Genomic DNA, 922,746 nt, shown 5'->3' with positions numbered 1-922,746 from the left:
TTATTTCGTGGAGGCTAACACCACAATAAAACCACTAGATTAATTATCGATCGACCATCTTCAATGATCTTCCACCCAAAACTTTGTTAAGTACGGCAGCTAAGCGCACACCACCTTGCTGTAGACGCATTTCTAAGGAATCCCTGCAGCGCAAGAAGTACTTTTCCCCCAATTGAGTTTCATTGGTATATGCCAGTTTATGAGCCAACTGATGGGACTCCTTTGCCCAGTCTGTTGCATCTGTAGACTGCCAAAGCTGGCTCTGGACTGCACCAATTTTTTCTGTCTGTTCTTTTGCATAACCCTGCCAATCGGTAACCACTCTTGAGACAAGATGGATATCCCAAAGAGCGTGTAAATTGGTCTCCTCTCCATAAAAGTGCACGAATACATCGTTGCCACCACGATCCGAATAAAGACCTGTGTGCAGCGGCTGATGAAGATCCCCTACAAAGTGCGCAATAAACATTAAGGCCTCGGCACGCTCTGTCCCTGACCGGGTACGATCTGCAAGAACTTCTTCAAAATGCTGAATGGCTTTGACAATACACCCTGTTGGAGGGCAATCCCTCTCCGCGTCATAGCGGTTCCAGTCACGGGATAGATTGATATAGTGCATGGGCGCTGCCCAATTATATTGCTCGTTGGAACGAATACGATCCGCCCAGGTGGCTGACTCTGCCAGATGTGGTTCCCCAACCTCATCAAGTAACAATTCAACTTCTGCGGCTACATTAGGTGCCAAATAATGCCAAGCGATTTCTCCAACCACTCTATGGCCATCATCTCCCCAAGCATGGGCTTTTAGGGTGCTGAGCAGCCCAACCAATAGAATATTTATACAAATTATTTTTTTTAGGTTAATCATCTCAATCATCCACTGCAGAAATTTGCGGCAAGCTTAATAAACACTTGTGACAAATTGGTATGCATCAATGCCATCTCACGAACCTGTTACAAAATTGCAACAAATCGTTAACCAGCCCTTCAATTTCACCCGCTAAAAAGCACTCTGGCCGAGACCTGGGGATGAGTCTCGGGAGCCGATTACAACCAGTTCTCTCAAAGCCACGCTGTTGGCCCACTTAAAGACCAGGATTTAGTTATGAAACCTTCTATCTTCCAGCGCATGTGCTTATCCGCCGCGATTATCTCCGCGATTGGTTCAACACATGTCTCTTACGCTCAGGAAACTGCCGCAGCCATTCGCGGCTCTATTACTGGTAGCGCAGGCGAAGCCATCAGCGATGCAAAAATTACTGTAGTGCACGCGCCATCCAATAGTCGGCGAGTGGCCGAGGTAGGAGAATCAGGACAGTTTAATCTCAGTGGTTTGCGTGTAGGAGGCCCTTATACCGTCAAAATTGAAACCGAACAGGGGGATCGTACCTTTGAAGATATTTATCTCTCAGTAGGCGATACCCTGCCCCTGATGGTATCCCTCGACACAGGTAACCTTGAGGAAGTCAGCGTGCTTGGCCAAGCTATCACTACTTCCCGACTGGCGGTAGGCCCGGCATCTCACTTCAATAGCGATGACCTAGCCAGTGCACCCGCAGTAAACCGCGATATCAAGGACTTGCTACGTCTGGACCCACGAGTTTACATCGACGAAGCTAGCTATGACTCTATTCAATGTACTGGCGCCAACCCGCGCTTCAACAGCCTTACTGTTGACGGGGTGCGCATGAATGACAACTTTGGCTTGAATAGCAATGGCTATCCAACAGAGCGCATGCCCTTCTCATACGATGCAATCGAGCAAGTTGCTGTAGAGCTGGCTCCATTCGATGTGCAGTACGGCGGATTCAGCGCCTGTAACATCAATGCAGTGACCAAATCCGGCAGCAATGAGTGGCATGGTTCATTCTTTTATGACTATACCGATGATGGTTTCCGTGGAGACTCTCTTGAGGGTGAAGACTTCCCTGTAGCCAGTTTTGATGAAAAGCGCTACAACGCTACCTTAGGTGGAGCCATTATCCAGGACAAACTCTTTTTCTTCACCGCTTACGAAAAGCTAGAAGGTGTCGCTACTTTTGACCGGGGGCCAACAGGCAGTAATTCTCCCTCTGAGGTTGAGGGCGTATCTCAGGAGCAGCTGCAGGAAATCGTGCGCATCGCGAATGATGTATACGATTATAACCCTGGCGGACTCCCCTCAAGCCTACCGGAAGAAGATGAGAAATTGCTGATCAAGCTAGACTGGAATATCAGCGATAATCATCGAGCCTCTCTTACCTATAACTACAACGATGGCTACTCTATTGCCGAATCCGACGACGACTACAATGAGCTAGAGCTATCCAATCATTATTATGAGCGCGGTGCCGAACTGAATTCTTATATTGTTCAGCTGTTTTCCGATTGGAGCGATATCTTTTCTACAGAAATGAAGATCGGTTATTCAGAGTTGGATAACTGGCAACTCTCTCTCGGTGGTACTGAATTTGGTGAAGTCCAGGTCACCAGTAAGGACGAAGAAGGCCTAAAGAGCGCAACGGTTTACTTGGGATCTGATGACTCCCGCCATGCCAATAAGCTGAGTTACGATAATCTGAGCATAAAACTCGCCGGGCGCTTATTGCTGGGTGAGCACAATCTCACCGCCGGCTATGAACATGAAAGTTTCGATGTATTTAACCTGTTTATTCAGGAAGCGCAGGGGGAGTACCGGTTTGCTAGCATCGAAGATTTTGAAAACGGTGTTGCCAGCAAAATTATCTATGAAAATGCTGCCATCACCAATAATCCCTTGGATGCTGCAGCAGAGTTTGCTTATGACATCAATACTTTCTACCTGCAGGATGAATACACTTTTGCCGAAGTTGATCTCACGGTCGTAGCAGGCTTGCGCTATGACCGCTACAGCAGCGGCGATAGGCCGGTGAAGAATCTGGATATCACAGAAACGTACGGTTTCAGTAACCAGCATAATATGGATGGCATAGACCTTTTACAGCCACGTCTCGGTCTCAACTGGAATGTCAATGACAGCCTGGAGCTACACGGTGGCCTAGGCCTATATTCTGGTGGCAATCCCAACGTTTGGATTTCCAACAATTATTCCAACAACGGGGTATTGCAGATAGAAACCACCGATAGTAGTGGAACCCCGCTCTTCGATATGGACTGGACTGGCAGTGGCCGCCCCATCTATGACATACCGCAAAATCTATATGACCAGGTTGCCAATGGAGAAGGAAGATCCGGTGGCGTCAATCTAATGGACCCGGATTTCGAAATCCCTTCAGTTTGGAAGTATGCCATCGGCGCTAGTTTCGAGTTTGAATCCGGCTATTTGCTTTCTGCTGACTACCTCTATAGCGACTATAAAGATGCAGCCATTGTCCGCGATATATCCCTGCAACAAGTGGATACTGCTGTGGATGGGCGCCCAATTTATGAAGGCGCCAATGGTCGAAGCGGAGACTTTATGCTCACTAACGTAAAAGGAGATTCCGGTTTTTCCAGCGTTCTATCCCTGGGGCTAAGCAAATCCTTCGACTTTGGTCTCAATGTAGCCTTGGGCTATGCCTACACAGAAGCCGAGGATGTGAATCCAATGACCAGTTCTGTGGCTTGGTCTAACTACACCAAAATTGCAACTATCGATGCTGAGAATCCGGGGGCCGCTACCTCCAACTATGTGGTACCCCACCGCTTCACTCTCAAAATGGACTACGCTCACGAGTTTTTTGCAGGCTATGAAACGCGCTTTACCTTGTTTGGCAGTGCAAATGAAGGGCTACCCTATAGCTATACCTTTGGCGGCGGCTTATTTGGCGATGTAGGCTCCGGCCGCAGCCTACTGTACATACCAACCGGTAGCGATGACGCAAATGTAGTATTTGCTGAAGACTTCGATACCGAAGCCTTTTTCGCTTTTGTTGATTCTGAAGATCTTGATCGCGGTCAGATTATGGAGCGAAATGAAATCCATAGTGATTGGTGGACCAAGTTCGACCTACGTATTGACCAGGAATTACCCGGTTGGCGCGCGGATGACAGGATCAACGCCTACTTTATCGTAGAAAATCTGGGGAACTTGATTAACGATGATTGGGGCGTGATGTATGAAGGAGACTTCCCGCGCTATCAGGCCGCTGTAGAGGCTACTATCGATGATCAAGGCCGCTACGTTTTCAATAAATTCTTAGAGCCATCAGGCCAGACACGGGTTGCTGAACCGTCTTATTGGAGCGCTCGTATAGGCGTTCGCTACGAATTCTAACCATAAGAAAGCCGCGGCAATTGCCGCGGCTTTCTATTATCCAATTATTAAATAATCCTAGTTCAGCAACTCTAGGCGCTACCCAACCAACGGGCCAAGGTTTCCCGTAACAGATCCTTGCTCAGGGGCTTGGTTAGATAATCATCCATTCCTGCCGCTAAACAACGCCCTTCGAATTGTTCTTCTGTGGTACTGGTTAAAGCAACGATTGGTAATCGATCATCAGGCCTGTGCTCTGTTTCCCATCGGCGCAGTATCTCGATTATCTCGGCACTGTGATCGGTATTTTGCTGACAATCTACCAGGGCCAGGTCGTAATGCCCCTCTGATAAACGCAGCAAGGCCTCCTCTCCATTGCTGGCGATATCTACCTGGTAACCGAGTGCCTGCAACATCTCTTCCGTTACCCACTGATGTGGACGGGAGTCCTCCACCAACAGCAGAGAATATTGCCGCGGCTGGTCGGCACCACCTTTTACTACACGCCGAGTAGTTCGCTTGGCGCCGCCAAAGATTCTCTCCACCAGAGTATCGTGCAACTCCTTACGGGTTACCGGTCGTCCCAGGTAGAGAGCTGAAGGTACGAGTCTTTGCAATTCCGCAAAAGAGGACTTTTGACCAAAGCCGCCCAGGCATATCAATGGGCAATCACGGTCCTCAGCATGAGTCTTTTCAAAGAATGGTGTAACTGATTCGAAGAGTATCTCATCGCCCATGGCGGGCACCAACATGATCAGTTGCCCTCGCTCCAAAGCCTGCTGAAGGAGCTGCTGTACTTCACACTCGCAACCTTCACACCAGCGCTGGGACTTTACGTCCATACCAAAGGAGCGCAGCATCTGCATCAAGCCGGAAATAAACAGGCCCTTTTGGTGTATCAGTAAAACCTCACTATCCTGCAAACGGCGGTCCGGGGTTAAGTAAGTACGCTGATTAGGTTCAATAGTAAATTTGACTACGACCTGGTAGCGGTTACCGTCTTGATTGGAGTGCAGTTGTAGATACCCCCCCATAGCTTCCGCCAGACCCTTGGCGATAGACAGCCCTAAACCTGTAGTTACCTGATTGGTATCCATTCTGGAAAAAGCACCAAACAGCTCGCTCTCATCGGGCAGGATTTCACCGCGGCCGTCATCTTTCAGAGTAATATTCAACTGCCCTTCTACAGAGGTGATCGGGGTAAAACTCACTTCGCCCCAAAGCTCTCCCCGTTGGGCAATTCCCGTAGCCGAGTCCACCAGATTCCGAATCAACTGAGCTGTTTTGCGATTATCGCCAGTGACCATCACCGGCAGGCTGTCATCAATCTGAAAGTTAAATTCCAAAGACTGACTATGGGCTGCTCGCGCAGCGAACTTGAAGGACTTTTCAATGGTTTTGACCAGGTTAAATGGCCCCTGGCGCATACGGATATCTTTGCGAGCAACGCGGGTAAAGAGCCCCACATTGTCCACTAGCTTAAGCTGTTGGCTGCTGGCATTTTTGGCCAGCCCCACCCACTCTTTTTGACGCTCGCTGAGCGGTTCTGCCTCCAAAAGAGACAAGGCCCCCAAGGCATCAGAAAGCTGGCTGCGGAATTCCTGACCAATATTAACAATAAATTCATTCGTCAATTCAACGGCCGCTTCAGAGTGCTTTCGTGCTGCAGCCAGGCTGCTCGCACGCTGCTGCAACTCCTGCATAGCCGACAGGCGCTCCCAATAATTCTCCGACTCTCGCCGCCCCTGGTGAGCGGTCAGCCAGATAAAGGCCAGAGTGAGCGTCCCGTAAATAGTACCGAGGATCATGCCAGAGAAAAGAGCCATCAATGCCGCTGGCAGTAGAGAAGTAACCGTAAACCAAGTGAGAAAACGGTGATAAGGCGAGAATACCGTGGTCACGCTGGAGCAAAAGATGACGGTATAGATCCACAGAAAGTGGGTCTCTGGGGCAAACCCCATATAGTAAACAAAATAGAATAAAGTCAGACCCCACCAGATAGAGCCAAGAATCGATACAAAAAAGTAATGATTACGCCAGCGATTGGGTCCCGAACTATACAAATGACCAAAACGAAAAACGTAGTAACCGCGGATCAGCGTGAGAACCACCAACCCAGCCCCTAGAATCAGCAATAAGCGCGGAGCTTCCAGGCGCATATCACCGATGGTGGCCGCGATCAAAAATGCACAGAATGAGAGCACCATGCCTCGCCGACTATATTTGGCGATACGCATATCGGTGGCTCGGCAAATACGCCGATCCTTCTGCACCTTGAGTTCAGGGCGATCAAATAATGTCATAGCGACCTTCCCTGGAGCATTGGGTATCCGGTGACATAGAGGCCCCTAGCCTATCCCAAGTACTTCAACCAGTACTGTTTTTATAATAAAGCCGAGCAGTCCAAGACCGAGTGCCAGAAACAGGATAAAGGTGCCAAACCTACCCGCTTTAGAATCCTTGGCCAGGTTCCAGACGATAAACACCATAAATAAGATTAGTGCGCCAATTCCCAACCACAGGGAATACTCTTCAAACTGCTCAAAAGTCATGCAAATCTTCGCTTGTAAAAATTGGCGCGCATTGTACAGCGCTTAACAGCTACAGGTAAGACTTGGCCGAATACAGTCGGTCAGCTCACCCATTAACATGACTGGCAGTTCAAGCACCCTGATAATAGTCACCATCTTCCTGCGCGTGGGTTCCACAGCGCAAACGACGCACTTCCTTTTCACGATAGCGGCTATCGTGCCAACATCTTGGTAGTGGCTCACCAGACAGAAAACACAAGTCTGTTTTATCGAAAACTTCTGGGTCTTGTACCTCTTCCCCCCACAGATAGCGGCCAACTACCGTGAGCTCATAGGGATTCGAGAGTGTGACAACATCCGCCACCTCAACCAAGTGCTTGGTGGTTACATCTTTAAAAAGCATAGTGGCACCTTTTTCCACTTCCCATCTTCAGTATAGGGCTTTTGGCGACAATTCTGGCTAAATTAGGGTTTATTGAAAAGGTGTAAAAAAGAAATGCAGCTACAGGGCAAGGAGGAGCACATAATTGTAAAGAGCTTGTGATCTGCAGAACACACATGGGTTGATAAGGAGAAGCCTAATCTTATCCGGACTTCTCCAAATTCTATAGAAAATGATAGGGCTCCTTTAGCCCTCAATAGTCAGGCGAGCGGAAACCATACCCTGCTCCGGCAAGGCATCAAGGTTGATGGTGCGAACACCCAATTGTTCTTTCATCAGCTGGTTTAGCCATGGCTGAAGATCCTGATAGCGCACCTCCTCAACCCATAGACGAATACGATTTTCCCCTTCGGGCTCAAATCGTTTAATCGTGACCCGGTTTTGCTTGGCCGCATTAGTTACCCGCTGCAACAAAGTGCCGGAAGCTTTGCCGCCCCCACTATTGGGTTTAACACGGGAGAGCACGGGTCGCTGGGACTCCATCCACTGAACCAGCTCCTGTGACTCCTCTGCTCGCGCGCGAGACTCATCGAAAAAACCTTTGGCCGGACTGTAAAGGCCATAGACAATAAAAAGCGCCCCGGCAAAAAGACTAAGGATGCTCAAGGCGCGTTGATCACTGGGTGACATCGCCTGCCACTTCTGTTTCCACTGCTCGATTTGTTCTTTCATTCTGCTTTAAATACCGAATTCTTTCGCCTTATACCTTGCGCCTCTAGCGCACACGCACCCGCCCGGATACGCCCTTCTTCAACTCATTGGCACCAAGTAAATCTGCACGCAAACCATTGCCAGACAGCTTGCTGACAAAAGTGTCCAAATCTGAGAGGTTCTGTGCTTTAAGCTGCAATACCATTTCACCGCGCTGGCCATCAAAGCGAAGTGATTGAAGTTGCAACTCTTTACCTCGCTGTTGAGTCCACACCTTACTGAGCTGCTGCATATGAGTGGTAAAGGCGCCGCCCTGATTCCCCGCATTTTTTAAGAAGCCATTTAGCTGCCTACGCATCTGGGCCGAGGGACGTACATTGGGGAACATCTCTGTGAACATGGCTCTAGCCTGCTCTTCTGCCTGCTCAGCCTGCCAGTGGTAGTAGGCCCCAGCACCGACAAAAAACAGAAGTTGTGCGGCAAAACAGAAAGCGGCTACTTTGGCCGGCTTTAGCCACCATACCGACTCAGTTTTGCCGCTGGCTAATTGATAATCGCCACTGAGCAAATTACTAAGTTTGCCGGGCTTATAACGCTCAAGAAAAACTTCTTCAGGTGGGCGCTGATTGACTTGTAGGCGATCGGCAAAAAGTGATTTCAGCTCGGCAACAACAAGACCGTCCTCTTCACCGCCCCCCAGTAATAGGAGCTCTTTGCCCTCTTCCCCTTCCTCCTCATCAGCACCTTCTTCAGAAGTATTATCTACGCCAAGAAGGGAGCCTAACAGAGGCTGGAGGTATTCGCGGCGGATCGACAATCCCTGCCCTGTCGACTGCCAAAAATGAGCCTGCTCTCCATCCAACCAAAGGGAAAGGTCAATATCGAGTAGATCCAATAGTAAATATTCTGGAAATGCCGCAGCCAAAGGCCAACCGAGTCGCTCCACCTGACTGTGCAAAATTTCCATCTTGTCTTTGGAAATCGCGTAAATACTACAGATATCACCATTGCGAGGCGCACAGACAAAATGCAGATCTTCTACATCCTCCGCAAGCTGCTCTTCGACCATATAGCCAATAGCGTTGGTCTGCCGTCTAGCTGCCTTGGGGATAGATTCAACGCCACTCCAAACCCAGTTACCAGGCAGAAGTAGCAGCGCCTTGCTGCCCTCTGGCAAGTTCAACGCTGGGTGGATGTCGGGAACAGCCGATGCCTCAAACTCTGGATTGAAGGCTGAAAGGAATTCATCATCCAGAGCAGCTTCACACCAAGAGCCATTCTCCCACTGATGTAAGGTGAGCCCACCGGCGCCAGTTTCAGAGAGCCGCAGCAAGACCAAAGCTGGCTTGGGTGGCACTGCAGGCATGCCGATTTCATTTACGCTTTTCTTTTTAAACATACAATCTTATTGGCTATCTACTATCTAAACTCGCTACGGTGCCTTGTAGTCGAGTAATTCCTGCATCATTGCACCAGAAAAAGTGCGCCGCTGGCGCTGTACAACTTTGACTTCACCGTCCCCGCCCTCATCGAGCCATAGAGACGTCTCCCAATACTGGCGGTAGTCTTCACTATCTCCCAATTGGACAGCAATACGCGCCAGAAAGTGCTGGCTATGAAACACAAACTGGTTGGTGTTGTTGAAGCCATGAGAGGACAAATCCCCCGACTGGCTGAGGATGCCGCCAGACTCTCGAAACAGCAGCAACTTACTCACGCTAGCAGAGGGGTCCATCGCTTCCAAAAGCTCCTGAGAAGCCAGATTGATATTGATCTTGCTTCCAGTCTCCGGCAGCGCACACAGGAATGGAGCCAGCTTCTGCCAGTCTTCCGGCTCCATACCCTGTACAGAAGACAGTTCCGATATATCACTGATTAAGGTATCTGGGGTGCGATGGGAAAGATCCCTACCGAGATAGCCATCATCCTCGGTTGCTGAAGAACGCGGTGTGTCGTTGTCATCCATCCAGTCGGCAATAGTCCCGGCTAACTCTGATTTTCCTGTGACATTGCTCACCAGCCGGCGAAAAATATCAAACTGATCGGTGCCATTACTGCTATCGACAAGATTATTTACATTAAAACAAGAGTTTAAGTCCTTGATATTTATGCGTATTTTTCCGTTATCAGGATTGAACTGCAACGCCGGTGCTGCCCAGGCCTCAAGAGCGTGATCGGCAGGTTGGGCAGCGTCTTTATCCTCTTCATAATCCTTGAGTAGCGCCACCCTACTCCAGGCCTCAGCCCCAGCAACAAACTCGGCTAATTGCGAATTGGCCAAAAGAGCACCACTTCGGGTGATGGAAATCTGATCGCGGGTAATGGCGTGCGAGACCAAGGCAATTGCAATCACCATTACAAGCAAAACCGTAATCAAGGCCACACCCCGCTGGCGGCGAAAAGTCTTTATCGACTTAGAGCCGCTCATCGTCATCACCTCTATCAGGGTCATCTTCCGTGGGATCCTCACGCTCACCAGGGTCATTGGGAGACGAGCTGAACTCTACAGTTGAGAAGGAAAAGACGCGGCGAATTTCACCGTACTGACGGGTCATTAACACGAACTCGATAGCCTTTGGCAGGCGGCTATCTGCACTAGTAGTAGATGCTGTAGTACCGGCTGGCGGCCACTGGGCAACCCAGGCATCTGAGCTAGGGTCAAAATATTGTAAAGTCAGGCTCTCCACACCGGCGAGCAGAGGTTCAACAATTGGCTCCGAGTCAGGACCTCGGTCTAAAACTTGCCAGCGACTGCGCAATAACAAAGCCCCAGGATCTTCCTCTTCAGTAAAGGAGCTGCTTCTCTCATCGTCTTCTGGATAGCCGATACTGTAACCCAGCCGCTGAAGTTCACCCCGAGGCTCACCAATAAGGTTTGCCGCCCCAAGGCGGGTAAATTCGAATTCGTCCTGATCACCGCGCAAAGCGGGTTCATAGCCCGTATAGGCATTTTTAATCGGTCGCGCTGTTACCTGGCGTAGGTCCTCCTCCAGACGATAGAGAGCCATGGAAAAACGGCGCAACTCTTCTGCACGACGCTCAACAACACTGTCGGAATTATGGAAAACTTCTAGAAGGGAAAACGAACCAACACTGATAATCGCCACCAGCACTAGTACGACGAGCACTTCAACCAGAGTAAAGCCTGACTGGCCCTTTATTGGAGAAATCTGCATAGAAGCTACTCCTGCGCCGCCCAGGCATCCAGTGTCAAAGTTGGGTTTTCGGCATCGGGGTAACCCACTTGAATCACGATATGGCGAAGGCGCTCTTCGCTGGTTGCCTCTACCTTTGCGGTCACTTCCCAGTCTCTCTCCGCAAAGGACATTTCCTCTTTTTTCTCACCTATCGGAGGCCAGGGAGTTTGTACTCTAATTTGCGAAAGTACCTGTTGAGCGACCCAGTTAGCTGCGAGCCGCTCCTCCATAACTCTTTGGCGCTGCACGCTGCTCTGCATAGTACGCAATACGCTGGCGGCAATAACCCCAAAGATGACCAGGGCGATCAAAACCTCAACCAGGGTAAAACCGCCCTGCCGGGCCAGGGAATTGCGCTTAAAGGTCATCGGCTTGCCACTCTAGCTGCAAGCCATAGAGGCTACTGTAAGAAATTGTCGCGCCACGAGAGAAGTCACCATCCTCGACCAGAAAAACGGCTAGTTTGATCGGGAGAACTTCACCACTCGATAAAGCGACAAACTGCGGCTTGATCTTTTCCTCATCGCTCTGCTCTTCAGCAAACTCTGTGGATTGGGTGGAAGGCAGTTCCGCCTCTTCAAGCACCTCCAAACGAACGATAGCGGGAAGCTCATGAGCCGCAAATCGCTGGCTGCGCCGACCGGCAGCAGCCATATCGGGAGCCTGCCAAGTCATTGAAGTGGGATCAAATCGCACTACCGTATAAGACTCGGGTTCAAGCACTACGCCGTAATGGGCTTTATCAATTAGGGCACGGTCCGCGACAAGCTGCAACAAGGCAGAGAGACGTTGAGTCTCCCCTTCCCAAACACGCACCCCGGAACTGCCCAGGGACATCATGGCCATGCCAGCCAAGCTGGCGATGATAACAATCACCACCAGAATCTCGACCAGCGTGAAACCCTGATTACGCTTGAGCCTACTGCGGGCTGATCGCCTATACATCGATTGCTGATTGAACCGAGTTACAGGTCAGCGGCAAAAATATCGGCGGCTTCACCCTCTCCACCAGGCTTACCATCCGCACCCAGGGAGAACAGATCGAATGCGCCGGCACTGCCGGGGCTGATGTACTGGTAGTGATTACCCCAAGGGTCCTTGGGTGCTTTCTTTAAGTAAGGTTCAGTCCAGTTTTTAGCTTCGGGAAAACCGGAGGGACGGGAAACTAGAGCTTCCAGACCCTGGTCAGAACTTGGGTAAACAAAGTTGTCCATGCGGTACATGTCGAGGGCAGTCTCGATAGCACGAAGGTCAACGCGAGCGGCCTTCATACGGGCTTCACCAGTTTTGCCCAAAACACTGGGAACCACCATGGCACCGAGAACACCGAGGATCACAATCACCACCATGACTTCAATCAAGGTGAAGCCACCACTTCTGCGTAGGTTTCGCATTTTTTTCTCCAAGTTCAGCTGAAAGCTGGGAACCCCCAGGGCCACGAAGGGAATCGTGGCCCCAATTTAAAAATATTCAGTTTTTGTAAAAAGAGATCTATCTACACTCTCAAAGCAGTAAGAAGCCGAGCACCCCTACTAAGCCGAGTCCAATAAGTACCCTTGAGGCCTCGCGTAGGGTAAAGCCACGGCTGTTTAGTAAGGATTTCATCTTCCCCTCCTAAATAACCTGCATCCTGAATCTGTGGACTTCACTACTTTGAACTCTACATAGCCAGTTCGTTCATGCTCATAATTGGCATCATGATGGCCATCACGATAAATAGTACGATAGCGGCCATAACAAGCAACATCAGCGGTTCGAACAAGCTCACAAAAGCAGTCACCGCCCCCTGAAGGTCTTGCTCCTGGGACTCCGCAGCCCTCTGCAGCATTTCGTCCAGGGTGCCAGAAGACTCACCACTGGCGATCATGTAGATCATCATTGGCGGGAAATACCCAATATCTTCCATGGCTCGGTGCAAACTACCGCCCTCACGTACCGTCTTCTGTGCAGTTTCCAGACGATCCTTTAAGAACTCATTGGTCATTACCCCGCGAGCAATACCCATTGCCTGCACCAGTGGGACACTACTACCGGTAAGGATCGCCAAGGTTCCCACATAACGGGCAGACTGCGCACCGCGAACCATCCAACCAATTACCGGCAGGTCCAATAGGCGATGGTGAAACTTATATTTGATCGCCGGGCGGCGCAGCATAATGACCACACCCGCAATAATGGCCCCTAGCGCTGGAGGCACCAGCCAGCCCCAGGCGGCAATAAAGTCACTCATTGAGACCAGTATCCGAGTGGGCAGCGGCAAAATTTGTCCAGTGCCGGTGAAGACCTCAATGACATCCGGCACCACATAAACCATCAGACCAGTAACCACGAGGACACAGATAAAGACCAATACCATGGGGTAAATAAGTGCCAATTGCACTTTCTGACGAAACTGCTGCTGCCCCTCGGTGTAATCTCCCAAACGTTCCAGCACCGCATCCAAGTGTCCGGAGTGCTCACCAGCCTCCACGGTAGCCCGGTAGAGCTTGGGGAAAGCCTTGGGGAAACACCCAAGGGCCTGGGCAAAACTGTGGCCCTCCAAAATCTTTCCGCGCACCGCCAGCACTACCCGCCGGATTTTCTGGTTGCGAGTCTGGTTGGCAATTGCCCCTAGGGTCTCCTCCAACGGAATACCGGCGCGCAACAAAGTGGCAATTTGGCGGGTAAGCAGGGCCAGATTTTTAATGCTGAGCCCGGGACTTCCGGACATAAAACCGCCAGCACTCTTCTCAGATTGCTCGGCGGCAGGGGTAACATCCAGAGGCACCATGCCTTTAGCACGCAATTGCTGCCGCGCCGAACGGGCACTATCGGCCTCTAGGGTTCCCTTGCTTTTTCGACCGGATGCCGCGAGGGCTGTGTACTCAAACGCTGCCACGATTAAGACTCCTGGGTTACCCGCATGACTTCTTCAAGGGAAGTCCTGCCGGCCAGGACCTTGGCAATACCGTCATCGCGGATACTCGGCCCCAATTTACGTGCTTCTGCCACCAGCTTGCTCTCGGAGGCTCGATCGTGGATCAGCTGGCGCATAATTTCATTGAGCGGCACCAACTCATAAATACCGATTCGGCCCACATAGCCGCTATGGTTACATTCATCACAACCATTGGGGCGGTAGATGAGAGCATCCTCAGCGGGAGCGACGCCGAGCACTAGCCTCTCCCCTTCATCGGGAACATGGGGCTGCTTACAGGTAGGGCAAAGCACCCTGACCAGGCGCTGTGCCAGAACTCCAATCAAACTGGAGGACAGCAAGAAAGGTTCGATGCCCATATCCATCAGACGGGTAACAGCACCAAGTGCAGTATTGGTATGCAGGGTTGAGAGTACCAAGTGACCTGTCAAACTCGCCTGGATGGCGATCTGCATAGTCTCAAGATCTCGAATCTCACCAATCATCACCACATCCGGGTCCTGACGCAAAATTGCGCGCAAGCCCCGTGCAAAAGTCATATCTGCCTTGGTGTTGACCTGAGTCTGTCCAACCCCTTCCAGGTTGTATTCGACCGGGTCTTCCACCGTCAGGATATTTTTTTCGCGGCTGTTAATGCTGCCGAGGCCGGCATAGAGAGTGGTCGTTTTACCTGAGCCCGTCGGGCCCGTAACCAGAATAATGCCGTGTGGGTGAGCCAAAAGCTCAGTCATGACATTGTGGTCCCGCTCGGACATGCCAAGTTTGGACAAGTCCATTTTACCTGCTTGCTTATCAAGCAGGCGCATCACCACCCGTTCACCTGCCGAGGACGGCATGGTGGAAACACGTACATCGACTTCACGCCCGGCCATCAGCAGCGAAATACGGCCATCCTGCGGAATACGCTTTTCAGCGATATCCAGCTTGGCCATTACCTTGATACGGGAAACCAATAGCGGAGCCAGGGCGCGCCGAGGCTGCAACACCTCGCGCAGCACGCCGTCTACCCTAAAACGCACAATCAAGCGTTTTTCAAAGGTCTCAATGTGAATATCCGAAGCCCCCTGTTTCAGGGACTCCGCAAAAATCGCATTGATCAGCTTAACGATGGGCGCATCGTCTTCCTGCTCTAGTAGATCTTCTGTTTCCGGCAGCGAATCTACAACTGCGGCCAAATCCAAGTCATCACCCAGCCCCTCGACTTCGGAGAGGTTGCCCCCCTCACGGTTTTCGTAGAGGCGCTGCAAGGCTACCTGGAAAATTTCATCTTCCACCGACTCCAGGCTTACCGCACCACCATTGATACGTTGCACCTCGGCAATCGCAGAGGGGCTCAGCGGTGCAACGTATTGGCACAGCGGGCGCCCCTCCTGCTCCATTAGCAGGACCTTATGGCGCTTAGCGAAAGCATATGGAAGGCGACGAATTGCTGGAGTCCCTGTTCCTGTATCAACCGTCATTTAGATTCTTCTACCTCCAGCACCTCAACCTCACCATCCAACACTTCAACCTCGCCAGGTACTCCCTCTAGGGCGTCTTCCAGGTTGTCAACGGCATTGATAGAGCCATCTACCGGCGCTGGGCTTTCGTTATAAGTTCCTGTTGGCGGCATCAGGTCAGGCAGTGCATCACCGCGGTGCCAATCCCACAGCAGGCTCGTTCTGTCTTTCAAGAAGATCTGCTTCTGCTGCATATCCATGTAGCGTTTGCGGGTTTCTTCATAGCCAGCCAACTGGGTGCTCAGGATCTTGGGTTTCAGGAACACCATCAAATTAGTTTTTACGACTTTCTTGGTATTGTTTCGGAACAGACGCCCTATTCCTGGAATATCCCCCAACAGAGGCACTTTCTGCACGGAGTCAGTAACATTATCTTCTATCAGCCCACCCAAAACCAAAATCGCACCATCATCAATCAATACCTTGGTGCGAATTTCACGTTTACTAGTAACGATGTCCGAGGCACCCACAGCGGCATCAGCTGCAGCGGAAAGCAGGTTTTCAACCTTCTGCTCAATTTCCAAAGTTACCGAGTTATTGTTATTTACACGTGGAGTGACTTTGAGGGTGGTACCAATATCTTCCCGCTGAATAGTGGTGAAAGGATCGTCATTGCTACCGGACAACAATTGCTCACCAGTAATAAAGGGTACATTCTGCCCGACGAGGATTTCAGCCTCTTCGTTATCCAAAGCCATAATGGTCGGCGTAGACAGAATATTGGTATTGCCCGCTGTGGCAAGCGCATTCACTGCAACTCGGATATCACTTCCACTCAAATAGCCTAAATGTAATGCATTCGCGCCAGTGATACTCGTGAAAGGAAGGGAGAACGGATTGATATTCCCATCTCCGTCTTCAGCCGGTAGGTTGTTCCAGCCGGCAACAAGGTTTTCATCACCCGTGATCCAGCTGATACCAAGGTTATTATTGGTATCCTCTTTCACCTCGACAATAATTGCCTCGATCAGCACCTGAGCACGACGTACATCCAGGCGTGCAATCACGCCTTTCATTGTTTCCAGTAGTGCCGGAGGCGCGGTGAGAACCAGCGCATTGAGGGATTCGTTGACCTGAATACTGACTTCAACGTTCGCAGCCTGCTGGTCTTTTTCTGTATTCTGAATACTACCGCTCATGCCTTCCAGAATTGGCTTCAGGTCGGCGGCATTGGCATACTGAACATAAACCACAGCCGTATTGCCATCACCATCCAGCGGCTGGTCCAAGCGGGCAATAACGGTTCTGATCTGTTGGCGTGTTACTGGGTCACCGGTCAAAAGAACGCTATTGGAACGCTCATCCACTGCGATTCGCAACGGTTGAACTTCCCGGCCAGCGCCCTTGCCACCAGACGCCTGCAACAAGTCATTGAGAATTTGCTTCACTTCTTTGGCGGAAGCAAACATCAGTGGCACCACTTCAATATCGATGGCACCCGCACGATCGAGCTGTTTTACCAAGAGAACAATCTGGTCAATATTCGCCGCACGATCAGCAATAATCAGGGTATTGGTATCAGCATAAGCTGCCAGGTGGCCAGTCTGAGGAATCAGCGGGCGCAACATAGCGATCAACTGGGAAGCTGAGATATTCTCAACTCGAACAGTACGAACGACTAATGATTCGGCCGGCGCACGGGTATTTTCATCAGCAACCGGAATCGCCTGCTGCTTGGCAAGGGCATCGGGTACCACTTTCCAGGTACCACCCTGCTCTACCAGGCTGAAACCATTTACTTGAAGCACCGACATAAAAACATCGAAGGCTTCATCATGTGTCATAGGGTCACCGGCAACAACGGTGACTTTTCCCTTTACATTGGGGTGGACAATTATATTTTTTCCGGTGAAATCCGCTGCCCAGTTAATCAGGTCGCGAACATCGGCATTGTCGAGAGAAAGGGTAACTCTCTCCGGGCCCTGAGCCAGCGTTGCAGTAGACACAAAAAAACTAAACCCGACCGCAATCAGCCGTCGATAAAACATCTTCATCATTATTTATCTGGCTCTAGTAAATGTTCAAAAAACTCAAAACAATCTAGTTAGACAGTTTTTATTGGGGCTGGCGCTGAGCACGACGCTCACGGGCCAGTTCACGCAGCTTTTCCATCCGCTCTCGAATACTTTCCTGGCTTGCCTCACGTCTTGAGGAACTTCCCGCACTACTACTTTGCCTAGATTTGCGTGACAGGCTTGAGTAGTTTTTCAGCGGGACATTGGGGCGGCCATCCATCTCGGGATATGTCAGCTTTTCCATCCTGCCATTACGACGAAGAACTACATGGTCTACCTCAACAGAATAAAGTTCTGCGCCACCAGGCAGGGAATCCCCCACATACAAACGCTTTGCAGGCTTGCCTTTTTCGGCAACCAGGGCGCTGGCTTTACTCTTGTCCGAATTATCCAAAACGCCAGAGAGGACGATGTTCAGCTGGGTTATAGGGAGGTTGGAGAGATCAACTTCGGGAACAGCTTCTTGTTTCTTGGCTTCGGCATAACCAAAGAAGGGAGTGTTCGGTATTGAAGCTGCCTGGGGGGCACTCACACGACTATCATTGCGCTCGGCCAGCAGAGACTCTTCCGGCTCTGCTGGAATCAGTAAAGAGCCATAGGCGAGTAGATTGCCAGATACCCACAGCAACCCCACCGCAGATGCCGCCATGGTGCCACGAGAGAGCGATCTGCGTGAATCGCCCTGGCTAAAGCCTTTACCGACTGAGCCAATGGCTCGCTTTAATGGGGACATGAACATACCCACATACAAGTTCAACTTTCTTAGGTTATTGGTTTTTGACGCCTATTTTGTTGCCTTCGCCTTCGAAAGGCAACGCTCCTGCCCAGTTAAACGTTGCAAACCAACACTTCGTCCCCGAATTTGCACACTAGTTCCGTAGTCCAGAAGCCAAAAATGAGAAAAGGCGGCAATACGCCGCCTTTTCCAGTACTGATCAGTATACTAATCAGGAATTACAGCTTTGCTTCCAGCTCGGGGACTGCTTCAAACAAATCTGCTACCAAGCCGTAGTCAGCAACGGAGAAGATTGGAGCCTCCTCATCTTTGTTGATAGCCACAATAACCTTGGAATCCTTCATGCCAGCCAAATGTTGGATTGCGCCGGAAATACCAACGGCAATGTACAAGTCTGGAGCAACGATCTTACCGGTTTGGCCAACTTGCATATCATTGGGCACAAATCCAGCATCTACTGCAGCACGTGAGGCGCCAACCGCCGCACCCAGCTTGTCTGCCAACTTGTATAGCATCTCGAAGTTGTCGCCATTCTGCATACCCCGACCACCGGAAACTACCACGCTAGCGGCAGTAAGCTCAGGGCGGTCGGATTTAGCAAGCTCTTCTCCTACGAAAGAAGAAATACCGGCGTCATCGGCAATATCTACAGCCTCAACAGCTGCACTTCCACCTTCTGCAGCCACTGCGTCGAAAGCAGTAGTACGAACGGAAATCACCTTTATGGCGTCAGAGCTCTGCACGGTCGCGATAACGTTGCCAGCGTAGATTGGACGCTTGAAAGTATCGGCATTCTCTACAGAGATAATGTCGGAGATCGGTTGAACATCCAGCAGCGCAGCGGCGCGCGGCAGCATGTTTTTACCGGTAGTGGTGGCTGGCGCCAGGATATGGCCGTAATCTTTACCCAGATCGGCAACCAGCTTGGCAACGTTTTCAGCCAACTGGTGCTCGTAAGCAGCGTTGTCAGCCAGCAATACTTTGCTAACGCCATCAACTTTAGCAGCGGCGTCTGCAACAGCAGAGCAGCCTGCGCCAGCGACTAGGACGGCGATGTCGCCACCGATAGCCTTAGCTGCGGCGATAGTGTTGAGCGTAGCGCCCTTCAGTTCGGCGTTGTCGTGTTCAGCAATAACCAGGATGCTCATCAGATTACCTTCGCCTCGTTTTTCAGTTTCTCTACCAGTTCCGCCACGTCGGCAACTTTAACGCCAGCCTGACGCTCTGCTGGTGGCTCGACTTTCAGGGTTTTAGTGCGAGGAGCGATGTCTACACCCAGCTCATCGGGAGTAGTAGTATCGAGAGGCTTCTTCTTGGCCTTCATGATATTCGGCAAAGATGCATATCGTGGCTCATTCAAACGCAGGTCGGTAGTCACGATAGCTGGCAGCTTCAGCTCAACAGTCTGCAGGCCACCATCGATTTCACGGGTTACCTTCACAGCGTCGCCTTCTACAACCACTTCGGAAGCAAAGGTGCCCTGCCCCATACCAGTCAATGCACCCAGCATCTGGCCAGTTTGGTTGTTGTCGCCATCGATAGACTGCTTGCCGAGAATAACCATTTGCGGCTCTTCTTTATCGACAATCGCCTTCAGGCACTTAGCCACAGCCAGAGGCTGCAGTTCGGCATCGCTCTCAACCAGAATGCCTCGGTCGGCTCCCAGCGCCAGTGCTGTGCGAATTTGCTCCTGGCTCTGCTTGGGACCCATGGAAACGGCGACTATCTCACTAACAACGCCTTTTTCCTTCAAGCGAACCGCCTCTTCTACTGCAATTTCGCAGAAGGGGTTGATAGACATTTTGACGTTGGCGGTATCAACGTCAGTGCCGTCCGCCTTGGGGCGAACCTTGACGTTGTAGTCGACAACGCGTTTCACAGCTACAAGAACTTTCATGGAAATCCCGTCTCAAATATGCTTTTTAACAGCCGCGACTGACGATTCTCATCGCGAACGGATACGGTGTTCTGGTCAAACAAGTGTTTGAACGGCGTGTATGGTGGCGGTTCTATACCGCAAAATCAATAGCCAAATAGAAGTGACTTCTGCCATTCATGCAATCTATTTCAGGAAATAGAGACCATCTATTCAGCTTCCCTAAGCTGTTGAAATACAGCACATTTGCCATAGCAAATGAATAGTCATGCAATTGGTAGGGTTGAATAAACGCCTATATAATCCGCCCTCTATATAAATGATAAGGCCGGAATGGCCGCAAAAAGTTGAATACAACTGCTGAGGAGAGTGCCGTGGAACGCGAATCAATGGAATACGATGTAGTGATCGTGGGTGCCGGTCCGGCCGGATTGGCAGCGGCCTGCCGTATTCGCCAGCTCAATGAAGATGTCTCAGTATGCGTTGTGGAGAAAGGTTCCGAGGTCGGCGCCCACATTCTCTCCGGCGCAGTTTTTGAGCCAACTGCTCTAAATGAGCTATTCCCAGACTGGAAAGAGCGCGGCGCCCCGCTGAACACAGAGGTCAAGGGCGACGATATCTACGTTCTGCGCAGCGATGAGAATTCCATCAAAGTGCCCAACATGTTTGTGCCAAGCACCATGCACAATGAGGGCAACTACATTATCAGCCTCGGTAATCTTTGCCGCTGGTTGGCCGAGCAGGCAGAGAACCTGGGGGTGGAGATTTTCCCCGGCTTCGCCGCTGCAGAAGTTCTGTACAACGAAGATGGCTCTGTAAAAGGTATTGCCACCGGCGATATGGGTATTGGCTTAAATGGTGAGCAGAAAGACTCCTATATGCCAGGCATGGAGCTGCACGCCAAGTACACTCTTTTTGCCGAAGGTTGTCGCGGCCATCTGGGCAAGCAACTGATTGAGCGCTTCAAGCTGGATGCAGATGCCGATCCGCAACATTACGGCATTGGCGTTAAGGAAATCTGGAAAGTTCCTGCGGACAAACACCAGCAAGGCCTGGTAGTTCACACAGCAGGCTGGCCTTTGGAGCAAAGCGGCACCCACGGTGGTGGTTTCCTTTATCACCTGGAAGACAACCAGGTTGTGGTTGGCCTAATTACCGATCTCGCTTACAGCAATCCACACGTAAGCCCCTTTGACGAATTTCAGCGTTACAAACATCATCCGGTAATCAAACAATACTTGGACGGTGGTCAGCGTGTCGCTTACGGTGCACGTGCCATTGTTAAAGGTGGACTGCAATCTCAGCCGAAGATGACCTTCCCTGGCGGCCTGCTGATCGGCGACAACGCCGGCACCCTGAACTTCGCCAAAATCAAGGGCAATCATACCGCGATGAAGTCCGGCATGATCGCCGCTGAGTCCGTAGTGGAAGCCCTTGCCGCAGAGCGCAACAGTGAAGAGCTGACCGACTACACCACCAAGTATCGTGACAGCTGGGCCTGGAAAGAGCTGCATATGCAGCGCAACTTCGGCCCGGCACAACACAAGTGGGGCAACATCCTCGGTTCAGCTTACGCATTTGTCGATATCAATATCTTCAAAGGCAAGCTGCCCTGGACCCTGCGCGACACCAAAGCTGACCATGCACAACTGAAACCGGCTGCGGACTGCGCAAAAATTGATTACCCCAAGCCCGATGGCGTACTCAGCTTTGACAAGCTCTCCTCTGTGTTTATTTCTAACACCAACCACGAGGAAGACCAGCCTTGTCACCTAACCCTGAAGGATCCGGAGATTCCGCTTAACCACAATCTGCCGATTTATGATGAACCGGCTCAGCGTTACTGCCCTGCAGGCGTTTATGAAGTGGTTGAAGATACCAACGGCAAACGTTTCCAGATAAATGCACAGAACTGTGTGCACTGTAAGACCTGTGACATCAAAGACCCAACCCAGAATATTGTCTGGGTTACTCCAGAAGGTGGCGGCGGCCCCAACTACCCAAATATGTAAGCAGTTTGCTTTCTGGCGCCTTCGGGCGCCATTTTTGTATCCGCGTTATTAGTCAGCGCTCTTCTAAGAACGCAAAACCAGATGAACTCCTGCTCCCAGAAGTCGGAAGCAGGATTTAGCAGGCAGAAAATCAGAATTTATACTGAGCACTTAAGGCAAAGAATTGGCCAAGCTTCTCTTCGAATACGATGACGCCATCACGCTCAATCTCGATAGACTCATCCAACAAATTTTGCATCTTGGCTTTTATTGTCACTTCTTCGATGGGATACCAGGAGTAAGTCAAATCCAAAGAATGAAAAGGTTGTTCATATGAGTCTGGATCGAGTTTACGGCCGGCGAGATGCAACCTCTCACCAAATACGTTATACCCCAATGTTGCCGAATGGTTGCCATCAGGACTATCAAAGCCCAAAAGCATATTCACGACAAACTCCGAAGCCCCCGTCATTTCCCGCTCAGGATTCGTAGGCGCATCAGCCTCACCCCCCGCAACCAATTCCGTCTCCTGCAAAGTGACGTTGCCCTGCACAAAGAAACTCTCCATCGAGTCACCCAGGAAGCCGAGCTGCTTCATGCCCTCGATTTCAATACCGGTAATTTCTCCAGACTCGGCATTAATAATTTCCCTGGCTACATTGGTATCACTGGAAGCCGCTTCAAAAAATTCTATGGGGTCAATAACATCCTTATAAAAAGCGGAAACCGTTAAGTTGTCCCCACTATCGAAGAACCATTCGGCACGCAGATCATAATTATGGATTTCAGAGGGACGAACACTGGGGTTACCTTTGACCTGCTCTCCAGTAATAGGATCGATATAATACGCATCGGTAATTTCACGAAGATCCGGCCGTACAGCTGTCTTTGAGACTCCAAAACGAAGCTGAAAAGTCTCCGTCCAAAACTCTCCCATATAAGTCAGTGAGAAAGATGGATAAATGTCATCTTCAGAATATACGGCTTCCAGCAGTTCTTTCGGGTCAGTTATTACTTGAGGGTCATCTATGGTGTAGCCATAAGGATTCCACTCAAGTGCCACTTGACTGTAATCCTCCCAGCGCGCCCCAGCCGAAATTCGCCAGGTTTCAAATAATGTCCAATCGAATTTACCAAATACTGCATCTGTAGCCGTAGCTGCTAAATAGCTTTGCTTGTTACTTCCCGCCAAGTCGAAAACGTAGTCATTTCCATTGTTGGTGATATTTTCATCACCAAATACCTCGCCCAGCGGGCCAACGAGTACATCTTCAGTAGCCACACTGAAGATATCTAGGCGCAGCTCAGTTTGCTTGTATGAGCGCCCCTTCTCCATCCTCGCGAAGCCGCCCGTCAACTCCAAACTTGAAAATGAAAATTCTAGAGGCAAGTTGACTGACCAACCGTAATTTTTGACTTCGTCTTCAAGCTCTGTAAATCGGAAACCTGCACTTCGAGAACCCGTACTGACCTTAGAGCTAAGCACTTCACCCGTCGTAGGATCAGTAACTGTATCGGAAATGACGTCGACCTGATTGGGGATATCTGTGGTCGCTGTTGCATCCGAATAAAACCAATCGACAACCACCTCTTCCGGAACCCAATTGAGGAGGTCAAAGGGCATAAGAGTTTTGGTCTCAGGCCCCAGAGAGTGACTGCCCTTGACCTGATTCAGGGCTAGCTCTCTCTCTTCATACTTCAGCAAATACTCACGATAACCAGAACCGTCCGACACCTGTCGATTCTCATTAAAGTAATCAGTAATAGAGGTTTCATCATCAGTATTGCGCAGGAATATACTCGTAGTTTCAATCACATGCTCATCAGCAAAGCGTATACCTAAATTTAAATTCCCACTGATATCCACTGAATAAGTTGACTTGTTACGATTATTCAATTGCTCTTTGGGGGCACCAAAATTGCGTAGGGTTCTCTCAGACTCCCTCCACTTATTTTTATAAGAAGCTCCAGCCAGAAACCCCAACTCCCAATGATCATTGAGGGAAAAACGATTGCCTACACTCGCTTTCACATCCCCATCCAAATCACTGGAATCCTCTTCGATAGAAATATCACGATTGAGATTTAAGGCCAGTTCACGATTTAGCGCTTGAGCTGCATCATCGGCCTCCTGCTCACTGGCATACTGATTTCCCTCCTCGACCAGAACTTTTCTGATATCGGAGATACCCAAGCCTCCCCTAAAGCGTTTTAGCGCTGCAGATATTTCTCCTGGGAGTGCCCTGGTACCATCATCAGTTCCGAAGATATCATCATCCCCACCCTGATAACTCAGAACCTCACCGCTGGTTTCCGTATTGCTTCCTGTGCCTAACTCTACAGAATAAGTCAGATCATCGGGAATTCCCTTTGTGCGAATATCCACATTGCCACCGCCAAAGCTAGCAGCCTGATCAGCAGAGTAACTCTTCTGAACAGCCAGGGAATCCACTATAGAAGTAGGGAATAAATCGAGGGGGATTACATTTCGGGTCAGGTCCGGTGAGGGCACTATCGCACCATTTAGCGTGGTACTTGAGTAACGCTCCCCCAATCCACGTACATAGACGAACTTATCACTCACGAGCGACAGTCCTGACACCCTGCGCAACGCAGCCGCCACTGTAGAATCCCCTACCCGACCGATCATCTCGGCACCAAGGATATCGGTGACCACTTCTTCTTCCAGGCGCTCACTGACCAGGGCCTCTGCGGAGTCCCGCAAACGCCCCTGAACTACCACTTCTTCAATCCCTTGTGCTGTACCAGTGCTTTCTTCCACCAAATCCGCATCCTGGGCAAATACACCAGGAGCCATAGCAGAGGCCGCGGTAATAGCCATTACCAACGGCAGTCTCTGGAAATTTTCATATTTAGCCATTACACGGGCCTCTTATCATTCCTATTTTGGGGTATCAAAACCAAACAGGGCGCCAACCCCATCAGCGAAGGCGGCGCCCTGCAGGTTCAGGAGAAATACTCCTAACAATCCCTAAAGCTAATTATTCAAACCAGAGAGGCTGTGCACGGTTGCCCTGGTGAAGGCCATAAGTCCAACCTTGAGTCCAGTCAGTGCCATTTATATCGAGGGCACCCAAGTATGCGCGTTCAAACGCAGTTACAGTAGGCACGGCATCATTGATGCGCTGTTGATCAGCAGCCACCGTATAGATTGCAGGGGCTCCGTCTAGCAAAATAAAATTGGTATCAATACCGATGGTTGGGCTCACCGCACCAGAAATCGGGGCAAACTGGTTACCGTTATCTTCAGCCCAGGCCACTAAATCGAATGAAGCTTCGTCGGTTTTAGTGCGATCTTCACAAGCGAAAATGTTTGAGGTCAGGGCTAGCTCTTTTCCGGAGGTCGCTTCGTTACGGGTTTGAGCACTCTCCATACGTAAACAGTAGTTGCTACCATCATCAGCCGTTTCGTCAGCTTTAAATGAGGCAACGATTATTGAGTTAGTAATCATTGGGTAAATACCCTCACGCAAGCGCCACCCAGCACCCGGATCATGCGTACCTTCTTTTTGAGCAGAAACGATACAAGTCAGACCATCAATCATAGGGCGACTGTTAAGCCCTTGATTAATCAGTGCGGTGTAATCAATCGTGTCTTTATAAGAACCGATTCCATCTGCCTCAATACAGTGGTTGCCATCATTTTCACTCTGAATCACCAGGGCATTGGTGATACTTCCGCGGTAACCCTCGTCAATATCGATTGAGTCATCTCGCACATAAAGAGCAACATAATTATTAATATCTACCGCACCACCAAAGAACTCAATCCCATCATCAAAAGTGGAATAAGCCTGCAAATTGTTTACCACAGTCCCATTTCCAACCGCATCAAATGAGATACCATTGAGCTCATCGCCACTAGCGACCAAGGCTCCAGTATGTTTTACGACGACATAGGAAAGCTCACCAGAGTTATCCGCATTGTTGTCGCCGCCGTAGTATGAAGTGTTATCGTCAGTAGACCCCTCGGCAGCAACATGACACTCTCCATCCAAGACCAAATCTCCGCTGCCAATAGAGCCTTTATATTTACATTTATTGGTAACACCAAAACCATTGATAACCATTCCACCCCACTGGGATACTGCATCAGCAGCCACAGTGCCGCGAACATCAGTTTCAGAAGTGAAGGTAATTGGTGCGGATTCAGTACCACGGGCAAAAACTTGCGAGCCACGATTCACGACCATAAAAGCCGAGTTATCCTTGAACGCAACGGTTGTCCCAGCCTGTATCTCCAGCTTTACGCTATCTCCACCCTTGGTGATACCAGCGGCCTGCAAGTCGGCATCACTAGAGAAATTTTCACCAACAAAAAGACTACCATCAAAAATATGGGCTCCACCTTCTGAAAGCGCCGGGAGGTACAAATCTTCAATTAAAGGATTGGATGCAGAAACAAAATCGGTTCCATATCGGCAGTTACCACTCTCGTAGGTACCTTGCACGCCCGAACTTTCGATAATTGCACAGGGGTTTTCTGAAGAACCACTTCCAGAATTATCAACAGAGTTATCTACTGAATTATCTACGGTCTTAGGCTCAACACTGACACCACCACCATCACAACCCGCCAATAAAGCCGCAATTACAGCAGCCAGGACAACTCGATTTTGTATACGCTTCATACCCCCCCCTAAAGGAATTAATATCCAAAATATGAGCAGCCTATGAATATTGACCTCAGATTTTACTTACAGGTAAAAACTTGAAATCAAATAATTGACTGCCTGAACACTATGTTTGTTTTTACGCCTAAGCGAATAGGACGAAGGGGAGTGTAGAAACGGCGTGTTGCGAATTTGTTAACTTTTTATATGTTTTCAGTAATTTTTGCACTAGAAACTTGAACTTTACATTTAATTGTATTTTTTATTTCCCTTGGATTTACATACGCTTTCAGAAAAATGAAAGAAATATAAAAACCATTAAATCTTGCCAATTTGCACAAGACTACAAAGACTTCAAAAAAATATGGAAAGTTATGAATCTAGGGAGAACTTACGTTAAAGGCGATTTCAAGAGGGGCTTATCTAAATAGTTAGATAAACCTGGGGGAATAGAAAACAACCCCAGGTTTAGAAAAGGGCGCTTGCTAATAAGAACCCAAAAGAAATTCACCACCCGCACTGCGTATAAACAGCTGCCCAGAACCATTTTCCCCCAGCCTTCTCTCTTCTGCCCAATCTACCAGCTGGTAGAAGACATCACGGGACACCCTGGCCATTAGGCCATTTCGGGCTTCTACGTAGGGGACTGGCTGCGCAGGTGTGCCGAATTCTTGAAGCTGCCAATTGCTACCTTGATTCAGCTCGATGACATCGCCCACACTCGTAGTGAATAATAGCCGCTGCTCCTCACCCTCTGAGGCACTGCGCGCAACCTGAGTAGCTACAAAGGGGACATCCTCAACCTGTATTCGCAGCTTTTCGACAGGAGTGACCAGAAAGTACTCATCCCCTTCCCTCTTCAGAATGCTAGCAAACAACTTCACCAGTGGCTGGCGGCGGATTTCGGTTCCTTCATGAATCCAGCGACCATCACTCTTGATCACCATATCCATATCGCCACAGAAATCCGGGTCCCACCGGTCAACCGGTGGGTGCCCGTGGAACTCCTTTTGCAACTTTTGCAGTTGCTGAAAAAGTGGCTCAGCCAAAGGAGGACCCCGCCGTGTCGCCAGAATGGCCGCTCTCCATGGGTTTACGCTGTGAGGTATCACCAATGTGTACACCCACATCCATAATAAACTCCATCAATCCCTCACGATCCTCGATCACATCGGCAAAGGATTTGGAGTGATAGAGCTCTACTGCGCCCTGCACTAGGGCCCAGTAAGTGGAGTAATAGAAATAGGCAGGCACTTTTTTCAGCATCCCCTGCTCTATCCTGCGCTCAAATACTCGGTTTAAAGCCGAGGTGTTGGAGTTACGGATAGCGTGTAATTCGGAGATCATCTCAGGCGCCAAATTGAGAGAGATAATCTTTTCTTCCAAGCGCTGAAAGAGGCGATCCTTACCAGGATCAGCCATACGGGACTCAAAGTAGGCACGGGCGGGCGCGGTAATGTCGCCTTTCTCTGCATTCTCTACTGCGATCTTCAGGCGCTCTGCCAGGGACTTTTCATAGTCCATCAGCAGCCGCATATAGATTTCTGTTTTAGAGATAAAGTGCTTGTAGATGGTGCCTTTGCCTATATCTACACGCTCAGCAATCTGCTCAACCGTGACTTTCTCTTCACCATGCTCCAGCAGAAGCTCCAGAGCCGCATCCAGGATGCGCTGCTCTCGCGCGCGAAACCTCTGAACCTTCTCTTTTGCCTTATCCATACTTCCGACCTTCTCTGCCCGTAATGTTGGGGACTGAAATTGACTATTCATTCATGAATGATAGGCAATTCGAGTCGCTTGGAAAAGAGAATCGGGAAATTAGCCTAGAAAATACGCCCAAAGAGAGAGCAGCCCGCCTAAATTTTGTCCTAATACGACATTTAAGGTCCAAGTTAGCCATCATTTTCGCCATGAATGACATCACATTGCTAACGCAAAGCGCCCAACTAAGTGAACCATCAGCCACCAATGAAACTTGATGCAAAATTAATGACTAATAATGGCCTTTACGTCATCTACTGTTATTATCGCTCTTCTGGGCAGACCTCCAATGCCAGCCCAGGCAAACCCGACTATCACTTATAGGTAACAGGTAGAGTCGTCCATGTTGGAAAAGCTGAGCAAACTTCTCGACGTCGAAGAGCTGGATCGCCACCTCTTTCGCAGTCGCCATCACGTCGAAAATTATCGAAAAGTACTCTTTGGGGGCCAGGTGCTTGGCCAAGCCCTGATGGCCGCCGCCCGTACCGTCGAGGATCGCCTGCCACACTCCCTACATGCCTATTTCTTACGCCCTGGATCAAGCGAGCTACCGGTAATCTATGAGGTGGACCCAATACGTGACGGGGGCAGCTTTACCACCCGCCGCGTTGTGGCCAAACAGCGCGGCCGCGCGATCTTTAACATGTCGGCCTCTTTCCAGATCCAGGAGCCTGGTTTCGACCATCAGGCCGACATGCCTGCTGTGGACATACCTGACCCAGAAAGCTTAAAAAACACTCAGGAACTGGCTCTGGAGGCTGGCCTCGTTAGCCCGCAGTATGACCAGCGCCGCTATATGATCGACTTCCGCCCAGTAGATCCACAAAGCTACTTTGGTGCCGAAACTCGAGAAGCCAAGTGTATGTTCTGGTTGCGTGCAGAGGGCGAAATGTCTGATGACCCTATCGAGCACCGAGCAGCACTCTGCTATGCCTCTGATATGGGACTACTGGGCACCTCTCTGCAGCCACATGATATTTCCCTATTCGATCCACACCTGATGCCAGCCAGCGTTGACCATGCCATGTGGTTTCATCGCAACTTCCGTCTCGATCAATGGCTTTTGTACGTCACTGATAGCCCGTCTGCCGGTGGTGCACGTGGATTTACCCGCGGCCAGATCTATACCCGCGATGGCGTGTTGGTAGCCTCTACCGCACAAGAAGGCCTCATTCGACAAATTAAAAGCTAAGTCGAAAGGTTATAACGAAAGCCAGACAAGAAAGCGCCACTCATTGTATCGGTAGAGATAGCCCAGCCGGGAATGAGCGGCGTAACCTTTTTACCTGAAAATCTAATAAATAGCTTCAGGATTTCCACGGGTGAATAGTCCCTTCTAATCCACAAAGACAATCGCTACCTATTTGGCGATCTCGCCGACATAAGCTGGCAGTTTTCTTCTTAGGATACCCAACAGGCCACTCTGCATTTTTGAAGCGCGAGAAGTATGGAGCCATTTCGCTTTAGGGGCTCGCGAAAATACCTTCATCTACATGTGGGGCACCCTCTTAACCCCTGCCTCATAAGAGCAAAAAATGGAAAAGTACAGACCATTCTCAAGCACAATAACCGGAGTTTATTAATAAGGCTTTTGAACCATGTGGAAAGTTGGTGCTAGAAATACTCAGGAGAAAAGAAGCAAGCTGACAGACACAAAAAAGCCCGCAGCATGCGGGCTTTTTAAATAATGGTCGGTGAGAGAGGATTCGAACCTCCGACCCCTTCGTCCCGAACGAAGTGCGCTACCAGGCTGCGCTACTCACCGAGGTCGCGAATACTACGCGCCCACTTTTTATCGGTCAAGTATTTTCGACGCAAATATCATCTTCGTACATTTTGCATTCAACCACCTTACTTTATGGCTTTTGAAGGCTTTATCTCTCCGCTATACGAACATCTTTGGCTTTATGTTATCGCCCCCTCTGAAATAACCGGCTTGCCTATTCGGGAGTCTTATTTTGGATATATTTCAATCAATAGTGTACTCCTGCTGATTTCGGTCCTTCATTTCGGCAAATACTGCATGCGGTGCACTTGGTTAGCAATGGAATCCTTCAATTGCAGGGCATCATCTGCTGCGTAGATACCACTCACCTCAACACTGGTGACAAGAAATAGATGATACTTGTTTGAAACTAACAGTATGTTAACGGCTTTATAAGTGCATTCTTTTAACCGCTATTTAAGTGCCTTCCAAGTTAATGGGTGGCCATCACATTATTCGTAGCCTGATACCAGGTGACCTCTACCTTGATCCTGGATATTACGCCTTTTTAACTGCACCAAGATTTTTCACAGCACACATAGAGTTTCATTCAGCACTACCTATTGCTATTAAACCCGGCGAAGCCAATAGATTGATAAAGATCCATGTGAAACATGCAGAATAAAAAAGCCCTCCGCCCCCGCCCTACCCCGCATTGATTCCATAGAGAAGAATTTTTAGCTTACACATAAAACAACTCAGAAAAGAAGAAATGCTTTATGAATATTATTTAGGCGAAATTTAAATAAGATTGTCTATTTGAAGTCACACCCTGAAATTTTTGAGCGGGGATGAATACATCGCCTCCTCCAAACAATACAATTTATAAGTTTAGAATCAACACGGCCTGCATCTTATAGAAAATTGAGTGAATTATCGGCTAAAAATCGTTACATTTTTAAAAAGGTACAAACATTTTTCACGCCTTTATATTCAACCGATTTTAGCCACAAAAAATTCTTAAACTTTTCCAGCACACTGCGAAAGCTTCTCTATACTCTGCTCAGCCAGCTGGATACCCGACACTTAAAGCATTCCCCCTATTATTGGCACCTGATTTACTTCTAGCTGGTCAAATTGTTAATGGGGCTTTATCAAGTCTCAATACTCTCAACCCAGAAACCATGAAATACCTGGACGATAGATTTTTATATCGATAAAGGCCTACTCAAGGAGTACGTTCATGTACCAGCCATATGCATACGCTCAAGGGACTTTTGGACAGCCACTTAACTACGCTATTCCTCCAATCAGCACAGTCGCAGGATTCACCAATATATTCCCTCATCATGCTGTACCACAACTGAGCCCCCAAGGTTTCCTGGGTGATTTGGTGAGTCGGGCGGCGCCATTAATTGGCGGTATTGTTGGTGGACCTCAAGGCCAGCTGATCAATTCCCTCGGCGGTCTTGGTCAATTGCTTCCCTTCCAAGCATTACCACAAATTCAGCCTCAACTTACCCAGCCATTCATTCCTCAGGGATATATTGGAGAATTAATCAACCGGGCAGCGCAACAATTTGGGGGCTATTTGGGGGCACCCCAAAACCAATTTGTGAATGCTGTGAATAACCTCAGTCAGTTGCTGCCTTTCCAGGCTGCGCCACAATATACGCCCCAGGGTTTCCTGGGAGAACTGATAAACCGCGCTGCTCCGGTAATTGGCAACTACATTGGTGGCCCACAGGGCCAACTTCTCAACAATGTTGCGCGACTAGGTCAGCTACCGCCATTCCAGGCCATGCCTCAGTTCGTCCCACAATTAACGACACAGCCCTATTTAAATCAGTTTACCCCTGTTCCCCAGATTCAAGAGCAGCTGGGGACCCTCCCTGCTCAAATGATGAACCCAATGACGGGTATCGGCCATACATTGCCATTTCAGGTAATACCACAGACTCCATATCAAGGATTGCAAAATTTAAGTGGTATCGGCCAGGCATACCCATTCCAGGCCATGCAGCAGCCTAACTCACCCCTACAGCAGCAATCCTATTTACACTAATAAAACACTGATTCTTGGTGGCGGATTTTCCGCCACCAGTTTTATATAACTTGCCCCGGCATTCTTTAAGTTGATCGTTATCAGAGAAAAATAATGAAAAAATTTGAGCAGTATGTGGCTGTCCCTAACCGCAAGTTATTAGCTACCGCCATAGAATTGGAGGAGCTGGCACGCGAGGCAAAAAATTGCCCAGATGTGAAAGAAGTCGTCTTGCGCAAAAGCAATGTCACACTACGAGCTACACCAGATGCAGTTGAAAACTTAAGAAGGAAATTAGGCGGGAAAGTGATCATAGATCCAGACAGACCTATTCAGCCAATCGGCTAATATTGAATACCCTCTCGATTCATTACTTTCGGACGTTAAGTACACGCTAAAAGTCAGCACCGCACTGAAAGCGAAGGAACACAAACATGACTGAATCCCGACAAGAAAAGGCCGCAGGAGAACCTTCGGTCGAGGTTGCAGAGAAGGTCGAGTTACTTATTTCTCCCCGCCGGAGCCAAGTGGCCAAGTCTATGGGAGTCCAGCTATTAAACGCTGGCTCAATGCACAATATAATTTCAACTATTGCCAGGCAGCCCGGTTGTGAAGTGCTTCGCGAAATTAGGCCAGGTAGAAAGCTAAAAACACTTTCAACTGCAGATGAAGCAACAAATATCTACAAAGTGCGTATGGATGTTGATGCTGCCGCTACTCTCTACCAAACGGCCCCTCCCAATATTGCTGTTGAACTGGATTCATTACTTTCTTATGGGCAAGCTAATTTTGCACCAAGCTTTACTGCAATTTTTGCCCAGCAACCCGGTCTCTTGCGTGAATATCATGCTAAGGCCCAACAAGTCCGGCTCCGAGTGGTCGGCTCAAAGGGTGAACCGATTCGGGATGCTCAAGTAATTGTAGAAAGTGCGGGCTTCCCACAAGAGGGCGTAACCAACAACAAAGGGGAAGTGGCAATCAATATTTTCGCCCAGAGTGGCGGGGCCCAGATCAAATCCCTTCTTATCCGCCCCTCTAAAGATTTCTGGAATAAATATATTCGTTGTCCCTCACTTTCTCTGACAGGAGTAAACCTGGTCAAATTGCACTCACTAAGCGAGGCAATCCCCAGCTTTCCAAATAACGCTCCCTATGGCTGGGGGCAAAAGTACATGGGCTTAGATCAACTTCCCGATGAATATACCGGTAAAGGTATTAAGATCGCCATCATTGACTCGGGGGCCGATAACCAACATCCAATACTCTCGCATCTAAAAAATGGCATTGATGTCACTAATAATTACGACAGCAAAAGCTGGGCAGAAGACATTGTCGGACATGGAACCCATTGCGCAGGTATCATTGCCGGCCAACCCTCTGGGACTGATGCTATACGTGGCTTTGCACCAGAAGCCGAAATTTATGTATTTAAAGTCTTCCCTGGCGGCCAATTTAGTAGCCTGATTGATGCAATCGCTCACTGCATTGAAATAGGTATCGATGTAATCAATATGAGCCTGGGGAGCACAGATTCATCAGAAGCCGTTGAACAGCAAATTGAAGATGCCGTGCAACATGGTATCGCCTGCGTTGTTGCCGCTGGCAATTCTGGCGGCCCTGTTCAGTATCCTGCAAGATCCCCCAATGTTATGGCTGTAGGGGCAATAGGAATGCTCAATGAATTTCCAAGAGACTCCTGGGATGCTCAAACCGTTATTCCATCAACCGTTACTGCAGATGGTGTTTTCTTACCCACCTTTAGTTGCCATGGACCAGAGGTATCAGTAGCGGCTCCGGGAGTGGGTATTGTGTCATCGGTGCCAGATAAAGGATTTGATGTACAGTCAGGCACGTCCATGGCAGCACCTCATATCACTGGTCTTGCTGCCCTGCTACTCGCCCACCACCCATTATTTAAAACCACTTTCAGACAGCGTGATATTTCGCGTACAACCGGCCTCTTCCAACTGATCCGAACACTAACATCACCAATGAATCTTGGGGCAGATAGAGTAGGAGCCGGTGTTCCCAGGCTATTTGGTATTGATTCACTATTCGAGTCAGCCAAAGAAATGGCAAAAACCAAAGGTGTTGGTGTATCTGCCGCCCAGCCCACAAGCCCACATACTTCTCCTTATACCGGATATAGCATGCCGCCAATGCAAGGGTATGCGGGGGCTGGAGCAAACTGGTCCGGCCATCAGTTTGTCCCGGCCTATTACGGGGCAGAGGTTAGCGGAATGCCCCCCCAACAACCAGTGATGGGTACTTTCCCAGACGGCTTCGCCTTTGCCTATGGAATGCCCTTTATGGATCCACGCTCCATTCGTTATTGGTAGAGACATCCACAGAGGCCACGGGAACCTGTGGCCTCTGTACCTACGTCATTCCTCAATGCTTGTGCATAGGCCATTTTCCCTACACACAGCTTGAATAAAAATCAATCACCCTTTCCCCTATCAACATTTTTCGGCGGCGCTTTTCTACATAACACAACCTCTAGTGACATATTGGGTTGTGCTTAGATATACCACTTACATTGATAACGTCTTTATAAGTGTATTCTTTAATCCGACTTAATAGTCAAATTTGCTTCTACATGCACTAACAAGACGCACCGGAACGAATAATTTAACCCAGGTGCCGTGACTCATTTGCTTGATGGCGACATGTCGGCACCTGTAGGCTTGCTCATTGTCCAAATTGGAACTTGTTGGATTTTCTGCCAGATAATGATGCGTAAACAACTTCTCTCTTTGTCTTTGTTTGTTCTTATCCTTTCACCGGTTTCTAGGGCATATGAGCTCTTATACACGGCAAAAATCGACCCTGAAAGTAAGAAGGCCTTGGTTGAGGTAGCTCTGAGCGGTGAAGACGTACCCAGTAAGCTAACCCTGAACCTGGCTTCAGGCCGTTATAAGGACCTGAAGAGCGCGCAGCCTTTGGAAGAAAAGGAAGGAAAGGCTATTTGGCACACCACCGGCAACAAGGCAAAACTCCGTTATAGTTTTGTTATCAATAACCAAAGGAAAAACGGTGGTTATGATTCACGCATTACCAAAGACTGGGCAATTCTACGCAGCGATAAATTAATTCCGCCAATTTCTGCTACTAGCCGAGGACGGGCCACGGATACCCGCCTGAAGTTAGAGATGCCTGAAGGTTGGTCTTCCGCTCTGCCCTACCCTCAAATCGAAGAAAATCTCTATCAAATATCCGACAAAAAGCGACGTTTTGTCAGACCAAAGGGATGGATGATTGTTGGTAAGATCGGCAGCCGCCAGGATTTGATTGCCAACACAGATACCAGAATTTCCGGCCCTAAGGGGCAAAATATCCGTCGACAGGACATTCTTGCATTTCTCAATTGGAACCTGCCAGAACTTAAAAAAATCTTCCCTCTATTTCCAGACCATTTATTGATCGTTACCGCTGATGACCCTATGTGGCGAGGGGGATTATCCGGGACGAGCTCATTATTTATGCATGCCGATCGGCCTTTGATCAGTGGAAACCGCACCAGTAGCATGATCCACGAGCTAGTACATGTCGGAACAGGTATCCATGGAGATGACCAGAGTGACTGGATTGTGGAGGGCCTTGCAGAATTTTACTCCCTTGAAATTTTAAGAAGAACTGGTGGCATCAGTGATGACCGCTACCAAGAGGCAATGGATAAACTGATTAATTGGGGAAAAAAGGCCCCCACTCTATTGGTGAAACGCTCCTCAGGGCCAGTTACAGCGCGGGCAGCGGGAGTTATGCTGGAACTCGATAAAGAGATTCGTGAAGCGAGCGACGGTAAAGCCAGTATTGATGAGGTTGCGAAAGCACTCGCGAGTACCCGTGGCGAAGTGACTTTGGAACGCTTTCGAAAGCTGTCAGAACAAGCAGCTGGTAGACCCGTAAAAGCACTGGCCTTAGAAAACCTCACCGAGAAAAATTCTAAGGACATCATACAACAGATAAAAAAAAGCCCTGACGACGGGGGGGGAGAGCGTCAGGGCCAAGACCATTAGGAGTGAAACTTGGAGGATTTCATCCTTGCTACACTACGGGCAAATACCATCCTGGTGTGCCCTACCGGCATTGCATAACACGTTTGGGGGGAGACATGTTAGCCAGATAAAGACAGTATCGAACACCCTCAATGGATTGCCAGCAACCCTTCCAATAAATTAAGAACAAATGGAAATAGCTTCATTGGCAACCGTACTAAAAGTTATTAAGTCTATTGCCATAAGGTCATCCGTGAACTTTCCAGACTTTTTTCCTCAAGTTTTACAATTTGTTGAAAACAACGCTTGACTAATCTCTGATAGTCCATAGAATAGCGCCCACTTACGCAGCCAAGGGCACGTAAGTATAAGAAAACGCTAGGATTTTTCAGATTTATCAGATAGAATTCGCAGCGTTCTCATCCACACACGATGTGGAACAAAGGCTAGGTGGCAGAGTGGTCATGCAGCGGACTGCAACTCCGTGTACGCCGGTTCGATTCCGACCCTAGCCTCCATTTTTCCTTTTCATTGCAGAATCCTGTGAACTGCATTGAACGTGAGGATCCAGGGAAGAGCAAAAGTGCTAAACTCCCGTCTCGCAAAGGAGCTGCCCGGGTGGTGGAATTGGTAGACACAGGAGACTTAAAATCTCCCGGCTTCACGGCCGTGCCGGTTCAAGTCCGGCCCCGGGCACCACACATTTTGTTAGAATCAAAAAACGAAATATCTCTTGACACAAATTTTGTGCACACCTTCAGAACCTCTAAACTCTTTCTCAAAACTTAAGGCAGAGAGAGTAGAAATCGTTTTCTTGATTCAAAAGTGCTCCTACTCCCCTAATCACTCTATTTAAATTCAGCCCGCCCTTATAATCCCAGCTGTAAAATAGCCGAGCCCCTACACATCAATACCACCTATGTTAATGGTTCGTCGATCCCACAAGGTGGTAAGGCACTTGACTGAAGTAAGCTTTAAGAAACCATGGGCCAGATTTTCAAACTACCATAATTTGCCTGATAGATTTCAGCCATCTTTTTGCCAGCCGACATCTCTTGCTCCTGAAAAAATAGGGGAGCTACGCTACTTCTTAGCATTGTATACAGCAGAAATAAGTGCGGACTCTGTCTCTCCACCCATGATTTACATAGAGTGAAAAGAGGTAATTGCCTAAATTTTCAATAGGGGGATGGGCTCAGCCTAAGAGATTCATGAATCTGAGTTGACTCTTGCTTAATAAACCTCAGTCGACACTTTCCTCCCATCGCCAGAAGAAGTCATTCACGGGCGACCCAGAATAACTCTTACAATAGCATTTTCTCACCGCGCGCTTATCGCCCTAGCCTGCTTGCGGTCATCATTGCCCAACATTACCCTACTGAGATGCTCACGTACTGCACCAGTAGTTAATAGAGAAGCCCTCAAGCCCCTTAGTTACTAGCTTTCTGGGAAATCGCAGCCTAAGAAAACAGCCTACTTTATTCTGTGTATATCGATGAGTTAGCCATCAGTCTTGAACATTTTTTACCCCCTTAAATTACAACCAGAAATCAACCTGGACTGACCTGATGCCGGGTCATTTATAATCATACTCAATTGAATTCTCGATCATCGCGCTGTTATTTCTGGGAGACTCTTAAAAATCAAATGTCCCCCCTTCTAACCAATGAGCCGTGTGATCACTAGAAAAGTTGATAGCGGTCATGATGGCTACTTTTCCACTTGTCTCTACAGTACCAAGTAGCTGCAGCCTGTTAATTTAGCTGCAGGAAGAAGCTAGTTGGCGTATATTTGCAAATAAAATAATAGTCGTTGTGATAAGGTCACAATGTAACTGTCAGACCAACAACATATGGATTCTTAATGTCCCAAAGCAAAGCCCTTTTAGCTATCGATGTTCAAAACGCTCTTTGTCACGGTAAAGGAGCTACATATAATGCACTTGGGGTAATCGATAACATCAATCTAGTTGCGTCGCGAGCAAGACAGGCTGGTGCCCCGGTCATTTATATTCAGCATGATACTGAGTCAGATGCTTTGAGGTATCAGACAGAGAGCTGGCAACTTCCAAAAGAGCTAGAGAACTCAGACTCAGATATCTACGTAAGAAAGCAGGCCTCAGACTCTTTCAAGGACACCGATCTCAAAGACCACCTGAATAGATTAGATATTCAGGAGCTAATTATATGCGGCATGCAAAGTGAGTTTTGCGTAGATAGTACGTTAAGGTGTGCCCTATCGCTTGGCTACACTGTCACCGTCATAGCGGATGGCCACACAACTGTAGATAACGATATTATTCCTGCAAATACGATATCCAAGCATCATAACTGCACTTGGGAGAATATTACCAGCTATAGCGCAAGAGCAACTGCAATCAATGCCAATGAGATCGTACTATGAGAGGCCTAATAGATTTAGACAAACGGACAAATTACTCTGCCTTTGGCTCCGTAATTTGCCACTGCTAGAGACGTTAGGGGCCCATAAGGAAATATCGATGTCAGAAGTAGTTACAATCAATTACATCGTGTCTAGAGGTAATGAAGCTGGAACAGTACTTGAACCGCATAAACATGAGTGCGGTAGATATGTTGCTAGCATGTCTCGCTTTAAAAAAGACTACGTTCGAGTTGAATCTCTCCGGGAACTCGCCATTTTGTCACAGCACGGTTTTAGTGTTCGCATGAGTAGCCCAGATTCAGAGAATCACCGAGCTCCAAGCCTCATATCACCAGACTCATTAAAAATTGTCTATAGCGAGGTCACTGCTAGCACCTAACAAACCGCCACAATCGCTCCCGATGGATGCTGGGACAGCCAAAACACTACGCTTATTTTTCCACCCCTATGCGAGGCATTATACGCAAGGAGATAAAGTGCGATTTTTAAGATTTTTCATCTTCATTTTCTTCTATCCAGCCACATTGCATGCAATAGAAGGTATTTCAGTTTACACAAAAGTCCATCCTCAGCTATCTTCTGTAATAAATTTAGAAAACGAGCTATCTATAGAATTCGGGGTGATCCCTGGAGCTATTTTCGGGCAGCCTCTTAACAGTCCACTGTGGCTTGTAAAAATTGATGATTCAAAAAGCGTAGCCTGGCCCACGAAACGAGAAAAACATGAATTTTTGCCTTTCATAGCGAAACTCGCTAAACCAAACGAAAACTCTAATTTAAGTATTAAGCCTGCTGACACACAATTGGCGAGAATAAGTATTTACGGTTATTTCAGCAAAACAAAACAGAACGTGGAGGCTAGTGCACTTTCTGAAAGCGGCAATTACCTTATGCTGGTGTATTTCGATAGGCCTTGCACCCTTTCTGGATTTGTGAATCTCAACAATAAAAAAGTCAAGCACTCAATCAATATTGAATCTTCTGGATTTCATTGGATTGAAGTTACTATCGGCGAAAAAGAGGACTCACTTTCTGTATATTCGCCGCACAAAAATGTAATTTTAAATATCGGCAGCTAAACGTACAACCAGTGGTTATATCTTTTCATCTTCGCTATTCAAAGCCAATATCTAGTGAAACACTTATCCATAAAGCTAATGCTATACCACCCCTTAAGTTACTTCCCTCTGCAAATCTCCCCATAGAGTCGTATAGGCAGGCGATGTAAACACCTGACGTATCTTCCACTTTTTCTGGATACCCTCGGCTACTAGAAACAGCGTCCCGTGACCAAGCTTTTTATTGATCCGGTCCATCGTCTACATGGTTTCCCCTTCCCTGCCCCATTTCCCTGACTGAGGGCACGGGGGATTATTACGCCTAGCCCGGCTGCCGCTTTCATAAAGCGGCAGCCGGGAGGCTATCAATCCGCAATGGTTTCTCTTACCAGCCGCACGATCACCCCCGTGGCACCGGTGGAGTATGGGGTCTGCACTACGGCGCAGCGACTGTAGTAATTGGGCTCATGGGGTAAGGCATGTAGGAATACATGTAAGGCTGTAAACCTCCACTTTGGCACCTAACACCCGCAGGATAGCCATTACTCTGTGGGAGATATCGCCATTCAGAGTAATTTCTAGAGAAGGTCGCACCAGATGAATGTGCAACCAGCACGGAACTCAGGAAGTACATCAAGTTATTAAATATTGAGATTTTTTTGCTTAGCATCAAAGTTGCGTTATGAGATAGTTGCTATAGATCTATAGAAATATGACGCAAAATATATCAATTTTTGTAACTCATTAATTTTATTTCCTTTTATTTTGATAGAGCCAAAATCAATGGGAAAAGTGAATTACAAAAGGTTGAACCTCTTTACGAATATCTTATTATGCGATGACATTCATTTGATGCGACACCTATCATGCATATCTCTCAGTTCTCAACAGGCTGTGGTGCGCTCGTGGAAGGCATACAGCTAGCTAATTTATCTAGTACCGAGCTAAGCGACCTACGCCAAGCTTTCGCTGATCATGGCGTGCTATTTTTTCGCAACCAGTCTCTATCCCCTGAGGAGCACCTGACCTTTGCCCGCCGCTGGGGCGAAATTGTCATCAATAAGTTTTTTACCCACACTCAGGAATATCCAGGCATCGCTGAAGTACGCAAGGAGAAAGATCAGGAAACCAATGTAGGCGGTGGATGGCATACTGATCATTCTTATGATCAGGAACCAGCCCTCGGCTCGATTCTGGTTGCCAGAGAATTACCCAAATCCGGAGGCGATACCCACTTCGCCAACCTACAAAAGGCGTACGAAAGTCTTTCCAATGGGCTAAAGCAAACACTGGAAACACTTAGGGCCGTACATTCCAATGTCCACGTATATGGTGAGGATGGTTACTACCAATCAACAGATTTGTCATCACAACTTGGGGGCGTCAACGAAGTTGGAGAAGCGATTCATCCGGTGGTAATCCAGCACCCCGATAACGGGCGCAAGATTCTCTATGTAAATCCAGGGTTCACACTGCGCTTTGAGGGATGGACACCTGAGGAAAGTAGACCTCTATTGAACTTCCTATTTGCCCACGTGCTCACTAATGGCTATACATGCCGCTTCAATTGGGAGCCGGGCTCAGTCGCATTTTGGGATAACCGCTCTACCTGGCATTCTGCCGAAAATGATTATCAGGGACAGTTCCGCCTAATGCACCGTATCACTCTTGCCGGAAGAGCATTAGAAGCTGTCTGACCAGAGTTTGGGGCGTCGCAGTTCACCGGTCAGTGAAAAGGTTCGGCTGCGCCCCAGATAGACTCCTCACACTGGCCGGGGCTTTAATCATCAACGGTTAAGTATGTGTCATTAGCGACTATTAAAAAAGGCAACTTCTAGACAAAGCTCGACCCTCGAGAAGTATCCAGTTACTCCACCTTCCTCTAGTGATTTCTCTACACACCTGGCCCTACCCTCTAACCGACTCTTATCTACTGGATTTGATTAGTGTCTTGCACCGCCGCTAAACTTAGATGAAAGCGAAAGGGTTCTTCTCATCTAATTTCGAACAAGTGGCTGAAACCAGCTGGTCAAAAAAATGCATAACGCAAGAGCGATAAAAAATATGACTATTGATTCTGTTTGGAAAGAATATCGTTCAGCCCTGCGAGCTTTTCTCAGCTCAAAGGTTTCATCTGCCGATGCAGTTGATGATCTGCTCCAAGAGATCCTGATAAAGATTCACAGGAATCTCCATACAGTAAGGGATCAAAAAAGTATCAAGTCTTGGCTATTTCAGATAGCCAACAGGACAGTTATTGATTTCTACCGTGAAAATGGAAGGCTCAAGGAAGTAGAACTCGAAGACAACTTGTTGTTACCTGAAGAGGATTCAGAGACGCAGCGTAGGTTATCAGCCTGTATAGAGCCTTTTGTTAACGCGCTCCCACAGGAGTCAGCTGCTCTACTAAAGGCTATTGAACTGGAAGGTCAGTCACAAAAATCTTATGCGACAGAGCATAAAATCCCCTACTCCACCTTAAAATCCAGAGTACAAAAAGGTAGAAGCCAACTGCGCAAACTATTTGAGGACTGCTGCCATTTCACTCACGACAGCCATGGAACAGTGATCGATTATGTGCCGAAATCAAAACACCATAAAAATTGTTAAATAGTTTCGTCTTTTTCAAAAAGCCTCCGTCATATAAATACAAACCAATGACGAGGACGAATTATGATCAAGGTTGTCAGCTTTAAAATATGCCCTTTTGTTCAGCGAGTAACCGCCCTTCTTGAAGCAAAAGAGACTCCCTATGAAATTGAATACATTAGCTTGAATGATAAACCTCAGTGGTTCCTGGATATCTCGCCCACTGGCCAGGTACCAGTTCTGATCACCGATTCTGGGGAGGCCCTCTTTGAGTCCGATGCGATTGTTGAGTACTTAAATGAAATAGCCCCACCTCTAGAGTCAGGGCTCACTCCAGAACAACGTGCGCGCGACCGAGCCTGGAGTTACCAGGCAGCAAAGAACTATTTGCTACAGTGCTCTGCTCAACGTAGTAAAGATGAGCAAACACTGGCTGAGCGTAGCGAAAAACTGAGCAAAGTTTTTGAGCGAGCTGAAAAGGCTTTAGGACAGGGGCCATATTTTAAAGGCGCGACGCTAAGTAATGTCGATATTGCCTGGCTACCACTTCTTCACCGAGCTGCCATTATCAAAGCACGTTCCGGGTACGACTTCATTGTCGACTATCCAAAAGTAAAGGCATGGCAAACTGCCATTCTGAATACTGGATTGCCAGAAAAATCAGTACCTGAAGATTTCGAAAAGCTCTTTACAGATTTCTACCTATCAGAAAATACTTTTCTTGGAGGTAACAAGGCAAGTACCCACAATCTAGATAACTCTTGCGCCAATGGGAGTTGCTGCTAATCTTCTCTACCGCACGCCCCTTGAAAGAGGGGCGTACAAAGAGAAAGCGTGTCAATTTACCCAGCACAAACATACTACATAACTCGAATAAATCATTAGTCCTTGTCATTTTATTCACTGCAACTACTTCGGAGCTCATAGTAGTCAACAAGTCAAAGCAACCCTATTTACCCTTGATGTTACAATGTTATGCGAGATCAGATATTTCTAGATGTCTGGATTAATATCTAGATGAAGTTAAATTGTTAGGAGATTGTCAGGCTCCGAACAAATGGATAGTGATTCACATGCCCTTCAAGAATCACCATCTCCCGAATACATCCCAATAACTCTGATCCAGTTCTTACAGGTTGGAATGACAACTCTCTCTCGAATAACCTCAGAAAGTAAATTTCAATCCCCTTGGGGTAAGTTCTTCAGGAAAAAGTCTCGCATATTTTCACCCATGACCTTTCGAATTTCCTCTTCAGTGAACCCTTGACTTAGCATTTCTGCGGTCAAAATCCCCAAATCACCAGCATCAAAAGAAACTTCAACAGTGCCATCATAATCTGAACCAAGGGCAACATGATCAACCCCTAATAGATCTATGGCATAGCGGATTGTTTTAACAATATTGTGAGGGCTATTATCACATACCGCTTCTTCCCAAAATCCAATGCCGATCAAGCCCCCTTGATCGGCAATCTCCTTCATTAGGTCATCGCTAATATTCCGCGGCGAATCACACATACCTTTCAGGCCAGTATGAGAAATAATTACAGGCCTTTTGGTCAGAGCCAACACATCCCTCACAACAGGCTCTGAGGAGTGGGCTACGTCGATAACAATTGAACGTTTATCCATCTCCTGCACAGCTGACCGACCAAACTCTGTTAAACCAGCCCCACTTTGCCCATGCAAAGATCCACCCAGTTCATTGTCAAAAAAGTGCTGTAATCCCATCACTCGAAAACCGGCCTCATAAAGGCGGTCAATATTGGATAACTCACCCTCTAATGGGTGGGCCCCTTCAATACCAAGAATTGCTGCGAGGGTGCTAGCGCCTTGTTGCCGGGCCTGGAGGACTTGCCTCAGATCTTCCGCATTACGCACAATGCGAAATTTCTCGGGAGAAGATTCCTGTAGCTTAGTGGCCCTTTCAGAGTGAAAAAGTGCCCGCTCCAACAAGCTATTCCATGTTCGCGGCGGCCAACCTTGAGCAATTGCCAGTAAGGTTATATTGTCACCAGCACTAGCAGAGTTTTCATTTAAGTTCATGCCCCGGGGAGACTTAGTAACAGAGGTAAAAACCTGCATTCCCAAATTACCACGCCGTGCCCTGGGTAGATCCAGATGGCCATAGTTTACCTCCTTTGACAAATCACGAGACCAGAGGAAGCTATCTGCATGCAAATCACCAACAATGAGTGATCTATGCAAAGCTTCAGCTTGTTCGGGAATTTTAGGGGGCTCACCAACACTAATCTTGTTTAAACTTCGCTCAATTCCTGGCAGCAAAAGCCATTTCCAGCTCGCGAACAATATTAATGCCACTGCTGTCAAACTTATAAGCCAAGTCTTCATTATGATTTCCTGATGCCAGTAGTCTTGTTCACGATTGGGGTTATAACCTGAGACGTTGCGGCATGTCAGGAGCCAGCTAGGTTTGGAAACACTCAACGATCAATTAAAAGTCAATACGCTCAAAATACACACACAACATCACCTTAATCTGGTGTCCAGGTCAATATTTAGGAAAACCAAGGAATCATAGTGACAAATTATTATCAATTTATTCTAATATTGTTGATTACAGTACTATTTAGTGGCTGTGCGGCACTTTCACCGAGCTTCCAAAAACCTGAAGTAGAAGTGGTCGCCGTGGAACCTCTTCCTGCAAGAGATGGCAATAATCTCAGATTTCGAATTCACCTTCGTGTTTTCAACCCAAACAATAGTGAATTGGCACTCTCCGGTCTTTTCTACACTCTGCGGCTAGGTGGGCATAAGGTTTTGACGGGAACCTCAAATAACCTGATGCCCATCGCCCCCTACGGCCAGGATGATATCGCTGTGGATGCAACAGCTAGCATAGTCGGCTCAATCTTTGCCGCTGTAAACCTCATTAACTTAAATCAGCACTCAATACCCTATGAACTAGAAGCAAAAATAGGCTTGCGTAAATCACTACTTCCCTCAATTAAGGTGAATAGAAGTGGGGTCATTCACTTGAACCAATATCGGTAACTCTTTCGCTTGATTTACTACTTGTCGGTCTGTGGATTGCGAGCCTGCTTGCCCTCCTCATTACTCACCCGCTAAATTTGCTTGGTAAGGATCAGGGACATTACAAAGTTACCCATTGGTGCACTGTTATGACTGAGGAACCCCTCATCAGGATGGGACTGGGACTCATAAATTTTTGTGTTATACATGATCTTCAAGCCGAATTCGTAAGAGTTTCGACCAAAGAAAGCGCCGATATTCGCAAACGTCACCTCCTTCTCAGGGGTGACACCGTAGCTGAAGATTTTTACTCCTCCCTTAGTCTTTGAATTGCCCTCCATCAATACATTCCTTTGAACAGTTCTATGCTCTAACCCAGCCTGTAAATACCAGTAACGCCCACCCTCAAGGGGGGAGGACGCGGCACTAAAGGCGGGTAAAGAGCTTCCCAATAAAACTCGCACCCCTGCACCAAAGTCCCTGACGATATTACCTGTTTTCCAACGAAGGTAAGGCACTAGTCGATAGCTTGTGCCCCATATGACATTTTGAAGTAAGTGATAATCTAACTTAAGCTCAGGCATCAGTCCCCATTCATTGAAGACCTGGGAATCCCATCCTTTGGGGGGAGAAGACGAGACAATCCAGTGCATAAATTTCTGTGTTTGGCGAGCGCCCGCTCTAGAGCCGACTGTTCCGGCATCAAGTGTTAAATCAATCATCCACTGATTTAAAATTTGATATTTGTATCTTATGCCTAAATAGCTCCAACCTGCATAGGGATGCTCTTCATTAATGGGTTCAGATCTACCAAGATGATCTGGAGTATAAATCTCCTGACCAAACCTCAAGGTGTAGGGCTTTCCTATAGGGCTCCAACGAACAAAGAAACCGCCTGTATAGTCTCTGTCTGTCTGGAAAAGTGCATCATTTACTAGTTCAAGCTGTAACTTCCCTTTTGGTGAGTCATCCGCACAAAGCATTGAGGCGTGGCAGACAGACAGCAAACCGACAATAGAAGCTGAAAGTTTTTTTCTATTAATAAGCACCCTTAACCTGCCCTCTCGAATGATTTAACCAGTTTCTCCAGATCAAAATCCGGTGATTAATGCCCCCAATCCCCAACCTTATCGGCCCCAGGGATTTGAAACTCCAGGTATTCCTCAATGCTAAATGGCATTTCTTCCACGACTGTTCGAACTCGTTGGCCAATGGCTTTGGTCTCAGGGCGCGCATTGGCAAGTCCGGTGTAGGGGATACCCTTCCCGCTAGGCACATCAGGATACTTTTTCTTAAAGAGCCGATGCCGTGCAACCATATGATTGAACTGCCCTTGGGTGTATATCAAAGGCACTAATTGCGGATATTCCTCACGCGGGTCCATGTAAAGATCGTAGTAGGCCTCTGGCATTCCTGAAGACGCAACCTCACCAGCGCCTATCCAGTGACGCTTATAGCGCCCTTTAACCGTAGCTCCTAGTTGGTTGCCGGTATAGATAAAGACATAATCCCGGCGACTATGGGTATCGCCATTTAGCAGCAGTGCAGTCTGATCCAAACCATCCACCACTCTGTCGGTTGGAATATACTCAGAGGCGCCAGCAAGCCTGGCAAATGTGGTGTACAGGTCGGCGATATGAATAATATCTCCCACTACCTGGCCGGGTTGAACCATACCTGGCCACCAGGCAAAGGCTGGGACTCTTACCCCTCCTTCAGTGAAATCCCCTTTGCCTCCCCGATAGAACATTGGGAGCATACCCCAACCCGCAGGGGGACTGTGCACCATGGGACCATTGTCTGCCATGGCTATAAAGAGAGTGTTTTCTGCAATACCCAGCGCTTGCAGCTCATCCATTAACTGGCCGGCGAAGTTATCCACTGCGGGAAATGAATCCGCCACCATCAAACCAGAAACGGATGGCTTGGGCATAAAGGCGGCCATAAAATTCAAAAAATTAGGCCAGTAGGCCACAAAGAAAGGCTTGTTGGCTTCAGCGTTCTTACGAATGAACGCTATGGTACGACGCTCCGCCTCGGGGTCGAACTTGCTGAAACACTCATTGGAAGTCCCGCACCACTCCCTACCAGGCTGTCCTTTTTCACCTTCAATATTCATGACCCAACCGGTGGGAACCAAACCGGGGTTATCCAGGCGATAAGGGTCTGGAGGGTATATCTCAGGAAACATACCCAGCACCGCATTTACGGCATTAGCTTGAGGGTTAAAAAGAGAGGTTATCTGGTTCATTGGGGTAAATAACGCCTCATCAAACCCCTGGTTGTGCAAGTAGCTCTCCTCAATATCTCCCAAGTGGCCTTTCCCAAAGAACCCAGTGGCATACCCGGCTCTGGACAGCACCTCCGCAATGGTTACTTCCTCAGCACGAAGCCCAGAAAATTCATGGGGCATCCCCACAGCCCCCATGCCAAAGCGCACCGGATGGCGACCGGTAAGCACAGCAGCGCGGGTTGGAGTACAGGAAGGTTCAGAGTACATGCGAGTAAAGTTGATACCCTCTGCGGCCATCTTATTTAAGTTTGGTGTTGAGTAACCGAAATTTTTTTGTAATGCAGGAAATCCAACAGCACCAAAGGCCGTGTCATCCCAGAGAAGGAAAACAATATTGGGGGGCTGCCCATATTTATCCCGTAGAGCCTGTAACCGCCTGGTTATTTCTGAGTCTTCTTGCTGCCAGCGCTCACCATTTTGCATTTTCAACACATAGTATTCAGCGTCATGTACTATCTGTGCCTGCACAGGCATCCAGCTCAGAAACACCAGCAACCCGATCAAGATTTGCCTCACTGTCACAGTCCATCCTCCCTCAGTAAGTGTGGCTGGAAGTGCAATACTTTTATTAACTGTGTTACAACCCCAATGCATCACTCTAGAAGAAAGGTGTCATGGGAGCGCTATAAGTGGCGACAACTAGAAAGTTTTTATGAGTGGCCAGGCCCTACAAAGGCCCAGTGGTTCCGACAGGAAGGAAAGAATTTAAGTCATGGAGGGATAGGTGTCCCACAGCATACAGAAGGACACCTAAAATAACGAGATCGGCAATAACAGGGATCTAGGTTACAGAGACTTATGATTATCTGCCATCAATACAGGCCAGGCTGCGCGTAAGTACATCACCATGGTCCAAAGGGTCAGAGCCGCGGCAATATACAGCAGTAGATAGCCCAGAGTTTCCATTACAGGAAAGTCGCGGACATCAAAAGCGAGAAGCACTATGATTGCCGCCATTTGTGCGGTTGTTTTTATCTTCCCGACATAGGACACAGCAACACTACTGCGCTGCCCCAGTTCTGCCATCCACTCGCGCAAACCTGAGACCGCGATCTCCCGGCAGATAATAATGGCTGCAGCCACAGTGAACCAGGCACTTTTGTGCAGACCCACAAGCAATACAAGCGCAGTAGCTACCATTAACTTATCTGCAACAGGGTCAAGAAAGGCGCCAAAGGCAGTGCTCTGATTAAGTTTCCTTGCTAGGTAGCCATCAAGCCAGTCGGTAACTGCGGCAGCTGAAAAAATAACGGCAGAAGCAATGTAACTCCATTTATAAGGTAAATAGAAAACCAAAACCAGGACAGGTATCAGTGCGACGCGAAGCAGTGTAAGTTGGTTGGCGAGTGTCATACTTTTCTCTGTTCTTGCGGAGGGCGTACGTTATCAAGCTGTGGGGCAAATTGAAACGCTCAATGAGAAACCCGGAGAAAAAATCCGCCGCCTGTGCCCTGCATTTTTACTCGTGATGTAGTGCCGAGTATATATCCTGCGCAAGCTTGCGACTGATGCCATCTACACTAGCAATTTCTGTCACTGTAGCCTTCTTAATTTCCTGAAGACCGCCAAAATGGCGAAGCAATGCGCGTCTACGTGCGGGGCCCACGCCAGCAATACCCTCCAGAGGGGACTCCCTTCGTTTTTTGTCACGCCGCGCGCGGTGCCCGGTAATTGCAAATCGATGGGCCTCATCTCTAACCTGTTGAATCAGGTGCAATGCCGGGGAGTCCGCCGAAAGTACCAGTTCCTGATTACTGGAAACGATATGTAAGGTCTCAAAACCTGCTTTACGGGTAGTGCCCTTGGCCACTCCGATTATCTGAACACCTACAACGCCCAGGCCATTGAGGGTATCCACCGCCTGACTGACCTGCCCCTTGCCACCGTCAATTAACAGGATATTAGGGAACTTACCCTCACCTCCCGATAGGCGCGTGTAGCGACGCTTAAGTGCCTGCCCCATTGCAGCATAATCATCACCAGCCTGAATGCCATCAATATTAAAGAGACGATAATCTGACTTAACTGGACCGCCTGAATCAAAAACCACACAAGAAGCAACCGTGGCCTCACCCGAGGAGTGGCTGATGTCAAAGCATTCCAGCCGCTCGGGCAACTGTTCCAGTCCAAGCACTTCTTGAAGGGCCTCAAAACGACTAAACAACTTCTGCTGCGCTGCAGTGCGGCTACTTAAATTCTGCTGAGCCGCCTGCTGGGCCATTTCCACCCAGGTAGCGCGCTTGCCTCGCAGTTTATGGGTAACTGAAATGTCTCGCCCTGCCTGAGCACCGAGTGCCTGCTGCAGCGGAACCACATCTTCTATAGATTCCGAGGCTAGAATTTCACGGGGAATTTCTCTTGGACTACCGAGATAAAATTGAGCCACAAAGGCCGAAAGTAATTCAGGGTGGCTTAAGCCCAAACGCTCACTGGGAAAAAAGCTGCGACTACCAAGAATTCTCCCCTGTCGGATAAAAAGTACATGCACACAGCAGCTACCACCCTCGGTGGCAACACCATGGACATCAACATCCCCTGTATCACCCTCTGCCACTTGATCCGCTTGAAGACGCCGTAGTGCGGATATTTGATCCCTGAAGCGCGCGGCCTTTTCAAACTCCAACGCTCTTGAGGCTTCATCCATTTCATCGGCCAGTTCACGAATAATATTATCGCTCTTGCCAGTGAGAAACATTTCTGCGTGGCGTACATCTTGGCGATACTCCTCGGGACTGATGAAGTCTACACAGGGTGCCGTACAGCGCTCAATCTGATATTGCAGGCAGGGCCTGGATCGATTGCGAAACACGCTGTCTTCACAAGAGCGAATACGAAAGGTCTTTTGCAAAAAATTCAGGCTATCGCGTACAGAAGAGGCATTGGGAAAAGGACCAAAATAGCGGCCTTTCTTTCGCTTAGCTCCACGATGGAGTGCTATGCGGGGAAAAGTGTCAACACTGGAAAGAAAGATGTAAGGATAGCCCTTATCATCTTTCAGCATCACATTGTAAGGCGGACGCTGGGATTTAATCAGGCTCTGTTCGAGTACTAATGCCTCGGTTTCACTACGAGTAACAGTTACTTCGATGTTGCCGATCTTCTGCACCAGCGCCATGGTCTTGGCTGTGAGCCCAGAGCTGCGAAAATAACTGGCAAGCCGATTGCGTAAATTTTTCGCCTTACCCACATAAAGTATATGGTTACTGGCATCGAACATTTGATAGACGCCAGGCTTACGGGTAACTGTAGAGAGAAAACGCTTGCTATCGAACATCTGACAACCGGTCTTGCCGCTTCAGTAAATACACGGATATTAGAGCGCTGCTTCGGGGTCGAGTATCTGGTACTTGACGGCAAGCAAGGTCAATTCCACATCGCTGTTAATATTCAGCTTTTCAAATATCCGATAACGGTAGCTATTTACGGTTTTAGGGCTGACCGAAAGGGACTTGGCAATCTCAGCAACCTTGGCTCCATTCACAATCATGTCCGCAGTTTGCAACTCACGTTTAGAAAGTTTTTCAAAGGGAGAAAGGTTATCCGATTGACCTGAGACATTGCGCAGAGCCATTTTGGTAGCCATGGAGTTGCTGATAAAAACTCCACCATTCATTACTGTATGAATTGCACGCACCATCTCTTCAAGATCTGCCCCCTTGGTCACATAGCCCATAGCACCGGCTTGCATTAGGCGGCCAGGAAACAGGTCGTCATCCAGGGCGCTAACAGCCACTACTTTGACTTCAGGACAGCGGTTTAACAGCTTGCGGGTCGCCTCCAAGCCACCCATTCCTGGCATTTTTACATCCATCAAGATGACATCAACCGCAGTCTCACGCACGAATTCCAGCGCTTCTTCGCCACAATTCGCATCGCCAACAACTTCAATATCCTCGACGTCACTCAACATGCGCGAAATCCCCATTCGCACAAGGTCGTGATCATCCACCACTAAGACTTTGATCAAGCTATCCCCAACTACGGATAAGTGCAGTGGCTACGCGGCGTACAATCCCCTCGCGCGTGCTCTTGAACTGCGTTCTTCTTTTTACTCACGGAGAAACTACTCCGCGCAGATCCTCCCCAAGAATCCAGTCGCAACATACCAGACAAAAACGCTACTGCAAAGCGCCACAACCGTCTCAAATGCTGTTTAACTGATGTTTAGCCGCAGGATCTTGGCTTGTATATAGCGATTAATTATAACCTAGAAACGTAACAGCTAATCATTCTGCACTCAAGCCGGCCTTTGCCGCATGACTTGAGGAAACGAAAGTTCAAGAAATAAAAAAAAAATTTTGTACTTTGCAATAGTCAATAGATTTTATATTTCTAACAGCTATAGCAGAATTCTTTATAGAAACCAGTATAAAGTCCTGTCATCAAAACCAGACAGGACTTAGGGCTCGCACTTTGCGAATACTCGAAAGGCAGTTTATTTACTGAGTTTTAAGGGTAAAAGCGTGGCTCCGGCTCGAGGGAAACACCAAATTTTGAATGTATATCGGCAGCAATATCCTGAGCAAGCTGTACTAATTCACGGCCTGCTCCCCTGCCAGGATTAATCAGCACCAGTGCCTGGCGCTCATGGACTCCAACCGCACTGCGCCGTAAACCACGCCAGCCAGCGCGATCTATTAACCAACCAGCGGCAAGCTTCCAATCCTCGCCGGCCGCGAAAGCAACTAGATCGGGATGCTCTGCTTTTAGACTCTGATAGAGATCCGTATCTACCACCGGGTTTTTGAAAAAACTCCCAGCATTGGGGATCTCAGTAGGCAAAGGCAGTTTGTTACTCCGGATATCAATAACTGCTTGAGCAATCTGAGTAGGTGTCGGGTGGTTTGCATCCCAATTGTGCTGCGAAATATATTGGCGCAGTGCCGGGTAGTCAACGCGCGGCTGCCAGTCTTGTGGCAACTGCAAATTCACCTGGGTAATAATATACTGGTCGCGCAGACGCCCTTTAAAAACACTATCCCGATAGGCAAAACCACAATCGTCTTTAGTAAAGTCGTGCAGCTCACCTGTGGCCACTTCCATAGCCTGCAAGCTTGTAAAGCGATCACACAACTCGATACCGTAGGCACCTATATTTTGGATCGGTGCCGCACCAATCTTACCGGGAATCAGTGCAAGATTTTCAAGTCCACCTATGCCACTGTTGACAGTAGCCATAACCAGCTGGTGCCAATTTTCCCCAGCCGCAGCTTCAATAGTATGCCCCTGACTATTGGGCTCTATTAAAAGTCCTCGCAAGTCGACCTGGATAACAAGACCTGGGAAATCATCGGTCAACACAACATTGCTACCACCCCCCAAGGGTAAGATTGGTAGTTTCTGTGTTCTGGCAAAGGTCAATGCCTCTCGCAGCTGATCCAGGTTTTGCACCCTGGCAAAGTGGGCGCTACGAGCCGAAATTGCCAAGGTGTTGTGGGGCTGCAGATCAATATCAGTTTCTATCATGCAGGTAACTTTAACCGAGAAACTCACGCATTCGCTGGAGATCCTGCTCGGTGTCTACACCACCAGGCACCTCCGCGCAGGCAACAGCCACATGAATATTCTCATCGTGATACAAAAAACGCAGCTGCTCTAGGGCTTCAAACTGCTCCAGCGGCGCCACTGGCCAAGTAACAAAACTTTGCAGCAGCGCTACACGATAAGCATAGATACCGATATGACGACGTGGTTCCAACCCCTGCGGCAACTCATTTGCGTGCACAGCAAAGGCATCGCGCGGCCAAGGTATTGGGGCACGGGAGAAATAGCGGGCTAACCCGGATTGTGCAGCAACCACCTTAACAATATTAGGGTTGCGGAAATCTTCCACCGTAAGAATAGGTTCGCACAGGGTAGCCACACCGGCGCGGGTATTTTCCGCAAGGTTAGCGGCTACCTGATTAATTACCTGAGCAGGAATTAAAGGCTCATCCCCCTGTACATTCACCAGAATACGGTCATCGGCTAAACCCAGGTTAACAGCGACTTCCTGTAGGCGGTCAGTGCCCGATGCGTGATCAGCAGAGGTCATACACACCTCACCGCCAAAGCCTCGAACTGCCTCCGCTACACGCATGTCGTCGGTGGCAACGATGACCCTCTCTGCATCACTCTCGCAAGCCCTCTCAAAGACATGCTGAACCATGGGTTTGCCGGCAATATCTGCCAAGGGCTTGCCCGGTAAACGACTGGAGCCAAAGCGGGCGGGAATAATGACATCAAATGAGTGTTTATTTTTCATCTTTGGAGAACTGTTGCAGGTGCTGGTGCACCTTCTGATAAAAAAGATCTGGCAGCTTGGCACGCACTTCCAGCGCCCACCAGTGACTCTCCCAGAAATCGCGACACTTCACCGCGTCTTTCATCGTCATAATCACTGGTGTCTCGCCATCGAAATGCAGCTCCTGGGGGCTGAACTGGTGATGATCCGCAAAGGGCTGCTCCATCACCTTGTAGCCCATACGTTGCAGTGCGCGGAAAAAACGTTTGGGGTTTCCTATCGCTGCCACCCCATGGCAGGGGCCTGGCTCAGGGCCTGAGGTCAGGCGCAGCGTAGAGGTCTGATCAAGGTTAAACTGGTGCCAGCAGGCAGGCTCCAAAGTCATCTGGTATTCCAGTAGCGCACCGCACTGCTGTTTCACACTGGCTTCAGGCTCGCCATTACTCACCACCAAATCGACACTCTGTAAACGACTAATGGGTTCCCGCAAAGGGCCACGAGGGAGCATATGCCCATTACCGAGACCGCGACTGCCATCCACCACGCAGATTTCAAAGCTTCGCCAGAGGCTGTAATGCTGCAAACCATCATCAGAGAGAATCACATCACACTGGTGGTAATCAACTAACGCCCTCGCCGCTTCACTGCGATTGGGGGAAACCATCACCGGTACCCCGGTGATCAAATGCAACATCAGCGGTTCATCACCGGATTCCAGAGGGTGAGACTGAGCAGTTACCTGGTAGGGATATTGCTCTGCACGGCCACCATAGCCACGGCTAACAATCCCGGGATTTTTCCCCCGCTCTTTTAGCCAGCGAGCCAACTCTGCCACCAATGGCGTCTTACCAGCACCACCGACGGTGATATTGCCTACAACAATAACAGGTACCGATAGTGGTTCCGGTGGGGTGCGGGAACTGATCACCCTGCGCCGATTACTCACTCCGCTATAGAGCAACTCCAAAGGCGTAAGCAGAGATAAGGCAGGGCTTGTACCGTCCTTCTTGTACCAGCGCTTGTTGAACCAGTCTTCCAGTGACATCCAGTGCCCTAACCCATTGTCTGCTGTTGTAATAATGTGGCATAGCGCCCACCCCGGGCGAGCAGTTCGCTGTGCTTGCCACTCTCTACGATACGCCCTTTCTCCATAACCAGGATTCGATCCGCACTTTCAATCGTACTGAGACGGTGGGCTATCACAAAGGTGGTGCGATTTTTCATAACTTCTGTCAGAGCCGACTGGATATGGCGCTCTGATTCATTGTCCAGTGCTGAAGTTGCCTCATCGAGAATCAATACCGGTGCATCTTTTAATAGCGCCCGCGCAATAGACAATCGCTGTCTTTGGCCACCGGAAAGCATCTGGGCATTGTCCCCCAATACAGTTTCCAAACCTTGAGGTAGCTCCTCAATAAAGTTAGCCGCATGCGCCAACTCGATAGCCCGCAAGACATTCTCTTTCGGTGCTCCTTCCAAATCGCCATAGGCGATGTTGCGATAGACGCTGTCGTTAAATAGGACGATATTTTGGGACACCATGCTGATATGTCGGCGTAAATCTTGTAGGGGAACCGTTGAAATATCGACTCCATCAAGAAGGATCCGCCCGCCAGTGGGCTCGTAAAAACGCGCCAGCAGACTGGCAAGCGTTGTTTTACCGGAACCCGACGCCCCTACCAGCGCAACTGTTTCGCCCGGCTCCACCGAGAAGCTAATATTCGACAGCACCTGGGGAGCGGCCTCATCGTAACTAAAATCGAGAGACTCAAAGGTAACCGCACCACGCACTGGCTTGGGCAGCACCTCGCGGCCGCCCTCTGGCTCACTGGGGGTATCCATTACTTCAAAAATACTTTCCGCGGCGGCAATTCCCTTCTGAATATCTGCAAAAACTTCTGAAAGGCTGCGAACCGGCTTGGCCAGAGAAGCTGCGGCACCAATATAAGCGGCAAAGACCCCCGCGGTCATGGATTCCACCATACCCGGAGCCAGGGCAAACCACACAATAGTGGCAGTAGATAGGCCAACCAGAATCTGAATCACCGACACGCTGGCATTGTTGGCCACCACCAGCTTCATAAATTGTCGGCGGTTATTGTCACTGGCAGATTCAAAACGTGAATTCTCATATTCTTGACCACCATACATCCGTACTACTTGATAGCCATTAATCGCCTCCTGGGTAACATGAGTGACATCACCCATGGAGTTTTGGATGCGATGGCTCAGTTTACGGAATCGTTTGCCCACCGTACGCACGATTAGAGCAATCAAGGGGGCAAAAAGGAAAAAGGTCAATGTCAGCTTCCAGTTCACCAACAACAAGTAAGCCAGCAGCGCAACGGTAGTAAAAGTCTCGCGAAATAAAACCTTAACCGCCTTGGTAATGGAATTGGTAACCTGCTCAACATTGTATGAGACTTTGGAAATCAGGTAGGCACCCGTGTAACGGTCAAAATAGGCACTAGGCAGCTGGCCAATCTTCTCAAACAACTGCGAGCGCAACTGGTGAATAATTGCGCGCCCCACATAGGCGAGACCATAACTGCCAACAAAGTTACCAATCGCACGCAGCAGAATAATGATGAGCATGGCCAGAGGTACCAGCCAACGCGCAGTCTCCTGTGGCATTACCCCATCGGGATAATAGGAGGCTACGTATTTCGAGAGAAAACCTCTGCTTTCTTGGATGCCAGCGCCCACCGCATCTAACAGCAGCTCCGTAACGGCAATTAAGCTGACGCCCATGGTGGAAAACAGGAAAAATCCCAGCACTGCAACAGCAAAAATCGCTAGGTGCGGCCGAGCGTACGCGAGTAAACGACGATAGGTGTGCGCCCCGTGCTGTGGTTTACGGGGGGGCATGGTTACTTTCTTCATACAGACCAATGACTGGACTCGCCCCAACCCCTTAGGCAGTGGGGCGAGTACGCTCGCAAGGCTAATCGTCCATCCCTGGCATTAAAGCAAAGCCCAGCGCGCTAGTTCTCTTCTGGTTGCCGTGTAGTAATGCTTAGGTTGACAAAGCCTAGCTGTCCAGCGGCATCCATTGCCCGCACCACAGCCTGATGGTGAGCTGTAGCGTCGGCGGTTATCACAAGCGGGCGATTGTACTCGCCTGCAGAAACTTCCGACAGCGCAGATTTCAAAGTGGTCAACTTTTTGTTGATCAACCCCTGGCCATTTACCGAATAAGAACCATCGGCACTGATCAGAATTTCAACAGAACGAGGCTGCTCTTCTGCCTGAGGCCCAGCGGCCTCGGGCAAATTTAACTTCAAATGGCTCTCTTTGGTGAATGTGGTCGACACCATAAAGAAAATCAGCAGAAGAAAGACCACATCGATTAATGGCGTAAGGTTTACCCCATCCTGCTCTTTGGTTTGGCGGCGAAATTGCATCGATTGCTACCTCACTCAGGCCGCTTTTTCAATTTTGCGGTCACTGTGTAAGGCATCCACCAGCTTCACGGCTTCCTGTTCCATGGTTACCACAATAGTATCCACTCGGCGCTGGAAGTATCTGTGCGCCATTAGCGCTGGAATCGCCACAGTCAAACCCGCCGCCGTAGTAATCAGAGCCTGGCTGATACCACCGGCCAAAATACCCGCATTGCCGGTGCCCTCCAGCATAATTGCCGTGAAAACCTGGATCATACCGATGACAGTCCCAAGCAAACCGATCAATGGCGCAATCGCGGCGATGGTGCCGAGGGCATTGAGGAAACGCTCCAGCTCGTGTACTACCTGGCTTGCAGTTTCCTCAATACTGTCTCTCATTACTTCACGGCCGTGGCGGGAATTGGAAAGTCCTGCGGCAAAAATTCGTCCGAGTGGGCTGGAATCACGCAGCTCCTTAAGTTTCTCACTATTGACCTGGTTGCTTTTTAGCCACCCCCACACTTCTCCAAGTAAAGTGCGCGGTGCAATACGCTGGGGATTCAACGTCCAAAAACGCTCAATGCTGATAGCAATAACAGCAACGGAACACAACAGGATCGGCAACATCAACCAGCCGCCAGATTTTATTATTTCAAACACTTTTCTTGGCCCTAAACAGCGAGAGGGATTTCAGGAATTTCTTCTGCATCTTAGACGCAGGAGTCGCACTTTATCACAGCTGCTCTCGGCGGCTAAGTCTTCCACTCGGCTCAGCCTCGCCATTGTGATCCGCATACCAAAACCGTGGCGTTGAACGACCCCAGCTGATCACAGGCTCCGAGGTGCCTCTTTGCCAAGAAAGCTCGACAGCTCCACTTTGTGCTGTATTAAAAATTTGCGTATCCATCGCACGATAACGTGCGACTACATTCGCATGGGGATGGCCAAAATGATGACGATAGCCTGCGCTGAATATCACTCGCTCAGGCCTTGCCCAGCTCAGTAAAGTCTGGGATGAAGAAGTCTTAGAACCATGATGAGGCGCCACCAATAAATCTACTGGCTTCTCCATTGGATAAAGCTCCACAAGACGGCGTTCTACGGAGCTTGTGATATCCCCAGTAAGTAAAATACGCACTTGTTGCCATTCAATTAGAGCCACACAACTTTGATCATTTTCCTCTCCATCAATTTTTTTTTGCAGTGGCCATAACCAACGTACAGAGAGCTCACCGAAATAAAGCCTTTCACCCGCGACACAGGAGTCTGCTCGTATATCAAAATCCCCCACCAGTTTTTTTCCCAGTTGCCCTGGAGCATAGAAATTATTGACAGGCAGTGACTGCAATAGCGCCGCCACCCCACCCGCATGATCCCTGTCACCATGGCTGACAACCAACACATCGAGTTCTCTCACCCCGACTCCACTCAAATAAGGAGCAACAATGGCCCCTCCAGCACTCCAACCCGATGGCGAGAGAGGTCCGGTATCAAAGACAAGGCGCGCTTCTTGGGAGCGGACCGAGAGAGCCAGACCCTGGCCAACATCCAAAGCGGTGAAAGTAAGCCCCTGACGACCTGGTGTCGAAACAGGCAGCATAGATTGGAGCAAAGGAAGCAGAAACAAGCAGCCCAGATATCGTCCCGGCACACCCCTGGGTAAGATTAATAACAGGGCGCCCAGTGCGGATAAGACAAGCAGGGTTGTGCTTTGAGGCGTTATCAAAGGCTGCCAGGTAGGAACAAAATCCCGGGCATACTTCAGCATTTCCATGAGAAGAGTCAGTTGCCAGTCGGCAAATTTAAAGCACCAGATTCCAAGGCCAGTCCCTAACAGTAAGGTGCCAAGCATCAAGGCCGGCAGTATTATCAAACCAAGCCAGGGAATTGCCATCAGGTTCAGCAGCATTCCGCCAGAGCTGTACCCAGAAAAATACACTACCGAGGGTAAAATCAAACCCAGCGCCACCAGCCATTGACTGCGCAATAATTGTACAAAGGTGGAGAACCAGCGTAAAAACCAAGCTTCCACGTGCCTTTTCATCCCCACATGAGCACTCGCCTCACTTCCCTCCACACCGTTCTCCGTTGTCCTCTCTTGCCTAACAGAGCTACGCCCAGAAAACCCCAAGAGAAGCGCACCCACAGCGGCGAATGACAGCCAAAACCCGGCTCCGAAGAAAGCCAATGGCTGGATAATTAGCACTAATGCCAAAGCGAGAGAAAAAACCAAGCCAGCGCCTACCCGTCGCCGCCAATGCCAAGCCAGCAGCAATACCCAGGTCATCACCAGGGCCCTTTGGGCGGAGAGAGGAGCGCCAGCCAACAAGGTATAGGTTAGGGTGCCAATAAGCGCCAACAACATCGGAATCCACCTGGGACAGGTCCCCATCAATACCCCGAGAGCCCTCGCCAATACCTGCCCCAACAGCAGTAAAAACCCAGCCACCATGCCCACATGCAGGCCCGATATTGCCAAAAGGTGTGCCGTCCCTGTCTGCTTTAACAGGTCATTGTCGGCACGGGAAAGGCCGCTGCGATCCCCTAGTAACAGTGCTGTAACCAGGGCGCTTTGGTTTATCGGTAGCCTTTGAAGCTTCTGCCTAAAAGCATCTCGCAGGGCGGATAGCCCCATGCCCTGGCTCAACCACTGTGGGTCGCCATTTTGCGGGCGCACATACCCCGTTGCATAAACACCCCGCCGTAAGAGCCAGCCCTCATAGTCAAAGGTATGGGGATTTACACTACCGCGTGGACGCTTTAACCGCACCGGTAAATCCCAGTGGCTATTACCTCGCAGCAGCCTTTGCACCTCAACATCTGCGCGGTACCAGGTGAGATAAAGAAGGCTACCTGAATGAACTTCCCCCGGCCCCGCCTCCAGTATTCTCGCCTGGAAGCGTATATCCCGGGTAGCACCCCTCTGTAACGCTGGATTACTCCTGACCTCGGGGAGGGATACAACCTCAACCCTTAGACGTTGATCAATGCCATGAGCCGATTCAGGTAAACGCTGCTCAAGCGCGGCTTTATTGCTCGATAAAGCCCAGAGAGCACCGAGCAACGAGATGACAAGTAATAGGCAGAGAGCGCGTGTTTGAGGGAGGGAAACCAACAATAGGAAGGCAATAATATATACCCACAGTACTCCCCCTATTTCTGGTAGAGACGGCAACAAACCAATAGCAGCAACTGATAGAGAGAAGACCCAAAGGGCCAGCGTAGGGCTCCATAGCCACAGAGTAGTCTTAGGGTCCCAACCCACATCCAGCCTGCACTTTTTTTGTACAGGGTTTATGGTTCTCATCCTTGTCCGAAGCCCCGTGATAGTAATAGATCAGAAAATTTGACACCGCACACAAAACAGGCACCATAGAACCAAAACATGTCTATAACCGGCGCACCATGCCGCATAGTGACTGCCTTAACTGCTATACATGGCACCCGCTGGTCATATTTTTTTAAGAAAAATGCCATGTTTAACATGTTTGTAATATTCAGGTCGCAGAATCCGCACCAAATCGAGGGGCAACCAACAGACTGAACGGAAGGCTTCCCCTCAACCCACAACCATAAACTGTGCGAGACGACTATGAATAAGACCGCTCTCTCTCTGGCCATTGTTGCCATGATCCCGACTCTGGCCAACGCCCAAGAAGAAGGCGATGTCCTCGACTTTTACGGCAAAGCCAATGTTACCTTCCAGTCTGCTGACGAAGGTGACGGCTCTGTAACCGATGTTCAAAGCAACGCTTCCCGCCTGGGCGTTAAGGGTGAGATCGCCCTGACCGACGGCATCAAGGGTATCTACCGTATGGAATACGAAGTAGATATGGACGGCGACGCTGATGACACTTTCTCTCAACGCAATATCTACGCTGGACTGGAAGGCGGCTTCGGTCAGGTAATCGCGGGTAAGTTCGACACCCCGTTGAAAGTTGCCCAGAAGAAAGTTGACCTGTTCAACGACCTGGAAGGCGATATTAAAAGCCTGATCACCAGCAGCGACAACCGCGAAGAAGACGCTCTGCAGTACACTACCCCGTCTTTCGCGGGCTTCAAAGCTTCTGCTGCTTATATCAGCAATAAAGATGAGGTAATTGGTTACGAGATCATTGGCCAAAATGATGATGGCAGTGACATCTTAGGCAAAGAAATCAAGCGCAATAATGGCATCTCCACTTCTATTGCTTACGACAACAACGGCGTTTACATGGCCTACGCTTTCGACCAAGACGTGGAAGGCCAGGACGTTGACGTTCAGCGCTTTGTAGCCCAGTACAACATCGGCCCTGTACAGGTTGGTGCCCTGTTTGAAGACCAGGAAAACGCTGACGGTGAAAACGCTGACGGCTGGATGAGCTCTGTAGCTTACAAAATCGAGCAGTGGACTCTGAAAGCACAGTACGGTCAGTCTGACATTAAGAAAGAAGACGGCGAAACTTACAGCCTGGGTGTTGACTACAAGTTCAACAGCGCCGCTAAAGTATTCGGCTTCTACACCGATGAAACAGCTGATGGCGATTACGACCGCAGCTATGCCGGTATCGGTGCTGAATACAAGTTCTAAGAGCGCTTTTAACGACGATCATCCGAATTGGGAAGCGCTGTTTGACCATCGTATGATTTAAGAGCTTGAATTAGGCGACCTATGGTCGCCTTTTTTGTTGGAAGTTCCAAAGCCGCAATGCGGCAGCTTATTAAATAACCAACTTATCCATAAGAAGATGAACTGGCATTGCCTGTAACTGTTGTTGATCAGCAAATAAAGCTAATATTTTCTCTGCTTGGCCTGAAGGGAAACGTGCAGCCAGATTGGAATGGAATTTCTTCAACAAAAGCGGTATCCCCTCTTTACGGCGTCGACGATGACCAAGGGGGTATTCCACCACTACATTCTCTGTTGCCTTGCCCCCCTTAAAAAATACCTGCACACCATTCGCAATTGAACGCTTATCCGGATCAAGGTAATCCTTCGAATAGCAGCCATCCTCAACAACGGTAATTTTCCCGCGCAGCTCATCAATTTCCGGATGGGACTGATGGAATTCATCCTCATAAAAACTAGCCTGCAAATCCCCAAATAAAAGAGCCACAGCCACGATATATTGCAGGCAGTGATCGCGGTCCGCCGGATTGTAGAGGGGACCGGTTTTACTAATAATTCGTATTGCAGATTCGTGAGTAGTCACGACAATTCTCTCTATGTCTTGCACCCTACCCCTCACCAATGGATGTAAAACTATCGCGGCTTCACAGGCTGTCTGGCCATGGAATTCTGCCGGGAAGGAAATCTTGAAAAGGATATTCTCCATTACATAGGTGCCGAATCGACGCGGAAACCGGAACTGCCGCTCCTCCAACGGTTTTATTACCTGATCAGCATTGGTTTTACTGAAAGCCACGTCATAAAAGCCCCACTGCTTCGCCGTAAGTACGGTTGGTATACCCATCTCACCACGCATGGCCATATCCGCCAGGAGAACTCCCCTTGCCGAGGCATCTCCTGCCGCCCAAGATTTACGCGAACCCGTATTGGGGAAGTGCCTGTAGGTACGCAGGGCACTACCATCTACCCAGGCCTGGGAAATCGCCGCCAGTAATTCTTCCCTGCCCCCCCCCATCAACCAAGTAGCAATCGCTGTAGAAGCCACGCGAACCAACAATACATGGTCCAAGCCGACGCGGTTAAAGCTGTTTTGTAATGCCAGAACACCTTGGATCTCATAAGCCTTGATCATCGCCTCCATCACCTTTCCCATTGTCAGGGGCTCTTCCCCTGCACTCAGCCGCTTCTGAGAAAGGAAATCGCACACCGCCAAGATAGCGCCCAGATTGTCAGATGGATGCCCCCACTCTTCGGCCAGCCAAGTATCATTGAAATCCAGCCAGCGGATAGTACAGCCTATATCCCAGGCAGCTTTAACCGGATCCATGCAAAATTGGGTACCCGGCACACGAGCCCCATTGGGCACCACCGTCCCCTCAACTAGAGGGCCTAATAGTTTCGTACACTCGGGAAAACCCAGTGAAAGAAAAGCACAACCCAAGGAATCCATCAGGCAGTAGCGCGCTGTTTGCCAGGCCTCATTGGAATAAACTTCAAAATTGAGAACGTAATCGGCAATATCCTGGATTACCTGATCATAAATTAGATGGCCAGTTTGATCTGAGTCGGTGCGCATAACAGAAGGCCTGATGGTACTGTGAAGAAATTAAATAAGCCTAGTAATTTTTTAGCTGTATCTTTCACTTTGTAAATGGATAACAAGATTTGAGCGCTACGACATTGATGGCTTGCTTTTTCGTGTATATTGTCATCCTGTGAATTTCACTAATATTCGACCAAGATTGAAAAGGTAAGAGGGTTTGTGATTAGTCTATACACTCCAACCTCCAATAAGAAAACACTAAATTGCAAACAATAGCGACTAAAACAAAAAGAGTATGCTGCACCACAGAAACAGTGTTATTTCGTCAGGGAGTGGCCTCCCGAAATATTTATTTTATACATGCCGGTTATGTTCTTATCCATAAAGTGGACTTTAATGGCAACCGGGGACTTGTAGACCTGTATGGGCCAGGCTCCTGGTTTGGCCCAGGTCTTGGCGGAAATTCACAAGAAATAGAAGCAATTGCCAAAATAGGTTGTGAGCTAGAAGTCGCTTTTCCAGAAAATCTCAATGGCCTGTTACATTCACTGTCACAAACCCAGCAAGACCTTATAGAGCATCTAGCCAACAGGGAGTCTTTATTACAACAGCGTATATTTCAGCATATAACCGCGCCCCTAGCTGTTAGATTGGCAAGTTTATTATCCCAACTCTTTCATTTTCGGGGGCAACCTTGCGCTCACGGGCATGAATTAGATGTAAAGCTTTCACAATCTGAGCTAGCGGCTATGGCCGGCGGCAGTAGACAAACTGTTAGCCAACTACTTAGCACCTGGAAACACAAAGGCATTATTGATTACACACGCCAACATATTTGCCTACTAAACAAAGGCGCCCTCGAAGGCTTAGCGCAAGGCTAAATTTGGCTTTAGTGTCAGCTAGCTGACAGTTGATCGTCCCTCTCCTCCCTATACTTCCAAACAATGAGGGCTAGACCTAGTCCCCACCTCCATGGAATCAACATAGGAAGAGGCATTATGCGCACAATCTGCTTAGTTACACTGGGAATACTGTTTAGCCTACAGGCCATAGCTCAAGAGAATCTAAAGTCCACTTTCAGTCATTTCGTTGACGCACAGGGAAACATCACATTACCCAAGGATTACCGCCAAGAATGGACATTTCTCGGCTCTTACCAAGTAAAGTCATCCAGTGGCAAGGGCTGGGATACTCACATTGTTTACACTCAACCTGAAGCAGTTAAAGCCTTTCGCAAAAATGGAAAATTCCCGGATGGCGCAGTCCTGGTAAAAGATGTCAACAGCACCAAATCAGAACCATTAACCACAGGCTTGGCTTACTACTCTACTGATCTCCAGTTCACCTTTATGATGGTAAAGGACACAGAAGGGAGATTTCCCAAGAATGAGGCCTGGGCAGAAGGTTGGGGATGGGCTTTATTCAAGCCAGGGGTAGCAAAAAGTGAAACCAAAACCTGGAAGGGCAGCGGGCTTAACAACTGTTTTGGATGCCATTTACCAGCCAAGAATAATGACTGGGTCTATACACAAGGCTATCAACAGGTCCTACAGAACTAAAAAGTAAACAGCAAAAATTAGAGGTTAGAGGTTAGAGGTTAGAGGTTAGAGGTTAGAGGTTAGAGGTCTATTATTCGGCTAGAGTAACAGGCATAGATTCCCTCCAGATCAGCTTATCACCCCCACCCCAGCGCTAATTGATTTATATCAATTAGCGCGATCTTGAATACCGTTAACATGCGGCCGCGTCCGACTATTCCACTATGAGTTTTTCCGTGTTTAAACCTGAGTTACTGTCCCCCGCAGGGACTTTAAAAAATATGCGATATGCGTTTGCCTATGGTGCCGATGCCGTTTATGCAGGCCAGCCCCGCTACAGCTTGCGTGTGCGCAATAATGAATTTAAAAATATTGAAACCCTGCGCCTAGGTATAGAAGAAGCACACCAGCAAGGAAAACAGTTCTATATCGCTTCCAATATCGCCGCCCACAACGATAAAGTTCGCAGTTACCTGCGGGACCTGGAAGAAATTGTTGAAATGGGACCTGACGCCCTGATTATGTCCGACCCAGGCCTGATAATGATGGTAAGGGAGCGTTGGCCTGATCTGCCAGTCCACCTATCCGTACAGGCCAATGCGGTAAACTACGCGACCGTAAAGTTCTGGCATCGCCAGGGGTTATCTCGGGTGATACTTTCCCGAGAACTGTCCCTGGATGAGATTGAAGAAATTCGCCAGAAAGTGCCTGAGATGGAGCTGGAAGTCTTTGTCCACGGTGCACTCTGTATCGCCTATTCCGGGCGCTGCTTGCTATCCGGTTATATGACCCATAGAGATGCCAACCAGGGCGCCTGCACCAACTCCTGCCGCTGGCAATACCAAGCTCATGAAGCCAAAGAGAATGAAGTTGGCGAGTTGATTCATGTGCAAAATCAGGAATCTATCCAGCAACCCACCTCCGCCAGTGACAGTACTTCCCAAGCCTTTTTACTACAGGAAGAAGGTCGCCCTGGAGAATATATGCCGGCTTACGAAGATGAGCACGGTACCTACATCATGAACTCCAAAGATCTGCGGGCCGTACAGCACGTCAAGCGCCTCACGGAAATGGGGGTCCACTCTTTAAAAATCGAAGGTCGCACCAAGTCCCACTATTATGTGGCTCGTACTGCTCAGATCTATCGTCGCGCCATAGACGACGCTGCGGCAGGAAAAGACTTCGACATGAAGATGATGGACGAATTGGAAACCCTCTCGAACAGAGGCTACACGGAAGGTTTCTACCGTCGCCATCCACCAGCAGAATACCAGCAATATGAAAAGGGGTTGATATCAACTCCGGGCCAACAGTTCGTAGGCGAGCTTATTGACGGCAGTCCTGAGTATTTGACGATTGATGTTAAAAATCGCTTTGAACGCGGTGATCAATTGGAGTTAATGACTCCCAGCGGTAGCTTGTTCTTCCCCTTGGAGCAAATGGAGAATACGGAAGGCAAAGCGATCGATGTAGCTCCGGGATCCGGGCATATCGTGCAAATACCCCGACCAGAGGGGGTTGATGACGATCAACTTCAACAGGCGCTATTAGTCAAAGCTCTGGGATAACCCTCGTTTTGCAAACATATTTTGTTAAAGGTGTAGTGGTTTAGAAAATCTACCGGATTCACTAAGCCACGACACCTTTATTCCCACTACATCTCCACAATTTTACTTGTGAACCTATCCTCAAAATGTATTGGGTAATCGTTAAACTTCTCAAGTGACTGCCCGCCTCACAATATTCAAACCGTCCTGTATTTCCCCACCATTCACCGCAAGCAACTGGTTCTTGTGCCAATTTTCCTGCATTTTCAGCCTCACCTAAAACCCTTATACAGCCCTGAGTTTTGATCACAAAAATATGCTCGACAGTACTAATTACAAGATAAGAACCCGCTCTCCCTCGGAGTTCCAACAGGAATACACCCGTTTTAAATAGTTATGATTTTCCACCTCTAACTCGCCTCCGCATCAAGGTTTCACAGCAGAAAAGCGTGTAACGATTGCTTAACCAAGGAAATGCCGCAATATGGATATTATTAAACCTAAGAAACGCCCCCTGATTAAGCACCCTTTAATGCTGGGTGGTGCTGCCCTAGCTTTTGTGGCATTTACCAGCACCCTCCTGTTACTTCCTGACAGCGCCTACAAAGTTGAGCGGGAACAGCTGATGCTAGGTACCGTCCAACGGGGAGACCTGCAGGTTGTGGTAGATGGCTACGGTAGGCTGCGTTCAGACAAGCAGACTTTAATTACCGCCCTAACCGCAGCGAATGTTGAAAAAATCATGTTGCGTCCCGGTGCAGAAGTACAAAGTGATAGCGTCATTATGCAACTGAGCAATCCAGAGTTAATGCGCGATCTGGATGCAGCCGAAACCTCCCTGGAACAAGAGGAAGCTAATTTGCGCCGGCTTGTTCTGAACAACCAGCGCGATGTGCTCGCGGAGGAAGCCATACTCGCGGAACTGAATTCCAATTACCAAGTGATCAAGTTGCGCCGCGAAGCTGAGGACGAACTGGTAAAAAGTGGAGTGGTTTCCCAGCTCACCTACCAAACAACCGTCTTACGCCAAGAGCAGATGAAAAAACGCGTAGACCTGCAAAAACAGCGTATCAACCACCTGCGCAAAGTCGCCGTCGAATCAGAGTTAATCCAGCGCGAGCAAATCAACCAAGCCCAGACCCAACTACAGAGCATCCAACAGCGGACAGATCGCCTCACAGTACGCGCCGGCCTGGACGGCATACTACAACGACTGCCAGTAGAGCTAGGGCAAGGTGTCGACCCCGGCCAGGAACTGGCTCTGATCGGCAGCGAGACAGATCTACTCGCCTTGGTTCAAGTCCCACAATCCAAAGCAGAACAACTGGAGGTTGGCCAGCCCGCTGAAATTGATACCCGCAGGGAAAAAGTCGGAGGTGTGGTTACCCGTATTACTCCTGAGGTTCGGGACGGCAATATTGAAGTGGAAATTGCTTTTAGCGCAGGCGCTCCGGAGTCTGCCAGGCCACAACTCAACGTCGATGCCCGGATCTTCACCGCCACTATGGAAGATACACTGTTCGTCGAGAGACCTATCAATGTACAGAGGCACAGTGAGACCAACCTCTTCCTGATTAACGAAAACGGGGAGGAAGCGGCACTCCAGTCTATCAGCTTCGGTGAGGAATCGGGCCGATATATCCAAATCACCCAAGGCGTCAATGAAGCGGACCGTATCATCCTCTCGGATATGGCCAATTTTAATGAAGCTGAGCATATCCAGATTATTGACTAAAGCCTGAAACCCAAAGCGAGAACAGGGAGTTCGCTATGTCCAAGCCAATCCTCCATATGGCCGGGATCACTAAGGTGTTCAGCACCGAAGAAATGGAAACTCACGCCCTGCGGGGCGTTGACCTGAGTATTTACTCGGGGGAATTTGTTTCTATCTGCGGCCCCTCGGGTTGCGGTAAATCCACACTTCTCTCGATTCTCGGCCTGCTGGACCTCCCCACCAGCGGCAGCTATGAGATTGAAGGCACTGAAGTCGCTCAATTGACGCTAAGTGAGGCGGCGACAATTCGTAACGAGAAAGTAGGCTTTATCTTCCAGTCCTTTAACCTGATTGACGAACTCTCTGTCTACGACAATATCGCCCTGCCCCTGCGATACCGACGCAATCCCATTCCCAAGTCTGAAGCCGACAAAAAAGTGAAACACTGCCTGGAGAAGGTGGGGATGAGTCACCGGGCCTCTCACAAACCTAACCAGTTATCCGGTGGCCAACAGCAGCGAATCGCCATAGCCCGCGCGCTAGTTGGCAATCCATCCCTGCTACTGGTGGACGAGCCCACCGGCAACCTGGATTCCCACAATGGCGATGCAGTAATGGAAATGCTGCGGCAACTCAATAATGAAGGGACCACCCTGTGCATGGTGACCCATGACCCTCGCTATGCAGATATGGCCAGCCGCCAATTGCATCTGCTGGATGGAAAAATCTCAACGCCGCAGCCCATAAAAGAGCCCCATGAGATGGCCCTATGATCACCACAAAGGACCTGTCCATCGCCCTCCAGTCCCTCAGCCGGGCGCGGAGCTACGCCACCACTATTATTTTAACCCTGGGTATCACCCTCGGCGCCCTGGTAGCGCTATTTAATCTCAACTACCAACTGTTAGCCGCACCCCTACCCTACCCGGACGAAGATCGGCTGTATGTCGTGAATGGTAATCTCTACCAGAACAAGCAGCTGCGGCTGGAAAACAACAGCCAATACCCTGCCCTGGTTGAAATCTATAAGAACGATAGTTTCTTCGAGTCCAGCGCCCTGGTGTACTTCTGGGAAGATGTGGTTCGCAATTTATCCGGATCACCACGGGTTAACGTTTCCTATGTCTCTCCAGAATATCTCCAGCTGGCTGGAGCACCCCTGGCCCTGGGCAGACAATTCAATACCGATGAAGGGCTCGACAGCCGGGTTCCCGTGGCGGTTATCAGCTATCAAACCTGGGAGCAGATGTTCCGGCGCAGCCCAAATGTCTTGGAGCAAAGCCTGCAATTTGGGGAGGTGGACTTTCGTATTGTCGGCGTCACTGCCAAAGACTTCATTGAGCCCCAGATCTATAAACAGGGCCGACAAACAGCAGTCTGGCTGCCCTGGGACTTTAACGATACACAAGTAGAGCGCAGAAATAATTGGAGAGGCTTCCTGCCTTTTCGCATGCTCACAGGAAAGCTGAAGCCGGGCATTGACCCCGCCAGTGCGGGGCATGAATTGAGCACATTAATGGATGCCCAGTATCAAGCGGCCCTAGCGGGAAGATCCTCTTCGGTAGAAAGGTCCGTTGAATACCGACTCACTCCCTTCGCCAATAAAATACTTGGCGACAGCGCCACACGAACCCTAATGGTTATGGGCGGCACACTGGTACTTCTGTTAATTGCCTGCGCCAATGTTACCAACCTGATTCTTTCTCGCGCAGCCAAACAACAACGCAATATGGCGATACAGGTCGCGTTGGGCGCACACAAAAAACATATCTTTTTGGCCCTGCTATGTGAAATCGGCCTACTAATGTTAGGGGCTGCATTACTTTCTCTACTTTTAGCCCTGGGATCGACGGAAGTACTAAGGGTGATGGCTACGGAACAAATTCCTCGCATTCAAGAGCTCACCTTAAACTGGCAGACACTGGTTTTTGCACTGTTGTGTGCCTCACTGCTCGCCCTGTTCTTCTCAGCCATAGTCAGTCGCCAGGTTAATTACCGCGCACTGAATCAAATGCTGCAGAGCAGCGGCAAAGGCTCCGGTGTACAAATTTCACCACTGATCCGCAAAGTCCTCATCAGCAGCCAAGTGGCGATGACTAGCTTACTTATCGTCGCCAGCTTGCAGATTTTCCTGCAAGCTAACCGACTGATTAACCAGCCCTTTGGCTTCCCCTTGGACAACGTTCAAGTGATGACTCTAAATATCGGCAATCTTAGGAGCGCCCCCACTACCGAACGAGAGAGTTACCTGAAGGCCATCAGGCAGAGATTGCTGGAGCACCCTAAAGTACAAAATGCCAGCCTGAGCTTAAACACTCCTATCTCTATCAGCCGGCCACTCTGGACCACATCCCTGAGTCATGATGCTAGCCGACAAAACCCGGTGATGGCCAAGACCACAGTAGTCGACGAAAACTACCTTTCCATTTTGCGTATGCCACTGGTAGCTGGCCGCCATATCAATGCGGCTGAGTTTTCCGATAACAATCGCATGATGCTCGTTAACGAAACCCTGGCCCAGCAGCTGGAACCCGATGGAGAAGTATTAGGCAAGCGCTACTACTGGCGAGGTGATTTGCCCTACCAAGTGGTCGGTGTAGTGCGTAACGCAAGCCTGCCAGGCAAAAAGGAACCCGCCCGCTTATTTGTGCGCGGTATCAACGTGAGCTATCCCCTACTGGTACTCAGACATAAGCCTCACCAACCACTCAGCACCACAGAGATCAATCGGGAATTTGCCGAAGTAAACAGGCAGTACAAAGTTGCCGAGCTATTCTCCCTGGAGCAGGCGCGAGACCTACTCCTAAGCAATGACCGAGTCTCAGTTTGGGTAACCACCGCCCTAACATTACTGGCACTCAGCCTCGCTGCCATCGGTATCTTTGGAGTGCTCAGTTACAGTGTACAACTGCGGCGTACCGAGCTTGGCGTGCGCATGGCAATCGGCGCCCGCCCAGCGACGATTTTCTATCACACGCTGATCGATAGCTTGACTCCCGTAATTATCGGTATCGCTGTAGCAACTTTGGTAGTGGTCCCACTAGCACTTTGGCTTGAGCAAAGCGAGTTCAGCATTGAAACCAGCCTCTGGGGCTGGCTGCTGCCACCACTGTTTATTATCGGCCTGACGGCCTCGGTTACCCTGCTTTCTGTATGGAAAATAATCAACAAGCCCGCGGTTTACGCATTGCAAGGAACAGGATAAATACTTTCCATCTGATAGCCGCTGCTTGAGGTTGCGCGCTCATCATGCAATCTTTACAGCAAGTACAACAATAAGAAATGGAGCAGCCAATGCAACCTCAGCAATGGTTATCAAACGGAAAGATATTTGATTATCAAGACCACCAACTCTTCTATGTCGATAGCAACCCAAGCTGTCGGCATAAACCAGTACTGCTTTTGATCCACGGTTTTCCAACCAGTAGTTATGACTGGCAAAAGGTATGGACCCAACTGACAGAGCACTATCGCTGCATTGCTATGGATATGCTGGGCTTTGGCTATTCAGACAAACCCAAACAGCATAACTACAGTATCCACCAGCAAGCTGATTTACATGAAGCTCTTCTTCAACATTTAAACATCAACAAGGTCCACCTGTTGGCGCATGATTATGGGGATTCCGTAGCACAGGAGTTACTCGCCAGAGCCAACAACGGCGGCACTACAGGGTATATCTCGGTGTGCCTGCTGAATGGCGGCCTATTCCCAGAAACTCATCAAGCTCGCCTCGTGCAGAAACTCCTGCTTTCTCCTATTGGCTCTCTAATCAATAAACTAATGCGCTACCAGCAGTTTTGCCGCAGCTTCAGTGCCATTTTCGGACCAGAGACAAAACCCTCCGACAGAGAATTGCGAGACTTGTGGCAAATTCTCCAATATAAGAATGGCAACCGGCTCCTCTATAAACTAATCACCTACATGTACGACAGGCGCAAACATCGTCAGCGTTGGATCGACGCGCTAAACCAATACCCTGGCCCCCTACTGCTAATCAATGGCTCATTGGACCCAGTTTCAGGGAAGCATATGGTGGATCGATTTCGTCAATTGATAGATCGGGCAGCAGACATTATTGAGCTGGGAAAGATTGGGCACTATCCGCATTGGGAGGCGCCTGATCATGTGGTAAGTGCGTACTTAAATTTCGTAGAGGCGGAGAAAAAAGAGCATTTAATGCTTTCTTGAATATCCTAGATAGTTCTCTATTGCGATCATGATGGCAAGAAGCTGGGTGTCAAAATCCCAGTCTAATTCCAAGCATCCCCAATAATAAGGCGTATTTTTAGTTTCATCAAAATGTAGTACTTTCTTCTTTTCAAGGCATGTCCCATGCAATCATAGTAAGAACCATACCAAGCAACATTAAGAAATGTATCATGATCTACTCAACCACTGAAACCGTACCAGGATATGAAATTAAAGAGATACTCGGAGTGGTTACCGGTAACGTTGTTCAATCCAAGCATATTGGTCGTGATGTTATGGCGGGCTTAAAGAGTATCGTTGGCGGTGAGATAAGAGGCTATACAGAAATGCTATCCGAAGCCAGAAATAAGGCCCTTCAACGGTTGATTGATAGTGCCCAGCAGAAAGGAGCCGATGCCGTAGTAGGTATCCGATTTTCAACAAGTGCCATTATGGAAGGGTCTTGTGAAATGATGGTCTTTGGGACTGCCGTCAAACTAAGGAAGTGATGCCCCCTAACCTACAATTAGTGCCTATTTTGAAAGATTCCGTAAAATATAGCTTTTACTGCTAGTTAGCTTCAATTCAGGGATACGAGGTTCCGAAATTAAATTCAATGGAGCCTCTAATTTACAGCCCAATATCTGGCGATAGGATTCACTAGTGGCAACTAGGCCAAGGCCTCTACGTCAGATCTAATTTTTTCAGACATCAATGATCTATATAACCAATAACTTACAGAAAGATCGCTCATGATACGCACAATTAAATATCTTTTTCTTTCCTTCCAATTAGTATTAACACCTGTGGTAATAGCAATAACCATTCGCGATGATGTGAGTGACTCAAGATACCGTATCGATGCCTCTGAACTCCCCGCACTTGTAGATTTACCGGAAGAAGGACACGGTGTACTTATCTCCCCAGAGTGGATTGCGACAGCTGCGCATGCCGTTACTTGGCAACACTGTATTGAAGAGGTCACCATTAAAGGCACTTCCAGAAGGATCGATAAGCTGGTGATACACCCCGGCTACAAGAAGATACCTCAAAGGATGATTGATGAGGCACTAGAAACGGGAGATGCCAGTGAAATTGAAGCATTATTGGCCACATCCGATGATATTGCCTTAATTAAACTCTCTCAGCCTATCATTGATGTTAATCCGGTAGGAATTTACCGTGAAAGTGACGAGCAAGGAAAAATAGTAAAGCTGATCGGAAAAGGAGCAACGGGTACAGCTGACCTCGGCCATGACCCCAAAGGCCCCAATCGAACAGAACTCCGCAGAGCATTTAACATAATCTCATCAACTCAAAATCGTTGGCTTGGCTATGACTTTGATCAGGCCCCGAATGCGTTACCACTTGAAGGTATGTCTACAAATGGCGACAGTGGCGGCCCAGTACTAATTGAAATTGATGGCCAGTGGTTACTCGCAGGACTCACATCCTGGAAGCAAGCGGAAAACGTTGATATACGAACCTTCCGCCCTGGCACCTATGGCCAGACTTCCTATTCCATTCGCTTAAGTCATTATGCAAGCTGGATTGACTCAATGATTTCTAATCACTCATCTATTCAGCAATCTGTCAAAGCAGAATCTGATAGCTCATTAACTAACCAATAATCCGTTATTCTCCAAACACTACAGCAAGCAATACCTGAGAAAATATTATGTATAAATTTATACTTTTAATCCTGTTAACTTTTTTAACTTCATATGTATATGCCAATTCCGCTGAGGAAAACACCAAAATACGCAGAGCCGTACTCGATTACATTGAGTCACAACAAAAAGTTGAACCAAGCCTAATGGAAAGAGGTTTAGATACGAAACTAGCCAAGCGAACCTACTGGAAATCCAAGGACGGCTCAGAATTCATCATGGAGACAGACTATGAAACCATGGTTTGGTTGGCCGAAAACTACAATAAGGAAGGCGATAAATTTACAGAGTCCCCCAGGGTTGATATCAACATACTTGATATTGATAACCGTGTAGCCTCGGTAAAGCTTACAGTCGATGATTGGATTGATTATATGCACTTATATAAGAATGAAAAAAATGACTGGAAGATTATTAACGTTCTCTGGCAGTATCACGATACAAAGCGGCACGTTAATATGAAATGAATTAGTATCCTGATCTGTAGTTCTCTGCCTAAGCATTATTTATGTTGGGTTTCGGTCTGGCATTCAGTATAGTCTTTGAAGTGTGCCAAGCTTGAGCCTGTGCCCACACACAAAACAAAAAGGAGCACCAAATTGAAGAGGATCACCGTCGCCCTACTATTCTTACTAGCAGCCATTGCCTGCTATGTATTTGGTGTGCCTGTTGGCGGGGCCTTTTTTCTCGCTTTGGGTGTTGTTTTTGAGGGGATCTTTTGGATAAAACTATTCAAACGCAAGAGAAAGTCAGCCTAATAATTAGTATCTTGTTATTTCTACCTAGGCAAAGACGTGTTGGCAGTTTAATCGAGCCTAAGAAACCCTACTTGCGCGACTTCATTTAGCAATAACGAACCATATTCTCCTATTGCCGATATCTCCTTGGCTCCTTATCCCACCTTCGCTAATACTCATTACCAAGCTCAATACCCTTACTAACTCACATTGAGCAATACGAAAGCTTGAGACAACGTTCAAGACCAACTAAATTGTCCGCCACTTTCTTTACCAACTAGGAAATATCCATGTTCCCTCACCGCTTACCGCGTTGGATTGCGGTCATTCTTCTCTGTCTTGTTGCTATAGCCTGCACGCCTGAGAAGCCAGAAAAGCTGAGCGAGCCCTCTACTGAAAAGGCATCTACCCATGGGGCACTCAAAAGCGGTGATGAAAATTCAAAGGAAGAAACACCCCCATTAGTCTCTGCCCCAAAGGCTAGTGTTAAAAAGGCTAGTAGTGAGACTGGATCAACAACTTCCGATACCAACCCCCTAAGCAAGTCCAATGAAGAAGCTCCTTCGCAGGCTGCTACTTCCAACAACGACACGATGCCGCTGGTTGCGGATTCAACGGAAAGTGCTCTTACGGTGCTCCATATCGGCGAGCGGGTCTACAAAGATGCGCGAGCTATTGCGGTGATCTTTTCTGAGCCACTGCTGGGGAATGCCCATTTTGGTTCCTACCTAACCCTCACCCAGGAAAATGGTGAAGATGTCGATGGGGGCTGGGTTTTATCTGACAACCAAAAGATCCTTTACTTCACCAACATCGAGCCGAATACACGCTACAGTGTAGCGATACACCCCGGCCTGCCCAGTAAGGATGGATTCGAGTTACGAAAGTTAAAGAAGGAAACAGTTCACACCCGGCGTATCGAACCCAGTATCAGCTTCTCCAGTAACGGCAGTATATTTCCAGTTACGGTAACACCTGGCTTACCAGTGGCTGCCGTCAGCATTGAAGCAGTGCAAATCCATTTTCACAGAGTGAAGCCTGAACACTATTCCGACTTCTTTAGCCTGGTCAACAATCAGTCCCTGAGGTACTACTACCAGCTAAGAGCACTGAACAATGTTGCCGAATTAATCTACAGTGCACATTTTGATCTTACCCAGGAAAAATATGTTCAACGGGATTTCGATCTCTCCATCGGCCATATTGAGCCTCTAAAGCAGCCAGGCATTTATGTTGCAGTCATGCAACCGGCCGGTGTGTACAACACCAACCTTTTCGATGTCACCCACTTTTCTATTTCCAACTTGGGTTTACATGCCCGTTACTACCCGGAAAGCGTTGACCTCTATGTTTCCTCTCTGGATGAGGGTCAAGCATTGAAAGGCATCCAGGTGGAGCTACTGGATAACAAAGGAGGACTGATCAAACAGCAGACGACCTCCAAAGAAGGGCATGTTCGTTTTCTGCTCAGCCAGGAGCAGGAGGACTCCCAGCGCTTCTTTGTTGCGCGAGACCCAGATACAGGCCATTTCTCTCTGTTAGATTTGCGCGAACCGGCGCTGGACCTATCGGACTTCAAGCTGGGCCAACGCCCTTCCAGGCCGATGGAGTTCTTTATGTACGGTCCCCGGGATTTGTACCGTCCCACAGAATCCATACAAGTTAGCGGCCTGCTACGCAATTACGACGGGCGCTATTTAAAAGACTTACCGATCAAGGCGGACTTGATTAAACCCGATAACACCAGTGCCCGTACTTTCACTTGGCACGCCAGCGCGCCGGGATACTACGAGAAGCTGCTTCCCCTACCTCAAAATGCTCCGACGGGTGACTGGCGCCTGGAAGTCGAATTGGCCGATGGACGCAAAGTGCGCTACCCATTCAAGGTGGAGGAGTTTCTACCGGAACGTATGAAGCTGGTATTACAGGATGGTGAAGAGCGCAGCCTGGTTCAGGGGCACGATAAAGCCTTGGAACTGGAAGTTGAAGGTAGCTATCTGTACGGTGCTCCGGCCGCCAACAACCGCTTGGAAACTCTGGTACAAGTCAGCCACTACCGGGAACCCTTCCCTCAATGGGAAGGGTTTTTGTTTGGGGACGCCACTGAGCGATTGCCCGCGCGCCAGTTTAATGCGTCCACCATTGAGCTGGATGCTGAAGGGCTTGGCAAATTACCGCTGCGATCCCGTTGGAATCACGCGAAGAGCCCGCTGAAAATTAATCTGGTTTCGAGCCTGTTCGAGTCCGGCGGCCGCCCCGTAACTCGGCAACATCCCGTTCTGGTTTGGCCCGAGCATCCACTAGTCGGCATTCGCCCTAACTTTGGCAAGGAGAATCCCTCGGCCAATAGCCGACCGGAATTCGAAATTGTTGTAGCCGATGCGCTAGGTGAACCGGTCACAGGCCGCAATCTCAGTGCGGTATTAATCTCAGAGGATCGCCAATATTTTTGGGAGTACTCCGCTAGCCAGGGTTGGCACTATGAATACTCCACTGCCGAGTTCGAATCTTTCAGCCGCCAACTGCAATTTAATGAAGAGACTCCCCTGAAACTCACGGTGCCTGTGGAATATGGCCACTACCGTTTGGAAATTACCGATACTAATAGCGGAGCCACCAGCAGCCTGCGCTTCCATGCTGGGCGCGACTGGTATTACTGGTGGCGTAAGGACCAAGTAGCGAAAGGCCAGGCGGCCCGCCCGGATACCGTGGCTTTATCTTTAGATAAACCCAAATACGCACCTGGAGATTTAGCACAGCTCACTATAGTGCCACCGGCAGACGGTGAAGCGCTGGTGTTGGTAGAGAGCGATCGATTGCTGTGGTCCGAGCGTGTATCGGTAGAGAAATCGGGCACCAAAGTTGAAATTCCCATTTCAGCAGACTGGGACAGTCACGATACTTATATTTCCGTAACCGCACTGCGCCCGGCCGATAAGAATGAGCGTATCGCCCCTAATCGCGCTTTCGGACTGGCTCATTTGCCACTGGACCGGGAAGCCCGACGCTTGCCTGTGCGCCTGGAAGCCCCGGCACGCGCCCTGCCCGGCTCAGAGATAGAAGCCACCGTAATCACGGACCTGGACTCCATCGGTAAAAATGGCGGCGCAGCCTGGACCACCTTGGCAGCGGTAGATGTGGGCGTGCTCAATATCACCCGCTTTGAAACACCAGATCCCTTTGAAGCCTTTTTCGGCCAGCGCCGCTACAGTGTTGATGTCCGCGATATCTATCACCGAATTATTGAGTCTGGTAATGGCAAGCTGTTGGAGCAACGTTTCGGTGGAGATGCTGAACTGGCGCGTGGTGGAGAAGAACCCAATTCCGATGTGCAGATCGTTTCGCTATTTTCCGGGCCAGTGGAATTCGATCAGCAAGGCAAAGCCAAAATTTCCCTTCAGCTGCCGGAATTCAATGGCAGCCTGCGCCTAATGGCGGTGTCATTCAGTAAAGAGGGGTTTGGCAGTACTGAAGGAGAACTGATAGTAGCCTCCCCATTAGTCACCCAAGCTGCCCTACCCCGTTTTATGTCTCCCGGAGATCGCAGCACACTGGCGCTTGACCTGAACAACCTGAGCGGCCGCACGCAAAAACTGACTGTGGAAATGCGGTCTGTGGGCGCTGTGGATATGGAAATGGGAGAGCGTCTGTTAGAGCTGGCCGATGGCGAGCGCAAGACTTTGCGCTTCCCCATTACCGCTAAAGAGGCCACTGGTGAAGCCGAATTCCAACTGAGAGTAAATGGTGCGTTAGATGAAGATAGCCAGGATATCACCATCGAACGCCAGTGGCGCCTGGGTGTTCGCCCAGCCTGGCCCGCCACCACGCATACCCAGCGCCGTCTTCTAGAGCAGGATGAGAGTTTCAGCCCGGATAAGGCTTTTCTGGATTCCCTGATGCCGGACACGGTACAAACATTAGTATCCCTGGATAGCCGCCCGCAATTGCAACTTCAGGACCACCTAGCAAATTTGCTTCGCTATCCCTATGGCTGCCTGGAGCAAACTTCCAGCCGTGTTTATCCACTGGTGATGGCAACGCCGCTACAGCAACAAAAATTGGGCATCGAACCCCTGGACGAAATCGAGCGTGCGAGACGTATTGATGCAGGTATCGAACGTATCTTCAGTATGCAAAAAAGCAACGGCGGTTTTGGCCTGTGGAGTGCGGAATCAGCAGAGAACCAATGGCTCACCGCTTATGTGGCCGACTTACTTCTGCGCGCACGTGATCAAGGTATTGTGTTCGATAACACACGCCTGGAGTCCACCCTCAAGCGTCTGCAGGAATATGCCCGCGAGCGCGGTAGCTTCTATCAACAGCGCTATAGTAGTGACCCTGACTTTTACGCTTATGCTGCCCGCTCCTATGCCGCCTATGTGCTATCCCGTGTGCAAAAAATCTCGCTCGGCCAATTGCGCAGCCTTTACGAAAGCGGTGCTGACTTAACCCGATCCCCTCTACCACAGTTACATATGGCAATTGCTCTCCAGGCCATGGGCGATAACACCCTGTCTCAAGAGGCCTTACAAAAAGCCCTTTCCATTGAGCGCAAGCGCCTTAGTTACTACGGCGATTATGGCTCTAACCTGCGCGATACTGCACAGATGATCTCCCTATTGCTGGAGCATAATTTGGCTACCGACAAAGCCGAAGAGATGCTGTTTGAAATGGTGAATCTGCTCCGTGAACGGGAGTACCTAAGCACGCAGGAACGAGGCAGTATATTTATGGCCGGCGTTCAGTTACAGCTTAATGGCGGTGAAAATTGGTCTGCTTTATTAAAAACCATTGATGGTTTACGGGAAGTGAATGATGATAATCCACACAATACTCTCTTCCGTGGTCGTGAAGCCGCAGAGGTATTTGAGGTAACCAGCCAAATAGAAAATCTCTTCGCTGCTATTACCATTAATGGTTACAGCAAACAGGCACCTACAGAGGTGATGGATAAGGGCGTTAAAATCACACGCAGCTACCACAAACTAGACGGTTCAACTGTGGCACCCACTCAAGTGCGTGAAGGTGAACTCTATCTGGTGCGCTTGCAAATCGACGCGGACCGACGCCTGCCCGATCTTCTCGCAGTAGACCTGCTACCCGCAGGGTTTGAGCTGGAAAACCAGAACCTCGCCGATAGTGTCAAAGTGAATGAGCTTAAATTCGACGGTAAGAGTATCGCCCAATGGCAGGACGACCAGGACAATATACAACACATGGAATTCCGCGATGATCGATTTGTGGCAGCCTTGGATCAATCTGAGTGGAAACCCACCAACCTCTTTTATATCGCCCGAGCAGTAACTCCCGGTCACTACCAGGTACCACCTCCCTTTGTGGAGGATATGTATAACCCTGAACGCTTTTCCATTGGCAAGAACCCAATGGCGCAAGTACAGGTAATCGGCAAGCATTGAAACTGTTAGCCACACTAATAGCTCGATGGAAAAACAGCAGCCGCATGTTTCGCGTGCTGCTGATCTCACCTTTCTTTCTTTTAGTCACATTGTTGGCCCTGGATACTATTTTCCCCCCACCTTTGCCTGAAACACATGGTTTTGCGCGGGTAGTGGCTGATCGCCATGGTAAGCCACTGCGTTTCTTCGCTGATAATCGCGGCGTGTGGCGTTACCCCATCACGCAAGATGAAGTAGCGCCACGATTTATCGAGGCACTACTCACCTATGAGGATCGCCATTTTTATCAGCACCCAGGTATCAATCCCTTTGCGCTCGTTCGGGCGGCCAGCCAATACCTTCGCAATGGACATGTGGTCTCCGGTGGCTCCACCCTGACCATGCAGGTAGCGCGCCTGCTAGATCCACATCACAGGACTTTAATCGGTAAGACCAAACAAATGTTGCGCGCCCTGCAATTGGAATGGCATTTCAGCAAGCAGGAAATTCTCGATCTCTACCTCAATCTGGCACCTTACGGCGGCAATATTGAAGGCGTGGAAGCCGCCAGCCGTTTATACCTGCGTAAATCCTCCGCTGATCTCACCCACGCCGAAGCGGCACTCCTGGCAGTATTACCCCAAGCGCCCAGTCGCTTGCGACCGGACAGGCACCCAAATCGAGCACAAAAAGCTCGGGATAAAGTTCTGACCCGGTTACAGGTCTACGGCGTTTGGAGCGCAAACGAGGTCGAGCGCGCGCAGCTAGAAAACGTTTATGCGGAGCGTCTGGAATTTCCACAGAATGCCCCTCATTTATCCCGCTGGCTGGTAGAAAGCATCGGTGATCAAGAGGTGATTAACACCACCATAGACGGCAATATTCAGCGTGGACTGGAGGACTATCTGCGCGATTATATGGAGAGTTATCCGCAGAAAACTTCTGCCGCCGTTATAGTACTGGAGAATTCCGACTTATCTGTACGCGCCTATGTGGGAGCCTCCCATTTCGGTGACAAACGTCGATATGGCTATGTAGATATGGCGAGAGCCACGCGCTCGCCCGGCTCTACTCTCAAACCATTTCTGTATGGACTGGCAATCGATGGAGACCTGATCCACAGCGCCTCCTTGCTCAGTGATGCACCGCGAATTTATGGAGATTACCGCCCAGAGAATTTCCATCGTGGTTTTTCCGGCCCGGTCAGTGCTACTGCCGCTTTGCAGCGCTCTCTCAATGTCCCAGCCGTGCAATTGCTGGAGTACTACGGCCCCGGCCGATTCGCAGCGACACTGGAAAATGCCGGCCTCTCACTACAATTTCCCAGCGGCGGCAAACCTAATCTAGCGATGATATTAGGTGGCGTAGGTGCCCGTCTGGACCAACTCACCGGACTTTATGCAGCCCTAGCGCGCGACGGGCTATCCGCAGCACCCCGCTATTTACCCGAAACTCCACTGCGAGAGCGGTACCTGATGTCTGCAGAGGCCGCCTGGATCACATTTGAGATGCTGGCTTCCAACAGTGGTGGCTCACGCCGCTGGCGCAATCTAGTAAGGCAAAGCAAAGCAGATATTGCCTGGAAAACAGGCACTAGTTACGGCTACCGCGATGCTTGGGCGATCGGTGTAACCCCCAGCTATACCGTAGGAATTTGGGTAGGCCGCCCAGACGGCACCCCCCTCCCCGGCTACTACGGCTCCATCAGTGCAACGCCATTGTTAAACGCAGTGATTTCATCTCTACCAGGTAACAAGCAGCAACGCCTGGCAAGACCCGAATCAATAATCCAAACAGAAATCTGCTGGCCGTTAGGGGGCCAGAAGTCGTTAACCGAAGATGAACTCTGCCACCAACAGCGCAATGCCTGGCTTATCCAGGGCCGGGCGCCCCGAACCCTCCCCCCAAAAGGAGAACCTTTACGTGCTGCACAAACTTACCACTTCTTTGCCAACCAACAGGGCTTGCGGGTAAAACCCAGCTGTATGGACTCCTCTGCTACAAAGAGAAGCCTTGCCCTGTGGCCAAAGGAGCTGGAGTCCTGGTTGCCCACCAACCAAACTCGGAACCAACAAATCCCACCGACAGCGCCCGAATGTAACGCCCCAACCGCAACTACGGGTACCCCACTGAAAATTGTCGGTGCCAGCAATGGTAACCGATACCTTCCTACCGGTAACAGCGCTCCTTTACCACGTATAAATCTCAGCGCGATAGGAGGACAAGGAAAACGCTACTGGTTTATCAACGGCGAACCCAAGAATGAAACATTGGGCACTCAAAATTTTGCACTCTCACCACAGAGTGGGCAGCATCAAATTGCAGTGTTGGATGAGAGCGGGAATGTGGATCGGATTGAAATATATGTAGGAATTAACGATTAAATTTAGCACTATCAATATGGACAGAGATAAAAGCTATCGCAGGGCTTGTGAGCTCCAAACTTCTGGGAAGCTTTCTCAAGCTCTCCAGCTTTATGCACAGTTAACGGCCTCATCTAATGACCCAAGATATTACATCGCTTATGGTATGTGCCTCCAAGAATTAAATCATTGGAAACAATCTATAGCGGTTTTAAAAAGAGCCATTGATCTAAAGCCCCACTACTGCCTACCAGATGCACAACTTTCTCTAGCGATAGCTTACCTTAAAGTCAATCAGAAAAAGGAAGCGATAAAGCTACTGAGTCTTTGTGCATCAAGGGCTCCTGAATACCCAAGTTATGAGTCAGTTCCAAACAAAGCCAAAGAGTTATTAAAAAATCATAAATAACAAACCAAAGTGATAGACGATTGAATAAGGTCCAACCCTATTTTTTCAGCCGGGATAAAATTTTATGACACAGTGAGGTCAAGTCCTGTTGCTCTTCAGCCGTTAATCTGACCTTGCAGGCCATATCTTCAAGTATATGAGAGGTTTTCTGCTTTAGGTCGCGCCCTTTTCGGGTGAGGACAATCACTTTTGCACGCTCGTCCACGCTGGACTTTTGCCTCTCGATAAACCCTTTAGCCTCTAGGCGTTTCAGAACTTGAGTCAAGGTGCCTGCATCCAGGTAAGTCTGATGGCTTAGCTCTTTGATGAAAACAGAGTCTTCATTCCAAAGGCTCATCATCACCAGAAACTGCGGGTAGGTAAGATCAAACTGATCAAGCTCCGGCCTATATTCACGCACCATAGAGTTCGCTGTCGAATATAAGGCAAAACACACCAACTCTTGGAGATTGAACTCTTTTGGAGTCATCTTGATTACTCACTGAACAGATCTATATATTATGCGCGCAAAGTACTTGACGGTAAACCCGAACTTAAACAACAATACTTTGCGCGCAAAATATTGTTGTTTAAGATGGAAGAGTACTGCTATGAATCAAGTGAATTTTTCTGGCATCACGTCTAGTCACTGGAAGAATATTGAAGCCAGGGAGGTTGCTCCCGGCATATTCGAGAGAAGTCTTTGGAGAGAGGAAGCAGGAAGCTGGGTGTCTGTCTTCGAGTTTCTACCTGGAGCCAGATACCCAGGTGTGGAAACACATGTTGACGGTGCAGAACAAATTTTTGTGATTTCAGGGATCTTTAATGATGGCAGAGACGATCATCCCGAGGGATCATTTATTCACAACCCCATTGGCTCAGCACATATTCCCCAGTCAGAAACAGGATGTACTGTCTTGTTGAAATTTCAGGCAGCTTAAAATTTTCCTACCGTCTTGGGGTCCTATTCCTGGCAAAGGGCGCCCAAGATGCAGTCATTTACAGCCGTCCCTTTATCCCCTTCTGCCAACTCAAATGTTTTAACAATTCTTTAGAGATTACACAGCTAATTTTTATAGGCTAAATTTTGCTTTCACCCTATTCATAACTCGAATTCCCAGGCATTACCTTGAAATTAGTACCCCCTTCAGCTATCTATGAGGCTAGTTATCAGCAATATATAGAAGAGTTGGGTGATGAAGAGCGCTATCCCTTTCCTATGGATTTTGATCATGCGGACTTCGAAGCTCTCATCCAAAAGCTCATTAACTTTGCACAGGGTAAAAACCTACCGGAAGGCTTTGTCCCAAGTTCTACACTATGGCTTGTTGATGAAACTAAAATCGTAGGCGTCACCAATATTCGCCACTACCTGAACGATAGAATTACCCACTGCGGTGGGCATATTGGTTTGGGGATCAGACCCAAGTATAGAGGCAAAGGGTACGGTAAACGCCTGATGGAGCTCTCGATCCAGTGGCTTCAGGAAATGAAAGCCGGGACAATTCACATTCACTGTCACAAAGACAACTCCGCCTCTGCCAATACAATTAAGGCATGTGGTGGATTATTGGATTCTGAGATCGAAGCAGATGGGAAAATTGTACAAAGATACGTTGTAAAGCTTGGCGATTAATTGCTACAGAAAATTCACGAACCTTAAGTTTAACCAATCAATACGCTAATCTCCCCCTAGAGGTAGCATCTAAAGTAGACTAAGTACTTGGTCAAGAATATCGAAGTATGAATGGAAAAATGAACCGATTTACTTATCAAAGCTTATTCTGTATCAGTCTCACACTCTCCAGCAATCTTGCAAGCGCGGAAATTTATCAGTGGGTCGATCAAAGCGGAAACGCCAGCTTCTCTGATAAAAAACCACCAGCCATAGCAGATGCCACCCTTAAAAAAACCGTTAAGAAAAAGCGAGAGCGTAGCAGAGTAGAAATTCAGCAGGTATTTGATAAACACAAAGGCCAGCTTTATCGTTTATACTTGAGTGCGCGCAAACAAGACCCTGACCTTGAAGGCGGCGCGGAATTTATTATCGATATTGAACCTAGTGGCGAAGTCGCCAATATCGCATTGGCCAGCTCCAGCCTCGATTCCAAGCCGTTTACCGATCAGTTAATGGCAAAGATTCAGGAATTTAACTTCGGTGCCAGCGACACACGAAGAACAACAATTCACTACCCGATTCATTTTTTACACACCCAATAACCGCCAATTGACTTTGTGCTCTAATCCACTTGTGATCAATTATCCCACTAGCGGAGATATGGATAATTGATCACAAGAACAGCCTACAGATTGCAAGCATAAATACTAAACTACGGTATGTAAGTTATGCTCAAAATTGGTTTTCAAATAACACTTCACCCAATGCTAACTGGCCACCACGTCCATTCGCTGCCTTGCTAGCCTTACCCACGACTATCATCATTCCGATCAGATAACCTTCTGGCAGGTTTATAAGCTCGGCCACTTTATTTGAGTCAAACCCAACCAGTGCGCCGGTGTCATAGCCCAGTGCTTTTGCCGCAAGCATCATGGTTTGCGCCGCTAAGCCACAACTCCTTATTGCTTCATCTCGCTGTAATTGGGGTTTATCTCTATAGAAATCAGTTAGCATCGGGACTAAAAGTTCCCTCGCCTCTCTGGGCGCATCAGCCCAATAGCGTTCTGGTCGATCTTTCCAAGCGTTTATATCTGCACAAAGAATAATCAGCTCAGACGCATCTTCCACTTGCTGTTGACCCCAGGCAGCATCCTTAAGTCTGCTGCGAAGCCTGGAATCTGTTACTCGCAGGAATCTCCAATGCTGAATGTTATAGGATGTTGGCGATAACATTGTGGCTTGGATAAGCTGGTTAAACTCACTTGATGTCATCTTTTCAGATACATCGTAATGCTTTACCGAACGGCGAGTTTCAACAGCAGTGAACAGGTCCATAATTTCCCTCTGACAATTAATCATCTTGTGAATGTCGATGAGAGAAAGCTTATTGGGTTTCTCCTGGCTTGATAATGGGCTCTTTTGTTAAAAGATTGTTGAGAAAAAGTTTACAAACTAACAATCCCAATAGGGAATGTCGCCACCAAAGTACTCAATGGCAAAGTCTATAAAGGCCCTTACTTTGGCAGGCATATACTGCCGCTCCGGAAATACGGCATAAATAGTCTTGGCCGGCATTTGATATTCTTCAAACAAAGGCACCAGGAGACCACTCTTGATATCCGCTCCTGCGACAAAAGTCGGCAGGCGGCCGATGCCAAGCCCCTGGAGAATGGCTTCCCGCAGCGCTTCACTGTTATTGACCTGGTAGTTACCCCTGACTTCTATGGTGTGCAGATGGTTATCCTGAATAAAATTCCACTCTTTTACATCCCTGGAATAAGTAAACATCAAACAATTGTGCTCTGTTAACTGCTCAAGCTCGATCGGTTTGCCGAACTCTTCCAAGTACGCGGGAGAGGCACAGAGCACGCTTTGCAGAGGCGCCAGCTTGCGGGCAATCAAACTGGTATCAGGCAGGTCACCACCACGGATAGCGATATCAAACCCCTCTCCAATCAGGTCTACCACCTTATCGTCCATCACCAGATCAATCGTGATTTTTGGATAGCGCTTGAGAAACACTGGGATAAGCGGTGCCAAATGCAACCTGCCAAAGGACATTGGGGCATTGATTCGCAAGCGCCCCTGAGGCTCACCTTGAAGCTGAGTCACTGCATCCTGAGCGTCCTGTGCGGCCTGATAAGCGATTCGGGCATGCTGAAAAAAATGCTCGCCCGCCTCTGTCAAGCTCAGCTTGCGGGTGGTGCGATGCAATAGTTTTACCCCAAGTTGCTCTTCCAGCTGACTGACCCGTTTACTAACTGCAGACTTGGATATCCCCAGCAACTTGGCGGCCGGGGAAAAGCCACCGGTTTCGGCCACTGTGACAAATACCGGTATGGCTGCAAAACTTTCCATAAACTACTGTTTCCTTTTTCTCAACAGTATGTATCTTAATTGATGGATTATCAGTTTATCAGAAACGAGTTACTCTGATCTCGCTTTTATTGAGGGAAGAGTCATGCGTGAACTTTCAAGGGGTATCAACCCTACAGCAACGGCAAGCAGCGGCACATCATTGTGGTGGGTTCACGGCTTGATGATAGCCTGCACATTACTTGTCGCTGGCTCATTTCCTGTTGGTGCGTTAATCGCCGATTCGTTACCGGCAGATTGCTTGATGATGATTCGGTTCTTAATTGCAACAGGGCTATTTGCACCCTTCATATTCTTAAAGCATGGATTTCAGCTTCCACACCCCAAAAAGCTACTGGGTTATGCGCTACTCAGCATCCCATTGGTTATCTTTTTCTGGTGTATGTTTGAAGCGCTCAAATACACCACAGCAGTAAATACCGGCGCCCTCTTTACAACCGTTCCTGCAATGACTGCCGTCTTTGCCTTGATCATCAATGGTGAGCGTAGCAGCGCCCGCAAAGTCATCGGTCTTACCCTTGGAACATTGGGTGCGGCCTGGATTGTATTTGAAGGGAGTATTACAACAGCGATAACGCTGGATCTAAATAGAGGGGATTGGATATTCACCTTAGGTGCTATATCGCTCAGCTTGTATAATCCACTGATCAAGAGAGTCCACTCAGGGGAGCCTACAGAGGTTATGACATTCTGGGTTATTCTATTTGGCGCCCTCTGGTTATTACTGCTTTCATTCCCAAGTTTAAGCCACATTGAATGGCGGAATATACCTGTCGAAACTTACGGAGGGCTATTCTACTTAGCCTTATTCACAACATTAATCAGTTTTTTCCTACTGCAATTTAGCACAATAAGAATCGGGGCGACCAAAGTTGCAGCATACAGCTTCTTGAATCCGGTATTTGTACTGGTATTGGCTACAGCATTGGAAATGACGAAATTCACTATCAACTTTATACCTGGAATAATCTTAGTATTTGCAGCCATGTTATTTATCCAGGCAGAAAAACCCAAGAAAAAATACTCCTGAACAACTCAAGAACAATAGAATCAAATTGCCATCAATAGAGGCAATATTTCTAGTCGACAGTCTTTTCTATTTCATAAATTGCATCAGAAATATCTTCCAACTTAGAGGACACTATTACCTGAGCATCATGTAGACCTTGATTATAAAACCCTGCCCCCATCTCCTTTGCAAGAAAATCAATAAAGAACTCCGCTTCAAAACTGCCAATCTCCAACTCAAATTCTTTAGACAAATAACCCCTAATCTTTTCGATTAGCTCTAACTTTCGCCTTTCTTCCAGTTCTATTGTCGACATCACCTATTTTCCATCAATACACAAATTTAGAACAAACACTCAGCCCCATATGAGAATAACATAAATGTTGAGACCCTTAATGAATCCCAAATGCATGACTCCAAGTAAACAACATGTACAGCGGCGCATATCTTTATAAGTAAACCGGACAATGTTAGATTCGAATCTATTCGGATTAACTAAAAAACGGGATCAAAATGAGACTCTTTAACTACTTCTTTGCCCTGCTTATATTGGGCAGTAGCTTTGGCTGCTCAGAATCAAGCAGTGATAGATCAACAACTTCATACAGTCCCAATGCCCATACCACCAGCAACAGGGTTGCAGATATCCGGTTCCCGGAACCTATCACAGCGGGCAATCGAGGTGGACAAGATCAGTATATTGCTTACGAACATTTCCTGACAGCTGAACTACCTGCTGAAGAAGTTGAACCTGTATTCCACAAACTCCAATTACTTTGCCAACAGGAGATGGAGAAAAAATGCACTATATTGCATTCTAGTCTCCGCAATGATGAAAGCCCTACGGAAGGATTCACCTTAGAATACACCCCACCGGAGTCGATAAAATCATTGATCTGGCATCAAAGCAAGGAGGAGTGATACAGCGGGAAACCAAAGCAGAAGATTTACAGGATGTCATTATCGACAGCCAAAAACGACTTGAAATGTTACTCCAGTATCAATCGAGACTTATAGAACTGGAACAAAAATCTGCGAGTGACATTGATACTCTAATAAAGGTTGCTGAAAAGTTAGCATCGGTACAATCTGATATCGAGTATTCACAAGGTAAAAAAGCTAAACTGCTCAAGCGAATTCAGATGGATGTGGTTGAAATTGAGTTACACTCAAAATCTTATACTTCTTTCTGGAGTCCCATATTAGACTCCCTATCTCATTTTGGTGAAAATTTGTCTGATGGGCTATCTGAAGCAATCACTGCAATCGCCTACCTTTTACCCTGGATGCTTATCGCCCTATTGGTATTTTATCTGATTCGCATAATTTGGCGTAAAACCAGAACCTAGCAGTTTACATAGCCCCAAGATACACGCATGTCTTGATATGGGCTAAAGTACTCGTGAGAAGTTTTGACTTCACTCACGAGCCATAAAAAAAGCCGGACCATCTAAATTGACCCGGCTTTTTACTATGGAGTAACAGTAGCTACTTAGAAGTTGTAGTTAAAGCGTACACCGTAGCTCATTGGAGTGGAGAATGGCCCAGATACGAGGCCATCACTTCCATCAGCGTAGTAGGGAACAATCTCATCAGTCAGGTTATTACCAAAGGCTTCAACGTTCCACTGATCGTCCGGGCTTACATACTTCACGGAAGCATTTACCATCCAGAAGGAATCACGACTGTCATCAAAAGCAGAAGTATCACCAGTGGGGAAGTCGTGCTTGTCAACATTCCAGTAGGTCAGATAAGACTCATCTTCCCAGTGGATGCCTATAAACGGAATAATTGCACCGCCGTGGACCAACTCAAAGGTGTGATCATAATTGATTGTGAAGCTGAATTCAGGTGATACAGGCAGCTCATTACCCTTCAAATTTCGGAAGAGCTCTTCATTAGTATTGTCATGAGCTAAACCGTAATCCGAAATTTCGAATAACGCTTGGTTATTGAAATTCCAGCGGTTCTGAAAATCAGAGGTGATTTCTGTTTGCATCCAGGTAGCAAAACCACTGATTCGGCCATTCGGATAGGGGGCCCAGTCAAACTCTAACTCTAGCCCCATAATCTCTGCGCTAGCAGCATTCTTAGTAAGGTAAATAACGACGGGCTCGGTCGTAATTTCACCTGCGTTCTCACCTTCTCGCTCTACCGCATAGTACGAGTATGCAGTATCAGGTGCAGCTAGCTGCATATCTTTATAGTCGGAGAAAAAGAAGGTACTAGCCAGATTTAGTCGACCATCCAAGAAGGTACCTTTTGCTCCTAGCTCCCAAGTAATGACCTTCTCCTCATCATAGCTAGTGTCAATTACCTGTTGAACAACCCGATTTCCCTCATCATCGTAGATGTACTCAGCCGTGTCCGGGTCTTGCTCATATTGGATGACAACATCACCCAAACCACCGGACTTAAATCCACTTGCAACATATGCATACAGCATGACTTCATCTGTCAGGTCATAATCGAGACCAATTCTAAAGTCGGATGAATCCCAGCTCTTGCTGACATCATTGTAAGTATCAATTGTATAAATTGAGCTGTCTGCAAAGTGGTTGGTAGAGAAGCTATTAAAGGTGCCCTGTAAATAGGCAGGGAAGCAGCCATACTCTTCATCTGATTCAGTGGACCAGTCTCGAGTGCAACTCAGGTTGTTACCACCTACATCACTCTTCTCATCTTCCGTATATCGACCACCAACAGTTAGGTGGAGGGTATCAGTAAGGTCATAGGTAGCCTGAGCAAATACTGCGCTGGCTTCTATAGTTCTATCTGGCTGCCTCCAGAATACGGCATTATCTAATGAGGCCAGGAAGTAACCTTTCAGATCAGTGGTCTCGTGGAAATAAAACAAACCTGTAATCCACTGTAGGGGACCATCACCTGTAGATTGCAACTGCAATTCATGGGAGTAAGAGACATTTTCTGAGTCCGTAATACTCATACTCATATCCCAGGTATTGCGGCCAGCATCAATATCAATCAGGTTGCTTCGCTCCTGGACGGCATACCCGGTGTTATACACAAACGCCATGGTATCGCTGAAATCCCAGCGGAAGTTAGAGCGGAATGAAGTCATGGTGAGATCAAGCTCACCCGGTACATTCACAGCAACTGTGTACTCGTCAGCTCCGGATCCGTAGTAGGTTTCACAATTTACACCATCTTCTCGCTGCTCAGCCTTTTCACAGTCAATAGTGTTGATGCCGCCTGCACTACTATCTTGATAGTGTTCCGCTACGGCATACCAAGAAATATCGTCAGTTGGTTCCCATAACGCACCTATACGTACCGCCTGCTGATCAACATTCCCATAAAAATCATCACCATCAGCTCTAACTAGCTGATGGTCCGTAGCTCCTTCAGCATTATTCGCTTGAATGAAGGTTTTTGAAGCGTCACCAGATAAAACGCTCGCACCTACAGAGTCAGCATCAATATAGCGATTATCCCACTGGTTAACGTCATAAAACCCGGTAAGGTAGGAATCCCGTGTCTCATCCATAAAGGACGCACGAAGAGCAAAGGTATCTGAAACCGGAATATTGATAACGCCTTTGACCAGCTCTTGATTCCAGCGACCAAGCTCAACGCCCACGGAACCTTCGAACTCATTAATTACCGGTCTTTTTGAAATTACATTAATGGCACCAACAGTAGAATTACGCCCGTAAAGAGTACCTTGAGGCCCACGCATGGCTTCTACCCTTTCAGAGTCAAACATCATTGCCATTGCAGACTGGGGGCGCGAAGAATAAATACCGTCGAAGTGTAAGCCAACAGCTGGATCACCAAACTCAGTAGTATTGGTAGAGCGAACACCACGCATAGAAATCACTGGTGAAGACTGAGAAGCATCATAGCCGATATCCACATTGGGAATTGTACTGCCCAGATCTTTTACATTCTTAATACCCTGACGATCTAACTCTTCCTGGGTGAAAGCGGAAATGGCTACTGGAGTTTCCATCAGGTTGGTTTCGCGCTTCGTCGCAGTAACAGTGACTTCTTCCAACGCCCAGTCATCTTCTTGATTACTAGCTTCCTGTGCCCAGGCTGAGGCCACCGCTATATTGGCCATTGCAATCGCAAGGGTAAGTGGTTTTTTAATTGTCATTGATGTCTCTCCAATCTGCTGCAACAGGAAAGCCGGTTTGATTGTTATGCGTGGCTTACCTACGGGCCGTCGGCTGTACGTCGGCTAGGTTAAAATCTCAAAAAGGAGAGTTCTGTGAAACTGAGATACGATGGGGCGGATCGCGATTAGGATCAATCGGATCTCTAAATCAATCGAAAGGTGATTTAGTACCCTTTAAACCCTGCGGTTACCGCAGGGTACTAGTAGGTTTACCTAGGTAGGTGGCTCACTAGAGGTTAATTTTAAGCGGGTAACTCATTAATTTAACGGGGCGGATCAACCCGATCGGTTACTGAAGTATTTACCCGAAACCAGCCTGCAATGGAGTAGCGATCCCGATTAGCTGGTAGAACTTCGTGGGGAAACTCCTCACTTAAGAAAGTCACTACCGTTCCCATTAACGGCGTTACTTTGGTGCCGACCCTATCCTGCTCATCTTTGTAGAGCACAAGCTCACCAGCATCCGCAGTGCTCCAGCCTGGATTAAGATAGACGACCAATGAGAGCACCCGGTTCGCCTCTCCGCGAAATGCATCGTAGTGCCTTTTGTAGTAGTCCCCAGGCCGGTAATGGGCAAAATGACTTTCAAATGAGAAGAGCCCCAGAAAAAGATGCCTGTTGAGATAAACCTGAAGCTGGCCCGCCCAGCTGAGCCAATCTCTTCCTGTAGCAGATTCCCCGGTAATCCAACAAATTTCATCCGTTCGCACGAATTCATTCCGTAGGTAATCGTCACCTCGCCCGACCCCTGCATCAATAAATTTCTCTCCGTTCATTTCCTGCCGATAGGTAAAAAGCGCACTGGAGAGTGATTCGGGTAGTGCGGCATGGCGAATACTATAGCCCTGCTCGGTAAGATCCCTAGCGATGTGTGCAAATAGAGTTTCATCGATAGTGTTATCGCCACCGAGCGACATTAACGATTTGGCTGCTACCAAGTTTATTTCCTGCTAACAATAAGAGGCACGGCGATGTGTAATTTCGCCAAGAGCACTACCTAATAATCAAACTGTATTCTTATAGAAACAGCGTAAGACCCGAGTGAGATTGCGGCCGAGGATAAGCCAGGGGCTGGGATGGGTGGCTCGGGGTGCAGGGAAAGGTAGCCCAAAGCTGTATGAGAGTCTACGAAAATATTGTGTGAGCCGGCTAATAAAATAGAAACCCTTCAAGAGTACAAGCCGACCACTAAAAAGGGGCGTATCACGCCCCTAAAGATGTGATTATACCAAGACTAGAAACTATCGCCTGGCACTCGCACCCAGCCTTCCATCAGGATGCGCGCACTACGGCTCATAATGGCTTTGGTGGCAACCCACTGGCCATCAACCACTTTCGCATGGGCTCCAACCCGCAATATGCCTGAAGGATGGCCAAAGCAAATGGAGTTACGATCACCCCCACCGGCGGCAAGGTTGACCAGGGTGCCGGGAATAGCCGCTGCAGTTCCTATAGCCACGGCGGCTGTACCCATCATGGCGTGGTGCAGCTTACCCATGGAGAGGGCTCGCACAAGCAAATCAATATCTTGCGCCGCTACCTTTTTTCCACTGGAGGCAATGTAGTCCTGCGGCTTGCCGACAAAGGCGATCTTCGGCGTGTGCTGCCTAGCCGCGGCTTCCTCCACAGAGGAAATCAGGCCCATCTTCACCGCACCGTGGGCACGGATGGTCTCGAACATGGCGAGCGCCTTGCTATCGCCATTAATGGCATCCTGCAGCTCGGTGCCGGTATAGCCAATATCTTCCGCATTGACGAAGATCGTGGGGATACCGGCATTGATCATGGTCGCCTTGAGTACACCAATTCCTGGCACTTCGAGATCATCGACTGGGTTACCGGTGGGAAGCATGGCACCCTCGCCGTCCGAGGGGTCCATAAACTCAATTTCCACTTCGGCTGCCGGGAAAGTTACACCATCCAGCTCGAAATCTCCGGTTTCCTGCACTTCACCGTTGGTAATAGGTACATGGGCAATAATGGTTTGGCCAATATTGGCCTGCCAAATGCGCACTGTACAAATACCATTTTCTGGAATTCGCGCAGCATCCACAAAACCGCTATTAATCGCAAAAGCTCCAACAGCCGCAGTGAGATTACCGCAGTTACCACTCCAATCGACCATGGGCTTATCGATGGAAACCTGGCCAAACAGGTAGTTCACATCGTGATCGGGCTTATCACAGGCAGACAGGATCACTGTTTTGCTGGTGCTCGAAGTGGCTCCACCCATCCCATCGGTATGCTTTCCGTAAGGGTCCGGGCTGCCAATTACCCGCAACAGCAAATTATCACGGGCCTCTCCTGGAACCTGCGCAACTTCGGGTAGATCCTGTAAACGGAAGAAAACGCCCTTACTGGTGCCCCCGCGCATATAAGTCGCGGGGATTTTGACTTGAGGAGCAAATTTCAACATTTAAGCCGTCGCCTCTGCTTCGAGGAAGTCTTTCGCAAAGCGCTGCAAAACACCCCCAGCCTCATAAATGGAAACCTCTTCTGCAGTATCCAAGCGGCAGGTTACCGGAGCTTCAACTGTCTCACCGTTGGCGCGGTGGATCAGTAGAGTCAGCGTGGCATGGGGGGTACGCTCACCGATTACGTCGAAACTTTCAGTACCGTCGATACCCAGGGTTTCGCGAGTAGTTCCCGGCTTAAACTCTAGCGGCAACACGCCCATACCGATCAGGTTAGTGCGGTGAATACGTTCAAAGCCTTCGGCGGCAATCGCCTCCACGCCGGCCAGGCGTACACCTTTCGCAGCCCAATCACGGGAAGAGCCCTGCCCATAGTCGGCACCGGCAATGATAATCAGCGGCTGCTTGCGATCCATATAAGTCTCGATCGCCTCCCACATACGGGTAACCTGCCCTTCCGGCTCGACACGAGCCAGAGAGCCCTGGCGAATCTCGCCCTTATCATCGCGAACCATTTCGTTGAGCAGCTTCGGGTTAGCGAAAGTTGCACGCTGGGCAGTGAGGTGGTCACCACGGTGGGTTGCGTAGGAGTTAAAGTCCTCTTCCGGCAATCCCATCTTCGCCAGGTATTCACCGGCAGCACTGCTGGCCAGAATGGCATTGGAGGGAGACAAGTGGTCGGTAGTGATATTGTCACCCAGCACCGCCAGCGGGCGCATGCCCTTCAAGCTGCGCTCGCCTGCCAGGGCACCTTCCCAATAAGGTGGACGGCGAATATAGGTACTCATCGGGCGCCAGTCATAGAGTGCGTGACCCTGCTCTTCTGCGGCATCCCGCTCTTCGAACATGGGAATATACACATCGCGGAACTGCTGCGGCTTCACGCTCTGACGTACGATTGCATCGATCTCTTCGTCGCTGGGCCAGATATCTTTCAGGGTAATCGGGTTGCCATCGGCATCGTATCCCAGCGCATCTTTTTCGATATCAAAACGGATGGTGCCGGCAATAGCGTAGGCAACGACCAGCGGCGGTGAAGCCAGGAAAGCCTGCTTGGCATAGGGGTGGATACGACCATCGAAGTTGCGGTTTCCGGACAGGACCGCGGTGGCATACAGATCGCGGTCGATCACTTCCTGCTGGATTTTCGGGTCCAGGGCACCGCTCATGCCATTACAGGTGGTACAGGCGAAAGCCACTACGCCGAAACCCATCTGCTCAAGATCCGGTAGCAGGTCGGCCTCTTCCAGATACATTTTTACCGTTTTGGAGCCCGGCGCCAGGGAGGATTTCACCCAGGGCTTGCGGGTCAGGCCGAGCTTGTTCGCATTGCGGGCAATCAGGCCTGCGGCAATCATATTGCGCGGGTTACTGGTATTGGTGCAGCTGGTAATCGCCGCGATAATCACAGCACCATCGGGCATCTCACCAGCTTTCTCTTCCCAGGCCTTGGCGATACCGCGATTGGCCAGTTCCGAGGCCGGCAGCAGCGCGTGGGGGTTGGAGGGGCCAGCAAGGTTACGACCTACTGTATCCAGATCGAACTTCAGTACGCGCTCGTATTCGGCATCCTTCAAGGTATCGGACCAGAGGCCCGTTTCCTTGGCAAACTTCTCTACCAAAGCTACCTGCTCATCATCGCGGCCGGTGAGTTTGAGGTAGTCGATGGTTTGCTCATCGATAGAGAACATGGCCGCAGTAGCGCCATACTCCGGAGTCATATTGGAAATAGTAGCGCGATCCCCCAGGGTCAGGTTGGAAGCCCCTTCACCATAGAATTCCAGGTAGGCTCCGACCACACGCTCGCGGCGTAGGAATTCAGTGAGAGCCAATACCAAATCGGTACCGGTAATACCCGGCTGCAATTTTCCGGTGAGCTCCACTCCAACAATATTCGGCAGACGCATATAAGAGGCGCGGCCGAGCATCACACTCTCAGCTTCCAGACCGCCAACGCCCACAGAAATCACACCCAGAGCGTCTACCATCGGTGTGTGGCTATCAGTGCCGACACAGGTATCCGGGAAAGCTACGCCTTCGCGCACCTGCACCACCGGAGACATTTTCTCCAGATTGATCTGGTGCATGATGCCGTTACCGGGGGGAATCACATCGACGTTTTCAAATGCGGTTTTGGTCCAGTTGATAAAGTGGAAGCGATCTTCGTTGCGGCGTTCTTCTACCGCACGGTTTTTTTCAAAAGCATCCTTCTCAAAACCGGGATGCTCTACCGCGAGAGAGTGATCCACAATCAACTGGGTGGGAACAACTGGATTTACCTTGGCGGGATCACCGCCTTTATCGGCAATGGCATCGCGCAGACCGGCGAGGTCTACCAGTGCGGTTTGACCAAGAATATCGTGGCATACAACCCGGGCTGGAAACCATGGGAAGTCCAATTCGCGCTTGCGTTCGATAATCTGTTTCAGGGAGTCGGTCAGTTTTTCCGGCTCGCAGCGACGCACTAGGTTTTCCGCCAGAATACGTGAGGTATACGGCAGTTTGGCATAGGCTCCGGGCTGGATCGCGTCAACGGCGGCGCGGGTATCGAAATAATCGAGGTCGGTACCGGGCAGTGATTTGCGGTAATCAGTATTCATAGCAGGTAAATCAGTTCAGTCGAATCTTTTTAAAATCGTATCTCTTCCGAGAGCGGCTCCAGATTACCCCAAAAGGCAACCTGAAGCCGGCACACTGGGTGTGCCTCATTTCAATAGTGAAATGAAAATTAACCGCGCTCGGCGATAGGCGGTACTTCGCGCGGTTCGACACCTACATATTCAGCGCTCGGGCGAATAATGCGGTTGTCTGCACGCTGTTCAAATACGTGGGCAGCCCAGCCAGTAACACGCGACATTACAAAAATCGGCGTGAACAATTTGGTGGGAATTCCCATAAAGTGATAAGCGGATGCATGGAAAAAGTCGGCATTACAGAACAACTTTTTCTCGCGCCACATGACTTCTTCGCAGCGTACGGAAACCGGGTACAAGACCTTATCGCCCACATCTTCAGACAGTTTCTCAGACCAGGCTTTGATGATCTCGTTGCGCGGATCGGATTCGCGATAAATCGCGTGGCCGAAGCCCATGATTTTCTCTTTGCGCTCCAGCATACCCAGCAGTTCTTTCTCTGCTTCATCCGGGTTGGCAAAACGTTCGATCATTTCCATTGCCGCCTCGTTGGCGCCGCCATGCAACGGGCCACGCAGAGTGCCGATAGCACCGGTAATGCAGCTAAACAGATCAGACAGGGTAGAGGCACAAACACGCGCAGTGAAAGTGGACGCGTTAAACTCGTGCTCTGCGTAGAGGATCAGGGAAACATTCATCACCTGCTCATGCAGGGCATTGGGTTTCTCACCGCGCAGCATATGCAGGAAGTGGCCGCCGATGCTGTCATCGTCGGTATCCGTTTCAATGCGCACGTTGTCGTGGGTGAAACGATACCAGTAGCAAATGATGGAGGGAAAAGCAGCCAGTAAGCGGTTGGCTTTTTCCAGCTGCTGCGCGAAGGACTCTTCCCCTTCCAGGTTGCCCAGCATGGAGCATCCAGTACGCATTACGTCCATCGGATGGGCATCGGCAGGAATACGCTCCAGCACTTCTTTCAGTGCTTGCGGCAAACCGCGCATACCTTTTAATAAGGCCTTGTATTCCGCCAACTGGTCGCTGGTGGGCAGCTCTCCGTAGAAAATCAGGTAGGCAACTTCTTCAAACTCGCAGTGTTGGGCCAGGTCTTTGATATCGTAACCGCGGTAAGTGAGGCCAGAGCCGGATTTACCTACCGTGGACAACGCAGTTTTACCCGCTACCTGGCCACGCAAGCCGGCGCCACTCAATGCTTTTTCTGCCATCTTCCTTATCTCCCCTTTGTAGGCACAGTTTCTGTGTTCGTCCGAAAACCGCCATGCAAGCAACCTAACCCGGCATCTCACACGGTTTATAAAGTGAATTACTTCTTGAACAGCTCATCGAGCTTCTGCTCGAATACGTGATAATTGAGGTAGTCGTAAAGCTCCTCGCGGGTCTGCATGGTATCCACTACCGCTTTCTGGTCACCATTTTGCAGAATGCTGGTATACACATTCTCCGCCGCACGGTTCATAGCTCGGAACGCCGACAGCGGATACAGTACGATATCTGCGCCGGCTTCGCCCAACTCTTTGGCGTTATAGAGCTCGGTTTTACCAAATTCGGTGATATTCGCCAGAATCGGCACGTTCAGCGCGTCTTTAAATGCGCGATAGTGCTCCAACTTGGTGACAGCTTCCGCAAAAATACCGTCTGCACCAGCTTCGATACAGGCCTGAGCGCGTTCAACAGCGGCATCCAAACCTTCTTGGGCGAAGGCATCAGTGCGGGCCATGATAAAGAAGTCATCATCGGTGCGTGCATCCACGGCAGCTTTGATGCGATCCACCATCTCCTGCTTGGAAACAATCTCTTTATTCGGGCGGTGGCCACAGCGCTTCTGTGCCACCTGATCTTCGATATGCACTGCTGCGGCACCGGCGCGAATCATTTCTTTGACAGTACGGGCGATGTTAAAAGCGCCACCCCAGCCGGTATCGATATCCACCAGCAACGGCAGCTCACTGGCTGCAGTAATACGACGCACATCCTCTAGCACATTGTCTAGGCTGGTCATACCCAGATCCGGCAGGCCGTAGGAGGCATTGGCAACACCGGCACCGGAAAGGTAAATCGCCTTGTGGCCAATACGCTCGGCCATAATGGCGGAATAGGCGTTTATGGTGCCAACCACTTGAAGCGGTTGGTTCTCGGCAAGGGCGCTGCGGAAACGCGCGCCGGCGGAAGGCTTTTGGCTCATGCTCTACCTCAGTTTATTTTCAATATTCTGCCTGGAAGCACGGATATGTCGGCGCATCAACAGCTCCGCCAATTCACCATCCCCCGCTTCTATGGCTTCGATAATGTGGCTGTGTTCGCGAAAAGCGCGCTGTGCCCTGGGGCTGGCCATGCCCAGCTGGTAGCGATACATACGAACACGGTAATAAAGACGGTTGCACAGGGTGTCGATCAGTAGATCATTCTTCGAGGCCTGCACAATACGGAAATGGAAGTCGAAGTCTCCCTCCGGCTGAAAATACGCCTTACCGGCTTGCAGCTCTTCCTGCTGTTCGTGGCGCGACAACATCTGGCGCAGTTCCAACAGGTCTTCCTCGCTGCGCTGCTCGGCGGCAAGGCGGCAGGCCATGCCCTCCAAAGCTTCGCGCACTTCGTAGAGTTCCAGCAGACCACGCTCACTCAGCTCCACCACACGGGCACCTATGTTTACCCGGCGCTCCAGCAAACCCAGAGACTCCAAACGCATCAGGGCTTCACGCAAACTGCCGCGACTGGCATTGAAGCGGCGGGCCAATTCCGGCTCACTAATCTTGCTGCCTGCAGGTATGCGACCTTCCACAATTTCACCGCGCAAGGTCAAAAACAGGCGCTCAGCCAGGCTCTGATGTGGCTCCCGCAAGGGGCTGTTGGCTCCAGTGACACCCATATGACTTTAACATTGTCGACAATTCTTTGGGATTGCAGACCATAAATGAGTGCGACCTGGGCGTCAACTCGAATCCGCATGACTAATTGTTGACAATTAATGGCGTAAAATGACTTCTATCACGGTAGTAGTTTTGCCATCACTAAGTGGGCATAATAGCGCCCGCGCCAGATACGGCATGCCCTACCACCCTGGGCGCTCTATGCTTATCTGGGGTAGGGAAAAAATCCCGACGAACGAATTTTCCAAACCCCGGTACAGCACTCATTAACAAGGCTGCCAGCACCCAGGTTTCAGATAGAGTTATGCCGAAGAGTATTATCAGGCGATGGCTGCCAAGCCCCGAAGAAATCCGAGCCAAGAATGGGCTCAAGTTTCTGGGGACTCTTCTCCACGATCCCAACCTATTTCACCTGAACCGACACTCAGTTTCAGTCGCCTTTGCCGTTGGCGTGTTCACCAGCTTCCTACCCTTGCCAGGGCAGATGATTATTGCCGCACTGCTCGCTCTATGGCTGCGCTGCAATCTTCCACTGTCGATTATTTTGGTGTGGATCAGCAATCCGGTGACCATGCCGGCAATCTTCTATAGCACCTACAAACTGGGCGCATGGATTCTGGGCACGCCCCCGGTAGACTTTGATATCGAGCTCTCGTGGGAGTGGTTGACGGAAGAAGTAGGGAAAATCTGGATGCCGCTGTTTTTTGGCTCAGTGCTGGCGGGGGTTTTCTTTGCCACTGTTGCCTATTTTTCTATGCGCGCCCTATGGCGCTGGCATGTAGTAAAACGCTGGAAGCTACGTATTGAGCGCCGCTCTGCGGTCAGCAGCTAGCCTCACTTCCATAGCACTTGCCGACCCAACCCAAAGCCGCAGCGCCTGCTGCTATGGCCAGCAGTGCTGGCAGGGCATAATCGGTGACAGCCCCCAATGCCAGGGCTACAAAAGTCCCTAGCAAAAAAGATATGGATGCAGCCTTAACCCGACTTCCTGCGGCGGTTAAGGCCACCACCCAAACCACCACCAAGGCAGAGATCATGGCGCCCAGGCAGATCAACCATAGAGGTAAGACCTGCCAACCTGCGGCATAGCACACAGATCCTTCGCGCATACCATCCGGGCAGAAGGTCATTACCCGCCAGCTTTCAAATTTCAGGCTCGCCACAAGAACGAGGACCCAGGCAGTAAGTGCCGCCGGTAGCGGCAGCAGCTTGCGCAAAACATGTAAAGCCTTGCTCGGCACCAATCAAAACCGCCTATTCGTTTCGCAGCGCCGCGGCAGGCTGCACACGACTGGCCTGGAACGCAGGATAGAGCGTGGCCAGCAGACTGAGCAGGAAGCCCGCACCAACTACCAAAGCCACATCTGCCCAAGATAGTTCTGATGGCAGATAATCCACCGGATACACATCGGACTTAAGGAATTGAATGCCTAATGTGGATTCAAGGCCCGCCACCAGGTCGGTGACCGCCAGTGAAGCCAGGACCCCCAATACACCGCCAACGAGTGCGCCAACTAATCCCACTAACGCCCCCTGGCTGACAAAGGTGAGGAGAATCTGCCGTGTGCTAGCGCCCATTGTGCGCAGAATGGCGATATCCGAGTGCTTGTCGATTACCACCATCACCAAAGTCGAGACCACATTAAAAGCGGCAATGGCAATGATCAGCAGCACCAACAAACCCACCAGATTGCGGGACATCTGGATCGCTTGGTAGAGATTACCGTGGGTGCGACTCCAATCAGTTCCGTAATAGCCATCGCGAGGCAGGTCTTTCAACAGCCGCCGCATAATCCAGTTGGCTTCCAGCATTTCGGTCACACGTAACTGGATGCCTGCGCCACCCTTTTGGCCAGCTAGGCCCTGGGCCTGCTCCCAGGAAACCAGGGCCAACGACTGATCCAGAACTGTCCCAGAATGAAAGACCTCCGCCACCTTGAAACCGGCCACACGTGCGGCGCGGCGGCTACCCGAGGCCGCATCGTTATTGGGCACTATCAAAGACAGGTAATCGCCCTGCTCCACCCCCAGTTTTTCTGCGATTCCGCGCCCGAGAATTACTCCTGGCTCGGAATCATCGAGCATGGCTGGAAAAGCATTGGGACTGAGGAAATCATTAATATTCGATACATTGACGATGGTGTCCGGATTTACCCCCTGCACCAGCAGTGGTGTAACCTCACTGCCACGACGAGCCAGTGCGTTCACCTGCCAAACTTCCGCCGCGGACTCCACCTCAGCATCCGCCGCCAATTGATCGCGCAGAGCAGGCCAATCCACCGCCACAGTGGCGTTATAGATAGTCGCGTGGGGCATGATGCCGAGAATACGCTCACGCAGCTCGCGATCGAAGCCATTCATTACCGACATCACCACGATCATCAAGGCAACGCCGAGAATCAGACCAATCATCGACAGGCCGGAAATAAATGACACCAGGCCTACGGAGTCATCGCTGCGGCGCTGGGCTCCGGCATAGCGCAGGCCAATAAAGGCTGGGAGTGGCTTAAACATGATCACCTTGGTGCCAATCACTGAGAAGCTCGCCATCCACTAGGTGCAAGCAGCGATCCAGGGCCGCGGCAAGGTCCGGGTCATGGGTGACAATCACAAAGCTGATACCCATCTCCTGATTGAGCCGGTCCATCAATTTGTGAATCTCCCCTGCCGTGGTTCTATCCAGGTTGCCGGTGGGCTCATCCATCAGCACACAGGCAGGGCGAGTCACCAGCGCCCTCGCAATCGCTACACGCTGGCGTTCTCCCCCGGAGAGCTGCGAAGGCTTATGATCAACCCTCTCACCCAGGCCTACCGCTTCCAGCATGGATTTGGCCTCGGTCCGGGCATTGGCCACACTGTGCTTACCGATCAGCAGTGGCATTGCCACATTTTCCAGGGCACTGAATTCATTGAGCAGGTGGTGAAACTGGTAGACAAAACCGAGACTGCTATTACGCAACCAGCCGCGCTCATTGGCATTGAGTGTCGCCAGGTTCTGACCGGCCACCCAAACCTCTCCACTACTCGGCGTATCCAACCCGCCGAGTAAGTTGAGCAAGGTGGATTTGCCGGAGCCCGAGGCCCCCACGATGGCAAGCTTCTCACCCCGCTCTACTTGCAACTCCACACCACGCAGAACCTCAAGATCTCTGCCGCCCTGGCGATAGCTCTTGCGCAGCTGGCGGCAGGCCAGGACAGCATCACCGGGAGCCGTTGCCGGCCTCGCCTTCTCAGTGTCTATTTCCACTCGACTATTCATCAATATTTGCCGCTTCCAAATTCTGAGAAATCACTTTAGATATTAATCGTATCTATATGATTTATATAACAATTATTCGTAACGCAAAGCTTCCGCTGGCTCGATTTGGGCCGCCCGCCATGCGGGCAGCAGTGTCGCTAATAAACTCATACAGATAGCGGCGGATAAGACTACCACTGCATCGCCAACACGAAACTCCGATGGCAAATAGCTCACGAAAAATACCCGCGGATCAAAAATCTTGGCGCCCAAAAGGTTTTCCATCCAGCTCACCATCTCGGTGAGATTGAGCGCGATTAGGATTCCCAGCAAGGCGCCAGTAAATGCGCCTATCAGCCCGATCGCACTGCCCTGGACAACGAACACTGCCATTATTTGGCGTGAAGTGAGCCCCAGGGTTCTGAGCACGGCGATATCGGAGCGCTTGTCCGCCACCATCAGCACCAGGGCCGAGACAATATTAAAAGCCGCTACGGCTACGATGATCATCAACATTAAAGTGACCACCGTCTTCTCCATCTTCACCGCCTGAAACAGGCTTCCCTGGGAATGGCTCCAATCCTCACCACTAAAACCCTCTCCGAGGGCCGCGGCGTAGGGCTCAACCCTACCGAGAGCATTATCCATATCGTCAAAACGCAGCTGTAATCCCTGCACCCTGCCGGACATGCGCATTAATCGGGCTGCATCCTCTACGTTCATCAGTGCCACATTTTGGTCCACCTGAGCGCCTACCGAGAAAACTCCGGCGACGGTAAAGCGTTTGGTGCGTGGGAAGATACCAGCGGGAGTTACCGCCACCTCGGGCAGGGTCAGAGTGACGGACTCGCCGGGCAGCACATTGAGCTGCTGGGCGAGAATACGGCCGAGCACTATTTGGTAACTGCGGGGCTGTAACTCATCCAGGCTGCCCATCACCATATGCTCGCCAACTTCAGAGACATCGCGTAGGGCCTTGGGATCTACACCTTGGAACTCGACCCCGTGGCTATCGCCGTAGGCGCTCAACAGGGCAAACCCTTTTACAAAGGGACTCACCGCCTCCACATGGGGCTGCTGTTCAAGCTTCTGAGCCACGCCCTGCCACTCTTGCAAGCCGCCTTCGCGCTCGATAAAGCCGTGGGGAACCACGCTCAATATTCGTGTTTTCAACTCACGATCGAAGCCGTTCATCACAGAAGTCACGACGATCAAGGCAAGAACGCCTAACGCCATGCCAATCAGGGAGAAGCCATTAATAAAGGAAATGAACTGCTGCCTGCGGCGGGCAGCCACATATCTCAGGCCAATAAAAAGGGGGACAGGTTTTAACATAGAGCCGATTTAAACGGAAAATAGTCAAGAAATCCAAGGATTTAGACAACTTCAGCGCTTGGGAAAAATTTTTAGCTTAGCCCGCAGGCGCTGCAGCTCTGCCTCGCTCCAATCCGGAGGCTCGGTCAGGGCAATCCAGGCGAGCGTGTATCCTGCTGCCGAATAGCGGTGTCCGAAATCCCGTGGTGTGACCCCTACATTAAAGTCCGCTAACAGCTGCAACATAGTGACAACAGGGAACCAGCGAAGGTCCGGAGACACATCGGGCCCTCTGGGGCGCTCCAGCCAGTCAGGTCTGCGAAACGCCCAGCGAAAGTCAAAAAAGACAATCGGATCACTAGCATGCTGCAGGAAGGCGATACGGAATCTACCCCAGGGCTTCTGCCCCAAATAACCACCGTACTGATTTCCAAAGCGCACCACCTCTCCCCCTTTAAACTGGGGGAGCCAAGCGGGGGTGCCGGGATCACGATTATCGGTAATCATTCTCCAGGACCGCATACTAAACGGAGGGCCAGCCCAAAGAGCACCATTAATGGGGCTATCAATCACATCGTAGAACTGAAAGGAGTCTTCAGAGAGCTTGGCTCCTAAACTTAGCCCGTATAGATAAAGTCTGGGGCGAGTGTTTACCGGTAGCTCCTCCCAGTAATCGTAAATCACCTTGAACAGTATGCGAGCGGATGTTCTGATCGACTGAGCATCTGTAAACAATACGATGGGGCCCGGTAAATACGAGTACTGTACGGCCACTGTAGCTACATCTCCTCGGTACAGAAATTCAAGAGAATTCACTGCCCCTGGGTCGATCCAGCCATCCCCAACCGGGGTTGCAATCAGCAAAATTTCTCGCTCAAACGCCTTTACGCGCTTCAACTCTTCAAGTGCCAATAGTGCACGCTGCTGTGGCGTGTCTGCTGAGTGCACTCCCACATAAACTCGAATGGGGTCCATGCCCTCCCCTGCAACCTCCCGAATATCCTCCGCAGATGGCCCAAGAGACAAAAATCGGCGCCCCTCATGTCCCAACCTATCCCAGGCAAGTAGCGAGTTCGCTCCACCTGACTTGCTGGGATCTTGCGGAGGCGGCAAGTTCGCAACAACAATCAGATCCAGCTTTTCATAGATAAGTGAGACTGCATAGAGGCCCGACTGCAACAACACTCCATTCAACACACTCCAATAAAGCAACAACGCGACAAGCAGCCCAGTAAGGGCTGCCACCCTTGGAGGGATGGTCTTTTCTAAACGGGCAGATACGCGCAAAACCACCCTGAGAAAGCCTTTACCTGCCCATCTAAAGAGCAGGAATACGCAGAGCGCAACAACACCAATCGTAATTGGGGCGACGCCAGAAATTGCCGGCATGCCCATCAATGAGCGCACTGAATTCTGCCACTCCGTCCCCTGCCTAAGAAAAACTAAAATAAGGCTGACACCCAAAATAATTATCAGCCCCCTCAGTATTTGTCGCTGCCGATGGTCTAGCGGGATATCGGGAACCCCCAAATACTTCCAAACATAGCGGACCAGCACAGACAGTGAATATCCAACGGTGAATGAAAAACCGGAAAGAATACCCTGCACATAGGCATTGCGAGGAATCAGAGAAGGAGTGAGGCTCAGAGCGAAGCATATCGCGCCCAACAGTAAACCTGAAATTGAGAAAGCGGTTAATTTTTGCATTCATGCCGCCGATAAGCTTGAGCCCCAGATCAAAATGGCTTGCGCCAACTTCTCACTGAACAGCCCCATGTAACCCAATAAACAGCCAGAAATGTTTTTGATCTTGAAAGAGTACCTTCTTACGGCAGACCGCACTCAACGCACTGGATAAGTTCTGAGCTTTTCCCGTAGGCGCTTTAACTCCTCGTCACTCCAGTCGGGCGGCTCGGTTAACGCCATCCAGGCGAGGACATACCCTTCAGGTGCATAGCGGTGCCCGAACCCCAGTGGCGCAATCCCCAAGTTTAGGTCTGCCAGTAGTTGCAGCATGGTCACTATAGGAAACCAGTAGAGGTCTGGAGAGACATCCGGCCCTCGTGGGCGCTCCAACCAATCCGGCATTTGAAACATCCAACGCAGATCAAAAAAGACTATTGGATCACTGGCGTGCTGCAAAAAGGCGATTCGAAAGCTTCCCCAGGGTTCCTGCCCTAAATAACCGCCATATTGATTACCAAAACGAACAACCTCTCCCCCCTTAAACTGCGGTAACCAGGCTGGGGTTCCGGGGTCGCGACTATCCGTGATGATGCGCCAGATGCCTGTGCCAAATGGCGGCCCTGCCCAGAGTACGCCATCGATAGGATCATCAATAATGTCATAAAAATCAAAGGAGGCTTCTGATAACTGAGCACCGAGACTCAAGCCAAAGAGGTACAGCCTTGGGCGAGTTTCAACTGGCAGTTCCTCCCAGTATTCGTAGATCACCTTAAACAAAGCCCTGGCGGAATCCAGCCCATATTGATTATCTGTTAATAATGCAATTGGGCTTGGCAAAAAGGAGTATTGGGTAGCAACGGTAGCCACATCCCCTCGATAAAGAAATTCCAGGGAGTTTATAGCCCCAGGATCTAACCAGCCTTCGCCAGTGGGTGTCGCAATTAGCAATATCTCTCTATCGAATGCATTGAGGCGCTTTAGTTCAGCAAGTGCCAGGAAGGCTCTTTGCAATGGAGTTTCTGCAGCCCGCAAACCCACAAAGACCCTTATCGGCTCTTTGCCTAACCCGGCAACCTCACGGATATCCTCCACAGAGGGGCCAAGGGTTAAAAAGCGACGCCCCTGATGCCCGACACTTTTCCAAGTTAATAGAGAGTCCGCACCGCCAACCTTGTTGGGGTCCTCAGGTGCCTTCAGCCCTTCTGCAATTGCCTGATCATGTTTTTCCCAAATGACCGAGACAATATGCACCCCTACCTTCAGGAGCACCCCATTTAGAATGCCCCAGTAAAGTGCCACTGCTACCAGCAACCCAATGAGCAAAGCCACCCTTTCAGGAATATGCACGGATAGATACTTGGTAACAGCATGAATGACTCGGCGAAACCCTTTACCCATCACCCAGAATGAGAGAAAGACCAGCAGGGCCACGGACCCCACGGTAAAGGGCCCGATCCCGGTAACCGGCTGCATACCCATCAAGGCCCGCACCGAGTTCTGCCAGTGCGCCCCCTGCCAAAGAAAAATAATGATCAGACATATGCAGGCAACCAGCGCTAAGCGTTTAAGCACTCTGCGCACCCCAGGACCGAGAGGAATGTCGGGAAGCTCAAAGTAATTCCACAGCCAGTGCATAAACAAGCCGATCACATAGCCAAAAGTAAAGGAGGTTCCGGCGAGAACACCTTGCATGAGGGCAGTGCGTGGAATCAGAGAGGGCGTAAGAGAGAGAGCAAAGAGAATAGCGCCAAGCAATAGCCCCAGAACTGAGAAGGTTTTTGAGAGTCGCATCCATGCCCGCCCACAGGACTAAGCCCAATGGTCAGCCTAGCACACACATACCCTCCTTCCCCGGACCTTTTTCCCCTACAAGGCGCCTTCTTCGGTATAAAAACGTGAAGAAGTCCAAGTGTTTTGGCATTTTTTCTGTTTTAATGGCCCGGCGTATTCGAACACCTAAATCGGAGAACAATAAATGTTCAGCAGAAATCGCAACGGAGTGGCCCAGATCGCTGGTACCGTGGCACTTCTTTTGGCATTTGGCGCCCAGGCAAAAACCCTGGAGATTCCTGTGGGCTCCCAGGGCGCAGAGCTGTCCTTTGGTGAAGCTCGCGGCATGAAGAAAAACGATATCAGCACGCGCCTTGGTGAGCCCCTCAGTATTATGGGCCCCGTCGGCGAGCCCGCTATCACCCGCTGGGAATACAACGACTTCTATGTCTTCTTTGAGCGAGACACAGTACTGCACACGGTGAAGAAGCCGCGCGGCTAGGCCCGTGCGATTTTGGGGCAGGTATCGAATCCAGGCCCCACTCCCTCCTTCCCGCAAGCCGCCAAGTACTTTACCCACACAATCTTGATGCTTTTCAATGGCGCCACCCAAATAGGCCCGCTCTCCCGGCAAGCTTCCAAATTGCCAAGGGACTGGATTTCCCCTCAGCAACAGGTCAATATGCCCGCCGTAACTTCACCTTGGTGGCGTGGTCAGCTTTTAGGCAAGTCGGCAGAACACCACCTTCAGGACTAGCGAGAAACCGATAGAAAATGACAGTAAAAGTCGAATCCGTAGATAGCCTATTAAAATCCACCGGCCGTGAGGGCGAAGAAGTTCGCGTACAGGGCTGGATCAGAACCCGTCGCGACTCCAAAGCCGGTCTTTCTTTCCTGGCAGTACACGACGGCAGTTGCTTTGACCCTATTCAGGTCATTGCCGAGAATCATCTGCACAATTACCAATCTGAAGTACAGCGCCTGACCACAGGCTGTGCAGTGGATATTGTTGGAACCGTCAAGCCTTCAGAAGGCAAGGGCCAATCGATCGAGTTGTTAGCTTCTGAAGTTCAAGTGGTCGGCTGGGTAGAAGACCCGGACACCTACCCAATGTCCCCCAAACGCCACACCATGGAGCACCTGCGCGAACACGCGCATCTACGCGTCCGTACTAATGTCAGCGGCGCGGTGGCTCGAGTTCGCAACTGTATCGCTCAGGCGATTCATCGCTTCTACCACGAGAACGGCTTTAACTACGTACACACGCCCATTCTCACCGCCTCTGACTGTGAAGGCGCCGGAGAAATGTTCCGGGTTAGCACTCTGGATATGGAAAACCTGCCACGCAACGAGCAGGGCGCTATCGATTACAGCAAGGACTTTTTTGGCGAGGAGAGCTTCCTTACCGTATCTGGCCAGCTGAATGTTGAGAGCTACTGTCTGGCCCTATCCAAGGTTTACACCTTTGGCCCCACCTTCCGTGCGGAGAACTCCAACACCACTCGCCACCTAGCCGAGTTCTGGATGGTAGAGCCGGAAGTGGCTTTTGCCGATCTGGCCGATATCGCTGATCTATCTGAGCAAATGCTGAAGTACATCTTCAAAGCCGTACTGGAAGAACGTGCCGACGATATGGCCTTCTTCGCCCAGCGCATCGATAAAGAGGCCATCAGCCGCCTGGAGAACATCATCGAGAATGATTTCGCTCGCATCAACTACTCCGATGCCATCGAAATCCTGGAAAACTGTAAAGAGAAGTTCGAATTCCCCGTCTCTTGGGGTATAGACTTGGCCTCTGAGCACGAACGCTACCTGGCTGAGAAACACTTCAAGAAGCCAGTGATTGTTCTGAACTATCCGAAGGATATCAAAGCCTTCTATATGCGTATGAACGATGACGGTAAAACTGTAGCCGCCATGGATGTACTGGCACCGGGTATCGGAGAAATTATCGGCGGTGCCCAGCGTGAAGAACGCCTTGAGAAGCTCGACGAACGCATGGATGAAATGAACATCCCCAAAGATCACCTCGACTGGTATCGCGACCTGCGCCGCTACGGCACAGTGCCTCACGCAGGCTTTGGTCTGGGCTTCGATCGCATCGTGTCTTACGTAACTGGCATGGGTAACATCCGCGATGTTATCCCCTTCCCGCGCACACCAAAGAACATCTCGTTCTAATTAAAAAGCCCCGCTCTGCGGGGCTTTTTCTTTTTCAACCTGGGTTTAGCAAGGCCCTATCAGGCAATCTGGCCCGTTGCCGCCGCAATAATATCATCGCTAGCTTTTTCACTAATCATATACACCGGCACCACGATAAAGAAGCCCGGAATACGTGGAAATACCGAAGCATCCACCACTCGTAAATTATTGGTGCCATGTACCCGGAATTTACTATCCACTACTGCCATTGGATCACTGGCTGGCCCCATTTTATTGGAACAGGAAGCGTGGTGACCCCATGCCTGATTTTTAACAAACTGACCGATTTGCTCATCGGTCTGCACATCTCCACCGGGCAATAACTCCCTGGCAACCTGCTGGCCAACGATAGGGGCCGACATAATATCCCGGGATATTTTTACACCCTCCACTACGGCCTGTAAGTCTTTTTCATAATCACCACTACCCTCATCAAAATAGTGAAAATTAATCTCTGGGGTGTCCTGCGGATTGGCAGAGCGCAAAGTTACCCGCCCTGCCGTATTATTAGTATGACCTTTAAGTACGATCCAGGAGAAGCGATCTTTGTAATCCCTTAGCGCCTGAGAATAACCGGGGTAATAACCGTGGAAATCAGAGGGCGCTCCAAAAATAAACAAATCAGGATCTGGTAGGTCGGGGTGGGAGCGCTTCACCAAAGATAGTACTGGACCATTACCACTGTAGGGGCCTTTATTCAGCCAACCGTAGCGATATCGATTCAGGCAGGGGTCACCCTGCTCGCCCCAGGTACAATCCTTGAGAAGGGCCAAATCCTCAGTCATCTCACTAACAATGCCGACTTCGTAGCGATCCTGCAGGTTTTCACCTACACCCGGCAAGTCAACTATCTGATCAATTCCGTGCTGAAAAAGCTCTTGGCTTGGACCCACTCCGGATAATTTCAGCAGCTGAGGACTATTGAATGCCCCTCCCGAAAGAATCACCTCCCTACTCGCCCTCACCTGCCGCATAGTACCAATGGAGCCGGTATCATCGTGATAAGGGTCAGCCTTATAGAGGTTCGCCCCCTCCATAAACTCCACCCCAATAGCCGTTTTACCTTCAAACATCACCCTTGTTGCCAGCGCATTGGTGCGAATATGTAACAGGTTTGGATAGCGACTCTGGGTATCCAAAAGGTGCTCCCGTACGCTCTTGCGACGACTTCTGCTATCTGCAGCCATCGGGGCAATAAAAGGCCCCTCCTCTCCTGAGGCCACATCCCAGTGATTGATATCTAAGCGTAGGTTTCCAGAAATAATCTGTTCAAGGGCCCCCTCCAGTCCGTATTTCGCCAATGCTGCCTTGACGATTTTTAATATTGCCGGGTCTTCCAACAGCAAAGCCGGATTACCTCTATTAGTAGGAAGCCATCCATCAAAACCATGGCGAGAGGGATTCGAAAATATTGGACGGGAAACATATTGGCATCGCTCAAGCCGCTCAAAATATCGCCGCATATTGCTGCTGCCCCAAGAACTATCTCCTGTCGCTTGAGCAATACGGTCAAAGTCATTGTTATGGGGATAGACAGTAATCAGCGCATGGTGTGTCGTACAGCCCCCTATAGTACTAGCCCGCGGATATAAAACACCTTTACCTGGAATATACTTATCATCCAGCTGTTGTTGATTAAAATCCGCGTAATGCTTAATAAAGAAATCCCAGCTCAGCTTGCGGTCTTCTGACGCAAAAGGGTGCCAAGCGGGAATATTATGTATGTCATCACTAGGGTCATTGGCCCCCGCCTCAAGCACCAATACCGAAAAGCCCGCCTTTGCCAAGTTTGCCGCTAATGGACCCCCTCCCGCACCAGAACCAACAATTACGTAATCATAAATATCATAAAACTGATTTGAACTACCCGAAAATGCAGAGCCAAACCCAGAAGCAACAGCACCTGCGGCCAAGCCCATTTGAAGGGCGCGCTTGGTAAAAGTTCTTCGGTCAATGCCTGCTAGATGATTTTTTTTCTCCGGCGTTTTCTTCTTATCCATATTAGTTATTCGCTCTAATGTTTTAAAGGCTGCACGACGCACGCTAAGGGATGAAACAGATACATTCTAAAAAACCAATACTAATTATTTAACTCTAAAGCTTTTCAAGCCTATCTAGAACATATTTTTAAGCAACCAGTAAAATCTCGTTTTAAAACGAGCATCGCAAAATGTCAGCACAATGAGTTATAACAAACTAAGCCTTTTCGCCACCCAGAACTCCAATCCCAACCCCAAGAGAACCTTCTCCAACAACACCTCTATCAAAGCCATTATCCTCATAAACTGGAATTTTTGATTAACTTGCGGGTTGAACTCCCCCGGAGTTACAAAAGGCGACAAAATGTGAACTAGTGTGAACTTTACACTCGCCAATTATCGAATTTTATAAAATATAACAGTTAAACAATCGTACTTGTTGCGCCAAACACCAAGCCACAGTTATGATTCAAGTCAAGAAGCAAAAAAATTAAAAAAAACACTTCTGCTTTCAAAAAAGCAGAGAAGATAAAAAGCTTCTGAATTAGCAACTATCAACAGCTATTGACCAATGACCAAATTGGTTTTAAAAGGGAGAAAGAGATGTCCCTCAGAGAAATCTATATTGACTCCAATTCCTTACCAAAATTTGGTTATTCCAGAGAGGAGGATGTCAATATGCTGATATCTAATCTGGATACTACCTTTCTAAATAATATCAGCATCGTTATTGCAAACGGAAAAGGAATAAGAATCTTCGACCAAGAGAGCATTAATCAATCAACGCTCATCGGATGGGTCTGTCGCTTCCCTGCCGGAACAACCCCTCCAAACGGTCTAAGAATTACTGAACAAGGCCCTGGGCAATATTACATTTCCCCTGAAAGAAATATGACAGTAACACGTTTTATCGAACTTCTGAAAGAAATGTCTCTGAAAGCAATAACTCTTTTCAAAAGAGCCGATAAAGCCATTTAGTGCTATTAGACACAAACAAGCAAACCAATAACAATCGAAGGTCTTTATTGCCTACAGACTTACTAAATAATACTGTAAGCAAAAATTAAAAAAGGCTTTTCCCAGAAGATTTTATTTAATCCACTCTCTTTTAATTTACCTTAACTGTAAGTAATGCTAAAGAAGTGGCCACTTAAACATTCCTTTTGAAAATAACTACGGATTTAAATCAACATCAATTCGTTTTGCCTTAAAAAACCACCTTGAAAAGAACCCAATAGAAACAACCCCCTATATTGAAGGAGAATACGTTATGCCCAATCAAGTCCGGAGCCGCACTACTGCTACCAGTTGCAATGACATGCTCGCCGATCTGAGCACCGCTCTGGGAGTACCTCAAGCCAATATGCGTTGTATAGGTGTAATGATACAAGCAGGTAAAACCCTAACGTCATTTAGTAATTTTAAGAAGACCATAGGCGGTGGACATGTATCACCATTTGTTGTGGACGCCAACGGATTACAGAGCTGGGACGAAGTCTGCGACAGCAGCTGGCAAACCTGGGCACAAAACTCTGCCACTGGTGAAACCCATGGGACTGTAAATGATGTTATGTTCTACCCAAGCTCAGCAAATGACATCACTATCTATGTACACCCTGCTACAAATACCGAAGTAGCAACTGTTGTAAATAGAGCCCAACAGCTCTTGAACGCCACCAATCTTGTTTATAACCACAACCCAACTCTTACCTCCAGCTTTCCCACAAGTGGAGACTGCGTTACCAAGAGTGCCTGGGTAATGGGGGCCTTCTCCTATTCAAAACCTATGCAAGGTGCAGTAACTCCCTGGGGACAAGCGGTAATCTATGAAGCCTACACATCACCAGTTAACTTTATGAGCAAATGGGTCAAGATCAAAAACAAGGGCTGTAAGCTTGGAGTGATGAACTAATATCTGGCTATAAGATAAATTCTTTATCAAGGCACCTGCATCTATAACCCGGCGAAGAGTTAGGCGAGTTCTGTTCTCTTTTGCCGGGCCTCTAACTGACCACATCGAAGAGAAGTGTTCGATGCTATAGTTAGTCCAGACGCCCCCTAATAACCACTGCTTGAGGAATATCTAATGGTTTACCTCTTTATGCAGGCCTCAGTGAAAGATTTTGATAAATGGCAGGGAGTCCTTATAGACTTCATGCCAATTTTAAAGCGAATGGGCAGTACAAATACATCAGTGTATCAAGAAATAGGCAGCCCCAATAATGTGACCGTGATTCATGAATTCACCTCCAAGGAGAAAGCTGAAGCATTCGTGAACAGTAACGAGTTACATGACTCCCGAAAAGAGGCTGAAGTCATAGGTACACCTAAGATTTGGTATACCGAAATGCTATAAAAAGACTAGCTTCATATACACACCAAGGTACCCTCCACTACTTAGGTTTCACCTATTTACTATGAGCAGATGATCAAAGAGCTTACCTAAATTCAATGTCGTGATGCATTAGTGCATCTTCCACTGATCCTGATAAAGCCACCTTAAACCTTTTGCCAAGCCAATTGGAAAGGTTGAATAGTGATCAGCCCCGCTTACCACCTCATCATTGAGAGACATACCCTGATAATTTCGTGAACGCAAACGCCCAACAAAGGCCTTGTGACCGCCCACCATGTCATGATTCATCCTCCCGTTTTCTTTAGTCTCCAGAGCACCTGTTGCAAGGTAAATATTTGCACTTAATGATTTATTCCTTTTTGAATACGCCTCCTCAATATCAAAAATCATTTCATTTTTATACCAAAGCGATGGACTAGTGAGAATATAACTGGAAAACAGATCCGGCTTATTCAACAATACCCAGGCACCAAATGACCCCCCTAAAGACTGGCCAGCCAAGATTCTTTTTACTGGGTTTGCTCGATAATTTTTCTCTACAAACGGGATAACCTCTCCCTCAATAAACCTAAGATATTCTGGAGCACCGCCGGTCTTGTAGCGCCTCCAACTTTTATCAACCACCGGGGTAAGATCCCGTACTCGACTAAACTGTCCCAGCTCCCCTTGCGCAAAAGAGATACCGATTACAATCGCCTTATTCATACTTTTCAGATGTGTCACACCTGCAGCGACTTTGAAAGTATAAGGGCCATCATTTAGATAAAGGGTGGGATAAGTTTGATCACTCTGAGAATCATCATAATAGCCAGCAGGCGTTTTAATGTATAAATCATATTTTCGCCCTAATATTTTTGAATGAATTGTAAAAACCTCAGAATTATCTAGCTCAAAAGCTCCAGGCTTGGGAACAACAAGTTCTTCAGCCAGCGCAGGAACGGAACATAGGAATAACACGACTACAATATGTTTTAACTTATACACACCCTACTCCTCAGAGTTTACTTTTGCACCCTAAAAACCTTTGCCTACCCAAATAGCAATCAGATCATAAAAGCATCAATTACCACAGGTATATGAGAGACATGCGGCACAGAAGCGAAAATAAAAAATTACTTGGCAACAAGTAAGGAATTTAGATTTTTATATCCAACCGAGACCATTATCTCACTCAAAGGTAAATCTCAGTCCTCTGCTTTCCTACTCTCATTATTAATAAACGATCACTATCGAAACCAAACATGCAGTACAGCTAAGCTCAAGCTCTGCCATCCACGTAAGATAGAAAAAATGCTCTATCATTTATACTGGGCCCCTAGCTCAAACAAACAAATAAATAAATAAATAATTTTTCAGTTTTTAAGTGCCTTGTAGACCCTTAAGGTTTCATCTACCGCCTCAACAAATTCATAAAAGCGCTCCAAACTTTTTCCTGTTAAACGATCAGAAGTAGGAAGATCCAATCTAAGTGGATCTATTGCTTTACCATTTTTATGAATTTCATAATGTAAATGCCGCCCCTTAACCCTACCTGTAGCCCCAAGATAACCTATCACCTGCCCTTGCTTCACTTTCATACCGGCCTTGATACCCTTGGCATAACCTTTAAGGTGCGCATAAATAGTTTGAATGCCCGATTTATGGGCAATGCGAATATAATTTCCAAAGCTACCAAAGTAAGAGGCCCTTTCTATAGTGCCATCTCCAGCGGCAAGTATTGGTGTACCTGATGGAGCACCAAAATCAAGGCCATTATGCATTCTTGTATACCCCAATACTGGATGTTTACGTCTGCCGTAATATGATGATAGACGTGCATTCTTTAGCGGAGTCTTCATAAGGAAGCTTCTTGAGCTTTTTCCACTAGGGTCCAAGTAATCAACAACGCCTGACTCACGATCTTCATAGCGATAAAGGGAAACGGAATCACTTTCTAGAGAAATCTTAGCAACATGTATTGCATTGAAAACTTCATCACCCTCTATATCATCCCGCAAAGTACTATAAAAGATGGAAAAGCGATCACCTGAACGAATCTCACGCTGAAAATCTATCTCGTAACTTAAAATTTCATTCAGCTTAGTCAGTATCGCATTATTCAGACCAAGCTGTAGACCAGACTTATATAAGCTACCTGCAATCTCACCTTCAACATAATGTTTTTGCAAAGTTGTTGGGTTTTTCTTCTTGAAAACGATGAGTTTTTGACTAGATTTCTTAATCTCTAGACTCTCAGCAAATGCCAATTTCACCCCAATACTTTGAAACCGTGATTGCTCATCAAAAGTTAACTGAAAAACCTTCCCCACTGGTATTGCATTGACATCAAAGTGCTCAGATAAAAGCTGTATGACTCTATATGCATCCTTATGACCAACGGAGTTTTCAATAAGCAAGGATAACAAACCCTGATTTTTAGCAAGCGATACGGACTTTATTCGGTCATATTTATTGGTAACAAGGGATACACCACCCATTTCAGACTCATCAATTTGAGTATTTTCCACCCTCAAATAGAACCTATCCGTTTTTGCCGAATAAAATATAGACAGAACATCTTCATTAAGCTTAAAGATACTCTCTTTCTGATCAAAAGACTTTGCCTGAAGTACCTTTGGGTATAGCAGTACCATCATTAGAATATAAATCAATTTAAGAGTAATACTGCCAAAAGAAAACGGTATTCTTTCAGAATCAGCATTTCCAACTAGACACGCTTTCATATCTCAACCAAACCACAATGCAAGCAAATGTTCCGGATCAACTCTTTCACCTTGCTCAATCAACTCAAAATGAAGATGAGGACCTGTTACTTTCCCGGTAACACCAACTGTTCCAATCTTTTGTCCGGCTTTCACATTTTCACCAACCCTCACCTCCCGAGAATCTAAATGCGAGTAAAGTGTCTGTGTATTATCTCCATGATCAACTATAATTATCTTTCCGTAATTTCTATGTTTGTAGTGATCAGTTGAAACAACAACAATTCCACTAGTAACAGAAACTATTGGCGAACCCAGCGGAACTGCGAAATCCGTACCAAGGTGAGGTTTCCTTCTGAACTCCTCTAAACCTCCAAATTGACTGCTTATACGTGCACCTTCAACCGGGGCTATCCATGTTTCTTTTTTAGAGCTAGCGATTGAAAAGCTAGAATTTACAAAAACTCCAAAAAATATTAGAAATATGGTAAAAAATACAAGTGCTCCTCTAAAGATCCCTGAAACCAATCTATTAAGCTCAGAACTTTCACAAGCAGCCTCCCTGATATTCACCACTCTCTTTTTAAAAAAAGTTAACTGATTAGCCTCTTCAAATACTGAAAAGGCAGCAACACCCTTACAGCTGGTTTGCCCAGAGCACTGCTGTAATGTTCGTAGCATTGCCTGGGCATATACTCTTCCACTTCCTATTTCGGAGGATTTTAATACTTCTCGGTCGCAGGATAGCTCAATAGCCCATAACATTTGCTCTTTAGCCCACCTAACAAATGGAATGAACCATAAAAAACTCACCAAAACATGGGCAACCATGATAAGCAAAGGGTCTCGCCTTCTTATATGGGTTAATTCGTGCTCCATAATTAATTGTCTTTCCTTGGCATCCATCGACATTAGATAACTAGGCAAAACGAGCCTCAAGTTAAGCAAACCAAAAACGAAAGGTGAGCACTGGGCCTTTGTAATAATTAGTTTTACATTCTTTTTAGACAGGTAATCAGACTGTTTACTGGTTAGCAGATTACTGACAACTTGTCGCTTGAGGTCCACCTCATTAGCAATATCCAGCATTTTAACCAATCGACTATGCCTTCTAAACATTATTATCAGGCTCAGTAATACCCCACCAAGATACAAAATCATCCAGGAGCCCGTTAGAATGTCGATATAATTCAAAGTTAGTGTTTTATTCTCCAGCTGAGCACTTTCAATTACTGTATAATTAAAAGCCGCCTCTGGAGGCGTAAGATCATATCTAAACTCAGGTACCAAGCCCGTTGAAAAGAAACCCAAAAATTGCGCAAGAAAAAATGGCAGACTAATCACACATAAAACACACACCCAAAAGCTACGCCAGCTAGTAACACGCCTAGACTTAAAACTGGCCAGAGAGGTTATTGCTCTTACAGTGATATAAATGAAGCATGCCCAAATTACGGAAAATATGGATGTAACAAAAAGATTGGGCGTAAAGAATGACAACGAGGATAGTAATTCCTGCATATAATCTCACAGCCTCCCCGATTCAGTTTGCTTCAGGCCAGGCATTCAACATTTCCTGTAGCTCTTCCAGGTCTTGATCATTCATTAATTTACTGTTAGCAAACATAGCTATAGGAAGCGGACCATCCAGCTCAAGAACCCGTGAGGCGAAGTCTGTGGCATATTGTGCAAGTGTTTCGACCTTTTCAAGAGCTGCCTTATAGACTTGAATACCGTGTACTTCAGACTGAATCACAAAAGACTTATCCCGCATTCTATCCAATGTTTTCCTGGTGGATGAATAGGACCAGCAGAGTTCTGATTTCACCTCTTCATGCAATTCTCTTGCACTTAGTGGACTCTGCTTCCAGAGTGCCTTTAGCAAAGTAAGCTCTGAGGGGGAGGGTTTGGCTTCTCTCATTTATTTTCTTCTCGCGACGTTAATCGCATTTTCGCTACACCGAGGGCAAGTATGCGACAAGAGTCGCACGCCGTCAAATAATAGATGGCTCTACCGGTCTTCATCCCCCGATGATTTTTTGCTCAGCAATAAATGGTGGGAACTAAACCAAAATTGATAACAACCAAGTACGAAGATTCGTAAGCCGTCATCTAGTAATTAAGTGGAATTAGGCTAGAAAGAGTGGATAGTCTGGGAGGCCTAGCTATAAATCAAACATTAGCAAAAACGCACAGGAATTTTTGGATAAACCTTAGTTAACCACTTTGCCAGGGAGTCCGGATTCAAATTCAATCAGAAAACCGCTGCAGAACCTGCAGAGAGTGTATAGGTACTTATATTCATATTCTGCTTTCCAGCCACTCCAACGACAGCTTCACTGACAATCCAATGCATCTTCTTATCAAGCTGAATAGGTCAGCATGACTCATACCGAGACTGCTCACTACACTTCAATATGGGTTCAAGCGGTAAAAATAATAAAACTGGTCGAACGCCTAGACCCACCAAGCGCAAAGTCGATTAAGAAAGCCGCATGAAAGATCATACGACTTTCTTCAAGTCTAGGATTAACTAGGCTACAACAAGTGTTTCTTTCTGATGCGAACCTGCCGTGTCTCCCTCCTCCAGGTTTTCCGTAAACCCAAAGTCCTCCAAAATTCCATAAAGCGCCGGCAGCACCAAAAGGATCAACACCGTTGAGCTACTGATTCCAAATACAATGCTGGTTACCAGAGGTACCAACACCTGGGCTTGTAAGCTTGTTTCAAACAGTAGGGGCAAAAGACCAGCGATCGTTGTAAGGGAAGTCAAGAAGATTGCGCGGAAGCGGTCGCGACTGGCTTGGCTTGCAGCGCTATGAACATCCATACCCTCGCGTACACGCCGTTTTACAAATTCCACCAATAGGATGGAGTCATTCACCACAATACCGGCAAGAGAGACAAAGCCCATCATACTTGGCATAGACATATTCTGCCCCATAATTAGATGGCCCCAGATAACGCCGATCAACGCTAGTGGAATGGCGACCAATACAATTAAGGGCTCTACATAGCTGCGAAATTGTAAAGATAATATCAGGTAGATACCAATAGCACCGACCAACAAGGCGCTGCCGATGGACTTACCTGTGACTTCACTGTTCTTAATCTCTCCCTGCATATCGACACGAAGACCGGGAAATTCTTTTTTAAGTTCAGCGAGGAATTTCTCTTGGGTATCCCCAAGCACCTGGCCCGCATTAGCTTTCTCAGTGAAGACGTCGGCAAATACACTTACTACTCGTTCACCATCTATTCGCTGAATCCGTGCGTAATCGCGATTCATCTCAACATCGGCAATGGCAATCAAAGGGACGCGCTGCTTGGTAACAGGATGGATAATGACCAGTTCATCAAAACGGCTCAGGGCTCCACGGGAATCCGCATCCATACGCACTTGGATCTCATAGGTTTCTCCCCGGTACTGAATCTCATCAATCTCCATTCCTTGATAAGCCGCGCGTAACTGGTTGGCAACATTACTGGCATCCAGGCCAGATGCGTAGGCACCCTCACGCATTTTTATGTTTAATTGCGGCTTGCCTGGACGTAGGTCATCCACCACATTCACTACACCGTCGTATCCTCGCAGCCAATTCTGCAAGCGAATAGAAACCTCTTTCAGCTGATCCAGCTCCAGTCCGCTGAGGCGTAAGTGAATAGCACGGCCCGCGGGACCTAAGGCTGGTTCTTTATAGAGAATCGCGATCGCACCAGGCGTTTCACCTGCAGCCTCACGCCAAGCATGGCGCAATTCATCCAAACTGGTATTACGCCCTTCCGCTGCCAGTAAGTCGACATTAATCGTTGCCACATGGGGTCCAGTTTCAAAGGCATCACCATTGACACCAAAGGTTACACTTGCGTGATTGACGAGAGGAGCGCTTTCCCTTTCAGAAAATTCAGCGGCTACTAAATCAAGAGCATCTAACTGTTTATCGACCAGTTTTTCCATATCCTGCAAGGAGGTACCCTGAGGCATTAGAATGCGAGCTTGCAGCAAATCGCCCTCCAAAGTTGGAAAACCCTGAAACTTCACAATCCCAGCCGGCAACAAACTTACAGTCAGAAAGAATAGACCGAGCACCCCACCAACAAAGGCGTAACGGTATTTAACGGCCCAATCTGCCGCACGCCCCACACTCTCACGCCAGCCTTCAAAGCGTTTGGCAAAAGCCTTCTTCCAAGCGGGTGTTCGGCTTTTGTGTTCAAGCGCATGGCGCAAGTGTGCAGGCAAAATTAAGAAGGCTTCTAACAAGCTAACAATTAATACTGAAATCAGGACAATCGGCAGCACTTTAAGCACCTGCCCCATATCCCCTTTAATGAAGATCAGCCCACCAAATACCATCACTGTGGTTGCAAAAGAAGACAGGACTCCACGGGCAACTCGCTTGGTCCCATTCACTACAGCCTCTAACGGGGAGCGACCATCGCGATGTTCGCTGGCAATACTTTCTGAAAGTACTATGGCATCGTCCATCAAAATACCGATAGCAATTAGTAAACCTACCAAGCTGATCATATTGATGGATACGCCCATGGCGGTGATCAGGGCAAAGGAGCCTAGAAAGGATACCGGCAGTCCCATCACTACCCAGAATACATAGCGACCACTAAAGAAAAGATATAGCGCTAGGGCAACTAGAATCAGGCCCTGCCAGGCATTGGAGATAATCATTTGCAATCGATCGGCAACGATGGAGGCGCTGTCTTGGGTAAGGGTTAGCTTGATCCCCTCGGGCAACTTCGCACTTTCACGATCGACAAAAGCACGCACAGCTTCCAGTACACGCAGGCTATCATCCACACTGTTTTTTTCTACATTGAGCAAGGCTGCGCGATGACCATCGAAAATAATCTTGTCCTCCGCCAGCTCAAAGCCATCATAAATTTTCGCGATATCGCCAAGGCGCACTTCGGCACCATCTTCGCCTTTAAGGACTACAAGATTTTCCAACTCTTCTACGTTACGGCGCTCTTCAGTAAAACGCAGCTGATATTCACGATCAGGTGTGGATACCTTGCCGGCAGGCATATCAATGGCTTGCTGATCAATAATATTGGCCAACTCCATCACACTGAGCCCGTACTGGCGCAGGTTGTAATCGGATATTTCGATCTGCAGCTGATGATCTGAGAAGCCCGAGATACGCACTATAGGGATGGCTGGGTCACGCAGTAATTCGCGGCGATAGTGTTCCGCCAATTGATTCAATTGTGGCAATGGCAGATCGGCACTGATAGCAATACTGACAACGCCTTGAGTGCGCCCCATTTCCTTGACTACCGGGCGCTCGCTCTCTGCTGGCAGCGAATCAATGCTATCAACCGCAGACTCCACATCCGCAACAAACTGGTTCATATCTCCAGCTTCCTGCATTTTCAGAGTCATCAGCCCGAGATTATCCTTAGCTTCACACAGGCGTTCATCAATAAAGCTGATACCGTCAGTGGCCTCCTCCAAAGGAAGGCAAATACTGTCTTCGACCTCAGCAGCGGCGGCACCGGCATAGGGGACGGAAACCTGCACTTCGAATTTATCGATTTCCGGCATGGTTTCGCGCTTCATACTGGGTAGGACAAACAGTCCGCTCAACATGAGTGCAACCATTAACAGGTTCGCTGCGGTGGGGTGTGCGGCAAAAAAACGAATCACTGCAGTGTACCTCCAGTATTCACTACCACGGCCTGCTGGCCGCTGCTCACAGACACGTCCATACCATCAATCGCCGGTATCACATCGGTGACAATAACCTGCTCACCGGGCAACAGGCCTGCACGAATTACCGTAATATCGCCCTGATGGTAATCCACCTGCACTTGCCGCAGGCGTAACTTGCCATCCTCCACCAGATACACCCTACCCTCATGCAAGGCCCGGCGGGGAATGGCTAGGGCAGGAGCGGAGGGTGCTATTAATTCCACACGAGCATACATGCCTCGAAACAGCGGCGGCTTTTTTCCGGCGAGGGCTTCGCCATAGGGATCGTCTACGGCAACCACTACTGAAAGCGTACGACTGGTACTATCGAGGGCCCCTCCCAGACGTACGACCTGGCCCTTCCACTCATTGTCTCCAGGCCCACCAACCAGAGTGATGCGCGCCTCCAAGCCCAATAGTATTTTGGGAAGCTCTTCTGGCGCTGGCACAAGGTCACTGCCTGGTCTGAGATTACGCAACAGTGGCGCCACATGAAGCATGGGAAGCTCAGCGGCAATTTCCACCTGATCCAGACCACTGGCATCGAATAAGCGCGCATTGCCTGCCACATATTGATTTTCCTCTACATGGACCTCACCAATACGCGCATCGAAGGGTAAGGTTACCTGGGTACGCTCCAGACTGTATTTACTATCCCGCACTTGAGCCTCAGAGCGCGCAATCTGGGCCTCGATTACCTTGCGGCGTGTTGGAAATAAGGAGAGCTGACTGGTTTGGTTTTGCACTTCCTGACGCAGGCGCAGCACATTTTGCTCTTCGACATCCACACTTGAGCGAGAAACCGTGCCCTTGGCCACTAACGTTTGCTTGCGCTCTAACTCTTTCTCACCCAGCTTCAACGTACGTTCGGCAATCTCCAAAGAGCGTTGGCTATTGACCTCCTCCACCTTGAGTTCCTGCAAATTAGCACGGTTAGCTGCCAAATCACTTTCAGCCCGCGCCAAGTTTAATTGGTAGCTAGTGTCATCAATTTTCAATACCAGGGTGCCGGCAGGAATAATATTTCCACTCTCTAACTCCGGCGCCGTGTAGACTATCCGACCACTCACCTCAGCATTGGCTTCAAGAAAGGTGCTGGGTTTCACTTCACCGTAAGCTACTGCTTGGGCACGTAGCGGCAGCTCTTGCACCAACACAACATTCACCGGGGTGATCAATGCATCCTGCACATCGTGGTTGGGCGGGCTCTTACTCATGACCAATGCCATTGAAAGAGAAATACCAACGGCAACAAGAATAGGAAGCACCAGGCGGCGATTCATCAGTTTCTGTAGTTGGACCTTTTTCATCACCACCAATCTCCCAATATTCGACTGTTACTCGGCTATAGCGTTGTTGGCCACTCCATGGAGCAGCAACTTAACGGTGTGGTCAATCCACTTATCGCTGGTTTCTTCATCCAACCTAAAAGAGAAAATCTCCTTGAAGGGATCCCCCGCGATAAAGGGGAATGCAACCAAACTGACAAAAGAAATCGGCATAAGATTAATATCTAAATCTGGACGTAGGTGGCCGGCGTATTGAAGTGCTTGTAAGAGCTCCCGCAACATAGGGCCCAGTACAGATGCCAGTCTATCGGTGAATAAATCGCGCATTCGACCAGGCTTGGAGGCCACCTCCCCCACAATAAAACGGGGTATCCAGGGCTCACGGATATAAAGGCGGATAATACGAGCCATTGCATCCCTCAGGGTTTCTAGACGGGGCTCCTTATCCCCCAGACTCATAGTGAGAAATGCCGGGCCACTCTGCATAAACTGACCGCGTATAACCTCGATAATCAGCCCTTCTTTACCGTCAAAGTGATAGCTGATCATGGCGGAATTTACCCCAGCACCCTGAGCGATCTCGCGAATTGAGATATCACGAAACGCTTTCTCACGAAGAAGTCTATGGGCAGATTGCATCAGGGACTCGCGTACCTGCCTTTCACGCTCTGGGTCCCTGGGCCGTCCACGGCCACGACTGGGTGTGGTGTTAGTCAACTTGATATCCAATTTAATTAATCGCCTGATTAATTAAATTGGATATTTGCCGGGAATACAAGATGAAAACCAGACTAATAAGTCACAAACTAAAGGGGCTCTCCGAAGCACTCACACAAACAGTACTGCCAGACTGCCCCGTCACTCCAGGAGCCCTTGGCTCATTAGAAAACTGGGGAGCAGCCTTTAGCACCTGGGTACATTTATCGCCAACGGACAGGGAAAGAAAAAGCCAGCGCGTGGTAGCAGATCAGAACTTCAGAAAAAAAAGGCCCACGAAGGGCCCTTTTAGGGAGGTAAATGACCCAGCAGAAAAAACTAAAAGAAATTTCCTGAGCCATCCATTACTTACAGAGACTTAAATCTAGCCGTAAAGTGTCGCAACACTGGCGGCTCATATTCAAAGGTCAGCCCCTTCAATTCATGTGCTCGATTCTGCAGCTCTATAATCGCATCAGCGATATAGTCCATATGATCATTGGTATATACACGACGCGGAATCGTCAGGCGCATCAATTCCAAATCCGCCTTCTTCTGTTCACCGGTTTCCGGGTCACGCCCCAACAATAAGGAGCCAATTTCCACCGCACGGATACCCGCTTCCAGATACAGCGCGTTAGTTAAAACTTGTGCGGGGAATTGTTCTGGTGGGATATGCGGCAGAATCTTAGCCGCATCGACAAACACCGCATGGCCACCTGTTGGAGACTGAATGGGCACCCCACCCTCGCGCAAACGCTCACCTAAGTAGGCTACTTGGCTGATGCGGTATTGCAGGAAATTTTCATCGGCGGCCTCATAAAGACCCCGCGCCAATGCTTCCATATCACGCCCCGCCATGCCCCCGTAGGTTACAAAGCCCTCCATGGGTACGCAGCGGGTACGCACCGCCTGGAAAAGCTCCTCATGATCACGGATACAACATAGGCCACCAATATTCACCATCGGATCTTTCTTGGCAGACATGGTCAGCATATCGCCGTATTGATACATCTCGCGAATAATCTCCAGGATCGACTTGTCCTGATAACCTTCTTCGCGCTGCTTGATAAAGTAGGCGTTCTCACAGTAACGTGCCGAATCGATCACTACTGGAATATCGTATTTCGCGGCAATCTCATATACTGCGCGCATATTCGCCATGGAAACTGGCTGGCCACCCGAGCTATTGCAAGTTACCGTGGTGATAATTGCACAAATATTATTCGCCCCATGCTCCTTAATGGTCTCGACCAAAAGATCCAGGTCAAAATTACCTTTCCAGTCATAAGCCGTTAAGGTATCAAAGGCCCGCTTGTCCAACACATTAACCGCTTTGCCACCATTCAACTCAATATGGCCCGCGGTGGTATCGAAGTGATAGTTGGAGATAAAGACTGGTGTAGTACCACCACGTACCTGGCGCATACGCTCAATCAGAGCGGGAAACAGGATCTGTTCAGCACCACGGCCCTGGTGGGCGGGAACGGTTAATTTATAACCAAAAAAGTGCTCCACTGCTTGGCACAAGTTGTAATAGTTGCGGCTACCTGCGTAAGACTCATCCCCCAACATCAAACCGGCCCACTGGTTATCGCTCATGGCCCCAGTGCCAGAATCTGTTAGCAGATCAATATAGACATCATCACTGCGCAGCAAGAAAGGGTTCAAACCAGCTTCCGCCAGAGCCTTCTCTCTATCGGCCAAAGTGGTCATTTTGATCGGCTCAACCATCTTAATCCGGAATGGCTCAGGAATACGCTTCATCATTATTTTCCTTATCAATCCTGACAGCGTGAACTGAATTATTGACTCAGTCACACTGCATGCTGTTTTTAACGCGGATATAGTACAGATGAAGTGGTAAATGTGCGAATGAGAAGTGGTTGGAAGTAGGATTGCCTTACCTGTGAAGGGCATAGAGGGTATCAAGATACTAGTAGCGTGGACTAACCCTACATATATGGTTTTGACGGTTTTTTATAGGCATCTATACCAAACATGAAAAAGATTGCTGGTGATAGAACAGTTGCAAAGAAAAATCTTAGCTACTTACCATGCCAAAGTAATAACGCCGCCAGTGATTTAAAAATCAACTTCTGGGTAGCCAGGTGCGCCAACTTTTACCATTCTAACTGGATCCATCTCGGCCATTTCTTAAAAACCTCTCTGAGTAATGGAAGGTCCATCGAAACAGCGTAAACCCAAAAGCGAGCCAACACGGACGGGGCTCATAGTAGCCACATTGCTAGGCCCTACCTAAACCCACTCACCGTAAAAGCAAACTCACTCGCATGAATATTCATACACCTTCTACTCTGCCAAAATAACGAAACATATTCACTCAAGCTCATCTAATCATAATTGAACCTTAAAAGAGCAAAAGACTAACAAATATGGAATTACAGTACCAAATACAGTGCACACCTTGAAGCCAGCTTTATTTACTTATTTAAAACCGTACTGTAAGCTCTCCACGAATTATCGGATAATTTTAATCACGGAGGGATAAATTAATTCAGATATTTTACCTCAGGCGATCAATCGCTTGAAAAAACTGGAAATTCTCACAACTTATTTCACACTTCAAGATTTAAGGCTCTTTTTTTCAAGAGACACTATTTCAAAGTGTGACATTTAACACATCAAGTGGGCAGGCCAACAACCTCACTATTTAGACCTTCAGCATCACTTGGTAAAAAAACACAATTATTAAGCAGTAGATTGATATGTTTCCTAAATATGCCTTAGTAGCAGCTATTTCTGCAGCGTTCCTTGCCTTTGAAGCACAAGCAAAAACCTTCAAATACGAAATTCAAGATATTACTTCATCTAATGCCTCATTACAGTATCCAGGCCTCGACTTAAATGGAGCCAACTCTGCAACACTGACCATTGATCAGGCAGACCCTTCATCTCCCGCTGTGATAACCTCGCTAGATGTAAACTTCCCCAATGCGTCCAAACTATCCGTAAGGAATTTCAACTCCACTAATGGATTACACCGGGCCACAGTTGGCAACACCTGGGTATACCGCCAACTCAACATTGAAGTGCATGGCGTAGATTTTCAAAATTCTAGCGATCAGAATATTTACATTGACGGCTTTGTATCCGAAGCAGAGAGTTTTATCGGTGCAAATCAACCAGGAAACCAAGGACAGCCATTATTTCATGTCGGAGGTCGCTTGGTTGATGTAACCCCAGGAAAAGTCACTGATATTAAAATTCTTACTCTCGACGGGAACAGACTCAGATTATCACTAAACGACAAGATAGCGGCGAACCCAAACAACAACCATGAGAGTGTCATCGTTATTGATTCACTATGGTTTGGAAACGGGGAAGCAAAGCTATATATCCCGATCCCTATGGCTAACAATGAAGCTAAATTTGCTGCGCCATACAAACTCAACATATCTACCACTTCTGGTCCTGAAGGGGATGAACACTTCATTCATGTACTCTCAAAAGACGAGCGCGGCAACGAATTCCCCACTGCGGAACTCCCCCTCCAGCATCTGCTCGAAGAAGCTTACCGCAACCACCAATAGTTTTAGTTAAACCCTAATACTCTAAAAGTGGAAGTGAGTGGCTTTGCTGGATTTATTTTACAATACTCCTTCAAAGTCACTTCCATATCTATACTCTTTATCCAGAATTGGAAAAGTCTAAAACCAACAGCTCTATAAATTACCAATTGATCATGCTGAGCGACAACAACGTTGACAAACCTGTTGCTCCCAGCCGACTGATGATAACTACTGATAAGCTCTTCCAATGTCAGATTAAACATCTCAGATCAGCAACATAAAGCCTTTTAGCGGGTCTTTAACCATCTAAACCAACGCATTCACTTCCACCTTGATCCCCACCGGATCAAAAAATACCAACTGCCTTAGATTACGGCCCGGTACATCCCTCTGCTCGCTGGCAACACCCATCGAATCCAACTGTTGTTTTATCGGCTGAAGATCCTCGGTAAGGAAAGCCATATGGTCCAAATAGGGCTTTGTAGCCTGTTGTTCAGAGACTTCTCCCTCCATGAGATGGACAATCGGTTTGCCATTACCGTAGAGCCAGAATCCGTTGTTTTTAAGGTTTGGTCGCTCTCCCTCTGTGAGGCCAAGGACTTTTGTATAGAAGTCCCGCACCTGCAGCAGCTGACTCCAAGGTGCAGTGATATTGAAATGGTCCAATTGCATAACGCTTCCCTGTGCTATTTCCTTTATAAGATATAGGCAAAAAATAAACCGTTTACGAGCCAATCACGATCTATTCACAGCATGTCTTAAGAGCCGGGCTTCCTTGCCTCCCCAGTTAAATCTGACTCAATATTGTGATTTAAGCCCGGCAAAATATGTTTGCCGGGCCCAGGCATTAACTACACGACGCCGTTGCGGCGCAGTTGGTCAATTTGCTGCTCATCTTTTCCCAGTAACTCGCGCAGCACTTCTTCGGTGTGCTCACCCAATACCGGTGGAGCCTGCTGGTAATCGAGGGCAGATTCGGAAAAGAGTACCGGGTTGCGAACAGTTTTTACTTTGCCGGCTTGCGGGTGATCCTGCTCCACCACCATACCTCGCGCTTGCACCTGTGGATCGGCAAAGACCTCTTCGAGAGTATTGATCGGTCCGCAAGGCACATGGGCTTCGCTGAGTTTTTCCAACCACCAGGCAGAGTTCTGCTTGCGGGTGGCATTCTCAATTTGAGGGATCAGCTCATCGCGGGCTATTACCCGTGAGGAATTACTGACATAAGCGGGATTTTCTGCAAGCTGTTCTATACCCGCGATCTTACAGAAACGCTTGAACTGGTCGTCGTTGCCAACCGCCAACATAAAATAGCCGTCTTGCGAGGGCACAGCCTGGTAAGGCACGATATTGGGGTGGCCTGTGCCCTGGCGCTCGGGACTTTTGCCCGAGGTGAGGTAGTTCTGGGCCTGATTAGCAAGCCAGGACACTTGGGTATCCAGCAGGGCCAGATCGATATGCTGCCCCACTCCCGTCTGCTGGCGGTGCACTACAGCGGCGAGCACCGAGGAAACCGCATACATGCCCGTCATCAGGTCGGCAACGGCCACCCCCACTTTTTGCGGCCCGGCACCTGGTTGCCCTTCGGGCACACCAGTGATACTCATCAATCCGCCCATCCCCTGAATCATGGCATCGTAGCCGGCGCGGTTTTTATAGGGGCCGGTTTGACCGAAGCCGGTAATGGAACAATAAATCACTCCAGGATTAATGGCCTTGATAGCGTCATAATCCAGGCCGTATTTTTTTAGGCCACCTACCTTGTAGTTCTCCAGAAGAATATCGCAGCGGGCAGCCAGTTGTTTAATCAAGTCCTGGCCGGCTTCCGTGGTGATATCTACAGTGACCGATTTCTTGCCGCGGTTGGCGCTCAGGTAATACGCAGCATCGGCGGTGTCATTGCCCTCGGCGTCTTTGAGGTAGGGAGGGCCCCAGTGACGAGTGTCATCGCCGCGCTCAGGGCGCTCCACCTTAATCACTTCGGCGCCAAAATCGGCGAAAACCTGTCCGGCCCAGGGGCCTGCAAGAATACGACTGAGATCGAGTACTTTGAGATGCGCGAGCGGTCCTGCCATAACTTCCTCGTTTCACTAATACGGGGTGTATCCCCGAAAATTTTTGCGGCAGACTAACAGATATTCCCGATATGCGCCCAGCTTGGAAGACTATTGAATTGGCCTTACACTGCGGGAGCAATAAAAATAAGGAGGCATAGCATGGCTGCTATAGAAGCCCAAAAATTCGAATCTTTCCGCGACTTTTACCCATTCTACCTGCAAGAGCACAGCAATCTAACCTGCCGACGATTGCACTTTATTGGTACCAGCCTCGTTTTTGCCACCGTGATCGCAGCGATCAGCACAGGCAGTATGCTGTGGTTTGCCGCTACACCGCTGGCTGGTTATGGTTTTGCCTGGATTGGGCATTTCTTTTTTGAACACAATCGTCCTGCCACTTTTAAGTACCCCTTTTATAGTTTTATGGGGGACTTTGTGATGTTTAAGGATATGCTGTTGGGGCGTATTGAACGCTGAACTCGCCTATTTTTTGTGGGCCGACAGGCCGTATTTACGCAGCTTGTTGGCCACAGCGGTATGGGAAATGCCCAACTCCTTGGCTAGCTCTCTAGTAGAGGAGCGCCCCACCAACAATTCACTGAGTAATGATCGCTCCAGCTGCTCCATCATCTCTTTGTAGCTGAGCCCCCTGCCCCATTCCCGCCAGGGTAAACTCGCCGGCACGGTTAAGTCCGGAAGGTCCTCAATATCTATTGTGCTGGCGCCACGACGTTTACAGCTGCCCAGGGCAGCTGCCAGGTAGTCACGTAAACCATTAAAGTTTTGCGGCCAGTCATGACGGCGAATCAGTTCGAGCACCTCCAACGCCAAAACAGGCGCCTCCTGATCGGGGAACTCCTGTCGCAAGAGCGTTTCAGCAAATCGTGGTAGCCCCGGTCGCATATTGCGCAAAGGAGGCAAGACCAAGGAGAGCGCACTAAAGTGCTGAGCTAGAGCCGGCACCAATGACCGAGGCTCGGAACAAGTGGCCACTAAGCGTATTGAAGGTGGCAGGCAGCGCAAACGGCGGGCGATTGTCAGCTGGGCCTCGCCATCCAGCTGATGAAGATCCTCCAAAATTAAGGTTCCAGTTGAGCGCAGATGCCTGGGGATTTCCATTTTCCCATTCTGGGGCACAATACGGTGGCAATCTGCACGGGCAGCAGCGGGTGATAAATAATGCACCGCACAGGCAAAAGTAGTTTTACCGGTCCCCGCCTCGCCACAAACCAGCAAAGGAGAATTCAATTCAGAGAGGTCCTGCAGTTGCAGGCAAGTCTCCCGGCGTAAATCAAAATCCCACAGCGCCACAGGGCGTGGAAGTCCTGCAGCAAACTCACTTTTCTCCGCAGGTTGCATACGCAACACGGCACCGGCCAAAGAGTCCACATCACCAGTGTTATCTAAGGCTATCGGTGACCAGTCCACTCGGAAATTCTGACCCCGCACCACAACCGGGAGCCCAAAACGGGGCACCGCAAAATCTCTCAGCAGCTCGGCCACTTGCATCAACGGTAGAAAACGCTGTAACTGTAAACCCGGTACCCGATCGAGACTGACCCCGAAGGCGCGCGCAGCAGCAACGTTAGCGGCAATAACCCGGCCGGCATGGTCCACGCTGAGCACTGGATCGGTCACGTGCTGTAAGAGGGTATCCAGCTCAAAATATCGCCGTTCCAAGGGTAGCAACGAGATGCGCCTGACCCTTTGGACACCGGGAACACGGTAGAGAGACTTCTCAATAGCCTGGTACTGGGTTGTGAGCATACCTGGCGCCAACAGGTAGACCTTATCTCCACTGTCCCCCCCCAGCTCCCCAGAGGTTACATTGATCCGATATTCGCCGAATATTTGCATAATTTCATGCAAAATACCGACACGATTAGCGCAGGTTATTTCGACTCTCACCAGCCCACCTGTAAAGTTTTCTTTACAAAAAGTGTAAGAGGTTTGTATTGGAGGGCGCAATACCTCCACGCTAAGCCTCCCCTAAAGGCAGGCCTCTGACTAAAAATAGAGGAGACACATAACAACAAGGATTCAGCGGCAGGGCCACTAGCCTTCAACACTTGGAGAGACTGGCAGGCCGCAGGAGACAAAATCATGAAAAAAGAAGCAGCCAAGAAGAGCACCCAGTACGTGGCCCGAGAGCCCAACGCCGAGGGCTTTATTGAGTACACCGAGCTGGAACATCAAACCTGGCAGCGCCTGATAGAGCGCCAGCTGGAGGTATTGCCCGGTCGCGCTTGTGATGAGTATATGCACGGCCTTGAGCTGCTCGACCTGCCCCGAGATCGCATCCCCCAGCTTGAGGAAATCTCCTCTGTACTGCGCCGGGAGACTGGCTGGGAAGTGGCACGTGTACCCGCTCTGATCGGCTTTGAAACCTTTTTTGGCCTGCTCGCCGATCGCAAATTCCCTGTTGCCACTTTTATTCGCACCCCTGAGGAATTCGACTACCTACAGGAACCGGATATCTTCCACGAAATTTTTGGCCACTGCGCCATGCTGACCAACCCGGCCTTCGCCAACTTTACCGAGAAATATGGCCAGTTAGGTCTAAAAGCCTCCCCTAAAGAGCGTGCTTATCTGGCGAGACTCTACTGGTTCACCGTGGAGTTCGGTCTGCTCAGCACCGAAGACGGCCTGCGTATTTACGGAGGCGGTATCCTTTCCTCTCCCAAGGAAACCCTCTATGCACTGAGTAATGAACCAGAGCGCTTCGACTTCAGCGCCATCGACGCACTGCGCACGCCTTATCGTATCGACATTGTGCAGCCGGTTTATTATGTACTGAACAATTTGCAGCAGCTGCAGGAGCTTACCGAAATTGACCTGATGGCCATGGTGCGCGAAGCCATTGAGCTTGGTTTGTTCGAGCCCCGCTTCCCGCCGAAGAATGCCGCCTAAAAGTTATCTGCCGGGCGCTACCACAGCGCCCGGCACTCTCTCTCCCATATCCTTTCAATACCCGCATCCACTTCCTATTTGCACAAAGTGCTCTCATTGAAGTTGCACTTGGGGAAAATTCCACTACCGGCGCAATTCCCATGAGCCTATCGTTACGTCAGGTGGAAAAGGAAGAGGCAAACTACCTGCCAGCCTTCTAACCACCCAGAACATCAAACCACCGCCAGGGCAATGCCAGTGAGGGCTTCTACTTCGATACAGGGACACAAGACCCTAGGCCAAGGGAGCGCTGTAGCACTATGTCCTCACTTGACGCGATTGATAGACACCTGCTCGCTATTCTGCAATCGGACGTCAGCCTTTCTATTGAGGAGCTGGCGGAGCGTGTGGGACTCACAAAGACCCCTTGCTGGCGCCGGGTACAGAAGCTGGAAAAAAGCGGCATCATCCGCCGCAAGGTCGCCCTGCTCAATGCGGAAATTCTGGGCCTGCCAGTTTCGGTGTTCGCCCAGGTAAAAACCGACCAGCATACCCCCGAGTGGGCAGAAGCCTTCTCAAAGCATGTAGAACAACTACCGGAGGTGGTGGATTGTTACCGAATGGCTGGGGACTACGACTACCTGCTGCGGGTGGTAGTGAGCGATATTTCTGCCTATGACCGCTTTTACAAGGAGTTGATCAGGCACGTAGGCATCAGCGATATCATTTCGAATTTCGCCCTGGAGCAGATCAAAAGCACCACTGAGCTGCCCATTCCCTCAGAAAACCAGGAGTGATAAGGGTTTAGCTGTTCGCCCATCTGTGGATAATGATGAGACCTCGCTCACTTTCAAGGATGACTTGTGGCGGACAGCTCCCTCTTCCAATCCTTTTTTCTCATTTTTAGTGGCGCCGCGATAGTCGCCACCCTGGCACTCTTCGGCCGCCAACCCTTATTAGTTGCCTATATCGCCCTGGGTGTACTGCTGGGACCATCTGGGCTTGCGGTCATCGATAATCTGCGCCTGCTCTCAGATATGTCCAACGTGGGCATCATTTTCCTGCTGTTCCTGCTGGGGCTGGATATGCAGCCCCAGGCATTGGTCTCGGTGCTGCGCAAAGCCACTTTTGTTGGCATTATCAGTTGCGCCATCTTCCTGGGTATTGGTTTTTCTATCGGTCAGCTGTTTGGCTTTACCACCATGGAGAGCTGGGTGATCGGTATGGCCTTGATGTTTTCCAGCACCATTATCGGTATCAAGTTATTGCCTACCACGGTACTACACCACAAGAAGCTGGGGGAGTTGATGGTGGGCCTGTTACTGTTTCAGGATTTTGTCGCCATCGTGTGCTTGATGATTCTGCTCAGTGACAGCAGTGGGGATATGCATCTGGGACAAGTAGCCCTATCTTTCGGAGCCCTGCCCTTATTAGTAGCGTTTGCTTGGGTAGTGGTGAAATACCTGTTGCTGCCACTGTTTAGCCGTTTCGACCGCTTTCACGAGTATGTGTTTTTGATGGCGCTGGGCTGGTGCATGGGCATGGCGGAACTGGCAGAAACGCTGGGACTGTCGCGGGAGATCGGCGCATTTATCGCCGGCATCACCCTCGCCGCCAGCCGGATTTCCCAGTACATAGCCCTCAACTTGAAGCCCCTGCGGGATTTCTTTTTGATCCTGTTTTTCTTCAGCCTTGGCGCCCAGTTCAAGCTGTCAATGCTGCCGGAAATTCTGGTTCCTGCACTGGTAACTGCCGTGGTGGTGCTGCTAGCCAAGCCGGTGGTATTCCGCTATCTACTCGGTGGACACAGCGAACTCAAAATATTGGCCTGGGATATCGGCTTCCGCCTGGGGCAAATCAGTGAATTCTCCCTACTGATCGCCCTACTCGCCTTTAGCCAGAACCTAATCGGCAGCGAAGCCTCGCACCTGATACAGGCCACCGCCATCCTGACCTTCCTGGTGTCCTCTTATATCGTGGTGATGAATTTTCCCAACCCTATCGCCACCAAAGACGAACTGCGCAGGGATTAAACCTGCGCAGGCCTGACTAGGGATTTAATCGCTACTTTCGCCTTCTCCAACAACAAGGGAATATCCTTTCCGAACATCAGGTAAAGGCAAGGAACCAACAAAAGAGAAATAGCTGTAGCTGCGAGGATTCCGTAGCCGAGGGAAATTGCCATAGGAATCATAAAGCGCGCCTGCACCGAGGTTTCAAAAATCATCGGCATCAGGCCACAGAAAGTGGTAACCGTAGTCAGCACAATTGGGCGAAAACGGCGCGCCGCTGCGCGCTTAATTGCAGTTTCAAGATCAGCACCCTCATTGCGCAAGCGGTTGCTGTATTCGATCATCACCAGGGTATCGTTAATAACCACCCCGGCGAGCGCCACCATACCCAGCAGGCTCACCATACTGAGGCCATAGCCCATCCCCAAATGGCCGAGCAATGCGCCGATCACACCGAAGGGAATGGCAATCATCACAATTAATGGCTGTATATAGCTCTTCAGCGGAATCGCCAGCAACAGGTAAAGCACCGCCATCGCCAGCATAAATGTCATCCCCAATGAGGCGAGTCCCTCACGCTCATCCGCCTGACGTCCCTCATAGGAGATACCAAGGCCGGGAAATTCCGCTTTCAGTTGCGGCATCACACTGATATTCAGCTCGTTAATCACCAGTGCCGCCTGATCGCTGGGCTCCACATTAGCAGTAACCGTGGTCACCCTACGCCCTTCGCGACGATTGATTTTGGCGTAGGCCCGCCCCTGCTCAATTTCGACCAGGTCGAGAAGTGGCAGCCACTGGCCATTGCCGGCGCGGATCATCATATTGTGTATATCGTCCATCGTAACCCGCTCAGTTTCCGGCAGGCGCACCATCACCTTCACCTGGTCGCGCCCGCGCTGTTGACGCAAGGCTTCGGCCCCATAGAGGGAGGCACGCAGCTGGCGGCCAATTTCCTCCGCAGAAACGCCCAAGCTTTTGGCCGTTTCCGTCAGGGTCAAGTCGAGCTGGGTTTTACCAAGAGAAATACCTGCATCGATGTCGCTGACATTGGGGAATTTCTCCAGCTCACCAGCCAAGCGTAATGCGGCCTGTTCCAGTATGTCCGTATCCGTGTGGCGGAGCTCTACAGTGAGAGAGGAACCGGCACCGGGCCCACCGCGATCGGATGCAGTAATTGCGCTGAGAGAACCGGCTATCGGCCCTACCTCCCTTCGCCACTGACGTACAAACTCCCCGGTAGAAAAACTGCGCTGATCCGCCGCAACAAAATAGGCATCCACCTGAATCGCATCATCCCCGATCAGGCCACGACTACCGAGGAAAACCTGATCCCGATCATATTGTTCGAGCACTCTATCGGCCGCATCAATAATCTGCGCCCTGGCTTTCTCCAACTGCTGTTGAGGGGTACCGGTAGGGAAAGTTACCGCGAAGCGTCCGGAATCCCGCTCCACTCGCGGCATTAAGGTGAAGCCCATACGCCCACTGGCCGCATAGCCCGCCATCACCAACAAGATGGCAATAGCGATGGCAATGGTGCTGTAGCGGTGCGCTACACAAAGATTTAAGAAGGGCCGGAAACGCCTCTGTACAAAACGGTCCAGACCACGAGCCAACAATTTTTGTCGAGCGGCGAAACGGCGGGCCCGCCGGCTCTTATAACCCCGACGTGAATGGGCCAGGTGCGCCGGCAAAATAAACAGCGCCTCCACCCAGGAGATGATAAATACCGAACCCACCACGAAAGGAATTACGCCAAAAATCTTGCCCATAAACCCGGGCAGTTCCATTAAAGGAATGAAGGCGACGATATTGGTGAGGATGGCAAAGGTCAGTGGTACCGCTACCTGGCGAGCACCGGCAATAGCCGCCTCTAAATTGCTATAACCTTTCTGCCGCCATTCGTGAATATTTTCCCCCGCGATAATGGCATCATCCACCACAATACCCAGGGCGATAATAAAGGCGAACATACTCACCATGCTAATTGAGATATCCAGCCCAGGCAGAAACAGCAGTGAACCGAGGAAACTGGTGGGAATACCGAGGGTCACCCAAAATGCCAGACGCAATTCCAGGAAGGCACCGAGTACCACAAATACCAGCAGCAGGCCGATAAATCCGTTCTTCAACAGCAGAGAGAGGCGCTCTTTAAAGATCTCCGAGTCGTCATCGCGAATGGTCAGCGTCACTCCTGGCGGCAGGCTGGCTCTGACCTCTTCGATCACTTCCCGCGCCGCCTCGCTGACACTCATCGGTGTCTGCTCACCTACGCGGTAGATTTTGATACTGACGGCGGGCTCCCCGTTAAACACCATATTGCGCGCCTCGTCCTCGAGGGCATCGCTGATATTGGCGATATCACGCAGATACACCGGGCCGCCGCCACTGCCACGGGTGACCACAACATTGCCGAACTCGCGCGCCCAATCACGCCGCTCGGTAACCCGAACCAGGATTTCGCCGGCATTGGATTTAACACTGCCGGAGGGAATATCTACCGCCGCGTTTTTTACCACCTGGGCAACTTCTGTCAGAGTCAGGCCATAGCGCCGCAAATCGTCGCGACGTATCTCAACGGCCACTTCCAGATCTCGAACGCCCTGGGCCTCCAACTGGGTGATACCGCTGTGCGCCTCCAGTTTGTCGTACACCTGCATGGCCAGGGCGCGCAAACTGCGATCATCCAGATTGCCATGCAGGACCAGGTCCAATACATCGCGCTTGCGCTCGGCCAGACTCACCTGTGGACGTTCGATATCACCGGGGAACGTGGTCACCGAATCAATGGCCTGCTGAATATTCTGAAAAACCAGATTGGCATCCGCATCGCCCTCAAGTTCCAGAATCAGTGAAGCGCTACCCTCGTTGGCCGCACCGCGCATCTCTTTAATGCCGACAATACCCTGTACCGCCTGTTCGGCGGCCACCAATACACCACGCTCCACCTCTTCCGGACTGGCGCCGGGATAAGAAATGGAAACCGTCACCCTATCCAGACTGAACTCAGGAAAAACCTCTTTCTTCACCACCAGGGAGAAAACCAGCCCGCCCACAATCAGGACCAGCATTAACAGGTTGGCGGTTACATGGTTGCGCGCCATCCAGGCGATAGCGCCCTGGCGGGTATCAATGGTCGCATCACTTTTTTTGCCTTTAGTCATTGTCACCCCCAGTTTCACGACGTCGCGCTCCGGCACCCGGGGCCTCACTGGCTGAAGCAGCAGCATCGGCGGGCAGTTCCTTTACCGAACGGGGGCCTGCGGCAATCCGCACCGGCATACCTTCGGTAACAGTGATCAGACGAGTCGTAACCAGGGTTTCGCCACCGTTTAGCCCCTTATCGAGCACTGCAAAATCGCCGCTGGTATAGGCAACCTCAACCGGCTGAATACTGGTACGATTGTCGCGCACTACCCAGACCAGATTGTCATCTTGCAGAGCCGTGAGGGGGATTCGCACCAGCGCCTCCTCAGCTCGAGAGACAATTTCCACCCTGGCCAAATCATTCAGCAAAAGCTGCGGCTGAGAGGGGTCCAATACAGAGAGAGGGTCTTTCAATTCCACCAGTACGCGTGCCAGCCGCCCCTGCTCCTCAAGCACCGGTATCACCCGAACAAACTCTCCCTGGCGGAAACTGCCGGCGGGCCACTGACTGCCATAAATGCGGACTTCCACATCGCCACTGTCTAAACGGTGTAATTGGCTAGCAGGTACCTCAACAGCAATCTGGAAGCGGCTAGCGCTGGCCAAACTGTAGAGATTAATCCCGGGGGATACTCGATCCCCTACATCCACATTACGCGCCACCACTAATGCGTCAAAAGGGGCACGCACTTCGGTCAGGCGCAGATTGCGCTGTGCCAGAGCCACCTCGACCTCCGCCGACTGCACGGCTGCTTCGGCCGCAGCTTTCTGGGGTTCACGCAATACCAGTGCGCGGTCGGCCTCTCCCAGAGCAGTGCCGAGTAGTTCGTACTCTTCCTGTGCCACCTGCTGCTGCCCCAACTCCTGCTGTAACTCCGCACGCCGGCCGGCGAGGGTGCTCTGAGCGGATTTCAGGGCCAATTGGTAGGGTTCAGAATCAATACGCAGCAGCACTTTACCTTTGGGTAGAACCGCGCCCGGCCCCAGATCGTAGTCGAGCCACTCTACCTGCCCGTCTACCAAAGGCTGCAACTCCGCCAATTCGCGCGCGGTCACTTTTCCCAGGGCGCTTAAAGTCATGGGGAAACTCCCCTGCTCCGCCACAGCCACATCCACAGCCGGCGGTGGCATCTTGCGCTCACCGCGAGAGACTGTGGGTTTCTCCCCCAGCATCCAGGCGGCAATCACAGCTGCCAACACCAGTAAAGCCACAGGTATGAGCGAGCGCGGATTGAACTTCTTTAACATCAACTATTTCCCTCCAAGTACAACTCCAGGTCTGCGGGCTCCGGTTCGGGCAGATCTTGCTGCGGCAGCCCCCCGGACAGTGCGCGATATAATGTGACTCGGTTTTGCAGCAGCTGGCGTTCGGCAGACAACACCTCACGAGCCAGGCTCTGCTGTTCGGTGGTAGCCGTCAGCAGATTGAGAAAATCGACAGCACCGCGTGTATAGGCACGGTTGCGCCGCTGCACGATCAGGTCGGATAAACGCTTTCGTTCTCGCAGATGTTCGAGTTCCCGATTCAAGGCACCCTCGCGAATCAGGGCCTGCTCGACTTCTGACAGTGCCTGGTTCACGGTTTCTCGATATAGCGCCCAACGTTCCTGCAAAGCCGCATCCTGTTGCTGCCTTGCGGAACTGAGCGCACCGCCATCGAAGATCACCCCTTCCAGGGAGGCGGCGATAGCCAACAGCCAGTTCTCGGTAATATCACTGATGAGGCTGGTACCGTTACTGGCCACAGCGGATAGACTCAGTACGGGCAGCCTGTCCGCCCAGGCCTGATCAGCCAGGTGGTAATCCTGCACCAGCTTGCGCTGGGCTTCCCGTACATCTGGGCGCCGTAGCAACAGTTGCGATGGGATGCCTGTATCAGGCAGGGCCGGCAAAAACGGCAGACTCGCCTCTTTGTGGATATATCCAGTCAACTGATCCGGATTGATGCCCAGTAAAGTGGCCAGTTGCACCTTCAGCACTTCAATATCGGCGCCTGTCTGTTCCAGCTCCTGCTCAGAGCGCTGCACCAACTGGCGCTGCTGCAGCACATCGGCGGCGTCGCTGACCCCGCGTGCAAAACGCGACTCCAGCACCCTGAGAGACTTCCGATTAATTTCCAGCTGCTGCAGCAGTAAGTTGTGCTGCCCCCACTGTTCGCACAGCTGCAACCAGGTTGAGGAGACTTCCGCCGCAAGGCTCAGAGCGGCGCTCTGTAGATTTTGCTGCTGGGCCTGAAGCCCTGCCTCAGCCGCGCTGGCTCCGGCGCGCACGCGTCCCCAGAGATCCAGCTCATAACTGGCAGCGATACGGGTACTCCAGCTGTTACCCTCGTTGGAAGGGTCGGTAAATTCCCCAGAGGAGTAGCGCTGCTCGGTATTTTCTATCTGGGCAGTCACTCGAGGGAACAGCCCTGAACGGGCTCCACGGGCCGCCGCCGCAGCTTGGCGCAGGCGCCAATAGCTGGCCTGCAAGCTGGGATTATCCCGCAGAGACAGTTCTATCAGCTGGTCGAGCTGAGGATCTTCAAACCCTCGCCACCACCGGACATCGGCCGCCTCAGTACCCGAGGCGCTGAATGTCTGCGGCAGAGACAAAATATCCTGCGGCTCGACAGTCTCAAGGGGCTGAGAGGAACAGCTGGCCAGCAGTGGAACACAAATTGCCAAAACACGGTAAAAGCCCAAGAAAAATCACCGGAAAAGTTTTTAAAAACAGGAAAAACAGAGAATTATTGCGCCCATTATCTTCCGACAAAAATAGCTCGCAAGGCGTTTTACCCTTGTTTACACAGCCATGCTCAAACCTGTCTAAATTTTCCTGCTGTTAGGAGTGCCCCATCGCAGCTACTTAGGTATGATGCGCCACAATAAACTGAATGGTCACTGGGTTTTGCCGCGGGATGCTTGCCAATGTCCCTTTCAAGATTCGGCAACTTTTTGCCGGATTGGCGACAAACCCCAGTGCCGATTAATAACGGAAGAAGTAGAAGAGACTAGCCATGAGTAAACATCAGCCACTCGCCCACTGGGACGATATCCTGCTGCTGGACCAGCAGTTGACCGACGAAGAACGCATGGTGCGCGATGCCGCACGCGAATACTGTCAGAACAAGCTGATGCCGAGGGTCTTGGAGGCCAACCGCCACGAGATTTTCGACCGTGAAATCATGAGCGAAATGGGCGAGCTGGGCCTGCTGGGCTCCACCATCGAAGGCTACGGCTGTGCCGGTCTCAACTACGTTTCCTACGGCCTGGTAGCCCGCGAAGTCGAGCGGGTGGACTCTGGCTACCGCTCCGCAATGAGCGTGCAATCCAGCCTGGTAATGCACCCGATCTACGCCTACGGCAGCGAAGAGCAGAAACAGAAGTACCTGCCCAAACTGGCCAGCGGAGAGTGGGTTGGCTGTTTTGGCCTGACCGAGCCGGATGCAGGTTCCGATCCCGGCGGTATGAAAACCCGCGCCAAAAAAGTAGACGGCGGCTACCGTATCAGCGGCGCCAAGATGTGGATCACCAACAGCCCCATTGCCGATGTATTCGTGGTTTGGGCCAAAGATGACGAAGACATCATTCGCGGTTTCGTACTAGAGAAGGGTATGGAAGGCCTGAGCGCGCCGAAGATCGAGGGCAAGTTCTCCCTGCGCGCCTCTATCACCGGCGAGATCGTGATGGACAATGTCTTCGTACCCGAAGAAAACAAATTCCCCGAAATTGGCGGGCTGCGCGGCCCCTTCGGCTGTCTGAACCGCGCCCGCTACGGTATTTCCTGGGGCGCCATGGGTGCCGGTGAGTTCTGCTGGCACGCAGCGCGCCAGTACGGCCTGGACCGCAAGCAGTTCAACCGCCCACTGGCTCAAACCCAGCTGTTCCAGAAGAAGCTGGCCGACATGCAAACCGAAATCACCCTGGGGCTGCAGGCTTCCCTGCGCGTTGGCCGCATCATGGATGAGAACAAGCAGTTCGACCCCACCATGATCTCCCTAGTGAAACGCAATAACTGCGGCAAGGCCCTGGATATCGCCCGCATTTCCCGCGATATGCACGGCGGCAATGGTATCTCCGACGAGTTTCACGTGATTCGCCATGTGATGAACCTGGAAGCGGTAAATACTTACGAGGGCACCCACGATGTTCACGCCCTGATTCTGGGCCGTGCCCAAACCGGCCTACAGGCGTTCGTCTAACGCCTCACCGGGCGCCACCCGCGGCATACGCGGGTGGCGCGCTCGCAGTAAACTTTTCTCCCTTTTAGCGCACTGCTATTACCTGGCCTGTGCCTCTATCGCCTGCACATTAATCACACAAAAAGCAATTCCGATAAAAACCAATAGAGATGCACCCCACTCCATCGCATCCATCGATTCGCCTAAAATCACCCAGGATCCCATCAAACCAAATACCGGTACCAGAAGCCCAAAGGGGGCAACAAAAGCAGCTGAATAACGCCTAATCAAGTCCCCCCACCAAACATAAGCAAGCAACGTAAGGAATAGACTTTGATAGAGGATCGCACCCCAGGCTATTGGCGAGGCCTCCAGTAAATGCTGAACGGGCTTTCGAGTTTCCAAGAAATAGGACAATACGAATAGAGGAATTGGCGGCACCAGCGATGCCCAGACCATCAGATGGAATAAATTTACTCCCCGCATTCTTTTCAAAGCCAGATTAGCAATGGCCCAAGCCATACCCGAGCCCATCAAGAGCAAAAATCCTTTCTGTGTTGTGGCCCCTCCCTTATCGGCATCAATGAAAAACAATGTAAAGCCAGCAGCCGCGATCAACAGACCCACAAGCTGCTGCCAACTTATTTTTTCCGCAAAAAAGCAGATACTGAAAATTAAGGTGAAAATCACTTGTGACTGCACCAGCAGCGAGGCAATTCCTGCCTGCGCATCAGTGCGCATCGCCAAGTAAACCAGTCCAGTAGTAAGAAGCTGTAAAAATACGCCGATCAGGACAACATTCCATACTGAGGTTTTTGGAAAAGGGAAAAACCAAACAAATGGAATAGACGCCAAGGCATATCTCATCGCCGTGAGCATCAAAGGGGGAACATCACTGAGAGCCAACTTAACAATCGGATAGGCCATACCAATGATGAATACACAAGCCAGTGCTTTTAAAATGCTATGAATTGGCATGTTAAGAGTTATCCATCCTGTGCTTCTGCCCGTTTCGCTGCCACTTCAGCAGGCTCTCTTTTTAGCGTTTATAGGGGGGTAAAAATTTTTGGAGCGGAAGAAAACAACTCCCCGCTTTGCCAAACATAGCAACCGCTAACGGAATTGCTCTAATGCCCCACTCTGCACGACCTCACACTTCTCTCCAGCGGTAAAGTAGACGATTCCCTTTGCTTAAATAGAAGTGCTATTCTCCCCTGCCCGCCAATTCCAGGATGTAATGATGATATGGATGAGCTGCTGCATTGGTTCGATATGATCGGTATCGCAGTCTTTGCCTTTAGTGGCGTACTCGCTGCAGGTCACAAGCAGATGGATTTATTTGGCGCAGTAGTGCTCGCCTGCGTTACCTCTACGGGAGGGGGCACCATCCGGGACATCATCCTCAATATCCCCGTATTTTGGCTGCAGGACACCTACTATTTGTGGATTGCTGTCGCGACCGGTGTAATTAGTTTTTACCTGATACGCTATCTACAGGTACCCATGCGTCTGCTGATGGTGGCAGACGCTATCGGCCTCTCGGTGTTTGTAGTAATCGGCACGCAGAAAGGTTTAGAACTTGGCTATTCCGCCACTATTGCGATCGTAATGGGCATGATGACCGCCACCTTCGGAGGAGTAATTCGCGATGTACTTTCCGGCGATATCCCATTGCTATTGCGCCGGGAGATCTATGCCACAGCAGCTCTTACCGGCGCCGCTGTATTAGTTGCCTTGGATGCCAGTGGTAAGTTGCCGGGGGATCTGGTGATTGCCATCGCTGTAGTGGTGACCTTGTCAATTCGCTTAGCGGCCTTGCGATGGAATCTATCCGCTCCCATTGCCCGATTTGGCAATCATTGAGCGGCTCAATTTACAAAACCCAGAACTTTTTCGGCCCACAGGAATACTCTTAGTGCGAAACTTCCGCCCACTGACCGCCTCCATCATTTTGATCGGCCTGCTGATGAGTGCCTGTGATCGGTCTGAACAGGGGACAACTTCCCCCGCAGCGAAAAAGCCCAGAAGTTATACCCACCTATACCCCAGATCCTGCTGGTTCAAAACAGACGACAGCTGGCCCGCCACTCAGTGCTTCATGATGGAAGTACCGGAGGATTACGCCCATCCAGAAAGGCGCAAAATCCGCTTCCCGGTCATACGCTTTCGCGCCAAAAATCCAGCGCCAAACAAGGCCCCGCTGCTGCATCTCGGGGCGGGTGGCCCCGGTGCCAGCATGGGCCTGGAACCAGAAAACGCCAGCGATTGGCTATGGTTGAATTACGCCGCCATGACTGTAGAGGATGGGCGCGACCTGATTGTGATAGACCCGCGCGGCACCGGCATGGCAAGGCCGCGCCTTACCTGCAGCGAATTTATCGAAGATGCGCAGACAGCTTTCCAGCGCAATCTCTCCCCGGAAGAAGAAGCGCGTGTCTTCGCCTTCAGTATGGAGCGCTGCTATAGCCGCCTGAGCAAGGGCGCAGATATGGCGCAATACAACAGCTCGGTGATTGCGCGGGATGTAGATGAACTCCGCAAGCGGTTAAAAATCGATAAACTCGACCTCTACGGCGTTTCCTACTCCTCTCGCTATGCCCTCACCTATGCGCGGGATTTCCCCGATTCAACCCGCGCCTTGGTACTCAACAGCGCCGTCTTTCCTAATATTGTCTACACCCAACAGTTGGCACAAGATTCACTGGCAGCTTACGAGCGCGGCCTCAAGCACTGTATTGAAGATGCGAAATGCAACAGCCGCTACCCAGACTTGCGCCGCCGCCTGGAAAATCTGGTGCAAACCCTGGATGAAGAGCCACGTACGATCTCCATCAAACACCGCTATTCCAACCAGCCCTATCCCTTTGTACTCACTGGCCAACGCTTGCTGCGGGTACTGTTCCAGGCCCTATACAACGAGAACTTTTACAGTGAATTACCAAAACTCATTGAGGGCCTGGAAAACAGTGGCGATAAAGGTCTGAAGCCCGCACAAAAGGCCATAGGGCACTTTATGGAGATCGTATTGGACCCCTACTTCGGCGATGCCGCCGGAGTCAGCCATTTCTGCTATGAGGAAGCCCCCTTTGTCGATTTCGACGAGGCCCGCGAGAGCGCCGAAGACACCGGCATCCTCGGTGGCGCCGTGCGCTCAGACCTGAAACTGCTGCAACTACAATGCCGAATCTGGGCGATCCCCGCCGCACCACTGCTGGAATCACAACCCATCGCCACTCCCGCGCCGGTTATGGTGCTACACGGCGGCCTAGATCCTGTTTTATCAGCCGAAGATGTAGATGTAGCGCGCAAGGCACTACCCAATCACCAGTGGCTGCTCTTCCCTCAACTGGCTCACGATATTATTTCCGCCAGCAGCTGTGCCGAAAAAGCGGCAGCACGCTTTCTCGATAACCCGACAAGCGACCAGACCGAGCCCACCAAAACCTGCCGCCAGCAGGAGCTGGCCGATCAGATCCAGGAAGAACAGCAGGGGCAGAACCAAGATAAACAGACAGAGGCTCCTTTCAGCGGAGTACAGGCCCCAGAAAGCAGCCCTTAATCAATTGGTGTCTTTGAACGACAGCAGGAAACAGCATGGACAGAGTTCGCAGCGCTTCGCTTATTGAGGTGGAAGACTTACAGGAATTAATCGCTAACAAAACCGTAGGGATTCTGGATTGTCGCTATGACCTCGCCGATAAGGAGAGTGGCGCCCTGGCGTATGCAGCGGGGCATATTCCCGGAGCCCACTATGCCAGCCTGCATAGGGACTTATCGGCCCCTACCCATCAATTAGGTGGGCGCCATCCTATGCCCAGCAACGCCCAGTTCCAACAGTTCGCCCGCAAACTGGGGATCAACGCCGATACGCCAGTCGTTGTCTACGATGATAATCGCCTGGGCTTTGCCGCACGGGCTTGGTTCCTGTTTTTCTTCTTTGGCCACACCAATATTAAGGTTCTTAATGGGGGCCTGCGGGCTTGGCTCGATGCCGGCCTATCGCTAGAGACCCGTGAACCCGCCACCACACCAGAGGGTAATTTCAAAGCAAACCCCAAAGATAACCTGCTGGTGCACTACGAAACCCTCAAGGCCTCCCTGGGCAATGCACCCTGGCAGCTGATCGATGCCCGCGATGAGGATCGCTTCGCCGGAAAACACGAACCCATAGACCCTATTGCCGGCCATATTCCCAGTGCGATTAACCAACCCTGGCGCGAAATGACCGATGATGCAGGTAAAGTGAAGTCAACTGCAGCACTCCAAGCACTATGGGACGCTCGCTCCGATGGACGCCCTATTCTGAATTACTGCGGCTCCGGGGTGACAGCTTGTGTGAACTATTTTGCCCAACAACTTGCCGGACGCCGGGACTCCCTGCTCTATCCCGGCAGCTGGAGTGACTGGTGCGCGCATCAACGGCAAGGGAAATAAAGCGGAAAACAGCACCCTCAATAAACGCACCATGAGCTGACATGACAGACCATGAAAAAGCTGAGTAAGAAATAAAATGAGATTATTGGGCAGGCAGGATTAAGGGGCGGTGGTTACCGCCCCTCTGGCCGAACGGATCTGACTCAATCGTACATGGGGTTGCGCAATATTGGACAGATGGCCTCTTTATTTTTCGCCATATACTGCTGGTGGTATTCCTCGGCGTAATAAAATGGCTGGGCCATACTGATTTCGGTAGTAATCTCACCGCGCTGCTTTTCGTTCAAGGCTGCTTGCACCGCTTCTTTACTCGCTTCCGCTTCTTTCTTTTGCCCCTCGTGAGTGCAGAAAATACAGGAGCGGTATTGGGAACCGATATCATTGCCCTGGCGCATTCCCTGGGTGGGATCATGCATATCCCAAAAAGTTTTTAGTAATTCCGAGTAGCTGACCTTGTTGGGGTCAAACACTACCTTAACGACTTCGGCATGCCCGGTACGCCCACTACATACCTCATCGTAATTTGGATTCTCGGTGGCACCATCCGAGTAGCCCACCGCAGTGGCATAGACACCGTCAATGTCCCAAAACTGTTTCTCCGCACCCCAGAAACATCCCATACCAAAGATTGCGACTTCCATGCCTTCGGGGAATGGTTCCTGGATTGAGTTGCCGTTGACATGATGGATACCGGTGATTTCCATCGGCTGTGGTCGGCCGGGCAAAATCTGATCCGCATCCGGGATCTGGAATTTGTCGTATTGCATACTGTTATCTCAAGTGCTGAAATTTTCTTCAAACAGGATAGCCACAAGCCCTCATTCCGCCCAGAGATTGGAAAGGCTTGAGGCGAGCCATGTTAACCTGACAATCCATGGGATCGAAAAGATATTTAAGCCCTGGGCACAAACTTGGCAAGTGCAGAACCTAAGGAGCCGCCATTGGCACGTTTAATTCTTCTAATACTGATCTTACTCGGCATCTGGTATGCCTGGCAGAAAATCAAGTCCAGCTCTAAAGGCGATAGGCGCAAGCAGATTTTCTTTATCACCCTACTGGGTGCAGCAGTCATCGTAGTGTTACTAGCCGTCAGCGGAAGGCTGCACTGGGTCGGTGCCATGGTTCTGCTGATCCTACCGGTGCTGGGCCGCCTGCTCAATCAACTCACTCGTTTAATGCCCTGGCTGGCCCCCTTGTTCGAGCGTTATGCGCGCAATCGACAAAATCAAAACCAACAACAAGAACAGGAACCCCATCAGGAACAAAAAGCCGCCCAGGCCGACCAAGGGCCGCCTCTGAGTGAACACGAAGCGCGACGAATTCTAGGCGTTGGCGCCAATGCCGGACGCGATGAAATTATCGGCGCTCACCGCAAGCTTATTCAAAAACTACACCCGGATCGCGGCGGCAACGACTATCTAGCCTCACGAGTAAATGCCGCCAAAGAACTGCTGCTGAATACGCTCTGATCGCGACTCTTTATCAGGGCAAGGTTATTCTGGTACACGACACAAGAGGTGAACATAGCGCGCCAACTGGCGATAAGGGTCGGTCTGAGAATACTCCAATTCTTTTTGTACAATTGCCGCAGCGGGTAACTTGTCACGAATAGCAGGCGTCATAAAATCGTGAAAGCAACGAATACCGCTGTGGCAGGTCACCTCAAAACCGGCCTCCTGCAGCCAATCACTCACCCACTCCAATAGCAGTGGGTTTTGTGGTGTCAGGCTCCCGGGGTGCCCACCCCAATAGTCTTCATCGATATTGCGCTCCAGCTGGCGAAAACTGCCGCGCTGCAACAAGCGAAACTCCAGCGCGCGCCGATTGTAAAAAGTGAGGGACAAATGGCCACCCGGCTTGAGCAAACGGTGTAGCTGCTGTAAGGCCAAGCGCGGCTCCTCCAGCCATTCAAGCACTGCATGGCAAATCACAAGGTCCGCGCCCTGCAACGCTTTCATCTGTGCCAACGCCTGTAGGGGCTTATGCAAAAGGGTTACCCGCTTTTGTAAATGTCTCGCCTCAACTTCAGCGGCAGCGTGCTCCAGCATTTGCGCCGAAATATCTGCCAAGTACACCTGATGCCCCGCAGCCGCCAGGTCCATGGCAAAGTGCCCCTGGCCACCACCTGCATCCACGATTTTTAAGGTGCGCGACTCCCGGCTGACGATCGCAGCTAAATCCCGATTCAACACCGCCAGACGGATATCCCCCTTGAGGCCGCCATAAATACGATCGCGAAATCGATGCGCCAGGTCGTCAAAGTTCCTGTCACTGAAACCTGCCTCACTCATGGAGCCCCACCATCTACAACTTCTCTCGCGCGGCGCTCATTTTCCGCAATCTTATTGCGCAGCGCTAAATCCATATTCACCCCCAGCACCTCTGCCAACTTACACAGGTACATTTGGATATCCGCCAGCTCTGCAGCAACTTCTCTAGCATTCTCACTCCGCATCAGCGAATGAATATCCGCGTCTTCGCACCATTGAAAATGCCGATTCAACTCGGCCACCTCTACCGAAAGTGCCACCCCCAGATTCTTTGCAGTATGTAGTTGCTCCCAGCCCCGTAGCTTGGCCACCCTGTCAAAAGCCGCCACAATTTCACTATTTTCCACTGAACTTCTTCCTCTGCTGGCGCTCCAGGCCGCCCTCCCGCGCCGCCAAAATCGAGTTGAGTGCGCGGGACATAAATTCCCGCCGATACAAGACACAAACCACAAAAAGGTAACCGGCAATAAACAGCAGCGGATGGATAAACCAGCCCAGCACCGACATGGAGAAGTAATAGGAGCGCAGGCCGTAGTTATAACTGTGCCCGGCGTGGTCGATCACCTTAGCGGTGCTGATAGCAAAACGAAGGCGCTCATCCTCCGACAGTTCACCCGCTTCCGGCGGAGGTGCGGCTCCAATCAACACATTGGCAAACGAGTATTGGCGCAGGGACCAGGTGAAATTGAAAAAGGCGAAAATAAAAATCAGGATAAGCAGCATCACTTTCAGTTCAAACTGCTCAACCGTGGTAGGCTCGGCAAAAGGCAAGCTGGTAAGCACTTCGATGGCAGCTTTGTTCGCCGTCAAGGCAGTCACCAGGCCTGCCAAAATTAAAATACTAGTGGAGGCAAAAAAACCAATCACCCGTTCCAGGTTACTGAGGATTGCGGTATCTGCCATGCGCATATCCCGATCGAGCATGCGCAGCATCCACTCCACCCGGTACCACTGTAATGATGATGTGAGACACCAAGTCTCTTTGGCTTTCTTGCGTGCAAAGACGGTGTAACCGACCCATGTGATTAAAAAGCCAGTGACGCTGGCGATATCCAACCAGGACAACCTCTATCTCCCTGTTCGTCTACATTTATGCCGGGGCTTCAGTAGGTGAAGTCTTCGCCTTGCTGACATCCTTGTCAACACTGTCTTTCCGGTGTGTGCAAGCGGTAGAATAGCGCCCTTTCGCCGGCAGCAGAGGCCGGCCAGAAAATTTTCTATAACTCCAGGGAGCTGTCTTTTGAACAACTCACATCCTGCATTTGAACTGGTTACCAGCGCAGATATCGATTCCCTCGGCGTACGTGTCGAGGAATACCGCCACACCACCACCGGTGCCCAACACCTGCACATTGCCGCAGACAACGCGGAAAATGTTTTCCTGGTGGCACTGCGCACTGTGCCTCACGATTCCACCGGTGTGGCCCATATTCTTGAGCACACCGCACTGTGCGGCAGTGACAAATACCCGGTGCGTGACCCTTTCTTTATGATGATTCGGCGTTCACTCAACACCTTTATGAATGCCTTCACCAGCTCAGACTGGACCGCCTACCCCTTTGCCAGCCAGAATCGCAAGGATTTCAATAACCTTCTCGATGTCTACCTGGATGCGGTATTTTTCGCCACACTGGACCCACTGGATTTTGCCCAGGAAGGGCACCGCCTGGAATTCGCCGAAACCGAAAACACCAGCAGCGAGCTGGTATACAAAGGCGTGGTGTTCAATGAAATGAAGGGCGCCATGAGTTCGGTCAGCTCGCAGCTTTGGCACACCCTGAGTAAATATCTGTTCCCCACCACGACTTACCACTTCAACTCCGGTGGCGAGCCTACAGATATCCCCAAACTCAGTTATGAGGAATTGGTAGATTTCTACCGCAGTCACTACCACCCCAGCAACGCCATTTTTATGACTTTCGGCGATATTTCCGCCGCCGAACACCAGGCAGCTTTCGAAGAAAAAGCGCTGCACAAATTTGAGAAGCTGGACAAGACGATCGAAGTGGGCCGCGAAGACCGCTATCACGCCCCGCTCAAGGTGGAAGAGCACTACCCGCTTAGTGGTGAAGCACTGGAAGAAAAAACCCATATCGTTCTGAGCTGGCTACTCGGCGACGTTACCGATCTGGAAGAAGCCCTCACTGCACACCTGCTCGCCGGCGTGCTGCTGGATAACAGCGCCTCCCCACTGATGAAACTGCTCGAGACCACTGACCTCGGCACCTCCCCCTCCCCCCTTATCGGGCTGGACGATTCCCAGCGGGAGCTGGTATTTGTCTGTGGCATTGAAGGCAGCGAGCGCGAGCGCGCCGACGAGCTGGAAAAACAAGTGCTCGCCGTATTGGAAGAAGTCGCCGAGAAAGGCATCCCCTACGAGCAAGTAGCTGCCAGTCTGCATCAGTTGGAACTGCAACAGCGCGAAATCGGTGGTGACGGCTACCCCTATGGCCTGCAGCTAATCCTTACCGCACTCACCGGCGCCACTCACCGCGGTGATGCGGTTGGCCTGCTGAATATCGACGCTACCCTGGAAAAATTGCGCGATCAGATCAAAGACCCGATGTTTATCGCCAATAAAGCGCGCGAACTCCTACTGGAAAACCAGCACCGCGTGCGCCTGGTAATGAGCCCGGACGATAAACTGGCCGGGCGTAAAGAGCAGGCGGAAAAGGCGCAGTTGGCACAGATCAAAGCGCGCCTTAGCGAGCAGGAAAAAGCGCAAATAGTCGAAACTGCCAAGGCCCTCACGGACCGCCAGAATCGCGAAGACGATGCCTCCATCCTGCCCAAAGTGGGGGTAGAAGATATTCCCGCAGAAATGCCCGATGTCGAGGGTGAAATCACTGAGATCGGCGAACAAAAACTCACCCGCTACAGCGCTGGCACCAATGGTCTGGTTTACCAACAAATGGTGTGCGCCCTGCCCGAATTTAGCGAAGAGGAAAAGGCGCTACTGCCCTACTACTGCCAGGTATTGAGTGAGGTTGGCCTCGCCGATAAAGACTACCTGGAAGTCCAGCAGTGGCAGACCCGTGTCGCCGGTGCCCTGCACGGTTTCACCAGCAGCCGCACCGCCATCGACAACCTGGATCACTTGTCCGGCCACTTTATTCTCTCCGGCAAGGCACTCTCTCGAAACCAAGGTGAACTGACCGAGCTGATGCAGGCCACGATGGCGCAAGTGCGCTTCGATGAGCACGCCCGCATCAAAGAGTTATTGCAACAGACCCTTGCGCGCCGCGAACAGGGTGTTGTCGGCAACGGCCATGCCCTCGCCATGGCAGCCGCCAGTGCTGGCTACAATCGCGCAGCCTGGGAGAGCCACGCCAGCGGTGGACTGCTTGGCCTGCGCAACCTGAGAGCCATGGTCAAAGGGCTCGATGAGAAAGATGGCCTGCAGCAACTTTCTGCGCACTTCCAGGCAATCCACAACAAAATCCTCGCCGCCCCGCGCCAGTTCTTGCTTATTGGCGAAGAGGAAAAACTCAGTGACTTCAGCCAAGCACTGGCACCACTTATCTCTTCATCCAGCACGGCTGCGGCCAATCCGGACGCGCCTTTCGAGCGCAGACGGGTACAGGAGCTCTGGGTGGCCAACAGCCAGGTGAATTTCTGCTCCAAAGCTTACGCCACCGTACCCATGTCGCACCCGGATGCCGCACCGCTGTCCGTATTGAGCGGTTTCCTGCGCAATGGCTTCCTGCACCGCACGATTCGCGAACAGGGCGGCGCCTACGGCGGTGGTGCCGGACACGACAGTAATATCGGGGTGTTCCGCTTTTACTCATATCGCGATCCGCGTATGGGAGAAACTCTAGAAGACTTCGATGCCTCTCTGCAGTGGTTGGCCGAAGGCAAGCACAAAGAAGAGCAAGTGGAGGAATCGATCCTCGGTGTGATCGGCGGCCTGGATAAACCCGGCTCCCCCGCCGGTGAGGCCAAAAAGAACTTCCACTCAGGCCTCTATGGACGCAGCCACGAAGTACGCCAACAGTTCCGCAAGCGGGTAACCGAAGTTACTTTGCAAGACCTGCAGCGCGTTGGTGCCACTTACCTGGAACCGTCCAAAGCCAGCACCGCGATTGTCACCGGCCCCCAGGGCAGTGAAGCGGCTGCGAAGCTCAACCTGCAAGAAGAAAAACTGTAATTGAGGCAGGCCCCCGGCAGTATTAGCTGCCGGGGCGCCGGTTTTACCCGCTTGCAAATAAATAGTACTCGGCAGTAATCATTTCTCCTGGATCCATGCCGTGATCCCTAAGCGAAGTCCCGATGAGCAAACAAGATAATATCTACGCAAACCCACTGGGCCAGGTGGCCGGCTTTGAATTTGATCGGCAGGTGGTGCAAGTCTTCCCAGACATGATCAAGCGCTCCGTGCCCGGCTACACCACCATCGTGGCCATGATCGGCACCCTCGCGGAACGCTATGCCCAAGCGGGCAGCCGTTGTTATGACCTGGGCAGCTCACTGTGTGCCGCCACCCTGGCCATGCGCCACCGTATTCCCGCAGCAGACTGCGAAATCATTGCCGTAGATAATTCCGAAGCGATGGTATCCCAGGCGCGCACTGTACTCGAAGCGGATAGCGGTGAAGTACCCGTGCAACTCATTTGCGACAACCTACAAAACGTAGCGATTGAAAACGCCTCCGTTGTGGTACTGAATTTCACCCTGCAATTTATTCCGGTTGAGGAGCGCGAGGAAATCCTGCGCAAAATCCAGCAGGGACTGCGCCCCGGCGGCATCCTGATTATTTCCGAGAAAGTGGACTTCGCCGATAAAGACCACAATGAACTGATGATTGAGTTACACCACTCTTTCAAGGCCGCCAATGGCTACAGCGCACTGGAAATTGCACAGAAACGTTCCGCTTTAGAAAATGTGCTGATTCCAGAGACCTTAGACACCCACCGCTCTCGTCTTAAGAGCGTCGGCTTCACTAGCGTCGATGTCTGGTTCCAATGTTTTAACTTTGCCTCCCTGATCGCCATCAAAGGCAGCCCCGACAAGTAACTACCCGTGATTGACTACACCCAACTCTACCAAGGCTTGCAACATATCCCAGAGCTGCGCAGCTGGCTGGCTCAGCTTCCTCAACAGGTAGCCGAAAACCTTAGCCCTCATCGCTGGGGCGACCTGCCCGACTGGCGCGCAGCTGTCGAAGCCCTACCGAATATCGCTCCCTCCAGCATCGAGCTCAGCAATAGCGTGCGTATCGGCAAGGCCAGCGACGCCTCGCCTCAGCAATTGCAGCGACTAGAACAGGAACTGAGAAAACTACACCCCTGGCGCAAAGGCCCCTGGGAAATATTTGGCCTGCCTATCGATACCGAGTGGCGCTCCGATTGGAAGTGGGACCGGGTGCTGCCGCACCTCGCGCCTATGGAAAACAGACTGGTACTGGATGTTGGCTGCGGCAACGGCTACCACTGTTGGCGCGCCTATGGCGCTGGGGCCCGGCGGGTGATCGGCATAGATCCCTCGGCAAAATTCGTCGCGCAGTTTTACGCCCTGAAAAAATATCTCGGCGACGAACAGCCGGTAGACCTGCTGCCACTCGGCATCGAAGCCCTGCCCGCAAATCTGCGCGCCTTCGATACCACCTTTTCAATGGGTGTGCTCTACCACCGCCGCTCGCCGATGGACCACCTGCGCGAGTTGCGTGAGACCCTGCGCCCTGGTGGACAACTGGTGCTGGAGACCTTAGTGATTGATGGCGGGCTCGGGGATTGCCTGGTACCAGAGGGCCGCTACGCTAAAATGCGCAATGTATGGTTCTTTCCCAGCTGCGCCACCCTGGAAAGTTGGCTACGAAAGTGCGGTTTTCGCAATCCTAGGACAGTAGACTTGAATATCACCAGCCTGGAGGAACAGCGGCGCACCGACTGGATGCACTTTGAATCACTGGCCGACTTTCTCGATCCGCAATCACCGGACAAAACAGTAGAAGGTCACCCCGCGCCCAAACGGGCTGTTTTGGTCGCGGAAGCGCCATAGCTTGTTTCACAGCCACAATCTGGAAACTCATAAATTCCGCAAAAGCCGTAACAAATAGAATTTTGTACGGAATAGCGACTGCCATCTTGATTGTTGCGCCTTGTAGGGCAAAGTGCGCCCCCAAATGGTGCAACTATATCCTTAAGGGAAGGCCGCGACTGTCTGCGGCCCAGCGCAGAGAATTTATATGAGTATTAGCGTATTTGAACTGTTTAAAATTGGCGTAGGCCCCTCTAGCTCCCATACGGTGGGCCCAATGGTCGCCGCCCGCCAATTTGTTCAGGACCTGCGCGACCGCGACCAACTCGCAAGAACCGACCGTATTCAAGTACACCTTTACGGTTCCCTGGCCCTGACCGGAATCGGCCACGGCACCGATATGGCGGTACTGATGGGACTGCTTGGCCAAACCCCCGATACCATCAATGTCGATAGTATCGATGAAAAGATGGCCGCCATTCACAGCGAACAAGCACTGACACTTAATGGTGACCACAAAATAGAATTTGTTCGCGATCGCGACCTGCTCTTCCATATGGAAGAGTTCCTACCGCAACACTCCAATGGCATGACCTGCCAAGCCTATTGCGGCGAAGAACTGCTATTCGAGCGCAGTTATTTTTCCATCGGCGGCGGCTTTGTTCTCTCAGAGGAAGACTTCGCTCACAAAGAAGAAATTGCCACGCTGCTGCCCTACGATTTCAGTAGTGCCGAACAGCTGATGAAGATCTGCGATCAGCACGACTGGACCATTGCCGAGTTGGCCATGGAAAACGAAAAAGCATTTCGCAGCGAGCAGGAAGTCAAGGACCGCCTGTGGAATATCTGGAAAGTGATGAAAGCCTCCATAGAGCGGGGCTGCCAACAAAAAGGAATTCTGCCCGGCGGCCTGAAGGTACGCCGCCGAGCCGCCGAGCTCTATCAGGAGTTGAGCAAACAAACAGCGGAAGAACGCAATCGCGGCCTCGCCATCCTCGACTGGGTGAGTTTGTTCGCGCTTGCCGTCAATGAAGAAAATGCTGCTCGCGGACGTATCGTTACCGCCCCAACCAATGGGGCCGCCGGTGTTATTCCCGCAGTGATCGCCTATTACGTGGAATTTGTGCACGACCCGAAAGTGCACGGAGAACTCAAAGAGCAGGTGGTGAAATTTATGCTCACTGCCGGCGCCATCGGCATGCTATTTAAGAAAAATGCCTCTATCTCCGCCGCCGAAGTGGGCTGCCAGGGTGAGATCGGCGTAGCCTGCTCAATGGCCTCCGCAGGCCTGGCCGCCGTGGAAGGCGGCAGTAATCAGCAAATCGAAAACGCTGCCGAGATTGGCATGGAGCACAACCTGGGCCTCACCTGCGATCCCATCGGCGGCCTGGTGCAAGTGCCCTGTATCGAACGCAACACCATGGGCGCGGTAAAAGCCATCAACGGCGCACGCCTGGCCCTACGCGGTGACGGCTCCCATATCGTACCGCTAGATAGCGTGATCGAAACCATGCGCCAGACCGGTATCGATATGCAGAGCAAATACAAAGAGACTTCTCTGGGCGGGTTGGCCGTTAACGCCGTTAACTGCTGATGGGTTTCTTTATGCCGGGGCTGGGTTTGGCCTCGGCAAGCTTGCCCTTTCAAAAATGCACACCCTAAACATGCTCATCTCTTGTCATTAAGGCAGGATCACTATCGAGAACTATTCAATTGGAACCTTAGAACCACGGTATTGTTGGAATGTCTCATGTCCCCTATCAGTTGTTTACTCCGCACTCTCTTAGTAGCTTCATAGACCATGAGCATTATTGAGCAAAGGTGTTATTACTCCATAATTCACCTTCCTCAAAGGCAAATTATTGTTTAATAGAATGCTCGCCATCTGAATGAAGTGGAACTTCAGTAAGTGCCCGTTTTATTTCCTCGAGCTTTTCGGGAAGGCTGAACCCCAGATGTTTATTGAGCCTATCCAGTGAACGCTCTAACTCCTGAAATGTTTCAAGTATTTTCTCTACCTGCAGCTTTCCTTTATCTGTCAGAAAGAAAAGCCTCCTTCGCTTATCACTTGAGTCATCTTCATGCTTAATGAGTGAGAGCTTAAGTAACTTCGGAAGTTTCTGCTTAATCAGCTGAGGGGAGGAGTCTGTCTCACGAGCAATTTCATTCAATGACAATCCATCCAATCGATGCAAAGTCACGATGATTGAACAAGATTTAACCGGAACTTGCACACCATTTCTCGTGAGAATTATCTCGCACTGCTTGGTGATAAGAGTAGAGATAGTCTCCGCAGTCTTGCCAATAAAGTAATTCTCAGGGCTCATAAAAGACAACTCTCATCCATCTTTCAAATTAATTTGGGGCTCATCAGCAGAGTATTGATGCTTGATTCTACCATAACCTTCAAATATATTTATAAACATGTTTATAAATATATTTATGGAGGATAGCAATGCGGACAAAATGGATCATCTTCACTCTTTTCTTACAGTCTTGGGGAGCGCTAGCTCAAACAAACTGCTCTGTACAGTTACAAGATCTTTCAAAGGATATTGAAGCTCTTAGAGTTGAGGCCGATATACCGGGAGTAGCGATAGGAGCAGCGTTAAACGGAGAGTTGGTGTATGAAGAAGGTTTTGGCTTTGCTGACAAGTTACACAAAACACCGGTTACTCCCTCCACTATTTTCCAGATAGCCTCTGTAACCAAGCCAATCACAGCTTTGGCGGTAATGGAGATTGCTGATAAGCACTTGCTCGAACTAGAAAGTTCTGTGGCCCTTGAACCAGGCTCTCTCCTAGCGAACCCCCATCACCCCTCAAAGGGAATCACCCTACTCCAATTGCTTACACATACATCCAGCATACAGGATGGTATGTATTATGAGGTGGATTTCAGAACACCCGGGCAAGATTCAGCAATGAAGCTTTCCGAGCTGCTGGAAGATGTCCTTCTAGAGAGTGGCAAATATTATTCAGCAGATAAGTCTTTCCTGAAATCCCCGCCCGGGGAGCAATGGAGCTACAGCAATATGGGCTACAACTTGTTGGGCAACTGGGCCGAGCAACAATCTGGATTGAATTTAAAAGATTGGACTCAGAAAAACTTCTTTGGGCCACTGGGAATGGATCATACTTTCTGGACTATAGCAGATACGTCTGGGTTAGAAGTCGCAACGCCTTATCAAACCCTTTCTGATGGCCAGCTTGTCGCAGTTGCACAAAGTAGTACTCCCGGATATCCGGCAGGAATGTTGCGCTCAACAGTATCAGATTTGACAAAATTCTTCGGTGCGGTTGCTAATTCAGGTGTATTTATGAGGGAGACTATTTCCTCCCAAAAGGTGCTTCAAGAGATGTTTGCTGAGCGCTCCATGAGTGGCATTCCAGACCATCTGGAAAGTCAACTTGTTGCATGGAATAGCTATAACTACAAAAAGCGCTCCTATTTAAGCCATTGGGGTGGCAATATTGGGGTATACACGGCCGCTTATGTTGCTCCTGAAACAGGGCTTGCACTTGTCATTCTCACCAACAGGAATGCAGAAAGGCCTCAAATTAATATGCTTAAAGAGCTATCTAAAAAAATCTATGATGTAGTTGAAAGATGTAATACTAAGACTGCAGTGGAAAGTTAAAATCACATTGAATAGATAAGACTTGAGCCTTTAATTATTTTAAACTCACTAAAGCGGTGCAATTATAAGCATCAGAAATTGCGAGGGTAGGCAAGCCTACCCCCGTATAAAGATGAATAGCTGGATTAGTTCACACTTTTAGAGTGGTAAACAATCGCTTGCCACACGTTTTGCTGACCGCCGATATAATTCTCAAAGGTAGGATTCTTGATATAGTTCCAGGCCACTTTGCCGTTACCTAGATACATCGGCTCATCCAATCCACCCCATCCATAATCGGTGAGTTTTACTGGCCCTTCAAGTACATTGAGGTCTGCGTCAATCTCCATCACATAGTAGGCTTTAGGTACCAACATACGCATAGCCTCGCCTTTCTTGTTGTAACTGCGATTGTAGGGAAGGTTATCGGAAATACACTGGAACTGTGCATAACCAAACAGGTAGCGGCCGTTCTTCAGGTCGACGAGCTGGGGGTCACTAATTTGGCAGTCGGAATCTTCCGCCAACCAATTGATCCCATTTCCCTCTATATCGCCTCGGCCATCAACTTTTGCAATGCCTACGCGAGTTAAGGATGATTTATCCAAGGCGCCGCCAGAATAGAGCCCTTGCCTAGCAATCAGCGGGTAATCGCCACCATAGTAGTTATCTTCAAGATATGCAAAGAAGCAATTTTTATAATCTTCAGCCGCACATTGGTCATCAAAGGGGCCATCGCCACTAGTATCTATACCAAGTACATCCTGTAAGAACATATTCATATTCTCATCTTCGATGTACTTCGGCGAAACAACCACTGAGAGATTCGTGTTCGCATCCACTGGAACAACTGTGTGCCCTCCCCCATTGGAGATCATCGCACTTGTAGTAGGGACTACGTGATTATAAGTACCCTCAAAAGAGTCGCTATCTTCCATTTTAATAGCGATCGCTTTCAAACCAGGTGAGGGATGGTATTTATTTCCGTCACTGGTACAAAGCGCTCCAAACATTTCATTCCCAGGATTATAGAAAGCCCGGATATTAAGCACATGCCCATGTCCACATGCCCAGTCCCAACCCCTATTATCACTTCCGGACATGTTCAAAGACCAATCATCTCGCTCAATAACAGTCAGTCCAGCTGAATAGTGAGAGCCACTGACAAGTACTCGTGCAGTGACTGAGAATGCATAATTTGTACGCCCTTTACTATCATTTTCAACATACAGTAGCTCTTGAGCACCTAAGTGAGTGCCACCGTGCATTTTATTAACTACGTAAGCATCAGGCTTCTCAGATAAGGGCTTATTATCCCACTCCATTAACCAAATCTGATCATTGTACTTTTTCTCATTATCAGTACCAGCAACAGCGTCGAGATTGTCCTCAATCTTCATCCAAGTAGTACCATACTCCTCTACAAGGTCTTTCTGAACATCGTAACGCTCACTTGCTTTATATTCGGTGTTGCATAAAACAGCGACTCTAGAGCAGTCTGCACTTGCAGTAATACCATGGGTTTCATAGCACTGCTTAAGGATCGTGGTATTACCCGTTTGATCGAAACTTGAGGTTTCAGGGTTATACTGCAGCTCGTAAACAGAACCGTATGTTGGATCAGAAGCTTTTAACCCTTCTGATAATGTAGTGGACACGAACATCCGCGGCTTATCAGTATCCGTAGCGCAAGTTGCCGTATAGCTACGAATAGGGATGTCGATATTTTCTTCATCTTGCTCACTATCTGTTCGGCCAATATAGTGTGCAAGCTGGTAAACTTCTTGGGCGTTTACCATTGCATCAGGCAGGGTGATATCTGTAGCAGTTATAGTGGCAAACCCCAGATCGGAAGTAGAAACATCTCCAACCGTTACCGTTGAGGGATCATTATCGGGAAGGGGCGTATCGCTCCCAGTATCGCCGGAACCACTATCACCTCCTTGGTTATCGCCACCCTGATCACCACCATTATTACTGCCACCATCACCCACAGCTGGTGTCTCAGGTTCAGAGTCTGAAGAACCGCCCCCTCCGCCGCTACACGCAGCCAAAGCTGCAGTTAATGCCAGCACCAGTAAATTTTTGCTAAATAACTTGTCCATAATCGCCTGAAATCTTATTTTTTGATTTGTGTGTTAGGTAAGGATTAAGAGTTAAGTTCCAATGAGTCACGAAATGAAAATACGAAAAGAATTTTATTTTTTCGTGAATAATTTTCTGTGTCGCATTTAAAAAAATGAAGAAACTAAAGCCTGCCTATATCGGTGCCTTTCTGACGATATTTGTCACCTATATACAAATTGCGTTAGAAGTGTGCTCTACACTCATAAAGCTCTATTAAAAATGGGTGATATTATTCAGTATGAGCACTCCCGAATTGCTTATTGATGACAGCCGAGCACCTGCTTCCGCAAAAAACTGGAGGCTTTAGCATCAAATAAATGAACGTCTAGCCGGCGCTCGCTCCTAAACGTCCACTCATCAGCTTAACCTTACAGCTTAAGTCACCTAAGCGAGACCTGTCCAGGATAAGAAGCACTATCGCTTTTCAAAGCAAGTTTGCTCTGCTTAAAAGAAAGCAACAAAGGGATCAGTATTAGAGTAATCGGTGTAGCAAATAGCTCCCCGAACACTAAGGATATAGCCGCTGGCTTTAAATATTGGGCTTGCTCGCTGGTTTCGGCTAATAAGGGTAGCAACCCACAGATAGTAGTCACCGTAGTTAAGAAAATTGCCCTTACGCGACTTTTCCCAGCCTGAAGTAGCGCTGTTTTTACTGGCACACCCTGCGCGTAGAGCTGATTAAATCGGCTCATTAATACTAGGGAATCGTTAATCACTACCCCAGTCATTGCCATCATTCCAAATAAGGATAATAAGCTTACTGGGAAGCCCAGTAGGCCGTGTCCAATAATTGCCCCCGCAAAGCCCATTGGAATCACCGACATAATAATCACTGGTTGCCAATAGGATTTTAATGGTATCGCCAACAAAACGTAGATAAGTAAAAGCGTCAGCAACATGGACTTTTTAAATCCAGCCTGTACTTCTACTATTTCGGCAAATTCACCAACGGCTTTAATTTGGACACCCGGATAAAGGCGCTCCAGTTCTGGCACCAGCTCTTCTTTTAATCGCTCCCAGTTTTTTTCCGGTGAACTGACAGAGCGATTCTGACGCCAGTAGATGCTGACCACTTCATCGCGATCTCGCCGATAAATTACCTCCGGTTCCCGCTCATACTTCAGCTGGGCGATTTCACCTAAGGTTACGTAGCTGTTGTTACCCAGGTTAATGGGAGTGGCTTTTAACTGCTCGATTGTTTTAGTCTGAATTTGAGGTAAGCGAGCCAATACCAATGTCTCTTCCCCTTTATCCAACAGCCTATGTATCTCAATCTGGCCGAATGCTCCCCCTATCAGCACTGCCAGGTTACTTTGATCAATTCCCAGGCTGGCTCCCCGCTCATTGACCGTAATTTTCAGCTGTCTTTTGGCTAGTTGGCTATCATCGTAGACATCGTTCACACCGGGTAACTCTGCGAGTAGAGCCTTGAGGCGGCCAGCCACTTGTTTCGCCTGATCTCGATTGCTGGCAGAAACCGCAATGGCAGTATCCCCCGCCGGCTCTTCCGTAAGGCTAAACTTCACTGCATAGCTTCCCTCCAGGATACCTGTTTGCAGCCGCAGCTCCTCTAAAAAGCGGTTGCTCTCTACTCTGGCCAGAGCATCATGTGTTAATTCCGCTGTCAACTCTATGGTCTTGGTGCCGTCCTTTGACACGATATACTTGCTAACAGGTGACTCCGGAAGTTCATACTCCTGTTGCAATCTATTTGCGGTGCGCTTGATGGCCTGTTCAAGTTGATCGGTGTTGCGTTCCGCTAAAGTATTTGCAACTCCATGCTGCATAGTGACTTTAACCGTGGCATAGCGTCCTGGAATTTCGGGAAAGAATACTGAAGCGATATGTCCCTTGAACATAGCGCCATAGGCCAGCAGCAAAAAGGTGACAAATAGACTGATACTTGTTTTCCGGTTTGCCAGGCTCAATGACAAAAGCGGAGTATATATCTTATCCGAAAATTGATTTAATAAACGGTTACATTTCTCTCTGGCAATCTCAATCCATCGTTTTATTGTGCCACTAGTTTGAGTATGCGTTTTTGGATAGCTTAAATGCACGGGTAATATAAATTTGCTCTCAATTAATGAAAATATCAATGCAAATATCACTACAGCAGAGAATCCTGATAAGACTTTTGCCAATTCATTTTCAATCCATAACATCGGTGAGAAGGCCGCAATTGTAGTCAATACGCCAAAAACTGTGGGCACGGCTACGGCTTCAACCCCTTTCCAGGCAGCCTCTTTCGTGTCAGTTGTATTTTGTCTCGCCTGGTGAATACTTTCACCGACCACAACGGCATCATCTACCAATATCCCCAGTACCAAAATCATACCGAATATAGTGATATCGTTGATGCTGTAATCCAGGGAAGGAAAACCCATCAATGTAATCGCACCAGCCAGGGATATGGGAATACCTAAGGCAACCCAAAAGGCCAGCCGCGTATCTAAAAAAAGCACCAATAGCAATAAGACGATTAATAATCCCTGCAAGGCGTTGGAACTTAGCAAGTCTAATTGCTCGGAAATATAGGGAGACATATCAGCCATTACATCCAACTGCAGGTTCTTGGGTAATGTCGATTCCAATGATTCTAATACTGATTGTGTGGCTTCATGGATATGAAACAGGTTGTCTTTTTGGCTGGTGGATACCATCAGTGCGATTGCTGGTTGCCCCTGATATCGAACAATACTGTCGGTTTGCTCATAATCTCGCTTAACCGTAGCGATATCACTGAGTCTCACTCGTGCCGTCGATTTAGTGATAATGGGAATATTCCTAAGCTCCGCCAAGTTGTCAGCCAGGGAACTGCCCTGCAGCACAATATTGCCATTGGCCGTTCTTAATTCACCACTGCGATATTCCACTGACCACTGGCGAATACGTTCCGTTAGGTTTTCAAGAGATAAACCGTAGCGTTGAAGCTTCCTGAGGTCTGGCTCTATAGCCAGTAGTTGCTTTCTTTTCCCCAGGTATGTCACTTTGGAAATAGCAGGATGCTTCTTAAGCGCTCGCTCTACTCGTGAGGATACCTGTTGAAGCGAATCATTATTGTCACCACCGTAGACCATGACAAACGCCGCAAGATTCGTATATTCACTGCGATAAATACGCGGCCGTTCCGCCAATACGGGAAACCCTTCGATACTTTCAACTTGATTGCGAATATCTTCAATCAAACGATCCAGGTTCACATTAGTATTTTTTTTCACTACCAATAAAGCGTAACCTTGGCTTGATTGGCTGGTTATGCGCTTTATTCCCGCAACACCACTAATAGCTTCCTCAATACGCTGTGTAATACTCTCATCGACCTGGCGGGCAGTACCGCCGGGGTAGACAACGGAGATTTCGACTTCTGTAGGTGGAATTTGTGGAAAGCTTTCCACCCGCAGATTTTGAAAGGTCAGCAAGCCTGCAGCTAAAATGAATACCATGAGCAGGTTAGCGGCAACCGGGTTATCCAGAAACCAACGTGTGAGTGTTTTCATATGCAGGCCTTAGTGGATAGTCATTGCAACCGCTTGACCTTCTAAAAAGTTGGTCAAAGGAAAGCGAACAAGCTGACGATTCTGGTGGGGCCGATTCTTGTAACGAAATAGAACCGAATCCGGCCGCATATCCAGTAGTTCTATCTCTTCCAAAAGTAGGGATTGTTCAGAAACGCTCCATACTTTCCCATCTTCTGTAAGAACCGATGCTGGTGCACTGACAACATAGCTCTGTATGTTGCCTCCAAACACTACATCGACCTGTTGATCAGCAAGCAAAGGGGTCTCGCGCTGAAAGGGGTTAGCCACCTGCAGCATAAGGCTGCGCTGACGGGTGTCCGCATCCATGATTGGGTTTAGGTAACGGACCGAGGCCTGCCATTGTTGTCCATCAGGCGCCTCTATTGTGATTTTGTAGGGGCCTTGCTGAAGGCCGTTTAAGCGCTGCCAAGTCTGCTCGGAAAGCTCAACTTTGACATCCAGGTAGTCACTGGCTGCTACTCGAAAGAGTACATCCCCCTCATTTATCCATTGACCAGGATGGATTAAATCGGCAATAACCACCGAGTCAAAAGGCGCTTTAATTTGTGTATCAGCCAACCTCTGCTGGGAGGATGCGAGAGCTCCCCTCGCCGCTTCTCGATTTGCCTCTGCGGCTTTGACATGCGGCTCCAGTCGGCCAAATGATGACTTCGCTTTATCCCCGCGTTTTGCCACGTATTGACGCATGAGTATTTCGGCCAAGTTGAGTTCAGCCTCTGACACTCTGGCTTGAGCAGCACGGAGTTCAGCCTGGTAAAAAGTATCCTGTAGCGACGCCAGTATTTCACCTTTCCTAATGAGGCTGCCCGGCATTGCGTGGTTAGCAATATGGGTGACACGCCCGCTCACTGATGCGATAACCTCAGTCGCCCAGCGGGGTTGTGTTATGCCTGTTGTTTTGACTTCAAGCTGAGCATCCGCCGGCACTGCCTCCACGACAGTAACAGTAAGGCCAGACTCTTTGGACTTCTCCACCATGGCTGCAGGCTGCTGCTCAGCCATAAGCCATAGCCCCACCAAGACCAGCAAGCTGGTGGCAACAATACCTGCAGCCCGCCGCTTTAACCAGATTCCCGCCATTTTCATCATGCCTAGGCAACTTACATTTTATGGAACACACTTGAACCATAACTAATAGCAGATTATGATACAAGTATGTTCCATAAAGTTCAGGTAATAACTCCATGGCTGATCACCTAGATGCGCGTATTCAGAAGTCACAAACTGCGATCATGAAGGCGAGTATGGAACTCCTGAGCAAAAATAGGGAGGCATCCTTTAGCGATATTGCCCGGGCGGCCGGAGTTGGGCGCACTACCCTTTACCGCCTTTATGACACGAGAGAAAAGCTGATTAAGGCGGTTGCGATTCACTGCCTGGAGGCATTTGATAAAGCCACCGAACACTTGGAAAGCGAGGCTGAATCCGCTCTGCAAGCTTTCCACCTGATGTTCAAAGCGATTTTTCCGCTGTCGGCCGAAATGGAGTTTTTAATGAAGTTGGGAGACTTTGATGAAGATGACCCAGAGCTCACCACTATCTATGAGAAACAAGAGAGTGAAATCGCGACATTGGTGGAATACGCAAAATCTGAAGGCAGCCTGTCCAAGAAACTTCCTACTTCCTGGGTGGTAAACCTGGTAGAGGGGCTGCTTTATACATCCTGGCTAACAAAAAATGCAGAATCCATAGATCATGATACGCTGGCCGATTTAGCGTTTCACACATTTTGCAATGGCGTTGCTCGTTAAGCATTGAGAGTGTTGTTAAATGACTCAGCCAGTTACCACTGTTTCAAAATCAACAGATGATGATTATACGAAAGGCAAGCACAAACATTCTTTACTTTCGATTTTTACCCGATTTAAGTGGCGAGTATCCTTGACCCTATCGCTAGTCGTTATTGAAACACTCCTCGAACTACTTTTTCCACTTGCCATCGGCTGGGCTATCAATAGTCTATTAGAACAGTCCTACAATGGCATCTATCTTTTGGCAACCTTAGGTAGCATTTCTATTCTTATAGGAAGCGCCCGAAGATTTTACGATACCAGAGTCTACGCACATATTTATCAAGTAGTTACTTCGGAAATGGTAGCCCGTGAAAAAGCAAAGAAACAGTCTGTATCGACTATTACTGCGCGCTCCAGTTTGTTAACTGAAATTGTCGAGTTTTTTGAAAACAGCCTACCGGAAATTATTACCGTTACTATTGGCACGGTGGGGTTACTCATTATTATTAGCGCCATCAACTTCAATATCTTTCTCGCTTGCCTGGCTCTCCTAGCTTTGATTACCCTGATCTATTCCGTAATCGGAAATACCAATTACCAACTGAATGAATCTTATAATAATGAACTGGAATATCAGGTTGATGCGATTAAACAGCCAAATGTTGAGCACGCGAAAGCCCACTTCCGGCGCCTTATGCAGTGGAATATTGAATTGAGCGACCTGGAAACAGGCACCTACTTTATATTGTGGGCTGGCATAGTCGCTTTGTTTGTTTACGCTCCCATAGCAGCAATCGATGGGGGCCTGGTTAACTATGGATTGATCGTTGCCTTATTAATGTACGTTTTCGACTTTATTGGGAAGGTATCTGCGTTACCACTCTATGTTCAGCAGGTTATTCGTTTGAAGGAAATTTCAAATCGGATTGGCTCATAAGGAAAAGGGGATAGTTTGGAGTATGATTCAACTATCATTGGAATAAGTATCACTCTTTATTAATAGCCCCCTCTTTCTCCTCATGATCGGTTCCACGAAAGTGCATGCAAAAACAAAATATGGTTTGGACTTCAGCTCTCCAATCTATAGATATCCAGGTTTAAATTTCATCGAATAGAATTTCCCTTTGGGCACAAGCTCTTTTTCAGATATATCGGTGAAACTTGCCTTAGGCAACCGCCGGGATTAACAGAGGCTGTGGGCTTGGCCTGTATAAAGGTGCGAAAGCACTGGGGTGCGGCTTTTGAGATTGTCGAGGCTTTCTTTCTGCCATTTTCTGCTAAGCCTGGATCAATCTAAAGCAGTTATTTTTGAGCGATTTTTTATTTCTCACGCAGCAACCCAGGCTTCAGCAACACCTGCTCTCTCGCCGTTCCGCTTCCTATCTGTAACAAACAAGAGATGGCCAATAGAATCAGGAGAACGATCTTTTTCTCACTGAGGTCAATTAGTGGAGGTTTATTTTTATTTTTATTTTTGAGTTGCTTTCTTTAGCCGCTGCAAAGATAAAGGTTTTTCAGCTGCTGGATGGGGCTAGCAAGCTGTGGGCGGCAACTGGGAATTCTGCTCATCCACTTAATGGAAAAGTATAATTTGGTGTAAATATTTTACTCTGACCCTAATTATTTTAGCTCCAATTCTCCATTCCTTAACAACCAAGGCAGCTAGTGAACATAGCTGATCGCTACTACTTCTCTAAAACATACCGGCAAGAATAGAACAAAAAAAGACATACCACATACATAATAACATTGTAAACAGTCTATCCATAGTTGTTACCAATCCAGGAGAAAACATCCAACTGAATGCAGCTAATGAAGCCAACCAATAGATCAATTTTTCTCCCAAACCCAAGTCATCATATGAAATTCTAAGTTTCCTATCTGCCTTCCGAACAAAGCTATCAAGCACCCTAACAATTACCATAAATACAACTAGCAGAAGAAGCCAGAGCCATCTCTCCACAGGATTAGATATATCCTGGGACATAAAATAAAGCACGGGCTGGAGAAGTAACCAAATTAATGGGGAAAGTACAATTGAGGCTGAAAGCAAAAGCGCTCCCCAAAACAATGAGGTAAATGTGAAATCGATACGATCTCCATACCAAACACTTTCGGGTAACTGTTTTTCTCGAATGAAGGCTAAAGCCACACGTCTAACCGCATCACCAAATTTCACTGACACTCCCCAAATCACAACCAGGCATATCTACTACCCCCTCCAAGAAAACTCGCATAATTATCATATTTGGTTTTTGAAAAAATGAAGCCAAATAAAATATTGACATAAAAATAACATCCTTAAAGCCCCTCAGAAAGAGCAAAGGCTCTGCATTCTAATCATTTTCTAATAGTGCCAATCACTTGATATGAAAATATCAATGACATATCGATATCTAGCGCCAAGTACCAAATAGATTGTTTCTTATACGAACTACCTGAAAATCCTATACCCTTACCCCCATTACCCCAGTGCCGACATCTTGAAGACACAATATTTTTCAGCTAGGCACCCCAGCCAGTGGATACAATATAATGTGCTAAAAGTTATCAGTAGACACCATATATAGTGATCCAGATCAAGCGCTCCTCTCTTGCACTTCTATAACCTTCCCTCAAATCTGTGAAGGAAAGCCCATGACCAGTACCTCTACCCCAGAAATTGACAGTGCGTTATCTCCTACTCAAAACCTAAGCAGTTTTCTGGTGCGAAAGCGGGATGGTCGCGCTGTGGCCTTTGATTCTCAACGAATTACTTCGGCGTTGATACGCGCAGGACAAGTAACTGGTGAATTTGGTGAAGATGAAGTTGATTGGCTAACCCAGGGCATCTTGAAGGTGATTAATCATCGCTTTGATGCTGTGACACCAGTCGATATTGAGGAAATCCAAAATATCGCCGAGCAAATATTAATCAATTGCGATTATATAGATACTGCTCGGGCCTATATCGCCTATCGTGAGCGACATGCGCGCATACGCAATGACCGACAAACTCTGGTAGATGTTGGGGCTTCCATTGAAGAATATCTGGAGCAGGCGGACTGGCGTGTCGCTGCCAATGCCAACCAGGGCTACTCCCTCGGCGGCCTGATTTTAAATAGTGCCGGTAAAATGATTGCCAATTACTGGCTAAATCATGTCTATTCCCCGGAGATTGGTGCAGCCCACCGGGATGGCGATTTACACATCCATGACCTGGATATGTTGGCCGGCTATTGCGCAGGCTGGTCACTTCGCACCCTGCTGCACGAGGGGTTGAATGGGGTTCCCGGCAAAGTGGAGTCTGCACCGCCCGCCCACTTGACCAGTGCAGTTGGGCAGATCGTTAACTTTCTTGGCACATTGCAAAACGAATGGGCTGGAGCCCAGGCATTTAGCTCCTTCGATACTTATCTCGCACCCTTTGTACGCAAGGATCAGCTGGATTACGCCAGTGTGCGCCAGTGTATGCAAGAGCTGATTTTTAACCTGAACGTGCCATCCCGCTGGGGCACCCAGACCCCCTTTACCAACCTCACTTTCGATTGGGTTTGTCCTCAAGACTTGCGAGAGCAGGTGCCGGTGATTGCCGGCAAAGAAATGCCATTCACTTATGGTGACCTGCAGGTGGAAATGGACCTGATAAACCGCGCCTATATTGAGGTGATGAGCGAGGGGGACGCGCGCGGCAGGGTCTTTACTTTCCCAATTCCAACTTACAATATCAGTGAGGACTTTCCCTGGGAGAGCGAGAATGCGGAGCGGCTATTTGCCATGACAGCCCGCTATGGACTGCCCTACTTCCAAAACTTTATTAACTCAGATCTCAGTCCAAACATGGTGCGCTCCATGTGCTGTCGCCTACAGTTGGACCTGCGAGAGCTACTTAAACGGGGCAATGGATTATTCGGCTCCGCCGAACAAACCGGCTCGCTCGGTGTAGTAACGATCAACTGTGCACGCCTGGGCTATTTGTATAAGGGGGACTGGGACCTCCTGCTCGCCCAGTTAGATAAACTACTGCTACTTGCACGGGATTCCCTGGAAGTGAAACGTAAAGTGATTCAGCGGCATATGGATGCCGGCCTGTTTCCCTATACACGTCGCTATCTTGGCACTTTGCGTAATCATTTCTCCACCATTGGCGTTAATGGCATTAATGAAATGCTACGAAACTTTAGCGAAGACCGTGAAAGTATCGTCACAGAGCCTGGTAAACAACTGGCCGAGCAGTTGCTCGACCATATTCGTTTGCGAATGACAGAGTTCCAGGAACAAACCGGCCACCTCTATAATCTCGAAGCAACACCCGCTGAGGGAACTACTTACCGTTTTGCCCGCGAAGACCAAAAGCGCTATGAGGATATTATTCAGGCTGGCAGCACGGAAGCACCTTACTATACCAACTCATCCCAGCTACCAGTCGGCTTTACCGATGACCCTTTCGAAGCGTTGGCCCGGCAGGAATCCCTACAATCCCGTTATACGGGCGGCACTGTGCTGCACCTATACCTGGGTGAACAACTGCCAGATGCCGATAGCTGCCGCCGCTTATTACAGCGCGCCCTGAAAAATTATCGGCTGCCCTATATCACAGTAACTCCCAGCTTTTCTATATGCCCAGTACACGGCTACCTGAGCGGCGAACACGAATTCTGTCCCCGCTGCGATGAGGCTCTGCTCGCTCGTGAGCAATCTTGCTGCAGCGATTAAAACCAACCACCAAAGAGAGACATCATGAATAAACCAACCTCACCACTCAAAAATGAAAACCGTACCCGCTGTGAAGTCTGGAGTCGGGTGATGGGCTATCACCGCCCTGTCTCCTTCTGGAATCCAGGCAAACAATCGGAACACAGGGAGCGCCGCTTTTTTGTTGCAGGTAATGGCAAATAGCTATGGCTGAAAAGCTGCGCATTGGCGGTTTTACACCATTTACCGCTATCGACTTCCCTGGTGAATTGGCCGCGGTGGTCTTTTGCCAGGGGTGCCCCTGGCGTTGCCGCTACTGCCATAATGGTGATCTGTTGCCGGCCCGCGCGCCCAGTGCCTACGACTGGGACCAGATATTGGGGTTCCTCGCCAGCCGGCAAGGACTGCTGGATGCGGTGGTATTTTCTGGCGGAGAGCCAACTGCCCAGGGGGCACTGGAAGCAGCCATTGCCCAAGCCCGAAGCCTGGGGTTTAAGATAGGTTTACATACCGCCGGGATCTACCCTCGAAAACTGAGTCGCTTGATCCCCAGTTTGGACTGGGTTGGGCTCGATATAAAAGCGTTGCCGGAAAATTACCCTGCCATTACTGGGGTGGATGGTAGCGGTACAGCTCCCTGGCAATGTGTAGAGCTACTCGTCGAGGCGGGAACAGCAATGCAAGTACGCCTTACCAGACATCCTCACCTCACCAGTGATGAGGAGCTAGCTCAAATTCAGGAGAAGCTTCACAACAGTGGCGTTCATCATTTAGAGGTGCAACGCTGTAATACTGAGCAAGCGATTGACCAAACCCTGAAGTTTATTTCATAGAGCTAAAAAACTTGGGGGACGAAATAGAATCGATGGTCGGCCAAGGACATCTTCTTTTTATGACTCTTCTGATGGCGGGCTTAAAGGTCAGTAAAGAGGCCTTGCTTGGCCTCTTCCCGATAGGACCCAGCGCCAGCAGTTCAATCTTGTATTTGAGCAATACTTTGCTTTCTTAGGGCGAGCGCTTTGGGCTGCGTTGAATGAGAGTGAGTAAGTTGACTTTTGAGTTTAGTCGCAAGCTCTTCGGCCAATGACTGACTTTGCAACAAGGCCTGGTTTACCGAATTTCGATGCCGCTCATCCTCAAACTCCTGATATTCAACGTTGATCTCATGGACTTGATCGACCCCCAGGTAATGGCTCAATGTCCTGATATGAGGACCCAAGTGATTCATGTTCTCGCGTATTCCCCCCTCTGCAAAGCCAAACTCTCCGGCAGAAGTAATTAGCACCAGAACCTTCCCCGACATAATGGGCACAAGTGGATAGTCTCCACGGGCCAAGTCAAAGGTGAAGGTCTTGTTAATACGTATCACCTGGTCGAACCAGGCTTTTAAAGCCGCCGGCATACCGTAGTTATACATTGGGGAGGACATTACTATGACATCCGCCTGGTCGAGTTCATTGATCAAAGTATCCGATAATGTAACCAACGATTTTTGCTCTTCACTGCGCTGATCTTCTGGAGTGAATACAGAGGCAATCCAGTCCTGGGTAATGAATCCTGGCGGGGTCTGGCCAACATCCCTATAGATGAGTTTATCTTTTGGTCTTAGCCCAAGCCAACGCTTCACAAAACTTGCGGCAACGGCCTTGGAGATAGAGGAGTGTTTTGGTATGTCCCTATACTCCTCCGGCACCTGAATAGCCCCAAAAATCTGGGCGCTGGCTTCAATATGAAGAAGGGTTTTCATCTACTAGACCTCGGAAAATTCATCATTTGGTCCAGCGATAGTGCAGCCTACAAGCACTCTTGACAAATGAGATATTCTTCCTTACAGATGAATTAATTTCATCTATAAGGAAGAGTAGTCCATGTATCCAAACCTACCCTCCCTCAATTCCTTAAAGGTTTTTGATGCGGCTGCGAGGCTCGGTAGCTTCAAGAAAGCTGCGGAGGAACTCTTTATTACCCCTACAGCAGTATCCCATCAGATAAAAAGCCTGGAAGAAACGCTAGGCAGCCAGCTGTTTGAGCGTAAAACCCGCGCAATACAATTAACAGAAGAAGGAAGGCTACTCGCAGAAACAACTTCACGAGCCTTTCAGCAACTTGCCGCAGCAATAGGTGAAATCGCTAACTCAAATCGTGTGATTGCTGTCAGTACAACTTCATCTTTTGCGGCTCTGTGGCTGGTTCCCCACCTGGAGCGCTTTTATCAGAAGCATCCTGGTATCGAGATATCCATTTCGACCGGTGAACAGATAGATGATATTGAGCGCGACCGACACATTGATGTAGCTATTCGCTACGGTGAATTTGATCCAAAAGCCAAAAATAGTACAAGGCTTATTACTGAATCAGTGGGTATGTATGCTACGCGGAACTACTTAGCAAACATAACCGACCTCGAGCAGGCGCAGCTATTAGAAACCAAATGGATCAACCAATCTTTAACCCCATTCAGTTGGAAATCCTTACTTGGCGACTTCAATAAAAACCTTACCATTCGTCAATATGATCAGGAGTATCATGTCATACAAGCCGCATTGGCTAGCCAGGGGATTGCTTTAGTCAGTTCCCTACTAATTCAGAATGCCTTACAGAACAGATGGTTGTTGCCGTATAAAAGCACAGCTATAAAGCAAAAGGCTGAAGGGCTTTCATATTACGCAGTAATCCCAGGCCGTAATATAAATAACAAGCAGGTTAGTGTGTTTCTTGATTGGCTACTTGAAGAAATAGAATAAACTATATATACAATTTATACGATATCGCCCTTACGAGCAAAACTCGAAAGGGCGATAAACAAGCCATCACTAAAAAGCAATAAGACTTAAAAATTAAAGGCAAATAATATTTTCTGCCTGAGGGCCCTTGGCACCCTGGGTCACTGTAAATTCTACAGCTTGCCCTTCCTGCAATGTTTTAAAGCCACTGCTGGCAATATTGCTGAAGTGTGCAAAAACATCGGGGCCGGATTTTTGTGCAATAAAACCAAAACCCTTGGCTTCATCAAACCACTTAACAGTACCAGTCGTTGTGTTAGACATAATAAATATCCTGAGAAAATAAATTGATCATAGTTGACCTGTTGGTCGAGCGGGCAAAAACTGAGAATTTAAAAGAGACAGAACGAAGGATTATGACTAAAACTACGAGTTGAACTAAAATAAAAACTGGGCGTTTATACCAGCTATCAGGATAGTAGCACCTAAAGCTAACTCTTGTCTATAAAAATAGAAATTAAGGGAAGGAATGAAGCAGATAACTCAATAGCTGTATTATAAATGGCCTACTTTAAAGATTTTCCTCCTAAGCTATAGTTCACTCAGCGTCCTAGAGTGCTCCCACTAGGGAGTTGTACCTTAGGGAGTGGTACCTAGCTCCATACGAAAGCGCCTTCTTAACTGTTTGAGAAAGGTCGTCGGGGCCAGCCTGTACAAGTAGGCTCCAATCAGGCTTATATCTTTTGGAAACCAACGCTCCCTGCCCTTTTCCAATGCCGTCAAAATCTGATTGGCCATCCACTCAGGGCTACGCACCGCTCCCACGGTGCTCCTTTGGTGCCTGGCCTGCCCACCATCTCCAGCTAGAGCGTTTTGCTCAATCGCTGTAGCCAGGAAACTTGGGTAAACCATTAATACACTAACTCCATCGTTCCGCACTTCCTCACGGAACACCTCAAAATACTGGTGCAATGCACTCTTGGCTGCACAATAGCCCGCGCGCCCCAATACCGGCATCCATCCAGCCATTGAACTGATATTTACCACACAGCCAGAGGCCGCTTTTAGCCCCGCAAACAAGCCTTGAGTAAGCTCTACCGGTGCATGGTAATTCACCACCATCACCTTGCGAATAACCGCGCTGGACGTTTGTGAAGAGAGACTTCGATGCGTAATGCCGGCATTGTTTACCAACAGGTCAACTCTCAAGTACTCATTCCGTAAGGATTCAACCAGCTCCTCTACGGCCAAATAATTTGATAGATCAACGGTATATATTCTGACCCGAACATCGAGAGCCCTAAGCTGGGCCTCTCTTTGGCGAAGTTTTTCGGTGGAAATATCGACCAGAACAAATTCAGCTCTATATTTTTTTGCAAGGCACAGGGTAATCGCCCAACCCAAGCCTTCGGCAGCCCCTGTAATCACAAAAGTCTTCTGTAAATTTTCCGACTGACTTGTGACCATTTCAACTTTCCTCCACAAGCAAGGGCGATTTACTGGAGAGCGCTACCATACCGAGAGATTTTTCTGCAAACAGGCGGAAGACTTCTCTGGAAGTCTTCTCCGGTATAAAGCCCAACTCTTCTTTCAAGCGGCGGTTATCCAATACCGGTCTGTATTGCAAAAAGGCTACATGGTCTGGGTGGGTATCTGTTAAGTGGAGGCTGTAACCCAGCCAGAGAACCGCTTTTATCAGCCAGACTGGTGGCCTTACCAGTGGCTTATACAGAGTCTGAGCTATTTCCCTGGGGCTAAGACTGCCATCACCGGTTAGATTGAATATGCCACTCGCCCCAGTACTCACACCAAACGTAAGTGCGCGGATCACATCCTGGTCCCAGATAAAAACAAAGGGGGAATTGTGCCCACCGGGATCCAGAAGTACTTTTCGGCTAAAAAGTGCGCTGATTTTGTTATTGGTCTTTGCACCCAACACAGAAGACACGCGAAAAACCAGCTGTTTGAGATACGGATACCGCTCACGGTATTCTGCCAGCAACTCCTCTACTTTACGCTTGTTATTGGAGTAGCCAAATTCAGGATTCCCCCTCAAGGGATGATGCTCTTCGAGCCTGGGTGGATTATCCGGATAATAACCATAGGCGGCGCCGCTACTTGTCACAGTGATATGTTCAACCCCAGCGTAGAGACAGGCCTCTAATATATTCCTTGTGCCTTCCACATCTATACGGTATTCAGCGGCATGATCACGACCCGCAGCCATTACCGACGCTAGATGAATCACATGGGTTATAGATTCCGCCTGAATAAACTGGCCAAGGTCTTTATCGCAAATATCCCGCGCCAGAATGGGAAAACTCGCGGCTCTAGTTCGAATATCCACCCCGATCACAGGGAAAGTCTTACTCAATTGCTCCCCAAGCTGATGACCGATATATCCCGCCGCCCCGGTAATTAAAACCCGTTTGTTCATTCTGAGGCTCCTGTCAGGAAGTCGCTTCTGATCTATTTGTATGAAAAACCTCCTTTCGCGGTAGCAGGTCTTTTTGTAAATCTGCCTTATGCGTTCTGAGTGCCTTTAAATAGGCCTCTTTATGTACGTAATACGCCATGCGCTCAAGATCCAGATAACGCATACCGCCGTTTACACGATTTGCCGATCTCTGCTGGATGATTTTCCTAAATCTATTAGCAGACGGTGCACCAGAAATTAGCTGGCGAATATAAAGGGCAACAAGCTCTGCTTGCTTGTTACGCCCTTCCCATCCCAATCCAGCCGCCTCCACCATACCCATCATAAATAGGTTATCGGATTCAGGATGAAATACATTCAGATACAGGCTCGGTGCATAACCACTCCAGTTCAGTTCACTGCTATCGATAAACGGATAGTGCAACTTGTAACCGGTGGCCTGTACGATCAGGTCATATTCTCCACATCCACCCTCTGAGAACTTCACCTTATTCCCATGCACCGATTTGATATCAGACCTGGGGTTGATATCGCCATGGCCAATATGATACAGCAATAAGGAGTTGACTACCGGGTGGGATTCAAAGAGTCGGTAATTGGGCTCTGGCAAACCATATTGAGATGGGCTGCCTAAAGAAAATTTGACCAGCGCTTTTGTAAGGCGCCGCTTAACAAAGAGCGGTAACCGAAGCTTGCCGCCCAGCTGATCGATAGGCTTACCGGCTATGTACTTCGGCAGAAAGTAATAGCCTCGGCGCAGGCTGATATCAACGCTTTTCGCTTTATGGACTGCGTCTACAGCAATATCGGCTCCACTGTTGCCACAACCAATCAACAGGACTCTTTTTCCAGCAAAGATTTCAGAGGACTGGTATTGTGCAGAATGTAACAACTCCCCGCTAAATTGGCCTGGAAGTGCGGGTTGATTGGGGTGGTGCAAAGTGCCGCTGGCAATGAGTAATCCGCTAAACTCCCGAGTTCTTTCCTGCCACTTTCTACGAGTGGTAATCAGCCAGTTTTCTCCACTGCGCTCGCATCTCAAAACTTCTGTATCGAACTCGTAATGGCCGTAAAGGCCAAATTCTCTCGCATAGGAGCAAAAGTAATCCCGCATCTCCCGATGGCTTGGGTAGTCAGCAACACTCTCCCCCATCGGAAACTCAGCGAATTCAGTCATTTTCTTGGAGGAAATAAGGTGGGCCGACTCATACATAGTGCTGGTGGGGTTATCAATATCCCATAAGCCACCCACATCACCGTGCAACTCAAAGCCGATACAGGGAATACCATGCTTGAGTAAATTTCGAACGGTGCAAAGCCCCATAGGGCCGGCACCAATTACGGCGTAAGGTTTCACGGTAGTTGCCCCTCCCTGATGACTTGTTTAAGAGATGTGTCAGAAGGAATATATCGTGACAAACACCCTAAGGATCGTCATTATCGGGCAGGTACTGGTTATTTTGGGACATTCATAATGGATTTGACCGACACCAGAAGCGTTAATCTGAGCTATACCAAAGCTTTACTAGAGGCTCTAGCCAGCATGGATCTCCCTATACCGGGGGAAACCAATAAAATCCTGTCCCAAATACACCAGAAGGAACGCATCTCTATTCATCTGCAGGAGCGGCTGTGGGAGTCGGTAATCAATAGCTACCCCGACACTCTACTGGGTATTAAGCTCGGGCTTGCCATGCAGGCCAACCAAATCGGCCTAGTGGGTTACCTGCTGATGACGCAAAAAGATTTGGGAGAGGCGATAGAGCAATTGATTAGTTACCACCCACTGCTGGGCGAAGGTGGGCACTTTGAACTGCGACGCGATGCATTCTCGGTAAACCTCTGCTATCACCCCAACTTCCTGAATTTTGCGCAAATCCGAGTAGAAACGGTGCTCGCTGCTTGTATTGCGCAAACCCGAATTTTAACTGGCGGGAAGTTTCAGCCCCTTAAACTACTACTCGCTTACCCTGCGCCTAGCCTTGCCCTGCAGCAACGCTATCAGGCACTGTTACAAATACCCGTAGAGTTCAATGCAGAGGTGTCGGCAATCCAATTTCCCACTAAAGATCTGTCGCTGCCATTAATCGCCGCAGATAAAGAAGTGGAGGCCTGCTTAAAGCCAAAGGCAGAAGCCCTCCTACAGGCGCTTACAAAGAAATCCCTGTACCGGAAAGTAACCCTATTGCTGCAGCAAGCTCCAAACTTAACACGTGAGCAAGTCGCACAGCGCCTTTGCCTTAGCCCAAGGCACCTAGCGCGAAAATTACAAGAAGAACAGCTTAGCTTCCGTGTATTACAGGATGAGGTACGCAGCTATTATGCAAAGCAGTGGTTAAGAGAGGGGGAAAAAACCAACCTGGAAATCGCTGTAGCGCTTGGGTACACGGATGAGAGTGCGTTTGGAAAAGCTTTTAAACGTTGGGGTGGAGTAACGCCTAGCGCTTATAGGGAAAGCCACATTATAAATTCTTGATAAACTTGATCGGGCCATTAGAATTCATTGACTTACCTATCTTATAGGCAGCTGGCAACAGAGCTAGTCTTTACCACTGCCTTTGCATCTATCATTACCACAAACCTTAAACGTCTTCGGACACTCTAATAGAGACAGCATTCATATCGCTGCCATCACAGCCTTTCACCCTAAGGGTCACCTTCGAGTTGGTGTGATAAGCGGAAAGTGCTATGGAGAGAATATGATCAAACATTGGGTTAGTTAAACTGACCTTCAATCTTGCAGAAGCACAGTCTTCCACTATGACATTTTCATTAGACTCGATATAGAGCTCGGCCAAGCCCCAACCTATCCCAACACTTTTAATGGTGATTGGAGGCGTAGTTGTATCCGCCATAGCAACTTGAGAAATCAAAAACAACAAAAAAACGCAAATAAATTTTTTCACAAAAACTTCCGACACTATCATTCGACTCAACAACAAATCCTAACCACACAAGATTCTATTTAACCCACACCCATAAGCCTTAGGACTTAAAGGATTAATCTGTAATCTTGATCGCCACTGCATTCATATCGGTTCCATCACAGCCTTTCACCCTAAGGGTTACTTTCGATTTGGTATGGTAAGCGGAGAGTGCTATAGAGAGGATATGGTTAAACATAGGGTTAGTTGAACTTACCTTCAACCTTACATTTGAACAATCTTCCACAATGACATTTTCATTGGACTCAATAAAAAGGTCACTTGATCCCCAGCCGGTACCAATAGCTTTAATAGTAATTAACGGAGTGGAAGTATCCGCCAAAGAAGCCTGAGCAACAAAAGACAATAAAAAGACACAAATAATTTTTTTCATAAATAACCCTTAGGGCTCCCCATCAAAAACATGAAAGCAAAACCCAACATGAAGATGGCTGATACTTTTCCACCACCACTAACAAAAGACAGCCCACTGCAGGCAGGGGAATCTATCTATTACTCCACCTCAATGAATGCCAGCGTACAACGCTGCGGCGCAGTAGAACCAACATAATTCACCCATACTTTAACCCTTCTCTCTGACATCTGGGCAGCGGTCACCAAAGATAGAGTCATTTTTCGCATATCGGGATCTTCCAGCTTGCCCACACTAATTTTATCGCCATAGCAGCCTGCCGAAGAGGGCATACGATAAATGACAAAATCTCCATTGGATGACACTCTAACCCAAGGGGTACCATCAGAATAAAAAGGGCCTTCCGCTGCTGATGCATAAACGCTTAAGAAGAAAAACCCCAAAAATAAAATTCTATATATGCTTTTCATTGACAACTCCCATAAACCAAAAAAAGAGTAATTACTTAGAATCTAGAACCAGACTTTATTCGCAGACATAAACCAGCCCCCATAACGGCATGCACTAGCATACAATCAATTAATCTCTATAAATGCTAATTTACAGCGCTGAGGCGTAGTGGAATCATATTTTTCCACCCACATTTTAACGTTTCTGTTAGACATTTGTGCAGCAAGCACTAAAGACATAACCATACCTTTCATCTCCGGGTCCTCTGTATTGACAACACTGACTTTATCGTCAAAACAGCTAGCGGCAGTAGGCATAGGGTAAATTGCAAAAGTACCATTAGATGCCAGCCTAGCCCAAGGAGTGCCATCAGAAATAAATGGACCTTCATAGGCGACAGCCGAAACACTTAAAAAAAGTATTCCCAAAATCAAATATTTATTTAACCCACTCACTATTAACACCTTACACCATCACTTAAACAGTAAAATCACCTAGCACCCAATAAAACCTCAGGGCAAAATCCATATTTGAAAAGTATGAGAACGTATCAACAACACAAATACGCCTCTAAAAACCACTAAGAAATGATTTCATGGCGATTCCGTACCCCACCCCAAGCACACCCCCATCTAGCCCCCTTGAGAAACCATCCTCTCAATAAGCAAAACAACAATTAATGGAAAAAATGAAACCACAACAAACCACTCCCTCCCTGTAAGCCCGCCAAATCCATCCCTCAAGAATTGATATAAAATAATTGAAATAGCAGCAGAAAATATAAACCCATATTTCATAGATCTTTTCTTAAACTCATATACACCAAGTATATCGTACACCTTAAGCCCTAAAATCAGAGCAAAAGAGATAAATACTGCTCGAAAAAATATATCAACTTCAAATCCCACCAACCCTACAACCCAAGCAGGAACGAGGGCCAAAGCAGTACTGAAAATTAAAATAATTTCCCGGACTTTTCTTTCATTATTCAACTGGAACCTTCCCCGCCGCCTCACCAACAGCTGCATTAAACCAAATAATAGGCTTGATTGGCGCTGGCGCACCCTGATGGGCCATTGCTGTAAAAATTTCCCTAGTAACACTTACACCAAAGCGATACCCATTCCCCACAGAAGGGGCAGTAGCAAAATCATAAGTGGATTTTCCCAGCTGAGCATAACCATAATAATTTAATGCAGTAGTACAGGCTGAGAAAAAACCACCACAGAGAATACCTGCGCCACCAATAGCAATCTTTCGCTGATCTCGATAAAAGTGATGATTAAATGCTCCCCAAGCAACTTCACTGGAAGTTATTGAAGAGGAAGTGAGCCCCAATCTGGTATACCTGAAACCAATCTCAGTCCGCGCTAACGCAAGTGAACTCTGATTTACAGATAAGTCCCCATTCAAAGAACTCAGGTGGTCATCGACCAATTGGTAATCTTCCACCGTTTCAAGTTGACTGTAATCAACCTCCACACCGCCCTCAGTAAATCCAGGACGATTCCGACTTCCGGAGACTGCGGCAGCAATAACAGCCTGGAACGCAGTAGTCACCGCTCCATTTGCAAACTTACCACCTGTTAATTTGGTAACTGTGCCACCAACTACTGCACCAACAACAAATTTCCCAGCACTATTACCAATATTCCCTACTAATGGGCCGGCAGCAGTAGATACTCCAGCTGAAACAAAACCATGCCCAAATTTTCCACCCTGTAAAACATTCATTGTGCCGCTCACTAACCCAGTATAGAAAGCTGCTTCACCCAAGGAAATGGCACCTGCCTCATAACCTGCACCAATTTCTCCAAATGCGTAGGCCGAAACATAAGCTATAGCTCCTGCTTTAAATGCATCCCCCCAAGATGCTCCATGTCCTTTAGCAGATGCCGCTGCGTAGGCAGCACAACCCGCTGGGCCACCATAATAACAAGCAGCAGCTTGGGCAACAGCATTAAGAATTGAGCTCTCAGTAATACCTAAGATGTCATCAAATACCTCGGAGAAAAATCCGTAACCACTTGGATCAACGCCGCTAAGGGGACTATTTTTCCCGTAACTATACCGGTTATAACCTTGGGTATTTAGCTCACCATCAATAATGAGGTCCGCCTGCATAAAGCGCCCCAAACGCGGATCGTAGATACGGCCATTCATATGAATCAGCCCCACCTCATCCAGCATTTCATGGCCGGTGTAACCACGGGTGGTACGGCTGTGATCGAAGTTTGAAAGTGCAGTCAGGGATAACGCATTCCAATTGGCACTGTTGCGGCGCTGCCCCCAGGCATCGAAGGACATTTCCTGCACCACCTTACCGGTTTTATCGGTAATCAGGTCCATGGAACCCAGGTGGTCCTTGTAGAGGAACAGCTTATCGGTCGAGAGTACCTTGAATTCCTTGTCAGTTTTTACGGTATAGACCGCCGTACCCACCAGGTGACGCTTCCACTCAATCTCATTGGGCTTGCTGGACTTCTGGATACGCTCGATACCGCCGATATACCAGGTCTCTGTCACCTCGCCATTACTGCTATTGGTATCCTTGCGGTAATAGCGACTGTGGCTGGGGCCATAGAGGAACTCAGTGGTGTTATTTCCCTTTTTAATCAGGGAGGCTTTATCGAAGGTGGTGTAGCTAATAGTGCGGCCACCGTCAAAACCATCGGAGGTCATATTGCCATTGAGGTCATAGTTATAGCTAACGCCTCCAGCGGTTGTCACCGCATGGGGGCCGGCGCCATTTTCACCGTAGATATAGTCCCCTACGCCGGCTTTGTAAGTGATATTACCGATGGCGTTGTAGCGGATATCCTGTTCAGACGTACTTAGTCCAGTACAGTTGACGTTGCTGCTACCTATGTGGGTTTTAATCAAACGGTTGAGCTTGTCATAGCAGAAGCTCTCACGCAGATCCTTGCTTCCGCTCTGGTTGTGACGGCTGGTGAGATTGCCGAGGGTATCCCACTGGTAGCTGATGTTTTGAATACCAAAGGTTCCCAATACCGTAGAGGTCTGGCTTGTTAGGCGGCCACTGGCAGCTTCGTAAGTAAAATTAGACGTTGCGCCGTTACCCAATAGCTGCTCTTTCAGTTGGCCGCGAGCAGTCTGGGCTTTCACCTCTTGAATCAGGTCCCCTGTGGCCAGATCTACCACCTTGTAGAGGTATCCATAGGCATTGTAGAAATTCTGAGTACCAGACTTATTGTCATCAAGCATTTTGGCTAAAGCATCGTAGTTGTATTCAACACGGCCATGGCCATCAAATTTTGTAGTGGTGATATAAGAAGGTTGCGCACCAGCCCCATCAAAATCCACCGCCTGGATATGATTTCGGCCTACCTGGTCATACTGATACAAGGCCTCATAACCGGAGACACTGTCCGTTATCATTTCCACTTGGCCTAAACCATTAGTGGCAGTGTCATACAACCAGATAACATCGCTAGTGGGGGCACTAGCGCCTTTAGACTTTTCGATACGCGTGGACTGTCTGCCCAATTGGTCGTAGGTTAACTCTACGGTGTGGCCATTTGCATTGGTTTGCTTTTTCAGCTCACCAAAGCCGGTATATTCGTAGTGCCACTCTCCCTTATCGGGATCGTCCATACGGACTTTGCGGCCAAGGTCGTCATATTCGATTGTGACCACAATGGGATAACTAAGACCATCGCCTTCGTCGATATGAGCACCGGAAGCATTGGTTTTACCCCAGGATTTGGCTTTATGCAGATTACCCTGACTGTCATATTCGTAGGTGAGGCGGCCATCGATCGCATCGATGACTTCTACCAACTCACCAGCCACATTTTTGATCTCAGTTTTTTGCTGGCCTTTATCATTGGTGGTGATCGTCTTTAGGCCGCTATAAGTCATACTGGACACAGAGTCATCAGGCGCAGTGACACGGCTTGGGCGGCCGAGCAGGTCATACTCCATTTTGGACCATAGGCGGGTATCACCAGAGAAATAAGGCTCACTGGCAAACTTCACGCGGCCCAGGTTATCGTATTCTTTATCGGTATAGATTTTACTGTTGAAGCCCTTGGTTTCAGTCCGTATAGAGCGCCCCAGTGCGTCGAAGTATTCCCTACTCCAGCTACCGGTACTGCTATGAGTGGTCACCATATATTGTGCACCGGCCGGACAGGCGATAACACAGCGCTCATAGTCCGTCAGTTTATCCGCGCCGGTATTACTCTGACTGATGGTTTCACGGCCGAACTTATCGTAGGCAAACCCGGTTTCCAGCCCATTCATCCCCTTCACTTCCAGCGGTGCGCCAAAGTGATTGCGGGAAACCACCCTTTCGGTTAGGTGATCGAGGGCATTGTAGCTTTCAAACACATAGCGGCCGGAAAGGTCATACACCGTTCTTGCACTACGAGCGGCTTCGCCGGGAGCAGTTACCGTCTTCTTATTAACGTTGCCAAAATTGTCATACTCATAAGCGGTAGTCTGCTTGTATTCTGGCTTATTAGGCTCAATAACCTCGGTTTTTAAAAGGCCGTTGAGCACACCCGATGCATAATAAGTAAAGGCTGATTCGCGGACATGGCTGGGCATACCCGGGCGAGTACTGGTCACCTTTGCTGCAGTTAGGCGACCCTTTTCTTTTTCCCAGACACTGCTGCCATAGGTATTTTCCGTTTTCTTAACAAACTGGTCGCCGGAGATGCCGTCTTTTGTGACAACGTCGATACTGAGCGCATTGCCATAGGCATCGTAGCTGTTTGTGGTGGTAACGCTTTGCAGCAGTTCTCCCTGGGTGCTACCGGCATCCTTCAGGTCAAAAGTTTCTTCCACCGCTTGATAAATATAAGGTTGATAAGGCGGCAGTGGTTTCCCGCTACCATTCCAGCCCTGTAGACGCCAATTGTTGCTCGCCCGGCTTAGCAATTGCCCTTCGGCAGTGCGGGTTTCGGTCTTTAGCGGCATGCCTACAAAGGGGAAGTCCTGGCGGTAGGTGGTTTCCGTCACTACGCCGGTTTGGTTATCGGTAGTGCTGATTTTCTGGAAACCCAACATACCCCGGCCAGCGGCCTGGAGTTTCATCTGATGGTAGTGGTAGGACACTGAACTAAGGGCGGATTGGTCTACAGAACCTGGTGAGGCGGCGGCAGCAGGAGCAGAACTCTCCACCTTAGCAACCAGGTACATGGGACTCAGAATATCCAATACCGGCTTATCTTTACCTAAAGTATGGCTATCCGCAGGTAAATCCCAATCGCCATTGAGTGCGGTATAGAAAGCAGCGCTACTGCCTTCCGTTTCTACATCCAAGCGGGTGTAAATCTCATCGCGCCGCATATTTTGATAAGTGATATTGGTAATATTACCAAGACCATTGTCAATCTTATTAATTACATTGCGCGGAATATTCTTATATTGAGAATCGCGGGTATTATCCAGGCGGGTGTAAACGATACCACTAGAGGCATCATAGCGGTGATAATCGGCCTCTCCATCGCCATTCGTGTCCGCAAACCATATCATGTCATTAGAAGCTATAGTGCCACAATAGGTAGCACTACCTGAGCAGTCAGAGAGATGGTCAAAAGGTCTGCTATCGGAAGAGTCAATAAATTCGCCAGTATTTTGATCAAAGTAGCGAACTTTCACATCATTCCAGGGAGAAGAAACCGGCCAGATAAAATCCTGATAACCATCGTTATTCAGGTCTACAAAAGAGCCCCTACTGCTTCCAAGGTACCCCAGATCCTTAAAGCCTGTGCCAGTGCTGAGCTTGCTATAAAAACTACCGGAATTTCCAGGGTAGGCAATATCCGTGAGGCCATCACTATTAATATCTATCGCAATAGGGCTTTTTGAAGTATTCGTCGTCGAGAGCACACCAATAGAGCGGAACTCCTTTGTCTCTTGATCAAATACCGCAGCTTCAAACCCAGCTGAAGTTGCCACCAGGATATCCATGGCGCCATCACCATTAAAATCCCCCAGGGTATCTGGCACACGTCCGCTAGCCTTCATGCTGGCCGCGCCAGAAATATTCAGTGGATAACTGGTGTATTCATCACTAAATTCATAGTATCGAATAGAGGAAAGCGGTTTGTCCGCAGGCTCCATTAAGCGAACATTAACTTTTGCTCCAGAACTGCTGCTGTAGCTAACAGAAATATAATCTGCCAGGCCATCACCGTTAAAGTCGGCAAAGATTGCATCTTTATTGGTTCTGTGGGTATTAATTGGTCTGGAATCTAATTTCCAGCGCTTGCTCTCGGTATCGTAACGACTCGGGTAGACAAGCCAGACCCCAGCAGGGTAATTATAATTAGAGCGTGGATCATATATGGCCAGATCATGGCGGCCATCACCGTTAATATCCAATACCCGGATAGCGAACCCCTCACCAACATTGGCACCGGTAAAGTATTCAGAAGTAAACACGCCGCCAGTGAAGTTCTGTTTTAAAAAAACTGAGCCATATGAAAGGGCATATTTAACACGAATATCCGTATCGCTGCCGTCATCAGCGTACCCTTCGATCCAAACGATATCCTGCTTACCATCGCCATCAAAATCTGCATATTTATAATCAGATAGAAAACGGTGCTTTGTGGGTGAGAAATCGATAGCTTCTGACTTCTCTCCAAATTGGTACCACGGCGCCTGTAACCATTCGAAGCTGATCGCGGGAAGGCAACTAGAACCTACACATTCCTGTAAGGATGTCAGTAAGGAAGTTCGATCATTATATTTTTCACTGGGCACAAAGGGTAAGACTGGGTTATACCCCAGATTGTACTCACGAATTACTTTACCATTAGAGCTGGAGGTGATTTTATCCAGGCGCTTAGTAGTTTTAAGTTCATAGCCTGCGGTATAGCCTCGAAGGTGCTCAGGGCGATCTTCATAGAAAAATTCTACTTCCGCTTCATAGGAACCCGAACCATAAGCATAGCGGATAGACCGTACTCGGTGCCCTGACTCCGAATCACCTTCATATAAAAACTCGATTGGGTTACCAACACTATCCTCAAAACGACTCTGGGCCCAAGTGAGTACATTGCTCCCTGCAAGCTGCTTAGAATCACTGCTATTACCATAGTAACTGATTGATCCATCTTTGCGCTCCACCTTAAAATAAGACGGCTTACCAAGGCTGCCACCTATTGATGTGACTGTGGCAAAAGAATCCATCTCAGTTTTATATATTGCACCAACTGCGCCATATTGAGATCCACTAACCTGTATTAGGCGCTGACCATCTAAGCAGAATCGATCGGATTCGGTCCAGCTAATAGGCCGAACATTACCATCAATTGATAATGTCTGGCGGCAGCGGGAAACCCCAGAAAGGCCACCGATAGCCCAACCTTTACCAACCAGGCCGTTGCCACCACCACTGCTATAGTTCAGTGAAATTTCTGGTACAACTCCCGCTGTACCTGCGGCAGTTGCGATTGGGAAGGAGTAGGTTGCGGCACCGGATTCATTGACCCGGAATTGACCACCAGAAGCACCAGCCATATTGGGCGATTGGATAGTGACTGGAGTGGAATATTCACCAAAAGCACCGGATTCGTCTGCATGAAAAACAAAGTCCCCCGCAGTGATATCTTCTCTGCCATCTTCATTTTTATCCTGTATCACAATAGAGTCGGCCCCTACACTGGCGAGGATTGCTGCCGCATAAGCTATTGTGTCATCACTGTTATCGGTGGAGAGAGTTTGAATAAGCGCTGGCAAGCCATTTCCCTGTGCATGAATAATCAGAGGCATAGAGGAAAGAAGGAGCAAATCTGTTGCACCGTCACCATTAAAATCGCCAAATAAGGAAAGGTTTTTTTCTAATTTTTGAAGATTGGCAACTTCCAAATCGGTAAGAGTCGTCTCTACCGGATCTTCATAACTTTCCTTGTCCTTGTTTAAGTACAAGACAAAATTAGGTAACTGCGGCATTACCAGAGGGGTAACTATATCTCCATGTAAAAGAACTAATGGGCGATTATACTCAAAGTATAAGTCTTCACGGCCATCATCGTCGATATCACCCTGATAAATGGTATATCCATTTTTTTGAATCCCCGTAGCTGCAACTACTTTAGAAGAGAAAGCGGCACAAAAAGCCAACAGAAAAAACAACGAAATACGCATAAATATCTCTACAAAGACATCAACAGGGATTCAATCTATCAAGGCAAAAAATGGAGACTTATACCTTATAACTACGCTTTAGAAGTATTATTTTCTAACTAAAACCTCTTAAAAATAAGCATCCTCAGGTCACAGCACACCCCTTTAAATACACTGCTCCCGAGGAAGCGCGGAGTATAGAGGTCGCACATTTTTTAAACAAACCAAAAATCTGACTTGAAATTTATTTTGACTTTTCGGTCAATAAAAAACGGGAAGCAATTTCAATAAGATGGCGATAAAGATAAAAACAACCAAATCAACGCAATAAATAGGAAAATAGTTTTAAAAAAAATGCATCAAAATGTGCAAAAAAAGTTCAAATATTTATACAGCCACACTCAAAAAAATCACGACTCATAAACACTAGACAGTCACATTTTTAATAGCCTGCACATCCTGCATCACCCAAACAAGCAACAAGAAACTAAATAATGGGGACAACAGAAAACAGCACACCAATTTAAAATAAGAAAATAAAATTTTTGAAATGGTTATACAAAGCCCACTCAGGTGAATCGATAACCTTCGAGAAGAAATGAGAGAATCACAGGCTATTGACCCTGAGCAAGACTCAAATGTGAAGGGCAGTCACATTGACCAAGGAAATTTAGCAGCTAAGACCAATCAACCCCACTGTTTCATTATTAAAATTTATTGTCCCCTAGACAAATCTTGTATCTTAGGACGATAGAGTTCTCTACCTCGGCAGGACAGGCCCAGCCATTCCAAACAACCAGCATCTAAAACTGTCACCACTGCCCCACCCTTTTGATCTTCACAAAAAGCGATATTGGTGGGGCGCTTCCCGCAAGTCGGAATGCGCTCAGCCACCCTCCCATCGTGATCTAAAACACTCACATCACCCTGACCAAATACGGCACAGTAAAGCCGGCCATCATCACCAAAAGCCATTCCATCAGGCCCAATAAATTCTTCTGGTGATCCCAGGTTAACATTGCCAAATAGCTCAGGGGCACCGAGGGCTGAGGAGCTTAGATCGTAGCGATAGATATTTCCTGTTAGGGTTTCTGCCACATACAGTAAGTCATCGGCATCAAATGCAATGCCATTTGGGAATAACAAACCCGTATCTACTAAGCGCAATACGCGGCCATTACTAGGGTCAATTTCAAATACCCGCCCATCATAATCACACTTTCGGAAGTCAGGCCGGATTGCCTGCCCCTCAACGAAGCTATCCGGGTCAATGCCAGAGTCCGTCATATACAGCAAACCATTTTGACTAAATACCAGGTCATTGGGCCAAAGATAGGTGCGACCTGCAGGCCCCTCATAAGTATTGAGGACTGTTCCATCGGGCCTCATGCGTACCAGCTTTTTCCCCCCGCCTCCCGCTATCCAAAAATTGCTATCGCCATCGATCGCCATTCCATTGGGCCGCCAGCCGGGATGGCCGACCTGGCGATATCCTCCATGTATATCAATGCGACTAACACAATTCCGTGCGCTCGACATTTCAGCAACGAATATCTGGCCGTCAGGCAAACAGACCGGGCCTTCCGGTTCCTGCAAGTCGCTGTTCAGCACACACCTTTCCACAGGGTTTACCCTTGAATTCAATCTTCTCTGCAGAACAATTTAAGTCGCTCTACTTTTTTACTCATCGATTATTTAAACATTCATTACAGAGATATCTCAAATTCTTAACATTTACTCGCCGCTACCTTATGAGGATCATGCAATTTCGGTGGGGTGGCATTCCCCCCATGCTGCTCTAGCCACTCACACGCATGGATAATATCCTCGGCAAGGCCTTCAATCGCATTCAGATTAAGGTGTGGGCGCACTACAATACGCAAGCAATTTACCGATTGAGCATTAGGCGGCATGGAATAGGCGGATAGCACCCAGCCGCGTTCACGTACCTTGTCAGATATATCGTATTCATTGAAATTGGTATATTTAGAATTCAGGGTCATTGACACTACAGGTATACGCTGGGTTTTATTCATAATTTCGAAGTAGCCACTTTTTACTAAACGATGGCGTAATAGCTGCGCATTCGCCAAAGTGTGCTGCATAATATCTCTATAACCTTCAAAACCAAGACGAATAAAGTTGTAGTATTGATAGGCAACCGGTGATGCATTCCTGCTGAAGTTCAAAGTAGCCGTGGGCATCTCTCCCCCCAGGTAATTGACATAAAACATCAGATCTTCATCAAATACGGAACGCTCGCGAAAAATCACCCAGCCCAGCCCCGGTGGCACCAAGCCAAACTTATGCCCCGACGCATTAATAGATTTCACCCGCGGCAGGCGAAAATCCCAGTGGTAGTTGGGGTATAAGAACGGGTTCACAAATCCCCCAGAGGCACCATCAATATGCATTGGGATATCATGACCTGTTTTCTGCTGGTAGCGGTCTAACCAATTATGGATAGCGCGAAAGGCGTCGTCTTCTCCAGTGAAAGTCTGCCCGGCAATCGCCACCACCGCGATGGTATTTTCATCTACCAGCTCATCCAGATGCTCGCTATTAAAGCGGTAATGCCCAGGCTTTAGGGCTGCTATGCGCGGCTCCACATCGAAATAGCGCATAAATTTTTCCCAGACAATTTGAACATTGGCCCCGGTAACCAGGTTTGGCTTGGAAGCCTCCCTGCCGGCCTTCTCTCTCTTTTTGCGCCAGTTCCATTTATGGGCCAATCCCGCCAACATACAAGCCTCGGAGGAACCTATAGTTGCAGCGCCATAGGGCTCCACTCCTTTAGGGCCATTCCACAGTTGATGCAGCCAGCGCACCATACGCGCTTCCATAGCAAATAACTGCGGATACATATCGTGGTCGATATAATTTTTCAGGTAATGTTTTTTAGCGACATCGAAAGCTTCTGGCTCGGTAAATGTAGTGACAAAAGAAGAAAGATTCATGGCCGGCTTGGCATCAGACCAGGTCTCACTGGTAACAATCGCTTCCGCCGCATGCGCAGAGATACTCCCCCTGGGGAAATGATCCTCGGGGATATCCTCATTGTATTCATCGAAAAACATATCGAATGGCGACTTTTGCTTCACGACCGACCTCCTTGTCACTCGTTAATGTCTGAAAAAGATTGCTGCTTATGCCCACCCTCTTTACGCCAGGATGGCTTACGCCAGTAGAAAATAAATAGCGGAATAGTCACCGTAATAACAATCCCAGAAAAGACCAAAGCTACATACAGTCTGGGGTCACTCACTGACAGCTGCTGAGGAGGAAAAAAGGACACCAACAGCGCAAAAGAAACTGCGGCCATGCCAGTGCCTGCAGTAATCCAAACGCCGGTGATTCCACCGGGAATTTTAAAACCCCTGGGAAGGTCTGGCTGGGTGTAGCGCAAACGGATAACCGCAGCAAACATCATTAAGTACATAATGATATACAGGCTTATCGCCATAACCGAGATCAAAACAAAGGCGGTCGATACATTATCCACCAGGATATAAATCGATGAGATGAGCAAGACAATCAAGCATTGGGCGTAAAGGATATTTTTCTGTACGCCGCGAGCATTTTCCCGCTGAAACCAGGGGGGCAGCATGCCATCCTGGGCGGTGGCCAATAGTGCTCTGCTGGGACCGGCTAACCAAGCCAGGGCTCCCCCGAGGGCACCGTAAGCAATTAATCCCGCCAGAACCTGAACCGGCCAACCGATACCCAGCAACTCGGAAAACCCCTGACCAAACGCTGTGAATAACCCGGTTTCTATAGATATCTGTTGATAGGGAAGGATGGCAGAAATGGCGAGCGCCCCAAGCGTAAAGATCAGAAAAGAAACGACAGCGGCAATGCCAATAACAACCGGATAACCACGGCGGGCGTTGGGCATTTCTGAGACATGGCTGGCCTGGGCCTCAATTCCAGCGAAAGAGAGCAGTATCCCTCCAAGAAAGGCTACAGCACCGAGACCGGTAATATGGGGAAACCAGCGCGGATGTACTTGCCCATCTTCCCTTACGGCTACAGCCGGGTCGGTAGCGGTTTCCCAGCCCAAGGGGTTTCCCATCACCACCCAGCCCACTGCCAAGGCAATAAGAATCAAACAAGGCATTAGTGTGCCCACCAGGAATCCATACTTGGTGACTACCACCAGAAACCTGGTTCCCGAAAGGGCGACAGCAGTGGCGATAAGGTAGGCAACTATACAGAAGCCGCCGATATAGTAGGTATTACTGGCGAGATTCTGCTCTCCGAGCGCATAAGCAATAGCGGCTGCGGCAAACCCCAACTCGGTGGGATACCAGACCACACACTCCACCCATTGCAACCAAATAGCGACAAAACCCATCTTGGGCGTAAAAGCCTCTCCCACCCAGGTATAAACACCGCCAGTGCGGTCGGAGAAAGCACTGCCCAGTTCGGCTGCCACCAGTCCTGCCGGAATCAAAAATAAAAGGGCGGAAATGCCGATGTAGAAAAACATCGTCATCTCCTCCTGCGCCATCATGGGCAAATTGCGAAGGCTGGTTACGATCGTTGCCGCGGTGAGAAAGCCTAGAGCGCTGGCAGAGAATATTTTACGGTTGGATATATCTGGCTGCTGCGATTCGTCGATGTTACGCCTCACAGCTACCCCTCCACTCTATCGGATTAGGCACTTAGCGAATGACTATCTGCCAGTGTAGATAAGCTAGACAATGACTTAAGGTGTAGAAAATCCAAAAATACTAGTAGGTGCCAACTCTATTTAAAATCCGCCTATTACCCCGGCACACCGTGCTTGGTGTAAATATCGAAACGCCCTGACTTCCCTTCAAAAGAAAGCATTGGCTTTTTATCTGCAAGATATGGTGCCAGCTTGGGCCGTTTGACCACAGTGCGGTAATAACAGGCCCTGAGTGCTGGCTCTAGCAGATCGTCCGCATCCAGGTCCTCTCCAACCAGATGATGAAAAGCCACCATCTCTTTTTTTACCTTGGCACTTTTGCCCCGGGGCGGAAACATGGGGTCCAGATAAACAATCGGCCAAGATTCCTCACTCTGCTGGGCCAGCCAGTCTGCGGCCGGTGCAACATCATCGGCCAGAGATAAAAGCCCAACAATGGCGGCCAATTCCGGGTCGGCAGTGGCAGCCTCTTGCAATCGCCGCAAACCATCCTGAAGGAGCAAGCGTACAACCGGATTGCGCTCAAGCATCTTCACTTCGCAGCCCAGAGTCGCCAACACAAAAGCATCACGTCCCAACCCGGCAGTGGCATCCAACACGCGAGGGTAAAAACCAGGGCGCAAACCCACGGCCTTGGCAACCGGCTGGGCTTTACCCCCACCATATTTGCGTCGGTGCGCCAAAGCCCCACCAACGAAATCAACAGAAACTGGCCCCGGTGCTTTGCGCCCGGTCGCACAGAGTTGCAACTGCTCTCCACAAGCTAATACTTGGGGAACCTCATTAATTTCGCTGGGGGAAGCAACACCCAAACAGGGAAGGTTGAGTTGACTGGATAATTCCTGGGCGTTGGGCAGGTCTGCGGAAGTCGTCGCAATAATGGCCAAGACTGGACTCACCGGCACTCCATATAACAGTTAAACGGTGCGCGATGCTAACCCGGATTTTTTAACCATGCCAGGGCTTCAGGATAATCATTTAGGGGGAAAGGCCGAACCTCCGCACTGATAAAATGGCAAACCAGGTGCGGCATAAATTTCAGAACCGGGTTGTCTGACACCACCGCAATCCTCTGGATATGCTTCTCGTGATTATGTACAAAGCGAAAATGCGAGACCATCGCGACAAAATTTTCCCAGCCGGCAAAATCTTCAGCGTCAATCAGTAAACCCTCTATCCTGCCCTGCTCGCGAATAATCGGATCTATTTTTTCTGCCAGCTGATGAAAATCCTCTGCGGTAAATTTTCCACGCGGCCGAACCTGTAAAACGGTATGTCCCTGTAGCCATTTATGTTCGATCATTTTGCACAGGTTGCGGGCCGCCTCAATAGGTGGCCCGCAATATCTCCTTATTAACTGAGTATCTAATAATCCTTTTACTAGGGCTGGTCTTCGTTGTTGTCCACGCCCTGATCCATCTCACTATCGCCATCCGGTGTAGTGCTATCCATATTGTCTGCACCTTCCACAGCTTTCTGGGCCTCATTGGCGGCATCTTCCGCTACGCTGCCCGCTGGGGTATCTGAACCTGCATTGGGCGTATCTGCAGAGTCCCCTTCTGCGCCAGGCTCACCAGGACGCCCACGAAGAGCACCCGCGGCGCCAGCATCCCCTGTCGATCCAGCCCCCGATCCAGCCCCCATAGTATCCGGGCCTTCCCCACTGCTGGAGCCATTCCCCCCAGGCGGTGTTGGATCTGTCTGCCCAGAGCCCTGTGGCATCTGTGCATCGGGGTTACCCATACCGTCTGGTGGCGTGGTAGTACTGTTGGGAGTAGTTGAATCACTTCCGCTGCCAGGTGGCTTGGAACTGTCATTCATCTGCTCACTATTGGGAGTGTTCATCGAATCGTAGGCTTCCTTGGCCTTATGTTCGCCGCTACGCGACATAAAGTATCCGATGATCAGCAGCAGGATGATCAGTGGAATCAATAGCTTCTTCATATATCGACCTCTCGACCCCAGGCAGTTACAAGAATTGCGCTCTTGCTTGGCCAGCCCCCAGGGTTCTGGGAACCTACTTCCGCGCGATAATCGCTGGCCTTGCAGCCTCTTGACGCCGAAGCAAAGGAAGTTCAACTTCAATCGGCCAAAGAAGGTGGCGCCAATAATGATAAGAATAACCCGGCATGAGGGTTCTTCAAGGCACGGGGGTTACGCAGAAGAGTCTGGATTGCTGTAACTGGCCCGCGACTTACAACCGAATATTCTAATGAGTGTGGCCTTTTGGAGAAATCAGCCTTGGGAGCTGAATTCATTGAGCTCAGCCAACAGTGCCTCAGCCTCCGATTCAACAACCGCGGAATCACAGCTCTGCAACTGCAACCTGCCGTAGCTATCGAGCCTGGCAAAAATCAGATAGCGCTCGCCCTTTTCAAGCTTCTTGTCGCAATATTCCAATCCCAGGCGAAAGGTAATTTGGTCCGCCACAATACCTTTCCAGACCTGGCCTGGCACCGCGGAATAGACATAACCTGAAATCGCCGTGACACCCGGCTCCGACAGCGCGCTGTCTACATCCCGGTGAATACCTATGACCTCCACCTGTGCCACTACGGCAGCCGCGCCAAATCGGACCTCCAGGTTAGTGCTGGATTCCGCCATTTCCTCCTGCCAGGCAAAAACCTGGATGGCCACTAGCACCAAGGCAAAGACCCATATGGATTTCCATTTGAACAGGCGATGACTCACGGCTTTGCTCCACTATTTACTTATTAGTAGATGTAGAGATAGCACAGCCAACCAGCCAATCGCCGGGTTTTTTAACCTTCAGCTATGCACCGGAATCATTTGTCGGAGCAAAACTTATATGGGTGTAAAAAACGTCCGGGGTGTCCGCTAGAACCTTGTGCAACTCAGTGTCTAATAGAAATCGAAAGGAGAGAATTTATACAGAGGGAAAGGTTTCAACTGGAATTTTATTAGCTAAAAAAGAAAAGTAACTTCACTGCGTACAAGACTTCCACCTGGGCTTGGGGTTATCGAGACGCAGTGATTGACAGTGCAGCAGTTTATACGCTGCACAAAGTGTTTACAGAGGCAGTAACTCCAACTCAACACGACGGTTGGCCTGACGGCCAGACTCAGAACTATTGCTGGCCAGCGGATAGCGCTCACCATAACCAACAGCCTGTACGCGGCCGGAAGAAACGCCGTTATGGCTGAAGAAGCTCGCCACAGAGTTAGCCCGCTGTTCACTCAGGGACTGGTTATACACGTCGGAACCAGTACTGTCGGTATGGCCACTCACGCGGATGGCGGTCTTATTAAACTCCTGCAAAACTACCGTTACGGATTCGAGCGTGTCATAGAAATCCGTGCGAATATCTGAGCGATTGGAACCAAAAGTGATGTTGCCCGGCATGATCAGGCGAATGTTGTCCCCTTCACGTTGGACTCTCACACCACTGCCTTCCAGACGCTGGCGCAAAGCCATTTCCTGGCGATCCATGTAGTAACCGATACCACCACCAATCGCGGCACCGCCCAGAGCACCAGTCAGAGCTCCCTTCTTGCGGTCTTTCTTACTCGCTGTTGCCACGCCGACAATAGCACCTGCTACGGCACCTATTCCGGCCCCCTTGGCGGCATTACTGGTTTTGCTTTCACCGGTGTAGGGATCCAGGGTGGAACAGCCTACCAGTGAGCCCATAGCGAGAATTGCTACCCAATGTTTCATTATTGGTTCTCCTAACGCACTTTTAATAAATGGGTATCGGGACGCACTGAACCCAGTGCTCCATCACAGTGCCGGCATTATCCAGCTAAAAGCTGACCGGCGGCTGAATCAACCCAACCAAATTATGTGAAGATTACGGCGAAGCCATTACCAGTTCTATTGACCAGTCCCCATTGCAAGCATCGAATTTCCAGCTTGCGGCACTTTCGCACTAAGTTGCTGCACAAAAAGTAAACGCTGCAAACTTCTTCCACAGCTTCTGTGGATAACTTTGTGCATTAATAAACGAAGGTCCCCGCCAGGCGGCATTGACTCTCGCTTACAGCGATTTGTTTATTTTTTAAACTCTCTAGTTTTCTCTTTAAAAACAACGAGTTATAGGCGACGCAAGAAATTATGTACCAGCTGGGCCGATAAATACTAGAGCGCCAGTTAGCCCACTATTGAGTGTGGAAAAGTTTGTCAATAGCAAAGACGATACAATACAAACTTTTTTAGACGCTTTAATACTTAAGGCAGCGCCGAAGTGACATCGAGTTATTTTCAATAAATTTTGGCGATGCCTGTCGACATAAATTTCATCAAAGCCAGCAAATTTGTATTTCTGCGCCAGCATATTATTAAGGCAATCAAGTGGCGTGCCCGCCTACTTTATTCCCCTACTTTTAATGTTCCTCAGTAATGAGGGGGTTTTTCGTCGACTGGCTTGCCGCCAGCCTGCATTTCAAAGGTCAGCGCGCTGTACTTCTCCCCAAGCTCACGCATTCTTGCTACTACAGAGCGAATATCCGCATCTTGGCGCGCAATGACATCATTCAATTGAGAAATCGTATCTTCCTGAAAAGCCAAGCGAGTCTCCAGCTCGTCGATTCGCTCCATCAGTTTTAAAACGTCTTCTGTCATTTCAATAATCCGTACAGAGTCTCGACCAAACTAACCGCGCGCCGATCCATAAACAGGCTCTGCCCCAGTCGTGTAGTGATATAACCCACCCCCAGTCCCTGCTCCGGATCGGCAAAGCCGACGCTGCCCCCAGCACCAGGGTGACCGAAACCTTGCTTTCCACCAAAACGCAGATCGGCCGCCTGAGTACTACGGATAAAGCCACAGCCAAAACTCACCTCGGCCTGCAATACTTTATCCCGCCCACGGCTCTGCTCTCGGGAAGCCTCATCGACCCATTTTTGCCCCAGGGTAATTGGATTTCCCCCCGCCAGGTCCCCGTAAACTGCGGCAAGATCCCGCGCACTGAAATGGCCATTGGCTGCAGGAATCAGGGCACCGCGCCACTCGGGGCTATTGGTGCCCATCATCAAGCTAACGGGGTTGCTAAACGCCATGGCCACGGGGCCTTTGCGATCCTCTTTAATTGCCCGGCCAATGGCATTCTCACGCAACTCCGGCAATGGCTGTTTCAATGGGCTCACATCGGCAATTCGGCTTGAACTATGCCCCAGCGCACCAAAGCCGCCATCGAGATTGAGGGGTTTGGCTAGCATTTCCCGATAAAGTTCCAACAGAGGTTTTTCAGCAACCCGTTCGATCAGGCCGCCCAGGCTCCAGCCGTAGAGAAAAGGCGCATACCCCTGTTCACTACCCGGCTCCCACCAGGGGGCTGTTTCGGCAACCGCATCGCAGGCCGCTTGCCAATCGTAAATAAGACTGTCTTTAACCCGCTCGCGAAAAGCGACCAAACCACTGCGATGGCTAAGTAATTGTCGCGCGGTGACAGATTCTTTGTGCTGTGCAAATTCCGGCCAATAGTCTGCAACCGGGCGATCCAGATCCAGTTTGCCAGCCTGCACTTGCTGCATAGCCAGCAGTGCCAGTACACCCTTACTGGATGAAAACACGTTGACCAGAGTCTCTTCGGTAAAGGGTTGCTCCCCATCCCGATCGGCGCTGCCCGCCCACAGGGAGCAGATCAACTCGCCATGCTGGCGCACCGCGAAGGCGGCACCGGTATCTCCACACTCGCGAAAATTCTTGGCGAAAGCCTCGAACAGGGCTTCAAAACCGGGAGCGCAAAAGCCGTATATTTCCATGTATCTAGGTCCAAATAATTTGGGTAACTCTATTGCAGGTCCGCAAGGTTAGTTTCTTCCCCTCCCTGGCGCAAATCGTTACTATGCGCGTCCACAGCGAGGGATAGTTATGACTGAGCAAATCGCCATTCAGGATCAGATTCAAGGCAACCACTGTTTTGGCTGCGGGCCAGACAACGACCAAGGCCTGCGTATTAAAAGCTATTGGGTAGAGCCGGATAAGTCCCGCTGTCTATTCACTCCCAGCCCTTACCACAATGCAGGGCCCGCTCAATATTTGAACGGTGGCATTATCGCCACAGTCATCGATTGCCACACTGTGTGTACCGCTATCGCCGATGGCTATCTGCAGGCTGGTCGCAAGATAGGTAGCGGAGACAAGATCTGGTTCGCCACCGGCAAGCTGGACATAAAATACCTGGCTCCCGCCGCTATTGATCTACCAGTACTCTTGGAAGCCACCATTGTCGAGCGCGGCCCCAAGAAAACTATCCTGCACTGTGAACTCAGCAGTGACGGGCGCCTCTGCGCTAAGGCCAACGTAGTCGCGGTACGTGTACCCGACGAATGGTAATCCGCAAAAATTAGGGTTAGCGGGAGCCTCTGTGAGGCACCCGCAATCAAATCAAACCTCTTCCACTTGTAAAGACGGCTCGAGCCGGTAACCACAAAACTTGCAAAACTCAGCATCTGGATCATGGACACTGCGCCCGCAGTTGTTGCAGCGGTGATGCTTGCGTTCGCGATGCATCTCACCGGCCAGCTCTGCAGTCAAAATTCCGGTGGGTACAGCGATAATTGAATAACCAATCAACATGGTCATGGCCGCTATCGCCTGACCCAGTGGCGTATGCGGAGAGATATCCCCGTAGCCAACCGTGGTAATCGTTACAATGGCCCAATAAACACTGGTGGGGATGCTGGTAAATCCATTTTCCGGCCCCTCTACCACAAACATCAATGAGCCGAAGATGACGCACATCACTAGTACGCTGGAATAAAACACCAGGATCTTTCGCCGGGCCAAACCCAGGGCCCGCAGTAGCAGGTTGGCATCCTGTAAATAACGCACCAGCTTCAATATCCTGAAGATTCTCAACACCCGTAGCAAACGGATTACCAACAGGTAGGTTGCACCGGTATACAGAAGAGCCAGATAGCTGGGCAGAATTGCCAGCAGATCAACAACACCGTAGAAACTGAAAATATACTTGCGCCTGTTTACTGAACAATAGATACGGGCGGCATATTCCAGGGTAAACAGCCCGGTAAAAAGCCATTCCAATGTGATCAGGAGCGTGCCGTAACGGTCAGCTATTGGTCCAATTGAAGCCAGCAGTACCAGTGCCACACTAATTAAAATTGCCCAGATCAAAAACACATCAAAGTTGCGCCCTGCGGGCGTCTCGGTGCCAAAGATCACTTCATTGAGCAGTTTGCGACGTCCAGTCAACGCCATGGATCAACCTCTTCTACCAGCTACCAAGGATTTGCGCTCAAATTTTACCTGCTGGGGGCTGGTGGGTCGCCCCCTATTCCACCCTCATCCAGATATTCGGACGCGACCTCTTTGACTTCCCCCACGCCTCGGGCACAATCGCGCCCCAGTTACCCTGTGCAACAATTTTTTGGAGAGCGCCCAACCATGGCCAAGGAGAACCGTCTCGTTTATTCCACCGACCGCGGTCGTATCAAAGAAGAGCCCGCAGCAGAGAAGCGTCACCAGGGTGATGGGATTGTGCGCATCCAAAGAGAGACTAAAGGGCGCAAGGGCAAAGGGGTTACCTGTGTGCGTGGCGTGGACGGCACCGATGGTGAGCTGAAGTTACTACTGGCGGAATTGAAAAAACGCTGTGGCTGCGGTGGTGCCCTGAAAGACGGTGTGATCGAAATCCAGGGCGATAAGCGCGCGGAAATCAAAGCGTTATTGGAATCCAAAAACTACAAAGTGAAGCTTGCCGGCGGATAGAGCCTGGCGACAACTCATTGAATACCAACAGGCTCTAAACCGCTTGCAGGAGACGTAAAGGATTCACTTCCAGCTGCCCTTCTCTGTGCAGACAACGTTGCAGCAGGGCCGCCAGCTGGATTTGATAGCGCTCCAGAATTACCGTACTTGCATAGTTACAGCGGGACTCCATAGTACGCACCACGGCCAACGCCTCCTGGTGGCGCTGCGGTAGCTGTTGCAATGGCTCGCGTTTTGCCTTAATACAAAGTGCGCTATCCAAACCCTGGGCTTTTAATAGCTCAGAAGACTCCACTGTGGCAAAGGTCGCATCCAGCTCCCGAGCAGAGAGGGCCAGGTATTTCTGTACCAATTCCCGCTCGGCAAGACCTGGGGATAAGCGGCGTGAGAATACAGAGAGACTGGTGCTGTACCCCGCAAGGCGCTCAAGGTGTGTAGCCAAAGCGTCGTAGGCAGCCAACTGGCTAAGCATTCCCCTTGCCTGCTGGCGCTCCCGTGCCGGCATAGCGACTAAAGCCAAACACAACCGTTGGTAAAACACCGAGTAGATCTTCTGCAGCTGACGCTCGATTTCCTCCAACTCAGATCGCTTTAACGCCGATGCTTCCTGCGCCGCTGCGAGGCTTGCGCTATTCAGAGAGTATTCCTGTGGCTCGATACGCACCTTGGCCCGAATCAGCGCCGCGCCAAGTTGCACCGACACCATAAGCTGACGTGTGCTCTCACGTTGTTCCCGGAGTTCACGCAGCTCAATGAGCTTGCTCCTTAGCCAATTGATACTGGCCTGTAAATCCATCGCCTGCATTTCCTGAGTCGCAGGCCTGCGTAGTGGCAGCAGGTTGAGCGGCGGCAGACGGTTAAAATAAACATCCAGGATCTGTAACGCCTCCTCCGCTTCGCGACTGGCACAAAGTAATCGGCGATTCTCCACAACCTGACAGTCCGACGCGCCAGCCTCCCCGCTGACCTCACTGGCCAACTTGGGAAAATCGGCAAAAAGCTCCGTGCAGCCAAGCTCCCGTTGTAGACGCCCACTAATATTGCGCTTTTGAACCACCTCAATACGCTGTAGATCCGCCGCCTCAAAAACATCCCAGGGATCACTGGCCTGAGCCATCGCAAGCTCAATGGTATTACTGGTTTCCTCATCCAGATTGTTCAGTGTCCAGGCTACAGCAGCAGGGATATTTTCAAAGCACTGTCCCACTGCCGAGGCCTCGCGGGCGGTCTCGGCAACCATTAGGTCGGCATGCACCAGGCGATGCCAGTTCTCGGCAAATTCGGCAAAAGCCCCACTGCCAATCAAGTCGGCAGCCCAGAAATCAGCCCGGCATTCCAGATAGCGTGCGCTGCCCCGAGTGACAATACGGTGCAGATTTTCTAGCCGCTCAATCAATGGCAATAGAAAGTGGCCACAAGTTGCCAGTAATTGATGCAAGGATTTCAGCGGACCCGGTTCCCCGCTTCGGTACAGCACACTTCGATCATTTTCCAGTGCCCACTGCATCAGCTCCAAGCGCCTAACGCCATCTAACACCAGCCAGGCCAATAGCCCATTGAGTTTTCCCTGAAAAAGGCCAAGGCTACGTGCCACTAACGCCAGGGTATCGCGGCCACTAAGGGAAGCCACACTGGCCAGGCCCAGGTTTAACCGCAATTGCTGACGCATCACCTCAGAAAACCTGGGCTCGCAATAAATACGAGCGTCTGGACTGACTATTAGCTCCTGCACCCTGGGCAGTTTCGTTGCACTAGACAATTGCTCAAGTAAGGGCAATAAATCTTTGTTGTCCGCTTGCTTCAGAGGGACTTCGCCAGGCCTTGGGCGCATTTCTCGAGGGAAGCAAAAATAAGGCAAAGCGACCAGCAACAATAAAAAAATAAAGACTGCCGCCCCCCCTAGACTGATAAGTAAAGTGCCCCCAGTTAATTCCCCCTGCCAAACTGCCAAGGGAGTTTGCCAGAGCAGTGCACCGGCACCATAGAGACACAGAGCTGCCAAGCCGATAAAAATTGTGGGTACCGTTAAAGCAGGGAGTAATCCAAAAAGCACCCGCCAACCCACTGTAGCCAGCTGCGCTTTTCTATTGCTGAAGAACCGCCTCTTTTCATTGGCTTCAGGCTCTGTTGCCTGTGGTTTGATCTTTTCGGAATCTATAGGGGGGGCAACGCTTCCTTTGGCATTGCTCACCGAAAGTGGTTTCTCTACCTCTTGCGCTCGTGTAGTCCCAGCCTTGGATGCATCTGCCGAGGCCGTACTTGTCGGCATCTTTTCTGCTGCATTGGCCTTGCGCCGTTGGGCCACTTTGATTTTTGCAATCAGCTGTTGGTTATCGAACTTTCCCGCAGGGCAAACCTCGGCACGAAGACCGATCTTGTGCAGCTTGGCCCTGTACTCCAGGGCCTGTGACGATGCCAGGCTGTCTTTAATCACCCAGCCTTTTAACAGTAATCTGCGAGCCTGGGCCTCAGGAACCGAAAATAGTTTGGCGATATCCCGAGTCACAGCCCCTGCTTCTTTGGCGTGGAGTGTCCTTCCCGTGGAAACCACCTGGTATAAATCCTGGCCCGCCATTCCCTTCTCCCGTCACCAAGTGACACTTATTGTCACATTCTTATCATCTTGCGCGCAGGGTAAAAGATTCGGAGAAAAACAGGTGCGCACCAGTTCTCAGGAAATTCTTCAAAAGAGAGAAATTGGCAGGAAAGGTGGCAAAGTGCACAGTTTTAACGGCACCCTGCCAGTAACTCGTATTGTTAACGCTTAGGATTTGGGCGCGAAGATTTGATAGGCCCGATCGGCGAGCTCGGGAATGGTCAATCCATTTTCCCTAGCTTTAAACCAGCTGTAGGTATGGCTCAATGCACCAACCATAAGTCGGCGCACCACTGTAGCATCCCCACCTGGGCAACGGGCGGAATTAATCGCATCCAGCCATATTTGCTCGTACTCATCGCGCAGCAACAACACCTCTTTCTGGCTTTTATCTGACAAACTACGCCACTCCATTACCAAGATGGAAAAGCCCGGCACCGCCCGCTCGTGAATCGCCTCAAGCTCAGACTGAATACAGGCCCGCAGTCTTTCCTGAGGTGACGCGGCCTGCTCCACCGCACTACGCATACGAGCACTGGCGAAAATAGTTACCTCCTTCATCACCTCGCAGAGAATCTGCTCTTTGCTGGAGAAGTGATGAAAAATACTGCCAGACAGAATGCCCACTTCCGCCGCCAGGTCTCGCACAGTAGTACGTGAAAAGCCCTTTTGCTCAAACAGGCGCGCGGCAGCATTGAGCAATCGCCCCCGCGGGGAGGCCGGGTCTGTAAGCTCTCCTGCCTTTACCAGGGTTCCAATCAGTTGCTGTGGCGACATAGCACCTTGCACCTCTACCACCACTTGTGCGCCCTCTTGCACGAAACACTCCCAATTCTTTGCTTTCTTTTTTGCTTTGTTTTGCAGACTAATCGGCAACCTAACAATCACACAATCAAAAAGGCGCCAACTCTTGAATACCAAGCGCTTGCTTGGTAGCGTTGAGCTATTCTGCGTTTTCCCACACGCAGGCGCAAGCGCCAACAAGAACAATAAAAACTGAATAGGCCTTAAAGGCCCAAGAAAAGGAAACTTTCATGCGCTATCAAAGCCAGCTGCGTTCAGGCAGCTTTAGCGAGCAAACCTATATCGTCACCGGCGGCGGCAGTGGTATTGGCCGTTGTATCGCACACGAACTGGCCAGCCTCGGCGCCCATGTTGTATTGATTGGGCGCAAATTGGACAAGCTGGAAAGGGTTGCCGGTGAAATCAATAACGATGGTGGTGAGTGCAGTTTGTTCAGCCTGGATATTCGCGATGAAGAGGGTGTCCAGGAAACGGTTGGGCAAATTGTCCAGGCCCGAGGCCAAATTCATGGGCTGGTGAACAATGCCGGTGGCCAGTTCCCCTCCCCCCTTGAGCAGATCAACACAAAAGGCTTCGATGCTGTTGTACGCAGTAACCTGCTCGGTGGATTCTTAATGTCCCGCGAAGTTTTTGTGCAGTCGATGAAACAACATGGCGGCAGTATCGTAAATATCACCGCAGATAACGCCGGCGGCATGCCAATGATGGGCCACTCCGGTGCCGCTCGCGCAGGCATGGAAAATATTACCGAAACCGCTGCATTGGAGTGGGCGCCATTTGGCGTTCGAGTTAACGCCGTGGCGCCAGGCTATATTCTTTCCAGCGGCTTTGATACTTACGACCCCAAATTCCTGCGCGAGCTACTACCGGGCTTCCGTAACAGTATCCCCCTCTACCGATTGGGAGAGGAAGCGGAAGTTAGCGGGGCCGTGTGCTTCCTACTTTCCGATGCGGCCAGCTATATCACCGGACAAACGCTGCGTATCGATGGTGGCTCCAGCCTCAAGCACCACTCTCCTCTTTGGCAGCCACAAGCCGCGAACAACTCTAAACGCTTTAACGGATTCCATCGCAAACGCCGGCCTCAAGTTGTGGAAGAGTTGGAAGCGGAGGGCAAGCTCTAATGCAGCCGATTGATTCCCAGCTCGACAACCGCTCGGCAGAATTCAATGACAACCAAGCTGCCATGCTCGAGCAGATCAACCAGTTTCGTGAAGCTGAGCAACGTCCGGTTCAAGCTGAAAAAAGTAAGGCTGCCCGCTATCGTGAACGGGGCTGGCTGCTGCCACGGGAGCGCCTTAATTTGCTCCTCGACCCCGGCGCCCCTTTTGTCGAACTGTGCTCCCTCGCCGGCTATAAATTGTTTGACGACCAGGACGGTACCGGTGCAGGTGGCGGTGCCATTTGCGGCATCGGTCAAATCAGTGGTCGACGCTGTATGGTGCGGGTTGATAACTATGCCGTAAAAGGCGGCACCATCTCACCAGCCGGGATGGATAAAGCCCTGCGAATGCAGCGGATCGCTCTGGAAAATCATTTGCCGGTAGTCGCCCTGGCGCAAAGTGGTGGCGCCAACCTGATGTACGCCAGCGACACTTTTGCTCCCGGTGGGCGGGGTTTTGCCAACCAGGCGCGAATGTCCGCCGCCGGTATTCCGCAAGTAACCGTGGTACACGGCGGCGCTACTGCCGGCGGCGCCTACCAGCCGGGCCTGTCAGATTATGTCGTTATGGTGCGAGGGCAAACCGGCATGTACCTGGCTGGGCCGCCGCTACTAAAAGCAGCCACCGGTGAAATTGCCGATGCGGAAAGCCTCGGCGGGGCGGAAATGCACTGTACCGAATCCGGCAGTGGCGATTACTTAGCAGAGAACGACGCCGATGGTATTCGCATAGCAAGAGAGATTGTTGCCGCCCTACCCTCACCCATTAAAAACTCAGTACAAATAGATTACCGGGACCCACTACACCCTATCGACGACCTGCTCGGCCTGATTCCAGCAGACAGTAAAAAGCCTTACGACGTGCGCGAAATACTGGCTCGTATCGCCGACGGCTCCGCCATGCTGGATTTTAAGCCGGAATTCGATCGACAAACCGTGTGCGGCCATATTCGTATCGAAGGCTTCCCTGTGGGAATTATTGGGAATAATGGCCCGATCACCCCCAAGGGCGCCAACAAGGCCGCGCAGTTTATTCAGTTGTGCGAACAGAGTGGCACGCCACTGCTGTTTTTGCATAACACCACCGGGTTTATGGTGGGTACCGAGGTGGAGCGCAACGGCATCATCAAGCACGGCGCCAAAATGATTCAGGCCGTGGCCAATGCCAGCGTACCAAAACTCAGCATTGTCGTAGGCGGCTCCTATGGGGCCGGCAACTACGCCATGTGCGGTCGCGGATTCGATCCCCGCTTTATTTTTGCCTGGCCCAATTCCCGCACCGCAGTGATGGGCGCAGCCCAGGCCGGCAAGGTAATGCGCATCGTCACCGAGCAGAAAATGCAACGCAGCGGCAATGTGAATGAGGCGGTATTAAACAAATTGGAAAACGACACCAGCGCATTTATGCAGGGCAATTCCGATGCTCTCGCCTGCAGTGCGCGCCTCTGGGATGACGGCATTATCGATCCCCGCGATACGCGCAAACTTTTAGGTATGTTGTTAGAAGTTTGCAATGAGGCCGAACAGAGCAAACTCAACAAAAATACCTTTGGCGTAGCTAGGTTTTAATTCGAAAAAACTGGGCAACAAGGAAGTGCAGTTGCTCATTTACACCATCACCGGGTTCACACTTCAAGGCAGGGAAAATAATAATGATATTTAGCGATCAACACCGGGAACTGCAGCGCACCGTACAAAACTTTGTACAGCAGGAAATCAATCCCAACGTGGCCGAATGGGAAAAGGCCGGCCGCTTTCCCATCCGCGAAATTTTCCAACAACTGGCCGGTCTGGGCCTGCTAGGTATCAGCAAGTCCACAGACTTCGGTGGCCTAGGTCTCGACTTCAGTTATGAAACCGTTTTCCTGGAGGAGCTGGGCGGAGCCCACTGTGGGGGCGTGCCTCTGTCGATTTCGGTACAGACTTCCATGTGTACCCCTGCCCTGGCCAACTTCGGCAGCCAGGATCTCAAAGAGCAGTTCCTGATTCCCGCCGTGAACGGAGAGATGATCGGCGCAATCGCCGTATCCGAACCCGGCGCCGGTTCCGATGTTGCCTCAATTAAAACCACTGCCAAAAGCGATGGCGACGACTATGTGATCAACGGCAGCAAGATGTGGATCACCAACGCCCCCTGCGCAGACTTTTTCTGCACCCTGGTGAATACCAGTGAGGGCAAAGCCCACAGCAACAAATCCCTAATCATTATTCCGGCAAAAACGCCAGGGGTACGCATCGGCGAAAAGCTCGACAAACTGGGCATGCGCTCATCAGAAACCGCCCCTATCTTTTTTGACAATGTGCGAGTGCCCAAACATTTCCGCATCGGCGATGAGGGTGCCGGCTTCCTGCTGCAGATGCTGCAATTCCAGGAAGAGCGCCTCGCCGGCGCCGCACTTAATTTAAAGGGCCTGGAAAACTGCGTGAGCAGCACCATCGACTATGTGCGCGAACGTCAGGCCTTTAAAGCACCATTGATCGACAATCAAACCATTCACTTTGCCCTCGCGGAAATGCAGACCGAGGTGGAATGCCTGCGCTCAATAACCTGGCGTGCCGTGGAAGCCTATGTAGCCGGTGAAGATGTCACTACCCTCGCCTCTATGGCCAAGCTCAAGGCTGGCCGCCTGTCCCGCTCTATTCCCGATCAGTGCCTGCAGTTCTGGGGTGGCATGGGCTATATCGAGGAAACCGTTATCAACCGCGCTTACCGGGATAGCCGCCTCACCGCTATCGGTGGCGGTGCCGATGAAGTAATGCTCGGCATTATCTGTAAGCTGATGGGCATACTGCCCGGCAAGCGTAAACCCAACGCATAAGGTCAGGCTATGCAGACAATTATTAATGAGACCATCGGCATCGCCTGCCATCTCACCCTAAACCGGCCACAACAGCGCAACGCCATCAGTTTGCAAATGGTAGATGAGCTTCTGCAAAAGCTCGCAGAAGCGGAAGAAGATCCGCAGGTGCGAGCGTTGGTACTGCGGGGCGCAGAACACCATTTCTGCGCCGGTGGTGATATTGCCGATATGCTCAATGCGCAACAGGGCGCGAGTAATGGTAATAGCGATGCGTTCTTCCACCTCAACCGCCGTTTCGGCGAATTGATGGAGCGATTTAATCGCACCCCCCTGGTGGTCATTGCGGTATTGGAAGGTGCCGTAATGGGCGGTGGTTTCGGGCTCGCTTGCAGTGCCGATATTGCCATCGCCGATCGCAGTTGCCGCTTTGCCCTGCCAGAAACCCGCCTGGGTTTACCGCCTGCACAAATTGCTCCCTTTGTCGTGGCACGGGTCGGCCTCTCCCAGGCCCGACGCCTGGCCCTCAGCGGAGCCAAAGTCAATGCACAGCAGGCATTGGAAATTGGGTTAATCCACCAGTTACTCGATAATTCCGAGGCCCTCGAAGGCGCGCTGCAGGAACACCTGGGCGCGATCAATGCCTGCGCTCCCGGCGCCCTGGCAACGACCAAGCAGATCTTGCTGGATGCAGCGCGGGTGAGCGATGAGACTGCCCTCGGCCAACTACTCGACGGCGCTGCACAACAGTTTTCCCGCGCAATTCAAGGCCATGAAGGGCGCGAAGGCGCCCGTGCATTTCTGGAAAAACGATCACCGGAGTGGCAGCACTGATGTCGACAACAGAGACCCTGTTAATCGCCAACCGCGGCGAGATCGCACTGCGAATTATGCGTACTGCCCGGGCGGAGGGCTATCGCACAGTCGCCGTCTACAGCGATGCGGACTGCGATGCACTTCACGCACAGACTGCCGATATCGCCGTCGCCATTGGAGGGCAGACTTCGGCGGAGTCCTATCTGGATATCCAGAAAATTCTCGACGCGGCTAAAAAATCCGGAGCCACCGCCGTCCACCCCGGCTACGGCTTTCTCGCTGAGAATGCGGAATTTGCCAGCGCTTGCGAAGAAAATGGACTGAGTTTTGTTGGCCCGAGTGCCGAAGTCATAGAACTAATGGGCAACAAACGCAAAGCCAAGGAGTTTGTTGCCGCTGCCGGCGTACCCTGTATTCCCGGCTTCCAGGGTGCCCAGGACGACGACACCCTGATCGCCGAGGCACGGCGCATTGGCTTCCCGTTAATGATCAAAGCCGCCGCAGGCGGTGGTGGGCGCGGCATGCGCCTGGCTCACGGAGACAGGGAACTGGCCTCCCAGTTGCGCGCCGCCCGCAGTGAATCCATGAGTGCATTCGGCAGCGACGAATTAATTCTGGAAAAGGCACTGGTCAACGCTCGCCATATCGAAATCCAGGTATTTGCGGATCGTCATGGCAACTGTATTCACCTGGGGGAGCGAGATTGCTCCGTACAACGACGCCATCAAAAAGTGGTCGAAGAGTGCCCTTCCCCAGCGGTCGACACCCAGCTGCGGGAAAGAATGGGGCAAGCCGCGGTCGACGCCGCGCGAGCCTGCGGTTATCTAGGCGCGGGCACCGTAGAGTTTCTACTCTGCCCCAACGACGAATTCTATTTCCTGGAAATGAACACCCGCTTGCAAGTAGAGCACCCGGTAACAGAAATGGTAACCGGTTTTGACCTGGTAGCTTGGCAACTGGCAGTAGCACGCGGCGAAGCCCTATGCGTTTCCCAGCAGCAAGTCACCCAGCATGGCCACGCCATTGAAGTCCGCCTGTATGCCGAAGATCCGGAACAACAATTCCTGCCCCAGGCCGGAAAAGTGCTCCACTGGAAGGCGCCAAAGGGGCAAGGAATCCGTATCGACCACGCCTTGAAAAGTGGCTGCGAAATTACGCCATTTTACGACCCTATGCTCGGCAAATTAATTGCCTGGGGACAGGATCGAGAAGAAGCTCGGCGCAAGCTAACCCAATCCCTAAGCCAGCTAGAATTTATCGGCCCTAAAAACAATATCCATTTCCTGCAGAAGATCCTGGCCGAATCACGGTTTATCGCTGGCGATGCCGATACCAGTTTTCTCGACCAAAACAGCACGCTGACATCCGCAGAAGCGGTTCCAGCAGTAGTTGCAGCCCAAGCCGCATTACTGAATCACTTGCACCAAGCCAACCCTCAGGATCGACGCAGCGGCCGCAGTGACTGGCGCAGTGGCGACAACAGCGTGCCGACCAACTACCGACTGGAAATTTCAGGGCAAACTCTAAACTGTGAGCTGCTGGCGTTAGTAGATAATTCTTATCAAATCTCAGTAGGCAACCAGCAGTTCCTGATTCAGTGGGTCCATTTTGAGAAATCACAAAAAGAAAGTGGAGTTTACAGTGCTGAACTCCTGCTGGATGGCGTTAGCCAAAAGAGACTGCTCCTAGCCAACCAAAGCAATCTGCATCTCCTGTTAGACGGCAGGCAATTTCATTTTGTCGATATCACCCACGCCCCAGCCAAATCGAGCCTTAACGAAGGCAGTGGCCGCATCACCGCTCCTATGGACGGTTGCCTGGTGCAGGTATTGGTTGAGCCCAATCAAAGAGTTCAGCGGGGAGACACTATCGCCTTAATGGAGGCCATGAAAATGGAGCACGCCCTGCGCGCAGACCGTGACGGTACCGTAATTAAACTGGGCGCCTGTGAAGGAGACCAGGTACGCGGTGGCCAGCTGTTAGTTCAAATCGAAGCTGCTCCCACGGAAACCGCCAAAATTCCCAGTGACGCTACTTCCTAAAGGAGATCAGCATGTACGATATTGATGCCTCCCGTATGGCAAGCCCCTTTTATGACGAAGGCCATCAGGAATGGCGCACCCAGTTACGCCGCTTTGTCGACCGTGAGATTACTCCCCACATCACACAATGGGACGAAGACGGCCAACTGCCCGCTGAACTTTGGAAAAAAGCGGCAGAAGTTGGCCTTCTGCAGATGAGTTATCCGGAAAACTACGGCGGCATCGAAACCGATGTCTTCCATATGATTGTTGCCGCAGAGGAGTTAGCCCGCCCCGGCGCTGGTGGCCTCTACGCCAGCCTAATGGTCCACGGCATTGCCCTGCCCCCATTACTGCACTATGGCAGCGAGGCCCTAAAAGATCAGGTTATTCCCTCGGTATTACGTGGTGATAAGCATATTTCCCTGGCAATTACCGAACCAGGCGCAGGCTCCGATGTAGCCAATCTCCAGTGCCGCGCAGAGCGTGATGGGGATGGCTATATCGTTACCGGCGAAAAGACCTATATCACTGGCGGCATGCGCGCTAACTGGTTTACTGCTGCCGTGCGCACTGGTGAAGAAGGCTTCGGCGGTATCTCCCTGCTCTTAATCCCTGCGGATGCCAAAGGGGTAAGCCGGCAGCTACTCGATAAAAAGCAGGGCTGGTGGTGCTCTGATACGGCCAGTATCTTTTTTGATCAGGTGCGCGTGCCCGCGAGCAATCTAATTGGCGGTGAGAACCAAGGTTTCTTACCCATAGTGCACAACTTCAATCGCGAGCGCCTGGGCATTGCCGCCTCTTGTGTAGAATTCAGCCGGGTCTGTTTGCAAGATGCCATTGAGTGGGCCCAAGAGCGCCAAACTTTCGGAAAGCGCCTCGCCAATCACCAGGTGATTCGACACAAGTTTGCCCAGATGCTTCAACGCATCAATGCCACCCAAGCCTATCTGGACCTCTGCGCCTGGGCGGAGCAACAGCATCAGCTCAAGGTAGCCGATATCGCTCTACTCAAAGTCCAAGCCACAGAAACCCTTGAATTCTGCGCCCGGGAAGCGATGCAGGTGTTAGGTGGCGCAGGCTATATGCGTGGCAGTCGGATTGAGCGTATCTATCGTGAAGTGCGGGTGAATGCGATTGGTGGCGGATCTGAAGAAATAATGCGGGATCTGGCTTCCAGGCAGATGGGAATTTAGAGGAGCAGGATAAAAGCCTCTTGCTAAGCCTATTTATAACTCAGTCCCGCATGGGTGTGGGACTGAGTTAGTAAAGATCCTAAATTAACCTTTCTTCTTTTTTTCGATAAAGTCCCTTACCTGTTCACTCAGTACGGCCATAGGGACATTGCCATTTCTCAGAATAATCTCATGGAAGTCCTTAATATCGAAGTCCTCACCCAGTTCATTCTGCATCAGTTCTCGCAAGGCGAAAATCTCGAGGGCACCAGAATCATAAGAGGTAAGCTGGGCGGGCATTACTGCCATTCGGTCCATTAGAGTACTCGGGCCTTTCGCAAATGAAGCGCCAGAATCCTGCAAAAACTCCGCAACTTTTTCATCACTCCAACCGAGTACATGCATTGCGCTATCCGCTACCATACCTCGGGCAGGCCAAGCACGCCTAAGGATTTTGGTGGACCCGTACTGATACATCCCAGCTTCTTCCGCTAGATGTTCAGAGTACCTGCCCCAACCTTCAGCAAAAGCAGAGTTAGACAAGGCATCTTCTATTTTATGAAACTTTTCCTGCTCTTGAACGAGAGCAATTTGCATATGATGGCCCGGGTATCCTTCATGGATAGTTACCTTCTCTGCAGAAGCGTATGACTCATCCTGATAGGTTGTCGGGTCATATCCAAATCTTGCCTTTCGCTCCTTAGTGCCCGGAATATAGTGTGCACTGCGACCAGAACCCTGCTCATGTTCAGGGATGGCCTTCACTTCCATTTCGATCAAAGGCATTTCATGGAAAAAGTCTACGGTTAAATCTCTAGACTTATCGACCAAGCGCTCAAAAAACTGATGCATTTCATCAGCGCTGTTAAATTTCTGAGTTTTATCTTCACTGGCCCTTGCCACTGCCTCAGAATAGGAATCTACTTGATAGAACTCCTTGCCTAAGCGAACCACTTCGCTCTTGTTTGCGTTGACAGCACTTAAACCCAACTCAAAAACTTCTTCTGGTGTTCTCTGCAATGTCGTATAAGAACGATACTGAGCCATATAGCATTCACGGCCATTTGGAATCGCATGGATGCCAAGCTCGGCTCTGGCTTCAGGTAAATAGGTGGATTCTAGAAAATTCTTATAATTCACCATTGAGGGGATAACGTGATCTGAAAGTACCTGTTTAAATGCTGCCTCAAATTCCGGGTCCTTAGCTTTCTTCGCTAAACCCAGGAAAGGATGCTCATCAATGGGTACTTGGGTCAAACCATCAACTTGCTGAATGACTCTCTTAACCACACTCTGAGGTGCGGAGTAGCCTTGCTCCAACCCACGGCGGAGATTGGCTATTTCTTGCTCATAGTAACGAGCCGCGTCAAGCCAACGCTCAATCGCATCTGCCCTGTCTTGGGCAGTTTCAACCGGCTGAACCTCCGTCAAAAATCCAAGTATGATATGGGGGCCAAACATATGATCAACAGACCAGAGTTCAGTCTTACAGACCCTTAAGCCAACATTCGACTCCAATCGCTCTTTCAGCTTGAAGTAGAACACTTTCTCTTGATCACTTTTTAGCCCGTTCAAATCTATTTCAGCCAATTTACTGAGAATTTTGTCCTCAGAGGCCGCTAGAGAGGCAGAGTTCGCGGGGGAGTTACTTAAGAAAAGGTTGTGTCTCTCCAGCTCCATATCGGAGAAGTAAGCATATGGTTGGAAATTTTCTAAATATACTTCGGCATACTGATCCGCTAAGCTATAGAGTAACACCGAATCGTCAACGGTTTTCTTATCAGTCACACCAGTCTTATTATCGGCAACAGAGCACCCCATAAGAACCGATGAAACTACCAATGCACCTAAACCCGCTCTCTTTACATTAATCATTCTTATAAGACCGCAACATAAAATTAACTAAAAAGGCTTCTAAAAAGAAAACTTCAATTTTCTGTTTTATAGTAAGCACTGAAATAAAATGAGTTTCAACACCCCAAATACGAAGTATCGGCGAAGCGAGGGTATTGATAGATAAACCCCAAAGATAAAACATATGACTCTTTTGGTTGATAGAGTCAATAGTGGAGAGAAATAGTCATTAGGCTTCGGTTAGACTGTTTCACGTGTTTGAAAATTTAAGATAGAAAATCATCGCAGTAAATGATAAAGAGCATAAGTTAATCTTTAAAAAAATCGAGCATTATCAGATTTCATTAAACCTAAAGAAAATACTTCTATTCTTCACCGGCAATAGGTATGCCCACATAGCCATTAACGGCAGCTTTCCAAAAAATAGCACCCTCAGCACACATATAACCTCAATTCAATTTATAAAAACACATTCCTTCAAACGAGCTGCATAGCGCACTCTATTACTTTCTCAAATCAGATTTTTCGGTTATTTTTCGTGCACGCAGCACCAGTGGCCTCCATGGCCAGCCCTTACGGTGCTTGCAGAGCCATTCATACTCAGCATTGCGACTGTTTGAAAGGTTTAGACACCCCTGCAAAGCCACATCTTGATTTAAAGGCCAGAGGTATCAAGAAATTATTCAGAGACTCTCTTAGTCTCCAGAAAAATACATCTACTCACTCCCTAACTACCAATTGCTAAACCACCGTACCTATACAAATAAAGTCCACTAGAATTTACAGCCAGTATCAGCACAGCAGTTAAACCCATTTTCTCTCAACTAACATTTCGCAAGAGAAAAAGTAAATATTAACTATAATTAAGTAGTCATTCCCTTTGATCAGCTACCAAGCCTCAAAGTGGAATACAAAATAAAAAAAACTAGTTTTCTTGAGCAAGCACTATGGATATGCAGTTAAGGTTAGACCAAGCCATCGCAAAGGGAAATGAGAAGCTAGTATTTCCTCACCCGGAATCAGATGATCTCCTTATTAAAGTAATCAGTGATCAGTTTAGAAGAACAATGGATTACAAGTTTTCCATCTCCACTCGGCTACGCCGACTTACTTACTATTGGCCATACATAAAGGAGGTTTCCGAGCACATCTATTTGCGCGAAGGTAAGGTAAAAGATACGCACTTTGTACAAGAATTTAAAGGATTTGTGGATACTAACTTAGGGCTGGGGATTACTGTAAGAGCCGTTAAAAAACGTACTGGAGAGTTAGCTGATACTCTTCATAAATTGATCACCAGTCAGGAGTTCAACCAGAAGCATATTGACGGCCTTATTGACCTAATAAAATGGTTAGAGCAGACCTTTATTGTCGTTCGTGACTTACGTACGGTTAATATTGTATGGAATGAGATTAATAGCCATTTTGTGGTTATCGACGGCATTGGTAGCCGCAGACTCCCTTCTCTACGAACGATATCCCGCTTATATAACCAGAGGGCTAACCGCAGGTGCACAGCCAAATTACGTAGACTCGTTAACAAAGAACTTAAAAAATCAGGGTATGAGTTGCTCTTTTAGAGATACATCCAACCCCATATATCCTCTTCTTTGAGATGACAAAGTTATGTTGGCTACATCAGATATTAATATAAAACTTCTAGAAACTACTTCTATTTTGATCAAAAGGATCATGCAAATTAAGCGATGCTTTAGGTTCTTACTGTTGTATTTTTAGTAACAATTCTTGACAGCTTGGTTAGGCCTCGCTGGATAAACGCTCCCATGACTGAAGCAAGCCTAGCAAGTAGGTTACACCTAAAGTAAAGCACAATGCTGAACTAACAAGCCAAAAGGTTAATGAGTTATCTGGAAAAGCCGGCATTATAAAGTAAAAACCGAGCGCCCTCACAAGCAACACTAGAGATATAAGTGTAAGCCCTGTGCGTAATAATGGGAGTCTGAGTATATGGCCAGCCCCGGAAAAAGCATACGCAGACCAAACTAGCAAAACACTCACAATAATCCCTGTAACTATTGTAGGATAAGAATCTCCAGCTTCAGCCATTTGAGCCATTGCCTCTCCGGCACCTAAAAATCGATACCATTCCGCACCAAACAGAATACAACCAACATGCAACCCTGTAATGATCAGAGTAAGTATTCCCGCCAATCCCAAATAATTAAGCCTACCAGTCATATTTGATTCCTTAGAAAGAGCTAGCCCAGCGCCTGGTAAAGCTAGGGCAACCTCTGGGAGCCCTGTAGGGTCGGAGTATTAAGCATCAAGATGCTAACACTTCTTATTTGAACAAACCATTTCGATAGCCTGCACCGGCGTACCATTGTATTCAGCAGTGAACTCTGTAGTTGTTTCAAATCCAACCTTTTGATAAAACTTGATTGCAGGCCAATTAGATTTTGCAACGAACAACTTAGCTTGGCCACTGATCTTTGTTAGCAGAAACTCAAGTATCGACTTCCCTACCCCTTCCCCTCTGGCACTCGGGCATACAAACAGAGCTCGAATTTCTTGCTGGAACATTGCGCCATAGCCAAGAATTGTTTCATCTTCGTAGACGTAAATATCTGACTCCCTTAGCGCTGACAGCCTCTTCGCATCTTTTTCCAACGGTAGAAACTCAAATTCCACAGCTTCAAATCTAAGCTCATCTAACTTAGAGAGAGTATAGATCTCCAAGATTCTTGGAAAGTCTGTAGCAATGAACGTTCGAATCATCCTGAATACTAAATTTTCTAGTGTCTATCAACATTGATTTTTGAACAATGTTATTTCAACTTAATTTTATACGTTGTAAATTTACTGCCATATATTTCAGATTCATAAATATCCTCAGCGATTTTCTCCAAGAACTTATAAATAGGACGAGTGTGATGGAAGTTGACTAATACCTCATCATGATTAAGCTCCCGCGCCCACCTCATTAGATCTTGAAACACTATTCTACCTACCCCCCAAAACTGGTCATCAATGACAATCGCGATCTCATACTTTCCACATTCTTGTTGAATCCCACACCAACCAGCTAATTCATCATCAACAATAATGGCTCTAACTCTACAACCTGCTTCTTTATCTACCTCTATTTTTGAATGGATCCATTCTGTTACTGTTTTAAGTGTAAATATCTCATGCTCAATCAAATGCTTTCTTGTCTTATGGCCATTTAATATAGGCAGAATTTTGTGCGGATTAACCTCGCTAAATTTTAGATATTCGATAGCTTTCATAGTATTTTCAGCTTTATTGTTCGCAATGGTGTATCAACCCCCATTACCAGCACATCCCTTGTGTAGTTTCAAACGTATGGAACTGCTAAGTTTATCCCTTGAAAGTTTGTATTTTGATCATAATCACCCCCCCCTACTAATTTAATCACTCAATACAATTAGATATGGAATTACTGACATATTTCAGAAAAAACTCCGCTGACAAGACTTGCTAAGTCATCAGGAGCCAGCTCTATTTCAAGCCCCCTGCGGCCCGCACTAATATAAATCGTAGCGTTATTTCTAGCCGAAGAATCAATGATGGTTTTAAGTCGCCTTTTTTGACCTAATGGGCTAACACCTCCTAACACATAACCAGTTGATCTTTCTACATCTGATTTTGGAGCCATTGTGGCTTTCTTAGCGCCAGCAGATTTTGCTAAGAGCTTCATACTGAGCATTGATGAAACAGGAATTATCCCAACGGCCAGCTCTTTGTTTTCCAGGCTAACAACTAGTGTTTTGAAGACCCTAGACTCGGGCACCCCCAATTTTTCAGCAGCCTCCAATCCGTATGATTCACTCGATGAATCATGCGTGTATTCATGTACTTTATGAGAGATTTTAGCCTTCTTGGCCATAGAAATTGCTGGTGTCATTTTACTCCTGAGCCTCTAATATCCGTAACTGGGGCGACAGGTAAGTAGCATTACTTTCTCATTGAAAACCAAAGGTCTCTACAACCTATTAGTGTTTATGCCTTGCCATACCTTATCCATTAGTCACCATAACAGATTGCAGCTCTCAAACGAATGTAGCAATCGAAATCTGATAATGTAAATATGAAGAAATCTATAGAACCCTGACCAATTAGTTTAGAGTAGAATTTTTACGGCAGAGAAGGTTTTCATAGATACCAAAGGAACCCCCCCGCTAAGTTTCTTCCCTAATCTTTTAGATTCAGCCCTTACATTGCCTGAAATTTCATACAGCCCAATGCTGAAAATTCGCATCAGGTATTCCTAGTGCAGCACATAAGCGAAATAAAGCTGCGATTACTAATTTTATATTAAGAGGACTGATTGATGCGTGGTATCGCCCAACGTACAACCCCTGCAATCCATAGAAACCCTATAAGGCCTCCTAGATAAACATTCATAGTTCCCCCCGGGGCTATAAAGCCTTTGTGACCGAATACAGTAATCGTCTCAATTGCCTGCTCTACAAAGAAAATGATACTGAGCCATGTAAGCCAACGCGGGATCTCAACATATTTATCAAACCCTACAACAAGGAAAGCTACCGCCATCGAAGTTGTTGACCCATTCACCAAAGGTCCCCAATAAGAAGATATGTCAAAGAGTGTGCGAGCAACTGCAGGCTCTAATCCTTCAGGATGCAGTGCCAATCCTGCCCATAGCCAAGCCTGTACCTGGGCAGTGATGGCAAACCCTAGTACACCTGCCAGAAAGATATACCTACTCGGCTTTGGTAACAGAGCTGAAACCTGCCCACCAAAGATAGCGAGGCCAAGAGAAAAGAAAGCGGCTGTCCAAGCATAAAATCGAGCATTCGATCCATTATTTAAAAACCAATGGACTATTTGCTCACCACTAGAATCGATAGTTGGATACGAGCTGCCTAATGCGACAAAACCAGCCACATAAAATGCACAAGTAATCAATATATTTATCAGTAAAATTTTTGACGGTTTTATGCTCATATAGGGCAGCCCCTTATGAAACGTGAAACATCACCATTTATAGACCTCTGTATCATAAATGATAACCACCCAGCCTAATAAAGATGTAATGACAGTCGCTTAAGCTGTCTATATTATACTCCTGCGGCCTCTTAGCCAGATATAGGTTACACCACTTCGCCTACTAGTAGAATTTATATGGGCTCAGCTTACAAGAGGCGACTTAGCCTGGTTTTTCACTCTCCATACCACCCTTTCTAATCGAATTAGGTAAGCGCGCCTGTAGACAGCATAAACGCCCCAAACTTCACCTATTGAAATGACACAGAAGATAATATAAAAGCCTGATAACGCTTGATACCTTACCATAAAGCTAACGGCAGCAAGCATACATAGAGCTGCCACACCAGCCACTTTCATTTTTCCGGTAATTACCGCGTAATCCCTATAAACAGAAGAGTGATATAGCCCGCAAACCACCGAAACAACAAAACATAAAACCAGCCCCTCAATACTGAAATTAGGATTAGACAAAAAAACAAAGGGTAAAAGGCATCCTGTAGCTGATGTAATTTTATGTCCTTGGGAGCCGGCCTCCTCCCAGAAAATACTGTAAAGATGATCGGGATCTCGTTCTGACTCGGTTGATACCTTTACCCACAATGGAATCAAAAAAATGATTCCAACCAGACCTAAGACAAGAAGTCCAAATAAAATCACCCCAAATAAAATATCATTCATAATCTAATTTGTACTTAAAACCTCAGGCGCCCATAGCTGGGAACTAACAACATAGAGTGCGGCTATCGGGTGACGATATTTATTAACTTATCAGCAGGATTCAACATGAAGCCTCCACTCAGGTGAATAGCGCGAGTAACTATAGTCTTCTGAGTATTCACTGATATAACTGTACCCGGGACCTCGCCCAGATAGTTTGACCAGAAACTGCTGAAAGTTAGCAAGGATATCACCACTTCCGTATACTCTTAAAATATTCCGGCTATTCCAATCATCCATTGAGAAGTAGTCGTTAGCCTTGTTCTGAAGAGCCGTAAAAAGCTCCTCTTTTGTTTCATCACAAATAATCTCGATTGATATTTCTGACTCAGACATCATGAGCATTGGCTTATTTGAACCAATAGCTATTCCAACAATATCAGCGAGCCGTAAGTAATCCCCTGAATTCGCATATAGGACAAGATCATCAATCAACCCATTTGACTGAAACATTTGTCTTGCTTCTATCTTCACTACTTTTCACCCAAATAAATTATAAACGTTAACCAGAACTTGACTGCCCGGCCCCAGTAGGTCTGCGCACCAGATAATATCAACAACAAATATTGATATTCCGATTTTGGATAACTTACCCAGAACTTCTAACTCAGTGAAGATTAATCAAGATAGCCGCTTATATAAGGGAAACTGAACCCAATATAGTTTACCAGCGCCTTCCATCACAAAAATGGCAGCCAGGTAAAATGTATTTTTCATTTCCACTTTGGTCTTTATTATTCGAACTTAATGATAAATCATTTCACTTGCGAATTACATCATGCGCCTTCGAAAATTCGAAGGACCTTCTCACCCAGCCAAACCATAAAACCAAAGATTAGGCAGCTAATACCACCACCAAGCACTGCGGAAACCAATGCACTAATACCGTGTACTTGCTCACCATTTGCGATGATTGTTCCAAAACCAAAAAATCCTAGAATGCCAAGAAGCAACCATAACAGCCCAATACTGCAACAGCATGCTAAAAAGCAACGTTTGAAAGTAAATGTGTTTTGACCTTCATCCATCGCTCTTTGCAAAGGCGTTACCCCAGACAATTTCACTATCCGATCATTCAGCTCTTGAACCTTCACCTTTTTCCTGGATAGTTCAGATTGAATCTCAATATATTTTTCCGGATACTTTTCCTGATCCATTCCATCGATGGCTTCTTGTAATTCTTGAATGGTGTAATTTTCAACTTCTTTCATTGTTAATTCTGCAGCAATCATAATACACTAATAAAGGGCGGCCAGAATGTTTTGAGCAACTTATACTCTATTACTGAAGACACCCGCTGGACAATAAATATTGCACAATAAGCTTCCTAACACACTCTTTACAATACCTCCAGATTCCCATTCAATGGAATGCACACTTCACTGATTTAAAAATTTTAAGAAAACCTCCTACCTCAGATAAAATAGAGCACTCATATCAATTTACGCATAACACCAATCCCAGGCACCGATAAAATTCAACAGCCCTTGAGGTCTAAACGCAGCATCCAAAAAAAGTTTCCGCCAAGGAAGTCATGATGTAATGTCTTTTTAGATATTTTGTGCTTTATACATAGCCAGATCATACTGCAATAACAAATATTCATATAACTCTGAAAAATAATTATTTTTCAATAAAACAATTAAAGCAATACCCAGAATTGGCATTAACGGCACCAAAATGGCACTTAGCCGGCTGAATGGCGCCACTTCCAAGCATGCAAACTCATTTACCTTTGGATTTACCCTAACCTCAACAACATCCCCTGGTCGGTATTTCTTGGTAAGGTAGGTTTCATACTCTAAACTTGGAAACAGATCATAACCCCGCAAGACTGGCATTTCAGATTTGTACATCTTCCCTTTAAATTTATAATTGAATGCAATTATTGCTTCAGTTACATTCTTTCCATTGAGATCCAATTGATTCAATAATCTGGAGTGCGTTATTTCTCCAACTACCACAGGCCAATTACTGAATGTTTTACGTAGCTTCAGATAAATGAATGTCTGGAAAAACCCAAACAAAATCATGAGCACCGGAATAAGTAGCTGTACAAATTTAAAAACCATCAATTTATACCCCTAGAGTCGTTGGCAGCAGCAGCCAGCCCTGGATACTTCATGCGCGCAAATAGGAGTGGACCTACCACAAAACATATATAAGGTTTCCAGCAAAAATATCGGAGCCTCTACTTAACTGCTGGCAATAGTTAACGTTACTCAACACGATCCCTACCGATCAACTCGCGGAGTCTATCAAGAATAATTTTTTTCCGCCTTTCTTTATCCAAATCCTTTTCTGGAGGAATATATTTACCAAGAACCTCCTTTGCCTCTAGTGAGTACTTTGTATCAACTGCAGTGCTAGGGTATTTTTCTCGATAATATTTTGCTCGTGATAGAAAAGTGTGCAAATGATATTTATCATCCTCAGAAATTTTCATATTCAGCATTTTACTAGCACCTATCACGGCGAAATCAATACGCAAATCATAGCTATTTAAAAGGGATTCTACGCCCCCCGCATGATAAACCTCCAAATTATTTAGCGCATCAAAACCAGGGGTTAGCGTTATTTCAAGCATTTCACTATAAGCATTTTCTGCCACTTGCACGCAAACTTTTGACGCAATCTCCAGCTTTTCTTCACAACTCTCTTTTGCGGAAAGTAAGACTGGACTACCCCCAAATAAAACCAATATAAATACACACAACCTGCTCATATCAAAGCTCTATTGGTAAATTTAAAAATTCACTCTCCTTTGCATTCCTGGACCGGAAGATACACAGAAGCTAAAAAGGAAACCCCCTCAGCAAATGAAAGCTATTGACGATAGAGTCACCTGGCATAGAGATAACACCGGCTCTTTACATATTCGCTTTCTTTACTTTAGATAAAACTGCTAATTTTATTAAAAATCAATGAGTTAGCCCACTTCCAAGTGCTGCAAACAGACGAAGCTGGTTTTGGCTTTGGATACCTTGAGCGGATTAGGCTAAAAAGCAGGCTATATGTCAACTTATAAAAACAAGGAAACATATCTAAGCTGGCGTTTACACTTAATAGCAGATGAGTTAATTGGGATATATTTTCACAAATATGAGATTTAATAAAAAATTAATCCGAGAGGAAATTAAGAATAGCTTGAAGGGAAAGGCTTCGCCTAATCTCAACGAGCAGATTTCTGCTCGCTGAGTACTTTTAAATAATGAATCATTTGTCAGTTTTTGAGTTCAAAAAGTACGACCCAAAATACGCTTAGCTGCATCTAGGGCGAAATCTTTATAGTCCGCTTCCACCTGCGCCATCTCCAACTCATACTGGAATTGTTCTTTGCGCGGGAGTGCTTTCCATTCTTTTAGAATTGGAATATGGCTGGTTTTTTCTGCAATGGTGTAGAAAGCGACAAACTCTTCTCGCACACTATCTTCCACCTGAAGCGCATCCAGAAGTACGCGGATACGAATGGAAGCTTCAGTAAGCCCTACTCCATCATCCAGTAGCGAACGCGCAATAATCTGAATGCTATCGTTCACTCTTTGGCGCTGCTCTTGTGCGGCCTGCTCCAATTCAGCTAGTTGTTCGGCCTGTTTTTTTTGCGCTGCGGAGAGCTTGCGCAGGTAGTAGCCGGCAATAACGGCGAGGGTGAAGATAATTAAAGCCGCAATAACCAGCAACCAGATGGGAAATCCCGTCATTAGATATACACCTTAAGCAAAGCCAGCCCAATGCTGGCAGATACAACAGAAAGCAAAGTGCTGAGACCAACAATATTGGCCGCCAGCTGGCTGTTACCACCCATGGAGTGGGCCATAACAAATGCCGATATCGCACAGGGTGAGCCGGTAATCAGCAACAGGTAGCCGAGATATTGTGGGCTCAGCCCCATACCCCAGCCAATAGCTACTGTGAGCGCCGGCACAGCCACTAGTTTCAGAAATGAAGACATTAAGGCCGTTGGGGAGCTGCGCAACAGCTGGCCAAACTTCATGCTGGCGCCTATACAAATTAGCCCCATAGGCAGACTGGCAGAGGCCAGAATTTGAATCGTATCGAGCACCACTTCTGGCAACTGAATACTCGCTACCCTAAAAAGAATGGCCAGAATTACGGCGATGATGAGCGGATTCTTACCCAGCTCAGCCAGTAACATACCCAGGCCAAACTTTTTGTCCTTATCGTAAAAAACGAACAGGATCACCGCGAATACATTGAATTGGATGGTAAGTGCTGCCACCAGCACAGCGGAGTGAGATACCCCAACGGTGCCAAAGGCTTTTTCCACCCAAGCGAGGCCAACAATAGCTACGTTGCCGCGGAAGGCGCCTTGGATAAACGCGCTTCTATCTTTCACTGCTATTGGTCTGGCCAGTAACCAGGAGAACGGCAATATAGCGAAAGTCCCCAAAACTGCTGCGGTGATCAAGGGGATTTCTTTGGATGGTTGCACGGTGGAACTATAGATACTGTTAAATAGCAGCGCCGGCAGCATTACATTGAAAACCAATGCAGTAGCATCATTAATAAATGGCTGATGCAGCATGCCCTGCCGTGTGAGCAGATAACCACCGACGATCATTAAAAAGATCGGGCCGGTAACCAGCAGAGCAAAAGCCAGATTTTCCATCGTTATTTATTCGTCCAGTGCCAGTTCAGCCTGGGGAAGTGATTTGAGCGCTGACTCTTCGGCTTTATCGCGCAAGTCTGCAGAAATTTGTTTGCGGGTCTTGGCACCCAACTTACGCAGACTATCAATACGTTTCACCGCATTACCGCGGCCTGTCGCCAGTCGCTTGTAAGTCTGTTGATAAGCGTCATCGGCCTGGCGCAGGCGATCACCCAAAGCGTCCAGTGACTCCAGCACCATAGCAAACTGGTCGTGCAGCTTACCGGCCTCGTCGGCGATTTTTTCCGCGTTCTTGTTTTGTTTCTCGTAGCGCCAGATATTCTCGACGGTGCGCAGGGTCGCCATCAGGCTGGTGGGGCTCACCAGGACAATTTGCTTCTCATAAGCGAAACGGAACAGGTCCGGGTCCGCCTGCATCGCCAACATATACGCAGCCTCAATGGGCACGAAAATAAAGACGAAATCCAGGGTGCGCACACCCTCCAGCTGCTCGTAGGCTTTCTTGTTAAGGCCGGTGATATGGGCGCGCAGGGAATTCACATGCTGTTTCAGGGCTTGGGTGCGCTCCTCATCGGTTTCCGCCGAGCTATAGCGCTCGTAATCCACCAAAGAGACCTTGGAATCGATAATCAGGTCTTTGTTTTCCGGCAGGCGCACAATTACATCTGGCTGGCGCCTGCGGCCATCACTGGTGAGGGTTACCTGGGTCTCGTATTCGCGTCCCTTCTGCAGGCCGGATTCTTCCAGCAAGCGTTCGAGCACCACTTCACCCCAGTTACCCTGGATCTTGCGATCTCCCTTCAGGGCCGAAGTCAGGTTCAGGGCCTCATCGCTGATGCGTTGGGTTTGCTCGCGCAGGGCTTTGATCTGCCCCAGCAGGCTGTTGCGCTCAGCATTTTCGCGATCGTAGACATGCTCCACCCGCTTGCGGAAATCCCCCAGCTGGCGCTCCAGCGGATCGAGACTTTTGCGCAAGCTGTCTTCACTGCGGCGCACGAAGCTCTGTTGCTTCTCCTCGAAAATCCGGTTGGCCAGATTCTCGAACTGTTCCCCCATAGCAACGCGCATCTGCTCCATCAGCTTGCGCTGCTCTGCCAGGGCCTGCTCTCCTTTTTCTACCAGCACCTGGCTGCGGGTAAGCTGTTGTAACTTAGCCGCCAGCTCACCACGCAAAGTATCCACCTCTTCACCCAGCTGAGTTTCCCGCTCACGGCTGGTATCCAGGCGTGCCTGTATGACTTGCTGCGCCGCTAAGGTTTCTCTCTGAGCTGCTACCGCCTCCTGCTGTGCTGTTTGCGCTTGCAGGATTCGTCTGCGCCCAGCAGAACGGCCCACCCAGAAAGCGAGCCCCAGCAAAATCAACAAGGCGACAGCCGCCAATAGCACGTGATCGGCTTTTAATTGCAGCGGGAACGCTGGCATATAGAGGTACTCCCAGACCCGGAATAGAAGTGTGAAGCAGGCTTCTGCTCAGACCAAGCGCCCGCAATCGACATACCCACTACTAGCCGTGGGCGAGGCGGCCATTCTAACAGCTTGGCCAGGGAAAGTACTCTTAACCCCAATGCGGCCCATTGAGATCCGTGGCGCAGCAGTAACTTACAAAGGGTTTTAGGGTATTCTTGGAGGATTGGTTTCGATGTTGGTACTCCAGAACGCATGCACAAACACAGCGCCCACCCAGATAGCTCAGCTCCCAGCGCCCTGATCTTTGATTCCGGCGTGGGCGCCATCAGCATTGCGCGGGAGATCCGCCGCCTGATGCCGGGCCTGACCTTGCACCTGGGTGTGGACAACGGCTTTTACCCCTACGGCAATAAAAGCGAAGAGGAGCTGCGCCCCCGCATCGTCCAGCAGGCCCAGGCCATGATGGAACACTGCGGGGCCGATATTTTAGTGGTGGGCTGCAATACTGCCAGCACCCTGGCCTTGCCCCAACTGCGCGAATCCCTGAAGAAACCCGTAGTGGGCGTTGTGCCCGCGGTGAAACCCGCCGCTGCCGCCAGCCGTTCCCGCACTATTGCCCTGATTGCCACCGAAGGCACCGTAAACCGCCGCTACACCCGCGAACTGATCGAGCAATTTGCCAACGGCAACCGGGTAATTAATGTGCCCGCACCGGAGTTGGTGCATCTGGCGGAAAGCAAACTGCGCGGCGAAGCCATCACCGCAGAAGATTTGGAGCCGGTATTACACCGCGTATTCCACACCGCCGGCGGCGATCAGGTGGATATTGCCGTATTGGCCTGCACTCACTTTCCCCTGCTGCGGGAAGAACTGGACCAGTTTGCCCCCCGCTCAATCCAATGGCTGGATTCCGGTGAAGCCATCGCCCGGCGAGTGCGCTGGTGGCTGGAAGAACTTGAGCTGATGCTGCCGGACGCCCCAAATACTGGCCGCCTGATCACCAGCACGGTTGACCTAACCGGCAATATAGAACGGGCCTTCAGCGAGTTCGCCCCAGTTGCCGAACCCCTCGCACCCAACCCCTAACAACAAGCCATTACATGATGAGAACCACGCAACAGAGTTGACAGCTCCGTCACAAACCGCGACCGTTCCCCGAATAACAAGCCCTAACCGGTACCCGAATTCATGCTGAAGCCGGCATTTCCCGCTCTCGAAATATTTGCGCAGCTGCCTCCCGGAGGACTGCTGCTCACCCCCAACAACCGTTTGCGCAACCGCTGCCAACAGGTGTTTGCCGGGCAGCAGTCGCCCGGTGCCTGCTGGATGCCGCCGCCGGTGGAATCCCTGCGCAGCTGGCTGGACAAACTCTGGTTCCAACTGCAACAGCGCAACTGGCAGCCCGCCTTGCAGCAGGTATTGAATCGCGAGCAACGGCAATTACTCTGGCAGCGCGCCCTGGATGAATCCCTGGACCGGCAACTGCTCAACAGCCAGCAGTTGTGCCGGGATGCCGATAGCGCCCTGGCGCAGCTACTCCAATGGCAGCTGATTTCCGATCTCTCGCAAATAGATGAAGCGCTAACTCCCTTACTAGAGCAGTTCGCACTCTCTATGCGCAGCGACGAACTGCCGCTATGCGCCATGATCAAGGCCTTTGCCACTGAACTTCAGGCCCACAGCGCCATCACACCCGACCAGCGCGATCAATTGATCCTGCGCGCATTCCAGGAAGGCATTCTGGAACCCATCGCGCAAATTGATACCGCCGGCTTTGCCCAGATTTCGCCCCTCGCCAATGCCCTGATTCACGCAGGTGCAACAGCCGTTATTGAAAGACCGGGACTCACCCAGCAGAGTGAATTATCCGTAGCCGCCTGCGCCGATTTGGATGAAGAACTCTATCAGGCAGCCCTTTGGGCCGGGCAAAAGCTCGCCGAAAACCCCGGCCACAGCGTTGGCATAGTGGTGAATAATCTGGGCCAGTGCCGCGCCCAGGTGGAAGCGGTATTTTCCCGTGTGCTCGAACCCCAATATCTGGACCCGCAGCAACCGCGCTACACACTGCCGTTTAACTTCTCCGCCGGTACGCCCCTGGCGCAGACACCGGTCGGCAGCGCCGCCTTACAATTGCTATCGCTACTGCAAGACGAATGGGATTACCCCCAATTGCAAAATATCCTGTTCAGCCCCTTCTGGGGTGACGACAGTGAAACCTGGCTGCGCAGTGCCCTATTCCGCCGTTTACAAAAACTGGAGCTGCGCCGTATCGACGGCGCAACCCTGCGCTACTGGGCCGAGCGCACCGCAGAAGTCCTCCACTTGGAATCGCCGCAACTGCCCCGCCAACTGGAACAAATGGCCGAACGCGCCCGGCGATGGCAGCGAGCCCCCGCTGAAATTTGGGCCGCGCGCTTTTCCGAAACCCTTAGCGCATTAAATTGGCCCGGCAGCCGCAACCCGGACAGCCAGGAATACCAGCAGCTGATGCAATGGGAATCCATCCTGGAAGAGTTCGCCGCACTCAGCGCCTGCGGTGGCAACCTTACCCTCACCCAGGCCCAGCAATTGCTGCGTCAGATTGCCAGCCGCACCCCCTTCCAAGCGGAAACCCGCGATGGCCCCCTGCAAATTCTCGGGGTACTGGAAGCCGGCGGCCTCGCTTTCGATCACCTGCGCCTGGTTGGCTTTGGCCAACAGCAGTGGCCGCCGGCACCCGCACCCAATCCGCTGCTGCCGATTCAATGGCAAAAGCACTGGAAGATGCCCCGCGCCAGCGCCGAGCGGGAATTGGAACTGGCCCGCGAACTCACCGCCGACCTGCTCAATGCCAGCGGCGATATTGTCGTGAGTTATACCTGTGAAGAAGACGGCGTTCAGCAAGGCCTGAGCAGCTTGTTTGAAAGCCCGCAACAAGCCCAGCACTTTGCCGAAGGCGCCCTGCACAATCACTACAGCCAACTGGCGCAAGCCTGCCAGCTGGAAAAAATCGAAGACAAAAAGCTACCGCCTCTCACCCCCGCCGAATGCGAACGGGTGCGCGGTGGTGCCTCGGTGCTCAAGGCTCAGGCCCTGTCCCCGTTAAATGCGCAATTGCGCTTCCGCCTCGGCGCCAGCAGTTTTACCCAGCCGGATATCGGCCTCGGCCCCGCCGAGCGCGGCAATGTGGTGCACCAGGTGCTGGCGGAATTCTGGCAACAGTGCGGCACCCTCGCACAACTGCAAGCCATGGACGACGAGCAACGCCAAGCGCAAATCGAACGCGCGGTGGAGCGCTCCCTCGGCAGTGTGCGCAAAAAATACAATCACCTGCCGATCGGATTTTGGGCCATGGAAAAGCAGCGCCTGGAGCGCCTGCTGCAACAATGGCTGTCCGTCGAACTGGACAGGCCCAATTTCTCCGTAGAAAAAGTCGAATGGGAACAAGCCGTGGAAATCGGCGGGCTGCACTTTAACCTGCGCCTGGACAGGCTGGACCAACTCGCCAGCGGCGAGCAACTGGTAATCGATTACAAAACTGGTATTCCCAGTATTCGCGACTGGCTTACCCAGCGCATCCGCGAACCCCAGCTGCCGCTCTACGCCCTATTCCAACCGGAGGCCCACGCCATCGCCTTCGGCCAGGTGCGCAACGGCGACTGCAAATGGAATGGCTGTGGAGACCTGGAGCACCCCATTACCGGCATTAAAGCCGTGGGCGATACGGAAAAGGAATCCCCCTACGGTACCTGGAGCAATCTGGTGGAGCACTGGCGCTACAGCCTGGAATCCCTCGCCACCGAATATCGCAGTGGTGTAGCCACCCTCGCCTTTGATCGCCCCACCGATAACAACAGTGAACTCTGGCCCCTAAACCGCTGGCCGGAAAGGGAGCAAATAACCGAATGAACGAAGTCGTGACCACTCCCGCCCTGCGCCGCCCCATCGATGCTGACGCCCGCAGCCAAGCCCTGGATATCAGTCGCAGCTTTGCCGTGTCTGCCCCAGCGGGCTCCGGTAAAACCGGCCTGCTCACCCAGCGCGTATTAAAGTTGCTCGCCGCCTGCCAGCAACCGGAAGAAGTGCTGGCCATTACCTTCACCCGCAAAGCCGCCGGTGAAATGCGCGAGCGCCTGATCGACGCCCTACACAGCGCCCGCGACCAAGCCCGGCCAGATAACCCCCACGATGCCATCACCTGGGATTTAGCCCGCGCCCTGCTGGAGCGGAATCGCGAACTGGAATGGGAGCTACTGCAAACACCCCAGCGCCTGCGTATTCAAACCATCGACGGCCTCTGCCGCAGCCTTGCCAGCCAACTGCCAATCGAGAGCGGCCTGGGCGCGCCGGGTGAACCCCTGGAGCGCACCCAAATTGCCTTTGAACTAGCGGTGGTAAACCTGCTCAAACACCTCGATGGCGAAACCCCAGACGCAGACCTACAGCAACTGCTGCTCCACCTGGACAACGACCTGGGCCAGCTCAATAAGCTGCTGCGTATTTTGTTGGACAAGCGCGAGCAATGGCTCGGCCCACTTTTGAGCGTTAACTTCGATGGCGCCCAGGATTATTTCCATTTTGTTATCGACGAACTGGTAGCAGAAAAGCTGCAAGACCTCACCACAGCCCTCGGCAGTTATGCCGGGGAACTGCTGGAGCTGGCCAGTTATGCAGGCAGCAATCTACAAAAGGAAAACCCCAGCCATGGCCTGTGCCTCTTCGCCGAACTGGACGATTTCCCCAGCACAGACAGCAGCGGCCTGCCCGCCTGGCTCGCCCTCGGCAGCCTGCTCCTCACCACCACTGGTGATCTGCGCAAAGGCGGCGGCATCAATAAAAAACTCGGTTTTGGCCTGCCGGATAAAAAAGATCCCGAACGCCCCATCGCCGAAGAATACAAACAGCGCATGAAAGACCTGCTGGCAGAACTGGCCGGCAACGAACCGCTACTCTCCGCACTGCGGGAAGTGGGCAAGCTTCCCAGCGGACTGCAACAGAGCCAGTGGCAACTGCTGCAAGGGCTCGCCCAGGTACTGCCCAAATTGGTCGCAGAATTAAAGCTGGTCTTCCAGCAGCTGGGCGCCACCGACTATACCGAAGTGGCCCAAGCCGCATTGATCGCCCTGGGCGATAGCGATAACCCCACAGACCTGGCCCTGAAACTGGACCTGCAAACCCAGCATATTCTGGTGGACGAGTTCCAGGACACCTCCCACACCCAGCTACAACTGCTGGAAAAACTCACTACCGGCTGGCAGCAGGGAGACGGCCGCACCCTATTTATTGTCGGCGACGGCATGCAGTCCTGTTACGGCTTCCGCAATGCCAACGTGGGTATTTTCCTGGATGCGCGCGAACGCGGTATCGGTGAAGTGCCCCTGGAAGCCCTCGACCTCCAGGTAAATTTTCGCTCCGAAAGTGCGGTAGTGAACTGGGTCAACGAGACTTTCCAAAGGGCTTTTCCGCAAGCGGACAATATCGGTCGCGGCGCTGTGCGCTATCTGCAATCCGAAGCGTTTAAAGGCAGCAAATGGGCCGAGCCCTCAGTGAATTTCTACGGCTGCATCGATGATGAAGACCGCAACCGCGAAGCCACTCAAGCGGTTGAACTGGTGCAGCAATTACAAGCGCAAGATCCGGAGAGCCGCATCGCTATTCTGGTGCGCAAGAAAAAACATCTACAAAAGATTTTGCCAGCCCTAAGCGCCGCCAATATCGCCTTCCAGGCTCCAGAGCTGGCGCCACTCGCCAGTAAAATGGTGGTGCTGGATTTACTCAGCCTCACCCGCGCCCTTCTCGACCCCAGCGACCGGATCAGTTGGCTGGCCGTACTTCGCGCCCCCTGGTGCGGACTGCAACTGCCAGACCTTTACACCCTGGCCAACTGGGGCAATGGGGATATCACCGTAACCGACACCAGCGCGCGCCCATTATTAATGGCCTTGCAGGAAGTGGAAGATATCGCCCTGCTCAGCGATGAAGGGCGCACACGCCTGGCCCAAGTGGCTCCCAAACTGCTGCACGCCTGGCAACAGCGCGGCCGCAAACCCCTGCGCACCTGGATTGAAGGCCTCTGGCTGGAACTGGGCGGCCCCGCCACCGTTGCGCAAAAATCTGATCTGAATAATGTGCAGGATTTTCTGCAATTATTAGAAGCCTTCGATACCGGCGGCGCCATTACCGACTGGCAACAGTTCACCCTGGCCCTGGAACAGCTCTACGCCCGCCCCGCCCAGGATGCCAAAGTGCAGGTAATGACCATTCACAAATCCAAAGGGCTGGAGTTCGAGCACGTACTGATCCCAGGCCTGGACCAAGGCGGCAAACCCGGCAGCGACCAACTACTGCGCTGGAGCGAATGGCTCAGCCGCGAAGGTGAAAGCCGCTTCCTGCTCGCCCCCAAAAATGCGCGCGACGGCCGCGACCCGGTTTTTGAATACCTGAAGCACGACAACAGCGAACGCGAACGTCTGGAAGGCACCCGACTGCTGTATGTAGGTTGCACCCGCGCCATCCGCTCGCTGCATCTTTTAGCCTGCATCAACCGGGATGAAAAGAAGGGCCACCTAAAAGCCCCCGGCAGCGCCGCCCTACTCGCCGGCATTTGGCCCAGTGTTTTGCACCATCAGGAAAGCGACTGGTGTCACTGGTTGGAAGCAGAAGAACCCCTGCTAAACCAGGACGAAGCCAGCGGAGATCACGACTACCTGTTACGCCTGCCCAACCAATGGCAACCCCAGGCCATGCCCCGGCAGGAATGGCTGGCCCAATACCGCATGCCAGACTACCAACCCAAAACAGAGGAAGAAGACAATATTCCCGAACTGGGCCAGGTAGCCCTGCGCTGGTTGAAACACGCCGGCACCGTAGCCCACGAAACCCTCGCCACCATTGCCGAAACCAATATCAACAACTGGACACCCAGCAAGCTGGAAGCCCAACGCCCCCTATGGCAACTGCGCCTGAAACAATTGGGGCTATCCGCCACCAGCCTGGACCGCGCCGCCGAGAAAGTGGAAATCGCCGTACGCAACAGCCTCAGCTGCCCCATCGGCCGTTGGTTATTGGATGGATCATTAAGGGAATCGGCCTGCGAGCTTGAACTCCACAGCGGCGGCCGACAGTTACGGCGCTCCATTGTGGACCGTACCTTTATCGATAACGAAGGTACCCGCTGGATTGTCGACTACAAAACCGCAGAGCCCAGTGGTGAGGAAAGCCAGGAAGAGTTTATTGCGGCTCAGCTGGAGCAGTATCGGAATCAGCTGGAGAATTATCGCAAGCTCTTTTATGCGCGGGGGGAGCGGAATATTCGGTGTGCGCTGTATTTTCCGTTGATGCAGAGGTTGGTAGAGTTAGATTAGAGCGGCCATGGCTTAGTCGTGATGTACTAATGCTTACGGGCAATTCGCTAAGCTGGTAGACGAAGTGAAGTATGATACTAAAAGGTGCAGTCGGGTCGGAGTTCAAGAAAGACTCGTGGGCCCATGCCTAAATGGAAGATTCGATTTCTAGGGCTGCAGAGGTTGTGGCAGCCACTACCAGCAATCTGCGAGTAAAGGTGGGGCGAATTAGTTAAGTTAACTGGAAATCTCTTCTCTATTCAGCAAGGGAGGGGGCTATATCAGGAGAGAGCCCATATCTCTTACTACAACTAATGATGAATCCATACAACGATAACTCCTTTAGTATTTGAGAAATATACTTAGAGAGTTGCCCAATTAGACTTGACCACTACATTTCTTACAAACTCAAATATACACCGGTCTAGTGTTTAAGTGCTTCCTACCCACACTTTCATTTAGCCCCGGGGCAATGTCTTGTAATAGATCTTTATAGACAGAGTTTATCTCTAGAGTCAGCGCCATAGCACCTGCTTGCCGCTCCATATTATCCAAAATAAGACGGCTACCATCTGGAGTTAGAAACTGCTTACCTAATTCACAATCATTTGAGCAAATTTCAATCATAAAATCATTAACCCTCCCCAACAAACCTAGATCGTAGTAACTTGGCATACTAAGGTGACGATCCATATGATAAGCCAAACTAGCAATATCATAACTGCTAAGGTTTTTTAGAAACTTAACTCTACTTGAGGATGCATCTGCCTTTATATTTTTTAGTAGCCTACAAACTTTTTTGAGATTACCTGAATAAATTCTATCTCTTTGGTTAATTTGGTGAATATGCTTGAACGGCCAATTCCCAAAAGTCTCTCGTTTATCTTTATTGTATATTCTTACTTCTCTGTCTTTAATTTCATTACTATGTTGATAATCCAAAGTGTCATGCCAGTGTGACGGTACAATGTCAATCTTTCGCTGTAATGAACCGCCTTCCATTGCAATAGACTTTGCACCTGTTACGTCAACATAAACAGCTGGAAAATAACTTTTTAATATACGCTCTGACTGAATTCTAAGCTCATGCATCCTTGTAATCATCGATATACCCTCGCTAGAAGGTGTATACGATTTATGAGACGCAGTAGGTCGCTCCCATGTTAGATAGCTATGTATCAGCAACACATCCACATCACTTGCACCCTTAATATGGATATCTAATGGAACTGACCCTTGAAATTCATGAAAGGAATTGATTCCATTTTGTTTCAAGCTTTGCTTAAGAGAGCTAGCTACTCTATCTCCCTCCTCAAAGCAAATTTCAGTATATCGTTGATTTACGGGCTGCATTGAGCCAAGTACATATTTTATTACACTGCTCTCATTTAATATGGAATAACTTTCTTGAATCGATTGAGGTACCCCTCCATCAAGCGCATGTGCTTTCTGTAAAAGCTGAGGCAAGGAGCGCCTTGAGTTCAAGTTACCTAGCTTAGTATCATAATTCATATTATTTCCCTTGATCTCTCTTTAGCTCCATATTTCCCCGAGTTCGTCGGCCATGAGAATTGAAATAGGTCCCATTCGCCACCCCTGATTTCAAATCAAAGACAAGCTCACAAAAACCTCTGTGAAAGCTCAAATCATGCTCTTGTTCAAGATTTGGTTGATTACTATAGCTATAAGAGAGCTGCCATGATTCATCAGGCAGTTTTGAAGCCGTTGCTGTATAGCTATAGCTTTGGCTTTGGGATGTCGTTAGCTGAATAGAAATTTCATTCCATGTTTGAAAAATGTTTAACTGTGCATCCCATTCATACCCGATGCTTCCAGAATCAGTTATAGTTTTTCCTTTCACAGACCATTGACCTGAAAAATTTGGAATAGAAAGCAACTTTCCAACAAATTCCAATTTCCAAACTAAATGATCAAATAGTTTATCTAGAGCCAAATAGATTAAGCTAGACGTAATGACGAATGAGCCAATAAACTGTAAATCTGTAAGCTCTGAAAGCCCAACTATTGCGTTACCTAAAATTGGGCTTGCAACAAAAGAAACAATACCTAAGAACCTTCCAACAACCTGCCTTTTGTGGTCAAAAACTGCATAAGGATGCACTGATCGTCTCATTAAACAATGATTCTTTTTATAAATTCATAATGCAAGGTGCAACCCTAGGCACCAACCAATTATAAAGTATAACCCGCCAAACCTATCGAAGAAAGCAAGAGATAACACCAAATACCAAACACTTAGAAAACAACCGAGGAAATTGAACTTCCAATGCAATTACTCAACAAAATAAAGGCGTTCAAATTGCCCTACTGGAATTAATAAAGTTTTATTCAGTATCAAGACTAAGTAAAATCGGCTGATATCAATTAGTAAGGTGGCTACATTAATACAAGTTCCACTTAACCCTATCACCAACAAAATTTCTAAAACCCGACCAATAGGAGAAGGGTACGTGATGTAAGAGTAAAGAAAGGGCGCTGACCCAAGGTGCTGCAACACCAGGGGCCAGCTAACCAAATTGATAACCTTAGTATCAAGATGGCTATATGCATAGTACGCTAGAGACCCGCTCGTCTTCAATAAAATGGAGCACAATCAGCAGCTTGGAGCGACTCCCCAAGCTCTGGGAGCCTAGCGCCCGCCTTTTCCTATTCTGCGCCCACCGCCCCCGCGCCCCACCCCACTCTACCTCCAGGCATCACTTCCCAAGCTTCCACACCAAGGAATGCCCACCCACAGGTTAAGTATCGCTAGGAAACAAACATGCTGATCCTAAAGCGCCGAACCGGCGAGAATCTAAGAATTGGAACGAATGTCTCGATCACAGTGCTGGAAGTGAAGGGAAATCAAGTAAAGATAGGCATCCGCGCCCCCAAATCCCTCCCCGTCCATCGTGAAGAGATCTATGTGCGCATCGAGAGAGAACGAAAAATAAGCAACGGAAGGCGTTGAGGAAAGGTTCTCCAAGGAAGGAGGCTACAGTCCGACATTCCCTCCAGCAGTCAAACTTTATCACGCTGTAAAATATCAAGCTTCACATATCGCTCTAACATTCGCATTTTTGACTTGCCGGAAGTACTGTGGAAAACCTATCAGAAAAATACACTTCCATTTGTTTGAAACAGAATTTTACGTAATTTTCCATACACAAAACGAGGCTAATTTAGATCCTCTTTCTCTTCTATTTTAGTGACTTGTTATGCTTACCCGGTTGTATCAAAAAGGGGGAACCCAAAATATTTAGAGATGAATACAGTAGTCGTATTTCTTTCAAATCTGGACTTTCGATCTTGCAAGATTAAAAATAGTCCCATACTCTCGAATCAATCTTGCCTCTATGCCAATTCTCTAACAGTTCAACTATGCCAATGACAGAGCAAACTTAAGAACTATCATTTTCACACTTGTAAAGCACACTTAAACCAGAGCTAAAACGCCTTATAATAATTTGCACCCCATGACATAAGACATCTAATATCTTGCTCAGACACCCACCTTTAGAAGTGTTTTTTAAAAAGGGATTTACTATCAGCATACAAAAGAGACCTAGTTAAATATACATTTTCATAAAACTGTTAGGTACATCAACCTAACCTTCATTTCTCCATCGTTCTACTATTTTATCAAATGTAATTTCTTTCCAACTTTCAGCCCATTCCTTATAAGTATTGATACTTGCAGATTTAGGCTCAGGGTTTGGCTTTGGCAGCTGGACTAAACTTGGAATAATTACAGCATCACCAACGATAAATGCCTCACCCTGATTGAGCGATGGCAACAAATCTATCAGACTATTTGAGCTATCAGGTAACAAAGCTTTGATATAATTCTGATCTACCCTATTTGTAAGTCGCATTGCGATAAAATTATTGCACTGAGAGAATATCGTTTCTGACACCTCTGAGGGGCGCTGACTCACAACCATTAGACTTAGACCATATTTACGCCCTTCTTTTGCAATTCTTTCAATCGACTTCTTAGAAGCCTTAAATTCGGTACCGCCTGATTTTGGTATATAGTTATGCGCTTCCTCACATATAACCAGAAAAGGAATATCGTTGGTTTGATTTTCAGCATGTCTAATTTTCGAATAATGAAAAGCAAAATCAAACATTAACCGAGATATAAGACTTACAGTTATACTCAAAACTTCGAACGGTATACCACTCAAGTCAACAACAGTAACATTTGACTTATCGATATATCCTAAAAACTGTTTAATTATTACACCAAAATCCTTTGTTTTAAACGCTGTACCATCTCCTTTAATCGGCTTAAGCAAAAAGGTCAACCTCTTGTCATTTAACTTGGTCTCTAAACGTGAAATAAATCGATCAAACTCACCATTAAAGCCACCATCCTTAGAAACCTTTGCCTCAAGCACCTTATGTTTCGCATTCCCTGTTGATGATACAAAGTCAATCTTCTGCCATAGACGCTCTTCATTAAACTCGATTTCTTCATCAAGGGTTGCAAAATACTTTTGTGAGTTTTTTTCATAGACAGTTAAATTATTCTTGTTGCAAATATAGTTATAAACTTCTTCTATACTAAAAAATACAGGAGAGTCATATGTGACTTTATCTAAACCAGGATTATGCTTTTCTTTATTTAAAATAACTGCCTGTTTAAACTGGGACACTTGATTGTGTGAGTTTTTCTCATTACTCTCAATGAAAACAGACTCCAACTCTTCAGCATTCATGAGCCAATAAGGGAGCCTTATGTTATCAACATCGAGTTTATTGAGGCTAAATTTCTCGCTATCATCAACAGTGAAGGCTGAAGAATATTCTGAGTGAACATCAAAAATTATAACATGCGAATTTTTTTGGTTATCCATGTTGGAATTTTTTGCATCAACGATGCCGACTGCATTTTGAATCAGGCTAGAAACAACACATGACTTACCAGAGCCAGTAGATCCTACCACCCCGATATGTTTGCCAAAAAATCTATCACCATTGATGCAAAATGGCACGGTAGGGTTGCCTGACAGACTACCAACCTCAAACCCAAAATCACCTTCACCTGAAAATATGATGGAAAGGTCTTCCGTACCAAAGGTATGCGCAATCTCCGTAGGGACTGGTAACACCTGAATTCCTCTTTTGAACTCAAGGATACCGTCATTATTTATTAGAGCGCCGATTGGCGACGCCTCTATTACAAAGCTCCACTCAACAGCACCATCTTTCTCTGCATTCTGCGCCGTTAAGTTATTTATAATCGCAACAGCATAATTATGATTACCATCTTCAATTTTAAGAAATTTTCCAACTTGTAAATTTACCTTGTTCTCTTCAAGCGTCTTAAGGTCACCAACTCTAACTGATATCTTGTCTGAAGAGCTTGACAATACGTGTCCCACTTTACTCATAACTATTCCTTATCCCTATAACATACTCCAATTCACTAAAGCTACTTGTACCTACTTGGTAGAAATTCACATCAGTCAACTCAATATTATTTGGGGTCTCACTACTAACCAAGTACAAGTCGTCACCTTTTCGATGATTTATTGCCTCTTGCTCAGATTTCATCGCTAGCAATCTAAAGTCGAACTCACGCTCTTCAATCTTATTATTGACAATTTTTTGTATGGGATCTTTGTAAAAATAATCCGCTTCGAAAGTGTTTCCAACCAGTCCAGTATTTGCCTTTATTCCTTTTTTAAATAGTCGAGATTCAATATTTCTTACAGCCTCAAAATCATCATTAACAATAAATGTTGGCACCTTTTGATGGCTAGGCTTTGAATAATATTTATTGATATAATTCCCCAAAAACACAACGACCTTTTCTTCGTAATCACCGATTTCATTTTTATTAATATAAAAATATCTGTCTCGACTATTTTGAGAGAAAGAACTAGAGAGCTGCTGCTTGATATGCTTGAGTATTTCACCCCGATTTCTTAGTGCCAGCGTCCATTTAGATATTGCTGTATATGTCGCATTTGAGAGGTACTTATATAAATCAGACTTAGTTATCTGCCTATCTATTCCACACTTAACACTCGACAATTTAGCGATTTTTGCTATCGAATTTGGGTACAATAACGTATTAACATCACTGCCTTGGATTCCTAACAATTCCAGACCAGCCTTCACATCACTTTCTATTTCATCCAATGAAGGGCCGAAAATAATCCTTATGCCACTTAAGAATTCATCCTTATCAATTTTTTCTGAGATCCTAGATGCGATTTTGGATAGAGATTTATCTCTAGTAGCCAGAGCAGAATTTAGCACTGAAAGATCAATATCCCTCTCCCCATAATCTTCGTTCGGCACGTAAATAAAAATTGTGTATTTAATCTTTGCCGCTGGATTCTTATCAAACGCTTCAGCCATTTGGAGCAGAGGCTTGAATATCAGGCTTGGCATGAATTTCTCTTTAGACTCATGGTATTTGCATTGAATCGCTTTCAACTCTCCACCTGCAGACAGAATATCAACGTCTTCAACCATACCCTCGACAGTAATTACATCCTCATCATCCGCCTTAACTATCTCAAGAATAGTTTTATTAAATTGATATAAAAATCCCTTAATCGTGCTATCGGCAACTCTATCCGACATTAGGTATTACATCCTTTTTGCTTGTTGCATCGTCAGAACCAGCTCGGCACCCAACAATTAACTTAAAAGATCTATCTATATATCACGCTTCTCGAGAATCCCAAAGCTTGGAAGCTCAACACACAAAAAAATGCAGAAGTTTATGAAGCTGCCTTTAGCTAAACTTATGCTCAAAGAATGCTGCAGGACTCCATTTCTCCAATCCATACTTTTGTTGTTCTATATTATTTAACAAAGCTTTATGAATCACAGTGTTATAGGTTCCTCAAGATAGGAGAAGTCGTTCTTAAAGTCAGATATACAAAGCAAGACATAATTGCCAAAACCACCTTAACTTACATCTTGCAGCAATTTGGATAGGAGCCTACTCACAGCTTGAGTATCAGCAGATACGTAATCATATAGATCCTAAAGCGCGAACAGATGAAAACCAAGTAATTGGCACGAATATCTCAATAACGATATTGGAAGTAAAAGTTAATAGAGCAAAGGTCGGCACCCACGCGCCACCCCCCTCTCACTCTAATCATGGAGATGATCTATCTGGGCATCAAAAGAGAACAACAAGTAAGCAATGGAGAGGAGGCAGATTTTCCAAGGAAGAAGGCTCCAATCTAATGCACCCTCCATCAGACAAGGATCAAACTTTGATTATCGAACTAAAGCTTCAATTAGCAGTATGCTTACTGTCAAGATTTGAGTGACTTGCTATACGAAACCAATTCCATTTCTGGAACACTATTATTCGTTTCTTCCTCAGCTACTTCAATTACCTTTATCATCGCCACAAGTAGCACAAGGGTGCCAAATATCCCAATCAGAAATCCTAATCCAACTTTTTCCAATTGTTTCTTAATCAATTTTTCTTTCTCTGGGAGTGATTTTCTAAGAGCAAAATCAAAAAAATGTCCTAATAACACAACTAAAACCCCTAACACCAATACCCCCACGGTATAAAGCAAAACTACTGCCACCCCATAAAATAGATTGTCTTTAGTAAGCTCTTCCTTGCTGACTATTTTATCAACACCTTTGATATCACCAATAATAATTGGCTTTTCATACTCCTCACCATTGAACACTACTTGGACTTTAAATCCTTCATCTCTCTCAAGAATATCAAAAGAAAAATTAACATTTCTCCCTTCAAACTGAACCTCAGGTCTAACAATATTTTCTCTTGTAGACTCAGATATAAAAGCATCAATCACTTCATGACCTTCAGGGAATTGAAATCCAAGAGGATCAAGAATATCTTCCTCCTCGATAGCCATACTGCCTTTATTCCAAAAGGCCAACTCTTGTACATATACATTACCTACAAGTGCTTTTTCACCTTCATCTGTAATCTGACTCATTTTATACTTGGAGGACTTTACGTCGGAGCGAGTAGCATATATTTGTAAGCCTTTAGTAGGCAAAAATGCAGGCTCACGCTCTTTTTTATTTGCTAAGTGAAAAAATATTGCCAGGCCAATACTGAGAACGGCCAAGGTGGTACTTAATATATTCCACAAATTAATTTTCAAGATTAATCCTTTATACTTATCAAATATTAATCACACTAAATTTAGCTAACTTAACAAATTGCTTCACTGAAAAGGTAGTGTGGCGCTTCTACAAAAGGCAGATACAACCAGTAAACACTTCCTTTTAGCTTGCCTCTCAAATACGAGGATGCAGTTTATGTCCGGATGTCTGCAAAATATAATTGTAACCCTCTAAGACTCACATCTGAAGAGAAAAATTTAACTAAACATTATGAGCCAGCTAATCAAATGTATAAGCATTAAAAAATATGGTATGTTTCGATAGTTTGAATCTACAGGCAACTTTAGATACCCACCAAGTGAAGTGGCGAAAAACAATTATGGACACCCACCAAATAAAATGGCAAACAGAGAAGAAGTCAGATTAGAAAATTGACATTAGTCCTACAAAAATGATTTAAATTCAACAGGTTATAATGAAATACCAACCCAGGAAGACTCCCCCGATCCTTCCCTATCCTGTACCGCTACAGCCGTTCCACACCCGCAAAGCTTCACTTGCCAAACTATCCCAACAAGGAATACCCACCCACGGCTTGCATACCATTAGGAAACAAATAGGTTGACCATAAAGCACCGAACCGGCGACAGCCTTCAAACTAGAACAAACGTCCTAGTTGCTGTATTGGAAGTGAAAAGCAGGCATCCACGCACCCAAATCACTCTCAGCCCATCATAAAGGGATCCATGTGCGTATCGAAAGGAAGGCATTGGGAGCAGATTCTCAAGGGAAGGAGCCCACAATAGAACCCCTATCTTTTTCTAGACCATCCTCTATCAGATAGGGATGTATCAAGTTCTGAAAATGGTACTAACGTCACCATCAGTCGAAGCTTACTTTGTGGATTTTTCGTATGAAGATAGGAACGTAGCGATCGTGTAAAATATATACAAAGCTCTGCCTGATTATACATTTACTAATGCTCTTCAATAGGATATTGGCTGGCACCGTGGTTACCTATATTTGGAGCACTATTTTTAAATTGAAACAACTCTTCTCTAGAGCCCTTTTCCGCATACAAACTGACCGTAAACCTGCTTGCGTACTCACATGAGCGAAGATCGACCTCCGTGCCGGCTGCGATGCTAATACCTTGAGCCGTGACATCCTGACTCAAAACATAAACGGAGGGGCTAGAACAGAGCAGGTCATAACTTGGAGAATTTGCCCACCAACCCAGGAAAAAGCCCGTGGTGACCAGTGCCGTTGACATTAACAAACCTTTAAGAACATTTTTCACGATCTATCTCGATTAATTATATAACTCTCACAGAGAGGCGAAGTGTCCAGAGCATCATACTTCCTCATGATAAATGTTGACATTCGCGAGACAATATCAAGGACAAAAAACTCTGGACACCCAGTAAATAGAGTACCTGGCAGAGCAATAGCAACCAGGTTAGAAAATTGGCATAGAAAATATATAAAAAGATGTAACTTCAACGAGCTATAGTTAAACACCGACTCGGGATGACTGGCAACCACACTTCCGTATTCTGCCCCATGGCGATCGTTCCCCACCCGCAAAGCACCCTCACCAAACGCCTCCAATAGGGATACCCACCCACGTCTTAAGAATCAGCAGGAAGCAAGCATGTCTCAGAATTAAATGGGTCAAGCATCTCTACCCTACCTGAAAATTCAGAAGCAAATATTTCTAACCTTTCATGCGGGCACAGATATCCTAAACTATTATTCGGCTCATAATCTATACTTCTTCACATGATCAGTTGTTAGCCGGCAAATAGTATTTTTCTTAAAAAGGCCAGATACCACATTCTGGCCTAAATGTATCTTGGGTGTATTATGTATGCATTTTTAATGTATCTAAAAGATCATCTTTAAAATCAATTTGCTCTAATGATTCAGCTGTAAAAATCAAAGCTAGTGCTTGATCCAAAAAAACATAAACTGCCCCATTAACTTCCTCTACCTGCTCAACCACTGCCCAACTATAGAAACTATGGCCATGTTGACAAGTTTCTTTAATACCCTCTGGAGTAATCTCATACTCTTTAGAGCCTAATATTATTCCATCTTTATTTGGTGTAAAACACTCGCCTATTTTTACAGCCAACAACCTACTAAGAGCAACATAAAAAAGAAACGCAAGTGATATAACCATAACTAACATGAACGGACGCAGCTCAATTTTCCCACTCTCAAACTGAACACAAGACATAAAAACTAAACCGATAGCCAACCAGACAACTAGGTTCTTAAGAATCGATATCCATGTATGAGATTTCAAACGACTACATACCACATAATCACAATAATTATTATAGTCAGCTTTAGAGGTTACTACTTTAAATTTCAAACGAATCTCCACAATCTACATCATATATAAAGGTCAATCTACCTTAAGCCTAAGCGTAAATTCTTTTGGACACACAGCGAAAGCTAATCACATCACTACACTTCTACTCCCTGAGGCGCTTTTCTGCCTTAATAAATCTTCTGAACGTATATACCATTACGGCAATATAAAGGGCAATTACTATCGCCATAGCAGAAATATCATAGACATTTATCACCCAGCTTTCTGGGTGTTGATCTCCTTGCACCAATAGCGTAGTAGTTAGAAATGACACTAACAGCAGCAGTATAAATACAGCGGTTATCAATAGAAGTTTGCATGCCAGGAGTATAAATCTCTTCATGAAACAAAAACCTAGGTTAGGCAGTTGAAGGCAGATGCAACCTGTACCTATATTTGTCTAAATAATTAGCTCAATACGACCTCCCTACATAAGGGAGGCCTTAACTACTTTAACCTTTTTACTTTATGTCCCGATCTTCAGACTGAGGTTAAAGTGGGGCCCCTATTCTCCCACTCGTCAATCATTCTATCGGTCAGCGCCCTCAAACGCCCCATGTATAGAATATCTTCTTGAAGCTCTTCAGCTTCTTCATCATCACATTCATTAATATCAACATCACATAATTTTTCTTCGTAGCAAGCAAGGGCTTCTCGTATATAGTTCAAATCTTTGTAGTTATAAGACATCACTTAACTCTCATATATTTTTTTAAGGCGGCAAGCTTTTCAAAATACTCGGAAACAGGCATGTCGATTTCCGCTTCAATCGAGTAGTGGGTATTGCCTTCTGCATCGGGAAACATATCTTTTGCAATAATCAACCCTGGTTCCAATCTCGCATCTTTGGTAATTATCCACCAAGCATCCTTTCCCTCTCTAAATGGAACTTTGCTACTGATACCATCGAAAAGTGATACCCCACCCGATTTAGCCAAAATATACGGCTCTGAAGAGCCTGGCATCCGGTAGGTTACGATATCGTTTCGCTTGGGCCTTTCTTCACCCGTTCTGTTGTTTTTCACCATCATTGGCCGATGGTCCTCACGATACCTAACCTTATCGATCTGCGGATTATCAAGCTTTCCTTTCCTAAGCACCACATCCACATCAAATCTCTTCATATAGACTTGATTGGCACGCTTGTGTAGTTTTGCGTGCCCTATGGCATCATCCCGTGTAAAGCTCAAAACATTTAGACCCATTGACTCACTCCATAAGTTTCAATCCGATGTTGGTAAGCGATATTACTTCAATGCTTAACGACGAGCCACAGCCAACCGCAAACCCGATCCCTATTGCCATTAGAGTCATAGCGAATCCAATTAGGTAACTCAGTAGCTTGAAGCGAACCCCCAATTACCAATTGACTAGCCCCCCGCCTTTTACTGATCACGTCCACAACCCCAAACCGATGAAAATCTACAAGCTGGTACATACGTCTCAGCAATAGTGCTGGAAGTGAAAGGAAATGGCATCCGCGCCCCCAAATCCCTCCCCGCCTATCGTGAAAAGATCTATACGCGTATCAAAGTAAAACAAAAAGTAGGCACTGAAAGGCAGTGGGAGCAGATTCACGATGGAGAGGCCCCACCCACACCTCCTCCCCATTATCCTCATAGTGGTATCTCTGAGGGCACACTATCTCAAAGATAGCCAATGTCGCAGCTCTATAGTTACCTTCATATGTATCAGAAAGCAGCCCCCTCTATAAGTGAAAAACCAACACTATCTGGGACGATCAACTGAGTTCAAGACATAGTTAGCGTTACTGCAATCTGTATACTCTAATTTTATCAGTTACCTTTTCCCATTCATCTTCATAACGGGCTGAACGAAAATAGGCCATCAGTGTAAAGAGTAATCCTGGACACCAACCAATTAAAAAGTATAACCCCCAACCCTATCGACTAAAAAGTTAACCAGCACCAAATGATGCACTTTGTAACGCCTTGAGCAATTGACCAGAAATTTTTGTCGGCTGTTCGGTATGACGATTAACAAAGACATGCGTCATAGAGCCATGTGCACATGCATTTTCTTGATTTTCTTTAAAAATCGCAACACCATATTCCACCGAAGAATTGCCTATTCTATTAACCCTAAAAGCACCAAGTATTTTTTCAGGGTAAGAAATACTGGCCAAATAATTACAATCAGATTTGACTATGTAACCAATGTTCTCACTGGTTTTAATATCTAAGTCAGCCTTATTAATCAAAAAGTTGTTCACAATTGTGTCAAAGTATGAGTAGTAAACTACATTATTTACATGCCCATACACATCATTATCCATCCATCTGGTAGTTAACTCTTCAAAATAAAAATAATCTGTACGTAACACAGCCTGCTTACTCACAAAGCCTCCTCATAAGCAGCCTGATAAATCAAGAGTGCATCATCATGAGACAGCGGTTTCGGATTATTGATTAGTAAGCGAGTTTGTAGCATTGCATCTGTGGCGAGTATCTCTAAATGGTGCTCGCCAATATCTAATTGCTTTAAGGTCCGGGGTAATTTTAATCGTTCAATTAGCTGCTCAATAAAGACAATGAGATCAGAACACACTTTTTGATCTGATTGAGACGTATTTATGTGTTCACAAATATATGGCGCCAATTCACTATAGAGCTTGGCTGTATCACTCTGATTAAAGCGCATTACATGTGGTAATACTAACGAGTTACCCAATCCATGAGGTACATGAAAATGCCCCCCTAATGGATATGCTAGAGCATGTACAGCGGCAACTGGTGCATTGGCAAAAGCTTGACCTGCAAGGCAGGCACCCAATAACATATTTTGTCTTGCTTCTATGTCCTCGCCATGATGTGTGGCCTGTTCTATATTTCTTGATAGCAATAACAACGCCTGCTTAGCTAGCATATCTGAATAGGCATTTTTTTTATGCTTAGACGTATATGCCTCTATGGCATGCACCATAGCATCAATGCCAGTTGCAGCAGTCACATGAGCTGGTAACCCTAGAGTTAATTGTGCATCTAATAAGGCAACATCTGGTAATAATTGTTTAGCGACGATGCCATCTTTGGTGGTTTCCCCTGTTGTTAAAACCGCGATGGGTGTTACTTCTGAACCGGTGCCAGCAGTGGTAGGTATTAAAACCAAAGGTACGCGAACTCCTTGAACTCGTTCAAGCCCATATAGCTGTTCTAGAGGTTGGTGAGAATCCATCATTACAGCAACCACTTTAGCGGTATCCATTGAACTGCCACCACCAAATCCAATTACACCATCAACATTATGCTGCTTTGCTAAGGCTACTGCCGACAATACGATCTGCTCTTTAGGATCAGCACTAACTCCATCAAAGATAATGGTCGCGAATTTACTATGTAATTGCTCCTTCAGTCTCTCAACCAAACCACAATTTACAATACCTTGATCAGTGACCACTAACAACTTAGTTATATTTAGTTGGTCACATATCTCACTAATTTTATTTAACCCGCCAGGGCCGTTTATAATCGATTTTGTAGTATTAAATTCAAAACTTAACATAGGATTGCCATCGCCTTAATTATTATGTGTCACAGTTTCGTTTGGCTATAGTTCCATTTCAAATCCTAGGGAACTTCTGATTAGCTCAAAGTGAATTTGGTGCTAATCAGTTGTCAGTCAAGACTACGATAAATGAATCACCAAGTCACCAATGTAGATACGCCGATTAAAGGGCTACTCAATAGTATTGCGAAATAAAGATGCACGTTGATACTGATAGTATTATTGGGCTTAGTGAATAGCCGGTTTGGCTGAATAGGTCCCATGCAAAGCCTTATAACGCAAACTCCCGACTGCAAGTCTACCTGGATGTATTCAAAATGTGCCGCAAGAGGCCTATGTTCTTTACTCTTGCTCCAATAGTACCCTTTATAGTAACGGTATTTCATTTATTCTAGAAATATTACCTCAAGCAGAGATATGAGATTTATAAGATTCTCTGACGTATCTAGATCATTTGGCAGCTAAACCTCTCTCCAGCCCCCTCAACCAGTGTGAGCGTGCGTTCAACGTATCTGGTAATGACGCACGAGGTTGGGTACGGGCCAGAGATAGATCCAAGGCTTCAATGCCATATAGACTAGGCCGTTAACCGAGGTTTATACCTAACTTTCTTCTCCTTCGCGCTACTCCACCATTGGGGAACTCAGGCCAAAGACGCTTTCAAACGATATATTGATGGAAAAGGGATCTTTATTGAAAAAAACAGAGATCATATTCTGGCCTAAATGTATCTTGGGCGTGTTACATATGCTTGTTTATTGCATCTAAAAATTTAACTTTGAAATTTATTAACTCCAATGATTCAGCTGTAAAAATTAATGCTAATGCTTGATCCACAAAAATGTAAACTGCCCCATGAACTTCCTCAATTCGTTCAACCACTGCCCAGCCATAGAAACTATGGCCATATTGACAGGTTTCCTTAATACCCTCTGAAGCAATCTCGTACTCTCTAGAGCCTAAAATTATTCCATCTTTGTTTGATATGATGACACAGCCCTTTGAGCCTTCCATGACTTGGCATTCAGCGATGCCATCCCAGTACTCTAAATACAACCCTTACCTACGATCTGGTAAGATCACTTACTGGCGGAGAGGTTTTAGTTGTAGAACTGTACAATATCACTAAAGGGTATGATCTGGATCTGTTCTCTATTAAAAGAGTATTAGAGTTGTCCAGAAACTGTAACAGAGCTTGTATGTAATTGCTCGGTGGCTATAGCTTTGGTCAGCTGGATTGGTCTTATACTATTGATAAAGCTTATTCGGGTGGTAGTTTCCAAAGGTCGAAAAAGCTCAGTAAAAGTTATTTTCACGTAGGTGCGGGCTTTCGCTATTATCTTACTGACTCCCTGTATATGAGTGCTGAATATACACTGCACAATATTGGCAAGATAGCGATTACGATGTAAACGTGTTTGAACATGCTGAGTTTGACTAGAAATACCATGATATCCGGCAGACAGGTGTTTCCTACACTTTTAAGCGCCATGCACTTTGCAATGACATAAGTCAACGTCGTATTTCTAAGGGAGGATTTTATTCCCCCTTAGAAATATTTAGAGCCCCGAAACAGGTTGTTACCGTCCTTGAGTCGCCTCAAAGAGGTCTTTAATTAATTTTTCAATACTCTCTGTCTTATCTCCACGATCAGTGTTAGCCAATAAGATTACTCCAACGTTATCCTTTGGATTGAACACTAGGTAGGAAAAATATCCAAGCTCAGCTCCGTTGTGACCGATTAGAATATGGTCTTTACCCCCATAATTCCAAAGCCAGTCAGAATACCAGAAGACCCCAAAACCATTCTGGTAAGGCGTCAGCATTTGATTAACTGATTCTGCCTCGAGGATCTTGATGCCAGATTTTCGTGAAGCTAACACTCCTTCGTTCATTACTGCGGCTAAAAATCTCGCCATATCAAATGCACTACTCCGTAGGCCACCATCTGGCCAGGTTGCGAGTTCATAAAATGGAATTGAAGATAGGGTGTTATCAACTGTGGTATGAGGGCTTGCCAGGTTGCTCTGGTTTAACTTGGAGAAACTCCAGCTGGTATTGTGCATACCAAGAGGGGTAAAAATCTCTTGCTCTGCATAATCAGCCAGAGTTAAGCCTGTGCTAAGTTCCACTGAGTAGCCAGCTAATGCTGCGGCGATATTTGAGTATTTGTAGTCTTGTCCGGGTGGTAAGCCCGTGAAGTTACTACTGGAATCGTAAAATTCCCCATCACTGTCCAAATAGGCACCGAGAAATCCATCCAGTGTAATTGGACTGCTATCTGGACAGAATCCAGGCTCTATTAAGTTGAACAACTTTGTATGAGTACCGTCGCCATGATCGATATAGTAGCTGCACCGGTAAGCCAGACTGTCTTTAATTCCCGAGCTGTGAGTTACAAGGTCTCGAATGGTGATAGGTAAGGAGTCTGGATTGTCAATGTTAAAGCCATCTTCACCCAGTAAGTTTTGAATTTCCTGATCTAAATAGAGATAGCCGTCCTCCTGCGCTATGGCCATAGCAGTACCCATAACTACCTTACTGATGGATGCCAGCCAAAATGAAGTATTCCTGGTAACCCTTTCATTATTTTCAAGACTTTTTACACCGTAGCCTTTAGACCATATAACAGGCTTTTCTGGATTGGTAACTATAGCTACGGCCATGCCTGGAACTTTGTAGTCCAGCATATACTTTTTAATCATACGATCAATAGTATGCTTCTTACCTGGTTTAAATACCTCTTTGTATACTCCCGGACTATCAAGATGAATCGCTGAAGCATTAGTATCTACAGCATTTCCATTGTTGGAGATTAATAGCATGAATAAGAGGAGAGGTTGAGCAAATACTGATTTTCTATGACGATATTCCATGCCAAAGCTTCCTTTCTTGAATGTTACTTGATTGAGTAAAAGTCTGCCGTACAGCTCTATATCGATAGTATTATTTTCACTAATTTCTGAACCTCTGATGAATACAATTACTAATTTTTAGCCAATTAAAATCGACAACTTGACTATTAAAACAGGCGCTAAGAGTTGAATTCCAGAAACTTCTTTTGTCAACTTTACCGACTGCGGTAACCGGTAACACATAAAGCTGCTCTGGTAGCTTAAGGTTGGCCAGGCCCCTCTCGGTTAAGAAGTCGCGCAATCCTTGTAGGCTTGGCGCCTTGTCTACACATACGATGGCCGCTCCAACTTGTTCTCCCAGCTCTTTGTCTAGCAAGGGAATAAGAGCTGCTTGTTGATTGCGTACATTTGATACTTAGAGAATTTGGGATAATGGCTTTGAACACTATTAGCCACCTCAGAGGCTAAATACTTTCTCTTATTACCCCAATTATTTGATAATTTACGTCTTAAATCCCTTTTGAAGATCCGTATGGCTTTGCGCTTACCAGGCAACAATTTTAGAGCCACACTATCAAATACCTTTTCAATTAATTCAGAAACTATATCTATATATCACGCTTTTCTATCATTCCAAAGCTTATCAGCCTGGTCATACACTAAAATAAAGAGGACCAAGAAGCCACTTTCCATCCCTACACACTCTTTTATTTCTCCCCAAAGAACAAATTCCCAGGCCTCTCTTCTAAAGGCTTCACTCTTACAGCATGGGTACTGGTACACATACACACCCGCAAATCTCTCCCTGTCCATTAAGAAGAGATCTACGTGAGCGTAAAAAAGAACAAGAACTAGACACTGGAAGGTGTTGAGAACAAACTCTTCAAGGAAGGAAACTCCAGCCGAGTCTTATCAATAGAAGATAAAACTGTATTTGACAGTAAGATACCGATATCGCACAAACACCTAAGTCAGTAACTGCATTATTTACCGGCTGATGTATTGACCGGTTATGCCTTTTAACCTAAAGGGATGAAATCGATTGGGGTTTCAGACAACTCATTGTGTAAATCTTGATCGATTTTACCAGTCTGATTTCTGCCATTTACAATCTATTCAGGTGGGGTATGGTATGAAATATTCTACCTAAAATCTTCATCCTCGATTAAACCATCATTTTGTATTTGGTTTGTAAATAGCTCAATATGCTCTTTAATCTCGTCGAGTGCCATTTGCATCACTGGTCACTCTGTGGATTCACTTTTGCGTTAACCGCGAAAATTACTCAACCCGAAAAGAAATATATTGCCTTGCATCAGAGACTATACGAGTGAGTGTCTATCTAAGTAAAATTTCATACTGCACTGCGATCTAGTGATTGATAGAAGTGCATAAAGGCTCCTGAAGGACACGTCGCAAATTTTATAAGTTTGTATTTCGACGAAATTTCACCGCTTTCAAATAAGCGTTTTCCTTCACCAACAACTACCGGAAAGGTCCAAAGTCTAAGCTCATCTACCAAGTTATGCTTAAGAAGTAACTGCACTAATTGCCAACTACCGTGAACCTGTAACAGGGGCCCATCTATTTCTTTAATTTTTGCGACCTCTACAGCTGCATTAGAGCTCTTTAGTTTAAAGGAATTATTCCATGCTAGGTCATCAGTACCTGATGTCACCACATATTTTTTTGCCCGATTTAGTTTGTCTGCTACTGGGTTATCAGGTTCAGCACTGGCAAAATTTGAGGCAAATAAATTATATGTATTACGGCCTAATAGCAGGTCATACGGTTCCTTCATTGCCTCCTTTGAAACTTGTTCCATAACGTCATCCCAACAATCCTTTGCCCAACCTCCATGACGGAAGCCGCCTGAAAAATCTTCCTCGGGTATACTGGGTGCTTGCATTACACCGTCAAGAGTTTGAAATATCAATATGGCTAAATTTCTCATTGGCTGATTCTCTCGAGGGGTAAATCATTTATGGCATCTTATGCAGGCTTACTCGTAGAAATACAAATCTTCAAACGTTGTATAAAACGCCGCTTAATAACAATCTCAAAAAAGCAGGAACGTAATAAGCACCCACTAGACATAGCTCGAACTGTCTTGTAGGCCTCTGGCCCGAGTGGCTACAATCACATCTTTGGCACTTTTTCAATCTTTTGTAAATCTGGGTCCATATAATCCCAAGGTTCGCCGCTACTTTCATATACGATCATCGTAGGGTTGAATTGCTCCAAATCATGAAGACTTCCGGCATGGACAAATTCTAACCACGGCATACCACTGTTTTCTGCATAATTATGCGAACCACAGCGAGGACAAAAACCCCTCCTTACTGTATTTCTACTATCCGCCTGCTTCTCATGAATCGCAATATCACCGTTGATGATTAAATTCCGTGAGGAACAGCAATATCGGCAATGTGTCCTGCGGCACTAACTTTCTGACAATCTGTACAATGGCCGTGTCCAGCCATTACAGTCTCTTCGGAGCAATTATAACTAATAAAACGGTACAAACACTCTCCTGATGTTTTGGGCATGAATTTCTACCATTACTTACGAAATTGAAGTTACTAATCTACCATTTCATTTTTTCTGTATAAGTGTGCGTGTACGAGCCCTGACGATCAATTTATGCGTTCCGATTGCCCTATCGTGAACGGACTGGATGTATTTGGCGATAAATGGACGCTAGTTATTCTAAGAGACTTGCTATGTGGTAAAGAAACCTATAGCGAATGGAATACTTGCTATACATTAATAATAAATGGATGAGCAAAATAAACTGAATACCAATACCCGATGACACCCGCCACCCAAATTAGGTGATCATTTAATCAGAAGGCGAAATCGCAAATTTCAAATTTGATGCAGACGATATTTTAGTATTTAGACTAAAGAGTAGTCAGTCATGGCCGACTTTAAGTTAATTACCCCCTAAAACCTGTCGGTCGCTTAGATACGTTTATGCAGTGAAAGCTTTCGTAGTATCTGTTTGATAGATGGTACATAACTGTAAGATTTTTTAGACCTTAGGCAATGTATGGGCTACTTCATTCATTACTTTAAAGGTTGAATCATGCAGAAAACTATTACGATTATTGGCGCCACAGGTCATTTAGGTCGTCAGGTAGCACGAAAACTGGATCAAAAAGGTGTAAAGGTAACTGCGATCGTGAGGGACGTAATTAGCGCCCGCACTATCCTCCCGGAGGGTATCCAGCTTCTCGAAGCAGATGTCTCGGACAAAGAGAGCTTGGTCTCGGCACTGGTTGGTACCAAAACGCTTTATATTACCCTGAATACTACGTCACTTGACCCTAGCTTACCCTTTCACACTGAACGTGAAGGAGTGATTAATATCGTTGAGGCTGCAAAGGTCACTGGTGTGCAGCACATTATGCAGATTGCAGGTATTGATTATCTACATCCGGAATTAGCAGATAAGGGCCTAGAGTATGAGACCAATATAATCCGTAAACCAGGCATAGAGGCCATTAAAAATTCTGGCATTGATTACACTTTCTTCTTCTGTTCGTTCTTCCTAGATACTTTTCCTACATTCATTGAGAACGATCAATTTGCTATCATCGGTAATCATGTTCACCCTATCTATTACACCAATACAACAGATCTGGCAGAGATGATCGGTAATGCTATCGGGAATGAGATGGCTTACAACCAGAGTTTTTCGGTTCAGGGTACTGAGGGGATGTCTTTGCCTGAAGCAGCCAAGAAGTTTGTCGAGGGCTATTCTCCGGGAACAGAAATTGTCCTCCTCCCTATCGCCGCCATTGCAGAAATGGGACTGCCCGAAGAACAGGCAGTATTCATGGAGCATATGCTGACTTACGTAGAACAGCTAAAGGAGCAACCAGTGAGTCAAAAAACTTGGCAGGTGTTAGGTAAACCAGATACAACTATCACAGATTTTGCCCGAGATCTGTCAAACGCTTCATAGCGACTGATCCTTGTTCAGTATTGCGTCCTCTGTGCTCAGCCACTTCATCAAATCAGTGGCTGCGGGACCCAGTGGACGCTTACTGGACCAGATAATATCTACACCGTGTGACAGCTCTTTCTCCTGCTCAAATACTAGGGGAAGCTGTATCAGTTTTTTCGCCGCTATCCCCTTCGCAACCACGTGTAGTGGCAATACTGCCCAGCCCAAATTAGCCTCGACAAGGTCAAGTGCATCATCGACACGTGACACACTCCACACGTCGGGAGACACCAGCCAGCGAGTTTGGCTGGATATCTCAAACTCCTGCAATAAGATTTGTCGGTATTGTTTCAGGTCTTCCCAGGTAACTTCAGTGAGTCTCGCAATCGGGTGATCAACGCAGGCGATGCCTGTAAGCTTCAGATGGCCCAGGGCCCTGAAATCGCATCCAGCGGGCACTTCATCCAGTTGTGTGATAATCCCGAGTTGGGCTATATCCCCTTCAACCCAGGTCTGTACATCCTGAACACTTCCCGCTCTGAGCGTAATTTGAACATTCGGATATTTGGTCTCAAACTCTTGAAAGAGTCCACCCAGGTTTTTAATACGAACATGCTGGGCAATAGCCAACGTCAACCGGGCCTCGACATCCAGAGACAACCCCTGTGCGATCGCCATCAATCGCTCACGTTGCTCGATAAGATTCCGTGCGCGTTCCAGCAGTGACTCACCAGCGTCCGTCAATCGCGGGTATCGTTGACTTCGATCAAATAGATTGACTCCCAAGTCAACCTCCAGGTTCGATACCAGTGAGCTGATTACCGACTGTGCCTTTCCACATTTACGTGCAGCCGCTGAGAACGAGCCAGCCTGCTCAGTAGCTACAAATGCTTCCAGTTGTTCAATAGAAACTGCCATTCACTCAATCTATCTATTTAACGTATGGTATCCAATTTTTTCCATCTAAATTAACTATATATCATTCAAGCATATTTTCTCAAGCAGAGTGAGTATGGTTGATGACTTATTCATTGAAGAATCGTTTAGTGCAGGCAGTTTCCTACGAGTTTTTCCTGCTGCTCACGGGTGGCTTACTAGTGGTACCAATGTTTGATTTGGAGGTACACCAGTCGTTGGCAATTGCAGCTGGACTATCACTATTTGCGTTGGTCTGGAATATGATTTTCAATCACGCCTTTGACTGGTACTTATTGAATATACGTAAAAACCCAGAAAAGACATTTATCGTTAGAGCCATACATGCGTTATTGTTTGAGGGGGGTATGTTGGTACTGACGTTGCCAGTAATCGCCTGGAGCTTTAATCTGACTATCCTAGAAGCATTTATGCTTGAGATAGTCATGGTGATTTACATCGTGATATATACCTATGTATTCAACTATTGGTTCGATAGGCTGCATAGCTCGTTTCAAGTTACTGAACACAATCGTTAAAGGTCTTCTCCACTTTCTATTTTAGATGAAATGTAGGACCAGTTAAGATACACAACGCCCGAATCACCCGACGGGGGGTCAGATACATGCTTTTACTATCTATTTAGCTCAATACCGATACTGATCTTACCCATCAACGACGGACACCCTCTTAAACGATAAGCTACGCATTGGAACATAAATCTCAATAAAAGTACTGAAAGTAAAAGACAATCAAGTAAAGGTAGACATCCACGCTCCCAACTCCCTACACGTCCACCACGAAGAAATCTATGTGTGCATTGAAAAGGAACGAAAAGTGGATAAGGGAAGGCGTTGATGGCAGATACTGCAAGGAAGGAAGCCCACCGGTGTCTTCTCTATAGAGGTTTAACTTTACCAAGCTTTGCCTATCACACTAATCGGGATAAGGAGGCAACTCACGGTACTTCTTTTCTCAATTTGTGCATTTGTTCATTGGCTACGATTGGTGGACGCCCATTTGCTTTGCCTTAGATAAAAATATTTATCGTGACAATAAGAATGGGCGTTTTTTATTAGATGTTGAATAGCGAATTGGGGTCTATTTTCCCGGTATCATTTCCCTTATTAAACCGTGGTGGCGCTGCAAGTGCATGCCCATGACGAGAACTTCTTCTTTTAACTGTTTTCAGTTGCTCCAGGGATTCCGCTGATATTGACCCTTTTAGCTCCATGACAAACTCAACCCAGTTCATATCAACACCGCCCATAGCATATGCAAGTCGTTTTACACAAAGAGGCGTCCAAACAGGCTTGTGTCGTGATGAACCGCCTTTATTTGAACCGGCTTTTAGTACTCTGGAGGCTATCGTTGAACAGTTTTTTTTCACAAACTTATAAGATGCACCCGGTTTATTTCGAATCTCTTGCCACTTAGCAAGCATACTTAATGTATCGAGCTTGTTTTTAGGAATTCTAATAACATGATCGGGTGCATATCCCTCTTCATCTCGAATGTCCTCCAGAAACGAATCACCCGCGAGTCCCCCACCGCCTTGGGCAGGCCACCAGCTAACATAAAATGTGTCATTATTAACCCCATAATTCACCCACTCATCCACAATATTAAGTGATGCATGACCAATAACTTCGTGCCCTCTGCCGACCTTCGACGAAACTAAATTGTTATTCCAAATAAATACTGTTGCCATAAGAAATTTCCTTTTAGTGCGAGTCTCATATTATATGTACATCAGGGCAAACAAATGCAACCATCTGACTGACTAAAAGTCAAACAAAACTAATATGTAAAGATCGCTCAAACTAATGGGTGCCTCCATTTACTTTCCTTCTTGCCTTGCTTGACTGCGATAACAAGCAAGAAGTGGCTAAGCGCTTCAACTTATATGGCCTCGAGTGCTTGACACATAACGTTGGAATTTCTTTTCCAAGCTCCGGGGATTCTTTACTTGCCAGCTGGAATTGTGTCCCAATAGCGGCCGAAGACTGACCGAAAATCGTAGTCAACAACATCGTTGTTCTTATGGTTACCAATAGATTTGCTACTACAATTTCTATAGAATGAAAGTTTTTACTTCGCTTAATTCAGCTCATAGGTGCTTTCATATAAACAAATGCGGCTAGCAGTTATCCAAAAAGTAGCATCTATATTTCACGCATCTCTATAATTTTGCACTTTTTTATTCTAATTTTTTTGAAAAAGAGTTTAAAAATCAAGAGTTATGTTTCTCTCCAGAAAAATAGAAGGAGCTGCTCTTGAATTCTGATATTCAGAGCGGAACGTAACTGTCAAAACTACCTTTACCCTCATCTTGTAGTGATTTAGATAGGAACCCATCTTCCACTACCACACACCCACAAATCCCTCCTTATCCGTCAGAAAGAGATCTATGTGCGCACACAAAAAACAAAAAGTAAATACTGGAAGGCGTTGAGAACAAACTCTTCAAGGTAGAAAACTCCAGTCAAATCTCCTTGATAGAAGGTATAACTTTATTAGGCAGTAAGATACAGTTATCACACCAATACCTAAGTCAATAACTGTATTGTCTGTGGGCTGATGCATAGACTGGTTATGCTTTTTAACCAAGCGGAATGAAGTCGGCTGGTGTTTTAGATAACTCACTGTGCAAATCTTGACCGATTTCACCAACCTGATTTCTACCATTCCACAATCTATTCAGATGAGATATGGTATGAAATATTTGCACCTTAAAATCTTCATCGTCAATTAAACCATCATTTTTCATTTGGTTTGCAAGTGGCTCAATTTGCTCCTTAATCTCGCCTAGCTCCATTAGCATCAATGGCCATTCTACAGGGTTGTCTTTTGCATTAATCATGAGAATATTCTATATTCTAAAAACATAACACAACTGTTTGAGGTCTGGCACAGCTTTGATACGCTTTCCTTTGCAATTTTGTTATGAATCACTTCCTTTTCCAAATATCGAAATCGCAGTTGCTGGCAACTGCGAAGTAATCTCCACACCACGAAAACCCAAAAGCTTCAATAAAATCAGTTCTTAGCTTTATGCAGCCGTCTTGGAACCTCTCAGATAGAGGGTCAGCAGATGGGTCGCAAAAGTACAAATCATGTTGTGGCCAATTAGGAGAATAACATATCAAAGATTCTCCAATACATGTACTACTGGGAAGTCCTCCACCATTTTGGCCGGCAATCAAGATACGCTCCTCAGATAACTCTCCTATCCCCTCACAAAATATTCCCGAATCATCAATTCCTACAAATTCTTCATAATCTCGAGCTACTTTTTCAGCCGAGTCACAGTTAATAAGCGATCTGCCAGAGGTTGATACGATAAGTGCTAAATTACTTTTTTCCTTAGAGAAGCCGAAGCCAATAAAGCCCCTAATCGCGATACCACCTACACGCTCCCATCCCTCTGGACAATCCGAGTTTTGGATTTTTGCCAAGAGGTTTATAAGCCTCTTTCGGTTTTCTTCAAGGTATCCAGGCATACTCATAAATTATAATGACCCCGCAATAGACATGTACTTGTGAACAACCTAATTGTCACGTTTGTTAAATGCTTACTTAGCTGCACTGCTTAACACCCAAAATCCGATGGGCCAAACGGCTAACAAAGAGTAAGTGATCAGGTTGGCATTACGCACCTTAATCTTGACACTTACTGGGGGTAGCGTTTTGTTTAGCTTTTGCGAAATAAAATACTCTGACCACCATGACGCAAAGAAGAAAGGGATCAATAATATCAATCCTGCAGCTGGGATCATCCAGTTTAGGTCTTCCTCATATGGTATTAGCCATGGCGCCTGCCAAGTAACCGCTAGTATTTTACCCATGAGTGAATCAATTCCGTAGGCTCCACCGCCACCAGTAACTAGTTGAATCAAAACAAGAAGAAGCCAAGTAAGAGGAATACCTATAATTGTTGAAGCTACATTAGAAATACTTACTGTTTTCAAAGATTGGACGAGAGGAAGCGTCATGCCCTTTGATATATAAAGTGTTTCTATGGCTATGATCGGTACAAACGAAACCAGAAATGCTGGCATAGCCAAAAATAACATCGGTACACCAGCATTAGCGTAGGCTATACCGGGAGCAAGTAGGGCTAAAAAAGCTAATAAGATTTTGCTTGATTTATGCACACTTTCCTCTTGGCATTTAACTGGTAATTCAAAAGCAGCATCTATATATCATGCTTCTCCCTAATTCCAAAGCTCATCAACCTGATCACACAAAAAGATACAGTGGATCAAGAAGCCTTCTGTAACGTGTATACATATTTAAGGAAAGATTTTGATAGAAGCCTGAACAAGGATCTACTGATCTAAACATTAATCATCAAGCAGGTAGATTTTGTTTCAGCAAAGCTTATGCGGGAAGCTATCGATCGAGCTTCGGAGAAAAAGCAATGCACTTACCGGGAAGATTCTTTCCGAGTCACTTCGTGATAATACTAGCGGACAGGTGTTTTACTTTGAAAGTTTTGGTGGCGATCAAAATCATTTAGACGGGTGAAGTTGTTTTCCAAAAACGACCCGGTCAGGGCTTCAAAAGTACAAAGAGAAATCGATTTGTCTGACTTCAGAAAGAAGCTAGCAAGTTAATAACAAGCTTGGGGTTTAAGGTGCCGGGTAGCTAGTGCAATCCCCGAGCGTATACATTACTGCATGCCCTTCTCAACCGGCGCTTCTGCTACCGCAGGCCAGACCAGTCCCGCCCTTGTTACTACGAGCAGCAGTACAAAAGACATCTCCAATGCGAGGAAAACGCCAATAGGGTGATTGGGTACGCCGCGTAACAACAGGTAGAGCAAATAGCTCATAGCAAGCAGATTGCCCGCAAGTGTAACGTTAAGGCCGTAACCACGTTCTTGCCAGAGTGGTTTGCAGAGCAGGAAGTTCAACACCGCGGTGCCGGCAAGCATCATGCCGGGCAACATCAACAGCAAGCGACGGGATAAACCCATTCCGTCGCTGGTTACCAGTGGCCAAACGGCAGTAAAGTGGCCTTGAGCTCCGAGGGTGAGGAACAGCCCCAGAATTACTGCGCCGATGGCAGCAAGCCGATACAGTGCATTGCGTTGCAAAGCGCGTGTTGACCTAGAAACCGACATCGCGCTCCCCTACGGTGGCCAAGCCACATTCGTAAGCGAACACGACCGCCTGTGCACGATCGCGTAACCCCAGCTTGGAGAGCAAGCTGGAAACGTGGGTTTTCACAGTGGCGGGGCCAATAAACAGAGCCTCGGCAATCTCGGCATTGCTCTTGCCAGCGGCGATGGCCTCCAGTACCTCACGCTCGCGAGTAGTGAGGCGCTCCAGGCGTTCTGACAGGTTGCGCCCTGCCCCCAATTTCTGTGCGAACTGGCTGATCAGGCGCTGAGTGATGCCCGGTGCAAGCATGGCACCGCCCTCTGCTACGGTTCGTACTGCCTGCACCAGTGCCTCCGGGGGAATATCCTTGAGCACAAAGCCACTGGCCCCTGCCCTCAACGCACGAAACACGTATTCATCGGGATCGAACGTGGTCAAAATAATGACACGGCAAGTTGCATCACTAGCTTCCAGGATGCGTGCCGTGGCTTCCAGCCCGTCCATCTCCGGCATGCGGATATCCATCAGGATGATATCCGGCTGATGCGCTCGTGCGGCTTCAACTGCCTCAATGCCGGTACCCGCCTCGGCGACCACCTCAATATCGGGCTCATTGTTCAGGATCAGCGCAAAACCACACCGTACCAAAGCCTGGTCGTCCACCACCATCACTCGCAACATTATGTTTTCACCATTCCTGTGGGTAGTTGTGCATATACCTCAAAACCACCACCATCGACCGCGCCCGCATACAGATGGCCGCCGTGCAATTCCGCGCGCTCGCGCATGCCTGCAATGCCGTGCCCACCGCCAGGCTGCTCGTCAATAGTTGTTTCCACCATGGGCCGGTCGCCAGTGGTGTTGCCATCATCGGCTACACGAATCATTAGAGTCTCATGGTCTACGCGCAGGCTCACTTGAACCCGCGCAGCGGCTCCAACGTGCTTGATGACATTAGTGAGAGATTCCTGAACGATACGATAGGCGGTGAGAGCGACGCTGGTAGGTATATTCTCCAACATGCCGTGGGTTTCGTAGTCGACCTCGCTTAACACCTGCCGGACCTTTTCAATCAGAGCTGGTAAATCATTGAGACCCGGTTGCGGCGTGAGCGCGGTGTCGCTATTGGCCGGGCGCAGTACGCCAAGTAAATGGCGCATTTCTGTCATGGCCTGACGGCCAGCAGCCTCCACCGAAGCCATGGCCTCACTGGCGGCTTGCGGGTTATTGCGGCTGATGGCCCTGGCTGCACCGGCTTGCACGGTCATAAGGCTCACCTGATGTGCCACCACATCATGCATCTCGCGGGCGATTCGGGAGCGCTCGGCCGCTACCGCACGCTCGGATTCGGCATTGCGTTCGCGCTCCAAATACTTGGCCCTCTCTTCCAACAAGCGCAGATATTCGCCGCGAAAACGCAGCCGGCGACCGATATACCACAACGCCCATACCAGCATCACCGTTACCGTGCCTGCCGCAGTTGGCTGAACCGGAATCCCCTGATCAAACGCCACAAAAACCAGCGTTGCGATGACTCCGATAAAGCTGGCTCGGGTATTGGCCTCGTAGCGGCCAAGGCTATACAGCGAAACCGCCATGGCAACGATGCCATCCGCCGGTAAACCCAGTTCCAGCAATATTGTTGCGCCGAGAATAACGGCCTGTACCTGCCAGGGGTGTGTGCGACGCCACAACAGAGCGAAGGAGCCAATGAACGCACACTGGAAAGCAATAACATCCCCCAGATTTTGCATGGCCAGCACTTCCCGCGCCTCGTCGCGCGACCACATCAGTAGCGTCAGCAAAAACATGAGCAAGGCGATGAGCAGATCAGTCAGGTGCGGCCAGCGTTCGAATGGCCCGCGAAAGGGCTGCCACACCGGAAGCTTGGGTAGTTCCGAGCTGGTGTTGAGCGGATTCGGCGCAGGTGTATTTAGGGACGACGATTTCATTTCCGCATGCTAAACCAGGCACAACCAGCTGTCATGGGGCTTTCGGGGGAGGCGGGAGCAGTCGCATCTCCACCTTTTGGGGGAGGTCAGATTCCTGCCTGTGGCCGATGTGCGTGTGCCTGAAAAAACCGAACATGCTCGGCAGGCACATTCAGCCCAAGCACGCACCATAAACGCCTGGAGAGACCCCATGAACGACGCTGTACTCAGCCAAACACTGCCGCGATCATTCGACACCCGGCGGGCCGTTTACCTGTCGGTAAAAACCTGGTTCTGCATCGCGGCCATCGGCCATGCGATCTTCTTTGCCTATATCCTGGCCGTCTTCTACCCACCCATTGCTGAATCGGGAGTGCACGGCTTGAAAGGACTGCACCTTCCGGCAGGCTTCCGCGAGGGAGATACATGGGGCAACCTGGCTTCGGTGAGCCACGTGCTATTGGCCGCAATTGTAATCGGCGGTGGGCCCCTGCAGCTGATCCCTTCGGTGCGACGGCATGCCCCCAACTTCCATCGCTGGTTGGGACGCAGCTATCTGCTGACTGCCGTCATCGCCAGTATTGCGGGGCTCTACATGACCTGGACGCGGCACACTATTGGTAATCTGGTATCACAGATTAGTATCACCATGGACGGCATACTAATTTTGGTGTTTGCCTTTCTGGCGGTGCGTACCGCGATGGCCAGACGCTTTGCTGAGCACCGTCGCTGGGCCTTACGCCTATTTATGGCTGCCAGTGCGGTGTGGTTCTTTCGTGTAGCCTTGATGGGCTGGGCAATGCTCACCGGCGGCTGGGGGGTCGACTGGGAATCTTTTACCGGGCCATTCCTGTATGCACTGGGCTTCGGCCAATACCTGCTCCCGCTGGCCATGCTGGAATGGTATTTTCACTGTCAAAAGCGTGGAACCGCACAAGGTACTCAGATTGCTTTTGTCAGTACCCTGATACCTCTGACTGTGTTTATGGCCATTGGTATTTTTGCCGCTACGATGGGCATGTGGTTGCCACGGATCTAAGGTTAGTCGAGCTGATAATCGTGGACTTCATTACGCGGATTTGGCTGTAGAGGTTCACGACTCGTAAATTCGACTTTGTAGAAAAGCTCGAATGGCAAACCTAGACACCCGCCAAATAAGAATATAAATCGCCAAGACTATCAACCGAAGAAGAGATCAATGTACGTATCGGAAACGAGCGAAAAGCAGGCAATGGGAAGCGTTGAAAGTAGATTCTCCAAGGAAGGAGGCCCCAAAAGAGCCTTAATAATCTCTATAGAGACAACCCCGAGCAAATAACGGTGTATAAACCGTGCTTGACTCAGGCCACGCGTCGGCCCAGAGCCGCAAAACGGTAGAAAGTCAGTCGCTATGTAGCCGATTCTTAACCTTGTACCGAGAATGCCTCGTGGTACGCAACCTCTCCCTGTGGAAAACTGCTACCAAATGACAGTGCCAGGAAGTACTCAGCTGGAACCCCTGACAAAACCAATCCATCGATCACCTTGAAGCCAAAGCGCCCATAGTAATTAGGGTCCCCAAGTACTACACAACCCTCTGCCCCCTTTTCTTTAAGGTCTGCAAGAGCTTTCTCCATAAGTTTCGAGCCAACTCCCCTTCCTTGATACTCTGGCAATACTGAGATCGGCCCAAGTCCAAACCAGTTGGTCGAGTTATCAGAAATGTTTACTGGTGAAATGGCAACGTGACCTACAATTTCTCCATCTGACTCAGCCACCAGAGATAAAGATAATGCACCTGCCTTGCGAAGACCCTCCACAATAAACTGCTCAGTGTGATCAGTATGTGGAGCATCCCGAAATGCTAGGGCTGTAACTCGGTGGATTGTCTCAGCATCTCCACCACTTTCATTTCGAATTTTAATATTCAATTTATGATCTCTTAAAGAGGTTAACAGTTAATTCGAAAATAGCTGTTCTATATTATGCATCTTTATATTTACAATAATTTATCATACCTACTATACAAAGAACACAACCCAGGCCCCAACCTTACCTTCCGGCTTTAAGCCACTTTCCAAGCGAAATCATCAAGGAATGCCCACCGCAGTTTGAGCACCGGTAGAAAAGAAAGAGATTGGTCAAAAATACCGAAACGGTAAAGAATAACAACTGGGGATAATATTTCGGTTACAGAAGAGGAGGCAAAAGGGGCAAATCTTTAAAGAAGAAAGAGTATGCTTTTTTGCTCTTGTTTTTGTCCGAGCTTCTTATAAATTCTTGAATTAAGCCAGGTGGCATTTTTCATTTGTACATTTCTCCCCATTAAAATCTCTTCCCTTGATATAGCTACTCACTGCTTCCTGTTCCTGACCGATTTTTTATTCACCACGATTTCAAAAGGGCTATAGGATATTCTGATCCATCTCCACACTTGACCATGAGTGAGTCCCGGCAAAAATTAGAAATAGCACCAAAGCTCCCATTGGATAAGGAGCTCTGTGGGCTACCTAACCACAAACACGTCATATGGCGCGGAAAAGGTCAATCATCGATTTAATTTGCCCTGACATTTGAATAGGCTAAGATGGTGAAAGCATTGCGGATTGTATTGCATTTGTCGTGTTTTTTAATATCTCTCTAGCTTTCGCCTCCGAAATTGAGTGCGCAGTCAAGATAGGTCGCTGGCATTTAGGATATGCGCAATCATGCCGATTCGGTGTATAACGAGTAAGGCAATTTGCGTCTGCACCAGCTATTTTAGCCATGCTTAATACCCAAATAAAAATAATTTATTAACGACACAACATTAATGACTGAGCTGGTTACTTACTTGCAGAAAGCTCTCAGTAAAAAAGATGTTAAAATATACACACCTATAGGTAAGAGTGAAAAAGGTGAGAATGGAAATACTCCAACATTTGGCACAGACTGCAGGGAAGACTTTAAAAGCATACGAAGCATTTAAAATTAAAACTGACAGTTAGTATACAGCCATATAAGAAGGCGCTTATGTTTACACAAGATTCTCCACTGACGAAGAAAATACTTGTTGGTGCTCATAATTGGGAATGGATACCTATCTTGGTAGCACGTGTGTCATTGGGGTTATTCTTCTCAGTATCTGGGTATAACAAGCTATTTGTACCTGAGAGACATGCAGACCTAATAAATTTAATGAAAGAAATAGGAGTGCCCTTTCATGAACTTATGGCTATATTTTTAGCTTCTGTAGAATTTTTTGGTGGCTTACTATTAATAGCAGGGCTTTTTTCTTCAATTGTTGCGATTATACTAATTGTCGTAATGATTGTGGCTATCACCACTGTTGAAATTGAGCATGTCATCCCCAAAGGCATAGGGCCATTGGATTGGCTAAGCTGGTTTATTTACCTACCCCAAGTTTTATATATTATTTTATTTGTATGGTTAATAACTACAGGCCCTGGTCGATTTAGCTTAGATTACCTAATCGCTGATAAGCTAGGCATTAATGACCACAATTAAAGAAGTTGGACTGCTGTCATAGTTAGTACAGTTATTTCTTCAATCTTAATCCGAATCTGGCAACCCTATTGAAAACATATACCCCTAGACACCGACAAAACAGAAGTACAATTCATCTAGACTAACAGCTAAAAAGAATACTTAGAAAAATTAAAAATCAACCAGCCAATTTTACATCCTTTAATATGAAATTCGAGCACCCTGAATAAATGGAAGAGACCCCCAAGCTTTAAAAGCCTATTGCCCACCTTCCCCATTAAAAGCCCATCACCTACTCCGCCGCCAGGCACCAGGCACCAGGCATCGCTCACAATGCTTCCCGATCGGGAAACACCCCGAATTGATTTTCAGTAAAGATAAATAGGTTGAACTTGATTAGACTGCAAGATGCATCAAGCCTGGATTGTCGAACTAACTTGCTAAGTAATACACAACTATAGCTACTATCTGTCTTTTTTATTTATCATTACCAGCTACAGTGCCTGAATAATTATTGTAGTACTTAAACTCAAGCAAATTGCCCGCCGGATCTTTAACTACAAATTTACCAGCTTCATTTTCAGAGTCCTCGCCTCTCACTAGTGGTTCCAGTACAAATGGAATCGAACTGTCTTTGAGTAAAGCTAATACTTCACTCCACTGTTTTTTCTCAAGTAATGGGCCAAAGTGATCTATAGGCTTGGCTACCATTCCATCCTTTTCTTGATGTATAGTAATCTGATGCTCATAGAATATTACATCAATCCATTCTCCTGTATCTCGGCCTACAGTACAGCCAAGTAGATTTACGTAGAACTCCCTTGCCTTTTCTAAGTCTGGAACAACGAACGATAGATGAAACGGCTTGATATCTAGCACTCCTTTCACAAAGATACAGTCGAAGTAACCATTGGCTACCCACCAGCAAAGTATAAACTACCAAGGCTATTGACTGAAGAAGAAAGTTAAACGAAGCATGAAGAACCAGCTAACCAAGTTGGTTCGAGATAAAAGAGTAAAATATATTCATTACTCTGGAAGAATTCCCTAATCACTGGGAACCTAACACCCACCTTTCACAACTCGATACTCTCTACCTTTATGTTCACCATGATGAGACTACAGGCACCATTTATTACCAAGCTTCCCCAGCTTAGAATACTTACCTTGATCTTGAGTGTTAGCAGAAAACGAGCCGTTTAACCATTAGCGCTAAACCGTCCAAAAATAAGAATTATTTACAGTGTCTCAGTCACAGTGCAGGAAGTGAAAAACGATCAAGTAGTTATGGACTTCCAAGCCCTAGACCTCACCCTATCCACCTAGAAGAGATCTACCATCTTAGGCAATCGAACACCCAGCTTCATCCATTAGCGTCACTAAGTCATAAAAACTTTCAGCTCGTAAAAAATATCCATCTCTTGACTGTTTGACGATGCAGCATAAGAGATGAAATTACGCCTATAAAATCCATCCGCCCAATCAGATTTCACAATCATGTTTTCCGAACTAAATTCGAATATTTTACTGAGCGCAGGTGGAAAGTGTGTAACATTGCCTCAAACATTGACCAGAAAAATCACTCTGACGTGGATATATAGATTAATTTTAACTGCTTTTAGGCAGCCGATTATGAGATTTAGTCTAAACTAATCCAGATTAGAATGACCCACCTTCACTATCAGATAAGTCGTAGTTGGCAAAGGGCTAGGTAAATCCGCTTAAGCTTGCCATAGCACTCAGGGGATTGAAAATGGAAAATCAGCACACCGTAAAAAGTACCCGATTTTGGCTATGGATTTCGATTCTTATCTTTGCCGCTTCCAACTCTGTTGTTGCGAAAATTGGGGAGCTCGGTGCCCATCATCTCATTAATGGAAACAATCCCATCTCTTTTTGCAACCTCTTGTTCGCAGGAAATCTCTTGGCGGGTATCACCCTTTTGATAATCTATAGGAAAGATTGGCGCCTCAGCATCTTAAAACAGTACCCTTTCAAAGACTGGTTTTACATGTTTGTGCTCATCTTGATGTCTGGTGTTCTTGCCCCAGCTTTCTTTTTTATTGCTCTAATGATCACAGAGGTGACTAATGTCGTTTTAATCGCAACTTTAGATGCTCCCTTAGGACTCTTATTTGCTTTTTTAATGTTCCGGGAGAAGCCAACAGGGTTCTCAATAGTGGGCGCCCTTGTGGTAACGGTTGGTGTTATTGCAATTTTTGTGCTACATCAACCTCCGATGGAAGATCCAATGAGCATGAAAATGCTGAATCTTGGAAATCCAGCAATGAACCAATTCCTAGAAACCCTCCCCAAAGCTGGAGAAATTTTAACCGCTGTAGCAACACTCTTAGGCGTCATTGCCGTTCAGGTCAGTCGGAAACTGCTTGATCGCGTCCCTATTGGCGTCTTTTCAGTTTTCCGCATGCTTGCAGGTGTGATCCTCTTCTCCGTCATTGTCCTCTCTGTATTTGGAGCCAACCACTTTAACGACCTCCTTTCCCCATTCCTCTGGGTGTGGATGCTTGTATATGGGGCGGTCATTATTGTTTTTGGGCAGATCACCTGGTTTAAAGGGCTCCAAGGAGGGGCCAGCTCTGCCGACATCTCTATCGCTACCGCCATCACCCCCGTAGCAGGCACTTTCTTCGCCTTCGTTATCCTTCAAGAGATTCCAAACTTTGCTCAAATTATTGGAGGAATTATTATCATGGCCGGAATAGGAATCTCACTACTCGGTCAATATCGTGAACAAAAAGCCGTCGAAATGAAGTATGAAAAGCCATGCTCATTTAAGGGTGTATAAATCAGTATTTTACTGATCACATTTTATATTTAATTTAGAGTTACAGGTTTAAGTTAAATCTCTCATTAAAAAGCTACATCATTAGCTTACGTCTTCAAAATCAGGATTCAGAAGCATAGGGAATTTAATTTACGGATGTGCTTATTAAAGGTTATTCAAGTATTTGACTTTCAATTCTTTTTAAATCTGCATGAAAAGCCGCCTCCATCTCTTCAAAAAAATCGTCAGAGGCTTCTTTATCTTTATTTTTAATTTTTTCCATCATTTTTTCCCGCCAAGCTTCAACACTTGCTTGAGATCTATATACCCTTTCAAAATATGGCTTAAGAGCATTTATTTTAACTCCAGCAACCAGCATATCTCTTTCAGACCTGGCGTTATGAAACTCCAGGACAGCTTTTCTTATACCTTTATATGCTTTTTTACGCTCTTCTAGCTCTTTCATAAGGAGCTCTTGCCTTACCAATAATTTTGCCTTTTTAATATCATTATCATATGAAGCATTTAAAAGTAAATATTGGGATATACCCGTTAAGAAAGCCCCAGCGAAAGCGGAGAGTAAAATAACTTTCCACTCTACTTTAACTTTCGACATAGATTTAACCTTAAAATATAATGTTTTAATGAAAAATACTCAGAACAATGAAAAGCCCAACGTAAAACGTAAAGCCCTTCAACTGGCGCATATTTAAACCTAAAATCTAAATCCATTATAACATATAAAAAAGAACCATTTGAAACCAAGGTCTTTTAGTCACCCCAAATTTGCCAGATTAAACTGTAGTTAAAGGCTTCCTTATTAAAATTTACATGCACCCAAAATGCGTATTTAACTGTATTACTTGTCTAAGCAGGGATATATGGCGATCTTGTAAAAATTATTCTACTCAGGCCAGGCTTCATAATTAGATTAAGTACCGAACCGTCGACCCAATGCTTTGATCACATGCTTAAATCTGAAGCCAGCTGAGCCAGAGATACTTTAATCATTCTCTAGCGGAATACTTGCATATAGATTATTGAGTTAAGATAAGAATTAAACTAATTGTTAGAGAGAGAATCCACGTCCCCTAAATTCCTTCTCATCTACCACAAAGATGATTTATATGGAGATCAAAAATTGATCGATTGTAGGGCTTGTAGAGAGTGAACCTAGCTTCAATCATCGTAATAAAATCAAGACAATTTTTGAGCTATTACTCGATGGCTAATAAAATTACCCTTGTCAAACTTGCCAAAATCCATGATCAACAGCGCCATTGATATAAATAGCGAATATCCCTTTACCAGGTATCTCTAATGGTGGAACCGCAATCTTTGCCCCTTGAGCTTTAATAAAGCTTATGGCTTTTTCTATGTCCTCAACAAGCCAATATGGGCGAACTACGAGCTCTTCTGACTCTCGTAAAGGTCGAAGCACATCGACGATACTGCCATCTTTTAAGCTACATGTTCGAGCTCCACCGAGAAGTTCATCAGCATCATCAAATCAGACATTATGAGCAGCTTCGTATGCTGCACATACTTTATCTACATTTAGAGTAACAATTTCTAAATGGTGTATTTTCATAATTCTCAATTAGTAGATTGAATTACAAATTCTTCAGATATGGTTACTGAATATGATGATATTACTCTTTGATTTTTTACAGGGTGATTCCGACATTTCTTTTAATTTATCCAAGCCATTTCAGTTGATTGCCCAAGCGACTTCTGTCGAGCCTTCTACTTTAATTCTACTGTGCGAAACAAAACTACAAGAATCTTCATGAGTTTCTGGGATTACCCCCCTATTATTAGAATAGGCATTAAGAATATACCTATCGTAGCAGTGGGAGCATTATCCATAAGAAGCTTTCCCATATTTGATTACACATGAATACGATAAAGAAAGATTAAGTCAACTTTCATATTATCCTTATACCTGATGACGGCAATTTACCCCCTCTCTATCCTTCTTTTAAGAGGGGGTAAAATATTTCTACAACTTGACTGCCTGCTGGGGCTTTACGGCGAGATCATTATAGAAACTCATGACCTGCTTACCATTTTTATCCTGCTCAATAACCATATAGGTCAAAGTATTCTCGAAATAGAAACTATTCTCAGACATTGGAATAATTTCGTATTTTGGACCACCACTTCGTTGAGAATAAAAAATTCCATCTTCCAAAGATAATGTCCTAACGGAATTTTCATCAATCTTATAGCTACCCAGAAGCCCTTTAACTTTACTTTCATCTAATTCGACTGATTTAAACTTCGGCACAGGTATATCAAGAACTTCAGCTGCTAATAACTTACTAATTAAACTTGGGTTACGGCTACTTAGATTACTTAAGGCGGCAATGTACAAATCTTCAGATGGAATATAAAATGCATCAGTAGTAAAACCTGGTATACCACCACTGTGTGCTACCATGTCATATTCATTAAGTTTTCCGATGCCCAACCCATAGCCATAATTTGACATAGAATCATCATTCAACTTGAACGGTTCAATCATTTTCTGATAACTTTCTTTGGAAAGTACCTCGCCATCTCGTAAAGCTTTGAACCATATATCCAGATCTGTCACAGTAGATAAAAGTGCTCCAGCAGCATGGGGCCACATCATATCGATATACGTAGCATTAACTACGCCATCAGGTGATGTATCATAACCATTAGCCCTATTTGGGATAACTTTGGAACCACCATAGTAGCTAGATTTCATACCGACTTTCTTAAAAATATTTTCATCGATAAAATCAGCATATGATTGCCCACTAGCAACCTCAATAATTTTTCCCAAAAGAACATAACCCGTATTCGAATAACGCATCTGCTCGCCTGGCTTAAATTTCATCGGGTGCTTGGCAAATCGAATTAGCATATCGTCAATGGTTGTCGGCAACCGTATTTCTTTAGCAAAAATCTCCTCATCTTCAGTGTAATTAGCAATACCAGAAGTGTGAGTTAAAAGATGCTCAATGGTTACATCACTCCCTTCAGTTGGAAAATCAGGTGCATATTTATGAATATTATCCGTTAGTGAAAGCTTACCTTGTTCCTGCAACATCATTATTGCTGCTGCAGTAAACTGTTTAGTGATAGAACCCAAGCGAAATACACTATTAGCTGTCAAAGGTATATTGTGCTCTAGATTTGCGAGGCCATGAGCTCCCTGGAAAATCACCTTTCCTTTTTTACTGACAATAACGGCGACACCAGGCTCATCTATTTTAACGTTTTCCACCAAAATTTCTTTGTAACGCCTCTGCCTATCCTCTATCACATCAGCAAAAGACACATTTAAATTCAACATCAGTAGAAATATGCCAAGTATTAATCTTTTCATTTTACCCCTATCCTTTTGTAACGAATTTGCACAAAGAAGCTTCTCAAAAATAGAATATAACATTGATTTTATTTTTTATTAAAAAATTATTCCAATTTTCACTTTAAGTAACTGCTATCTTTACAGTTTACTTAATCAAAACTATCAATTTAAGAAGAGCAATTTTCCGAATCAATATATGATAGGGTGAGACGTTGAGTAGTCCGGGTTTACTCTGAAGTAAAATTGATACTATAGTCTTACTTGCCATCTTCTAGGTTAGATTTTTGTACCAGATATATTGAGCTGTTCTGCTGTAGTGAGGATTACCATTCATGGCCAGGCAAACTCCGTAGTCCAATTAAACTTGCAAGAGTTTCTTTGCTACTCTTTTCCATTTAAGTACATCTACCGTCTAAAAGACCACCACACTCCTCCAGTACCCCCCCTCATCGCAGAGTCCACTTACAGCTTTGTCATTAGTGGGAAGTTAAGATTTTAATACTAACCCTCAGAACCAGTGACATCCAAAAAATTAAAACATACGTCTCACCTACAATACTAGGTGCTAAAAATTGCTGATTAGAGACAGGTGTCCTCAACCAAAGTAGCCCTATGAATTATTATGTTACCGCTCTTCTAATAAAGTTAGAAAAGCTCATCACGGTACTCCATTTACTTTTTATAACAACCTTGCCTTATCAGTTAGAAACTACAATTCTCATACTTACACTACTATTACCTGACAGTCCCGTGAATTGTTTTATTGCAAACAATATCATCACTTACGTTACTTCTTCTAGGCTTAAGCCCAAAGAGTCTACGAGTTACATTGAATGGATATACAACTAACAAGCATATAGCTGTAGTTATCAAAAAAGAACCAACAGCTAGTACCATAGCTTTATACGTCAAAGACATTGACAAGCAAATTACAAAGTAACCAAGCACAACGATGACCGTTTGGTGAAAAATGTAAAATGGATATATCAATTCATTACTAAATTTTAGCCATTTAGGGGCGCTTGCTAGGTGGCGTTGAGCATAACCTAACAGGGTCAATAACGCTGACCAGGCGACTAAACAACCTACAAACCACCAAATTGACCAACGAGCTTGCAACGACAAATACTCACTTAAGTCCGGAGAATAGCAATAAGCATAAAAAATTAATGAGCTGACCAGTAACCACACAAAGTTTACCTTCCGATACTTCTTTAATGATGCCCAAATCTTCCGAGATTGTATGAAAAACATACCGACAAAAAAGAAATAAAGATAAAACAAAGTGGAAGACAAATTGCCTATGCCATGACCATTATCAGGAAAATATAATTTCAGCCCCACTCTGATTACAATCAATACCAAAACTAATCCAAATAGACCACTTGATGTCTCCGACAACCACTCAACAAATCCTTTAAATGAACTTGACCATGTGACCTTAGAAAAAAATAAAACGGTACTGCAGCAATGAAAAGAAGACCAAGTATTCAATAAACCATAGATGGTTTGAATCAAACTTAAGTGTAAGCTGAGGGAAGGCCTGCAAAAATGAACCATATTGATCAATATCCTCAATATAATTCTGAGGCGGCACAACAAGTAACACCCCTACAAGCAAAGGAATAAACAATCTAAAAAATTTATCTCGTAAAAACTGAGATGGATAGACTTTACGGAGCAACAATACACTTCCTACACCAGCAATAAAAAATAGTGTTGGCAGCCTGAATTGCTCAAAATATACCATAACATCATCAAGCAGCTTGCTAGACTCCGCATTCATGATATGCCATTCATCCCCATTAAATGGCATTAATACATGGTGTAGGAATACCGCCAAAATCAATATGACTCTCAACCAATCCAGCTCGGAAACCCTGAAGTTATTCATACAGCTCTTTCCATGACATTCTAAATTTCAATAGCATAGAACTTGCCTACATTCCCTTTTGATGACAATACAAAACAATTTTAGTAGACTTAAGCTTTAACAAAAGCTGCCATCAGGCCACTGTGCATTACTCTTCTTTTTAAGACACTTCCTATCAAACTCTATCAATTGATAGTTATAACTCTATAAACTATTACACCAAAAGCAGACAATCTAAAGTTAAAAATCACCCACCTCATTGAAATAACATAAATCCTATTCAAAAAAACATATTTTGTTCCCATCTAAATCTCTTACATATGCGGCAAATTTCAAGCCCCGCTGAGCTGGTTTACCCGCACAGGTGCCACCCAATTCAACCGCTTTACCATATAGTCTTATCACCTCTTTCTTTGATTCATTATTAAATCCAATCATTGTTCCATTTCCATTCGTAGCTTCTTCCACATCAAAGGGCTCTGCCACCGAAAATGTAAACTCTTTGTATCGCCAAAAAGTCATCCTTTCATTAGAGAATAGTTACTCAAATCCCATATCTTCAAAAAGTGAATTGTAAAACCTTATTGATGCCTCCAGATCATTGCTACCGAGAACCACATAGTTCATCTTCATATCATGACTCCATAAATGTGGCCAACATTATTAAGCACTCAACATAAGAATACATAGATTCTTCACCACAGAGAGGCTGGTTACGAAATATCTACCCACCATGACTTAACCGTCCTTCTCATAATATACCCACAGACAGAAAAAGCCGACCACTGTGCCGACAGGGAAATTGAGTAAGCAGAATATTGAATAAGGGATAGCTATTTTGTATGCCCCTCTATCCTCTTGGATCAACTTTATACCTGCTGCCAGACCAATAGAATTGATAGACATCAATAACACTAAAAGAACTATGAATGCCCACGATAACAACTCAGGAAATTCACTAAAAAAGAAAAAATAGAAAACAACAAAACCAAAAATATATATTATAAGTGATAGAAAAGCATATATTGATAACGCCCAACCAGCCAACTTTCCTTTGCTGCACATTACAATCTTCCCTTGGTGCCCAGCACCTTATTCATAATCTTTCTTTAATACGAATATCATTTCACCCTCACACTTGATGCAAGTTATATTTCAACTCACTATCGAGTCTAAAGAATACGGTGCCAATTATAAATGAGTTCAAAGCCCAACCAAAAATAAACCCAAAAACTTCTATGTTTTAAGTAAGGTTCACAGTAATTCGGCTATCATGGCTTAAGACTACTCAAAATAATCCAGTCGACAATACCCCCTTGATCTGTTAGCTTCGGTTTCCACATCCTACAAAAGCAGATCAAGGAGTAGATAATCACTGGCTTCTGCCAACACGTGCATCATTTTTCCCGGTAACCATATCAGGATTTAAGGAAAGAGATAAATCAATTGGCTGTTAATTTATAATCTTGGAGTTTCTTAATAAAGTGACGTCAATTTTGAATGCTTCTTATTAGAAAAAACGTACCATTTTACTCAGAGGAATCTCGAATAATCTATCCACTAGTGACACTCCGCTGTAACCGCTTAAGGCCTTCACTAGCAATACTCTCAAAGCATAAATCTAATTCGGAGAAGATATCCCAACGTTCCACATCTAAGATATGTGATATTCGGTCTATTATTTGGAGCTCAAGCTCCTCTACGCGCTTACCTTTCCACAACTTGTCTGAGAGCGCTATCGCTAGCTCTTCTATCGTACATTCCATATCACTCCAACGGGCATGAGAAAGACAGCATCGAGCGATTGCTGGTGTAAAACCTTTTGATAGTAATATCCTTTCACCTTCAGGTTCATGCTGTGATCCTGGGCCATACATTTCATTGGTATGTATAATTTTTCCAATATCATGTATCACTACACCAACACGGACAAAATCCGGATCGAAATTCACTTTCATTTCGATAAACTTTTTAATCAGGAGATCGGCCGCTTCACCAACTAATGTAACGTGATTAATGAGATGCTGGGGCGCATCCAGATTGTCCAATAGCTGAAATGCTTCTTCTCTATTTCTCAGAACCTAGTCCTCTAGTTGTTACGAGCGTGCCTTTACTCAGTGGGGATGCCTCCCCTTCATTTACCTGCTGCCTGCTATCTATGGTCCGTGCTGAAGCCACCTTCTAGGTGAGGAACACAGTCTCTGGCCCCTCCAGCTAATATTATTACTATAACAATCGTTTTCGATAATGACATCACACTGATCCGGTAGCTCCAGGGGATTCCGGATACGCGAGACCATTGAGGCATGGTTGTAATGGGGAGGGCAAGATAGGTCACTACATGACCACATTGGCGGTATCTGGTTAAACGGGAGTTATCGACTACTCCAAACCATTAACCCAAGAACTCCATGATTGTGTTTTTATGGAGCAACCCCGAATCCGACTCAGCAACGGCTTATTTGTGTACACTGATCAAGGAAATGGGAGCAAACGTTTGAATCAGGCGCTATATACGGGGTGTTTGCTCAACTTGTTATACCCCATTGCGCATAGGCTCGCCATTGGCCCAGGGCTTCAATGCCCCGTAGACAAAACTGTTAACCGGTGTTGCTACCTTCAGCTGCTTCCCTCTTTGCACAACTGCACCATTTAGAGACTCAAGCTCTAGGCGCCTTCCAGATGCTATGTCGAAGTACATCGAACCAAGAGTCTTATTGAGTACTCCAGGAGGCAACTCCTTCTCCATATGCCTAATTGTACGCTCAACCGTATCCTCCGAAAGCTCTATTCCACTTCGCCGCGCTAAGGAATAAACCTCACACATAATGTCAACAAATAACTCGCGAGAGGCATGGCAGGCTAGGAGCGTACCCACAGGCAATCGTGTGAGTGCTGTCATTCCATTCACCGCACAGATGAACAGGAACTTCTCCCAAATAGCCCGAGTGATATCATCACTGACCTCAGCGACAACCCCAGCTTGTAGAAATGTATCTTTAAGCACTTGGGTGCGCTTTGAGCCAGTTGCATTTGGATCACCAAAGACAAGTGGGCCGGGATATCTTTGCCGCACAACTCCAGGCTCTTCGATCGCCACATTAGTCCATGAGATACCGCCCAGAATAGCTTTTCGCCCAAAGGCTTCGTTCAGGGAATCCAAGGAGTCGACACCATTCTGCAGGGTAAGCACCTTTGTGTCTTCACCTACAGCACGGGCGATAAGCTTTATAGCTGCTTCGGTATCGTAGGTCTTAACGCAGAATAGGATTAGATCCACTCCCCCCACCGAAGTCGTAGTCTCCGCAGCATCAACCTGGATAGTAAAGGGCTCTTCTTCAAGTGGCAGCACCGTTAAACCACGCTCTTTAAGTGCCTTCAGCTGCCTCCCTCGAGCAATAAAGAGCACTTTGTGTTCTGCCCTCGCCAGGTGGCCGCCAAAGTAGCTTCCGAGGGCTCCGGCGCCCATAACAATAATATTCATCTCGTTCTTTTCCCCGCGCTTCAAATGGTCTTTAAACCATATCGACTTGCTATGAATAGCAATCAAAAGGGCTTTGAAAGCAACGCCTAACTATTACTTTAGCTTTTGCATTAAGACCTGGAGAAAAAAATCTACTCGACTATTGCTGTTAGAACAATCGAACCATGTTATAAGCCCAACCAGATGCGTTTCTCGTAAAGGTATATATAGCCATCCCTCAGCCTTTGAATGCTGACAGTAGTGTAGATTCTTTAAAGGTAAGAGATACTTTATATAAGAAGGAATTTACTGATAGTCGGATACTAATAAATCGCCGGCTAGGTTACTACCCCAGACAGCCAAGTCATTGTTTATGACGAACGGAGCTGGCCCAAAGCAGAGAAACACTTAGGGCCTATTCACCTAAAAGACCAAAAAAATTTCTAAAAATCAGATGAGTATAAGCTGTGCGCTTTCTATGATTTCCTCTAAAATAAAATACTTTATAAGGATTGATAACATTTGATTTTTGTCACTAACAGCTTTTGGGCTTTATCGACTGAAGTTCTCTCCATACAGGATGAGAGGAATTCTGTGGAGAAACAATAAAGTACCACCGAAGCTCACTCGTTTTTTTACAGTTAACTTGATCCCCTTTAAAGTAGAGGGTCTGTTCTTTTTTAGTTACAAATGGCTCAATCCACTTTATCTGGCCAGTATACTTGCCATCAACCCACTCCATTGTAATAGCAGGGTCATACTCTTTGCCTTCAGTGACAGCTTTGTACAACCCCCTATAGTAGGCGGCTATAAAATTCTGGATTTCGAACTTTCCAAAAACTTGTTTCTTCTCTGGCTTGTGGGTCCAAGAAAAAGCATAACTAAAAAAATCTTCTTTTTCTTGTTTATACATGCCAGGCAGAAACACAAGCTCTTCAATACCATTCAAGGTGATATCTGAGGCAAATTCGATCGGAAAAGGAATTACTTCAGTCTTTGAATCTTTTGGAAATTCTGAGTAAGTGCTAAGCTCTTCAGCAAAAAGCAAAGGGGAAAAGAGAAGCGTAACACAAACAACCAGTCGAGATAGAACATCATCAAACTTTATATATTTAACCATTGAATCTCACCTTCCTTTAATTCCATACGGTAGCAAAAACACGCAACCAATTTTTACCAATTATTTTTTCTACCACTCGATCAGGAATTCCTTTTTGGCTTAACTTATAGGCAATAAGTTCCATCCGTCTCTCGGAGTTTAATTCCGGAATAAAGGGTGGACGATTTGGTGTTTCGCCGGGCGCCGAAATTCCAGCCGCAATACGACGCTCAACTTCCTTACGAATACTTTCTCGATACTCAGGACCATCATTGACCGGCACTACGCCTTGGTCACTACCTATGGCAACATGATCTTCACCGCATACTTTATAGGCATGCAGTATATGTTCTATTACCACATCGGCCTTTATTTCATGCTCGCCACCTTCCAAAAATGGCATTAAGTAGACTCCAACCAAGCCACCGGTGTCTGCAGCAGCTTTTAATTCTGTATCGTCATTATTTCTAGGGTGGTCGTAAATTGCGTTGCAGCCAGTATGAGAGATCACAACCGGTCTTTTTGATTGACGGATAGCACTGGAAACTGTCTTCTTTCCTGAATGCGAGAGGTCGATCAGAACTTTCTCCGCCTCCATTATTTCTATGGCTTTCTTGCCAAGGGAAGTTATCCCTGAATCCTCCTTAACGAGACCACCGCTGCCAAGGATAGAAGGACCATTATAGGATACCTGCATTATCTTAACGCCCATTTTGGCGAATTCTGAAATACCTGAAAGTGACTCATCAAACATTTCAGTTGATTGGAATCCCATTATGATACCGAGCTTACTCTCCTGCTTCGCTTTCAGGATATCTGATGCGGATTGAATTAAGCGCAAGTAGTTTGAATTCTGCTCGATGATGGACTTGGCTTTTTCAACCTTCTTTAAAGTCTCCGAATAGTCATCACCTGGATAGGGAACTGTCATATTCAAGGCACTAATACCCGAGCTCTTGAATATTCCCAGGGCTTCTTCAGAGATTGGCTCCCTGAGCGAGAATGCTACGCTGAGACCATCAATTACAATCGATGAACCATATGAATTCCACGTTGATTTTCCTGCATTACCCCCAGAAAAAGCATTTAATATACCCGAGTTAATAGCCAAATATGAACCAACGCCACCTGATACTAGAGATTTAATTAGTGCTCTTCTATTTATATCGCTCATAAGATCCCCACTCCAGAATTAATCAGTGCTTCGTGAAGCAATACATTCCACTTCAGCTTTGGCATCAAGTGCCAGGCCGCTCGCTGCAAAAGCACTCCTCGCTGGTTTTTTCCCACTGAAGTACTGGATGTAGACGTTGTTCGCCGCTGGCCAATCATCAATATCAGCGAGCATCAAAGTACACTTTACTACATCGTCAAAGCCCAGGTTTTTGCTCTCAAGAACTTGGCCAATATTCTTCATTGTTTGATGCATCTGAGCTTCCAGACTTTCACCTGCCAAGGTTAAAGTTGAAGGATGATTACCGATTTGCCCGGATAACCAAATGGTTCCATTCATTTCACGTGAAGAAGAGAAAGGCAACTGTGGATCGTCACCAATAAAAATAAAACGACCGTTCTTTACTACATGAGCTATCGCCTGGCTATTTTCAATATTTGTTTCGGGACTTTCTGAAAGCACAACCATGTTTGCTTTCTTTCCCTCTTCAATACTACCGACAGAACCTTCTATCCCTATCACTTTCGCAGCATTTAAAGTTGCAGCTTGAATTGCCTCGAGAGGTGTCATGCCGATTTCATCTACGAGCAGCTTTAGCTCATGATGAATCATCGGTGTAGTGTCATTTTCAAGGTCACTAAATGCATCCGTGCCAGCAGCAATGGTAATGCCGCTTTGATAGGCAAATTGTGTCATTTGTGTACTGAGCTGATCAAGCTGCCTGTATTTTTCGTTTAAGTTATTTCTTCTTTCAAATACTGTAAGCGTCGCATCTAATATTGTCCCTTTCTCTTTCATAGCATCAAAAAGATCTAAATAGCTATCTTTTTGTAGCATTTTTTCCCAAGTTGAATCATCGAATTCAGCAGTTTTCCTGCGCCACGCCTTGAAGTTATCAACTAACTGAGCTGACATATCAGAGGCATGTGAAATAGTCTCAACACCAGCATTGACAATATCCAAAGGTTTGGAGGGGCCAATATAAGCATGCGACCAGACTTTTAAACCATGTCTTTTGGCTGCATTTGCAAGCAATGGCACTGTCTCGGCCTCAACATCTGCATATATCTTGATGCCTGTTGCACCAGCGCCTATGGCCTGGAGCATTACTGAGTCCATATCTGAATTATGATCTACCGCTCTCATCCATGTTGTGTGGCCTGGTGTACGCCCTTTAGCTGAGGCAATGGTTCTCGGATCCGAGAAGAAGGATTCCCCACCAATAATGACTGAAAAGTAGATGTCTGGCGAAGCGATGGCGTCGACCTCTGCTTGACGTCTTAAGTAGGCCAAGGCTCGCGCATCACCGCCCATATCTCTCACAGAAGTGACACCACCACGAAGCAGGTATCGAAGTCGCTCAGTAGTGATTGACAATTTATCCCAGCTATCCGGATCTGTTGCATGGTGGACATGCGCATCTATCAGGCCGGGGATCACAAACTTCCCTTTTAAATCGACAACACTAGCCCCCCTCACTTTGGAGAGCTTATTCGTTGAAGAAATTCTCTTGATCTTATCGCCTTCAATAAGAATCGACTGTCTTTCATCAATTTTGAGTGATTTAACGTCCACTATATTGGCGTTAATGAGCAAGACTTGCTCTAGCTTACTTTCCTCTGCGAATACAACGCCGTTGGTAGCAATGTATAGAGCCACTAGAATAAAAATTTGTTTTATTTTCATGTACTTATCTAAAAGAAGACTGTGGGGAGTTTTAACCTAAAATCAAAATTTTGCGTCATTTGGGATGCACTTTAAATATCATTTAAGTTTATAGTGTATAAACTATTGGTTTATTATACTTATCGGTATACTCCAGTTTACGCCCACCGTAAGAAGAGAAGAAGACTAGCCATCAGGGGAGTCAATGAACAAGTTACACGCCCTTGAGGCATACTGTTTGGTATGCGAAAAACAAAACTTTGCAGCTGCTGCTCGCGAACTCGGCATTTCCGCAGCAATGGTTGGTAAGTACATCAAGCAGTTAGAAGAGGAACTGGGCTGCCTGTTGGTGATGCGCAATACACGCAAAGTATCAATAACCGAAGCGGGCGATGATTACTATAAACAAATTTCACCAATACTAAAAAAACTCCACTCCGTCGACCAGGCGATGTCAGAATATAATCAAGAGCCCAGAGGCAGGCTATCGATATCGACCAGCATAGAGCTAGGCAGTCAATATTTTTCAGGATTGATTGCCAATTACCGCAGGCTATACCCTCAGGTATTCCTGGATTTTCACCTCAGCAATGACCCACTCGATTTACTCGACAATAAAATCGATCTCGTTTTTAGAATCGCACCAGAACTACCCGACTCTAGCTATATCGTCCAATCTATCGCGAAAACTAAGCTAGCACTCTGGGCAAGTGATTATTACATTGAGAAGAATGGGCTCCCTGAAAACATGGAATCATTAAAGAAGCATCAGTTACTTTTCTTTAACCACAGCATACGAGGGGATCACTGGCTATTTCAAGACAAAGAAGAGATAAAAAAAATCAAACTCCCCTGGGCCTGGCAATCTAACAATGGGAGGCTATTGAATGAGGCAGCTGCTGAAGGACAAGGAGTAATCCAAGCGCCTTTTTACTCTGTCAAATCTTATGTCGACTCTGGCCAACTCACTGAGATTTTACCTAAATTCACAATAAAGCCACTGACTATTTTTGCGCTCTACCCTCATCGCTGCGAGCTTTCCTTGAAGGTTAAAACCTTTATCGATGTGGCTAAGAGCTATTTTGAGCAACATCATTCCGAGCAGTTCTGATTTAATGGATGTATTTAAACGCACTTTCTCAAACCTAGGCCCTGGAATTATTTGGGCCGCAAGCAGTATTGGCGTGTCTCATATCGTGCAGTCAACTCGCGCAGGAGCAGATTACGCTTTCGCTTTGATTGGTTTTATTTTCCTAGCTCATTTAGTCAAATACCCTTTTTTCAAAATCGGTCCAGAGTATGCAGCTGTCACCGGCGAGAGTTTATTGGAAGGCTATAAAAAACACAGTCGAGTGGGTTTTTATAGTTATATGGCTCTCACATTTCTAACAATGTTCTTTGTTCAAGCTGCAGTTACGATTGTCACAGCTGCTTTAGCGCTCAATTTATTTGGCGATATCCTAAATGTTTCAGAGTGGTCTGCCATCATTCTGGTCATTACCTGTGCAATATTGATTGCTGGCCAATTTAAATGGCTGAATGAAAGCTTAAAGTGGATGGTCCTCATACTGGCTATTGCCAGCTTGATCACACTCATTGCTGCAATAAGTCAATATGGACTTCTTCCCTCTAAATCCCATTTAACAGCCGATATAGCACCAGCTGTGAGCATCGCATTTGTTGTCGCCTTAGTCGGCTGGATGCCAACTTCGATTGAAGTTTCTGTTTGGCACTCTATTTGGTCGGAACGAAGGATAAAGGAAAAACCAGATAGAGGGTTTGCCAGGAAATCTCTCATATTTGACTTTAAGGTTGGCTATTTCACCAGTTTGTTATTAGCGATTGTATTTGTATGGTTAGGTGCACTAGTAATGTTTGGGAAAGATATTGAATTATCCCAATCTGCAGGCATATTTGCTGGTCAGCTAATCAATATTTATACCGAATCCCTTGGTGACTGGAGCCATTTAACAATCAGTATTATCTGTTTTGTCGCGCTTTTCTCAACCACCTTTGCAGTCTCCGATGGCTTTCCTCAAGTTTGGCGAAGTGCCTTGAGATCATCGAATAGTATCAAGATTCCAGAAAATAGAGTCTACGTATCCACCCTTATTACACTAAGCCTTATAAGCTGGTTTATTATCTCCCTATTTGCTGATCAGTTAAAAAACCTTATCGACTTTGTAACTACTTTATCTTTCGTTTGTGCTCCAATCTTTGCCTTACTCAACATTCTTGTTATGAACGGGAAATGGGTACCAAGAGAGTATCACTTAAAAGGGTGGTACTTAATTTACACTTATGCCTGCCTGTGCCTAATGATAGGTTTTAGCTTTTACTTTATTTATTGGCGCTTCTTGAGTAACTAACGATTTCTTTGCAACATCAACAGACTTGAAAAGCCTATAAATGTAAAGCTCAGGGATGAGCGCAATATATAAGGTCATCTAAGCCTTAGAGATCAATCCCTCTTCATCTTCAGCTTTCCTAGTACTTTGTTGACACAAGGTGCAGTCCGGGGAAATCAGCTTACTTCATGAATACTGCCCCTCATATTCAGGGGGGTACTTCTGAACTCTCCCGCACAGGATATATAAGTCGTTTCAGCTACAGACTCAATTTTTTACCCTGAGTTAAGCCATCTAAGCAGTTGGCATTAGATCTATCAAGGTGGTTACTTGGATTGCTTTTCTTACCTCTGTAAAACTGAGCTTCTCACATAATGAGTGGCTCATCATTAGCTAGCTCCTTTCAACATGAACAACTCTGAAAGGAAGGCCCATTGATCACCTCTTAATCACTGGGTACTCATAGGTAGGCTTGTACTCAACTGATGAAGCTCCAAATCATCACTTCTTCCACGCCAAAACTCTCCTAAGCGACTTCCTCTAAACGCTCCTGAAGTGCCAAACTGTCATAGGAAAAATACAAATGCACATCCCAAAATCAGGCCAGATATTTGGTTGCAAATGAAACCCTCGCCCTATTCTTTGCGGCACAGTAGGATAAGTCATCCGCCTGCAGGTGCAGAGCGGCACTAAGGAACAGAGTAATCAGAAGACGCTATGACTACACAGCAGTTCGACGACCTGAATGTCGTCTCCCAGGAAGTCCTGATCAGCCCGGAGATGCTGAAAGCAGAGCTACCCATTAGCGATGCAGCCGAAGCGACCGTCGCCAAAGGGCGCAGCGCCGTGCGTGATATCCTCGATCGTAAAGACCACCGCTTGATGGTGGTTATCGGACCTTGCTCCGTTCACGATGTGGACGCTGCAATGGATTATGCCAAGCGCCTGAAAGCGGTGGCAGATAAGGTTTCCGATACCCTGCTGATAGTAATGCGAGTCTATTTCGAAAAGCCCCGCACCACAGTTGGTTGGAAGGGCCTGATCAACGATCCCCACTTGAATGATTCCTTCAAGATTGAGGAAGGCCTTCATATCGGCCGCAAGCTACTTTTAGATGTCGCCGAACTGGGACTGCCCACCGCAACAGAAGCACTGGATCCAATCTCTCCCCAATACCTGCAAGATCTGATTTCCTGGTCAGCCATTGGCGCACGTACTACCGAATCCCAAACCCACCGGGAAATGGCCAGCGGCCTCTCCTCTGCTGTGGGCTTTAAGAATGGTACCGATGGCGGATTAGAAGTAGCGATTAATGCCTTGCAATCTGTCGCTAATCCCCACAGATTCCTCGGTATCAACAAGCGCGGTCAGGTTGCCATTATTCATACCTCCGGCAACCCTTATGGCCATGTTGTGCTTCGCGGCGGTAATGAAAAACCAAATTACGATTCGGTCAGTGTTGCCATGTGTGAACAGGAACTGCGTAGCGCCGGTATTACCCCCAATATCATGGTCGACTGCAGCCACGCCAACTCCAATAAAAATCACGAATTACAGCCCCTGGTGGTAGATAACGTGACTCACCAGATTCTTGATGGTAATCAATCAATTATTGGCATTATGGTGGAGAGTAATCTGAAAGCCGGTAATCAGAAGATTCCCGCCAATCTGAATGACCTGGAATACGGCGTCTCTGTTACCGACAAGTGTATCGATTGGGAAACTACCGAGTCCCTATTACTGGGTATGGCCGAACAATTGCGAGAGCCACTGAAGAGTAGAACCTCCTAAGTATGTGACTTTATAGGGGACTGTGCCCCCCCATTTCTCTAACTGGCAGCTATTTATTTCTAATACTGGCTGCCAGCCCCTCCCAAGCGCCCTCATGGCGAGTTTAGATATCTCCTAACCACCAAAAGCCTCAGAAAGGCTGACAATGGGACGCCGTAGGAGTACCCTCCCCTCAGTAAACAGGGTATAGGAAGCGGTTTTCCCCCGGCTTTCCAGATAGGCAGGGAACCAAACCTGTATAAATATTGATCAAGAATAAATCTTTTCGAATAGAAGCAGCTAAATGGAACTGCAGTCTAATAAAATACTTACCTATATACTGGGTGGTTTTGTTCTGATATGGCTCTTTGTGAGCCTGAGCTTTGCCCTAGATACTGGCTCTGTATTCTCCTGGATTGCCACCACCCTACTTTGCCTTCTCGCCGTAATCACTTTTTCGTTCAAGAAAGATCACTATATTGATTTTGAAACTAGGCAATACGTGTCTCAAAATCGAATTCTCTGGCACAACTGGACAGAAGAAAAGCCTCTCACGATTTTCAAAGGTATTAAAATAGTTTCCTACTCTCGCCACTCTAAAGAGAGCAGAAGTGGCCATACCAGCTATCAGGTAGTGCTTATTTTCAAATACGCGACTTTTAATGAGGGCATTACGGCAAGGTCCTACCAGCAATTAAAAGAAGCTCAACGCTATGCTTATGAGTTAGAACAACGGACAGGCCTAGCACTGCTTGACTAAGATCATTAGACAAATACCATAATTCCTAAAGGCTCTGCGAAAAACCTCACATTTAAACAGCCTGATTTTCCCCCAGCAATTGGGGAGCCCTCAGCAGAAACTCTAAACTACCTACATTTATATACTCTTTTCAGTATCTGGCACTTTCAAAGCCAACCCACAACCATTAAGAGGTACCCACTATGGAATCCGTAGAATGGGATATGTCCTCGACAACCATTGTTCGTAAGCTTAATGATGACGCTGAGCAAGATACATTTCCCCCACCTCACCTGGACAAAGTGAAACAGGGGGAGCTTTTAAGATTTCATGCCCATATCAATGTGGAACAAATGCCCCAAGGACATCACCTAAAGAAGGCAACTATTTTCTCGAATGTGCCTAATGGAGGAACTTGGGAGCTGATATGTGATGAAGGAACTGCGGTTGGAGGCCGGGGTAGCGCTCCATCACCCATCATGTACTTTTCTGCAGGGTTGGCACTCTGCATGATGTCTCATGTAGAGATGCTGGCACAACTCTCTAATATTCAACTTAAGCAGGTAAGGCTTGAACAAAAGACCGAATTTTCAACCACTCTTAACTTTGGTGGAATTCAACCCGAAAAGGTATTTGGCCAGGGTGACCGGGTGGAGATTCACTTGATTATAGAAAGTGATGAGACCGAGGAAAAACTCGTGGAGTTTGCCCACTGCTGCCGGCAAGCCTGTATGTCGCTACAAACGGTAGCCAAAGCCACACCTGTCACAACCTCTCTTTATCTCAACGACAAACCTATACCTTTTACATAAACCCAGCTGGCTTGGTGATACTCAGGGTGAAGCGCTAGCAGACAGATTGTGAAACCAAAAGCTTTCGAATTTAGACCTTTGCTCCCCATATGCCGCCTCCCTATAGATTAATTTGCTCAATTTTTGTAGAAAAGTGAAAATGTCTTTATAAATCGCATTAAAATTATCTTTCTCACAGCAGATAGGAGCCCTAAAACACACATTGGGACTTACATTTGACTAAAGTAAAATTCTGCTAGGTTGCGCGAGGGAGGTCGCAGAATGCATTTTTTATTTTTGGTACTATTGTTATTATCCATTGCCAATTTCAGCACTGCTCAAGAGCGACTCGCACAACTTCCAGCTGACGCCCAGCCACTACAAATTCTCGGAAAAACTTACTACCAAAGTGGCAATAACTTCTATGCATTTAGTGAAAAGGGACGTTACTTCTATCCGGTAGATCCTCCTACCGCTATTCGCCAATATGAACGCCCAAGAAACCTATCTTTTCGTTCTACTCGTCCGGAGCCAGGGCCGCGGCTGACTCGAGGACAAATTGCAGGCTGTATGAATATGGCAGCAGACAAGGCTAATGCCAATCCTGCTAAGGGCGGCAAAGTCTATATACGCGAATACAATATGTGTTTAGAAAACACCCGTAGACTATTACCAAACCCATAGCAAATAAGGAGCTTAATTCAGAAAACTTTTTAAACCCTTACATCTTTTGCGTGCGACCAATAGCTAGACTGAGTGACTTTTCATCTGCGCTCAACAATACGCTTTGATACACTATGATAAAAGATTAAGAACTAGCAAAACCAGCCAAATACAAAGCAACAATCCCACCAAGTCAACCGATGTAGCAATAAAACCTAGTAAATACCCTATCCAGCCACTAGCCAACCCAGCTCTGCATGGCAAACATCACTCCCTGGAGACATCCGCACCTCCAGCAAAGTAGGCCCCAATAGTGACCTTATATGGGTTAAACACAACAGGTATCATTAATAATCACAGAATTCACCCCCCCACAGCCACGCAACTGAAAATAAAAAAATACATTCATCTCATGGCGAAGCCCTTTTCAGCGCTAGACGACCAAAAGACAGTCAACTTCATATCCCCCCAACTGATAACTCTTTTACCTGCCCTGTTGTTACCTTTGCCATGGAGTAGAATTTAAATTCCCTAAAAACATCATCAATTAGAGCAATTTTTGCACCCCAAGAATATATCAGAAAACTTTACTATTGGTTTATTTTCCTTTATTTCGTTGTAGTCTTTAAAACTAGTGGTGAAGCAACCGAAACTTCCAATAGAGCGCATTGGGACACAACACACATTTGAGTAGACTTGTTGCCAAGTTGGGAGAAGGAGAAAACGTTATGCGCTATTTATTTTCAATGATCTTACTGTTCTCTCTTGCGGGGTACGGTGTAGCCCAAGAGCGTCTCGCTCAGCTACCTGCCGGCTCTTCACCAGTACAAATACTCGGCAAGACTTACTATCAAAGCGGAAATACCTTTTATGCCTTTAATGAACAAGGCCGTTATTTTTACCCAGTAAATCCGCCCACTGCTATCCGTCAATATGAGCAGCCCAGAAATATGTATTGGCGCGGTTCTCAGCCCCGTTACTACTGGCGCGGTTCTCAGCCTCGTTATTACTGGCGCGGTTCTCGACCTAACTACTATTGGCGTGCGCCTACGCCTCGCTACTACGGTCTGACTCAAGACCAAGTAAGAGGCTGCATGAATTTCGCGGCAGACAAGGCGAACCGTAACCATGCGAATGGTGGTAAGATCTACATCCGCGAATACAATCAGTGCATCAGCAACTACCGCTAACAGGATTAGTAACTGATGACCTATCAATAGAGTTTGCGAAGCAAACTAAAGGGGCCGCAAGGCCCCTTTCTTGTTGATTGAACCTTTCTGAAACCTTTGTCGAACAATATCAAAACAATACACAATCGGAAGACTGGTCGAATAGCCGTGTAAAAGGAAAATTTCTAGCAGCCTCAATAGGGCATTTTTCCTTCTCTACACTATGCTTGCCCTGCCTAACAACACAAATGTCGCCATCCACAATCTTGGAGAGCACTATGTCCGCCAACCATAAAGCAACTTCTAAAAAGTTACTTGAGCTCTGGGGGGACAATACCCCACATGAAGCCTCAGATTATTTATCTGCCAATTACAAAAATCACCAAATGCCAGATGCCTCTGGAGGTACCTCAACAGAAACGCTGGAAGAGTGGCAAGACTTAGTGAAGGAGTTTCACAATAGCTTCTCCGACGTAAAAATGGAGATTTTACTGCAAGTTGCAGAGGGTGATTATGTATGTACCCGTTGGCGCGTAACGGCCACTCACACAGGTAAATTCATGCAGTATGAGGCCACCAATAAAACCAGCAGCTGGACAGGCACCCATACTGATCGCTACGAAGGTGGAAAGATGGTAGAAAGCTGGGTGGATTGGGATAAATACTCTTTCCTTGAGGAGCTGGGGCTGATCCAGTAAACCCCAGGAGCTAAAAACCCCGGATCTGGCAAATGTGAATTCGGGGGATTTAGTTAGATACGGATCTCATCGAATTACTATCAACAATAAACTGCCATGACAAAAGTTCTTGTTACTGGATTTGAACCCTTTGGCCATACACCAATCAACCCGGCCGAATCCGTGATGCGTGTACTGGATGGCACCCGTATTGGCAGCGCTGAAGTCTGCGGTCTACTTGTACCAAACAATTTTTTCGAATGTATCGAGATCGTCACGAGGGCTATTAACGAACTTCGCCCACAAATAGTGATGATGCTCGGTGAATATGCCGGCCGTGCAGTTATCACTGTAGAGAGAATCGCACAAAACTATAATGACTCAACACGCTACCGCCTTAAAGATAACCGCGGGGTGGAGATGCAGGATGAGCCCACCATACCCAATGGCCCAGTGGCCTATCGCAGTAATCTACCGCTTCGCGCCATGGTAAAAGCCATGCGCAATGCCGGCGCTCCCGCAGATATTTCCGACACTGCCGCCACCTTCTGCTGTAACCACCTGATGTACGGGGTACTTCACTATATTATTACCAATCAGCTGGATATTCGCGCAGGCTGGATACACCTTCCTCAATTACCTCAAGTAGCCGCGCTGGCAGAAAACATCGGCACCCCCAGTATGTCGAGAGAGACAGCGGCTCTCGGAGTACATGCCGGAATTGAAGCTGCACTGGGGCACACTGAGGATATTGATGAACCTATTCTCTCCAAGCCCCAAATTTAGCCCAGTTTCAGTGTTGAATATTTACACTGCTTGATGCCCTGAGAGATGTCTTTCTAATGAAAAGCAAACCTGCTCCGATAGGCTCACAATCAATAATTCTTCACTTAACTCATGGGTGGCATATCCTTCTCCACTAGCTTTTAACAGTCCGTCGCTAACCGATAGCAGTATCGCCCTGGGCACTGATTAATACGAACGCAATTCTGCAGGGTTTATCTCCCCGATTGACCCAGTTATGAACGGTAGCTCGCTGAATTAAAGCATCACCTTCCGATAAGTGGATTACCGTATCCTCCCCCATCTCCATGTCGATCTCTCCAGAGAGTACAATTGCATAATCCACGCTATCTGTACGATGTATACGAGGAGTTACCCCAGGACCAAACTCCACCACCTTGAAGATTGAGCCACCAGGTATCACAGTGCCAACCTCACGTGCGCCCTTATCACTATTCTCCGAGTCAATCTCTACGGGCAGCTCAACTGTCGTCCAGAATTGTTGCTGTTCCATATGCGAGCGCCAGCTAGATATATGTTCACCGCTGTCATCTAGAACCACAATAGGTCTACCAGAATTATCATGCCCTGTTACTACACGCCTTAAATTTAGCCCCATACCCTTCTCCACTCAGATTTCAGATCAACTTAATCAACAACGGATGCCCCCTGAAATTTTATAGGTTCAAGTAGACAAGCAAATAATGAACATCACTGTCATATATTGTTACAGTCCAACCCAATAAGTAATAGCTCCCCTATAACAAAGCTATAACTTTTAATATCAAGCATTCAATTACCATACATAATGAGATTCTAGAGAAACTAAAGACACTCCAAAATTCTGATAGCAGATACATCTTCATTTATTGAGATATTTTACTTACAAGCTAAAAAGATCCCCTCACTTCCCCTAAAGTCATGATTAATTGGACGGCATGAGTAAGCAAACGGAACTTCCTTATCAACATCGATGGTGGGTACTAGGCGGCCTTGGACTTGGCCTAATGATCATCAATATTGATGTCACCGTGATCAACCTTGCGATCCCTACTATAGGAGAAAATTTTTCCGCAAAAATATATCAGCTGCAGTGGGTTAACAATATTTATCTTATTGCCATGGGCGGGCTAATCATTACTACGGGTAAGTTTGGAGATCGATTTGGTCATAAAAACACCCTCATGCTGGGCATAACCATTTTTCTTCTAGGATCAGTAATTGCCAGTGCAGCACCCAACCTTGAGACCATAATCGCCGGCAGGTTTATACAAGGATCTGGCATGGCAGCCTCTTTCGGCATGATTTTTGTTCTAGCGGAAAGCCACTTTCAAAAGTCTGAACAAGGCCTAGCCGTTGGCCTACTGGTGATCTTTACCGCTACAGCTCAGTCAATAGGCCCGATTCTAGGCGGCTTTATTGTCACCCACCTGGGTTGGAGATGGGCCTTTTTAATTAATATTCCTGTATGCTTGCTATGTCTCACCATCTTGCAAATTTTCGCAAAAAGAGATACTCAAAACAAAAAAATATATATTCATTACAAATCAGGATTTCTTATTCTAGCTGCCTACCTCCTAATATTACTTTCACTTAACCTTGAACCTCACAAAGGAATAGCCAGCTTTCAGTTTATTCTACCTCTTGCATCCTCTTTAGTTATCTTAGTTTTTGTTTTCCTTTGGCAGAGAACCCTATCCCAACCATTGATAAACCTGAACCTACTCCAAAACAAACTTTTCCAAGGATTACTTATAACTCGCGCATGCTTTCAAATGATATTTGGCTCTTTCCTATTTATTTTACCTTTATACCTAGAGAATATACTTGGCTATGAAGCTGCCAAGGTTGGCCTCATCATTCTCACAATGACAATATTCTTATGTTTTTCCTCAATTGCAGCTGGAATATTCAATAATAAATTCAACCCCATCCCCTCCATCGTCTTTGCCCAATTTACCTGCCTAACAGCTGCTCTATCACTAATACTGATGCCAGATAAACTGTCCTGGCATTACCTCATATTCGGCATGGTTTTTATGGGCATTACTGCTGGAATAATGTACTCCTCAACCAATCTTGCAGCAGTTCAAAGTGCCCCAAAAAATGAAAAGGGAGCAGCTTATGGGCTGTTCATCTCTAACACCTACCTCTGGTATGCTGCAGGAATATCATTCACAGGAATAATAGTAAGCACTGTCAGTGTCCGAACTTTCACAAAGCTCTCAAAAGAAACTCTCTCCAATGAGCACCAAGTTAATATGCTGGATGTTCTCCCCTTTATAACTGGAGCTCAACCTCTTAAAAAAATAACAAGAGTTTTCCCAGATTCTTCGCTACATTCTCAAGTTTTGGAGTGGGGACAAGCATCATTTCACTCTGGATTTCATGCGTTAATGATCGCTTTTCTCTGCTTATCTCTCACTGGGTTACTGGCTAGTTTACTTTTCAGAAATACCACTCAGTTTCTTAGCAAAGATGGGGCATTATAAGTAGTCATCAGTTACAAATAGTACTCAGTGCCAAATAATTACTACTTTGTAGGAGTACAATAGCCCCATACACTCACACCCCTTAATCCTCTATAATTCTCTGCTATGCCAGAGTTACCAATTTATTCCGCCCTACCAGAGTTATTCAAAGCACTGGAAATACACAACAATGTGGTACTGCAAGCTCCTCCTGGCGCAGGCAAGACTACCGTTGTTCCCTTGGCCCTGCTCGAAACCGATTGGTTGGGGCAACGCAATATCATTATGTTGGAGCCTCGTCGCCTGGCTGCGCGCACGGCTGCGGCACGTATGGCTGCCCATCTCGGAGAGAAGCTAGGCGAGACTGTGGGTTACCAGGTACGCGGGGAACGGCGGCGAAGTGCGAAAACCCGTATCCTGGTTGTTACCGAAGGTATTCTTACCCGGCTGCTGCAGTCTGATCCGGAACTGTCAGAAACCTCGCTGGTTATTTTTGATGAGTTTCACGAGCGCAGTCTTCAAGCCGACTTATCCCTGGCACTGTGCCTGCAATCCCAGGAATATCTGCGCGAAGACCTGAAACTATTGGTAATGTCTGCAACCCTGGAAACCGAGGCGGTAGCCAGGGTGCTCGGCGGTGCGCCAGTGGTCAGTAGTGAGGGGCGCAGCTTCCCCGTACATATCGATTACCTTGGCCAGCGGGAGGAGCCCGATGATCACCGCTCTATGCCCACGCTCATGAGTCGCAAGATTCTCGAAGCACTTCGCAAAGAGTCAGGCAGTGTACTCGCATTTCTTCCGGGAGTTTCCGAGATTCGCAAGGTGGAGGAGTTACTGCGCGAACAACTCGCCTCTGCGGATGATCTCAAACCAGATAGCATTATTCTCACCCCACTTTATGGAGACTTGACCCGCGAACAGCAGGATCAGGCCATCGCTCCGGCCGCTCCTGATCAACGCAAAGTGGTGCTAGCAACCAATGTGGCAGAAACCAGCCTGACGATTGAGGGAATCCGCATAGTTGTTGATTCCGGCTTAATGCGAGAGTCTCGCTTCGATCCTAACAGCGGTATGAATCGGCTGGAGACCTGCCGAATCTCACAAGCCTCTGCCACCCAGCGCAGCGGCCGCGCCGGGCGCCTCAGCGAAGGGTTCTGCCTGCGACTGTGGAGCGAGGGCCGCCAACGCAGCCTCAGCAGTAAAAACACCCCCGAAATAATACGCAGCGATTTGGCCCCCCTGGCGCTGGAATTAGCCCAGTGGGGAGTCAGTGATCCCACCGACCTGAGCTGGCTGGACCTTCCCCCCACAGGTCCTCTAGCCCAAGCCCAGGCACTATTAAAGCAACTGGGCGCACTAGACCAAGACTTGCGCATCACTCCACACGGCAGCGCCATGCTCACCCTGGGTTGCCATCCACGCCTCGCCCATATGATGCTTCGCAGCCTCGACTGGCATCTATCACAACAGGCCTGCCTACTCGCGGCGCTACTGTCAGAGAGGGATATCTTCCGGGGAGAAGCACGCTGGGATAGAGACATCAGCAAACGTATCGAAGCACTACAGGCCCATTCTAAGGGGCAAAATATCGACCGCGGTGCGGTGCAACGTATTCGCCAGCAGGCCAACACTTGGCAGGGGCAATTAAAGGATTTCAAGCCGCAAGAACCTCGTAACAGCGATAGTATTGACCAGGCCGATAGAGTCGGGGTGCTATTGGGGCTCGCCTATCCGGATAGAATTGCCAAAAGCCGCCAAGATAGTGCACGCCGCTACCTGCTTTGCAGCGGCCGAGGCGCACATTTCTCGCACGAAGACGCCCTGGCTCTCAGCGACTTCCTTGTGATTGCCGAATTGGATGGACTGGGGCGCGATGCGAGAATACAGCTAGCCGCTCCAATTTCAAAAAACGCCTTACAGCGCTGTTTTGCCGACCAAATCGAGCAAAATACCACTATTCGCTGGGATGATACCGCCGGGCGTGCCGAAGCGCTGGAGCAGGTCACACTGGGCAAACTGGTGCTGCAGCAGCAAGTCGTCAGAGATGTTCCATCAGAGTTATTGAGCCGGGCACTACTCGATGCCATTCGCCAAAAAGGGCTTTCTCTACTGCCTTGGAGTAAAGAAGCCCTACAATTTCGCGCGCGGGTGGCGTTTTTGCGAAAGGAGGAAAGTGGCAAGTCACCACTGGAAAGCACTCCGCTGCCCGACTGGAGTGATGATACGCTGTTGCAGGACCTTGAGCGCTGGCTATTACCGCATCTACATGGCTTCCATAAGTTTGAGCAGCTCAAGCAGCTGGACCTGCTCAATATTCTGCGCGCACAACTCGACTGGGCCCATAATCAGCAGGTTGATGAGCTGGCTCCCAGCCACTACACCGTACCTAGCGGCTCACGCATTGCTATCAATTACGAAGCATCTCCACCAATCCTGGCTGTGCGCTTACAGGAACTCTTCGGCCTGGCACAAACCCCCGCAGTTTTGCGTGGGGGATACCCGCTAATGATTCACCTGCTCTCCCCTGCTCGTCGCCCGGTACAGATCACTCGCGATCTGGCTAATTTTTGGGCAAACACCTACGAAGAGGTCAAAAAGGAGTTGCGTATCAAATATCAGAAGCACTACTGGCCAGATGACCCCCGTACCGCGGTCGCCACCAACAAGACTAAAAAGAGAATGGATAACCCCAGGGGCTCCTAAGAGCCCCAAATCAAGTTTTTCAGCCCTATTAAGTCCGCATTCAGCAATCCCCCACTAGATTGCAGCAATTTAAGTTGGCGTTTGCCAATGGGGAACAATATCTGTACTTTTCTGCCAATAGATTACTAACAGACAAAACATCTAAGCTTAACTATTACACCTAGTTGGAGAACGACCTTGCATAGGAAGCTAGCGCTATTTTTCAGCCCACTACTCTTTCTTGGCTGTAGTGATGATTTACCCGACATCATTATTCCCGTAAATATCGATTACGATGAAGAAATGCGCCTGTTTGTGGAAGATATCAGCAAGTATGCAAAGGGCCTTGAGCGAGACTTTATTATCGTTCCGCAAAACGGTATTGAGCTGATCACCACCAATACCAGGACCAATGGCCCGGTAGATGACGCCTATGTAAACTCTACCGATGGTATCGCCCAGGAGGCGGTCTTCTTTGGGCAGAACGGTAATGTAGACCAACCCACCAGCGAAACTGAAAGCAAGCGCCTGCAGGACTATCTCAACCTGGCCAAAGAGAAAGGCCGTGAAATCCTGGTGACCGATTTTGCCAATAGCGAACGCAATATTGACGAGTCTTACGAGAAGAACGAAAACGCCGGCTACGTCTCCTTCGCTGCCGACGATACGCTTCTGGACGATATTCCTTCCTACCCGGAAAAACCTTTCAATGTGAACAATGACGACATTGATAAGCTGGAAGATATCAAAAATTTCCTTAATATCACCAATACTACAGGCTTCTCCACACCCCAGGAATTCGTGGACAGGTTATCCGAAACCGACTACGACCTGCTGATCATCGACTTATTCTTTAAGGATAACCAGCCCTATACCGAAGAGCAGATCAAGCAATTAAAAAAGAAGAACAATGGCGGAGATCGCCTGCTGATGGCCTATGTCAATATTGGCATGGCCCAGAGTAACCGCTACTACTGGCAAAACTCTTGGTCCACCAATCCGCCGGCCTGGCTACTGGACGAAGTCCCCAATGAATCGGGCAACTATTACGTGGAGTACTGGAAAGCCGGCTGGCAGGACATTATCTATGGCAACAACAGCTCCTATATCTTCAAGATCGTAGATGCAGGCTTCGATGGTGCTTATATGGATGGCATCGACGTTTTTGAGTATTTCGATTCCCTCGAAACCGAGGAATAAGCGTAAACCTCACTTTCATGGCGCCTAAATCTCCACCCATCGCCAACTGGACGGGTGGAAATTGGGAATCAGGCCGGCTGGGAGTCCTTGTACTGAGTCACATACTGGGACAAGCGGCCGGACATCTCTTCCGCCAGTTTCTGCAGGGCGTTGAGGGGACGTATCATCACCTCAAACTCTACAATCTTGCCATTCTCATCAAAGCGAATGATATCCAGCCCTTTAAGGCTCTTGTCACCGATGCTGGCCTTAAACTCCAAAGCCAAATCGCGGCCTGACTCGGTGGTGAAGCTGCGTTCGTATTCAAAGCTTTCAAATACCTGCATCACTGTATTGAGGATCAGGCAGACCGCCGCAGAGCTGTGGTAAGGCTTAAAGAACGCCGGTGAGCGGAATACCGCATCCTCCGCAACGATAGTGGGCAGGCGACTGAGGTCCCGCTCCGCAACCATCTCGTGCCACAGGGCGATTGACTCCGCTATTGGGTTATTGGTATTGCTCATCGAGCATCTCCTGTTCAAGCATGTGTTTTTGTAAAAACTCCCGGCCATCGGTACGGCCGAGCTCGTAAGTCTTTTGTGCCAACTCAGGGTTGGTGTAGTCCCAAACGCTGAGATAAGGCGGCCGCGAGGGCTGCACATAGGTCCAAAGTTGCTCTCCGCGGCGCCTGGTAAAGCGGTTTGGGTAACGGGGGTAGCAGCGGCTGAGCAGAATCAACACCCGTCCCGCCTCACTATCCAGCCCAGCCACGGGGATATTGTCCACGACTCCACCATCGAGCACGGGATCTCCTGCACGACGCAAACGCGGTGTAAAAGGCGGCGTACAGGATGAGCAAAGAATGAGCTCCACCAACTCTTCCACACTCTGGCAATCCTGTGCGCGGTAAAAGTTCTGCTTGAAACCCAGGCCTAGAGCTATTTTTGGATGAAGACTGCGCAATAAGTGCTTATCGGTATAATAGGCCAAAGCCCCCACCCCAAACGCCAACCCAGCAGGCAAAAGGCGCGGCGGGTGTACAACACCAATCTGCAGATCTGCGGCCGCACTCAGTGGCTCAAGGCCATCGCGAAATAACTCCAGCATGGCATTGCGGTAAATACCGTACTGGGGAAACACCCGCTCTTTCTTTAGCACGTTGCCCCAATAAGCGTTCTTGCGGTTGGCGGCAAAAGCCGACCAGAAGTGCTCCCTACCCGCCTCAATACGCCCCATCAAGATCAGGCTTGCCATCAGCCCCCCAGCAGAAACTGCGGTTACCCGCCTTGGAGAAAGCCCGATTTCTGTGGCAACAGACTCCCAAAAGCCAATCTGCCAGGTACAGCGACCGCCGCCACCTGCAAATACAACCTGATCAAACATGCATCCTTTCCTGTTCAATGGACAAACTGCCCTTGTAAAGCCTAAAGCCGCTCTCCACTTAGGGCACCGCCGCACAAAGCTTATATGCAACTAATTGCATAAGCTAATGGATTCAGCAGGCTAGTGCAACCAGAGGCCTCAGCACTGCCATCCCTGGCATTTCCACCAAGAAAGCAGCCCCCTTTACTCCCACGCGGAGCCACCCAACTTTTAAAATTAATCAGCAAAATTAACTTAAAGCGCGATTAGGTCATCACTAAGGGGTGAGCCCTCTCTAAGCCTTCTCAATACGGCCTTACCATCAGCTCGACCTATCTCCAAAGTCCTGTTAACCGCTTCCGGGTTAGTGAAATCCCACACTTTAATCGGCAACGTTTTGGAGGGCTGCACATAGGTCCATAGCTGTTCACCTTGACGCTGGGTGAAACAGTCAGGGAAATCACGGAAGCGACTGGTTAGCAGAATTAACACCCTGCCTTCTTTGCTATCCAATCCGCCAACCGGCACATTGTCCACGATTCCGCCATCCAGAATTTCCCTGCCATTCAGATGGAGCCTTGGAGTAAATGGGGGGGTGCAAGAGGAACTCAGAATTAGATGTTCCAGTTCATCCATATTCTTACAATCTTGAGCGCGGTAAAAATTCTGGCGGAAGCCAAGTTTAGTAGCTGCCGTGGAGTGCAGATTGCGGGTAAATCCCTTGTCGGCATAATAAATAACTGCACCAAAAGTTAGCGCCAAAGGGCCGTACATCCAGGCGGGCGGGTGGCTAACCGCCAGACGCAGCTCAGCCACACTCTGCAGGGCCTGAGGCCCGTTTTCGAACAGCTGCCGAATCCCATCGCGGCAGATAGCGTATTGAGGAAAAACCGCCTCCTGCCTAAATAAATTACCCCAATAGATATTTTTGCGATTGGTACTAAAAACTGAGCGAACATAGTCCACCGCCTCCGGGCCCCTGTCGATCAGCAGTAAGCCCGCCACAAGACCACCCGCCGACACAGCACTCACCACTCTGGGGGATAGATTGATTTCACCAGATACAGATTCCCAAAAACCAATCTGCCAGATACAACGGCCGCCACCGCCGGCAAAAACTACCTGATCAAACATTGAAAAGCTCCCTATTACCACTGTACCGCTCTTCCTGAGCCGGCACTTACCGAACTTCCCCCGCTGAATAAATCTAATCTGTAGCAATCATCTCTTGGCAACTGTTTATGACGGTTAAAATACCGGGTTACTTTTTCTGCGACCCCGTATAAAAACCCCGCTCAGCCAACATGTTCTGCATAAATATACGTCCATCGCGGCGCCCTATTTCATAAGCATTGATCAAGCCTTCAGGGTTGGTGAAATCCCAAACACTAATGGGGGGCGACTGTGATGGCTGCACATAAGTCCACAATTGCCTGCCTTGAGACTGGGTAAACCAATCGGGAAAGCCCCGATAGCGACGGGTCAGTAAAATAAGGACTCGCCCTTCACCAGGGTCAATGCCCTCAACCGGTACATTGTCCACTACCCCGCCATCCAAAACTTTTTTCCCCGCCAAGCTCAGCCTTGGCGTAAATGGTGGTGTGCACGATGAACTCAGGATCAGCTGCGTAAATTCTCCGATATCAGTACATTCTTGAGCGCAGAAAAAATCCTGTTTGTAACCCAACCGCCGCGCCGCTTTTGGATGCATTTTGCGGTGCAAATATTTGTTGGAATAATAAATTGCCCCTCCAACAGCCAATGCCACTGATGCTGGCAGCCAATTGGGTGGCCGGGAAACAGCAACCCTGAGTTCCGCGGCGGATTTCAAGTCTTTAAAGCGGTCGCTAAATAGCTCTTGGATACCTTCCCTATAGATTTCATAATGGGGAAACACTGGCGCCTTACCCAAAAGGTTTCTCCAATACACATTGCGAGGATTCGCATTGAATACCGATGAGAAGTAATCCACCGAAGCAGTTGCTCTACCAATCAATATCAAACCTGCAATCATGGCCCCCGCAGAAACCCCTGTGAGCACTCTCGGTTTGAGCTTTATCTGGTCGGCAATCACTTCCCAAAACCCAATTTGCCAAGTACAGCGGCCACCCCCACCGGCAAATACCACCTGATCAAACACCCTTTAATTGCTCCACCTAGCAATAACCCAATTCTTCACTTGGCGCTCCCCTCGGGAGAATATGCCGCCAGGAATGCCTCTCCATCGGCATAACCCGCATCAAAGGCCTGCCACACACTCTGTGGATTGGAAAAATCCCAGACGCTCACCGGCAAGGGCCGGCTCGGCTGCACATAGGTCCAGAGTTGCTCACCCTTTTGGCAACTGAAATGATTTGGGTACTGGGGGTAATTGCGGGTTAACAGAATCAGTACCTGACTAGGCCCCGGCTTGAGCCCGCCTACCGGCACGCTATCTACGATACCGCCATCCAGAACCTCTCTACCCCCGTCCTGTTGTCTGGGCGTAAAAGGTGGCGTGCAAGAGGAAGAGAGGATCAGTTTTTGCAGGTCTCCCACATTGTTACAGCCTCTTACCGAGTAAAAAGACTGTCGATAACCAAGGCGCTTGGCGGTGTTTGGGTGCAGAGAACGAGTGAGAAAGGTATCGGAGTAATCAATACCAACTCCGATAATTAGTGCTAAAGAGCCATTTAACCAGCCCGGCGAATGGCTAACTGCTATTCGCATTTCCGCAGCCTCTCGCAGGCGTTCAAAACCACCCTCAAACAGTCGGTTCATGCCATTACGGTAGATGTGGTGATGGGGAAATAGCGGGTCTTTACGAAAGAGATTGCCCCAGTGAACATTACTGGGATTTTCCTCGAAGGCCTCGGCAAAATACTCTACTGCATCCAAGGACTTGCCCATCAATATCAGGCTGGAAACCAGAGCGCCGGCTGAGACGGCACTCACCACCTTGGGTCTAAGTTGAATCCTGTCTGCAACAGACTGCCAAAACCCAATCTGCCAGGTACAGCGCACTCCTCCACCGGCGAATACCACCTGATCGAACATAGAACTCTATCCCGGCCTGCCCGCTATAGCCACTGAAGTCAGAGCGCCCACAAGGCGCCATACACCCCTTTTGAGCGTGGATACCACCCCAGCTACAAATCCAAGAGGTCTTTAAAATATATACGGGGCAGGCAAAGTCCGGGGCGGCCCAGGCGCCTTCAGAAGTTAATAAGGAGTGCAGCGACAGGTAAGAAGGGAGGCAAAATCATAAGAAAGGAACTAACCAGTTCAGATAAGCAAGAAAAAAGGCGAAGTATTACTTCGCCTTTTAATTCTCTCTGGGAAGAGCATACGGGCCCAACTATTAGTAATAAGCCTGAGACTTATCAGTGTGATCGGTAATATCTTTAACACCGGCCAGTTCGGGGATTTTCTCTTTTAGAGTTTTCTCAACACCTTCTTTCAAGGTCATATCCACCATGCCACAACCCTGGCAGCCGCCGCCAAACTTCAACACGGCAAATTTATCCTCTGTGACCTCCACCAGGCTCACCTGCCCCCCGTGAGCCGCCAGCCCGGGGTTTACCTCATTGAAGAGTACATAGTTAATACGGTCTTCTATTGGGCTGTCATCGGTGATCTTCGGCATTCGCGAGTTGGGCGCGCGAATGGTGAGCTGGCCACCCATTTTATCGGAGGAGTAGTCAACCCTGGCATCGTCCAGGTAAGGCACACTGCGGCCTTCAAAGTAGGCCTTGAGGCCGTTCATCTCCATCACCACATCTTCTGCCTCCTCCTCGCCGGGGCGACAGTAGGCAATGCAAGTTTCGGCACTGGGAGTACCTGGATTGGAGACAAACATACGAATCGCGATTCCCTCGCAGTCCTGCTTGGCCAGCAGTTCCTTCAGGTACTCCTGCGCGGATTCAGTGATGGTGACATTCAGTTCTGACATAAGCCTTCTCAAATAACCGAGCTTCTTTGTCGGGTATTTTACTCTCAGAAACGCCCAAGTGAAACCGGTGTGTTTTTCGGGAGGGTGACAGCTCCGGACACCCCCCAAAAAAATGGCTCAAACGGGGATCATTCCCATCAGGGTTTGTGCCACATCCTCCGAAGAAGCGGGGTTCTGACCAGTGACCAGCTTGCCATCCACGACCACATAGGGTGCCCAATCGTCTTCGCTGGAGTAGTTACCTCCGCGATCCTTAAGCATATCCTCCACCAAAAAGGGCACAACATCCACCAATCCCACCGCCTCCTCCTCGGAGTTACTAAAGCCGGTGACACTCTTGCCGGAAACCAAGGGATGGCCGCCTTTGCGCCGGGTATGGCGAAAAATGGCCGGTGCATGACACACTGCACCTACCGGCTTATCAGCCCCATAGAACGCTTCAATCAGGGAAATGGAATCCTTATCCTCTGCCAGATCCCAAAGGGGGCCGTGACCACCGGGATAAAAAACAGCATCGAAATCCGCCTCCTGCACATTGGCAAGCTTGCCCGTATTGGCAAGCGCTTGCTGGGCTGCCGGATCCTGGCGGAAACGCAGGGTGGCATCGGTCTGGAAATCTGGTTCATCACTTTTGGGGTCTAGCGGTGGTTGCCCGCCCTTGGGGGAAACCAGTGTGACTTGCGCCCCGGCATCTTTGAAGACGTAGTAAGGCGCGGCAAATTCCTCCAGCCAAAAACCAGTCTTCTTACCGGTATTGCCCAGCTTATCGTGTGAAGTCAAAACCATTAAAATTTTCATCGGCGACCTCCCTGGTGCCTGTTATTGATTCAGTTCTGCAATTAATCGTCGGTACCCAAGCGCACCACGACTTTGCCAAAATTCTCCCCCTGTAATAACCCCATCAGGGCGCGGGGCGCTTTTTCCAACCCCTCAACCAGATCCTCACGGTATTTGATGCGACCCTCGCCAACCCAGTGACTCAAACCAATAATAAAATCGCCGAAGCGCTCATATTGATCAAAAATAATAAATCCTTGGATTTTAAGGCGCTTGGTAAGGATTTCACGCATCAACAAGCTCAGGCGATCCGGACCCTCAGGCAATGACGTAGCGTTGTAGTGAGCAACCAGCCCACACACGGGAACCCGGGCAAAGTCATTGAGAAGCGGTAAAACCGCATCAAATACATCTCCGCCCACATTTTCGAAATACACATCCACACCGTCTGGACAGGCCTCCTCCAACTGCTCGGGAAACTCCTCTGCTCGGTGGTTGAGACAGATATCAAAGCCCAACTCCTCTACCGCGTAGCGGCATTTTTCTGCTCCACCGGCAATACCAACTACCCGGCATCCCTGAATTTTACCAATCTGCCCTACAGTGGAGCCCACAGGGCCAGTAGCTGCAGCGACAACCAGAGTATCCCCTGCTTTTGGCTGGCCAATTTCCAGCAGCCCGTAATAGGCGGTAATACCCGGCATACCCAAAACACCGAGTGCATAGGAGGGATGGCTGGGATTTTTACCAAGATTCACCAACCCTTCACCATCTGAGATTGCATAATCTTGCCATCCGCAATAACCCAGTACCCAGTCTCCCTCTTCGAAATCATCCAGGTGTGACACAAGCACCCGGCTTACTGTGCCACCCACCATAACGCCCCCCAGGGGTACCGGCTCTGCGTACGATTTGGCATCACTCATACGGCCGCGCATATAGGGGTCCAGGGAAAGAAAAACCGTTCGTAACAACACCTCACCCCGAGCAGGTTCGGGCACCCCCAACTCCTCAATACTAAAATTGTCTTCGCTCGGTGCCCCTTCGGGCCGGGAAGCCAATACAACCCGGCGGTTCTTATCCATTGATTGCACGATGTATCTCCTTCACTGAGCCAGACTTTCGCTTGGTACAACCTTTTGTACCATTGGCGAGCCAGGCCCTCTCCTGAGTTTTTATGTCTGCTGAAGGCCAAACTATAGATAGAAATTGCACGCCGTTAGTAAAAAATTACCGGTTATTGTGTCGTGGTATTTTTTATCCATCAATTTAGCCCCTGTTGACAAGTATCCGTGTGCTAAGATTGATGCCTTTCCCGCCATAGACAATTAAGGATTGGTCAATGTCTGCGCTGTCCCGCAATCAACGCCTGGAGCAACTCAAAGCCGCGCTCGCTCAGCGCATCCTGATTCTCGACGGCGCTATGGGAACCATGATCCAGCGGGAAAAGTTGCAGGAAGAGGATTACCGCGGCGCTCGCTTTGCCGATTTCCATAAGGATCTGAAAGGCAATAACGACCTATTAAGCATTACTCGTCCCTACCTGATCGAACAGATCCACCGGCAATACCTGGAAGCTGGCGCCGATATTATCGAGACCAATACTTTTAATGCGACTGAGCTGTCCCAGTCTGATTACGACATGGAACATCTTGTAGTAGAGCTGAATCGAACCTCAGCAGAAGTGGCCCGCCGCGCGGCGGATGCCCTCTCCACCCCAGAGCGCCCCCGCTGGGTGGCCGGGGTGATTGGCCCTACCTCACGTACCGCCAGTATTTCCCCAGATGTCAACGACCCGGGTGCGCGCAATGTGACTTTCAATGAGCTGGTACACAATTATGTGGAAGCCGGCCGCGCCCTAATAGAGGGCGGCAGTGACCTGATCCTGATTGAAACCATCTTCGACACGCTCAATGCCAAGGCGGCCATTTACGCCATGCAGCAGCTGTTTGAGGAGCTGGGCTTCGAGTTGCCGATTATGATCTCCGGCACCATCACTGACGCCTCCGGCCGCACCCTCTCCGGCCAGACTACCGAGGCGTTTTACTACTCCATCGCACACGCCAAGCCCATCTCCGTTGGCCTTAACTGTGCCCTAGGGGCCACCGAACTGCGCCCCTATGTAGAGGCTTTATCTGGCGCCTGTGCCACTTATGTTTCCGCGCACCCCAATGCCGGCCTGCCCAATGAGTTTGGCGAATACGACGAAACCCCGGAGCAAACCGCGGCGATTGTGGCGGAGTTTGCCCGCAGTGGCTTTATCAATATTCTCGGCGGCTGCTGCGGCACCACTCCAGAACACATCCGCGCCATTGCAGAGGCGGTATCCGATATCCCTCCACGCCAGTTGCCCGAGATCAAACCGGCTTTACGCCTTTCCGGTTTGGAGCCTTTTGTGGCCGACGAAAGCGCCCTCTTCGTCAATGTGGGCGAGCGCTGTAATGTGACCGGCTCCGCCCGTTTCAAGCGACTGATTCTTGAAGAGGATTACGATACCGCCCTGCAGGTCGCCGCCGCTCAGGTGGAAGATGGCGCGCAGGTGATTGATTTCAATATGGATGAGGCGATGCTCGATGCACACGCCGCCATGCGCCGTTTTCTCAACCTGGCCGCCACCGAGCCCGACATCGCTAAGGTGCCCTTTATGGTGGACTCCTCCAAATGGGAGGTGATTGAGGCCGGGTTGCAGTGCATCCAAGGTAAACCCATCGTGAACTCCATCAGCCTCAAGGAAGGCAAAGAGGAGTTTATTGAGAAGGCGCAACTGTGCCTGCGCTATGGTGCCGCCGTAGTGGTGATGGCCTTTGATGAGCAGGGTCAGGCGGATACCTTTGAGCGCAAAATCGAAATCTGTAAGCGCAGTTATGAAGTATTGGTAGAGGAAGTCGGTTTCGACCCCACCGATATTATTTTCGATCCCAATATTTTCGCTGTCGCCACTGGTATTGAGGAGCACAACAACTACGCGGTGGACTTTATTGAGGCCTGCCGTTGGATTCGTGAGAACCTACCGGGTGCTCAAATCAGCGGTGGTGTCTCTAACGTTTCCTTCTCTTTCCGCGGCAACAACCCAGTGCGTGAGGCCATCCACTCGGTATTCCTATTCCACGCCATCAAGGCCGGCCTGAATATGGGCATTGTCAACGCCGGTCAGCTGGCGGTCTATGACGAGCTGCCTGAAGAACTGCGGGAAAAGGTGGAAGACGTCATCCTCAATCGCAATGACGAAGCCACCGAAGCCCTACTGGATATCGCCCCCAAATATATGGGTGAAGGCGGCGGCACAACGCGCAAGGAAGACCTGAGCTGGCGTGAGCTGCCGGTCAAAGAACGTCTGGCGCACTCCTTAGTAAAAGGAATCAACAACTATATCGAGGCAGACACCGAAGAGGCCCGCGCCAATAGCAGCCGCCCCCTGGATGTGATCGAAGGTCCGCTGATGGACGGTATGAATATCGTTGGCGACCTATTTGGCGAGGGCAAGATGTTCCTGCCCCAGGTGGTGAAATCGGCACGGGTGATGAAGCAGGCCGTCGCCTATTTACAACCGTTTATCGAAGCGGAAAAAACCGAGGACAGCCGGCCCAACGGCCGTATCCTTATGGCCACGGTAAAAGGCGATGTGCACGATATCGGCAAGAATATCGTCGGGGTGGTGCTGGCCTGTAACAATTACGAGGTAATCGACCTCGGCGTGATGGTGGCCGCAGAAACTATTCTGCAAACCGCCCGGGAAAAGAATTGTGACATTATCGGCCTATCCGGTTTAATCACCCCCTCCCTTGATGAGATGGTGCATGTCGCCGCAGAAATGGAACGCCAGAAGTTCGATATCCCCCTGCTGATTGGCGGTGCCACCACTTCCAAGGCACACACCGCAGTAAAGATTGATCCCCAATTCAATCGCAATCAGGTAGTGTATGTGGCCGATGCCTCGCGCGCTGTGGGGGTGGCCAGCAGCTTGATTTCCGAAGAACTGCGCCCCGCCTTTGTTGAAAAGGTCCGCGCGGAATATGAGAAGGTGCGCACCCGCACCGCCAATAGAAAGCGCAACGACACCCGACTGACCTATGCGGAAGCCCGAGATAACGCCCCTGAATTCGACTGGCAAAATTACCAACCTGTAAAACCCAAAAAACTGGGAATTACCGTTATCGAAGATTTTCCCCTGGAAAACCTCCTCGATACGCTTGATTGGACACCCTTCTTTTTATCCTGGGATCTGGCGGGCAAGTATCCGGCTATCCTCAAGGATGAAGTGGTCGGCGAGGCTGCCAGCGATCTCTACCACAATGCCCAGCGCCTGCTGAAAGAGATGATTGCCAAAAAGCAGCTGCACGCCCGCGCTGTGTTCGGTTTGTGGCCCGCCAATAGCATCGGCGACGATATCATCGTGTACAAGGATGAAGCGCGCAGTGATGAACTGGCGCGTTTACATCATATTCGCCAACAGGTACAAAAGATGGGCGGCGATGGTCTGTGCCGTTCACTGGCAGACTTTGTCGCGCCTCTGGATTCCGGCTATATCGATTATGTCGGCGGCTTCGCAGTTACCACTGGCATCGGCGCCGACGAGCTGGCACAGAGCTACGAAGCCAAGCACGATGACTATAACGCAATTATGGTGAAGGCCCTGGCGGACCGACTGGCAGAATCCTTTGCTGAAACCCTGCACCGCCAAGTACGCAAGGAATACTGGGGCTATGCGGCAGATGAAGAGTTGAGCAATGAGCAGCTAATCAAAGAAGCCTATCAGGGTATCCGCCCGGCGCCCGGCTATCCCGCCTGCCCGGACCACTCAGAAAAGGCGACTTTGTTCAGTTTATTGAACGCCGAAGAAAATGCCGGGGTCAGCCTGACCGAGCATTTCGCCATGATGCCAGCGGCCGCAGTCAGCGGCTGGTACTTCGCCCACCCACAGGCCAAATACTTTAATGTCGGTAAAATCGGTCGGGACCAGCTGCAAAGCCTGGCCAAGCGCAAAGGAATTAGTGAACAGGAACTGGAGCGCTGGCTGCGCCCAAATCTCGAAGAGTGAGGATCCCCCCATGCAGGAAAATAATAAGAAACGAGCAAGGAAGCCCGGACTAGGCCAGATTGTACTAAGCACTTTGGCAGGGGCCATTGGAGTTCAGAGCAACAAGAACCGAGAGAAGGACTTTCAAAGCGGTAGCATGATGCACTTTGTTGTCGCCGGAATTGTCTTCACCATTTTGTTTGTCTTAACCCTGATACTGATCGTAAAGACCGTACTGGGCAATATGGGCTAAAACTCTCCCCCAGCTAGAATTCTCTCATCATAAGCGGGCTCCTCGCCCGCTTGATTACAAAAATTACTGCATAAATAGATTTCAGCCCTAGCAAATAGCCCCAGGGAAGATATTGCTGTGGGTCATAAAGGGAGATTTATGGAGAAGTACCCGGTACGGCTCGGCTCCGGGTCGGGACAACATATGGGTCAGCGGGTAGCAACCCAGAAAATACAGGTTGCAACAAAGATAGCGACCAGAGCTACAGCGGCGATGGCATCTGCGAAATTGTCTTCTTCCGGGGTAACAGCTACTTCTTCCTTCATCGAATTTCTCCGATTACACATTATTGTTATTCAAAGTAGGTGAGCCGCAGGCAGCGGCATATCAAGTAGAGCAAATTGAGTCCGCAGTTGCAAGGTAGGCCGGGGTTGGATCGTAGATCTGTCCATTTATAGGGACAAGGCCTGTCTTACCCCGCGTTTAATGACCGATATTAATGCGATTGCAATTAGGGTGATTACAGGCTCCCACGCTGAGGGCGCTAACTATATTCGCCAACGCACCGACAATTTCCATACTAAACCAAAAATCATCTAAATCGGAAATGCTGCGTATACCCTATTTGGAAATCCATATCAGACCTCCAATATATATCAATATATCACTCAGATTAACTTGGCTCATCCAGGGGGTACATCTAAAATCTGAACCAAAATACTCTTAGCTACCAGCACTGATTTTTAGACAACATTTCCGATTAGCCCTTTGGTGGCAAGCTAGATGCCGGCATGAGCAAAACAACCTCCTCATATATAATCTTGGCATCAGATTCAAGCAAAGTCGAACACAGATAAAAGAGCCCTCTCAGACTAACCTGAAAGGGCTCTAAAAGAACAGCTCAGGAAATTGGTTAAAACCAGAATTCAACTTTACTACGAATCAATCTTATCTGACCCGCCCTTATTAACATATAGCCCTTATACATAGTTAAAGTAAAGATTGAAAACCTTCGATCTTAAACTGCTTTGCATGGCCATCTTCAGCTCCATAAACAACCACCATGAAAACTTGCTTTAAACTATTCTTTTTTACTCTAAAACCCGAAATATACTGGGATTTATCACTACCAGAAATATACCCTTCGATAGGCACCCTCAAAACCTCAATATCTCCAACCCCCTGACCAACATATATACGATTTAATTTACCTACACCATCTATCCGCATAGGAAAAAAAGATTCAACCCAAAGATATGAACCCGCCATATCAGCAGGAGTAGTGCGAAACAAACAGCCAATTTTATGGCAAGTCGACAACTCCAAATTTTCATATTTACTTTCCCGATCTATCACTTGCCCTTCGCAAGAAAAAGAAATCGAGATCACCCAGAGAAAAATTGCAAGTTTAGTCATTCGCAAGTTCATTCAACATATCTCCCAACCCAAGCTGACCGCTAAAATGATTGAACTTATGATAATTAAAATCTGTCACAACAAAGGGTTCATATCTTACACCTGTTTGATTCAACGAAATCCTCACATCATTTTGCCCATAAAGTACTAAGGACGGATTTACTCCCTTTCTTTCAATTTGGAACTTTGTAACCATTGCTCTCAAGAAATGAACCTCAATCTCTGCCTCAGAGGAACAAGAACTGATTCCACAGGCAAAAACCCCTAACTTAGTATTTTCTCCATCTGATAAAGGCCCAATACTTCCATCCGGCTCAACATGAAGTGAATCTTCTAAAAATGTAGCATTACAAACTGCCATCCAACTACAAGACTTAGGTATTTCTCCATCCACCATCAAAGATTTTTCTAATTTTATCTTCCAAAACCTGTGGTTATCACGGCTAAACTCCCCATTGAAGGCCTGCTGAATAGCTCCAGTTACAGCTCCATTCACAAATTTACCACCCGTTGCATTAGAAATTGTTCCACCGACAACAGCCATTGCTGATACTCGCAAAGGACTAAAGCCCTCTCCCGGTATCATGGACACCCCAAGCTTGGCGATTCCATTAAAGCCCGCACTGAGGAAGCCATGAGCAAACTTCCCTCCTCCAAGGGTCGCACCAACACCACCCATTAATGCATGAGAAGTAATGTTTGCTGCAGTATGACCTATAGAGCGCCCAGCTTGAAATGCCTGACCAATTCCCAAGGAGGCAACAGAGGTAAAGGCTCCGACAAACGCCCCCCTTGCTCCACCATTAAGACCACCTGCAATCGCACCACCAATTGCAGCCCAACCAACTGCAGATGCCATTGCACTGTTAGCTGCAGTTAAATACATAAATGCATTGGCTGTCATTCCCTGAGCTGCAGAGGCAGCTGCAGCCGCAGTTAATCCCTGAGCAGTATTCAGTGCTGCTAAGGCTTGGCCACCGGTATAGATTGCGATCACAACTGCGACCACTGGCTTTACTACAGAGTCTCTCCACTTATTCCAGGAACTATACCCAGAAGGATCCGTATAAGTCAGCGGATTATTGTGCACATAGGCATAACGATTGTAGCCCTGGACCGAAGTAATACCATCAATGATCGGATCCGCTGTTAAGAAGCGTGACAGGTTGGGATCGTACACCCGACCATTCATATGAATAAGGCCCACCTCATCCATCATTTCATGACCTGTGTAACCACGATTACTACTTAAATGATTAAAAGCACCAACGTTTAAAGTCTTAACCGTATTCGAGGGGCCAGAACCAATACGCTCCCAGCTCAACGGGTTGCGGCGTTTGCCCCAGGCATCAAAGCTGTATAGCAACTTGTTACCTGCAGCATCTTCTGCAACCTGCCCCTTACTATCAGTAATGACATCCAGGGAGCCCTGTAGGTCTTTGTGCAAATACTGAGTGCTAGTACCGGCAATTTCATCCGACGCATTTAGTTGTACTCGCTCAACAGCAACCCCCGCAATATTGCGGCGATAGAAGCTCTTTATATGGGCACCGGAAGTACTGCGCTCAATCACTTTCTCGACGCTGCCGATCTGCAAGGTAGTCACAGTACCTTTGCCATTGTCGTCCACACGCTTGAAGCGACTACGGTCGGGACCATAATAAAGGCGGGTTTTATGACTATCTTTGGTGAGTAAACTTGGCTTATCAAATACCGTATATTCCCTTATGCGGTTATTTGAACCTCGTACCATGTTGCCATTTTCATCGTATTCATAACTAAGGCTTCCAGCTTTTGTCACAGCATGAGGTCGAGCACTATCGTAACTATAATTTCCAACCCCACTTTTAAATCTGATGTTTCCGGCATCGTTGTAACGCACTTCCTGCACGCTAGCTTCGCTACCGCCACTATAGAGCCGTGCATAGCGCAGGCGGTTCAGGCCATCGTACTCAAAACTTTCCTGTAGATCCTTGCTGTAACTACCATCTCCACTGAGATCGGTTTTAGACAAAAGGTTGCCGATAGCATTCCAGTCGTAATGCAGATTCTGCACTTGACCTACCCCAGGATTAATATCTGTGAGGATACTGGTGAGGCGATAGTGCTGTGGGTGATACTCATAAGTGGTTGTGAGGCCATTACCCAACAATACTTCTTCTACCTGTCCGCGCAGGTTCATGCGCTTCACACGGTAGTAGTAACCCTGCCCGGCAGGAGCCTTCACATCCCGCACACCCACCTTATACCCATAGCTGTTATAAACAGTTTCCATGCCATATAGGTAATTTTGTTGGCGAGCTACCTGCTGATTACTGGCGTCAAAGCTACGCTTGATACGGCTGTATTTGTCATAGGTGACCTTCTCATAAAAATCCCCTTCGCCATCAAGTACACCCAGCACCGTCGTAGTTTCACCCAGGCGACCGTAAATATCGTAGTGCATTAGCTTAAGGAAGCTAATGTCCTCCATATTTGTATTGCAGCTACCGTTAATAACTACGGAAGCTTGGGCTACGGCCACCAGTTTGCCATCGAATCGGTATTTGGAATTACAACCAGGATCCTGGTCGTAGTACCAACGGCTAAAGTTCTGTAGCTTGCCTGTTTGGCTACTGGAATTGAAACTAGTGTAATCGGCTCGAGTCACCATACGGCCAAGGGCATCATAGGTCATGGTGGTACCCTGCCCCTTGGCATCCTTCTGCCAAGCCAACTCGCCAAAACCGTTATAGCCGTAGGTCCATGTGCCCTTATCCGGATCTACCAAGTGTTTCTTACGACCCAGATTATCGTATTCAATACTGGTTACTGAAGTTTCGCCGCCTCCGCTATTCAATACACGAACATGTCGGAGGTTGCCATCAGCAAAATATTCATACTTAAGTTTTCCTCCGATGTTATCAGTGACTTGGGCCAGCTCACCGAGCACATTTTTCTGGGTAACCTTAGTTTGCTGTGCACAATTTTTAGTAGTTTCTCTCAGACCATTGTAGATAATGGTGCTATCACATTGGCCACTGGGTGCATCCACTTTGGTGGTGCGCCCTAGAATATCGTAGGAGTAAGAGGTCCAACGCGGAGAGCTGCCGCTTTTATAGGGATCGGAAATCTTTTTAACACGGGACTGCACATCGTACTGGGTATCTACAAATACAGATTTACCATGAAAGTCCTGAGTTTGTTTGCGGATCTCCCGGCCCAGACGATCGTGGTACATTACCGTTTTTGTTTTATCGATACCGGTAGTAGTCACCTTAAAATGCGCCGGTATACCAGCGACCGTAGGGCAGCCACCGCTGTCAGCGCAGAATGTACTCAGGGTCGTGCTATGACTACCTGTCTCATGATGCTCAAAGTAGCGATTACCAAATTGAGAGTAGGCATAAGTGGTGGCCACCCCACTAATATCAAATACTTTACTTGGTTGGCCAAAGGCATCCATTCCCAAATACTGCTCTACCGTTTGACTAAGCGCATTAGTCTTACTGGTCGGAAAGCGCCCATAGCTGTCATAACCCGTATGGCTAGTACGGCTTTCACCAAGCGCATCGGTCACAGTAGCTGCAATACGATTACCAAAGCGATCGTGTTCGTAACGGGTGTGCAATTCTTCTACGCTACCTTTGGCTACCCATTCATCAGTTAAAAGGCCGGTCTGGGCGTCATAACCAAAATGTACAGTGCGCTTGATCTGTGGTGCAGCCAAGCTACCTTGCCTCTGAGTAGTGACGCTGCTCTCATTCAGTCGCGCCAAATGCCAGCGGCTGCTGCTAACCACATTATTATATTTGTTACTTGTGGTTTTGCTCTGAACAAGGTTATTTGAAGCATCATAATTTTTAACCACCACAGAGCTGACATTGCCATACTTGATATCAACATCAGCCGTGTAATTAGTGGTAGTCACCACCTTGCCCAGATAATGTCCATCCAAGCTATAGGACTTATCCTGCGCTTGGCTGATATAGGGCATTACTGTTTTACCGGATACCGGCTCAACCGATTTAAGCGTATTAATAGAACAGCTAATCAGCTTAAGGCTGGATTCACTACAGGAAGCCGGAGTTTTGATATTGCTGGAATTGGGCTCTATTACCTTAGCCGTTTGTGAAGGCATCCCTATGTAAGGGTAGTCTTGGCGATACCGGGTTGTTATCTTCACCTTGTTTTGAGGGTCATAAGTGGTAACCGACTCGAAACCGAGGAAACCGCGTCCACCACTCTGCATACGCGCACCTGCATAGTGGTAATGAGCCTCTACAGTATTGTTATTGTCATTCGCCGCCGGTGCATCAGAAATCACTTTCTTCACCACGTACATCGGTGAATACAAGTCAAAAACGGGTGAACCGCGCCCATAATTTAGCTTGAAGGAGCCCTTCTTGCGATTATAAATATTAGCACTGTCGTCATTTAGGCGTGCATATTGAATTTCTGTTCTAACGCCGAAACCATTCTCAACAGATTCAAGAATATCAACTGGTTTATTACCATGCTTAGGTTTGAGGATACGGACATACTTATCTGTAAAACCAGAACCACTAAAGAACCCTGAGCGGGTGCGCATATCATCACAGTGGTTTTCTTTTTCATCACGGTTAGCGCATTTTTCAACGATTTCAGGGCGACCATCCCCAGTCACATCCATAATATAGTGACTGTGGTCACTCTTATCTACGCCAAGTATTAACCCAGTCTTGACTCCTGTACCAAAGCCATTTGATTTATTGGGGAGCACATATAAATACTGGTATTCGTTATTTATTTTATCGTTAGCGTTCGGGTAAAGAATGTCGACCAGACCATCCATATCCCAGTCATATAACTGAATATTGTCATCTACGATGGCTGGTAGAGCTTTTGCGGTTATAAATTTAACCCCATTAAAGTGATAAACACTCCAGGCACTTTTATTGCTGACCCTAAAGAGTAAATCAGGTAAGCCATCACCATTGAGATCACTTACCATGTGCTCAGTGGACCCACCACTATTAAATATTTGCCTTGAAAAAACAGTAGAATGCCCACCATTAACATTGGACATCAACACAACAAAATGATAATCGGTCCTTGAAGTAATATCATTATAACAATCGATAGATGGCTCGGTACAACGCCAGTTAGTTGACACAATCGCAGTTAAGTCTGCAATTCCGTCACCATTGAAATCAGCCACGATATCTTTATCGCGCACATTCACATTAGTTCGATTTATGTATAAGCCAGTTCTTCCCCCAGGCGGGGTAGAACTGGGAAGAGACAAACTTCTTACTACTTCACTATTTTTGAATGATAACTTGCCCGAGCTGCTGCGCTGCAGCTCCCTGATTTTAAGGTTAGGTGATTGACTCCTGAAATGATCAGCGTTACCCCCAGTAAAATAGATATAGTCGGGCAAACCATCTGCATTAAAATCATGCATTTTACCCAACTGACCTTTTTGGAAAGTAATTGCTGTAGGAGTATCAGTTACACTAAACCCAGATCCATTAGAGTAATTGACTTCCCAATATGTAGAACTGTCGGAAATTGGCGCATGCAGTAAATCATCTTTACCATCATTGTTGTAATCTAAGAGGTGCCATTCCTCACGCTCATTGGAACGAATTCGCATTTGCCCGGGCTGAATGGCAAGCGACCCTTGCTTTGTGCCTAAAGCAACTCGAATATAGCGTTTTCCATGACTACCGTCGTAGCGAATAAATACAAAGTCTGTAAGTCCATCACCATTTACATCGCCATATTTACCACCTTCAAACCCAGAGTGAAAAATATTGGGATTCGCAAGCCCTTTAACCAGACCAGCACCATCAGACTTTGAATAGGTAAATACCGTTGGTTTACGACAATTACTCTTTACACATTCCTCTACTTCTTCGAGCAATAATCGACCTGTCCCACTCTTTTTATAGGAAAACTTATAGCGCCGTATTTCCTCGGACTCTGCCGTAGAGATGATTGAGGTCAATCGTCTCGTCGAAGCGGACTTTTGTCCAAAACGATAGCCATAGCGTTTATCTGAACGATTAGTATCGTAGTTAAACTCTATTCGGTTAACGAGAATATCATTACTTCCACCCGAATAATCTATGTACTCAATGAGGTGTTCGCCAACATTACTATCTTTAAGATAGGAGTATTCAATTCGATTGCCGACACTGTCTGCTTGCTTGTTGATATACCAGGCATTGGTACTCTGAGAATCATCTGTTAGGCCATAGTAAGAAATGGACCCATCCTTACGATAGACCTCAAAGCCTTTTTTACTACCGACGCCAGTCGATACCACCTTGACCCTGACAAAAGAATCCAGGGATGTTCTATATTGAGTGCCAACACCACCGTATTGGCCAGATGAGACTAACTTTAGGCGCAGGCCATCGAGACAGAATCTATCAAACTGGCTGCCATTCACTCCATCTTCTTCAAAAGATTTTCGACAGGCGGTTATTGCTGAGAGCCCACTAATGCCCCAACCAATACCCAATGGACCATGCCCCCCAGAACTACTATAGCTAACACTAACACTGGGCACACTACTGCCCGATGAGGGGCCAACTGGAATCGGTAGGCTATAGGTGGCCGCACCAGACTCACTGACACGAAACTCTCCAGGCACAATACCTACACGATCTGAGGCCAATACCGCGGGATCAGTATTCGCTAGGGCAGTAGCCTTGTGTGGTGGTGTATCTACGGAAACAGGAGGAGATGAAAGCTCTACCTGCACAACTTCTGTTACTGCTGTAGCAGAGCAACTAGAAAAACTGGAAACCTGATTACAAGCACGGATTTTATAAGCAAAGAATCCACCATCAAGACTAAAAGACTTAGACAGATTATCCAGGTTTGTATGTTTGATTACTGTAGAGTTATTCCAAGAAATAGTTCCATCCACGGAAGTGGCTGTACCTGAAAAAATTTCATAGCGAACCAAGTTGCCACTGCTACTTCCCCAATTCAGGTCAACACTTCCCGTTCGGGAGAAAAGCGGAGATAAATTTAAACCACTAGGCTTACCCGGCTTTTTAGCCACAATAACAGACTTAGAGTTACCCGTTCCCGAACACCCCCTCAAATTACAAGCTACAAGATGATATTTATAAACACCATCATTCCGCTTCAATTGTGTACCTGTAACCTTGGATGGAGAAGTGGAACTAGTAGAAACAGTTTTTAAAAATTTACCGCCTTCATAAATTTTGTACTGATATACAAACTCATTGGAGCGATCACTCCAATTCAAACTTATACTGCCGTTAGAGCTATTGGCTATAGAGTCCAAAACTGGGGCAGACGGAAGAGGCTGATTCCAAACAGTAATGCCTGCTGTAGCGCTCCAACTATCGCTGCAACCTGAAGAGTTACAGTTTTTACTACGGAACTCCCAGCTTCCATCTGTTAAACCTGTAGCAGTAAAATCTACTGCTACAGCTGTGCTGTAAGAGCTATCAGAGGGCCAAGCAGTGCCTTTTTTTCGCCTCTGCCAACGTACGGAGCTGATCGGCCCAGTACTATGGGATTTTAAACTGGCATTACCATTGTAAGATTTATTATTTTTTATCGAGAGAGTAGCCTTATTGGGAACAATGACTACCGTAGCTGAAACGGATGCATAGCCTGCAAAATCAGGCTCCGGGCAGTTAGGAAAGCTACCTAATAAACACGTTTGGCATGAATATCGATAGCTGTAGGTCCCACTAGCACTCAAAGTCTCAGAAAATATTGCCCCAGAACTGAATTTAGCACTGCTAACTTTGACATTATCTCGCTTTAACTCACAACGCTCGGCCCTTGGCCAATCAGTATTAAAAACTAAAATCACCTTTCCAGACTTGGATACTGACTGCAATGCAATGTTGGGTAACTTTAGATTAATTGTCTTTTTGCTTGTCCATCCACTACAGGACTCAACCTTATTATATGTTTTACACGCCCTCACACGATAGGAATAACTACCGTTTTTTGTTTTCGTAAATGTTTTACTTAATCCTGTTTGGCTCCAGTTCCCTGTAGCATCACCCGTCTGTTCAACTTTATACCTAGAGGCACCAGATACCGAGTCCCAGCTGACCTTGTAAACTCCATTAGAATCATTACCGGGAACAACAAGATTCTTCGGAACACCTGGAGCCCGGGAAACAGTGACATTTGATGAAGTTTTATACGAGCTTGTCAAACTCCCTTGAATCACGGCAACCCGATAGCTATAGATACCGGTTCCCCTACCTGTCAGCGTCTTTTTAGTTAGATTTCCCTTATATACTTCGACCCATGAGCCGCTGTTTTTCTTCTCTTGCAGTATATATTTTGACGCACCAGAACCCGTATTCCACGAGATTGCAACACTCCCATTTGTACTTTTAGAGGGGACAGTAACCGAGCTCGGTGTTCTAGCAACGGTTATTGCCTGAGAGTACACATAGCTGCTACACGCAGTAAAGCATGCTTGCACTCTATATTCATATTTACCCGTTGATCGACCAGCCAATGTCTTTGAAAGCCCCCCACCGGAGTAAATATCACTCCAGGCTCCTCCGTTCTTTCGCTCCCACAATATGTACTTACTTGGAGTTTTTGATGCTTTACCCCAACTAACCTTAAACCCGCCAGTTTTGCTAGTTTTAGGTAAAGTAACAGCGCCTGATCCAGCAATACTTACCTTGACCGTATGGCTACCTCTTTTAAAGAAAAAACCCGGTTCATAGCAGTGCCCATTGCGACCCCATTGTAGACATTCATTCCCAGCCCACAAATCAAAACGATAAGTTCCAGTCCCTAAGTTATAAGTCTTTGTTCCTCCGCTAGGACTTACGCTATAGGTTCGATAGAGCGAACCACTCTTATAAATTCTAAACTCAGCCTTTGAGGCAGGAGAAATCTTAGAGTAAGTAAGCTTGACAGTTCCCGTGGAACTATTGGCTGTTCCGGATATGACTCCAGCCAAGGCAAGACCAGAGAAAGAAAAGTAAAAAAATACAAATATAAAAATGCTAAAAATAGCCTTCCAATCCCTGGACACACTGAACTCCGATGTAATTAACCACGAGGCTTCCACCTCAAAAACAAGTCGCGGAGTCTATCGTATAAGCTTTTCAAAGGGAAATTATGCGCCTTACTAAAATGCACAAACTGTCTTTATATTCCAATTGAAACCATCGTTCAGATTTAGAAACCCTATTTAGCCACCAAAAATATTCATAAAAATCAACAAAAAACACTCATTAATTAAACGCCTTGATCCACATCAATTTAATTTCAGATCATACAAATCATGCTTACGCAGAAAATTAATTACCACTCTAAAAGAGCGTAATTAGCCCCCACCCCTAAGCCAAAGCCTTTACCGGCATAAGTCCCATCCCATCAACATTTGGGCGGAATACCTAAACACCAAAAGCGGCACCAATAAACACCTAAAATGCAGAGGGCAAGGCTTACAGAAATACAGCTCATATTAAAAGTACAACTTCAAGATATCAGCTGAGCGACCCTTACGACACTCACGAATACCAACTATTACAACTTCATCTGCAAAAACTCACAAAACGACTAATATCATCTATAAATTGCACACCTGTAAAATGCTATACAATACTTTAGAAATATTCACAATATAGCCCCCAAGAGAACCATCCCCTTGAAGGCCACATTATCTATTTCATAATTTTTAACGGCAGAACTTCATTACTTAAGGCTGCAATTCACTTAAGGATAGTTAGAGTGCGACCCTGATATCTTTCGGTGGATGACAATGAAATACTACATAGGTAGTATCCGGAGTGTAGTAACATGTAACATCATAGTGATAACCATCGTCTTGCTCATCTCTTTGCACAGAGGGGAACATCTTCTTATTTTCTTGAAGTGTCTTTCCATTTAACCACTGACCAACAAAGTAATCTTTTACTATCACTGCAGCAGTCTCTGCACGCGCTTTGTAAAAGGTACTCAGCACCTTATCCGCACTAGGATTATCCTTATAATAAATCTGGCTGCCATCAGTATTTCTTTGTTGTATATCGTTTTTACTGCAATATCCATGCACTATTTTATCGTGCTTAGACTGATAACCAAGCTCAAGATATACCGATACATTCATCGTCAAAATAGAACGGCTACCATTTTCATGGGGCTTTGGATTTTGATAGTGCAAATCAAAATCACCAACAGGGTGAACAGCAGCTCCCATCTCCTTTATATCTTTTGGTAATGGCATAACATTTCCTTTTATGAAGTTAATTTAAGTTTTCGCCTCAATCCAAATTACACAGCCTTGATTCTTATGTGTAATCTTTACTCAAACAAACATGAGCAATCTCAATATGGGAGATAAGGGAGTTGTTATACAGAGTGAAGCTGTTCATCTTCATAAATACGAAAATTAAATCTTTTCAACTTCCTAATCAGTGTATTCTGGTACCCATTTGGGCCATCAAATCTTTAAACTAGTTTGTTACCAGCAGTATCTTTGTCTACCAGCCCATTACTATCGTTGATGAGATTCAAAGATCCTTGGAGATCTTTGCGTTCATTCTATGTACTGGCGGCTTCATCGGATACATTCAGCTCGATACACTTGATAGCAATCCCTGTGATATTACGGCGAAAGAAACTCTTGATAGTTGCACAGCAGGTGCTACGCTCGATCACTTTCACTACACTGCCGATCTGCAAGGTGGTCACAGTGCCTTTGCCGTTGTCGTCCACGCGCTTGAAGCGGCCGCGGTCCGGGCCGTAGGTGAAGCGCGTATCGTGGCTGCCCTAAGTGACTAGGCTGGGTTTATCAAATACCGCTTACGGCTGCCCAAGTCGCCACTCATGCTGCCGCTGTTGTCGCACTGATAGCTGGTATTGCTGGCACCATAGTAGCGCATCTCTTGGGTAACAGTTTGAATACTGGTCTGATAGAGGCATGCTTGGCACAGGCAATTGAAGCCATTCTCTTCAGTGCTCTTTAGCAAGTCCTAGCTATAGCTGTGATCGCCACAAAGATCGGTTTTCGGCAAGATTATGAAACTCAAAACATATTACTGAGTTCGAAAAGGGGATACAGCTTAAAAGCAGAGCCCCAGCAAGTACTTTGCCGGGGCTATTGAGTAGTGGTTCCATTAGATAGAAAGTGTTATTTAAGCGTAGGGAATTCATTCTCCTCTTTATCACTAGGGACAAAATAAATATCTAGCTTTCCTCTCTATCCTTTATATCTAGGATGCTCTTCACCTAACTCAAAAATTATTAGAAAGTAATAATCCTTAAGAATAGAGGCCTTACCTTTCTGCTTATAGGGTTCAAACTGGGAGCCCCTTAGATACCTTATTGCAGCTGAATTAAATGCGGCGCTCGGGCTGAAATCTACCACATTAAGATTATTCGCAATTCCTTGCTTACTTATATCTCCTCGAACAAGCACCCAACCTTCTTGGCCTTTATCAAACTCAGTTTTAGGGTAAAGCATTTTCGGTGAAATAGTTCTTCGAAGCTTCCACTCTACCCCCCTATTCAGCATTTGCAAATTTGGCTTTTCGCTGATAGGTATCACATTTAGTGACATGCAAGAAGCTAGAAAGAGGTAGCACAAGAAAATTAATTTAGTTTTCGATAGTGACACAATCTTAGTTCTCCACTGTTATTACCGGCTTTGGTTAGTGCATGGGGGCGTGGGCCACTGTACTCATAGCCACCAACGCCCGTTTTATAGGTGATATTACCGGCATCATCATAGCGAACCTCCTGGGTAGCAGTTTGACTACCAGTTTGATAGGGGCGCGCATAGCGCAGGCGGTTGAGGCCGTCGTACTCAAAACGTTCCCGTAGGTCCTTGCTGTAACTACCATCGCCACTGAGGCCGGTTTTGGACAGTGTTATAAAGTTCAAGTACAAGACCTGGTATTGGACTCGGTCAGGGTGATATACGCTAATAGCAAAACACCGGCAGATTTCTCTGCCGGTGTTCTTGAAGAATTACTCAACTAGATAGAAAGTTTCTTTTGGAGTCAATAATTTACTCTGACCCTAATTATTCAGCTAAACTGAAAGGTCTATTTTCTCTGACTCCAATTATTTCATTGGATCCAGTGAGTATCCTCTGACATCAGGATCGGCACCCTTCTGTGCAAATTAGCCATCAAACTCCTTAATAACTTGAGGAGCCTCTTTCAGAAGCACTGAATTTTTATAATACTCGGTAGAACTATAACCTCCGTCTACTTTTTTAATCCAAACAACCCCCCCGATATCACTGCTAGAAAACCACAAACGGTTTCCATCCCAAACAATCACCCAACGCTGATATACGCTAGCTCTATCTTTAGACAGGATAAGTGTTTCACCACCATTATTCACAAGCCGGTATTTAACTATACCTGAAACATTTTCAACCTTTAGCTGCAAACCACTATCAAGTGCATATTCTCCAAATTCTGTTATTGCCTTTCCACTAGCAACTACTTGCTTACAACCAGCAACCAACTGCATAAAGATAATAAAAAAAAGAATATTATTTTTCATTCTTAACACATCAATTTCCTCCGGAGTATCTTGTATCCCTTGAATGTTGCCAACTAATATGAACATCGTAATCTGCAGGGCTAAATATCGTATTTAAAATACCAGCCCTAACCCTATCGCCTAAGTAGATTGGGTTAGGATCAATTCTATCGTTCCAAGTAACGGTAACATTGTAAGCATATCCACCCGATGACAACAGCTCAGCAAATCCAATTATGGATAAGTCTCCTAAACCACGGTGAGTGCCATGCAACATTTCATATCCAGTCGAATACCCGTTTTGTATTTCTCCGTGGACTGTAAGGTTCACAAAGCCTGAACTTAATCTGTTCGCCGCATCACCATACAAGGCTAGGTTAATTTGGTTGGTTAAGAACTGGTTCGCTTTCATATACTTACCCCAGCTACCACCATTGGTAATAAGAGTTTCCCCTGAACCGCCTAACCACCTCATGAATAACTCTTCTCCTTTTTTATCAAAAAGCCATCCTTTTCCACCCTCTTGTGCAGCAATTACTGGGCCCTCTTCCATAAATCGCCGATGGTCACCATTGGTTGCGAAACAAAAACCATCAGGACTTGAAGACCAACAAGCATCGGAATCTTCCATAGCAGAACCAAGGAAATGGCTGAAAGCAGCAGTCGCCGCCCCATTAATAAACTTGCCACCAGTGGCCTCAGATACCAGCCCTGAAACCACCATCTTAACGGCTACATGCGTATTTTTCCCAAATCCACCACCAACTCCCGCCGAGACAAAACCGTGCGCAAATTTTCCACCACCCAGTTTTGCCAATATACCTCCGGTTACTCCACGGATTGCAATATTAGTCGGACTCCATCCTCTGGGCATGCCGGAGAAGGCTGCCGCTGAAACTGCTGCAAAGACACCATTGCGGAAAGCTAACCCTATATCTCCTGTTAGTTGATAGGTTTGATTTGCGTTGTACATGGCTAATGCCGCCGGACAACCAGCATTAGAAGCTACACAAATGGCAACTTGTGCAATTGCATTCAAGAATGGCTTGCCGGCCATATAGCGATGAATATCGCGGCTATTAATGAAAGCATCTCTAAACTTATTCCAGGAACTGTACCCAGATGGATCCGTATAAGTCAGCGGATTATTGTGCACATAGGCGTAGCGGTTGTAGCCCTGAACCGAGGTGACCCCATCAATCATTGGGTCCGCAGAGACAAAACGGGCCAGGGTTGGGTCGTAGACTCGTCCATTCATATGGATTAGGCCCACCTCATCCAGCATTTCATGACCGGTATAACCGCGGTTGCTACTCAGGTGATTAAAGGCTCCCACACTGAGGGCGCTAACCGTATTTGCAGGCGCGCCGGCAATTTGTTCCCAGCTCAGTGCATTGCGGCGTTTGCCCCAGGCATCAAAGCTGTAAACCAGCTTGTTGCCCGCAGTATCTTTGGCAACCTGACCGGTGCTATCGGTAATCACATCCAGGGAACCCTGCAGGTCTTTGTGTAAATACTGGGTGCTAGTACCGGCAATATTATCCGTTGCATTCAGCTCGACACGCTCGATAGCAACGCCTGCGATATTACGGCGATAGAAGCTCTTGATATGAGCACCGGAGGCACTGCGCTCAATCACTTTCTCAACGCTGCCGATCTGCAAGGTGGTCACAGTGCCTTTGCCATTATCGTCCACACGCTTGAAGCGGCTGCGATCCGGGCCGTAGGTAAAGCGTGTATCGTGACTGCCCTTAGTGATCAGGCTGGGTTTATCAAAGATGGTGTAGTCCAGCGTACGGCTGCCCGAGTCGCTGCTCATGTTGCCGTTGTCATCGTAGTGATAGCTGGTATTACCGGCTTTGGTTACCGCATGGGGGCGTGGGCCATTGTACTCATAACTACCAACGCCCGTTTTATAGGTGATATTACCGGCATCATCATAGCGAACCTCCTGGGTGGCAGCTTGACTGCCGGCTTGATAGAGGCGCGCATAGCGCAGGCGGTTGAGGCCGTCGTACTCAAAACGTTCCTGCAGGTCCTTACGGTAGCTACCATCACCACTGAGATCGGTTTTAGAGAGCAGGTTGCCGATTGCATTCCAGTCGTAATGCAGGTTCTGCACTTGACCCACACCGGGATTGATATCCGTGAGGATACTGGTGAGGCGGTGATGTTGTGGATCGTAGGCATAGGTGGTGGTGAGACCGTTGCCAAGCAGGACTTGTTCCACCTGGCCGCGCAGGTTCATGCGTTTAACCCGGTAATAATAACCACTATCTGCGGGGGCGGTTACATCACGCACACCCACTTTAAAACCAAATGGGTTGTATACCGTTTCCACACCGCGCAAATAGTCTTTATTATCCTTACCTACTTGCTGGTTACTGGCATCGAAGCTGCGGCTGACGCGGCTGTATTGGTCGTAGGTAACTTTTTCATAAAAGTCCCCTTCGCCATCCAGTACGCCGAGCACAGTGGTGGTCTCGCCCAGACGACCGTAGATATCGTAGTGCAGCAACTTGAGGTAGCTGACATCCTCCATATTGGCATTGCAGCCTGCAGCAATAGCGACAGGTGCCTGGGCTACAGCGACCAGCTTTCCATCGAAACGGTATTTGGAATCACAACCGGGGTCCTGGTCATAGTACCAGCGGCTGAAGTTCTGCAGGGTGCCCGTTTGGCTGTTACTGTCGAAGCTGGTGTAGTCTGCGCGAGTCACCATGCGGCCGAGGGCATCATAGCTCATGGCGGTGCCCTGCCCCTTGGCGTCCTTCTGCCAGGCCAGCTCACCAAATCCTGTGTAACCGTAAGTCCAGGTGCCCTTATCCGGATCTACCATACGGGTCTTGCGGCCGAGATTATCGTACTCAATAAAAGTTACTGATGTTTCACCGCCGCCGCTGTTTAGGGTGCGCACCTGTTTGAGATTGCCATCGGCATAGTAGCTGTATTGCAGTTTACCGCCGATATTATCGGTAACCTGAGCCAACTCACCGAGGACATTCTTCTGGGTTACCTTGGCTTGCTGAGCACAGTTCTTAATAGTTTCCGTCAGACCATTAAAGGTAATCGTACTATCGCACTGGCCACTGGGAGCATCCACGCTGGTGGTGCGCCCAAGAATATCGTAGGAATATGTAGTCCATCGTGGAGAGCCGCCGCTGCTATAAGGTTCGGAGACCCTTTTAACGCGGGACTGCGCATCGTACTGGGTATCGACAAACACTGAATTACCCAGAAAATCCTGAGTTTGTTTGCGAATCTCTCGGCCCAGGCGATCGTGGTACGTTACGCTCTTGGCCTGCTCTATCCCGCTAGTGGTCACTTTAAAGTGAGACGGCACTCCGGCTATTGTAGGGCAGCCGCCGCTATCAGCACAGAGTGTGCTCAAGGTAGTAGCATGGCTGCCGGTCTCGTGGTGTTCAAAATAGCGATTGCCGAATGGGGAATAGGCGTAATGCGTTTCCACACCGCTGATATCCAGCACGCGCTGTGGCTGGCCGAAGGGGTCCATCTCCAGAGCTTGTTCGGCGGTCTGTTTAAGTCCGTTCACCCGATTTAATGCGTAGCGGCCATAGCCGTCAAAACCCGTGCGACCGGTACGGCTTTCGCCCCGTGCATTGGTTACCGTGGATGTAATACGATTGCCGAAGCGGTCGTGTTCATAATGGGTATGCAACTCTTGTGCGCTACCTTTAGCTACCCACTCATCGGTTAATAGGCCAGTCAGGTTATCGTAATCGAAATGCGCGGTTCGCTGGATTTGCGGTGCCGCCAGGGCTCCATACCTCTGAGTAGTAACACTACTCTCACGCAAGCGCGCCAAGTGCCAGCGATCACTGTTCACCACATTGTCGTAGGCATTACTTGTGGTTTTGCTCTGCACTAAGTTATTAGAAGCATCATAGTGCTTCACCGTTACCGAGCTGACATTGCCATATTGAATATCATTGGCTGCGGTGTAGTTGGTGGTTGTTACCACCTTACCCAGATAACTCCCGCTCAGGCTGTAGGATTTATCCTCTGCCTGACTGATATAGGGCATTACCGTTTTGCCCGATACCGGTGCTATGGATTCCAAGGTGTTAATAGAGCAGCTGATCAGGGTGAGCCCACTACCCTCACAGGTAGCCGGGGTTTTGATATTACTGGCATTGGACTCAATCACCTTGGCCGTCTGTGAGGGCATACCGATGAAGGGATAATCCTGACGGTAGTGGGTAGTGGTCTTCACCTCATTTTGCGGGTCATAAGTAGTGACCGACTCAAAACCGAGGAAACCTCGCCCACCACTCTGCATACGCGCGCCGGCGTAGTGGTAATGGGCCTCGACCGTATTGTTATTGTCATTGGCCGCCGGTGCATCGGAGATTACTTTTTGCACCACGTACATCGGTGAGTACAAATCAAATACCGGCGAGCCGCGTCCGTAGTTCAGCTTAAAGGAGCCTTTCTTACGGGTGTAAACATTCGCACTGTCATCATTAAGGCGCGCGTAACGGATTTCTGTTTTTACCCCGAAGCCATTCTCTACCGACTCAAGCATATCCACCGGTTTATCAGTATGCTTGGGCTTGAACACACGTACATACTTGTCTGTAAGGCCCGGACCACTAAAGAAGCCTGAGCGGGTGCGCATATCATCGCAGTGGTTTTCCTGCTCATCGCGGTTCGCACAGTTCTCAACAATTTCAGGGCGACCATCACCGGTCACATCCATCACCAAGTGACTGTGATCATTGGCATCCGCGCCGAACAACAGGCCAGTATCGATAGGACTGCCAAAGCCATTGGCTTGATTGGGCAGTACATAGAGGTACTGGTATTCATTGTTTTCTTTGTCGTTGGCATTGGGGTAGAGAATGTCCACCAGGCCATCCATATCCCAGTCATACAACTGGATATCTTCATCTACTTGCTTAGGCAGGAAACCTGCGGAGACAAATTTTTCTCCATTAAAGTGCAGTACCCCCCAATCCCAGTTTGCATTGGGGCGGAACAAAAGGTCGGGTAAGCCATCGCCATTTAAATCTGTTATTCGGTGTTCGGCGTCAACCACCTCTCCATTGAGTTCACGCTTGAATACCGCCTCATGGAGGTTATCACTCTCGGACATCAGCACAACAAAGTGATTGTCAGTTACATGGCTTAGGTTGTTACAATCACTCGCCGCCTCTGTACAAATCCAATCCGTCTGCATAATCGCGGTGAGATCGGCAATACCGTCCCCATTGAAATCGCCCACCATATCCGTATCGCGTAATTTTACCAAGGTAGTGCGCTTGAATAATCCCAAGGGTAAGCCCCCCGGGGCACTAACAGAAGGCAGCGATAGAGTGCGAGTAACCTCAGAATTTTTGAAAGAAAGCGTTCCATTGTTACTGCGCTGTAGCTCGCGGATTTTCATGGTGGGCGCGTCGCTAACTGAGTGGAGACCGACGGCCGAAGTAAATTTAAGAAAATCCGGCAAACCATCGGCATTAAAGTCGTGCATCTGGCCCAGCTGATCCTTTTGATAGCTGATTGTCGTGGGGCTATCAGCACTGCTAAACCCGCTACCATTGGATAAATTCACGGCCCAGTGTGTGCCGCCATCGTCTATCGGCGCATGTAGTAAATCATCTTTGCCATCATTGTTGTAATCCAGCAAGTGCCATTCCCTACGCTCATTGGCACGGATTCGCATCTGTCCCGATTGCAGTGATAATTCACCCCCGGCTGTGCCCAAGGCAACACGAATATAGCGTTTTCCATGACTGCCGTCGTAACGGATAAATACCAGGTCTGTGAGCCCATCGCCATTGACATCTCCGTATTTACCGCCTTCATAACCTGAGTGGAAAATATTAGGATTAGCAGCAGTACTCACCATGCCTGATCCAGCCGATTGGGCATAGGTAAATACCGTGGGTCTGCGACAGTTACCCTGGACACACTCCTCAACTTCTTCGAGGAGCAAACGTCCCGTAGCACTTTTCTGGTAGCTGAAGTTGTAGCGGCGCAATTCCACCGAGTCCGCACTGGAAGTAATGGCGGTGAGTCGGCGGGTAGCGGCGGTCTTCTGCCCGAAGAGGTAGCCATAACGTTTATCGCTGCGGTTCGTATCGTAGTGGAATTGAATCCGATTCAACGCTGCATCGTGACCGTTCGCGGAATAATCGACCGCTTCAATCAGGTGTTCACCGAGTACGGTGTCTTTCAGGTAATTGTATTCAATACGGTTACCAACACTGTCTTCTTGGGTATTTAAATACCAGCTCTTCTCCTGCTGCGCATCTGCGTTCATACCGTAATAAGAGACAGAACCATCCTTACGGTACACTTCAAAGCCCTGACCGGTGCCAGTGGCACTCGAGACCAAGCGTACACGCACGAAGCTATCCACACTTGTACGGTACTCACTGCCGAGACTGCCATACTGACCAGACACAAGTTTCAAACGTTGGCCATCCAAACAGAACCGATCAAAGGCACTGCCATTGGTACCGTCTTCTTCAAACGTTCTACGACAGGCAGTGATGACGGACAGCCCACTGATCCCCCAACCAACCCCTAGAGGGCCGTTATTACCGGAACTGCTGTATGTCACACTGAGCGCCGGTGTACTGCCACCGGATGAAGGACCCACCTGGAGCGGAATGGTATAAGTCGCCGCACCAGATTCAGTCACGCGGAATTCCCCCGGCAATATGCCGACACGATCGGAGGCCAACACTCGAGGGTCGGTAATAGACAGTACTGTGGCCTTATTGGGAGGCACCTCCACCGTTACCGGTGGCGGAGTTTGGTCAACCTGGACGATATCCGTTGCAACCGTATTTGAGCAGCTACTAAAACTCGATACCTGGTTGCAGGCACGGACCTGATAGGCGAAGAAGCCGTTATCCAGCGACAGTGATTTGCTCAAATGCTTGAGATCTGTGTGCTTAATTGGGGCGGCTTTACTCCAACTTACCGACCCCCCCGCCGAAGATGCGCTACCGGCAATAATTTCATAGCGCACGATCGCGCCGCTGGCACTTCCCCAAGTGAGATCAACCTCACCGGAACGCGAGAAACTTGCCGATAGGTTGGGAGATTTGGGCGCACCTGGGGTTTTGGCGACGATGACAGATTGGGCATTGCCAGCCGTGGAACAGGTACGCAAATTACAAGCTATCAGGTGGTAACTATAGCTGCCGTCATCACGCTTGAGTGTGGTACCGGTGAGGGGCGCGGGCTTGGTAGAGCTGGTAGTCAGCTCTTTAAGGAGCTTGCCGTTCTCGTAAAGTTTGTACTTGTAAACCTGCTGGCTAGAGCGATCGCTCCAGTTCAGATTAAGAGAACCTGTAGCACTATTCCCTATGGCATCCAGCGTCGGGGCCGTGGGTACCGGTTGGTTCCGGACAGAAACCCCAACAGGTGTGCTCCAGCTTGCGCTGCAGCCGGAAGAATTGCAGTTTTTAGTGCGAAGTTCCCAGCTGCCATCGGCGAGACCGGTGACAGTAAAGGTACTGCGAGTTGCTGTGCTGTAGCTATTATCCGCAGGCCAGCTACTATTTGCTTTACGCTTCTGCCAGTGCACCGAATCTATTGGACCGGAGCTATTGGAACTCAAACTGACAGAACCGGTGTACGATTTTGCGCTGACGCTAGTAAGAGCAGGTTTATCAGGTGCAATAATGACTGTGGCTAATACCGATACTTTTGCAACAGGATTTGGCTCTGAGCACTTCGGAAAATTACCTTGTAAGCATTCATCGCAGGCGTAATGGTAGTCATAAGTACCACTTTTAGAAAGTGTCTCTGTAAAGGTAGCGCCAGGGTCGAATATTTTACTGCTAACATTAGTATTTCCACGCTTTAATGTGCAACGCTCTGCATCTTGCCAGTTTCCATTAAACAGCAGGGTAACCCTTCCACCCTTAGTAACCGACTGTACCATCAGGTCAGGAAATTTTACACTGACACTCTTCTTTCCTGTCCAGCTACTACAAGATTCAACACCGCTATAAGTTTTACAGGCCCTTACGCGATACGAGTAACTACTGTTCTTACTTTGACTAAAGGACTTGCTAGTGCCAGTCAAGCTCCAGCTACCAGAGGCGTCACCTGACTGCTCCAATATATACCTGGCCGCCCCAGAAACCGCACTCCAGCTCACAGCATAGTTGCCACTGCTACTGGCTGGTACGGCTAGGTTTCCAGGTATACCCGGAGCTCTGGATACTGTGACAGTAGAGGAGGTTTTAAAAGATCCTACTGAAGTGCCTTCGACAGCGGCAACTCGATAGCGATAAGTTCCCGTCCCTCTCCCACTAAAATTACGGCTGATCGAAGTTCCGCTGTAAATCTCGTTCCAGGAACCATTATTCTTTTGTTCCTGCAAAACATACTTATCAGCCCCCGAAACAGAGCTCCAAGAAATACTGACACTACCATTGGTGCTTGAAGCGGGAACCGAAATTGAACCTGGAGTACGGATAACAGTAATTTTTTTAACTGGGTTAAAGTTAAAACATGCCGTTTTAGAGCTGTAGGCGCTACGATTACAGGCTCTAACTCGATATTCATAGTCTGCAGTCAATTTACCGTTTAAATTCTTACTTTTGGAAGAGGAACTGTGAATAGAGGACCAAGAACCCGAGTCTTTTCGTTCTTGGAGTTCGTAATAATCTACGCTCCCACTGGCTGTACCCCAACTGATGGAATAGCTACCATCAGTGTCTCTACTCGCAAGACTAATGCCTCCGGGAACGCCGGGGTTCCTGAGCATCTCCACCTCTACCGAACCTAAATATTTAGCGGCATATGCAGAGGGTGCCAGGAAAAACAAAGGGTTTCTTTTGATTTTTTCTAAAAAAGCAAATGGACATATGGGGTTACATCCACCACCTCCTGGACCTCCTACATTCTCACCAGAGACAACATATTTCCACATGCCATCGGTTCGCCCAGTAACTCGGTAGTTGCCCTTTATCCCAGTGACCTTGATCGATCTTTGCCAAACACCGTTCTTATACTCAATGATTGATACATCTGCATATGAGCCCGGCCAATCTATATTGATCGATCCATCACCATATGCATAGGCTTTAACACTTGCGTCAGCATAACTGGAAGCCACCATACCCAACAAAAGTATTGGGAAAAGGTTAAAAATTGATATCAAACCTTTTATCGACGAGCTCATCAGAAGAAATAACCCCGTCAGCCTGGTATGAGACAGCGAACCACAACCCTTGAACACAGCGGAAATTCCCTTTTCGTTTTTATGGCTAAACCCTCCCCCCAGCTATACAGCCAGGAATAGGGCGCGCCAGTATACTTACGCGTCAACATTAATCCAAGAATGATTATTAATGTGAGCATTTATGTCATAAACGTCAGATAAGGGAGGTGAATATATCCAACTATTAGGTTACTTTTTCAAGTGCCAGAATCCCCTCGCCAACCTTGTTAGGCTACGAATGATTCGAGGCTTAATACAAACACACAAAACGTATCTGCATAGCTTATTCATCAGGGCTTACCCGGTTAACTACAAGCTATTTAGATAACCGGGTAAGCCCCACTGCAAAAACGTTTTAAATAGCACGAAGACAAATTGTCTAGTTATGGGTACCTCCACACTTTCTATGTGTCTCCGCCATACTCCAGCTAAAAAACATCCCCCAAGGAAAGCCTGCCCCTTCCCACACCTGTAGAGTTTTTAGTCTCGAATAATAGTGAAAGGTTTTTTCAGTTGAAGACCTCAACTCCAGTGATCCAAAACTATTGTTGATTTCATAAAATGAAAACAGTAAAAAGAATTCTTCAACGAAAAATACTGATGATAACTTGATATGGAGGGCTCTTTGAGCTGGACTGACAAAAACGACCAACCGGGTAAACCCCAATATTGCAACAATAGCGGATTAGCGGAAACCGTGATTAAAACGTAGGTGCTAATAACACAAGCAAGAACTGGAAAGAAATACTGAAGGAAGTAAAGGCTGACGTGTTATGGAGAAGCCAGACCGAGAGGGCTCGGGCGAGTTCTTCACAACCTTTCCTTTGCGGCCGAATGCCAGGAGGGGCCTCAATGCCAGCTTCGAGTCTTTTTAAGAATTCTCTAAACTGAATTTCTTTGGTAACAACGGTGAGCCTGAAAGAGCCCCACCGAATCAGAGTCAGTTCCAACCGTGGTTGAACCCTCTCCACCAAATATACAGCTAATAAAGGCTTCCCCTCCTCTAAAGCCCTCACCAAATGCTGATCAGCCACGCTTTGTACATGGCCTGAGAAACAGGGAGCACCAACAAAAACAAAGTAATCAAGAGCGAGTATTTTCAGCATACTACCTTGCAAGAATCCCATGAGTAACCCTCATACAGCACCCCGGTTTGGCATGCATTGTTAAGGTGCCCGCGTGTGCTGGAAATTCAAATCAGGGCGAAGATATACTCATAATTTACGCTCTTACAAGCGCGACTCAGCTGCGTCAATTTCATATTAATTCTCTCCCTGCCAGAGAGGATGGGATTACTTTCACAGTGAATACGCTATAGAACCACTTGCAATGTGATCCCCAGTGAGGCGCCATCATAGCTTCCTGGCTAACAAGATTAGATTCACAGTAATCCAAAACCGGCATATGTGAGTGCCCCCCCCATAGAAACTTATTGTCAACGGCTTCTATAGCAAATGCCCATTATCAAAGACTATCGAGGTGGGTACCCCTGCACACTCACCCCCAGTGGTATCCTTGGGCTTCACGCGAGACACCCTAGCCACCTTCCAGAAAAGTGATGTCTCTATACTCAACAGAGACGGCCGCAATCAATTGTGATCAGTGGAAAGGGAAAGCACTTCCCTGCAATTCAGCAAGCCAACAACTTAACAGCGAGCTGCTTATAACTGTTGGTTACAGACATAGCGGAAAATATTGTTATTTATTGCATAAGCGTACTGGTATGTTAGGCGCCAGCGGAGAACCATCCGGGGCTTGCCCCTCTCTCCACCATCCGCGCACAAAGGCAATGGAATCAAGCTGTTATGTATCGATACGACGACCGGGATCGCGCCATCATCAATGATCGCGTTGCCCAGTTCCGCGGCCAGACGGAACGTTACCTCGCCGGCGAGTTGAGTGAGGAACAATTCCTGCCACTGCGCCTGCAAAATGGCCTCTATATTCAGCGACTGGCCCCCATGTTGCGCATCGCCGTGCCCTACGGCCTGCTCAACAGCAGCCAGCTGCGCCGTCTCGCGCGCGTCAGCCGGGACTACGACAAAGGGTACGCGCACTTCACCACGCGCCAGAACCTGCAGTACAACTGGCCCCAACTGGAAGATGTACCCGCTATTCTGGCCGAGCTGGCCGAAGTGGAAATGCACGCAGTTCAAACCAGCGGCAACTGTATCCGCAACACCACCTCTGACCCCTATGCGGGCATCGCTCTCGACGAAATTGCCGATCCGCGCCCCTACTGCGAACTGATTCGCCAGTGGTCTACCTTCCACCCAGAATTCGCCTTCCTGCCGCGCAAGTTCAAAATCGCGGTTAGCGGTTCCGAGCAGGACCGCGCTGCAATTCGCGTACACGATATCGGTGTGCAGATTGTGAAGCGCGGCGAAGAGATTGGCTTCCAGGTGCTTGTCGGTGGCGGCCAGGGCCGTACACCGGTTATCGCCGAAACCATCCGCGATTTCCTGCCGGAGGAAGATCTGCTTTCCTACTTGGAAGCGATTGTACGGGTATACAACCAGCTGGGCCGTCGCGATAACAAATACAAGGCGCGCATCAAGATTCTGGTGAAAGCCCTGGGCCCCGAAGAATTTGGCCGCCGTGTGGAAGAAGAGTGGCAGTACATTAAAGATGGGGTTGAGAAATTGACCCCAGAAGCTCTGCAGTGGGCCAAGTCCTTCTTTACCGAGCCTGACTACAAGAGCTTTGATGGTGCAGCCAGCGAGGCGGCCCTGCAGCAGCAGGCTGATAGCGACAAGGCTTTTGCGCGCTGGCTGGAGCGCAATACTTACCCTCACCGAGTACCGGGTTACCGCGCTATCAAGCTCTCCACCAAGCCAACGGGTGTGCCCCCCGGTGATGTCACCGACAGCCAGCTTGAGGCCATCGCCGATCTGGCCGATGCTTACAGTTTCGGCGAAGCCCGTGCCACCCACGACCAAAACGTGGTTTTGGCCGATGTGGAACAGGGCCAACTGTACGAGCTGTGGCAACAGGCGCGCAAACACGGCTTTGCCACACCCAATATTGGCACTCTCACCGATATGATTTGCTGTCCCGGCGGCGACTACTGCTCCCTGGCCAACGCCAAGTCGATCCCAGTCGCCGAAGCCATTCAGCGCCAATTCGACGATATGGATTACCTCTACGACCTGGGCGATCTGAATCTGAACATTTCCGGCTGCATGAATGCCTGTGGTCACCACCATGTGGGCCATATCGGCATCCTCGGTGTGGACAAGAAAGGCGAGGAGTTCTACCAGATACAACTGGGCGGCAGTGCTTCCAACGAAGCCAGTCTGGCCAAGGTACTGGGCCCCAGCTTCTCTCGCGCAGAAGTTACCGGGGTAATCGGCAAGATCCTCGATCTCTACATCGAACAGCGCCAGACAGAAGAGCCCTTTATCGACACCTATAACCGCATCGGCCTGCAGCCCTTCAAGGAGAGAGTCTATGCCAAAGCCAGTTAAGCTGGGCCCACAGCCGGGCAACCCCTCCGAGCTAATTCTCAATGGTGAGGTCAGCGCCAATGATTGGCAGCTACTACCTCAACTGGAGGAAGAGGAAACCATTGATCCAAATACCCTGCCCTCCGGCAAGCTGATCCTACCGCTGCGCCAGTGGTTAGCCCATCGGGAGGCCCTGGCAGAACGCAGTGCAGAAGTGGGGGTCTGGATAGACAGCGACGAAGGTGCTGAGCTTATCGGCAACGAGGCAAATAATTTTCCGTTGATCGCAGTTAACTTCCCGGCATTTGCCGATGGCCGCGGCTTTACCGCCGGCCGCATGCTGCGCGAGCGCTTTGGCTTTAAAGGGGAGCTGCGTGCGGTGGGTGGCTTTATGCGCGACCAGCTCACTTACCTGCAACGCTGTGGCTTTAACGCCTACGCTTTTGAAGGCAACCAATCCCTCACCAGCCTGAAAGAATCCCTACAGGATTTTGGGGACAGCTATCAGTCCGGTGTAGATCAACCTCTGCCAATGTTCCGCAGACGCTTCTAAGGTCGATACTCGACAGAGTGTGCCCCTGTCCACATTGGCAAGGGCACACTGCTTCTACCCCGGCATTGTCCTCTTCTATTTCCCAATTAAATACCTTGCCTGAACCCCCTCACAAATCTCATATACAGAAAACCGAGGTCGACCCAAGCCCTTTCCAGCTTCCCCACTATTAAGCACCAACCAAACCAGCTAGATCGCCGCATCGAGAAGTGCTAACCCATTACCATAAACAACATCGGGCCCAGCCCCCGATACACGAAATGGTATCTGATTCAAATCCCCACCGAGCGTACTAATAGCAAGCGCCACCCGCTTCAATTCCCGGGCACCTGGCCTGTAGTGGCCACTGTGGTTATTGACCTCAAGTATTTGATAACCAGCACCCAGCACAATGGTTCCTGCACCCAACACCGAGCCACCAGCCAGAAATGAGGAATGATGGAAATGACCTAAATTTTTTCTTCCGACATAGAAATTACGCTGTGAATCCACAACATAAATTATGTTGCCCGCAGTGTTTTGCAGGATACCCAGCTCAAACCTTCTTTGCGGAGGAATAACCAGCATGTTTCCTGTAAATGTGGCCAGATGTTTCTGCCTATCCCGGTCGGAGAGATAGCGGACATTGCCATTACGGCCATGGGTCGCCTGGTGGTTGGGATGATGAACTTCCGGCCAATAAGGAGTGGCTACCATTTTTGCCCCCCTTGAGCGACCTAAAAGCCCCAGCGTTTTCAATGTAGAACGCAAATGTCTCCAGCGACTTCTTGCTCTCTGCCTTTTCTCTGCCTCAGTCATAAGATGCTTCCTTCCATCCGGTGAATAAAGTTGAAACAGGGGATCTCCCTAAAGTTCACTGAAAGAATATGGAAAGCAGCATGAACTGCTAATGAATACTATGAGTTTAAAAATGCCTCAAGGTGGAAATTACCCTTCACCTGTAAGACCCATGTAATGGTACCCAGAAATTTTTAAACCATTATTTAAAAGGGAGTCATGATAAAAGCTCGCCTCCCGTGAAATAGAAAGAAGAAAACTTGATGCTTGAGTTGCATTTACAATACAAGCAATATCTACTGAGAAAACTACAGGAGGTTTAACCAATCCATTTACATCCATACGGAATGGTAAAATTGTTCAACTGCTCCCTGAAAAAGTAGTGCCAGGACCACCGGTAAGCGACCTAATTCCAAGCGGCAGAGCTATGCCAGCAAAAACAAAAGTCTTTGTTGATTTTTTGGAAAATGAACTAACTTAAGCTTGAAAAAAATAGAGCTGAGAAGCCGAGAATAAAATACCCACTATCCAAGCTGAATCAGCCAGGCCCCAAGCTTTAAAGAAATATTACTTAAGATTTACACCAAGCACCCAATGAAAAACCTTATCAAAACTTTGTAAATCTAATTTAGGTCGCTCTTCAATTGAGTTAGCCACTCCGCGATCCAGCTTGGCATTAATCCAGCTATCAAGCTGACCATCCAGAACCACCAACCTGCCTTCATCCACCCCCTTTTTCTGCTCAATCAAATTGACTATCAGCTTGAATAGCCATTCCTCTTGATCATCCTCTAGTAATTCTTCGCACATTTGCATAAAGTTGACTGGAGGGATTGACAGAAATCTTTTTATATAAAGCGCATTCAGAATTGAGCGTATTACATATAACAGCTTTTTAACCTTAATTTCCTTAACACCAGCGTCCTTTTCTTGCACAAATTTTGTATAACAGTTAAACCCCATGCTGATATAGTGATGCGCTAAGGCCCGCGGCTGCCAACACTTGAGTGCCAGGCTCCGAAGTTCATCCAAAACCTCTTGCCGTTTGAAATACACTTTTGGTGAAAACAGCCACTCGATTAATGTCGGATTGCTGCCCCTTAACAGTCCCAGGGTTTTATTGATATCCCAGCCAACAAGGTCAAGCTCATCCCCCAAGGTCTTATCGAAAGGCACTTCTACAACATCTCTAGGAGTCCCAAGTGTCAAATAGTGGTTAAGATCTCGCTTGTAAATAAAACGTACATCCCAATCACTATCCGGCGACTCAAAGCCCCACGCCCGACTACCAGACTCACAGGCATATAAAATTTCTATACCTTTCTCAGCTTCAAGTGCTTTTAATTTTTCTTGTACTACCAATTCCATCAATTTCTCTCTACCAATCTACCATGGGCAATGGACAAAAGTTACTATTCAAGAGAGTGACACTGCCTTTGAAATGCCACTATTAGCCCCTTCAACGTAGGAAGTCACCACACGATGAATACTTGCATATACCCTACTCTACCTACCGCCCCTTTTCTGCACCTTGTAGCCACCAACCAAATACCCCAGCAACGATCCGATAAGCACAGGGATAGAGATCAAACCAATCAGCAACCAGCGGTCCTGCTTAAAATGCACATCGAAGTGAACTAATGCGGTATAAGCAACTGCACCCATCATTACAACAATGACAAACATTACAAGCCAAGTGACAAAATTTGCTGACAAATTCAAACCGCAGCTTTTACAGACACATTTTATCGAGTTGAGACCACTACACCAGCCAATCAGAGAGATAGGCTTCTCATTACAACCAGGACAATTTTTCACTGTTACTCCAACACCTAAATCTAGCCACAGCCTGGCAACCGAAAACTAAAATTATATTGGATATCCTTCAATACCAATACTTCTGCCCCCCATAGCCAGGCGGTCCAATCTCACTCAAAAACGCCTTCCTGCCCATAAAAGGCAAAACATCTGCTATCATCGCGCCCGCAAAAACCTAAGGGGTGGCCAAGGCCTGAGATGCAAAGGGATCAAAAAGATCACCTTAAGCAAACCCTTGAACCTGATCCGGTTAATACCGGCGTAGGAATAGGTAGGCGTGCCAAAGCCCTCCCCTCGTCGCTCTCCGGGTCTCTTTCATTAGTGTTGATTCGAGAGAGAACCATGAAAAAACTGTTCACAATCCGCCCGATTGCTCAATCTATCGGCCTTGTGGCTGGCCTGTCCGCTGGGCTAGCAATGGCCGCTAAGCCCATGGAGGACGGGCTTGAGGAAGTGGTAGTGACAGCTCAATTACGTGATACCAACCTACTAGATCTACCCGGCAGTGTCAGTGTAATCGGCACCAGCAGTATTGAGGCGCGCGGAGCTGGAAGCCTGGACCAACTCCTGAACATGGCACCTAATGTCAATTTTTCTACGGGCGCCTCACGGGGGCGCTTTATCCAGGTTCGCGGTATCGGTGAACGCAGCCAATTTATCGACCCAGTAAACCCTTCAGTCGGCTTGGTTATTGATGGTATCGACTTCACAGGCCTTGGCCTGGCCGCCAACACCCTGGACATAGAACAAGTCGAGATTCTACGAGGCCCGCAAGGCACCTTGTATGGCGCCAATGCCCTAGCAGGCCTGGTCAATATGCGCAGTGCCGCGCCCACTTCAGAAACAACGGGCAAAGTCTCCGCCGAGTTGAGTGAATACGGTGGTCGCAGCCTTACCGCCATTGGCAGCGGCAGCCTGAATGAGCAGCTTGGCTACCGTATAGCCGCCAGCGAGCGAAAGTCCGACGGCTACATGGAAAATCAATATCTGGGCCGCGATGACACGAACAATATTGATGAATCCGTACTGCGCGGTAAGCTGGCCTATTCTCCCAGTGACGATTTAAAGCTCGACTTCACCCTTTTCTACCTTGACGCCGATAACGGCTACGATGCCTTCTCTCTATACAATACCCGCAAGACCCTCTCCGACAAGCCCGGTCGGGACCAGCAGGAAAGCTGGGCTGGCGCTTTAACTGGGCAGTGGTCTGGTAACGAGAATTTCACTCTTGAAGCCACCCTAAGCCATGCCAATTCCGATACCGAATACGGATACGATGAGGACTGGAGCTATATCGGATTTCACCCTTTGGAATACAGCCAAACTGACAATTACCAGCGGGACAAAGACAACGCCAGCCTGGATTTACGCCTGCTCTCCACTGAAAGCTCCAAACTCTTTACGGGGCGCACTAGCTGGGCACTGGGGGTTTATCATCGTAATGAGCAAGAAGACCTCCTGCAGACTTCAGGAAAAACTAAAGGCACAATCACGGAATACAGTTTTTTTAGCAGTGAGTTTGATACCAAAAACAGCGCTGTTTACGGACAGCTGAGCACCACACTAACCGACGCTCTCAACCTGATTACCGGGCTTCGCTTGGAAAAACGCAGCGCGGATTATTCTGATTCCTATTCCACTAAGGCAGATAGCAATGAGGATTTGTGGGGTGGAAATATAACCCTGGAATATCATTATTCTGAAGACACGCTACTGTACGCCACCGTTTCACGCGGCTATAAGGCAGGGGGTGTGAACGGTGCTATCATCGCAGAGTTCGCGGGTAATGAAGAAACTTACAGGGAGATGTTCGAGTTCGATACAGAGCATTTGCTTAACTACGAACTCGGCGCCAAAGGCAACTGGCTGGATAACCGCCTACAGGCGCAGCTAGCAGCTTTCTACCAAGACCGCAGCGATGTTCAAGCCAAACAATCACTCTTTAATCCAGAAAGTAAAAAGTTTAGGGAATACCTGGGTAATGCAGCAGGTGGTGAAACTTACGGCTTTGAGGCGGAAATAAATTTCCAAGCCACGGATACTGTGCGCCTCTTCGCTTCTGCAGGCTGGCTAAACGCCGAGTTTGAAAACTTTATAAGCAGTACACACGTAGATACAGAGAAGGATAAAGAAACCGGCACGGTACTATCGGTAAATCTGGATGGGCGTGATGTCGCTCATGCGCCAAGCTATCAGTTCTTCACTGGCACCGAGATTGATCTCACTACCCACTGGGTACTGCGTCTGGAATTGGAAGGCAAGGATGAGTTTTACTTCTCTAATAGCCACAATGAAAAATCCACGGCCTACGAATTGGTTAACGCCCGCCTCACCTATCGGCTTGATAATTGGGAAGTCTCTCTATGGGGTAGAAACCTGACAGGTGAGGATTACTATACCAGAGGCTTTTATTTCGGAAATAACCCAGTTAATGGCTATACCTCAGAGGCTTATTATCAACAGGGTGAACCACGTATTGCCGGGATAACCGGTACTTATACTTTCTAATAGGACACCTTGTATTTTAGCAAATAGCCAATGGTTAACGCCCGTGAATTATCAGATACATAGCTATCTGATAATTCACGGACTTAATCGGGTTGGATAGATAAGAGCCAAGGATAGTTACCCCCTGGATCTCGGTGAATAATGAGAAAAGCTATGCAGCTCTCCGCAGAAATCAGCATGTACCCTCTTAAAGATGAGTACATACCCAGTATTCGAGCCTTTATTGAACGCCTGAATAGCCATTCAGGCCTGAGAGTAATCACTAACACTATGAGCACTCAGGTATTTGGCGAATATGATTTGCTAATGGATGTTCTCAAAATAGAAATGCGCAAATCCTATGAGCAATTTGGACGCGCTATTTTTGTTTGTAAATTTATTGATGGCGACCTAGCCCCGGCCAAACCCCATGCTTAACTCAGAGTTCCTAGAAATTCTGCGCACCTCAATTGAAGCCATGTCTCTTTGGGAAGTGGCAGCTGTTGTTCTCGCCCTTGCTTACCTGTTATTGGCGATGCGCGAGAAAATCAGCTGCTGGTATGCTGCCTTTATCAGCACGGCAATCTATTTAGTTTTATTTTGGGATGTCAGCCTGCTAATGGAATCAGCACTGCAAGTGTTCTACCTGGGCATGGCGATTTTTGGCTGGTGGCAATGGCGTCATCACGAGGATAAAAACAAAGACTTAAGAATTCATCGCTGGCCACTGCAAACCCACTTGATAGTGATTAGTGGTGTTTTCCTGCTAACCCTGGTATTCGGTTATCTACTAGATAACTTTACCAGTGCCGCCCTACCCTATCTCGATTCTTTCACCACTTTGGGAGCTGTGGTGACCACCTACATGGTGACCCGCAAAGTTTTGGAGAACTGGATCTACTGGATTGTAGTGGATGGGGCCTCCATCTACCTTTACCTGGATAGAGGGCTCTACCTGACTGCGCTCCTCTTTTTGCTCTACGTGGTATTGGTTGTTATTGGTTTTTTCCAGTGGAGATCCATCTACAATAAGCAAAATCAGGCCGAGCAGCCCGGGCTAACCTCTTTAACGGGAAGACAAGCCTCCGCCGCTTTACAGTAGCAATTCGCCCTCTCTATACCTATGAGCCAAAGCCTAAGCGACATCATTCCCTGCGACTGGCATCAGTGGAGCCAGTCCAGGCCTAGGTTTATACGGACCTTGGCAGGTGGGCAGACCAATCGAACCTATTTAGTTTCATCAGGGGAAGAGCTCCTGGTTATTCGCCATAACTCCCCACTTAGCCAAGCACTGGATCTCGACCGGGCAACAGAGGCCCAAGTCCTCAACCAGGCCACTCGCGCCGGGCTCTGTGCTCCCCTTGTCTATTGTGACCCTCAATATCACTATTTGGTAACAAGGTTTATTCAAGGTAAGCCCTGGCACAAAGAGGGCCCCAGCTCTTTGAAGCGGCTTGCCAAACGACTTAATAGCATTCACTCTCTCCCGCCGGTTAAGAACCACCTGGATATTGATCAGAAAATAGACCGCTATTGGTCATCGATTAATACTCGAGCTGATTTCTATCCACGCCTTAAACAATTACACCGCGAACTATCCAGCAGTATTAGCGCTTTAAAGGCTGCAAATGATACTCCCGGTCTCTGTCATAATGACCTAACCAAAGAAAACCTGATCGAAAGTACCAACGGGGAGCTAATCGCAATCGACTGGGAATATGCTTCCATGGGAGATCGATTTTATGACCTTGCCGCTTTGGTGGAGGAGCACCAATTTTCCCCTGCGGAGCAACAACAGCTACTGGTCAATTATCTCCATCGCCCACCAAATGGAGATGACAGGCAGCGCCTTTACCATTGGCGGCTTATCTATAAATATCTATGTGTGCTTTGGCATGCACTGCAATGGAGTGCAAAAAAGGCCTCTTGTGACTCAAGCACCATCGAATCTCAATGCCAGGCGATATTAGAGTTAGCTGCATCCCGGCCGGATTAGTAGCTCCTTAGTAAGCCCACCTCATCAACCCGGCAAAAGCCCTGCCGAGCCCCCAAATAAACATAACAGGAATTAAAGGGGAGCCTTTATGGGTGAAGCCTTCCTAAATAATACAGCTCAAGATACCAACCACATAAGATCAGTATTGACCGGCCATTGCTTTGCAAAGATATAATCACTGCAGACCTGCACAGGTTTCCATCAAAATGCATGAGTATAGGGAGATACACATTATGACCAGAACTTTCTTCGGCTTGCTACTCCTCTTCGTCACCGCCAGCTGCTATGCCGACAAGAGGCCTGAAGCTTTTAACACCATCGACAAACTTTTTGCCGCCATGTCAAATTTTGATCATCAGGCAATGAGAAGTACGGTTACTGATTCATTCATCCTTTTAGAACATGGGGAGATCTGGACCATAGAGGATCTTGTTAATGTAGTTAAGCCCGCTGGTTACACCCGAACGAATTACTTCAGCATCATCAACTACGAGCAGCAAGGCGAATTACTGACTGTCAATTATTGGAACAAAGCCAACTTTACCCAGAAAAACAAAAGCGAGGATGTTATCTGGCTGGAGAGTGCCGTCCTAGCGAAGGTAGATGGGAACTGGTTACTCCGCCAAATGCATTCTACCCGGCTACCAGCTGGTAAAACGCCAGATAAAGTAACCTTTATCAAGCAAAAACTCTAACTTTAAAGTTAAGCTCAATGTGCTGGCCTTAGGGCCAGCCCTACATTCACTGTAGAGGCTGCAGCCAATACCGTGTCTTTTCCTATCCACTGCAGCATCATGTAAAATAAGCCACAGCTATACGATACATAGTGCTTATTATCCCAAGAGGCGGCCCCATGAAGCTAAAAGTGTACCTTTCCGGTGAAATTCATTCTAACTGGAGAACCCAAATTATAGAGGGTTGCAAAAATCTAGGGTTAGATATCACCTTTTCATCCGCAGTGACTGATCACGATGCCAGTGATGCGGCGGGTGACGGTCTTGGTGAAGAGCCCAACTCTTTTTGGCGTGATCATAAATCGGCCAAGGTCAATGCCGTCCGAATCAAACACTCTATTGAGAACTGCGACCTGGCGATCATTCGCTTTGGAGAAAAATATAAGCAGTGGAACGCCGCATTCGATGCCGGTTACTGTGCAGCTCTGGGAAAGCCTTATATCACCCTACACGATGAATCCCTGGTTCACGCCTTGAAAGAAGTCGATGGTTCAGCCCAAGCCTGGGCCCAGAGCCCTGCACAAGTTATCGATATTCTGAAGTACCTCACTACCCAAGCTTAACGCCATATGTCACCAGCGCCGGCCAATAACCGGCGCTGGTTTGTCGTATAATCGCTCACCTTCATTTTCCCCACTCTTTTAATCTGTAGCTACTTATGCCTGGAGTAACTGATCGGTTTTCCCTTGATATGACCTATTAATCCATTAGCATTTCATACCAACATCTTCATGTTTTGCTATATCCCACTGTGTCCAACCAATCCATCAATAGATGGCGCAGACATAAACCGAGGCAAGGATACTGACCTTAAAGGCCACAAATGTACGATTCATATAATTAAACTCAGGAGATCAATTAAAAGGTTCAGGCGGGTTTCCCACGATAGACGCTTACATCCTCAATCAGGAGCAACCTTATCAGCTATCGGCCACCCCAGTAGCTTGGAGAGTATCATGAGAATAAGTAAAGAAGTCTGGAAGGGCCAAGCCGCATATTCCAAGACACTGTTATGGCTATATGATTTTTGGGTGTTATTTTTATCAAATCGCTTTATTTGGCGCTGCCCTACCCCAACAATTCTTCAGCAGTTTGATGAAAATGTAAGCGTCAACCACTTGGACGTGGGTGTCGGCACCGGCTATTTTATGGATAAATGTCATTTCCCCTCACCTCATATCAGATTGGCACTTATGGATTTAAACCAGAACTGCTTGGATATCTCAGCAAAGCGTGTTGCAAGATACAAACCTATTCTATTTCGCACAAACGTACTGGGTGAAATGCCTAATGATATAGAGCCATTTGATTCCATTTCTGTTAATTATTTATTCCACTGCTTACCGGGGAGACTATCAGAAAAGCTTATTGCCATAGATTATCTTAATAAACTACTCTCAGATCATGGCACTATCTTTGGCTCTACAATTTTACATGAAGGTGTTCACAAAAGTGCAATCGCCAAACGATTAATGACCTTCTACAACAAGAAAGGAATATTCTCTAACACCCTAGACAGCCAGAAAGATCTGGAAAATTTCCTGCAAAGCAGATTCTCAGAATATTCAATAGAAATTCGGGGCTGTGTTGCACTTTTCTCGGCAAAGAACAAGCGATAAACCCAGCCCCCAACAATTGCGAGAATACTTGGTAAATATTACTTCATCATTAAGGCCACCTCTCTCCTTGATTTCCTCCTATGTGAAGCAGCAGTATTATTCTATTGTTTGTTCACACCCTTTTGCCAAAGGCCTTCCTGATTTAGATCGTGATACGCTAGCCAAACTGTGGAAGCCCCAGCTCCGATCTTGGCACTCATAAGGCGTGCATTGTCATAGCCATTGAATGGAACATCAAAAACTGATCCCGGATACTCATATTTACAAGCCACTTCTCCCTGAGACCAGTCCGCATCAGCAGCAGTAATCTTCCATTCACCTTCATCACGGCAAGCAAAGCGGTAGCTTTTGGAGCACGCCACATCATTAAAACGACCGTTCGCCTTTGAAATAGCGCAATGCTCATTGCCATTCCAGTTGTTCGGCTCCGTACTTTCCCAAGACCAGAGTAGGTCTTCGGGCTCAAGATGCCCCGCACTACCATCGCCATTGAACCAGAACATTTCAAATATATTGAGCCCACAGGAAAGATAGCTTTTTACATTAGACTCAGTGATTTCTTTGTCTTGCGGCCCTTTACCACCACTACCAATGCCATAAAGAGTGCTTGGATCGTGTAACCGCGTCATTTGCTTGCTTGCCGAGGTTGTCATTAACTCACAAGTATTGGGATCTGTGGGTTTACTAAATTTGTCTTTGTAGAACCCCTGATATTGCAGACCGAGATGTACCACAGACCTAAAGCTCCCTGATTGTGGACAGATTAGATCCGTATTTACAACGACTATATTTTTTCCAGAATCCAACACATTCTGCTTACTCAAGGAATCCACAGGTAGGCCGGCACAACGATTAGATCCCCCTCCAGAGAAACTCGCCTCATAAAGATAGCTTCCTAACTCAGCTCTCAACTGACTGGCTATCTGGCCATAATGATCAGAATTTATTTCAAGTTTCAACAAGATGACTGACTGAGCATTCCCCTCTTCCAACCAACGAACAATACTTTCCAGCCCACGGCGAAACTTTTTTTCACCACCAAAGCAGACACCATGACATAACCGCAGCTGATTCTCCCCAAAAAATGTTCCGTAATCTCCGACATCTAAAGTAAGCTCACGCACACCGGATTTTAACTGATCATAGATTGAAATATCCTGATTGGGATCCGCCCAGTAGGCACTGTCCCATTCCCGCGCATTATAAGAGTTGTGGGTACCCACCCATTGCGAATGGTTGAAAGGCACATCTTTATCTAACTGTTCTTGCAGGGACAATTGTATAACACCCTGAGTTGTTGTCGACTTGACATCCGGAACTAGAAAAAGGCCCAGCATGAGAATTACTAACCGCCCATAAAGGGATGATTTGATCATTTGTTTTTTTCTTATCATGATATACCCTCGCCACTATCGTGACTTTATTGTTTATTTTATTTATTTGTTTACTTATTTAACATCAAATAACAACCCTAAAATTAGAGCTTCAAAATATTAACCAATTAAAAGTTCTGTTTACAGACCCATAATAGACCTAACTTATAGGATAGGCGTACTTAGAACTTATTTAAATCTAGATAATTAGCCGAAAAGAAAAGCTGTATTTAGCGGGGGATGTGTTCCACTCAAGATACGGGAAGCTAGTGGTGATTAATATCAAAAAGATCCACCCTATAACGAATGGATCTTACATAGTTGATAGACAATCAATAATAAATATGAATTTATTGAATTTTTAAATTACCAACCAAAAGAACTTTACCGTTACGCTCACCTGCCGCAGCAACTTTAACGGCTTCCTTCACATCGCTAAGGGGATAAGTTGCATGAATTGGTGCAGAAAGCTTACCCTGGGCAACTAGGCTCGTAATGGTTCCAAAAACTTCCTGCTGCCGCTCAGGTGAAGCATTAGCAAACCACTTGGCCAGCCAGAATCCGCGTACAGTAATATCCTTAAAGATAATCACCCCTGGAGCAAGCAGACATGGTTCACCGCTCAGGGCACCATAGTTGACCAGTGTGGCACCCTCGCTAAGGGCTTCACCTAGCCTAGCAGTAGCCATTCCCCCAACGGCATCTATACCCAAGCGAATCTCAGCACCTGCGGTTGCAGCTTTAACCCTCTTGGCTAGGCTCTCCCCTTCCTGATCACCATCCACCAGCACCACATCGGCACCGGCTTCCAGCATTGGCTCGATCAGTGAGGGTCTGCGAACTACATTGACTACCTTCAGACCACGAATTTTTGCCAGACTTGTCAGATAAGTTCCTACCGCAGAGTTTGCTGCGTTTTGAATCACCCAGTCTCCCTCTTTCAGATCGACGAACTCACTGAGTAGGAGATAGGCCGTTGGGGGATTAATGGTAATCATGGATAGTTGTATGGGGTCTACCTCATTCGGCAGAGGGATAAGTCCCTTAGCATTTGCCACCATGTGCGTGGCCCAGGTGCCACTGCCAACGGGCAACAGAACAGTTTGGCCAATATCAAGGCCTGACACATTCGGACCCTGCTTAACTACCTTGGCAACACCTTCGTTCCCGCCAATGGCAGGCAGAGGCGGTAACATGCCATATTCACCGGTCAGCGTGAGTACATCTGAGGGGTTGATAGGTGTAGCCAGCATTTCCAGTAATACCTGCCCCTCTTCCAGTTCCGGCTCATTAAACGGAACCGCCTCAATCACATCCTGCGGCACAGGGCCGCGCTCACGATACTCTGCCTTTAGCATATCGACATATCCTTTAAGAAAAATAGCTTTCACTAAGCCGTAAACAATTTCTCTCACTGCCTCTCGAGTAACACTCGTATTTACAGGCCATTTCGAATTGTTCAGTCTACTCACCATGAGAGAGAGTTCAAGAATATCCACCAAACAGATGTAGGCTAACTGTAATGGTGCGATAGGAACAGGACTGAATCGTAAAGTCAAAGTATCTATTGAAAGCAAGTTGCTTTACAAAAGCTCACTGGTCTCTCAAACAAATATCTTTGACACCCAGCATCTACTCGGTTGATTTTTTTTCAAATTTAATAAAAGCCTGTTACCCCTTTACTCTTTATCTCCTCAGACTCTCACACTATCCGGCATCAGGAACGCAACAAACACTCCAAGACTAAAAAGAAATAGAGGTGAGTCTTAGATAACATCACCGGAGAGCAACTCACCAGCAACTTATCCAAATGTCAACATTGAGCCGCTTGTCCACCCATCATTAACTGATAAATATTGAATATGGATAGGGTTCAATTACTTACGCAGAGAAGTACTCTTCTATAAAAAGTCTACTTGAATCACTTCGCCCCTATCAGTCACAGCACTGAAAATATCGAGACAGTAAAATTAAACAAAATTGTTTGATCATTAAAAATATTTTTATGAAAGTATGGCAACTGAAAGAAAATATTAGTAAGGTTCGAATAAGTGCCAAATAAGTCTTTCACTTGGTCAATAATCAATGGATGTGCTGGCTAGGCTATCTCTTCTGCTCCTAAAGCAGAGCTGTTCTCCCACCCTAAGTAGCAGGGCTCCTGGGCATTTAAGATTATCTACTCTATTTCAGCACATTGCCCCCTGCTCCGTAGCTAGCAAGTCCTTCCTCTTCAATTTTTCAAAAGATAGCTCCACGCCGAGAATTTTTATTCCCAGTTTCACCATGCAACAACGCTTATTTCAGTTTTACCAAGAAGTACAAGGAGAATAACAATGGGACTTTGTATTGACTCAACGAACAACACATTTATCACCCAGGTAAGAACAGCGCTTAACACTCTATTAGGAGGCGTCGGCACAGCACTTGTCTACACAACTGAAAAATACCGCACGGGCGGCCGCAATGTAGTACGAGTGACTGAAGGTGTCGGTATTCTGACTGCTGCTGGCTTAAGGGCCAACAGCACAACACTCGTTCGACGCCTGATTAACAGCCGGCACGATACGCGAATCACCGAGAATAATGCGCTGGGGTTCAGACCCGACAAATGGATAAAAGATCAAATTTGGAGTGGCTTCAAGAGTTATATCCCCCTGGTGAGTGCAGACCAGGGTTTTATGGCAAAAGTGATGAGCACCGGTGCCAGTGGTGTGGTTATGTGGAACAATAATGCCCTGCAGACGGCCAACCTTACCAATGCCGGAACCGTAACCATGGGCAATTGCCCCAGCTACATAGCTCTGGGCCACGAACTGGTACATGCTGATCGCTGTAATCGTGGCTTGTACCTTTCAGGAGCCACCAATTCCACCTATCTTGCCGATCAAAGACAAAACCCCATGAATAATGTATTGCGCCAGCAAGGCAATGGTTTGTTAATGGCAAGAATTACTAATGGTGGTAACAATATCGCGTATAACAACACAACGGTATCCAACCTTAACAATATGATCACTACTAGAACCTCCGGCTGGATTTGGGTTGGTGGCTCCATGGAGTTGAAAGAAGAGATAGCTACGGTGGGCTTGAGTGATGATCAGAATAATGTGCCCAATGACCTTTTGGCTATCAATGAGAACATGATTCGTGCCGAGCACAATGTTGCACGCAGGATGAAGTACGGACGCATTGGTAACTTAAACTAATACAGCAATCGACTGCACAAGGAAGTGTCACATTTAGCAACTCTAATTAGAGAACTGCAATTAACCGGAAAATCATCGTCCACTAACATTAATACGTTAGTGGACTTACCCTTCTGTCTTTTTGATGTACAGAATCACGATGAGCCGCTATCATCAGCAGCGGTTCTCGTTGCACTCTTAGTTAACTTGGTGGCCTTTTCACCATGACTGAGAAATCTATTTTCAAATAACCCTTTAGCTTTATAGATGTTTACCTACACACTGATTAAGCATACCCATATCACAGCCGCAGTACTTAGCCTCTCTCTTTTTCTGTTGCGAATGGGGTTGGAGTTCTCAGGAAAGCCTCACTGGAGAAAAACCTTCCTTCGCTGGATGCCCCATGCCAATGATACTCTGCTGTTATCTGCGGCTGTAGCGCTGGTTGTTATCGGCAGCTGGAATCCGGCTGTCTTTCATTGGCTTGCGGTAAAGGTTGCACTGGTATTCGGTTATGTGATTGCCGGATTCTTCGCACTGCGCCAATCCATGCCTCAACCTACACGCATCATTGCGGCTCTTTTGGCCATGGTGCAGATTGCCTTTATTTTTTATCTGGCAATTCAAAAGCCTTCTCTCTAATACAACTTTTTATTTAATTTGCCCACAAAGCCAGTGCTCACAGCTCAGTGGGCAGCGAGCTCAATTCCGATCCCATACTGTGTGATCAATCCCTTTAATATCGTATTTTCTCGCATCAAACACCGGCTCCTTAATTCCTTGATTAAGCTGTGCTTCATAGTCTCCCAGCACTTTGAAAGCGACACCGGAGAGCAAGGTAATAGCCAATATATTGGTAGAGGCCATAAATCCCATCGCCACATCTGCCATGCGCCAGAGCAAGGTAAAATTCTCAGTACTTCCACTGTAAGAAACCCAGGCGCCAAACAGGATAAAAATTAAAAAAATTATCCGATAACAAAATATAGAAGTGGGAGTATGGTAAAGATAAAAAATATTGGTTTCACCGTAATAGTAATTACCAATAATCGAAGTAAAGGCAAAAAACAGCAGTGCAAACGCCACGAAACCACTTCCCCAGGAACCCACCACGCTAGACAGAGAGTCCTGAGCTAATTTAACTCCCTCTACATTGCCCACCATATACACATCGGCAACTAAAATAATTGCCGCGGTACAGGTACAGATAACAATGGTATCTAGAAAAACGGAAGCCATTTGCACATAGCCCTGCACCAGTGGATGCTTAACATCCGCTGCTGCACCCACATTCGGTGAAGAGCCAAGCCCCGCCTCATTGGCAAATAGCCCACGCTTTATTCCATTGGAAACTACCGCCCCCAGGGCTCCTGCGCCAGCCTGTTCCAGTCCAAAAGCATTCCTTAATATCATACCCAGAATCTTGGGCAACTCCCCCAAGTTCATCAGCAAAACCATAAACGCCACTGTTAAATAGGCGATAGCCATAAAAGGCACCACCACTCCGGCAAATCGCGCGATAGAGCGGATACCACCAAACACAATAATGCCCGCAATCACAGCTACCACAATCCCGACCAGCATGGGGTTGATTTCCCAGGCATCGTTTAGGGCCGTGGCCATAGCGTTCGATTGAATGGAGTTGAAGACAAAGCCGTAGCACATCAGTAAGAAGATGGAAAAACTTACTGAAAGCCACTTCCAGTTAGGGCCTAAGCCTTTTTTGATGTAGTAAGCCGGTCCTCCACGGAAGGTCCCAGGTTGCTCACCTTTCTCTTTATAGACTTGCGCGAGGGTATTTTCGACCATGCTGGTGGCCATACCGAGCCAAGCCACCATCCACATCCAAAAAACCGACCCAGGGCCCCCAGCAGTAATTGCCACGGCAACACCCGCCAAACTACCGGTACCAATCCGTGCTGCGGCACTGGTGGCAAACGCCTGAAACGCGGAAATTGAGCCCGGATGATCCTTATGAATACCGCGCACCATTACCATCGCCATATGACCAAAGTGGCGGAATTGAATAAAGCGACTGCGAATGGAGAAGTAAAGGCCAATTGGCAGCAAAGCGATAATGAGGACACCGAGCCACCACTGCCCTTCAATCCCCCCCCACAAAAGCCGGTTGGCCCAATCAATCGCCTTGATTATTCGGTCCAACAACTCTTGCATCCACCGCTCCCTGGCACAGCCTATATTTATGCATAGATCAACCGCTGGAAACGGCTATCCCCACTAAAGACTAGCAGCCGCTACAGTGCTAACGGGTAGGTAACCAAGCGGACCTTTTGCAGGAAAAGTAAGAATCACTTGGTTCTACGGCGCTTAAAAAATCCAGACCAGCTGGAAAGGGAGGCGAAAAGGATTCTCGGCTCTTGGCGCCCAAGCAAGATAGAGCAGGCATAAAATGGGGAAAAATCGACAGAAGGTGGGCTCTGAGAGGTAGACCAGTGACACTGAGGGCCCACTGGTCTATGCACTGAAAAGAATTAGCAGAAGATTTCCCGCGCCCGCTCTGGAGACACCACCTTACGACCACTCTCTTCTGCGATCACGGCCAAAGCCTCAATCAACTGGCCATTACCAGAGGTGCGCTCGCCACCGGGCAAATAGAAAGTGTCCTCTACTCCAGAGCGTAAATGGCCGCCCAGCTCCGCGGTCTTGCGGTGCACCGGCCAGATTTCCTCGCGCCCAATCACAGTACTCTGCCACAAGCTATCTGTACGCATATATTTAGGCAGCAACTCCAACAGCTCGGGATCCGCTGGCATACCAGAAGCCACCCCCATCACCAGGTTATAGTTGGGCTTATCGACCATACCCACATCGGCATACATACCAACGGAGCGGACAATACCTACATCAAAGCACTCAAACTCTGGCCTGGTACCCGTTTCACGACATACCGCCAGCAGTTCCTCCACCTTGTCTACCGGATTATCGAACACCATCGGCGGCCAGGCCCAGGTGCCGTTGGAACGGGCTTTTAAGTAATTCAAGCTGCCCGCATTGCAGGCGGCGATTTCCGGCTTACCTGCGCGCACACACTCGAGAGGTCCGCGCTGGTCCCGACCGATAGTGCCGGTGGAAAAATTTAAAATAACTCCGGGGCACTTAGCCCGAATTGCGTCGGCAATTTCCAACGCCACTTGCGGTTCCCAGCTGGGAAGATGCCCCTTGCCCGGCTCTTGAGCCCGAAAATGTACATGCATTACCGAAGCCCCGGCATCAAAGGCTTCGCGGGCTGAGTTTGCCATTTGTTCCGGCGTTACCGGAACCGGGTGTTGTTGCGGATTGGTGAGCACCCCGGTTAGGGCGCAGGTGATTACCACTTCATCGGACATCGCAGGCTCTCCTGAATTATCTTTATTTGGGCCGCTTTAGGTTCGGCACACTAGGCTTTGCCGAATTCCGCTGATTGTCATGCTCTCAGTACCTGCGCCTCATCCGTGCGCGAAATACCCTGAGCCGCATCCATACTTTGGGGTTAATGAAGGAGGTATCAAACCCCGCCACCAAGCGCTTGCTTGGTCATCAAAGACTAACACAGGCTTTAACCCGTAAAAAGGCACCTTGTATCGCTAAAACAGGCCCGGCAGAATGCAAAAAAATCTAATTTAGGAAACCGGTATCCGATGAGTGATCACTCCATAACAAACTCCACCCCTTATGGCAGCTGGAAATCTGCAATCAACGCAGAATTATTGGTTGAAGGCAGTGTTCGCCTGGCGGAAGCCAGCTTGGTGGATGGGCGTTACTACTGGTTAGAGTCGCGTCCTTCAGAAAAGGGGCGTAATGTTCTGGTGCAGTATTGCCCGCAAAATGGCCGGCGCGATCTCACCCCCACCCCGCTAAGTATTCGCTCCAAGGCGCACGAATATGGCGGTGGTAGCTACCTAGTCCACGGCGACACCCTGTACTTTGTACTTGCGGAAGATCAGCGTATTTACCGGATGGAGATCGGTAGCGACCTGCCTGAGGCTATTACTCCAGAAAACGAATCCCGCTATGCAGACCTGCACCTCGACACAAAAAGAAATCGTTTGATTTGTATTGAAGAAGACGACAGCGGCCACGCTCAGGGACAGGAAGCACGTGCACGAATTATCGCCATCGACCTACAGTCTCCGCTGACTAGCCCCCCAAGGGTTTTGGTTGAAGGCGCAGACTTCTACTCAAACCCCACCTTGAACACCAGCGGAGACCTGTTGAGCTTCTTGCGCTGGCATCACCCCAACCTGCCTTGGGATGGCACCGAACTGTGCCTGGCCACTCTGAGTGAGCAAGGAGAGGCCATTGAGATCACTCAAGTGGCCGGCGGAAATAACGAATCCATATTCCAACCCCAGTGGTCGCCATTGGGGGAGCTTTACTATGTCTCCGACCGCAACAACTGGTGGAATTTATACAAGCTGGGACAAGATACCCCGCTTTGGAAAAAAGAGGCTGAATTCGCCACACCGCAGTGGGTGTTCGGAATGTCCACTTATGGCTTTATCAGTACTGAGGAAATTCTCTGTACTTACACCGAGAATGGTCTTTGGTATTTGGCCTGCGTAAATACCCTTACTGGGGAACACCAGCTGATCCAGCAGCCCTACTGTGATATTGAGAGCCTGCGCTGTGAAAATGGCAAAGCGATTATGATTGCCGCCGCAAGAGACAGCTTCCCTGCAATAATCACTTTTGATCTGGCAAGTGAGGCCCTTGAGACAATCGCCAGCAGTAACAAACGCTCACTGGCTGCCGAACTCTTCTCCAGCGCCCAGGCCATTACTTTCTATGTCGATGAGCGAGAGGTACACGGTTTTTACTATCCCCCGCACAACCCGGACTTCAAGGCACCAGAGGGCGAAAACCCCCCGCTTATTGTTTTTAGCCATGGCGGCCCCACTGGAGCCACCTCTGCCGGCCTCAATTTGAAAGTACAGTACTGGACCAGCCGCGGCTTCGCCATTCTGGATGTGAATTATTCCGGTAGCACCGGTTATGGCCGCGAGTACCGCGACCGCCTTACCGATAAGTGGGGCATCTATGATGTGGAAGATGTCTGTGCAGGCGCCGAATACCTGGTCAATCAGGGTTTGGCCGATCCGGAGCGGCTGCTGATCAAGGGTGGCAGCGCAGGTGGTTATACCGTGTTAGCAGCACTGACTTTTCACAATACTTTCAAAGCCGGGGCCAGTCATTATGGTATCGGCGAATTGAGCAGTCTCGCTAAAGACACTCACAAGTTTGAATCCCGCTACCTGGACAAATTAGTCGGCCCCTGGCCATCCGCCGAAGCAACCTATCAGCAACGCTCTCCTATTCATCATGTGGAGCAACTGAGCTGCCCGGTGATTTTCTTCCAAGGTTTGGAAGACAAGGTAGTACCACCAAACCAGGCGGAAACTATGGTGAGAGCCCTGAAAGAGCGCGGTATTCCGGTTGCCCATATCACCTTTGCCAATGAAGGGCACGGCTTCCGTAGTGGAGATAGCATCAAAATGGCCCTGGAGGGAGAGCTGGAATTTTACAGCCGTATTTTCAATTTTCCCCTGGCTGAAGCCGGCCCCGGAATTACCATTGAGAATCTGTAATCAATCATCCCAAACCTTTAGAGGAAGCCATTAATACCATGGGAAGATGGAGACCACCGCGCCCGCGCGGCTCCCGCTATATCACTGCGGAGGGCGCGCAACGTATGCGCGCCGAAGTTAAGCATCTATGGGAGGAGGAGCGCCCCAGAGTCACCCAGGCGGTAAGTGATGCCGCTAAGCTGGGCGATCGCTCGGAAAATGCCGACTATATCTACGGTAAAAAGCGCCTGCGTGAAATAGACAGCCGTGTGCGTTTTTTGACCAAACGCCTGGAGGAAATCACCGTAGTAGATCAAGTGCCTGAAGACCGTGAAAAAGTCTTCTTCGGTGCCTGGGTCACGTTGGAAGATGAAGAAGGTGTAGTCATAAGCTACAGAATCGTTGGCCCAGATGAATTTGATGTAAAAGCCGGCCTGATCTCTATGGATTCTCCCGTAGCTCGTTCATTGCTAGGGCGCAGACTCGACGATGAGATAGATATTCGTCAGGGGGAAAAATGGCAGACCTATTTTATTACTGAAATCCGCTACGAAGAGTAGAGGCCAACTCCTCATAACCCTAAGCATAACAGCAGGAAAAATAGATAGATTTTTTAATTGATAAATAAAAAAGGCTTATTTCCCTCGAAATAAGCCTTTGAATAAATATTGCGTTATCTATTTCTAGAGGCTGTTGTAGTACTGAATTACTCCAACCGCATTGCCACTGGCAAAAGCAGACTGAACCTGATCTGAGCTCATGCCAATTGTTAGATCTGCATCATTCACATTAAGCTCAAGATACAAGCTGCCCGCCTGGGAATAGGCATCATCCCATTCAGTGATCGCATCATTGAGGTCATTGATTACGGCCGAGAAGTTAGCGCCCTCCTCGTCAGAAATGGCTGTCTGAATGTCACTAATGGCGCCAGATACATCACTTTCAAGAGTTTGCCACTCTTGCAATACAGCCTGCAAATTATCTTCAACCTGCTGGGTCTCCTCAGCGAGCTGCCCAAAGCTTTGCGACAACATCTGAAGAGTTGATACATCTGCAGTTACCAGATTCATTTCTGCTTGCTTAGCCTTGATGCTCTTTTGGTCTGCAACAATTTTGGCAGCATCCAGTGCAATAAAGGTACTTGCCACTGCAGCCACTGGCCCCATAACAAACCAGGTCAGCAGGCCTTCAGGGAAGGCTACTATAGAAGCGACAGTACCCAAAGAAATAGCCGTAGCATCTGCAATACCAAGAGCAACAATGCTTGTTGTCAGTGATTTGATATCTGCCTGAAGATTTTTTATTTCTTTCTTTAAATCAGCAATTTGCTGTTCATCGGCCTGTGCATCCTGAACAGACTTATCGGCAATTGACTGCAATTGAGTCGCCATATCAGGCAATTTATCCTGAAACCCTTGAATTGCCTGAACTGCGCCACTGATAAAGGTCGAAACAATACCCAGTTGAGAGGTGATTGAATCCAGGTCGTTCTTCAATATATTAAGAGCCGATGTATTACCTGGGTCACTATTGAGTGTATTTGCCTGGGTTAAAGCATCCTGCAACAACTGACTGATAATACCGTTGTAACTTTGCACCTCACTGGGCACATCCAGAAGCCTGGCCAGTACATTATTCACCCAATCAAGCGCATCAGTATTGGCCTGTGTATAGGCCGCTACAAACTCACTCCAATCCGGTGGATTTTGATTTAAGGTAGGCAAGCTTGAGGACAAAACGCTAGTCACCAGAGTGTTTATTGCAACTACATTCTGCTTGTACGTATTCTGAGTTTCGCGAATAGATGGAGCACTATGCTTGAAAGCTTTTGCTAATGAAAGTTTCACCACCACTGGACTGGAACTTTTCTCCGCCACCAAATCTACGTCATCACTTACCTGTGACATATTTATTTCTCTCTTAATGAATATTTAAGATGAAACCTGAGATCTCCAAGAAACACCTTGATTTAGGCGCAGCCCAATATAGCAAGCTTTAACTGTAACCAATATGCCACCCTTTATAATGAATCGAAAATAGAAATATATTTATATTCACATCTCAAATATAGAGCGCCAAACCCAGCGCAATGAGCAACTTAATAGCCAGTAAAAATTGAAATAAGGGATAGAGTTCTCAACAGTATGTCTGACGGGAAACTCATTTGCTCTGACCTATAGAACTATAAATACCGCACCCATTTTTCAATCCAATAAAATCGTTGAATTAAAGGGTGTTTAAAATACTCCCCCTGAAAACCTAAAATTTTAAACTAAATCAGACCGACCTATCTTTATATTAACCCCAACCCCAACCCCAACCCCAACCCCAACCCCAACCCCAACCCCAAGTAAGCATCAAAGCAAATAAGCCTCCGAAAGTATGTCCGCCCAACAATTTACTATGCTTAATAACATGCCAAATAGAAAAGGTTGCAATTTCGCCAATGGTAAATATTGAGCCACCCATCGCATCCAGGAGACACTGATGCCAATGGCCAATGAAAGCCCCTACCCTCTCAAAGATACTTTAAAGCGTGCCCAGTTTGATTTACTCCCTGCCTTTAACAAACAGCCTACTGAATTATTGAAACTCTTTCGCGAGGCCCTGACTCTTCAACAATCGATATTATCTCACTCATGGAAAGAACTAGATCAACAGGCACGGCTCTGTATAGGGTTGGGCTATGGTGAGTATCGCAATCTTCAAGGCCACTTAGAAAGCACCAACTATCTGCACACTCTGCATCACCGTATGGGTTTAGAGTTTCTGTTTGTGCTGCGTGGCATTGCTATTGGTGAGAGTCGAAACCAATGGTCTGAAAACCTCAAGCAGCGAATTCGCAGCATGGACCCCGAAGATCGGTTAAATAAGATTCTCGTTAAAGCAGAAGAATTAGCCGGTAATAAGCTCTCAGAACAGACTCTCACGCGTTTACGCAAAAAAATTGCAGGCCTGGACGAGAGAATTAACCTGCAGGAATCCATGGCCAGATTAGCTAATGGGGAGATAAAAAATATAGACCTATTAAAGGCTTATTTTCCAGAAAATACATCTTCAATGGCCCTGAGATTAAATAGTGCTGCAGATGCTGTCATCATGTGCCTAAGTCGAGGGCTACTCGCGCTAACACATGCCCAATTCAATATTGCTCTAGATACTGAAGCAGCTAGTACCGACTTTTCCAAGCGCAATATACATTCCATTAAAACGATTATAAAAGTATTTTCCAGCCTACTTAAAAGTGGTCACAAGCGTATTTACAGCGCCCTACTTCTTGGAAAATCAGTGGAAATCAAACAGGCGTGCTTGTTTCTGGCCGGAGATATTGAGAGCAAGCTCCCCCAGTTCGCAAGCGCTCAAGCTGTAATACACAACACAATTACTGAATTATTGCGACGTGGTAGTGGCGGCTTGGCGGAGAGGCTTGGCGATCTCGCGGTGGATGCGCACTTTCTCACCCGCATCGCCATCGCTAGCCAGGCTGCCTGTTATCGACTTGCGCTTGGTTGCGAGGGGCTTAATTCCGATAGAGAGATCAAAAACCTTCAGAAAAATATCTACACCATGCCTTTTTCGACAACGCTTCCCAACGGTAAAAATATAGAACTGTCGAAGCTAGAAGCCACTCCAGAGGGAGAGTTTGTTGAAATCAGGGGCTTTGTCGAAGAGGTCACCTCCCCACCTCAGGAGGGCGGCATGCTATTAAGCCACCTGATGTTGAAAGATCCCTCCAGTAATGCCGAGGCAAATGCCGTGGTGCGCTTTGCTCACCTACCACATGCCGGTATTTGTCCAGGCGCTTTCTGCCGACTCAGTGGCACTTATAGACATCACTCAAGCCTGTTCGATGGTAAACCCGCCGTTGAGGTCGATTCCCTGGCCCTGGTCGAGATTGGTAAGTCCAGCTTCGAAGTGAGCTTTATAAGGCTCGCCAACCGTTGGTTCCAGCCCTGGCGTAGCAACGCCAATCTCTACTGGTCTCTTGGTGCCCACCAAGTTGATGAGCACTCTGAGGCCACCTTGGGGGCCGGAGAGCTACTATTTACGCCCCTAATTCGTCCTTAGGAGGGCTACTATGCCACCAGATGATGGATGCATGACAGAACTGGACAGAGTCCACGACCAGATTGCGGAATTAGATGTACTTCTGGCGATGGCACAGCTGGCAAAAGCGGAGTGGCACGCCGCCAAAGAGGCAGTGCGCAGCGAATGCCTGGAGACAGCGATACCCAGCCTGCCCAACTTACATCAAAAGGATGAAATGGATTTTCCCATAGAGCCAATGGATCACGCAGTATCCGAGTGCATTGAAACTCACCCAGACGTGCTCGCTGCCTGGGACCTGTTCGAGCAGATAGCCCTGGAGCTCGAAATTGAGTTGGAAGTAGCCCACGCACTACTCGATGAATACAAAGCCTGCTCCCACGCGCTGATTTGAGGAGACTTTTGCTGGCAAATGACCACCATGCGATTTATCGCCAATTTACGCCGGCAGACACTGGATGCCTTTGCCAACCATATGATTACCGCCGAAGGCTACCTGCTATCTGCCCACCGGATTACCAATCCCAATCTGCAAATGGCGGCAGAAGTACGCCGTAGAGGGTTGCCCCTGTTTGCCGATAACGGCACCAAACAACTGATTGATGCGGTCATCTCGCAGTTCTCTGAAGAAGCCCGACAAGTAACCCTGCGGGTAAAAGCTCTGCGCCGTCAACTGGGTCAACTGCCCCGCGGCAATGAAGTCCCAAAAGATTTGCGCATATTGGCAGATACACTGGCGGAGAGAGTACTGGCCAACTGTAATGAGCGTTCAAATAGCATTGATACCAATCTCCTGCTGCAGCGCCAGCTGTTAATGCACCCCACCCACCTGATCGCTCAGGAGGACTTCGCCACTACCTGCCTGGTGGCTTTGGACCTGGAGCGGGAAATTACCGGCTGGCGACCAGAGCGTATCGCCGCGCGCAATCGTCAGAGCCTGAGACTATGGGAAAAAATCGCTGAACACCCACTAAGCCAAGGCTTGACTGTTTATGCAGTACTGAGCGCAATGGATTACAACACCGGCCGGGACGCCGGTCGGCTGGCCGCACAAAGCGGGGTGCATTCAGCTGCCATAGGGCTGGCCAGTATTTGCGGGGATTTAAATGCGACAGACTTCTTTGTGCTCAACCGAGCCTCTTTCAAACTGGATAGGCCTGTACCACGCCGTTATGTGCGCTTGGCACAAGTGCTTAAAGGCATTACAGATGGCTACCAGGATCGCAACATACCCTTGCAAAGATTCCACTGCCTCGGACTCGGTGCTCCATCACTGCTGCCGATTGCCGCAGCTGCCCTGCCGGCAAATACCCAGATTACCGCCGATGCCACCAGCCCAATACATGCCGCAGCTAAAGACCGTGTGCTCTACGATCCGGAGAAATTTGGCGACCGGGCAACCACCAGAGAAATCGTTGAGCGGATAGTAAAAGGGAGCAACTGGCCCTTCCTCAGCCCATTCACCCAATCTTTCAAACAACGTTTTGGACACGACCCCGAAGGCGCCCGAGACTGGTGGAAAGCCCAAGGGCAACCACCTATTAGCAGGGAGACCTTACAACAATCCAGCAATCTCAGTACGGCGCTGCCCCTATTCTGCGAGGCAGACCCACAAATTCGATCTATCGCTCGGGATACCTGGATAGCACACAATCACTGGGTTCTAGGGGAATTAACTGAGAGTAGAAGCGGCCCGCAAAGACACGAACTTGCTTACCGCATTATTGATCACTGGCTGGAGGGGCTTTCAACAACGACCAGCCGGGGCTTGAAAGCCGCCAAAAGAATCCTGTTAATGTAAACCGATCAAAAAAGGAACCAAGCCGAATTACTCAGCCCACTTTATGGTGAGCGCGGTAACAATCCCCCAGATCCAATTAAAAAATACTACAAAAATTGGGGTAAGCGCCCCCAGCTCAAGCCCTGCCATACCTTTACCGGCCATCACAGGAAAAACAACAAAAAGCTGGAACGCCGTGGGGAGTAGGCTCAAGATGCTTCCTTTCAACAACAGCTTTGATGGTAGGAAAGGAAGAATAAAAAACAGACCCCAAATGCCACCCCATACCACTCTGGGATATAGCCATTCAGCAGATAATGTAGGGGTGATAGATACACCGAGAGATGGGGTTATTCCAAAATCCCCAAACAACCAGACCACAACGCTATTTGCCACAGCACCCAAACAACCGGCCGCAAAGAAAATTAGTAGTTTTTTCATTTTTTGCCCCAGAACCTGTAGAAGCCTAAACCTTAAACGCTGACTTTAAAGTAGCAAACTCAAATCCGCGCCAAGATTTCACGCCTGAATAAATTAGAGACCTCCAAGCCAATCTCCTTATCAACAGACCAACACCACCACTACAAATTTTTACGGCAGCAAAAAGCAGCAACCGTTCAACGCCTTTTATTCGAGCCCTTCTGCACAGCCCTCAAAAGACTACAAAACCCACCAATCTGTAATAGACCATCTACTCCCTAAGCAAATAGCAAACTTATTTTTAATACCATACCGTACCAATTAACAAACACTAAAATTCACTTTTAAGACATAAAAAATAAACAATCAGACCCAAAAGAAACCTGAACAAAAATATATTTTAAAAGTGAGAACCAAGGGACCCAACTGATCGAATCGGCAACCTTCAGCGAGAGAAAATACCTATCGTTTAATCCAATAAATTCCTGTAATACACAAGTGGTACATTTATGGTGTTTAACACCAGAAATCAAAATCAATATAGGAACAAGTACTGATGAAAGTACCAGTAGTAGGAATGCTGTACCCGATTTTTTTAGGATTGGCGATACATTCAGCCAGTGTCAATGCGCAGTCTTTTGATGAGAGCGCCTATCAAGATAGGCAGCTGCAATATATTGAAGAGGGCGTTTCTTCCACTAATGATACCGCTGTCGTCTTACAGGCATACACCGGCGATGAGCTCAATTGGGAGGCGCTGAATAAGAATTTGGATGTCCTGCGCAATGGCGGCAAGAAGAATTCAGACTTCACCCTTACCAGACTCATCCGTATCCTGTTTTTCCGCCCAGAAATCAAAGATGAACTCTTTGCTGCTTTGGACGGGTATCAATTCTGGTTTAAGGAAGGCGGCACTGGGGATCACGTCTTCGCCTCTGAAAACCATATGATTATGTACACTTCTGCCCAGTATCTTCTACAGGAAAAGTACGGTGCATTTGAAGACGACAGAACTTACAAGCGCTTAAAGCGATACCTGGAAGTAAAAAACCAGTATGGTTTCTATGAGTTTTACTCCCCGGTCTATTACCCCTACACCCTATCTGCGCTACTTAACCTCGTCGATTTTTCTGAAGATGCAGAAATTCGCGAGCTGGCCACGGGCGCTGCGCAACGCCTGCTGCAGGACATACTACTGGTCACTAACGACCAGGGCATCCTTTTCTCAGCCGCAGGCCGCAGTAATGACGGCTACCGCAGGAACGGTTCCGGCGGCAACATCAACCGCATCATTTACCTGCTAACGGGTCTCGGTAAGGAATCAGTGAGAACACCGAGCCCCGCAGGTGTAATGCTGGCCACCTCTGGCCTGGAAATTACCGATGACATCTTCAAGTATTTCGGTAAAGACCTGAATATGAATTACTCGGTAGGCCACTCTCTCGGCGATGCCAAAAACGATATTTATGCTGACTTCCCCCGCGAAGAGCGCGTGCCTTTCTATTGGAGTCAGGGGGCTTATTTCCACCCGGATGTAGCTGCCGATACCGCTTGGTTCGTCAGTAAATATCAGCTTGAAGGCTATGAAGGACTGAAGGCCTTCGACCAGTTCCTGGGGCTTTCAGAAGCTGCCGCCCCTGCTGCCGCCAAGGCCGGAGCGGTATTCAGCCGCAGCTCCGTGCTCTCTGGTGCTAACTTTTCCATGTATAAGGATGGCGGTGTGATGATGCACTCCATTCAGAATTACTGGGGTGGTCGCCAGGGCTATCAGCAAACGCCCTGGATTGCCACTACCGGCACCCAATCGGTCTGGGCGAAGGTTGGCGATGGCAACAGCACCATGCAAAACGATCACCATCCCAAGATTAAGCAGGTGAACAATGTTGCTGTAATCCAATACAACCCCTATCCGGCAATTGAACTGTTCCATTCCGGCGGCTCCAACGTGGCATTGCAGTGGCCCGAAGGTTTCGAGGAGGAGAAGCGCAGCGGTAACTGGAAATTCGGCAAGGAAGACGACGGCTATATCGCCGTGCGCTATCCCTGCGGTAACGGCGACTCCAATACCGTCAGCTGCGACTGGAACGAACAAACCTGGGTAGTGATTATGGGTAGCGAGGAGCGCTATGGCAGCTTTGAAGCCTTTAGTCAAAAGGTGCTCAATGAGGTCAGCTACGATGCCGACTGGGAGTGGCACGGCTCCTTCTGGAAGGGCACATTGAAATATGTGTATGACTCAGACGTAAAGTTTGATGGAACCGATATCAGCTTAACCTGGTAAGCGCGACTCCTTTCGCTCTTGGGGAGGGGCTCCCCCTCCCCTTTAATCGGCTTTTTAGCTTTCAATACTTTGCGCCCAAAGGCGAAAGTTTCTGCAAAGCTCACACAATAATTTCTCCCTCGACGAAAAGCTTCTTTCGCCCCAAAACAATACCCTTCGATTTAGTTGACACAATCAACCGCCTAAAATAAAGTTGATAATATCAATCAAGTTAACGCGACAACCCTGTGAGCTACTCAGTCAACGAAACCTTGCACCAGCTGATCCACGCTTACAAAAAGCAGCTGCGGATCAGCATTCAGGAGCAAAGAATTGACCTTCCGGTAAATCATATTCGCGTGCTCAAGGGAATTTGCAAGTATCCGCAGAGTACCGCACGGTCAATTGCACTGCGAATGAATCAAGATAAGGCCCAGATTACACGGGTACTTAATGAGTTGGTTCAATCCAAACTTATCAAAAAAACAGACAACCCTAATGACCGCCGCAGTCAGTTCCTTGCTCCCACAACATCAGGAAAAAAGATTCTTGAAAAAGTGCATAACCTGGAAACAGAGGTTATCGCTGTAATGACTCACAACCTGAGCGAAAAAGAACTCAAGGCGTTTGCCCATATCGCCAGCGTTATGATCGAGAACCTGACCGAACATCCTACTTCAGATTAAGGAGCCTCAATACTATGGCTGAAAAACGCACACGAGAGCTGGTCGTTTTGCGCTCCACCAAAATATCAGAACACATGTTACGTATCACTCTGGGTGGCGAAGAGTTGGAATCCTTCCCCTGCGACCAGGAAAGCGCCTATATAAAACTGATTTTCCCCCAGGGTGAAGGTGAACGCCCACTGATGAGAAGCTATACCATCAGGCACCAACGGCAGACAGAAATCGATATCGACTTCGCTTTGCATGAACATGAAGGGCCAGCCTCAAATTGGGCGGCCAATGCACAACCCGGAGACTCTATTTTGATAAGAGGACCAGGCCCCAAGAAGCTGGTCAACCCCGAGGCCGACTGGTTTTTACTCGCTGGCGATATGACCGCACTACCCGCCATCAGTGTTAACCTGGCCCAACTACCTGATGAGGCCAGCGGATATGCTGTGATAGAAGTTTCAAGCGAATCGGATATTCAGCCACTGAAACACCCAAAAAAGCTGCAGCTACACTGGATGGTAAATTCCCTCCCTTCCGGCGAACTTCTCCTCCCTAAAATTCAGGCACTGCCCTGGCTTCCAGGCCAAGCCGCCATCTGGGCCGCCTGCGAATTTAGTAGCATGCGGCAGTTACGGAAATTTTTTAAGCAGGATAAAGAAATCCCCAAAACCCATATTTACATTTCCAGTTATTGGAAACTTGGGGACTCTGATGAAGGGCACAAGCTCGCGAAAAAACTGGATAACGAGCAGGCCTAAAGGGGAAAATTTGCAGATTTTAGAGGCCACAAAAGCAGCGGGGGAGCAACCCCCTCCCCTAGGGCCTTATCCGACACTAACACTAAGTGCGCTAAACCCAAAATAGTTTGCCCGCATTTCACAGCGGCATTATGTTTTCACACCTCAGTAGCAGAAGCCCTCCATTACCATAAGGCAAACCACTTTCGCGAAAATTACTCTTTATCCTGATCGATCCATCCGATACCAATAATTAGCAATATAACCCCGCTCATCAACCTGTAGCGCCTGGCGGGTAATTTCTGGAACGCCATTCTCACAGTGCCATGCATAGATAGTCACCCGTCCAGTCACAACGGCTGGTATAGATTCCGACGCAGGGTTGCTCTTACAGTAAGCGGCAATTGCCTCACTTGGCTCCTTCGAAGTGTCCGCCTTTTCTTCACAGGGAAGATTGGCGCCGACAAAACACGCATAGACTCCGCCATGCATACAACGCCAAAAAGTACCCCCCGCAACCCAATCCCTCGGAGCACCGGCAGAAATACCAGCCGCCTGGTAAATACCCGATAACACTACCTGCGGTTTTGCCGGGCCTATATAGGGTTCTTCCGGGCTATCGGCATTGACCACGACTCGGCAATAAGCCACCGGGTCATTAAAGGCCCCGAGATACCTTCCTTTATTTTGCTCCGTCTCGGCCAGGCTCAAACTCCCACATAATCCCAGAACCAGGCTCGCCAAGATACATGCACTAAGCCGAATCATATTTGACCTCCTCTCCCTGCTAACAAGCCCCAGCCACTGCTCTGGCGTCATTAGCGCCTCAACAGTCCTTCCGCGAACAGGACTCTCTATAGATTAGCTACCCCAGCCATACCGAAGGCCCACCACAGCAGCGCAGAAAACAATCAAGGAGAGTCTGTCGCCAACACGAGTTATCCGGTAGTGACTCCCACAGCCTAAGCCGCTGCATCACGCTCAGGATAGAAGGGTATAAATGCCCTTGACGCCATCCGGCAGCTGAATCACCATCCCCGACATCTAGGGATCCCGCAATTATTTTATTTTTCTAACTTTTCTTCTATTGGAAGACCATTTCCAAGATGGCACCAACCACCTGTAGGAATCCCCGCCCTTTTAGCGGGAGAGGATATTAAATTACAGACCTTTGCTTTAAGATCGTTTGAAACAACTGATTAGGAGGTTTTTATCAAGCCGAGTGGCCAATTCTACCCTTCAGTGGACAGAAATATAACCAGCCACAAGGCCTCAATCTCACTTTTTGCAGCAATAGCCGCCATTGAATAGACCGTACCCGGCGAATAGAAAATAAATAAGCCGGCACATGGTAAGTCTTTACTGGAAAGTACTAAGCGTAAATAAAAAACTTATCCTTTCAAAAGGCTACGCATACTTTTTCCTGAAAACTGCCAACAAAAATGTTACCAAGGCTCCAGCTGGTTTATTAATTATTCAATGAATTCACTTTAAGTCTTCAGATTTTGGTACCCCGAAGCACTAGAAAGCCCCGATCCAAAAACCCAAAGGAGATTAATCATGGAAATGAACTTTAAAGACAGAGGATTCCTCTCAACGTGGCACTTAAATATGGTCACTTTTGATAGAGAAGATAACCTGTGGTGTGTGGGAACTTCGAATAACATCGGAAAGTGGAATTCAAGAACTTTTGGCCTCGTTGACAAAAAAGAGTACAACCAATCCTGGGATTCCAAAATGATTGCATTTGACAAGTCAAATGCAATGTGGAGCGTTGGAACTAAAGGTAATCTTGCCAAGTGGAATACCACCACTGGAGCATGGGAGGAACCGGACATTGAAAAGCCCTGGGACCTAAAAATGATTGCCTTCGATAACTCCGGAGAAATGTGGTGTGTTGGTGAAAAAGGTAACGTAGGCAAATGGAACCCCATTGACAACAAGTGGGATGATCAGGGTGATCTGGGCGGCTGGAAACTGGACTGGATTGCCTTTAGGCCCGGTGACCCAAGAGGTGATATCTACTGTGTGGGAACCGAAAGCAACCTGGGACTCTACGATCCTAAATTCCCAAATGACACTTTCCATATCGCATCCAACTTTGAATGTAAAAGCCTCTATTTCCACGAAATATTTGGATATTGTGTCGGCACTAAAGACAATATGGGTGTATCAATTTAGTAGTCAGTAATTTCAGCTAGTGGATAATATTAATTATTCACTAGCTATTTGGCAGCCCAACCCAAAAAGTGAACCTCTCGCATTTTTAGGGTGTGGCGCATTAATAACAAGTTTAATGCTCTAGCCGTGACATTAGTACTCGGAAACTACGCACAGTCACTCACACCAAAGTCTACCCAGCCCCAAAACCACTGGATAGTAGAAACAACAACTTGCCCACTACTTTAAACAAGCCTGCAACCTCACAGGCCTCTAACCTATATCACCTATAACACAAGCTCGTTAGTAGCGGACTGGCAATAGCGCTTTCTCAGTTTCTCAACAGCCCAGAAAAAATTTTATCTCAATAAGAAACAGATTTCCTTTTGGAGATATCTATTATCGTGGAATTGATTACATAGCCGTACCGAAACTACGAAAAGAATACGCAGTGAAGATCCCCGCGCTGGCCATACTATACAGTCAGGATTAAGTTTCTGTCTCACTCCGAAGTCACGAAGCCCGCAATAGAAATCTGAGCCGGGTGTGCTCTCGTAAATACTGCACCAAGAGCTGGCGCCAGTGGACCTTTCATTTTGCTGGTGAAAATTGGCCACTTTCACAAAAATCTATAGACCACTTAACTGACATAGTGTGCAGCCCAGCACGGAACAAAGCACTGCCTGCAGAGAGCTGGTCCTGGGTGACAATGATCCAATGATCTACTGTTGATCAGCTAACCGTCGCTCCAACAGCTGCTGAAGGTGATCCCGCTACCGTACTCGACTCAACGATAAAAACAGTAGGATCGCTGTACGTTACTGGCAGGTATTTGGCACTGTACGGCTAATAGAGCTTATTGCGCAGCTTGGCAGCGAAGGTGGGTGGCATACATTGGCATACCGCAGATTTTGGCAAGCCCTTGACTATGGTACTACAGGCAAGGGACAAGGCGCTGTGCTTCCAGCCGGATCTCAAATCGAATCACCGGATTACTTCACCTTCAGTGCAGACCTGATTGCGCCTATCGATGAAGGCCACCGTAGCAACGAAAACCGTATCCGTGCACGCCCACCTTTGTATCCTCATTTAGTAAAAGCACTGCCTTAGAGATTTTACCGCTTACTGGATCTAGTGATGCCCAAGTGGGAAGGCACGAAAAACAAACTGGATGCTAAGGCGAATCTGATTCTGGGTGATACCCTGCCCCATTCTTTTAGCCAATAATCATTTCAACTTTCGTATGGAACCTACTGCCACCTCAGGGAAAAATCATATGAGTAACACAGCGTGGGTGACCAGCGCCATCTCCGAAGCCGATACCCTTTGGCAAAATTCGCGTACATCGATCGAAGGCAAGTCATTTAGTGATGTGCAGGACTCTAACGGCCTCCAGTATGTCGACCTGGTGATGGAAGGCGGTGGCATGCTAGGGATTGCCCTGGTGGGCTACACCTACATCCTTGAGAAGGCCGGTATTCGCTTTCGCAAGGTTGCAGGTACTTCTGCAGGTGCCATCAATGCACTATTTTTAGCCGCTGCCGGTACGCCGAGCTCACTTAAGAGTGCAAAGTTACTGGATATTATGGCTAAGGCGGACTTTGCCAGCTTTGAAGATGGTGAGCGCTTTGCGCGTAAAACGGTGCAGCGCCTGCTCAAAGGCAAAGGGCTGTTTAGTAGCCTGGCCTTACACCCATTCGACTCCCTGCGTACCTGCAAACAGCTATTGCGAGATAAGGGCCTCAATCCTGGCGACGCTTTTAGCCAATGGTTGCAAGAAGAGTTACGCCAGCTGGGCATTACCAATACCGCGCAACTTAAGCAGCGTATCAACCAGTTTCCCACTCTCCATTATCGGGGAGAACCAGATCATCAGGTGGGCGCTGCAGAAGTGGCGCTGGTAGCAGCGGATATTACCACTGAGACACGGGCTGTTTTTCCGGCAAAGGCCCCACTCTACTTTAGCAACCCGGATGCGATAAATCCCGCCGAATTCGTACGGGCTTCCATGTCTGTGCCGGGCTTTTTCAAACCCTATACAGTGAAGAATATTCCCCAGCTGGATGAATGCAGTTCAGTGGCCGAGAACTGGCGCAGTATTAAGGGAATTGGTGACCCCAGGCTGTTCTTTAAAAATGGTTTTCCTAAAGAAATTCAGTTTGTGGATGGTGGCCTGGTATCCAACTTCCCCTTTGATATCTTCCACAAGCCAGTCGGTACCCCCAAACTACCCACTTTTGGCATTAAGCTGGAAGTGGACCACTATCAACCCAAGTCTGACAAGGTGGGGCGCTTTGCCATGGGGCTAATCAATACCTGCCGTAACATGCTCGACAACCATGTGCGGGCCAGCCTAAATGCGGAATACCACACGCTGGTGAAAGAGATCGCTATAGAACCTATGACCAACGGCGAGCATCCCCACTGGTTGGATTTCGCCATGCCAGGAGAACACTGCGAACACCTGTTCCTGTCCGGCGTAAGGGCGGCGATCGAGTTCCTAAGCAACGGATTTCAATGGGAGGATTATCTTGTGCTGCGCAGGCCGGAAGTTTTCTACTCTGGGGAGCAGTTGGCTTAAGGAAAGAAAGCCGGGTAAAAAATACCCGGCTTAGATTTATTAAGGGTGATTAGAAGGAACGGCGTCGATAACTGCGATAGTTTGCGTGCCAGAAGTTGCGCTTGAGAGACCTCTCTAACTGCTCGTGGCTCACTTTGGGGGCAACTCCATCAAGCTGTGCCTGAGCAGCTACAGCTCTGGCGATATCAATGCTCACCTCACGAATATCATCCAAGTGCGGCAGCAGCGCGCCCTCCCCCTGCTTCACCACTGGTGCCTGCTCCGCCAGGGCGTTGGAAGCTGCCATCAACATGCCATCGGTAACCCGCGTGGCGTTGGCTGCGATCACCCCAAGACCAATACCAGGGAAAATATACACATTGTTGCACTGAGCAACCGGGTGGTGGCGTCCATCAATTTCCACGGCAGCAAAAGGACTACCGGTAGCCACCAGCGCCTCTCCCTTAGTCCAGGTATATATTTCCGTAGGAGTCGCCTCCGCGCGGGAGGTGGGGTTTGAAAGCGGCATCACCAGTGGGCGCTCATGGCCAGCTTGTAACGCCTCAATTACTTGTTGGTTAAACAACCCACCCTGCCCGGATACGCCAATAAGAATACTCGGCTTCACCTTACTGATCAGACTTTGCAGGTCTGACTCGGGCGCCCCATCGAAGATATCCGGTGACTGAGCCAGCGCCGCCTGGAAGTCATGCAGCCCCTTCATATCCGAGGTGACCAATCCATAGCGATCAAACATAAAAATACGCGAGCGCGCATCCGTATCACTAAGCCCCGCCTGTACCATGGCGGACACCACCTGCTCAGCAATTCCGCAACCGGCAGAACCAGCACCCACAATCAAAACCCGCTGGGCTGTTAAGGGCTCCTGCCAGGTTTTACAAGCAGCCAAAATAGTGCCCAGGGTAACAGCGGCGGTACCCTGGATATCGTCATTGAAACAGCAGATTTGATCCCTATAGCGTTGCAGTAACGGCATGGCATTCGTCTGGGCAAAGTCTTCAAACTGCACCAAAACCTTGGGCCAGCGACGCTTCACCGCCTCGATAAACTGCTCTAAAAACTCATCGTACTCCTTCTGAGAGATACGCTCATGGCGCCAACCCATATACATAGGATCGCTGAGCAGAGTGCGGTTATTGGTGCCAACATCCAAAGTGACCGGAAGTGTGTAAGCTGGGCTGATACCACCACAGGCGGTGTATAGAGATAATTTACCAATGGGAATCCCCATGCCGCCAATACCCTGGTCGCCAAGACCGAGGATACGCTCACCATCGGTAACGACGATAACCTTGACGTTTTCCTTAGTGGCACTGCGCAAGATATCATCTATGTATTCTCGGTCTGGGTAGGAAACAAACAGACCTCGATGGTTGCGATAAATATTAGAGAATTCCTCACAGGCCGCCCCAACGGTAGGCGTATAGATGATCGGCAGCATTTCATCAATATGATGCTCAATCAGGTAAAAGAACAACGTTTCATTATCGTCCTGTATACCACGCAAAAAGATATGCTTATCCAGGCCAGTCTTACACTGTTGGTACTGGTAATAGGCCCGTCGAGCCTGTTCCTCAATAGTCTCTACATTGGTCGGCAAGAGACCCGCCAGATTAAACTCGAGCCTTTCCTCTAGGGTAAATGCACTGCCTTTGTTTAGCAGTGGCATTTCCAGTAGAGAGGGGCCAGCATGCGGGATATATAAGGGACGCTTTTCGTTGTTGCTCATAAACCTGCTTTTTCAATGCGGTGATAGACGAGACATATTGCGCAAAAAAGCTTCCAACCTTACTGAATAATGCAAAGGGAGCCACTAATTTGCACAGACCCGCCAGTCCAAGGGGGCTTAAAGACTATCTAGTGTTATGGACTTTAACAAGGCCTACCCTCTGCACCTTGGGATCAGGATAAGTGCCTTTTAATCATGCTAGCTTGCTTTTTTCCGATGCTCTCAGGGCTGAGACTAAACGACTCCAGGAACAACGAGAGTAAGAAATAAACAACTGCGAAGCCTGTAAGGAGAAGTGTGCTGCCCACCTGTATTTCCCTCCTAGCCCCATAGTTTCATGGGAATTCTCAAGAGGAAGTTAGGAAAATGTGGTTAGAAAACTTGAAGGAGGAAGAATTGGTACCTGCAAAGACAAAGTATCGAAGAGGTGGGAAATAGGATGTCACCAACCAGCACCTAATGCACAAGCGAACCGAGACAGCAATAGTAGTACTGTCTATTTTGGCGCTGAGACATGTCCATAGTGACCATGCTGTCTATCTGGGCGTTTTGAAGTTTTGGTAAAGCAGGCGATCATTTTTCAACCATCAGAAAGCCTTTCGGAAAAAGCTCTTTGAAGAAGGGAAGCAAGATAGAGGGGCCCTAAACCTGTAGGCACAGTCTTCTTAGGAACCCCCAAGGCCACTATTTGATTGAAATGGCAACTCTTATCTCATTTGGGCTCAGGTAATGTTCAAAGTCTGTGGTGTAGGCTCTTTGGTGAGGACAATCCGGTGAAGAAAAGTAATTCCATATCTCACCCCATATGTCGATAACCGTCTGCGGCATTTCCCCCTGGGCGGAAAACACCAGATACTTACCCGATTGCACATGTATCGGCTTGAAATCTTCGGACATATCTGTTGAAAGCAGATCTGAGCAAGCATAGATATCAAACAACCCGCTATGGTCTGACTCATAGTTGGTATAAACCCCATAAATCTGGGGAGCCCCCGTAAACTTGGGAGCTGCCTCGGTACTAAACTTCTCCCACAGGGGAGCTATTTGCGCAGTAGAGGCATCCGCCTCATTCTCATTCTTTGTTCTTGCGCAGAGCCCCACCAGATCAAAGCCGGGAATTTGTTCAACGACCATAACTACCTCATTTTTATCAATTATTGATGTTACTTGTATTCCAATACACAGCTAAGTGCATGGATGAACAACTAAAGGGGTTCACCTTACTAAGGGTAGCTCCTTCCCTGTAGTAATTTCTTTGCTTTGAGCCCCAAACCGAAGAAAAATTCCACAACTACCTCTTGCTGAGTTAATCGAGTTTTTCTGGCCTGTAACGGTTGAGAAATTGAACCGCCTCGTCACGCTGTTCCAAAGAGAAGCACTGGATATCTATATTCCTAAATATCTTATCTTCAACCTTCACAATCTTTTGTAGCCATTGCTTATCCGTCAGAATGGCTGCCGCAGAGATATTAGAAATACCAACATTAACCAAGTATTTCAATTTTTCTAGCACTGCCGAGAACTCAAGCCCCTTAAATGACTCAATTTCCTCATAGATAGTGATCCTCTTATACTTCTCACCAAGCAACTTTGCTTGAGCCAAAGTCTCGGAAACATCACTTTCTGTAATTGAATCAGATACCCTGAAAGCGAGGGCATTAGGAATACCGATATCTATCGCTTTGATCATCTCACTAATCCCATTTCCAATAATCTACAGTCAGGAATTAAAAATATGCTGTGGGCAGTACCATCCTATTTATCACATTAAGCTTATTTTAAGCGCAGGATAAAAGTATCAGGAGGAAATACTCTACAACGCTCTACAGGAATCTGCTTTCTTTTTGATTTGCAAGGCAACCTCTTTCGTTAAGATTTGCCCACCTAACGACCAGTTTTCTGCCTCAACCAAGTCTAAAGAAACCCACACATGCTGCCTAAAACTCTCATCTCCGCCGCCTTCGACCTCCACCATAATATCACTGATTTTTTGCAGCAACTCCTTCTTCACACGCTCATCAACTAGCTCTTTAACTGTTGTAATTGTTACATGTGGCATAAAACCCTCCAATTGGTACATTTAGAAAATCAATCAAACTTAAAACAACTCTACAGAAGACAAAAAGGCATTAGATAGAACCATCCCTCAATGGAATGCAATAACTGCAGAGCTAAAAGATGCAGGGTAGCAATGACTAAAAATTCATTCTTAAACTCAAACTCTCCACAGGTCAGCACTCAATCTACTACAAACCTATCAAATACTGTATATAAATACAATGCTGGGTAACCAGCAATTAATTTCAACTCAGGATCGGGGATACCTCGCAATCCAGAGACTACGAGGCCAGCTTAAGGTACACGCAGAGAGTTGAGTCTTCTATTTTACTTGCTCATTACTATGAAAGAGATCTAGGGTCTTTAGAGCAAGGGCAACCAGATCCGCACTGGATTCCAAGTCCACATTCTTTATAACAGTCACTGCCCGCTGGTGTTCAGGACAAAGTATAAGCACACTTGTACTTCCTATACTTAGCCCCGTGTGGTATAGCAAATTAGGGTGTACTTGGAGAATACGCCTTATATCCGCATACTCTTCCGAGTTATATCCAGCTAAGAAATCTTGCCCCCCAAGAAACCAACCAATACCAATATTGGTTTCTGTTCCATCTGAAAGTTTAGAGTTAGTAAATAGCTCAGAAATGGATTCCTCCTGCAGAAAACCAGGCTTCAGATGAGAAAGCGCAAATTTCACCACATCTTTTGGCGTGGATAATATTCCACCGCCAGCATACTTATAGCTACTATTCACCTCTGGAGAATTTATAAGCACACCTGTAAAAAAAGAATAAGCGCCCTGTCTACTTGGGATAATTGGTGCCGCATCATCAAAGGTAGTTCTCTTCAATCCTAGAGGTTCAAAAACTTCAGTACTAACTATCTCCTTAAAGGTTTCCCCTTTTGCTGACTCCATTGCCGCACTCAGAAGAGTCCAATTATAAGTAGAATAACTCTGATCCGAACCGGGAACAAAAAGCAAAGGGTCATTTTTAAAAATATTCAAAGCTTCTAAAGTGTTGTTGTATTGCACATTCGAGAGAAACTCATGCGGAATAATGTAGTCACGAATTCCAGAGGTGTGATTGGTTAACTGGCGCAAGCTTATCGCTGGGTGGGTTTCAGGCCAGTCTGGCACCAACAGTCTTACCTCTGAATCCAAATTTAAAACTCCCTGCTCTACCAGACGCATCAAAGCAGCCGCAGTAATCACCTTAGAAACGCTTCCAATACGGAGTTTTGTTTTTTTGGTCATAGGAACTTTAGACTCAAGATCTGAATACCCAAATCCTTTAGCCCACTGAGTGCCATTAGTATCGCCAACGGCCACGCTAATACCAGGAACAGTATCTGAGGAAACAGCCTGCTCAAACAAAAGTTTTGCTTGTTGTGGAGCACTATCAGCGCCCTTTGATTGTAAGGGTAACCAAAGAGCCGCTGAAGCGATCAATATTATAAATTGATACATATCACCAAATTCCATTTGTAAATTTCATGTACAGAGACGCCGATAAGGCACCTTAGACACTATACAGGCATATAAAGGAAGTAAGCTAATTTAACTTTTGATCAGGCAAATAAGGTACGATAGAACCGAAAACAAGGGGAAAGATAACTTAAAATAACTTTTTAACTTTAAGAATTGAACACTATTCAAACTTTGGGGAAACGCCTTGTTTTAGATTAAGGGCAAAATCATTAGGTTACCTTTAAAACCACAGCAACTATAATTGACACCCCTAAACCTGAATGACAATTTGTATCAAACCAGAGCGTTGTTAATTACAACAGCTTGTTGCTACGCATCAAAGTGTATCCAGGAAAAATCATCTATGTGCTTTACCTGACTTAAAGCGATTACTATAGACCTGAGCTTCCTACCCTCCTTCTCTATTTAGAGAGTAATTCATCACCTTTTCATGCCCTGTGACCTAATTTAGCGCCCTATGAAAATTCAGTTACTACCCGAAGCTCCAGCCTCTAGCTGTTTTTGTACTTTTTCCAAATTGAAAGAGCCGGGAACTTGACTGGGGGGGTATTCCTTCATGGTGCTCAGGAACTTGGCAGCGAGCTGCTGCATAGGAACCAATACAAATGCACGATCAATAAACCAATCATTATAGGTATTGGAGCTATGTTGTGCTTTTTCGAAAGGATCCTGACGTAAATTAAACAGTAAAGGAATACGCAGTTCAGTAAAAGGTTCGCGCCAGACTTCAAAACCTTTACCACGATTCTCCAGGAAAATGGCTTTCCATGGCTCGTAACGCATAGCGACTATTTGACCATCATCATTAACATATATAAATTCCTTTCGTGGTGACAACTTGGCCTTACCAGAAAAGTAATCCAACATGTTATAACCGTCGACATAGTTGCGGTAGCGGCGACCGTTCAATTCCACCCCCTGCTTTAGTTGCTCTTTGATATTAGGGTTTCCGCCGGCGGCAGCCAGTGTTGGCAGCCAGTCTTCATGGGAAACGATGCCCGTCAGGGTAGTGCCAGCTGGGAATTTTCCAGGCCAGCGAACAAAAGCCGGTACCCGATAAGCCCCCTCCCAGTTGGAGTTCTTTTCACTGCGAAAGGGAGTTGTGGCCGCGTCAGGCCAGGTATTGAAGTGTGGTCCATTATCGGTGGAATAAAACACAATCGTATTGTCAGCAATTTTCAGACGATCGAGTAAACTCAGTAATTTTCCCACCAGAATGTCATGCTCTACCATGCCATCCATATACTCGTTGCTGTTCGGTCCAGCCAGATTTTTATGCTCCTCTCGCACATGAGTACGAAAATGCATCCGAGTAGCATTCCACCAGACAAAGAAAGGCTTTCCGGCCTGATGAGCACGCTCTATAAAGTCAATAGCTGCAGCTAAAGTTTCATCATCAATTGTCTCCATGCGTTTTTTAGTGAGCGGGCCTGTGTCCTCAATAGAGCCACCCGCATAAGACTTGATCACTCCGCGTGGGCCAAACTTTTTGCGGAATTCAGGATTTTTGGGGTAATCGCGATTCTCTGGCTCTTCTTCAGCATTGAGATGATAGAGATTTCCGAAAAACTCATCAAACCCATGGTTAGTGGGCAGATGTTCATTCCGGTCACCCTGGTGATTCTTACCAAACTGACCGGTAACATAACCGAGGCTTTTCATAACCGTGGCAATTGTCACATCACTCTTTTGCCAGCCTTCCTTGGCTCCTGGGAGCCCTACTTTGGTCATTCCAGTACGCACTGGCACATTACCTGCCAGGAAAGCGGCCCTTCCGGCCGTACAAGATTGCTGGCCGTAGTAATCGGTAAATGACAGCCCCTCAACAGCCAATCGATCAATGTTGGGCGTGGCATAACCCATCATGCCTCGGCTATTAAAACTGATATTCCAAATACCGATATCATCCCCCCAAATCACCAGGATATTGGGCTTTGTAAGCGGGGTATCCTGTACTTGAAGCTCCGGTGGGGCTTGAGTTTGCCCCTGCTCCTCCAACTGAGGCTGAGGCTGAGGCTGAGGCTGAGGCTGAGGCTGAGGCTGAGGCTGAGCAATAACGTGCCATTGCAAAAAACACAATACAATTGCACCCATGAACAATCGACGGAATACCAGAGTGGATGAAAACATATTGGGTCTCATAAATCATTTAACATCTATAGAGAGTGCATATAGCGACAAATAAACCTCTATTGACAACAAAAACCTTTTAAAAATTACTGGTGCCAATAGGTGTAAATTCACGCTTTTTAGGGAGGGTAATACAACAAGATTAGACAAACTTGTTTAAAGCGTTCATTAGAGAAGGTTTTGCGGCAATGAATTCAAAGGCATGAAAGATGGATGTTAACCACCATCTTCAACCGGTGTTTCAGATATTTCCTTTTCAGGTGTGGTGACTTTAGACTGAGGAAAAACCACTGCCCAGTCTTTTGCCATATCTACAACCGTCCACCCATAGAGCTTGGCAGCTTTTAGAGCCTTATCCAGGTGCCCTACCTTAGAGCCACTATCATAAGACCACTCCCTCTTACTATCGGTATGGTGAATTAACATGCCAAAACGAGGCCCTTTACCGGAAGTAGACCACTCCAACATCTGTAAATCACCGTCTGAATTTCCAGTAACAAAAATTGGACGGATCCCAATAACCTGGCTTATGCCAATAGCCTTGCCTACACCATCATTCACGAAGTCAAGTTTATCCGTTGTAATGATTTGAGGATGACCATCATCATCTTCATACCGTAATTTAAAACGGCTACCAATTACCTGTTCCGGCGGGATGCCGTAGAAGCTCATTGAGAGTGCCCTAATGAAATCAACTCCACCACCTGAAGATATATAGGTTTTAAAACCATTTGCGCGCAAGTACTCCAGCAATTCATGCATCGGCTGATAAACCATATTTCGATAAGGCTTTCCCGTAAGGGGGTTTTTGGCGGCAGTAAGCCAGGAATTTACAACCCTATTAAATTCCGTATCTGTCATACCTGTTTGAGTAGTACTGATTATTTTTAACCTATCCGCTTTGCCAAGGGTCAATAAGCTATGAAAATCTTCTTTTAGAATGGAGGCAAAAGGTTGCTCCTTCTGCCACTTCGGGTGCTCAGGTGCCAATCGCTTAATCTCATCTATCGCAAAAAGTAACTGAACGTAAGCAGGCTTCTCCGCCCACAAAGTGCCATCGTTATCGAATACAGCAATACGAAGCTCTGGAGGAACAAAGTCGGAACTGCCTTCTCGCGTCACTTTTTTTACAAAACTTATGATGTCAGATTTTGTTGACGTATTATTCCATGATGGAAGATCTGCACTCACACCTGGACTGGATTGGAAAATATTTATCAGAAGCAGCAAGCAAAAAACTGTCAATTTTCTTTGAGAGAAAGCCATTGGGTTAAGAGACTCAAGTAAACATGGATTGCTTGAAGTGGCACACAATGAACTAATCTTGGCTTGTCAAAGCCAGATCAATCCAACAGAAAAGTCAATAAAACTAAATATATGATAAATATAGCTGGAAAAATTCACAGGATTTTTATTGTTCTCGTTCTATTACCACTAGCTGGATGTGGCGGGCATAAGAATGAAAAGTCCGAAATGGATAAAACTGATGAAAACGAATCTATCTTAACCACTACCCATCAGATAAGTCATTCGGAGAAAGAACACGCAACATTTATCGGTTCAGCCTCCTGCCAAAACTGTCACCAAAAAGAAAGCACTGCCTGGAAAGACTCCCATCACGCGCAAGCCATGATGCCAGCCAGTGAAGACACTGTTCTCGGCAACTTCGATGGAACCACCTTTGACCACGGCGGAGTAACTACAACCTTTTACAAGCGCAAAGGAAATTTTTTTGTCGAGACCGAAGGAACTGAAGGTGTTCTAGAAAAATTCCCCATTTCATACACTTTTGGGGTAACTCCTCTCCAGCAATACTTGATTCAATTTCCCGGCGGGAGGCTACAGGCACTCAGTATCGCTTGGGATAACCGCCCAGCAGTAGATGGTGGTCAACGCTGGTTCCATTTATACCCTAATGAAAAGATCGAACATACAGACTACCTACACTGGAGTGGCATTAATCAAAACTGGAACTTTATGTGTGCGGATTGCCATTCTACTAATCTACAAAAAAATTACGATCTTCAAACTGATACATTTCAAACCAGTTGGTCTGAGATAAATATCGCTTGTGAATCCTGTCATGGGCCCGCCTCCAAGCATCTTAAATGGGCTCAGAATCAACAACAGAGCCTTCAAAATTTTGGCTTTACTCATGAATTACAGAGGCTAAATACAAACCAGTGGAAAATGAACCTTGAAACTGGCATAGCCTCAAGCAAATCAACCAAGCTCGCCAAAGAAATACAAACTTGTGCACAATGCCATTCCAGGCGCGCGACATTCTCACCTGGCGCAACTGCTGGGAGTAAATTTTTGGATCACTATAACCTCGCCCTGCTACAACCACCTCTCTATCATGCGGATGGTCAAATTAACGAAGAGGTCTATGTCTATGGCTCTTTTTTACAAAGTAAAATGTATAGTGCAGGCGTCACCTGTAGCAATTGTCATGAGCCCCATAGTTTACAGTTACGTAGCAGTGGCGACGGGGTTTGTGCCCAGTGCCATCTATCTGAGAAGTTCGCTCAAACCGATCATCATCTTCACCCAATAAACAGCCCCGGATCGCGATGTATCAATTGTCATATGCCAGCAAAGAACTTTATGCAGGTAGATAGCCGCCGCGATCACAGTTTTCGCATCCCCCGTCCAGACCTTTCAGATCAATTAAAAACACCAAATGCCTGTATCAATTGCCATAAGAATCAAAGCAATCAGTGGGCTGCTGAAGTTCTGCGCAAGCGATTTGGCCCAGCAGAGACAAACCACTTTGGCGAGGCTCTACACGCAGGCCTTACAGGAGCATGGGATGCAGAGAAGAAATTAAGTAAATTGATCCTAGACCGAGAACAGCCAGCAATCGCTAGAGCAACCGCTATAACCTTTCTGGCGGAATACCTCAGCCGCGATTCTGTACAATTATTGCAATCCATAGCACAAAGCGATGAACCACTACTCAGTCTGGCACTGGCACAGTCATTAGATAGAATACCGGAGCAATTACGACCTGCCTTGGGAATACCTCTACTCTACGAGCGAGAACGCGTCACCCGCTCTTTGGCCGCCAATGCTCTAGCAACCTTACCCCTGGGAAATTACCCTGCTCAGGTTCGCCAGCAATTTTCTCTGGCACTTCAGGAATATATAACCTCAGAATTGTTTAACAGTGATCGACCAGAATCCTTATCCAACTTGGCGGGGCTACATCAACAGAGAGATAACTCTCAGCAAGCAGAAGTATTCTATCATCGAGCTATAAGTAAAGCGCCCTATTACACAGCTGCATACATCAATCTGGCAGACCTTTATCGAATAAAGGGAAAAGAGAAAAGTGCAGAAGAAGTGCTGCGAAATGCCCTGGATAAAGCAGAGAGGAAGGCAGCAATACAACACTCCTTAGGGCTATCATTAATACGACAGAAACGCTACTCAGAGGCTATCGGTTATCTCAAACTGGCCGCTGAGTCTACACAAACTGATAACCGCTATATATATGTCTATGCGATCGCACTACACTCCGCTGGCAACTCTACACAAGCCCTGGCAACGCTTGAGAAGGGGCTTGAGCAATTCCCTTCCTCAATAGATATCCTTCGGGCTTTAATCTCCATTAATCGGGAATCCGGCAACCTGGAGAAGGCAAAAAAATATGAAAACTTCCTTGCTGGAAGCAATAAGTAATCCCAAAAGCCTCTTACTGTTTTAGTTGAAGATAAACAGTTAGTAGATTACTAAAAATCGTAATAGAAACTTAAGCGGAGCAAGTGCTCATTCGGAATTAGACCAAACTCACAACTCTCACAGCCACTAAACACTTGGGCCTGAAGTCGAGTGCTGAAATGCTCTGTCCAATTTTGGATTAATTCCAAGTTATGATACTGGCTCTGATCATCAATGTTATATTGAATACTCTGACGATACTGAAACTTACGTTCAATCCGGGTGTTACCCCACATAAAAAACAAATACTCTCGACGCAACTGTCCCACCGATAACAGCTCATAGCTATCAATCAGGAAATTAAAGGCAGCTGGCGCTTGAACGGACTGTAAACCTTGCTTGGCAAGATCCACTTGTTCGATAACCTGGTCCCACTCTTCTGACTCATACCCATGTTCGTTGTATAGATATTCTGCCGTAATATCCCAGCCGCCTTTAAGGCTCATCTGAGCACCTAGCACTGCTTTTAGGTAACCGTGATCCTGTAGACCTCCATAGGAGATATCACTAGCCACTGGCAGCTCGCGTTGCTGTTCCCAGGCCCCTTCAAATCGTAGAGTAATATTATCACGTGCCAATGCACTCAAACCCAGGGCCGTATTCAGTTCTCCACCGTCCAACTGGTGTACTACCAACCTGGTATCCAGATCTCCCTCCCTATTCAGAACCAATGCATATTGATACTCGTGGTCAGCAAACGGATGGTCCAGCTTCCGATCCAGATTATCTTCCACTTCAGCAATGTAGATACCCGCGTTCCAGTCACCGTAGCGAAGATCCAGATGCGCCATATCCCAACCCTGTTGTTGAGTCAGATCATCTGTATCCAGATTTGGTCGGTCATAGACAGGCTTGAGTAAGTTGGCAGGGGACCAATTGTAACCATTACTCCACTGAGGTTTGATCCTGCCAATATTAATACCCAGTCTCCGGTTAGATATGTACGAAGATAAGTAGCCCTCCAATAAGTAGGCATTGAACTCTTCTGAAGAGGCGCCACCGTCATCCACCTTATAGTCTTGAATAAAGGCTAGGCGAGTAAAAGTAGAAAAGTGTGGCCCCGATAAAAACTGACTACTGAAATCCAGTGCTAGCAAAGATTCTCTTTCACCAAATTGTAGATTTCCAGGGTTAAAATACTGGTCTTCCCGCACGCTATTCTGCTGCTGATAGGTAATAGCGGAAATATCATAATTCCAATAATAACCACTTTCCCTATTACTGGATGAAAGATCTTGTGATTTGGAACTTTCAGAGAGCTCATTAGAGAAAGGGTCTTTATACTCTTGTTCACTAGCTAAAGCAGCTGAGGCAGAGACACTTAAAATTATGGCCAGTTTATGCTGGGTTAAATTTGGCATCGCCATGGTCTTTCTATATTAATTCAGTTTACCCAATGAGGCCTTCTGGAAAATAGCCTGATCCAATTCCTTGAGACGGTAATCATCGAATTTCATCCAGGTATAGTTTTCCTGCAACAGGGCATCCACGAGAAGGAGCTTATGTAATTTCAATTCATCGCCAAAGGTTTTATATTCTTTGTAAAAAGCTGTTTTCAGTAGGCGATCTGACCGGGAATAGAATTCGCTCTTAAAGGGTTGGTTTCCTTCTGACTTTCCCATCCACACTTTCACTTTTGCATAAGCCACACCGGAAGCCACTGAAGTTAACTCTAGCAACCAATAACCCTGCCCTTCGAGGGTTTCTTCTCCAATAATTTCTGCACGATAGTCTCTGGAGAAATTAGTCCCAACGACATCTCCATTACTGGTTTCCCCGATCAGTCGCTGAGACGGTGCAATACGAATAACTCGGCGAGTTCCGGGAATATAGAGCCACATATTGTTACCTTCCTTTAACATGGCCCTCCCCTTTTCACGGGCGGGAGATTCAAAGTGAATCAAAGACTTATCGTTAAACACTTTAACACTAAGCGTATTAGTTCGAGGTTCTTTATCTTTCTTATAGCTTATATTAGTAATATTAAAAACAAATCCTTGATCCTTATACCCCCTAACTTCATCTAATCGATTCACCAGGGATTCAGCCGTTACCTCAGCCACTGCTGGCACGACTAGGGAGAATAAAAACCCAACAAAAAAAATAAAACGGCTTCTTTTCATCTTTTTACCCTACACCTATAAACCTATTGCATTACCGTCAAGTGAATCTCAACGCATTCACTACCGGTATTCTGGAAGCTTTTACTGCTGGATAAACACTAGAAATTAAGGAGACCAAAAAACCCAAGGCAAAGGTTTTGATAAGAATCTCATTAACCACAAATACCCTTATCGGGTAATCCTGAGTACTGCCCGGCGGCCGCGGCATCATCCATTCGGCATAAGTAATGCCCTTTGCCGCAAGAATTCCGATAAGCAATCCTAAGACGCTACCGATAATACCTAAAAAAACAGATTCTAAAAGAATTAAGCCGACTACCTGCGTAGGTGTCCCGCCCATGGCTCGAATCGTCCCGATCTCTCGGGTGCGCTCCATCACAGCCATCAACATGGTATTGGATATGCTTAGAGCTACAATCACCAGGACAATTACGGTGATAAAACCAAACACTCCATTAAATAGGCCAACAACCTGATGATAATAAGCCGCCAAGTCCCACCAGCTTCTTAATTCCAGCCCTAGATTCTGTTGCTTAAATGCCTTACGCAAGGTGTCTACAGCTAGATCGGTTTGTTCAGTTTCTTCAAGCAATACAACCAGCCGGGTTAGATCCGAGGTATAAAGTAATTCCTGCGCAAGTGGCAAATTGACTCTGAGTAAGCGATCATCCAATTCCTTCACGCCAGTGGTCACCACACCGGCTATCTGAATATCTACCGCATTTATTGCTCCATCCTGGGTGCTTGCAAGCAATGTTAGGTAGTCCCCTACCTGAGCGTCCAGGGAGTTGAACAACCCCTCTCCCAAATGCGCAGCAGCAACATCCTCAGGAAATAGATCTTCACCTTCTACAATATGGATTGCAGAGGAAAGTAGTACCTCTTTTTCAGCATCGATACCAATACCCGATATTGCAATTGACTGCTTCCCATCACTCAGAAGACCATTAAAATTCAGTCGCGGTGCAACAACCAAAGCCTGGCTCTTCTCTTCAATTAGCTGGGTAATCTGCTCTAAGCTGGCAGAGGGAATCAGGTACTTTTCTGGCTCGGCTTTACCATATTGGTTGTAGCCATCGGCATAAATCTGGATATGCCCTAGCTGCGATCGAATCATGCTTTCACGCATGCCATCGTACATGGACTGAACAAAACCACCGAACACAATCAAGCTGGTACAGCCAAAAATAACCGCCGCAAGGGTGATTATACTGCGTCGACCGTTTCTAAGAATATTTAACAGCGCTACCTTCCAACCCAGAGTCATAACTAAAGTTTCTCCAGGGCCAGGCGAGATTTTTTCGCCCATTCGGTTTCTGAAGCTGTCAACCTTGTCCAGAGTTCTCTGGCTTTATCTGCCTGATCATTACGTTCATAGGCCTGTGCAAGGTAGTAGTCGACAAATGCCTGGAACTCATCACCGTACTTACCACCAATTTTTTGTTGAACTAACTCCAGGTCTTCTACTGCATAGCGGGCCCGTTTCAAGAAGGCCGGCATATTTGCGCAGCTGATGCCCCTCTGCAATCTTGCCCCAAGATTGAAAGGAGCCTGCTTTACTGCCCTATCCATCATGCGATTTCCCCGCCTTGAAAATAAGGATAGCTTTGCTAATTGATCGAGATAGAAACTAGATCGAAAGGAAATTGCCGATCCTAGAGCGGCACTCAACTCTGGATCATTGTTCAGCGTGCTCTTCAATTTGGTCATTTTTTGTTCCAGGGATTCCACTTGTTCAACTCGTGTATCCCCTGAGGAAGTCAGCAATGCCAATTCGGCCAAATACGCAATTTTCTTTTGTTCTGGTGTGGATTCTTCATTTAAATCTTCAACCAGGCGAACTCTCTCGAGGTTAGAAGAGGGGATCTCTGAAGGGGGTGTGTACTCCTTAGCAATCACCTTTGGAAGGCTGACAAACAGAAAAAAGAAAACTGTAAGTACCTTCAGAAAATCCTGTGTGCTAAGTATTTTCATACCTCAACCCCCGAACTTGTAATACTGGATTTATCATACCCATTGGCCAGAACGTCACCACTAAGGCGATCACTCACTAACTCTCCATCTAAAATAGTAATCACTCTGGATGCCAGGCTAGTTACATAATCGTCATGTGTTGAAATAACAAAGGTTATGCCCTGCTCTCTATTCAACTTCTGTATCAGCGCCATGATCGTTTCTGAGGTTTTCGAGTCCAGATTTGCCGTAGGCTCATCTGCTAATACAATATCAGGCCGTGTGACAATCGCCCTGGCTATAGCTACCCGCTGCATCTGCCCCCCCGATAACTGGGTTGGTCTTTGCCCAGCCTGCTTTTCAAGGCCTACATCTTTCAGTGCCTGCAGAGCCCTTGCTTTGGCATCCTTCACTCCCCTGAGAGTCAGTGGATACATCACATTTTCCAGGGCAGTAAGCACTGGTATCAAATTAAAGGACTGAAATACAATGCCAATGTGCCGGTTTCGGAATTTTGAACGCTTGTGCTCTCCCAATTTACCGATATTGACACCGCCAACCTGAACAGTGCCGGAATCGCACTGATCAAGAGCCGACAAAATATTAAGCAAAGTACTCTTACCACTACCGCTAGGCCCCTTCACAGCGAGAAATTCGCCTTTTCCCAAGGAAAGAGTGATATCTTTTAGGGCGTCTACCCAGATATCACCCATGGCATAGCGTTTAGATACATTGCGCAATTCAACCAACATTAGGCTTCGCCCAAAGTAATAACCATTTGACTCAACTGCTCACAGGCATCCAGCATGGTAGAAGGACATTCAGCCAAACTTTCTGCTTTCTGGTAATAATCCAGAGCTATATTAAGTTCATTACTATTATCCAACCCTTTAATCCTGTAGGCATTAGCGAGAGCCAGATACACAAGTTGTTTGACTTCCCCAGGTAAAGCATCTTTATCTTTTTCTATCAGAGCTATGAACCAGTCTTCATCTTCAAACACTCTGTCAAAGTGACCGCTAACTTCACCAACAAAAGAAAAAGTGAGCAGCCGAACCAGTCGCACATTAAAGTCAGAGCTAGCTTGTAGCGCCGCTTCATCCACTTGATTCATCGCTTGACGCAGACGATAAAGTTTATATAACCCCATGGCCGGATCGAACATGGCACCAGCCAACTTACCTTCATTGGAAAAATAGGCTGCTTTAATCAGCATATTTTCAGGATCTTGTTGGTAGGCGGTAGCCAGTAAATTATCCGCTCTATCTATTTCATTGTGGTAGCTGTACAGCTGCCCAAGTTGCAACATTAATTCAGGGTCAGATTGATTCTGATCCAGCTCAGCTGTCAGAAACTCCAATTGTTCAAATTCAGTTTTGCTATAGTCTATCTTTTTGAAGTCAATGGGAGCAGCCCCTGAAAACCAGGCAATAATGTTACCAATCAGAAGACTACTTATTAATATTGTTAGCATTTTCTTAAACATGGGCTACCCCCTAAAAAAGATTTAAATCTCAGCTGAATTTTCGAGCAACTGTGTATCCATTTCCTTTAGGGTAGTGTGCTCATCAAAAACCAGATTTTCTGGGCTCATCACACCAGGATAAAGCTGTTCACAAATCAATATCACTTCAACAATATTGAGTGAATCCACACCCAACTCAGCAATAGGGGTATCCGCATCAACAGAATCAACATTCAGCATAAGAGCGATCTGCTCACAGAGTTCCTGTACTTTGCTCTCTACGACTGCTGTAGACATACCTAATCTCCAGTTACATTACCAACTTTCAAGGGATAGAATCGCAACAAATAATCTAGGGTCAAAGCATATATACATACATGCTGCTCACCTTCAGAGTATTTCTGTTGCCGCTTAATAATCTTGGCGCTAATCATAGGGGGTATAAAAAACCAGATGCGTGAAAGCCATCGGTTTCCGTAAAAAAACACCCTCTGAAAAGACTCATAAACATTAACTATAGGGCTGTCATCCAAAGAGAAAATTTGATTCAGGCCACCCTTTTCTTTCAAATTACTCTCGTCGACAAGCCTGACCTCCTTACCTAACTCTGCAGCCAGAATATTCAGATGAAAAAGAATAAAAGGATGATACAAATACTCTGCCAGGTAGACATCCCTATCCTGTTCCTTACCAGAAGCTTCCCAGCTCAATTCAAGCTGATCATTAATCTCTCTAACATAGTTTTTCAGATCAATACCTTCAACCTTTCTGGACTTGTGCGCCGCTTTAAAGATATCTGACCTTTGACGATTAAACCCAAATTTTCGCGGCAGGCTATTTTTACTAATTTCGCACAAAAGCTCTTCACAAGCTTCTACTTGCTCAAACACTTGAGCAAAGAACACATGATCGAAAGGTGTAAATAATTGTGAAGCCACCATGGGGAGAAGATTGTATAAGGCCTCCCCTCTGCTTTGAGGCTTTACCAAAGCAGCCTTCAAATTAGGTTCTGTAGCAAGAGTATCATCCAGCCAGATTAATGACTCAGCTGTGATCGTCACCTCATCACCCGGAAAAATCATTCTGACATTTTCCAGCAGGCTTTTTCTTTCAGTAGGAAAACCGAAATATTCAAGCTCAACCAAATAGTTCAGATCGACTTTATCTGCACCTACGGCCAAAAATGAGGACAATTTCGCACTGATGAACAGTTGCTCATTCAGGGTAAAGTAATACAGGGGCAAATTGAACAAATCTGCAACTTTAATGTGAAAGCAATTGCGATCACTTCTCTGGATAACACCCTTATGCTTAACCTCTGATGTGCTCAATAATTTTTTATATTTATCGGGGTATAAGTCCAACACAGAGAACTCCGCACCCACTGCTAGTGTTACAGGCTTTACCCCAGAAATATCATAAACCATTTGTTTCACAAAGCAGCCTCCAATCGCCTCTCTACCACCTTATCGAGCCAGCTGGAGATCGGTTTAGCCGAAGCTGAGATAGCTGACATATGGGTAGCATTCGGAATCTCAGTTAAATAGGATTCTACTTTAGGTGAGATATACCAATTCATTACCGTATATAAGGTATGTGCATCGACTACTTCATCGTACTGGCCCACGGTGATATGACACGGGATATCAATACTGGCGAATAGATCGGTATATCTCTTAATAGTGTAAGCACTAAGTAAGTTGAAGCTACAATCAAGTACCCTACCCTGATTACCAGCAGCTGAACCTACTGGAGGGAAGCTTAAAACAGGCATCCGCCTGAATGCAGGAATAAGCATCGCCAGCCAATATTTCCAAAGATTTATTTTGGGCAAATTTTGCTGCTCTGGGCCCGCCATTGGTCTGCTGTGTCGCCGTTTACGAAAATAGCGGATAAAGTACTCAAGTCCTGAAGTGGCAATATCATACTTTCGAGTTTCTTCTGCCTGGGTTAGCGGTGGTGCTATAGCAAAAAAACCCACGATGTCCTTGGTACCATATATTCCGAGGTATCTCAGAGAGGCAAGAGAGCCGGCGCTATGCCCACCGAGTACAAAACGGCGAACTCCTCTCTCCTTGAGGTGCGCTATCAGATCCTGCAGATCATCCTGTAATTGGTTCGGATAATCCAGATCTCCAGGACGCCCCTCACTTTTCCCATGCCCTCGCCAATCCGGTAAGCAAATGGACATTCCCTGTTTGTGTAGCATTCGCCCAAACATTAAATACCACTGACTGCTAAAAGTGCTGCCGTGCATACATATGAGCGCGGTCTCTGTATCTTCTGCTGGCAGCCAGCGAAATGCCAGATTCTTACTATCACGCGCTTTGAAAAACTCTTGAATCACACCGCCTCCACTACAGGACTTTCTGAGGCTTGTTGATCCATTCCCATAGCTTTTCTCTGATCAATTACAGAATCCATAATGCTGTCGGGTTGGCTACGTGCAAACGCCAAGAAAACCGGTACCATACCTGGCATCGCAATGTATTCCTGATTTTGAGACCAGAGCGATTTGGCTTTTTTAGCGAGCTTGTCAAGCTCATCTATAGTTAGCTCTCCCGAAGAATCCTTAATTTCCAGCGCTTCCGTATGGAAAGAGTCTTCCGTCACTCTAACTTGAACAGGGCGCTCCGCCTCATCTGAGAGTATTTCTGAGAATTTTTCAGAAATTTTCTCCAGCAACCACCCCTTGTCGGCAGTGCTTAAATTGGGCCTCCCCAATAAATCCGGCAACAATATACTTTGCTGAACTACCATTTTGTTAGCTAGCCCAGGGAAATCTAATTTGGCCTCAATCACCTTGAGAAATATCTCAACCCACAGCTTTACCCTTAAATCAATGCGCCAACCATCCCGACCAGCAGTGCCCATCAGGTAGACAAAATACTTGTAATGATCCGCTCCAGACTCAAAAAATCCTTCATCATTCCTACGATAATAACGATCTTCCGATTTAAGAACTTTCGCGGTATCTATCAACTGCCTCTGCAATATAAGCTCCAATGCCATATAACCTCGGCGCAGGTAACTTTTACGCTGCCAGTACTCCTGATCCAGGTAGCTGCCTGACATATAGTCCCAGGCGATTTCAAGAAAATAAGCAGCAGTGTTGTATGCCAACAGAGGTGAGCAGAGCTCAGCAGAATCAATAACCGGGTATACATTGGCCACATGAGCATAGAGGCCTTGATAAAACTCTTTTACGGTCTGATTCGCAATGGCTAGCTCCTGATTCAGTATATTCTGGGCTTTGTCTCTATCAGGTTCAGCGAGATCCATCAGGATATATTTACAGATATGATCATTAAATAAAGCGATCATATCGCCACCACCACTGAACAGGGGATCAAGAAACATAGAGGCAAAACCAGAGGTGGCCCAACGATCGGGGAAAATAAATTCATCCGCACGATAGGCAAGCTGCCCCCAAGCTTCAAAATCCACCAGCTCAGCGCCATCTAACAATTCTGAAATTGCCTGATAATTCATCAGGAATTCCAGGAAGCTTTCACGCTTGGTGGGTGGTTTTTCAAACTTATCCTTTTCACCGACAATTCCGACACTGGTGTAGCCACCACTCAGTGGAATAAACCACACCCAATAGCCATCTCCGGAAAAATGATTGGTAGATAAGAAACGGCCAAAAGCCCGTTTTCTCCAAGATTCATCTCCCATGGAGTCAATATCCCGGATATTCTTGAAGCGTCCCCAGGAAGAGAAGTGCTCGGGTACATTCTCCTGGCGTGTTAACTTTTTATGTTTCTTTGCAAAGCGATTGCGCCCACTACAATCCACCAACCAGCGGGCTGCAATCTCAGTGTTGCAATCAGCCACAGACAGCTGAACAGAATGACGGTTATCGTCAGACTCAATGCTGAGGCCCTTGGCTTTCACACCCATCAGAACTTGAATATCATCTTCCCGGTTCATTTCAACCAGGTCCGCCTCCAAGCGAGCTCTGTCCAGCTGGAAAGCTGGATGAGGCGGAATACTAGTAGTTCCGTGCTCACTCATTTCGGTTAGAGACAAGCTGTGATCAGGTTTATCAAAGAAAAAGCGCAAACCGTTTTTCGGAAGGTGGTTCCTATAGAGATAATTAACCAAGCCCAACTGCTTCATAAAGTAATGGCCGGTCATCTCAACAGTAGCTTCCCCCACTTTTGCACGGAAACTATCACTGGCTTCTACAACCAAAATTGAAACATCCTGGCCACCGCGTCTAATTTGCCGAGCCAGAGTCAACCCTGCCCAGCCACCACCAATGATGACAACGTCATATTCTTTTTGTATTTGATCGAAAGCATTCATCACAGCGATTCCACCCCAGTGAGAAGAGAATCCCATACGGGAGAGTCAACCTGACAAAATGAATCATGATCCTGAATAATGTCCATCACCATCTTGGTTCTGGGTAATTCATTCCTGATAAAGAATTTAGCGCTAGTGACCTTCGACTCGTAGAAAGCTTTATCCCCCTCTCCTTTACTCAGGCGACTTGATGCACTACAGGCAGCTTCTAGCAACAACCAGGCAAGAGTAATGTCCCCCATCATGTGCAGAATACGAGTACTGTAAGCCGGAATTTTGAACATCTCTTTGGTCCTGACCCACACATGTACGGTTTTCAGGACAGTCTCCAAGTGCTCAAAGGATTCTTGAAGGCGGCTAAATTCGGTTTTGAAATTGGGGAAATCACCCGCTCTATTAATAAATGATTCAAACTCACTCATATAAATTTGAAACAGCTTGCTGGAGTTGCCCAGCCCTAACTTATCTCGGATAAGATCCTGGCTCTGGATATAATTAGTTCCTTCCCAAATGGCGAGTACCTTGATATCCCGAGCATACTGCTCAATACCCAATTCTTTCAGGTAACCCTGGCCACCACAGGTCTGAATGGCCAGTTCACAAATGCGCCATGCCTGATCACTGATATAGGCTTTCACCACGGGAGTCAGCAGGTTTACCAGCCCCTGATGATAGGTAGCCTCAGTTTTCTTAGCCTCATCCCCCTCGAATGTCTTGAGTAAGCTTTCAGATAGGGTCAGCTTGGCGATCAAGGCCCTGCAGCCCTCAACCTTGGATTTCATTTCCAGTAACATGCGCTGCACATCTACATGCTCAACAATATTGACCCTACTGGCCGTAGCGCTGAAGCTTTCATGAAAACGTTTACCCTGAATGCGTTTACTGGCATAGGCTAGAGCGTTGTAGTAAGCCGAGGAAGCCATTCCCAGGGCATAAACCCCTGTGCTAATTCTTGCCTGATTCATCAGGGTCAAGAACTGCAATAATCCAACATTTTCCCGATCACCTAGTAAATATGCACGGCATTGGCCATTCTTGCCGAAGGTAAGGTGAGTATTGGCACAACCTTTAAAACCCATTTTGTCAGCAAGGGAGATACATTCAACATGATTAAACTCTCCTAGGCTGCCATCTTCTTCAACCCAGTATTTGGGTACGATAAAGCAAGACAAGCCATAGGTTCCCGAGCCACTCTTCTCCCCTCTACCCATCACAAAGTACAAGGTATTATCTGTTAGGTCGTGCATACCAGCACTGATTAGGTACTTTTCACCGGTGAGTAAATAGGTACCGTCTGCTTGCCGGGCGGCCTTGGTATCGACCAGGGAAACATCACTGCCAGCCTGTGGCTCAGTCAAACAAAGGCAAGAAGTCCACTCAGAAGTAGCCAATTTGTCTTTAAATAGTGCTTTTTGAATTTCTGAACCATATTTTTCTACCAGGGTAGAAGATGGCAAACAAAAACCACCATAGGTCATAAAGCTGGGGTTGGCCCCCATAAACATTTCTAACAGCATTTGCATTATAAAGGGCGGAAGATCGGTTACCTGACCGCCACTGCTAGAAGATAAGTCTCCCCATTCCTCTTTAAAACGACTCCACATCTCCGGAAAAGAGGAAGGCAGCTGTACCTTGCCATCAACCAAGTGGCAACTTTGTTCATCAGCCTCTTGATAACCTGGTCCCAATACCTCGGTAGCAAATTTTTTCGCACGCTGCAGAACATCATCTACGATTTCAGCAGAGCAATCACTATAGCGTGGGTGCTCAAATAGTGTTTTGGCCTGATGAAACTGGTCTTCAATAAGAAATTTAAATTCCCGCAAATCAGACTTATAGATATTTCTACCCATGTTTGGCTCCTTGATTTTCCAAGAGTGACCGCCAGCTGCCGGAACCCAGCACCCAGTGAAATATTTGATTATGTCTTCCCCGGTATTTTTTCTGGGGATATATCATGGCACCGCGAACATGAGGAAGGTGATCCTGGCCGTATGCATCTTCGAGACTTTGTGCTGCATTAAAACCCTGATAAGCCTCTTCAAGAGAAACGGTCTCTGTGTTCACCAGACGGGAAAGCAGCTGTCCATTTGCTTGTGGGGTTCTGTGTACCCGGAGGCAACCAGCCCTACCACCGCCACCAAGAGTGATTATCCAGAGACCTTCAATTTCGTCTCTCAAACAATATTTATCAATCTCCGCAAGAGGCTTAATACTAAGATAGTGAAGCCCATCAAGCTCAACACTAGGCAGCCAATGAGTTTTATCCTCATGAGAAAAGCCTTTCAGCAATCCTTTCGCCCAGCGAGATTGAATATCAAAGGACACTACACGGCAGGAATTGTCCAGATCAGTCGCCATTAATTTCTTGAGGTTTTGCACCAGCTCAGGCGCCCCATTGAGTGATGGCGCTTGCGATAAAATATCACAACTGGAAATTTGGCATAAACTCCGTTCGTGGTAATGCCTACATAACCAGGAAACTGCCACTCCTGTAATCACATCCAAACCGTCCTGCCCAGGCTTTATTCCTATACCCAGGGCATCCAGGCATTCCTGCTGCCGCTCTTTACCCAGCTCTAAATTTATAACTAGGGCGTCTTCTTCATGACGTTTGGAATAACTTAAAAGCGCAGCATGAAAACTGGTACATGCACTACCTACAAATTGAATGTTATGCCCAGCCTCTTCCAGCTGAACTAGAAACTCAACAACCGGCCGCTCCAGTAACACATTAGCCTCGCCGGCTGAAACGATATATACAAGCTCTGGGATATAATCCAATCCCGAAAGGTAATGGTTTAGGGAGTTCAACAGTTGCTCTGTTTCCCCTTTATGATCAACCCAGAGGCTTCTTATATACATTTTATGCGGTTCCTTCCCTGGCCATTATTTCAATGGCACCAAAACCTAATTCCAATAATTTTTCAGAGTATAAAGAAACTAATTTTTCACAGTTCTCTGTAGCAGATATCCTGATGTGAATACTATTATTGCCTGCTTCCAGAGGGTGTCGTACCAAGTTATCCTCAATAACCAGATACGGTTTGCCCTCCCTTTGTAAGATATATTCCTCAGCCTGAATATCCTGCAACATTAAGACGCGCTCATGTAGAAATACTTTTGGCATTCTTCCACCAGCAGGCATCTGCATTCTCATCAAGATTGTTTCGATCAGAACCCCAGATTGATCCAAGCACTCCAATAGCTCAACCAAGAGTTGATAGTGCTCAGCAAAGCTTAAAAGTACTGGAGTTGTACCCACCGGTAACTGAGAAATTGCTAGAAAATCAGATTCACCTTTCAAGGGCAATGTCTGGGCTGCGCAGAGTTTAGGGGTTTGCGGATAGGGATTGCGCAGTAACCTACTGGAAAGCTCTATCACTTTACTCATACCGCCTCCGCCAAGTAAAAAGTGCTACCCTGGTCAACCCTAACTTCAGCCGTACAGTAATAGCCATTGAGAGCAATAGAACATACCAATAGCTTCTCTTCCTCTTGGAATCTACCCTCAACTCCGTGGCTAATAATGTTTAACCAGGGATCACTTCCAAAACAGTGCCCCCACCTTTCATGAAGATCGGGAAGCTGCTGGAAACTACTGAGTAAACGGGTAAATATTTGTCGTATGTTTTCTGGGAAAAATGGCAAAGATAAAGTTAGATCCTTCCCAGCACTGGCCATCTTTCTGATAATTGTTGCAAACTCTGGTGTTGTGTTATAGGTAACCGCACAACCGGCTGCAATATCTTCCACTCTGAATGAGTCGACTTCCAAGAGCAATGTGCATAAACCAAAGCCGCTCTTGCCCCAATTTTCATTACTCTGCCAAAAGCTTAAATCCAGCACATTGGCATCCAGAATACTGACTAGCACATAACGTACAGCGGGATTTTGTCGCAAGTAATAGCGCAGGCTGTAACCCCAGGATGCACACTCATAAGTGTTCACAAAACTGGTCACAGGAATACTTGGTCGATTTTTCAGAGAGTTTAAATCGTCCGTATTAACGGCCCCAGTCGTAAAAGGTAGCTCAATCATGGTTGAACAAAGAAAGTGTCGGTTAATCTCAGCCCTTACCTCCTCTGGAATAACCTCTGTTACACGAGCACTCTGTTCAGATATAATTTCACCGATTTGTGCGAAGGCTTCTTGCAAGCCTCCACTCTCTGCAAAAGTAATATTTTCTATGGGGGTAAATGCCGCTGACTTCAGGTATAAGCTCATAGCCGATGCCCTTTCGCCTTACTATAAATCTCGAAAAAGCAGCGGTAGGAACTTCCTTCCATCTTGGTAAACGCCAGCAAATCCCGCTGGCGAGTTTTGCTTTGTACCTTACCCGAAGATACCAAGTGCAAAAGTAATTCGTTACTGGCAAATTTTGTTGCCAGCACTCTATTCACACTATGCATTGAGAAGATGGTGGCCGAGGTTTGCTCATTACAGAGATAAATCAGATACTCGACAATCTCCTGATCCGCAACAGACAACTCAACCTCCCCTTGATCTCGTAACCAAAGCACAAAGTGCATCAGAGACTTCACAAAACGGGGACGCACAAGTGTCAGGAAGCGATTAACACTCCCTAGACCACCTTTGCTAAGCAGCATCTCTTTAGTAACTGGGACACGACCACGGCAGTTCCCCAGTTGCAGCTTGCCATCCAGGAAGGGCTCACCAACAGATGACTGCTTCAATTCAGCACAGAGTTCAGGAGGCAGCATCAATGTAACTGGGAATGGCCTTGCTGCCTGTTTGGCAACAACCATGGCAAACCCTAGCTTTTGTGCCTCTATACCATGAATTTTATTGATATTAAGCTGCAAAACACCATCATCATCCTGTATCTCAGTCTTCCAGCTCTGCAGGCTTGGGCCACCGGGGTCTGTCATCAAGAAGTGACCAAAAATCCCCTGCTCCACCCAGTTATTCACTTGAGCCAGCTGATCTTCAGTCGCCGTCAGACTCATCATGATGGAACCAAACAGTCCTATCATTTCATGGAAATGGTGGGCCAACCCCTCATCGCGCACCTTGTCAATAATTTGATCAATAACAAAAGTTTGTTCAAATTGTTCTAGTGGCTGCTTGACCGATGGCTCTCGAAGAGGGGCAGGCTCTGTCAGAGGGTCTTCAATGATCATTGAAGCGTCGAACAGACGCACACAGGCCTCCTCAAGAAGCCCTTGCAGTGAAGCTGGCACTGGAGAAATGGAAGAAAGCTGATTGATTACAAAGCTGCCGGCAATAGATTGCAGGTCCATAAGTTACTCCATGAGGTAGGATTTAGCAGAAGGTAAACTCAGGAATGGAGCAACGGTATAGCTCGCGTTATAGGCTCCGCAATTACTGAAAACAGCCAGGTCGCCAGGCTGTACAGGCCCGCCTTTTATTTCACCGATCACATCTTCCTTGTTACAGGAAGTACCTACCAGCAAACAGCTCTCTGTACTGCTCTCAAATTCCAATATTTCATCGCCACGCAATATCAGTGGCTGACTGAAGCGTTTAAAAGTACTTTCCGTTTTCGCTAAAAGAAAGTTCTGCGCCATGCCGCCATCACAGATTCCATACTGCTGCCCTTCTATCGATTTCACGTAGCGAATCTGAGTTACAAAATATCCCGCACTGGCAACCAGAGCACGCCCACTTTCGTGGGCGATTTTTATGTGAGAGGGAAATTCACCAAGTAACTCCCTATATTGTTCAAAATTAAAATCAATACTTTCCCAATTCAGATCAAAGCCACCGCCAAGGTTAACTAAATCAATGGCATAGCCGAGCTCCCTCTCAAATTTCTCAACTATTTGCAAAGCTGCTTGCGCAGTATTAAAAGCGAGCTTTGCGAAATTATAGGATCCTCGGAACACATGGAATCCAGCAACTTTCAACTCATGTTTTTTACAGAATGCCAAGGCCGTTTCAACATCACTCCAACCAAAGCCAAAGTGGTCTCTTCTCGTGGTTACCGGAGCCTTCTCAAATTGATCCAAGGTGCTGGGGTTCAAACGAAGTATCAGCGGATTAATCGGACGCTTCCCCTGAAACTCCTTAACGATTTCTAACTGGGATAGATTATCGATCACCAGTGTGCACTTACTTGCAATTGCCGCTCTGAGGAAACTTTTATCTGCGGAAGGGTTATTGATATAGCGAGGGCTTTCACCTCGAGGGAGAAGATTCAACTCCCCCACAGAGGCAATTTCAACTCCATCTTCAAAAACATGACCACTACGTACGACAAGATCAAGGCAGCTATTCGCCTTTAGGGAATATATGAGAGATGTTCCCAGGCGGCCTTTCAGTTTTTGGTAGTTATCGGCAATATCTTTTAGGGAGTAGACATAGCACGGTGTTGAAAAGTGTTGCCTTTGCTGGCTCAGCTGGGCAACGAGCTTTTCCAATGAAGCTTTCATGAAATCACCAGGATAAATTTAAATTCATTCTTATATAGGGCACAAATATTTCAGCCGTATTTACGACTTACCGGTCTAAAATATTATTTGTTAATAAGCTAGTACGCTGCCCGCCGACCAAATAATCTCAGTATTTCCAACTGAGAAAACTCATGCTTGAAGCTCTTGTTCAAGTTTTTTCTTATCTATTTTGCCGTTTGCTGTTAGGTCGATTGATTCAACAAATCGCACTTCCCTCGGAGTGTAATCAGCATCCAGATTCTCTTTCAACCACACTTTGAGCTGCTGTTGATTTTCGGGCGTGTTTTCCTGCAGTTCAACTACACAAACCGCAACCTCATTTTGAAACTTATCTAAAGAACCGAGCACTACACTGAGGTGTACCAACGGGCATGTATCAATTACGGCTTCCAAATCTTTGGGGAAAAGGCAAAAACCTGCTTGCTTGATCAGATCCTTGGAGCGCCCCCTGAAGTAATAGAAACCCTCCTGGTCCCGACTAAATAAATCGCCAGTAGCAAGCCAGTTATCATCCCGGTACAGACCATTAAAGATTTGTGCCCCCCCTTGAGCACAGGGATCGTAATATGCCTGCATAACTCCGGAGCCACGCACGAAAAGCTCACCAATTTCATTGGCCTCGGCCTCTCTATAGGCGTTGGTACCGGCATCCATCAGAAAAATTCGAGCATCTAGGCCGGGAATAGGCTTACCCACAGACCCCATCTTCTGCTCCCAAAGTTCCGGTTCCAGATAAAGGGCCCTTTTACACTCAGTGAGACCATACATTGAGAAAACATCGAGCGCCGGACAATATTCTTTCCAAGTGCGAATGACATACTCAGGTAGGTGCCCACCAGTATTGGTTAAAGCGCGAAGTACAGAAAGATCAGGTTTTACCAGTGTCAAAATTTTCGCCAAGGCAGCCCCCATCGCCGGAACAATGGGTAACACTGAAATTTTCTGATCAGATATTACTTTCAAAGCATGAAGAGGGTTGAACGTTTTATCGTAAAGAATTGTTGAGCACCCCGTTTTGAGGGCAAACAACACCTGGTATAAACCGTAATCAAATGACAATGGTGAAAGGCAGAGTATGCGATCCGTCTCAGCCAAGCGAAGATACTGCGAGAGTGAATCCAGAGAAGTAAGCACATTCTGGTGGGTGAGCATTATGCCCTTTGGCTTACCGGTACTTCCCGAGGTATAGATAATGAGGGCCAGGTCAACACCTGTCACCCTGACAGGTGTGCTGAGTTCAAATAATCGCTGCTGCGATCGATAAGTAGCCAGCGAAATAACTTTTTCATCTTCCACAATGGCCTTGGCATTGCAGTCGCTTGCTATTGCACTCACTGCGGATTGTGAGGCATCACCCTTGACGGGAACCACCACCAAACCGAGGTGCCAGGCCGCCAACATTGTTGCCACTGTAGGAATATCGTTTTGCGCTCTGATTACCAGCCTGTCTCCATGGACCAACGGAGTATCGGCCAACTGCAAAAGAGACAGAGCCCTCTCACAGCATTGATTTGATAAGTTTTCCCCAGTCAGATTTTCAAGGCTTCCACTCCAGAAGCCACTAATAACCCTATCGAACAGGTCGGCAAGCGAGAACATCATTAGTCCAAATATTTTTTTTAAAAATTATTCTATAGCTCCCGACTTCCCCCCAAAAAAGAAACTGGAGCTACCTAGATGGCACGATCATTTTATAAAGTGAGCTCTCCATAATGACAAGCATTATCTTGAAATCCTGTGATGAAGTTTTCATTCCAGCTCATGCAGTTCAGGAAAGTCATAATTTCCTAAATTTTTTTTATGTTGACTTTTGATTATTATTGAACAGGACATTCAGCAGAAAAATAATTTTATTGGTGAGCAGCAAAGGGAAACTATTTTTTAGTGACACCTTGAATTCCGCAAATCAGTTATTAATGTGCAAATTATTTCCATTATTAATGGGGTTTATCTCTAAAGTATCTCGCCACTCCCAATAGCCACATGAACAACCTAAACCTTTAAAATTGACATTATATCTTTAAGTTGTTGACCTTTTGTTACATTAAACATCTAACAAAAAAATTATTTACTGTGCTTCTCGGCATTAAATACATCAGGTACCACGAGCTCAAAACCAACACAACCATTCCAGTGCGTTCTTTGAGGAGTTATTGGCGACACTTCCATCAGGCTAATGGCCAAACCCTTAACAAGAATTGGTGGAAAATTAAGCCAAAAAAGGCTTTTAGAAGTAGCGGCTAATATAATCAGACCAACGCTTGGTTTTGATCATGAAGAGTCTTGCGGGATTCACTTGGCCTTTAATTTCATGCGGCACAAATAGTTTCACTGGAAACAATATAGGCAAAGCAGAAGCCGATTTATAGGCTTCTAGCCGACGCAAAAACCTGAACCATCAGTCACTAAATGTTTCCCAGGATGTGCTTGCGTCGATAGTTTTTTGAACCGCATTCCGGTCAATGCATCTCGCTACAGAAGTTGTAAACGATAAAGATGATTTATGTGATTTGCAGCCCGAGTTTTTACTGCATCAGTCTTATGAGCTGTCATAGAAAATCAAAGAGGAATTGAGATTGAACAGTTGGCCATTGCCGCTCACCCACCAGCCGCAAAAATCCAACATAACCTCGCGGATGATTTTTCTCACTCCATTAATCCTCACTGCGCTATTGCATCCTAACCTAAGCGCTGATGTGAGTAGGGAGTCTGTAGAATCCATCAGTACACCAGATAAAGTAGAAAGCAGCATTGGGCTGCTCAAGTTTCGCGATGGCGCCCCTTATCCCGATACGGCAGAGAAACTCTACGACTACCTGGATCATATGCGTGCAGTAGATAGCTTCTTAAAAGGCATTCAAGGGGCCTCGGTGCACGGATTAATGAAAGGCGCTCGTGAGCTGGGAGCTAAAGCCGCCAATGAGGTTTTAATCTTTGATCGGCTGATGAATTCTGAATCTCTATTTCTAACCGGAAACACATCGACGATTTACACCCTCGCCTTTCTGGATCTCAAGCGCGATGGCCCCACTGTGCTGCATTCACCACCAGGGGTTTCGGGAGCATTTAATGATGCCTGGTTCCGCTATGTGGAGGACATTGGTCGCTCCGGGCCAGATAAAGGGCGCGGCGGTAAATATCTGGTTCTTCCGCCAGACTACAAAGGCAATCTGCCCTTTGGGTATTTTCCCGTCTACCCTCGCTCTTTTCGAGTATGGGTATTTATGCGCTCACCTGGGGAACAGCCATTGGAAGCCGCCGCCCAAAGTGTCAAAGACCACCTCAGGATTTACCCCCTCTCCAGAAAGGGAACCCCCCCGCCGATGGTGTTCATTAGCGCTTCGGGCAAGGCCTTCAATACCATTCATCCCAACAACTACAAATTTTATAAACACCTCAATGAAGTCATTCAGTACGAATGGATTGGCATGCTGAACCCGGAAACCCGCGGCCTGTTTGCCTCTATTGGTATCGAAAAAGGCAAAGCGTTTAGCCCCGATGAACGCATGACCAAGATCCTTACCGATGCTGTTGCCATCGGCAATGGCATCGCCCGCTCTATCGTCTGGTATCCCCGCACCGACAAATCCCTTGCCGATATCAAGATCTACCCCGGCACCGACAGCGCCTGGGTAATGGCATTTCCCGGCAAGAATATTTTCTTTAATGGCCCCGATGGCAAAACCATCAATAGCGATGCACGGGTCAGCTATTTCTACCCCTACACTGGGGTAAGTCCGGCAATGATTGCTCTTGAGCCCGGCAAGGGCTCTGATTACGCCATCGCCTTTGTCGATGAAAATAAGGAGCCCTTCGATGGCGCCAAGAAGTACAAACTGCACTTACCGCCGGAGGTGCCTGTCAACGCTTTCTGGGCCGTTAATATCTACGACAGCCAGACCCGCTCACAGCTCAAGACAAGCCAGAAATTCCCCTCGGTAAGCAGCCAGAGCAAAGGGATCAAACAAAATTCCGACGGCTCTTACGATATCTACTTTGGTCCCCAAGCCCCCAAGGGCTTCGAACACAACTGGCTGGAGACAGTGCCGGGCAAGGGGTTTTTTGTGATATTGCGACTCTATGGCCCCCTGGGGCCCTGGCTGGAGAAGACCTGGCGCCCAGGAGAGGTTGAGCCCACAGACTATTGATCGGCAGGGGCCAGCCGGCGACGGTAGTTACGCGGCGTATCCGAAAACCACCGCCGACAAGCGCGCTGAAAAGTGCTCTGCTCCGCATATCCCAGCAGCCCGGTAATCTGTCCCAGAGCCAGCTCGGTATTTGCCAAGTACTCCGCAGCCATCTCCCTGCGCACCAGGTCCAACAAGGCATCAAAGCGCAAACCCTCACCTGCCAGACGTCTCTGCAGAGTACGTGGGTGTAGGCTTAAGTGGGCCGCGACCACCCCCACCTGATACTGGCCAGTAGGCAGCAATTGCCGCATCAATTCCCTAACCTGTGTACTCAAAGAGGCATCGGCAGAAACTGACTGCTGCTCTAAATAATTGATGGCCAACCGTTTGGTAACTGGATCGGCACAAGCGAGCGGAGTATCCAGCTGCTGTGCCGGGTACTCCATGGCGCAGTAACCGGAAAGGAATTCCACCGGGCAGGAAAAGTATTCAAAGTAATCGGCGGGATCGGTCAGAGCGGCATGTGGCAACAGAACTCGCTGCGGTGCCACATTCGCGCCCATCAGCATTTGCAACATCACCAGCGCATTCCCCAAGGTTTGCTCATGGATCTGGTGAAAGCACGATAAAGCCGGATCGAGTTGATCGAATACCAGGCGCTCAAAAGTACCACCAGGGACCGATTCAATCCGCAAGTGAATAGCGGGGCTGTGTAATGACATAAACCTAGCCACCGCCAGAATCGCCTCTCTGGCCGAAGTGGAGTTGCAGGCTATCACCGCAATCCCCCCCAATCGATCGACCCCCTGTCTTACTGCCAGACGAAGGGCAAAGTCAGCGCACTGTAACCGCTCGGCGGTTAGCTCCAGCAAGCGCGCTACATCCAAGTGTGACAGCAAGCGGCTATCCGATATGACAATATCCTCAGGAAGACTAAATTCCGTAAGAAATGTGCGGGCATCTCCTCCAAGCTCCGATGCCAGTTCGCTATACCCCGTAAGCACACTGGCTCGTATCAAACTACCCATTGCTCCTCCAGGGCGCCAGCTGACGCCTCAAGATAATTTTTTGTCGCAATGTAGCAATAAAAAGGCTCCACATCTACGCAGTCTATTGCGTCTAAAGACACAAGAAGGATGATGATTTTGCAACCACTTCACTTTGATGTGCTAATTATTGGAGCCGGGCTTTCCGGTATCGGAGCCGCCTGCCACCTGCGCCGCGAATGCCCCTCCAAGAAAATTGCCATCCTAGAGCGTCGCTCTCAAATCGGAGGCACCTGGGATTTATTCCGCTACCCAGGTATTCGTTCGGATTCAGATATGTTCACCTTTGGCTTTGACTTCCGCCCATGGCCGGGACTGAAAGTACTGGCTGATGGACCCTCTATCCGCCAATACCTCATTGATACTGCAGACGAGTATGCAGTTAGTAGAGATATTCACTTTAATGTCGACCTCCTCAGCGCCAACTGGGATAGCCAAAAAGAACTATGGATTCTGCAGGGAAGCAATACTCAGAGCGGCAAACCCTGTTACTACAGCTGCAAGTTTTTAATCTCATGTACCGGGTATTACGATCACTCCCAGGGATATCTCCCAAAAATTCCTGGTGCCGAACAGTTTCAGGGTGACTACATCCACCCCCAGCACTGGCCGGAAGAACTGGATTACCAAAACAAAAAAATTGTTGTGATTGGCAGTGGTGCCACCGCTATTACCCTGGTACCCGCCCTGGCTGATCAAGCCAAGCATGTCACCATGTTACAGCGCTCTCCTAGTTATGTTATTTCCGTACCCGCGTTCGATAAACTCTCGGCACTGTTACTAAAGTTTCTACCAAAATCCTGGGTGTTTAATTTTGCGCGCTGGCGAAATATAAAAATACAACGCTGGCTCTTTAAGGCTTCTAAACGCTGGCCACATTTTATGCGCAAACTGTTCCTGCGGGGGGTTCGCAAAAGCCTACCCAACGACTTTGATATGCGTCACTTCACACCGAGCTACAGCCCCTGGGATCAACGTATTTGCGCAGTGCCCGATGATGATTTCTTTGCAGCAATAAAATCAGACAAAGCCTCAGTAGAAACCGGGGAGATAAAGGCCATTGACAAACAGGGTATCGAGTTGGAATCAGGGCAACAGATCGAGGCGGATATCATTATTACAGCTACCGGATTAAATATCCAAGTGCTCGGAGGCATGCAGCTGAGTATTGATGGCAAGAAAGTACCCATCAGTGAGAAGCTCACTTATAAAGCTGTGCTCTTGGAAGGTGTCCCCAATATGTCTTGGGTGTTTGGGTATACTAATGCCCCCTGGACCCTAAAAGCAGATATCTCTGCCCGCTACATCTGCCGTTTAATCAATTATATGGATGAACATCAGTATGAGATTTGTTTGGCGGAAGATAACGAGGCCTGCGCTGAAAACAACTCTGTGATGAGTAGCCTGAGTTCCGGTTATGTCAGAAGAGGAAATCATGCACTTCCCCGCCAGGGTAATAAATATCCGTGGCGCCTTCTGAATAATTACGAACAAGATTACAAAATTTTACTACAGGAGCCTATTAAGGATGCTTATCTTACCTTTCAATCAAAAAAGGCTTCCGCAAACTTAGAAAAAGAAACAGCTAACACTGGCATAACAGAAGATATGGCCACCCATTAAACAAGAGAGGATCGTTAAGCGATGCCCCAGTATTATGTGGAGTAGCAAGGTTTTTAGTGAAGCTAATAAACGAAGGTTTATACAAAATTCAAGAATGAAAACTTAGTCGTCCATTACTTTATTGTAGCCATAACTATCTGTCCCATATACTTGAAAATTGGGTACGTCTGGAAGCTTGTATTCAACTAACCCTTCTGCCGTTGAATACACATCAACTCCTGATGGAGCCACCCTAACATGATTTGGTGTACAGCGAGCCACAACAGAAAACCGTGAATCATCATTACTGGTGTTTGGGTATGAAGCGTGCATATTCAAGGAGGAAAAAATCAGGCATTCACCAGCCTTCATATGGAGGTCGACAACTTTAAACTTATCAAAGTAGTCCTCACCTAACAGCTCAACTGCTGTACGAAAAAGTAGAGTGCTCTTAACAAAAATAGTTCCATAGAGTGCTATCTTGAGCAACGCATATAAATGAGAAATAGAAAATGGCAGCAATGACAAGTAAAAGATTTGATTGTCCTGAACATAACTATAGAGATAATCCATCCGAGCGTCGCCCATTGACCCTGGCAATATACGCAAACAACCATTTTTCTCCGTGCAGTCTGTAAGCGCCACCCAGGCGTTCAACTGGATAACAGCTGGGTCCATCTTCTGGCTTGGCTGTAACTTGGCATACTTCCCTGTCTCTCGGAAAGTAGCATTTTGATGCCATATCGTCCCCCTTGCACCAGGGAACTTATGAAACATTTGGCTCCGCCAACACATAACTTCATCACCCAACAAGCTAGCTAGGCGCTCTGTTATTTGCGGCCTGCGAAATAGTGCTCTTAGTGACTTTATTCTCAATGCCTGATAAAGCCCGGCCACCTCTATCGACCACTGACCGTGCCTTTCAGCAATGTCTTTAACTTTTTCGCTCATGTAATTTTTCCCATGAAAATCACATGAAAACTCGTCCAGTAGTTCACCCCTAAGTTGCTCTGCCTCACTTTTAGAAATAACCTGAAACGGAGGCAGATAACCATTCTTCTCAAAAAAGTCTAAATCTTTTTCATTGAGAAAGCAGCCCCCCTCCTTTGGCCTATCCAGCTTATCTCGAGAAATAGTTACAGTCAGGTTTTTAAGTGAATCCAGATCATCAAGCAATCGTTTTTTCTTTTTCCCTTGCCATGGCAGAACAAATACTTTATGAAGCATTACCAGTGCCACCATCGCCCATACCCGCAGGGATTGCAGACTTGTTATTTCAAACCCACCAGCAACCTCCTCTATAGAGCCAAATCCTTTAAGCATTTCCGCCAAAGTGCCCTTTTTCATAAGCATTCCGACTTATAGTTACCAACGAAAATGAAACCCCATAATTTCTAATATTAGCCAGAGAAAAATGGTTAAGGCTGTTCCGCTGGAGTATTTATATTCATTGGTTCTGGAGTAACCAGATTCCACCAAAAATCAAATTTATCCATAAGGGAAAGCAATACCTTTAATTGCCCCACATCCCCATCAATTTTCACCGCACCTTCATTCAGTTTTTCCTGTATAGAGGATGCGCCCAGGATAATATCGTTGAGATCATTGCGATTAATAGTAACGAAGCTTTGGGGCTTTTCTATTGGGGGGCCGTAGTTGAGCACAGCATTCTCAAGCACAAGAGAGTATGCTTCTTGTATGTCCGGCAAACTAATATTAATAGCAATCTGCTTCCCGGTGGCCTTGGGCCCATTTAATCGAATTCCCAGATAATCAAAAATAAGCACCGTAGGCATACTGCGGATGGTATCGGCACTGGCAGTTAATGGCACTGGCAATCGCTCTATACCATCACGCAATTCCCTGGCACCACTTAAAAAAAAGTTCCTCCAGGTACCATTCTCTTGTTGGTAACCCATCTGTTCCAGCGCATTCGCCAGCAGGTCACGGGCAGCACGGTTGTTGGGTTCAGCGGAAACCAGCTTGTCCAGCACCTCCGCCACCCAACGGTATTCTCCAGCCTCATAATCTTTCTTGGCTTGCTTTATGAGATTGGCCGCCCCCCCCATATATTGAACGTATTTTTTTCCCGCCGCCGTGGGTGGCATTGGATAGAGCCGCGCTGGATTTCCATCGAAGAACCCAAGGTAATAATTCCAGACCGCTCGGGTATCGTGATTGACACTGCCATAATATCCACGATTGGCCCAGTATTGGGAAAGCTCTGGGGGTAGCTGCATTAACTCGGCAGTCTGGACCATGTTATAGCCATGATTGGCCAATCGCAGGGTCTGGTCATTGAGGTACTTATACAGGTCGCGCTGCTTTTTCAAATGGTTGACGACCTTCTCCGGCCCCCAGGTGGGCCAGTGGTGTGGAGCAAAGAGGACTTCCGCCTGCCCCCCCCAACGCTGAAGTGTCTCATTGAGATAGCGGGACCAGGCTCGGGCATTGCGCACCTTGGCGCCGCGCAGGGTGTAAAGGTTGTGCAGTGTGTGAGTGGCATTCTCCGCAGCAGTAAGCGCCTTTAATTCGGGAATATAAAAGTGCATTTCTGCTGGGGCCTCGGAGCCCGGTGCCATCAAAAACTCAAACGTGAGGCCATCAATTTTTCTTGTTTCACCAGTTTTACTGATCGTATCGGTAGGCTCAATCAGAGTGACCGTACCTGTGGACGTTTCCAGCCCCAAGCCCGATCCCAGAGTACCCATTGGGCCTTTGGGTATAAGGTTGCCATACATAAAACTGGCACGGCGCGCCATATGATTACCGGCAAACACATTTTCACTGACCGCCTCAATTAAAAAATCTTTGGGTGCGATCACTTTCACCCTGCCAGATTTTACTTCCTCTTCATTAACAACCCCACGCACACCGCCGTAATGATCGACATGGCTGTGAGTATAAATTACTGCCACTATCGGTTTATGCCCCCGATGCTCACGATATAAATCCAACCCGGCTTTTGCGGTTTCCGTAGAGATTAAGGGGTCCATAACAATGACCCCAGTATCCCCCTCAATAAAAGTGATATTGGAGAGGTCCGCACTGCGCACCTGGTAAATTCGCGGTATCACTTCATAGAGACCGCCCTGAGAGATTAACTGAAGCTGGCGCCAGAGACTGGGGTTAGCTGTGGCAGGGGCTTGTTGGTCATTGGCGAATTGGAAGACCTGCAGGTTCCATACCTGATCACCTTTTTCATTTTTGATAATACCGTCATTCAAAAGTGGGGCAATAAATCCCCTTTTTACATTGGCAAAATCCTCTCGATTGGCAAAGGGCAACTCTTTCAGTACCGCCTGATTTGCTTTTTTTGTAATTACGCTGGCAGGCTTTGGCTCGTACGCCAACAGTAAACTGGGAATGAATAACAAAAAAAATAAGATCAGAGCGCCATTTCTAGCAATAGCACCTCGGTTTTTTTTCATTTTTCTCACCCGATATTAAATTGCGCCAAACCCTGTAGTGGATCTGCCGATTAGTAAAAAATAATGGTTGAGAGCAAAGTGGAAGAAGAGGCTCTTCTGTAGAGAATAGGAAGGATTATAGGCTGGCAGAGGAAGGTCGTTAGTCACTAGCCCCGCTATGAAGAGCGGGGCCAGCCAGGGTGTCCTGGCTGGGACACTATAAGGTGCGGCTCCAGGGGCACTGGGCAAGTCGGAAATAGTCCACCTCCCCAGGGCCACAAGTCACTGGCTACATAAATCCATCAACGCACATCGAGTAGATGCCGGGCGATAATCAGGCGTTGTATTTCGCTGGTTCCCTCGTAAATAGTGGTAATGCGTACATCGCGGCTCATACGCTCCAGCGGATACTCGCGGGTATAACCCACCCCACCGTGAATTTGTAGGGCCAGGTAGCAGGCTTCATTGGCTTTTTCACTGGCAAACAGCTTGCCCATAGAGGCCGCAGGGCCGAATGCCTGACCGGCATCTTTTTGCCATGCGGCTTGTAACAACAGCAAACGAGCACCTTCCAACTCGGTATATTTATCAGCCAGTTGCCACTGCAAACCCTGGAATTGCGCCAACTTCTTGCCGAATTGCTCGCGCTCGTGCATATAACTGCGAGCGCAGTCCAATGCCTCAAGACCGATGCCCAGCGCTAGTGAGCCGATACCAATGCGCCCACCGGCCAACTCGCCGGCGGCAATGCGGAAACCGCGGTTCTCTGCACCCAACAGATTGGCGGCGGGGATTCTGCAATTGTCGAAGGAGACTTCATTGGTGACAGATGCCTTCTGCCCCATCTTCTCCTCGGCCTTACCGATAATCAGACCCGGTGTGCCAGCCTCCACCAGGAAGCAACTAATGCCTTTGCCTTTGGCCGCCTCGGGATCGGTTACTGCCCAAACTACAAAAATGCCAGCGAACTCAGCACTGCTGATAAACAGTTTGCTGCCACTGAGCACATATTCGTCACCGTCTTTCACGGCGCGGGTGCGCATGGCTGCGGCATCGGAACCTGACCCCGGCTCTGTCAGGCAAAAAGAACCCGCGGCATATTCACCGCTGCAAATCTTGGGTAAATACTTTTGTCGCTGCTCTTCATTGCCGACGGCCTGGATGACCTCGGCCACCATATTGGTAACAGAAGTGGTCGTAGCCGTGGAACTGCAGCCGCGGGCGAGCTCGGTAATCGCCAGGCTGAAAGCTATGGTGCCGGCACCGGTGCCACCGTAGTTGGGATCGATATTGATCCCCATAAAACCCAGTTCAGCCAAGGCTTTCAGCTTGGCCAGCATCAACTCGCGGTTACCGGTTTTATCGAGCTCTGCGGCGATGGGCTTCAGTTCGCTCTCGGCAAACTGACGCGCCGCATCCTGAATCATCTGCTGCTCTTCGCTCAGTGAAAAATCCATACAGTACCTACTTTATCGTTATCGCGGTTGGATGGGCGGCACAGGGCACCGCTCACTCATAATGTTGAGGATAATAAAATCCTGGCAGACATTGGTTGCCAATTCGCCATTTTCCCCTGGGAAATCTGCAATCAATAGAAAGGTTTGCGGTGCTGGGAAGTGTTTAGGTGTGTAGCCCTGTTCGAGCTTATCCCGGAAAGATACCTAAGAGTGCTCTCTCCCCCACCGTCTCGGCAACCTTGTTTGTTTATTATCTGCCAAGTGGTGAGCGTTTCGGCCATCCTTGACCGTTCAAACGCAGGCCTAGCGCCTGGTAGTTTTACCTTTAGGCTCTGGATCAGGTACCGCCACAGCAGTATCTGTTTTTACTTCCTCCATCACCACATAGGTGTGGGTTTCCCGTACACCCGGTACCGAGGCCAGCTTCTCACCGAGAAAACGGCGGTAACCCAGCATATCCTTAATGCGAATCTTCACAAGATAATCAAAGCCGCCGGCCACCATATGACATTCCTGCACTTCCTCAAGGCCTGCCACATGCTGGTTAAAGGCCTCCAGGGCCTCGGTAGCGGTGTTATTCAACGTCACCTGGATGTATACCACCAAGCCGGCATGAACCTTGAGAGGGTCCAGCAACGCCACATAATCACGGATAAAGCCCTCTCGCTCGAGGCGCTTGACCCGCTCCAGGCAGGGGGTGGGACTGAGGTTCACACGGCGCGCCAACTCTACGTTTGGCAGGCGGCCGTGCCGTTGAAGAATCCGCAGTATTTGGCGATCGATACGATCCAGATCTTCCAACTGTCGAGACATTACAAAATACCCTACTGGCAATCACGCATTTAGGCGTGATATTTAACCACAACCGTCGCCAAAATGGCGATTAATTCTAAGCACTTTCGCACATAATCCGGTCTTTTATTCTGACCCTAGATATAGAGCTTGGGAGACGATATGTCGACAAACTTCGCCGGAGATCTCCAGAATGCCCGAGAGCGGGCACACGAGTATTTGCACGCCGACGAAAACCAATGTGTTAGCGAGCTCCTGGCCGCCCCCCGCCCCAGTGACGCCCTGCGCAAGAAAATTCTGAACACCTCGCGCGAGCTGGTGCGCCACTCGCGCCAGCAGCGCAGCAAGCGCGGCACACTTGATGCCTTCCTGCAGCAGTTCGGCCTTTCCAATAAAGAAGGCGTGGCACTGATGTGCTTAGCGGAATCCCTCCTCAGGGTTCCCGATGCTGATACTGCCGACAAACTGATTGCCGAGAAAGTGCATTCCGGCAACTGGTCCAGCCATCGTGGCCAGTCAGATTCTCTGTTCGTGAACGCATCTACCTGGGGGCTGATGCTCACCGGCAGCGTGGTCGAGCTGGACCCGGATATCACCGAGCGCCCCTCTCATTGGATGAAGCGCCTGATCAGCCGCATCGGCGAACCCATGGTGCGCACTTCTATGATGCAGGCCATGAAAATTATGGGCGGCCAATATGTATTGGGCCGCACCATCGAAGAAGCCCTGAAGCGCGGCCCCAAGGAAAACCTGCCCGGCACCCGCTTCTCCTTCGATATGCTCGGCGAAGGTGCGCGCACCATGGCCGACGCCCAGCGCTATTACGACGCCTATATGATGGCCATCGAAGCTATCGGCAAAGACAATAGTAAGCGCGATGTTGTCGAGGCCAACGGCATCTCTATCAAACTCTCCGCCCTGCACCCCCGCTACAGCGTATTGCAGCGCGAGCGTGTAATGGGCGAACTGCTGCCGCAGGTAAAGCGCCTGTGTGTGGCCGCCGCCAAATACGATATGGGCCTGAATATCGATGCGGAAGAGGCCGAGCGCCTGGATATTTCCCTGGATATTTTTGAAGCTCTGGCCCGCGACCCGGAACTGAAAGATTGGCAGGGCCTCGGCTTTGTTTTGCAGGCCTACCAGAAGCGTGCCCCCCATGTGGCCGACTGGTTGATCGCCCTGGGCCGCGACACCGGCCGCAAGCTGATGGTGCGCCTGGTTAAAGGCGCTTACTGGGATAGCGAAATCAAGCACGCCCAACAAATGGGCTTGAGCGATTACCCGGTGTACACGCGCAAATGCCACACCGACTTGTCCTACCAAGTGTGTGCAAAAAAACTGCTGGACGCGGAAGAAGCGATTTACCCGCAGTTCGCCACCCACAACGCCTATACCGTGGGCCTGATTTTGGAAATGGCCGGCGAGCGCACCAATTTTGAATTCCAACGCCTGCACGGCATGGGTCACCTGCTCTACGCACAGATCGAAGCCGTACACGGCAAGCGTGTACCCGTGCGGGTTTACGCCCCCGTGGGTGCCCACCGCGACCTGCTGCCCTACCTGGTGCGTCGCCTGTTGGAGAACGGCGCCAACAGCTCCTTTGTGAACCGCTTTATGGATGAAGACACACCCATTGAAGCACTGGTGCAGGATACCCTCGATTTAAGCGAAGCCTGCAACCCACTCCGCCACCCGCAAATTCCTGTACCGGAGAATATTTATATGGGCGCAGAGGCCCTGCCACGGAAAAATTCACACGGCATCGAACTGACCGACCCACTCGCAGTAGAACCCCTGCTGGAAGAGGTACAAAAACAACAGGGCAAGCACTTCCTCGGTGGCCCTATTGTTGATGGCGTAATGGGCAAGTCTGAAGAGCCGGTTTACAACCCAGCCAGCGGCGAAGTAATCGGCCATACCGCCAATACCGACAAACATTTAATTGAGCTAGCCTACGCCTCCGCCACCGAAGCGCAGATCGACTGGGACCGACAGGGTGGCAACAGCCGCGCTGAGATTCTCGATCGTATCGCCGACTTCTATGAGAAGAAAACCAACGAACTGGCAGCCATTATCTGCCTGGAAGCGGGCCGAACTCTCAACGACGGCATTAGTGAAGTGCGCGAAGCGGTAGACTTCTGCCGCTATTACGCCAATGCCGCGCGCCAACACTTTGCTGAGCCCACCGAGCTGCCCGGCCCTACCGGTGAAAAGAACCAACTGTTCCTTGGCGGCCGCGGCGTATTTGTGGCCATTAGCCCCTGGAACTTCCCCCTGGCCATCTTTACCGGCCAAGTGGTTGCCGCCCTCGCCGCCGGTAATGCCGTACTGGCCAAGCCCGCCGAGCAAACCCCAATCATCGCCGCGCACGCCGTGCGTATCATGCTCGACGCCGGCGTTCCCCCCAAGGTACTGCACCTGATTACCGGTACCGGCGCCGCCGTGGGTAAACTGCTGATCGAAGATCCGCGCCTGGGCGGCGTAGCCTTTACCGGCTCCACCGAAACTGCGCGCCTGATCAACCAACAGTTGGCCGCTAAAGAGGGCCCGATCGTGCCGCTGATCGCCGAAACCGGCGGCCAGAATGTCATGGTCGTAGACTCCACTGCCCTGCCCGAGCAAGTAGTAGACGATGTAATTCAATCCGCCTTCCTGAGTGCCGGCCAACGCTGCTCCGCCCTGCGTATTCTGTGTGTGCAGGACGTGATTGCAGATAACCTGCTCAATATGCTCAAAGGCGCTTGTGAAGAATTGACCCTTGGCGACCCCAGTAAACTGGAAACCGATATCGGCCCAGTAATCGACGAAAAAGCCCTGGGCTTGCTGGAAGCTCATCGCGAGCGTATGGCCAAAGAAGCCAAACCGCTATTCGCCTTCGATAAAAACAAGAAGCCCAAAACAGGCACCTTCTTCGGCCCGCAAGTGGTAGAAATTGAAGATTTCTCCCTGCTCAAGCGCGAAGTCTTCGGCCCCTTCCTGCACGTAGTGCGCTTTAAAGCCGAAGAACTGGAAGACGTGATCCGCCGTATCAACGCCACCGGCTACGGCCTCACTTTCGGCCTGCACTCCCGCATCGAAGGCCGCGCCGACGCGGTATTCAAGCGTGTGAACGTGGGCAACTGCTACGTAAACCGCGATATGGTAGGCGCAGTGGTAGGTGTAAACCCCTTCGGCGGCCAAGGCCTCTCCGGCACCGGCTTCAAAGCCGGCGGCCCCCACTACCTGTTCCGCTTTGCCACCGAGAAAACCAAAACCATCAATACCGTTGCCACTGGTGGTAATACGCAACTGTTTAGCTTGGGGCAGTAAGCCTTCAGAGCTGAGAGAGCGGGCAAAGCCCGCTCTTTTTACTTCAAAATCACAATCACCTACCACCCCCTCCCCACCTCACAGCCCACCCTATTTAGCCAAACCCACAAATGTCACTGTTAAATGGCAATAATGCTTAAAACAATGTAGCTACGGCGCTGTTCGCTCGATTATCCTAAAATCAAAAGCCACGAAATAACAAGGTAACTATGCAGCTTCTTATATCCACATTTTGACGTTCGTACTAATTATGTCTTAAAGACTGAATTTTCTGGTTTTTTTCGCTAGGCCGGTAGCTTATGGTGTTGGGATATATGAATGGGGATATAATACAGCTGCTTTTGAATACACTGTTATGAATCAAAAAGGTGAATTTATGGATGAAGTTAACGGCGCAATGGAGAGTGTAAAGGTTGGTTTGTCATTACTCTCAGATGCCATTGGACTTGCCAAAAAAACTAAAGATGCTCTGCCTAATTCGAAAGATAAAGATCTAATTGATAAGGGGCTTAACGAAGCTGAAAAAGCATCGAAATTGGCAGAAGCTCAGATTGCTCAAGCTTTGGGATATAACCTCTGCAAGTGTACATTTCCTCCTCAAATAATGTTGTCAGCAGGTTACAAAGAAAATATAGAAGATTTTCGTTGCCCAAAATGCTCTAAAAGTTCTATTGCTCCAAAGAAAGTAGTTTCCAGACCTCAGACTATCAAGCCTATGGGCCCAAGGTAGAAACTCATAACAAGTGACTATGGTCCTTTGTCAAGTATTTAAGCCATTTTTTCATCCCAGTAAGTGTTGTTTTTTACCATCGTATTTAGAATGGTAAGTTGCTTCCTCATACATGCGATAAGGGCTACTTTCTTTGGTTTACCAGCAGCGACCAGGCGCTCATACATTGGCTTTAATTTAGGGTGGCATTGTATTGCCGACATCATAGAAACAAACAAAACCGTGCGTACACGATGTCGCCCACCTCGAATATAGCGCTTACCCTGGAAGCTGCCGCTATCACGATTCATCGGGGCGATACCCACAAGTGCCGCAATCTCTTTGCGGTTCAACTTGCCCAGCTCAGGAAGTTCGCTCATTAGCGTGTAAGCCAGTACATTGCCGACTCCTTTAGCGCTTAATAAGAGATCGCGTTTTTGTCGCCACTCGGCAACACTATTAACAAGTTTATCAAGTTGCTTATCGACTCCTTCTAGCTCTTTCTTGATGGCTTTTAAGATAGCCTGAATGGGCCTGTGAACAGACTTGGGCATTCTCTTGAGGCGATTCTTTTGCATTGTGCTCATCTCTAAGCACTGGTTCCTGACCGTCAGCAAATCACTAATATTTCTTAGTTTTTCTGGTTTGATTGATGACAATCTTGGCTTCATAGCTTCACCAAAATGTGCGATATCAATTGCATCCAGCTTATCTGTTTTGGCAAGCCGTCCCGCTGACTTTGCAAAGTTTCTTACTTGCGCAGGATTGCAAACAACTATCGGCAGTCCCGCTTTATGAGCAGCACAAACGAATTCTAATTCTAGTCTTCCTGTGGACTCAATTAATACTCTTTGCGGTTTAAGCGGTTGTAGTTGTTTAATGGCGTCTTTAATACCCTCTTTGTTATTGCTAACACTAAAGAACTGGCCAGTAGGTCTCACATAAATATCGAGTTGTTTACTGCTGGTATCGACACCGACATTGATCTCTTGAGGTTCCATAAGATAAGCTATCTCCGCCTTGCTATTCGGGCTCGAGGCCCACATGACTATTCGAGTTATGCCTAGTGAGTGTCTGTCACGTTCATACTTGTTAACGGTCTTTATGAACCGGCGCAGCAACGAACTGTGACAAACAAGGCCTTCGGTGGCCGCCGAAGGTGGGTCTCAATTTACCCGTTAGCGAAAAGGATTTTCAACATCAGAATCGGACAAGAACAACCATACAAGCACATCAACTTCGCTCCAGCCACTACGTGGCTTCCGCCGAACAGCCCACGCTTTGCACGGTCTGCCGGTTATGCGGGGCGTTATATGTATGGAAGCATCTCATGAAATTTAAAGGTTATTTTTTCATATTGATTCTGGTTGTCTCTGGCTGCACCACCTACCAGTTAGAACCCGTAGTGAAGCAAGCAACCAATGAATCTCCCATAAAAATACACTCTTATTCAATTAGTATCAGTGAAAATACAAAAGTATGGACTAGGAATGATATTCTTGAAAAAACCAAAGAATCCCTAAATACTAGCGTTAGGCTAGACTTCGTCCCAGTACACACAGCCCAAGCTAAGAGCAATTACCACCTTGATATAGATATCAAATATTGGCACGGAGGTGCAGGTGGCGATTCTTTTATTAGTGCGCTGAGCTTAGGCCTCATCCCAACTTGGGGAGAAAATAAAGACCTCTTCATATATAAATTTGACCTATATAAAAACGGAGAGCTCCATCATTCTAATACCTATTCAGTTAATGAAAAACATTATAGTCATATACTCCTACTACCTTTTACAATCATAGATTTAGTGTCGCCCAATAAACCACTTGAATACTATGTAGAGACCCTACATGCTAATAAAAACATATAACAAGACGTTCAAAATGGACACAAAAAGCCTTGCGGCTTTTCAGTCCATTTAGCTTGGCGTTATATTTAAGACTCACCCAAGCTTAGTAGACACCCCGTATAGTTAGGTTTAGGCCTAACACGGAGGAGTTCCGCAGAGAGGCAGTTAAGTGAGCAGAAAAAGCTGGAGCAATAACAGCTTCTGTGGCACGAGAGTTAGGCGTCAGCGCACAGCAGATCTACAACTGGCGTCGTCAATTTAATTGACTGTCTGATAAGCAGTTCAATAGTTCAGACGGCATCGACTATTCCAAACAGGAAAGCGCTGAAGTTCGCAAGCTCAAAAAGGAACTGCATGAAGCTCGTCCGGAGGTTGTATTTCTAAAAAGGCAGCTGCGTACTTTGCGAACCACCAAGAGTAAAGTACACACTGATACAAGAGCATGTAGGGTCAATTCCGGTTAGCTTGATGTGTCGACATTTAAAAGTCTCCAGATTGGGTTACTATCGATGGCGAGGGCGGTTGCCACATCCTCGCACGATTAGAAAGATGCGAACAATCGAGAAAACCCGAGAGACATTTGCTAAGTTTAAAGGTTGCTTGGAGACAACTCTGCAGCAGCAGAACTTCTTAAAGTCAAAGAAGCAGGTGCAGCAAAGGCGATAGGTCGCAAAGTAGCTGGATTCGATCAAGATATAAGGGACAAAGAACGCTTTGATATTGTTGTTCGTGTGAATTTCTGCAAATTCAAGAATAATGATAAGCTCAAGGAATTCCCTCTGAATACAGGCGATAAAATTCTTGTTGAGGCGAGTCCAGTAGATAAGATCTGGGGGATAGGTCTGGCAGAAGACGATGATAGATGCCAGAACCCTAATGAATGGAGAGGATTAAACCTCCTTGGTTTTGCGTTGATGGTTATTCGTAATCAGCTTAGAGGTAATGGTACATAGCAAAGTAATGATGTTCACACCGCTGCTTTGGGGTTGGGATTCAAACGTGGAGCAGCTCCGCCATTTTCGCACAGCCTTTATGCTTTATGCCTTCTTTCTTAGTGTTATTTGTCCAAAATTAATTTTAGAGGATATATTATGATAAAGCTTTCTGTCAGTATTGATGTTTCTAACCTTAAACAAGCTGAAAATTTTTATATTGAAGCTCTTGGCTGTAAAAAACTAAGAGATCAAGGTAGTATGTCTGTAATTTCTGTTGAAAATTGTGATATTTATCTGCAAGAGAAAGAAGCGGGATCAATTTCAGCTCCCACGGAGTCAGCCAAACGAAATTATTCTCGTCATTGGACCCCCATCCATATTGACTTTCTAACAGAGAACGTAGATGAAATAGTTGATCGAGTTCTTAAGCTAGGCGGGAAGCATGAAGGCGGTGAAAGTGGTGAATGGGGTTCTATTGCGTATTGTTCAGACCCTTTTGGTAATGGGTTCTGTGTAATTAATGAGTAAAACATATAACAGGGACTTTGAAAATCACTCTACTACGCTGCACAGAATGCTTGAAACTATCTCTTATTGAGTAGAGATCTATCATTTAGTTGAGGTAGGCGAAAATACCGAAAATACTGAGCGAAAAAGTATTATTGAATACTCAACAGAGTTCAAAGTTAGAGCAGTAGCTTTCACTAATCAACTGAAAGTAGAAACGACCACTATCACCAATATCATTGGCCTGCATACAGTATGATGTTTAGATGGCCACAGGAGAGTAGAGAAAGCAAGGTGGTCGAGAAGCTCAGTTGTAGAATAAGTAGGACGATAACAATGAAATTTTAATCTTAGACTGATGGTAAAGAAATAAAGCGCCTAATAAAGCAGATTAAGAAGTCACATAAGGATAATAATTTCCTTAAAAAGCGGGAAGCGCACCTGAAAGATAAAAAACTAAAAGATTTGTATTCGCTGTTTATAATCGGGGGGGGGGACTTTGGTGTCAGGAACTTGTGTAGAAATTTGAATATTAAACATCAAGTTTTTTATAAGTGGCTTAACAGTGATGTGTGTACTCGACATATAGAAAATAGACAAATTCTAAGATGTATAGAGGCTATCTATAGCCAGCGTAAAGTATCCACAAATAGCACGTTACTAAGACCGCCCCTTGACAATTAGCCTCTAACGGCTGAGACAACAGTATGGGGCATACTTCATCATAGTTACTGTATGCTACTGATTGTTAGCACAGTATCAAATCATATATAAGCCTAAAATTTTATGGCCATAAATTTAGCCACCCTACTCTAGTAAATAGTAGATGATATGATTCCAACTATCCTCCAAAGAGCCTGTCAGTGCTGTACCATCCTACATATTGTATCGTCCAGGACGTAAGCCCTAAAGCTAAGAAACCCATCGAACTACCAAAGATACGGTAATAGGCGACAAGAAATACGAGCTTAATATCCCAGATAACCGACGAGCTGCCCATAAAGTAATAGATATTCACACCATATTTGCACAACAAAGGTCGCAGAGAATGGAATGGTCTGAATAGCTCAATATGCAAAGGCCTATCTATAGGAGTCTCAAGAAGGTCAAGGTCACCGACACCAAACAAAGGAATATTTGGACTCAATTAGTCTCACATATAAAAAATTCAAATATAGCTGCTGTCTCTTTGGAAGATCATACTCGCTCTCAGTCTATACCAATTTCAATCGAGACATTTTCACTACAATTATTCCGGAATTCGCGCGGTGATTGTCCAGTCCATTTTTTGAAGCTTCGAGAGAAGCTACTAGTATCACAGAAACCTAGTTTATAGGCAATTAAAGTGATAGGAAGCTCATGTTGTTTAAGGTATTGAACCGCTTGATATTTACGTATTTTATCCAGAATGATCTGATAACTGGAATTTTTTTCTTTGAGTTTTCTATGTAGGCTACGACAACTAATAGCAAGTTCCCTGGCCACTGCCTCTTGTGAAAAATCTCCTGAGGGCATCAGGTCAATAAGCACTCTATTAGTCATACTGACTATGTCACTCTTCCGCAATCGCTCTAAATAACTTATCAGGGCCTGTTCATTAATGCTAACTAACTCATTGTTTCCTGAAGAGAGCTTCCGGTCAACAAACTCTTGCTTAAATCTAATCTCACAAGCATTAGCCGAAAAATTGATTGGACACCTATACATCCGTTGATGGTATTTAAGAACGGAAGGTCTCGGTCTCCGTAGATTAATAGATATTAAGTGTTGATGGACATCTGGGCATATCTTCCCAATGGACTTTATTAGCAATGCCATAAAGGCATCTATAGCATGAATACTTGGCTCATAAATAAAGTCATCGACTTTTTTCCAAGATACTATAACTTGCTTCTTTTCATCATGTATATTAATTCTCATTGCGGTGGTGACCACCTCTGAAAATCGTGCTGACCTCAATAAACTTTCTCTAATGGAGCTACTCGACAAGTGAGCATAACTTAGAGCGTGAAGATTTGTATGTTTGACGTACTTAGTAACTTGCAATCCAATACAATCATCACCTGAGATAGCTTCGGCGAATTCCCATAGTTTTTTCATATTATCTAGAGGTATTCTTTGATTTGCATCCTCAATACATTTTGGGTCAATTTCTGCAAACCGTAGGATTTCTTGGGCAGAACAATATGGTTTCAAGGTCTCAATAATGGGTAATACCCAGGTTGCAATGGTCGTGTGTCCATACTCAGCCATTTACACATATGTCCTAATTAGTCAAGAGATTGGCCTTATCGGCAAAGAAACCTATAAGCCAATCGATTAGCATCCACTGACTCATTTCCTTGCCTGTCAAGATTATCCTAACAATCTTGGCGTGTTAAGTGAGTCTATGCTTTAAAAAAGCTAAACAACTATAACGATTAAAAACATGAAAAATCTTATAAAAAAAGTTGTGTATCTTACCGGGCTGGCAGTAGTCACTGTGCATCATGTTGCTATTGCCAATGAGCCGACTCAGCTTTTTTGGGGAGATATGCACCTTCATACCTCATACTCATTTGATGCCTTCTTAAGCCAAAATTATTCGGCAACCCCGGATACCGCTTACCGCTGGGCAAAGGGGCAACCGGTCATTCACCCTTATACCCATGCAAAAGTACGTATCGATACACCTCTGGATTTTCTAGTGGTATCGGATCATGCTGAAGGATTGGGTGTTATGAGGGCAGTGGTTAATGAAACAGATGAGCTCGATAGCGAAATGTCCTTTTATCAGTCGATGATGCGCTGGTTTGCCAAGCAGCATATTCGCTATAAGGTATCGATCAATGAGGGTATGGATATTTTCAATGAGCTGCTGCCAGCTAAAGCACTAGACTCGGAAGCCTACCTTGACCCTGTCCAGGATCCAGCTAACCAGCCCCCGGAACCAGTGCTTGGAGATTTGAATAAAACCCGGACAAACGCCTGGAACGATATAATCGACGCCGCAGAGCGTCACAATAACCCAGGTACCTTCACCAGCTTTATAGGCTGGGAATGGAGTTCAACACCAACCGGGGCTAATTTACACCGGGTCGTGGTGTCCCCGGATGGTGCAGAAAAGGCTAAGCAGTATCTTCCTTTTGGGTCTGACCAGAGCCAATATCCAGAGGATTTATGGTACTGGTTGGATGAGACTTCTCAACGAACTGGCAGTGAATTTATTGCCATTCCTCATAACTCCAATGTTTCCAAAGGCTACATGTTCGCAGAAACCACACTGCGCGGTGAGCCAATTGATACACAGTATGCGCGCACACGTATGCGCTGGGAGCCCTTAGTCGAAATAACACAAATTAAGGGGGATTCAGAAACCCATTCAAAACTTTCACCGCGAGATCCCTTCGCCGATTTCGAAAATTATCCATTTTACTTACAAGCTGATCCAGAGGCTTACCGTATTGCTAAAGGTGACTTCATTAGATCCGCCTTGCGTACTGGCCTGGAGATACAGGATAAAATTGGTGCAAACCCTTATAAGTTGGGTTTTATAGGGTCCACGGATTCACATACTGGTATGTCTACTGCAGAGGAGAACAATTTCTGGGGTAAATTTGCCCATGATTCCATACCAACTAGCAAGCGTACCAACACTGTCATTGGCGGGACCAAGGCTACTGGCTGGAATATGTCTGCTTCTGGACTCGCTGCCGCTTGGGCAGAAGAAAATACAAGAGAGAGCCTTTTCGCTGCGTTTAAACGCCGTGAAGTGTATGCCACTACCGGACCTAGAATACAGGTACGTGTCTTTGCCGGCTGGAACTTCCCTAAGCACGCCATCGATGCTGAAAATATCGCCGAATTGGGATACATCCATGGCGTACCTATGGGAGGAGATTTGACCAAACCACAAGAAGCTAACAAACCAATTCAGCTGCTCATACGTGCGGTTAAAGATCCCAAAGGAGCAAATCTGGATAGAATCCAAGTTGTTAAATCCTGGTTAGATACGACAGGAAAAAGCCATGAAAAAATATTCAATGTTGCTTGGTCTGGGGAACGTACTCTTAACAACCAAGGGAAATTAGATTCCGTAGGTGATACAGTAAATCGAGAAACAGGACAATATACCAATAAGATTGGTTCTATTGAATTATCCACTTTATGGCAAGACCCAGATTTTGATGTAAATGCACGCGCTTTTTACTATGTTCGAGTATTGCAGATCCCTACTCCACGCCATTCACTCTACGATGCCGTAGCCTCAAAAGAAGTTAATGATGGAAGTATTCAGATACCACCTGAAGGGCCCGCGGTTCTCCAGGAGCGTGCTTACACTTCTCCTATCTGGTATACCCCCTAATATCTTTAATAAACCCGATAACTAAAGAAGCCTGATGGTTAATTTCGTTAATCCATTCTGATGAAGAATAGAAACTCTCTATAAATATCAATGGAGGACATTAAATGCAGTGGAAGTTTGAAGAACTAAGAAAAGAACCCCTGCTACACTTTTTCATTGTCGCATTAATACTATTCATCGCTGCAGAATTTCCAAACAAAGATAATAGATTCAATCAAGAATACACCCTACTTATAAACGAAGACAAGATAATTGAGCACCTCCAATTTCAGAAAAAAACATTCAACCAAACATTTGCTAGACGTTATTGGCAAAGCCTAACTCAAACTGAAAAATTCAACTTGATTGATGATTATATTAGGGAAGAAATACTTTATCGAGAAGCGATCAATCTAGGTTTACAGGAGCATGATCAAATTATACGAAGACGACTTATTCAAAAGCTGGACTACGTAACTGGAGGCTTTTCTAGTAAGATAAGTATTACTGATGAAGATTTGAAAAATTACTTTCAACTTAATCAAGAAAAATATCGCATCGAAGCATCAATTACTTTCACCCATGTTTTCTTTGATGCGAGGCATTACTCTAAAGAAAATTTAAAGGAGACCGCCAAGCAGACTTTGGATCAACTTTTAAAACAATCAATCCCTTTTGAAAAATCTTCCCTCTATGGGGATAGGTTTCTTTTCCATCGAAACTATGTAGAACGAACTTCTCAACTAGTAGCTAGCCATCTCGGAAATACTTTGGCGCAGAATGTTTTCCGCCTGCCCTTAAACACCTGGTCTGGCCCGCTTGAGTCCCCCTATGGTCTACACCTGATATTGGTTAGCGATCACAAAAAAAGTCGCCTACCCAGCCTTAGCGAGGCCTACCCCTTAGTTCTAGAGGATTATCGACGAGAAAAATTGGAAATGAATAAAAAAATGAAATTTAAAGAATTGCTGGCTGAGTATAGAGTTGAGTGGGACAACTCCTTACCTTATGTGCCTATGGACACAACCTATGCTAAATAGAAGTCTCTACAAGACCATTACAACCATTATAATTTCTTTATTAGTTACAATCTTTAATAATCTAAGTTTTGCGCATGATGGAAGACCGCTTTACATTGAATTAAAAGAGATCTCGGAAAGCAGATACATCCTTCGCTGGAAAACACCGCCAGTTATGCAGCCTGGTACTGAGCCTGAAGTAAGCTTGACAGGAAATTTTTGCCAAAGGCACTCAACTACATTAGATTTTTCTGGGCGCCATGTTAAGAGCTATCTATGTCAAGCCCCCCACCTGCAAGATTTTAAAGGAGCAGAGAACACCCTTAAATTAAAAATCTCATACCCAATTGCTAACCCTGCCTTATCAAGCTTAATTCAATATAAAAAACTTAAGGGTGATACAATCAACATCTTTAATGGCCCAAAGATCTTAGTAATAGACTTGCCTTATAAATTAACCATTTGGGAGTGCGTTAAACAGTATATCGAAGCTGGATTTCTACATATACTAGAGGGCTATGATCACTTGCTTTTTGTATTATGTTTAGTATTTATTGCCCAAGGTCTTAAGAGTATTTTAGTCGCTATTAGTGGATTTACATTAGGACACTCCCTCACATTGGGGCTCGCAAGTTTAAATCTATTCTCCATTAGAATTGATGTTGTAGAAGTTTTGATTCCATTAAGCATTATGTTTCTAGCCGCAGAAATTGTATACGCCATTGAGCGAGGTAATAAAAACACTTTGACCTGGCGTTATCCTGCTATTGTAGCTGGTGGATTTGGGTTGTTACATGGGTTTGGGTTTGCCAGCGCATTAACAGAATTAGGCCTTCCACAAAGTCAGAAAATCATCGCTTTATTTAGCTTTAATATAGGTGTAGAGCTTGGGCAAATACTCTTTGTTTTAGTCTTGATTGTTTCAATTTTCCTGATCAAGTGGACCTTTTCAAGATGGAGCGTTTCATTTGTTTATAAATATACCTTGGCGCCGTCAAGCTACATTATTTATCCAGTTGGAGTAGTTAGTGCATATTGGTCAATCGACAGAGCTCTGGGTTTGATTTACTAAGTTAAGTAAACTGTTAACTTTAGGTTAAACCGATATTAATCCAATAAAGCATTTCGAACCCTGAAAGATCCAAAAGGATCAGCTATATCGTATTATTTGTACTATCGCTATGAAAAGAATGCTGCGCTTGCAGTGCTGCAACTCAATGAAACATCGTTCAAATCATACCCTGCACGGGTATCAGACCGACATATGATAAGATTCATAAGGTGCCAAACTTTCCATATCTGGTACATTCCACTTTATCATTGCCTCATAAAGAGACTAACTAAAACATCAGTACAGATATTGAAGTCCCACTGCAGTGTGCACATTGGTGCCAATTAGGTGTAAGTGTTCATAGCTGGCTCTTTTCAGATTCTTTCATCTCAAGCCAGTAATCCAACCCTTAAAGTCAGTGTGCCAAGAGGTAATTTGCTTGAGAAGTGAGTATGCTAGTATTCGCTCGGTTTGTAACGGGTAGCTATAGGTAAAGGCATTTGGTATACAGCCTCTTCAAAATATGGTTTATATCAAATTTTACTCACAACCTGTCTAGCTATACCTTTTGGTTAAGTAATTTTCTTACGCTTGAAGAACTAATAATAATGAGAAAATACTGAACATTTAATTTCATCAAGGGATTGCATATGACTCCAGATATTTTCACCGACTTAAAAATCCAGCAAATGATTAAATTTTGCTCTACCGGCTATGATGTATGGGGTAAAATTATCAAGAGAGATGTCAGCAACAACTACGTTGCTGGCCGCGATCGTTCTATAGAAGGTCAGATATATTGGAATCACCTTAACAGTGAAATTAGTTGTATTTTGGCTATTCACTCCTTTCTCAGGGAATACTTAACTTCTAAAGTGCCAGCTAGTGAAATCTCACAGCTTGACTCGATGAAAAACAGATTTTTGTTAACGGTTGTAGATTATCAAAGACTTTGTTCCACAGCACACCTTACAAACAATATTGACAAGAAAATTGAGAAAAATAATGCTCTCAAAAAAGACAGAAAAATTAACCTTGGCATTTCAACTTCTTCTTTAGCCTCATCCATCCATGATATCCCCTCAAAGATCAATGGAATTGTGGCCACTATACTTGCACTTAAAAGTCTAAAACAAAATCTTGGGGCGGTGGATACCAGTTGGAGCGAACACTATAGAGCTGTCCGTCGTGATTTTCTGGCTATTGCTTCAAATATCATTGGTCTTTTTGCACCAACAGCAGTAGGAAATACAATTATTGTCGCGTGGATGTATAGCGATATACGAGATCTTAAAAATTTTTATAAAACCGGCCTAGAATTATCAGAAAACAAGCAGAAACTCTTAGATGCTGCTGGCAAATTCAGTGGCGATACATCCATAGGCGACTTCTATACTTACGTGCTTGTAACAGCGCTGGCAGAGCATTACGGTTTTTCACCGAACAACGGAATTAAGTATAATCCACAGCATCCGCATCTGAATATGGCGAAAGTTATTATGGGGTAGAATATAATTATCGGCTATTTTACATCACAAGAAAATATCTATTCAAAGCGCAGAAATAGTAATATTGGTCAACCTTAGCATCGAGACAAGCTAGGCACATACATCGTTCTTTGCTACTATTTCTGCTCTTAAAATCAATAGGAAGAGTTATTAACTAATTCTCTTCAACTATTTTATAGGATACATCATTGAGCAAGGTGTTAATATTTGGCAATTCAGCCTCAGGAAAATCCACTCTAGCAAAGCATCTTTCCCAGAAGTTAGGACTTGCACATTTAGATTTAGACACTTTGGCATGGCTGCCAACCTCTCCCCCTCAAAGAATGCCTCTAGATAAATCTCAATTGAAGGTCATTGACTTTCTTGAGAAACATGAAAACTGGGTGGTAGAGGGGTGTTATACAGATTTATTAGAAATTCTGGCTGACCAAGCCACTGAAATCATATTTATGGATCTTAACATTGAGCAATGTATACACAATGCCAAGTCTAGGCCATGGGAACCGCATAAGTATGACTCTAAAGAAGCTCAAGATTCAAATCTAAATATGCTGGTTAATTGGATAAAGGATTATAAAACAAGGCTAGATACCTTTTCTTACGACTCACATTTGAAATTTTATGAATCCTTCCAAGGGAAGAAATCTATTTACAGTAAAAATCAAACTTATACTTAAAAAGGGTGATTCTACAATGCTACTAAGTATGTTTACTGGGCCTAAATAGTAAATAACTAATCAATGCTCCTACAGTTCCACCAACAAAGGGCATGAATAAATAATCCCAGCTCCAGGCCTTTGTTGCCAAAGCCACAGCCGGGTTTAAAATTCCGTATGAAGCGTTGTGGGATACAATCAACCCTAGCAGTAGTGAGCCACCCACAACAATCCCTGAGATGGCCTTACTTATATCTTTATTATATGTCGTAGACATAACCCCAAAACTAAAGAAAGCAGTTCCCAATGCTTCACCAATACCGCTAAAAACAGAGGCTTTATGAGAAACCAGCCAACCTTCCTGCCCCAATGGCACATACATGGTTACCATCAGTAACGCCAAAACTCCTCCACAAACTTGAACAATTACATAACCCAGAAAGTCTCTAAAGCTAATCTTCTTGGAAATTAACATGGAAAAAGAAATTGCTGGGTTGATATGACAGCCAGAAATACCCCCAAGGAGATAAACGCATAAGCCCAATGCAAGCCCCGCAGCAATAGGTGTCGCTATGGGAAAAGGGTTGCTTGGGGTTAGTGAGGTTAATACCGCTGCAGCGAGAATGAAGGTACCAATCAATTCTGCAGATAACTTTTGTATAAAAGTATAATTCATAGACATTCTCTCAACATCAGCAAATTATTCTCAGCATTAATACAATCGATTTGACTGAAAAATTGTTTTTCTATTCGGCGCTAAACAATTACCTAGATGATTGTAGACTATTAAACATCATAGAATGGCTTACTTTAGATCTGATTTTACATGCTTTTTATTTACCAAAGATGTTTCTATTGATTAAATAGCTTTCAATCATTGAAGAGTGATCACTGAGAATCTATGGGCTCCCTAATAACTTAAGTTAGAGCACCTTATATATTCTCTAAAGAGCTTCACAAAATCCCCTCTTCTTCATAATCTACTTTCACATCTTTACCTGTTACAAATAAAACACACACTACAAAGCCTGCCAAGGCAAGGTAGGCATTGACTGTAAAAGCTCTATCAATACCTGTGGGAAGATCTGGAGCCATAGCAACGATGGTGGTATTCATTCCTAATCCTAATGCCCCACCGGCTATTTGATACATATAAAGTATTGCTCCAGCTAGACTTGATCGGGATGGATCGACTACCGTTATCGCCGCAGTCGTTATTGTGGAATAGAAGAGTCCAACGCCAGCACCCAGAATCATCAAGCCGGGAATAAGCACCGGATAGGTGGTATTGGCAGTCATGTGCGAAAGCATAAACATTCCGATACACATACAAATGGTACCGGCAGAAACAATCACTTTAGCTCCAAGCTTTTCATACAAACTGCCAGATATATAGGAAACTATGCCAAATACCGCCATCATTGGTAACAACCCTATTCCAGAAAATGCTGCTGAGTAACCCCTAACTTTGGTAAGAAACTGAGGGATATAGAGCAATGCTGCAAAAAAGACCACAGAGAGTAGTAATGTTGCCATGCCCGCCGCAAAGAACTTATTATTTGTGGCTACATCTTCAGGGATTAAGGCATTCTTGCCAGCATTGCGTTCTACGATGATAAAAAGCCCCAAAAATATCAAGAAAACTGCAAATAAAGAGACTATCCAGGGGCTTTTAAAGCCAAAGTCTACCGCCAAATCCAGCGCAACGAGCAAACCAAACAAAGAGATAGACAGAGTCGTTACTCCTGCATAATCTATTTTTTCATCAACTTTATCCGGACTGTCATCGGCGATCACCTTCCAACAAACTAGGCAAGCCAGAATCGCAATGGGGATGTTAATAAAAAAGATCCAGCGCCAACTAGCTAAATCAGTTAGTATTCCTCCCAACATTGGCCCAATGGCATTGGATGCTCCGCAGACTGTCATAATTAGGCCACCCGCCAAGCCTGAACGATCCTCCGGCATTAATCCATAGATCATCCCCAGAATGGCCGGCCACATCATTGCGCCTCCAATACCCATTAGTGCCCGAGATATTAGGAGCATCCACATGTCTACAGCCAGTCCACCAAGAAGAGAAAAAAAGACAAAGATTGCAGTGCCGATAAAGAAGATACGTCGGCGCCCAAACATATCGGCCAAGCGCCCTCCGGAGATGATTAGAACGCCAAAAACCAGGGTATATCCGTTTATTACCCACTGAGCCGTAGTGATATCAGAGTTAAACTCCTTCTCCATTGCAGGAATCGCTACAGAGAAAGCTGTGAAGTCATTTGCAATAAGAAATACCGCTAGACTGAGTGCTACCAAACCCCAAAATTGGGTTTTTGTCAGGGGAGTCCTAGTTTCTGTCATGGTATCCTTCCCGGCACTTATTTTTACAGCACGAAATAAAAAATCGTTCTAGAAAGTTTGGCCTATCTGACCCTTTTAGTATTAATTTTTTGTGAGCGCATTACTTTTAGAAAGTCACTCAACCCAAAGTCTTTAGATGTTATTTATTATGCCTACAGATAGAACTGCTATTTTCGACAGTCATTTTCACATTATTACCCCTGGTTTTCCTCTTTTTTCAAATCAAGGATTTACACCTGATTTCTTTACCACCAGCGACTATTTGGACCGGGTAAAAAATTACGACCTTCTCGGTGGTGCAGTTATTTCTGGGTCTTTTCAGCGAAATGATCACACCTACCTAATGGATGCTCTAAAAAACCTAGGGAAGAATTTTGTAGGAGTGATCCAGCTTCCGCCAGATACCAGAGATGAAAAGATATTGGCGCTCAATGAACATGGCGTCCGTGCTGTAAGATTCAATCTAAAGCGTGGGGATTCAATCTCTGCAGCAACTATCAAGGATTTCGCACAAAGAGTCTATGATCTGGCCAATTGGCATGTAGAACTCTATGTAGATTCAGCCAACTTGGCCCCTCTAGAAAACACCTTACTAACCCTACCCAGCGTGTCTATTGATCACCTGGGATTGAGTCAATCTGGGCTCAAGTTGCTGCTATCTCTTGCCGAAAAAGGTGTACGAGTGAAAGCAACAGGATTTGGGCGCCTGGACTTCAATCCATCTAACGCCATTAAAGATCTTTATCAGGCTAACCCTAGCTGCCTTATGTTCGGTTCAGATTTACCGTCTACTAGAGCACCGCGTCCTTTTCGAGATGAGGATGTCACATTAATTAAAAATACTCTGGATGAAACGGGAGCTAACCAAGTTCTTTGGCAAAATGCAAAAGCATTTTATTTTCACCAGAATGAACGGATAGGAAGTTAATGTGTATTAACCTATCAATCAATATTGCCAACTTCAATGCTTAAGGCTTTGAAATTAATTTTTCAATAACCCAGAGCTCCCTCTTATACAAAGCAGCTTCTCAAAGTAAATAATGGTTTGTTTAAGTCCATCGTTTAGCTTTACTCTGGGCTCCCAATTAAGTAAAGATTTTGCCTGATCAATAACTGGTTTACGCTGACGAGGATCATCTCTAGGTAATGGTAGGTAGATCAATTTTGAAGATGACCCCGTTAATGAAAGTATACGCTGAGCCAGCTGACTAATAGTAATCTCAGATGGATTTCCCAGATTGATGGGTCCCGTTATGTTTGCTGGAGCCCCCATCAAGCGAATCAATCCTTCAACTAAGTCATCAACGTAGCAAAAGCTTCGTGTTTGTTGGCCCGTACCATATATGGTTATATCATCACCCTTAAGCGCCTGAACGATGAAGTTACTTATTACGCGCCCATCATTTGGGTGCATTCTTGGTCCGTATGTATTGAAAATCCTACCTACTTTAATTTGTAATCCATATTGACGGAAGTAACTGAAAAACAGAGTTTCAACACACCGTTTCCCTTCAATATAACATGAACGCATACAAACCGGATCTACCTTTCCCCAGTACTGCTCAGACTGAGGATGCACTTCAGGGTCTCCATAAACTTCGCTCGATGAAGCCTGGAGTATTTTGGCGTTAACTCGCTTTGAAAGGTCAAGCATGTTGATTGCGCCATTAATATTAACCTTTAGCGTCTGTACTGGATCAACCTGGTAATGAATTGGCGAAGCTGGGCAAGCCAGATTATAAATTTCATCAACATCAACATATAATGCGTTTGTTACATCATGCTGAATAAAATTGAAACATGAATTCGATAACAGATGTTTTATATTGTGCTTTACCCCCGTGTGTAAATTATCAGCGCAGTAGACATCATGCCCCTCTCCCAATAATTTTTCACATAGATGAGCCCCTAAGAAGCCGGCGCCACCTGCAACCAATATTCGTGACATTATAATTCCACATTTAAAATACCAAACCTATAACCTATAACCTATAACCTATAAATCATAGAAGCGAATAACACACCCGAGCCATAAAACCTATCAAATACACTATCTTTAAGATAGAGTTAAATATAGCCAATTATTATTTATGCCATAAAGATAATTGTATCACAATATTTCACGCCACTGTTAAATGGTAAGCCCCACAGGGATTTATAATTCAACCCATAACAGTGTCCTATTAAGACTCAGCCAAATTAGCCAAGGAAACACATTACTATTTGAGAGAACCACTCATTAACACTTACAAACCACTATCGATTAGTATTAATAACAACACAATCTTCTAGAATACACCTTATAAATCATTTATTTATATCAACTACTTGGATTTTCTGAAAATGGCATTAGGCACCCTCTTCTGCTTTGCTCACCGAGGTTACCAAGGCTTGTTTAGTGAAAACACGCTACAGGCAATTGGCGAAGCACTGGATTTGAAGGTTGGAGGAGTAGAAATTGATATATGGAATATTGGCGGTCAACTTCTTGTTACTCATGACAGGCGCCTAGGTCGTTTGCAACCTGGGAATACAATTATTACAGACATGCAACCAGAAACTCTTAGAGCTATGCCTCTACCTTGCGGCAGTAAGATTCCAACGCTACAAGAAGTCTTAGACTTAATAGGTGACAAGGCTCAATTAAACATAGAACTCAAAGGCCCTAATTGTGCGACACTATTGGCACAAGAGATTCGTACATTTGTTACAGATAGGGGGGCTACTTTTGATCAATATATAGTATCTTCATTTAATCAATTACAATTATATGAATGCCTACGCCTACTACCAGAAGTTCGCCGCGGTGTAATAATAGTTGGGATTCCCCTCGACCTAGCCGCATGTACAGCCCCTTTGAAAGCTTATTCACTACATACTGCTTTGGACTTCCTCCACAAAGATTTACTTAATGATGCCAAACATCGAGGGTTAAAAAACTATATTTTCACTGTAAACAACCCCGACGACTTAGTACTACTTTCCTCACAGGGTGTGGATGGAGTATTTACTGACAAACCACAAATTGTCTTGGATTTTAATAAGAAAATTATGGACACATAACCAACCAATCAATCAATAACTCAATCGGAAAATATTTCAACTTAAAAATAAAAACATTTACACGAACATTTAGCACCCATCTTAATTGATTGTCATACCCCTTAGCACTTCAAACTTGCAAAGCGGCTCTTTTTACAGACCAGGGTGACAAATCAAACAAAGGTGTCTCATCCAAAACTAGGCGCTTTAAATTCTCTCCAATCACTGGGGCAAACTTAAAGGCTTGACCTGAACCATGGCTAAAGATAAAAATATTTTTGCTCAAGCGGTCTAATACAAACCCTACGTCTGTACTCATTGTATAAGGACATAAGTGCGCCTCTGAGCGGGACCTAACACCTTCTATATAAGAAAATACAAAATCGTCTAGAATTTGCAGTAACTCTGTAGGAATCGTCATATTCGCAGAGTGAGTGTAATCTGACCTTTTTAACTTATCTGGTGCCCAATCAATACCTATTTTGATCAAACCTGTGCCGTTCTTCTTATCCCCCATACAAGGAAACCCATAGTAAAGCCCTTGATCAGGATCATTCTTTGCTTTTTCCTGAAAACAGAACCACTGTGGATAGGTATCCATACGATCTCTTTCAATCGTATAGTACGCCCATAACATTGGCCAAATCTGAAGCTGTACCTGATACCCAAATAGTTCAAGGAAATATCTAGACCAAGGGCCTGCTGCTATAATACAACGCTTGGATGAAGCTTTAGTACCATCCTCAAGTAGGACATTTACATCAGTACCATCAGAGACCGAAACCACTTTGGTTCCTAACCTAATTTTATGGCCACAACGAATCACTTCATTTTTCCAAAAACTTAAGGACTCGCCGGATAACACAGCGCCTGCTGCTGGCTCAAATAGCCCTTGCCAGCCTGGCTTGGTGCGCAGTGGCCAGCGCGCACTAATTTCCTTTGCAGTCAACTCTTCAAAAGGTATTGATTGCCTCTGCATGACTTGTTTAGCCGCACAGATACTCCCTTCAATGGTTTCCTCCCCCCAGTCTTCACCATAAAATAACAGGCCATGGGATACTCTAAGTTTTTTACCATAATGTTTTTCCTGAGATTCCCAAAGTACATTAGAATATTTTGCAGCTTGGCAGTAATATGGATTGGAGTACATCGCTCTGAACATTCTCGTACTACCGGAGCTACTACCAAAAGTATTTCCAATCTGGAATTGGTCACATACTAGAATGGAACCCACAGATTTACGTAACGCATAAGCCGAACTCAGCCCTGCCATACCCGCACCAATGATTATCACATCATAGTAGCTTGTCATCTTAACGCTCTAACCGTAGCCAACAAACTGTCTTCCTAAATAACTAAGATGGGGGTACCCGGATTCCAATTTTTTAAAGCAAGCTTCAGAAATTCTACTAAATATAAAATGATACACTTGCCGTGGACTCACAGATCGCCAAACCTCTGGATTGTAAAACTCAATAGAATCAGCCATCACTGCACCGGCACTAGAAAGCCCTTCATCAAATACTATCGTGCCTTTTTCTTCCAATATTTGTTGAGCGACAGTTGCAAAAGGTAAGTTAGCCACACAAACTAACACTCTAGCTTTTAGATTCCTGGCCAAAGCCACATCAATTATCCGGGAGGCTGATGCGAGAACAATAATATCCCAGTCCTGTAAAATCCAATTTTCTATATTTTCAGAATTTACGGCACCTGAAATATTCCCCCGCTCCAAGATATGATCATAAACAGATACCAGCTCTCCCATTTTTACCAACCTTTTAACGATTCTGCTCCCAACAGCTCCTGCACCATGCACTAGAACCCTTGCCCTTGGTATATTAAGTGCAGATTTTCCCGCTGCAATAGCACCTAAAGCACCTGATGCCGTAGCTTCTGCATAATGCATCTTCGAACCTAATGCCGCTAACACATATTGGGTTTTCGCAGCTAGACGCATCACTTGCGTGTTTCCAAAGTTAAGGTCTGCGCCGGTGAACATATCCCCTTTTCTTTTATTGAGCTCTGATGCTGCTATGTTAATAATTTCATCAATGGATCCTTGCCATATGCTGTTGACATTTGCAACAATTTTCCCACCCCTAAATCCTGTATGATAAGTTTGGTGCTTAATCTGCATTCGCTCTGCTAACTGACAAGCTTCATCAGCAGCATATTCATCCTTTTGATACTCTAATACTCTCAAGCCACCATTCGCTGGCAGCGAACTTCTTTTAGCGCAAGCGAAGTGGAGTGTTCCGCATGACATTTCAATCGAAAGTAAATCTACGCTCATGATAGATCCACCGTATTAGCGACGCTCCAAACGAATATAGTGATGAACATAATCCATACTATATTTATCAGGGCTATTAAAAATACGTTCTTGCAACTCATCATATAACTTTTTAATCGCAGTTGAACTTCCTCCATGTTCAACAATTGATGTATGAAATGTTCGCTCACTCCAACTCCGTATAGTTTTCATCAGCCCCTCGGAAAAGGCTGAAGCATTTCCATCCAAATCAAACTGACTGCGATATGGGCATGGTGTCATTTGTATTGACACTTCATGCACGATCCAGTTTTTCTTATGATGAGACATATTTAAAACCTGCCAAATATCTTCATCTGTGCGATAATAATTTTGAAAGACTGCCCCTTCAAAGGCACTTTTCGATACTTCTCCAGCTTTATACAGCTGCAACCAAATATCATACAGCGTGTCGAACATGTCTTTATCTTTTGCGTTATTGCCCAGCAAATGGCCGCTATCATCCTGAGCCAAATCCACAAGGACAAACTGACCACCCACTTCAAACTCCCAGGCTCTCGCCTCAAGCAGTGAATCAAAATCATTCACGGACTGCGCTCTAAAGGGTTCGCGCCGCAAGCCACGCACCTTGTTTGCGTGTATGTGCTCTATAAAAGTGCCAGGTATTTTAGATAGCCAGTGCATTGTGGTAGCCGCCAGAGCAATATTGATTGAAGCCTGGGGGGCCACATGACTATAAAAGCTACTGGGTTGTATAAAGACCACTAGATTTTCAAACTTAGCTCTTAATTCGTTTAGATTATCAGCGAGTGTTAACAGATTACTGGATGGTAAATCATTAGCGATATGGCATATCGTTTTATCACCGAGTTTTTTAAATACTCGCCCCCATAACTCCATAGAAGTACCACCATCTGCAGCGCCATAATCGATAGTGTTACAAAATTTTTTATTTGGTATAGAATCCAAGGCGCGCAGAAAAAAAGGCCAACTATTATCGATACAGATCTTAGCTCCCAAGGTTTCCTGGGAGTAATTCTGTAACATCCCTATACTCATAGACTAATCCGCCCTCTGTGTTTCTTGCCACTTCCTGACTAAACAGGAAGCATTTAGAGGAATTATAATGTTGACTGATTACCGCATGGTGGGCGAACTCTTGGTAGTTACAAAGAAAATAATACGGACTAAGATTTAAAATATCCTTAGAAACAAGCTCTAAAATTTAGCAATTTCCCTCCATATCAACCCTTCGTACACTCTCACCCTACACAACCAACTCTATAAAGACTGCTTACCTAAGAGTGATTCCTCCTAGAGACATATTGTCCCCAAAAAAGATTAATGCTGGTGTAAATATCCAGAAAATATTGATTATTAGAAAAAAGGAGTTTTTAGGTTTTCTGATAATAAATGGAGTTACTATTCTTTTAGAAATTTTATTTTGTACTCCCTACCCTACAAGGCTCCCCTTCAATAAACAAAACTGATACCACCAGACCGATGAGTGCTAAGTAGGCATTAATCGTGAAAGCTCGGTCTATACCGGTTGACAGATCTGGGGCTAAGGCAATTATGGTGGTATTCATTCCCAAGCCCAATGCACCGCCGGCAATCTGGAACATATAGATAATCCCGCCAGCCAGACTCGATCGGTTGCGGGCAACAATGGTCACTGCAACTGTAGTCACCGTCGAAAAGAAAAAACCAACCCCGGCACCAAGCACCAATAGGCCTGGTATCAACTCTCGGAAGCTGGTATTTACTTGTATATGGGAGAGCATAAACATTGCTGCACTGATAAATACCGAGCCTATCGCTATGATCACCTTGGCTCCTATTTTTTCGTAAAGCCTACCGGATATATAGGAAACCAAGCCGTAGGCCATCATCATCGGCATCAGCCCAATACCGGCCAATGTTGGGGAATAACCCCGCACTTTGGTGAGAAACTGTGGAATATATACAAGCGCAGAAAAGAAGACTACAGAAAGCAATAAGGTCACTACACATGCCGCAAAGAAACGCCTGTTACTCATAACATCTTTGGGAATTAGTGCATCACTACCGGCATTACGCTCAACAGCAGTAAAGCTCCCTAGAAAAAACACGCTAATGATAAATAAGAGGACGACTATCGGACTTTTAAAGCCCAGCTCTACGACAAGATCCAAGGCCATTAACAAGCTAAACAAAGAAATAGAGAGTGTCGTCACTCCCAAGTAGTCAATATGCTCTTCAATCTTCTCTGGTTTATCATCAGCGACTGTTTTCCAGCACCCTAAACACACTAATGCAGCGACTATAACATCGAGAAGAAATATCCATCGCCAACTCGCAAACTCGGTTAAAAAGCCTCCTAACATTGGGGCAAAGGAGTCAGAGATTCCACACACTCCCATGATCAGGCCGCCGGCCAGGCCCGCGCGCTCTTTTGGTATGAGTTCATAGACCATCCCCAATATTGCCGGCCACATCAGTGCCCCACCAATTCCCATCAAGGCCCTGGACACTAGCAACATCCAAATATCCATGGATAAAGCGGCAAGCAGCGAAAAGAAGGCAAAAAAACCTGCACCTATAAAAAAAATGCGTCGTCGCCCATAAATATCAGCCAAGCGTCCACCCGTGATAATCAGAACACCAAATACGAGGATGTAGCCGTTGATAATCCACTGGGCTCTTGTAATGTCAGAATTAAACTCTTGCTCAATGGTGGGGATGGCGGCGGGGAATATGGTTAGATCATTTGCCACCAAAAATACAGCGAAGCTGAGGCCAATCAGCGCCAACAACCTCTCTTTACTTTTGGAAGTATTGGAATCTGCCATTGAGTTCTACCGAGCGCGCTCTTTCATCAGAGCAAAGACCATTGCTTTGACAGTTTGGCTTATTAGGTCGTAGAGCAACGGACTCGGTAGAAGATTGGCGTGCCTGGAGAAACCAGAAGAAGTCCAAGAACGCATCAGGCAACTCCAGGGGGAGCTGCCAAGATTGATTACTGACTATATTCCTGGATCGGTTGGAAATCAGGGTTAGCGCCACAGGAAGAGCGTACCACCAGTTCGGTTGGCAGCACTGCTGGCTCTGCTGTCTTATCACCGATCAACTGCATCATCTTCTCCACCATCAGCTCACCGCCGCGCTGGATATTCTGTCGCACAGTCGTTAGTGGGGGCGTATAGAAAGGCGCGATGGGGATATCATCAAATCCAACTACTGCAATATCGTCGGGAACCTTGTAACCCTGGCTCTGCAAAGCCTTGATGGCTCCCATTGCAATGCTGTCACTTGCGGCGAAAATCGCATCGAAGCTCAACCCCTCGGTTTTTAGCAAGTCTGCAATGGATTGATAACCGCTTTCACTGGAGAAAGAAACCTGAATTTGACGCTCGCTATTACCCAGCCCCTCTGCGGTAAGCGCGACCCTATAACCCTCGTAGCGACCGTAAATCTCGGGGTGCGCAGTATCACCAAGAAAGAGGATGTTACGACGGCCCAGCTTGAGTAGGTGCTCGGTGGCCTGGCGCCCTCCCATCTGATTGTCACTACTTACAATGCAGTAATCGAGATCTGGTTTGGTAGTACCTCCCCATACTACCAACGGATCGCCCTGGCGTTGTAGTTCACGCAGGGGGCTGTCGTCCACCCCTTGGCCAATCACAATTACCCCATCGGCGCGGCGAGACCCCATTAAGTAGGCATGCCAATCGTCACTTGTAACGATACGATTTGAAAACAGTAGATCATATCGGTGCTCGGCCAAGCGATCGGCAATCGCGCCAATCATGTCCAACATAAAGGGGTCGGAAAAAGTCTGGCCTCCGGCGCTGCCGGTATTGATGACGACAGAAATGGTATGGCTGCGTTTTAAACGCAGATTGCGTGCACTCTCGTTGATTTTGTAATTCATACTACGCGCGATTTGCTGAATACGCTCCCGAGTCTTTTCATTGATTAGCGGGTTGTTATTCAGCGCGCGGGAAACAGTGGATTCAGAAACTCCCGCCAGCCGTGCAATATCGGACATGGAGACGGGAGAGGAGGAATCCTTAGGCATGCGTACTTCACCTTGTTCGCGGGAAATACGCCATCTTAGGCGTGCTACAAGAGTTTGTAAAATGAACCCTGATAGCTCAAACCGCCAGCCTAGCTGAGGCCCCAATTTCTCGCCCTTCCACTGCCCTACGGAAAAAGAACAAGCTGACTAGAATTACCGAGATCGGCACCAGTGATAAGTAAAAGGCCACTTGGCCATCAAAGGCTTCAAAAACCGAACCCGTAATCAGGGAACCGGTAGTGCCCCCCAGTGCAGAAAAAATCACCAATAGCCCGGTCATCGCCGAATGCTGATGGGTCGGTAGTGAACTCAGCATCACCGAGTTGATTGCCGGATAAATGGGAGCCATAAACAGGCCAATCAGAGGCAGAATAAAGGCCGCAATCGGCGCATTAAACCAGTTGATATCCGGGTTGGCCTGCACATCACTGGATAGCGGAAGAGTCAGTACCACCAGTAATGCCATTGCCAGCAGGCAGACATTCAGCACTGGATACCAGTGTAAACGCCGCATAATAGCCCCTGCCCCCAAGCGGCCCAAGGCGAGCCCTGCGGCAAAAATACTGGCAGCCTGGACGCTCATCGCCGCTGGTAGCTTCAAAATTTCATTGTTAAACGTGGGCAACCAGCTGCCGATACCCTGTTCGATCAACACATAGATAAAAACGGAAATTACATAAATATAAACCAGGGGCTTGGCCATCAGTTTTATCATTGCCCAGAAATCCTGCCGTGGACTGGTGCCCTCAACCCGGGTACCCGACTCATCCATTTTTGTCAGCGACAATAAAATAAAGGCAAACAGACAAATCGCGGCCAGCACCCAATACACACTCAACCAAGCTGTGGAACCTGGATTTGCAGAGTCGATAAAGGCACTAAACAGCCAATACCCACCAAGAACCCCCACCATAAATACCCCCTCCAGGGTATTCACCATACTCGCATGTTCATTTGGACCACGGGTTAACAGGCCCACAGTTGAATAAACCGCGACCTTCACCAAGGCAAATGCGACTCCCACGGAAAGGAACAGTAGCTTTGCTGTCCAGAAACCTGGCAATAGGGGCATGGCAATACAAGCCCCGGTAACAATAGCGAGCCCCATCAGCATGGCGCGCTTAAATCCGAAACGCGGCAGTTGCGAAGCCACCAGAAAAGATACGATGCCGATGGGGATATCCTTAAAGCCCTCCAATACACTGGCTGCAGATTTACTCACGCCGTAAGTATTAATCACCTGCAGTATCACAGTGCCGACACTGTTCAAGAGAATGGCGAATACAAAGTAGATGGCGAATAGGGAAAGCAGTATGCGCTGATTGTTCATAAGGAAATCTTTATCGGTCTATGGCTCAGGCGTACAGCCGTACCAGCCTGTTATTGTACATTTTTCGATCTCTTAGTGTGGGTTGATGACTGTAAATTTTCACGCCCCCAGAACTCAGCAGTATGACTTACCACAAAAGAATTGCAATCGTTTGCAATATTTCAAGCTGCCAAACAGAGACCATTCCGCGATCGCCGGTCAGACAAGCGGGTTACTAGATAACAACAATGCCAATAAATTCTTTATTATCAATAAGTTAATGGATATTTATACTCACAAATAGCACATAGTTACCGTGCAAGGAGATTTTTTACCTCCGAAATGCAATCGATTGCATTTCAATGTGTACAAGCGATAGACTGCAGGCAGTTGCCCAAAGCACTAATTACTTTGGCAAAGCACCTAACCATCAGTTTCTGTGTAAGTGGTATGAAGAAAGAACAACAACATAAGCTTGAAATTCACCCCTGGGGCCTGCTGGAAAGAGAGTTTCAAGCGGATGACTACCCTCTTAACGCCACCCTATTCTCCCTGGGCAATGGCTTTATTGGCCTGAGAGGCACCTTTGAGGAAGGCTTTGATCCCGAGCCCTTTTCTGATGGCTGTTACCTCAATGGGGTCTATGCCAGTGAACCTATTCGCTACGGCGAGGCCGCTTACGGCTACGCCCGCAATAATCAGCGCATGCTAACGGTACCGGACGGCAAGGGTATTCAAATCTGGATTGATGGGGAGCGTTTCAGCCTCGCGGAGGGTGCACTACTTGAGTACGAGCGTCACTTGGATATGGCCAGCGCAACCCTTGCGCGCAGCCTCACCTGGCGTTCGCCTCATGGGAAAACTCTCAGGCTCAAAACCCAGCGCCAAATCTGCCTAACTGAAAAACACCTAGTGCTCATCCATGTTGAAGTCACTCCACTGGATTTTGATGGGGAAATAAGCCTGTTGACGGGGCTCGATGGCAATCTCGATCAAGCCGAGCACAGCGACGATCCACGTCTGGCTTCCCCCATCAATCAGGAGGATATCCAATGGCTGGATAACGTCGCTGATGGTGACTACTTGGCACTATCGCTCTCAGTCAGAAGTAGCGGCTATGAGGTTCGCTGCGCAGCCATACACCGCTTGCAGGCTAGTGCGGGTCACACCGTGACCAATCTACGTCATGAAAACCGAGTAGCCACCGAATATCGCTGCAATGCCCAGCGGGGCAAGCCCCTGTGCTTGACCAAATACCTAGCCTACTTCGCAGAGCAAAGTGCTGAGCCGATTGAAGCTGGACCATTGCGCAAATACCTTGAACTCAGCGCCAATAAAAGTTTTGCCGAATATGCCAAGGCCCAACGCTTAGAGATGGATAAATTCTGGCAAGAATCCGATATCCAGGTACTTGGTAACGACAGTCTACAGCAAGGTATTCGATTTAATCTTTTCCACCTATTCCAATCCCTTGGCAGGGATGGACGTACGAATATCGCTGCTAAAGGGCTCTCGGGAGATGGTTACGACGGCCATTACTTCTGGGATACCGAAATCTATGTATTGCCGTTTTTTCTCTACACCCAGCCCAATATGGCCCGCCACCTGCTGGAGTATCGCCACTCAATCCTGGATGCGGCCCGCGCCCGTGCCCGAGAGCTGGCGATCAGCAAGGGCGCCCTCTTTCCCTGGCGCACCATTGGCGGGGAGGAGTGCTCTGCATACTACCCTGCCGGCACCGCCCAGTTTCATATCAATGCGGATATCGCCTATGCAGTGCGCCACTACAGCCGAGTCACTGGTGATACGGAGTTTCTGCGGGAAAAAGGGGCGGAGCTGGTTATTGAGGGGGCCCGCCTATGGATGGAAATCGGCCACTTCAATCCTCGCCGCAACAACCAATTTTGTATTAATGAAGTCACTGGCCCGGATGAATATACCGCGTTGGTAGATAACAACTTCTATACCAACCTGATGGCCCGTGCGCATTTGGAGTATGCTGCAGAGGTATACCAGTGGCTGCAATCCTTTGATCCAGAAGCGTGCCTGGCCTTGGCCCAACGTATACAACTGGGCCCACAGGAACCCATGCTTTGGGCAAAAGCCGCAAAGGCCATGTACCTCCCCTACGACCAATCCCAAGGTATTCACCCGCAGGATGATGGCTTCCTCGACAAGCCAGTGTGGGACTTTGAGCAAACACCGGCAAATCATTACCCCCTGCTACTGCACTACCATCCACTGGTAATTTATCGACACCAGGTTTGCAAGCAGGCAGATGTAGTCTTGGGACTATTGCTCGAAAGTTCCGAGTTTTCCATTGAACAAAAACGCCGCGACTTCGACTTTTACGAACCACTCACTACGCACGATTCTACCCTATCCGCCTGCATCCACAGCATTATTGCCAGCGAGGTGGGATACCCGGAAAAAGCGCTCGACTACTTCCAGCAAGTAGCACGAATGGACCTGGACAATCACCACAATAATACCCAGCACGGTATCCATACTGCCTGTATGGGCGGCACCTGGATGTGCATGGTGCAGGGCTTTGCCGGTATGCGCCTGCGTGGTACCGAATTGCGCTTCGCCCCGTTTGTACCCGAGGGTATGGAAGGTTATCGGTTCCGCCTGCAATTCCGTGGTCGCACCCTGGAAGTGGACATCAATTGCAGTAATGCCAGCTATACCCTGATAACTGGCGAGCCCATCAACCTTCATCACGTCCATAAACCCGTATTTCTCGCAGCAGGCGAAACCCAAACATTTGAGATAGCACCACCAGTGGAGGTAACACAGTGATCTATCGTGCAGCAATTTTTGATCTGGATGGTGTACTCGCTGATACCGCACGACTACACCTGAAAGCCTGGCACCAACTGGCCCAAGAACTCAAACGCCCATGGGCTGAAGATACCAGTGAAAGGCTTAAGGGGCTGGAGCGTATGGCCTCACTGGAAGTGATTCTTGGGGAAGAGAGCGATCAGTTTAGTGAAAAGGAAAAGATCGATCTAGCTAGCAGAAAGAATAGTTATTATCAGAAACTGATTCGCAGCTTATCTCCAAAAGATCTACTGCCCGGTGCTGGGGAGCTTCTCGCCTGGTTAAACGAGAAACAAATCCCCATTGCCCTGGCATCAGCCAGTAAGAATGCGCCGGCCGTTTTGCAAGCATTGGAGATATCACATTACTTCTCAACAATTGCCGATCCAGAACAGTCCGCACCTAAACCCTGCCCGGATATTTTCCTCGCAGCAGCGCAAGGCCTACAAGTTGAACCTGAACTCTGTGTTGCCTTTGAGGATGCTGCTGCTGGAGTCGCTGCGATCAAAGCCGCCAAGGGAATGACTGCTGTTGGGGTGGGGAGTGAAAATTCCCTGAGAGAAGCTGATTTTATTGTCGGTAGCCTGTCGGAGTTCGCCCCTAAAGACTTTTTTCTTTCTGCTATCCACGCAGCTTCAATCAGTTAAATGTAAGAGCTGTTGCAAAATCAATATTCAAGCTGAATAGAAAGATTGCTCTCCTTCTATTCAGCGTTACTTGCTTTCTAATATTGTAAAGAGGTAGTTTACACCATAGTGACTACTAACAGTTTCTCCCTAAAGCTAAGCTTTACTGCTGCAGTATATTTAACACGCACTAAGGTTACTTCCAAAAACCAACCCAACAAAAATGAGATATGAAAGGAAGGGCCACCAATCAATAGGTTGGGGATAAATCACCCTATATCGCATATTTGGAAAATACGTCTACTCGAAGAAATAAAAAACAGAATAAGTATCTGGCCTGTCCTAAGAATTCACTGTGTGATAGAGCAAAATTACCACCCCCATTTCCCCAGACTTATAAACCCCAAACCAACAATCAACCCCCAAATATAGTAAGGAATATATGGCCTACAATGCTATAGATACCCCTTTTACCCCTTCATTTGCATGAGAACAACCACCCATCTAAAACTAAATAAACTTCAACATGTCGGAATTTATGGAGATTAACTTTTTAGCCTCAATCGATTGTGGATCAATCAGACTAAAATCAGCAAATTCAAATCCTGGCCCAACGGAGCAGCCTACCAAGACTGTCTTTCCAATAGGTTCAGCTGCCTGCCAAGTTCCAGCTGGAACAACCTGACAAAACGTATTATTATTGGACGAAATTTCCATCCTCTGAACATTCTTATCCAAGTCATTCCAAGTATAAAGATAGAGTCCTGCGCCTTGATATAAATTCCACACCTCATCCGATTGCACTTTATGAAATCGGCTTACCTCGCCTTTATCTAATGAAAAATAAATGTGAGTGAGCGCTGATCTTCTCTGCCCTTTGTTATTGGTCACCACTGCATTGGACCTGAACACTTCAAGAAATCTCCCCCCTTCAGGGTGTTCAGATAATTTGATAGGCTGCATGACTATTCCTTTAAAACCCATAATGAAATTAACAATAACCTTAAAATTGATCCCAACCAAAGAGGCACTTAATTCTCACGTTTTTCTTTTGACAGATTTTTGGCAATATTAGCTATCGCCTCGTCCATTGAAACCAAACCATTCAAGTAAGGCATCCAATACTTATCAAGAAGGGATTTATAATTCCAGCGCCCAACATATAAACCGTTCAGTGTTGCGTAATCTGTGAAATTTGGCTCTTCCTCTGAAATAACTCTTCTAACAACTTCACCAACTGTATAAAATTGAATTGGATGCCAAATATGTTTATGAGCCTTTAAGTCATATTTATCAAACTCACTGCTGATTATCCCTTGAAGTTTGCTTTTGCGATTCACACTGTTAGCATGTGTTAACTCATGAAAAAACATTTCTAATGCAAGCCAGCCTGAGTAATCTGAATAGGTACTATTGATAATGGTTTGAGAACTTCTTCCTGAAGTGGTAGCTCCCTGTCGCATACCAGGCTTATAGACAATATTTACTGTATGCGCATTTACTAGCAGTTTTTCACCAAAGAGGTCTTCGAGCCGGCTAGCAATTGGGTCACCATACACATCCAGCTTCTCCCGTAAACTTAGATACCACCTAAAGTTACTCTCTCTATGCAAACCCCACATTTGCTCATTATAAAGAGTGGAAAGCTCCTGCAAATGAACATATAAGTTATTATTAACTGATTCAGAATCGACAGGAGCACCTGGTAAAAGCAGGGCTGTCAGATCTGCCACTTCCCCGCTAGACCGAATAATATTAATATTTTGTTCAGCCCCATGTGTAATATAATCATTGATCGCCCTCTCGAAGAGGTACAAGTGATCAGCAACAATGCCCTCCTCCTTCTTTAGAGCCGCATATAGATTTTTATCTCTTGCCAATTCATACAAATATAGATGTAAATTCAATAACGGCTCATTTTTAAAGCTCACCAATCGCCAACTATCTAACTGGTCAGATGCCTTTTCTTCTGCGAGAACGGGAAAAACTAAAGAGAGAAATATTAGAGCAAGTAGAAATGGACGAAGCATTAGAAAAGCACCAGCGGGTTATTCTTATAAGGCAAGGGAAGAGTGACTCTGATCGATCATCCTCCCAATATGGTAAGAATATAACTTCCATAAGGAGCCCCTGCAAATAAGTACTGCTGTTCAAGCTAGGGGCAATCCTCAGTCACGGGTATAAAATCAATTGCGTGCAGCGAAACAATGCTAACTTTTTACCCGTACTCTTACAAACTACAGAAGCATCCCATACCTGAGTGGTCCGCCCCTTATGAACAGGTGTTGCAGCACAAAGAACAACCCCATCCCGAACTGTTCCCAGATGATTCGACTTCAGTTCAACAGTAGTAAAGCCAGAAGCCTTTTCTGGTAATTTCGCCAAGCAACCAATGCCACAGGCCGTATCGGCCAAAGAAACGACGCTACCAGCATGCAAGTAGTCATTAGGTGCCAGATGAGACTCCAAAATTCTCATCTCTGCATGGATCTCGCCCTCAGCAACTTTCACAAGTTCAATCCCGAGAAGCCCTGGAAGTTTACCTTCGCAAATCTTGTTGTAATAGTTATGGTCTTTCATATAAACCCTTATTAACAGCTAACCGGTCAAAATAAAAATCTTCTTATACCTAGGTTACACAGCAAACTCACAAGGGGAGTGTAATTTTTTCTGTACATAATAATTATTTTTCCAGAGGCCTTCTTAAATAGAGGGCAGCATTGTAAAGAGCCTTACCCCACCTAGCATTCCTTTGCACATTACTATTTATGATAGAAAACTCTGAAACTACTTGGAAATTACCTTATAGCAGGGAACATACTCTTTACCCGGCAGCTTCATTCTCTGCTGTTTCACAAAAGACTCCAGCATAATATCAATGCTGCGCATAATGCTCGAATCACCACGCAGCTCATAAGGTCCATACTCCTCAACCATCCGAATCCCTTCATTTTTCACATTACCAGATACGACGCCAGAGAATGCACGTCGCAGGTTGGCGGCTAATAGATAAGGTTCTTGGCTTTTATGTAAGGCGAGGTTCAGCATACTTTCATGAGTTGGTATAAACGGCTGCTGAAATTCGTTAGCGACTTTTAACTTCCAGTTAAAATAGTAGGCGTCATCCGTTGCTTTGCGGAAGGACTTGACCTCTTGTATGCCTACCGACATTTGTCTAGCCACTTCCTGTGGGTTATCAATAATAATTTGGTATCTTGAACGAGCTTCCTTACCCAAAGTTGAGGCGATAAATTCATCAATACGAACAAAATATTCCGTTGCACTAGGTGGGCCGGTGAAGATAACAGGGAATGGTTGATCCTTATTTTCTTCGTGTAGGAGTATCCCCAGGAGATAGATGATCTCCTCAGCAGTACCTGCCCCCCCTGGGAAAACCACAATGCCATGGCCTGTACGCACAAAAGCTTCTAAACGTTTTTCAATATCTGGGAGAATAACCAGTTGATTGACGATTGCATTTGGTGCCTCTGCAGCAATAATACCGGGTTCGGTAACACCAAGGTACTGGCCATGGCGATCGCGCTGCTTGGCATGGCCTATTGTGGCACCTTTCATTGGCCCCTTCATTGCTCCCGGCCCACAACCGGTACAAATATCAAGGTGGCGCAGAGCCAACTCATAACCGACCTGCTTAGTGTAATCGTACTCTTCAGATAAGATTGAGTGCCCTCCCCAGCATACTACTAGCCTAGGCGTGCGGACTCTATCGAAGGTACCGGCATTTCTCATAATATGAAAAACCGCATCGGTAATACCCTGAGAAGATGTTAAGTCATGTAACTTACTGCCGGTAATTTCACTATTTACATAAATAATATCTCTCAATACCGCAAACAAATGCTCTGCAATACCACTGATAATTTTTCCATCAACAAAAGCACTGGCCGGGGCGTTTCTAAGCTGTAGTTTTATACTGCGTTCTGTGGGGACAACAGAGATATCAAAATTAGCAAAGGTTTCCAGAAGCTCCTTACCATCATCCATAAAACCGCCACTATTTAGTACCGCTAGTGAGCAGTTTCTAAAGGTTTGGTATTGTGAACCACGGCTCTCGCTACTAAGCCGATTAATTTCATACTTGGATAGGATCTCAAACTGCCCTGTAGATGAAACCTGTGCATCGATAAGATCAATAGACATGCAACCCTCTTATTGAACTGAAATTGGGATCTTTACAGAAAATAGTGTTCTGGTGCTATAGAAGTGTAATCTAAGTTGATGACTAGGCTTCTTTTTTAATTAAACCGAGGCAATTGGATTTAATAGCCAAGAAAAGTTGACGTACAACTAAACCATTCACCTGAGACAGGAAGTGCCAACAGAGGAATACAGGCTTAACTCTTTAGGACTGAGTCGCGATTCACATTATTTTGACCCAGTTTACATCTTGATCACAGGTACTCTTTGGCAGGTCATTGCAAGTGGGCACTACTTATTAAGCCCGCACCATGAAAACCGCCCCACCTATTGGTTCAGGCTTAATTTGAAAATTACCCTATTTAGGGGCAGCACATTACCAGATCAACCCTGAGCACATTTAAAAATAAAAATTCTCACCAAAATTGAGCCCGGGATTCTTTAATAGCATCAAACTTTAGTTTGATGTCCTACGTCCCAGGCCTTCTTCTGGGGAAGCCTTAACTTTAGATAAAAGTTGATTCAGCTCTTCAAGTACAATCCACGGATCGGTTTCATCGTACAGATGCGAGGAGTATTTCATAATTACATGCTTGGCGTTGTCACTAATCTTGGTGAGTTCAATTTGCGACTGATCCCAAGTCCTGTTATAAGCATCTACATCTGCATAACTCATTTTAGTCTGACGAATTGCGGTATGTGGCAACCCTCTACTCATAACCGTGATTGGAATCTCTTTCTTTAACTTATAACGCTCTGGTTTTGATGCAGACTCTGCAAAATCTTCGAAGGAATGCTTTTCCTTTTCCCACGCCATAATCCACTGCATCGTTGCCCAGCCCTCCTTGGATAAAGAAGACTTCAGGTTTCCGTACCAGGATTCATGGGCGGAATCCACAAATAGAAGGGCAGACACCCTACTGGGGTTTTCACTTGCAAATGCCCTTACTACTAAACCACCAAATGAGTGGGCCACAAGAACTACGGAATCCCATTTTTTAAACTCCACGAAGGCCTCAAGCTCAGCAGAAAGCGCATCCATCAATCTAACTTTTGGAACAGCATGCATACTTTTTCCAGCTCCAGGCCGATCGTAGATACAAAGCATAAAATCATTAGAAGAGAATTTATGAAAGGTATTTTTATAGGTACTATGGGCATCTAACCCCATACCTGAAACCATCAATACTACTTTTTTCCCCTCACCCTCCTCTTTACAAAGATAGGATATTGCATTCCCTCCAATGGTAACAAACTCATATTTATGCTCATCATGCGCCCAAACTGAGCAACAAAGAACACTGAGAAGAAATGCGGTATAAATTTTCATAATCTTCCTTGGAATTTATAGCTTACATAATATCTACGGTGAGTATCGGCACCCAAACTATTATCAAACCAGTAACTCCTATCCCTCATTCACCTAAATCAAATAACACTATTTACCCGACACAGACGTAGTTCTTAATGCTGCATATTTAACTGAACAATATGCCTGCCGAAAGAACAACTCGTACAACTTACCAATTTATCCAGCAACATCTACAGGCACTATCCCAGAAAAACTATGCCAGGGAAATCACTATAATATTTACTTTATAAGAGTCTCAATAATTGCTAGGGACAATAATCAATCTTAATAATGCTGAAAGTTCGACCAATCCAGGCATTTTATAGACAAGTGGCAAGAAGGCAGGCATAAAAAAGCCGCACAATAGGAATTGTGCGGCAAAGCTCAGAAAACCTGCGGGAGAGGTTTGAGTTAAACTAGAAGTCGTAAGCGATGCTTAACTTGATATTGCGCGGCAGGATATAACGAACATTGGTTGCCTGAGGATCCCTTGGATCTCCCTCGGTAATGCCCTCCTCATCGGTGAGGTTATCCAGTGCAAGCTGAACGGTAATATCGCTTAAGTAAGCCACTGCTCCAAAATCAACCTTGGTATAACCCGGCAGCGTCACCGAGTTTTTACTGTCATTGAAACGATCACCTACTCGGCTTACGCCACCAAACACTGCCATATCAATATTGTTGATCGTGAAATCGTAGTTCTGGCTTAGGCGTACTTGGTACTCGGGCTGGCGCATCACTTGATTGCCTTTAAAGTCACCACTGGTGATTTCTGGCTTCTGCAAAGTTGCATTCAGGCCCAAAGTGAAGTCACCCCAGTGGGCCTTGCCATCCAGCTCAAGACCCAACGCCTCTGTTTCCAGGCGGGCGCATGTGGTGCTACCAATAATGCAATCAGGCATTCCCTGGGTTTCATTGTAGAAAAGGGTGGCAAACAGCGAGTAGTCTTGATCCTGCAGCTTGTAGCCCAGCTCATATTGGTCGATATCGATAATCAGATCGGAACCCGCACGGAAGCTCTCGCCAAACTCGCGATAATTATCAAAGTCCGCAAATTTGAAGCCTGAATTTATACGGAAGAAAGCCCCCATGTTCTCAGCGAAGGCCCAATCTACTGCAGCTGTATAGGCAGTACCCTCTTCATCCGCCTTATAGGTGTTAAAAATACCATCACGAACACCTTCATCTACTGAGTAGTTTGTTTCACGATTTGCAGAGCGCACACCCAAATCAAAAGTGAAATCGCCCAGGTAAAACTCACCTGCAATGTAGAATGCGTTTTCTCGGGCATCACCTACCGCTTCAAGATCATGGCTCCAACAGAGAACTGGGTCGAGTTCTTTATCATCACAAGAAATATCGCCAGCAACTTGCTCACCATCATGGCCAAGCACATAGTACGCTTGGTTTCCAAGACTCCACCACTCATCAACTTCCCAACTAGAAGTGTAATAGCCTGCGGTTACCTTAAAGTCATCCCACTCTTTGGCTAGGCTGATATCGTTGGTCGTTGCCTCAATATCTTTTCGTACTACCCAAGCACCGAATTGCTGCAACAAAGTATCATTACTGACCTCAGCCCCAGACACGGTAGTAGCTGAAGTCACGCTTGTACCATCGTCGTATCGCAACTCACTGGGTAATACAGGACGACCATTGGGAACAAAGCCTAAAGTATCGGCATTACCGCTGGTCAAACCAAAACGCTCAGTAAGACTCCAACCATTGCCCAGGTCCAGCTCAAGGTAGGCACCAGCTACGCTGCCGTCCCAACCACGGCCTTCTCCCATATCAAAAGTTTCCCAGCGCGTTTCAGAGCCACCATTTCCGTCGGCCTGGGAAATGGGTACTGAAACCTTGCGATTGCTGGGACCCACTTGGGTGTAGTCAGTTGCCAGGAAGGAAGCATTTGGCAGATACCAGGTGCCAGTATCTTTAGTATCTCGTACGTAGAAACCGGCTTTGCCGTTGTCCATCTCTTTAGTCAGGTGCAAGGTGAACTGGTGACCTTCTTCCGCATCAAAACCGGCATCGCGAATACCGGGAGAAGAACTCACATACCCACCCATCATGTAGTACACATCTTCGCTGAGCTTCCCGGTCAGAAGGGCATCAGCCCTTTGAAGGTCATAGTCCGAAGTGGTGTATTTAAAGCGACCCTCGGTCTCTTCGGTCCCCTCTTTCAAAATGAAATTGGTCGTGAGGCCCGGCTGGCCGTTAGAGTAAACCGGGTTAGGGCCACCGCGCAGGCCTTCTACGCGCTGGATAGTCTCATCCACCCGGAATAGAGAAGAGTTTTCCATGAAAGAAAGAGTCGGTGCCGGGTAAAGTGGCAAGCCATTCATAGAGACCGTAACAAACGGCGCGTCACTGCCGCCCGGAAATCCCCGTACATCAATGTTTGCGCCAGATACCCCGCCAGAGCTTTCAACCCAAAGACCTGGGATAGACTTCAGCAAATCTGCAGTACTAGACGGGGAAGCTTTACCGATTTCATCGTCACTCAGGGTTGTGATTGAAAAGCTCGCATCCAGCTTTTTTATACCGGCACCACCTGGGGTTCCCGTGGTGATCACTTCCTCAATCACCCTATCTTCAGACGCCAATGGTGAAGCGGCTTCCTGAGCTGTGGCATAGCCCCAGAAGCCCAGCTGCATGGCCCCAAGAGGTATAGCCAGCGCTAGAGGATTCTTCTTCATTAAAACTTCCCTCTCATCGTCATTCTTATTGGATTTTGAGATGTGTCTGGTACACGCCAATGCAAACGATTGCAATTTATGTACCCGTCCTGTGAGACGACACTTTGGAACAACTATAAAGCAGGATTGCAATCGATTGCAATGCGGGTGACAGGGTAATTTGTGGCCATTTCCTGTATTTGGTCATATTTGCTAAGGAAGTAAGATTCCGCCAGACATCCTCCCGGTGAAGTGAGCAGACGCTGCCACAGACCCTAAGACGTATTTATTGCTTTGAAAGGGGTCAATGCGTTTCTAAAGTAGAATTATGCGAATGTACGGAAGGAATCCTTGTTGTAGCTGACAAGGATGCATTTAGAAGTTCAGTGCCACCATTGAGGGCTCAAAATGACCAGTTCTTCATGTCATCAGGCGGACAACCACTCCCATAAGCACGGCCCCCACTGCGGGCATGCCGCTATACGGCATGGAGACCATGTTTGTTATTTGCACAATGGCCATCTACACCATCCCCACCATGGCCACTACGATGAGCACGTGCTGGAAGTCAGCAGCAGAAATCCCGCGAGCTGCAATCCTATCACTACCAGCACACACGCCACTCATGTCCATGGGGAAAACTGCGGACACGAACGTATTCCCCATGGAGATCACTTCGATTACCTGGTAGACGGACACCTGCATCATGTACACGGTGATCACTGTGATGATCATGGCCCAGTGGAAATGATACAGGAGCAGTAGGGGCCTACTGAGAAGCAGAGGCGGGGTTGATTGTGCGAAGAGCCAAACAGACTTAAGGTTACACTATCAACCCTTGCCTGCTTTCGAAGAAGGTGAATACCCCTTTACATCCAAGAGACCCACAAATAAATACTCTTAGTAAAGGCTCATTTTCTGACTTAAACCCAAGACTCCGATTATCTCCCCAATAACCCTCCTCTCCAGATAACTACGCTGCATCATCTGAAGCAAAAGTACAATTTGGATTTCCTCATAACATGACATTACTTTTCAGGGGAAGTAGTGACCCCAGGGTTATAATCCCCCAGCTACAAGTCCCCTAGGAGCTTTCTTTGTGCCCGAGATTCATATTTTGACCGCCTTCCTTGGTGCATCTGCCCTATTGGCCATCTCACCAGGTCCAGATTTAGTGTTGATATCGACCTACTCCGCCACAAGAGGTTTTTTAGCTGGATTTTTAATCGGTTTGGGGATTTTCATTGCAGGACTTATTCAAACGCTACTCGTCGCATTTGGCCTCGGCCAAATAATGCAGGCCATGCCATTGGTCGCCATAGTTGTAAAAACTGTCGGAGCCCTCTATCTTGCCTGGCTTGGATTTAATCTATTGCGTAGCTGGCGCGCCAACCTCTCTGTTCAGAACACTCAACCTGTAACAGAAAGGCTAACTCCTTGGCAGCTCCTCAGTAGAGGCCTGATTAATAATTTAATGAATCCGAAGGCGCTTTTATTTTTTAGCTTATTCTTACCGCAGTTCACCACAAGTACAGAGCCCCTTATGCCCCAAATATTACTTCTTGGCATTCTGCTCAGTACCACAGCCCTCATAGTCAATACAATATTTTCTCTTTCATTTAGCAGGTTGGGACACGTATTTAAACAGCCCGCCGCATTTACTCGACATTCGGAGGGCATCCTGGGGGCTATCTTCCTCGGCCTTGCCGCTCGCTTAGCAACTGAACGCTAGCCGGGTGAAATTCATCCATATTAAAGTTTACATGAAACGTAAAATTGCAAGAGAAGGCATTAATGGATAGTTATAAACCATGGGGACTAGATAGAAATACGTTTCTAATGCTCCTACACCTGAGTCAACTGGCCTGGATTATTATTCCTGGTGCAGGCTTTGTATTACCAGTCATTATGTGGGCAACCACAAAAGATCAGGTTCCAGAGATTGACAGGCATGGAAAGATGATCTTCAACTGGATGATCAGCCTGTTTATTTACTCTATTGTGAGCACTATTCTTATCGTTCTCGGCGTAGGTCTTTTGGGGTTGATCGTGCTCGCTTTAATCAATGTAGTTTTTATTCTTATTGGGGCCATCCGAGCCAATGAGGGCGTTTTTTGGCGCTACCCACTCAGTATTCGCTTTTTTCAATAAGTTATAAGCTCGCCTGGCTCGGACATACATAGCTTAAGTTGTATCCGCGCAATTTTAGCGACTAACAGTCGTCAAATAAAAAAGCCGGGGTTTTCCCCGGCTTTTTTCTAGTCGAAGACTAGAGGTGCAAGCTTCTGCCACTAAATATAAAATGACGGCTTGCTTTGATCATATAGATACAGCGAGCTATTAGTAATAACCTGCAATATCATCTACGATCGGGCCAATTGCGCGGTACGCGTTGGAGATATCAACACCATTTCTTCTTTCACCACAAGGTAAACCATCACAGGCTACCCAATCCGGATCTGAGAAAATATCAAACTGGGTTGTAGTACCGAATACATGTGGATAAGCCATAATCGTGGTAAACCTATTTTGTACACCATGGCCATAACCATAGGAGTACACGCCAGGAGTACCCTGCTGAGCAGTAGAGTGACTCAGGCCCATATTGTGGCCAAGCTCATGAACGAAAGTGTTGTAGCCACAGTCTACGGCAGTGATGCTATAAGCTTGATCACGGGTAGAAGCATACATTGTGCCATTGCTACCTTGACCAACCCAGGCGATACCACAAGTGGTATAACGACCATCAGTTTCGGCCATGCCCAACAAAATGATCATGTCCGCTTTTTTTGAAGCACGCCAGTTCTGGTAGCTGCTACTGGCGGTGATAGTATCGATGTCACTTTCTGTAGGGCGGCGATCTGTGGAGGTTCTCGCTGTACCTACCAAGTTTAGCTGAATATCAACAAGGTTATTTTTAAAAGAATTATTGGCATAAGCAATATACTGATCAATTTTTGCAGAAATATCGCCAGTATAAGCTGCCGCTTGATCTGTATATACGATGCCTACATCAACAGTTTCAGCCTGTGCAAAACCGGAAACTGCAGCAGCTGCAACGGCAGCAGCTAAACTTTTTTTGAGACTCATTGTAGTCTTCCTTTTTTATATAATTAATGCATGTACTTTTTTGGCAGCTGCAAAAATTGATCAACTGCCAACATGACATGCTTTTGCACCCTAACCCGCAAAGAAACTATCCTTTTTTTCCAACCTATCGAGAAAATAAACTCTTAATATTTACGGGTTACATATAGACACATCCCTTGTCGACCTAAAGATTTGAAACTATGCATCTCTCATCTTTAGATTCTTTACAGCTCATCTTCAACTAAAAGATCGCCGCCTTCTAACTTCTTCCCTTGGGACGATGGCTTTCTACGTAGATCACCGTTTTCTACATGACCCTGAATTAAAGCCCCATTAGGCGCAATCCATGCAAAACCATCTTGTGCCTCCATAGTGTAAGAGCCCGATGGCAGGTTCAGCTGAGCATAAACCACATCCTTTCCTAGCGTTATTGTGGCCCCAAAGAGGCGTGCATGCCCCGGAAAGTTTAATTCCAAGCTTTTGTTTCCACTCGCGTGCTGTTGAATACTTCCAACTTGAGCATCGTAGTCACCTTCCACTCCAGGAAGATCCATATCAACATATTCGCCTATCTCTAAATTCCTTAACATATCCACATTAAGCTCAAGATAAGTTTCACCCTTGAGATCTTTTGGTAGGCGACCATTTTCATGAAGTACCTGCTTAGCTAACTCTGACTCTTCCCAAAGAATATTTTCAACTTCTTCCAGAGGCTCATCCACTGCAGATGCCTCACCTTCAACAACTTCATCCAAAGAGTCTTCTACAGGAAACCTATCAATAGCCAGTTTAGGCTCTGGAATTTTTGCGACCTGTCTTTCAGTATTAGACTGCCCTTTAGACCAAAAATAATATCCAGCCCCTAGCAAGATCACCAAAATAGGAAATATCAACTTCTTCACAGCTCAGCACCCCAACATTCATTTATTAAAATAACACTCCCGAAACCCCCAAAGCTTCAGAAGAAAATTTTTTTCTCGCAATATCAACCAGAAAAGGTTACTTCCAGACATTCTCGCTATCGCCCAGACTCAGACGAAGAATGGTATCAGGACCTCAAAATATTTTTTTGAAAACACTTCACAGATAAGAAAAATAAAAAATGATCGCAACTGCAGCCGACAACAAAATCATAAAAAACTGCAAACCTCATCGCAACCAACAAGTATAAGTCCTTAAAAATATTGAGAAGTTCATCCACTTGAAGAGCTTAAATGGTTATAAAGCTATAACCAAAAAAAAGGATGCGATAAATTACACCAAAAGATAAAAAAGACACCTGTAGAACAAGTCAACCAAAAAGTTAAAGAACAAAAAAAGGGAGGGCAAAGCCCTCCCCAAAACAATGGAGTTAACGGTCAATAACTTCTCAATAGATCAAGAGAGTAAAAGTAGATTAATAATAGCCAGCTACATCATCAATAATCGGCTCCAATGCTCTATGAGCATCAGCCCGATTTCTCTCGCCACACGGTAACCCGTTGCAGATTTTGCCTGGATCAGAAAATGTATCTAGTCTTTCAGCGCTTCCAAATGCAGATGGATACGCCATAATAGTGGAGAAACTGTTATTTACACCGTAACCAAGTCCCCAACGGTAAACATAACCACTGGTATCACCTTGTTGGCGAGAATGAGTCAGCCCCATGTTGTGGCCCAGCTCATGAATAAATGTAAGATCAGTACCCCCACAATCAACTGCGGTCAAACTATAGGCCAAGCGCTTGGCACTAGGATCCATTACACCGTTACTACCTATTCCACCCCAGGCTACTCCACAGCGGGTACCAAGAAAGCGTCCATCTTCCCAAACTTCTTCGCCCTTGCCTAACAGAGCAACCATGTCGGCTTCAAAAAGTTGACGCTGCACCCCAACTGGGCCGGGAGCAACTTGCGTAATTTCAGCGTAGGTCGGCGTACTATCCTCGGCAAAGTACTCAGTTAAGCCAGAAAATTCATTGAGGTTGTCTCCATTAATGAGGAGGTCCTCCTTGGAATACTCTCTTGAGTCTACCAATTCCAGCTGAATATCCAGGCCATTATTCTCGTAGATACGGTTAGAAGTACTGATCAGATTATCAACCATTACGGAAATATCACCAGTATACTGAGCCGCAGGGTCGGTATACCAAACCGCAATTTTTATCGTCTCCGCACTTGCCGCCCCAGAGATGGTAAGAGCCGTTATTGCGGCAGCCAAACTGTTTCTTAGCTTCATAGCAGTTCCTTTTATTATTAAATTATTTACCCCAATCTTTGTGATCCAATCAATGAAACCGGTTACATCTTTGGTCAAACTGATCAAATCACAAAATGCACTCGCCTTAACTGGAAAATAGATTACTCCCTACTCTCTTTTCCACCTGTAAAAGCAATCGCTTCTGGCAGTAACAGGCACTTCAAGCAGCACTCCCTTTGCTGCTAGCCAGGTAAGATAACTCCTACCCCAACATTAGATAAATTCTTACTTTAATTTTACCTCTTCCTCCAAGTGACTCCTGGTTAAATCTTTTTTCGAAGCCACCCAGGCATAATTTCCCTGCGCCTCTAGGGAGTATGAGCCTGAAGGCAATGTTAAATTACCATATACCGAGTTTTTGCCAATTGTGAAATTTACAAAATACACGCTACCATAACCAGGCAGGTTCATTTGTACACTTTTATTCCCACTGGCATGCTCCTGGACTTTATCCACCTGAGCATCGTAATTTCCCTTCACCCCAGGCATTTCTATATCAACATAGTCTCCAATAGATAAATTCTTCAGAGCCTCTACATCAATCTCAAGATATGTCTCTCCATTTAAATCAAGCGGCAAGCGTCCTGACTCATGTAAAACCTGCCTTGCGACATCCGATTCTGCCCACATCAAGGCACTATCAGGGTTCGCCTCTTGCTCTTGGGCGGAAGGCATCTCTACCACTTCTTCTGTAGATTTAGTTTCAGTTGGAACAATTTTCTTGGAGGGAGGTGAGACTGGTTTTTCAGTAATCGGTTGTGGGCTATCTGTTTGACTCTTTGCCCAGAAAAAATACCCTCCCGCACAAAGGAGAGCAATCAGTGGAATTATTTTTCTCATTAGCTTCTCACTGCAAAATATTTATGCTAGTTCAGAAAAAATCTCAATGGTGCTGATTACTTAATGAGCTACAGCAAAACCGAGACTTAACCTTTCCTAACATGGACCACTATGCTGAGACGCTTAATGCTAATTTCCACGCAATTAATTTTTCAGAATTATTTCACAAAAATGTCATCCCTGAATGGGTAGCCTGTGAGTGTTCTCTGACTTTACCTGCTGGATACGAAAAAATATCGACAGGTTCCTGAAAAATGACAACAACATTAGCTTAAAATTTTTTCTGCCAAAAAAGAAAAAGCCAGCAACGCTGGTAAGAATTGCTGGCCTTAACTGATCAAAAAGTGACTTTAGGATTGGCTTTTATCGCCACGGGTAACCCCCAATGCCTAGACATGGGTCACTCGCAGCCCTCCCCCCTCAAAAAAGCGCTCAAAAAATACGCTAATAAATCCAGTGATAACAATTGCCAACAGTAATAACCACAAGAAGTCCCGGGGCTTATCCTGAGCTGCGGGCTCTTTTACTTCTTCTAGTTTCTGCCCACTAACTTGCTGAGACGCGGGAGCGCTGGCAGCGACATTATCTACCGTCTGGCCACTCACAAGCGGGGCAAGACCAAATCCAAGGGCCTGCTGATTCACAAAGTCAGTAAATTTCTCATTGTCTGTTGCTACGTCGTGCTGGTTGGCGAGCTCGGTGTAAGTCTCCACCATTTTCCTTAGCGTTTCTGCATCGGCAGGCCAGTAGCCTTTGCGCACAGCCTCCAGCATACGCTCCAGCATTTGTGCCAGGGCTTCCGCATTGTGCTCCTCAAAGAACTCACGCATATCCATTTGGTATTTATCCTCCACGTAGACCTCAAACATCTCCTGCCATTGGTCGTCGCGGATGGTTTCCGGAGTCATCACCTCCCAGCCCCACATGTTGTTCACGCGATCCAGGATTGCCGTTGCGCCGGCATAGCCGGATTCCTGCATCGCCTCAATCCAACGGGGATGGAAATAACGGCTACGCATTTCCTGATTGACAAATTCTCCCAGGGTCTGGGTTTTAATGTTGTCCTTGCGACGCAAGTTGGAGACATACATTTCGGGTGTCTTACCGTCGAGATTGCGCACCGCAAGCCCCATACCACCAAAATACTGGAAAGGGTCGTCATTAGTCATCATTGCGTAGAGATTGGTGGAGCGCGAGAATATCACTCCATCGGTACCGGAAAGCACCTTGCTATAAAGTGCAACATTGCGCTGGTCCTCGCTCCAACGGGACTCATCCTTGCCATAGGCAAACCCCATGCGGCGCATATACAGATCGGCCAGCTTGTCGTCTGTCTCCCAGCTGTCGGAAGCCAGGCTGGCACCATTCAAGCCGGTACCGTAATTGCCACTTTCATTGGAGAAAATGCGTACAGAGGAAAGATAGCGGGCATCTTCTTCGGAACTGCCTTCTTCCTTTAGTTGCTTTAATAAGGCCTGGCTGTGGCGATAAACAAAGTTGTTCTCCTCCTTCATCTGCGCCACTTTATCGATGGCTTCCGCCAGCCACAGCATCACATTAGGGAAAGCATCGCGGTAAAGGCCCGTAGCAGAGATCACCACATCGATACGAGGGCGCTTTAGCTCTGAATAGGGAATCACCTCAGTTCCAGTAACATTGCCCTGCTGATTCCATTTGGGCTTGAGACCCAGCGCATGCAGTATTTGCGCTTCCAACGCACCCTGGTGACGCATCGTCTCCAGGGACCAAAGGGAAAATGCCAGCTTATCCGGGAAACGGCCATGTTTTTCCCGATAGTCGGCAATGGTCTGCTCCATCAGTTGAACACCGGCCTCATAAGCCTCCTTGGATGGCACCTTAGCCGGGTTGAATCCAATCAGGTTGCGACCGGTAGGCACTGCCTGCGGGTTACGAATAGGGTCACCCCCATAGCTCACCGGAATGTACTCACCGTCGAGCGCCAACATCAAGTTTTGTAGCTCGGCGATACCGGCAAAGTTATCGGCATACTCCCGACCCTGCTGCAGGTGATTTTGCAGCTCTTCAGAAAGTTCCGGCAATTGGTGGCCAGCCAGGTAGGCATTTAACAGCTGATAACCCGGCTGTGCTTCTAAGGCGACTACATTGCGTTCATCCAGCAGCTGCTCCGCCGGCAAAGCCAGGCCCTGCTCCTTCTCATATTGGCCAGCAGCTGAAATATAGTTTTCACCCAGCATTTGCAGCATGGTGCTGGTGAGATGCTCTGACTTGGGCAGCTGACCAAAACGATGGATACCCAGTGGTTGGCTCATTTCAGCCAGTTGGGCCAAGTGGTCCTGAAGACGACTGAGATGGCCATCGAAATCAGCTTGCAAGGTTTCAGCGCTGATTTCCAGATCCTTGAGCATATTCAGCTTGTCCGCCAGGGTGATAATACGCTCCTGGGTATTCAGCCGGGTTTGCCCTTCTTCCAGAATCAAGTAATTACCAATCAACTCAGAGAGTTCTGCCACTTCGGCATAAAGACCCGCTTTAGCGAAGCCTGGTGTTAAATGGCTGATCATCGTCGCACGTCCGCGACGCTTGGCCTGCATAGCTTCGCCTACATTATCAATAATGTAGGGATAAAATACCGGGATATTACCCAGAGCCAAATTTGGGGCGTCGAACACAGAGAGCCCGCGCTCCTTACCGGTTAACCATTCCTGGGAACCATGTGTTCCCAAGTGAATATAGGCATCGGCCCCGAAAGTTTTGCGCGCGTAGAGATAAACCGCCAGGTAGGCATGGTTTACCGGCGTTTTCATATCGTGATAGAGGGAGGCGTGATCTTTGGCATTATCCGCGCGCACCCCCTGCGGCAGGACAATCAGGTTACCCAATGTCATACGTGGGATCACAAACGCCCGCTCACCATTATGGTCTGCCAACATGACGTTATCTTCCGGCTTACCCCACCGCTCCACAATGGGATCACGCACAGAGGCCGGCAAACGATTAAACCAATCGACATAGGTGGAAAGTGGCATCCAGTCCGCCAAACCTTTATCAATCAGTGCCACGCTGTCTTCACGGCGATAATAAGGGCGTAGCAATTGGCCCGCCCAGGCAATCAGGGTCTTGGAGTCCTGCTGTTCTATTTGATAGCCACGCTCCGCCATGGCTTTGGCGATAGACTCAATAGAAGAAGGGACATCGAGGAAGGCCGCACCAATATTCTTCTCACCGGGAGGGTAGTTCCAGATAAAGGTAGCCACTTTTTTCTGGTTGTTTTTTTTGTAGCCAAGAGAGGCATGACTCCAGGCGCGTTCCACCAACGCATCGAGCTGGTCTGTCATTACAACCTTATTGCCACCTTCACTTGCGGCAACAATTACCGGATCGATACTACCGGTGTCTTCAGGCATCACCAGGAAGAATGGAGTTAACGAAGGAGAGACCCCACTATTATCGGCAAGATAATCCGCTTCACTGCCCTCGGTATAGTTCAGGGCATGAATCACCGGGACACCCAACTTTTCGAACTCCGCGCGACGTTTACTCACATAATGGAGTGAGCGGTAATTGATCATCAGATCAACACGTGTTTGCCCCGCTTCGTCTTGAAGTAAATCCGGATAGGAAAGCGGCAGATCCTCACCTTCAAAGAAAAAGGCAAAAGCCTTAGCACCTTTTTCTTCCAGGCCAGCCAAGATGGCATCTACAACCTGCTGCTGCTCGTAATCCACGACTGAGCGATGGATAGCCAGACCTATAACCGGCTGCTCTTCGGATACCTGCAGCCAATTAAAGAAATCCCCTTCGCTGTCAGTCACCAGGCTTGGCAGACGCGGATGATAAAAACCCACTTTAGGCACAATAATTGGGTCGACTACAGGCTGCTCAGAGAGGCCAAAGACTTTGGCGGAGAGGAACTGCATCAAATGCCGGTAGTTCTGACGCCCAGCATTATTGAAATACGCAGCGATGGATTGGTGCTGTTCAGCAGTCAGCCCCTGGTTCATGGAGGCGTTATCGGCATCCCCCAGGGAAACCACCGGCACTTTGGTGTACTGGGTTAGCAGAGGTTGGTATTTTCCAAACATAAATTGGGAGAGTGCCGGATTGATACCGTCAAGCATCACCAGGCTGGAGGAACCCCAGGCCTGCGCTATTTGCTCTTCACTCTTCCCTTTGCTGTTAAATATCTCCAGGGTAAACGGCTGGTCCGCAGCCAAATCAGATAACAGCTCCCCCTTGGCTTTCGCGGTATGGCTGGACATCATCAGCAAAACTTTGGGTTTATCATTAGCCTGCACCATCATCGTAGTGAAGGCTATTACGACGAAGCATGCCAATTGCATACAAACCTTCTTCAACATGACTATTTACCCCCTACAGCCTTGTCTTTTGCAGACTCTTCTTTTCCTTCCGGTACATAGACCAGGCTGCCGTCTGCCATCTGGTAAGCAACACCAGCGCGAGTGCCCTCTCCGGAACCAATTTCACCAGTGGATTTGTACTGCTTAATTTCTTCCCCATCTTTTACGATGACTTCCATATTGGGCTCACCGGCATTTTTGATGACTGTGACCTTTTCATTGGAAAACACGTTTAGCGGGTTTTGTGCGATAGCGATAAGCAGTGCGGCAATAATCACCAGAAAGACATCAATCAAGTTAACCGCACTCAAAATCGGGTTGAGCTCTTCATCTTCATCCAGGAAGCGCATTAAACAGCCTCCTTCAATTTGCGAATGTTAATTAGCTCAGCAGCAAACCAACGCTTCTTTACCGAGGCCGGCCAGAAGGTCAGGGTAGAAATTGCGAGGCCCCAGATCACAGCAGCAAAAGCGATAATCAGGTTTTCACTGATCCCCTGGATATTGCCATCGGCCAAGGCTCGCAACGCCGGCCCCATCGGGATCATGGTGGCGATCAAGCCCAACATGGGGGCAATGCGTGTAGCCATACGCAGCATCTCCAACTTTTTCAGTGCAAAAACTTCCAACTCGTCATCACATGCCAAAGGGTGTCGCACGTAATAGTTGTGCACCTGAAAGCCTGGCAGCTCCTCTTTCCGACCTTGCTTTAAGGCCAAGCTGTAGGTGCCAGCATTGCGGCGTCGCAGCAGCCATAGAGAGATAAAGCGTCCCGTTGCGTAAAGTGCGTAGATAAAAAGAACCAGAATCGCCAGTAATACTGGGGCCATAAACAAATCAGCCACATCGGCCATCAGGTTCTCAATTATCGAAATATTCATTGCAAGTCTCCTCAGCCCAGCACTTTCGTTCTGTATTAATGGCCGCGGAAACTAACGGAACTCCCTATCAACGTCAAATTTAATCTAATTGATAGTGATTCGCATTTAGCTTTACATTAAGAAAATCATCCCTATAATCCCCCCTCAATCGGCGCCAGTGGTGAGCAACCAACCACTGCCGACCAACAAGAGCAGAAGTACAGAAATTACCTCAAGGACAACACCATGAAACTTCGCCCAATTGCAGCGGCCATACTGGGCCTGGCTTCCGTCGCTAACCTGCATGCCGAAACTTCAGGTTCAGCGGCCAACAGCGACCTGGAACTGATTGTGGTCAGCGGCCGCGCGGAAAAGCCGCTGAAAGATGTCACAGGAAGTGTTTCTGTTGTCACCAATGAGGACATCGAACAGCTTCAGCTGAACGATATGAATCAGCTGTTCCAATACGAGCCCGGAGTTGAAGTAACAGGCGCCGCCGGCAGTGCACAAAATATCCTGGTACGCGGCATGGGTGGCGACCGGGTACTGATTATCAAAGACGGTATGCGGGTTAACGAAGGCTATGGAGCCAATGGTAAAAATGACATCGTGGGCCGCGGCTTTATTGAAATAGATACCCTGAAACAGGTAGAGGTGGCCAAGGGCGCTGCGTCTTCTTTATACGGTTCTGACGCGCTTGCCGGCATCGTGGTATTCACCACCAAAGATGCCAGCGACTACTTAGAGGACGGAGAGCAATTCGGCGGTGCGATCAAAACCGGATACACTGGTATTACCACTCAATCACACATCTCCCCTACCCTGGCTCTGCGCACCGGCAACTTTGAACAACTACTGCATACCACCTTCCGCGATGGAGAGGAGCAACAAAATTTCGACGAAAGCCAGGCCCCCTTCGAAATTGAGTCAAAGAGCCTGCTTTACAAGGCCAAGTACAACCTTGGTGGTGAGGACTTTATCAGTTTCAGCATTGATCACTGGAATCAGGAAAGCACCGGCGACAGCGCCGACGGCCTGCTTCACTACTTCCGCGGGCTGGCCGATTACGGCTACAGCGTCGTCAAGGAAAAATCAATCTCCGATAAAGAGGTCCGCGCTTACCAACTGCGTTACCACAGCGAGACTCCCAGTGCAGTCTATGACCAGCTGAATATTAGCCTGTATAAAAACGAATCCGAACAGCAAGATGAACAGTATGGCCAGCTGGACATCAATGCCCCTATGTTTGGAGTTTTTGAAATCCGTGATATGTGGGAAACTGGTCTTTATAGCCAAGATACTATTGGCTTCCTCTCCAATGCAAGCAAGACTCTGAGCGAGACCCACACGCTGGGATACGGCCTAGACCTGGAAAAAACCGAAAGCCGCCGTACCCTACTCCAGTACCGCGAAGTGGCTGGTACTTCCACAATGAATATCCCAACAGAAAAGTTCCCAGAAAATGCAGTCTCCCGTGCGGGATTATTCCTGAACGATGAAATGACTTTTGCCAATGGACAGCTGATTGTAACCCCAGGGGTACGCTACGATTGGTACGAAATGGACCCCGATGGTGCAGAAAAAACTGACGGTACTCCTTTTGCCACGATTGAGGAGAGCAACCTCTCCTTCAATCTGGGAGCCCTCTACAAAATCAACTCTCGCTTGTCTGCCTTCATCCAATACGGCCAGGGTTTCAAAGTACCAGCCTACGATCTGGCATATATCGAGCACTATAAACAGCCAACTTCTACTTATGCTTACGAGGTATTACCGGCTGATGATCTGTCTCCAGAAACCAGCGACTCTTTCGAACTAGGCTTGCGTGGACACCTGGGCCCCATTGCCTTCAGCGCTGCCGCCTTCACTACCGAGTATGATGACTTCCTCCAAACTGAACTCATAGACAGCGAAACTTTCTTCAACAACGATGGCAGTTTCTCGCACGTGTTTGAGCAATACCAATACCAAAACATAGACTCAGTGACGATCAAAGGAGTGGAGCTGAGCGCAAATTGGTACCTATCTCCAGCGTTCGAGCTATTTGCTAATGCCAGCTATCAACGCGGTGAAAACGATACCACCGGCGAATACCTCACCAGTATCAGCCCGCTTTCCGGTGTCGTTGGTGCCAGCTACACAGGCGCACAACTTTCCAGCCAAGTACTAGTGCGCTGGGCAGACCGCATGGAACATGTCAATGAAGGCGAAACAGGGACTCCAGGCTATGGCTCTGTAGATTGGACACTGGGCTACCAGCTGATGGAGCAGATGTCTCTCAACCTGGCCGTCAACAACCTGCTCGACAAGGAGTATGTGCCCTACCTAAATGTTGCTGGCTGGGATGAAGACAGTGATATCTACGTAAACTCTGCTCCGGGCCGTACTTTCTCTGCATCCATTAAGTACGATTTCTAAGTTATTAATCCGGCTAATTTGTGGATAGCCGGATTGATACGACGCAAGGAAGCGTCGTCGCTGGTCACGGCCAGCAAAGCCCCTGAAATACAAATCACTTTGCGCTTTTGCGCAATTTCAGAGGCTGAATCAGGTAGGTCACGGACGACCTTTTTTTGACTAGCGGAGAACGCACCCTCCTTTTCTCATACTCTCCTATAAGTCCCTTGCGGCCGCCCCCATGCGGCCTTTTTTTATTCTGCTGCATCAATAGAATATTTATCTGCGGAAAAAATTAACTAAGAGGCTTAATATCAGGCTGACAATAATCATCGAGACAATTGGAAAATAAAAACGAGTGCGGCTAGATTCAATACGAATATCCCCCGGCAACCGGCCAAACCAGTTAAATAGCCAGGGGGCAAAATGCAGCGCTATACCAACGACTATCAGGACCAATCCAGTAATTATCAACCAGCGTGACATATCTCTCCTCTCATTTTGCTCTATTCAATTGACAAGAAGAATTTATTTACCCCACTAACCCCCTTGAGCACGCAGGATTAGGCAGCTACCATAAGTGACCAACTGACTCTTAGTGAGGCAATGAACGAGAAAGAATTCCTTTCCGCCTACGACAAGGGCAACTTTGAAGCCCCTCTAGTTACCGTAGATGCCGTCTTGTTTACTTATCAAGATAGTCAACTCAAAGTTTTGCTGGTAGAGCGCTCCAATCATCCCGAACAGGGAAAATGGGCGCTGCCGGGCGGTTTCATTTCCGAGAGCGAAGATAAGACCCTAGAGGATACGGTCACCCGAAAGCTCAAGGAGTAAACCGGAGTTGTTCCCCCTTTTGTTGAGCAGCTAGCTACCTTTGGTGGCGGCTCCAGAGATCAGCGGGGCTGGTCTGTAACCATTTGTTACACGGCTCTGATCGCTCATCAGGCCTGTGAAAGCGAATTAGAAACCATCTCCGATGTCGCCTGGCTGCCTATCGAAAAAGTTAAGAAAATGAACTTGGCCTTTGATCATCTCAAAATTATTAATAAGGCACATGAGCGTCTATTCAAAAGGCTCTTTACAGTATTATCCCAGCCTACGCACTGCCAAAGAAATTCACTCTACCCGAGCTTCAACAGGTGCACGAAGTCATTATCGGCAAGCCACTGCAGAAAAAGTCCTTTCGCAGAAGGGTTGAGCAGGCAGATCTTCTGATAGATACCGGTGAAAAACGTACTGAGCGAGGTCGCCCGGCCGCGTTGTACAGTTTGCGGCCAGGTTCAGGGAAACATACTTTCGTGCGGAATCTGGAGCAATAGCCCTGCCCCATTGTCCCTAACTTTATTTAGCAATCACTCTCAAGCAGGTATAAGAAGGATTTTATAGGTGAATATTGAAACGCTAGACAAGGTAAAAGGCTGTTTAGTCGGACTCGCATGCGGTGATGCTGTGGGCACCACGTTGGAGTTTAAGTACAAAGGGGAATTCACTCCTTTATCAGACATGGAAGGTGGAGGCCCATTTGGATTAAAAAAGGGGCAATGGACCGATGATACCTCCATGGCGCTCTGCCTGGCCCACAGTTTACTCCAGAAAAAAGGCTTCAGTGCGACTGATCAGATGAATCGTTACTGTAACTGGTACCAATATGGGTATATGAGCTCTACGGGTGAGTGCTTCGATATTGGTTCAACAGTTTTATCCGCATTAAATCGATATCTGCAAACAGGTGATCCTTTTAGTGGTTCAACATCTACTCGCTCGTCAGGTAATGGTTCACTCATGCGCTTAGCGCCAATTCCCATATTTTTTTCTTCAACAACTTCGGATGCCATTTATTTCGCAGGGGAAAGCTCCAGAACCACTCATGGCTCGGACGAATGCATCGAAAGCTGCCGACTCCTCTGTAATCTTATACTTTCCATATTTATTGGCATCAATAAAAATGAGCTTCTCGCCTCTATCGAACAAACTCCAACTAATGAAAAAGTAAAAACCATTGCCAGTGGGCAATTTCTAGACCAGCACTATGAAGAGTTAACCGGAAGTGGTTACGTTATCGAGTCCCTAAAATCGGCGCTTTGGTGTTTTTTCAATACCAATAGTTTTCGGGAAGCCATTCTTTTGGCAGCCAATATTGGCAACGATGCTGATACAACAGCAGCCATTTGCGGACAAATAGCCGGAGCTTACTACGGAGTTTCTGGAATACCTGAGGAATGGGCCCAGCAAATCTCTTTATCGGAAGAAATTCACACCTTGGCAGAAGATCTCTATAAGGTTGGGCTATCAGTCGCCAATGAATGGTAAAGCCGGTATAAACCGGCTCTTGAACGCGATGTAATAAGAAGAGCTCAGATAGCTGTTGCCAGCATCCCCTCCTGTGTGGGCATTTCTGCCAGTAAGCGGACGGCCTCAAAATCCTGATCGACCAACAGCTGTCCATCGTGAGCGCTTCCATAAAACTATATTACAAGAGTTCTACCAACCATCGTTGCGACGAAAGATCTATGGATCAATAGAAGACCTACAAAAGGATCTGGACGAATGGCTCGTATATTACAATAATGATCGAACTCATCAGGGTAAAAAGTGTTGTGGTCACACACCGATAGCAACCCTTGAAGAGGGTAAAAGTATCTGGAAGGAGGAGCTCGTAAACTGAATTTGACCTGACAGAGCACCTTCTGAAAAATCGGTGACTGTCAGATCAAGTCTGAACTACAACAGATTAATAATTTGATATGTTTATTTATCTGTTAATTTTGAGCGTTACCGTTACCGTTACCGTTACCGTTACCGCCACGAGGAGGTTCTGAAATTTCAAGTACCGTCCAATTTTTTGCTAGGAGTTGACCTTGTAAAGTTTCATTCTCATTTCTGACGTAGGCATCGGGCCCAAACCTTAGATGGTCGGGTCCAACTGGATAAGCTATGAGTGCCCCCGTGTTAGCATAGGTGCTTAAAGAAGTGGCCATTTGGGTGTTTATCTTTGGCGCATTTCCATTTTGTCCATATCTAGGATCATAACGCCTTCCTTGTTCTGCAGAAAAACGGTAGGGCTGAGCATCAGTATTTAGACGATAGCCTTGATCAGCAAGCTCAGCGCTAATTGCACCTCTCAAAGAGGGGTCGTATGTAAGTAGGTTTTGATCACCAATTAATGATAATTGTTTCTGAGCCCCAGCATTGGAATAGAGTCTATCATTAACTTCAATAGGTTCTTCAACTGCTACCATCATGTCGGGAACATTTAAAATTGCAGTTGCAGTATTTTTTGCAGCTGCTCTTATATCCTGAGATTGTGCGCCATGCCTTTCTCCCATTATAAGAAGTGCACACATGTCTCCTTCATGATACATAAGTATTGGAGGTGGCATTTGAAAGTCGGCTCCAGTGTCCTCTATTTGTGCGAACGAATCGCTCATTGTGGCGACCACATAAATATTGTACTGATCTATTGCACTCCAAATTGCGCGAGCATGGGGTAATTGGCTAAGTTGTGTTACTGGCATCATTAATTCCTATCTTAAAAAATTACAGAGGGTTCAATAAGCTACATTGACATAGCTAGCAGAAGTCTAGGGCTAACTAGAAAGGTTTTTTGTCTTTATGTTTCTCCTTTTTGTATACTCTTGGCATTTACTTTGTATCTTAATCCTTAGCCTGATTACATATACATTTATTTCATGGTGAATAGATCAAGCATTGGAGAAGCCGCTAACGAGCGGTGTAGAAAAAAAGATTAACCAAGCCCTCTATCCAATCAATCGTCGCCCATCTAAATTTCTGAAGATTTTTTCTAGAGAACTAGAATTATCTCAATATATAAAAATTTGGTTTCTTATAAGCGACCTTAAATCACAGCCAAATGGCCGAAATGAAATGGCTGGAAGCGGCCGATAAAAACCGCAAAATCATAATCTGGCTGCATTGCAGCAAGCTCCTTGCTGTGTTTTCTCTCCCCGGTCTCTCCAGGAAACCCCACGAGTTATTGCCCTTTAGTCACTAAAAATCAGCTGGAGCGCTATGTTAACGTTTATCACTCTTTTGATGGACCATCTCAAGAGCATACTGATAAGCTTCTCTGACATCGTCTTTTAGTGAGTTGACACCTATACCACTTAATACTTCCTTATAGCTGGTATTGGATGGATTCTGAAGCCACTTCATCATCACACTATTTTTTAACATGATATTACTAAGCCTTTCATCCCTTAACGAGTCAGATTTTCCTTGTAAAATGTGAATTCCTTGTAGCTCTACCGCGTTTCTCACAATTTGCTTGGAAATATTACTCACATCCGGCTGAAAAGTATTTTTAGTCTGATTGCTCATTATCTTCTCCTTGCCCCTTTATTTGGTCATCCATCTCAAAGCCTGTAGTTGATATATCCGAAAAGGATTTTGTCAATGCATCGTTAACTTCTCGGCAGATAGCCATGATTGACTGCTGTAGTTCTTCACCCAAGTCAACATCAGTGCCTTGACTGCTAATCAGTTTATCCAGCTGCTCTTCAAAATCCGGGGGGAGGTAACTTTCTCTTGTAGGTTTTGTATTAGGCATAAGTTGAAATCCTTAACGCATGAACATCGAAAGCAACAGCATCAAGAAACTCTGAATCACAGCCACGATCAACTGTATATGTGCAACGATGATTATCAGCAGGAAGATGAGGTTGAATGGTTGGGTCAACCATTTCTGAAAAGCTTTCCCGGCAACTGTAGAGGTTTGCAAGGCTGTATCCCTTACATGATCGGCTGCACTTTGAACCAAAAAAGAGGAAGACATACGCTTCCCTTCTTTTGCCGCCCCCCCCTCGTCTTTCATAAAATTACAAATCAACTATTTTATTTAGCTGCTTAGTCATCAACAACATACGCTGGTTGCGCGCATTAACTTGATCTTGCAGCGTAGTTTCCACAGCGCTATTGATGGAACGCTGCAAGTAAGCACTAGACATCACATCAATCAGCCTCCCCTTCCCTGCGGAGAGCTCCCTAAGCGTTGGTGTATCATCATCCTTTGCCATCTGTTCATCCTTTCAGACAGTAAATTAGAAGGTATCTTTAAATGTGCGCGCCCCAACTGCCGACATTTGCAGGATTGAATTTGCTGTTGCTTGCATTTGAGTTGCGCCGGTATGGGTAAATTCACGTACTTGTAGTTTAGATAGTGCAGACAAATCGCGCAGACCATCTAGATGAAGGCTAAGTGCTGAAGAAGTTGCCATCTGATCAACCACTTTAGTCGCCAGGCGATCTCGGAAAGTATCTCTCATAACTTGCTCCTTTTATTAAGGGGTAGCGATAAACCGCTACCCCTTGAAGGTCAAAAACCTTACTTACCACCATCCATGATGTAATTTACGGCCTTTGCACCTGCCGCCGCCATTTGCGTCATAGCATTGGAGGTTGCTTGCATTTGTGTTGCACCTGTGTGAGTAAACTCACGAACCTGTAGCTTGGAGAGCGCAGACAGGTCACGTAGACCATCCAGATTCAGGCTTTGTGCTGAAGAACTGGTTGTCTGGTCAGACACTTTAGGGTCAACACGATCGCGATAAGGGGAAGGTTGAATACCGTCTACAGTATTGGTTTCATCAGACATAATTTTTTCCTTTCAATCAGTTAATTAATCAACCCAGTTATTGGGCTATATCACTGTACGGAAAATCCCAATCACTGATAATCGGGAAACTTTTCTCCATCAGCGATTAGATAGCTGTGCAGTATCTTTCTGCCCCTCCCCTTTACTACCATTACCCAAAATAGCATTTACCGCAGTGGCGCCAGCCGCAGCCATTTGTGTCATGGCATTGGATGTGGCCTGCATCTGGGTAGAACTGGTATGAGTAAATTCACGTACCTGTAATTTGGAAAGTGCAGACAGATCACGCAATCCATCTAGATTTAGGCTTTTCGCAGCACTTGAAGTGGTTTCATCAGATACTTTGGGGTCGAGCCGATCCCGGTAAGGCGAGGGATCAATTCCTTCCAAGTTGCTATCAGTTTCATCAGACATGTTTTTTCCTTCTCTTAGAGGGTTGCTAGGTATGTAGCCCGATCACTCTAAACCGCGATTTATAACCAGTTAATCGGGAATTGCTTCCTCCTTTTGGCTTAGCGAGACATCGATAGGCTCCAAGATTTAAACCAAGTCAAGGAGCTATCATGAAGTCATTCAATAAAAGTTGGATTTTCCTTCTCTCAGCAATGATCCTCTCAGGAGTCATTATCTATGCCTGCAAGATCCCGAAGAATCGACTCAACAGTATCCTGGCAATAGATACGTTAACTGTAGCTACACGAATGGATGGGGTGGGCTGTTATTATCATCGTGGTCAACCTGCCGGGCTGGAATGCGATTTACTACAAGCTTATGCAGAGCACCTGGGCGTAAATATTGAATTCAAAAAAGCGTCATCGATTAACAAAATTATAACTTTAGTGAAAGAAGGAAACGTAGATATAGCAGCTGCAGATCTTACACACACCCGCAAACGGGAAAAACAAATAACGTTTAGTCACACATTATTTGAAACACGGGAGGTACTCGTACAGCGCAAAAAAAAAGCCTTAGCAGTATTCAAGGATCTAAAAGGAAAAACACTCACTATTCATCAAGATAGCGCCTATCTTGATGAGATAGAGGAGAAAGCCCTATCTCAAGAAATTCCCCTGACCTATCCCGGAAGCGGAAAAAACATGACAGCAATCAGAATTGGTTTTGCGGATAAAGCAGTATCAATTCTTGAGCTCATTGATGCCGTTAGCATGGGGGAAATAGATTTCACTATCGCCGATGAACACATCGTGAATGGAAGTAATGGTTACAGAAATAACTTAGATACCTCGCTGGTATTTGGGGAAAATCGAAAGGTTGCTTTTGCTTTAACTAAGGATAATGATACCTCTCTCCTCGACGACCTCAACAGTTGGCTGAAAAGTGCAGAGGCCCAGACAATACTCCAGAAATTTCTGAGCCAACCGAACAAGCTAAGAATAGGCTACCAACAAGAATATATCCTATCCAACAGCACGCTAAGCCCCTGGGACAAGCTCTTTAAACGCTATGCAATTGAACCTTTCGATTGGGTATGGCTTGCCGCACAAGCATCTATAGAATCCAACTTTAGGCCCAATGCCATATCCCGCGCCGGGGCACAGGGGCTAATGCAGTTAATGCCTGAAACTGCCAATGAAATGGGAGTAAAGGATAACTTTAACCCGGCACAAAATATCCAAGGTGGCTCCAAGTACAATCTGAACCAATATCAACGTTGGATGAATTTACCGAAACGGGATGCCATGGCCTTTACTTTTGCTTCCTATAACGCAGGTGCAGGACACGTCTTAGATGCCCGCCGACTAGCACTGCAGGATGGAATGAACCCTAACCAATGGTTCTCAACCACCAAAAGCAAAGGAGTTGAAGATTACATCGTACTCTTGCAAAAAGCAGAGTTCTACAATAGTCCAATGGTAAAATATGGCTATTGCCGCGGCACAGAAACCCGCCATTATGTTCGCAAAATATTTCAGAGAGAAGCCGTTTATCGATCCCAACTTGAGAGCCTTAAGAAAAACAGTGAAGCAATTCCCGATGATAATACATCACCTCGGAACCACACCATATAAGCTCTGACAATCAGATGAGGAAATGCTCATGAGGGATCAAGACTATCTGGATTTTTATTTCAACTTTGATGGTAACGTAACGCGGCGACAGTTCTGGCTGCTTTTTATAATACCGGTGCTCTGCATTCAGTTTATTACTGGGCTAATATTGGAATATGGCAATTTTAATTTCAGCGATGGAATTTGGAAAACTGCAGAAATATTTATGGCGGTAGTCAGTGTCCCGGTTCAACTAAGCATAATCTGGGTTTCGCTAACAGTATGCAGCAAACGCCTTCGCAGTTCTGGGCTACCCCGTCGTATGTTGATCGTTGCCATACCAGGCATTGGAGCAATATGGGTTTGCGCAGAGTTATTTTTTGCCCCCAATGCAGCCAGGAATTTAAACAGCGAAAAGTTGCTAGAACCTGAAGACACCTTGTACAACAGACCTGACACTCAGTAGGAAAATAGCGCCTGGCCATCCGCTGGGCGCACTTACATCAAACATTACCATACATTGCGACCTATCATATCCAGACAACCACCCTCCTAATTACAAAATAATTTCAGCCAGTTTAAAAAAATTTATTAAAAACACTGACTCCTCTAAGAAAAAAACTACAAAATTCTTAGAGCAACAACACCCCACAAGCATTATTACAGTCCTACATGGAGCCAATTTTTAAGATTTAAACTCTACACATCAATGTAATTCACTTACACAGCAAGTGAATTACATCACAATTCAAAAATAAATTTTTAAACTCTTACTTTCTATTTACCTCTTTTAATCAAATAAAGACAAATAGAGCATCCTCATAAGCTGTAAAGTAAAGCCTGTCTCGCAAAGAAGATAGGGAGCAAAGAAGCCTCAAACACCTATATAGACTTCTCTTCCAATAGAATGATAGAAGGGTATGAGGCATGTGTTTTCAACTCTTGAATGCCACCCCACACCCAATAAACTAACAACTATTCTCTAAAGTGAACATTCTCTCTCATCTTTTAGTATCGCACTACCTATAAATTACGGCTAAAGAGCATAAAGCATCAAAGGATTGACTCCTAGGAGTATGGGCAAACAATACCCCTCTGATAGTTATATCTACATGGTTTTAAGCGGCTACTAACTTTTATCAGCTCCTCTCCCAGACAATTATTTCAAGAGGGCTTGCTTCATAGAACGCCCCTTAAAAGAAGAAAAGTTCAAGTAGAGATCAACCAATGATTAATCCCACCCAACCAAGAAGTATTAAATCATTGACATTTATTGAAAATGTCAACATTCATCATTAACAACGAGCCACCATAGAACGATGAATTAAAGTATTTGGCTATCGGCTAGCAGGTCAATGCCTTTGGGCCCACATATATTTCCTAAATATCTACAAAGATCAAAAAATCAAAATTCAACCCCGGATACTGCAAACTCCGGTGTTACTTTTTCCCACAACTTGTAAATACTACCTTTCCTTTCATCATAAAATCTTTTTTCACTTTCATCCATCCCTAAAAAAATCAAAAGAGCACAAAGCCACACCATAACGCATTGGGAACCATTTCACTCTACGCCAGGGTATATCGTTAATCGTACTCTCGTTGCATGTTATATCTGACAAGGATGACAAAATGCAGCAAGGGAACCAAAACCGCTTTTATAGTGTGGAGATTGATCACAAGAAGCTACCAGATCTGATGCAAGAGCTTATCGAGCTAATTGGCTATAGCGATATGCTTATACTGATAGCTTCTTTTGGAGGGCAGGATGTTTATATCCCTAAATATCCAGAGAGAAGCAAGCTGATAGATATACTACCCATCCAATCCTTGCAAACCCTTAGTGACATCTATGGCGGTACCTATCTCACCTTACCCACATCACGACAAATCGACATTCAGGCACGTAATCGTGAGATTTTACAAGCTTTGCACTTTGGTGAATCTCGATCAGCAGTTGCCAAAAGGTTCGGGCTTGGGGTAAGGCAAGTGGCGAATATAAAAGCAACTGCTAAACACAACAATCGCCACTAAGACAAAAGTATTAAAATAGTTTTGTTTGAAATAAAAACATAAAGAGCTGCTTAACACGTTATTTCTATCTCAACAAATAACAACCCTAACTAGTAGATATGGCTTATTATCCTGCGAAAAACTAAATTATTAGTCGCCTGAGTAACAGCTATTCACCAATGAAAGGATTTAACTTCTTTGTTTAGCCTCAATGAGGCTGGGGTAGAATCCGCTGAAACATCAGATTTCCTTGAGAAGAACTCTTTAAGAGTTGCTATAGCCTGCTTGACTATTAAGGCCTGTCAATGTAGATCTTAAACCCCAGAAAATGAAGGCCATAGCATTAACATAGGTATTACATACCACGCTCAATTAAAATACCGCTTAACCATAAAGCCTATAAATTCCAATTACATATCCTGAACAACTCCCCCCCTTAGCTATTTTTTTCACCAAAAGAGCTGCTATTCCCCCCCCGTTATCTGCTATTCATTGACACCCGTCTACTCCCACAAGTCAAAAGTATTTTGGCGCCACATCAACTAATTTCACTACCATTATCACAATCTCGATATAAGTAGAAAGCGGAAAACCTAAAAAATTTTGAGTAAACTATTCTCCTACTACTTTTAGCTGATAGGCTGAAATGGTTGATTATTTCACTATTGAATTTTTACAAAATAAAAAATAGTTCAGTATAGACTAGGTACCACTAAGGAAGAGACTCTTCATGCAATGCGTAGTGCTCATTGCACTGGGCAAATCGATATTGTTGTCAATAGCCCTATTGTTATACTGTTCGGCACACCCACCTACCCCAGGGATCGCCTAAAGTGAGAAGGATTTCTTTTTATACAACATTATTAGCGTTCACTTGCACAATCATCTCTGGTGTAAGCTCTGCTGATACTTTTCTTTCCCGGGGCGCGATCCCCGTGATAGACAAAATTAAGATTAGTAAGGTGACAGGCCCTATTCCATATCCATGGGGTATAGCCTTGCTCCCTGATGGCGCTCTAATCATCACTCAGCGAGATGGTAAGTTACGCACCATAAGCAACAATACCCTTTCCGAAGCTATTGATTTTCCAGCGCAGGTTTTCTTTGAGGGGCAAGGAGGGCTTCTGGATGTAATTGCCAGCCCAAACTTTGACAAAGACCAGCTACTTTATTTCAGTTACGCTAGTGGCAATACTGAAAGTAACCGCCTAACTATTGGTAGGGGAAGGTGGCAAGGTGGCCAGCTGGTGGACTTTCAAGAGATATTCAAGGCAGCTCAGGGTAAAAAGAATAGCGCACATTTTGGTTCGAGATTTGCCTTTCTCCCTGACGGTACCCTGCTGGCCAGTATTGGGGACGGCGGCAACCCCCCACAGGATTTTCTCGACATCTTTGCCCGTGAGCAGGGACAAAATCTACAAACACACTTTGGTTCAATAATCCGTATTAGCCCTGATGGTTCAGTACCTGATGACAACCCCTTTGTAAATACCAAAGGCGCCCTCCCAGAGATTTGGAGTTTTGGTCACCGCAACCCTCAGGGGCTTGCTATCGACCCTGAAAGCCAGGTTATCTGGTCCTCAGAGCACGGTCCTGCAGCTGGAGACGAATTAAACCAAGTCCAAAAGGGCGCTAACTACGGTTGGCCCAGGGTGACCTTTGGTAGGGATTATCGGGATGGATCCAATATCTCTTTCAAAATTGCCAGCCCGGAATTTACCTCTCCGTTCCTTGCCTGGATTGATACCCATGCCCCCGGCGGCCTCACCATTTATACCGGCACAGCATTTCCACAGTGGCGTGGTCACCTCCTTTCCGCTGGTTTGGTCACCCAAGACCTGAGGGTAATCAATCCGCAAGGGGATCCGCTGAATATTGAGAGAAGAATTGTCATCGGTGAGCGGGTTCGAGACGCTGAAATCGGAGCAGACGGCAATCTCTACATCATCACCGATGGACCCCAGGGCCATTTACTTCGTATAGAACCCGATCAGTAAGAAGCCCCCTACTCCCACACTCATTAACCCAGTAGCCATTTAATCTACTTTTCAGGGGGCATGAAGCCACCATAGAATGGCCAATAACGAAAACAACAAGGCATTCCAATATGCGTCTAGCCCAAACTTTGGCGGCGACACTACTTGCCGCCACTTCTATCAGCTCCCAGGCAGTGACACTCATCCATAACTTTTCAGGATACCAAACCACGGATAAAGCGTTAATTCAGTTCAATGCCATGGCCTTCGACCAGGGCAAGGTGCTGGAGACTGGTAATTTTACTGAGCTGGATGAAAAGTATTCAGATGCTGAACGGATAGATGCCAAGGGCAAGACCTTATTGCCCGGCCTGATTGATGCTCACGGACATATGCTGGGCCTTGGGCAACTTAATGAGTTACTGGATCTGCGCGACCACTCTCTGGAGGATTCCCTTGCGGCGATAAAACACCAAGCCGAGAGACTGGAACCAGGCCAGTGGCTGCTTGGCCGCGGTTGGAACCAAGTCACCTGGCCCGGTAAACAATTCCCCAGTCGAGAGCAACTGGACGCTCTGGAGATTGATCATCCCATCTGGTTGCGTCGGGTAGATGGCCACGCAGGCTGGGCAAACTCCAAAGCCCTGCATCTTGCCGGTATCGATAAGAGCACGCAGGCCCCTGAGGGCGGAGAGATTCTGCGGGATAGCGAAGGGGAACCCACTGGGATCTTAATTGACAACGCCATGAGCCTGCTACAACAGGCAGTACCTTCCCCCACCCTAGCCCAGGAAAAAAAGTCCCTGCAAAACGCCTTTACTACGGCGCTTTCTCTGGGATTGACCAGTGTGCACGATGCGGGTATCAACGAACAAACCCTCACTGCCTACCGAGAATTGGCCAAGGAAAACGCCATTCCTATGCGGGTTTATCCAATGTTATCGGTGGACAGCCACAACTATGTTAAGTTACTGAAGGCTGGCCATATCGGCAGCCCAGAAACGCGACTTTATATGCGCAGCATTAAATTATCTGCCGATGGTGCCTTGGGCAGCCGTGGCGCAGCGCTTCTGGAACCCTATCACGACCGCCCACAGGAGAAGGGGTTGCTGCTCTACCCAGAGAGCAAAATGTTATCGCTACTGAAACTGGCCACGGATAACAACTTCCAGGTGAACGTACATGCGATTGGCGATAGAGCCAATCATATCGTACTCAACCATCTTGAGGCCCTGGATAAAAAGAAAAGCCAGCAAGAGTATCGCCACCGCGTAGAGCACGCACAGGTTATAGAGGTGAAGGATATTCCCCGCTTCGCACAGCTCAACCTGATTGCCTCCATGCAGCCCACCCACGCCACTAGCGACAAAAATATGGCGGGTGACCGCCTTGGTGATAAACGCCTGATCGGCGCCTACGCCTGGCAAACACTTCTCAACCAGGGCACACCAATAGCCGCTGGCTCCGACTTCCCGGTTGAACCCGCTAACCCTTTGTTTGGCCTTCATGCCGCAACCACCCGCCGCGACCGCCAGGGTAACCCTAGCAAAGGCTGGCGCACCAAAGAAGCAATGACGCTGGAGCAAGCCCTACGCGCATTTACCCTGGATGCAGCCTATGCCGGCCACCAAGAGAAAATGATTGGCAGCCTTGAAGCAGGGAAATTTGCAGACTTTATTTTATTGGATAAAAATATCTTTAAGATTGACCCTCAGGAAATCTGGAAAGTAAAAGTAATGGAGACCTGGGTTGAGGGGAAAAGGGTATACCAGAATACGTTTTTATAGGTTTGTCTACACTTCTCCTGCCCTGAGTGGTCAACGAATATCCACTGCAGGATTCGGATCCATAAATTTAAAGGCGCGACTCTACAGATATCGTATTAAAGGGCAGATCTTAGTTCATAGTAAATAGTTACAAGGACTTGCTAGCTCCCTATTTACTTTTTCACAAACAGATCGCTCAGACTAGTCTGAGCGATCTAAGTTGTGCATCGATAAGCTGCAGATTTATCAGTTTTTATCTAAAGCAAGGAAAATATGTTTCAACCTTATAGAAGATATTCTTGCACTAAGATTTATTCGATTAAATTGAAGCAACAAGGACCCTCAATCTTATCATTGCAATTAAGAGCGACTCGTTGCCGATCATTTGGAACAGTTAGATGACCCATCAACTAATATTTTTTTAACTACGCCGCTAGAATCCTCAAATACAAGCTTACAGTTTTCGTCTATACGAAGCGCGGTAACACCTTTACCATGTGTCCCCGACCCCCAAACGGGATGATGGAATCCACCCTCTAATGAACCATAAATTACAAGGTGTCCGTCCCCCTGGAAAACCACCCTTGGAGAGTCATTAGTAGGCCTCCAATTGGGAGAAGTCCATACTCTTTTTTCACACACATAGTAATTCAATTCCCCACCACTAAATTCAAGGCGAGCCTTATTAGTGGCTAGCAGAGTTTCACCATTGTAAAAATTTGTATGATCTGCTGGCAGGCTATCTGATACTGGCAATTCAGATTGGCCGCAAAAAGCCTGTGTGGTAGTAGTGGTAGTTTGATTGTCCCCCACAGTCAATGCTAACCACACTTTTACCGGCGGACGGTAGGGATCGCTAGGCCCCCTCTCAGAAATGGCAAAACTCTTGATTGCATTATCAAAACCATTCGAAATGGTATTATATGTTCCTCCGTAGAAAAATTGTGGAATCCCACCTTGATCTTCTTCAGTCCATGCTGTTATGTAACAGCAACTCGGAACCACCAGAGAGCTTATTCGGTCATGCCAGTCTTCACTCAAATTTATGGTTCCTCCAAAACTACCCTCAACATTGATGACCTTTGACTCGCCAGTCTTATGCTGGTTGTCATAAACAATCAGAGAAGTACTATCGGGAAACAATTCCGTAATTGCATTTATTAATTGCTGATTTTCATAGGCGTTTCTCGGATACGCAAAGTGATATCCCTCATTAAATTCATTCTGACAGGTCGTCTCGCCTGTATTAAATGTGTTCTCCCCAGCTGTAATCCTCCAGGTATTCCCATCTGTACAAGCAAATCGCGCCTTTTCAGATGTATTACCACTGACATTCCAGCCAGAATTGAGGTAAACACCATCAGAAGCAATAGCCCTCAAGTAACTATCACCAGTTGCATTTCCTCTCATTAGCGGATCCCAACTCCAAACCATTGCGGCAAGGTCATTGTACTCTCCACCAATATGGTCAAGATTAACTAGATTAGCTTGGTTACTTCTGTGAATATTTTGGATTTTATCGAAGTCAAAATCCTTAAAACTCTCCCATGGGTTCTGGGGAGGAATAAAATCATTAGCAATTGATTCTGCACTCCTACCAATATGCCCCAAGCCAGTAAACAGCATGTTATTTAATGTACCGTTAACACTAACATCACGATCTTTATAAATAACCACGCGTTTGCCTTGAGCCAAAACATTTTGCGGAGTTAAATTCTTCGGAATACTACCAATGCCATTGCTTTTATAGACATAATCTCCAATCGTATTGTTAATTGTATCCAACAGCTCAGCACTTGCGTTATCACTATAACCTACATTATTATTTCTATCTTCCAAGTAGATAATAACAACTTGATTCTTAAAAGACGGGTTATCAAGAAAATTTTTTACTTCTAAAAGGCCATCGCTCAAACTCTGATCAACAGTCCCACAAACTGCATGGCATAGTCGAATTCCACTCCTTTCGTAACTCAAATCAAGTTCAATGAATTGAGCCCCCATTCGCAACTGATCATATATACTGATACCCTGGTTAGGCCATGGGTAATTATGAGAGTAAGTATTGTAAGTATTGTGCGACCCCCAAAAACTTTGCTGCGAAAATGGAGTCTTTAAATTGAAATCTCTTTGTAATCTCAATTTTTTATAGGTATCTGATACTATAAAAGTATCCACATCAATAGGATCATAGAATTCAGCATTTGCAGCCAGAGAAAGAGCTAGCAAGGGAAAGTAAATTATTTTTTTCATTTTATTCGGCTTTATATTAATCTAAAAAAAAATTTTATTTCAATCACAAAATATTGTCGCCATTTACAAATACTTTTCAACCATGCCAAATAAGAATATGTAAAATCCTCAAAAAATTCACAACATTAGGGAGCTTATTTACATATTCTCGCCCAGCGTGCTAAAATACGATGCGAATAAATACCTTAGTTAGCCACCTTGGAAACATTAATGATGTGTCACGCCACAACATAACAATAAGCGTCAACATTTAACCGCAAGTGACATGCAAGTAAGAAGTGCGATGTAATTATGATGATATCGGACTTAAAATAATGACACGAAAGACCTGAGCTTATTTCCTTTCATCTAACCATGTTGACCTTCAGTGGATCTGAGCGCTCATACTAGCTTTGTGCTGCACTCAAATGGCAAAACAAACTACTAGCCAAGTCAAAAAATTGCCCCTTAGTAACTTTTCCTATATTTAAGATTCATTTTAGCAATCTATTTTCTAAAAAATATTATTTAAGAACAAAATTCTTAGTATCAACTTTGATGCGCAACACTACATACGCAGTATTAAATTATCTACCGATGGTGCCCTGGGCAGGCGTGGCGAGGCGCTTCTGGAATACTATCACGACTACTGATAGGAGAAAGGGTTGCAGCTCTACCCAGAGAGAAAACTGTTATCGCTACTAAAGCTGGCCATTGATAACAATTTTCAGGCAAACGAACATGAAATTGGCTGTAGAGCCAACCACATCGTACTCAAGGTTCTTGAGACCCTGGATAAAAAGAAAAGTCAGTAAGGATATGGCCAGCGCAGGTGGTTGAGGTGGAGATATTATCCGCTTCCTGCAGCTCACCCTGATTGCCTCCATACAATAGCAACCCGTCTTGACCACCTGAGTACCCCCAGTAGAGGCTGGCGTACCATAGAAGTAATGGCTCTGAGGCTTTTTATATGCATTTCCCCTGAATGCAGCCTATGCCTGCCATCAGGAAGAGATCATAGGCGACCTACCGCCCAGAAAGTTTGCCGATTTTATCTTTCGAGTTATGAATTGTTGAAATTGACTCACAAGAAATCTGGCAGATATAGGTTTTGCAGACTTGGATTGAAGGAGAGAAAGAATCTCAGCAATTATTATAATTAGCTAAGAGTTATATTCCCTGCATAAATCCTCAGATACTTGTCTAAACTCATACTAAAAGTATGTGATCTGGAGCTCCAGCGGCCCCAATTATATCTATAATGTTCCATTAAAAGTGGATCTATAGCTTTTCAGTAACAAACTCTCCGAACAAAGAGTTTTACATCAAAACAAACTTTAAATGGATAAAAAATGAATATAAGGTCAAGAGATCAACTTATCGACTTCGTAGATAACGGAAATACAGTTAAGTATGTCTTTTTTTGGGAGCATCAAGAAATAGATAACCAGATCTCAAAGAGCTGTCTTAGCCAGTGGTATGACACCAAATTCGAGGAAGATGGGTATCATTTTATTACCGCTGAACACTACATGATGTACCACAAGGCCAAACTTTTTAAGGACCACAAGGCCTGTGAAAAGATTCTAACCTCAGATCACCCTGGTAAAGCCAAGGAGTTAGGCCGGCAGGTTGTTGGTTTTAGCCATGACATCTGGATAAAAAAACGATTTGAGATTGTCGTTAATGGAAACCTTGCTAAGTTTTCCCAAAATAATGACCTGAAGAGATTTCTGCTCAATACAAAAGATAGGATCCTGGTGGAGGCTAGCCCCGTTGATAAAATTTGGGGGGTAGGTCAAGCGCAGGATAGCTCGACAATACAAGACCCAAGAACCTGGGCAGGCCTTAACCTTATGGGCTTTGCACTTATGGAAGTGAGAGATCAACTGAGCTTTAACCCCTCCTAGGATGAAGCCCTAAGTAGTTTCAACCAATATCGCCAATAAAGTATGACCCAACCTTCCCCAAGTCGCTTTCACTGAATCAAGCACACACAAAATATTGCAATTGATCAATTTTTTAAAAGCAAAGCAGGCAATGGGTTGATTTAAATTTAAATCAACCCATCACCCAAAATCAATAAATTACCTAGCCGTTAATAATCAACACTTAACCAGAGATTTTCAAAATCAGTGTAGCCATAAACGGTGACATACCAGACGCCTGCTTGAGGCGCACTCACATTTATAGACTCATGACTGGTCCAGTTTTCTGAAGTGAAATCCGCATTGCTCACAGAAGCCTCCTCATTGTACTTTATATACAAATCTGCATCACCAAGAGAAGCGATAAATGAAGGTCCGGTGGCAATAGAGAGCTTGGCTACACCCTCTGGCACTTGAATTTTAAAAGTGAGCGCATCACCCGCTTTGCCACCCAAGTCGGCGATGGTCTCACCAGCTACGAGAAACTCTTCTGGGGTAGACGTTTTGAAGGAGCCCATTAAAGTGACTTGCTCAAAATCCGCATAGCCCAATAGCATAATATGCCACACACCCGCTTTCGGATTAGCAATTGAAGCAGTTTCGTCATTACCACTTATATAGGGACGATAGTCGTAGACAGATTCCGTTGGCTTCTCACCAAAACGCACATAGAGATCTGCATCACCACTGCCGCCATTCATGGCAAACTGTAGATCTTTAGCATTTTGGGGAACGTTCATGGTGAAATACAAGGCCTCCCCCTTGCTGGCAGCCAACCCACCTATTTCCTGAAGGTTGACTAGCTGGTTGCCAGGCTCACCTCCCAAATCCAGAGTCGCGGTTAGATCCACGCCTTCAAATGAACGCTCTACCGGTGTGAGCAATACATGCCAACGGCCTGACTGAGGCGAGATGATCTGTATGTTTTCGATATTACCGGCATTTTCAGACTTGTAGTCAAAATCTGTGGTATCGGGTAGGCGGTTATGAGCCACATATACATTCATCTCACCGCCTATTTCCGACTCTTCTGTTTGAATAGTCAGTTTTTGAGCATTTTCAGGGACATCAATGTGAAATAGCTTGCCATCTTTCCCCCGTAAGTCGACCCTTGGTTTGCCAGAAATAAGTGTTCGCTCCGCCTCTTCATCACAAATAAATGTTTCACCACCCTTAACCGGGCTGTATTGGATATTACCGCCCTCGATCACACCATTGATAAAAGTGAGCATTTCACAGGAATAAACATCCAATAAATTATTGGTGAAATCTACCTCTTTTAGGAAAGGCTTATCCATTACCCACTCAAATTGAACGGAATCCAAATGGTTGCCAGAGAAATTCATAGACTCCAAGCGCTTGGGCAACTCAGGAACCTCGGTTAAATTTTCACTAGCAACAGTAAGATATTTTAGATATCGAAAAAGATGTATACCTTGCAAAGATTGAATTTCACCGTTTCCAGGGGTATGAATTTTCTCAACCTTCGCCGCCTCTAAACTACTTATTTCACCATTATTATCGGCATCAAAGTAAGCAAGCAAATAAGATTTAAATGCCGGATCAGGAATGTTGATATTCACAGTACCATAGTGAGAAGCCGCCCCTACCTGATCACCAGCTCCGAGGTCAACGCGCTGCCCTACAATGCCATCATATTTCTCATAGCCTTTTTTGGGGACAATTGTCGCACCCCCATTAGCACTATATGCGCGGGAGGGGTAGTGCATGACTGACAGGAAGTCGTATTCGCTATAGTTGTGTGATTGGCGAACATCAAAATTGTAGATATACGCTGGCTTTATATTGTCTTCCAGGATCATCACATATTGATCCCGGTCAGAACGCTGCTGCTCATGTCTCATGCCGATAGCATGACCCAGCTCATGAACAATAATATATTTCATACTCCAGTCTTTCATACTGAAAAACTGCCCGCCACCAGACATTCCAACCATAGATCGATTTTCACTGCCATTTCGCACGTAGATATAATTGGTTTGGTCTTTGCGCAATTTAAAATGTAAATCTGCGACCTCTTCCCAGACCTTGGTAGCATCAACGAATCGCTGACGGTTTTCTTCTGTTACGTCTTCATGAAAATCATAATAGACAACACCTTCAGGCCACTTATTTGCTGACAACTCAAAGGCTGACATTATACTGACCTGCCCGGATTCCTGTGGAACCAGCTCCAGCATATCCCCAGTTAACTGATAGAGTTTGCCATCAACCATCACCTTCCTTGAGGAGAATTGCTCTTCCAGTTGTGCAAATTCATTCTCGGTAAAGTTTGGAATACTATTAGCCACTGCCTGGCTTGATGCCAGTGTCAATTGACTTAATAAGGCCAAGCTTGTGGTAACCCCCAGCACTGCACCGGTTAACTTTTTCATTTTCATGTTCCTTCTCTGAAAATTCACGGATTTGTAACCTAATCTGGTGTTTAAGATTTTGAAAGGCGACAAAACCAATTGATATAAGTCAAAATAATAAAATATCAATGGGCATGTCGACGCGGGCAAGAATACAGCCGTTGAAATTTAAGGTCGATAGGATATTTATTGCTAATTTATAAGCACAAGGGCAGAAAAAGAGAAGAACACTTCAACAAGCAACCTAATATTTTTAGTTAAATTTTTTTAACAAATAACAAAACAAAAAAACAACGACCAATCAGAAATGGAACATAAGACCCAGCTATCTGATTCCGCTAAAAATAGAGGGCAGCAGATATAGCTAGGGACTTACTTTTAGAAATGAAGACCTTGCCCAGTATTGAAAATTCGTCCTAGAAATAATTTCTGGGTATCTACTTACCAGCCAATGAGGGGATCACGAGACCAATATTGAATAGGAAATTTTTACAATGCAGATTGCATATGCCGCAAACATATGGTTAATGAATTTTTATTCTCGAGCACTTCTTAACTCAAAGACCACTTAAATAAAAAAAGCCGCATCCAAAGATGCGGCTTTTTCATGAACAATTTATTAAATCAATAAACTAGTTCTTGGAGGCAACCGTACTCTCTTTCTTCTCCGGGATCGGGAAGCCACGATCGCGCATCAACGCTTCGATATTGGCATCACGACCACGGAAAGCACGATAAGCATCAGCGGGGTCTACAGCATTACGCGGTGCAAACAGGTGTTTCACCAACTTGGCTGCTACCTCTTTGTCGTAGAAGCCACCTTTAGACTCGGAGAAGGCCTCAGAGGCGTCGGAAGTCAGCACGTCGGCCCACATGTAACCGTAGTAGCTAGCTGCATAACCTTCACCAGAGAAGATATGGCCAAAGTGCGGGGTGCGGTGACGCATGACCAGCTCTTTCGGCATGCCCAGCTTATCCAGAGTTTCACGCTCAAACTTATCTGGGTCGATACCCTCTGGATCAGCAGTGTGGAACTTCATATCAATCAGCGCAGAGGCCAGGTACTCAGTGGTGGCAAAACCAGAGTTGAACTTGGCGGCTTTCTTAATCTTCTTCACCAGATCCGCAGGAATAGGCTCACCAGTCTTGTAGTGCACCAGATAGTTATCGATAACCGCATCGGTAGACAACCAACGCTCCAGCAGCTGGGATTGGAACTCGGTGTAGTCGCGAACACCGCTGTTCAGGGTCGGGTAAGTCACGTTGGAAGCAAGGAAGTGCAGCGCGTGGCCAAACTCGTGGAAGAAGGTCTCGGCATCGTCCCAGCTCACCAGCACAGGTTCACCCGGCGCGCCCTTGATAAAGTTTGAGTTGTTAGAAGACAAGACGTTCTTCTTGCCATCAAAGGTGGAGTGGTCACGATACATGGTTGCCCAGGCACCGGAACGCTTGCCAGCACGGGCAAATGGGTCCAGGTACCAGAGGCCGATATGGTCGCCACTGGTCTTGTCAGTGACTTCCCAGACTTTAACATCTTCGTGGAATACCGGTACGGAACCTTCTTTCACCGGGGTGAATTTGAAGTTGAACAACTCACCAGCTACGTAGAACATGGCTTCACGCAGGTTATCTAGCTGCAGGTACTGCTTCACTTCATCGGAGTTCAGGTCGTACTTGGCCTTGCGAACCTTCTCGGCGTAGTAACGGTAGTCCCAGGGCTCAATAGTGATATTGGCTTTCTCGGCATCCGCCACCGCCTGCATATCAGCTACTTCTTCTTTTACGCGGGCAACTGCTGCGGGCCATACCGCTTCCATCAGGTCCATGGCCCGCTCAGGATTTTTAGCCATACGGTCTTGCAGGCGCCATTCAGCGTAGTTATCGAAGCCCTGCAGGCCTACGCGCTCATCACGCAGCTTCAGGATTTCAGCGATGATGGCGTTGTTATCGTGCTCATCGCCATTGTCCCCACGGCTGTAGTAGTTGGTCCATACTTGCTTGCGCAGCTCGCGATCATCGGAGTAAGTCAGGAATGGATCCATAGAGGAGCGGGAATTGGTTATTGCGTACTTACCCTTCTCGCCCTTCTCTTCCGCCAGTGCTGCCGCCGCTGCAACGAAGGATTCCGGCAGGCCGCTCAACTGATCTTTGCTCAGGAAGATATCGTAGCCTTCCTCATCTGCCAGTACATTGTTGGAGAACTTGGTATAAAGTTCAGCCAGGCGCTTGTTGATTTCCGCATAGCGCTCCTTGGCCTTACCTTCCAGGGTGGCACCATTGGTAGAGAACTGGGTATAGATCAGCTCAACCACACGCTTCTGTTCAGCATCCAGGTCCATCGCGTTGCGCTGATCGTAGATCGCCTTGATGCGCTTAAACAAGTCTTTGTTCTGATAAATTTTGGACTCGTAATCAGCCCAGATCGGTGCCAGCTCTTGCTGAACTTTGCGGAACTCTGGTGAAGACATATTCGCAGCCCAGATTCCATAGTAAGCCGTTGCGCGGCTTAGCTCGGCGCCACTGCGCTCCATCGGCACAATGGTGTTAGCAAAGGTTGGTTCAGCGGAATCTGAAGCGATCGCACCTAGCTCGGTAAGGCTTATCTCAATACCTTTTTCAATTGCGGGCTTGAGATCTTCCAGCTTCATCTTGTCAAACGCAGGTACACCACCAAAGGGACCAGTCCACTCTGCCAGCAGCTTGTTACTGGCGTGCTCTGGAGTTACAGCCATGGACTCTTCGGCTTTCACAGTGTCTTTAGCTACCTCAGCCTGTTTTGCCTTTTCACCACAACCGCCCACAACCGCCAGGGATGCGGCTACGGCTAGTGCGATCATTGTCTGACGCATTTGCTATCTCCTCGTAAAAAAGGGTCTTTTAATAGTTTTAAGAGCGGGATTCTACCCTCTCTTGGCCTATGCCGGCCAATTCTACCGTCTCAGCAGTCTGAAACTGCGGCTAAGTGAGTGATTTGTGCGACAACCTCCCCCTTTGGACTACCGGCGCCACCATGGACATAAAGAGTATACTTTATCTTGATAACGATTTATTAAGTGATTTCATTTGAACTTATAAATCATTCGAATAATTAGCCAATGTGGCTCATTTAGCCTCTCAATAAAGTAAGTTAGGCGATCTCAATACGGGTGCTGCTGCCCAAGAAATCTACAGAACATCAAGTAGACAACAGTGGCACGCCCGCTAAAACATTGAGTTCTCACCGCCGGAAGAAATATTGTTCGTGTAAATACGAAAATTAAGGAATTTAAGACTCAACTTTAATGGCAGGCCTCTTTTCTTAGCCTATTTCTACTGGCTCTATAGCTTAGGACCTTGGTGAACGTCAAAATCTATAAGTCCTTTTTCCAACAAGCCAGCATTGCCATTGGCGGAACACATTTAGAGCTTTCCAAATCTCCACACCAATTACCCACATTCTTCCCGAGTTCAACAAACTTCTGTAGAGATAGATTACTTTCAATTGCCGCCATCAAAATATCTGACAAGGTGTGATGAAAATTATAATTTTCTTTAGCCTGATATTTTCTACCATCCAAATAGCCCAAACCTTGATCATCCTTTTGCGGCTCGCGATTGAAATAAGACATGGCAATGTGTGAGGGATTACCTTCCTCATACATATTTAGAACCGGATGTATTTCTTCCATTAAAAGATAACCACCCGGCTTCAGCAGCGAAGCACAGATACTCATAAACCGCTTCAGGTCCGGCATCCAGTTCAGTACGCCAATGGTGATAACCGCAAAGTCAAAACGGCCGATATACTCATCAGGCAACTCATAGATGTTAGAACATACGATTTCTACATCCGAACACCTTGAGGCATTTACCAAAAGCCGAGCTTGATCGACAAAAGCTTGGGATCCATCAATCCCCACACAGAGCCCGGCACCTTTCTTTTTGATGGAGATTAAATCTTTCGCATTATTGCAGCAAATTTGAACCACTGACTTTCCGGAAAGATCAAACTCATCCAACATGCCATCAAAGTCTTGTTCTAAGGCATTAAAATTAGACTCGGAGACTTTCTCAAGTAGCCGCTTGCTGAATTCCCAGTGAACAGGCCCAGCCTCATCCCAGGAGGCCAAGGATTTACTGACAAAAAAATCTGTATTTTCTTTCATGGAACACCTCTTTAGCACCCAGCTTATATTTTAATAAACTTGACTGATCCATTCTGAGACATTACAACGCCCTTACCCTGAAAATGAAATGAAAGATCTCTTTGGAGCGCTCCTAAATGCACCTTATATACGTCCCCAGTTTTTAGCAATGGTCCACTGAGCCCTCCCCAACTAACCATTATTTTATCACCCTCAATATAGAGTTTTTGCTCCGGCCAGCCATTACTATTCACATAGATACCAAGCAAGTTTCTTGGGAAATTTTCGGCGCTCACAACCAAGGCAGGATCTGGCGCTTCCAATAGCTCGCCTCGAACAGATTTCTTCAGTCGATTCATCTCCTGCTCAAACAGCGTATCTCTATTTGCTTTATTTAAAATTGAGTTATAAGTATAATTAGCTATTACATGGGGTAACATATAAGCCGCATCCTGATTGGTAAATGCAATTACACCTATCTCTCTTTTTGGTATAAATGATACATGGATGCTATATCCACCATAATTTCCAAACCGAGTTAAAAGAGTCTCTTCATTATACTCTGCCAGATCCCACCCCAAGGTGTAGCCTGTTCTCTTATAGGTGAAATAGGTTTTTGATTGATCTACCTGCTTTTCATGAAGCTCATCAAAAATATTAATCTTAGATACATTTGACCTATCTTTACTTATATTTACCTGAAGCCATGTCGCCAAATCACTTACAGTAGAAACCAAGCCTCCTGAGGGGTGCATCGTTTGATCAGACTTGAAATGTCCTGAAGTGAAGATATTACCATCACTGGAGGTGATAATAGATGGAAGAAAATTATCCACTTTGGATACCTTATTCGTAGTCGAATTCATATCCAGAGGCTTAGTTATATACTTCTCTATAAGCTCTCCCCAAGCTTTTCCAGTGACATTCTCTGCAATCATCGAGGCGACTATCGGGCCCGTATTTGAATACCTAAAGTTGTAATCTGGCGCTATAAGTAGATTTTCACTTAATGAATGTACCAGCTCCTCTGGACCGAAATAACCTAAAAAAGCTGACTTAAAGGTATGTTGAACACTTGTAAATCCAGACGTATGGGTAAGTAAATCCCTAACACTGATTTTATTGGTGTCAACTTTTCCCTCAAGCCCCAGTTGGAGCTTATAAGATGATATGGGTTTATCTAAATCTAACTTGCCCGAGTTATGCAGGATAGCCATCAAAGTACTGGTAAAAGACTTTGTGTGACTTGCGATTAAGAAAGGCGTGCTCTCTGTAACTTGAGGGCCACCTTCAGAATAGGCATAAAAGAAATCAAGCCCGTTCTTATCAACTACCGCAACAAAATGTGAGCCAATTAAGCGGTTGCTATTAGACAGCTCTTCCAGAGCTGATTTTATTTCTTTTCCAACATTATCATCTATGGCATAACAGTTACTAACGACAATCAAAGCCATTGTGATACTAATGAGAAGCCTTATTATCATATCTAAAATTCTTTTTTAAATGAGCTCAAACCTGGAAAAGTTCACTGGCAACGGATTCAAACACTAATTTCATCTTTGAAACAAGCAGCAACTATGCAAAATACGATAAATAGAATGTATATATAGGTATTCCGCAAAAAATACAATTAAACCATATCTGCTTTAAAGAACACTCTTGCCCGGGACTCACAGTTGCCCCCCAAGTACAACCACAATTTACGTTACTGCTCATTATTTTCCAAACACCCTTCACAGGCCTAAATTTCTCTTTAAGGCTAAGTATCTAACTTCAGATCCAGGAGTAAAATTTGTATACTTGCTATTATAGAAGCAGGATTTAAGACCATGGCTCCGCTGAGTGATCTCCCAAGAAAGAAAAGCGCAGAACCCGATCGCAAGTTTATTGAAGCCCTCGCCCGAGGACTGGATGTTCTGCGGGCATTTCAGCCCGGTGATGGCTTTCTGGGTAACCTTGAAATCGCCCAACGCACAGGCTTGCCTCGCTCCAGTATTTCACGGTTAACCTATACTCTGACAAAATTAGGCTATTTGACCTACTCAGACCGACTGGAAAAGTACCAATTAGGTAGCGGCGTACTAGCGCTGGGTTACTCTTTCGTCTCCAATCTGGCTATTCGGCAGGTTGCCAAACCCCTAATGCAAGACCTTGCAAACTCCACAGGAACTGCTGTAGGGCTGTCTGACCGTGATCGGCTCGACATGATATTTGTCGAGTTTTGTGCAGCCGCTAATGTTACGACTTTTCGCTACGAAATAGGTAACCGTGTTTCTTTAGCTACCAGTGGTTCAGGAAGGGCTTTCCTGGCAGCGCTACCTCAAGAGGAGCGCGAGTACTTTTATGGGCACCTGGAGAAAAGAAATAGCGAGCGCTGGCCTAAAATCAAGGTTGGAATTGAAGAAGCGGTAGAAAGCTATAAGCAGCGCGGCTTTTGTAGCTCCTTTGGCGACTGGAACCGCGATGTTAATGGTATTGCTGTCCCCCTACAATTAAGCCAGGGGCGCATTTATACATTTAATGCGGGCGGACCTGCTTACCGCCTGAGTCCAGAATTCCTGGAAGAAGAAGTCGCCCCCTTATTGAAAAATATGGTCGGCAATATAGAGGCCATGCTGATCCGCTACTAGATAGCTTAACCCCAGGTTAGTAGCGCAATGCGACCAACCTGGGGGATAACTCATCACCTCACGGCTGCCTGCCTCGCTAGTGCCCGGCAAATCGGCGAGTATGATAATCTGTACTACCGAAGAAATACTGGATTGTGGTTAAGCGTTTAAAATAATGGCTCACATCCAACTCCTCTGTAACCCCTATACCGCCATGTAACTGAATTGCTTCCTGGCCTACTAACCGGGCAGCTTTTCCAATGCGGCTTTTTGCTGCAGAAATTGCCTTAGGGGCAACGCCATTATTCACATCCAACTGTAACGCTGCCATTAATAGAATAGAGCGGGCCTGTTCATATTCGGTAAACATATCCACCATCCGGTGTTGCAAGGCCTGGAACTTACCAATGGGAACGCCAAACTGCTCCCGGGTCTTTGTATATTCCACGGTCTTTTTATAAATTTTCTCCATGGCCCCTACTGCCTCGGCACACAGCGCCAGTGTGGCCCGGTCAATTGTCTGTTCGATTACAGGTAAAGCTGCTCCCTCTTCCCCAACTCGGTTTGCCACAGGGACCATCACGTTATTAAACTTTACCTCAGCCGCACGGTGCCCATCCACAGTGGCATATCCCTGGCGATGAATACCCTCAGAGTTGGCATCTATCAATAATAAAGTGATACCTTCACAATCATGTTGGCCGCCGCCAGTACGTACTGCCACCAATAGTTTATCTGCGGCTGAGCCGTTCAAAACAACGGCTTTGTGGCCATTCACTACGTAGCTGTCTCCTCTCCTTATAGCTTTAGTGGCAATATCAGACAGATTGAAACGGCTCTGGGGCTCAGCAAATGCAAATGCCAGCTGCAACTGGCCTTCCATCAACAAGCTAATTAGCTCTCGCTTCTGCGCCTCATTGGCACCGCTTGCTATTAGTCCACCACTTAAAACTGCACTGGCCAGGAAGGGTTCCACTACCAGGCCACGACCAAACTCTTCCATCACTACCATCAGATCAACAGCAGAGCCACCCAAACCACCGTCTTCTGCATTAAATGGAACCATTAGCCAGCCCAGCTCAGCAAATAACTTCCAGTTATCTTCACTAAACCCAGTATCACTGTCTATTAACTTACTGCGACGATCAAAGTCATAATCCTGTTGAATAAATTTGCTCACACTACTTTGTAGCATCTGCTGCTCTTCACTATAGGAAAAATCCATGGTTCCAATCCTCATTAAACGTCGCGTTTACAGGCCAAGTACCCACTTGCTGATAATATTTTTCTGAATTTCGTTACTGCCACCATAAATCGAGGATTTACGGTTATTTAAGTAACGGGGCACACTGCTGGTAATAACTCCAGGGCCTACATGCTCGCCATCAAATCTGCTTTTAAATTGTTCCCGGACAAATGGCATTCCGTAGTAACCCGCAGTTTCCATGTAAAGTTCATCAATAAGTTGGGCGATTTCAGTTCCTTTAATTTTTAAAATGGAGGATTCCGGCCCCGGTGCATTACCGGTACTCACTGCCGCAAGTGCTCTTAGCTCAGTAAACTCCAAAGCTAAAAGATCTATTTCAACTTCTGCGAGCTTTTGCGCAAAGGCTGGATTTTCCAGGAGGCTGACGTCACCATCACAAGTATCACCTGCCAGTTTTTTTAAAGTCTGTAAACGTTTTTTGGAAGTGGCAACCCGTGCAATGCCCGTGCGTTCATGGGTCAACAGTACCTTGGCATAGGTCCAGCCGTGACCTTCCTCTCCAATACGGTTGGCCACTGGTACCCGTACATTATCAAAATGCACTTCATTCACTTCATGATGACCGCCCAAAGTCATAATGGGCGATACAGTAATGCCCGGGTGGTTCATTTCAATTAATAGGAAAGTAATTGCGGCCTGGTTTTTGACTTCGGGGCCTCCGGTACGAACCAGGCAGAAAATCCAATCGGCCCAGTGTCCCAGAGTAGTCCAGGTTTTGGTGCCATTAACGATATACTCATCACCGTCTCGCACTGCTGTGGTTTTTAACGACGCCAAATCAGAGCCCGCATTTGGCTCCGAATACCCTTGGCACCACCAAACATTACTTGCCAAAATATCTGGTAAAAACCGCTGTTTTTGCTCTTCACTACCATAAGTGAAGATAACCGGTGCAACCATTTTAAAGCCGAAAGGAATTACATCTGGCGCGCCGAAGTTGGCACACTCATTGGCCCATATGTATTTTTGTGTTGGCGTCCAACCGGTACCCCCATATTCAACTGGCCAGTTAGTCGCAGCCCAACCCTGTTCGTACAGGATCTTTTGCCAGCGTTCATAGTCCTCTTTTCCCAGGGGAATTTCATCCAGAGTCCTCTCACTGATATCCGCCGGAAGCTTCTCTTGCAGGAATTGCTTAACTTCCTGCTGAAAAGCTAATTCTTCGGGGGAAAAATCTATATTCATTCGCTTGCTCCTGTTTATATGGGTGCAATTGGCAGAGATTTTTCAGCTAACTTCCTTCACCAACTTGCACAATCAACATGTACTAAATTCGGAAGTTCCCTTATACAAGCGGAATAAATTCACTTTCGATCTGGCTCGGCGAGCTCCACTCTTTGTCTTAAGTAAACCTATCTACAAACAATTTCAGGCTGATATTGATATCTGAGCATCGCTATTTTGACTTTTTCCGACTCACGCAAGTAGGTCCTCAATTATCGAGCCAACTCTATTGACGCAACTTTCTACTTAGTGGCATTTATATATAGCTGGTGTAAATATTTATCCGCCAATTCCCACCAATTAGCTTTTAAATAACTACTCGACGCACAAAACATTACCATTGAATTCCGCAGAGTGGAATGCTCTTTTCACTTTTGATATTGTCACCAACATAATAACCATAGTGAGAGAAGCCCCCATGTCTATCACGTCCACTTCCACTGGCAGTCCCATGCTGCAATCTCTTGCAGAAATCCAGGAATATGAAAAAGTACCTTTGTTACAACGTTATCCCTGGGAAAACACCTACGATTTAATTCGGCAGGCCGCCCGTCTTTACCAACAAGATGCAGCCATCGAATTTCTTCCCACCGCTGTACCAGATGAAGAAAGTGTGACTGTGAGCTACTCGCAGCTATCCGAAAAAGTTCACCAAACCGCCAATCTACTCCATTCTCTCGGAGTTAATTCGACAGATACCGTTTCATTACTATTACCCAACCTTCCTGAAACACATTTTGCACTCTGGGGTGGACAAGCCGCGGGAATCGCCAGCCCTATCAATCCGTTGCTGGAACCGGAGCATATCGCCGAGATCATGAATGCCACCAAAGCCAAGGTATTAGTCAGCCTTGGGCAGGATCTCAGTGAGGAGATTTGGGAAAAGGTTGCGCAGGTCATTAAGCAGGTTCCAACCTTGAAGGCACTGCTGCTAATCAGTAAAAAACCGGTTAGCACCCTATCCATACCTTCCGGCATTAAGGTAGAGAATTTTGTATTGGCTATTGCCCAACAGCCAAATGACCATTTAATTAGTGGGAGAACTATTCAAGGCGATGAAATTGCCAGTTACTTCCACACCGGAGGAACAACCGGGCGGCCTAAAATTGCACGCCTGACCCACAGCAATATTGCGTTTGTCGCACAGCTGAGTGTGGACACGACATCCAGTAAGGGGCGATTTGCTACCCTCAGTGGCCTTCCTCTGTTTCACATTTTCGGCACTGTGGTCGCCGGCATAGGCACTCTGCTCGCCGGCCGCACGATTGTTATAATGACCCCCTCAGGTTTTCGCTCCCCCAATGTGCTCCCCAACTGGTGGCATCACGTCGCCCGCTTCCGTGTACAGGGCTTTGGCGCCGTGCCCACTATTCTCGGCATCTTGATGCAAATCCCTGTGGGCGACAATGACATCAGCTGCCTGACAGATGTTGGCTGCGGGGCCTCGCCTTTACCCGCAGCGCTTAAGAGTGCGTTTGAGGAAAAATTCAATGTGACGGTAAGTAACGGCTATGGCATGACAGAGTCCAGCTGCCTGCTGGCCCGCCCCCCAACAGATATGCAAGCACCCGAGGGCAGCGTCGGCCGCCGCCTCCCCTATATGGAAATGAAAATTGCCGAAGTGGATGGAAACCGGCTAGTGAGAACCTGTAACACCGGTGAAGTCGGTATTGTACTTGCACGGGGGCCACATATTTTTTCAGGCTATCTCTCCGAAGAGGATAACGCCAAGGCTTGGGTTGACCACAGCTGGTTTAATACTGGCGATATGGGATATGTCGATGGCGATGGCAATCTTTATCTGACCGGGCGAGCCAAGGATTTAATCATTCGTGGCGGCCACAATATAGATCCAGCCTTGATTGAAGAACCGCTAAGCCGTCACCCCGCCGTGGCTATGGCCGTTGCCGTTGGCCAGCCCGATGCCTATGCCGGTGAGGTTCCGGTGGCCTATGTCACTCTATATCCGTCCGAAAATCCTCCCACGGAAGAGCAGCTTATCGACTACTGCCGCACCCAGATTTCTGAACGTGCAGCGATACCCAAGCGGATCGAGATCATTGATGAAATCCCCCTAACCGCTGTAGCCAAGGTATTCAAACCCGCTTTGCGTAATCGCGCTACCGAATATGTTATTGGTCAAGCACTTCAGGAAAAAAATATATCTGCAGAGTTTTCTGCCCGTTTTGATAGTGCCCTGGGCCAGGTTGCAAAAGTTCGTCTGGAAAAACCTTCAGCTAAAACGGTAGCAGAGGAGGCATTGGAAAACATTCCGGTAGCGCTGGAGTTTGATTAAGCGCGGACATTTACTACTGCTCACAAAACAATAATCAATCATTGGGAAAACTGACAATGCCACAAGCTTATATCTATGATGGCGGCCGAAGTGCTTTTGGTCGCCATGGAGGTAGCCTTTCCAGTATCAGGCCAGACAATATGCTCGCGCATGTCATTAAAGCCCTGGTTGAACGTAATAATTTCGATCACAAGCAATTTGAGGATGTGATTGCCGGAAATACCAATCAGGCCGGTGAGGACAGTCGTAATATCGCCCGCTTTGCCGTGCTAATTGCAGGACTGCCAATCTCCACCGGTGGTATTACGGTAAACCGCCTATGTGGTTCTGGCTTATCTGCCGTTGCCGATGCAGCACGTTGCATCAGGGCCTCGGAAGGTGATTTGTTCATTGCCGGTGGTGTTGAATCCATGAGCCGTGCCCCTTTGGTCCTTTCCAAAGCAAGCAGCCCTTTCGATCGCACCCAGCAACTGGCGGATACCACTTTGGGTCCGCGCTTCACCAATCCCGATATTGTTGCAGAATTTGGCAGCCATACCATGCCGCAAACTGCAGACAATATTGCCGCAGACCTGAATATTCAGCGGGAAGAGTGCGATATCTTTGCACTAGCTTCACAAGCAAAATATGAAAGCGCGCGTATTGATGGCTTTTTTATTGATGAAATTATCCCTATCGAGGTGCCACAGGGCAGAAAGCAACCACCTCGCCTTATCGATACTGATGAACATCCCCGCCCCGATACTAGCCTGGAGCGTCTACAAACACTACGCCCATTGTTTGAAGACGGCGTAGTGACTGCCGGAAATGCTTCCGGAATCAACGATGGTGCCGCAGCACTCATTATTGGCAGCCAGGAAGCCGGCCAGGCCGTCGATCTCAAGCCCCGCGCACGTATTCTCGCCAGTGCTATTGCGGGAGTGGAGCCAAGAGTAATGGGTTTAGGCCCGGTCCCGGCTACCCGTAAGGCATTGGCTCGTGCAGGCTTGAGCCTGGCAGATATGGATGTCATGGAGTTTAACGAGGCATTTGCTGTACAGGCCATGGGCTGCCTGAAATTGCTCGAGATTGATTACGAGGACTCCAGGGTTAACCCCAATGGTGGTGCAATTGCAGTTGGGCATCCGCTCGGCGCCAGCGGAGCCCGCATTCTACTCACAGCATTACGCCAGCTGGAGCGTAGCGGCGGACGCTATGGGTTAGCCACCATGTGTATTGGTATTGGCCAGGGAATCGCAGTGATTATTGAGCGTATATAAAAACCGGCGAGACCCTCTAGGAGAAACAATCTAATAGTCATTTAAGATCTGGAGATAACAATGTCTACCGTAAATTATGAACTTATTGGCGATATTGGTGTTATTCGACTTAACAACCCCCCTGTCAACGCGCTTTCCCACGGGCTGCGCGAAGGCATATGGGGAGCGATCAAGAGTGCCCAGGAAGATGCCTCTCAGGCACTGGTTTTGATATGTGAAGGCCGCACTTTTATTGCTGGTGCAGACATCACAGAATTTAGTAAGCCACCACAGGCACCTGCCTTATCTGAGGTGATTACAGAAATCGAAAACTCTCGTAAACCGGTGATTGCCGCTATTCACGGTACCGCATTGGGCGGGGGCTTTGAGGTGGCACTGGCTTGTCACTATCGCTGTGCCCTGGCATCTGCCAAAGTCGGCCTGCCTGAAGTTAAATTGGGGTTATTGCCTGGGGCCGGTGGTACTCAGCGCACGCCACGTCTGGCCGGCGTTGCGGCTGCATTAGAAATGATCACCAAGGGTGCCCCAATCCCGGCCGCGAAAGCCAAAAGCATGAAGCTGATCGATCACGTGGTTGATGATGATCTATTCGAAGGGGCCCTCGCCTTTGCTCGCGAGCTAATTGACCAGAAAGCCCCACCACGCAGAGTCCGGGACATCACAATAGATCCTGCCAGTATTCCAGAGGGCCTGTTCGAGGATTTCCGCCAGCGACTGGAAAAAAGAGCACCTGGTCAACTGGCCCCACAGAATATTGTCTCCTGTGTGGAGGCAGCAGTGAAGCTGCCATTCGATAAAGGGCTGGCTAAAGAGCTGGATCTATTTATCGAATGTCTGCTCTCAAGTCAGTCCGCCGCCCTGAGGCATATGTTCTTTGCCGAGCGACGTGCGACAAAAGTTCAGGGTCTCTCCAAAGATACCCCTATCAGAGAAATAAACAGTGTCGGCATTATTGGGGGCGGCACGATGGGGGGAGGTATCGCCATGAATTTTGCCAATGCCGGTATCCCAGTCAAGCTGCTAGATATCGATCAAGCTGCCGTAGAACGTGGCCGGGCAGTAATCGACAAGAATTACAATATCAGTATGAAAAAGGGGAAGATTACAGAGCCCCAAAAAGCACACTGTCTCTCACTAATCCAGGGCACCACTGACTACTCCGACCTGGTAGAGGTAGACCTCGTTATCGAAGCTGTGTTTGAGAATGTAACGCTTAAAAAGGAAATTTTTTCCAAGCTGGACCAATACTGTAAACCCGGCACCATTCTCGCAACAAACACTTCCTACCAGGATATCGACCAGATCGCCGCTGCTACCAATCGGCCAGAAAATATTATCGGCTTACACTTTTTCAGCCCCGCCAATGTTATGAAACTTCTAGAAGTCATTCGTGGCTCAAAGAGCGCCGACGATGTTATCGCTACCGCAATGCGGTTGGCAAAAACTATCAAGAAAGTTCCCGTCCTAGCCGGAAATTGTTATGGGTTTATTGGCAACCGGATGCTGCGGCCCTATGCCCGTGAAGCGCAACTCTGTTTGATAGAAGGAGCCACCCCGGAGCAAATAGATACCGTAATGCAATCCTGGGGCATGGCCATGGGGCCCATAGCGGTTGGAGATTTGGCCGGTCTCGATATTGGCCACAAGGCCCGCGAGGGCCTGAGCGAAGCAGAAAAAGGCGACCCCAAAACCTACTGCATTGCGGATGCTTTAGTAGAGATGGGACGCCTGGGCCAAAAGAGTGGAGCCGGTTATTACCGCTATGACCCAGAAACTCGCGCTCGTACCAGTGACCCCGAAGTCCAAGCAATGATAGAGGCTCAAGCCAAAGCGTACGGGATAGAGCGGCGAGAAATCTCTGATAAAGAAATTCTTAATCGCCTTACTTTCTCTCTAATTAATGAGGGAGCCAGGATTCTGGAAGATGGAATAGCCCAACGTCCCAGTGATATTGATGTTGTGTATGTTTATGGCTATGGTTTCCCCCCCCATCGTGGCGGCCCCATGTTTTACGCAGATAGCATAGGCTTGAAAAAGATCTACGATACTATTTGCACATTCCGTGACCTACATGGCGAAGCCAACTGGACTCCTGCACCATTGCTCGTCCAACTGGCAAAAGAAGGTAAAACATTTACGGACTGGGCAGACGATCAGCGATAGTATTCGCTTCTCAAGGGTAACCGGTAAAAGTACCGGTTACCCTTTTTGCCAAAGTTGAGAGATTTTTAGTTGGCAACACAATGATAAGGCCTGATACGTTAATAGAATCGAAACTACGACCGAGCCAAATGCGTCTTAATGAGCTGCAGCTCGAACAGTCACCAGAACCGCCAGATCACCACAAAGCGATCCAAGCCAGGGTTAAGAGAAACAATTGGAAAGGCATAGGTTACGCACTGGCCACCGCTATGGTTGCCAGTACAGCCGCCGCAGCCAGTAAATGGATATCACCCGCCGTACCAGTACCTTTAATAGTGCTCAGCCAATACAGCATCTGCTTACTATTACTTATTCCCTGGCTGGTGCGCCAGTCACCCCAAAAGCTCATAACACAACACTGGAAAACCCATTTACTGCGCGGCTTTGCAGGCTGGCTCTGCTTCTTTTCCTACTTTTATGCACTCAGCCGTATTTCATTGATGGAGGCAGGCTTACTGCGCAATGCCGCCCCTATTTTTGTTCCGCTTGTAGCTTGGCTTTGGGCGCGTGCACAGATTCCCGCCACAAGCTGGCTACCCATTGTGCTTGGGCTACTTGGTATCGCACTGATTCTTCAACCTGATATCCATGGTATCAGCAGTGGCCACGCCTTCGGCTTACTGTCAGGTATTACTCTAGCTGCCTCTATGGTGGGCACACGTATTTTGTCACACACTGATAAGTCGAGTCTTATTTTGTTTTACTATGTCCTTATCTCATTTATGTGCAGCCTTCCCCTGGGTATCTACTACTGGCAATCAATACCTAGCTGGACTATTCCCTACCTGGCTTTTAATGGGGTTTCTGTTTTATTAGCGATATGGCTCTATACCAAAGCTTATAGTTATGCAAAACCCAGTGTAGTTTCACCAATCAGCTATTTTGGAGTGGTTATTGCGGGCATTTTTGGCTGGCTGATATGGCAACATCTACCTAACACAATTGCGCTGATAGGAATTTGTATAGTGGTCACAGCAGGCCTGCTCACAGTGTATTTCTCCACCCAGCAGGCTGCCCGAACGCACCCTGTTCCTAACTAATTTCCCAAAAGGTAAGTCGAAATGAGCTGGCAAAATAAAAAACAACCACCGTTTAATGATCATTTGGGTGTGAAAATTGATGAGTGGCAGGAAGGCCGTGTAGTGATCAGCGTAACCGTACTTCCTGAGCATTTGAATAGCCACGGAGTACCCCATGGGGGATTTATTACAACGTTAATTGATATTGCCGGTTCCTACTGTGGTCTCTACTGCCCATACCCAAATCGTCGGCGTAAGTCCCTCACGCTTTCATTAACAACCAATTTCACCGGTCGAGCCAAAACCAACCAGTTAACCGCCATAGGTAAGTTGACCAGCTCGGGGCATAAAATCTTTTATTCCTATACCGAAGTTTATGACAGTGTAGGAACCCTGCTTGCAACTGGCCAGATGACAATGCGCTACCAAACTGGTAGTGAAATACTAGAGGGAGAAGCTATTGAAGAGCATCCTGCAAAAACACACCACAGAATTAAAGTGTGAAGCCTCAACTGACTAACAGCTGTCATAATAAGGTCTCGGGTTTTCAGTAACTAACCCCTAATATGTTAAGCGGCTAAATACTCCCCTTAAACTTAACCAAAATTAGTGGCCAAGTAACTCCGCATTAGTCGGGTACTTTTTAAGGAGTTCAATAAGTTTTTTAGTGCCGTCTACAGTCTTGAGGCTGGCAAGCGTTCTTCGTAAAGCTCTTATAGTTGCAATATCTTTCGAGTTATACAGGATTTCCTCACGGCGAGTACTGCTTTTAGCAATATCCAAGGCAGGGAAAATTCGCTGTCTCGCAACTTCCTTTGACAATACTACCTCCATATTTCCCGTACCCTTAAACTCCTCAAATATCACCTGGTCCATTCGGCTTCCGGTATCCATGAGTATCGTTGCCAGAATCGTAAGTGATCCACCATCTTCAATCTTTCTCGCAGCGCCAAACAGCTTTCTGGGTATCTCCATAGCCCTGGCATCTATCCCACCTGACATTGTACGTCCCCTACCACTCTGCTGCGCATTATGCACCCGTGATAGCCTTGTCAACGAGTCAACCACAATCATTACATCCTGGCCTTCACCGGCTTCCTTACAGGCCCTATCAAGGAGTTCATTAGCTACCCACACATGCTCTTTATAGCTATGATCAGAAGAGGAAGCATAAACTTCCGCCGGTACACTTCGCTTAAAGTCAGTAACCTCCTCTGGCCTTTCATCAATCAGCAAAGCGTACAGCTTTATTTCGGGGTAAGCCTTCCCCACGGCTTGGCAGATATGCTTGAGGATAGTGGTTTTGCCACAGCCCGGTGGAGCCACAATCAAGCCTCGTTGTCCCTTGCCAATTGGTGTAATCAGATCCATCGCCCGTATCGTAAGTTGCTGAGAACCTGACTCAAGGCGAATAGGCTCAGATGGATTAATAGCTACGCCATTTAAGAACCGCCTCTTTGGATCAGAAGTATCCTCTTGCTTTTTATCAACCTTTTTAGGCTCCGTATTTCTTTTTACCTTTAAGGATAATATTTTTCTAGACATAATATGCGCTTTACAAATCATTCCCCATTGGGGAGCACTTTAACTTTTGAAACAAAAATACAGAGAACCAGATTTTCCTGATCCTCTGTGTTTATCGACACGAAACCACTCTAAATACAAGGTAAGTAAAGCAGGGGCTTATATATTATTTATCATTCTCCATGGCAGAAAGAAACTGATCGAGCACCTGATTAAACTCTCTAGGTCTCTCCCAAAACATCATGTGTTTCCCCATATAAACAGCAGTGGCTGATGGTGTATTGGCCTTGATCCATTTATCCGCAACACTTTTAACTTCCTCTCTCACGACATACAGTAGGGGCAATTTACCTTCCAATGCTACAAGATCATCACTATAGTCCAGGTAAAACCCGGTCGCGTTGGTAATTGAAGCGACACTACTAGAGGTCTGATTAGCAATTTGGGTAACCCAGGCAACATTTTCCTTTGAAGGGTTTTCAAGCATCCATTTCACAAATTCACTAATTACATTATCTCGATCTTCTATAATGCCCACAGTAAATGAGCGTGAATAGCCGTCCGAATCATCATTTAGATACCAAACCCACTCATCACGGCTTGCTCCCGCTATATCTGGTCCAGTATCAATCATGATCATCGCTTTCAGTTTATCGGAACCAAACTGATTCAAATAGGCCAATTGCTCCGTTACGCCATATGACCAACCTGCCAAGATCACCTTGTCTATATCCAATGTCTCTATTAACTTAGCCAGGTCTCTAGCATGTTGTTGATAGGTGTGCCCCTCGACAGGCTTTGATGATTTGCCCTGCCCACGGGGATCATATGCCAGCGCGCGGTACTTTTTAGAATCTTTAAAGTGGGCAAGTTGATGCTCAAAAACGTCTGCCGACATCATCCAGCCAGGAATAAAAATAATGGCAGTATCACCACTCCCCGATTGTTCATAATAAATAGTGAGGTCTTTATCTATCTCGACTTCTTCTGCAGCCACATCAACCACAGATAAACCAATCCCGATAATTACCATTCTTAAGAAGTTTCGCATTTTCAACACTCTTCCCCACTCCCAATCACGTTGTTAAATCGTCACCCCAATGAAAATTGGGGCATTAAAGCCTGGTAACTTTCTACCGTCAAATTAACTGACTTACTAAGCTGGCATCACTTCAAACTGGCTTGAATAATTAACAATTCCACCTCTTTCGATAAGTCATTAACTAATCCATGGGTTCCAGCTATTTTATTTAAAATTATACCTTCAGCGGAAGCTCGCGTCTTCTCGCCCTCGATAATCAAAGTGCCTTTAGCTTTAAAAATGATATACATCTCCTCAATATCACAATCGGTATGCTCACCCACAGAGCTAAACCGTGGCATCACAACAGGAATAACAAAATCTCATGCTCTATTAAAATCTCTACATTTAAGGGCTTGATATATTTCTACGCCACCCTCTCCGCCGCGCCTCTCCTGTTCAACTTTTTATTGCACGAACAAAAATCAAAAGTCATTTATTTTTCTGATAAAATTGCGTTTCTAAAGATCTCATTTACTCAGCACCTCCTGAACCCCCTACACCCCTCTCGCACCTTTATGTACTTTAATATCAACTAAAGTAAACTAGACACTCTCTCTCAACAAGTTTACAACCCAATTATGTAAAGCATCATGATCTGAACGAGGGTGCCATGCGGCTATAACATCAAACTCTACAGGCTTGTTTTTCAGATTAAGAATGGCAAGGTTTGAATCACTTGCTACCCGATTAGGTAAAAAAGCAAGCATATCTGTTTTCTTGAGATATTGTGGAACCGTGGTAAAACATGGCGTAGACATAACAACATTTCTACGCAAACGGTGCCTTGCAAACCAACCATCAATAATTCCTGCCGCACCAGACTTAAGCGGAGATGCCATAAGATGCGGCTCGGAAGCTATTTCCTCCAAACCTAGCTTCTTCTTTACCAGAGGCGAACTCTTTGCCGTAACGCAGACATAGTAATCAGTAAATAACGTGATAGAGGAGTACAGCTCAGAATTTATATCCGAATCTGCAACGATTAAATCCACCTTGGCTTCACTCATTAACTCTTCCAGTCTGTCTGTAGCAATATCCCGTATTACCACTTTCAAGTTGGGAGCTAACGCTCTGAGTTTAGGCAATAAGCTGGGAAGCACCACTTGCTGGGAATAATCTGTCGCAGCGATGGTATAGGTTTGTGCTATTTTAGATGGCTCAAAAACTGCTGGCTCCAACAATTTATCTAACCCTTGGAGGATCGCATCAACCTTTTTCCCTAAGTTTATTGCTGTCGGCGTTGGAATTAGTCCATTGCTTTTCCGGAGAAAAAGTTCATCACTAAAAATATCTCTCAACTTTTTTAAATGTTCACTAACAGCTTGCTGAGTAAGGCCGACCTGACTTGCGACACGAGATACACTTCTTTCAGATATTAATGCCTGGAATATTCGGAGCTGCTTGACCTCCAATCGATTTATTTGATTCACACTTGTATCTCTTACAAATAAATACTGTTTAACATTGTATCACATTAAAACTAGCATTCTCCTAGTAATTGAGCAGCATCGCATTGCGGAAAATAGCAAATTCTTCATATAAAACAGGTACTTAGAGTGAAAAACGTTATCCTCATTGGCGCACAAGGTAAAATGGGACAGGCCGCTTTAACAGGGTTAAGCAGCCACAGGGTTATCACAGCAAGTCGTTCGGGCAAGGGATGTGACCATCAGGTTGATATTACTGATGAAGAGTCTATCAGACGACTGTTTGAGACAGTGGGTGACTTCGATGCTGTCGTAAACACCGTTGGTTTCTGTGAATACGCAAACTTTGTCGATATGACTGAGCAACAGTGGATGACAACAGTAATGAGCAAGATGATGGGACAAATCAATCTTGTAAGAATCGGTCAAGAGTATATCGCCGATAAAGGATCCTTTACGCTAATATCCGGCATTCTAAACATCAAGCCAATCCCCATGGCAATTGCGGATGCAACAACCAGTGGAGCAATTGATACCTTTGTTAAATGTGTTGCTTATGAACTCCCCAGGGGAATTCGAATCAATGCTGTTAATCCGACGGTATTGGAAGAAGCCTGGGATGTCTACGGTGATATGATGCCAGGCTTTGAGCCCGTACCGGGGCACCTGGTCGGAAAAGCTTTTGAACGTTCAGTCGATGGATTTATAACTGGTGAAGTAATCTTCGTTGATGCCTAGCCGGGGGGGGAGCCCCCTTTCTTGCGTGAAGGAACTAATTATAATCGTGAAGCGGGCCTCCTGAAACTTCTATAAGTATCCTTCACGGATTGGTACAATTTATGCTGCTACGAATCTTCTATTGCAGACTTATGGGAACCATAAAAGATATCATTCACTTTCAGATATCTTACACAAATCTTAATACGTTAAGGTAATCCACAATATTCTTGATACTTATTCTCAGTCATATTTCACCTTCAGAGGCAACAATTACAGAGATTAAAATATTTATAGATGGTAATTGGAGCATGTAGAATTGTAAGCATAAATTTATTTGAAAAATAAGAAGATGATCAGGCAGGGCGCACTTTTAATTGAGAGTCATTGCAATGTAACGCCTCACATTATTAACCAATTTAAACAGGCTATTTCTTACAAAAAATAAGAATCAGTTAACCATTAATTTTTCAGGCTCAAACTCTTATTATTAAGCAAGCCAAAGCTTCCTTATAATTTACAATGAGATAACTGCATCACACTGACTTAACGGCCACATACTTCAATACTCTTTATAGTTAAAAATAAATTAGAAAAATACTTAAAAGATAATGTGGCCAACTTAAAGGAATCCACACTTTGACTGGGCAAAGTTCAATTCATTGTTTTTGACGTAGTCCGAATGCTACGAAGCCTCTTTTTAGCTTCATCCAAAAAAGAAGCACTCATTCCTCGCCCAGCATCCGAAGCATATATCCCCGCACTCAACACAATAGCTGCGCCAATCAGTGTGAGCTCATCTGGCAGTTCGTCAAATAAAATAAAGCCTATTACAATAGCCCAAAACAACAAAGTATAGCTAAAAGGCTGCAAAGTTGAAGCCTGAGCATAGGTAAGAGCTTTAATCAACAAATAATGACCCATTGCACCAAGCAGCCCATTAAGTATTAATAGTTGCCAGCCAATCGACGTCGGCTCTACCCAGTTAAAGGGAGCAAGTCCGCCAAATACAATGAGACCTATAAGGGCCGTATAAAAGACTGTTGTAGCGGAACTATCAAATTGGCTGACGCTGCGAGAAAGGACTTGATAGGATGCCCATAAAATAGCTCCACTGATCGGCATGACAACATACCAGCTCATAACACCCAATCCAGGGCGAATGATAATCAAAGCACCTATAAAGCCAATAACAACGGCAATCCAGCTTCTTCGGTCTACCTTCTCCCCAAGAAACCATCCAGCCATTAGTATGGCGAACAATGGGGCCATTGCAGCGATAGCATGGACATCAGCTAATGGCATCATGCTAAAGGCAAGTATAAATACCGTAACCTCAACCACAAGTAAAAGCGACCTTAAAACTTGAGTACCCCAAATATTACTTCGAACTTGCTTGAGATCACCTTTGAGTGAAGCTATGAGCATTACAACAATAAAAAAAATTGCAAATCGAACAGCCATAATTTGCACAATAGGATAGGTTTGAACAAGTAGTTTACCGGTTGCATCCATACCAGCTATACAGAGCATAGCTGCAATACTGAGAAGTATTCCTCGACTGCTTTTTACCTTCAATTTTCTATATCCATCAATAAAAATTAATACCCAAAAGAAAACACTTTCATCCAACACCCTCCCATACAATTTCAACCTTTTAAAACTTCACCAAGAAAGTCACGAACAAAATGTAATAAAAATTATATCTAGCGATCACCAACTTAAAACATCAACAGATCACCTAGCAAGCTTAGGGAGAGCTATTTTAATGTAGATACCACCTTTATTCAGGTTATACGAAATTTCTCATATTACCTCAAATTTTGAACCCAAGTAAACCATATCCTAGCTCTCAGCATCTTATTAGTTTTGTCGAATTTTTAAACAGTAAAAGAGACAATTTTACCAAGGCCAAACTCTTTGGTTTTTCACTTGAGAAATTACTGAACTGGCGCATCACAAAATTCAACCCCCTTATTTTCGTGCAAATGGGACACTTTGCTTTTACTACACTCTTGATAAAACAGCCTAACACATACTCTTTGTAAAGCGACGTCTGCCCTAGAATACTGAGATGGACCGTTTTAAATTAAATGCCTCCACCAGAGGCACTTAGCTCAACCTAGATCGGAAGCATTTTTTCTTTATGTGTAGACATAAGGCGACACAATCACACTTGATTTTGCAATGCTAAACAATCCTTGAGTATCAACTCTTTTTTCATGTTATTTTAAAGCTCAAAATGTTCTTCCGAGAGCTGTATACCAGTTTTTACCTGCAAGCATTTCACCTGCCTCTATTAAATACCGGATATCTTTAGTATCAATATATTTCTGACATAAACCTCCAATCTCACTATTTTTCAATTCATCTGGAAGTTTTTCCCAATCTCTTAGGTCATTATGTACTAGGGAGTAAAAAGCAAATGTGATCGCTCTCCAATCTTCTTTATTGGATTTCATCAGGTAAAGATTCTTTTCCATGGGTAAGTTTTATACATAACGCTCGCAGCACGAGAAAAAACGAAGGCATAAAAACTGCAAACGGCATTATCGCGCCCCACCTTCTTCCTTCCTTCATATTCTTGTTCACCTCCAAGCTATAGAAAAAAGCAATGGACCCAACTGCCAACGCGGTGATACCAGATATTAAAAATAAGATGTAGCTGACTAAGGCTATTCCTTCTGTACTCATGATCACCTATCGCCTGCTGGACAGGCGGGAAAGCTGCACAGCGATTTGGAGATCCAAGACACGAAGTGGCCGGTTGTGCTGGCGCTTGTTAAACATTTTAATCATCAGGACCATACATATCAAAATCTACTTCAACTCCACGCTGCCCCAACGCAAGCAGCGCTTCTGAACTTATACTTATACCTTCCATCGAGCGCTCCATGAAGAAACCACAAAATAAATCTAACCTATATTTCTCTGAGAGTTTTTTCCAAAATTCCAGATCATGAGTTAACTTATTTAGAATTTCGAATATTTGAGAATCTAAATCACCTGGCACTTTTTCATTAGCTTCAATACGCCACATTCCAGACCTTGCTATGCGTGGTTTTCCACTACGCATCCACGAAAATGGCTCACCTTTAATCATCTTCGCTGTAGGCTCACTGCCTAATAACTCACTGATTTCTTCAGGTAATAATTCATCTCCGATAACCCTCAAGCTTGCTTTAGTTTTTGATAGAGTCGCCATGATTTTATGTATATCTAACACCCCAAGATGGGGCAATAACAAGTGGGCCATAATACAGAACGGAGTGACGGGAGCCCACGTATAATTTTCCCGCTTACTTGGTTTGTTAGCTGCTCTTCGCCAAGGCCAATTTAGTGCCAAATCCAATAAATACAACACCCGTAATAGAGTTTAACCAAGTTTTGAATTTAGGGTGGCTGGTAGTATTTTTTACCTTGGTTAAAGTGAAGACCATAGCCGAAAACCATACAACATTAACCAGTGAGTGTGCAGTAACAAGAGAGTATGCACTGAAAGCACTGCCATCTACGGGAATAAATTGCGGAAAAGCAGCGAGATAGAAGATTGATACTTTAGGGTTAAGAGTATTAGTTAAAAAGCCTTCAAAAAAAGCCCCTTTTATAGATGTTGGCTTTATTTGCAATACTGCCTCTAAGTTATTTTCAGCTGTGCTTTTACTTATAGCATTTCTAAGCGATTTTAACCCCAACCAAATTAAATATGTTGCGCCCAGCATTTTAAAAACAAGAAAGGTGTTTGCAGATTGCACCAAGAGAATAGATATGCCAAATATGGACAGCGTACCATGTACATAGAAAGCAGCCACGAACCCCGCGATATTGGCTAGACCAGCTCGATGCCCTGACAAAGGAACCGTTTTCGTTATGAGGAATCCATTAGGCCCAGGAGAAATCACGAGCAATGTTGCCACAGCAATAAACGTAAAAATATTGTTCCAATCCATTTCAATTCTCCGAAAAAAAGTAAATGCTAAATGGCAGCTAACGCCCAAAGCAGCAACGCGCTTTGGCGCGTCCAGACCGGAGGCCGATGCTGCCTTTGCCTGTTAAGCGCTTTGCCATTGTTCAACTATCTGATTGTATTTTTCGTCTGCTTTACCCTCTGTATCATCGCACGAAAAGTAGACAATACTAAGAGCGCAATACTCACCCGTATGATTCTTTATTTTTGCCATTAGCTCTATAGCACGCTCAACGGGTAGTTCTTCGTTTGCTAGAAGTGCTGACGCAGCCTCTTTCACCTGAGGCAGAAGTTCATGAGAGAACCCTTTGCTCCAATGGTTAAAAAGTGTCTCTTTAGTCACCTTATTGACTTCACTAGGCGAACGAACTATTTCGTGAAGAACCATAAACGTAGCATTTGCTGATATGGTTCTTCCTTGTAAGATCAGCTCAATAGCTTTCTCTTTGTCATTGTATGGAAAGCTAAAGTCAATTGATTCTATAAATTCTTGTTCAGTCATAATTGACGCTTAACGCCCAAAGCAGGGGCGGCTTACCTTATACACTTTTTGTATGAAAATGGGAGCGAAACGACCACGTAAAACATGCATGAGATAAGACGTCCCGCGGAGGCCCGAAGAGCCGTAGCCTAGCTGCCTGTAATTGTTATGCTGGGCTAGAACCACTGTACACCGCCTTTTTTCCGCAATTACCTTTCGGGTCCTGAGAGAGAGTTGAGAGCGTTACTGCTTCAGAATGTTCCTGGCTGTACGTTACTGTTGAAATTAAGCCGTTTTTATGAGGCTTGTACTTTAGATTGGTCCGAATAAGGTGCCTTCCTGTATCCAAGGAATACGAAAACGATACCCATTTAAGTGGCCAGCCTTCGACTTCATATGGAAAAGTAGCTACTAACTTGACCAATGGACCCCCACTTTGAGGCACTTCCTTAAACTTTACAGAGTTACTTTCAAATGAGCGCAAGCATGACGTGATAACTCCTGAAGATAAAGTACCTAAAATACCAACAAGGATTAATAAAAAAATTCTCTTCATTCTCAACTCAAGAGTAACGTCCAAATAACCAGCAACCAGTGGCGAAGCCACGCTTTTGAATGGCTGACACCGTAAGCGCAAAGTTCACTTTCTTATTATTTATGATTACGTTTTGCAAGGATTTTTGACCAAATAAATTGAAGTAAGCTACGAATAGCGATGACTATGATAAATATTAATACTGACAGCCCCAGTGCAACGTTATCACTTACAATACCAGCATCATAGATAGGATCACTTTCACGCTCGATCTGTATAAAGAACATAATCCATAAGAAAAACCATGCAGCCAAGCAATAGGCTAGTAATTTCTTTCCCCATGGAATTACTAATGGTGCAAAGACCACTACTACGAATATGCCTAGAATCAAATATGCCATGAAGTCCATTTACAGATAACGCCTCAAACAGCGGCAGATTTACAGCATCAAAGCTACGGAAAACTGCCCAGTCCTCGCAGTGGGCGGTGCTGCTCTAATTTATTATGCGCTAACTGCATACATTAGCCAAATACTCTCCAGCTGAGAGTCTGTTTTGTTACCAACATCTAAGATTGCAAAACTAAGTTCACCTTTGCTGCTTGAGTTAAGATATTATACGCGCTCACCAACAGTGATAAATATTGTGCCCTGCTTCATTTCTAGCTTTGCGTTATTTCAGCTTTCTGGGACATCAATTCTAGATTGCTTCCAGCCTGTTTCTCCAGATTCTAGAGCCTGGTTAAGCTCTAAAATTAAGCCGACACTCAGTAGTGGATGAACTTCCTTCATTTCAAATGTAATCTCTTCAGATTTCCATAGCATTTCAGCTTTCACAGAAAGTGGGAGAAGCAAAAGTAATAGTTCTGCAATTGTATTCATCATTTTCATAATTCTCTTGGTACATAACGCCGCCGGCAGGGGCAGCTTACCTTGTGCACTTTTTGGTACTAAGCCAAACCATATCACTATAAATAGGCTGATTGCCGTTTTTACGAATTGTAAACTTGATCATCCCTGACATGGCGGACACCAAAATTACTATGTATTCCATGGGTTCATATAACACTTAACGCCGCCAGCACAGGCCGGAGCACGCAGTGCGTAGGTCCATTGTGCCTTGCTTTGTTATGTTTTTACCTTGATTCATCGTAGTAGAAGGGTAGCTTTGGTGAATCAAAGTCACCCTCTCCGTATTTTTCTTCAATGTGCTCTGGGAGCATGTAACGCATTTTTTCGTGGATTGAGGTATGAAGCAATTTAAAGGCAGCCTGGTCATTCACAGAACCCAGAAACTTCTCAACATCTTCCATCGTTTGGTAGTGTGATGGCTGATGAAAGAACCTTTGATATTCCTGTAAGGTAGTGAACACATACATCAGGTCTTTCAAATTAACCTCTACCTTTTCATCAGGATCGATCGCATCGAAGCCATAGGTTGCGATCTCTTCCAGGTTTTCAGTGTACTCTTTGCTCACTTACTACCTCGTGAAACATAACGCCTCAATGACGGGCAGACAAACCGAAGGTTTGGCTGTCCAGCCGAAGGCGACCGTTGATTGATTTGTTAAGTGTAGCTATATCAAACAACCATCAACTACAAAAAATTTAAAAAATATAAGACAAACTATACCGTAAGATAATAGCCGTTATTAACCATGACAAAATAACAAAGCTGTAATATTAAGATTATTATTCCAGCTTTTATAAACCTATTTTTTTGTTTTACCATCTAGATTTTTTTACAAAAACCGAACAATAAAAAAATATACCTATAGGTATTACAATAAACACACCCAACATTTGAGGTACTACTATATACATACCCGCAAAAGCCTCAAAATGAGGGCTGTAGAAAGTATATACCCCTATTATGTATAGTAATAGAGGCATTATGAATAGGTATGATATGTGAAATGGATTAAATGGTTTCATATAAAACTTTACGCTCGCAGTTGCGGAAAACTTGTAGCGACGAAGGAGTGAAAAGGTTTTCCGACAACCTGCGTTTGTTATGTCTGATGTCACGCCTTACCACTGACTAGCTCCATCGACTTTGCCTGATTTTTTTGCCAAACTTCCTCAAATTCTTTTTGGCTAATTTCAATAGTGCTTTCATTTAGCTCGATAGGTTGATCACAAAGAAAGCCATACTCATCATCAATACAGTCACCCCTATCATATTTCAGAGAATTACCAATTGTATAAACACATATTTGTCTATTGGCGTAGTTATCAGATTCATTGATTTCAAAGTAATACCAAGTTTCTCCCCAGTGATCGAAGTCATCACCTCTGCTTTCATCCCAGTATTCTTTAACGTATTTCATTGTTCTTTCCGACTCCGGTAAACATAACGCCACTATAAAAGGCGCGCGTTAGCGCGTCCAGTGGAGGCCGCTTTTTGGCCGGAACGTTTTTTGATAGCCTTGTTATGTTTTATAGCCATGAACTACGATACCGCCTTCGGTCTCTGTTATTCGAAAGCTACCGATTCTATCTAGAGCCGCAAGGAACGCTTCGATATTTAGCGGACGCTCCTGTAGTGGAGCATTATCATATGCCCGATATGAATAGGCATATGGAATTAGTATGGACTCGATATGCTTATACTCGACAGGTCCTCCAGCACCTTCAACCGGATCATCGATTGCTGACTCCCAGACTTGCTGCAACGATGGTGCATGACCATAAAGGATATTCTCTGTATCAGTAACGCGATACTCAATACCGGAGAAATCCGAGCCATGCTCTGCCATGACCGTAAAAAGCTTACGCCATTTATGATTTGACATTAATGCCGAGGAATACTTTTTCCTCAACGCTTGAATTTTATGTGCGTCCATACTCTCTCGAAAACATAACGGTGGCGTTCACCAGGTAAGGGCGTTCGTTTGGTTGGGTAGCTGGAGGAAGGACGACGCCCTTATTCCGGTGCAACGCGTTGTTATCTGGCTGTTGCCATTTTCCATTGATTGAACGCGTCCGTTAGCTGCGCAGACATCTTTATTCAAGATACTCCATTCTCCAGCGTGCCGGGCCGATGACTTGGGTGACGGCTTTGGCCCCAGCCGAAGCGCCGCTAAAGCTGCCGATAAATGGGGTGGCGCAATCAAAAGTTAAAAGCCAGCCAGCATCGGGCGTGGGGCAGGCAAGATATACTTTGAACGTCTCGCCCGAAGGAATACGGAAGTGCACAACCAAACCGCTGCCGCAGAGAAGTTGTACCACGTCATCGACAGGCGTCCCGTCAGCGCTAATGTTCACATGCATTCGGTCAAAACGCGAAAAGTCCTCCCCTTCCTGTGCGACATACAGTTGCGGATAGGAAACGCCATGGGTCTCGTCCAGTGTGGTCAGCTCTCCGCCTCCGGGAATATGGGGCTCGCGTCCCGCCTGGACGATGATTTCCAGTAGACGTTCACGGGATAGCAGAAAGTGTGGCATCACTTCCGTGACACGCTCCGTCGAAGGTTTGAGATCGGCCAAAAAGGCCTTAAGGTCATTGGAGAGGCCCGACCAATCCTGCCCCCAAATCCGGGCGCCGATCGGCGCCAGCGCTGTGTTGATTTCGTCGAGTGCATACAAGTCAGCTTGCTCGCCGTCGCTTTCTAATCGGATCCCGCTGTCGAGTTTCATTTGAGTCTCGGTCGATTAATGCCCCACTGGTTCAACTTCACGCCAGATAACTCCTGGCGCAACAGCAAAGCACATAGTGCTGAGTCCGGCAGCCAAAGGCTGCGTATTGCCGCCACTTGTATGGTTGTTCTTGTCCGATTCTGATGTTGAAAATCCTTTTCGCTAACGGGTAAATTGAGACCCACCTTCGGCGGCCACCGAAGGCCTTGTTTGTCACAGTTCGTTGCTGCGCCGGTTCATAAAGACCGTTAACAAGTATGAACGTGACAGACACTCACTAGGCATAACTCGAATAGTCATGTGGGCCTCGAGCCCGAATAGCAAGGCGGAGATAGCTTATCTTATGGAACCTCAAGAGATCAATGTCGGTGTCGATACCAGCAGTAAACAACTCGATATTTATGTGAGACCTACTGGCCAGTTCTTTAGTGTTAGCAATAACAAAGAGGGTATTAAAGACGCCATTAAACAACTACAACCGCTTAAACCGCAAAGAGTATTAATTGAGTCCACAGGAAGACTAGAATTAGAATTCGTTTGTGCTGCTCATAAAGCGGGACTGCCGATAGTTGTTTGCAATCCTGCGCAAGTAAGAAACTTTGCAAAGTCAGCGGGACGGCTTGCCAAAACAGATAAGCTGGATGCAATTGATATCGCACATTTTGGTGAAGCTATGAAGCCAAGATTGTCATCAATCAAACCAGAAAAACTAAGAAATATTAGTGATTTGCTGACGGTCAGGAACCAGTGCTTAGAGATGAGCACAATGCAAAAGAATCGCCTCAAGAGAATGCCCAAGTCTGTTCACAGGCCCATTCAGGCTATCTTAAAAGCCATCAAGAAAGAGCTAGAAGGAGTCGATAAGCAACTTGATAAACTTGTTAATAGTGTTGCCGAGTGGCGACAAAAACGCGATCTCTTATTAAGCGCTAAAGGAGTCGGCAATGTACTGGCTTACACGCTAATGAGCGAACTTCCTGAGCTGGGCAAGTTGAACCGCAAAGAGATTGCGGCACTTGTGGGTATCGCCCCGATGAATCGTGATAGCGGCAGCTTCCAGGGTAAGCGCTATATTCGAGGTGGGCGACATCGTGTACGCACGGTTTTGTTTGTTTCTATGATGTCGGCAATACAATGCCACCCTAAATTAAAGCCAATGTATGAGCGCCTGGTCGCTGCTGGTAAACCAAAGAAAGTAGCCCTTATCGCATGTATGAGGAAGCAACTTACCATTCTAAATACGATGGTAAAAAACAACACTTACTGGGATGAAAAAATGGCTTAAATACTTGACAAAGGACCATAGTCACTTGTTATGTATTATTTGTACCCCCGCATGGTGTACACCTCATTACCACCCAATACAGGTCGTTGTTTATTTACCAGTGCGACACCCCCTTGCTTAATCGGAAAATCATTACTCCAATGAACAAATACCTTTTTTCCGTTTTTCAAGTGAGCCTCGACAAGTAGAGTACCTGAGCCACGCACTGTGTATGTTGTAGCCACACAGCAAATAGTCACTTCCATTTCTTTGGCGTTTTCTTGGAAGAATAGTGGAACCAAAATTAATGAAAATACGGAAAGTACTACACCTACAGCCATTGCAAATGCGTGATCAGCTTTTTTTAATACTTCTTTATTTTTTTCTGTCATAGCTCAAGATACATAACGCCCACGGCAGGGGCGGCTTACCTTATGTGCGGTTTGCGCGAAAATGGGAGCGCAGCGACCCGCGCAAAACGTGCATAAGGTAAGCCGTCCCGCGGAGGCCCGGAGGGCCAGCTTCACTGCCCGTGATTGTTATGTACACTTGGCACCCAGCTCGATCGGATGCTCCTTCAACCACTGTGCGTCATTTGCTTTGGTTGTGAAGTTCCACTGCGTTTCATGAGTAATACTACTATCTATGAGCAATTTCAGTGAGGCTACCCTTCTGCACTTAACACGATAGTAGCTGAGCACGTGAACGACATTGTCCAGATGTTCTCTGTTTAGAAGTTCTGGAGCGGCCCTGATTCCAATGCCGTTCTCATACACCAGTGGCTGATATTGACTCATTTCATCAGCAATAGCTGTTACCGAAATTGCTAGAAGTAGTGACAGTGCTAAGAATTTCATTTCAGTACATAACGTCTTACTAAACGGCAGCCGGAACATAGTGTAGGCTGTCCGGTGGAGGGCGCGATTTGTGCGCCCGGAACAAATTTCAGCAATTTGTTAGGTGTTTCTGGCACGATCTACCCTCTCGATTAACTCAGTTACAATGGGATTTTTTGAAAATGGGTTTAGCCTCATTGGGGGGTTAAACGCCAGCTCTTTGCCTATGGCACCACCTGAACGGACATGTAAAATAATCCTTTCTGGTGAGCTCATTTGGTTGTAGCTAATGTTAACAATATCTTTGAGAAGAACTTTTTGCTCCTTCCCTCCTTTTCGGAAGAGTAATGAATCACCATCATCATAGACTTCGTCAGCTAGATCCCAGAGTAGATTTTTGAAGAAGAAAAAGCCAAAGGCAGCCATGAACACTGGCATGACCAAAAACATCAATGACTCTTTGGCTGCCCCAGCTATTAACGAGGTGAGCAAAAATAATGTAAGAAACCCAAACCATATACTTGGGAAAAGCTTCTTAAAATAGAATGTTGTTCCAGATATTTTCTTCATACAATCTCTGATACCTAAACGCCAAGCTAAGCGGCGTGCGTAGCACGTCCGGTGTAGGCCGCAGGCCGGAACGCACTGCAGCGCCTTGTTATAAGGATTTTAATGGCAAGGTGAATAAATAGTCCACACTACCTTTGGCATATAGCCTAACAACCATTTTTGTAACAATAGACTTATTCACACGAACACCTATAAACCTTTTTTCCAGTCCTGGGGCGTGTTGAATTGTGGACACACCTTCCGAGAATTGAGTTATTAGTCGGTCCCCTGAATACAGTTCTATACTCGCACTTGTCACTGAGTTCCCATCTATACCAGCAGTAACATCTATGACAACATCACCGCCCTCATGCTCAGATACGTCAATGTATCTAGGTGTGACCAATTTATTGATAACTGAAAAATTCTCTAAGATCTCGACCTTTCGGTCTGGCACGGTGACGATCGTACGAGCTGTGACATCTACAGACATCGATAAAAGAACCAATGTATATATTAAAGCTCTCAAGCTAGATCCTTATAACGTTGCCAGCAAGGGCAGCCGAAGCAGAGCGTAGGCTGTCCAGCCCAGCCTCCGGCTGGGCGAGCTTGCCTGGCCTGGTTATAGCTGGCGCGCTCTGAACAACCTACTTGCTCTTTGCCAGCCACCTTTGGCTGGCTACTGCCCGATAAATTTACTGGGAAAATACCATACTTTCCCCACCAATTAACTAACTGACTGGCACTCCACAATGCTGCTGCTAGCTTGCAGAAATTGTTGGCTTAAAACGAAGGCACTTGAGCGGAACTGCGGTGCCAACTTGCAGGGAAACTCTCCGGAGAAATGTGCTCAGAAAGAGATTGGTGCTTGCAGCAACTTCAAACTACCTAAAAAATGACCGCCACAATAACGCTGTTAGCACAGGCCGGAGCACGCAGTGCGGAGGTCCAGCCCCGAAGGGGCGATTGTGCCTGGCCTTGTATGGTTGTTCTTGCCCGATTCTGATGTTGAAAATCCTTTTCGCTAACGGGTAAATTGAGACCCACCTTCGGCGGCCACCGAAGGCCTTGTTTATCACAGTTCGCTGCCTGGCCGGTTCGTAAAAGACCGATAACAAGTATGAACGTGATAAGCACTCACTAGGCATAACTCGAATAGTCATGTGGGCCTCGAGCCCGAATAGCAAGGCGGAGATAGCTTATCTTATGGAACCTCAAGAGATCAATGTCGGTATCGATACCAGCAGTAAACAACTCGATATTTATGTGAGACCTACTGGCCAATTCTTTAGTGTTACCAATGATAAAAATGGTATTAAGGATGCCATTAAACAACTACAACCTCTTAAACCTGAAAGAGTATTGATCGAGTCCACAGGAAGGCTAGAATTAGAATTTGTCTGTGCTGCTTATAAAGGGGGACTGCCGATAGTTGTTTGCAATCCTTTACAAGTAAGAAACTTTGCAAAGTCAGCGGGGCGACTCGCCAAAACAGATAAGCTAGATGCAATTGATATCGCACATTTTGGTGAAGCAATGAAGCCAAGATTGTCATCAATCAAACCAGAAAAACTTAGAAATATTAGTGACTTACTGACGGTCAGGAACCAGTGCTTAGAGATGAGTACAATGCAAAAGAATCGTCTCAAGAGAATGCCCAAATCTGTTCACAAGCCCATTCAAGCTATCTTAAAAGCCATCAAGAAAGAGCTAGAAGGGGTCGATAAGCAACTTGATAAACTTGTTAACAGTGTTGCCGAGTGGCGACAAAAACGCGATTTCCTATTAAGTGCTAAAGGAGTCGGCAATGTACTGGCTTACACGCTAATGAGCGAACTTCCTGAGCTAGGAAAATTGAACCGTAAAGAAATCGCTGCACTTGTGGGTATCGCCCCGATGAATCGTGATAGCGGCAGCTTCCAGGGTAAGCGCTATATTCGAGGTGGGCGACATCGTGTACGCACAGTTTTGTTTGTTTCTATGATGTCGGCAATACAATGCCACCCTAAATTAAAGCCAATGTATGAGCGCCTGGTCGCTGCTGGTAAACCAAAGAAAGTAGCCCTTATCGCATGTATGAGGAAGCAACTTACCATTCTAATACGATGGTAAAAAACAACACTTACTGGGATGAAAAAATGGCTTAAATACTTGACAAAGGACCATAGTCACTTGTTAGCCATTTCTTGGAGCTGCGCCAGTCCCTCTTTACCGATATCCCCGAGCGAGCGAGTGTTTGAACAGGAACTAATTTCTGGAATTGAACCAGTTTTCCCAAAAACTACATACTTGTATCCTACCACCATGTGAGACGCACACATATCTTCGGAAAACAATGTATTTTTGACAGTTTTGGTATCCGCTACGCCTTTAATTTTTTCTAATACAACTAATTCGTTTGTGACTACGCCATTTTCACCAAGCCTTGAAGACTGAACCTGACCGAGATAAACATAGTCAGACTCCAAATATCTCTCCTCAAGCGGAGCATCTACGCAGTAGCAACCGAACGCCAACTGAGCTTTAAACAGCAATAAAAATATTATGAGTATCTTCATTCTAAGACAACCTTATGGCTAACGATTGAGTTGTGGGGCCGCCGAGCGAAGCGAGGGAACTAACGCGCAGCGTTAGCAGTCCCTACCAACGACTTGTTATATTTCACAGAGTTTTTGAACCAACTTACTCCCTTTGCCCTCATACTTTTCATTAATCATCATAGGCAGACTATTTTCACCTAACTCAAGTTTAATGCCGATAATTAGCTTTTGTGATGTTTCAAGAAGAGAGATAAGTGTCTCTGAATCAATATTGTGTTTTATAATTTTACCATTAAATGGATAAACTTCTCTGCTGTTATGAGCTACTTTTGAGTTCCGGTAATCTTTGAGATCAAGCTTTTCGAAAAGCTCTCCTGTTTGTAACTTCAACTCTTCCAATGAATCAGTAAGAACCTCTTTGTATTTTGACACAAGAGAGTACTGAGAAAGCTGTTCTTTCCCCTCATACAGCCTTGAGATTGAAATCAAAATTTCATCGTGCATTGACCGTTGGATAATTGCGAAAACTTCACTTGCTGTATTTGTCAAAGTTTCGACAGAGTGTTTGTCAATGAAAAGCTCTAAATAAGTTTGAACAACTCTCCTGATTCGTGTCGTTTCATATACAAACCAATCTAAATCAGACATCTCAGACTCCGATTGCTGAAGAAATATAACGCTCTGCGCACAGGCGAGCGAAACGTAGTGTAGCGAGTCCAGCCCGCGCTTTTTGCGGGCGATTGTGCCGTAGTTTGTTATAAGCTTTTGCCACGATGCTTCTTCCTTAACGCTCTAGCACTAACTGGCTTTAGTGGGCAGTATTTTGCAAAAATAAACTCAGCTAAAAACGGACCCGCTAGTAGTAAGGAGCCAAAAACCAGTAAACTTTCAAATCTCAACCCCAAGGAAATAGCAAAGACAGGTATAAACGCCCATCCGAATGCTATTACCCTCTTAGATAAGGCTGTATATTCATACTGGAAAAAGCATTTATCACAATGCATTCTACTTGAGAAAGATAACATCTTTACCTTTACAGTTTTTCCATTACATTTTGGGCATTTTCTCAACATGACTTATAACGTCTGCCGCACAGGCGAGCAACTTGTTGCGAGTCCAGCGCACGAAGTGCGCGATTGTGCCGGCACTTGTTAACTGTTGATGCAAATAAATGCATCGTTCTCATGGTAAAAATTAATTGCAGCAACCAGCTCCTCTATAGATTCAATAGGTGATTGTGATTGCAAGTTGTCTTTAATCCCCTGGAGATCCTGAATGCCAAGATAGTACTGATATTGCCTTTCAGTCGCATACAGAGGCTCATCTTCAGAATCTCTCTCGATCTCATCATCGTCACTTAACACCAATGCCATTGACTCTAAAGAACTAATGCCGCCGCTAGAGAGGTAAAGCTGATGATCCCAAGGTAGCTCATCTAAGCTTTTTAATATTTCTATTAGTGAGGTTTCTAATATCATGACTTTACAGTTAACGCCCAGCACACGGGCGGCCGAAACAGAGCGAAGCGGCGTGTAGGCCGTCCAGCCCGGCCTTTTTTGCAGGGCGTTCGTGCTGCTGCTTGTTATGTTTTTGATTTAGCGGCAATAACCTTACCTAAAACAACTAAGCCAGCCCCTAAAATTAATGTAGCCAATACATAGTTTTGGCCACCCTCTGTAGCTACAACTTTATAGTAAGTGTGACTATCCTCGCCTGTAAAGAAATTACTTATTGTTATCCAAAAATCTACCGGCAAGAAATTGCTCATAAAAGCCAACCCTGAATATGCAATAAATATCCAACCAAACCTTACACACCACTTAGAGATCTTTTTCATGTATTACACATAACGCCTCAATAACCCGCAGCTGAAACGCAGCGAAGCGGAGTGTAAGCTGTCGGGCGCCGAAGGCGCGTAGTTAATTGATTTGTTAAATGTAAGACCACCATGCACCTATGATAAGTAGAATTATTATTGCCGCTTGGATTTTATTGGCTTTACTTTGTTCAGCTTTGGCTTCAGGTGTATCAGTCACTCCTACGTAATGATCGAACCCCCCTTCATCAAGATCTTCGTTGAAGATGATGAGCCCATTAATCAAAACAGCGATCATTACCAGTAACATTGCTGTTAGCCAGTAGAATCCCGTGAAGTACTGGATACCCAAACCAAATAGAAGGCAAAAAGTAATCAGTATTGCTGCGGGCTTTAGGTCAATGCCATTCATCTTCGAGTACATTTAACGTTGCCAGCAGGGGCAGCCGAAGCGGAGCGTAGGCTGTCCAGCCCGGCCATCGGCTGGGCGATCTTGCCTGGCCTGGTTATAGCTGGCGAGTACTGAACGACCTATATACTCTCTGCGAGCCACCTTTGGCTGGCCACTCCCCGATAAATCTACAGGGAAAATATCATACTTTCCCAACCGAATCCCCTTGCTTAATGGCACTCCACGAAAGTGCAGCGAATTTGCAGTATAAAGCTCAAGCATTGTACAGAGATCATAATCACACCGGCTCAATTTCAAAAATCAGCTACTTCTCATCAGCCCGCTTTCGTTTCTCAACCAGCATTTCTTGCTGCTTTTGAAGCGCGACAATTTCTTTTTTCTTTACACTGACTGAAAAGTACGCAACAGAGATAATTGATAAAGCTCCAAGTGCAACCCTATAGATTCTTTTGGAGTCATTAATTTCTAGAACAAGCCATAAAAAAATACTGAGAAATGGAATCACTAAAAAAGCAATAGATATCAAAATAACCAAATTGAGCACCACCTAAAATACAATATAACGAAAATAGATATGCGGAACCGTTAAGAAAGTTGGCAGTGCCTTTGCGCAAGCAAAGGGAATGACAACTTTTAGGTTTCCGCATCATCGGGTTGTTATTTGTTGCTCGTGGTACTCTGTACAAATTCACTACAAATACCTTTCTTCTTATTGTCTACCACGATTCGGAAAGAGAAATTAGCAGCACTAGGTTCGCGGCCTTGCTTCGAAGTGGCTGCGCCGTCCGCATCAACTTCGTTATGCGAGCGTCGCTGAAGCTTCGAAGCTTACACGAAGGTCGAACCGTTGACTATGGGCTTTTCCGCCAACACTGTTTATTTATACAGCACGCTAACAATCACCTGCTATTCTTAATTGAACCCCTACAAAACTGGAGCGAGCGACCAATAACATTTATATAGTGATCATCACGACCACTATTATCTTGATTACTATTTCAGATGCAAATTCCCGCCATGGCTCTAACTTCCCCTCAAAAATCAACTAGATACAATCAAGTGGCACCATCTTCACAAATGGAAAAATGGTCATCATGACCACTATCACAGATTTCTCGCCGCATCCAACCCGTTGATTTCATTAGGCTTTCATCATCAATCTACAAATACTCAGAAATAACGGTCACGACGATCGAAATCTCTGTTCTGTTTTGGTCATGAATTGGAGGTAGGTTTCAAATTTGAAGTTATTGAACGCTGGAACTATTAACTGGCACTCAAGCAGGGGGCCATTTCTTAGCTCCCGACTTTGAACTCTCAGCTTTATTTCCAGTAAAGAAAAACCCCTTGCCCAATTAACGATCTCAGAGCAAGGGGTTTTAATGTATTAGTATTTATATTAAGCCGTTAGGCAATTCGCCCTGCACGCAGCCATTCAGATACGCAGAAAGCCAGCTCCAGCACTTGGTCGGCATTCAGTCTTGGGTCGCATTGGGTGCGATAGCAGCTGGCAAGATCCGCTTCGGAAATTTTCCAGGCGCCACCGGTGCACTCGGTAACATGTTCACCGGTCATTTCCAGGTGAATACCGCCGGGGTGACTGCCTTCGGACCAATGTACCGAGAAGAAGTCGCGGATCTCTCGTAAAACTTTATCGAAATCGCGGGTTTTGTAGCCATTGCCAGCTTTTACCGTGTTGCCATGCATGGGGTCGGTACTCCAGACCACAGAGCGCCCCTCTGCTTGCACTGCACGCACCAGTGCGGGCAGCTTATCGGCGAGGATATCTGCTCCCATACGGGTAATTAAGGTAAGGCGGCCAGCTTCATTCTCAGGATTGAGCTTATCGATCAAGCGCAGCAGCTCATCAGGCTGCATATTGGGGCCGACTTTTACGCCGATAGGATTGCAAACCCCGGAGAGGAATTCCACATGGGCACCATCCAGCTGGCGAGTTCGCTCCCCAATCCAGAGCATATGCGCAGAACAGTCATACCATTTACCGGTGAGGCTATCGGTGCGAGTGAGCGCCTGCTCGTATTCCAGTAATAGTGCTTCGTGTGAAGTGTAAAGCACCGTCTCTCGAATTGCGGGAGTATTTTCTGAGGTAACGCCGCACACCGCCATAAATTCCAGCGCTTCTTGCAGGCGCTCGGCTAAGAGTGCGTATTTTTCACGCTGCGGATTGTTCTTAAGAAAGCTCAGGTTCCAACCGTGCACCTGGTGTAAATCAGCCAGGCCGCCCTGGGCGAAGGCGCGCAGCAGGTTGAGAGTCGCCGCCGACTGGTTATAGGCAGTGACCATACGCTGAGGATCTGGCTGGCGAGCTTCCGCAGTAAAGTCGATACCGTTGATAATATCTCCACGGTAACTTGGCAGCTCAACACCATTAATTGTTTCAGTATCGGCAGATCGGGGCTTGGCATACTGGCCTGCCATCCGAGCCACTTTTACTACGGGTAAATTACCTGCAAACGTCAGTACTACAGCCATTTGCAGCAGCACTTTAAATGTATCGCGAATGCGGTTTGCGTTGAAATCGGCAAAAGATTCGGCACAGTCGCCGCCCTGTAACAAAAACGCCTTACCCTCCGCTACCAGGGCCAATTGACGGCGCAGTTCACGCGCTTCGGCAGCAAATACCAAAGGTGGGTGGCCAGCTAACTGTTTGGCAACCTGGGCAACATCATCGGTAGAGGTGTATTTGGGCTGTTGGTGTGCGGTGAAGTTTCGCCAGCTCTGCGGGGTCCAGATTTGGGTGGGGGATTCAGACACTGGGACTCCTAGCTCAACTTCCATCTTTCACTCTTACTTCTTTGGGTAAAACTTAAGGGTGAGCAATACGCTCACCCCCAAATGTGCCGAATTTACAGCACGCTGGCAACTGCCTTGCAGAAGTATTCCATATTGTTGGAGCTCAAACCGGCAATACTGATGCGGCTGGAGTCCACCATATAGATGGAATAGTCCTTCTGCAGCTGCTGCACCTGCTCTGGACTAATGCCCAGGAAGGAGAACATGCCTTTCTGCTGGCGTATAAAGCCGAAATCACCAGCAGCTCCGGCAGCGGCCAAGCCTTCTACCAAACCGGCGCGTAGCCCGTTGATACGTTCACGCATCTCGGTCAATTCCGCTTCCCAGTTCGCTTTAAGGCCTGCATCTGTAAGGATAGATTCCACAATCGCTGCACCGTGGGAAGGTGGCATGGAATAGTTCCCACGAATGGCACTCAGCATCTGGCTATGGCCTTTATCAGCGCTCTCACCGTTGGCATAGATCACCATCGCCAGGCCTACACGCTCACGGTAGAGGCCGAAGTTTTTAGAACAGGAGGCTGCCACTAACATCTCGGGCACAGATTCAGCCATCAGGCGCAGACCATAGGCATCGTCTTCCAAGCTTTCGCCAAAGCCCTGGTAGGCCATATCGATAAATGGGGTGAAGCCCTGTTTTTGCGCCATTTCAGCCAGTACTTTCCACTGCTCGCGAGAAAGATCCGCACCACAGGGGTTGTGGCAGCAGGCGTGGAACAGAACCACATCACCCTCACCCACGTTCTTTAGGGTCTCCACCATTTTGTCGAACTGCAAGCTGCTGGTAGCGCGGTCGTAATAAGGGTAACTCTTGATGTTGAGGCCAGCGTTACCAAGAAGCGGAACATGGTTCGCCCAGGTAGGATCGCTCACCCAAACCGTGGCCCCAGCCTTGGCGCGATTGATCAGCTCTGCCAGAGCGCGCAGGGCTCCACATCCACCGGGGGTTTGCGCTGAGCGCACTCGGCCTCCAATCATGGCCGGATGGCCAGCGCCCAGTATCAGCTCCTGCATCACCGAATTGAACCCTGGGGTACCCGCAGGGCCAATATAGGCTTTGGTTTCCTCGCTTTGCAGTAAGCGAGTCTCTGCCTCTTTTACCGCCTGTAAAACGGCAGTGTGGCCGGCCTCATCCTTGTAGACCCCTACCCCAAGGTCAATTTTGCTGGGGTTTTCATCCGCACGGTAGCTGGCCAGCAGGCCGAGAATTGGGTCTGGCGGTAGGCTGCTTAAATGCTCAAACATTTGAAAACTCCTTTATTTATCCTATTTATTGGTCTATCAAGCCGCGCTCGGACCACTCCTTAGCGCGAACCATCAGTTTTTCGATAATGCCATCCAGTTGCTCCCGCTCCTCAGAGGAGAGCGAGGCAATCAAATCATTTTCATACTGCTGCGCGAGCGGCACTATGCGCGCATACACCTCACTCCCCAGCTCAGACAGGTTCAACACCTGACGACGGCGATCCGCAGGGTCTTCACTGCGAGTGATGTAATCATTCTTAAGTAGAGAGGAAACAGCGCGGCTAATGGCCACTTTATCCATGGCTGTCTGCTCCACCAGCTCAGCGGCGGAAAGATCGGGAAAGCGCCCGAGAATGGCCATCACCCGCCAGGCGGGAATGGTGAGATGGAAGCGCGCACCATACGCTTGAGAGATGGCGTTACTCACGCGGTTCGAGAGCACCGAAAGGCGATATGGCAAGAACTTCTCCAGGCGCAACTCATCCTGCTTTACCGCCGCATCCGGCGAATTGTGGTCATTGGTCATGGCTGCTCTCACACCTGCCTATCTTCGAACCCCGGTTGTACCAGATGTCCAATTTAACTAACATTGGTTTCAATTGTAACCACTGCGCGCGCGAATGTTGCGCAGCAACATCCTGGAGCACCGGACAAAATTGGTCGCACAGTATAGGGTTTTCAGCGCCATTTTTGTTACCAGTCTGCCGGTTAAACGCAAAAAACATGCGTGGCAGTCCATCGAGTTGATCAATGTTCCGCCAGCCGCCCTGCGAGCAAGATGCGAGGCCGCCCATGAACAAGTGGATTCGCTTTCCCCGCGTTGAAGGGAAGACCAGCCGACAGGCCCATGCAGATTTCCCGGCCAATACCTTTGAGAGGGAAATGGGCAAGGAGGGCTTTTTTGGCCCCTGTACGCATTTCTACCATAGCCATCCCCCCACAGGCTGGAGCCAATTCACAGGCCCACTGCGACCACACGCCTTCGATAGCACCAAACTGCAACATTCAGGCGATAGCCCCTGGGACCAGAAACCCCTTCTGCGCAATGAAAATAGCTTGGTGGGCCTATGGATTTGCCGGGAACCCATGGACCATTTAATACGCAATGCCGATGGCGACCAACTTCTCTTCGTCCATAACGGCAGTGGGAAGCTGTTCTGTGATTTTGGCCGGCTGAGTATCCGCGATGGTGACTATATACTCCTACCGCGCGGGACCATGTGGAGACTCTCCCCCACCGAAAACGAGCCCCTGGAATTACTGCTGATCGAGGCAAGCGGTGGGCATTTCCAGCTCCCAGAGAAGGGGGTTCTCGGCCCCAATGCTATCTTTGACGAGGCAATCCTGGATGTGCCGAGCATCGACGAAGCCTTTCTCGCCCAACAGGGAGACACCCAGTGGCAGGTAGTGGTGAAGGCACGCCAACAACTCTCCAAGATCACCTACCCATTTAACCCGCTAGATGCCACTGGTTGGACCGGTGACAACCTCGCTGTAAGAATCAACTGGAGAGATATTCGCCCAGTAATGAGTCATCGCTACCATCTGCCCCCCTCTGCGCACACCACTTTTGTGGGCCCGGGCTTTGTCGTAGCCACTTTTGTGCCGCGCCCCATTGAGAGTGATCCCGGCGCTCTAAAAGTGCCGTTTTTTCACAGTAATGACGATTACGATGAGCTTATCTTTTACCACCGTGGTAATTTTTTCAGCCGAGATAATATTCACCCCGGCATGCTCACATTGCACCCCATGGGATTCACCCACGGGCCCCATCCAAAGGCATTTGCCACCGGCGCAAAACATGCTCGCAAGGCAACCGATGAAGTGGCGGTCATGATCGATAGCCGCACCCCATGGGATATACTGCCGGATGCCGAGGCGATAGAGTTTGAGGATTACGTGAACTCCTGGAAAACGCCACAGTAACAGGGGAAAGAATTAATAAATAAATCGGCAGCTTTCCCAGCCGCCACCATAATGACTGACAATAAAGGAAAGAGAATGGACCTTTACGGATACTTCCGCTCCTCCGCAAGCTACCGAGTGCGTATTGGGCTTAATTTAAAAGGCCTGAGCTATAACTATCTCCCAGTCAATCTAGTGAAAGGCGATCAACACAGCGAGGAGTATCGCCAGCTAAACCCCCAGGGGCTTCTGCCAACGCTCAATGACGGGGACATCAGCCTCACTCAATCTATGGCTATTTTGGAGTGGTTGGAAGAAACTCACCCAGAGCCAGCGCTCTTACCCAAAGATGCCGAGGCCCGCGCCCATGTTCGAGCCCTGGCACAAAGCATTGCCAGTGATATCCAACCCCTGCAAAACCTCCGCGTGCTCAAATATCTGATTTCTGAATTCAAAGTGACTGAAGAGCAGAAAATTCAGTGGATTCAGCACTGGATTCACTTGGGATTTGCCGCCCTGGAGAAGCAGCTAGAACCCGCGCCTTTTGCCGCTGGTGACACCCCCGGGCTTTTTGAGTGCTGCTTACTGCCGCAGGTGTATAACGCCGAGCGTTTTGGTATGGATATGAATCAGTACCCCAAAATACAAAAGATCACCCAGGCCTGTAACGAATTAACGGCCTTTATTGATGCTCACCCCGAAAAACAGCCCGATAGCACTGTATAGTCTATTTAAATAAACCAGAGCCCGGCTTCTCCGGGCTTTGGCTTGCATGAATATCCAGTCATAACATTCTTAACAAAACTCAACTGTTATCCCAGCCTTTACACTTGCCCACCACAGCGCGCAGTGGTTAATATTCTGCACATAAGCAATAAAATATAACCACCGCAGTATCTATCACTGAGATCAAAAAATGCAGCCTGAGAAAGCAACTTCTGCAAGAGAGAAGGAAGCCATCGAGCATGTAAGAAAGCTCAAAGGCTTTTACCAACACCTAATTACTTATTTGATAGTGATTGCTGGACTTTTAATAGCTAATTTAACCCTCACCCCAGAGTACCTTTGGTCTCTCTGGGCAGCCCTTGGTTGGGGCATCGGAATCGCCTCCCACGCTTTGAGAACTTTTAAACCTTTTACATTGTTTGGGCCTGAGTGGGAGAAAAAGCAGGTAGAGAAAAGATTAAAAAAGAAGCCTTAAGTCAAGACACAGCCTTACCACTTCAAGCCTGGTTACACTCTCCTCCGTGTACACCTTTGTAAAAGATCTACAAACCATTTCAATCAGTGCAGGCGCTCTTTATTTATTAACGCCTCGAGAGAGCAGGCTTGCTAAATTTAACCCACTAGTCGCTGAAGAATCCAAACGCACAGTCTGTGCTCTAGAATAATGCTTTTAAATAAAAATCGAAAATCATGGTCAACCTCATAAAAATATAACACCATATTAGATGTCATATCATTTTCACACACCCATACTAATATTGCCGCCCTATCAGTTAGGGCAACCTTATAATAACAGTCAAAATGGATATCCTTATGCCAAATAAAGTTAGTTTTTCATTTTTATTTCCCCTACTCTTATTTTTTTGTGCAAGCCCACAAGCAAGCATCGCTTCTACACCGCAATTAACAGCGGAGCCCCCTCAAGATGATCACCGTATCGACCAACTCTACTACCTCCAACCTCACAACAGTTATGAGCGCCTTGCAACTGAAGAAACTCTTACGGATTGGCTGGATAAGGGCTTTCGCTCGTTGGAGCTGGATGTCGTTGACCACGGTCCCTGGCAGGGCAGTAATCATGGGCCCTATGTAGCCCACGGCCAGAGTGATATCGGCAATCATATGTGTCGTAGTAATGGTGACAATGATCGACTGGTTCATTGCCTTGACGACATCAAGGCATGGCTTGATAACAACGAACTCAATGCACCGCTAATGCTATATATTGATATGAAGCCAGACAGTAATTGGTTCGCTGCCTGGTATGCCGATGAGATCTATGTGTTGGATCAATATATCAAGCAACACTTAGGCGATTTGCAATTCAGCTACCAGGACTTACTAGCACATCTACAGGCAAGCTCCCCCTCCTCCAACTATCGAAACACCCTAAAGAATATAGGTTGGCCTACTTTGGGCGAGCTGCAATCGCAGAATAAGAAAGTCCTGGTCATGTTTACCGGTGGCCAGAGTGGCAACGTCAATAATCGTATGGAATCGGCACTGGATAACTACCCATTACATGCCTTCCTCTGCCCTGATGTAGATACTGCCGATCCTGAAGAGTTTTCTGGCAATATCGACTCCATGGATTCCAGCAGCTCCCAGAAGATATTTTGCGGTAATGTAAAAGCCGGTGATCACTACCAAATAACAGCCAATGAAGCGGCCAACAGTAAACAATTGATGCATTTATGGAGCAGCTCTGGCGACTTCAGCAATACAGATTTTGGCTATTCCTATATCGCTGTTGCACACGGCGCTAGCGCTATTGGCATGGACCCAAATACCGTCAATGACACGCCCAGCTATACCGGCCAAGCTATTCCCTTTGTCGGTGTGCGAAAAAGCCTACCTGGTTATTTTCGTATCCAGTCCATTCAAAACCCAAATCTCTGTATGAATGTTTCTCAAGGCTATGGCAATGGCTCCAACCTGACCTTGGCCAACTGCAACTCGAGCAACGAACAGCAGTTTGTCTACACCGCTGAGGGACAGTTAAGACCTAAAGGCAACAATAAATACTGTGTCGACTACAACTCAGGTTCTGCAGACAATGGTGATAAAATGCACCTGTGGGATTGCGATGGTGGCAATTCAGAAAAATGGCAGGTACAGGAAAGCGGTATTATTCAAAATCGCGACAAAGATTGGCAATACTGTATTGATACACCAGGGGCAAGTGCCGATAATGGAGAACAACTTCAAATTTATAAGTGCAACAGTAGTGACACTGGTCAGAAATTTTCCCTGAATGCTGTGAATGAATGGAAACAAACAAGCTTTTAAGTATTACTTTTTATTCAGACTCTCAGGAGTCAAGTATAAAGAAGAGTATTGTTGCAGTTAGTAAAGGCGTCGGTCTTAAGATTGATCAAAGATCGACAGCCTTACCGTATAAATGCCTATTAACCCTGGTATGCAGAAATTTCTTAACATACCCAATTAAATCAGTAGTTAGTTCAGTTCGCCAGCTTCACACTGCCTCCAGTCACCGAAGGTGCCATCACCTGCAGCTATCCGGCTTTCATAGGTAAAGATAAGCTCCGAAATATCCTTAATGAAAATGGAGAAGTGGAAGCCTTACCTTCCATACCAATACAAGGTGTAGTCGGCATTCAAGTTTGGAAATTAAGAAATTCATAAGTTCAGACTAGCTGTCCTCGTATAGGAATTCTTACTCAAGTAAGCCCTCCTATATGAAGGGCTCGTTTAGTTTGAGTGCAAAAATCCAACCCAGAGAGAGATTCTTCATAATCAATTAAGGCACCCCACCACATCAAGTTGAGGTGCCCATTTCGTATTGCTTAATGAATGATCAAGTTATGTACAGTAAACATCTCCCATATGTCAAGATTCTTGCGATTTGCATTTGCACCACCGTTTTCTTCAGCAACAATATAGTTACCATGTCGGACATTGAACAAGGAGATCCGATCACCATCCTCCAAACAGCCTGTTCTGTCCGTATGATTAATTAATTTAAATGTTTCCCAGCTATATCTGGCAGAAACGGCTACATCAAGTGCTCCCCATTCTTGGGCACCATAATAATAACCATCGGTGGTTTGCAGCCACACATCGTCACCATTGACAAAGCAGCCCTGCTGGTTGCTATTACCGCTGAGAATAATAGTCTCATGGCTTCCGATTGTTGAAGCATTGGCATTGACTGTTTGCCCACTACCACCATTATTAGTTGCGGTCAAATATTTACCATGGTGGCCCCTTAAAGCAATTTTCATAGATTTAACCGCGGGTTTACCAATAGCTATATAACCCACTACGGCTTTCAGATTTTCTCCTTTTTCTTTGTGGGCCTCTTGCACCATTAAACTAATGTCAAAAGAACCTGTTTGTTTATCCTTGATACGAGTACCAATTGTTTCATTCATATTCTTGCCTTGCACTTGGCTCACTAGGAGGTAATCCTGTAAATCAATACCTACGGTTTGAAACTCAGGGGTACCAGTTAGATTATCTCCCAGCAATACAGCATTCACATGAATTTCAGCGCCATTAGCTGTTGTATAAGTGCCCGCTTCCATCACCACATAATGCAGAGTTTCAGGCAAGTGAACACCATCATTCCATGAAAATTCTGCTACCCGAACCTCAAAACTATTGGAGGTTATATTGCGAATTTCAGTCGTAATAGGGTCGGGACCGGCGATACCAATGACAGAAGTGAATACCACAGGGTTGGTATAGCTAAAATCCAGCTGAACTGTGGTCCACTCATGGTCTACGGCATAGACTTTATCCGCTTCCCCTCCAACAAAACGTCGATTCTGAAAATGCACCACATCGATTTGCTCACCGCCGTGGTCAGTTTCAGTATCCAAAGATTGCTCCTCCACATTCAGCAGAAAGCACTCGCCGTTAGCGTCTTCCGATATTCGTGAAATAATTGGATCAGAACCATGGTAGCTCACATTTTGATGTAGAAGAATATCATTGGAGCTTTCACAGTTACCTTGGCCTGTAGGAGTCAAATTACTAGTTACATCATTTACCTGGTAACCGCGCACAGATGCCGTTTCTATGGTAGATGAGCTATTGGCACCCGCCAGATTCCACATTTCCTGATCGGTTAAATCATCGACATTGGCTTCCCAGCTGTAACCCAGTGTTTTTCCGTCTACCTCAAGAGTAGTTTCCCATACATGTCGCTTTTCTGCCCAACTCCAATGCCACTTGCTCTGGATCTTGGCTTGTGAAACTGTGAATATAAAATTACTAAAATCTCCATGAGTCTGAGTATTACCAACAACGGTTGCCCAAACCTGCTCATCGTCATTGCAGCTGTAAATCTGTATAGTTTTTCCGTGATCTATAAAGGTTTTTGTATCCTGGCAATGACGATAGACAGCTACGTAACCTTCCCCTTCTCTTGCAAATAACCAGTTATTGAAGCTGGATGTTTCATCAAACTTATCAGCTGGCCAAGTTAAATTAACTGATTCCGTAACAAAGTCATCAATCGGTAGAAAATCCGTGGCGTTACCTACGCCATCCATAAAGCGCAACTCCATAGCCGGCTTGTACAATACCAGAGCCACATTCTTGTTTTGCTTAATATAGGGCAAGTTCGTATTCATCATATTCTGGCCACCAGCTTTCCAACCACCATTTCCCGCTCCTGAACGCGTGGTAACCTGAAGCGTGCCGGTTGTGGCAACCCAAGGCTGTTGTTGCCAACCGGCATTGCCCGCATGGTAATCTTGGTAAGAGCTCAACTGCACTACACCATGGCGATAGAGATCCAAGGTTTTTTCTGAAATTACAGAACTGGTAGTAAAAGGCGCACTGGTCTCCGTAAGCAGGACTCCAGACATATCAACCAAATCGTCTGCTAGATTAGATTCCACGATAATATCTTCAAAGAAGAAATTTAATCCGGCAACAGGCGTCAGGTAGTATTCCAACATTTCATCAGTCAGTTCAGGATGAGCATAGGCACCAGCAGATTGGGAAAAAATAATCTTATCTTGCAAATCTAGACCTGCCCATACCGAATCCACCTCAGTGATGGGGTGGCCTGAGTAATAGCTGATATTGACCTCGCCATTTAGTTTTTCCAGACGATTATAAGCAACACTGCTAGCATCAAGGCTAGTCATGGCAAATATATCTATATGGTTACCAGCGGTAAATGCCTGTGGACCCATGCCGGTGACTAAAGCCATATACTCTGAGAAGCTATTTTTCATAGTGTTTACTCCTCCATAACTCCCCCCATAGGACCTTGAATCTGCAGCCGTTGCAGCGCCAAGATCATTTGTCACCATAGCTATATCATTGAGAAATATTAATGCGACCTCCCCGGCTAGCTCCTTAATCTCCTGATCCTTGGCATAGTCGTAAAGATTTAATAGCGCGGATATCGAAAATCCACTATAGGTATTTGAAGTAGACTCATAAACACCATAACGTTTTTTAACTTCTAAATAACGTATAAGGCGCTCTTTGATTTTCTGTGGCCCGCCCCCAATATTCCATCCCTCCATTTCCCATAACAACCAGCTAGTGGAAAGCCACATAAGCACATGATTTTCAGAGGTATACACACGTACTCGCTCGGTGTCTTCGTCCTGCCAATAAGGGAGCTTATTAATTTCATTTAGAATCAAGTCATCGTACTCATCACTCTCCGCCAACACACGAATATATAGAATCAACTGCATGTCTGGATTTTTATAAGCATGCTTACCCGGAGTGAAAAGTTCTGTTAATCGCTGAGCCAATGCTGCCCTATCCAAGGGCAAACCGAGATAAGCCCTGAGAACCATGTGGTCATTATTTGGCTCCTCTCTCGCTGAATCGAAAACTCGCTCTATATAGGCCGCCTGGCGCTCACGGAAGGCTGCTAGATAGGCTGGGTATGATCCAGTATCGTAGTCTGCTAAAGTCCACGGCTGTGCGCCATCTTCAGAGTTTCGGGGCCCCGTGCTAAACCAATCAGATATATCGACATCAAGACCAAAATAGTTTAGTGCGGTAACTGAGTTATCAGCTACCCCAAAGAAAAAATCAAGTGACCCCTCAACTGAATTTGTCAGGCCATCATATAGCCATTCACCAGTGTCTACTAAGAATCCTACAGAGGCAGTTGCGGCATCTTCTACTGTAGTGACTACATCTTCGATAGTTTCTTCAGCACTCTCTTCAACTTTATCCCAGATTTCAGCAATCCAGCTTGTGAAATTATCCCATATGCCTGCATGAGCGTATGTTGGCATGATTAAGCTAGATAGGAGCATGATATACACGATATACAGGCCGGCTCTCTTAAAATTCATAACTAAATCCAAAATTTAATTTTTTTGATAAAAGGATATGCCGAGCAAGATCTCCCACCCTTAACACAAAATTAAAACAATCAATGGCAATGTTAATTACCAATAAAGCAATACATTCCCCAAAAAATAAACTCTAAACTCAGATGCAAAGGATATAAAAACTAAAGAGACCCTAAATGGCGCAAAAATGATATTAATTTAATCCGACCAGCTCAAACCTCACAAACAAAACAGAAAATAAATAATTTCATCCTACTATTAAAAATAATATTGGTACAAAAGCAACAATATACATAAAAATAAAACGGATTGAATCTTTTAAAGTAAGAAACTGACGATAGATTATTGTTTCAAATTTCACAACAACCGGTTTCTAATTAACGAACAATAAATCAACCTGTCAGGAATTCATCTGCAGACTTGCGCCATTAAATAGAATTAAACTTATTAAAAGCGACATTAGAAAGATTGAAGATCAAGGAGGTCCGCTCATAATTCCGCAATGTCTTTACGGGTCGCAAAGGCTGCAAATGGTAGTCATCGGAATGGTCGCAGCCCTTTACAAAATTTACAAAACAATAGCTGCGGGCTTTATAATTCGAATTGCGGGGATAACAAAGTGACTTATTATCTAGGTTTCAAGTTTAAGATCTAATAAAATAACCGAAAGGAATCACTTCTTAGCAACCCGGCAACTTTGAGGCTTTGTAGCTTTTTATAATACTTAAATGGATGATAATGATACGAAAAATTATCTACTTCCGAACAGAAAGAAAATACCAAGCTGTCGTAAATCAATTTCAGGAAATTCCGGCCGGGATGAGCTCTTTCTAAAGAAATAATTTTTCCTTGAAATCAGGCAGGTTTGTATGTAGCAGCCTTATCCCAGAGGACAGGTCTTGAAGGCTACAGTTATTAGGTCTTGCTAGGCAATGTCCACCCACAAGAGTTGCGCTTAACATCTGTAACCTTCAAGTTAAGAAATTACTCAGAAACGTTTTAAAGGAGATCACTCCACTTTAGGTACATCGTGATTCCTCCTATGCTAATGAACTGCGCTTACTGGCTAAGCTACTGCCTTTTTTGCAACTTATAAATAAATTTATCCGCCAGAGAATAAACCGAGGACGGATTCGCTCCAGTGACCAGCTCTCTGTCTTCGATTACTTGCGACATTGAGGGTACACGAAAATTACTTACTTTAAGGCCAGCCTCTCTTGCTTTTTCTGCAACGTAATACTCTAGGCGACTGCCTTTTAAATAAAGAAAGTTCTCAAGAATTAACTCTTCAGACTTGTTACCCAGTGTAATGTTGTATCCTTTGTAAATGAAGTTATTTTTTTGTTCTTCACTTAAGGGGATAAATGGATTATAGATACCTTCCATTGCTGTCAACAACACTATCGGAGCATGGCAAATTATAGCAGTCGGCTTTTGGGTTTCATGGAAATATGTTAAGATACTACCCAGCTCTTCGCTAAACAGAAGATCTATTTTTGGCGCATGACCTCCCGGGATATAGATTCCATCATATTTTTCTAAAGATTTTGATTGTGTCAATGACTCCAGCGAGAGCAAAGGTTTTTCAGTAAGTTGCTGCTGCTCCATTATGTATTCAACATCATCTAGAAAAGCAGATACTTCGTCATTTGCGTAACGATTAGCAAACTTGAGCCTACCGAAATATTTCGTTGCTGTAGCGATATCTTTTAAGCGCTCCTCCTCGGCTTTTATCTTAGGGTTTAAAGCATACTGAGGCCAATTTGATACCACTGATGCTTTATAAAAATACATTTGCAAGCCAAAACCATCAATTACAGGAGTTTTCCCTTTTGGTGTGGCAATATCAAATTCATACCCATTAGCTTCCAGCTGCCTCAAGGTTTCTGATAGCTCACTCACAAAATACCCAGATTCGACTACACCACCATTTCTTAGGGTCAAATGGTCAGCTGCTGAAACGACAACAAGCACTTTTCCATTGCTAGCATAGGCATTTAAACTTAAAAGAACAGCCACGAAGATATATAATATTTTTTTCAAAATAAAATCCAACTATTTATTATTGAGGTTAGAAAACCTATTTATTTTAGGTTGCGCCCCACAAAAGCGAATTGCACCTATCTAGAATAGGCTATTGGCAGTTAGGAAATCCATACCAGGTACTATATTAGCGTGCAAATTTACTAGGGGCAGCCTGTTTGATTATGCTTTATTAGCAGCAGTGTCGATAATGGCCTTTTCGATGGACATATCCGTATTTCCCTTCCATTAACTCATTAGTCGTATTTAAAATCTGCTTATAAAGCACCTAATTATTACTTATCGTAACATCAAGGAAGGCGGGCTCTTGGCTTTTTCTACCAGAATGATCCACCGCAATGACTTTATAGCGGTAGTTTTTCCCCAACTCTAAATCTGAATCTGAATCTTTGTATGAAGGTTCTCGTGTTTTTAAAAGCAAGTCGTCATCACGTGATAACTCGTAATGGAGCACACCACCATTTTCAATAGTGTGATTCCAGGAGAGAAACACTTGCATTCCATCTATCCTATATTTAAAGCCACTAACCTTAGCGGGTGGAGGATGATCTCCATACTTGCAAGGTACAATATCTCTGCCTAAGCCATCAGTACACTGATCAATATTTTTGTCGGTTTTACCTGATGCATTCCAATTTTTTGCTATTCCGCCAGTGCACATATTATCTGCACAAAAAGGCATATCATAATTGAGGCAAGTTCTGCAGTTTTCAAACCCAAAATTATCTACAAAAGGCAACACAGACTTATCGACTGCGGGGAAATAATTACAGACTGCGACATGTGCGCCATCATTATATGCAGGATTATCAACACCATTGATCCTATCACACTCTTGAACCGCACATCCAACATAACGAGTTTCCCCATAGCAAACTTGAGCCCAGTGCCCACAGGTGTCATCGTGACATTGCCCAGTCTCCCAATTATAAGCATAGCTCTCATCATACCAAGCCTGAACTGCTCCAGCCCATTGCTCGCCATCATATTGAGATGCTGGGGGGTTGATAAAATAAATGGCTACATTCTCACCAATTTCAACGTAACCCTCGGGCAACACAAAAGATACTTCACTTTTTACTTTATCAAAAGAATCTCTAATACCTGCAGAGTCGCCTAGATGTCCATAGAAGCAGGCCGATGCCCGCTCCTTCGCCATCTTAGCCAAGGCATCATCCCAAAAAAGAGTTTGCATATTTCCGGCAGTTTTAGGTCCTTCTCCTTCTCCAGATTGACCACTGGCACACCGCTGACGAAAATGATTATGCCTATCGAGCATTGCCCGTTTTTGATCCAGTGAAAGCTCAAAAGAGCCAGACCCATTGGGGTCTTTAGTTACTATAGAAAATGTAACAGATTGTTGAGCACCATCTGTTAACTGGAAATTAATAGTATCTTTTACTGAGTCACCACTTTTTATACTATCCGCCTTATCATTAAGGATATATTCCCAATCACCACTACTGGCAATGTTAAAATTACCATAAGTGCTTTCTATATTTTTCTCTGAAAAGCTCGGCGCATTACCATCCACATCATGCAGCGACAAAATGCCATTGGCACTTTCCCTGCTCCCTACAATTAATGTCGCCAGGGGCGAGTCTGGTTCGAAAGTATAGGCATCATCAGCACCTGTTACTTCGATAACAATCACTGTAAAGTTATCTCCAGCTCCCACAGCAATTGAAAACTCATCTGTAGCAAGCTCATTAGCACCTAGTGGATCGGAAAGATTACTATCCAAAGTATATGTCCAGGTGCCATCTGAGAGAACTTGCAGGCGACCGTATTTCCCCCACTCATTAACTTCCTCAAAAATTCTATTTGGGTTTGTACTATCAATCAGTATGCCAGTAGCAGACTTTACATTATCTTCACTAACGTAACCTTCCCCACCACTAATGACCCCATGATTTGGGTCTGGATCTGAGCCTGGATCTGAGCCTGGATCTGAGCCTGGATCTGAGCCTGGATCTGAGCCTGGACCTGGGTTGGGCCCAGCATTACCACCATTGTTAGTTACCTCTGGATTATTGTTTTTGCTGTCACTAGAACCACCACCGCTACAGGCAACTATGAAAACGGACAAAACAGTAACCATAAGAAGCTTAGAGAGCTTGTTCATATTGTTCTCTACAGATTCAATCACACTTATTTTGGAACAAAATTATAAGAACATTCTTTTTCTATTTTGTGAACTAGGTTAAACATTATTGTTTCTATATTGAGTACCTGGAGTTTCCAAATTGCGAACAATTGACTTTTTCCTTTTTTAGGCATCATTTATCAACTATTGGGAGCCAAGTAAGGATTTCTTAGTTTTGACTCATTACAAGTAGCCCTACAGTAAGTAGTCCTCGCAACACATATCTTTGCGGGCCGATCAGACTCACTAAAAAACTTAAGTAATTTATCGAGCTTAAACCGGCTTCATTTTTAACATTAAAAATCTATTAGCATTGAATTAAGAGCCTCTAGCAATAGATAAGGACCCGAGCCAGGTTAAGGTAATTATCGAGTAAAGTGGGGGTGAGAATTTTTCAAGTACTAATACACAAAATACATAGGATCTCGGCACTGTTTAATTAGGAGGCAGTAAACTAATACCATCTGATCCAGTGTATCCTCTTGATTTATATCAATCACCATCTCATATTAATTGAAACAATCTCACAAGTGACACGTCAACAATATTCAGCTTACCAACCTAAGAAATTAGTGGGCACTAATCGCATTTATAGATATAGTGCTTAAAAGGACCAGAAAAGGGATAAAGATGTACGAGGTAGTACTTTTTTTGCATTTGCTAGGTGCAACTATTTGGACTGGGGGGCATCTGGTGCTGGCATGTACAATCCTCCCTTCCGCCCTAAGAAGTCAGGATATTGAATTTATCTCAAGGTTCGAAAGCAGCTATGAAAAAATTGGCATCCCTGCCCTTCTTGTACAGATTATTTCTGGCATCTATCTAGCTTTCAATCTCTTGCCCGATATATCCCAGTGGTTTAACTTCTCGAATCCGGTTTCGAGACTTATTTCATATAAGCTAATCATATTGGGCTGTACATTCCTTCTTGCTATTGACGCAAGACTCAGGATTATTCCGCATCTTTCCACCAGAAACCTAAAACCTCTCGCTTATCATATAATTCCAGTAACACTTCTCTCCGCTCTATTCGTTTACGTAGGAATTTCCTTCAGAACAGGCTGGCTATATTAAACTATCATTTATTGGCTCAGCAACTGACCCACTACCCGGCGTTAGTACAGTTAATCACTTACTTATTGGAACTCCACAGAATAAAAGCTTAACTAGTTAATGAGGGCTGCTTAACAGCAGCCCTAACACTCAATCAATTAGACATGCAAATATTGAATTTTAGATTAATTAAAATCAAAGTAACGAATTAAAAAACTTCTTCTAAATGCTTTAAAAAGGGTACCACGGTTTGATCTCTCACAGCTGGGTACATATCTCGATCAATAGTAATATGATCCAAATTGACCCAACTTTGAGCATACCAACCTAGATTGATATCTTCTGCTGCATAGACAAAAGAGTGCACCCCTGTAAATTCGATAACTTCGTCACCGCCTGCCAGTTGACGGATGTATAAATTGTCTTTATAGGGGAACTGAGCATTGAGATCAGTATAGTAGCTCAAATAAGTTGAGTTTTCGGGGTTGCGAAAAAAAGAAGAAGTTACTCCCATTTCATTCTGATCCCATTTACAGACTCCATCAAAACTATGAACAATAGTTCGAATGCTACGAAAGTCCGGATCATTACGCAGAGCCTTTGCCAAGCGCATTGCTAAACAGCCCCCTCTGGATGATCCCGCCAAGTAGATGGTTTCTAGGTTTGATACATAAGCTTTTGACTTTAACCAATTAAGGTAGGCACTTTCTATACGCGATTTCTCACTACTATTCACCATATAGTTAAATTGTGCATCAAAAGCTACGGCAAAGAAGGTGTCATCTGCTGGAAAATACTCTGAATCTAAAACCTGCCGGGCAAGCGAGCGGCCATCTATGCTTCTAGAACAGGATTCTTCTGAGATACCACAGTTTCTTTTAAAGTTATCCCCTTGTCCTGTTACCGCACTTTCAGAACCGTATCCCGGAGGCTGTTGCCCAGCTGCAATAAACACCAAATTTCGCACATCTTCTCGTTCTGGCTGCCGCACTCTTGCAATCTGAGTGTATAATTGATGAGTATTACTGACACCTTCTTGCTCCCAAGCTAGATACTCAGATTGAGTAGCTTGCTGGGTACACCAAAAGTTTTGACAGTAGCGGACACGCTCCAAGCTCACCGATAAATCTGATTTTGGCTCAAATGCCTTAGCCTGAATAGAGCCCAAAAGGAACACCCAGCAAGCTAAAAGCCTTATTATTTGATTATTCATTTTTCACCATTTTCAATATGATCATTCTTATATTTAGAAGGTAAAACCCTCCATTCAATCAAATAAACTAACCCCTTATCTGACCGCAGATGATTTTAACAGACGAAAAGTCGCCAAACAGAGAAACCAAAAAAAAACAAATCTTAAATTTTCAAATAAGAAAAGATCAAATCCAAGACAAAAAAACACAACAACAGGAAAGGCCTAAACAACAAATTGATAAGCAGTCAACAGTAATTTCCAACACTTAAACCGCCCTTAAATTAGCCGAAACAACTAAAATATCATCGACTTATTTAGGAAAACATGATCGCCGACCAACCCTTCAGAACACCTGAACATCATGTAAATTATTATATTTTTTACCCGATCTCAAGAAGAAAGCAAAAGCAGTGGACCGCGCCACGACAGGTAACGCCACACGACCTTTCATGCTTTAATTTCGATCGTAACATACAGCACGAACATCTTAATTGATAGCAAGGTAGTGTAATGGGCGTTAACTCGTACATCATTACTGAAAACTGAATCTAGTTGCACTATGCCCAAGTAACCCCAGCTGGCAACTCATAGCAACTATATTCCAAGTGTATCACTCTGCGACGCCTAGGGAATAAAGCTCTATCTGAAGCATGAAGAATATGAGGATACATAATTAGTGCAGAACCGGATTTTGCCTCACAGGCAACTGGATTATGTTCTTTAACATATTGATATATTTCATCTTTCTTCAAAATTCCATGTTGATGGCTGCCAGGAATAAGCTTTAAGCAGCCATTATTAGTATCAGTGTCATCCAGATGAATACGGATCGTAATCATTTGCTTAAGAACATGTAGTGGAGGCTGCACATGGTGAACGCTATCCTTAACACTCCAGGGGCCCCATCCAGACTTAGTAAATTTTGAAGAGACCGCTACAGTCTTATCCTGATGCCAAGTAACAAGCCAGTTACATTTTTCATTTTTATCAAATAGGATACCCCTTACCAATCGAGGGCGCTGAATTAAGTACTTCTGCGCTAAATTTACAATCAGGTCCGATGTAGCCAAGGCCGCTATAGAGCTATACTTTTTCTCTACATTGCGTATGCCTCCCGTCCCCCTAGCGAGCTTTAAATCTGCAAACTCATTTTGAAGAACCTCAAGCGGGCCTTCCGGAAAGATGTCATTAATTAAGGAATAACCTTTTTCCAAATCGATCATTATTTAATAACCACAAAAAAGAGTCCAGATTTTATGTACAGCGCACCCAATGAGCGAAATATTACCGACCAGAAAGTGTTTTCTAGCTGGAATTTTTATTTCCGGAAACTTTCGTTTAGGCTTTCCCCATTTACGCATAGACACTATCCGTATTTTGTGGTTTAGATTCATAAGATCATCTTTGTCAGCTCATAATACATGAGGAATTGTTCCACGCTTCATATTACCTACCCAGCAATACACTCCTTAATAGCATATGGCACGGACGCTGCTGCACTTAGAACACCAAAGCAACTGCAAGCCAGGTCAGGGCTGGGAAAAAGTGCTCTATGTCACACTTTTAACGTGGAATCCGTGCTAAATTCAGCCCATTCAAGTCGAGGTCAGCTTGATTGATTGCCGAGCCGTTTTACGGTGGCTTTCGCGCTGTAAGGTAGTAACAACTCAATCTATATTGATGTATGCCCAGTAGAACTCAATACCCATCAGCAGATAATAAGCAGTATGCCCTCCACAACAAAAAGTAAATATTTACTTACAAATTACACCTTAATGTAAATGTAAGAATGTGACGTTATGTCGAGCAATCCCAGCAATTCATCGTCACTAGAATTAGGTAGTAGGACTATTTTTGTACAGTTAAAAGTTGCGGGTTCAGTTTTGTAAATTACTTGGTGTGCTCACTGTTGTCATGCTCCCATACTGGCCTAAATTAATTTTCTAGCCTGGCACAAACCGCCTGTGAAAAAGTTGAAGCTACTAAGAGTAGGTATGAAAAATCTACCAGAGATTTATGTACAGGTGAAACCATATGTACGTACTTTTTCTTGCTGAATGAAATGTGTATTCAGCCAAATTCTCCAATGCCAAGAGCATGGATAAGAGATAAAGATGGCTTAATAGTAGAAAATATTTGCGTAATGATATCCATGTTTCTGTGAAAAAATGAACATATATCTTTTGCCATCGAGAGATTACGGTTCCCGCATTGAGCTTTCGTAATTTTTCGACTCAATGTATTACCTGGCTTACGGATAAGACTTCAGCCGAGGGCCTGGCTACAAGAGTTTTAACGCTGACTTTTTCCACAACGAAGAGATTTATTTAGATGAGCACTGACAAAAGTAATGACTCCACACCTTTTCTAGCAGGCATGAGCGCTGGTGAACAGCAATCATCTCTCTCGAATTCAGGCGCCAAATCAGTGCTTGGTGAGGGTATCAATTTTCGCGGTGAGCTGATTGGCACCGAAGATCTTCATGTAGAAGGCACCGTAGACGGTACTGTAATTATGGTTGGTCACAACCTTTCTGTTGGTACCGGCGGTGCAGTTACTGCAAACATCCATGCAAAAAATATTGTTGTTGAAGGCACACTGGACGGCGACGCACTTGCCGATGAGTTAATTGAGATCAGAAATACTGCCCAGGTAAACGGCAACCTGATTGCCCCTCGAATCAAACTCGACGACGGTGGTAAGTTCCGTGGCTCTATGGATATGGTAGATACCGACTCCGAAATGAAAGAACGCCACAAGGAATTCTCAGACCGATTGGTGCACCCAGATCTGCCGGCAACGGAAGACAAGCCAGCAAACCGCTCCCAGAACAACGCCTCCTACACTTCTAGCAGCTCAACTGCGAGTGATTCATCCCGTCTATCCGATACCAGCGACTATCTGTTCGGTACCAAGGAGACTGAAGAGGAAACAGTGGAGAGCTGAGTTAACTTCCTCAGTTAATCCTCCATACGAGCCCCGGCTATTGCCGGGGCTCTAGCTTTTGGTGTGAAAGTATGTTGCAGCATCATTCGTTTGGTATTGCCGCCTTGGTGGACGAGGTGGTTCAACCAGGTGGTAAAGTACTGGATTTGGGGTGCCTCTCATTTGGCACTACACAAACCTTTTTGGAACTGTCCTGCCAGACATTTATTGAGGATTTACGTAGCCTGCTACTTGAAATCCACTCATTTGACCTGCAGACACGAACTATAAAGTTAACTGAACACCTGACCAGAAAGCCACAACGGGTAAAACTTGATGTCGTGCTCTGCTGGGACCTGTTCAACTTTATGGAACCCGAGCTTATTGCCCAATTAATTGAGGAAATCCGACCTCACTTAAAAGCTGGCACTGTCTTCCACACAATGCTGTACACCGGCACAATGCCTAAAGCCCCCGCTGACTTCAAGCGTTTGTCCGGCTTCACTTTTAACTCATCCCCCCTAGCACTGCCGGAGCCATTACCTACATACCGATACTCTTCGCTCAATCTGATGAAAACCATGGGTAACTTTTCTCTGCGCTCCTCTCTCCTGCATAGAAAAGGCATGCGTAAAGACCTTATTGAGCTGATGTTTGAATACGGTAATGTAAAGTCACAAAACGCTATACGTGCGGGGGGAACCTCAGCTGCAATTTCCGCTTTTAGACAAACAAGCCTTACCGAAATCCCTTTGACAGCACTTGATCAAGCATTAATGCACGCCAAGCGCTCTCCCGTCAGTAAAGCTCTGGATGTAGGGAAAAAAGCTGGTAGGAATATGCAGCACCTCCAGCGAGAAGTGGGTGAACTATTTATTTCCGATCTCTATTCTGCAATTCTCTGGCAATGTAGCCGCAAGGTACCCTTTGATAGCGCGGTACAGGCAGCATTACGACAGGCCACCCTGCCTGAAAACCTGGATTGTATTTTACTCTGGGATCTTCTGAATTTCTTTTCCACTGAACAAATTCAGTTAATCACCCATGCGCTATATCAGTATCTCAGCAATGGCGCTGTGATGCATTTTCTGTTGTTCAAGCAAGAGCGACTTCCGGTTAATTGTGGTGTTTTCGAGATTCAGCCATCAGGCCTTGTTGGAACCTATATCCAAGCAGCTGGAAATAAGCAGGCAAAGTTCCGCACTATTACCGATGTAGTGAAAGCACTACCACAAATGAAAGTTCTAAGTCAGGGCACTGGAAGAATACCCAACGGGCCCTTTTATCACGAAATAACAATGCAGAAAGTTGTAAAGGATCAATAATGACCCAGTTTTTCTACCACTGGTTGACTAAGTTATCTCCTGAGCAGGTAACAGACACCTTTCTTATAGTTATGCTTGCCCTTGGCACTATAGCCTTGACCCTTTACCCATTTGGCAAGTTTCCACGCTTCGTAAAAGAAACGCCTTCTCTACTGACCGCTCTTGGAATTCTGGGTACCTTTATCGGTATTATTCTTGGTATCTATGGTTTTGACCTTGCTGATATCGACACCTCAATTTCAGAACTTATGCAAGGTCTGGAAACCGCCTTTATGACTAGCATCTTAGGCCTTTTCCTCTCATTGGTCTTGCGCACTATCTTCCAAATATTCAGCAAAGATCAGCCAGCCAAAGCCACTGCAGATGATATTTTGCAAGCGATCAATCACCAGCGCCAGGATTTGGCAAAGTTTCAACACAGTATTAGTGAAGAGGTTCTGCAGTCACTAACTTCAGTTGTGGAGAAGTTTAATCAGGGGCTGAACGCACAAATGGGTGATAACTTACAGCAGTTTATTCAGCAGCTGGAGGCCGTATCCCCTGCCTTGCAAGCATTAATCGATCAGCATGAGCAACACGCCGAGCTTGCTGCAATCTACCGTGAGCAAACTACATCTCTACTGATTGAAATTAACGGTGCGCAGGAGAATCTTCTACAGTTACATCAACGTATTACTGAATTACCGAAAATCTTTAACGTTATTCCTTCGCTGGTTGAACAGCAGCGCACTCACTCCGAACAAATCTCTGTCATGCTTAATGAACAGCAGGCATCCATTGAAATACTACAAAAATCTATTCCGGATATCGCACCCAAGTTTGAGTCGATTACCCAGGGAATCGAAAAAGCGAATCAGCAGTTAGGCACTCAAGTTCAACATCTAATATCCCTGAGTGAAACCCAGGCGAAAGTCTTTGAACAGAGGACGAATAAGGTCGTTGCTCTTGCCGATGTCCTGAATAATATCGACCCCAACCATTTTTCCAACATTATACAAGAGACTGCAAACAGCCATCGTGAATCAATGGTTGAGCTTGCACAGCTTATTGCCAAGACCCATCAACAGATGATTACTGAATTATCCCAAGTGATCACTCGTGATTTGACCAATGCAGACGTAAGCATCAAGCGCCAGTATGAGTTACTGGATCAACGTTTACATAGCGAAGTTGAGAGTGTAATGGCTGCGATGGGTGATGCCCTAGGTACCTTGAGCGGTGAGTTTTCACGGGATTTTCGCCAGTTAATCCAGCAAATGAAAAGAATTGACAATCAAGTGAAACAGGCCGCCGGAGAGGAGCATGTTTGAGAGCGCTCACTCCAACAGTGAATCCAGTGAAAGCCAATGGATCAGCCTATCTGACATGATGGCCGGCCTAATGATGGTCTTTCTCTGTATTGCCGTCTTCGTGATGCGTTCCCTAATAGATGAACGAGCCAAAATTCGAGAACTTGCCGAGTCCTATCGCGATACACAGCTGGCGATTTATCAAACTTTGCAACAGGAATTCTCCCGCGACCTTACTCGCTGGGGAGCCTCTCTGGATAAACAGACCCTAGCTATCTCTTTTAACAATAGTGATGCGCTGTTCAAGACTGGGGATTTTACTTTGAGTGACAATGCGCGTGAAATTATGTCCTCATTTGTGCCCCGCTATATTGCTGCACTGACCCCCTATATGAATTCCATTGCTGCAATACAAATTGAAGGTCACACAAGTTCTGAGTGGGGTGAGCAGTCGGCGCCAGAGGAGGGGTATTTTCATAACTTACGTCTTTCTCAGCAGCGGTCACGGGCGGTAATGCAATATGCCCACTCGCTACTACCCCCAAATCAAGCCGTTTTAGTACGTGCAAAAGTTGCAGCCGTAGGTTATTCATCCGCCCGCCCAGTCCTCAATAACAATGGTATTGAGGATCCAGATCGCTCTCGTCGCGTAGCATTCCGAGTAGTGCGAGACTCTGAAAGCCACATTTTGCAGATTCTTGAGGAGGCCCTGTGAAACTAACCGACTTGCAGCCTATTCATAAGCGTCAAAGGCAAAGCTCTCAAAATCTTCTCAATCCCGAACAGAAGCCTTTAACTATTTGCAAGCCGAGTCGAAATAGCTTGGCGAGCGCCATTCGTTTAGGTATTCAGCTGGACTATTCAGACCTCGATATACTTTCTTGCGGTTGGCGCTACCGGGGCATCCCAGTATTTGTATTTGGTCTTGAGTATTCACCCTCAACACAGGAAGATTCTTTTGGGCAGGTCCATATTTCTCCCAAATGCCCTTCAGTAAGTAATTACCAAGGGCCTCTCTGGGCGAGCAGCGACTTCGCCGCCGTACAAAAGTCCTTTCCGCGAGACAACCTAAAGCCTTGTCCGCACTGCTTGCGCCACCTTTATAGTTTGGATATTCCAGATTTACTGCACAAAGACCGCTTTGGTAATGTTACCGCTATCGATTGGTTAATTTACGCACGATACTTTGCCGGTGCAATTTTTGAAAAATACCCACTCTTCTGGCGCAACGGTGAACGCCCACAAAAAGTGACTGCACTATTCACCACTGAACCCCCGAGGTATTCCTGCTCAATTTGTCAGTGCCATATTAATGCCAACGGCTGGGCGATTAACCCTAAGCTTGCTGAACTCAGTAGTCTCCCCAGAGAAATTTGCCTTCTTTGCGCCGAGCGGAGAGCTCGTACTGTATTAGTGGCACCCCCTCAAGCAGCGCTGCGTGCAGCAACCCTGCGCTACGAATCCCTTACCAAACAGTTGGGTAGTGAACCCCAAGCATCCTGGGCAATCGCCGAGCAAGTAGTTCCCGCCTCTTGGCTTCCGCTGATCCAGAAACTGAAAACTCTGATGGGGCCGCCCAAGGTCTTTCAGGTGATCGCTCCGAAAATTTTAGCCGTTTTATCCTGGCCCAGTATGAAACGTGCCATCATTGCTGATAACACCAAAGATGCAAAACTGCCTTCTCACTATTCCGTTTGGCGCAAAGCCCAGATTGAGCAAGAACTGGGCTTAGGCTGAGCAATTACTCCATAGTGCTGCCTTCGGGCAGCTGGCTTTTACAAACATCCGGCTTCCTCACTCTCAAAATCTATCAATAAGAAAAATTCTAGAAGATTCTTAAAGTTGTACGCAGGTATTTCCTACTGCGGCTTATTTGATTTAGATATAGCAGACCATCAACAACTTACTATTTCCAATAATTTTATAAACGCATGACTTAAATAAATTATTTGATATTATTTTTAAAAGACACTCTATCAAATGCTTTTTATCCTATTTATACTCTCAACCTCTTTTACAAGCTTTGCACAAGCAGCTTCTTGGTATTGGAAGGTTACAAATATCATGATTACGGTTTAAATTACCGCCAATAATTTTCTGCATAGGATTTCCCCCTCACAATTACATGCTTTTTAGGAACTTAAACAAAACGATCTAGTCAGAAATCGAAGTAGTACACCAATAACCTCGAAATTTCGTACCACTTTTAGCGGTAACTAAGATCTGACTCAGTTTTCAAGTTACTTTTAATACAGGCTTATCATGATGCATAGTCGGCACACAAAAATTCTGTCAAAGATTTTTCTTACAATCGCACTCTTAGCAGTAACCATTGCTGTACGTGCGGACGAAGCGTTGCAGACATTTCTCGAACAGACACTTACCACAGCACGTGACAAAAACGATCTTCCAGCCGTCGCCGCGCTGATTCAAATCGATGGCAAGACCGCTGCTATAGCTGCAGACGGTTTTCGTGCGCATGGTCATATGGAACCAGTCACTATCGACGATAGTTGGCATATTGGATCGAATACCAAGGCGCTAACTGCAACAATGATCGCACGCTTAGTTGAGCAAGGTATCATGCGATTTGAGGATACACTCGCTGATTCTTTTCCGGCTTTCGCAAAAAATATGGACCCCGCTTACCGCAATATTACGATCACGCAATTGCTCAGTCATACCGCAGGCTTACCACCTCTGACCGACGATAATGAACTTCCTCAATTTGAAGACTTAATCGAGTCAGTACCCAGTATTCGGGCGCAACGTATTGCGGTTGCACGCAGTTACCTTGCAATGCCACCTACATCCGCAACTGGTTCATTTAAATACTCCAATCTCGGTTACATTATCGCGGGTGCCATCGCCGAGGCACGAACAGGCAAGACTTGGGAGGATCTCATCAAGGAACAGATCTTTACTCCGCTCGGCATAAAGAATGCAGGATTTGCAGCGCCCGGATCCTCTGGCAAGTTGGACCAACCGCGTGGTCATAAAAAAACCTGGTGGGGCAAGCTCGTACCACTCGATCCCGCTGACATACAAAGTGATAATCCTCAAGCGCTCGGCCCCGCCGGCACAATCAATATTTCTCTTAAAGATTGGATTCTCTTCGCAGAGGACCAACTCAATGGCGTACATGGCCGCGGTAAATTACTGAAGTCCGAAACTTATCGCAAACTGCACTCACCCGTAAATGGTCATTACGCACTGGGCTGGGGGGCATTGTACGATCCAGAGTTATTGCTGCTTACACACACCGGAAGTAACGGCTATTGGCTCACCGACGCACGTATCATGCCAAAGCACAACATAATTTTTCTAATCGCGATGAACTCTGCTGGTGATACTGCAGAAAAATCAATGAAAGACATCCGCAAGCTTCTTATGGAGCGCCTAAAACCATTTGAGTGAATCTAAAAAGCGGACTTGTCTTGACAAGTCCGCAATCCAGCGGCTACTGGAATATATACTTGATAATTAATTAAAGTCAGCAGCGCGAATCGGATAGTTATCAGAGCCAGCCTCCAAGATCCAAGCCCATGGCTCTGCGAATAAAGCGAGTCAATTATATTCCTGACAGAATAATCTCACGGAAAACGCATACCGTCACCCGCCACAAGAATCCTATTTATCATACATAGTACTGAGCAATTTATTTAAATATAAAGACTCAGAAATACACTGCAACTTGATGGAGCTATAGCTTTCAATAGAGAGAATTCTTAAAGATGTAATCTAGAATTTCGATTCAGAGAAAAATCATAGCTTTCGCTTGCCGCCTTTTAAGAGCCACAAGTTCCAACCTAATTCATCCATGCCAGCCAACATAAAATTTAAGAAAAAATGGCCAGTAAAGCCTATGGAGAGCTTTGATGAATGGCAGCCACCCTTTAAGGCTCCATCACTGTTTGAATTAGAAGAATTAAATATTACCGCAGGGCGTTAAACAGGCTTTGCCCACTGCCATATTAAGTGTGGTGGCACTCTTCTCGATGGCAAGGAAGTTCGTGATACTGTTCGAGCGACTTTCTGCTTTATCAAATTGGAAAAATCGTGACATGTGGTGCACCGCCATATCTCCACACCAGCCAATCAAGGTGCTTAGAAAATATAGCGTTCAAGTCAACTCAATGCTGAATGCATTAGCGCTGCTCAGTAAATCGGGGCATTAAGTTATAAAAGACATCGGGCTTTTGAAGAGAGGAATCTCCAAGCCCATAGAAGCCCGGGGGTATAAGGCATAATAGTCTGCCTCTAATGCATCATTAGAGGCGGCACAGATTTTGTGTAGTGTGCTTCCCCGCTACAAGATGATCAGCGACGAGCGGCAAAGATACCACCGGCCATCACTACCAGCGAGGAAAGCATTCCCACACCAACCAAACTATAAAGACTGATAGACTGGCGAGCGGCTTCGTTAAGCACTTCGCCAAAAGGAAATTGCCAGGCAACAATACCCGAAGCCGCCAGCACAGCGATGTATTGAACACGACTGGCGCGACGTTCGTTCTTCTTGGAGGGCATTGGCAATTTTGCCATGACGCTCTCGCAGAAACCGTCATCGTCCAGGTAGGGCTCATCGAACTGCAGCTGCTCTGCCAGCCAAGCATCAAATTGTGGGTCTTTGCCCTCTATAGTTAAATCGCCCAAGGCGCCACCCTTTGTGTTGCGCTGTTCAAAGTTAACCATTGACCACCTCCTCGCGCCACGGCTGCAACAAGCTCTGTAGCTTTGCTCGCGCGCGGTTGACATGGGATTTTACCGTACCTAGCGGCAACTTCATAATACTTGCCGCTTCCTCATGGGAGAAGCCCCGCTGCATACACAAGTGTATCGCCTGGCGTTGGGCATCGCTTAAAGAGTCCATTGCGGAGTTCAGGTCCCGGGCCATCCCCAGGCGCTGAGACTCTTCAACCGACTCTTCCGCCTGGGCCCGATCGACCGCCTCCTGATCCACTTCTGGAGCGTTCTTGCGTTTGTGGCTCATGACGAGATTGTAGGCGATCCGGTACAACCAGGTGCTAAAGCGGGCATCTCCCCGAAATGCCGGCAGCGCCTTATAGGCCTTAATAAAGGCCTCTTGCGCCATATCATCGGCCAGGCCCTGATCGCCATCACACAGCTTGCGGAGCGAGAATCGCAGCTGGGATTGATAGCGACGCACCAGCTGGGCATATGCCCGCTGGTCCCCGTCTTTGACGGTGCGCCTGATCAAATCCTCATCATTGAGGTCCATATTTCGGTCCCTACGCCTGCTTAGTATCGAGCTTCCAGTTGATAAAGCGGGCCAGGCCGATAAACAGTGGGATCAAGCCCAGACTACCTACCCCAAATCCTGCAAGGGAAGTGAGCCAGATAAACACTGCAGCACCCACTGCGATTAGAGTAATCCCTCTGTCCCCAGTATTCTTAGGGCTGCTATCTTCCAGCATATCCAACATCTCAGGCGGCACATCCCGACCATCGGCCACCATGTTATTGATATTTTCCATCACCAGCTGTTTCTTCCTGTAGCTATTGCGAGTGACCAGCCACACTATCAACACCGGCATACCGAACACACAAAGTAAGGCCAGAATAGGTAAGGTCACCACTTGGTGGAAACCAGAATCTGATTGAGACTCTTCCCAGCCTTTAAGTGAAGAGTCATATCTTTTTGACAGGCCAATCTGCACATTGTCTGGCACACTATCTAGAGCCTCTTCAGCCACCTGCCCCCGCTCATCGAGAATCCCCTTGCGCTCCAGTTTCTCGATAATGCGCTGGCTCAGAGGGCCTCCGAACTCAGCTCCCAAGTCCACCTGGACCTCACTGCGCTCGCCGTCCTCTCCCTGGGTTTTGATGGTGAGCACACCCTCCTCATCACGCATGATGCGTACACGCGTATCTGGCTTAGATGCCTCACTTTCCATTGCCGGCGGCTTTGGCGGGTTGGGTATTGTGCTGCTGTCATCCTGTGCCCAGCTGCCCATCGCGGCAAAAGTAGCTGCCAGCGCCGCCAACCAGTAGGTAGCTACCCGCAGGGATTGTGAATTTCTCGCTCTCATTAGTTACTCTCTAATCGTTGTCTTTCTTGTACTGTTTAACCGTCGGCCCGGGGAAGCCCTGCACGCTACATCACTGTTATGCGGCCTCGGCTGTAAGGTCCGGGGGTGGCGCCTTGGGGAGCCCTCTCCTCCGCAATCCGCACCGAGTAGGGAAGCCCGCTGCCTTCAACCTCACTGCCTGACTTACATTCATTGAGCTTTTGCATAAAGTGCAGGTCTGTTTTCTCAGTGAGCTGACGATGAATATCATCCACCGAGAATCCCAGCTCCGCCGCTCCGGCCTGCATGCCGCCAAGCGCCAAAATCAGTACGGCGCAAAATTGTACCTTCTTAAATGATCCCGCAGTAAACATTGTGACCTCCAGATCGCTTTTCCTTGTACACCTCTATGACGGAGCCAGAATTGATTTTGGATGCAGGCGCAAAAATATTTTTTTAAACACTTTGTGAGAGGACTTCTTCCTATGGCTACTGGACCAATAAGTACAAAAGTCGCAATAATCGGCCTGTAACCATTGGGGAACTCGTAGATGACCGGTATTAAGGAAATACTGATCTTTTGGTTTGGTGATCCCGCTTTAAATTACCGCCCTACACCTGAACGGCAGAAGCGGTGGTTTTCGGCAGACCCAAAGCTGGACAAGCAAATGGCTGAAGACTTTACCGGGATCACCAATATGGCCCTTGGGGGAAAGTTGGATCACTGGCGCCAAAGTCTGGAGGGCGAGCTGGCCCTGTTGCTGTTATGCGATCAATTCGCCCGCAATATCCACCGCGGTAACCCTCTGGCCTTTGAGGGGGACCCACTGGCTCTCGATATCACCGAGTCGATTCTACAGAGGGCAGATGAGCAAAAACTTGGGCTGTTTCAGCAGATTTTTGTCGGCATGCCACTTGAGCACAGTGAAAACTCCGCTATCCAACAGCGCTCCGTGGCATACTTCGCCCAGTTGCAGAAGCAGTACGGGGATGATGAGTCCATCGCCCCTTATCTCGCCACCCACTATCGATACGCCCTGGCCCACCAGGCGATTATCGAGCAGTTTGGCCGCTATCCGCATCGCAATGCGGCCTTAGGCCGCAATTCCACTGAAGAAGAAAAGCACTGGCTGGCACAAGGGGGCGGCTTTAAATAATGGATTTACTCGGATGGTTATCACTTGCAGGTATCTGTGCCCTAGGCGCAATGTCACCAGGCCCTAGCCTGCTTATCGTAATGCGCTGTTCCGCCTCCGGTCTTCGGCAGGGCCTCGCCAGCGCCATTGCGCACGGCGCGGGCGTTGCCGTTTACGCTGCGCTGACAGCCTTTGGCCTCGCAGTACTGATTACCAGCTCTCCACTACTATTCAGTATTCTGCAATGGGCCGGTGCAGCCATGTTGGTATACCTGGGCTGGAAGGCCTTCCGAGCCCCGGCTCCCGGCTCGGGAACGACCCAGTTGGAAGCCCCCCACATGAGTGTTCGCCGCTCGATCGTACAAGGTTTCGGGGTGGCCTTCTTTAATCCCAAGATCGCGGTATTCTTTACTGCCCTATTCAGCCAGTTCGTATCTGAGCAGCAGGCTCTCACAACCAAGCTCGGAATGGCTGCCATGGTTTCAGGAGTCGATACACTCTGGTATTGCATCGTTGCCCTGGCAGTTCATGCCAGCCGCAAACGTCAACTGGTTAGCAAGCACCTCGGCCACCGCATCCAGCAGCTGTTTGGTCTGCTCCTGATTGGCTTGGCCGCACGTTTGGTATTCACTATTTAGTGGGTAGGACCTAAGCACCATCTCCGTACAGGCGTGCCAAAATCGAAACTTACCCCCGCAAGAATGATGATTAGGCACCCCAAAAAAAACAGGCCCGCAAACGGGCCTGCACAGTGCGGAGGTTGCAGCCTGGATGCCTGGGGGGAGTACATCCGGCTGCAGTGGCGCATTATGACAGTTACGACAGCTTCCTAAAGACGAATCATCGCAATAGCAACTCTCTTGAGCGCAACGAAACCTCCGCCACTTCAGTTCCAACCACCATTGACACTGAATATTTATACAGTTACCGTATAGCCATACAAGCAAACTGGAATGTCTTAAAGGCAATTGGGAGGCATATCATGGCCGTAGTAGCTGTTTGGAAATGCGATCGAGACGGAGCAATGTTCGACAACAAAAAAGATGCTGAAGAACACGATAAGATGCTGGAGCTTGCAGCCAACATTACCACGCTCATTGAGCGCAGTATTGAAGGTATTGATGAGCAGGTGAGCGAAGAGATCGGCCTGTTGCTGGCCAAGCGTCGCGATGCCCTGGCCAAAGCCTGCAAAGGCAAACCAGAAGTTCTGCTGGAAGAAGATGAGAGCGGTGAAGAGTCCTCCGACGAGACCGTTACTCCCTTTGCTGCAAACCAGTAAAACTGCCAGAAGAAATTTTCTGGTAGTAATTTAAAGTTTCATCCCTGTACTCTGCCCGGTTCAACCGGGCTTTTTTGCTGGGCTTCAGTATTTAGCTGAAGCCTCTCACCGCATAAAGATCGTTAATCGTTCCAGATCACCTAAAAAATCCTCTATTGCGACAAGCGCTTTTACAGAGATCTTATCGATATCACAATATTGATCACTGCGAGTATTAATATCACCAGCCAACTGATTAATGTGCCCCAAAAGCGTCCGGCATGGGTACCTCCCTTACCCGCTGTCAGGCCATAAGCGTGGAAAATGCGGGATAGAAAAAAGGCGATTCCAAAGACATGCAACCACAGTGCAGATAAGCCCCCTAGCTCCGCAAGCAACAAGAGCAATAATGCGATGGGGGTATATTCAACCGCATTCGCGTGCACGCGCACACGAATCTCATTATGACGATCCTCGCCAGTGCCAATACCTACTCGCTTAGTGCGACGAAATTGAACGACCCGGCCTGCCAAGTAGATAATGAGGATTGCACAGAGGCTGGCATACAGCGCTGTAATATTTACCATGGCATTTTCCTTTTTCTTATTAATACGAGATGTAAATATATCTCTATCACCACACAGCTCACCACACCAATGCTAAACAAGTGGCTGGACCTTTTTGTTCATTTTTCGTCACACAAAAAAAGAGCGGGCTTTGCCCGCTCTTCATCTGCTCACAAACTAAGCACTAGTTAATTGCGATAGCCAAAGTCGTGCCCCTTGCTCGGCTTAAGATGACGATCGCGCAGGCGGGTTGAACGAGTAACCAAAGATTGGGGCTCCCCCTCAATCAGTACCTGTTCAGGGTAGCTGGTTACTTCCAGTGGATCACCGCTCCAAACTACAATATCAGCATCGGCCCCTTTCTCCAGGGTACCGCCACTAAGGCTAAAGATATCTGCCACATTTGTACTGATAGACTTCAGAGCCTCCTCGTGGGACAACCCGTGGGCAACAGCATTACCAGCAGACTGACGTGAGAGGTATACATTGTGGGTAGAAGCGTAGTCGGGACCACTAATGGCAACTTTCACACCAGCTTTGGTTAACAAAGCAGCATTATCCAGGCGGGCGCCAAGGCTGGAGAAAGAAATGGGCAGGTTGTTAATCGCATCAATCACGACAGGCACCTGAGCTTGGGCCAGCTGCTCCGCCACCATCCAACCTTCAGCCGCCCCCAGCAGCACCAGCTTTACATTGTAAGTCTTAGCCAACTCAATAGCCGCAAGGATATCGCTGGCACGATTAGCTGTAATTAATAGCGGTTCCGTTCCATTAATCACCGGCTGTAAGGCCTCGAGATCCGCAAGACTATAATTCAGCTCTCGCCACTCTCCCAGACGAATCGCTGCACGATTGTCACGGTACTCCTTAGCCTCATTCAAGGCATTCTCAATTTTCGCATAGGCGTTTGCACGGCTACCACCGGCCAGTTGAGCACCGGCCTCACCCAAATAAGCCTTCTGGGCAACATCTTCCGCCTCGACACTATCGAACTCACCATTGAGTTTGATAGCAAAGCCACGTCCGGCAAACACTCTCTGGGCCTCTACCGCAGCGCTATCCCAAGTACTGATAGCTGGAAACACCACAGCGCTGGTAACACCACCAGCCCGGTTAAAAGGGATCAATGTAGATTTGGGGTTGTATGCGGGTACAGGATTGAAGGCGCTGCCGATACTCTCACCAGTTACCGCATGGTCGTTGGTGCCACTGGCTGCGCTGATCTCCACCAGTCCCAATTCAGAAATGGGTGCAATAACTCCAGGAGTCACCACCTTGCCTTTCGCATCAATTACCCGATCGGCAGGCATATTCAGCGAGGGAGCCACCTGCTCCACTTTACCGTCCACTACCAGCACATCGGCAGATTCCAGTGTGCCCATATCAGCCAGGGTGTGTACCTTGCCGCCCTTAATCAGGATACTTTGCGCCTGAGCCCCTGCTGTCAAAACCCCCAGGGCCAGCGCATAGAATACAGCTATTTTTTTCACAGTCGCTCTCCCTCTGCATTGAGAATACCAAGCTCAAAATCACTGCGCGGTTGGCGCTTTTTATCGGAGCGATCGTACATCAGCTCCCCATCGATAAAGACCTGATCAACATGGGTATAAACACTGAACGGGTTGCCAGACCAAATAACAACATCGGCCATCTTACCCTTCTCAAGGCTGCCGGTTTGCTTATCGATACCCAGTGCCTTAGCGGGGTTCATGGTCATCCAGGTCACAGCATCCTTTGGCTGAATATCGAAACCTGCGCGCTGACCTGCAGTCATCGCTTTAGCAACTTCTTCATTCAGGTGCTGAACGCCCACACCGGAATCCGAGTGAATCATCGCACAGGCCTTGGCCTGATCGACGATAGCAATATTTGCCTCTGTCATATCGAAGGCTTCGTGCTTAAAGCCCCACCAGTCAGCCCACATCGCAGCACATACATTGTTCTCCGCCAGCAGGTCGGCGACTTTGTATGCTTCTACTGCGTGGTGGAACGTAGAGATCTGGAAATCGAACTCCTTGGCAACATCCATCATCACCGCCATTTCCTCTCCGCGATAACAGTGATTGTGTACCAGGATATCGCCGTTCAGAACGCCTGCCAGGGTCTCTAGGCCAAGGTCTCGCTCTGGTTCATCTCCACCCTTCTCTACATATTCCTCCCACTTCTTCTTATAATTGCTGGCCTCAATCCAGGCATTGCGGTAGCCAGCTACATTACCCATGCGGGTTGAAGGGGAAGTACCTTTACCACCATAAACACGCTTAGGGTTCTCGCCACAGGCCATCTTCAGACCGTAGGGCGCACCGGGAAATTTCATGTCCTGTACGCTGCGACCCGGTACATTTTTGAGGGTTACACTGCGGCCACCGAACAAGTTGGCAGAGCCCGGTAGGATCTGCAATGTGGTCACACCGCCAGCCAGGGCTAAGGGGAACTGGGGATCCTGTGTCCATACAGAGTGTTCCGCCCATACCTGCGCGGTGTTGGGGGATGTCATCTCATTGCCATCCTGAGAGGACTCAATAGAGGGGGCGGGATAATCTCCCAGGTGAGAGTGCACATCGATAATTCCGGGGGTCACCCACTTACCTTTGCCATCGACAACCAAGGCGTCCTTGGGAGCCTCAAGATCTTGACCGATCTTTGCAATCTTTCCGCCTTTCAATAATAGGTCTGTGTTCTCTAATTGCTCCCCAGTCCCAGTAAGCAAAGTGGCATCCTGAATCAGCACCGGCCGGGACTGAGTAACAGAATAAGTTGAAGGGAAAGCATCCAGGCGAGCAAAATCCAGAGATCTCTGCTCACTCCCGGCTTTCTTCTCTCCGCAGGCAGACACCAACAGCGAGGCACAAAGCAAAGCCGCGATGCCGCGCCCGAAAACTCGAGAATGCAGCTGCATAGTTATTCATCCAATGGTTTTGAAGATGGCGGTGAATGCTATCAGTTTGTCTGACCTTAGCCACTACTTAGAGAAGAAAAGTTCGCTTCTGAGAAGAAAAGCCCCAAAGAATTAACGAGAAACTCGTCTGCTCTGCAAGTGGATACCCATCACATTTGAATAAACACACAATTACAAAAGGGTTTATAAATGTCGGCATGTCAGCAAAGACTGCAAACCAGCCCTTAAAAGGCCCCAGGTTCCCTATATACTTTTTTGTTTCCACATGATGCAGTTTCTGGTGAAAAAATACTCAATAATTATTCCGGAGGAGAATAGGTGATCAAGGAAAACAGCTTGCCGGTATTCCCCACATCCACTTATGTCACCAGTAGCCAAAGCCGGGATTCCCAGCAAGTCTATGAGGCTTTACGTAAAAGTGAAGAGCGCTATCGCGAACTGGTTGAGCATGCGAATTCCATCATTATGCGCTGCGACAGGCACGGGCGAATCACCTCTTTTAATGAGTATGCTCAACAACTTTTTGGCTACTCTGAAGCCGAAATTATTGGGCGGCATCTGATCGGCACCATAGTGCCCGCCTGCGAGTCCAGCGGCCGGGATCTACGTCAACTCATTCAACATGTTTGCGATAATCCACAAGAACATCGCTACAACATTAACGAGAACATCACCAAGTCTGGCAAGAGGGTTTGGATTGCCTGGACTAATAAAATCCTTTCAGATGAAAGTGGCTGCCCAACAGGCATACTCAGTATTGGAACCGATATCACCAAACAGCGCCTGCTGGAGGAGGAGTTACGCCAAGCGCAAAAAATGCAGGCTATTGGCGAGCTAGCCGGCGGCATCGCACATGACTTCAACAATATGATTCATGGAATCAGTGGTTATGCCGAGGTTATCCAGCAGATAGCGGAAGATCCCCGTATCAGCGAATACACTAATCATATACTCACTACTGCCCGCCATGCCGCTGAGCTGACTAAGCAGCTGCTTACCTTTGCTCGCAAAGGTAACTATCAACTGAAAGATTGCAATACCCATGAAATAACCCGCGATATCTGTGCCATGCTTGAGCGCACCATTGATCGGCGTATTCGCGTTGAACAGCAACTAGAAGCTGGCCGGCCTCATGTAGTCGGCGATCCCGCCCAGTTGAAAAGTGCATTATTAAATATCGGCATCAACGCCAAGGATGCCATGCCGAGTGGAGGCACTCTGCGTTTTAGTAGTAGCAATATTACCTTTGAAAAAATTACTACTATCGCAGATTTTGAAGTGCAACCTGGTCATTACCTGTTAATCACCATTCGCGATAATGGTACAGGTATGCCCCCTGAAGTGCGCCGCAGAATTTTTGAGCCTTTCTTCACCACTAAGGAATGCGGCCGGGGTGCCGGACTGGGTCTCGCCGCAGTGCATGGCACCATCCATTTGCATAAGGGGGCCATACAATGCCATAGCATTGAGGGAGAGGGCAGCACCTTTAATTTGTACCTGCCGATTGCCGAAGCAAAAGTAAGTAGACAGCAAAAACAAACTGTACCGCAATCTGCCAAACGCCAACTTCGTATTATGGTGGTGGACGATGAAGCCATTGTCCGCAGCTATTCGAAAACACTCTTTGAAATGAATGGTCACAGCGTAACCACTTTCGCTTCGGCGGAACAGGCGATCACCTATTACCGACAGCATTACGAACAGGTAGACCTGGTGATTCTCGATATGATTATGCCCGGAATGGATGGCCAGGAACTATTCGCCTTTCTGCAGCGCATCAACCCGGAGGTGAAAGCATTGCTTTCAACCGGGTTTAGTGTCGATAGCAAAGTCCAAGAAGTTATCAAAGATGGGGTTCTCGACTGTATCCAAAAACCTTTTACTTACGATAGGCTCAGCAACAAAATTGAGGAATTGATTTTAAGTGGGCAACTGATAACAACAGTGCCTTGAATATCTAAAATGACTTGTGTCTTAAAGCAAAAAAGCCACTTACTTTAAGAAATTGGCACACTTGCACGAATACTTGCCAGGGAAATTACTCTGGCAAGTATTTTAAAGGATAATATGCGGAAGGTAGCGACTCATATCCTGAGTTATAAGATTACTATCCTCGCGAATTGAAATACCCGCAGCCATATCATCCACTAGCCAGCTACCCACCAGGGTAAAACTCTGACCAAACTTCGGCAGTGGATGCATAGCCTGATAGATAAAGCCCTCTTCTCCATAGGGCCCATCCGAAAGCGATTGCACATCTTCTCCGCGTACTACTGAAATATTGGCACCCTCACGGGAGAAAATGGGCTTCTTAACCAGCTCCGAATAGCCGTCAGCTTTATCCAGCTCATCTTCGAAAAATGAAGGTAGTAAGTTGGGGTGCCCGGGAAACAACTTCCACAACATGGGCAGGAGTGCTTTATTGGATAATATCGCCTTCCAGGGTGGTTCCAACCAACGTACGTTATTGCCCCCCAACAAAGAGCCAAATTCCTCGCGGAACATAAACTCCCAAGGGTACAGTTTGAACATCCAGGTAATTACCTGATCGTCTAAATCGGTAAAATCTCCCTGCGCATCACAACCAATATCTTCGATAAATACAAAATGATTAGTGATGCCGGCTTCACTGGCACAATCTTGCAAATATTGAACCGTACCGCGGTCTTCTACCGTATCTTTGCAACAGGCAAAATGTAGTTCTCGACCAGGGGTCAGGAATTGTACGTCGCGAAAGCGATTAACCAGCTTTTCCTGCAGGCTGTTAAATTGATCAGACTGGAGGGGAAGTGCCCGCCTATCTACATTATCCTGCAACCAAAGCCACTGCCAAAATCCCGTTTCATATAGGCTGGTAGGCGTGTCGGCGTTATTCTCATAAAGTTTGGCCGGACCCTGCCCCGAATAGGCAAAATCCAAGCGAGAATAAAGGCTGGGGTCACCATTTTTCCAGGAAGCGCGGACAAAATCCCAGTGCTGCTCCGGTATGCGGAAGCGCCTTAACAACGCCTCATCCTCAAGCACCTTAGCGACAACATCCAGGCACATTGCGTGGATTTCTTCGGTGGGGTCCTCAATATCCTGCTCTATCTGTTCCAAAGTGAACTGATAGTAAGCAGTTTCATCCCAGTATGGCTCCCCATACATGGTGTGAAAATGGAAACCAAACTCCTGCGCCCGCTCTTTCCAGCGCGGGCGCTCACCGATCGGCAACCTCAGCACCAATCAGCCCCCCCAGCTTCGGGAGCGACTGCTACTAGAGCGTCCGCCACCCCAGTTGGATTTGGCTGAAGCGACCGCTCCAAAGCCCCCGCGTGAAACCGTCTTGGTAACCTTGGGCTTGGGATCCATCGCAGTTTTATCTACGGTATAGGAGTTTTTACCGTAGCGACCGATAACCTGACCATCAGCGGTCATCAGGCGATCATAATAGCGGGAGCCGGAGGCAGAATAACGGTATACCGGGTTGTAATGACCGTAGGAGTGATAGCGCCGGTCATTATCATTCAATATAGAGGCGACCATAAAACCGGTCATCAGTGGCATCCAAAAACCGCTGCTACTCTCGCGACAACTACCGAACTCCGTCTCACACTGGGACAAATTGGCATATTTGGGCCCAGTCCGCTCAGCTTCCGCGAGGGCCTTCTGGTAGGCCGCCTCACATTGGGCTTCATCAAGCTGTGTATTATTCACACAGTCCTCGACAGAGGACACCACCTTAACCTCTTCATCGGAGGAGCAGCCCACCAGAGCCACGGTGATACCCAGAGCCAGGGGGCGTAAAACAAAACTTGCCCCCCTGCCCTTGCGCATCCGCGCAAGATTAATATTTTTACTACGCTTCATCCTCACCTCCGCTTAATAGCTCATGCAAGCCGCGTTGAGGACACCAACAGAAATAGTGGTAGCTGCCAGCATAATACCCGCGCTGACTTCACCGTCTTCAATGCGCTCAACAATACGTGGCATAAAGCCAAAACGAATAATCGCAAAGGCAATAAGCTGAGCGATTAGAGCAACCACTGCCCAAGTGGCAAAGTCAATAATGGAAACAGAGTTACTGGCAGCGCCGCCAACAGCAATGGCAAAACCCAGCACCGCACCACCAAATCCAATGGCAGCGGCTGCGTTTTTGTCTTCACGGATTAACTTCCATTCGTCATGGGGTGTCACTAGTGCATAAAGAAATTTAAACGCGATTAAAAATACCAGTGACAGGCCAAAATAGGCCGCAAAATGGAGGATACCAGTCATCAAATCGTAGGGCTGGTCCATTAATACATCTCCTTATTATCCGTGAATAGTCAGCTGTGATGGTGTCAAAGTTATACCGGTACTAATCACCAGGCTGCGACTCAGGTAACCAGCGTCCTCCTCTTTCTCTTCCGCTGAAAGGAACAGGGATTCGGTACGCTGATCGGACAAATCGCGTTCAAAAAGCATGGTGAATTGGTCGGTGAGGGAATAGTCCCCATCGGCGTCATAGGTCTTCTCGGCCATATGCACCGGGTTGTGATAATCACCTGTAGCAGTCCAGACTCTCTGATAGTTACGGTCCTGCAATTGGTAATTAGCTGCACCGATTTCCTGCTTTAGAAGCCTGTCCCAAACCTGCTGATTGGCGACATCGAGGGTATCGTAAAAGTGAAACAGCTTTACGTCTACTACATGCTCATCACTTTGACCGCCTTCTGCCACAACCTGTAGCCAGGCATCGTCATCAGTATAAAACCGATAAACCCAGGCTCCATCGAGCTCTACAATTCCGGCGGCTTTGATAATCTGCGTTGGAGAACAGGATTCAATCGTGAGTTCATCCAGTATCAGGCGAATAGCCAATGGGTCCAGTTCAAAACTTGCGCCGAGTCGCAATCCCATAATTTCCGGGGTTTTCACCTTTGGAATATCTTTACCTTTGAGTTTGTCAATCAGCTTGGTAAACACGTACCTGTCCCCTCTCCTTCATTCATTTTTATATCGAAGCAGCGCTTTTCTGTAAGCCGCTTAGCAGAAATGTAATAGAGCATATCCCCCCTGTTCACCTCATCGGTCAACGCGGGGTTTACATCAATTTTAACTATTCCCTGACGACGTACCGCAATCAAGGTTGCGGACAAATTCTTTTTAAAATGATCAAACAGAGCAGAAAATAACAATGGCCGTTCACCCTGATACTCAATACTGTACTGAGTCATTCCATAAGTGCTATCCAGAAGCTGCCGGTGTAATCTGGCAGAACCGGGGTCCAGGGAGGATTTAGCCAGTAATTCCACCGCTACTGAGGGGATGCATTCAATATTCGGGCAGTGTGAGCGCAATAGCTCACCGACATTTTCATCCTGGAAATAGGCTGTTTTATGGCTATTGGGACTGAGTTTGTCACAGAACAAAGCTGTGGTGAGCGTGACATCATCCAGGGGATTATCGATAATGATTCGCGCGGCATCGACAAGTGCGGCGCGCTGCATGCTCTCAATATGGGAAAAGGATTCAACCCGGACAAAATCAATTTTACCCGGCATGGGATTCTCGATGTCGGCCTCGACACAAAGCACGATATCTGTTGCTGTACCATTGGTTTTCGATAACAGCAGCTCTATCAAACGAAGGGTTCGCGTTCCATTCCAGCCAATTATAACCGTATGATTTACATGGTTTGTCATGCGCAACCCTCTCTTTCCTCTATGCACAAACTCTGAAATTACAAAGCCCACCTTGGTAAGCACCAAAGCGAATAGACTCAATCCAAAGGGGATCACCCAGGTTGCCACAACCACTTTACCTGCGGGCGTTACCGGCGAGAAATCGCCATAGCCTACTGTGGAAGCAGTCACTATCAGCCAATATATAAAGTTGGCGGGGTCAACAATCTCATGCTCCCCTGCAGCACTGAGTAATAGGTAACTCCCCATTACATAACCCAGCACGCCGACAAGAATGGTTAGTATATTGGCCTTAACAAAAAGCGACGCCAGAAGGCGCCGCACTCGATAAAGTAGCACTGGATCAGGCCTTTTGGCGGCTCGCCAGTAGCTGGGCCAGCTTGTCGCTGCCGCTGACCTGGCCACCGGGCTTAATGCCCGCCGCCTTCAGCTTGGCGTCCAGACCAGAGCCACTTTCCTCTGTTGCCAGCTCTTCAGCAGCTTCCAGCTCCGCAGCACGCTCCTGTTGCTTGGTCTTGATACGATCAAGGCTGTCCAGGGCCGTTTTGATTTTGCTGTTAGCCCCCATATGGCGGGAGGAAACGGCTACTTGGGCCTTTTGTACAGATTCGGTGGCCTTGATCTGGTCAATCTGCTGCTCCATACGGCGGACATTAATTTTCGCCTTGGAGATATTCCCTTTCAGGGTACGCTCAGAGTTGATGAAGCCATCCAAGAGGCTCTGTTCCGTTTCGAGTTGAGCTTCCAGCTCAGTAACACGCTCGGCACACTCCAAAGCCAGGCTATCATCACCTTTCTCGCTGGCACTGATTGCGTGGTTGCTGTAAGTCTCAATATCGGCTTTTAGAGACTCTACCTTACTTTCTGCCAGCTTACGCTTGGCCATGATTTTAGTCAGGTTCTCATCACAAGCTTTCAATTCGGCCTTTGCCTCCCGCAGTTCTTGATCGAGGATACGGATAGACTGGCTGTCCGCAACGGCTTCAGTTCCTTCATTGACCGCGCCTTTCAAGGCAGTCCAAATTTTTCTCAGGCTCATGCTACACCCTCCATTTCAAAATGATCAGCATATAAATCCAGGAAGTCACCCACATTGGAGAACAGGGTTTCAACTTCTTCAATTACCACTTCGTCCTTACTGGACACAGACAAAGCGCCAAAAGCGACATAGTAACGCTCACCGCCAATCATGGTGATGGCGATCGACGTCAGGGGAACCAGTTGATGAGTCTGGAGAATCAACTCATTAAGGGCGACCACGTCGGCTACCTGGCTGACCGGGAACAAGATGCTCTCGACAACGATCTGCTTCTCACCGACATAAACGAATGCATCGACTCCTTCGTCATTGGAAATACTGAGGCACTCTCCCTCAGATTCCACCACCCATCCGGTGTGGCTTTCCGCCAAATGGCGTAGATTCTCATGGTTCCAGGTCATCTCGACTCCCTCGCTGTGGAATATTAGTCACAAATATAGCATCAAAAAAAAGGCGGTCAATAACTTATTTCAAACTTATGTTGCAAATAATACACACAAAGATAATATTTACCACATAAGTGACATCAACTGTAACGGAGTCGAGCCCATGGACCACAAGCAAAGCCTCAGTAACCAGCAAGCACTGGCTCCGTACAAACAGGCTATCGCCCGCTATGTGCGCGCATCTATGGCTTTGCGGGGTATGCGTTACGGGGATCTCGCCCAGGCCCTGGCCGAAAGAGGGATTTCAATGACCACGGAAAACCTGCGCAGCAAGGTGAGCAAATGCATGTTTTCTGCAGATCTACTGGCAGCCATCATTGATGCCTTATCGGTGGAAGACAGCGCCATGCCTGAAATCCTTAAGCAAGCGCGAGAACTGCAAGATCAAGGACTCAATACCGAACAATAGAGAAGCTAACATGCTCTATCACGCAGTACCAATAGGAAGTAAATCGCTAAACTCGAAGACAGAGCATGCTATAAAATCTAGCAACCAGGCCCGCTGAATAGCTAGTAGTGATGGAGCTTATAAACCGGCTCACCGTTACCACACTTACCGACAACCTCTGGTTCAGAGAGTTTGGCTCCTGCCGGTATTATTTTATTGGTTGGCCACCATACAAAACAGGCATAGCGAAAATTGACTGCCCAGTTACAGTAAAGGCGGCCGTCATCCTCCTCATAGAATCGCGCCTGACAAAAGCTTAAGGTCGGGCTTCGCACCCCCTGTTGCTGCTGGGCATCCACAAATATCACATCCACAGCTGCTACGGCAGTCACCCAAAAGCAGGGTATTAATAACCACAATTTCATAGGCGTACTCGGCTAAACTGCAAGCTGAACTCCTATAAAGCCTAGCAGCCCCGGCGCAACTTTCATTTTGTGTATCCACTTCTAAGAGTGAGCCCCCACTACCCTAAAGGTGATCCCTCTTCAAAACCGCAAGAATACGTCTAAGGCAGCTCTCTGGGTCACGCTTCCAGCTGGCATAGGGTAATGGCAAAACAGTAACCCCCGCCCTGTGCAACACTTTATAAGTCTGGGTAGTAAAGTGATACCGATACTCCCCAGGAAAACCGATCAAATCCACCCCCAGGACTCGGCCGTGGTATTCGCAGACCACGTCAATACGCTGGCCGGCGATAGGGAATGCAACCCAATGTCTGACCTCCGCCATCCGTAGGCTCGCACTCACCTCTTCAGCAAACTCGCAGGGAAAGACTTTTTGTGGAGTACTTAGGCCCGCCTCATGTTCAAAATCAACATAGCGCCGCAGCAAGTGCTCAGGTGACAGAGATTCTGGGCTGATGGAATAAGCCACCAACTGCCTCTCTTTAGCCCGGGTCACAGCAACATTAAACATGTCGGCACGATTAAGATAAGTCGCTGCACGCAGAGACTGATTGTCTACAGAAAAAGACAAGAGCATCAGGTCCCGCTCCTCTCCCTGAAATCCGTAAGGGGTTGCAACCAAGACGGAGAAACTGCGCAGCACATCTGTCGGGAAGGCCTTATCCACTTCGGATGCCAGATAATCCGCCTGCTCCCTGAAAGGAGAAAGAATTCCAACCGTTGGCTTGAGTGGTGAGTCGGCATAGCGATGAGTATGTTCACGCAGCTGCTCAAGTATCCAATCCTTTTCCAGCCGATTTCTGCCATTTTTTGCTCGCTTTCCCTCCAAGTAATGCAGAGTTAAAGTCCTTTCACTGGAGGCTACCGGTCTAGCCTGCATTACCTTGAGTCGATCTGTATAAAAAGCGTTATTGCTAAAAGCAATTAACTCCGGCTGACTGCGATAGTGTTCATCCAGTAAGGTAACGGCCTGTTGACTACCCAGGGAGTCAGAGACAATATCCAACAAGGACTGGTCCCGGTAACTCAACTTCATAGGTAATTCTTCAGGGCTGCCTAGGTCTTCCCACAATTGTTGTTGTTGCGCCACAGATAAAAAGGAGACGTGACGCAGCTGCTTGCCATCCCCGACGACAACCGCACGTTTTGCTCGGTGTAATGCTGGTAGGGCGCTGGCGATATCACACTGGGTGGACTCATCAAAGATAACTAGATCAAAGAGCTCGCGGGAGAGAGGCAATACTTCATTTAGCTCATCCAGGCTCACAAGCCAAATTGGGTACGCCTGTAAAACAACCTGCATATTCGTTTGAGCAAAACGCTCTGCTTGCGTTTTGGAGGTTCTAGCCCTGAGAGCCTGATTGAAAGCCGATAAATGCCTTCTTTCATGCTTTAAAAGATTAAGAAGGGCCTCTTTTCGATAAGCATTAATAAATTGAGACGCATGCCGCTCAAAATTTTTACGCAAGGTCCCGATTACCTCCTGGAATTCCCATAGTGATTCCGTATCCAGTTGCCGACCTAAAATGCGCAATCTCAATGCCAGCAACCAAGCACCAAAACCTTCGGAACCGAGTTTCTGAGCGGCACTTAACGCCCCATTAAAACGGCGCTCAGCTTTACGCATTGATTTGAGTATTACTTTAAGACCACGCTTTTGGTTGGTAGCGCTCACCTCGGGAGCTGCAACCCCCTCTTTGAGCAAAGAATCCAAATGAAATTTCAGGCTGGGTATAAAACCCTTTTCACCTGCATGTACATACCCTTCCTGTAAGTCATAGGTCTCACGCAACTTCAGCCGCACAACATCTATGGCCTGGGGGGTTTTAGAAACTACCAAAACAGTATTGCCATGCAGCATTTGGTCAATCGCCATTGCGGCAATGGTAAAACTCTTACCGGTGCCTGGCGGGCCGGAAACCAGACTCAAGGGCATCTTCGCAGCATTTCGCAAAGCCCTTTCCTGAGCCTCACTCAAAAGTCCCGGCAACATCTCCGGCTCACTGTCACTTTGCCGGAAATCAACAACCTCCTCCCCGAGGGCCAAATTTAATGGAGCAGAAAAGTTTCGTTCTCGGCCTAGAAGTTTCAGCTCATGAAGAACACCGCGCGATCCCCGCGACCTATCAGCCAGAATGAGGGCGCAGGCACTGCTTATTGCCAGAGCTGGAGCCCTACCCAACTCATCACAATCAACCGTCTGTAGATTCGGCCAGCGACTAATCTCTTCAATACCGGTTAACCGACTATTTTGTTCCAGCCAGCGACCCATGGCTGCCACCTGGGTACTATCCAACGGAAAGCTCGGTATAGGGAAGCTATCTGTCACTCTCGAGTCTATATCCGGCTTAAGGATCAAGCGCAGCAGTGGAAGGTTGATATGGAGATCAGCCGTGTTGACCTCCACAAAATACTCTTCGTCAGAACAAAGACGGGCAGAAAAATACAGTAGCGGGGCACACAATTGACGCTTGGAACTAAGTCCTAGCTGGCTCGGGAGTTCACCAGAGATAAAGAACACCGAATAGATTAAACTCCGCTCTTTTCGGTAAGCATCCGTTAGCTCTACGAGCTTAGTAGCCGAGGTCCCCACCAATGGCACTCTGGGCAACTCTCCACTGGCTAAAAAGTCCCGCTCTCTGAAAAATACCCGGCGATTACCCGCAAGCCGGGCAATATTACTCAGTGATAAATCATGACTATCCGCCTGATAGCAGCGTCTGAAATATTCGACCAACAACTTAGAGGAGTCCCGCATAACTATCCATGCTTCCAATTAGAGGCAAAGTCCTGCCCGAAATTGTACCACCGGGACGACACTCCCCACTCAATGTGCCAGTTGGCATTTAGACTGGCTAGCCCTCACTCGCTATTGTGCGTAGTTTGCGAGATTCATCTCGACTCAGGCTCAGTCCATATTTCTCTACGATAGAAATAAATCGCTGAACATATATTTTACCGACGGGCGCATAGGGTGGCATCCACTCATCTGGCCCTTTGTGCCCTTTACTTTGATTGCGGCCATCATCCACCAACCAGAGATTATCGATATCCTCAGCAAAGCGCCTTTTCTTTGCGCGGCTCCACCCAGCTCCTCCGTGATCATGGGCCCACTTAAGGGGCACAATATGCTCCACATCCAGATCAGAAGCTTTGCTGTAAAAATTGCCAGTATAAGGATCTAGCCACAACCCAGTATCCACCTTACAGCCGTTGGCGCGAGTATAAGTAACTGGCGAAAGGGAGTACCGTATCAACAGCTCATGTCGGGTATCTTGGCAATCCCTATCTGTGTCAGACCACTTGGGTAACCACTCTGATCTCTCATAACTAATCGCCAGAGCAGAAAAACTGAAAGAAAATAAAAAGAAGCACACACAAAATCTTGAAATTGACCGAACACTCATACATCAACTACCAATCAAATCAGATCTTTAGATTACTAGAAAACTGATCGGGATTGTATGTACCGGTTCAAACTGAGGTAAAACGAAACCATTAATTACCTACAAACAGCGAAAGGAAAAGATAAGTGTATGAACCGGCGCTACGGAGGCAGTTAGAAACCACGAGTACCAGGGAAAGGAAGGATGATCCCACGCAATACTCAAAAAGGCATTGCGCAGGATCTCGAATTACCCACCATCAACGCAGGCTCATCGCACTATACAGAGACAATCTCTTTAGCAGGGGCTGGCTGCGACTTTAAATTCACCTCATCTAGATTACCTTCCACCTCATTAGGCTTAACCTTGTGGAAGACCGCGTAGAAAACAGGGATAGCAATCAGCGTAAGCACAGTGGCAAAACCCAGCCCCCCCATAATGGTTACCGCCATATCCGCAAAGAAAGCATCAAATAGCAGTGGCGACATTCCTAAAATAGTGGTCACAGCTGCAAGGAAGACCGGACGCAAGCGACTTACGCTAGCACGCTGAATAGCAGTGAGTCTGGGCAGGCCCGCATGTGTTTGCACTTCGATCTCATCGACCAAAACCACAGCGTTTTTAATCAGCATTCCGGATAAACTCAATACACCAAGAAGTGACATAAATCCGAAAGGCAGCCCCGTCGCCAACAAGCCTACAACTACGCCCACCAAACACATGGGAACTACCAGCCAGATAATTACGGGCTCACGTACAGTACCGAACAACAAGATCGATACCAGGATCATGATTAGGAAGCCAAGTGGCAAGCCTTTACCCAGAGACTTCTGTGCATCGGTAGAGCTTTCATACTCACCACCAAATTCCACTTTAAAGCCTGGTGGTAACTGCATACTTTCTACCCAGGGGCGAATTCTCCCAAACGCGGCCATAGCAGTAACGCCTTCCGGAGCATCGGCACTGATAGTGATGGTCGGAACCCTATCACGCCTTTGGATCAGGCCCTCATCTGCAGTAACCTCAAAATCCGTGATCAACTGTCCCGCCGGAATATACCCTTGCTCGTTAGGGCTCCAGACCAAACGATCCTCCAGGGAACCCACTTGGTTCCTATCCCCTTCCGGCATTCGCGCAATAATAGGGATTATACGATCCCCGCTCTCAAAATCACCCACGGTATAACCGGCAGAGGCAAATTGAATCATCCGGCTAATATCTGTATTCGTGACACCAGCTACGCGAGCACGCTCATCATCAAGGTGGGCATGGATAGTCGGCTCTCTACTGCGCCAATCATGGCGAATATCTTCCAGGCCCTTCTCACGAAACTGTTGCTCAACATCTACGGCAAGCGCACGCAAGGTCTGAAAATCCTGACCAGAAATTCGCACTTCCACATCGGCACCACCACCAGGGCCAAACACCAGGCGCTTAAAGGTAATCAATGCTTCAGGCTGCTCTTCACGTAACTGCGCCTTTGCCCTCTCTATCAGTTGAGCGATCTGCTCGCGATTCTCAGTGCGAACAATTAGCTGACCATAGGAAGCGTTGGGCGGTTCAGGAGCATAAGTGAGCATAAAGCGATCGGCTCCCCGACCAGCGACAGCCGTTACCGAAACCACCTCATCCTGCTCTTTAAAATACTTTGTTGCCTGTTGAAGAGCCTTATCAGTACGGTTGATATCACTGCCCTGTGGCAAGAAGTAATTCACATAGAACAGCGGTGCATTGGAGTTGGGGAAGAATCCCTGCTTTACAAACCCAAAAGCAAAATAGCTTACTAATGTAACGGCAACGAGTAAGCCGATGGTGAGGCCACGATGCCTTAATGCTCCTGCTAAGGCTCCGGAATACATGTTGTAAAAACGACCATTATAGGGGTCTTCAGAATCTGAATTCTTACCGGGTTTGAACAGGTGATACCCCAAATAGGGCGTTACAGTTACAGCGAGAATCCAGCTGAGCAGCAATGAAATCCCAATCACAGCAAACAGAGAGAAGAGAAATTCACCGGTGGCATCATCAGACAGTCCAATACCAGAGAAAGCCATAATACCAATTACAGTGGCCCCCAAAAGCGGCCAGAATGTTTGGCGCACTACCCGGCTGGCAGCGCTCTTGGGCTCCTCATTTCGTTGAACCCCCATCAACATGCCTTCTGCAACTACGATAGCATTATCAACCAACATACCCATGGCAATAATGAGGGCACCAAGAGAAATCCTCTGCAGGTTCAAACCAAACAGGTTCATGATTAATACGGTACCCAGAACCGTAAGACCAAGCACGGTACCCACCACCACGCCAGAGCGCCAGCCCATAAATACACAGAGTACGAGGGTAACGATCACAACTGAAGAGACGAGATTAAACAGAAAGCCATCGACACTCTCTTCTACCACTTGGTGCTGGGCATAAACCGGGTGAATTTCCACCCCCAGCGGCAGTGCCTGTTTTATCTCCTCAAGCTTGGCCTCTACAGCCTTACCAACATTAACAATATTGGTATTTTCAGCTCCCGCTATGCCAAGCAATACAGCCTGATTTCCATCATAGCGGGCAATAAAGCTAGGGCTTTCATCATAACCCAGGGAGATATCTGCGATATCTCTGATGGCCAACATTGCCGTTGAACCAGGTACACCCACAAGAATATTACGGATTGCTTCCAAGTCACTTGCAGGATTATCCACTACGATGCGGGTGCGCAAATCCTGACCACCGATTTCTCCAACTTTCTGTGTGGAGCTTTCCGATTGCAGAACCTGGGCTAGATCATCGAGAGAGAATCCAAACTGAGCGAGTCGGGACTCATCAATATCCAAATAGGCGACTTCATCAATGATTCCAGAACGGGAAACTTTCGCCACCCCCTCAACACCGAGCAGTTCACGACGAATCGCTTTGGTGATTTCACGCATTTCGGTCAGGGAAAAACCTTCACCGGTAATCGCATAATAAATACCGTAAACTTCACCGAAGTCATCATTGACCACCGAGGGATATGCCCCACTGGGAAGGTCACTTTGGGCATCATTGACTTTGCGACGCAGCTCATCCCATACCTGAGCCAGTTCTGCGGAGGCGTATTGATCCTTAATCTCTACACGGATTTCTGACATTCCCGGACTAGAGGTAGAGGAAACCTTATCCAACTGTCCCATTTGCTGGATAGCGACCTCAAGCTTTTCCGTAACCTCTTCTTCCACCCTTTGTGCACTGGCACCGGGGTAGAAGGTATACACTCGCGCTTCTTTAATGGTAAAGGCAGGGTCTTCAAGGCGGCCAATATCCGAAAGCCCCCAGAGTCCGCCGATCAGGCAAATCAACATTAGTAGCCAGCTATAAACCGGCTTTTCGATAAATGTGTCAGAAATCTTCACAACATTTCCCCCCTGTTTACAGGGCCAGAGCTCTCAAGCAAAAAATTAGTGCTGTACATAATTGCGAACTTTTGCACCGTCATAGAGATGCTGACCACCCGCAGCTACCAACTTCATCGCTGCTGACAAGCCCTTAGTGATCTGTACGGCTTCACCATTGGTACGGCCAAGAGCCACCTGAACCTTGGAAACCGATTGATCTTCATTAATTTGCCAGACATAGGGTTTCCCCTCACTATTACTCTGCACCGCCGCCAGAGGAATCCAAAAATCTCCGCTGCCCTCTTTCATTTTGACCGTCACTCGGGCAGTCATACCAGGAAGGATCTGAACATTCTGCGGTCGCGGCATCCCCAGCTCCACCGCGTAGGTCTGGGTTACACTGTCGGCTTCCGCTTGGTGTTCACGGTATTGCAAAGCAAACTGCTCACCCGGAAGAAACTCAAACTCCGCTAACACTGAGCTTATTTGCTCTTCGTTGACAGTAGCCAACATTTTTTCCGGTACAGAAATTTGTATACGCACCTCAGAAATATTCTGTAAGCGCACAATGGGCTGGCCTGGCTGAACGTTAGTGTAATTCTCGACAAGCTGCCGTGTTGCCAACGCATCAAAGGGAACTGTCAGCTTGGTATAAGCTAAATCCTGTTCCGCTCTTTCCAGGGTTACTTTGGCAAGGTCAAAGTTACTCTCAGTTTCATCAAGCTGCTGCTGGGAAATCACTTTCGAACTTGCCAGTGAGCGCTGTCGATTCAATGTTTTCTCCAGAAGCTCTACATTTACCCGAGCTTCCTTTACCCGGCGCCGGTAATCGCGATCGTCAAGCTCGGCAATCAAAGTGCCTTTAGGAATGATTTCGCCCTCTCGAAGATTTAGCTTATCGAGCTTACCGCCAACCTGAAAAGAAAGGTCCACGCTCTGCACAGCTTTTACCCTGCCTGCAAATTGGCGATCTGCCACTTTATTGGTGCTCTGAACGGTGGCTACTTTCACCGGCCACAGCCGCTCAGCGCGCTGCTCTTCTTTCTCCGAGCCGGAGCAACCCGCAAGAATGACCACCGCTGCCATAAGCAGGGCTAGTGGGGCACGAGAACTTACCGACAATTTCATATTCGTCATCCAAAAAGCGTGTTTAAGAAAAAAATCAGGTGAGATCTGCAGAAAGCATCAACAAACGTTCGCGTAAACGGGTGAGCATCGGATCTTCTGGCTCCACCACACCCAACACACGCCCAAAGAACATACCTTGGGCTGCGAGAATCAACAGCTGTGCAAACTCGGGGTCTTTGTAGGTTTGGGAGATTTCACTGCGCAATTCAGCCTCCTTAACCTTAACTGGTTCCAGGAGTGCCGGATCTTCGGCTACTGCTGCAATCAATGAACGGGGCAAGCCTTCATCATCTTCCATTAGTTCAAAAATGGAACTCAGCCGAGAGGTCAACAAATCGCCGCCAGCTTTGGTGCAAGCTTCAGCACTGGCATCTTCCCTGGCAATCGCTGCCTCCAACATCGCTTTGAGAAGAGACTGTTTGGTTCTGAAGTGATGAATTAAACCACCCTTACTTAACCCGCACTGGGTAGCCACTGCATCGAGAGTGAGCTTGCGTGCCCCCTTCTCTCGCACCACCTCTTCGGCAGCACGGACAATGGCAGATTTATCGACTCTAGACACATGACCTCCCGGGATTACCTAACAAACCAACCGGCTGGTCGGTATCTTAACGCTCCCCAGCAAAAGATCAAGCTATGCTACCCTCTGTCACCGTCAAGCAAGGTTAAAAAGTGTTTACGAAACGCGCTGACCGAACCAGTGAAAGTGAGCGCCCCCGATTACGGAGTTACTTATGACGGATCATGCCTGCCCCTGCGGCTCAGGTAAGAAATTTCAGAGCTGTTGCAACCTCTTCCTCTCTGGGCAAGCCTATCCCAATACTGCAGAGAACCTAATGCGCAGCCGTTATTGCGCTTATGCGATGGGAAACCTGGCCTATCTGCGCAAAACTTGGCATCCAGACACCTGTCCGGATCTTCGCCAGGAGGACCTGGAGACCCAGTGGACGAGACTGGAGGTTATTAAAAGCAAAGCTGGCCTGAAGAGATCGGTGGTAGAGTTTAAGGCGTGGTATTCAGAAAATGAGCAGGAACATGTAATTCATGAAGTATCCCTGTTCAAACTCTACAAAAAAAAGTGGGTGTACCTGGAAGCGCTCCCCGGATGGCCTGAAGAAGGCAGAACCTAAAAACCGGCAAGAGTCAGTGGCAAAATAAAACGAACTGCAACTACAAGAGAGTAAGTATCGCGGGAGCCCCTCCACTCCCGCACCTCCTTCCTCATTTTTTGTTTATTTAAAAAACGTTTTCCTGACTTTGCTTTAACGTGCGCACCACCCTTCCCCATAAGTGGATTACGCGCGATATAATTGCGAATTTTCCCACTCCCCTTAGGTGGATTTTTTTTCATATACATTCTCCTTTATCGAAAATTTTGGCAGCCAAGTACCAACAGTCAAGGTATTTTCCTGCTAGTCTCAGCCAAGTAACCGGCTTATGCCACATCAAATAACTCCTTTTCAAAACTGCTACAAACTAGAAGTCTACCCCTTAATACATATTACCTGACGCAGGGTATGCTCCACTTCGACAAGGTCTGACTGATTATCCATAACTTGATCTATATCTTTATAGGCCGCCGGAATTTCATCAATCACTCCCTTATCTTTACGGCATTGAACACCCCTAGTCTGCTCTTCAAGATCCTGCCTGGTAAACCTCTGGCGCGCTGCGCTACGACTCATTTTGCGGCCAGCTCCATGAGCGCATGAGTGGAATGATTCGGCAATACCACGTCCACGCACAATATAGGACTTGACTCCCATTGAGCCTGGAATAATTCCCAGCTGATCTTTTTTCGCACTGATCGCCCCTTTACGGGTAATAAAAACATCCTGCTCAAAATGGCGTTCGCGCACTACATAATTGTGATGACAATTGATTGCCTCACTGGTGAGCGTAAATTTTGGCAGATGATTTTTGAGACAATTCAAAACCAACTTCATCATTTCCTCCCGATTAACTCTAGCGTACTCCTGGGCCCAGCTTACCGCCTCGATGTAATCATCAAGATGGTGGTTACCTTCGGAAAAGTAAGCCAAATCTTTATCTGGCAGATTACGTATATGTCCTGCCATATCCTTTCGAGCCAACTGGATAAAGTGCTGTCCAATAGCATTGCCAACACCTCGACTGCCTGAGTGCAGCATCACCCAAACCGCATTATTTTCATCCAGACAAATTTCAATAAAATGATTGCCGCCACCCAGGGTCCCCATCTGGGTAACCCAAGTTTTCTGTGGCTGATGCAGCCTTTTTAGTAGCCCAGGATGTTTTTCAAACAACCTATCCACACCGGGAGCTAAAAGTTTGCAGGCAGATTCCCTGGCACTGATCATCTTGTGACGACCCTGTCCAATGGGTACTTTCACCTCAATGGCCTCCCGCAATGCTTTCAGGTTGTCAGGCAACTGATGGGCATGTAACGAAGTTCGCACTGCATTCATTCCGCAGCCAATATCCACCCCTACCGCTGATGGGATTACCGCATCTACTGTTGGGATCACAGAACCAACGGTTGCCCCTTTTCCTAAATGTACATCCGGCATTGCCGCAACATGGGAGTGTACGATTGGTAACTGAGCAATATTTTTTAGCTGCTGCAAGGCCTGCGGCTCGATTTCATCGGTATATATTTTTACCGGCACACTACCTTGCTGTGCATTTCTATTTAGCACAATTTTTACAGGCATATAGAGTCCTTGGATTGATCCAATAAATCATTAAAAGCTCTCCAAAGCCCCAAACAAAAAAGCCCCGGCAAATGCCAGGGCTCTAGAGAATTCTGGCTTGAAAAGCTCAACCACTTTTCAAGCAGATGCACATGAAAAGCGATCAAAAAAACAGGTTGTTAATATCCACATTTCGCATTTCATGGCTCCTTCGTGGCTGCGTTCCACGTCAATCAAGAAATAACTAATAAAAAATGCCAGCTTTAAGCAACTCATGCCGACAACAAACTATGTGACAAATTTTATTGCCTAGCCGTAATAAGTCAACCTAAATTTAAACTACTTTTTAGTATTTTTTCTCAACAAGTTACTATCAGGTATTAATAACCAATTAACTGAGGCATTTTTTATATGCAATCACTACGTTTCGGCAATACACTAAGCAGCCGACATATGAGCCTGTATCAGATCAAACCATGAGTTGTGAACCAGAGATTATCTATGAGGACGAACACCTGCTTGCCGCTTATAAGCCTGAAGGCTGGCTCGTTCACCGTTCCGAGATAGACCGTCACGAGACACGTATCCTCCTGCAGCACCTCCGCAATCTAAGTGGTTATCATTTATACCCAGTTCACAGACTAGATAAGCCTACATCTGGAGTTATTATTTTTGGCAAAAGCAGTGCGGTCGCCGCTCAACTCCAACATCAACTGGAAGGTAAGGGCTCCCTAAAGAAATATCTTGCTGTTTGCCGCGGATACTGCCCCGAACAGGAGACCATTGATTACCCACTCCCACCGGTAGCAGACTTTAAACACCAGAGGAAACGCCCCAAGTCAGAGCTTCCCCGCCAGGAGGCCATCACCCTCTTTCAGCGGCTCGCCACCATAGAACTACCTTATGAGGTGGATCGCTATCCCACCAGCCGATATTCACTGGTAGAAATTCAGCTGAAAACTGGTCGCCGACATCAAATCCGCAGACACTTCAAGCATATTCACCACCCCTTAATTGGTTGCCCCAAATATGGAAAATCTTCCCACAACCATTTTTTTTCTCAGCAGTTTAATTGTGGGAGACTGCTACTACATGCCGTAAAATTAAAATTACAGCACCCAGCCAGTCAAAAATTATTAGTATTACAGGCCGAACCACGAGGAAAGTTCATGAAGCTTCTGCAGACATTTGGCTGGTCTGATGCACTCAACCACTGAAGCAAAGGGAATAAAATTAGAAAACCAAGAAACACTGTGTTTGAGCGAGATCTCCTAAATAGAAATCACACTTAATTCAAATCGTTAGCAGGCAGTCCAAATTACGACGAAACATCTCCCTGCCCAAGCTGATCCTCGATACTCTTTTTACGTGAACCAAAGAGGCCTCTTCGCTCCACCTCAAGCTTGGGCTGAGGCCTCAAGAAATAGCGCAATTTATCTTTCTCCCACATTGCATCCTGGTAGCCAAGCTCAATCAACTCCTCAATATAGGGCCGCTCAAATAGCAAGTAACTTGCCGCGGAGACTCCACCTCCAGACCGCGTCGCACCTGTGGAGCGAAATAACCAACGCAACGCCGGCGGTAGATACTTTAATTTTCTCCCTCCCAATCTGGCGAGACTCTGCGATGGTTCAATAACCACGGATTCTACTGGCCGAAGAGGAGAGAGATCGGCAAATTTATCTTCTTCCACAGAATCCAGTAAGGTATTAACCCTATCCAAATGTTCCAAATCCCCTTCCAAGCTATCAATAAAAGCAGCATTGAACCACTGAGCAGTAATCTGGGCCATTGAGGGAGAATGAACCTGATTATTGCTACGCCGACTACCCCAGTGAACTGGAGAGCGGTTATCGGAAACACCTACGATAAAGACACGCTTAGCTCCAAGGTGTAAGGCCGGGCTGATGGGAGCCATTTGACGAATTGCACCATCGCAGTAGTAAATATCGTCGATTTTTACTGCAGGAAAAATTGCGGGGATTGCAGATGAGGCGAGCAGGTGATCCACCGTCAAGCGGGTGGAAACTCCAAACCGGCGAAAGCGCTGCCAACCTCTCACACCATCCGCAGCTTGATAAAAGCTCACCGACTCGCCCTCACTATATGAAAGCGCATTAATGCAAGTTGCGTGTAGATGGCCTGCGTCGATATTTTTTTGGATATTATCGAAATTAATTACATCCAGCAAAAGCTGACGCAAGGGGGAATTATCGAGAAGTGCAAGAGGTTTTTCTCTCCCAACACCCTGATTAAACAGCGAACGGCTAATAGACAATAAATTACTAATTAAGCTAAACCAGCTAGTGCGGTACACCCGCTCCACACTCAGGTTCATCCACACCGAGCACATACTCTCGATCGCTTCTTTAAATGTACCTGGGTGAGCGGCCAGCATCATGGCATTCATAGCGCCAGCAGATGTGCCGCAAATAATTTTAAAAGGGCGCGGGTTATCTTCGGGCACAACTTCTGCTAGGGCTTTGAGAACCCCGGCCTGATAAGCAGCACGGGCGCCACCACCCGAGAGCACTAACGCGCTGTTCTGCACCGGAATCAGGGACTTTTCGTTACCTTGAGACACTGTCATCTTCCAACAGAAACAGGCTATAAATCACGCTACTGGCTATAAGGCTATTGAAAAGCACAGGCACAGACAAACACCATTACTTATATAAAGAGGCAGATGACTGTCATTCGCCTGTTCAGCTGTAATTTTTTCTCCAAATAAACTCTGAAATACTCAAGAGATCTAAAGTGCCATATTAACGACATAGCGGCCGATGCCATGGCCTCGGTGTAACCGTGCCAGAAATTCCGGTGCCTGTTCAAGTGATATATCTTCCGCAATAAGTTTTAGCTTATCGCCGATATACCATGGGCCAGCTAGCTTTTGCCAAACCGCGGCTTTCTTTTCTACTGGCAGCTCTACACTATCAACGCCCAGCAGACTGATACCTCGCAAAATAAAAGGGAATACATTTGCATGAAACTGTGCGCCCGAAGCCATACCACATGCCGCTACACCACCACCGTATGCTAGGGATTTAACCACATTAAAAAGGGTTTCCCCGCCTACTGTATCTACAGCCCAAGCCCATAAGGGTTTAGCCATGGCCTTGTTGGCAAATGGCGCTAAAGTATCTCGATCAAGTACCTTCCAAGCACCCAATTCAGCGAGAAAGTCTGCCGCTTCAAGTTTCCCGGTCACCGCAGCTACTCGAAAGCCCAACTTTGCCAGCAGCGCCACCGCAATTGACCCGACTCCGCCAGTAGCACCGCTGACCAATACTTCACCATCTTCTGGCATGGCTCCAGCCTCCAATAGCCGGTCCACACAGAGGGCAGCGGTTAACCCCGCAGTACCAAGCGCCATAGATTCCCTGGCGCTGAGCCCCTCAGGAAGCGGTAGAGCCCACTCAGAGGGAACAGCAGTAACCTCCGCCAAGCCACCGGGGGTATTCATGCCTAAATCATAACCTGTGACTAAGAGTTCAGTTCCTGGCGTGAATTTACCACTTTGGTCTTCGAGCACCGAGCCTACGGCATCAATCCCTGGAGTGTGCGGGTACTCTCTGGTGATACTGCGGTTTCCAAATGCAGACATAGCATCCTTGTAGTTCAGAGAGGAATAGGAAACTCTAAGCAACAAGGGGTTACTGGGCAAATCTCGGAGATGTCGCTTCACCAGTAGTTGATCAAATTTTCCTGCGGCCACCTCTTCCACCCTAATGGCCCGAAACTCCCTTTCCTGAGAACTATTCATGCCTGCTTTATCCTAATGACAAACTGCCCTATAAATTGCCCTTGTCGACATCTCTTACTGGGCGTGATGACGCCATGCGCTCAATCTTGAGAATAGACGTGTCAGGGCCGACTCTACCCCGGCCTCAGCAGCCAACCCCATTTTCTTGGCGATATTTTTCTTCTCTTTGTATTCCACCTGAAATAGGTCAGCATGTTTAGCACAATCTGTCAGGTACTCATCAGATGTTTTCAACTCATCCACAAGGCCCATTGTCAGAGCCTTTTGCCCAAACCAAACTTCCCCTGTTGCAACCTTGGCAACATCCAAGTTGGGGCGGTACTCACTGATAAAGTGCTGGAAAAGTACATGTATTTCCTCCAGATCACTCTGGAATTTCTCACGTCCCTCTTCAGTATTTTCTCCGAACATGGTTACTGTGCGCTTGAACTCACCCGCAGTGAAAAGCTCATAATCCACATCGTGACGCTTTAGCAAGCGATTAAAGTTAGGTAGCTGCGCCAAAACACCGATAGAGCCCAACATTGCGAAAGGTGCAGCAAGAATTCTGTCTGCCACGCAGGCCATCATATAACCGCCACTTGCCGCCACTTTATCCACTGCAATAGTGAGCTGAATGCCCGCACTACGTACACGTGCCAACTGGCTTGCGGCCAGACCATAGTTGGCCACCATTCCTCCGGGGCTTTCCAAGCAGAGCAGTACCTCATCACCAGCCTCTGCAACTTGAAGAATTGCAGTAATTTCCTCCCGCAAACGCGAAAGCTCACTGGCTTTGATGTCGCCATTAAAGTGGGTGACAAAAATACGCTTGCGCCCATCTGTCGAATCCGAGATTTTCTCTGCCTCACGGGCATCAGCTTGTGGCTCTTTCGTCTCACCGCCTAGATTGCCCTCTTTGGAGGTTTTCTCTTTGGCCGCCGCTTTATGTTTTTTAGCCAGGGCTTTTTCCTCAGCTTTCTTATCCTTTGCCAGCTGCTTTTTACGCTGATTAAACTCGTGTTTTTCCATAACGGCTTCGAGCAGAGTTTCTTTAAACTGCTCGTAGCGGTCATTCAATCGAGTAACACTGATGTGTCCCTGCACCCTCTCTTTAAGCTGCTCTCGATTAGCAAAAATAAAACCTATCAACACCATCAGGGCAACGATAACAGTTACTATTTTTGCCAAGAACAGGCCGTATTCAATTAAAAATTCCACTTATACTCCAGATTGCTGCCATGCAAATTAAAAATTATTTAGCCGCCCTACTGCCAACCATCCAAGGCAGTGGTCGCCTGCTGATTTAATGGTCGCGCCAACAAGCCGCTGTGACTGATACGCACCTCATAAACTGCACCATCCTCCATGGGCAAAAAGGTTGCGCTCCCGTAGACGGCATCAACGAAAGGAAGATTTTTATCAAACCCTCGTACAAACTGCCAAATATCAACCCCATAATTGGTGCCATCAATTTGATGCACAGAGCGTTCGCGTACTCTTTCGTCTTGCAAGGTAAGATAACGACCGCTCAGGCGATCCAGGCGATAAGCTGGCTCGATACCCCAGCGTATCAAAGGGCCTTGCCACTTCAGCATGCGGGCATCCAATTGCCACTGATCTCCATACAGCTCAAATTTTTGCGAAATACCATCGGCATCAGAAAACTTCACTTCAAACTGTTGCTCCGCGATCTTTTTAAATGACACAACGCCAACGCTATGCTCATTACCTAGATTTCGATAACTGTATACATCCGCAGCAACCAAAACGATCCAAAGGGCCAAACCAAAGAAAACCAGCCCTACAGAGCCGCGCAAAAAACCCATCACCCAAGAGCCACTCAACAGCACCCTCGCTCCCCAAAAGACGAGGAACAGTGCCACTACCGCTATTAGGAAGGTGATCACGATATACATGATGATACTTAACTCCTCTCTGCCAATTCCTTAAAAACAGAAGGCCTACAGCTTCAATCCGCCTGCCAATAAATTGGAAAACGTTTGAATCAACTGTCCAGATAAAGTTTGCACTGGCGGAATAGCTGGCAGCGAACGATAGTGGAACCACTGAGCCTCCTCAATCTCATTTGGATCGGGGCATAGCTCCCCCCCCTGCCATTCCGCCAGATATCCCAACATCAACTGCCCCGGAAAAGGCCAGGGTTGGCTACCGACGTACCTCAGTTTTCCCACCTCAAGTCCGACTTCTTCTCGGACTTCTCGCCTTAAAGCCTGCTCTGCACTTTCACCTGGTTCAATAAATCCAGCCAGTGCGGTATAGGTGATATTTCTTCGATTGGCATGGCGAGCGAGTAGGCACTCCTCCCCACGGGTAACCAACATGATTACGCAAGGAGAAATTCTTGGGTAAACCGTCAACTGACAATTTGGGCAGGTCCTGGCCCGATCTAGAGAATGGTAATGGGTTTCTGTGCCGCAGCGGCCGCAAAAGCGGTGATCTCGATCCCAATAAGCCACCTGCAGAGCTCGGCCAGCTAAAGCAAATAGATACTCCTCTGTCGAAGTAAGCAGACTACGCAGGTTACGCCAGTCATGCCCATGAATCTCAAACTGAGCTGAAAGTACTCTAACACCGCAACTGCGACCTCCCAGCTCACCGAGATAGTGGCTTGAGATAGCAGTAGTAGGTGGCAATTGATCCACCTCGTGAATGAACCGGTCTCCACTACAGAGAACCAGGCCCTCCGCTACAATAATTTGCTGGGAGAACTCGGGAGCCTCCCAAACATTTGCGGCAGGCTCAAAGCGATCAACCAAAAAGTGACTCCTTTCTCAAGTTAGGCCGTTTCAACAGGACAACCTAGCGCTGCCAAGCTCTCCACTGCAAGATTCAGAGATTGAACATCTGCCTGGCGATGTAGCTTTACTTCGCCTAGATAGTATTCCAGGCTAATAATCGCATCGGCAAAAATATCCAGCTGCTGCTCCACTTCAGGGGCCGCATCATGCCTATCCACTGAGCTTTCAACAAAGTTCAGCAAACCTTCAACCACGGCTGCGGCACGGCGGAGGTTGAGCACAATCAGCCCCCCTCGAACGGAATTTAAAGTGGTGGAGACATTGCGGATATGCCCGTGATCAAAACCAGAGTCTGCATAGGCCGCCAACGCTCGCTTGATGAGGGCAAGGCCCGCTTCCGCCTCTTTAAGTACTGCCACCTCGGCCTCGGCCAACTGGCTGCACTCAAATGCAATATCCGCATGACCGTACTCATCAAGATCAATACTGGTGCTTTGCTTTAGCGCCCGCACAGTACTATCTACCATTAGCACTTGGCCTGTGAGCTTTTGCAACGCTGCATCCGCAACGGAGCCACCAGCACCTGCTGCGCTCTGGTATTCGGCTATGGCATTACGCAGGCTCTCCCCAATCCGCCTGAAATTGAGCATTTGTAAGGTGCCGGCAACCTTTTGCAGGGTAGTAGTCAGGCCATCATCTTCATCAATACCCGATACCCCAATCATCTCGATGTCATCGAGCATTCTCCGCACACTAGACAATTCTTCATCAAGGGCACCCGCAACTGCAGCAATAGCCGTTGCACCAGGGCCACCGAGGCTTGCGCGCTCTCTTTCCAGTTCATCCTCAGTGTATTCGAGTTCCTCCGCAGAAAAAGCTTCAAGCAGTTTCTCTCCACTTTTATCAGGGCGTGAAAGAGCCAGCCAATAGATACATTCTTTTAAAAGAATTGGCGGAGCCGGTTGATCCAGGGCCGTATCACACTCTTTCTGTAATGCACGCAGCCAGCGGTCAAACATACTGAAAACCATCACCCGCGAACGGCTGATCCGCATTTCAGCCGCAGCCATGCCGCCAAGTGCCGCTCCAGCTACCAGCCATAGGCGCCCATTGGGGCGGCCTGTGGTAATACTGGCAATACGCTCTAGTGCTCGCGCCATCATCGTGAAAGCGGGGCCCCGAGGCTTTCCACGCAACAGCGCCAATAAACCAACTTGGTACATATGACGAAATCTGCGCACAAAACTGCGAAGGTCTTCGGACATTACCGCCGAAGCCCCCAGGCCAGGTATCGAAGCACTTAGATTACAGCTAAAAAAGTGACTCTCTGGCACAGGAGGCTCGGAACGCGCCGCACGTAAATTGTTAATAAAGGGTATTAACAGCTCTGGGCGCGCAATCGCTCGGTTTTGCACGAAGTCAAGATAACGACCCAGCACATAAAAACCCGTACCCAAGGCTTCCATCAGCTCTTCTGTAGGCTGTTGGCGCCCCTCCAGCACCTCGGTCAAAGCGGCGATCTTTTCCTGCGCTAGCAATTCACCCGCATGGAGTTGCACCATTTGCAGCACTCCACTCACTTGCCTAAGAACAGCGACACACTGCTCCAAAGACTGTTTCTGGGTGGTATCTGCTGCAAATTTATCCAGGTGAGCGGCGGCATTGTCTATTGCAACAACCAGCTCGTCCTTGACTACATTGACAGAAGTGATGTTGATCTTGCGCAATTCACTTTTTGCCTGCACCACTACATTCTTCCTGTAACCGAACAAAAAACAACCAACTCCTGTGGAGTAGGCCTAATAAACGGCAATTTATACCAATAGCGAAAAGAGTCCACCTTTCCGCAGACAAATTCCACCGAATATTCGACAAAACCCCCGGCAATAAGGCAGACAGCCCTAAATTACTTGAATTTTCCGGAAAACCCAGTAGCGTTTGCTATTTTGATATTTGCGTCTGTACGCATTTTGTTCTTGCGCACAAAAAACAACCAGTACAAAAATTAACAGCTTTGCCGCAAGGGGAAGAGACAGGGGAGTAGGCATATCACTGCTATTCGCCAATCAATTCCAACACTCCAATTTGGCCCTTAACTGGGTAAACCATGGAAGTAAATGATGAACACCTACAACAATGCAATTACCGCGTCTGGAAGCGGTTTTGGCCGGGCTTTTGCAGATAATTTTCTCGGTGAGGCTCCGGACTGGTACAAATTAACCATCGCCGCCTTCCTACTTTTAAACCCTCTCCTACTCTATGTCAGCGGCCCCTTCATCACCGGCTGGGTGCTAATCGGGGAATTTATTTTTACCCTGGCCATGGCTTTAAAATGCTACCCATTGCAACCAGGCGGACTGCTTGCAATCGAAGCCGTGTTGATGGGCATGACCAGTACTGATGCGGTTTACCACGAGGTAGTAGAGAATATAGAAGTTATCTTGTTGCTAATGTTTATGGTGGCAGGCATCTACTTTATGAAGAGCCTGTTACTATTTGTCTTCACCAAGATCCTAATTCATGTAAACTCTAAAAGCCTATTGTCACTATTATTCTGTGCAGTGGCAGCTGTGCTTTCCGCCTTTTTGGATGCACTTACCGTAACAGCTGTTTTGATTGCCGTTGCTGTTGGCTTTTATTCGGTATACCACCGGGTTGCATCACAACAACCCCATCACCACCACAGTCACGATCACTCCAACGATGAGCATGTGGTCGAGTATCACCGTGAGGATTTAGATCAGTTCCGGGCCTACTTGCGCAGCCTGATCATGCACGGCGCTGTCGGCACCGCACTCGGCGGAGTGTGCACCTTAGTGGGCGAGCCGCAAAATCTCCTCATTGCCGAGAAAGCCGGATGGGAATTTGTGCAGTTTTTCCTACAAATGGCTCCAGTGACCATCCCCACCCTGTTTGCCGGACTAATAACTTGCGTAGTCTTGGAAAAAACCAAGGTATTCGGTTACGGCGTACAGCTTCCCCTAGCGGTTAGGGAAGTTTTAGTAAACTTCTCCAAGGAAGAAGAAAGCAAACGTACCAGCGCCCAGGTTGCTGAGCTCTGGATACAGGGTATTGTTGCACTAGTTCTAGTATTCGCCCTGGCCTTCCACGTTGCAGAAGTTGGCATGATTGGCCTGATGATTATTGTATTGCTAACGGCCTTTAATGGAGTGGTTCAAGAAGCTCGTATCGGCCATGCCTTTGAAGAAGCGCTGCCTTTTACTGCACTTTTAGTTGTGTTCTTCGCAATTGTTGCAGTCATACATCAACAACATCTATTTGAACCCGTGACTCACTTCGTACTATCGCAAAAGCCTGAACAACAACCGGCTTTACTGTTTGTTGCCAACGGTATTCTATCCATGATCAGTGATAACGTGTTTGTCGCCACCGTATATATCAATGAAGTTAAATCGGCTCTCGTTGCTGGCGATATAACTCGGGAGCACTTCGACAAACTAGCTATTGCCATCAATACTGGCACCAACTTACCGAGTGTTGCCACACCTAATGGCCAGGCGGCATTCCTATTTCTTCTGACGTCGGCCCTTGCGCCCCTCATCCGCCTATCCTACGGCCGCATGGTGATTATGGCACTACCCTATACATTAGTACTCAGTGCTGTAGCTCTGTTTTGTGTGGTTTACACTCTCTAGAGAATAATTCGCCGGCAAATACACAGTATTAGCCGGCAGCCCCAAAGCTATGGCCCAATGATAAGAAGAGTAACCAGCAATAAAAAAGCCCGCTTAGCGGGCTTTTTTATTGCTTACCAGAAATGCTTCCCAGCAGATTTCTGCAACAGCTCAAGCATAGACAGGTGCGCTTCCTGCTCATGTCCCGAAGCCTGGATTACCCTGAGAGAGGGCCGATTCTGCGGAAGCCTGCGAATTACCGATGATACACTCTCCCCCTTTGCCTGCTCACTCTCTTCAGAGCTTTGCCCATCGCCCCCCTGAGCCAACCCCAAATCGGTTTGGCCTCCAGTCATCATCAGGTAGACGTCGGCAAGTATCTCCGCATCTAGCAGAGCGCCATGCAGATCTCGCTGTGAATTATCGACGAAATAACGTTTACACAACGCATCCAGGTTATTCTTTTGACCAGGATGCTTTTCTCGCGCAAGGGCCAGAGTATCCAACACACTGCAATGAGCATTCACATGCTGCCAGCGTGGACTGCCCAACAACTTTAGCTCGGCATTAATAAAGCCAACATCAAACGGGGCGTTATGAATAACGAGCTCAGCGCCCTCGCAGAAAGCCATAAATTCGTCAGCGATCTGCGCAAAAACGGGCTTATCCGCAAGGAACTCGTTGGTGATACCGTGAACTTCAATCGCCCCATCATCAACCTGCCGCTGAGGGTTGATATATTGATGATAATGACGCCCTGTAAGCTTACGGTTTTCAAGCTCCACACAGCCTATTTCAATAATTCGGTGGCCATTCTTGGGATCTAGGCCGGTAGTTTCGGTATCCAGTACAACCTGGCGCATAACTCACTCCCCGTCAGAATTACAGCTCATCTATACCACGATTGGCTAACTGGTCAGCCCGCTCATTTCCAGGGTGGCCAGCATGGCCCTTCACCCAGTGCCACTCGACCTGGTGCCTGGCTACACCTTCATCCAACTGACGCCAGAGATCGGCATTTTTTACTGGCTTTTTACTCGCCGTCTTCCAACCATTCTTTTTCCAGTTATTGATCCAACCAGTGATCCCCTGCCTTAGATATTGGGAATCGGTATGTAATTCAACCTCACAGGGCTGCTTCAGGGCTTCCAATGCCTTGATCGCAGCCATCAGCTCCATACGGTTATTGGTGGTATGGGACTCCCCTCCACATAACTCTTTTTCATGCTCTCCGTAAACCAGTAGAGCTCCCCAGCCACCTGGACCCGGGTTGCCACGACAGGCGCCATCTGTGTAGATAGTAATTTGCTTCAAAATCAGTGCCAGAAATAGGAGTAAATCAGCTTCTGGAGACTCCCCCAGAGCTATCGCTTCTGATGTTTTCCCCGTGCAGCGACACGGGGACTTGTAGGTGTTGCTACCAAGGCAGGCTTCCGCTCAGCGCGCCAATCTATCTTGATTGTCCGCACCCGCGCCACTTCTTTGCGCGCGACTATGATGTAAAAGCCACCCCAAGGCAAGCGCAGGCGATTAGCGAGCCTCTCCATCCAGGCCGACTTAGCGAGTAGCTCACGTTGCTGTAAAGGCAGGCGGAAGAAGCCTCGATGCATCTGTTCAGCCTGGAGATCCAGCAAATTCATCCAGTCAGCAATCCTGGCTGCCCTCAATTGATTGCCTTTTTGATAGGCTCCACGTGAAAATAACAGGCGTGATAGACCCAACAAAGAAAAGGGATTGAATCCCATTAGCAGCATGTGACCGCCAGGTATCAGTACTCGCGCCGCTTCACGTAAAATTTGATGGGGATGAGTGGAAAAGTCCAGCAAATGATGTAAAAGGACCACATCAATTGACTCAGAAGGGAGTGGCAGGTGTTCCATCTCTACAATAGCCGCCCCTTGCTGCTCCGGGCAAACCGCCAAGCGAAAGCAATGATTAATACGGCTAGAAGCGGCAAAATCTACGGCATCAGTAACCCCCGCCTGCAATAGATGGTAACCAAAGAATCCTTCAACCAAAGGCTGGGTCAGCGCCAATTGCTGAGAAAGAATCTCCTGCCCTAGACTGCTTGAAAACCAGTGAGAAAGGGCCGGACTGGCTTTGCGCAACAGCGATGACTCTATCGACTCACGAGATCTGGACTTATCAGTCATTCACTCTCCTTAAGAACCAGGCAGAAATCAAATTGATTATCCTGCACTCCCGTAGCCATCCTTTGTGGTGGTTAGCTCTAAATGCTATGCAGTTTAACATCATGTCGATCATTCATTTACGAGACACTACAGAAAGCTTGCTGCTAGGTAAGCACACTCCTCTACACCTTTCGGTTAATATCCATGATATCGTTCCGGCATTGAGTTGGCAGGCAGAACAAATATGCTCTCCGTAACCCCTATTCCCGCATTGAATGACAACTATATCTGGCATCTTGAGAAGGATGGTGAGCACTGGGTCGTCGATCCCGGTGAAGCCGAGCCGGTAATCAAGACCTTAGGGGAAGCCCCCCTAAGTGGTATTTTAATTACTCATCATCATTATGATCATACAGGCGGCATCAAAACACTGCACAAGCATTATGAATGCCCAGTGTTCGGCCCCGAATCCATCAAAGGAGTAACCAATCCAATTGCCGACGGGGATATATTTTTACTGTTAGGACTACCAGCTGAAGTCCGGGGTATTCCCGGCCACACCCTGGACCACTTAGCGATAATTCTGAAAGAGGAATCTGCCAGCGGCAGTCGGCAGCCTCATCTATTTTGTGGTGATACACTTTTTGCCGCCGGCTGTGGCCGCATATTTGAGGGAACCCCAAAGCAGATGCTCAATTCCCTACAAATGCTAACCAAACTACCAAAACATACCCTTGTTTACTGTGCCCATGAATACACGCTCAGTAACCTCCGGTTTGCCCATACTGTAGAACCTGGAAATACTGCGGTTAGTGAACGACTAGCCCACACCCAAACCTTGCGGCAATCCGGCGAGCCGACCCTGCCTAGCAGCATTTCCGAGGAACTGGCAACAAACCCATTCTTACGCTGCCAATTTCCAGAGGTTGCTCAAAGTGGTGCCCATCATCTGGGGCGGGAAACGCCCGAAGAGCTCAGTGAAGTTGAAATATTTTCCAGCCTTCGCGACTGGAAAGACCATTTCTAATAGAGGTGGCCATAACCCCATAAGTCACGACCAGCAGCTTAGCGCCCTCAAATACTGTCTGTTTTTTATCCATCTACATTGACCGAAACTATTCCCACTAATTAGAATCAGAAGGCTATGATCCAATGCTCAGTGTTAGCAAAAAATAAGCGCCTTCGCGCGAGCTGAGTGGGAATTAAAAGAATTACTCGCGGATATCAAACATGGTTCACAAGAATTTTGCCGCAGCATTGCTGGCCGCTACGGTTGGAGCTTGCTCGCAAATACCTGAGACTGGCTCATCCCCCGATAGCGAAAGTCAGCAGACGCAAGAAACCAGCCCTGCAAATAACCTTGAGATATCTTCCCCTATTTCCACGGAAGCAGCCCCGCCCCCTACAGATATCTGGGAGCGCCTGCGCCGGGGATTTCGCCTCAATCACCGCACCGAAGATCCGAAGGTGCAGGATTACATCGCTTATTTCTCTCGTAATGAAGGCTATATGTCGCGGGTTACAGAGAGGTCTCGCCGCTATATCTTTCATGTTGCAGAGGAGTTAGAGCAGGCAAATATGCCTCTTGAGCTCGCCTTATTACCTATAGTGGAGAGCGCCTACGATCCCTTTGCTTACTCTCATGCACAAGCCTCCGGAATGTGGCAATTTATCCCCGCCACCGGTCGCTCTTTCGGCCTCCAGCAAAATTGGTGGTATGACGGACGCCGAGATGTACATGAATCGACCCGCGCAGCGGTAAAATACTTCAAATACTTATTCGAGCGTTTTGATGGCGACTGGGAGCTTACTCTAGCAGCTTACAATGCTGGGGAAGGAACTGTGCGTCGCGCAATAGAGCGCAACCGCCGCAGAGGACGAGGAACTTCGTTCTGGGAAATCAAGTTACCACGCGAAACAAAACGCTATGTACCACAGCTTCTAGCACTTGCTGAGGTGGTATCCCGCCCAGAGCATTACAAGGTACCTCTACACGAAGTCGCTAACGAACCCTACTATGCCCGCGTCAACGTTGGCAGCCAGATAGATCTTTCCCAAGCCGCAGAGCTTGCTCAAATCGAGTTGGATGAGCTTTATCTACTCAACCCCGGGTTTAACAGATGGGCCACTGACCCCAATGGCAATCACCACCTGCTTATCCCAGTAGAAAGCCTAGAGCACTTTGAGTCGGCCTTGGAAGAACTGCCCGTAGAGCAACGCGTAACCTGGGAGCGCTATACTATCGCCCGCGGAGATACGCTTTCTACCATCGCGCGACGCTATCAGACAACCATCTCAGCCATTCGTGAAGCCAACAAGCTGCGAAACAACAATATTCGCGCGGGTAAAACCCTACTTATCCCTAGCGCCTCTGGTCCAGGAGGCCAGTATGCGTACACCGTAGACCAGAGAGTGAAACAGCGCCAAGCTACTGGCCAAGGGCAGAGGTCGAGCTACACAGTACAACCCGGTGACAGCCTTTGGGCCATCTCGCGCAAACTGAAAGTGAGCGTCAAGGAGCTCGCTCATTGGAATAGCATGGCTCCAGGGGACACCCTTCGCCCAGGCCGGACACTGGTTGCCTACAATGGGGGGGCAGGTAGCAGCAACCGTACCACTCGCAAACTCTCATACAAGGTAAGAAGTGGAGACTCCCTCTACCGAATTGCCAATAAGTTCAGTATCAAAATCGACGATATTTTGCGATGGAACAAAATTCCCAAGTCGAAATATCTACAACCCGGCCAGCGTTTAACTCTCTTCGTCGATAGTGCACATAACAGCTAATCTTTTTTCCAAGCGGTATTAACCGCAATAAAAAACCCGGCAAAAGCCGGGTTTTTTATTGGCCAAATTGACCGGCGTATACATGCTTACCTGCTATTCGCCTGTAGAACTAAGCTCCACTTTGGCCTGATCAGACAGGTAACGGCGAATTGCAGCCAATTCTGCACCACCATTCACTGATGCTAACTGCTGCATCAACGCTCGGCGCTGCTCCTTACTCTGCTGGGAGAGGTCTCCTGGACGCACATCACGCAATGCCAAAACAATCTGGTTGCCGTTGCTCACAGCAAAAACAGCCAACTCCTCAGAACCTGCCGTAGGCACAGGCATAGAGAAAGCCTTGCTATTGATCTCAGCGCGCTCACCGAAACCACCTCGACGAGTCTTATCACTAGCCTCCAGGGTCAAGCCCTGCTCCTGGGCCAGCTCAGCAAAATCACCGCCAGCTGCCAAACTTTCTTTCAAGCTTTCCGCCTTTTGGGCAAGCTGAGCACTCGCCTTGTCACGCTTCAGAACGTCAACAATCTGCTCGCGCACCTCTTCCAGCGGGTAAATACCTGCAGGCTTGGAGTCAGTCACTCGCAAAACGACAGAATGCTCATTATTGAGATTCAGCACATCAGAGGTATTGCCGTCCTCCATCACCTCTGGAGAAAAAGCAGCCTCTACTACCTGGCCATTAGCCAGTACCCCACTACCATTTGAGCGAGAGAAAAGACCGCTGGTTTGTAAGGATACCCCTAATTCCTCAGCCGGGCCTGCCAAGCTTTCAGCATTGTAAGCCAGATCTGCCAAGCGACTCAGAGCATCCAGAAACTCTCTTTCCGCTGCCGCAGTACGCAACTGATTTTCAATAGCGCTCTTACGCTCTTCAAAAACCGGCGGCTCACTCTCTTCCACTTCTAAGAGCTTAATAAAATGAGTGCCACTATCAGTGGTAACTGGAGCAGATACCTGCCCAACTTCCAGAGAAGCAAGGGCCTCTTCAAAAGCTTGCGGGAATACATCGCCAGTAGTGAAGCCGAGGTCTCCCCCTTCATCACGGGAACCAATATCCTCCGAGTAACTTTTGGCCAGTTCAGCAAAATCTTCACCGGCGTCAAGTTTCACCTGAATTTCATTCAATTTTTCCTGATCTGCATCTTCTAAAAGAATATGCGCTGCACGACGGCGAAGATCAGAACCAAAATTAGCAAGCTCCAGGTCATATTGAGCGCGAACATCCTCTTCAGAGATATCAATGTTGGAGGCAAAAACCTCCGGAGTCAGCTCAATATACTCAACCGCTACCTGCTCAGGCCGCTGGTATTGACTCTGGTTGGCTTGGTAATACTGCTCAACTTCAGCATCACTAACGTCTGTAGAGGCCAATAACTCCTGCACAGGCAACACAACGTAGGAAAAGTCGCGCTCTTCCATAGAGGCTGCAACTATCTGCTCAGCGTCTTCCTTGGTGGTAAAGGCACTGGCAGTAACGCTATCCGCATATTGTTGCAAAGACAGATCGCCCTCAACAATTTGCGGGAAACTAGCAGTGCTATACCCCATACGGCGTAAAGCATCACGATATAGCTGGGTGTTAAAGGTACCGTTGACCTGGAAGGCCGGAATATCGGTAATCGCCTTATTAACCGCAGCGGTACTCATCACCATACCACTCTCCTGAGCAGCCTGGCGCATGACTGAAGTGGAAATCAATTGGCGTAAAACCGGTTCACGCAGCTGCTCATCACTGATCAAGTCCGCCGGAACATCCTCTCCGTATTGGCTCATGATCATACTGCGGCGGTTTTGTATGGCCCGCTGCAAATCCATATTAGTGATTTTTTCACCATTGACCTCGGCGACCGCGTCGGTGGCACCACCACTGGCACCGGTAAAAAAATCGATTCCCCCAATGACCATAATGAACCCAAAGAATGCCGCAACAATAATGGCTGCCGTTCCCTTCAGGTTATCGCGCATGGACTGAAGCATGCTCAGCTCCGAATTTTCACTCTAATTGTTCAACTGTTAGCAGATACAAAAAAGGCGTATCGAAATTGACACGCCTCTTTGCACTTCGACTTTTACAAGGTTTCGAAGTTCACCGAAACTTAGTTTACGGCGTCTTTCAGGGCTTTACCGGCCTTGAAGTTAGGAATTTTTGCCGCTGCAATTTCAATCGGGTCGCCAGTGCGTGGGTTGCGGCCAGTGCGGGCTGCACGCTCTTTTACTGCAAAAGTACCAAAGCCCACCAAGGCAACCTGATCGCCTTTTTTAAGCGCATCAGTAATGCTGTCAACCATTGCGTCCAAAGCACGGCCAGCTGCAGCTTTAGGAATATCTGCAGACTCAGCAATAGCTTCAATCAGTTCGGACTTATTCACGCTTAATCCCTCTGTTCTTTTAAATATGTTTAGGGCATGCCCTCAGGCAAGGCATCCCTACTCGTAACTTTCTAACCACCGGCAATTTTAGCGCCGGCCAAATAAGGCCCGTTTTATACCAACTGCCCGGTAGCGGGTCAAGGAACCATGCGGGTTTCCGGCCGGTAAGACAAACTTCAGGCAACAAAAATCAATTTTGTGGTTAGATTTTGGTCTTGTAAATTGTTACGGGGTGACAGTTGTCACCCCGAATGCGATTAATGGGTTTGAACGGATCTCTGTGAGCGCTCTTCAGCCTGCTTTTGCAAAGCAGAATATTCCTCATCAGTAAGAGACTCGGGTTTGTGCTCAAGCGCCAACTCAAGAACCTGATCAATCCATTTAACCGGTTTTACCACCAGATCCTGAAGAATATTGTCGGGAATATCCTTCAAGTCTCGCTCGTTATCCGCAGGAATCAGCACAGTTTTTATACCGCCCCGATGCGCTGCCAATAACTTTTCCTTCAGACCTCCAATTCGTAAAACTTCTCCCCTCAGGGTGATTTCTCCGGTCATTGCCACATCCGAACGAACTGGAATATTGGTCAGTACGGAAACCAGTGCCGTGCACATGGCGATACCCGCAGAGGGCCCATCTTTTGGCGTTGCACCTTCCGGAACATGAATATGGATATCCCTTGTTTCATGGAAATCAGGGCCAATACCGAGCGCCTGGGAGCGCGAGCGCACTACTGTCAAGGCAGCTTGAATAGACTCCTGCATCACATCGCCGAGAGAACCGGTCTTGATCATGCGCCCTTTACCCGGAACAGCAGAGGCCTCAATATTGAGAAGCTCACCGCCCACCTCTGTCCAGGCTAGGCCGGTAACAATCCCGATCTTGTTCTCTTCCTCGGCGCGTCCAAAGTCAAACTTGCGCACACCCAACAACTCTTCCAGTTCCTCAGGCTGCACTATCGCTTTTTTGTCCGAAGGATTACGGACATGCTCCGTTACAATCTTGCGGCAAACTTTGGCAATTTCCCGGTCGAGCCCCCGCACACCTGCTTCACGAGTGTAGTAACGAACGATATCCCGGATTGACTGGTCAGAAAGCTCCAGCTCTTCCTCTTTCAGCCCATTGGCTTTACGCTGCTTGGGTACCAGGTAGCGCTGAGCGATGTTGAGCTTCTCATCCTCGGTATAACCGGGGATACGAATAACCTCCATGCGATCCAGCAAGGGACCGGGGATGTTCATGGAGTTTGAGGTGCACACAAACATCACATCCGAAAGGTCATAATCCACTTCCAGGTAGTGGTCGTTAAATGTCTTGTTTTGCTCCGGATCAAGTACTTCGAGCAGGGCCGACGCAGGGTCACCACGCTGATCCATACCCATTTTGTCGACCTCATCGAGCAGGAAAAGCGGATTCTTAACGCCGACTTTGGATATTTTCTGCACCAGCTTACCTGGTAGAGAGCCTATGTAAGTGCGTCTATGTCCGCGGATTTCTGCTTCATCACGAACGCCACCAAGGGCCATACGCACATACTGGCGGTTAGTCGCACGAGCGATAGACTGCCCGAGTGAGGTCTTACCAACCCCGGGAGGCCCGACCAGACAAAGGATCGGCCCCTTCACTTTCTTGACACGTTTTTGCACAGCAAGATATTCGAGGATACGCTCTTTCACCTCTTCTAGGCCATAGTGCTCCTTCTCGAGAATCTCTTCGGCTTTCTTCAGGTCATGCCGTACGCGGCTAGCTTTTTTCCAAGGAAGGCTCAACATCCAATCAATGTAGCTACGCAATACCGATGCTTCTGCCGACATGGGCGACATCATTTTCAGCTTGGCCAGCTCGGCACGGGTTTTCTTTTCCGCCTCTGCAGACATTCCTGAATCTGCAATCTTGTTTTCCAGCTCCTCAATTTCATTGGGCTCTTCGGTAATTTCGCCCAATTCTTTTTGAATCGCCTTCATCTGCTCATTGAGGTAGTACTCACGCTGACTCTTTTCCATCTGCTTCTTAACACGGCCGCGAATACGCTTCTCCACCTGTATCAGGTCGATCTCGGAATCCATCAAACCGAGCAAATGCTCCAGCCGCTCTTTGACATTGGAGGTTTCCAGCAGCTCTTGTTTCTGAGCCAGCTCGAGGGACATGTGCGCGGAGATGGTATCCGCCAAGCGCCCCGGCTCATCAATGCCAGACAGCGAGGTAATGACCTCATTGGGGACCTTCTTACTGATGGAGACATACTGCTCGAACTGAGACATAACCGAGCGCACCAAGGCTTCAGCCTCTCCCTCGGACAGCTCAGTAGTTTCTATAGGCTCGACAGTAGCCTCAAAGTGATTATCGTGCTCGGCAACATCGAGGATATTGACCCTCTCCCCCCCTTCCACAAGCACTTTCACAGTGCCATCTGGAAGCTTGAGAAGCTGCAGAACACTGGCAATAGTACCAACGCGATAGATGTCCTCGGCGCCAGGGTCATCTTCCGATGCTCTCCTCTGGGCTACGAGTAGCACTTGCTTATCCCTGCGCATGGCCTCTTCCAGAGCCTCAATGGATTTTTCCCTGCCGACGAACAGCGGAATCACCATGTGGGGGTAAACAACAACATCGCGCAATGGCAATAACGGATATTCAAGCTTGGTGTCGGATGACTGATCCATAGAACTCCTCTCGGCCCTATCACTGGGTATTTGGCGCGGCATCATGCTGCTGTTGAAATTGACAGCTTAATTTGGGCCACCGCCCGTCAGTTGCTAGAGATGGGGGGGGAGAGCCCGGAATACAAGTCTAATCTCGCGACCAATTTGTGCCGAATTCAACTGAATACTGGCTGGCCGCTGGTAGTTAAGCATGTCAAACAGGTAGAAAAGATAGATTTGAATAACAAATGGCTATAAAAAAAGCCCCACAAGTGGGGCTTTTTAATATGGGGAGTTATTCTTCTGGCGCCGCCTTTTGCGGCTGGCTTTCACTTTCGTAAACCAACAGCGGTGCCGACTCCCCCTTTATCACCGCCTCATCGATAACGACCTTAGCGACATCATCAGAAGATGGAATATCATACATAGTTTCCAGTAACACCGACTCCATGATAGAGCGAAGTCCCCGGGCACCAGTTTTGCGCTCCATAGCCTTAGTAGCCACAGCATCCAAGGCGTCTGGACGGAAGTCCAGCTCTACATCTTCCATTTCGAAGAGTTTTGCATACTGCTTGGTCAGAGCATTGCGCGGCTCAGTGAGAATTTGCACCAGAGCCTCGCGATCGAGCTCCTCCAGGGTCGCGGTAACCGGCAGGCGCCCAACAAACTCAGGTATAAGACCATAGCGAACCAGGTCTTCTGGTTCAAGGTCACGCAGAATTTCACCAAAGTTACTGGTTCCATCCTTAGACTTCACTTCAGCGCTAAACCCAATCCCCCCCTTCTCTGAGCGATCGCGAATCACCTTGTCAAGGCCCGCAAAGGCACCGCCACAGATGAACAGGATGTTAGAGGTATCCACTTGCAGGAATTCCTGCTGCGGGTGCTTACGACCGCCCTGAGGGGGAACGGAAGCCACAGTACCCTCAATCAGTTTTAGCAGTGCCTGCTGCACACCCTCACCAGAGACGTCCCGGGTGATGGATGGGTTATCGGATTTACGTGAAATTTTGTCAATTTCATCGATGTAGACAATTCCCTGCTGGGCCTTCTCAACATCGTAATCACACTTTTGCAGCAGCTTTTGGATGATATTTTCTACATCCTCACCGACATAGCCAGCCTCAGTAAGAGTGGTGGCATCGGCGATGGTAAACGGCACGTTCAGCAGCCGCGCAAGGGTTTCAGCCAGCAGGGTTTTACCGCTACCAGTTGGACCCACCAGAAGAATGTTGGACTTGCTCAGCTCAACATCATCTTTGCCTTTAACGCCAGTTTTACTACGCAGGCGCTTATAGTGGTTGTAAACCGCAACCGCCAGGACACGCTTGGCCCTCTCCTGGCCAATCACGTACTGATCCAAAATCTCGGTGATTTCACGCGGCGTGGGTAGGCGCCCCTCCGGGCCCTCCGCAGTCTCCTGGACCTCTTCGCGAATGATATCGGTGCAGAGCTCGACACACTCATCGCAGATAAAGACTGACGGCCCAGCAATCAGCTTCCGCACCTCCTGCTGGCTTTTGCCACAGAAGGAGCAGTACAGCAATTTGCCGCTATCTTCTCCGCTGCTTTTGTCGGTCATCAAAATACTCCGTGGTCACTGGCCTACCAGGGCCTTTAATTCAGCTATTACAGCAAGATGCTGTCTCTTGGCGTTTTTTTCAAGCCCCCTCTGCCTGAGAAATGACTTTGAAAGAACTCAGGTTCTCTCTTCACGCCTTTAGCAAAATATTTTTGTTGATAGTGTTACTTTTCAAGAGCCTGACGGCGGGAAAGTACATCATCCACTAGACCATACTCCTTCGCCTCATCGGCACTCAGGAAGTGGTCACGCTCAGTATCTCTCTCAATATCACTGACCGGACGGCCAGAATGGTGGGCCATCAACTCATTCAGGCGATGACGAATTTTGAGGATTTCCTGAGCATGAATATGAATATCGCTAGCCTGTCCTTGAGCGCCACCACTGGGCTGATGGATCATCACCCGGGAGTTAGGGGTGGCAAACCGCTTACCTGGCGCTCCCGCCGTCAGCAAGAAGGCTCCCATGCTGCAAGCCTGACCAATACACATGGTGCTCACATCCGGCTTGATAAACTGCATGGTGTCATAAATGGACATACCTGCAGTTACAGATCCACCGGGAGAGTTGATATACAGATGAATGTCTTTATCAGGATTTTCTGCTTCGAGAAACAGCAACTGGGCAACCACCAGATTAGCCATGTGGTCTTCCACGGGGCCAACCAAGAAAATAACCCTTTCCTTCAATAGACGTGAGTAGATATCAAAGGAACGCTCACCCCTGGCAGTTTGTTCTACCACCATGGGCACCAAACCAGTCGCTAAGGGGTCAATTGAGGCTTGGGGATAATCGATTCGTGCCATAGGTACCATTGCTTCCTTTTGTGGCGTGTTCGGCAGGCCAGCATGCAAGCGCTAGGCGCCCGTGCTGAAAATTAGGTTTTCAGAGCTTAACCGGTCAGGCAGGATAAAGCCAGCCGGTAAAAAGGAAGGAGATGCAACGACGCCCGACTGAAGCGGGCGCCAATGCATTCGGAGATAAAGGGATAATTAACCCTGCTTCTGCGGCTTGATCACGTCGTCATAAGTACTTTTGACTTCTTCGACTTTTGCAGACTTCAGTACAAAATCCACAACCTGATCTTCCAGAACTACCGATTCAACTCCAGAGAGCAGCTCGCGGTTATTGTAGTAGTATTCAACCACTTCTTCCGGTTGCTGGTAGGTAGAAGCCAGTTCCTCAACCTTAGCTTTCACCAGGTCTGCATCTACAGACAGTTCGTTTTTCTTAACGATCTCACCAACAACAAGACCTAGAACTACACGACGCTTGGCCTGCTCTTCGAACATAGTGTCCGGCAACATACGCTCAGCATCTTCAGCTTTGATCTGGCCACCAAACTGCTGAACCATTTGTCCACGCAGAGTGCTAACCTCACCTGCGACCAGGGCAGAAGGCAATTCGACCGGGTGCTGTTCAAACAACTGGTCCATCACCTGGGTTTTAACCTTGTTCAGCGCTGCGTTTTTCAGCTCACGCTCCATGTTACCGCGAACTTCTTCGCGGAACTTCTCTTCTCCACCCTCCTGAACACCATATGCCGCGAAGAATTCTTCATTCAGCTCGGGCAGCTCAGGCTTTTCAGAAGAGGTAACTTTAATATTGAAGGTTACCGCAGCACCACGTAGCTCTTCAGCTTGGTAGTCCTCAGGGAAGGTCAGGTCCAGATCTTTCTCTTCACCGGGCTTCATGCCGAGGATACCTTCCTCAAAACCGGGGATCATCTGGCCGGAGCCCAGTACCAACTGGTGACCTTCGGCCTTACCGCCTTCAAACTCTTCGCCATCTTTACGGCCCAAGAAGTTGATCACAACACGATCACCTTTTTGTGCCTTGCGCTTGGTATCCTTCCAGGAAGACTGCTGTTTGCGCAGCACATCAACCATATTGTTAACATCCGCATCAGTTACTTCTGCAACTGGACGCTCAACGCTAACCTCAGCCAGGTCGGCCAATTCTACTTCTGGATAAACTTCAAAAGTGGCGACGTATTCCAGATTCTCGCCAGCTGCAGTTTGCTTTGCCTCAATGCTTGGCTGACCGGCAGGCTTAACCTCTTCCTGCTGAACCGCATCGTAGAAGGAACGGCTCATAACCTCGCCGAGCACTTCCTGGCGAACGCCGGCACCAAAGCGCTGACGCACAACTTTCATCGGCACCTTGCCTTTGCGGAAACCGTTTATACGAACAGTCTTAGCCGCCTGCTGAAGGCGCTTGTCCACTTCTTTATCGACGACTTCCGCCGGCAAGTTGACCGTTAAGCGACGCTCCAGACCGGAAGTAGTTTCGATGGAAACCTGCATGTTTATCCTCGTGAGACTATCTCTTTAATCGCGCCGCAGCGCCAACGAATACCGGGTCACCGAGACTTAGTCAGCAACCTCATGGGGAAACATCAAAACAATATTTTGAGCTTCCGCCAAATACACAAGAAGCCCGCACCCACCCCTCCAGGGTAAGTCACACGGACTTCAAGGTTTTTGATTTGGTGGGGACGGGGAGACTCGAACTCCCACACCTTTCGGCACCAGAACCTAAATCTGGCGTGTCTACCAATTTCACCACGTCCCCGAAACTCTCTTACCGCTAACCCATTGATATATATAGGGTTTGGATCTTTTTTAAGACCTCATCGCGACAAGGGGTGCAGATTGTGCCACAGCATTTTAAAGGCATCAACACTTTACTGAAAAAAATAAAAAAGGCGCCAGAAAGGCGCCTTTTGTGGGGTGCGGGAGATTAAACTCGCTCAACAATCGTGGTGATTCCCTGCCCCAAGCCGATACACATGGTGGATACACCAAGGCTTCCACCCTCGTTTTGCATAACACTCAACAAGGTACCGGTAATGCGAACGCCTGAGCAACCGAAGGGGTGGCCAAGAGCGATAGCGCCGCCGTACAGGTTGACCTTCTCATCCATCTGCTCGAGCAGATCCAGGTCCTTCAGCACCGGCAGCGCCTGCGCTGCAAATGCCTCATTCAGCTCAAACTTGTCGATATCGCCGACAGTTAGACCCGCTCTCTTGAGCGCCTTCTTGGTGGAAGGCACCGGGCCATAACCCATAATGGACGGGTCAACACCGGCCAGCGCCATTTCCTTCACGCGAGCAATAGGGGTCATACCCAAAGCCTGAGCACGCTCAGCGGACATTACCAGCATCACAGAAGCACCGTCGGTGATCTGAGAGGAAGTGCCAGCTGTTACCTGGCCGTGCTTCGGGTCGAATGCCGGCTTCAGTTGAGCCAGACCTTCCACAGTGGTGTCAGGACGGATGGTTTGGTCCGTCTCAACCAGGAAAGGTACGCCGTCATCGTCATGGCCTTCAATAGCGATAATTTCGCGATTGAATTTGCCAGCCTTGGTAGCCTCAGCGGCGCGATGGTGAGAGCGCGCTCCGAACTCATCCATCTGCTGACGCTGGATACCGTGCATCATCGCCAGGTATTCAGCGGTCATACCCATGGAGCCGGCAGCTTTAGCCATATAGCGACCCAGCATTGGGTTGGGGCTAACATGCTCCATCATGTTCAGGTGACCCATGTGCTCAACACCACCCACAACGTACACATCGCCAACGCCAGCCTGGATGTTGGCAGCTGCAGTATGCAGGGAGGACATAGAGGAGCCGCACAGGCGGTTGACGGTTTGCGCCGGGATAGTGTGTGGCAGACCTGCGCGCAGCAGGATAAAGCGAGCTACGTTAAAGCCCTGCTCATCGCGCTGCATAACACAGCCCCAGATCAGGTCATCGATCTCGGCAGGATCGAGCTTGTCATTGCGCTGCATGAACTTTTTCAGCAGCTCAGCGGACATATCATCAGCGCGAACATGGCGATATACACCATTCTTCGAGCGACCCATGGCCGTACGCGCGTAGTCGACGATTACGGCATCTCTAGGATTTAAACTCATCGCTATTCTCCTTACTTGTCGCCGTAGTAGGTTTTGCCACTTGCGGCCATTTCACGCATGCGATCGGTCGGCTTGTATAGCTCACCCAGATCGGCGTACTTATCGGCAATCTTCACGAACTCATCCAGGCCAATACTGTCCAGCCACGCGAAGATTCCACCGCGGAATGGAGGGAAGCCAATGCCGTAGATCAGCGCCATATCGGCTTCAGCTGGGGAATCAACGATACCCTCTTCCAGGCAGCGAGCCAGCTCTGTGGCCATAGGCACCATCATGCGCTCGATAATTTCGTCTTTTTCAAACTCGCGACGCTCAGCCACGTGCGGCTTAAGCAGCGCGTAGGACTCTTCGGTAGCCACTTTCTTCGGGCGACCTTTTTTGTCCTGCTCGTAGTTGTAGAAGCCCTTGTTGTTCTTCTGGCCGTAACGACCCGCTTCATACATAACGTCGGAAGCAGCGGTAAAGGTTTTACCCATGCGATCGGGGAAGCCTTCAGCCATTACGCTTTCCGCGTGAACACCGGTATCGATTCCGACAACGTCCATCAGGTAAGCGGGCCCCATCGGCCAACCCCAGCGCTCCATCACCTTGTCAACGGCCTGGAAGTCAGCGCCATCGCGCACCAGCATGGAGAAACCGGCAAAGTAAGGGAAGAGAACGCGGTTAACCAGGAATCCCGGACAGTCGCGTACAACAATAGCTTTCTTGCCCATCTTGTTTGCGTAGGCAACAACGCGAGCCACAGCTGTGTCGGAAGTTTTCTCTCCGCGAATCACCTCAACCAGCGGCATTTTGTGCACTGGGTTGAAGAAGTGCATGCCGAGGAAATTTTCCGGGCGGGAGAGTGGCTCAGCCAGCTGGTTAATAGAAATAGTGGAGGTGTTAGAAGCGATTACAGTGTCTTCGCTTACTTTGGTTTCCACTTCTTTCAATACTGCGTGCTTCACCTTGGGATTTTCAACCACGGCTTCCACAACAACATCGATATCGTTGAAGCCGTCGTAGCTCAAGGTAGGCTCGATACGGTTGAGCACTTCACCCATTTTAACGGGGGTCAGGCGCTTGCGATCAACCAGCTTGGACAGCAGCTTGTTCGCCTCATTCAGACCAAGGTCGATACCCTTCTGGTCGATATCCTTCATCTTGATCGGAGTGCCCTTGTAGGCAGACTGGTAAGCGATACCGCCACCCATAATGCCAGCACCCAATACTGCCGCACGCTCAATCGGCTTATCGGCTTTCTTCTCCCAACCTTTGGCAACCTTGCTGATTGCCTGGTCAGCCAGGAACAGCCCTACCAAAGATTTCGCAGTGCCAGTCTGCGCGCAGAAAATAAACTTCTCTTGCTCGATTTTCAGCGCTTCATCGCGAGTCAGCTTGTAGCCCTGCTCGATTGACTCAACCGCAGCTACAGGAGAAGGGTAGTTTTTGCCCGCCTGCTGACCCACAAATGCCTTGGTGGTAAAGAAGGCCATCAGCGCTTCGGTATCATTCAAGGGAATCGGAGATTTCTTGAGTTCGCGAATGGCTTTGTAGTCCAGCTCGCCATTGATAGCGCGCTCAAGCAGCTTGACCGCTGCATCTTTGAGTTTGTCAGCGGGGATCACCGCATCAACAGCGTGAGCCTCCAGAGCGGCGGCAGGCTTCTGCTCTTTACCTGCTGCAATCCACTCAGCAGCAACATCAACACCCACTACACGCGGCAGGCGAACGGTGCCGCCCCAGCCCGGAATCAAGCCCAGTTTAACTTCCGGAAGGCCAACTTTGGCCTCTTCGCCCATCAGGCGGAAGTCACAGCCAAGACACACTTCAAAACCACCACCGAGCGCGTAGCCATTAATTGCCACCGCAGTCGGTACCGGCAGATCTTCCAGGCGGTTGATATTTTCGTTGTTCTGATTCATCAGATCAGCAACGCCCTCTGCGCCTGCAGAAAAAGCACCGCCAAACTCAGTGATATCAGCACCGACAATAAAGACGCTCTTGCCACTGGTCAGCAGCACACCTTTGATGCCATCTGCTGCTTCAATTGCATCCAGAGCCTGAGAGAATTCGGAAACCGTTTGGCGGTTGAACTTGTTGACGGATTCGCCTTGCAGGTCGAATTTAAGCTCGGCGATGCCGTTATCCAGCATCTGAACCGTGAGCGCTTTGCCACTAAATAACATTGATTGACCTCTTTTATTCTGGGCCGCAATCCTGGACCCGGGGTCGGAATTTTTTTGCAACCAAGGGCCGCCCCGCAGGGTGCGGTGACACTTTGGCCCAATATGGTCAGCCGTAGTATAGCCAGATTCAAACGATTGTTTGAATACTATTTCTTACAAAAGAACTGGCACCAAGAGCGCCAAAGTACAGAAAACGACCAGCCATATCTCACAGGCTGGTTACACAGGCGGAGTCAGTCTATCGCGGATCAATCCACCTTTTCAGCACGGTGGCGTAAATCACCCTTTATAGAAAGACTCGTTTGGACGGGAAGCGCAGGGAATATTCGATGAGGGAGTGGCAGCCACGGCACTGAAAACCACACAGTCAATACTTCCGGGGTTGCGGAAGCGATGTGGGCGCCGTGCATTTAAGTAATAACCATCCCCCTCCTCTAGCAGGGCAAACTCTGATCCTGCTGTAACCTCCAGCTCTCCAGCAATAACAATCCCCCCCACCTCCCCATTGAGTAGCAATTGGCCTGAACCGGTATCCTGCCCAGCGGGAAACACTTTACGGAGGATTGTCATGGCGCGACCCTGGCGGGAGCCGCCGAGCATATGACAGAAAACCCGACCATTACCAATATCGGGCATTTCATTGGCGCGAAAAAAAATTTGTTCTGGCTCGGCAAGTTCCAGGGAGAAAAACTCAGCTAGAGACATGGGCACACTATTCAATATCTTCTCAAGCGATCCCACAGATGGGCTAACCCGACCCTGCTCTATAAAAGACACAGTGGCATTGGTAACGCCCGCTTGCCGCGCAAGTTGTCGCTGGGAAATCCCATAAATTTTTCGCACCAGCTTCAGCCGGGCACCAAGATCCCCGGCATCACTAACTTCACTACAAACATCCATGTCTGACATTGAGTCTCTCACTCCGCCAACTGCCAAAAGAGGTTTCCCCCTTAATTGGCAGGAAAAATTTTAAGCATCATACATTACCGATGCACGGGCCTTTTAAACCATATCGGTAAAGGGGTTATCAACATCAAGCTCTACAGGAGGAAACCCTGGAAATGAGACCTTATCGACAGAAAGACCTATTTGAGCATCATCTACCAGCCCCTCTCCAAAACGGTAGATAGTTTGTAAATCTCCTCTGCTGGCTTTTTCATCGTACGCTACTGCATGCTCCACGACAGACTCATTTTTTCTATGATGAGCAAGCATCTTTTTTGACCCGTAGCGTTTTTCCAGCATTGAGCGGGTCAAGTGAGGAGAAAGTACAGCCGCAGTCGCATTATTCCCCCCAAAACCTTTAGAGTTCAGGAAAGCGAGATCCAGTGAAGCGGGATCTCTCTCCACATGCTCACAAGAGATCTGCAGGTTATTCTGGTGAACATCATCTGCCACTCTGTCAATCGTGAGGATACCCGGTAAAATTCCCCTATCAAAAACTCCCAGGGTCGAAATTAACTGGTCACCACTCGCCACCGCTATCGTGTGCCCAAGATAAGCTTTAACAGCACAAACCGGCCATTCCTGCACACCAAAAACGGAAGCCAAGCGATCGAGAATCGCAGACTCTGTTACGCGATTTTGCGGTGTGCTAGATCCATGGGCCTGAACAAAACTGCGCTTCTTCAGACTTTCATCCCCGACAATAGCTTTCGACTCCGCCATCGCCCTGGCCATCGTTAGATAATTACCTGGCCCCGGTGCGGAAATCGACTTTTTGAAGCCATCAGCATTGATATACACCCCTGTAACCGCACCGTGGACACTCGCCCCTAGTTCAACAGCCAAAGCGTCATCCATTAAGATGGCCCACTGGGTACCCTCCCCCAAAGTAAAGCCGCAATTCTCCCCAAACGGGCGACTAGTGCGGCGGAAGTCCACTTCGCCCGAAGAAATCTTTCGCAGATTTTCAGTGGTAGCAAGCGCGCCCATGGTTGAGTAACCATCAACAATCTCGGGAACCAATGGCGCTTCAGTAGCACCAACAACGGCCACCCTGGCCCGACCACTGCGAATATCCTCTACCCCTGCGCGCAAATTGTATAAATAGCTCGCACAAGCTCCGGTAACCGCCCCAGTAGATCCAACATTACCCAGCACATAGGCGTTCACAAAGTCTGCCGGCATACTATTCAGCCCAAGCGCCAACTGCTTGGAGCTAACCCTGGAACCGCGCAAGCGGGACTGCATCAAGCCTCCGTTTCCATAAGGGTCGAGTTGACTCATCGCTGAGGAGGCGTAAACAGAAATATTACCGGGACCAGCTGCAGCAACAACATCCTGCCAATCCACCCCCATAGAGAGAACAGCATCAGATGCCCCCAACACTGCCAACTGCAATCCCCTCGGGTGGAATCGGGAATTGTAAAGCTCACCAGGCTCAAAGCCTGTGGGCAGCTGTCCTGCCGCCCCCACTGGGATCTCGCGAAAGCTATCCAGCATGACTGACAAACTTGATGTAGCCACACGAACCCTACCACTACCAATAGTCTCCACTTGCCATCCTTCTGGCAGTGGATGGGGCAATTGGCGGGTAGAAATCTCAAAAGAAATACCAGCGGGATTTGAAAGATTCGCCGCCTGGTGAAAATGACACCTGTGATAATCGTAGATTCGCGCTTCCAATTCTCGCACCAAGGTGCCCTTGAGAACCTTTTCCTCCAGCGCTGACTCGAGGGGGCCTTTGGCCTCGACGCCTGTACGCAACCCCATCAATGCGGCGAGATCAGAAAGCGTATCAGTCCGCTCCCTCTGTCCGAGTTTGTCGAGCACCATGCGGGCATAGCCCCGGTGAAAGGAGCTGCGTCCTGCAGGGTTAAAACCACCGAACGCGGTAATTACGGGAAGGCGCTGCATCCTGACCTCCAGCCAAGCTAAACACTACAAATTTGATATTTGGGAGTGTAGGGGCTGGCGATTCCGTCCAGTTATGGGCATACTGGCCAGCAAAATTGAGTGTTTTGGCCAATGGCGCAACCCCGCCTGAGTATGTAATGCGAACGGTTACCTTTCTTCTGATTGATCAAATGCTGGCCACCGGCACAGTTCTGCCCTTAGAAATGCTGCGCGGTGCCGAAAGCCGCGCCCGAGTGGAAAGGCTGGCAGAGCCCTTGCGCCTAGTAACAGCCAGCATAGATGGACAAGCGGTAAAAACCCGCTGCGGCTTTACCTTTCAACCTGACGTGTCTTTGGAAGAGGCACCAGACAGCGACTTGATCTACATTCCTGCGCTTTGGCGCAATCCCCGCCCAGCCCTGAAGCGCAGTGGAAAGCTTTTAAGATGGCTACGGAGCCAGGCCGAAGGTGGAGCTGCGATCAACGCCGTGGGTACTGGAGTTTGCTTTCTAGCCGAGGCAGGCCTCCTTGATGGCAAACCCGCCACTACACACTGGCACTATTTCGACCAGTTCAGCGCGGACTACCCAAAAGTTAAATTGAAGCGCCAGTATTTTATCACTCAGGCTGACAAACTTTTTTGTGCCGCCAGCGTAAATGCCTTGGCAGATGTCACGGTTCATATGATTCGCCAGCTCTATGGAGCCGCTGTAGCCAGTCATGTGGAGCGTAACTTCTCCCATGAAATTCGCCGACCATTTGAGGAAATTGCTTACTCAGAAGGTTCGGTGCATCTACATCCAGACGAGGATATTGTACAGGCCCAGGCATGGCTAAAAGAGCACTGTAATACCGAGGTGCGCCTCAGTGAGGTGGCGCAAATGTTCGACATGAGTGTGCGCTCCTTCAACCGCCGCTTTAAATTAGCTACAGGACAGACACCGCTACAATATTTGCAAAATGTTCGCGTAGATATGGCTCGGGAACTGCTGCAATCCAGTAATCTATCCGTGAATGAAATTGCCGAAAAAGTTGGCTACCAGGATATGGGGCACTTCACTGCACTGTTCAAAAAATTCCTTGCTACTACACCAAGCGAATATCGGGCCACCGTCAGAGCCAAGCTATTCCGGGTCAATACCTGATTTCTTCAGGAAAATAACATCACTATCTGCAAAGTGCAGTTCCGCACCTAATTTTCGCGACAGCCATTGAAAGGTTTCAACACAAAAGAAGGAAATATGTGTTGGGTCGCGAATATAATGCCAGCTGGCAAAGCGTTCTCGAGAAATAACCAGCTTGGTCATCAGTGCCAGCACACCGCCAACACGTAATCGTGCCCACAAAGCCGACAACTCATCGCCAGGCGCGCTCAAGTGCTCCACCACTTCTGTCGCCACTATGAAGTCGTAGCTTTTTTCCTGAACCCGACGCTCAGGGAAGTAATAACGGTCGAACAACTCAACTTTATGACCCTGCTCCTCTAAAATTCGCGCCAATAATGGCGCTGGTCCACAGCCAAAATCCAACCCCACACTAGTAACAGAAAGCTCTTTCAATAAGGGCTTGGCACAACGGCTTAGGAAACGGCGATACCCTTCATCCTCCATAGAATTTTCATGCAGATTGTAATAGGCATGCTCCTCAACTGGAGTCAAATGATATTCCGCGGGTACAAACACCAATTCGCAGTTATTACATTGGTAATAACTGCGAAATTTATCTCGATAATAGAGTTGTGCCGCGCGATAGCGGCACAGGGGGCAAGAAAGTGTCAACTTATGCAGCTACCGTGTCAGGCTTTTTTTTCGCCGTGACGTTTTCAGCCTGCTCATGATTCAGTAAAGCGCCTTCACTGATCTGGATTTTTCGAGGCTTCATCGCTTCAGGTATTTCTCTAACCAGCTCTATATGAAGCAGGCCGTTGGCAAGCTTCGCATCAGTCACTTTGACGTGATCTGCTAGCTGGAAGCGTCGCTCAAAATTTCTCGCAGCAATTCCTCGATGGAGAAAGTTTCTTTGTGCAATATCTTCTGGTTTTTTACCGCTCACACTTAAGCGATTTTGCTCAACCTGAATATCGAGTTCAGATTGCTCAAACCCAGCCACAGCCATAGTAATTCTATAGCTATCTTCACCAGTAAGTTCTATATCATAGGGAGGGTATGAGGGTTGTTTTTGCTCACTGGAGCTCATTGCATCCAGCAGACTGGCCATACGATCAAAACCAATTGCAGATCGATACAGAGGGGAAAAATCAAAATTACGCATAGTTATATCCTCAATTCAGAGCAATATTCAATTTTGCTCGCCAATAAGCACGAGCATTGCTAACGGGGCACTTTCACACTCAAAGCTACCAGCCGTACTCAATAGGTATGGGCCACAAGTTTTATTTCAAGGTCCCAAAGGGAAAAAATGCAAAGAGAAGAAAATTTGTCAGATCAATCCACTAGCAGGTTATTTATTGGTATTAAACCTGATGTGGCATCACAAGCATTCCTAGACGAGATAACCACTCAGTGCCAAAAGCAGCTAAAAGACACAACTACCAACCATATACGCTGGACAACCCCCAATAACTGGCACCTGACCTTGGCTTTTCTTGGGAGCACTCCGAAAGAAAAAATCCCCCTGCTTAAGCAGGGACTTATTGAGTTTGCCCACTGCAAAAGAAGTTTTCAAAGTAGGGTTTGTTCTTTAACCCCTTTCCCAAAACAGCACTCCAAAATTCTTGCGGTAGAATTAGCCCTAAATCCTAATTTAACTGAACTCCATGAGGAATGCCGGCAATTTATTGGCGAGCTTGGAATGGAACCAGAAAGTCAGGAATATCGACCCCATATCACCTTAGCGCGCAGTCGCAATAAAGAGGGGTTTCGGCATATTGCACCGCGCAACCTAAACTCATCCGTGTTAGTCGAAAATGTCATTCTTTATGAGAGTGTTCCCCTGGCAGGAAAAAGCCACTACCACTCCTTACTCAAAGTACCCTTACTAAATGACTAAAGCGTAGAATAAAAAAGCCCGCACTGAGCGGGCTTTTTGCATCCTCTTGAGAGGCTGGGACTTCCTATTTGAGAGCGTCTAAGACATATTCTGGATACATCACTAGGCGGGGACGTGAAAGGCGCCGAGCATCAAAAATAAAAACATAGCGTTCGCCATCATCTTCTGCAGGTATGGTACGACGGAACTTCCAAGTGTTGACTTTGTACGTCTGTCGACCAGCATGAACTGTTGCCACCAAACGATACTGGTTCTTCCCCAGGAACTCAAAAGGTTGACGCCCCCCACTAGATGGCTTCAGAAGCAAATTGCGGAAAGTCTGTTTGTTTTCCCCCTCTTTATCGGAAAGTAAAAGACTCAGACGTTTCTGTTCCCGCTTGACATAGGCAAGCAACTCGGGATCAATATCTCTCTTAACAGTCGGAACCGGCTCAGGTTGCACCTGTCGTTTCTGGGGTTTCTCAATCGCCGCTGTCTTCAGCTTAGGAGGCTTTGGCTTTGCTGCTTCAGCTTTAGCACTTCTTGCCAAAGCGGCACGCCTCTCAGAAGCCTCTGCCTTGGCCAGCATAGAATCCACCACCTGGCTAATCTTATCCTGCTGGGCAGAAACCTTGGCCTTGGTCTCGGCAATGCCTTTTTTCTCTTCGTCGAGCCTAGCCAAAAGCTCTTGGTGGTTCACCTTGATAAACTCTAAACGTCGGCTGCGGCTATCCACTCCTCGCTCGGCCATTGCAAAGCCGTGCTTGGCTTTGGTCAGGCGACGCTCAGAATCTGAGGTGCCATTGGATTCATGGAGCCTACGCGCCTCCTCGAGCTCGACACGGCTCGCCTCATACTCTTTGCGAAGCTCGTTGAGAGATTCCTGCGCACGCTCGAGCTTATACTCATAAGAAAGCAGTTCATTCTCAATATCTTCCAGCTCAACCTGCCTGTTTTCCAGGGACTGCTCCAGGCGCGCCAGTCGGTTTTTTTCCACAGTGAGGTTTGACTGCGCCTGCGCTGCCATTCCGCTAAAAACTACTAAGCCCGCCAAGAAGAGCGAGCAATACCGCTTTACCGCCATTGTCCAGAACCTGTTTCTCGATTTTTCGACACTCGTAAGATAAAAGCGCAGAGGTTAAATTTTGTTCAAAACTTCATCTACTCTGTCGCAGCATTGTCAATTTTACGCAGGCCTGAGCTCGCGAGCAATGACCTCTCGTCCACCCTTTGCCCCCATTTGATAAATAATCCCCTTAAACCTAAGTGCTAAAGTCGTCTTAATGACGCTTCACCGAATTTTATGTGACATTTTCAAGCGATAGCGCTTGATTTTTTTTTTAGCGGAAGCATTATGGGTAACAGGGAGACGATCGCTGAACACAGCGGAAACCCGACCCGGACGTAAAACACCCAGAGCTGCTCAGACAGCAATTATTCGTTGCGCTACCGGCGACTCGGCGATTCAACTGCGGACTCGACCCCTCCCATTAGGGCGCCCTACCTTCTTTGAATAGCAAACCGCACAAGCGGCCTGCATGGTTTCCTATAACCGGAGGTATTTATCCATGAAATCAGCGCCTAACGATAACATTGTGTTCCGCGATATCGACAAATCTGCTGCCCTGTCAAATACGGTATCTAAGAAGTTACACAAACTGGAACGTTATTGTGGCGACATCATACATAGTCGTGTAGTTCTGGAAGCTCCCCACCAACACAAAAGCAAAGGCAAGCAATACAAAGCCTCCCTTGAACTTGCCATTAGTGGCAATCCCGTGACCATCAGTAATGAAAATGAGTCTATCCACCGAGCGGTGAATGACACATTTGCCTCCGCAGAACGCTGCCTAAAAGAGCGTAGCGAGCGCAAAAAAGCGCAGCGCCATCAGGCGCTTTATGAAGTCGAGGAAGAATCCTAGAAGAGAGCAAAAACGGCGCACCAGCGCCGTTTTTGCATTAAACCCCGCTTTAAAAGCGGGGGGATTTTAAGATTTTTCTTTAGCAGCCCTCAATTTTAGAGCTAAATACTCAAGAGGCGCCTCGAGGATAGTCACCACAAATTGTATCCACTACCAGATAAACACCTTACTGTACTGGTGTACGCATAGTGACGAACTCTTCTGCTGCCGTTGGGTGAATTCCGATGGTTTCATCAAAGACTTTTTTGGTAGCCCCCGCTTTCAAAGCAACAGCCAAGCCCTGGATAATCTCACCAGCATCATCACCAACCATATGAACACCAATCACCTTATTGGTATCGGCATCGACCACTAACTTCATTAGGGTGCGCTCGGTATTCCCACTTACTGTATGACGCATTGGTCTGAATTCTGACTTGTAAATGGTAACTCTAACTCCGGAGTCCCTGGCCTCTTCTTCTGACAACCCTACAGTTCCAATATTGGGCTGACAAAATACTGCGGTGGGAATGTTGTTATAATCAATCTCCGCAGTTGTTCCAGTGCGCCAGTGCTTTACTAGAGCCATCGCCTCCGCAAGGGCCACAGGCGTCAACTGTGGCTCACCAGTAACATCCCCAAGGGCATAGATAGAATGGACATTCGTGCGGAAATTGTCATCCACTGAGATTGTGCCATCGCGATGCAACACGACCCCTTGCTCCTGCAAACCGAGTCCTTCAGTATTGGCAACTCTGCCTGTTGCATAGAGGACCATGTCCACATTTAAACTGGAGCCGTCCTCGACATGTACTAAAAAACTACCATCTTGCAACTTTTCAATGGCACTCACTTGATGGTTAAACTTCAAATCAATATTCTTTTTTACCATCTCATCACGGACAAAATGGCGAATATCGCGATCAAAGCCACGTAGGAATAAATCACGCCGGTAAGAGAGGTGTGTCTCAGCACCTAAACCAGCAAATATCCCAGCAAACTCAACGGCAATATACCCCCCACCAACAACCAGTACTCTATTGGGGAAGGCTTCCATAGAAAACACCTCGTTGGAGGTCAGGATGAATTCTTTCCCAGGAATATCTGGGACAAAAGGCCAACCTCCTGTTGCTACCAGAATTCTCTGTGCCGTGTATTCGCGACCATTCACCATCACCTGATTGGCGCCAGTAACTTTGGCACGGCCGTCAATGACCGTCACATCTGAGTTTGCTAATAGGTTTCGATAAATATCGTTGAGGCGGGACACTTCACGTGCATTATTTTCACGCAATGTTGGCCAGTGAAATTCAGCCGGCGAACTGTTCCAACCATAGGCTCTAGCATCGGTGAAGTCCTCATTAAATCCACTGGCATAGACGAATAATTTTTTGGGAACACACCCGACGTTTACGCAGGTTCCCCCCATGTAGCGATCTTCAGCCACCGCCACCTTCATTCCCTGGGCGGCAGCCATACGCGAAGCTCGTACACCACCAGAGCCCGCCCCAATCACAAATAGATCAAATTCATATTCAGCCAAAGCAAACCTCTGTCTTTAATTTATTACCTAACTTACAACGCAAGGGATACTTCCCCACAACACACCTTTCGAGCCAGAGCTGTCACTCCGCACTTAATAACCGTTGACACCTATTTGTCGCTTCTATATTCATGTGACAACTATCACAAAAAATACTTCGCCAAACAAAGTGTTAGAACAACTGAGCAGGTTTGGCGGATAGAATAACAGCCACTAGAAAGAGTAACCCATGGGCAAGACAATGAACTCTCCTTCTTTAGCCATCCTTCGAACCTTGGGGCTTTTGTCTTTGCTGATTTCAAGCTCCCTTAGCAATGCCAATACCCATCCTAGTTATCTCACAAAAGAATACTGCAGCAGTGTGGTAGAGCAGTTTGTCGGGGCAGGCATGCGCAGCCTAGACAAATATGTAAACGAGCACTTCAACCCAGAATATAAAGGCGGTATCCGCAATACAATTCGATTTCTTGAACAGCGGCTTGAGTGGCTAAATGAATGTAACGCCTACTTGGTGGATACCAATAACGCTTACGTTTTTCATAGCCAGGACGATACTCAAAATATTTTTTCGGCGATAAACGAGTTAACTCGAGAACTGCAACATGTCCGCTCAGGCGTTGAATATCGGGACGATGCTGGAAATAACAACCCCGCCCCCTTTATCAAACGACGCTTTGCCACCCTGGCAGAATTGGTGGATCGCCACCATACACGTCTGCTGATGAAAAAGCAGTTCCAGTAGGGCCGTCACTACATCCTGAAAACATTCGGCCCGCAGTATCTTGCGAGCCTTGTCGCAGCGACGAAATCAGCTTTTTCTGGTGAACTTCGTCGCGGGCTTAGCGGGGGAGCTGCCAGCCCGACTGCCAAGCCCGACCATAGAAAAAACATCCGGCATCCGCTCTTTCAACCCGATTCCAATGCGTTTAACCAATGCGCCTAGGCGCGGGCGCTGTTTTTCAGTAAAAGGGATGGGTCTACAGCTCTGCATCGCAGAAAGTCCAATACGCGCCACAAAAAAACTTGCGCCCACACCTTGCCCCAAACGGGTAGAAACTGTACTAACAACACTGTCGCCGACCAAATCTGGCCATATCTCGCTGATCGCATATTCACTTGCACCACTATAAGCCACCAGCGCAAGTACTTTCTTGAAAAGGCGCCAGCGCACTACAAGCGAAGGTTGAATGCCATAAATTTGTGCAACATCATCAATCATTCGTAACGATTGGCGCAGGGCAACAAGGATGTCAATACTGGCAAAAGGACTGAGACCTACCAATGCCCCAGTTGCTGTTGCGTGACGAACTACGCGGCGTTGTGCCTCCTGGTCGAGTGCATCGAGAAAAGTCACTTCCAAGTGCTGCAGTAACTCACTACTGTCATAATAATCTGGCGCCTCATCCAGTACCCGGTTGAGCAGTACACCCTGAGGTTTTCCTGAAAAATGCAGCTGCAACTGTCGACGGAGAGATTCCGCTTCTTCATGGCTGCGACACTCTCGCATGTCGGCCGCCATTGCCTGTGTTTTTTGCAGCTTGCGCAGTGGCCGACCAGCACGGAAAAATTCCCACAGGGAACTGACTATTGCCGCTGCAAGGCTCGCTATCACCACTCCCGCGAGAATACCAAAGCTCCAGTGCTTATCTGCCGCCCAGGTATACATCTGGCGTAATTCCCAAGCGAGTACAGCCACTATTAATGCTACGCTTGAAAGCAGTGCCGGCTTTAACCATTTCAGGCGAAAAACAGGCAGGCGCAACTCAGAAAAGGCAATCCTATCGGGTAGTGATTCTCCCGTGGTAATAGATCTCGGAATGTCCTCCCCTTCCTCTTGCAGGGTTTCTACACGCGTAGTATCCCGGTGAGGGGCTTCACTTTCTGGTTCCTGCAGGGACTCTATCCGCGTTACCCGGCGAGGAGCCTGTTTATTCTCATCACCCATCAAACTTTATCTCCAAGCAACAAATTCAAAAGCGCATCGACGCGGATATGAGGAATGGAACCTGAGTCCATACCTTGCGGGGGACGCAACTGGGGTGGAGCAGCCCCGGTATAATGACCCCAGCCACTCTTTTCACTGGGCAGGCGCGAGAATATCTCGGCATTCTCAAAACCCAGATAGCGACCATCCAGGTCATATCCAACCAGCATACGCCGCCCATTACGCTGATCCTCGTGGGAACAACGCACAGCAGCGATGGCTTCACTAAAGATCGGCAAGCCACGGTGGCGCGCTCCGGTAAAAGTTTGCTGCAGTTGCTGGCCAAGCAGCTGACGCAAGGCATCGTGATCAGCCGCAAGCACCTGATCAACCTTAGTCGCGGCAAAGAGCAAGCGATTCACCTTAGGACGCCATAACTTACTCAAGAACCCAGACTCTCCATAGCGGAAAGTATCGGCAATATGGGTAAAAGCCAGGCGCATATCCTCCAAGGCCTGCTCACCCGCAAACAGGGTGCCGATCATATCCACCAGGACCAGCTGCCGATCGAGGTGTTTAAAATGGCTCTCGAGAAACGGGGCCACCTTCCCCTCCACATAAGCCTCATAAAGGCGACGCAGAACCTGATAATTACTACCATCAGGCAACTGTTTCAATTGATCGGCACTAAAGCCTCTGAGATCCAGCAGAGGTAATAGCTGATAATCCTCGTCATCCAACAATGCTCGTCCAGGCTGCAGATAGCTGAGCTTTCGCTTTTCGCGGCAGTCCAATAGAAATTGACGATATTCCCGCCACAATGCCTGCAGCTCTGACTCCTTTGCCTCAGCCTCGGGGGAGAGCGCTGCCAAGCGTGTCAGCAGCCCCGGGGCCAGCCCCGCGCGCGTATCGCTCGCAATAATATGGGCTTGATGGCGACACCAGTCGCGAAAATCCATTCTCAGCATCGGCAAGTCCATCAACCATTCACCTGGGTAGTCCCGCAGCTCCAGGATCAAGGTTTTATAATCGCCCCCCCCTAAACGACGATGCCGTCGCAAGTGAATGTGCAATTCCATTGCCGATACATCTCGGGTACTTTTTGGCCATCTCGGTGGATGCGACATCAAAGCACTCAAGCAGCCTTCATAGTCAAAGACTGGCAGACCAGAATCGAGAGCGGGCTTTAACTCCGCCCCCAAAAGGTCTCCATTTAACGCTGGGGCAAAGCCCGGTAGTTGTGCTTTCTGGGGGTGACTCAACTGGTAGATAAGGCTGGTAAGCAGAGTCGATTTACCAGCCCCACTCAAACCTGTCACTCCAACACAGACACGGCGGTCCATAAGGCGCTCTGCCAACCAATGAGATTTTTCCTGCGCACCCCGTCCCCAGTGACGCAACTTTTCCTTGAGACGCTTACTGCGTTTGTCTGCTTGATCTAAAGGGTACTCCAGGCTCACTTGCCCGGACCCTGTCGCCTGCGATTCCATGGGGAGTTCACTTCCAAAATAGAAAACTGGGCCGAAGAAGGTTTGGCCCTAATGAGGAGGGCACTGCGCTGTGGCAGTGCCTACTATGCAGATCAATAGAGTGGTTAGTCTACCAGTGCAACATCACCAGACCCCATAACGGAAAAAGAATCACTTTGCGGGCGTTTTAGAACGATATCCCCTGATCCCATGACCGCGCCACTGGCATTATCTGCGCGCAGGCTGCGGCCGACAAAGTCACCAGATCCCATGATACGAATATTGACATCTGCTACACGGCCACCGACTCGCATATCACCGGAGCCCCTGATTTCCGCTGAGAGCTTCTCTCCTGTGATGCCTCCGAGGAAAATATCGCCGGAACCGCTGATGGCAATCTCGCTGTTGACCGATAGTGCCTTATCCAGAATCAAGTCCCCAGAGCCTGTCACGTAAGCACTGAGATTTTCTGCCGCAGCCTTGGCAACACGCACAGTACCAGAACCCGTGACTCCAAGGTCAATGGTTTCACTTTCTAAGGTTTCTGCCACGGCCTGCCCGGAACCAGCTACCTCTAATGCCTCAACCTTTGGCATGGTGACCGTGAAGTGCACCTTCTGGTCCCTATCACGGGTAATGGTAATCACACCAAACCAGTGTTGAGTGTTGTCATCCACATACAGCTCCAGAGTGTTGCCCTTCACCTCCGCTTTGACATGGGGCATAACTTCAGCCGGACCACTGGCATTCACGGCAAAATGATCCCCCTGAATCACTTCAACGTGAGAACTGCCTCGTAGAGATACCCGGGTAAAGCCATTGACATCGAAACTTTTAGTTTCTTTTTTATCTCCTTCAGCCTGGGCGCTGCTGAGGACAAAAAAGGCCAAAAGAGCAAACAGCGGGGCTAAAAAAGCTTTTTTCATGGTTGCCATTGCAAAATTCTCGTAATTATCACTGTTACGTATTACTTGACTACCCGAGTATACGAATTGGATGCAGTGCCTCCAGAAAATTTATGAAGGCACAACGTGGGTGACCAAATAGTCTATAAATTGCGTTCAGAAATTAACCTCTGACACACTCTGCCTCCGAACAGCCCTGCTGAACGAGTGCGCTACGAATTTTCTCAGCCTCAATAGCCAACTGCTCAGATGTTGCACTCTTTTGCTGGGAAAAATCAAAATCTGTCAATTCATCGACAGGAATCAGGTGTATATGGGTGTGCGGTACCTCCAGCCCTGCAATCATCACACCTACACGCTTGGGTGAATACACTGCCTTTAGTCCCTTGGCGACTTTTTGTGCAACCAACATTAAGTGTGCCGCAAGCTCGGCTGGAACATCATCCCAGTGGTTAATTTCTTCAACCGGGATTACCAGGCAATGCCCCGGCTTAATGGGGGAAATGGTCATGATTGCAATCGCTTTTTCATCCCTCCAGATAAAGTGGCCCGGTAAGTCCCCATTCAAAATTTGAGTAAAAATGCTTGCCATAATTTAATCCAATCAGTTGCAAATTTTTTATTTAGTTCAAGCGTGCAGTCTAACATCTACGCTAAAAAACTCAGAATAAAGGGATAAAAAACACTATCTTAAAAGCAATTTTTTATTTGGCGTAGATAAAGGCAAACTGGACTACTACCTGTCGAACAAAATGACAATTTTCTTAAAGCACGTTGGCAGTCCGAGAGAATATGACTTACGCTGCTGAGCAATTAATGTTGTACCGTTAATGAGCCAGTGCATCCTGTGCATTTTTTCTATCACAATATTTTGGGCTCTGCGGAATTTTATATTTCAGTACCAACTGCTCACCGGGGGGAGAGATATGAACAGCCTGTTAGAACAGGTCGGTGGTGCTAAATTTGTCTGTCATACAGTCAATGAATTTTACGAAACCATAGGCCGCCACCTTTCCAGTTACGAAACCTGTGATCATCGCAAACAACAAAGCCGCCAAGCACAATTCCTAAACCACGCCTTTTCTGAACAGCCCGAGCCTGATCGCAGTAGTCGCGCCAGTTTCCTGGCTCGCGGCCTGAATCCAGCTCTGTTTGACGCCCTGCTCGAATATCTGGAAGCGCGCTTGGAAGAGCTGGGGTTTCCATGGCAGCTTAGTACAAGTCTTATACAAACAGCGAGTAGTCTTTACGGTGGCTGCGAGCAAGACCTTTCCATCGCTTGTTAACCCCCCACTTGCGCCGCACAAGTTGCGGCGTATGTAACCTCTCAATACAATTGCATCCTCACAGCCTTTACCTCCCGTTTTCCAGCGCAGCGGTAAGCGCTAATTCACTCACTCTTCAATCAGAGACTATCCATGAAGATTGCCAACCACACAGTTGTGGAAATCAACTACACCCTGAAAGATGCTGACGGAACGGTCATCGACTCCTCCGCAAATGGGGAGCCGCTTAAGTACTTACAGGGCGTGGGCAATATTATTCCTGGCCTTGAGCGGGAAATGCTGGAAAAAGCACCAGGGGACAAGTTCACTGCGGTGATCTCTCCTGAGGAAGGTTACGGCGTGCAAAACCCAGAGCTGATCCAAACTATGCCCCGCAGCGCCTTTTCCGGTGTAGAAGAGCTCGAAGTCGGCATGGCTTTCCACGCCCAGAGCACCGATGGCCACCCCATTGAAGTCGAAATTATCGATATTGATGGCGATGAAGTTACTATTAACGGCAACCACCCTCTGGCCGGAGTAGAGCTGCACTTTGAGATCGAAGTTATCTCAGTGCGCGACGCAACCGCGGAAGAAATCGATCACGGCCACGTTCACTAAAGATATTGGCGGCCTCCGGGCCGCTATTTTCCCCCATGCCCCCCTCTCCTCCTGAAAAAATCGTCCTCTTCGACAGCCAGTGTAACCTTTGTAACGGCTGGAGCCATCTGCTCATAAAGTACGACCCTCATTGTCGCTTCACGCTCTGCCGAGTACAGTCCCAGGCTGGCCAGCACTACTTGAGGAAGCTTGGGCTACCCCTGAAAACCTATGAGAGCGTGATTCTATTAGAGCGACAGGGAGATTGCTTCCAGCAATACCATAAGAGTGAGGCGGCCCTTCGTATCTCAGCCAACCTTGATGGCTACTGGCGTTATCTTGTGGTTTTGCGCTACATTCCGCGCTCAGTGCGGGATTGGCTCTACGATTTGGTAGCGCGCAATCGCTACCGCTGGTTTGGCCGGCGCAGTAGTTGTTTACTGCCCTCTGCGGTAGACAAGCACCGCTTTCTGGAAGAAGTATCGGAAAAGAGCCCCAATGAGTCTGTCTGAACAATACCTACAACGCTTTGGCGGCATCGCCCGCCTGTATGGTAACCATGCCCTGGAGATATTGAATCGGGCCCATATATTAGTTATCGGCATCGGCGGTGTGGGTACCTGGATCGCTGAGGCACTTGCCCGAAGTGGTGTAGGCGCCCTGACACTAATTGATCTCGACGATATATGTATCACCAACACTAATCGCCAGTGCCACGCCCTCTCCTCAACGGTTGGACACATGAAGATCGAGGTCATGGCCGACCGACTCAGGCAGATCAACCCGGAGATTCAGGTCACCGCTATCGATGACTTTATCGCCACAGACAATCTGGCCGAGCTGATCGACCCCGATAGAGATTCTCTGGATATCGTTATTGACGCCATCGATAATGCGCGAGTTAAAGCTTCGCTGGTTGCCTACTGCAAAGCGCGAAAATTGCGCCTGATCACCGTTGGCTCCGCCGGTGGTAAGCGCTCCCCACAGGCCATTGAGTGTGCGGATCTCGGTCGCACCATCAACGACCCCATGCTGGCCAAGGTGCGTCAGCATCTCTATCGTTTTCACAATTTCCAAAAGAGCAGCAAACGGCAGTTCGGTGTGGACGCCATTTTCTCCCGCGAGTCGATGGTTTACCCGAAACCCGATGGTGACGTTTGCCAGCAGAAAAGCGCCATGCAGAATGGGGTTAAATTAGATTGCAGTGGTGGCTTTGGTGCAGCCACCATGGTTACCGGCACTTTTGGCTTTGTGGCAGCTTCCCGAGCTATAGAAAGGCTTCTACAGGCCAAAAGCACAAGCTAAGCCGACCTCAACTGAGTCCTGAGCAGATCCCTGTAGCGACGACTTACAGGGATTTGTTGGCCACCTTTTAAGCAAATACGCGCATCCCCACTTTCAAGGGGAACTATCTCGGCAATGGAATCCAAACGCACAATATAAGAGCGGTGCACCCGCACAAAGTCATCTGGGTCTAAACGTTCCAGTAACTTTGCCATGGTATCGCGAAGGGGATAAATTCTTTCTCCCAAATGCAAATTTACATAATTCCCAGCGGCTTCCACCCACTCGATATCTTTTACATTCACCAGAAATTCTTTACCCAGCTTCTTTATTAAAAGGCGCTCCGGGCGCTCAATAGAGTCTTTAGGTCGCCCTTCATCCGGGGGTTCTAGTGACTCACCTTGTATGCAGCGTAGGAGAAAACGATATAAATAAACAGCCCCCAGTAGAAAGCCATAAGTACGAAAATCTTTCAGGTACTCATAGAAAAATTCAATTCCCCAGTGTCCAAAATTGTAGGAGCCACCTTCGAGGTAGTAGATCGCCGTACGCAGTGCCACCATAGCAACAACATGTAAAAGCGACCAAGGCAGGGTCAGCAGTAGATGTATAAATAAATGTCGAGCAAGTGTTTCCTTACTTAGGGGAAAGCGACGATCCCAGATCAGAATCAATGGGAACAACAGCCCCACAACCAGAATACTGGTGCCCTCCCAAACCAAAAACTCCCAAGGCTTAAATCTGGACTCCGCTCCGAGATGCTCCAGGTACACTACTGTAAATTGCACCAGCCATAGTACGAATAAGAACAGAATGCAGAGCCCTATTTCAAATTGCCGCCTGCGCGCCAGGTACATTTGTACCGTCATTTATTCCAATCCCCATGCACTTTTGCCGGTAGCATAGCTTCAACTCATCCCTGAAAACCACCATTCACACCTTTAGCAATGCATCTCACGTCCTTTGCATAGCAGACAGGGTATTTTCCCAAGGAACATAGCGAAACTTGTTTCAAATCCAAATGAAGGACGCCATGCAAAAAAACATTCATCGCCGCCATGACATTGATGCCCTGCGCGTGCTCGCTTTTGCCCTACTCATTCTGTATCACCTGGGGATGGCCTATGTGGCTGAATGGGGCTGGCATGTAAAGAGCACTTACCAGAGTGAACCTTTGCAGATCCTGATGCTGGCAGTTAACCAGTGGCGAATGCCATTGCTGTTCCTGATCTCTGGGGCCGCAACATACTTTCTGCTGGCTAAGCTTGGGAGCGCTCGGTTTCTGCTGAGGCGATTGCGACAGCTACTTATCCCACTTCTCTTCGGCATACTGGTTATAGTGCCACCACAAGCTTACTATGAGGCGCTCTCCAACGGCGTCATAGAGCCAGGTTACCTAAGCTTCCTCTGGCAATACTTTACGTTTCAACCCTGGCCGGCCGAGAGCTTTGCAGGTAGCCATGTTGGCTTCACCTGGAATCACCTCTGGTATTTACCCTACCTGCTCTGCTACACGCTAGCCATTATTCCAGTATCTTATTTTCTGCATACCTACGGGCCAGGACTAGGAAACTGGCTATCTCGCTTTAGAGCCTGGCAGCTTCTATTCATGCCGCTGCTACCCCTCACTTTATACGGCCTCTGTCTCTTCCCGCTTTTTGGTGGAATTAACTACGCCGTTGTTGGTGATTGGTATACCCATGCACAATTTTTCACTTTCTTTCTATTCGGCTACCTGCTTGTCAGCAATGAGGCTCCATGGAAACTGCTAGTGCGCCTGCGCTTCTTCCTGCTGATTGCAGCTCCGCTTTGTTTTTGCCTATTCCTGCTGTTCGATCGGGTATTGGAAGAGGATATAATTCCTGGGCAGTCTTTAATTCAACTGATAGTGATTTATGCCAATCGTTGGTTCTGGCTACTTACAGTATTAGCTTGGGGACACTACTGCCTCAACCGCCCGTTTACATGGTTGCCCTATGCCACAGAGGCAGTTTACCCCTGGTACATCCTGCACCAGACAATTACCGTTGCGGCGCTCTTTAAGTTGAAAGCGTTTTCCATGGGGCCGGTTATCGAGCCCCTACTGGTCTTTTTAATAACGGTGATAGGGTGTCTCGCTATTCATGAATTTATCATTCGGAGGGTGCCCTTGCTGCGATTACTGTTCGGCCTGAAAGCTAAAACGCCCGGTAGAGTCGCAAGCCTCAGCCCTGCCAACCCAGGTGTATAACCTTATCAAGACCGATCTGCGCCGCTCTCTATATGATGTAATGCGCGGCGCATCAAAGCATAGAACCCATTACTGCGAGACTGACTCAAGTGCTTACTCAGCCCCAATTCATTAAATAGTTGGGGCAGGTCCAATGCTTGGACCTCGTCCGCAGTGCAACCATCTATCTGAGAAAGCAACAGTGCCCCGAGCCCCTTAACCACCCGGCTATCGCTGTCGAGTCCAAAGAAGTGACGCCCATCTATTTCCCTGTGTACTAACCAGGCCTCAGATTCACAGCCACGAACGAGATTCTCCGGATTGCGGATCTCGGGCTTACGGGTAACCACTTTACTCCACTGCAATAGCTCACGATAACGCCCCTGCCAATTTTGATGAGAGGCCAGACACTCAAGTTGCAACAGGGAAAAATCATCTCTTACCCAGCTTTTGGAGTGAACCTCTACCCCAGATGTGACCAGCTGTTGGACCTCGCAATAGTCCTCTAACGCCTGCAGAAATGCCCTGATATCATCGTCGGTGTTATAAGCCGCTATAGAGGCGCGCACCGTAACCTGATTGCCACTGGTTCGCCCCAGTATTTGCGCACAGTGATGCCCCACCCGCACGGCAATATCCCGCTCATCCAGCCAGTGCATTAAATCCGTAGCACTGCCTTCGAGCGGCACAAATGAAATTATTCCGAGGTTGTGACTAGCTTGACTGATCAAACGAAAGTTTGGGGATGCATTTAGTTCCCGGTGCAGCCAGTGTGTCAGTCTTTGTTCATGTTCGGCCATAGCGGTACGATCCTGTCGGGAGAGGAAATCCAGTGACGCCCCCAGCCCGGCTATTGCAGCCAGTGGTGATGTGCCCGCCTCAAATTTATGAGGTAATTCGGCGTAGTGGCTCTGCTGGAATTCTACTTCCGCGATCATCTCACCCCCACCGTGCCAAGGGGGCATTGACTCCAAAAGGGTTTCGCGCCCGTAGAGAAAACCGATCCCACTGGGGCCGTAAAACTTATGTGCGGAACAAACAAAGAAATCACAACCAATTTTTTGTACATCAATTTCTTCATGAGCGGCCAACTGAGCGCCATCCACGATCCACATAAGTTGCCAAGATCGTAACAATTTTCGAATTAATGAGAGATCTGGACGCAAACCTATTGAGTTGGAACCACCGGTCAGAGAAACCACTCGTGTACGATCGTTCAACACCTCTCCCAGTCGATCAAACTGGGGAATTCCTGCAGAGTGGGGCACATAGCGCAGAATCAGATTATGGCGCTTGGCCATCATCTGCCAGGGTACGATATTCGCGTGATGTTCAGCGGTGGAAATAACTATCTCATCGCCAGGCTGTAATTCACTACAAAGACAATGGGCGAGTAGATTCAGGGCCTCAGTTGCACCGCGACAAAAAATGATTTCTTTGGTACTAGCGGCATTCACAAACTGCTTGGTTTCATAGCGCACCTGCTCGACTATTTCAGTAGACCTGCGCGCTAATCGATGACTAGATCTATGAGTGTTGGCACTACTGTGAATATAGTAATCCCGCATCGCATTAATAACGGATAGCGGTTTTTGCGTGGTAGCTGCATTATCCAGGTAGACTAATCCTGCATTTTCCTCCTGGGCAAAAAGTGGAAACTGCTTCTTGAATTGCTCTGCAGAAAAACTCATAGGGCAAATAATATCTCAGTATTTTTTCGTGTTGCGCTGGCAATTTCTTGTAAAGAAATACCGCGCAGCGCCGCTAATTCGGCGGCTATTAATGGCAGATTTTCAGGGCTATTTCGCTGCCCCTGCCGCCCTGACAGTGGCATATCGGGTGCATCGGATTCCAGTATCAGGCTCTCTAACGGCATACGTGTAACGGTCTTGCGGGTTTTGGCCGCGCGACTGTAAGTGATAGTGCCACCAACGCCCAAATAAAAGCCCATTTTCCAGTAGTCCATAGCCATCTGCTCACTACCACTAAATGCATGTACCACTCCTCCCCTTGGTAGAGGGTATTGCTTCAATAGCTTAAGTACTTCGTTGTGCGCCCGATGCACATGTAAAATCAGTGGTAGCTGTAAGTCACTGGCAACTTCCAGCTGTGTTTTAAATACAGCAATTTGTTTTTCTAACGGAGTTGCTATAGCGGCATCCAGGCCACACTCTCCGACAGCAATACAGCGATACTGCTGCAAATGCTCGGCTAGTGCACTGTTCAGTTGCACCTCTTTGATACACTCTTCATCTTCCTGGCAGTTTTTTGACACCCACCAAGGATGGACTCCAACAGCCGCATGCCAATGGGGCTGATCGTCAACCAATAGCGCAAGCTTTTGCCACTGGGATTTACAAACACCGGGGATAATCAGTTGACTGATCCCCTTGGCGACACAGCGCTGCCAGACCTGAGCCCGATCAGTCTCGAAAATTTGAAAATCAAAATGACAATGGCTGTCGATCAATTTCACTTGTGCTTCTCTGGTTTTGCCTGCATCTTAGCATGATGCCCACAATGGACCCTGAGGCCCCCTTGATAGAAACGCTGTTGCCCATTGCCCTTTTTGTCTTTTCCACCAGTATCACCCCTGGCCCCAATAACTTAATGATCATGTCCTCTGGATTAAATCACGGCGCCAGCCGCTCCTTACCACACTTGCTGGGTATCTGGCTTGGGTTTCCCGCAATGGTCATTGCTGTAGGGTTGGGCCTCGGCTCGGTCTTCAGCCAATTTCCAGTACTTCACGAGATTATCCGCTGGGTAGGCATTGGCTATCTGCTATATCTGGCCTGGCTGATCGCTTCAACACGCGAGATAGACTCCGCCAGCGATCGCCACCCCTTTTCATTTTTTCAGGCCATCGCCTTTCAGTGGGTCAACCCCAAAGGCTGGATTATGGCCATAGGTGCCCTAGCAGCATTCACAAGCCCAAATGGCGAAGTGTGGAAAGACATATTGCAGATCGCCCTAGCCTTTATAGCCATAGGCGGTCCCTGTGTCGCTGTTTGGCTGTTCTTTGGTATAGGGCTAAAGCGCTTTCTGACCAAACCCAACCACCTGAGACTGTTTAATATCACCATGGGCCTTTTACTGGCAGCCAGCGTGGTTCCTTTGGCGCTAGAAGGTCTGTATTGAACCAGCGCTCATTGAGACGCAGGAAAAAGGGACTACAAGTGCCAACTTGTAGTCCCATAACTCAAGGAAAGAAAGCGAAAAAACTTAGCGCGATGCGGTCTGGGTGGCAGTTGCAGCCCGTAAGGCTGCGGGGTCCTCTAGCCAAACGATATCACTGGCATCGATCTGGCTTTCAGTGACATCAGATAAGGTTTTCCCCAGGCTCTGCAGGGTCTTCTCTTGCGAGGTGAAAGTTTCTATCGGCATCTCAAGCCAGGCCTGCCCCTCTTCGTCGATTATCTGACGCACTTCGCCTCCATCCAGGCTACTGACGTGACGGTCGATTACAGAGCTACTCCCTGGCGGTAAATAAATGGTGCCATTGGTGATATCTACCGCAAAAGCCACAATACCGGGGATGATGCCAAATAACAGTGCGGCCCCATCTAGTATCAATACAGCCGGGTCAACCCGTCCACCACTCTGCCCTTTGCGCTCCGGATACAGGAAGTAACCACAAGCACTCATATTGATCACCACGGTCAGCAAACCGCTGAATACAATGCCACGCTTTAGATTTCTATTCATGGCCTACCTCTATTATTAACTTTGATAATATTGTCCAGGCGGAGACTTCCCCTGTAATGGGCTCCGCCAAGCTTTTGTGTTTCTCCCCTACAGCTCTCAATCAACTCATTATCGACGGGGTGAAAGATAAGCAAATTTACGCCTATCTGCACCAACGTACAACAATTGCCCAATCGAACTGCCTAAACTTTAACCAGCACTTGTTGCGGGATGTTAAGGAGATGTAGTCGATTTCTGACAGTGTGGATTGACGCACTTGTGATCAGGCCGGGCAGTGAGCAGTCGCCAGGGGTCCGACACCGGAAATTTCAGGGAGCAGTAGTCGTAGCGGGTGCCGCCATGGAATGGCTAAAGCACGGTATCGAATTCGGTACCGTGCTTTTTTAATTTCAGAAAGCGCAAAATTGCACCCTCAAGTGGCGAATTCCCCCACTCTCCCCCTGAAAAAATCCCTCCAGAGCTGTATCCTGCGCCCAACAACAAGAGTGGAGCTCACTACATGTACATAACCAGTGCCTTTGACAGCGGCAATATCGAAGTGATCAACGCTGAAAGCAGCCCTATTCAGCTGGCTATACGCCAGGATAATAACTCCGATTTCTACCAGTGGTTTCACTTTCGACTAGAAGGTGAGGTGGGCGCAAGCTATCCACTGAGTATTGTCAATGCAGGTAAATCCGCCTACCCGGAAGGCTGGGAAAACTATCGGGTGTGCGCCTCCTATGACCGTCAGAATTGGTTCCGCATCGGCGCCAATTACGATGGCAAGACTCTCGACTTTACCGTAACCCTGGATGAGCCCAGTATTTACCTGGCTTACTTCGCACCTTACTCCTGGGAGCGCCACCTGGATCTGCTGGCCTGGGCTCAGAGCAATGAGCGGGTAAAAATCCAAACCCTTGGCAAAACCCTCGACCAACGCGATATGACCATGCTCACTATCGGAGATGCCGAAACCGCCAAGCATCGGGTATGGATGATTGCACGCCAGCACCCCGGAGAAACCATGGCGGAGTGGTTTGTAGAGGGCTTCCTTGAGGCGCTGTTGGATGATGCCAACCCTCAAGCCCAGAAACTGCTGGCAGATACCGTTTTCTACGTAGTCCCCAATATGAACCCCGACGGAAGCGTTCGCGGCCACCTGCGCACCAATGCCGCTGGTGCCAACCTGAATCGCGAGTGGCTCAATCCCACCATGGAGCGCAGCCCGGAAGTATTCCTCGTTCGGGAAAAGATGTTGGAAATCGGCGGGGATATCTTCTTAGATATTCATGGAGACGAAGCACTTCCCTATAACTTCGTTGCTGCCTGTGAAGGTATTCCCGGCTATGACGAGCGCCACGCAAAACTGGAAGAAACCTTTAAACAGGCCTACGAGGCTATCAGCCCCGACTTTCAAACCGAGCACGGTTATGAGCTGGACAAACCTGGCGAAGCCAACCTTACCATTGGCACCGCCTGGGCCGGTCATCAGTTCCGCACTCTGGCATTGACCCTGGAAATGCCATTTAAGGATAACGACAACCTGCCTGACCCTGTAGAGGGGTGGTCCCCAGCCCGCAGCCAGCAATTAGCCCGCGATATTTTGTTCCCAATACGCGAGACCCTAAAAATCCTGAAGTAATTTCAAATCAGCTTGAGCCCCGGCCCAATAAGCCGGGGCATACTCCGAAATAAAACTGAACCTATCAGCAATTCACTTTACAGGTCGCTCAACAAACCAAGCCAGCCCCATCTGGCTGCGCCGTTGACGAGAGATCTGCCCGCTGTGTAAATCCTCCCAAATTAAATCAAGCTCACCTGCAGTACTAACTTTAGCCCCCCAAAGAACCTTACTATTTGCATATTGGTTGATACTGGAATCCAGGAAATGCTTTGGAAGAAAAGTTTGCGGTAATTGCGCAATGACTTCTCCCTCAGGTGAAATTTGCACTGAGATAGGTACTAGTTCCGCTACTTTGTTTGCAGCAATTTCTTTTTCTAATTTTTCCTTTGTCAAATCTAGCCTACCAAGCCGTATCGCCCACCCTCCTTCCACAGCATCCACTAACTGGGACTTTTTACCTTCGATAGTGTTACCGGCGCGATCATGTTGAAACACCATTTGCCAGGTTTTACGAGTGGGCTCGGTAAAGCACCAGATTGAATGGACGCGATCTTCATTTATTCTTTTGGAGTGCTCAAAACGCCCGAGTAGAATCCCACGACTATCCAGCAGACCATGCCACTGCCCAAAATCTGTGGAAAGCTCTATTTTTCCATCCTCAAGTCTGGGAATTTGTCGGTGTACAGACTGGACCTTGGTCGCCACCTCTCCCGATACCACACTGGTAAATTGTGCATCTGACCAATGCGTGAGATCTGATTGTTTATCTCCATCGAAATCCAAATCCCAACCCACCCGCATCGGCTCCCCACTGAGGGCAACATTCACTAGTCTCTGCTTGGAACCAGCAATCACAACTCCATCAAAATCTACTTCCAGGATGGGATCGGCACAATACGCTGACTGATACGCATTGGCAGCAACAGAAAAACCAAAGAATAAACTTATCAACAAACAATTTATTTTTATCATTTTTAGCACCAGCAATTATCCAACATTAAATTAGAGAGCAATATACTTTTCCCTCTTGTAACACATAAAATTTTACACCTCATTTACAAGAACACAAAAAAGCATAAAAGCTGAAATCACTTAAACTCAAGTCAAACCGATGTACACTTTGCAGAACACCCCCAAAAGCAACTAATCATATGCAAGTACTGCTATCTTGGAGGGCGACCAAAGAGCAATATAAAACTTAAAAAAATATAGATTTTATTAATTCAAAATAGCTCAATATTGGCACCCCATAAATCCACTTAAAATTGAATGAAATAGTATCGCAACTTCAAATCCTGAGCCCCCACCCCCTTCCAAAGGCAAAAGGAACAAAAAGTTCAGATCAAACATCTATGGCTTATGGCAATAGCCAAAAAGAAAAAAACCCACCAACCCATCACACAGCTTCCGAGGCAAGTGGGTATAAGGGGTTTATCATGCCAACAACTTTGCCCTATGGCATCAATAGCGACCCTTAACTGGAGTATTTTTGTATTAAAAAACCCCGCAAAAATGGAATGCCTGGTCACTACAGAACATTATCAATGGGATATTGGAACTTTCTATCCAAGCAACCCCAACAAAACCAAACCAACATCCCAAAAGCTGCTAAATCACACCACTTTCGCTAGACAGAAAAATCCGCCCATAGTAAAAAAAGAAAACAATAAAAAGGTACCAATAGGGTTCCGCAAAATAATTGAACATAAAAGATTAAAAAATCTCTCTCTTTATCTTAAAACCCCAAACGAACGAAAAGGCTATCCGTCCAGAAAGCCCCCGGAGAATAATAATGAAACTCAATATCATGCAATCAATCCAGATTACAGCCGTTTTGTCGCTGCTTATCTGTTCACCACTATGGGCAGACACAGTTTCCGACTTTCAAAATAGCTGGACAGGCAGAGCCTTGGACCTGCAACGTAAAATCGATAACCACACCCCAATGAGTGAGAATAATATTCTCGGTACCCACAATACTTACAACTCAGAGGTCTATCGAGCCTGTAATTTCTCCGTTGGTTGCCGCTATCTAGACCCCCAGCAGGAATACTCCATTAAGGATCAACTGCGAATGGGAGCAAGATTTATTGAACTGGACGTCCACTGGACGGCAAAAATGGAGAACCTCTTCTCCTACCCCAAACGCTTGCTGCTTTGCCATGGGCTGTGCAGCCTGAACGACAAGTATGCTACCGAGGGCTTTAATGAGGTGAAAGCCTGGCTTGAGGACAGCGCCAACCAGGATGAGGTTATTATCCTATACATCGAAGACCACTCCGACGGACGCCACCAGGATCTTTACGACCAGATTACTAGCCGCTTTGGCAACAGAATCTACTACAGCGGCGGCTGCCAGAGTATTCCAAGCACCTTGACCAAGAATCAGGTACTGGCTGCCGGAAAACAGGTTGTCGTATGGAAAGATGGCGGATGCTCGGGTAATAACAGCATGAAGAATATGGCATTTACCGGCCTCGGTGAGATTGGTCGCGTCTGGGAAGACAGCACCACTATCGGCACCATTGGAGAAATCTTCAATGGCGGTATTGAGAGGATCACCGCTAACGATGTACGCAATGGCTTTGCCCAGGGGCATAACATTATCAACCTGGACAATATGAATACTAGTGACGGCCGTATCGCCGCCGCAATCTGGTCCTGGGATCAGAACGAACCCAATAACCTCAACAATGAAGACTGTGCAATGCAGTGGGGCAACGGGCGTTGGAATGATGCCAACTGCAGCAATCAATACAGCTTCGCCTGCAAGAATGTAACCGACGGTAGCTGGGTCGCCACTGCCTCTACCGGACCCTGGGCTTACGGTAGCGCCAACTGCCAAGCCCTTGGCAGCCAGTACGTCTTTGAGGTACCCACCAACAGCAAAGACAACCAAGCCCTAAAAGCAGCGAAGGAAGCCACGGGCTACGACAAGGTCTGGATTAACTATCAAGACCAATCCACTGAAGGCCAGTGGCTGCGCAGCGAGTAATCCCAGCCCAACTCTTCACTTACAAACATCCTTTAGAGCCCGCGTTAGTATGCGCGGGCTCTCCCTTTTCTCTTCCAGCGGTACCAGCCTGCTTGACTAGCCGACTACCGAAGAATTGTCGTTAGTTTGCTCTATATCGTGCATAATCCGTGTCTGAGCAAGACTCACAGGACATAATTATGCGAATCCCTACTCTTTGGCGTCGCCTCGGTTTGACCATTGCCGTTGGCAGCGCACTAACCGCTTGTGGCAAAAGCACCACTGAAGCGGCCAAGCCGGAGGCTGATCACAACGCAGCCCATGCTGAACACCACCATGCTGACGGTGCCAAGTTATCTCTCGGTGAAGCCGAACAGGCTCAGGTCGATGCCATAGCTGCAGACCTGCACAAACACATTGCGATCCTTGCTTCCGACAAGTTTGAAGGGCGCGCTCCCGCTACCAAGGGTGAAGAACTCACCGTGAATTACCTGGCAGAGCAATTCAAGGCGCTGGGCCTGGAGCCAGGGGCAATGGATGCGGCCGGCAAACCCAGCTGGTTCCAGCAAGTCCCTATCGTGGAAATGGAAATTGAAACCACTCCCCTGACATTCAAGGGCAATGGTTTCGAGCAAAACCTGCAACCAATAGACGATATGGTGGCCTTCTCCCAAAGACAGACCGCAGGCTCCTCCCTGGAGAACAGCGAGTTGGTATTTGTGGGCTACGGCATTGTCGCTCCAGAGAATAACTGGAACGATTACGCCGGATTGGATATGAAAGGCAAGACTGCGGTTATTTTGGTGAATGACCCCGGTTACGCGACCCAGGACAAGGCCTTGTTCAATGGCAATGCCATGACCTATTACGGCCGCTGGAGCTACAAGTTCGAGGAAGCCGCCCGCCAAGGAGCTGACGGTGCGATTATCATTCATGAGACAGGTGCTGCGGGCTATCCATGGGAAGTGGTTAGTGGCTCCTGGTCCGGTGCGCAAGTCAGCCTCGAAGCCGAAAATAAGAATGCAGACCGGGTTGCTATTGAAGCTTGGATGACCAATCAAGCCGCCAATACGCTATTCCGCTCCGCCGGCCTCGATCTGCAAAAGGAAATGGACGCAGCCAAAACTCAGGGCTTCAAACCCAAGGCTCTGGGGATAACCGCCAGCGTACAACTGAAAAACAGCCTGCAGAAGTCTAATTCTCGCAACGTGGTTGCCAAGCTTTCGGGCAACAAGCACCCCGACGAGGTGATTGTCTACACCGCGCACTGGGACCACCTGGGCGTTAACAAAAATGCAGATGGTGAAGACCAGATCTTTAACGGGGCCGTCGATAATGCCACCGGTACCGCTGGCTTAATCGCTATGGCCGCTGAGGCGGTGAAGCTGGATCGCCCAGAGCGCTCGCTGCTGTTCGTTGCCGTAACGGCTGAAGAGTCAGGCCTGCTTGGCTCCAAGTACTACGCCGAAAAACCTGTCGCTCCTTTGGAGAAAACCGTTGCTGGCATTAACTTTGATGCCATGAACGTATTGGGCCCAGCCCGCGACATTACTGTAATCGGTTATGGCAGCAGTGAGCTGGAGCAAATGCTGGAGGTATCCGCCAAAGGACAAGGCCGCTATTTAGCCCCGGAAGAGCACCCGGAGCGCGGCTACTTCTATCGTTCAGATCATTTCAGCCTGGCGAAGAAAGGCGTGCCCATGCTGTATTTCGACTCCGGCAGCGACAACTTTGAGCATGGCCGCGAGTGGGCCCAGGCAAAGGGTGCTGAGTATGTTAGCCAGCATTACCACAAGCCTGGCGATGAATACGACCCCTCTTGGAACTTGAAGGGTTCGGCAATGGACCTGCAGCTTGGCCTAAAACTAGGCCTGAAACTGGCCAACAGCCGCGATTGGCCCAACTGGTATGAGGGCAACGAGTTCCGCGCAATTCGCGATGCGAGTGCCGAAGCCCGTAAGTAACCCTCTCTCCAGCCACTCTACGGCAGTGATACCATCAGTGCTACTGCCGTAGAGTCCATATCCTTCTCATCGGCCTTGCCACCACTGTAAACTCTTTGGAAATTGATTCATTCAGTTTTGCAGCACCTGCCGTCACTTTAATCGCGAGGCATGGCAATCGGACAAAAGCTAAACACTCCCTACACAAGATAAAAATATCCAAGCAAATCCTAGATAATTGTCACGCGTTATAGAGATCCCCTTCAATTAGACCTATGTTTTTCAACACCACATCGGGGTGAGGGCAGCCTACTAATAAATGGTCACTTTAACTTCACTAGGTTTTCCCAAAAAAAGATAAGGAAATTAACAATAAAAAAAGTTGGTCACGAAAGTATTAACAACGGAAAGATCCGAGCACTTTTTCAAGTGTGCACTTAAGTGTTCTAGTCGCAACTGAAGATATATTGAAACAGTTGAGACCAGCGGAGAATGGCAGATTTAAACAGGCTTATTAGAGGGCGGGATTTAGGAAACGGCTATCGCAGGCGACACATCCTTGTGTCGCAGTTATCCGCCAAATAATTGCCGGATAAACTTATAACTAAGCGCCGATAGCATCCTTTTTCTTCAATTCTTCATCGCGCAGTTCACGACGCAGGATTTTACCGACATTTGTCTTTGGCAAATCTTCACGGAACTCAACCTTTCTCGGCACCTTGTATGCCGTCATATTCTCTCGACAGAAAGCGATAACTTCTTTCTCAGTCAAAGACGGGTCAGCCTTGATAACAAAAAGCTTCACCTGTTCACCACTTTTTTCATCGGGAATACCAATTGCAGCGGCTTCGGTCACTTTTGGATGGGCACTGACGATATCTTCAATTTCGTTGGGATATACGTTGAAGCCAGACACAATAATCATGTCCTTCTTGCGATCCACAATCTTGATGTATCCATCATCCTGGATCACCGCCATATCACCGGTGTTCAACCAACCTTCACTATCGAGGGTATCGGCAGTAGCTTCTGGGCGCTGCCAGTATCCCTTCATTACCTGGGGACCACGCACACAGAGCTCACCGGGAGAGTTATTCGGCAGATCGTTGCCATTTTCATCCACGACTTTAACTTCAGTTCCCGGAACCGGGATACCCACAGTACCCAGCTGTACGCCCTCGGTGGGGTTAAAAGAAACAACCGGAGAAGTCTCGGTCATACCGTAGCCTTCCATAACCACACAGCCGGTCATATCTTCCCAGCGCTTGGCAGTGTCTCTGGTCAGAGCCATACCACCAGAAGCCGTGGAGTGCAGTTTGCTGAAATCCAATTCGGCAAAATCTTTATTCAGCATCAAGCCGTTAAACAGGGTGTTCAGGCCAACAAAGCCGGTAAAGCGCTGCCCTTTCAGGGTTTTCACAAAGCCGGGAATATCGCGCGGGTTTGGAATCAGCAGAGAGTGGTTGCCGGTGGAGAACAGGCACATGCAATGGATGGTGAAAGCGTAGATATGGTAGAGCGGCAGCGGCGCAATATAGAACTCCTCCCCCTCTTTCATACCACTACCAAACGCTTCAAGAACCTGCTGCATATTGGCAACCAGGTTGCGGTTGGTCAGCATCGCACCCTTGGCAACACCGGTGGTGCCACCGGTGTATTGCAACACGGCGATATCTTCTGGTGCGCGCTCAACATCCTCACTGCCCTTCTGTGCACCGAGAGCCAGTACCTCACGGAAATTTACCTGCTGGGCAAAAGAGAATTCCGGCACCATTTTTTTGATGTGCTTGGCAACGCCGTTGATCAGAACCCGCTTTAAAGGGCTGTGCAGGTCTGCGATCTCAGTAACGATCACTTTCTCAACACTAGTTTCATCAACAACAGCCGAAGCGGTATCAGCGATATTCGCCAGTACAACCAATGCTTTGGCACCGGAGTCATTCAACTGGTGCTTTAATTCACGCTGGGTATACAGCGGATTGGTATTGACGACCACAAGTCCAGCTCGCAAAGCACCAAATACAACTACAGGGTACTGCAGTACATTGGGCAGCTGGATAGCGATGCGATCACCGGGCTTCAAGTTGGTGTGATTTTGCAAATAAGATGCGAACTTCGCGCTCAAGGTGTCGATATCACCGACAGTCAGAGTTCGCCCCAGGCAGGTGAAAGCCGGTCGGTCACCAAATTTGGCGCAAGCGCCTTTAAATACATCGAGAATGCCGCGATCAATGTCCAACTCTCTTCTCCCATTCCTGATTGTTGTTATCGCTTGCTCACATCTCTCGCCCTTATAGACGAAACCTGCCATTTTTCGGAGCCAGCGAGAATTTATTTATTGTTTGTAGTATGTTGCGAGACAATAAAAAAGAGGCTTATTCATGCCTCTCCAAACCCATCGTCCTCTTTACCCTGCGCAGGAAACAAACCTGCCAACGCAGCGGCCAATTCTCTATCTCCAGAGTATTGGACATCTCCCAACAAAAAAGCATGTCTAGCGTTTAAATGGCCAGCCAAAATCGCATTCAAAGTGTGATTAGCCATTTCCAATATTAGCGCCGGTTCTTCCGTTTGCCCGAACTCAGAAACCACTTCGAGATCATTCGGAGCTCCTTTTACGTAAACATAAAAGTCACAGGCATCCGGCAGGCGGAACTGTACCCGAGCAAGTGGGTGCAAACAAGCTATGCGCCGCAGGCGCTCCTGAACTGAATCCGGCAATTGCATCGGAATGTCTCCGTCATTGGCCACTTCGGCGCCGGTAAAAAAAACCGCCGGTGAAGACCGACGGTTTTTTATTGAGGTTGGATTTAGAACGCGAAATGTTCTGCGTCCAGATCCATCAGGTTGGCCGCACCGCTAAGCATGGTTTCAGCATGGCTGGAGGTACGCGGAAGGATGCGCTCGAAATAGAAACGGGCAGTCTTCAGCTTGGCTTGATAGAAATCTACTTCAGCAGTGCCTTCAGCTAACTTCTCGTTAGCTACTTTAGCAGCACGCGCCCACAGGTAACCCAGCACGGTGTAGCCGGAGAACATCAGGTAATCCACGGAAGCCGCACCAACTTCGTCCGCATTCTCCATGGCCTTACCGCCTACGTGCAGAGTCAGGTCGCCCCACTGCTTGTTCAGCTCTTGCAGCTTGGTAACAAAAGGCGCAAGCGCTTCATTATCAATTTCCGCCTGGCAGAACTTGTGCACTTTCTTGGTGAAGTGGCGCAGCAGCTCACCCTGACTCATCAATACCTTACGGCCCAGCAGGTCGAGTGCTTGAACGCCAGTGGTACCTTCGTAGATGGTGGAGATACGCGCATCGCGTACATTCTGCTCCATGCCCCACTCGGCAATGTAGCCGTGGCCACCGAAGCACTGCAGGCCCAGGTTGGCAGACTCAAGACCGGCTTCGGTAATGAATGCTTTAGCGATCGGCGTTAGGAATGCCAGCAGATCTTCCGCTTCTTTCTTCGCTTCCTCATCACCTTTATGAGTGATGTCAACCAGTTGCGCACAAGTAACAACCAACATACGGCTGCCTTCAGAGATGGCCTTTTGGGTCATCAGCATGCGACGTACATCAGGGTGCACGATAATTGGGTCAGCGGGACCCTCTGGGTTCTTAACGCCAGACAGGGAGCGCATTTGCAGGCGATCTTTAGCGTAAGCCAAGGACTTCTGGAAGCCGATTTCGGAGTGGGCAAGGCCCTGCAAAGCGGTACCCAGACGCGCAGTATTCATAAAGGTGAACATGTAGTTCAGACCTTTGTTGGGCTCACCAATCAGGAAGCCTTTAGCACCGTCAAAGTTCAGTACTGCGGTGGCATTACCGTGAATACCCATCTTGTGTTCCAGAGAACCACATACAACACCGTTGCGCTCACCGATAGAGCCATCAGCGTTAGGCATAAACTTGGGCACGATGAACAGGGAGATCCCCTTGGTGCCAGCCGGCGCATCTGGGAGGCGAGCCAGCACGATATGCACGATGTTGTCGGTCATGTCGTGCTCACCGGCGGAGATAAAGATCTTAGTACCGGTAATCGCGTAAGAACCGTCGTCGTTGGGCTCAGCCTTGGTGCGCAGGATACCCAGGTCGGTACCACAGTGAGGCTCGGTCAGACACATGGTGCCGGTCCAGCTGCCTTCAACCAGCTTGGTCAGATAAACCGCCTTCTGTTCGTCGGTACCGTGCTCTTCCAGGGTGTTCATGGCACCATGGGAAAGACCGGGGTACATACCCCAAGACCAGTTAGCAATACCCACCATTTCACTCATGATGGTGCCCAGAGAGGGCGGCAGGCCCTGACCGCCGTATTCGGGATCGTGGGGCAGCGCCGGCCAGCCGGCTTCTACAAACTGCTGATAGGCCTCTTTAAAGCCTTCTGGAGTGGTGACTTCACCGTCTTTCCAGGTACAGCCCTGTTGGTCGCCGATCTGATTCAGCGGAGCCAGTACATTTTCACAGAACTTAGCACCCTCTTCCAGGATGGCATCCACGACATCAGGAGTGGCCTCCTCAAAACCCAGAGACTCGTAATGCTTATCTGAGTCCAGCATCTCGCGCATTACGAAACGCATTTCACGCAGTGGCACTTTGATATCGGTCATCCTGATACCCTCAATTCGGTTATGTTAAGACCAGCCAGAAACTGCCCGGTCATATTTGTGACTAATTAATAAGATTGGTTCATCATAGTAGTAAGGCTACAGCCCTCTCTATGGCGAAATCCGTCCAAAGCGGTGACAAATCGAGGCGGGAATTCGAAAAAATGTGACCAGGCCAGTCAAATATCCAGGCCAGCAGCGGCTCGACCCCCGCGGCGGTATTCGCCTGGCGTGATCCCAGTCCACTTCTTAAAGGCGCGGAAAAAAGCACTGGATTCATCAAACCCGAGCATCTCGGCAATCTGTCCATTGGAGAGATCCGGGCAACTCAGGTAATGGAATGCCGCTTCCATACGGCACTCATCTTTCAGTTTCTGGTAAGAAGTGCCCTCTTGCTGCAGGCGGCGGCGCAGAGTAGTCACCGACATATTGAGCCGCTCTGCCACAGCTTCGGCGGCGGGCATGGACTCGCTGACATCCCTGTTGAGGATGGTTTTAACCTTGGTTTTGATGCTGTTGGCGCTGCCGTCGCTAATCACAAGATGATAAGGCGCGGTGCGGATAAAATCCTCCACCATCTGGGGGCTCTGCACCACCGGGTAATCGAGATAACGTGCATCGTACTCGAGGGCATTGAATGGCTGTTCAAAAGACAGTTCGCCCGCTTCGCTCTGAGCCAAGCTGCGAAACTCTTCCGGACAGGAGAAAGAAAAATGCAAACGTGCCAGCGGGATTTCACGCCCTGCCAACCAGCAGTAGAAACGGTGCCAAACTGCCAAGGTAGTGCGCACCACACTGGGGCTAGTGGCGGCCAACAGCCGATCAAACTCCCCTTTTTCCAGGGAGCTGATACCGTGGATTTCTACCCGCACGCGGCCATTTTCTCCATCCTGCAGCTCCGGCTTCACTTTAAAGCCGCGACAGATCTCCATAAACTCGGCACACAAAGTAATTGCCTGGCGCAGAGTGGCGCAATTAACCACCGCCATACACAGCAAGCGGAAAGAGCCCGAACGCACTCGCCCGCCACTGAGCATGCCAAACCATTCATTTTGGGCCAGCCACATAACCCGCTGGTAAAGACGGCCGTATTTTATCGCCGAAAATGCCGCCACACCCTCCAGCTCATGCTCATCAATACCGACCGACTCGAGCAGTTCGGCTTTGTCGCAGCCGTGGCGTATCGCCTCCTCTAGCAATCGCTCCAGGTAGGCAATGGGTATACGAATATCCTCTTCTGATGCCGCCATCTGTCTACTTTCGCCTGCGTAACCAGCTCAATACGGCCCCAAAACCCAACGCAGCTGCAATAATGACAAACAGCGCTAACAGCAAAAGGACCAGGTAATAAAGGACATCCTTGACAGGCAGGTCCCAGCTAAAGATCGCCGCCGCAACAAATGCGACACAGGCGAGCACGCTGGTAATAAAGGAGCGGCGACTTTTATTGGCCATGGTGATCTGGATACATTGATTTTTAAAACAGGTGAGATAGCCACTTCTTGTGGCGCTACCATTGTATTGTCGGCACCTAAGAGCCTGTAAAAAGCCCCCATGAAACATTGTGAAATTAATCAAATGTTCCCCAGCTACCGACGCGGCGTCGAATCGTGAGGGATCGGCAGGTATCTGTCAACGCCGCAGGAGGCGCAAATGCCCAGAAGAATGCTGGAACCCGAAGATCAGGCTACCCTGCTGAGCCTCTTCCGCTGGATGATACTTATGACACTGATTGTCACCCTGATAATGCTGGGCATCGCGGTCTTTGCCTAACCCCCCCCCTATTTAAAGAGTCGCTACTCCCCCACCAATCCTCCCTTCGCCAGATGTGCCGGGTCCAGCAGTCCCTCAAGAGTTTTGCGATCCAAATCCGTCATCTCCAGCGCCACATCCATCACCGGACGACCACTTTTATAGGCCGCTTTAGCTATTTCAGCGGCCTTCAGATACCCGATGACCGGATTCAGGGCGGTAACCAAGATAGGGTTCCGCCCCAGGGTTTCGTCAATATGGGCGCGATTCACGGTAAAGCTTGCGATAGCCCGATCCGCCAGCAACTGCGCGGCATTGGCGAGCAAGTGAACGCTCTCCAACAATGTGCTGGCCACCAGGGGCAGCATTACATTTAACTGGAAATTGCCACTTTGTCCGGCCACTGTGATGGTTGCGTCGTTACCCATCACCCTTGCCGCCACCATTGCGGCAGACTCAGCAATTACCGGGTTCACCTTGCCGGGCATAATACTGCTGCCCGGCTGCAGGGCTTTGAGCTCAATCTCCTTGAGACCTGCCAAGGGACCACTGTTCATCCAACGCAAGTCATTGGCAATCTTCATCATGGATACAGCCAAAACCTTGAGCTGCCCAGACAGCTCCACTGAAGTATCCTGGCTGGAAATCGCCTCAAAAAAATTCTCCGCTGGGCGGAATTGCTGAGAAGTGTGTGCACTCAACTTTTGCGCAAAAAGCTCGGCAAAGTCAGCGTGGGCATTGAGACCAGTACCCACCGCCGTGCCGCCTTGGGCCAACTGTGCCAGGCGCGGCATACAGCCACGGATGCGCTCTCGACCAGCTTCAACCTGTGCCGCCCAACCACTCAGCTCCTGCGCCATAGTGATAGGAACAGCATCCATCAGATGGGTTCGGCCTGTCTTGACCACGCTCTCCAGCTCGACGCTCTTATTGCATATTCCGGTATGAAGATTACGCAACGCCGGCAGCAACTTGTCGCGCACTGCCAGCAGAGCCGATACATGTATCGCCGTGGGAATCACGTCATTACTGCTTTGACTCATATTGACATGATCATTGGGGCTAATAGACAAGCCATTGCCCTCTGCAGCGAGGTGCGCCAACACCTCGTTCACATTCATATTTGAACTGGTGCCGGAACCAGTTTGGTAAATATCCACAGGAAAATGGCGCGCAAACTCCTCATCGCCAAGTCGATCACAGGCGTCGATAATCGCTGTCGCCCTCGCCTTATCCAGCAAGCCCAGATCCCTGTTGGCCTCGGCAGCAGACTTTTTAATCAGCACTATGGCCCGGAGAAATTCAGCGGGTAGGGGCTTGCCACTGACAGGGAAGTTCTCTACGGCACGCTGGGTCTGTGCCCCGTAAAGCGCCTCCTGTGGCACTTGGATTTCGCCGAGACTGTCCTTTTCAATGCGGAATTTATCGCCCATTTGTGTCCCTCAGGGTGCACTCCTGTGCACCGTTCAGAAATGTGGAATTGCCCGGGATCTACTCGACTACAACGGTAATCTTTTTCGATACCACCGGATTCTTGTGGGGCACATGCATATAGTTGCCCAGCACCAGTTGTAGCGTATGTTTACCGGGCGGCAAGGTGACTTGTGTCTCTGTCTGACCACCACCAAAGTGAATGATATTTTCAGTCGCGGGCAGGGGTTTACTCAGGTCCGGCATATCATCCACATCAATCAGCAGGTGGTGGTGGCCGGTATTTTCACGCTCTACACCCGCCGGAGCCACACCCATGCCAGACAGGCCAAATTTCACAGTGAAAGTCTGTGGCACCTTCTCGCCATCTTTCGGGGAGATAATATAGAGCTTGGTTTGCTGCGGGGCCTTTTCCGCAGCTTCGGTCTTGCTGCCGTGTTCCGCAGCTTGTAACAGCGGCGACAACATCAAGGCACTGGCGAAAAGTAGAGAGTTCACTTTGATCATAATCTTTGCTTCCTGATAAGGCGCCTACGACGCCAATTCTTATCATCTGGCTGAACAGCCCACCAACCCCACATTCTGCGGCGGGGTGGCAAACAGCACTTTACCAGACCAAAGTCCCACTGAAAGGGGGTTCCAGGGAATATAGTTGCCGAACCGAAGGTGAGCGCCAAAATCTGTGACTGACGCCTCGCGAAAAGCCTTAGGCAGAGGAAGCCTCTGAAAGAAGGAAGTATTAAGAGCTAAAAGAAAAGACCCAAGATACCGGGGATTGAGGCGCAGAGTGAGCTTGCCAAGTTAGACACTCACCCGCCCCTCCTGGGTCCATTCACAGCGTACCTGCATGTCACCACTTCCGGGTTCATGATAGAGGCCAGCAGCCTCCCAACTAAAGGAATGCACTCCAGAAAGCTCGGTTTCCAAGTGTACAGTGGCGGACACCCAGTACATGCTTCTCAACAATTCCTCAAACTTCTGAATCCACATATCCCATTCATACTCTACCGCACGATAGGAGGCACCAAAGTGGATCACATCCGTTTGGTATTGGGATTGCTTCATTTTAATGGTGGGAATAGAAAACATATCGCGACAGAGAAAGGGCCACTCGTCGGCACTGGGCAGAGCGAGTACCGCATTGCGGTTAATGCGACGGCGTTCGCTACCTCCGGCAAGGCTATTGCTGTCTTTGATACAACCGTAGACTATGGATTCCTGATCGCCCTGAAGCATTAATTCCTTTCCTTACCGCAGCGCCACCGGACATCAGGTACCCAGGGCAAAAAAGATCTAGGAGATGCACTTTAACGGCGAAGCGACCAGAAAGCCATAACTCCACGGGTGATCATTGGCATTACCATAATCATCGCCAATTTTTTTATAAATTACTTGTGAGATTTAACGGGAGGCGCGAGCACCAATTCACAGTGCCCGCAGCGACAGATTAAATTTCAAATCCCCGTTGGCGCAACATATCCATCAGACCCTCTTCATCCATCACCGGAATGTCCAACTCCCGTGCCTTGTTCAATTTTGAACCGGCACCGGGGCCCGCCACTACATGGTGCGTTTTTGCAGAGACACTACCAGCCACCTTGGCACCGAGACGTTGCAGGTAATCCTTGGCCTCGCTGCGTGACAGCGTTTCCAATTTTCCAGTCAGCACCCAGGTCTGGCCCGCTAGGGGTTGCTCCTCTGCTGCGACTTCTTCCACCACCCAGTGCACACCCGCTTGGCGCAAGGCTTCGATCTCCTCCTGGGCGTGGGATTGCTGGAAGAACTCGGCAACAAAATGGGCAACAACGGGCCCCACGTCTTCCACCTCCTGTAGTGCCTCTTCACTGGCCGCCATCAATACCTCCAGGGAGCCGAAATGGCGAGCTAGGTTACGCGCAGTCGCCTCTCCCACCTCGCGAATACCCAGGGCATAAAGGAATTTGGGCAGGGTTGTATCTTTGCTGCGCTCCAAGGCATCGAGTAGATTTTGTGCAGATTTCTGTCCCATGCGCTCGAGCCCGGCAACCTGCTCGAGGTCGAGGTGGTAGAGGCCGGAAACCGAGTGCAGCAGCCCCTCATCCACCAACTGCTCTACTAATTTGTCCCCCAGGCCATCGATATCCATCGCCTTACGCGAAGCGAAGTGCTTGATCGCCTGCTTACGCTGAGCGCTACAAATCAAACCACCACTGCAACGGGCAACGGCTTCCCCGGGAGTGGATTCTACCGGCGAATCACACACCGGGCAGTGCGCTGGAAATTCAATTACACGGGCATCTTTCGGGCGCTTACTCTCCACAACCGAAACCACCTGGGGAATCACATCCCCAGCACGGCGAATTACCACGGTATCGCCGATCATCACACCGAGGCGCTGGATTTCATCGCGATTGTGCAAAGTCGCATTGGAGACGGTTACCCCGCCCACAAACACCGGCTTAAGGCGTGCCACTGGGGTCACTGCCCCAGTGCGTCCCACCTGGAACTCCACATCCAGAAGCTCGGTCATTTCTTCTTGAGCGGGAAATTTATAGGCCATGGCCCAGCGCGGCGCCCGGGCAACAAAGCCCAAACGGCGCTGCAGAGGGATACTATTGACCTTAAACACAATGCCATCGATATCGTAGGGTAAGCCCTCGCGTTTATTGCCGAGCTCGCGGTGGTATTCGATGCAGGCCTGAATATCCGCCGCCAAACGCATTTCGCTATTCACCCGAAATCCCCACTGCCCCAGTAACTCGAGCGTTGCCAGATGCTCTTCCGGCAGAGAGGCCCCCTCGACCAGCCCAGTACCATAGACACAAAGCTCAAGCGGGCGCTGCGCGGTAATGCGGGAATCGAGCTGTCTAAGACTGCCTGCCGCCGCATTGCGAGGATTGACGAACAGCTTCTCGCCCGCGGCGGCAGCCTTGCGATTTAACTCGGCAAAGCCCGCCTTGGGCATATAGATTTCACCGCGCACCTCCAGTACTGTCGGATACGCTGTGACCCCCTTCTCTTGACGCAGACGCAGTGGTACCGACCCCACAGTGCGTACATTCTGGGTAATATCTTCGCCAGTGGTGCCATCTCCGCGGGTCGCCGCACGCTCCAAAATGCCATCGCGGTAGAGCAGACTGATAGCGATACCATCCAACTTAGGCTCACAGGCATATTCGATTGCGCCCTTGCTATTCAGGCGGTCTCTCACCCGACGATCAAATTCCAGCAGCTCCTCATCGCTAAAGGCATTATCCAGAGAAAGCATGGGCACTTCGTGGCGCACTTCCGAAAAGGAGGATAGCGGCTCTGCGCCGACCCGTTGGGTAGGCGAATCCGGGCTCAGCAACTCTGGGTATTGTTGCTCTATATCCTGCAACTCTCTTAGGCGGCGATCGTACTCCACATCCGGTAATTCCGGATTATCCAGCACATAATATTGATAATTAGCTTTTAGGAGCAGCTCGTGCAAAGCCTCTACTCGCTCGCGTATTGACTGAGGTATGGATTGTTTGGTCATCGACAGTTCGAGTGAAAATAAATCAAAAAAATTAAACTCAAATGCAACAACGGCCCCAGCTCGCGGAAAAGCCCTCAGGCTCAACCGCGGCCTGGGGCCGCGTTGTTACAAAGTAAGAATTGTAAAACTATGCGAACAAATAGTGTTGCAGGTTATCAGCCTTGCGCCTTACTCAGGGCCCTGCGACGCTGATACTCCACGACACGCTGACGATAGTGCTCAGCAGTCTGGGCAGTGAAAACACTGCGATTTTCATCTTTCAACTCGCCCCCGAGCAACTCGGCAATTTTGTAGGCGGTGGAAAGCATTTGATTGAATGCCTGAATCGCCTCGCCCTCAATCGGCAACGCCAGGAACATACTGACCCCCGGGGTGGCAAACTCCTCCATTTGTGCCAGGTCAAAAACACCCGGCACTACAATATTGGCCAGGCTAAATATCACCGCACCATCGGCACCGCCTCCCTCGTGGTAATGGAAGATATTCATCTCTCCAAAACGCATACCAGAGGCCACCATTACCCGCAGAAGATCGTTGCCCTCAAAGTAATCGCCTTCGGGTGCCATCACATTAATAACCAGCACTTCATCGCGGACCGAGCTTTTTTCTACAGCGGATTCTTTGCTTGGCGACACAACCGTATCGGCTTCGCGGGCTTGGGGCTCATCCCGCGGGGATATGGGCTCTGCCCTCTCTTCGGTGAGCGCATTGAAGCTCTCAGACTCATCCAGCGCCGGCTCAAAGCGCTGCTCCTCGCCCACAGAGTCCATCAAAGTGGGCACCTGCTCCTCCAGGTCCAGCACCCCCTGCTCATGGGCGTTGCGCTGCGGTGCACTGCCTGCGAGGGGCTTGCGCGAGGAAATAAAGCTCTCCTGCACTTGGCGGTTCACATGCAGTGCATCTTCCATAGCACGCCTCTGCACAACACGCACCTGACCCGGCAATTCACTGGTTGCCGGTCGCGGCTTTGTCTCTTCCTGGGAATCTCCGGGGGTCCCACTTGTTTCAGGCGGGCGAGCCGGTTCCTGCACAAGGGGGTCCGCATCACCCCCCACTTCGGATTGCATCGCTTTGGACAGATTCCGCGATACCTTCACCGCGGCTTTCTGCCGTAAAATTGCGCGGCGTACGCCGTCCAGCACCACTACAAGCAGCACTACCACGAGGATCGTAACCAGCCAGTTATCCATTTAAGCGCTCCTCCTTTTACGCCTTATGCAGAAGCCAGCTCAGCTGCTTCTTCTACATTCACCGATACCAGGCGAGAGACACCCGGCTCATGCATGGTCACACCTAACAGCTGATCCGCCATCTCCATCGCAATCTTGTTGTGGGTAATATAGATGAACTGAACGTGTTCTGACATTTCTTTAACCATTCGTGCGTAGCGACCTACGTTAGCGTCATCGAGAGGAGCATCCACTTCGTCCAGCATACAGAAAGGTGCTGGATTCAAGCGGAAAATAGAGAATACCAGAGCGATTGCCGTCAGCGCTTTTTCCCCACCGGAGAGTAAGTGAATCGTGCTGTTGCGCTTGCCCGGCGGGCGCGCCATGATCGCGATCCCAGTATCGAGCAGGTCCTCGCCAGTCAGCTCCAGATAGGCGTTACCGCCCCCAAAAACTTTCGGGAAGAGTTCCTGCAAGCCCGCATTGACCTGATCGAAGGTCTCCTTAAAGCGGCTTCTCGTCTCTTTGTCGATTTTCTTAATTGCATTTTCCAGAGTCTCCAGCGCCTCCATCAGGTCACCATACTGGCGATCCAAATAATGTTTACGCTCAGACTCCTGTTTGTATTCATCAATAGCGGCGAGGTTGATCGGGCCCAAACGTGAGATACGCGCGGCTACCAACTCCAGATCTTCCTGCACCTGGGGAATCGTCAAGTCCCCGGGTAGCTGTTCGAGCAGCTGATCCAAATCATGTTCGTCTTCGCGCAGCTGTTCTACCAGGCCGTTGCGCTGCACTTCGAGGGTTTGTGCGGAGAGACGTTCCTGCTCCAGCTGGGCACGCACCCCCTGTAAAGCCGCCTCTACTTTGTGCCGCTCCTGTTCCTGTTCACGCAGCCCCGTCTCCACCTCTTCGAGTTTTTTGCGGGCTTCAGCCAGCTCCGTTTCCACCTCAATACGCTCACCCAGCTTCTCCTCCAGCTCCATTTGGAAATCCTGGGAGGGGTCCTGGGTTTCAGCCATCTGCTCCTGCAGCTGGGCTCGGCGGCTACGCAAGCGCTCCAACTGCTCACCCATCACTTGCAATGTGCGCTCCAGAGAAACCATCTGAGTGCGCACCGACTGTTCGCGCATAGCCAGCTCATGGGCGCGATCCTTGTCCTCGCGAGCACGCTGTCTGGCGGCATCCAGGGCTTCGCGCAGGGCTTCGCGCCGCTCCATCAGCATTTCGCGACGATCGGTGTCATCGCTCATGGCCTCCACAGCTTCCTGCAGCATCAGGCGCGCCTCAGAAAGCGACTCACCTTCGATTTCCTGCTGCTCACGCACCTCGGAAATTTCCTGCTCGATGCTATTGCGGCGCTCACTCATCTGCTCTACGCGGGCGCGGCGGGCAGAGAGCTGGCTGCGTAATTCGGCTTCGCGCCGCCCGAGCTGCTCGGAGTCGTTGCGGGCTTGTTCAATCGCCCGCTCAACACCGGTCACTTGTTCGCGCAGAGATTCACGCTGCTCACTGCACTGCTCAATCTGCTCTTCGCACAGGGATATCTCTGCGGACAGTGTTTCCAGATCCTGCTTGCGGGCGAGCACCCCAGTCTCGGCATCGCTGGCACGGCTCACTCGCAACCAGTTAGGACCCAGCCAGAGCCCATCCCGTGTCACAATAGACTCATGGGGTTGCAGGCCAGTGCGCTGTGCCAGCGCTTCATTGAGAGTGTCTGCGGTATAGATGCCGGCGAGCAGACCGGTAAGAGAGGACGGCCCCTGTACAACGCTTGCCAACGTGGGCAGCTGCCCAACGGTCGCTGCTCCCATCACGGTGCCATCGATAAAGACAGCCTGGCCATTTTGCAGCTGCTCCAAGCTCTCAGTCAGACTTTCCAACCGCTCGACGCAGACCGCCTGTAACTGTTGACCGAGAACGGTTTCCACCGCTGTTTCCCAGCCCGCTTGTGCCTGAATTTGGTCAGCCAGGCGTGGGCGATCGCTCAGGGATTGCTGCTGCAGCCAATTTTCCACCGCTTTGCCCTGCCCCAACGCAGCCTGTTGCAGCGCCTCAAGAGAAGCTTGGCGGCCCCGGCTGGTTTGCAACTGCAGGCGCAGCTGGTCCAGCTCTGTCGCCAGCTCCCGCTCGCGACTGCGTATTTCCTTCAGGGATTCTGTCCGCTCGGCAGCTTCCTCGCGACGCTCCTGTACCTGCATTTCCAGCTCGGCAAGCTGTTCATTTAACTGTTGGGTTTCCTCATCATCCTCGGAAACCTGAAGGCTGGACTGCTCTGCGGTAAGCTTGTTAATCCGCTCCAGTAGTCGCTGCCCGGAAGTCTCCAGATGTTGGATGCGAGACTGCTGCACCTCTGCTTTCTGGCGAGAGCCAGAAGCCCCCTGATTAAACTGATCCCACTCGTTTTGCCAGTTGCGCATCTGCTCTTCGGCTTCGAGTAGTCCGTTGGCGGAATCTTCCTCTGCGGCGAGCACCATTTCCAGATCTGGAACAATTACTTCTAGCTCTTCCTCAAACTGGGCTGCCTTCTCGCGATCTACTTCCAGGTTGGTCTCTGCTTCGCGGAACTCCTGCTCGGTCTGGGCCAAATCGGAATGCAGGCGAGTGGAGCGCTCGCGGGCATGGGCGATACTCTGCTCCAGGCGGGCAATGTCCGCACCCACCGCGTAGAAGCGCCCCTGCACTTCATTAAAACCATCGGACAACTCGTGATAGCCAACGCGCTTTTGCTCAATGCCGGTATCACAGTTCACCTGCCGGGTTACCAACTCCTCAACGGTAAGCTCCAGTTCGCCAATCTGTTGCTGCTTGGCGACAGCCTGCTCATTGAGTTCGCGGTATTTTAGGGCTTGCAAATTTGCCTTGTGGCTGCGCTCTTCCTCTTTAAAGCGGCTGTATTTTTCTGCCGCGGCGGACTGTCGCTCCAAGCGAGACAATTGCCGATCCAGTTCATCGCGAATGTCGGTGAGACGCTCCAGGTTTTCCGAAGTACGGCGCATACGGTTTTCCGTATCCCGCCGCCGCTCCTTGTATTTGGAAATGCCTGCAGCCTCTTCGATATAGACCCTGAGTTCCTCGGGCTTGGCCTCAATCAGCTTGGAAATCATGCCCTGTTCGATAATCGCATAACTACGCGGACCGAGACCGGTCCCCAGGAACAGATCAGTTACATCGCGGCGACGGCACTTCTCCCCATTTAGGTAATAGTTATTCTGGCCTTCGCGCGTGACCTTACGTTTTACCGAAACTTCGGAGAATGCGGCGTAGGCGCCAGTTAATTTGCCGGCAGAATTATCAAATACCAGTTCAATAGAGGCCTGGCCTACAGGTTTACGACCACTGGAGCCATTAAAGATAACGTCTGTCATAGAGTCGCCGCGCAGATTTTTTGCGGACGACTCACCCATTACCCAGCGCACAGCATCGATCGTATTCGATTTACCACAGCCGTTAGGGCCAACCACCGAGTTGAGGTTTGTCGGGAAATAAACAGTGGTGGGGTCAACAAAGGATTTGAAACCCGCAAGCTTGATGCACTTCAGACGCATGTATTCTTAAACTCGGTATTTTTATCTTTGCCGGCCCGATCACCAAGCACTCAATTGTACATGGCGCCACCGGGGCTTTCAGCGCGGCTTTTCACAGTATCTTTTCACGCGGATTATCGGCCGGAATGGCCAGTGGTCAAGTCAAGATCGCGCAATGGCTTTAACTGGTACCCAATGCCAACATTTCAAGCGGCACAAAATCATCACCAGTGGCAAAACAAAATCTATTTCTACCAGTGCGGCTGTGACCGCCCAGGCGCCAAATAGTTCTCAGGCCGCAGCACTCTCCTGAACACTGCAGCCTGCCGCTTGAATAGGGCCTAAAGCTCCCGGTCAATAACGATAGACTGCGACTCACTCCAGCTGGATTTAGGTAGGGTCTTGATAGAGCCCTGCCAATCGCCCGCCGCGGGGCGCGCGTCACCACGCAAAGCCAAGCGTGCGACCAATTGCACCGTATCTACGGTTGAAATGGAGCGCCCTGGCATCATAGCCCGGGATTCATCCAACACCACTTCGGCTGGTAACTGGCCAGCGGTTAGCCGAACAATCGCCAAAGGCATTGGGCTATCAGTACTGCGGGCATAAATGAACACCGGCGTTGACGGATCTGCCTTAACTTGGTCACCCAAGCTCACTTGCACTCGAATTTCCGCTGCGGCCTCACCCTCAACTCCAGCATTTTCCTCTACAGCGGCTTGAACTATCTCAACCGCACCATCTTTACCATCTTCGCCCAGGGCCTTTTCGGCGCGGGCAACACCCGCCGCCAATGCCTCTGCCGCCGCAGACCCTGGAGCCAGCTGCGCAAGGGCACCCTGCCAATGATCACGCGCCTTGCGGTAATCCTTGTCCTCATAGGCTGCAATTCCCGCCAAGCCTAATGCTGTCCCATTGCTGGGCTGGGCCTCTAGCACCTGATCGACCAGAGTGCGAATTTCATCCGTTATTTTAGAGCCGCCCGCAAAAAATAACGCTTGCGCCAGCTCGGCCTTAACCATAACTGCCTCGGGTTCGCGTGCCAGCACATAGCGATAGGCCTCTACCGCTCCGGCGATATCACCAGTGACCAGAAGCCGTTGAGCCAGAACAAAGCGACTACTCAAATCCTCAGGGTGAGTTTCTGCCCGCTGCTTTAACTGCTGAGTGATGCGCTCTTCAGCTGAGGAGTCTGTTTGCCCCTGCTGACTGGCCAACATTTCACGGTACAGAGATACTTCCTGGGGGCGCTCAGAAAAGACATAGGCCCCAACTGCAATCGCAGGCACAAGAACGGCCAGACCAATCAGCAACCCGGAGCCTTTACTCGAGGGGGTTACGGCATTCACTTCTTCTTTGGCACTCAATAATTCGCGTGCCATCTCCGCTTCCAGCTGGGCAAATTGCCGCTCATCCATAGCGCCACTTTGCACCGCTGCGCGAAGCTCTCGCGTGCGCTCTCGATACAGCTGCGCCAGGGCTTCACGCTTATCTCCACCGGAACGCCGGGCACCGGCTCCACGCAATCCCGGTAAAAGGAAGATAAATGCCAACAGCAATAACAGGATCGCTAAACCAAACCAAATATCAGTCATTTGCTCTTCTTCCCAGGGTCAGTCAAATCGTCCAGGTCATCACCTAGCAGTTTTTTCAGACGGCGCCTCTCTTCTGCAGTCAATTCTCCAGAGTCATCGTCCTGACTGGCACCAGTGCCACTGCGAGAACGCACCACAATCACAATCAAAGCCAGTAGCCCCACCAAGGCAAAGATGCCGGGAGCCAGCCAAAGTGCCAGAGTATTGCGCTGTACAGGGGGCCTGTAGAGAACAAAGTCCCCATAGCGGGCCACCATGTAGTCGGTAATTTCTTTGTCTGTAAAACCCTCTTCCAGTAGCCGGCGAATTTCCCGCCGCAAATCTGCGGAAATCGACGCATCCGAGTCGGCCAGGTTCTGGTTCTGGCATTTTGGACAACGCATTTCTTCGATCAGCACCCGGTAGCGCGCCTCCAGTTCCGGAGAGGACAACTTCTCCGTCTCCACCACCGCCTGTGCCACTACGGATAGGCACAAGAGGCCAAACGCAAGTAGAAATTGCCCCAACCAGCTCATCTGTTTCACGGCTTACTCCACGCTCACACCCTGGAAATTTACGCGATTATAACAGTGTCGCCACTTGCCGGACACGCCCACCATCTCGTTCTTAAACGCCTTAACTCATTGAAAGACAAAAAAAAAATCAAAAAAGGCGTTGACGCCGCAAAGAATATCATTAAGATACGCAGCTCCTGACACGGGGTGGTTAGCTCAGTTGGGAGAGCGACGGCCTTACAAGCCGTAGGTCACAGGTTCGACCCCTGTACCACCCACCACTTCTCTTACTCTTGCCAGGCAAGAGCCACCAAGAGAAGCAGGAATGCGGACCGGTAGTTCAGTTGGTTAGAATGCCGGCCTGTCACGCCGGAGGTCGCGGGTTCGAGTCCCGTCCGGTCCGCCACATACAAAAAAGCCCTGCTCGCAAGAGCAGGGCTTTTTTGTATGTGCAGACATTAACATCCTGTAAAACTCCTTCCCCCAAACTCCTGCGCCACACCCAACACCCACCTGCAGCAACACAAGCAATTAACAACAATACACGGCAGTAAAAAATCCCCCCCCGCACAACCATTATTACCAGCCTCACGTGCACACAATTTCAATCGCCAGTAACAAGGCAACCAGCAATTCCCAACCCGAAACGGATTTCTTTCAGTACCATTTAATTGTCAGCAGGATAAAAAACCAGCAAGTTATTTTTAAGTAAAATAAATTCAGCGGATAAAACTCTGGAAGAAAATCCACCACCTAACTGATGTTTTTTTATCCTAAATCAAGTTTTTAGAATTTTTTTGCCGTAGTTGTTGACCGCTAAAAAAATATCATTAAGATACGCAGCTCCTGACACGGGGTGGTTAGCTCAGTTGGGAGAGCGACGGCCTTACAAGCCGTAGGTCACAGGTTCGACCCCTGTACCACCCACCACTTCTCTTATTCTTGCCAGGCAAGAGCCATCAAGAGAAGCAGGAATGCGGACCGGTAGTTCAGTTGGTTAGAATGCCGGCCTGTCACGCCGGAGGTCGCGGGTTCGAGTCCCGTCCGGTCCGCCATATACAAAAAAGCCCTGCTCGTAAGAGCGGGGCTTTTTTGTATATGCTCCGATCCCAAAAGCAGCTCAAAGAAATTTTTGTTAAAAAATTAATTAAATTTCGAAACTATATCCGGCAACCCGTTAAAGGGACGGCGCAAGTCTGAGTGGTCGCCAGCCTGCTACAGAAAACCTCATCGAAGTAAATTCTTACCAAAAGCTTCCTTTGTGGACCACACAAATCAATCACTTCACCCGATGAAATAATCTGCCAGTCCACACCGAAATATTCTTTAGATTTATTTTTTACCGACGACCAGCAAAGACAGAACAGCTCTTTATCTGCCGGAAAAACATTCAGCTAAAAGGTAAATTAAAAAAAATAATTGAGAATTGATGATTTTTCGATCTAAATAAATTTTTATTTAATTTTTTTTGTTAAAGCTATTTACCACAGATAAAAAATCATTAAGATACGCAGCTCCTGACACGGGGTGGTTAGCTCAGTTGGGAGAGCGACGGCCTTACAAGCCGTAGGTCACAGGTTCGACCCCTGTACCACCCACCACTTCTCTTACTCTTGCCAGGCAAGAGCCATCAAGAGAAGCAGGAATGCGGACCGGTAGTTCAGTTGGTTAGAATGCCGGCCTGTCACGCCGGAGGTCGCGGGTTCGAGTCCCGTCCGGTCCGCCATATACAAAAAAGCCCTGCTCGCAAGAGCGGGGCTTTTTTGTATGCGCCAATAATCAACAGAGATTGAGGAAAGTAGAATTGCCTAGAGGCTTTTTAGAGTTTGCTACGCCTCAACTTTCCAGTAACTCACCCTCTTCTCTTTCGATCACTTCGTGCAGCAGTCTACTCAGCTCATCCATTTCAGGCATCTCCGCAAAATGCTCGGCCTGACCACCAATCTCATCCCAGTACGCTTTAGAATCAACGTGTAAGTGGGCCATCACCTTACCGCGAAACTCTCCGTCTAGTAGTCCAGCCGGCACCCAAAAGTGCGTAGTATTACTCATCAGGTGAGGAACAGAGCTGCCACATTCACTACAAAAGTCAGAACGGAAACCGGTAGGTTTTCGATAAGAGGAAATTTTGTCCAATCCACGCACCCAGCGAAACTGTTCACGACTGATGAATAATGCGGTATCTGATGCGGAACCACTTAACTTGCGGCAGAGTGAGCAGTGGCATTGATAGAGACCGGGCAGCGGCTCTTCCAGCTGAAACTCAACAGCGCCGCAGAGGCACTTTCCGTTCATTATCTACTCCTTTACCTTAAGTTTGTTATTCAAAATTTTGCTTGGAATCCCACGAGTCACAGAACCATTCTCCTTATAGCCCTACAACTCATCCCATCACGGCAAGAAGGGGCAACTTAATAAACCCGAGCCAGTCAACCCTTCAAGCCGGCAGAAACACTATGAAAATTCAAAGGTTCCTTAGGTTAGCAACATTCTCCCCCCCTCACACAAGACTCCTACAGGTCAAAGAAGAAGTAAATGCCAATACTGGGCAAACTCCAGTGAAGCCTCTAGCCAACACGCCCCCCCAGCCTTACTGGCATACATGCAGCTGCCACCCTAGTGGTGACCCTTTACCGGCTGTCAGGTCCTATTGGCGGCAACTTATCCCCTGCATTTCTCAGGAAGCTTCGACCCAGCTCACTGCCAACCAGATACCCTTTCTCCAGCAACTCAACCTCCTGAGTGAAACGCTTAACGGGAAAGTCCGCAGGAGGCGCTATCACTGACACCCGGCAATCCGGTGGTGGCGTCTGGATAAAGTCTAAGGCGCGGTTGTAGCGCTCTCCGCGCTCCAAGACCGCTTCAAACAGGCGGGCATGATCGTGGAAAAACTGCTTGATGAACTTAGGGGCTGAACCCACTGGTTTTCTATAACCCAGTGGGCGAGACAGAATCACAGTAATATCCCGCGCCCCCTGCTCGTATGCTCGAATAACCGGGATTGAGTCAGCCAGGCCACCGTCGGTCATTGGTTCCCCAGCAACAGGAGGGAACTCCCGGTAAGCCATGGGGATAGCGCAGGATGCAGGGAACACTTCATGCATATTCTCGGGCGTGACGCATACGTAATGGGGCTGCCCGCTGTTGATGCTAGTTGTCACCGCATAGAGAGGCACGCCATTTTCCGTATAGCGCTCAATATTCAGAGGGACATCATTGTAAGAGGCATGCCATAACCAACTGATATCGCAAAAGTGCCCCCCTCGCAAATAGCGCCGCCAGTCAATAAAGTCCGCGCGCGTAGCATGGTCAAGTAAAATCTGGCGGCTGCGGCCATGGTCTCCCGCCAGGTAGCCAATCAGGTTGGTTGACCCCGCAGAAACGCCAATAGCGAAGTCAAAGGGGCAAAAATCCACCTCGATAAAAGCATCTAAGACTCCGGCTGCAAAAATTCCGCGCATAGCGCCACCCTCTACCACAAGGGCTGACGTGCTATCTCGCTCTTCAATCCGATTCGCCATAGTTAATCCATTGTGAAAATCGATGTTGCTCAAAATCTATTTTTGAAAACCTAAGCCGCGCTAAATCTATTTAGCCTCTCCTTTTATAAAGGGCCAATTACATAGACTGCGACTTTGCCAAGCCGATTCCATCAGCACTATGATTGAGACATTCAAACTGTCCATTACTTATTGAGTAATTTATGCCTCTTGTTGTTTTTCAAGCCCCCTGGAGCCGCCAACTGAAAATAATCAGCGCACTGAGTGCTTTTCTACTTTTGGCAATCCCCTTCGTGCTGATAGCAAAATCCCAGCAAAGCCCTTCCCTCCTCTATAGCGTTGCTATTGCCCTGCCAGCGGTCATTTTGCTACTAGGTGCCGTGTTTGCCATCCGCGGTTATACCCTCGCCAACGACTGCCTGCAGATACTAAGGCCAGGCTGGAGAACCTCCATCTCCCTAGAAGGCTTGCAGGAGGTCAAAGTCGACCCAACAGCCATGCAAGGATCGGTCCGCATCTTTGGCAACTCCGGCCTCTTTGGCTACATCGGGCTCTTCCAAAACCAGCAACTGGGTCGTTATCGGGCCTTCGTCACGGATCAAGAGAAAGCTGTTGTTTTATATTTCCCCGGTAAAACTCTGGTCATCACCCCGGACAAACCCGAACGCATGGCCGAATTACTGCGCCAACGTATTAGATGACTAAGCGGTACTCATTCAATGATGCTCCCCTCCTCATTGAGCGAGCATCTTGGATTTTTACAGGCCCCGCAGCATACTGCAGCCACGAGAGCCACTGCTGAAAGAAAATCAATGAAGAAGTTTTTTCTCACCCTATCGCTATGCCTTGGGTCTGTATTCGTGGGCGCACTATCAGTAAACGCCCACTCGGCCTGTGTAATATTGCTTCACGGCCTGGCCAAATCGGATAGTTCCATGACAAAGCTGGAGCAAGCGATTAGTGCCGCCGGCTACAAGACCGTCAATGTGGATTACCCCTCTACCCGCTTCCCCATTGAGGAACTGGCCGGCAGGGCCATAGCCCCGGCACTGGATCATTGCGCAGGACAGACCGAAATCAATTTTGTTACCCACTCCATGGGGGGCATATTGGTTCGCCAGTATCTGAGCCAGGTTAAGATTGAGAACCTCAACCGCGTGGTTATGCTGGGCCCTCCCAATAAGGGCAGTGAGGTGGTGGATAAGCTCGGTAGTTTCCCAGGGTTTGAATTTGCCTTTGGAGATGCCGGCCTACAACTAGGTACAGGCGAGCTGAGCATTCCCAATAAACTAGGCAGCGCTAATTTTGATGTGGGTATTATTGCGGGTACTCGCAGTATCAACCTGATACTGTCACGACTAATCCCTGAGACTGATGACGGAAAAGTCTCGGTTGCCAGTACCAAGCTGGAAGGCATGAATGATCACTTGGAAATGCCAGTCACCCATGTCTTCATGATGAAGGACAAAAAGGTTATTGCGCAGGTACTCCATTATCTCGAGCACGGCTCCTTTGCAAGGGGTACTCAGGAAGCCCCTCTCAATTAAAATAGCAACCAGCCACTGGGCCTTTGTGAAAAAAATCAGAGGCCCACTATATACTGACTTTTTTTACCCTACCTGCCGGTTTAATATCCAATCTACTCCTAATAAAAAATACAAACCCAGTAAACCAAGAGGCAATACAAGTGCAGTGGCAATGGTGTAGCTTTCAACAACTCTCTATCGATCAGCTTTATGAAATCTTGCGGGCACGCCAGGAAGTTTTTACGGTAGAGCAGGATTGCCCTTATCAGGATGCAGATGGCAAAGATCAAGAAGCCTGGCACCTAATCTGCTGGGACAAGGAGAGTCAATCCCCACGATTGATGGCTTACCTACGAGTGGTATTTCCAGGCAAAAAATATTCCGAGCCTTCAATAGGCCGTGTGCTTACCGCAGAGTCTAGCCGTGGCACAGGGCTGGGCAAAGAACTGATCAGCCGCGCAGTAGAACAAACCCTGAATGAATATCCAGGCTTGGGGATTCGTATTTCCGCCCAAGAGCACCTACGTAAGTTTTATGGAGATTTTGGCTTTGAGCAGGTCTCCACCCCTTACGAGGAAGACGGTATACCTCATATCGAAATGTTGCGCCCGGCATCGGAGTAGATACCGGGCTATGCCAGCTTAGTTACTTCCAACTGCCCCACCAACAGTGGAAGCAAAGGCGCCATCCCGGTGGCGCACCCAGGTATAGAGGCAGGAGGCCGCGATACCTGCAGCAATCAGCAGCCACACAGCATTGGCAACCAGTGAGGCCCTCACAAAGGAATCCGCCCCATACAGGGAAGCGTGAACAACCACAGCCAGAATACAGGCTGCGGTGGTAGCTCCGCGGAGCAACATAGACCAACCGGCAACAGTCCCCATAAAAGCAGCTATCACACTTAAAACGATTGTGATCAGCCAGAATACCTGAGCAGCAGGCATAGCAAAGGCCAGGTAAGTCACAGCACTGAATGCAATAGCAAAAGGGATTCCCCAGACCTGAGCCATCCAAATACGCTCAAGGCGCACCGCTGGCTGACCCCGCTGGCGCTTGCGCACCAACCAGATATTAATACCTGAAACCACCAGCACACACATGCCAATGCCCAGTAAGAAATAGGCAATTTTTACTGGGAAACCGGAGAAATGCCCAAAGTGCAGACGGAATGTGGAGAGGTATACTTGCTTGGCCGCATCACCTTCAGACCATCCCTCTTTTTCTATCAGGCTGCCATCCCCATTAAAGTGGTAGCGCTCTCCCCAAACCAGCTTTTCGGGAACCCGCGTCCAAACCTCCACTACCTGCCCCTCGCGGCCAGGGAAGGCAACCTCAAGCTTAGTACGTTCCTCACCCGGTGCGATCTGCTCCATTTGTGCAAGAATCGCAGCAAAATCTGGAAGAGGCACCTGTGCGGCATTCTCTTTCATCACCGGGTGCTCGCGATATAACATATGCTCAACCTTCTCGGTATCCCCAGCAAAGAAAACACCAGCAATTGCAAAAGCCGCAACCTGCGAAAGCCCAATAAAAGCGCCGGTAATAGCGATCGCCAGGTGAAATGGTGCAGCCCAGACACCCAGTCGATTGTGCAAGTCCACTTGCTGCAAACGCTTTGAACCCGCCAGGCGCAGAGAGAAAGCATCCTTAATGATTTTCGGGTGTGCCAACAATCCAGAGATAATCAGTGCGGTCATCAATACACCGATCAAGCCTACAAGAGGAACCCCCAACCCCAAGGGCAGATTTAGCGCAAAATGCAAATAGGCGAGGAAGTGCGTCCACTCATGCTGAACCTCACCCAGTAAAGAACCATCCTCGTCGACATAACGCTCAATATCACCCACTTCCACAGTCAACCTGGGCATATCTGAGTTGGGGATGGTAAATTTTACTGATTCAAATTCTTCGTTTTGCTCTTTCGCCAGAGCAACCGCCTGTTCAGTGGCAAGCTGATATACAGAGGGGCTGACATCGAGATTTTCCAGCTCTGAAGCCTGCTCCCAGCGTTCAAATTCATTGTAAAAAACCGCAAGTGTTCCACTGACACAAACGATATAGAGCAGAGTGGAGATGGCCAGACCGAGAACCGAATGTCCGTCAGTCATATCACGCACAAAAGCAGGGGTTGGCTTTAGAGAAAATTTCACGTTGAATTCCTAGTGAGGTCTCTTTGATCTCAAAATCATTATTAGCTTACGCCGCTGGCATTACGGCAAAGCCACTCGCCAGTGAAAAAACTACTAGCGCTGCACTGGGGCGCAGCAGTTTCTTATCCGCACTACACCAAACCATCGCCAGGGTCCAAACAATAACGGCAACAAAAGCGCCCCCTACAAGACGGGCACTCTCACCAAACCCGGTGAAACCAAAATAAAGAAGGCCGGCCAAAAGACCACTGGCTGTTGGTAACAATGCGATAGCCAGGAAACGTAAAACACCTCGCAGCCATAATTGCAGCAAGGCCTCATTGGATGCCGCCCCGCCCGATCTCTGTTTTTCCTGCCGAGGGGGGCCGCTCGGCCAATCACCTTTTAATGCGAGCAAGGTCAGGGCGGCCAGCATGGCCAGGAGAGTGGCAATACTCACACCATATTCCACCCCCACCACTGCACTCCAAGCGAATGCCGATAACAACAGCAGGCCCCAGCCACTCCAGCGGCGCAACGGCTGGGAGCCGCTACGCAGCCAGGCTGAATAGAGACTAAAAATACCGGCAATGGCAAAAATAGTGGCCAGTCCGGCAATAAAATAGAAGGAACTCGGCATAAATATCACACTGGGAGATTTCCGCTCCCGCCCGATAGTGAAACGCAAAAAAGGGAGCTTGCCCACAGACTCCCCCTGCGGACAAACTCCCAGTCTACTCTAACTTAGAAAGTGTAACGTGCCTCAGCAGTCACGTAGCGACGCTCGCCGTAGAAGCAATCACCACGGCTCAAGCAAGAGGTGGTGTGAACTTCATCGGTCAGGTTTTTCACATTCAGCTGGAATTTCCAGCTTTCCAGGGTGTAGCCGATGGTTGCGTCATATAAGGTGTAGGATGGATTTTCTGTAGGGAAATCCGCGAAAACATAATCGTAATAGGCAGCTTTCTCTGCATCAACAGCCACATACAGTGCATGTACTTTATCAATACCGGTATAACTCTCACCAACATGACGAGCACCTACTCCAACACTTAGACCGGGAACCCACTCACTAAAGTCATAGTTGCCCCAGAGAGAGAATTGCTCCTCAGGTACAGTCTCGATCTCAGTGCCAACCTCAAATGGATTGCTGCTTTCTAGCACTTCAGTATCCATCTGGCTGTAATTAGCCACCAGTGTCAGATTGCCCCACTGTCCACTGGCCTCAAGCTCAAATCCATCAATCTGCGCCTCACCGATTTGTCGGAAAGATCCGTCAAGACCGTAAGTTAAGCGATTTTTCTGCTTAATCTCAAAAGCAGAAGCAGTCATCAGGATATTAGTACCTTCTGGCTGGTATTTAATACCGGCTTCAACTTGCTCCCCTTTAACAGGCTCGTAGGTACCACCCTGGCTATTCGGATCGGCTAAAACAGCTTCAAAAGATTCTGAATAGCTAACATAAGGCGATACACCACTGTCGGAGGCATACATTAAGCCAAATCTTTTAGTGAGTTCCGTCTCTCTCTGTTTGCCACTTACATTTTTAGCAACATTACTTTGTGTTCTCGATGATAATCTATCTTCACGCAAGCCCAAGTTAAAAATAAAGTTACCAAGGCTAACTTGGTCTTGGAAATAAATACCTACCTGCTCAGCATTGACATCGGTATTTTCTCTATCCCGCTCTTCCAGTCCTTCTGGTACAGAACCATAAACCGGGTCAAAAATATTAATGTCGCCACCGAGGCCACGCACTCTCAAAATGCTGTTATCGATTTCTGCATTCTGGCTATCAATACCTGCAGAAATTTGATGCTCAAAAGCACCAGTAGTCAGCTCGCCTGATAAGCGCAGGTCAAAAATCAAAAGATCGCTTTTCGCATCTTTCATATAGACAGTGCGCGACACTTCACGAAGGTCTTTTTGTAAGCGCAGTGCAGGAGTGTAGTCAGCATACATTGAGTTGTAGTCGACATCCCCTTTTGAATAACGAAGGCCTGCATTGATGCCCCAGCTATCATTTAAACGATGATCAACCCACAAGCTATAAGCGGTTTGTTCAGTGTTGTACTTATCCCAACCTGGCTCACTAATAAAGGTATCGGTCGGGATTTCACCGTTTACGTTATCAACAATGGTGCCGCCCCAAGGCAAGAAGGCCGCAGTGGTACCTGTCTTTTCTTCTTGATGGTTCACCAGGAAAGTAATTTCGGTATCCGCACTGGGGCGCCAGGAAATGGAAGGCATAAACAGAATGCTGTCGTCATCGACATGATCAACCTGAGCATCGGCATCACGAGCATAACCCACTACGCGGAAGAGCCACTCTCCATCGCTATCCAGGGCTCCGGTAACATCTCCAGCAATTACCTTACGATCATAGTCTCCGCCCTGCACCATCAGTTCACCACCAAACTCCTCTTTGGGGCGTTTGGAAACCAAGTTGACGATACCTCCAGTAGAACCCTGCCCATAAAGGACTGAAGACGGCCCTTTAAGAATTTCCACGCGCTCAAAAGCGTAGAGGTTTGCACGTGAGCCGGTATAACTACCGAAGGTTGTTTTTAGTCCATCGACAAACATGACTGGGTCAACAGCACGCACGGTAGACCAGTCGCCGCGAGCATCAACACCAAACAAGCCGCCATTCACACCAGCAGAGTACTGCAGGATATCCTGCACAGATTTGGAGCCAGTAACATCGAAGAAGTCTTTATCACGCAGAGAGATAGAGAACGGTGTTTCATCAACCGGAATATCTTGCTTACCAATAGAAGTCTGGCGGGATAGGTTGAGCTCGCCGGTTACGTTAACCTCTTCAAGAATTTCATTTTTATCTTCGGCAGCAAAAGCTGTTGAACTGCCTGCAGCAACAGCCAGCGCCAACAGAGAACGGCTAAGGCCGGAGATAACAGGAGAGGAGTTTTGGCGTAAACCTTGGAAACGAGCGGTGCCCATGGGGATCCCTCAACAATCATTGGAAGATTTTTGTTGCCACAGCTACTGCTGCCGACATTTGATGACGCGGATCTTAATAGGAATCGTTATCACTTACAACATTATTAGAACATTTTTTTACTAGTGCAACTCACCAAGCAGACAAAGGCTCGTAAACAGACAGGACTAAACCGGGGTAGAAACTTAACTGACACCCCAAAAATGATAAGTTGAGAACCTTAGGCATGATGGAGCTGATTAATACAGCCAATCTGTAAGAGCAGAAATTAGCCAATATTTTTATATTTTGGCGGGAGCGTGCAGAGCAGGCTGGCAGGTGTTAGGTTAATTTTCAACCGCAGCTGAGAGGGATAAGAGGCACCCAGAATTGGGGCGCCTCTTATAGAGAATTGTTTTGGCTCCAAAGCAGGTAAACACACTCTGGGGCCAACCACTCATTAAGGTGTCGGATAGGTATAGCTCGCCTGCAGCCCCAATGGCATACCCAGGTTCCAGTAAAGAACGAGGAACAGGGTCCAGCAGATCAGGAACACCACCGAATAAGGCAGCATAATAGATACCAGAGTACCTATACCTGTACTCTTCACATAGCGCTGACAATAAACCACTACCAGCGGGAAGTAAGGCATCAATGGCGTAATGATATTAGTGGAGGAGTCACCAACCCGGTAAGCCGCCTGAGTCAGATCCGGAGAGAATCCAATCTGCATCAGCATGGGCACAAAAATCGGGGAGAGCAACGCCCACTTGGCGGAGGCAGACCCTACAAACAGATTGATGAACGCCACCAGTACAATAATCCCCATCAGGGTGATCGGGCCCGGTAGGTTCATAGCCGCCAGTAGTCCACCCCCCTCAATCGACAACAGAGTACCTAGGCCTGAGCGGGCAAATTCGGAAATAAACAACGCACAGAAAAAGGCCATCACGATGTAATAGGCCATGGAACCCATGGTCTTGGACATCGCATCGATTACATCCTTACTCTTATGGAAAGTCCCTGCGGCAAAGCCAAAAACGACTCCCGGGATAATGAACAACAGGAAGATCAGCGGCACAATAGACTTCATCACCGGCGCAGCAAAGGAGGCGAGCTGCCCCTGGGAATCGCGCAATGCAGAGGTTTCTGGCAGCATCCAGGCGATAAGGCCAACAATACCGGCAACCATTACGGTAACCGCCAGGTACATCGCCTTCTTCTCGCGGGCGCCCAGCTCCTGCATTACCGGCATATCTTCTTTATCGCCATCAATGGCAACATTCTTCAAGCGGGGTTCGATCACCTTATCGGTCAGCCACCAGCCCAACATGGTCACCACCAGGCAGGACGCAGAGGTGAAGAACCAGTTGTTAAGCGGGTTGACCTGCATCTCCGGATCAACGATCTGTGCCGCGGTTTGAGTAAAGCCCTGGAGTAAGGGGTCAATGGCCGAGGGCACAAAGTTCGCCGAGAAACCACCTGACACGCCGGCAAAAGCGGCGGCAATTCCCGCCAGTGGATGACGACCGGCCGCATAGAAAATTACACCACCTAAGGGAATCACCAGCACATAGCCGGCATCCACTGCGGTGTGACTGACAATCGCCACCAGAATCAACATGGGGGTAAGCAGCATCTGTGGCGTTATCGCCAGCAGCTTTTTCAGCACTGCATTGATAAAGCCACTCTGTTCCGCGACACCCACACCCAACATAGCCACCAACACGACGCCGAGAGGCGCAAAGCCAGTAAAGGTTGTCACCATACTAGAGAGAAAGCGGGCCAGCTCACTACTGGAGAGAAGATTGGTTACCTGAATCGCTTCTCCCGTGGCTGGATGCAAAGTATCAAAATTCACACCAGATAGCAGCCAGGACAGCACCCAAATGGCCACCATCAATACCAGGAAGAGCACCGCGGGGTCGGGCAGTTTATTACCCACGACCTCAATAAAATTTAGAGCCCGGTTGATCCAACCATTTTTGTTATTGGCATCATCGCCCCCAGTGGGGCTTGCCTGAACGTTTTCCATATCGAAACCCTGTACTTTCGTTATTTATTATTAGAGTGAAAGGCATGGGAAGAACTTCTTAACCGTAGCTTCCCACGTTGTAAAAATGACTACTGGCCAATCTTGCGAATACCCACCGCGTGACGCAACTTCTCGATAAACGGTGCCGAGTAGGCACGGGCCTTGGCTGCGCCTTTCTCCAGCTCCTCTTCAATTTGGGAAGGGTTCTCAAGCAGAGCATTATAGCGTTCACGCGCCTCGCCAATCTGGCCATTGACCAGTTCGAATAGCTGCTTCTTGGCCTCACCCCAGGCAATGCCCTCTGCAAAGGCCTTGCGCATTTCAGCAGTTTGCTCCTGAGTAGCAAATGCCTGCCAAATTTGAAAAACCGTGGAAGTCTCTGGGTCTTTGGGCTCGCCCGGTTCCAAGAGATTGGTCTTGATCTTGTTGATATGCTTTTTCAGTTTTTTCTCAGGCAGGAATAAGGGGATGGTATTGCCGTAGCTCTTGCTCATCTTGCGGCCATCCAGTCCCTGCAGAACAGCCACGTGGTCATCCACTACCGCCTCGGGTAGGGCAAAATGCTCACCATAGTGATGATTGAAGCGCTGAGCGATATCGCGGGCCATCTCAATATGCTGCACCTGGTCTTTACCCACCGGCACCTTGTTGGCATTGAACATCAATATGTCTGCAGCCATTAGGATCGGGTAGCTATAGAGCCCCATGGTGACGCCAAAATCGGAGTCTTCGCCATCTGCACGGTTGGAATCCACGGCGGCCTTATAGGCATGGGCGCGATTCATCAAGCCTTTACCAGTCATACAGGTAAGCAGCCAGGTCAACTCGGGGATTTCATGGATATCCGACTGACGATAAAAAACCACATTATCTGTATTCAATCCCAGCGCCAGCCAGGTTGCCGCAATCTCCAAGGTGGACTGATGCACCTGTTCCGGGTCCTGGCACTTAATCAACGCATGATAATCCGCCAGGAAATAAAAAGACTGGTTGTTCTCGTCCTGGCTTGCGGCGATGGCCGGGCGAATCGCACCAACATAGTTACCCAGATGGGGAGTACCGGTGGTCGTGATACCGGTCAATACGCGCTGTTTGCTCATAAATCCTTCGTTTTCCGTACTGAGTTCAGGCAATAGAGGAGGAATCATAACCTGTTCGCGCCCGAGGTTGTATCAGCCGAAGGCATCCACTTCCAGGCCTTGCTCCAGCCATACCGGAGTACGTATATCGCTGTCCCTAACGCCAAAACACCAGAGAACCCGACTTCAGCAGAAAACTTCCCGCGGTACTGACTGGCTGAAACCCCGAAGGCTCTGCGAAAGTGGTGACGAAGAGTGGTGCAACTTTCAAAACCGACCAGCTGGGCTGATAACTCACCGACTCCAGCGCCTTTCTATGTAGGACACCCCAATTCAACCTGTGCAACCTCACTGTGTGCCAATATGTCTACGTGTAAAGTCTCCCCCTTTCCTGTCATGCTGGTCTCCACTCCTAATAACCAAATTCCTTGCACGTTCCGACTAAACCACAAAGAAAACGTCATTGGCGCAAAGTTAGCGCTAATTGGCCTTCAGGCCAATCGCAGCGGATAGCAATTATGAGGATACTATTCCTCAGGCAGTGATATTGATCAGATATCGTCCGGCGATGATGGAAGCCAAAAACCGCTGTCCAACCATGTCTCCAACACCAAAACTACATATAGAGGAAGCTTATGTATCAATTGTTTATTGGAAATAAAAACTACTCCTCCTGGTCTCTTAGACCTTGGTTGTTGATGCACCATTTGGAGATACCTTTTAATGAAAAGCTGGTTACCTTTGAGGAAGGCGGCAGTTGGGAAAAATTTCACGGCTTCTCTCCAACCGGACAAGTGCCCTGTCTGAAAACAGAAGACGTGACGATTTGGGATTCCCTAGCGATTACTGAGTACATTGCCGAAGACTTCCCGCAGGTCTGGCCGAGTGAGCGAGTAACTCGTGCCTGGTCACGCAGCGCTTCCGCAGAAATGCATTCTGGTTTTTCTGCGCTGAGAAATATCTGCCCAATGAACTGCGGCCTAAGCGTTGAGCTGCATGAAATTTCAGAGCCCCTGCAAAAAGATATCAAGCGGATTGATGAGTTATGGAATGAAGGTATCCAGAGATTCGGCGGACCATTTTTGGCTGGCGAGGAATTTACCGCTGTCGACGCCTTCTTTGCTCCAGTAACAATTAGGGCCAAAAACTATCATTTACCTGTTAGCAAAACCGCGAAGCAGTATATTGAGCTGATTCACAATCTTCCTTCAATGCAAAAGTGGATAGCGGATGCGATTCAAGAACCCTGGAGGGAGACCGCTCATGAGGAGGAGGCTCGGAGTTTTGGAACGATTGTGGCAGATTTACGCCAAAAATAGCCCTTACTGGCTTTTTTAATTAGATGCATCCGGCTCCCATAAAAATTACTGATTTTTAGTTCTGGAGCATAGTCATTCATACAACATGCCCCGGTGCAGCCAAGTACAGCTGCATCGGCAACTGCTCTATGGCAGAATGTCTTACAAAAATTTACTTTGTAAAACTCACTCTACAAGCAGGTAGAGGCAGCAGCCACAAGCACCAATAGCCGTAATGTTACACACCAAGCAAGAAGCACCTTTAAACTATAAATTTGGATTTATTACAGATGCTTCACCTATTAAGCCCCTGAATTTTTCAGGCCTAGTACTAGAATGCCAATTCGATCAGGACAATTATCAGGATGATTTGTTTTCAAAGCTGGGTATCCAATTTCCATCTGAAATCACCCACGCTTATAAAAAACGCAAAGCCGAATTCCTTGCGGGCAGGTATTGTGCGCACCTTGCACTAAGTTATTTTGGGCTTATGAACACACCTATACCCATTGGCCCCAACCGAAGCCCTCTATGGCCCGCAGATATCTCAGGCTCTATCACCCATGCGGATAACCTTGCCATATGTGCCGTAAATAATAAGCCACAGGCCCTAGGCATTGATTATGAGCCGACAATCGCTATAAACACTGCGAATGAAATAAAAAGCCATATAATCAACCGAGCAGAGGAAGTTCTCCTTAGTGAAAGCGGGTTACCCTTCCGACAATGGATGACCATTGCCTTTTCTACTAAAGAGAGCTTATTTAAGGCACTCTACCCTACTGTTAAGCAATACTTCGATTTTCTCGATGCCGAAATAGTGCATATTGACTGTAAAAACCACAAATTAATATTAACTATCAAGCGCGATCTGTGTACCGCTGTCAGTAAAGGGCAGCTGTTTTCAGGAACCTATAGGTCCCACAGGGAGGGCATTATTACACTGGTTGAACATCAGGAATTCTTGTAGGCGCTCTTGAACAAGAATCTGGAGCATCTCGATTGTATCGAAGTTAATATCCAGCCCTTTCATAGGGCCCAAGATTGCGTCGATAGATCAATAGCTTACGCTCAAAAGAACATACGCAGGCACCATGTTGGTTGAGAGCACGGGAACTAACATGCAGTAAACCTTGATCGGGACGTGATTTGGATTTTCGCTTACCCAATACTTCCGACTCCAAATATAAAGTATCTCCAGCATAAACCGCATCCACTTTGCAATTTATCATGCTCAAGTTGGCAACCACTTTACCAAATGTCCGGGTTGTCAAAGCCATTGCACTCAAAACAAAGGTCTCAGGCACTCTAACTCTGTCACCATAAACTCTACGAGCGTAGCGTTGGTCAGAATATCCAGGGCTCAAATCAAAAGAGTGGCGCGCATAGCGTAAGCAGCTAGCCTCAGAGAAAGTATGGCCTGGCCGGTGCTCGAATACCTGCCCTTCTTCGAAATCTTCAAAGTCAACGCCACAGGTTTCGATATAGGTATTTGGCTCAATCTCCCTGAGAAAATGCAACGAATCCTTCACAACTCTCTCCCAAGCAAAATAGTAATCAATAATTTTTTGCGGAAAATGGCAGATGTTCTCGCTTATAAAGCAGCATGGTACAACGTATCTCACAAGTTTTTTGTTGTTTTTGATTGGAGCCGCTCAGTAAAATCTCAATCAGGCCAGACTCCGAATCTTTCAGATTGGCACCGACAAACAGCACTTCACTCTCGGCATATAAAGTATCACCTCCAAATACTGGAGCCAGCATATCAATACTACCCCACTCAACAATTCTCTTGCGTCGGTAGTAAGTTTTCCAAATCATACCCATTAAGCGCTGAACGATCAGAGTAGTATTAATGAGAGGTCTTTTAAATTCGGTGTGTTCGGCATAGTACTCATCAAAATGAATCATCGCCTGGTTAAAAGTATTCACACATTCTTCGACATTATCTTGCTGACTGATCGTCACCCCCGGTCGGTGACGAAAAACCTGCCCCACCTTAAAATCCTCGAAATCCAAACCATAACGCTCCCGGTAGCGATTATTACCAAGAAAAATATACGCGGGGAAACGATATCGATCCATAAGAGCCCTCTGTTTTAGGCATTAATACCGGTAGTCTTGCTTGAATTACTGTCTATCTACCAAGGTAACCAATTTTCTCGCCCGTTCTACCACTGGTAGATCCACCATGCGCCCATCAACCACCACTACACCACTGGGGTTCTCTTTAAACGCCTGCACGATTTTTCGCGCTCTTTGCACAGTTTCTTCTGTGGGAGAAAGCCCTTGGTGAACAGGGTCGATTTGCCTTGGATGCAAAACTATTTTTCCTCGAAAACCTAATGCGGCTACATTTTGGGTTTCCTGTAACAAACCCTCAAGATCCTCTAGATCCAGATATGGGCCATCCACAGCATCTATATTCGCGTATGCCGCAGCCTGTAGAATACGCCCCCTAGCATAACGTAAAGATTCCCAGCTTATATCTGCCCCTACTTCTGCGCAAAAGTCTGCAAAACCAAAACCAATGGCCAGTACATTATCGGAACTGGCAATATCCAAACTGTTCTGCAGGCCTTTTGCCGATTCAACCAGCGGCAAAAGCCCGATTGATTGCTCAACTGGCGCCAACAAGTCATTAAACCAGGTGATTTCTTCGGCAGATTCCACTTTGGGGAGAATTACAATATCTGGTTTTGGCCCCTGCCCCAACAGTAACAAAACATCCCTTAACCCCGCCTCTGATGACAATTGATTGATACGCAGCGCTCTCAAGGACGATTGAGTGTCTGGCGGTGGAAAAAATTCTGCTACATTCTGTCGCGCCGCATTTTTAAACTTTGGGGCGACGGCGTCCTCTAAATCTACACAGGCTATATCTGCGCCACTCGTGAAGGCTTTTTGATATCTATCCGGTCGGCTGGCAGGCACAAATAAAATGCTGCGACAAAGAAAGCTCTTCTTTAAATGCATGGCAGTAGTATTCACTTATTGGACCCATTCCCCGACCGTTCTTGTACCCATGCATAGTAGCAGCCGACCTCCGCCTTAAAATAAAAGGTACATTAGATTTAGCAATAACCTTGCCTATGCAAAGAACCTTCCCGCTATACACTTTTTATCTAACCTAAACTTGCACTCATCAATATAGAAATCATCGGGAATGTCACTCTATGCTCCCCCTGAAAGGCGTACGCGTAGTTGCTGTAGAGCAATATGGTGCCGGTCCTTTTGGCACACTCTATTTGGCCAATTTAGGTGCGGAAATCATCAAGGTGGAAGATGTCTCTCAGGGTGGTGATGTAGGCCGAACAGTTGGCCCTTACTTTGTAAAAGGCGAAGAGGAGGAGGAAAACAAGGATAACACCAGCTTATTTTTCCAAGGGTTTAACCACAATAAAAAAAGCCTGTCACTCAACCTCAAAACCGAGGAGGGACAGCAGATACTGCAAAAACTTATTGCCACTGCCGATGGAGTTAGCTGTAACCTTCGCGGCGATGTCCCAGAAAAGCTAGGCATCACCTACAAAGCCTTAAGAAAAATTAATCCACGAATTGTGTGTGCCCACCTTACGGCCTATGGCAGGAGTGGAAGCAGAGCAACCTGGCCCGGTTATGATTACCCCATGCAAGCAGAGGCGGGATATTTCAAATTAACAGGAGAACCCGACAGCCCCCCTACACGCTGTGGGCTCTCTTTGGTGGACTTATCTACGGGAGTGGCTATGGCTCTAGCCCTGGTATCCGGCATCCTCAGCGCCCGGGAAACGGGTCGCGGCCGCGATATAGATGTCAGTTTATTTGATAACGCGCTGTATAACCTCTGTTACGTCGCCATGTGGCAATTAAATGCCGGTCACAATCAACAGAGACCGCCTCGCTCTGCACACTTTTCCCTAACCCCCTGCCAGCTATACACCACCAAAGATGACTGGATTTACTTGATGTGCAATAAGGAAAAATTCTGGGTTGAGCTATGCAATGCCGTAGGGCACTCAGGGCTGTGCCAAGACCCAAGATTTGTTGACTTTAAAGCGCGCTTAAAACACCGCGACAGCCTAACGACAGAGCTGGACAAAATTTTCTCAAAAAAAACTACAACAGAGTGGCTCAAGATACTAACCGGGCGGGTACCTGCAGCTCCTATTTATGATGTAGAGCAAGCCCTGAATAATCCTTTTGTTGCGGAAACCGGCAGAATTCGCTCCATGACTAGCGATGCGGGCAACGAGATCAAAATCCTGGCGCCATCAATACACTGTGGAGATGAAACGGTAGAATTCCGGCGAGCTCCACATTTGGGGGAAGATAATGAGTCTATCTTACAAGAATTGGGTTACTCAGCCGAAGAGATCGGAAAATTCGCCAAACAAGGTATCATCTAGCCCAAATAGCTCAGCTTCTACGGGATTATTTAAACACCTCGAGCAAGCTGGAAAAATTAGTCCTGAAACTCAAATGCCTCCGCTAGCAGCAGCTCTCGTAGGGACTGCCATTGATCTTGCGGTAAAGAAATAGACACTGTTACCTTGCTAGCATAATCCGCCTGGCCGCAACTGCCTTGATGACGGGCCACCAGAAAACGCAAGCGAGATTCCTGGGCAAAATCACAGCATACAGAAGCCTGCTGTAACGGCACAAAGCTCTCCAAAGGCATAGCCTGTAAAGCAGCACCCACCGATCCCCGATAGGCACGCATCAGGCCGCCAACCCCTAATTTGGTTCCACCAAAATAGCGGGTCACTACAGCGCCCACATTGCCAACACCCTGCTTGAGGAGCAGCTCCAGCATTGGGCGCCCTGCACTTCCGCCGGGCTCACCATCATCATCGGATTGCATCATAGTGGGGTTGGCGGGATTGCCGATAATCAACGCCGTGCAGTGATGACTGGCATCCGGGTACTGCTGGCGAATTTGTTTGAGTTGATGCTGAAAGGCCGTTTTATCTGTTACTGGTCCCAACCAACAGATAAAACGGCTTTTCTTCTCTTCAGTCTCACTGACAACGGGAGATGAGGGAATCTGATAGGTCACCGGCAAATGCGTCCCAGTGCTGGCTTTTTAGTTTTTCGTAAAGTGGCTGTAGCTTAGTTTGCCACACCTTATCGTCCACGATGCCAACGTGTTTACAACGGATAGTGCCCTCGGCATCCACCAGGAAGGTTTCTGGAGCACCAAAGACGCCCAGGTCCAGGGCCAGTCGCCCGTCCCTGTCGGCAACGCTAAAGAGATAGGGGTTGTGAAATTTATCCAGCCATTTTATGGCCGCTGAATCATCATCCTTGAGGTTAACACCAATAATAGGTACGCCCTGCTCTGCAAGGGCGTTGAGGTAGGGGTGCTCAACACGGCAGGCCACACACCAGGTGGCCCAAACATTGAGAAGGTGCGGCCCCTTGGGCAGGTCGCCTTTTTGCATGACTTGCTTGTTATCAGCAACCTTTTCCAGGGAAAACTCTGGCACTGGCTTATTCAGCAGCGCCGAAGGCATTTCCTGGGGATTCAAAAACAAACCACGCCAAAACAAAAGCGCCAGGGCCACAAAAATTATCAGGGGTAAAAAGAGTTTTAATCTCGACATTTAATTCTTCCCGAAACTTAGGCCGCCGCCAAATTACCGCTGAGAGATGCCTCGCGCGCCGCCTTAGCTTTGCGGTAACGCTTATCCGCCACGGCAATGCCACCACCAATAGCCATTAGCAAGGCACCCAACCAAATCCACACCACAAAGGCCTTGTACTGCAGGCGCACGGCCCAATCCCCACTGGGATTACTGCGGTCCAATGGCTCGCCGAGGGCAACGTAAATATCACGGAATAAGCCAGTATCAATTGCCGCTTCGGTCATCGTGTTGCCGCCAGAGAAATAATTGCGCTTCTGCGGGTATAACTCTGCAACCGGTTTGCCATTCTTGCTAACGTGGATCACGCCCTCGAAAGCACGGTAATTTGGGCCTTGTGCCAGGCGTACTCCACCGAAATCAAAGTCGTAGCCAGCCACCTGATGGCTATCGCCAGCACCCATACGCAAATCTTCTTCCACGCTGTATACGGTCGTTAACACTACCCCCAGCACTGCCACCGCCAAGCCTACATGGGCAAGATGCATCCCGTAGTAACTGGCGCGCTGACGCTTAAGGCCGGCGACAAAAGATTTGGCATTGCGGGTTTTGGAAACGATATCTGCAAGACTCGCGCAAAATACCCAGGCACCAATAAAGAGGCCGAGTACCGCACCCCAGTGGTAATGGTCAAAGGCCAGAGGCCAAACCAGAGCCACCACCAGGGCTGCCAGGAATGGCAGGCGCCAGGCGCTGAAAAGCTTGTCCCAGCGGCTGTCTTTCCAGTTCGCACGCACCCCCATCCCCAGCAGCAGGCAAAGCACCACCATCAGGGGCACAAAGAACAGGTTGAAGAAGGGAGGACCAACACTGATTTTGCCCAGGTTCAAGGCATCTGCCACCAGCGGATATAAAGTGCCAGTCAGCACCACCGCCATAATCAAGATCAGCAGGATATTGTTACCGAGCAGGAAGGTCTCCAATGAGCGGAAGGAAAATACACTGCGAGCACTCACTGCTGGCGCGCGCAGCGCAAACAACAGCAGTGAGATCCCCACAACCACCGCCAGGAATCCGAGGATAAAGCTACCGCGCAACGGGTCAGTGGCGAAAGCATGCACAGAAGTAATCACCCCGGAGCGCACCAGGAAGGTACCCAGCAAGCTTAAACTGAATGCAAAAATTGCCAGCAGAATAGTCCAGCTTTTAAACAAGCCGCGCTTTTCCGTGACTGCCAATGAGTGCATTAGTGCGGTGCCCACCAACCAGGGCATCAGCGAGGCATTCTCCACGGGGTCCCAGAACCACCAACCGCCCCAGCCCAATTCGTAATAGGCCCACCAACTACCCAGAGCGATTCCAAGAGTGAGGAAAGCCCAAGCGACTACCGTCCAAGGTCTGGCCCAACGAGCCCAAACCGCATCCAAATGCCCGCCCAAGAGCGCAGCAATGGCGAAAGCGAAGGCGACAGAGAATCCCACGTAGCCCATATACAATAGAGGCGGATGGAAAATCATCCCTGGATCCTGCAGCAGCGGATTCAGGTCGGAGCCCTCCATCGGCGGGAATGGCAAAGTGCGATCGAAGGGATTAGACGTCAATATAATAAAGAGGAAAAAGCCGATCAGTACCACACCCAGCACTGAGAGCACTCGCGCTAACAGCTCCGGCGGCAACTGGCGGCCAAATAGCGCCACAGCCGCAGCCCAGCCTGCCTGGATCAACAGCCACAGCAGAATAGAGCCCTCGTGACCACCCCATACCGCGGTGACCTTATAGTAAATCGGGAGAATACTGTTGGAGTTCTGCGCTACATAGTTAACGGTGAAGTCGCTCTGGATAAAAGCGACCGTCAGGCAGACATAAGCGATAAAAACAAACGCAAAGACGCCCAGGGCCAGTGGCCTGGCGGCTTCCATCCACAGGGGACGCGCACTATAACTGCCAGCTATTGGCAATATCGAAAGCGCAAGAGACAGCAGCAAGCCGACTACTAGCGCAAAATGGCCCAGTTCAGGGATCATATTTTCGCTCCATCGGTGCAGCCTTCGTGGGAAACCATGCTTTCCGCAACTTCAGGAGGCGTGTAGTTTTCATCGTGCTTGGCTAATACCTGATCGGCACGCAAGACGCCACTGGGCATCAGCTGCCCGCTAATCACTGCAGCTTCACCTTCTGCAAATAGGTCCGGCAGAATCTTATCAAACACGACCGCCAATTCCGCCTCACCATCGGTAATAACAAATTGAACATCCAGGCTGTCTTCCGCGCGTTGAACACTGCCCGGTACGACACAACCACCGGCGCGGATGCGCTTCTCAAAAGGCACCTCACCTGCGGCAAATGCGCTGGGAGCATAGAAATAATCCATATTTTCTCGCATCGCATAGGTGACAAAACCTACGGCGGCACTGGAAAGCGCGACCAGAACAAGTACCAGGATCAGACGTTGCTTGCGTACGGGATGCATTGTTTAGGTGAACTCCATAAGTTTTTGATCTTATCTGCCCGGCCGCAGTAGCCACCGGGCGAAAAACCCTATCGATTACCAGCTAGGCTGGCTCTTCCATATCTGCCTGCTGCGCCCTAGCCTTGCGCCGGCGCTGCGCAATGCGCTGCTGATTAAGCAACTCCCGCTGTAAACGCCGCCGCGCCAACTGCGGGTAGAGGGCTAAGGCTGCGAGGGCCGCAAAAGTAACAGCAAAGGAAATCCACACATAAATGCCGTGGCCATCCATCGCCAGAAAGTCTGCAAAATTGGCAAATTGAAACTGCACTTTACTTCTCCCCAGCTAATTCCTGCTGTACCCATTGGGTTTTCATCTCGCGGCGTAGGATCAACGCGCGAGTATGCATAAGCAGGGTCCAGGCATAGGTACAATAGAAACCGATAATCATTACCAGCAGCGGGTAAAACATACTGGGATCGATACTGCTGGATTCTGTCAGGCGGATAGTTGCCGGCTGATGGAGGGTGAACCACCAGTCTACCGATTTGTAAATAATTGGGATATTCACCGTCCCGACCAGGGCTAATAGCGCACTGGCCTTGTCCGCCACCTGCTCGCGACTAACCGCTTGGGACAGCGCCATCACACCGATATAAAGAAACAGCAGGATCAACATCGAGGTAATCCTGGCATCCCAAACCCAGTAGGTGCCCCAGGTGGGCTTTCCCCAGACCGCGCCAGTAAAAAGGGATATAAAGGTGAGTACCGCGCCAATTGGAGCCGCTGCGCGCATCACCGCAAAGGAGAGTTTCATCTTCCAGATAAGGCCTATGGCGCCGCTGATCGCCATAATGTAATAGCCCGCCAGGGCCAGGAAGGCCGCCGGCACATGGATAAAGATAATACGGTAGCTATTGCCCTGCTTGGCATCCTCAGGGGCAAACCCCAGGCCCCATACCGAACCCGTCACCAACAAAACAACGCTGGCCAATGCCAGCCAGGGCAACCACCCAGTGGTTTTTTGATAGAACCAACGCGGTGAACCCAAACGGTGAAACCATTGCCAAGCCAAGAAGACCTCCGAATCAATTATCCAGGCTGATACGTATTGCTCCCGCTGCCGCCAGTGGTGCCAGGGCTGCGGCAGCAGCCAACAGTGCGGCCAGAATCGCCAGCTGCGCGCTGTAGGCATAGCCATCTATTGCCGCCTGCACCGCGCCGGTGCCGAAGATTAGCACGGGCACATAGAGTGGCATAACAATTAACGCCAGCAACAACCCGGGGCGGCGCAGAGCCACAGTGAGCGCCGCACCTATAGCGCCGATCAGACTGAGGCTCGCGGTCCCCAAAAACAGCGACACAAACAAACACAAATACCCTTCAGAGGGCAAATTCAACATCAACGCCAGGAGCGGAGATAAAAATGCCAGTGGCAGGCCCGTTGCGACCCAGTGCACCAGGGATTTAGCCAATACGGCAAAATACAGGGGCTGAGGCAACAGTGCTAACTGCTCCAAAGTGCCATCTTCAAAGTCCCCACGGAACAAACTCTCTTGAGAGAGCATGGTGGCAAGCAGCGCCATCACCCAAATCATTCCCGGCGCCATTTTCGCCAACAGTTCGGGCTCTGGTCCCACTCCCAATGGTAAGAGAGCGAGAACCGTTACAAAAAATAATAGTGGGTTGGCAATATCTGCTCGCTTGCGCAGTGCCAGGAGCATTTCAATTTTAAAGAGCGCCACAAAACCTGGGGTAGCGCGTGCTCCAACAGACTGTTGTTGGACATCAGTTAAAGACATGCTCTCCCCCCATTTCGTTAAAAGATTCCTCAACTGCATAATCAGACAAATCGACAAAGTCCAAGCCAGGCAGGTTGAGAGGCTGGTGGGAGGTCAGAAGGAGAGAGCCGCCACATGCAAGATGGTCAGCCATTTGTTTTTCCAATGCCGCAACACCAGCGACATCCAGAGCGGTCAGAGGCTCATCAAGAATCCACAGGCAGGGCGACAGGGGAAGAAAGAGTCGCGCCAGCGCCACTCGGCGGTTCTGGCCCGCCGATAAGCTGCTGCAAAGAGCACCCTCAAAGCCGAATAGATCAACCCTGTCCAGAGCCTCCATCGCCGAAGTCTCTGTAGCCCCATACCAAGTAAGGTTTTCCAGAGGAGTAAGACCTCCCCGAACCCCACCGCGGTGGCCGATATACAAAAGGGACTCACGCATAGCGCGCAGTCCTTTGGGAAAGGGGCTATTGCGCCAGAGAATCTCCCCATTGAAATCACTGGTGCTGCCGATCAAGGTACGTAACAGTGTGGTCTTACCGGCACCATTACTTCCCTTGATCTGGATTGCCCCGCCGGCATCCAGCGAGAAATCAAGACCCTCAAACAAGCGCCGGCCATCTCGCTCACAGGCGAGATCGCGCACTTGCAATACAGCTGGGGACTTGGGGGTCACAGACATTGCTTGGATAAAACCGCTCTGACGAAAATCTGAACGGCATTATACCGGCACTTGTGCTAATTGCATGATATTCAACACCCCTGACCTCATTAACTTGATCTCAAACAAGAATCTTTAGGAATTCAGCGGGTTTTTATACGCCAGTATTGGCCCCGCATCCAAGCTCTGATATTTTCCTGAGGGTTGTGAGTTGGTACCCAGTACCACCCTCATAGGGATTCGAGGGAGACTCAGCAGTCAACATCAACAGAAACTTTTGATGTAACCCGGTGCTGAATAGAGGCACCGGACCAGCCTGTAAGGACGCACAATAATGACTAGCCTTGCTGTGGATACCCGTCGCTGGCTCGATACCAGCGCCATAAGCGGTGACGATATCCTTCTCAATCGCCAACCCTTCCCATTTTTTGTTGCCCGTGATGTTTTAACCAAGGAGATGATGCCCTCCTTCCTGAAGGACTTTCCACACCTAAAGGGGGCCGGTTACCTCCCCTACGAGAAGCATGAATGTGGAGATTCCATCAATACCCTGATTGAGGAATTTACCCATCCAGAATTCGCCGATACGATCGGGAATAATCTAGGAATAGAAAAACTCTCCCAGTATCCAACCTATGTATCTATCAGCCGCACCCTGAAAAAGCGTCACGGCAGAATTCACACCGATGGCAAATCGAAAATTGCCACAGCCTTACTCTACCTCAATCCTGAGTGGACGCTGGATGGCAACGGCTGCTTACGCTTTCTAAAGCGCATTGACGACTTCGAAGATACCGTCGCCCCAGAAGTTCCCCCTTCTTACGGAACACTTGCTGCTTTTAAGCGCGCCGAGAATTCCTTCCATGGCCACCTCCCCTTTGAGGGACAGCGCCTGGTTATTCAAGTTGCCTGGCTGGTAAGCGCTGCCGATAAAGAACGCAAAGCCAAGCGAGGAAAGTTTTCTTACAAACTCAAGCAGCTGATGGGCTGGTTTGGCGGCAAGAAAAAAGAAGACAAGGAAGATACGGTTACACAAATGTAAATTGTTCTGACCATTCATGTTTCACAGAGGGTTCTGGCCTATGGCCGGCACCCCCTTCCTACCCAATCCAAAAATTAATTCCCATTTTAGAAATCAGGACCAGAGATGGTTTAAAAGTACCAAAAACCCTCAGCGTAAAGCTCAATGACAGGTTGTTGGCCGCTTGATTTTTATCAATTGAAATAGACGAAAGATAATAGGCGAGATACTTATTACGTAGATCTAGCTGGCTTCGATTAGCTGGTACTAATGCAAACCAAGCATTAACAAGGAAGAGTACAAAGGCGAAAAATTTAATTGTGCGGTGAACCCTGTTAACGCTCTTATATCTCCTACATCAACCCGGCAGACACCGCACTATCCTAAGACTATTGGTTAATTATTTTTTAACTAGGCATCAAAGTCGTAATCCATTAATTCCCGACTTAAGCGTCTTTCCTCCAGTTTATCCTCAACCATGCGACGAGCATCCCGTGGCGGCTGAGATGTAGCTTGCCTTAGTACTTCATTTGCAATTTGTGGAATATCCACATCATCAAAAACCATGTGCTTTTCGTTTACGTTAACACCCATACGAAACTCCATAATCTTGATCCGTGAAAGCAGAAACATCCTTATCGCACTTTACGGTGCATTGGCAGATTAGCGATGCCAAACAATCCTGGTCAAGCAGAAATTTACAAGACAACTATGACAGGTTTACTTCAGAATATTTTAAAATTCCGTCATGCAAAATCATCCGCGAATTAACCCATTAAATGTTACAAAGCTAACAAGATAAGTTGAGAAAATTACCAAGAATTGCCGAAAGTGAAAGAGAAGAGATACGGCGGGAAGTGCAGTAACCCTGTCGCTATCATGTTACTTCAAGTGACAAGGTTCAAATTTTTAGCGGTTTCTGGAAAAGTAAGGGGACACTCTCAGATAGACATAGAAGATAAACACGACATGACATTTGTCCTCGTAGCAGATAGAATGGCCGCCCTTCGCAACCAACTGCGATCTGCCCCCGTCGGTTAACAGGATAAACCACGGACCTCCTAAGTCCGGACTGGTGGTTCGAGTCCACCCGGGGGCGCCATTAATCACTCCCCCGCAACGCATCAGCTTTACTTCAGCACTTCTGTCAGCTTATGAAACCAGTGCTTTAGCTGAATGCATAAAAAGCGCCAGAAAAAGCCCCGCCAGAAGAAGGCCACCCCAAAACATCCTAGCAGAGCGGTTTATATTCCTGCCTCGCTTCGCCTCTTCCCTCGCCGTCTTCGTCATAACTCAACTCCCTTTGTTACGCACTATCGGGCAACAATAGCAGCTCCTCCTTAAAACAGCACGCTTCTTAGAGGCCTCCCCAAGCCCCTCTCCCAAACAAGCAGAGCCCGGGCTGAGCCGGGCTTGTATCACCTTAGTTAGCTGATAGGCGCTACTGTTTCTGCTTTTGCTTCTGCATATTATTGTTACCGCTGCCATCATTAGTGCCATTGGGGGTTGTGCCTGGATTCGTAGTGCCATTCGGGCTGGTACCTGTATTATTAGTACCGCTACCACCCTGCATATTCATCATCTTATTATCAGACTTGTCCTTGCCGTGATGACGCCCCATTTTATGCCATTCATCCTTAAACTTGGCCCAAAAAGACTCCTTCGGCGCCTTGGTACAAGCCGTAATAATCATCGGTGTCACCTTTTCAGTGCCATCGATATCCAACATGTCACCCTCTTCCTTACCACGCTTTGAGTAAGCTGAAGCCCAGTACACCGCCTTTGGCTTAAATTCATCGTCAATAGCCAGGAAGTCGGCACAGGTCCAGTCCTTTGCTGGCTTCTTGGGGTGTTTGTCTGCCAGGGCAGCAGAAGCAGCAAGACTGGCAATTACCAAGGGAAGGATGTAATGCGTGCTTTTCACAATAAAATCTCCAAGGTTTTCAGGGGCATTACCCCGTGAATTGACAGCAGGTAATATGCAATCCGCTCGCTTCCCAGGAGCAGACCAAGCCGACACCGACTGGTCACTTTGGGCTGTGCGCAATATAGCGAGTTACTACCTTACAGGCCTCACTCCAGCTCCATGACAGCGGAAACACTAGCCAAGGCACCTCGTGAAAGACTACCTGACCCAATGAAAGGATAGACGCTTTTTTCATTTTTTGGCGTGCCATTCAAAAAACCGTCGGAAAATTCTCTTGATCTCTCAGCTACCTATTAACTATCTCTGCTCCCTCCCAATCATTTCCCTCTTGCTCTTTCCCAAGTAGGGAAATTCCAATCCAGATAAACCAGACGATCTGACTTACGCCAAATATTTCCTTAAAAATTTCCTCTGGATAAATAGTGGCAACACCTGCAGTACCAACGAGCAGGCCAACTAGATTCAGGTATCTTGAAAACACTCCCGCTCGCAAAGCGACTGAACTTATTATGAGTACCCAGAGGCCACCCACCAACTCATTGCCACCCCCCAGGCTTTCAACCATCAGGTAAATCACACCCCAAGCTTCAAAGGCCTTATCCGGACTGAGCTCCATCAATCCAATGGCATAGGCAAGCCCAATATTGGCAATCATACCGCTAGCAATCACCAATCCCACCCAGATTGCCCCAAACAGCGACGCCAAAATGGTGGGTCCAGCATTTTTATTTTTTAACTCTTCATATAAACCTACTACCAAACACCCCAACAAAACAGCAAAGACTAAATACATCAATGTGTATACAATATTAAAAAGTAATTGGCTTTCCTGCAAAAACCTCATCTTTTCAGCAGGGCTTCCGGCGGACGGGAAAGCCCAAAATAAACCAAAAAATATAAAAGCAGCGATATAGATTAGCCCCATACCTATGGCCGAAACTCCTGCAATTCTATTCATGCCCCCTCCTCTAACTAAAAACTGATTTAAGGAATTACTTTACCAATTTATGATGCCTAACGGACCAAGAATATCTTCAATTATGCAGCCTTCAATAACCACTACCACAATCCCCAACGCACTAGAAGTTCAAGTAATCGCAGAATCTAGCCTTTTAGCCAAAGGTAGAAGGTGTCCCTTATCACTAGGCTGACATTAATGTCAGAATTCTTGGAGAACCACAAAGGGGCTTTTATTGATAGCCGTAATATCACTCGGATACAGCAACCAGCTACTAGCAAAAAAATAGCCAACCGAGAGAGTAAATGGGATATTGGAAATTTAAAAATAAGAGAGGGATTCTATAGCAAAACAAGCAACCTTGAAGCAATATAATTTGATTGCAAATTATCACACGCAACATAAGAAATTATTTCATAGCAAGCCAGCAAAAAGTGGCTTGCTATGAAGGGTACCTCTCAATTTTTACTGAGCGAGCCTGTACTTTCTAGCAATAGCCCTGAACTGCTGCATATAAATGGTTCGAGCGGGCTGATAAGGAGGTAACCACTCATCAGGCCCTCGGCCATTCCGGATCAGGCCATGCCCTTTGCCAACCAACCAGGTGATGGCCGGGTCTTCAGCAAAGACCCTACGTTGATTACTACTCCAGCCCCTACCGCCATGACGAAGAGCCCACGACTCAGGAACAACTGGCTCAACATCCAGATCGGAAGCCTGTTGGATAAACTTGCCGCTATAGGGATCCATCCACAAACCAGAGACCACCTTGCAGCCATCTCCTCCGCCCAGCCTGACTGGAGCCAGGGAAAGGCGGACTAACAACTTATGCCGATTGCTTTCACAATCCCCTGAGGCCTCCCCTTCTTTAGGCCCCACCAAATCGGATGGCGATTGCAATGTACCCTCATTGCAACCAACAATTACAAATATCAATACCATGCATATAAGACGTAAAAACATCAAAAAAAACCCGAAAAAGCAACAACGCTTCTAAACGTTTATTCTAATATGTATACAAGTTTCTGATAAGCCAACCCTCCAACAAAGCCTAAAGTTGCAGTTAAAATATTCCACCACCCTCCATTACCCCACCCAAAACACCCTTGATGTAGTTAATCCTTCCACCAAACTTAATTACCTCAACTTCCCTCTCAGATAAGTCATTCCTTAACCATATCGTTTTATTCCGGCTAAGGTTCTTAAGCTCCAAATACGTATTGTCACCAGTGAGACTCGCAAGATCAAAAAACTGAAGCCTATCCCCCTCACCAAAAAACTGATAGTCACTCTCATTCCCCATGGTCAATATCAATACTCCGTGATCAATAAGGTTTTTCCTATAGGGCAAAGTAACACTTTTAGCGATAACGCAACGAACACCTAAATAGCGCAAAGTAATTGCCGCATGTTCTCGTCCAGACCCATACCCCAAATTGTGCCCCGCTACAAGAAATAGATCCTCTTCAATTTCTCTCGCTCGCTCATAAAAGGAATTATCAATTCTGGAAAAGGTGTGGCGACTCAATTCTGGGATATTTGACCACATTGGCAATACCTCAGCACCAGCGGGAATAATGTCATCCGTAGTGACATTATCCTCTACTTTCAAAATAACCGGCCCATCAATCACGCTAAGCATCTTCTCCATAACTGGCAGCTTTTTAATGTTGGGCCCTTTTTTTAACTCCACTTTTACAGGAATTTCTTGCGGGGCCCCCATCAGCGGTCGCATATCCAATAATATTTCCGGCTCTTCATAAACGGGATATTCCATATCCATTTCTCTTGGGTCTGTAATTTTCCCAGTGAGCGCACTTACAGTAGCGGTTTCTGGGCTGCACAAATAAACCTGGTCCTCTTTGGTTCCTGAGCGGCCAGGGAAGTTGCGCGGTACCGTTCTGAGGCTATTATGACCACTCGCTGGGGCCTGCCCCATCCCAATACAACCGCCACAACCGGTATCATGTAAGCTAGCACCCGCCCCTATTAACCTCTCGAGATCACCGCTCTGGATCAGGCCATGTAACACTTGGCGCGAGGAGGGGTTTATATCGAAAGACATATTATCTGGCACATGACGACCACTCACTATTAATGCCGGTATAGAGAAGTCACGTAATCCGGGGTTTGCAGAAGACCCAATATAGCTCTGGGAGACTGGTCTGCCGCTAACTTCTTTAACTTTCACCACCTTATCTGGTCGCGAAGGGCAAGCAATCATTGGCTCGAGCTCGGACAGATCAATAAAGGCCTCTTCATCATAAGTAGCACCTTCATCAGCGCTCAGCTCCGTAAAATCTTCCTCTCTAGACTGCTGGCGAAGAAAAAACCTAACCTGATCATCAGCCGGGAAAACACTGGTTATAGCCCCCATCTCATGCCCCATATTGGCAATAACATGCCGATCCATAGCAGTTAGGTTTTTTAATCCGGGTCCGTGATATTCAACAATCTTATTCCAACAGCCACTAGCGGTGTATCTACGTAAAAGCTCCAAAATAATATCTTTTGCACTTACCCATGACTGCAGATTACCCTCCAAATACACCCCTAAAACTTTCGGCATGACCAAGGTGAGTGGACACCCTATCATCGCCAAAGCAATCTCAATTCCCCCTGCGCCCATTGCCAGCATGGAAAGTGAACCTGCAGCACAGGTATGACTATCAGCTCCAAGCATTGTTTTGCCAGGAATTCCAAAACAAGACATATGTACAGGGTGACTAATTCCGTTTCCGGGGCGCGAATACCAAAGTCCAAATTTTCGACAGGCGCTCTCCAGGAAAACATGATCATCCCCATTTCTGTGGTCTGCCTTTAGAAGGTTATGATCTACATACTGCGCACAAAGCTCAGCTTTTACAGATCTAGCCCCCAGAGCCTCAAGCTCTAGCATGACCAATGTACCCGTGGCATCCTCACTGAGGACCTGATCAATTTTGAGCTGCAAAACCTCCCCTGGAACCATTTTTCCACTAATCAAATGACTCTCAATCAACTTTTCAGCAAGATTTAACCTGCTCAAATCACTACCCGCTTCCGAGAAGACTAATTGGAAATAACAAAAGTACTCTAATTAGATATTAATCTGCTTGAATAGAAATTAGCAGTTCTGGATAAAATTAAGTAAAAGGCGAGCCTCTAATGATATTTAAAAGATAAGTCATATGAAATTTTTTAAATTCAAATTACAAATATAACAACCCATTCAGCGGCTATTATCTAGAACCAGAATCCAATAAACGGGCATTACAAGCACAAAATAATTTACAGATTCACCCAATCAAAACAATCAGTATTCATCAACGAAATCAGAAATAGAAAACCATTGCAATACCGTACTTAAATATTTAAAACCATAAACTTATAAAAAAAATCTCAACAAACCTCCACTTCCTAACTTAAGAAAAAGATCATTATTCTATTTAACCTTAAGAAGAAGGCTTATAAAGAACCAAACCCCAAGAAGAACAAGCGTTCAACTACTGGCCAACAATCAGTTTGAAAGAGCCTGAAAATCAATGTCATAAAAAAACTTTATATAGGCTTACCAGCCGGCCAGTAAAGGGCAAAAAGAAAGTATCCAACACAATCTCGGCATCCAAATCAAGAGCCAAGTGCAACCCCTACATCCTCATCGAACATACAACCACTATTGCATACTTAGTCATACACAAGACATTCCTCTAACAGAAGTAGATTGCCGTTTATCCAGCCACGTAATGGTATCTGGATACACTTCTGCTACTATTGGCTGGAATAGTACAAAACTATCATTTGATGATCATAAGAAACTTCTTTACCCTAGATTTCCACACACATTTAACCAGTGTCTCAATTTTTAACTTAACGAGGATTTTTATATTGAAATATTTGCAGCTTACTAGCTTTACTCTGATGCTACTTTTAATGGGATGTTCATCAGAAAATTCTGGAGATCCTAGCCCTGGTGTAGGCTCAGATAAGGATAAGCATGGATGTATAGCTTCAGCTGGCTACCTTTGGTGCGCAAAAACAAACGCGTGTGAACGCCCATGGGAGCTGGCAGAAAAAGCTGGTTTTCCAAACACCTCAGATGATTTTGAAGAGTATTGTGGTAAGTAAGAGTGACCGTAAAATATGCGCTGACCCTCAATGCCACGCCAAGACTTATTTCTTTAATCCCTCAAGCTACCAACCAAGACAAATACCTCTACTGAGGTAAGCAGGTGAGGTAACAAACCTGCTGTAGCCTCTACATCTATTGGGAGTTTCACACTCACAGGAATCGGCTTGTACTATTTGCCAGCCTGCCCATTCTGGAACTGAGCCACCCAATGAATGATTGTGAGGCCAGACTAAACAAGCTGTAGCGTCTGGAGGGTAGCACTCTGTATATTCCTGAATGATAGAATTGCCGTTGTACTGCATGTTCTTTACGGTCTCATAGCTATAGTTCGAAAGAGGCTCTCCGCTAAGTTGGCATCAGCTAAATTCTTACCCTTTTTTTGACTCAAAAAGTTCGGGATGCTTATTCTTCCAATTGTTGATTGTTTGCTGTGTTGCCTCAAAGAATTCGCCTAGCTCTTTGTCAGCCAAAACCAACTCACTGAGCTTTGTGGCCTGCTCAATCAACCGCTCCAGCTTGCTATCAATGCGCTGGAGCCTGGTTTGAATGTCGCCCTTAAACTCGACTATGTGTTTTTGCCCCAGAACGTGCATAGCTGATTCATGCTGAATTGCCTGGGTGTTGGCGGTTATCCCTTTCTCAACATCAGAACCCTATATGAAAAAACCAGCCACCAATAAGATAATGCTGGCAATTTGGGTAATAGATATGCTTTTGCTAAGATGCCAACATTCTGCTGCTTGGGTCATAGGCTTTATCAAGCAGAATTAATTTTCTACGAAATTTGATTGATAGAAGGTATGCTTTGAGAGCAAAAGAGGCTTCGATTACAGGTCTTTGGTACCCATATTTCGACAGCCCTCGCTTTAAAAAAAGTCCAAAATCTAAAAATTCATGTCCAAAACTTAAAACCAGCCAAGCGATATCCAAGTAGATTGTTCATGTTAGAGCAAGGTTATTTAGTTAGTATAAAAGTCTACTCATGCCACCTAGTGGTGCTTTTACAAGGAGAGTCACTATGCCATTCGCTGAACCATGGAGAAGATACTGTTCTGGAGACTTTTTTTATGGGTTTTCGGGAAGTAGAGCGAGGCTAATTCAACAGCTAACGCAAAGAACCATGCAGGATTTTGCCAGCAAAAACACGGTCGCATGGCTTGATCAATTACTAACCGGCACTGCTGTACACGATTGTAATTACTTAAATGAAGACTTTAATAATTTCTGTCGTAGTAAAGAGAAATATAAATGTGTTGTATCAGATGATTCCAGTACAGAGCCACCCCAAACAGGGGAGGAATCTGAAGACAACAAAAGGTTCAGAAGAAAGAGTAAAGCTGGAATCGAGTTCTTAGTAAAACACCATCACTTCATACATTTTGCAATAGACTATGATATGGATTGGAATGCCGTAATTACCAAACCAGGACAAGGTGAAGGTTTAGTAGAAGCAAAATTTCCATTTGAAAGAAAAACAATGTATCAGTATGACTTCGGTAATGGTTTAAAAAACCGTGTAATTACATATGCAGAAATTAGATTTATCTATAGAAACAGGAATGACACAGATTTCATGAAACGAATACAGTTTTGGTATCAAGATGCCGCTAACTCCGATAGCGCGTTCAGTCCTGAAGCCCCTCCTTGGGAAAGATACCCTGAAATCTGGGAAAACTATAAACCAAAAAGTGAAGCTTGATTAACTGACAACCCTTAAAAATTACTATCTATAGTTTGTCCGTCTGAACACCATGCGTTTTATCATATGAACGCATGGCACCCATTCCGAGCATGGCCGCTATCATCGAGAACGGCGCACCAGTTTCTAGCACTAGCGGTGGAGTCACCCCTGTAAGTATTGAACCCTTAGCACTGTAGTGGGCCCAGACCCAACACAGCAATGGATATAAAACAAACTGATAAGCGAAAGCCAAACCCCAACCCATCCAATCCAGAGACGCCAGCCAGCGACAAATATGCTTTTATGCTGAGCTTCGGCTTTGTTGACCTCCAGCTGTCCGAGAAACAATTGAATTTGAGTATTTAGCTCTACCAAGCTGCCCCTTTGCTTGAGTTCCTCCAGCTTCTGTACTTCCCCAGCACATTTAACCGGGTCAGGCCAACTGCGCTCAATAGCCATTGTGCCTGCATCAAAAATTGCTGTTAGTGGATCGTAACTCCACTCTGTAAGGCTGGTGCGCTCGCCTGGCATAGATTCAAGGTCATCCAGGTGAAGGAATCGCCCTTTGAATACCCCCTTCTACTTTAACCCTATACCTGTGAAGTCTTCCTGTTGGGCTATTTGGATTAACCAGCAGGCTCTTCCTAAAGCCACCTGCACATCGACAGCCTGCCCGGCAGCATGAGTCATGGTGGCATTAACACGGGCGTTGTGTGCGGGGCAGCAGCAACCGGAATTAATGACTATTGGCTTGCCATGGCACTCCCTGACTTTAATCAGGCGATTGAGCGTTTCATCTTGAAATGGTTTTGCCACAACAACAACAGGCGAACTCCGGCTCTGTGAAGTAGTTTTTTGGGGACATTGGCAGCCTCAAATTTTAGGCATAAAAAAACCGGCTGGGGGGCCGGCTTAAGAAAGGATGAACGGTCGCTGCATGAAAACCAGAGCAGCTATGGGTATAGTAACCCCCGCCAACATACACTGTCAATATATACAGCTGTATATATACACAGCCATATGCACTGACTTAATTTTCAACTCGCCAAACTGGAACAAAAAACCCCGCATTCAGGGAATTTCTGGACATTTAGCTAAGGAATTTCGTACTTATCCCAGTATGGGGCTTCTATATAGTTCTGACAAAGGGAGTGAGCGGTAAAAGCCAGTACCCCACCCTCTAAAAACGCCTCCAGCTGGAAACTAAAAGAGTGATTACCAATATCTGAAACAGAAACCTGGATGTCTAGCTCCTGATCCCAGGTCACGGGGGTCAGAAACTCCAGATTGAATGCTCTCACTGGCGTCATAAAACCCAGCTGTTTCATTTTAGAAATAGCTGGCCCTTCAAGGAGTACTGCCATAGCATCATGAGTTGCCTCCAGAGCAAAGTCGGAATATCTTGGGGTATATACAATACCTGCGGGATCGCAATCGCCGAACAACACCTTGCGTTTAACGGTAATCATTTAACCAGTCCTTTAATTCTTATGCAGCGCAACGATTGTATGGCAAGGCATCGACTCTATTCCCGCCAAATAAGATAACTAAATCCATCAGGCTTTAGGCGGTATTTAATCGATATTTAACCACTAGTTATCGACAAAAGAGTCACTTCCGGTGGAACCAGGAATCGCACGGGAAAAATACTCGTCCCTACTCCTGGGCTTACATACAGATTTTTACCATCTTCATCGATGTGACCAATCGCATATCGCTGCCCGTAATGAGAGGGAACTATCGGGCGCCCAATAAATGGCAGGTAAACCTGTCCTCCGTGGGTATGCCCAGCAATAGTCAGTGAGATATGCTTCGGTAATTCGGGAAATATATCGGGATTGTGCGTGAAAGCCAAAATGCTCTCAGAACTATCAATGCCATCCATCGCTTGTGCAATATCATGCGGCCCCTCCCAAAAATCACTGATCCCCACCAGGCGTAATTTACAAGCGCCACTATTCAGCTTTGCTGATCGGTCTTCGAGTACCGTAATCCCTCAATCAGCGAATGCCTTCTCTACCCGCTTGGCATCAAGCCACCAGTCGTGATTTCCCAACACTGCGAAAACGCCCATGGGCGCTTTCAACTCCTCCAGTATCTCGGCAACCTCTTCGGGAGAAACAAAAGAGCCACCTGCAACACCTTGAATAACAAAATCACCTGGTAACAAAATCAAATCAGGCAAACTCGCATTTACTTCATCAACTAACCACCGAAGGCTATCGGTCCCTTTATACGGGGGAAGGTTTCGGGAGCCCACATGTAAATCTGCAAGGATGGCCACCTTCTTGTTATTACAGGCTTCTGGCCAGGAGCCGATCGTTATCGCCTGCTCTCGGATTCTGAAACTATTTGGCTCCGCAAAGAAAGCCCATATAGCGATGATTAGTCCAATAATAAAAAGTATCGCGGAAATGATACGACGTTTTCTCAAGAAATATACTCACTCAATTACCCAAACCTGGAACACTTCAGGCTACAGTACAGTATCAACTATTTAGGGATACTCTGAAAAACCAGCCTTTATGGCTGTAAAACCAGACAATACACTCTCTGAAACGCTATATGGCCCTACTATTTCTCCGTTAACAGATCGTCAATAAAATCATTCATCCGTTTTAGGGCCCATTCGTTCCTGCCGTAATTGATACGCTCCAGCGCACCGTTATTCATGGAGCATTGAACACCCTCTCCTAGCTCAAAGTCCTCATTCAACACCGCTACAGTAATATCATGGTTACGCTGCCAATGATCCCGCATGGTATCCCGCAACTCAGTCGGAACCAGTGTGGTAATAGCGATGGCCGTTTTATCAACGGCCAGGGGCCTGAACTGCACCCAGTCAATATGCTGATGCTGAATCAGCAAGGCCGAGGTAGGAAACAATGAATACAGAGTATGACTGCATTCTCGCAGGGATTGTTGTTCGACAGGTTTCTCCACCACCGTAGCTAAAGCCTTGGTCGGCATTACCACCCGTAGATGAGGCCCCAGGACATCGATGACCGCAGTGTTGTTATAAAAATAAGGGCCAATACTCTCGCGGTGGGCATAGGAAAAATGGTAGGTTTCAATACCGCCTTCTGCCACTATTTTCCAGTTCGTGTTCCAAACCTTGCGATGTTGCGCAAACACAGAGAGCTGATCTAGCTGCAAGGCCGCTAGCGGCTGCGACACACCCTCCAGAGCTTCATCCAAGTCTGGAGCCGAAGCCCCATCAGGGCAAAGCCAAATGAACCCATGCTTTTCTTTAACAGGCAGTTCAAGCAGGCCATTGTCTGACTTATCAAGATCAGGAAAGCACTGCTGCTTACCAGGAACCGAGGCCAACCCGCCATCTGTAGTATATGACCAGGCATGATAGGGACAATTAATGCGTTTTGCCTGCCGGCTTTCTCCCTCCGCTAGTAGTGTGGCACCGCGATGACGACAGCTGTTGTGGAAGGCATGCCATTGGCCTGAAGCATCGCGACTGACAATCAAAGAGCCGAGTGGCGTCTCGACCGCTTTGAGGCTATTCGCTTCAATCAGTTCAGAAGTATGCACCAGAGGCCATGGCCAACGACGGTGAATCTGCGCCATCTCAAGTTCGAACACCTCTTTACTGCGGTATCGCCGTGTATCAGCGCTGGCCGTCTCATCCGCCAGGGTTGTCGTTTTATCTTGTATCAGTCCCCAGCATTGCTGGATAAGATCGAGCTCTGTTTGTCTGTCCATAATCTCCATCCCTTGCGTTATGGCAATCAAAACCTACCAACCGGTAAGTTTATTGACAGGCTACCTACCAATCGGTAAGGTGTCAAGCTGTCAACCCAGCCCATATTGAAGCTCAATGAAGACACGAGAAAAGTTACTGCTCAAGGCCGAAATTCTCTTTTCTGAGAGAGGTTTTTACGGAACCAGCATCAATGATGTCGCCGCAGAACTGACTATGAGCAAACAAGGGCTGCTGCACCACTTCCCCAGCAAAGAAAAACTCTATGCTGCGGTACTTGAATCCGCTGCTACCTATCTGGTTGAGAACCTGGACCCCAATATTGAGCATGAGCTAGCTCCCAGAGAACAGCTGTTGAAATTATTAAACGTACTGGCAGCACCCGACAAAAGAACCCACCGCGTTATTCTTCTTCTGATGCGAGAGCTGTTAGATAATAAAGAGCGCTCTGAACACGCCCATCAGTGGTTTCTAAAACCAGTTCTCGATCATCTAGAAGGACTGGTGAAAGCGGACCAGAAACTGGGACACTTTCAAGATATAAAGCCGCTTGCCTTTATCTACCAATTACTAGGGGCCGTTCAATATTTTTTGATATCTGAACCCACTTTGAAAAAGCTCTACCCTGCAAAAACCTTCAAGATGCTGAAAAAGCAGCACTTGATCGAACTGGAAAGATTGATCACGAGCGCTTACTAATGACGACAAAAGGCTATACGGCCTCTATGTAGGGTAAGGGCAAGAGAAGCAGCAGCCTATGCTAGGCGGTAACGCTGAGCTTCCCTCATTGCGATAACATTCTGAAGCGCTATCAGCATCTGATTGATAAGGGCTTATTTCCATCATCTAGACGTATGCAGAACTTTGCACCTTCTAAACCTGTAGAAATCGATATCATCAAAGAAAAGCTCATCTATTCGCTGGGTAAATTTGTGATTAACTGGAAAGGTCTTATTGCCCTTAACTCCACCTCATGACTAGCTTAATATCACCGTCCTCCCTATAAAAAATCAGGAGCATCTTAGGGAATTTTAATATAAGAGATCTTAGTCATGAATCTCAGTAGATTAGCTTGCCGAAAATTTAACCCTTCAAACTTGGGAATCTGTTTTAGCACAGAATTCGAGATCGCTAAGCACACGCATGACTTCACAGTTGCCTGCAGCTTCCAGGTCGATACATTGATTTCGTAATTACTTCAAACTTTATCGAAGTTGTACCTGCAGACCCATTTGATCCTCAATATGGGGGATATGTTCATCAACCAGCTTATTGATTTCCAGGCGGTTCTCAATTGGCTGCACTTTGAGTTCGAACAGATTTCGAGTATCTTCCTATAGTATGCCCAATGAACGGCAGTGGCGAATGCAGTGTAATTACTCTAAATGAGCTCCAGAATAAAGTTGTAAATTATCTCTGGTCCGCACAGGTTCCGACAACGAGTCCACCTGATCGTAGTAACGCACAGTCTCCACTTCGTAAGCGATCTTACCAAGTCGTAGGTGAGAGTTGTATTTAGAGTACTGGGATAGCACCGCTGAATGCCTGGTCATGGAAGGCTTAAAGGGTTGCGCCATCAACAGATAAATATGACTACTCAACAGACGTCCGCCTTCTTGCGGGCAGCATCGCCATATCATGCGGCTGCGGCCATCCCAGCTTTCTCAAGTTGGATATTCCAGGGTAGCAGTGCCTCATAATCCTCAACGGATTGGCAGTGAGGAATCTGCTTAAGCACCTCCACATAATACTTGTATGGGTCAAGGCCGTGGTGTTTAGCAGTGCGAATCAAACTGAAGTGCAGGCACAGTGCTTTTGCGCCATTGACCGAGGATGCAAACAGGAAGTTCTTTCGAGCCATGACAAAGGGTTTGATTTCCTGTTCAGTCAAATTGTTGTCGATTTCTAAGCGACCATCGCTGAGGAATGCACATAGCCCATTCCAATACTTCAGGCAGTAATTCATTGCCTTGCCCAGCGGGGATTTAGGTAGCACCTGCGGATAGTGCTCATCCAGCCAGCACTTAAAGGCAGTCATAATCGGCCTGGACTCCTCTTGTCGCAAATTGTGTCGCTGCTTTATGGTCAGCTGATTCTCTTTGGCTTTCCTCTCAACCCGATAGAGCTTCTTATAAAACTGCATTGCCCGTTTTGCTAGCCCGTCCCCTTGCGCCGCCCTCGCTATGGGTTCAAATTTTCTCCGGGCATGTGCATTGCAGTGATTTGGGTTTACAGCTGTCTGTTCAAATAACAACTCAAAAAATGGATCAGCATCGCAATGTAGCGTGCCTCGAAAGCCGGCAAACCAGTCATTCACAAAATCTTTGTGATCAACGGCATTATATTCATAGAGGATCGCTTCCTTTCCTGGAGGACCACCTCGGAAACAGTAGGCATAAGATTTTCGGCTTGCTGGCCGGCCAGGTTCATTAAGAACCTGCAATGATGTGGCATCCAAAGCTCCAATATCGTAGCCAATGACGCCGTCTTTTAGCAAATTGATCAGTGGTTGTAGAGGCGTAGCACAATCGATAACAGTACGAGCCATGGTTTGACGTGGAAAGCTAAAGCCGGCACGGGTCTCAAACTGTTTTTCCAGGTGATAGAACGGCTGTCGATCATCAAGCTTGCTGGCTATGAGGTGGGCTAGAACGGATTCGGTAAACTTACCCTTGGGTAGGATATGCTTTGGCTTGGGAGCTATAACTATTTGGTCTGCACAGCCCTTGGGGCAGGCAACCTTCTCCCTCAACTCGACAATCACCTCATATACGGGGGGTATGTAGTTCAAGCGCTCATGGCGCTCGTAATCAACCAGATTCTTTTGGCAGCCACATGCACAGGTTTTATCCTGCTCTGAGACAGGAATTACCACCTCTATTCTTGGTAAGTGTTCGGCAAAGGACTTCTTTGTTTTTTTATGACGCTTGTGTGCCGCAATACTAACCACATCGTCCAGGTCTTTGTCGCCATCAGCATCATATTCCTCTAAGGAACTTTCATCTCGAGCTTCTGAACTTTCGAATAGCAATCCCTGGGGATCATCAGGGTCTTCGTATCGCTCAGAGCGCCGACCAAAGAGAGAACGTTGCAGTTGTTTGAATTGAAACAATAGCTGATTGTAAGCCTTTTCAAACTGCTCGCACCGTTGGAGTGAGAGTTTGAGTTCACATGTAAGCTGTTCAACCTGGCACTGTAGCGTATCATCGGTAGCCATTGGGTTTTCCGATGTTAATTTATGTGTGGATTATACCATGGGGTACTATTTCCCAGGCTCTATACGTATCAATAAAAGCGGGAAAAATAGAGTTTTTCTGGTTCTTCTTGCTGAGTAAAATCCAACCCGGAAAGCAGCCACTGTAGCTGTGAAATCGATAACTCTATTGCGTCATTTGAAATGCCAGGAAAGATAAACCTCGACTGTTCATTTCGCTTATACAGGAGCCAGAATCCATTATCTTCCCAGTAGAGCATACGAATTTTATCTGCCTTTTTATTGCGAAAGACAAAGAGATGACTGGATGTCGGATCTTTGTGTAACGTATCAGCCACTAGGAGTACGATGCCATCAATCTGCTTGCGAAAATCGATCGGCTGACGGTAAAACCAGACTTTGCTGTTAAACGGTAGCCACATCGTATTTACAGGTCCATAAGGCCAGGAATTTGTGCCAACAATACCGGGCTATTGATCACCAGCTTTATGCCATTTGGGAACTCCAATATACCCAGGTTTCCCGCAGAGGCTACAGAGGGCTTGATATCCACGGGAACAAAGTCTGGGGTATCAGACACCGAAGTTTGTTCGGATAGCTTGCGGTACCAGTAGAGGAACTGGCTGTAGTTTAGGCTGTGCTTACGAGTATAGGCGCGCTTGGATTGAGAGCTTTTCTCGTAGGGCCTGACATGACTTTGCCACTGCTGCTGATTCATGGGGCTTCCCTCCGAAGTTGATGGAGGGGGGATCATGCCAGTCAGTCAAAGCAAGTTAAACAATGTGGTTCATGTACCGCTTACCAAAGAGAAAGTCAAAGGTTTTCTACTTGCCAATATGGCACCACATTAACTTTTATTGCTTATTTAACTGCCAGCATAGGTTTACCGCTTGACATATTAACTTCGCCTCACATTAAATTTTACATCGCCGCCTAATCAAAAAATGGAGAGGACCAATGAGGGTCTACCCGATAATTTTTGCATTAATAGTTAACTTATTTTCTTCAAGTAATACATCCGCCAATAAAAGCATGGATAACGTATTAGAGGATTCGAATTATAATTCGCTTAAATCCGTATCCGAACGTTCAATAGCCAATGAAAATATTTCTCGCTCAGACTTAGTTCAACTCACAAATAGAGCGCAGTTTCAAGTAGAAGAATCTAACGCATCCATACAGGCAGATTTATCTGTTGATAGTCAATCAGTAAGATTTATTACGGAAAAATCTCAGAGTAACCCAGACTTTCTTAACATAACCATCAGGGTTGTTAGCGCGAACTACAGCATAGAGTTAGATCTCGAAAACTCCGAGTATGTAGTGTCTGGTTATGGCTCAAAACTTGGTATTGAAGGAAAACTGCTTATTGCCGCTCTAGCTTGGAAAATGGAAGAGAATAACTGGCATATATCCGAAAACTTATACAAATCCAAATCATACAGGATCGCCAACTGGTTCTCTGAAATGCCAGCAGGAATGATAATGCATACTATTGATTCAAGAACCAAGCCAGAGAAGGGCGAACCAGACTCTAATAATAGACAATCCATTGTACCCCAAATATAAGTTTTAGTCCTTTGACCTTACCTCCCAACTTCAGGGAAAGCAGCTAAATCCCCACAACTGCCATCTTTAAGTCCGACAATACCTCTATACAAACTTGGTGATTCCCCGGCTATTCTTTAATCGCCAGGGTGATAACAAAAAACTGCTGCTTCTGGATTATCACTGCAGTGCGGGTGTAGAGTTTGAACGCTATATCAGTTGCATATCACAGGCCTTCCAGCGTGGAAGTATTCAGGATGGGCACCGACTTCTTGCTCCTGGCCTGCCACTAAGAGAACTAGCTTAAGCTCTTAGGCGGACTGTATAAGCGGGACCTTTTTTGATTTGTGGATCTCTACCAGATAAACCCTTTCAGCCTCTATATGAACGTTCAGTGCTATCTTCCGGCGTAACTCGTGGAGCGGTTTCTATTACTTTTCCATGTGCTCTACCTTTATTACTTGCCAACCTACATTGCCTAGCATGTCAGCGATTGATATACCACGAGAACAACAATTACCCAAATACTTGGCACCTTCGCTTGCTGCCCCAATGCGCAATATGTAGAGGGAATTACATTTATTTGTGGTGTGATCAATGAAAAATTACTATCGTGAGGGATATGCAATGGCATCAACCTTAATATCTAGAAAATCTCGCAGCATACATCGCAAACATAAAGTCGAAGGACCTACAGGTTATAAGCGCAACAGCATTTACCGAATGATTAAAGAGGGCAGCTATCCTCATCAGCGACAAATAGACCCATGAGCCGTGGGCTGCAAAAGCCAGGAAATCAAGATTTAATAGCAGAACATAATGCTAGGTCGAAGCCGAGCTGCTCTCTATCTACGGCCATCATTGAATAATTGCCTGTTAAAGAGCAAAGCGGAGGCCTGACAGGGAACTGAAGATTCTTGAAACGAAAAAGCCCGGCATCAGCCGGGCTTTAAAATATGGCGGTGAGGGAGGGATTCGAACCCTCGATGCCTTTCGACATACACACTTTCCAGGCGTGCTCCTTCGGCCACTCGGACACCTCACCAAATTGTCACCCTCCGCGAGGGTAATCCTCTTTTCAGAGGAGCTCTCTCTTTAGCAAAATCTTCAAGAAAATCAGGAAGATAGCTGCTGTCTCATCGAGAGAGCGCGCACTTTACCCAAATGTTTCCGGTTGTGCAAGTACTAATTTGCTTTCCACTGTGAAAAAAAATCATCCACTTGTAAATCCGGTGCCTGGCGTGCCGCTTTATCGGGGGTTCCACAGTAGATAAACCCATCAATACGTTCATTTTCAGCCAAACCCAAACCTTGGGCAACCTGGGGATTATTGGCTAATGGTCCGGTGCGCCAGTAAACACCCACCCCCTCGGCATAAGCGGCTGTGAGCATTGCCTGCACCGCCCCTGCTGTAGACATATGTTGCTCCAGATGGGGAACCTTGGGGTGTTCCTGTAACCGTGTAATTGCCACAATAATCAAGGGGGCGCGCAGGGGCATCACCAAGGTGCGTTGACGCTGAGCTTCAGTTAGAGGAACACCTTCAGACTGCTCAGCCGCTTTTAGAAATATTTCCCCAAGGCGCTCGCGCTCTTGGCCCTCTACCATTAGAAACCGCCAGGGGCGTAGGCAGGCGTGATCCGCTGCACGCAGTGCTGCGCGAAAGATATTTTGCCGCTGCTGCTCATTGGGTGCAGGCTCGACCAGCTTGCCCGTTGAAACTCTATTATGCAGGGCGGTCAGGGCATCCATCGTTCTCTCCATTTACTGACTGAGCGCTGAGTGTACCCTAACCCATCTGCGCAGCGCATACGTACGCCCCACATAAAAACCCTGTACAGGCATCGGTTTTTTAGCAATCTGGCTTTTGTAGGAGTACACTTCGCCCAGTAAATCACTGCGCAACCACTCGCTCCCAGAACTTTCCGGGACCAATCTGTGGCCTGCCTGCGGTTTGTTTATTACTGCTTAACGGACAAAAAGATAACCACAAATGCAGGACCAGCTTGAGGGGAACAAAGGGCGAAATATCAGCCCGCATTACTCGACTTATTTTCGCTGCCTAATTCTTTTTGCGGCTGCGGGAACCCTGGTAACTGCAATCGAGTGGTCATCTTCTTGGCAACCGGACAAACTGCTCAATGTTGGTGCAGCGGCTTTTATGCTGGTTTATTGCACTTTTGCTCAATTCATACTCTACAGATCCCGCGATAAGAAGGCTTATAAAACCCGTCGCATCCTGAGATTTTCCGATACCGTATTGGTAGGCATTGCCGTTGCCCTGGCTAATTTCAGCATGCTGCCATCTCTGTTATTCATTACGATGGTTCAACTCAATGCGCTTTCCCTGGGGGGGGGGCGCCAGTGGTTTGAGCACAACACCGGCCTTTTAGTCGGCGTGGTACTGGGTTACCTGATGCACAGGCCGGCATTATTGATTAACGCCGACCTCACCATAAGCACCATGAGCCTGATTGGTATCCTGGTCTACCTCTGTGCCTATGCCTTTTTTACTCACCGCCAGATTGGCAAGCTCAAGGAAGCCAACCACACCCTGGCAACAGAGCAGCGCGTAAGCAAGGTGCGCTCTTACAAACTCTCCAAGTATTTGCCACAACGCCTGTGGCGCTCCGTAACCACCGGCGATGAAGAAGCACTGACTACCCAGCGCAAGCTGCTTACGGTGTTCTTTTCCGATATCAAAGATTTCAGCCAGTTGACCGAAGAGCTCGAAGCGGAAACCTTTACCCTCCTACTCAACAACTACCTCTCGGAGATGGCCCGAATCGCAGGCCAGTATGGGGGCACCATCGACAAATTTATCGGCGATGCGGTGATGGTGGTCTTTGGGGATGATGAAAGTAAGGGCCCCAAATCCGACGCCCTGCGCTGTGTGGCTATGGCTTTGGCGATGCGCAAGCGGGTGCGGGAAATGAAGCAGGAGTGGTACAACAAAGGGATCTCACGCCCTTTGCAGGTGCGCATGGGCATTAACACTGGCTATTGCACTGTGGGTATCTTCGGCACAGCCAACTACCAGTCTTACACAGTAATGGGCACCCACGTGAACCTGGCTTCCCGCCTGGAAGGCGCGGCACAGCCGGGGGAAATCCTGATTAGCCATGAGACCTGGGCAATGATCAAGCACACTGTTATGTGCCGAGACAAAGGGCATATTACGGTGAAGGGCATCAGCACCCCGGTTAAAGTCTACCAAGTCACCGACTTGCGCAAGAATCTCGGCGGACAGCAGAGTTACCTGGAGGAGCACGCCCCAGGCTTTTCTATGCACCTAGACCTGGATAAGATTCGCAACTACGACAAGGTCAAAGTACTGCAATCCCTGGAAAAAGCCACAACCAGCCTTAAAAGCAAAGTGATTATCTGAGCTTAGGGACCCGTCACATTGTGGTATGCATTCTCATTGCCAGGTTCCCCATTATCCAGGCAGTCCCCAAGACAATAATCAGTAAAATCAGCGTTGAAAAAAGGATCAGAGCCAGGTTATCCCGCCCTTCCTTTTGCGTTGTAACATTCAAGAAGCATTTGAGCTGTACCGCCAATTGGGCTACCCCAAGCAAACCTACCAATATAAGTACACTCTTGTATTCCTTACCCAGAGCCAGTACCGCCCAGAATGCAGCCAACGTAAACACAACCGACAGCACATACCCGGTAAGATAGGTGCGCAAATGTGCGGAAAAACCGGATTTTTCAGCCATAGACCCAGCCACCAAAATAAACTACTGAGAAAATCCCAATCCAAATCAAATCCAGGAAATGCCAGAACAGCGCCAACCGTAAAAAGCGCAACTTCACCAAATCAGTCATGCCCACTGTAAGTACCTGTGCGATCATGACCAGCATCCACAGGCAGCCAAAGCTGACATGTAAACCATGTAGGGGCACCAAACCAAAGAAGGCTGATAGATATCCGCTGCGCTGGGGCGTCCCTCCCTTGGCTGCCATTTCAGAGAAATCGAGCAACTCAAGAGTTAAGAAGCCCAGCCCCAACAGTAAAGTCACCACCACCCAAAACAGGAAACTGCCCTGGCTGCGCTGGTGCTTCATGGTGATAGTGGCTATCCCCACAGTGAGACTGCTGGTGAGTAGAAACATGGTCTGCGCAAAAAGACTGCCGAAATCAAATAGCTCTCTGGGACCAGGGCCGCCTGCGGTCGCACCAATCATGGTGATATAGATAGCGAAAACGACCCCGAAAAAAATCAGGTCGCTCATCATAAAAACCCAGAATCCAAAGATCACCATATCCGGGTCTTTATGAATGGCTCCAGGGCTCTCTCTCATCCCCTTATTTAGCGCTGATGAATTCCCGTTCATCGGTAACTAATGCTCCAACTTAGCGTAGCCATGGTTTTGCGGAGTATTTTCCAGATCCCTGCCCACCGGTTCGGTATTTTTCACTAGCGTCAGCCATTTCTCCGTATCCTGCTGTACCTGGCTCGCCGGAATAATTTGCTCACTGTCCCAGCGGAAGGTAGAGGCGATCACCACAATGATAATGGCCAGAACAGAAATCAGGGCCAACCACCACATGTACCAGACCAATGCAAACATCAGGATGCCGCTCAGAGCGCATAGAATAAATCCCAAAGGGTTATTCTTGGGCATCTCTATATCCCGATAGACTTTTGGCGGTAAATAAGCACGCCCCTGCTCCTTAGCCTCATTAAATTCATCCCGGTCCGTTACCCTCGGCAGTTCCGCAAAATTGTAGGAAGGTGCAGGGGCTGGGATCGACCATTCCAGAGAGCGCCCATCCCAAGGGTCCCCCACAGGAACACGATTTTTCTTGCGATCCCGTAAACTGACCAGCAACTGCAATACCAGGCTGATCAATGCGCATAACACCACCATGGCCCCGATAAAAGCCACCACCATGTAGGGCTTGAAAGTCAGATCCATATAGCTGAATGAGCGCCTTGGCATCCCCAGTAATCCTGCACCATAAAGGGGAAAGAAAGTGAGCATAAACCCGGCTACCCAAAGATATGCCGACCACTTACCCAAGCGCTCATCCAGGCGAAAACCAAACGCCTTGGGGAACCAGTAGTTATATCCGGCCAGCAAACCAAATAGCACTCCTGGAATTAGCACATTATGGAAGTGCGCCACCAAAAACAGGGTATTGTGTACTTGGAAATCTACCGTGGGGTTCGCCAGAATCACTCCAGACAATCCACCGATCACGAATAAAATCAAAAATCCGATGGCGTAAATCATTGGAGTGGTAAAACGAATTCGCCCGCGATACATCGTCGCCATCCAATCGTAGACTTTGACCCCGGTTGGCACCGCGATCAGCATGGTGGCGATACCAAATACAATATTGATGGTGGGACTCTGCCCCATGGTAAAGAAGTGATGAAGCCACACGGTAAAGCTCAATACGGCAATAGACATGGTGGCAATTACCAATGACTTGTAGCCATATAGGCGCTTGGCGGAGTAAGTGGAGAACACCTCAGAAAAAATACCGTAGGCCGGCAGTACCAACAAATAGACCTCCGGGTGTCCGAACAGCCAAAATAAATTGGCATAGTTCATCATATTGCCACCGAGATCATTGGTGAAAAAGTGAAAATCCAAATAGCGGTCGAAACCGAGCATTAACGCCGCAACACTGAGTGGCGGCATAGCAAAAATCATCAGGATGGAGGAACACAATACCGTCCAGCAAAACATGGGCATACGGAAAAATTTCATGCCCGCAGCACGGCATTTTAAAATGGTGACGGTAAAGTTAATCCCCGTAAGGGTGGTACCGGCCCCGGAAAATACAATCGCCCACACCCAGTAGTCTGGTCCCACGCCGGGATTAAAGTCCGCCCCCGTATAAGGCGGGTAGGCAGACCAGCCTCCAGTAGAGAATTCTCCCACCACCAATGAGACCATCAACAGAATCCCAGAAGACACGGTGACCGCCAGACTAATCTGGTTAAGTACTGGGAAGGCAACATCGCGGGCACCAATCTGTAATGGCATTACAAAGTTGACCAGACCCACAACAAAAGGCACGGCAACAAAGAAAATCATAATAGTGCCGTGGGTGCTAAATAGCTGAGCGAAGTGATCTGCGTAGAGAAAACCATCTGGGGCAGCAGCCTGCTGTGCCCGCATCACCATGCCTTCCAGCAGTCCTCTGGTCATCATCACCAGCGCAAAGACTATGTACATGATGCCAATTCTTTTATGGTCTGTGCTGGTCAGCCATTCAGACCATAAAGTGCCCCATACGCGAAACCAGGTCAGTAGAGCGAGGATGGCGATGGTGGCAAAAACAACAATGGCACCAGCAGTACTGGCCACCACTTCACTTACCGAAAAATCGGTAAACAGCTTGCTAAAAACGATAGAATCCCAGCCCAGCTTTCCCAGCCAGCCATAGTCGGTAATATTCATGGCTGCGCACCCTCTGTTTTATCCTCACCCTGACCAAACTTCACCGTGCCGGGTTGCTCTTCCATACTAAGGGGCTTGCCCGAGTGATATCGCATAACAATGCTTTGAAACAGCTCGGGATCGGCAATGGTAAAATAGAGGGCATTGCTGGGCATTTGAGGCGTGGCCAACTGCTTTTGCATCTCTTTGCGGGTACTTCTTTCAGCCAGGCGATTATAGGTCTGAGCATCCAGCTCAATCCCCCTAGCCCGGACCTGTGCCACCCAGGCCTGAAAATCCTCTTCACTCTTAATCAATACATCAAATTTCTGCTCAGTAAATCCCTTGCCGGTATATTGGGTGTTTTCACCCTGGGTTTTACCATTCTTAGTCGCAATAAAATTGAGTCGTGTGGTCATGCCCGGCATCACATAGATCTGCCCCGCTAACGCCGCAATCCAAAAAGACTGCATCACGGTATCGCTGGTTAAAATCATGGAGACCGGGGTGTGTACAGGAACAACCAGTTCACCCACTGTGGCAATTTTTAAGTCTGGGTAGATAAACAACCACTTCCAGTCCAGTCCCACCACTTGCACTTGGACAGGAGGAAATACGCCTTCTATTTCCTCATAGGGGTCCAGAGCAATGGTTGCGCGCCAAAGCATAAAAGAGAGAACAAAAATCACCATAAAGGGAACACCCCACATGACGACTTCCAAAGGGCCGTAAGATTCCCACTTGGGCGCATAAATACCTTTTCCCTTCTTACGGCGATATTTAAAGAGAATGACTGGCACCAGAATAAACACGGGCAGCACCGCTACCATGGTAAGTGCTGTCGCCCAGAAAAAATGGGTTTTCTGTTCATGGGCAACGGGCCCCAAAGGCATCAGAAAACTTTCAGTGGCAGAGCTTGAAGAGGGAATCAAAAAAAGAAAAAGAAATGCGAAAAGAAGGAATACTAACCAGAAGGATCGGTGCTCAATACATCCCCAGTAGCGAACCCAGTATTGCACAAACCTGACAGGGGCCACGGTATTCCAATCCATTGCAATGCCTACCGACCTTAGGATTCAGCAGGCATTCCTATCAGATTACCCGCCACAAAAAATTCACCGTACACATAAACCACATCAGGTGCTCAGCACACTCTTCCGTACGGCTCTTCTCACCAGAATAGCTGAACAAATTATGTTTTAACTTCACCTACCCCGCAGTAGGAAATGGTTTGTGGTGACCAACTCCATGAAACGATGGCATCAGCGCCTAGAAAACACCATCCTTCATCATTTGTTGAATAACTGTTTCCACATATTCCAGGGCATCTCCCTCCCTAGGACGGCGAATTTCCCCCATCATATAGTTCGCCAGGAAACTTTCAGATTCCAGGGACCAATACACCTCTTCCGATGGCGCAAAATATAAACGGGTTTCGACAATGGCCACTTGAGAGTTGGAAACATTCCTGTTCAGTTGTTTAAAGCTGATCAACTGTGTCACCAATAGCGTGTCAAATTGATATTCGGCCAGGACATCAGCCAGCTCCCCCATCGTGGGAACCTTGCCATCGGCCGCAACATCACTCCATGAGAGGGCATTCACGCCGTAGCGGCCCAACTGCTCCACCCAAATACTCTCCACATAGATGCCAACTATTGGGCGAGGAACCAAGGTAAAGGCCAGGACCAAAGTTTTTCCCAGCGAGCGCTCTGCAACCAGCGGCGAATGCCAAGTGTCAGTCACCACTGTTCTCGGTGAATTACAGGAGGTTAAAAAACCGCATAGCAAAATAAAGCGCAACATTATTGATATCGCACATTTGAAACCACTAGAACGAGATGCGGCTGGTGAACTGGGTCCGCCAGACTGAACCATAGGCTCCATCTTTGTCCTCCCTGGTTCCATAAAGGGCCTCAACGCCAAACAGCCAATGCGGCGTCGGGGTCCAGGTCAGATTAATACTGCTGTATTGGGTTTGATAAAATGAGGAGCCCGGCTGGAAGTCCAGATTGTCCTGATGCACCAGCCCATAGGTTGCCACGGTATAGAGGCACGGACTCCACCAGTGTTGATAAGCCAGATACCAACCCAGAGTTGGAATTGCCTCCAACCGATTATTGACGAAGTCATAGCTCGCGTCGGGGGGCTCATCATCCAGAAGGCTTCCATAGCCATAGCCATAGCTAAAGGAGTAGGAGGCAAAATCCGGCGCAAGCCTACCGGGCATATCAATCACGCCACTTAAATTGATACCCCATCCGGTATCCGAAACGGCAGACTGTGGCTCCCCACTGCCACGCAGGTCCCGCAGGATAAAACTGCCCTGAAAGTTAATGCGGTCTGTTTGGGAAATAACCGCTACCACAAAGTCCGGCCAGCGAGACACTTCCAGTGCATTCTGAAAAACCCGATCAGTTGGCGCATCCAGGGAGACTTGCAGGGTGAGAGTTGGATCATATTTACGGCTCCAACGTGCAACTGGGCGCATGAGCGCTAACAGTGAGTTGGGGCCTTCGTAATCCAGGGTGTTTGGTGAGGCGGTTAAATTACTGAACGTGGACCAGTCGAGGCCCAGCCGTAAATCTCCGCCCAGCAAAATATCGCTGACCTGGCCGTATGCTTTGCGCAGACGCAGCAGAGGCTCACTGACTGTCGGATCCCGCAGGAAATCCATAGAAAATTCATTTTCGATTAAACGGCCGCCCCAGGGCGTTCTTGACTTGAGCACCAATCTCGATACCTGAACGGAAACATTGGTCTGACCATCCTCACCCTCCGCTGCAGTTCTATTGCTGGTGACAATAGCACTGGTCGTGAACTCAGCCGGGCTGACAATGGCGCCGGTGTCATAGTTAGCATCCAGTTCGGCGAAGCCATTAATTTTTATTCGAGTGCGACTGCCGAGCACAGGGATAGACCCCGGCCAGTCGGTCGGTACACTGGAAATGATTTCTTCGATATCCGTCTGTTCCGGATGCTTTGGGTCTCCCCTGGCCCGAGGGGGCGGTAGGGAGCCAGGCGGGATATCTTTGCGTATGAGCTCTAATTGATCGCGCAAATCATCGAGCGCAACGCCATCCACAGGCTCACTGTATTCTCTCGATGGAGGAACTGACGGCATTGGTACTGCCGGAACTGGCGCAGCCGGGGAATTTTCTGGGGGCCTCGCCCTGCGCAGCTCCTCCACCTGTTGCCGCAAAGCCTCTAGATCAGCCTTTTGCTGTCGGATTTGCGCTTCCTGTGCCTCGAGTTGGCGCTGCTGCGCTTCGATCACCTTCATCAATTGATCGGCTTCAACATAAACCTGGGCATTGGCGGGAGTGGAGGAAATAATTTGGATGAAAACCACAAGCACAGCGGGTAGCGCTGGAGACTGTGTTTGGATTTCCATATCTAGGGGGCCTATGGATCTGTGTAAATCATTGGCGATACACCAATTGCAGCTTATTTACTTTTTATCGAGCCAAGAAAAGTGAATAGCCACTAATGTAACTGTACAGGCCCATCGATAGGCTACATCCAATACACCTGCACCCAAAAAGCTATCCAGGAAAGCTTAGCCCAAGAGGGAACAGCGCCACTTGTGACACAAGATTTAAGGCAGGAGTGTTTTAATGCTGTGGGATTTGACGATATTGGCCACAGAAATACCTGAGACCAATATCACCTGTATTAGCAATAATTTACTGACGGGCGAAGCGCGGCGGTAGAGGCTTCTCAATACGGGTGGAGCGCAGCGGGTTGATATCCAGCCCTCCCCTGCGGGTATAGCGGGCACAAACTGTTAACTCGGAAAAGTCCGCAAGGTTTTGCAGATCGCAAAAAATCCGCTCCACGCAGTGTTCATGAAAATCCTGATGCTCACGGAAGGAAATAATATAGGCCAATAGCGCTTCGCGCTGCAGCATCGGCCCCTTGTATTCCACCATTACCGTCGCCCAATCCGGCTGGCCGGTAACCGGGCAATTACTGCGCAGCAAGTGGCTGTAGAGAGTTTCAGTAACCTCCACACCAATCTCTTCCAGCGCCAGCAGTGTCGAGTCCGGCTGGTATTGCTCTACGGCAATATCCAGCTGGTCGAGACAGAACCCTTGCGGCCTCTGCACATCCAGGGAGATATCTTCCACCTCCAGCAGGGTCACTTCCACAGCCATACCCACCGCAGCGCTTAGATCCCGCACCAGGGTATCCTGAACCAGCTGCCAGGAATCAAAGCGGCTTTGGTTAAAGGAGTTTAAGTACAATTTGAAGGACTTGGACTCCACCATACAGGGGCTTTCCGCGGGAAAGCTGAAGCGCGCCACCGCCACTTGGGGTTTGCCTCTGGTATTGAGCCAGGAGAGCTCAAACCCCCACCACTCATCTTCCCCAAAAAATGGCAGGGCGCCAACGGACAGCCCCAGTTGGGCTCGGGAAATGGATCGCTGAATCGGGTGCAGTAGCTCTGGGTTATAGCTGGATTCGTAAACGGTTTCCCGACCCAGCGGGAGGTTCTGCCAATCTTCTCTGCTCATACTCAACCTCAGTGCCTCAATCGCTTGCCGTGACTCATCAGGTAAAGTCCCCAGCTGGCGAGAAGCGCAATAAAAACCAAGACCCCAACAAATGCCCAGGCCACATTAATGTCGGAAACACCCAGGATTCCATAGCGAAAGGAGTTCACCATATAGAGAATCGGGTTCAATTTCGACAATCCTTGCCAAAAGGGCGACAACAGATCGATGGAGTAGAAAACACCACCCAGATAGGTAAGCGGGGTCAAAACAAAAGTGGGAATAATCGATATGGCGTCAAAGCTGTTGGCATAAATCGCATTGATAAAACCCGCCAGAGAGAATAGCGCCGATGTGAGAAACACAATAGCGATGGTGACTCCCAGGTGTTCGACTCTGAGAGAAGTAAAAAACATCGCTACTAGAGTGACAATCAGGCCTACAACTAAGCCACGCGCAACACCGCCCAGTACATAGCCAGCCATCACCGCCCAATTTGGCGTAGGCGAGACCAACAGCTCCTCAACGCTACGCTGAAACTTAGCACTGTAAAAAGAGGACACGACATTGCCATAGGAGTTGGTGATCACTGACATCATAATCAGCCCAGGCACCACAAACTCCATATAAGGGTATCCGCCCATTTCCCCGATACGGCTGCCAATAAGAGAGCCAAAAATCACAAAGTACAACGTCATGGTGATCACCGGCGGCACCAGGGTCTGTGGCCAGATACGCATAAAGCGGCGCACCTCCCGGCGGAAAATGGTGCTGAAGGATATCCAGGTCAACTTACCGCTCACGAATCCAACCCCTCTTCTTTTTCCTCGGACAACATGGAAATAAACAATTCTTCCAGGCGGTTGGCACGATTGCGCATACTGGTCACGGTAACGCCCTGGGCCTTGAGCTCGACAAAGACCTCTGTCAGTGACTGCCCTTTTTCTACAGTGATTTCCAGGGAATGATTATCCAACAGGCAACATTTAAACCCGGTAAGCTCCGGTGCCTTACTTAGGTATTCGCTGCAGTCGAGAATAAATGTCTCGCGGTTGAGAGTCTTCAGCAGGGACTTGATAGAGGTATTCTCAACGATAACGCCCTTATCGATAATGGCGATATTGCGGCACAGGCTCTCCGCCTCCTCCAGGTAATGGGTAGTGAGAATAATGGTGGTACCCCGAGCGTTAATGTCCTCCAGGAAGCTCCACATGGAGCGACGCAGCTCGATATCCACCCCAGCAGTAGGCTCATCCAGAATCAGTAGTTTTGGCTCGTGAATCAGCGCCCGTGCAATCATCAGGCGGCGCTTCATCCCCCCAGACAGCATACGCGCCTGAGTGTGTCGCTTATCCCAAAGTCCCAACTGCTTCAGATATTGCTCTGTGCGCTCCTCTGCCAACTTGCGCGGCATTCCATAGAATCCCCCCTGAGTAGCCACAATATCGAAGACTTTTTCAAACTGACTGAAATTGAACTCCTGCGGCACCACGCCTAAAAGACGCTTGGCAGCGGCAAAATCACTGTCGATATCGACACCAAAAATCGACACGCTACCGGCAGTCTTGCGCACCAATGAGCAGATAATGCCAATAGTGGTGGACTTACCTGCACCATTGGGGCCCAGCAGAGCAAAGAAGTCCCCCGGCTGCACTTCGAAGCTGATCCCTTTCAGGGCCTGGAAGCCGCCTTCGTAGGTTTTTTGCAGGTTATGGATAGATAGCGCGGCGGTCATTGTGAATTCCTATGCTGAAGGCGCCATTCAACGTGCTTGCCCGAATAATTTCAACCGGCGGAAACACAGGGAAGCCCAAAGCCGCGGAGGCGGAATTCCAGGTGCACAGTCGCACTCCGGCAATACCAGTGCAAGTAATAAACTTAGAAGCAATATATCGGAAAATAAAAAAGCCGCTCGATTGAGCGGCTTTTTTATTTTGGAGCGGGAAACCGGGTTCGAACCGGCGACCTCAACCTTGGCAAGGTTGCGCTCTACCAACTGAGCTATTCCCGCGTTTTGTGTTGGCCCGGCAGCATTGCTGCCGGGCCGTATTGGCATCCCCAAGGGGAGTCGAACCCCTGTTACCGCCGTGAAAGGGCGGTGTCCTAGGCCTCTAGACGATGGGGACAGAAACTTTGCACTACAACCTCTTCGGTCCCGTGCTGCCACGCTGTCCATGGCTTTGCCACCTCGCGGTGACTTTACTTTTGAATGGGGCCAAAGATCCATCCAAAAATAAAATTGGAGCGGGAAACCGGGTTCGAACCGGCGACCTCAACCTTGGCAAGGTTGCGCTCTACCAACTGAGCTATTCCCGCAATTTGACCCGGTAGCATTGCTACCGGGTCGTATTGGCATCCCCAAGGGGAGTCGAACCCCTGTTACCGCCGTGAAAGGGCGGTGTCCTAGGCCTCTAGACGATGGGGACAGAAACTTGCACTTCGACCTTATGGTCCGGTGCTGCCATGCTGCCCATGGCAATGCCACTGATTTCTCGGTGGCGTGCTTTGTGAGCTGACTAGAGATCATCTCGCAAAGCGGAAACTTGGAGCGGGAAACCGGGTTCGAACCGGCGACCTCAACCTTGGCAAGGTTGCGCTCTACCAACTGAGCTATTCCCGCGTGGCATCCCCAAGGGGAGTCGAACCCCTGTTACCGCCGTGAAAGGGCGGTGTCCTAGGCCTCTAGACGATGGGGACCCAGAAACCTTCTGTCGTTTCGCTGCGTTTTAAAGTGTAGCTCTGCGTCAGAAGTGGGGCGCATTCTATGTACCGTTCGGGATACTGTCAACACCCGAATTGAATTTTTTTTCTTTTATTGTCAGATACTTACCTAACACTGCCGGTTGCGGGAAGATAATTTAGGCGTCAGAGGGCTCTCCGTACTGCTCGCTGAGTACACGCAGGTGCAGCTCCTCAATAAACTCACGAATACGCTTTGCGTTGGCCCCTAGGTCACTGACTCCCACACGGGAACTGGAACGCACGTCCACCCGCGAGCCACCATCATCTTCCGGCCGTACTCGCACCACTATGTCGTCGGTAAAGCCTAACAGCAGGGTTCGGTCGGTTGCCTCGATATGCCCCTTCTCCGGTTCGTAAGACACAATCTTCCAGCCCAGCTTCTTGGCAACCTCCGCCGCCAGCTCAGTGGTGCGGGCTACAGACATATGGACATGCAGTGGATAGATGTCGGAATAGATATCGGTTTCACGCTGCTGGCTCGCCACAGGCTCGCCGCCGTATGCGGCACTATTGTCCCAAGGCTTACGCAAGTCGAGGACTGCTTGGTATGCCGGGGGGTTGCGGGTATCGGTAGTGATATCGTGGATTTTTGGCGCATTGAAATTATCTTTGCCCACCGTAATGAGGGGCACAGCTACTGGCAGCAGTCCCAGCAACGCAGCCCAGAGGGCATTGCTGCGCGCCTGGGGCCTGTGATTGCGCGACCCCCAGACAAACACCAATAAGCTCACCAGTGCGACAGTCAGTGCCGCCCCACCCGCGTAGGTAAATATCATGAAGACCAATTCGAAGCGCAACAATCCGAACCGCAGTGCCAAGCCTGCGAGCACAATAATCCCGAGTAGCCCCCACTGCACCCTGAGTAGCCAGCGGCTCCAGTGTACTCTCCTCACTTGCCCTCCTCTTCGCCGTCTTCGTTGAACTCCTGGTCCAGCCTCACTGACAAGGAATTAACACAGTATCGAAGGCCGGTTTCAGTAGGCCCATCATCGAACACATGCCCCAGATGACTGTCGCATTGACTGCAGCGAATCTCGATACGTTCCATACCAAAACTATTATCGGCTAGCTCTCGAATAATCCCCACGCTAAATTCCTCATCGAAGCTGGGCCAGCCACAGTAGCTCTGGAATTTTGCTCCCGCATCAAACAAAACCTCGCCACAACAGCGGCAGCGGTAGAGACCTTTGTCAAAAACATCCCAATATTCCCCGCTAAATGGCGCTTCTGTCCCCCCTTTGCGACAGACCTCAAACTCCTCATCTGTCAGCTGATCTCGCCAGTAGTTATCGTCTTTTGCTTTTGCCATACTGTCTCGTTCCGTTTTAATCGTTCTCGCAGGAGCGGTAACCGCCGCCAGTGGACATCCCGCCTATCGCGCAGCTCGCTCGCGACTGAGGCTGCTCCTGCCAAGCTACAGGGCTGCCGCACCAACATGAAGGACATTCATAAATCTGAAAAACTGCACGGCGTCTGCTATGAGATTCGCGGCCCGGTGATGGAGCAAGCCCATCGCATGGAGGAGGAAGGCCACCGTATCCTCAAGCTGAATATCGGCAACCCCGCCCCCTTCGGCTTTAACGCCCCCGATGAAATCATCCAGGACGTCATCCACAATCTCTCCCAGGCCCAGGGCTATGTGGAGTCCAAGGGACTATTCGCTGCGCGCAAAGCTATTATGCAGGAGTGCCAGACCCTGGGTATCCAGGGAGTTGAAATTGATGACATCTATCTGGGCAACGGTGTCTCCGAGTTAATCTCCATGGCCACCCAGGCACTGCTCAACAATGGCGATGAGCTGCTGCTGCCCATGCCCAACTACCCCCTATGGATGGCCGCTACCAATCTCGCTGGTGCCAACCCGGTACTCTACCGCTGTGACGAGGAATCCGGCTGGCTGCCCGATATTGAGGACATAAAAGCAAAAATCACGCCTCGCACCCGCGGCATTGTCGTGATCAACCCCAACAACCCCACCGGGGCTATTTATCCCAAGGCTTTGCTGGAAGAGATTGTAGAGGTGGCGCGCAGCCACAATCTGGTGATTTTTGCCGATGAAATCTATAGCAAGATCCTCTATGACGACGCCGAGTTCACCCCCATGGCCAAACTGGCCCCGGATGTGCTCTGCCTGAGCTTCAATGGCTTGTCCAAATCGTACCGCTTGGCCGGCTTCCGCTCCGGGTGGATGATCATCAGCGGGATCAAGCATCGCGCCAAAGGCTTTATTGAAGGGATGGAGATACTCGCCTCTATGCGCCTGTGCGGCAATGTACCGGCCATGTATGCCGTGCAAACCGCTCTGGGGGGCTATCAGAGCATTAACGACTTGATACTGCCCGGCGGCCGCTTGCGCCAGCAACGCGATCTGGCCTACCGCATGCTCAACGACATTCCCGGTGTCAGCTGTGTCAAACCTAGTGGTGCCATCTACCTGTTCCCCAGGCTGCACCTGGACCACCACAAAATCGATAGTGATGAACAGCTGGTATTGGAATTCCTGCGCCAGGAGAAAATCCTGCTGGTACAGGGCAGCGCTTTCCATTGGGACGCGCCCGATCACCTGCGTATTGTCTTTCTGCCCCGCGCCGACGACCTCTCCCACGCAATTGAACGGCTGGGTTACTTTTTGGAGCGATATACCCGCTGATGTTGGACGATTTACATATCCACGACTTTTATCGCGATGCCGGCAGAATTCTGCTGGCACTGTTTGGCCAGTTCCCCCTGCCCTCCACCATTTACGTAGAGGACATTGCCGGGCCAGACACCCCCGACGAATTCGGCCTGCACTCGCCACGGCACCTGGCGTGCCTGGGTGCCCTCAGCTGGTTAAAACAGAGCGGTTACATTCACTTCTCCCAGCTGGTGCGCCAGGAAGCTGCGGAGGAAGTGGTACTGAGCCACCGGGGATTTCTGCTGTTGATCAACAAGGAAGAACATTCTGGCCAGAGTAACGCACAGCTGCTCAACAGCGCCGTGCGCGATGGTTCCTCTGCAAAGTTACAGGCGCTGGTGGAGCGCCTGATGCGGGAGTTTGCCGCACTGTAAATAGAGTGGTTTGGGCATCACCGCTATTTAGTATCGCTAACTCTGACGACGATATTTAACGTGCAGCATTTTTAGGGCGGCATCCGGGTCCCGATCGGGGAAATCCGGGTTTTGCGCCAGTCGCTCTACCACTTCATAGCCGCTATCGGCACCAAGTATCAACTCGCGAAAGTGCGCTTCGCTGTGGCGCGGGGAGTTGATCACCATCAGCAGGTCTGCCTCATCCGCGAGGCAGGCAGGCAGTTGTTGCAGCAGTTTTTCGTAGTTGTGACTCACATCGAAGCGGCCTTTCTGGCGTGTGGGTGGGTCTACGATAGCAAGATCAAAGGGCCCCCGGCGATCGAAGCGCTTGAACTGGCGCAGCGCATCGAATTGTAAAAATTGAATGCCCCGCAGGGACAGGCCATTCACCTCGTGGTTTTCTCGGCCGCGATTCAAAACGCCCCGATTCACATCCACATTGACGATCTCAATATCCCCAGCGGCTCGAGCCACAGCAGAAAAAGCACAGGTAAACGCGAACAAATTCAGCATCTTCACCGGTGCGCGCTCCGAGCGCTCCCGCACCTGCGCTTCAAGCCAGGCGCGGCCGGGTTCGATATCCAGAAAGAAGCCAACATTCTGACGATCAAAGGTCAGTGGAAACTGCAGACCGTTGCGCTGCGCCACTGGTGCGGCCACCGATTCGCCACACAACCACTCCAATGGTGCACCGGGGAGATAGCGACGCTGCGCGGCCACCCCCTGATAACCGTATGATTCGGCCATCTGCCAGAGCTTCTCGCACAACTCCCCTTCCCCCTCGTACTCCTCAAAAAAAGTAACCAGTAATGCAGGGGAAAAACTATCGACACAAACCTGCTCCAGGCCTGTAAAACAGCGACCACGCCCGTGAAACAAACGCCGGCTGTCACCGCCGCCCTGAACTAACTTGGGCTCTACTTGCTGCAGCAACACTTGCCAATCGGTAGACACTCAGACTTCTCCATTGCTTAGGGGGTAGAGGATCGCATCGCGGTAGCCGGTTACCACACGGATAAAGCCGCTCCACTGCCGATCCAGTTCGGGGTCACCACTATCCACTAACAGGGGGCGCCCGCCGAGTTCGGTTATTTTGGTTTTGGTGGCGACAACCACCAGGTTTTCACGACCCACTTGACTTAGGACTCTGGGGGAGAATTGCTGGTTACCGCGGCCGATCAGATGGCCCTGGCCTCCGATGGCAGTGAGAATAATTTTTACCTGACCATTTTTTTTCACACTCTTGTGTGCGGCAATCGCTGCCTCAATCTGCGGCGCGCTCACATCTTTTTGCAAGAGGGCGCCATCACAGAGCAGATCCACCCCCAGCAGGGTGCCGTCACACCCCAATTCACTCAAGACAGCTAAGGTAGTTGAACCGGGACCGACGATATACAAGGTATCCGGCTCTAGTTCCTCGACAATCTCCGCGGCGATATCCGCCACAGCCAGCTCTTCCACCTCGCGCCCGGCGTTCTTTACTGCCTGCAGGAAGTGGCCCTCCTGGGGCACCAGCAGCTCGCCGTAGTGGCGAGTGCTCACCCGCCCCTGGCGGAAGCTATTTTCATCGATATCACGCACCTCGCGCTCACACAAATCCACCAGCTCACCGGCCAGTAATTTACGCAAAACTTCTCCACCGGCCTTGGGGGAAATCGCGAAACAAGCGGAGTGCATTTTGACACCGGCGGGAATACCCAGTACTGGAAAGTGATCACCCAGGACGTTGGTCATATTGCGCGCAGTGCCGTCACCGCCAATAAAGACGATCAGGTCGGCACCGGCGTCGCGGATCGCCATTGCCGCTCTCTCGGTGTCCTCGGGGGTTGACGGGGTGGACTCGGCTGCACCCACCTCACGCACGGCAAAGCCCAGTGCACTAGCCGTATCCGCCCCCATATCACCGGCAAAACACAAAAACTCCAGCTGCTGCCGAAACGGTAGCAAGGCCTCCAGGGCAATCGCGGCGCGCTTGTGGGATTGTGGCTCAATACCAGCCGCCAGGGCCTGCGCTACTGTCTCGGCTCCATCACTGCCCTTAAGTCCCGCTGGGCCGCCAACACCGGCCCAAGGATTGATAATCAAACCCAGCTTCTTAACTTGTTTTTCTAATCGCACATGAGCCCCAGTACTGCCAACTCTTCTCTCTCTTTTTTACCCAGGGCTTGCGCTGCGGCGCGGTAATGGGAAAACTCCAAACGCTCGGGATATTCACGGCGCAGGCGGTCGAAAGCCTTGGCCATAGGTTCTACCCCTCGAGCCGCGTCGCGCAGGCGCGCATCATCTTCGCGTGGGTCATACATTTGCAATAACAAATTCGCTATTGGCGCCGCCCCACTAATCACCGGCTCAAGTTGCCTTCTAGAGACTTCAGCTTGCGTATCGCAGGTGGCGCCAATGTTTTCTGGTTGAGCCAGATCCAGCGCATTGGAGAGCGCCTCGCGAATTATGCGGGTGCCTGTGAGCTTGCCATCCAGGCTATAGCCGGCAATATGCGGGCTACCCAGGTCCACCAACTCCAACAGCTCAGTGTTGATTCCCGGCTCCCCCTCCCAGACATCCAGCACTGTCTTAAAACGCTTTGCCCGCTGTAACACCTGTAATAACGCGCGATTGTCCACCACCGCACCGCGACCGGCACTAATCAAAACAGCGCCGTCGCGAATCTGTGCCAAATGCTCGGCACCGATCATATGCAAACTGGGGAAGGGCCCATCTTTAACCAGAGGGGCGTGCAAGCACACAATGTCCTGACTCAGTACGTGCTCAAGGGGGGCAAAGTCGGGGTTATCTGGCAGCCAGGGGTCGTAGACAGCACAGCTCGCACCCAGGGCATGCAAGCGCTTCTGCAGCAGCCCTCCCACATTGCCACAACCGACAATGCCAAAGCTGCGCCCGCGCCAGTCCACGTCTAGGGCGGCCAAAGTACAAAATACATATTCAACCACGGAGTTGGCATTGCAGCCCGGCGCGGCGCTCCAGTAAATACCATTGCGCTCCATCCAATCGGTATCCAGATGATCGGTGCCAATGGTACAGCTGCCCACGAAACGTACCGGTGTGCCTTCCAGCAGACTCTGATTCACTCGTGTGACGGAGCGCACCAGTAGGATATCGGCATCAATCAATTGCTCGCGCGTCAGTGTGCGGCCCGGATAGCGTACCAGCGTACCCAGATCGCCAAAATATTGCTCCAGTGCCGGTATATTCTCATCGGCAACAATCTTGAGGCCAACGCCCTGTGCGTGGCTTTCACTCATGTAGATTCTCCTTCAGCGCTCAACAGTGTGCGCTCCATTTTTCCTGCCAGCCCGCCGATCCCGAACTCCTTGGCCAGAGCCGTGGCCAATTCAACATCCACAGGTTGCGGACGCAAATCACTCACCTTAATGCCAAGGGGGATATCCTCCACCAGGCTTGCCAGGCGTTTTGCCAAGCGCAGCTGGTCGGAATATTCCTCCAGCCGCTGGGCGAGCCCTTTCGCACCCCGAATGGGCAGTGTTGTCACTCTCTCTTGCTGTGCCAACAGCGCTTCGACATCATCAAACTCGCCCAGCAATCGCGCCGCAGTCTTGGCCCCAATGCCGGGTACTCCGGGAATATCGTCACTGCTATCACCCACCAGCGCCAGGTAGTCGGCAATCTGCGCGGGTTTTACCCCAAACTTCTGCTCGATGGCCGCGCTGTCCATATGCTGGTTTGCGGCAAAATCCCAAAGACTGGAGGCTCCACGAGCCAGTAACTGCCCCAGATCTTTATCCCGACTCACAATGATTGGGGCATGATTGCGCAGTTTTCGCGTCAAGCTGGCGAGAATATCGTCCGCCTCATAACGCTCACTGGAGAAACTGGCGATACCCAGGGCTTCCGCCATCTCCCGGCAGGCCGCCAACTGAAAGGCCAGGGCTTCATCTGGCAATGCGCGACTGCATTTATAGTCCGGGTAAAGCGTATTGCGGAAGCAACTGCCGAGAGATTCATCGAAAGCGCAGGCGATATGACGTGGATTTCTCGCCAAAAGATCCAGCAGGAAATTGGTGAAGCCGTAGACCGCTTCTGTGTCGTAACCACTGCGACTCTGCCAGTTGGGTGGCAAAGCGAAGTAATAGCGAAAGATATAGACAGAAGAGTCGACGAGAAAACTGCTCACGACAGCTCCCGCAGCTTATAGTCATCGCCGCTCAATGGATCTGGCTGAGTAAACGCCCCTGCGAGCGCAAGAGCGAAAGTACGCGCCCGCTCATTGGGCCCCTCCGCACAATAGCGCTGAACCTGGCGCCAAATAGCCTCTTTGAAACTGGTGCTGGGACCAAGGCCACTCTCCAAGTTGTCCGCACTGACACGGAAACGGAGGCCACAGGCACGGGCGAAAATCCATTCCAGCGCCTGGGGTTTGACCTCCACCAACTCGAATTCTGCTTGTTGCTCGGCACTGCGCCCATCTGGAGCATACCAATAGCCATAGTCGGGCAACTGCCGGCGGGCCTCACCGGCCACACACCAATGGGCCACCTCGTGCAGTGCGCTGGCCGCATAGTCGAGAGTGAACTCGACCTGATGATGGCCCTGCTGGCCCCCGGCGGGCCGATAGTAAGGTTCGGAAAAACCGCCGCAAAGTCGGGTATTTAGCCCTTTTGGACTGGAAAAACAGCGATTGAAGACCGCCACAATACGCTCGGCAGTGGATCTGGCTGCTAGGGGAGTATTAGAAACTGGAGCCATTTCTAAGTGAGTGACGGGCAAGATATTCTCCGGGATACCGCAAAGGCGGGGACTATATCAACGGGAGCGCCTCGATCAAAGCCGCGCCGTTTCTGCAGGCGTTAGCGGGCCGGTTGTATTTCCGGAAATCAACATATACCTTTACTCACAGGGAGGCCGCTGAACACCTGCCTTTTCAGCGTATTCCCCGAGGAGGGGTCTAATGCAGTCAAATACCCTCCTGCCCCGGTCTTCTTTCAGAGATAGGGCCTTGGCAGTCGCACCTTGATCTGATCGGAGACGGTATATAACCGGCCCTGCCAGGAGGTGTTCCATGACAGACCACAGCATCAACAATGTGGTTGACCTCTTCACCGGCGAGCCGATCGAAACTTCTGCGGACAGGCGCTTTATTCGCCTTTCGCCGGAGCTAGACGGCTTGGAAATGCTCTACTCCAACAACTCCAGCGGTACAGACCTATACAGCTTAAAAATACTCTGCTGGGGGCTTAAAGCGAATGGCGAGGTCGTTGGCCTCGTTCCCTGGTTAAACACCATAGTGGCCTGTCCAGATATCAAGGACCCTTTGGACGGACGCTTCGAAGGCTACTACGATCCCGGTATTGAAGACATCTTCCACCATCCCCCAATCCACAAAGTCGTCGAGTTGGAGACTGCGGCGGAATACTTTGAGTTTGAGAGCAGCAAACCCGAGGAAGTTCTGCAGGAGATTCCCGATACCATCGGCACCCATGCGGTGTTTATGGATAAGGACAGGGAGAACCTGACACTGATCGAGGTCATCAGCTGGAGGCTGCACGCCGACGGCGTTATTCACGGTATGCTGATCGATCACGATGTCGTTGAGACCACTCCGGTACTACCGGGAGATCACTGTCTATACCCAGCACAGGAGAGTGAAGGCTTTCGCTACTTCTTCCAACATCATATCGCCAACAAGATCAAATCTGAGGACCCTGAGGCACTAGCCGCGATCGCCGCTCTAGTAACGGCGCCATAAGAGTTAACAGGCCATAGAGTCAGTACAAAACTTATTCGGGAGTGTGCCCCCGGTGCCGTCGAAGCGGGACCGGGGCGCTATCTGACCAACTATTCCGCTTTCTTGATCCAATACACGAACTCGTCGTTCTCCTCTGCGTGCTGCACCAGCTCATAGCCGAGAAACTGGCAGAACTTGGGCACATCCCGCTGCGTCGAGGGATCGGTGGCCATCATTTTCAATACTTCCCCATCGGCAACATTTCTCACCGCTGAGTGCAGCATCATTACGGGTTCCGGGCACAACAGGCCGCGGGCATCGAGGGTGTGATCAAACTTCATAGTATTTATTGTGCGCAATTTAGCGCACTTCGTCATCTAGAAACTGGCTGCCGACTCTTCCGCTGACAGCCGCGCTAAAATCCATTTAGGCCCTATCGCATTGTGGGGAGATGATGATCTATGTATTGATTGAGCGGGAAATTGCCGCCGAGATGCAGAGCAGCTACGAGGAGGCCGCACGAAGAGTCCTTACCTGTGCCTACCGCACCGTCGGTTTTATCGAGGGACAAACCTATATCGAAAAGGGCAATCCATTGCGCCGCTTTACCCTGTCTAAATGGCAGTCAGAACTGCATTGGCAACACTGGTACACCAGCGAGGAGCGACGCGCCCAAATGGCCCAGCTGGCCCCACTGCTAGTGGGGGAAGAACGCGTCACGATCCTGGAAACCGCTGCATAAACCCCGCCACTTTATCCACCGCAATCTGCCAGTGTTGGGCTTGGGTAAATCCACTCGCGCGACGGGGCTTAAAATCGTGGTCACCATCGGCCAGCCACTCAATCTCAATAGCCTCTGCCAATCCATAAGTATTCACCTCTGCAAGGCTGCCAAGTGGATCGCGATCTCCCTGCACAATCAAAGTGGGGCAGGCAAAATCTAGCAGGTGCTCAGTGCGGAGCTTCTCCGGCTTGCCCTGGGGGTGAAATGGATACCCCAGGCAGATAAGTCCGGCAACCACCCCCTGCGCATAGCTGTCATTGGCCAGGAGGCTCGCTACCCGCCCTCCCATCGACTTGCCCCCAATAAACAGGGGTAAATCACCGGCAAACTGCTCAATCTGGGCGTTAAAGTTCTCCTGTAACTGCGACATAGTGTTAGGCGGCCGCTTGCCACCTCCGCTGCGGCGCTGGGCCATATAGGGAAACTCGAAACGCACCACTTCGATACCCTGCTCACACAACCCAGTGGCCAACGTCTGCATAAATTCACTGTCCATGGGCGCACCGGCACCATGGGCAAACAGAAAGCGCGCTTGAGGTGCTTGGGGCACATCAATAAGGTATTCAGACATCGGTAGGCAGATCCTCGGCCAGCACCAGATTGACTGTCTCCTCTCCGGGATCGAACCAAATTACCACGTCACCGGACTGCAACTGACGGCGCAGGCTAGCCACCTTCTCCGGTAGTTCCACCTCGCGCTCACCATACTCGGTGCCCTCACGGGTAGCATACTCTTCCAATAGGTTCTGCAAAGTGTTGGGATCCAACTGCGCAAAGGGAATGATCATACAACTTTCATATCCGGGTGAGATGGGAGCGACGAACGCCGCTCCCGGTGTTTACCTGTATTGGTAAATGGTTGTTAAAACTTAGGATTTTGGCTTGCGGAAACGTAGAGTCATGCGGTCACTCTCGCCGATGGCCAGGTACTTGTCTTTGTCCTCATCGCCCAAGCGGAGAGAGGGTGGCAAAGTCCAGACACCTTTCGGGTGCTTGGCGCTATCTTTCGGGTTGGCGTTGACCTCACTGCTCTCTTCCAACTCAAAACCAGCCTTCTTGGCTGCTTCGATAACATACTCCTGAGTCACATAACCACTCTTGACCATATCCTCTTTACTGGTACCAGGTTTGGCGCGATGTTCAACCACACCAAGAACACCGCCGGGTTTCAGAGCGCTGTAAAAGCTGGCAAAAGCCTTATCTTCATAACCGCGGTACATCCAGTTGTGTACGTTACGGAAAGTCACCACCGCATCGGCACTGCCTGCTGGGGCTATCTCACGGCCGGTTTGCGGTGAAAACTCGGTCACTACGACATTCTTATAGGCCTTCTTGTCAGCAGCTAGCTTGTCTTTAAAGCTTTTCAAAGAACGTTGATAGTAAGAAGACTCACTATCCTCGGGGAAGTGCGCTGCATAGAGCTTGCCTTTATTGCCCAGGTAGGGCCCTAGGATTTCTGTATACCAGCCGCCGCCAGGAGTAACCTCCACTACCGTCATATCTGGCTTAATGCCCAAAAATTCCAGGGTTTCTGCCGGGTTACGGTACTGGTCTCGCGCAACGTACTCTTTGCTGCGGTGATCCCCCTGAATGACAGAATTCAAGTCGGCAGCCTGGGCGCCACCAGCCAGGGCCAGAGCGCCGGCCATAGCGAGCAGAGATTTCTTGATATTGATCGTCATAATCGTTCCTGTGTTGTTATCGTTAATCCAGCTTCGATCGCACACTGTCGATCTTATCCTGTAATGACTGGTCCCGGTCTATACGGGTTCCCAATTTCAGACTGGTAGTGATGCGATCGGCGCCCATCGCGTGTACTCGCTCATGGCAGGTTTTTACCGCAGCCATCACCGTATCCCAGTCCCCTTCTATGTTGGTGCCATAGGCATGTAGATGGTGTGTCAGTCCGACTTCCGCCAGTACTTTTTCACACTCCGCAACATACCTACTGACAGACACCCCCACACCCATGGGTATCACGCACAAATCGGCAATGACCTTCATTGACAGTCCCTCGCTAAGTTACCTGTTACCGGTAAAAGAAAAATGGCTTTGAGATTGGACGATAGAGTTATCCGACGAGATCCTATTACAATGCAAATGATACGTCTCCACTGAAGCAAAGGAACACTATATGCAACAGCATCTCGTTATCTCCATGATCTGCAACGATAAGCCCGGTGTTGTGGAAAAGCTTTCTGCAGTCATTGCGGATAACGGTGGCAACTGGGAAGACAGCCATATGGCCCATTTTGCCGGAAAATTTGCCGGTATATTGCGCGTTGCTGTTCCCGGTGACAAAACCCAAGGCTTAAAGGTCGCCCTCACTAGCCTCGCCCAGGATGGCTATAACCTGATCGTTGAAGACGCGATCGCCGTTTCCACTAAGCCTCAACAGACACTGACATTGAAGCTGGTAGGCAACGACCGCCCCGGTATTGTGCGGGAAATATCCCGCGCACTCAGCGCCCACCATATCAATATGGATCAGCTGGAAACTACTTACAGTAGTACTCCGTGGAGTGGCGAGCCTCTGTTTACTGCCGAGTGCAAGATCAATGTGGATGAAGATATGGATCTCGATGGCCTGCGCGACGAACTCGACCAGATCGCCAATGAGCTGGGGGTGGAGATCGACTGCGAGGAGATCGCCACTCCCCTCTAATTGTGGAATAATCCGCTGCCATGCGGAGCCGGGCCCACCGCCCGGCTCAAATCATTCAAGCTAGATAGTACCGCTCCAGGGCATCCGCCAAGTAATGTTCAAAATTGTTCTATTCCAACCGGAAATTGCCCCGAACACAGGCAATATTATTCGACTTTGCGCCAATACTGGCGCCGAGCTACACCTAATCGAACCCCTTGGCTTCGATATGGACGACAAACGCCTGCGCCGCGCCGGGCTTGATTACAGTGAATACAGCCGCGTGGTTCGACACCCAGACTGGCAGGCTTTTGTCGATAATGAGAAACCTTCGCGGGTGTTGGCCCTGTCCACTAAAGGCAGTCACAGCCATACCTCGGTGGAATACCAAGACGGCGATGCGATTGTGTTTGGCCCCGAAACTCGCGGCCTGCCGGCGGAGTTTCTACAAATGGTGGGTCCAGAGAACACCCTGCGCATTCCTATGCGCGCCGAGAGCCGCAGTATCAACCTGTCCAACGCCGCCGCCATTGTGATCTATGAAGCCTGGCGACAGCTCGACTTCAACGGCGCCATAGACCAGCAGTAAGAATTTTTTGTTATGCCAAGCTCCCAAGCTCCAATAGGCCTGTTTTACGGTTCCAGCACCTGCTACACCGAAATGGCTGCAGAAAAAATCCGCCAATACATTGGCCCCCAGTGGATCAACCTACACAACGTAGCCGAAGCGGATATTGCCCTGGCCGAAAGCTACGACTTCCTCCTATTTGGCATTCCCACCTGGGATTACGGTGAACTCCAGGAAGACTGGGAGAATATCTGGGACGACCTGGCCGAGCTCGATCTGAGCGGTAAGACTTTTGCTCTGTTTGGGCTCGGGGACCAAGAAGGCTATCCACAGTGGTTCCAGGATGCCCTGGGCTATTTGCATGCCCAACTGCTCGCCTGCGGCGCCCGCGCGGTAGGTTACTGGCCTGCCGAAGGCTATGAATTTGAGGAATCCAAAGGACTGACCGAAGATGGCAGCCAATTTGTCGGCCTCGCCCTCGATGAAGAGAATGAATTTGACCTCAGTGAAGAGCGTATTGGCCGCTGGTGTGACCAGGTAATGCATGAATTCGGCCTTAAGGACGGAGCCTAAGGATAGTAGTGAAGTGAGCAAATCCGGCAAACACGCGGACATCCAATGGCGCAAAGACGGTCAACCCCTGTCCCTCGCCTATGACGATATCTATTTCTCCACAGCTTCCGGTCTGGAGGAAACTCGCTACGTATTCCTGCAACAAAATGCCCTGGCGGAACGCTGGGAGACCCTGCGCGAGAATGCCACTTTTACTATCGGCGAAACCGGCTTTGGCACCGGCTTAAACTTTCTCGCCGCCTGGGAGCTATGGCAGAAAACCGCTCCAAAAAGTGCACAGCTGCACTTTGTTAGTGTGGAGAAATTCCCCCTGCACCCCCAGGATTTGCAGCGTGCCCTAGCACTGTGGCCACAACTACAGACCTACTCCCAGCCACTGATTGAAGCCTACCCACCATTATTAGCCGAAGGTATTCACCGCCTACAGTTCGGCCCAGTAAAACTAACTCTGATTATTGGGGAGGCCAGCCGGGCTTTGGATAGCCTGCGCTTACATCAAGAGAATCGCGATCGCTACATCGACGCCTGGTTCCTGGATGGTTTTGCGCCGGCCAAGAACCCGGACATGTGGACAGAAGAGCTGTTCACCAATATGTCCCACCTGAGCTGCCCCGGTGCTACCTTCGCCACCTTTACCTGCGCAGGGCTGGTTAAGCGTGGACTGCGAGAGGCGGGCTTCGCCCTGCGCAAAGTAGCGGGGTTTGGCAGCAAGCGGGAAATGCTGTGCGGCACCCTGGAGCAGTTACACGACTGCCAGCAGCACAGCACCCCCTGGCACCTACCCAGCACCGAAGCACAGCATCCGCAATCTGCCACAGTGATCGGTGGCGGTATTTCCGGCGCCACCATTGCCAGAGCACTCGCAGAGCGCGGTGTACAAGTACAAATTATTGAGCGCGGACCTGCCCCCGGCAGCGGCGGCTCCGGCAACGACCAGGGCATACTCTACGGCAAGCTCTCCCCCAAACCGGGCCCAAATGGAGACTTCAACCTGCATGCCCTGATGTTCGCCCAGCGATATTACAAGCAACAATGCCCGCAGCTCGCACATTTTAACGGCCTCTTGCAACTGGCTCAGAGTGATAGGGAAAAGCTGCTACAGGAACAGATCGCCGCTAGCCTGGCAGAACACCAAGGGCAAAACCTGGCCAGAATAGTTACTCGTGAGGAGGCCTGTCAGCTCGCCGGCGTAGATCTTCCTTTTGACGGGCTCTACTTCCCCAATGCAGGCTGGCTGGAACCCCAAAAGGTATGTGCTGCGCTACTGGAACACCGAAACATCACTCGATATCAGGGCAGTACAGTAGAAACACTGACGCGCCAATATGGCAAGTGGTTCCTGCGTATCGAAGACAAAGAAATAGAAACTGAAGCGGTCATTCTCTGTGGGGCCAATGATATCCGCAGCTTTGCACCGGCTGCAGCACTGCCCCTGCGGCCAATACGCGGCCAGGTCTCCCGAGTGCGCGCCACAGAGACCTCCGCAAAATTAAAAATTGCCCTCTGTGGTGAAGGCTATATCACTCCGGCCCACGAGGGGCGCCAAAGCTTCGGCGCCACCTTCAAGCTCAAGGAAACCGCCACAGAGTTACGTGAAAGTGAACACAAGGAAAACCTGCAGACACTGGCAGAACTGCTGCCACACTTTGCCGAGGAATTCTCCAGCCAGGATTTCAATGGCCGCGCCGCACTGCGCGCCGCTACACCGGATTACTTGCCAGTTGCCGGACCAATTCCCGACTGGGCATCCATGGACAACACTTACGCAAGTTTGCGTAAAAACCGCAAATTATTCATCCCCGAGCACTCAGATTATCAGGCGGGACTCTATGTAATGGGCGGCCTGGGCTCCCGCGGTTTTACCTACGCACCGCTAACCGCCGAAGTACTCGCCAGCTGGATTATGGGCGGGCCTCTACCTGTTAGCGCAGATCTGGCGAAAGCCCTGCATCCAGCGCGCTTTGCCATCCGCAACCTGGGTAAAAATCGCTAGTCGAGTGGGGCTTAGGCTCCTCTTATCGCAAAGCTTTTAAACGCCCCCTCCCTAAGCTTTCTCTGCCTGAGGCCTCCCCGGTGGGGCCAGCAGGCTAGCGCTACCGGCGCCACAGGCCACGATGGTTTTCATGGCAGCCTCAACGCTAACACCGGGCAGTATTTCCACACACTCCGCCGGCACATGGAAAACAAAACCCGAAGTGGGTACTGGAGCCGTTGGCACGTAAACCGTCATCTCACCATTGGCATGCTGAGAAGTCACAATCGCCGTTACCGCAAGCGGATTATCTGCACCGTGGATACGCACCCGAGCCACAGGCCCGGAAAGTACCCCCTCACCACCACCGCCAATAAATTGCACAACCAAATCTTTAATAGTGCTATACCCAGGTGCCAGGCGACCGAGCCAGTGGTCAACATGGCGATGTAGCCAGTTACCAATGCTGGTCTTTACCAATAGACCAATCAAGAAACAGCCCCCAAGAATCAGTGCTATCACCACAAGTCTGGCGAGGGTATCCTTAAACTCCGTATGGGCTTCCAGCCAGGTAACGGCGGGGGCGACAATTTCACTGACCTGGCCAAACAGCCACTGGAATAAAAGTACTAAGATTGCGATGGGCAGCACTACCGCCAAACCACCCAAAAGGGTCAAGGTGACAAAGGTTTTTACTCTGGTCATAAATAATTGATGTACCGACTTACTATCCGCAGCTACATACTGCTGCTCTTATCCTGCCTGTCCTGCCTGCTGCCAATAGCAGCACAAGCACAATTGAAGGCAACCCCCTTCTCCATTCTGGAGGAGCGTCAACGTGGTGGGAATCATTTCACCCAGGGGCTTTATTTCGATGGCCAGCGCTGGTGGGAAAGCAGTGGCCTTTACCGTCGTTCCTGGCTTGCCGAGTATACCGACCCCAGTGAAAAACCTGTAAGGCGAAAGTGGTTGCCGGGCAGACTATTTGCCGAAGGTCTTACTGTTCTGGGCGATAAGCTCTACCTACTGACTTATAAAGCCGGTGAGCTGCATATTTACAATGCCAGCAACCTACAACATTTGGAGGTTAAGCAATACAACGGCGAGGGTTGGGGCCTTACCAGTGACGGCGAGTCCCTGATTATGAGTAATGGCAGTAATAAACTGACCTACCGCGATCCAGATACTTTTGAAGTCAAGCGCCAGCTCAAGGTACATGGCGCCGGGGAGGTCTGGTCGAATCTGAATGAGCTGGAATTCGCCGAGGGCCTGATCTGGGCCAATATCTGGCAAGACAGCCGCATCATCGCCATAGACCCCATAAGCGGAGAAGTGCGCGGTGCTGTTGACCTGAATCGGTTAAATCCCGATGTCCGTAAACACCCTGACACGGTTGCCAATGGGATCGCCTGGGATAAGAAGCGAAATGGGCTCTGGGTAACAGGAAAATTTTGGAAACAACTCTACCTGATCCGGCCTGAAGGGCTGGGGTTTAGAAAAAGCGCAGTCCAATAAAGTTAGCGCCTGCGGTCTATCACCGTCAGCACACCACCATTGCGCAAGTAGTCCATAGAGGAGAGCTGCAACTGCAGCCGAAAGCCATGATCACGACTCTGCAAGCTGACGCCATCAAGCCCGGCTTGCCCATCGTAAAGCATGGTGGATTCCCCCTCTTCACCCTGCCATTGAATCCCCTCCACATTGCGCATGCCGGGGAGTTCCAAAGTTACCAGAGTAAATTGCTCCGGTAACGGCTGCAGCTCAACCTGCGCAACACCGGAAACTGTCGCCAGGGAGAAAACTAACTGATTCTCCGGTGCTGGCCGCCAGCCCAGATGAGTATCCGCTACAACAGATTGCGCAAAACTACGCGGAGCACTAGAGGAACAGCCGGAAAGCCCGGCCAGAACTGTCAACCACAACACAAAAAGCACGATCAATGTGCGCATAGACCTATCCTTAGGCGATCGCTGTGATGAGATGCGGGGTGAGATGTGATTATAACCCGTGAATTCAGTCACAACTCCTAAGCTGCCATTGCAAGGTATTTCAAGGCAACCCCATCCTAAAACCCACCGCACAAAGTCGCTACGCGCGGTATACTCCGCCGCCATGAATTCCCCACAACATATTCTCGAACACGTCTTCGGCTATACCCACTTCCGCGATCCTCAGGAAGCGGTAATCAATACACTAATGGCCGGCGATGACGCCCTGGTACTTATGCCCACCGGAGGCGGCAAATCTCTGTGCTACCAGATTCCTGCCTTGGCCAGGCCCGGTTGCGGCGTGGTGATCTCTCCACTAATTGCCCTGATGCAGGACCAGGTGGAAGCCCTGCAGGAAGCCGGTATTCGAGCCGCCTACCTCAACTCCTCCATCTCCTATGACGAGGCCCAGGCCATTGAGAACCAGTTGCTCTACGGCGAACTCGACTTGCTCTATTTGGCCCCGGAACGCCTGCTACAACCCAGAACCTTGGCTCTTCTCCAGAGAGTAGAACTCTCATTGTTTGCCATTGATGAGGCTCACTGTGTCTCTCAATGGGGCCATGACTTCCGCGCTGATTACCTACAACTCAGCTGTTTGCACGAGCAGTTCCCCAGAGTACCGCGCATAGCGCTGACTGCCACGGCCGACAAGCGCACCCGCGCGGAGATCGCCCAGCGCCTCGATTTGGAAAGCGCCCGACACTTTGTGAGCAGTTTCGACCGGCCGAATATCCAATACCGGATCGAGCCCAAGGACAACCAGCGACGACAGCTCCTGCAATTTCTAAAAAATGGACAGGAAGGCCAAGCAGGCGTCGTGTACTGTTTGTCCCGCGCCAAAGTGGAAAATACCGCCGAATGGCTCAGCCAGCAGGGCTATACCGCCCTGCCTTATCATGCGGGCCTGCCAGCGGAGACCCGCGCAGAACATCAGCGTCGCTTTTTACGCGAGGAAGGGGTAATCGTAGTCGCAACCATTGCTTTCGGTATGGGTATCGACAAGCCGGATGTGCGCTTCGTTGTGCATCTAGACCTGCCCAAAAGCGTCGAGGCCTATTATCAGGAAACCGGGCGAGCGGGACGCGATGGAGAAGCCTCTATAGCATTACTGCTCTATGGCCTGGAAGATGTAGTCAAACTCGGACAAATGGTGGAATCTTCCGAAGGTAGTGAAGAGCACAAACGCCATGAACGCACACGCCTCAATGCCATGCTGGGGCTATGCGAAATGACCAGCTGCAGACGTCAGGCACTATTGCATTATTTTGCTGAAACCCTCGAGCAACCCTGTGGCAACTGTGATATCTGCCTGGAGCCACCCGCTACCTGGGATGGCAGCGAAGCTGCTATCAAGTTGATTTCCTGCGTTTACCGCACAGGACAACGCTTTGGTGCCAGTCATGTCATTGACGTGCTGCGCGGCTCAGATAATGAAAAGGTTCGCAAGTTCAATCATGACCAACTCACTACCCACGGCATTGGCAAGGATTTCAGCGGCAGTGAGTGGAAGGCTGTGGTGCGCCAATTAATTGTAAGAGGCTATTTGGAAGTTGAAGGTGAATTCCAGGGGCTCAAACTCACAGAAAACTGCCGCCCATTACTGCGCGGAGAGGAAAAACTACAACTGCGCAAACTCCCCAAGAAAGCCCCTCGCGCGCAAACCCGAAATACGGCAGTTCTAGAAGATCTAGAGCCAGGAGAGGAGCCCCTCTGGCTGGCACTTCGCAGCTGCCGTAAACAACTGGCCGAAGAGCGCGGGGTACCGCCTTATGTCGTCTTTCACGATGCCACCTTGCGCGGAATGGTTAAAGCACACCCGCAAACCCACAGTGAACTCTTGGCCGTCTCCGGTGTTGGCGATAGCAAATTGGAACGTTTCGGCGATGCTTTTCTCGCCGTACTTAGGGGCTTCCCCAAACATGATTAAGGACCAAAAACTCATTAAATTAGTAAGAAACTAAAGTGGTACAAGAGGTCCATTCTATTTCGGGCTGCAACAACTGATGAATTTTCCTACCTGGGGTTACCTGTGTTACAAAGGCACAAAGAGGTAAAAAATAACGTATAAATCCCCAACGAGAGGAAACCATGAAAGTTATTGGTCACCTGATTAATGGCAAGCCATCTGCCAGCGACGATTCGGCCCAGTACCCTCGCCTACAAGACCTAACCAATCCCTCAACTAATGAAATAATCGGCAAGGTCGCGCTGGCCAGCAGAGCTACCGTTGAAGAAGCTATCTCTGCCGCAGAAGCTGCCTACCCCGCCTGGCGCAACCTACCCACAGCAAAGCGTGTACGCATCATGTACCGCTTGCGCGACCTGCTGGAAGAAAATGCGGAGAAGATCTGCGAGCTGATCACTCTGGAACACGGCAAAGTACTCAATGATGCCATGGGTGAACTGCAGCGGGGCATCGAGAACATTGAATATGTCTGCTCTGCCCCACAGATGCTCAAAGGCGAGCATAGTAAGAATGTAGGTCCAGCGATTGACTCCTGGAGTGAATTCCAGCCTCTGGGCGTCTGTGCGGGAATCACCCCATTTAACTTTCCCGCCATGGTGCCTCTATGGATGTGGCCAATGGCGATTGCCTGCGGCAATACCTTTATCTTAAAGCCTTCTGAACGCACCCCCTCTTGCGCCTTATTTATTGCCGAGCTGGGTATCGAAGCTGGCATCCCAGCTGGGGTTTTAAATGTCGTCAACGGCGACAAAGAGGCAGTAGATACACTGCTAACCGACAAGCGTATTCAGGCGGTAAGCTTTGTAGGCTCAACTCCCATTGCAGAATATGTCTACACCACAGGTACTGCCCACGGTAAAAGAGTTCAGGCCTTTGGCGGCGCAAAGAATCATGCCATCGTGATGCCGGATGCCGACTTGGACAACGCAGTAGCCGCATTAATGGGTGCTGCCTTCGGCTCCTGTGGCGAGCGCTGTATGGCAATTTCCGTAGCCGTCGCAGTAGGCGACGATACAGCCAATACTTTAGTAGCAAAGCTTAAAGAGCAAATTGCCCAACTAAAGATTGGCGATGGCATGAACAACCAAAACGATATGGGACCTTTGGTTAGCCAAGCACACCTAAACAAGGTGGAAGGCTTAATCTGTGCCGGTATCGAAGAAGGCGCGGAGCTGGTCGTAGATGGCCGCAATATGAAGGTTCCAGGCTACGAAAATGGCAATTATCTGGGAGCCTGCCTATTTGATCGTGTTACCGAGGAGATGACGATACACCGCAGTGAAATTTTTGGTCCCGTCCTCTGCGTAATGCGTGTAGATACCATGCAGGAAGCGATGAATATCATTGATGCTCACGAGTACGGTAACGGTACTTGTTTGTTTACTCGGGATGGGGAAGCTGCCCGTTACTTTAGTGACAACATTAAAGTAGGCATGGTCGGCATCAATGTACCTTTACCAGTACCTGTTGCACACCACAGCTTCGGCGGCTGGAAGCGCTCCTTATTTGGGGACCTGCACGCTTATGGACCTGATTCTGTAAGGTTCTATACCAAGCGTAAGACCATCACCCAGCGCTGGCCTGCAAGTGGGGTGAGAGAGGGAGCACAATACAGTTTCCCAAGCAATGGCTAATTATTAAAGTTAGGGGCGGATACCCGCCCTCTAACCGTTTAAGCACTCCTTCCACATCTAAACAATCAAGCCTCCCTTGATGTATCGGCAATAACATAAGCCCAGCAATCTTAGGAGATAGATATGTTTCAAAGAACCAATAAAAAAACAAAAATAAAAGTATTTTCAGCCTTACCTTTTTTCTTGCTTACGCTCTCTACATCTTCTATAGCTCTAGCCCAGAGTGCGACGCTGAAACAGTGCCAAAGCTGGAGCAATAAAATTGAGCACTACCAGGAAAAAAGGAAAAAGGGCGGATCAGGTAAAAAAATGGATGAATGGAAAGGAAAAATTCGAAAATACCGAGACAAATTTAGAAAAAATAAATGCAGCAGGTACGGAAGAAGGTTAGGTTAAAGTCGCTAAACACAACTCAGAATGACCTCAACTTCACCCTCCAAATATTTATAAAACCATTAAAAAAGGGCGCAACGCGCCCCTTTTCAAAGGATAAGAGTGATTACCAGTTGAAATCAAACTTATAGCCTACACCGATTTGGAACACCCAGGGATCAAACTCGTAGTCGCCACCGAATCTGTGCTCCCAAAAGCGACCGAAGTCATCATCATCATCACGGAAGTTGCGATAGAAGGTATCTACTTCAACATCGGTAGTGACATCATAGTAAATAGCTGCCAGATTGATCAGCCAGCTACTATCGTGACCAAAGGTGAAATCAACACCAATTTGCCATGTATAACCCCAGCTATCGCCAAAATTCACACGGCCATCCCAGTCACGAAAAACCAGATCATCATCATCGTTACGATGCCAGAAGCCCCAATTTCTTAGGCGCTCATCACTAAAGTCGGTATAGTTAATACCTATACCAATATAAGGCTGCACCAAACAGCTGGGATCCAGTGGATACCAATTCAGGTATGCAGCAGTCGTTTGGGGCTTCCAACGAGCAAAATCACCGCGACGACGACGATCAAATAATATGTCGTCATCCCAGTCATCATCCCAAAAACGATAAAGCCAGGGATCACGACTACCACCAGTATGGCGATCGCCTTGCTGGTAACTCAGTGAAACACTCCAGTGATCGATAGGCTTCCATTCAGCATTAATAAACCAACCCCACTCGCCATCTGGATCAAGATTGGTTCGGAAAGCACCCCAATCACGGAAACGATGATAGTCATCATCATAATCATCGTCATCGTAAAAGCGCAGCCACCGATCAGCAAAGGTTACATTGTCTGAGTTTGGTGACCAGTATGAACCGCCAATCCGTATCTTAAACTCCTGAGTAGGAGGAGGGGGTGGTGGGGCATAGCCAGCAGGTCCTGCCGAAGCGACACTAGAGATTGCTAAGGCGAGGGGCGTCATAACGGGGATCAGAATACGCGTCATCTTCATTTGTGGTAACTCCATTGATATTCAGCAGATCAAACAGCAATCAGCCCAATCAATGGTCAGTCTAGTCGCACGAAATCACAGATGTAGAAAAAACAAACAAATGTTGGCGCTCAAATATAATTCTACGTTTTTATGGCACACAAAATATCTTTTGTCGTTGAAATTCACATATTGGTATTGCTTCCAAAAGAAAACCAACGACACCCATTATTACTGCACTGCAAATTTGGACAACGTGCACTGCCTCGAATTCCACAACCTGTTTTGAACAGGAGCTGAAATATTCTCACTCAAAGAAAAAGACAGAGACGCCGAAAAGCGCCAAGTTATGATATTTCGGGAGAAGTAAAATCCAACTGGACGCACACAGAGGTTAATTAGCCAGTAAAAGGTAAATAAGAAACAACAAACAGATACATAGGGAAATTGTGACTTTACTGGCGAAAGGGATTCAGGCTATTCAACCCAGTGGAACCCCGGCCAACTTTTTGATCTCAAACGCCCCAATCCATAGTGTACTTCTGAGGAAGGGGCGCCACTAAAACCTGCGAGAAATAGCAGGTTAAATTTGCAAAAAAATTCTAGAGCTTGCTAGCTAAACTCTGCTGCTACTCACCCTTTCTTGCTGCCACCCTGGCATTCAGGACTTTGTGGAGCATCGCCATCCCACTCATCCGGCGCATAAGTATGAAGAGCAAGGGCGTGGATCGGGCCAGCCATTTCACTCGCAAGCGCCGCATAAACCTTTTGATGACGCTGGACTTTCCGAACGGAATCAAAAACCTCACTCACAAGCACCACACGAAAGTGCATTTCAGATCCTGCCGGGACATTATGCAAATGACTTTCGCATTGAACCTCAATAAATTGGGGATGGAAATTGGCAGTTAACTTTTCTTCAATTTGCTTTGCAAGACTCATAAACTCTCTTCGCAGTGTTCCAGATGATAATGCAGGGTTTTAGATTCAAAAATTGCGCTTAAACAATCAACCTATGTAATATCTAGCCAGGGCAAACCGCTAAATTACCAACAGATTATCCAGCTGTTTGGCAAGCTCTAATACGCTGATACCACACCAGGATTAACTGACAACTTTTGCCTTACTCTTTCGCGCATCAACAATTGCTTCATAAGCAACGGTGATACTCTTCATTTGATCTTCAGCGTGGCGCATAAACTCCTCTGGAAGCCCCTTGGAAGCGATCTTATCAGGGTGATACTCAGCAGCCTTGCGGCGATAGGCCAGTTTTAAATCCTTATCGCTAGTTTCCTCAGTGCAACCAAGCACTGCGTAATGCTGCTGAAGATCGGAAGTACTGCCTCCCCTCCCATGCCCAAATTGATTTTGCATGGCATCAAAAAGCGATTCATGTAAACCAAGGTCCGCTGTAATTTTCCTGAGAATTACCTCTTCAGAAGCATGTAATTCACCATCAGCATACGCCACTGCAAATAGAAGGCGATAAACCATTTCTCGCATCGCCTGATTCTGGACCAACATCCGATACTGTTTGGCGTAATCGTAAATGCTGTACTTATCCGTTTTCGCATTCTCAAAAATCTTGATGGCATGCTTGCGATCCTCAGCGCCCAGACGAAGATTATTCTGAATAAAATCCTCAATCAGCTGAACTTCTGCTTTGGATACTTGGCCATCCGCCTTAGCCATCTTCGCCAGCATGGAAAACAGGGTAACGATAAAAACTTTCTGGGCCCCTTCCCTATTCAGAACCGCAGCGGCATTACCCAGGCGTTTGAGGCCTGAACCAAAGGAGCTACCTATCCAGGCACCCAAGGCCGCACCAATAGGGCCCCCAAACATAAAACCAAATCCGGCACCGATACCCGCCCCTAACCAGGACATATTCTCTCCTCTGAGCGCCAAATAGCGCTCCACTGTCATCTAAATCAAACATTTATATCCGGCCTATCTTACCACGTGTAAGAGAGTGTCAACGGATAGGCGTGACCAGAAGGTCAAATGAACCTCACATTAAGCCGTCACTTCGATCACTGCCAGGTACATTTAGTTGCCTAACAGTCCCCCGCTATCTGCCACAATGATGTACAGGGCATTCTCATAGGAAATGAGGAACAGCTAAATGAAACTGCGGCAAGAGGTAGACTTATTGCGCCACATAACAATAAGTCTTCTTTTATTACTGATATTTACAGGATGTGGAAACCGACAGGACACTACCGGTCAGGATAGCCAGTCACAAACTTCCCAGGTTGATAATACTGGCCATCAAGACTGGGAGACGATTGTCGAAGTTCTCCTGCACCCCCGCTGCTTAAACTGTCACCAGCTGGAATTGCCACTTATCAATCAGGGCTCCCCCCATGTACCCCGGGTTGAGCGAGGACCCGAAAACATGGGGATGGGGACAATGCGCTGCAGTAACTGTCACTCAGACCAGAACAACCCTGTGACAGGCGCACCCGGTGCACCCGGCTGGGCCATGGCTCCAATAACCCTTAATTGGTCTCGTATGTCCTCGGCCCAAATCTGTGCGCTGTTAACCACTCCCCAGGACAATGGCGGCCGCTCCCCAGAGCAATTGATGCTGTTTATGAGTGAGAACCCCCTAGCTTTATGGGGATGGAACCCTGGGGGTAAACGAGAACCCGTCAATATCCCCCACGGCAAGCTAGTTGAGGCATTGAAAGGCTGGATAGCCGCGGGAACGCCCTGCCCACCCCAGGCACCATCTAGTTAACCCCTAAAAGTTAACCCCTGATAAAGCCAAATAAGAGGGGCGCTAATTGAGCCCCTCAATTCCTGAGAGGGCCTGAGCCAAATCCTCTAACCAACCATCACTTCCCCCTCGCCAGGCAATAAAAATCTCTTCTCTGGGCTCAGTAAAGTTGCCAGCAACATCGATTTTTGCCCCACCGATATCCTCTGCCAGCCCCTCTGGCAATAAAGCAAGAAAGTGTCCCGTTTTTACCAGGCCGCACAATACACCGTAATCATTTACCACAACCTGGACCTTGCGGGCAGGTAAGTTATCCCCCCACCCGTCACTGCCAATACCCCTTTCCTCGCCACAGAAAGGAGAGATTCTAGGGGCCGCAAAGGGATACTGCTGGACAACTTCGATTGGCACTTCCGCATTTGCCCACTCCCCAGAAACCAATCGGTGGCCGGGGCCCGCGACAACACACAAGCTTTCTGTACCCAGCTTACGCGTTGCTATCTGAGCGGGGACCTGCCCCAACAGCGCACCGGTAATCATGGCCAAATCCACCTCTCCCCTAACCAACATTCTCAGGGCCAAGGATTCATAGGCGGAAGTTAATGAAAGGCAGGCTTTTGGCTGGACCTCTGCCAGCTTGCTTTGAATAAAAGCAGCCCAAGTCAATTGCAAGACTGCTGGAGCTGCTATCCGACACTCCGAAAACTTTCCTAGCTCACCCAGTTCAAAGTGCACCTGGCGTGCAATGGAAGTGATCTCAGCCGCTTTACCTTGTAGCCGGCGACCAGCATCATTTAGTCGGATTTGCTTACCTACCCGGTCGAACACGCGAGTATTCAGCGCCGTCTCCAGGCGACGTAAAACCTTACTTAAGGCCCCTGGCGTAGTATCTAAACGATCTGCCGAGCGTTGCAGGTTTTCTGTCGCGGCAATAACAAGAAATTTTTCAAGATCTTCTATTTCCATATTGGAATCAAAAACCACCCAAAGTGAATCGATTCGTAACTAATGTACGTCTAGAATCGCTTACTGCCAAGTAAGCAGAAGCTTAATAGCAAACCCTGCCGCTAACCCGTAAAGATCAGGAGCTGAATAATTTATGATCACGCTTAATAAGCTCTGGAGTATTACTATCGCAGCTGTCTTAACCATGGCCTGCACAGTCAGTTATGCAGACGATTCCATTGGCACTCACGGAATGGCGTTATTTTCGGCTAACGGGCAGCTTATTGCATCGCATATGCCTCTTCACGGCAAACGCCACGGACATCAGCTTATTCTTGCTTTGGAATCTAAAAATAAAAAAGAAGTGATGAATCTGGCCCAGAACACGTCGCTTATCTCTCTCAAACCTGAAGTTTTCTCTTTAAACCATTTGCGCAACGGTAAGTTAGGCCTTTTTAGCGGCGAAGTATTTAATGGCCACTTTGAGCGAAAAGGCAAAATTCTGCTTAGCTCAATAGATTTCACGGTAACCGACAAGCTATTAGATCTACCACTCTCCCGTAAGAAGAATGGTCATTACCGCCTGGTGCATCTGGGCGACACGAGTCTGCTTATTCACGAAATAGCTTCCCCGCCAAGTTTTGACCAAATCGTGGAAGTTATAGCAAAAGCAACTGCACCTAAATCCATAGATACTGGCAGCAAGCTTCCTATTTCAGAAAAAAACTGGCCTGAAAGCCTCAAAGAAGCAGGTATTACTTTTCGTCGACAAGTTTATTTGGAAACACAGGACTTCCAATAAAATGCAAGAGCCAATTCTTATTATCCAGCATGAAGAACATGAAGGGCCTGGATATATTGCAGATTGGGCGAGTCAACGCCAGATTCCGACAATTCTTATCAACCCACAGATATCAACATTACCCGATACGGGCTTTAGTGGAGTGATTATTTTAGGAGGGATGATGAACGTAAAAGATCACATCTCACTACCTTGGCTTGCCGGTGAAATACACTGGGTAAAAAGTATTATTAATCGGCAAGTCCCCATTGTGGGCATTTGCCTTGGCGCACAAATTCTTGCTCATGCACTAGGTGCCGATATCAAGCCAATGAAGCAGGAAGAACTAGGTTGGCACCAAATCCACTGGACAACACCTGAAGCCCTCACCTTAAACAAAGTATTCCAAGCACACAGCTATTTTTTTGACATCCCTAAAAACGCTAAGCGCCTAGCCAGCTCTGCGCTCTGCCCGAACCAGGCATTTCTATACGCAAAAAACGTACTCGGCTTACAATTCCACCTGGAGTGGTCACAACAACAGGTCGTACGGCTTTTTCCAGAGCACTTCCAGAAGCATGGTTCCAGCGTGAACAATCACACCGCCAGTCGCGAGGCGCTCTCTCAACTACTAAACCAGCACTTCAGTAAAGAACCGCCAAATAAATGATTCTTTGAATTCAATACACCAATTAATGTCTCTTAAATACATCACATTCTAAATTATCCCAAGAAGCTCAAAAGAATAAGAAACCTCTCCTATAAGCTAGTAAACCTTTCCTACCCGCTTGTCACCTTACCTAAACACTATATCTAACCCATAGCCAAAGTCATTAAGCAGGCAAACAAACACATTTAAAAATAGGAAAGCACTCTCAGCCAATAGTACATACCTCCCGATTTAACTCTGAAAACACAAAGGAAATACCACCTTTTATTTTTTATGGCTATTATTTTTTAGCCAAAGCACCCTGACTATATCTCTCTCGCAACCGGCTTTGGCGCTTTGATATAAGTGTTATTGTTTATACAAGGAAGTTTCAAATGAAGGTTTTCACCCCCAAAGTAATGGCCTCTATAGCCGCTGTCGGGATAGCCCTTGGTTCCTCAACATCAGCGCTCTCTCAAGCTACGGATTCTGAGACCAGCATGATTACGCTGACTTTTATGGAAATGATTGATATTGCTTTTGTTGACAATATCACCATTGCAGACCCCACACCCGGAGACCCGGCAGTAGGTGTAGATTTCTTCTGTGTTGCCGGTACTGGTTTTAGCACCTTTAGCATTAACTTTGAAAACCCAACCACTACAGGGCCAGACTTTTTATTAAACAGCGCCAATTCAACTCCACCTATTATGTACAATGTATTTTTTAAGAATGATCTAAGCCCTGGTCCTGGAATGCCTGTCACACCCAATGTGCCTATTCCAGGAAATATACTACAGGCAAGTGCCTGCACGGCTCCAAGCACAGATGATAATGCAAAATTTGATGTTGAGATTCCATTTCCGGAATGGAATGGTAGAGAGGGGGATGGACCTTTTATGGGATTACTAGAGATAACGGTAACTGCTGAATAATTTCAGCAGTTACTTATGGTTGCATCAGGATCTCTTTCTGGTGCAACCATTAACAAATAGAAAGGTGAGCTCAACGGAAGAATGTTCTTACAATTATCTAAAACTGCCAGAAACACCTTGAGAAAAACCACAAAATAATCTAATTACATTTCTCTCAAGCCAGCATCCACTCCGGATACATCACTCACAGTAACAGACTTTTACGCATCTGCCTGATCATTCATCAGTATTGAAGCATTAAAAGCTGTAAACCCATCAACAAACATGTTTGGCTTGAAGTTGTCTTGTGGACCTTGCACTCAAGAGCAAGCTGAAGGGATTTCCTTTCTGAATACTTTCTGGAGAAGACTCCAGTTTTGGGAAGAGTAAGCCACTTGATTGAGGGCTTGGTGAAAGCTTCTCAGACCCTTCGATCAAAGCGTTCTGCTTAACTGGGAATAAGTCTTTTTATATGGCAACTTTGTTTCATCAAAAAAGAGAGCTGAAGCAGGAAAAACTAAGCTGGGCAAGAGTACAAAGTGGATGGTGGTGGTCTATAGCGAGGCGACTCCATTGGAAGGCTCCCTTACTTCGGCCTCACCAACAGAAGCAAATTTATTGCATCTGCAAGTGGACGCCACCTCTGAAAATACAAAACTCGACGCCTAGCGTACGACAAACCTGCAGATTCTGATCTGTTAGGCTATAGCTTGACCCATTGTGAAACTGACCTAATTTAACCTCACCTCACCTCACCTCACCTCACCTCACCTCACCATTAGAATCATACAAAACAACATTGCAATAAGATTAAAACCTATCAACCATCTAGCGCACAAAGGCAATAAGAAATCTTTCTCAATAATTAGTACATTCCTCCCGAATCACCTACTACAGCAAGCTTCCTACAGGATATTTCCAACTTAACGACTATCATTTTCTAGGCCAGAGCACTCTGAACCAGATCAATCTCATAAATTGCTTTGGCGCTTTAATAAAAGTGTCATTGTTTTTTACAAGGAAGTTTCAAATGAAGGTTTTCACTCCCAAACTATTGGCTTCTATAGTCGCTGCCGGGATAGCGCTTGGCTCCTCCTCATCGGCGCTATCCCAAGCCACAGACTTCGAAACCAGCATGATCACGCTGACCTTTACGGAAACAATTGATATTGCTTTCGTTGACCCTGTCACCATTTCAGATCCTACACCTGGGGATCCTGCTGTAGGGGTAGATTTTTTCTGTGTCGCCGGCACTGGTTTTAGCACTTTCAGTATTGAGTTTTTTAACCCAGCTGCTACTGGCCCAGACTTTTTGCTGGAAAGCGCCAATGCGACCCCGCCAATTATGTATGATGTTTTTTTTAAGAATGACCTAACTCCTGGACCGGGCTTGATGGTAACGCCTGCTGTACCTATTCCAGGCAATGCTCTACAAGCAAGTGTCTGCGCAACCCCAGCTGCGGATGATAATGCGAAATTTGATATTGTCATTCCTGGCCCAATATGGACAGGCAGAGAGGCCGATGGTCCATTTACTGGTCTGCTGCAGATAATGGTAACTGCAGAGTAATTCTCACCAGTTGGCATTAGTTGCATCAGGATCTATCCCTGATGCAACCATTAACCACAAAAAAATCTTGGATCAGACCCACATGAATAACATTAATAAAACCACCTGCAATCACCAAAAAACTCAAAAGCACCATTTTAAAACAACCCATTCAAAACTCTAAAAAAGCAACCAGTAAAAACTCTAGATATGCATATCATTAACTGAATCCTGTGCTTATCTATTATTCTCTATCAATATAACAGTGATATCGTTACTCTTACTAAAGGGAATTTCCAATGAGTTTCCACACTCTAAAAAGTGTCATACTAGCGATTTTATTTATTCTCATAGCTACCTCATCCCCACATTCTCTTTCGCAGGCTCAGGGTAGCGGACAGAGCTTAATCTCATTTGCAATCAATGAGTTCATTACAATAGAAGATGTAGACGATATAAATCTCAACCCAACTCCTGGGGCCCCCGCCCAGGGCACAGATTTATTCTGTGTTGCCGGCGATGGATTCCCAGCCTTCAGCATTATATTTACAGGCTTAGGCACAGGCACCGGAACACCATTTATTCTGCGAGGTAGGCAAGGAGCAGTATTGAACTATCAAGTCTTTTTCCAAAATGCCACCTCGGGGGGGGCTCCAATTGCAGCTTTACCTGGCGTACCTATCACAAATAATACACTTCAAGCAAACAACTGCATAAATAACAATGCGCTTTTCAACGTCTTAGTCCCCGCTTCAGAGTGGGAACCTGTGGCAGGCATGGCTCCATTTAGGGGTAGGCTATTAATTACTGTGGAATCAGAATAAATACCAAAGTTATTAGGTATAAACACTGAGGATATAAACCCATACAAATAATTTTGCACCAGGAGGGTACTGCCTCCAAACATAACATAGAAACCGCCCCTTTCAACTTATTCCTTGGATTAACAACTATTATTTTTAGACCAAGGCTACCTCAACAAGCTTCTAGGCTTGCCATGTGTTTTGGTTTTTTCTCAACAGAAGTGTTGCTGTTTTCTACGCAAGGAAGTATCTGATGAACCTTTTCACCTCCAAGACATTTTTATCAACCGCTTTATTTAGTCTGACACTCTGTTCAGCGACATCTGCACTATCTCAAGCAACTGACAGTGCACAAAGCATGATCACCTTGACTTATATGGACGCCATTCAAATAGCAAACGTAGATAATGTACCCATCCAAGCCCCCCCAGCTGGATCTGGAGATTTTGCAGCGGGATCGGATGTTTTTTGTGTTGCAGGAACTGGCAGCTTCACCAGCTTTGGTATCACATTTGCTAATGCAGGCACAGACCCCAGCTTTTTCCTCCAGCCCAGTGTTACCGGTGCAAGCCCAATGGCCTATGAAGTTTTCTTCTCAAATAGTACTCAGGGACAAGGCACCATGGTTACGGCCGGAGTCCCCGTACAAGGCAATGTCATCCAAGCCAATAACTGTGCAGATGATAATGCAAGATTTGACGTTAGAATTCCCCCAGCAGAATGGGAAGGCAGAGCCGGTGATGCTCCATTTATGGGCATGCTGGTAATTACAGTAGAAGCGGAATAAACGCATATTAAATATATGCAGATTGAGCGGCCCTCTATCGTTGGCTAGGATTTAGCGTTCATTAAATCTTAGGCAATCAGCAAGGGCCCCATCATTTTCAAATAGCGGACAATAAATTTTTATTACATAGATTTCACCTCAAAATCATGCATTAAAACCTCTCACATGCCTACTGAAATCTCTCCTTAGAGGGACAGACGCAATCACTCCCCCTAGGTAAAAATCGGAGAAAAAGAAAAGCGCATTCAATATGGAAAATTAAAATATACAAAAAGAAATAAGAAATAAGAAATAACTCCCACCCAATGGTAAACCTTTCCCAAAATACGACCAAAAACAAAGATAAAACCACAGCTTATATTTTCACAGCTATCATTTCTATAACCAAAACAACTGACTCACTGCTCTCATAGAGTTAGCTTTGGCACCTTTCATATAGGCGTTATTGTTTTAACATGGAAGTTAAACATGAAAAATACTGCCCTTAAGTCACTGATCCCTATTGTTGCTGCAGGCATCGCATTTATATCCCCGACATTTGCACTATCACAAGCCACAGACTCCGAAACCAGCATGATAACGCTGACTTTTACAGAAAATATTGATATTGCTTTTGTAGACAATCTAGATTTAGTGGCCCCACCAAGTGGCACACCTCAACCCATTCTCGCTGAAGACACATTCTGTGTGGCCGGAGTCGGCTTTAATTTCTTTAGCATTACTTTCACCAATCCTGCTAGCGCGACAGGAGACTTTCAACTAATGCCCTCCGTAGCTGGAACCGCGCCAATTAATTACGAAGTGTTTTTTAAAAACGACACATCTCCAGGCCCAGGGGTTCCTGTCACTCCCAACGCACCCATTGGGGGAAATATGATCCAAGCAACTTCTTGCCCAGACATTAGCTTCAACAATGCAAAGTTTGATATTGAAATCCCTTTCTCCCAATGGGATGGCAGAGATGCAGATAGCCCATTTACAGGAATGTTACAAATAACTGTTGTAGCCGAATAAATTTAATCCCCAGTTAACTTTTTCCGGTATTGCTTAACGCAATTTTCACTAATTTTTCAAAGGAAGATACATATGAAAACCAAATGTTCAAAAATGTTCCTCTCCATTGCTACAGCCTGCTTAGCTATGGGAGCAGCCAACGCTGCGCTATCTCAAGCCACGGATAGCGAAACAAGCATGATCACCTTGACATTTTCTAATTTTATTATCATAGAGAATGTAGATCCAGTCACTATTGCAGATCCAGCGCCCGGAACCGATGCAATGGGATCAGATACCTTCTGTGTTGCAGCAAGTGGCTTTGGTAGTTTTAGCATCACATTTGCTAATGTGGGCTCAGACCCAACCTTTCTCTTACAAAGTAGTAATGGCACAGGACCAATTTCGTACAATGTAGCCTATGCCAACAGTACTGGTGGGCCAGCACAACAGGTAATGGCTGGTATACCTCTGCCCGGGCAGGGAATACAGGCAAGTAATTGCTTTAATGACAATGCACGATTTGATATTGATATCCCATTCTCAGAATGGGATATGAGACAACAAGATGGGCCTTTTACAGGTACGTTGTTGATTACAGTTGAGGGGCAATAAGACATTTGAAAGTTAACATTTTAGATACACCAGACCTAGAGTCTGGTGTATCTAAAAATCATTTATCCAATTTACCAGGCGCAAAAAAATTATAATTTTAAGCCAAAAACATAAACCAAGAATTCAATAAAATCAAAGCTCACGCTCCTGATTTAATCAAGCACTACAGCCTTGCTTTATAAGTTAACGTAAGCATTATTAGCGGTCGAAAAAGCCTTTAACCCTAAAACAGAGAAATATATAGCCACCACCCTACACTGAAATTTGGCCTTAAAACGACGTATACTTCATTGGCCTGTAAAGCTTCCTTTGAAATGGCCCAGATCTCTCCCCGAGCTTCTTAAGTTCTAGTGAACCTAGTATTACTCAGCTGAACAGGTAATTCTATTTTCAAAACAAACACCGCCTCGTGTAGAACAGGTTTCCAGTAGTTTGCCTTTGGCCTCTACCTCAGAAAAGCCTTTGGAGTGCATACCGCCAGCCCGCATATCTTTCATATAGCAGGCCCATCTGGGGCGTTCCTTTACTGGATGGAGAACGACATCTGGTTGGGCATTGTTAGATTGACCTTCTACCAGGGCCTGTAGGTCCACAATCAGATCCTGCATGGAGCGAATATCTTTGCGCAACCTGACAACCTCTTTCTTGAGTTTGCGCATTTCATCCGCCTCTTGATTTTCATCCTTCAGGGCATGTACTTCTTTGCGAAGTTTTACCATCTCTCTTTTAATCTCGTGCAGATCTTCAGCGGTGCGATGATTGTCGTGGGCCAGTACAGGAGAGGAGAATAGAGCAAGGGAAATTAAAAGCGGCAAACTACGCATGGTCTTACTTCCAGTAAAATTTCTTATTACAAGCCAAAATTCGGGAAGGAATATAGCGCAAAAAACCTTAACTCAAAATGAATCGTGTCGAGCACCCATTAATACTACCCACGCAGCTCTTGAGAGAATATGTAGTAAGAAGCCATTTAAAAGCATTCAGGGAGCTAGAGAGCCGTATTTTGTTTGCCTATCTATCGAAAATTAAACAGGTAAATAGATATTCCTGACAAATACCTTGCAAATACAGCCATATTCCACTTTAAATTTTATCAAAGAAAAAGGCGAACCGAAGTTCGCCTTATCAGGAATGGCTTTGTGGGCCAAGTCAGCTGCCGGTTAAACTGCGTACCATGCTGATCATGACTCCCGCAGCAACCGCAGAGCCAATAACCCCAGCCACATTCGGGCCCATAGCGTGCATCAGCAGGAAGTTGTGCGGATTGGATTCGAGCCCCACTTTATTGGATACCCGTGCAGCCATGGGCACGGCAGATACACCGGCAGAACCGATCAGTGGGTTTACCTTGTGCTTACTGAATACATTGAGCAGTTTCGCCATCAATACCCCTGCGGCAGTACCGATGGCAAAGGCCACGATACCCAGGGCGAGGATTCCCAGAGTTTTGGGGTCAAGGAATTTATCTGCAGCCAGTTTCGAACCGACCGAGAGACCTAGGAAAATCGTGGTGATATTGATCAACGCATTCTGAGCAGTATCCGAAAGGCGAGACACCACACCACACTCACGCATCAGATTACCGAAACAGAACATTCCCAACAGCGGAGCTGCAGCGGGAAGGAACAGGGCAACCAGAATCAGCAGCAACAGCGGGAAGGTAATTTTCTCGCGCTTGCTTACATGACGCAGCTGCACCATCTCGATTTTGCGCTCCTGCTCTGTAGTGAGTGCACGCATAATCGGTGGCTGAATCATGGGCACCAATGCCATATAGGAATAGGCTGCTACCGCAATCGCACCCAGCAAATCAGGGGCCAAAATGCTGGAAACGTAGATTGCTGTAGGGCCATCTGCACCGCCGATAATACCAATGGCCGCGGCATCGGCGATGGAGAAGTCCATAATCCCCGCAACTGAGAGCCCGACAGCACCCAGTACAGTGGCAAAGATACCGAACTGTGCCGCCGCACCCAGGAACAGGGTACGCGGGTTAGCGAGCAGCGGGCCAAAATCGGTCATGGCCCCCACTCCCATAAAAATCACCAACGGCGCTACACCCGAAGCAATAGCTACAGAATAAAAGTTATACAGCATGCCGCTGCTGAAACCAGCATCGCTGGCAAACTCTGCGGCCTGTAGCTGCACCGCAGCCGGGGCAGCACCCAGGGCAGCTTTTAAATCCTCGAGACTGGCAACAGTATCCAACCCCAAGATCTGGGCCATTTGGGCAAGAACTGCTGCATTTCCCTGGGCCAATGCGGTCTCTGCTGCAGAGAGTGCCAGATCTGCTCCGGGAATATTGGCCAGGATACCGCCGAAGCCAATTGGCACCAGCAACAGTGGCTCAAAGTTTTTGCGAATAGCCAGAAACAGCAGCCCCAATCCAACAAAGATCATGACCAGCTGCCCCGGCATCATTTGTGCGATGCCTGAGGACTGCCAAAGCGTGAGTAAATTATCCACTTGCGACTCCTACCCCAATCTATGCGATAGACAGCAGGGCATCACCCACCGCCACGGAATCGCCCTCTTTTACCGCTACGCTGGCAACATTGCCACTGCGCGGCGCACTCACTACGGTTTCCATCTTCATGGCTTCGAGCACAATAATGGCCTGGCCCTCGCTGACCTTGTCACCAGGCATCACCATCACCTTAAAGATATTGCCCGCTAGGGGCGCATTGACCGGCTCACCACCAGTGGCTGGAACCGAGCTGGCTGGACTGGCTGCAGGGGCGGCCGCACCTACCGGGGCAATATTGGTCAGATCGCCACCATCGGCCACTGTCACGGTGTAGCTCTGGCCTTCCACAGTGACCGTATACACCTCTTCCCCGTTGTCATTTTTCACTGCGGCGTTTTCATTGCCAGTAGGCACTGGCTCAAAGGCATCGGCGTTGCCGCGATTTTTCAGGAACTTGAGGCCGATTTGTGGGAAGAGTGAATAGGTGAGCACATCGTCAATCTCACCTTCGCCATTGGTCAGGGCAATGTCCTCGGCCCCGGCTTTTTCCTGTAACTCCAAGGTAAGCCTGTCCAACTCTGGAGCGATCAAATCCGCAGGGCGACAGGTCACTGGCGCTGCGCCTTCCAATACCTTCACCTGCAACTCCTGATTCACTTCGGCAGGGGTCGCGCCATACTCCCCTTTCAAAACGGCTGCCGTTTCTTTAGAGACAGATTTATAGCGCTCACCGGTCAGCACATTTAATACTGCCTGGGTGCCTACAATTTGTGAGGTGGGCGTTACCAGGGGGATATAACCAAGATCCTGGCGTACGCGGGGAATCTCTTCGAGTACCTCATCCAGTCGCTCACCGGCGCCCTGCTCGCGCAGCTGGTTTTCCATATTGGTCAACATGCCACCGGGCACTTGGGCCACCAAAATACGCGAGTCCACGCCTTTAAGGGAACCTTCAAATTTCGCGTACTTTTTACGCACCTCGCGGAAATATGCAGCAATTTCTTCGAGCAGATTAATATCCAGACCGGTATCCCGCTCGGTACCTTCAAGCATGGCAACCAGTGTTTCCGTGGGGCTGTGGCCATAGGTCATGGACATGGAGCTGATGGCGGCATCCACATTGTCGACGCCCGCCTCGATACATTTGAGCGCGGTGGCAATAGAAAGACCCGTAGTCGCATGGCAATGCAGATGGATGGGAATATCCACCGCCGTTTTAAGGCGCTTTACCAACTCGTAGCCTTCGTAGGGGCGCAATAGGCCGGCCATATCCTTAATGGCAATGGAGTCCGCCCCCATATCCTCAATCTGGCGCCCCAGCTCTACCCACAAGTCCATGGTATGTACCGGGCTCACGGTATAAGAGATAGTGCCCTGAGAGTGCTTATCTTGTTTTTTTACCGCGGCCAGGGCCGTCTTCAGGTTGCGCATATCGTTCATGGCATCGAATACGCGGAAGACATCCACCCCGTTGACCGCAGCACGCTCAACAAATTTTTCCACGACATCATCGGCGTAGTGGCGATATCCCAGAATATTTTGCCCACGGAACAACATTTGCTGCGGGGTGTTGGGCATGGCTTTTTTTAATTCGCGAATCCGCTCCCAGGGGTCTTCGCCGAGATAGCGAATACAGGCATCGAAGGTGGCGCCCCCCCAAGATTCCAGCGACCAAAAGCCGACTTGATCGAGCTTTTCAGCAATCGGCAGCATATCGTCCAGTCGCAGGCGGGTGGCGAATAGTGACTGGTGGGCGTCACGCAGGACTACATCGGTAATCCCCAATGGCTTTTTAACCTCAGTCATGGGTTATCTCTCTCGGCAGAAATTATTGGATGTTGTAATGAAGCGAAATTTGGCGATTAACGTTTTTTTCGATGTTGTTCGATGGCCGCCTTGATAATGGCGTGCAAGCGGGCATTGTCATCGTTACCGCTAGCGGGCGGAGTGGCGACTGGCTCCGCTTCGGGAAAGTGGCGAGTAATAATTCGGGACATGATACCGGTGCCTATCACCAGTAACAGCAGGAAGGTAAAAACAATTCCCATACCGAACAGGGTAATGTCCAACCCCTGTTGAAGTAGCGTATCTTGCACTCTGTATCCCCCTAAGCCTTCGGATAATAAAAGGTTAATATCCGGGCGATTATTCTTCGGCCTGTGGCCGTTTATTGTTAAGCAGCCACTATGCTTGGGCGCCTATAAAAACTGCCAAACAGCAACGCTAAACTTCCGCACAATTCCCAGCTTGACCAACACCAAGCCACCCCAACTGCAATCCCCAAAATTCTGCGACTGAGCGCAGTGATCTAATTGGTAACCTGCCTGGCTGGCAACCCATTTACGCCCGGCAATCTAGTCTTCAAGCTGGGCAAATACAACCTAGTTGGCGGTTCCACCCCGACAAGTAACCATACTATCTACTGCCAGAGGGTTTTTCTGCAGCATGGAAGTGCAGTCAATTTTCTATTATCAATACAAGTTGCTTTTAAAATCAAACACTTAATGGTTTCAGTGGCAACGATGGCGCATGGTTCATTGCGCCCCTTATTGGTGCAAACACACTCGAATTTGAGTTCAAATCTCCTATTAAAACTACCAGCCGAATGATCATTGTTACGGAATAGCGATCACTTGCTGATAGAATATGCGCCAACCATCACACCAATTTTTCCTATTTCCAACTTTATGACCGATAAGACAATTTCCCTGCAGCCGAAGATTTACCAGGCCCCCATGGAAGGTGTTATCGACCACCATGTGCGCAGACTGCTTTCAACGATTGGCGGAGTCGATATCTGTGTAACCGAATTTGTGCGTGTTACAGATACCCGCCTACCCCGCAGGGTTTTTACTCGTCTGTGTCCGGAGCTCTTGGAGGGCGCCAAAACGGCCAATGATGTCCCGGTACGCTTGCAACTACTGGGCGGCAATCCTGAGGCCATGGGCATCAATGCCGCCAAAGCGGTTGCAGTGGGGGCAAAAGCGATCGATCTGAATTTTGGTTGCCCAGCCAAGTCGGTCAATAACAGCGATGGGGGCGCCTGCCTACTGCAAAGCCCACATCGGGTAGAGGCGATTGTCGGCGCTGTGCGCCGGGCCGTACCGGATCACATCCCTGTCACCGCGAAAATCCGCCTGGGGTTCAACGACCGCTCTACCTATATGGATAATGCCCTGGCCGCAGCCGCCGGTGGAGCCAATGAGTTGGCGGTTCACGCTCGCTCTAAAGTCGATGGCTACAAGCCTCCGGCCTACTGGGAATATATCGGTGAGATTCGGGAAAAACTACAGATTCCAGTAGTCGCCAATGGCGATATCTGGACACTGGCGGAATTTCAGCGCTGCCACGAGCAAACCGGTTGCCAAGCCTTTATGTTTGGCCGCAGCCTGTTGGCAAGGCCTGATTTGGGGCTGCAAATCAAGGCCTTCTGCGCCGGAGTAGAATATCAGCCGATGGCATGGCCGCAGATTGTCGAGTTACTCTGGGGTTACTATCAAATTACCCGGGAAGTCTACCCGGCCAAGTATCTGGGCAACCGGATCAAACAGTGGCTGGCCTATCTCAAGCTCGCGTTTCCAGAGGCCCAGGTATTTTTTGAGAAACTTAAACGCCTGCGCGAGGCTGAGGCTATTGAGGCCATTTTTTCCCAGGAATTGGAGTCACCCCAGGAAATCATTAACCAGAAAGCTATTGCAGCCGCTTAATAGCGGCTACAAAGTTCGTTAAAGCTCAGCAGTTGACTGGCGACTTAGGTAAGCCGGGTTGTAATACTTTTCCGGCAAATCATGGGCCTGGACACTCTCATAAATAACCCGCGTCTCGGTGCCAGTATTGATCGTATCCTGCAGCCGCATTTCCGCCACTACCTGCCGCCCCTCTCTTTGCCCTGAGGTAAAGTGCGCAATCTTAGCCAACTTGCCGGATTTCAGGTAAAGCTCGGCTTTTACCGGAAAATTACTTTTGCTATCCACCCACAAGTTAATACGCTGATAACTGGCCCCTTTGGTTTTAGCGGTAAGGCTCAAACGGTTTACCAGCTGATCCTGTAATGTCTCCTGCCCGGCATAAACGCCCTGATAATCCTCACTCCAGGTAAGTGTGGCCACATCCCCCACCGATGCCCCCCCCAACAATTTTTGCATGGGTGTAATCCGTATAGGGCGGCGGCTGCGCGGCATCAGCATCCAATAGTTATCCTGCAGCATTAACATTTTGGTGCCCTCCTCTCCCTTGCCTTTGAATACCACCAGAGATTTGCGCTGTGGGCGGGTGTACACATGGTAATTACCCATACTGTCCAGCTCGCCATTTTTGTAGACCTGCACCTCAGTGACTACTCGCGCGGAATTTTCTTGCAGACGGTAAAAATCGGCTTTGGCAAGCATGCCATCCACTTGCTGCGTGGTGTAGATAATCTCGTTGCTGGCCCCGCTATTGGTATTTAGTGAATTGGCCAATGCCATTGGAGCCATTGCTATTACCAGAGCGCTGCCCAAAACTTTCCAAGCAGTTTTTAGTTTCGCTAACTTATACATGTACCAATGCCTCTGTTATCGGTTTGTTTACACCTTTGCGCGCTGCCATAAAGGAAGACAGAACACAGATTGCCGCTACTGCTAACGAGATCATCCAAGCAAGATTCATTGAGAAATACACCACCAGGGGATAGCTCTCGGTTTTACCGGGAGGGGGCGGCATGGTGACTTCAAACACCATCAAACCCATACTCACCGCAGCTGCCAGCAAGATGCCCACGATCGCTCCTACCAGGGACAACACCAATGCCTCCAACACAAAGCCCAGCAGTAATTCGGCGCGGGACGTACCCAATGCGGAAAGAGTGCCGATCTCACGGGTTCTTTCTGTAACCGACATCGCCAAGGTGTTGAAGAGAGAAACAAAAATCACCATTGCCATGATCACGCCCATCAGACCAAAAATTCGGTCGTAAAGACTTTTCACCCCTTGGTAAAAGAAGGCGCGATCCTCCCAGGTGGTAATTTCCAACTCGGGAGCCTGCTCAGCCAGACGCGCCTTTAATACTTCGGTGTCTTCCAGCTCATAGCCGTACAGGTGCATGGTGCTGACTTTTTCACTATCGAGAATAAACTGAGCAGAATTTATCGAGAGATACACCTGACGCTTATCCATGTCAGGAACACCAGTTCCAAAAACACCCTGTACTTTAAAATCCAGTGCGTTAAGCGCCCCATCTACAGTCGTAGACATCAGGGTGATATAGTCCCCGGTTTTTACATTCAGATTTCTGGCCAGATCCTTGGCCAGCATAATCTGCGGATCGGTAGGATCTTCATTCTTACTCAGAATGCCACCTTCGGTCATATTTAAGAAAGGCCCTTTTACCCGAAACTCGCTCGGCAAAATCCCCTGCCCCAAAAATATGGTCGACTTATCGCCATTGGAGATCAAGCCATTCAAATAGATACGTGGTTGTACCGCCTTAACCTGGCTATCGGTCAATAAGCGCTTTCTCAATTCGTCGGCATTTTCCAAGCCATTTTGTAATGGATACTCTTCATCGCTATTGAAATATCCCGGCTGGGTAAACACCAGATGCCCCTGACTGCGCGCCGCGCCTTCTTTCAGGGATTTATAAGTGTATAGACCAAAGCCCCCTGAAGTCATCAGAGCCATCACCACAATAGCGACAATTGCGACGGTCAAAAGACTGCGGCGGCGGTTGCGTAATAAATTCAAAACTGCCAGTTTTAAGCGACGCATGGGGCTTCCTCCTGCAAAATCACACCGTCTTGTAAATTGATCACTCTGTCACAGTGCTGAGTCATACGATCATCGTGGCTGGCCACAATAAAGGCCGTTTTCTGTTCCCTGCCAAGGTATTTCATTAATTCAATAATCTGCTGAGCCGTTACACTATCCAAGCTAGCGGTGGGCTCATCAGCTATCACCAATTTGGGCTTGTGCACCAGTGCTCGAGCTATCGCCACCCGTTGTTGTTGGCCGCCGGAGAGGCGGTCGGGGCGATATCGGGCAAACTCGGCCAAACCCACATAATCCAACATCTGCATTACCCGCTGTTTAACCTCTGCAGAATCCACACCATTGAGCTGTAATGGGTAGGCGACATTTTCAAAGGCACTCATCACCGGAACCAAATTAAATTTCTGAAAAATAAACCCCATCTGAGTGCGACGTATCTTCATTGCCTGCTGGTAGTCCCTGGTCATTAATTCACCGGCAAAATGCACCACACCGGAATAATCTTGGTCCAGTAAGCCACAGATATTTAGCATGGTACTTTTACCGGAGCCTGAGGGCCCACAGAGGGCCACCATAGTACCGGGGCGAATGGCCAAGTTGACATCTCGCAAAGCCTGGTGCTTTATTTCACCTGTTGTATAGGTCTTTTCTATATGTGTCAGCTGCAACATCGGTCTTTCTCCAATCCCAATTACTACTCAGTATCCAGCTTACAAAGTGCCTGAGCCCCTCTTGTATTGACCTTTGCCTGCCACTCACTTTTCTGATCTGACTTTTCACCCAAATCCGCAGCCTCCAGGGCACCACAGTAGATCCAACTCACTGCCTGTACCGGCATGTGCGACAGACGCGGATCATTCATCAGCTCCCCATAGAGCTCAAATCCTCGATCAAAAGCATTGAAAAAAGCAGGTACCTTGGTAAAAGTGGTGGCCGCAATCCCTTTAAAAAGCAAATCCCGGGGCACCCCCCTAGCCGAGCGGCCAGGATTTTCAAGCTCCTCCAACATCAATAGGGCTTTGTCCATACGGGCGATCCCATTTTCTGCATAGCTCACCTTCTTCCAAGGCAACCAACTCTCCTTGGCCATCAGAGTCTCACTGGCACCCAGGTAGAATAGGGCTGCAGGGTCTGTGGGATCTTGCTGCTGGGCAACTTTGAAAGCCTCGTAAGAAACTTCAATGGCATCCCCACCCTGCTGCGCCGCCTTGTTATATAGCCCTTCTAACTGCGCATCCACTGCGGCAAAAGCGGAAGTAGACATACCCAGTTGAATCAGTGCCGCTGCAATAATCTTCTTCATGATTTCTCTCCTTGCGTTTAGGTTGGGAGCAGATTAGCGCTGGTTATGGAGGGGGTCTTGATCGTGCGACAAAAGGGGAAGGAGAGAGATAAACGGGGAATCTTTGGGCTGAATGGAGTTAGAAGCCACAGATAAGTGGTAAATGGCGAGGCGTAAACTATTTTGGCAAGTTACTTCCTAGTAGGTGGTACAGCAGAACCAGTTAATTGATATTGTCCCTAAGCGACCTCTCAAATCAGCTCGAACACATATATAAAAATTAGGTCCAACATATTTAGAGGGTAAGCCCAAACTCACCCATCTGTAAGAAAACCTTAGTATTGAAAAATTGATTATTAGGTACTGTCAGCTACCAACTTGCTAATAAATTTTAAAGCAGAGAAGCCAGGGGTGTTTAATTTTTCTAAATTTTTAACCATTGCTGACGGTAGATAAGGCTTGGCTGCAAACAGAAATTGAGCCGCCCCGGCCGGTGATTCAGTTGAAATCTTAGAAGAATAGAGATTCCATAATTCATAAATGGAAATAGAGCCCTGCTCTTTCAGGTATGTATCTATCGCATTTATAATCAGAAGACCGCAATTATAGTGAATGCGTGGATTCTTACGTGACGCATCCAGATAAACCGGATTTTCCCCCAGGCTGGCAAGGCATTTCTGCTCTGCTTGCTTTATCTTCTGTGACAGATAACCCTTAGAAAGGATACTCTCGAACGCCAAACCGGCAAAATAATCAGCCGCTCCCTCATGAAGCCAGGAGTCAGCTGTATCTATAACATCTGCGCCCTCTCTCTGATATAAATGGGCAACTTCATGGGAAAAAAGCCAAAACAATTCATCGACATCAATTGCCTCAACAACAGACTTCTTACCATACCAATGCATAAATATCTGGCCTGGCAGAGTTCCACCTTGATGACCATGTCGACCATCGTCTGTAGAACTAAAAGAAGCAAACAACGCGGGCCTATAGCCAAGTGTGCCCATTTTATCAGCAAAGAAATCCATCAACTCAGGCAACTGAGTGCTCATCTGATGTTGCAGCTTCTCTGGTAGAAGTTCATCGATCACACTTACAAAGTGATCACTCTGTATCGGTTCTCCATGACCAATATAGACCTTGCTGCCTTCATCGAAAGCCGCCCACTCAATACTTCCCTGATAGATCCTGCCATGCAGGATAATATTGTCAGACTCGGGAGCAACAATCGTCAAATACCACTTCTTTAGGCTAGGTTCGCAAGAATCTGCGCAGGAAAAAAATCTCCCCGTATGCAATAAATAACTTCCATCCGAAAACGGGGAGAAAGGGGCATATTCCTTGGGGAGGGCCGTATAAGTTGGGGTAAGATGAAAAGTAGCTTCTGTAAAGGCACTGCCGTCCTCACGCACTAAACTCTCTTCCTCATCAACAAACTCAAACTGATACCCGTTAGAAGTAGGAATCCAACGCTTGCTTCTTGAGTTATCCGGAGAGCTTTTAAAGGCGAGCTTCTTTATTGGCTTTTCTGACACAAAGGTAACAAACCAGTTACCATTTCCCTTCTTTTCCAGCTTGGTGCTAATAGTATTTGCAACTGCTATAGAGCTGAATCCTAAACAGCTACATACCACAGCCATAGTAATTGCAAGGGCTATTGTACGAAACGATTTTTTTATTATCATTCTCAACCTTAATCACAAAAAGCTTGTGCTCTGAGTTTTTGAATAAGCACTTAATATTTTTTTAGCATTATATCCATGAATTACCTCTCCATTAATAAGCAAGACAGGAACACCTTTGCCACCTAGGCGATTATACTGAGACCTGCCCTGCTGGGACTTCTCAATATCATACTCATAAAATGGTATATTGTGCTCTCTCATCAATTCACGTGATTTCTGGCAATAGCCACACCATTCGGTAGCGTAGAGAATAACCTCACCCGGCCGCAGAGAGGCGTAATCCGGAAGCGGATTAAAATACAGCGCTATCTTATCCCACTTTTGAAAAATCAACAGAGCTACAGCCAAAATCAACACATTCCTCATGCAAAGACCCTATAAATCAAAGAATCAGGCAAACAACCTCTTAGCAGCTCAACAACAATTTTAGAAAGTAGAAGATAAGCCCGCAATATGTACCAACTTAGGTGGTTCAGCATTTTATGTATAAGACCCACTAGGGTGATTATGCAAGATGTTCACCATCAACTTTCCATGCTCACTCATAACATCCTTACAAATATCAGCCCTTGAGCCACTCTTTTTTATTACATCCTCTTAACGTCCCCACCGACACACTATCAGGCGCACCAAGGGGTTCGCCTTTAATGTAGTGTTGAGCTGATGCTTTTGCTGTAACTAAAGTGATCACTCTAAGAGAATGAATTTGTCTGTAAAAATTAGCTCTTAGTTAATACAGAGGGAAGGGGGACTTGTAATTTTTCAGCCCAGGGCTGAAGATCCTTGATAATAGAGGGATATAACTCTACCCCATCACGCAATTGCCGTGTTCGATTCGCCCAAGCACGCTGGCCGGGCACTCTTACTGGCTCATCACTATCACTGCGGTTTTGCTCCCAGAGGTTACTTAAAGCAATGGTTTGACGAAGAAAGTCTGCTTTTGCCCCAAAAGCCTGGGGATCAATTATCTGTAAGAAAACCGAGTTGGCCTCTTTATCGTGTTTGGCTGAATCATCGTCACGGCCATAGCCTCCAAGTGCCATCGACAACACCTCCAACATCGCACTTAGTGCCGCCCCCTTGTAACCGTGATCAGCACCACCAATCGGTAAAATACTGCCACCATTTTTGAACGCCGAGGGATCATCGGAAATCTTGCCATTATGATCTTTAAGGCAAGCTGAAGGCATTTTCCTACCCTCTCGCTTTGCGCGTGACACATGGGCACCAGCTGTGATAGACATACTCACATCAAACAACAGAGGGTAATCTCCGGCCGGAGCCGCAAATGCCAGGGGATTCGCAGAGAACAATGGATCAATTCCCCCTTGAGGCGATACAGTATTTTCTCCCGGAGTTGAACAGGTTAGGATCGCCACATAACCCGCTTCGATTACCTGAGGTAAATAGGCAGCTAGGCAGGCAATATGCTGGCTGCGGCGAATAATAGCGGTAACGACACCCTGTTCAGATACTCGTGATAACGCCTGTTCAATGGCTTTGCTAAGCACCCAGGGACCAGGTAAAAATTGTGCATCCCAGTTAAAACAGTTACCCCTATCGGACAACACTTTGGGTTCACCACTAAGCTTGGACTCACCACTTTGTAACCACTCTAAATTGCTCACAACCCGGTGCAAGCCATGGGTGGTAAAACCGAGCAAGTCTGCCTGCAAGAATACATTAGCGATTATGTCGGCCCTGTCCTTAGCGAGCCCCACACGCTGGAATAAAGCACTGGCAAAATCTCTTAATTCTGTGGAAGAGTAATAATCTTGCATCCTGACTCCATGTCATTCTTAGTTAGGACAATAAAGAACCGGCGCTTACTGTGAACCGGTTATAATTAATCCGCCTTACCACCTTAAATTTATTCTCTCTATGTAACAAACAAAAAATACATTCACATAGATTTAAACATTGCTGCGGCCCTACGGCTCACAGAAAACTTTTGCCCATCATCCATAATTACCGTAGCTGAGCCCGTCAGCCCTCGGTTAATCTTATCGATTCGCTTAATACAAACAATCGTTGATCGGTGTATCTGCCAAAAAAGATCAGGCTCCAACTGCATCATCAATTCCTTAAGCGGTGTGCGTATAATATGCTGGCCCTGGTCTGAGTAAACAGTGGTGTACTTGTCCTCAGCGACAAAAGCCGAAATTTCATCACAGGAGATTAGGTGTACATCCTCTCCCTTACTAGCCCTGATCCAGCGTAGATATTCCGGCTTACCGACATTGAGTTGCTGCAATAAAGCCGCAATATTCGGACTCACTTGCGCCTGCTCTTCCGCTCTACTTTCCAGACGCTTCTTGATACGTTCGCAAGCTAACTGAAGACGCTCATCATCAATGGGCTTCAACAAATAATCTACGGCTTCCTGCTCAAAAGCATTTACTGCATATTCATCATAGGCAGTAATAAAGACCACTACGGGTTTGGTTTCCAGCTTGTTAAGCGCGGAAGCAACCGCAATACCGTCCAAACCCGGCATACGGATATCGAGAAAAATGACATCAGGCTGTTCTTTCTGGCAAAGAGTTAATGCCTCCTGACCATCAGCTGCTTTACCAACTACCACAAGTTCCGGAAAAACATCAGCCAACATTTTATCCAGATGATGACGCAACAAGGGTTCATCATCGGCAATTATTGCGCGCATGGAAACTCCAATCTAGCGGTAACCCCGCCCAGTTGATTGCTACTTATCTGCAGCTTGCCTTTTTCCTGGTATAGAGTGGCAAGACGCTCCTTGATATTATTTAAAGCCAAACCATTGTGCTTGTTTGACTTTGACTTATTGGTTGCAGCCTGCAAACCAATTCCACTGTCCTCCACTTCTATGATCCACTGACTAGCTTTCGTAGCCACCCTGAGACAGACCAACCCTCCTTTCTGTGAAGGTTCAATACCATGGAAAATGGCATTTTCCACCAATGGCTGTATTAATAGGGGCGGAACTTCCGTTGAAGGGTTAACGGTTTCTGCCAGTTCGACCCTATACTGCAAGCGCTCACCCAGTCGGATTTGCTGAATAGCCAAATAGCTTTCAAGACTGCGAAGTTCATCTTTCAGGGACACATAGTCAGAACGCGATTTATTCAAACTAAAGCGCAAGAGATCGCTAAAATTGTCCAGTAATAGCTCTGCCTTCTGTGGGTCGTGCCTAATCAGCATCTTAAGATTGGCCAGTGTATTAAACAGAAAGTGAGGTTCTATTTGACTTTGTAATACTTTCAGCTGGCTTTGCACCAGAGTTTTTTGTTGCTGGGCCTGTAGTAACTCTGCTTCCTTGCGCTCAGTCTCCAGCTTGTGGGACTGTTCACGATTAAGATAAAACTGGTAGAGTAAAGTCGTCAAAAAGATTGCCAGAATTAGTGAGTAAATCAGGGCATTAACCGCAGGAAAAACTCCAAAGCCAGAGACCCACCACCAAACATTAATAGAACCCAGCACCGTCGTTGCCGAAATGGTTACTGCATACTTGAGTACATGTGGCCAATTGGGCTTTAGGTGGAGCATAAGCTTGCGCGTAGAAAAAGCAACAAAGCCATAGGTTAGGGATATACCAAAATTGAGAGAGTAACTCCCTCCCCACACTTGTTTAGTGATTAGGGCCACAACAATACAAAGAATCAATATACGTAAATATTCACTGAGTAACTTCACCATGATTCCTTTTATATCTTCATGTTCGCAGTCAAAGTAACAAGGGTTTCATTAGGCAATTGTGTAAAATACGATTTTTTAGCGCCGCCAAAATACCTTATTGATGCGCCAAGAGTCCAATCGCCCTTCATTTCATGGTTAATACCAGCAGTCAAAACCATGCCTCTATCGCCAGGGGAATATAAAATATCCAATTTGGGATTGTAATTGTGATTAGATAAGCTCCAGTGCATCATCAGGTTATGTCGATTGCGTGCTTCGCTTAAAAAAGCTGCAGCAGAAGCATATCTGGTAGCATCCCACACTTCCCCCTGTTCACGATACCAGTTGGCATTGTCTGCAAGCCTTTGCCAATCGCGAGTATGCCACGCCCTGCTATCAAACCAGTATTCAGCGATGATTGTATGCCCTGCGTTATGGGTCCAGGTCATGCCCAACAGAGCCTGCCAGCCATCGCTCTGTTCTCCCTCTCGGGGTAAAGTGCCAGCTCCTGGAGAACCGGGCTTTAGCCATTGACGATAACGCTGTTGGTAACGGCCTTCGCTATGTAATTCCCATGACTCCCCACAGGTCGTAACCCAGCTGGCGCCGATATTCAAGCCACGCTGATCATCCAGATAACCGAGTAGTTGCCATTCACTCACACCTTTCAGCTGGTACCAACGTGCAGCCAAACCTCTCGGAAGCTCTTCATTAATCAGTTGACTAGCATTAGCATCTACCAACATCAGGCTCAGCTCTCCACTTTCTGTGAAGCGGCTGGCTGATACGACGGCAACGCCCTCATCAGCCCGCAGAGATACCGGGTTGCGCTCCATAGGCAGGAATAGATCCAAAGGTCTGTGAGCGTAGCTAACACCAAAATCCAGGCGACGCTTACCTGCAAGCAGGTCCCACCCGAACCTATCCCCCTGCCAAAATAACTCTTCCACAACAAGTTCTGATTCCTCACCAGCGCCACTACCTGCTTCATGCAGCATGGAAACCTGTCCTTCCCAGTCCGATACCTGCAGCGCACCTTGTAATTTAGCTTGGCGCTCATAACCTGACCCAGAATCGAAGATGGCACTTTTCGATTGATTCTTAGCGCTAACAGCCATTGCCAACTCCCACTGCTGAGTAAGTGACTGAGCATTGAGCTCACCCACCAAAGACAACATCAACAGCAGCCAAAAAGTATTCCTTTTCATCATCACCTCCAACTTGTTAGAAGTAATTTAGCAACACGAGTAGTTGTCTCCAGCCCAAGTGATGAGTGGTCTCCATAATGGACAGGCCGTAGATGGTTGGGATAAATGGTGGATAGCGGCTAGTAATGGCTAGCGAGTGACGAATAAAGCTGGCCAATTCACAGATCAGTAATGAGGCCACCATCATCAATTCTGAACAGCAACCAAAGTGATCTGTGGGCCATAACGCTCTATATCTAAACGCTCTGTCACCCAGTGCAAAAAGTCTCTCTCTTCAGGCCATCAGAAGTGTTCCTCTAGGAACCCTCCTGTGCTCACCAAACCACAAAATAGGCACATAAGAAGTGAAAATTTTTAGCTTCCCGCGACGAAATCAATAAAAAATACTCTTTAAATCACAATTGGTGGAACCGTACCAGTTGATAGGAGTCCATCTTTTAACTCATTAAACACCGGCTATGACCTTATAGAGATAAATTGGGGGAACAATGCCTGGTCCACTTAAAACGTTTAGCGCTCTCACATTAACCGTAATTCTGGCCGCTTGTAGTGGAGGCTCTGGAGGCAGTAATAATTCTGATAATAATAAGCCTAATAATGAAACAAATGGCGGATCTAACACCGGCACAGATGCCGATAACAACAATGATAATGATGGGGGCAACACCGATACTGGCGACTACAGATTCAATCCTAGCATTCCGCTAAGTACATTAGTGGTAGGAACTAGTGAATATGCACAGGGTACACTGCAATTAGAGGATACCGATAGTACCAGCCCCACCTTTCAGTCTGGGACTTATGCCGGAAAGTATGGTGACTTCAAACTATATGACAGCGGCAATTGGGAATACCAACTGAACAACAATGCCAACGATTTAAACAGCGGCGCCTCGGTAGAAGATACTATCGTTTTTTCTCTCAGTAACGGAGATCAGCTAAACATAACTTTTGCGATCCAAACGATTGAAGCCACCCAAAATAGTATCGTTTTTATATTGGTGAATTTTTCCGATGCCGCCGTAACGGATGATGTCAGCATCTCCCAGCTTGCGGATATGACATTCAACGCTACCGACTCCCTCGATAACACTTACAAAGAAAACTCACTGGGTCAGCTAAAGTTCCAGCGCCATCTCAGCAGCAATAATTCTCTAGCACAATATTGCTATGGTGAGGACAATAAAGAAGAAAGCTCTATTGACTGCTTTATATACAGCATCCCCGACAATCAAAACGGAGGGATTTTAAGTGTTCAAAATGCTCAGAACCGTGCCACAAGCTCTCAGGATGGGCAATATTCCGATGGAGGTTATACTTGGAGAGATAACGCAAGCCGCTGGGTAGAAAGCAATTTTGTCGATGCCAATAATCGCCCAGTAGACCTCAACGCATGGCGCCATCGAGTATTTATATTCCCAACCGCCGCTTACAATGCCGGGTTAGTTGGTACAGGGGTCGCGGCGGTCAATGGCCGCTGGAGTATCGTTACTGCAGATAGCGATCAACTAATTATGGGGCATGAACTGGGTCATAACATTGGTTTAGGCCATGCAGGCAATGATAACAACAACGATGGGGATACCAGCGACCGAGGGGAAAGTGAATATGGCGCTGCCGCAGCCTTCATGGGCAATAGCTGGCAGTCACGCTTATTTGGCAGCGCTCATAGGGACTTTATGGGTTGGTACAACAGCTTCCCTGGCTATTCCAAATCTGTTTCTAAAAGTATGGGGAATGCTTCAGAGGTTCAAATTCAGGCTATCGAACTTACCGCCGGCGAATTAAATAAAACAATGCCACAGATTATAAAGGTGGAGAGTAACGGTAGCAGCAATCGAGAAAATCACTATTTCGTGGAATATCATATTTCCCACCCCATCCTAAACCCTCGTTCACAGCAAGATAAGGCCGTAACTGTACATTATCTGAAAGATGACACCGCCAACCAAGTGGCCACTCTTGAAGAGCCCGGCAGCAGCTTCACAGATTCGGCTGCTGGAGTCACCATAGAGTTTAAATCCAGAAGTGATGAAATGAATACTGCCACCATTTCAGTAAGCTATACAAATTAAAGAGAGAAATAGCAATGAGATACTTACTCACAATAATTTCGACCTTACTGTTCATTCCCACCGCCTCTGGTCAGGAAACTATAACGGGAGTACTGGAAGAAGAGGTTTCAGAAAATTTTAAGACAGGAAAAATTGATCATCGCTTTTCCATCAAAGATGAAAACACAGGGCAGTATTATTTTATAGATGCCAAGGAGATCAAAAAAAAGGGCATGAGATCTGGTGAACGAGTCAGAATACGAGGAGAAAAACAAGAGCGTCGTCGGCTTCACATCAAGGAAACCGAGAGAATCATTTACGAAGAATAAGCACGTAATATCCAGCTGCTCATAAATCTACGCCAGGGCATATACTTCATCAAAATAGCCCTGGCGACGTAAAAACCTACCGGATAGCACAACGCAATAAGCCGCCCTGTTTTTGCTATTATTTCACTGGTTATGTCTAGGAATTTGCCAACCCCTTTTGTTGGCGATACACATGCCAGGGAGTAACGGATGAAAACAGTTGTATCAATCGTTCTGGGTATCGCTCTATTTCAATCACTTTCAGCAAGTGCCGCCTGGACTGAACAGGCGCGCATTGACTATCTCAAAGTTCACAGCCAAGGAGTAGACGTTCGATTAAAAGGATTTGAAAATACCAGTGCTGAAGTGGCATGCTCTGACACTAGGACATTTGTACTAGTGAATGATGAATCTCAAATCTATGACACCAAAGTCTCTTTTTTATTGTCTGCTTTTATGTCAAAGACCCCAGTAAATCTGAGTTACTATGGATGCTATGAAGATAGAATCCGCTTGTATTCCGTCATAATCAGGGACTGAAGCGCCATTAAGCGATGTTTGGAATAACAATATTTTATCTGGAAGGATACATGGATGTATCCACTCAACTCTTAAAGAAGTATTTCACCAAATTCAATGTATAAGACCCGCATAATATTTAAGCGGATCTTATACAGGCCACTCTGACCTTCATTATAAACCTACGGCACTTAAATCACGGGATCAGAGATTATCGTGACATTTTCCAGGCCATAATACTCTACAACCCAAGAATAACTTTCATACACTTCATAGCGGTCTGGGAAAGCTTTACCCACCACATCCCAGCGTTTACGAGATTTAGAATAACTTGATCCTTTGATCACACCAGTGAAATTGAATTCGTCACCGTTATGGGGATTAGTCACAGTAGTGGTATAAGGGATTTCCACCTCGCTATTTTCTACCATCATACGTGCCACCAGTAGGCTATAAGCGGGTACACTCGCGGGCATCGCTTCCTTAACGGTTCTCTGATTACTAACCGTCGAAGTTTCTCCAACCGTAGTTGAGGCTGAAAAAGTTTCAGAAAAATTGAACGTGATCGAGCCACTATTTTCAACGGTACCCGGAACTCCAACCTTGTAACCCTCAGTCAAGCTCACGCCGGCAGTCACCGAGATGCCGAGTGTATTGGTCCAAGTATCAGTTTCGCTCTTGCCATCTGTATACCAAACTTCGGTACTATCACTCTGAGTTACGCTAGAAAAATTCTCTAACAATCTCTCACCAAAGAAGGTTTTTGTATTCTCAGGGGTTTCCACAATTTGATCCCAGTGTATTTCAACCCCACTCTCAACCAGATCAAAACGGTCAGCCACACAAGGGTAAATACTCCAAATCTTGCTATCTCCTGCGGTACCAGCAAAACCCACAACTGAACGGGTACCAATACTTAGCTGATACTCTTGCCACTTATGCCAACCATTATTACTGCCAAAAGTTATCTCTCTAGTAGAGTTATTTGACATATCTTTTAAGTAAACACGGATACGAGAAATATTGCCATCGCGTTTCTTATAAAAACGCCAACCCTGGATATATTCCATATCTCCAAGGAGTTTGCGGAATCCTGAACCAGTCGTTTTACCCACCTCGTCATCATCAGCGTATAGATATTCAAGCTTCAAGCCTTTGATGCGTTCATCCCCGCTATAACTGGTAATAGCAGCTATTTTATCTCCCGGCACACGCTTGGTGGAATAGCTATCACACATGTCAAAGTCACTGCCATTACCACTCTTACCATAGGAGAATATTTCATCATATCGTAAGGTTCCGCCTTTATCTGCGGTATTAAAATAGAGATCCAATATATTGGTAGCTGCTAAAACTGGGGCAGAAAGAAAAAACCCGATCACCACTGTAAAGATATACCTCATGGCATTACCCTTTTATTAATTGTGCTATCAGTCCGTCATTGTTAGTTACCTCATTACCTCTACCACCTAAGTATTTTCTCTTTTCGCACCTCCTTTAATTGCTTATTAAGGGGTTCCATCCTGTGTGAGAGTCTTTTAAATCAGTGAATAGCTTTTATCGGTTATATTCATTGGAACACAAACTCAACAATCACCAGAAACTGCCCACCACCAGGGCAGTAGTAATCAGCAGTAATACTGAAAGTACACGATAATTGCGCCATAGGGGCTCACTGCGCAGCGCCTCGGTTTCCGCATCAAAGTCTTTGCGAGACCAAACAAACTGCCTAGCTTCCTCACTAATCTTTGCCGGGCTTATCAAGCTGGAAGCCACCAACACCATGGAGCAGAAAACAAAGAGGATTGGCGCTATATAAAGGAAATGTAAATTAGTCCAACCCAGCACCTCATTAGCGAGGAATAGAGTTACTCCTCCGGCAGTGCCCAACACCAAAGTGGTCATTGCGCCCTTGGAGGTCGCTCCCTGCCAAAAAAAGCCAATTAGGAATAGAACCAAAACAGGGGGTACGGCATAGGAAAGTACTTTTTGCAGATATTGGAACAGAGAACCAAAATTCTCTATCTGCGGCGCCCACAGCACAGCCAGAACCATAAAGATGAAGGTGACCAGTTGCCCCACGCGCATCAGCTGATGCTGGTTCAAAGAGGGAAAACGCTGTCGCACGAAATCCATCGTCACCAATGTAGATGCAGAGTTCAGCGTGGAGTCAATCTGAGACATAAGCGCTGCAACAAAACCAGCCAAGACCAATCCCAAAATGCCCACAGGTAACAATTCAAACAGCAAGGTTGGATAAACCATGTCTGCCCGTTCTAGCTCGGGGAATAGGACAATCGCCATAGTGCCGGGCAAAACCATAATAAACAGCACCGGCAATTTCAGAAGACCGGCAAACAACGCTCCCCAGCGTCCGTGGTTAATATCTTTGGCGCTCAGCACCCGCTGTACCATGAATTGGTTGGTACACCAGAAATAGAACCCCAGTAAGGCCACTCCTGTAACCAACCCCAGCCAAGGCACACTGGGATCTCCGATTGGACGAATCAAACTCAATTGATGGGCGGATACCTGGGAAACCACATTCTCCCAACCACCAGCGCGATCCAGAGCGAAGATACTGATCAGAATTGAGCCAAAAATCAGTAATAGAGCCTGAATGGTATCGGTGTAAATTACCGCGGCCAAACCGCCGGCAATCGTGTAAATGCCTGCGATCACCGCCAAAATCGAAATGGTCACTGACATCGGCATGTCAGGAAAAATCAGCTTCATCACTAAGCCTCCGGCATAGAGGCTGCCGGCGGTATCCACCACGATATTCAGGAAAATTGTCAGACCGGAAAAGTAAGTCCTGGCGGTGCGATTAAAGCGCCGCTCCAGCATCTCGGGCATGGTGTAGATGCGGGAACGAAGTATTGTCGGCAGGTAAAAAATCGCGAAAAACACCAGGATGACAGCAGCCATCCACTCATAGTTGAAGACTGCTATGCCAGTGCTATAGGCATCGCCGGCCAAACCAATCAGAGTGGTGCTGGAGATATTGGAAGCGAACAGTGAAAGCCCTATCAGCGGCCAAACCATCTTTCGCCCAGCAAGGAAGTAGTCTTCAGCGGTGTCGTGGCGACGACTGAGATAGAGCCCCAGGCCAATTGTGAAAACGAAATAGACGACCAAAATGATCGCATCGATGGGGTGGAGACCAAAATCGACCGACATAACTTCCTCGTTCACCGCTAGCTGCGTATTTTTTATGGTTTGCGGAACTTGCAAAAAATTAAATCACAGTGGTTTAATTAAGTAAAGTAAACCATAAAAATATAAAAAATACTTTAAAATCAACAAGTTATGGTAAAACCGCTCATCTCACTTTCATTGCTTACGCTAGGTAAACGCAATAAAATCCTATATGGACCTATTTGTCACAAATAGTCTCAGATCAAACTCTCGGATACGCGTTTTCTACAAAAGGGGCACAGAGATGGGTAAGGGAAGTAATTCCAGCGGCCTACGTCGCTATAACGAACGGGTTTTGCTAACCGCGCTGCGGAAAGCAGGTACTGCGTCCAAGTCTGACCTGGCGCGCCTCACCAACCTCACCCCTCAGGCCGTTACACGCATCGTGGATGAATTGGAGAGCACTGGCATGGTTATGCGTGAGGGGCGCAGGCTTGGCGGCAAAGGCCAGCCCTCCATCATGTACACCATCAACCCCACCGGTGCTTACTCCATAGGCATTAAAGTCGGGCGGCGTAATGTTGAATTATTATTAATGGATTTTGGCGGCAATATTTTGAAGAAAATATGCCAGGAATTTGAATGCCCTGAGCCCGACTTTCTACTCAGAAATATAGAATCAGGTATCGAAAATTTAAGTGCAGAATTAGTCAAAAAAGACCAATCCAAGCTCGTCGGCGTTGGTATCGCCATGCCCTGGTTTATCGGTGCCTGGACAAAAGAATTGGAAATGAGCAATACCCTGGCGAACGAATGGCGAGAAATTAACTTCGCAGAAGAGGTTTCCAAAGGCACCCACCTACCCGTCTTTTTTGAAAATGACTGCTCTGCTGCAGCAGTCGCCGAGCTGCAATTCGGTAAAGGCACTGAAGTTTCCGATTTTCTCTACATATTCGTTGGCACTTTTATCGGCGGCGGTCTGGTGCTTAATAGCAGCCTGGAGACTGGTGTACATGGCAACTCAGGCAACCTAGCCACCATGCCAGTCCCTGTCTCCAAGCTCAGTAGCACCCCAGAACCCGAAGGGGCCTTCGAGACCTTACTTAATCGAGCCTCACTATTTGGCTTGCGCCGACACCTGCGCGCCAACCAAATTAATATCAATGACTCTGCTGATTTATTGTCGGTGATGGATCAGGCCCGACCACTCATACAGGAATGGCTGGACGACTGCGCTGATGCCCTGGTTTACGCCATTCTCTCCGCAGTCAGCGTACTGGACCTTGAGGCCGTTATTATCGATGCGCACCTCCCGCGATTCCTGCTGGAGGAGCTGGTGGAAATCATCTCCAGGCGAATGCAGCAAGCCGCCCCGTCCGGAGTTTTCAAGCCCCAGATAATGAGCGGTAAGATCGGTATTGATGCCATCGCGATTGGCGGTGCCATCCTGCCCTTTTACTCCAATTTTGCACCAGATAAGACCGTGCTGTTGAAGGGTGGAGTTCCTGAGCGGGTTCCGGTTTAACCTGAAATATAGCGGAAAAACAAGGCTCAACTAATTAGGCATTAAAACCGTATTGGTTCGTTTTACATAATCATAACAGTGAGGTGACCAGCGAGATGGCATTTAACCTAAAAGACAAATGGGTTTGGGATTTTTGGTTCGCCGTTGATGGCGATCAATACCATATGTTTTATCTACAAGCGGATAAATCCCTCGGCGATCCAGAGCTACGCCATTGGCATGTCTCGATCGGTCACGCCATTTCCACCGACCTGATTCATTGGGCCCCAACGCAAGACGCGATAAAACCCTCCCAATATCAAGAGGGTGACATCGATGAGGCTGCGGACTCCTACACAACCTGGACCGGCTGCGTACATAAAGAGGGCGACACCTGGTACATGTTTTACACGGGTACCAAACACTCAGAAAAAGGGCTTATTCAGCGGGCCTGCCTGGCTACCTCCAAAGATCTTTTAAACTGGCAAAAATGTCCGGAAAATCCTCTGGTGGAGTTAGACCCCAAGTTTTATGACGGTCTAAACCTGGAATACTGGCATGATGCCTCCTGGCGCGACCCTTGGATTGTCAAAGATCCCGATCAAGCCCTTTATCATATGTATGTCACTGCCCGTTGTAATCAAGGCAGTCCCGACGGGCGCGGCGCAGTGGGTTATGCCAGCTCCACCGACCTCCTGCACTGGAAAGTTGGAGAACCCATACTGGCACCGGGCTGGTATGGAGAAATGGAAGTCCCGCAGATTGAAAAAATCCAGGGCCGCTACTATCTCTTCTGCTCTGTCTCCACTCAGTTTCACAGCCAAGCCCACCGCCAGTCTATGAGCGGAAAACCACTTACCGGCACCAAGTATTTTGTCTCCGATGCCCTAAATGGGCCATACACCGTTATTGGTGATGGATTCCTCGGTGCTGACGAGCAGGGCAGCCTATATTCCGGTCGGGTGATACAGGGGCCAGACCAACACTGGTATCTGCTCGCCTTTAACCGCGCCGATGCACAAGGCAATTTTATCGGCGGGATTTGTGATCCCAAGAAGATCGAATTTCTTGCGAATGGACAACTAAAATTGGCAGAGTAGCGATAGATGGCCAACGGCATCTTGCGAAAGTACCGGTGCCGTGCCGCCTGCCAAATATCCACCAGGGCCGAAGACTTCACCTAACCTGTAAGCAATCAATAGCTGAAAACTTCCCACTGATTGCAGTTTCTTTAGATATTTATCCCCAAGATCTCAGTAAAAACCCTTCCCTTTGCCCAACTCCCCACAAACCAAGCAAATTTTCTTCAGCACCCAAGCAGTACCCGGGCTCCTTCCATTGAAGAGTAACTCTCACTGATTGATTTAGTTACACTCTTAAAATCAATAGGCAAATTTCCCGAAAAATTCTATTGCCCACATTAAATCACAGTGGTTTAATAAATAAAAAATGGCCATCCCGCCATGCGAATCAAGAAAAAAGAAGAGCCCAACCTAAATGGGCCGCCAGCAAAAACTAATAACCATAAGTGATGATTGAGGAGAGCGTCGTGAAGGCAGAAGACTTTCAAGCCGATTGCAAATGGGTCAGAGGTTTTAAACCAAGTTCAATCGCCCTGGCGATAGCGGTGGCATCCAGTGTTAGCACTGCGGTAACCGCCCAAGAGCAGCTGGAGATTGAGGAAGTCATCATTACCGCTACGGCACGCCCCGTAACGAAAATGGAATCCAGCATTTCCGTCAGCGCCCTAGATACCGAAGAATTGTCTAACTACGCCCCCCGCTCAACCGCAGAAGTTTTTCGCAGCCTGCCAGGTATACGCGCTGAATCTTCTGGTGGTGGTGGCAATGCCAATATCACGGTCAGGGGAATTCCGCTTGCCACTGGTGGCTCCAAGTACATGCAGATCCACGAGGATGGGCTGCCAGTACTCGAATACGGCGATGTCAATTTCGGCAATACCGACAACTTTATTCGAGCCGATTCCTCCCTATCCCGCATTGAAAGTGTACGCGGCGGCTCCGCCTCCACCTTTGCCAGCAACTCCCCCGGCGGTGTGATCAACATGATCAGCAAGACCGGAGAAGAGGAAGGCGGGAATATAGGCCTCTCCTTTGGTGCAGATTACGATGAAACCCGCCTGAACTTCGGCTACGGGCACCACCTCAGCGATACCCTGCGGTTTTATGTAGGCGGCTTCCTGCGCGAGGGGGAAGGTGTTCGTGAAACCGGCTTTGATGGCGATTCCGGTGGCCAATTAAAGGCCAATCTCACCAAAGATTTTGACAACGGCTATGTGCGCCTTTACTACAAACACCTTGACGATCGGGTAACCACTTACCTACCCGGCCCGGTAACTTATAAAGGCAATGGAGAGTTCGGTACTGTAGCCAACTTCGATGCCAGCAGCCAGACCCTGCACTCAGACAATTACCGCGATATTTCTACTTTCGATGCCTATGGCAACCCGGCAAATCGGGATCTCAGCGACGGTATTGAATCCCTGGTAGAAGCCTATGGATTTGAGAGTCAATTTGAATTTGAGAATGGCTGGACCATTACTGACAAGTTCAGAATTTCTGATATAAGCGGTAGCTTTATCTCTCCATTTACTGACACCTTTGGCAATTACGGCCCACAATCCGCACAAAGTATGGCAGACCTGATCTGTGCCAATGCTGTTAGCGGAGAGGGTTCTGCAGTGGACTGTAGTGTAGGAACCACTGTGACCTACGCTAATAGCGGAGAGGTCGATGAACTTGCCTACTTGAACCTGTTGTTTGATACAAAAATCCATGACCTGGGCTTGATCGTCAACGATTTCAAAGTCGACAAGCTCATTAATGACAATATTGTTGTTTCCGCAGGCTTTTACTATTCCAAGCAAAATATTAAAACCAGCTGGAATAGTTGGAATGCCCTAATCCAAAGCGTGGATGGCAGTGACTCCCAGAATCTAACTATCACAGCGAATGCCAACGGGGACCTACTAGTCGATGATGGCCTCTGGTCGGCAAGCTTCCTGTCCTATGCCTGGGATCTGGAATACGAGACCTACGCTCCTTATATGAACGTGTCTTTCGATGTTGGGGACTTCACCTTCGACGTCAGTGCACGCCACGATATGGTCAATGCAAAGGGCTCTCTGGTTTCCAGTTGCTGTGGTGGCGATACCGATTACGATATCAACGGAGATGGCATTATCAGCGATGTGGAAGATGCGAGCGCATCAGATGCCTTTGGTTTTACCGGTGGCGTTATCACCATGGCCAACGGTAATACTCAGCTAGTCGACTATGATGCAGATAACACCTCCTTCTCCCTTGGCGGCAACTATGCAATCAATGACAGCATGGCGGTTTTTGCTCGTTACAGTGAAGGTGGCCGCGCAATTGCCGATCGCCTGCTGCAAATTAGCGGCGCTTTAAATAGTGATGGCAGCCTCAGCAACACCACCGATGGCTTTGATTCTGTTGACCAGCTAGAGATCGGTTACAAGTTTACCGCTGGTGATTTTGATATTTTTGCCACCTATTTCAATACCGTCACCGAAGAAACCAATGCGGAAATCACCAGCGGCCTAACTTTCGTACGCGAGTATGAAGCACAAGGTATAGAGCTGGAAGGCTCCTATATTTATGGCGATTTCTCGGTTAACGGCAACCTGACCTGGACGGATGCCGAAATCAGCAAAGATGCGAATAACCCATCGGTAGTCGGCAATACTCCCCGTCGTCAGGCAGATATCATTTACACCATTACCCCGCAGTATAATTTTGGTGACAGCCTAACCTTCGGCGCCAGCCTGCAGGGCTCTACTGAGTACTACGTTTCCGATTCCAACCAGCTGAAACAAGATGGTTATGTCTTGGTAAATCTGTTCGGCTCTTATTATGTTACTGAGGATCTCACCGTTTCCTTTAACGTAAACAACCTTACTGATGAATTTGTTGTAACTGAGGTTGAAGAGTCTTACGCAGAGGCGGGAGATATTGTTCGCGGCAGAGCCATCAGCGGCCGCTCCACCAGTGTCAGCTTCAATTACGCTTTTTGATCGTTGTCCTCCCTACTCCAGTAAGTCGTTTGCAGCCCGTTTAGGGCCGCTTGCAAACACCGGGTGTCCAGCCTCCCCGTTGGCACCCGGTCTTTTTCTTCAACGAAAAACTTACTGCAGTCACTCCTCCAGTGGAGTAGCCTGTTAAAATTAACCGACCAAATATTTCTTTAAATAGAATACCCAGCCAGTGGAGCGAATTAGGATGGAAGTGCAAGGCAACGCAGTAAATACCTTGCTTGGAGGCATAGAAGCCGGCGGCACAAAATTTAATTGTGCAATTGCCGCAAATCCCGATGATGTCTGGGAGAGGACTAGCTTCCCAACCACCACACCGGAAGAAACCCTCGCTCAGGTCATTGAATTTTTCCAGGCCGGCGCCCAACGCCATGGCCCTATTTCCACACTGGGTGTCGCAAGTTTCGGTCCGGTAGATTTGAACCCGCAATCGAGCCAGTACGGGTTTATCACTAACACCCCTAAAAATGGATGGTCCAATACCAACCTGGCCGGTCAGTTACAGGGGGCACTCTCTATTCCTGTAGCTTTCGACACTGATGTGAATGGCGCGGCGCTGGGAGAGCACCTGTGCGGCGCCGCTGTGGGTGTAAAGAATTTTGTCTACGTAACCATCGGCACCGGTATCGGCGCCGGGGTAATGGTAGATAGCAAACTGGTCAACGGCGCCATGCACCCGGAAATCGGCCATATGTTAATGCCACAGGATCGACGAAGAGACCCCTACCCAGGCCACTGCCCATTCCATGGCAATTGTCTGGAAGGTCTTGCCTGCGGCCCCGCTATTGAAGACCGCTGGGGCCTGCGCGGCCAGAGTATGGACAGTGACCATCCAGCCTGGGATCTACAGGCGGAATACCTAGCTACCATGTGTATAAACCTGACTAGCTGCTACTCACCGGAACGAATTATTCTCGGTGGCGGCGTTATGGAACAAACACACCTGTTCCCACGCATTCGCCATAAGTTTCTCGACCTGGCAGGTGGTTATTTCCCCCAGGTATCCCAGGGCAATATCCGCTCTTTTATAGTCCCACCAAAACTCGCCGGCCGCTCTGGCGAGGTCGGCTCTCTGCGTATGGCCCAGGCACTTTGCTCCAACTATTAGATACCAAATCCTCCCTCACAGGATGTGGAAGCGCCAGGGGAAGATTCCTGGCGCCACTCCACCCGCCAAACTGCGCCCCTCAACTCCCTTTCCAACTTATATACTCATCTTTGCGACTGTTGACACAGCGCAAGGTAGCTAGTCTCGTATCCGATCTGATAGGCTTGTCAGTCTTGACCGCCCACTGACGCGGCTGAGCACACTTAAGCGTGGCTCATTAAGGGATAAAGATGAAAATAATTAAAATATTGCTTATAGGCTTAATGGTTTTGGCCACTCAGTTTGTGCAAGCCGGCACCGCTGAACCCACAACATTTACCCGCCAGGGCATTCTCTCTTACAACTTTCATTCCGACTTACTGGGGCGTGGATTTGTAATTGATGTGCTACTGCCGCTCTCCTTTAACCCAGAAGACAATACCCGGTATCCGGTCATATATATGACCGACGGGTATATGAATTTCCCTATGGTGGCACCGAACCTGATCCACGAACAGGTACCCGATGAGCAAGGCAATACCAAGCTACCACCAGTGATTTTGGTGGGTATCTCACACCCTCTAGACAGTTCCAACTTCACCTTACGTTTAACGGATTTTACTCCAGTACCTGGAGAGATTAGGGGGAATACTCTGGGTGGTGGCGCCAACCAATTTCTGGCGTTTTTGGAGAACGAGCTCAAGCCTTTTATCAATAATTCTTTCAAGGGAGATGAAAGTGACGAAACACTGGCTGGCCACTCCCTCGGCGGGCTCTTAGCCCTGCACGCCCTCTTCAATCACACCGATAACTTCGACCGCTATGTGATCGGCAGCCCCAGCATCTGGTGGGCGGATAAGCAAATTCTAGAAAGTGAACTCGCTTACGCTGAACGCCAGACTGACTTACCGAAAAGCGTGTATATGTTTATTGGTGGGGAGGAAATCTGCTTAGAAGAAGGAGAGGTTTGCGGCGTTCAAGATTTTAGGGACCTAGCCCAGCGACTCAAGTCCCGAGATTATGAAAATTTGACTCTACGCAAGCGAGTCATCAAGGGTGAAAACCACGATACCGTAGTTAATCCAGGTTACGATAAAGGGATAGAACAGGTTTTTAAAAGCAAAGTGCTACCACGAAAGTATTCGTTTTAACCGAACCTGCCGGCCCTCTAGCAGAGAAACGCTATAGGGCCCTAACTACTCGCCAGTCTTGCTATCCATTACTCATACGCGTCACTAATACACTCCTCGGCCTCCAAAAAGACCAACATAGTCTTCTCCAGACTTTCTGCTGCGTCCATAAAAGGCAAGTGATGGCTATCTTTTAGTACCGAGAAACATTTACCCCCTTTATACCTTTTATAATCTGCCTTTACCTGTAAAGGCGTGGTAATGGAATCATTCTCACCGACAACGAATAGCGCTGGTATCTGTAAATGATCGATAGCTCCATTAACGCTCATCGCCTGAAGCTCATCGTTCATCTTGTCGGCTAAGCTTCCACGCCGCTCCTGCCACCCAGGGAACTCTTCATCAATTTTTTCAGCGGCTAAAAAACCTCGAATATCAACTCCGTTCGCGATACCACCATTCGCTCGACTCGCCCACTTGGATAGCAGCAAATAATGCTCAGAGGGAGAGTCTTGATATTTTTGTAACTCCTGTATGGCTAATTGGTTGCCTTCCCTTTCCGCCCATTTCAGAGTTGCTTCTAAGCTGGTTTCTGCCTGCTTCTGCGCATCCTGGAAGGAAGAGATAAACACCAACCTCTCTAATGTCTCAGGATGCTCACTCGCATAGAGAGCTGCAAGCCCCCCGCCCCAAGAGTGACCAACTAAGGTAACCTTATCTTTCTTATAGTGCGTTTTTAAAAAAGAAATCACATTGTGCACATCTTGAATATTGTTCTTTATCGTTAATGTGTCTTCGCTCACCTTAAGAGACTTGCCGGCCCCTCTTTGATGCAGATAAGCCACTAAATACCTTTCTTCGAGCGCCCGTCCAACAGTTACCTGAAATGGAACCAACCCCAACTCCACATCTCCCGGGCCGCCATGTAGAAATAGGATTAATGGTTTAGAGGGGTCACTACCAGACACCTCTAGGTGCAGCTTTGCACTACTACTTAGCACCTCCCCTTTATAATTGACTTGATTAGCAAATACCCCACCAGACAAAAAAACAAAAATAAAACTGACAGGGAGAAATCTTAACCATAATGGATTTAACATATGTTCACCGATTTAAGATTTAAAACATTAATAAGATGCCTCTTTATCAAACACAAAGGCCCGATAAAATGCATAGAAAGCCAACGCAATAAAGGAGCTTATATTACAAACACACCAAAAAGTACAAACCTTGCGACGAGATGGGGGTAAGACAGGGCAAAGTAACATTCAATAGGAATTCTTCGCTTCATATATAAGAAGAGCGCCATTTCTCTTTACCAATCTTAACCTTCTCACTGTATCGCGACATCTCATGAGAAATGCTCATGAGGTCAGGATATTACGACCCAACTGAAGGCAGAGGAAGAATTTACACAAGAGGGCATCAGCAAAAGGACTATTTGTGGAGTAGGGATAATCCAATATAAGGGGGGATAGGAGAACTGAAAAAGTGTTTTGAGCCAAGCAACTAGAGGTTACTCTTCCTATCATAGGATCATTTTAAAAGGCCGCATAATAAATACGGCCACCTAACACAAGCTTCTTACATCGCAAAGCGGGCAAACGCGCCCCTAAGAGCGGCTACTTACCAATATTGTACCAGGCAAAAGTTGGGCTGCTCTAGCTAGAGGACATTACCAGTTTTCAAACTACAAAAACCTTTACAGAACACGCAATGAAATAATCTCACAGGTCTTAAAGGCGCTGCTTCCACTCCAAAGGCTGTCAGTATCACCAACAATCCGCACTGTAGATTTGGCATGGAGTGACGCCAAAATAGAAGCCACTGAGTTTTTTTGGCCTACACTCTCTTCCGACTTTATCCAATACTGATGACAACTCTCAGTTTCAGCGTCCAACTTCACGACCACTTCGCCATCTCTTGAGGAAGCACTCGAAAACACCTCGATATAGCGCACTGTGGATTCGTTAGCATCCCCTAGAGCCAGCACATCACCCGATAAGAGCATCAGAGCCAAGCCTAAAGCTTTTAAAGATTTCATCAACACCTCGAAAAATTAGTAATTCACAACAGCTGGTCAGCAGCTTGCCATTATAATATTCCTGTCAAATACCGTATAGGTTGGCTATCAACCTTGTTTCTCTAGAATTTCAAGATCAATTATCAACCAACCCGATCCAAGTGCGGTTAGTTTGTCGCAAAGCTTGCAGCAATATGGCGCTCACAAACTGCTCCTTTTGAGCAGCCCTTAACTTAACCTTATCTTTTAGCTTAAAAAAAATATCGAAAGGGCAGGATAAGAAATTGAAGATATCCAGCCCCAGAAGACATGCATATCAAAAACTACATATTTTACTGAGGCAAATAATTTAGTATAATTCCAAAGTTATATTGCAATAAAAACCACTCACACACAAGCATTAAAGATGAAAAAACTATTCGCCTTACTACTTATTGTTTTACCCACTTCAAGCCTGGCCGAATTTGTCTTTACAGGAAAGTTAAGTCAGATTCATACTGGCCCACAGTATCAAGGTAGAATTTTTGTTAAAGTTCAGGGGACACCTTTGGGGGAGGTTCCCTGCTCAACCAACACAAGCTATAGCTTTGCGTTTGACGGTATAAACAAAGATGCTAATGATAGTACCAATGAAGAGGGCAAAATATATCTCAGCCTACTTTTAAGCGCCCTCGCCGCCCAGCAGACTGTTACTTTGAAGAGTAGCGATGACTGTACAACCTACCACAATGTTGCAGATTTGAGGAATCTCTCTGTTATGCCATAAAAAATATATGGCTATCTATTTGCCTTTCAAATTTTTAAAGTAGGTCGAGCTTAAAGCAATACAATCTACCCACTAAACAAACAGGCATTCAACTAGATCTCTCATATTTTGAATGCCGGTTTATATGCGCAAGGGAACAAAATTAAATAAAAATAGATCGCCCCATCCTACTAACCCAAAGCCTCGACCGCTAACAAACTCAGAATCATTCAGATCGATTATATCCTGGGCAAGGTAAATGTACCGGAGAACACGGTAGCATCATTATTTTATCTACTCAGGAAACATAACTGAAGACAGCAGTATTTTGGAACCCGTGCTATTGCATTCATAATAGCTAAAGCTAACGGTTTCCTTTGCCATATACGCAGACAGCAAGAATGAGAGCTTTGTATCAAATAGTTTTGTATCCTCAACAGTAAGATGGAAATCCACATTACTTTTACAGTTTATTTCTGAGCTGGTATTGGTGAAATTTTGCAATCTGATTTCAACTCCAGCATCGTGGACTTTCATATAGGAAATTTTTGCATAGGGAGTCCATTCGGCTCTGCCCAACAAAGGGACAAATAAAATAAATAAAACAAACAGTCTTCTAAAATCTTTCATCATTTAACACAAAGAATTTTTCAAAAAAATAATCTTAAGTTTTATATTATAAAATAGTCAGGGAGATATAACTCTAAGAAGCCTCCTCTATGCCAGACACAAGGGCAACCTATGTCTATCTAAATTAGTAAACCAGCCAATATTATCTCTCGTCTCAACCAATTATTCACTAGCAAACAGCTAAAGAGCCACACATACTGCGGGCAATCTTATTTTATTTATGCTTTTAGGCTTAAAGCGAGTAGATGAAACATTTACCAATGCAAATGCCAATGAGTGTCAATCCCTTGACACCAGCCCAATTAGTATAAACTTAGAACTTATCGGCCATGGGCCTCTAGAAAGTCAACCCACTGCTCGACCAGTTCCTTAAACTCCAGCGTTGGCAACTCTAGGTCAGGAGAACCCATGTCGCTTATGAACTTCGTGTTCTGGTGCTCGATATAAGCCAACCCAAAAATCTCAGCACCGAGTTCAGTATATCTTTTTTCTCCAGACAAAACTGAATCTATTTCCGGCAATACATCTTCTTTAATTCCTTGAGAGACTGCCCACACCTGAAAAAAACCCTCCAAGACCTCCTCTTCATCCAGCTTAGGATACAAACTATAGCTATCATATATTTTGACTATATCTATTCTTCTGTTTGAGGTCTTAAGCTCACCGACCACGGAATAAGGCGCTACGATTTTCATGAATTACACCAAAAAAATTCTAAAAGGAGAGTGGAAACATATTACTTTTATCCCAACCAAACTATCATTTCATTATCCAAAAATATATTAACTGTAAAACTCAGCGGGTCTATCCATTGTTCAACTGACCCGCCGGGCATTCTGTAGTATTTTTCTATTTTGAAAAGCTTGGATATGCAGACTGAATAATACCACCTTTTATATATATAGCTAGCATGGTGCCATCTGACATCATACCTTTATAAAATGACGTACCATCAGAACGATCTGATACATGCACTTTATAATAATTAGCTAACGTTATCTCCGCCTGTATGCGCTCCTTACTCCAAGAGTCGGGGAAAAATGTTGAAGGATTTGGTTTTACCTTCCACCCATCGTTGGTTGTCAGCCCTTCGATTTTAACCTGCACTTTCGCCATATAGTAACCATTCCCTAAATCGGTTATTACCGCCCCAGGTGAAATTCTGACTGTATCAGAGAAAGCCAAAGCAGAATGTATTCCTGTAACTTGATAGATATTCTCTCCTGCTTCGTTTATTCCTTTAACTTTTATATGCCCAGAAAATATATGATCGTTTGCATAACTCTGATAGTTTACAAAGTCATCGAATTGTTTGACAAAGCCAGCATCAGCTCGCAAGAGAGCTGGCACTTCGTCGCCCAACTCATTTAAAACCTTCCAACTTTTTAAAAGTTCAGGTTTTTCGCGCAGAGCCTCAAACAACTCATCATTATTAAACAGATCATTCCGTAAGGTGCTCTTAGCAGCCTCATCAAGGTACTCAGCACCATCAAGTAGCTTCTGGATCTTTCTAGATTTAGCAAAATGGAAGAATGCATCAAGCATTCCATTTATTGAAGCGCTCATCTCTCCTACGGCGCGCGCAGAAGTAGTCAGTCCCTTCCCTATAAGCCCAAATCCAAAATATTCCAGTACATCAGTCACTTCCTTTATTTCTTCAAATTGAGTCTGGTAATACTCTAAATACCAGCGCAACTCCTCATGATTTGCAATATTATGAGTGTCAATTGCATAATTTAATTCATCCTCAAAGACCTCAAGTGCAGCATCAACACCCTCTATAAACGCTATTTTTCTTAGATTGTGAAAGTTTATTGAACCTACAAACTGCCCCTCAACATACCCGACTTCCTCGCCATATAAGTGCTTAAAATCTTCGAGTGCCGTCAAGAATAAAAGCTGCTCACCTGAAATAAGATCAAATTCTGGATTATTAACCAACCCCTCATCCAACAGTCCAAGATCTACCGCGGTAGATGCCGGGTATCTATTACTCAACAAAGTATTTAAAGATTGCTGCTGCGATAAAACTTCATGTAAGATCAGGGCATTTTTAATTTCTTTCGAAGAGTGATTGAAATCGGCCCAACCCTGTAAGGATACATTTCTATCAGTAATACTTATATCACTTCCACCTGCACCAACAACAAAGGCTCCAAGAGCTGCCGTCAAGCGAGAAATATTTGTAGATAAAAGTGTTAATTGAGTCAGCTCACTTCGAACTTTAGAAAACTCAGAAATGTAGAATACGGCATCCGGTCCAATATTCCCCGAGCTTAGATAATCTTGGAGATCAATATCATCCAGTAATGTAATCTCTCCACTAATGTTTTTTTCTAACCAATCCGCCAATTCCTGCTGTTTAGCTTCCAGAGGATCAACCTGAGGATCAAATGCTTCGCTAACCAGTTGCTCAACAATACTTCCGCCGGCTGAGGTCAGGCAGGCAGATTCAGCATCTGCATCGTTAAGCTCCGAAGATAAAGCTCCAGTCAGACAGCCAGTAGAAGCACGAGCTATATACTTAACTGCAGTACTTAAATCACTACCAATTATATTTTCTGTTAGGCTTTCACCAATGTTATTTATTGCATCCGTAGCTAAGGAGGATATGAACTGCTCTTCAAAGCTGCCGCCATTGAAGGTCGTCTGGATACCTGCAGACACAGTAGCATGTATTACAGTTTGAAGCGCCTGCCCAGTTAGTGACAACACTGGTACCGAGCTTTCTACCCCGTTTATGAGAACGGTTTGCATCTCCGCTAGAGTTGAACCCTCTGTTACCAGATCCTTGGCATTAAAAAACTGAGTGTCCAATGCAGACAGTGCCCCAGCTGTGACAACAGAAGTAGCAATTGACTTAAGCCCTTCTTCACTATGTACGGCTTCAAAACCTGCCTTGAGGATATCGTCAATACTTCCGCCATTTACAGTAGCATTAGCCGTGGCCATGGTTGTTGTATTAACCATGGTGGTAAAAGCTGCATTTGCCATTGCCGCTTGAGTAGTCCCCGACGCAGCACCAATCATGCCGGCGCCTGCACCATAGGTACACACAGCAACAATAATGGTGATAACCGCCATCGCCGCAGCGCTTAGTGTGGTACTCGATTCATTCCACTCTTCGTAGGCTAAATCCACTGCCTGCCAGTCGGCATTCGGGAAGTTTTGGCGCACCTCCGCCATCCACTCCAAACCGTCGAATTGACTCAGTACTTGGATCTGCTCATCCAGAGTTAAATTAGGATCTCCTTCATATTCCACTGTGAGACCATTCAAGGCCTCTACTGCAAAACCGCCCACAATGGTGTTTTGCACACCTGTCTCAATATAGTGGCCGCGCTGCTCTGTAGTAGTGGTAAACAGGCCTTTCTTAACCGAGCTATAGCTATAGTGATCGGTTTCAGTGGTCATCAACAGATTGACCGCACCATTTTTCGCGGAAACGCGGGTGCCTTCCGTTGAAGTGATATCTGTTGCTTTTAGAGTGATATCGCCATATTCAGTGTGTAAACGAACCCCTTTGCCAGCATCCAGCAGCGAGCGAATTGCTACCGTCTGATAAACAGATTCTTCAATCTTGCGCTTACCATATTTCCCTTTTCTGTAGGATTCCCTGACATCCAGGTTGTCCTCAATGGTAATACCGAGACCAGCCAATATCTCAATGTGGCCGCTATCGCTAACAATCTCCGAGGCATCAATCAGAATATTTCCCTGTGCTATCAGTGCGATGGTATCGCTGGCTGAAAGCTTAGACGCCAAGTGAGCAATTGAGGAGCTGCGATAAGAGATCCGACCAGAAGACCCATCGCGTTGATTGGTTATCTGCTGGCTACCGATATAGATATCACCACCTGCATCGAATCGTATGGATTCTCCTGCGGAAACCACAGATCCTTGCAATATAATATCTGAGCTGGTTTTGAAGTAGATATCGCCTTCAGCATTAATTTCTGCTATGGGCCCAAAACGTTCTGACTGGAATTTTCCGAGGTTATAACGGTGAACAATGGTGCGGTTTTCAATTGAGTGCGCACCAATAATCAAATCCCCTCCGCTTGAAATCAATCCGGAAATATTTTGCAGGGAACCACCTGCAACTATTTTTAGATCGTCTTCGGCGATTAAATTACCCTGATTGTTAACCAAGTTCTCAGCAATCTTTAGGAAGGCTGCTCTGCGGAAGGTAACATCGGTGTTGTCTATTTGTAGTCCACCAAGCTCAACAAGACTACCGCCAAATTCATTTTCATCGCCGGTAACTTTCTGTGCATCTATGGTGGAAGACTTCAAATAAAGAATAGGTACTAGAACATTCTCACCATTGATAAAACGCACTTCTGGCCAAATCATATCGGTAGTAATCTGACTGGCAGACAGCCCAAGAAATTCGCCAAATATTTTCCCGGAAACGAGTGCATAGTTATATGCATTATCATATAACTTGCTAATTTGCTCACGTTCTGTGCCGTAGACCTGCGTATCAATCAGATTCCTACCGAGCTGGGCATAGACTTGTGAACGAATATAACGACTCTGGACAAAGTTTGTCCCCACCCGCTTAATTAATGGGTAGTGAGGCAGAATAACCGTAATATCACCTACCCCAATGGGTATCATCAAGGGCGCAGGTAGATTTTCCTTGCTGCTTTCTTTTAAGCGCTTAAAAAAGCTCTCTATATTTACATCTGTTTGATGGGCGTTGGTATCTAGATAGTCAGCGGACTTGAATTGGTATTCATTGTTATCTTCTCGCTGAAATAGATAATTGGCATTTAGCTCAGCTTCTATAAGTGCAGATTCTATAACCCCAGCAACACCAGCCATTGCAGGCATGCATAGCTGCATAGAGAAAAAGAAGGTCACCATGGAAGCTATGAGACGCTGCCACCTGGTGTAACTAGATCTTGCTGTATTTTTTTCTGTATTCATTATCATACTTCCCTAAAACCTAGTCCCACCAGTCAAACTCTTGATCGAAAAAGCTCAAAACGGCATTCTTAATTTTTTCCATATAAGCGATTACGATATCTGTAATTGACTCACTTTTAATCACCCCTGAAACACAAGAATCATCAACTGGATCCTGGCGATTTACAGTGCAGCTAGTTTGAGTGATTCTAATTTCATCTTGAGCAGTACTTGTATATATGCTGTAAAATGGAATTCCATTTTTATTATATTGCTGTTTGTCACCGTAGGGTGTGTAGAACTCCCGTGATTTATAATCAGCAATTGCAAGATTTTGATAATAAGCAATGGGATCATGCTTAGAGAAATTCACAGTCGTCTTAGGACCAATGAAATTACCCTCTACATGAAAGAGTGATTCTTTCTCATCCTGATTCACACGGACAATAGTTGTCTCAACGGTTTTAGGGCCACCCGGCTCACTACAAACCCCATTTCGCCCCTCCTGCAAGCATGTCTGGTAAACGGTGGTATAGGTAGTATAGGAAACCTGGGAAATTGCTATGCCCAGTTCTTTTAGTTTAGGAGTATCTAGCGTGGCATTACCAAACACCTCGAAGAAGGCGGTGTTATTGATAAAACCTGTATCTGCCTTGAGATTAAAGTCGCCAATCGTATGAATTAATCCCGGCGGAGAGTAGTAATAAAAATTCTCCTCCCACTCTCCAGATTCACGCTCAATAAGCACTTGGGAGCGATAACGTTCATTAGTTAGTAGGTTCGTATCAATATAGACAGCGCCTGGTTGATTTAAGCGCATAACCGCAGAGGAGTTAACTACATAGTTATCTGCCTTAATAAAGAGCTGAGTTTCCGCAGAAACCAAGACCTGATTTGCCAGTGCCGCATTTAATGGCACACCAGTAGACCAGTTATCCCCTGGTGCTTTATATACATAGTAGGGGTTAATATTCTCAAAGGCTTTGGCATTAATAGTCAGTTTATTAGATAAGATATTGGCAGCAAGCGTATCAGCTTTTTGCTTACCTTGCGCTTCATTCGCATCTAACCCTAGCGCGAAAAAGGTACCCAACTCAGTGGGGCTAATATTATTTATATCCCAGCTCAGCAAATTATTATATTGATTGTACTCGCTCAAGAATGGCGTTCTGGAGCCATTGCGGATCAAACCTTTTTCGGATTTTAAATTAACCAGATTACCCTGAATAATTCCACCAAATGAATTAAGCAGATTATCAACAACAGAGATATCTACCCCAGATAACCCCTCTATTTGCCCCTTATTGAACACATCATTGGCGGCAATTTCTGCTTTGGTGGTTAATATATTCGCGTCGCTAATAATCTGATTTTTTGCAAGCACGGATAGAGTATGAGCATTGATCTCTGCACTCTTGCTTAAAATTAAGCTGTCGTAGGACTGCAGAGTAACTCTGTTATCAGATGCCAATTTACTGTTGATGATCAATGGCGAACTAAAACTTTGTATCAGAATTGACTCTTCATTAATCACATGAGTATCTTGATAGCTCGTTGAGAAGACAAGATTACTACTGGTATCGATATTCGTTGCAATTCTGTACCAAGTATTAGCCATTGTGGCCGTAACAGAGGTGGAACGAATAGTGCCATTTAGGGTTGTGTAAGAAGAAAGCTTTGCTTGAGAGGGAATCTTGGTAATCTCTCGGGATTCATAGCCCAGTGAAAAATTACCCAAGTACAGGTTAACCGCCCCACCACCTGTGGTTAAGCGACCCGAAGTATCACTAATATAATCCCCACCAGATGTTAAGGAGACTCTCTGATGTGTATTAATTTCACCATTGAGGCTCATATAACGCGCCATGGCATCGACTGACAATGCACCTGGAGCCGAAAGCTGGTTAACATTAACCGTTCCTAAAAGTTTAATTTCACCGATATTACTGTTGCTATCGGTTAAACTATTACTGAGGGTACCAGCGGCTAGGGAGATACGTTGAAAGTTGACAAAACTACATCCAGAGCAAGACACTGTGGAGCTACTGCTATCTGTAATGAAGAGAACATCTGCAGGCTCTCCAACCAACTCAATATTATTAGCCAGAGACAGATTGTTAGACTGGATAACAATTAACTTGGCTGGCAAGCTTGCTGATCCGGAGAGTTCAGGTAGATTAAGAATCTTTAGTGATTTATTCGATACGGAGAAAGTAGAAAATCGGTTAACAGAAATCCCCGAATCGTTAGGAGGCCTGATAATAAGATTTTCAATACTACTATCTTCAGTGCTTGTTATTAACTTAATTTCTGCAGCATGCTGAGACGCAGGTAAAATCTGCGATGCTATTGCCACTTCACTAACAAACAAAAATAGCCAAAGGCTAAACCTTAACCACAACCGCATAACTCCATTACCTTTTTCAGCAAGCGTAAACTCTTCACCCCAAGGATTTAGGCTTATAATACCTAATCACAAACAACGACAACCAAGTGAGTGCACCTCTATATAGAGGCTGAGAAATAGCGCTCATCAAAAGACTGCCGGATGGCGCATCCTATATCTACTTTGTTGAATGTCAAGCGTCTACTCTTGTACTTTGCTACGAACGGAGGCCACAAGGAATAAATAAGGATTAACATTGGGTAATTTAATGATTCAGTAGAACAGATCAGTCCTATTAAGGGATTCAATAAATTCACAGCCTGACAAAACTGCCTTAAGTGACACCGTGTTTTTTTACGTGCGGAACCTACCCCAGCTAAAGATTCACCTTCTTATGAAAAAGATTGTGAGTTAGCGTGGACAACACAGGGAAGTAACGCATAATTGGCAAAAGTGAAAATAAGGTATAGAGTGAAACAAGATTTTTGAATGCCAATTGAGTGATTGCATAGATCACTGGAGGTCCGAATAACTTTAATGAAATAATACAGCAAGAAGCCCTGCGCCACTAATCGCAAGCCCCCAATGGACATATTATTTCAACCTAGCCGGCATATGACCTTGTATACCGAATAATACAGGAGTCATCTCCTTTTATATTTCTAAGCATTACCGCATGTTGAGCCTTTTAATTGGCAAGAATTCACGCATACATCTTTACTGAATTATCCAGGATGGTCTGGCCAGGTAAGATAATGTTCGCTCCTATTCGCCCCTAGCAGTACAGTACAACTTAAATAGTTCTTGAGCACACTTCGAGGCTTTACCAAAGTGTCATTTGAAAATACGGTTACCCCAGACATCCCTGACTTACAGTAATCTGCACTATTGTCAGCATATGCTAAATTTATCGCCCCAATACAAACATTCCTGCTATTACCTGCAGGAATGGTTTCAAAACCCACTGTTACCCCTAATCCATCTATTCAAAAGATGTTAAAATCCACTCTTCCCTGAAAGCACAACTTTTGTGTTCAACAGCTAAGTAACTACCTAAAGACTAGAACTGATTTAACCTATGTCAAAGTATCTACTTTTTTCTCACTCCTCCTGCCTAGCCTTGCTTTTTCCGCTGGTGGTTCAACTGACACTGGTGTCATTGAGGTTATGTATGTCAATGGAGGCTGGACGATGGTTCGACTACCCGCTCTAGATGGCGCACAACCTGGAAGCAAAAACAACCCCGATAGCTGCCCCAATAGTAGTTACTATGCACTTCAACCGGATACCGCTAACTATGAAGCTTTGCATTCAACTCTTTTAGCCGCTCAATTGGCCAACAAAAAGGTAAATTTCTGGGTAAGTGGATGCGGCGGGCAGTCTAATCAATATCCAAAGATAAGTTCTGTCTATTTGTATTCAAACTAAAGAAACTCTAAAAGCAGCCATCTATTACCAGGTTACGGTCTTTACAGTAACAAATGGCTACTTTTTATTCCAAGTCTAACCATATCTTACAACTAACATATATTTATCACATCTACATTTATTTACACATAAAGGTTAAAATCAGCAATGAAGACAACAGCTTTAGTATTCCTCCTGTTACTTTCTAGCTTTACTCAAGCTGGCGCTAAGTCAGACCAGGAAAATAAACTTTATATTAGATGGATTGAAACCGGGTGGAGTAAAGACGGAATTGTAATCAACTTCGATAGAGTTATCACCTATAGCGACACGGCACCAAATTGTAACTGGGGAAGTAGTGTATATGTCAGTAAGAACAATAACGCAATGATGGATCAAATATTATCCATTGCCTTGGCCGCGCAAATGGCAAACAAACCTGTAGCAATCTATGTATCTGATGTCTGCGCAGGAAATCGTGCTGAATTAATCTCCATTCAAATATGGAGAGAGTGAAGTCTTTGCACCCCATTTAAATAAAGATACCCACCTGCCACGAACACTCGCTACATTTAATCCCGATTATTTAACACTAAAAAGAGGCGATGCTATATTTACATCGCCTCTTTTGTAGGGATCACATACCGTCATTTAAATGCAGATGATCACTTAGGCTGACTACTACTATTCACGCAAAAATTTTATTCGATAAGCAACAGGAATAATATTCGCCCACTCCAAGCCTTACAGTGGTCTTTGCCATCATAAGCTCCAAAGCCACTTATTACTGCTTAAGACTGACTCTACTTCTCGTACATTCCAATAACCTTACAGGTGGTTTCATCAACATTCACTGACACGCTTATCCCCCGAGCCTTTGCTGACAATAAAAAAGCATATTCTTGCTCAAAGGTATCACGACTTCTATCAAGACAATTCCTTGTTGGCCACGCAGGGTAACAGGTGCAATTATTTCTCGAAACTCCAACCTGAGAAAAGGTTATTGTCTCCCCATCATAACCCACCCCAACATATTCTAACTCCCCCTGATGCCAATCAGCTGCACTTACCGAGGAAACCAAAGATAAAGCCAAAACCAACAGATATTTCATTTCACCCACACATTAACACTTATATAAACTTACAATTTAAAGAAGCGATTGTTACTACATAGAATACGTTACAGCTTCAAAAAGGAATGATTCTATGTTGGAATCGCCTCTCCTGAAGTACTAACACACGCCATCTAAACACATATGATCACTCTACGAAATTATTACTATTTACGTAGAATATCTATTCGACAAGCAACAGGAATAGTATTCGTTCCATTCCAAGCCTTACAGCGATCTTTACCGTCATAAACTCCAAAGGTCACCTTGTTTCCGCTTAAGTAGGCAGCCAGTAAGGCGCTGTACAACCGTCAGGGTTCGGTCCTTCATCTGTAAGAGTGGCAACAGCATATCCCTTATAAGTACCAAGATACTCAACAGGACTATCTCCCTACATCAAAAGAAAGAGCCTGCCCACTCAGTAAAACTAAGCCACTGAATAACCACTTGGCAGAATGTAAAATCTTACCCATCCATTAACACTCTTTAAAATTTTTAAATCATAGTCTTAGAGGCGGAAATATATCAAAGACCCCACTTGTAAATCTACACCTTCATAATTTTTATGATCTCCCCGTAATCTGCGCAATTAGAACTCACCAGATTTTAGTATGTTGATAACCTGGCTTGAGCCGAGACGATCATGCTTTAGGTTTCCACCCAAGAAACAATTAATCAACCAGCCGATTTTGCCCAGCGACAGGAAGATGCTCAGTAGCTGCCAGAATCCGTGGCCATAGTCTATTCACAAATTTGTTGTTGATAATCTTAAAATCCATCTAGCATTTACCGGGGGCCGCCTGAAAGCGGGAGCTCTCTGCGATCCAGGCCATCAATAGATAAGCCTGGTAACGGATTACTAGTGCCATAGGTACTACGCTTACCAACCTGTCATCACAATAGCCACCCATCTCTACATCATTTTACTTGCAAATATTTACTGCCAATATATCGCCCACCAATAATACAGGGAATATATATTACTAGTGCATAAATAATGGCCCATTCAGAAGAATTCATAAAAGCAATAAAGGTAACCAGCAAATAGGGGACCGCCGCAACAGCCAATACAATTTTGGCATTCATTGAGGCAGTATCCTCACTTGTACGCGCAGCCATAACGCCACCCAATAACAATATTAGGGGTAATGAGATAATACTCACCAGTAAGTACAGAGAGCTGAAAGGAATAGCAGATAATAGATACAACCAAGAGGCCAAACCGGCAGTAATGGTAAAGAATGCTATACCACATGCCGCCGGGCTTTGTGGTATATTCTTACTGGTTGCTGCACGGTAAAGTGCAACCAATATAGCAACAGCCCCAATTATTAACAAAACATTCATATTAAACCTCAAACCTGTTATCTACAGCCGCACAAAAAAAGCCTAGAAAAGAAAATTCACCAAAAAATACATATCAAAAAAATAACAACCCACTACAAAAAGTGAACTCTCCCAGACTTACAACTAATTTTCAGGAAAAATAATCCAAAACCTTGCCAATAAGCTCTAGCTCTTGATGACCCTCAGGATCAATTTCCCTGCGAAGCACGCGTTTTATATAATCCGTATCTCCAAGCAATCCACGCACAACACAATAGTATGTAGCCCAGATACCACGCGTCTCTTCAGGGACACTTAGGTAAAATGACTCTTTGCTGTCTAGACAATATTGCTTTCTTAAGTACGCCTGCCCAAACTCGATTATATTATCCAGATCACGCATAACTTGCGCTACAGCTTTCTCCCGACTTTCGAAATCTTCAGCATAAACTGTTCGATTAAAAGGACTCTTTAGGTCATCTATTCTAATTCTCCTTGAAAAAGTAGGAGTTCGACTCAGCGAAAAACCTGAAAGATGAGATAAAATATCTTCCACCTCTTTAATATAAACACCTGCATCAGGCACGGCTGTTACCCAAGCAGGAGAACCACAAAAATTCCACGAAGGATCTATTAATAGATCACAAAATTTCGATGGGCGATATCGATACCGTTTAGATACAAACTTCCAATCTTCAAGTTCTTCCGCCTTCAGCTTGGCAGCCGCAAGAACATCTGCTTTAAATGTCATATAACCTCTAGAAAAGCAAAACTGCTTAGAAATGGGCAAGCAGCAATCGAATCTTTATTGCACTAATACATTGGCCCTACAAATCCACCCGATCCCCATGGCTAGGCGGCGTTGAAGTAACGATAAAAACCAAATCTATAGAGGCCTTATTGAACAACTGATGAGGAATCCCAGCGGCTATATGCAAACCCTGGCCGGGAGAGAGGGAATACTCTTCGCCACCACATTCAATCGTGGCCGTGCCCTTTAGTACAAAGAAAAACTGTTCAGATTGCCGGTGCAGGTGTCGAACTTCTGAGCAACCAGGAGGCACTCTCTCCTGAATCACACTGAGAGAATCGGTTCTTACCAAGTGCCAGCCATCGCAGCCCTCCCCCCAGGAGTAGTGCTCAGCATTCTCTTTTGAGACGACTGGCATCACTCCTCCCCCCGCAATCTCCGCAAATACTCCTCGCGGGATTTACGCATATTGATAACATGACTTGAGCTGAGGCGGTCGTGCATCAGGTTTCCACCTAAGAAGCAGTTAATCAACCAACCGATCTTTCCCAGCGGTAGGGTGAGAGTGAAGCTCAGTAGGCGCCAGAAGCCGTGGCCATAGCCTATTCGCTCAAATTTTTTATTGGTGACCTTATAACCCATCAGATATTTTCCGGGCGTCGCCTGAAAGCGGGAGCTCTCTGCAATCCAGGCCATCAGCAGATAGGCCAGGCAACAGATTCCCAGCGCCATGGTTATGGCGGCGCCTTCTGGCATATCGTATACCTTCATCATCACAATCGAGGCGATAAAGCCAACCACGACGTACAGCAACAATACATCCAGTAAGACCGCAACGCCCCGGGCCAGCAAGTGGCCAAAGTAGTATTGATCGTAGGTTTCTTCCGGCTGAGTGATTTTCTGCCGGATCAGCTTGCGCCCACCTCTAAGCCCTTGGGTGGGGTCCACAGTAACTTCTTCGCTTTGCAGAGAATTAAAAATTACGTCACAAAGGGACTCTTCCAAGGCGCCGTATAAATAGGAGGCATTACCATTCCAGTCGAACAAGCTATTGCTGTACTGAAGAATATTGTTAGAAACCAGTGTTTGCTTTTTATCCTGAGAGGCACCCTCACCAGCTTGCAAATTTATTCTGGCAAAACGTTCGAAGATTGAGAGGCCCAGATTCCAATTATATTCCTCATCGAGCATATAAGGTGTCTCGGTGAGAAAACGCCAATTTTCTTTTACATTGAATTTACTGGGCGCTTGCAGCAGCCTATCCACTTGCTCCAACACCCGATGGTACTCGCCAATTCGCAGTGTTCGCTGTGGGTCTTGTTCAGTGTCATCCTCTTCAATAGGATTTTCTTGCACATTATCTTCTTGTGCATTCTTACCTTCAGAATGCTGCTCTTCCACATGTTTCTCTGTAGAGGTCTCCTGTTGTCTCTCACTCCCAGTTTCCTGATCCTGGGCTTGGTTCAGGTCAAGAGAGACTTTTGATTGATGTTGCTCAATAGCTTCTGATGAGACTGGGGAGTGGTCTTGATGATTCGGCTCACTATTTTGTTGCACCTCGGGCTCTGCCTGTCCCTGTAATTGCACGGCCTCAGGGGAAAGTGCAGCTCCCTCAGCACTAGCAACTTCCGCAAGCACCTCGTTATTTTGCGGTTCCTCACTTTCCTTTTTCTCTTCTTTAAGCTCCTCGGCGGCTTTCAGCGCCCATTTATAAGCACTGTGTAACTGCTGAAACTCTTCGGGCTTTTCATCCGGGCGGGTTTGCTTCAGTTTTTTTGCATAGGCGCGCTTGATAGCTCGCGCATCATCACAGGGTGCTAGTTCGAGTATCTCCCAGGGGCTCATTAAATCCAGTCCTCACCGTCGAGCTTATCGAAGATTTCAGTGAGTTCGGCACGCGCCTTGCCAATCTCTACCAGGTTTTGTTTATCCAAAACCCGATCGAAGCTGGCGAGCAATTTAGCTATATAATCGCGCTGCTCGCCGAGGCTCGCTTCATACAAGCGTTCACCACGGGCGAGCAGCGCCCGGTTTTCCTCATCTTCACGGGGATGAAACTTGAACTTGGCCAGTTTTTCCAACGCTTGGGCTTTATCCTGTTCATTCAGGGCGCCCGGCGTAAATTCCACTAACTTATTAAATGTTTTACCGGTGGAAATGACAGTGACATCCACTTCCAGCAAACCGTTCATATCGTAGCTGTAGCGCACTTCCACCACTTCCTCGCCCCGGGGTTTCTTGGGTACCGGCACCGTGAGTTCGCCCAGATAGACATTTTTCTTTACCAGACGATTTTCCCCCTGGTAAATATCGATACAGACCTCGTCCTGATCATCGCGGGCAGTGCAGACGCTACGCACGATACTCACAGGTACCACGGTGTTGCGCTCAATAATCGGCAGGAAGTAATTGCCCAGCTGCGGGCTATCTTCGTTCACTATGCCGGTACCCAGGGTGTAGGGGCATACATCGGTGAGGACGATATCATCCAGCGCGGAGTTTTTTTCCTTGAGCCCGGCTTGAATAGCCGCCCCCATGGCGACAACAGTATCCGGGTCCAGGTGGCAGGAGGGTAAGCGGCCAAACATACGTCCCACCATAGAGCGGAACAGGGCCAGGCGGGTGGAGCCGCCCACCAATACCACTTCGTCAATTTTAGCGGGTGGCAAATCGGCATCGCGCATGGTGCGCTCAATCGGGCGCTTGGCTCTCAGCAGCAACGGAGTGCTGAGTTTCTCAAACCATTCGGGAGTCGCTTTCCATTCGAGTTCGCGTCCACCGAGGTTTAATTTAAGTAACTGCTCTGCTTGCTGGCTGATACGGCGCTTGGCCGTTTCCATCTGCATATACAGATTCTGCAGTTCGCGCGATTTCAGGGAAGATTTTTTCAGCTGAAATTCTTCCAGAACGCTGTCGATCATCGCTTCGACAAAATCCTCACCGCCCAGGTAGTTATCCCCGGCACTGGCATGTACTTCCATAATGCCATCGAAGAATTCCAGGATGGAGACATCGAAGGTACCACCACCCAGGTCTAGCACCAGGAAATTCCCCTCCCGCTTATCGTGCAGGCCGTAGGCAATTGCCGCAGCAGTAGGCTCGTTGATCAGGCGCTCTACCTTGAGGCCTGCCAGCTCTCCAGCCAATTTTGTCGCCTGGCGCTGGTTATCGTTAAAGTAGGCGGGCACACTGATTACCGCTTCGCTGACCTCTTCCCCCAGGAAAGCCTCTGCATCCTCTTTGAGAGAGCGCAGTACCAAGGCGGAAAGTTCAGTAGCGGTAAATTGCTGGCGACCCAGTTTGACTTGATGATCGGTGCCCATTAGGCGCTTAAAGGCGGCAACGGTGGTATCACTGTGATTGATCAGGCGCTCTTTTGCGGTTTTCCCCACCACTAGCTTGCCAGTGTCATCCAAACCAACCACCGATGGGGTCAAGGCCTCTCCCAGGCGATTGGGTATCAGCTTCACGCCATCTTCCGTTAAAACCCCACAGGCGCTATTGGTGGTGCCCAGGTCAATACCAATAATGGCCATAAATCCCCCTACCTATTTTCCCTAAAACTTGATTATGCACGGTCGTACCAGCAGGTTTTTTTACGGTATTTCCCGCAATCTGGTTGGCGCAATATTCTAAGCGTCCCTGCACAAAAATAGCCAGAGAGTGCAAGGACACGAAAGGTAGGCGCTGAAAAACCACACGAATAGACTGGCCGTAGAACAATCCTCCTTCTGGCAGTTCCACATAACTGCCATATCCTTAGAGTCATTCGAAATCCACGAAGAGGCGCGGCCTTGTTGACGGGTAGATTTGAGGGAATGAACCTCAAAGGGGATCTCTTTGGTGGAGTCACTACAGCCGTAGTTTCGCTACCCATGGCACTGGCGTTTGGGGTTGCTTCCGGGGCAGGAGCCAGTGCGGGGCTGTGGGGGGCCATTCTGATCGGGCTATTTGCCTCCTTGTTTGGAGGTACCCGAACCTTAATCTCTGAGCCGACCGGTGCCATGACAGTAGTAATGGCTGCGGTGATCACCACCATGATGGCAGAGCACCCCGACCAGGGACTGGCAATGGCCTTTACCGTGGTCATCATGGCGGGCATTTTTCAAATTGCTTTGGGGGCATTAAAGCTCGGCAAATACATTGTCTTGATGCCCTACAGCGTGGTCTCAGGATTTATGTCCGGGGTGGGTATTATTCTGGTAATTCTGCAGATAGGCCCCCTCCTCGGCCAACCTACGCCTGCTGGCGGGCCGATGGAAACCGTTCAGGAATTGCCGGAGCTAGTCAGAAATACCCACTATGGGGAACTCTTCCTCGGTTTACTCACCCTCGGAATGCTGTTTTTTTTACCAAAGAAACTCAAACAGCTGGTTCCACCCCAACTGGTGGCACTAGTCGCCATTACCTTGCTTTCCATGGTGTTGTTCGACAACGAAGAGATCCGGCGTATCGGCGAAATACCCAGCGGCTTGCCCTCCCTGATTTTACCCGACATCACTTTTGATATGTTGTCCACCATGCTGATTGAAGGGTTGGTGCTCGGCACTCTGGGCTGTCTCGATACCCTGTTAACTGCGGTGATAGCGGACAGCCTGACGCGCAGGGAGCACAACCCCAGCCGGGAATTGATCGGCCAGGGCATCGCCAACACCGTATCCGGTTTGTTTGGCGGGCTGCCCGGCGCGGGTTCCACCATGGGGACCGTGGTGAATATTCAGGTAGGGGCACGTTCCCCTCTGGCCGGTATAGTGCGTGCGCTGATTCTACTGCTGGTGGTGCTCTGGTTTGCCCCCCTAACGCAGCCGATTCCTATGGCGGTATTAGCCGGTATCGCGGTGTTCGTCGGCATTAATATTCTCGACTGGAGTTATATCCGACGCGTTCACCATCACCAGGTGGCAATATTCCCAACCTTTATTATGTACAGCGTTCTGTTGATGACCGTGTTTGTGGGCTTGATTTACGCCGTGGCCATTGGTGTATTCCTTGTTAATATCATCACCATTGAGCGGCTCAGCCGTATTCAGGAAAAAAGTGTTAAAGCGATTTCCGGTATCGAGGAAGGCGACCCTCTCAATCGGCGGGAACGGGAGATGCTGCGGCAGTCAAAAGGACAGATCCTGTTTTTCTTTTTATCGGGCCCAATGTTGTTTGGGGTATCCAAGGCCATTACCCGACAGCAAGCCGCAGTGGGTAAATTTAAAGTCATCATTATGGATTTAAGTACAGTACCCATGATTGATACAACAGCGGCATTGGCACTGGAAAATACCATGCGTGATGCCATTAGTTTAGGCTGCAAAGTCTATCTGTACTGCCCCAATGAGCCAACACTGGACAGGTTGGAGAAATTACATATCCGGGATTGGATGGACGAGGATTGTTTTGTAGAAAGCCGGGTTGAGGCCCTCATCAAAGGCTTGGATTTTCTCAATCGCGAAGGCGAAAAAAAGGCCTGACCCGCCCTACTAATAAATGCAGTATTTATAGAATAAAACATCTATTTAACCTGCAGCCTTAAAATGACATTTTAATGGGTACGCTTTTTTAATTTGGCAAATATTCATTACCCTTTTCTATTTTGCCTGAATGTAAAATGATAAAAATCAAAGCAAAAAGCGGAGTCATAACCCCGCTCAAATTTTCCACGCCACACTTTAGCTAAAATTCTGCAGCCATTAGGGAGACAAACGATCCAGCGTCCACAAACCGCTATCATCGGCGCGATAAATAAAGCGGTCGTGCAGGCGATTGGCACCACCCTGCCAAAATTCCACCGAGTGTGGCACTACCCGATAACCGCCCCAAAAATCTGGCAGCGGCACTTGTCCATCTGCAAAGCGCGCCTTTTCTTGGTCAAACTGTTTTTGCAGTTCCTCACGGGATGACAGTGGCTGGCTCTGGCGCGAGGCCCAGGAGGCCAGCTGGCTTTCCAGTGGGCGGGACTGGAAATACTGCTCGGCATCCTCACGCGTCACCGACTCCACATTGCCGCTAACAATGACCTGGCGCTCCAGGCTGTGCCAGGGGAACAGCAGGGATACCTGCGGGTTCTTCTCCATATCATGCGCTTTTTTACTCTGCAGGTTTGTGTAAAAAACAAAGCCGCGCTCGTCAAAACCTTTTAGCAATACAATGCGCTGGGAGGGCTGGCCGCTGCTATCGGCCGTGGCCAGACACATGGCACTAGGGTCAGAAAGTTTGGCCGCCAGAGCCTCCTCAAGCCATTCGCGAAACTGCTCCACCGGGGTGGCTTTTAACTCCGAACGGCGCAAACCGCCAAGCAGGTATTCACGACGCCATTGATCGATTTCCATGGTGCTACTTCCTAAGTTATTCAAGCTCAAAATATATCCAGCCAGCTGAAGCAAAGCGATTTTTATTCCAGCTACGCGACAAATCCTCTTGTATCGCAACTCCCTTTACACAAGGAATCTTACGGCTCGGGGGCCAAGTTTCCTGTCGCGATACGGGACGAATCTCAATTTTCCTGCGTATTTCCCCTCGCAGGTGCAGACTCTGCGGGCGCTTGCGTGCTTTTTAGTGGGCCGCTAGGCTCACGGCATTTTTACACAAATAAGGAAAATGGTGGCTATGTCCTCTGCGCCCACATGCGCCCAGGTGCTCATGCGCCTGCTGCGCGACTACCAAGTGGAAAAAGTCTTCGGCATCCCCGGTGTCCACACCATCGAACTGTACCGAGGTCTGCCCGGCAGTGACCTGATGCATATCACTCCGCGCCACGAACAGGGTGCCGCCTTTATGGCGGATGGCTATGCCCGTGCCAGTGGCAAGATTGGTGTCTGCTTCCTGATCACCGGCCCCGGTCTCACCAACGCCGCCACCGCCATGGCGCAAGCCTATTCCGATTCGATTCCCATGCTGGTGATCTCCGCAATCAATCGCCGCGAAGACCTGGGCATGGGCCGCGGCCGCCTGCATGAACTGCCGCAACAGAGTGATGCCAGCCGCGGCTTCTGTATCTGGCAGCACACGCTCAGCCAGGCTGAGCAATTACCAGAGGTGATGGCACGGGCATTCCAGCTGCTACAGTCCAGCCGCCCGGGGCCTGTGCATATCGAAATCCCCATCGACCTGTTCCCGGCTCCCATGCCCGGCCAGCTGGAAGACTACAAAGCTGCACCAGCCGCTATGGCCCCGGCGGCAAATAGCGCTGCTATCGCCACGGCCGCCGAATGGCTGCAATCCGCCCAGCGCCCGGTCATCCTCCTCGGCGGCGGTGCCCAGAGCGCCGGCGAAGCGGCTACCCAAATTGCTGAAAAAATTGCTGCCCCGGTATTTCTGTCTCTGGCCGCCAAAGGCGTTGTAGATGAACGCCATCCACTGTGTGGCGGTGCCAACCTGAGTTTCGATTGTGTACGCAACCGCGTGGAGAATGCGGATGTGGTGCTGGCCGCGGGCACCGAACTCTCTGAAACCGATCGCAACCTGGTGCGGGACGATTACGCCTTCTCCGGCAAACTGATTCGTATCGATATAGATGCTGCACAGCTGGTATGCAACGCCCAACCGGATCTGGCGATCTGTGCTGACGCCAAAGAGAGCCTGCAGCAATTGGAAGCCGCCCTGATCCAACGCGATGCAACAGCAGGCGGACGTTCTGAAAAAGAGGTTGCCCAGTTACTAAAAGACTGCCGCAAAGAATGGTGGGATGGCTCCCAACAACGCTTCCCCTGGGTTGAGGCCCTGCGCGAAGCCCTGCCGGAAAACGGTATCCTGGTGACAGACTCCACCCAGCTGGCCTATAACACTAACCACGCCCTGCCCCTATATCATCCGCGTAGCCATGTGACCTGCACTACCGGTTATGGCACCCTGGGCTTCGCCCTGCCTGCGGCAGTTGGCGCCAAGCTCTCTAGCGAGCGGGATGTGATCGCCCTGATCGGCGATGGCGGCCTGATGTTTACCCTGGGCGAATTGGCGGTGGCTGTTGAGCAACGTTTACCTCTGCCCATCCTGGTATGGAATAACGCCGGCTACGGCGAAATCCGCGACTTTATGGATGCGGCGGAAGTGCCGCAGGAAGGTGTAAACCTGAGCACCCCGGATTTTGTTGCCCTGGCCAAGGCCTTTGGCGCCGAGGGCTGTCGTATCGACCAGCCCGGCCAATTGGCGCAAGCAGTAGCCGATGCCCTGGGCCGCCAGACCCCAACCCTGATCGAAATCAGCGCGCCTTCAGGCGCAGAACAAATGGAAGCGTGACATGACAGATCTCAGCAAACTGCCCACGGGCAAGCTGTTTATTAACGGCGAATGGCGCGAGCCTCTGGGTACCGGGACTCACCCGGTGATCAACCCGGCCACCGAAGAATTAATCTGCCAAGTGGCCGAAGGCTCGGCCGAAGATGTGGATCTCGCCGTGGAAGCCGCGCGCCAAGCCTTCCACAGCTGGCGCAACAGCACCGCACAGATGCGCCGCGAACTGCTCAACGCCATTGCCGACGGTATGGAAAAACGCAAGGAAGATCTGGTTCAGGCCGTGTCCCAGACACTCGGCTGCCCCGAACATATCACCCGCTGGTTGCATGTGGATGGCCCTATCTATGCCATGCGCTACTACGCCGAGCGCACCGCAGAAATGGAAAAAACAGAGAAGGCCGGCCATTCCGTACTGTTCCGCGAGCCCGTGGGCGTGTGTGGTTTTATCACTCCCTGGAACTACCCACTGCACCAGTTTGTGGGCAAAGTGGCCCCGGCCCTGGCCGCCGGCTGCACCATGATCACCAAACCCGCCGAGATCACGCCGCTGCAAGATTTTGTGATGGCGGAAATTATTGAAGAGGCAGGAGTCCCCGCCGGCGTCTTCAACTTGGTACCCGGTGCCGGCTCCGAAGTGGGTGCGGCACTCTCTGCCCATCCCGGTATCGATATGGTCTCCTTCACCGGTTCCACTCGCGCCGGTGTGGAAGTGGCCAAGGCCGCTGCGCCCACGGTGAAGCGCGTAACCCAGGAATTAGGTGGTAAGTCCCCTCTGATTATCACCCCCGATGCAGATCTGGAAGCCGCCGTGCGTTGGGGCTGTGAAGATGTGTTTATCAACAGTGGCCAGACCTGTACCGCCCTCACCCGTATGCTGGTACCTGCCGAACGCTATGACGAAGCGGTAGAAATCGCCCGCCAGGTAGCCGAAGACATCGCCATGGGCACCAATGAAAATGCCTTTATGGGCCCACTCTCTTCCGCGCGCCAGCGCGAGATAGTGCGCGGCTATATCCAGAAGGGTATCGACGAGGGTGCACGCCTGGTCACTGGCGGCGCCGAGGTGCCCTCTGGGCTGGAGAAGGGCTTTTATGTGAAGCCCACAGTATTTGCCGATGTACACAACGATATGAGCATCGCCCGAGAAGAGATCTTTGGCCCTGTGACCTGCCTGATCCCTTACAAGGATATGGATGAGGCAATTACCATCGCTAATGACACCGAATACGGCCTATCCAGCGGTGTTTGGGCAAAAGATGCAGAGAGCGCCATGCCTCTGGTGCGCCGCATCGAGGCAGGCCTATGTTTCGTCAATGGCGGCGAGTTTAATTACGACGCACCCTTTGGCGGCTACAAGCGCTCTGGCAACGGGCGCGAATTTGGCGAGGCCGGCCTCGGCGAGTTTATCGAACTGAAATCCGTGCAACTGCCGGCATAAACTTCTGCACCGCCTGCAATCGTGGGCGGTGCAGTTGACTGCCAATCCCCTCCCCGCTATCTTTGCTCGCACATCACGAGAGTGGCTGACGCCAACGCCAACCTGCCGACCGGGGCAAGGTGGTTCTCTCTCTGCTGGCACACCAAAGCCTGCGGGGAGGATGGGGCTCTACAAGAGCAATCCAACCGGATTAGCGAATACCCTTTCGCCGCTTCCACGTCAGCCCTCCAAAGTTTTACCCTTGGAGGGACCATGTCCGAATCACCGTTATCCAGTAAAGACGTTATAGAAATTCAAATTGCCAACCAACGCAGCCGCACCGCGGTGAGAGCCGTGAGACGGGCCGATCGGCAATTGTTGTGGCAACTACTGTTCGACACCGCGGAAGAAGCTTTAAAATTCGCCACCAGCTGCCGTGCCAGTGAGCAGCCAATCACTGCCCACAAGGCCTGCGAGCTGGCGGGATAAACGAGAATCCAGTGGCGCCATTTTGATTCGCGCCAGATACCTAGTGCCACGAGCACCCGACAGGAGCTAAAAACAATATCATGTCCAAGCCAGAACAATTCTTTGAGCACCTGCGCAACGAGCTAAAACAAATTGAAGCCGACGGCCTCTATAAGCGGGAGCGGATCATTACCTCCCAGCAGGCCGCCGAGATACAGGTGAACAACGACACCCAGGTACTGAACTTCTGTGCCAATAACTACCTGGGCCTGGCCGATCACCCGGACCTGATCAAAGCCGCCAAAGAAGGCCTGGACCAGTACGGTTTCGGTATGGCCTCAGTGCGCTTTATCTGTGGTACCCAGGACATCCACAAGGCACTGGAATCGCGCCTGTCAGAATTCCTACACACCGAAGACACCATCCTCTACACCTCCTGTTTTGATGCCAATGGTGGCCTTTTCGAAACCCTGCTGGGTCCAGAGGATGCAATAATCTCCGATGCCCTGAACCACGCTTCAATTATTGACGGCGTTCGTCTGTGTAAGGCCAAGCGCTACCGCTACGCCAACAACAATATGGCGGAGTTGGAGAAACAACTACAGGCAGCTGACGCCGAAGGCGCCAAAACCAAGCTGATCGCCACCGATGGTGTCTTCTCCATGGATGGTGTAATCGCCGACCTAAAAGCGATTTGCGATCTGGCTGACCGCTACAATGCCCTGGTGATGGTCGACGACTCCCACGCGGTAGGCTTCCTCGGTGAACACGGCCGCGGCACCCACGAATACTGTGACGTCATCAATCGTATCGATATTATTACTGGCACTCTGGGCAAGGCCCTGGGCGGTGCTTCCGGCGGTTTCACCTCTGGCCGCAAGGAAATTATCGATCTGCTGCGCCAGCGCTCTCGCCCCTACCTGTTCTCCAACTCAGTAGCCCCAGCTATTGTCACTGCCTCCCTGAAAGTGCTCGATATGCTAATGGAAGGTGGTGAACTGCGGGAGCGGTTACGCGAAAACTCTGCGTATTTCCGCAAGCGCATGTCCGAAGCTGGCTTCACCCTGGCCGGTGCCGACCATCCAATTATTCCGGTCATGATCGGCGATGCCGCTCTGGCTCAAAAAATGGCAGACAAGATGCTGGAGCGCGGCATTTATGTAGTGGGCTTCTTCTACCCTGTAGTACCTAAAGGCCAAGCCCGTATTCGCACCCAGATGTCTGCGGCACACACTCAAGAGCAACTCGATCAGTGCATTGATGCCTTCATTGAAGTGGGCCGCGAGCTGAAAATTATTTAATTCCCAAATAATCGCCGCGCTGTCTAACAACGGATCAATCCTATTGCCAGATGGTGCTGCGCCTTTCTTTTTGTAGTTTTAATGACAATGAAAGCACTTTCTAAACTGAAGTCTGAAGTGGGTATTTGGCTTACCGATGTGGAAATCCCCGAGCCGGGCCATAACGACCTGCTGATCAAAATTCACAAAACCGCCATCTGCGGCACCGACATGCATATTTATAACTGGGATGAGTGGTCGCAAAAGACCATCCCAGTGCCCATGGTAGTGGGACACGAATATGTGGGTGAAGTGGTTGGTATGGGTCAGGAAGTTGCCGGTTTTGAAGTGGGCGACCGCGTTTCCGGCGAAGGGCATATCACCTGTGGCCACTGCCGTAACTGCCGCGCAGGCCGCCGCCACCTTTGCCGCAACACTTACGGTGTTGGTGTAGACCGCCAGGGCGCTTTTGCCGAATACTTGGTTATTCCGGCATTAAACGCTTTTAAAATTCCAGACAACATCTCCGATGAGCTGGCCTCCATTTTTGACCCCCTCGGTAACGCCGTACACACCGCCCTCTCTTTCGATCTGGTGGGCGAAGATGTATTGATCACCGGCGCCGGTCCTATCGGCATTATGGCCGCAGCAGTCGCCAAACATGTTGGCGCACGCCATGTGGTCATCACTGATATCAACGAATATCGCCTGGATCTGGCCCGCAAGATGGGGGCCACCCGTGCCGTGAATGTCTCCAAGGAAAACCTTAAAGATGTGATGACAGAATTGGGCATGAGCGAAGGCTTCGATGTGGGCTTGGAGATGTCCGGGGTTCCCGTTGCCTTCCGCGATATGCTCGAGGCAATGAACCACGGTGGCAAGATCGCCATGCTCGGTATTCCCGCCGGCGAAATGGCTATTGACTGGAGCCAGGTCATCTTCAAAGGTTTGATCATAAAAGGGATCTACGGCCGCGAAATGTTCGAGACCTGGTACAAGATGGCCAGCCTGATTCAATCCGGTCTGGACCTGACCCCGATTATTACCCACCAGTTCCCTATCGACGATTTCCAGAAAGGCTTCGACACCATGGGCTCTGGTGAGTCCGGCAAAGTGATCCTCAGCTGGCAATAACTATTGCTCTTGGCCGTGGATAACTCCACGGCCTTACCTCCCGCTTTCCCCTCTACTGAAAAAATTTTTTGCCCAGCTCTTCCTCTTTTTGTATCTTGTAATGCTCGCTGCTGAAACAGCTGTATTGATAAATAAGATCTGATGAATTAGACCTATAGATGCAAAAGGAATTTTCGGCGATTTGGCGTAGCCCAAAACACAGTGGCATAGAACTATTTCATGCGCATTTTCGCAGTTTTGCCTTTAATAAACATTGGCACGATGAATTAGCCATTGGCATTATCCAGGCAGGCGCGGAGAAATTAGATTATCGCGGGCAAAGTAATATCATCCCCCAGGGGAACATTGTCGCCATTAACCCCGGTGAAATACATACAGGTTACAGCGGTAGCGAGCAAGGCTGGCATTACCGGATGTTTTATTTTGATACAAAGCTGGTTACACAAATATTGCGGCAACATAGTAGCCCTGGTAAAACCCCGATGCCTTTCCTTAAGGGCCCTATTATTCATGATCCTGAGCTTTTCAAGCTACTCTTTCAACTTCACTGCAGCCTGAATGGTACTTACTTACCGCTTGCCGTAGATAGCCTTTTAACGTTGGCGCTTACCAAGCTATTCGCCAATCATGGCGACCAGAACCTCAGCCCTCGAAATACAAAAGATATCTCAGCCGCAATAAAAATCCGCAACTATTTGTGTGAACATTGGCAATACAACGTAACACTTGAGCAACTATGTCAGCTCACGGAAATGAGCCAATACCAATTAATCCGCTGCTTTAGCAAGCACTATGGTATAGCTCCCCATCAATTTTTGGTTCTTTACAAAGTTCACCAGGCCCGCCTTTTGCTACAACAAGGACTAAATGCTGCCACAGTAGCAACCGAGTGTGGTTTCTTTGATCAAAGCCATATGAGTAGAAACTTCAAGAAGACTTTTGGTATTACACCTGGGCGTTATCTAAAATCGATATAGCGCAATTTTATACAAGATAGTAATAGCTCCTCTCTATAGACTCATCCCTCACCGCCAGTAAAACTGTTTCCACAACCCTCAACTGGTAACTTCTGAATGTTTGGCATAGGTACGTCTTATGAGTATGAAATTTGTTCTCGCATGGATGGCTGTTATGTTTCCACTTATCTTTAGCCCTGGTCCTGCCAATATCACCTTCGCTGCAGCCGGTGCAAGCTTGGGTATCCGCAGGTCATTGCCACTAATGGCCGGAATAGATTTTATTTTTATTGTGAAAGGGTTCTTAGTTGGCTTTGGCTTAATGACTTGGTTAACCAGCTACCCTGTTGCCTTAAGAGTACTTCAGGCTGGCGGTGTTATCTATTTAATCTATCTCGCTTATCATTTCGCCAAACCTAAGTCACCACTGAGCCAGGGTGAAGCACCGAAGATTTCAATATGGAATGGAATGTTGATTCAAATTCTAAACGTTAAAGGCTGGATTATAACATTTACCATGTTTTCTATCTTTGCGCCCAACCTTCAGCACGAACCCACCACAACCATCCTATTACTAATCGCACTAATGACTATCCTTAATCTATCAACACACCTCTGCTGGATTGTATTCGGAAGTGCACTCGCAAAATTCGCTACTAATGAAAGAAGCCAAAGAGTACAGGGAATGCTATTTTCTTTGAGCTTACTCTCAGTGGCGTTATGGATAGCATTAGACAATCCAATTATGTTGATCTAAAAAAGAGTGATTGGAAATTAAATGCTTTAGACACGAAAAACAACACTGGCTGGCAATGGCAACCTAGCAATATGCTCATAGCATATCTATTGAACCCGGCATTCTTTCTCTGCAAGTTAGCAGAAATCCAACATCTTCTCTTGAGGAAATATTATGTGCCAAAATAGGTCCATATCATACATTCCAATTTGATAGCCTTTACAGCCCTGTTAGTATTGAAGGATTATACAAACTTCAAACAACTAAATCGTTGACTCAAAATTTCTAACGATGTGGATATCAATCAAACGGGCTGATCAATGAACGACCAACAAACCACTGGGCAACATCGACTTTTCAGTTAAGTAATTACAACCAACATAACTAATACAATGAATTTAACTTCCATTACCCATACACTTTTCACGCTTGGAACTTTTGCTGAAAGAAAAATATCGGGCCTAAAGCTCAAAAAAATTGAAATTGAAGAGGGGGAAATTAGTTACTTGCAGGGTGGGTCAGGTACACCGCTCGTTCTCTTACATGGTTTCGGGGCTGACAAAGATAACTGGGTTCGCTTAGCTAGATATTTAACCCCACACTTTCAGATCATTGCACCCGATTTACCTGGATTTGGAGAGAGCTTTAAAGATCCAGACTTAAACTATGATGTCCTACCCCAAACTCAACGCCTGAACAGCTTTGTGAATGCAATGGGTTTAGAGCACTTTCACCTTGCGGGCAATTCAATGGGTGGATACATAGCTGGAAACTATGCTGTAGAGTTTCCAGAAAAGATAAATAGCTTATGGCTTTTAAACCCTCTTGGAGTGGAAAGTTCACCCAGCAGCCCAATGTTTGAGCAAATTTTACGCGATGAATTACCTGTTATTCTGTCCAAGAACAGAGAGGAGTATGAATCGCTATTAGATAATGTTTTCCACAAAAGACCTTTTATACCAGGCTTTGCAATATCAGAGCTATCAAAAATAGCTGAAAATAACTTTTCACTGCACCAAAAGATATTTAAAGACATTCATCAGATAAAAGATGGAAGTATCAAATTTTCATCTCCACTAGAGGGAAGATTAAAGGGGTTTTCCAAGCCTACTTTAATTACCTGGGGCGATAAGGATAGGATACTTCATCCTAGCGCAGGCACAATCCTATCAAGAGAAATTATTAACTCCCAACTACAGCTGATCAAAGACATTGGGCATTTACCAATGCTTGAATCTCCGAAAACTACAGCCAACCAGATTATCTCATTCAAATCATCCCTGCCTGAAGCAGGCTCTTACTAAAAGCCGCCATAACATAAATAGAAAAGCACAACAGCAAATGATAAACCTCAAATCACGACACAATTAAGCAGAAATATAAAAAATATCTCTCAAACTTTTTCCCAGATTACTCCTGCCTGAAAATCGGACAGAAAACATCCAGTAGTTAAGCTTTAGATATCCAGCTTTCTGATTAAACGCCCGCTGGTAGTTCCTTGCACTAGCAAGGAAAAAAGTACTACACCAAAAACCATAGATTGGATAGTCCACCAGTAGGGCAATTCAACGGGAAGAGAAAGTACCAGGGCCACAGCAATCACTCCACGCAACCCTCCCCAACTCATCAGCAGTCGCCAAGACTTTGGAATTGGCGGACCTACGAAGCGCGTTAATGGTGCTACCAGCACCACCGACAGGGCCCGAGCGCCCAGTGCTGCGGCCGTGGCAATTAACATCGCCAACCATTGATGGGTAAACATTTCGAAAGTAATGACCAACCCCATGATCACAAAGATAATTGAAGTAAAGAGAAGCCCCAACCACTCCCAAGTGGTTTCTGCATCTACCAGATAGGTTTTCCTTTGTTTTCGCAAGCAGGCTCTAGCCACTATGGCACAGGTCATAACAGAAATAATACCAGATACATGCAAAATGCTTTCCGCAAGGTAAAAGCTACCAAAAGCCACAATCACTAGAGTCATTAATGCTGCACTTGGTGTTCGTAGGAACAAAATAACCAGTGTTGTCAGCAACCCCAAAATCAAGCCTACGGCAACGCCACCAAAGAATATCATGCAGAAATACAGCGTTACTGAACTAACACTCAGCGATGGAGCCTCAGCGCTTACTCCGGTCCCCTGTACAATTGAGTAAGTGGCCAACCCTAGGACCAGAGAATAAAGGACTACCGCTGCGGCATCATTAAATAAGCTTTCCCCTTCAACAAGAGAAAGTAAATCTTCCCCAGTTTTTTCTTGTCGCAACTTATTCACTACCGCTACAGGATCGGTAGCCGCCAGAATAGCACCAGTCAACAATGCCGCTATCCAGGGAAATCCCGCCGGATGGCCAATTCCATAATAAGTAATTGCTGCGATCAGGAAGGCACAAATGACTAACCCTAGAGTCGAAAATAATAGAATCGGACCAATCCAGCGCTTTAAAATCCTTGGCTCCAGCTGCCAAGCAGACTCAAAAATTAGAACGGGCAAAATCACAAAAAAAACCAATTCCCTTAAGCTGGTTGCCCTCAACCCTGTATCATAATCGATTACCGGTAACAGAAAAGCAGCCAATACACCAGCCAATAAGCATCCTAGTGTATTATCAATTCTTAATATCCGGGAAATACCCAAACCAATAATTGCTGCCACAGACAAATAGAGCCCTTGCCCTACAATGACAACCACATCATTCACAAGTTTACTCTCCAGTGGAATGTACTATCACCCATCTCCTCAGAAGGATACAACCTTGTGCCATCATCTGTATAAAGCACTATGAAATTAACTCTTTCCCGCCAGCTAATTAATAAACTCCTAAATAACCACAAGGCCTTAGCTACATATGATTTGATGACTTTGATCAACTTGTAAAAATTCCTAGCAATCACAATTTATTAGGGTCGATAACTCATCAAAAATGCCGATAAAGTTCATGACTAATATTCATGCAACCGAACCACATCACAAGGATCTCTCACCCTGACGAACAACATTACTCAATAGAAAGTCAGCACTAGTACTGCTCAGAAGTTTGATGCACCCCCGCTTAGAAAGCGAAATTTGGCCCCCAAAATCCGACCCAGTAGTCATCCTCTTAGAGTTAGTATCCTGGGAATGCCGCTCGAGAAAAAATGGCTCTAAGTGCATGTTTGAGCCCTACATTGGTGGAAGTTGTCGTATAGAAAGGCTACACAATCAGTATTCAGTATAGGAGAAAGGGGGGAAATGAACGGCAATATATCAATTTAAAAATTGAACAAACAAGGGTTCATCAGTTCAGACCTCATGAGGAACAAACAAGCTCTTGCAATAACTCCATATACTGATCAGCCATAGCTATCGCACTATTTTTACTAATAAGTGGCTCACAATACCCAAAAACAAATACCCCATTTTGATTGGTAGTATAGGCAATCACCATCATAGGGTAGTGACCATGATTTTGAACAAGCATACCAGCAGCTATATCAAAATGTTTCAATTCACCACACAATCCTCTCATACTGCCTAGGTTCGAAACACAAATGCCCGCTGGAAATGACTCTCTTTTATGGGAGTATTCATTTGCAGCTTGCATGATATCTTTTAGCCTGCAACTAGACTCAAAAATCAAGCCTTTCAACTCGCTGGGATTAAATCTTTCATTCAAATTATTTTGTATTTCTATGGCCAAGTTCAAAACTCCCACACCAGAATTGTGCGGTGAAACTTCCACAGTTGTTATCGCTGTAAAGGCCCCAATAACATTTAAACCTATCTTTGGTTTACACAGACCACGTACATCCATTGGCAATACGATCTCTGTCCATGGACGATGATTGGCCAACTGCTGAGATGAAATAACTGCCAAAGCACTGAACAGCGCAGTAAAACCTATTTTTTTCTCTTTGATTATTAAGGCTAATTTTTCTACATCATCGAAACATAAAGTACGCAGGATTGCTCTACTTTGACGCCTGGCCAAGTCTGCGGTTTGCTCGACCGGCCATGCAAGATAGTCCTTACCTGGTAGAAGCAGATGATCACCACCACTGTACCCCGCTTCCTTGAGATATTCCTCTATAGGCTTATATAATGGCAGCGGCTCTAGCTCTAGGTTTCCACCTTTATTCAAATATAAATCTAGATAAAAGAACAAGACCATTATTGATCTACCGTCAATAGCCGCATGATTTGCAACTAAGGAAATCCATTCCACACACTGGTTATTACCAATGTAAAGTGTAATCATATAAGTATACTTTTCTATATCTATAATTTTTTTAGACTGCCTCACATACTCCAACTCAAAATTGAAACCATGATCAAGCACATAAATTTCTAAAGGGATTGAGCTAAAGTCCACATTACAATGCCATTCGAAATTCGCCCCCAATTTAACCCTTGCTCTCAACATAGGATGCAAATGGTGCACCCAGGCCAGCCCGTCTTGCAAAGTCTTCACATTTAATGGTTGAAGTACCTTAATAAAGGAGACAATTTGAGTCCCACCATGACACTCCCTGGCAAACTCGACCATCAAGGCCTCGACCGCACCTAACTCTCGTGAATATGGCTCTGATTGCATAGCTTCAATCCTGCACAGATGTACATCACAAGTTAAGATGACTATTTAATTAGTATAGAAAAATAAATAGATTACTTAATATCGACACGCCCAAACGTATTTTCATTTAAAATTCTTTAAACAAAAAGAGACCGATATCCAAGGTGCAGTCAATATACCTGTAAACCCTTAAATTTATTCATCTACAATCAATAGCCTATCTAACCTCTACTGTCGGCAATCACCGCAAACTTGAGAAACCTTATACTCTGGAAACAACTCAAATGAGAGTAAAAAACTGGGGGATTCAGGAATGTATCTATTAACTATAAACTTAGGAAGAACTGCTATACTTTTAAAGCAGCTTTATTCAACAGCATAACCATTGGAAATATCGGCAATTAACTCCATGTAAGTTTTCACATATTTAAGCGCACTCTCCTTACTGATAAGTGGCTCACAATAACCAAAAACAAAAACACCTTCCCCACCTAGAGCGTAAGTCACCAGCATTATTGGGTGCGCCCCATGAGTTTGAACAGTCATAACCAAACCAAAATCAAAGAATTCCAATAAACCCGTATACCCAAACACATCCCCCACATTAGAAACACAAAGACCTGACGGGAAATAGTTTTTTTTAGAAGCATAATACTCAGCCAGATCTTCTATCTCCACGAGCCTATAATCGAGCTTCAAAGGAGGCTCAAAAAAACTATTACGCCTTAAACATAAACGAACTTTTTTTTGTATTAGCCGTGCAAGACTCAACAAATCGAGGCTGGTATCTTTTGCGGATAAGGATAAAGTTATCGTAGTCGTACACTCTCCTACAACATCTTGTTCTATTTGAGATTTACACAAGTATTGGGCATTAATAGGTAACATTAATTCTGTCATGGGATGGAAGCTTGGTAACGATCTTGCAGCGAGGACAGCAATAGCACTATAGATTGAAGTCGTTTGAACATTCTCCTGTTTTGCAAGCAAACAAAAATGATCGTACAGCTTTTTAGGGAGAAGCCGATAAATAGAGCACCCACTCCGAGAGGAAGCATGTTCAGCCTTTTCAACCGGCCATTTTACGGTTTTACAATTATTGTTGTAACCAGATAATTGTGGCTTTTTAAGCCTCTGCCTTGAGCTAATATATTCCACCATAGATTTATCCATTATGGAGGCGGAAAACTGGTTTTTTTGCTGCCCCCTCAAGAACCTATCCAAATCACGAATCAAAATTAATGCTGAACGTCCATCAATGGCAGCATGACTTACAACAAGAGCAACCCACATGACACATCCATGCTTATCGGTGTAAATCGTCAAACGATAACTATATTTATCTAACTCAAGAATTTCATTTCCCAATCGGTTAAACTCTGCTTGATAATCAAAAGAAGATGTATCGCTCTTAATCTCAGTAGGAATATCTCGGAATCCTACATCACAGAACCATTGAGCATAAGATTTTTTTTCCACACGAGAACGGAGCATTAGATGACGATTATGTAGGTATTCCATCCCCTCCATTAACTCTTCAACACCTATAGACTTGCATGCTCTGAAGAAGACAACCAGTTGTACTGCACCCTTAGACCTCTCGGTCAACTCTACAAAGAGAGCCTCCTGAGCCCCAAGCTTACGAAAAGGTTTTGTTTTTTCCATAGCAGACTCGCCCCTAAAGGGAGGTTACTGCCAATTAGTATAGAAAAGAAATAATATAAGGCTTAATCATAAATCAATATTCCCTCCCGGCTTCCCTATGTCATTGCGAACATCAATCTCACAGGGTTAGAAACTACAATCAATGAATATATGTAACGATATGGTCGCAAGAGATCCGGCTCACCAGTCAAGCCAAGCACCTTAGCTGTAAGGCGCTATTTTTCAAGAAATTGACTGTATAGCAGATAGATTGCGGAAGTTGCTAACAATGCCCCCATCACTCTATTAAATATTTTAATTCTCACTTCAGTCCCTAACACCAGCCTGATTCTATCCCCCATAAGAGCCCAGGCGGTTAATGACAAATAACAGACAAAAAAATAAATCCCCACAAAATAAAATAAACTGTTACTCTGAGGGCTTGAAAACAAGGCAACACCAGATACACAGGCAATCCATGCCTTTGGATTTAACCATTGCAGAAGAAACCCCTCATGGAAGCGTGGCAGGGTACGTTCAGAAACAGCTATCTCTTCCGTGGGCCCGCTGGCAATCTTGTACCCCAGATAGATGACATAGAGTGATCCAGCGATAGCAAGATACTGCAACACCTGTGGATAACGCTCCAGTACCTGGTAAAGTCCAAAGCCGATCATGGCAAGCAGCAAGGTAAATCCTATTGTCGCCCCAGATACAAATGGAATGGTACGAGCAAAACCATACTGCACTCCAGATGAGACGATTACCATATTTACAGGCCCTGGCGTGATCGACATAGTGAGCGAAAACCCAAACATCGCTAAGAACAAGGACATATTTACACTCGAATATTATTTAATTTATCATCTTAAAAGAATGATTGTTATTGGGACGCAATCACGATAAATAAGCGTTACTGAGAATGGCGAACCCTAAGAGAGTTACCCCAATTTAACTAAAGGAAATCAAGTTGAAAAGAATTATTCTCCTAGCAACCTTGCTCATGTGTACCAGCTTTCAATCACTCGCAGAGCCCACAGTCGAAGAACATATCACAGACTTCATTAATGAATTTTCTTCGAACAATATAAAAAGCTCCGCATCTCACTTCTTCACAGAATCACCTCACTTTATCTTTGGCCCACACATTTTAACCCCACAAGATTCAGCACAAGTAGAAGAAGTACTATCTAAAATACGTGATGGTCTAGCCAAGCGAGGTTATAAAAATTCTGAGATCCTTGAGTTTAAGTCTTTCTTTCAGAATGAGAATATGTCAGTTACAACAATACTGCTTAAACGCTACACCTCAGAAAAACAGGTTCTGGATTATCAATGCAGTACTTATACATTGGCCAATACTGAAGAAGGGTGGAAAATCTTATCCTGGCTCCCTTCCGAGCCAGAAAATAATACAAAATGTTTTACAGGTAAAAGTTAAACAATAAAACAGTAGTAGCCCCTAAAAAACCTAGAGGGAGTTAGAAATGAGATCTCATAGTGAAATCAGAGTGCTTCTTACAGAATTGTATCAAGTAATTTCTGGCCCAGAAGGATTCAAGCGCGACTGGAAAAAACAATTATCGCTATTCACACCTTACGCTAAAGTCATTCGAACCTCTTTAGATGGTGAAGGTAATCCCCAGGCGCTGGTCATGGATATCCAGGATTACCCTGAAAATTTTCAGAGGGTGGTTGGAGATGCCGCTTTTTATGAGGTAGAAATTCACAATATTATTGAGTCTTTCGGCAATATCGCTCACGCATTCAGTAGTTACGAAGCCTGGAGAGATAGTGATAAAACCCAGTTTATCAAGCGGGGGATAAACAGCATTCAGCTTTATCACGATGGGCATTCATGGAAAATAGTCAATATGATTTGGGATGATGAGCGACCCGGACTAACCATGCCACCTAAGTATAACCCCGAGACCGAAAGTGTCTCGTAATCCCAAATTGGCCCCAGAATAATTGATATCTCGGCAATTAGATTCATTAAGCTCAATAAAACCCTTTCGTATTGGAAACTGAGGAAATAATCTGTAGCCAGTTAGTAGAGAAACTCTACCAATTTTTGATATGACCAAGTGATGCCAGTTTCTGTCTGCGTAACACTGAGGCTCTTATCAATGGATGAGAACTTTATGGGGGGCCGGCTCTCGCCTTGAAGGGTGAGGGCTATCTTAATGGGGAGAAGTTACCAGCTTCTACTGCAAGCTTCTCTTCCATGCCCTTATTTCCTCGACATATAATTCGGGCTGTTCAAAAGCCGAAAAGTGCCCTCCCCGTTTCAAATGATTCCAATAACAAATGTTCTTATAACGCCCCTCAGCCCAAGAACGGGGTATTCTTACCATCTCCCCAGGATAAATACTGACTCCAGTAGGCAATTGCACTACCTTTTCCTGATCGGGGCCATAGGGGGCATCGAAGCTTTCCCAAAATAGTCGCGCAGAAGAGGCCGCTGTATTTGTCAGCCAATAAAGCATGATATTGTCTAGTAATTCATTCCTGGTAAAAATACTCTCCAAAGTTCCCTGGCAATTGCTCCATAAATGAAACTTCTCTAATATCCAGGCAGCCTGTCCTATGGGAGAATCCGCAAGACTATACCCCAGTGTTTGAGGGCGGGTGCTCTGTTCCTTGGCAAAACCGGAATCCCAACAATTGAAGAATCGTATTCCGGCCAGAGCCTCTTTCTCTTCCTCACTGGGCCAATGCAAGGCTTCAGCGGTTGGCTCTTCCTTGGGATTATTGATATGAATAGCCCTGCACGCGCCCAGATTCTGTATGCCAATTTCAGTGGTCACCGACCGGCCCCAATCTCCCCCTTGAGCCAAGTACGATTGATACCCCAGGCGATGCATTAGGGTATCCCAGGCAGCGGCAATTCTTGGGATACCCCACCCCGTCGTTACAGGCTTACCCGAAAAAGCGAAACCAGGGAGCGATGGGCATACCACATGGAAAGCCTCCTCAGCACTCCCCCCATATTGAGTCGGCTCAGTCAGGGGCCCTATCACTTTGAGAAATTCCACAAAAGAACTGGGCCAACCATGGGTTATTACGATTGGCGTGGCGCTTCTATGACTGCTTTTGACATGAATTAGATGAATTTCCAGGTCGTGAATGGTTGTTATGAACTGGTCATATTGATTCAGCCTCTGCTGAGTGGCATACCAGTCATAGTCATTTAGCCAATAATCACAGAAATCCTTAAGATAATTCAAAGGGATTCCCTGCGCCCATCCATCTACGGTTTCTGCCTCAGGCCAACGTGCCTCCCGTATCCTTCGGTGCATATCAGCCAGCTGAGATTCTTGTATATCAATCCTGAAAGGTTGGACCTGAGCCATTCGTAGATTCCATCTCCTGAGTGAGCTGACTAAGTAGCCGCGGATAGACAATTACAAAGATTGATTGGCCATTGCTTTGTACTGAACCAAAACCGTAAACTGTACAAACATACAGCACCCTAGTTCCGATGAAAAAGATAGAATCAAACAATCCTCAGCCCTTACATAAAGGGCGCGGAGCCGCCAGTAATATCAATGGTCGTTTTGCCGAGCACATCAGTACACGGGAAAGCGATGGTTGGCAAACCGAGGCTGAGCCTCTGGAGCGACTACTGACTACCGCCATTGAAGAGAAGGCCAAGTCGATTATCGCCACCAATCAATCGCCCGACATCCCCTTTACTCAGTCTATCAATCCTTACCGTGGCTGTGAGCATGGTTGTGTCTATTGCTACGCGAGACCAGCTCATGCCTATATGGATCTTTCCCCAGGGCTCGACTTCGAAAGCAAGATCTTTTTTAAGGCTAACGCGCCCGTATTGTTGGAGCAGACGCTGCGCAAACCAAGCTACACCTGTAGTCCCATAGCACTAGGCGCGAATACAGACCCATATCAGCCTCTAGAGAAAGAGAAAGGCATAACCCAGGCATTGCTTACAGTAATGCAGCAGTTTCGACAACCGGTCACCATTGTCACCAAGAGCCAGCTGATTTTACGGGATCTTCCCATCTTGGCTGAGATGGCACAGGACAACCTTGCTCAGGTGGCAATTAGTGTGACTACTCTGGAGAGGGATTTAAAAAGGAAATTGGAACCTCGCACAGCGGGGCCTTCTGCCCGCCTGCGTACTATCGAACAATTGAGCAAGGCTGGGATACCCACGGCCGTACTTGCAGCTCCAATGATCCCCGCACTTAATGACTGTGAGCTGGAAGCTATTTTGAAGGCCGGGCGGGATTCAGGTGCCGAGAGGGCGGCCTATATCCTCCTGCGGCTACCCCATGAGGTGGCGCCACTTTTCCGTGAGTGGCTATCACTACATTACCCACAAAGGGCCGACCATGTAATGAGTCTGATACAACAGAGCCGCGGTGGGCGGGACTATCAAAGTGACTTTTCCCAACGCAGAACCGGTACAGGGGTTTTCGCTCAGTTACTGCGGCAGCGGTTTATTGTCGCCATTAGGAAATTGGGGTTAAATCACCGGCGCCTATCCCTGGATAGCAGCCAATTTAATGCACCACCCCTAGCCGGCGAGCAGCAGTCTCTTTTTTAACTGAGCTATGCGTTTTAACCTACAAGAAACTGAGAAAAATCCCTTGCGGACAAGATTTTAATGGATGCCTGGTTTTTGTATTTAATCCGCACTTCCAGCGGTACCCTCTATACGGGGATAACTAAAGATATTCAACGACGCTTTGCCGAGCACTGTGGTGGCGGGGCCAAAGCGGCCAAGGCCCTTCGCGGTAAAGGGCCTCTCACACTTGAATATCAGGTAAAAACTCAGGATAAATCTTCTGCACTGAAATTGGAAATCGCCATCAAGAGGTGGCCCAAGCATAAAAAAGAAGCGCTTATTGCCGGCACAATGGCTTTGCCTGATTTACCCAGCTAACCATCATTGTGCCCTCGTGAGCCCTAAGCGACTAGCGCCTGGTAAGCAGCCAAGCCACTTCCCTCGCTGGTACCAGCCCTTTTAAGCCACCTGGCACATCCCTGGAGGCCAGCATCTTCAGGTGGTAATCCGCATTGTAACGCTCAAAAATCTCCTGAGAGCTGATGGAGAAGGGGGGACCCGCTAACTCAGACTGCTCATACTCAAAAGATATCAGTAATTGAGGGGCCACTTTTGTCATCGCCATCAGGTGCTGGGCATACCCTGGGCGAATGTCTTGTGGCAACGCCACCAAGGCGGCACGATCATAGATACCATCAACTTCCTGTAGTATTTCCTTATCCAGGTCGAAAATATCCCCTACATAAATATCAATATTACTGGCCTTATAGCGCTTAAGGTTGGCAATTTGCTCGACTTCTGGGGTTATATCCATCTCTTGAAATAGTTGCTCTACCGCCATTTCACTCAGCTCGGCACCGACGACTCGATAACCTCCAGAGAGCAACCAGGCGATATCACGGGTTTTGCCACATAGTGGAACAAATACCCTATCGCCTTTAGAGAGAGAAAGCTGTGAAAAGAACTCCGACAGTAAGGAATTTCCAGAGGCTTCGTGGAAAGCTATATTATTTTTCTTCCACTTCTCATGCCAATATGTCGCTTCCATGTTGCACCCCCATGTGCTTTCTAACAGTTATTTCTGATAACTTTGACGGATAATTCAGAGATCCTTCACACTCACTAAACCTAATATAAAAGGTATTCCAGTTCAGACTCTGCTTCAGGACCGGAAGCCTCGGGCTCAGTGAAAGCCAGTGCAGTTAAAAAAACAAAGGCCCCTGTAAATACGATGCTCTTCAACATTACCGATACCTCAGGTCAATTCTTTCACAGATGTAATGGGAAACCGGAATACTCTCTCTTTCTTCAACAGCCAAAAGTTATTTGCTTTTCGTCGATCCAGAGATAAAGAGTTTTCCCGGCCAGATAAAATCAACCAACCCCGCGACTATCGCGCCAAGTACAGCAGCAGTAATAAGCAGGAAATAGCCATCTAAAGAGATCGGTTGCTGAGCTGTGAAAGCGATCAAGATACCAATCCCATAACTAATAATATTGCCAACCCCAGTAACCAAACCCATTGCCCAGGCCCCAATGGCCGATAATAATAAGGCCATAGGTAAAGCTAACCATGGTTGTTCCAGTTGCCACCCTGCAGTTCCCACAATTGCGACCAATCCTAGCCCAAGTCCTGTAACTGCACAGGCCAGGTTATAGCCACCGGAACGCAAACTGCCGCCTCTGGCAAAATAGGTAACAGCACCCAGGGCCGCCACCCAGCTGGGCACACCAACAAGCTGGGCTGCCACAATCGCCAAAGAGGCACTCAGAAAAATCCGCAACCCAGTAAAAAGACGTTCCTGAGATTGCCCGTTACTATGTTCGAGACTTTCAGTTACGCTATTCATTACTTTCTCTCAATCTCCGCTGCACGCATTAATGACTGGCAATTCCTTGCCTAAATGCTTTCTACGCCACGCTGACTACTGATAACAATAAGTGGAGGAGCTATAGTCATCCCTCCATTGAGTGTATTTTCTCGCGTCTTTTGAATTTGCGGGTAGCAGACTTCTTCCGCATCCTTGCCCAATCTTGCAATCGGTACAAACATGCGGCAAATTCAGGGAGTGGTTCTACCTACCCAAAGGGCGTTTTCTTAGTAGGTGATCAACAGAGGTCAATTGGGGGAATATGGGGATTACCAGGGGATTTCACTGCCATCGTAATTATAAAATCGCCCACTCTTACCCTGACCCGCTTGCGTAAGCAGCTTCTTCAGGGCCGCCACACTTTGTGCCGTTGAAATCAGGGCACCGGGCCCCCCCATCGCAGTTTTTACCCAGCCCGGGTGCAATGCCATGACTGTGATTCCGCGATCATGGAGATCAATCGACAAGCTTTTAACGATCTGGTTGAGTGCTGTTTTGGAGCTTCGATAAATATAACCACCGCCAGAGCGGTTATCGGCGATACTGCCCACCTTGCTACTCATCATGGCTATCAGCTTGTAGTCACTGGCCGTCACGTTATCGCAAAAAGTTTCCGCCATCATGTATGGTGCAATAGTGTTGGACTCCAATACGCGGCGCCATTCTTCCCGGTCCACTTTGCCAAAACCAGTGCCTTTCGGGCCGTAATATCCCGCATTATTGAGCAAGATATCGATAGGCTCGCCTTTCAAGGCCTTACCGAGAGCAATCATTTGCTCATAGTCGGTTACATCCAACTGGATGGGCTCTATCAGTGGGTATTTAGCCTGTAAGGCGTTGAGTTCATCGGCCTTTTTCAGATCTCTACAACAGGCGAATACACGCCATCCATCCTTGGCAAACTGGGCAGTCAACTCCAGACCTATGCCTCTATTACAGCCGGTGATCATTATGGTGCCAGACATCGCCTCTCCTTCAGTGTTATTCTTGCGGATCGCGATCATAGCAACTGTAGAACAATGTACTACTCACCCGACAATCTACTTTGGTTATTACTATTAGCTACCGTGGCTTGGTATATCTGGGCCAATATGGCAGCAAAAGAACATGTCAGGCGCGCTGCGGCCAATCACTGCAAACAACTGGGAGTGCAACTTCTCGACGATACGGTCGTGCTGGTACGCACCCGCTTAAAGCGTGACCGTCGAGGCCAGATCAGCCTGCAACGCAGTTATGAGTTTGAATTTACTTCCACTGGAGAACATCGCTATTCCGGTGTAGCAATTCTCCACGGCCGCCGTATTGAGCAGCTACAGCTGTCTCCACACCATTTGAGTTAACTTGGTATTTGTTGATGAAACCCGGCCTTTATCGCCACTACAAAGGAAATCTTTACGAAGTCCTGCACACTGCCATCCATAGCGAAACAGAAGAGCTCCTGGTGATCTATCGCGCTCTCTACGGAAACTATATTGCCTCGGCTAGGCCTTACGCTATGTTTAGCGACACAGTCTCAGAGGATGGAAAAACATTTCCCCGCTTTAAACTCGAAAAAGCCTTCGAAATGATGGATAACACCCACGTAAAAAAAGCGCCAGAATAAATAAATCCAATCAGTCTCCAATCCCTGTCTTGCGCCATTTAATGCCAGAGGGATAACCTCTCGTGTCAGACAGAAGCCGATATTAATCGATAAAATTTGGCGCCTGACAAACAAGCTTGATCCTCTCGGACAACCCGCTCTCGAACCCACAAGGAAAACCGGTGAACAACAAGAATATTATGATCTATGGCGCCTATGGTTACACTGGTGAGCTGATTGCCCGCCAAGCTGTAGCGCTGGGTTATCGCCCCATTCTAGCTGGTCGCAATGCTCAAAAATTACAGCCTCTGGCAGAAGCCCTTAATCTCCCGGCCATGGCCATCGACTTGGATAATACGGAAGTCTTAGAACGCAGCTTACGGGACGTTTATCTGGTTATCCACTGCGCCGGTCCATTTTCTGCTACCGCTGAATCCATGATGAGGGCCTGCCTCAACACTCGTACCCACTACCAGGATATCACTGGTGAAATTTCCGTTTATGAGACCGCACACCGTCTTGATGATGAAGCCAAAGCCAAGGGAGTCGTACTTTGCCCTGGTGCGGGATTCGATGTCATTCCTACTGATTGCCTCGCTGCCGCATTACACAAGGCTCTGCCGTCAGCCACGCACCTGGCGCTTGGCTTCGACTCGGAGTCGAGTTTAAGCCCCGGTACAGCCAAGACCTCTATCGAAAGCCTCGGTATGGGAGGCGCCATTCGGCGCAATGGCAAAATCGAAACCATTGGCCATGGGCAGCTTACCCGCAGCATCGATTTTGGCCGAGGTGAAAAGTTTGCTGTCGCAATTCCCTGGGGCGATATCTCCACTGCCTTCCACTCAACCGGTATTCAAAACATTGAGGCCTACATCCCCATGAGCCCTGCAAGGGCAAAGAAGCTAAAGCGCCTGAATGGATTTCGTTGGCTGCTTCGTACCCAGTGGCTACAAAACTGGCTGAAAGCAAAAGTGAGCAAGTCTGTTCGAGGCCCCAGTGAAGAGCGTCGTGCCGGCCAGAAAACCTGGGTTTGGGGAGAAGTGCGCAATGACCGTCGCGGTGAGCGTAAAGTTGGCCGACTCACCACCGCCAACGGCTACGATGTTACCGTCTCTGGTTCCCTGGCAATCATGCAATATCTCCTCGACTATCAGGGCGAAGGGGGCTATTTCACGCCATCAAAACTCTGCGGCCATAAGCTGGTGGAGAATCTACACGGCTCTGGAACGATCGAAATCAAATCGGCCTAGCCACTATTCTCAAAACCTTTCTGCTTTTTTCTAACGGGCAAATCATGGAGCCGCGGAAAGCTGCTCCGACTCTCTTTCCAGCCATTCCTTTCTTAGCGCCTTGTTCACCTATCCTGGATCAATTTTCTGCCAAGCTTTTTAAAGCGGTATATAGGCGTAAATAACATCTATTTTGAGATTTCACTATTACGACATCATTTGGTCAACTCCGTGCAATAATCAATTTTTAAGTTTGCGGCATGCGAGACTTATCCATGAATTTGAAGAGTATTGATGTGTCCCTGGTTCTGTATCTCACGGAACGGGCGTCACGTCCCACTTCACGCAGACGGTACCTTTGGCTATCCAAATCTGGAGATGGCTGGCTCACCGTCGCCGTACTCCTCAGTTATATTATTTCCAACGCCGCCACTCAGCTTTTTATTGCCGCATGCTCTGGCTTGGCGGTAGAGCGCTCTCTCTATTGGACAATCAAAAATACGACCCGCCGCAGGCGTCCACCTCAGGCTATCCCCGGTATGCGCCCGATTATTATCGCCCATGACCGTTTCAGCCTGCCCTCGGGACATACCTCTGCAGCCTTTCTTTTTATTACATTTATGACTCAACAAGTCAGCCCAATGTGGGGACTAGGTTATATCTGGGCGACCGGGGTAGGCGCCGCCCGTGTAGGCTTGGGAGTACATTTCCCTTCTGATATTTTCGCCGGTGCCCTTCTGGGTTCATGTGTCGCATTAGCCACTGGCGCCGTCCTTTTATGAAAATACTCTATGGCGTTCAGGCCACCGGCAATGGACATATTGCCCGTTCGCGCACATTGGCAAAGGCATTGCAACAATACCCAGAACTTGAAATCCAATGGCTGTTTTCAGGTAGACCCAAGGAAAACCTGTTTGGCATGGAATTGTTTGGCGACTATTGGTGGCGGGAGGGAATGACCATTGTCCACAGTGAGGGGCGCCTCAGAAGCTTGGCCACGGTTGCCCAGGCTAAATTGCGCCAATTAATCCAGGATGTCCGCAAACTGCCAGTCAGCGAATACGACCTAATCATCAGTGACTATGAACCTGTCACCGCCTGGGCGGCGAAAATGCACAAAAAGCCAAGTGTGGGTATCGGTCACCAATACGCTTTTTTACACTCGATTCCCATGCCCAGGTATAACTGGCCTTTTCATACCGTTTTACGTATCTTTGCTCCCACAAAAAAAAGCCTGGGTTTGCACTGGCATCACTTTGGCAACCCCATATTACCGCCCATAGTCCCCCCTCAACCCAAACCCGAGAGTGACACAGAAGATTACATTCTGGTCTACTTGCCCTTTGAACACCCAATACCCATGCTGGAGGAACTGGCCAAAGTAGAACGGCAATTTATTGTTTACGGTGTGCCAGAAAATCTGCCCACGGCAAACAATATCCAGATAAAGTCGCCGTCCACACTAGGATTCCAACAGGACTTGGTCAATGCCCGTGCAGTAATCTGTAACAGTGGTTTTGAATTACTGGCAGAGACCCTGGCTCAAGGCAAACCCATCCTAAGCCGACCATTGGCCTATCAATTTGAACAGGAAGCCAATGCCCAAGCACTAGAACAACTAAAGCTGGCGAAGATCGTACGCTCCATAGATGCCAATAGTATTCACACCTGGTTGCAGGAGAGGCCAAAATCTGTACGTATCCAATGGCCAGATGTCGCACAAGCTATTGCTGCCTGGATAGCACAGGGCTGCAAGCGAGACCCCGCAGATCTTGCCCGCAGCTTATGGCGACAAGTGACCCCCCGTCCCACCGAAGGGTCTGCACCCACTTACCAGAACGCTACTGACTAGTCCTTCTTTTTTTGCGATATGCACAATTGTAAAGACCACTGCCAGTCTATGGCCCACGGCCTTCTACCACCATATCGCCAAGCGCATTCACACAAAAAGTCATTGCCCAATTTTGAGCCTCAGCGTTTACTTATCTGCCATTCAATCACCAACTAGACATTTAGTTATCCAGCACTCAAAAAAATATTTGATCAGCACGGCACGAGAGTCTATCTCCAGCAATAGTGCAGTGGATTTGAAATTTTTGTAGTCGGACTAATATGTACATTTGCTCCATAAAAAAAATAATGAGGTAAGCATGACCAATTCATTGCTCAACGACCGTGATACCGAATTTCTACTCTATGAATTTCTCGATACCGAAGCGCTGCTACAGCGACCACGTTACAAGGAGCATTCCAGGGAAGTTTTCGATGCAACACTGAAAACCGCACGCACTATTGCCGAAAAATTTTTCGCCAACCACAATGCCAAGGGCGATGCCAATGAGCCCAACTTTGATGGCGAAAAAATACAGATGATTGCAGAGACCAAGCAATCTTGGGATGCCCTCTCGGAGGCCGGTTTTCTCGCGGGGCATTGCAATTTTGATGAAGGCGGCATGCAGCTGCCCAAAGCGATAATCAGCACGGCCCTTGGCTATGTTAGTGCCGCAAATATTGCCAGCGCTTGCTACCCCTTCCTGACTATTGCCGCCGCCAACTTACTGCGCTCATTTGCCAGTGACAGCCTAAAGGCACAGTTTTTGCCGCAGATGCTCGATGGCCGCTTCGCCGGCACTATGGCTCTCACAGAGCCCGATCAGGGCTCAGCTCTGGCCGATATCCGCACCAGTGCCGAACAGGCTGAAGATGGCAGCTACCGTATTCGCGGACAAAAGATGTATATCTCCGGTGGCGACCAGTCTCTGACAGAAAATATCGTTCATCTGGTATTGGCAAAAATCAAGGGTGCTCCCGCCGGCGTTAAGGGAATATCCCTATTTTTAGTGCCTAAAATGCTCCTTGATGAAAACGGCCAGGTAGCCCAGCCCAACGATGTAAAACTGGCGGGATTGCTGCATAAAATGGGCTTTCGCAACACGACCTCTACAGTATTGAGCTTTGGTGAGGATCAGGGCGCAGTGGGCTACCTGATCGGTGAGCCTCATCAGGGGCTCAAATATATGTTCCAGATGATGAATGAGGCTCGTATCAGTGTCGGCGCAGGGGCCTCTATTCTGGGTTATCAGGGCTATGCCTACTCCCTGCAGTATGCCAAGGACCGCCCCCAGGGACGCCTGCCTTCCAATCAGGATCCCAGCGCCAAGCAAGTACCCATTATTCAACATGCGGACATTCGCCGTATGCTGCTGATGCAAAAGGCCTATGCCGAGGGCGGCCTGGGTTTAAGTATGTACGCCACTTCTCTTTATGAAGACCAGCACAGCGCACCCACGGAAGAAGAGAGCCAGCAGGCAGCCACTCTGTTAGACCTGATTACTCCGGTAGTGAAATCCTGGCCCTCCAAGTACTGCCTGAAAGCCAATGAACTGGCCATTCAGGTACTCGGCGGCGCCGGTTATATTCGGGAATTCCCCCTGGAACAGCTTTATCGGGATAATCGCCTGAACGCCATCCACGAGGGCACTGAAGGTATCCACGCCCTCGATCTACTCGCGCGCAAAGTGCCCAGCAAAAATTTCCAGGCCTACCAGTTGCTGCAAACGGAAATCCGCAAAACGGTATTGGAGGCACGGCAGAAAGAGAGCTTGATTAGCATGGCCGATACTCTGGAGGAATCCCTGCAAAAGCTCGACGAAACGGGCATGGCCCTGTTTACGCAATTACAGGAGGATGTGGATCGCGGGCTCAGTAATGCCACTCTCTATCTGGATGTTTTCGGCTGCATTATGGTGGCCTGGATCTGGCTGCGACAGGCGATTATCGCCGCGAATGCCCTGGAAGGAACTACCAGCGAGGAAGATGGCAATTTTTACCGTGGCAAGTTGCACACCGCCCTCTTTTATTTTGAATGGGAACTACCCAATATCCAGCCGCAAATAAGCCTGCTGCAAAGTGGCAATAACCTGCCGTTCGATATGCGAGTCGATTGGTTTTAGCGAGTGACGATCAGGAGGGGCCACGTAGTAACTACAGCAGTACAGTAATTTCCGTGCCCCCTTCGGGAAGAGATTCAGCGCTGATTTGCCCCTGGTAACTCTCAACAATGTCCACCACAACAGCCAGGCCAATACCCTGGCCAGGCTGTTGCTGGTCGGCACGTACTCCGCGTTGGGTTACTTCGCGCCATTTATCGTTATCTAGGCCGGGCCCATTATCAGCGACCCGGATAGAGAGCTTGCGCCCCTCCTCGGGGTTCTCAATAACAACTCGAACCTGGCCGGCACCGTACTTGTAAGCATTATCGAGCAGATTGCCAAGCAGCTCCATCAAATCGCCCTCATCCCCATAGAACAGGGCGTTCTCAGTACACTCCCTTCGCACTTCACAGGGCCTGCTGCGATAGACTTTTTCCAGGGCATCCAGGATCTTTTCCAGAAGTGGCGCCACGGCAATACCGCGCAGGATAGACTTAGGGGAGCTGGCTACCGCGCGCTGAAGTTGGTAGCTAATAATGCTGTCCATACGCTGTACTTGATCCGCAAGGGTTTTTCCAGCGGCATCGGGGTCCTTTTCCAGGCTCAACCCTTTGAGTACCGCCAGTGGCGTTTTCAGACTGTGGGCCAGGTCCGCCAAGGTATGGCGGGTCTTCTCACGCTGACGCCGCTCATTTTCAATCAACAGATTCAGGTTGTCGGTAAGCGGGCGCAACTCCAGCGGGAAGTTTCCCTCCAGGCGATCGCTGCCACCCTGCTGCATATCGCGCAGGGCCTGCGCCAGTGCGCTTAACGGCGCAAATCCCCAGCGCAATACCAGCCATTGAGCCAAGACCAGCAACAGCGCCGCCACCCCCAGCCACTGCCAGATGGTCGAACGGAACTGCCCGACCTGTGCCTGTAGCGGCGCCGCATCCTCCAGCACTACAAAGGTGAAAGGGTGCTCATTTTCCAGACCCCAAGCCACTCCCTGGCGGAAGCTGCTGTAATTGGCATCGCCACCTGGCAGGGAAATACGCATAAAAGACTGCTGCCCTTGCGGCAGCGGGGAAAATTCCACCTCTGGCATTGCCAGGGCCGATTCAGAACGCCAAATTACCCGCCCTTGCCCATCCAAAACTGCGCCAATCAGGCCGGAATCTGGCTGGTTGAAGCGCTGTTCGGGCAGTTCGGGCGGCAGCACCAGACTCTCGCCCTCAGGTTCCGCCAGTGCCAACAGGGTGTAGATATAAAGCTGCAGCTCGCGCTGTTTAGCCTCATTCAAAGAGGTGCGATAAGCGTGCTCCAGCACCCCGGAAATCAACAGCACAAATGCCACCAGCACCAGGCTGGTAACTAGTGCCAGGCGGCCTTTTAGAGAATTCAGCCAAAAGGAAAACAGTTGCATTACAAATCAGGGTCAACTGGGAGCCATAAAGCGGTATCCGCGGCCACGCAAGGTTTCGATGGGCTTAAGCTGTGCCGCCGCATCAAATTTCTTGCGCAGGCGCCCGATAAACACTTCGATCACATTGCTATCCCGGTCGCAGTCCTGTTCATAGATATGTTCGGTGAGGGTGGTCTTGGAGACTACTTCATCCGGGTGCAGCATCAGGTATTCGAGCACCTTGTATTCAAAAGAGGTCAACTCCAGTTCGGTGTCGTTGACTGTGACTCGCTGAGAGCTGGTATCCAGCAGTATCGGGCCCGCTTTGATCGTGGGTGAAGAAAACCCGGCGGAGCGCCGCACCAGCGCATTCAATCTCGCCAGTAACTCCTCGGTGTGGAAGGGCTTTACCAGATAGTCGTCACCACCAGCTTCCAAGCCGGCCACACGCTCCTGCCAGTGGCCGCGAGCAGTGAGAATCAGGATAGGGAAATGCTTGTCTTCGCCACGCAGTGTCTGAATCACCTGAATGCCATCCATTTTTGGCAGCCCCAGATCCATAACCGCGACATCGTAAGGATATTCACGCCCCAGGTAGAGCGCCTCTTCTCCATCCGGCGCCTCATCTACGGTATAGCCAGCGCCGCGCAGTGATTCTGCCAGCTGCTGGCGCAGTAAAACTTCATCTTCGACTAATAGTGCGCGCATATTCTTTCCCTTGTACTGCGAGTCTGTGGTAGCAGGTGATTAACGGGAGATCCTGCCGCTCTTCTTGTCCACAAAAACTACATAGACCTGACTCTTATCGGACAGCCCCTTTACCCGGTAGACCACCTGGCCCTGTTTGCGGGTTTCAGAGACCGATAATATTTTGCCGCCAAAACGCCGTTTCACAATCGAAGCGGCCTTTTCCCGGGAAACACCCCCGTCCTGTACCCAGCGGAACTCATGCCGGAAGTTTTCCCTCTGCGGAGCCGGCCCACCCTGCCAGGAGGCAGCACATAGACCGGGAAACAAAACGATAAGGAAAAGAAAATGCCGAATAAAAGTGCGGCTCGATTTCACTGTGCGGCTCCTGTGGATGTCCTGGTTTTCCACCTTTTACTATTTCGACCGCCTTCCGCCGGCTCAAGGCGCCGGCGAGACTGCGACACGAACCCGGATTCTCTCGCCCGGGTGGTAATCTGTACGAGTCAGATAAACCTGACCATTATACCGATAGCGCACATCGTATCCGACTAATTCCCGCTGTGTACTGAACTCGTCGACAACCTGGCAACGAGATTCCGTGGCGTAATAAGTTGGGGCGTTGGCCCGACTGATCTGGTTACCCACCAGCGCTCCCACCAGTGCGCCCGCAACAGTGGCTCCAGCCCGTTGGCCGTGATGGTGGTGATAGCGACCGTGATGACCGCCACGTCCCAAGCTGTTGCCAACAGCGGCACCGATCAGCCCGCCAACCACAGTACCCGCCGGAGAAGCGGGCTCCCGGTAGGCCACCTGCTCATCCCGGCAGTAAGTGCGCGGGTTACGGACCTGAATATCGGTGTAAACGGGAGTAACCTCGGTGACGCGGGCAAAGTCGTAGCTATCCGCACCGTAGGGGTCTGTGTAGCCATTGGGGCCCGCTTTGGCGGTAGCACTCAAGGCCACCAGCGCGGCGACTGCCGCGCCAGCGATAAACTGCTTGAAGAGTTGCACAATCGATCTCCCGTTATTCATCAACGGGAGCCAGAGTAGTCAAATTCATCTGAATAGACGCTGAATTACACCTGAGGTGGTAAGAAACATCAGGTTCTCTCCGTTTCCTCTCGCCTCTGCTGCCGCCGCTCCTGTCTCTCCCTGCGGCGCCGTTCCCGCTGGTTCCGCCTTTCCCGATTCTCCGCACGGCCGCTTTTATCCTTCTCCCATTGTTCCCGCAACTGTTTGCGCTGCTGGGGAGGCATCTGACGGAAGCGCTTGCGCGCCTCGCGAATACGCTGACGCTCCTCCTCGGGTAGGTCCATAAAGCGGCGATAAGAGTCCCGCAACTGGGCGCGCCGCTCTCTGGGTATATCCTGCCAGCGCTTATACTGTTGACGCGCTTCTTGGCGCTGCTCGGGGTTCATTTCACTCCAGCGTCTGGCCCCGCGTAACAATTGTTCCCGTCGATCTTCACTCAGTTGTGACCAACGCGTCTCAAAATTCTGTAAAAGTCGGCGCTCACTGTCACTGAGACTCTGCCAATCCTGTGCCTGGGAAACATTCACAAAGAGCGATAAATACACGGCAGCCAACCAACCAATCAATATGGTTCTTCGCTCACTCATCGCTCAGCTCCTCGTGGGTCTCCCCTCCCCCGGTATTTGGTCTGCCTGTTATCGCTGGCTTTTCCGGCTTGGGTAACAACATCTCCAGCGCTTCCGGCGTTTGTATATCTCCCTGCTCATCGGCCCACTCCCCGACAAACATCAGGAAGTCCTCATCCAGTGGCTGCAGATCCTGCGCCAGTAGCGGGGCTGTAAAAAAGAGCACCGTATAGAAAAGGCCTTTAGCGATACTTTTCTTAGTAAAAAGCACTTTTTCATCACTAGGAGGATTGCCCATTCAACTCTTCCGCCAACCACTGGTAGAACTCCATATCCTCAACCATTTCGACATCCATTTCCTCATATAAATACCAGTCAGTGGCACTCAGCAATTCGGTAGCGGCCTGCTCGCTGGATACAGGCCAAAACAGCAATAACAACAATGATGCACAAGCGCCAGTGAAAACTAGCCAGCCGGGAGAGTCGCGATAATACGATTTCTTTGCCGCCACTGCGCGTTGTCTGGCTGCAGCAAGCCGCGATAGAGTCTCTGTATCAATATCACGCTCCCGCCGGACAACTGCATGCTGCGCAGCTTTCTTTAATGAATCACTCTGCACGACTGGATTTTCTTGCCGACTATTCATTGCGTTGCCTCTAGTTGGAATGCCTCTAGATGGTTGCGCAAACTGCGCATAGCTCTTGATAAATGGGTCTTAACACTCCCCTGACTGCAGGACATTGCCCGCGCAGTCTCGGCAACATCGAATTCTTCGACACAGCGCAGCAGGAAGGCCTGCTGTTGGCGCAGGGGCAACTTGGCCACAGCACTATCGATGGCTTCCAATAGGCGTTCGCCAGCAAGGACCTTATCCGGGGTGGGATTATGGCTATCGACCCATTCCAGCGGCGCTGGATCTAGCTCATCGCTGTTTGCCGGTAGCTTTTCCCGAAATAGTTGCCAGCGGGATAGCTTATTGTTACGCCGGTGCCAATCGGTAATCCGGTTGTTGAGAATAGTGAAAAACAGCGGCCGCCACTCGGCCCGATCGCGGCCACTATATTTCCTCACCAACGCCAACATGGAATCCTGCACGATATCCAGTGCATCATCCCGATTGCCAACAGCGTAATTCGCCATGGTGAATGCCCGTTTCTCCACCTGGGCGAGGAACTGATTCATAGAAACCGGCTGAAGTCCTTTCGCACAGAATACTCTTCCAGATTCTTTTTATTGATTTTGAAGTCGTCATACAAAGACTTCGCCCGCACTTTTTTATTTAAGCCACCCCAGTTCTCGGGATCATCCCTCTTCACGCTTACGGGCCTTGGCACGTCGATCCATACGGCGATCTGTGCGCTCTCCTTTTTTGTCTAGCCGATTATTGATTTTTGTACCCTTGTTATCCAAGCGTTCGTTAATTCGCTCGCCTTTCTGGTCAAGCCGGTTGTCGATACGATCCCCTTTGCGGTCTAGTCGCTCAGCCAATTTATCATTGCCATTAGCAGCAGCCTGCTCAGCTCTTTGATCCAAGCGTTCATTGATGCGATCACCCTTGTTATCGAGGCGCTCTTCAATATGATCTCCCTTTTGATCCAATCTCGCCTCTATGCGATCGCCTTTTTGATCGAGACGATCTTCAACATGGTCACCGTGGTCATGCGGTTCGCTCTCATCACTCTGTGCATAAAGGGAGTAAGGAAAAGCCAGGCCAATAGTCAACAGCGAGAGTCCAATCAGTTTTTTCATAAATCACTCCATTTCCATTTGAGGAAAACCAATAAGGTTTAAACTGCACTGATTAGAACGCTCTACTGGATCAGAGGTTGACAAGAAATTTTATTTTTTCAGGTGCTTATTCCATAGGCCTGCGACTCTTACTTATCCTTCTACGACCTCTGGACCGGGCACCTCATCCCCAAGCCAGCGCTGGGTCAAGGTACCCGCCGTCATAGCGCCATTCACGTTGAGAGCAGTGCGCGCCATATCAATCAGCGGCTCCACAGAAATCAATAGCGCCGCGATGGTAACTGGCAAACCCATTGCCGGCAGCACCACCAGTGCGGCAAAAGTTGCCCCACCACCCACTCCGGCAATACCGAAGGAGCTGATTACCACCACTACCAACAGGGTGCCCAACCACATTGGGTCCCACACGTTAATACCCATCGGCACCGCCACCATGGTGGCAAGCATCGCAGGATAAATTCCCGCGCAACCATTTTGACCAATAGTGGCACCGAAGGATGCAGAGAAGTTGGCAATAGCCGGTGAATTGCGCAGTTCATCTACCTGGGTTTCCACATTCAGAGGAATGGTGGCGGCACTGGAACGGGAGCTAAAGGCAAACACCAGCACCGGCCAGACCTTGGTGAAGTAGTGCAGTGGATTCACTCCATTTACTAACAGCAATAGACCATGCACCAAAAACATTAGGCCTATCGCACAGAAAGAAGCCACGACAAAACCAAACAGATTGGCAATATCCGCCCAGCTGGATTTGGCAATCAGTCCAGCAACCAGCGCCATAACTCCGTAGGGCGTGAATGCCATAACCAAACGCACCAACTTCATAATCCAGACTTGCGCGACATGCACAAAGCGCTCGATAGCGGCACCTTCCTGCGGAAACTCACGGCGTACAGCCAGGGCCGCAAGCCCCAATAGCACAGCAAAAATAACCACTGAAATTACAGAGGTAGAGCGGGCTCCGGTCAAATCCAGGAAAATATTGCGCGGAATAAAAGAGGTGATAATTTCGGGAATCGAGAGATCGCTGACCCGCCCAATTCGCTCATTGAGCACTTCTACTCTTGCCGCCTCACGGGTTCCTTCGACAAGACCCGCAGCAGAGAGCCCAAACAAATCGGCCATGGCCACACCTATCAGGGCGGCAATTGCAGTAGTGCCGAGTAAAACCCCCAGCACCGACACACTAATTTTACCCAGCGCCTGAGTGTGACTCACTTTTACCACTGCAACCAGAATAGAAGTGAGTACGAGTGGCATAACTAACATATACAATAGGTTTACATAGCTATCGCCCAACATCTCAATCCAGGGCAGAACCTCACCCGGAGCAACACCCCAGTTACGCGATAGCTGTAGAAGCGCCCCAAAAGCCACACCCAGTAACAGCCCAGCAAACACACCAGGGGCAAGGGTGTCCCTGCCACGCTGCCAGCGGTACAAGCCAAACATTAAAACCACAAAACCGAGAAGCAGAACAAAAGCGCCGATGTGCATGGTATGAGAATCCCACCCTGGGCAAACTAAAAAAGTGGCGGCATGCTATCAGCGATATGCCAATGCCCTATAGTTACCTTGGTTATAGATACTTTGGTTATAGTTATATTGATTAATTTTTTTTAATTAACTTAGAGAGACAACTTTACTGAAGAGCCACCTTTAAGTCCTCAGCAGTCTGAGGGCCAACCAGTGTTTTTATCCAGCGACCATCTTCACCAATCACTAAAGTTGTAGGCAGTACTTCAGGCCAGGGTTGCCCCCAGCGGCCATCTGGCTCTTGGGCCAACAGCGGAAATTCTATGCCCAGTTTCTGCGCCTGCTCAATTGCTGCAGGTGTGGGCAAACCATCAAAATTAACCCCCACCACTACCACATCACTATTGGTTTGCGCCAACTCATTAAGTACCGGCACTTCTTCCCGACAGGGTTTGCACCACTCCGCCCAATAGTTGACCAGGACTATTTTCCCCTCGGTAACAACCGGCGCACCACTCACGGAGTGCAAACGGCTGTCACTCTCACAAGCGCTGATTACGCTTACCAAGAATAGAGAGGTTACTACCAGAGTTTTCTTCATTTTTTTTATTATCAGCAACATCATCCTGACCCTCCGCTTCCATAATTTCATTTTCTAAGTATTTTGGTATTTCCCTTTCACTGGCTTCGGCCTGCTCCTTTTCCAAGGCTGCGGTAAAAAGAGATCCAATTGTGATTCCCAGCTGTTCCCCGGCAGTCCCGCGCGCCTTGGCAAAACGACTCTCCACTTCGCTGTACCACTCGAACCCTTGTAAATCGCTTGGATTGCCACTGGGAATCCACTGAGGATTCAACCAACTGGAAAGCTCCATGAGCGATACCGCATTAAGATCGCGCAGTAGGACATAATCACTTCCGTCGGTCTGGGCTATCACCCGATGTGCCTGTAAGACATCCCGCAAGCGCCGCCACTGGCCAAATTTAATTCCCAGCAAAGAAATATCACGCTCGCGCAACGGTTTGCCATGCCACCCACCTTTAAACATTTGCCAGAGGACAATCAAAGTAGCGACCAGGTCTGAATGCTGACGGCCCTGGGTTGCAGCGCGATACACAGAAAGGGTTCGCACCAGTACACAGCCTGCCAGCACCAACATCCACATCATATAAATCCACAACAGGAACAAAGGCACAAAGGCAAAGGCCCCATAAATAGCCTGTACAGAACTGCGCGCAACGATGGCACCAAACAGGTATTTCATGACTTCAAAGGCAATAGAAGTGACCACCCCTCCCTCAATTCCATGGCGTAGGGACACATAGCAGTTAGGCACAGCGACAAAAAGCAGGGTGAAAACAATCGTGGTGAAAATAAAAGGCAGCACCCTCAGCACCACAGCCATCATGCCGATACCCTCTTCCCCACCTAAAAACAGCTTCTGTGAGAGCAAGAAAGTACTGGCAGCAAGCCCTGCCCCTAATAAGATGGGCCCAAGACTGAGAATGGCCCAGTACAAGAGAAAGCTCGAAACCCCACTGCGCCCACGGGATACATCCCAGATAGAATTAAAGGTACCCTCAATGCTGCGCAGTGTAAGCCCCGAAGTTACCACCAGCATGGCAATACCCAACCCGGTAAGCCGCTGCGCCTGGGCAGAAAAACTGCTGATATATTCCTGAACCTCACGCCCACTTTGCGGCACAAAGTGGGAAAAAAGCTGTTCCTGCAAGCGAGTCTGCAGGCCGGCAAAGTCCGGGAACAGCGACAGCATCGCAAAACTCACTGTCACCAGCGGCACTATGGCAAACAGAGTCATATAAGTGAGAGCCGCCGCACTTTTTTGGCAGTTTTTCTCCACAAATAAAGACCATAAAGAGGTCGCAAAGCGCCGCCATTGAACGAGCCAGTCTTTCACGCTTGATTTCAATTTCATTCCCTGTGTGCGACCTCCGCCAAATGCTGCGAGTACTCGACTTGCGCCTTAGAATTCCGCTACGGTATTCGGTTAGAATACGCCAAACAGTAACAGGATACCGACATAATGTGGACGATCTACCACAACCCGCGCTGCTCAAAATCCCGTCAAACCCTGCAATTGCTGCAGGACAACGGTGTGGAACCGGAAGTGATTCTCTACCTGCAAAACCCTCCTTCTGCTGAAGAGCTAAACCAGGTACTGCAAAAACTCGGCATCCCTGCACGCGACCTGTTGCGCACCGGAGAGGAGCCGTATAAGCAACTCAACCTGAAAGACGGGGACCTTGACGAAGCTCAGCTAATCAAGGCCATGGTAGAAAATCCCATCCTGATCCAGCGCCCGATCGTAGTAAGAGACGACAAAGCCACGATCGGCCGCCCACCAGAAAATGCGCTGGAGCTACTCTAAATGTCGCCCGAAAGCGAAGCCTATGTGCTGATTCTCTATTACAGCCGCAGCGGCGCCACTGCGCGCATGGCTGCTGAGCTAGCGCGGGGGGTGGAAGCCAGTGGTATCGCCGCACGCCTGCGCACCGTACCCGCAGTGTCTCCCGACTCCGAGGCCAGTCTGGCCCCTGTGCCAAGTGAGGGCGCGCCCTACTGCACCCTCGACGACCTGCGTCAGTGTGCAGGCCTGTTGATGGGCAGCCCCACCCGCTTTGGCAATATGGCATCACCGCTGCGCTATTTTCTCGACCAGACCAGCGACATTTGGCTGGATGGCAGCCTCACTGGCAAACCGGCTGCGGTCTTTACCGCCACCGGCAGCCTACACGGTGGTCAAGAGACCACACTTACCTCAATGATGCTGCCACTTCTACATCACGGCATGTTGATTGCTGGCATCCCCTACTCCGAAGCGGCCCTCATGCGGACCAGTACCGGCGGTACGCCCTACGGCGCTTCTCACTGGAATAAAGGGCATACCAGTGACCTGAGCGAAGATGAAATCACCCTGTGCAGGGCGCTCGGTACACGTGTCGGCCAACTGGCCCAGACCCTAGCGGTTCCAGCTGCCAAATAAAGGATTCAACGTGAACGACACTATTCAGCGCAAACTACACATTGCGCTCCGTATCAATTGGTTTTGCTATATCGGCCTGTTGGTGCTGTTTGCAGTGCGGAACCTGTTTGTCGAGGGGGGCTCTCTCTCCCTTTGGCTGATTCAGACAGTACCGTTACTGCTGGTGCTGCCGGGCCTGATCAAGCAACGTTATCGCAGTTATCTCTGGCTCTGTTTTATTCTGCTTTTGTACATTACCACCAGCATTGTCGACGTAATGATGCCTACACGAGGCTGGGAGGATGGCGTAATGATGGTTTTGAGCCTTATCCTATTCTTTTCTGCAATGATGAGCAGTCGCTGGCATCGCATGCAGTAACCCCATGACGGAATTTCCGCCAATGGTTCCAGACACAAAGGCGTGGAAACATGCGCTTTCCACGCACTGAGGAGTTTTGAGGTTTGACTGATTCACCCCAGAAAAAAGGGTTTGCCCGAGGCTTTTTAGCTGCGATTGGCGGCTCCATCACTTGGTTACGACGAGTATTCACCAATATCGTCTTCCTGCTGATTTTGCTGTTTCTAGGTATCGCCATTTTCAGCAAGGACGAGCGTTTAGTGGTTCCACAGGGCGCGGCCCTGCGCGTAGCGCCCCATGGCTTTCTTGTGGATGAACTGGCCCAGCCCGCCACTTTACCGATTTTCCTGGGCGGCAACCGCGGCCCCGCAGAGGTGCGCGTCAAAGATCTGGTAGACGCTATCGACAATGCCGCCACGGATAAACGTATCTCCTCACTGGTGCTAGAACTGGACCACATGGTGGGTGGCAGTCTCAGCAAGCTCGATGAAATAGGCGCTGCTCTACAACGCTTTAAAGCTGCGGACAAACCTATTTACGCTGTGGGTGACAACTTCACCCAACCTCAGTACTTCCTCGCCAGCCACGCAGATAAGGTCTACCTCAATCCTATGGGCTCAGTGATGCTCACCGGCTTCGGTGTTTATCGCAACTATTACAAGAGCGCCCTGGAGAAACTCAAAGTCAACTTCCATGTGTTCCGCGTGGGCGATTACAAAGACTTTATCGAGCCCTACACCCGTGACGATATGTCCCCCGCCTCGCGTGAAAACAACCAGCGCTGGCTGAATGAACTCTGGGGAGAATACAGCGAGCAGGTAACCGGCCTGCGCAACCTGCCCGCCGAGAGCATCGACCTGTTTATCAACGAGTTGCCACAAAAACTGCAGCAGCATCAGGGCAGTTGGGCCGAAGCCGCATTGGCCAATAAACTGGTGGACCAGCTCGCCAGCCGCATTGAGGCAATGGAGGAGCTGAAAAAGACCATCGGCGAAGATGATAGTAAAAAGCGCGAGTACAAGTTTATTGACGCCCTCGCCTACTTGCGCAGCCATAAACTTGCCGAGGCGGCCAAACCTATCCGGGAGTCCAAGAAAATTGGTCTGATCACCGCCAGTGGTTCTATTGTCGACGGCCAGGCACCTGCCGGTCGCATCGGCAGTGAAAGTCTCGGCAAATTAATCCAACGCGCCCGAGAAAAAGAAGTGGATGCCCTGGTACTGCGTATCGACAGCGGCGGCGGCTCCGCCTTTGCTTCCGAGGCCATTCGCCAGGAGTTGCTGGCTACCCGTGCAGCAAAAATTCCAGTGGTGATTTCCATGGGCAGTCTCGCCGCTTCCGGTGGCTACTGGATCGCTACTGGCGGCGATCGCATCTGGGCCTCCCCGGCCACGCTCACCGGCTCTATCGGTGTATTTGGCGCCTTCCCGACGTTTGAGAACTCCCTCGAGCATATCGGTGTTTACACCGATGGCGTAGGTACCTCGGACCTGGCCGGCAGTATGCGCCTGGATCGCGCCCTGTCGCCAGCAGCAGCCAGCATTCTGCAGCAAGGGGTGGATAACACCTATGCACGCTTCCTGCGTATTGTCGCCGAAGCCCGCGGCAGCACTCCCAAAGAGGTGCACAAGATTGCCCAGGGGCAGGTATGGACCGGCCGCGCCGCCAAGAAATTAGGATTGGTAGACGATCTCGGCAATCTCAGCGACGCCATCGCCGACGCCGCGCAGCTTGCTGAAATCGAAGAATACGACGTAGTAGAGATCCAGCGTGAACTGAGCCCCGGCGAAAAATTCCTGCGCGCTTTGAGCGACAATGTAGACGCGAAAATTGCCGCGAGCCTTGAAGCCAATCTGCCACTCGGCGCCTGGCTAAACAGCGTGCAGCCGGTATTGGCGCCAATCTCCGAGCTGCAGAGTTATCGCGACCCGCGCGCCCTCTATGTGCGCTGCCTGCCCTGCCAAGCGCCCTAAAGTTTTTCATCTCAACACCACATTCCGCCGCCGGCTCAATGCCGGCGCGGACGCCCGTAAAGCCCGCGTAATTCTTCCTTGGCCTGTTCCAGTAGTCGCCGCCTTTTCGCCGGCAGCCTCTGTCCCGCCCGGTTGATATAGAGCGTCAGCATAGACATAGCGGAGCGATAGGGGTCAGACTTGCGCCGCTGGCTGGATTCCGCAGCCGCTTTCAATCCCTGTGCGATCGCTTTCGGGTCCTCCAGGCTAAAGAGGCCCTCACTCAAATCCAGGGCATGGCTGTGGCGCGTGACCTCTTCCGACCAATTGGCCTTTTTGGCGGGACTCACCAACACCTCCACTCATTGGCTGACCCACCTAACTATATGGTGGCGGCGTCTATGTTGGTCGCACGAAGCAACTCAGACCTCGCTGTCAGTGATTTTGACCCGGCGCAGGGCACCACTTAAAGCCACCAGGGCAAAGGCGAGCAGACTTAAAATCCCCGCCCACAGCAAGGTGGTCAGGGGGGCAGCGTATTCACTCAAGACTCCAGCGGCCAGTGCCCCAAGAGCGGCGGAGCCAAACAGCGCAAACTGATAAATGGAGATGATGCGGCTGCGGTATTCCGCTGGGGCGAGCAACTGTACTATGCCGCGACCGAGGCCAGCGGAAGCCGCCGCCACCGCCCCCCAACACAGACACAGCAGGATTAGGCCAAACTTCGTAGGACCGAGGCTGATGGCAATCAACAGCGCTGCGCTATAGAGCAGGCACATAAGAATACCGCGCCCAGGTTCAGCCCCCTGGCCACGGCGCAACATAGTCACCGTAGCAATTACGGTACCAGCTACGAAGGCCAGTTGCAGCGTGGCGTAATAACCGGCGCCGCGACCGTAATCCTCCGCCAGCAGCGGCAGTACCACCAGAAAAACACCGATATGCACAAACCCATTAAAGGCCATCAACGCGGTCAACTCACGCAGTACTGGGTGACGCCAGGCCTGGGATAAGCCATCGAGAATCAGGCTGTGGGTGATTTTTTCCTTAATCATGCGGCTGGCCCCACTCGCGCGCAGACTAATCAAGGCTGTGGCCGCCAACAGCAATACCCCTATCTGTACTAACAGAAGGGCTTGCAGCCCCCAGTGTTCGAAGCGGCTCGCCAGCAACATCCCCACAGCCTGACCACCGTATTGGGCCAACATCATCCAGGTCACAGTTTTCTGCACCCGTCGCTCGGAGGTTTGCCCACCGCCTTGGCGTGCACTGCGCTGTACCAGATTGTCCCGCGCCGGTTGCAGGAAAGCGCTACAAATCCCAAGGCAAATACCGTAGAGCATCAATATCGGCAGGGAGATCATGGACAGGAGGTAAACCAGCAGCAGAGTTGTGTGGCAGAGGACCAGACCAATGCAAGCCAGTGCGGAGACAGTGGCCGGATCACGGCGGTCGGCCAGGGCACCGCCGAACAGCAGGAACACCAGATTGGGCAAAAGCACCGAAGCCTGCACCCAGCCCAGTTGCAGAGCCGGCAAATCCACCACGGTGAGCGCAATCCAGGGCAGGAGAATCACCTGCAGCCCGGTAGCCAGGGAAGTGCCACTGTAGCCCAGCAGAAATTTTTGCAGCCTATGAGGCATCTTACGCGATAGACTTTCCAAGAGTTAATGACCCGTCAGCCGATTTTTACGTACCGACACCCCAAAAGAGAGCCCCAAGCGCCAACGCAGTAGTCGGCGCAGCTCATTCAATGCTTCTTTATCCCCGCCATAAGCGGCACGCTCAAAGGCGTCTGTCGCACGCCCGGAAAACTCTGCCAATGGGGGACTCTCCAGTGCGATACGTTCGGCGAAGTCCCGCGGCGCCTCACCGGGTCGCCGTTTGATACCTGCCCGAGCCATGCGCTTACAGAAAACCGCATAGAGGCGCTCTACCACAGGCTGTTTTCGTCCTCGCCCAGTAAAACGGGTCCACAGAAGAATGCCAAATAGTACAACCGCCACCGGTGTGGCAAAAAAAAGGGCCATCCGCAGGGGGGAGAGCTCTCCCACCAGGCGCTGCAAGGTGTCCCGCTGTTTCTCACTATCAAAACTAATCACGGTCTGATACCAGCGGTAATTGATCATGTCCCACTGCAGGCGCAGCTTCACCAGAATATCGAAGCGGTGCACCGGCAGTAGCGAATCCCGCATAAACTCCTCCCCGGCAGCGCTCTCCAGACCATCCCGGACCCGCTCCGGGGCAACCGCAGCAGTGGGGTCCACCCTCTGCCAGCCGCGTCCATCGAGCCAGATCTCGGCCCACGCATGGGCGTCGTACTCGCGCACCAGCAGGTACTCCTCACCACTCACCCACTCGCCACCCTGGTAACCCGCCACCACCCGTGCCGGCACTCCGGCGGCGCGCATGGCAAAAACATAGCTGCCGGCAAAGTGCTCACAGAATCCCTTTTGGCTGTCAAACAGGAATTCATCCACACTGTCTCTGCCGAGTGCTGGTGGGCTCAAGGTATAAGTGAATTCGCGATTGTAGAGGGCCAGTAACTGTGACGAGATCTCCTCACCGCTCAACCCCCTGCGGCGCAGGCGCTCCACCCAGTCTCGGATGCGCAAGTTTCCATCTGCCGGTAGCTGCAAATTGCGACGGCGCTCGGCACCGCTGAGTGTGGACTGAATAACCTGGGAATCCCGGGGCCAAGAACGCACCTCATAGGCAAAGCGACTATATACCGGGGAACGTTTTACCAACCGGTCGTCCGTGGTTTCTCCTACTCCCGCGCTGTCCGAGGCGGGTCTTGCCAGGGCGAACAACCAAGGGCTGCGGCTCGCCTCCTGGATCACCTGGTAGCGGTAGCGCGGGCCGACTTGTGGCAGTGGACGTTCGCCACTATTCCAGTACACCCGGCCACCATTGCGCGGGTCCACACCAAAACCCTGCCGCCAGGTACGCCCATCGAATTCGGAGTACACCAGCCCTCGCCAATAACGTTGCTCCGGCGGCGGTATGGGTCCATCGAAAGAGATACGCAGTGCCGGCTTGGCGGATTTGGATAAGCGGGTGAAATCACCCGGTGCCATAGAGTCACTCACACCAGTGCGGCCGGCAGAAGTATCCTGGGGCACATTCCACAGAGGGCCCAGGCGCGGCATAACCACAAACAGCAGCAGCATCAAGGGTGTAGCCTGCGCCAACAATCTCAAGGAGAGCCCCAAGGCCCGACGCGGCCGCGCACTGAAGCTTCCCAGCTGTGCTGCCAGTGCAGCGGTAATCACCAGGGTCGCGATCAATCCGTAGAGGGCATAGGGAATCGATTGCTCACGCACAAACAGGGTCGCGGCAACAAAATAGGCCAGCAACAAACTGACAAAGGCATCGCGGCGGCTGACTAATTCCAGGTTTTTCAGGGTAAAGGACAGAGCCAGCAGCGCCACCATCGGCTCCAGTGCAAACCAACGCTGGTAGGTTTGCGCCAAACCCGCCACTGTAAGCGCAATCACCAATAGTTTGAGGGCGCGCCCTGGCAGATCACGGCGCCCGCGAAAGACCTCCAAGCGCCAATAGACCGCAAAAGCCCAGGCAAAACCAATCCACAGTGGCAACTGGCTCAGCTGTGGCAGCAGGGCGACAAACTGCGCAGCGAAAATCCACAGTAGGCTTTCGCGCGGCAATAGATCCCGATTGCTCGCCATCAGCCACCCCACTTGGGAAACAGGGCCAGCGCTGACAACACTCGCTGCTGGTGCTCGGTGCCGAGAGAGGGCGGCAAAGTAGTGCCGGGGATGCGCAGGCCATAGGCAATTCCCTGCTTCTCTGCCTGCAAGACCCAATCACACAGGTTGCTCAGGCGGGTCTCTACATCGCGCCCATCCAACAACTCCCAGTCGAGCCAGAGACGGGTATCGGTGCGGCTCTCATACTCCTTGCTATAGAGATCGCGACCGGCGGCATATTGCTTCCAGGCCAAATGGCGCAAGGAATCACCGGGCTGGTAGGGTTTGAGAGAGGCATAATCATCCCCGCCGCGACGTACCTGGCCGGATGTACCCTCTGCCTGGGCCTCTCCCAGTGGCAGGGGGCCAGCGGCGAGTGGTCGCGGATACACCAGGAATTCAACATCCAGGTCGATGCGGCTCCAGCAGCGAAACAGCCCCAGTGGAAAGCGGCTCTCGACTCTTAAGCGCGGCGCCTGAGTTCGTCCCCGCTGCAGGGCTGGCAGCGCAATACGGAAGTCCGCCGAGGGCTCCTCACAGAGATCCACATATGCGCCCTCTTCCGGTGGCCAACAAATTTGTATCCACTCCCGTTGGCGTTTGTCCGCTCGGCTCAGATTAATATGTGCCTCGGCGAAATCGCCGGCAAAGGCCGCTTCAGTGCCCAGCAATTGCAGGCGCAGTCCACTCAAATTGGCGAAGGTATGCACAGGCAAGATAACGAAGACACTGATCAGCAAAAAGGTCAGGGCAAAAACCAGATTGTTCTCGTAATTGGTGGCCAGCAGCCAAAGCAAAGCGGTTATCAATAAATAACCAAGCCCCGCGCGGGTGGGCAGGATAAATAGGCGGCTGTGATTTAGGGTGATGTCCCGTGAGCGAGGCGCTCGTCGGCTGAGCCAGCGCTCACCCAGCCTGCGAAAAAAATTGCGCGAGCTTGTACTGGAAGCCTGTCGGGGAAGGTCGCGGATCACACTCATCTGTTTAGGCCGCGATAATATCCACCTGGCGCATAAGGCGCTCTACCAGCTGATCGCCATTGCCGCCATCACTCTGCAAACGGTGCCCAGCCACCGAGGGCAGCACCGCCTGGATATCTTCCGGCAGGACATGGCCGCGATTATGAATCAGCGCCCAGGCCTTGGCAGCACGCAGCAGCGCCAGTGCCCCTCGGGGCGATAAACCCACCGCACAATCTGGGCTCTGGCGGGTATGCAACACCAAACGCTCTAAATAATCGAGCAGACTGTCAGAAGCCTTCACCTGCCCCACCAGACTTTGCATTTTTTTCAGAGTAGCGAGGTCGATACGCGGCTTTAGCTTGGCCAGCTGTTGGCGGGGATCAGCGCCTAAATACAGGGCCCGCTCAGCTTCGCGGTTGGGGTAACCGAGGCTGATGCGCATCAGGAATCGGTCCAGTTGTGACTCCGGCAGGGCAAAAGTACCGGACTGCTGCAGTGGGTTCTGGGTGGCAATCACAAAGAAAGGCTGTGGCAACGCGCGGGTTTCGCCGTCGACACTGACCTGGCGCTCCTCCATTGCCTCAAGCAAAGCACTCTGAGTTTTGGGAGAGGAACGATTGATCTCATCGGCCAGCAGTAGCTGGCTGAAAACCGGCCCCTCATGAAAATGAAACTGCCCGGATTCCCGCTCAAAAATTGATACACCGAGAATATCCGCCGGCAGCATATCGCTGGTAAATTGCACGCGTTTATAGGAGAGACCGAACACCTGCGCCAGAGCATGGGCCAGGGTGGTCTTGCCCATACCTGGCAGGTCTTCAATCAACAGGTGACCTTTTGACAAAAGGCAGGCCAAGGCCAACTTCACCTGACGCTCTTTTCCCAGCAAAACACTGCCAATATCGGAAACGATGGCGGAAACTATTTTTTGCACGGCAAATCCATTACTGCTCATTTTTTTCTCAGGCCAAGGAGCGGCCCGGTGTAAGCACCCGCCAACGCTGTGGGGCGGGTGCTATGGTGCCAAACTCGCAAAAAAGCAAATTTGGCACCCGCTATTAATCATAGGAAGACAGGGGGTGCCCTGGTTTAAGCAAAGGCCCTGCAAAGCGCCTACAACAAAGACAGTCCCCGCATCAGATCGCGCTTCAGGTCTTCTGCATTCTCCAATCCGACGGAAATACGAATCAGGTTTTCGGTGATGCCCGCGCGAGCCTTGTCCTCATCACTGAGACGCCCGTGGGTGGTAGTGGCCGGGTGTACGATAGTGCTCTTGGCATCGCCGAGGTTAGCGGTGCAAGACAGGATTTTACAGTTGTCGATCACCTTCCAGGCTTCCTCGCGACCACCGCGCACGGAAAAGCTCAACACCGCACCAAAGGCATCCTGTTGTTCGCGGGCCAAGCGGTGCTGGGGGTGTTTGGGCAAGCCGGTGTAGTTGACCTTTTCCACCATCTCCTGTTCATCAAGCCACCAGGCCAGGTCCAGGGCGTTGGTGCAGTGGGCCTGCATACGCAGCTTGAGCGTTTCCAAGCCTTTAAGGAAAATCCAGGCGTTAAACGGGCTCATACTGGGGCCGGCAGTACGCAGGAACACCACCAGCTCATCCATAACCTCTTTGCGACCCACGGCGACACCGCCCAGGGCGCGCCCCTGGCCATCGAGGAATTTGGTAGCGGAGTGCACCACGATATCGGCGCCAAGCGCCAGTGGGCGCTGCAGGGCCGGAGTACAGAAACAGTTATCCACCACCAATAGAGCGCCGGCGCTGTGGGCCACCTCCGCCAGCGCGCGGATATCCGCCACTTCACACAGGGGGTTGGAAGGGGTTTCCATAAACAGCAGCTTGGTGGAGCCATCCACCGCCTGCTTCCAGGCATCCATATCGGTGAGATCCACATAGCTCACACGCACGCCGAATTTTTCCATATAGCGGCCAAACAGCGCGGTGGTGGTACCAAACACACTGCGAGAGCAAATCACCCGGTCGCCACTTTTCAGCAGTGCCATACAAATACTGAGGATCGCGGCCATACCACTGGCCGTGGCTACCGCAGCCTCGCCACCTTCGAGCGCGGCGATGCGCTGCTCGAACATACGAACAGTGGGGTTGGTGTAGCGAGAGTAAACGTTGCCGACACTCTCGCCGGTAAAGCGCGCAGCGGCTTCTGCAGCAGAGGGGAATACGTAACTGGAGGTGAGATAGAGGGCTTCGGAGTGCTCGCCCTCTTCCGAGCGGACCTGCCCGGCGCGAACGGCCAGAGTTTCCAGAGCGTAACCGTCGTCTTCAAACATATACCGCTTCCTAGTCAGTATTTTTTGGAAGCGGTCATATTAACCGAAACAGTCGTGCATGGCGCCCTCTTCTGCCGTGAACAGAGCGCCGCCGGAGATAACTTACAGAGTGCTGGTGTCGGCCTTCTTGTGCTTGGCCTCGTCGTTGCGCGCCGCGTGAAGGCTATCGAGGTAATCTTCGTCAACATCGCCGGTAATATAGTTACCGTCGAAAACGGAGCAGTCGAACTGATCGATTTTCTGCTTACCTCCGCTGGAACTTACGACCAAGTCTTCCAAGTCTTGGTAAATCAACCAGTCTGCACCGATTTCTTCACAGATCTCTTCAGTCGTGCGGTCGTGCGCAACCAGCTCACTGGCAGACGGCATATCAATACCATACACGTTGGGGTACTTCACCGCTGGCGCCGCGCTGGCGAAATAGACTTTCGCGGCACCCGCATCGCGAGCCATCTGAATGATCTGCTTACAAGTGGTACCGCGCACAATGGAGTCATCCACTAACAGCACATTCTTACCGCGGAATTCCAGCTCGATAGCATTCAGCTTTTGGCGCACTGATTTCTTACGCTGTTTCTGCCCAGGCATGATAAAGGTACGGCCGATATAGCGGTTCTTCACCATCCCCTCACGGAATTTCACCCCCAGCCGGTGTGCCACAGTCTGGCCGGCGGTGCGGGCGGAATCGGGAATGGGGATCACTACGTCGATATCGTGGTCGGGGCGCAGGCGCAGAATCTTGTCTGCCAGGTGCTCACCCTGACGCAAACGCGCCTTGTGTACGGAAACGCCATCCATAATGGAATCCGGGCGGGCGAAGTACACATGTTCAAAAATGCAGGGGGTCAGGGTCGGGTTTTCCGCGCACTGCTCAGAGTGCACAGTACCGTCCAGCTCGATATACAGCGCTTCACCGGGGGCCACATCGCGCACCAGGGTGTAACCCAGTACATCCAGGGCGACAGACTCAGAGGCCACCATATACTCGGTGCCTTTCTCGGTCTCACGCTTACCGTAAACCAGCGGGCGAATACCGTTGGGATCGCGGAAGGCGACGATACCGTAACCCACAATCAGGGCCACACAGGCATAGGCGCCGCGCACACGTTTGTGCACACCGCGCATGGCGGTAAAGATATCTTCAGCCTTAGGCTGCAGCTTATGCAACTTGTGCAGCTCATGGGCGAATACATTGAGCAGCACTTCGGAATCGGAATCCGTATTAATGTGGCGTAGATCCTGCTGGAAGATCTCTTCAACCACATCCCGCACATTGGTGAGATTGCCATTGTGTGCCATGGCAATGCCATAGGGGGAGTTCACATAGAAAGGCTGCGCCAGGGCGGGACCGGAACTGCCCGCAGTGGGGTAGCGCACATGGCCGATACCAAAGTTACCTTTCAGGCGCTCCATATGGCGCGCGCGGAATACATCGCGCACCAGACCGTTGGCTTTTTGCTGGTTCAGGCGATCATCGTCACAGGTCACGATGCCCGCAGCATCCTGCCCCCTGTGCTGCAACAGAGTGAGCCCATCATAGAGCTGCAGATTGACATCACTCTTACCGACGATACCGACGATACCACACATATATTTGACCCTATTGATCGAAAAAGCGGCGCTAGCGCCCGATTAAAATAACTCTACGAAATAGTCCTTCACAGACTTGGCCAGCTCCCGCGCACTGCCCTCAAATTCGAGGAAATGGGGGATTAACACCGACTCACTCCACCAACTATCCTGCTCCACCGGCACCAGTGCCGGGGCCAGAATCAGCAGTGCCATCACCACAATGGCCCCACGCGCCAGACCAAACACCATGCCCAGTACCCTGTCGGTACCCGATAAGCCAGTGGCCTCAACAAAAGCGGAGAGCATCATATTCAAAAGCGCCCCAGCCAGGAGCGTTCCGAAGAACAGAATGGCGAAGGCGGCAATCGCCTGGAGGGATGGGGTGTCGACAAGGTTTGAAAGCAGTGGCGCCAGCTGTTCGCGAAACATCATCGCGACCACAAAAGCGGCGATCCAGGTGAGCAGTGACAGGGTTTCGCGCACGAAACCTCGACTAAGGCCGATAAGTGTGGAGATACCCACAATAGCCAGAATGGTCCAGTCAGCCCAATTCATTCAACCCTACCTGCGTGGCGGCTGCTGCCGCGAAGAGCGCGCATTCTAACTTAAGGGGCTAAGCGCGTGAAGCCGTAGACGAATCGATTGGAATTTCCTTTCCAAACTGCAAAACTCCGTAGATTAATCACCTTACGGCAGTGGATTTATGCCAAAAAAAGCGCAGATGAATTGCCCTTTAGACGTGCCTCTGCGTGAGGACAGCCACGGGGCAAACAACCAGAGCAAGAAGTGAAAGAAGCCCGGCCAATATCCCAGCCATCCGCGAAATACTGGCACAAGCTGGATCGGTTGCCGCTACTTTGGTGACCAGACCGGCACACCCTCTTTACCGAAGTGCCAGCCCGCCGCAAGCCACAGAAACCTCAAGCTTTGAAGCGAAGCACCAGGGTTTGCGCCTGCAGTAGTGCGTCCAGCTCCCGCTTAATAGTCTGTGCGTCGGTTTTATTCACTTTCGGCCCTACAAAGACCCGCACAAAGCGCCCCTTATCCGTTTCCACAGCGCGGGTGTACGCGCGATACCCCTCATCCATCAAGCGCATGCGCAGCTGCTGTGCACGGGAATCATCTTTGTAGGAGGCCACCTGAACCACCCAGGCCATCGGCTGCCCCTGATCATCAACCAATGGCGATGCCGCCTGCTTGGCAGTATCAACTTCCACTGATGAAGTGGAATCATTTGTATCTTTTCCCTTCCCCAGCTGTGTATCGGCGGCAGCAAATTTTGCCGCACCCTCTGCGGGGTTAGAGAACTTCTCGGGTACTTCCGGCTGAAAAATTTCCCCAGCCTTCGGTGCTGGCGCCACACCGGCAACAGGCTCCGGCTGAGCAATCTCAATAGGGCTGATATCCGGCTCTGCCGGGATCTGGCTTACCTCGCTGATATGCCCCTTTGACTCCCGGTCCAGCAGACTTGGCAGGAAAATCACGGCGAGCGCAATCAGCACCAGCGCACCGACAATACGCTGTTTAAAGCCGTCGTTCAGCCGCCCTCTGCGGGAGGCCTTATCCTCGCAATTCTCCATTACCCTCGTCTCGCATCTGCTGCAGAACTTCCGCCACAGTAAAGAAGGATCCATATACAAGCAACCTATCCTGTGGATTGAGGGTTGGCAGCAGTTGCCGCAACCCTTCAGCCACTGTTGGACAGCGACGATCCACATTCGTCTCATCTACCCCAGCTTCTAGCAGACCGGCGCAGAGTGCCTCACCCTCTGCGGCACGACCATTTTCCGGCAGCAAGGCCGGGTGCCAGCGATCTACCAACTTGCGCAGAGGAGCGAATAGACCGACGAGATCTTTATCTTCCATCGCCGCAACCAAGGCGTGGGTCTTCCCCTCCACCGGATTGGCCTTCAACCAAGTAGCCAAGTGTTCAGCCGCCGCCGGATTATGCCCCACATCCAACAGCAGATTTCGCTCACGCCAGTAGACTTGCTGGCAGCGCCCAGGCAGGGCTATTTGGGCCAAGGCAGCCTCTATTCCCTCCTGGGGTAAAGCATCCAGAAGTGTCAGCGCGGTAAGCCCAGCAGCAATACTGGGTCGCGGCAAAGTGATATCCGGTATTGACAGAACCAAATCGCCAAAGTGATAAATCTCACTCTCACCACTTGAAGAGATATTAAAATCCTGCCCGATAAAATAACTGGAACTGGCCTGCTTTTCTGACGCAGACAGCACAGATTGGGGTGGAGAGCTATCTGCACAGACAAAAGGAGCCCCGGGACGCAGAATGCCCGCTTTCTCGCGGCCGATGACTTCCCGATCGCTTCCAAGCCAATCCTCGTGATCTACTGCCACGCTGGTAATAATCGCCAAGTCGGCATCCACCAAGTTGACCGCATCCAACCGACCACCGAGACCGACTTCCAGCAAAGCATATTGCACCTTCATGCGCTGGTATAACCACAGGGCAGCCAGGGTCGTGAACTCAAAATAGGTAAGACTGGTTTCCCCGCGAGCAGCCTCCACCGCGACAAAGGACTCCACCAACTGCTGATCGGATACCTCCTCGCCATTAATGCGTATCCGCTCATTGAAACGCAATAGGTGTGGAGAACTGTAAGCGCCGACGGAGTAGCCGGCGCGGCACAAGAGTGCCTCCATAGTCGCTACGCAGGAGCCCTTGCCATTGGTTCCAGCCACGGTAATCACCGTTGGGGCGGGTTTTTGCACCCCCAGGGCAGCTGCAACCGAAGAGACACGCTCAAGACCGAGTTCGATTTCAGAGGGGTGCAGCCGCTCCAGGCGGGTGAGCCAATCTTGTAGTGAGGACATAATTGGATAGATCGCTGGTGGGAGGCAGCAGCCAGGCTTTTACTGACTGCTCTTAAGGACCTCCGGGGAATTGGGAAATAATTAATTACCGCTCAGTTTACCCAATAAGCGCGAGACGGTGGTACGCATATCCTTGCGTGGAATAATCATATCGATGGCGCCATGTTCCAGTAGGAATTCACTGCGCTGGAAGCCCTTGGGCAACTTCTGGCGGATGGTCTGCTCGATAATATTGGGGCCGGCAAATCCGGCACGCGCACCTGGCTCGGCCGCATTGATATCGCCCAGCAGGGCCAAAGAGGCTGAAACGCCGCCGTACACTGGGTCGGTCATAATGGAGATATAGGGTACTCCCGCCATCTTCATTTTTTCCAACACCGCCGAGGTCTTGGCCATCTGCATCAAAGAGATCAGGGCCTCCTGCATACGCGCCCCACCGGTGGCAGAAAAGCACACCAGCGGAATACGCTGTTCCAAAGCGCGTTGGGCCGCGCGGGTAAAGCGTTCACCCACCACATAGCCCATGGAACCGCCGTGGAAGGCAAATTCGAAGGCCACCGCTACCAAGGGCTCTCCATTCAGGGTACCTTGCATGGCGATCAGTGCATCTTTTTCGCCAGTGGATTTTTGTGCTTGCAAAAGACGGTCTTTGTACTTTTTGACGTCTTTAAACTTCAGGCGGTCCACTGGCAACACATCGGTAGCCAGCTCTTCGCGTCCATCTTCATCGAGGAATATATCCAGGCGACGGCGGGCGCCGATGCGCAAATGGTGGTCGCACTTGGGGCACACATCCAGGTTGCGCTCCAGCTCCGGGCGGTAAAGCATGGCGTCACACTTGACGCACTTCTTCCATACCCCCTCTGGGACCTTGCTGCTGCCGGCACGTCGCTCGGTGCGAATTACCGCGGGAACAATTTTTTCTAACCAGCTCATCTCGTTTCCAAATCCGGATGCTTTCTGTAGGCCGGTGCATTTTACCGACCGGTGAGTTTCAGGCTACGAATTAAAACACTAAGCTGAACATCAAACTGAGCCAGATCAGCCGCTATTTTTGGTGATCTGGCCAGTTTTTCGCTTAAACTTGGGTGAAAGCCTAGCGGTCCAGTGCCTGGCGCATCTCGCTGACGATTTCCCCCAGCCTCGCCTTGGCTGCGACTAGGTCCGCAGCTTCATCCACCGCGGACACCAGTACACTGCCCACTACCGCCCCGTCGCCATGGGCACTGACTGAGCGCGCCGAGTTGCCATCTTTGATACCGAAACCCACACACAAGGGCAGATCAGTGAAACGGCGAATATGTTCGAGGTTATCGCGCACAGAATCCAGGTCCAAATGGCCAGCACCGGTGACCCCTTTCAGGGAGACGTAATACACAAAACCGCTGGCCAGGCCGGTAATCTCGCGAATACGCTCTTCGGTGGTGGTGGGCGTCAGCAGGAAGATATTGCGCAGGTTGCGCTCCGCCAAGAGCTTGTTGAGCGGCCCCGCCTCCTCCGCCGGCAGGTCCACCGTAAGGGCGCCATCAACTCCGGCCTCTAGCGCCGCATCGGCGAACTCCCGCTCACCCATTCGCAAGATCGGATTGGCATACCCCATCAGGATAACCGGGGTCTCCGCATCCACCTGGCGAAACTCTTTCACCAGCGCCAGGCACTTACGCAAAGAGGCGCCGTTGGCCAGGGCGCGCTCATGCCCTTTCTGGATTACCGGCCCTTCGGCCATGGGATCGGAGAAAGGCACCCCCAGTTCAATAATATCCGCACCACTGGCCACCAACTGATGCATCAAGGGTACGGTATTTTCCAAGCCGCCATCGCCGGCGACGATATAAGTTACCAGGGCCTTGCGGCCTTCACCTCGCAGTCTCGCAAAGCGGCGATCAATTCTATTTTGTTCTGTCACTGTGTATTCCCTGAGCTACTTCTGGCCTAGTGCCAGCTCACTTGGTCACGATTATTTCGATATGCCCACCCGGGCAGGTGGGCAGAACGCCGCTAAACCTCAATGCCATCAATAGCGGCAACGGTGAAAATATCTTTGTCCCCCCGGCCGGAGAGGTTCACCACGATATTTTGCTCAGGCGCCATTTCAGCTGCGAGCTTCATCGCATAAGCAACCGCGTGGCTAGACTCCAACGCCGGCAGAATACCCTCGGTGCGGGTTAGGCGACGGAAGGCATCGAGCGCTTCTTTATCATCGGCGGTAACATACTCCACACGGCCGATATCTTTGAGCCAGGCGTGCTCGGGGCCAACACCGGGGTAATCGAGGCCCGCTGAAACGGAGTGGGTTTCGATAATCTGGCCGTCCTCATCTTCCATCAGGTAGGTACGGTTGCCGTGCAGAACACCGGGAATACCATCGTTGAGTGGCGCCGCGTGCCTACCAGAGGCCAGGCCTTCACCACCAGCTTCAACGCCAAACATCTTCACCTCTGAATCATTGAGGAAGGGGTGGAACAGACCAATAGCATTGGAACCACCACCTACACACGCCACCAGGGCGTCGGGCAACTGACCAAAGCGCTCCAGACTCTGACGGCGCGCTTCGCGACCGATAATAGAATTGAAATCCCGCACCAATTGCGGATAGGGGTGAGGGCCAGCCACTGTACCAATAATGTAAAAAGTATTATCGACATTCGTTACCCAGTCACGCATGGCCTCATTCATGGCGTCTTTGAGGGTCTTGGAACCGGACTCCACCGGTACGACTTCGGCACCCAACAACTTCATGCGGTAGACATTGGGGGACTGGCGTTTGACGTCTTCAGCGCCCATATAAACGGTGCACTGCAACCCCAAACGCGCGGCTACGGTAGCGGTGGCCACACCGTGCTGGCCTGCGCCGGTTTCGGCAATAACACGACTCTTACCACTGTGCTTTGCCAACAACGCCTGGCCCACGGTGTTATTTACTTTGTGTGCACCGGTGTGATTGAGATCTTCGCGCTTAAGCCAGATTCGCGCACCGCCCGCCTGCTCAGTCAGTCGCTCAGCAAGATACAGCGGCGATGGCCTGCCTACGTAGTGCGCCAGATCGTGATCAAAGGCAGCGACGAAATCCGGATCATCTTTCAGGCGACTATACATTGCCTGAAGCTCATCCAGTGCGCTGATCAGCGTCTCCGATACAAAGCGACCGCCGTAGGGACCAAAATGTCCGCTCGCATCCGGGAAGGTGGAAAAATCGATAGCACCTGGCTTACTCACACTCATACTCCGTGGGTCACGTGGTTTTTAAACTATTTGCCTATTTATTAATGCTTGAATAGTTCCTCCTGAACTATTCAAGCATCGCCAGAAAATACTGGCGCAGATGCGTGGATCTGCTGGTATTTACTGGCTCGCGCCGGCACTGCCGGCAGCGACACATTCTTGTGGCGCTAAAATATTCTGTCTAGCCAGCTAGTTGTTCTTAGCTGCACGAATAAAAGCACTCACTTTTTGCCGATCCTTGATACCCGGCGCCTGCTCTACGCCGCCGCTGACATCCACTCCCAGAGGCCGCGCTGCCGATATTGCAGCAACAACATTATCCGCTGTCAGTCCACCGGCAAGCACTATGGACCGGCCGCTTTCCTGAGGAACCCTATCCCAGTCAAAAGTCTCACCGGTACCACCGGGAACACCAGGGCGATAGGCATCCAGTAAAAACCCGCGCGCTTTGGGGTGCTCCTGCATTGCTGCGACAACATCCAAGCCCTCCTTCATACGCAGGGCCTTGATATAGGGCCGGCGAAACTGTTCGCAGTAACGGGCAGCTTCCTCACCGTGAAATTGTAATAAATTAAGAGGAACCAACCCCAAAGTCTGGTCCACTTCACTCTGGGCAGCATCCACAAACAGGCCGGTCAGGGTAACGAAGGGAGGAACCGCCTCGGCAATCACTGCCGCAACCTGCGGATCGATATAGCGGGGACTCGCCTTGTAGAAAACCAATCCCAGTGCATCCGCACCGGCATCAATCGCCATCAGGGCATCTTCTACACGGGTGATGCCGCAAATTTTCACTTGCATCGCTTAACCTGGAGCCAGCCGAGCGGCCAACAAAAATGAGGGAACGCTGGATACTAGCAGATTGACACCGGGGGCGAAACGCGTGCTATTCAAGTGGCGTAGCAGCCTCACGGCTGCATCGGAAGCAAAAGCTAGCTGTTAAGGCTGTGCCAGTGAGCCGAGCGGCAGAGGCACCAGCAGAGGACCCGGATCACAGCTAGGCAACTGAAACTCCTTCGGGTATTGCACATCCACCAGATACAAACCAAATGGCGGCGCGGTAACTCCACCCGCGGAGCGGTCGCGCCTCTCCAGCACTTCTCCCACCCAACTCGAGCTGCGCTCACCCCGGCCCACCGCCATCAGCACACCGGTAATATTGCGCACCATATGATGCAAGAACGCATTGGCGCTCACTTCCAGCACGATCAGCTGGCCAACACGGGCAATATCCAAGCGGGTAATTTCCCGCACAGGGCTTTTGGCCTGACACTGGGAAGCGCGGAAACTGGTGAAATCCTGGCGGCCAATCAAGTGCTTCGCCCCCTCGCGCATGGCATCCAGATCCAGTGGATGCTGGGTCCAGGTCACCTCTGACGAGCTGTGCGCCGAGCGGGTCGGGGCACTGTGAATCAAATAGCGATAAGTCCGCGCATGGGCGGAAAAACGCGCATGAAATTGCGCCGGCATCTCACGAACCCAGCGCACACGCACAGAATCCGGTAACTTGGTATTCACCCCTTGAACCCAGGCGCGCTCCGGGCGCTGGGCACGGGTATCGAAATGAATCACCTGATTGGTGGCATGCACACCGGCATCAGTTCGCCCAGCACAGACCAGGGTGACCGGCTCTGCCGCAATATTTGACAGGGCACGCTCCAGGTGGGCCTGCACAGTTTCCGCCGCTGACTTCTGCTTTTGAAAACCGTGTAACCGCGCACCGCAGTACTCAACTCCCAGCGCAATACGACGCAACCCCTCGGGCAGTTGCTCGCCAGGGGGAACTTCGCCATTGGCCTTGTAAATATATTCGCGTTCAATTGCCTGCGTCATAACGGCAAAATTACTCTATTGATGCCACCTCAAAGTCGAGGAGAGCGTAAAAAAGCAAAATCCAACAATCTGGATATAAACTGGGGGAAACCGGGAATTCTCCGACAACATAAAAAAACCTCGCAACCAGTGCGAGGTTTTTTCAGGCGGAGTTGAGAAGCGCTTAAACCATGCGCTCCAACAACTCCTCTGCGCGACTCTTATGCTCGCCGCCGCCATCTTGGGCCACTTCTTTGAGAATATCCTTGGCGCCCTCTTTGTCACCCATATCCATATAGGCCTGGGCCAGCTCCAGCTTGGTACCCATCTCATCGCCGCCTTCGAGTAGGCTCAGTTCGGAGTTGAGATCATTTTCCAAGTTGAAATCCAAGCCGGCAAATTCAGACTCGGTCTCCTGCTGCTGAGTGGCAACAGCCTCACCCGCTTGCTGCTGGGACTCTTGCTCAGAGAGTCCCTGCGCTTGGTCTGCCGTAGCCTCCAACCCCAAATCACTTTCGAGGTCCAGACCGGTAGACAGATCCCCATCGGTGGACTCATCAATCAGGGCCAGCTCCTCCTCGAGAGAAAACTCTTCTTCTACTGAAGCCCCATCGAGGGACAGCTCCTCTCCAGTCGCTTCCAGAGAGGCCATATCAAAATCGAGATCCTCTTCCTGGGGCAGGCTATTGGGCACAGTAGTATCCGCTACAGCGGCGCCATCTTCACTCTGCAGAGATTCAGTAGAGGCAAGGTCCCCGGCAATATCATCGAGATTAATACTGTCGAGGTCCAGTTCCCCATCGAGCTCTGAACCAATCATATCCAGGTCACTCTCGGAGAAAGTCTCCAGTGAGAGCTCATCCTCGCTACCCGCGCTGGACGTAATATCGAGATCAGCCTCCAGAGAGTCCAGTTCCTGGGTCTCAAGACTCTCCTCAATCGCCAGGGCCTCATCGGCTTGCGGCTCTTGCGCGGCCTCTTCCATCATGGAGAGATCCAACTCGAAGTCCAGACCACCAATAGATCCACCGGACTTCGCCTTGTCAGCCGCCACTGCAGACTCTTCGGGCTCCGCTACCAACTCGTCGGCACCCACCTCATGGCTCTCAGCGCTATCCAGCGCCAGGGAATCAAGATCCAATTCTGAGGTATCGAAATCAATTGGCGCCAAGTCTGACGCATTCTCGGCGGCAACTTCCTCTACTGGCGAGTCTTGCAATGCCAATTCCGAAGTTTCACCTGTATTCAGATCACCGAGATCCAACTCACCAAGATCGAGGTCGTCGAGGTTTAGCTCTTCATTATTGTTGGACGCCAGCTGAGAACCATCCTGCTCGCTGTCAAAGGCACCATCGAGATCCAAGTCATCAAGGTTGAACTCATTGTCCAGATCGAGGGATTCACCCGCCTCCAGCGCAGATTCTGTAAAACTATCCTCCAAATCGAGAGACAGTTCTTCAGAGGCTAATTCGCCATCTGCTTTCTCACTATCCAGCTTCTCACCATCCTGGGAGAGATCCATGGTGAGGTCGTCAAGCAGTGAATTGTCGCCATTAAAATCCTCTATAGAGGACTGGGCCGGTTCTGCTGCGGAGAAATCCTGATCCAGTGCAGCACCGATATCATCCAGTTGCGCCGCTTCCAGAGACTCGCTGGAAAAATCCATCGCCGGGGCTTCAAAGTCTGGAGCATCAGCAATAGTTTCACGCAGGCGCGCGGCGCGGTCGGCCGCAGGGCCATCGCTGATAGCCAGCAATTGGATGTAGTGATCGTCGAACTTCTCAACGTCCTGATTGTGGGCGTAAACTTCCATCAACATCAGGCGTGCATCTACCACCTGGGGATCTTTTTCCAGGCCCAGCAGCAATTTACTTTCTGCCTCTTCGTACTGCCCAAGGGACAGGTGAATCTCGGCCTCGGAGATGGGGTCATCGGTGCCCACATCACCCAGATCACCGAGGTCAAAAGCGTTATCGGCTTCCATGCTCTCTACGGCAGCCAATGTCTCATCAGCTTCAGCGGTCTCTTCCGGCATCACCTGCAGAGATTCCTCTGCGACCAACTGTTGCTCCAGTTGCTGCTCTGCTTCCTGCTCAGCCTGGCGACGACGCCAAGTAAAGAAACCGAACAAGCCCACTAGCAGACCCGCGGCACCGATGCCAATCAATTGCGCATTGTCGCCAAGCTTCTCCATCAGGCTGGGCTCGGGCTGGGTCTGAACAGACACTACGCGATTGCGCGACTGCGGTTCAGTTTCAGCGACCTGCATATCATTCTGTTCTGTTGCGTCATCCAGAGACTCAGCGGCGAGGGACTCATCCAGCTGCGTCTCGTCACTCCCCAGCGTATTATCTGCCAGCTCAGTACTGTCAATATCACTGGTATCAAGGAGCGGATCAGACAATTCGGCTGCGGCTTGCACCGCAAGCATCTCCTCATTGGAAACCTCTACCAAGGCCTCCATGGTATCGATCTGCTCATCGAGTTCGGCGATACGCTCGCGCAGCTCGGTATTTTCCAGCTGCGATTTATCCAGCTCTTCCTCGGCCACGGTCAGATTGCCTTCCAGCGCCTCGCTGTCTTCTGCACCGCTTCCGGAACCCGAAATTACAGACTCATTGTCGCCGGGCGCAGTCAGGCTGACACGCCCCTCAACCTCATTGCTGACAATGCGTTCTTCCTCCACCGGGCGCGCATCCAGCGGCGCACCCGTGGCGACTTCCTCAACACTGCTGCGTTGGCGCCAGGAATCATTCTGTTGGGCGACCTCGGAGATTGCCTCGGTGAGGCTCAGGCTGCGCAGATCATTACTGTTTGGCAGACGCAGCACAGCACCTTTTTTCAACAGGTTAATATTGCCGTTGATAAAAGCTTCCGGGTTCAAGCGCTGAATCGCCAACATAGTTTGCTGAACGGAAAAGTCACGACTCACACGATTTTCCAGGGCGATCTCCCACAGGGTATCGGCAGAGGAAACCGGACCGTAAACTTGGCTGCTGTCGCTGCTATCTGTGGCAGCGCGCTGCGGCTGACGGCGCACAGGCTCGGGCTGTTGCGCCGCCGGCGTTTCTGCGGGCTGCTCCACTTCAGGCTGGGCGACCGGTTGCTGGGCAGGCTGTACCGGACGCGGCGCGGGCCTCTGCACCTGGGTGTCGCGGCGTACCTGCTGGCGCTCGCGCTCAGCGGCGCGCACCGGCTGTTGGGCGCTGTTTGGTGAAAACGCCGGCAGGTCCATTAATAGGGTGTATTCACGCAGTAAGCGGCCACTGGGCCAGCGGGTTTCCACCAGGAAATTCAGGAAAGGCTCACGGATTGGTTCGCGGCTGGTAATACGGACCACCGGCTTGCCACCGGAGTAATCCACATCAAAACGCAGTGAAGTGAGTAGGTAAGAGCGTTCCACACCTGCGCGGTCAAATTCATCCGGCCCCGCGAGGCGCACTTTGATCTCAGCATCGTCCAGGCCGCGGGTTTGCAACAGGCCAATTTCCGCATCGAGTGGCTGATTAAGGGTGGAGTTGAGTTTGATCTCCCCCAGTCCGAGCGCCAGAGCCGCATTGCTTCCCAGTGCACCGACTAGACCAACTGCAAGTGCCAACTTACGCACACGCATATCCGATTCCCTTTATTGTTAGAATCTTCCCAGGGCATCTGAAAAGCGCGCCTTCAGAAAATCCCCATTACTGAACAGTAATCGTTCGACTATTTGACCGCCGTGCAGGCGGCCACCAACCTTGGCGATTATTTCGCCATTTGCAGCCGGACCAAAGTTAAGATAACACCTTCACTATGGCGGCTAAGTATTAAGTATCAGTAGTTTTTTAGCAACAAGTGAGCAATTTGTGCACAGTTCATTGCAACGTCTTTGCGCAGATTATCCGACACCGCACAAAGATTTATCTGACGCTTGCCCAAAAGGCTTTGGCGTAGGCGACCGATGATTGTCACGTCACTGCCCACAGCGTTTTCCGCCGAGGGTTGCTCTGCCAACTGAAGGCGCACACCATTGGCTAACAATGCGCGTATTTTTTCCAGGTCCACGTCTTCGCGTAAAACGATACCCAAATTGGCCAGCTGCCCGTGAAACACAGAAACGGTGTTAATGCTGGCATCCACCGCAACGTTATCGCCGAGCAAACGGCGCAAATCGTGTATCAACGTCAGTTCGCCGAGCGTGTGGCCACTGGCGAGCAGGGCTTCACTGGCACTGAGCTGATTAAACGCGAGGCGGTGCCCAATGGCAGGGTCGACTTCCGCTTCCTGACCACTGAACATACGCGCTGTCTGCGCCGCTGTGGCATCGATGGCGGCTTTACCCAGTGCGGAAACAGGCTGATTGAGTTGCACCTGTACACCCTGCAGTTGTTCTGCCAGTGGAAATAGCGCTTCGGCTACCATGGCCGCACCGGCGCTGGGCAATGCCACCAGACGGCGCTCTGCGTTAGCCAGTTCCGCCGCATTGAATGCCGGATGGATCAGGGCAACGCTCTCATCGCCGCGGGTATTGTTGGCCGCATCCACCACCCAGGCGCCACTGTTTTCAGCGCTGGTCATCGCCGCGTTAATGGCATCGCTGGAGTCCAGCAAAATCACCACCTGCCCCTCGGCAAAAGCGAATTTTTCCAGGGCTTGTACAGAGATACTGCGATTGGCGAACACCTGCGGGTCCACTTCGCGCTCCTCGCTCTCCAGCAAACACAGCTGCTCGGCGGTAATAATTTCCCGCTCCTCCAGGATTTCAAGCAGAGGGGCAAAGGCGGCGTTATCAACACCGACGATGACCAATTCGCGGGCGGCTTCGGACATGGCTATTCACTTCGTTGAGTTGGAAAGGAAAAATGAGGGGGCGATTATACCCGTGGGGAAAAATCGAAAAAGCCGCTATGACAACCAGTAGCGGCTTTTTACTTGATGGGGTTCACAGCTTGGCAAAATGTCCTCTATTAACAAGTGCTGCAATAAGCGCCTCCAGATAACTTATACCAAACTGTACCAGTTACAGCTTACCCAGCAAAATCAGCAATATACGGCGCAGCGGTTCTGCCGCCCCCCAGAGTAATTGATCGCCCACAGTAAAGGCATTCAGGTACTCTGGGCCCATGCTTAACTTGCGCAGGCGCCCCACCGGAATATCCAGCTTGCCGGTAACCGCCGTAGGCGTCAGCTGTTGCAAAGTGGCTTCACGCTCATTGGGTACTACATTGACCCAATCGTTAGCACTGTCCAGCAACTGCTCGATTTCTACCAGCGGCAAATCCTTTTTCAGCTTCACGGTAAAGGCCTGGCTATGGCAGCGCATCGCGCCAATACGCACACAGGTGCCATCTACTGGAATTGGGCTCTGGGTTTGCAGAATCTTGTTGGCTTCCACCTGGGCCTTCCACTCCTCACGGCTCTGGCCATTCTCCAACTGAGTATCAATCCAGGGCAACAGGCTGCCGGCCAGAGGCGCGCCAAATTGCGCAGTGGGGAAATCTGCCGAACGCATGTCCGCAACCACCTTGCGATCGATATCCAAAATGGCGCTGGCAGGGTTTTCCAGCTCTGCTGCCACGCCGTCGCGGATCGCACCCATCTGTGTAATCAGCTCACGCATATTCTTGGCGCCGGCACCGCTGGCGGCCTGGTAGGTCATGGCACTCACCCACTCCACCAGACCGGCCTTGAACAGTCCGCCCAGAGCCATCAGCATCAGACTGACAGTGCAGTTGCCGCCGATAAAATTCTTCTGCCCGACAGCAATTGCGCGGTCGATCACATCGCGGTTGACCGGGTCCAGTACGATTACCGCGTCTTCCTGCATACGCAAGCTGGATGCCGCATCGATCCAATAGCCCTGCCAGCCGGCCTCGCGCAGGCGAGGGAAAACCTCTTTGGTGTAATCACCGCCCTGGCAACTGACAATGGCATCCAGCCCTGCCAGCGCATCAATATCGTAGGCATCTCCAAGTGGCGGCAGATCGCGGCCAATATCCGGCGCCTTGCCGCCAGCATTAGAGGTGGAGAAGAAAATCGGTTCAGCGATATGCGCAAAGTCGTCCTCGGCGCTCATGCGTTCCAGTAATACCGAGCCGACCATTCCACGCCAGCCGATAAAACCTATTTTCTGCATTGCTTTGTCCTGTTAGTGATGTGATCAGCGTGCGCCACCGAGAAAGCGGCGCGATAGTAAAAAAGGTAAATGTGTGACGCCACGCGCTTACAGCGCGGCGACAACAGCGGCACCCATCTCCGCCGTGGAAACATTACGGCAACCTTCTGTGTAAATATCAGCAGTGCGCAGCCCCTGTTCCAGTACCTCACTTACCGCAGCCTCAATGGCATCCGCCGCCTCCCCCATATTCAGGGAATAACGCAACATCATCGCCGCAGACAGGATAGTGGCCAGGGGGTTGGCAATGCCCTGCCCGGCAATATCCGGGGCGGAGCCATGACAGGGTTCATAAAGGCCAAAACCATTTTCGTTCAGGGAGGCAGAAGGCAGCATCCCGATAGAACCGGTGAGCATGGCAGCGGCATCGGAGAGGATATCGCCGAACATATTGCCGGTTACCATCACATCGAACTGCTTGGGAGCACGCACCAACTGCATCGCGGCGTTGTCAACGTACATATGCGACAGCTCCACATCCGGATACTCCGGCGCCAGGCGGTCCAGCACTTCGCGCCAGAGCACGGTGACTTCCAATACATTCGCTTTATCGACGGAGCAGAGCTTGCCATTGCGCTTTTGCGCCGCTTCAAATGCGGAGCGCGCGATACGCTCGATTTCCGATTCGCTGTACACGTAGGTGTTGTAACCCTGGCGCTCACCATTTTCCAGGGTGCGAATTCCGCGGGGTTCACCAAAATAAATTCCACCGGTGAGTTCGCGCACAATCAGAATATCCAGCCCAGCCACCACTTCGGGCTTGAGCGAAGAGGCGTCGGCCAGTTGCGGATAGAGAATGGCCGGGCGCAGATTGGCATAGAGGCCGAGCCCGCTGCGAATTTTCAGCAACCCCTTTTCCGGACGAATTTCACGCGCCAGGGTATCCCACTGGGGCCCACCGACAGCGCCGAGCAATACCGCATCACATTCGCCTGCGGCCTTGAGCGTTTCGTCGGTTAGGGGCTCGCCATGCGCATCGATGGAGGCACCACCAATCAGACCCTGCTCAAAACTAAGGCCCAAATGGTATTTACCGGATACGACCTCCAGCACTGCCATGGCCTGTTCAACAATTTCCGGGCCAATGCCGTCACCCGGCAAAATCATCACTTTCTTTGTCACAGGAGTTTCCTTTAATTATTGAACCGCATCGAAAAGCCACGGGGCTTTTTCACGTCGGGCCGACTCATAAGAGCGGATATCATCAGCGTGCTCCAGGGTCAGGCCGATATGATCGAGGCCATTGATCAGGCAGTGCTTGTGGAAGGCATCTACCTCAAAGGCAATCGCCTCACCACAGGGCTTATGTATATGCTGCTGCTCAAGATCGACCGTAAGCGTGTAACCTTCCTGCGCGTGAGTTTCCTCGAACAGGCGGTGCACGACTTCTTCTGGCAAAACGATTGGCAGCAACCCATTTTTAAAGCAGTTGTTAAAGAAAATATCGGCAAAACTGGGTGCAATGATTGCACGAAAACCGTGGTCTTCCAGCGCCCAGGGGGCGTGCTCACGGCTGGAGCCGCAGCCAAAATTTTCCCGCGCCAGCAGCACCGAGCCACCCTCATAACGGGGGAAGTTCAGAGGAAAATCCGGGTTGATCGGGCGGTTCGAGCAGTCCTGGCCGGGAAAACCCTCATCCAGATAGCGCAATTCATCAAACAGATTGGGGCCGAAGCCAGTGCGCTTGATAGACTTCAGAAACTGCTTGGGAATAATCAGATCCGTATCCACATTGGCGCGATCCATGGGCACTACGAGGCCCTGGTGCTGGGTAAATGCTCTCATCAGGCCATCTCCTCTTGCGCTTGCACTGGTGCCATCTCACGCACATCAACAAAGTGTCCGGCAATCGCCGCCGCAGCTGCCATCGCTGGGCTAACCAGATGCGTGCGACCGCCGTAACCCTGGCGCCCTTCAAAGTTGCGGTTGGAAGTGGAGGCGCAGTGCTCTCCAGCTCCTAATTTGTCCGCATTCATTGCCAGACACATAGAACAGGAGGGCTCGCGCCACTCGAAACCGGCTTCGACAAAAATTTCGTGCAGCCCCTCGCGCTCCGCCTGGGCCTTGACCGCCTGGGAGCCCGGTACAATCAATACCTGCTTAACACTGTCGGCCTTGCTGCGGCCCTTGGCTACAGCGGCTGCTGCGCGCAGGTCTTCAATACGGGAATTGGTACAGGAGCCGATAAAGACGCGGTCGAGGCGAATATCACTGATCTTCTGCCCGGCACTCAGCCCCATATACTCTAAAGCTCTCAGCATGCCGGTACTCTTGGTGGCATCGGTTTCGGCGGCGGGGTCCGGCACACTGGCGCTGATGGGCACAACCATTTCCGGCGAAGTCCCCCAGCTCACCTGGGGCTCAATTTCCTCACCTTGTAGTACTACAACCTGATCAAAATCCGCATCGTCATCGGAATGCAGATGGCTCCAGGCCTCAACTGCTCGATTCCACTGTTCGCCTTTTGGCGCGTAGGGCTTGCCTTTCACGTAATCGAGGGTGATCTGGTCTACCGCCACCATGCCCGCGCGGGCACCGGCTTCGATAGCCATATTGCACACGGTCATGCGACCTTCCATGGACATCTTGCGAATGACTTCGCCACCGAACTCAATGGCATAGCCGGTACCACCGGCAGTACCGATCTTGCCGATAATCGCCAGTACCACATCTTTGGCAGTAACACCGGGAAGCAGAGTCCCATCCACACGCACCAGCATATTCTTCATCTTGCGCTGGATCAGGCACTGGGTGGCCATTACATGCTCCACCTCTGAGGTGCCAATACCGTGGGCCAAAGCCCCCAGAGCACCATGGGTGGAGGTGTGGGAATCACCGCATACAACCGTCATTCCCGGTAGAGTGGCGCCGGTTTCCGGGCCAATCACATGCACAATACCCTGCCCCGGCTCGTTAATACCGAACTGCACCACGTCGAAATCCCGGCAGTTCTCATCCAGGGTCTGCACCTGAATACGGGAGATATCATCGCGGATACCACTGACACCGGCGGCGCGTTCAGCGCTTTCGGATGGCACATTGTGATCAGGAGTAGCGACCAGGGAGTCCCTGCGCCAGGGTTTGCGGCCAGCCAGGCGCAGCCCTTCAAAGGCCTGGGGGGAAGTCACCTCATGAATCAGATGACGGTCGATATATATCAGTGCGGAGCCATCGTCACGGGTCTTGATCAGGTGGTCCTGCCAGAGTTTGTCGTAGAGTGTTTGCCCTGCCACAGCCGTTCCTCTCAATAATTGTGACCCCGAGTCTAACTAGGCCTGGAAAATAACACCAATTTATATTTATTATTCAATCTATTCCTTTATGGAATTTGAACTTTACTCTGAGGCGCTACCGTGGCCAGAGTTCCCTTATGTGGCCAGAGTTCCCTTATTAGGAGGTATACCGATTGGAAATTCAGTGGTTGAGGGCATTTCTGGCAATTGCCGAGCAGGGCTCGGTATCCGGGGCTGCAGAACAGCTGCACCTGACCCAGCCCGCGGCTAGTAAGCGCCTCGCAGCCCTGGAGCAGCAGTTGCAGGCCCCGCTGTTTGACCGCATCGGCCGGCGCTTGCAATTAACCGATGCCGGGCGCGCCCTACTGCCCCGCGCCCGCCATATCCTCAACGAAATCAGCGATACCGAGCAAGAGTTGCGCGCCCTGGGCAATAATGTCAGCGGCAGCCTGCGTATCGCCACCAGCCACCATGTGGGCCTGCACCATCTGCCGCCAGTGCTGAAGGAATTCAGCAATCGCTACCCACAGGTTGCCCTGGATATCGACTTTGTAGATTCTGAGCAGGCCTACGAAGCCCTAATGGCCGCCAAGTACGAACTGGCCGTAGTTACCCTGGCCCTCAAGGATTACCCCCACCTAAACGCACAAGTTATCTGGCCAGACCCTTGTGTGGTAGTGGCTGCACCCGGCCACCCACTCACCAGAATCCCTGAGCTGGAACTGGCTGACCTAGCCAACTACCCCGCGATCTTGCCGGATCTCAACACCTATACCGGGCGGCTGATCAAGCGGGAGTTCGACGCCTTGGGCTTAAAGCTCACCGCCAAGCTCGCCACCAATTTTTTGGAGACGATCAAAATGATGGCCTGTGTCGGATTGGGCTGGAGCGTTTTACCCCAAACCTTGGTGGATGAGAGTTTGGCGGTATTACCGGTAAAAAAATTGCAGGTCCTGCGTAACCTCGGCGTAATCAGCCATCGTGGCCGCACGCTCAGCAATGCTGCCAGCGCACTGCAGCAGATGCTTTTTGAAGCAAACTCGTGAATTTCTATTTGGCAATTGGTTGATCGAGATTCTTTATAATTCATGCCACTTTTCTGACATGACTTCACACTTTTTCAAGGAAACAGAAACATCTTATAAACGTCAGCTCGCTCTATTGGCCGACAAATTTGTAAAAATGTGCAACTTACAGCAACAGAAAAAAAATAACCCTGTACACTCCGCGACAAATTTATCACGGAGAGAAGCTCATGAAGAAATCTGCTATTGCACTGTGCGCCCTTCTCGGCAGCGCTACCGCCAACGCGGATACAGTTCTCGGTTTTGATGCCAGCATCGGTGCCTGGCTGCCAAATTACAACGGGGATATTGGTAAAGATGATTTCAATGTAGATGAGCTTTCCCTCAGCGAGGACCACATCACCTTTATCCAGGCCGCACTGGAGCACCCGATCCCCTTAGTACCCAATATCATGCTTGCTCACAGCAATATTGATACCGATGGCAGCGCTGAACTGCAAAGCACTGTGACTTTCGACGATGAAACCTTCCAGATCGGCGCAACCATCAACACCGATCTCGACCTCACCCATACCGACGCCACCTTCTACTACGAAATTCTGGATAACTGGGTAAATCTGGACTTGGGAATTACCGCGCGTAAGTATGACGGTGAGTTTACCGCCATTAGTGAAGACCGCGCCGAAAATATCCAGCTAACTGGCTACCTGCCAATGGCTTACGGAATGGCCCGGTTTGACTTGCCATTTAGCGGCTGGTCCATTATTGCTCAGGGCAATGGCACAGCTTATCGCGGCGATACTCTCACAGATTTCACTGCAAAAGTTCGCTGGGATTTCGTACCTGCTGTGGACCTGGCGATTGAGGCCGGCTACCGCGTAATGACCTTAAACCTCGATGAGCTGGATGACCTGCAAAGCGATATTGAAATCAAAGGGGCCTATATTGGCCTCAACCTGCACCTGTAAGCCCAAGCCCTGAATCATTCCCATCGATTCGCAAATTACTTCCGGCACGCTATAGCTAGCGCGCCGGAATTCCCCTAAGGTGGGTTCATAATTTCGCCCCTTGAGATACCGCAATGCGAAGCACGAACCTCTCTCAACATCACCGCTTAATATCCCGCTAGGTATTCCTGAGGGCCGCAGAAACACAGTAAACTCTCCAGAGTTTCCTTTGAGCATGAACAGCGAGGCGAGCGGGCAGTGCAACCTTTTCTGCAAACACTAGGAATTTCCCACCCCATTCTTCAAGCACCAATGGCCGGTGTATCTACCCCTGAATTGGCTGCGGCCGTCTCCAATGCGGGCGGACTCGGCGCCATCGGGCTCGGCCCCTACTCCCCGCAAAAAGCCGCCGAAAAAATCCAACAAACCCGTGCACTTACTCAGCACCCTTTCAACGTCAATGTCTTTTGTCATCAACCTGCAGTTGCAGATGCCCAACGTGAGGACACCTGGCTCAATTTCCTGGCTCCATATTTCTCAGAATTAGGGGCAACACCTCCACAAACATTACACGAACCCTACCCAAGCTTTCTTGGTAACCGCGAGATGCTTGAGATGCTCCTGCAGGAAAAGCCCGCAGTGGTAAGCTTTCATTTCGGATTGCCCGATCAAGCCACAATCAATGCGTTAAAAAATGCTGGTATCACCCTGATTGCCACCGCTACAACCCCAGAGGAAGCAAAATCCGCAGAAGAAGCGGGAATGGATGCCTTAATTGCTCAAGGTATAGAAGCCGGTGGCCATAGAGGGGTGTTTGTACCTGAGGAAGACCGGGAAATAGGTACACTCGCTTTGGTTCGCCTGCTTTGCTGCCAAAGCAACCTGCCTATTATTGCTGCAGGAGGCATTATGGATGGAGCCGGAATACATGCGGCTCTTTCCCTGGGCGCCAGTGCTGTGCAAATGGGAACCGCATTTATACTTTGCCCAGAGTCCGCCGCTGACGAAAACTACCGAAAAGCACTTAAAAGTGAGCACGCCCATAACACTGCTGTTACTTCGAATATCTCTGGGCGCCCTGCTCGCGGTATCTCCAACCGCTTTTACACTGATCTAAACCACAACGCCCCGACAAGACCTGACTACCCAATCTGCTACAGTGCTGGCAAAGCGCTCGCCAACGCTTCAAGTACAGCAGACAGTGATAGCTTTGCCGTGCAATGGGCCGGCCAGGGAGCCCCTCTATGCCGGGCACTACCCGCAGCAGAGCTGATTACTACCCTGGTGGCCGAACTGGAAGCCACAAAATAAGCTGAAGGGCATCAGCGGGAAAAGATCGCTATCTTATTTCCATCCAGATCGTGGAAATAAGCCCCTCAAAAGGCTCCAGGGTCTCTATGGCCAAGTTCACCTTCGCTCACAGCACCCAAGCTAAGAGCCATAAAATACGATCAACCTCCTTTTTATTTTCGGCTTTAAGAGCAACCATAGTGCCATCACCAAAGTTGGCAGACTCATTATTGAAAGGCACAGTGAGCGCGAGTTTCGTAGAGGCGTTGAGAAATCCCCAAAAGACCACTGTACCAGACGCATAAATCTCCTTACCCCCAAGTAAGCTAATTAACCGGCCATAAAAACTGCAGCCGGCTCCAGATTATTGGTACCAAGTGAAATATGTGAAATCACTACAATCACTCCTGTTTAGGGTAATTGACGTAAGATATTGTTTTTAGGAGCAGCGAATCAAAATATAGCCGGGCTATTACCCGGCAACATTTTGTTTATTGTTGATCATCTGAGGCTATCGCCCGAAAGTTACATAACAATCGAGGTCAGCGGGAGAGAATTGCTTCAACCGCAGTTTGAACCTCATTATCACCAGCATTGATACCGAGGCAGAAAGACCGATATTCATCACCGCTCCCGCCAAACCTACGATCAATCTCGACCAGGCAATGAACCATTTCACCATCCAATATAAATGAAAGCTCTATTTCCTTCGCCCCGAAGAAGCCACCGCCCTTAAATTCAATTTCTTGGTAGCACCCAGATTTAGAAGAAAAAGCGCCGCCATTCAAATAGCCCTTTTCAACATCTGTCTTCACCAAATCAAAGCCTTCGCCCTCAATCATTGCAATAATAGACTGCACCACCGGCAAGGGCTTTATTTCCAGGTAATCTCGATCCTTAGGATCAATGGCAAAATCAATATCCAGTGCCGTTTCCAACCAAACCCGACACTGATTCTTTCGAGCCACCAATGCAGTGATGGGTGTCTCGTCGTTTAGTTTGAATTCAAAGGGAATCTCTCTACCCTCACAGGCACCAATGGTAAATGGCTCCATAATTCTTACAGCGCTCAAAATCATGTTGAAATAGCTAGTACCATTGTCATTTTCAACTTTCACTTCGGTACAAAGCTTTAAGTTAATAGCTTCAATCGCCTGTTCAATATCACCCCCCTGAACATGGACATTCCCCGTGATTAGTCCTCCCTGAAATACACTCGCGCTTTCCAGCACCGTATCAACCTTAGCCGCACCAATTCCCAGAGAGGCCTTTAACTTCTGCAACATAATTTCTACCAACAATTAAAACTCATCGACCAATACTAAACACAGTACCTTCGATAAAACAAGCAGGATCACACAAGTGGAGCGCAGCGGCAGAAAAAGTCTTCCTTAGTCTAATAATGATTACACTGCATATTCACTTAAATAAATAACACTTCAAATAAGAATAGAAACCAATGAAAAACTATCATCTACGAATAAAACCGATCATCAGATAAAATAGACTATCAACAACTATCACAACCAAGAAAACGAAAAGGCCATATAAAAATGACCGCCCCCAAGATAAATCAAACTGCAGACGCAACATAAACAAGGGCACGATAAAATACAAAAGCGCTAGCGGAACCAAAAAACGATTGTCAACTCCAATTATTCCAGCTCCAATATTGGCCAATAAGATCAGTAGTGCTGGCACAAGAACAAAAGCTATAGATACAAACCCATCCAACCCGCGATTTTTACCCCGCTCAAGGAACTTTAACAAGATAAAAACCACACCTGCCGATATCAATACTTGAAGCATAAATTTCTCCACCTATGTATTTAAAAGCAGCATATTGATTGGCTCTTAGCGCACCACAATAAACCCCAATATACATTAGAAAAAATCACTACGGACAATAAAAACGCAGGTAAACCTTTCATATATATGGACAGTGTATTGAATTCATATTAACCCCACAAACATAGCATTTAGTCCGCAGAAGATACACGGATAACATGACCATCAGGATCCTTTACCAAGAAGGTCTCACCAAAGACATCTGTATATAAGTCTTTATATATATTTATCCCAGCATCCGCCTTCCACTCTTTATAAAGCTCTTTCACTTCGGCATCAGTCTCAAGATTAATACCAATCTCTGCAAATCTTGGTGACTCATGCTCTGGAGCCTCGCCACCTGACCAAATAGCAAAATCCGCAACCCCATCAACCTTAAAAACTACATATCTAGGGCTTACAAAGTAGGGTTCAAAATTAAATAAATTCTGATAGTATTCAGCAGAGTGCTGTATATCCGAAACATAAATTAACTGTAAATTGGGCTTCCTGATCTTTATCATGAATACATACCTTTAGTTGTGATTCCAAAACATCCGAAATGAACATGTAACAGACAAATCTGCATTAGGGTACTATAAATACAATGTATACTCTATCTGGAATTATATAGAAATCACATGAAAAAAGGCTAGTTAAATCAACATTTATAAAACATAAGTTAAGGCTCAGAAAATCCAAGCAATCGTTTTCATTAATTTTATAAGTTTCATCACTTTAAAATTCGAAAACTGATAAATGAATATTCCTACTGACCACCTCAGACTTACCCACAGATGCCGATTCAAACTCAACCAGAAGCTTACTGAAGGAATAACTTTTCGATACTTTCAGCATGACCGGATATAGAAATTTTTGTACCACATTACTAGATTATTTATTACACATTTTTCTCAACAAAGCTATTCAATTCAGAAATCGATCGAATAACATACAAATTTTTATTTACCGATAGCTTTTCCAATCTTTGTAAAAATCTATCATTCCAAAATTTTGGGCAGAACTTTAATATTTTGTAGCTCTCAAGCGTTCCCTTTAAAATGGAACTCCCATTAGGCCAGCCTTCTGGTTTCTTAAACAATCCTGTAAAGAGCCGCTTCGTCACCAACCAATAGGTAACAAAGTAAGGTAAATCTATATAGATAAGCGTATCAGCTTCGCTTAAGCGTCTATTAAAAGAATCCAATGAGCTTATTGGCCCAAAGCCTTCAATAATCCACTCTTCTGAAGCGAGAATATTCCCGTGAGTCTCTTCATAGCTATGAAGATCTACCTCTTGACCACTCTGCTGATATAAAATGGAATCCAAAGCATACAATTTTATACCGGTTACTGACGCTAGCTTTTTACCTAAAGTAGATTTCCCATTAGCTGGCTTACCAAAGATTGCTATTTTTTTCATTCTAGTTCCTTCACCTAGTGCAACCCCCAGAGGCAGAGACAAAAAACCCGCCTCTTTGGCGGGTTTGATAAATTAGTAACACATCAACAATCCCACCATTCTTATGGAATGATAAGAATAATTCGAGCAGTTGGTTGAGTTGAAATTGTATTCATTTAATCATCTTGATTTAAGCATCACTCAATGTCAACCACTTGCCTGATAAAAACACCTCACCGGACTGCTCTTTGGTCACCTTCCCTCTAGGCATTGGAGATACCAGCCCAGAAACTAAGAAAAAACAACTACTAAAAACGGTGTCAGTAATTTCTTAGTTTGTGGCGCAATTTTGGCGACTTTATTGTACCTTTTACAATAAAGTCGCCGAGCTTGGAATCACGATTGATGCTGTTAAGAATTTTCTTATTGCGAGAAAGCTATTGTTTTGTCAACCAAGCAGCCATTAACAGATTTGGGCTCATTAAGTTTGTCAATAAGCCAACACTCTTCATAGATTGAACAATAACAGAGCTCTATACCTATAAATTTATCGGCTTCGTCAAATTTATCCAATTCTTTCCCTGTATAGGATAATGGCTTAACCGTATTTTGTGGTGACAGTATTCTATTGCTAATGTGGGATTGAGTAATACTAGGTAAATTTGGAATGTCATTCCAAAATTTGATAGGCTCAGTTTTGTATTGAACTATCCCATACTTAATTACAGCAGGACCATTCCCACTATTCGTTACACTATATTCAAAATGTGTGGTGTTTAAATTACGATGTATTTCCAACCTTGGCCAAACAGAAGCTCGAGCATAAGCACGATCTACATAAGCAGAATACATGCTAACTATAGCCGTAACGAAACTAATTAATAGAGCTGAGAAAGCAACAACCATCTCAGGTTTTTTGTACCATTTCACATTATCCATGCATTCATATTCCTAAACTTTGGCTCTATCAGCCACATAGCCAATTAACATTGCCAACAGGAGCAGCCAGACCATTTACGGTCAAAGCGGGCTGATCAACCAACTGGCTCCCTGCCAACCATTTTTAACTGGCTACAGCCTGGTAAATTTGCTGGGTAAAATAGCATATATTCCTTACCAGTTAACTATCTGATTAGCACTCCACAATGGAGCATCAGGCTTGTAGGACTTGTTGACTTAAAAGAAAGGCACTTGAATGAAACTGCACTAGCAGTTTGAAGGAAAACTCTCTGGGAAAATGTACTCAGGTAGAGATTGAAGCTTGCAGCAACTACAATCCTTCCAAAAATTGACCGCCACTATAACCGGCATTCTAAATACGCGCTATAGCGCAGCGGAAGCATACTTCAAAATATCTGATTCATTGCCTTGTTATACGGTGAGCTCTCTCTCCATTACAAGGACTTCTAAGCCGCAATAAGTAACTTTTTCTATTGGATTCCAACCCAAACAACTATAAAGACCGCCGTTTAGATGCTCCGTTTGGAGATAGAGCTTCGACACACCAAGCTGTTCTGCTAGTGAGATAATTCTGTCAATGATTGCTTCTGCGATTTTCTTTCCGCGATGGGACTTGGAAACATACACACCACCGAGCCAATGTTCCTTTTCTGGGTAAATAGTCATTTCACAATATTTCAACTGTGCCGCACCCAAGATTTCTCCTGAATCAACTGCTATAACGAGAAGTGGTATTTTATCGGTGTTTAGGTAGTCAGAAAGCGATTCTCGAGTTTTAGCCAGGCTATTGCTTTCCCTTAGGTAACCCCATTCCGTAAAATACCACTCCGCAACAATTGGTAACGCTTGTTTATTCTCGGCTAACAGTTGTAATTCCATCTCTCAACCTTTCGTTTGCAGCTTGCCACATAACATTCACATGCGGTGGGTGAAGCGTAGCATAAGCCGTTCGCCTGCGATAGCGGCGAACAACATGCCCTCGTTAGCTGATTTAACACCCACCATCACCACCCCCTCCATCTCCAAAACCTCCAGAATCACCACTGCTAAAGTGACCATCCGAGCTAGAGCCCTGAGTTACTCCAAACTTCACTATAAACCACAGTACACTAGAAATTAGGAAGCCCGTAAATACTAACGGAGCGAAGACTAAATTATGCAAATTTTCGGAAGTTAGATCTATCATGTGCCAAGCTCCAACTAGACCAAAAAATTTATTGTGAATGATTTCATTTACTCTCCTTGTATCACTTAACGCCCCGCAAAGGGACGAACAAATAAACGCAGTGTTTTGGCTGTCCCAGCGACCAAAGGGAGCGATTGCTGCGGATTGCTATGTGTTATATTTTACCCACGAAAGATACCTTCTGAGAATTTCCATTTGCCGGGCCATAAACCTTGAAAAATTAACTGCACTCCATAATATGAATGCGAGAAGCACAAGTAGTTAATAAATATGGAAGACTCAGGCAATAAAATTCCCCACAATATATACCAAAATCACAGCCGCAAATACAATCCCTGACGAATGGCTTCTTCGACAAAAGCTAAAGAACTGGCTTTCCTTATTTTCCATCAATAATGAGCCTTAATCCTTGAGCTGAATTAAAAGATCTCACATAAAGCTCATAATAAAGCCTGCGAGGCATCTCTAAGAACGAATCCACACCCGAATGTTCAATTTTAATCCAATGTAACACTCTTAATTTCCCTTAATTTTAATGTGACACCAAACGACGGCAAAAAACAAACACCACGCTTTATGGCTAGTTTAGAGTGGAACAGAAAACTAGTCCGACAACATGCATTGTTAAGTGGTTCACTCAAGTGCAAGGTCATTTGATTTACCGTAAGCACCACACAGGCAACACATTTCTGGATACTAAAACACTTGTAAGAATGGAATATGCCCTTCAATCTTTTTTAGATCGAAAGTAAAACATACTCAGTGCCTCTTTCTTTTAAATGAACTCTTTTTGAATATTCACCGAACCTATACTCAGAATTTTCAGGATAGTATTCTATAGTTGCTTCAGCTCCGTAATTTAAGCCCTCAGCATTCATAGGAATAGTCGCCTGGAATGTATTCGATGCAATCTTTTCTACTTTAATGAGCTTGTCAAACTCAGACCCCATTTTAGGAGCGGTACAAGCAAACGCCAAACTAGAAGCAACCAGACATACAAGAGTGATTAGAAATCGATTCATAGCTATTCACTTAACGTAAAGCCAACTTGCGCGGGTGTTCTGGTACGAAGCCGGTTAGCACAATAAAGTTATTACTTTAGCACTTAAATCAAAAAACCCCTCAAACCCCTTACGCCTGGTTCAACGCCTCGTTATGCGCCTTTCCACTACCGCACACAATACCATTGCCACTAGCGATCAGGGATATCACCAAAAAAACCTATTACACAAGATACTTTTCCTTGCCCATCTATTTCTGTTACATCAAACCCAGCCATAAGTAACTTGCCTTCCTGATGTATAGCCCAATGGTAGCGATGAAACCCATGCTGAGAATCTACTCCGCTAGTTCGAGAGTAAACCGCACCTGGAAGCTTTGATTTCACTTCATGGACATTTTTTTCAAATCCATCAATACCAGAGACATCAATGGACGGATCAACAAACCGGACATTGTTACTTAGGGCATTTTCAAGGTGATCGCGCACTTTGGTAGAGTCAGGCTCGTTCCATGCTGCCAGCATATGGTCGAGCGCTTCTGGATAGTCTGCCATGTTCTTTTCCGCAAATATCTAGTAAAGTTCAAAGTTCAAAGTTCAAAGTTCAAAGTTCAAAGTTCAAAGTTCAAAGTTCAAAGTTCAAAGTTCAAAGTTCAAAGTTCAAAAAATGTGATCGTATAACATTTTACTCAGCCGGCATAGGAAAGGTACCTCTCTGTGCTTGCGTAGCGTACAGCACAAAGCGCCCAGGGTGTAGGTGATCGGATACGGTAACTTGTTATGTACTGTGGATAGCCAATAATAAATCAAAAGCATTGCTTTCTTAGCTCCTTAAATAGTTCTTTGCCTTTTTCATTTAGCTTACCTTCATGCCGGCCACAAACTTCGATATAAGGTGAATTTATGTGTATTGCTTTAATAGCTCGCTGCCGAATTGCTTCTAATTTTGGGTTAGCAATCACACAGGCCTCAAAGTAATCCCAGCGCTTGTAGTCAACATCATCCTTGATCCATGACTCAAGAAGATTTGCAACCTCCTCAGGCTTCCACTCAACCGAACGCACCTTCCACTTCTTAAATAAGTAGAAGGCAATAACAGCCAAGCCACCTAAACCCAGCCAATATAAAATGCTCATAGTGATTTACGCATAACGCCTTGCTAAGGGGCAGCCGAAACGCAGTGTAGGCTGTCCCACGGAGCCCGTGTCTTTTGCGACCAGAGTGTACTTGAGCAACTTGTTATATGGCTCAATGCTCTGCAACCCCAAATTGAGACAAAATATTAGAAGGCAACGAAAACTTAACCTGGTCATTGTGTGTGGTTAGCTGCGTTTCACCCTCGAAAAGAGTTAGCGAAACTGAATATGTTTGGTTATTTTTAACGCCAGGTATTACTGGTGACTGCAACTGAAGCTCTAATGTGCCAGGCTCAATGGCTCCCTCAGCATAAACCGGTCTGCCATTTGGGATAGTGCTTTCGAAAACCGCTTTATAGGAAGTGGCAGATTCACTGGGCTTGAGCAAGGTATATATCATTGCGTACTTGACGCCTGCATTGCGCTCCATAAGAAAGCCGCCGCCTTCTGTTTTGACATATTCTGATACAGATGGTGCTGGCATATTGGAACCGCACGCCGACAAAACCAATACAAATAGTGAAGTTAGAAATATTCTCATTCGTTCTCCAATGGTGGTTTGGCCATATAACGCTGCTATCACTGGACAGCTGGCTGTAGTTGTAATTTATGTTAACGAAGCGGTAGCTTAGTGCATAAATTACAGCAAAAGACTGCTGTTCCGGTGCATAGCTTTGTTAAATGCTTTTCTTCTGCAGTTCAGCTAAATACAATTCAAACTGCTCTTCTGGTGCCGTACCATACACTTTCATAAATGCTTTACCAAAACTGGAACCAGACTCCAACTCTCTAATTAAAGCCTTACCACCCTTTGGGTGTAAATACTCATAAAACATTGACGCCTGGCGATAGTCCATGTGCTGCTGATACCACGCATCAGTTGATGCTTGATAGCTTAACGGCCACCTGGTTTTGTAAAATTCTCCGTGATCTCTAGTTAAAATAAACTTTCCCGACAACATCAAATCGGCGGCCTCTGTCTCTGGAACTTTACTAGCACCGCCACCATTAGAAGCATATGTAGCTAAACCGTCATGGTACCACTGCGGGATTCGCAATGCGCCAACAGTTGATATTTGTTGAAACAGATGCAGATGTGAGAGTTCGTGGATAAGCCATTTAGGGAAGTCTTTTTGCTTAAAAACATAAGGGGCCAAAAACAACCCCTTATCAGCGACTACAGCAAGAACACCTTTAAGTCCAGTGTATCTAGTAAAACATTTCGGACTGTTGCAAATATGGATGCGAACTAGACCCGTGAAAGCTTTACCGTGAACAAGCTCAATAGAATTTATACTTTTATCTAATACTTGGCTTGTAATAGCTGCTTCTTCTTGCATTCCATCCTTGTAAAGAATTCGAGTATCTTCTTTATATGATATGAAATCCGTAGCAACTGGAGATTCACCTTTTGATACATAAGAGTGTGTGGAATAGACGAAAAGTATCCCAAGACTAATTATGACGGGAAGTATCAATAAGCTGGCTATGACAAAAGGGGATCGAATTTTCATTTGCTTCCCTGAGCTAGATATATTTAACGCCCACAGCAACAGGCGAGCGTCAGCGAGTCCGCTTGCCTGTGTTTGTTATGTGATAGACATTCACGCTGGTGCATTAGTCTTTGGCTTGGAGAAAAACACAAATGGAATAGCCAAAGGCCCAAACAGGCAGCCCATTACCACCCAAAATGGAACATTAGCTTTTTTCTTTTTAGCTACGGAGTAACAAACTCCGGTACATATTATAAAAAATATGAGTACTGCATATATGGGGCTCATGGTTACAACTTCCTCTTAAAATCATAGGGTATGGAAAAAACGGTTCTTACGCGGAATATAGAAATTGTCGTAATTGAACGATAATACAACGCTTCTGGATCGACCAACTATCTCATGTCTTGGAACAAAACCAATGACTCTGGAATCAGCACTGTTATCCCTATTATCTCCAAGTGCTAAATAATAACCGATAGGAACTTCAACTGACTGAAAATTAGACAACGGAGAGCCGCGCTTACCGATACGGACAAGATACTCCACGCCTAACAAGTTTTCCTGTTTGTCTACCGTTGAAGCTGTGGAGGCAACTTCTTTATATGCAAGAGGCTCTCCATTTATGAATAAGGCATTGTCTCTCAAAGCAACAATATCACCAGGAACACCGACGACACGCTTAACTAGCCTTTTTTCCGACGCCTTTGAATCAAAAATAATAATATCTCCCCTGACAGGGTCAGAAAGCTTTAATAAGGAAATATTGGTGAAAGGTACTCGAACATCATAGGCTAGTTTATTAACGAGAATTCGATCACCTTCTACGATCGTTGGTTTCATTGAGCCAGTTGGAACCTCATTCCAATCGGCTACAGCACTGCGAAAAACACACATTAGGGCAATGAAGAGTAGAAATGATTTATTCTCCCTCCATGATTTTAGAACCCAACTTTTCATAGAATTACTCCTGAATTGAGCTTTGGTTTCACATAACGCCGAGCTAACCGGCAGCCAATGCGAAGTACGCTTTTGGCTGTCCGACGGAGGCCGCTTGCGGCCGGAGTGTAGTTGAGCATTTTGTTATGCATTTTACTCTGCTACCTGCACCATATCTTTGATTTCAGACTCAACCTCTGTGGCGTAACCGTACTGCCAAGCTGGAAACGGTGCCATGAAAAGAGCTACCCAGCCTTGCATTGATGTAACTTTAACCTGGCCAAGCACTTGAGGACCAGATGAAACGTTGTATGTGTTAATGCAATGAGTTGGGATAATGCCTAGTGTGAGTACGTACAACATTGGCTCAAAGCAATGATTGCCCTCTGGCCACTCATTTACTTTCGCTACCCTGACGGCCTCAGTAGGATTTTCAACCTTACTCAGATTACTTTCGGGGACAACCTTATAAGTTGCACATGCCGATAGTGCTAAGGCCAGTATGATGAGTGCTAATTTATTCATGATGCATAACGCCGGCCACAGCGGCTGCAGAGCCTGGCACGTAATTGCGAATGCAATTTAAGTGACAGGTTTTGCGGTCCGTTGCTGGCCCTTGTTCAATTCTTTATCTCGTAACTGTTCCAGAATTAGTTTTCCTTTATCTGTCCAGTCATAAATCATTTGGCTACCTCCACACCTGGAGATAAGCCTATGTTCTCTGATGTAAAAAATATACTTTGCTCCAGTTCTTACTCCTAGAGCACAGTTATGAAGACCTTCATATACATGGCCAGTTTCAGAATCGTCACCTTTGAATTGCTCAATGACTTGATACTTGATCCTAACCCGTTCTTTATCCCTTTCAGGGTCGTTTTCCAAAGAGGTTCCGACAATCTTCACATGAGCCACTTCTATAGAATCGGAGTACCACTTATCCATATCTCCTGGAACGCACTTACAAGCGAACGTGTAACTAGATACGAATAGCAGAAATATTGATATCAAATACTTCACGATCTTCCTTATAGAATTGAACGTTGCCAACAGGGGCAGCCGGAGCGTTTGCGTGCGAGGCACGCAGCGTAGGATATCCAGTCCAGACCTAAAGGGGATGGACGAGCCTGCTTGGTTTTGTTAAATAGCTGGCCTACAAACATGTCCCAGCCTGCTCTATTGTAGATTCAGTAACTACCCCTTTAGAGTCCGCCTTGAATGTGATGATATAGTGCCATTTACTACAGACGATACTATTAGCCTCACCAGAGTCAACAATCGTTAATGTATTTTCAGAAGGGTTAAAAATAGGCTCAAACGCTTTATATTTTACCATTAGATAACCAATTTTCGGCCTATTTGACTTGACATGTTCTATTTCTGTCTTCCAGTACACAACTCTTCTTGGCCCTTCATTACCAAGCTCACAAGAGCAAAGAAAAACCATCATTAACAGGATGTTTAAATATTTCATAAGCTATTTAACGCCCGCATTTGCGGCTGGTTTGGAGCGCAGCGGAAAACCAGTCCGACAACATGCGCTTGTTACGTTTTGATGCTTGTGACATCGTTAATACACTGAAAAATAATGGGCGGTTTACCTTTAAATTGCAGTTCGACCTCTGCCCCCCCCAGGAACCACCTTACCCTTACATTGCAAGATTTCAGAACCTTTAACACTGAGACGTTCAGCTAAATCAATTAATGGATAGCCAGTATCATTGCTTCTTGAAGCCAATTCATCTTCTAAGCCTTCATTATCTTGACGCCAGAACACAATGCCACAATCGAAGTACAGCCTAAACTAATGGCTATCGATTTTTAAATAGACCACATTAGCCGGCTCTTCGAGTACTCCGTCGTACCAGAATTCTTGCACAATCATCTCTTGGAGAGATTGATTTTCTATCTGCGGCCAGTGACCATTTACTTCGAACTCTTCCATATCTCAAGAAACGTAACGCCTAAAGCAGCGGCGCGCGTTAGCGCGTCCAGCCCGCAGGGCGATGCTGCCTTTGTATGGTTGTTCTTGTCCGATTCTGATGTTGAAAATCCTTTTCGCTAACGGGTAAATTGAGACCCACCTTCGGCGGCCACCGAAGGCCTTGTTTGTCACAGTTCGCTGCTGCGCTGGTTCATAAAGACCGATAACAAGTATGAACGTGACAGACACTCACTAGGCATAACTCGAATAGTCATGCGGGCCTCGAGCCCGAATAGCAAGGCGGAGATAGCTTATCTTATGGAACCTCAAGAGATCAATGTCGGTATCGATACCAGCAGTAAACAACTCGATATTTATGTGAGACCTACTGGCCAATTCTATAGTGTTACCAATGATAAAAATGGTATTAAGGATGCCATTAAACAACTACAACCTCTTAAACCTGAAAGAGTATTGATCGAGTCCACAGGAAGGCTAGAATTAGAATTTGTCTGTGCTGCTCATAAAGCGGGACTGCCGATAGTTGTTTGCAATCCTTCACAAGTAAGAAACTTTGCAAAGTCAGCGGGGCGGCTCGCAAAAACAGATAAGCTGGATGCAATTGATATCGCACATTTTGGTGAAGCAATGAAGCCAAGATTGTCATCGATCAAACCAGAAAAACTAAGAAATATCAGTGATTTGCTGACGGTCAGGAACCAGTGCTTAGAAATGAGCACAATGCAAAAGAATCGCCTCAAGAGAATGCCTAAGTCTGTTCACAAGCCCATTCAGGCTATCTTAAAGGCCATCAAAAAAGAGCTAGAAGGAGTCGATAAGCAACTTGATAAACTTGTTAACAGCGTTGCCGAGGGGCGACAAAAACGCGATCTCTTATTAAGCGCTAAAGGAGTCGGCAATGTACTGGCTTATACGCTAATGAGCGAACTTCCTGAGCTGGGCAAGCTGAACCGCAAAGAGATTGCGGCACTTGTGGGTATCGCCCCGATGAATCGTGATAGCGGCAGCTTCCAGGGTAAGCGCTATATTCGAGGTGGGCGACATCGTGTACGCACGGTTTTGTTTGTTTCTATGATGTCGGCAATACAATGCCACCCTAAATTAAAGCCAATGTATGAGCGCCTGGTCGCTGCTGGTAAACCAAAGAAAGTAGCCCTTATCGCATGTATGAGGAAGCAACTTACCATTCTAAATACGATGGTAAAAAACAACACTTACTGGGATGAGAAAATGGCTTAAATACTTGACAAAGGACCATAGTCACTTGTTAAGCATTTTTTACCCACTTTAGAAAGAGCTTTATCAGCTCGCTTAGTTTGTGAGCGCCACCATAACCAACAAACTTACCGCCTTCTAGTTTTTTAATAATCCAGTCGTTCCCACTCGCTTCGGCGTCATCACCTACACCGTAGGAAAAACCTTCATATTCCTTTTCTTCTATATCTGTATCGGTAATGTCTACCTTTAGAAACCAGCCTGGATTATCAAGAGTACCGATTTCAATGCCATAGGTATGTTCCCAGTCCTCATTGCACTGCGAAAAATACCATTCTTCAAGTTCTTTGATAGCTTTTCCATGTTTTTGATGCTTAACGCCTTGATCTGCGGCTGCAGCGAAACGGAGGTCCGGAGGAGGCAACGCAGTTGCCGGAACGAACAGCATCAATTTGTTATGTGTAACTATACACTTCACTTAGGGTTATAAATAGTATGGAATCTGGGCGCACCTTCACTGACATACGAAAATGTTAACCCGTAACTATCTCCGTATCTGCGTAGGATATGGACACACGTATCTATACACACCACATTCCCTTTAATCATGGGTTTTTCCAGCCCTTGATGACCTATGAATAACCATTTAACTCCTTCAACATTCCTTTCTTCGCCTGAAACGAACGCTCTACTCCAAGTTGCATGTTCAATCATTTCAGAATCGCTTGAACCAAGACCAGCTTTAAATTGATTCCAGTTTGCCCTTTCGGGCAAATACGCATGCGTTACACCAACAATTCCCGAGGTGTTTTTGATCTCTATAATCCAACTCAATAGCCTCATCAACTCTAAGCATTCATGCTTTTCGTCAATCGAGAGTGAATATCTCCAGTTATTCTCAATCGAACGTTTTGACGGATTGCCTTTAAGATATTCATACAGCATTCGCTCATGATTACCAGCAACCGCGAAAAACCACGGATTATGGAGAAGTCTCAGCGACTCCATGCTGCTTTGTCCGCGATCAACGAGATCCCCGACACTGAATACTCGGTCTTTATCAGGATCAAAGTTGAGCGAATCTAGGCCCCTCCAAAATGATTCGATAGATCCATGAATATCGCCAACAAAGTAATCTACACCAAGCTCGTTCTCGGCTAACACTAATGTCGATTCGTTCAAATTCATCTGATCGTGGAACTCACTTCCTTACACATAACGTCGCTATAATAAGCGCCTCTTTTTGGCGTCTTCGTTCATAGCTTTGTTAGCATCCCCTAATTCACTTAGCTGGCGACCTATTTCCTCGAGGTACACTTTCCCATACTTCCCACTTTCCAGCTCCTCGATCAAGAAACTCGGCAATCCAGCACAATACTCTTTACTACGGCTCGCAATACCCAAGCCAACGGCAGCAACCGTATCAACATCCCCGCTGAAAGCAACGCTATTTACAAGAACGTCTTTAAGAGATTCGGAGGTTCTCAAAACCGTTAGTAGCGCATGGACCGTTTCCTCAGCACAGCACGCCACTGGAGCAGACCAATTTTCTCGCCAATTATATTTGGTATATTGTGACACAAACTCCGTCAAATTTTCCTTTGCTCCCAAGTTATAAATGGCGTAGTGGGATGCCAAAGCGACCGCCTGAGAAGATTTACGGCCAATTTCTGTATCGTGAGTGAGTGACGCTTGCAGCTCAGCCATTTCTAACAGTTTAGTAATATTGTCGACATACCCCAACGGTGCTGATCTCATAGCCGCACCATTTCTAGTGCTTTGTGGTTTCATTTTTCTAAGAAATTCTTCACCACTACTAATTGAGTGCAAAAATGAGTAAAAACCTTTTGAATATCCTAAGCGCTCATCACGCTTGAAGCATTCAACGAACTTATTAGCCAAATTCTCTTTTGTCCAAGCTTCGTCGCTAATAATCAATTCTGCTATCGCAAGCGACATTTGAGTATCATCTGTATAGCAACCAGGAGCAATCCCTAGTTCATGCTCACAGTACTGAGATAAGTTATTGTATGTTTCAACTTTTTCTCTAGGGGAAAATTCAAACCCTGCTCCATAAGCATCGCCTATTCCGATTTCTAACAACATTTAAATCTCTCCCCATTAACCCAGTATCGACTATTGATTGCTAACGCCGCCAACAGAGGCCCGCGCTTGCGCGGGCCTCTGTTGCTTGGCCTGGTTAGAAGGCTACTTACGCTGCTGGAGTACAATTTTTTGTTCCTTGTCTTGTGCTTTTACCAGATAAGTATTTGTACCCCATCCTCCGGCCTGTAAATAGTCTTGCACTTTAAGATCGAAAGAAACTCTTTCTCCCGTATATGCTTGATCTTCCTTCACGCCTACAACAGGGGTCAAAATAACTTCCCCAGTATTTCCTTTGAAGTTTTCAGGATTACCAAGCCAGCGCTCACTAAGGAATACTGATTTTATATAAGGTTTCCACATTGGTTTGTTTTTGATAGTTCCTCTCAATCTGTACTCGATAACAGCCTTGGAATTAAATAAGTACAAGTTGGAGTATATTTCTTTGGTTTCTAATACGTCGATTACTAGGTCGTCTTGGTAGCCCCACCACCCAATTTTATACGTTATGGGTACATCAGATTTTGGTTCAGGTATTTTAGGCTCTAGCGCTTTAATCAGGAACCAGTATGTGACAGCAAGTATTGTTGCCACTACGCACGCTATAACGATCGTGATTTTGAGTTTTCTTGACATTCTCAAAGCCTTCTAACGCCCACCACAACCGCATTTATGGAGGTGCATGTTTTGTGTTATGAGCGTAGCGAACAAAAAACATGCACCAGAATAAATGTCGGATTGCTGGTGCTTGTTAAGTGTTGCGGAGAGCACTTGCTAGCTCCCCCAGTACTTTATAATCTTTGACACCCCACAATTTTTGCACTTCCAAGTTTCTTTGTACCTTCTTGGTCCCACATAAAATGACAGAGTAATTTTTGGCTTTATATTATTGCCAGCTGGATCTCTAATCTTTACAAGACTCATTTTCCCACCACACTGTTCACATGGTTTGCTGGTCTTTTTGTGAGCATATATTACGACACATAAAAAACAAACTAGAGCAACCAGTAAAAATGCCATTTCTTGTTCTGACATGACTAGCACTTTACAGTTAATTCAAAGGCAGCGTCTACATATCACCCTTCTATATAATTCTGCTGTCCTCAATCAAAGCCAACTTAAAAACCTAGTAAAGTCAAAGAACTACATTGAGTGTCAGAAAATAAAACAGGTAGATATATAGCAGCGTCTTTATAATTCCACGCTATCCCTGCTTTATATCACTTTTCACATCCGTTAAAAATCAACAAGTTATAGAATTTCCCCTAGAAATAGGAGCAGCGTCTTTTGAATTCTGGTATACGAAGCAGGGCTTAGCTATCAGTACTGTATTTCACCAACCTACTATGCACACATGTCCTAACTGGAAGGATGCACTACCAAGTAGAAAATTGGCTTTCTTAGTACACGGTCTTGAAGAGTCGGATACCTCTCTTGAAAAAATCAACAACAGTCTTTTTGGAGTAAAGAAAAGTGAAAGCCCTTACCTCAAAAGCAAAACATCCCGCTTCTCTATTAAAGTTCTCATAAAATCACAGGGTCGCTAATAGCCATCTCTCCAGCGCTTGATAAGCCATCCATAGTGGTTTGTCCTCCACTCTGCTATTCTGCGCCCCCTATAAAGAAGCTCTTCGAACTTTGGCCTGGACCTTTCTGTTCAGATCTACCCCGATTGCATGCTTCAAGAACATCAGGTTTGGGCTTGCCGTTCATTATTTGATCGAACGCTTCTGCTCATTAAGCCCCCAGGAAACCTGCCCCCTACCCCAATCTGAGCCGACCGCCACTCCTGCGGAGCTCTTGGGGTTTGCGAACACTTTTGTAACTTACTGATTTTCTTAGAGAAAAATGCCAAAAACCGCAAACAAGACTAAGGCCGCGAAACCCGAACACACCCCCATGATGCAGCAATACATGCGCATCAAGGCCCAGCATCCCCAAGAGCTGGTGTTCTATCGTATGGGGGACTTTTACGAGCTGTTCTTTGATGATGCCAAGAAGGCAGCTGAGCTGTTGGATGTCACTCTTACTGCGCGTGGCAAGTCCGGGGGTGAGCCTATACCCATGGCCGGTATTCCCTACCATGCAGCTGAGGGCTACTTGGCGCGGCTGATTAAAGCTGGTGTTTCCGTTGCCATCTGTGAACAAATCGGTGATCCCGCCACCAGCAAAGGGCCGGTTGAGCGCCAGGTAGTACGTATTGTTACTCCGGGCACGGTCACGGACGAGGCACTTCTCAACGATCGCCGCGATAACCTCCTGGCTGCTATTTCGCACTTGGGCGATGTATTTGGCCTGGCACTGCTGGACCTGGCAACCGGTCGTTTTGTGGTTCAGGAAACAGATTCTCTGGAAGCCCTGGCCGAGCAGGTTCAGCGCCATAACCCGGCTGAGCTACTCGCGCCAGAAGACCTCTCTTTGCCAGTGGAAATTGAACGCCGTGCCGGTGTACGCCGCCGTGCGCCTTGGGAGTTCGAGCTGGAAACCGCCCTGCGCCTGCTCAATCAACAATTTGGCACCATGAACCTGGAAGCCTTTGGTTGCAGTCATATGCACGGCGCCATAGTGGCCGCTGGCTGCCTGCTGCAATATGCACGGGATACCCAGCGCACTGAGCTGCCACACATTCGCGGCCTGCACACCGAAAGCGGCGATGAAACCGTGGCCCTGGATGGCGCCAGCCGTCGCAATCTGGAAATCGATCTGAACCTGAATGGCGGCGATGATAATACCCTGCTGTCGGTTCTCGACAGCTGTAAAACCGCCATGGGTAGTCGCCTGCTGCGCCGCTGGCTGAACAACCCGCTGCGCCAGCTCACTACCCTGCGCAACCGCCAGGATGCCATTGCTGCATTGATTGAAGAGTATGGTTTCGAGCCCCTGCGTGACGCCCTCAAACCCGTGGGTGATATGGAGCGCATTCTAGGCCGCCTGGCACTGCGTTCCGCACGCCCCCGCGACCTGGCAAGGCTGGGTCAGTCCCTGGCACAGTTCCCCGAAATCCAACATCAGCTAAATGAATCAAATGCCACTCTAATACGAGAGTTATGCGGTCAGATCGGTGAATGGCCTGAAACCGTTGAGTTGCTGCAAAAAGCGATTATTGAAAATCCGCCTGTCGTGATACGTGATGGCGGCGTAATCGCCACCGGCTACGATGAAGAGCTGGATGAGCTGCGCGCTATCAGTGAGAACGCAGGGGATTACCTGGTACAGCTGGAACTGCGCGAAAAAGAGCGCACCGGTATCCCCACATTGAAGGTGGGTTACAACCGGGTCCACGGCTACTTTATTGAAATCAGCCGTGGACAGAGTGACAAGGCACCGGCGGAATATATCCGCCGCCAAACCCTGAAGAATGCCGAACGCTTTATTACTCCCGAATTAAAAGAGTTCGAAGACAAGGCACTTTCAGCCAAAAGCCGCGCCCTGGCGCGAGAGAAGGCCCTCTATGAGGCGCTGATTAATCAACTGAATGAGTCTCTGGCTGAGCTGCAAGCCGCTGCGGCTGGTATTTCTGAATTGGATGTTCTGGCCTGCTTGGCTGAACGTGCCGACAACCTGCGCCTGTGCCGCCCTGAGCTGGGCACCGATCCTGGCCTGCATATCACCGGTGGACGTCACCCTGTGGTGGAACAGGTATTGGACGAACCCTTTGTCGCCAACGATATCGAGCTGCGCGACGATCGCCGTATGCTGGTCATTACCGGCCCGAATATGGGTGGTAAATCTACCTATATGCGCCAGACTGCGCTGATTGCCCTGCTGGCGCACTGCGGCAGCTATGTCCCAGCAGACAGCGCCCAGATCGGTCTGCTGGATCGCATCTTTACCCGTATCGGCAGTGCCGATGACCTGGCCGGTGGCCGCTCCACCTTTATGGTGGAAATGACCGAGACCGCTAATATCCTGCGCAATGCCAGTGAACACAGCCTGGTGCTGATGGATGAAATCGGCCGCGGCACCAGTACCTATGATGGTCTTTCCCTGGCCTGGGCCTGCGCTCATTACCTGGCCGGAGAAGTGCGCGCCTTCACCTTGTTCGCCACCCATTACTTCGAGCTGACCGATCTACCCAATCAATGTGCCGAAGCAGCCAACATCCACTTGGACGCCACGGAGCACGGTGAGGGCATCGTCTTCCTGCACCGCATTCAGGAGGGACCCGCATCCAAAAGTTACGGTTTGCAGGTGGCCAAGTTGGCGGGGATTCCCGCCGATGTACTCACAGAGGCCCGTACTCGCTTGGCGGCCTTGGAGGCCGGCGCCCAGTCAGTAGATGTACCCGTAGCGACTCCCGATTCCACTCAAGCACCTGAGCAGGCAACGGAAACGACTATAGCGCCAGTACTCTCAGCACCAACTCAATCTGATTCTCCCCAACAGGTCGATCTGTTCGGCAGTCCCAGCCACCCGGCAGTGGATGCGCTGGAGGAGCTGGACCCAGACGATTTGACCCCGCGCCAGGCCCTGGAAGCGCTCTATGCTTTACGCAAGTTATTGAAGTAAAAGGCCGGGCGGCAATTGTCGCCCAGTGCAACTTGTTATAAACAGTGAACTAAATCGACTGAAAAGCCACTACAATTCGCGCCAGTAATTGATAGAATCCGTGCACGAAAGAATCAGTGCACTATTGAGGGACAATCATGACATTCGTAATTGGGGAAAACTGCATTAAGTGCAAATACACCGACTGTGTAGAGGTTTGCCCGGTAGACTGTTTTTACGAAGGCCCTAACTTTCTAGTGATCCATCCCGACGAGTGTATCGACTGCGCCCTGTGCGAGCCGGAGTGCCCCGCCAATGCGATTTTCTCTGAGGACGAAGTACCCGATGATCAACAGGAATACATCGAGTTGAATGCCGAACTCGCCGAGGTTTGGCCAAATATCACCGAGAAAAAAGACCCGCTACCCGATGCCGAAGAGTGGGATGGCAAGAAAGGCAAGCTCGACCTTCTCGAGCGATAGCAAAGCACAAAAAGCCGTCTCTGACGGCTTTTTTCTTTTCTGGTCCAGATAAAATTGCCGCATTAAATGAGAATAATAATATTTACGGTATCGAGCATTTTCCTATGCCTGTCTCTGGCAGTACTGGCAGAACCCGAAGAGAAAAAACGTATTGCCCTGGCTTTTAGTGGCGGGCCTGTGCCGGGCATAACCGAATCTCTGTTACACCAGCTTGAAGCCCTGCAAATACCCGCAACTTTCTTTCTGGTTGGCAAGGATATGGAGCGTTATCCCAATCAAACACACGCCATAGTGCGTGCCGGCCACCAGGTGGGAAGTCACGGTTACTCCTATGTCGACTTGGCAAATCTACCTTTGAGTAGTGCCAAAGCAGAGATTAAAAAGACCTGTCTGCTTTTACAGCATCATGGCTATCGAGAAAAACCGGCGATCCTGCCCCCTTTTGGACGTATCTCTGAAGAGCTTGGCAGCCTTCTGGCTGCACAAAATTTCGAGTTGGCTCAATGGGACCTGGAGCCTCACCTGCATGTGGATATGAGCAGGCCCGAGCTCATCGCCGACTACATAGTTCAGAATGCCAAAGACGGCAGCGTGGTAATGCTGCACCCAATGTATGCGCATGGTAAGGAGGTGGCAGCAGCACTACCTCTCATCCATGCACAGACCACGAAACAAGGGTTTTACTTTGTTAGCCTGGATAAGGTCACAGATACTGGCGGTGATAGAAATTTGTAATTACCGACTCCATTCACTACCAATTAAGGGATTGGGAGTCTGCCCCCAAAGTTTTGCAACCGGTTCCCTCTATCTTAACTGGAGACCACTATGCTACGTTGGGCCATTATTTTCCTGGTTATTGCACTGATAGCCGCATTTTTCGGTTTCAGTGGTATCGCCACCACAGCGACAGAAATCGCTAAAATCCTCTTCTTCATCTTTATTGTGCTTTTTGTCCTGACATTGATTTTTGGCAGGGGCCGGCCACCCAAGTAGCACCCTTGCGCTATACAAGATTTAACCCCGGTAATTCACCGGGGTTATTTTTGGTGGGGCGTTCTGGTTGGTACCAGGTCCAGCACTTCTGCCAGGTGGTTGAAGCCCAGCACCAGCTCCATAACCCCCAAGGCTTCCAATAACTCATCATCCCCCGCTCCCAGCTTGCGTGCCTCAGCGATCAGGTGCTGCCGGTGATCGTCTGGGGATGTATTGGCGTTGCGAGCTAGGTCAAACAGTGCATGCTCCTTCTCGGAAAAGTGCACATTCTTTGGGTCTGTGCGAATACGCATGACTTCATCGGGGGTTACCCCGAGCATTTGCAGGGAGGTACTGTGGTGGTAAATGCCATAGTCGCAGTGATTATCCGCAGAGACCGCCAAGCCAATAGCCTCCTTCAGCTGGGCGGAAAGACAGCCGTGTAACATCACTGCCTTGAACTTCTGCCAATTAGCTAGCAGCAGTCCTTGGTGGTGGGCATAAATCCTAAACAGGCTGGGAATCCCACCCAGCTCATCCTGAATTTCTGCAAATACCCTGATGGCTTCATCTGAATCAGGGGTCTCCACTAAAGGAATGCTACTCATCGTTCACCTATCCGTTGTCAAACCGGCTCTGTCTAGTGGCAGAAATAACTTCCTGGCGCCATAAAACACTGTATATAATCACAGCATGAGAAAGATTATCCACTGCGACTGTGATTGTTTTTACGCTTCGGTCGAAATGCGAGACGATCCCAATCTTCGCGGGCGCCCACTAGCCGTAGGTGGTAGCAGTGACCGCCGCGGGGTAATCTCTACATGCAATTATGAAGCTCGCAGTTACGGCGTGCGCTCCGCCATGCCAACCGCCCAGGCCAAAAAACTCTGCCCTGACTTGATTGTAGTACCCGGCAACATGGCCAAATACCGTGAAGTCAGTCAGCAGATCCGCGAAATTTTCCTCGATTACTGTGACGATATTGAGCCCCTTTCGCTGGATGAGGCTTTTCTAGATGTCAGTAATAGTGGGCGCTGCCACGGTAGCGCTACATTAATGGCGGAGGAGATCCGCCAAAGAGTGAGAGAGACCCTTGGCATTACGATCTCAGCCGGCGTCGCCCCAAACAAGTTCCTGGCCAAGATCGCCAGTGACTGGCGTAAACCCGATGGACTCACGGTAATCACGCCAGAGGAAGTAGATCAATTCGTATTGCGTTTACCGGTGAACAAAATCCATGGTGTGGGCCGAGTAACAGCAGAGAAAATGCACCGCCAAGGAATTCACACCTGTGCCGACCTCAGGCGCTATTCCCAGGTGGAGTTGAGTAAAACCTTTGGGAAGTTTGGGCGCCGTCTCTATGAACTGAGCCGCGGCATCGACGATCGCCCAGTGAGTGGAGATGGCTCTCGCAAGAGTGTCAGTGTGGAGCGCACCTTTAACAAGGATCTCTGTGAGTTTAACGAATGGTTGGAGGAAATGACTCACCTGTATACGCGACTGCTGGAACGCCTGGAAAAACTCGGCGATCGTTATGAGGTAAATGGTGCCACCGTAAAGGTAAAATATGCTGACTTTTCCCAGAGTACTCATGAACGCAATAGTCGCGCAGGTCGAATTTCTGAATTTCGCCAGTTACTGCAGGAATGCTGGGATAAACGATCGACTCCCATTCGCCTGCTTGGCGTAGGTCTGAGGCTAACAGATCTGCGCGCCGAACACGGTCCCTTACAACTGCCTCTACCACTGCCGGATTTGCCGACACATCACTAACCGGGAGACTTCTCAAGCAAATTATTTTTTATAAATAGTTTGCCCTGCCCCCGCAGAACCGGTCGCATTTTTTCTGTCATATTTTCAAACAAAGCGAACATCGACAATTTTAAAGAAAACACTCTTTATTAAGAGAATTTTTGAGTCAAAAAAATTCATTGCGCGCCAATTACCCCTCAGAAAAAGGTTTAAAGCGCCAAACGACCGTTCATCAAGTTATGGCGTTACCCGTTACCCTCTGTAAGCCCTGGCTAAGCAGGGGCATCTATACTTCGCAGGCCAAGAGAACTTGGGCGGATCTAAAAGCAATAGGCACCCAAAGTTGTTCACTTGGATAAAAAATTTAATGTCTAAACCGACTACAATTTTTATGATCAACGACGCATAAATCCAGACCTAAGCCACCTCTGGCTTTCGGGTTCACTGCGTACGGAGGCACAACACTTTGTCTCGCAAAGCGTTCCAACAATTTTCTGATGAAAAACTGCTCGAGCATTACCGGGAGAAACGCAGTCTTGCTGTATTTGAGCCACTGTATAACCGCCACAAAGACGCTCTCTATCGCTACTGCGTACAAATGGCACCCTCTTCAACCACACAGTTGCTACAGGCCCTGTGGGAAAATATCTTACAGAACCCTCCGCAACTTCATGGCCGGCTATTTAGAAACTGGCTGTTTATTCAAGTCAACAAAGCTCTGCGGGAACACGTAGACAGCACTACACAATCTGAGGCATTAACCAGTGAGAGTAAGGTTGTCGCAGCTATTCAAAAACTCCCCAAGCTTCAGCGCAACGTATTGCTACTGCATATGGAGTGCAAACTCTCCCTGGCCTCAGTAGCGGATATAGAGCGTATTTCACTGAAAAAATGTCGAGAGTATTACCAGTTGGCTCGACAACAAATTGAAACCCTGATCTACGGATCTCAAGCAAAACCCTGGCAAGTGGAGGCCATAAAAGAGTGATTGAGGTAGAAGCATGAGTAACTGGGAGCACCAATACCGCGAAGAGGCGTCAGCTTTTACCTCACCGCAACAGTTAGACAGTGGAATCTTATTACAGGCAAAAGGCTATCAACCGAAAAAGGATATAGGCCGAATCTTATCCGGAGCCTCCCTGAGTTGTGCTTTGGTGACCGCTTTTTTAATGTTGGTACATCCGGCACAGCACCTTGGTGCCCGAACCCCCGCTATGACTCAGAATCATGAGATTCAACTAACCACTCAGGAAATTGCCCAGTGGCAACCTCCTCGGCCAGAACCTGAAGTAAAGGAAGACCCATGGCGAACATTACGCAGCCAGGTTAGTGCCGAAAACTATGTTGCTCTTTGCCAAGAATGGCGCCAACAACAAAATAATATTGCGGAACCGGTCTTACCCCGAGAACTGCGTAAGGCAGCGCAGAAACGCTGTCGGATTCTGCCATAGAAACAGTAGCTCTCTTACCAGTGTGCTACGTCTATTTCTACACTTAAGTATCAGTGTCGTTGCAGTGCAAAATGACACTTATAAACAATAAAGTTACAAAGAGTGAGCTGGCCGTAGTGGGCATCTATGGCGCGGGTGGCTCCAATGCCGGTGATAACCAAGCTTTGAGGGCTTGGGTTACCGAAATGGGCGGGGCCATGTTCGGTCCAACTGAAAAAAGTAAAGCCCGGGATTTTTTAGTGGAGGCATCTCTACAGCAGAAGCACTTATTACTGCTTGGCTACAGCCGTGGGGGAACCACGGCCATCAACCTGGCCAATTTACTCGGTCGCAAAGGTATATCCCTAAACCACCTGATAATCTTCGATGCACATAGTGTCTTCGATAATAGAATTTTTTATCTCAGATATGACAATGTTCAGCAAGCGATCAATTTTCTGCAGAGAAACCCCAGAAGCGCTGGTCGATATGGCTGGTGGGGAACAAATCCCTACTGGGGAAGCCCACTAGTCTCTAGCTTTATCAAAGTTCAAGAAATTGACTTTACCGGTGCATTCTTTAGAAGAGGGATGCCGGTTTCCCATTTAAACATCGTCCGTCAATCTCTTGCTTCGCTCTGACTTCTTAAACTCAAAGACAGCAATAAAAAGTAGCAACAAAAAATTCTTCATCCTTAAAACCCCAGACAGAGCAGAAGGATAACCTACTCATAAACCCCAGCAGTTTTCTTCAGCATAAGCAATAACTTAATTTCAGCCATCTACTCCCAAACTGGTTTCTTGGCTGCTTCTGGGTTCATATCAATAGATGGTTTACCCATGATTCACTTCGGGAAACAGTTAATTCATCGCTGAGTAATTTCTAATCTTCTTATAGAGTCTCTCCCAGCGCCTTTAAGACTTCCCATATTCTCTTTAGAAATCAATTTTTACTTTGAATATTCCCTTTAGAACACTATCTTCATTAATAACTTATTACATCGAAGACTCATATTCCTTTGCCCCCTTAGAAAAAAAGACAAAAACTCCATATCAAACAAAATATTGTCTTTAGCCTAATATATCTACATTACCCTATTAACCTCAGATATCCGCTAAGCAAGTGAAATCAATATGCCATCAAAAATATTATCGCATCTTAGCCTACTCCTGATCTGCTTCGCCTTCTCAAGCCACGCCAAAGAATTGAAAATTGCCATATCTCAGGATGCCCCCCCCTATGTCATCAATCAGGCGAAGAGTGGGTTAGAAGTCGATGTCATCACCCAGTCTCTTCCAGATTACACCATCTCATTTATCCAAATGGGCTGGGGGGAGATTCTTGGAGCAATAGAGCGAGGTATGGCAGAGGCCGAAGCGAACGTACACGGAACCAATGGAGACCTCTATTATTCAAATGACTATATAGCATTTATCAACTACGCAATCAGCCGAAAAAAAGATCAAATTAAAATCAATCAACTAAAGGATCTAGTAGGACACCACGTAATAACCTGGACAGGAGCACACAAGGATCTTGGGCCAGAATTTAGCAAGCTCTTCTCTCCTGGAAAGATAGGTGCAAAGAATTATGTAGAATTAGAAAGCTCTCAAGATCAGGTAAGGGAATTCTGGAGGGAAGACAACTCAATTATAATTATTGATAAAAGTATTTTTTCTTATTTCTCCTCTAAAGATGGCCACTCTATGAATGAGGTCGATATCCATACAATCGTTGTACCTGTTCTGACATTTAAAATGGCATTTAAAAACAAAGCAGACAGAGATGTCTTCAATCACGGTCTCAGACAGCTATGCAATAAAGGAATATACGAAGCTCTCCTAAAGCGATATAGCGTTGCACCAGAAGCCAACATCTGCAAAAACCTTTCGCAATAAGCTTGCTTTTAGGATTCTCCATCACGGACTGGTTTTCATCAACCAAAAAAATATCAGGTTGTGGGCTGTTAACACCTATCTGCCTCCTCCCTTGCTCGGCAATAAATCTTCAGGGGTGGCAGTGCAGGTATTAACAGCACCTATTTTGATTCACCTCAGCTATCAATAAGCCGATAAACCGCCATCCACAGCCAGTGCCTGGCCGGTAACATAAGTCATCTTCGGAGAGAGGAGCATTAACATAGCCGCTACTACTTCTTCCGGCTCACCAAGACGCTTCATCGGACAACCTTCGGCGAGAAAAGCCTGTACCTCTTCCGGGCTGGCCCCTGGGGCCTCCACAGAGGTCACCATTGGCGTCAGGCAATAGAATGGGCAAATGGCATTCACCCGAATACCGTACTTGGCGTTTTCCATTGCTGCAGTTTTGGTCAGCCCAATAACCCCATGCTTGGCGGCAGCATAGGAGGCAATTTTGGGTGCACCCCCCAGCCCAGCCATAGAGGAAACATTGAGAACCACACCGCCACGATCTTTCATTAATGGCAGCTGGTGTTTGAGACCGAAAAATACGCCCTTCAGGTTTACATTGTATTGATGGTCCATCATCGCTTCGTCAGTCTGCTTCAGGGACATCATCGGCGGAGCGATACCGGCATTATTAACCGCCATATTCAGGCCACCGAACTCAGACTCGGCCAGTCGCACCAGAGCGACACAATCCGCTTCAGAGGAAACATCGCAACGTTGAGCGCGCACCTGGATACCATCACTACCCAGGTCATCAGCGAGTTGCATCAGGCCCTCTTCATTAATATCTCCAAGTACCAAGCGCGCTCCGCGAGATCCCAACTCTTTAGACAGCAGTTTGCCAAAACCACTGGCGGCGCCGGTAATTAGGGCAACCTGGTTGTCGAAATCCAATATTGGATCTTGCATATTAAATTCCCCCACAGGAAGTCATTCCGCCATCCACCACTACGCATTCGCCCGTGGTGTAACTGGAGGCGTTGGAAACTAAGTAGAGTACTGTACCCGCCATCTCCTCAGGCTCAGCGTGACGGTGCATAGGGATATGGCCGATTGCGGTTTTATAAATATCCTCGTGGGTGAAGAGTGCCCCGGCAAACTTGGTTTTGGTCAGCCCAGGCAATAGGGCATTAACACGGATATTGAACTGGGCACACTCCTTGGCAAAGGCTTTGGTCATATTGACTACTGCCGCCTTGGTGATGGAATAGATTCCCTGCCCCACACCAGGCTGCAGGGCATTGACCGAGGCAGTATTCACAATCACACCACCACCCTGCTCACGCATCAACTTGCCCGCTTCCACAGACATAAAGAAATAGCCACGAATATTCACTTCAACCGTTTTTTCAAAAGCAGCGAGGTCGGTATCAAGGATATGACCAAAATAGGGGTTGGTAGCCGCATTGTTAATTAGGATATCCAGCCGCCCAAAGCGTTCACGGACATCAGAAAACATTTTCTGGATATCTTCCATATTGCCGATATGGCAAGGCACCGCTTCCGCTTTACCGTCGGCATCGACAATCGCATCGGCAACAGCCTGACAGCCTTCAATTTTTCGGCTGGATACCAGCACATGGGCGCCCTGCTCTGCCAAAAGTTTTGCAATTGCCTCACCAATACCCCGGCTAGCACCGGTTACCAGAGCAATTTTTCCGGTGAGATCAAAAAGATTCTTTACCATTTTTTTATCCTTATCATTTTTCCAAAGCACAATAAAAAGCGAAATAAATTGTATCGAGATGACCTTCTAACTAACTCGCCTCACTGGCAATGCTCATTGCCGTTTGTGCCAGTGGCGCTACCAGGGCGCCGAGGCTCGCCGCATTGCGATTAGAGGCGTTGCCATCCTGTGCGCGTTTGGCCACGCCCTGAACTATCGCCGCTAAACGGAAAAAACTAAACGCCAAATAAAAAGGCCAGTGGTCAATGCCCTCAATCCCCATACGCTCACAATACTTGGCCACATAGGCCTGTTCAGAGGGGATACCCAGCGAGGCGATATCCAGCCCCAACAGGCCGGACATCTTGTCACCCCCAGCAGGCATACGCATTTGCATGCACTGATAGGCAAGATCGGCAAATGGGTGGCCCAACGTAGAAAGCTCCCAATCCAGCAGGGCGATCACTTTGGGTTCTTTAGGGTGGAAAATCATATTGTCGAGGCGGTAATCACCGTGCACTAGAGCTATCCGACCATCGTCTTCTGGGAGCGCACTGCCAAGCCATTCAATCAACTCTTCCATCGCCGCAATAGGCTGTGTCTCGGAAGCCCGGTATTGCCCCGTCCAGCGTTCCAGCTGCCGCTGAAAATAGTTTCCCGGGCGGCCGTAATCGGATAAGCCCATGGCGTCGATGTTGAGACTATGTAATGCGGCGAGCACCCGATTCATTTCATCGTACATAGCACTGCGCGCAGGAGCATCTACCTCAGGAATTGCCGCATTCCAGAAAATCCGCCCCTCACAGTATTCCATCAGGTAAAACATGGAGCCGATCAGATCCCGGTCTTCACATAAATGAAAAACTTTGGGCACCGGTACATCGGTATCTGCCAGTGCAGACATAACACGGTACTCACGATCCACTGCGTGAGCAGATTTCAATAGTTTTCCCGGGGGTTGCCGACGCAATACATAGGTATTTGAAGGCGTTTCCAGCTTAAAGGTGGGATTGGATTGACCGCCGGAAAATTTACTGACTTTCAGTGGCCCGGAAAAACCTTCAACATTTGCGCTGAGGTATTCCTGCAACTTTTCCAGCGGCAAAGCTTCCACTGAGTTACGTGACTCCTTTACGGTTTCAGACATGCTCCTCTCCCTGTGCAGTCTCTGCGGCATAACGGGCAGCCAAGTTGCGCCCCAGCTGCATCATATGTACTTGATCTGGTCCATCGGCTAAACGGATAGTCCGCGCGTAAGCATAGTGGTGGGCCAAGCTATAGTCCTGGCTCAACCCTGCCGCACCGTGAATCTGGATAGCGCGGTCAATCACCTTACAGGCCATTTGCGGTGCAACAATTTTAATCATGGCAATCAGGTCTTTGGCCGCTTTATTGCCAAGTCGATCCATTTGCGCCGCAGCTTTTAAAGTTAGCAAACGTGCCTGCTCAATTTCACAGGCAGATCTGGCAATATCCTCCCGCACTGAGCCCTGCTTGCTCATCGGGCGACCAAACACAATACGATTTTCCGCGCGGCCTGCCATCATTTCCAGGGCGCGCTGGGCCTGGCCAATCAGACGCATACAATGGTGGATTCTGCCCGGTCCCAAACGCCCCTGGGCAATTTCAAAACCACGCCCTTCTCCGAAAATCAGATTAGACGCAGGCACCCGAACATTCTCAAAAATCACTTCCGCATGACCTTCCGGAGCATCGTCGTAGCCAAATACCTGCATGGGCCGAATTATTTTTACCCCAGGGGTATCTGTAGGAACCAGGATTTGCGATTGCTGTCGATGCCGATCCGGATTAGTGGGATCGGTCTTGCCCATCACAATCATGACCTTACAGCGCTTATTCATCAGGCCACTAATATAAAATTTATGACCATTAATCACATATTCATCGTCATCGCGCACGATAGAAGTTTCAATATTCGTAGCATCGGAGGAGGCCACCTTGGGTTCAGTCATGGCGAATGCCGAGCGAATATTGCCCTCCAGCAATGGCCTCAGCCAGGTTTCCCGCTGCGCTTCCGATCCGTACTGGGCCAGCACTTCCATATTGCCGGTATCCGGAGCGCTGCAATTAAAAATTTCTGAGGCAAATAAGACCTTCCCCATCTCCTCCGCCAAAGGCGCATATTCCAAGTTTGTAAGGCCGGCACCATAGCGGGAATCGGGTAAGAATAAATTCCACAGCTCAGCCTCACGGGCTTTTTCTTTTAAAGCCTCCATAATAGGGGGCTCGCCCCAGGGGTCATCCTGCAACTGCTGTATATAGGTACTCTCAGCGGGATACACATATTCCTGCATAAAGTTTTTGAGCCGCTCCAACAGGCCCTGTACCTTTTCTGAATATTCAAACTCCATGTCTTTTCACCTTTAATTGTGTTGTAGGTTTTAATTCAGCTGTAAGTCACGGAAGTGTGGCGCTCATCTCTCTCCAAATGAGGCACGTGATTAAAACTGTTCAAGCTGAGCCCCTGCCCTGCGCTAGAGAAAAAACGGGTAGTGCCGGTATTCTGTATCTGCATATTGAGTTTGATCACCGACTCGGGGGGACCGCCCAATACCTGCCGCACCATCATGGCAATAGCCCCACCGGAACTGACCACCAGAGTTTTACTGCCTTTGGGGCTATCGCTGATTAAATCCAAAACTTCACGAATGCGATTTTCGAATGCCTGCCAACTCTCTGCCGGTGCAATTTCCCCTGCACACCAGGCGAGCATGCCCTGCATTAGAAAGCGGTAAAAGTCGGCACGGGGTGCATTGGGGCCCGGGGTAGCTGTGGGTTTTTTCTCACTGTAGAGGCGAGCTACTTCAAGGAAGTCGAACTCATTCAATTGGGGAACCACCGTCAAGTGGCCCTCTAAGTCGATGCCAAGGCCTGCACAGATACCCTCGGTAGTTTGCCGATGACGGCGCAAGCTGCCGCAGAAAATCCGGTCAAACTTCTGGCCAGTGCCCCGCCAGTATTCCCCCAGCCAGCGGGATTGCTGCCAGCCGATATCGGAGAGATTGTCGTAATCATCGGCGCCGAAGGACGCCTGTCCATGGCGCACCACGATTGATTCGGCCACAGCGAGTTCCTCTTTTTATGGAACTCCAACCCTAGTCCTCTCGTTTGAATCATCAAAGTTTATTGTGCGAATATATGATCATTCACACTGGTTATGATTGAGGCATAGATGCAGTTGCAAAAAATGGATATGAACCTGTTCTTGGTTCTGGAGGCCATTTATAACTCGGGCAACCTCACCCGAGCCGCTGAGCAGTTGCATATCACCCAGCCGGCAGTGAGTAATGCCTTGGCACGTCTGCGCCGTACCCTGGACGACCCATTATTTATTCGCGGCCCATCCGGCATGACTCCCACCCCTGTTACGGAGTCCATTATGCCCAGGGTGCAGCAGGCCCTTTCCCTACTGGGTACCAGTCTGAATGAGCACCGCCAATTCAACCCCGCCCTGGCACGCAAAACATTGCGACTATCTATGAACGACATGGCAGAAACCCTGTTGCTGCCGCCTCTCTTAGAGCGCCTGGAAAAAGAAGCACCGGGTGTAACAGTAGAGTCATTTCACGTTCCCAGGGATCAGCTTGCCAAGGAACTGGCAGCCAATACATTGGATTTCGCCCTGGATATCCCTCTGGCAACAGCACCCCAGCTACAACAACAACGTCTGCACCAAGACCGCTATCTCTGTATGTTGCGCAATGAGCATCCCTTGGCTGGGGAGTCGAGCCTGACACTGGAACAGTATTTACAACTGGAACATATCCATGTTTCCAGTAGGCGCACGGGTCCTGGCCTGGCGGATATAGCTCTGAATAAACTGGGGCGGCGACGCACCATCAAACTGCGTGTACAACACTACCGAGTAGCACCTTTAATCGTATTACGCACAGATTTGGCTCTAACCGTACCGGCGAGTCTGGCCAGTCAGTATTCGGCACGTCTATTTGAACTGCCGTTCCAAATACCCCTGATGGACTGGCACCTGTTGTGGCACAAAAATCTACAAGAAGATCCCGCCAATCGCTGGCTGCGAGAGCAGCTTCTGGCGGTTTTGGCTGTGTAAATGAACAGACGAAAACCCCTTTAAAAACAGGCATTTCCGCCAAATGAGAATGGGACGCAAATAGCTTAATAAAACGTCAGGAATTGATCACTGAATTCGACCGGAAAGGTCACTGTTTCGCGTCAAAGGCTCTTGTTATCCTGCTGGGCAACAATATGCACTTTTTTGCATATATAAATGAACCCCAAAGGTTACAAGAAGAGAATTTTGCCATGTCCCAAGCCTACCCTAATATGCTTGCCCCCCTGGACCTGGGCTTCACCACCCTGAAAAACCGGGTGCTGATGGGCTCCATGCACACCAACCTGGAAGAACACCCCGGTGGCTTTACCCGTTTGGCGGCCTTCTACGCTGAGCGCGCCCGCGGTGGCGTTGGCCTGATTGTAACGGGGGGTATCGCGCCCAACGAAGAGAGTGGCGTATTCAAGGGTGCTTCCAAAATGAACACCCCGGAAGAAGCACAACAGCACCGGGAAGTAACCGAGGCCGTTCACGCAGAAGGCGGCAAAATCTGTATGCAGATCCTGCACACTGGCCGCTACGCTTACAACGAAAACCTGATTGCCCCCTCCCCCATCCAGGCTCCGATCAACCCTTTCACTCCGCGCGAGCTGACCAGTGAGGAAATCGAAGGCCAGATCGACGATTACGTACGCTGCGCCACCCTGGCCCGCGAAGCCGGCTACGACGGCGTAGAGATCATGGGCTCCGAGGGTTACTTTATTAACCAGTTCATCGTAAAGCGCACCAACAAGCGTACCGATAAGTGGGGCGGCAGCTTCGAGAATCGTATCCGCCTGCCGATCGAAGTCGTTCGCCGTGTGCGCGAGGCTGTTGGCGAAGACTTTATTATTATCTACCGCCTGTCCATGCTGGACCTGGTGGAAGATGGCAGTGACTTCGACGAAGTAGTTGCCCTGGGCCAGGCTATCGAAAAAGCCGGCGCCACGATTATCAATACCGGTATCGGCTGGCACGAAGCGCGCGTTCCCACTATCGCCACCAATGTACCACGCGCCGCATTTACCGATATTACCGCCAAGGTGAAACATCACCTGTCTATCCCGGTAGTTGCCAGTAACCGCATCAATGTGCCGGAAGTGGCCGAAGAAGTGCTGGCCTCCGGGCAGGCCGATATGATCTCCATGGCGCGTCCATTCCTGGCAGATTCCGATTTCGTCAACAAGGCCGCAGAGGGCCGCGCCGATGAAATCAATACCTGTATTGGCTGTAACCAGGCCTGCCTGGATCACACCTTCCAGCTGAAGCTCACCTCCTGCCTGGTCAACCCACGCGCTTGTCATGAGACTGAGTTGAACTACCTGCCTACCGAAAACGTGAAAAAAGTTGCTGTTATCGGTGCCGGCCCCGCTGGTTTGGCTGCCTCCACCGTTGCCGCCGAGCGCGGACACCAGGTAACCCTGTTTGAAGGCAGCGACAAAGTCGGTGGCCAGTTTAATATCGCCAAGCAGATTCCCGGCAAGGCAGAATTCCAGGAAACCCTGCGCTACTTCAAACGCCGCCTGGAAGTGACTGGCGTTGAGGTCAAACTCAACACTATCGCTACCGCAGAAGACCTGCAGTCTTTTGACGAAGTGATAATCGCCACCGGTATCGAGCCGCGCACTCCACCGATCCCCGGTATTGAGAGCGACAAGGTGCTGGGTTATCTGGACGTATTGAAGCATAAGAAACCAGTCGGCGAAAAAGTGGCCATTATCGGCGCGGGCGGTATCGGTTTCGACGTAGCGGAATACCTGACTCACGACGGCCCCCACTCCACCGAAGAGGAAGTGGTTGCCAGCGATAAAGAAGAGTTCTTTAGTGAATGGGGTGTGGATATTGAGCTGGAACAGCGCTCTGGCCTGAAACCCCGCGAAGCGGTAAGCACCCCTCGCCAGGTTTATCTGCTACAACGTAAAACCACCAAAGTGGGTGCGGGCCTGGGTAAAACCACTGGCTGGATTCACCGTGGCAGTCTGCAACACCGCAAGGTTGAGATGATTGCCGGTGCTCTTTACGACAAAATTGACGAGCAGGGATTGCATGTTCGCGTAGGCGATGAAGAGCGATTGCTAGAGGTGGATAACATTATTGTCTGCGCTGGCCAGGAACCTGCTCGCAAACTCTATGAAGCACTGCAGGAGCGCGGAGTGAAGACCCACCTGATCGGTGGTGCCGACGAGGCCGCGGAGCTCGACGCCAAGCGCGCCATTGACCAAGGCTCACGCCTCGCTGCAGAGATCTAAAAAAATTCCCCGGCAATATTCTTGTCGGGGATTTTCTCAGGCAAATCAGAACGGGAAACTCCATTCTTACTACTGGATTTCCCGTTTTTTATGCCTCACAGACACCATCTATTTCTATATCTGAAAAACCTCTTTTTAACTATCCAGTGATTTTGGCACTTTCACCTGAAGAGATTGTCTGCTCTTTCTGCTCCGGCCACTGTGGGCGGGAGAGGTAAGCTGTTGTGCGATAAAGCGCGAATACGACACAGCAAAGCGCCAGCAACATCCAATAAAGCGTCGGTCCACCCCACCACTCTAAAACCACCCCTCCAGCCAAAGGAGCCAGGGCCCAACCGAGAGCGTAAAAGGAAGAGGCCCCAAAATAGGTACCGCGTAAATGTTCAGGCGCCAACCGGTCTATCTGTACACTCATGGTTGGAAAGAGAATCGCTTCAGCCAAACTGAGAACAAAGGTCGCCCCCATCCAGCCCCAAAACCAGTGCACCGGATTGAGGGCAAACCACATTTGTGCCGCAGCCAATATCACCAGCCCGATCATAATTCGCCCATTAATATCCAGCTTGCGCATCAACTGCATGAGTGGAAACTGCAATAACACGATGGTCATTGCGTTCACAAAGATCATACTGGATATCAGCTCAACCAATCGCGGAGCCTCAGCCCGTGTCAGATATTGCACCAGACTGGAATCCATATGGGCATAGATAAACATCGTGAGGATATTGGCAACAATCACCACCATAAACACTTGGTCCCTGCGCAATATCGCCAGGGTACTGCCTAAATCGACAGAACCATCACCATTACTCTTTGCGATCTGACCCGTCTCTGTTTTTGCAAATCCCCAAATAAACGCCAGTGCCAAAAGCAGATAACTGAGAGAAGTTAAGCCAAAGGTGGACTGCTGCGCACTTAGCCCCGCCCAGACACCAACAATGGGCCCTAATGCCGCTCCCGCATTAATAAGGAAGTAACGCAGCTGCAGAGCTAACTCACGACTCGCCTGGTTATCCATTAAGTCGCCAATCAATGCGCTGGCTGGCGGTTCCCAAACGGCGCGACCAATTGAGCAAAGAGTCATCGCCAGAATAAATCCCGCTAATGTCTGGGTCACTGCCAACAGCGCAAAAGAACATAAGTTTATTAGCGAACCTAATAGCAGGATATTCCGACGCCCATAGCGATCAGACAAGGCCCCCACAAAAAAGCCCAATAGCGCCGCACCAATTGCTGAGGCACTGAGAATCAAGCCAATTTCCGCTGCACCCAACTCAAATTTATTGAAAAGAAGAATGGCCAGAAAAGGCCAAACCATAAAATAAGTGCCACGACTAAAAAAACTGCCTACTAATATTATCCAGACCAGAGGAGGAAATCCCCTGAGGTTCTGCCACCAATTCCAACGCATTGCCTAATACTCCACTTCTATTTCTTCCTTGTTCTCTAAAGGTCCTCTAAGACTCTTTGAGCTCCGCACCAGGTAGTAAGATTCAAACAAAACCAGGGAGGACAACCCTTCGCACAGACTTAACGCCCATGTGCCGCCTTAAAAGTCGACAGGGTAATCAACCGCGAGAACCAATCTTTAATTGGTCGGTTAATAGTTTTCTGACAAAAAACCCGAAAGGGTCGCCTTTCGGGTTTTAGGGATTGGCAAGCGTATAACCTGCAAACTCATTCAACCTGGAGTTAACCCTTTTAAGTTGCTTAAGGGTTAATTGTGAGAACCTTCGGCACTTTGCGTGCCTTCCATTCTTAAGCGCGGTATCCCTAATACTATCCAAGTGAATTAGTTTTGAAAACCTAATTTTCTATATTCATAAAAAATTTATCTAATCAGATTTTTCCTGCAAGATTTCTCTCATTACCAGCAGAATCTGTTCGCATGTCTATACTCCAGCAGGAAAGTCCTCTTTTAGTTACCCAGTAAAGCTATACGAATAATGTAGCCGTCACCCCGATCCACAGAGAATAACAGCGACATGTCCCTATCCAGCATGCTTAGACGAGCACGCCCCATGGTAGAACGGGCACTGCGTGATCTCAGCCCACCCTATACGCTTTTTTTTTCTATCAGTGACGCCAAGCAACGAGCTCAAGTACGGCACACCCATGCTAAGGACTTCCCAAGCGCTTGGCAGACTCTCACTGAAATTACCCGTAGGGCAGCTAAAAGCTCCAAAATAGAACCCTGCTGGCTACGGGTAGATTGGGTTACCCGCAGGAGCACAATGACTCTTGCCGGTTTACATGAATTTCTCCAGGACACCAAGCGCTCCTACTTCCGCTATGGCCTTGCATTGGATGTCGATTGCAAATTTGCTTTTCTCGAACAAGAGCTTAACGGGAATGCCATGCTACATGGCGGCGATAAAATCGAGCATGGATTCCTCAATGAAAAGAATTTTACTTCATACTTCAAGAAACGTTTTAACCAGCAAGAAGATCTGGATTTCTCCGATGAACGAAGCATTGTACTTCTGACCACTGCAGGGCTTTTTTGCGAAAAAGAACTGGAGCCTTTGTGCCTATATGAATCGGGATTGAATACTGGACGCCGGGCTATTGAAGAGCTGGATAGCCAGAATGTTACAAAGATTATTGAAAGTAGCAGCCATTATCTAGCTGGTCAGGTAAAGCCCAGTGGGTATTTTCACTATGGATGGCATGCCTGTTTCGATCAAGAGATCATCAATGACAAAAACTTATGCCACGCAAGTAGCATCTGCGCGATGGTTGAGGCCTGGGAAGTCACCAAAGAGTATTCTCTATTGGAATCCATAGAGGAGGCATTGAAATATCTTACCTCTAAATTAATCCAAATAACTTTCCCAAACACAAGTGAAGTCGCTGCCTTTTGGGTAGAACAGCATAGTGAAATCAACCTAGCTAGTAACGCGGCAAGCCTATTAGCCCTGGTTAAATATTCTGAGGCTTTGCAGTGCAGGACTTATGCAGACCTGATGGAGCAATTAGCCAGGGGCATAAAATTTATACAGAGCCTGGACAGTGGGCAGCTTCCCCTTGTTCTGGAGTTTTCTTCTCTCACCATTAAACATCAACAGCCGGCCTCGAATAACCCTCTGGGTAAAGCAGCTTTCGCATTAATATGCCTTTATGGCTGGGATAAGAATCCGCGCTGGTTAACGCTGGTAGAGAAAAGCTTGGATCATTTTATAGCGACTGAGCACTGGCGCACTCACGATCACTGGGTGAGCCACTGTGTAAACCTGCTCACGATTTATAGGCCGAAGGAGAAATACTATCAGTTCGGTATCCGTAACTTTGTCAGTATTCTGGACTTTGTCGAGAAGCATATAACTGCATCCCCAAGGTTACTCGAGTTAATGGTGGCTGCGGCAAAGATGATCTCGGATCTAATCACCCAAGAGGCATATCAATATCTACTGGACCAAATTGATCTTGAACACTTTTATCGTGCATTACATGGTAGGGCCAATCACCTATTAAACGGCTATTTTTGGCCTGAGATTGCCATGTTCTTTAAGAATCCGACGAGAGTCACTGGCAGTTTTTTTACTCGTCATGAAAACTTCAGGGTCAGATTAGACGAAGTGAGTCATTGTCTTTCTAGCTTGATCGCCTATAGGAAATATCTTTTATCCCAAGCACCTAAAAAAACAGGGGCTACCGCCAATCTATACCATTCCAAAATCATTACTGATGGGCAAGCCACCGCGCCCTCTGTCGCTCAAGATCGGCCAGTGATTGCCTGGGGCGGTGATGTAAATCTGGGGCGCAGACAACACTACCGTACAGCCCAGCTGGGCATTGAACAGGTTCTGGGGCATGTCCCAGCAATGAATAATGCCGATCTCAGCGTTATCAATCTGGAGTGCGTGATCGCCACTAGCGGTGAGCAGGGTATTCCAAAGGGAGAGGCCTCCCCATGTTATTACCGCGCTAGACCAGAGATGCTGTCCATACTCATTAATGCAGGAATAGATATAGCCTGTACTGCTAACAATCACAGTGGCGATTATGGGCCTGCCGCATTAATGGAACAGGGGCAGTGGCTTGATTGCACAGGGATTGGACATTCAGGTTCCGGCAGGAATCTAGAGGAGGCACTCAGCCCTGTAATCAGACCTGCTGGAAATATCAATGTAGCGATATTCTCTCTTGATGCCACCCAGCCTCGTTATGCTGCCGGCCCCACGCATCCTGGTTGTGCTCACCTCCCCCTATCAGTACCAGAGCTATGGTACGACACTCTGCGGCCCCTTATTACTGCAGCTCGCAAGAAAGCCCAGGTGGTTCTGGTAGCCGTGCACTGGGAAGCAAACCATAAGGCTCAACCCTGTCCGCAGCAAGTCATCGCAGCCCACAAAATTATAGAGGCTGGCGCAGATGGTATTCTGGGCTCTGGCAGTTACAATCTACAAGGTATAGAACTCTATCAACAGCGCCCTATTATCCACGGTGCCGGGGACTTACTCTTTGATTGTATCCGTGAAAGCGTGTCCGATAGTGGCGTTTTTCGCCTGCATCTAAGTACCAGTGGCATTGAGCAAATTACATTTGCTCCTGTTGAAGCTGGTTTTGGCTACTCAAAGCAGTTATATGGTGAAGCTGCTAAAGCACACTGTAAAAGGTTTTCCCAAATTTGTTTGTCACTGGGAACTCAACTCCATTTATGTGAAGACGGCACAGCCAATCTAAAGCTTACTCCGCCCTCACGCCTGGCAGGAAAACTCTCTATTAGTAGGAAAACCACTTATCGGCAAGAAAAGATATTGGCAAAACGCCCAATAAACCCCCAATGGCAGGTTCCTTCGGTACCTGTTGATGCCCAAATCCCCCCCCAAAAAATTGGCCCTCTAGTGCTACTGGGGGTTAAATTAACTCCTAGAGAGCTAATATCCCGGCAGATGCTATGGGTGGAGTCCTTTTGGAAAATCGAAAGTAAACTCTCTGAGGACTTCAGACTGGACTTCCGCGCTATACCAACTTTGCAGAGTTCCATGCCCTGCTGGGGAACCTCTATGGACCACGACCCCTGTGACTGGCAGCTCCCCACTAGCCACTGGGAGCCCAACACGATTTACCGCGATTTTTTTGGGCTTAGAGCCCCTGCAAGCAGAGATCTTAGTGATGCGGAGCTACATCTATATGTCGGTTTGATTTCCAATAAAACTAAAATCAAGCCAATACCTATTCCAGGAGTAATGAGCAAACTAAGCCTCACTCCGCAACGTGAATACCAAAAGAGCAAAATTCCAGTTTATAGAACCAAGTTTCCAGACATTATTTATGATCATCTACCTGGGCAAACTTGGAATGCAGAACAGCTGGCCACTATCTCTGGAGGCACCTGGCTGGAACCTCCCCCTAAAGATAAAGAGTGGTTCGTAAGCAGTGTAGTTTCAGATAGTGGACTTATTGAAGCATCATCAGAGCCAGTTCTCTTCGTTGCACATACAAACTTGGATCGCTCCTACCATGCGCCGATTCCGAAGGTCTCAGCAAAATTCTGGGATTCTCATAAAAAACTACCATCGTTTGCTGACCGAATTGCCGGAGCAATAGTCTCACGCCCTATCCCCGGACTGCCTAAAGGACTGCCAGTGTTAAAGGTGGATGACCCTCTTAAGACGATCATAGAGCTAGGTTTTGCAGCCCGCGAGCGTTTCGATGGTGAAGTCATTGCTATTACTGGAACATCAGAGGGGCTTCCTATACGAAACATGATCACACATACACTTGGTCCAAAGGATAAAGTTCTAACCAATTCCGGTGCAGACAATTCATGCATAGCAGCCCCATGTGTGTTGGCCAGTCTAAATAAGGATCATGAAGCTGCGATTATTGAAGTTACGCAAAGTGCCCTCAGTATGAAGCCTGGGCCAATTACACATCGTATTAAACCGACAATATCTTTAATTACTGAAATTGATTTACCGTCCACTAACCAAATGGCAACTTCAGTAGCCGACATGGCCAAATTGTGCTCCCGGATCTTTGAAGGTTTAACCGGTCCTGCTATTGCAATAGTTGGAGAACACCTTCAATGCTTTGACTATATATTCAAAAAGGCTAAGAAACACGCTCGAAGAGTTATTCTATTTGGGGAAAGCACTAATGCCGAAGTCCGTATCAATAAAATATGCGCAAACGACAATGATAACTCGGTTTCCCTACAGTTGCCAAACCGAGAATTAGAGATAAGTTTACCAAACTCAAGTAACGAAGTTTTATATCGCATAGCAGCAGTAATTAGTATCATCTATGCAATGAATGGCAATATTGAAGAGGCAGTCTCTAAACTTCAAAAAATCAATTTGAATGCGAAGCCCAAGCAACAAGCAACCATCTCTCCACCACAATATATCAACTGGATATGATCACTAAACACACAAACTAAGTTACAGTGGTCCTCATTAAGGGAACGCATGAAGATCTTCAATCTCATAAGAATAACAAGCGACTAAAAAGTGGGGCAAATTATCTCAAACGAGGTATGTTTCTCATAAACGTTATAAATAGTGAAGTCAGCGTTTTCAAAGACAAGAAATTTGAAAATATGAATTTTTTATGAATGTAACATGACCAATCAGCTTGCAACATAAAATTCATGAAATCTCCAACCACTTCTTAAGGCCATCGCTTAATACCCGACCAGCAGTGCACTCCCCCATGACTAATCATCCTTCAAAACCCTAATCTAAACAAACCTCAGACTAATAGACAGCTAATACCCCACCGCCAGCAATCCGCTGACTAAATTATAATTCACCTCATTAAAATTACACTCAGGGTAGAAGTATGCACTCCCCAACAGCGCCTTTTTGTAAATATGATTTCAGTTGAGCCTGTAACAGTCATGCAACCATTCACACTAAAAAACAAATCTGAGATTTCGCTTTAGAGATAGGGGCGCCAGAAATGACTAAGGATCCAGATATTGGCAAACACTTAAATAAAAATCTGACGCCAATAATAGAAACTAGCTCTGGCCCCATCATCGGTAAAAGTGATTTGAAATTGGGGATCCATAAGTTTCTTGGGATACCTTATGCCCGCCCCCCCGTAGGAGAACTACGCTGGAGTCCTCCTGAGGAGCTCCCCCCCTGGACAACTCCATATCATGCAGAAGAATTCGGCATGCCGGCTGCGCAAAACCCATCCACATTAATGGAAGTCCGAGGACGAGATGGCGAAATTCCTGAGCGGGAGGAATGTTTACATCTCAACATTTTTTCTCCCCCAGTCAACCCCTCACAGAAGCTTCCAGTTATGTTCTGGATTCATGGGGGATCTTTCTATATGGGCTCTGGCTGTCAACCTATTTACAATGGTAGTTACTTAGCTGCCAGTGGCAGGGCCATCATCATTACATTCAACTATCGACTAGGCTCTTTTGGGTTTTTACGCCTCAAGGACATCAGCGAGATTCCCTCTACCGGTAATGAGGGCATTCTGGATCAAATTGCCGCACTTAAGTGGGTAAAGAATAACATCTCCGTATTTGGTGGAGACCCAGACAATATTACACTTTTTGGCGAGTCTGCAGGCGCTATGAGTATCGCCTCTATTTTGAATATTTCTGAATGCCAAGGATTATATGCCCGTGCCATTGTGCAAAGCGGCCACCCCAGAGCCCTTCACTCTATCGAGCAGGCAAACCAGATGGCAGAAGCCTTTACTTTTCATCTCAGGAAAACAAGTAAAGGAAAATCACTTTATCACTATACAGCAAAAGAACTTTTACAAGCACAGAAAAAAATTCTAGAAGCTACACAGCTACATCAAAAATGGGGAAAACTTCCGTTTAAACCCGTTATTGACTATAAACTTATAGAAGATACAAAACTTAGTAGAAAACCAACAGAAAAAGGCCTCCCACTCCTTTTAGGAAGCAATCTAGAAGAATGGAATTTATTTAGTGCATCCAATCCGGAAATATATACACTTACTTATCAAAAGATTTGTAAACACCTAGAGTGGTTAATTCCTGAAGACAAGCTAAAACCCATTATCAATTATTATTATCAACAAGCCTCTATAACTAAAGATAATCATTGGCCAATATGGAGTAAAACCTGGAATCTAATGCTTACAGATATGGTATTTACCCTCCCAGGCCTCAGGCATCTCAATGGATATCCCGGTAATTGTTTTCACTACCATTTCACACAACCCCTTGCCTCTCAACCTCTGTTAGGGGCTTGTCATGCAGTAGAGCTCGGCTATGTATTTGGAACCCATGGCGAAGATTCTCTTAAGATGCTGTACGGTGGAGAAACCGAGGCCCATCTGCTCAGCGCCTCTATTCAGGGATCCTGGCTTAGCTTTGCTGAAATAGGTACTCCTGGAGGGGATTGGGCTGTCTATTCAGGCACCAACAGTAAGCGATTAGGCCAAAATTCAACCTCTAGAGAATTTAATGCCACGGATTTACTCAACTTATGGCAAGATATTCCCAATGAAGCCTTAAATAAATACCTATAAAATCAAAAGCATGATAAAAATTCTACTTGCCCGTCATGGTGAGGCCGCAAAAGGTCCTCTAATACCTGACCCAACTCTCACCACCTTGGGACATAAACAAGCCACAACTTTAGCTCAAAGTTTCACTGAAAATACGGATCTCAATATAGTTAGTAGTCCTAAACTACGCGCACAGCAAACTGCACAACCTTTAGCAGAGAAGTGGAGGAAAATCGTTACTTTAGAAAACAGAGTCAGCGAAATCCCTACACCCAAAGGGGTCACACTACAACAACGCTTACCTTGGCTACGTTCTTTATTAGATCAGAATTGGGACCCCAACAATACACAACAAAAGAAGTGGCGTGACGGAATCATTCACTATCTTTTAAGTGTTCAAGAAGACACTATAGTATTTTGCCACTTTATGGTAATCAATTCTGTAGTAGCACATGTTCTAGATAACTCTAAAATTCAGCAATTCCGTCCTGACTATACATCCATTACCGAACTAAAACTACTCAACGAAAAACTTAACTTAGTTAGACTTGGCAGCGAGCGGATAAGACCAATATTATAAAGAAATTTAGAGTACTTCACGCTCAAGTCACAAATGGGGCAATTTATCGCCCCATTTTACGAACTCGACAACTGAGCTTTAGTTTATACTTTTACTCACCACCTCAAAAACATCCTTAGATAACCCACCAGAATCAAGAATACCCTGAAGAGCCTCTCTCATTTTACCCGAAAGATCATCACTGTATTTTTTCCAGCGTGTAATCGGCACAACAAGCCGTGCTGCTATCTGTGGATTAATTTTATCTAGCATAACGACCTGCTCAGCAATAAAGAAGAAGCCGCTACCATCTTCCTTATGAAATTGCTTAAAGTTTCGATTAGCAAAGCCACCGAGTACCGCTCGAACTTTATTGGGATTTTTAATCTCAAAGGAGGGATGCTTTATTAAATTTTTGATATTGGCAAGAGTCCCGTTTCGGGCACTGCTACTTTGCAGCCCTAACCAAAGCTCCACAACTTGAGTATCATCTTTCCAGCGCTGATAGAATTCTTGTATTGCCGAATCAACCTTCGGAGCACTTCCGTAGTTAATCAATGCACTAAGTGCTGCGGCGCTATCAGTCATATTCCCAGCTGTCTCAAACTGCTTTTGTACAATATTTAACGCATCATCTTTTTCTGTAGCTGCAAGATAAGATAAGCAAGTATTTTTCAAGCTTCGCTCAGCAATATCTTTTGCATTGGGACTATAGGGTTTCTGGTGATCCAACACTGTATATCTTTGTAACAGCTCAGGAGCCAATGCCGTTGCCAAAGTTTTTAAGGCGAAATCTCGCGCTACAACTATCGCTTCAGCATCAATAAGATCATTCATCTCTGCAACGGATTGCTCACTTGGCAATCGTAGTATTTCTGCCACTAAGGCGGGATCTAGTGTGCTATCTTTGAGCACATCCCGGTATGCCTCTATCAGTTCAGGCTGTAACTGAAGTGCCTCTCCACTACGATAGTCTTGCTGTAGTTGTGTAAGGGCCATAAATGCAAGACGCTGCGATGCATCCCAACGGTTAAACGTATCTGAATCATTACGCATCAGGAAAATCAACTGTTTCCCGGTATAGGGGTAACGAACCTTGACAGGCGCAGAAAAATCACGCAGAAGTGATGGCAGAGGTTTTTCCCGAAATCCACTAAACTCAAAGAGTTGCTCAGGCTGAGTAACCTCTAGAACTTCCTCAATGTCCCCTTCATTGTTGAGAATAGAGTTATTTCCATCCACATCCAGCAAACCAATTTTAATCGGGATATGAAGTGGTAGACTTTTATCCTGGTTCGCCCTAGTTGGGCAAGACTGAGAAACTTTAAGGCTATATCTGCCCGTTGCTTGATCAAAGCTGTCTGTAACCTCTAAGATTGGAGTTCCAGCTTGGCTATACCAATGTCGAAACTGGGTGAGGTTTACCTGATTAGCATCTTCCATCGACAGGATAAAATCTTCACAGGTTGCTGCACTTCCATCATGTCGTTCAAAATAGAGATCGCTACCTTTGCGAAACTTCTCCTTCCCCAATAGGGTGTGCAACATCCGGACTACTTCCGCACCTTTTTCATATACTGTTAATGTATAGAAATTGGAAATCTCTATGTAAGAATCTGGTCTTATTGGGTGAGACATGGGGCCCGCGTCTTCAGCAAACTGGTTGGTTCGTAATAGTGAAACATCTTCGATACGCTTAACAGCCCGAGAATTCATATCAGCAGAAAATTCGGCATCACGAAACACCGTAAAACCTTCTTTTAAACTGAGCTGAAACCAATCCCTGCATGTAACTCTATTTCCCGACCAATTATGAAAGTACTCATGCCCAACGATAGATTCTATTCTCTGGAAGGCAGAATCGGTTGCTGTCTCAGGACTCGCCAGCACACAAGCTGAATTGAAGATATTTAGCCCTTTATTTTCCATGGCCCCCATATTGAAATGATCTACCGCCACGATCATAAAAATATCTAGATCATATTCTCTGCCATATACTTCCTCATCCCAACTCATAGCCTTTTTCAGGGAGCGCATGGCATGCTCGCATTTACCGATGTTTTTTGCTTCAGTAAAAATTTGCAGTTTTACTTCACGCCCGCTACTAGTAGTAAAAGTATCCTCTACATTTTCCAAATCCCCTGCCACCAAAGCAAATAGATAAGATGGTTTCGCAAAAGGATCCTCCCAGGTCGCAAAATGACGACCATCCTCACAATCGCCAAAATCAATCTGATTACCATTGGATAGCAATACAGGATGATCTTTTGGCGCAACGATAGTAGTGGTGAATTTCGACATCACATCCGGACGATCGGGGTAAAAAGTTATCTTTCTAAACCCTTCTGCCTCACATTGTGTGCAATACATACCATTTGAAAGATACAAACCTTCTAAAGAAGTATTATCTTCAGGATTAATTCTATTATGGATTTCCAATATGAATTCAGGCTTATCCACCAATATAGACAATCCCTGGAGGGTTTCTTGATATGAGACCTTGGGAAGAATTGAACCATCAATTGCAATAGATAACAGCTCTAAATCGACGCCATCCAGAAGTAAAGGCGGCAAACCTTGACCCGCCTTGGGGTTCCTACGGATTTTTAGCTGTGACTTTACCAGAGTCGCCTTGGGCTCCAATTCAAAATGAAGATCTGTGCTATCTACCAGATAATCTGGTACTTGATAATCTTTGAGGTAAATAGTCTTCGGCTGAGCGTCTTGCATTTTTTAAATATCCTCATTCAATTCGCCCCCATGGAAGATTAATTCCGTGTAAATTGGGCTCGTATATGCCAACACAGGCTAAAGAAAACATAAATAGATAATACCTCTTCTAATCTTGAATATCTTTAAGATCCATCCCCCGTTTACCAATCACAAATTAGGCTCATTTTGCACAGCTCAAGCAACGCTTCCTAAACAGATTCAATACCCACCCAGAATCATCGCCGTGTTTATCCCTCTAGCGGATGGTCAATTTTTTAGCTATGTAAGCCTCTCTCCACCAATCACCGACTAAAAATCTTATATTTTTAGTTTGATAAGAATGGGGTTCTTGGACTGTTTGTTGGTCCATTGACAGAGGCAGTGGTTTCGTAGGGGTAAACTGATCATCTTCTAATCAATGAAAACTTCTAGTTACCCGCCCGCCACTCCTGTGGCAGATTTCAGCCTGGACAGCAACTCTAACCACGTGCGGACTGCCCCCTATCGTACGTGAGAACCCTCACAACAAAAGCAATTATAAGGCTCTTACTGATAGCTTAAAACTATTTAACATGCACCTTAATCACTGAGTGAGCCTACAAAAGATTCCAGGTGTTGCAGGTCAAGATACCCCTCTCTCATGATGTATCTGCATTGCTATCAAAGCCCAATACAGCCTTAATACTTCATTCGAATGGGACTGCATGGCTAAGCCTGTTGCTTTCTGGCTTTTACCCCCAAAGCCGGAGAATAATAACAGATGCAATGACACCTAAAACTGCTGCAGGACAGAGTGGCTTACACCTTATGACCCAATATTCATTTCTCATTTTGGTGGGCAAGTGAACCATCTTTGTAGTCAATAATCTAATTCTCACAAAGTATTATCCTGACAGTCTGATAAGATATCTTGTTACAGATCTGCAAAAGACGCTATTAACCCGTTACATGACTGCTACAGTTTTTAGCGATTATACGAAATCACCTCCACTCTATAAGTTAAGAGTTTTAAAGTGCGAAAACCCCGTATTCTTATCATTGTGACTACAGTACTCTTAGCTACCTTTCTAGTTGGTAGTTGGTGGAAAAAAGATATTGTTGTCTCTCAGATGATCAACCTATTTGCAGGCGAAGTTGTTATTCAGCAATTATCCGGATTGAAATTAGGCATCAAGGAAGCTTCTATCGAACAAGTCCGCCTTCAGTCCAACCGAAAAAATAGCCTTATCCTGAACAAGGTTAAAATACTCTATCCTTTTCATATTATTTTTGATCGGGATAATACGCAAAAGATTGAGCTATCAATTGGCAAATTCACATACTCTAAAATAAAAAACTCTACATCAAGCAAACCTAACAAAACTGAAAAGATACCCTCTAAAGAAAACACTCTCACCTTAAGTAATTTAACTCAGAATATAATAAGCTTTATACCTGGATCAGTATTCGTAAGAGAAATTGAATTTGGTGATGATTTGAAGGCTGGCCCACTGAAAATTAACCGGCATAATACAGAGATCCATATACAAACACCTTTCAGCTCAATCAAAACCGGAAATCACGAACTTTCACTTAAAGCCAATTTGACTTCAAGCGACATTAATACAGTTACAGAAATAAGCTCTGACTTAATTAAAGAACCTTCTCGACTGGAAATAGATATATCCAAAACCCATAAAAATCAATGGAAACTAGATGCGAGTGCATCATCAAACCTAAATTCCATTGAGTCGATTCTAAACATCTCTGAAGTATTGGCCGAAACCCCTGTAGATGGGATGAGAGCCAGTGGGAATATACTGATTAATGCTCGCGCCTTCATTCCAGACGAAATCTTATCCAAGGCAAACTATCAGGATATTCTATTTAAAGTTGAGAGTGATAACCTGGGATTGAGCTTACCCATTGAATCTTCCAATAAAAAGATACAAGCTCACTTGTCAACTCAGTCACCCATAGAACTCAAACTAAAGACTCTAAATCCTATTCAGTTAGAGTCCGTCACTGGTTCTGGCTCAATTGAGGTTTCAACACTAAAAGATTCTGGCAGCAAAAATCTTTTGGCAAATCTTAGGTTCGAATATAGCGATCTAACACCCAACCCTAAGTTCCAATTGAAGGGCTCTGTCGATCTGGCTGGCGCAGAACCACTAATCAAGCCCCTTTTGACTAAGAATTACTTTCCTTCACTCGAAATTACCAATCCCAAAGGATATCTCAGCTTTCAAAGTGAGGCTCACTTAAATTTTACCGAAACATCATCTATAAATAAAAACTGGCTTGAGCAAATTCGTCTAACTATCTTACCAAAAAGCAATTTACTGTTTGATGCAGAAATAACCGGTCTGAAAGAAGAGTCTCCCTTACTCACCAGCGGGTTAAATCATAATCAAATTCAAGCCGAAGTTAAGAAGAACATTCATATTACCGGGAGCCCCTCGGAATCCAACTCCTTCAACTTACAAATTCACGATGGATTAATTGTCACTCAGCTAAAAGCCAAAAACACCCCTAATTCAGCCTCTTCAAAAATTGAACACATTCAGTGCAAAATCAAAAATTTTACCGAGTGCAGGTTTAAGCTCGAGGCCAAATCTCCTGTAATAATTGATATGCCCGCGGGTGTTGCTCTCAGAAAAATGGATATTTCATCTACCATTCACTTCCAGGAAAATGGCGACATTCAGAATTTAAAAATGGAACAAGTTAAAGCCTCACTTGGAGAGCTGAAAGCTAAGGAATTCAAGATTAGGGAAGCGGAACTTATAGCACCTAAAGTCAACTGTGAAATTTTATCAGGCATCAAAAGTTGCATTATTGAAAAATCAAGCAACCATTTTAGCAATCTCTCCAGTGAGCATGCGACCTTATCTGGAACACTAGATATGAATAATATAAAAGTAATATCTTCAAGAGATAGCTCACAGTTCAGCAGTGACTTTAGTAGTAACAGACTTAAGGTCGTTACCCCTGAAAATTATACCCTTGAGACTTCTCTTACTGGCTCTCTCTCCCTGGACGGGAGTAAGCTTGAGGGACAAAGCCAAGTTAAGGCCGGTAATTTACAACTCACCTCAAGTTTGCATCATGATATCGAGTTAGCAGTTGGCGCTCTTCAATTTTCACTGCCATATGTTGAGTTCAATTCCGCAGCACCTCTCAGTAAGGTTTTCCAAGGCATACCTTTAGACATCGTTTCTGGGGGGCTTTCGGCCAATGGCGCTATATCATGGCCTCGCCAATCAACTGATACTATCGATATAAGTTTAACTAATATCGCTGCGATCTACGATAGTAGCTTTGCTGCAGGAGTTAATGGGAATGTTCTGGTGGAAACTCATAGAGGAAAATGGTTTACATCTAAAGCACAGCCTCTGACTATAGAATCCATCAACGCAGGATTACCTCTAAATAATTTGTCCTTTTCTCTGTCTGTAAATAAAACACAAGATCTTATCCTAAACGATTTTTCTGCAGAGTTTCTTGATGGAAAACTGTCTTCCGAAGCTTTGTATTGGAATCTGGATAATATAGAGCGCAACAGTACCTTGTACGCAGAGCATGTATCTCTGGAACAACTAGCTCAAGAAACCGAATCGGAAAGTTTCAAAGCCAAAGGACGTCTTAACTTAACCATACCTATTACCACAGGCCCCCATGGGATTACCGTTAAAAATGGTCATCTGGAAGCAGTCGAGCCTGGCGGAGAGCTAAGATATTATGGTGCCTTTTCTCAGCAGATGCTCAAGGGCAATCCCCAGCTGAAACTGATCTCAAATGCCCTTGAAGACTATGACTTCCGCACCCTGGAAGGCAATTTGCAATATCCTCCCAGTGGAGACCTATTACTCAACTTAAAACTTGTCGGGCGTAGTGAATCAATGGATTCAGAAAGAGACCTGATTATTAACCTCAACCTTGAGAATAATATTCCTGCGATGTTGCGCTCGTTACAAGCCAGCCGTGACCTGACAACAGCGTTAGAAAAGCAACTGGACCAATAGGTTGCTAGTACAGTAGGCTCTCCCCACTAGTGCATAAGGTCGACTAATTCAGAGCAGGTTAAGGTAGAGCCATTACAATTGCCAAATGTGGTCACTCCCGACGCAGTTGGCGAACCTGGCCTGATTTTTGACGTAACTGCTGAAGATGCAACAAATAAAAGGCGCCTAAGTGGCACCATAAGGAGTATCAGATGAGGGCCAGCCGGCTGATTCTTTTAGGAGTACTGTACACTTTGATTGCTATAGGTTGCACACCTACTGTAGCAGTGAAGGCCCCCAGCGAGCCAATTACTGTAAACCTGAATGTTAAGATTGAACATGAAATCCGGGTCAAAGTGGACAAAGATCTTGAAAACCTGTTTGACGACAAGGAAGGCATTTTCTGAGGAGATAGAATATGAGTATGGTAAAGAAAGCTCTATTAGTTCTGGGCTTGATAATGGCGTTACCCGCAATGGCGATTTCCTTAGAAGAGGCCAAAAAGCAAGGGTTAGTGGGAGAAGCAAACAGTGGCTATATCGCTATTGTGGACGCCAGTTCGCCTGAACTGGAGAAGCTGGTAAAAAAAATAAATGCGGAACGTAAGCAGGCCTATACCGAGATTGCCAAAAGCCACAATGTCGATATTGCCCAAGTTGCGGCACGTGCTGCCGAGAAACTAGAGGCCCGCCTATCCCGTGGGGAGTACTACCAGGATAACCTTGGTCGCTGGGTGAGAAAATAAGCGCTCTTGGAGTAGAAAAACGGAAACTGTGACGTATTACATCGCTATCACAGTTAGTTTGAGGAAGCCCCACGAAACACACCTTTCATGGGGCCTCCCTATTTAGGGGCCAAAATTAGAGATTTCCAAACAGGGATTGCCCGTCAAGTCCCTGCTTTTCCATAACTTCCCTTAAACGTTTCAGTGCATCAACTTGGATTTGGCGAACCCGTTCACGAGTGAGACCAATCTCACGCCCAACTTCTTCTAGAGTACTCGCCTCAAAGCCACGTAATCCGAAGCGCCTGGATACAACTTCACACTGCTTGTCGGGAAGCTCACCAAGCCAGCGATTAATGCTATCGAAAAGGTCGCTATCCTGAAGGAGTTCTGCCGGATCAGACTCCTGCTGGTCGGGTATAGTATCAACCAACGTCTTCTCGGAAGAAGGGCCTATAGGAGTATCTACGGAGGTGACTCTCTCATTGAGCCCCAGCATCCGTTCGACGTCCTCTACAGGTTTCTCCAACAAGTTAGCAATCTCTTCTGCAGATGGCTCGTGATCCAGCTTCTGTGCAAGCTCACGAGATGCTCGAAGATACACATTTAACTCTTTTACTACATGGATTGGCAGGCGAATAGTGCGAGTCTGATTCATAATGGCTCGTTCTATTGTCTGACGTATCCACCAAGTAGCATAAGTAGAAAAGCGGAAACCTCGCTCCGGATCAAACTTCTCAACAGCGCGAATTAACCCCAAGTTGCCCTCTTCGATTAGGTCTAACAATGCGAGGCCACGACTAACGTAGCGACGGGCGATTTTTACAACAAGGCGTAGGTTACTCTCGATCATACGCTTTCTTGATGCAGCATCACCACGCAAGGCCTTGCGTGCGTAATAAACCTCTTCTTCAGCGGTCAGTAGGGGGGAAAAGCCTATTTCATTGAGATAGAGCTGGGTGGCATCCAGGTTCTTCTGTAAATGGCCATCGCCATCCAACCTGCTAACCCGACTCTTCTCTGTGGGGGAGGAAACGGAGTTATTTTTTGCCGCATTTCTCCGCGTACGGCCACTACTTTTACCTTTTTCGGAATTTAGTTTCTGCTCATCATTCTCTACCGCCAACTCAGGAGGAAAGTCTTCTGCCTGGCCAGTCATGGACTGGTCTTGCCGTTGTGCTTCCATTTCCCCTGCTCCTTGTACTTTGCCAATATCAACCGCATAGCATGAGACCAGAATCGGTCTAAAAAACGACCAATCAGGTACACATGTGCGACAGCCACAGAATCGGCTTGACCATTTGGTCGCCACGATTGCTGTGACCACCCCAAGTGGTATTAGTTAAAAGTCCATTTTTATTTGCAGAGCTTTAGAGCACTCTCCCGGCTTAAGGCAGATACGCGAGAGGGTCCACTGGCTGACCGTTTTTTCGTATTTCAAAGTGGAGCTTGTCGCGGTTGGTACCACTCGAACCCAGTTCCGCTATCCGTTGTCCAGCTTTGACCTTACTACCCTCTTTCACCAACAGTCGGTGATTGTGGGCATAAGCACTCAAGTAAACATCGCTGTGCTTAACGATCAGCAGTTTTCCATACCCTCTTAATGCACTGCCAGCGTAGATAACAGTGCCATCAGCTGCTGCCGATACAGATTCTCCCTTTTCACCGGCGATATCAACACCCTTCCGCAAGGGGTCTCCAGGGCGGAACTTGCTGATGACTTGTCCACGGACAGGCCAACGCCAGTGAATCGTCCCTGTTCGCTTACTTTGAGGCTTCTGACGCGTAGAGCTTCTCGTTAAAGATTTTTTATTCTTGGCGGGAATAGCTTTTTTTGTGGACACAGGCTTAGCCACAGCTTTTTTTCTGGCTACAGGCGAGCTTGAGGCGACTTGACGCGGCACTTTACCATTCAACTGTAAGCGTTGGCCGGGATAAATATTATAGGGAGGTTTAATGCCATTGATAGCCGCCAGCTTGCGGAAATCCTGACCGTAACGCCAGGCAATAGAATACAGGGTATCCCCGCGGCTCACAGTATGATGGTTGAGACGGATACTTGGAGGCTGATTTAGGGAACTACTCGGTGCTCTGTGGCCAGCACAGGAAACCAGGGCCATAGCCACAACACCGACGCCTAATATTTTTAACATAAAAGTCAAAAAATGACCAATATTAGGCTTATTGTTCCGCCAAAAATGGGCCTTAACTTGTCGTAAAAGATGACATTCCATTATTCTCTTTTTACATCAGACCACGGCATTTATGGAAAAAGTGTCTAAAGAAAAGCTCTAAAAATCATTGGAAAAGCTTCATAAAAAGCTGCCATACCGAGATATTCCAGATCTTATTGCGGTGTGGCGTAGGATTTACCTCGATGCCCTCCTCCGAAATAGTCCACCGCGAGAACCAGTACTGCAGCAACCAAAGCGGCAATAATCGCAGGCCCCAGATTCGCATTCTCACCTGTCTGGGCCATAAAGTTCGACGGGGATGTATTGGCGAGTAATGGCGCAAGCTTACTGGAAACAGTTTCGGCGCCATTGATTGGTAGCTTCCAGGGCCAAATTATTTTCAGGCTACCTAATAAGATCCCTGCAAGAAAAGCCAATGTGCGAGCGACATATTTGTGCATCAACCAGGAAAGCAATCGGCTAAAAAGCATTAACCCCAGAGCGGCCCCAACCGAAAAGTACAATAAATTCGACAATTGCAGCTCATGTACTGCAGTGAGCACCTTGGGATAAATCCCAATCATAAGCAGGATAAAGGCACCTGAAATTCCGGGCAAAGCCATGGCACAAATTGCCAATGCTCCAGATAAAAATAAAGTAAGTGGCGTGGCTGGGATGTCCCCAGGACGAAGCTCACTGACAACAACTGCCAGCGCGATGCCTAGAAAGAGAAAGACCGCTGTCGAAAGAGACCACCTGGGGATATTGCGAAGAATAGGGAAGGTAGAAGCCAGCACTAGGCCGAAAAAGAAAGACCAAACGAGAATAGGATATTGCTCCAAAAGGCCACTAATAATCCTCGCCAGGCTGAAGATACTGATCAACACCCCTAAAAACAGGGATAACAGGAAGCTGCCATTGATGTGCTTCCACGTCGCTGATAGCCCTTCCTCCCGCATTATCGTAATACAGTGAGGCCCTATCCGGCTCAAAGAGTCGAGTAACTCCTGGTAGATCCCTGTGATAAAAGCAATGGTCCCCCCGGAAACCCCCGGAACAACATCTGCAGCACCCATTCCCATACCACGCAGCACTACCCCCGGGTACCGGCTCTTAAAGAGCTCTCTAAATTTCATCGAACCACACCACTAAGCAGCGGCACAAACCGCACTGCTTCTAGCTTTTCCACATCGAACTGATCGGTATCCTGGCAACGAGAGATCATCATCAGGTGCTGTTGCTCCGAACCCACAGGAATAACCAGCACACCATTTGGTCCCAACTGTTGCTTGAGTTCATCGGGAACCGTTGAGGGAGCCGCTGCTGCCAGGATTGCATCATAAGGCCCTTTTTCCGGCCAGCCAAAACCACCACTACTGAGATTGTATTCAATATTCTGATATCCCAACTCGTTAAGACGCTGGCGGGCCTTATCGAGCAAGGGTTCGACACGCTCAACAGAAAAAAGTTGTTCAACCAGCCTAGAAAGAATTGCGGTTTGGTAGCCGGAACCCGTACCAACTTCTAAAACCCTATGCAGGGATTTGGCCCTGCTCAGCAGCAACTCTGTCATGCGGGCAACAATGTAAGGTTGGGATATTGTCTGGCCATAGCCAATTGGCAGAGCTGTATCCTCATAGGCGCGGATCGCCAGGGCTTCATCCAGAAAAAGGTGCCTGGGGGTCGAAGCCATCACATCGAGGACTTCTTCATTGCTAATGCCCTCATCCCTCAAGCGTTGGATCAGGCGATTGCGAGTTCGCTGGGAGGTCATTCCCAAGCCTTCGTGTCTCAAGCGGTCCATAAGCTTTTATTCCATCCCCGGTATAACTCTCGCTTTCAGCCACAAATTTTATGTGTCCGAGTTCACATTGACCAGCTGTGCCACCTCCCTTAGCAAGGCTGTTGCGAATGCCCCAGGCGGCAACGCAAATTCCAAGAGGAGGTCATCAGACTGCCACTCAAAACGAAAGGCCTCTGGACGTAGGGCCAGTGGTCTTCGCTCTTGCTTGAGCCCGCAATGTTCCAGCCAGTTACACCAGCTCAGCCACTTCTCTAGTACTTGCTGCTCCAATTCGCCTTGAGGACCTGTGGCGAGGTTTCTACCGCGCCCCCACAAAGGACCACTGGGCTCACTTTGTGGCTCACCCTCAATACTTTGCTGCCAGCAGTCTTGAGTGATTCTTTCTGCCAATACCTGATTAAACAGCCAACTGCGCGCAGCCGACATGGCAAAGGCCTTTTCATTCTTACGACAGCGTCCCTCTTCTTCCGCCAGGTGACGCGCCAGGTTCAGGTTGCCGCCATCGATACCAAAGCGCTGCTCACCGAAGTAATTTGGCACTCCGCCGCCTACCTGTTTAAGCACCTCTTCCGCAGCCACCCGATCACCACTTACATTGCGCAGGCGAATTTTAAACCGATTGCCTACATGCTCCCCGCGACGTAGTTTACGGCCGCCTCGAAAAAACCTCAGAAGTGAAACTTCTTCACTATTGATCTGCGACCAATCTGCCTCTGGCTTCTGTCCGAGCCAAACACTAAACCACTGCGTGGTTACGGCATGTCGATCCTTCAACCCAAAGTAGCTGACATCCAGAGGGCGCACTCCGGCGAGTTTGGCTAGCTGTTTTGCCACCCAGACAGTATTGGCCCCCCGTTTCTTAATATGCAGGTACACATGCTCCCCGTCCTCTATAGGTTCGGGAAAAGCCATCTCATCGACAACAAAATCTTCCGCAACAGTACGAAAATCAGCAGAGATTGCCGCCCCACCCAAAGCACGGGGCCAATTTAGATTCCAGACTTCAGACATCATATCGCTCAAGTAAAACAGTGGCCTGGGCCGCAATTCCTTCACTCCGCCCGGTAAAGCCAAGCTTCTCCGTAGTCGTTGCTTTCACACTAATATCGGCGATATCCACACCGCAATCCGCAGCAATATAGCCGCGCATGGTTTCTATATGAGGAGCCATCTTGGGAGCCTGTGCAATTAGAGTGGTATCAGCATTCACCAGGCGATATCCCCTTTCCTTAATTAGGGTCATAACATGTTGCAAAAGGGCGCGACTATCCGCGCCACTAAAACGCTCATCCGTATCGGGGAAATGATGACCGATATCACCGAGAGCCAAAGCACCAAGAAGCGCATCGCAAAGTGCATGCAATAACACGTCCCCATCGGAATGGGCTTTTAAACCAAAGCTATGGGGAATTTTTGCTCCACCAAGCACAACATGATCGCCAGGGCCAAACGCATGCACGTCAAAGCCCTGGCCAATTCTAAAACTCACTATCGATAATCCTCGGTGGGAGCGTAGCGTAGACGTAAAATGGTCTCTGCCATTACGATATCGGTGGGGTGGGTCACTTTGATATTGTCACTCCGACCTTCAACAAGTTGCGGAGAGTGACCAAAAATTTCCAACGCACTTGCCTCATCTGTAACAGCTTCACCTTGCTGCAATGCTTGACTGAGGCAGGAGCGAAGTAGTGCAAGAGGCGCTCGCTGAGGGGTCTGCGCAAGCCATATCTGGTTGCGATCCAGGGTTTGTTCAACACATTGAACACCGCTTATCTCAGACCCTCTCTTTACAGTATCGCTGGCCTGACGCGCCAGCAGCGCGGTCTGTGCAACCTGGCTGTGCAACAATGCACTAATGTCTTCCATTGCAACACATGGCCGAGCGGCATCATGTACAAGCACCGGGGTGTCGCCATGTTCCCGTTGAGCGAGAAATTCCAGGGCTGAGAGGACAGAATCCGCTCGTTCAGCGCCACCAATTACAGTGTGCATTAATGGGTGAGAGGCTTCTTTCAAGTGCGGGAAAAATTCATCATCCTTTGATAGGGCCACAACAACGCCAGCAAGTCCCGGCCAACTTAAAATATTCCGCAGGGTTAGGGACAATAAAGGGCGCCCCAGTAATGGTAAATACTGCTTGGGGCGATCGGCTCCCATACGTTTACCAACACCCGCAGCGGGTACAACCACCCAATAATCTGTAATCACTTTTTAGCCTCTTCCGAATCCAGGAAGATAAACAGGGTTTCCCCTTCCTTAATCAATCCCAAATCATAGCGTGCCTTGGCTTCGACACCATCAGTGCCCACTTTCAGGCTTCGTACTTCTCTCAACAACTGGCGATTTTCCCGCGCCAAAGCTGCGTTTTTTTCCTGTTGCTGAGCAAGCTGTCGTTTGAGACGGGTAACTTCGGCGAAACTGCCATCACCAACCCAGAGACGATACTGAGCGGCAAGCAGAATAAAGGTAAGAATTCCCAGCAGCCATTTCATACGAGATTACGATATTTCGCTTGTTCGTATTATAGGTATTGCAGAGGAATCCCTCTGCAATACCAATGTGCGATTCAAATATTGATTATTTGAATTCGGCACGGCCACGGTAAGGAGCGGAACCGTTCAGCTCAGCTTCAATACGCAGCAGACGATTGTACTTAGCTACGCGGTCGGAGCGACACAGGGAGCCGGTTTTGATTTGGCCGGCAGCAGTCGCAACCGCCAGGTCAGCAATGGTGGTATCTTCGGTTTCACCAGAGCGGTGAGAGATCACAGCCGTGTAGCCCGCATCTTTAGCCATTTTGATCGCGTCCAGAGTTTCGGACAAAGAGCCGATCTGGTTGAACTTGATCAGGATAGAGTTACCCACGCCTTTCTCGATACCTTCTTTTAGTATCTTGGTGTTGGTTACGAACAAATCATCGCCTACCAGCTGTACTTTTTCACCTATCTTGTCGGTGAGAATTTTCCAGCCGTCCCAGTCGCTCTCGTCCATACCGTCTTCGATAGACAGGATCGGATAGTTGGCGGACAACTCAGCCAAATAGCTGGCGAAACCTTCGCTGTCGAACTGCTTGCCTTCGCCAGCCAAATCGTACTTGCCATCTTTGTAGAACTCGGAAGAAGCACAGTCCAGAGCCAGGGTAATGTCATCACCCAAGGTGTAACCGGCCTTTTCTACCGCTTCTGCAATGACCTTCAGAGCGGCTTCGTTGGATGGTAAGTTCGGAGCAAAACCACCTTCATCACCAACCGCAGTGTTCAGGCTGTTGCTGGACAGTACTTTTTTCAGGGAGTGGAAGATCTCAGCACCCTGGCGCAGGGCTTCGGCAAAAGATTCAGCTTTAACGGGCTGAACCATAAATTCCTGGATATCCACATTGTTATCGGCGTGCTCACCACCGTTGAGGATATTCATCATCGGAACCGGCATGGAGTATTCACCCGGAGTGCCGTTTACCTCAGCAATGTGCTGATACAGGGGGATTTTTTTGGAAGCTGCAGCGGCTTTAGCGGCCGCCAGTGAAACCGCCAAAATAGCATTAGCGCCCAGATTAGCTTTGTTTTCAGTACCGTCGGCATCGATCATCGCCTTATCCAAAGCGCGTTGATCGGTAGCATCCATACCTTTCAATAGATCGGCGATAGTCGTGTTGATATTCTCAACAGCTTTCAATACGCCTTTGCCCAGGTAACGACTCTTATCACCATCGCGCAATTCCAGAGCTTCACGAGAACCAGTGGAGGCGCCAGAAGGAGCGCAAGCGGAGCCAATGGAACCGTCTTCCAGGATTACATCGGCTTCGACGGTAGGGTTACCGCGGGAATCCAGCACTTCGTAGGCTTTAACAGCGACAATCTTGCTCATTAACAATGGGCTCCGTATTAGTACTAACTAAACTTGTTACTTATTAAAAAGGTAATTACTGAAAGAAATTTACCAATAGCTGCACACAACAGTTAAGGGTTCTTACTCTTGTGAAACTTTTTCTCACAGTTTTTTGTGAGAATCTCTAATCGTAGCTTCCATAAATAATAGCTACAGAATAAGTACCAAGCGCCCAAAAAGGGCGCGCGCTATGTATTTCTTACTTTTATTCAGTATCCAGAGGCGCAAAGCCTTTGATTAAATCATCCACAGCTTTCATCTGTGCGAGGAATGGTTCCAGCTTCTCCAGTGGCAATGCACTGGGGCCATCACACAATGCTTTGTCTGGATTCGGATGTGCTTCCAGGAACAGGCCGGCAATCCCGATAGCCAAACCTGCGCGGCCCAGCTCAGTGACCTGTGCACGGCGACCACCGGAGGCTGCGCCGGAAGGATCGCGCATTTGCAGTGAGTGGGTGACGTCAAAAATCAGCGGCGCACCACCGGAGGCATTGATCATGGTGCTAAAGCCCAACATATCAACAACCAGGTTGTCGTAGCCAAAACAGGCACCGCGCTCACACAAAAGAATATTTTCGTTGCCGCACTCAGCAAATTTCTCCACCACATTTTTAACTTGCGGCGGGCTCATAAACTGGGGCTTTTTGACGTTGATCACTGCACCAGTCGCTGCCATAGCGGCGACCAGATCAGTCTGGCGGGCCAGGAAGGCCGGCAGCTGGATAATATCCACGACTTCGGCAACCGGAGCAGCCTGGTGTACTTCGTGGACATCGGTAATCAAGGGGACCTTAAAGGTGTCTTTGATTTCCTGAAAAATCTTCAGGCCTTCTTCCATTCCCGGTCCGCGATAGGAGTTGATGGAAGAGCGATTGGCCTTGTCAAAAGACGCTTTAAAAACATAGGGAATACCCAGTTTTTCAGTGACTTTTACATAGTGCTCAGCCACCTGCATCGCCAGGTCGCGGGATTCCAGTACATTCATACCGCCAAAAAGCACAAAGGGCTTATCGTTGGCGACCTGAATATTTCCGACTTCAATTGTTTTCACTGTCAGCTCCCTGTCATCTCACCCCCAGTCACAGAGACCGGGGGCGGATTACTGATTAACCCTGGTTTTCACGCTGCTTCATTGCTGCGGCAACAAAGCTTTCGAACAGTGGATGGCCGTCGCGCGGGGTTGAAGTAAATTCCGGGTGGAACTGGCAAGCAACGAACCAGGGGTGGTTCGGCAATTCAACCATTTCTACCAGGGTATCGTCTGCAGACCAGCCACCAATTTTCAAACCGGCTTGCTGCAGGCGATCAACGTAGTTGTTGTTCACTTCGTAGCGGTGGCGGTGGCGCTCTACAATAACGTCTGCGCCGTAGATATCGCGAGCCTTAGTGTCTTTAGCCAAGCGACACTCCTGGCCGCCCAAGCGCATGGTGCCACCCAGGTCGGACTGCTCGTCGCGCTTCTCGATATTGCCTTCACTATCGATCCACTCAGTGATCAGGCCGATAACAGGGTGCGGGGTTTTAGTATTGAATTCAGTACTGTTGGCACCTTCGAGGCCGAGCACATTGCGCGCGAACTCGATAACCACAGATTGTAAACCGAGGCAGATGCCCAGGTAAGGAATATTGTTTTCACGGGCGTAGCGAACAGATTCAAGCTTGCCCTCTAAACCGCGCTCACCAAATCCACCGGGAACCAGGATTGCATCGGCATCCTTGATCAGGTCAATGCCGTTTTCACCCTCAACGTCTTCAGCGTTGATAAAGTCGATATCCACTTTGCAGCGGTGCTTGATTCCCGCGTGGGTCAGGGACTCGATCAGGGACTTATAGGCATCCAGCAACTCCATGTATTTGCCAACCATGGCAATTTTCACTTCGTGCTGCGGGTTTAGCTTGCCATCGACCACTTCGTCCCACTCGGAAAGGTCTGGTGCCTGGCATTCCAGCTGCAGCTTTTCCACAACGATATCGTCGAGGCCGTAACTGTGCAGAAGACGCGGTACACCGTAGATGGTCTTGGCATCGGGCAGCGGTACCACAGCGCGCTCTTCAACATTGGTAAACAGTGCGATCTTGCGGCGGGAGTCCTCATCGATCTCGCGCTCGGAACGGCACAGCAGAATATCCGGCTGCAAGCCGATAGAACGCAACTCTTTAACAGAGTGCTGAGTCGGCTTGGTCTTGGTTTCCCCAGCAGTGGCAAGAAAAGGCACATAGCTCAGGTGGATCAACAGGGCGCGATTGGTGCCCATTTCCACACGCAGCTGACGCACAGATTCCAGGAACGGTTGGGATTCGATATCACCTACAGTGCCACCGATTTCAACAATAGCGACGTCGACATCGCGGCCACCTTCTACAACGCGGCGCTTGATCTCATCGGTAATATGGGGGATCACCTGTACGGTGCCACCCAAGTAGTCACCACGGCGCTCTTTGCGCAGTACGGTCTCGTACACGCGGCCGGTGGTGAAGTTGTTACGCTTGGACATCCGGGTACGGATAAAGCGTTCGTAGTGACCCAGGTCCAGGTCAGTCTCGGCACCATCCTCGGTGACATACACCTCACCGTGCTGGAAGGGGCTCATGGTACCCGGGTCTACGTTGATGTAGGGGTCCAGTTTGAGGATGGTAACCTTGAGGCCACGAGCCTCGAGAATGGCGGCCAAAGAGGCGGAGGCGATACCTTTCCCCAACGAGGAAACCACGCCACCAGTTACAAAAATATAGCGCGTCATGCAAAACCTTGGTCAGTTGAGCGCTCGATGAATGTCGAGCTTACAGGGCTGGCCCGGGCGGATAATCCAGCTTCTCCCGGTGCCTTTGAGACGGGGCGCCAGGGTAGCAGAAAACCCCTCTCTGCTCAATCGAAAAACCGCCAGCTGGGCGGTTTCACCGAAGGTGCTACTGGCAAAGTGGAGCAGCCCGCCTTACAGCAGAATAAATCGGCAACTGCCACCAACTCTCCATCCAGATACACGAGCGGTATCCGGTCTCGCAGCCAGGGTTCCAACGCCCTCTCCTGCAGCACCTTCTTGAGAGTTTGGGAGCGAAGTCGGTCGTGAGGCTGGACGCGCTCACCGCCCCGGCGGTATTTCACTTGATATACCCCCTGGGGCCAACCCTGCACCGATTCCAGTACACCACCTCTGGGCAACAGTAGTGCTGACACGCCATCCCATTGAAGGCTTTCTTCGGTGGTAGAAAAGGGCTCCATGACAGGGGTCAGATAGAGGCGCCGCTGAAAGCGTCGCACTACACACCCACCCAGTCGTACTTCCACTTGGGCATCCGCACTCGCTTTCTCAATTTGCGCCAAAGCTTCTTGCAGAACCACGGATTCCGGTGCCATACCACCCTGCAGCAACACCCAACCGCGCAGTAGATTTTTGCGCCGCGCAATACTTAAATTCATGAACGTCGCTAAAAAGAGGCTCTCCCCTAACCTCTCTCGCCTGATATCACAGATCTGCAAGTCAGCAAGCGCCAACTCCTCTAGCAGTAATGCAGATTCCCTAAGATTATCTGCAGCCCGCTGAATACTCTGCCGTGCCGACCAACGGGTGGATAAAACAGGCATGACCTGTCGGCGTAAATAGTTGCGCTCAAAAGCCTCATCAGCATTACTCTCATCCTCAATCCAGCTGAGCCCGTGTTCAAGGGCCCAGGCTTCCAGCTCACAGCGCCCCACTGACAACAAAGGACGAAGTAAGGATTTACCCTCACCCAACGGCCGACTCTCCGCCATACCCGAAAGCCCAAGGACGCCCGCTCCCCGCATTAGTCTATATAGAAAGGTTTCTGCCTGGTCATCCCCATGGTGACCGAGCAAAATTTGATCACCGGAGGACATCACCGAATCAAAAGCCTTGTAGCGAGCCTTACGCGCCCCCTGCTCTATCCCACCACCGCTTCTACCGACTTGCACACGCACCGCAACAAAAGGCACTTGCAGCTCACGGGCAACAGCTTCGCAGTGGCCAAGCCAGCGCTCTGCATTACTACTTAGGCCGTGGTGCACATGCACTGCCTTAACGGGGATACCATTCTGGTTGAGAAGATGCAGCAAGACAGTGGAATCCAAGCCACCAGAAAATCCAAGCCATAGCTGTCCCAGAGCCGGGTGGCGCTGCATCGAAGACTTTATAAGTTGCGGTAGAGAATTTGCTGCGGATTTGGAGGTCACTGCCTATACCCTGGAACTGAGATCGACACAGTATACCGGTGCTGGCAACTTGAGTTGATGGACTTTTGAGCGGGAAGCGGGATATTGCAGAGCTACAGCTCTTCAGCAACTCAACCACTTAAAAGAGAGGTGTAACCCAGACCTCAATTTTTACAGACCCGGGCATTTAATTACCAAAAACGGCTAGAGATAAAAGCCACTAACCCGCACAGCGAATATCAGCAGAAGCTGCCGCATCGGGTACCAATCGAACATTGGCTACGGCTATCGCTGCGGCCCCCTCACTCTCCAAGCGGAAGGCACTGAAAACCTTGCTAAAGTCAGCGCCAGCTTTGGCGAAGCATTGCAGGTCCACCGAGAGACGGGTCCAGTTATTCAGCGGCATAGTTTTCAGAGTGGCTTGCAGCGGCACTCTGGCAATACAGCCCTCTCCACAGGTCACCGCCGCTTGTAACGGTTCACGCAGCTTCTGATCAACGCGAATATTCAGGCTCAAGGCTGAGCCCTCCTCCAAATAAATGTCCAGGTTCTGCATATACTCCGCAGACAACTGCACAGCACCGGGGCGCAGGCCCTTCCACTCGATCAAACGCGCATCTTCTTGAGAGGACATATCAATCGAGGTCACAACGATATTGTTATCCTCACCACTGGCCGCTCGGTTGCCATTCACTGGAACTGCCTTGGCTCCGTCCTCGGCAATATTCAATACCCAGGGAGCGCG

Annotated in this window: 804 protein-coding genes, 18 tRNA genes, 4 pseudogenes and 2 riboswitches (1 of these 828 only partly in view); of the genes and pseudogenes, 292 read left to right on the top strand and 534 right to left on the bottom strand. The window is 48.0% G+C overall.

Features of this window, described 5'->3' with window-relative positions; translation table 11 throughout:
• Positions 1–43: 43 nt before the first annotated feature.
• Positions 44–868 (bottom strand): S1/P1 nuclease, encoded by an 825-nt coding sequence (locus tag ACJJIB_RS11465; RefSeq protein WP_444886129.1) that lies wholly within the window; start codon positions 866–868, stop codon positions 44–46.
• A gap of 237 nt (positions 869–1,105) precedes the next feature.
• On the opposite strand from ACJJIB_RS11465, the gene ACJJIB_RS11460 reads away from it, so the two are divergent.
• Positions 1,106–4,234, top strand: a complete 3,129-nt coding sequence (locus ACJJIB_RS11460; protein ID WP_444886128.1) for a TonB-dependent receptor — start codon at positions 1,106–1,108, stop codon at positions 4,232–4,234.
• A gap of 71 nt (positions 4,235–4,305) precedes the next feature.
• Here the strand turns inward: ACJJIB_RS11460 and ACJJIB_RS11455 are convergent, their stop codons facing one another.
• The 16 genes from ACJJIB_RS11455 to ACJJIB_RS11380 all read right to left on the bottom strand — a co-directional run bounded on the left by ACJJIB_RS11455 (position 4,306) and on the right by ACJJIB_RS11380 (position 20,098).
• Positions 4,306–6,516, bottom strand: coding sequence for a response regulator (locus ACJJIB_RS11455; protein WP_252085853.1), 2,211 nt, complete (start codon positions 6,514–6,516; stop codon positions 4,306–4,308).
• Positions 6,517–6,561: 45 nt separating this feature from the next.
• Positions 6,562–6,765, bottom strand: coding sequence for a DUF2788 domain-containing protein (locus tag ACJJIB_RS11450; RefSeq protein ID WP_252085852.1), 204 nt, complete (start codon positions 6,763–6,765; stop codon positions 6,562–6,564).
• Positions 6,766–6,874: 109 nt separating this feature from the next.
• Positions 6,875–7,147, bottom strand: coding sequence for an acetyltransferase (locus ACJJIB_RS11445; protein WP_252085851.1), 273 nt, complete (start codon positions 7,145–7,147; stop codon positions 6,875–6,877).
• A 225-nt stretch (positions 7,148–7,372) separates the two neighbouring features.
• On the bottom strand, positions 7,373–7,858 hold the full coding sequence (locus ACJJIB_RS11440) for a type II secretion system protein M (protein ID WP_444886127.1): 486 nt from the start codon (positions 7,856–7,858) through the stop codon (positions 7,373–7,375).
• 43 nt (positions 7,859–7,901) lie between these two features.
• Positions 7,902–9,236 (bottom strand): type II secretion system protein GspL, encoded by a 1,335-nt coding sequence (gene gspL, locus ACJJIB_RS11435; RefSeq protein WP_444886126.1) that lies wholly within the window; start codon positions 9,234–9,236, stop codon positions 7,902–7,904.
• Positions 9,237–9,269: 33 nt separating this feature from the next.
• A complete protein-coding gene (gspK, locus tag ACJJIB_RS11430) occupies positions 9,270–10,289 on the bottom strand; it encodes a type II secretion system minor pseudopilin GspK (protein WP_444886125.1) in 1,020 nt (339 codons plus the stop codon).
• Positions 10,252–11,013, bottom strand: coding sequence for a type II secretion system minor pseudopilin GspJ (gene gspJ, locus ACJJIB_RS11425; RefSeq protein WP_444886124.1), 762 nt, complete (start codon positions 11,011–11,013; stop codon positions 10,252–10,254). The genes gspK and gspJ overlap by 38 nt, the downstream gene beginning before the upstream one ends.
• A 5-nt stretch (positions 11,014–11,018) precedes the next feature.
• Positions 11,019–11,402 carry a type II secretion system minor pseudopilin GspI gene (gene gspI, locus ACJJIB_RS11420; protein ID WP_252085846.1) on the bottom strand — a complete coding sequence of 128 codons (384 nt, stop codon included), beginning with the start codon at positions 11,400–11,402 and terminating at the stop codon, positions 11,019–11,021.
• Positions 11,392–11,979 carry a prepilin-type N-terminal cleavage/methylation domain-containing protein gene (locus ACJJIB_RS11415; protein ID WP_252085845.1) on the bottom strand — a complete coding sequence of 196 codons (588 nt, stop codon included), beginning with the start codon at positions 11,977–11,979 and terminating at the stop codon, positions 11,392–11,394. The genes gspI and ACJJIB_RS11415 overlap by 11 nt, the downstream gene beginning before the upstream one ends.
• A 20-nt stretch (positions 11,980–11,999) precedes the next feature.
• Positions 12,000–12,428, bottom strand: coding sequence for a type II secretion system major pseudopilin GspG (gspG, locus tag ACJJIB_RS11410; protein WP_252085844.1), 429 nt, complete (start codon positions 12,426–12,428; stop codon positions 12,000–12,002).
• Between the two features lie 266 nt (positions 12,429–12,694).
• Positions 12,695–13,912: a type II secretion system inner membrane protein GspF gene (gspF, locus tag ACJJIB_RS11405; RefSeq protein WP_252085843.1), complete on the bottom strand. Its 1,218-nt coding sequence runs from the start codon at positions 13,910–13,912 to the stop codon at positions 12,695–12,697.
• A gap of 2 nt (positions 13,913–13,914) precedes the next feature.
• Positions 13,915–15,411, bottom strand: a complete 1,497-nt coding sequence (gspE, locus tag ACJJIB_RS11400; protein ID WP_444886123.1) for a type II secretion system ATPase GspE — start codon at positions 15,409–15,411, stop codon at positions 13,915–13,917.
• The gene (gene gspD, locus ACJJIB_RS11395) at positions 15,408–17,447 is read right to left on the bottom strand and encodes a type II secretion system secretin GspD (RefSeq protein WP_252085841.1); all 2,040 of its coding nucleotides are present in this window, start codon (positions 17,445–17,447) and stop codon (positions 15,408–15,410) included. Before gspD ends, gspE begins: the two co-directional genes overlap by 4 nt.
• Positions 17,448–17,505: 58 nt before the next feature.
• The gene (locus ACJJIB_RS11390) at positions 17,506–18,198 is read right to left on the bottom strand and encodes a type II secretion system protein N (protein ID WP_444884975.1); all 693 of its coding nucleotides are present in this window, start codon (positions 18,196–18,198) and stop codon (positions 17,506–17,508) included.
• Positions 18,199–18,419: 221 nt separating this feature from the next.
• Entirely contained in the window at positions 18,420–19,349 is a 930-nt protein-coding gene (locus ACJJIB_RS11385) for an electron transfer flavoprotein subunit alpha/FixB family protein (RefSeq protein ID WP_444886122.1), read from the bottom strand.
• A complete protein-coding gene (locus ACJJIB_RS11380; RefSeq protein ID WP_444886121.1) occupies positions 19,349–20,098 on the bottom strand; it encodes an electron transfer flavoprotein subunit beta/FixA family protein in 750 nt (249 codons plus the stop codon). The genes ACJJIB_RS11385 and ACJJIB_RS11380 overlap by 1 nt, the downstream gene beginning before the upstream one ends.
• A 353-nt stretch (positions 20,099–20,451) precedes the next feature.
• Between ACJJIB_RS11380 and ACJJIB_RS11375 the strand changes: the two genes are divergently transcribed.
• Entirely contained in the window at positions 20,452–22,089 is a 1,638-nt protein-coding gene (locus ACJJIB_RS11375; protein WP_444886120.1) for an electron transfer flavoprotein-ubiquinone oxidoreductase, read from the top strand.
• Positions 22,090–22,219: 130 nt separating this feature from the next.
• Here ACJJIB_RS11375 and ACJJIB_RS11370 read toward each other — a convergent pair whose 3' ends face one another.
• The 4 genes from ACJJIB_RS11370 to ACJJIB_RS11355 form a co-directional block, all read right to left on the bottom strand.
• Positions 22,220–24,949 (bottom strand): TonB-dependent receptor domain-containing protein, encoded by a 2,730-nt coding sequence (locus ACJJIB_RS11370; protein ID WP_444886119.1) that lies wholly within the window; start codon positions 24,947–24,949, stop codon positions 22,220–22,222.
• Positions 24,950–25,070: 121 nt separating this feature from the next.
• Complete coding sequence (locus tag ACJJIB_RS11365; protein ID WP_444886118.1) at positions 25,071–26,720, bottom strand: beta-helix domain-containing protein; 1,650 nt, start codon at positions 26,718–26,720, stop codon at positions 25,071–25,073.
• 467 nt (positions 26,721–27,187) lie between these two features.
• Entirely contained in the window at positions 27,188–27,751 is a 564-nt protein-coding gene (locus ACJJIB_RS11360) for a DUF1285 domain-containing protein (RefSeq protein WP_444886117.1), read from the bottom strand.
• Complete coding sequence (locus ACJJIB_RS11355; protein ID WP_252085834.1) at positions 27,744–28,421, bottom strand: TetR/AcrR family transcriptional regulator; 678 nt, start codon at positions 28,419–28,421, stop codon at positions 27,744–27,746. The genes ACJJIB_RS11360 and ACJJIB_RS11355 overlap by 8 nt, the downstream gene beginning before the upstream one ends.
• A gap of 385 nt (positions 28,422–28,806) precedes the next feature.
• Between ACJJIB_RS11355 and ACJJIB_RS11350 the strand changes: the two genes are divergently transcribed.
• The gene (locus ACJJIB_RS11350; RefSeq protein ID WP_252085833.1) at positions 28,807–29,655 is read left to right on the top strand and encodes an acyl-CoA thioesterase; all 849 of its coding nucleotides are present in this window, start codon (positions 28,807–28,809) and stop codon (positions 29,653–29,655) included.
• Between the two features lie 496 nt (positions 29,656–30,151).
• Here the strand turns inward: ACJJIB_RS11350 and ACJJIB_RS11345 are convergent.
• Positions 30,152–30,228: transfer RNA gene (locus ACJJIB_RS11345), tRNA-Pro, on the bottom strand.
• Between the two features lie 1,183 nt (positions 30,229–31,411).
• Between ACJJIB_RS11345 and ACJJIB_RS11340 the strand changes: the two genes are divergently transcribed.
• The 8 genes from ACJJIB_RS11340 (at position 31,412) to ACJJIB_RS11305 (ending at position 39,692) form a co-directional block, all read left to right on the top strand.
• Positions 31,412–32,233, top strand: coding sequence for a hypothetical protein (locus ACJJIB_RS11340; protein ID WP_444886116.1), 822 nt, complete (start codon positions 31,412–31,414; stop codon positions 32,231–32,233).
• Between the two features lie 93 nt (positions 32,234–32,326).
• On the top strand, positions 32,327–32,560 hold the full coding sequence (locus tag ACJJIB_RS11335; RefSeq protein WP_444884983.1) for a hypothetical protein: 234 nt from the start codon (positions 32,327–32,329) through the stop codon (positions 32,558–32,560).
• An 86-nt stretch (positions 32,561–32,646) separates the two neighbouring features.
• A complete protein-coding gene (locus ACJJIB_RS11330) occupies positions 32,647–34,551 on the top strand; it encodes a S8 family serine peptidase (RefSeq protein ID WP_444886115.1) in 1,905 nt (634 codons plus the stop codon).
• A 315-nt stretch (positions 34,552–34,866) separates the two neighbouring features.
• Positions 34,867–36,231: a hypothetical protein gene (locus tag ACJJIB_RS11325; RefSeq protein WP_444886114.1), complete on the top strand. Its 1,365-nt coding sequence runs from the start codon at positions 34,867–34,869 to the stop codon at positions 36,229–36,231.
• A gap of 423 nt (positions 36,232–36,654) precedes the next feature.
• A tRNA-Cys gene (locus ACJJIB_RS11320) sits at positions 36,655–36,728 on the top strand.
• Positions 36,729–36,822: 94 nt separating this feature from the next.
• A tRNA-Leu gene (locus ACJJIB_RS11315) sits at positions 36,823–36,909 on the top strand.
• 1,164 nt (positions 36,910–38,073) lie between these two features.
• Positions 38,074–38,613, top strand: coding sequence for a cysteine hydrolase family protein (locus tag ACJJIB_RS11310; protein ID WP_444886113.1), 540 nt, complete (start codon positions 38,074–38,076; stop codon positions 38,611–38,613).
• A gap of 476 nt (positions 38,614–39,089) precedes the next feature.
• The gene (locus tag ACJJIB_RS11305) at positions 39,090–39,692 is read left to right on the top strand and encodes a hypothetical protein (RefSeq protein ID WP_444886112.1); all 603 of its coding nucleotides are present in this window, start codon (positions 39,090–39,092) and stop codon (positions 39,690–39,692) included.
• Positions 39,693–39,785: 93 nt separating this feature from the next.
• On the opposite strand, the gene ACJJIB_RS11300 is transcribed toward ACJJIB_RS11305, so the two are convergent.
• Entirely contained in the window at positions 39,786–39,929 is a 144-nt protein-coding gene (locus ACJJIB_RS11300; RefSeq protein WP_444886111.1) for a DUF4113 domain-containing protein, read from the bottom strand.
• 107 nt (positions 39,930–40,036) lie between these two features.
• Complete coding sequence (locus ACJJIB_RS11295; protein WP_444886110.1) at positions 40,037–40,192, bottom strand: hypothetical protein; 156 nt, start codon at positions 40,190–40,192, stop codon at positions 40,037–40,039.
• Positions 40,193–40,537: 345 nt separating this feature from the next.
• Here ACJJIB_RS11295 and ACJJIB_RS11290 point away from each other — a divergent pair, with 345 nt between their 5' ends.
• The 3 genes from ACJJIB_RS11290 to ACJJIB_RS11280 all read left to right on the top strand — a co-directional run bounded on the left by ACJJIB_RS11290 (position 40,538) and on the right by ACJJIB_RS11280 (position 43,046).
• The gene (locus ACJJIB_RS11290) at positions 40,538–41,368 is read left to right on the top strand and encodes a TauD/TfdA dioxygenase family protein (RefSeq protein WP_444885040.1); all 831 of its coding nucleotides are present in this window, start codon (positions 40,538–40,540) and stop codon (positions 41,366–41,368) included.
• 367 nt (positions 41,369–41,735) lie between these two features.
• Complete coding sequence (gene sigZ / locus ACJJIB_RS11285; protein ID WP_252085825.1) at positions 41,736–42,281, top strand: RNA polymerase sigma factor SigZ; 546 nt, start codon at positions 41,736–41,738, stop codon at positions 42,279–42,281.
• 63 nt (positions 42,282–42,344) lie between these two features.
• Positions 42,345–43,046, top strand: coding sequence for a glutathione S-transferase family protein (locus ACJJIB_RS11280; RefSeq protein ID WP_444886109.1), 702 nt, complete (start codon positions 42,345–42,347; stop codon positions 43,044–43,046).
• Positions 43,047–43,439: 393 nt separating this feature from the next.
• Here ACJJIB_RS11280 and ACJJIB_RS11275 read toward each other — a convergent pair whose 3' ends face one another.
• A complete protein-coding gene (locus ACJJIB_RS11275; RefSeq protein WP_444885043.1) occupies positions 43,440–44,612 on the bottom strand; it encodes a dipeptidase in 1,173 nt (390 codons plus the stop codon).
• A gap of 189 nt (positions 44,613–44,801) precedes the next feature.
• Here ACJJIB_RS11275 and ACJJIB_RS11270 point away from each other — a divergent pair, with 189 nt between their 5' ends.
• Positions 44,802–45,275 carry an LEA/WHy family protein gene (locus tag ACJJIB_RS11270; RefSeq protein WP_444886108.1) on the top strand — a complete coding sequence of 158 codons (474 nt, stop codon included), beginning with the start codon at positions 44,802–44,804 and terminating at the stop codon, positions 45,273–45,275.
• Between the two features lie 71 nt (positions 45,276–45,346).
• Here the strand turns inward: ACJJIB_RS11270 and ACJJIB_RS11265 are convergent, their stop codons facing one another.
• From ACJJIB_RS11265 to ACJJIB_RS11210, 12 genes are all read right to left on the bottom strand, one after another.
• Complete coding sequence (locus tag ACJJIB_RS11265; RefSeq protein ID WP_444885045.1) at positions 45,347–46,303, bottom strand: lipid A-modifier LpxR family protein; 957 nt, start codon at positions 46,301–46,303, stop codon at positions 45,347–45,349.
• Positions 46,304–46,359: 56 nt separating this feature from the next.
• Positions 46,360–48,069, bottom strand: coding sequence for a sulfatase-like hydrolase/transferase (locus ACJJIB_RS11260; protein WP_444886107.1), 1,710 nt, complete (start codon positions 48,067–48,069; stop codon positions 46,360–46,362).
• A 264-nt stretch (positions 48,070–48,333) separates the two neighbouring features.
• Complete coding sequence (gene pgsA, locus ACJJIB_RS11255; RefSeq protein WP_252085819.1) at positions 48,334–48,900, bottom strand: CDP-diacylglycerol--glycerol-3-phosphate 3-phosphatidyltransferase; 567 nt, start codon at positions 48,898–48,900, stop codon at positions 48,334–48,336.
• A gap of 106 nt (positions 48,901–49,006) precedes the next feature.
• Positions 49,007–50,821, bottom strand: coding sequence for an excinuclease ABC subunit UvrC (uvrC, locus tag ACJJIB_RS11250; RefSeq protein WP_444886106.1), 1,815 nt, complete (start codon positions 50,819–50,821; stop codon positions 49,007–49,009).
• Positions 50,822–50,860: 39 nt separating this feature from the next.
• Positions 50,861–51,514: a response regulator gene (locus tag ACJJIB_RS11245; protein ID WP_252085817.1), complete on the bottom strand. Its 654-nt coding sequence runs from the start codon at positions 51,512–51,514 to the stop codon at positions 50,861–50,863.
• Positions 51,515–51,996: 482 nt separating this feature from the next.
• The gene (murB, locus tag ACJJIB_RS11240; RefSeq protein ID WP_444885048.1) at positions 51,997–53,013 is read right to left on the bottom strand and encodes a UDP-N-acetylmuramate dehydrogenase; all 1,017 of its coding nucleotides are present in this window, start codon (positions 53,011–53,013) and stop codon (positions 51,997–51,999) included.
• A gap of 10 nt (positions 53,014–53,023) precedes the next feature.
• Positions 53,024–53,791, bottom strand: coding sequence for a 3-deoxy-manno-octulosonate cytidylyltransferase (kdsB, locus tag ACJJIB_RS11235; RefSeq protein WP_444886105.1), 768 nt, complete (start codon positions 53,789–53,791; stop codon positions 53,024–53,026).
• Positions 53,781–54,815: a tetraacyldisaccharide 4'-kinase gene (lpxK, locus tag ACJJIB_RS11230; protein ID WP_444886104.1), complete on the bottom strand. Its 1,035-nt coding sequence runs from the start codon at positions 54,813–54,815 to the stop codon at positions 53,781–53,783. Before lpxK ends, kdsB begins: the two co-directional genes overlap by 11 nt.
• Positions 54,816–54,823: 8 nt before the next feature.
• Positions 54,824–56,638, bottom strand: coding sequence for a lipid A export permease/ATP-binding protein MsbA (gene msbA / locus ACJJIB_RS11225; RefSeq protein WP_252085812.1), 1,815 nt, complete (start codon positions 56,636–56,638; stop codon positions 54,824–54,826).
• A 116-nt stretch (positions 56,639–56,754) separates the two neighbouring features.
• Entirely contained in the window at positions 56,755–57,174 is a 420-nt protein-coding gene (locus tag ACJJIB_RS11220) for an ExbD/TolR family protein (RefSeq protein ID WP_252085811.1), read from the bottom strand.
• A gap of 15 nt (positions 57,175–57,189) precedes the next feature.
• Positions 57,190–57,813, bottom strand: a complete 624-nt coding sequence (locus tag ACJJIB_RS11215) for a MotA/TolQ/ExbB proton channel family protein (RefSeq protein WP_252085810.1) — start codon at positions 57,811–57,813, stop codon at positions 57,190–57,192.
• A gap of 73 nt (positions 57,814–57,886) precedes the next feature.
• Entirely contained in the window at positions 57,887–60,460 is a 2,574-nt protein-coding gene (locus ACJJIB_RS11210; RefSeq protein ID WP_444886103.1) for a DNA internalization-related competence protein ComEC/Rec2, read from the bottom strand.
• A 285-nt stretch (positions 60,461–60,745) separates the two neighbouring features.
• On the opposite strand from ACJJIB_RS11210, the gene ACJJIB_RS11205 reads away from it, so the two are divergent.
• A complete protein-coding gene (locus ACJJIB_RS11205; RefSeq protein ID WP_444885053.1) occupies positions 60,746–61,723 on the top strand; it encodes a porin in 978 nt (325 codons plus the stop codon).
• A gap of 130 nt (positions 61,724–61,853) precedes the next feature.
• Here ACJJIB_RS11205 and ACJJIB_RS11200 read toward each other — a convergent pair whose 3' ends face one another.
• Positions 61,854–63,338 (bottom strand): bifunctional 2-methylcitrate dehydratase/aconitate hydratase, encoded by a 1,485-nt coding sequence (locus ACJJIB_RS11200; RefSeq protein ID WP_444886102.1) that lies wholly within the window; start codon positions 63,336–63,338, stop codon positions 61,854–61,856.
• 230 nt (positions 63,339–63,568) lie between these two features.
• Here ACJJIB_RS11200 and ACJJIB_RS11195 point away from each other — a divergent pair, with 230 nt between their 5' ends.
• The 14 genes from ACJJIB_RS11195 (at position 63,569) to ACJJIB_RS11130 (ending at position 82,870) form a co-directional block, all read left to right on the top strand.
• The gene (locus tag ACJJIB_RS11195) at positions 63,569–64,186 is read left to right on the top strand and encodes a Crp/Fnr family transcriptional regulator (protein ID WP_444886101.1); all 618 of its coding nucleotides are present in this window, start codon (positions 63,569–63,571) and stop codon (positions 64,184–64,186) included.
• A 117-nt stretch (positions 64,187–64,303) separates the two neighbouring features.
• Positions 64,304–64,864 carry a cytochrome P460 family protein gene (locus ACJJIB_RS11190; protein WP_444885056.1) on the top strand — a complete coding sequence of 187 codons (561 nt, stop codon included), beginning with the start codon at positions 64,304–64,306 and terminating at the stop codon, positions 64,862–64,864.
• A 260-nt stretch (positions 64,865–65,124) separates the two neighbouring features.
• Positions 65,125–66,411, top strand: coding sequence for a prephenate-dependent tRNA uridine(34) hydroxylase TrhP (trhP, locus tag ACJJIB_RS11185; protein ID WP_444886100.1), 1,287 nt, complete (start codon positions 65,125–65,127; stop codon positions 66,409–66,411).
• A gap of 463 nt (positions 66,412–66,874) precedes the next feature.
• Complete coding sequence (locus ACJJIB_RS11180; RefSeq protein WP_444886099.1) at positions 66,875–68,125, top strand: HlyD family secretion protein; 1,251 nt, start codon at positions 66,875–66,877, stop codon at positions 68,123–68,125.
• A gap of 35 nt (positions 68,126–68,160) precedes the next feature.
• The gene (locus ACJJIB_RS11175) at positions 68,161–68,877 is read left to right on the top strand and encodes an ABC transporter ATP-binding protein (protein ID WP_444886098.1); all 717 of its coding nucleotides are present in this window, start codon (positions 68,161–68,163) and stop codon (positions 68,875–68,877) included.
• Positions 68,874–71,309 (top strand): ABC transporter permease, encoded by a 2,436-nt coding sequence (locus ACJJIB_RS11170; protein WP_444886097.1) that lies wholly within the window; start codon positions 68,874–68,876, stop codon positions 71,307–71,309. Before ACJJIB_RS11175 ends, ACJJIB_RS11170 begins: the two co-directional genes overlap by 4 nt.
• Positions 71,310–71,398: 89 nt before the next feature.
• On the top strand, positions 71,399–72,295 hold the full coding sequence (locus tag ACJJIB_RS11165) for an alpha/beta fold hydrolase (protein WP_444886096.1): 897 nt from the start codon (positions 71,399–71,401) through the stop codon (positions 72,293–72,295).
• A 191-nt stretch (positions 72,296–72,486) separates the two neighbouring features.
• A complete protein-coding gene (locus ACJJIB_RS11160) occupies positions 72,487–72,804 on the top strand; it encodes a heavy metal-binding domain-containing protein (RefSeq protein WP_252085798.1) in 318 nt (105 codons plus the stop codon).
• A gap of 243 nt (positions 72,805–73,047) precedes the next feature.
• On the top strand, positions 73,048–73,926 hold the full coding sequence (locus ACJJIB_RS11155) for a S1 family peptidase (protein WP_444886095.1): 879 nt from the start codon (positions 73,048–73,050) through the stop codon (positions 73,924–73,926).
• A 47-nt stretch (positions 73,927–73,973) separates the two neighbouring features.
• Positions 73,974–74,432: a nuclear transport factor 2 family protein gene (locus ACJJIB_RS11150; RefSeq protein WP_444886094.1), complete on the top strand. Its 459-nt coding sequence runs from the start codon at positions 73,974–73,976 to the stop codon at positions 74,430–74,432.
• Positions 74,433–74,564: 132 nt separating this feature from the next.
• Entirely contained in the window at positions 74,565–74,723 is a 159-nt protein-coding gene (locus ACJJIB_RS11145) for a hypothetical protein (protein WP_444886093.1), read from the top strand.
• A gap of 269 nt (positions 74,724–74,992) precedes the next feature.
• Positions 74,993–80,119, top strand: coding sequence for an alpha-2-macroglobulin family protein (locus ACJJIB_RS11140; protein ID WP_444886092.1), 5,127 nt, complete (start codon positions 74,993–74,995; stop codon positions 80,117–80,119).
• A gap of 44 nt (positions 80,120–80,163) precedes the next feature.
• On the top strand, positions 80,164–82,482 hold the full coding sequence (gene pbpC, locus ACJJIB_RS11135) for a penicillin-binding protein 1C (protein WP_444886091.1): 2,319 nt from the start codon (positions 80,164–80,166) through the stop codon (positions 82,480–82,482).
• A gap of 16 nt (positions 82,483–82,498) precedes the next feature.
• The gene (locus tag ACJJIB_RS11130; RefSeq protein WP_444886090.1) at positions 82,499–82,870 is read left to right on the top strand and encodes a hypothetical protein; all 372 of its coding nucleotides are present in this window, start codon (positions 82,499–82,501) and stop codon (positions 82,868–82,870) included.
• Between the two features lie 37 nt (positions 82,871–82,907).
• Here ACJJIB_RS11130 and ACJJIB_RS11125 read toward each other — a convergent pair whose 3' ends face one another.
• On the bottom strand, positions 82,908–83,339 hold the full coding sequence (locus tag ACJJIB_RS11125; protein WP_444886089.1) for a MarR family winged helix-turn-helix transcriptional regulator: 432 nt from the start codon (positions 83,337–83,339) through the stop codon (positions 82,908–82,910).
• Positions 83,340–83,460: 121 nt separating this feature from the next.
• Between ACJJIB_RS11125 and ACJJIB_RS11120 the strand changes: the two genes are divergently transcribed.
• The 3 genes from ACJJIB_RS11120 to ACJJIB_RS11110 all read left to right on the top strand — a co-directional run bounded on the left by ACJJIB_RS11120 (position 83,461) and on the right by ACJJIB_RS11110 (position 85,069).
• Positions 83,461–83,790 carry a cupin domain-containing protein gene (locus tag ACJJIB_RS11120; protein ID WP_444886088.1) on the top strand — a complete coding sequence of 110 codons (330 nt, stop codon included), beginning with the start codon at positions 83,461–83,463 and terminating at the stop codon, positions 83,788–83,790.
• A gap of 188 nt (positions 83,791–83,978) precedes the next feature.
• The gene (locus ACJJIB_RS11115) at positions 83,979–84,485 is read left to right on the top strand and encodes a GNAT family N-acetyltransferase (RefSeq protein ID WP_444886087.1); all 507 of its coding nucleotides are present in this window, start codon (positions 83,979–83,981) and stop codon (positions 84,483–84,485) included.
• A 107-nt stretch (positions 84,486–84,592) separates the two neighbouring features.
• Positions 84,593–85,069, top strand: a complete 477-nt coding sequence (locus tag ACJJIB_RS11110; RefSeq protein WP_444886086.1) for an AgmX/PglI C-terminal domain-containing protein — start codon at positions 84,593–84,595, stop codon at positions 85,067–85,069.
• A gap of 130 nt (positions 85,070–85,199) precedes the next feature.
• On the opposite strand, the gene ACJJIB_RS11105 is transcribed toward ACJJIB_RS11110, so the two are convergent.
• The gene (locus tag ACJJIB_RS11105; RefSeq protein ID WP_444886085.1) at positions 85,200–85,802 is read right to left on the bottom strand and encodes a nitroreductase family protein; all 603 of its coding nucleotides are present in this window, start codon (positions 85,800–85,802) and stop codon (positions 85,200–85,202) included.
• Positions 85,803–85,919: 117 nt separating this feature from the next.
• Positions 85,920–86,825 carry a LysR family transcriptional regulator gene (locus ACJJIB_RS11100; RefSeq protein WP_444885071.1) on the bottom strand — a complete coding sequence of 302 codons (906 nt, stop codon included), beginning with the start codon at positions 86,823–86,825 and terminating at the stop codon, positions 85,920–85,922.
• A 103-nt stretch (positions 86,826–86,928) separates the two neighbouring features.
• Between ACJJIB_RS11100 and ACJJIB_RS11095 the strand changes: the two genes are divergently transcribed.
• Positions 86,929–87,873, top strand: a complete 945-nt coding sequence (locus ACJJIB_RS11095) for a DMT family transporter (RefSeq protein WP_444886084.1) — start codon at positions 86,929–86,931, stop codon at positions 87,871–87,873.
• Positions 87,874–87,922: 49 nt separating this feature from the next.
• On the opposite strand, the gene ACJJIB_RS11090 is transcribed toward ACJJIB_RS11095, so the two are convergent.
• Complete coding sequence (locus tag ACJJIB_RS11090; protein WP_152453703.1) at positions 87,923–88,168, bottom strand: DUF2164 domain-containing protein; 246 nt, start codon at positions 88,166–88,168, stop codon at positions 87,923–87,925.
• Positions 88,169–88,365: 197 nt separating this feature from the next.
• Here ACJJIB_RS11090 and ACJJIB_RS11085 point away from each other — a divergent pair, with 197 nt between their 5' ends.
• Together ACJJIB_RS11085 and ACJJIB_RS11080 are read left to right on the top strand one after the other, a co-directional pair.
• Positions 88,366–88,773, top strand: coding sequence for a hypothetical protein (locus tag ACJJIB_RS11085; protein ID WP_444886083.1), 408 nt, complete (start codon positions 88,366–88,368; stop codon positions 88,771–88,773).
• On the top strand, positions 88,704–89,201 hold the full coding sequence (locus ACJJIB_RS11080; protein WP_444888928.1) for a DUF4349 domain-containing protein: 498 nt from the start codon (positions 88,704–88,706) through the stop codon (positions 89,199–89,201). The genes ACJJIB_RS11085 and ACJJIB_RS11080 overlap by 70 nt, the downstream gene beginning before the upstream one ends.
• A 143-nt stretch (positions 89,202–89,344) precedes the next feature.
• Here the strand turns inward: ACJJIB_RS11080 and ACJJIB_RS11075 are convergent, their stop codons facing one another.
• The 7 genes from ACJJIB_RS11075 to ACJJIB_RS11045 all read right to left on the bottom strand — a co-directional run bounded on the left by ACJJIB_RS11075 (position 89,345) and on the right by ACJJIB_RS11045 (position 99,897).
• On the bottom strand, positions 89,345–91,972 hold the full coding sequence (locus tag ACJJIB_RS11075; RefSeq protein ID WP_444886082.1) for a TonB-dependent receptor: 2,628 nt from the start codon (positions 91,970–91,972) through the stop codon (positions 89,345–89,347).
• 284 nt (positions 91,973–92,256) lie between these two features.
• Entirely contained in the window at positions 92,257–92,931 is a 675-nt protein-coding gene (locus ACJJIB_RS11070; RefSeq protein WP_444886081.1) for a 2OG-Fe(II) oxygenase, read from the bottom strand.
• A 296-nt stretch (positions 92,932–93,227) separates the two neighbouring features.
• Positions 93,228–94,409 (bottom strand): 2-methylaconitate cis-trans isomerase PrpF, encoded by a 1,182-nt coding sequence (gene prpF / locus ACJJIB_RS11065; protein ID WP_444886080.1) that lies wholly within the window; start codon positions 94,407–94,409, stop codon positions 93,228–93,230.
• Positions 94,410–97,007, bottom strand: coding sequence for a Fe/S-dependent 2-methylisocitrate dehydratase AcnD (gene acnD / locus ACJJIB_RS11060; protein ID WP_444886079.1), 2,598 nt, complete (start codon positions 97,005–97,007; stop codon positions 94,410–94,412).
• A gap of 128 nt (positions 97,008–97,135) precedes the next feature.
• Positions 97,136–98,263, bottom strand: a complete 1,128-nt coding sequence (gene prpC, locus ACJJIB_RS11055; protein ID WP_444885078.1) for a bifunctional 2-methylcitrate synthase/citrate synthase — start codon at positions 98,261–98,263, stop codon at positions 97,136–97,138.
• A gap of 98 nt (positions 98,264–98,361) precedes the next feature.
• On the bottom strand, positions 98,362–99,240 hold the full coding sequence (prpB, locus tag ACJJIB_RS11050) for a methylisocitrate lyase (protein ID WP_252085778.1): 879 nt from the start codon (positions 99,238–99,240) through the stop codon (positions 98,362–98,364).
• Positions 99,241–99,243: 3 nt separating this feature from the next.
• Complete coding sequence (locus ACJJIB_RS11045) at positions 99,244–99,897, bottom strand: GntR family transcriptional regulator (protein ID WP_252085777.1); 654 nt, start codon at positions 99,895–99,897, stop codon at positions 99,244–99,246.
• A 332-nt stretch (positions 99,898–100,229) separates the two neighbouring features.
• On the opposite strand from ACJJIB_RS11045, the gene ACJJIB_RS11040 reads away from it, so the two are divergent.
• Positions 100,230–100,757, top strand: a complete 528-nt coding sequence (locus ACJJIB_RS11040; RefSeq protein WP_444885079.1) for a DUF2062 domain-containing protein — start codon at positions 100,230–100,232, stop codon at positions 100,755–100,757.
• Here ACJJIB_RS11040 and ACJJIB_RS11035 read toward each other — a convergent pair.
• The 6 genes from ACJJIB_RS11035 to ACJJIB_RS11010 form a co-directional block, all read right to left on the bottom strand.
• Positions 100,747–101,166, bottom strand: coding sequence for a hypothetical protein (locus ACJJIB_RS11035; RefSeq protein ID WP_444886078.1), 420 nt, complete (start codon positions 101,164–101,166; stop codon positions 100,747–100,749). The genes ACJJIB_RS11040 and ACJJIB_RS11035 overlap by 11 nt on opposite strands.
• Positions 101,167–101,179: 13 nt before the next feature.
• Positions 101,180–102,439: a lipoprotein-releasing ABC transporter permease subunit gene (locus tag ACJJIB_RS11030; RefSeq protein ID WP_444886077.1), complete on the bottom strand. Its 1,260-nt coding sequence runs from the start codon at positions 102,437–102,439 to the stop codon at positions 101,180–101,182.
• Positions 102,432–103,184: a lipoprotein-releasing ABC transporter ATP-binding protein LolD gene (gene lolD, locus ACJJIB_RS11025; protein WP_444886076.1), complete on the bottom strand. Its 753-nt coding sequence runs from the start codon at positions 103,182–103,184 to the stop codon at positions 102,432–102,434. Before lolD ends, ACJJIB_RS11030 begins: the two co-directional genes overlap by 8 nt.
• Before the next feature lie 72 nt (positions 103,185–103,256).
• On the bottom strand, positions 103,257–104,498 hold the full coding sequence (locus ACJJIB_RS11020; RefSeq protein ID WP_252085772.1) for a lipoprotein-releasing ABC transporter permease subunit: 1,242 nt from the start codon (positions 104,496–104,498) through the stop codon (positions 103,257–103,259).
• Positions 104,499–104,549: 51 nt separating this feature from the next.
• The gene (locus ACJJIB_RS11015) at positions 104,550–106,184 is read right to left on the bottom strand and encodes an alpha/beta hydrolase (RefSeq protein WP_444886075.1); all 1,635 of its coding nucleotides are present in this window, start codon (positions 106,182–106,184) and stop codon (positions 104,550–104,552) included.
• 135 nt (positions 106,185–106,319) lie between these two features.
• The gene (locus ACJJIB_RS11010) at positions 106,320–107,954 is read right to left on the bottom strand and encodes an alpha/beta hydrolase (protein WP_444886074.1); all 1,635 of its coding nucleotides are present in this window, start codon (positions 107,952–107,954) and stop codon (positions 106,320–106,322) included.
• A gap of 184 nt (positions 107,955–108,138) precedes the next feature.
• Here ACJJIB_RS11010 and ACJJIB_RS11005 point away from each other — a divergent pair, with 184 nt between their 5' ends.
• Together ACJJIB_RS11005 and asnS are read left to right on the top strand one after the other, a co-directional pair.
• Positions 108,139–108,435, top strand: a complete 297-nt coding sequence (locus ACJJIB_RS11005) for a hypothetical protein (protein WP_252085769.1) — start codon at positions 108,139–108,141, stop codon at positions 108,433–108,435.
• A gap of 272 nt (positions 108,436–108,707) precedes the next feature.
• Positions 108,708–110,114 carry an asparagine--tRNA ligase gene (gene asnS, locus ACJJIB_RS11000; RefSeq protein WP_252085768.1) on the top strand — a complete coding sequence of 469 codons (1,407 nt, stop codon included), beginning with the start codon at positions 108,708–108,710 and terminating at the stop codon, positions 110,112–110,114.
• A gap of 59 nt (positions 110,115–110,173) precedes the next feature.
• On the opposite strand, the gene ACJJIB_RS10995 is transcribed toward asnS, so the two are convergent.
• On the bottom strand, positions 110,174–112,135 hold the full coding sequence (locus ACJJIB_RS10995; RefSeq protein WP_444886073.1) for a GMC family oxidoreductase: 1,962 nt from the start codon (positions 112,133–112,135) through the stop codon (positions 110,174–110,176).
• A gap of 582 nt (positions 112,136–112,717) precedes the next feature.
• On the opposite strand from ACJJIB_RS10995, the gene ACJJIB_RS10990 reads away from it, so the two are divergent.
• The 3 genes from ACJJIB_RS10990 to ACJJIB_RS10980 all read left to right on the top strand — a co-directional run bounded on the left by ACJJIB_RS10990 (position 112,718) and on the right by ACJJIB_RS10980 (position 114,470).
• Positions 112,718–113,092, top strand: coding sequence for a hypothetical protein (locus tag ACJJIB_RS10990; protein WP_444886072.1), 375 nt, complete (start codon positions 112,718–112,720; stop codon positions 113,090–113,092).
• Between the two features lie 292 nt (positions 113,093–113,384).
• The gene (locus ACJJIB_RS10985; RefSeq protein ID WP_252085765.1) at positions 113,385–114,026 is read left to right on the top strand and encodes a hypothetical protein; all 642 of its coding nucleotides are present in this window, start codon (positions 113,385–113,387) and stop codon (positions 114,024–114,026) included.
• Positions 114,027–114,200: 174 nt separating this feature from the next.
• Complete coding sequence (locus tag ACJJIB_RS10980; protein WP_444885089.1) at positions 114,201–114,470, top strand: hypothetical protein; 270 nt, start codon at positions 114,201–114,203, stop codon at positions 114,468–114,470.
• Positions 114,471–114,578: 108 nt separating this feature from the next.
• Here ACJJIB_RS10980 and ACJJIB_RS10975 read toward each other — a convergent pair whose 3' ends face one another.
• The 7 genes from ACJJIB_RS10975 to ACJJIB_RS10945 form a co-directional block, all read right to left on the bottom strand.
• A complete protein-coding gene (locus ACJJIB_RS10975) occupies positions 114,579–115,454 on the bottom strand; it encodes an alpha/beta hydrolase (RefSeq protein ID WP_444886071.1) in 876 nt (291 codons plus the stop codon).
• A 368-nt stretch (positions 115,455–115,822) separates the two neighbouring features.
• Positions 115,823–117,193: a M23 family metallopeptidase gene (locus ACJJIB_RS10970; protein ID WP_444886070.1), complete on the bottom strand. Its 1,371-nt coding sequence runs from the start codon at positions 117,191–117,193 to the stop codon at positions 115,823–115,825.
• Between the two features lie 3 nt (positions 117,194–117,196).
• Positions 117,197–118,516, bottom strand: a complete 1,320-nt coding sequence (locus ACJJIB_RS10965) for a peptidoglycan DD-metalloendopeptidase family protein (RefSeq protein ID WP_444886069.1) — start codon at positions 118,514–118,516, stop codon at positions 117,197–117,199.
• Between the two features lie 199 nt (positions 118,517–118,715).
• Positions 118,716–119,093, bottom strand: coding sequence for a BlaI/MecI/CopY family transcriptional regulator (locus ACJJIB_RS10960; protein WP_444886068.1), 378 nt, complete (start codon positions 119,091–119,093; stop codon positions 118,716–118,718).
• A 612-nt stretch (positions 119,094–119,705) separates the two neighbouring features.
• The gene (locus ACJJIB_RS10955; RefSeq protein ID WP_444886067.1) at positions 119,706–122,834 is read right to left on the bottom strand and encodes an efflux RND transporter permease subunit; all 3,129 of its coding nucleotides are present in this window, start codon (positions 122,832–122,834) and stop codon (positions 119,706–119,708) included.
• Positions 122,831–124,189, bottom strand: coding sequence for an efflux RND transporter periplasmic adaptor subunit (locus ACJJIB_RS10950; protein WP_444886066.1), 1,359 nt, complete (start codon positions 124,187–124,189; stop codon positions 122,831–122,833). The genes ACJJIB_RS10955 and ACJJIB_RS10950 overlap by 4 nt, the downstream gene beginning before the upstream one ends.
• Before the next feature lie 27 nt (positions 124,190–124,216).
• A complete protein-coding gene (locus tag ACJJIB_RS10945) occupies positions 124,217–124,885 on the bottom strand; it encodes a TetR/AcrR family transcriptional regulator (protein WP_444886065.1) in 669 nt (222 codons plus the stop codon).
• Positions 124,886–124,947: 62 nt separating this feature from the next.
• On the opposite strand from ACJJIB_RS10945, the gene ACJJIB_RS10940 reads away from it, so the two are divergent.
• Entirely contained in the window at positions 124,948–125,247 is a 300-nt protein-coding gene (locus ACJJIB_RS10940) for a hypothetical protein (RefSeq protein WP_444886064.1), read from the top strand.
• Here ACJJIB_RS10940 and ACJJIB_RS10935 read toward each other — a convergent pair.
• Complete coding sequence (locus ACJJIB_RS10935; protein WP_252085756.1) at positions 125,234–126,631, bottom strand: tryptophanase; 1,398 nt, start codon at positions 126,629–126,631, stop codon at positions 125,234–125,236. The two genes, ACJJIB_RS10940 and ACJJIB_RS10935, sit on opposite strands and share 14 nt — an antisense overlap.
• A gap of 962 nt (positions 126,632–127,593) precedes the next feature.
• Here ACJJIB_RS10935 and ACJJIB_RS10930 point away from each other — a divergent pair.
• Positions 127,594–128,418 carry a hypothetical protein gene (locus ACJJIB_RS10930; protein WP_444886063.1) on the top strand — a complete coding sequence of 275 codons (825 nt, stop codon included), beginning with the start codon at positions 127,594–127,596 and terminating at the stop codon, positions 128,416–128,418.
• Between the two features lie 285 nt (positions 128,419–128,703).
• Here the strand turns inward: ACJJIB_RS10930 and ACJJIB_RS10925 are convergent, their stop codons facing one another.
• Together ACJJIB_RS10925 and ACJJIB_RS10920 are read right to left on the bottom strand one after the other, a co-directional pair.
• Entirely contained in the window at positions 128,704–129,069 is a 366-nt protein-coding gene (locus ACJJIB_RS10925; RefSeq protein ID WP_444886062.1) for a VOC family protein, read from the bottom strand.
• Positions 129,070–129,248: 179 nt separating this feature from the next.
• Positions 129,249–130,472, bottom strand: a complete 1,224-nt coding sequence (locus ACJJIB_RS10920; protein WP_444886061.1) for a CaiB/BaiF CoA transferase family protein — start codon at positions 130,470–130,472, stop codon at positions 129,249–129,251.
• Between the two features lie 141 nt (positions 130,473–130,613).
• Between ACJJIB_RS10920 and ACJJIB_RS10915 the strand changes: the two genes are divergently transcribed.
• The gene (locus ACJJIB_RS10915) at positions 130,614–130,931 is read left to right on the top strand and encodes an Mpo1-like protein (protein ID WP_444886060.1); all 318 of its coding nucleotides are present in this window, start codon (positions 130,614–130,616) and stop codon (positions 130,929–130,931) included.
• Positions 130,932–130,937: 6 nt separating this feature from the next.
• Here the strand turns inward: ACJJIB_RS10915 and ACJJIB_RS10910 are convergent, their stop codons facing one another.
• Positions 130,938–132,362 carry a TyrR/PhhR family helix-turn-helix DNA-binding protein gene (locus ACJJIB_RS10910; protein ID WP_444885101.1) on the bottom strand — a complete coding sequence of 475 codons (1,425 nt, stop codon included), beginning with the start codon at positions 132,360–132,362 and terminating at the stop codon, positions 130,938–130,940.
• Positions 132,363–132,557: 195 nt separating this feature from the next.
• Here ACJJIB_RS10910 and phhA point away from each other — a divergent pair, with 195 nt between their 5' ends.
• The 3 genes from phhA (at position 132,558) to ACJJIB_RS10895 (ending at position 135,376) form a co-directional block, all read left to right on the top strand.
• Positions 132,558–133,364 (top strand): phenylalanine 4-monooxygenase, encoded by an 807-nt coding sequence (phhA, locus tag ACJJIB_RS10905; protein WP_252085750.1) that lies wholly within the window; start codon positions 132,558–132,560, stop codon positions 133,362–133,364.
• Between the two features lie 299 nt (positions 133,365–133,663).
• Positions 133,664–134,140, top strand: a complete 477-nt coding sequence (locus ACJJIB_RS10900) for an Lrp/AsnC family transcriptional regulator (protein ID WP_444886059.1) — start codon at positions 133,664–133,666, stop codon at positions 134,138–134,140.
• A gap of 66 nt (positions 134,141–134,206) precedes the next feature.
• A complete protein-coding gene (locus ACJJIB_RS10895) occupies positions 134,207–135,376 on the top strand; it encodes a cation:proton antiporter domain-containing protein (RefSeq protein ID WP_252085748.1) in 1,170 nt (389 codons plus the stop codon).
• Here the strand turns inward: ACJJIB_RS10895 and ACJJIB_RS10890 are convergent.
• Genes ACJJIB_RS10890 through ACJJIB_RS10880 form a run of 3 tightly spaced genes read right to left on the bottom strand, consistent with a single transcriptional unit; the run spans position 135,373 to position 141,189 of the window.
• Entirely contained in the window at positions 135,373–138,522 is a 3,150-nt protein-coding gene (locus ACJJIB_RS10890) for an efflux RND transporter permease subunit (protein WP_444886058.1), read from the bottom strand. The genes ACJJIB_RS10895 and ACJJIB_RS10890 overlap by 4 nt on opposite strands.
• Positions 138,515–139,753, bottom strand: coding sequence for an efflux RND transporter periplasmic adaptor subunit (locus ACJJIB_RS10885; protein ID WP_444886057.1), 1,239 nt, complete (start codon positions 139,751–139,753; stop codon positions 138,515–138,517). Before ACJJIB_RS10885 ends, ACJJIB_RS10890 begins: the two co-directional genes overlap by 8 nt.
• Positions 139,753–141,189 carry an efflux transporter outer membrane subunit gene (locus tag ACJJIB_RS10880; RefSeq protein ID WP_444886056.1) on the bottom strand — a complete coding sequence of 479 codons (1,437 nt, stop codon included), beginning with the start codon at positions 141,187–141,189 and terminating at the stop codon, positions 139,753–139,755. Before ACJJIB_RS10880 ends, ACJJIB_RS10885 begins: the two co-directional genes overlap by 1 nt.
• 314 nt (positions 141,190–141,503) lie before the next feature.
• On the opposite strand from ACJJIB_RS10880, the gene ACJJIB_RS10875 reads away from it, so the two are divergent.
• Positions 141,504–142,688: an acyl-CoA dehydrogenase gene (locus ACJJIB_RS10875; protein WP_444885105.1), complete on the top strand. Its 1,185-nt coding sequence runs from the start codon at positions 141,504–141,506 to the stop codon at positions 142,686–142,688.
• 78 nt (positions 142,689–142,766) lie between these two features.
• On the opposite strand, the gene ACJJIB_RS10870 is transcribed toward ACJJIB_RS10875, so the two are convergent.
• Positions 142,767–143,645 (bottom strand): DMT family transporter, encoded by an 879-nt coding sequence (locus ACJJIB_RS10870; RefSeq protein WP_444886055.1) that lies wholly within the window; start codon positions 143,643–143,645, stop codon positions 142,767–142,769.
• Positions 143,646–143,912: 267 nt separating this feature from the next.
• On the opposite strand from ACJJIB_RS10870, the gene ACJJIB_RS10865 reads away from it, so the two are divergent.
• The 3 genes from ACJJIB_RS10865 to ACJJIB_RS10855 are packed head-to-tail and all read left to right on the top strand — an operon-like array spanning position 143,913 to position 147,101.
• Positions 143,913–144,530 (top strand): trimeric intracellular cation channel family protein, encoded by a 618-nt coding sequence (locus tag ACJJIB_RS10865; RefSeq protein ID WP_252085742.1) that lies wholly within the window; start codon positions 143,913–143,915, stop codon positions 144,528–144,530.
• Positions 144,531–144,582: 52 nt separating this feature from the next.
• Positions 144,583–146,226, top strand: a complete 1,644-nt coding sequence (locus tag ACJJIB_RS10860; protein WP_444886054.1) for an alpha/beta fold hydrolase — start codon at positions 144,583–144,585, stop codon at positions 146,224–146,226.
• 35 nt (positions 146,227–146,261) lie between these two features.
• Positions 146,262–147,101 carry a sulfurtransferase gene (locus ACJJIB_RS10855; protein ID WP_444885108.1) on the top strand — a complete coding sequence of 280 codons (840 nt, stop codon included), beginning with the start codon at positions 146,262–146,264 and terminating at the stop codon, positions 147,099–147,101.
• Positions 147,102–147,244: 143 nt separating this feature from the next.
• Here the strand turns inward: ACJJIB_RS10855 and msrA are convergent, their stop codons facing one another.
• Entirely contained in the window at positions 147,245–147,868 is a 624-nt protein-coding gene (msrA, locus tag ACJJIB_RS10850) for a peptide-methionine (S)-S-oxide reductase MsrA (RefSeq protein ID WP_444885109.1), read from the bottom strand.
• Positions 147,869–148,042: 174 nt separating this feature from the next.
• Here msrA and ACJJIB_RS10845 point away from each other — a divergent pair, with 174 nt between their 5' ends.
• Positions 148,043–148,570: a J domain-containing protein gene (locus ACJJIB_RS10845; protein ID WP_444886053.1), complete on the top strand. Its 528-nt coding sequence runs from the start codon at positions 148,043–148,045 to the stop codon at positions 148,568–148,570.
• Between the two features lie 24 nt (positions 148,571–148,594).
• Here ACJJIB_RS10845 and ACJJIB_RS10840 read toward each other — a convergent pair whose 3' ends face one another.
• The 3 genes from ACJJIB_RS10840 to ACJJIB_RS10830 are packed head-to-tail and all read right to left on the bottom strand — an operon-like array spanning position 148,595 to position 150,436.
• On the bottom strand, positions 148,595–149,392 hold the full coding sequence (locus ACJJIB_RS10840; RefSeq protein ID WP_444886052.1) for a methyltransferase: 798 nt from the start codon (positions 149,390–149,392) through the stop codon (positions 148,595–148,597).
• A complete protein-coding gene (locus ACJJIB_RS10835; protein ID WP_444886051.1) occupies positions 149,389–149,718 on the bottom strand; it encodes a nucleotide pyrophosphohydrolase in 330 nt (109 codons plus the stop codon). The genes ACJJIB_RS10840 and ACJJIB_RS10835 overlap by 4 nt, the downstream gene beginning before the upstream one ends.
• Complete coding sequence (locus tag ACJJIB_RS10830) at positions 149,708–150,436, bottom strand: DUF599 domain-containing protein (RefSeq protein WP_252085735.1); 729 nt, start codon at positions 150,434–150,436, stop codon at positions 149,708–149,710. The genes ACJJIB_RS10835 and ACJJIB_RS10830 overlap by 11 nt, the downstream gene beginning before the upstream one ends.
• A gap of 175 nt (positions 150,437–150,611) precedes the next feature.
• Between ACJJIB_RS10830 and ACJJIB_RS10825 the strand changes: the two genes are divergently transcribed.
• The 4 genes from ACJJIB_RS10825 to ACJJIB_RS10810 all read left to right on the top strand — a co-directional run bounded on the left by ACJJIB_RS10825 (position 150,612) and on the right by ACJJIB_RS10810 (position 156,944).
• Positions 150,612–153,521, top strand: coding sequence for an insulinase family protein (locus ACJJIB_RS10825; protein WP_252085734.1), 2,910 nt, complete (start codon positions 150,612–150,614; stop codon positions 153,519–153,521).
• A 122-nt stretch (positions 153,522–153,643) separates the two neighbouring features.
• Positions 153,644–154,387, top strand: coding sequence for a carboxy-S-adenosyl-L-methionine synthase CmoA (cmoA, locus tag ACJJIB_RS10820; protein ID WP_252085733.1), 744 nt, complete (start codon positions 153,644–153,646; stop codon positions 154,385–154,387).
• Positions 154,388–154,393: 6 nt separating this feature from the next.
• On the top strand, positions 154,394–155,371 hold the full coding sequence (gene cmoB / locus ACJJIB_RS10815; RefSeq protein WP_252085732.1) for a tRNA 5-methoxyuridine(34)/uridine 5-oxyacetic acid(34) synthase CmoB: 978 nt from the start codon (positions 154,394–154,396) through the stop codon (positions 155,369–155,371).
• Positions 155,372–155,558: 187 nt separating this feature from the next.
• On the top strand, positions 155,559–156,944 hold the full coding sequence (locus ACJJIB_RS10810; protein ID WP_444886050.1) for an L-serine ammonia-lyase: 1,386 nt from the start codon (positions 155,559–155,561) through the stop codon (positions 156,942–156,944).
• A gap of 265 nt (positions 156,945–157,209) precedes the next feature.
• On the opposite strand, the gene ACJJIB_RS10805 is transcribed toward ACJJIB_RS10810, so the two are convergent.
• Positions 157,210–157,677, bottom strand: a complete 468-nt coding sequence (locus ACJJIB_RS10805) for a hypothetical protein (RefSeq protein ID WP_444885117.1) — start codon at positions 157,675–157,677, stop codon at positions 157,210–157,212.
• 128 nt (positions 157,678–157,805) lie between these two features.
• On the opposite strand from ACJJIB_RS10805, the gene ACJJIB_RS10800 reads away from it, so the two are divergent.
• Positions 157,806–158,990, top strand: a complete 1,185-nt coding sequence (locus tag ACJJIB_RS10800) for a serine hydrolase domain-containing protein (protein ID WP_444886049.1) — start codon at positions 157,806–157,808, stop codon at positions 158,988–158,990.
• Positions 158,991–159,115: 125 nt separating this feature from the next.
• Here ACJJIB_RS10800 and ACJJIB_RS10795 read toward each other — a convergent pair whose 3' ends face one another.
• From ACJJIB_RS10795 to ACJJIB_RS10785, 3 genes are all read right to left on the bottom strand, one after another.
• Positions 159,116–161,074 (bottom strand): hypothetical protein, encoded by a 1,959-nt coding sequence (locus tag ACJJIB_RS10795; protein WP_444886048.1) that lies wholly within the window; start codon positions 161,072–161,074, stop codon positions 159,116–159,118.
• 402 nt (positions 161,075–161,476) lie between these two features.
• A complete protein-coding gene (locus ACJJIB_RS10790; protein WP_444886047.1) occupies positions 161,477–164,596 on the bottom strand; it encodes an efflux RND transporter permease subunit in 3,120 nt (1,039 codons plus the stop codon).
• Positions 164,597–164,605: 9 nt separating this feature from the next.
• Complete coding sequence (locus tag ACJJIB_RS10785) at positions 164,606–165,718, bottom strand: efflux RND transporter periplasmic adaptor subunit (RefSeq protein ID WP_444886046.1); 1,113 nt, start codon at positions 165,716–165,718, stop codon at positions 164,606–164,608.
• A gap of 104 nt (positions 165,719–165,822) precedes the next feature.
• Here ACJJIB_RS10785 and ACJJIB_RS10780 point away from each other — a divergent pair, with 104 nt between their 5' ends.
• Both ACJJIB_RS10780 and ACJJIB_RS10775 read left to right on the top strand, forming a co-directional pair.
• Positions 165,823–166,389, top strand: coding sequence for a TetR/AcrR family transcriptional regulator (locus ACJJIB_RS10780; RefSeq protein WP_444886045.1), 567 nt, complete (start codon positions 165,823–165,825; stop codon positions 166,387–166,389).
• 19 nt (positions 166,390–166,408) lie between these two features.
• Positions 166,409–167,308 (top strand): ABC transporter six-transmembrane domain-containing protein, encoded by a 900-nt coding sequence (locus ACJJIB_RS10775; protein WP_444886044.1) that lies wholly within the window; start codon positions 166,409–166,411, stop codon positions 167,306–167,308.
• Positions 167,309–168,064: 756 nt separating this feature from the next.
• On the opposite strand, the gene ACJJIB_RS10770 is transcribed toward ACJJIB_RS10775, so the two are convergent.
• Positions 168,065–168,550, bottom strand: coding sequence for a hypothetical protein (locus tag ACJJIB_RS10770; protein ID WP_444886043.1), 486 nt, complete (start codon positions 168,548–168,550; stop codon positions 168,065–168,067).
• A gap of 458 nt (positions 168,551–169,008) precedes the next feature.
• Between ACJJIB_RS10770 and ACJJIB_RS10765 the strand changes: the two are divergent.
• Together ACJJIB_RS10765 and ACJJIB_RS10760 are read left to right on the top strand one after the other, a co-directional pair.
• A pseudogene (locus tag ACJJIB_RS10765) lies at positions 169,009–171,249 on the top strand (ribonucleoside triphosphate reductase).
• A 2-nt stretch (positions 171,250–171,251) separates the two neighbouring features.
• Positions 171,252–171,878, top strand: coding sequence for an anaerobic ribonucleoside-triphosphate reductase activating protein (locus tag ACJJIB_RS10760; RefSeq protein ID WP_444886042.1), 627 nt, complete (start codon positions 171,252–171,254; stop codon positions 171,876–171,878).
• A 140-nt stretch (positions 171,879–172,018) separates the two neighbouring features.
• Here ACJJIB_RS10760 and ACJJIB_RS10755 read toward each other — a convergent pair whose 3' ends face one another.
• Positions 172,019–172,792 (bottom strand): FMN-dependent NADH-azoreductase, encoded by a 774-nt coding sequence (locus ACJJIB_RS10755; protein ID WP_444888886.1) that lies wholly within the window; start codon positions 172,790–172,792, stop codon positions 172,019–172,021.
• A gap of 121 nt (positions 172,793–172,913) precedes the next feature.
• Here ACJJIB_RS10755 and ACJJIB_RS10750 point away from each other — a divergent pair, with 121 nt between their 5' ends.
• On the top strand, positions 172,914–173,789 hold the full coding sequence (locus ACJJIB_RS10750; protein ID WP_444888885.1) for a LysR family transcriptional regulator: 876 nt from the start codon (positions 172,914–172,916) through the stop codon (positions 173,787–173,789).
• Positions 173,790–173,882: 93 nt separating this feature from the next.
• Here ACJJIB_RS10750 and ACJJIB_RS10745 read toward each other — a convergent pair whose 3' ends face one another.
• From ACJJIB_RS10745 to ACJJIB_RS10730, 4 genes are all read right to left on the bottom strand, one after another.
• On the bottom strand, positions 173,883–174,092 hold the full coding sequence (locus tag ACJJIB_RS10745; RefSeq protein WP_020412807.1) for a cold-shock protein: 210 nt from the start codon (positions 174,090–174,092) through the stop codon (positions 173,883–173,885).
• A gap of 315 nt (positions 174,093–174,407) precedes the next feature.
• A complete protein-coding gene (locus tag ACJJIB_RS10740) occupies positions 174,408–175,235 on the bottom strand; it encodes an SDR family NAD(P)-dependent oxidoreductase (protein WP_444888884.1) in 828 nt (275 codons plus the stop codon).
• Between the two features lies 1 nt (position 175,236).
• A complete protein-coding gene (locus tag ACJJIB_RS10735; protein ID WP_444888883.1) occupies positions 175,237–176,205 on the bottom strand; it encodes an SDR family oxidoreductase in 969 nt (322 codons plus the stop codon).
• Positions 176,206–176,218: 13 nt separating this feature from the next.
• Complete coding sequence (locus tag ACJJIB_RS10730) at positions 176,219–177,562, bottom strand: flavin-containing monooxygenase (protein ID WP_444888882.1); 1,344 nt, start codon at positions 177,560–177,562, stop codon at positions 176,219–176,221.
• A 117-nt stretch (positions 177,563–177,679) separates the two neighbouring features.
• On the opposite strand from ACJJIB_RS10730, the gene ACJJIB_RS10725 reads away from it, so the two are divergent.
• Complete coding sequence (locus ACJJIB_RS10725) at positions 177,680–178,681, top strand: AraC family transcriptional regulator (protein ID WP_444888881.1); 1,002 nt, start codon at positions 177,680–177,682, stop codon at positions 178,679–178,681.
• 106 nt (positions 178,682–178,787) lie between these two features.
• Here ACJJIB_RS10725 and ACJJIB_RS10720 read toward each other — a convergent pair whose 3' ends face one another.
• From ACJJIB_RS10720 to ACJJIB_RS10645, 16 genes are all read right to left on the bottom strand, one after another.
• Complete coding sequence (locus ACJJIB_RS10720) at positions 178,788–179,111, bottom strand: hypothetical protein (protein WP_444888880.1); 324 nt, start codon at positions 179,109–179,111, stop codon at positions 178,788–178,790.
• A gap of 94 nt (positions 179,112–179,205) precedes the next feature.
• Complete coding sequence (locus ACJJIB_RS10715; protein ID WP_444888879.1) at positions 179,206–179,523, bottom strand: hypothetical protein; 318 nt, start codon at positions 179,521–179,523, stop codon at positions 179,206–179,208.
• Positions 179,524–179,642: 119 nt separating this feature from the next.
• On the bottom strand, positions 179,643–179,972 hold the full coding sequence (locus ACJJIB_RS10710; protein ID WP_444888878.1) for a hypothetical protein: 330 nt from the start codon (positions 179,970–179,972) through the stop codon (positions 179,643–179,645).
• Between the two features lie 105 nt (positions 179,973–180,077).
• Positions 180,078–180,407: a hypothetical protein gene (locus tag ACJJIB_RS10705; protein ID WP_444888877.1), complete on the bottom strand. Its 330-nt coding sequence runs from the start codon at positions 180,405–180,407 to the stop codon at positions 180,078–180,080.
• A 177-nt stretch (positions 180,408–180,584) separates the two neighbouring features.
• The gene (locus tag ACJJIB_RS10700) at positions 180,585–180,944 is read right to left on the bottom strand and encodes a hypothetical protein (protein WP_444888876.1); all 360 of its coding nucleotides are present in this window, start codon (positions 180,942–180,944) and stop codon (positions 180,585–180,587) included.
• Positions 180,937–188,076 carry an FG-GAP-like repeat-containing protein gene (locus ACJJIB_RS10695; RefSeq protein ID WP_444888875.1) on the bottom strand — a complete coding sequence of 2,380 codons (7,140 nt, stop codon included), beginning with the start codon at positions 188,074–188,076 and terminating at the stop codon, positions 180,937–180,939. The genes ACJJIB_RS10700 and ACJJIB_RS10695 overlap by 8 nt, the downstream gene beginning before the upstream one ends.
• Before the next feature lie 693 nt (positions 188,077–188,769).
• Complete coding sequence (locus tag ACJJIB_RS10690) at positions 188,770–189,666, bottom strand: SMP-30/gluconolactonase/LRE family protein (RefSeq protein ID WP_444888874.1); 897 nt, start codon at positions 189,664–189,666, stop codon at positions 188,770–188,772.
• Positions 189,667–189,782: 116 nt separating this feature from the next.
• Complete coding sequence (gene gad / locus ACJJIB_RS10685) at positions 189,783–191,156, bottom strand: glutamate decarboxylase (RefSeq protein WP_444888873.1); 1,374 nt, start codon at positions 191,154–191,156, stop codon at positions 189,783–189,785.
• 14 nt (positions 191,157–191,170) lie between these two features.
• A complete protein-coding gene (locus ACJJIB_RS10680) occupies positions 191,171–192,688 on the bottom strand; it encodes an amino acid permease (RefSeq protein ID WP_444888872.1) in 1,518 nt (505 codons plus the stop codon).
• 134 nt (positions 192,689–192,822) lie between these two features.
• Positions 192,823–193,626: a class I SAM-dependent methyltransferase gene (locus tag ACJJIB_RS10675; protein ID WP_444888871.1), complete on the bottom strand. Its 804-nt coding sequence runs from the start codon at positions 193,624–193,626 to the stop codon at positions 192,823–192,825.
• Positions 193,627–193,661: 35 nt separating this feature from the next.
• On the bottom strand, positions 193,662–194,030 hold the full coding sequence (locus tag ACJJIB_RS10670) for a SpoIIAA family protein (protein WP_252085700.1): 369 nt from the start codon (positions 194,028–194,030) through the stop codon (positions 193,662–193,664).
• A gap of 77 nt (positions 194,031–194,107) precedes the next feature.
• Positions 194,108–194,671: a hypothetical protein gene (locus ACJJIB_RS10665; RefSeq protein ID WP_444888870.1), complete on the bottom strand. Its 564-nt coding sequence runs from the start codon at positions 194,669–194,671 to the stop codon at positions 194,108–194,110.
• A gap of 291 nt (positions 194,672–194,962) precedes the next feature.
• Positions 194,963–195,418 (bottom strand): hypothetical protein, encoded by a 456-nt coding sequence (locus tag ACJJIB_RS10660; RefSeq protein WP_444888869.1) that lies wholly within the window; start codon positions 195,416–195,418, stop codon positions 194,963–194,965.
• 340 nt (positions 195,419–195,758) lie between these two features.
• Positions 195,759–196,406: a YiaD family glycine zipper/OmpA-like lipoprotein gene (locus tag ACJJIB_RS10655; RefSeq protein WP_252085697.1), complete on the bottom strand. Its 648-nt coding sequence runs from the start codon at positions 196,404–196,406 to the stop codon at positions 195,759–195,761.
• Between the two features lie 675 nt (positions 196,407–197,081).
• Positions 197,082–197,309: a SlyX family protein gene (locus tag ACJJIB_RS10650; protein ID WP_252085696.1), complete on the bottom strand. Its 228-nt coding sequence runs from the start codon at positions 197,307–197,309 to the stop codon at positions 197,082–197,084.
• Positions 197,306–198,451, bottom strand: a complete 1,146-nt coding sequence (locus ACJJIB_RS10645) for a serine hydrolase domain-containing protein (protein WP_444888868.1) — start codon at positions 198,449–198,451, stop codon at positions 197,306–197,308. Before ACJJIB_RS10645 ends, ACJJIB_RS10650 begins: the two co-directional genes overlap by 4 nt.
• A gap of 109 nt (positions 198,452–198,560) precedes the next feature.
• Between ACJJIB_RS10645 and ACJJIB_RS10640 the strand changes: the two genes are divergently transcribed.
• Positions 198,561–199,025, top strand: a complete 465-nt coding sequence (locus ACJJIB_RS10640; RefSeq protein ID WP_444888867.1) for a PaaI family thioesterase — start codon at positions 198,561–198,563, stop codon at positions 199,023–199,025.
• Between the two features lie 51 nt (positions 199,026–199,076).
• On the opposite strand, the gene ACJJIB_RS10635 is transcribed toward ACJJIB_RS10640, so the two are convergent.
• Complete coding sequence (locus ACJJIB_RS10635; protein ID WP_444888866.1) at positions 199,077–199,910, bottom strand: ion transporter; 834 nt, start codon at positions 199,908–199,910, stop codon at positions 199,077–199,079.
• Between the two features lie 186 nt (positions 199,911–200,096).
• Between ACJJIB_RS10635 and yciH the strand changes: the two genes are divergently transcribed.
• Positions 200,097–200,420: a stress response translation initiation inhibitor YciH gene (gene yciH, locus ACJJIB_RS10630; protein ID WP_252085692.1), complete on the top strand. Its 324-nt coding sequence runs from the start codon at positions 200,097–200,099 to the stop codon at positions 200,418–200,420.
• Positions 200,421–200,454: 34 nt separating this feature from the next.
• Here yciH and ACJJIB_RS10625 read toward each other — a convergent pair whose 3' ends face one another.
• The gene (locus ACJJIB_RS10625) at positions 200,455–202,995 is read right to left on the bottom strand and encodes a hypothetical protein (RefSeq protein ID WP_444888865.1); all 2,541 of its coding nucleotides are present in this window, start codon (positions 202,993–202,995) and stop codon (positions 200,455–200,457) included.
• 189 nt (positions 202,996–203,184) lie between these two features.
• On the bottom strand, positions 203,185–203,835 hold the full coding sequence (locus ACJJIB_RS10620; RefSeq protein WP_252085690.1) for a TetR/AcrR family transcriptional regulator: 651 nt from the start codon (positions 203,833–203,835) through the stop codon (positions 203,185–203,187).
• A 215-nt stretch (positions 203,836–204,050) separates the two neighbouring features.
• Here ACJJIB_RS10620 and ACJJIB_RS10615 point away from each other — a divergent pair, with 215 nt between their 5' ends.
• From ACJJIB_RS10615 to ACJJIB_RS10590, 6 genes are all read left to right on the top strand, one after another.
• The gene (locus ACJJIB_RS10615) at positions 204,051–204,944 is read left to right on the top strand and encodes an SDR family oxidoreductase (RefSeq protein ID WP_444888864.1); all 894 of its coding nucleotides are present in this window, start codon (positions 204,051–204,053) and stop codon (positions 204,942–204,944) included.
• A complete protein-coding gene (locus ACJJIB_RS10610; RefSeq protein WP_444888863.1) occupies positions 204,944–206,551 on the top strand; it encodes an acyl-CoA carboxylase subunit beta in 1,608 nt (535 codons plus the stop codon). Before ACJJIB_RS10615 ends, ACJJIB_RS10610 begins: the two co-directional genes overlap by 1 nt.
• Positions 206,552–206,634: 83 nt before the next feature.
• The gene (locus tag ACJJIB_RS10605) at positions 206,635–207,801 is read left to right on the top strand and encodes an acyl-CoA dehydrogenase family protein (protein ID WP_444888862.1); all 1,167 of its coding nucleotides are present in this window, start codon (positions 206,635–206,637) and stop codon (positions 207,799–207,801) included.
• Positions 207,802–207,810: 9 nt separating this feature from the next.
• Positions 207,811–208,614 carry an enoyl-CoA hydratase/isomerase family protein gene (locus ACJJIB_RS10600; RefSeq protein ID WP_444888861.1) on the top strand — a complete coding sequence of 268 codons (804 nt, stop codon included), beginning with the start codon at positions 207,811–207,813 and terminating at the stop codon, positions 208,612–208,614.
• Positions 208,614–210,638 carry an acetyl/propionyl/methylcrotonyl-CoA carboxylase subunit alpha gene (locus tag ACJJIB_RS10595; RefSeq protein ID WP_444888860.1) on the top strand — a complete coding sequence of 675 codons (2,025 nt, stop codon included), beginning with the start codon at positions 208,614–208,616 and terminating at the stop codon, positions 210,636–210,638. Before ACJJIB_RS10600 ends, ACJJIB_RS10595 begins: the two co-directional genes overlap by 1 nt.
• Before the next feature lie 11 nt (positions 210,639–210,649).
• Positions 210,650–211,813: an acyl-CoA dehydrogenase family protein gene (locus ACJJIB_RS10590; protein ID WP_444888859.1), complete on the top strand. Its 1,164-nt coding sequence runs from the start codon at positions 210,650–210,652 to the stop codon at positions 211,811–211,813.
• Between the two features lie 84 nt (positions 211,814–211,897).
• Here the strand turns inward: ACJJIB_RS10590 and ACJJIB_RS10585 are convergent, their stop codons facing one another.
• Entirely contained in the window at positions 211,898–213,580 is a 1,683-nt protein-coding gene (locus ACJJIB_RS10585; protein ID WP_444888858.1) for a DUF885 domain-containing protein, read from the bottom strand.
• Between the two features lie 1,013 nt (positions 213,581–214,593).
• Here ACJJIB_RS10585 and ACJJIB_RS10580 point away from each other — a divergent pair.
• Positions 214,594–215,226 (top strand): YrbL family protein, encoded by a 633-nt coding sequence (locus ACJJIB_RS10580; RefSeq protein ID WP_444888857.1) that lies wholly within the window; start codon positions 214,594–214,596, stop codon positions 215,224–215,226.
• Between the two features lie 178 nt (positions 215,227–215,404).
• On the opposite strand, the gene ACJJIB_RS10575 is transcribed toward ACJJIB_RS10580, so the two are convergent.
• The 13 genes from ACJJIB_RS10575 to ACJJIB_RS10515 form a co-directional block, all read right to left on the bottom strand.
• Positions 215,405–215,845, bottom strand: a complete 441-nt coding sequence (locus ACJJIB_RS10575) for a hypothetical protein (protein WP_444888856.1) — start codon at positions 215,843–215,845, stop codon at positions 215,405–215,407.
• Between the two features lie 93 nt (positions 215,846–215,938).
• Entirely contained in the window at positions 215,939–216,385 is a 447-nt protein-coding gene (locus ACJJIB_RS10570) for a GNAT family N-acetyltransferase (protein ID WP_444888855.1), read from the bottom strand.
• A gap of 50 nt (positions 216,386–216,435) precedes the next feature.
• Positions 216,436–216,897: a GNAT family N-acetyltransferase gene (locus tag ACJJIB_RS10565; RefSeq protein ID WP_444888854.1), complete on the bottom strand. Its 462-nt coding sequence runs from the start codon at positions 216,895–216,897 to the stop codon at positions 216,436–216,438.
• Between the two features lie 170 nt (positions 216,898–217,067).
• Entirely contained in the window at positions 217,068–217,535 is a 468-nt protein-coding gene (gene ybaK, locus ACJJIB_RS10560) for a Cys-tRNA(Pro) deacylase (protein WP_444885158.1), read from the bottom strand.
• A gap of 410 nt (positions 217,536–217,945) precedes the next feature.
• Positions 217,946–218,599 carry a hypothetical protein gene (locus ACJJIB_RS10555; protein ID WP_444888853.1) on the bottom strand — a complete coding sequence of 218 codons (654 nt, stop codon included), beginning with the start codon at positions 218,597–218,599 and terminating at the stop codon, positions 217,946–217,948.
• 183 nt (positions 218,600–218,782) lie between these two features.
• Positions 218,783–219,319, bottom strand: a complete 537-nt coding sequence (locus tag ACJJIB_RS10550) for a hypothetical protein (protein ID WP_444888852.1) — start codon at positions 219,317–219,319, stop codon at positions 218,783–218,785.
• A 90-nt stretch (positions 219,320–219,409) separates the two neighbouring features.
• Positions 219,410–219,832 (bottom strand): hypothetical protein, encoded by a 423-nt coding sequence (locus tag ACJJIB_RS10545; RefSeq protein ID WP_444888851.1) that lies wholly within the window; start codon positions 219,830–219,832, stop codon positions 219,410–219,412.
• Positions 219,833–220,134: 302 nt separating this feature from the next.
• Positions 220,135–220,569 carry a hypothetical protein gene (locus ACJJIB_RS10540; RefSeq protein WP_444888850.1) on the bottom strand — a complete coding sequence of 145 codons (435 nt, stop codon included), beginning with the start codon at positions 220,567–220,569 and terminating at the stop codon, positions 220,135–220,137.
• Between the two features lie 339 nt (positions 220,570–220,908).
• The gene (locus ACJJIB_RS10535) at positions 220,909–221,430 is read right to left on the bottom strand and encodes a DUF3592 domain-containing protein (protein WP_444888927.1); all 522 of its coding nucleotides are present in this window, start codon (positions 221,428–221,430) and stop codon (positions 220,909–220,911) included.
• A 146-nt stretch (positions 221,431–221,576) separates the two neighbouring features.
• The gene (locus tag ACJJIB_RS10530; RefSeq protein WP_444888849.1) at positions 221,577–222,083 is read right to left on the bottom strand and encodes a hypothetical protein; all 507 of its coding nucleotides are present in this window, start codon (positions 222,081–222,083) and stop codon (positions 221,577–221,579) included.
• 511 nt (positions 222,084–222,594) lie between these two features.
• On the bottom strand, positions 222,595–223,059 hold the full coding sequence (locus ACJJIB_RS10525) for a DUF2489 domain-containing protein (RefSeq protein WP_444888848.1): 465 nt from the start codon (positions 223,057–223,059) through the stop codon (positions 222,595–222,597).
• Entirely contained in the window at positions 223,059–223,988 is a 930-nt protein-coding gene (locus ACJJIB_RS10520; protein ID WP_444888847.1) for an AEC family transporter, read from the bottom strand. The genes ACJJIB_RS10525 and ACJJIB_RS10520 overlap by 1 nt, the downstream gene beginning before the upstream one ends.
• A 6-nt stretch (positions 223,989–223,994) precedes the next feature.
• Positions 223,995–225,410 (bottom strand): DNA recombination protein RmuC, encoded by a 1,416-nt coding sequence (locus ACJJIB_RS10515; protein ID WP_444888846.1) that lies wholly within the window; start codon positions 225,408–225,410, stop codon positions 223,995–223,997.
• Between the two features lie 237 nt (positions 225,411–225,647).
• Here ACJJIB_RS10515 and murI point away from each other — a divergent pair, with 237 nt between their 5' ends.
• The 3 genes from murI to ACJJIB_RS10500 all read left to right on the top strand — a co-directional run bounded on the left by murI (position 225,648) and on the right by ACJJIB_RS10500 (position 232,738).
• Complete coding sequence (gene murI / locus ACJJIB_RS10510; protein ID WP_444888845.1) at positions 225,648–226,481, top strand: glutamate racemase; 834 nt, start codon at positions 225,648–225,650, stop codon at positions 226,479–226,481.
• Positions 226,482–226,583: 102 nt separating this feature from the next.
• Complete coding sequence (locus tag ACJJIB_RS10505) at positions 226,584–229,283, top strand: PD-(D/E)XK nuclease family protein (protein ID WP_444888844.1); 2,700 nt, start codon at positions 226,584–226,586, stop codon at positions 229,281–229,283.
• Complete coding sequence (locus ACJJIB_RS10500; protein ID WP_444888843.1) at positions 229,280–232,738, top strand: UvrD-helicase domain-containing protein; 3,459 nt, start codon at positions 229,280–229,282, stop codon at positions 232,736–232,738. The genes ACJJIB_RS10505 and ACJJIB_RS10500 overlap by 4 nt, the downstream gene beginning before the upstream one ends.
• Positions 232,739–233,125: 387 nt before the next feature.
• Here the strand turns inward: ACJJIB_RS10500 and ACJJIB_RS10495 are convergent, their stop codons facing one another.
• On the bottom strand, positions 233,126–234,229 hold the full coding sequence (locus ACJJIB_RS10495; protein ID WP_444888842.1) for a nucleotidyltransferase family protein: 1,104 nt from the start codon (positions 234,227–234,229) through the stop codon (positions 233,126–233,128).
• 1 nt (position 234,230) lies between these two features.
• Entirely contained in the window at positions 234,231–234,839 is a 609-nt protein-coding gene (locus ACJJIB_RS10490) for a Cap15 family cyclic dinucleotide receptor domain-containing protein (protein WP_444888841.1), read from the bottom strand.
• 660 nt (positions 234,840–235,499) lie between these two features.
• On the opposite strand from ACJJIB_RS10490, the gene csrA reads away from it, so the two are divergent.
• A complete protein-coding gene (gene csrA, locus ACJJIB_RS10485) occupies positions 235,500–235,688 on the top strand; it encodes a carbon storage regulator CsrA (RefSeq protein WP_282932586.1) in 189 nt (62 codons plus the stop codon).
• Positions 235,689–236,325: 637 nt separating this feature from the next.
• On the opposite strand, the gene ACJJIB_RS10480 is transcribed toward csrA, so the two are convergent.
• The 13 genes and pseudogenes from ACJJIB_RS10480 to ACJJIB_RS10420 form a co-directional block, all read right to left on the bottom strand.
• Complete coding sequence (locus tag ACJJIB_RS10480; RefSeq protein WP_444888840.1) at positions 236,326–238,116, bottom strand: ATP-binding protein; 1,791 nt, start codon at positions 238,114–238,116, stop codon at positions 236,326–236,328.
• Positions 238,109–239,320 carry a hypothetical protein gene (locus tag ACJJIB_RS10475; RefSeq protein ID WP_444888839.1) on the bottom strand — a complete coding sequence of 404 codons (1,212 nt, stop codon included), beginning with the start codon at positions 239,318–239,320 and terminating at the stop codon, positions 238,109–238,111. Before ACJJIB_RS10475 ends, ACJJIB_RS10480 begins: the two co-directional genes overlap by 8 nt.
• Before the next feature lie 689 nt (positions 239,321–240,009).
• Positions 240,010–240,849, bottom strand: coding sequence for a hypothetical protein (locus ACJJIB_RS10470; RefSeq protein ID WP_444888838.1), 840 nt, complete (start codon positions 240,847–240,849; stop codon positions 240,010–240,012).
• Between the two features lie 938 nt (positions 240,850–241,787).
• Positions 241,788–242,111, bottom strand: coding sequence for a hypothetical protein (locus ACJJIB_RS10465; RefSeq protein WP_444888837.1), 324 nt, complete (start codon positions 242,109–242,111; stop codon positions 241,788–241,790).
• A gap of 564 nt (positions 242,112–242,675) precedes the next feature.
• The gene (locus tag ACJJIB_RS10460) at positions 242,676–243,191 is read right to left on the bottom strand and encodes a YcxB family protein (protein ID WP_444888836.1); all 516 of its coding nucleotides are present in this window, start codon (positions 243,189–243,191) and stop codon (positions 242,676–242,678) included.
• A 480-nt stretch (positions 243,192–243,671) separates the two neighbouring features.
• The gene (locus ACJJIB_RS10455; protein ID WP_143731643.1) at positions 243,672–243,881 is read right to left on the bottom strand and encodes a hypothetical protein; all 210 of its coding nucleotides are present in this window, start codon (positions 243,879–243,881) and stop codon (positions 243,672–243,674) included.
• Positions 243,881–244,396 carry a hypothetical protein gene (locus ACJJIB_RS10450; protein ID WP_143731642.1) on the bottom strand — a complete coding sequence of 172 codons (516 nt, stop codon included), beginning with the start codon at positions 244,394–244,396 and terminating at the stop codon, positions 243,881–243,883. The genes ACJJIB_RS10455 and ACJJIB_RS10450 overlap by 1 nt, the downstream gene beginning before the upstream one ends.
• Positions 244,397–245,109: 713 nt before the next feature.
• On the bottom strand, positions 245,110–245,550 hold the full coding sequence (locus tag ACJJIB_RS10445) for an acyl-CoA thioesterase (protein ID WP_444888835.1): 441 nt from the start codon (positions 245,548–245,550) through the stop codon (positions 245,110–245,112).
• A complete protein-coding gene (locus ACJJIB_RS10440; protein WP_444888834.1) occupies positions 245,547–246,713 on the bottom strand; it encodes an iron-containing alcohol dehydrogenase in 1,167 nt (388 codons plus the stop codon). Before ACJJIB_RS10440 ends, ACJJIB_RS10445 begins: the two co-directional genes overlap by 4 nt.
• Before the next feature lie 744 nt (positions 246,714–247,457).
• The gene (locus tag ACJJIB_RS10435) at positions 247,458–247,730 is read right to left on the bottom strand and encodes a hypothetical protein (RefSeq protein ID WP_444888833.1); all 273 of its coding nucleotides are present in this window, start codon (positions 247,728–247,730) and stop codon (positions 247,458–247,460) included.
• Between the two features lie 566 nt (positions 247,731–248,296).
• The gene (locus ACJJIB_RS10430; RefSeq protein ID WP_444888832.1) at positions 248,297–249,592 is read right to left on the bottom strand and encodes a serine hydrolase domain-containing protein; all 1,296 of its coding nucleotides are present in this window, start codon (positions 249,590–249,592) and stop codon (positions 248,297–248,299) included.
• 1,333 nt (positions 249,593–250,925) lie between these two features.
• Positions 250,926–251,525, bottom strand: a complete 600-nt coding sequence (locus tag ACJJIB_RS10425) for a dihydrofolate reductase family protein (protein ID WP_444888831.1) — start codon at positions 251,523–251,525, stop codon at positions 250,926–250,928.
• Positions 251,526–251,710: 185 nt separating this feature from the next.
• A pseudogene (locus ACJJIB_RS10420) lies at positions 251,711–252,054 on the bottom strand (GFA family protein).
• 605 nt (positions 252,055–252,659) lie between these two features.
• Between ACJJIB_RS10420 and ACJJIB_RS10415 the strand changes: the two are divergent.
• Positions 252,660–253,541 carry an SDR family oxidoreductase gene (locus ACJJIB_RS10415; RefSeq protein ID WP_444888830.1) on the top strand — a complete coding sequence of 294 codons (882 nt, stop codon included), beginning with the start codon at positions 252,660–252,662 and terminating at the stop codon, positions 253,539–253,541.
• Here the strand turns inward: ACJJIB_RS10415 and ACJJIB_RS10410 are convergent.
• A complete protein-coding gene (locus ACJJIB_RS10410; RefSeq protein ID WP_444888829.1) occupies positions 253,536–254,441 on the bottom strand; it encodes a LysR family transcriptional regulator in 906 nt (301 codons plus the stop codon). The two genes, ACJJIB_RS10415 and ACJJIB_RS10410, sit on opposite strands and share 6 nt — an antisense overlap.
• Positions 254,442–254,542: 101 nt before the next feature.
• Between ACJJIB_RS10410 and ACJJIB_RS10405 the strand changes: the two genes are divergently transcribed.
• Positions 254,543–254,977, top strand: coding sequence for a PACE efflux transporter (locus ACJJIB_RS10405; protein ID WP_444888828.1), 435 nt, complete (start codon positions 254,543–254,545; stop codon positions 254,975–254,977).
• A 181-nt stretch (positions 254,978–255,158) separates the two neighbouring features.
• Complete coding sequence (locus ACJJIB_RS10400; protein ID WP_444888926.1) at positions 255,159–255,296, top strand: carbon storage regulator; 138 nt, start codon at positions 255,159–255,161, stop codon at positions 255,294–255,296.
• 217 nt (positions 255,297–255,513) lie between these two features.
• Here the strand turns inward: ACJJIB_RS10400 and ACJJIB_RS10395 are convergent, their stop codons facing one another.
• From ACJJIB_RS10395 to ACJJIB_RS10365, 7 genes are all read right to left on the bottom strand, one after another.
• The gene (locus ACJJIB_RS10395; protein ID WP_444888827.1) at positions 255,514–256,149 is read right to left on the bottom strand and encodes a hypothetical protein; all 636 of its coding nucleotides are present in this window, start codon (positions 256,147–256,149) and stop codon (positions 255,514–255,516) included.
• An 891-nt stretch (positions 256,150–257,040) separates the two neighbouring features.
• Positions 257,041–257,301, bottom strand: a complete 261-nt coding sequence (locus ACJJIB_RS10390) for a hypothetical protein (protein WP_444888826.1) — start codon at positions 257,299–257,301, stop codon at positions 257,041–257,043.
• 88 nt (positions 257,302–257,389) lie between these two features.
• Positions 257,390–257,947, bottom strand: coding sequence for a hypothetical protein (locus ACJJIB_RS10385; protein ID WP_444888825.1), 558 nt, complete (start codon positions 257,945–257,947; stop codon positions 257,390–257,392).
• A gap of 66 nt (positions 257,948–258,013) precedes the next feature.
• Positions 258,014–258,595: a hypothetical protein gene (locus tag ACJJIB_RS10380; RefSeq protein ID WP_444888824.1), complete on the bottom strand. Its 582-nt coding sequence runs from the start codon at positions 258,593–258,595 to the stop codon at positions 258,014–258,016.
• A gap of 518 nt (positions 258,596–259,113) precedes the next feature.
• Positions 259,114–259,566: a hypothetical protein gene (locus tag ACJJIB_RS10375; RefSeq protein WP_444888823.1), complete on the bottom strand. Its 453-nt coding sequence runs from the start codon at positions 259,564–259,566 to the stop codon at positions 259,114–259,116.
• Positions 259,553–260,227, bottom strand: coding sequence for a response regulator (locus ACJJIB_RS10370; protein WP_444888822.1), 675 nt, complete (start codon positions 260,225–260,227; stop codon positions 259,553–259,555). Before ACJJIB_RS10370 ends, ACJJIB_RS10375 begins: the two co-directional genes overlap by 14 nt.
• Positions 260,227–261,498 (bottom strand): sensor histidine kinase, encoded by a 1,272-nt coding sequence (locus tag ACJJIB_RS10365; RefSeq protein WP_444888821.1) that lies wholly within the window; start codon positions 261,496–261,498, stop codon positions 260,227–260,229. Before ACJJIB_RS10365 ends, ACJJIB_RS10370 begins: the two co-directional genes overlap by 1 nt.
• A 190-nt stretch (positions 261,499–261,688) precedes the next feature.
• Here ACJJIB_RS10365 and ACJJIB_RS10360 point away from each other — a divergent pair, with 190 nt between their 5' ends.
• A complete protein-coding gene (locus tag ACJJIB_RS10360) occupies positions 261,689–262,516 on the top strand; it encodes a DUF2306 domain-containing protein (protein ID WP_444888820.1) in 828 nt (275 codons plus the stop codon).
• Between the two features lie 364 nt (positions 262,517–262,880).
• Here ACJJIB_RS10360 and ACJJIB_RS10355 read toward each other — a convergent pair whose 3' ends face one another.
• Positions 262,881–263,387, bottom strand: coding sequence for a GNAT family N-acetyltransferase (locus ACJJIB_RS10355; protein ID WP_444888819.1), 507 nt, complete (start codon positions 263,385–263,387; stop codon positions 262,881–262,883).
• 1,081 nt (positions 263,388–264,468) lie between these two features.
• On the opposite strand from ACJJIB_RS10355, the gene ACJJIB_RS10350 reads away from it, so the two are divergent.
• Positions 264,469–264,963: a DoxX family protein gene (locus ACJJIB_RS10350; RefSeq protein WP_444888818.1), complete on the top strand. Its 495-nt coding sequence runs from the start codon at positions 264,469–264,471 to the stop codon at positions 264,961–264,963.
• A 128-nt stretch (positions 264,964–265,091) separates the two neighbouring features.
• On the opposite strand, the gene ACJJIB_RS10345 is transcribed toward ACJJIB_RS10350, so the two are convergent.
• A complete protein-coding gene (locus ACJJIB_RS10345; RefSeq protein ID WP_444888817.1) occupies positions 265,092–265,274 on the bottom strand; it encodes a hypothetical protein in 183 nt (60 codons plus the stop codon).
• 145 nt (positions 265,275–265,419) lie between these two features.
• Entirely contained in the window at positions 265,420–265,830 is a 411-nt protein-coding gene (locus ACJJIB_RS10340; RefSeq protein WP_444888816.1) for a VOC family protein, read from the bottom strand.
• An 865-nt stretch (positions 265,831–266,695) separates the two neighbouring features.
• Between ACJJIB_RS10340 and ACJJIB_RS10335 the strand changes: the two genes are divergently transcribed.
• Positions 266,696–267,748 (top strand): DMT family transporter, encoded by a 1,053-nt coding sequence (locus ACJJIB_RS10335; protein ID WP_252085628.1) that lies wholly within the window; start codon positions 266,696–266,698, stop codon positions 267,746–267,748.
• 151 nt (positions 267,749–267,899) lie between these two features.
• On the opposite strand, the gene ACJJIB_RS10330 is transcribed toward ACJJIB_RS10335, so the two are convergent.
• The 11 genes from ACJJIB_RS10330 to ACJJIB_RS10280 form a co-directional block, all read right to left on the bottom strand.
• A complete protein-coding gene (locus tag ACJJIB_RS10330; RefSeq protein WP_444888815.1) occupies positions 267,900–268,343 on the bottom strand; it encodes a hypothetical protein in 444 nt (147 codons plus the stop codon).
• A gap of 1,386 nt (positions 268,344–269,729) precedes the next feature.
• Complete coding sequence (locus ACJJIB_RS10325; protein WP_444888814.1) at positions 269,730–271,088, bottom strand: serine hydrolase domain-containing protein; 1,359 nt, start codon at positions 271,086–271,088, stop codon at positions 269,730–269,732.
• A 717-nt stretch (positions 271,089–271,805) separates the two neighbouring features.
• Positions 271,806–272,471 (bottom strand): acyltransferase family protein, encoded by a 666-nt coding sequence (locus ACJJIB_RS10320; RefSeq protein ID WP_444888813.1) that lies wholly within the window; start codon positions 272,469–272,471, stop codon positions 271,806–271,808.
• Between the two features lie 40 nt (positions 272,472–272,511).
• The gene (locus tag ACJJIB_RS10315; RefSeq protein WP_444888812.1) at positions 272,512–272,964 is read right to left on the bottom strand and encodes an acyltransferase family protein; all 453 of its coding nucleotides are present in this window, start codon (positions 272,962–272,964) and stop codon (positions 272,512–272,514) included.
• Positions 272,965–273,219: 255 nt separating this feature from the next.
• Positions 273,220–273,465, bottom strand: a complete 246-nt coding sequence (locus ACJJIB_RS10310) for a VOC family protein (RefSeq protein WP_444888811.1) — start codon at positions 273,463–273,465, stop codon at positions 273,220–273,222.
• 216 nt (positions 273,466–273,681) lie between these two features.
• A complete protein-coding gene (locus tag ACJJIB_RS10305; protein WP_444888810.1) occupies positions 273,682–274,008 on the bottom strand; it encodes a hypothetical protein in 327 nt (108 codons plus the stop codon).
• A gap of 488 nt (positions 274,009–274,496) precedes the next feature.
• Complete coding sequence (locus ACJJIB_RS10300) at positions 274,497–274,991, bottom strand: HD domain-containing protein (RefSeq protein ID WP_444885204.1); 495 nt, start codon at positions 274,989–274,991, stop codon at positions 274,497–274,499.
• Between the two features lie 488 nt (positions 274,992–275,479).
• Positions 275,480–276,427, bottom strand: a complete 948-nt coding sequence (locus tag ACJJIB_RS10295; protein ID WP_444888809.1) for a ketopantoate reductase family protein — start codon at positions 276,425–276,427, stop codon at positions 275,480–275,482.
• Between the two features lie 514 nt (positions 276,428–276,941).
• Positions 276,942–277,526 carry a hypothetical protein gene (locus tag ACJJIB_RS10290; protein WP_444888808.1) on the bottom strand — a complete coding sequence of 195 codons (585 nt, stop codon included), beginning with the start codon at positions 277,524–277,526 and terminating at the stop codon, positions 276,942–276,944.
• Between the two features lie 16 nt (positions 277,527–277,542).
• Positions 277,543–278,679, bottom strand: a complete 1,137-nt coding sequence (locus ACJJIB_RS10285; RefSeq protein WP_444888807.1) for a dipeptidase — start codon at positions 278,677–278,679, stop codon at positions 277,543–277,545.
• An 18-nt stretch (positions 278,680–278,697) separates the two neighbouring features.
• On the bottom strand, positions 278,698–280,365 hold the full coding sequence (locus ACJJIB_RS10280; protein ID WP_444888806.1) for an amidohydrolase family protein: 1,668 nt from the start codon (positions 280,363–280,365) through the stop codon (positions 278,698–278,700).
• 184 nt (positions 280,366–280,549) lie between these two features.
• Between ACJJIB_RS10280 and ACJJIB_RS10275 the strand changes: the two genes are divergently transcribed.
• The 9 genes from ACJJIB_RS10275 to pcp all read left to right on the top strand — a co-directional run bounded on the left by ACJJIB_RS10275 (position 280,550) and on the right by pcp (position 289,287).
• Complete coding sequence (locus ACJJIB_RS10275) at positions 280,550–281,455, top strand: LysR family transcriptional regulator (protein WP_444888805.1); 906 nt, start codon at positions 280,550–280,552, stop codon at positions 281,453–281,455.
• Entirely contained in the window at positions 281,427–282,713 is a 1,287-nt protein-coding gene (locus tag ACJJIB_RS10270) for an NRAMP family divalent metal transporter (RefSeq protein WP_444888804.1), read from the top strand. Before ACJJIB_RS10275 ends, ACJJIB_RS10270 begins: the two co-directional genes overlap by 29 nt.
• Positions 282,714–283,409: 696 nt before the next feature.
• Positions 283,410–284,483 carry a 3-deoxy-7-phosphoheptulonate synthase gene (locus tag ACJJIB_RS10265; protein ID WP_444888803.1) on the top strand — a complete coding sequence of 358 codons (1,074 nt, stop codon included), beginning with the start codon at positions 283,410–283,412 and terminating at the stop codon, positions 284,481–284,483.
• Positions 284,484–284,766: 283 nt separating this feature from the next.
• Entirely contained in the window at positions 284,767–285,222 is a 456-nt protein-coding gene (locus tag ACJJIB_RS10260; RefSeq protein ID WP_444888802.1) for a hypothetical protein, read from the top strand.
• A gap of 182 nt (positions 285,223–285,404) precedes the next feature.
• Positions 285,405–286,013 carry an OsmC-related (seleno)protein gene (locus ACJJIB_RS10255; RefSeq protein WP_444888801.1) on the top strand — a complete coding sequence of 203 codons (609 nt, stop codon included), beginning with the start codon at positions 285,405–285,407 and terminating at the stop codon, positions 286,011–286,013.
• A gap of 261 nt (positions 286,014–286,274) precedes the next feature.
• Positions 286,275–286,676, top strand: coding sequence for a hypothetical protein (locus tag ACJJIB_RS10250; RefSeq protein WP_444888800.1), 402 nt, complete (start codon positions 286,275–286,277; stop codon positions 286,674–286,676).
• 707 nt (positions 286,677–287,383) lie between these two features.
• Positions 287,384–287,845 (top strand): hypothetical protein, encoded by a 462-nt coding sequence (locus ACJJIB_RS10245; protein ID WP_444885215.1) that lies wholly within the window; start codon positions 287,384–287,386, stop codon positions 287,843–287,845.
• Between the two features lie 257 nt (positions 287,846–288,102).
• Complete coding sequence (locus tag ACJJIB_RS10240; RefSeq protein WP_252085609.1) at positions 288,103–288,522, top strand: ester cyclase; 420 nt, start codon at positions 288,103–288,105, stop codon at positions 288,520–288,522.
• 96 nt (positions 288,523–288,618) lie between these two features.
• A complete protein-coding gene (gene pcp / locus ACJJIB_RS10235; protein WP_252085608.1) occupies positions 288,619–289,287 on the top strand; it encodes a pyroglutamyl-peptidase I in 669 nt (222 codons plus the stop codon).
• 154 nt (positions 289,288–289,441) lie between these two features.
• Here the strand turns inward: pcp and ACJJIB_RS10230 are convergent, their stop codons facing one another.
• Positions 289,442–289,903, bottom strand: a complete 462-nt coding sequence (locus ACJJIB_RS10230) for a cupin domain-containing protein (protein WP_444888799.1) — start codon at positions 289,901–289,903, stop codon at positions 289,442–289,444.
• A gap of 319 nt (positions 289,904–290,222) precedes the next feature.
• On the opposite strand from ACJJIB_RS10230, the gene ACJJIB_RS10225 reads away from it, so the two are divergent.
• From ACJJIB_RS10225 to ACJJIB_RS10215, 3 genes are all read left to right on the top strand, one after another.
• Complete coding sequence (locus ACJJIB_RS10225) at positions 290,223–291,776, top strand: MFS transporter (protein WP_444888798.1); 1,554 nt, start codon at positions 290,223–290,225, stop codon at positions 291,774–291,776.
• Between the two features lie 105 nt (positions 291,777–291,881).
• Positions 291,882–294,458, top strand: a complete 2,577-nt coding sequence (gene hrpB, locus ACJJIB_RS10220; RefSeq protein ID WP_444888797.1) for an ATP-dependent helicase HrpB — start codon at positions 291,882–291,884, stop codon at positions 294,456–294,458.
• A gap of 177 nt (positions 294,459–294,635) precedes the next feature.
• On the top strand, positions 294,636–295,637 hold the full coding sequence (locus ACJJIB_RS10215; protein WP_444888796.1) for an endo alpha-1,4 polygalactosaminidase: 1,002 nt from the start codon (positions 294,636–294,638) through the stop codon (positions 295,635–295,637).
• Between the two features lie 68 nt (positions 295,638–295,705).
• Here the strand turns inward: ACJJIB_RS10215 and ACJJIB_RS10210 are convergent, their stop codons facing one another.
• The 8 genes from ACJJIB_RS10210 to curA form a co-directional block, all read right to left on the bottom strand.
• Entirely contained in the window at positions 295,706–296,140 is a 435-nt protein-coding gene (locus tag ACJJIB_RS10210; protein ID WP_444888795.1) for a nuclear transport factor 2 family protein, read from the bottom strand.
• Complete coding sequence (locus ACJJIB_RS10205) at positions 296,124–296,999, bottom strand: patatin-like phospholipase family protein (RefSeq protein ID WP_444888794.1); 876 nt, start codon at positions 296,997–296,999, stop codon at positions 296,124–296,126. Before ACJJIB_RS10205 ends, ACJJIB_RS10210 begins: the two co-directional genes overlap by 17 nt.
• 234 nt (positions 297,000–297,233) lie before the next feature.
• A complete protein-coding gene (locus ACJJIB_RS10200) occupies positions 297,234–298,112 on the bottom strand; it encodes a patatin-like phospholipase family protein (protein ID WP_444888793.1) in 879 nt (292 codons plus the stop codon).
• A 127-nt stretch (positions 298,113–298,239) separates the two neighbouring features.
• Positions 298,240–299,118, bottom strand: a complete 879-nt coding sequence (locus tag ACJJIB_RS10195; protein WP_444885224.1) for a patatin-like phospholipase family protein — start codon at positions 299,116–299,118, stop codon at positions 298,240–298,242.
• A 35-nt stretch (positions 299,119–299,153) separates the two neighbouring features.
• Positions 299,154–300,014: a patatin-like phospholipase family protein gene (locus ACJJIB_RS10190; RefSeq protein ID WP_444888792.1), complete on the bottom strand. Its 861-nt coding sequence runs from the start codon at positions 300,012–300,014 to the stop codon at positions 299,154–299,156.
• A gap of 304 nt (positions 300,015–300,318) precedes the next feature.
• Complete coding sequence (gene nfuA / locus ACJJIB_RS10185) at positions 300,319–300,909, bottom strand: Fe-S biogenesis protein NfuA (protein WP_252085598.1); 591 nt, start codon at positions 300,907–300,909, stop codon at positions 300,319–300,321.
• Between the two features lie 117 nt (positions 300,910–301,026).
• Positions 301,027–301,707: a type 1 glutamine amidotransferase domain-containing protein gene (locus ACJJIB_RS10180; protein ID WP_444888791.1), complete on the bottom strand. Its 681-nt coding sequence runs from the start codon at positions 301,705–301,707 to the stop codon at positions 301,027–301,029.
• Between the two features lie 41 nt (positions 301,708–301,748).
• Positions 301,749–302,771, bottom strand: a complete 1,023-nt coding sequence (gene curA / locus ACJJIB_RS10175) for an NADPH-dependent curcumin/dihydrocurcumin reductase (protein ID WP_252085986.1) — start codon at positions 302,769–302,771, stop codon at positions 301,749–301,751.
• A 257-nt stretch (positions 302,772–303,028) separates the two neighbouring features.
• On the opposite strand from curA, the gene metH reads away from it, so the two are divergent.
• Both metH and ACJJIB_RS10165 read left to right on the top strand, forming a co-directional pair.
• On the top strand, positions 303,029–306,724 hold the full coding sequence (metH, locus tag ACJJIB_RS10170; protein ID WP_444888790.1) for a methionine synthase: 3,696 nt from the start codon (positions 303,029–303,031) through the stop codon (positions 306,722–306,724).
• A 10-nt stretch (positions 306,725–306,734) separates the two neighbouring features.
• Positions 306,735–306,956 carry a DUF2970 domain-containing protein gene (locus ACJJIB_RS10165; RefSeq protein ID WP_252085595.1) on the top strand — a complete coding sequence of 74 codons (222 nt, stop codon included), beginning with the start codon at positions 306,735–306,737 and terminating at the stop codon, positions 306,954–306,956.
• A gap of 969 nt (positions 306,957–307,925) precedes the next feature.
• Here the strand turns inward: ACJJIB_RS10165 and ACJJIB_RS10160 are convergent.
• From ACJJIB_RS10160 to ACJJIB_RS10120, 9 genes are all read right to left on the bottom strand, one after another.
• A complete protein-coding gene (locus ACJJIB_RS10160; RefSeq protein ID WP_252085594.1) occupies positions 307,926–308,351 on the bottom strand; it encodes a hypothetical protein in 426 nt (141 codons plus the stop codon).
• A complete protein-coding gene (locus ACJJIB_RS10155; RefSeq protein WP_444888789.1) occupies positions 308,344–317,376 on the bottom strand; it encodes an RHS repeat-associated core domain-containing protein in 9,033 nt (3,010 codons plus the stop codon). The genes ACJJIB_RS10160 and ACJJIB_RS10155 overlap by 8 nt, the downstream gene beginning before the upstream one ends.
• Positions 317,377–318,072: 696 nt before the next feature.
• Entirely contained in the window at positions 318,073–318,573 is a 501-nt protein-coding gene (locus tag ACJJIB_RS10150) for a hypothetical protein (RefSeq protein ID WP_444888788.1), read from the bottom strand.
• A 317-nt stretch (positions 318,574–318,890) separates the two neighbouring features.
• Positions 318,891–319,040: a hypothetical protein gene (locus ACJJIB_RS10145; protein ID WP_444888787.1), complete on the bottom strand. Its 150-nt coding sequence runs from the start codon at positions 319,038–319,040 to the stop codon at positions 318,891–318,893.
• A gap of 508 nt (positions 319,041–319,548) precedes the next feature.
• Positions 319,549–319,908 carry a TonB family protein gene (locus ACJJIB_RS10140; RefSeq protein ID WP_444888786.1) on the bottom strand — a complete coding sequence of 120 codons (360 nt, stop codon included), beginning with the start codon at positions 319,906–319,908 and terminating at the stop codon, positions 319,549–319,551.
• Positions 319,909–319,940: 32 nt separating this feature from the next.
• Positions 319,941–320,231 carry a hypothetical protein gene (locus ACJJIB_RS10135; protein ID WP_444888785.1) on the bottom strand — a complete coding sequence of 97 codons (291 nt, stop codon included), beginning with the start codon at positions 320,229–320,231 and terminating at the stop codon, positions 319,941–319,943.
• A gap of 243 nt (positions 320,232–320,474) precedes the next feature.
• The gene (locus ACJJIB_RS10130) at positions 320,475–320,873 is read right to left on the bottom strand and encodes a hypothetical protein (RefSeq protein ID WP_444888784.1); all 399 of its coding nucleotides are present in this window, start codon (positions 320,871–320,873) and stop codon (positions 320,475–320,477) included.
• 1 nt (position 320,874) lies between these two features.
• A complete protein-coding gene (locus tag ACJJIB_RS10125; protein ID WP_444888783.1) occupies positions 320,875–330,015 on the bottom strand; it encodes an RHS repeat-associated core domain-containing protein in 9,141 nt (3,046 codons plus the stop codon).
• 740 nt (positions 330,016–330,755) lie between these two features.
• Positions 330,756–331,181 carry a hypothetical protein gene (locus tag ACJJIB_RS10120; RefSeq protein WP_444888782.1) on the bottom strand — a complete coding sequence of 142 codons (426 nt, stop codon included), beginning with the start codon at positions 331,179–331,181 and terminating at the stop codon, positions 330,756–330,758.
• Positions 331,182–331,859: 678 nt separating this feature from the next.
• On the opposite strand from ACJJIB_RS10120, the gene ACJJIB_RS10115 reads away from it, so the two are divergent.
• Together ACJJIB_RS10115 and ACJJIB_RS10110 are read left to right on the top strand one after the other, a co-directional pair.
• Complete coding sequence (locus ACJJIB_RS10115; RefSeq protein ID WP_444888781.1) at positions 331,860–333,521, top strand: nitrite/sulfite reductase; 1,662 nt, start codon at positions 331,860–331,862, stop codon at positions 333,519–333,521.
• Positions 333,505–334,053 (top strand): DUF934 domain-containing protein, encoded by a 549-nt coding sequence (locus ACJJIB_RS10110; protein WP_444888780.1) that lies wholly within the window; start codon positions 333,505–333,507, stop codon positions 334,051–334,053. Before ACJJIB_RS10115 ends, ACJJIB_RS10110 begins: the two co-directional genes overlap by 17 nt.
• 189 nt (positions 334,054–334,242) lie before the next feature.
• Here the strand turns inward: ACJJIB_RS10110 and ACJJIB_RS10105 are convergent, their stop codons facing one another.
• The 3 genes from ACJJIB_RS10105 to ACJJIB_RS10095 all read right to left on the bottom strand — a co-directional run bounded on the left by ACJJIB_RS10105 (position 334,243) and on the right by ACJJIB_RS10095 (position 336,648).
• Entirely contained in the window at positions 334,243–334,851 is a 609-nt protein-coding gene (locus tag ACJJIB_RS10105; RefSeq protein WP_252085585.1) for an IQM protein middle domain-containing protein, read from the bottom strand.
• Between the two features lie 546 nt (positions 334,852–335,397).
• Positions 335,398–336,198 carry a nucleotidyltransferase domain-containing protein gene (locus ACJJIB_RS10100; protein ID WP_444888779.1) on the bottom strand — a complete coding sequence of 267 codons (801 nt, stop codon included), beginning with the start codon at positions 336,196–336,198 and terminating at the stop codon, positions 335,398–335,400.
• Positions 336,199–336,336: 138 nt separating this feature from the next.
• Positions 336,337–336,648: a hypothetical protein gene (locus ACJJIB_RS10095; protein WP_444888778.1), complete on the bottom strand. Its 312-nt coding sequence runs from the start codon at positions 336,646–336,648 to the stop codon at positions 336,337–336,339.
• Between the two features lie 168 nt (positions 336,649–336,816).
• Positions 336,817–336,933: riboswitch (TPP riboswitch) on the top strand.
• Positions 336,934–336,990: 57 nt separating this feature from the next.
• Between ACJJIB_RS10095 and ACJJIB_RS10090 the strand changes: the two genes are divergently transcribed.
• The 7 genes from ACJJIB_RS10090 to ACJJIB_RS10060 all read left to right on the top strand — a co-directional run bounded on the left by ACJJIB_RS10090 (position 336,991) and on the right by ACJJIB_RS10060 (position 343,484).
• On the top strand, positions 336,991–339,156 hold the full coding sequence (locus ACJJIB_RS10090; protein ID WP_444888777.1) for a TonB-dependent receptor: 2,166 nt from the start codon (positions 336,991–336,993) through the stop codon (positions 339,154–339,156).
• A 153-nt stretch (positions 339,157–339,309) separates the two neighbouring features.
• Complete coding sequence (locus ACJJIB_RS10085; RefSeq protein ID WP_444888776.1) at positions 339,310–339,573, top strand: hypothetical protein; 264 nt, start codon at positions 339,310–339,312, stop codon at positions 339,571–339,573.
• A complete protein-coding gene (gene pnuC / locus ACJJIB_RS10080; protein ID WP_444888775.1) occupies positions 339,566–340,237 on the top strand; it encodes a nicotinamide riboside transporter PnuC in 672 nt (223 codons plus the stop codon). The genes ACJJIB_RS10085 and pnuC overlap by 8 nt, the downstream gene beginning before the upstream one ends.
• Before the next feature lie 99 nt (positions 340,238–340,336).
• Positions 340,337–341,131 carry a phosphotransferase gene (locus ACJJIB_RS10075; protein ID WP_444888774.1) on the top strand — a complete coding sequence of 265 codons (795 nt, stop codon included), beginning with the start codon at positions 340,337–340,339 and terminating at the stop codon, positions 341,129–341,131.
• 233 nt (positions 341,132–341,364) lie between these two features.
• Positions 341,365–341,826 carry a nuclear transport factor 2 family protein gene (locus tag ACJJIB_RS10070; RefSeq protein WP_444888773.1) on the top strand — a complete coding sequence of 154 codons (462 nt, stop codon included), beginning with the start codon at positions 341,365–341,367 and terminating at the stop codon, positions 341,824–341,826.
• Positions 341,827–341,984: 158 nt separating this feature from the next.
• Entirely contained in the window at positions 341,985–342,428 is a 444-nt protein-coding gene (locus tag ACJJIB_RS10065) for a YtoQ family protein (protein WP_444888772.1), read from the top strand.
• Between the two features lie 393 nt (positions 342,429–342,821).
• On the top strand, positions 342,822–343,484 hold the full coding sequence (locus tag ACJJIB_RS10060) for a class I SAM-dependent methyltransferase (RefSeq protein WP_444888771.1): 663 nt from the start codon (positions 342,822–342,824) through the stop codon (positions 343,482–343,484).
• 101 nt (positions 343,485–343,585) lie between these two features.
• Here the strand turns inward: ACJJIB_RS10060 and ACJJIB_RS10055 are convergent, their stop codons facing one another.
• Together ACJJIB_RS10055 and ACJJIB_RS10050 are read right to left on the bottom strand one after the other, a co-directional pair.
• On the bottom strand, positions 343,586–344,878 hold the full coding sequence (locus ACJJIB_RS10055) for a phosphoinositide-specific phospholipase C-related protein (RefSeq protein ID WP_444888770.1): 1,293 nt from the start codon (positions 344,876–344,878) through the stop codon (positions 343,586–343,588).
• A 329-nt stretch (positions 344,879–345,207) separates the two neighbouring features.
• Positions 345,208–346,215 carry a zinc-dependent alcohol dehydrogenase family protein gene (locus tag ACJJIB_RS10050; protein WP_444888769.1) on the bottom strand — a complete coding sequence of 336 codons (1,008 nt, stop codon included), beginning with the start codon at positions 346,213–346,215 and terminating at the stop codon, positions 345,208–345,210.
• Positions 346,216–347,190: 975 nt separating this feature from the next.
• Between ACJJIB_RS10050 and ACJJIB_RS10045 the strand changes: the two genes are divergently transcribed.
• Positions 347,191–348,063 (top strand): M91 family zinc metallopeptidase, encoded by an 873-nt coding sequence (locus ACJJIB_RS10045; RefSeq protein ID WP_444888768.1) that lies wholly within the window; start codon positions 347,191–347,193, stop codon positions 348,061–348,063.
• Positions 348,064–348,309: 246 nt separating this feature from the next.
• Entirely contained in the window at positions 348,310–348,684 is a 375-nt protein-coding gene (locus ACJJIB_RS10040; RefSeq protein ID WP_444888767.1) for a SirB2 family protein, read from the top strand.
• Between the two features lie 60 nt (positions 348,685–348,744).
• Here ACJJIB_RS10040 and ACJJIB_RS10035 read toward each other — a convergent pair whose 3' ends face one another.
• Entirely contained in the window at positions 348,745–350,217 is a 1,473-nt protein-coding gene (locus tag ACJJIB_RS10035; RefSeq protein WP_444885250.1) for an alanine/glycine:cation symporter family protein, read from the bottom strand.
• Between the two features lie 317 nt (positions 350,218–350,534).
• The gene (locus tag ACJJIB_RS10030) at positions 350,535–351,389 is read right to left on the bottom strand and encodes a beta-keto acid cleavage family enzyme (RefSeq protein ID WP_252085571.1); all 855 of its coding nucleotides are present in this window, start codon (positions 351,387–351,389) and stop codon (positions 350,535–350,537) included.
• A gap of 291 nt (positions 351,390–351,680) precedes the next feature.
• On the opposite strand from ACJJIB_RS10030, the gene ACJJIB_RS10025 reads away from it, so the two are divergent.
• Positions 351,681–353,627 carry a S9 family peptidase gene (locus tag ACJJIB_RS10025; RefSeq protein ID WP_444888766.1) on the top strand — a complete coding sequence of 649 codons (1,947 nt, stop codon included), beginning with the start codon at positions 351,681–351,683 and terminating at the stop codon, positions 353,625–353,627.
• 38 nt (positions 353,628–353,665) lie between these two features.
• The gene (gene greB / locus ACJJIB_RS10020; RefSeq protein ID WP_252085569.1) at positions 353,666–354,166 is read left to right on the top strand and encodes a transcription elongation factor GreB; all 501 of its coding nucleotides are present in this window, start codon (positions 353,666–353,668) and stop codon (positions 354,164–354,166) included.
• 123 nt (positions 354,167–354,289) lie between these two features.
• On the opposite strand, the gene ACJJIB_RS10015 is transcribed toward greB, so the two are convergent.
• On the bottom strand, positions 354,290–355,513 hold the full coding sequence (locus ACJJIB_RS10015) for an enterotoxin (HBL) (protein ID WP_444888765.1): 1,224 nt from the start codon (positions 355,511–355,513) through the stop codon (positions 354,290–354,292).
• Positions 355,514–356,093: 580 nt separating this feature from the next.
• Here ACJJIB_RS10015 and ACJJIB_RS10010 point away from each other — a divergent pair.
• From ACJJIB_RS10010 to ACJJIB_RS10000, 3 genes are read left to right on the top strand one after another with little or no spacing between them, the layout of a single operon-like run.
• On the top strand, positions 356,094–357,674 hold the full coding sequence (locus ACJJIB_RS10010) for a hypothetical protein (protein WP_444888764.1): 1,581 nt from the start codon (positions 356,094–356,096) through the stop codon (positions 357,672–357,674).
• Positions 357,675–357,684: 10 nt separating this feature from the next.
• Complete coding sequence (locus ACJJIB_RS10005; RefSeq protein ID WP_444888763.1) at positions 357,685–358,047, top strand: hypothetical protein; 363 nt, start codon at positions 357,685–357,687, stop codon at positions 358,045–358,047.
• Between the two features lie 18 nt (positions 358,048–358,065).
• On the top strand, positions 358,066–359,454 hold the full coding sequence (locus ACJJIB_RS10000; protein ID WP_444888762.1) for a hypothetical protein: 1,389 nt from the start codon (positions 358,066–358,068) through the stop codon (positions 359,452–359,454).
• A 27-nt stretch (positions 359,455–359,481) separates the two neighbouring features.
• Here ACJJIB_RS10000 and ACJJIB_RS09995 read toward each other — a convergent pair whose 3' ends face one another.
• Positions 359,482–359,874, bottom strand: coding sequence for a hypothetical protein (locus ACJJIB_RS09995; RefSeq protein WP_444888761.1), 393 nt, complete (start codon positions 359,872–359,874; stop codon positions 359,482–359,484).
• Positions 359,875–360,409: 535 nt separating this feature from the next.
• On the opposite strand from ACJJIB_RS09995, the gene ACJJIB_RS09990 reads away from it, so the two are divergent.
• From ACJJIB_RS09990 to ACJJIB_RS09980, 3 genes are all read left to right on the top strand, one after another.
• Positions 360,410–362,134, top strand: coding sequence for a hypothetical protein (locus ACJJIB_RS09990; RefSeq protein WP_444888760.1), 1,725 nt, complete (start codon positions 360,410–360,412; stop codon positions 362,132–362,134).
• Between the two features lie 251 nt (positions 362,135–362,385).
• On the top strand, positions 362,386–362,799 hold the full coding sequence (locus ACJJIB_RS09985) for a MarR family winged helix-turn-helix transcriptional regulator (protein ID WP_444888759.1): 414 nt from the start codon (positions 362,386–362,388) through the stop codon (positions 362,797–362,799).
• A 14-nt stretch (positions 362,800–362,813) separates the two neighbouring features.
• Positions 362,814–363,548, top strand: a complete 735-nt coding sequence (locus ACJJIB_RS09980; RefSeq protein WP_444888758.1) for a siderophore-interacting protein — start codon at positions 362,814–362,816, stop codon at positions 363,546–363,548.
• A 201-nt stretch (positions 363,549–363,749) separates the two neighbouring features.
• Here ACJJIB_RS09980 and ACJJIB_RS09975 read toward each other — a convergent pair whose 3' ends face one another.
• On the bottom strand, positions 363,750–364,295 hold the full coding sequence (locus tag ACJJIB_RS09975; protein ID WP_444888757.1) for a hypothetical protein: 546 nt from the start codon (positions 364,293–364,295) through the stop codon (positions 363,750–363,752).
• 792 nt (positions 364,296–365,087) lie between these two features.
• Here ACJJIB_RS09975 and ACJJIB_RS09970 point away from each other — a divergent pair.
• The 3 genes from ACJJIB_RS09970 to ACJJIB_RS09960 all read left to right on the top strand — a co-directional run bounded on the left by ACJJIB_RS09970 (position 365,088) and on the right by ACJJIB_RS09960 (position 368,268).
• Positions 365,088–365,708 (top strand): NHL repeat-containing protein, encoded by a 621-nt coding sequence (locus ACJJIB_RS09970; RefSeq protein WP_444885261.1) that lies wholly within the window; start codon positions 365,088–365,090, stop codon positions 365,706–365,708.
• 873 nt (positions 365,709–366,581) lie between these two features.
• Entirely contained in the window at positions 366,582–366,797 is a 216-nt protein-coding gene (locus ACJJIB_RS09965) for a hypothetical protein (protein ID WP_444888756.1), read from the top strand.
• A gap of 166 nt (positions 366,798–366,963) precedes the next feature.
• On the top strand, positions 366,964–368,268 hold the full coding sequence (locus ACJJIB_RS09960) for a patatin-like phospholipase family protein (protein ID WP_444888755.1): 1,305 nt from the start codon (positions 366,964–366,966) through the stop codon (positions 368,266–368,268).
• Between the two features lie 49 nt (positions 368,269–368,317).
• Here the strand turns inward: ACJJIB_RS09960 and ACJJIB_RS09955 are convergent, their stop codons facing one another.
• From ACJJIB_RS09955 to ACJJIB_RS09925, 7 genes are all read right to left on the bottom strand, one after another.
• Positions 368,318–369,997, bottom strand: a complete 1,680-nt coding sequence (locus tag ACJJIB_RS09955) for an NAD-dependent malic enzyme (protein WP_252085557.1) — start codon at positions 369,995–369,997, stop codon at positions 368,318–368,320.
• 684 nt (positions 369,998–370,681) lie between these two features.
• Positions 370,682–371,131, bottom strand: coding sequence for a GyrI-like domain-containing protein (locus tag ACJJIB_RS09950; protein WP_444885264.1), 450 nt, complete (start codon positions 371,129–371,131; stop codon positions 370,682–370,684).
• Between the two features lie 172 nt (positions 371,132–371,303).
• Entirely contained in the window at positions 371,304–371,687 is a 384-nt protein-coding gene (locus ACJJIB_RS09945) for a SpoIIAA family protein (RefSeq protein ID WP_444888754.1), read from the bottom strand.
• A 123-nt stretch (positions 371,688–371,810) separates the two neighbouring features.
• Positions 371,811–372,056, bottom strand: a complete 246-nt coding sequence (locus tag ACJJIB_RS09940) for a tautomerase family protein (protein ID WP_444888753.1) — start codon at positions 372,054–372,056, stop codon at positions 371,811–371,813.
• A 321-nt stretch (positions 372,057–372,377) separates the two neighbouring features.
• A complete protein-coding gene (locus tag ACJJIB_RS09935; RefSeq protein WP_444888751.1) occupies positions 372,378–373,538 on the bottom strand; it encodes a serine hydrolase domain-containing protein in 1,161 nt (386 codons plus the stop codon).
• Positions 373,539–374,009: 471 nt separating this feature from the next.
• Positions 374,010–375,674 (bottom strand): arylsulfatase, encoded by a 1,665-nt coding sequence (locus tag ACJJIB_RS09930; protein ID WP_444888749.1) that lies wholly within the window; start codon positions 375,672–375,674, stop codon positions 374,010–374,012.
• A 216-nt stretch (positions 375,675–375,890) separates the two neighbouring features.
• Positions 375,891–376,940 (bottom strand): HAD family hydrolase, encoded by a 1,050-nt coding sequence (locus tag ACJJIB_RS09925; RefSeq protein WP_444888748.1) that lies wholly within the window; start codon positions 376,938–376,940, stop codon positions 375,891–375,893.
• 207 nt (positions 376,941–377,147) lie between these two features.
• Between ACJJIB_RS09925 and ACJJIB_RS09920 the strand changes: the two genes are divergently transcribed.
• The gene (locus ACJJIB_RS09920) at positions 377,148–379,358 is read left to right on the top strand and encodes a tetratricopeptide repeat protein (protein ID WP_444888747.1); all 2,211 of its coding nucleotides are present in this window, start codon (positions 377,148–377,150) and stop codon (positions 379,356–379,358) included.
• 50 nt (positions 379,359–379,408) lie between these two features.
• Here the strand turns inward: ACJJIB_RS09920 and ACJJIB_RS09915 are convergent, their stop codons facing one another.
• The 17 genes from ACJJIB_RS09915 to ACJJIB_RS09835 form a co-directional block, all read right to left on the bottom strand.
• Positions 379,409–380,758: a hypothetical protein gene (locus ACJJIB_RS09915; protein WP_444888744.1), complete on the bottom strand. Its 1,350-nt coding sequence runs from the start codon at positions 380,756–380,758 to the stop codon at positions 379,409–379,411.
• An 18-nt stretch (positions 380,759–380,776) separates the two neighbouring features.
• Positions 380,777–381,520 carry an outer membrane lipoprotein-sorting protein gene (locus tag ACJJIB_RS09910; RefSeq protein ID WP_444888743.1) on the bottom strand — a complete coding sequence of 248 codons (744 nt, stop codon included), beginning with the start codon at positions 381,518–381,520 and terminating at the stop codon, positions 380,777–380,779.
• Positions 381,521–381,557: 37 nt separating this feature from the next.
• Entirely contained in the window at positions 381,558–382,829 is a 1,272-nt protein-coding gene (locus tag ACJJIB_RS09905; protein ID WP_444888742.1) for an ABC transporter permease, read from the bottom strand.
• Positions 382,790–383,494 (bottom strand): hypothetical protein, encoded by a 705-nt coding sequence (locus ACJJIB_RS09900; RefSeq protein WP_444888741.1) that lies wholly within the window; start codon positions 383,492–383,494, stop codon positions 382,790–382,792. The genes ACJJIB_RS09905 and ACJJIB_RS09900 overlap by 40 nt, the downstream gene beginning before the upstream one ends.
• Positions 383,491–384,225 (bottom strand): ABC transporter ATP-binding protein, encoded by a 735-nt coding sequence (locus ACJJIB_RS09895; protein ID WP_444888740.1) that lies wholly within the window; start codon positions 384,223–384,225, stop codon positions 383,491–383,493. The genes ACJJIB_RS09900 and ACJJIB_RS09895 overlap by 4 nt, the downstream gene beginning before the upstream one ends.
• Complete coding sequence (locus ACJJIB_RS09890; RefSeq protein WP_444888739.1) at positions 384,225–384,959, bottom strand: tetratricopeptide repeat protein; 735 nt, start codon at positions 384,957–384,959, stop codon at positions 384,225–384,227. Before ACJJIB_RS09890 ends, ACJJIB_RS09895 begins: the two co-directional genes overlap by 1 nt.
• 21 nt (positions 384,960–384,980) lie before the next feature.
• Positions 384,981–385,235, bottom strand: a complete 255-nt coding sequence (locus tag ACJJIB_RS09885; RefSeq protein ID WP_252085543.1) for an acyl carrier protein — start codon at positions 385,233–385,235, stop codon at positions 384,981–384,983.
• A gap of 2 nt (positions 385,236–385,237) precedes the next feature.
• A complete protein-coding gene (locus ACJJIB_RS09880) occupies positions 385,238–386,374 on the bottom strand; it encodes a hypothetical protein (protein WP_444888738.1) in 1,137 nt (378 codons plus the stop codon).
• Positions 386,371–387,285: an alpha/beta hydrolase gene (locus ACJJIB_RS09875; RefSeq protein WP_252085541.1), complete on the bottom strand. Its 915-nt coding sequence runs from the start codon at positions 387,283–387,285 to the stop codon at positions 386,371–386,373. The genes ACJJIB_RS09880 and ACJJIB_RS09875 overlap by 4 nt, the downstream gene beginning before the upstream one ends.
• Positions 387,282–389,249: an NAD(P)/FAD-dependent oxidoreductase gene (locus ACJJIB_RS09870; protein WP_444888737.1), complete on the bottom strand. Its 1,968-nt coding sequence runs from the start codon at positions 389,247–389,249 to the stop codon at positions 387,282–387,284. The genes ACJJIB_RS09875 and ACJJIB_RS09870 overlap by 4 nt, the downstream gene beginning before the upstream one ends.
• Positions 389,249–391,102: an acyl-CoA dehydrogenase family protein gene (locus tag ACJJIB_RS09865; protein ID WP_444888736.1), complete on the bottom strand. Its 1,854-nt coding sequence runs from the start codon at positions 391,100–391,102 to the stop codon at positions 389,249–389,251. Before ACJJIB_RS09865 ends, ACJJIB_RS09870 begins: the two co-directional genes overlap by 1 nt.
• Positions 391,095–392,114 (bottom strand): hypothetical protein, encoded by a 1,020-nt coding sequence (locus tag ACJJIB_RS09860; protein WP_252085538.1) that lies wholly within the window; start codon positions 392,112–392,114, stop codon positions 391,095–391,097. Before ACJJIB_RS09860 ends, ACJJIB_RS09865 begins: the two co-directional genes overlap by 8 nt.
• A gap of 1 nt (position 392,115) precedes the next feature.
• Positions 392,116–392,643 (bottom strand): hypothetical protein, encoded by a 528-nt coding sequence (locus ACJJIB_RS09855; RefSeq protein WP_444888735.1) that lies wholly within the window; start codon positions 392,641–392,643, stop codon positions 392,116–392,118.
• The gene (locus ACJJIB_RS09850; RefSeq protein WP_444888734.1) at positions 392,640–393,476 is read right to left on the bottom strand and encodes a hypothetical protein; all 837 of its coding nucleotides are present in this window, start codon (positions 393,474–393,476) and stop codon (positions 392,640–392,642) included. Before ACJJIB_RS09850 ends, ACJJIB_RS09855 begins: the two co-directional genes overlap by 4 nt.
• A complete protein-coding gene (locus ACJJIB_RS09845) occupies positions 393,473–394,513 on the bottom strand; it encodes a hypothetical protein (RefSeq protein WP_444888733.1) in 1,041 nt (346 codons plus the stop codon). The genes ACJJIB_RS09850 and ACJJIB_RS09845 overlap by 4 nt, the downstream gene beginning before the upstream one ends.
• A gap of 3 nt (positions 394,514–394,516) precedes the next feature.
• Positions 394,517–395,665, bottom strand: a complete 1,149-nt coding sequence (locus ACJJIB_RS09840) for a type III PLP-dependent enzyme domain-containing protein (RefSeq protein WP_444888732.1) — start codon at positions 395,663–395,665, stop codon at positions 394,517–394,519.
• A gap of 150 nt (positions 395,666–395,815) precedes the next feature.
• Positions 395,816–397,285 carry a class I adenylate-forming enzyme family protein gene (locus ACJJIB_RS09835; RefSeq protein ID WP_444888731.1) on the bottom strand — a complete coding sequence of 490 codons (1,470 nt, stop codon included), beginning with the start codon at positions 397,283–397,285 and terminating at the stop codon, positions 395,816–395,818.
• A gap of 977 nt (positions 397,286–398,262) precedes the next feature.
• On the opposite strand from ACJJIB_RS09835, the gene ACJJIB_RS09830 reads away from it, so the two are divergent.
• Positions 398,263–399,834 (top strand): DUF1254 domain-containing protein, encoded by a 1,572-nt coding sequence (locus ACJJIB_RS09830; protein ID WP_444885283.1) that lies wholly within the window; start codon positions 398,263–398,265, stop codon positions 399,832–399,834.
• On the opposite strand, the gene ACJJIB_RS09825 is transcribed toward ACJJIB_RS09830, so the two are convergent.
• Positions 399,828–400,844, bottom strand: a complete 1,017-nt coding sequence (locus tag ACJJIB_RS09825; protein ID WP_444888730.1) for an AraC family transcriptional regulator — start codon at positions 400,842–400,844, stop codon at positions 399,828–399,830. The genes ACJJIB_RS09830 and ACJJIB_RS09825 overlap by 7 nt on opposite strands.
• Before the next feature lie 111 nt (positions 400,845–400,955).
• Here ACJJIB_RS09825 and ACJJIB_RS09820 point away from each other — a divergent pair, with 111 nt between their 5' ends.
• Positions 400,956–402,485 (top strand): flavin-containing monooxygenase, encoded by a 1,530-nt coding sequence (locus ACJJIB_RS09820; RefSeq protein WP_444888925.1) that lies wholly within the window; start codon positions 400,956–400,958, stop codon positions 402,483–402,485.
• A 102-nt stretch (positions 402,486–402,587) separates the two neighbouring features.
• On the opposite strand, the gene ACJJIB_RS09815 is transcribed toward ACJJIB_RS09820, so the two are convergent.
• From ACJJIB_RS09815 to ACJJIB_RS09800, 4 genes are all read right to left on the bottom strand, one after another.
• Entirely contained in the window at positions 402,588–403,811 is a 1,224-nt protein-coding gene (locus ACJJIB_RS09815) for a phytanoyl-CoA dioxygenase family protein (protein WP_444888729.1), read from the bottom strand.
• A gap of 71 nt (positions 403,812–403,882) precedes the next feature.
• A complete protein-coding gene (locus tag ACJJIB_RS09810) occupies positions 403,883–405,895 on the bottom strand; it encodes an alkyl/aryl-sulfatase (RefSeq protein WP_444888728.1) in 2,013 nt (670 codons plus the stop codon).
• Positions 405,896–406,176: 281 nt separating this feature from the next.
• A complete protein-coding gene (locus ACJJIB_RS09805; RefSeq protein WP_252085529.1) occupies positions 406,177–407,331 on the bottom strand; it encodes an acyl-CoA dehydrogenase family protein in 1,155 nt (384 codons plus the stop codon).
• Positions 407,332–407,634: 303 nt separating this feature from the next.
• On the bottom strand, positions 407,635–408,144 hold the full coding sequence (locus ACJJIB_RS09800) for an Lrp/AsnC ligand binding domain-containing protein (RefSeq protein ID WP_252085528.1): 510 nt from the start codon (positions 408,142–408,144) through the stop codon (positions 407,635–407,637).
• Positions 408,145–408,285: 141 nt separating this feature from the next.
• Here ACJJIB_RS09800 and putA point away from each other — a divergent pair, with 141 nt between their 5' ends.
• Together putA and ACJJIB_RS09790 are read left to right on the top strand one after the other, a co-directional pair.
• Positions 408,286–411,432 carry a bifunctional proline dehydrogenase/L-glutamate gamma-semialdehyde dehydrogenase PutA gene (gene putA / locus ACJJIB_RS09795; RefSeq protein WP_444888727.1) on the top strand — a complete coding sequence of 1,049 codons (3,147 nt, stop codon included), beginning with the start codon at positions 408,286–408,288 and terminating at the stop codon, positions 411,430–411,432.
• A gap of 376 nt (positions 411,433–411,808) precedes the next feature.
• On the top strand, positions 411,809–412,162 hold the full coding sequence (locus ACJJIB_RS09790) for a hypothetical protein (protein WP_444888726.1): 354 nt from the start codon (positions 411,809–411,811) through the stop codon (positions 412,160–412,162).
• Between the two features lie 38 nt (positions 412,163–412,200).
• Here ACJJIB_RS09790 and ACJJIB_RS09785 read toward each other — a convergent pair whose 3' ends face one another.
• The gene (locus tag ACJJIB_RS09785; protein ID WP_444886394.1) at positions 412,201–413,142 is read right to left on the bottom strand and encodes an IS110 family RNA-guided transposase; all 942 of its coding nucleotides are present in this window, start codon (positions 413,140–413,142) and stop codon (positions 412,201–412,203) included.
• Positions 413,143–413,471: 329 nt separating this feature from the next.
• Here ACJJIB_RS09785 and ACJJIB_RS09780 point away from each other — a divergent pair, with 329 nt between their 5' ends.
• From ACJJIB_RS09780 to ACJJIB_RS09765, 4 genes are all read left to right on the top strand, one after another.
• Positions 413,472–414,011, top strand: coding sequence for a hypothetical protein (locus tag ACJJIB_RS09780; RefSeq protein WP_444888725.1), 540 nt, complete (start codon positions 413,472–413,474; stop codon positions 414,009–414,011).
• A 182-nt stretch (positions 414,012–414,193) separates the two neighbouring features.
• A complete protein-coding gene (locus ACJJIB_RS09775) occupies positions 414,194–414,256 on the top strand; it encodes a transposase (protein ID WP_444888924.1) in 63 nt (20 codons plus the stop codon).
• A gap of 330 nt (positions 414,257–414,586) precedes the next feature.
• Entirely contained in the window at positions 414,587–414,943 is a 357-nt protein-coding gene (ybiA, locus tag ACJJIB_RS09770; protein WP_444888724.1) for a riboflavin biosynthesis intermediates N-glycosidase, read from the top strand.
• A gap of 138 nt (positions 414,944–415,081) precedes the next feature.
• On the top strand, positions 415,082–415,453 hold the full coding sequence (locus tag ACJJIB_RS09765; RefSeq protein ID WP_444888723.1) for a VOC family protein: 372 nt from the start codon (positions 415,082–415,084) through the stop codon (positions 415,451–415,453).
• A gap of 1,188 nt (positions 415,454–416,641) precedes the next feature.
• On the opposite strand, the gene ACJJIB_RS09760 is transcribed toward ACJJIB_RS09765, so the two are convergent.
• Entirely contained in the window at positions 416,642–417,685 is a 1,044-nt protein-coding gene (locus ACJJIB_RS09760) for an AraC family transcriptional regulator (RefSeq protein WP_444888722.1), read from the bottom strand.
• A 175-nt stretch (positions 417,686–417,860) separates the two neighbouring features.
• Between ACJJIB_RS09760 and ACJJIB_RS09755 the strand changes: the two genes are divergently transcribed.
• The 5 genes from ACJJIB_RS09755 (at position 417,861) to ACJJIB_RS09735 (ending at position 424,011) form a co-directional block, all read left to right on the top strand.
• A complete protein-coding gene (locus tag ACJJIB_RS09755; RefSeq protein WP_444888721.1) occupies positions 417,861–419,777 on the top strand; it encodes a DUF3604 domain-containing protein in 1,917 nt (638 codons plus the stop codon).
• A 104-nt stretch (positions 419,778–419,881) separates the two neighbouring features.
• Complete coding sequence (locus ACJJIB_RS09750) at positions 419,882–420,796, top strand: peptidylprolyl isomerase (protein WP_444888720.1); 915 nt, start codon at positions 419,882–419,884, stop codon at positions 420,794–420,796.
• On the top strand, positions 420,786–421,847 hold the full coding sequence (locus tag ACJJIB_RS09745; protein WP_444888719.1) for a HupE/UreJ family protein: 1,062 nt from the start codon (positions 420,786–420,788) through the stop codon (positions 421,845–421,847). Before ACJJIB_RS09750 ends, ACJJIB_RS09745 begins: the two co-directional genes overlap by 11 nt.
• Before the next feature lie 629 nt (positions 421,848–422,476).
• A complete protein-coding gene (locus ACJJIB_RS09740; protein ID WP_444888718.1) occupies positions 422,477–423,334 on the top strand; it encodes a hypothetical protein in 858 nt (285 codons plus the stop codon).
• 197 nt (positions 423,335–423,531) lie between these two features.
• Positions 423,532–424,011 carry an AAA family ATPase gene (locus tag ACJJIB_RS09735; RefSeq protein ID WP_444888923.1) on the top strand — a complete coding sequence of 160 codons (480 nt, stop codon included), beginning with the start codon at positions 423,532–423,534 and terminating at the stop codon, positions 424,009–424,011.
• Between the two features lie 22 nt (positions 424,012–424,033).
• Here ACJJIB_RS09735 and ACJJIB_RS09730 read toward each other — a convergent pair whose 3' ends face one another.
• Positions 424,034–424,666 (bottom strand): MIP/aquaporin family protein, encoded by a 633-nt coding sequence (locus ACJJIB_RS09730; protein ID WP_444888717.1) that lies wholly within the window; start codon positions 424,664–424,666, stop codon positions 424,034–424,036.
• 278 nt (positions 424,667–424,944) lie between these two features.
• Positions 424,945–426,348, bottom strand: coding sequence for an MFS transporter (locus ACJJIB_RS09725; RefSeq protein ID WP_444885300.1), 1,404 nt, complete (start codon positions 426,346–426,348; stop codon positions 424,945–424,947).
• Positions 426,349–426,484: 136 nt separating this feature from the next.
• Between ACJJIB_RS09725 and ACJJIB_RS09720 the strand changes: the two genes are divergently transcribed.
• On the top strand, positions 426,485–427,276 hold the full coding sequence (locus ACJJIB_RS09720) for an amidohydrolase family protein (protein ID WP_444888716.1): 792 nt from the start codon (positions 426,485–426,487) through the stop codon (positions 427,274–427,276).
• Positions 427,277–427,330: 54 nt separating this feature from the next.
• On the opposite strand, the gene ACJJIB_RS09715 is transcribed toward ACJJIB_RS09720, so the two are convergent.
• On the bottom strand, positions 427,331–428,296 hold the full coding sequence (locus ACJJIB_RS09715; protein WP_444888715.1) for a UDP-glucuronic acid decarboxylase family protein: 966 nt from the start codon (positions 428,294–428,296) through the stop codon (positions 427,331–427,333).
• A gap of 395 nt (positions 428,297–428,691) precedes the next feature.
• On the opposite strand from ACJJIB_RS09715, the gene ACJJIB_RS09710 reads away from it, so the two are divergent.
• Entirely contained in the window at positions 428,692–429,411 is a 720-nt protein-coding gene (locus ACJJIB_RS09710) for a glycerophosphodiester phosphodiesterase (protein ID WP_444888714.1), read from the top strand.
• 109 nt (positions 429,412–429,520) lie between these two features.
• Here the strand turns inward: ACJJIB_RS09710 and ACJJIB_RS09705 are convergent, their stop codons facing one another.
• From ACJJIB_RS09705 to ACJJIB_RS09680, 6 genes are all read right to left on the bottom strand, one after another.
• A complete protein-coding gene (locus tag ACJJIB_RS09705; protein WP_444888713.1) occupies positions 429,521–430,702 on the bottom strand; it encodes an FAD-dependent oxidoreductase in 1,182 nt (393 codons plus the stop codon).
• A 9-nt stretch (positions 430,703–430,711) separates the two neighbouring features.
• Complete coding sequence (locus tag ACJJIB_RS09700; RefSeq protein ID WP_444888712.1) at positions 430,712–431,686, bottom strand: NAD(P)-dependent oxidoreductase; 975 nt, start codon at positions 431,684–431,686, stop codon at positions 430,712–430,714.
• A gap of 15 nt (positions 431,687–431,701) precedes the next feature.
• Positions 431,702–432,724 carry a class I SAM-dependent methyltransferase gene (locus ACJJIB_RS09695; protein ID WP_444888711.1) on the bottom strand — a complete coding sequence of 341 codons (1,023 nt, stop codon included), beginning with the start codon at positions 432,722–432,724 and terminating at the stop codon, positions 431,702–431,704.
• Positions 432,725–433,104: 380 nt separating this feature from the next.
• Positions 433,105–434,457, bottom strand: coding sequence for an MFS transporter (locus ACJJIB_RS09690; protein WP_444888710.1), 1,353 nt, complete (start codon positions 434,455–434,457; stop codon positions 433,105–433,107).
• Positions 434,458–434,663: 206 nt separating this feature from the next.
• Positions 434,664–435,725, bottom strand: a complete 1,062-nt coding sequence (locus ACJJIB_RS09685) for a LacI family DNA-binding transcriptional regulator (RefSeq protein ID WP_444888709.1) — start codon at positions 435,723–435,725, stop codon at positions 434,664–434,666.
• Between the two features lie 76 nt (positions 435,726–435,801).
• Positions 435,802–437,055: an MFS transporter gene (locus ACJJIB_RS09680; RefSeq protein WP_444885308.1), complete on the bottom strand. Its 1,254-nt coding sequence runs from the start codon at positions 437,053–437,055 to the stop codon at positions 435,802–435,804.
• 429 nt (positions 437,056–437,484) lie between these two features.
• On the opposite strand from ACJJIB_RS09680, the gene ACJJIB_RS09675 reads away from it, so the two are divergent.
• Complete coding sequence (locus ACJJIB_RS09675) at positions 437,485–439,836, top strand: glycoside hydrolase family 65 protein (protein ID WP_444888708.1); 2,352 nt, start codon at positions 437,485–437,487, stop codon at positions 439,834–439,836.
• Positions 439,833–440,504, top strand: a complete 672-nt coding sequence (gene pgmB, locus ACJJIB_RS09670) for a beta-phosphoglucomutase (protein WP_444888707.1) — start codon at positions 439,833–439,835, stop codon at positions 440,502–440,504. The genes ACJJIB_RS09675 and pgmB overlap by 4 nt, the downstream gene beginning before the upstream one ends.
• A 489-nt stretch (positions 440,505–440,993) precedes the next feature.
• Here the strand turns inward: pgmB and ACJJIB_RS09665 are convergent, their stop codons facing one another.
• The 6 genes from ACJJIB_RS09665 to ACJJIB_RS09640 form a co-directional block, all read right to left on the bottom strand.
• Positions 440,994–441,446, bottom strand: coding sequence for a cupin domain-containing protein (locus ACJJIB_RS09665; RefSeq protein ID WP_252085504.1), 453 nt, complete (start codon positions 441,444–441,446; stop codon positions 440,994–440,996).
• 68 nt (positions 441,447–441,514) lie between these two features.
• Positions 441,515–442,513 carry a hypothetical protein gene (locus tag ACJJIB_RS09660; RefSeq protein WP_444888706.1) on the bottom strand — a complete coding sequence of 333 codons (999 nt, stop codon included), beginning with the start codon at positions 442,511–442,513 and terminating at the stop codon, positions 441,515–441,517.
• A 142-nt stretch (positions 442,514–442,655) separates the two neighbouring features.
• Entirely contained in the window at positions 442,656–443,063 is a 408-nt protein-coding gene (locus ACJJIB_RS09655) for a PaaI family thioesterase (RefSeq protein WP_444888705.1), read from the bottom strand.
• A gap of 207 nt (positions 443,064–443,270) precedes the next feature.
• The gene (gene ppnN / locus ACJJIB_RS09650; RefSeq protein WP_444885314.1) at positions 443,271–444,644 is read right to left on the bottom strand and encodes a nucleotide 5'-monophosphate nucleosidase PpnN; all 1,374 of its coding nucleotides are present in this window, start codon (positions 444,642–444,644) and stop codon (positions 443,271–443,273) included.
• 454 nt (positions 444,645–445,098) lie between these two features.
• A complete protein-coding gene (locus ACJJIB_RS09645; RefSeq protein WP_444888704.1) occupies positions 445,099–445,971 on the bottom strand; it encodes an alpha/beta fold hydrolase in 873 nt (290 codons plus the stop codon).
• 437 nt (positions 445,972–446,408) lie between these two features.
• Entirely contained in the window at positions 446,409–448,691 is a 2,283-nt protein-coding gene (locus ACJJIB_RS09640) for a TonB-dependent receptor (protein WP_444888703.1), read from the bottom strand.
• Between the two features lie 387 nt (positions 448,692–449,078).
• On the opposite strand from ACJJIB_RS09640, the gene ACJJIB_RS09635 reads away from it, so the two are divergent.
• The 3 genes from ACJJIB_RS09635 (at position 449,079) to ACJJIB_RS09625 (ending at position 450,821) form a co-directional block, all read left to right on the top strand.
• Positions 449,079–449,435 (top strand): hypothetical protein, encoded by a 357-nt coding sequence (locus ACJJIB_RS09635; protein ID WP_444888702.1) that lies wholly within the window; start codon positions 449,079–449,081, stop codon positions 449,433–449,435.
• A 334-nt stretch (positions 449,436–449,769) separates the two neighbouring features.
• Positions 449,770–450,402: a LysE family translocator gene (locus ACJJIB_RS09630; RefSeq protein WP_444888701.1), complete on the top strand. Its 633-nt coding sequence runs from the start codon at positions 449,770–449,772 to the stop codon at positions 450,400–450,402.
• 62 nt (positions 450,403–450,464) lie between these two features.
• On the top strand, positions 450,465–450,821 hold the full coding sequence (locus tag ACJJIB_RS09625) for a DUF4870 domain-containing protein (RefSeq protein WP_444888700.1): 357 nt from the start codon (positions 450,465–450,467) through the stop codon (positions 450,819–450,821).
• 189 nt (positions 450,822–451,010) lie between these two features.
• Here ACJJIB_RS09625 and ACJJIB_RS09620 read toward each other — a convergent pair whose 3' ends face one another.
• The 7 genes from ACJJIB_RS09620 to ACJJIB_RS09590 form a co-directional block, all read right to left on the bottom strand.
• A complete protein-coding gene (locus ACJJIB_RS09620; protein WP_252085495.1) occupies positions 451,011–451,760 on the bottom strand; it encodes a M12 family metallo-peptidase in 750 nt (249 codons plus the stop codon).
• Between the two features lie 224 nt (positions 451,761–451,984).
• A complete protein-coding gene (locus ACJJIB_RS09615) occupies positions 451,985–452,662 on the bottom strand; it encodes a protease inhibitor BamI-like protein (protein WP_444885319.1) in 678 nt (225 codons plus the stop codon).
• Positions 452,663–453,156: 494 nt separating this feature from the next.
• On the bottom strand, positions 453,157–453,978 hold the full coding sequence (locus ACJJIB_RS09610; RefSeq protein ID WP_252085493.1) for a reprolysin-like metallopeptidase: 822 nt from the start codon (positions 453,976–453,978) through the stop codon (positions 453,157–453,159).
• A gap of 246 nt (positions 453,979–454,224) precedes the next feature.
• Positions 454,225–454,839 (bottom strand): protease inhibitor BamI-like protein, encoded by a 615-nt coding sequence (locus ACJJIB_RS09605; protein WP_444888699.1) that lies wholly within the window; start codon positions 454,837–454,839, stop codon positions 454,225–454,227.
• Between the two features lie 389 nt (positions 454,840–455,228).
• On the bottom strand, positions 455,229–459,161 hold the full coding sequence (gene cobN / locus ACJJIB_RS09600; protein ID WP_444888698.1) for a cobaltochelatase subunit CobN: 3,933 nt from the start codon (positions 459,159–459,161) through the stop codon (positions 455,229–455,231).
• Positions 459,162–459,181: 20 nt separating this feature from the next.
• On the bottom strand, positions 459,182–459,529 hold the full coding sequence (locus ACJJIB_RS09595; protein WP_020414951.1) for a DUF2149 domain-containing protein: 348 nt from the start codon (positions 459,527–459,529) through the stop codon (positions 459,182–459,184).
• The gene (locus tag ACJJIB_RS09590; protein WP_444885322.1) at positions 459,529–460,059 is read right to left on the bottom strand and encodes a MotA/TolQ/ExbB proton channel family protein; all 531 of its coding nucleotides are present in this window, start codon (positions 460,057–460,059) and stop codon (positions 459,529–459,531) included. Before ACJJIB_RS09590 ends, ACJJIB_RS09595 begins: the two co-directional genes overlap by 1 nt.
• A 225-nt stretch (positions 460,060–460,284) precedes the next feature.
• Between ACJJIB_RS09590 and ACJJIB_RS09585 the strand changes: the two genes are divergently transcribed.
• Positions 460,285–462,456, top strand: a complete 2,172-nt coding sequence (locus ACJJIB_RS09585; RefSeq protein ID WP_444888697.1) for a TonB-dependent hemoglobin/transferrin/lactoferrin family receptor — start codon at positions 460,285–460,287, stop codon at positions 462,454–462,456.
• A 258-nt stretch (positions 462,457–462,714) separates the two neighbouring features.
• Here the strand turns inward: ACJJIB_RS09585 and ACJJIB_RS09580 are convergent, their stop codons facing one another.
• Complete coding sequence (locus ACJJIB_RS09580) at positions 462,715–462,921, bottom strand: DUF2905 domain-containing protein (RefSeq protein ID WP_252085488.1); 207 nt, start codon at positions 462,919–462,921, stop codon at positions 462,715–462,717.
• Positions 462,922–463,041: 120 nt separating this feature from the next.
• On the opposite strand from ACJJIB_RS09580, the gene ACJJIB_RS09575 reads away from it, so the two are divergent.
• The 4 genes and pseudogenes from ACJJIB_RS09575 to ACJJIB_RS09560 form a co-directional block, all read left to right on the top strand.
• Positions 463,042–463,269, top strand: a complete 228-nt coding sequence (locus ACJJIB_RS09575; protein ID WP_444888696.1) for an NUDIX domain-containing protein — start codon at positions 463,042–463,044, stop codon at positions 463,267–463,269.
• 305 nt (positions 463,270–463,574) lie between these two features.
• A complete protein-coding gene (locus tag ACJJIB_RS09570) occupies positions 463,575–463,754 on the top strand; it encodes an NrtR DNA-binding winged helix domain-containing protein (RefSeq protein WP_444888695.1) in 180 nt (59 codons plus the stop codon).
• 67 nt (positions 463,755–463,821) lie between these two features.
• On the top strand, positions 463,822–464,745 hold the full coding sequence (locus ACJJIB_RS09565) for an ADP-ribosylglycohydrolase family protein (RefSeq protein ID WP_444888694.1): 924 nt from the start codon (positions 463,822–463,824) through the stop codon (positions 464,743–464,745).
• Positions 464,746–464,884: 139 nt separating this feature from the next.
• Positions 464,885–465,100 (top strand): annotated as a pseudogene (locus ACJJIB_RS09560) (integrase core domain-containing protein); the annotation flags it as partial.
• A 94-nt stretch (positions 465,101–465,194) separates the two neighbouring features.
• Here the strand turns inward: ACJJIB_RS09560 and ACJJIB_RS09555 are convergent.
• From ACJJIB_RS09555 to ACJJIB_RS09520, 8 genes are all read right to left on the bottom strand, one after another.
• Positions 465,195–465,950: a hypothetical protein gene (locus tag ACJJIB_RS09555; protein WP_444888693.1), complete on the bottom strand. Its 756-nt coding sequence runs from the start codon at positions 465,948–465,950 to the stop codon at positions 465,195–465,197.
• A 517-nt stretch (positions 465,951–466,467) separates the two neighbouring features.
• Positions 466,468–466,773 (bottom strand): hypothetical protein, encoded by a 306-nt coding sequence (locus ACJJIB_RS09550; protein WP_444888692.1) that lies wholly within the window; start codon positions 466,771–466,773, stop codon positions 466,468–466,470.
• Positions 466,757–467,002, bottom strand: coding sequence for a hypothetical protein (locus tag ACJJIB_RS09545; protein WP_444888691.1), 246 nt, complete (start codon positions 467,000–467,002; stop codon positions 466,757–466,759). Before ACJJIB_RS09545 ends, ACJJIB_RS09550 begins: the two co-directional genes overlap by 17 nt.
• 12 nt (positions 467,003–467,014) lie before the next feature.
• Positions 467,015–467,266, bottom strand: a complete 252-nt coding sequence (locus ACJJIB_RS09540) for a hypothetical protein (RefSeq protein WP_252085482.1) — start codon at positions 467,264–467,266, stop codon at positions 467,015–467,017.
• A gap of 4 nt (positions 467,267–467,270) precedes the next feature.
• Entirely contained in the window at positions 467,271–467,468 is a 198-nt protein-coding gene (locus ACJJIB_RS09535; protein ID WP_152453974.1) for a hypothetical protein, read from the bottom strand.
• A 24-nt stretch (positions 467,469–467,492) separates the two neighbouring features.
• Complete coding sequence (locus tag ACJJIB_RS09530; RefSeq protein ID WP_444888690.1) at positions 467,493–467,717, bottom strand: hypothetical protein; 225 nt, start codon at positions 467,715–467,717, stop codon at positions 467,493–467,495.
• A 59-nt stretch (positions 467,718–467,776) separates the two neighbouring features.
• Positions 467,777–468,046: a hypothetical protein gene (locus ACJJIB_RS09525; protein ID WP_152453976.1), complete on the bottom strand. Its 270-nt coding sequence runs from the start codon at positions 468,044–468,046 to the stop codon at positions 467,777–467,779.
• A gap of 99 nt (positions 468,047–468,145) precedes the next feature.
• Complete coding sequence (locus ACJJIB_RS09520; RefSeq protein ID WP_252085480.1) at positions 468,146–468,460, bottom strand: hypothetical protein; 315 nt, start codon at positions 468,458–468,460, stop codon at positions 468,146–468,148.
• Positions 468,461–468,609: 149 nt separating this feature from the next.
• Between ACJJIB_RS09520 and ACJJIB_RS09515 the strand changes: the two genes are divergently transcribed.
• The 5 genes from ACJJIB_RS09515 (at position 468,610) to ACJJIB_RS09495 (ending at position 475,831) form a co-directional block, all read left to right on the top strand.
• Complete coding sequence (locus ACJJIB_RS09515) at positions 468,610–470,076, top strand: MltF family protein (protein ID WP_444888689.1); 1,467 nt, start codon at positions 468,610–468,612, stop codon at positions 470,074–470,076.
• Between the two features lie 28 nt (positions 470,077–470,104).
• Entirely contained in the window at positions 470,105–470,521 is a 417-nt protein-coding gene (locus ACJJIB_RS09510; protein WP_444888688.1) for a DUF805 domain-containing protein, read from the top strand.
• 1,166 nt (positions 470,522–471,687) lie between these two features.
• Positions 471,688–472,089 carry a hypothetical protein gene (locus ACJJIB_RS09505; protein ID WP_444885330.1) on the top strand — a complete coding sequence of 134 codons (402 nt, stop codon included), beginning with the start codon at positions 471,688–471,690 and terminating at the stop codon, positions 472,087–472,089.
• A 914-nt stretch (positions 472,090–473,003) separates the two neighbouring features.
• Positions 473,004–474,065, top strand: coding sequence for a PQQ-dependent sugar dehydrogenase (locus tag ACJJIB_RS09500; RefSeq protein ID WP_444888687.1), 1,062 nt, complete (start codon positions 473,004–473,006; stop codon positions 474,063–474,065).
• Between the two features lie 110 nt (positions 474,066–474,175).
• Complete coding sequence (locus tag ACJJIB_RS09495) at positions 474,176–475,831, top strand: amidohydrolase (protein ID WP_444888686.1); 1,656 nt, start codon at positions 474,176–474,178, stop codon at positions 475,829–475,831.
• 360 nt (positions 475,832–476,191) lie between these two features.
• Here ACJJIB_RS09495 and ACJJIB_RS09490 read toward each other — a convergent pair whose 3' ends face one another.
• The gene (locus ACJJIB_RS09490; RefSeq protein WP_444888685.1) at positions 476,192–478,063 is read right to left on the bottom strand and encodes a phosphatidylinositol-specific phospholipase C domain-containing protein; all 1,872 of its coding nucleotides are present in this window, start codon (positions 478,061–478,063) and stop codon (positions 476,192–476,194) included.
• Positions 478,064–478,707: 644 nt separating this feature from the next.
• Here ACJJIB_RS09490 and ACJJIB_RS09485 point away from each other — a divergent pair.
• Together ACJJIB_RS09485 and ybiA (ACJJIB_RS09480) are read left to right on the top strand one after the other, a co-directional pair.
• The gene (locus ACJJIB_RS09485; RefSeq protein ID WP_444888684.1) at positions 478,708–478,857 is read left to right on the top strand and encodes a hypothetical protein; all 150 of its coding nucleotides are present in this window, start codon (positions 478,708–478,710) and stop codon (positions 478,855–478,857) included.
• A 537-nt stretch (positions 478,858–479,394) separates the two neighbouring features.
• On the top strand, positions 479,395–479,952 hold the full coding sequence (gene ybiA / locus ACJJIB_RS09480; RefSeq protein ID WP_444888683.1) for a riboflavin biosynthesis intermediates N-glycosidase: 558 nt from the start codon (positions 479,395–479,397) through the stop codon (positions 479,950–479,952).
• Positions 479,953–480,140: 188 nt separating this feature from the next.
• Here the strand turns inward: ybiA (ACJJIB_RS09480) and ACJJIB_RS09475 are convergent, their stop codons facing one another.
• The 4 genes from ACJJIB_RS09475 to ACJJIB_RS09460 all read right to left on the bottom strand — a co-directional run bounded on the left by ACJJIB_RS09475 (position 480,141) and on the right by ACJJIB_RS09460 (position 487,923).
• The gene (locus tag ACJJIB_RS09475; protein ID WP_444888682.1) at positions 480,141–482,366 is read right to left on the bottom strand and encodes a M12 family metallopeptidase; all 2,226 of its coding nucleotides are present in this window, start codon (positions 482,364–482,366) and stop codon (positions 480,141–480,143) included.
• Between the two features lie 611 nt (positions 482,367–482,977).
• Complete coding sequence (locus ACJJIB_RS09470; protein ID WP_444888681.1) at positions 482,978–485,194, bottom strand: M3 family metallopeptidase; 2,217 nt, start codon at positions 485,192–485,194, stop codon at positions 482,978–482,980.
• Positions 485,195–485,695: 501 nt separating this feature from the next.
• Positions 485,696–486,490, bottom strand: coding sequence for a class I SAM-dependent methyltransferase (locus ACJJIB_RS09465; protein ID WP_444888680.1), 795 nt, complete (start codon positions 486,488–486,490; stop codon positions 485,696–485,698).
• 23 nt (positions 486,491–486,513) lie between these two features.
• Positions 486,514–487,923: a serine hydrolase domain-containing protein gene (locus ACJJIB_RS09460; protein ID WP_444888679.1), complete on the bottom strand. Its 1,410-nt coding sequence runs from the start codon at positions 487,921–487,923 to the stop codon at positions 486,514–486,516.
• Positions 487,924–488,298: 375 nt separating this feature from the next.
• Between ACJJIB_RS09460 and ACJJIB_RS09455 the strand changes: the two genes are divergently transcribed.
• Complete coding sequence (locus tag ACJJIB_RS09455) at positions 488,299–489,099, top strand: IclR family transcriptional regulator (RefSeq protein WP_444888678.1); 801 nt, start codon at positions 488,299–488,301, stop codon at positions 489,097–489,099.
• A gap of 76 nt (positions 489,100–489,175) precedes the next feature.
• Here ACJJIB_RS09455 and ACJJIB_RS09450 read toward each other — a convergent pair whose 3' ends face one another.
• Together ACJJIB_RS09450 and ACJJIB_RS09445 are read right to left on the bottom strand one after the other, a co-directional pair.
• Entirely contained in the window at positions 489,176–490,303 is a 1,128-nt protein-coding gene (locus tag ACJJIB_RS09450; protein WP_444888677.1) for an acyl-CoA dehydrogenase family protein, read from the bottom strand.
• Between the two features lie 27 nt (positions 490,304–490,330).
• Complete coding sequence (locus ACJJIB_RS09445; RefSeq protein WP_444888676.1) at positions 490,331–491,530, bottom strand: acyl-CoA dehydrogenase family protein; 1,200 nt, start codon at positions 491,528–491,530, stop codon at positions 490,331–490,333.
• A 457-nt stretch (positions 491,531–491,987) separates the two neighbouring features.
• Here ACJJIB_RS09445 and ACJJIB_RS09440 point away from each other — a divergent pair, with 457 nt between their 5' ends.
• The 5 genes from ACJJIB_RS09440 to ACJJIB_RS09420 all read left to right on the top strand — a co-directional run bounded on the left by ACJJIB_RS09440 (position 491,988) and on the right by ACJJIB_RS09420 (position 498,849).
• Positions 491,988–493,865, top strand: coding sequence for an acyl-CoA synthetase (locus tag ACJJIB_RS09440; protein ID WP_444888675.1), 1,878 nt, complete (start codon positions 491,988–491,990; stop codon positions 493,863–493,865).
• Positions 493,866–493,921: 56 nt separating this feature from the next.
• Positions 493,922–495,124, top strand: coding sequence for a 3-oxoadipyl-CoA thiolase (locus ACJJIB_RS09435; protein WP_444888674.1), 1,203 nt, complete (start codon positions 493,922–493,924; stop codon positions 495,122–495,124).
• 60 nt (positions 495,125–495,184) lie between these two features.
• On the top strand, positions 495,185–497,287 hold the full coding sequence (locus ACJJIB_RS09430) for a 3-hydroxyacyl-CoA dehydrogenase NAD-binding domain-containing protein (RefSeq protein WP_444888673.1): 2,103 nt from the start codon (positions 495,185–495,187) through the stop codon (positions 497,285–497,287).
• A gap of 128 nt (positions 497,288–497,415) precedes the next feature.
• Positions 497,416–498,366 carry a DMT family transporter gene (locus tag ACJJIB_RS09425; RefSeq protein WP_444888672.1) on the top strand — a complete coding sequence of 317 codons (951 nt, stop codon included), beginning with the start codon at positions 497,416–497,418 and terminating at the stop codon, positions 498,364–498,366.
• A gap of 21 nt (positions 498,367–498,387) precedes the next feature.
• Positions 498,388–498,849, top strand: a complete 462-nt coding sequence (locus tag ACJJIB_RS09420) for a PaaI family thioesterase (RefSeq protein WP_252085463.1) — start codon at positions 498,388–498,390, stop codon at positions 498,847–498,849.
• A 102-nt stretch (positions 498,850–498,951) separates the two neighbouring features.
• On the opposite strand, the gene rho is transcribed toward ACJJIB_RS09420, so the two are convergent.
• The 4 genes from rho to ACJJIB_RS09400 all read right to left on the bottom strand — a co-directional run bounded on the left by rho (position 498,952) and on the right by ACJJIB_RS09400 (position 502,383).
• Positions 498,952–499,890 carry a transcription termination factor Rho gene (rho, locus tag ACJJIB_RS09415; RefSeq protein ID WP_444888671.1) on the bottom strand — a complete coding sequence of 313 codons (939 nt, stop codon included), beginning with the start codon at positions 499,888–499,890 and terminating at the stop codon, positions 498,952–498,954.
• Between the two features lie 145 nt (positions 499,891–500,035).
• Positions 500,036–500,920, bottom strand: a complete 885-nt coding sequence (locus ACJJIB_RS09410; RefSeq protein WP_444888922.1) for an alpha/beta fold hydrolase — start codon at positions 500,918–500,920, stop codon at positions 500,036–500,038.
• A gap of 116 nt (positions 500,921–501,036) precedes the next feature.
• Complete coding sequence (locus ACJJIB_RS09405) at positions 501,037–501,234, bottom strand: hypothetical protein (protein WP_444888670.1); 198 nt, start codon at positions 501,232–501,234, stop codon at positions 501,037–501,039.
• Positions 501,235–501,495: 261 nt separating this feature from the next.
• Entirely contained in the window at positions 501,496–502,383 is an 888-nt protein-coding gene (locus tag ACJJIB_RS09400; protein ID WP_444888669.1) for a LysR family transcriptional regulator, read from the bottom strand.
• A 126-nt stretch (positions 502,384–502,509) separates the two neighbouring features.
• Here ACJJIB_RS09400 and ACJJIB_RS09395 point away from each other — a divergent pair, with 126 nt between their 5' ends.
• Complete coding sequence (locus ACJJIB_RS09395; RefSeq protein ID WP_444888668.1) at positions 502,510–503,118, top strand: short chain dehydrogenase; 609 nt, start codon at positions 502,510–502,512, stop codon at positions 503,116–503,118.
• 633 nt (positions 503,119–503,751) lie between these two features.
• Here the strand turns inward: ACJJIB_RS09395 and ACJJIB_RS09390 are convergent.
• From ACJJIB_RS09390 to ACJJIB_RS09330, 13 genes are all read right to left on the bottom strand, one after another.
• A complete protein-coding gene (locus ACJJIB_RS09390) occupies positions 503,752–504,729 on the bottom strand; it encodes a DMT family transporter (protein ID WP_444888667.1) in 978 nt (325 codons plus the stop codon).
• Positions 504,730–505,334: 605 nt separating this feature from the next.
• Positions 505,335–505,559, bottom strand: coding sequence for a hypothetical protein (locus ACJJIB_RS09385; protein WP_444888666.1), 225 nt, complete (start codon positions 505,557–505,559; stop codon positions 505,335–505,337).
• Entirely contained in the window at positions 505,546–505,791 is a 246-nt protein-coding gene (locus ACJJIB_RS09380) for a hypothetical protein (protein WP_444888665.1), read from the bottom strand. Before ACJJIB_RS09380 ends, ACJJIB_RS09385 begins: the two co-directional genes overlap by 14 nt.
• A 97-nt stretch (positions 505,792–505,888) precedes the next feature.
• Positions 505,889–506,302, bottom strand: coding sequence for a DUF4279 domain-containing protein (locus ACJJIB_RS09375; protein WP_444888664.1), 414 nt, complete (start codon positions 506,300–506,302; stop codon positions 505,889–505,891).
• A 106-nt stretch (positions 506,303–506,408) separates the two neighbouring features.
• Positions 506,409–507,047 (bottom strand): LysE family translocator, encoded by a 639-nt coding sequence (locus ACJJIB_RS09370; RefSeq protein ID WP_444888663.1) that lies wholly within the window; start codon positions 507,045–507,047, stop codon positions 506,409–506,411.
• A 102-nt stretch (positions 507,048–507,149) separates the two neighbouring features.
• Complete coding sequence (locus tag ACJJIB_RS09365) at positions 507,150–507,566, bottom strand: hypothetical protein (protein WP_444888662.1); 417 nt, start codon at positions 507,564–507,566, stop codon at positions 507,150–507,152.
• Between the two features lie 145 nt (positions 507,567–507,711).
• Positions 507,712–508,101, bottom strand: a complete 390-nt coding sequence (locus tag ACJJIB_RS09360) for a hypothetical protein (protein WP_444888661.1) — start codon at positions 508,099–508,101, stop codon at positions 507,712–507,714.
• Positions 508,102–508,196: 95 nt separating this feature from the next.
• Entirely contained in the window at positions 508,197–508,481 is a 285-nt protein-coding gene (locus tag ACJJIB_RS09355; protein WP_444888660.1) for a hypothetical protein, read from the bottom strand.
• A gap of 276 nt (positions 508,482–508,757) precedes the next feature.
• The gene (locus ACJJIB_RS09350) at positions 508,758–508,970 is read right to left on the bottom strand and encodes a hypothetical protein (RefSeq protein ID WP_444888659.1); all 213 of its coding nucleotides are present in this window, start codon (positions 508,968–508,970) and stop codon (positions 508,758–508,760) included.
• A gap of 245 nt (positions 508,971–509,215) precedes the next feature.
• On the bottom strand, positions 509,216–509,557 hold the full coding sequence (locus ACJJIB_RS09345) for a hypothetical protein (RefSeq protein WP_444888658.1): 342 nt from the start codon (positions 509,555–509,557) through the stop codon (positions 509,216–509,218).
• A gap of 546 nt (positions 509,558–510,103) precedes the next feature.
• A complete protein-coding gene (locus ACJJIB_RS09340) occupies positions 510,104–510,409 on the bottom strand; it encodes a hypothetical protein (RefSeq protein ID WP_444888657.1) in 306 nt (101 codons plus the stop codon).
• A 102-nt stretch (positions 510,410–510,511) separates the two neighbouring features.
• On the bottom strand, positions 510,512–510,925 hold the full coding sequence (locus tag ACJJIB_RS09335) for a hypothetical protein (protein WP_444888656.1): 414 nt from the start codon (positions 510,923–510,925) through the stop codon (positions 510,512–510,514).
• 160 nt (positions 510,926–511,085) lie between these two features.
• Positions 511,086–511,718, bottom strand: coding sequence for a hypothetical protein (locus ACJJIB_RS09330; protein ID WP_444888655.1), 633 nt, complete (start codon positions 511,716–511,718; stop codon positions 511,086–511,088).
• 343 nt (positions 511,719–512,061) lie between these two features.
• Between ACJJIB_RS09330 and ACJJIB_RS09325 the strand changes: the two genes are divergently transcribed.
• Entirely contained in the window at positions 512,062–513,003 is a 942-nt protein-coding gene (locus ACJJIB_RS09325; protein WP_444886394.1) for an IS110 family RNA-guided transposase, read from the top strand.
• Positions 513,004–513,038: 35 nt separating this feature from the next.
• Here the strand turns inward: ACJJIB_RS09325 and ACJJIB_RS09320 are convergent, their stop codons facing one another.
• From ACJJIB_RS09320 to ACJJIB_RS09310, 3 genes are all read right to left on the bottom strand, one after another.
• Complete coding sequence (locus ACJJIB_RS09320; RefSeq protein WP_444888654.1) at positions 513,039–513,374, bottom strand: hypothetical protein; 336 nt, start codon at positions 513,372–513,374, stop codon at positions 513,039–513,041.
• Positions 513,375–513,521: 147 nt separating this feature from the next.
• The gene (locus ACJJIB_RS09315; RefSeq protein ID WP_444885367.1) at positions 513,522–513,839 is read right to left on the bottom strand and encodes a hypothetical protein; all 318 of its coding nucleotides are present in this window, start codon (positions 513,837–513,839) and stop codon (positions 513,522–513,524) included.
• Positions 513,840–513,938: 99 nt separating this feature from the next.
• A complete protein-coding gene (locus ACJJIB_RS09310; protein WP_444888653.1) occupies positions 513,939–514,388 on the bottom strand; it encodes a hypothetical protein in 450 nt (149 codons plus the stop codon).
• 1,185 nt (positions 514,389–515,573) lie between these two features.
• Here ACJJIB_RS09310 and ACJJIB_RS09305 point away from each other — a divergent pair.
• Positions 515,574–516,514 (top strand): annotated as a pseudogene (locus tag ACJJIB_RS09305) (IS110 family RNA-guided transposase).
• Positions 516,515–516,535: 21 nt separating this feature from the next.
• Here the strand turns inward: ACJJIB_RS09305 and ACJJIB_RS09300 are convergent.
• The 9 genes from ACJJIB_RS09300 to ACJJIB_RS09260 form a co-directional block, all read right to left on the bottom strand.
• Complete coding sequence (locus tag ACJJIB_RS09300; RefSeq protein WP_444888652.1) at positions 516,536–516,925, bottom strand: netrin-like domain-containing protein; 390 nt, start codon at positions 516,923–516,925, stop codon at positions 516,536–516,538.
• Between the two features lie 96 nt (positions 516,926–517,021).
• A complete protein-coding gene (locus ACJJIB_RS09295) occupies positions 517,022–517,555 on the bottom strand; it encodes an AbiU2 domain-containing protein (protein WP_444888651.1) in 534 nt (177 codons plus the stop codon).
• Between the two features lie 503 nt (positions 517,556–518,058).
• Entirely contained in the window at positions 518,059–518,385 is a 327-nt protein-coding gene (locus tag ACJJIB_RS09290; protein WP_444888650.1) for a DUF7716 domain-containing protein, read from the bottom strand.
• 104 nt (positions 518,386–518,489) lie between these two features.
• Positions 518,490–518,744, bottom strand: a complete 255-nt coding sequence (locus ACJJIB_RS09285) for a hypothetical protein (protein ID WP_444888649.1) — start codon at positions 518,742–518,744, stop codon at positions 518,490–518,492.
• A 94-nt stretch (positions 518,745–518,838) separates the two neighbouring features.
• A complete protein-coding gene (locus tag ACJJIB_RS09280; protein ID WP_444888648.1) occupies positions 518,839–519,135 on the bottom strand; it encodes a hypothetical protein in 297 nt (98 codons plus the stop codon).
• Between the two features lie 304 nt (positions 519,136–519,439).
• A complete protein-coding gene (locus tag ACJJIB_RS09275; RefSeq protein ID WP_444888647.1) occupies positions 519,440–519,670 on the bottom strand; it encodes a hypothetical protein in 231 nt (76 codons plus the stop codon).
• Positions 519,671–520,542: 872 nt separating this feature from the next.
• On the bottom strand, positions 520,543–521,934 hold the full coding sequence (locus tag ACJJIB_RS09270) for a class II 3-deoxy-7-phosphoheptulonate synthase (RefSeq protein ID WP_444888646.1): 1,392 nt from the start codon (positions 521,932–521,934) through the stop codon (positions 520,543–520,545).
• A 68-nt stretch (positions 521,935–522,002) separates the two neighbouring features.
• Positions 522,003–523,193 carry an amino acid aminotransferase gene (locus ACJJIB_RS09265; RefSeq protein ID WP_444888645.1) on the bottom strand — a complete coding sequence of 397 codons (1,191 nt, stop codon included), beginning with the start codon at positions 523,191–523,193 and terminating at the stop codon, positions 522,003–522,005.
• 25 nt (positions 523,194–523,218) lie between these two features.
• On the bottom strand, positions 523,219–523,719 hold the full coding sequence (locus tag ACJJIB_RS09260; RefSeq protein WP_252085438.1) for a MarR family winged helix-turn-helix transcriptional regulator: 501 nt from the start codon (positions 523,717–523,719) through the stop codon (positions 523,219–523,221).
• A gap of 266 nt (positions 523,720–523,985) precedes the next feature.
• Here ACJJIB_RS09260 and ACJJIB_RS09255 point away from each other — a divergent pair, with 266 nt between their 5' ends.
• The 4 genes from ACJJIB_RS09255 (at position 523,986) to ACJJIB_RS09240 (ending at position 528,113) form a co-directional block, all read left to right on the top strand.
• Positions 523,986–525,119: a homogentisate 1,2-dioxygenase gene (locus tag ACJJIB_RS09255; protein ID WP_444888644.1), complete on the top strand. Its 1,134-nt coding sequence runs from the start codon at positions 523,986–523,988 to the stop codon at positions 525,117–525,119.
• 75 nt (positions 525,120–525,194) lie between these two features.
• Positions 525,195–525,824 (top strand): maleylacetoacetate isomerase, encoded by a 630-nt coding sequence (gene maiA / locus ACJJIB_RS09250; RefSeq protein WP_444888643.1) that lies wholly within the window; start codon positions 525,195–525,197, stop codon positions 525,822–525,824.
• A 190-nt stretch (positions 525,825–526,014) separates the two neighbouring features.
• Positions 526,015–526,299, top strand: a complete 285-nt coding sequence (locus ACJJIB_RS09245; protein WP_444888642.1) for a 2TM domain-containing protein — start codon at positions 526,015–526,017, stop codon at positions 526,297–526,299.
• 338 nt (positions 526,300–526,637) lie between these two features.
• Positions 526,638–528,113, top strand: coding sequence for a ricin-type beta-trefoil lectin domain protein (locus ACJJIB_RS09240; protein WP_444888641.1), 1,476 nt, complete (start codon positions 526,638–526,640; stop codon positions 528,111–528,113).
• A 518-nt stretch (positions 528,114–528,631) separates the two neighbouring features.
• On the opposite strand, the gene ACJJIB_RS09235 is transcribed toward ACJJIB_RS09240, so the two are convergent.
• From ACJJIB_RS09235 to ACJJIB_RS09225, 3 genes are all read right to left on the bottom strand, one after another.
• On the bottom strand, positions 528,632–532,126 hold the full coding sequence (locus ACJJIB_RS09235) for a fascin domain-containing protein (RefSeq protein WP_444888640.1): 3,495 nt from the start codon (positions 532,124–532,126) through the stop codon (positions 528,632–528,634).
• Positions 532,127–533,197: 1,071 nt separating this feature from the next.
• Complete coding sequence (locus ACJJIB_RS09230) at positions 533,198–534,169, bottom strand: DJ-1/PfpI family protein (RefSeq protein ID WP_444888639.1); 972 nt, start codon at positions 534,167–534,169, stop codon at positions 533,198–533,200.
• Positions 534,170–534,437: 268 nt separating this feature from the next.
• Positions 534,438–536,294, bottom strand: coding sequence for a VCBS domain-containing protein (locus tag ACJJIB_RS09225; protein ID WP_444888638.1), 1,857 nt, complete (start codon positions 536,292–536,294; stop codon positions 534,438–534,440).
• Positions 536,295–536,945: 651 nt separating this feature from the next.
• On the opposite strand from ACJJIB_RS09225, the gene ACJJIB_RS09220 reads away from it, so the two are divergent.
• Positions 536,946–537,389: a CopD family protein gene (locus tag ACJJIB_RS09220; protein WP_444888637.1), complete on the top strand. Its 444-nt coding sequence runs from the start codon at positions 536,946–536,948 to the stop codon at positions 537,387–537,389.
• Positions 537,390–537,576: 187 nt separating this feature from the next.
• On the opposite strand, the gene ACJJIB_RS09215 is transcribed toward ACJJIB_RS09220, so the two are convergent.
• Complete coding sequence (locus ACJJIB_RS09215) at positions 537,577–538,581, bottom strand: hypothetical protein (protein ID WP_444888636.1); 1,005 nt, start codon at positions 538,579–538,581, stop codon at positions 537,577–537,579.
• 539 nt (positions 538,582–539,120) lie between these two features.
• Positions 539,121–539,786 (bottom strand): phytanoyl-CoA dioxygenase family protein, encoded by a 666-nt coding sequence (locus ACJJIB_RS09210; RefSeq protein ID WP_444888635.1) that lies wholly within the window; start codon positions 539,784–539,786, stop codon positions 539,121–539,123.
• 1,108 nt (positions 539,787–540,894) lie between these two features.
• On the opposite strand from ACJJIB_RS09210, the gene ACJJIB_RS09205 reads away from it, so the two are divergent.
• From ACJJIB_RS09205 to ACJJIB_RS09180, 6 genes are all read left to right on the top strand, one after another.
• Positions 540,895–541,509, top strand: coding sequence for a bactofilin family protein (locus tag ACJJIB_RS09205; RefSeq protein WP_444885381.1), 615 nt, complete (start codon positions 540,895–540,897; stop codon positions 541,507–541,509).
• Between the two features lie 71 nt (positions 541,510–541,580).
• Entirely contained in the window at positions 541,581–542,813 is a 1,233-nt protein-coding gene (locus tag ACJJIB_RS09200) for a class I SAM-dependent methyltransferase (RefSeq protein ID WP_444888634.1), read from the top strand.
• Positions 542,813–544,123, top strand: a complete 1,311-nt coding sequence (locus ACJJIB_RS09195; RefSeq protein ID WP_444888633.1) for a MotA/TolQ/ExbB proton channel family protein — start codon at positions 542,813–542,815, stop codon at positions 544,121–544,123. The genes ACJJIB_RS09200 and ACJJIB_RS09195 overlap by 1 nt, the downstream gene beginning before the upstream one ends.
• Positions 544,116–544,817 carry an OmpA/MotB family protein gene (locus tag ACJJIB_RS09190; protein WP_444888632.1) on the top strand — a complete coding sequence of 234 codons (702 nt, stop codon included), beginning with the start codon at positions 544,116–544,118 and terminating at the stop codon, positions 544,815–544,817. The genes ACJJIB_RS09195 and ACJJIB_RS09190 overlap by 8 nt, the downstream gene beginning before the upstream one ends.
• Positions 544,814–545,839: a hypothetical protein gene (locus ACJJIB_RS09185; protein ID WP_444888631.1), complete on the top strand. Its 1,026-nt coding sequence runs from the start codon at positions 544,814–544,816 to the stop codon at positions 545,837–545,839. Before ACJJIB_RS09190 ends, ACJJIB_RS09185 begins: the two co-directional genes overlap by 4 nt.
• Positions 545,840–546,364: 525 nt before the next feature.
• On the top strand, positions 546,365–547,519 hold the full coding sequence (locus tag ACJJIB_RS09180; protein WP_444888630.1) for a serine hydrolase domain-containing protein: 1,155 nt from the start codon (positions 546,365–546,367) through the stop codon (positions 547,517–547,519).
• Positions 547,520–548,422: 903 nt separating this feature from the next.
• On the opposite strand, the gene ACJJIB_RS09175 is transcribed toward ACJJIB_RS09180, so the two are convergent.
• The 4 genes from ACJJIB_RS09175 to ACJJIB_RS09160 form a co-directional block, all read right to left on the bottom strand.
• Positions 548,423–548,797, bottom strand: a complete 375-nt coding sequence (locus ACJJIB_RS09175) for a hypothetical protein (RefSeq protein WP_252085423.1) — start codon at positions 548,795–548,797, stop codon at positions 548,423–548,425.
• A complete protein-coding gene (locus ACJJIB_RS09170) occupies positions 548,790–549,344 on the bottom strand; it encodes a sigma-70 family RNA polymerase sigma factor (RefSeq protein WP_252085422.1) in 555 nt (184 codons plus the stop codon). The genes ACJJIB_RS09175 and ACJJIB_RS09170 overlap by 8 nt, the downstream gene beginning before the upstream one ends.
• Positions 549,345–549,354: 10 nt before the next feature.
• Positions 549,355–550,155 carry a DUF6249 domain-containing protein gene (locus ACJJIB_RS09165; RefSeq protein WP_444888629.1) on the bottom strand — a complete coding sequence of 267 codons (801 nt, stop codon included), beginning with the start codon at positions 550,153–550,155 and terminating at the stop codon, positions 549,355–549,357.
• Between the two features lie 65 nt (positions 550,156–550,220).
• Entirely contained in the window at positions 550,221–550,508 is a 288-nt protein-coding gene (locus ACJJIB_RS09160) for a hypothetical protein (RefSeq protein WP_444888628.1), read from the bottom strand.
• Positions 550,509–550,685: 177 nt separating this feature from the next.
• Between ACJJIB_RS09160 and ACJJIB_RS09155 the strand changes: the two genes are divergently transcribed.
• The 3 genes from ACJJIB_RS09155 (at position 550,686) to ACJJIB_RS09145 (ending at position 552,549) form a co-directional block, all read left to right on the top strand.
• Positions 550,686–551,291, top strand: coding sequence for a DUF924 family protein (locus tag ACJJIB_RS09155; protein ID WP_444888627.1), 606 nt, complete (start codon positions 550,686–550,688; stop codon positions 551,289–551,291).
• Positions 551,291–551,908 (top strand): LysE family translocator, encoded by a 618-nt coding sequence (locus ACJJIB_RS09150; RefSeq protein ID WP_444885390.1) that lies wholly within the window; start codon positions 551,291–551,293, stop codon positions 551,906–551,908. Before ACJJIB_RS09155 ends, ACJJIB_RS09150 begins: the two co-directional genes overlap by 1 nt.
• A 344-nt stretch (positions 551,909–552,252) precedes the next feature.
• On the top strand, positions 552,253–552,549 hold the full coding sequence (locus ACJJIB_RS09145; protein ID WP_252085417.1) for a YebG family protein: 297 nt from the start codon (positions 552,253–552,255) through the stop codon (positions 552,547–552,549).
• A 170-nt stretch (positions 552,550–552,719) separates the two neighbouring features.
• On the opposite strand, the gene ACJJIB_RS09140 is transcribed toward ACJJIB_RS09145, so the two are convergent.
• The 3 genes from ACJJIB_RS09140 to ACJJIB_RS09130 all read right to left on the bottom strand — a co-directional run bounded on the left by ACJJIB_RS09140 (position 552,720) and on the right by ACJJIB_RS09130 (position 555,993).
• Positions 552,720–553,115 carry an MAPEG family protein gene (locus ACJJIB_RS09140; RefSeq protein WP_444888626.1) on the bottom strand — a complete coding sequence of 132 codons (396 nt, stop codon included), beginning with the start codon at positions 553,113–553,115 and terminating at the stop codon, positions 552,720–552,722.
• Positions 553,116–553,282: 167 nt separating this feature from the next.
• Positions 553,283–554,584 (bottom strand): amidohydrolase family protein, encoded by a 1,302-nt coding sequence (locus tag ACJJIB_RS09135; protein WP_444888625.1) that lies wholly within the window; start codon positions 554,582–554,584, stop codon positions 553,283–553,285.
• Positions 554,581–555,993, bottom strand: coding sequence for an amidohydrolase (locus tag ACJJIB_RS09130; RefSeq protein WP_444885393.1), 1,413 nt, complete (start codon positions 555,991–555,993; stop codon positions 554,581–554,583). Before ACJJIB_RS09130 ends, ACJJIB_RS09135 begins: the two co-directional genes overlap by 4 nt.
• Before the next feature lie 318 nt (positions 555,994–556,311).
• Here ACJJIB_RS09130 and ACJJIB_RS09125 point away from each other — a divergent pair, with 318 nt between their 5' ends.
• Positions 556,312–557,946, top strand: coding sequence for a two-component system sensor histidine kinase NtrB (locus ACJJIB_RS09125; RefSeq protein WP_444888624.1), 1,635 nt, complete (start codon positions 556,312–556,314; stop codon positions 557,944–557,946).
• 102 nt (positions 557,947–558,048) lie between these two features.
• Here the strand turns inward: ACJJIB_RS09125 and ACJJIB_RS09120 are convergent, their stop codons facing one another.
• From ACJJIB_RS09120 to ACJJIB_RS09090, 7 genes are read right to left on the bottom strand one after another with little or no spacing between them, the layout of a single operon-like run.
• Complete coding sequence (locus ACJJIB_RS09120) at positions 558,049–559,215, bottom strand: glutathionylspermidine synthase family protein (protein ID WP_444888623.1); 1,167 nt, start codon at positions 559,213–559,215, stop codon at positions 558,049–558,051.
• Positions 559,216–559,218: 3 nt separating this feature from the next.
• Complete coding sequence (locus ACJJIB_RS09115) at positions 559,219–559,842, bottom strand: DUF1190 domain-containing protein (protein ID WP_444888622.1); 624 nt, start codon at positions 559,840–559,842, stop codon at positions 559,219–559,221.
• Positions 559,843–559,854: 12 nt separating this feature from the next.
• Positions 559,855–560,271 (bottom strand): DUF350 domain-containing protein, encoded by a 417-nt coding sequence (locus tag ACJJIB_RS09110; protein ID WP_252085410.1) that lies wholly within the window; start codon positions 560,269–560,271, stop codon positions 559,855–559,857.
• Positions 560,272–560,286: 15 nt separating this feature from the next.
• Positions 560,287–560,940: a YjfK family protein gene (locus tag ACJJIB_RS09105; RefSeq protein WP_252085409.1), complete on the bottom strand. Its 654-nt coding sequence runs from the start codon at positions 560,938–560,940 to the stop codon at positions 560,287–560,289.
• The gene (locus ACJJIB_RS09100; protein WP_252085408.1) at positions 560,925–561,998 is read right to left on the bottom strand and encodes a potassium channel family protein; all 1,074 of its coding nucleotides are present in this window, start codon (positions 561,996–561,998) and stop codon (positions 560,925–560,927) included. Before ACJJIB_RS09100 ends, ACJJIB_RS09105 begins: the two co-directional genes overlap by 16 nt.
• Positions 561,999–562,002: 4 nt before the next feature.
• Positions 562,003–562,698 (bottom strand): PspA/IM30 family protein, encoded by a 696-nt coding sequence (locus ACJJIB_RS09095; RefSeq protein WP_252085407.1) that lies wholly within the window; start codon positions 562,696–562,698, stop codon positions 562,003–562,005.
• Positions 562,695–563,099 carry a DUF2170 family protein gene (locus ACJJIB_RS09090; RefSeq protein ID WP_444885397.1) on the bottom strand — a complete coding sequence of 135 codons (405 nt, stop codon included), beginning with the start codon at positions 563,097–563,099 and terminating at the stop codon, positions 562,695–562,697. Before ACJJIB_RS09090 ends, ACJJIB_RS09095 begins: the two co-directional genes overlap by 4 nt.
• Positions 563,100–563,247: 148 nt before the next feature.
• Between ACJJIB_RS09090 and ACJJIB_RS09085 the strand changes: the two genes are divergently transcribed.
• A complete protein-coding gene (locus ACJJIB_RS09085; RefSeq protein ID WP_252085405.1) occupies positions 563,248–563,553 on the top strand; it encodes a DUF6471 domain-containing protein in 306 nt (101 codons plus the stop codon).
• Between the two features lie 101 nt (positions 563,554–563,654).
• Here the strand turns inward: ACJJIB_RS09085 and ACJJIB_RS09080 are convergent, their stop codons facing one another.
• The 6 genes from ACJJIB_RS09080 to ACJJIB_RS09055 all read right to left on the bottom strand — a co-directional run bounded on the left by ACJJIB_RS09080 (position 563,655) and on the right by ACJJIB_RS09055 (position 572,440).
• On the bottom strand, positions 563,655–563,957 hold the full coding sequence (locus ACJJIB_RS09080; RefSeq protein WP_252085404.1) for a hypothetical protein: 303 nt from the start codon (positions 563,955–563,957) through the stop codon (positions 563,655–563,657).
• A 103-nt stretch (positions 563,958–564,060) separates the two neighbouring features.
• Positions 564,061–566,754, bottom strand: coding sequence for a DEAD/DEAH box helicase (locus tag ACJJIB_RS09075; RefSeq protein ID WP_444888621.1), 2,694 nt, complete (start codon positions 566,752–566,754; stop codon positions 564,061–564,063).
• Positions 566,755–566,851: 97 nt separating this feature from the next.
• Positions 566,852–567,403: an HNH endonuclease family protein gene (locus ACJJIB_RS09070; protein ID WP_444885399.1), complete on the bottom strand. Its 552-nt coding sequence runs from the start codon at positions 567,401–567,403 to the stop codon at positions 566,852–566,854.
• A gap of 257 nt (positions 567,404–567,660) precedes the next feature.
• Positions 567,661–570,768 (bottom strand): efflux RND transporter permease subunit, encoded by a 3,108-nt coding sequence (locus ACJJIB_RS09065; RefSeq protein WP_444888620.1) that lies wholly within the window; start codon positions 570,766–570,768, stop codon positions 567,661–567,663.
• A gap of 45 nt (positions 570,769–570,813) precedes the next feature.
• A complete protein-coding gene (locus tag ACJJIB_RS09060; RefSeq protein ID WP_252085400.1) occupies positions 570,814–571,878 on the bottom strand; it encodes an efflux RND transporter periplasmic adaptor subunit in 1,065 nt (354 codons plus the stop codon).
• A 34-nt stretch (positions 571,879–571,912) separates the two neighbouring features.
• On the bottom strand, positions 571,913–572,440 hold the full coding sequence (locus tag ACJJIB_RS09055; RefSeq protein WP_252085399.1) for a TetR/AcrR family transcriptional regulator: 528 nt from the start codon (positions 572,438–572,440) through the stop codon (positions 571,913–571,915).
• Between the two features lie 172 nt (positions 572,441–572,612).
• Here ACJJIB_RS09055 and ACJJIB_RS09050 point away from each other — a divergent pair, with 172 nt between their 5' ends.
• Complete coding sequence (locus ACJJIB_RS09050) at positions 572,613–573,008, top strand: YchJ family protein (RefSeq protein WP_444888619.1); 396 nt, start codon at positions 572,613–572,615, stop codon at positions 573,006–573,008.
• On the opposite strand, the gene ACJJIB_RS09045 is transcribed toward ACJJIB_RS09050, so the two are convergent.
• Positions 573,005–573,229 (bottom strand): hypothetical protein, encoded by a 225-nt coding sequence (locus tag ACJJIB_RS09045; RefSeq protein ID WP_444888618.1) that lies wholly within the window; start codon positions 573,227–573,229, stop codon positions 573,005–573,007. The genes ACJJIB_RS09050 and ACJJIB_RS09045 overlap by 4 nt on opposite strands.
• Positions 573,230–573,362: 133 nt before the next feature.
• Positions 573,363–574,571: an RtcB family protein gene (locus ACJJIB_RS09040; protein WP_444888617.1), complete on the bottom strand. Its 1,209-nt coding sequence runs from the start codon at positions 574,569–574,571 to the stop codon at positions 573,363–573,365.
• 455 nt (positions 574,572–575,026) lie between these two features.
• Between ACJJIB_RS09040 and ACJJIB_RS09035 the strand changes: the two genes are divergently transcribed.
• Entirely contained in the window at positions 575,027–575,767 is a 741-nt protein-coding gene (locus ACJJIB_RS09035; RefSeq protein WP_444888616.1) for a pseudouridine synthase, read from the top strand.
• Positions 575,768–575,868: 101 nt separating this feature from the next.
• Here the strand turns inward: ACJJIB_RS09035 and ACJJIB_RS09030 are convergent, their stop codons facing one another.
• From ACJJIB_RS09030 to ACJJIB_RS09005, 6 genes are all read right to left on the bottom strand, one after another.
• Complete coding sequence (locus tag ACJJIB_RS09030; RefSeq protein ID WP_444888615.1) at positions 575,869–577,134, bottom strand: patatin-like phospholipase family protein; 1,266 nt, start codon at positions 577,132–577,134, stop codon at positions 575,869–575,871.
• Positions 577,135–577,302: 168 nt separating this feature from the next.
• A complete protein-coding gene (locus ACJJIB_RS09025; protein ID WP_252085393.1) occupies positions 577,303–578,316 on the bottom strand; it encodes a YhdH/YhfP family quinone oxidoreductase in 1,014 nt (337 codons plus the stop codon).
• 54 nt (positions 578,317–578,370) lie between these two features.
• Entirely contained in the window at positions 578,371–579,516 is a 1,146-nt protein-coding gene (gene sohB / locus ACJJIB_RS09020) for a protease SohB (protein WP_252085392.1), read from the bottom strand.
• A 47-nt stretch (positions 579,517–579,563) separates the two neighbouring features.
• Positions 579,564–580,214, bottom strand: a complete 651-nt coding sequence (locus ACJJIB_RS09015; protein WP_444888614.1) for a cation/multidrug efflux pump — start codon at positions 580,212–580,214, stop codon at positions 579,564–579,566.
• A 45-nt stretch (positions 580,215–580,259) separates the two neighbouring features.
• Positions 580,260–581,075: an NAD(+) diphosphatase gene (gene nudC / locus ACJJIB_RS09010; RefSeq protein ID WP_444888613.1), complete on the bottom strand. Its 816-nt coding sequence runs from the start codon at positions 581,073–581,075 to the stop codon at positions 580,260–580,262.
• Positions 581,076–581,095: 20 nt separating this feature from the next.
• A complete protein-coding gene (locus ACJJIB_RS09005; protein WP_444888612.1) occupies positions 581,096–582,805 on the bottom strand; it encodes a FimL-related protein in 1,710 nt (569 codons plus the stop codon).
• A 372-nt stretch (positions 582,806–583,177) separates the two neighbouring features.
• Here ACJJIB_RS09005 and nhaB point away from each other — a divergent pair, with 372 nt between their 5' ends.
• Positions 583,178–584,713: a sodium/proton antiporter NhaB gene (nhaB, locus tag ACJJIB_RS09000; RefSeq protein ID WP_444888921.1), complete on the top strand. Its 1,536-nt coding sequence runs from the start codon at positions 583,178–583,180 to the stop codon at positions 584,711–584,713.
• A gap of 113 nt (positions 584,714–584,826) precedes the next feature.
• On the opposite strand, the gene dnaQ is transcribed toward nhaB, so the two are convergent.
• The 3 genes from dnaQ to ACJJIB_RS08985 are packed head-to-tail and all read right to left on the bottom strand — an operon-like array spanning position 584,827 to position 586,845.
• The gene (gene dnaQ, locus ACJJIB_RS08995) at positions 584,827–585,555 is read right to left on the bottom strand and encodes a DNA polymerase III subunit epsilon (RefSeq protein WP_252085387.1); all 729 of its coding nucleotides are present in this window, start codon (positions 585,553–585,555) and stop codon (positions 584,827–584,829) included.
• Between the two features lie 19 nt (positions 585,556–585,574).
• Positions 585,575–586,006, bottom strand: a complete 432-nt coding sequence (gene rnhA / locus ACJJIB_RS08990; protein ID WP_252085386.1) for a ribonuclease HI — start codon at positions 586,004–586,006, stop codon at positions 585,575–585,577.
• A 50-nt stretch (positions 586,007–586,056) separates the two neighbouring features.
• Positions 586,057–586,845: a class I SAM-dependent methyltransferase gene (locus ACJJIB_RS08985; RefSeq protein ID WP_444885412.1), complete on the bottom strand. Its 789-nt coding sequence runs from the start codon at positions 586,843–586,845 to the stop codon at positions 586,057–586,059.
• 223 nt (positions 586,846–587,068) lie between these two features.
• Between ACJJIB_RS08985 and gloB the strand changes: the two genes are divergently transcribed.
• Both gloB and ACJJIB_RS08975 read left to right on the top strand, forming a co-directional pair.
• A complete protein-coding gene (gloB, locus tag ACJJIB_RS08980) occupies positions 587,069–587,851 on the top strand; it encodes a hydroxyacylglutathione hydrolase (protein WP_444888611.1) in 783 nt (260 codons plus the stop codon).
• 203 nt (positions 587,852–588,054) lie between these two features.
• Positions 588,055–589,611 (top strand): LysM peptidoglycan-binding domain-containing protein, encoded by a 1,557-nt coding sequence (locus ACJJIB_RS08975; RefSeq protein WP_444888610.1) that lies wholly within the window; start codon positions 588,055–588,057, stop codon positions 589,609–589,611.
• 93 nt (positions 589,612–589,704) lie between these two features.
• Here ACJJIB_RS08975 and ACJJIB_RS08970 read toward each other — a convergent pair whose 3' ends face one another.
• From ACJJIB_RS08970 to ACJJIB_RS08920, 11 genes are all read right to left on the bottom strand, one after another.
• Positions 589,705–591,588: a SurA N-terminal domain-containing protein gene (locus ACJJIB_RS08970; protein WP_444885415.1), complete on the bottom strand. Its 1,884-nt coding sequence runs from the start codon at positions 591,586–591,588 to the stop codon at positions 589,705–589,707.
• A 119-nt stretch (positions 591,589–591,707) separates the two neighbouring features.
• Entirely contained in the window at positions 591,708–591,980 is a 273-nt protein-coding gene (gene hbs / locus ACJJIB_RS08965) for a non-specific DNA-binding protein Hbs (RefSeq protein WP_067086576.1), read from the bottom strand.
• Positions 591,981–592,237: 257 nt separating this feature from the next.
• Positions 592,238–594,643, bottom strand: a complete 2,406-nt coding sequence (lon, locus tag ACJJIB_RS08960; protein ID WP_444888609.1) for an endopeptidase La — start codon at positions 594,641–594,643, stop codon at positions 592,238–592,240.
• Between the two features lie 274 nt (positions 594,644–594,917).
• Complete coding sequence (gene clpX / locus ACJJIB_RS08955; RefSeq protein ID WP_252085380.1) at positions 594,918–596,204, bottom strand: ATP-dependent Clp protease ATP-binding subunit ClpX; 1,287 nt, start codon at positions 596,202–596,204, stop codon at positions 594,918–594,920.
• 164 nt (positions 596,205–596,368) lie between these two features.
• Complete coding sequence (gene clpP, locus ACJJIB_RS08950; protein ID WP_252085379.1) at positions 596,369–597,010, bottom strand: ATP-dependent Clp endopeptidase proteolytic subunit ClpP; 642 nt, start codon at positions 597,008–597,010, stop codon at positions 596,369–596,371.
• 186 nt (positions 597,011–597,196) lie between these two features.
• Positions 597,197–598,510 carry a trigger factor gene (gene tig / locus ACJJIB_RS08945; protein WP_444885418.1) on the bottom strand — a complete coding sequence of 438 codons (1,314 nt, stop codon included), beginning with the start codon at positions 598,508–598,510 and terminating at the stop codon, positions 597,197–597,199.
• A gap of 183 nt (positions 598,511–598,693) precedes the next feature.
• Positions 598,694–598,778: transfer RNA gene (locus ACJJIB_RS08940), tRNA-Leu, on the bottom strand.
• 168 nt (positions 598,779–598,946) lie between these two features.
• The gene (gene fadA / locus ACJJIB_RS08935) at positions 598,947–600,122 is read right to left on the bottom strand and encodes an acetyl-CoA C-acyltransferase FadA (RefSeq protein WP_444888608.1); all 1,176 of its coding nucleotides are present in this window, start codon (positions 600,120–600,122) and stop codon (positions 598,947–598,949) included.
• An 11-nt stretch (positions 600,123–600,133) separates the two neighbouring features.
• The gene (gene fadB, locus ACJJIB_RS08930; protein WP_444888607.1) at positions 600,134–602,290 is read right to left on the bottom strand and encodes a fatty acid oxidation complex subunit alpha FadB; all 2,157 of its coding nucleotides are present in this window, start codon (positions 602,288–602,290) and stop codon (positions 600,134–600,136) included.
• 279 nt (positions 602,291–602,569) lie between these two features.
• Positions 602,570–603,199: a helix-turn-helix domain-containing protein gene (locus ACJJIB_RS08925; protein ID WP_444888606.1), complete on the bottom strand. Its 630-nt coding sequence runs from the start codon at positions 603,197–603,199 to the stop codon at positions 602,570–602,572.
• Between the two features lie 93 nt (positions 603,200–603,292).
• On the bottom strand, positions 603,293–605,149 hold the full coding sequence (locus ACJJIB_RS08920; protein WP_444888605.1) for a beta-ketoacyl synthase: 1,857 nt from the start codon (positions 605,147–605,149) through the stop codon (positions 603,293–603,295).
• Between the two features lie 137 nt (positions 605,150–605,286).
• Here ACJJIB_RS08920 and ACJJIB_RS08915 point away from each other — a divergent pair, with 137 nt between their 5' ends.
• Positions 605,287–606,273 carry a GlxA family transcriptional regulator gene (locus ACJJIB_RS08915; protein WP_444885423.1) on the top strand — a complete coding sequence of 329 codons (987 nt, stop codon included), beginning with the start codon at positions 605,287–605,289 and terminating at the stop codon, positions 606,271–606,273.
• Here the strand turns inward: ACJJIB_RS08915 and ACJJIB_RS08910 are convergent.
• Both ACJJIB_RS08910 and ACJJIB_RS08905 read right to left on the bottom strand, forming a co-directional pair.
• A complete protein-coding gene (locus tag ACJJIB_RS08910; protein ID WP_444888604.1) occupies positions 606,253–606,906 on the bottom strand; it encodes a class I SAM-dependent methyltransferase in 654 nt (217 codons plus the stop codon). The genes ACJJIB_RS08915 and ACJJIB_RS08910 overlap by 21 nt on opposite strands.
• A gap of 1 nt (position 606,907) precedes the next feature.
• Complete coding sequence (locus tag ACJJIB_RS08905; protein WP_444885425.1) at positions 606,908–607,399, bottom strand: Hsp20 family protein; 492 nt, start codon at positions 607,397–607,399, stop codon at positions 606,908–606,910.
• A gap of 147 nt (positions 607,400–607,546) precedes the next feature.
• On the opposite strand from ACJJIB_RS08905, the gene thpR reads away from it, so the two are divergent.
• Positions 607,547–608,137, top strand: coding sequence for an RNA 2',3'-cyclic phosphodiesterase (gene thpR / locus ACJJIB_RS08900; RefSeq protein ID WP_444888603.1), 591 nt, complete (start codon positions 607,547–607,549; stop codon positions 608,135–608,137).
• A 64-nt stretch (positions 608,138–608,201) separates the two neighbouring features.
• Here thpR and ACJJIB_RS08895 read toward each other — a convergent pair whose 3' ends face one another.
• A complete protein-coding gene (locus tag ACJJIB_RS08895; protein WP_444888602.1) occupies positions 608,202–609,200 on the bottom strand; it encodes a coiled-coil domain-containing protein in 999 nt (332 codons plus the stop codon).
• A gap of 484 nt (positions 609,201–609,684) precedes the next feature.
• Between ACJJIB_RS08895 and ACJJIB_RS08890 the strand changes: the two genes are divergently transcribed.
• On the top strand, positions 609,685–610,038 hold the full coding sequence (locus ACJJIB_RS08890) for an HPF/RaiA family ribosome-associated protein (protein ID WP_252085368.1): 354 nt from the start codon (positions 609,685–609,687) through the stop codon (positions 610,036–610,038).
• A gap of 166 nt (positions 610,039–610,204) precedes the next feature.
• On the opposite strand, the gene gorA is transcribed toward ACJJIB_RS08890, so the two are convergent.
• Positions 610,205–611,560 carry a glutathione-disulfide reductase gene (gene gorA, locus ACJJIB_RS08885; protein ID WP_444885428.1) on the bottom strand — a complete coding sequence of 452 codons (1,356 nt, stop codon included), beginning with the start codon at positions 611,558–611,560 and terminating at the stop codon, positions 610,205–610,207.
• A gap of 229 nt (positions 611,561–611,789) precedes the next feature.
• On the opposite strand from gorA, the gene ACJJIB_RS08880 reads away from it, so the two are divergent.
• Positions 611,790–612,302, top strand: a complete 513-nt coding sequence (locus ACJJIB_RS08880) for a hypothetical protein (protein ID WP_252085366.1) — start codon at positions 611,790–611,792, stop codon at positions 612,300–612,302.
• A 66-nt stretch (positions 612,303–612,368) separates the two neighbouring features.
• Here the strand turns inward: ACJJIB_RS08880 and ACJJIB_RS08875 are convergent, their stop codons facing one another.
• The 4 genes from ACJJIB_RS08875 to ACJJIB_RS08860 form a co-directional block, all read right to left on the bottom strand.
• Positions 612,369–613,505: a TIGR01620 family protein gene (locus tag ACJJIB_RS08875; RefSeq protein ID WP_444888601.1), complete on the bottom strand. Its 1,137-nt coding sequence runs from the start codon at positions 613,503–613,505 to the stop codon at positions 612,369–612,371.
• A complete protein-coding gene (locus ACJJIB_RS08870) occupies positions 613,505–614,974 on the bottom strand; it encodes a YcjX family protein (protein WP_252085364.1) in 1,470 nt (489 codons plus the stop codon). Before ACJJIB_RS08870 ends, ACJJIB_RS08875 begins: the two co-directional genes overlap by 1 nt.
• Before the next feature lie 104 nt (positions 614,975–615,078).
• Complete coding sequence (locus ACJJIB_RS08865; RefSeq protein WP_252085363.1) at positions 615,079–615,888, bottom strand: GIN domain-containing protein; 810 nt, start codon at positions 615,886–615,888, stop codon at positions 615,079–615,081.
• Between the two features lie 133 nt (positions 615,889–616,021).
• Complete coding sequence (locus ACJJIB_RS08860) at positions 616,022–616,450, bottom strand: HIT family protein (protein ID WP_444888600.1); 429 nt, start codon at positions 616,448–616,450, stop codon at positions 616,022–616,024.
• Between the two features lie 334 nt (positions 616,451–616,784).
• Between ACJJIB_RS08860 and ACJJIB_RS08855 the strand changes: the two genes are divergently transcribed.
• The 4 genes from ACJJIB_RS08855 to tcdA all read left to right on the top strand — a co-directional run bounded on the left by ACJJIB_RS08855 (position 616,785) and on the right by tcdA (position 619,025).
• The gene (locus ACJJIB_RS08855; protein WP_252085361.1) at positions 616,785–617,144 is read left to right on the top strand and encodes a globin family protein; all 360 of its coding nucleotides are present in this window, start codon (positions 616,785–616,787) and stop codon (positions 617,142–617,144) included.
• 132 nt (positions 617,145–617,276) lie between these two features.
• On the top strand, positions 617,277–617,741 hold the full coding sequence (locus ACJJIB_RS08850; protein ID WP_252085360.1) for an FKBP-type peptidyl-prolyl cis-trans isomerase: 465 nt from the start codon (positions 617,277–617,279) through the stop codon (positions 617,739–617,741).
• A gap of 35 nt (positions 617,742–617,776) precedes the next feature.
• A complete protein-coding gene (locus ACJJIB_RS08845; RefSeq protein WP_444885431.1) occupies positions 617,777–618,232 on the top strand; it encodes a thiol-disulfide oxidoreductase DCC family protein in 456 nt (151 codons plus the stop codon).
• The gene (gene tcdA / locus ACJJIB_RS08840) at positions 618,219–619,025 is read left to right on the top strand and encodes a tRNA cyclic N6-threonylcarbamoyladenosine(37) synthase TcdA (RefSeq protein WP_444888599.1); all 807 of its coding nucleotides are present in this window, start codon (positions 618,219–618,221) and stop codon (positions 619,023–619,025) included. Before ACJJIB_RS08845 ends, tcdA begins: the two co-directional genes overlap by 14 nt.
• Here the strand turns inward: tcdA and ACJJIB_RS08835 are convergent.
• Positions 619,022–619,873 (bottom strand): LytR/AlgR family response regulator transcription factor, encoded by an 852-nt coding sequence (locus tag ACJJIB_RS08835; protein ID WP_444888598.1) that lies wholly within the window; start codon positions 619,871–619,873, stop codon positions 619,022–619,024. The genes tcdA and ACJJIB_RS08835 overlap by 4 nt on opposite strands.
• Positions 619,874–620,037: 164 nt before the next feature.
• Here ACJJIB_RS08835 and ACJJIB_RS08830 point away from each other — a divergent pair, with 164 nt between their 5' ends.
• Positions 620,038–621,234 (top strand): acyltransferase family protein, encoded by a 1,197-nt coding sequence (locus tag ACJJIB_RS08830; protein WP_444888597.1) that lies wholly within the window; start codon positions 620,038–620,040, stop codon positions 621,232–621,234.
• 5 nt (positions 621,235–621,239) lie between these two features.
• Here the strand turns inward: ACJJIB_RS08830 and ACJJIB_RS08825 are convergent, their stop codons facing one another.
• Positions 621,240–622,904: an aminotransferase class V-fold PLP-dependent enzyme gene (locus ACJJIB_RS08825; protein ID WP_444888596.1), complete on the bottom strand. Its 1,665-nt coding sequence runs from the start codon at positions 622,902–622,904 to the stop codon at positions 621,240–621,242.
• Positions 622,901–623,689 carry a TatD family hydrolase gene (locus tag ACJJIB_RS08820; protein WP_444888595.1) on the bottom strand — a complete coding sequence of 263 codons (789 nt, stop codon included), beginning with the start codon at positions 623,687–623,689 and terminating at the stop codon, positions 622,901–622,903. The genes ACJJIB_RS08825 and ACJJIB_RS08820 overlap by 4 nt, the downstream gene beginning before the upstream one ends.
• 32 nt (positions 623,690–623,721) lie before the next feature.
• On the opposite strand from ACJJIB_RS08820, the gene ACJJIB_RS08815 reads away from it, so the two are divergent.
• Positions 623,722–624,354 (top strand): LysE family translocator, encoded by a 633-nt coding sequence (locus tag ACJJIB_RS08815; RefSeq protein ID WP_252085353.1) that lies wholly within the window; start codon positions 623,722–623,724, stop codon positions 624,352–624,354.
• 84 nt (positions 624,355–624,438) lie between these two features.
• Here ACJJIB_RS08815 and ACJJIB_RS08810 read toward each other — a convergent pair whose 3' ends face one another.
• Positions 624,439–624,921, bottom strand: a complete 483-nt coding sequence (locus ACJJIB_RS08810) for a hypothetical protein (RefSeq protein WP_444888594.1) — start codon at positions 624,919–624,921, stop codon at positions 624,439–624,441.
• 499 nt (positions 624,922–625,420) lie between these two features.
• On the opposite strand from ACJJIB_RS08810, the gene ACJJIB_RS08805 reads away from it, so the two are divergent.
• A complete protein-coding gene (locus ACJJIB_RS08805) occupies positions 625,421–626,545 on the top strand; it encodes a M14 family metallopeptidase (RefSeq protein ID WP_444888593.1) in 1,125 nt (374 codons plus the stop codon).
• 72 nt (positions 626,546–626,617) lie between these two features.
• Here ACJJIB_RS08805 and ACJJIB_RS08800 read toward each other — a convergent pair whose 3' ends face one another.
• Positions 626,618–627,499: a hypothetical protein gene (locus tag ACJJIB_RS08800; protein WP_444888592.1), complete on the bottom strand. Its 882-nt coding sequence runs from the start codon at positions 627,497–627,499 to the stop codon at positions 626,618–626,620.
• A 387-nt stretch (positions 627,500–627,886) separates the two neighbouring features.
• Between ACJJIB_RS08800 and ACJJIB_RS08795 the strand changes: the two genes are divergently transcribed.
• The 3 genes from ACJJIB_RS08795 (at position 627,887) to ACJJIB_RS08785 (ending at position 631,465) form a co-directional block, all read left to right on the top strand.
• Positions 627,887–628,420, top strand: coding sequence for a hypothetical protein (locus ACJJIB_RS08795; RefSeq protein WP_444888591.1), 534 nt, complete (start codon positions 627,887–627,889; stop codon positions 628,418–628,420).
• On the top strand, positions 628,320–629,522 hold the full coding sequence (locus tag ACJJIB_RS08790; protein WP_444885440.1) for a phosphatidylinositol-specific phospholipase C domain-containing protein: 1,203 nt from the start codon (positions 628,320–628,322) through the stop codon (positions 629,520–629,522). The genes ACJJIB_RS08795 and ACJJIB_RS08790 overlap by 101 nt, the downstream gene beginning before the upstream one ends.
• A gap of 179 nt (positions 629,523–629,701) precedes the next feature.
• Entirely contained in the window at positions 629,702–631,465 is a 1,764-nt protein-coding gene (locus tag ACJJIB_RS08785) for a M28 family metallopeptidase (protein ID WP_444888590.1), read from the top strand.
• 583 nt (positions 631,466–632,048) lie between these two features.
• Here ACJJIB_RS08785 and ACJJIB_RS08780 read toward each other — a convergent pair.
• From ACJJIB_RS08780 to ACJJIB_RS08720, 13 genes are all read right to left on the bottom strand, one after another.
• Positions 632,049–633,683, bottom strand: coding sequence for an AMP-binding protein (locus tag ACJJIB_RS08780; RefSeq protein WP_286037011.1), 1,635 nt, complete (start codon positions 633,681–633,683; stop codon positions 632,049–632,051).
• Positions 633,684–633,823: 140 nt separating this feature from the next.
• Entirely contained in the window at positions 633,824–634,171 is a 348-nt protein-coding gene (locus ACJJIB_RS08775; RefSeq protein ID WP_252085347.1) for an SCP2 sterol-binding domain-containing protein, read from the bottom strand.
• 83 nt (positions 634,172–634,254) lie between these two features.
• Positions 634,255–636,048 (bottom strand): acyl-CoA dehydrogenase C-terminal domain-containing protein, encoded by a 1,794-nt coding sequence (locus ACJJIB_RS08770; protein WP_252085346.1) that lies wholly within the window; start codon positions 636,046–636,048, stop codon positions 634,255–634,257.
• Between the two features lie 176 nt (positions 636,049–636,224).
• Entirely contained in the window at positions 636,225–637,295 is a 1,071-nt protein-coding gene (locus ACJJIB_RS08765) for an AraC family transcriptional regulator (RefSeq protein WP_252085345.1), read from the bottom strand.
• A gap of 4 nt (positions 637,296–637,299) precedes the next feature.
• A complete protein-coding gene (locus ACJJIB_RS08760; RefSeq protein WP_252085344.1) occupies positions 637,300–637,500 on the bottom strand; it encodes a hypothetical protein in 201 nt (66 codons plus the stop codon).
• A gap of 341 nt (positions 637,501–637,841) precedes the next feature.
• Complete coding sequence (locus ACJJIB_RS08755) at positions 637,842–639,230, bottom strand: class II fumarate hydratase (RefSeq protein WP_444888589.1); 1,389 nt, start codon at positions 639,228–639,230, stop codon at positions 637,842–637,844.
• A gap of 58 nt (positions 639,231–639,288) precedes the next feature.
• Positions 639,289–639,735, bottom strand: coding sequence for a DUF4399 domain-containing protein (locus ACJJIB_RS08750; RefSeq protein WP_444885444.1), 447 nt, complete (start codon positions 639,733–639,735; stop codon positions 639,289–639,291).
• Between the two features lie 294 nt (positions 639,736–640,029).
• Entirely contained in the window at positions 640,030–640,464 is a 435-nt protein-coding gene (locus tag ACJJIB_RS08745; protein ID WP_152456343.1) for a hypothetical protein, read from the bottom strand.
• A 211-nt stretch (positions 640,465–640,675) separates the two neighbouring features.
• Positions 640,676–642,727 (bottom strand): NAD-dependent DNA ligase LigA, encoded by a 2,052-nt coding sequence (gene ligA / locus ACJJIB_RS08740; protein ID WP_444888588.1) that lies wholly within the window; start codon positions 642,725–642,727, stop codon positions 640,676–640,678.
• A 155-nt stretch (positions 642,728–642,882) separates the two neighbouring features.
• Complete coding sequence (gene zipA, locus ACJJIB_RS08735) at positions 642,883–643,917, bottom strand: cell division protein ZipA (protein ID WP_444888587.1); 1,035 nt, start codon at positions 643,915–643,917, stop codon at positions 642,883–642,885.
• A 23-nt stretch (positions 643,918–643,940) separates the two neighbouring features.
• Positions 643,941–647,444, bottom strand: a complete 3,504-nt coding sequence (gene smc / locus ACJJIB_RS08730) for a chromosome segregation protein SMC (RefSeq protein WP_444888586.1) — start codon at positions 647,442–647,444, stop codon at positions 643,941–643,943.
• A 320-nt stretch (positions 647,445–647,764) separates the two neighbouring features.
• On the bottom strand, positions 647,765–649,018 hold the full coding sequence (gene ccmI, locus ACJJIB_RS08725) for a c-type cytochrome biogenesis protein CcmI (protein ID WP_444888585.1): 1,254 nt from the start codon (positions 649,016–649,018) through the stop codon (positions 647,765–647,767).
• Positions 649,015–649,533: a cytochrome c-type biogenesis protein gene (locus ACJJIB_RS08720; RefSeq protein ID WP_444888920.1), complete on the bottom strand. Its 519-nt coding sequence runs from the start codon at positions 649,531–649,533 to the stop codon at positions 649,015–649,017. The genes ccmI and ACJJIB_RS08720 overlap by 4 nt, the downstream gene beginning before the upstream one ends.
• A gap of 184 nt (positions 649,534–649,717) precedes the next feature.
• Between ACJJIB_RS08720 and ACJJIB_RS08715 the strand changes: the two genes are divergently transcribed.
• The 6 genes from ACJJIB_RS08715 (at position 649,718) to ACJJIB_RS08690 (ending at position 651,238) form a co-directional block, all read left to right on the top strand.
• Positions 649,718–649,793, top strand: a tRNA-Val gene (locus ACJJIB_RS08715).
• Positions 649,794–649,841: 48 nt separating this feature from the next.
• Positions 649,842–649,918 (top strand) — tRNA-Asp (locus ACJJIB_RS08710).
• Between the two features lie 448 nt (positions 649,919–650,366).
• Positions 650,367–650,442, top strand: a tRNA-Val gene (locus ACJJIB_RS08705).
• 48 nt (positions 650,443–650,490) lie between these two features.
• Positions 650,491–650,567: transfer RNA gene (locus ACJJIB_RS08700), tRNA-Asp, on the top strand.
• A 470-nt stretch (positions 650,568–651,037) separates the two neighbouring features.
• Positions 651,038–651,113 (top strand) — tRNA-Val (locus ACJJIB_RS08695).
• Positions 651,114–651,161: 48 nt separating this feature from the next.
• Positions 651,162–651,238, top strand: a tRNA-Asp gene (locus ACJJIB_RS08690).
• A 110-nt stretch (positions 651,239–651,348) separates the two neighbouring features.
• On the opposite strand, the gene ACJJIB_RS08685 is transcribed toward ACJJIB_RS08690, so the two are convergent.
• Both ACJJIB_RS08685 and ACJJIB_RS08680 read right to left on the bottom strand, forming a co-directional pair.
• Positions 651,349–651,807, bottom strand: a complete 459-nt coding sequence (locus tag ACJJIB_RS08685) for a GFA family protein (protein WP_252085337.1) — start codon at positions 651,805–651,807, stop codon at positions 651,349–651,351.
• A 335-nt stretch (positions 651,808–652,142) separates the two neighbouring features.
• Positions 652,143–653,033 (bottom strand): patatin-like phospholipase family protein, encoded by an 891-nt coding sequence (locus ACJJIB_RS08680; RefSeq protein WP_444888584.1) that lies wholly within the window; start codon positions 653,031–653,033, stop codon positions 652,143–652,145.
• Between the two features lie 182 nt (positions 653,034–653,215).
• Between ACJJIB_RS08680 and ACJJIB_RS08675 the strand changes: the two genes are divergently transcribed.
• The 3 genes from ACJJIB_RS08675 to ACJJIB_RS08665 all read left to right on the top strand — a co-directional run bounded on the left by ACJJIB_RS08675 (position 653,216) and on the right by ACJJIB_RS08665 (position 655,161).
• Positions 653,216–653,713, top strand: coding sequence for a PH domain-containing protein (locus tag ACJJIB_RS08675; RefSeq protein ID WP_444888583.1), 498 nt, complete (start codon positions 653,216–653,218; stop codon positions 653,711–653,713).
• Positions 653,714–653,824: 111 nt separating this feature from the next.
• A complete protein-coding gene (locus ACJJIB_RS08670; RefSeq protein ID WP_444888582.1) occupies positions 653,825–654,559 on the top strand; it encodes an esterase/lipase family protein in 735 nt (244 codons plus the stop codon).
• Positions 654,560–654,699: 140 nt separating this feature from the next.
• Positions 654,700–655,161 (top strand): GNAT family N-acetyltransferase, encoded by a 462-nt coding sequence (locus tag ACJJIB_RS08665; protein WP_444888581.1) that lies wholly within the window; start codon positions 654,700–654,702, stop codon positions 655,159–655,161.
• An 18-nt stretch (positions 655,162–655,179) separates the two neighbouring features.
• Here ACJJIB_RS08665 and ACJJIB_RS08660 read toward each other — a convergent pair whose 3' ends face one another.
• From ACJJIB_RS08660 to ACJJIB_RS08640, 5 genes are all read right to left on the bottom strand, one after another.
• Positions 655,180–656,688 (bottom strand): PepSY-associated TM helix domain-containing protein, encoded by a 1,509-nt coding sequence (locus ACJJIB_RS08660; protein WP_444888580.1) that lies wholly within the window; start codon positions 656,686–656,688, stop codon positions 655,180–655,182.
• A 46-nt stretch (positions 656,689–656,734) separates the two neighbouring features.
• On the bottom strand, positions 656,735–657,373 hold the full coding sequence (locus tag ACJJIB_RS08655) for a hypothetical protein (protein WP_444888579.1): 639 nt from the start codon (positions 657,371–657,373) through the stop codon (positions 656,735–656,737).
• A gap of 38 nt (positions 657,374–657,411) precedes the next feature.
• Positions 657,412–659,628, bottom strand: a complete 2,217-nt coding sequence (locus ACJJIB_RS08650) for a TonB-dependent siderophore receptor (protein ID WP_444888578.1) — start codon at positions 659,626–659,628, stop codon at positions 657,412–657,414.
• Positions 659,629–660,065: 437 nt separating this feature from the next.
• Entirely contained in the window at positions 660,066–661,640 is a 1,575-nt protein-coding gene (locus ACJJIB_RS08645) for an AbgT family transporter (RefSeq protein ID WP_444885455.1), read from the bottom strand.
• An 89-nt stretch (positions 661,641–661,729) separates the two neighbouring features.
• A complete protein-coding gene (locus ACJJIB_RS08640) occupies positions 661,730–662,740 on the bottom strand; it encodes a tryptophan--tRNA ligase (protein WP_444885456.1) in 1,011 nt (336 codons plus the stop codon).
• 614 nt (positions 662,741–663,354) lie between these two features.
• Here ACJJIB_RS08640 and ACJJIB_RS08635 point away from each other — a divergent pair.
• Positions 663,355–664,038 (top strand): glutathione S-transferase family protein, encoded by a 684-nt coding sequence (locus ACJJIB_RS08635; RefSeq protein ID WP_444888577.1) that lies wholly within the window; start codon positions 663,355–663,357, stop codon positions 664,036–664,038.
• 214 nt (positions 664,039–664,252) lie between these two features.
• On the top strand, positions 664,253–664,987 hold the full coding sequence (locus ACJJIB_RS08630; protein WP_444888576.1) for a 4'-phosphopantetheinyl transferase family protein: 735 nt from the start codon (positions 664,253–664,255) through the stop codon (positions 664,985–664,987).
• Between the two features lie 43 nt (positions 664,988–665,030).
• Here ACJJIB_RS08630 and ACJJIB_RS08625 read toward each other — a convergent pair whose 3' ends face one another.
• From ACJJIB_RS08625 to ACJJIB_RS08615, 3 genes are read right to left on the bottom strand one after another with little or no spacing between them, the layout of a single operon-like run.
• Positions 665,031–665,549 carry a MaoC family dehydratase gene (locus tag ACJJIB_RS08625; protein WP_444888575.1) on the bottom strand — a complete coding sequence of 173 codons (519 nt, stop codon included), beginning with the start codon at positions 665,547–665,549 and terminating at the stop codon, positions 665,031–665,033.
• A gap of 25 nt (positions 665,550–665,574) precedes the next feature.
• Positions 665,575–666,102, bottom strand: coding sequence for a MaoC family dehydratase (locus ACJJIB_RS08620; protein ID WP_252085324.1), 528 nt, complete (start codon positions 666,100–666,102; stop codon positions 665,575–665,577).
• A gap of 45 nt (positions 666,103–666,147) precedes the next feature.
• Positions 666,148–667,008, bottom strand: coding sequence for an HpcH/HpaI aldolase/citrate lyase family protein (locus tag ACJJIB_RS08615; protein WP_444888574.1), 861 nt, complete (start codon positions 667,006–667,008; stop codon positions 666,148–666,150).
• A gap of 185 nt (positions 667,009–667,193) precedes the next feature.
• On the opposite strand from ACJJIB_RS08615, the gene ACJJIB_RS08610 reads away from it, so the two are divergent.
• Entirely contained in the window at positions 667,194–668,405 is a 1,212-nt protein-coding gene (locus tag ACJJIB_RS08610) for a CaiB/BaiF CoA transferase family protein (RefSeq protein WP_444888573.1), read from the top strand.
• A gap of 56 nt (positions 668,406–668,461) precedes the next feature.
• Here the strand turns inward: ACJJIB_RS08610 and ACJJIB_RS08605 are convergent, their stop codons facing one another.
• The 8 genes from ACJJIB_RS08605 to ccmA all read right to left on the bottom strand — a co-directional run bounded on the left by ACJJIB_RS08605 (position 668,462) and on the right by ccmA (position 674,491).
• Positions 668,462–669,055 carry an IMPACT family protein gene (locus ACJJIB_RS08605; RefSeq protein ID WP_444888572.1) on the bottom strand — a complete coding sequence of 198 codons (594 nt, stop codon included), beginning with the start codon at positions 669,053–669,055 and terminating at the stop codon, positions 668,462–668,464.
• Entirely contained in the window at positions 669,018–669,602 is a 585-nt protein-coding gene (locus tag ACJJIB_RS08600) for a DsbE family thiol:disulfide interchange protein (RefSeq protein WP_444885463.1), read from the bottom strand. The genes ACJJIB_RS08605 and ACJJIB_RS08600 overlap by 38 nt, the downstream gene beginning before the upstream one ends.
• A 17-nt stretch (positions 669,603–669,619) precedes the next feature.
• Complete coding sequence (locus ACJJIB_RS08595) at positions 669,620–671,605, bottom strand: heme lyase CcmF/NrfE family subunit (RefSeq protein WP_444888571.1); 1,986 nt, start codon at positions 671,603–671,605, stop codon at positions 669,620–669,622.
• Positions 671,602–672,051, bottom strand: a complete 450-nt coding sequence (ccmE, locus tag ACJJIB_RS08590; protein ID WP_252085318.1) for a cytochrome c maturation protein CcmE — start codon at positions 672,049–672,051, stop codon at positions 671,602–671,604. The genes ACJJIB_RS08595 and ccmE overlap by 4 nt, the downstream gene beginning before the upstream one ends.
• Positions 672,052–672,133: 82 nt before the next feature.
• Positions 672,134–672,358 carry a heme exporter protein CcmD gene (gene ccmD, locus ACJJIB_RS08585; protein ID WP_444888570.1) on the bottom strand — a complete coding sequence of 75 codons (225 nt, stop codon included), beginning with the start codon at positions 672,356–672,358 and terminating at the stop codon, positions 672,134–672,136.
• 1 nt (position 672,359) lies between these two features.
• Positions 672,360–673,103: a heme ABC transporter permease gene (locus tag ACJJIB_RS08580; RefSeq protein WP_444885919.1), complete on the bottom strand. Its 744-nt coding sequence runs from the start codon at positions 673,101–673,103 to the stop codon at positions 672,360–672,362.
• 13 nt (positions 673,104–673,116) lie between these two features.
• Complete coding sequence (ccmB, locus tag ACJJIB_RS08575) at positions 673,117–673,830, bottom strand: heme exporter protein CcmB (RefSeq protein ID WP_444888569.1); 714 nt, start codon at positions 673,828–673,830, stop codon at positions 673,117–673,119.
• Positions 673,817–674,491: a cytochrome c biogenesis heme-transporting ATPase CcmA gene (gene ccmA / locus ACJJIB_RS08570; protein WP_444888568.1), complete on the bottom strand. Its 675-nt coding sequence runs from the start codon at positions 674,489–674,491 to the stop codon at positions 673,817–673,819. Before ccmA ends, ccmB begins: the two co-directional genes overlap by 14 nt.
• A gap of 313 nt (positions 674,492–674,804) precedes the next feature.
• Here ccmA and ACJJIB_RS08565 point away from each other — a divergent pair, with 313 nt between their 5' ends.
• On the top strand, positions 674,805–675,512 hold the full coding sequence (locus ACJJIB_RS08565) for a 2OG-Fe(II) oxygenase (protein ID WP_444885468.1): 708 nt from the start codon (positions 674,805–674,807) through the stop codon (positions 675,510–675,512).
• 390 nt (positions 675,513–675,902) lie between these two features.
• Here the strand turns inward: ACJJIB_RS08565 and ACJJIB_RS08560 are convergent, their stop codons facing one another.
• Positions 675,903–676,085, bottom strand: a complete 183-nt coding sequence (locus ACJJIB_RS08560; protein WP_252085312.1) for a PA3496 family putative envelope integrity protein — start codon at positions 676,083–676,085, stop codon at positions 675,903–675,905.
• A 432-nt stretch (positions 676,086–676,517) separates the two neighbouring features.
• Here ACJJIB_RS08560 and ACJJIB_RS08555 point away from each other — a divergent pair.
• A tRNA-Arg gene (locus tag ACJJIB_RS08555) sits at positions 676,518–676,593 on the top strand.
• Positions 676,594–676,932: 339 nt separating this feature from the next.
• On the opposite strand, the gene hdeA is transcribed toward ACJJIB_RS08555, so the two are convergent.
• From hdeA to ACJJIB_RS08535, 4 genes are all read right to left on the bottom strand, one after another.
• Positions 676,933–677,415, bottom strand: coding sequence for an acid-activated periplasmic chaperone HdeA (gene hdeA, locus ACJJIB_RS08550; protein WP_444885469.1), 483 nt, complete (start codon positions 677,413–677,415; stop codon positions 676,933–676,935).
• A gap of 289 nt (positions 677,416–677,704) precedes the next feature.
• Entirely contained in the window at positions 677,705–678,376 is a 672-nt protein-coding gene (locus tag ACJJIB_RS08545) for a hypothetical protein (RefSeq protein WP_444888567.1), read from the bottom strand.
• A gap of 465 nt (positions 678,377–678,841) precedes the next feature.
• Positions 678,842–679,276 carry an HNH endonuclease gene (locus ACJJIB_RS08540; protein WP_444888566.1) on the bottom strand — a complete coding sequence of 145 codons (435 nt, stop codon included), beginning with the start codon at positions 679,274–679,276 and terminating at the stop codon, positions 678,842–678,844.
• A 163-nt stretch (positions 679,277–679,439) separates the two neighbouring features.
• Positions 679,440–681,404, bottom strand: a complete 1,965-nt coding sequence (locus ACJJIB_RS08535; protein WP_444888565.1) for an aconitate hydratase — start codon at positions 681,402–681,404, stop codon at positions 679,440–679,442.
• An 839-nt stretch (positions 681,405–682,243) separates the two neighbouring features.
• On the opposite strand from ACJJIB_RS08535, the gene ACJJIB_RS08530 reads away from it, so the two are divergent.
• Entirely contained in the window at positions 682,244–682,483 is a 240-nt protein-coding gene (locus ACJJIB_RS08530; protein WP_444888564.1) for a hypothetical protein, read from the top strand.
• 372 nt (positions 682,484–682,855) lie between these two features.
• Here the strand turns inward: ACJJIB_RS08530 and ACJJIB_RS08525 are convergent, their stop codons facing one another.
• Complete coding sequence (locus ACJJIB_RS08525) at positions 682,856–683,080, bottom strand: hypothetical protein (protein ID WP_444888563.1); 225 nt, start codon at positions 683,078–683,080, stop codon at positions 682,856–682,858.
• A 425-nt stretch (positions 683,081–683,505) separates the two neighbouring features.
• On the opposite strand from ACJJIB_RS08525, the gene ACJJIB_RS08520 reads away from it, so the two are divergent.
• Entirely contained in the window at positions 683,506–684,186 is a 681-nt protein-coding gene (locus tag ACJJIB_RS08520; RefSeq protein WP_444888562.1) for a hypothetical protein, read from the top strand.
• A gap of 144 nt (positions 684,187–684,330) precedes the next feature.
• On the opposite strand, the gene ACJJIB_RS08515 is transcribed toward ACJJIB_RS08520, so the two are convergent.
• The 6 genes from ACJJIB_RS08515 to ACJJIB_RS08490 all read right to left on the bottom strand — a co-directional run bounded on the left by ACJJIB_RS08515 (position 684,331) and on the right by ACJJIB_RS08490 (position 687,885).
• Positions 684,331–684,699, bottom strand: coding sequence for a 3TM-type holin (locus ACJJIB_RS08515; protein ID WP_444888561.1), 369 nt, complete (start codon positions 684,697–684,699; stop codon positions 684,331–684,333).
• 48 nt (positions 684,700–684,747) lie between these two features.
• On the bottom strand, positions 684,748–684,984 hold the full coding sequence (locus ACJJIB_RS08510) for a D-Ala-D-Ala carboxypeptidase family metallohydrolase (RefSeq protein WP_444888560.1): 237 nt from the start codon (positions 684,982–684,984) through the stop codon (positions 684,748–684,750).
• A 278-nt stretch (positions 684,985–685,262) separates the two neighbouring features.
• Positions 685,263–685,637, bottom strand: coding sequence for an acyl-CoA thioesterase (locus tag ACJJIB_RS08505; protein ID WP_444888559.1), 375 nt, complete (start codon positions 685,635–685,637; stop codon positions 685,263–685,265).
• Between the two features lie 116 nt (positions 685,638–685,753).
• Positions 685,754–686,023, bottom strand: coding sequence for a hypothetical protein (locus ACJJIB_RS08500; protein ID WP_444888558.1), 270 nt, complete (start codon positions 686,021–686,023; stop codon positions 685,754–685,756).
• 141 nt (positions 686,024–686,164) lie between these two features.
• Positions 686,165–686,602, bottom strand: a complete 438-nt coding sequence (locus ACJJIB_RS08495; RefSeq protein WP_444888557.1) for a metallophosphoesterase — start codon at positions 686,600–686,602, stop codon at positions 686,165–686,167.
• 140 nt (positions 686,603–686,742) lie between these two features.
• Positions 686,743–687,885: an aromatic ring-hydroxylating oxygenase subunit alpha gene (locus ACJJIB_RS08490; protein WP_444885480.1), complete on the bottom strand. Its 1,143-nt coding sequence runs from the start codon at positions 687,883–687,885 to the stop codon at positions 686,743–686,745.
• A 115-nt stretch (positions 687,886–688,000) separates the two neighbouring features.
• On the opposite strand from ACJJIB_RS08490, the gene ACJJIB_RS08485 reads away from it, so the two are divergent.
• Positions 688,001–688,582 (top strand): TetR/AcrR family transcriptional regulator, encoded by a 582-nt coding sequence (locus ACJJIB_RS08485; RefSeq protein WP_444885481.1) that lies wholly within the window; start codon positions 688,001–688,003, stop codon positions 688,580–688,582.
• 937 nt (positions 688,583–689,519) lie between these two features.
• Here the strand turns inward: ACJJIB_RS08485 and tnpC are convergent.
• The 3 genes from tnpC to tnpA form a co-directional block, all read right to left on the bottom strand.
• Positions 689,520–691,100 carry an IS66 family transposase gene (gene tnpC / locus ACJJIB_RS08480; RefSeq protein ID WP_444888556.1) on the bottom strand — a complete coding sequence of 527 codons (1,581 nt, stop codon included), beginning with the start codon at positions 691,098–691,100 and terminating at the stop codon, positions 689,520–689,522.
• 68 nt (positions 691,101–691,168) lie between these two features.
• Positions 691,169–691,519: an IS66 family insertion sequence element accessory protein TnpB gene (gene tnpB / locus ACJJIB_RS08475; protein ID WP_444885483.1), complete on the bottom strand. Its 351-nt coding sequence runs from the start codon at positions 691,517–691,519 to the stop codon at positions 691,169–691,171.
• A 5-nt stretch (positions 691,520–691,524) separates the two neighbouring features.
• The gene (gene tnpA, locus ACJJIB_RS08470; RefSeq protein ID WP_444888555.1) at positions 691,525–691,815 is read right to left on the bottom strand and encodes an IS66 family insertion sequence element accessory protein TnpA; all 291 of its coding nucleotides are present in this window, start codon (positions 691,813–691,815) and stop codon (positions 691,525–691,527) included.
• 239 nt (positions 691,816–692,054) lie between these two features.
• On the opposite strand from tnpA, the gene ACJJIB_RS08465 reads away from it, so the two are divergent.
• Positions 692,055–692,666: a hypothetical protein gene (locus ACJJIB_RS08465; protein WP_444888554.1), complete on the top strand. Its 612-nt coding sequence runs from the start codon at positions 692,055–692,057 to the stop codon at positions 692,664–692,666.
• Positions 692,667–693,242: 576 nt separating this feature from the next.
• Positions 693,243–693,416: an AlpA family phage regulatory protein gene (locus tag ACJJIB_RS08460; RefSeq protein WP_444888553.1), complete on the top strand. Its 174-nt coding sequence runs from the start codon at positions 693,243–693,245 to the stop codon at positions 693,414–693,416.
• 186 nt (positions 693,417–693,602) lie between these two features.
• On the opposite strand, the gene ACJJIB_RS08455 is transcribed toward ACJJIB_RS08460, so the two are convergent.
• Together ACJJIB_RS08455 and ACJJIB_RS08450 are read right to left on the bottom strand one after the other, a co-directional pair.
• Positions 693,603–693,690: transfer RNA gene (locus tag ACJJIB_RS08455), tRNA-Ser, on the bottom strand.
• A 140-nt stretch (positions 693,691–693,830) separates the two neighbouring features.
• Positions 693,831–694,397, bottom strand: coding sequence for a nitroreductase family protein (locus ACJJIB_RS08450; protein ID WP_444888552.1), 567 nt, complete (start codon positions 694,395–694,397; stop codon positions 693,831–693,833).
• A gap of 241 nt (positions 694,398–694,638) precedes the next feature.
• Here ACJJIB_RS08450 and ACJJIB_RS08445 point away from each other — a divergent pair, with 241 nt between their 5' ends.
• The gene (locus tag ACJJIB_RS08445) at positions 694,639–696,033 is read left to right on the top strand and encodes an adenylate/guanylate cyclase domain-containing protein (protein WP_444888551.1); all 1,395 of its coding nucleotides are present in this window, start codon (positions 694,639–694,641) and stop codon (positions 696,031–696,033) included.
• 13 nt (positions 696,034–696,046) lie between these two features.
• Here ACJJIB_RS08445 and cyoD read toward each other — a convergent pair whose 3' ends face one another.
• From cyoD to msrB, 17 genes are all read right to left on the bottom strand, one after another.
• Positions 696,047–696,367 (bottom strand): cytochrome o ubiquinol oxidase subunit IV, encoded by a 321-nt coding sequence (gene cyoD, locus ACJJIB_RS08440; protein WP_252085298.1) that lies wholly within the window; start codon positions 696,365–696,367, stop codon positions 696,047–696,049.
• Positions 696,360–696,986: a cytochrome c oxidase subunit 3 gene (locus ACJJIB_RS08435; protein ID WP_444888550.1), complete on the bottom strand. Its 627-nt coding sequence runs from the start codon at positions 696,984–696,986 to the stop codon at positions 696,360–696,362. Before ACJJIB_RS08435 ends, cyoD begins: the two co-directional genes overlap by 8 nt.
• A gap of 6 nt (positions 696,987–696,992) precedes the next feature.
• Positions 696,993–699,068 carry a cbb3-type cytochrome c oxidase subunit I gene (locus tag ACJJIB_RS08430; RefSeq protein WP_444888549.1) on the bottom strand — a complete coding sequence of 692 codons (2,076 nt, stop codon included), beginning with the start codon at positions 699,066–699,068 and terminating at the stop codon, positions 696,993–696,995.
• Positions 699,065–700,099 carry a ubiquinol oxidase subunit II gene (locus ACJJIB_RS08425; protein WP_444888548.1) on the bottom strand — a complete coding sequence of 345 codons (1,035 nt, stop codon included), beginning with the start codon at positions 700,097–700,099 and terminating at the stop codon, positions 699,065–699,067. Before ACJJIB_RS08425 ends, ACJJIB_RS08430 begins: the two co-directional genes overlap by 4 nt.
• Before the next feature lie 217 nt (positions 700,100–700,316).
• A complete protein-coding gene (locus ACJJIB_RS08420; protein ID WP_444888547.1) occupies positions 700,317–700,793 on the bottom strand; it encodes a hypothetical protein in 477 nt (158 codons plus the stop codon).
• Positions 700,794–700,878: 85 nt separating this feature from the next.
• Positions 700,879–702,441 (bottom strand): hypothetical protein, encoded by a 1,563-nt coding sequence (locus ACJJIB_RS08415; RefSeq protein ID WP_444888546.1) that lies wholly within the window; start codon positions 702,439–702,441, stop codon positions 700,879–700,881.
• Positions 702,442–702,733: 292 nt separating this feature from the next.
• Positions 702,734–703,564 carry an NADPH-dependent 7-cyano-7-deazaguanine reductase QueF gene (queF, locus tag ACJJIB_RS08410; RefSeq protein WP_444888545.1) on the bottom strand — a complete coding sequence of 277 codons (831 nt, stop codon included), beginning with the start codon at positions 703,562–703,564 and terminating at the stop codon, positions 702,734–702,736.
• Between the two features lie 8 nt (positions 703,565–703,572).
• Positions 703,573–704,346 (bottom strand): ABC transporter permease, encoded by a 774-nt coding sequence (locus tag ACJJIB_RS08405; RefSeq protein WP_252085291.1) that lies wholly within the window; start codon positions 704,344–704,346, stop codon positions 703,573–703,575.
• Positions 704,343–705,278 carry an ABC transporter ATP-binding protein gene (locus tag ACJJIB_RS08400; RefSeq protein ID WP_444888544.1) on the bottom strand — a complete coding sequence of 312 codons (936 nt, stop codon included), beginning with the start codon at positions 705,276–705,278 and terminating at the stop codon, positions 704,343–704,345. The genes ACJJIB_RS08405 and ACJJIB_RS08400 overlap by 4 nt, the downstream gene beginning before the upstream one ends.
• Before the next feature lie 200 nt (positions 705,279–705,478).
• Positions 705,479–705,554: transfer RNA gene (locus ACJJIB_RS08395), tRNA-Gly, on the bottom strand.
• A gap of 39 nt (positions 705,555–705,593) precedes the next feature.
• A tRNA-Glu gene (locus ACJJIB_RS08390) sits at positions 705,594–705,669 on the bottom strand.
• A gap of 114 nt (positions 705,670–705,783) precedes the next feature.
• Positions 705,784–705,859: transfer RNA gene (locus ACJJIB_RS08385), tRNA-Gly, on the bottom strand.
• A 34-nt stretch (positions 705,860–705,893) separates the two neighbouring features.
• Positions 705,894–705,969: transfer RNA gene (locus ACJJIB_RS08380), tRNA-Glu, on the bottom strand.
• Positions 705,970–706,087: 118 nt separating this feature from the next.
• Positions 706,088–706,163: transfer RNA gene (locus ACJJIB_RS08375), tRNA-Gly, on the bottom strand.
• Between the two features lies 1 nt (position 706,164).
• Positions 706,165–706,240 (bottom strand) — tRNA-Glu (locus ACJJIB_RS08370).
• Positions 706,241–706,401: 161 nt separating this feature from the next.
• Positions 706,402–707,178 (bottom strand): DUF1499 domain-containing protein, encoded by a 777-nt coding sequence (locus tag ACJJIB_RS08365; protein ID WP_444888543.1) that lies wholly within the window; start codon positions 707,176–707,178, stop codon positions 706,402–706,404.
• Positions 707,175–707,594 carry a peptide-methionine (R)-S-oxide reductase MsrB gene (msrB, locus tag ACJJIB_RS08360; protein ID WP_252085288.1) on the bottom strand — a complete coding sequence of 140 codons (420 nt, stop codon included), beginning with the start codon at positions 707,592–707,594 and terminating at the stop codon, positions 707,175–707,177. Before msrB ends, ACJJIB_RS08365 begins: the two co-directional genes overlap by 4 nt.
• Before the next feature lie 126 nt (positions 707,595–707,720).
• On the opposite strand from msrB, the gene ACJJIB_RS08355 reads away from it, so the two are divergent.
• Together ACJJIB_RS08355 and ACJJIB_RS08350 are read left to right on the top strand one after the other, a co-directional pair.
• The gene (locus tag ACJJIB_RS08355) at positions 707,721–708,935 is read left to right on the top strand and encodes a pyridoxal phosphate-dependent aminotransferase (protein ID WP_444885497.1); all 1,215 of its coding nucleotides are present in this window, start codon (positions 707,721–707,723) and stop codon (positions 708,933–708,935) included.
• Positions 708,935–709,336, top strand: coding sequence for a hypothetical protein (locus ACJJIB_RS08350; RefSeq protein ID WP_444888542.1), 402 nt, complete (start codon positions 708,935–708,937; stop codon positions 709,334–709,336). Before ACJJIB_RS08355 ends, ACJJIB_RS08350 begins: the two co-directional genes overlap by 1 nt.
• 36 nt (positions 709,337–709,372) lie before the next feature.
• Here the strand turns inward: ACJJIB_RS08350 and ACJJIB_RS08345 are convergent, their stop codons facing one another.
• The 5 genes from ACJJIB_RS08345 to ACJJIB_RS08325 are packed head-to-tail and all read right to left on the bottom strand — an operon-like array spanning position 709,373 to position 714,100.
• Positions 709,373–710,311, bottom strand: a complete 939-nt coding sequence (locus ACJJIB_RS08345) for a class I SAM-dependent methyltransferase (RefSeq protein WP_444888541.1) — start codon at positions 710,309–710,311, stop codon at positions 709,373–709,375.
• Complete coding sequence (locus ACJJIB_RS08340) at positions 710,312–711,475, bottom strand: ATP-NAD kinase family protein (RefSeq protein WP_444888540.1); 1,164 nt, start codon at positions 711,473–711,475, stop codon at positions 710,312–710,314.
• Positions 711,466–712,617, bottom strand: coding sequence for a 4-phosphoerythronate dehydrogenase (locus ACJJIB_RS08335; protein WP_444888539.1), 1,152 nt, complete (start codon positions 712,615–712,617; stop codon positions 711,466–711,468). The genes ACJJIB_RS08340 and ACJJIB_RS08335 overlap by 10 nt, the downstream gene beginning before the upstream one ends.
• Positions 712,614–713,507 (bottom strand): 5'-3' exonuclease, encoded by an 894-nt coding sequence (locus tag ACJJIB_RS08330; RefSeq protein ID WP_444888538.1) that lies wholly within the window; start codon positions 713,505–713,507, stop codon positions 712,614–712,616. The genes ACJJIB_RS08335 and ACJJIB_RS08330 overlap by 4 nt, the downstream gene beginning before the upstream one ends.
• On the bottom strand, positions 713,504–714,100 hold the full coding sequence (locus ACJJIB_RS08325; RefSeq protein ID WP_444888537.1) for an elongation factor P hydroxylase: 597 nt from the start codon (positions 714,098–714,100) through the stop codon (positions 713,504–713,506). Before ACJJIB_RS08325 ends, ACJJIB_RS08330 begins: the two co-directional genes overlap by 4 nt.
• A gap of 292 nt (positions 714,101–714,392) precedes the next feature.
• Here ACJJIB_RS08325 and ACJJIB_RS08320 point away from each other — a divergent pair, with 292 nt between their 5' ends.
• On the top strand, positions 714,393–715,079 hold the full coding sequence (locus tag ACJJIB_RS08320) for a hypothetical protein (RefSeq protein WP_252085280.1): 687 nt from the start codon (positions 714,393–714,395) through the stop codon (positions 715,077–715,079).
• Between the two features lie 89 nt (positions 715,080–715,168).
• Here the strand turns inward: ACJJIB_RS08320 and tusA are convergent, their stop codons facing one another.
• Positions 715,169–715,435, bottom strand: coding sequence for a sulfurtransferase TusA (tusA, locus tag ACJJIB_RS08315; RefSeq protein WP_252085279.1), 267 nt, complete (start codon positions 715,433–715,435; stop codon positions 715,169–715,171).
• Between the two features lie 74 nt (positions 715,436–715,509).
• Here tusA and ACJJIB_RS08310 point away from each other — a divergent pair, with 74 nt between their 5' ends.
• Positions 715,510–715,800, top strand: a complete 291-nt coding sequence (locus ACJJIB_RS08310) for an antibiotic biosynthesis monooxygenase family protein (protein ID WP_444888536.1) — start codon at positions 715,510–715,512, stop codon at positions 715,798–715,800.
• Here the strand turns inward: ACJJIB_RS08310 and ACJJIB_RS08305 are convergent.
• The 4 genes from ACJJIB_RS08305 to ACJJIB_RS08290 form a co-directional block, all read right to left on the bottom strand.
• The gene (locus tag ACJJIB_RS08305; RefSeq protein WP_444888535.1) at positions 715,775–716,413 is read right to left on the bottom strand and encodes an alpha/beta family hydrolase; all 639 of its coding nucleotides are present in this window, start codon (positions 716,411–716,413) and stop codon (positions 715,775–715,777) included. The two genes, ACJJIB_RS08310 and ACJJIB_RS08305, sit on opposite strands and share 26 nt — an antisense overlap.
• Positions 716,406–716,630: a YheU family protein gene (locus ACJJIB_RS08300; protein ID WP_252085276.1), complete on the bottom strand. Its 225-nt coding sequence runs from the start codon at positions 716,628–716,630 to the stop codon at positions 716,406–716,408. The genes ACJJIB_RS08305 and ACJJIB_RS08300 overlap by 8 nt, the downstream gene beginning before the upstream one ends.
• An 81-nt stretch (positions 716,631–716,711) precedes the next feature.
• Entirely contained in the window at positions 716,712–717,524 is an 813-nt protein-coding gene (locus ACJJIB_RS08295) for a class I SAM-dependent methyltransferase (RefSeq protein ID WP_444888534.1), read from the bottom strand.
• Positions 717,525–717,546: 22 nt separating this feature from the next.
• Positions 717,547–717,846, bottom strand: coding sequence for an MTH1187 family thiamine-binding protein (locus ACJJIB_RS08290; RefSeq protein WP_444885508.1), 300 nt, complete (start codon positions 717,844–717,846; stop codon positions 717,547–717,549).
• A 130-nt stretch (positions 717,847–717,976) separates the two neighbouring features.
• Here ACJJIB_RS08290 and ACJJIB_RS08285 point away from each other — a divergent pair, with 130 nt between their 5' ends.
• From ACJJIB_RS08285 to mnmC, 4 genes are all read left to right on the top strand, one after another.
• Positions 717,977–718,507, top strand: coding sequence for a glycine cleavage system transcriptional repressor (locus ACJJIB_RS08285; RefSeq protein WP_252085273.1), 531 nt, complete (start codon positions 717,977–717,979; stop codon positions 718,505–718,507).
• A gap of 94 nt (positions 718,508–718,601) precedes the next feature.
• On the top strand, positions 718,602–719,075 hold the full coding sequence (trmL, locus tag ACJJIB_RS08280; RefSeq protein WP_444888533.1) for a tRNA (uridine(34)/cytosine(34)/5-carboxymethylaminomethyluridine(34)-2'-O)-methyltransferase TrmL: 474 nt from the start codon (positions 718,602–718,604) through the stop codon (positions 719,073–719,075).
• Positions 719,076–719,087: 12 nt separating this feature from the next.
• Positions 719,088–719,627 carry a flavodoxin FldB gene (gene fldB, locus ACJJIB_RS08275; protein ID WP_444888532.1) on the top strand — a complete coding sequence of 180 codons (540 nt, stop codon included), beginning with the start codon at positions 719,088–719,090 and terminating at the stop codon, positions 719,625–719,627.
• Positions 719,628–719,640: 13 nt separating this feature from the next.
• Positions 719,641–721,620, top strand: a complete 1,980-nt coding sequence (gene mnmC, locus ACJJIB_RS08270) for a bifunctional tRNA (5-methylaminomethyl-2-thiouridine)(34)-methyltransferase MnmC2/FAD-dependent 5-carboxymethylaminomethyl-2-thiouridine(34) oxidoreductase MnmC1 (protein WP_444888531.1) — start codon at positions 719,641–719,643, stop codon at positions 721,618–721,620.
• Positions 721,621–721,671: 51 nt separating this feature from the next.
• On the opposite strand, the gene ACJJIB_RS08265 is transcribed toward mnmC, so the two are convergent.
• On the bottom strand, positions 721,672–722,304 hold the full coding sequence (locus ACJJIB_RS08265) for a DUF502 domain-containing protein (protein WP_444885512.1): 633 nt from the start codon (positions 722,302–722,304) through the stop codon (positions 721,672–721,674).
• Positions 722,305–722,313: 9 nt separating this feature from the next.
• Between ACJJIB_RS08265 and ACJJIB_RS08260 the strand changes: the two genes are divergently transcribed.
• Positions 722,314–723,114, top strand: coding sequence for a glutaminyl-peptide cyclotransferase (locus ACJJIB_RS08260; RefSeq protein WP_444888530.1), 801 nt, complete (start codon positions 722,314–722,316; stop codon positions 723,112–723,114).
• 2 nt (positions 723,115–723,116) lie between these two features.
• Here ACJJIB_RS08260 and ACJJIB_RS08255 read toward each other — a convergent pair whose 3' ends face one another.
• Positions 723,117–723,548, bottom strand: a complete 432-nt coding sequence (locus tag ACJJIB_RS08255; protein WP_444885514.1) for a hypothetical protein — start codon at positions 723,546–723,548, stop codon at positions 723,117–723,119.
• A 163-nt stretch (positions 723,549–723,711) separates the two neighbouring features.
• On the opposite strand from ACJJIB_RS08255, the gene recQ reads away from it, so the two are divergent.
• The 3 genes from recQ (at position 723,712) to ACJJIB_RS08240 (ending at position 727,586) form a co-directional block, all read left to right on the top strand.
• On the top strand, positions 723,712–725,517 hold the full coding sequence (recQ, locus tag ACJJIB_RS08250; protein ID WP_444888529.1) for a DNA helicase RecQ: 1,806 nt from the start codon (positions 723,712–723,714) through the stop codon (positions 725,515–725,517).
• A gap of 161 nt (positions 725,518–725,678) precedes the next feature.
• Positions 725,679–727,190: a CoA-acylating methylmalonate-semialdehyde dehydrogenase gene (locus ACJJIB_RS08245; RefSeq protein WP_444888528.1), complete on the top strand. Its 1,512-nt coding sequence runs from the start codon at positions 725,679–725,681 to the stop codon at positions 727,188–727,190.
• 123 nt (positions 727,191–727,313) lie between these two features.
• The gene (locus tag ACJJIB_RS08240; RefSeq protein WP_252085264.1) at positions 727,314–727,586 is read left to right on the top strand and encodes a hypothetical protein; all 273 of its coding nucleotides are present in this window, start codon (positions 727,314–727,316) and stop codon (positions 727,584–727,586) included.
• 103 nt (positions 727,587–727,689) lie between these two features.
• Here the strand turns inward: ACJJIB_RS08240 and ACJJIB_RS08235 are convergent, their stop codons facing one another.
• The 3 genes from ACJJIB_RS08235 to djlA form a co-directional block, all read right to left on the bottom strand.
• A complete protein-coding gene (locus tag ACJJIB_RS08235; RefSeq protein ID WP_444888527.1) occupies positions 727,690–728,595 on the bottom strand; it encodes an OmpW/AlkL family protein in 906 nt (301 codons plus the stop codon).
• Positions 728,596–729,207: 612 nt separating this feature from the next.
• Positions 729,208–729,516 carry a BolA family protein gene (locus ACJJIB_RS08230; RefSeq protein WP_444888526.1) on the bottom strand — a complete coding sequence of 103 codons (309 nt, stop codon included), beginning with the start codon at positions 729,514–729,516 and terminating at the stop codon, positions 729,208–729,210.
• A 162-nt stretch (positions 729,517–729,678) separates the two neighbouring features.
• A complete protein-coding gene (gene djlA, locus ACJJIB_RS08225) occupies positions 729,679–730,461 on the bottom strand; it encodes a co-chaperone DjlA (RefSeq protein ID WP_444888525.1) in 783 nt (260 codons plus the stop codon).
• A gap of 238 nt (positions 730,462–730,699) precedes the next feature.
• On the opposite strand from djlA, the gene ACJJIB_RS08220 reads away from it, so the two are divergent.
• Positions 730,700–731,317 carry a hypothetical protein gene (locus ACJJIB_RS08220; protein WP_444888524.1) on the top strand — a complete coding sequence of 206 codons (618 nt, stop codon included), beginning with the start codon at positions 730,700–730,702 and terminating at the stop codon, positions 731,315–731,317.
• Positions 731,318–731,359: 42 nt separating this feature from the next.
• Here ACJJIB_RS08220 and ACJJIB_RS08215 read toward each other — a convergent pair whose 3' ends face one another.
• Entirely contained in the window at positions 731,360–732,262 is a 903-nt protein-coding gene (locus ACJJIB_RS08215; protein WP_444888523.1) for a LysR family transcriptional regulator, read from the bottom strand.
• 133 nt (positions 732,263–732,395) lie between these two features.
• On the opposite strand from ACJJIB_RS08215, the gene ACJJIB_RS08210 reads away from it, so the two are divergent.
• From ACJJIB_RS08210 to ACJJIB_RS08175, 8 genes are all read left to right on the top strand, one after another.
• A complete protein-coding gene (locus ACJJIB_RS08210) occupies positions 732,396–733,043 on the top strand; it encodes a hypothetical protein (protein WP_444888522.1) in 648 nt (215 codons plus the stop codon).
• A gap of 1 nt (position 733,044) precedes the next feature.
• Positions 733,045–733,692, top strand: coding sequence for a type 1 glutamine amidotransferase (locus tag ACJJIB_RS08205; protein WP_444888521.1), 648 nt, complete (start codon positions 733,045–733,047; stop codon positions 733,690–733,692).
• A gap of 374 nt (positions 733,693–734,066) precedes the next feature.
• Positions 734,067–734,606, top strand: a complete 540-nt coding sequence (locus ACJJIB_RS08200; RefSeq protein ID WP_444888520.1) for a hypothetical protein — start codon at positions 734,067–734,069, stop codon at positions 734,604–734,606.
• A 1,009-nt stretch (positions 734,607–735,615) separates the two neighbouring features.
• Entirely contained in the window at positions 735,616–736,155 is a 540-nt protein-coding gene (locus tag ACJJIB_RS08195; protein WP_444888519.1) for a hypothetical protein, read from the top strand.
• Positions 736,156–736,433: 278 nt separating this feature from the next.
• The gene (locus ACJJIB_RS08190; protein ID WP_444888518.1) at positions 736,434–736,958 is read left to right on the top strand and encodes a hypothetical protein; all 525 of its coding nucleotides are present in this window, start codon (positions 736,434–736,436) and stop codon (positions 736,956–736,958) included.
• Between the two features lie 232 nt (positions 736,959–737,190).
• Entirely contained in the window at positions 737,191–737,724 is a 534-nt protein-coding gene (locus tag ACJJIB_RS08185) for a hypothetical protein (protein WP_444888517.1), read from the top strand.
• Between the two features lie 468 nt (positions 737,725–738,192).
• Positions 738,193–738,738 carry a hypothetical protein gene (locus ACJJIB_RS08180; protein WP_444888516.1) on the top strand — a complete coding sequence of 182 codons (546 nt, stop codon included), beginning with the start codon at positions 738,193–738,195 and terminating at the stop codon, positions 738,736–738,738.
• A gap of 72 nt (positions 738,739–738,810) precedes the next feature.
• Positions 738,811–739,332, top strand: a complete 522-nt coding sequence (locus ACJJIB_RS08175) for a hypothetical protein (RefSeq protein WP_444888515.1) — start codon at positions 738,811–738,813, stop codon at positions 739,330–739,332.
• 362 nt (positions 739,333–739,694) lie between these two features.
• Here ACJJIB_RS08175 and ACJJIB_RS08170 read toward each other — a convergent pair whose 3' ends face one another.
• From ACJJIB_RS08170 to ACJJIB_RS08155, 4 genes are all read right to left on the bottom strand, one after another.
• The gene (locus ACJJIB_RS08170) at positions 739,695–740,156 is read right to left on the bottom strand and encodes a THO complex subunit 7 family protein (RefSeq protein ID WP_444888514.1); all 462 of its coding nucleotides are present in this window, start codon (positions 740,154–740,156) and stop codon (positions 739,695–739,697) included.
• A gap of 325 nt (positions 740,157–740,481) precedes the next feature.
• Positions 740,482–741,798, bottom strand: a complete 1,317-nt coding sequence (locus ACJJIB_RS08165) for a sodium ion-translocating decarboxylase subunit beta (protein ID WP_444888513.1) — start codon at positions 741,796–741,798, stop codon at positions 740,482–740,484.
• A gap of 19 nt (positions 741,799–741,817) precedes the next feature.
• Complete coding sequence (gene oadA, locus ACJJIB_RS08160; RefSeq protein WP_444888512.1) at positions 741,818–743,605, bottom strand: sodium-extruding oxaloacetate decarboxylase subunit alpha; 1,788 nt, start codon at positions 743,603–743,605, stop codon at positions 741,818–741,820.
• A 56-nt stretch (positions 743,606–743,661) separates the two neighbouring features.
• The gene (locus tag ACJJIB_RS08155) at positions 743,662–743,895 is read right to left on the bottom strand and encodes an OadG family protein (protein WP_252085251.1); all 234 of its coding nucleotides are present in this window, start codon (positions 743,893–743,895) and stop codon (positions 743,662–743,664) included.
• A gap of 591 nt (positions 743,896–744,486) precedes the next feature.
• Between ACJJIB_RS08155 and ACJJIB_RS08150 the strand changes: the two genes are divergently transcribed.
• Complete coding sequence (locus ACJJIB_RS08150) at positions 744,487–745,506, top strand: tRNA dihydrouridine synthase (protein ID WP_444888919.1); 1,020 nt, start codon at positions 744,487–744,489, stop codon at positions 745,504–745,506.
• 18 nt (positions 745,507–745,524) lie between these two features.
• Here the strand turns inward: ACJJIB_RS08150 and ACJJIB_RS08145 are convergent, their stop codons facing one another.
• The 10 genes from ACJJIB_RS08145 to ACJJIB_RS08100 form a co-directional block, all read right to left on the bottom strand.
• A complete protein-coding gene (locus ACJJIB_RS08145; protein WP_444888511.1) occupies positions 745,525–746,337 on the bottom strand; it encodes an outer membrane lipoprotein-sorting protein in 813 nt (270 codons plus the stop codon).
• On the bottom strand, positions 746,330–747,544 hold the full coding sequence (locus tag ACJJIB_RS08140; RefSeq protein ID WP_444888510.1) for an ABC transporter permease: 1,215 nt from the start codon (positions 747,542–747,544) through the stop codon (positions 746,330–746,332). Before ACJJIB_RS08140 ends, ACJJIB_RS08145 begins: the two co-directional genes overlap by 8 nt.
• Positions 747,532–748,215, bottom strand: coding sequence for an ABC transporter ATP-binding protein (locus tag ACJJIB_RS08135; protein WP_444888509.1), 684 nt, complete (start codon positions 748,213–748,215; stop codon positions 747,532–747,534). Before ACJJIB_RS08135 ends, ACJJIB_RS08140 begins: the two co-directional genes overlap by 13 nt.
• A 23-nt stretch (positions 748,216–748,238) precedes the next feature.
• A complete protein-coding gene (locus tag ACJJIB_RS08130) occupies positions 748,239–748,847 on the bottom strand; it encodes a hypothetical protein (RefSeq protein ID WP_444888508.1) in 609 nt (202 codons plus the stop codon).
• Between the two features lie 335 nt (positions 748,848–749,182).
• Positions 749,183–750,511, bottom strand: a complete 1,329-nt coding sequence (locus ACJJIB_RS08125) for a gluzincin family metallopeptidase (protein ID WP_444888507.1) — start codon at positions 750,509–750,511, stop codon at positions 749,183–749,185.
• 12 nt (positions 750,512–750,523) lie between these two features.
• Positions 750,524–750,877, bottom strand: coding sequence for a glutaredoxin family protein (locus ACJJIB_RS08120; RefSeq protein WP_444888506.1), 354 nt, complete (start codon positions 750,875–750,877; stop codon positions 750,524–750,526).
• 353 nt (positions 750,878–751,230) lie between these two features.
• Positions 751,231–752,292 (bottom strand): Ldh family oxidoreductase, encoded by a 1,062-nt coding sequence (locus tag ACJJIB_RS08115; protein WP_444888505.1) that lies wholly within the window; start codon positions 752,290–752,292, stop codon positions 751,231–751,233.
• Positions 752,293–752,414: 122 nt separating this feature from the next.
• The gene (locus ACJJIB_RS08110) at positions 752,415–753,176 is read right to left on the bottom strand and encodes a LytR/AlgR family response regulator transcription factor (RefSeq protein WP_444888504.1); all 762 of its coding nucleotides are present in this window, start codon (positions 753,174–753,176) and stop codon (positions 752,415–752,417) included.
• Entirely contained in the window at positions 753,164–754,186 is a 1,023-nt protein-coding gene (locus ACJJIB_RS08105; RefSeq protein WP_444888503.1) for a sensor histidine kinase, read from the bottom strand. Before ACJJIB_RS08105 ends, ACJJIB_RS08110 begins: the two co-directional genes overlap by 13 nt.
• 8 nt (positions 754,187–754,194) lie before the next feature.
• A complete protein-coding gene (locus ACJJIB_RS08100; protein WP_444888502.1) occupies positions 754,195–755,373 on the bottom strand; it encodes a TonB-dependent receptor in 1,179 nt (392 codons plus the stop codon).
• Between the two features lie 488 nt (positions 755,374–755,861).
• Between ACJJIB_RS08100 and ACJJIB_RS08095 the strand changes: the two genes are divergently transcribed.
• The 3 genes from ACJJIB_RS08095 (at position 755,862) to ACJJIB_RS08085 (ending at position 758,275) form a co-directional block, all read left to right on the top strand.
• Positions 755,862–757,448: a VCBS domain-containing protein gene (locus ACJJIB_RS08095; RefSeq protein WP_444888501.1), complete on the top strand. Its 1,587-nt coding sequence runs from the start codon at positions 755,862–755,864 to the stop codon at positions 757,446–757,448.
• Positions 757,449–757,462: 14 nt separating this feature from the next.
• A complete protein-coding gene (locus tag ACJJIB_RS08090) occupies positions 757,463–757,756 on the top strand; it encodes a hypothetical protein (protein WP_444888500.1) in 294 nt (97 codons plus the stop codon).
• Between the two features lie 189 nt (positions 757,757–757,945).
• A complete protein-coding gene (locus ACJJIB_RS08085; protein WP_444885543.1) occupies positions 757,946–758,275 on the top strand; it encodes a hypothetical protein in 330 nt (109 codons plus the stop codon).
• A 170-nt stretch (positions 758,276–758,445) separates the two neighbouring features.
• Here ACJJIB_RS08085 and ACJJIB_RS08080 read toward each other — a convergent pair whose 3' ends face one another.
• Together ACJJIB_RS08080 and ACJJIB_RS08075 are read right to left on the bottom strand one after the other, a co-directional pair.
• Entirely contained in the window at positions 758,446–759,657 is a 1,212-nt protein-coding gene (locus tag ACJJIB_RS08080; RefSeq protein WP_444888499.1) for a hypothetical protein, read from the bottom strand.
• Positions 759,658–759,847: 190 nt separating this feature from the next.
• On the bottom strand, positions 759,848–761,449 hold the full coding sequence (locus tag ACJJIB_RS08075; RefSeq protein WP_444888498.1) for a sodium:solute symporter: 1,602 nt from the start codon (positions 761,447–761,449) through the stop codon (positions 759,848–759,850).
• Between the two features lie 247 nt (positions 761,450–761,696).
• On the opposite strand from ACJJIB_RS08075, the gene ACJJIB_RS08070 reads away from it, so the two are divergent.
• The 5 genes from ACJJIB_RS08070 to ACJJIB_RS08050 all read left to right on the top strand — a co-directional run bounded on the left by ACJJIB_RS08070 (position 761,697) and on the right by ACJJIB_RS08050 (position 769,206).
• Entirely contained in the window at positions 761,697–762,917 is a 1,221-nt protein-coding gene (locus ACJJIB_RS08070) for an ROK family transcriptional regulator (RefSeq protein ID WP_444888497.1), read from the top strand.
• 95 nt (positions 762,918–763,012) lie between these two features.
• A complete protein-coding gene (locus ACJJIB_RS08065) occupies positions 763,013–763,996 on the top strand; it encodes a glycoside hydrolase family protein (RefSeq protein WP_444888496.1) in 984 nt (327 codons plus the stop codon).
• Between the two features lie 449 nt (positions 763,997–764,445).
• On the top strand, positions 764,446–766,950 hold the full coding sequence (locus ACJJIB_RS08060; RefSeq protein ID WP_444888495.1) for a TonB-dependent siderophore receptor: 2,505 nt from the start codon (positions 764,446–764,448) through the stop codon (positions 766,948–766,950).
• A gap of 205 nt (positions 766,951–767,155) precedes the next feature.
• On the top strand, positions 767,156–768,076 hold the full coding sequence (locus ACJJIB_RS08055) for an ROK family protein (RefSeq protein WP_444888494.1): 921 nt from the start codon (positions 767,156–767,158) through the stop codon (positions 768,074–768,076).
• A 230-nt stretch (positions 768,077–768,306) separates the two neighbouring features.
• A complete protein-coding gene (locus ACJJIB_RS08050) occupies positions 768,307–769,206 on the top strand; it encodes an alpha/beta hydrolase (protein ID WP_252085230.1) in 900 nt (299 codons plus the stop codon).
• A 68-nt stretch (positions 769,207–769,274) separates the two neighbouring features.
• Here ACJJIB_RS08050 and ACJJIB_RS08045 read toward each other — a convergent pair whose 3' ends face one another.
• Both ACJJIB_RS08045 and ACJJIB_RS08040 read right to left on the bottom strand, forming a co-directional pair.
• Positions 769,275–770,285 carry an alpha/beta fold hydrolase gene (locus ACJJIB_RS08045; protein WP_444888493.1) on the bottom strand — a complete coding sequence of 337 codons (1,011 nt, stop codon included), beginning with the start codon at positions 770,283–770,285 and terminating at the stop codon, positions 769,275–769,277.
• Between the two features lie 602 nt (positions 770,286–770,887).
• A complete protein-coding gene (locus ACJJIB_RS08040; protein WP_444888492.1) occupies positions 770,888–771,229 on the bottom strand; it encodes a hypothetical protein in 342 nt (113 codons plus the stop codon).
• Between the two features lie 385 nt (positions 771,230–771,614).
• Here ACJJIB_RS08040 and ACJJIB_RS08035 point away from each other — a divergent pair, with 385 nt between their 5' ends.
• Positions 771,615–771,974, top strand: a complete 360-nt coding sequence (locus tag ACJJIB_RS08035) for a hypothetical protein (protein ID WP_444888491.1) — start codon at positions 771,615–771,617, stop codon at positions 771,972–771,974.
• Positions 771,975–772,903: 929 nt separating this feature from the next.
• Here the strand turns inward: ACJJIB_RS08035 and ACJJIB_RS08030 are convergent.
• From ACJJIB_RS08030 to ACJJIB_RS08020, 3 genes are all read right to left on the bottom strand, one after another.
• Positions 772,904–773,278, bottom strand: a complete 375-nt coding sequence (locus tag ACJJIB_RS08030; RefSeq protein WP_444888490.1) for a hypothetical protein — start codon at positions 773,276–773,278, stop codon at positions 772,904–772,906.
• Positions 773,279–773,432: 154 nt separating this feature from the next.
• Positions 773,433–777,518 carry a DUF637 domain-containing protein gene (locus ACJJIB_RS08025; protein WP_444888489.1) on the bottom strand — a complete coding sequence of 1,362 codons (4,086 nt, stop codon included), beginning with the start codon at positions 777,516–777,518 and terminating at the stop codon, positions 773,433–773,435.
• A gap of 19 nt (positions 777,519–777,537) precedes the next feature.
• Positions 777,538–779,904: a hypothetical protein gene (locus tag ACJJIB_RS08020; protein ID WP_444888488.1), complete on the bottom strand. Its 2,367-nt coding sequence runs from the start codon at positions 779,902–779,904 to the stop codon at positions 777,538–777,540.
• 1,554 nt (positions 779,905–781,458) lie between these two features.
• Between ACJJIB_RS08020 and ACJJIB_RS08015 the strand changes: the two genes are divergently transcribed.
• Positions 781,459–781,806: a hypothetical protein gene (locus ACJJIB_RS08015; RefSeq protein ID WP_444888487.1), complete on the top strand. Its 348-nt coding sequence runs from the start codon at positions 781,459–781,461 to the stop codon at positions 781,804–781,806.
• A 287-nt stretch (positions 781,807–782,093) separates the two neighbouring features.
• Here ACJJIB_RS08015 and ACJJIB_RS08010 read toward each other — a convergent pair whose 3' ends face one another.
• From ACJJIB_RS08010 to ACJJIB_RS07980, 7 genes are all read right to left on the bottom strand, one after another.
• Positions 782,094–782,411 carry a hypothetical protein gene (locus ACJJIB_RS08010; RefSeq protein ID WP_444888486.1) on the bottom strand — a complete coding sequence of 106 codons (318 nt, stop codon included), beginning with the start codon at positions 782,409–782,411 and terminating at the stop codon, positions 782,094–782,096.
• A 909-nt stretch (positions 782,412–783,320) separates the two neighbouring features.
• Complete coding sequence (locus tag ACJJIB_RS08005) at positions 783,321–783,749, bottom strand: hypothetical protein (protein WP_444888485.1); 429 nt, start codon at positions 783,747–783,749, stop codon at positions 783,321–783,323.
• Between the two features lie 130 nt (positions 783,750–783,879).
• A complete protein-coding gene (locus ACJJIB_RS08000; RefSeq protein ID WP_444888484.1) occupies positions 783,880–784,479 on the bottom strand; it encodes a hypothetical protein in 600 nt (199 codons plus the stop codon).
• Between the two features lie 76 nt (positions 784,480–784,555).
• Positions 784,556–784,897, bottom strand: coding sequence for a cupin domain-containing protein (locus tag ACJJIB_RS07995; RefSeq protein ID WP_444888483.1), 342 nt, complete (start codon positions 784,895–784,897; stop codon positions 784,556–784,558).
• Positions 784,897–786,324, bottom strand: coding sequence for an RDD family protein (locus tag ACJJIB_RS07990; RefSeq protein WP_444888482.1), 1,428 nt, complete (start codon positions 786,322–786,324; stop codon positions 784,897–784,899). The genes ACJJIB_RS07995 and ACJJIB_RS07990 overlap by 1 nt, the downstream gene beginning before the upstream one ends.
• Entirely contained in the window at positions 786,324–788,015 is a 1,692-nt protein-coding gene (locus ACJJIB_RS07985; protein WP_444888481.1) for an Hsp70 family protein, read from the bottom strand. The genes ACJJIB_RS07990 and ACJJIB_RS07985 overlap by 1 nt, the downstream gene beginning before the upstream one ends.
• Complete coding sequence (locus ACJJIB_RS07980; protein ID WP_444888480.1) at positions 787,996–788,223, bottom strand: hypothetical protein; 228 nt, start codon at positions 788,221–788,223, stop codon at positions 787,996–787,998. The genes ACJJIB_RS07985 and ACJJIB_RS07980 overlap by 20 nt, the downstream gene beginning before the upstream one ends.
• Before the next feature lie 53 nt (positions 788,224–788,276).
• On the opposite strand from ACJJIB_RS07980, the gene ACJJIB_RS07975 reads away from it, so the two are divergent.
• On the top strand, positions 788,277–789,941 hold the full coding sequence (locus ACJJIB_RS07975) for a SulP family inorganic anion transporter (RefSeq protein ID WP_444888479.1): 1,665 nt from the start codon (positions 788,277–788,279) through the stop codon (positions 789,939–789,941).
• A 219-nt stretch (positions 789,942–790,160) separates the two neighbouring features.
• On the opposite strand, the gene pdxH is transcribed toward ACJJIB_RS07975, so the two are convergent.
• Positions 790,161–790,799: a pyridoxamine 5'-phosphate oxidase gene (gene pdxH, locus ACJJIB_RS07970; protein WP_444888478.1), complete on the bottom strand. Its 639-nt coding sequence runs from the start codon at positions 790,797–790,799 to the stop codon at positions 790,161–790,163.
• A 277-nt stretch (positions 790,800–791,076) separates the two neighbouring features.
• Between pdxH and ACJJIB_RS07965 the strand changes: the two genes are divergently transcribed.
• The 8 genes from ACJJIB_RS07965 to ACJJIB_RS07930 all read left to right on the top strand — a co-directional run bounded on the left by ACJJIB_RS07965 (position 791,077) and on the right by ACJJIB_RS07930 (position 799,997).
• Positions 791,077–792,705 carry a 5-guanidino-2-oxopentanoate decarboxylase gene (locus tag ACJJIB_RS07965; protein WP_444888477.1) on the top strand — a complete coding sequence of 543 codons (1,629 nt, stop codon included), beginning with the start codon at positions 791,077–791,079 and terminating at the stop codon, positions 792,703–792,705.
• Between the two features lies 1 nt (position 792,706).
• Positions 792,707–794,140: an aldehyde dehydrogenase family protein gene (locus tag ACJJIB_RS07960; RefSeq protein ID WP_444888476.1), complete on the top strand. Its 1,434-nt coding sequence runs from the start codon at positions 792,707–792,709 to the stop codon at positions 794,138–794,140.
• Positions 794,141–794,205: 65 nt separating this feature from the next.
• Positions 794,206–794,334: riboswitch (SAM-I-IV-variant riboswitch) on the top strand.
• Between the two features lie 58 nt (positions 794,335–794,392).
• A complete protein-coding gene (locus ACJJIB_RS07955) occupies positions 794,393–794,608 on the top strand; it encodes a hypothetical protein (RefSeq protein ID WP_152454298.1) in 216 nt (71 codons plus the stop codon).
• A gap of 80 nt (positions 794,609–794,688) precedes the next feature.
• The gene (locus ACJJIB_RS07950; RefSeq protein WP_444885565.1) at positions 794,689–795,888 is read left to right on the top strand and encodes a glycine C-acetyltransferase; all 1,200 of its coding nucleotides are present in this window, start codon (positions 794,689–794,691) and stop codon (positions 795,886–795,888) included.
• Positions 795,889–795,975: 87 nt separating this feature from the next.
• The gene (tdh, locus tag ACJJIB_RS07945; protein WP_444888475.1) at positions 795,976–797,001 is read left to right on the top strand and encodes an L-threonine 3-dehydrogenase, zinc-binding type; all 1,026 of its coding nucleotides are present in this window, start codon (positions 795,976–795,978) and stop codon (positions 796,999–797,001) included.
• Positions 797,002–797,159: 158 nt separating this feature from the next.
• Positions 797,160–797,978, top strand: coding sequence for an AraC family transcriptional regulator (locus ACJJIB_RS07940; protein ID WP_444888474.1), 819 nt, complete (start codon positions 797,160–797,162; stop codon positions 797,976–797,978).
• Between the two features lie 118 nt (positions 797,979–798,096).
• Complete coding sequence (locus tag ACJJIB_RS07935) at positions 798,097–798,714, top strand: LysE family translocator (RefSeq protein WP_444888473.1); 618 nt, start codon at positions 798,097–798,099, stop codon at positions 798,712–798,714.
• Positions 798,715–799,085: 371 nt separating this feature from the next.
• Positions 799,086–799,997, top strand: a complete 912-nt coding sequence (locus tag ACJJIB_RS07930) for an alpha/beta fold hydrolase (RefSeq protein ID WP_444888472.1) — start codon at positions 799,086–799,088, stop codon at positions 799,995–799,997.
• A gap of 152 nt (positions 799,998–800,149) precedes the next feature.
• Here the strand turns inward: ACJJIB_RS07930 and ACJJIB_RS07925 are convergent, their stop codons facing one another.
• The 4 genes from ACJJIB_RS07925 to ACJJIB_RS07910 form a co-directional block, all read right to left on the bottom strand.
• A complete protein-coding gene (locus tag ACJJIB_RS07925) occupies positions 800,150–801,394 on the bottom strand; it encodes a cation:proton antiporter (protein ID WP_444885570.1) in 1,245 nt (414 codons plus the stop codon).
• A 589-nt stretch (positions 801,395–801,983) separates the two neighbouring features.
• Positions 801,984–803,267, bottom strand: coding sequence for a hypothetical protein (locus tag ACJJIB_RS07920; protein WP_444888471.1), 1,284 nt, complete (start codon positions 803,265–803,267; stop codon positions 801,984–801,986).
• A 345-nt stretch (positions 803,268–803,612) separates the two neighbouring features.
• Positions 803,613–804,911: a condensation domain-containing protein gene (locus ACJJIB_RS07915; RefSeq protein WP_444888470.1), complete on the bottom strand. Its 1,299-nt coding sequence runs from the start codon at positions 804,909–804,911 to the stop codon at positions 803,613–803,615.
• 215 nt (positions 804,912–805,126) lie between these two features.
• The gene (locus ACJJIB_RS07910; protein ID WP_444888469.1) at positions 805,127–805,726 is read right to left on the bottom strand and encodes a LysE family translocator; all 600 of its coding nucleotides are present in this window, start codon (positions 805,724–805,726) and stop codon (positions 805,127–805,129) included.
• Between the two features lie 134 nt (positions 805,727–805,860).
• On the opposite strand from ACJJIB_RS07910, the gene ACJJIB_RS07905 reads away from it, so the two are divergent.
• Together ACJJIB_RS07905 and ACJJIB_RS07900 are read left to right on the top strand one after the other, a co-directional pair.
• A complete protein-coding gene (locus tag ACJJIB_RS07905; RefSeq protein WP_444888468.1) occupies positions 805,861–806,331 on the top strand; it encodes a DUF6841 family protein in 471 nt (156 codons plus the stop codon).
• A gap of 46 nt (positions 806,332–806,377) precedes the next feature.
• On the top strand, positions 806,378–806,839 hold the full coding sequence (locus ACJJIB_RS07900) for a hypothetical protein (RefSeq protein ID WP_252085205.1): 462 nt from the start codon (positions 806,378–806,380) through the stop codon (positions 806,837–806,839).
• Between the two features lie 258 nt (positions 806,840–807,097).
• Here ACJJIB_RS07900 and ACJJIB_RS07895 read toward each other — a convergent pair whose 3' ends face one another.
• Positions 807,098–808,246: an epoxide hydrolase family protein gene (locus ACJJIB_RS07895; RefSeq protein WP_444888467.1), complete on the bottom strand. Its 1,149-nt coding sequence runs from the start codon at positions 808,244–808,246 to the stop codon at positions 807,098–807,100.
• Positions 808,247–808,374: 128 nt separating this feature from the next.
• On the opposite strand from ACJJIB_RS07895, the gene ACJJIB_RS07890 reads away from it, so the two are divergent.
• Together ACJJIB_RS07890 and ACJJIB_RS07885 are read left to right on the top strand one after the other, a co-directional pair.
• Complete coding sequence (locus ACJJIB_RS07890) at positions 808,375–809,463, top strand: PA0069 family radical SAM protein (RefSeq protein WP_444888466.1); 1,089 nt, start codon at positions 808,375–808,377, stop codon at positions 809,461–809,463.
• Positions 809,464–809,523: 60 nt separating this feature from the next.
• Positions 809,524–809,802: a GIY-YIG nuclease family protein gene (locus ACJJIB_RS07885; protein WP_444885578.1), complete on the top strand. Its 279-nt coding sequence runs from the start codon at positions 809,524–809,526 to the stop codon at positions 809,800–809,802.
• Between the two features lie 31 nt (positions 809,803–809,833).
• Here ACJJIB_RS07885 and tmpT read toward each other — a convergent pair whose 3' ends face one another.
• The 3 genes from tmpT to ACJJIB_RS07870 form a co-directional block, all read right to left on the bottom strand.
• Entirely contained in the window at positions 809,834–810,472 is a 639-nt protein-coding gene (gene tmpT / locus ACJJIB_RS07880; RefSeq protein ID WP_444888465.1) for a thiopurine S-methyltransferase, read from the bottom strand.
• 274 nt (positions 810,473–810,746) lie between these two features.
• Complete coding sequence (locus ACJJIB_RS07875; protein WP_444888464.1) at positions 810,747–811,274, bottom strand: DUF1097 domain-containing protein; 528 nt, start codon at positions 811,272–811,274, stop codon at positions 810,747–810,749.
• Between the two features lie 290 nt (positions 811,275–811,564).
• On the bottom strand, positions 811,565–812,260 hold the full coding sequence (locus ACJJIB_RS07870; protein ID WP_444888463.1) for an SDR family oxidoreductase: 696 nt from the start codon (positions 812,258–812,260) through the stop codon (positions 811,565–811,567).
• 54 nt (positions 812,261–812,314) lie between these two features.
• Here ACJJIB_RS07870 and ACJJIB_RS07865 point away from each other — a divergent pair, with 54 nt between their 5' ends.
• The 6 genes from ACJJIB_RS07865 to ACJJIB_RS07840 all read left to right on the top strand — a co-directional run bounded on the left by ACJJIB_RS07865 (position 812,315) and on the right by ACJJIB_RS07840 (position 818,059).
• Entirely contained in the window at positions 812,315–812,635 is a 321-nt protein-coding gene (locus tag ACJJIB_RS07865) for a DUF3301 domain-containing protein (protein ID WP_444888462.1), read from the top strand.
• Positions 812,636–812,649: 14 nt separating this feature from the next.
• Entirely contained in the window at positions 812,650–812,898 is a 249-nt protein-coding gene (locus ACJJIB_RS07860; RefSeq protein ID WP_444888461.1) for a DUF1653 domain-containing protein, read from the top strand.
• A gap of 161 nt (positions 812,899–813,059) precedes the next feature.
• A complete protein-coding gene (locus ACJJIB_RS07855; protein WP_444888460.1) occupies positions 813,060–814,127 on the top strand; it encodes a saccharopine dehydrogenase family protein in 1,068 nt (355 codons plus the stop codon).
• 254 nt (positions 814,128–814,381) lie between these two features.
• A complete protein-coding gene (locus tag ACJJIB_RS07850) occupies positions 814,382–814,888 on the top strand; it encodes a phosphatase PAP2 family protein (protein WP_444888459.1) in 507 nt (168 codons plus the stop codon).
• A complete protein-coding gene (locus tag ACJJIB_RS07845; protein ID WP_444888458.1) occupies positions 814,885–815,958 on the top strand; it encodes an MJ1255/VC2487 family glycosyltransferase in 1,074 nt (357 codons plus the stop codon). Before ACJJIB_RS07850 ends, ACJJIB_RS07845 begins: the two co-directional genes overlap by 4 nt.
• A gap of 298 nt (positions 815,959–816,256) precedes the next feature.
• Positions 816,257–818,059, top strand: a complete 1,803-nt coding sequence (locus tag ACJJIB_RS07840) for an acyl-CoA dehydrogenase (protein ID WP_444888457.1) — start codon at positions 816,257–816,259, stop codon at positions 818,057–818,059.
• Positions 818,060–818,090: 31 nt separating this feature from the next.
• On the opposite strand, the gene ACJJIB_RS07835 is transcribed toward ACJJIB_RS07840, so the two are convergent.
• The 12 genes from ACJJIB_RS07835 to ACJJIB_RS07780 form a co-directional block, all read right to left on the bottom strand.
• Positions 818,091–819,443, bottom strand: a complete 1,353-nt coding sequence (locus ACJJIB_RS07835; RefSeq protein ID WP_444888456.1) for an ATP-binding protein — start codon at positions 819,441–819,443, stop codon at positions 818,091–818,093.
• 12 nt (positions 819,444–819,455) lie between these two features.
• Complete coding sequence (locus ACJJIB_RS07830) at positions 819,456–820,130, bottom strand: response regulator transcription factor (RefSeq protein WP_252085191.1); 675 nt, start codon at positions 820,128–820,130, stop codon at positions 819,456–819,458.
• A 39-nt stretch (positions 820,131–820,169) separates the two neighbouring features.
• The gene (locus ACJJIB_RS07825) at positions 820,170–820,487 is read right to left on the bottom strand and encodes a PepSY domain-containing protein (protein ID WP_252085190.1); all 318 of its coding nucleotides are present in this window, start codon (positions 820,485–820,487) and stop codon (positions 820,170–820,172) included.
• A gap of 63 nt (positions 820,488–820,550) precedes the next feature.
• The gene (locus ACJJIB_RS07820; RefSeq protein ID WP_444888455.1) at positions 820,551–821,123 is read right to left on the bottom strand and encodes a glycine zipper 2TM domain-containing protein; all 573 of its coding nucleotides are present in this window, start codon (positions 821,121–821,123) and stop codon (positions 820,551–820,553) included.
• 89 nt (positions 821,124–821,212) lie between these two features.
• Positions 821,213–821,731: a DUF3106 domain-containing protein gene (locus ACJJIB_RS07815; RefSeq protein ID WP_444885589.1), complete on the bottom strand. Its 519-nt coding sequence runs from the start codon at positions 821,729–821,731 to the stop codon at positions 821,213–821,215.
• Positions 821,724–822,008, bottom strand: a complete 285-nt coding sequence (locus tag ACJJIB_RS07810; protein ID WP_444885590.1) for a hypothetical protein — start codon at positions 822,006–822,008, stop codon at positions 821,724–821,726. Before ACJJIB_RS07810 ends, ACJJIB_RS07815 begins: the two co-directional genes overlap by 8 nt.
• A complete protein-coding gene (locus ACJJIB_RS07805) occupies positions 821,992–822,357 on the bottom strand; it encodes a hypothetical protein (RefSeq protein WP_444885591.1) in 366 nt (121 codons plus the stop codon). The genes ACJJIB_RS07810 and ACJJIB_RS07805 overlap by 17 nt, the downstream gene beginning before the upstream one ends.
• Positions 822,354–822,893: an RNA polymerase sigma factor gene (locus ACJJIB_RS07800; protein WP_252085185.1), complete on the bottom strand. Its 540-nt coding sequence runs from the start codon at positions 822,891–822,893 to the stop codon at positions 822,354–822,356. Before ACJJIB_RS07800 ends, ACJJIB_RS07805 begins: the two co-directional genes overlap by 4 nt.
• Positions 822,894–823,013: 120 nt before the next feature.
• On the bottom strand, positions 823,014–823,460 hold the full coding sequence (locus ACJJIB_RS07795; RefSeq protein WP_444885592.1) for a hypothetical protein: 447 nt from the start codon (positions 823,458–823,460) through the stop codon (positions 823,014–823,016).
• Positions 823,461–823,592: 132 nt separating this feature from the next.
• Entirely contained in the window at positions 823,593–824,957 is a 1,365-nt protein-coding gene (locus ACJJIB_RS07790; RefSeq protein ID WP_444885593.1) for an L-cystine transporter, read from the bottom strand.
• 145 nt (positions 824,958–825,102) lie between these two features.
• The gene (locus tag ACJJIB_RS07785) at positions 825,103–825,537 is read right to left on the bottom strand and encodes a TlpA family protein disulfide reductase (protein ID WP_444888454.1); all 435 of its coding nucleotides are present in this window, start codon (positions 825,535–825,537) and stop codon (positions 825,103–825,105) included.
• Complete coding sequence (locus ACJJIB_RS07780; RefSeq protein WP_444888453.1) at positions 825,479–826,870, bottom strand: YihY family inner membrane protein; 1,392 nt, start codon at positions 826,868–826,870, stop codon at positions 825,479–825,481. The genes ACJJIB_RS07785 and ACJJIB_RS07780 overlap by 59 nt, the downstream gene beginning before the upstream one ends.
• A 108-nt stretch (positions 826,871–826,978) precedes the next feature.
• Here ACJJIB_RS07780 and arsC point away from each other — a divergent pair, with 108 nt between their 5' ends.
• The 4 genes from arsC (at position 826,979) to sppA (ending at position 830,248) form a co-directional block, all read left to right on the top strand.
• Positions 826,979–827,323, top strand: coding sequence for an arsenate reductase (glutaredoxin) (gene arsC, locus ACJJIB_RS07775; protein WP_252085180.1), 345 nt, complete (start codon positions 826,979–826,981; stop codon positions 827,321–827,323).
• Positions 827,324–827,938, top strand: a complete 615-nt coding sequence (gene wrbA / locus ACJJIB_RS07770) for an NAD(P)H:quinone oxidoreductase (RefSeq protein WP_444888452.1) — start codon at positions 827,324–827,326, stop codon at positions 827,936–827,938.
• A gap of 10 nt (positions 827,939–827,948) precedes the next feature.
• Positions 827,949–828,296 (top strand): DUF2069 domain-containing protein, encoded by a 348-nt coding sequence (locus ACJJIB_RS07765; protein WP_444888451.1) that lies wholly within the window; start codon positions 827,949–827,951, stop codon positions 828,294–828,296.
• 83 nt (positions 828,297–828,379) lie between these two features.
• Complete coding sequence (sppA, locus tag ACJJIB_RS07760; RefSeq protein WP_444888450.1) at positions 828,380–830,248, top strand: signal peptide peptidase SppA; 1,869 nt, start codon at positions 828,380–828,382, stop codon at positions 830,246–830,248.
• A 35-nt stretch (positions 830,249–830,283) separates the two neighbouring features.
• On the opposite strand, the gene ACJJIB_RS07755 is transcribed toward sppA, so the two are convergent.
• The 21 genes from ACJJIB_RS07755 to leuC all read right to left on the bottom strand — a co-directional run bounded on the left by ACJJIB_RS07755 (position 830,284) and on the right by leuC (position 856,019).
• Positions 830,284–830,577: a DUF3175 domain-containing protein gene (locus ACJJIB_RS07755; protein WP_444888449.1), complete on the bottom strand. Its 294-nt coding sequence runs from the start codon at positions 830,575–830,577 to the stop codon at positions 830,284–830,286.
• Positions 830,578–830,649: 72 nt separating this feature from the next.
• Positions 830,650–831,870 (bottom strand): MFS transporter, encoded by a 1,221-nt coding sequence (locus ACJJIB_RS07750; protein ID WP_444888448.1) that lies wholly within the window; start codon positions 831,868–831,870, stop codon positions 830,650–830,652.
• Between the two features lie 24 nt (positions 831,871–831,894).
• Entirely contained in the window at positions 831,895–833,919 is a 2,025-nt protein-coding gene (locus tag ACJJIB_RS07745; protein ID WP_444888447.1) for a transglutaminase TgpA family protein, read from the bottom strand.
• Entirely contained in the window at positions 833,919–834,920 is a 1,002-nt protein-coding gene (locus ACJJIB_RS07740) for a DUF58 domain-containing protein (RefSeq protein WP_444888446.1), read from the bottom strand. Before ACJJIB_RS07740 ends, ACJJIB_RS07745 begins: the two co-directional genes overlap by 1 nt.
• A gap of 4 nt (positions 834,921–834,924) precedes the next feature.
• Positions 834,925–835,836, bottom strand: a complete 912-nt coding sequence (locus ACJJIB_RS07735) for an AAA family ATPase (RefSeq protein WP_444885921.1) — start codon at positions 835,834–835,836, stop codon at positions 834,925–834,927.
• A 179-nt stretch (positions 835,837–836,015) separates the two neighbouring features.
• Complete coding sequence (locus ACJJIB_RS07730; RefSeq protein ID WP_444888445.1) at positions 836,016–837,197, bottom strand: O-succinylhomoserine sulfhydrylase; 1,182 nt, start codon at positions 837,195–837,197, stop codon at positions 836,016–836,018.
• Positions 837,198–837,299: 102 nt separating this feature from the next.
• A complete protein-coding gene (gene purF / locus ACJJIB_RS07725; RefSeq protein ID WP_444885603.1) occupies positions 837,300–838,787 on the bottom strand; it encodes an amidophosphoribosyltransferase in 1,488 nt (495 codons plus the stop codon).
• A 42-nt stretch (positions 838,788–838,829) separates the two neighbouring features.
• Entirely contained in the window at positions 838,830–839,324 is a 495-nt protein-coding gene (locus ACJJIB_RS07720) for a CvpA family protein (RefSeq protein WP_252085170.1), read from the bottom strand.
• Between the two features lie 365 nt (positions 839,325–839,689).
• Positions 839,690–840,349, bottom strand: coding sequence for an SPOR domain-containing protein (locus ACJJIB_RS07715; protein ID WP_444888444.1), 660 nt, complete (start codon positions 840,347–840,349; stop codon positions 839,690–839,692).
• Positions 840,330–841,601 (bottom strand): bifunctional tetrahydrofolate synthase/dihydrofolate synthase, encoded by a 1,272-nt coding sequence (folC, locus tag ACJJIB_RS07710; protein ID WP_444888443.1) that lies wholly within the window; start codon positions 841,599–841,601, stop codon positions 840,330–840,332. The genes ACJJIB_RS07715 and folC overlap by 20 nt, the downstream gene beginning before the upstream one ends.
• 81 nt (positions 841,602–841,682) lie before the next feature.
• The gene (gene accD / locus ACJJIB_RS07705; protein ID WP_252085167.1) at positions 841,683–842,537 is read right to left on the bottom strand and encodes an acetyl-CoA carboxylase, carboxyltransferase subunit beta; all 855 of its coding nucleotides are present in this window, start codon (positions 842,535–842,537) and stop codon (positions 841,683–841,685) included.
• Positions 842,538–842,697: 160 nt separating this feature from the next.
• Positions 842,698–843,507, bottom strand: coding sequence for a tryptophan synthase subunit alpha (gene trpA / locus ACJJIB_RS07700; protein WP_444888442.1), 810 nt, complete (start codon positions 843,505–843,507; stop codon positions 842,698–842,700).
• Between the two features lie 92 nt (positions 843,508–843,599).
• A complete protein-coding gene (trpB, locus tag ACJJIB_RS07695) occupies positions 843,600–844,823 on the bottom strand; it encodes a tryptophan synthase subunit beta (RefSeq protein ID WP_444888441.1) in 1,224 nt (407 codons plus the stop codon).
• A gap of 189 nt (positions 844,824–845,012) precedes the next feature.
• Positions 845,013–845,624, bottom strand: coding sequence for a phosphoribosylanthranilate isomerase (locus ACJJIB_RS07690; RefSeq protein ID WP_444888440.1), 612 nt, complete (start codon positions 845,622–845,624; stop codon positions 845,013–845,015).
• A 138-nt stretch (positions 845,625–845,762) separates the two neighbouring features.
• Positions 845,763–846,656: a tRNA pseudouridine(38-40) synthase TruA gene (truA, locus tag ACJJIB_RS07685; protein ID WP_444888439.1), complete on the bottom strand. Its 894-nt coding sequence runs from the start codon at positions 846,654–846,656 to the stop codon at positions 845,763–845,765.
• 163 nt (positions 846,657–846,819) lie between these two features.
• Positions 846,820–850,248, bottom strand: a complete 3,429-nt coding sequence (locus tag ACJJIB_RS07680; RefSeq protein ID WP_444888438.1) for a motility hub landmark protein FimV — start codon at positions 850,246–850,248, stop codon at positions 846,820–846,822.
• A gap of 197 nt (positions 850,249–850,445) precedes the next feature.
• Entirely contained in the window at positions 850,446–851,441 is a 996-nt protein-coding gene (locus ACJJIB_RS07675) for an Asd/ArgC dimerization domain-containing protein (protein WP_252085161.1), read from the bottom strand.
• Between the two features lie 190 nt (positions 851,442–851,631).
• Positions 851,632–852,747, bottom strand: coding sequence for an aspartate-semialdehyde dehydrogenase (gene asd, locus ACJJIB_RS07670; protein WP_444888437.1), 1,116 nt, complete (start codon positions 852,745–852,747; stop codon positions 851,632–851,634).
• A gap of 87 nt (positions 852,748–852,834) precedes the next feature.
• Positions 852,835–853,893: a 3-isopropylmalate dehydrogenase gene (gene leuB / locus ACJJIB_RS07665; protein WP_444888918.1), complete on the bottom strand. Its 1,059-nt coding sequence runs from the start codon at positions 853,891–853,893 to the stop codon at positions 852,835–852,837.
• Between the two features lie 30 nt (positions 853,894–853,923).
• Positions 853,924–854,571, bottom strand: a complete 648-nt coding sequence (gene leuD / locus ACJJIB_RS07660) for a 3-isopropylmalate dehydratase small subunit (protein WP_444888436.1) — start codon at positions 854,569–854,571, stop codon at positions 853,924–853,926.
• Complete coding sequence (gene leuC / locus ACJJIB_RS07655; RefSeq protein ID WP_444888435.1) at positions 854,571–856,019, bottom strand: 3-isopropylmalate dehydratase large subunit; 1,449 nt, start codon at positions 856,017–856,019, stop codon at positions 854,571–854,573. The genes leuD and leuC overlap by 1 nt, the downstream gene beginning before the upstream one ends.
• Before the next feature lie 173 nt (positions 856,020–856,192).
• On the opposite strand from leuC, the gene ACJJIB_RS07650 reads away from it, so the two are divergent.
• The 3 genes from ACJJIB_RS07650 (at position 856,193) to ACJJIB_RS07640 (ending at position 859,302) form a co-directional block, all read left to right on the top strand.
• The gene (locus tag ACJJIB_RS07650) at positions 856,193–857,065 is read left to right on the top strand and encodes a LysR family transcriptional regulator (RefSeq protein WP_444888434.1); all 873 of its coding nucleotides are present in this window, start codon (positions 856,193–856,195) and stop codon (positions 857,063–857,065) included.
• Between the two features lie 209 nt (positions 857,066–857,274).
• On the top strand, positions 857,275–858,012 hold the full coding sequence (locus ACJJIB_RS07645; protein WP_444885614.1) for a TIGR04219 family outer membrane beta-barrel protein: 738 nt from the start codon (positions 857,275–857,277) through the stop codon (positions 858,010–858,012).
• A 237-nt stretch (positions 858,013–858,249) separates the two neighbouring features.
• Entirely contained in the window at positions 858,250–859,302 is a 1,053-nt protein-coding gene (locus tag ACJJIB_RS07640) for an NAD(P)H-dependent flavin oxidoreductase (RefSeq protein WP_444888433.1), read from the top strand.
• 521 nt (positions 859,303–859,823) lie between these two features.
• On the opposite strand, the gene ACJJIB_RS07635 is transcribed toward ACJJIB_RS07640, so the two are convergent.
• From ACJJIB_RS07635 to ACJJIB_RS07555, 17 genes are all read right to left on the bottom strand, one after another.
• A complete protein-coding gene (locus ACJJIB_RS07635) occupies positions 859,824–860,567 on the bottom strand; it encodes a sporulation protein (RefSeq protein WP_444888432.1) in 744 nt (247 codons plus the stop codon).
• Positions 860,568–860,751: 184 nt separating this feature from the next.
• Positions 860,752–861,090 carry a hypothetical protein gene (locus tag ACJJIB_RS07630; protein WP_444888431.1) on the bottom strand — a complete coding sequence of 113 codons (339 nt, stop codon included), beginning with the start codon at positions 861,088–861,090 and terminating at the stop codon, positions 860,752–860,754.
• 170 nt (positions 861,091–861,260) lie between these two features.
• The gene (locus ACJJIB_RS07625) at positions 861,261–861,632 is read right to left on the bottom strand and encodes a VOC family protein (protein ID WP_444888430.1); all 372 of its coding nucleotides are present in this window, start codon (positions 861,630–861,632) and stop codon (positions 861,261–861,263) included.
• 377 nt (positions 861,633–862,009) lie between these two features.
• Positions 862,010–862,531, bottom strand: coding sequence for a P-loop NTPase family protein (locus ACJJIB_RS07620; protein WP_444888429.1), 522 nt, complete (start codon positions 862,529–862,531; stop codon positions 862,010–862,012).
• Positions 862,532–862,933: 402 nt separating this feature from the next.
• Positions 862,934–863,449 (bottom strand): hypothetical protein, encoded by a 516-nt coding sequence (locus ACJJIB_RS07615; RefSeq protein ID WP_444885620.1) that lies wholly within the window; start codon positions 863,447–863,449, stop codon positions 862,934–862,936.
• A 432-nt stretch (positions 863,450–863,881) separates the two neighbouring features.
• The gene (locus ACJJIB_RS07610) at positions 863,882–864,349 is read right to left on the bottom strand and encodes a GNAT family N-acetyltransferase (protein WP_444888428.1); all 468 of its coding nucleotides are present in this window, start codon (positions 864,347–864,349) and stop codon (positions 863,882–863,884) included.
• Between the two features lie 36 nt (positions 864,350–864,385).
• Entirely contained in the window at positions 864,386–864,529 is a 144-nt protein-coding gene (locus ACJJIB_RS07605; protein WP_444885621.1) for a hypothetical protein, read from the bottom strand.
• An 864-nt stretch (positions 864,530–865,393) separates the two neighbouring features.
• Positions 865,394–865,678 (bottom strand): hypothetical protein, encoded by a 285-nt coding sequence (locus tag ACJJIB_RS07600; RefSeq protein WP_444885622.1) that lies wholly within the window; start codon positions 865,676–865,678, stop codon positions 865,394–865,396.
• Between the two features lie 170 nt (positions 865,679–865,848).
• A complete protein-coding gene (locus ACJJIB_RS07595) occupies positions 865,849–866,211 on the bottom strand; it encodes a hypothetical protein (protein ID WP_444888427.1) in 363 nt (120 codons plus the stop codon).
• A 251-nt stretch (positions 866,212–866,462) separates the two neighbouring features.
• Positions 866,463–866,792, bottom strand: coding sequence for a hypothetical protein (locus ACJJIB_RS07590; protein ID WP_444888426.1), 330 nt, complete (start codon positions 866,790–866,792; stop codon positions 866,463–866,465).
• A 112-nt stretch (positions 866,793–866,904) separates the two neighbouring features.
• Entirely contained in the window at positions 866,905–867,333 is a 429-nt protein-coding gene (locus tag ACJJIB_RS07585) for a hypothetical protein (RefSeq protein ID WP_444888425.1), read from the bottom strand.
• 136 nt (positions 867,334–867,469) lie between these two features.
• Entirely contained in the window at positions 867,470–868,306 is an 837-nt protein-coding gene (locus ACJJIB_RS07580; RefSeq protein ID WP_444888424.1) for a hypothetical protein, read from the bottom strand.
• A 288-nt stretch (positions 868,307–868,594) separates the two neighbouring features.
• Positions 868,595–869,245: a signal peptidase I gene (gene lepB / locus ACJJIB_RS07575; RefSeq protein ID WP_444888423.1), complete on the bottom strand. Its 651-nt coding sequence runs from the start codon at positions 869,243–869,245 to the stop codon at positions 868,595–868,597.
• A gap of 132 nt (positions 869,246–869,377) precedes the next feature.
• Positions 869,378–869,749: a hypothetical protein gene (locus ACJJIB_RS07570; RefSeq protein ID WP_444888422.1), complete on the bottom strand. Its 372-nt coding sequence runs from the start codon at positions 869,747–869,749 to the stop codon at positions 869,378–869,380.
• A gap of 57 nt (positions 869,750–869,806) precedes the next feature.
• Positions 869,807–870,166: a netrin-like domain-containing protein gene (locus ACJJIB_RS07565; protein ID WP_252081942.1), complete on the bottom strand. Its 360-nt coding sequence runs from the start codon at positions 870,164–870,166 to the stop codon at positions 869,807–869,809.
• Positions 870,167–870,374: 208 nt separating this feature from the next.
• On the bottom strand, positions 870,375–870,695 hold the full coding sequence (locus tag ACJJIB_RS07560) for a hypothetical protein (protein ID WP_444888421.1): 321 nt from the start codon (positions 870,693–870,695) through the stop codon (positions 870,375–870,377).
• A gap of 330 nt (positions 870,696–871,025) precedes the next feature.
• Complete coding sequence (locus ACJJIB_RS07555) at positions 871,026–871,166, bottom strand: hypothetical protein (RefSeq protein ID WP_444888420.1); 141 nt, start codon at positions 871,164–871,166, stop codon at positions 871,026–871,028.
• Positions 871,167–871,463: 297 nt separating this feature from the next.
• Between ACJJIB_RS07555 and ACJJIB_RS07550 the strand changes: the two genes are divergently transcribed.
• Positions 871,464–872,405 (top strand): IS110 family RNA-guided transposase, encoded by a 942-nt coding sequence (locus tag ACJJIB_RS07550; RefSeq protein ID WP_444888419.1) that lies wholly within the window; start codon positions 871,464–871,466, stop codon positions 872,403–872,405.
• A gap of 28 nt (positions 872,406–872,433) precedes the next feature.
• On the opposite strand, the gene ACJJIB_RS07545 is transcribed toward ACJJIB_RS07550, so the two are convergent.
• The 4 genes from ACJJIB_RS07545 to ACJJIB_RS07530 form a co-directional block, all read right to left on the bottom strand.
• Positions 872,434–872,829, bottom strand: coding sequence for an immunity 53 family protein (locus tag ACJJIB_RS07545; RefSeq protein WP_444888917.1), 396 nt, complete (start codon positions 872,827–872,829; stop codon positions 872,434–872,436).
• A gap of 26 nt (positions 872,830–872,855) precedes the next feature.
• Positions 872,856–873,569 (bottom strand): metallophosphoesterase, encoded by a 714-nt coding sequence (locus ACJJIB_RS07540; protein ID WP_444888418.1) that lies wholly within the window; start codon positions 873,567–873,569, stop codon positions 872,856–872,858.
• 36 nt (positions 873,570–873,605) lie between these two features.
• Positions 873,606–874,487, bottom strand: a complete 882-nt coding sequence (locus ACJJIB_RS07535; RefSeq protein WP_444888417.1) for an ADP-ribosylglycohydrolase family protein — start codon at positions 874,485–874,487, stop codon at positions 873,606–873,608.
• 102 nt (positions 874,488–874,589) lie between these two features.
• Positions 874,590–875,120: a hypothetical protein gene (locus ACJJIB_RS07530; RefSeq protein WP_444888416.1), complete on the bottom strand. Its 531-nt coding sequence runs from the start codon at positions 875,118–875,120 to the stop codon at positions 874,590–874,592.
• A 1,212-nt stretch (positions 875,121–876,332) separates the two neighbouring features.
• On the opposite strand from ACJJIB_RS07530, the gene mutS reads away from it, so the two are divergent.
• The 4 genes from mutS to ACJJIB_RS07510 all read left to right on the top strand — a co-directional run bounded on the left by mutS (position 876,333) and on the right by ACJJIB_RS07510 (position 880,447).
• On the top strand, positions 876,333–878,993 hold the full coding sequence (gene mutS, locus ACJJIB_RS07525; protein ID WP_444888415.1) for a DNA mismatch repair protein MutS: 2,661 nt from the start codon (positions 876,333–876,335) through the stop codon (positions 878,991–878,993).
• A gap of 137 nt (positions 878,994–879,130) precedes the next feature.
• Positions 879,131–879,454, top strand: coding sequence for a ferredoxin FdxA (fdxA, locus tag ACJJIB_RS07520; protein ID WP_252085117.1), 324 nt, complete (start codon positions 879,131–879,133; stop codon positions 879,452–879,454).
• Positions 879,455–879,520: 66 nt separating this feature from the next.
• Positions 879,521–880,189: a polysaccharide deacetylase family protein gene (locus ACJJIB_RS07515; protein WP_444888414.1), complete on the top strand. Its 669-nt coding sequence runs from the start codon at positions 879,521–879,523 to the stop codon at positions 880,187–880,189.
• A gap of 90 nt (positions 880,190–880,279) precedes the next feature.
• Positions 880,280–880,447, top strand: a complete 168-nt coding sequence (locus ACJJIB_RS07510) for a DUF1328 domain-containing protein (RefSeq protein WP_252085115.1) — start codon at positions 880,280–880,282, stop codon at positions 880,445–880,447.
• 44 nt (positions 880,448–880,491) lie between these two features.
• Here the strand turns inward: ACJJIB_RS07510 and ACJJIB_RS07505 are convergent, their stop codons facing one another.
• Entirely contained in the window at positions 880,492–881,034 is a 543-nt protein-coding gene (locus ACJJIB_RS07505; protein ID WP_252085114.1) for a carboxymuconolactone decarboxylase family protein, read from the bottom strand.
• An 85-nt stretch (positions 881,035–881,119) separates the two neighbouring features.
• Here ACJJIB_RS07505 and dinB point away from each other — a divergent pair, with 85 nt between their 5' ends.
• The 5 genes from dinB to ACJJIB_RS07480 all read left to right on the top strand — a co-directional run bounded on the left by dinB (position 881,120) and on the right by ACJJIB_RS07480 (position 885,506).
• Entirely contained in the window at positions 881,120–882,199 is a 1,080-nt protein-coding gene (dinB, locus tag ACJJIB_RS07500) for a DNA polymerase IV (protein WP_252085113.1), read from the top strand.
• A 445-nt stretch (positions 882,200–882,644) separates the two neighbouring features.
• Positions 882,645–883,166, top strand: a complete 522-nt coding sequence (locus ACJJIB_RS07495) for an RNA polymerase sigma factor (protein WP_252085112.1) — start codon at positions 882,645–882,647, stop codon at positions 883,164–883,166.
• A 13-nt stretch (positions 883,167–883,179) separates the two neighbouring features.
• A complete protein-coding gene (locus ACJJIB_RS07490) occupies positions 883,180–883,629 on the top strand; it encodes a hypothetical protein (protein ID WP_444888413.1) in 450 nt (149 codons plus the stop codon).
• A 71-nt stretch (positions 883,630–883,700) separates the two neighbouring features.
• On the top strand, positions 883,701–884,249 hold the full coding sequence (locus ACJJIB_RS07485) for a hypothetical protein (RefSeq protein WP_444888412.1): 549 nt from the start codon (positions 883,701–883,703) through the stop codon (positions 884,247–884,249).
• 492 nt (positions 884,250–884,741) lie between these two features.
• A complete protein-coding gene (locus tag ACJJIB_RS07480; RefSeq protein WP_444888411.1) occupies positions 884,742–885,506 on the top strand; it encodes a transporter substrate-binding domain-containing protein in 765 nt (254 codons plus the stop codon).
• Between the two features lie 162 nt (positions 885,507–885,668).
• On the opposite strand, the gene ACJJIB_RS07475 is transcribed toward ACJJIB_RS07480, so the two are convergent.
• The 5 genes from ACJJIB_RS07475 to ACJJIB_RS07455 all read right to left on the bottom strand — a co-directional run bounded on the left by ACJJIB_RS07475 (position 885,669) and on the right by ACJJIB_RS07455 (position 890,287).
• Positions 885,669–886,445, bottom strand: coding sequence for an SDR family NAD(P)-dependent oxidoreductase (locus ACJJIB_RS07475; protein ID WP_444888410.1), 777 nt, complete (start codon positions 886,443–886,445; stop codon positions 885,669–885,671).
• A 1-nt stretch (position 886,446) separates the two neighbouring features.
• Positions 886,447–887,223 (bottom strand): SDR family oxidoreductase, encoded by a 777-nt coding sequence (locus ACJJIB_RS07470; RefSeq protein WP_444888409.1) that lies wholly within the window; start codon positions 887,221–887,223, stop codon positions 886,447–886,449.
• Positions 887,224–887,293: 70 nt separating this feature from the next.
• Positions 887,294–888,349, bottom strand: a complete 1,056-nt coding sequence (locus ACJJIB_RS07465; protein WP_444888408.1) for a phosphotransferase — start codon at positions 888,347–888,349, stop codon at positions 887,294–887,296.
• On the bottom strand, positions 888,342–889,574 hold the full coding sequence (locus ACJJIB_RS07460) for an acyl-CoA dehydrogenase family protein (RefSeq protein WP_444888407.1): 1,233 nt from the start codon (positions 889,572–889,574) through the stop codon (positions 888,342–888,344). Before ACJJIB_RS07460 ends, ACJJIB_RS07465 begins: the two co-directional genes overlap by 8 nt.
• A gap of 35 nt (positions 889,575–889,609) precedes the next feature.
• Positions 889,610–890,287, bottom strand: coding sequence for a histidine phosphatase family protein (locus tag ACJJIB_RS07455; protein WP_444888406.1), 678 nt, complete (start codon positions 890,285–890,287; stop codon positions 889,610–889,612).
• Positions 890,288–890,395: 108 nt separating this feature from the next.
• On the opposite strand from ACJJIB_RS07455, the gene ACJJIB_RS07450 reads away from it, so the two are divergent.
• On the top strand, positions 890,396–891,289 hold the full coding sequence (locus ACJJIB_RS07450; protein WP_444888405.1) for a LysR family transcriptional regulator: 894 nt from the start codon (positions 890,396–890,398) through the stop codon (positions 891,287–891,289).
• Positions 891,290–891,501: 212 nt separating this feature from the next.
• The gene (locus ACJJIB_RS07445; RefSeq protein WP_444888404.1) at positions 891,502–893,538 is read left to right on the top strand and encodes an oxidoreductase; all 2,037 of its coding nucleotides are present in this window, start codon (positions 891,502–891,504) and stop codon (positions 893,536–893,538) included.
• A gap of 139 nt (positions 893,539–893,677) precedes the next feature.
• Here the strand turns inward: ACJJIB_RS07445 and ACJJIB_RS07440 are convergent, their stop codons facing one another.
• A complete protein-coding gene (locus ACJJIB_RS07440) occupies positions 893,678–894,856 on the bottom strand; it encodes an MFS transporter (RefSeq protein WP_444888403.1) in 1,179 nt (392 codons plus the stop codon).
• Between the two features lie 667 nt (positions 894,857–895,523).
• Between ACJJIB_RS07440 and ACJJIB_RS07435 the strand changes: the two genes are divergently transcribed.
• The 3 genes from ACJJIB_RS07435 to ACJJIB_RS07425 all read left to right on the top strand — a co-directional run bounded on the left by ACJJIB_RS07435 (position 895,524) and on the right by ACJJIB_RS07425 (position 902,572).
• The gene (locus ACJJIB_RS07435; RefSeq protein ID WP_444888402.1) at positions 895,524–899,906 is read left to right on the top strand and encodes a CapA family protein; all 4,383 of its coding nucleotides are present in this window, start codon (positions 895,524–895,526) and stop codon (positions 899,904–899,906) included.
• Between the two features lie 541 nt (positions 899,907–900,447).
• Entirely contained in the window at positions 900,448–902,013 is a 1,566-nt protein-coding gene (locus tag ACJJIB_RS07430; RefSeq protein WP_444888401.1) for a carboxylesterase/lipase family protein, read from the top strand.
• A gap of 10 nt (positions 902,014–902,023) precedes the next feature.
• Positions 902,024–902,572, top strand: coding sequence for a histidine phosphatase family protein (locus ACJJIB_RS07425; RefSeq protein ID WP_444888400.1), 549 nt, complete (start codon positions 902,024–902,026; stop codon positions 902,570–902,572).
• A 78-nt stretch (positions 902,573–902,650) separates the two neighbouring features.
• Here ACJJIB_RS07425 and pepN read toward each other — a convergent pair whose 3' ends face one another.
• Positions 902,651–905,281: an aminopeptidase N gene (gene pepN, locus ACJJIB_RS07420; RefSeq protein WP_444888399.1), complete on the bottom strand. Its 2,631-nt coding sequence runs from the start codon at positions 905,279–905,281 to the stop codon at positions 902,651–902,653.
• Positions 905,282–906,276: 995 nt separating this feature from the next.
• Between pepN and ACJJIB_RS07415 the strand changes: the two genes are divergently transcribed.
• The 3 genes from ACJJIB_RS07415 to ACJJIB_RS07405 all read left to right on the top strand — a co-directional run bounded on the left by ACJJIB_RS07415 (position 906,277) and on the right by ACJJIB_RS07405 (position 909,991).
• Entirely contained in the window at positions 906,277–909,267 is a 2,991-nt protein-coding gene (locus ACJJIB_RS07415; protein WP_444888398.1) for an intermembrane phospholipid transport protein YdbH family protein, read from the top strand.
• A 191-nt stretch (positions 909,268–909,458) separates the two neighbouring features.
• Positions 909,459–909,653 carry a YnbE family lipoprotein gene (locus ACJJIB_RS07410; protein WP_252085095.1) on the top strand — a complete coding sequence of 65 codons (195 nt, stop codon included), beginning with the start codon at positions 909,459–909,461 and terminating at the stop codon, positions 909,651–909,653.
• A gap of 11 nt (positions 909,654–909,664) precedes the next feature.
• A complete protein-coding gene (locus tag ACJJIB_RS07405) occupies positions 909,665–909,991 on the top strand; it encodes a YdbL family probable chaperone protein (protein ID WP_444885655.1) in 327 nt (108 codons plus the stop codon).
• Between the two features lie 115 nt (positions 909,992–910,106).
• Here ACJJIB_RS07405 and rpoS read toward each other — a convergent pair whose 3' ends face one another.
• The 13 genes from rpoS to ACJJIB_RS07340 all read right to left on the bottom strand — a co-directional run.
• Positions 910,107–911,156, bottom strand: a complete 1,050-nt coding sequence (gene rpoS / locus ACJJIB_RS07400; protein WP_252085093.1) for an RNA polymerase sigma factor RpoS — start codon at positions 911,154–911,156, stop codon at positions 910,107–910,109.
• A gap of 202 nt (positions 911,157–911,358) precedes the next feature.
• Positions 911,359–912,123, bottom strand: coding sequence for a peptidoglycan DD-metalloendopeptidase family protein (locus tag ACJJIB_RS07395; RefSeq protein ID WP_444888397.1), 765 nt, complete (start codon positions 912,121–912,123; stop codon positions 911,359–911,361).
• A 194-nt stretch (positions 912,124–912,317) separates the two neighbouring features.
• The gene (locus ACJJIB_RS07390) at positions 912,318–913,280 is read right to left on the bottom strand and encodes a DUF368 domain-containing protein (protein WP_444888396.1); all 963 of its coding nucleotides are present in this window, start codon (positions 913,278–913,280) and stop codon (positions 912,318–912,320) included.
• A complete protein-coding gene (locus ACJJIB_RS07385) occupies positions 913,277–913,948 on the bottom strand; it encodes a protein-L-isoaspartate(D-aspartate) O-methyltransferase (RefSeq protein ID WP_444888395.1) in 672 nt (223 codons plus the stop codon). The genes ACJJIB_RS07390 and ACJJIB_RS07385 overlap by 4 nt, the downstream gene beginning before the upstream one ends.
• Positions 913,949–913,996: 48 nt before the next feature.
• Positions 913,997–914,959, bottom strand: a complete 963-nt coding sequence (gene truD / locus ACJJIB_RS07380; RefSeq protein ID WP_444888394.1) for a tRNA pseudouridine(13) synthase TruD — start codon at positions 914,957–914,959, stop codon at positions 913,997–913,999.
• Entirely contained in the window at positions 914,952–915,437 is a 486-nt protein-coding gene (gene ispF, locus ACJJIB_RS07375; RefSeq protein WP_252085088.1) for a 2-C-methyl-D-erythritol 2,4-cyclodiphosphate synthase, read from the bottom strand. Before ispF ends, truD begins: the two co-directional genes overlap by 8 nt.
• On the bottom strand, positions 915,437–916,156 hold the full coding sequence (ispD, locus tag ACJJIB_RS07370) for a 2-C-methyl-D-erythritol 4-phosphate cytidylyltransferase (protein ID WP_444885660.1): 720 nt from the start codon (positions 916,154–916,156) through the stop codon (positions 915,437–915,439). The genes ispF and ispD overlap by 1 nt, the downstream gene beginning before the upstream one ends.
• Positions 916,153–916,440 carry a septum formation initiator family protein gene (locus tag ACJJIB_RS07365; RefSeq protein ID WP_444888393.1) on the bottom strand — a complete coding sequence of 96 codons (288 nt, stop codon included), beginning with the start codon at positions 916,438–916,440 and terminating at the stop codon, positions 916,153–916,155. The genes ispD and ACJJIB_RS07365 overlap by 4 nt, the downstream gene beginning before the upstream one ends.
• 85 nt (positions 916,441–916,525) lie before the next feature.
• Complete coding sequence (gene eno, locus ACJJIB_RS07360) at positions 916,526–917,812, bottom strand: phosphopyruvate hydratase (protein ID WP_444888392.1); 1,287 nt, start codon at positions 917,810–917,812, stop codon at positions 916,526–916,528.
• Between the two features lie 226 nt (positions 917,813–918,038).
• On the bottom strand, positions 918,039–918,884 hold the full coding sequence (gene kdsA / locus ACJJIB_RS07355) for a 3-deoxy-8-phosphooctulonate synthase (RefSeq protein ID WP_444888391.1): 846 nt from the start codon (positions 918,882–918,884) through the stop codon (positions 918,039–918,041).
• A 55-nt stretch (positions 918,885–918,939) separates the two neighbouring features.
• Positions 918,940–920,574, bottom strand: coding sequence for a CTP synthase (gene pyrG, locus ACJJIB_RS07350; protein ID WP_252085084.1), 1,635 nt, complete (start codon positions 920,572–920,574; stop codon positions 918,940–918,942).
• A 125-nt stretch (positions 920,575–920,699) separates the two neighbouring features.
• The gene (tilS, locus tag ACJJIB_RS07345; RefSeq protein ID WP_444888390.1) at positions 920,700–922,022 is read right to left on the bottom strand and encodes a tRNA lysidine(34) synthetase TilS; all 1,323 of its coding nucleotides are present in this window, start codon (positions 922,020–922,022) and stop codon (positions 920,700–920,702) included.
• Between the two features lie 199 nt (positions 922,023–922,221).
• Positions 922,222–922,746: the final stretch of a glycoside hydrolase family 3 protein gene (locus ACJJIB_RS07340; RefSeq protein ID WP_444888389.1), read on the bottom strand. 2,055 nt of this gene lie beyond the right edge of the window; the window shows 525 of its 2,580 coding nt (coding positions 2,056–2,580); its start codon lies beyond the right edge, outside the window; it ends in the stop codon at positions 922,222–922,224.

The organism is Microbulbifer mixtoriginis (SeqCode) (assembly GCF_052467705.1).
The sequence above is the reverse complement of the archived record's forward strand: the minus strand, read 5'-3'. Positions and strand labels throughout refer to the sequence as shown.

Coding starts and splice junctions, on each gene's coding strand:
- ACJJIB_RS11465 (WP_444886129.1), bottom strand. CDS start 868: ATGATTAACCTAAAAAAAATAATTTGTATAAATATTCTATTGGTTGGG.
- ACJJIB_RS11460 (WP_444886128.1), top strand. CDS start 1,106: ATGAAACCTTCTATCTTCCAGCGCATGTGCTTATCCGCCGCGATTATC.
- ACJJIB_RS11455 (WP_252085853.1), bottom strand. CDS start 6,516: ATGACATTATTTGATCGCCCTGAACTCAAGGTGCAGAAGGATCGGCGT.
- ACJJIB_RS11450 (WP_252085852.1), bottom strand. CDS start 6,765: ATGACTTTTGAGCAGTTTGAAGAGTATTCCCTGTGGTTGGGAATTGGC.
- ACJJIB_RS11445 (WP_252085851.1), bottom strand. CDS start 7,147: ATGCTTTTTAAAGATGTAACCACCAAGCACTTGGTTGAGGTGGCGGAT.
- ACJJIB_RS11440 (WP_444886127.1), bottom strand. CDS start 7,858: ATGAAAGAACAAATCGAGCAGTGGAAACAGAAGTGGCAGGCGATGTCA.
- gspL (WP_444886126.1), bottom strand. CDS start 9,236: ATGTTTAAAAAGAAAAGCGTAAATGAAATCGGCATGCCTGCAGTGCCA.
- gspK (WP_444886125.1), bottom strand. CDS start 10,289: ATGACCCTGATAGAGGTGATGACGATGAGCGGCTCTAAGTCGATAAAG.
- gspJ (WP_444886124.1), bottom strand. CDS start 11,013: ATGCAGATTTCTCCAATAAAGGGCCAGTCAGGCTTTACTCTGGTTGAA.
- gspI (WP_252085846.1), bottom strand. CDS start 11,402: ATGACCTTTAAGCGCAATTCCCTGGCCCGGCAGGGCGGTTTTACCCTG.
- ACJJIB_RS11415 (WP_252085845.1), bottom strand. CDS start 11,979: ATGTATAGGCGATCAGCCCGCAGTAGGCTCAAGCGTAATCAGGGTTTC.
- gspG (WP_252085844.1), bottom strand. CDS start 12,428: ATGCGAAACCTACGCAGAAGTGGTGGCTTCACCTTGATTGAAGTCATG.
- gspE (WP_444886123.1), bottom strand. CDS start 15,411: ATGACGGTTGATACAGGAACAGGGACTCCAGCAATTCGTCGCCTTCCA.
- gspD (WP_252085841.1), bottom strand. CDS start 17,447: ATGATGAAGATGTTTTATCGACGGCTGATTGCGGTCGGGTTTAGTTTT.
- ACJJIB_RS11390 (WP_444884975.1), bottom strand. CDS start 18,198: ATGTCCCCATTAAAGCGAGCCATTGGCTCAGTCGGTAAAGGCTTTAGC.
- ACJJIB_RS11385 (WP_444886122.1), bottom strand. CDS start 19,349: ATGAGCATCCTGGTTATTGCTGAACACGACAACGCCGAACTGAAGGGC.
- ACJJIB_RS11380 (WP_444886121.1), bottom strand. CDS start 20,098: ATGAAAGTTCTTGTAGCTGTGAAACGCGTTGTCGACTACAACGTCAAG.
- ACJJIB_RS11370 (WP_444886119.1), bottom strand. CDS start 24,949: ATGGCTAAATATGAAAATTTCCAGAGACTGCCGTTGGTAATGGCTATT.
- ACJJIB_RS11365 (WP_444886118.1), bottom strand. CDS start 26,720: ATGAAGCGTATACAAAATCGAGTTGTCCTGGCTGCTGTAATTGCGGCT.
- ACJJIB_RS11355 (WP_252085834.1), bottom strand. CDS start 28,421: ATGGATAAGGCAAAAGAGAAGGTTCAGAGGTTTCGCGCGCGAGAGCAG.
- ACJJIB_RS11350 (WP_252085833.1), top strand. CDS start 28,807: ATGTTGGAAAAGCTGAGCAAACTTCTCGACGTCGAAGAGCTGGATCGC.
- ACJJIB_RS11340 (WP_444886116.1), top strand. CDS start 31,412: ATGTACCAGCCATATGCATACGCTCAAGGGACTTTTGGACAGCCACTT.
- ACJJIB_RS11335 (WP_444884983.1), top strand. CDS start 32,327: ATGAAAAAATTTGAGCAGTATGTGGCTGTCCCTAACCGCAAGTTATTA.
- ACJJIB_RS11330 (WP_444886115.1), top strand. CDS start 32,647: ATGACTGAATCCCGACAAGAAAAGGCCGCAGGAGAACCTTCGGTCGAG.
- ACJJIB_RS11310 (WP_444886113.1), top strand. CDS start 38,074: ATGTCCCAAAGCAAAGCCCTTTTAGCTATCGATGTTCAAAACGCTCTT.
- ACJJIB_RS11300 (WP_444886111.1), bottom strand. CDS start 39,929: ATGGACCGGATCAATAAAAAGCTTGGTCACGGGACGCTGTTTCTAGTA.
- ACJJIB_RS11290 (WP_444885040.1), top strand. CDS start 40,538: ATGCATATCTCTCAGTTCTCAACAGGCTGTGGTGCGCTCGTGGAAGGC.
- sigZ (WP_252085825.1), top strand. CDS start 41,736: ATGACTATTGATTCTGTTTGGAAAGAATATCGTTCAGCCCTGCGAGCT.
- ACJJIB_RS11280 (WP_444886109.1), top strand. CDS start 42,345: ATGATCAAGGTTGTCAGCTTTAAAATATGCCCTTTTGTTCAGCGAGTA.
- ACJJIB_RS11275 (WP_444885043.1), bottom strand. CDS start 44,612: ATGAAGACTTGGCTTATAAGTTTGACAGCAGTGGCATTAATATTGTTC.
- pgsA (WP_252085819.1), bottom strand. CDS start 48,900: ATGACACTCGCCAACCAACTTACACTGCTTCGCGTCGCACTGATACCT.
- uvrC (WP_444886106.1), bottom strand. CDS start 50,821: ATGTTCGATAGCAAGCGTTTTCTCTCTACAGTTACCCGTAAGCCTGGC.
- murB (WP_444885048.1), bottom strand. CDS start 53,013: ATGATAGAAACTGATATTGATCTGCAGCCCCACAACACCTTGGCAATT.
- kdsB (WP_444886105.1), bottom strand. CDS start 53,791: ATGAAAAATAAACACTCATTTGATGTCATTATTCCCGCCCGCTTTGGC.
- lpxK (WP_444886104.1), bottom strand. CDS start 54,815: ATGTCACTGGAAGACTGGTTCAACAAGCGCTGGTACAAGAAGGACGGT.
- msbA (WP_252085812.1), bottom strand. CDS start 56,638: ATGCCCCCCCGTAAACCACAGCACGGGGCGCACACCTATCGTCGTTTA.
- ACJJIB_RS11220 (WP_252085811.1), bottom strand. CDS start 57,174: ATGCAATTTCGCCGCCAAACCAAAGAGCAGGATGGGGTAAACCTTACG.
- ACJJIB_RS11210 (WP_444886103.1), bottom strand. CDS start 60,460: ATGAGAACCATAAACCCTGTACAAAAAAAGTGCAGGCTGGATGTGGGT.
- ACJJIB_RS11205 (WP_444885053.1), top strand. CDS start 60,746: ATGAATAAGACCGCTCTCTCTCTGGCCATTGTTGCCATGATCCCGACT.
- ACJJIB_RS11200 (WP_444886102.1), bottom strand. CDS start 63,338: ATGCGCACCGACTCAGATCAAACTGGCCATCTAATTTATGATCAGGTA.
- ACJJIB_RS11190 (WP_444885056.1), top strand. CDS start 64,304: ATGCGCACAATCTGCTTAGTTACACTGGGAATACTGTTTAGCCTACAG.
- trhP (WP_444886100.1), top strand. CDS start 65,125: ATGCGATATGCGTTTGCCTATGGTGCCGATGCCGTTTATGCAGGCCAG.
- ACJJIB_RS11180 (WP_444886099.1), top strand. CDS start 66,875: ATGGATATTATTAAACCTAAGAAACGCCCCCTGATTAAGCACCCTTTA.
- ACJJIB_RS11175 (WP_444886098.1), top strand. CDS start 68,161: ATGTCCAAGCCAATCCTCCATATGGCCGGGATCACTAAGGTGTTCAGC.
- ACJJIB_RS11170 (WP_444886097.1), top strand. CDS start 68,874: ATGATCACCACAAAGGACCTGTCCATCGCCCTCCAGTCCCTCAGCCGG.
- ACJJIB_RS11165 (WP_444886096.1), top strand. CDS start 71,399: ATGCAACCTCAGCAATGGTTATCAAACGGAAAGATATTTGATTATCAA.
- ACJJIB_RS11160 (WP_252085798.1), top strand. CDS start 72,487: ATGATCTACTCAACCACTGAAACCGTACCAGGATATGAAATTAAAGAG.
- ACJJIB_RS11155 (WP_444886095.1), top strand. CDS start 73,048: ATGATACGCACAATTAAATATCTTTTTCTTTCCTTCCAATTAGTATTA.
- ACJJIB_RS11150 (WP_444886094.1), top strand. CDS start 73,974: ATGTATAAATTTATACTTTTAATCCTGTTAACTTTTTTAACTTCATAT.
- ACJJIB_RS11140 (WP_444886092.1), top strand. CDS start 74,993: ATGTTCCCTCACCGCTTACCGCGTTGGATTGCGGTCATTCTTCTCTGT.
- pbpC (WP_444886091.1), top strand. CDS start 80,164: ATGTTTCGCGTGCTGCTGATCTCACCTTTCTTTCTTTTAGTCACATTG.
- ACJJIB_RS11130 (WP_444886090.1), top strand. CDS start 82,499: ATGGACAGAGATAAAAGCTATCGCAGGGCTTGTGAGCTCCAAACTTCT.
- ACJJIB_RS11125 (WP_444886089.1), bottom strand. CDS start 83,339: ATGACTCCAAAAGAGTTCAATCTCCAAGAGTTGGTGTGTTTTGCCTTA.
- ACJJIB_RS11120 (WP_444886088.1), top strand. CDS start 83,461: ATGAATCAAGTGAATTTTTCTGGCATCACGTCTAGTCACTGGAAGAAT.
- ACJJIB_RS11110 (WP_444886086.1), top strand. CDS start 84,593: ATGAATGGAAAAATGAACCGATTTACTTATCAAAGCTTATTCTGTATC.
- ACJJIB_RS11105 (WP_444886085.1), bottom strand. CDS start 85,802: ATGGACCTGTTCACTGCTGTTGAAACTCGCCGTTCGGTAAAGCATTAC.
- ACJJIB_RS11100 (WP_444885071.1), bottom strand. CDS start 86,825: ATGGAAAGTTTTGCAGCCATACCGGTATTTGTCACAGTGGCCGAAACC.
- ACJJIB_RS11095 (WP_444886084.1), top strand. CDS start 86,929: ATGCGTGAACTTTCAAGGGGTATCAACCCTACAGCAACGGCAAGCAGC.
- ACJJIB_RS11090 (WP_152453703.1), bottom strand. CDS start 88,168: ATGTCGACAATAGAACTGGAAGAAAGGCGAAAGTTAGAGCTAATCGAA.
- ACJJIB_RS11085 (WP_444886083.1), top strand. CDS start 88,366: ATGAGACTCTTTAACTACTTCTTTGCCCTGCTTATATTGGGCAGTAGC.
- ACJJIB_RS11075 (WP_444886082.1), bottom strand. CDS start 91,972: ATGACAATTAAAAAACCACTTACCCTTGCGATTGCAATGGCCAATATA.
- prpF (WP_444886080.1), bottom strand. CDS start 94,409: ATGTTGAAATTTGCTCCTCAAGTCAAAATCCCCGCGACTTATATGCGC.
- acnD (WP_444886079.1), bottom strand. CDS start 97,007: ATGAATACTGATTACCGCAAATCACTGCCCGGTACCGACCTCGATTAT.
- prpC (WP_444885078.1), bottom strand. CDS start 98,263: ATGGCAGAAAAAGCATTGAGTGGCGCCGGCTTGCGTGGCCAGGTAGCG.
- prpB (WP_252085778.1), bottom strand. CDS start 99,240: ATGAGCCAAAAGCCTTCCGCCGGCGCGCGTTTCCGCAGCGCCCTTGCC.
- ACJJIB_RS11040 (WP_444885079.1), top strand. CDS start 100,230: ATGCCGAAGAGTATTATCAGGCGATGGCTGCCAAGCCCCGAAGAAATC.
- ACJJIB_RS11030 (WP_444886077.1), bottom strand. CDS start 102,439: ATGTTTAAGCCACTCCCAGCCTTTATTGGCCTGCGCTATGCCGGAGCC.
- lolD (WP_444886076.1), bottom strand. CDS start 103,184: ATGAATAGTCGAGTGGAAATAGACACTGAGAAGGCGAGGCCGGCAACG.
- ACJJIB_RS11020 (WP_252085772.1), bottom strand. CDS start 104,498: ATGTTAAAACCTGTCCCCCTTTTTATTGGCCTGAGATATGTGGCTGCC.
- ACJJIB_RS11015 (WP_444886075.1), bottom strand. CDS start 106,184: ATGCAAAAATTAACCGCTTTCTCAATTTCAGGTTTACTGTTGGGCGCG.
- ACJJIB_RS11010 (WP_444886074.1), bottom strand. CDS start 107,954: ATGCGACTCTCAAAAACCTTCTCAGTTCTGGGGCTATTGCTTGGCGCT.
- ACJJIB_RS11005 (WP_252085769.1), top strand. CDS start 108,139: ATGTTCAGCAGAAATCGCAACGGAGTGGCCCAGATCGCTGGTACCGTG.
- asnS (WP_252085768.1), top strand. CDS start 108,708: ATGACAGTAAAAGTCGAATCCGTAGATAGCCTATTAAAATCCACCGGC.
- ACJJIB_RS10995 (WP_444886073.1), bottom strand. CDS start 112,135: ATGGATAAGAAGAAAACGCCGGAGAAAAAAAATCATCTAGCAGGCATT.
- ACJJIB_RS10990 (WP_444886072.1), top strand. CDS start 112,718: ATGTCCCTCAGAGAAATCTATATTGACTCCAATTCCTTACCAAAATTT.
- ACJJIB_RS10985 (WP_252085765.1), top strand. CDS start 113,385: ATGCCCAATCAAGTCCGGAGCCGCACTACTGCTACCAGTTGCAATGAC.
- ACJJIB_RS10980 (WP_444885089.1), top strand. CDS start 114,201: ATGGTTTACCTCTTTATGCAGGCCTCAGTGAAAGATTTTGATAAATGG.
- ACJJIB_RS10970 (WP_444886070.1), bottom strand. CDS start 117,193: ATGAAAGCGTGTCTAGTTGGAAATGCTGATTCTGAAAGAATACCGTTT.
- ACJJIB_RS10960 (WP_444886068.1), bottom strand. CDS start 119,093: ATGAGAGAAGCCAAACCCTCCCCCTCAGAGCTTACTTTGCTAAAGGCA.
- ACJJIB_RS10950 (WP_444886066.1), bottom strand. CDS start 124,189: ATGAAAAAGGTCCAACTACAGAAACTGATGAATCGCCGCCTGGTGCTT.
- ACJJIB_RS10940 (WP_444886064.1), top strand. CDS start 124,948: ATGAAAACCAGACTAATAAGTCACAAACTAAAGGGGCTCTCCGAAGCA.
- ACJJIB_RS10935 (WP_252085756.1), bottom strand. CDS start 126,631: ATGAAGCGTATTCCTGAGCCATTCCGGATTAAGATGGTTGAGCCGATC.
- ACJJIB_RS10930 (WP_444886063.1), top strand. CDS start 127,594: ATGTTTCCTAAATATGCCTTAGTAGCAGCTATTTCTGCAGCGTTCCTT.
- ACJJIB_RS10925 (WP_444886062.1), bottom strand. CDS start 129,069: ATGCAATTGGACCATTTCAATATCACTGCACCTTGGAGTCAGCTGCTG.
- ACJJIB_RS10920 (WP_444886061.1), bottom strand. CDS start 130,472: ATGGCAGGACCGCTCGCGCATCTCAAAGTACTCGATCTCAGTCGTATT.
- ACJJIB_RS10915 (WP_444886060.1), top strand. CDS start 130,614: ATGGCTGCTATAGAAGCCCAAAAATTCGAATCTTTCCGCGACTTTTAC.
- phhA (WP_252085750.1), top strand. CDS start 132,558: ATGAAAAAAGAAGCAGCCAAGAAGAGCACCCAGTACGTGGCCCGAGAG.
- ACJJIB_RS10900 (WP_444886059.1), top strand. CDS start 133,664: ATGTCCTCACTTGACGCGATTGATAGACACCTGCTCGCTATTCTGCAA.
- ACJJIB_RS10890 (WP_444886058.1), bottom strand. CDS start 138,522: ATGACTAAAGGCAAAAAAAGTGATGCGACCATTGATACCCGCCAGGGC.
- ACJJIB_RS10885 (WP_444886057.1), bottom strand. CDS start 139,753: ATGTTAAAGAAGTTCAATCCGCGCTCGCTCATACCTGTGGCTTTACTG.
- ACJJIB_RS10875 (WP_444885105.1), top strand. CDS start 141,504: ATGAGTAAACATCAGCCACTCGCCCACTGGGACGATATCCTGCTGCTG.
- ACJJIB_RS10870 (WP_444886055.1), bottom strand. CDS start 143,645: ATGCCAATTCATAGCATTTTAAAAGCACTGGCTTGTGTATTCATCATT.
- ACJJIB_RS10865 (WP_252085742.1), top strand. CDS start 143,913: ATGGATGAGCTGCTGCATTGGTTCGATATGATCGGTATCGCAGTCTTT.
- ACJJIB_RS10855 (WP_444885108.1), top strand. CDS start 146,262: ATGGACAGAGTTCGCAGCGCTTCGCTTATTGAGGTGGAAGACTTACAG.
- msrA (WP_444885109.1), bottom strand. CDS start 147,868: ATGCAATACGACAAATTCCAGATCCCGGATGCGGATCAGATTTTGCCC.
- ACJJIB_RS10840 (WP_444886052.1), bottom strand. CDS start 149,392: ATGAGTGAGGCAGGTTTCAGTGACAGGAACTTTGACGACCTGGCGCAT.
- cmoA (WP_252085733.1), top strand. CDS start 153,644: ATGAGCAAACAAGATAATATCTACGCAAACCCACTGGGCCAGGTGGCC.
- ACJJIB_RS10810 (WP_444886050.1), top strand. CDS start 155,559: ATGAGTATTAGCGTATTTGAACTGTTTAAAATTGGCGTAGGCCCCTCT.
- ACJJIB_RS10805 (WP_444885117.1), bottom strand. CDS start 157,677: ATGAGCCCTGAGAATTACTTTATTGGCAAGACTGCGGAGACTATCTCT.
- ACJJIB_RS10800 (WP_444886049.1), top strand. CDS start 157,806: ATGCGGACAAAATGGATCATCTTCACTCTTTTCTTACAGTCTTGGGGA.
- ACJJIB_RS10795 (WP_444886048.1), bottom strand. CDS start 161,074: ATGGACAAGTTATTTAGCAAAAATTTACTGGTGCTGGCATTAACTGCA.
- ACJJIB_RS10790 (WP_444886047.1), bottom strand. CDS start 164,596: ATGAAAACACTCACACGTTGGTTTCTGGATAACCCGGTTGCCGCTAAC.
- ACJJIB_RS10785 (WP_444886046.1), bottom strand. CDS start 165,718: ATGGCGGGAATCTGGTTAAAGCGGCGGGCTGCAGGTATTGTTGCCACC.
- ACJJIB_RS10780 (WP_444886045.1), top strand. CDS start 165,823: ATGGCTGATCACCTAGATGCGCGTATTCAGAAGTCACAAACTGCGATC.
- ACJJIB_RS10775 (WP_444886044.1), top strand. CDS start 166,409: ATGACTCAGCCAGTTACCACTGTTTCAAAATCAACAGATGATGATTAT.
- ACJJIB_RS10760 (WP_444886042.1), top strand. CDS start 171,252: ATGGCTGAAAAGCTGCGCATTGGCGGTTTTACACCATTTACCGCTATC.
- ACJJIB_RS10755 (WP_444888886.1), bottom strand. CDS start 172,792: ATGAAAACCCTTCTTCATATTGAAGCCAGCGCCCAGATTTTTGGGGCT.
- ACJJIB_RS10750 (WP_444888885.1), top strand. CDS start 172,914: ATGTATCCAAACCTACCCTCCCTCAATTCCTTAAAGGTTTTTGATGCG.
- ACJJIB_RS10745 (WP_020412807.1), bottom strand. CDS start 174,092: ATGTCTAACACAACGACTGGTACTGTTAAGTGGTTTGATGAAGCCAAG.
- ACJJIB_RS10740 (WP_444888884.1), bottom strand. CDS start 175,235: ATGGTCACAAGTCAGTCGGAAAATTTACAGAAGACTTTTGTGATTACA.
- ACJJIB_RS10735 (WP_444888883.1), bottom strand. CDS start 176,205: ATGAACAAACGGGTTTTAATTACCGGGGCGGCGGGATATATCGGTCAT.
- ACJJIB_RS10725 (WP_444888881.1), top strand. CDS start 177,680: ATGGATTTGACCGACACCAGAAGCGTTAATCTGAGCTATACCAAAGCT.
- ACJJIB_RS10715 (WP_444888879.1), bottom strand. CDS start 179,523: ATGAAAAAAATTATTTGTGTCTTTTTATTGTCTTTTGTTGCTCAGGCT.
- ACJJIB_RS10710 (WP_444888878.1), bottom strand. CDS start 179,972: ATGAAAAGCATATATAGAATTTTATTTTTGGGGTTTTTCTTCTTAAGC.
- ACJJIB_RS10695 (WP_444888875.1), bottom strand. CDS start 188,076: ATGCGTATTTCGTTGTTTTTTCTGTTGGCTTTTTGTGCCGCTTTCTCT.
- ACJJIB_RS10670 (WP_252085700.1), bottom strand. CDS start 194,030: ATGATCGAACATAAATGGCTACAGGGACATACCGTTTTACAGGTTCGG.
- ACJJIB_RS10665 (WP_444888870.1), bottom strand. CDS start 194,671: ATGAAGAAGCTATTGATTCCACTGATCATCCTGCTGCTGATCATCGGA.
- ACJJIB_RS10655 (WP_252085697.1), bottom strand. CDS start 196,406: ATGAAACATTGGGTAGCAATTCTCGCTATGGGCTCACTGGTAGGCTGT.
- ACJJIB_RS10650 (WP_252085696.1), bottom strand. CDS start 197,309: ATGACAGAAGACGTTTTAAAACTGATGGAGCGAATCGACGAGCTGGAG.
- ACJJIB_RS10645 (WP_444888868.1), bottom strand. CDS start 198,451: ATGGAAATATACGGCTTTTGCGCTCCCGGTTTTGAAGCCCTGTTCGAG.
- ACJJIB_RS10640 (WP_444888867.1), top strand. CDS start 198,561: ATGACTGAGCAAATCGCCATTCAGGATCAGATTCAAGGCAACCACTGT.
- ACJJIB_RS10635 (WP_444888866.1), bottom strand. CDS start 199,910: ATGGCGTTGACTGGACGTCGCAAACTGCTCAATGAAGTGATCTTTGGC.
- yciH (WP_252085692.1), top strand. CDS start 200,097: ATGGCCAAGGAGAACCGTCTCGTTTATTCCACCGACCGCGGTCGTATC.
- ACJJIB_RS10625 (WP_444888865.1), bottom strand. CDS start 202,995: ATGGCGGGCCAGGATTTATACCAGGTGGTTTCCACGGGAAGGACACTC.
- ACJJIB_RS10615 (WP_444888864.1), top strand. CDS start 204,051: ATGCGCTATCAAAGCCAGCTGCGTTCAGGCAGCTTTAGCGAGCAAACC.
- ACJJIB_RS10610 (WP_444888863.1), top strand. CDS start 204,944: ATGCAGCCGATTGATTCCCAGCTCGACAACCGCTCGGCAGAATTCAAT.
- ACJJIB_RS10605 (WP_444888862.1), top strand. CDS start 206,635: ATGATATTTAGCGATCAACACCGGGAACTGCAGCGCACCGTACAAAAC.
- ACJJIB_RS10600 (WP_444888861.1), top strand. CDS start 207,811: ATGCAGACAATTATTAATGAGACCATCGGCATCGCCTGCCATCTCACC.
- ACJJIB_RS10595 (WP_444888860.1), top strand. CDS start 208,614: ATGTCGACAACAGAGACCCTGTTAATCGCCAACCGCGGCGAGATCGCA.
- ACJJIB_RS10590 (WP_444888859.1), top strand. CDS start 210,650: ATGTACGATATTGATGCCTCCCGTATGGCAAGCCCCTTTTATGACGAA.
- ACJJIB_RS10580 (WP_444888857.1), top strand. CDS start 214,594: ATGGATATGCAGTTAAGGTTAGACCAAGCCATCGCAAAGGGAAATGAG.
- ACJJIB_RS10575 (WP_444888856.1), bottom strand. CDS start 215,845: ATGACTGGTAGGCTTAATTATTTGGGATTGGCGGGAATACTTACTCTG.
- ACJJIB_RS10570 (WP_444888855.1), bottom strand. CDS start 216,385: ATGATTCGAACGTTCATTGCTACAGACTTTCCAAGAATCTTGGAGATC.
- ACJJIB_RS10565 (WP_444888854.1), bottom strand. CDS start 216,897: ATGAAAGCTATCGAATATCTAAAATTTAGCGAGGTTAATCCGCACAAA.
- ybaK (WP_444885158.1), bottom strand. CDS start 217,535: ATGACACCAGCAATTTCTATGGCCAAGAAGGCTAAAATCTCTCATAAA.
- ACJJIB_RS10555 (WP_444888853.1), bottom strand. CDS start 218,599: ATGAGCATAAAACCGTCAAAAATTTTACTGATAAATATATTGATTACT.
- ACJJIB_RS10550 (WP_444888852.1), bottom strand. CDS start 219,319: ATGAATGATATTTTATTTGGGGTGATTTTATTTGGACTTCTTGTCTTA.
- ACJJIB_RS10540 (WP_444888850.1), bottom strand. CDS start 220,569: ATGAAAGAAGTTGAAAATTACACCATTCAAGAATTACAAGAAGCCATC.
- ACJJIB_RS10535 (WP_444888927.1), bottom strand. CDS start 221,430: ATGGTTTTTAAATTTGTACAGCTACTTATTCCGGTGCTCATGATTTTG.
- ACJJIB_RS10530 (WP_444888849.1), bottom strand. CDS start 222,083: ATGAGCAGGTTGTGTGTATTTATATTGGTTTTATTTGGGGGTAGTCCA.
- ACJJIB_RS10525 (WP_444888848.1), bottom strand. CDS start 223,059: ATGACGGGATTTCCCATCTGGTTGCTGGTTATTGCGGCTTTAATTATC.
- ACJJIB_RS10520 (WP_444888847.1), bottom strand. CDS start 223,988: ATGGAAAATCTGGCTTTTGCTCTGCTGGTTACCGGCCCGATCTTTTTA.
- ACJJIB_RS10515 (WP_444888846.1), bottom strand. CDS start 225,410: ATGCCAGCGTTCCCGCTGCAATTAAAAGCCGATCACGTGCTATTGGCG.
- murI (WP_444888845.1), top strand. CDS start 225,648: ATGCACAAACACAGCGCCCACCCAGATAGCTCAGCTCCCAGCGCCCTG.
- ACJJIB_RS10505 (WP_444888844.1), top strand. CDS start 226,584: ATGCTGAAGCCGGCATTTCCCGCTCTCGAAATATTTGCGCAGCTGCCT.
- ACJJIB_RS10500 (WP_444888843.1), top strand. CDS start 229,280: ATGAACGAAGTCGTGACCACTCCCGCCCTGCGCCGCCCCATCGATGCT.
- ACJJIB_RS10495 (WP_444888842.1), bottom strand. CDS start 234,229: ATGAATTATGATACTAAGCTAGGTAACTTGAACTCAAGGCGCTCCTTG.
- csrA (WP_282932586.1), top strand. CDS start 235,500: ATGCTGATCCTAAAGCGCCGAACCGGCGAGAATCTAAGAATTGGAACG.
- ACJJIB_RS10480 (WP_444888840.1), bottom strand. CDS start 238,116: ATGAGTAAAGTGGGACACGTATTGTCAAGCTCTTCAGACAAGATATCA.
- ACJJIB_RS10475 (WP_444888839.1), bottom strand. CDS start 239,320: ATGTCGGATAGAGTTGCCGATAGCACGATTAAGGGATTTTTATATCAA.
- ACJJIB_RS10455 (WP_143731643.1), bottom strand. CDS start 243,881: ATGTCTTATAACTACAAAGATTTGAACTATATACGAGAAGCCCTTGCT.
- ACJJIB_RS10450 (WP_143731642.1), bottom strand. CDS start 244,396: ATGGGTCTAAATGTTTTGAGCTTTACACGGGATGATGCCATAGGGCAC.
- ACJJIB_RS10440 (WP_444888834.1), bottom strand. CDS start 246,713: ATGTTAAGTTTTGAATTTAATACTACAAAATCGATTATAAACGGCCCT.
- ACJJIB_RS10435 (WP_444888833.1), bottom strand. CDS start 247,730: ATGGAAGGCTCAAAGGGCTGTGTCATCATATCAAACAAAGATGGAATA.
- ACJJIB_RS10430 (WP_444888832.1), bottom strand. CDS start 249,592: ATGGAATATCGTCATAGAAAATCAGTATTTGCTCAACCTCTCCTCTTA.
- ACJJIB_RS10425 (WP_444888831.1), bottom strand. CDS start 251,525: ATGAGAAATTTAGCCATATTGATATTTCAAACTCTTGACGGTGTAATG.
- ACJJIB_RS10415 (WP_444888830.1), top strand. CDS start 252,660: ATGCAGAAAACTATTACGATTATTGGCGCCACAGGTCATTTAGGTCGT.
- ACJJIB_RS10410 (WP_444888829.1), bottom strand. CDS start 254,441: ATGGCAGTTTCTATTGAACAACTGGAAGCATTTGTAGCTACTGAGCAG.
- ACJJIB_RS10405 (WP_444888828.1), top strand. CDS start 254,543: ATGACTTATTCATTGAAGAATCGTTTAGTGCAGGCAGTTTCCTACGAG.
- ACJJIB_RS10395 (WP_444888827.1), bottom strand. CDS start 256,149: ATGGCAACAGTATTTATTTGGAATAACAATTTAGTTTCGTCGAAGGTC.
- ACJJIB_RS10390 (WP_444888826.1), bottom strand. CDS start 257,301: ATGATTAATGCAAAAGACAACCCTGTAGAATGGCCATTGATGCTAATG.
- ACJJIB_RS10385 (WP_444888825.1), bottom strand. CDS start 257,947: ATGAGTATGCCTGGATACCTTGAAGAAAACCGAAAGAGGCTTATAAAC.
- ACJJIB_RS10375 (WP_444888823.1), bottom strand. CDS start 259,566: ATGTCGGTTTCTAGGTCAACACGCGCTTTGCAACGCAATGCACTGTAT.
- ACJJIB_RS10370 (WP_444888822.1), bottom strand. CDS start 260,227: ATGTTGCGAGTGATGGTGGTGGACGACCAGGCTTTGGTACGGTGTGGT.
- ACJJIB_RS10365 (WP_444888821.1), bottom strand. CDS start 261,498: ATGAAATCGTCGTCCCTAAATACACCTGCGCCGAATCCGCTCAACACC.
- ACJJIB_RS10360 (WP_444888820.1), top strand. CDS start 261,689: ATGAACGACGCTGTACTCAGCCAAACACTGCCGCGATCATTCGACACC.
- ACJJIB_RS10350 (WP_444888818.1), top strand. CDS start 264,469: ATGTTTACACAAGATTCTCCACTGACGAAGAAAATACTTGTTGGTGCT.
- ACJJIB_RS10335 (WP_252085628.1), top strand. CDS start 266,696: ATGGAAAATCAGCACACCGTAAAAAGTACCCGATTTTGGCTATGGATT.
- ACJJIB_RS10330 (WP_444888815.1), bottom strand. CDS start 268,343: ATGTCGAAAGTTAAAGTAGAGTGGAAAGTTATTTTACTCTCCGCTTTC.
- ACJJIB_RS10325 (WP_444888814.1), bottom strand. CDS start 271,088: ATGAAAAGATTAATACTTGGCATATTTCTACTGATGTTGAATTTAAAT.
- ACJJIB_RS10315 (WP_444888812.1), bottom strand. CDS start 272,964: ATGAATAACTTCAGGGTTTCCGAGCTGGATTGGTTGAGAGTCATATTG.
- ACJJIB_RS10310 (WP_444888811.1), bottom strand. CDS start 273,465: ATGACTTTTTGGCGATACAAAGAGTTTACATTTTCGGTGGCAGAGCCC.
- ACJJIB_RS10305 (WP_444888810.1), bottom strand. CDS start 274,008: ATGTGCAGCAAAGGAAAGTTGGCTGGTTGGGCGTTATCAATATATGCT.
- ACJJIB_RS10295 (WP_444888809.1), bottom strand. CDS start 276,427: ATGAATATTATTGTTATGGGCGCCGGAGCCCTCGGAAGCTACTTTGGC.
- ACJJIB_RS10290 (WP_444888808.1), bottom strand. CDS start 277,526: ATGGTTAAATATATAAAGTTTGATGATGTTCTATCTCGACTGGTTGTT.
- ACJJIB_RS10285 (WP_444888807.1), bottom strand. CDS start 278,679: ATGAGCGATATAAATAGAAGAGCACTAATTAAATCTCTAGTATCAGGT.
- ACJJIB_RS10280 (WP_444888806.1), bottom strand. CDS start 280,365: ATGAAAATAAAACAAATTTTTATTCTAGTGGCTCTATACATTGCTACC.
- ACJJIB_RS10275 (WP_444888805.1), top strand. CDS start 280,550: ATGAACAAGTTACACGCCCTTGAGGCATACTGTTTGGTATGCGAAAAA.
- ACJJIB_RS10265 (WP_444888803.1), top strand. CDS start 283,410: ATGACTACACAGCAGTTCGACGACCTGAATGTCGTCTCCCAGGAAGTC.
- ACJJIB_RS10260 (WP_444888802.1), top strand. CDS start 284,767: ATGGAACTGCAGTCTAATAAAATACTTACCTATATACTGGGTGGTTTT.
- ACJJIB_RS10255 (WP_444888801.1), top strand. CDS start 285,405: ATGGAATCCGTAGAATGGGATATGTCCTCGACAACCATTGTTCGTAAG.
- ACJJIB_RS10250 (WP_444888800.1), top strand. CDS start 286,275: ATGCATTTTTTATTTTTGGTACTATTGTTATTATCCATTGCCAATTTC.
- ACJJIB_RS10245 (WP_444885215.1), top strand. CDS start 287,384: ATGCGCTATTTATTTTCAATGATCTTACTGTTCTCTCTTGCGGGGTAC.
- ACJJIB_RS10240 (WP_252085609.1), top strand. CDS start 288,103: ATGTCCGCCAACCATAAAGCAACTTCTAAAAAGTTACTTGAGCTCTGG.
- pcp (WP_252085608.1), top strand. CDS start 288,619: ATGACAAAAGTTCTTGTTACTGGATTTGAACCCTTTGGCCATACACCA.
- ACJJIB_RS10230 (WP_444888799.1), bottom strand. CDS start 289,903: ATGGGGCTAAATTTAAGGCGTGTAGTAACAGGGCATGATAATTCTGGT.
- ACJJIB_RS10225 (WP_444888798.1), top strand. CDS start 290,223: ATGAGTAAGCAAACGGAACTTCCTTATCAACATCGATGGTGGGTACTA.
- hrpB (WP_444888797.1), top strand. CDS start 291,882: ATGCCAGAGTTACCAATTTATTCCGCCCTACCAGAGTTATTCAAAGCA.
- ACJJIB_RS10210 (WP_444888795.1), bottom strand. CDS start 296,140: ATGAGCAATACCAATAACCCAATAGCGGAGTCAATCGCCCTGTGGCAC.
- ACJJIB_RS10205 (WP_444888794.1), bottom strand. CDS start 296,999: ATGTTTGATCAGGTTGTATTTGCAGGTGGCGGCGGTCGCTGTACCTGG.
- ACJJIB_RS10200 (WP_444888793.1), bottom strand. CDS start 298,112: ATGTTTGATCAGGTAGTTTTTGCCGGCGGTGGCGGCCGTTGTATCTGG.
- ACJJIB_RS10190 (WP_444888792.1), bottom strand. CDS start 300,014: ATGTTCGATCAGGTGGTATTCGCCGGTGGAGGAGTGCGCTGTACCTGG.
- nfuA (WP_252085598.1), bottom strand. CDS start 300,909: ATGTCAGAACTGAATGTCACCATCACTGAATCCGCGCAGGAGTACCTG.
- ACJJIB_RS10180 (WP_444888791.1), bottom strand. CDS start 301,707: ATGAAAATTTTAATGGTTTTGACTTCACACGATAAGCTGGGCAATACC.
- curA (WP_252085986.1), bottom strand. CDS start 302,771: ATGGATAAGAACCGCCGGGTTGTATTGGCTTCCCGGCCCGAAGGGGCA.
- metH (WP_444888790.1), top strand. CDS start 303,029: ATGTCTGCGCTGTCCCGCAATCAACGCCTGGAGCAACTCAAAGCCGCG.
- ACJJIB_RS10165 (WP_252085595.1), top strand. CDS start 306,735: ATGCAGGAAAATAATAAGAAACGAGCAAGGAAGCCCGGACTAGGCCAG.
- ACJJIB_RS10160 (WP_252085594.1), bottom strand. CDS start 308,351: ATGACTAAACTTGCAATTTTTCTCTGGGTGATCTCGATTTCTTTTTCT.
- ACJJIB_RS10150 (WP_444888788.1), bottom strand. CDS start 318,573: ATGCCATTACCAAAAGATATAAAGGAGATGGGAGCTGCTGTTCACCCT.
- ACJJIB_RS10140 (WP_444888786.1), bottom strand. CDS start 319,908: ATGTCACTAAATGTGATACCTATCAGCGAAAAGCCAAATTTGCAAATG.
- ACJJIB_RS10125 (WP_444888783.1), bottom strand. CDS start 330,015: ATGAGCTCGTCGATAAAAGGTTTGATATCAATTTTTAACCTTTTCCCA.
- ACJJIB_RS10120 (WP_444888782.1), bottom strand. CDS start 331,181: ATGGGATTCTTGCAAGGTAGTATGCTGAAAATACTCGCTCTTGATTAC.
- ACJJIB_RS10115 (WP_444888781.1), top strand. CDS start 331,860: ATGTATCGATACGACGACCGGGATCGCGCCATCATCAATGATCGCGTT.
- ACJJIB_RS10110 (WP_444888780.1), top strand. CDS start 333,505: ATGCCAAAGCCAGTTAAGCTGGGCCCACAGCCGGGCAACCCCTCCGAG.
- ACJJIB_RS10105 (WP_252085585.1), bottom strand. CDS start 334,851: ATGACTGAGGCAGAGAAAAGGCAGAGAGCAAGAAGTCGCTGGAGACAT.
- ACJJIB_RS10100 (WP_444888779.1), bottom strand. CDS start 336,198: ATGGAATTGGTAGTACAAGAAAAATTAAAAGCACTTGAAGCTGAGAAA.
- ACJJIB_RS10090 (WP_444888777.1), top strand. CDS start 336,991: ATGAAAAAACTGTTCACAATCCGCCCGATTGCTCAATCTATCGGCCTT.
- ACJJIB_RS10085 (WP_444888776.1), top strand. CDS start 339,310: ATGCAGCTCTCCGCAGAAATCAGCATGTACCCTCTTAAAGATGAGTAC.
- pnuC (WP_444888775.1), top strand. CDS start 339,566: ATGCTTAACTCAGAGTTCCTAGAAATTCTGCGCACCTCAATTGAAGCC.
- ACJJIB_RS10070 (WP_444888773.1), top strand. CDS start 341,365: ATGACCAGAACTTTCTTCGGCTTGCTACTCCTCTTCGTCACCGCCAGC.
- ACJJIB_RS10065 (WP_444888772.1), top strand. CDS start 341,985: ATGAAGCTAAAAGTGTACCTTTCCGGTGAAATTCATTCTAACTGGAGA.
- ACJJIB_RS10060 (WP_444888771.1), top strand. CDS start 342,822: ATGAGAATAAGTAAAGAAGTCTGGAAGGGCCAAGCCGCATATTCCAAG.
- ACJJIB_RS10055 (WP_444888770.1), bottom strand. CDS start 344,878: ATGATAAGAAAAAAACAAATGATCAAATCATCCCTTTATGGGCGGTTA.
- ACJJIB_RS10050 (WP_444888769.1), bottom strand. CDS start 346,215: ATGCTAAAGGCAGAGTATCGTGAGCGCGGCCCTGTGCCGCAGGATGTG.
- ACJJIB_RS10045 (WP_444888768.1), top strand. CDS start 347,191: ATGGGACTTTGTATTGACTCAACGAACAACACATTTATCACCCAGGTA.
- ACJJIB_RS10040 (WP_444888767.1), top strand. CDS start 348,310: ATGTTTACCTACACACTGATTAAGCATACCCATATCACAGCCGCAGTA.
- ACJJIB_RS10035 (WP_444885250.1), bottom strand. CDS start 350,217: ATGCAAGAGTTGTTGGACCGAATAATCAAGGCGATTGATTGGGCCAAC.
- ACJJIB_RS10030 (WP_252085571.1), bottom strand. CDS start 351,389: ATGTCCGATGAAGTGGTAATCACCTGCGCCCTAACCGGGGTGCTCACC.
- ACJJIB_RS10025 (WP_444888766.1), top strand. CDS start 351,681: ATGAGTGATCACTCCATAACAAACTCCACCCCTTATGGCAGCTGGAAA.
- greB (WP_252085569.1), top strand. CDS start 353,666: ATGGGAAGATGGAGACCACCGCGCCCGCGCGGCTCCCGCTATATCACT.
- ACJJIB_RS10015 (WP_444888765.1), bottom strand. CDS start 355,513: ATGTCACAGGTAAGTGATGACGTAGATTTGGTGGCGGAGAAAAGTTCC.
- ACJJIB_RS10010 (WP_444888764.1), top strand. CDS start 356,094: ATGCCAATGGCCAATGAAAGCCCCTACCCTCTCAAAGATACTTTAAAG.
- ACJJIB_RS10005 (WP_444888763.1), top strand. CDS start 357,685: ATGCCACCAGATGATGGATGCATGACAGAACTGGACAGAGTCCACGAC.
- ACJJIB_RS10000 (WP_444888762.1), top strand. CDS start 358,066: ATGACCACCATGCGATTTATCGCCAATTTACGCCGGCAGACACTGGAT.
- ACJJIB_RS09995 (WP_444888761.1), bottom strand. CDS start 359,874: ATGAAAAAACTACTAATTTTCTTTGCGGCCGGTTGTTTGGGTGCTGTG.
- ACJJIB_RS09990 (WP_444888760.1), top strand. CDS start 360,410: ATGAAAGTACCAGTAGTAGGAATGCTGTACCCGATTTTTTTAGGATTG.
- ACJJIB_RS09980 (WP_444888758.1), top strand. CDS start 362,814: ATGGCTGAAAAACGCACACGAGAGCTGGTCGTTTTGCGCTCCACCAAA.
- ACJJIB_RS09975 (WP_444888757.1), bottom strand. CDS start 364,295: ATGATTCGGCTTAGTGCATGTATCTTGGCGAGCCTGGTTCTGGGATTA.
- ACJJIB_RS09970 (WP_444885261.1), top strand. CDS start 365,088: ATGGAAATGAACTTTAAAGACAGAGGATTCCTCTCAACGTGGCACTTA.
- ACJJIB_RS09960 (WP_444888755.1), top strand. CDS start 366,964: ATGAGTAACACAGCGTGGGTGACCAGCGCCATCTCCGAAGCCGATACC.
- ACJJIB_RS09955 (WP_252085557.1), bottom strand. CDS start 369,997: ATGAGCAACAACGAAAAGCGTCCCTTATATATCCCGCATGCTGGCCCC.
- ACJJIB_RS09950 (WP_444885264.1), bottom strand. CDS start 371,131: ATGGTCGTTGAACAAATTCCCGGCTTTGATCTGGTGGGGCTCTGCGCA.
- ACJJIB_RS09945 (WP_444888754.1), bottom strand. CDS start 371,687: ATGATCAAAGCGATAGATATCGGTATTCCTAATGCCCTCGCTTTCAGG.
- ACJJIB_RS09940 (WP_444888753.1), bottom strand. CDS start 372,056: ATGCCACATGTAACAATTACAACAGTTAAAGAGCTAGTTGATGAGCGT.
- ACJJIB_RS09935 (WP_444888751.1), bottom strand. CDS start 373,538: ATGGAATTTGGTGATATGTATCAATTTATAATATTGATCGCTTCAGCG.
- ACJJIB_RS09930 (WP_444888749.1), bottom strand. CDS start 375,674: ATGTTTTCATCCACTCTGGTATTCCGTCGATTGTTCATGGGTGCAATT.
- ACJJIB_RS09925 (WP_444888748.1), bottom strand. CDS start 376,940: ATGGCTTTCTCTCAAAGAAAATTGACAGTTTTTTGCTTGCTGCTTCTG.
- ACJJIB_RS09920 (WP_444888747.1), top strand. CDS start 377,148: ATGGATAAAACTGATGAAAACGAATCTATCTTAACCACTACCCATCAG.
- ACJJIB_RS09915 (WP_444888744.1), bottom strand. CDS start 380,758: ATGCCAAATTTAACCCAGCATAAACTGGCCATAATTTTAAGTGTCTCT.
- ACJJIB_RS09910 (WP_444888743.1), bottom strand. CDS start 381,520: ATGAAAAGAAGCCGTTTTATTTTTTTTGTTGGGTTTTTATTCTCCCTA.
- ACJJIB_RS09905 (WP_444888742.1), bottom strand. CDS start 382,829: ATGGGCGAAAAAATCTCGCCTGGCCCTGGAGAAACTTTAGTTATGACT.
- ACJJIB_RS09900 (WP_444888741.1), bottom strand. CDS start 383,494: ATGAAAATACTTAGCACACAGGATTTTCTGAAGGTACTTACAGTTTTC.
- ACJJIB_RS09895 (WP_444888740.1), bottom strand. CDS start 384,225: ATGTTGGTTGAATTGCGCAATGTATCTAAACGCTATGCCATGGGTGAT.
- ACJJIB_RS09890 (WP_444888739.1), bottom strand. CDS start 384,959: ATGTTTAAGAAAATGCTAACAATATTAATAAGTAGTCTTCTGATTGGT.
- ACJJIB_RS09885 (WP_252085543.1), bottom strand. CDS start 385,235: ATGTCTACAGCAGTCGTAGAGAGCAAAGTACAGGAACTCTGTGAGCAG.
- ACJJIB_RS09870 (WP_444888737.1), bottom strand. CDS start 389,249: ATGAATGCTTTCGATCAAATACAAAAAGAATATGACGTTGTCATCATT.
- ACJJIB_RS09865 (WP_444888736.1), bottom strand. CDS start 391,102: ATGGGTAGAAATATCTATAAGTCTGATTTGCGGGAATTTAAATTTCTT.
- ACJJIB_RS09860 (WP_252085538.1), bottom strand. CDS start 392,114: ATGTATATAAGAAGCCTCTGGGTTGATCATAAAGGGGAAACAGAGCAA.
- ACJJIB_RS09855 (WP_444888735.1), bottom strand. CDS start 392,643: ATGAGTAAAGTGATAGAGCTTTCCAGTAGGTTACTGCGCAATCCCTAT.
- ACJJIB_RS09850 (WP_444888734.1), bottom strand. CDS start 393,476: ATGAGCTTATACCTGAAGTCAGCGGCATTTACCCCCATAGAAAATATT.
- ACJJIB_RS09845 (WP_444888733.1), bottom strand. CDS start 394,513: ATGGACCTGCAATCTATTGCCGGCAGCTTTGTAATCAATCAGCTTTCT.
- ACJJIB_RS09840 (WP_444888732.1), bottom strand. CDS start 395,665: ATGAAAGCTTCATTGGAAAAGCTCGTTGCCCAGCTGAGCCAGCAAAGG.
- ACJJIB_RS09835 (WP_444888731.1), bottom strand. CDS start 397,285: ATGTTCTCGCTTGCCGACCTGTTCGATAGGGTTATTAGTGGCTTCTGG.
- ACJJIB_RS09825 (WP_444888730.1), bottom strand. CDS start 400,844: ATGGGTAGTTTGATACGAGCCAGTGTGCTTACGGGGTATAGCGAACTG.
- ACJJIB_RS09820 (WP_444888925.1), top strand. CDS start 400,956: ATGATTTTGCAACCACTTCACTTTGATGTGCTAATTATTGGAGCCGGG.
- ACJJIB_RS09815 (WP_444888729.1), bottom strand. CDS start 403,811: ATGAAAAAGGGCACTTTGGCGGAAATGCTTAAAGGATTTGGCTCTATA.
- ACJJIB_RS09810 (WP_444888728.1), bottom strand. CDS start 405,895: ATGAAAAAAAACCGAGGTGCTATTGCTAGAAATGGCGCTCTGATCTTA.
- ACJJIB_RS09805 (WP_252085529.1), bottom strand. CDS start 407,331: ATGGATTTTTCACTGAGCGAAGAGCAGCAGATGATTCAGGATGCGGCG.
- ACJJIB_RS09800 (WP_252085528.1), bottom strand. CDS start 408,144: ATGTCTCGACAGTTGGAAGATCTGGATCGTATCGATCGCCAAATACTG.
- putA (WP_444888727.1), top strand. CDS start 408,286: ATGTCGACAAACTTCGCCGGAGATCTCCAGAATGCCCGAGAGCGGGCA.
- ACJJIB_RS09790 (WP_444888726.1), top strand. CDS start 411,809: ATGGATGAAGTTAACGGCGCAATGGAGAGTGTAAAGGTTGGTTTGTCA.
- ACJJIB_RS09785 (WP_444886394.1), bottom strand. CDS start 413,142: ATGGAACCTCAAGAGATCAATGTCGGTGTCGATACCAGCAGTAAACAA.
- ACJJIB_RS09780 (WP_444888725.1), top strand. CDS start 413,472: ATGAAATTTAAAGGTTATTTTTTCATATTGATTCTGGTTGTCTCTGGC.
- ACJJIB_RS09765 (WP_444888723.1), top strand. CDS start 415,082: ATGATAAAGCTTTCTGTCAGTATTGATGTTTCTAACCTTAAACAAGCT.
- ACJJIB_RS09760 (WP_444888722.1), bottom strand. CDS start 417,685: ATGGCTGAGTATGGACACACGACCATTGCAACCTGGGTATTACCCATT.
- ACJJIB_RS09755 (WP_444888721.1), top strand. CDS start 417,861: ATGAAAAATCTTATAAAAAAAGTTGTGTATCTTACCGGGCTGGCAGTA.
- ACJJIB_RS09750 (WP_444888720.1), top strand. CDS start 419,882: ATGCAGTGGAAGTTTGAAGAACTAAGAAAAGAACCCCTGCTACACTTT.
- ACJJIB_RS09745 (WP_444888719.1), top strand. CDS start 420,786: ATGCTAAATAGAAGTCTCTACAAGACCATTACAACCATTATAATTTCT.
- ACJJIB_RS09740 (WP_444888718.1), top strand. CDS start 422,477: ATGACTCCAGATATTTTCACCGACTTAAAAATCCAGCAAATGATTAAA.
- ACJJIB_RS09730 (WP_444888717.1), bottom strand. CDS start 424,666: ATGAATTATACTTTTATACAAAAGTTATCTGCAGAATTGATTGGTACC.
- ACJJIB_RS09725 (WP_444885300.1), bottom strand. CDS start 426,348: ATGACAGAAACTAGGACTCCCCTGACAAAAACCCAATTTTGGGGTTTG.
- ACJJIB_RS09720 (WP_444888716.1), top strand. CDS start 426,485: ATGTTATTTATTATGCCTACAGATAGAACTGCTATTTTCGACAGTCAT.
- ACJJIB_RS09715 (WP_444888715.1), bottom strand. CDS start 428,296: ATGTCACGAATATTGGTTGCAGGTGGCGCCGGCTTCTTAGGGGCTCAT.
- ACJJIB_RS09710 (WP_444888714.1), top strand. CDS start 428,692: ATGGCATTAGGCACCCTCTTCTGCTTTGCTCACCGAGGTTACCAAGGC.
- ACJJIB_RS09705 (WP_444888713.1), bottom strand. CDS start 430,702: ATGACAAGCTACTATGATGTGATAATCATTGGTGCGGGTATGGCAGGG.
- ACJJIB_RS09700 (WP_444888712.1), bottom strand. CDS start 431,686: ATGAGCGTAGATTTACTTTCGATTGAAATGTCATGCGGAACACTCCAC.
- ACJJIB_RS09695 (WP_444888711.1), bottom strand. CDS start 432,724: ATGAGTATAGGGATGTTACAGAATTACTCCCAGGAAACCTTGGGAGCT.
- ACJJIB_RS09685 (WP_444888709.1), bottom strand. CDS start 435,725: ATGCCTAAGGATTCCTCCTCTCCCGTCTCCATGTCCGATATTGCACGG.
- ACJJIB_RS09680 (WP_444885308.1), bottom strand. CDS start 437,055: ATGAACAATCAGCGCATACTGCTTTCCCTATTCGCCATCTACTTTGTA.
- ACJJIB_RS09675 (WP_444888708.1), top strand. CDS start 437,485: ATGAAGAAAGAACAACAACATAAGCTTGAAATTCACCCCTGGGGCCTG.
- ACJJIB_RS09665 (WP_252085504.1), bottom strand. CDS start 441,446: ATGCAGCCTATCAAATTATCTGAACACCCTGAAGGGGGGAGATTTCTT.
- ACJJIB_RS09660 (WP_444888706.1), bottom strand. CDS start 442,513: ATGCTTCGTCCATTTCTACTTGCTCTAATATTTCTCTCTTTAGTTTTT.
- ACJJIB_RS09655 (WP_444888705.1), bottom strand. CDS start 443,063: ATGAAAGACCATAACTATTACAACAAGATTTGCGAAGGTAAACTTCCA.
- ppnN (WP_444885314.1), bottom strand. CDS start 444,644: ATGTCTATTGATCTTATCGATGCACAGGTTTCATCTACAGGGCAGTTT.
- ACJJIB_RS09645 (WP_444888704.1), bottom strand. CDS start 445,971: ATGAAAATTTATACCGCATTTCTTCTCAGTGTTCTTTGTTGCTCAGTT.
- ACJJIB_RS09640 (WP_444888703.1), bottom strand. CDS start 448,691: ATGAAGAAGAATCCTCTAGCGCTGGCTATACCTCTTGGGGCCATGCAG.
- ACJJIB_RS09635 (WP_444888702.1), top strand. CDS start 449,079: ATGACCAGTTCTTCATGTCATCAGGCGGACAACCACTCCCATAAGCAC.
- ACJJIB_RS09625 (WP_444888700.1), top strand. CDS start 450,465: ATGGATAGTTATAAACCATGGGGACTAGATAGAAATACGTTTCTAATG.
- ACJJIB_RS09620 (WP_252085495.1), bottom strand. CDS start 451,760: ATGAGTCTCAAAAAAAGTTTAGCTGCTGCCGTTGCAGCTGCTGCAGTT.
- ACJJIB_RS09610 (WP_252085493.1), bottom strand. CDS start 453,978: ATGAAGCTAAGAAACAGTTTGGCTGCCGCAATAACGGCTCTTACCATC.
- ACJJIB_RS09605 (WP_444888699.1), bottom strand. CDS start 454,839: ATGAGAAAAATAATTCCACTGATTGCTCTCCTTTGTGCGGGAGGGTAT.
- cobN (WP_444888698.1), bottom strand. CDS start 459,161: ATGCAATTGGCATGCTTCGTCGTAATAGCCTTCACTACGATGATGGTG.
- ACJJIB_RS09595 (WP_020414951.1), bottom strand. CDS start 459,529: ATGCGCTTCCTGGATGAAGATGAAGAGCTCAACCCGATTTTGAGTGCG.
- ACJJIB_RS09590 (WP_444885322.1), bottom strand. CDS start 460,059: ATGAATATTTCGATAATTGAGAACCTGATGGCCGATGTGGCTGATTTG.
- ACJJIB_RS09585 (WP_444888697.1), top strand. CDS start 460,285: ATGAAACTTCGCCCAATTGCAGCGGCCATACTGGGCCTGGCTTCCGTC.
- ACJJIB_RS09580 (WP_252085488.1), bottom strand. CDS start 462,921: ATGTCACGCTGGTTGATAATTACTGGATTGGTCCTGATAGTCGTTGGT.
- ACJJIB_RS09575 (WP_444888696.1), top strand. CDS start 463,042: ATGAACGAGAAAGAATTCCTTTCCGCCTACGACAAGGGCAACTTTGAA.
- ACJJIB_RS09555 (WP_444888693.1), bottom strand. CDS start 465,950: ATGCCAGTAACACAACTTAGCCAATTACCCCATGCTCGCGCAATTTGG.
- ACJJIB_RS09550 (WP_444888692.1), bottom strand. CDS start 466,773: ATGAGCAATCAGACTAAAAATACTTTTCAGCCGGATGTGAGTAATATT.
- ACJJIB_RS09545 (WP_444888691.1), bottom strand. CDS start 467,002: ATGCCTAATACAAAACCTACAAGAGAAAGTTACCTCCCCCCGGATTTT.
- ACJJIB_RS09540 (WP_252085482.1), bottom strand. CDS start 467,266: ATGAAAGACGAGGGGGGGGCGGCAAAAGAAGGGAAGCGTATGTCTTCC.
- ACJJIB_RS09535 (WP_152453974.1), bottom strand. CDS start 467,468: ATGGCAAAGGATGATGATACACCAACGCTTAGGGAGCTCTCCGCAGGG.
- ACJJIB_RS09530 (WP_444888690.1), bottom strand. CDS start 467,717: ATGAGAGATACTTTCCGAGATCGCCTGGCGACTAAAGTGGTTGATCAG.
- ACJJIB_RS09525 (WP_152453976.1), bottom strand. CDS start 468,046: ATGTCTGATGAAACCAATACTGTAGACGGTATTCAACCTTCCCCTTAT.
- ACJJIB_RS09520 (WP_252085480.1), bottom strand. CDS start 468,460: ATGTCTGATGAAACTGATAGCAACTTGGAAGGAATTGATCCCTCGCCT.
- ACJJIB_RS09515 (WP_444888689.1), top strand. CDS start 468,610: ATGAAGTCATTCAATAAAAGTTGGATTTTCCTTCTCTCAGCAATGATC.
- ACJJIB_RS09510 (WP_444888688.1), top strand. CDS start 470,105: ATGAGGGATCAAGACTATCTGGATTTTTATTTCAACTTTGATGGTAAC.
- ACJJIB_RS09505 (WP_444885330.1), top strand. CDS start 471,688: ATGCAGCAAGGGAACCAAAACCGCTTTTATAGTGTGGAGATTGATCAC.
- ACJJIB_RS09495 (WP_444888686.1), top strand. CDS start 474,176: ATGCGTCTAGCCCAAACTTTGGCGGCGACACTACTTGCCGCCACTTCT.
- ACJJIB_RS09490 (WP_444888685.1), bottom strand. CDS start 478,063: ATGAAAAAAATAATTTACTTTCCCTTGCTAGCTCTTTCTCTGGCTGCA.
- ybiA (WP_444888683.1), top strand. CDS start 479,395: ATGAATATAAGGTCAAGAGATCAACTTATCGACTTCGTAGATAACGGA.
- ACJJIB_RS09475 (WP_444888682.1), bottom strand. CDS start 482,366: ATGAAAAAGTTAACCGGTGCAGTGCTGGGGGTTACCACAAGCTTGGCC.
- ACJJIB_RS09470 (WP_444888681.1), bottom strand. CDS start 485,194: ATGCGTCAGACAATGATCGCACTAGCCGTAGCCGCATCCCTGGCGGTT.
- ACJJIB_RS09465 (WP_444888680.1), bottom strand. CDS start 486,490: ATGAAAGAAAATACAGATTTTTTTGTCAGTAAATCCTTGGCCTCCTGG.
- ACJJIB_RS09460 (WP_444888679.1), bottom strand. CDS start 487,923: ATGGCTTTGATTGTCGTTAGTAACTGTTATGCCATAGATGATAATGTT.
- ACJJIB_RS09455 (WP_444888678.1), top strand. CDS start 488,299: ATGGCTCCGCTGAGTGATCTCCCAAGAAAGAAAAGCGCAGAACCCGAT.
- ACJJIB_RS09450 (WP_444888677.1), bottom strand. CDS start 490,303: ATGGATTTTTCCTATAGTGAAGAGCAGCAGATGCTACAAAGTAGTGTG.
- ACJJIB_RS09445 (WP_444888676.1), bottom strand. CDS start 491,530: ATGAATATAGATTTTTCCCCCGAAGAATTAGCTTTTCAGCAGGAAGTT.
- ACJJIB_RS09440 (WP_444888675.1), top strand. CDS start 491,988: ATGTCTATCACGTCCACTTCCACTGGCAGTCCCATGCTGCAATCTCTT.
- ACJJIB_RS09435 (WP_444888674.1), top strand. CDS start 493,922: ATGCCACAAGCTTATATCTATGATGGCGGCCGAAGTGCTTTTGGTCGC.
- ACJJIB_RS09430 (WP_444888673.1), top strand. CDS start 495,185: ATGTCTACCGTAAATTATGAACTTATTGGCGATATTGGTGTTATTCGA.
- ACJJIB_RS09425 (WP_444888672.1), top strand. CDS start 497,416: ATGCGTCTTAATGAGCTGCAGCTCGAACAGTCACCAGAACCGCCAGAT.
- ACJJIB_RS09420 (WP_252085463.1), top strand. CDS start 498,388: ATGAGCTGGCAAAATAAAAAACAACCACCGTTTAATGATCATTTGGGT.
- rho (WP_444888671.1), bottom strand. CDS start 499,890: ATGTCTAGAAAAATATTATCCTTAAAGGTAAAAAGAAATACGGAGCCT.
- ACJJIB_RS09410 (WP_444888922.1), bottom strand. CDS start 500,920: ATGCGAAACTTCTTAAGAATGGTAATTATCGGGATTGGTTTATCTGTG.
- ACJJIB_RS09385 (WP_444888666.1), bottom strand. CDS start 505,559: ATGAAATCCAATAAAGAAGATTGGAGAGCGATCACATTTGCTTTTTAC.
- ACJJIB_RS09380 (WP_444888665.1), bottom strand. CDS start 505,791: ATGAGTACAGAAGGAATAGCCTTAGTCAGCTACATCTTATTTTTAATA.
- ACJJIB_RS09375 (WP_444888664.1), bottom strand. CDS start 506,302: ATGGCGACTCTATCAAAAACTAAAGCAAGCTTGAGGGTTATCGGAGAT.
- ACJJIB_RS09370 (WP_444888663.1), bottom strand. CDS start 507,047: ATGGATTGGAACAATATTTTTACGTTTATTGCTGTGGCAACATTGCTC.
- ACJJIB_RS09365 (WP_444888662.1), bottom strand. CDS start 507,566: ATGACTGAACAAGAATTTATAGAATCAATTGACTTTAGCTTTCCATAC.
- ACJJIB_RS09360 (WP_444888661.1), bottom strand. CDS start 508,101: ATGAAGAGAATTTTTTTATTAATCCTTGTTGGTATTTTAGGTACTTTA.
- ACJJIB_RS09355 (WP_444888660.1), bottom strand. CDS start 508,481: ATGGCATATTTGATTCTAGGCATATTCGTAGTAGTGGTCTTTGCACCA.
- ACJJIB_RS09350 (WP_444888659.1), bottom strand. CDS start 508,970: ATGAAAATGATGAATACAATTGCAGAACTATTACTTTTGCTTCTCCCA.
- ACJJIB_RS09340 (WP_444888657.1), bottom strand. CDS start 510,409: ATGAAATACGTTAAAGAATACTGGGATGAAAGCAGAGGTGATGACTTC.
- ACJJIB_RS09335 (WP_444888656.1), bottom strand. CDS start 510,925: ATGGACGCACATAAAATTCAAGCGTTGAGGAAAAAGTATTCCTCGGCA.
- ACJJIB_RS09330 (WP_444888655.1), bottom strand. CDS start 511,718: ATGAAACTCGACAGCGGGATCCGATTAGAAAGCGACGGCGAGCAAGCT.
- ACJJIB_RS09325 (WP_444886394.1), top strand. CDS start 512,062: ATGGAACCTCAAGAGATCAATGTCGGTGTCGATACCAGCAGTAAACAA.
- ACJJIB_RS09320 (WP_444888654.1), bottom strand. CDS start 513,374: ATGACAGAAAAAAATAAAGAAGTATTAAAAAAAGCTGATCACGCATTT.
- ACJJIB_RS09315 (WP_444885367.1), bottom strand. CDS start 513,839: ATGAAATTCTTAGCACTGTCACTACTTCTAGCAATTTCGGTAACAGCT.
- ACJJIB_RS09310 (WP_444888653.1), bottom strand. CDS start 514,388: ATGAAGAAAATATCTGGAACAACATTCTATTTTAAGAAGCTTTTCCCA.
- ACJJIB_RS09300 (WP_444888652.1), bottom strand. CDS start 516,925: ATGAAGATACTCATAATATTTTTATTGCTGTTTAAAGCTCAGTTGGCG.
- ACJJIB_RS09295 (WP_444888651.1), bottom strand. CDS start 517,555: ATGTCTGATTTAGATTGGTTTGTATATGAAACGACACGAATCAGGAGA.
- ACJJIB_RS09290 (WP_444888650.1), bottom strand. CDS start 518,385: ATGATATTAGAAACCTCACTAATAGAAATATTAAAAAGCTTAGATGAG.
- ACJJIB_RS09285 (WP_444888649.1), bottom strand. CDS start 518,744: ATGAAAAAGATCTCTAAGTGGTGTGTAAGGTTTGGTTGGATATTTATT.
- ACJJIB_RS09280 (WP_444888648.1), bottom strand. CDS start 519,135: ATGAATGGCATTGACCTAAAGCCCGCAGCAATACTGATTACTTTTTGC.
- ACJJIB_RS09270 (WP_444888646.1), bottom strand. CDS start 521,934: ATGGAAGTTGAGCTAGGAGTCCCAGTGTCTGAATCCCCCACCCAAATC.
- ACJJIB_RS09265 (WP_444888645.1), bottom strand. CDS start 523,193: ATGTTTGAGCATTTAAGCAGCCTACCGCCAGACCCAATTCTCGGCCTG.
- ACJJIB_RS09260 (WP_252085438.1), bottom strand. CDS start 523,719: ATGACCAATGACCACAATTCGCCGGATGCGGCGGTAAAGCAGGATGAG.
- ACJJIB_RS09255 (WP_444888644.1), top strand. CDS start 523,986: ATGAACAAGTGGATTCGCTTTCCCCGCGTTGAAGGGAAGACCAGCCGA.
- maiA (WP_444888643.1), top strand. CDS start 525,195: ATGGACCTTTACGGATACTTCCGCTCCTCCGCAAGCTACCGAGTGCGT.
- ACJJIB_RS09245 (WP_444888642.1), top strand. CDS start 526,015: ATGCAGCCTGAGAAAGCAACTTCTGCAAGAGAGAAGGAAGCCATCGAG.
- ACJJIB_RS09240 (WP_444888641.1), top strand. CDS start 526,638: ATGCCAAATAAAGTTAGTTTTTCATTTTTATTTCCCCTACTCTTATTT.
- ACJJIB_RS09235 (WP_444888640.1), bottom strand. CDS start 532,126: ATGAATTTTAAGAGAGCCGGCCTGTATATCGTGTATATCATGCTCCTA.
- ACJJIB_RS09225 (WP_444888638.1), bottom strand. CDS start 536,294: ATGAACAAGCTCTCTAAGCTTCTTATGGTTACTGTTTTGTCCGTTTTC.
- ACJJIB_RS09220 (WP_444888637.1), top strand. CDS start 536,946: ATGTACGAGGTAGTACTTTTTTTGCATTTGCTAGGTGCAACTATTTGG.
- ACJJIB_RS09215 (WP_444888636.1), bottom strand. CDS start 538,581: ATGAATAATCAAATAATAAGGCTTTTAGCTTGCTGGGTGTTCCTTTTG.
- ACJJIB_RS09210 (WP_444888635.1), bottom strand. CDS start 539,786: ATGATCGATTTGGAAAAAGGTTATTCCTTAATTAATGACATCTTTCCG.
- ACJJIB_RS09205 (WP_444885381.1), top strand. CDS start 540,895: ATGAGCACTGACAAAAGTAATGACTCCACACCTTTTCTAGCAGGCATG.
- ACJJIB_RS09200 (WP_444888634.1), top strand. CDS start 541,581: ATGTTGCAGCATCATTCGTTTGGTATTGCCGCCTTGGTGGACGAGGTG.
- ACJJIB_RS09195 (WP_444888633.1), top strand. CDS start 542,813: ATGACCCAGTTTTTCTACCACTGGTTGACTAAGTTATCTCCTGAGCAG.
- ACJJIB_RS09190 (WP_444888632.1), top strand. CDS start 544,116: ATGTTTGAGAGCGCTCACTCCAACAGTGAATCCAGTGAAAGCCAATGG.
- ACJJIB_RS09180 (WP_444888630.1), top strand. CDS start 546,365: ATGATGCATAGTCGGCACACAAAAATTCTGTCAAAGATTTTTCTTACA.
- ACJJIB_RS09175 (WP_252085423.1), bottom strand. CDS start 548,797: ATGGTTAACTTTGAACAGCGCAACACAAAGGGTGGCGCCTTGGGCGAT.
- ACJJIB_RS09170 (WP_252085422.1), bottom strand. CDS start 549,344: ATGGACCTCAATGATGAGGATTTGATCAGGCGCACCGTCAAAGACGGG.
- ACJJIB_RS09165 (WP_444888629.1), bottom strand. CDS start 550,155: ATGAGAGCGAGAAATTCACAATCCCTGCGGGTAGCTACCTACTGGTTG.
- ACJJIB_RS09160 (WP_444888628.1), bottom strand. CDS start 550,508: ATGTTTACTGCGGGATCATTTAAGAAGGTACAATTTTGCGCCGTACTG.
- ACJJIB_RS09155 (WP_444888627.1), top strand. CDS start 550,686: ATGACCGGTATTAAGGAAATACTGATCTTTTGGTTTGGTGATCCCGCT.
- ACJJIB_RS09150 (WP_444885390.1), top strand. CDS start 551,291: ATGGATTTACTCGGATGGTTATCACTTGCAGGTATCTGTGCCCTAGGC.
- ACJJIB_RS09145 (WP_252085417.1), top strand. CDS start 552,253: ATGGCCGTAGTAGCTGTTTGGAAATGCGATCGAGACGGAGCAATGTTC.
- ACJJIB_RS09140 (WP_444888626.1), bottom strand. CDS start 553,115: ATGGTAAATATTACAGCGCTGTATGCCAGCCTCTGTGCAATCCTCATT.
- ACJJIB_RS09130 (WP_444885393.1), bottom strand. CDS start 555,993: ATGCAGCTGCATTCTCGAGTTTTCGGGCGCGGCATCGCGGCTTTGCTT.
- ACJJIB_RS09115 (WP_444888622.1), bottom strand. CDS start 559,842: ATGAAGCGTAGTAAAAATATTAATCTTGCGCGGATGCGCAAGGGCAGG.
- ACJJIB_RS09110 (WP_252085410.1), bottom strand. CDS start 560,271: ATGGACCAGCCCTACGATTTGATGACTGGTATCCTCCATTTTGCGGCC.
- ACJJIB_RS09095 (WP_252085407.1), bottom strand. CDS start 562,698: ATGAGCCTGAGAAAAATTTGGACTGCCTTGAAAGGCGCGGTCAATGAA.
- ACJJIB_RS09090 (WP_444885397.1), bottom strand. CDS start 563,099: ATGACCTGGAACCATGAGAATCTACGCCATTTGGCGGAAAGCCACACC.
- ACJJIB_RS09085 (WP_252085405.1), top strand. CDS start 563,248: ATGGACCACAAGCAAAGCCTCAGTAACCAGCAAGCACTGGCTCCGTAC.
- ACJJIB_RS09080 (WP_252085404.1), bottom strand. CDS start 563,957: ATGAAATTGTGGTTATTAATACCCTGCTTTTGGGTGACTGCCGTAGCA.
- ACJJIB_RS09075 (WP_444888621.1), bottom strand. CDS start 566,754: ATGCGGGACTCCTCTAAGTTGTTGGTCGAATATTTCAGACGCTGCTAT.
- ACJJIB_RS09070 (WP_444885399.1), bottom strand. CDS start 567,403: ATGAGTGTTCGGTCAATTTCAAGATTTTGTGTGTGCTTCTTTTTATTT.
- ACJJIB_RS09060 (WP_252085400.1), bottom strand. CDS start 571,878: ATGAAATTGTCGGTAAGTTCTCGTGCCCCACTAGCCCTGCTTATGGCA.
- ACJJIB_RS09050 (WP_444888619.1), top strand. CDS start 572,613: ATGACGGATCATGCCTGCCCCTGCGGCTCAGGTAAGAAATTTCAGAGC.
- ACJJIB_RS09045 (WP_444888618.1), bottom strand. CDS start 573,229: ATGAAAAAAAATCCACCTAAGGGGAGTGGGAAAATTCGCAATTATATC.
- ACJJIB_RS09040 (WP_444888617.1), bottom strand. CDS start 574,571: ATGCCTGTAAAAATTGTGCTAAATAGAAATGCACAGCAAGGTAGTGTG.
- ACJJIB_RS09035 (WP_444888616.1), top strand. CDS start 575,027: ATGAGTTGTGAACCAGAGATTATCTATGAGGACGAACACCTGCTTGCC.
- ACJJIB_RS09025 (WP_252085393.1), bottom strand. CDS start 578,316: ATGAATAGTTCTCAGGAAAGGGAGTTTCGGGCCATTAGGGTGGAAGAG.
- ACJJIB_RS09015 (WP_444888614.1), bottom strand. CDS start 580,214: ATGTATATCGTGATCACCTTCCTAATAGCGGTAGTGGCACTGTTCCTC.
- nhaB (WP_444888921.1), top strand. CDS start 583,178: ATGAACACCTACAACAATGCAATTACCGCGTCTGGAAGCGGTTTTGGC.
- dnaQ (WP_252085387.1), bottom strand. CDS start 585,555: ATGCGCCAGGTTGTACTGGATACCGAAACTACCGGCCTAGATCCCAAG.
- ACJJIB_RS08985 (WP_444885412.1), bottom strand. CDS start 586,845: ATGACTGATAAGTCCAGATCTCGTGAGTCGATAGAGTCATCGCTGTTG.
- gloB (WP_444888611.1), top strand. CDS start 587,069: ATGCTCTCCGTAACCCCTATTCCCGCATTGAATGACAACTATATCTGG.
- ACJJIB_RS08975 (WP_444888610.1), top strand. CDS start 588,055: ATGGTTCACAAGAATTTTGCCGCAGCATTGCTGGCCGCTACGGTTGGA.
- ACJJIB_RS08970 (WP_444885415.1), bottom strand. CDS start 591,588: ATGCTTCAGTCCATGCGCGATAACCTGAAGGGAACGGCAGCCATTATT.
- lon (WP_444888609.1), bottom strand. CDS start 594,643: ATGGATCAGTCATCCGACACCAAGCTTGAATATCCGTTATTGCCATTG.
- clpX (WP_252085380.1), bottom strand. CDS start 596,204: ATGACCGACAAAAGCAGCGGAGAAGATAGCGGCAAATTGCTGTACTGC.
- clpP (WP_252085379.1), bottom strand. CDS start 597,010: ATGGCACGAATCGATTATCCCCAAGCCTCAATTGACCCCTTAGCGACT.
- tig (WP_444885418.1), bottom strand. CDS start 598,510: ATGCAGGTTTCCATCGAAACTACTTCCGGTCTGGAGCGTCGCTTAACG.
- fadA (WP_444888608.1), bottom strand. CDS start 600,122: ATGAGTTTAAATCCTAGAGATGCCGTAATCGTCGACTACGCGCGTACG.
- fadB (WP_444888607.1), bottom strand. CDS start 602,290: ATGTTATTTAGTGGCAAAGCGCTCACGGTTCAGATGCTGGATAACGGC.
- ACJJIB_RS08925 (WP_444888606.1), bottom strand. CDS start 603,199: ATGTCAGACATGGATGTTTGTAGTGAAGTTAGTGATGCCGGGGATCTT.
- ACJJIB_RS08920 (WP_444888605.1), bottom strand. CDS start 605,149: ATGCAGCGCCTTCCCGTAATTACCGCGTTCGGTGGTTTTAACCCTGCA.
- ACJJIB_RS08915 (WP_444885423.1), top strand. CDS start 605,287: ATGCGAACGGTTACCTTTCTTCTGATTGATCAAATGCTGGCCACCGGC.
- ACJJIB_RS08905 (WP_444885425.1), bottom strand. CDS start 607,399: ATGCGTAATTTTGATTTTTCCCCTCTGTATCGATCTGCAATTGGTTTT.
- thpR (WP_444888603.1), top strand. CDS start 607,547: ATGCAAAGAGAAGAAAATTTGTCAGATCAATCCACTAGCAGGTTATTT.
- ACJJIB_RS08895 (WP_444888602.1), bottom strand. CDS start 609,200: ATGGCGGTAAAGCGGTATTGCTCGCTCTTCTTGGCGGGCTTAGTAGTT.
- ACJJIB_RS08890 (WP_252085368.1), top strand. CDS start 609,685: ATGAAATCAGCGCCTAACGATAACATTGTGTTCCGCGATATCGACAAA.
- ACJJIB_RS08880 (WP_252085366.1), top strand. CDS start 611,790: ATGGGCAAGACAATGAACTCTCCTTCTTTAGCCATCCTTCGAACCTTG.
- ACJJIB_RS08875 (WP_444888601.1), bottom strand. CDS start 613,505: ATGGGTGATGAGAATAAACAGGCTCCTCGCCGGGTAACGCGGATAGAG.
- ACJJIB_RS08870 (WP_252085364.1), bottom strand. CDS start 614,974: ATGGAATCGCAGGCGACAGGGTCCGGGCAAGTGAGCCTGGAGTACCCT.
- ACJJIB_RS08865 (WP_252085363.1), bottom strand. CDS start 615,888: ATGGCAACCATGAAAAAAGCTTTTTTAGCCCCGCTGTTTGCTCTTTTG.
- ACJJIB_RS08860 (WP_444888600.1), bottom strand. CDS start 616,450: ATGGCAAGCATTTTTACTCAAATTTTGAATGGGGACTTACCGGGCCAC.
- ACJJIB_RS08855 (WP_252085361.1), top strand. CDS start 616,785: ATGAACAGCCTGTTAGAACAGGTCGGTGGTGCTAAATTTGTCTGTCAT.
- ACJJIB_RS08850 (WP_252085360.1), top strand. CDS start 617,277: ATGAAGATTGCCAACCACACAGTTGTGGAAATCAACTACACCCTGAAA.
- ACJJIB_RS08845 (WP_444885431.1), top strand. CDS start 617,777: ATGCCCCCCTCTCCTCCTGAAAAAATCGTCCTCTTCGACAGCCAGTGT.
- tcdA (WP_444888599.1), top strand. CDS start 618,219: ATGAGTCTGTCTGAACAATACCTACAACGCTTTGGCGGCATCGCCCGC.
- ACJJIB_RS08835 (WP_444888598.1), bottom strand. CDS start 619,873: ATGACGGTACAAATGTACCTGGCGCGCAGGCGGCAATTTGAAATAGGG.
- ACJJIB_RS08830 (WP_444888597.1), top strand. CDS start 620,038: ATGCAAAAAAACATTCATCGCCGCCATGACATTGATGCCCTGCGCGTG.
- ACJJIB_RS08825 (WP_444888596.1), bottom strand. CDS start 622,904: ATGAGTTTTTCTGCAGAGCAATTCAAGAAGCAGTTTCCACTTTTTGCC.
- ACJJIB_RS08815 (WP_252085353.1), top strand. CDS start 623,722: ATGATGCCCACAATGGACCCTGAGGCCCCCTTGATAGAAACGCTGTTG.
- ACJJIB_RS08810 (WP_444888594.1), bottom strand. CDS start 624,921: ATGAATAGAAATCTAAAGCGTGGCATTGTATTCAGCGGTTTGCTGACC.
- ACJJIB_RS08805 (WP_444888593.1), top strand. CDS start 625,421: ATGTACATAACCAGTGCCTTTGACAGCGGCAATATCGAAGTGATCAAC.
- ACJJIB_RS08800 (WP_444888592.1), bottom strand. CDS start 627,499: ATGATAAAAATAAATTGTTTGTTGATAAGTTTATTCTTTGGTTTTTCT.
- ACJJIB_RS08795 (WP_444888591.1), top strand. CDS start 627,887: ATGGCAATAGCCAAAAAGAAAAAAACCCACCAACCCATCACACAGCTT.
- ACJJIB_RS08790 (WP_444885440.1), top strand. CDS start 628,320: ATGAAACTCAATATCATGCAATCAATCCAGATTACAGCCGTTTTGTCG.
- ACJJIB_RS08785 (WP_444888590.1), top strand. CDS start 629,702: ATGCGAATCCCTACTCTTTGGCGTCGCCTCGGTTTGACCATTGCCGTT.
- ACJJIB_RS08775 (WP_252085347.1), bottom strand. CDS start 634,171: ATGCAATTGCCGGATTCAGTTCAGGAGCGCCTGCGGCGCATAGCTTGT.
- ACJJIB_RS08770 (WP_252085346.1), bottom strand. CDS start 636,048: ATGACCGATATCAAAGTGCCACTGCGTGAAATGCGTTTCGTAATGCGC.
- ACJJIB_RS08765 (WP_252085345.1), bottom strand. CDS start 637,295: ATGGCGGCATCAGAAGAGGATATTCGTATACCCATTGCCTACCTGGAG.
- ACJJIB_RS08760 (WP_252085344.1), bottom strand. CDS start 637,500: ATGGCCAATAAAAGTCGCCGCTCCTTTATTACCAGCGTGCTCGCCTGT.
- ACJJIB_RS08755 (WP_444888589.1), bottom strand. CDS start 639,230: ATGGGCGATAAATTCCGCATTGAAAAGGACAGTCTCGGCGAAATCCAA.
- ACJJIB_RS08750 (WP_444885444.1), bottom strand. CDS start 639,735: ATGATCAAAGTGAACTCTCTACTTTTCGCCAGTGCCTTGATGTTGTCG.
- ACJJIB_RS08745 (WP_152456343.1), bottom strand. CDS start 640,464: ATGCTTCAGGGCGATCAGGAATCCATAGTCTACGGTTGTATCAAAGAC.
- ligA (WP_444888588.1), bottom strand. CDS start 642,727: ATGACCAAACAATCCATACCTCAGTCAATACGCGAGCGAGTAGAGGCT.
- zipA (WP_444888587.1), bottom strand. CDS start 643,917: ATGGATAACTGGCTGGTTACGATCCTCGTGGTAGTGCTGCTTGTAGTG.
- smc (WP_444888586.1), bottom strand. CDS start 647,444: ATGCGTCTGAAGTGCATCAAGCTTGCGGGTTTCAAATCCTTTGTTGAC.
- ccmI (WP_444888585.1), bottom strand. CDS start 649,018: ATGACTGATATTTGGTTTGGTTTAGCGATCCTGTTATTGCTGTTGGCA.
- ACJJIB_RS08720 (WP_444888920.1), bottom strand. CDS start 649,533: ATGAGCTGGTTGGGGCAATTTCTACTTGCGTTTGGCCTCTTGTGCCTA.
- ACJJIB_RS08685 (WP_252085337.1), bottom strand. CDS start 651,807: ATGAACGGAAAGTGCCTCTGCGGCGCTGTTGAGTTTCAGCTGGAAGAG.
- ACJJIB_RS08680 (WP_444888584.1), bottom strand. CDS start 653,033: ATGGCGAATCGGATTGAAGAGCGAGATAGCACGTCAGCCCTTGTGGTA.
- ACJJIB_RS08675 (WP_444888583.1), top strand. CDS start 653,216: ATGCCTCTTGTTGTTTTTCAAGCCCCCTGGAGCCGCCAACTGAAAATA.
- ACJJIB_RS08670 (WP_444888582.1), top strand. CDS start 653,825: ATGAAGAAGTTTTTTCTCACCCTATCGCTATGCCTTGGGTCTGTATTC.
- ACJJIB_RS08650 (WP_444888578.1), bottom strand. CDS start 659,628: ATGGGCACCGCTCGTTTCCAAGGTTTACGCCAAAACTCCTCTCCTGTT.
- ACJJIB_RS08645 (WP_444885455.1), bottom strand. CDS start 661,640: ATGGAAAACGTTCAGGCAAGCCCCACTGGGGGCGATGATGCCAATAAC.
- ACJJIB_RS08640 (WP_444885456.1), bottom strand. CDS start 662,740: ATGAGCAAACAGCGCGTATTGACCGGTATCACGACCACCGGTACTCCC.
- ACJJIB_RS08635 (WP_444888577.1), top strand. CDS start 663,355: ATGTATCAATTGTTTATTGGAAATAAAAACTACTCCTCCTGGTCTCTT.
- ACJJIB_RS08630 (WP_444888576.1), top strand. CDS start 664,253: ATGTTACACACCAAGCAAGAAGCACCTTTAAACTATAAATTTGGATTT.
- ACJJIB_RS08620 (WP_252085324.1), bottom strand. CDS start 666,102: ATGGATCGATATCGTTTCCCCGCGTATATTTTTCTTGGTAATAATCGC.
- ACJJIB_RS08610 (WP_444888573.1), top strand. CDS start 667,194: ATGCTCCCCCTGAAAGGCGTACGCGTAGTTGCTGTAGAGCAATATGGT.
- ACJJIB_RS08600 (WP_444885463.1), bottom strand. CDS start 669,602: ATGTCGAGATTAAAACTCTTTTTACCCCTGATAATTTTTGTGGCCCTG.
- ACJJIB_RS08595 (WP_444888571.1), bottom strand. CDS start 671,605: ATGATCCCTGAACTGGGCCATTTTGCGCTAGTAGTCGGCTTGCTGCTG.
- ccmE (WP_252085318.1), bottom strand. CDS start 672,051: ATGCATCCCGTACGCAAGCAACGTCTGATCCTGGTACTTGTTCTGGTC.
- ccmB (WP_444888569.1), bottom strand. CDS start 673,830: ATGTCTTTAACTGATGTCCAACAACAGTCTGTTGGAGCACGCGCTACC.
- ccmA (WP_444888568.1), bottom strand. CDS start 674,491: ATGTCTGTGACCCCCAAGTCCCCAGCTGTATTGCAAGTGCGCGATCTC.
- ACJJIB_RS08565 (WP_444885468.1), top strand. CDS start 674,805: ATGACTAGCCTTGCTGTGGATACCCGTCGCTGGCTCGATACCAGCGCC.
- ACJJIB_RS08560 (WP_252085312.1), bottom strand. CDS start 676,085: ATGGGTGTTAACGTAAACGAAAAGCACATGGTTTTTGATGATGTGGAT.
- ACJJIB_RS08545 (WP_444888567.1), bottom strand. CDS start 678,376: ATGAATAGAATTGCAGGAGTTTCGGCCATAGGTATGGGGCTAATCTAT.
- ACJJIB_RS08525 (WP_444888563.1), bottom strand. CDS start 683,080: ATGCACGTTCTGGGGCAAAAACACATAGTCGAGTTTAAGGGCGACATT.
- ACJJIB_RS08520 (WP_444888562.1), top strand. CDS start 683,506: ATGCCATTCGCTGAACCATGGAGAAGATACTGTTCTGGAGACTTTTTT.
- ACJJIB_RS08515 (WP_444888561.1), bottom strand. CDS start 684,699: ATGCCAGGCGAGCGCACCAGCCTTACAGAGTGGAGTTACGATCCACTA.
- ACJJIB_RS08505 (WP_444888559.1), bottom strand. CDS start 685,637: ATGATTACCGTTAAACGCAAGGTGTTGTTCGGCGATTGCGATCCCGCA.
- ACJJIB_RS08490 (WP_444885480.1), bottom strand. CDS start 687,885: ATGGACAGACAAACAGAGCTCGATCTTATCCAGCAATGCTGGGGACTG.
- ACJJIB_RS08485 (WP_444885481.1), top strand. CDS start 688,001: ATGAAGACACGAGAAAAGTTACTGCTCAAGGCCGAAATTCTCTTTTCT.
- tnpC (WP_444888556.1), bottom strand. CDS start 691,100: ATGGCTACCGATGATACGCTACAGTGCCAGGTTGAACAGCTTACATGT.
- tnpB (WP_444885483.1), bottom strand. CDS start 691,519: ATGTGGCTACCGTTTAACAGCAAAGTCTGGTTTTACCGTCAGCCGATC.
- tnpA (WP_444888555.1), bottom strand. CDS start 691,815: ATGAATCAGCAGCAGTGGCAAAGTCATGTCAGGCCCTACGAGAAAAGC.
- ACJJIB_RS08465 (WP_444888554.1), top strand. CDS start 692,055: ATGAGGGTCTACCCGATAATTTTTGCATTAATAGTTAACTTATTTTCT.
- ACJJIB_RS08460 (WP_444888553.1), top strand. CDS start 693,243: ATGAAAAATTACTATCGTGAGGGATATGCAATGGCATCAACCTTAATA.
- ACJJIB_RS08450 (WP_444888552.1), bottom strand. CDS start 694,397: ATGGATGCCCTGACCGCCCTGCATAATAGAGTTTCAACGGGCAAGCTG.
- ACJJIB_RS08445 (WP_444888551.1), top strand. CDS start 694,639: ATGCAGGACCAGCTTGAGGGGAACAAAGGGCGAAATATCAGCCCGCAT.
- cyoD (WP_252085298.1), bottom strand. CDS start 696,367: ATGGCTGAAAAATCCGGTTTTTCCGCACATTTGCGCACCTATCTTACC.
- ACJJIB_RS08435 (WP_444888550.1), bottom strand. CDS start 696,986: ATGAACGGGAATTCATCAGCGCTAAATAAGGGGATGAGAGAGAGCCCT.
- ACJJIB_RS08430 (WP_444888549.1), bottom strand. CDS start 699,068: ATGAATATTACCGACTATGGCTGGCTGGGAAAGCTGGGCTGGGATTCT.
- ACJJIB_RS08425 (WP_444888548.1), bottom strand. CDS start 700,099: ATGGATTGGAATACCGTGGCCCCTGTCAGGTTTGTGCAATACTGGGTT.
- ACJJIB_RS08415 (WP_444888546.1), bottom strand. CDS start 702,441: ATGGAAATCCAAACACAGTCTCCAGCGCTACCCGCTGTGCTTGTGGTT.
- queF (WP_444888545.1), bottom strand. CDS start 703,564: ATGAGCAGAGAAGATTGGCAGAACCTCCCGCTGGGTCGGGAAACCGTT.
- ACJJIB_RS08400 (WP_444888544.1), bottom strand. CDS start 705,278: ATGACCGCCGCGCTATCTATCCATAACCTGCAAAAAACCTACGAAGGC.
- msrB (WP_252085288.1), bottom strand. CDS start 707,594: ATGGCAAAAGCAAAAGACGATAACTACTGGCGAGATCAGCTGACAGAT.
- ACJJIB_RS08355 (WP_444885497.1), top strand. CDS start 707,721: ATGAAGGACATTCATAAATCTGAAAAACTGCACGGCGTCTGCTATGAG.
- ACJJIB_RS08350 (WP_444888542.1), top strand. CDS start 708,935: ATGTTGGACGATTTACATATCCACGACTTTTATCGCGATGCCGGCAGA.
- ACJJIB_RS08335 (WP_444888539.1), bottom strand. CDS start 712,617: ATGAGTGAAAGCCACGCACAGGGCGTTGGCCTCAAGATTGTTGCCGAT.
- ACJJIB_RS08320 (WP_252085280.1), top strand. CDS start 714,393: ATGACAGACCACAGCATCAACAATGTGGTTGACCTCTTCACCGGCGAG.
- tusA (WP_252085279.1), bottom strand. CDS start 715,435: ATGACGAAGTGCGCTAAATTGCGCACAATAAATACTATGAAGTTTGAT.
- ACJJIB_RS08310 (WP_444888536.1), top strand. CDS start 715,510: ATGATGATCTATGTATTGATTGAGCGGGAAATTGCCGCCGAGATGCAG.
- ACJJIB_RS08305 (WP_444888535.1), bottom strand. CDS start 716,413: ATGTCTGAATACCTTATTGATGTGCCCCAAGCACCTCAAGCGCGCTTT.
- ACJJIB_RS08300 (WP_252085276.1), bottom strand. CDS start 716,630: ATGATCATTCCCTTTGCGCAGTTGGATCCCAACACTTTGCAGAACCTA.
- ACJJIB_RS08295 (WP_444888534.1), bottom strand. CDS start 717,524: ATGACGATCAATATCAAGAAATCTCTGCTCGCTATGGCCGGCGCTCTG.
- ACJJIB_RS08290 (WP_444885508.1), bottom strand. CDS start 717,846: ATGAAGGTCATTGCCGATTTGTGCGTGATACCCATGGGTGTGGGGGTG.
- ACJJIB_RS08285 (WP_252085273.1), top strand. CDS start 717,977: ATGCAACAGCATCTCGTTATCTCCATGATCTGCAACGATAAGCCCGGT.
- trmL (WP_444888533.1), top strand. CDS start 718,602: ATGTTCAAAATTGTTCTATTCCAACCGGAAATTGCCCCGAACACAGGC.
- fldB (WP_444888532.1), top strand. CDS start 719,088: ATGCCAAGCTCCCAAGCTCCAATAGGCCTGTTTTACGGTTCCAGCACC.
- ACJJIB_RS08265 (WP_444885512.1), bottom strand. CDS start 722,304: ATGACCAGAGTAAAAACCTTTGTCACCTTGACCCTTTTGGGTGGTTTG.
- ACJJIB_RS08260 (WP_444888530.1), top strand. CDS start 722,314: ATGTACCGACTTACTATCCGCAGCTACATACTGCTGCTCTTATCCTGC.
- ACJJIB_RS08255 (WP_444885514.1), bottom strand. CDS start 723,548: ATGCGCACATTGATCGTGCTTTTTGTGTTGTGGTTGACAGTTCTGGCC.
- recQ (WP_444888529.1), top strand. CDS start 723,712: ATGAATTCCCCACAACATATTCTCGAACACGTCTTCGGCTATACCCAC.
- ACJJIB_RS08245 (WP_444888528.1), top strand. CDS start 725,679: ATGAAAGTTATTGGTCACCTGATTAATGGCAAGCCATCTGCCAGCGAC.
- ACJJIB_RS08240 (WP_252085264.1), top strand. CDS start 727,314: ATGTTTCAAAGAACCAATAAAAAAACAAAAATAAAAGTATTTTCAGCC.
- ACJJIB_RS08235 (WP_444888527.1), bottom strand. CDS start 728,595: ATGAAGATGACGCGTATTCTGATCCCCGTTATGACGCCCCTCGCCTTA.
- ACJJIB_RS08230 (WP_444888526.1), bottom strand. CDS start 729,516: ATGAGTCTTGCAAAGCAAATTGAAGAAAAGTTAACTGCCAATTTCCAT.
- djlA (WP_444888525.1), bottom strand. CDS start 730,461: ATGTCCTGGTTAGGGGCGGGTATCGGTGCCGGATTTGGTTTTATGTTT.
- ACJJIB_RS08220 (WP_444888524.1), top strand. CDS start 730,700: ATGAAACTGCGGCAAGAGGTAGACTTATTGCGCCACATAACAATAAGT.
- ACJJIB_RS08215 (WP_444888523.1), bottom strand. CDS start 732,262: ATGGAAATAGAAGATCTTGAAAAATTTCTTGTTATTGCCGCGACAGAA.
- ACJJIB_RS08210 (WP_444888522.1), top strand. CDS start 732,396: ATGATCACGCTTAATAAGCTCTGGAGTATTACTATCGCAGCTGTCTTA.
- ACJJIB_RS08205 (WP_444888521.1), top strand. CDS start 733,045: ATGCAAGAGCCAATTCTTATTATCCAGCATGAAGAACATGAAGGGCCT.
- ACJJIB_RS08200 (WP_444888520.1), top strand. CDS start 734,067: ATGAAGGTTTTCACCCCCAAAGTAATGGCCTCTATAGCCGCTGTCGGG.
- ACJJIB_RS08195 (WP_444888519.1), top strand. CDS start 735,616: ATGAAGGTTTTCACTCCCAAACTATTGGCTTCTATAGTCGCTGCCGGG.
- ACJJIB_RS08190 (WP_444888518.1), top strand. CDS start 736,434: ATGAGTTTCCACACTCTAAAAAGTGTCATACTAGCGATTTTATTTATT.
- ACJJIB_RS08185 (WP_444888517.1), top strand. CDS start 737,191: ATGAACCTTTTCACCTCCAAGACATTTTTATCAACCGCTTTATTTAGT.
- ACJJIB_RS08180 (WP_444888516.1), top strand. CDS start 738,193: ATGAAAAATACTGCCCTTAAGTCACTGATCCCTATTGTTGCTGCAGGC.
- ACJJIB_RS08175 (WP_444888515.1), top strand. CDS start 738,811: ATGAAAACCAAATGTTCAAAAATGTTCCTCTCCATTGCTACAGCCTGC.
- ACJJIB_RS08170 (WP_444888514.1), bottom strand. CDS start 740,156: ATGCGTAGTTTGCCGCTTTTAATTTCCCTTGCTCTATTCTCCTCTCCT.
- oadA (WP_444888512.1), bottom strand. CDS start 743,605: ATGACTGAGGTTAAAAAGCCATTGGGGATTACCGATGTAGTCCTGCGT.
- ACJJIB_RS08150 (WP_444888919.1), top strand. CDS start 744,487: ATGACCGATAAGACAATTTCCCTGCAGCCGAAGATTTACCAGGCCCCC.
- ACJJIB_RS08145 (WP_444888511.1), bottom strand. CDS start 746,337: ATGTATAAGTTAGCGAAACTAAAAACTGCTTGGAAAGTTTTGGGCAGC.
- ACJJIB_RS08140 (WP_444888510.1), bottom strand. CDS start 747,544: ATGCGTCGCTTAAAACTGGCAGTTTTGAATTTATTACGCAACCGCCGC.
- ACJJIB_RS08135 (WP_444888509.1), bottom strand. CDS start 748,215: ATGTTGCAGCTGACACATATAGAAAAGACCTATACAACAGGTGAAATA.
- ACJJIB_RS08130 (WP_444888508.1), bottom strand. CDS start 748,847: ATGAAGAAGATTATTGCAGCGGCACTGATTCAACTGGGTATGTCTACT.
- ACJJIB_RS08125 (WP_444888507.1), bottom strand. CDS start 750,511: ATGATAATAAAAAAATCGTTTCGTACAATAGCCCTTGCAATTACTATG.
- ACJJIB_RS08120 (WP_444888506.1), bottom strand. CDS start 750,877: ATGAGGAATGTGTTGATTTTGGCTGTAGCTCTGTTGATTTTTCAAAAG.
- ACJJIB_RS08115 (WP_444888505.1), bottom strand. CDS start 752,292: ATGCAAGATTATTACTCTTCCACAGAATTAAGAGATTTTGCCAGTGCT.
- ACJJIB_RS08110 (WP_444888504.1), bottom strand. CDS start 753,176: ATGCGCGCAATAATTGCCGATGATGAACCCTTGTTGCGTCATCATCTG.
- ACJJIB_RS08105 (WP_444888503.1), bottom strand. CDS start 754,186: ATGGTGAAGTTACTCAGTGAATATTTACGTATATTGATTCTTTGTATT.
- ACJJIB_RS08100 (WP_444888502.1), bottom strand. CDS start 755,373: ATGAAAAGGAATACTTTTTGGCTGCTGTTGATGTTGTCTTTGGTGGGT.
- ACJJIB_RS08095 (WP_444888501.1), top strand. CDS start 755,862: ATGCCTGGTCCACTTAAAACGTTTAGCGCTCTCACATTAACCGTAATT.
- ACJJIB_RS08090 (WP_444888500.1), top strand. CDS start 757,463: ATGAGATACTTACTCACAATAATTTCGACCTTACTGTTCATTCCCACC.
- ACJJIB_RS08085 (WP_444885543.1), top strand. CDS start 757,946: ATGAAAACAGTTGTATCAATCGTTCTGGGTATCGCTCTATTTCAATCA.
- ACJJIB_RS08080 (WP_444888499.1), bottom strand. CDS start 759,657: ATGAGGTATATCTTTACAGTGGTGATCGGGTTTTTTCTTTCTGCCCCA.
- ACJJIB_RS08070 (WP_444888497.1), top strand. CDS start 761,697: ATGGGTAAGGGAAGTAATTCCAGCGGCCTACGTCGCTATAACGAACGG.
- ACJJIB_RS08065 (WP_444888496.1), top strand. CDS start 763,013: ATGGCATTTAACCTAAAAGACAAATGGGTTTGGGATTTTTGGTTCGCC.
- ACJJIB_RS08055 (WP_444888494.1), top strand. CDS start 767,156: ATGGAAGTGCAAGGCAACGCAGTAAATACCTTGCTTGGAGGCATAGAA.
- ACJJIB_RS08050 (WP_252085230.1), top strand. CDS start 768,307: ATGAAAATAATTAAAATATTGCTTATAGGCTTAATGGTTTTGGCCACT.
- ACJJIB_RS08045 (WP_444888493.1), bottom strand. CDS start 770,285: ATGTTAAATCCATTATGGTTAAGATTTCTCCCTGTCAGTTTTATTTTT.
- ACJJIB_RS08040 (WP_444888492.1), bottom strand. CDS start 771,229: ATGAAATCTTTAAAAGCTTTAGGCTTGGCTCTGATGCTCTTATCGGGT.
- ACJJIB_RS08035 (WP_444888491.1), top strand. CDS start 771,615: ATGAAAAAACTATTCGCCTTACTACTTATTGTTTTACCCACTTCAAGC.
- ACJJIB_RS08030 (WP_444888490.1), bottom strand. CDS start 773,278: ATGAAAATCGTAGCGCCTTATTCCGTGGTCGGTGAGCTTAAGACCTCA.
- ACJJIB_RS08025 (WP_444888489.1), bottom strand. CDS start 777,518: ATGAATACAGAAAAAAATACAGCAAGATCTAGTTACACCAGGTGGCAG.
- ACJJIB_RS08020 (WP_444888488.1), bottom strand. CDS start 779,904: ATGCGGTTGTGGTTAAGGTTTAGCCTTTGGCTATTTTTGTTTGTTAGT.
- ACJJIB_RS08015 (WP_444888487.1), top strand. CDS start 781,459: ATGAAGACAACAGCTTTAGTATTCCTCCTGTTACTTTCTAGCTTTACT.
- ACJJIB_RS08005 (WP_444888485.1), bottom strand. CDS start 783,749: ATGAATGTTTTGTTAATAATTGGGGCTGTTGCTATATTGGTTGCACTT.
- ACJJIB_RS08000 (WP_444888484.1), bottom strand. CDS start 784,479: ATGACATTTAAAGCAGATGTTCTTGCGGCTGCCAAGCTGAAGGCGGAA.
- ACJJIB_RS07995 (WP_444888483.1), bottom strand. CDS start 784,897: ATGCCAGTCGTCTCAAAAGAGAATGCTGAGCACTACTCCTGGGGGGAG.
- ACJJIB_RS07990 (WP_444888482.1), bottom strand. CDS start 786,324: ATGAGCCCCTGGGAGATACTCGAACTAGCACCCTGTGATGATGCGCGA.
- ACJJIB_RS07985 (WP_444888481.1), bottom strand. CDS start 788,015: ATGGCCATTATTGGTATTGACCTGGGCACCACCAATAGCGCCTGTGGG.
- pdxH (WP_444888478.1), bottom strand. CDS start 790,799: ATGGAAATCGATCAATGGCGTCGTGAATACCTGCTTGGCGGTTTGCGC.
- ACJJIB_RS07965 (WP_444888477.1), top strand. CDS start 791,077: ATGTCCTCTGCGCCCACATGCGCCCAGGTGCTCATGCGCCTGCTGCGC.
- ACJJIB_RS07960 (WP_444888476.1), top strand. CDS start 792,707: ATGACAGATCTCAGCAAACTGCCCACGGGCAAGCTGTTTATTAACGGC.
- ACJJIB_RS07955 (WP_152454298.1), top strand. CDS start 794,393: ATGTCCGAATCACCGTTATCCAGTAAAGACGTTATAGAAATTCAAATT.
- ACJJIB_RS07950 (WP_444885565.1), top strand. CDS start 794,689: ATGTCCAAGCCAGAACAATTCTTTGAGCACCTGCGCAACGAGCTAAAA.
- tdh (WP_444888475.1), top strand. CDS start 795,976: ATGAAAGCACTTTCTAAACTGAAGTCTGAAGTGGGTATTTGGCTTACC.
- ACJJIB_RS07940 (WP_444888474.1), top strand. CDS start 797,160: ATGCAAAAGGAATTTTCGGCGATTTGGCGTAGCCCAAAACACAGTGGC.
- ACJJIB_RS07935 (WP_444888473.1), top strand. CDS start 798,097: ATGAGTATGAAATTTGTTCTCGCATGGATGGCTGTTATGTTTCCACTT.
- ACJJIB_RS07930 (WP_444888472.1), top strand. CDS start 799,086: ATGAATTTAACTTCCATTACCCATACACTTTTCACGCTTGGAACTTTT.
- ACJJIB_RS07920 (WP_444888471.1), bottom strand. CDS start 803,267: ATGCAATCAGAGCCATATTCACGAGAGTTAGGTGCGGTCGAGGCCTTG.
- ACJJIB_RS07915 (WP_444888470.1), bottom strand. CDS start 804,911: ATGGAAAAAACAAAACCTTTTCGTAAGCTTGGGGCTCAGGAGGCTCTC.
- ACJJIB_RS07910 (WP_444888469.1), bottom strand. CDS start 805,726: ATGTCCTTGTTCTTAGCGATGTTTGGGTTTTCGCTCACTATGTCGATC.
- ACJJIB_RS07900 (WP_252085205.1), top strand. CDS start 806,378: ATGAGATCTCATAGTGAAATCAGAGTGCTTCTTACAGAATTGTATCAA.
- ACJJIB_RS07895 (WP_444888467.1), bottom strand. CDS start 808,246: ATGGCTCAGGTCCAACCTTTCAGGATTGATATACAAGAATCTCAGCTG.
- ACJJIB_RS07890 (WP_444888466.1), top strand. CDS start 808,375: ATGAAAAAGATAGAATCAAACAATCCTCAGCCCTTACATAAAGGGCGC.
- ACJJIB_RS07885 (WP_444885578.1), top strand. CDS start 809,524: ATGGATGCCTGGTTTTTGTATTTAATCCGCACTTCCAGCGGTACCCTC.
- tmpT (WP_444888465.1), bottom strand. CDS start 810,472: ATGGAAGCGACATATTGGCATGAGAAGTGGAAGAAAAATAATATAGCT.
- ACJJIB_RS07875 (WP_444888464.1), bottom strand. CDS start 811,274: ATGAATAGCGTAACTGAAAGTCTCGAACATAGTAACGGGCAATCTCAG.
- ACJJIB_RS07870 (WP_444888463.1), bottom strand. CDS start 812,260: ATGTCTGGCACCATAATGATCACCGGCTGTAATAGAGGCATAGGTCTG.
- ACJJIB_RS07865 (WP_444888462.1), top strand. CDS start 812,315: ATGTACTACTCACCCGACAATCTACTTTGGTTATTACTATTAGCTACC.
- ACJJIB_RS07860 (WP_444888461.1), top strand. CDS start 812,650: ATGAAACCCGGCCTTTATCGCCACTACAAAGGAAATCTTTACGAAGTC.
- ACJJIB_RS07850 (WP_444888459.1), top strand. CDS start 814,382: ATGAATTTGAAGAGTATTGATGTGTCCCTGGTTCTGTATCTCACGGAA.
- ACJJIB_RS07845 (WP_444888458.1), top strand. CDS start 814,885: ATGAAAATACTCTATGGCGTTCAGGCCACCGGCAATGGACATATTGCC.
- ACJJIB_RS07840 (WP_444888457.1), top strand. CDS start 816,257: ATGACCAATTCATTGCTCAACGACCGTGATACCGAATTTCTACTCTAT.
- ACJJIB_RS07835 (WP_444888456.1), bottom strand. CDS start 819,443: ATGCAACTGTTTTCCTTTTGGCTGAATTCTCTAAAAGGCCGCCTGGCA.
- ACJJIB_RS07830 (WP_252085191.1), bottom strand. CDS start 820,130: ATGCGCGCACTATTAGTCGAAGATGAAGTTTTACTGCGCCAGCAGCTG.
- ACJJIB_RS07815 (WP_444885589.1), bottom strand. CDS start 821,731: ATGAGTGAGCGAAGAACCATATTGATTGGTTGGTTGGCTGCCGTGTAT.
- ACJJIB_RS07810 (WP_444885590.1), bottom strand. CDS start 822,008: ATGGGCAATCCTCCTAGTGATGAAAAAGTGCTTTTTACTAAGAAAAGT.
- ACJJIB_RS07805 (WP_444885591.1), bottom strand. CDS start 822,357: ATGAATAGTCGGCAAGAAAATCCAGTCGTGCAGAGTGATTCATTAAAG.
- ACJJIB_RS07800 (WP_252085185.1), bottom strand. CDS start 822,893: ATGAATCAGTTCCTCGCCCAGGTGGAGAAACGGGCATTCACCATGGCG.
- ACJJIB_RS07795 (WP_444885592.1), bottom strand. CDS start 823,460: ATGAAAAAACTGATTGGACTCTCGCTGTTGACTATTGGCCTGGCTTTT.
- ACJJIB_RS07790 (WP_444885593.1), bottom strand. CDS start 824,957: ATGCACATCGGCGCTTTTGTTCTGCTTCTCGGTTTTGTGGTTTTAATG.
- ACJJIB_RS07785 (WP_444888454.1), bottom strand. CDS start 825,537: ATGAAGAAAACTCTGGTAGTAACCTCTCTATTCTTGGTAAGCGTAATC.
- ACJJIB_RS07780 (WP_444888453.1), bottom strand. CDS start 826,870: ATGAAATTGAAATCAAGCGTGAAAGACTGGCTCGTTCAATGGCGGCGC.
- arsC (WP_252085180.1), top strand. CDS start 826,979: ATGTGGACGATCTACCACAACCCGCGCTGCTCAAAATCCCGTCAAACC.
- wrbA (WP_444888452.1), top strand. CDS start 827,324: ATGTCGCCCGAAAGCGAAGCCTATGTGCTGATTCTCTATTACAGCCGC.
- ACJJIB_RS07750 (WP_444888448.1), bottom strand. CDS start 831,870: ATGCCTCATAGGCTGCAAAAATTTCTGCTGGGCTACAGTGGCACTTCC.
- ACJJIB_RS07745 (WP_444888447.1), bottom strand. CDS start 833,919: ATGGCGAGCAATCGGGATCTATTGCCGCGCGAAAGCCTACTGTGGATT.
- ACJJIB_RS07740 (WP_444888446.1), bottom strand. CDS start 834,920: ATGAGTGTGATCCGCGACCTTCCCCGACAGGCTTCCAGTACAAGCTCG.
- ACJJIB_RS07730 (WP_444888445.1), bottom strand. CDS start 837,197: ATGTTTGAAGACGACGGTTACGCTCTGGAAACTCTGGCCGTTCGCGCC.
- purF (WP_444885603.1), bottom strand. CDS start 838,787: ATGTGTGGTATCGTCGGTATCGTCGGTAAGAGTGATGTCAATCTGCAG.
- ACJJIB_RS07720 (WP_252085170.1), bottom strand. CDS start 839,324: ATGAATTGGGCTGACTGGACCATTCTGGCTATTGTGGGTATCTCCACA.
- ACJJIB_RS07715 (WP_444888444.1), bottom strand. CDS start 840,349: ATGGAGAATTGCGAGGATAAGGCCTCCCGCAGAGGGCGGCTGAACGAC.
- folC (WP_444888443.1), bottom strand. CDS start 841,601: ATGTCCTCACTACAAGATTGGCTCACCCGCCTGGAGCGGCTGCACCCC.
- accD (WP_252085167.1), bottom strand. CDS start 842,537: ATGAGCTGGTTAGAAAAAATTGTTCCCGCGGTAATTCGCACCGAGCGA.
- trpB (WP_444888441.1), bottom strand. CDS start 844,823: ATGAGTGTGAGTAAGCCAGGTGCTATCGATTTTTCCACCTTCCCGGAT.
- ACJJIB_RS07690 (WP_444888440.1), bottom strand. CDS start 845,624: ATGCAAGTGAAAATTTGCGGCATCACCCGTGTAGAAGATGCCCTGATG.
- truA (WP_444888439.1), bottom strand. CDS start 846,656: ATGACGCAGGCAATTGAACGCGAATATATTTACAAGGCCAATGGCGAA.
- ACJJIB_RS07680 (WP_444888438.1), bottom strand. CDS start 850,248: ATGCGTGTGCGTAAGTTGGCACTTGCAGTTGGTCTAGTCGGTGCACTG.
- ACJJIB_RS07675 (WP_252085161.1), bottom strand. CDS start 851,441: ATGTCCGAAGCCGCCCGCGAATTGGTCATCGTCGGTGTTGATAACGCC.
- asd (WP_444888437.1), bottom strand. CDS start 852,747: ATGCAGAAAATAGGTTTTATCGGCTGGCGTGGAATGGTCGGCTCGGTA.
- leuB (WP_444888918.1), bottom strand. CDS start 853,893: ATGATTTTGCCGGGTGACGGCATTGGCCCGGAAATTGTTGAACAGGCC.
- leuD (WP_444888436.1), bottom strand. CDS start 854,571: ATGAGAGCATTTACCCAGCACCAGGGCCTCGTAGTGCCCATGGATCGC.
- ACJJIB_RS07645 (WP_444885614.1), top strand. CDS start 857,275: ATGAAGAAATCTGCTATTGCACTGTGCGCCCTTCTCGGCAGCGCTACC.
- ACJJIB_RS07635 (WP_444888432.1), bottom strand. CDS start 860,567: ATGTTGCAGAAGTTAAAGGCCTCTCTGGGAATTGGTGCGGCTAAGGTT.
- ACJJIB_RS07630 (WP_444888431.1), bottom strand. CDS start 861,090: ATGCTTCAAGTATTGATATCGGCAGGTGTGGTTTTTATCTTGTTAAAG.
- ACJJIB_RS07625 (WP_444888430.1), bottom strand. CDS start 861,632: ATGATAAAGATCAGGAAGCCCAATTTACAGTTAATTTATGTTTCGGAT.
- ACJJIB_RS07620 (WP_444888429.1), bottom strand. CDS start 862,531: ATGAAAAAAATAGCAATCTTTGGTAAGCCAGCTAATGGGAAATCTACT.
- ACJJIB_RS07615 (WP_444885620.1), bottom strand. CDS start 863,449: ATGGATAATGTGAAATGGTACAAAAAACCTGAGATGGTTGTTGCTTTC.
- ACJJIB_RS07610 (WP_444888428.1), bottom strand. CDS start 864,349: ATGGAATTACAACTGTTAGCCGAGAATAAACAAGCGTTACCAATTGTT.
- ACJJIB_RS07605 (WP_444885621.1), bottom strand. CDS start 864,529: ATGGTCACTTTAGCAGTGGTGATTCTGGAGGTTTTGGAGATGGAGGGG.
- ACJJIB_RS07600 (WP_444885622.1), bottom strand. CDS start 865,678: ATGAATCGATTTCTAATCACTCTTGTATGTCTGGTTGCTTCTAGTTTG.
- ACJJIB_RS07595 (WP_444888427.1), bottom strand. CDS start 866,211: ATGGCAGACTATCCAGAAGCGCTCGACCATATGCTGGCAGCATGGAAC.
- ACJJIB_RS07590 (WP_444888426.1), bottom strand. CDS start 866,792: ATGAGCATTTTATATTGGCTGGGTTTAGGTGGCTTGGCTGTTATTGCC.
- ACJJIB_RS07585 (WP_444888425.1), bottom strand. CDS start 867,333: ATGAGAATATTTCTAACTTCACTATTTGTATTGGTTTTGTCGGCGTGC.
- ACJJIB_RS07580 (WP_444888424.1), bottom strand. CDS start 868,306: ATGAAAATTCGATCCCCTTTTGTCATAGCCAGCTTATTGATACTTCCC.
- lepB (WP_444888423.1), bottom strand. CDS start 869,245: ATGAAAAGTTGGGTTCTAAAATCATGGAGGGAGAATAAATCATTTCTA.
- ACJJIB_RS07570 (WP_444888422.1), bottom strand. CDS start 869,749: ATGAATAAATTAGCACTCATCATACTGGCCTTAGCACTATCGGCATGT.
- ACJJIB_RS07565 (WP_252081942.1), bottom strand. CDS start 870,166: ATGGATAAGTGGTACTCCGATTCTATAGAAGTGGCTCATGTGAAGATT.
- ACJJIB_RS07560 (WP_444888421.1), bottom strand. CDS start 870,695: ATGAAATATTTAAACATCCTGTTAATGATGGTTTTTCTTTGCTCTTGT.
- ACJJIB_RS07555 (WP_444888420.1), bottom strand. CDS start 871,166: ATGGAAGAGTTCGAAGTAAATGGTCACTGGCCGCAGATAGAAAATCAA.
- ACJJIB_RS07550 (WP_444888419.1), top strand. CDS start 871,464: ATGGAACCTCAAGAGATCAATGTCGGTATCGATACCAGCAGTAAACAA.
- ACJJIB_RS07545 (WP_444888917.1), bottom strand. CDS start 872,829: ATGCTGTTCGTTCCGGCAACTGCGTTGCCTCCTCCGGACCTCCGTTTC.
- ACJJIB_RS07540 (WP_444888418.1), bottom strand. CDS start 873,569: ATGAATTTGAACGAATCGACATTAGTGTTAGCCGAGAACGAGCTTGGT.
- ACJJIB_RS07535 (WP_444888417.1), bottom strand. CDS start 874,487: ATGTTGTTAGAAATCGGAATAGGCGATGCTTATGGAGCAGGGTTTGAA.
- ACJJIB_RS07530 (WP_444888416.1), bottom strand. CDS start 875,120: ATGTCAAGAAAACTCAAAATCACGATCGTTATAGCGTGCGTAGTGGCA.
- mutS (WP_444888415.1), top strand. CDS start 876,333: ATGCCAAAAACCGCAAACAAGACTAAGGCCGCGAAACCCGAACACACC.
- fdxA (WP_252085117.1), top strand. CDS start 879,131: ATGACATTCGTAATTGGGGAAAACTGCATTAAGTGCAAATACACCGAC.
- ACJJIB_RS07515 (WP_444888414.1), top strand. CDS start 879,521: ATGAGAATAATAATATTTACGGTATCGAGCATTTTCCTATGCCTGTCT.
- ACJJIB_RS07510 (WP_252085115.1), top strand. CDS start 880,280: ATGCTACGTTGGGCCATTATTTTCCTGGTTATTGCACTGATAGCCGCA.
- ACJJIB_RS07505 (WP_252085114.1), bottom strand. CDS start 881,034: ATGAGTAGCATTCCTTTAGTGGAGACCCCTGATTCAGATGAAGCCATC.
- dinB (WP_252085113.1), top strand. CDS start 881,120: ATGAGAAAGATTATCCACTGCGACTGTGATTGTTTTTACGCTTCGGTC.
- ACJJIB_RS07490 (WP_444888413.1), top strand. CDS start 883,180: ATGAGTAACTGGGAGCACCAATACCGCGAAGAGGCGTCAGCTTTTACC.
- ACJJIB_RS07485 (WP_444888412.1), top strand. CDS start 883,701: ATGACACTTATAAACAATAAAGTTACAAAGAGTGAGCTGGCCGTAGTG.
- ACJJIB_RS07480 (WP_444888411.1), top strand. CDS start 884,742: ATGCCATCAAAAATATTATCGCATCTTAGCCTACTCCTGATCTGCTTC.
- ACJJIB_RS07475 (WP_444888410.1), bottom strand. CDS start 886,445: ATGCAAGATCCAATATTGGATTTCGACAACCAGGTTGCCCTAATTACC.
- ACJJIB_RS07470 (WP_444888409.1), bottom strand. CDS start 887,223: ATGGTAAAGAATCTTTTTGATCTCACCGGAAAAATTGCTCTGGTAACC.
- ACJJIB_RS07465 (WP_444888408.1), bottom strand. CDS start 888,349: ATGTCTGAAACCGTAAAGGAGTCACGTAACTCAGTGGAAGCTTTGCCG.
- ACJJIB_RS07460 (WP_444888407.1), bottom strand. CDS start 889,574: ATGGAGTTTGAATATTCAGAAAAGGTACAGGGCCTGTTGGAGCGGCTC.
- ACJJIB_RS07450 (WP_444888405.1), top strand. CDS start 890,396: ATGCAGTTGCAAAAAATGGATATGAACCTGTTCTTGGTTCTGGAGGCC.
- ACJJIB_RS07445 (WP_444888404.1), top strand. CDS start 891,502: ATGTCCCAAGCCTACCCTAATATGCTTGCCCCCCTGGACCTGGGCTTC.
- ACJJIB_RS07440 (WP_444888403.1), bottom strand. CDS start 894,856: ATGGTTTGGCCTTTTCTGGCCATTCTTCTTTTCAATAAATTTGAGTTG.
- ACJJIB_RS07435 (WP_444888402.1), top strand. CDS start 895,524: ATGTCCCTATCCAGCATGCTTAGACGAGCACGCCCCATGGTAGAACGG.
- ACJJIB_RS07430 (WP_444888401.1), top strand. CDS start 900,448: ATGACTAAGGATCCAGATATTGGCAAACACTTAAATAAAAATCTGACG.
- ACJJIB_RS07425 (WP_444888400.1), top strand. CDS start 902,024: ATGATAAAAATTCTACTTGCCCGTCATGGTGAGGCCGCAAAAGGTCCT.
- pepN (WP_444888399.1), bottom strand. CDS start 905,281: ATGCAAGACGCTCAGCCGAAGACTATTTACCTCAAAGATTATCAAGTA.
- ACJJIB_RS07410 (WP_252085095.1), top strand. CDS start 909,459: ATGAGGGCCAGCCGGCTGATTCTTTTAGGAGTACTGTACACTTTGATT.
- ACJJIB_RS07405 (WP_444885655.1), top strand. CDS start 909,665: ATGAGTATGGTAAAGAAAGCTCTATTAGTTCTGGGCTTGATAATGGCG.
- rpoS (WP_252085093.1), bottom strand. CDS start 911,156: ATGGAAGCACAACGGCAAGACCAGTCCATGACTGGCCAGGCAGAAGAC.
- ACJJIB_RS07395 (WP_444888397.1), bottom strand. CDS start 912,123: ATGTTAAAAATATTAGGCGTCGGTGTTGTGGCTATGGCCCTGGTTTCC.
- ACJJIB_RS07390 (WP_444888396.1), bottom strand. CDS start 913,280: ATGAAATTTAGAGAGCTCTTTAAGAGCCGGTACCCGGGGGTAGTGCTG.
- ACJJIB_RS07385 (WP_444888395.1), bottom strand. CDS start 913,948: ATGGACCGCTTGAGACACGAAGGCTTGGGAATGACCTCCCAGCGAACT.
- truD (WP_444888394.1), bottom strand. CDS start 914,959: ATGTCTGAAGTCTGGAATCTAAATTGGCCCCGTGCTTTGGGTGGGGCG.
- ACJJIB_RS07365 (WP_444888393.1), bottom strand. CDS start 916,440: ATGAAATGGCTGCTGGGAATTCTTACCTTTATTCTGCTTGCCGCTCAG.
- eno (WP_444888392.1), bottom strand. CDS start 917,812: ATGAGCAAGATTGTCGCTGTTAAAGCCTACGAAGTGCTGGATTCCCGC.
- pyrG (WP_252085084.1), bottom strand. CDS start 920,574: ATGACGCGCTATATTTTTGTAACTGGTGGCGTGGTTTCCTCGTTGGGG.